We start from the raw sequence: 922,746 nt of genomic DNA on the forward strand, positions 1-922,746 counted from the left end.
AGGATTGAAGGAGATTTCATTACATTAAACGGCATCAAATCTTTGGTGCCGGATGCAGAACTTGCAACGAGTTTCATTGTGATTGTCCGGACAGCCGAAGAAAAGGGAGAAGAAGGGATTTCAATCGTCATCCTGGATCAGTCAGAGAAGATAGAACTTAGAAGACAAAGAAACATTGATGAAACCAGACTTTTGGCTGAATTGACCTTGAAGGATCTGAAGATTTCTAAAGACCAGATAATTGGACCTGTTCACAAGGGCTATGAGGTTCTGGAGGAAGGTTTGCTGGCTGCCAATGCAGCCTTAGCCTCCATCATGGTTGGCGGAATGACATCTATTGTCGAAATGGCGGCTGAATATGCCAAGATCCGGATACAATTTGGCCAGCCAATCGGACGTTTCCAGGCAATTAAGCATCGTATTGCCGATATGAAAATGAATCTGGAAACAGCCAGATCCCTTGCTTATTATGCGAATTGGGCATTTGAGACTGCTTCAGAAGACCGCGTCCAGGCAATCACTACTGCCCGTATCTTTGCCTCTGACGCCTATAACAAGGCCGCAGCCGATAATGTGCAAATTCATGGTGGAATTGGTTTCACGGAAGAAATGGACTGCCACCTCTATGTAAAACGTGCCCGCTTCTATGAAAATTATCTGGGAAGCACCCAGTCTTACTATGAAAAAGCTGCAGCCGCACTTGGATGGTAATGATCCCATTACACACTGATTCCAAATGAAATAACTGCAAAAAAAAGGGGGAATACATTTGCAAACGGCCAGTGAAATAAAAGAGTTTCATAATTTAATAAATGGCAGTCTTGTTCCTTCATCCTGCGGAGGGAAGATGGAGAGTATTGATCCTTCAAATGGGAAGGTTTGGGCAAGAATTCCCTGCAGTACAGCGGAAGATGCTGAGGATGCAGTCAGAGCAGCCAGGCAAGCTTTTGGCGGATGGTCTGAATTGACTGCGATGGAGAGGTCTTCTTATTTAAGGAAAATCGGAGACCTGATTTCAGAGCATGCAGAAGAACTGGCAAGGCTCGAAACAATGGATAATGGATGGGTCATCCGCGAAACAAGCTATGGACTTATTCCCTCTTTAACCAGCCTTTGGCATGATGCAGCAGGTGCAGCATCTGCTGCCAGCCGCGGGGAGACTGTTCAGCTGGGACCTAAAAGCATAGGGTATACGCTGCGTGAGCCATTAGGCGTTGTTGTCGGCATTATTCCGTGGAACGCACCGCTTTTCACATTCACGATCAAAGCCGCATATGCACTTGCTGCAGGCAATTCCGTCATTATTAAGCCATCAGAGCATGCGTCAGCAGCCTCACTAAGATTTGGAGAAATACTTAATCAAATCCTGCCGCCAGGCGTGTTGAATGTAATTGCCGGTGATGGTGAGATAGGGACTGTCTTAGTAAGCCATCGGGATGTGAACAGAGTCAGTTTAACTGGTTCAGGCAACACGGCAAAAGCGATTGTCCGTTCAACAGCAATGGCTCCCAAGCCCTTAACCTTCGAGCTTGGCGGGAAATCGCCGAACATCGTTTTTTCGGACGCCGATCTTGAAAAAGCGGCGGCAGGTGTAACGCTAAACGGAATTTTTACAGGTAATGCCGGTCAACTCTGTGTAGGGGGTTCAAGAATACTGATTCAAAAGCCTGTATTTGAGGAAATGGTACTTTTAATGAAAAAAGCTATGAAAGAGCATATAAAGATTGGCGACCCATTGAATCCTGAAGCTACCATGGGACCGATTGCAAATGAGGTGCAATTTAATCGAATCTGCAGCTACCTTGAAATAGGGAAAGAGGAAGGCGGCGAGATCATTGCGGGCGGGCGCTATGGAGGAAAACAAGTTCTCCCTGATCTTCCTATGCTCCATGAAGGCTATTGGATTGAACCAACGCTGATTCGTGTAAACAGCAACTCACTCCAGATTTGCCAGGAAGAAATTTTTGGTCCGGTGGCAGTTGTTATGCCGTTTGACACGGAGGAAGAAGCCCTGCGGCTTGCAAATGATACAAATTATGGACTCGGTGCAGGAGTATGGACATCTAATTTGGATTGCGCCCATCGAATGGCAAGAAAGCTGGAAAGCGGAACTGTCTGGGTGAACACCTACCGTCGCGTTGGTCCGGAGCTGCCATTTGGAGGAGTGAAGGAAAGCGGTTTTGGCACTGATTCCATCCTGGAAAATACACGCGAAAAAACATGCATAATCGAAGCAGGATAATGAGTGAAGGGGGCAGCTTGAGGGTTGTCCCGTTTTTACCTATTGACGAGGCAGCCTTTGCATCTGCCTTAAGGGTGGCAACTCAGCATGAATTATGGGCTTTTAAAAATAGGGAGGGAAATATATGGGAGAAAGATCAATCAATAAATCCTTTCATTTTTTATGTTTGGGCATTTTGCTGGTTGTTTTTGCTGAAGCCACACATATACCAGCGTATCCAAAGATGCTGGAAAACTTTGATTTAACAGCAGGGTATGCGGTGTATATGCAATTGGGTTTTGCCTTGGGGCTTACTGGGTTCCAGCCGCTGATGGGATGGTTATCCGATTCTTTTGGCCAAAAGATTGTCATTCTTACAGGTGCAGGGCTAATGGCGATTGGCTCAATCCTGATTGCAGCTGCACCTGCATTTTGGGTCTTGGTCGCTGGCCTATTTTTGAAAGGTTTTTCTGGTGCTGCGGTCATTCCTGCAGGGGTAACTTTTGTCGGAAGATATTTTTCCGGTGAAAAACGCGGGAAAACGATGGGCGTGTATGGATTTTATACGGTTGTGGGCGGGATTGCCGGCCCTATCTTGAGTGGAATCTTTGTTGATAAATTTGGGTGGTCTTCAATCTTTTTCCTATGTGCATCTTTCGGGGTCATTTCTTTTCTGCTGTTCTCCTTTGGAGTGCCAAATATAAAAGGAGAAAAATCTGCTTCACTTGATTTCTTAGGGGTATTATTTGTGTTCTTAGTGCTCGGAGGATTTTTGACGGTTCCAACATTTATAAATAACTACGGAATCGATTCCTGGATGTGGGTTCCTGCACTAGCGATCTCAATCCTTTCGTTTATTTTCCTGCTTGGCGTTGAAAAAAGACAGAAAAAGCCTCTCTTGGATATCGAATATGCCAAAACGCGGAATTTCTGGGTACCTTCTGTCATCGCAGTCATCATGTATATGTCATTCAGCAGTGTTATGTATGTTCTAACCTTTTTTGTTCAAAGTGTACAGGGCAAATCTTCAACAATTGTCGGGCTGCTCCAGTTTCCGCTGTTTTTGACCATGGCAGTTGCCAATATCATTAGCGGAAGACTTATGGGAAGATTCTCTGCACGCAGATTAATAGGTACGAGTATCACGATGCTGGTAATCGGAGTAGGTATGCTGATAATGGCCAAAATTGACACATCCTTTAGTTACTTATTTATTTCTATGAGTTTTATCGGTACGGCTATCGGAACGGTTGGTCCAGTAGTAAAATCAGTCATCGTTTCAAAAGCCCATCCATCCCGGATGGGAGTTGTTTCATTTACGTATATAACATTAGAGAACGTTGCATCCCGTGTAGGTGCTTCCTTTGCTCTTGTAACATTCGCTTTGTTTGCGGCCAGCGGCAATGCTGTAGGGGCGCTTTCTTCAACAGCACTTTTGCTTACAGTATTTACGGCTATTTCTTACTTGTTTTTAGTATTGGTTCCAAATAACCAAGATGATAGAGAAAGTGCAGATTTGCCTAGTCAGAACGCGCCGGCAGAAACAACTAATCTTTGAGTAAAGGAACAATCAATATCTTAATTTTTAAAATATTTTTAAGGCTTTCAGGAGGGGTTTTATGAATATTTATGTCATTCTCAAGAGAACTTTTGACACGGAAGAAAAAATTAATCTTTCAAACGGTAAAATCATAGAAGATGGTGCAGAATTTATCATTAATCCATATGACGAATATGCAGTGGAAGAAGCCATTCTAATCCGTGACAAACATGGCGGTGAAGTAACGGCAGTCTCGGTTGGATGTGAAGAGACCGAAAAACAGCTGCGGACTGCATTGGCAATGGGGGCAGATAAGGCAGTGTTAATTAACATCGGCGATGATATCCAGGATGGTGATCAATATACAACCTCAAAAGTGATTTCAGAGTATCTAAAAGACAAGGATGCTGACTTAATATTAGCTGGAAATGTGACAATTGATGGTGGTTCAGGACAAGTGGGGCCGCGTGTGGCACAGGATTTAGGCATTCCTTCTATTACTGCCATTACCACACTGGAGATTGATGGGAAACTGGCAAGGCTGATCAGGGATGTCGAAGGAGACTCTGAAACAATAGAAGCTGAATTGCCACTGCTGGCAACTGCTCAGCAAGGTTTAAATGAACCGAGGTATCCTTCTTTGCCGGGTATTATGAAAGCAAAGAAAAAGCCTTTGGAAGAGCTGGAGCTAGATGATTTGGGTTTAGAAGGCGAGGATGTGGAGCCCAAAACGAAAACAATTGAAATTTATTTGCCGCCCAAAAAAGATGCAGGCCGGGTGTTAAGCGGTGAAATGAAGGAACAGGTGAATGAGCTAATTCATTTGCTGCGTGTTGAGAAAAAAGTCATTTAATGGAATAAGAGCATATTGAGGACAAAAAAAGCATACAGGAGGATTTTTGGTATGGGGAGAAAGGTTCTTGTTTTAGGTGAAGTCCGGGAAGGAACTTTGAGAAATGTATCTTTCGAAGCGATCAGTGCAGCAAAAACTGCCGCAGATGACGGTGAGATCGTAGGCGTATTGTTGGGAGAGGATGTCAGTGAATTAGCGGATGAACTCATCCGCTATGGAGCAGATCGGGTTGTAGTAGTTGAGCATGTTAACTTAAAGCAATATACTTCTGATGGATTCTCACAAGCGTTAGTAGCAGTAGCTGAACAGGAAAAGCCAGAGGCCATTATTATGGGACATACCACTCTTGGTAAAGATTTATCCCCAAGAGTGGCAGGGATTTTAGGCTCAGGTCTCATATCAGACGCCATTTCCATTGATGAAGCAGGAGGCAATCTAGTCTTTACACGTCCAATCTATTCGGGTAAGGCGTTTGAAAAGAAGATCATTACGGATGGGATCGTGTTTGCTACCATTCGTCCCAATAATATTGCTCCATTAGAAAAAGATAATTCACGCTCCGGGGAAGTTTTCTCCTTATCTGTAGAGGTTAAGAATCTGCGCACCATCATACAGGAAGTGTCGAGGAAAGTGACCGAGGGTGTGGACCTATCTGAAGCGAAGGTGATTGTCGCCGGCGGACGCGGAGTGAAAAGCAAAGAAGGATTTGAGCCATTAAAAGAACTGGCAAAGGCATTAGGAGGTGCTGTAGGGGCTTCCAGGGGAGCCTGCGATGCTGATTATTGTGATTATTCTCTTCAGATTGGGCAAACCGGGAAGGTGGTAACACCAGAGTTATATATTGCCTGCGGAATTTCAGGGGCCATTCAGCACCTCGCCGGAATGTCTAACTCTAAGGTGATTGTGGCAATTAACAAAGACCCGGAAGCAAATATTTTTCAGGTTGCCGATTATGGGATAGTGGGAGATTTATTCGAAGTAATACCAATGTTAATTGAGGAATTTGCAGCAATAAAAAATTAAAGCGCTATTAAAATGGTTTTGTAAAATACTTGTTTCTTTAAATGAATAGGAGTATACTTTCTCATCGGTTATCTATATGAGAAAAAAGGGGATTTTAAAGATGTCCAGAGTTGAAGGGAAAGTTGCTTTAATAACAGGCGGAGCTTCCGGAATTGGCTTGTCTGCTGCCGCGCTGTTAGCAAAAGAAGGTGCCAAGGTAGTGATTGGCGATTTTAATATAGAAGGAGCAAAAGAGGCAGCGGAAGCGATCATAGCCGACGGTGGAGAAGCAGCGGCAATATTTTTGGATGCATCAAAGGAAGAGTCCATTAAAGCAGCTGTTGATTTTACAGTTGATCAGTACGGCACCTTAAACGTAATGTTCAATAATGTAGGTTTGACTAATCTGCAAAAAGACCTGGATGTAGTGAACATCGATCTTGAAGAGTGGGATCGCTTGATGAACGTGAATACGAAAAGTGTACTGCTGGGCAGCCGGTTTGCCATCCCTCATATGATTGAGGCAGGCGGCGGTTCAATTATAAATACAGCTTCCATGTCAGCATTTGCTGCAGATTCTATCAGGTCTGCATATGGAGCATCTAAAGCAGCTGTCGTAAACCTGACAAAATACATTGCAGCACAATATGGGAAAAATAATATTAGGTGCAATGCGGTAGCTCCTGGCCTGATATTAACTCCAGCGGCTAAGAACAATATACCGCCGCAGGTGCTGGATATGTTCGAAAAATATAACGCTTTATCCTATCACGGGGAAGCGGATGATATTGGGTACACAGTCTTATTCCTTGCATCAGATGAGTCAAAATTCATTACTGGCCAGACGATTCAAGTGGAAGGCGGCCACTATCTTTCCAATCCGACAATGCCTGATTTCAATGCGCTGATGAAACAGGGAAAATAACTTAAAGCCGTTTACTGATAAAAACAGCAGCCAATGTAAGGCTGCTGTTTTTATGCTTTTTTTCGTGGAGGCCATAAGCTTCAAATATTTTGATTTCTGTGGAACGTATAATAAAATCAGGTAAGAAGTTACTGAATGACCCGGACGGTGAGCCCTATGAAAAGATTAAAAAAGTGTTTGCGCACTGATTTCTGCTTTGAACATGACAATGATTATAAAGAGAACACTGTATTGCTTCAGTACCAGGACAGTGAATTATCCTATATGGAGAGAGAGGAGTATTCCTTCTACAAAAAATATAGTAAAGATTTATATTGGAAAAAGTGTGTACTATTGTCTTTGGATGATTTCGATTTAAGCCTTTTGGAAAAGGGGCTATTAACTGAGCTTATTGTATTCACTGATTCTGACAGCAACATAATCGGATATGTAAAGTGTCAGGATTTGCTTAAGGAACTCAGCAGTGAATTCAAGGAGTTACAGGCTTATTTCCATACAGTAATGGATACCATTGAGAATTCGGTTTCAGTTGTGGACAAGGAAGGGAAAACAATTGTCTGGACAGAAGGGGCTGAAAAAATATTTTCTATCAGCAAAAAAGATATTCTGGGAGAAAACATGAAAAAGTTCTTTCCTGAAGAAATGCTTTTAAACCAGGAAACACTTCTGACTGGAAAATCATTTAAGCATCATCTTCATAAACCAAGAGAAGATCTCTTTGTACTGATAAATATTAATCCGGTTGTAGTGAATGGTGACATTATTGGTGCTGCAGCGGCCGAAACTGACATAACGAGCCATGTCATGCTGAGCCAGGAGTTATTGAGTGCTTCATCTAAAATCCAGCAGCTGCAAAACGAAGTTTCCAGACTCAACAATACAACTGATCCCTTTCAAAAGATTAAAGGGTCAAGTATGGAAATAAAAAATGCTGTATCTCTGGCGAAAAAGATGGCTAAAACGGATCAGAATGTATTACTGCTGGGTGAAACAGGCGTAGGAAAAGAAGTATTTGCAAAGGCAATACATGATGAATGCCGATTATCGAAACCTTTTATTGCTTTGAATTGCGGTGCCATTTCTCCAGCGCTGTTTGAAAGTGAATTGTTTGGATATGAAAAAGGGGCTTTTTCAGGAGGAGATCCGAACGGGAAGCCTGGCAAATTTGAACTTGCTGATGAAGGCACATTGTTTCTGGATGAAGTGGGGGATTTACCTTTAGACCAGCAGGTGAAATTGCTGAGAGTCCCTGAGAACAAGACCTATTATTCTGTAGGCGGTTTGAAGGCGAAAGAGGCCAAATGCAGAATAATAGCTGCAACCAATAAGAATCTGGAAGCGATGGCAGAGAGAGGCGAATTCAGGGAAGATTTGTTTTACAGGCTGAATATATTAACGATACATATCCCGCCATTAAGAAAAAGAAGGCAGGATATTTTAGAGTTATTCCATCTCTTCATTCATGAGTCATCATTAAAATATGGGCTGGACATTACATTTATAGCACCGCAAATTACACAATTGCTGCTGGAATATGAATGGAAGGGGAATATTAGAGAGCTAAGAAATACAGTCGATAGAATGGTTCTTTTATCTGAAAATGGTTCCATATTGCCTAATGCACTGCCGGAAAAGATAGTAAAGGAGATACCTCATTTGTGCATGCCGTCTGCCAATGAATTGCAGAACGAAATAAACAGCTTCGAAAAACAAAAAATTCTTGATGCGTTAAAAGGAAAAAATGGAAATAAGTCAGAAGCGGCAAAACGGTTAGGCATAACAAGAACGACATTATATAACAAGATGAAAAAATTAAATATAACCGATTGGTAATAAAAGGAGGAAAGGAATCACAGAAGATTTCTTTCTTCTTTTTATTGTAAAGAAATCTTTACACTTAACGTAACGTTGTTAAAGAAAGTGAACAACCCATACATAGAAAACTTGCCATAATGGCTGGTGAAGGCTGGCACGATAATTGCATATTGAAATAGAGAAAGGAGATTTTTTTATGAATATCAAAATAGCAACTTTAGAGAAATTTTTAGAAAAGAAAAACTGGTCTGGGGGACTCATTACATCTCGGCAAAACATTTTTTACTTAACAGGCTTTGATTACGATCCGCATGAACGTTTTGTAGGAATTTTCATTTTTCCTGGACATGCCCCTCTAATTGTATTGCCTGAAATGGAGCTGAAAATGCTCCTTGAAGCGGGCTGGAGAGATAACTATATCTGTTATAAGGATTCAGATAACGTCTGGGGAATGATAAAAGAATATCTTAATGAGAAAATAAGCATGATCACAGACTTTGCAGTAGAAGAGACGTTTATTTCTCTTAAATATGTTCGTATGCTGCAGAAAATGCTGCCAAATATTCAGCTGCAAAACCTGGATCAGGTGCTTACTGAGATGAGAATGAGAAAAAGCCCTGAAGAAATAAAAAAATTAAGGATAGCAGCGCAATATGCAGATTATGCAATACAGGCAGGAATTGATGCATTGTATGAAGGTGTAACAGAGTTAGAGGTGCTGGGTGAAATTGAATATAAAATAAAGAAAGCAGGACTGCGTGATATGTCCTTCAGCACAATGGTTCTTTTTGGAAGAAATTCAAGCAACCCCCATGGTGTTCCTGGTGAGAATAAATTGCAGCCGGGAGATACCATCTTATTTGATTTAGGTGTTAAATACCAGGGATATTGTTCGGATATCACTCGAACATTTGTCTTTAAGGAATTAAGGGACGAAATCAAAGAGATGTATGATATCGTGCTGAAAGCTAATTTGGCAGCTCTGCAGGAGTGCAGGGCAGGCAATGAAATGAGAAAAATAGATCAAGCTGCAAGAACCGTAATAAGTGATGGCGGATTTGCGGAATACTTTCCTCATAGAATTGGGCATGGCCTTGGAATCGAAGTACATGAAGAACCTTCTTTACACGCTGAAAACGAGGAAATTCTCCGGGAAGGCATGGTGCTGACTGTAGAACCAGGAATTTACATCCCTGGTGCAGGCGGGGTGAGAATAGAGGATGATGTGGTGATAACAGAAGAAGGGATCGAAGTATTAACGAAGTTTCAGAAAGACTTGCAAGTCTTAAAAGGGAAAACTTCTGATTGTAAATAGTCACTTATAATATAAGTTGAATGAGCGTTTTGCTTAAATCTGCAGCATGAAAGAGCCGGATCTCGGTCCGGTTCGTAAACATCAAGGTGGGTCATAATTGGAGAATTTCATTATTTATTTAATAGCTATATTTGTCGCTATAGGTGGAATCGATAGGATTTTAGGAAACAAATTTAAGATCGGAGAAGAGTTTTCAAAAGCTTTTTATAGTATGGGTGCCCTGTCACTATCGATGATTGGCATTATTTCTATATCTCCTGTATTGGCAGATATATTAATACCAATTATCTCACCTGTTTATTCCTTTTTTGGGGCTGACCCTTCCATGTTTGCTTCAACACTCTTTGCTCTGGATATGGGAGGGTATAAACTTGCGGCTGAAATGACAGATGATATGAATGCAGCCAATTTTTCCTGGGTGTTTTTAGGTACCATGATGGGGCCAACACTGGTGTTTACCATCCCTGTTGCCTTAAATTTAATTCAAAAAAAAGACCAGGCTAATTTTGCAAAAGGGATCCTGATCGGATTAATGACTATTCCAATTGGCTGCCTTGTTGGCGGATGGATTTCGGGTTTTCATTTAGTATGGATGCTTCAAAACCTGCTTCCAACGATTCTGTTATCCATTGTTATCATGATTTCATTAATAAAAATTCCAAAAGCTACAACGAAAATGTTCATTGGATTCTCAAAAATCATTGAGGTTGTATTAATATCAGGCTTAGTCATTGTGATTTTCCAAACTCTAACAGGAGTTGAATATGTTAAGAACTTAGTTCCTATACATGAGAGCTTTAAAACCATTGGGGATATTACCATCATGCTTGCCGGTGCATTTCCATTGGTGTTCTTTCTGCAGCATGTGCTGAAAAAGCCGTTTGAAAAAGCAGGCAATAAAATTGGCCTCACGCACCAATCTCTAGTCGGTTTATTATCGTCATTGGCTCACCATGTTCCGATGTTTTCAAAGTTTGATCTTCTTGATGCAAGGGGGAAGGTCATCAATACAGCTTTTGCAGTAAGCGGTTCCTTTGTATTGGGGAGTCATCTGGGCTTTGTTGCCGCTGTGGACAAAAGCTTTATTGTCCCCATGATTTTTGGAAAGCTGACAGCTGGAATTTTAGCCGCAATAATTGCTTATTTTGTTATGAATGATTAGGTTAATGCAGACAGACTGAAGGTAAAACAGTAGCCGTTCTAATGAACATGCTGCTGTTTTTTCATTTATGCACTGGTTGTAGCTGTCTTTTTCTGCTTATGCTGCACACCTTGCAGAACAAATTGATCCCGGCCTGCTCCAATTCCGGAAATAGTAAAGATGGCCGTAATGATCATAAGGAAGATCAATGGAACGGTCCAGGAGTGGAATAGGTCATACAGTGAGCCGATGAGAATCGGTCCTGCCGCGGCAAGCAGGTAGCCGACGGATTGAGCCATTCCTGAAAGGCTGGCTGCCTGTTTGGCATTTTCAGCACGAAGGCCGATCAGGGTTAAGGAATGACTGATTGCAGCTCCAAGACCAATCCCGAGAATAACGATGCTGATGTTAGAGATGATGGCATTGACATTCATCAGGAGACCCGTTATGCCGGCAAAAGTAAAAAGGCCGATGCCAAAAGCAATCCCTTTTTGGTTAGGAAGCCGGTCGGCAAGAACGGGAATAATAAAATTAACAGGGAGTCCTGAAAATTGGAAAACGGTTACCATCCATCCGGCAGCGGCGATTTCCCGGCCCTGGCTATGAAGAATTTCGGGGAGCCAGGTAGTGGTGCTGAAATAGACCATTGATTGCAATCCCATAAACAGTGTGACCTGCCAGGCGATGGGCGAGGACCAGATAGAACCCTTGGATGCAGATACTTTAGGTATTTCCGTTTTTTTCTTTCTTAATATGATCTGGGGAAGCCAGACAATAATGGCGATAAGTATTAAGATGGTCCATACACCAAGTGAAAGTCTCCATCCTAAGCCAAGATTTTCGGCAAGCGGGATACTGAAACCGGGCGCTAGTCCTGCACAAATGCCCATTGAAAATGTATAAATGCCTGTAAGCAGGCCAACCTTTTGCGGGAATTTTTCCTTGACCATACCAGGAAGAAGCACATTGCAAAGGCCTACGCCTAACCCGATTAATACAGTTCCTATGTAGAGCGGGGGAAGCATTCCTAATGAACGGGCCGCAATGCCGGCTCCCAAAATAGTCAACCCCAAAAGAATGCTCCATTCACTTCCAAGCTTTTGGGCAATCCTCGGAACAAAGGGGGAGAGCAGGGCGAAGGCAACGAGCGGAAGGGTAGTCAGAAGGCCGGCTGCACTATTGGAAATTCCCGTTTCATCCCGGATTGCACCAATCAATGGTCCGACTGATGTAATCGCTGGGCGTAAATTAAAAGCCACAAAAATAATGCCGGCCATCAGGAAAAAGGTTTTTGAATCAAATTTTGCTGAACTTCTCAACTAAAGACACTCCTTAAAAGTATTTCCAACATCCTTCGCTTAACGAAAAGACAATATTCAGAATAGTATATATGCATGCCGTTCAAAAGTACATAGGTTTTCATGAAAAATGCAATCTTTTCATATGAAATTAAACCCTCCATTTAGTTAAGCAGTCTTTAAATGACCAACTTCCAAATAAATATCTACTGTACAAACGTATATAATCTTTTTAGCGGGAAATAGATTTTTCTCAGTTTCCTTTATATATATTGTTTAGCTGTAAAAACATAATGTATTATAAAAATAACTGGAGTTGTAAGAAACTCTTGATTTTTGTTTTTAAGTAGGGTCAGAATGGGGGATGTGGCATGAAAAAAGATTTAATAGAGAGATTGACAAGATATGTAAAAGTTGATACACAATCCAAATATGGTACTGAACATACTCCGTCAACGCCTGGTCAGCTGGTGCTTGCGAATATGCTTGCAGAGGAATTAAAAGATATTGGTATGTCTAATGTTACAATCGACCAACATGGCTATGTAATGGCGACGTTACCATCAAATATAAGCAAAGATGTTCCAGCAATTGGATTTCTTGCACATCTTGATACCTCTAGTGACTACACAGGGAAAAATGTAAACCCTCAACTGGTGGAAAATTATGATGGAACCGACATTATTTTAAATAAGGAATCAAACATTGTGCTGTCTGTAAGGGATTTTCCTGAAATGCCCTGCTATAAAGGACATACACTCATAACAACAGATGGAACAACACTGCTCGGGGCGGATGATAAAGCTGGCATAGCGGAAATCATGACAGCAATGGAATATCTAATTAAACACCCTGAAATTAAGCATGGAACGGTAAGAGTTGCGTTTACACCAGACGAAGAGATATCTAAAGGAGCGGATACGTTTGATGTTGATGCTTTTGGTGCTCAATTCGCATACACAATGGACGGAGGCCCATTAGGTGAATTAGAATATGAGAGCTTTAATGCCGCAGAAGCTTTAATTACGATAAAAGGCAGAAATGTTCATCCCGGTACAGCAAAAGGGAAGATGATAAATTCCACTAAAATTGCCATAGAATTGAACAGCAGATTACCAGTTGAGGAAGTACCTGAATCGACCGATGGATATGAAGGCTTTTACCACCTTTACTCTATGAAAGGAACTATCGAACTCACAACTGTCAGCTATTTAATTAGGGATTTTGATAAAGAAAACTTTAATGCACGAAAAGCAAAGTTGGAAAACATAGTGAAAGACCTTCAAAGAACGTATGGAAATGATGCCATTCTTCTTGAAATGAAGGATGAATACTATAATATGAAAGAAAAAATAGAACCTGTTTTTGAAATTGTGGATATAGCTAAGAAAGCCATGGAGAATTTGGATATCGAACCTGATATTAAACCCATTCGCGGGGGAACAGATGGTTCAACTTTATCCTTCATGGGGCTGCCGACACCCAATATTTTTACAGGCGGAGAAAACTTCCATAGTAAATATGAGTTTGCGTCAGTTGATAATATGGCTAAAGCTGCAAATGTCATAATAGAAATAGTTCGATTGTTTGCAGAGAAAAAAATAATTGATTAAGGCAATCATAAACTGAATGATGAGAAAAAAGAAATCAGCGGTAAATTTACCGCTGATTTCTTTTTGGCCGGTCCTTACGATGCATAAATAATCCAATATAGCAAAAATTATCTCTATTACACTTGGTTAGCGGGGATTGACTATGAAATATTCCAGACTCCAAATATCGTTTTTGCTGATTTTATTTACAGGAATATCAAATCACGTCATGATCCTTCCACACCTTTTAAGAGTAGCGAATCGTGATGCGTGGGTATGTGTGCTGGCTGCTTATGGGATTTTGCTTCTCTGGGGACTATTTCTTTATTTCATTTTGAAAAGGCTGAAGGGGGAGGGCTTGAGGGGCTGGATAAAAGATAGGGCAGGGAAATTTGTCTCCATGGGAATTATACTGATTTTCGCCGTTTATTTCTTTGTGAGCGGAGTTCTGGCATCATATGATTTCATTCTTCTGATAAAGATATATTTCCTCCCGTTAACACCTGCTTGGGTTGTTACAGGATGTTTTCTGCTTCTATGTGTGTGGGCTGCATTTAAAGGGTTCAAGGTAATTGTCTATTTGTCAGCTTTATTATTGCCCATTGTGTGGACATTGGGGTATTTTGTTGCTTTTTCCACCTTAAACAAAAAAGAATATTCCTATCTTCTTCCTGTTTTGGAGAACGGTTTTGACCCTATTAAAGACGGTGTAATCATTGTTTTGGGCGGAAGTATTGATTTGCTGGTTTTATTTTTAATTCAAGATCGGATGAAAAAGCCTTTTAATTACTGGAACTTATACATTCTGATAACGATTCTTTTAGGTCTTGTATTAGGTCCAACGATGGGATCGATTTCTTCTTTCGGACCGATTGTTTCGTCCAACCTTCGTTACCCTGCATTTGAACAGTGGAGGCTGGTCCAATTAGGAAAACAAATTTCCCATCTTGATTTTTTAGCTGTTTTCCAATTTCTGTCAGGTTCGTTAATTAAAGTTTCATTATGTCTATCTTTTCTTGTAGAACTTATTGAGATTAAATCAGAAAAAATAAAAAGAAACTTTCTCATTTTCACCGGCATTTTAGTTTCTTCTGTTTCCATTGTACCTTTAAGTGATATTTGGCTGCAGAAAAAGATTGCTGGATATTACTATCCAATCCTGTTTATTGGTGGTTTTGCACTTTCTCTAATTCTATTTGCCATTAGCTATCTGCCTAAAAAGAAGGGAGTGCCTTTTTAATGGACCTTGATCATGACTTGTCAGAAAACATAAGAGTCTTGGAAGAAAAGCTTTCTTCTGGGAAAATGGATGAAAAAAATCTTCTGGATTTTTTTAAAAGCTATTCCGATGTAAAAGTAGCACAGTTTAAACAATCAGAGGGAGATACTGCTGTTATTTACTGTGCGGGTATGATCGATGGCACCCAGCTGAATGAATATTACAATAGTGTTTTTACCTTCCTTTCAAAAGAGAGGGACATGGAGCAGTTGCCGGATCTGCCTCCTATTGTGACTTTGAATTCCTTTAGAATAATGATTGAAAAAGTTTTTTCTGGTTTTTTGATTTTTTTTCGGAACGGCAGGCCATTCTTCTGGGCCATAGATATTGCTGATATTCCAAAGAGGACGCCGGAGGAATCCAAAACAGAAACTTCCATCAAAGGGCCGAAAGACGGATTCACAGAAGAAATCAATACAAATATCTCTTTAATACGAAAGAGAATCAGAAGCCCTAAGCTATATAATGAATCATTTGTAATAGGGTCATTAAGTCAGACAAAGGTTTCGCTTCTTTACTTAACCAACAAAATAAATCCGGTAATACTTGAAGAAATCCGTGAGCGGCTGAGTACCATTGAAACAGAAAGTATATTGAGTGCCGGACAGCTCGAACAATGGCTTTCGGACCGGACCTTTTCCTTATTTCCGCTTGTCGATTACATAACACGGCCGGATTTTACTATTGAATGCATGCTGCGTGGCAGGTTCATCATCATAGTCGATGGCTCTCCAATGGTTTTAATTGGTCCTGCTAATTTAACAGAATTAACAAAATCGCCGGAGGATCTTCATTTTCCCTATTATTTTGTTCTATTCCAAAGAATGTTAAGACTGGTTGGCATTGTGATCGCCATTTTCCTGCCCGGCTTCTGGATAGCGATAGCTGATGTAAATCTAGACCAGCTGCCTTTTCCTCTTTTAGCAACAGTGGTTGTGTCTAGAAATGGACTGCCGCTGCCAGGTGGACTGGAGGCTTTTTTTATCCTTGGTTTGTTTGAATTACTAAGGGAGGCCGGGGTGAGAATGCCCACGGCTGTTGGGCAGACTATATCGATTGTTGGGGGTTTGATCATTGGGGATGCCTCGATCAGAGCAGGTCTTGCATCCCCCACCATTATTGTTGTTATTGCTCTGACTGCCGTAGCAACTTATACACTGGTAAATCAATCGTTATCAGGGACGGTCACTGTTCTTCGATTCATAACCCTGCTTATATCATCCTTCCTGGGCATTTTTGGTGTGTTTATTTGTGTATTTGGTGTTCTTATTTATCTGTGTCAACTCGAGTCCTATAAATTAGCCTATATGGAGCCGATTGTTTCACTTAAGCCCAAGGAAATTTTTTCTGCATTGCTGATTAATCCTTTTAAGAGACGTGATTTTACAGCCCCAATTTTAAGAAGGGGGAACAAATGATGCTTCCAGCTTTCCGCAAATGGCTATTTATAGCTCTGGCATCCGTGCTTATCATTTCTCAATCGGGTTGTACGGATATGAAAGAAATGAAGGATCTTAACTATGCCACTGCAATTGGTGTGGATTATAAGGATGGAAAGTATCATACCTATATTCAGATGGTGGATCTAATGAAAGTGGCCAAAACAGAAGGAGGAGATACGTCTCCCGCGAATATGTGGGTATCTGAGGCTGAAGGAGAAACATTTAATAGTGCTTTCTTCGATGTTTACAAGACATCGCAAGTAAGAATAATCTGGGCCCATGTAACGGCCATTGTGCTAAGTGAATCTGCCTTAGAACAGGGGTTTCATGAAATTTTAGATGGCCTGACCCGTTACCACGAATTCCGATTGACACCGTGGGTATATGGAACGAAGGAAAAAATTTCTGACATCCTTTCTGTAAGGGGCTTTTTTGGACAGACGTCACTTGATACGATTTTGCATAGCCCTGAATCAGTTTTTCAGCAGAGCTCTCAGCTTAAGCCTATTGAATTCTTTAAACTGGCTAAACAGATCTATGAACCAGCTTATACGGCTTTTGTCCCTTCACTTTCTGTGAATGATTCCCAATGGGAAGAAAACCAAATAAAAGAACCAAAACTATCTGTAAATGGTGCTTTCTTCATAAAGAATAAAAGCTATAAGGGTTTTTATTCTAGGAAGGTATTAGAAGGAATCAGATGGGTCATCCCTAAGATGGCAAGAATACAGGTGTTAATACCAAGTGAAGAAGAGCCGCAATTTCTCCCGGTTTTTGAGGACCCGAAAGCTAATTATAAAGCAAAGAATGGCAGGGTAGAAATAGAGGTAGAGGCTAAAGGTTACATCACTAACCGAGATAATAATAAAACGACTAATTTAAAAGAAATGGAAGACCTGACTGAAGCGGTTATAAAGAAAGAGATCCAAAGGCTATTTGATTTAAGCATTGAGGAAAATACAGATTTTCTCAATTTAGAACACACTTTATACCGGGACAACTGGAAGGTTTGGAAGAAAAATAAACATTTGACTCAAGAATCTTTAAAAAGCATCAAAGTCAATGTAGAATTAATTCATTCGGGCGGATCTAAAAATCGCGTATTAGAAATGGATTATATGAGGTAAGCAAAAAGGGGATCAGGTCCCCTTAGTTTTGCTTTTTTCCTCCAACGCGTTAAGAATCTTAATGAGCCAATTTATATAAAATGAATTCAATCCCTTATAATGCTCTTGGATCAGGTTCGGAATAACTGCTTGGTAGTCATGCTTCGCTTGAATTTCTGTCTTCAATTCGGAGATCCAGGCATTAATATGTTGGGCTGCTTGGGGAACTTCAGATGATTCGATAAATAATAAGGCTGGATATAAGGATCGCGGTTCTGGCATCCGCTTTTTAAATACCTCGACAATTTCTTCTGAAAGCTGGTTTTTTCCTTCTTCAGTAATTTGATAGACCGTCCGGTTTGGGCGGTTGTTTACCTGTTCCTGCTTTTCCGCCTGTATCCAGTTGTGTTTTTCGAGTTTGCGGATGGCGTGGTATAAATTCCCGTCTGTGACAGGGAATAGCTGATCCCATTTGTGTTCTAAAATGACCTTTTTCATTTCATACGGGTGGTACTTTTTTTCTTTTAACAGACCAAGAATGACAATTTGAATAGACATGATAGGCAACTCCTTTTTCCGATCAATTACTTTGCGCAAAGTAATGAATAGATTTATAATAAAGGTGAGGAGGAGATTTAATGAACTTACAAGGCAAAGTTGCATTAATTACAGGCGGTGCAGGCGGCATTGGCAAAGGTATAGCCGCATCCATGCTAAAACATGGCGCTAAAGTTGTCATAGCTGATATCAATCAGGAAGCCGGTGAGGCGGCTGTACAACAATTAAGTCAATTTGGATCCATACATTTTATTGTAAAAGATATTTCAAAAAAGGAAAACGCTGCAGAACTTGTCCAGGAAACAGTTTCACAGTTCGGAAAACTGGACATCCTTGTCAACAACGCGCATGTTTCCAGACAGATGCCGTTTGTGAATACAACACTGGAAGACTTTGAATTATCCTTTAATACAGGATTTTACCCTACTGTCCATTTAATGCAAGCCTCTTATGAACAGCTTAAGAAAAATAAAGGATTCGTGATTAACTTTGCTTCAGGTGCCGGCATTTCGGGCCAGGTGAACCAGGCCTCCTATGGATCTGCTAAAGAAGCGATCCGCGGTTTGACGCGAACTGTTGCAAATGAGTGGGCTAAAGATCAGATTAATGTGAATTTAATTTCACCAATTGCTTATACTGAAGGCGTGAAAAATTGGAGCGCGAACTTCCCTGATCAATATGAGCAGGTACTCAATGGAATTCCGCTTGGCCGCATGGGAGACCCGGAAAAGGACATTGGAGAAGTGGCGGTATTCTTAAGCAGCGAAAGCAGCTCCTATATTACCGGACAGACCATCATGGTTGACGGGGGAACGCAAAAATTAACATAAACAAAGAAACTGTCCGCTTGGACAGTTTCTTTGTTTATGATGGGCATATCCCATCTGATGTCAGATGACGGTCCAGCTTAGGTGGTGCCTTCCGCATTCTATTGTGCAGAGAATCCGCCATCAATAACTAATTCTGCTCCTGAGATATATGAGGCATCATCTGAAGCAAGGAACAATACAGCACGTGCCACGTCATCAGCTTCACCAAGTCTTTGAAGCGGAGTGGCCTGAATTAATCTTTGCAGCACTTCACTGGACTCTGAAAGGTTCTCTGTCATTGGCGTTTTAATGACGCCAGGGAAAACGGCATTAACCCTGATTCCGAATCGGCCGAACTGTGTGCTTGCCGCTCTGGAGATGGCTCTGACAGCTCCTTTTGAAGCCGTGTATGTGTTTGTGCCCATTCCAACCATGGCTGTGTAGCTGGAAATATTTACAACCGCACCGCTTTGCTGTTTGACCATTTGCGGCAATACATGCTTCATTCCTGCAAATGGCCCGAAGCCATTGATGCGCATCATCAGATCCCAATCTTCAATTGTCACATCATCCATATGCTTCTCACTTGAAATGCCCGCATTATTAATAAGAACATCGATTCTTCCATGATCGGCAACAATTTCTTCCACTGCCTTTTTCCAATCATCCTCTGACATGACATTCAGCAATTTGCCTTCCACTGCATCATTTTGGCTGACAACGTCCAAGAGCTCTTTGTTAATGTCCGCTGCAATAACATATGCGCCTTCCTCGACTAAAAGCTCAGTCATGCGTTTTCCCATTCCTGATGCTCCGCCGGTAACCAATACAATTTTATTATCGAATTTACCCATTATATTTCCCCCTAGAATTCTCATTCTTAATAGCGTTTACAAATCAAGTATAACCGATACTATACTTTGTGCAAAGTAATTAGATTTGGAAAAGTACCAAGTTTTAAGGGACTTTTCATTATTCTTGATAGAAAGGGAAAGGATTGGTATAATGAATGACAGTCAGTCATTTTTTGGTCAAGGAGGATATACCATGCAGGATCGGCCAGATGATAAATACAGCAGAATACTGAACGCCTCTATAGAGGTTATTTCTGAAAAAGGCCTTGAAAAATCTTCGGTATCTGAGATTGTTAAGAAAGCAGGCATCGCTCAGGGAACATTCTATTTATATTTTTCTTCAAAGAGTGATTTGGTTCCAGCTATCGCCAATTCACTTCTCACGAAGATTCTGGAACGGATGAAGAGGAAGGTGCAGGGAACAGAAAGCTTCTGGAGCACTTTAGATGCCGTAATTGAAGAGACCTTTAAGGTTACCGATGAACATAAAGATATCATAGTACTTGTATACTCAGGACTTGCTTTCAATCATTCCCTGGAAAAATGGGAAGAGGTATACCGGCCATATTACGAATGGCTTGAGATTGAAATCAGCAAGGCAGTTCAAAAAGAAGAAATTTATGAAGACATAAATGTAAAATGGACTTCAAGGACCATCATTAACTTGATCGAAAATGCTGCTGAAAGATATTATATTGGCGGAGAGCAGGATGAGTCCCTGGCTGTTTATAAGGAAGAGCTTTTTAAATTTATCAGAAAATCACTAATCAAGGACTAAAATTATTGGACTGCTTCCCAATAATTTTTCTTTAAAGAGAAATGACTGACTGTCATTCATAGGGGGTTGAGAGCAAATGAAATGGATGTTAGTATTTGCAGCCGGCATCCTTGAAGTGATGTGGGCTTCAGGTTTAAAATATGCAGACTCATATCTGGAGTGGACGATTACCACAGTGCTGATAGCAGCAAGTTTCATCTTATTGATCCGCTCATATAAGGTAATTCCTGTTGCAGCGGCATATACCGTTTTCGTCGGGATTGGAACTGTGGGCACCTATATTTTAGGTGTGATAATGGGAGAGCCTTTTTCGGTAACTCAAGTATTCTTTTTGGTGATTTTATTGGCAGGGATCATTGGCATGAAGACCTTTACTAAACAGGAAAACACGGAAGCGGGAGGTGAATCATAATGGCCTGGGGATTATTGGTCCTGGCGGGGATAGAAGAAGTGATTGCCACAATCGCGATGAAATACATGGATGGAACGAAAAAGAAATGGCCGATCGCTGTAATGACAGTTGGTTTTATTTTCTCGTTCTTTTGTTTATCCATGGCTATGCAAAGAATTCCAGCTGGTGTGGCTTATGCAATTTGGACGGGAGTGGGGAGCATTGGCATTACACTCGCCGGTTTGTTCTGGTTTAAAGAAAAATTCGGATATAAACAATTTTTATCCCTGGCTTTTATCTTAATTGGAGTAATTGGTCTGGGGATGACATCTTAATAAAGTTTTAAGCTATAAGAATAACTGGAAGCAGACCTTAAATATGCTGGTCTGCTTTTTTGGTAAAAAATAAAAAAAATTAGTTGCAAATTACAAATAAAATATCTATAATGTAACCAAGAGGTGAAAATATGGAAAATCTTCGCAGTTTATTTCAAGTAATGACGCGCCGTTTTGGCTTACTCAATAAAAATTGCTGCAGTGTCGGCGGATGCGATATTTCCCTCATTCAAAGCCATATTCTTTATGAGATTGACAATCAGCATAACCCGTCCATGCAGCAGATTGCAGATACATTAGGGACCGATATCACAACTTTCAGCCGGCAGGTGCAATCTTTAGTGAAAATGAACTTAGTTAAGAAGATGCCGGATCCGGCTGATAAGAGAATCAGTATTCTTTCGCTGACTGCTGAAGGCAAATTTATTGCAGGTTCAATAGATCAGCAGATGAATTCATTTTTACAAGAGGTTTTTTCACAAATGAATGAGTTTGAAAAAGAAACAGTCATCCGCTCAATTCATTTGTTAAATAATGCAATGGCAAAATCCAATGCATGCTGTAAGCCAATTCAGGGGTAAATGCCCTTGGGCACAATACTTGCATTTTGCAAGTAAAATCAATCTATCCAAATCTGGAGAAAAGGGGAAAAAGCATGGCTAATCAAAATAATCTTGTAAAAGGATGCTGCACGCCTAAGAAAAAAGAGTTAGAAAAGAATTCATTAAGCAAGAGGGAAGCAAAAGAGCTGCCTGTGGCTATAATTGGCGCCGGGCCGGTGGGGCTGGCAGCTGCTGCACACCTGGCAAACAGGGGGCAATCATTTATTTTGCTCGAGGCGGGTAAGCAAGCGGGAGACAATATCAAAAGCTGGGGACATATTCGCTTATTCTCACCATGGCGATACAATATTGATAAAGCTGCTGCCAGGTTATTAAGCGCAAATGGCTGGGTACAGCCGCAATTGGAAGCTTTGCCTACTGGGGAGGAACTTGTTGAACACTATCTAAAGCCGCTGTTCAATTTACCTGAAATAAAGCCTTTCATTCACCTGAATACGAAGGTTTTGTCAGTTGGCAGAAAAGATACCGATAAAATGAAAACGGCAAACCGGGATGATATTCCTTTTGTTATTCATGCTGAGCAGAATGGAGAGTACAAAGCCTTTGAATCAAGGGCAGTCATTGATGCTGCAGGTACCTGGGGAAATCCTAATCCGGCTTCATCAAGCGGAATTTGGCTGGCTGATGAGAAGGAACTGAAGGAAAAGATATTTTATGGAATACCCGATGTATTAGGGAGTGAGCAGCAGCGCTATCGGAATAAGCGCATTGCAGTTGTCGGCGGAGGCCATTCAGCAATTAATGCCTTGCTGGATTTAGCCGCTTTAAAAGAGTCTTATCCCAAAACGGAGATTTTATGGATTATGAGAAGAAATCAGGTTGAAGATGCCTACGGAGGAGAAGAAAAAGATGCACTTGCAGCACGCGGCCGCCTCGGAAGCAGAATCCACCAATTGGTTGATAACGGTCAAGTGGAGGCCGTTACTCCATTTCGTATCCATCTGGTCAAAGAGTCGGAAACGGGAATCGAGTTAATAGGCAGCCAAAACGGGAACCAGAGAAGCCTCGGTGAAATCGATGAAATGATTGTCAATACAGGAAACCGTCCGGATTTTTCAATCATAAGTGAACTTCGTACTTCCATTGATTCTGCAACTGAAAGTGTAAATGCATTGGCGCCATTGATTGATCCTAATATTCATAGCTGTGGTACGGTTCGTCCCCATGGAGAAAAGGAATTAAGACAGCCTGAGAGAAATTTTTATATTGTAGGTGCTAAAAGCTATGGACGTGCTCCAACCTTCTTGATGGCTACAGGCTATGAGCAGGTTAGGTCTGTGGCTGCTTATTTGAGCGGTGATTTAGCTGCTGCAGAAAAAGTGGAGCTGGATTTGCCGGAAACGGGTGTATGCAGCGTTAATTTAAAAAGTTCCTTTGAAGAGCCTGCATCATCCTGCTGCAGTTGATTCACTTCTCCTTAAAATGTGTTTGAAAAGGTGATGATAATGACCATAAATCATGCCGGAGCACTTAAAAAAGAATATTTTATTTCCTATATGAAATTAATCATGAATGCTTTTGGGTGTTCTGTTGAGGAAGCAAAAGATAAAACGTTTGAAAGGCTGTTTCGATTCCGGGAAAGTGAAATGGGGCAGGTGACGTATGAACAATTCATTTTGGCTTTTCGGGATTTAATGAATGAACCAGATGATGAATAGCTGTGGAGTAAAAGCCTATTATAGTAACTGCGTTATTATTGGAGGGACCTGTAATGATAAATGAGATTTCCGTTCGTGAAGCCACTGAGACAGATTTAGGGGAGATTGTCGAGATTTATAATCAGGGAATAAAAGATCGCATCGCTACATTGGAAACAAAGGCAAAAGATCTTTCCTATATGACAAAATGGTTTGAACAGCATCAAGGCCGATATTGTGTGCTGGCTGCAGAAAAAGGGGGTCAAGTAATTGGCTGGGCTTCTCTGAATCCGTATAGCAGCCGATGTGCATATGATGGAGTGGCAGATGTATCAGTCTATATCGCAAGGGATTTCAGAGGCAAGGGGGCAGGCGGGAAGCTGCTTTCTGCACTCGAATTGAAAGCAATAGAAAACAAGTTCCATAAGCTGGTTTTGTTTACTTTTCCGTTTAATGGCCTTGGGCAGACTCTGTATAAGAAAATGGGGTTTCGTGAGGTAGGTATATTTCAAAACCAGGGTGTGCTGGACGGAGAATTTGTGAACGTGATGGCTATGGAAAAACTTTTGTAAATATTGTGCATGCGGCTAAAGTTTTAGCCGTTTTTTGTTGTGTTGCGTTCATGACACCGAAAATACAGTGGCACAGCAGAGAAAGGTAATCATAGAGCATATATGACGCCGAAAACCCAGCGGCATAGCAAAAAATGGTCGCCATAGAGCGTTCATGACGCCGAAAACCCAGCGGCATAGCAAAAAATGGTCGTCATAGAGCGTTCATGACGCCGAAAACCCAGTGGCACAGTAAAAAATGGTCGTCATAATGCGTTTATGACGCCGAAAACCCAGCGGCACCCAAAAATAGTCGCCATAGTTCCCGTAAATAAGAAAAAACCATTTGCTTATATAAGTAAATCATTATATATTAATATATGCAAAGCGGAGGTGATGAGATCATGATAGGGTCCACAGTCGAAATCGGCAAGGCAGCATCCATTTTAAAATTATTAGGCGATAAAACACGGCTCACAATGGTAAAGCTATTAAACAACCATGATTGCTGTGTATGTGAGTTTGTTGAGATTTTTAAAATGAGTCAGCCGGCCATCAGCCAGCATCTGCGGAAACTAAAAGATGCCGGTGTGGTAAGGGAAAACAGGAGGGGTCAGTGGATTATTTATTCATTGAATCAGGAAAGTGACTATTACCCATTGGTTCAGAATGTGCTTGATCACCTTCCAAGCCAGGATTATTTATTAACAGAATTGGAAGAGCAGGGATTGCGAATTTCCTGTGAGTAAGAGGGGGGAATACATTGACTCAAATAATTTTAGCATCGGTGATTTTCTTAGTCACCCTCATATTAGTCATTTGGCAGCCAAAAGGTCTGTCCATCGGCTGGTCCGCATGCGGCGGAGCCATCCTCGCCTTAATAGCCGGTGTGGTTGATTTTAATGATGTCATAGATGTTACATCCATTGTCTGGAATGCCACATTAACCTTTATTGCCATCATCATTATATCGCTTATTTTAGATGAAATCGGGTTTTTCGAATGGGCTGCTTTACATATGGCAAGAGCGGCAAAGGGCAGCGGGGTGAAGATGTTCATTTACGTTTCTATTTTGGGAGCGATTGTCGCAGCATTCTTTGCGAATGATGGAGCGGCACTCATTCTCACCCCAATTGTCCTGGCGATGGTGCGGAACCTTCAATTTGAAGAAAAATTGGTTTTTCCGTTTATTATCGCAAGCGGATTTATTGCGGATACAACGTCCCTGCCATTGGTTGTCAGCAACCTGGTCAATATCGTCTCAGCTGACTTTTTTGGCATCGGCTTTGTGGAATATGCGTCCCGCATGATTATTCCGAACTTCTTTTCACTGGGTGCCAGCATTTTGGTTTTATTCTTATACTTTAGAAAAAGCATTCCAAAGAATTATGATTTATCTCATTTGAAAAAACCAGCAGAAGCAGTTAAAGACAGCAAAATGTTCCGGTTGTCATGGCTCGTTTTAGGCATCTTATTAATAGGTTATTTTGCAAGTGAGTGGCTTGGTGTCCCGGTTTCATTGATCGCAGGCATTGTAACGGTGTTCTTTCTGATCATGGCGCGAAGAAGCCCGGCCGTGAATACGCGCACTGTCATCAAGGGTGCACCATGGGCTATCGTATTCTTTTCGATTGGCATGTATGTAGTGGTTTACGGATTAAGAAACGCGGGTCTTACAAATGTATTGGCTGATTTAATTCAAATGACAGCTGACCAGGGACTATTTGCAGCAACGATCGGAATGGGATTCATTGCGGCCATCCTTTCTTCTGTCATGAACAATATGCCAACCGTTATGATTGACGCCCTGGCCATTGCTGAAACCGATACAAGCGGAATTATTCGTGAAGCCCTTATCTATGCGAACGTGATTGGATCAGATCTTGGACCGAAAATCACGCCGATTGGGTCCCTCGCAACTTTGCTGTGGCTTCATGTATTGTCCCTGAAGGGAGTAAAAATCTCATGGGGAACGTACTTTAAAACAGGAATCATATTAACGATACCAACACTGTTCATTACATTAACCGGATTGTACATTTGGCTAATGATTATCTAAAAAGGAGAATCTCAACATGACTAAAAAAACAATCTACTTCCTATGCACAGGCAATTCATGCCGCAGCCAGATGGCAGAAGGATGGGCAAAACAGCATTTAGGTGAAGAATGGAATGTTTATAGTGCAGGGATTGAAGCACATGGCTTGAATCCGAACGCTGTAAAAGCAATGAAGGAAGCTGGAATTGACATCTCGAATCAGACTTCTGATATCATTGATCCTGAAATTCTAAATAATGCCGACTTGGTTGTAACACTTTGCGGAGATGCAGCTGATAAATGCCCAATGACACCTCCTCATGTAAAGCGCGAGCACTGGGGATTTGATGACCCTGCAAAGGCAGAAGGAACAGAAGAAGAGAAATGGGCTTTCTTCCAGCGTGTCCGTGACGAAATCGGCGGGCGGATTAGAACATTTGCCGAAACTGGAAAGTAAATAATATACTTAAAAAACATCCAAAGGGAGGGAACAGGCATGAAAATTACAGACAATGCGCGTGACGAATTGAAGAAAATGCTGGAAGAGCAAACTGCCAGCAGCGTCCGCATCTTTTTTGACGGCTATGGCTGAGGACAGCCAAGAATAGGACTGGCTCTGGATGAGCCGGCAGCAGATGATATTATTGTCACTATCAATGAAATCAAAGTAGCAATCGACCCGATTATTGAACCAAACACCGAAGACCTTGTTTTAGAGCGGAGCGGTAACGGAAGCGGGATCTCTATGATCGGGAATACGGGAAGATGCTGTTAAGAGAGGGCCTTTAGGGGCCCTTTTTATTTTGATCAAGTCCATGCTCCTAAATAAATCATTCACATACATTATGGTATCTGGCATGGAGAGGTGAATGTGTTGTATTACTCTAATTATCCTTATGGGCATCACTTTAGCAGCAGACATGTGAATCATCAGGCTTTTCCAAATACCAGCAGAGAGAGAGCGGGCTTTTCCAAAGAGGAGGCCGCAGCCATTGCACTGCTGTTGGGAGTCGATTTTACGAAAACCCAGTTTGATTTGAATGAATTCTGGATGGGTGTTAATACAGAACTGGAACATGGAAAACGATCAAGCCAAACGAATGTTACTGGAAATGACCCGCTTCTTACAGGGAAAATTGCCCTTGCGCATCTTAACGAGTTTCCTGACTATTATAAGAGATTAAAAGTTCTGGAAGCGGAAGCTAAAGCCTATTGGAATTCATTGCAGAAAGGCTGACGGAAACAAAAAAGCAATGCAGTCCACAAAAGAGGGGTGCATTGCTTTTTTAGCTTACTGTTCCGATGTTTTTTCAGTTAAAAAGGTAATCGCCACAAAAAGTGCAAAGGCAAACAACAGCAGGGTTCCGCCGACAATAAAGAAGACTAGAACAAAGGTATCCCCTAAATTGAACGGATTTAAAGTATACATCCACATGCCGATTGTCAGACCCAGCGATCCTGCCATTCCAAGGATGCTGTGAATGGAAACGAGTTTTTTATATTTTACGCGGTAGACTTTATAAAAGATTCCCCATGCAAATACGGAAAGCCATCCTACCAGCAGGATGTGGGCATGAATGGGCCTTAATGAATAATCCATCTGCCCGGACATATGCGACCCAAGGTAGGTTCCGATAATGCCAAAAATAGCTGCAAATCTTATTAATCTAATACTCCATTTTTGTTCCATAGTGTTTATTCCTCCCGTTGTTTCTCCCTGAAAAATGTAATGGTAAAGGTGGTGCCTTCGCCAGCCTGGCTGTCTGCTTTGATTTCCCCATTATGCAGCTCAATGATTTGTTTTACAATCGATAGTCCGAGTCCTGTGCCATCTTTTTTCCTGGCCGAGTCCACCCGGTAAAAGCGCTCGAAAACCTGGCTGATGGCATCCTCAGATATTCCAATCCCGGTGTCTTTAAAAACAACTTCAATCGCTGTTTGGGTTTGAGACAGGCTGATCAGAATGCTGCCGCCATGTGAGTTATATTTTATCGCATTCGTCAGCAGGTTGTCCCAGATATTCACCAAAAGCTCCGGGTCCCCCTTAAAAATGACCGGCGCGAGCTTGTAGGAAATCTCAATTTCTTTTTCTTCCAGCCGCCATTGATGCCTGCGGATGGTTTCCTTGATCTGCTCATCCAATTTAACTTCTGAAAGCTTCATCGGATAGGAGTTCTGGTCAAGGGAAGTCAAAAGCAGAAGCTGTTTGGTCAGATTGGACAGCCGCTTCGACTCCTGGTCAATTATTTGCACGTATTCGAAATGTTCTTCATCTGACAGCTTCTGTGTCTGCAGAAGCTCCGCATACCCCTGAATATTCATAAGAGGGGACTGAAAGTCATGGGACACATTATTGATGAATGCCTTCCGGGCCTCATCATTGTGCTGCAGCTGAGACTGCATGCGGCTGAAGCTTTCTGCGAGCTGTCCAATTTCATCCCTTCGTTCAATATTCAAAGGGAAGTTGAAATTCTCACGAGTAATTTCCTTGGTCGCCTCCGTCAGCTTCGTGATCGGTTTGATCAGATGCTTGGCGAACCAGATCACCCCGGTAATGCTGACAACGGCAATGGCAACAAAGAACCACGCAAAGATCATGTGAATGTCCGAGAAAAGCAGCTTATTATTTGGCCGGAGAAAAAGCCCGTAATTCTGATTGTCCATGGTAAAAGGGACGCCGACCGTATTTTTAAGGTCGTTTGAAAAATGGCCCATCATCAGAAATTGGCCGGCAAAGCTATCCATCCCATGATAAACCTTTTGGTCGGTCAGTACCTTTTCAGCTTCCTCAGGCAGATCTGTCTTATTGAAAGGCTGCCCGAAAAATTCTCCATCTCCGGATTCACTTACGATATAGAGCTGATAGCCGAGCTTGCTCATGGAATTTAAGTACGTTTCATAAGTGGAGCCAGAGGAATGCATATGTTCAAGGCCATTCGCAATTTCCTCTGCAATCCTTACATTGTGTCTGTCGATTTTCCCTTTAGTAGAAGCCATATAGACCCAGTTTGTTAAAAAGAAGGAAAGCAGGATACTTATGGCTAAAATCACAAGTGTGGCTGCAATGAATTTCCGGTAGAGCGTCTTCATGTTGTTTCCTCAAGCTTATACCCGATGCCGCGTATGGTCTGAATCTCAACGGTTGCCCCGTATTTTTTCAACCGGTCGCGAATTCGGTTGATATGGGTATTTAAAGTCTGTTCGCTGCCTTCATAATCCGCTCCCCACGCCTGTTCAATCAATGCGGCCCTCTGTGTTATTTTATTTTTTCGTGCCGAAAGCAGGCTCAGGAGCTCAAATTCCTTTAATGGAAAAAGGATGGTCTCCTGATTGATTTCCACTTCAAAGCTTTTCCTGTCAATGGACAGATTACCGGCTTTAACGACTGTTTCCATCGCCCGCTCAGCTCTTCTTAACACAACGGCCACCCGGAAAAGGAGCTCCTTCACTTCAAACGGCTTGACAATATAATCCTCAGATCCGGATAGGAAGCCCTGTTCTTTATCGCTAAGCTGCCCCTTTGCCGTCAGTAGTATAACAGGGATACCAAAGTCGTTTGTCAGAAGCCTGGTGAGTTCGAATCCGTTCATGCCAGGCATCATGACATCGACAACGGCTAAATCTGCCGTTTGCTCTTCTAAAAGCATTAAAGCTTCTTGAGCATTGTCTGCACGCAGCACTTGATAGCCTTCACGATTTAGATGGATCGTAACGAGTTTTTGTATATGAACATCATCATCTACGACTAGTATTTTCATAGCAGGGCCTCCTTAAAGGGAATAGGGAGGGACCCTCACTCTATTCCGAATTTTTTTCCCGGGAAGTTTCCTTATCTTTTTCGAAAAATAAGATCAATGCCGGAAGCAGCATTCCTCTCACAAGGAAGGTATCAATCAATATTCCCATGGCAACGATGAAGCCAAAGACGAATAAGTCCGCGATTGGCATGGTCATCAGGGCGGCAAATGTAGCAGCCAGAATGAGGCCAGCCGAAGAAATAACGCCGCCGGTATTGCGGATGGAAATTTCAAGAGCGTCCTTCACTCGATTTTTCTTCCTTTCCTCCATAAAACGCGAAACCAGGATGATGTTATAATCAATCCCCAATGCTACAAGGAAAATAAAAGAATAGACTGGAACACGTGAACTGATGGCTTCAAAGCCGAATAATACATCAACAAGGAATATCCCCAGTCCTAAAGCCGAGACAAATGAAAGCAAAATAGTTGCCATCATGTAGATCGGCATCCTGATGGATTTTGTAAGTGCAAATAACAGCGCCAGGATCAGAACTGTTTCAAGCAGGACAATTTTTAGTATATCATCATTGTTGACATCCTGTTCGTCCACTATTTTCGGAGTAACCCCACTATAGTAGGACTGGGCTTCCACACCGATTTCTTCTAATAGCTCAGGTGTGTCGTCACGCAAATTTTTCATAAAGGATATGGCTTCAGTTGAATATGGATTGATAGATAGGGCGACACTCATTTTTGCCGCCTTGCCGTCTTCTGATAGGGCAGACAGGCGGACAGAGGCAACTTCATCATATTCTTGCAGCTTTTCACTTATCGCTGCTGTATCGTTTTCAGCCAGCTTCTGATCACTGACAACCAGAAGTGTCGAAGGAGCCAGCTCGCCTTTGTCATATCTGGCTTCCACTATTTCATAGCCGACCCGCGATGGCAGATCCTTCGGGAATTTCTTGACGGTGTCGAATTCATAATCAAGATTGAAAATATTAAACGCTGTGATGAGCATGAAAATGCCGACAATTCCGCCTGAGAGGCCGGGCTTGTTCACTACGAATCTGGCAATGGGTCCCCAGACACTATGTTTAACTTCTGTTTCAGCACCATATTTAGGAACCTTCGGCCAGAACGCCTTGCGTCCAAACAGGGTGAATAGAGCTGGAACCAGTGTAATGGAAGCAAGCATGATAAAAAACATCGCCGTTCCAAAAATCGGGGCAAAGTTCTGATAATCACGGAAATCCGCGAAGAACAGAACCAGCATGGCAGCAAGAACCGTTCCACCCGCAAAGAAAACAGGCTCGCCGGTTGCCCGCATGGCATGTTTCATGGCTTCATATTTGTTTTCGAAATGGTTAAGCTCCTCACGGTAACGGGAGAAAACAAATAAGGAATAATCAATCACGGCAGCAAACAGCAAAATGCTCATGATGGAGGTCGTCTGGTTATTGATCTCAAGTCCGCCGGCACCCATTAAAGCAACACTCTGGTTTACGACCTGGTAGACGATCGCCGTTGCCAGAAGCGGAATGATGGCAAGCAACGGTGAACGGTAAATGGCTATAAGCAAGACAAGAATGATGACAACGGTGGCAATCAGGAGAACAAAGTCTGCCTGTTCGAACAGCTTGACTGTATCTCCGGCAATACCGGCTGGACCAGTGATATAAAAGGAAGTGCTTTCAAGATCCTCCGCAATTTTATTACCGACTTGTGACACATGATCATTTATTTCGGCATACTGGTCATTGCCAAGTCCCTGTTCAAGCTCCATCGGCACAATTAGGGTGGACTTGCCCTCAGAAATGAAAGAGCCAAGTACTTGCGGCGGAAGCTTGCTGATATCGATAATCGTCTTGATTCCATCGATGTCCTCAAGCATGATTCCTTCCAGAATCTGTTTCGCTTCTTCGATTTGAACCTCGCCATTTTCATTATGGAAAACCAGAATGCCTGGAGTTCCTTGTTTGTTTGGAAAATATTCTTCTGTTTTATTCTGGGCAATAATGGATTTGGCTTCATCAGGAAGTGACTGGAAATTATTAGTTTTATAATCCCCGAGCATCGGACCTGCACTTAAGCCAATCATCAGCACAAGCCAGCCGATAATCGTAATCCACATTCCCCGTTTGGTGGAAACCCAATCTGTTACCCCATGCAGCAGTTTTTTCACATAAAAGCCTCCTAAAATATTTTCAATGGCTATTTTACAAAATGAAAATAAACTGAACCTCAACTTCTGTTTACAATTAGCCCGGTGCATGAAACAAGTGGTTTATATAGAAAATATAATCATATTAACAAGAGGAGGGACAAGGATGAAAACAGCACTTTTAATTTTGGATATGCAAAAGGGATTTGACGACCCTTATTGGGGAAAGCGGAATAATCCCCAGGCTGAAAACAATGCCTTTCGCCTGCTGACAGAATGGAGGAAGCGGCAGTGGCCCATTTTCTTTTCTAAGCATTTGTCTCTTGACCCGCAATCGCCTCTTTATCACAAAAATGAAGCGGGAATCCAATTTAAGGACCTGCTTGCACCAAAATCCGGGGAACAGGTTTTTACAAAGAATGTAAACAGTGCCTTCATCGGCACAGAGCTTGAAATCCAATTACGGCAGCAGCAGATCAAATCTGTTGTCATCACAGGTCTGTCCACACAGCATTGTGTTTCAACCACAACGAGAATGAGCGCTAATTTAGGGTTTATAAGTTATTTGGTGTCAGATGCGGTTGCCGCTTTTGATATTACGGATCATAAGGGAGTTGTTCATTCGGCGGAGATCGTGCAGGAGTTGGAGCTCGCGGCATTGCACAAAGAGTTTGCTGTGATTATGACGGCTGATGAAGTGATAAAAATGTTGACCTAATATTGGCTGTATTTCTTTAGGGAGGCATAAGGCTCTTTTAAATTTGAAAGGTGTGTGTTTTTAGTATGCCAGTTAGTGAAACGATTCTCCGTGTAACCATCTCGTTTTTGGTACTATTTTTGCTGGCAAGGCTGATGGGGCGGAAGGAAATTGGGCAAATGACCTTTTTCAACTGGGCTTCCGCCATCGGAATCGGGTCAATCGGCGGAAACCTTGCTGTGAACGAAAGCACCCGAATCAAGGATGGAGTCATCGCACTGGTTTTTTGGACGCTTTTTACCATTGCAATGGATATGCTCGACCTTAAATCAAAACAGGGACGGGCAGTTACAACTGGGGATCCCCTGATTGTCATAAAAGCAGGCAGAATCATGGAATCCGCTCTTAAAGCAGCGAGGGTGGACCTCGATGAGCTTCAGGCACTGTTAAGGCAAAAGGATATCTTTTCTTTTAGTGATGTAGATTACGCCATTCTCGAAACAAACGGAGACCTGTCTGTGTTAAAGAAGGCAAGTCAACAGGCTGTGACGAAAACGGATCTAAACATCAGCAGTCCAAACAGGGCTCTGTTTCCTCTGCCGACAGAAGTCATTGCTGATGGAAAAGTCAATTCAGAAAACCTGACGAAATTAGATTTAGATGAAAACTGGCTTGACCGGGAACTGAAAAAAGCGGACATCCGCTCTGTTGAAGAAGTGTTTTTTGCACAAGTCCAGCAGGATGGCACTGTTTATTTTGATCCAAAAGACAAATAGAGGACAGAAGCGGTTTCTGTCCTTTTATTTATACTTGAAAGTTTCCAGCAGCCGATGAAAGGGGCATTTGGAAATGGCGGTGTCATCATCGCGAAGAAAATATTGTTTCCATTCATAATTGTTTTCGGCGCCATAACTGTTCAGATCAGGATGGATGCTGATGGCGTCATATTTTAGGAGCCGTTTGCGAACCTGATTTTTAATGCGGGATGCCAATGTCTCTTTCTTCATGAACTCCTGCAGCACCCATCTCGGTGTGATGGCCAGCATCATCGTATCAAAATGGCGGCTCTGCCGATTATTATGCGCTGGGGTGGCACAGTACATAAAATATTTTTCCCCGTGAAAGCAGAACTCCCAAAGCGGATCGTGCGGATCTTTAGGGATCCCGTTTGGCCACTCCACTTCATCAATCTCAGACAGCCCCGTCAGCTGATCCCAAAAAAGCTGCTCATATTCCTCCACGCTCAAATTACTATTATTACTATTATGTTTATAAAAAATGATCAGTGAAGTGTAGCTTCCATAATCTCTTGAGTGCCGTGTGAATTCCTTCAGGATGGATGCTGTCTGCTGGATGGAGGCCGGATCTCCTGGATTGTCCGCAAATCCATATCGCAGCTGATTTTTCACAAACCCGATGGTTGCAGGGATGCAGGGGAAGGGTTTATCTTTATCCGTCATTTTTTTCTGGAATCTATCTAAGGCATTCAGCTGCCAATCTTCTAAACTTTGCAGGCTGGAGGAGCTGGCAGTATATAAATGGCTGACCTTGGTCACCCCCTCTAACTCCTATACTATATTCCAAGCGGGATAAGGCGGGTGAGTGTCCATGGTGAAAATGGGCGGTCAGAGGCGGGGGATGGGGGTGCAGGGTTAGTCATCGCGGGTACATGACGACGAAAAGGAGTGGAGAGAAGAGAAAATAGTAGCCAACGGGTTTATGAGGACGAAAAGGAGTGTGTAGAGAAGAGAAAATGGTAGCCATGTCAGGTTTATAGCGACCAAATAATAGATGCAGCAGGCTGGAAGCTAGTTGTTAATCAACATGAAGTCCTGAAATTATTAAAATTCAATGGTTTATCCTACAAAATTCCCGGGTAAAGAAATATGTTTAGGTTTAAGATGAAGCGGACTCAGTTTAATAGGATTAAATCAAGGTGCTATAGGGGGAGAACATGAATAATCAGATGCGTCTTTTAGGGGAAAAGATTTTAAAAGAGAAGGACACATTAGCGAAAAAGCTGCATAAGGATCGAATGAGCGGTGTTTTGATGACAGACACAGAGAGACTTCGGGCAGACAAACTGGAAGCCCGCATTGTTCAGATTCAGGCTGAGTTTATTGAATTGTTCGGTGAAGCATTGCTGAATCATGAGAACAAAGATGAAGCAATGGAAAAGATTGAAAAATGGTGCAAGGAGACAGGCAAGTATTTCTTTAAGCTCGGGATCCCTTTGGATGAAACTTTAAAAGATGCGGGATATTACCGAAAATATATCTGGAAAGAACTAGAAGAAACAATGATGGAGCATGAGTTGCCGGCTGCAGAGGTTATAAAGGTGGTCTATTTAATAGATCCCCTGCTGGATCATTACATTCATTGTTTCAGCATGGCTTATGTCAATTTCCATCAGTTAACACTCGAGAATGCAAAGCAGGCTTTCCTTGAGTTATCTGTCCCGGTTGTTCCCCTTTCTAAAGGGGTAGGCATCCTGCCGTTAATTGGGAATATTGATACAGGGAGAGCTCGGCTGTTAATGGAAGAAACATTAAAACAATCTGCACACCTAAAGCTGTCTCATTTAATTTTAGACCTTTCCGGTGTAATGATTGTCGATACCATGGTCGCAGATCAGCTGTTTAAAGTAATTGAAGCATTATCGCTTGTCGGCGTTAAGACAATCATTACCGGAATCAGACCGGAAGTGGCGCAGACGATTGTTACTCTCGGCATTAACCTGAATGGCATACAGGTAAAAGCCAATGTATATCAGGCTTTTGAAGAACTGCATGGATAAAATTGAAAATAGCAGAGGAATTCAGATTGGATTTCCTCTGCTATTTTTTAGTTTTAATGCCGAGGGCATCGATTCAATTTTTCCGCATTTGAACCGTGTTAATTTTCCCAACCGTGAATACAATGAATCAAACAGCACTTCAATGAATATTGAGGGGTGATCACATCATGTTTTCGGTAACGGGAATGCAGGGGTTTGAAATATTTTCGCTTATGCATCTGGTTACGTTGTTTCTTTTCTTTTTTACGGCCTGGTGGCTGATGTATTACAGGCAGGCGCTCAGGGCTTATCAGAAAATCATTAAATGGACGCTGTTTTTTACGTTGCTTGCCTGTGAAGTGACGTACCATGTATGGCTGGTCCTGACAAATCAGTGGGATGTGTCAAATCTGCCGCTCCAGTTATGTTCCTTGAGCACTTTCATTGTGCTTTACCTGTTTTTAAAACCTAATCACAAGGCTTTTTGGCTGCTGTATTTCATTGGTACAATTCCTCCCATTTTAAGCATGGTGACACCTGATATGGTGTACCAATTTCCTCATTACCGCTACATCAAATACTTTCTTCATCATTCAGCTATTCCATTAGCCGTACTCTATTTTATTTTGTTTGAAGGATACCGGGTGCCGAAAAAAGCGGTGCTGACCGGCTTTTTAACACTTAACGTAATTGCGGTGCCAGTCTTCTTTTTAAATCTGCTGCTGGGGACGAATTTTTTCTATTTAGCGAGCCCGACAGAAACCAAAACTCTGCTGTCATTTTTCGGAAATGGCGTCTGGTATTATGTAACGCTTGAAGCCGCTGCGTTATTTGTCTTTTTTATAACTTATTTACCGATGCATTATTTGCAGAGAACCGAACATAATAGAGTCCAGGACAATTGAAAACCGTAATCCTGCTTGTGGGCAGGATTACGGCTTTTTTTATCGCTTATTCTGCTCCTTTTCTTTTTCATATTGCCGCTGCGGAGTCATTTTGGAAATGGCATCATCCACAACTTCCTGGGCTTTCTTCGCTTCCCGATCCTGTTTTTGTGCTTCCTCCTGAATGCGGTTAACATCCTGCGGTGTATTTTCGCTCATATTATTTGCCTCCCTTTTTCCTATATGTTTTTAATGTTTCCTTTTTAAAAGGGAATAAACAATCTGGATAGAGATGACAACACGCAGGCTGATGACAGATTTTTATTTTATGTATATACCTTCACCCATTTTAGCCCATTGAACTTGATTTCCTCCTCCGGCCAATTCTGCGGCAAATCTGCATCAGTTATAACAAAATCAATAGCTGAAAAAGGGCTGATATGGAAAAATGCCCTTTGATTCAGTTTTGAGGAATCGGCTGCCACATAAACCTGTTTAGATCTTTTTATCATGATGGAGGAGGCAGCAGCTTCATCCATATCATAATCGCATATTCCTTCGCGGTTCATTCCTCCACATGAGATAAAGGCCTTGTCAAAGTAGAAGTGTTCCAGCATCTGGTTAGTTAGTGAACCAGATGTTGAGCGCTGCAGGGGATTCACGGTCCCGCCAATCAGAATGACCTTGCCACTGAACTGTTTATTTTCCATTCTTGTATTTAATACATCTGCGGCAGCCAAGGAATTGGTTACGATCGTAACGTTCTCAACATTTTCAATCGAGCCGGCAATATGAAGAGTTGTGGAGCCGACATCCAAAACGATTGTTTCTCCATCGGAAATAAAGCTTGCGGCAGCTTCACCAATTTTCTTTTTGATGGGAAGGCCTATACCAATCCTTTTATTTAATTGCTGCTCCTTCTCTAAGCCAAAATAACATATCGCTCCTCCATGGATTCTTCGCAATTTGTTTCTCTTCTCGAGCCGTCTCAAGTCACTCCGGATTGTTTCAGGCGTTACACTTAATTTCCTGGAGAGCTCCGCAACACTCACTTTATTTTTAATTTCTAATTCCCTGATAATTCTCCTGTGCCTTTCCGCAACAATCCCTTTTTTCATAAATAGCAGCCCCCGCTTTCATGTTATGGATTAGTATAGGGCTGAAGTTTTAAAAATTGAGGTCAAAAATATTAATTTATTTAAAAGTTTTAAAACAGAAAGGAAAACAAAAGAATACAAAGAGAGGAAAGTCCCGAATTCCATTCTTTATTCCTATTAATCTCCAATGAATTATTCAAAATCCTATTTTTGTTTGTCTTTTTGCCTTTGTTTTCTTTACTAAACAATCTATTGATATTAATACTTCTTTAATAGATTTATTCTAGGATTTTAACCGTAGGGGAAAATTATTTATCAATTCATGGAGGTAAGGCTGATGAAGAAAGAAAATGAAAGCAAAGGGATGGATAGAAGGACATTTATTAAAGCGGGCGGAGCAGGGACACTGGCTTTAACCATGGCAGCCGCAGGTTTACCAGGAGACTTATTCGAAAGCAGGGTCCAGGCGGAAGAGATAAGTGAAAAGCTGGAAGGACCGAGACTTTCCTTCAACTCAAATGGGAAATTTAAAATTGTACAATTTAATGATACGCAGGATGACGAACGGATCGACAGACGGACCATACAGCTGATGGAAAAGGTGCTGGATTCCGAGAAGCCTGATTTTGTCGTTTTAAATGGTGACAATATAACAGGCGGCTGTGATACAGAATTAGAAATGATGCAAGCGATGAATAATGTTGTCCAGCCAATGGAGCAAAGGAAGATCCGCTGGGCGGCTACGTTTGGAAATCACGATGAGGACTCAACTCCAAAGAGCGGCATGGATGAGAGCGGCATGCTCAAGTTCTATATGAAATACAAGTATAATATGAACACTCCTGGACAAAAAGATCTTACGGGAACAGGTAATATGAATCTATTAATCAAAAAATCCAGAGGGAATAAGGCAGCATTTAATCTTTGGCTTTTAGACAGCGGCAGATATGCCCCTCAAACGATCGCCGGGCAGGATTTCAAGGGCTATCCAACATGGGATTGGCTGCGATTTAATCAGGTCAATTGGTATTACGAAAGATCCAAAGCAATAGAAAAGCGGTATGGCTATAAAGTGCCTTCTCTTGTATTCATTCATATTCCTCTATGGGAGCACCGTTTTATGTGGTGGGGAAGTGTGGATGGACGTACACAGGCAGGGCATGATTTGGCTGTGGCCAGGCATCAAATCAATGGAGAGCGGAATGAAGATGAGTGTCCCGGCCCGATCAACAGCGGTCTTTTCACAGCTATGCTGGAAAGAGGGGATGTAAAGGGAGTATTCTGCGGCCATGACCATATAAATACATATTGCGGAAACTACTATGGAATTCTTCTCGGATATGCCGGAAATACCGGCTTTGGCACTTACGGTCTTTCAGGCCCCGACAGAAACAGACTTCGGGGTGCGAGAGTGTTTAATTTAGATGAGAATCATGAAGGTGTTTTGGCCGATACACATATGGTTTTTGCCAAAGACTACGGAATTGATTTAACAGCCAACGACCAGAGCATGGATCCGCTGCCGCTGGAGGAAAAATAGGCTAAACAGATTTTTATAGAAATCTCGAAAAATTGATGAAGGAGCTTATAAAACATGAAAGAAATCCGGAATGCTGACAAAGATGGTAATATTTTTTCAAGAGAAATGGACCGCCGTGCTTTTTTGCAGAAAACGACCTTGGCTGCCAGTGCAACAATCGGATTATCTCTTGCTAACTCTCTTAATGTAATTACAGCAAGTGCAGCCTCTTCTGCTTCGATAATGAATTCTGCCGGCAAGCCGGACTTGGTATTCCCGGTTATCAGTGACGTTCATATCCATAACAGCAGCAATAAAACTCTTGAAAAGTTTATAACTACCTTGGAACAATTAAATAAGGCTGTACCGAAGCAGGATGCTTTTGTGGTTGTGGGAGATTTAACTGATTATGGATATGAGTCGGAATTCGATAAGTTTATGTCAGCTTATCATGCCCGCAAACAGCCAGGTGCCGTTCCGATGTTTGCCATAGGGAACCATGACTATTGGAATGGCTTATCAGTATCTGACGCACAAAAGCGATTCCTATCAAAAACAGGCATGGAATCTATCCGCTTTCACAAAGTAATTAAAGGCTATCATTTTATCATTCTCGGAACAGAAGATGGATTAACAGAGGGCACCTTTTCCGCTGAACAGATTAATTGGCTGGGTCACCAGCTGAAGATTGCGCATGAAGATGATTGGAAGAAGCCGATTTTTGTCTTTCATCATCAGCCGATTAAAGGGACGGTCTATGGAAGCGAATGGGGTTTTACTAAGAATAGAGACCTTTTTTACAACACCTTAAAGGAATATCCGCAAGTTATCTCATTTTCCGGTCATACCCACTATCCTCTTGATGACCCGAGAATCATTCACCAGAAGGATTTTACTTCAATCGGGACTTCAACCGGCGCCTATTTGTGGCTGGATGCCGGCAGAATTCAAGGGGAAGTGCCTGAGGGTGCAGATGTTCTGAATCAGGCATTAGTTGTAGAGGTGCATAATAATAAGGTGCTGATTAAGCGCCGTGATATTCATCATAATGACTGGACTGGAAATCCGTTTGAAATCAGCTATCCGGCAAATAAGAAGAAATTTGTTTACACAGAAGACAGAGATAAGAAAGCGCCATTTTTTACAAAAGATGCGATGCTATCCATTAATCATGAAATGACATCAGCCACTGCCATGGCCATTATGTTTACGCAAGCCAAGGATGATCTGCTGGTTCATGACTACAGGGTAGTGGTAAGGCATGCAAATACAGAGGCAGTTGTGAAGGAATTTCTTGCTTTCTCGGAATTCTATAAAGATCCTGTGCCAAATCCGTTAACGTTAACCATTGAAGGATTACAGGCCAATACAGCCTATCAAATTGAGGTGCATGCAATGGATGCTTATGGGAATGTATGTAAGAGACCTTTAAGAGCTTTAGGGAAGACGAAAACATTGGCTGCCGCAGAAACCGTTTAATCTAGAAGGTTAGTAACAATACTCAGCAGGAGGGATGAAGATGCTCCAAAATATAGGTATACCTGGACTAATACTAGTATTAGTTATCGCACTTATCATTTTCGGTCCATCGAAGCTGCCGGAAATTGGCCGGGCATTCGGCTCGACTTTGAGGGAATTCAAAAGCTCAACAAAAGAATTGCTTTCAGAGAACCAGGAAGACAGCAGCAAAACGAAATAACAAAGAAGAAAGGGGCCAACTTTTTTGAAGTTGGCCCTATTTTGTGCAGGCTTTTTTGAAAAATAGCTGTTTTTTTAAAAGTTATCCGTTAAATAAGACATTTGCTGCTTCATCTAGTCTAGTAGAAATGGGGATATCGGCCAATTTCGGAAGTTTATCGGTCAGAATTTAAATATATCGTTCACTTTTCTAATATATCGGTCAGTTGCTTTCATGATGCACTTTTACGAAAAAATGAAATTACAAACTCTTAACAGAAATTTACATCCTATTAACCTATCTGGCTTGGCACCAAGTTATTCTAGTAAAAAAGGCTATGAATAGGAGGAATGGAAATGAAAGCAGAGCTGCATTGCCATACGAATGTTTCTGATTGCCCGCTATCAATTGATGAGGTATTGAATCTGGCCATTGCCAATGAAGTTACACATTTGGCCATTACGAACCATGACACGACAATAGGGCTGCAGGAAGCTATTGAGCAAGGAAAGAGGTATGGAGTAGAGGTGATCCCTGGTATTGAAATTTCTGCTTTTGATTTTGACAGGGGTCGCCGGGTTCACATACTGGGCTATTTTATCGAACCCGGGCATAAGGCAATCGAATTGCTGTGCCAGCCGATCATTGAGCGGAGGCATAAGCTTTCGTTTGAAATGGTACAAAGGCTGATTTCAGCAGGCTACAGCATTACATGGGACCGCTGTCTGGAGCTTTCTGAAGGTGGAACCGGAGTTTATAAGCAGCATATCATGGCAGCCCTAATAGAGTCTGGATATGCTGATTGCATTTACGGTTCACTTTATAAAAAATTATTTAGCCGCGGTCAAAAAGGAGAATCGCCAGGCATCGCCTTTATCCCGATGGAATATGTGGATGCGAGACTTGCTGTTGAGGCAATTCTTGAAGCTGGCGGTGTGCCTGTGCTTGCCCACCCTGGCCAATACGGAAATTTTGAAAAGGTGCCAGAGCTGGCTGAAGCCGGCCTGCAAGGGATAGAAGTCTGGCACCCCCTTCATAGCGTACAGCATGAAGAAGCAGCAAGGAAACTGGCCATACAATATGGCTTAACCATGACTGGAGGTTCCGACTTTCACGGTGCTTACGGTGAGAAGCCGGTTGTACTGGGCAGCATGTCTCCAGGGGTGGAGAGGGTGCATGAATTAGCTGCGAGACGGCACAGACTGAAAAGCCAGAGATTATAGGCAGCACATTTAAAAGGGAGTGTGATTTTCACATGTCAATGATTTATAAACCAAAAAAGGATGAAAAGCTCTCCGTTTCACCGACGGTACATCATTCCAGCTTTATCATTGACAGTTATGCGGGGGAATGGACGTCAATCGGAGAAAGAAATAAAATTATCGAATCGAAATTTGGCGACTACACTTATACGATGGATGATGTAACAGTCAACTATACAGAAATCGGCAAGTTCTGTTCCATTGCTTCTCATGCATGCATTAATCCTGTTCAGCATCCGATGGACCGGGTGACTCAGCACCATATGACCTATCGGAAAGCCGACTATGGCTTCGGCGATCAGGATGATCATGAATTTTTTGAGTGGCGCCGTACAAACCGGGTTAAAATAGGCCATGATGTATGGATTGGGCACGGCGCCATCATCATGAAGGGTGTTGAAATCGGCACGGGAGCAGTCATCGGTTCAGGTGCAGTCGTTACAAAGGATGTTGAACCCTATACGATTGCAGCAGGCGTGCCCGCTAAGCCGCTGAAAAGAAGATTCACTGAAGAAACAGCTGCAAAGCTGTTTAAAATTGCATGGTGGGATTGGCCAAGGGAGAAGCTTGAAGCTCATTTTGAAGAATTAAATAATACGGAAGCTTTCATCAGGAAATTCGGGAGCTAAACCATAGCCTTACAAGACCCAATCACAATAAGATTGGGTCATTTTCATTTTTTATAAAAATATTACAATTACGTAACTCTCCATATAAACTCTTTTTTTAGACTGGATATCGAAAGGGGCTGACTGTATGAGTGAAAAAATGATGCTGGTAGACGAGCTGATTACCCAAATAAAGGAAGGGAAGTACAAACCAAATGAAAAACTCCCTTCGGAGAATGAGCTGGCAGATCAATATAGGATTCCAAGGATGGTTGTAAGGAAAGCGTATGAACAATTACAGGATCTGGGGTTCATTTTTTCAAAGCAGGGAAGGGGCAGTTATGTCCAAAATAGGAAGCAGCAGATTCCGCTGATTTTAACAGGAGATATCAGCTTTAGCGAAAAGATGCATGAGCTTGGGTATGACTTCAGGTCAGAGAATATTTACTGTGAAAAAATCAATTTTGATTCTGAAGTTTTCCATGCGCTAAAAGTCAATCCGCAGGATGAAGTCTATAAAATTTCCCGGCTAAGAATCGTGGACGGCTGCCCAATTGCTTTGCATACATCTTATGCAGCCAAATCTGTCTTTCCGCAAATTGATAGGGATGGACCCGGGATCACCTCTATTTTCCATTATTACAAAACACAAGGCTATAAAGAATTCGCATCGGGCCAAAGTCAGCTGAGTGTGGTTTTCCCGAATGAATCTGAACGGAAAATCCTGCAATGCTCGAGTTTGATTCCGCTTTTGCTGCTGGAGTCCCTTTGCATGGACAAAGAGACGGGAACAGTGCTGGAATTCTCGAGAATTAAGTATAGAAGCGATTGCTTTACCTATTTAATTTAAATATGGCTTGGAGCAAAAATCAGGTTAATAAAACTCTTACATAATTTACACTTCTTTAACATCCGCCAGCTTGGCAACAAGATAGATTTAAGATGCAGAACAAAAACAGATGGAGGCCAAAAGGTGAAAAGAAAACAGCGAACAGAAATTTTGATTGAAGGTTCACATGAATTGGCAAAATCTTTAGCGAAAGAAATTGAGCAAAAATATTCAGTATCTGTCATACAGGAGCCTGAAAATGGACTTGTGATGATAAAGGTGCGGGAGACTTCCAGGAAAAGCCTGTTTTATTTAGGAGAAATGCTTGTCACAGAATGCAAGGCTAAGGTGGAAGGAAAGATCGGCATGGGGATTGTGAAAGGAGATCATCCGGATTTGGCTTATCATCTTGCCGTGATTGACGCGGCATTTCTCGGGGATCTTCCCGAAACCAAACCATGGGCCGGGATACTCGAAATTGAAAAGTACTATATAGATCAAAAAAGAAAAGCAAAGAATGAAGCGATTTTAAAAACAAAAGTAAGCTTTGAAACGATGGATGTTTAATAGAAGGAGGAACAGGCTTTGAAATTAGATGTTGTTCATGACCTGCAATCTGTTTATAGAAAATTAGTTGATAGCTCCTCAAGGCCAGGACTGATATCAGACCTGGGCAAGGAGGCAGCGATGCTTGATGAAGAGAATGCTGCCGGCTGCTCAAGCTCGATTTTACTGCTGGCACTAACGCTGCTTGATCCAGAGGTTACGTTTAAAGTGTATGGCCGTGAGGCTGCAGCTGTTGAAAACGAAATAAATCAATTAACTTTCGCAAAAGCGGTGCAAGCGGATCAGGCAGATTATTTATTTCTCCTGAAGGATGCCGGGGCAGGCTCGCTGGAAGATGCCATTGAAAATGCGAATCCAGGCACGTTCCTAAACCCGCACAAGTCCGCAGTGATTATAGCAGAAACAGGAGCGATTACGGCCGGTGATGACCTGTTTTTAAAAGGGCCTGGCATTCAAACTAGCACAGGAATCAGTATAGACCTGACAGGAAATTGGATTGAAAGAAGAAGTGAAAAAAATAAAGAGTATCCAACCGGGGTTGATCTGGTATTCGTGGACAGTAATCATCAGCTTTTATCACTGCCAAGAACGACTCAAATAACAGTATGCAGGGAGGTGGAGGAACAATGGGTTATGTAGCAGTAAAAGGCGGGACACAGGCCATTGAAGAGTCGATTAAACGCTTGAAATACGAAAGGCTGCATAAGGAGCAAGTGCTGGGAACCGGACAGATTGAAGCAGGCATGAGAGGGTTAATCGATCAGGTGATGTCAGAAAGCAGCTTATATAGTGAAAAGCTTGCTGCATTAGCGATCAAGCAGGCTGAAGGGAATCCGGAAGAAGCAGTATTCCTGCTTCGGGCATACCGCTCGACCCTGCAGCGAAAGTACTGCTCGAAAATCATTGAAACCGGGGACATGAAGGTGGAACGCCGGATTTCAGCCAGCTTCAAGGATATTCCCGGCGGACAGATCCTGGGGGCTACAACTGATTATACCCACCGGCTCCTGGATTTCAATTTAATGAAAGAAACGGAAAAGACGGTAAGAGAATGGCTTTCAGCTTATGCTGCAGACAATAACCCGTTTGATGAACTGCAGCAGGACCTTGATCTTGTATTACCTAAAGTGCTGGATTATTTAAGAAGAGAAGGCTTGATTCCTCCACTTGAAAACAATGATGCTGAGCCGGATGATGTGACGAGGGAAAGCCTTGAGTTCCCATCAAGCCGAAGCCAGCGCCTGCAAATTCTGACAAGAGGAGAGACGGGAGCTGTTACTTCACTCGCCTATGCGGTCATCCGAGGATACGGTGCTCTCCATCCAACTGTCGGAGAGCTGAGAGTTGGAAGCCTCCCGATAAATATTGAGCATCCGAATGAAGCCGGCAGTGATGAAGATGAATATTACATTGGCGAGATTAAAGCAACCGAAGCGGAAATGCTGATGCCATTCATGACAGAAAAGGAAAAAGGCAAAAAGGAATTGGAGTTTGAAATCGGATACGGGTTATGTTTCGGACAGAATGAAACAAAAGCGATCGCTATGGGCATTCTCGATAATTGCCTGGAGCATCCTGATAATAGCTTCCCAAGCCATAATGAGGAATTTGTCCTCCTCCATATTGATTCTGTGGAGTCAACTGGCTTTATATCACACTTGAAGATGCCGCATTATGTAACGTTCCAGTCGAAGCTTGACAGTGTGAGAAAGACAAAAGAAGCGAATGCAGAAGAACAGGAAGAGGTGCAAGCATATGAATAACGCCTATAACTTTGCTTTCTTTGACGAAGGTTCGAAGCGGGAGATTAGAAGAGCCACATTAAAAGCGATTGCAATCCCGGGTTATCAGGTTCCTTTTGCATCAAGGGAAATGCCGATTGGAAGGGGCTGGGGGACAGGCGGCCTGCAGCTGACACTCTCACTGATTGGAAGAGAGGATGTATTGAAGGTTATAGATCAGGGCTCAGATGAATCTGTCAATGCAGTCAGCATCAAAAAGCTTGTAAAGGATACAACTGGTGTCCAAATAACGGACCACACCTCCCAGGCAACCATCATCCAATCACGTCACAGAATTCCTGAGGTGCCGCTTAGGACGGACCAAATCCTTGTTTTGCAGGTGCCGCTTCCTGAACCGCTCCGTTATTTTGAACCGAGTGAACATGAGACGAAAAAGCTGCATGCGGAAAAGGAATACAGCGGTGCCTGGCTCATGCTTTTTGAACAGATTATGAAATATGGAAGCATGACAACAGGTGCAGATCATCCGGTCATGGTTCACGGCCGTTATGTAATGGCACCAAGTCCGATCCCGCGCTTTGATAACCCGAAAATGGATGAAAATGAAGCACTTATATTATTGGGAGCAGGCCGCGAAAAGAAGATATATGCAGTCCCGCCATTTACGAAAATCGTTTCCCTTGATTTTGAAGATTATCCGTTTGAAGGGGAAAATTTTGATGGGAAATGTTGCAGGCTGTGCGGATCTGAGGGAGTATTTCTTGACGAACTGATCGATGAGGCAACAGGAGAAACGTATTATCAATGCAATGATACAAGCTATTGCTGTGAAATAGTAAACGAAGTCGAAAAGGCAGGAGTGAATTAAATGACGGAATTTGAGGCCCCGCTCTTATCTGTTAAAAACTTAAACAAGCAATTTGGTCATGGCTGCGATCATTGCAGAAATCCTGAACCTATGACTCTGATAAAAAATTACTGCAGTGTGTGCGGAACAGTCTATGCCTGCAGGGATGTGTCCTTCGATGTCTACCCTGGAGAGGTGCTTGGAATTGTAGGAGAAAGCGGAAGCGGCAAGTCCACCTTAATGCAATGCCTGTACTTCGACCAGGAAACGTCCTCAGGGGAAGCGTATATTTCTTCCTACCAGAATGGCCTGAAGAATCTTTTTGTGGAGTCTTCCCAGCAAAAACGGTATATTCGCAATCATTTAATGGGGAAAGTTTATCAAAATCCCCTATTGGGTTTAAAAATTGACTTCTCTTCAATTGGAAATATTGCCGAAAAATTGATTGCGGCAGGAAGCAGGAATGTGGGATTTATGGAAGACCGGGGATCAGAGCTGCTCAGCAAGGTGAATATACCCGTCCACCGACGGAAAGAAGCTCCAAAGAATTTTTCCGGGGGAATGCAGCAGCGTGTGCAAATTGCCAAGGCACTTTCTAATCAGCCTCCAATTCTGCTTTTGGATGAGGTTACGACTGGACTGGATCTATCTGTACAGGCAAGTGTCCTGGATTTAATCAAAAGCCTGCAGCGCGAGATGAATATTAGTATAGTGCTGGTTTCGCACGATTTAGGTGTTATCCGCATGCTTGCCGACAGAACATTGGTCATGCTGGAAGGCCGTGTTATTGAACAGGGGCTGACAGATCAAATACTCGAAGACCCTCAAGCTGCATTTACTCAAAGCTTGGTTCATTCGCTTCTTTAAGGCTAACCGGAAGTAAATTCATTTCAAATTAGGGGGAAGCACTTTGTACGTCATTACAAACGGAAAACTTATTACGGTGGATACTATTCTGCAAGGATATGATCTTCTGATTGCAGATGATAGGATCAGCAGAATTGCTCCTAAGGGAGAATTGAAATTCGAAGAATCCATGGAAGTGATAGATGCAGCGGGCGGGTATGTTTCACCGGGATTTATTGATATCCATTCCGATTATATTGAACATATGGCAGCACCGAGGCCAACGTCATTAATGAACTTTCATTTAAGTCTCAGGGAAGCAGAGAAGGAGCTCATTTCCCATGGGATCACAACGATGTTCCACTCCCTTTCCCTGTATAAAGAAACTGAATATGCTTACAAGCCGATCCGGGAACCGGAAAATGTCAGAAAGCTCATTGACCTGATTGATGAGACACACAGTATGAAGCATCTTGTACGGCATCGTTTCCATGCAAGGATGGAGATTGATAATGTAGCTGAAATCGAAAATCTTAAAAGCTATATTAGTGAAAATAAAGTGCACCTGGTTTCATTTATGGATCATACTCCAGGACAAGGGCAATATCGCCATCTGGAAATTTACCGGAACACGGTAAAAAGCTATAACAGTATGAGCGATGCCGCTATAGATGTTTTAATCATGAATCACCAAACGAAGGAAAAGCTTTCAGTTGAGGATATGAAGGAGATTGCCGAGCACGCACAGGCACATAACATTGCAGTTGCTTCACATGATGATGACAGCTTCGAAAAGCTGGAGCTGGTCAGAAGCTTTGGCACGACCATCAGTGAATTCCCGATTACTCAGGAGGTAGCGTTTAAAGCAAAGGAGCTTGGCATGTACACAGTGGCCGGAGCCCCAAATGTGCTGCTCGGAGGCTCCCACAGCGGAAATCTGGGTGCAGCCGAAGCAATTCAAAATGATTCAATTGATATCTTGTGCAGTGATTACTATCCTGCAGCCATGCTTCATGCCATTTTTGAGCTGGCAAGGAATTATGGGATGGGTCTGGCAGATATGATCAGGCTTGTCACTATTAATCCTGCTAAAGCCGTGAACATGGATGAAGAAATCGGTTCGATAGAGGAAGGGAAAAAAGCAGACCTTTTAATCATTGAAAAATTGGCAGATGATTTTCCGGTAATCACGGGCGTATTCGTTGATGGAAAGCTTATCCAAAAAACAAATTATAGAATTTAATACTACTTTGAATGAAAGCAGGTGGATCGGTGGAAAATCTATTGGAAATCAGGGAACTGTCCAAATCATTTACCCTTCATAATCTTGGGAAAAATATCCACGCAGTGAGCGGTATTGATATCAGATTGAGGGAAGGGGACTTTGTTGGCATTACAGGAAAAAGCGGAAGCGGAAAATCAACCATCCTGAAATGCATTTTTGGAACATACAGACTTCAGCATGGAAGCATTTGGTACAATTCTAAAAAGTTCGGTCCTCTCAATCTTGCAGAGGCAACAAATAGACAGATGATTTATTTGCGCAAGCATGAGATAGGCTATGTATCTCAATTTCTGAATGTAATGCCCAGAACGACTGCCAGACAGCTTGTAAAGCAAGCCATTGTTGAAATGGGACGGGACCAGATTCATGCGGGGAAAGAGACAGAGCAAATGCTTTCGCATTTCGAGCTTGACCCGGAGCTATGGGACAGCTATCCTGCCACCTTTTCCGGCGGGGAAAAACTCAGGCTCAACATTGCCCGGGCGATGGTCAAGAAGCCAAGACTGCTTCTATTGGATGAACCGACGGCAAGCCTGGACTATGAATCTAAAATGAAGGTGAAAGTCTTAATAGAGCAACTAATGCATGAAGGCACGACGATGCTGGGAATCTTCCATGATCTTGAATTTATGAACAACTTATGTGATAGGGAATACAACATGCAGAATGGTGTTTTTACTTTGGCGCATTAATTCTTTACCATTGCTTAATGATTTCATATATTGCCTTATCAGTAGATTAATATTCTTTCGCTATAGTTAGGTCGATGGCAGCATAAAAATTTTTTCAATTACGAGAGGGGAAGAAATCATGAAGAAAATGGCGTTATTTCTGCTTTCTATGGCTATGACAGTAGTATTTGCAGGTTGTTCGTTTACAGCGAACTCAGAGAAGGACGATACGCTGACGATCGCCTGGCTTCCAAACGAATCAGGCGCTGATTTAGGAGAAGCCCGTGACGAAATTGGGAAACTGATAGAAGAAAAAACAGGCAAGAAAGTAGAGCATCAAACAACGACTGATTATATAGTGGCAATTGAAGCGATTGCAAACGGAAACGCAGATATGGCGTTCCTTGGGGCACAAGGTTACATAGAAGCACATAACAAAAATGAAAAAGTTCTTCCATTAGCTGTCCCGAGCGGCGAGTCAGGCACTCTGGAGGATGCAGTTTATTACAGCTGGCTGGCTGTTCAGAAGGAACAGGCGGATGAATACAAAAATGGCGGGGAGTTTGCCATAGACAATATTCAAGGAAAGAGGTTCTCCTTTGTTTCGAACAGTTCGACATCAGGATTCAAGGTTCCATCTACAGGTATTACTGATTATTTCAGCGCGAAAGAAGAGTTTAAGGATTTGACAGCAGTGGATTTGCTTGAGGGGGGAGATGACAAGTTCTTCAGTGAAGTATTATTTGGCGGCTCTCACCAGGGTTCTGCTGTTAATCTATTAAGCGGCAAAGCGGACGTGGCGGCATTCTGTGATACATGTGTGAACAATTATGTGGAGCTGGCAGAAGGTGAAGTGAACAAGTCAGGAGCAGTTTATAAAGTGAAAGATAATGCTGCTGAGCCATTAAACACGGTTGCCGGAAAAGAATTCAGCTTAATCTCAGTAACGCCTGTCTTAAATGCACCGTTTGTGATCAATTCCGGAACATTGAGCGAAGAAGACCAAAGACAGCTGCTTGAAATCATGACATCGGATGAAGTGGCAAATAACGAAAAAATCTTCGTTCCTGAGGACTCCGAATTTTCCGGATTATTCAGCAAAAAGTCTGGAGATGAGCGTCTGGTTGAAGTGGAAGATGAGTGGTTCAAACCAATCCGTGAGCTGGAAAAATAAAGGGAATCAGCCATCAGCAGGACCAGCCATTAATGTAAGATTTACTGCCCGATTAAGCAGCATAAAACAATTGGATAGGAGGGGTTAACTCATGACAGCATTATTGGAAGTTAATCACCTTACAAAGCAATTTGGCAAAGATTCGAAAGCATTGACTGATATAAGCTTCTCAGTCCAGGAAGGGGAGTTCGTTTCCATTATCGGCCCATCAGGAGCAGGGAAATCAACTCTCCTCCGCTGCATCAACCGCATGATTGATGCGACAGGCGGAGAAATCCGCTTCCAGGATCTCGATGTAATGGATTTAAAGAAAAAGGAATTAAAGCAGGTCCGCACCAAAATTGGCATGATTTTTCAGCACTATAACTTAGTGAACCGATTATCGGTAATTGAAAACACGCTGCACGGAAAATTGGGAACCAAATCCACACTGGCTGGCGTTCTTGGATATTACTGCAAAGAGGAAAAGCAGCAGGCAATCGAGATTTTGAATGTGCTTGGCCTGAACGAAATGATTTATAAGCGTACAGATCAATTAAGCGGAGGGCAAAAACAAAGGGTTGGCATTGCCCGTGCGCTTATCCAAAATCCGCGGATGCTTTTGTGCGACGAACCCATTGCGTCCCTCGATCCAAATTCGGCTAAAGTGATCATGGATCATTTAAAGAAGGTTTCATCAGCAATGGGCATTACCGTTGTTGTAAACCTTCATCAGGTAGATGTAGCCATCAAATACTCTGATAGAATCATTGGCATTAACAAGGGGCAGGTTGTGTATAACGGTTCGGCTAAAGGATTGACTTCAGAAGACATTCAGCGAATATATGGATCGGAAGCAGAAGATTTAATCTTTGATATTGGAGGCATCCATGCAGGCTGATATTTTTGCTAAGAAAAAACGAAACACACTTGCCTTCCTATTACTCCTTGGAGCCGTGACGATCCTGGCTATGATCATTACTGAGTACAATGCATTAAAGGGCTTTGCTTCAATCCCGAAAGCCATTCAATGGGGAATGGCGAACTTCTATCCAACCGCTGAATCCTTAGAAAAGCTTCCAGTTATTCTGGATAAGCTGCAGGAAACACTTCTGGTTTCGATTGCGGCTGCGACAGCAGCTGCTGTATTCGCCCTGTTATTTTCCATTCTCGGTTCAAATACAACAAGGGTAAATGCCTTTTTTGGAGCGATTACTAGAGGAATTGCCACTGTCTTTCGAAACATTGATGTTGCCGCATGGGCGCTGATTCTGCTGTTTTCTTTTGGTCAAAGCGCGTTAACCGGTTATTTTGCTTTGTTTTTTGGGTCATTTGGATTCCTGACCAGAGCTTTTACGGAAACAATTGATGAAGTGAGCGGGGATTCTGTGGAGGCGTTAAAAGCGACAGGTGCAGGCTACTTTTCCATTATCTTTCAATCGGTGATTCCATCAAGCATTCCGCAATTAATCAGCTGGATTTTGTTCATGATCGAAACGAATATCCGCAGTGCCACATTAATTGGACTGCTTACAGGATCCGGAATCGGTTTTACATTCAACTTATACTATAAAAGTCTGGCTTATGATACAGCCAGCCTAGTCGTTGTTGTCATTATTGCTGCTATCCTATTGATCGAATATGCATCCAATTATGTAAGGAAGGTGATATTGTAATGGAGGTGAAGGAACAGCTGGGTAATGTAACAGCATCAGCCGATCATCTGCTTGGCAAAAGAATGCCGGCTAAGCCTTTGAACAAAGCGGCCATTGTGACGAGATTAACTCTCTTTATTCTGGCTGCGCTGACAGTCTATGCCTTTTACAGCTTTGATTATAAGGAACTGGACTTCGCGGATGCGCTTCTCGGCACATTCGCCAATTTAAAAACCATATTCCTTGAACCGCACTTGAAGCATTTCTCCTTTGGACATGCCCTTTATCAAGTCATGATCACACTCGGGCTGGCTTTTCTGACAACCCTATTTGGAGCTATAATTGCAGTCCTATTCGGATTGCTGGCCGCTCGGAATCTGTCTTCTAAAAGGGTTTCTATAGTCATTAAAAGTATGGTTGCCTTTATTAGAGCCGTGCCGACCGTCCTGTGGGTACTGATCTTCGCCGTTGCAGCCGGTCTTGGAAGTACGGCTGCAGTGATTGGAATGACCTTCCACTCGATCGGTTATTTGATCAAAGCCTATTCGGAGTCCTTTGAAGAATTGGATAGGGGAGTGATTGAAGCGCTGCAGGCGAGCGGAGCCAATTGGTGGCAAATTGCCTTTCAAGCGGTGATCCCATCCTCCAGCACTTATATGATTTCCTGGACATTTCTCCGCTTTGAGATTAACTTTGCGGTAGCCGTTGCCATGGGAGCAGCAGCAGGAGCCGGCGGAATCGGATTTGACATGTTCATGGCAAGCAGCTTTTACCTGGATATGAGGGAAATCGGGGCTATAACTTATTTTATTCTGGCTGTTGCGATAACCCTTGAAGTCTTTGCCGCTAAGATTAAGAGAAAGCTCAAAACAGCATAGTATCAGCCAATATCTGACCAGGTCCTGTGGTGCCTGGTTTTTTGTATTTTTCTTTACTTATTGACTCTCACAGTTCATATAGTTGATGTTCGGGATCTTTGAAAAAATAAACTCAGGTTGAAATTTATAAAAATATAAAATTTTCAGAATTTAGTATTGAAATTATGAACTTATCAATCTATAATAAATTTAATTATTTTCATCAGTGGAGAAAATAATGCGTATAAAAACTTAAATATTGCGAAATACATATAAATTTTACGTATTTAATAACATGGTGAAAATAAGTTTTTTTAGATTTAAACATCTTAGAAATGCAAAAAGACAAAATTGTTCGAGGGGGAAAGCAATTTGAGAAGGGTAAACGTGTGGAAAATGCTGTTTGTTGCTTTTGTATCTGCAATTTTACTGGCTGGCTGTTCCAGCGAAGAAAGCGGAGGAACTTCTGAAAAGGAGAATTCAGGGAAATCAGCAAGCGGCAAGGATCAGGAGTTAGTCATTGCTGTTAATGAAAACTTCATTTCAATGGACCCGCATAATACGGGAGATACGAATTCAAATTCCGTCCAGACGGCTATGCTAGAGGGACTGCTGGGATCGGATGAAGAAGGGCAAATCATTCCGCAGCTGGCTGAGGAATACAGTGTCAGTGATGATGCACTGGAATATACTTTCAAGCTTCGTCAGGGTGTTACCTTCCATGATGGGGAGCCGTTCAATGCAGAAGCGGTTAAAACCAGCTTTGAAAGGATTATGAAGGATGAAAGCCTTCGTTTAAACAGCCGCGGATTTAATCTTATTACCAGCATTGATGTAATTGATGAGTATCAAATTAAAGTCACTTTAAAAGAACCATATGCAGGTATGCTGACAAGATTTGTTTCCGCTAAAATCCTAAGCCCGAAGCTGATCAATGACTCTTCCAGCGATATCGGCAAAACACCGGTTGGCACCGGTCCATTCAAGTTTGTGGAATGGGTTCAGGGGGACCATTTAACAGTTGAAAGATTTGATGATTATTGGAATAAGGCTGATCGTGTGAAAAAGATTACGTACAAGCCTGTTCCGGAAAATGGCTCTCGTGTAGCTATGCTGAAAACAGGCGAAGCACATGTGATCTATCCAGCGCCAGTACAAAACCTAAAGGAATTGGAGAGCAATTCAGACGTTGAAATTCATAAAATTCCTTCCACGATTGCCCGATATGTATCCATCAATACGATGAAAGAACCGTATGATGATGTCCGCATTCGCCAGGCCATTAACTATGCTGTGAATAAAGAGGCATTTATAAGTGTTGTCAATTCCGGCTACGGCTTGCCGCTGGACTCGATTATTCCAAGTAAAACCCAGTTTTACTCCAAACAGGAAGCCTATGATCACAACATTGATAAAGCAAAGGAATTGATGAAAGAGGCTGGATTTGAAAAAGGCTTCAAAGCTGAAATATGGGGCAACACCAATTCCGACACATTGAAGGGAATGCAGTTTATCCAGCAGCAATTAAAAGAAATTGGGATTACAGTTGAGATTAAGTCAATGGAAGAAGGCACGTTGTCAGATGAAATATATGGAGCTCAGACACCGGAAGAGGCAAAGGTGCAAATGTGGTATGTCAGCTGGTCTGCGTATCCTTCCGACACCACTAATGCAACGAAGCCATTGTTCAGCAGCAGCTCATTCCCGCCGGATGGAGCGAATACTGCATACTACAAAAATGATGATGTAGATAAGTGGATTACAGAGGTGAATCAAACTCCAGATCCTGACAAGCAGGCAGAAATCTACAATAATATTCAGTCAACTATCTACAAGGATGCACCTTGGATCTTCCTTGGGGTAGATGAGATTCTTGCAGGTTCAAGATCAAATGTCGATGGTGTCTTCATTTCTCCAACAGGCGGAATTAATGTGACAGACGCCAATCTTAAGTAAAAGCAGGGCAAGCAGAAGAGGCAAAGGCTGACAATATCCAATGCCTCTTCCTTCTAAGAAAGGGGTTTTCATTTTGCTTCAATATATCTTGAAGAGAATCCTGGAAATGATCCCGATCCTATTTATTGTTTCCATATTAATCTTTTTCTTCACTCATTTAATTCCCGGAGATCCTGCCAGATTAGTAGCAGGAAAGGATGCAACTCTTGATGAGGTCAATATTATCAGGGCAGAACTGGGGCTGGATAAACCGATTTGGGATCAATACATTACATACATGAGCAATTTATTTCAAGGAGATTTGGGGACTTCCTTAAAAACAGGCCTTCCGGTTTCAGAGATGTTTGCAGACCGTTTTATGCCCTCCGTCTATTTAACGTTCATGAGTATGGGCTGGGCATTGGTGCTTGGTTTGTTAATAGGAACATTATCAGCGGTATTCAAAAATAAATGGCCGGATTATCTTGGGATGGTCACAGCTGTTTCGGGAATTTCCATGCCGGGATTCTGGCTTGGTTTGATTCTTATTCAGATTTTTTCTGTCCAGCTCGGATGGTTTCCAACAGGCGGAGCAGAGAGCTGGAAAAGCTATATATTGCCTTCTATCACTTTAGGGGCAGGAATTATGTCCATGCTTGCCAGGTTTACCCGGTCATCTTTGCTTGAGACGTTAAGAGCCGATTTTATCCGGACGGGAAGAGCGAAAGGATTAAAAGAATCTGTAGTTATTCCAAAACATGCACTTAGAAACTCTTTAATTCCTGTCGTAACTATTGCCGGGCTGCAGTTTGGCTTCCTGCTGGGCGGATCGGTTGTCGTGGAGACTGTTTTTAGCTTTCCGGGGATGGGACGATTGCTGATCGACTCCATTGCCTTCAGGGACTATCCAGTCATTCAGGCGGAGCTATTGCTATTTTCCATCGAATTTATTCTTGTTAATTTAATCGTAGATATTATGTACAGTATGCTGAATCCGAAGATACGCTACGTTTCCTAGAGGAGGGGAATCATGGAAATCATAAAAGAAGTTAATACCTATACCCCAGTGATTCCAAAGAAAAAATACTCACCTGTTAAAGAATTCTTTAAGAATTGGAAAAAGCAAAAAATGGCATTTGGGGCAAGCATTTTTATACTGCTGCTAATTATCATTGCCATCATTGGGCCCTATATTGCACCCTATGATCCGTATGAGCCTGATTATAATACGACGCTGCAGGGTCCAAGCAATGAACATTTGGCAGGCACGGATGAATACGGCCGCGATATTTTCAGCCGCTTGCTCGTCGGTGCAAGAATCTCGCTTGGTGTCAGTTTTCTGGCTGTTTTTTTGGGAGCGGCTGGAGGAATCATTCTTGGCCTGATGAGCGGTTATTTTGGCGGCTGGCTGGATCGGCTTATTATGCGCGGCAGTGATGTTATGTTTGCGTTTCCGGATCTGCTGCTGGCAATCGCCATTGTGGCCATCTTAGGACCGGGATTAACAAATGTGGTAATTGCCGTGTCCATTTTCAGCATACCATCTTTTGCAAGACTGGTGAGGGGATCGACTTTAGAGGGGAAAGAGACCGTCTTTGTCGAAGCGGCGAAATCAATGGGAGCCTCGCACAGGAGGATTATGTTCAAGCATATTTTTCCTGAAACCCTTGGAAGCTTAATCGTATTTATTACGATGAGAATTGGAACGGCGATCTTAGCGGCCTCCAGTTTGAGTTTTCTGGGTCTCGGTGCCAGTCCTGAAACACCGGATTGGGGTGCTATGCTCAGCCTTGGACGTGATTATTTAGGAACAGCTTCCCATGTTGTCATGATGCCGGGATTAGCGATCTTTTTGACTGTTCTTGCTTTCAATCTTGTCGGAGATGGGCTCAGGGATGTCCTGGACCCTAAAACGAAGAATGAGTAAGGGAGATTGAAGAAAATGGAGAAGCTATTGCAGGTAAGCAGGCTGGAGACGCAATTTACTAAGGATAAGGAAAAACTGAAGATTTTGCGGGGCGTCAGTTTTCATATCAATAAAGGAGAGGTACTCGGGCTCGTAGGGGAATCCGGCTGCGGCAAAAGTCTAACCTCCCTGTCGATCATGAAATTATTTAAAGGCACAAGCGGAGAAATATCGGGCGGAAGCATTTCCTTCAAGGGTGAAGATCTTACTCATAAAACAGAGAGGGAAATGAGAAAGATCCGCGGAAAACAAATGGCCATGATTTTTCAGGAGCCGATGACTTCATTAAATCCCGTCATGAAAATAGGGGAACAGCTGCTGGAGCCTATCCGGCTGCATCTTGATTTAAACGAAAAACAGGCGAAGGAGCATGTGATTTTTATTTTAAAGAAAGTCGGAATCCCCCGGGCGGAAGAAATCGTTTATGAATTTCCCCATCAGCTGTCTGGAGGGATGCGGCAAAGGATTATGATTGCGATGGCCATGTCCTGCAATCCGCAGCTTCTAATAGCAGATGAGCCGACGACTGCACTGGATGTAACGATTCAGGCGCAGATACTGGAATTGATGAAACAGCTGCAGCGGGAGGAAGGAATGTCCGTTCTATTGATTACCCATGATCTGGGTGTAGTGGCGGAAATGTGTGACCGGGTAGCAGTCATGTATGCAGGCCGGGTAGTGGAGGAAGCAAATGTTTTCGATTTATTTGAAAGCCCGAAGCATCCTTATACGAAAGGACTGATAGGATCTGTTCCAAAAATCGGGCAGAGGAAGGATAAACTGACATCCATTAAAGGGAATGTGCCCGATCCCGGCAATATGCCAAAGGGCTGCAAATTTGCTCCAAGATGCAATGAGGCCATGGCTATTTGTTTTGAAGAAGAGCCGAATGCCACTGATCTGGGAAATGGGAGAAAGTGCAGCTGCTGGATGATTGAAGAAGGGAGGAAGAATGTATATGCCTGAGACACTGCTGAAAATAAACGGGCTGAAAAAGTCATTCATGCTTCCGGGCGGCATGTTTGCCAAAAAGAGATCATTAAAGGCAGTCCATGATGTGTCTTTCCGCATCGAGCAGGGAACTACATACAGCCTGGTTGGAGAAAGCGGGTGCGGCAAGTCCACAACAGGACGGCTGATCTCAAGGCTGCTGACTCCCAATCACGGTGAAATCTGGATTGATGGCGAAGAAATTTCACAAAAGAAAGAATCACAGCTGAAATTGGTGCGAAAGAAGGTGCAGATGATCTTTCAAGACCCCTACGCATCTCTTAATCCAAGAATGAAAGTAAGAGAGATTATTGCCGAACCTCTTGTGATCCATACGAAACTATCAAAAACGGAACGTAATAGATTAGTTAGCGAAATGCTGGAAGTCGTTGGACTGACAGAGCATCATGCTGACAGGTATGCTCATGAATTCAGCGGCGGACAGCGCCAGCGGATCGGCATAGCGAGGGCGCTGATTATGAAGCCTAAGCTCATTATAGCGGATGAACCCGTATCAGCTCTTGATGTTTCCATTCAATCTCAAATCCTTAACTTATTAAAGGATTTGCAGACTGAATTTAATCTTACCTACCTATTTATTTCACATGATTTAAGTGTAGTCGAACACATCAGCGACAGCATCGGGGTCATGTATCTTGGCACCATCGTAGAATCGGGACCGAAGGATGTCATCTTCTCAAATCCGCAGCATCCTTATACAAAAGCACTGCTGTCTTCTGTGCCAGTTCCGGATCCAAGGCTGAGAAGGGAGCGTATTGTCCTGCAGGGAGACTTGCCGAGTCCGGTTAACCCGCCTTCCGGGTGCCGTTTTCATACGAGATGTCCTGCATGTATGGATATTTGCAGAACAGTGGAACCAGAGGTGAAAAAAGGACTGGCTGATGATCATTTTGTTGCATGTCATTTAATAGATTAGCCAAACCCATATTTAGTGCCGATTCAATGAGAGTTTTTCTAAAGGATTTTTCGAGCTGCAGGAATTTATCGTCACTTTGCCTTGTTTATCGGTCAACTTTTAATTACATCGGTCTGTTTTCGGAGATTTCGGTCAGAATTTAATTTTATCGGTCACATTTTATATATATCGGTCACTTGGCGGTATATCAGCACTCCTGCGAATTCACTATAAATATACAAGAAATAGGAGAGGATTTTCATGAAGGTTGGACTTAGCACGTACAGTTTAGTAAGAGAATTAAGAGATGGCAATATGACGGTTCTGGATGTGATCGACTGGATTGCCGAAAATGGCGGGGAGCATATGGAAATTGTCCCTTATGGTTTTTCGGTTGTGGATAATGCGGAGCTGGCACATCAAATTAAGACAAGAGCAGAATCAGCTGGGATTGAACTTTCTGCCTATTCTCTGCCGGCCAATTTTGTTCAGCCTACACAGGAAGCGTTCGAACAAGAAGTGGAGCGGCTGAAAGAGCATGTGGATATCGTTAATCTCATGGGCATTAAGATTATGCGCCATGATGTAACAGCATTTCAGCTTAAGCCGGAAGAAATGACCATTCACTATTTTGAAGAGCATTTTGATAAGTTAGTAGAAGGAAGCCGTCAAATCGCAGATTATGCAGCACAATACGGCATTACGACAACCATTGAAAACCACGGATTCAATGTCCAATCGAGCGACCGGGTTCAGCGGGTCATTCATGAGGTGGACCGTCCTAACTTCAAAACAACTCTCGATGTCGGTAATTTCCTTTGCATTGATGAGGATCCGCTCGTTGGGGTGAAAAAGAATCTAAAATATGCTGCAACGGTCCATTTAAAAGATTTTTATATTCGCCCATATTTTGAGAATCCGGGTGATGGAGTCTGGTTCAGGACTGTAAATGAAAACTATCTGCGCGGAGCAATCGTCGGCCACGGAGATTTAAATATACGCGAGATTATTAGATTGATAAAGGGCTCCGGTTATGACGGTTATTTGACAGTGGAATTTGAGGGTATGGAAGATTGCAGGACTGGTTCCAAAATTGGCATGGATAATGTAAGAAGATTATGGAATGAAGTGCAGGCAGTGAATGAATCTAAGCCGGTTTTGAAAGGGTGAAGAAAGTGGAGCCTTTAAGAGTCTGTATTATAGGAGCCGGATCCATATCTGATATGCACTTCAAGTCCTTTGCCGTTAATTCTGATGCTGTCCTGTACGGGGTTTTTGATTATTCTTTAGAAAGAGCAGAAACGAAAGCGCTGGAGTATGGTATCAGCCGTGTATATAAAAATATAGAAGAAGTATATAGTGATCCGAATGTCGATGCAGTAAGCATTTGCACCTGGAATAATAGCCATGCGGAAATATCTGTTGGGGCACTAAACGCTGGAAAACATGTGCTGGTAGAAAAGCCTTTGGCCATGAATGTGGAAGAAGCGTTAAAAGTGGAAGAAGCTGTAAGGAATAGCGGAAAAACCCTGCAGGTAGGTTTCGTCCGGAGGTTTGCCACAAATACAAAAGTGCTGAAAGCTTTTGCTGATAACGGAACTTTGGGCGACATTTACTATGCTAAAGCATCATGCCTGCGCCGTCTGGGAAATCCCGGGGGATGGTTTGCAGACAAAGATCGCTCTGGGGGAGGTCCCTTAATTGACCTGGGTGTCCATGTCATCGATGTGTGCTGGTACCTGATGGGCCGTCCCAAAGTGAAGTCGATCTCCGGGAATGTGTACAGTAAGCTGGGGAACAGAGGGAATGTCGAGAATTTACGCTTTTATAAAGCGGCAGATTATCAAAAAGACCGTAACACAGTAGAGGATTTGGCGAATGCACTGATTATGTTCGAAAATGGCGCATCTTTATTTGTCGATGTATCCTTTACACTCCATGCAAAACAAGATGAAATTGGAGTCAAATTATATGGCACAAAAGGCGGAGCAGAACTGGAACCTGAATTGGCCATTGTAAGGGAAGAAAATAACACCATTATAAATATTCACCCGCAGATAGATCATTTAACATTTGATTTTGCCAATGCCTTTCAGAATCAGATAGATTCCTTTGTTTCGAGCTGCATAACAGGAACAAATCCATTGGCGCCCGTTGAAGATGGGGTGGAAATGATGAAGATCCTCGCAGGCATTTATGAAGCGGCAGATAAGCGAAGTGAGGTGACGTTTGCTTAAAATGGAGACTGTAAAACTCTCAAATAAGATTGGTGTAATGGTGGATAGTCTCAGGCTGCCCTTGTACGAAGGACTAAAAGTATGCAGGGATATGGGAGCTGATGGTGTACAAATATATGCGGTTGAAGGAGAAATGGCTCCTGAAAATATGGATCAGAACTCCCGGAAACAGCTTAAGAGCTATTTGGAATCCATTGGCCTGGAAATATCGGCACTTTGCGGTGACCTTGGAGGACATGGGTTTCAAAATGCTGTTCAAAACCCGGTTAAAATCGAAAAATCCAAACGCATTTTGGATCTCGCTGCAGAATTGGGAACAAATATTGTGACGACGCATATTGGCATTATTCCTGAGGAGCAGAACAGCCCCATCTATGAAGCCATGCAGACAGCTTGTGAAGAACTGGCTGTTTATGCAAGCAGCATGAATGCTTACTTTGCCATTGAGACAGGGCCTGAACCATCCGCCAGGCTCAAAAGTTTCCTGGATACACTGAGCACGAATGGGGTATCAGTAAATTTTGATCCGGCGAATATGGTGATGGTGACAGGAGATGACCCGGCAGATGGTGTCAGGCTTCTAAAGGATTATATTGTCCATACACATGTGAAGGATGGAAAGAGGCTTAAGCCTGCTGATCCCCGTGATGTATACGGGTTCCTTGGATATGGGGGCGGAACAGACCATGAGAAAATTGCCGAAATGGTTGCCTCAGGTGAATATTTTAGGGAGCTTCCGCTCGGAAAGGGGAACGTTGATTTCCAGGCTTACTTCAATGCTTTGACCGAAATTAATTATCAAGGCTACTTAACGATTGAAAGAGAAGTAGATCAAAATCCAATCCGTGATATTGCGGAAGCAGTAGAATTCATTAAAAGCTTTAGGTAAATGGATTCATGCTTTGAACAAAGTGTATAATGAGATAGGGATTTCCAATGCAATCTTCCAAAAGAGAAAAGTGATGATTTCTCTTTTGGAAGCTTAAACGAACTTGCACAGATAAGTGATCAAGTTTTAAAGGATGATGTTGGTTTTTCCAATGAAGGCGAGAGTCAACACGATTCTTTAAATGAACCTTCAGAGTTGGAAGTCTAAATCTGCAGGCATAAAGAAGGTAGGATAATGGAGAAACAAGATCAGCTTTTAATGAAAAGACAAAATAAAAATCTTGTTCTTGATATATTAAAGACTAAGTCTCCTATATCAAGGATTGATATTGCTAAAATAACGGGGATGAGCCCGACTTCCATAACGCGAATTGTCAATGAGCTTCAGCTGCAGGGCTACCTGAGGGAAACAGAGGCAGTTGCGTCAGGGGTCGGGAGAAAAGCGACCTTGCTTGAAGTTCGCGGTGATGTGCTATATACAGTTGGCATTGAAATTGATAAATCTCTGCTGAAGGTCGGAATTGTCAATTATATTGGAGAAATGGTTTCATTACATAAGAGTAGGAGAGATGAGTCAGAAAGTTATATGGAGACGCTCCATAAAATAAATATGATCATTCAAAAAATCATGGATGAAAACGAGATTCCTGCTGCCAAAATAATGGGCCTCGCTGTCGGTTTACCTGGGTATATAGATTATAAAAACGGGATTGTAAAAGTATCGGATCAGTTAAAGTGGAGAGATGCAAGCCTGGCTGAAGATCTGCAAAAGCTTACCTCTTTTAATGTCATAGTTGATAATGAACTAAAAATGAAGATTGTCGCAGAGAGCTTTACAGGGAAAGCAAAGAATTCACAGAATTCCATCTTAATAGGCATTGGATCAGGAATTGGTTCTTCAATCATGCTTAATGGAGAAATTTACAGAGGGGAAACCAATAATGCCGGGGAAATCGGGCATACCGTGATTGATCCTACAGGCAATGTCTGCAATTGCGGCAAAATAGGCTGTCTCGCAACTTATATTTCTGAAGGAGCAATCCTTACAGACAGCAGGAAAGTGAAGGATATTTCTTCTATAGAAGATGTGTTCCAATCCTACCGGGACCGTGAGCCCTGGGCATTAAATATCATGGATAGAGCCTCCACTTATATTGCTTTGGCCATCAGCAATCTCCTCTGCCTTTATAATCCTGAAGTCATTATTTTGAGCGGCAATACGATTGAGAAACTGCCTGATATGAAGGAAGCCATTGAGCAAAAATGCGAGTTGTATATTTGGGAGCCATTGAAGCAAACGGTGAGAATCGTCTATTCGGAATTAAGTGATAACGGAGTTGTTCTTGGGGCGGCCATACAGGCCCAAAATCTTATGCTGGAGCTTGAGTAGATAAGCCAATTTTAAGGAGAGAACTGAAGTGAAATATACTGCATTAGTAGAGGAAGGCAGAGGAGGGATTGTTGAGAATATTCATATCGGGATTATTTGCGGTGTGGATGATCAATTAGAATCCTTTTATCAGGTTGGTGATGAAGAGCATTACACATACTTTCGCTCCGCTTCTAAGCCGATCCAGGCGCTGCCGGTCTTCCTGACTGACATAATCGAGAAATACGGATTAACAGAGCAGGAAGCTGCATTATTTACAGCCTCCCATCGGGGAGAACCCTACCATATTAAGGCTCTGGAATCCATGCTGGCAAAACTCCCTGTAAAGGAAGAAGAACTTTATTGCCCTCCTTCTTACCCTTTAAATATACAGCCAAGAGAAGAGATGATCAGACAGGGGATTCAAAAAAGGAAGCTTTATCACAATTGCGCAGGTAAACATATGGGGTTTATTACAGTATGCCGTGAATTGGGGTTTCCGGTGGAGGGATACTGGAAAGAAGAACATCCTCTGCAAAAGCACATCCTGGAAATTCTTTCTCATTTATCAGGCATCCCGGTCTCTGCAATTCATATGGGTATTGATGGCTGCGGGGCTCCCGTTTTTGCCATACCTTTAAAAAAGATGTCCGAGGTATACCTTAAGCTGGCTTGTCCCGATTTGATTCAGGATCTCCAGCTGCAGCAGGCAGTCATTAACATGACCGCCATTATGAATAACCAGTTCAATATGGTTGCCTCACAGCAGTTTATCTGCTCGATTTTATTGGAGGATAGCAATATTGTAGCTAAAGGCGGAGCCCAGGGTGTGTATTGCTTCGGACTAAAAAAAGAACGTGCTGGATTTGCCCTCAAAGTGTTAAATGGATCTGAGGACGTCTGGCCAAACATTATTGCTTCCATACTTGAACACATACAATACAGCAATCACGACACCATTAAAAGGCTAAGAAACCTTAGGCCATCGGTTATTCGAAATGATGCAGGAATGGAAGTAGGGTCTATACAGGAAATATTCCAGTCTGAGAAATTGCCTTTAAACTAAGTTCAAATTAATGGGAAAGCACTAATAAAGGAGATACATAAATATGTTAATAGAAGTGATCGCAGATACTCTAAGTGATGCGCTACTTGCCCAGGAAGCCGGTGCAGACAGAATTGAACTGGTAACCGGGCTGGCAGAGGGCGGTCTGACACCAGGTTATGCTGTCATTGAAAGAGTGTGCAAGGAGTTAAAGATCCCAGTGAATGTGATGATCCGCCCGCACAGCCGCGGGTTTTGCTATTCGGAAGAGGACATTGAAATTATGATTCAGGATATTAGCATCTGCAAAAAATTAGGAGCTGCAGGTGTAGTATTTGGCGTTCTTACACCTGACCACAAAGTACATAGCAAACATTTGAACCGGCTAATTCAAGCTGCAGACGGACTGGACATTACCTTCCACCGGGCATTTGATGAGGCAGATGATCAATTTGCCGCATTGGAAAGTATAGTGCAGTATCCGCAGATTTCCAGAATCCTTACATCCGGCGGCCAGAGTAGTGCTGCAGATGCATCAGAAAGGCTGAAGCGCCTGAATGAGCTTACGGCTGATAGTCATTTAAAAATTATGGCAGGTGCAGGCCTGTCAGTTGATAATATTAAAGCGTTTTTGGATGAAGTGCCTGTCACTGAAGTCCATTTTGGTACAGGTGTCCGTATCCAATCCAGCTATGAGCTTGCGGTTGATCCTGAGAGAGTGCGAGTGATAAAGAAAATTATTGGTGCCTAATGGACTTAAGCGGATTTTTGCGTGAGGGAGTTGTATTCATCTATTAACCTAATATTATTGATAACAAGAGACAGGTAGATCACCTGTCTTTTTATATTGTTAATAAAATTGCAAAATACATCAAACCGCATAAGATTTTAGAAGATAACGTTCTATAAACTCAGCTAATCCATCATTTTCGTGGTGTCCTGTAACAAAGTCAGCTGCGGCTTTAACCTTTTCGCTGGCGTTCCCCATTGCCACACCAGTACCGGCATGACGAAGCATCTCTATATCATTCGGTCCGTCTCCAATAGCTGCGACTTCACTTGGACTGATTCGAAATTTGTCCAGCAAGCTTTTGATAGCAGCCCATTTGGAAACATCAGGAGCAACCAGCTCAAACCCGTCATTCCAATCGATGACCCCTGCTTCTGTTTTAAACAAAGCGGATAATTCAGGACTTGGTGAACCTGTTCGAACACTATATTTAAGAACATCCTGATAAGTTGCCAGTCTTAAATCACCAATATACTGCGGCGGAATTTGCCCGACCTGAGTCCAATAATCGATTTCTTCATTTGTTTCCTTACAATATAGCCCAGTTGATGTATGGATCATAACATTACATGGACTTTCTGCCGTCAGATGGTGAAAGCGTTCCTCGTTCAATCGTACGGTTTTCATGTGTGTAGCCCTTCCTGTCTCTGCCTCATGAATAGCGGCACCATTCAAACAGATCATCGGAGTTTGCAGTCCAATTTCTTTATGGTAGGGAGCGGTAACTTCATAATGCCGGCCAGTGGCTAGAAACACCATGACGCCCTGATCTATGAGCCGATAAATGGCTTCCATGTTTCGGCGGGAAATGCAATTTGAGGCTTTCAGGAGTGTACCATCCATATCAATAAATACTGCACGAAGATTCATTTATATTGCCTCCTCATTCGTTGATAAACCAATCATATCCTCTTAATATTAATGCCAGGTAAACTCTGTTTATAGAATTGTGTTTTTTATCGAGCTGAAACATCCATAAAGAATTGAGGGGATAGACGATTAAACTTAGATCATCTGTTCTAATCTATTTCCTTGTGAAGTGACCTTAGTCCCGCTATTTGAAAAAGCTATGTTTTATTTTCATGAACTTTCTTAAAAGAAGGTTAATGTATGTAAAAAAATGGATTATGACCTTCTATTTCCTTTCTGATTCTTCTATGATTACTACTGTAACAACTATAGCAGCCAAGGAGGAATTGGAAATGAAAAAATGGTTATTAGCTATGATGGCGGTTTTAATGATTACAGGTGTGGCTACAGGCTGCAGCAATGAAGATGAGACTGACGAGACGAACACAGAAGAAACTGAAGATACGGGAACAGAAGAAGGTACTGAAGAAGAAACTGAAGAAGAAACAGAGTAAAGAATCAAATTCATAGAAAGTGCGCCTTTTGGAGAAGGCGCACTTTCTTTTTGAAGAACAGGTTTTTAAACAAAGCTGTTTTCGCGAACTCGTTTTTTCGGCCTCATAGAGGCTCCATGGTGACGGTTTTCTTCTCGTTGCAGGAATATTCGTCATCATGGAGCTTTCATGGTGACCGTTTTCTCATGGTTACAAGAATTTTCGTCATCATAGAGCCTTCATGGTGACGGTTTTCTCCTGGGTGCAAGAATTTTCGTCATCATGGAGCTTTCATGGTGACCGTTTTCTCATGGTTATAAGAATATTCGTCATCATGTGTCCTTCATGGCTACGGTTTTCTCCTGACTGCAGGAATTTTCGTCATCATGGAGCCTTCATGGCTACGATTTTATCCTCGTTGCTTTTTGTATATTGTGTACTGAGTTGATTGCAGCGAAATATTCGAGATCCTCGGAAATGTAATCGCATTTTCAAAGTGCGGTGATTATTCTAGGATGCTTTCTCAAAGTCTTACGGGAGTAGCGATACAGGTGGGACCTCAAAGACGCGCAGCGTCGAGGAGGCTCAGCTCCCGCCCCACGAAACAAGAGCAGCCTGGAGCGGAAATCAACGGACAACATTTAATAGACGAAAAACAACAATTTTTACGAAAAGAGCCATAAATAATGTACAAATAATTCCAAAAGCAGTTTGACGAGACTGGCTGTTCCGTGCTACATTAATTTCATATTATTAAAAGGTGTGGTGAAGTATGTCGATTGCAGGTGTCAACTAATTGTTTAGTTGAATTAGGTGCTAATTTTCTGGTTATCTCCAGTTTATTAAGAATGCCTTTTTTCAAACATAACTTGTTTGAATACCTGCCATAAGACTGCTTCCATTTCTATATATTCCTGCAGCCAGAAATTAAGACACTAATCAGGTCTTAGTTTCTTTATGCCTGTTCGAAAAGTAGATCGCCCGCGGAAGTTTTCTGCCCAATTCACATTGGGGTGGGGAAGGCTTTCGCGGGCTATTTTATTTGGAATGAGGCAGAGAGAATGAATGAAATGACCTTTGATAAATTACAATACCACGAATTGAAAAATAAAGTGAAACAGCATTGCGTCAGCAGTTTAGGGAAAGCGCTGATCGATAGGCTGGAGCCGAGCTCAAATATAAAAGCTGTCCGCAATCGCTTAAATGAAACAAGCGAGGCGAGAAGGCTGCTGGACGCCGAAAAGCATCTGCCATTAACCGGCATTTCCAATATCACAAGCATAATTGAAAAAGTGGAAAAAGGGATCATATTAACTCCTTCAGAGTTAAACGCTGTATCCGATTTTCTAAGAGGCTGCCGGAAAATCAAAAAGTTTATGGCAGATAAAGAATTTTTTGCGCCAGTTCTCTACACGTATGCATTATCTATGACGGAATTCAGAAATATTGAAGAAGAGATTTTATATGCAATCAAAGGAAACATGGTTGACTCAGGTGCCAGCAAAGAGCTGAAACGGATTAGAAACCATCTTGCCAAAACCGAAGAGAAAATTGAAGAACGATTGAATAAGTTCTTGCGGAGCAGTGCTAATAAGGAATATATTCAAGAATTTTATATAAGCAAAAAGGATGATCGCTTTACAATTCCCATTAAAGCTTCCTTTAAAAATCAGGTAGCAGGGACAGTAATCGAAACATCTTCAAAAGGGTCTACTGTTTTCATAGAGCCTGATGCCGTTTCAAAGCTTAATGTAGAATTGGCCATGCTGAAATCGGAGGAATCGGTGGAGGAATATCAAATCTTAGCCACGCTTTCCGGAGCGATTCTTGAATCCATTCATGAGATTCGCATCAATATTGAATGCATCAGCCAGTACGACATGATTTTTGCGAAAGCGAAGTACAGCAAAAGTACGGATGCCATCGAACCGGAGATAAATAATCATGGGTATATCAAATTGGTAAACAGTAAACATCCTTTATTGGAAGGAAACGTTGTCCCGCTGGATTTTGAAATCGGGAAGGACTATAGAAGCTTAATCATAACTGGCCCAAATGCAGGCGGGAAAACCGTCGTCCTAAAGACAATCGGACTCCTTACTCTGGCTGTCATGTCCGGATTTCATATTATGGCGAAGCCGGGGAGTGAAATCGCCATATTTGACAATGTCTTTGTAGATATTGGCGATAATCAGAGCATTGAGAATGCCTTGAGTACGTTTTCTTCCCATATGAAGAACATTTCCGAGATCATGAGTGCAGCCACTAATAATACGCTGCTTTTATTCGATGAGATTGGGAGCGGAACAGAGCCGAATGAAGGAGCTGCATTGGCTATTGCCATTCTGGAAGAGTTTTATCATATGGGATGCATCACGATTGCCACTACTCACTATGGTGAGATTAAACGTTATTCTGAAATGCATGATGATTTTATAAATGCTGCCATGTTATTCGATAGTGCCGAATTGAGGCCGATGTATAAGCTTTTAATAGGTGAATCTGGAGAGAGCAATGCGCTTTGGATTTCCAGAAAAATGAATATCCGCGAACATGTCCTGAAGCGTGCGCAAAAGTATATTGAAAATAAGGATTATAATCTGGAAGCAGTACGGGAGAACAAAATAAGGAAGCCATTGATTGAAGCGGGGCAGACAGAACATGTGTATCAATATGAAATTGGTGACCGGGTAAAAGTAATCAGCCAGGATGATTACGCCATTGTATTTGAGCCAATAGATAAATTTAATAACATCAAGCTGTTCTATAAAGGTGAAATAGTTGAAGTGAACAGTAAGAGGATTGAATTGGACATTAAAGCAAGCGAGCTATATCCGGAAGGGTATGACAGGAATACCTTATTTACCAGTTATCATGAACGTAAGCTGCAGCATGATTTGGAGAGAGGATCGAAAAAGGCACTGCGAAAGGTTGGAAAGGAGATTAGGAATAGGAAGCAGGAATAGAATGAGGCGATTCTCCTTGTGGAGGATCGCCTTTTTACTGTATTTTCTGTCTGAAGCTGCTTTAAGTTCTTTAGGTTCGGACTCAAATCAGCGGTTTCCTGCTTTCTGAGTCCGAAGTAGTCTCGGGTTCAGACACAGACCTGCGGTTTTCTGCTTTCTGAGTCCGAAGTAGTCTCGGGTTCAGACACAGAGCTGTGGTTTTCTGCTTTCTGAGTCCGAAGTAGTCTCGGGTTCAGACACAGAGCTGTGGTTTTCTGCTTTCTGAGTCCGAAGTAGTCTCGGGTTCGGACACAGAACCGCAGTTTTCTGCTTTTTGAGTCCGATGTTGGCTCGGGTTCAGACACAGAACCGCGGTTTTCAGCTTTCTGAGTCCGAAGAAGACCCGAGTTCGGACTCTGTCATCCTGATTACCTTTTTCCCTGTCCAAAGTGTCTCGCGGATCATTGTTTAAGAATATCCGAATAACTACAAAGATGGAGTTTTAAGCAAATTCTATGAAATCAACAACCCTGACGCAATAAATAGTGCGGCAGCAATCACAGCCCCAATGGCTGAAACCTTCAATTTATATCGTGCATAGTCCACGAGGTCCATATCCAGGATCGAAGCAGTGGTAATGGTGGTATCTCCTAGCGGTGAGGTCAGCGCTCCGAATGCCCCGCTTGCAAACACTGCTCCAACGGTAAGCGGAATGGAGGCGCCGGTTGAAACTGCCAGGGTAATTCCGAGCGGCATGAACAGACCCCATGTTCCCCATGAGCTCCCAATAAAGTAGCCGACCACTGATCCTAGCAAAAAGATGGCCGCCGGTGTCAAAAAGGCTGGCAGAAAGCTTCCGAGTGAGCTCCCGATAAAGTCGGAGAAACCAAGATCCTCCGCCGCCAGGGTGAGCGCCCAAATCAGGATGAGCAGGCTGATCGCCTCCATCATCTGATTGCCTCCATCGTAAAAATGATAAAGAATTTCGTTCATTTTCTCCCGTCTGATTATGTAGAAAATAAAGGTTAAGACGAGGGTAATAAAAACAGCCAGCAGCATCACAAATGTAGCATCTGCCATGGAAAAGGCCTCGAAAATCGTATTTGCACCCTGCGACATTCCATCCTGCCATAAGAGGAACAGAGAAAAGGCGAGTAATAAAAATACAGGGAAAATCAAATGCCATGGCTGGGCTTTTACAAGCGATAATTCCTTCTTAATTCCCATCCGGTGGAATTCATGCTCTTTTTCCTCCAGATCGGTATGGGCTTCAGCTTTTTGCTCTCCTGTTTTTTTTCGGCGCCAAAACGTCTGCACAACCCCAATCAGCAGCATAATGATCGCGTAAAAATTAAACAGAATACTTAATAGAAAAATCTCATATGCAGACATATCCAGCTCCAGCCCGCTGATGCCGCCTTCAACAAGGGATACCATGAAGCCCACAAAAGCTGTTGCAACAGGAAGCAGCACAATCACGGATTCGGTTGAAATATCGAGAGTCATGCCGACTTTCTGCTTGGACAGATTCATTTTTTTAATCAAGGATTTAATAATGGGTCCGATCATCATAATCCGAAACATCGGCATCATAAAGGTGAACGGGAGAGTGATCCAGATGAACACAAGAAGGCCGCGTTCAGAGCGGATCCTTTTCCCGGCCCATTCCGAAAAGCCCTTTATGCCGCCCGCAATATTCATCATTCCGACAAGCCCGCCGAACAGATATAAAAATCCGACTATTTTAATATTCGTTTCATCGGACAAGGTGGTGACTATATAAGCGACCGACTGTTCCGTGCCAGAAAGCAGGTCTGCTGAAACGATAATGGAGCCAACAAGGATGCCCGCCACCAATCCAGGAAGAATATTCTTCAGCCAGATGGACATGCCGATCACGATTAGAAATGGTATGAGTGATAGCCAGGTGTTATTCAAGTTTATGCCCCCCATTGAAAATGCCATTACTTATTTAGTATGGCCACGGAAGGGAGGTAAATTCCGTGGCATCAACAATAATACATCATTTCCTGTGGATTTCCGGCTATTAGGAGGTACCCTCTTTTTTGCTTTATTACATAAACACATTGAATATGGGTGTTTGATTCAGTAACACCCCCCCATCCTGAGACATATTTTGTGAAGAGAGTATCCGAAGAACTGACATTTTCATAATTGATTTTGGATGTTCTTCATTATGCCCCTTGATGCTGCTTGCACATCTTATTATAAATATGGAGGTATGAACATGAATGATTTTCAAAACGAACTGCAAATGCTGAATGTCGGTGATTTCCATGCGAACGAGGCGGTTCCCTGGGATCAAAACCAGGTCTATAGTGATCAGTCCCGGTTATGCGCTGGTTTTGGGATTGGTTTGGGCTTTAGCTGCTTTTTCTTTAACTGCTTCAATTGCTTTAACTGCTTTAGCTGTTTTAATTGTTTCCGCTGCTCTAACTGTTTTAGATGCGGAGGCCGCTGTGGCGGACGCTGCGGTGGCCGTTGTGGAGGCCGTTGCGGCGGATACTAGGCTTATCGATATTAGAAAAGGGAAGCCCCTCAGTATGCAGGGGCTTTTCATTTGAGGGTCAGACATATGAGACAAATCCCAATACATAGAATGAGAGAGGAAGTATGTTTCATAAATAGGCATAGTTTACGGGTAAGGAGGAGCGAAATGAAAAATTTGACCCCTTCTGTGCGTCTGAAGGTGAAAAGGGACACGTTTTTTATCCCTGATCCAGCCAAAGGTGTGTATTTTCGGAATAATGTAAGCTCCTTCCGCATGGAAGGCAGTATGATCGATCAGTGGGTTCAAAAGCTGATGCCGATGTTTAATGGTGAGTATTCGCTGGGGGAATTGACGTCCGGCTTGCCGGGCCCGCATAGGGATCGTGTGTTTGAGATTGCGGAAGTGCTGTACCGTAACGGCTTTGTGCGGGATGTTAGCGGGGATCATCCTCATCAATTGGAAGAGCATGTTCTTAAAAAGTATTCATCCCAGATCGAATTTTTGGAAAGCTTCGGTGATTCGGGTGCATATCATTTCCAGGCATACCGGCAGGCAAAAGTGCTTGCAGCAGGTTCAGGCCCTTTTTTTGTTTCGCTGGTTTCTTCGCTGATTGAGTCCGGATTGCCTAAGGTTCATATGTTCATTACAGACCCTGAATCGACTAACATAAAGAGGCTGAAGGAGATTGTCGCACATGCCCGGCAAACAGACCCTGAAGTTTCTGCAGAGGAGGTAACACGAAAGAGTGAGGAAGATTATCCCTGGGAGGAATTGATCCAGCCGTATGATTCAATTTTATATATCTCGGAAGCAGGGAATGTAGAGGAACTGCAGGTTATACACGCCGCCTGCCGGAAAGAAAAGAAGATATTTCTTCCTGCTATGATTTACAAACAGGCCGGCATGGCAGGTCCTCTCGTGCATCCGGAATCAGAAGGATGCTGGGAGACTGCCTGGCACCGAGTCCATCAATCCGTATTTTGCAAAGACAAGCAATTGCATGCCGCCTCTTCCACGGCAGGAGCCATGCTCGCTAATTTGATTGTGTTTGAGCTGTTTAAAGAGGTTACTGGAGTGACCAGTGCTGAACAGAGAAATCAGTTTTTCCTCCTTAATCTGGAGACGCTTGAAGGAAATTGGCATTCCTTTCTGCCCCATCCAAACCTGACCGGAAATATAGCTGTGGAATGGATTCAAGATGTTGATCAGAGAATCGGACAGGATTCCGAAAGAAATAAGTCTGACAGTTTGTTTCTATTTTTCAGCCAATTGACTTCCAAAGAGTCCGGAATTTTTCATACATGGGAGGAAGGGGATTTAAAGCAGCTCCCGCTGGCACAGTGTGAAGTGCAGGCAGCAGACCCGCTAACAAAGGGGCCGGCCGAGCTCCTGCCAGCTATAATCTGTACTGATTTGAGGCATGACGAGGCACGCCGGGAAGCAGGCTTGACCGGGATTGAAGCGTATGTGTCGCGGATGGCTGAACAGCTTGCAGCCTCTGATCCTGCACATGGCGAATTTGTTGGTGTGGGAGCAGGAGAAACTTTTACAGAAGGGGTATTACGCGGACTGGATAGGTGTTTGGAAGAGAAACTGGCTAAGCGTCAAGCAGTACAGACAATAGTTGCTCCGCTGCATTTGATTGCAGTAGAAGATGAACGCTGCAGGTTCTATTTGGACGCATTGACAACCATGAAGGGAGCGCCAAAAATCTGCCAGGGTGAAGGAGTATCCGGCTTCCCTGTAATCTGGGTCAGCACAAACAACGATCGCTGGTTTGGCAGTGTTGGCTTTAATAGGACATTAGCTCTGAGGAAAGCGCTGCAGCATGCGATTGCTCAGGAGCAAAACCAAAGAGGGAGACATAAAGCAACTGCAGTGGAGGCGACATCTGTGCTTATGGAAGAAAGGGAGCCTCAGCCTCTGGTCATTCCTCCTTGTAATGAGAAGGAAAAATCCCAGCTATTGCAGTCTGCCAGACAGGTTCTGGAAGAGAACAACAAGCAGCTCTTAGTATGTGAATTTTCATTCGAGCCATTTTTGAAAGAGAGTCTGGCAGGGGTGTATGGGGTGTTCATACGAGAGGAGGAATCTCAGTGAGTGCTGTCGTGGTAGTTGTCGGAGAGGGACTGCTGGCGGACAGCGTATGCAAAGAACTGCCTGCGAAATATAAGATAGTCCGTCATTTAAATTTTGAGCCTGAACTGCCGGATGGGGCAAATTTGATTCTGGTGCTGCACGATACCTGGATGCCTTCATTTCATAAAAAGGCGGAAGAGGTATCCCGATCATCAGGTATTCCCTGGCTTCGGGGGTTTGTATCATTTGGAGAGGGTGTGATCGGCCCAATCGTCCACCCGTCCAAGCCGGGATGCTCTCAATGTGCGGACACGCGGAAACTCCTGGCAGGTCGTGACCGGGAAGAAATGTGGAAACTGCAGCAGAAATTCGAAGGGAACAGCGGATTAGAAAGTGACGCCTGGGCATCAAGCACAGGGCTTTTACAGATGTCACACCTGGTTGCATCAGAGGTTCGAAGGGTTCTGGAGGGCAGCCTGGCGGACCTGGAAGGACGAATGTATCTGGTCAGTCTGAAAACATTGAAAACCTCTCGCCACCTCATTTTGCCGGATTCATTGTGCCTCGTGTGCGGCTCCCTCCCTGAAGATTCACAGGAAGCTGCAAGAATAATCCTTAATCCAAGCTTGAAAGTTAGCACAGACAGTTACCGCTGCCGCTCATTAGAGGATTTAGAGCACTTGCTCATCAAAAATTATCTGGACCCCCGGACTGGTTTGTTAAATGGGAAAATGTATGATTTCACGCCGCCTTTTGCAGATGTAGTCGTAAACCTTCCGCTGTTTGGAGGAGACGAAGGCGTGGCAGGCCGCACTCATTCCTATCAGGTGAGCGAGCTGACAGCCATTCTGGAGGGGCTTGAGCGTTCCTGCGGCATATCGCCCCGAGGAAAGAGGACAGCAGTCTATGACAGTTACCGCAATCTGGAAGACCGGGCACTAAATCCTCTAAAAGCAGGTGTGCATGCAGATGGACAGTATTTACAGCCGAACTTTCCTTTTAATAAATTTAATCCTGATATCCCGATGAATTGGGTATGGGGTTATTCGTTTTTGCAGGAGCGCCCGATTTTGGTTCCTGAGCTGCTTGCTTATTACAGCCTTGGCTGCGGGAATGGATATGTCTATGAAACGTCCAACGGATGCGCACTGGGCGGCAGCCTGGAAGAAGCGGTTTTCTACGGTATTTTAGAAGTGGTGGAGCGTGATTCATTCCTGATGGCCTGGTACGGACAGCTGGCACTTCCGCGTCTTGATCCCTCTTCCTCCGATGACCGGGAATTGCAGATGATGATTGAGCGGGTGAGGACAGTGGGGGGATATGATCTTCTGCTGTATAACGCGACAATGGAGCACGGAATACCAAGTGTTTGGGCGATGGCGAAAAACAGGAAGAAAAAAGGTTTGAATATCATTTGTGCGGCTGGAGCCCATCCTGATCCGATCCGTGCGGTAAAAAGCGCAGTTCATGAGTTAGCTGGAATGATGGGGACAATGGACGATGATTTTGAAGCGAACAAGACGAAATTACGGCAAATGCTGCAGGATTCTTCCCTCGTCGGCAAAATGGATGACCATGGGATGCTTTACGGTTTGCCGGAAGCGGAGGAGCGGCTAGCGTTTTTACTGGATGAAAACCGTCCGCTTCGAACGTTTTCCGAGGAGTTCAAGCGGGGAAGGAGACATACAGACCTGACAGATGATCTGCAGGACCTGCTTCAGGCATTGCACAGACAAAATCTTGATGTCATAGTCGTGGATCAGACGACGCCGGAAATACAGAGGAGCGGATTGCATTGTGTCAAGGTGCTGATTCCGGGGATGCTGCCCATGACCTTTGGACACCACCTGACACGTGTAACAGGGCTTGGGAGGGTGCTGGAGGTACCAATGAAACTCGGATATACAAAAGAACCCCTTAGAGTCGAACAGCTGAATCCACATCCCCACCCATTTCCGTAAGCCCTTGCTGGGAGGTGAATAAGATGAATCCAGACACATTTCTGCACAATTTGCATTTTGATATTGATAAAATTACCCCGCCGGATTGGGAAGTGGATTGGGAAGATGCGCCGCTGGCTTATAAGCTTTACCGCGGTTTGCCGGCTATTCCACTATCACTGGAGGTTCCCCTTTCTCTTGAAGAATGGGAGGCACCGGCAAAGCCTGATCTTAGAAGAATCGGGGATTTTCTCTGGTACACATTCGGCCTTAATCAATTTTCCGAGTCTGTCTCTCCAATGGGTTCGGATGAGCAAGGGGATTTTATGCAGTCGTTCCGCCGCTCTGTGCCTTCTGGGGGAGCGCTGTATCCTAACGAACTATACATGTTTCTGAAATTGGAAGATTTACCGGAGGGGATCTACCACTATGATGTGCTGCACCACCGTCTTGTGCTGCTGCGCAAGGGGAATTTCGATTCGTATATAGCCCGTGCTCTTGGCGGTAGGTGTGATGTTTCATCCTGTTTTGGGACTGTGTTCGTGACGACAATGTTCTGGAAAAATTACTATAAATACAATTACTTTGCTTATCGTCTGCATGGCTTGGATGCAGGGGGAGTGATTGGACAGTTATTGGAGGTTACAAAGAGGTTTGGTTTTGCAGCGGGAGTTTACTTTCAATTTCTTGATCGTGCCCTAAACCATCTCCTTGGACTGTCCGAAGAGGAAGAGAGCGTTTATGCTGTGATCCCGCTGTCAGTTGAAACGACCAGCTGGGCTGCGAATAGAACCAGCAGGGACGGAATGGCCTCGGCCTCCGAATTGTGCGAGGAAATAACACTGATTCAGACGAATTACTGGGTCAGATCTAACAAAGTAAAAGAATTTCCGATAATAACCAGCGTCAATAAAGCATCCATGCAGGAATCCACCAATTCGTTTCGTCAAATCATTCCTCAAGAGACCCGCTGTGAGAGCCGGCCTGTGACTCTTCCTCATGTAAACAGGATAGCGTATGATTTGGCGTCGGTCTGCAGGGAGCGCTTTTCACCGGACATGGATTTCACTTCAGGAAAAGTCAGCCAAGAGCAGCTTGCTGCCCTTCTTCAGGAGGCGACTGAGTCCTGCCTGTATCGAAACGATTTAGATATGGCACTTGAAAAGAGAGCATCAGGTGTAACTCTATATGTGTGTTTGAATAATGTCGAAGGGATTCCGGATGGTGCCTATTATTACGACAGCGATGCTCATTCACTAAGGGAGATTAATCCCGGAGACCATCGGCTTGCGCTTCAATCCGGAATGCCTGCAGGCAATGTGAATCTGTTTCAAGTCCCGCTCTGCTTTCATGTAGCAGGGGATAAAGATTACCTCAAAACGGAAGTGGGCTATAGAGGCTATCGCATTCAGCAAATGGAAGCAGGAATGCTTATGCAGCGAATACTAATAGCAGCGACAGCGCTTGGAATGGGCGGACATCCGCTGCTCGGGTTTGATGCGAAGATGAGTGATGAAATCTACCAAATCGAATCACAGGGAAAAACCAGCCTCATCCAAATTCCGATTGGCTTCTACCGGGCACGTCCATGGCTGAGGGGGAATTTAATTAGCTAGATTAGAAGATGTATATGTTTGAAGCTAAGGAATGGTTGGGCGAGTAGCGATGAGGATGAGGAGAGGAGAAGTAATAACTTCGGTTGATTAGCTCCCAAAAACAGGACGCAGAGTAAAAAGGCGATAAACTAAAAACAAAAATGGTGAAAATCTAACACCGGCACAAAGACAGGGAATAACCGATAAATACTTGAACTGAAAAAGATAGTATCTATATGCAATAAAAGAGCGGTAAATTGATGATCTACCGCTCTTTTTATTGATTCAAGCCTCTATGAGTTGAATAAGAAAATGTGCAATAGCAAAATTTACTTCCATCCTGCAGCACTAGAGAATGTTTCATAATCACAACCAGTGATGTATTCAAACTCTTTTCCAGTTCTCCTTGTATATGCTTCGGATGCTATAGACAGTAACGGTTCAAAAGAGTTGTCCTTTGGCATATTTTGAGGATTATTGAGACAATCATCAAAATATTCTTTTCCCTCAGCAATCACTGAACACCTAATATATAAGAATAAATCTGCAGAGAAATGCTCTTGTATTATTTCATTATATGAATATTCTCCTGTGTTTTTGGCGTGCTCTTTAGTGTCTAATAAATATAGTTTATAAGACAGTGCTTCTTCAAACTCTTTGATGTCCTTTACTCTCATTTTTTCTAGTGCATTAACTGCAGGTTCTATTATTTTTTCTTCATCATTTTCATGACAATCAAGTAAAAAGATAATTGACCAAAAGGTTTCATCCTTCATCATTTTTTTAGGTTTTTGTGGGTTATTATGAAATTCTTCTTGTATTCTTTTTTCTTCTTCCCGAATTTCATTCTCAAAGTTTTCTCTATCATGTTCCCATCTCCACTCTAAAAAAACTTCCATTCCAACAGAGTCGTCCCATTTCCCGCCGAATGAGTTACAAAATATTTTTCTTTCATTATCGGAAAATGCAATATTCCCGATGTAAATAACCTCTTTAGGTACCTTCCCTTCAACCCAAAGCAAAGCACGGCTATTATCGAAAAAAAAGCGATTTTGAATAAGAATATCACCTAAAAACTCGTTTTCAATAGTTGGGATTTCTGTATCTATATATGGTGTTGTGAAATAAGATAGGATTTATCTATTTGGTCAGCAACTCTTATTGCCCCGTATCGGCCATCTGGCAAACTTACCGCAAAAACATCTCCTATTGATACTTTATTTTTTAATTTTCCCTTAGCCACTTTGACTCATCCTGGAATATATACTACCTTAATAATTATTAATTAATTGTCCTTTATGAACTAAACTCACCGTTAGATGTGTAAGGCTCTTTATTGATTTTACTATATTTTTCTAAGAAAAAACGCTAAAAAGCAGTGCGATTTCCGTTGTGAAATCCACTGCTTTTATACTTGTTTTTATATTTGCTTTTTCCTATGCGGGTACTCCAAAAGAGAACGGCTTATGTTATTAAGCCGGCGGCTTTTTTTGCCTTCTATTCATTCCCCGAACTTCCCATGATAATGAGCCAAAGCTATAAGCGGAAAGATATAACGGTAGCTATGATAATGAATATAATAGCTTCCGGCCAGGGCCTGCCCTTTCGGATAGGCAGTCGTCCAATCCTCTTTATCGAGCGAGTTCAGCAAGTACTGAATTCCTTTTTGGATCTGTTCAGTTGGCTGGTCTACCGCTGCAATTATAGCATCAATCGCCCACGCCGTGTCTGTAAGGGTACTTGCGTTCAAGGGAACATATGAGTTTTGGCTGTCGCTGAGGCAGGATTCTCCCCAGCCTCCATCCTCGTTTTGTATTTTCTTCAGCCAATCACAAGCCTTCCTGACAGAAGGATGGTTGGAATGGCCTGCCGCAGCAAGCCCTGTGACGGATGCCCATGTCCCGTAAATATAGCAAATGCCCCATCTGCCATACCAGGAGCCGTCTTGTTCCTGATTACCGAACAGCCAGTTAACCGCGTTTTTTACCAAAGGGTCAGCAGCCGGGAGATTCGTATAGTTCCCCAAAAACTCCAGCGTTCTCCCGGTCAGGTCTGCTGAGGCTGGGTCTCCAAACATATATTCACCCTTTTCAACCGGAAGGAAGGGGAGCCATGGATTTTCGGTATTTCTTTCAAAGGAAGGCCATCCCCCATCCTCATTCTGCATGGATACCAGCCACTGAATGCCGCGATCCCATGCATCCTGATATTCTGAATTGTCCTCGACACTCCTGGCGATCGCCCTCAATGAAGCTGTGGTGTCATCGACATCCGGGTTGAGGGTGTTGACATGGGAAAATCCCCATCCGCCCGGCTTTGCATGGGGGCTATGGATCGCCCAGTCCCCAAACTTTACATGCTGACGCTTCAGTAAATAGGTGTTTGCTTTCCTTACTGCAGGGTCATTCGAAGAAACACCCGCTAATTGGAGTGCTGTGTTTATGAGAGAAGTATTCCATATACTGGCGTTTGCGTATTGTATATGAGGGAGGCCGTCTATATCTGACCGGAGCGATTTCAGCCCAGCAACCGCATTTTTTATAACGGGCTCATCCTTGGAATAACCAAGGGACAGGAGCGCAAAAACCATTAAAAAGGTTGAGCTGAAATAACTATAAAAGGTCCCATCCGGCTCAATCCGCTCGAGCATATAATTCTTCGCCCGGTCCATTGCCAATGAGTGGAGCTGTTCCGGCAGACCCAAAAGCTCTTCAACGCCTTCTTTTAGGAATGAAAATAAAGAGCGGTATTCGGGCTGAATCTCCCACCGGGCTCTTGTTGTTAGTAAGTCTGAAAGGTCAGGGCTGTTTTTTGTTTGGAGGCTGAATTTTTTCTCGGAAAGAATCAGAATCGGCGCGAGATTCACACGCCCATACACTGAAAACTGATAAAAATTGAAAGGAAAGGACAGGGGCAGAAGCATAATCTCAATGGGAATAGGAAAGGATTCCGGCCATTGGTATTGTCCCGTAGAGGCTAGCATAATTTTGGTAATAACATTTGCGCTCTCTAAACCGCCGTGCTCCCGTATAAATTTTTTCGCAGCTTTCATCCTGGCGTCTTCCTTCTCGATATAACCCGAATAAAGAAGTCCATAATAAGCCTCCAGCGTGGCATTTGCATTTCCATCCGGTTCATCCTCAAAAAGCTTCCAGGCACCATTTTCTTCCTGTTTGCTTAAGATCCTTGCAGCCAGTCCCTGAATTAATTTTTCATCATGCATCTCCAATGTCCTTAATAAAATAATCATATAAGCGTCTGTTGAAATGCCGGTTTCAAAAGGATAATTCCATGAACCATCAGGGGATTGGTCTTTTCTTAAAGCGGCAATGAGACGCTTCATGCCAGCAGCGGTTTTGGTCATGTCATGCACATTCCTCTCCGGTTAAATTGCTCCTATAGATACATATTCATTTCACAGAGAGAGAATTCATGGAGGAGGGATGCTTATCTTTTTTCAAAAGAAGTACCCCATGAACTGGTTAAAAGAAGAATTGAAGAAAGGGGCAGCAGTGCACAAGCCGGTAAATCTTTCAGATGAAGAAAAATGGATTTTGGGTCAGGTAAAAAGGGAGACAAAAGAATGGAACCTAAATAATGTTACCCGGACAAAAGCCTATCTGGATTTCTACCGGCAGCATCCGGAAGTCCATTGGGCGTTTTTGGCCCATATGGTTTCCCGCAATGGCGGCTGGAATATGACTGATTTAAAAGGGGAGATCCTGTCCCGATTATTATCGGATCGAGAAAGACACTCCTTATTTTCTTTTCTGGAAAGAGGGAACTGGCTCATTTTTCAGGATGCCTATCCGCAATTATTAATTTACCGGGAAAGCGTGAAAAGGAACCGGCCATTATTTTCCCTGTTTTCTCATCTTAATATATCCTTCTTCATGGAAACAGTCTGGAGCTGTTTTTGGAAAAGGAAGGATCCTTACATTCTGACAACTGCTTTTATCATAAATGAACAAAGTTATATAGAAAAAAGGGTGCTTCAAAATTCTTTTTATAAACAGGAGGTGTTTCAAAAGCTTGAATTTAAGCTGCAGGAACTTCTGTCCTTGAATCACATCCTTTTCCCCTTTGAAAAGAATGGAGCTACACATTTGAAGGGCCAGACTGTGAACCAGTTTGAATCACTGAACGAGCGGATTACATTAGGGAAAAGGCTGTACGATGTTCTTTTTAAGGACAAAGAGGTGCATGCCCTTACGGAACAATGGGCGTATGCACATCCTCATACCGGATCAAGAAAAGATTATTGGCCGCATATCTTTAATGATGTCCATGAAGGTCTTCCTGGAGAGCAATATCAATTTCAATTAAAGTCGTGCCAGATTCGGCCGGGCGGACGGCGTATTTATAGCCCTACCCTTGAAAGCGCCTGGAAAAATGTGAACCAGCCTGAAGCAGAACCAGGGGATTGGTTTGAAAATGATCACGTTTTGGAGTGTTTTCTGAAGCTGGACGATAAGGTTCATGGGGAAATCCGGCAAACATACTGTCAAACACTTGAAAGGCTGGAGCTTGCTGCTCTTGCGAAAAAAGCTGTTTGGAATTAAAGCCTATATGCCTGCCATGCTGCTGGCATATAGGTTAGGCATATATTTAGATATGTATTTTACCGGGAAGGGGATGTACGCTTTTCCAATGCGGCATTCCCAGAAATCTTTACAATTTATTCACCCTTGCCGTCCTTTAATGAAAATAATGGAAAGCTTAAACTATAGGGAGCATGACTTTAAGAACTAGCTGCCATCTCAGGCAGGTTTGTTTAATAAGAGACAAAGCTGATGTACTTATGAGACATATTAAGCAAACAGAAAATGCTAGGAATTTAATCCCTAGCGCTTAGAAAACTGATTAACTTTTCTGTTAGTCTTAATAGTTAAACTAATAAGAAATGCACTAAAGATACTTGAGAGAAGAGCTGAGCCAACACCCATCCACATAATTGCTTGAAGTTTTCCTTTATAATTTGGGAACATAACATTCTCCTTTCTTATGGGTAACATTATGTTTTACATAAAGGCAATAAATATGTGGTATATTCGCTATTCGAACAAATTATGAACTAACAAAAAAATTTATGTTTAATCTCAGTTTCTAAATCAGGTAGTTTATTCTTATTATGCTATAGGGACAGTTTAGTTTAATAAGTTGGGAAGTTAAGCTTAACTACTTGATAAAGCATGAGCTATGAAATACCAAAAAAATAACTGTACCACAAATAGTGCTATAATTGGGCTTAGAAACAAGTCAGAAAATTAGAATTTATGTAATTGGAGGAGTGGAGATATGTCAGCAATCAGCAGTGATGATGTTAAGGAATATTTAGCGGCAGGTGGAAATTTTGTTGCAGGTTTAGCTTTAAAGGTATACGGAGATAGTATAAATCAAGCAGGAGAGGCAGCCTTTTCAAATGCAATTGAAATAGGAATCACAAACACTATCGCAGCACTGTATGATGCAGATGTTGGTGATGAGGAAATTATTCGTGTTTTAAATAAGTATTGGGGTATCAATCATGATGAGACTGAAAAACGGCTTGTATTTGAAAAAGGTCAAGCTGCAATCAGAGAGTTAGAGCGGTATTTGAAGATGCAGGGCTTTTCTGCCATAAAAATTAACCAATTTATGAAATCAAATAACGCAACAATAAAGATAAGACACAGTAATGAGCTGTGGAAACTAAGACGTAAACCTGAAAAATTGATGAAAGAAGTTCAAGATTCTAAATAAACATCATTCTCCAAGGTCTTCGGAGGAGTGCGAAGCCACGACTGCATGAACACCCCTGGCATATCTATCCTGGGCGCAAATTAATCTATAATTTTACTTCCTGAAAGAAAAGTGATTAACACCAATGTGTTAGATTGTAAGAAGTTATACTTAAAGTAAACCAGCTAATAGTTTGTCAACATTTTTCAATAAAATGATTAATAACGTCATGATATACTAAAAATGTTCATGCCAAATAACCTTCCTCTATGTCTTATTTGGAAGGTTTTGTTGTATTTAGTTAGATATAGTTTTTAATCTGTATCTTGGAAAATAGTTCTGCTTTTTAGTAAGGCAAAAATCCAATGTAAGAGCTTATTAACACATGCAATAACTGCTACTCTAAAGGGTTTTCCTTCTTCCCGTTTCTTATCGTAAAACTCCCTTAATTTTTTATTGCGTGCGATGATTTCATCAGTTGTTTTCTTTTTACGAGCATCACGAATACCACTTTGAACAGCCATATACAAGGCATGACGAAGCCTGCTAGAACCTCGTTTGGTAATTCGATTTACTGATGCGGTAAACTTACCAGAAGAGAAAACACTAGGATCCACTCCAGCGAATGCAACGAGCTTTTTGGCATCATTGAACCGATCTATCTCACCAATTTCGGAAATAATCGTGGCGGCGATTTTCTCTCCAATTCCAGGGATAGACTGAAGTATATGATATTCTTCAATTTCTTTAGCGAGGGCATCTATTTCAACTGCAATTTTAGATAGATGCTCTTGGTATTGAAGAACGATCTTGACTAATAACTCTAGATTAAAAATATTACTCTGGTAGAGGTTGTTTTGAAACGGATTACGAAGGGCTGCTTCCCTTAATTTTTTAGCCTTTTCGTTTGCCCATGCATCTGAACGACTCATACATAGCGAAGCTATTTTCTCTGTTATTTCTCTTTCACTCACACTTAACACTACTTCTGAAGTAGGAAATGCTAATAATGTAAGCAATGAGACTTTGGAATATAAACTTCCAAAAACTCCTCTATATTCAGGAAATACCTGATCCAAAAGGGTATGCAGCTGTATTTTCGTCTGTGCTGATACTTCGGCAATACTTTCTTGTTGTCTTGTTAGATTACGAAGATTTAAAAGTTGAATTCCTCTTTTTTTATAAGGCTCTAACTCTTCTTTATAAAACAGCTCGCAAAGGTGGTAAGCATCAATTGCATCTGTTTTTACCTTCCGCAAACTCGAACTTTTGGCTCGATGGGAGATAAGAGGATTGACAACAATATAAACAAAACTTTGCTCCTCAAGAAATTGAATTACAGGAAAATGGTAATGTCCTGTTGATTCTAAAACCACCGTTGGCTGATGACTACCAGCTGAACTTTCTACTTCATGAAGGAACTCTAATAAACTACCTAAACCATCGGTATTGTGCTTGATACTAAAGCTCTTCCGATACGGTTTGCCTTTGTCTAAAAATGCTTGAACCTGACTCTCTCCTTTTGATACATCCAGGCCAATGACTGGATTCATGCTTTTCTCCTCCTAAAACTCAATTTGTCGGTATCCCCTAAGGCTTCTTGTAATGTCATAGGTTCGCTTGTTAAACGGGATCTTTGTCCCAACCAGCCTGAAACATGTTTATACAAGTAGGGGGTGAACAGTTTAGTTGACGGGATTTAACCCACGGGTGCGACGTTCTACCCCGACTACCGTTATATAATAAGACCCAAAATTAAAAGGTCAACCAGAAATATCTGGCTAACCTTATATTACGAACGGGTGCAATAGTGTAAAAGGCAGCGGGAAAATCCGTTGCCTTTTCACTCTATTGCCACTGAGTAGCAAAAATAGCTGGGTCTATATCCTGGCGAAGGGCTAAATATCGTTTGAGCCAAACTTCACACCGTATTTTAAAATAAACTTTTCTTTCCTTATCCCCCTTTCCAAGGGCTATGGCAGATCGATTTGACCATTAATACACTTCTTTTCCAGAGAAACAATTTCGCCTATTCTACAGCCGTTCTGATTCATAAAGTTCCCAGGCTTTTGATAATAACAAATTAATTTCCTCCTTTCAGTTAAATAAGAGAGAGTTATTGCCTTGATTATTGGAATTGAAACTTTAGATATTGAACTATCGGAGCAGATTAGCTGAACAATGAAAAGTGGGGTATTTGTCATAAAGGGTTCTATTTGAGCTGCATGTATAATTTAAAAAGCTAAATTGACAAGCGAATGAACAATTAAAATATCTTAAAATAACACAAAAAAACTCGTCACGTCATGACCGGCGAGTTTTAAATGCAAGTGGAAATAATATTATTTTTTAACAAAACCATCTGATACGGTGCTCTACATATTTTTGCTTTCCTGAAGAAGTTTGGATTTTCCTGTGCGTTCCCATTCTTCTACTGTTTCATATGCTTTTTCAGGGGAATACCCCTTCCCTACAAGAACTCCCATTAGAATAAACTCTTGAAGAATGTGTGTCATATTAATTCCTCTTTTAACGTCCTCCAAGCCTTCTTTTACCAAAAACTCCGTATGTCTTACCCATTCATCTGGTGTCTTTCCGAAAGTTGCTGTTTTCCCATTTCCATTAGCGGGACCTTCTTCCATAGCCATTGCATCTGCCTTCGTTTTATGAACGGTACCAAATGGATGGTTTGGCGGGGCATAGATGGAGTATAGTTTCAACGGAACATTTCCTGTGTTTGTGAAATTGTGCCACATTCCAGCAGGTATCATAATAGCAGAGTCATCGAAGACTCTCCATTGGAAACTTAAATTATCTTTACTTTTGCCCATTTGAACAATTCCCTGACCTTGTTCAATACGTAAGAATTGATCCACATCAGGGTGAATTTCCAATCCGATATCTTCACCAGCATTAAGACTCATTAGTGTAACCTGCAAATGATTTCCTGTCCAAAGAGCAGTACGATACGTGTTGTTCTGTTTGGCGGCCTCATTGATATTTATAACAAATGGGTTAGAACCATAATCTTTTAATACTTCTCTGCTATCACCATAAAATGAACGATAAGAACTGAATGCCAAATCATTGGGATAAGCCCAATAACCAGCAGCATTTCCGTAAGTATGCGCTGGTACATTTGCATAATAAGGATTTTGATGAGTATAGGGCGTATAATACATTTTCCTCAATCCCTTCATATTCTTTATTATCAATAAATTATCTTATGTACGTAGAAGAGGAAGGTACTTATTAATTTTAAATGGACATTTCGCTGTTGGGAAATTCATTTCCTATTTTGCATTTATAAAACAAAAATGTCCTTTGTTAAAGAAAGCTAACACTCTATTTACAATTCGGCAAAGCTCCAATTGTTCGACATTTTTTTAAGCATCACTTGATATAATGACATTATTTTAAGAGGAAGGGAGATGAATACTGTTCAAATCCTAAGCAGCGAGAATAACCCATCTAAAATAAAGATTCAGTATTGGGGGAGGAACCATGACGGAGATTTTGCTTTATGTCGGTACATATATTTCTCTTACTTTTGCTCTCGGCTGGCTGATTACGGTTACTTTTAATTTGTTCTTAAAATAAAGGATATTAAAGTCCTGTTCTGCTGCAGGCATTAACGTCGCCCCGGATCGTGCATATTCTTCAGGAATCCTTTTATCTAGGGAGGAATTCGATATGTGGATTTTAACGCTTTTTTTACAGGACGGGATTCAAATGTTTGAGTATGACACCAAGGAAGAAGCAAAAACAGAGTTTAAGAATGCCAATGGATGCAAAATTCTATCTGAGATCATTCATTATAGAGACTTTGAAAATAGATAATATACTAATTTACGAAAAGGCCTTCTTCCGTTGAAGGTCTTTATTTATTTTTGCTGTCAGATAAACGGCTTCCTATTTTGTTTGTAAATAATAAAACAAAAATAAATTTTGTTTATGAAATGTTTGACTGAAATCAAACATTACTTTAATATGTTTAATATAACTCAAACATATTACAATTTTGTTTAAAAAAATAGGATGTGTTTTAACGAATGGAATTATCAAATCAATTCTGGAACTCTTCTTTGGAGGAGATTAAGCAGGGTTACATTGAAGAAAAAGAAGTATACACTTGCTTGTTATGCGGGGAAAAGACGGAAAAAGGGATTGTCTACCCATATAAAGATCGATTTTACGATGCGGAACGGTATATGCGCATTCATATTGAAACAGAGCATATTTCGATTTTTGACTATCTGCTTTCAATGGATAAGAAGCTTACAGGGCTCACAGATCATCAGAAAAGTCTTGTGCAGCTTTTTTATCAGGGGAAAAGCGATAAGGACATTCAGAAGGAACTGGACATGGGCAGCACTTCAACCATACGCCATCACCGCTTTGCCTTAAAAGAAAAGGAACGTCAGGCGAAGACCTTCCTCGCGATCATGGAATTGCTGAAGGAAAAGGATGAGCACGCACCAGCGTTCGTGCCGGTCCATAAAACAGCCACGATGGTAGATGACCGCTACAACATTACAGGGGAGGAACAGGAGAAAATCCTAAAGAAATACTTCCCTGAGGGCGACGGTATGCCCCTCGCAAAGTTTCCGCCAAGAGAGAAGCAAAGGCTGATTGTGCTGCGGGAAATTGCCAGCCGGCTGAAGCCTGAACACTCATATGGAGAGAAAGAGTTAAAACATGCACTAAAGGCCATTTATGAGGACTATGCTTTGATCAGAAGGTATTTGATCGATTATGGGTTTTTAGACCGAAAGCCCGATGGCAGCGAGTATTGGATTAAAAAATAGAAAAACGGGGGATTAACATGGAACGCAAACGAGAATTAAAGCAGCAGTTTAAAGAAACGACCATTGAAGCAGGGGTTTATCAAATAAAGAATACAGTGAACAATAAAATCTTCATTAAAAGTACGAATAACTTAAAAAGCTTGAATGGGGTCAGATTCTCACTTGAAACAAACGGCTATATGCCTAATCGGGAGCTGCAGGAAGAATGGAATCAGTTTGGGAAAGAGGCTTTTGAAATCAGCGTTCTGGAGAAGCTGAAGAAGAAGGATGTTCCCTATTTTAACGAGAAGGAAGCTCTGGAGAAGCTGGAGGAAAAGTGGCTGGAGGAACTGCAGCCATTTGGTGATAAAGGTTATAATTAGACATAAATGAAGGGTGGTCACTTTAACGTATTTTAAGATATTTATGATGAGAATTTTGAAGAATGAAAAGAAACGTACCCCATTTACGGATAAAAAAAAAGCGCTAATGCGGTTAAGAAATGATCCCGGTATTGTACTGGGGTCATTTTATTTAATCCCCATTGATAACGGTGTGATGATTGTACTCTTCAATACTCGTTCTACTTCCTTCGGTACACGCTTCAAATTAGCAAGTGTTATACTCTGCCGGATCTTAATAATGACCAAAAACGCTATAAGTGAATGTCTGCCCTATTTATATTAATTAAGAGATAGTTAAGAAATAGTTAATCCTCAGTTAAAAATACATTCCTATAATGAGTACATAAGCAAAAAGAAAGTAGGTCTTAAATAAATGCAAGAGATCATTAAAACGACGAATTTAACAAAAATATATGGAAAACAAAAGTCGGTTGATAATCTTAATATATCGGTGAAACAAGGGGATATATACGGATTCCTGGGAAGAAATGGTGCTGGTAAAACAACGACTATACGAATGTTATTGGGCTTAATAAAGCCTACACATGGGAAGATAGAGATATTTGGCGAAGATTTATCCAGAAATAAAAAAAGTATTTTAAAAAGGATTGGCTCAATTGTTGAAGTACCTGGTTTCTATGGAAACCTTACAGCCAGAGAAAATCTTAAAATAAACGCAAAAATTATCGGAGTATACAAAAAAAATGCAATTGAAGAAGCATTAGAGATTGTAGGATTAGAAAAAGAAACCCAAAAGCTTGTGGGCAAATATTCTTTAGGTATGAAACAAAGACTTGGCATCGCCAGATCTCTTTTACATTACCCAGAGCTCTTAATATTAGATGAACCAACGAACGGCTTGGACCCAATAGGTATTAAAGAAATGAGACGACTAATTAAAAACTTGGCTGAAGAAAGAAAGATTACACTTCTAATATCAAGCCACATATTATCTGAAATTGAACAATTAGTGGACCATTTGGGAATTATCCATGAGGGCAAGTTATTAGAGGAAACAGAATTTGATAAGCTCCGAAAGAAGAACCGAAAATTCCTTGAATTTCAAGTATCTAATGATAACAAAGCTACAATGCTTCTGGAAAGTCATTTCCGGATTTTTGATTATGAAGTACACGATGAGGGAAACATTCGAATTTTTTCACATATTGGAGAGCAGGGGGCTATCAATAAATTATTTGTTCAGAACGATATAGAAGTAAATAAAATTATGCTCAGTGAAGACAGGTTAGAAGATTATTTCACAAAATTGGTGGGAGGTGGGAACATTGGTTAATCTCTTATATACAGAGTTTTTAAAACTTAAAAGGTCTAAGATGCAACTAATAAGTACAGTTGGAGCTTCAGTAGTACCTCTTATGGTAGTCATCGCATCCTATATACAGATGAAAACAGAGAAGCCTTCTCCTATTATAGAATTTCACGAACTTTTCAGCAATGCAAACTTATACACAATCCTAGTAGTTGGAGTTCCGCTGTATGGAGTGGTTGCTGCTTATATTTTTAACCGGGAATATATGGATGACACTTTAAAAAACCTTTTAACAATACCCGTTTCACGAGTGAATCTCATTCTCAGTAAACTCCTGCTGCTTTTTATGTGGATACTCTTTTTAACTCTAGTTTCGTGGGGGCTAACTTTAATACTAGGTGTGCTGCTGCAATTCCAAGGTCTCAGTAAATCGCTAATCTCAGAATCATTTCTGCAATTTCTTTTAGGTGGCATTTTGTTATTTGCTTTATCAACGCCTATTGTTTTAATTACCGTAGTTTTAAAGAATTACGTGCCAACAATAATCTTTACCATATTGGTCACTCTGATAAATATCATGACTGCTAATTCAGAACATAGAGGGTTGTTTCCTTGGGCAGCAGCAGGAGACATATCCATGAACACGCTTCTTCCTACTTATCCTCCAGAGTACTCCTATATGGGAATTGCTTTGTTTTCGATCTTTGGATTTGTTTCATTACTCATCTATTTTAACAAAATAGATATACATTAAATATTTTAATACTTTAGCTGGGATTTTAAAATTTAGTTCCTCAGTGTGTAAATGTACTTATTATAGGAGGTTTACAAAAATGTCTTTTTGGGAGATAAACATTTCCGCTTTTCGTATGGTAAATGATTTAGGTAAGGAATATCAATTTCTTGATTCAACTGTGATCCTGATTGCTGAATATACAGTTTTCGTTTTAGCCCTAGTGATGCTGGGATACTGGTTTACCCGCACACATAAAAATAGGATGATGGTCATTCAAGCTATGATTGCTTTCATTGCAGCTGAAATTATTGGGAAGGCTGCTGGCCTATTTTATGGCAATAATCAGCCTTTTGCTGTTCTGCCAAACGTTAACAAACTTGTAGATCATGCAGTAGATAATTCTTTTCCCAGCGACCATACTATTTTATTTTTTTCAATTGCTTTCTCATTTTGGCTTGTTCACAAAAAAACAGGATGGATCTGGATATTACTTGCGTTTATTGTAGGAATCTCACGTATATGGGCAGGCCTGCATTACCCTTTTGATATAGCTGCAGGAGCTATTATAGCCATTATTTCAGCTTTTTTATCCAAGTGGCTTGTACCGAAGCTGGGATTTATTAAAAACATCCTTGCTATATATGAAAAAGGTGAAGGGTACATTCTTCCTCGTAAAGAGAAGACTAAAAATTTTTAAGCCAGTCAAAACATCTGATAAAGTCAGGTGTTTTTGTGCGATTAATAATACTGAATTTTTAGGTAATTTAGCCCAGTATGGTTACATAGGAAAATAAGACATATTCATCAATTGACGATATCTGTATAGTAATTAAATTACATTTCTGTAATAATATGGGATGCAAAGGTTATTCTAATTAATCTCAGATAATTGGTGGATTGCTGTTTGAGTTTTTTAGGATTTTATGAAATGGGGAATTCTGATGAGAACCATGATAGCTCTATTTGGAAATAGAAATTTTTTAAAATTATTCCTGGCATCCTTTACATCCCAAATGGGAGGAACAATTGGCATAACTGCCCTTATGTTTTATTTACTTAATCGATATTCTGAAAAACCAGCATATGCCACTGTGACTGAACTGATGCTATCTTTACCCACTTTAGCTGTTTTCTTTCTTGTAGGTGTATTTGCAGATCGCCTGGACAGACAGCGAGTCGCCAAGAATTGTGACTGGATCTGTGCTGTATTATCCATCCTTATGCTCCTTGCCTTAGTAATTGATGTGATGCCAATAGTCTTTACGCTTCTTTTTCTTAGAGGGGCTGTAAAAAGCTTTTTTTATCCAGCTCAATCATCAATTGTACAAGGCATACTGGACGAAAAAGAGTATCCTGCCGCAGCTGGATTGAATCAAATGGTTGCCAGTTTGTTTGTACTCTTCGGAAGTGGAATCGGGATAATTAGTTATTGGTCAATTGGTATAGAAGGAGCAATATTAATAGATGCATTAAGCTTCATTGCAAGCGGGCTACTTATACATTTATGCAGAATTTCGGAAGACATCAGATTACCGAATGGAAAACACTCTTTTAAGGATTTAAAAATTAGGCTTGTTTTGGATGATTTCAAGGAGGGCTTACTTTATATAAAAAGGCACAAACTACTTCTTACTCTGGTTTCCGGGTTTGTTGTATTCGGTATTTTAAATGGAGGATTGTCCGTTATGCAGGTTTTCATCTTAAAATACAAGCTTAGCCCGACAAATTATGAGGAGATATCTATAATATTGGGATTTGTATTTGGGTCGGGAGTTTTGGCTGGAAGCTTACTTGCGTCAAGTCTTTCACATAAATTAAAGCTCCAGACCATCTTAATTTCAGCTCTACTGGCTGCAGGGGGAGCCACTATTTTGAGTTCCATAGTAAATAATGTATGGCTTTATATGTTGTGCACTGCAGGAGTGGCGCTTGCAATACCTATGATAAATGTCGCAATAGGAGGGTGGATGCCTAAAATTGTTGATCCAAAAATGATGGGAAGAGTACAAGGGTGTGTTAATCCTTTAATGATGTTTTCACAAACCTTAACTCTTCTTTTTATTGCTGCACTTTACCCGGTTATTTTAACTGTTGAATCACTATATTGGCTGGTAGGAGGTTGTTTGATAGTTGTAGGTTTCTTTTACATGATCGCTTTACCCAAATTTAATATAAGCACAGTAAATAAAACTGCCAGCTCAGTATTAGAAAGGTAATAATTTAGTGTTAATGATTAATATTAATTAAGTTTGTTTTCTTGAGAGGGAGCTATGGAGATATACGCTGTTAGGATTAGGGATATGTGCCTGAAGGAAGTGAACAATATCTGCTCATCATTTTCTTCAGAAAAAAAATACACATTAGAGAAATATACCAATAAGTTGGATAGAATTCGAAGTCTTCTTGGAGAATTACTGATTAGGACGGTTGCGATTAATAGATTACGTATAGACAATAACAGTTTGACTTTTGATAAAAACCAGTTTGGTAAACCTTTTTTGAAAGGTTATCCAAAGTTCCATTTCAATATATCCCACTCTGGAGATTATGTAGTTTGCGCTATCAGTAATTCACTAATTGGAATAGACATTGAAAAAATTAATCAAATTGATTATGAAGCCATTGCAAAAGACTTTTTCTCTTCACCAGAGTATCTGTATATAACTCAAAACGATAAGCATAATAATTTGAAAAAGTTCTATAATATTTGGACATTAAAAGAAAGCTTTATAAAGTGCTGCGGTATTGGATTATCTATGCCTTTAGATACATTCACAATCATCAAAAATCATAACCATATTAGGGTGGCTTCTGCCAAAGGAGAGTTCAAAACCAGATATTACTTTAAATTATTTGATATAGACCGTGAGTATAAGTTGGCGGTTTGCTCATTAGATAGAACTTTTCCAGAAAAAGTTACGTTAATTAATCAGGAAAGCCTGATCACTAATTATTATAATCTTGTCTCAAATGGAGGGTTAGCTTAATGATTTTATTTTGTCTACCTTATGCAGGAGGATCGGAAGCTATTTACCATAAGTGGGAGCATCATCTAAACGAATCTATTAATCTATGTCCAATAACCTTAAAGGGGAGAGGAAGGAGATTCAACGAGCCATTTTATAGCAGCCTGGAAGAAGCCATTGAAGATATATTCGAACATATTAAAGCTAAATTGGAAGTAAGTGAATATGCGATTTTTGGACACAGTATGGGCAGCTTATTGGCGTATGAACTTTATTACAAAATTAATGAATTAGGGTTTAAACTGCCAAATCATATTTTCTTTTCGGGTTACAGGACGCCTGGCACCAAGAAAAATGAAAGTATACACAGCTTACCTAATAATGAATTTAAAAGGAAAATAGTTGAATTAGGAGGTACACCAGAAGAACTGGTAAATAATGATGATTTGTTTGATCTATTTATTCCGTTATTAAGAAGTGATTTTAAAATGGTTGAAACTTATAAATACAAGGAACGAAAGAATAAAATATCATGCGATATATCTGTTCTAAATGGATTAAGCGATACCATTCCCCTGGAAAATCTCAGGTATTGGAAAAGTTATACTGATAAATCATGCCAATTTTATAATTTTGATGGTAATCACTTTTTTATTAATAGCAATACAGTTGAAATCACTTCTTTAATAAAACATACATTGGAAGCAGGAAAAAAAATTAAAATATTTTGACATATGTATTTCATGAAAAGTTAGCATGTTTTTCACGCTGATCTACATAACCTGGAAATTTTCAACGATAACATAGATGTTTCAAGTTTCTTCCTGTGTGAGATTTGTGTCATGGAAGTGATCATTTGCCAGATGAATATTTTATGAACAGGAGAATGAATATGTCAATTGGAAACCCAAGCGGCTTCAAAAGTGATATCGAACAATTCTTAATACAAGGTTATAACAATACCGAAACGGATTATCCCAAAACGGCGACTATAAGTCAATTATTTGAAGAGCAAGCGAGAATGCACCCTGATCATATAGCTGTTGTTCATGGGAATCGGCAAATCTCATACAAGGAGCTTAATGAACAATCAAACCAAGTTGCAAATTTATTAAGAGGTAAAGGGATTAATAGTTCAGATATTGTTGGTTTGATGATTGACCGAACATTTGAAATGATCATCGGACTAATGGGGATTCTGAAGTCTGGAGCAGCATACCTGCCTATAGACCCTGAGTCGCCGCAAAAAAGAATTAATCATATGCTGAACGATACAAATGCAAAACTCTTATTGACACAAGGAAAGTATCTTAATTTAATTCAACAAGATATAGAAATGATCAATTTAAATGAAGATTATTCTGAAGAGGATAAAGAAAATCTTACAAGAAATAACCGCTCCGATGACCCAGCATATATCATTTATACTTCTGGCTCAACAGGAATTCCTAAGGGTGTGGTTATCTCTCATTACAATGCCATACGAGTGGTGAGAAACACCAATTATATTAAAATTACCGAAAATGATACCATTCTTCAACTTTCGAATTTTTCTTTTGATGGTTCAATTTTTGATATATTCGGAGCCTTGCTAAATGGAGCAAAACTGGTACTTGTAGACAAAGATACTGTTGTGAACATACAAAAACTTGGAACTGCAATAAAACAGGAAAAAATCAGTGTTATGTTTATTACAACGGCACTCTTTAACGTACTAGTCGATTTAGATATTGGTTGTCTTAAGAATGTTCGAAAAATATTATTTGGCGGAGAAAGAGTGTCGGTTTCCCATGTGAGAAAAGCTCTAGACTATTTGGGGAAAGATAAAATTATCCACGTTTACGGCCCAACAGAAAGCACGGTTTTTACCACTTATTATTTTGTAAATGAAATTGATAATGAAGATAAAACTATTCCAATTGGCAAGCCATTATCAAATACGGAAGTTTATATAATAGATAAAGAAGGAAATCCGCTTCCTATTGGTGAAGTGGGGGAGTTATGCATTTCAGGAGATGGTTTAAGTGCAGGTTATTTGAATAATGAGGAACTTACTTTAAAAAAATTTGTGGCAAATCCCTTTAAAAAAGGTAAAAGGTTATATCTAACGGGCGATTTAGCCAAATGGTTACCTGATGGAAATATTGAGTTTGTAAGCAGAATAGACCATCAAGTGAAAATTCGCGGGTTTCGAATTGAACTTGGGGAAATACAAAATCAGCTAAATAAACATGGAAGTGTCAAAGATTCAGTGATAATAGCTAAAGAAGAAGAGGGACGTCCTAGTTATTTGGCTGCTTATATAACTTCAGAATGTGAGGTTGCAATTGAGGACTTAAGAATCTTCTTGAAGGATAAAGTTCCTGAATATATGATTCCTTCTTATTTTATTATACTTGATGACTTCCCGCTAACTGCGAATGGGAAAATCGATAAAAAGGCGTTGCCTGAACCTAACAATAGTATAGGAGATGTAGATTACGAAGCACCTCAAACAGAAACGGAGAAATTATTAGTTCGACTTTGGCAGGACATTTTAAAAATTGAAAAAATCGGTATAAATGATAGTTTTGCTTTCCTTGGAGGGCATTCATTAAATGCAATGGAACTCCTATCCACTATGAACGAAAAAATGAATGTAAACCTTCCGTTAAAGGAACTTTTTAGACTTTCCACGATAAAAGAGATTAGTAAGTATATAAATGAGAATAAAGGTGTCCAAATAGAACAAAATTACTTTAGCGAAAAAACTGATTTAGCAAATATATACAAACCATTTCCTCTTACAGGAATTCAGCTGGCATATTTGGTAGGCCGAGATGATACTTTTGAAATTGGGGGCTCGGCAACAAACCTAACGGTTGAATTTGAAATGGATATTAATATAGATAGATTCAATCTTGCTTTACAAAAGCTGATAAACAGACATTCCATTCTCAGGACTATAATTCTAGAGAATGGAACTCAGAGAATACTTCAAGAAGAAGTTTTATATTCAGTTGAATTTGTTGACCTATCAGAAGCTAATGAGGAACAAGCAGAAGAAAGAATATTGTCTGTGAGAAACCGAATGGTTACTAAAATTATTGATCCAAGTCAATGGCCGTTATTTGAGATAAAAGCTTTTATTTTACCTAATAAGAATAAGTATTTTTGCTTAAATATTGACCCTCTAATTTGTGATGATAGCAGCTTGAAAATTTTAATCAGGGAATTTAAGCAATTCTACGATGAGCCTGATCTTACCTTGCCAGAGTTATCTTACAATTTCAGAGATTATGTTTTAGCATCCAATAAATTTAAGAGCTCTACTTTATATAAAAAGGATGAAATGTATTGGATGAGCAAGTTGGATGAATTCCCAAGCGCACCTGCATTGCCATTAAAATGTAAACCTTCACAAATTGTAAGCCCTGCGTTTAATAAGTTTTCCAAATTTCTCGAGGGTGAAAAATGGAATAGATTAAAAAAACAAGCAAGGGATAGAAATCTTACACCTACTTCAGTATTGTGTGCAGCATATGCATATGTTCTAGCATATTGGAGTAATCAAAATCATTTTGCAGTGAATTTAACAGTTTTTAATAGACTGCCTTTCCACGAAGATGTTAAAAAGATGGTCGGTGATTTCACTACATTGATGTTGTTAGATATTAATTCCAGCAGTTCGGTGGATTCTTTTTGGGAATTTGCAGCAAGCGTACAAGATACTCTCTTGGAAGCTCTCGAACACAGACATTTTGACGGTGTAGACTTTATCAGGGCTATTGGAAAGAAAAATAAAATGAATAAACAAGCTATTATGCCTGTCGTTTTTACTAGTGTTTTAAGTGAAAACTCCGATGATTCTTTTGATCAGCTAGTGGATTTTGAAAGTATTAAATTTTTTAGCACACGAACCTCACAGGTCTACATCGATAATCAGGTTTATGAATTAAACGGGGGTTTGTATATTACCTGGGATTATGTTGATCAGTTATTTGATTCGAAAATAATTGAATCAATGTTCGAACAATATATCGGAATATTGAATCAAGTCATTTTTGAGGACCAGGTAAACGAGATCGAAGTAGACCAAAATAGCCTAAAAGTTATTGAAGACTACAATGATACTAACAAAAATTTCGACATCTATACGTTACATGAAATGTTTATTAATCGAGCAAAATTATTCCCAGAAAAAGTAGCTGTGATTCATCATAATGAATCTATAACCTATAAAGAACTAGATGAAAAATCTAATCAAGTCGCAAGATACCTGGTCCAAAAAGGGGTCAAAAAAGGAGAATATATCGGTGTTTTGGGAGAGAGATGTATAAACACTGTGGTAAATCTCCTAGGAGTACTGAAATCTGGTGCGGCATATATACCACTGGATCCTGAATATCCTCAAGAGAGAAAAGAATATATCAAACAAAAAAGCAAATGTAATTTCTTTATAACACCTAGTATCTATAACGAAGAACAAATTGATCAGTACTCCGTTGAGAAAATTGATATTGATATCGCTAAAACAGATATGGCTTATGTTATTTTTACATCTGGCAGTACAGGCAAGCCTAAAGGTGTTCAAATAACTCATGGTGCTGCTGCAAATACCATAATAGACATAAACGAAAAATTTAAAGTTACAGAAGAAGACCGAATAATGGGAATATCCTCTTTGTGTTTCGATCTTTCTGTTTATGATGTCTTTGGTTCACTATGTGCAGGTGCATCTCTTGTAATCATAGATGATCAAAGAGATGTTAACCAGCTAAAGTTTGTCTTAGAAAAAGAGCGAATAACAGTATGGAATTCAGTACCTGCCATTATGGAGTTAACGGTGGATCTTTATAGTTCTATTGAAAGAAATCAAGATTTGAGATTAGTGATGCTTAGCGGAGACTGGATTTCCTTAGATCTCCCAGGAAAAATTAAAAAAACGTTTGAAAATGCAAAAGTAATTAGTTTAGGCGGGGCCACTGAAGGTTCTATATGGTCAATTTATTATCCGATTGAAGAAGTAAAGGAAAGCTGGAACAGCATACCTTATGGGAACCCATTGGCAAACCAGAAAATATATGTTCTGAACCAGAAACGGCAATTATGCCCAATGGGGGTAGAGGGCGAATTATATATCGGCGGTTCAGGAGTAGCAAGTGGATATATTAATGATGAAGATAAAACCAAATCATCATTTATTATGCATGATGAGTTTGGTTACATCTATAAAACTGGAGATCATGGGATTTTAAAAGAGGATGGTTATATAGAGTTCCTGGGAAGAAAAGACAGTCAAGTAAAAATCAGAGGTTATAGAGTTGAATTAGGTGAAATTGAAAACTGTCTGATTACTCATAAGGATGTCATAAAGACGGTTGTGATGGATTTTAAAACTGAACATGGTATTAAAAACCTTTATGCATTTGTCATTTCCGATAATAATATTAATTCAAACGAGCTAAGATTATTTCTGCAAAACATGCTGCCAGATTATATGATTCCAGCAAATTTCTTTCAAATCGACAAAATACCATTAACAGTAAATGGTAAAGTTGATAAGGAAATATTAGAAGAATTTCTAGCGAATCAAGCTATAAATGAAGTTGCTACTACTGTAAGCATTCAGGCAGAAAATGAAACTCAAGAAAAACTGCTGGACATTTGGAAAGATGTATTTGGGATGAAGCTTATAGGTGCAGATACCAATTTTTATGACTTAGGAGGCGATTCATTAAAGGCTATTGCCATAATAACAGAATTGAAAAAAAGAATGAATATTGAATTACCTATTGGTGAAATCTTTAAAAATGATTCGGTAATAGCCTTAGACCACTATTTGGCAGCCAATTCATATTTAACTCGTCGAAATACAATCGAAAGGGCACCATTAAAAGAGTTTTACGGGACATCACCTGCTCAAAAAAGAATGTATATGCTCTCTATGCTGGAAAATGGCAGAGGGGCATATCATATTCCCATGGCATTACTATTGGAAGGTGAAATAGATTTATTTAGACTTGAAAATGCCTTCATAAAATTTATTGATAGGCATGAGGCCCTGAGAACGGGGTTTGAATTAAGAAATAATGAGTTGATTCAAAAAATACATGACCGTGTACATTTTAAATTGGAATTTGAAAATGCAACTTTATCAGAAAACCTATCTATAAAGGATTTAACTAGTCAATATTGTAAGGATTCAATTGTTCCTTTCGATTTGAGAAAACCTCCCCTAATGAGAGCTAAATTAATTATGATTGAAAAAAATAAACATATATTAGTTGTGAATTTTCATCATATTATTTCAGACGGAGCTTCTCAGGGGATTCTTATGAATGAGATTCTGGAATTGTATCAAAATAAATGCTTATCTTGGCCAAAAATTCAATATAAGGACTTTGTTGAGTGGGAAGTTGTATATAACGAATCTGAAGAATTAAATAATCAGAAAGAGTATTGGCTGGATATATACAAGAATATCCCCCCTAAATTGGAGTTGCCATATGATTATACCAGATCAATGGTAGACACTACTGAAGGTGCCTCCATGTTTATTCAGCTTGATGACAATCTGGCAAGAAAAATTAGGCGCATTACTAAAGAAACCGGAACTACTTTATACATGTTTATGTTAAGTGCTTATTATATTCTGCTAAACAAATATACCGGAGAATCGGATATTGTGGTCGGAACAGTCTCTTCCGGAAGAATGCATGAAGATTTACAGGAAGTTTTCGGTGTTTTTGTTAATACTATCGCTTTAAGAAATAGTGTTGACAGTTTCAAAAGTTTTAAAGATTTCTTAGAGCAGGTCAAAGAGAATACGATAGCTGCATTTGAAAACTCAGAGTATCAGTTTGACGAATTGGTACGCAGCATCAATTACAAGAGAGATTCTAATAGAAATCCTCTCTTCGATACCATGTTCGTATTAGAGGATGCTAAATTGTTTACTAATGAATCCGAAAACTTAAAACTTAGTCCTATTATGTTTGAACTGGATAATGCAAAATTTGATTTAACTTTTAATGTATTAGACTTTAAAGAAGACATTATTCTAAATGTTGAATACAGAACGGGATTATTTAAGGCTGATACAATAGATAGAATTTCAGAGTCTTATATCAATATTTTAAGAAGCATTACACAAAATATTGAAATTGAGCTAAATAATATAGATGTTTTTTCGGAAGGCGATAAAAAAACATTGCTTGAAGATATTGACTTTCATAAGGTAGAGTTTCCAATAAATGAGCCTATTCATCACCTGTTTGAAGAGCAAGTGCAGCGGACTCCAAACGAAATTGCAATGGTTTTTGAAGGTAAAACACTCACCTATCAAGAGCTTAATGAAAAGTCAAATCAAATGGCAGTTTTATTAAAAGAAAAAGGGATTAAGCCAAATACGATAGTTAGCTTAATGCTCGAACGTTCATTAGATTTAATAGTCGGAATGTTAGGTATCTTGAAAGCAGGTGGAGCTTATTTACCTATTGATCCTGCATATCCAGAAGAGCGCATCAAATATATTCTTAAAGACAGTCAAACAAAACTACTTTTAACTAATTCTAATCTGATAGATGAAATTGAGTTAGAAGATATGCTGGATATCGAAGTAATAGATACTCAAGCAAGCACATCATTGGACAAGCAAACTGAAAACTTACTTATTGAGAACACAGGCAAGGATTTAGTATATGTCATTTATACATCAGGCTCCACTGGAAATCCTAAGGGAGTAATGGTAGAACATCAATCACTTGTGAACTTATGCTATTGGCACAATTCATATAATGCAGTAAATGAAAATGATAACAGTGCAGTTTATGCGAGTATGAGTTTTGATGCTTTTGTCTGGGAGATTTTCCCGTATATTATAACGGGCTCTACTGTCCATTTACTGAGTGATGACTTAAAGCTAGATATCGGCAAGCTAAATCAATATTTTAATGATCATCATATATCAATTAGCTTCTTACCTACACAAGTGTGTGAACAGTTTATGAAGCTTAAGAACAATTCTTTAAGAAGGCTGCTTACGGGTGGAGATAAGCTCAAACAGTTTAATCATCAAACCTATCAAATTATCAATAATTACGGACCCACTGAAAATACCGTTGTTACAACAAGCTGTATAGTAAATGAACATTATAAGAATATTCCTATCGGAAAACCAATTACAAATAACAGAATTTATATTATAGATACAAATAACAGTATTGTTCCATTTGGCGTGCCGGGGGAACTTTGTGTGAGCGGAGCCGGTCTTGCAAGGGGATATTTAAACAGACCGGAGCTTACGGCGGAAAAGTTTGTTCCGAACCCTTTTCTGCCAGGGGAACGAATGTACCGGACAGGCGATCTGGCACGCATGCTTCCAGACGGAAATATCGAATTTCTGGGCCGGATTGACCATCAGGTCAAAATCCGCGGCTACCGCATAGAACTCGGGGAGATTGAGAATCGACTGCTGAAGCTTCCGAAGGTGAAAGAAGCCGTCGTCATCTCCCGGGAGGACAAAGATCGTCAGTCGTACCTTTGTGCCTACGTCGTCATGGAAAGCCAGGTGGAGGAGTCGGTCAAGGAAATTCGCTCCCAGCTGGCCAATGATCTTCCTGATTTCATGATCCCGGCGTTTTTTGTTCAATTAGAGAAAATGCCTCTTACCGCCAACGGAAAGGTAGACCGTAAGGGTCTTCCGGAGCCTGATGTGAACGGTGGGAGAGATCAAGGCTATGAGGCGCCGAGGAATGCCATTGAAGAGACGCTTGCCTCCATCTGGAAGGATATTCTGGGGATTGGAAAAGTGGGGATTCACGATCATTTCTTTGAAATGGGGGGCCACTCGCTGAAGGCGACAGCCTTGGTTTCGAGAATCCATAAAGAACTAAAGGCTGAAGTGCCTTTGCGCCAGCTTTTCCAGACACCTACTATTGAAGGCATTTCGGAGTTCATCTCCGGCGGCCGTAAGAGCGTGTTTGCGTCCATAGAAAAGGTGGAGGAGCGGGAGCACTATGCCCTGTCGCCTGCTCAAAGAAGGCTATTTATTCTCAACCAGATCGAGGGCGGCGTTTCCTACAATATGCCTTTGGCCATGGAAATACAGGGAGACCTTAATGTAAACCAGCTGGAAAGGGCTGTCATGGCACTCATCGAAAGGCACGAAGCTCTCAGAACTTCGTTCTCGATGGAGGATGGAGTCCCAGTCCAAAAAATCGCACCAACGGTGGAGTTTAAAGTCGGCTACCGCAAGTCAGACGCCCATCGGGCTGAGACCTTCCTGAAGGAGGAATTTGTGCGTCCGTTTGACCTTTCAACAGCGCCTCTCCTGCGCATGGAGGTTCTAAACATCGAAGAAAACAAGCACCTTATGGTGCTGGATATGCACCATATTATTTCAGACGGTGTATCCATGGGCATTTTCACACGCGAGCTGGCCGAGCTGTATGAAGGAAAAGAGCTGCCTGCCCTAAAAATCCAGTATAAGGATTACTCCGCATGGCAAAAGCAGGCCGCTGCCAGGGCTGAAATGAAAAAGCAGGAAGAGTACTGGTTAAATGTATTCAAAGAGGAAGTGCCTGTTTTGAATATGCCGACCGATTTCGGAAGACCGGCCGCTCAATCGACCGAAGGGGATCTGGTGCATTTTGAATTCGGCCGGGATCTGTCTCTCAAGCTGAAAAAGATGGCCAAAGAACAGGGCGTCACTCTCTATATGCTTCTTTTGGCAGGCTATACCACACTGCTTTCCAAATATACGGGGCAGGAAGACATTATTGTCGGTTCTCCTATTGCAGGAAGGCCGCACGAAGATTTAAAAAATGTGATGGGCATATTCCTGAATACGCTCGCGATGAGAAACTATCCCGAAGGGAAGAAGTCCTTCAGCACCTATCTGAGGGAGGTAAGGGAAAATGCCCTCAGTGCTTTTGAAAACCAGGATTATCCATTCGATGAACTTGTTGAAAAGCTTGATCTCAATCGTGATATGAGCCGGAGCGCTTTGTTTGATGTGATGCTTGTGCTTCAGAATTTCGATCAAGAGGTCTTTGAACTGGAGGGGTTGGCCTTCACTCCGCATCCAGTGGATGCCCATGTTTCAAAGTTTGATTTAACTTTGACGGCAAGTGAAGAGGAAGATCGCATTCCATGTGTCCTGAATTATGGCACCAAACTGTTTAAAAAAGAGACCATCGAACGTATGGCGTCGCATCTGATTCACCTCTTCGAGAGCATCGTACAACAGCCGGATCAGCTCATCAGCGAACTGACGCTGCTTCCTGAAGATGAAGCACAGGCTGCGTTAGACAGGTGGAACGATACAAGTACTGAGTTTCCAGTGGATAAAACGCTGGCGCAGCTGTTTGAGGAACAGACCATGAAAACCCCGAACCGGGTCGCTGTAGCCGCTGTTGGCCAAAAGCTGACGTATCTTCAGCTGAATGAACGGGCGAATCAGTGGGCAAGAGTACTGCAGGAAAAAGGGGCAAAGCCTGGGAAGACAATTGGATTGATAGCCGAAGAATCCCTGGAGATGATCATAGGAATCCTGGCTGTTTTAAAAGCAGGTGCTGCCTATCTTCCAATTGATCCGGACCAAGCAGTCAAGCGGACAAATGCCATTCTCCAGGACAGCGGTGCCAGTCTTCTGCTTGTAAAAGGCCAGTTAACATCAGGTCTAAGCTTCTGCGGGGACATCATTGATCTGGAGGCACCACTTTTTGAGGGAAGGGAAACAGCCAACCTCCCGGTTGGCCAGCCAGATCACAATGCCTACTTGATCTATACGTCAGGTTCGACTGGCACACCAAAAGGTGTGTTTATCCAGCACCGGAGCGTCGTCAATTACATGTCCTGGTTCAAACAGGAAGCGGATCTGCGGGAAGAGGATAAAGCTATGCTCGTTTCCTCTTATGCCTTTGATTTAGGCTATACAACCCTCTATTCGGCTCTTTTGAATGGCTGTGAGCTGCATCTGGTCAAAAAAGAGGTGTATGCCAATCCATTCAAAGCCCTTAGGTATTTAAATGAAAACGGCATTTCTTATCTGAAGCTGACTCCGTCCCTGTTTAACGTCTTGGTCAATGACCCTGTGTTTTTAAAGGGCGCCAGCTGTGAGACCCTTCGTCTAGTGGTGCTGGGAGGAGAAAAAATAAGCCCGCAGGATGTCAAAACGTTCCATCTCCACTGCCCGAAAGCGGTGGTCATGAATCACTATGGACCGACAGAGGCCACCATCGGTGCCGTCTATCATGTCATCGACTTTGAGAAAATCAGTGATTTTGAAGAGTGTCCGGTCATCGGAAGGCCAATTTCAAATATGAAAGCTTACGTCATGGATTCACAGATGAAGCCGGTCCCGGAAGGGGTATATGGCGAGCTGTGCCTTTCAGGCGCAGGCGTCGCAAACGCCTATTTGAACCGTCCGGATCTGACTGATGACGTATTTGTTCGAAATCCGCTGGATCCGAACGAAGCGATGTATCGGACAGGCGACCTGGTCAGGAGGCTTCCGGATGGGAATCTGGAACTGGCTGGCAGGATGGACAATCAGGTTAAAATTAGAGGCTACCGTATCGAACCGGACGAAATTAAGAACCAGCTCCTCAAGCACACTGAAATTCAGGAGGCTGCCGTCATTGTCCGGAAGGACAATGATCAGCGCCCATATATCTGTGCTTACATTCGATCCGGGAAGGAATGGACACTGGGGGAACTCCGGTCGTACCTGATGGAAGAAATTCCTGAATATATGATTCCTTCTCATTTCGTCCAGCTGGAGCGGATTCCTCTTACTCCAAACGGGAAGGTGGACCGCAAGGCTTTACCTGAACCGGATCGCCATACGGGAGTGGAATATGAAGCCCCGAGGAATGAAGTGGAAAAGAAGCTCGCAGCTGTATGGGAAGAGATTCTTGGATTAAGCCCGATTGGAATCACCCATAATTTCTTTGCTTCTGGGGGAGATTCCATCAAAGCCCTTCAGATCATTTCCCGATTATCAAGGGAAGGCATTTCGCTTGAGATGAAAGAGCTGTTTGCCCATCCTGAAATCAAGCGGCTTAGCCGATACGCCAAAACCGTGAACGGCCAAGAGGAGACCTTTGAAATTGAAACTGGACATGCCCAGCTGACACCCATTCAAAAGGCCTTTTTCTCAGGAGGAACCGAGGAAGTTAACCATTATAATCACGCAGTGATGCTATACAGGAAAGAAGGATTCCATGCGGAACGTATAAAGGAAGTTCTGGAAGAAATCATGAAGCATCATGATGCCTTGAGAATGATTTATCCAAATGAGAACGGCGAGATCCGTCCGTATAATCGCGGCGTGGGCCCAGGCCAATTTGGCTTTACTGTTTTCGACGTCTCATCAGAGGAGGTTCCGAATCAAGCGGTTCTAGAACTTGCGACCAAGCTTCAGCTTCAAATGGACATCGAGTCGGGCCCGCTTGTGAACGCAGCTGTATTTAAGGCCAAAGATGGGGACCATCTTCTTCTGGTTATTCATCATCTGGTCGTTGACGGTCTTTCCTGGAGAATTCTGTTTGAAGATCTGGCGCTCGGGTACAGTCAGCTGGAAAACGGAGAGCCTGTGTCGTTTTATCCGAAAACAACATCGTACAAAACTTACGCTTCCAAGCTTCAGGCTTATGCCGAAGGCAAAAAGCTCGCAAGAGAAAAACAGTATTGGGTGGACGTATTGAAGGAACCAGTGCCATTCCTTGAGACAAAAGGAGAGGCGGAAGCCTATTGGTATGAAGATAGTCATACCTTTAGTACCGTTATTAATAAAGAGGCGACTCGAAAGCTGCTTCGTGAAACCAATCATGCCTATCATACTGACATCAATGACCTTCTGGTCACAGCTCTTTTAATGGCCACTAGGCGGGAAACAGCAGAAAACCGGATCCGGCTGAGCCTTGAGGGCCATGGCAGGGAACCCTTCGCTGAAGAAGTCGACATCAGCCGGACAGTGGGATGGTTTTCGGCCAAATATCCTGTCCTGATCGATCTGGGTGAGGAAAAGAGCCTCTCGATGACCATCAAAATGGTAAAGGAAACGCTTAGAAAAATACCAAACAAAGGCATCGGTTATGGTATTTTGAAATATTTGAGCGAAGCGTCTGAGTTTAAGGAGGCTCAGCAGCCGCCCCTGTTATTTAATTATCTGGGACAAATGGATGAAGACCTTCAAAATGCGGCATTCTCTTCCTCCAGTCTTCCGACTGGAGAGTCGGTTGGAAACAGGCATGTGCGGGAAAATGCGATGGAAATAAATGCGGTTGTTTTGGACGGCCAGCTGGTTATAGATACGACGTATAACACCAACGTCTATGCAGAACAAACCGTGAAGGATTTCGCGGAAGCATATAAAGAAGCGCTTTATACGGTGATTGGCCATTGTGCAGCGAAAGGAGAGCCGGAGAGAACTCCGTCTGATTATGGAGACAAAGCGCTGAGCATTTCCGAATTGGAGGACATCCGGAAAAAGTATGAGGGATTTGAGATTGAGAAGATTTACCCTCTGGCAAATATGCAGCAGGGCATGTTGTTCCACTCACTTGAAAACCCTTCTTCAAGAGCTTATTTTGAACAAATTATCATTGAAGCCACTGGAACCATCGACCCGCACCTCATGGAGAACAGCTTTAATGCCATTCTGGAACGGCATGAGCTTCTGCGGAGTGCAATAGAGTATAAAATCACGGTGCAACCAAGAAACGTAATCCTGAAAAACAGGAAAATAGGCTTTGGATACCAGGATATTCGAATGCAAAGCGCGGAGCAGCAGAAAGCAAGCATGGACCGTTTCCTGGAAGAGGACCGGGAAAAAGGTTTTGACTTAAGCCGGGATCCTTTGATCCGCCTTCAGCTTATCCGGACTGGTGACGAAACATATACACTGATTTGGAGCAATCACCACATCCTATTTGACGGATGGGGACGGGGAATCATCCTGGCTGAACTTTTCCATCTCTATGGAAATGAACGGTTCGGAAGAACCGGGAAGCTGGAAGAGCCGGAGGCCTACAGCACCTACATCAAATGGCTGGAGGAACAGTCTAAGGAAGAGGCCTTTCAATACTGGGAGAATTATCTGAAAGGGTATAAGGACAAGGCAGGAATCCCAGCGATTCGAAAGCCCGGGGAATCTGGCGATTCCCGGAACCGCGAAAAGGTCATCGAATTCTCCCGGGAGCTGACGGGAAAACTGGCTGATCTGGCAGCCCGGAATCAAGTGACCTTCCATACGGCACTGCAGAGTGCGTGGGGAGTGCTTTTGGCCAAGTATAACCAGACAGACGACGTCGTGTTCGGTTCCGTCGTCTCAGGAAGGGATGCCAAAGTGCCGGGAATTGAAAACATGGTGGGGCTCTTTATCAATACGGTTCCAACAAGAATTCAAGCGAGTGACCACCAGCGTTTCAGAGAAGTCTTACAGCGTGTGCAGGAAGACGCCATTGAAAGCCAGGCGTACAGCTACGTAAATCTGTCTGATGTGCAGTCGCTCAGTGAGCTGAAACGGGATTTGATTGACCATGTGATGGTGTTTGAAAACTATGCCCTGGATGAACAGGCCCTTGAACAAGGGGAGGATGAGCTGGGCTTTGTGTTCGAGGAGTTAAAGGGCAATGAAGCAACGAACTACGGATTAACGGTGGTCGCTGTTCCTGGGGAGCAGCTGGTCCTGAAATTTGCCTATGATGAAAATCAATATCCGAAGATGATTATCGATAATCTGGCCATGCATCTAACCCATTTAATGGAACAGGCTGCAGAGGATGAGGATCAGAAGATTGGCGATCTTCAGCTGCATTCTATCGAGGAAAAGGATCAGATTTTAAAAGAATTCAACCAAACGCAGGCAGATTATCCGAAGGATAAAACCATCCAGCAGCTGTTTATGGAACAAGCAGAGCGAACGCCAGAGCGGGTGGCAGTGGTATGCGGGGAGGAAGCGCTCACATACCGGGAGCTTAATGAGCGGTCGAACCAAATCGCGCGGATGCTTCTTGAGAAAGGAGTTCAGGCGGAAACGATTGTGGGGATTATGGCAGACCGTTCTCCTGAGATGATAGCGGGCTTGGTTGGAATCTTAAAATCTGGGGCAGCCTATCTGCCGATTGATCCAGAATATCCTGAAGAGCGGATCAAATATCTTGTGGAGGACAGTAACATCAATCTGCTCCTCACACAGGACCATTTGTTAGAAAGAATTTCTTTTTCGGATCTGCTGAACATCGATATGATTTCGCTGGATGATAAACGGATTGCCAAGGCTGCTAAGACGAACCTTATTGTGAAGAATAACCCGTCTGATTTAGCCTACGTTATCTATACATCAGGTTCAACTGGCCAGCCAAAGGGCGTTTTGGTCGAGCACAGATCCCTGGCAAATTTATGTCACTGGTATGTGAATTTCCATGAGATTCAGAAAGGTGACCGGATTACGAACTACCTGAAAATTTCGTTCGATGCATCCATCACGGAAATTTTCCCTTGTCTGATTTCGGGAGCGGAGTTACATGTTTTAAGTGGGGATATCCGGCTGGATATGGGAAAACTCAATAGGTATATGAATGAAAAGGGCATTACCGTCGCCACTCTTCCCTACAAGGTGGCCGAACAGTTTATCCAGCAGGATAACCATTCCTTAAGAATGCTTATTTCCGGCGGTGAACAGCTGAATGTCAAGGCCGATACGGAATATCAGCTGGTCAACGCGTATGGGCCGACAGAAAATACATGCGTTACGACAAGTTATTTCGTGAAGCACAAGGGCCATAATCTTCCTATTGGAAAACCTGTAAACAATACGAACATTTACATCTTGAATCAGGATAATCGTTTATGTCCTGTAGGAGTAGCCGGGGAATTATGTGTCTCAGGTGATGGTGTTGCCAGAGGCTATTTAAACAATCCGGAATTGACTGGGGAAAAATTTGTATCCAACCCTTTTGAGCCTGGAGGGCGGATGTACCGAACGGGAGATCTTGCAAGATGGCTTCCGGATGGAAATATAGAGTTTATCGGACGAGTGGATCACCAAGTCAAGCTGCGTGGATACCGAATAGAATTGGGAGAAATTGAGAGCCATCTATTAAAGCATCCTGGCGTAAAAGAAGCAGTGGTCATCACAAGGGAGGACTCCAATCTTGAAAAGAGCCTGTGTGGCTATCTAGTATGCGAAGAGCAGGTAACTCCAGCGGAAGTGAGAAAGCATTTGGAAAAGCGGGTGCCTGAATATATGATCCCGGCCTATTTTGTCCAGTTGGACAAGCTGCCGCTGACCTCAAACGATAAAGTGGATAGAAAAGCATTGCCCGAACCTGAGAAAAGCGCATTATCTGCGGTTGAATATGTAGCACCGAAGAACTTTGTAGAAGAAACAATTGTTTTGGTTTGGGAGGAACTCTTAGGTGTTAATCCTATCGGCACATTTGAAAATTTCTTTGATATTGGGGGGAACTCATTAAAATTGATGAGTGCTCTTACATCAATTAACAAACAAATGAGCTGTAATTTAACTGTGCATGATGTTTTTGAAAACCCTACTGTTAAAGAATTAGCGAATTTAATTTTGTCAGAAAGCACAAACTCACAGACTGATGCTTTGGATTATGTTGAAGAAGAAGTGTGATATTAATAAAATGATTTGCATCTATATAGAACTTTGTTCTTTGTACTAGCTGACACATTGTGAAATACCGTCGGTTTAGAAGTCACTTGTGAAGTAGCTTATCCATGGATGTGCAATCTCCAATTCTCTAGATTTTATGAGATTGCACATCCATATGTATGGTTCTGTCTTCAATGAAATTTATAGCAGGCATCGGATAAATCGAAAGGAGTGATCATCCCCAAATGGACATTAAATGTTTTTTAAATGATCTTAAAAAGTTAAATATTTCAATATATCAAAACCAAGGAAAAATAAAGATTATCGGACCTCGAGACTTAATAACTAATGAAGTCAAACAAAGGATAAAAGGCCATAAGGAACAAATAATTGCGTTTTTAGAAAGAGAAGATATTAAAAGAAACGGTGAGATCACAAAAGTTATACCAACCAAAAACGGCTGCTATCCTATGTCATTATCGCAAAAGAGAATGGTTATATTACATGAATTAGAAACGGAAGGTACCACATACAATATACCTTTGGTTATGAAATTAAATGGCGACGTTCAATTAACCAACATTGAAAATGCCTTTAAAATGCTGATTAAGAGACATGAAATCTTAAGAACTTCATTTGTTAAGGTTAACGGTGAGACCGTACAAAAAGTAGAACAAAATGTGGATTTTGAAATAGGATATGGAGAATCAGCAGAGGCAGATGTACCAGCAAGAATCGAGTCCTTTATAAGACCATTTAATTTAGAGAAGGCACCGTTACTCCGAGTAGATTTATTAAAAATCAATGAAGATGAACATATATTGATGCTTGATATGCATCATATTATTTCTGATGGCATGTCTATGATTATTATGATGAAAGAGCTTTCTGATATTTGCAACGGAATTGAATTATGCCCATTAGAAATACACTATAAAGAGTACTCTGAATGGCAAAAAACGCAGTATGAAGAGAAAAAAATACTAAAACAAGAAGAATTTTGGCTTAACTTATTCAAAGGCGAAATCCCAGTTCTTAATTTACCAACAGATTATCAAAGACCTCAAACTCAAAGTAACAAGGGTGACAGTTTAGTTTTTGAAATAGAAGCTGATCTAATGCAACAGCTCAAAGCTCTTGCCAGAAAAAATGGCGTTACGATGTACATGCTTCTTTTAGCTGCATATACAATATTGCTTTCAAAACATACTGGGCAAGAAGATATTATAATTGGAACCCCGGTTTCAGGCAGATCTCGTACTGAATTTAAAAATGTCATCGGCATGTTCATTAATACCTTGGCAATGCGCAATAATCCTAGGGCTAATATAAGCTTTACTGATTATCTGAAAGAGGTAAGAGTAAACACTTTAGGCGCATATGATAATCAGGATTATCAATTTGATTCCCTGGTTGAAAAGTTAGAAATTAACAGTGATAAAAGCAGAAATCCCTTATTTGACACCATGTTTGATATCCAAACATATAGTGATTTTTCATTTAATATCGATGGAGTCTCAACAGAAGTATATGATTTTAACTTAAATATAGCTAAATTTGATTTAAGCCTTACAGCCATAGAGTATCCAGATCATATTTCGTTAGATTTACAATACTGCACGAAGTTATTCAAAAGAGAATCTATTAAAAGGTTAGCAGGACACTTTGTTAATTTGTTAGTTTCAGTTGTCAATGATCCAGCACAACAATTGAAAGAAATCAATATTCTTTCAAAAGAAGAAAAACAGTTATTATTACATAAGTTCAATGATACCAAGGTGGAGCTGCCCAAAACTCTAAATTTAACCGAATTATTCGAAAAGCAAGTAGAAAAGTCACCTAATCATACAGCGCTGATTTTTGAAGAAAAGCATATTACTTATTTGGAATTGAACGAAAAAGCAAACCAGCTGGCAAAAATACTTCGTTCAAAAGGAGTAGGCAAGGATATAATTACAGCGGTTATTGCTGAAAAATCTATAGAAATGATAGTCGGAATATTAGCAGTACTAAAAGCAGGAGGAGCCTATCTTCCGATAGATCCCGAGTATCCTGCGGATAGAATCCAGCACATTCTTCAAGATAGCAAAGTAAAAATAATTGTAAGTCAGGATCATATTATTAATAGGTTTGAAACGGCGATAGAAAGAATTTCGTTTGAAGACAAGAGTATCAGTAAACAAAGCAAGGATAATTTACCTTATATCAATGATTCTTCAGATTTAGCCTACATTATTTATACATCAGGATCGACAGGGAAACCAAAAGGAGTAATGACCACGCATCAAAATGTTGTGAATTACATACATGCATTTTCAAAAGTTATACCTTTGAATGAGGAGGATACAATACTTCAGGTAGCTTCATTTTCTTTTGATGCATTTACAGAAGAAATTTTTCCAATTCTGCTAAGCTCCGGAAAGATTGTAATAAGCCCAAACCTCAAAGAGATGAATATTGATAGGCTAGTCAACTTAATTAACTTACACAATGTTACTTTAGTTAGTTGCTCACCCTTATTATTGAATGAAATTGATAAGAATGAACATTTGATTTTGAATAATAAAATGAAGTTTATTAGTGGCGGTGACGTTTTAAAGTATGAATATATAAAAAACATCATTAAGTATGCGGATGTATACAATTCATACGGACCAACGGAAGCAACTGTCTGTGCAACATACTATAAGGTCAGCCCAGAAGATTTGATTAAAACAAGTATACCCATTGGCAAGCCAATCAGTAATTATAAAGTCAATATTCTCGATGAGCACTTCCAATTGCTCCCGATTGGAGTGGCTGGAGAATTATATATTGGCGGAAAGGGAGTAGCCAGAGGATATCAGAATAATAATGAGATGACAGAAAGTAAATTTGTAATGGACAAGTGGAATCCTGAAGAAAAGCTGTATCGTACAGGAGATTTGGCTAGATGGCTGCCAGATGGAAACATTGAGTTTCTGGGGAGAATAGACAATCAGGTTAAGATACGAGGGTTCAGAATTGAACTTGATGAAATAGAATATTACTTGTTACAACATAAAAACATTAAAGAAGCAAAAGTGGCAGTAATAGAAGGAAATAATAATAGCAGGTATCTGTGTGCTTACTTAACCATGACCGGAATTCAGGAAAATATAGAGAAAATTGAGCTCAGAGAAGCTCTTTTGAAAGAACTTCCAGAATATATGGTACCTTCGCATTTTATTCAGTTGAAAAAGATGCCTCTCACAATAAATGGGAAGATTAATCTTAAAGCTTTGCCAAAACCAGATTTGACTAAAAAAATTGAAGAAATATACCAGGAACCTCAAAACGAAATAGAAAAAAAACTTCTAGCGATTTGGGAAGAAATTTTAGGGATTAAAAAAATTGGTGTTATTCATAATTTCTTTGAAGCGGGCGGTGATTCTCTAAAGGCTTTTTCTTTGGCATCCCAAATTTATAAACAGCTGGGAGTAGAAATTCCCCTAAAGCAAATTTTTACTTCACCTACAATAAAAGGAATCAGTGAATGGATAAATAGACAAGAGACAAGCATTTATTCAACTATAAAGCAAACTGAAGAAAAGGGTTATTATTCCCTGTCCTCAGCTCAAAAAAGGCTTTATATTCTCAATGAAATAGAAGGAAGGAACAGTACTACATATAATCTTCCGTTTGTCTTAAAAATAAGAGGGCCACTTAATGTTAAAGAATTTGAAAATACCTTTAGAAAGTTAATTAACAGACATGAAGGATTAAGGACAGCTTTTGTAATACAAAATGGAGAACCGGTACAAAAGATATTAAAAGATGCAGAATTCAAAATTAACATTAGCTTTTGGGATGAGTTAAGTTTAACAAATAAAGTCTCGCAATTCATTAAGCCGTTTAATTTAGAAGAGGCTCCACTTTTAAGAGTAGAAATAATAAGGATTGATCCTGAAGAACATATAATGCTGTTTGATATGCACCATATCATTTCAGATGGCATCTCAATTGAAATACTAATGAAAGAATTAGCAGATTATTATAATGGCAACCCTTTACCTCCATTAAAAATACAATATAAAGATTATTCTGAATGGCAAAAGGAATTATACACCAATGGAAATATAAAAAAGCAGGAAGGATATTGGTTAAACGTATTTAAAGATGAAATCCCAGTCCTTAATATGCCTACAGATTATCCGAGACCACAGATTCAAAGGAATGAAGGTCATAGACTTGGTTTTACATTGGAACCTGAATTAACACATAAATTGAAAGTATTGGCAAAAGAAAAAGAAGTGACGATGTATATGCTCTTGTTAGGAGCTTATACTGCTCTTCTTTCAAAATATACAGGGCAAGAAGATATTATTGTTGGCTCTCCTATTGCTGGGAGACACCATGAAGATTTAAAAAATGTTGTAGGGATGTTCGTCAATACTTTGGCCATGAGGAATTATCCAAGACAAGGAATTAGATTTACCGACTTCTTAAAGGAAATTAGAGAAAATACCTTGAATGCCTACGATAATCAAGATTACCAATTCGATGAGCTGATTGAAAGACTAAATTTACAACGGGACATAAGCAGAAATGCATTGTTTGATACGATGTTTTCAACTCATAGTGCAACAGGAACCAGCTTTGATATAAGCGGATTAACCTTTGAACCTATTAACATTGATTTCAACATAGCAAAGTTTGATTTAAGTCTTTCAGCCATTGAATATACAGATCTTATAAAATTCGACCTTGAATACTGTACGAAATTGTTTAAAGAAAGCACAATGGAACGCCTAGCGGATCATTTTAAAAACTTATTACAAGCAATTGTCAATGATCCAAATCAAAAGTTAAGAGAACTTAATATTCTTTCAGTTGAAGAAAAGAATACACTTTTAAACGGGTTTAATAATACTCAGACTCCCTTTCCAGTCTCTACTATTCATACGATATTTGAAAATGAGGCTGAAAATAATCCTGACTCAGCAGCTGCTGTTTTTGGTGAAAATGAAATTAGCTACAAGGAATTAAACGAAAAAGCTAATAGACTAGCTAGAACTTTAAGGAACAAAGGGATAACAAGAGGTAGTATAGTCGGAATAATGGTCGATAGATCACTAAACATGGTTGCTGGAATACTCGGGATTTTAAAAGCTGGAGGAGCATACCTTCCAATCGATCCGGATTATCCCAGAGAGAGAATAGATTTTATGTTAAATGACAGTTTAGCAGATATCATTCTTACGCAGGGTCATTACATCAGAAAAATGAATTTCCGACAAGAAGCAATAAATATTGAAGATTTAGATATATATCATGAAGACGGAACAAACCTTAATACCATTAGTTTATCATCTGATTTAGCATATGTAATTTATACATCTGGAACAAGTGGTACTCCTAAAGGAGTTATGGTAGAGCATCAAAACATAATAAATGCCCATTACGCTTGGAGATATCACTATGGTTTATCTAAATTTAAAGTAAGGCTCCTTCAATTGGCAAGTATGTCATTTGACGTATTTACTGGAGATTTATGCAGAAGCTTATTGAACGGAGGCACAATGTATATTGTGTCAAACCAAACTAAATTAGACATGGAATTATTACATGAAGTTATTATGAAGCATAAGATAAATATCTTTGAATCGACACCCGGCCTCATCATTCCTTTAATGAATTATATCCACGACAAAAAACTTGAAATCAGTAGTTTAAAATTATTGATTTTAGGCTCTGACATCTGTCCAGTGAATGAATATAAAAAATTAAATGAATTATTTGGGGAGAAAATGAGAATTGTCAATAGTTATGGAGTAACCGAGGCTGCTGTGGATTCCAGTTATTATGAAGAATCCTATGATAGACTTCCTCAAATTACGAACACACCAATAGGAAAGCCGCTCAATAATACAAGGTTTTATGTATTAAGTTCTTCATTAACTCCCCAGCCATTAGGAGTATATGGAGAGTTATATATAGGAGGAAAAGGTGTAGCAAGAGGTTATTTAAACAACCCTTCTCTGACAAGGGAAAGATTTTTAGATGATTGCTTTAATACAGGACAGAAAATGTATAAAACCGGGGATATGGCTAGATGGCTGCCAGATGGAAACATGGAGTTTCTTGGACGAGCAGACGATCAGGTGAAAATCAGAGGCTATAGAATTGAAACAGGTGAGATAGAATCTCATTTACTTCAATACTCGAATATAAAACAAGCATTGGTAATCGTACGCAATAATAAAAATAATATCCCCAATTTGTATGCGTATTTTACCGCTAAATCGAATATAACTGCAAGCCAATTAAGAAGTTTTTTGACTAAGTATTTACCAGATTACATGATTCCATCTTATTTTATTCAATTGGATGTTTTTCCACTAACTCCTAATGGAAAGATCGATAGAAAAGCACTACCTATAGTTGAATCTAATTCTTATATCGCTTCTGAAAGTTATGAACCGCCTAGGAACCATGTGGAGGAACAATTAGTTGCTGCATGGGAAGATGTCCTGGGTATAAGTGGTATTGGAATCAACAAGAGCTTTTTTGAAATCGGGGGCGACTCAATTAAAGCTTTGCAGATTGTCTCAAGGCTTTCAAAGAAAGGACTTAGACTTAAGATCAGAGATTTGTTTGCTAATCCTAAAATAAAGAATCTTAGCAAATATATTGTATCCGAAATAAAACCTAGTAATGAACACGAAATTATTGAGGGAAGGATTCCCTTAACTCCTATCCAGAAAAGGTATTTTGATATAAATAATACCGAATTCGATCATTATAATCAGTCATTAATCCTTTTTAGAAAAGATGGATTTAATGAAAATATTGTTGAAGCTGTGTTTACTAAAATTACTGAACAGCATGATGCACTTAGAATCGTATTTAAAGAAGAAAATGGAGAATTCATCCAATTTAACCGGGGATTAAATGAAAAAGTCTTTGATTTGATTGTCAGAGATATTTCGAATGAACAAGACACTGAAACACTTGTACAACAAACAGCTGCTGAGCTGCAGAAAGAGATTTCGATAACAGATGAGAAACTTGTGAAACTCTGTATTTTCAAAACACATCAAGGTGACCATCTTTTAATGGTTGTTCATCACCTAATTATTGATGGTGTTTCCTGGAGAATACTAATCGAAGATTTACAAACAGCATATAATCAAGTCCTAAACGGAGAAAAAATTGACCTGGGTTTTAAAACCAGCTCTTACATGGAGTTTTCAAGAAAATTAGCAGAATATGCTGACAGCAAGCAGCTTAATAAAGAATTGAAATACTGGGAAAAAATATCAAGTGAAAAAGCACCATTCTTACCCAAAATACAAGAAGAAATTTCTAATGATTATGAAAACAGTAAAACATTTAGAACTTCTTTAAATGAAGAATTTACGGCCAAATTATTGGCTGAAGCCAACCAAGCATACAATACACAGATAAATGACTTGCTTTTAACTGCTTTATTGGTAACAGTAAGGGACTTGACAAGTGAAAATAAAATGAAAGTTCTTATGGAGGGGCATGGAAGAGAAGAAGTCATTCAGAGAATAGATCTAAGCAGAACAATAGGCTGGTTTACTTCATTGTATCCTGTATATCTAAATTTAAATGATGAAAGGGATTTATCTAAGAGTATAAAGATAGTAAAGGAAACATTAAGGAAAGTCCCAAATAATGGAATAGGGTATGGAATCTTAAAATATCTGGCGAAATCAGACATTCTTTTTGAGGATGAGGCACCTATATTGTTTAACTACTTAGGTGAAATTGATAGCGATATTACAAATGATGAATTTTCTTCATCATGGCTACCAACCGGTGCCAATATTGGTGATAGCAGTGCCAGAGACGCTTCTATTGAAATAGATTCTATCGTGGCAGAAGGCAAATTATTCATTAGTACTACTTTTAACTATAAAGAATACTCAGAATCACTAATTGAGACCTTTAATAAAACTTACAAAAGTCATTTAGAACAGATTATCCATCACTGTGTCAATAAATCTGACAGTGAAAAAACATCATCTGATTATGGTTCTGATTTGTCATTAGATGATCTTGAAGAACTTTTGAATGAATACGAATTTGCAGACAGCTAATCTAAGAAATATAGTGAGTTTTCTTTAAAAGTTTTTTTCAGAACAATTTAGGAGGATCATTTCATGAGAACAAACAAAGTCGAGAAAATCTATCCATTGTCAAACATGCAAAAAGGAATTCTCTATCATTCTATTAAGGGAACAAGCTCAAATGCCTATTTTGAACAGATGATTATGGACATAAAAGGCAGTATCAACGAGGACTTCCTTGAGGAAAGTTTCAATAAAATCATGAGGCGGCATGAAATATTAAGAGCTTCGTTTAGTTATAAAAGGGATGAGCCTCTTCATGTAATCTTAAAAGATAGAAAAATAAAGTTTAATTACAAGGATTTAAGTGCAGTTGATGCATCTGATAAAAAGTCTTATATTGAGAGCTTTTTGGAAGAAGATAGATTAAAAGGTTTTGATATAACAAAAGAAACACTTATGAGAGTCTGTCTAATTAAAATGGAGGAATCCTCTTATAAATTGGTATGGAGCTTTCATCATATATTACTTGATGGCTGGTGTGTAGGAATAATAATAGGAGAGCTATTTACTATTTACTCAAATTTATTAAATGGGACAAAACATCAATTAGAAGATCCCAGACCTTATAGCGATTATATAAAGTGGCTAAACAGTCAGGATACAGAAGGAGGATTAGTTTTTTGGGGAGATTATTTGAAGGGATACGATGTAAAAACAACAATACCCAAACTGCCCAACGGATCGTGTCCTGACTATAAAAGAGGAGAAAGAATTATAGAGTTCTCAGAGGAAATGACAGAGAAAGTAATGCGGCTAGCAACTAGAAACAACGTCACGTTAAACACAGTACTCCAAAGTATATGGGGCTTAATTTTAGCTAAATACAATAATACAGAGGATGCTGTTTTTGGTACGGTTGTATCGGGAAGGGACGCCTCAGTAGAAGGTATTGAAAAGATGGTAGGTTTGTTCATAAACACTATTCCTACAAGAATAAAATTTGAAAATGATTATACCTTTCAAAAGCTTTTAAAATTAACACAAGAAAGCGCACTGGATACTACTAACTATAATTTTATCAGCTTAGCAGATATCCAATCACAAAGCACATTAAAGAATAATCTTTTGGATCATGTTTTGGTCTTTGAAAACTATGCAGTAGATGAAGAAGCAATTCAAGATAAAGAGAGTGAATTAGGTTTCGAAATTGTTTCTGTAACTGATGAAGAGAGGAGTAATTATAACTTTAGTATTACTGTAGGGATGGGTAAAAAGCTAAAACTAATGCTGGTTTTTGATGAAAGTGTCTATGAAAGAGATTTAATAAATAGTATTGCTGCACATATAGAGAATGTTACTTTACAGGTCTCTGAAAACGACACTAAGAAAATCAGCGAGATAGAGCTACTATCAGATACCGAAAAACAAGTGATTTTTAATAATCTTAATCAAACTAATCAATTATATCCTAAACAGAAATTAATACATCAGTTATTTGAAGAGCAAGCTGAAAAAACTCCTGATCATATCGCAGTTACTTGTGGAGATAAAAAACTTACCTATTTAGATTTAAATCGAAAATCAAATCAAATTGCTCAAATGCTTCGAGAAAAGGGTATCCAGACCAACGAAGTAGTTGCAATTTTGTCTGACCGGTCACTTGAAATGATTATTGGGATTATGGGAATTCTAAAATCTGGTGCAGCATATCTTCCAATTGATCCTGATACTCCTGCAGATCGAGTAGATTTTATGTTAAAAGATAGTAATGCATTTATGTTATTAACGAAAGACTTATTTATGAAGAAGTTTCGTTTTGAAATAGAGGCAGTTAACTTAGACGAGGTAGACTATTTTAGATACAGTAATGAAAATTTATCGGCTATAAATAACTCTCATGATGCAGCATATATTATCTACACTTCAGGATCTACCGGAAATCCAAAAGGTGTGGTAATTCCTCATTACAGTGCAATCAGAGTGGTTAAAAACACAAATTATATCGAAATTTCTGAGAGTGACTCCATTCTGCAGCTTTCTAATTATTCTTTTGATGGATCGGTTTTTGATATTTTTGGTTCCCTTCTCAATGGTGCTAACTTGGTGATGGTAGAAAAAGAAGTGGTACTTGATCTTAGTAAATTATCAGAGGTCATAAAAAACAAAAACATAAGTGTGATGTTTATTACCACTGCCCTATTTAATACACTTGTTGACCTAGAGATAGACTGTTTGGATAACTTAAGGAAAATTCTTTTTGGTGGAGAGAGAGTTTCAGTACCACATGTTAGAAAAGCACTAAAAAAGCTGGGTGAAAATAAATTAATTCATGTGTATGGTCCGACCGAAAGCACTGTGTTTGCAACCTATTACTTTATTAATAAAGAAACAGAAATTATCCCAATCGGCAAACCAATAGCAAATACTTCCGTATTTATTGTGGGTAAAGGAAATCAGTTGCTGCCAGTTGGTGTGCCTGGGGAACTCTGTATCTCTGGGGATGGGTTAAGTAGTGGTTATTTAAATAATGAGAACTTAACTGCTGAAAAATTTGTTCCAAACCCTTTCTCAACAGAAGAAAAAATGTACCGCACAGGGGACCTCGTGCGTATGCTCCCTGATGGAAATATTGAATTTTTAGATAGAATTGACAATCAAGTCAAGCTTAGAGGATATCGAATTGAACTGGGTGAAATCGAAAACCGCTTATTGCAATGTCATGACGTTAAAGAGGCAGTTGTCACTATAAGAAGAGATAAAGACGAACAGCAGTTTATTTGCGCATACTTTACTTCAGATAGTTCGAAATTAAATCTCATGCTAGAAATAAGAGCGTTTTTGGAACAAACACTGCCACATTACATGATTCCTTCCTTTTTTGTGCAAATGGACTATCTGCCACTTACCAAAAACGGGAAAGTGAATAAAGCTGTTCTTCCAGAACCAAATGAAACTAACCTTATAGAAAACCATGAACCTCCATCCAATGAAGTGGAAGAAAAACTATTATCCATTTGGAAGGATATATTAAGTGTAGAAAACATAGGCGTAAATCAAAGTTTTTTTGAAGTAGGCGGTCATTCCTTAAAGGCTACAGCCTTAATTTCAAGAATTCATAAAGAATTTAAAGTTGAAATTCCTTTGCGTCAAATTTTCAATTCACCAACCATTAAAGGATTAGGAGATTTCATAAACTCAGCAAAGGAAAGTATATATTCTTCAATAAAACCAGTAGAGGAAAAAGCCTTTTACCCAGTTTCATCAGCACAGAAAAGGTTATTTATATTGAATCAAATTGAAGGAACTGGTATATCCTACAACATGCCATTTGCTGTAAGAATAAATGGTAACTTAAATATTAAACAGCTTGAAAAGGCATTCATCAAACTTATTGAAAGACACCAGTCTTTAAGGACATCTTTTTCGATGGTAGATGGAGAACCTGTACAAAAAATACAAAAAATTTCTGAGTTTAAATTATCATATAAGAACGCGGATCCATCAAAAGTTGACAGTATTATTAGTAAGTTTGTCAGACCTTTTGATTTGGAATCCGCTCCTCTTTTAAGGGTTGAAGTTATAACCTTATCGGAAGAAGAACACATTCTCATGCTTGATATGCATCATATTATTTCTGATGGCGTTTCCATGGGAATATTGATGAATGATTTAGCAAATTTCTATGAAGGTAAAGAATTGAAACCTATTAGACTTCAATATAAGGATTATTCTGCCTGGCAGAAAGAATTATACGGAAAAGAAGAGCTCAAAAACCAAGAGGCATACTGGACAAATGTATTTAAAGATGAAATTCCTGTTCTTGATATGCCAACAGATTATAAGAGACCGCTCAAACAAAGTGTTGAAGGGAGCCAACATAGTTTTGAAATAACTAGAACTCTAACAGAAAAGCTGAATCAAATTGCAAAAGAAAATGGCGTTACTATGTATATGTTACTGTTAGCCAGTTATACAACACTGCTTTCAAAATATACTAAACAGGATGATATTATAGTTGGATCTCCAATCGCTGGAAGATCCCATAACGATTTGAAGAATATTGTTGGACTTTTTGTAAACACACTGGCTATGAGAAACTTCCCTAAGGGCCAAAAAACCTTTGTTCAATATCTAATGGAAGTCAAAGATAATGCTCTAAAAGCTTATGAAAATCAGGACTATCCTTTTGATGAATTAGTTGAAAAGCTAAACATCAATCGGGACATGAGCAGAAATGCATTGTTTGATACAATGTTTGTTCTGCAAAACTTAGAAGCTGCCAACAATAATTTTAAGGATCTAAAGTTTGAGACATTTGAAACCAAAACAAAGATTGCCAAATTTGATTTGACGCTTTCAGCTATTGAAACAGATAACACTATAAAATTTGATTTGGAATACTGTACTGCCTTGTTTAAGAAAGAAACTGCTGAAAGAATATCAAACCATTTTGTGAGCGTGTTAAGGGAAGTATCCAAAAACCCTCAGATTTGTCTAGGTCAAATTGATATTTTAACCGAAGAAGAGAAGGAAGCTATTTTTGGTCAATACAACCAAACGCAGGCAGATTATCCGAAGGATAAAACCATCCAGCAGCTGTTTATGGAACAAGCAGAGCGAACGCCAGAGCGGGTGGCAGTGGTATGCGGGGAGGAAGCGCTCACATACCGGGAGCTTAATGAGCGGTCGAACCAAATCGCGCGGATGCTTCTTGAGAAAGGAGTTCAGGCGGAAACGATTGTGGGGATTATGGCAGACCGTTCTCCTGAGATGATAGCGGGCTTGGTTGGAATCTTAAAATCTGGGGCAGCCTATCTGCCGATTGATCCAGAATATCCTGAAGAGCGGATCAAATATCTTGTGGAGGACAGTAACATCAATCTGCTCCTCACACAGGACCATTTGTTAGAAAGAATTTCTTTTTCGGATCTGCTGAACATCGATATGATTTCGCTGGATGATAAACGGATTGCCAAGGCTGCTAAGACGAACCTTATTGTGAAGAATAACCCGTCTGATTTAGCCTACGTTATCTATACATCAGGTTCAACTGGCCAGCCAAAGGGCGTTTTGGTCGAGCACAGATCCCTGGCAAATTTATGTCACTGGTATGTGAATTTCCATGAGATTCAGAAAGGTGACCGGATTACGAACTACCTGAAAATTTCGTTCGATGCATCCATCACGGAAATTTTCCCTTGTCTGATTTCGGGAGCGGAGTTACATGTTTTAAGTGGGGATATCCGGCTGGATATGGGAAAACTCAATAGGTATATGAATGAAAAGGGCATTACCGTCGCCACTCTTCCCTACAAGGTGGCCGAACAGTTTATCCAGCAGGATAACCATTCCTTAAGAATGCTTATTTCCGGCGGTGAACAGCTGAATGTCAAGGCCGATACGGAATATCAGCTGGTCAACGCGTATGGGCCGACAGAAAATACATGCGTTACGACAAGTTATTTCGTGAAGCACAAGGGCCATAATCTTCCTATTGGAAAACCTGTAAACAATACGAACATTTACATCTTGAATCAGGATAATCGTTTATGTCCTGTAGGAGTAGCCGGGGAATTATGTGTCTCAGGTGATGGTGTTGCCAGAGGCTATTTAAACAATCCGGAATTGACTGCGGAAAAATTTGTATCCAACCCTTTTGAGCCTGGAGGGCGGATGTACCGAACGGGAGATCTTGCAAGATGGCTTCCGGATGGAAATATAGAGTTTATCGGACGGGTGGATCATCAAGTCAAGCTGCGTGGATACCGTATAGAATTGGGAGAAATTGAGAGCCATCTATTAAAGCATCCTGGCGTAAAAGAAGCAGTGGTCATCATAAGGGAGGACTCCAATCTTGAAAAGAGCCTGTGTGGCTATCTAGTATGCGAAGAGCAGGTAACTCCAGCGGAAGTGAGAAAGCATCTGGAAAAGCGGGTGCCTGAATATATGATCCCGGCCTATTTTGTCCAGTTGGACAAGCTGCCGCTGACCTCAAACGATAAAGTGGATAGAAAAGCATTGCCCGAACCTGAGAAAAGCGCATTATCTGCGGTTGAATATGAAGCACCCAGAAATGCAGTGGAGAGTATACTCGTAGAAACATGGGCCGATATTTTAAGCATAGAAGAATTGGGAATAAACCATCACTTCTTTGTTTCAGGCGGAGATTCCATTAAAGCTTTGCAAATAGTATCAAGACTCTCAAGATTTAACCTTAAACTGGAGGTAAAAGACTTATTTGCAAATCCAACCATCAAAAATGTAAGTAAATATGTGAAAAAGCAAGAAAAGCGGATCAAGGCTTATGAAATAGTTAAGGGGAAAGTTGAATTAATGCCAATTCAACATTGGTTTTTCGAGAATAATAAAGATGAGTTAGATCATTTTAACCAGTCATTCATGATTTATAGAAAAGAAGGTTTTGATGTAGACTTGGTCAAAATGGTTTTCAATAAACTCTTAGAGCATCATGATGCACTAAGAATGATCTATGAAGTGAATAAACAAGGAATTAGTCAATATAACAGGGGCTTAAAGAAAGAATTTTTTAATTTTTACAATTATGATATTAAAGGAATGAAAAATGCAAAAGAAAGAGTATTTGATCTTGCAACTGATATTCAAAAGAAATCTTCTATTACAGATGGGAAATTGGTTAATGTGGGTCTATTCCAGGCAGATGATGGTGATCACCTCTTAATCGCTATACATCATTTAGTAGTTGATGGGGTTTCATGGAGAATATTGTTTGAAGACTTTGAAACCTTATATGTTCAAGCAGAAAGTGGACAACCTCTGGATATTGGACCAAAATCTGATTCATTTCAACATTTTTCATTAAAACTTCAAGAATATGCTAATAGTAAGGAATTGAAAAAGGAAAGTGACTACTGGAGAAACGTTGCGCAGGCCAAAGTTAAGTTTCTGCCAAAGAAAAATGAGATTAATAGGGATACATTTGAGAACAGTAAAACGTTAAGTGTTAAATTGGATAGTAATAAAACCCATAGTTTATTAAGAGCGGCAAATCGAGCATACAACACAGAAATCAATGATATATTATTGACTTCCTTACTTGTTGGGGCTAGGGAGGTTACTGGAGAAAACAGGATTAAGATAAACATGGAAGGCCATGGAAGAGAAGATATTTTAAAGGATCTAGATATTAGCAGAACTGTTGGCTGGTTTACCACCATGTATCCAATACTTTTTGATTTAGGAGAAGAAAAGGGAATTTCGCAAAATATTAAAATGGTAAAAGAAATTCTTAGAAAAGTTCCAAATAAGGGTATTGGCTTTGGAATTATAAAATACTTATCGACTGAAATTGATTTAGGCCAAGAGCAAAAAGCAGTATTCTCATTTAATTACTTAGGAGAAATGGATAATGATGTTAACCGTGCTGAGTTTTCAGGTTCAAAGTTCTCCTATGGAGAGAGTATTGGAGGAAAAATCTCACGAAACAATTCAATAGAGATAAACTCTATTATTATTAACAATGAATTGTATGTAAATACCACATTTAATGAATCAGAGTATGATGAAGAAACCATAAGTCTCTTTAATGAAAAATTTAAAGAAAGCCTTGAACAGATAATTAACCATTGCTCAAGTAAGAAAGAATCCGAAAAAACACCGTATGATTATGGTGATTTCAAATTAACACTTAAAGAACTCGCTAAAATTGAGAAAAAATATGGTGATTTAAAAATTGAAAAAATATATCCATTAGCAAATATGCAAAAAGGTATGCTGTTCCATGCATTAGAAAATAAAAATTCTAGAGCATACTTCGAACAAACTGTTATGGATATTAAAGGGAAGATTAATAAAGAGGTACTAAAGAAAAGCTTCAATAAGGTTATGCAGCGGCACGAAATACTAAGGGCTTCTTTTGAGTACGAGATAGTTGAAGAACCTAGACATATTATAATTGCTGACAGGGAAATAGATTTTTACTACATTGATATTAAAGATAAGAGCCTATTAGAAAAAGAAACATATATTCAAAATTATAGAGAAAAAGATAAAAAAATTGGTTTTAACTTAGCAGAAGATACTTTAATTAGGGTTACCTTAATCCGCACAGGAGAAGAGTCATATAAACTGGTCTGGAGTCATCATCATATTCTTCTTGATGGTTGGTGTCTGAGCATAGTCTTGGCTGAGTTATTCACCATATATAGCAAAATGAATAATGGAGAAGGAATTGAAATAGAAGACACCAAACCTTACAGTGATTATATTAATTGGTTAGAAAAACAGGATATTGAAGAAGGCAGAGCATATTGGAAGAATTATTTAAAAGGATACAAAGAGAAAACAGAAATTCCTAAACTAAATAACATCACCCACAATATAGAGTATAGCCGTAAAGAAAAAAATATTGAGTTCTCAAAAGATACTACAAATCAATTGAAGGATCTGGCTAATAAATGCAGCGTAACTTTTAATACTTTATTCCAAAGCATCTGGGGCACAGCGCTAGCAAAATATAATAACACAGATGAAGTTGTTTTTGGATCTATTGTATCAGGAAGAGAAGCACCAGTTGATGGCATCGAAAAGATGATCGGATTATTTATCAATGCCGTCCCAACCAGAATAAAACTTGATAAAGATGCGAGATTCAGGGATGTTCTAAGCGTTGTTCAAAAGGAAGCAATTGAAAGTAATTACTATAATTATTTGAACCTGGCTGAGGTACAATCGCTCAGTGAATTAAAGAAGGATTTATTAGATCACATTATTGTGTTCGAAAACTATGCAATTGATGACCGAGTTACCGAGAGGGACAGATTAGATATTGGATTTGAGGTTGAGGATTTATACGCAGAAGAGCAAAGTAATTACCGCTTCAGTGTTTCGGTGACCTTAGGTGAAAAATTAAACCTGGTTTTAACATACGACGGCAATGTTTATGATGAAGTGTTAATTGATAATATCGAAGGTCATCTTAATGAAGTAACTAAGCAGGTTGTTTCCAATCTAAATAAGAAAATTGGAGATATCCAAATAATATCTGAAAAAGAAAAGATATTATTTGGAGAACTGAACAATACAAATGCTGACTACCCAGAGAATAAAACCATTCATCAGCTTTTTGAGGATCAGGCTGAACGGACTCCTGAAAAAATAGCGGTTGTTTATGAGAATGTAAAATTAACCTACAGGGAGCTAAATGAGCAGTCTAATCATCTTGCAGCGATGTTAAGGCAGAATGGGGTTAAGCGAAATACTATAGTCGGAATTAAGATAGAACGTTCTCTTGAAATGGTAATAGGTATGCTTGGGATACTAAAGGCTGGCGGGGCATACCTGCCAATTGACCCTGGTTATCCGAAAGAAAGAATAGAGTATTTAATAAAAGATAGTGGTATAGAAATACTTCTAAAAAAAGAAAGTGAAAATACAGAGTTCTATTTGAAATGTCTTAACATTGATCTTGAACTGTTTAGGAATCAAATTAAAGAAAATTTACCTGTTATTAATGAGTCTTCAGATTTGGCTTATATTATTTATACATCCGGATCAACTGGAAAACCAAAAGGTGTCATGGTGAACCATAGTTCTATCCTAAATACTTTGTGCTGGAGAAAAAAGTATTATCAATTCAATGAAAATGACGTTACTTTACAGATGCCATCTTTTTCTTTTGACAGCTCTGTGGAAGACATCTTTACTAGCTTAATTTCTGGAGCTCAGTTGGTCTTAATCGAGGATATTAGAGAAAATCTCAATAAATTAATAATTGCTCTTAATCACTATAAGGTTACAAATTTACTAGCTGTACCTAGTTATTATAAAAGCCTGCTGGAAATGGTCAGTGAACCTATAAGCAGCTTAAGATTCGTCACAATTGCCGGAGAGGGGTTCAGCGATACTTTAATAAATAACCATTTTAGAAAGCTTCCAGATGTCCAATTATTTAATGAGTACGGTCCAACAGAAAACAGTGTTTGTTCTACGGTATATAAATTGGAACCAGGAAATCAAAAAGTCCTAATCGGTAAGCCTATCACTAATAATAGGGTTTATCTCTTAAATCAAAATAACAGCCCTGTGCCATTTGGCGTGCCGGGGGAACTTTGTGTGAGCGGAGCCGGTCTTGCAAGGGGATATTTAAACAGACCGGAGCTTACGGCGGAAAAGTTTGTTCCGAACCCGTTTCTGCCAGGGGAACGAATGTACCGGACAGGCGATCTGGCACGCATGCTTCCAGACGGGAATATCGAATTTCTGGGCCGGATTGACCATCAGGTCAAAATCCGCGGCCACCGCATAGAGCTCGGGGAGATTGAGAATCGACTTCTGAAGCTTCCGAAAGTGAAAGAAGCCGTCGTCATCTCCCGGGAGGACAAAGATCGTCAGGCGTACCTTTGTGCCTACGTCGTCATGGAAAGCCAGGCGGAGGAGTCGGTCAAGGAAATTCGCTCCCAGCTGGCCAATGATCTTCCTGATTTCATGATCCCGGCGTTTTTTGTTCAATTAGAGAAAATGCCTCTTACCGCCAACGGAAAGGTAGACCGTAAGGGTCTTCCGGAGCCTGATGTGAACGGTGGGGGAGATCAAGGCTATGAGGCGCCGAGGAATGCCATTGAAGAGACGCTTGCCTCCATCTGGAAGGATATTCTGGGGATTGGAAAAGTGGGGATTCACGATCATTTCTTTGAAATGGGGGGCCACTCGCTGAAGGCGACAGCCTTGGTTTCGAGAATCCATAAAGAACTAAAGGCTGAAGTGCCTTTGCGCCAGCTTTTCCAGACACCTACTATTGAAGGCATTTCGGAGTTCATCTCCGGCGGCCGTAAGAGCGTGTTTGCGTCCATAGAAAAGGTGGAGGAGCGGCAGCACTATGCCCTGTCGCCTGCTCAAAGAAGGCTATTTATTCTCAACCAGATCGAGGGCGGCGTTTCCTACAATATGCCTTTGGCCATGGAAATACAGGGAGACCTTAATGTAAACCAGCTGGAAAGGGCTGTCATGGCACTCATCGAAAGGCACGAAGCCCTGAGAACTTCGTTCTCGATGGAGGATGGAGTCCCAGTCCAAAAAATCGCACCAACGGTGGAGTTTAAAGTCGGCTACCGCAAGTCAGACGCCCATCGGGCTGAGACCTTCCTGAAGGAGGAATTTGTGCGTCCGTTTGACCTTTCAACAGCGCCTCTCCTGCGGATGGAGGTTCTAAACATCGAAGAAAACAAGCACCTTATGGTGCTGGATATGCACCATATTATTTCAGACGGTGTATCCATGGGCATTTTCACACGCGAGCTGGCCGAGCTGTATGAAGGAAAAGAGCTGCCTGCCCTAAAAATCCAGTATAAGGATTACTCCGCATGGCAAAAGCAGGCCGCTGCCAGGGCTGAAATGAAAAAGCAGGAAGAGTACTGGTTAAATGTATTCAAAGAGGAAGTGTCTGTTTTGAATATGCCGACCGATTTCGGAAGACCGGCCGCTCAATCGACCGAAGGGGATCTGGTGCATTTTGAATTCGGCCGGGATCTGTCTCTCAAGCTGAAAAAGATGGCCAAAGAACAGGGCGTCACTCTCTATATGCTTCTTTTGGCAGGCTATACCACACTGCTTTCCAAATATACGGGGCAGGAAGACATTATTGTCGGTTCTCCTATTGCAGGAAGGCCGCACGATGATTTAAAAAATGTGATGGGCATATTCCTGAATACGCTCGCGATGAGAAACTATCCCGAAGGGAAGAAGTCCTTCAGCACCTATCTGAGGGAGGTAAGGGAAAATGCCCTCAGTGCTTTTGAAAACCAGGATTATCCATTCGATGAACTTGTTGAAAAGCTTGATCTCAATCGTGATATGAGCCGGAGCGCTTTGTTTGATGTGATGCTTGTGCTTCAGAATTTCGATCAAGAGGTCTTTGAACTGGAGGGGTTGGCCTTCACTCCGCATCCAGTGGATGCCCATGTTTCAAAGTTTGATTTAACTTTGACGGCAAGTGAAGAGGAAGATCGCATTCCATGTGTCCTGAATTATGGCACCAAACTGTTTAAAAAAGAGACCATCGAACGTATGGCGTCGCATCTGATTCACCTCTTCGAGAGCATCGTACAACAGCCGGATCAGCTCATCAGCGAACTGACGCTGCTTCCTGAAGATGAAGCACAGGCTGCGTTAGACAGGTGGAACGATACAAGTACTGAGTTTCCAGTGGATAAAACGCTGGCGCAGCTGTTTGAGGAACAGACCATGAAAACCCCGAACCGGGTCGCTGTAGCCGCCGTTGGCCAAAAGCTGACGTATCTTCAGCTGAATGAACGGGCGAATCAGTGGGCAAGAGTACTGCAGGAAAAAGGGGCAAAGCCTGGGAAGACAATTGGATTGATAGCCGAAGAATCCCTGGAGATGATCATAGGAATCCTGGCTGTTTTAAAAGCAGGTGCTGCCTATCTTCCAATTGATCCGGACCAAGCAGTCAAGCGGACAAATGCCATTCTCCAGGACAGCGGTGCCAGTCTTCTGCTTGTAAAAGGCCAGTTAACATCAGGTCTAAGCTTCTGCGGGGACATCATTGATCTGGAGGCACCACTTTTTGAGGGAAGGGAAACAGCCAACCTCCCGGTTGGCCAGCCAGATCACAATGCCTACTTGATCTATACGTCAGGTTCGACTGGCACACCAAAAGGTGTGTTTATCCAGCACCGGAGCGTCGTCAATTACATGTCCTGGTTCAAACAGGAAGCGGATCTGCGGGAAGAGGATAAAGCTATGCTCGTTTCCTCTTATGCCTTTGATTTAGGCTATACAACCCTCTATTCGGCTCTTTTGAATGGCTGTGAGCTGCATCTGGTCAAAAAAGAGGTGTATGCCAATCCATTCAAAGCCCTTAGGTATTTAAATGAAAACGGCATTTCTTATCTGAAGCTGACTCCGTCCCTGTTTAACGTCTTGGTCAATGACCCTGTGTTCTTAAAGGGCGCCAGCTGTGAGACCCTTCGTCTAGTGGTGCTGGGAGGAGAAAAAATAAGCCCGCAGGATGTCAAAACGTTCCATCTCCACTGCCCGAAAGCGGTGGTCATGAATCACTATGGACCGACAGAGGCCACCATCGGTGCCGTCTATCATGTCATCGACTTTGAGAAAATCAGTGATTTTGAAGAGTGTCCGGTCATCGGAAGGCCAATTTCAAATATGAAAGCTTACGTCATGGATTCACAGATGAAGCCGGTCCCGGAAGGGGTATATGGCGAGCTGTGCCTTTCAGGCGCAGGCGTCGCAAACGCCTATTTGAACCGTCCGGATCTGACTGAAGACGTATTTGTTCGAAATCCGCTGGATCCGAACGAAGCGATGTATCGGACAGGCGACCTGGTCAGGAGGCTTCCGGATGGGAATCTGGAACTGGCTGGCAGGATGGACAATCAGGTTAAAATTAGAGGCTACCGTATCGAACCGGACGAAATTAAGAACCAGCTCCTCAAGCACACTGAAATTCAGGAGGCTGCCGTCATTGTCCGGAAGGACAATGATCAGCGCCCATATATCTGTGCTTACATTCGATCCGGGAAGGAATGGACACTGGGGGAACTCCGGTCGTACCTGATGGAAGAAATTCCTGAATATATGATTCCTTCTCATTTCGTCCAGCTGGAGCGGATTCCTCTTACTCCAAACGGGAAGGTGGACCGCAAGGCTTTACCTGAACCGGATCGCCATACGGGAGTGGAATATGAAGCCCCGAGGAATGAAGTGGAAAAGAAGCTCGCAGCTGTATGGGAAGAGATTCTTGGATTAAGCCCGATTGGAATCAGCCATAATTTCTTTGCTTCTGGGGGAGATTCCATCAAAGCCCTTCAGATCATTTCCCGATTATCAAGGGAAGGCATTTCGCTTGAGATGAAAGAGCTGTTTGCCCATCCTGAAATCAAGCGGCTTAGCCGATACGCCAAAACCGTGAACGGCCAAGAGGAGACCTTTGAAATTGAAACTGGACATGCCCAGCTGACACCCATTCAAAAGGCCTTTTTCTCAGGAGGAACCGAGGAAGTTAACCATTATAATCACGCAGTGATGCTATACAGGAAAGAAGGATTCCATGCGGAACGTATAAAGGAAGTTCTGGAAGAAATCATGAAGCATCATGATGCCTTGAGAATGATTTATCCAAATGAGAACGGCGAGATCCGTCCGTATAATCGCGGCGTGGGCCCAGGCCAATTTGGCTTTACTGTTTTCGAGGTCTCATCAGAGGAGGTTCCGAATCAAGCGGTTCTAGAACTTGCGACCAAGCTTCAGCTTCAAATGGACATCGAGTCGGGCCCGCTTGTGAACGCAGCTGTATTTAAGGCCAAAGATGGGGACCATCTTCTTCTGGTTATTCATCATCTGGTCGTTGACGGTCTTTCCTGGAGAATTCTGTTTGAAGATCTGGCGCTCGGGTACAGTCAGCTGGAAAACGGAGAGCCTGTGTCGTTTTATCCGAAAACAACATCGTACAAAACTTACGCTTCCAAGCTTCAGGCTTATGCCGAAGGCAAAAAGCTCGCAAGAGAAAAACAGTATTGGGTGGACGTATTGAAGGAACCAGTGCCATTCCTTGAGACAAAAGGAGAGGCGGAAGCCTATTGGTATGAAGATAGTCATACCTTTAGTACCGTTATTAATAAAGAGGCGACTCGAAAGCTGCTTCGTGAAACCAATCATGCCTATCATACTGACATCAATGACCTTCTGGTCACAGCTCTTTTAATGGCCACTAGGCGGGAAACAGCAGAAAACCGGATCCGGCTGAGCCTTGAGGGCCATGGCAGGGAACCCTTCGCTGAAGAAGTCGACATCAGCCGGACAGTGGGATGGTTTTCGGCCAAATATCCTGTCCTGATCGATCTGGGTGAGGAAAAGAGCCTCTCGATGACCATCAAAATGGTAAAGGAAACGCTTAGAAAAATACCAAACAAAGGCATCGGTTATGGTATTTTGAAATATTTGAGCGAAGCGTCTGAGTTTAAGGAGGCTCAGCAGCCGCCCCTGTTATTTAATTATCTGGGACAAATGGATGAAGACCTTCAAAATGCGGCATTCTCTTCCTCCAGTCTTCCGACTGGAGAGTCGGTTGGAAACAGGCATGTGCGGGAAAATGCGATGGAAATAAATGCGGTTGTTTTGGACGGCCAGCTGGTTATAGATACGACGTATAACACCAACGTCTATGCAGAACAAACCGTGAAGGATTTCGCGGAAGCATATAAAGAAGCGCTTTATACGGTGATTGGCCATTGTGCAGCGAAAGGAGAGCCGGAGAGAACTCCGTCCGATTATGGAGACAAAGCGCTGAGCATTTCCGAATTGGAGGACATCCGGAAAAAGTATGAGGGATTTGAGATTGAGAAGATTTACCCTCTGGCAAATATGCAGCAGGGCATGTTGTTCCACTCACTTGAAAACCCTTCTTCAAGAGCTTATTTTGAACAAATTATCATTGAAGCCACTGGAACCATCGACCCGCACCTCATGGAGAACAGCTTTAATGCCATTCTGGAACGGCATGAGCTTCTGCGGAGTGCAATAGAGTATAAAATCACGGTGCAACCAAGAAACGTAATCCTGAAAAACAGGAAAATAGGCTTTGGATACCAGGATATTCGAATGCAAAGCGCGGAGCAGCAGAAAGCAAGCATGGACCGTTTCCTGGAAGAGGACCGGGAAAAAGGTTTTGACTTAAGCCGGGATCCTTTGATCCGCCTTCAGCTTATCCGGACTGGTGACGAAACATATACACTGATTTGGAGCAATCACCACATCCTATTTGACGGATGGGGACGGGGAATCATCCTGGCTGAACTTTTCCATCTCTATGGAAATGAACGGTTCGGAAGAACCGGGAAGCTGGAAGAGCCGGAGGCCTACAGCACCTACATCAAATGGCTGGAGGAAAAGTCTAAGGAAGAGGCCTTTCAATACTGGGAGAATTATCTGAAAGGGTATAAGGACAAGGCAGGAATACCAGCGATTCGAAAGCCCGGGGAATCTGGCGATTCCCGGAACCGCGAAAAGGTCATCGAATTCTCCCGGGAGCTGACGGGAAAACTGGCTGATCTGGCAGCCCGGAATCAAGTGACCTTCCATACGGCACTGCAGAGTGCGTGGGGAGTGCTTTTGGCCAAGTATAACCAGACAGACGACGTCGTGTTCGGTTCCGTCGTCTCAGGAAGGGATGCCAAAGTGCCGGGAATTGAAAACATGGTGGGGCTCTTTATCAATACGGTTCCAACAAGAATTCAAGCGAGTGACCACCAGCGTTTCAGAGAAGTCTTACAGCGTGTGCAGGAAGACGCCATTGAAAGCCAGGCGTACAGCTACGTAAATCTGTCTGATGTGCAGTCGCTCAGTGAGCTGAAACGGGATTTGATTGACCATGTGATGGTGTTTGAAAACTATGCCCTGGATGAACAGGCCCTTGAACAAGGGGAGGATGAGCTGGGCTTTGTGTTCGAGGAGTTAAAGGGCAATGAAGCAACGAACTACGGATTAACGGTGGTCGCTGTTCCTGGGGAGCATCTGGTCCTGAAATTTGCCTATGATGAAAATCAATATCCGAAGATGATTATCGATAATCTGGCCATGCATCTAACCCATTTAATGGAACAGGCTGCAGAGGATGAGGATCAGAAGATTGGCGATCTTCAGCTGCTTTCTATCGAGGAAAAGGATCAGATTTTAAAAGAATTCAACCAAACGCAGGCAGATTATCCGAAGGATAAAACCATCCAGCAGCTGTTTATGGAACAAGCAGAGCGAACGCCAGAGCGGGTGGCAGTGGTATGCGGGGAGGAAGCGCTCACATACCGGGAGCTTAATGAGCGGTCGAACCAAATCGCGCGGATGCTTCTTGAAAAAGGGGTTCAGGCGGAAACGATTGTGGGGATTATGGCAGACCGTTCTCCTGAGATGATAGCGGGCATGATTGGAATCTTAAAATGTGGGGCAGCCTATCTGCCGATTGATCCAGAATATCCTGAAGGACGTATCACATACCTTCTAGAAGACAGCAGAACAAATCTACTCCTGACGAATAGGGAAGATTCGTTAAAGTACAATGTAGACACTATATTTTTAAATGGAGATTTTAAAAGCTATTCTATTGAAAATATAGATGTTGCCTTGAATCCTTTGAATAATGCTTATGTTATTTATACATCTGGGTCTACAGGGAAACCAAAAGGTACAATGATAACTCAAAAAGGCCTGGTAAATTATATTTATTGGGCTAATAAGAAATATGTTAATGAAGATGCCCTGGATTTCGCCCTATATTCATCTATTTCATTTGATCTCACTGTAACATCAATATTCACTCCGTTAATTGCTGGAAATAAAGTTATTGTCTATAGAAGTGAAGAAAACGAGCCTCTAATCAGAAAGGTATTTAAAGACAACAAGGCCGGTATTGTTAAGTTGACACCATCTCACCTAAGCTTGATAAAGGATTTAGATAACAGCAGCTCAAGTATAAAATGCCTAATTATTGGTGGAGAAGACTTAAAGTCAGACTTAGCACTAAAAATTAGCGAGTCGTTTAATCATAATATCGAGCTTTATAATGAGTATGGACCTACAGAAGCGACCGTAGGGTGTATGATTTATAAATATGATATGGAGAAGGATAAGGCAAATTCCATTCCAATCGGCAGGCCATCTGATAATGTCCAGATTATAATTTTGAACGAAAAACAAGAAATAGTACCGATAGGAGTAAAAGGTGAGTTGTATATAAGTGGTGATGGATTGGCTGTTGGTTATTTAAATAATCCAGATCTGACAAATGAAAAATTCATTTTTAACTCCAATGGCCAACGTATGTATAGGACAGGAGATCTTGCAAAAAGACTTCCAGATGGAAATATTGAATTCTTGGGAAGAATTGATCACCAAGTAAAGGTTCGAGGATACAGAATAGAGCTTGGGGAAATCGAAAGAGCAATTGAGAAATCAGGTAAAGTAAAAGATAATATTGTCGTCGCAAGCGGAGAAGGGGATAATCAATATCTCTGTGCATATGTGATTTTAAAAGATGCAGCTGAGATTGATGAATTACGAAACTATTTATATTATGAACTTCCTGGATTTATGGTGCCATCAAGTTTTGTTGCTCTTGAGGAATTTCCCTTAACAACGAATGGAAAAGTAGATATTAATGCATTACCTGATCATAATGGTGTTCGAGATAATAGCAATGGTTATATCCCGCCAAGCAATAATTTAGAGAGCATGCTTGCTGCTATTTGGGAGGAGATTCTTAACATAAAGAACATAAGCGTAACCACCAATCTTTTTGAAATTGGGGCTAATTCTTTAAATGTAATGACGTTTGTGTCAATGTTATATTCAAAGATGAACTTTAGAATTCCATTTAAAGATGTATTTAATAAGCCTACAATTCGCAGTCTGTCTATTTTTCTGGAAAACGCTAAAAATTTATTAAAAGACTATACGGAAGATTGTATACAGCTTACAAATTCAACTGCCAGTGATAAAAAGTTATTCTGTTTCCCTCCAGCTGCTTCTCTGGGTATAGCATATATGGGACTGGCAGAGCATTTGGAAAGATATTCAGTGTACAGCTTTAATTTCATTAAGTCCGAAAATAGGATCAGACAATATGCAGAAATAATGAAAGAATATCAACCTGAAGGTCCTTACACGCTGGTTGGGTATTCAGCAGGTGGAGTTCTCGCATTTGAAGTCGCTAAAGAACTGAATAGACAGGGATATGAGGTAGAGGATTTAATTTTGATTGATACTTCCTTCCGTTCAGAAGTGGAGGAAAATATACTAACAGAAGAAGAGTATAAGAAGGAATTGTATGATAAGTTTGACCTTGAAAAGTATAAAGATTTAGAAAAGTTGGCGAGTGACTACTTAATTGAGTTAATTATGAAATCTTATATGTATGTTCAAGGTACTATTACTGATGGCAGCATCAATGGAAATATACACTATATAAAGTCTGTCAGAGAAAAATATGATTCCAATATGATGCTATGGGCAAAAGCCACTACTAAGAAATTTAGTATAATACAAGGCTTTGGTACCCATATGGAGATGTTAACGAATATGTATCCAGAAACCCTGGAAAAAAACTCGAAAATAATCGATGACGTTCTCTCGTTTGAAACAGTTTAATCTTATAAAAATTGGCATTTCATAATTGAAATGCCAATTTTTTTGTTAAAATAAAACTATAATCAATCCAATATTGTAATCTTGAATTAAATTCATAGACAATGAAAGCAGGTGTCATTAAATGAAAGACATTCGTGTCCTAATTGCTGATGATGAAAAAGAAATTAGAGATTTATTAAAAAAATATATTGAACGTGAACTATATTTAGCAGATGTGGCAAGGGATGGGGAGGAAGCCCTGTCTTTGTTTGAACAAAATACTTATAACCTGATAATATTGGACCTTATGATGCCAAAAATTGATGGAATTGAAGTATGCAGAAAACTAAGAGAAAAGACAAATGTGCCAATACTTATGCTTACTGCGAAGGACCATGAAGCTGACAAAATAGTAGGATTGAGTATTGGGGCAGATGATTATATTACAAAACCTTTTAGTGTAAATGAGGTTATGGCAAGAATTAAGGCACTAATGAGAAGATTTCTTGTTCTAGGCAGCGACAGTGGAAAAGAAGAGAAACCATTACTAAAATATAAAGATCTATCGATTGATGTGAAGAGATATATTGTATACATATCTGGAAAAGAAATAACACTTACTGCAAAAGAGTTAGAGTTACTCAAATTTATGGCATCAAATCCAGAACAGGTCTTTACAAAGGCTCAGTTATTCAGAAACGTTTGGGGCAATAATTACTTAGAAGATGATAATACCGTTATGGTTCACATAAGAAAGCTTAGAAAAAAAATAGAAAAGGATCCATCTAATCCGGAATTTATTCAAACTGTTTGGGGAATAGGATATAAATTTGTAGGTGAGAAAGATGAGTCATAGAGTCACTTTTCTTTTTTTTCTTCAGCTTACCCTGATTGGTACTAATCTAATATATGACTGGCAAAACCAAGATCTCAACCCATTTAAAATTGTTACCTATGTTTTTCTAATTGGTGTGACTGTAATACTTATTGTTATTCAGTACAAATTCTATAAAAATTTAAAGCAAATTATTCATGTGGTTAAGCGTACTTTAAATGGGAATTTAACGACAAGAATCTTAGTTAATGAAGCTTCTTCAACTTTTATCAAAATGGTTTTTTTAATAAATGAACTGATAGAAAAGCTAGAGAAAATACAGGTTGAGACCATTCAAACCCATGCAGCGAGAAAAAGCTTGTTATCCAGCATATCGCACGATATTCGCACACCGCTTACCTCAATTATAGGCTATTTAGATGCTATAAAAGATGATATAGCAGCTACTGAAGAAGAGAAAAAGGAATACTTTAACATTGTTTCAAAGAAGTCTAATAATTTAAAACAACTAATTGATGAAATATTTAATATGGCTAAACTGGATGCAGATGAAATTCCATTGCAACAAGAAATTATTGACTTATCTGAAATAGCCAGGGAACTAATAATCGAATATTTGCCGGAAATTAAAAAAAATGAATTAGATATAAATATAATTATCCCTGAAAAAAAGTGCCTTATAATGGTAGATCGGCTAAGTATCGATAGAAGTATTAATAATATCTTAAAAAACGCAATACTTTACGGGAAAAAAGGAAAAAAATTAGGGGTAGAGATTATAGAAAAGGAAAAAGAATACCAATTGCTAATTTGGGACAAGGGACCTGGGATACAAAAAACAGAATTAGATAAGGTGTTTGAGAGAATGTATAGAGGAGACCAGTCGAGAAACTCAGGACTTTCCGGAAGTGGTTTAGGGCTATCGATAGCCAAAGCATTAATCGAGAAAAATCAAGGGAAGATTTGGGTTGATAGTACCCCTTATATTAGGACTACATTTGGAATAGCGTTTGACAAAGTAAAAGGTAAGTTTTGAATGTATGATGTCTGTGGGTCTCGTCTGCAGAGAAGTTTTCTTCATTACTTCCCTATGACCTTCTTTCTTTTTTTCTAGTATATCTTACGTATAAACAAAGAGAAATGAACAATAGCAGTAGATTTAGGTAAGGCTCAAGCCTTATAGTTTGAGATATTCAATTTTCTTTACGAAAAGAGCCTTGGAAGAAGAAGGATGATCCGTATTTCAATGAGAAGGAAGCGCTGGAGAAGCTGGAGGAAAAGTGGCTGGAGGAGCTGCAGCCGATTGGGGATAAAGGCTATAACAAGAAGAAATGACGCTGTGGATGCCACACGTCAATTTTTTTTGCTGACATAATAGATGTAATATTTTGAAAATTAAGCAATAAAATATAACTGTATACAATTATACTATGGGGAGGTGGGGCATTGAACAAGAATATAGCTCCAGTAAGGATTTCAGCAAAAGACTACGCCTATCAGGAAATAAAAAGGCGAATACTGAAGTGTGAATATAAACCAAATCAGCCCCTTGCGGAAGAGGAGCTGGCAAAAGAGCTGAAAATCAGCCGAACCCCTCTACGGGAAGCCATGCAAAGGCTTGAACTGGAGGAATTGGTCGTCAGACAGACGAATGGGAGGTTAAAAGTTGCACCCGTTTCAGCCCAGGAGGTAAGGGAGCTTTTTCTTGTTCGCAGCATGCTTGAAGGCATTATAGCTGCTGAAGCAGCAGAAAAGTGCACTGAACAGGATGTGAGACAACTATCGTATTTTGCTCACATGATCAAAGAAACAGCTCAAGAGGGAGACATGGAAGCTGTCAGCCAGTTTGGGAGCCAGTTTCATACACATCTTTATGAAGTAAGCCAGAATAAAACAGCTGTAAAGATACTGCACCAGCTTAATGATCATATTATGCGGTACAGGAGGCTCGCCCATTTTATCGATACAAAAGAGACCTCCTATGAGCACGAGGTCATCCTCGATTTTATAGCGAAAAAAGATAAAAAAAATGCTGAAGCTATGATGAAAAAGCATGTTTTAAATGCAATGGAGAAGGCCGTAACCGCTCTTGAACAATCTGAAGACACCATGAATGAGAGTGGAAACTAAAGAGTTTTAGAGAGAAAGGGGGATTCTATGTCGTTTGCAGTCATTGGGGCTGGCAACACAGGGCAAGCCATTGCAGGTTATCTGTCTTTACATGGAGAGGAGGTGAAATTATATAGCAGAGATTCCCAAAAAGCAGATAGGATTTCCAGTAACGGGCTTAGCTTAAAGGGAGTGTATTCAGGTAAAGTTTCATTAAAAGCTTCTGCCCATCTGAAGGAAGTTACGGAAGAAGCTGAATTTATCATTATCACAACGATCGCCGCCGGACACAAGCCCATTTTTCAGCAGCTAAAGCCTTTATTAAAAGACCATCAAACCGTGGCCATCTTCCCGGGGTATTGGGGAGCGGTCGAATGCAAAAACATCTTAGGCAAGACATTTGAAGATAAAAAAATAACGATTGCAGAGACAAGTGCCATGCCTTTTGTTAGCAAAGCAGACAATAATGGCACCGTCCATATCAGCAAAGTAAAGCAGAATGTACTAATTAGCTCTATTTCAAATCCCGCAAACACTCCGCTCTCACCAAAGTTCTTAAGCACTTTTCCGCAATTAATACCTGCAAAGAATGTCCTTGAAACTTCCATTAATAACACTAATGTTGCGATCCACGCACCAATGGCTTTATTTAATGCCAGCCGGATCGATGCTTCTGAAGAATTCTTATTCTATCCTCAAGGTGTCTCCCGAAAAACCGTATCATATATTGAGAAACTGGATGAGGAAAGATTGAGCTTAGCAAAGGTGCTGGGGGTAGAGACACAGGATATCCTGACATTATTAAATACCTTCTACAAAACGGACTTTTCTAGTCTGTATAGCGCTCTTCCTGCACTTTTCCCTAAAGGAAACGGACCTGCGTCACTGGAGCACAGGTATGTAACAGAAGATATTCCCTATGGACTTGTTCCGATATCGGAATTAGCAAAGTTAGCCGGAAAGAATACACCTTACTCAGACGCAATTATCGAAACAGCCTCACTGTTAACGGACAGGGATTTCCGAAAGGAAGGCGTTAATTTTAGCGGATTAACAAGGGAGGGGATACAAGCACTTGGAGGGGTTATTCACTCTTAATTAGGTTTATAAACTGAGGGGGTAATAATATGGGCCAGTTGGAAATGAACAATCAGGTGCAGCAGTTAAAGAGAAGAATTACAGCTGTTGATTTAATTACCATTGTCATCTTCGCTGTACTGTATAGGGTTCTTTGGTACTTCTTTAAGTTTGCCGGAATTGTTTTCCCTTTTAATCATACCTTTGTCTATCTATTCTGTGCCTTTTGCCTGGTTCTTTGCTGGGTCATTGTCAGGAGGCCTTATGCATCGTTTTACTATACTGTCGCCTGGTGCGCCATTAACTTTTTCATCCAGGGAGAGATCCCGGTTTACTGGGTATTGGTCGTCATCGCTCCGCTCCTTCCCGAACTCTACCTGAACATGAGTAAAAAAGCCTTTAGTAACCCGGAGGATATTTATTCAAGCACAAAACATTTAATAATTGCTGCAGTTCTTTACAACGTCGTTTATGAAGCGTTTGTCTGGTGGAGCATTGTCAGCGTCATGAAAATCCCAGTGCCGTTTCATTTAATTGGAATTGTGTTTGCTATTTCTATTGCGGGCATGGTCATCGGGACATTATTAGGCAAGAAGCTTGGTACACGGATTAAAACGGTTATGGGCTAGAATCAGTTCATGCATTCCCAGGAGGTGTGATAATTGGCAGCCATTGACTTCGTATCAAATTTAGATGAAGACACTTGGGTTCATAAGCTGGATCCAAGGGCAAAGTTATTTATGATTTTGGGCTTTGTGATCATACCGCTTTTATTTATGGATCCTCGTTACTTAACAGGCATACTGCTCTTGGGAATGGTATTGTGGTTTTCGGCAAGAATCAAGATAAAACCGATTCTTCCTTTACTTGTGACCATCTTAATTCTGGCGATGTCAGCCATCGTGTTTGCGACCTTTTACAATTACAATCAGCCAGATGCAGCTGTTCTTTTCTCCATAGGCTCCCTTCAGGCAACAGATGTCGGCCTTTATTCAGGGTTAATCCTGGGGTATCGGATTGGCATTCCCTGTTTTATGACGATTATTATCATCTCCACAACAGACCCGGCTCTGCTGGCTAAAGGCCTGATGAAGATGAAGGTGCCGATCAACGTAGCATTCATGTTCCTTGGCACTTTACGGTTTTTCCCGCTGGTCTTTGAGGAACTTACGAACATTTCCAATGCGCAAACCATAAGAGGTGTTAATAAAAAAGGGCTGAAAGGCAGCTGGAACAGCTTTAAATTGGCTGTGTTTCCTCTATTAATAAACTCTTTGCGGAAAAGCCGGACAATGGGGCTGGCTGTTGAAAGCAAGGGCTTCAGCAAAATGGCCTGGAAAGAATACTATCAGGATATGAAATTAACAAAAAGAGATTGGCTGGCAATCGCTGTAACTATTCTATTCTTTGCTGCTGCCATCTATATTCGGTACGTTCTGGGACTGGGAGGGACCAATTCCATTGTTTACAGCTAAATCTCTTTAGAAAGGAGTGAAGAAATGGCTGGCAATCCAATTGTGGATATAAAAGGACTCAGTTTTTCTTATCCAGGCACAGAAAAGAACGCACTGGCTGATATCAATCTGGAAATTAACAAGGGTGAATTTGTTCTTGTCTGCGGAACAAGCGGAAGCGGAAAGACGACTCTAGCGAAATGTCTGAACGGAATCATCCCCCACCTGGCTGAAGGGCAGGTATCAGGGAATATTGTCATCAATGGGAAGAACACTCAGCAAGTTCCGATGCATGACCTTGCCAGCGAGATCGGCATGGTCTTTCAGAATCCAGAGGATCAGATTTTCTCCATACGAGTGGAGGATGAAATTGCCTTTGGAGTGGAATGCCAGGGCTATCAGCAGGGAGTCATCCGTGAAAGAGTTCACTATGCACTGAAAAAACTGCGGCTCGAAAACATTAAAAAGCAAATTACCTTTTCATTATCCGGCGGTCAAAAGCAAAAAGTCTCCATTGCCAGCAACCTGGCTATGCTTCCGTCTATCCTTATATTAGATGATCCCACAACCGATCTGGATCCGGTCAGCAAGCAGGAAGTAATGGACATTCTCATGGAATTGAAAGAGGAAATCGATACAACCTTTATCATTATCGAACATGATTTAAACGATTTGATCGAAGCCATTGATAGAGTAATAATTATGCACGAGGGATCAATTCTTTATAATGGAGTACCGAGCGAAGTTTTTTATGCTCACTTTGATGAACTGGACTCACTCGGAATCAGAATACCGGACCATATCAGATTGGCTAAATACCTGCTCGATACAGGACATCATAGTCATTCTAATCCCATTTCTAAGAAAGAGGTTAATGAATGGGTAAAAGAACTGCTGGGATCTGGAGAATTAGCCTTTCCGCACCATCAGGCCGAATTAAAAAATGTGAACGGAGAGTGCGTGGCTAAGCTGGAAGGTGTAAATTTCAGCTATCAAAAGGGCAAACAGATTCTTTATGATATAAATCTTAAAGTGCAAAAAGGCGAGTTCCTGGCGATTGTCGGGCACAATGGCTGCGGAAAATCTACTTTAATGAAAAACTTAATTGGGCTGCTGAAGCCCAGTCAGGGTTCTGTCATGATTAATAATAAAAATACGAAAAAACATAAAGTGCAGGATATTATATTGGATATCGGCTATGTTTTTCAAAACCCTGACAATCAGCTTTTCTGCAATTCCGTAGAAGAGGAAGTGGAATTCGGTCTCATCAACCGGGGCTACAGCAAAGAAGTGATTGAAGAACAAGTAGAGCTGGCCATTCAAACAGTGGGGTTACAGGAGAAAAGAAGGAATCATCCTTTTTCACTCAGCAGAGGTGAAAGGCAGCGGCTGGCAGTAGCCACCATGCTTGTATCAAACCCCAAAATCATCCTCCTGGATGAACCGACTACCGGCCAGGATGAGCAGAGCCTAAAAGCTCTATTAACGCTAATGAATAAACTGATCAATGAAAAGGATGCTACGATTATCATGATTACACATGATATGGAGGTAGTTGCCCAATATGCAAGCCGGGTAGTGGTCATTGATGAGGGAAAAATCGTACTAGATGGGGATCCGAGTGAAGTATTTTTCAAAAGCTGCCAAAAGCTGCATTCACTAAAACTAAAGCCGCCAATTATCTCTCAGTTTTCGGCAGATTTAGCAGTTGAGGGTTTTCCTAAGGTTACAAATTGGAATATGTTCAGCAGTCATATTATTAATTCTGATAGGTTCGGGAAAAAATCTATTATTTAATTGATGAAAGGGCATTGGAGGGATTCCGGTGTCTTTTAAAATAAAAGGGCTGGAATGATCCGAGTTCATTCCAGCCCCCTTTAATATTTACATGTTATTTTGCGAGCAATGACTCCTTAAGCCAATTCTTCCCTTCAACAATCCGGCTGACCATCATGGCCGAAACCGTGTTGCCGGCGGAATTCAGCAGGGTAGCTGGCGCATCAATGATGGTAGAAATAACAGCGATGATCGGCAGCACTTCAGGAGGGAAGCCGAACACACTCAAAATCAGCATTTCGCCAATCATTCCGCCGCCAGGGATGGCTCCCATAACAGCCCCCACCAGGAATGAAACAGCCAGGATAGTAAGGATGCTTGTCATACTTGACATGTCTTTTCCAAACAAGCTGAACAGGAACACAATCTTAAACACCCCGCCAAGAACAGAACCATCTTTATGTGTGTTGGCCCCAAGCGGGATCATGGTTTCCGCGATATCCTGCGGAACGCCCATCTTTCTGACAGCTGCAAGGTTAATCGGAATACAAGCTGCACTCGAGCATGTGGCAATCGCACTGACAGAAGGAGTGATCGCATTTTTCCAGAACACCTTGACCCCATCTTTTCCGCCAGCCGCAAAGGCATACAGCGTAAAGAAACCAAAGAAGTAGATTAGCGTTAATACCAGATAAAGAACAAACACACGTACATATCCGCCGAGAATCTGCGGGCCAAGCTCACCAATGATCGTCGCGAAGTAGCAGCCGAGACCGATTGGCGCATAGTACATCACAAATCCAACGATCTTCATCATGACGGCTGAACCGGATGAAAGCAGGTTTGCAATCGGCTTGCCTTTTTCACCGGACATCGCAGTTGCCAGTCCGAATAAGATGGAGAACACAATCAGCTGCAGCATGTTATTCTTCGAGAACAGCATCTGGAAATCAGGAACCGTGAAGGCCTGAACCAGCTGCCCCAGGAACGTGACTTCTTCTGCCTCAGGATCGATGGCCGCCTCCGTCATAATGCTCTTAATAGCAGAGACGTCTGTATCTTTGAGCGGATCCACAATGGAAATACCGATGAAGCCCAGGATGGCGGAAATAATAGCCGTAATAAAAAACACGGTGAAAATCCCGGCCATGATCTTCCCAAGCCTTTTCATTCCGCCCATATTCGCAAGGCTCGATGCGATGCTAAAAAAGACGAGCGGCACAATGATCATAAATAATAAATTTAAAAATAAATCCCCAAACGGCTTTACAACCGCAGTCTTCGGGCCAAAAACCACTCCGGCAACTCCGCCGATCAGGATGGAGAGGAGCAGGAAGATGGTTAGTTTGTAATTGGCAAAAACCTTTTTCATGATGTCTCAACCTTTCTATGTATTTCAACACTCTATTATATAATTAAATCGTGCCTCAAAAGAAGGCTGATGGAATAATTCTTTATATTCTGTCTGATTTCCCTCTTTTAGCCAAGCACCATTTGACATCAGTCAGTATATATCTTACAGTGAAATTATCCAAAAGTTGAAAGGGTGAAGAAAAGCACATGATCTTTTAATTCTGGCTTAAGAGAAAATCGATGTTACAGCCTCAGGTTTAGTTCCAAAACGTGTTGGAATGGGCTTTTAGTTATCGATTGTTTTTCTGAGACAGGATTAATGTGTGTGCTTTTTGACTTGAAAGCAGGCTGTGAATAGCCTATTTAAGTCTATATTTGTGCCGCACTGCCTCTTGTCTCGGAAAAACGGGATAGGAGGCTTTTTGTTTGGGTAAAAATTTTGGTGTTCGGAGGGAGCATGATGGAATTTACATTACAGGAAATAAATCTTGTCAGTAAAAATACAGGCCCATATGGTATCGCTGTTTCAGACAAGGGAGAGGTCTGGTTTACACAGCATAAAGCCAATACGATTAGCTGCATCGGATCGGAAGGGGAAATGACAGAGTATCCGCTGCCGACACCGGATGCAAAGGTCATGTGTGTACTGGTGTCGTCAAAAGGTGAAGTCTGGTTTACCGAGAATGCAGCAAACTGCATTGGGAGAATAACGAAGGAAGGCACTATTCAAGAATACCCCTTGCCCAATTCAGATTCAGCTCCCTATGGAATTACGGAAGCTCCGGCTGGAGATATCTGGTTTACCGAAATGAATGGAAACCGTATTGGGCGGATTAAGGATGATGGTTCTATCACTGAATATAATCTTCCAGCTCAAGGCTCGTACCCGGCATTTATAACGCTGGGATCTGATGGTGCTCTATGGTTCACAGAAAACCAAAATAATGCCATCGGAAGAATTACGGAAAATGGAGAAGTGACAGAATTTAAAGTTCCTACACCTGCTTCCGGGCCGGTTGGAATTACGACTGGAAACGATGGTGCACTCTGGTTTGTGGAGATTATCGGCAACAAAATTGGACGTATTACTACATCTGGAGAAATCACAGAATTTGAAATTCCATCCCCGAACGCCAGGCCGCATGCCATCACAGCAGGAGAAGGGAACGACTTATGGTTCACAGAGTGGGGAGCAAATAAGATTGGAAGAATTACAGCCAACGGGATTATTGAGGAATATCCGATTGAAACTCCAAATGCTGAACCGCATGGCATTTCAAGCTTCGATGGGAAGACCATCTGGTTTGCTCTGGAAAGAGATAGAATTGGGAAAATCATTAGAATCGATTAATTGCACAAAGTGTCATTTCTCTGAAAAGGAAACGGAAATAATAGAAAATGAATAGGTCTTGAGATACTTGCTGTAGATATTTTATTTAGAAGTGGAAAAATGGTCGCCATCCATTGAATGATGATCTTTTGCTACTCTTGTCGTCACAATTATTGTCGCAGCCCAATCTGGCAAAAATAAAAACGACTACCCCACCCTGATTTGGCCGTCGGGTGGTGGAACTAGTCATTTCATATCGCGACCTCAGCCACCGCAAACTTATACTGCGGAGTAGCTAAGATGGAGACTTGGGTGTGACAGCACCCAAGTCTTTATTTTAAGTAGTTTTATATTATAATATACAAATAAATTCTAATCATCTAGTGTTCTGATTAGTTAAGCCTACCGCTTCCCATTCCGCCTGCTTACTAATTGTCCTCATTAAAGCAAATTAATATTTCTATATTAAATTTGCTGCCAAATAGAAAAACGCTCGGCAATCTCGAGCGTTTTATTGCGGCGGAGTTGTAACGCCTAAATTAATCCAATCCTCTTTTGGCGGACCATAAACCCCAAAAGGCTTTAAACCTGCCTGGCGGATGAGAATGGTTAATTGGCCGCGATGATGAACAATGTGTTTAATTAAACCCATCAAAATCTGGGCATTGGTTTCCTCTCTTCCGAAAGCCTTCTGTGTCTGGCTCAATGAGTCATCTGTCCATTGCTGTTCGATCGCCAGTGCCGCTTCCTCACTCAGCTTTTTAAATGTATCCGCAATTTCTTTTGCCGAAGCGGGGACATTTTCTTCATTTTCAGCCTTCTCCATTTTTAGCCCGAAATGAGTTAAATAATCAGGAATATTCGTGGTGAAATGCCAGGCAATTCGCCCTAAGGTGCGTCCTTCGGGATAGACCTGCTGCTTTAAAGAATCGTCTGTTAAACCGTCCAGTACCTTTTGCGTCAGCATTGCCTCTCTGTTCCATTCTTTAATAAAATCTGAGACTGTAACGTACATGAAGCATCCCTCCGTTCATAGGATATATTATAAAACATTTGTTCGTATTTTTCAAGGAGTTCTTCTTGTTAAAAGGTTTATAAATGTTACGAAATTTTCACAATTCATTCGACAATATTCGCGCGAAACTGGCCGCTGATTTCTATATAGTGAAAAGTGTTACGTTTTAAAAGATTGGGGTGTAAAGATGAGAACTTTAAAGATAAAAGACTTAACCCTGGACGCGCTGGAAGAACTGGAACATGATTTTCATGAAAACGGGGAAAAAAGCGATTACGGCTATTACATGCAGCTGATTATCCTCTATGAAACGATGTATAAAAAGCTTACAAATCTCGCCAGAAATAATGGCCCCTATTATGATGCCTCACTTCAGCAAACTAAAAAACTGCTGATATCTTATCTTATTAAATATGGAACCTACCTAAAAATGAATCACTTCAGGGATGATGGTGATGCTGTAGAGTCACTGCTTAAGGCGATTAGAGTGGAGCAAAAGCTCCCAATTGCTTATTACCTTCTTGGCTGCCTTGCCTATAAACATGGCAAATACGGTTCAGCTGTCCGCTATTTCCAGCAGGCCCTGAGTAAGCAGCTGCTGGATGACCCAAGCTACAGCCTCAATCAGCAGCAGGAATTCCATGCCCATATGTATTTGGCCAATAGCGGGCTGCATGTCGCTGGCGAGGCCTATGAGACGTTGGGAAAACTCCCATATCCGGATCAGCTTCCGAACGCAGAACTGTCTCCATTATTTGAAGCATTATCAGCCAATGAATCTTATTTACATAACCATGCCTACTACAAAGTGACAAAAAATAAAACCGAAACATGCTCAAAGGAAGCTTGCGAAGATTTCTATGAAAACAGTGAAGCGGGTGAGCTGGTTCTGTACTTTAATGACCGTGAAAATATTCTTTTATTTAATGGGGAGGATGCCATCATCACGCCAACCCAGGCGAATATGATCAGACATTTCATGCTGTCCTCCAGCAAGGAGAATCCGTGTACAAGAATCACCATGCGCGACTTCTTCGGAAGAACGGGGAGTGATGGGGAAGTGAAAAAGAGCACCTTCACCAAATCAATTGAAAGGCTCAGGGGAAAATTACGGCTTTTTGATATGCCTGAGATGATTGATGTAACTGAACACAGGGGAGAGACAGCTTATTATTTTAATGGAATCCATCCATATACCGTCCTGTTTAGGGTGGATGATGCTTTTGCGAATGAGTATGTGAACTCAAAATGCATGAATGAGGAGCCTAATGAGCGGTTATTTAAAACTGCTCATTAGGCTCCTTTACATGAAGAATCAAAAATGGCTGTCACATATCGGTGTGAAGATGATGTGTCCTTCCAAGTGCCTGTTTCAGCTTCGGAACGAGGATAAAGGATAAAGCCGTTACAGCCAGGTCGAGAGGAAAATAGGCAAGCATCCAGCCCCAGGCCATACCGTAGCTAAATCCTGCCGGTGCATCTGCCCAAAGTAGAAGAGCAAAATACATCCAGTTGGTTCCAATTATGTAGTTGCAAAAAAGGCTTAAAGTTCCTGCCATAAAATAATGCTTTTGTTTAACCAGCTGAGAATCCCCAACCCATTTTCCAGTAACATAAGCAACAGCCACAAAAGACAGCACAAAGCCGAAGGTCGGGCTTAATAACTGGGCAGGGCCACCTTTAAACTGTGCAAAAACAGGAGCGCCTATTAAACCAGCAAACACATAGACCAGCATAGCAATTGATCCTTTTCTGCTCCCTAACACTGCCCCGGCTAAAATAGCAAAGAGAAGCTGTAAAGTAATAGGAACACTCCCAATCATGAGAAATGGGGACAGATTTGCACCAATGCCCATTAAAGCCGCAAAAAGGCCGCAAATAACCAAATCCTGAGTCTTTAAATCTTTCATATGAACCTCCTTTTATGTCAACCGTATATGATTTTAAGTTAACAATAAGTTGAATATAATATTCTCATATGTTAACTTAATTGTAAATATGGTTAACACATAAAAAGGAGGAATAGTTATTAGAAGTCTCTTTATTACAGGCACAGATACGGATGCAGGAAAAACGACAGCTGCCGCTCTTCTTTTAGCCTATTTAACAAAGAAAGGCATCCAGGCGGCTGCCTATAAGCCTGTGCAAAGCGGAGCTGAAATCATTGAAGACGTACTTTCTGCACCAGATGTTGAGTTTTATAAACTGGCCAATCCGGAAGCAGCAGCTTCCACTACATATCTATTAAAAAAACCATGTTCCCCGCATCTGGCAGCAAGGGAAGAGGAAGTAGAAATAGAGGTTAACAAGATCATTGAGCATTATCAGCAGCTGTCAAGGGAGAATGAATTTGTATTGATAGAAGGTGCTGGGGGAGTCATGGTTCCTTTAAGGGACGATGGATACAGCATGCTTGATTTAATGAAAGAACTGTCCGCTCCAGTTGTGATTGTGGCAAGGACCGGGGTAGGCACAATCAACCACACCGTTCTGACAGCTGAAAGATTAAAACAAGAAGGGATAAATGTGATCGGCATTATCATGAATCAGATGAAAATAGAGGATACAAAGGTTGAGCAGGACAACATACGAATGATTGAGCTTATGACCAGGGTGCCTGTTTTAGGAATGATCCCCTATTTAGAAAATCCAGTATCTGCTTTTGATGATTCAGAAATGCTTGAACATCTATTTTCAAAGCTGATGGAGGTGGACAGGAATGAATGAGCAGGCAAATCTTTTTGAAAGCAGCATGAAGCATCTATGGCTTCCGTTTACACAAATGACAGACTATGAGAGGGATCCGCTGATCATTGAAAGCGGGGAAGGGATCATTCTGAAGGATATTAATGGGAAGGAATATCTGGATGGCTACTCCTCACTTTGGCTAAATGTGCACGGCCACCGGAAAAAGGAATTGAATGAGGCGATATTGGAGCAGCTTGATTTAATCGCTCATTCCACACTTTTAGGAGCAGCGAATGTTCCTGCCATCCGGCTTGCTGAGAAGCTTATAGAGATCACACCGGCGAATTTGCAGCGGGTATTTTATTCTGATTCCGGAGCAACTTCAGTAGAAATCGCCATCAAAATGGCCTATCAATATTGGCAAAATAAAGGAAAACAAAAGAAAAAGAAATTCGTCACGCTCACGAACAATTATCATGGAGATACCATTGGAGCCATCAGTATCGGGAATGTTGATTTATTCCACCGCGTGTATGGATCATTAATGTTTCCAACCTTAAAAGCTCCTTTTCCTCTCCAATACCGCAGTCCTTATTCAGGTGAAGCAGAAGTTAAAGAAAGGGCATTAACAGACCTAAGAGCCATTTTCCGGGAACATCATGAAGAAATTGCAGCCATAACACTTGAACCGCTTATCCAGGGGGCAGGCGGTATGAATGTCATGCCTGGCGGCTATCTTAAAGGGGTTGAAGAGATGTGTCGTGAATTCAATATCCTTTTCATTGTGGATGAGGTAGCGACAGGCTTTGGCCGGACAGGAAAGATGTTTGCAGTCGAGCATGAAGGCGTTCAGCCGGATATCATGACCGCTGCAAAAGGGATCACAGGCGGTTATCTTCCGCTTGCTGCCACACTCACGACAGAGGAAATTTATCAGGAGTTTTATGGGGAATATGAAGAAATGAAAACCTTCTTCCATGGGCATTCCTACACAGGCAATCAGCTCGGATGTGCTGTAGCCCTGGCCAACCTGGAAATCTATGAAAAAGAAAACCTGGTAGAACAGGCCGCAAGAAAAGCAGAAGCCATTCAATCTGAATTAGCTGCATTAAAAAGCCTCACACATGTGGGAGACATTCGCCAATTAGGACTGATGTGCGGCATTGAGCTGGTTCAGGATAAAGAAACAGGGCAGCCTTTCCCATGGGAAAAGCGGATGGGCTATCATGCCACACTGGAAATGAGAAAAAGGGGCATGCTGACAAGACCGCTTGGGGATGTAGTCGTCTTTATGCCGCCGATGGCGAGTACTGATGATCAAATCAGGAAAATGATTCAAATCATGAGAGATTCGATTGAAACCGTGACTGAAAAGAAAAGGTCGTTTGTTTGAGAGAAGACCATTCGAATAGAAGGTAAGTAGAAACAGCCCCCTTATTCATTTTTATAAAGGGGGCTTGAAGTATTGTTTAGTAAATTCACCAATGCCAGATCCAGGGAGGAATGATTCTCAGGTTCCAGCCAGTTTTCCGGAACGATGAGATAAGAGCAGCTGCCGCTGTGTAAATAACGGTAAATAATATGAGCAGCATCGATTTCGTGTCTGCTAACCTCTCCGGCAGCAATTGCTTCATCATTTTTAAAATAAGCTAAAATGTTCGTTTTTATTTTTTCGCTAATGTTGCTTGCTTCTGCATAACACTGGCTGAACAGAATATCCGTCCTTTTAATAAGGAACAGTTTAATCGTTGTATCTGTTAATCTTTCGATAGCGGCGATATTATAATTTTCTTCGGTGAATTCGATGACTTTTTCTTTTTTTAGCAGGGAGCTTACTGCCTGTATATGATCCCGATAGGCGGACGCCGCTTCAAACTCAAAGTTTTCTGAGGCATTCAGCATCATTTGATTCATGTCTTCTAAAATACTCATATCAGTGCCTTTCAGAAAATCCATAAACCTGTCCAGGATGTCATTGTACTGCTGTTCCGCAGGTCCCCCAAGACACCGTCCAAGGCATAAACCTAAGGAATAATTCAGGCAGGCAGAGCTCGTTCCGTTGGAATTGCTGCAATTCAGCTTAAAGCATTCCTTTAACCCCCGGATAGCTCTTTCCACATTTCTTCGGCTTGTATAAGGGCCAAAATAAACCTTGCCGTCATTCTCATTGGGATTAAAGACGATATCAATTTTACGGTTCCTGCCGGTAAGGCAGATCGCGATGTAAATGAATGACTGCGGACTCTTCATCATTCGATTATAGAGCGGCTTAATGCTTTTAATTAATTGGCATTCAAGCATAAAAGCCTCGAATTCAGTATCTGTCAGGATATAGTCAAAATCCCTTAAGTGCTTGACCAGCTTATTAATTTTTGGAGAATGGTTGGTAGAGTTCCGGAAATAAGACTGAACCCGGTTCTTTAGATTCTTCGCCTTCCCCACATACAGAATTTGACCCTGCGAATCCTTCATCAGATATACGCCTGGAGTTAAGGGCATGTGTTTCACCTTGTCAGGGAGATTAATAGCCATTCATTCCTTTACTAGAATATATATTTAGTATTTTATCATGGGATGGGATTTGGCAGCTATTTCTCTGATTCAACGTCAGGGGATAAGTTAAAATAGTTTAATAATTTTCAAAAAACACTCAATGCAACCCCGTTAACCTGGGCTACATAACATATATGAATGCGCTATCTATACAGAGGGGTCAACGATGGTTACAAGCCCAATTCGAGCAGCATAATGCCATAATTAACATTTATGTTAAGAAAAAATAGCTGATTTGAAATCAAATCAGCTATAGTACAAATTTATTAATATATTATTGGTTACTATTTGGAACAATATTTACAGAATCACAGCCCAGAAAATCTAGACCGTTAATCTCTCCACCCAAGCATCCCTGGGTATCGGATGGATCCAGGTTCGTTTCTGTGAATTCGAATTGATAAACCTTGTCTTGATACCCGTCAGAATTCACGTTTTCCAGGTGTCCGATTCCTCTTACAGGTGCTGCATCTCCAATAACTGAAGGGGCATCTCCAAACCGAACAGTGCTGTCATTTACTTTGGTTACATCAAAAGCAGAGCTGCCCAGCAAAGCAACCGGTATTTTACCTCTCGAATTAGCACCAAAACTATTAGGGAAGCTTCCAGGTTTAATATCAATGATCGCTGTAATCGGCTGCCATTGTTTAGTGACAGATTGAGTTAGCACGTGACAAACATTATCCTGCAATGGAACAGTTGCTTTAATGGTATCAATAGATGCTTCATTGTTTGTATAAGAGAAGGTTACTTGTCCCGTTGAATCTGTTACTCCCACTCCATTGGCTGGCATTGGATTACTAGGATCGCCATCTACTATACTAGCTCCTCCTGTAACTTCAAAATTGACTGTAACACCGCTCACTGGAATGCCAAAGTCATCAGTAACGGCAGCAGTTACCATATGGCTTGTCCCTACAATGTTGGAAGCAGAATCCGGAGTCAGTACAAGCTTAGCTGCACAGCCCCTTACTGTCACTGGAGGATTTGGAAAGCTGACAGTGTGGCCTTCAGAATCGAAGTAGGAAATGTTATCATTAATAAATTTTATCCCGCCACATTCTTTATCATTATGGGTTACTGTAAAAGTTAGATTCACTATCTCTGTCTGTAATTCATCAATAGTCCAAATGATTGTGTTACCACTGGCAGTTGCCATACCTTTAGAAGCGTTTACATTACTTACAGAAAATTCACTGTTTACAACATCAACGAGCTGGATATCTGTTCCTGCAGGGACGGAGATAGCTGCGCCAATCTCCTCGAAAATTCTTTCAAGTTCACTGGAATCAGGTGTAATCACAACATGCTCACTATCTGGATCTGTAGCCCAATTATTTAAAGAAGTAACGTCAACAGAACCAAGACCAATTACATAGATTTCAGTTCCTGCTAATCTAGCAGCCGCTGCATCATCATCAGCACTTCCGCCTGCAGTAGTTTGGCCATCAGTGAACATGATGATCACCTTTTTACTGCCAGGATTGGATGCAGAAAGCTGCTGCTGGGCAAGCTGAAAAGCATGTTCGTGGTTAGTCGCACCTCCAATAGCTAAAGAATTTATAGCTGTTTTAACCTGATTGGCATTAGAGGTTAAAGGCTGATTCACAAGTGCGTTTGTTTCAAAGCTTACGACGCCAACCCTGCTTCCATTTGCAATGATACCGTCTACGGTCCCATCGGTTGCTTCATCAAGAATGTCCACAAAAGTATTAGCTCCTGTTTTAAGATCTGCAAATGGCTGACCTAACATACTGCCTGATCGATCAAGGACCAGCATAATATCGGTTGGAGAGCCAGCAATACCGGTCTGCCCAATCAGCTGCAGCATTACTTGAGCTGATCCTCCACAGGGAATTTCAAACGGCGAAATAATCTTATTACCATTTACACTTCCATTTGCCAATATAATTACCTCCTATTAAAATTTTGAATTCATGAATTCTTTACTAGATTATTCATAAGAGAGTTTTTGGAAACGGAAACAAGCCTAAATGGAGAAAAAATGTGCATAAAAACTACAAAAAAAATCAAATTATTGATTAAGCAAAAATGTATTTGTTTAGTTTGTTTGAAAAATGTTCATACAGCAATAAAAGTTCCCTGACACTATTTAATGGTTTCTGGAAACTCCAAGTCTAAATCTTATATAAGAATGAGGAGGCTGATTTAAACCGAATTGGCAAATAGGTGACTGTTTTTCCGCCCATCTGGCCTGCTTTTCCACAAAACCTCTCATGAACCCAATGGCAATTTTGGCTGCAGCCATTTCATTAAGCTCCCGAACGGCTAAGGTTTGGTGCACCACACGCAAGGCTTGAGGGAGAATTCGCCATCCAAAGCTTAATTCAAAAATTCCCGAATATGAAAGGACGAGCTCGAATGGAGGCAAGGTATGATTGTTAGAGGGGTGAAGGAAATTCCGCTTCGATGAAACCAGATTCAATCAAAAAACTGCACCTCCACTTGGTAGACGCATTTACAGTGGAGGTGCAGTTTTTGTTTGGATCAATTTAAAGTGCGCAAGTGAAAAACAAGCTTTTTAAAAACAACCTTAAGGGGCTGGAGGACATAGAACCATATGGAGACCATTTGTGTTAAAGCCTGGTCCATTTAATACTTCACAGATTAGTTGTTTTTAATTCAGAGTTATTTTTCTGATAATACAGACTGTTTGAAGCCTAAATCAGCTAACGCCTGCTCTAGCGTTTTGTGAATCCTGGTTAAGCCAAAGTCTAATCCTAACCTGGTGATAGTATGGGCGATTGAAGGGTGTATCCCTGTCACACTTATTTTAACCCCAATCAGCTTTAACGCATTGATAATCTGTAAAAGCAAATTGGCAACAAAACTATCAATGAGTGTGACTCCTGATAAATCGATGATAAGGTTTTGAAGTTTAAGGCGCACTGATTCTTGTAATGAAGCGTTCATAATGAGCCTTGCCCGATCTTCGTTAATGGAACCGATAACTGGCAGGACTGCAATATTCTTTGAAATGGGGACAATAGGTACAGAGAGTTCTTCCAATTCTGAATAAACCGTCTTTAACCGGCTGGCAGTATGCTTTTCGTGAACTTCTCCTGTTATTCCATAAATATTGTCAAGAAGCAGGTCGAATCTTTCTATTATTTTAAGCAGGGTATGGCAGCTAATCCGTTCTTGCTCTAATTCTTCCGTAATTATTTCCCAAATGACTAATCGAAACAAAGACATAAGCCTTAAAGACAGTGATAAAGAAACATTATATTTGATTGATAATTCTGCCGCTTCTGCAGCACACTTATTTACACTGGAAAAAACAGATTGCTGGTCCATATACAGAGATTCTCCAAAGTGTCCCATTATTTCAGATCTGAATCTCAGACACTTAGACTCTGGTACATGAAAACTTTCACTATGTTCATCTAAATATTCTTGGATATAAAGACAAAGTCTTCTAGCTAAATGATGCCTATTTTCAAAAATCCGCTTACCAGCATATTGTACCTCTTCATTATTCATTGCAAATCTCCTCAAGTTCCAAATTAGACAATCATTCTATCCCTGAACCGAGGGGTAATGGCGTGGCGTTAAATATTTTTCCTCATGCAGTTACTTGTGAAAATCAATCAAAAACAAATGGGAATTGTCTAAGATATTAAAGACTCGTGGTGAAGGGAAATACAAATAGTAATCATTTTATACGTGGATAAGCTTTCGGGGGGATGTGAAAATATTAAAATCTTATAGAGTCACCTTAACATACATACCTGATAAAAACTATAAATTGAAGGGAGAAAGATCAAACTTTATACGCGATGGAAGAGGAAGGAGTGAAAATCTGGGGAATCACCATTCAGAACGAACCAGAAGCCAGTCAGGTCTGGGACTCCTGCCAGTACACAGGTGCAGAATAGAAAAACATGGCCATGGTGATGTGAAGAGTATCATCTGGGATCATACCGTGATGTCATTTTCGAGAGAGCCCAAGCCGTCCTGTCCGATTCAGAAGCTGCTAAATATGTGTGGGGAACGGGAGTCCATTGGTATGTGTCTGAGGAATTTGAGAATCTCTCCAGGGTGCACGATGCTTTTCCTGACAAGCACTTAATTGTATCGAAGGCGGCCCTCAGGCAGGCGAATGGCATACTGGAGAGCGGTATGGCCGAAACATCATTGGCGACTTGAACAATCATCTGGAAGCATGGATTGACTGGAATCTCGTGCTGAATGAAGAAGGCGGGCCGAATCATGTAGGGAACTATTGTGATGCGCCAGTGATTGTGGATACGAAGAAGGATGAGGTTCACTATAACAGCTCCTACTATTATATTGGGCATTTCAGCAAGTTCATTAAGCCTGGAGCCTGGCGAATTGGCAGCCAGGCATCAAATAACCGCATATTGGCCACCGCCTTTGAGAATATCAATGGTGAAACAGCGGCGGTTTTGATGAATGAGAGTGTCAGCAAAGAAGAAGTTTCTTTATCCTTTAGGAGGGAAAGTATGATGCTTGTTCTTGCGAAGCATTCTATTGCGACGATTATTATTCATTGATAGGTGGGCAGCCCTGATCATATATAGAAAAAAATGAAATCGCAGATTGGAATATACGGCAAAAGCAATTTTTGGATGAGATACAAGTTGGGATAAAGTGTTCATTTGGAGATCGGATGGTGGCAATAAAAACACTGGAGGTGTTATTGCCTTTTGTGAAATTGTATCCGAGCCATACGAAGATGATGAAAACGATAAGGTTCTCAGAATTCTTTGAGAAGCGACTGGCTCCTAATACTGGTATCTTTTACGTCATGGATTAAAAGAACTTCCGGAAATTACGAATTTAATGATCTTTAGAATGCCGCAAAACACGAACTACAGACTAACTGACCAAGATTTTGATCTCCTGTATCAGCTATGGGAATCACCAGAGAAATTGGCTGAAAAACTAAATATGTCAATTGTCGAAAAATATCTCCATTCAATTTAAAATCATGCTGAAAATTTGTAGTAAGGGCCGGACCCCGGCTATGGTCATACGGGACAGGCCCCTTGGCATTTTAAAACTTAGTTAGTCAATAGCAAATATAGTAGTTTAATAATTTTAAAAACTTATTGCACCTCCCAAAAACCTAAGCTATAATAACATCAACGAAAGCGCTTTCGATGCAGAGGGGACAACGATGGTTACAATCTATGATCTTGCGAAGAAAACTGGGTTTTCCAGTACTACAGTTTCAAAAGCTCTTAATAATTACTCTGATGTGAGTGAGAAGACGAAAAAGAAAATTTTAGAAGCGGCAGCCGAGATGGGGTATTTGCCTAACGCCCATGCTCAGTCATTGTCCACAAAAAAATCGTGGACGATTGGTGTGATGTTTGCGGAAGATAATGAAGTGGGCATGAAGCATCCTTTCTTTAATGCCATCATTGAAAGTTTCCGCAAGTTTGTGGAGAGGGAAGGGTACGATCTTATCTTTGCTTCCCGGAACTTACGCAAGAGGGATACGAGTTACTTGGAACATTTCTTGTACCGGGGCGTTGATGGGATTGTGGTCATTTGTTCAGACCCTCATGATCCACAGGTTCAGGAAATGATTAACAGCCACCTTCCGATCGTGGTAATTGATATGACGGATCAGAACTGCAGTGTGGTCTACTCCGATAATATTGAAGGCGGACGGCTTGCCGTGAACTATTTTCATTCATTGGGCCATGACAGGATTGCTCATATTTCCGGAGACCCTGGCATTGATGCAGGCGCCCAGCGAATTAAAGGATTTAAGAAGGCAATGAAAGAGCTGAACCTGCCGATTCGTGAAGAATTCATGGTCAATGGCGGATTTTTCTCGATTAAAGAGGGAAGAGAAGCCATGAACAAGCTTCTTTCACTGGAAGAAAAGCCGACAGCGGTGTTCGTATCCGGTGACCATATGGCGATTGGCGCCATGGAAGCCATCAAGGAAAAAGGGTTAAGGGTTCCTGAAGACATCTCGATCATAGGCTATGATGATATTGAAATGGCCGCATACGTATCACCTAAGCTGACGACGGTTAAGCAGGATACAGACCGGATTGGAGAAGCTGCCGGACAATTATTGGTCAGCCAGATGGATCAAAAGAAGAAGCTGCTGACAAAGGAAGTGATCCCGGTCGAACTGATCATTAGGGAATCATGCACTTCTATAAAAAAAGAAAAAAATGTATGACTCATATATTTTTTAGGGTATTTCGAAACCGGTTTCGGAATTTTTTAACAGCTGTTTTCGAAACCGGTTTCGACAAAATAAATCAACAATAATAAAGGGGGAGAAACATGAAGAAGTTCTTAGGAATTTTGATGTCATTTATTTTGCTCGCAGGGGTGCTTGCAGGCTGCTCTGGAAATTCGGAATCAGCTGGAAGCGAAAAAAAGGACAAAGATGTTGATTTAAAGATTTGGTCTTTTACGGATGAATTGAAAGAACCCATTAAGAAATTTGAAGAAAAGAATGGGGTGACGGTGGAGCTGACCATCGTTCCAATCGCGGATTATCCGACGAAGCTTAAACCTGTTCTTGAAAGCGGTGTCGGAGCGCCTGATGTGTTCACAGGGGAAATTGCTTTCCTTAAACAGTGGGTGGATGCAGGCTACTGGGAGAATTTATCGGGAGATCCATACAATGTGGAAGAGATTAAAGATAAATATGTTCCTTACGTATTTGACTTAGGGAAGGACCAGGATGGAAATGTGAGAGCCCTGTCATGGCAGACAACACCAGGCGGGATTTTCTACAAAAGAAGTATTGCAAAGGAAGTGCTTGGCACGGATGATCCGGCTGTGGTCGGCAAGATGATGGGATCCATGGATGATGTGTTCCAGGTGGCTGAGAAGATGAAAGAGAAAGGCTACAGCATGTTCCCGGATGAAGGATCCATCCGCTGGTTCTCACACGGCCAGAATCCGCAGCCATGGGTGAGCGAAGATGGTGAACTGAATTTAACAGACGAGAAGATCGAGTTTATGGATTATGCAAAAAAGCTTCGTGAGAACAGCTATACAGCCCTTGCTGCTGAATGGTCTCCATCCTGGTTCGAAGCGATGGATAAACCGATCAAGGTGAAAGAAAACGGGAAGGAAAAAGAAACAGAAGTGTTCTCTTATGTTCTTCCGACATGGGGACTTCACAGTGTATTGAAGACAAACGTGAAAGAGTCCGCAGGTGACTGGGCCGTTACCAATGGACCAAGTCCATATTTCTGGGGCGGAACATGGTTAGGTGTCTACCACAAGTCTGAAAACAAAGAGCTTGCGTATGACTTTGTGAAAATGATGACGCAGGATGATGAGTTCCTGACAGAGTGGGCAAAAGAAACTGGGGATGTCCTTGCTTATCAGCCGGTTACAAATAAAATCAAAGATGATTTCAGCAGTGAATTCTTAGGCGGACAAAACAACTATCAATTTTTCCTTGAACAAGCGAAGGAAATTGAGCCTGGCATCGTCACAAAATACGATCAGCAGCTTGATACGTTCTATGGAAATGCGGTTCAGCAATATGTAGACGGCAAGAAGTCGAAGAAGGATGCAATCAAGGAATTCTATCAAAAGGCACAAAACGCTTATCCTGACTTAAAGGTGCCGAAAAAATAAATCTGCTTTCACTAATGCAGGCGGCCTGCTTACCTGGCCGCTTGTGAATCCTAGATGACGAAGGGGGCTCGGGGAAATGAAAAATGTGAATCGCTTCGGCTATCTGTTCATTGCTCCGTTTTGGATCATATTCCTGATTTTCAGTATTTATCCCGTGGCACTGACATTCTATTACAGCTTTACGAACTATTCAGGGAGCGGCCCGGCAGAAGTCGTCGGCCTTGCCAATTATAAGCGCTTGCTGACGGACAGCTACTTTGTCGAAGCTTTCTTCAACACATGGAAGATCTGGGGAATCAACTTTGCTCTTCAGATTGGGTTGGCTCTTGTTCTGGCATTGATCTTTTCTGATATGAGAATCAAGATGAGGGGTTTAGCCTTCTTCCGGTCGATTTTCTATTTGCCAAATTTGATCACCATCAGCTCAGTCGCTTTGCTGTTCGGCATTCTGCTGGATTGGCAGCATGGCTCATTAAATATGATTCTATTAAAAATTGGTCTTATATCAGAACCGATAAATTGGCTGAACGAACCGGCCACGGCACAGCTGTCAGTCTCGCTGATTCTGACGTGGATGTGGTTCGGGCACTCTTTCATCGTCGTCATGGCGGGAGTTTCCGGGATTTCAAAAGATTACTATGAAGCCGCATTGATCGACGGAGCGAACCGCTGGCAGACATTTACAAAGATTACCATTCCATTACTGAAGCCGATCTTATTGTATATCATGATCACGTCCCTGATTGGGGGGCTTCAATTATTCGACCTGCCAATGCTTCTGACAGACGGAATCGGTTCGCCGGATGGATCACTGAATACGATGGTGCTTTATTTATACAATCAAGCCTTTAAGTATAACAATTATGGGTATGCCTCTGCCGTTGCATACGGGTTGTTCATTATTACCCTGATTTTCTCGGCAATGGTGTTTAAAGGTATGTACAGAAATGAACGCAAGCCAAGGCAGGTGTAGAAAATGTTAGGAAAAACAGCAGCAGAAAAAGAAGTGCAGCTGAGTGAATTGACGAAGCAGCAGCCAGTAGTCCTTCCCAGCGAAAATAAACGGAAAACCAAAAGCAGGATCTCTAAAAGCATTATATATATTCTGCTTTCCTTACTGGCGGTAGTCTGTTTCATCCCATTCCTGAAGATGCTCGTCAATGCGACGCGATCCAATGAAGCCATCCTTGCAGGGTTTACGCTGATTCCCGGAACGGCGCTATTAGAGAACTACCGGACCATGATGGAATACGTCAATATTTGGGCAGGCTTCAAGAACAGTCTGATCATTTCTGTACTGGTCACCATCCTGTCGGGATATTTCTCGGCATTGACGGCGTATGGGTTTGCTTTTTACACATTCAAGGGGAAAAATTTTCTGTTTGTCTTCATGCTGGTCATGATGATGGTGCCTGGACAGCTGGGGCTGATCGGTTTTTATGAATTGAGTAAGAATCTTGGCATCCTGGATTCTTATATTCCGCTGATCGTACCGGCCATTGCCAGTCCGTTCGTCGTGTTCTTCCTGAGGCAATACGTCCAGACGACACTCCATCCGAGTCTGATTGAAGCAGCCCGGATTGATGGGGCAAGCGAGTTCAAGATTTTCCATACGGTAGCGATTCCGATCATGATGCCTGCAGTTGCCACGATGTCGATCTTTACGTTCATCGGATCCTGGAATAACTACATCATGCCGCTCGTGATCCTGTTCTCACCGGAAAAATATACATTGCCAGTTCTGATGGGATTCCTGAAAGGATCTCAGGTGGCCCAGAATCTCGGGTCCATGTACCTCGGAATTGCTATATCTGTCGTACCGATCATGATCGCCTTTCTGTTTTTGTCAAAATATATTGTCAACAGCATTTCAGCAGGTTCAATTAAAGAATAAAGGGGAGAAGAGATTATGCATTTTGATAAAAACTTTACGTTCGGAACCGCAACATCCTCCTACCAGATCGAAGGAGCACATGCAGAAGGGGGAAGGACACCATCCATATGGGATATGTTCTGTGATATTCCCGGAAAAGTCTACAAACAGCATAACGGAGATACAGCCTGTGATCACTACCATCGTTACGAGGCAGATATCCAGCATATTAAGCGCCTGGGCGTGGATACGTACCGCTTTTCGATTGCATGGCCGAGAATCTTTCCTGAGAAGGGAAAGTACAACCAGGAGGGCATGAATTTTTACAAAAAGCTGGCAGAAAGACTTCGCGAAGAGGGAATTAAGCCTGCTGTGACACTATACCACTGGGACTTGCCTCTTTGGGCTCATGAAGAAGGCGGCTGGGTCAATCGCGACTCGGTGAAATGGTTCCTTGACTATGCGAAGGCCTGCTTCACGGAACTAGATTCCCTGGTCGATTCCTGGATTACCCATAATGAGCCGTGGTGTGCAGGCTTCCTTGGCTATCACCAAGGCGTTCATGCACCCGGCCATACGAACCTGGATGAAGCTGTCAAAGCGGTTCACCATATGCTGCTTTCACACGGAAAAGCAGTCGAGATGCTGAAAAAAGAACTCGCTTCCAGCACAGAGATCGGGATTACCTTGAACCTTTCACCAGTTTATCCAAAGACAGATTCCGTCAATGACGCACTTGCAGCGAACAATGCGGATGGCTACTCCAATCGATGGTTCCTGGATCCGGTCTTTAAAGGGGAATACCCTAAGGATATGATGAATCTATTTTCAAAGTACGTACATTCGTATGATTTTATTAAGGAAGGAGATATGGAAGCTATTTCTGTCCAGTGTGACTTCTTTGGCATCAACTATTACAGCCGGGGAATTGTCGAGTTCAGTGCAGCCCATGACTTCATGCACAAGGGTGCCTATTCTGATTATGAAAAAACAGGTATGGGCTGGGATATTGCACCGAATGAGTTTAAGGATCTGATCCGCCGCCTGAGACAGGAATATACGAACCTTCCAATCTATATCACCGAGAACGGTGCAGCCTATGACGATACAGTGGAAAATGGCCGGGTGCATGACCATAAGAGGGTAGAATATATTGAAAAACATTTGGAAGCCGTTTCTGAACTGAATAAGGAAGGGATGAACATACAAGGATACTATCTGTGGTCCCTGTTGGATAATTTCGAATGGAGCTTTGGCTACGATAAGCGATTCGGCATTCTCTATGTGGATTTTGAAACACAGGAGCGGATCTGGAAAGACAGTGCCTACCGATATGCAGCAATTATCCGGGACCACAAGAAGAGCCATTCTCTCCAGGAGGAGATCGCGCAATGAGTTCCATGACTGCAGACGTCATCCTCACTGCCAAAAATACAGGAGAGCGGCTCGCGAAAAAAGAGCCGGTTTCCTTTACAGAAGAGCGTCAGATTTGCAGCACACATATTGAACTCGATCCAAATCGTAAATATCAGGAAGTAATCGGGTTCGGAGGGGCCTTCACCGAAGCGGCAGCCTGGAGCCTTTCACAAATCAGCCCGGAAAAAAGGGAAGAGATCATCAGGCGTTACTTCGATCCAGAGGAGGGACTTAGCTACCGGCTGGGGCGGACACATATTAACAGCTGCGACTTTTCATTAGGAAACTACACCTATGTCGAGGAGGGGGATACCTCATTAAAGAGCTTCTCCATCGACCGTGAAAAGGAATTTGTCCTGCCCCTTATCCATGATGCCATGAAAGCAGCCGGAGAGCAGCTATTCATCGTGGCGTCTCCCTGGAGTCCGCCTCCATGGATGAAAACAAACGGTGAAATGAACAATGGCGGGAAGCTTTTGCCCGAGTTTGCACCGGTCTGGGCTGATTATTATTCGAAGTACATAGCGGCGATGGAAGAGGAAGGGGTGCCCATCTGGGGAATTACCATTCAGAATGAACCTGAAGCCAGGCAGGTATGGGACTCCTGCCTGTACACAGGTGAGGAAGAACGGGATTTCATCAAAAATTATCTTGGTCCATCCCTTGAGAAACATGGCCATGCTGATGTGAAGGTTATCATCTGGGATCATAACCGCGATGTCATTTTCGACAGAGCCAAAGCCGTCCTGTCCGATCCAGAAGCTGCTAAATATGTGTGGGGAACGGGAGTCCATTGGTATGTGTCTGAGGAATTTGAGAATCTTTCCAAGGTTCACGATGCATTCCCTGACAAACACTTAATTTTCACAGAAGGGTGCATCGAAGGCGGCCCTCAGCCAGGTGAATGGCACACCGGAGAACGGTATGGCCGAAATATCATTGGCGACTTGAACAATCATCTTGAAGCGTGGATTGACTGGAATCTGGTGCTGAATGAAGAAGGCGGACCGAATCATGTAGGGAACTATTGCGATGCGCCAGTGATTGTGGATACTAAGAAGGATGAGGTTCACTATAACAGCTCCTACTATTATATTGGGCATTTCAGCAAGTTCATTAAGCCTGGAGCCAGGCGAATTGGCAGCCAGGCAACGAATAACCGCCTATTGGTCACCGCCTTTGAGAATATCAATGGTGAAACGGTGGCGGTATTGATGAATGAGAATGAAAGTAAAGAAGAAGTGTCTCTATCTCTTGGGGAGAAAAGTATGATGCTTGTTATTCCGGAGCATTCTATAGCTACGATTATTATTCATAGATTGAATGAAAGGGCCTGACCCTGGCTATTTAAATAAATTTGCAGGTTGGATTTCTATTTTTTCGGGGACCCTTAAACAATAAACATTAAAAACACCCTTTTGCAGGGTGTTTTTAATTATGGGTTATTCCTAAGAGTAAGGGCCTGATCCCGGCTGTTTAAAAGCAGACAGGCCCCCCTTTTCTACCATTTGCCAACAAAATTCTATAAAGTATAATATGAGGATAGAAAAATACAGCAAAAGGAAGAACTCTTGATTATTTTTAAACAAAAGTCACCAGTCTCTTTTATAGTTGAAAAAGATTAAGTTAAATAGTAAGTCGAACTTCTTAACAGGAGGGAAAGATGAAAATTTATGTGGATGCAGATGCTTGTCCGGTGAAAGATATTATTATTGCAGAAGCAAGGGATTTTGAAATTCCGGTTATCCTTGTTACAAGCTTTTCTCATTTTTCTAATGCAGAACAGCCATCAGGAGTGAAAACCATTTATGTTGATTCTGGAGCAGATGCTGCAGATTATCGGATAGTGAAGTTAGTGGAAAAAGGAGATATTATCGTGACGCAAGATTATGGTCTTGCGTCACTAGGTTTAGCAAAAGGAATTATCGTCCTCCACCATAAAGGATTTAGATATACAAATGAAAATATTGACCAATTATTACAAACACGTTATTTAAGTGCAATGGCTAGAAAAAGCGGACAGCGAACGAAGGGACCAAAGCCTTTTACTGCAGAAGACCGGGAGCAATTTAGGGTTCTTTTTAAACAGGTTATTTCACGTAAAATTTAAGCTAAACTTAGAGATTCAGAAAGGAGCTAAATATTTTGAAGTATTTAAAATCGCAAATGCAACAACTAATTAAGGAAAATAAAGAACTCCATACACGCTTTAAAGAACTGAAGGCTGAGCATGGTCTTGAGAAAAACAATGCCCTCAAGGCCTTGTACCATTCAGAAGTTGCGGATGGAGGAAAGTATCAGGTAGCTTACCAGGCACTTGATCAGCCCAAAAAGTAGACTCTTATATCTAATTATACTTACTAAAAATTCTGTTATAAATGCTGGATGGTTATAAGTGGATTAAGTTAGTGACCAAATTATGAAGTGGGTTGCTACGCAGTACAACGATACTGCGTATTCGAACGACATATAATTGTTCTCTTTGTAGAAGAATGTACTTATTAACGAGGGCTTGAGTTTAATAAATAATCACAGAGGGACGGTATTATTCGAAGTACATAGCGGCGATGGAAGAGGAAGGGGTGCCCATCTGGGGAATCACCATTCAGAACGAACCTGAAGCAAAGCAGGTATGGGACTCCTGCCTGTACACAGGTGAAGAAGAACGGGATTTTATCAAAAATCATCTTGGTCCATCCCTTGAGGCCATGGTGATGTGAAGATTATCATCTGGGATCATAACCGTAATGTCATTTTCGAGAGAGCCCAAGCCGTCCTGTCCGATCCAGAAACTGCTAAATATGTGTGGAGAACGGGAGTCCATTGGTATGTATCTGAGGAATTTGAGAATCTCTCCAAGGTGCACGATGCATTCCCAGACAAGCACTTAATTTTCACAGAAGGGTGCATCGAAGGCGGCCCTCAGGCAGGCGAATGGCATACGGGAGAAAGATATGGCCGAAACATCATCGGCGACTTGAACGATCATCTTGAAGCATGGATTGACTGGAATCTCGTGCTGAATGAAAAAGGCGGATCGAATCATGTCGGGAACTACTGCGATGCGCCTGTGATTGTGGATACGAAGAAGGATGAGGTGCACTATAACAGCTCCTACTATTATATATTATATTGGGCATTTCAGCAAGTTCATTAAGCCTGGAGCCAGGCGAAATGGCAGCCAGGCATCGAATAACCGCCTATTAGCCACCGCCTTTGAAAATATTAATGGTGAAACGGTGGCGGTTATGATGAATGAGAATGATAGCATAGAAGAAGTGTCTCTATCCCTTGGTGGGGATAGTATGATGCCGGAGCGTTCTATAGCGACGGTTATTATTCATTAATAGGAGAACAGCCCTGATTGGGGGCTGTTTTTTTGTATATTGTGTAAGACTTGTAAGCATGTATCAGGTGCTTTTTCTTAATACAATTTTGTAGGGTGTCTTATCCATTTCTTAACTATTTTATCGATATATTTCTTTCTAAAGAGATATTAAAAAACACTAAGACTTAATGAATATTCAGAATTTTCCAGAGGTTTTTCACATTTCGAATCGAATGATATATAGTATCTGCAATTTTATAAACTTTCCTGCTCAATAGGAGGAACTAATCTGCGAGGAGGATATAAATGGGTAATTCAATCCTTTTTGAAATTCAAGAAGAAGTGAACTTAGTGGCAGAGGCCATTAAATCTGTTTTGTCTTTAGAAGTGATTATTTATGATAAAAATAAAGTTGTCGTTACGGCCACAGGCGGAGGCACGCATGCAGTTGTGGGTGAGCCGGTTCGAGGGCATATCATCGCAGAAGTCTTAAAAACAAATCAGCCTGTCTACAACTTTGAGCCAGGTTTTCATGACGTATGCAAAAGCTGTATCCTTCATCAAAATTGCCCTGAAAAATCAGATGTTTCATATCCATTAACACATGAGGGCGAAATTGTCGGGGTTATCAGTTTAACGGCATTCTCTGAAAAACAAAAAAATGAATTTAAAGAGAAGCATCGTATTTTATCCAATTACCTTGGGAAAATGGCAGATTTAATCAGCAGCAAAATAAATGGAACTTCGCTTTTAAAGAAATATTTATCCACCTCACAAATGCTGCAAGTGACGATTCAATCCATGTACGAGGGAATCATTGCTGTTGATCAGAAAGGGTACATTTTAGAGATGAATCGTTCTGCAGAAAAAATACTAAATATAAAAAAACACAATGTTTTAACTTTGAATATTTCAGAAGTTATTCAAAACCTGCCGATTACAAAAGTATTTTCAACTGGTCAAGGATACTCGGATATAGAATGTTCTCTTGTTGTAAATGGAAAAATGATTCAAGTCATTATCAGTGCTAACCCTCTGATCCATAACAGCCAAATTATTGGATGTGCCATTACCCTCAAAGATTTAGCCGAAGTTCAAAAGTTTGCCTATTCTATAACATCTGAGGTAGATGATTCTACGTTCGATATTATTGTGGGAAAAAGCCCTGCTATATTGCAGACAAAGGCTGCAGCCAAAAAAGTTGCGGCAACAGATTCTACAGTCATCTTTTTAGGGGAGAGCGGAACAGGGAAGGAGCTTTTTGCCAGAGCATTGCACCAAGAGAGCAAAAGAGTAAATAAACCATTTCGGGCCATTAATTGTGCAGCCATTCCTGAACATTTACTGGAAAGTGAATTGTTTGGATATAGCGAGGGTGCGTTTACGGGTGCAAGAAAAAGTGGAAAGCCGGGAAAATTTGAAATGGCACAAGGAGGCACTATTTTTCTGGATGAAATAGGTGACATGCCATTGCATTTACAAGTGAAGCTGTTAAGAGTGTTAGAAGAAAGAAAAATTGAACGAATTGGTTCGAATAACTCAATAGATATTGATATCAGAGTCGTTGCAGCAACCCATAAAAACTTAGAAAAAATGGTAGCTGACGGAGAATTTCGGCAGGATTTATTTTTTAGGCTAAGCGTCATTCCGCTTCATATTCCCCCATTGAGGGAAAGAGATGGGGATATTCCCGTCCTGCTCCAGCATTTTGTGCAGCACTATGACAAAATTACGGGAAAGAAAGTGAGAGGTTTCACTCCTGATGCGGAGAATCGGCTAGGTTCGTACAACTGGCCAGGTAATATACGTGAACTTCAAAATGCTGTGGAATATGCCATAAACATGGCAACGGACCACTGGATTAGAGTAGAAAACCTGCCTCCAAGAATCCGTGAACAAAATCACCTGAATGCTGATAAAGAAAATAGTACTCTGGCAGAAATGGAAGAAAGAATGATCATGGACGCATTAAAGAGATATAGTGATACATTGAATGGAAAGAAACAAGCTGCAGATGAACTTGGTATAAATGTAGCAACTCTATATAGGAAAATTAATAAATACGAGCTTAATCGCAAAATGCAATTATAGTTCGCAAATTGCGATTACGTTAAAAACATAGCTGATTTGTCTTTTCTTCTAAATTTGGACAGATCTCCTATGTTTTTTTTGCAATTTGCGAACAATGGACCTTAGTGATGTTTTTAATAAAAGAGAAGTTGTCCTGCATAACCCTATTAAACTGGGAGTCTTAAAGAAAAATAAAGTAAAATCACAACTTGGCACGGTACTTGCATTCTAACTAGTTGAAGTAAAAAAACGAGGGGGAGTGCAATGAGAATCATCAATAAAATGTTTATGATGAAGTCCGTTCAGACTTTATTGAAGACATGTCTAAATGTAAAGCCTGGAGAAAACCTATTGATTCTAACGGATACAAATACGACTGAGATTGGAGAGGTTTTCGCACTTGCTGGTGAAGGGATGGGAGCAGAGGTTGTTATGACAATCATGAATCCCACCACAAGGCATGGGGATGAACCGCCTAGAATCATTGCAGAAGCAATGAAAGCAGCTGATGCGATCGTTGCTCCGACAACATTTTCTATTAATCATTCAACTGCGAGGAAAGAAGCAAGTAATGCAGGTGCAAGATTAATATTTATGCCTGATGCAAATGAAGAGGTTTTCTTAGATGGTTCCCTGGATATCGATTATTTTGCACAAAAGAAAATAATCGATAAAGTATCCGCCATTCTTGAAGAAGGAGAAAGATTGAGCATCACAACCACTTTAGGTACGGAGCTTTCCATGTCCATATCAGGACGTCATGCTGTACCTCAAACTGGAATTTGCCATGAACCTGGAAGTATTTCACCCCCGCCTTGCATTGAAACAGCAGTGGCGCCAATAGAAGGGACGACAGAAGGAGTCATGTACATTGATGGGGCCATTGTGCCGGGAAGGGCTTGTGAAGATCCGGTTAAAGTTGTCTTTAGAGAAGGAAAAATCATTTCCATTGAAGGAAAAGAAGATGCTGAAATGCTTAAGCAAACGCTTGAAAGCTACAATCATCCCAATGTATATTGCGCAGTGGAAATGGGAATTGGCATGAATCCAAAGGCGAAAATTGGCAGAGGAGGGCAGCTGGAAGACGAGGCAGAGTTTGGGACGATGCATATTGGAATTGGCAATGGTATTACATTTGGAAGCAGTATCAGAGCCCCGGGGCATTGTGATTTAGTGATTCGGAAACCGACTATCAAAGTGGATGGGAAAATCCTTATGAAGGACGGAGAACTCTATATAGATTAGGGGGAGGAGGTTTTTTGGGAGAATTAAGTCTAATTGGCGAATCGCTGTCAAGTTTTTTTACAGTTAAAATCATGCTTTTGTTTCTTTTTGGTACGATTGCAGGAATGGCAGTAGGTGCCCTTCCAGGTCTCACTACGACCATGGGAGTATCCTTGCTGATTTCGTTTACCTGGGGGATGGAATGGATAGAAGCGATGGTTTTAATTGTTTCCGTTCATATAGGAGGGACCTATGGCGGGTCTACGCCAGCCATCTTCTTAAATATCCCGGGAACCCCGGCCTCAGCTGCGACAGCTATGGATGGTTATCCAATGGCTCAGCGGGGGGAAGGGGGGCTGGCAAGAGGACTTGCCACCTTCCAATCCTTTTTAGGTACGATTCTGGCAGCTGTTATATTTCTAATTGGAGCGCCTATCCTGTTAGATCTAAGTATGAATTTCGGATCATGGGAGTATTTTCTGCTCGCCATGTTTGGAATTATTCTTAGTGCAAATCTAACCGCTGAGTCATTGACGAAAGGACTTATTTCGGGGATCTTAGGATTGGCACTGGCCACTGCAGGGATGGATAAGATCACAGGTGTCCAGAGGTTTACTTTTGGAGAAAGTGCACTAATGGATGGTTTTAGTCTCATTGCTGTCTTAATCGGAGTTTTTGGAATTGCTGAGGTAATTGACTCTATTATGAAGCTGAAGCCGCCTTTGAAAGCAGAAAAATTCCAATCAAGCATTCCCCCGTGGAAGATGTTATTGAAGTTTTTGCCTGCCGGCGGAAGATCTTCTGTCATTGGTGCCGCGATAGGAGCTATTCCAGGTGTTGGAGCAGATGTAGCAGCCTGGGTATCCTACGATGTGGCCCGTAGAAGAAGTAAGAAACCTGAAACTTTTGGCAAAGGGAATCCAGAAGGAATCGTTGCTGCAGAAACGGCAAATAATGCTTGTGTTCCAGGTACATATATACCAATGCTGGCCCTTGGTATCCCTGGTGATGCAGTCACGGCAGTTATTATAGGGGGGCTTTTACTTCATGGATTGCAGCCTGGTCCTCTTTTGCTGACACAAAATCCAAATATATTAAATCAGTTTTTTATTATCTTAACGATATCTGCTGCGTTCATGCTTGTGTTTGGATTATTTTTCTCTTACTTATTCCAGAAAATCCTTTCTGTTCCCAGAAGTATAGTATTGCTTGCTGTAACAGTATTTAGTGTTGTAGGTACTTTTGCAGTAAACAATCGGCCATTTGATATTGGAATCATGTTTCTTTTTGGCATAATCGGTTTTCTTATGAGGAAAGTCGGATTGGCTGCCCCTCCTTTGGTGTTAGGATTGATCCTTGGTTTAATGGCGGAACAAAATTTCCGAAGAGCGATGGTAAGTTCGGATTATTCCTTTGTTCCATTTATTACACGCCCAATCAGTCTTTTTTTACTGGTCTGTATTGTATTCCTGATTTTAAATCAGAATCAATTTTTATCAAAACGTTTAAAGAATGTGTGGGGGAAAATAAAGCCTAAGGAGGCGAACTTATGAAATTAAAAATGATGGTTCTGACTCTATTTTCAGGGGTTCTGATATTAGGTGCATGTTCTGGTAATCAATCAAATCAAAAGGCATCTGGCAGCAAGGAAGCAGAAGGTGCATACCCTTCGCAGCCAATTGAAATTATTGTGGGTTTTGGTGAGGGCGGCGGTACTGACACTATGGCAAGGACACTGCAGCCTATCCTTCAGAAAGAATTGGGAGAATCCATTGCGGTGAGAAACATGCCTGGAGCTTCCAGTGCATTGGCCCTTGAATATGTTAACGAACAAGAGTCTGACGGACACACCATCCTATTTCAAACCGATCTGGTCCGTGTCTTTCCAACAATGGGCATGACGGATTTAACATACAACGATTTCGAACAAATTGGAATTGGCGCAATGGGGATTGCCAATTTTACAGTTAAAGACAACTCTGACCTGAAGACGTTTGATGATGTTGTTCAGCTATTAAAAGATGGAAATGCGAAGGTTGGTGTGGCAGCGATTGGGGACCCATGGCACCTCACTTTGGAGATTGTGAATAGTGTAGTGGGTGGAGATGCCGAAATTATCACGTATGACTCTGGTTCAAATGCTGCCATGGCTGCCATGAAGGGCGAGGTGGATTTCTCAATCAGCGGGGTTAATGAGGTAGTGGATCTGCTTCGGGCAGGGGATTTACGTTCACTGGCTGTTATGGATAATAAAGCTTTTGAAGTGGATGGCCTTGAATCAATTCCGCCTGTCACTGAATTTGTTTCTGATTTGGAAAAATATGTACCGGAAGGAACCTGGTGGGGGCCAGCTGTGAAGCGCGGAACACCTGAAGAAATCGTAACTAAAATTAGAGACGCATACAACAAAGCGATCAGCAGTGATGAATTTAAGGAATTTACAAAGAAACGGGCAATTGTCCTTACAGATATTGAGGATAGTCAAGAATATACAAAACAAATCACCGAAAAAACAAGCTGGCTGCTTTGGGATATTGGTGTGGGAAAACGGTCACCGGAAGAAGTAGGAATCAGCCGGCCAAAAGAGTGATAGAAAGGAGAAAAGATGCGGATAAATAAAGATTATCTTTTGGCGGGAATTGTTTTTGCGATTGGCCTCTTTTTTGTAATAGGCAGCTATAATTTCCCGCCAGGAGAACATTTTTTAAATTCATCTCGTTCATTTCCCATGCTGCTCGGCTATAGTTTGACAGGTCTATCAATCTGGCAGTTTGCCCAAACGTTCAGAAAGAAAAAAGAGGAGGAAGAGGAAACAGGTTCTGTCTCCTTTCAGGAAGTTAAAAGAGGGATACTATATCTGCTTTTAACAGTTATTTATATCTTTCTGTTAATACCTTTCATAGGGTTTCTGTATTCTACTTTAATCTTTTTACTCATTGGCATGCTCTATTATAAGGAAGTTCGCTGGTATACGGCCACATTAGTATCCATAGGGATGATTGGATTCATATATGTGGTGTTTGAAAAACTCATGTATATTCGATTACCTTGAAAAACGAAATTATTATTTACTCTCTTGCATGATCCAATGAAAGACGAGGAGACAGGATTTAAAGAATTCGCTGTAAAAGGAAATCAAATAATAGATATGGCGGTGATTTAAATGAGGATAAAGCAAAGAATTGAAAGAGTTCCCGGAGGGCTGATGGTCATCCCGCTGATGCTTGGCGCTTTATTTAATACGATTGATCAGCTTCACATTCCATTTATAATGAATTTCCTTAAAAGCATAGGGGTATCGCCGGTTGAAGAAGGAATTTATGAGTTTATGAAAATCGGAGGATTCTCGGAAGCACTCTTTAAAACAGGAACGTTAACACTCATTGGCTTGTTCTTATTTTGTGCAGGAAGCCAGATGAATTTGCGGGTAGGCGGAAAGGCTTTAAAGAAAGGAATTCTATTAACAGGAAGCAAGTGTTTGACCGGGATTGCAATCGGAATTTTATTTGGGATGTTTTTTGACCCAATGAACGGTCTGCTTGGATTATCTACTCTGGCCATTATTGCCGCCATGACCAATGGGAATGAAGGAATGTATGCCGTGTTGACAGGGCAATACGGGAATCGGTCAGATGTTGGGGCCATTTCCGTCCTGACTCTGAATGACGGTCCTTTTTTCACCATGCTGGCTTTGGGGATGGTTGGCGTTAATTTTCCTCTAATCGCATTCATAGCTGTCCTGCTTCCAATCGCTTTAGGAATGCTGTTAGGAAATCTGGATGAAGACATTCGGGAGTTTTTAAAGCCGGGTGAAACGCTGCTTGTACCATTCTTTGCATTCTGTCTTGGAGCAGGAATGAATTTCATGAGTTTCTTTAATCCTGAAGCTGTTTGGGGAGGTTTAGCTCTCGGGTTTGCCACAGTCATTTTTACCGCATTAACCGGAATCCTGGTCTATAGGCTATTTGGAGAAAAAAGTACAATTGGCCCTGTTGCAGAAGCATCAACTGCAGGGAACGCAGTGGGGACACCTGCTGCAATCGCAGCAGCAGCATCAGTGGCAGCGGGTGCCGGTCTGATGACGGTGGAGAAGGCTCAAAGTTTTCAGGAAATTGCCAATTTAGCCACAATACAAATTTCCATTTCTACTATTACTACCTCGATATTATGCCCAATAGCCGTCATTTTATGGGATAAGTATCAAAGAAGCAAAGGCATAGATGGACGTCTGGAGGATATACCCGGCAAAAAAATAAAAATCTCTGCTGAGCTTGAACAGGAATCATAGAAGGGTGATGAAAAGGTTGGAAAAAATTCAAGCTGAAATATCCGATTTTATTTGCACCATTACCATTAAAAACCCGCCAATGAATATTTTGACGAAAGAGTTTCGGCAAGAGTTTGTTCCCTATATGGAGAAGCTTAAAACCTCTTCGGATGTCCGGGTTATTGTCCTTACTGGAGAGGGGGATCGGGCATTTTGCGCGGGAGCCGATTTAAACGAAGAAGGAGAGCTGACTCCTGAATCTGTCCGGCATTTCTTAGAGGAAGATTGCAGAATTTACGATATTGTCAATGAAATGCCCCAGCCTGTGATTGCCGCAGTTAATGGCTATGCGTTTGGCGGAGGGTTCGAGCTTGCCTTAGCGTGTGATATTCGCATCATGTCGGAACGCGCCAAGCTTTGTGCAGCAGGGGTAAAGGTTGGACTGGTTGTCGGACCAACTCGTTTAGTAAGGCTATTGGGTGAAGCATATGCCAAAGAAGTGATTTTGACAGGCAGAACGATAACAGCTGAGGAAGCATTGCAAAGAGGTTTGGCAAGCAGAGTGGTATCCCATGACAAGCTGCTGGCAGAAGCGCATGAATGGGCACAGCTGATTGCTTCCCGTGCTCCAATCGCAGTCAGACATGCGAAGAACACGATTCAGAAAACCATGGATTTTGAGTGGCAGGAAGCAATGGAACAGGAACTGGATGCCTTTATTGAATGCCAGGATACATGGGATCATAAGCATGCGATTGAATCATTCTTTAACAAGAAGCAGCCAGCTTTTAAAGGGATGTAGATTTGAACTTTGCAAAAATTGATCATACAGGGAGTTGTTTTAAAAGATGAAAGAAGCATTAATGTACCCGGCCGCTACTGCACTCGTAAAAGTTCTGGCAGGTGTTAAGAGTGGGGAAAAAGTTGTCATCCTAACAGATTTTTTAACGGATGGAATCACAAAAGTTCTGGCATCTGTTGTCTGTTCACTCGACGCTGAGCCCATCACGATCTCAATGCCGCCAAGAAAAGGACATGGAGATGCCTTGCCGGATGCAGTCGCAGCGGCTATGAAGGAAGCCGATGTGATCATCGCACCGACAACCTATAACATTGCCCATACAAAAGCCCGCCATGATGCACAAAGGGCAGGAGCCCGAGTTTTAATCTTGCCTGAAGCTCATGAAGACATTTTATTAAGCAAGGGTCTGCGTGCTGACTTTGCTGCACTAGGGCCTCAAGTGGAGAAACTGGCAGACATATTGACAGCTGGTGAATTTGTCCATATCACGACATCGCTTGGCACAGATTTAAGATTTTCCATCAAAGGCAGATCAGGTAGAGCTCTAACTGGGTTTGCAAATAGTACCGATGTTTCGGCAGCCCACTGCATCGAATCCAGCATTGCTCCGGTCGAAGGAACCGCTGAAGGAATTTTAGTGGTAGATGGGAGTATTCCAGGGGTGGGTCTAATGGAGACTCCAGTTGAAGTGGTATTTAAGGAAGGAAAGGCGGTTTCGATTACAGGAGGCAGAGAAGCGGAGCAATTCAGGAAAATATTAATGGAGAAGAATGATGAAGAAGGCAATATCTATTTTGCCGGTGAGTTTGGCATTGGCATGAATCCGGAATGTGAATTGGAAAACAGCATGCTAAGTGATGAAGGGGTTTATGGAACGATCCACATTGCTTTAGGTACCAATGCATATATAGGGGGAACTGTGAAGGCCAAAGGGCATTACGATATGGTCGTAAAGGATCCGCGGGTCGAAATCGACGGCAAACTCATTCTGGACAATCAGGAACTCTATTTATTTGAAGATAAAGCCTTAAATAGACTTTGAGAAAGTGGAATCCATTTTATAGAAGGAGATGGTACGAATGAGTGCATTGGAAGGCATTAGAGTAATTGACTTAAGCCAGGTTATGGCAGGGCCTTATTGCGGTATGCTGCTGGCCGATATGGGTGCTGATGTCATTAAAGTTGAACCGCCAAAAGGGGAAAGCACCAGAAGATGGTCCCCTTATAAGGAAGGGGAAAGCGGCGCGTTTATGGCGATAAACCGGAATAAGCGCAGCATAACGCTTGATTTAAAAAGCGCAGAAGATCAGAAAGTATTTTATAAGTTAATTGAAACCGCTGATATTTTGATAGAAAATTTCCGTCCCGGGGTGGTTAAGCGTTTAGGCGTTGATTATGAAACACTCAATCAGATTAATCCGAAACTGATCTACTGTTCTATTTCAGGATTCGGACAGTATGGCCCATATTCATCCCGTGGCGGTTATGACTTAATTGCACAGGGAATGACCGGAATTATGAGTGTGACAGGTGAACGGAATGGAAACCCGGTTAAATGCGGCCTTCCGATTATCGATTTGGGTTCTGGCCTGTTTTCTGTATACGGTATCTTATCCGCATTGTATGCCAGGGTTCATTCCAATGAGGGGCAGTATATTGATGCTTCTTTATATGATACGGGAATCGCATTGTCGGTTTGGGAAAGCACTCAATATTGGTTTACGGGAGAAACACCTGCACCTACTGGAAGCGGACATCGCTTGTCCGCTCCTTACCAGGCATTTCGTGCCAGTGATGGTTATTTTACGGTTGGTGCAGATACACCACATCATTGGCCGGTCTTTTGCCAGATCATCGGCAGACCTGAATTCTTATCGGATGACCGATTTGCTGATGACGCGTCTCGAATTCAGCACTTAGATGAATTTGTCCGATTAATTGAGGAGAAAACGAGTCTGAATCCGAGACATTACTGGCTGGAAAAATTCGAGAAAGCGGGAATTCCTGCTGGCCCGATAAATACCTATCCAGAATCTTTAACTGACCAGCACACACTATCCAGAAGAATGATAGAAGAGGTTGTGCACCCTGTTGCAGGGAAAATAAAAGCATTAGGGATTCCTGTCAAACTATCAAAAACACCTGGAAAGATAGCGAAATCAGCTCCTGTGCTGGGAGAACATAAGGAAGAGATTCTAAAAGAATTAGGACTCGCAGCTAAATAAGGTGTGATAGATAAATCCTGATACTCATTAAGGAGAAGGATATGCATGATTGAACAATTAAAAGGGCGGGTTCCGTCCATTCATGCCGAAACCATGATACATGGCTCGGCACAAGTGATTGGCGACGTCAGAATAGCCAAAAATGTCAGTGTTTGGCCTCAATCAGTCTTAAGAGCAGATGATGATAATTTTATCGAAATTGGTGAAGGAAGCAATATTCAGGACGGCTGTATCTGCCATGTGACACCTGAGGCTCCTTTAAGGATAGGGAAAATGGTAACGGTGGGGCATGGTGCCATTTTACATGCCTGTACGATCGAGGATGGAGCTTTGATTGGCATTGGTTCGATTATTTTAGATGGGGCTGTCATTGAAAAAGGAGCACAAGTTGGAGCGGGTGCGTTAGTTCCTCTAGGGAAAGTGATTCCTAAAGGCAGCTTAGCAATTGGAGTTCCTGCCAAAATCGTGCGGGAACTAACAGAAAATGAAATACATGACCTGGAAAAAAATGCAGAAGAATACATCGAGCTATGGAAACGCGATTATCGTGAAGAGAGTGAGGAGTCATAATGATTAAAGAGAATAAAAGCTTAGCAGAAAGAGGCGACCGTGTTTTGCCCCCGGCTGCCAACAGAGTAACGAGGATAGGTGTAACGAAAGCATTTGGCTCAACCATAGAGGATGAGAACGGTAAAAAATATCTCGATTTTGCCAGTGGTGTTGGAGTAAATAATGTTGGACACTGCCATCCCGAGGTAATTGAAGCGGTTAAGCGGCAGCTGGATACCATGATTCATGTTGGCCATAATGTAGCTTACTATCCATCCTATATTCAATTAGCGGAGGAACTAAATGAATTAACCGGATCACAGAAAATGGTGTACTTTTCAAATAGCGGAGCAGAAGCGAATGAGGGAGCTATCAAATTAGCGAAAAAAGCGACAAAGCGTCCAGCCATCCTATCATTCAAACGGGGTTTCCATGGACGGACACTCGCAACGACATCGATCACTTTCTCAAGCTCAGCTTATCGACAGGATTATGAGGGTCTTCTTCCAAGCGTATATGCTTGTGAATATCCATATCCTTTTAGAACCGGGCTAAATTATGAAGAAGAGACGAAACGATGTATTCAAAGCATCAATGAAGTATTCCAGTATCAAGTGGCTCCATCCCAGGTGGCAGCCATAATCCTTGAACCTGTACAGGGAGAGGGCGGGTATATTGTACCTCCGAAAGAATTTTTGAAACAAATAAGAGAAATATGTGATCAGCATGGGATATTGCTTATTTTTGATGAAGTTCAAACCGGTTTCGGAAGAACGGGGAAAATGTTTGCCTATGAACATTTTGGAGTAGAGCCGGACATTCTTACCTTAGGAAAGGGAATTGCTTCAGGCTTCCCTTTAAGTGCCATCATTGCCAAGAAAGAAATTATGGAGAAATGGGAGCCGGGAACACATGGAGGCACTTATGGCGGAAACCCTGTCTCGTGTGCGGCTGCCTTGGCTTCCATTGAAATTCTAAAACGGGAAGGTATAGATAATGCCCAAACTTTAGGGGGATATCTAAAACAGCAATTATATGATTTGAAATCAGAATTTTCGGTCATCGGTGATGTGAGAGGTCTGGGCCTGATGATCGGCATAGAGTTCACGGATGAAAAAGGCCGCCCGGATGCCAGTACAGTAAATTGGCTGAAGAATTTTGCTTTAGAACACGGAGTCATTCTTTTAACCTGCGGCACGGAGAAGAATGTTTTGCGGTTTATCCCGCCTGTAACGGTATCAAAAGAGGAACTTGATCAGGCAGTTTTTGTACTGAAAGAAGGATTGCAGCAGCTCGCAAAAAAGGAGAACGGTCATGCTATATATTAATGGTGAATGGAAATCTTCCAATAAAAATAAATCGATAACTGTGTATAATCCTGCTACTTTAGAAAAATTTGGTACGGTCGCTTATGGAGGAAAGGAAGAGGCCGAGGAAGCAATCCAGGCAGCATCCGCTGCCTTTCAAGACTGGAAGAAAACAAGCGCAGTTGAGAAATCACAATATCTTAGAAAAATCGCCGATTGTCTAAGAGAAAGAGAAGAAGATCTGGCAGTAACCATTACGAAAGAGATGGGGAAACCTCTGAAAGAATCCCTTGGTGAAGTCAAACTGGCGATTTCCTATATGGATTGGTATGCAGAGGAAGCGAAGCGTATTTATGGGGAGACCATTCCAGCTTCCAGCAGGGATAAACGCATACTGGTACTGCAGGAGCCGGTTGGAGTGACGGGCGCGATTACACCATGGAACTTTCCAGCCGCCATGGTTACCCGCAAAATTGCACCAGCGTTAGCTGCCGGGTGTCCTGTCATCCTAAAACCAGCTTCAGCTACTCCCTTAACGGCAGTGAAGATATTCGAAGCCATTCATCAGGCTGGCCTGCCTAAAGGAGTAGCCAATTTGATTATTGGACCTTCTAATGAGATTGCTCAAACGTTATTAGACAGCAAGCAGGTGCGAAAACTGACTTTCACAGGTTCAACGGCAGTTGGGAAAAAGCTGATGAGAGACGCATCAAATACGGTCAAAAAAGTTTCAATGGAATTAGGCGGTCATGCCCCCTTTATCGTATTTGAGGACGCTGATTTAGAGAAAGCCGCAGAAGCAGCGGTTGCAAGCAAGTTCAGGAATGCAGGACAAACGTGTGTATGCACAAACCGGATTTATGTTCAGAAGGAAGCCGCAGAGGAATTTACCCGCTTGTTTGCAGAAAAGGTAAATCGTCTGCAAATCGGGAATGGCATGGATGATGATACAGATATTGGGCCATTAATTAATGAAGAGAGCCTTGATAAAGTTGTTGAACATGTGGAGGATGCCAAAGAAAAAGGCGGTGTGGTTATCTGCGGCGGATCTCTGGCAGATATGAATGCTAAAGGTGTATTCTATCAGCCTACGGTTATACAGCATGCACATGAATCGATGAAGATTGCAAGAGAAGAAACATTTGGCCCAGTGGTGCCGATTTTCACCTTCGAAACGGAAGAAGAAGCAATCGAACGGGCCAATCATCCAGAATACGGACTTGCATCTTACTGCTTCACTTCTGATTTAAATCGCGCCTTCAGGGTAATGGAATCTCTCGAATATGGCATTATTGGCATTAATGATGCGATGCCGACAACAGCGCAAGCCCCGTTCGGAGGAATGAAGGAAAGCGGTGTAGGAAGGGAAGGCGGCAAGTACGGATTGATGGAGTATCTGGAAGAGAAGTTTGTCTCATTGAATATTGGATAATCAAAGGGGCCATCAGAATGGATTTATTAATGAAGGAAATAAGAAGCATGATACCTTCAGAACAAATTTTAACGAGTTTGGCTGATCGATATAGTTATAGTTATGATGCTTCATTCGGCACCTATCTTCCTGAAGTGGTCATCCAGGTGAAAAACAAGGAGGAGATTTCTGCACTTCTGAAGCTGGCAAATACATTTAACATACCGGTATACCCAAGAGGACAGGGGACTTCTTTAAGTGGAGGTCCTCTCCCTGTTAAGGGGGGAATGGTTTTAGATATGTCTCAATGGAATGGTGATTTAAAAATTTATCCTGATGATTTGGTGGCTGTCGTATCACCGGGTGTACTGACATCGAACATCAATCAGGATGCAGAAAAGTTTGGACTCATGTACCCCCCTGATCCAAGCAGCGCCCATGTATCAACGATAGGAGGGAATTTAGCGGAAAACTCCGGCGGACCGAGGGGCTTAAAATATGGGGTAACGAAGGATTATGTTATTGGGTTGGAAGTGGTGACACCTGAGGGAGAAATCATCAAAACAGGCGGAAAAACAATTAAGAATGTAACTGGCTATGACTTAACCAAATTGATCGTTGGATCGGAAGGCACGCTTGGGATCATTACGGAAGCAACACTGAAATTAGTGCCAAAGCCTCCAGCATCAAGGACCATGATGGCTGTCTTTGATGATCTTGTCCAGTCAGGCACAGCGATTTCAAAAATATTAACTTCCGGCATCCTTCCGGCCAAAATGGAGATAATGGATCAGTCTTCCATAATAGCTGTGGAGAACTATCAGCCGCTGGGGCTCCCTATTGAGGCAGAAGCCATACTCTTAATAGAACTCGATGGCCACCCTCTGGCTATTGAAGAAGAAATGAAAAAAATTGAGGAGATTTTTGCAGACTTTGAATCTGTGAAAGTGAAAATAGCAGAAAATATGGACGAAGCACAGAGTTACTGGAGAGCAAGGAAGCTGGTTTCTCCGGCTATAGTCAAAATAAAACCAACTAAAGTATCTGAAGATGCCACAGTGCCCCGCAGCAAGATTCCTGATATGTTCCAAAAGCTAAAAGAAATCCGGGAAAAATACGATGTGCATCTCGTAGTGTTTGGGCATGCGGGTGACGGAAACCTTCATCCAAATATTATCTGTGATAAAAGGGATACGGAAGAAATGATCCGGGTTGAAAAAGCGGTTGAAGAGATCTTTAAAGCTGCTGTTGAACTGGGAGGGACACTCTCCGGTGAACATGGAATTGGAACATTGAAAGCTCCTTTTATGGAAATGGAATTAGGTGCAGCCGGTCTTGATATGATGAAACGAATTAAACAAATATGGGACCCGAATAATATTTTAAATCCCGGTAAAATCTTTCCTGAAGAAGGCCAGAAGCTGGTGCTTAGGGAATGAGTACGGGAGCCGGTCTAAAAGACAGATTACATTATAATGAGACGTTTAATTGTGTCCAATGCGGATATTGCCTGCCGGTTTGCCCCACTTACGAAACGATGGAGAGCGAGGTGCATTCGCCGCGCGGTCGCATTAATCTTGTCAAAATGCTGGCAGAAGACAAGATCAAGGCAGAGGATTTGCGGGAACCAATCGAAAAATGCCTGGGATGCCGCGCATGCGAAACTGCCTGTCCGACCAGCGTGCAGTATGGGAAGATTTTAGAAGGTGCCAAAGAAGTTCTGGAATTTGCAGAGCAAAAATCGAAAGCGCAAAAAATAAGTGAATCCTTGATTTTTGATCAAATGTTTCCATCAAAGAGATGGATGAATACAATCGGTAATCTTTCATGGTTTTATCAAAAGTCCGGGCTGCAAAAAATGGCACAAAGAACAGGGATAACTCACCTTGCTCCGCTTCACATGGGGAAATTTGAGTCCGTTCTCCCTGATCTTCCATCTCCCGCAGAAAGGAAAAAAAGGGTTCAAGTCTACAAAGCGTCTGGAACCAGAAAAATCACTGTTGGATTCATTACCGGCTGTGTCATGGATGCCATCTTCTATGAGACGAACAGGAACACAATCGACCTGCTCACCAAGGCAGGAGCTGACGTATTTATTCCTGTAAGTCAGACGTGCTGTGGAGCCCTGCATGCCCATGCTGGAAAAATAGCGGACGCTAAAGATCTTGCCAAACGAAATATAGAGGCATTTGAAAAGGAAGAAGCAGACTATATCGTTAACAATGCTGGAGGGTGCGGCGCGACTCTATTGGAATATGGTGAACTTTTTAAGGGAGACAGCGATTGGGAAAGCCGAGCACAAGCTCTTTCAAATAAGGTAAGAGATATTTCACAGGTGCTATCTGAATTAGATGGTTTGAGCTTTACCAAGGAAGTGAATGGAACCATAACCTTTCAGCCATCCTGTCATATGATCAATGTTCAAAAGGTAAAAGATGAGCCACTATCTTTGTTAAAGCAAGTAACAAGCAAAGGGTACCGTGAAATGAAGGACAAGGAACGGTGCTGTGGATCCGCAGGCATCTATAATATTGTTAACTACGAGGATTCGATGGAGATATTGGATATTAAAATGAAAAATGTGAAAGACACAAATGCATCAATTATTGTAACTTCAAATCCAGGATGCCTGCTGCAAATGAAATTAGGTATTCAAAGGGAAGGGCTTGAGAAGAGTGTAAGAGCTGTTCATCTTGTAGATTTGCTGGTGGAGGCAGGGGCGGTTTCTAAATAATTTATAATTAATAAAGAAGCAACTGTAATAGATTCAACAGTTATCCCTATATTTAAAATTAAGCAGCCTTCAAAAATTTTTGTGGGGCTGTTTCTTTATGTTCTTTAAAAAGTCTCTTTGAGTTAATATTAATTTATTAAGGTGACATAAAAGCGGAGGTTAATAATTGAGGAAACAAGGTTGTCAGGTATGTTTCCAGATTAAAGGTTCAGCAAAAATCGCTATGGGGAAAAAGAGACTTGTGATGCTTACTTAAATGGCAGCACCATAACAAGAATAACATAAGGGACGGTTTTGGATATTGACTATGGAACGCCAGAACCGTCCCTGTTTTTCAAAGATATTGTACTTGAATACTCGAAATGTCACAAAATGCCCAATAGAAAAAGGCCGTGGTTAACAAAAGACCAATTAAAGGAGCTGCAAAAAAAGTGGAGAGTTTTAAATCAAAAATCAAATTAACTAAAGACAGCTTTATTATTGTTGTAACTGACTTAAAGAATCAAAAATTTAAAATGAGACCTTTTCTTCTTTTCTACTATCTAATAGTATATGGGAATTATTTGGGTAAATACTGATTAGCATATAAGGTAAATAAAATAATGAAAAAATAGAAAGGGATTTTATGAGAATATTAATAGAAATTCTAGTAAGAGTTTCAGTATTTTATGATTATTGGATTGAAAATTCAATTACAAATAGGAAATTTAGGAAAGCATATTTTCTCCAAATTATTTACAGTTTAATTTTAACTACACCTATAGGATTGGTTATTTTTTTATTTTTCTCAATAGGGGGGAGTTATCTATGGGACATACAACAAAGTTCTAATCTAGGTTGGCTTTTCTTTACATTATTCTTTTTCATCATATTAAATTTAATCTTATTTACAAATTTTAAAGAGAAAGAATTTAACATAGCACAATTAATTTTAAATTTCTTTTTTGTAATTAGTTATCTAAAGGAGAATAAGAATGGGTTTGGAATTAAAAATGCAATTATTTTTATTATTATAAGTACTTTACTATTAAGTTCGGCTAGTATATATGCATTTTATTTTACATTTCCAACTATCCTTAATGCCAAGAGTGCAATTTGTATTGTAGTGATATGTATTCTACTAAGCACCTTTATTTTTAGTGAATCATCAACTAATGTCTTCCAACGCTCAGTAAGACAGATAGTACTTTTTTTAATGGTGTTTTTAACTTTATTATTTGCTACTTTGTATGAAGTTTTAAAATCAACTAGTGATTTAGGATCCCTTTCAATACCAGCTTTGTTCTTGTTACTTTTCGGTTTGATATTTAATCTAGCAACAATTGGAGATAAGCTTAGAGACTTTTATACGGTGAGTATGGAGAGTTTTGGTATTAAAATAATTGAAATACGCCAGTTCCTTCATGAAAACTATTCATTACAAAAAGAGTTTCACCAAAGTAAAAAGGCATTAGCTGGTTTATACTTTATTTGGAATATTGGTAGTAGAAGAGATAAAGTCAAAATAATTGGTGTGTCTATAATATTTATAATTATTTATGTACTCTTAGTAATATTTTTTATATCCTCTTAAATTAATGTTTTATAAGAGAATTAATTATATATCTTTGTTAGCTAAGGGTTTGTTATTTTCTAGCTTCCTAATTTAGCCAACAGTCTTTGATAGGAAAACTAAAAAATAATTTTATAAAAAGAGAATCTATAATATCTGCGAAAAGGTTTATATAAAGAAAAGCTCAAATAGTCGTTTAAGAATCATTCCCCCATTTTAGAAAGAGGGGAAGTTTTTTTACCCCTCTTAATTTTAGTACAGGTTAACTGGTATACTATTACCATATGAGCGGTAAGGAAGATTTTTCAGGGAGGGAATGGCAAATGGGGCACTGGATTTTTCAGGGTAATCCGAAACAATTTGATGTTGATACATATATAGAAAAAAATGAAGTCGTCGATTGGAATATTCGGCAAAAGCAATTTTTGGATGAGGTACAAGCTGGGGATAAGGTGTTCATTTGGAGATCGGATGGTGGCAATAAAAACACTGGAGGTGTTATTGCATTTTGTGAAATTGTATCCGAGCCATACGAGGATGATGAAAACGATAAGGTTGATCTCAGAATTCTTGAGAAGCGACTGGTTCTAGAGACGGGGATGCTATTACGTCATGAATTAAAAGAGCTTCCTGAAATCACGAATTTAATGATCTTTAGGATGCCGCAAAACACGAACTATAGACTAACGGAAGAAGAATTTGATCGCCTGTACCAGCTATGGGAATCACCAGAGAAATTGACTGAAAAACTAAATATGTCAATTGTTGAGAAATATCTTCATTCCTTTAAAGATCATGCTGAAAATTGGTTTGAAAACAACTCGGATTACTTACAAGAAAGTTATCAATTTTTCAGTCACTTCAAGCAAAAAGACCATTTAAACACAATGGAGTGGGAGGATGTGCAAGAGCTTGGTGAGCACATCAATGCTTTCAGGATGGCACTCGCTAAAAAAAGAGCTTTAGGAAATCCTAATGCATCCATTGAACATTACCGCAATAGTTTCAACTATTTAATTCATGGAACAGAACCGCTTAAAAGACGAATGGACCAATTTGTCCATCATGAAGATTATAAGCTATTTGGCTTTGGCTATAGCGTTGTCAGTGAGCTTATAGGAAATATTTTTCCGGAAGAATTTTGCTTTTATAACCAGAGAGACCGGGTAGCAGCAGAAAATATACTCGAACTAGCTCCTGAATATGCACGAGGAGATACTTTTGGTGAAAAGTTCATCAAATTTCAGGAATGCTTAAAGGAAAATAGAATAGTGGAAAAGTACTTGGAGGTAGTTGGCAAAAAAACCACCCTTCCAATCTTCTATGAAATAGATCAATTTTTCAGCTATCTTTTTGAGAACTTTGGCAAGAAAGAAACTGTTAATGCAGAAGAAGAAACGATTCCTCAGTACTGGCTTTTGGCTGCTGGAGAAGGAAACTTCATGTGGGAGGACTTCAAGGAAAATGAGCATATTGCAATTGGGTGGGATGAATTAGGTGATTTAAAAGATTATGGAAGCAAACGAGAAATAATGGAGGCTCTAAAGGAGCTCTATCAAGTTGACTATAACCCAAGTAATGATGCCCTCGCTAACTATCAGTTTGCCAATGAAATTAGTGTCGGTGATTATGTACTTATTAAACGAGGGACACACAAGCTTATCGGTTACGGTAAGATTGTATCGGAATACAAATTTGATCCTGCAAGAGAATCTTTCAAATCATTACGCAAAGTTGAGTGGATATCACTAGGAGAGTGGGATGTAGAAACACTTCATAGCAAAACCTTAACAAACATCACACCATATGATGAGTACTTGGAAAGGTTGCTTGCTACTATTGGTAAAGAAGGAAAAACGGTATATCCAACCTCAGAGGATAATTCTTCAATAGTAAAGGAAAGTGAAAAGGAAACGATTCCTTACACACATGAACAGCTTCTCAGTGAGGTATTCATGACACAAGATAAACTGGAGGATATCCTTGAAACATTGGATTATAAGAAGAACATAATCCTACAAGGCCCACCAGGTGTTGGAAAAACATTTGTAGCCAAGCGCCTTGCTTATCTTCATATGGGAACAAAAGATGACAGCAAAGTGGAAATGCTGCAATTCCACCAATCCTATTCATATGAAGATTTCATTCGTGGATACAAGCCTAATAAGCAAGGGCATTTCACTCTAAAAGATGGTATTTTCTATTCATTCTGTAAGAAAGCGATAGAAGATCAAGATAACAATTATTATATGATTATTGATGAAATTAACAGGGGGAATTTATCCAAAATCTTTGGTGAGCTCATGATGTTAATCGAGGCAGACAAACGAGGTAATAAATTCGCGGTTAAGCTTGCATACAGCGAGGGAGAAGAAACCTTCTACATTCCCAAAAACCTTTACCTCATTGGAACCATGAACACGGCGGACAGATCATTGGCTTTGGTAGATTATGCATTAAGAAGAAGATTTTCTTTTATCAATTTAGAACCAGCTTTCCAAACAGAGCAATTTCATGATTATTTAATCAACAAGGGAATTAGCCAGGGATTTATTGACAAGCTTATTGCTGGCATTATGGACATTAATCAGGCAATTACAAATGACACGATTAATCTAGGTAAAGGTTATGAAATTGGTCATAGCTATTTCTGCCCAACAACAGAACAGGTAGATGATGAACAAAAATGGTATGAGCGAATCATTCGTCTGGAAATTGCTCCACTATTAAGGGAATACTGGTTTGATCAGGAGGACAAAGTCGATGAACTCCTTGACAGACTCTAAAATACCGATTAAAAACCTATACTATATGCTTTGTTATGCATGGGGGCATCTTGCGGAAAAAGACATGGCCGATGTAGCCCGTGAAGATGAAAAAGACATTAAACACCTTTTAATAAGAATACTCCTTGTAAAGCTCCGCTCGCTCATCAAGCGGGGCTTTTACCGGGAATATAAATCCTATCAGGAGGAAACAGGAACTTTAAAAGGGAGGATTCTCTTTCAGGAATCCATCAACACGTTTTCTTTTAAAAGAGGCAAAATGCACTGTGAATTTGAAGAAATGACGCATGATATTGTTCATAACCAGATAATCAAGTCAACTTTATTCTCACTACTCCAAAACCAGCAGCTTGATAAACATTTGAAAGAAGAGATCCAGCAGCTTTATCCATACTTTGATGAAGTTGCGGTCATTAAACTTAACCTGAGAATCTTTCAGGAGATCAAATTGCACAGAAGTAACCAGCACTACCGGTTTGTGCTAGATATCTGCCGTTTTCTTTATGAATCATTGCTATTAAACGAAGACAATGGCGAATCCCAATTTGCTGATTTTGAAAGGGATGCAAAGGCTATGGCTCGTTTATTTGAAGAGTTTGTGCGTAACTTTTACAAAAAGGAAATGCCAGAGTATAGGGTGTATCGTGAAAATATTTATTGGGATGCTGAAGGGGAAGAGACTAGTTACCTTCCTATCATGCAAACGGATATTTCACTTGAAAGTAGTGACAGAAAGATAATTATGGATACGAAGTATTACCAGCATACTTTAACCCAAAACTTTGGCTCACAGAAATTGATAAGTGGTAATTTGTATCAGCTGTTTGCTTATTTAAGTAATCATAGGAAGGCAGAAGGGAAAGAAATAATGGGGATGCTCCTTTATCCTAAAACTGGCAAGGAATTGATGTTAGCTTATAGAATTAAAGAGTTTTCAGTAAAGATCAATACTGTTGATTTGAACCGAGATTGGTTAAGCATTCATACAAGATTAAAAGGAATTGTAAATTGAAAATCCTAATAATGGTAAAGAATTGGTGTTAGATTATAGATGATGGAGTTATAAGTAAGAATAAATGTTATTGATTTGAACATTATTTGGTTAAGTTTTTCATACAAGAATAAAGAAATTGAAAGTTAAAATTCGTAAATACTATGATCCTAAGGAAGGGTGGCAGAAATGATAAATGTAAATTCTGCTCAAATAATCAGTAATTATACTAAAAATGGAAAAATTTATTATATTGAAATTTTTCATATTGATACTGGTATACAAGCCTTCGTTTCTTTCCAAGAGAACATTAATAAAAATGGGGATAGCATAGTTGGTTCTGGATATCATTCAAATAATAAAAAATTAGCTATTGAAAGTGCAATTTCTAATTTGATGGTTCAATTGAATTAAAAAGTTTACGCAGATGATGCACGTCGAGTGCGTGGCGTTGATAGAGTTGAAATAGCTTGGTATCAATAGGTTTAGTGTTTTTTACCTAAATATTGAAGTGTATTTTATGTTCCCTCGGACCAATCGTTCGGGGGATTTTTTGACCCCTGGGGTCCTACTTTTACGCAGAAAAGAGTGGTAGAGTTTTACGAAAATGGTTTAGCAATTCAGTGGAAGAGGATCCTTTTTGCAGAAGAGTGAAATAAATACATGGCTTGCACAATAGTTCCTGCAGGGTTTTGATGAATGATAATATGTAATATAAAAATATTTCATTTTATCGTTTGACGAAACTGATTTGTTGTGATTTAATATGTAATATAGAAATATTTCAAAAAATACTATCTGTATTTTGGAGGTGATTTATTTGGAGAAAAGAGGATTAAAGGAGTTCGTAAAATTCGTTCCAGGTATAAATCCAACAAGGGCGCAAAAACAGTTTGGTACTCAAGTAATAAATTATTATGACCAGCCGTCTTTTGAAGCTGATTATAACCATGAGGACGTTGTAGTTGAAAATGCGTCAAAACCTTTATATCAAAATAACCTGTCATTAAATGAAGGTGATGTTGTTATCAGTAACTCATTACAGCTTGCAACAATGGTCGGTAAAAATAATGTTGGTAGAGTGTTGTCCCTCAACTTCACAAAAATAGAGTTTGATAGCGAACAACTTGATAAAGGATATTTTCTTTTCTTGTTTAATGCTTACAAAGATGTGAGGCGACAAAAAGAAAGGGAGTTACAGGGGAGTGGTCCTGTTCTAAGAATTCCGCTTCGTGCTCTTGGTGAAATTATCGTTCCTGTTGTTCCTCTCGAGGAACAGAAGAAAATAGGCGCTATTTACTCAGAAACATTGAAGTTGCAAAGCAAGTTAAACCAATACGCAGACTTGATTGGACAGTTTACTAGCTCAATTATAGAAGAGACATTAAAGGGGGGAATGATTAAATGAAAAGTCAATCGGAATTAGCATTTGAAAATGAAGTTATCGATTATTTGACCAAAATCGGTGGAGTAAAACAATGGGAATACAAAAAGGACATCAAAACAACCGAACAACTCTGGGATAACTTTAAAACAATCTTAGAACAAAACAATCGAGCTCGTTTGGATGAACCATTGTCTGTCACTGAGTTTAACCAGGTGAAGAAAATCATCACGGGTATTGAATCACCTTACCAGGCTGGACAATTTTTGTATGGTGTGAACGGTGTTTCTGAAATTGAAGTTGACCTTGACAATGGTAAACATGTGTTTTTGACTGTATTCGACCAAGCCCAAGTGGGCGGGGGGAACACTGTTTATCAAGTAGTAAATCAAATTAAACGGCCAAAAGTAGTGGATGGTAAGCCGAATCGCAGGTTTGACGTGACGTTGCTTATTAACGGTTTGCCGATTATTCAAATCGAATTAAAGAAAGCACTTCACAGCGCTACAGAATCTTTAAACCAGATGGAACAGTATATTGCTGAAAAACAATTCAGCGGTATCTTTTCAACCTTGCAGATTTTAATCGCGATGACGCAGTTTGATATTCGTTACATGGCAAATACCCCACTCCAAAGTTTTAACCGAGCTTTTGCTTTCAACTGGCAAAACGAAGATGATGCTCGCCCTATTCGTTCATGGAAGACGTTTGCTGATAAAGTGTTGTCCATTCCAATGGCTCATGATTTGGCAACACGCTACATGGTACTTGATGGTACAAAAAACAAAGAAAGTATCAAAGTCATGCGTCCTTATCAAGTCTATGCCACAAAGCGTGTGCTTGATAAAGTTAGAAAGTTTGACTTCAAATATGATGATGGTAAATTGGGATACATTTGGCACACGACAGGCTCAGGTAAAACAATCACAAGTTTTAAGACAGCGTGGCTTGCAAGCCGTCTATCTAATGTAGATAAAGTTGTCTTCTTGGTTGACCGAATCGCGCTTACCAACCAAACCGCTGATGCCTATAAAGCCTATGATCCTGTTGCGGGTTTTGAAGGGAAAACTGGTGTGGTGGGTGACACAGCCAATATCTCAGACCTTCATCGCAAACTTACGAAGAAAAGCGATAAGAACATCATTGTGACAAGTATCCAAAAGATGTCGCGTTATGTAGCACGGGACAGCTTCAAGCCACTTAATGAAAATATTCTTTTTATCGTTGATGAAGCCCACCGTTCAACTGGTGACGGCACTGAAAATGAAGGTATGCTCGAAACAATCCGAAAAGCTATTCCTAACTCTGCTTGGGTTGGTTATACCGGTACACCCAAATTCCCTGAAACACGAGAAATCTTTGGTGAACTACTACATGCATATACCATTAAAGAAGCGATTGCGGATAAAAACGTCTTAGGGTTTAACGTTGAATTCAAGGAAACAATCGAGGCTCCCGAAGATCCCACCGAAGATGATATCGATGATAATGTTCGCGGTAGTGTTTACGACTATAGTCCAGAACATGTGAACTTAGTAGTGAAGGACATATTCGATAACTGGAAGAAACGTTCAAATGACCGTAAGTATAATGCCTTATTTACAGTCCACGTGGGAGGTAATAAAGCGAGTACACCAAGAGCGATGGAATACTTCGATAAGTTTGCGGAAGAGAATGCGAATCGTCCTGTAGAACAACGATTAAAAGTTGCGGTGAGTTTCTCGGCAGATACATCCAATAGTATTCATCAACTGAAAACGAACGAAAACTTGCACAGAGCAATCAAAGCCTATAATGAAATGTTTGGCACAGCTTTTGATATGACGACAGTTAAAGCCTACACAGAAGACTTAGCACGACGTTTGAACAAGACAGCTGATGATGGTAACTATTTAGATTTAGTTATCGTTGTTGATCAGCTTTTGACCGGTTTTGATGCTCCTGAGATGAATACGCTCTATATTGACAGAACGCTTAAGGGTGGGAACTTGATTCAGGCTTACTCACGTACAAACCGAATGCATAATCTTGTCGATAAGCCTTGGGGAAATGTCGTGAATTATCGTTGGCCAGAGCAAAACGAGTATGAAATGAATAAGGCTTTTGCTATCTATTCAAATCGTGCATCTGCTGACGAACAGCTTTCACTTGAAGATTTGAAAGAAGGCAACGAAGAGTCTGGTATCATTTCTAAACCATTTAGCAAGGTTCAAGCTGAGATGCAAGAAGTCATCAAGAAACTTTCAACGCTCACAGATGATTTTACACAATTACCACCAAGTGAAAAAGCACAGGATGAAGTCTTTGAGAATTTGAAAGAGTATAATCGCTTGCTTAGTCAGTTGAAACAATATTCCGAAGATGATGACAAAAATCCTATTTCTGCCTATGATAATCCTGAAGAGTTCTATGAACGTTTAGGTATTACTGAAGAGCAGGAAGTAATTTTAACAACTGTAATCGCCGGTGAGTTGAAAGAACGACGTGCTAAGCGAGAAGACATTGATATTTCGCAAGTCAATCTCTCTATGGTTCATATTCACGATGTTACCATCAACTATGATTACTTGATTGATTTGATTGCTCGAATGGCTGACGAAGTTCACGCGAACGATATGTCGAAAGCGGAAAGCACGCGTGATGAAATCCATCTTGAAATTGCCAAGTCAGACAATGAAAGAGAAAAATCTAAGATGCGCAACTTTGTATCTAAGATTTTCTCAAAAGAGTTTGAATTTGATAATTATCCAGCTCCTAGAAGTGTTGAAAAAATGAACCAAGCTATGGATAGAGCACAAAAGGATACTAATATCCAACTTGTAACGAACTTCATCCGTACTTGGGGACTTGATAACAGCACAAAACCTAAGGAACTTGAATGCTTGATTAGGAAACACCGTTTAGGTCAAGAGGATATGGATAAACAAGGTGAGTTAACAGCAATCATGAATGATGCAAGAGCGGATTATAAAGAAATTGCAGTTGAAAAGATTGCAGAATTAACCTGGGTACGATATCGCATTGAATTCCGTAAGGCATTTTATGAAATGGCTGACGAAATTAAGAAGGGAGAATAGTCAATTGATAAAATTATGCAGACTACAAAAAGGAGATCAGAAATGGGCGATAAAATAACAAAATCACCTCAAATTAGATTCGCAGGATTTACAGATGCTTGGGAACAGCGTATGTTAGGAGAGATTTCAGAAAAAGTAACTGAGAAGAATAAAAATAATATCTATTCTGAAACTTTGACGAACTCAGCTGAGTTTGGAATCATCAATCAACGTGATTTTTTTGAAAAGGATATTTCAAACGAAAAAAATTTAAATGGTTATTATGTTGTTCGTTCAGATGATTTTGTTTACAATCCGAGGATTTCTAATTCCGCTCCGGTAGGTCCCATTAAGCGAAATAAGTTAGGAAGAACTGGCGTGATGTCGCCTCTTTATTATGTATTTCGTACTCATGATGTTGATAAAACATATTTAGAAAAATACTTTACGTCCAATTATTGGCATAAATTTATGAAGTTGAATGGAGATTCCGGTGCACGATCAGATCGGTTTGCTATTAAAGATTCTTTATTTCGTGAAATGCCTATACCGATTCCTTCAATTGAAGAACAAACCAAAATTGGTAACTATTTTGAACAGCTTGAGGACCTTATCACCCTCCATCAGCGTAAGTTGGAACTGTTGGAGGATACGAAAAAAAGTCTGCTTCAAAAAATGTTTCCGAAAGATGGAGCCAATGTTCCTGAAATTCGATTAGCAGGATTTACAGATGCTTGGGAACAGCGTAAGTTGGGGGAAATTACTCAAATTAAGACTGGTTCGAGTGATTTGCAAGATGCAGTTGGAGATGGAGAATACCCGTTTTTTGTTCGCTCTGAAAATATTGAGCGAAGTAATCGCTGGATTTTTGACGGAGAAGCTATATTAATTCCCGGAGAAGGACGAATTGGTGAGATTTTTCATTACATAAATGGAAAATTTGATTATCATCAACGAGTCTATAAAATAAGCAATTTCACTGATTCTGTAACTGATGGAAAATACATTCTGTATTACATGCAAAGGAATTTTAAACGGCACGCGCTAAAATTTACAGTTAAGGCCACTGTGGATTCATTAAGGTTGCCAATGCTAACTGAATTTGAAGTGGTTCTACCTTCTTTAGAAGAACAACGTAAAGTTAGTGCAATTTTCAGTCACCTCGACAACCTTATCACCCTTCATCAGCGTGAGTTAGATTCGCTTAGAAATTTGAAGAAATTACTGCTTCAACAAATGTTTATATAAGAAAAGGAGATTACACAAATGAGTAATGCAACAGCTATTACATCGAAGCTATGGGGAATGGCTAACAAACTGCGTGGGACTATGGATGCAAGTGAGTACAAAAATTATATTTTGCCATTTATGTTCTATCGCTACTTATCAGAAAATCAAGATGAATACTTGAAAGTTAATGGTCTGGAAGAGTTCTACGAAGTGACAGATGAGACTGAAAAAGAAGATTATCTTGAAGAAATCAGTAAAGGTATCGGGTATGCGATTGACCCAGCCTACACTTGGGATAAAATCGTATCAAAAATTGAAAATCACAAAATCAAAGCTAGTGATTTCCAAGATATGTTTGACTTGTTCAATACAAATGCCAAACGTAATGCGATCGCAGAAGCGGACTTTGCTAATGTATTTTCAGATGTTAACCTTGGGGACACACGTCTAGGTTCAAGTACAAACGAACGTGCAAAGGCTTTAAATGAAATCGTTTTGATGATTAACGAGTTTACTTTCAAAGACGATTCAGGCCGTGACATTTTGGGTGACGTCTACGAGTATTTGATTGGGCAATTTGCTGCCAATGCTGGTAAAAAAGGTGGGGAATTCTATACACCTCATGAAGTTAGTAAAATTTTAGCAAGAATTGTCACGGTTGATGCAGCCGGTACTGGCGACCAATTCCGTGTATATGACCCTACAATGGGATCAGGTTCACTTCTTTTAACAGTTCAGAAAGAATTGCCAAATGGTGATGAAGAAGGAAGCGTTGAGTTTTACGGTCAAGAGTTGAATACTACGACTTATAACTTGGCTCGCATGAACTTGATGATGCATGGGGTAAATTATCGCAATATGGAGTTAAAACGCGCGGACACACTTGATGCTGACTGGCCATTTGCTGAAAAAAATGGCACACAAATTCCTTTGAAATTCGATGCGGTCGTAGCTAACCCTCCGTATTCTCAGAACTGGGATACAAAAAACGTTGATCGAGAAAAAGATCCACGTTTCAAGGGTTATGGAGTGGCACCAGCATCTAAGGCAGATTATGCCTTTGTTCTTCATGGACTTTATCATTTAGATAAATCAGGAACAATGGCTATCGTGTTGCCGCACGGGGTACTCTTCCGAGGTGCGTCTGAATTTAAAATCCGCAAAAATATTATAGACAATAATCTATTAGATACTGTTATAGGATTGCCAGCTAATTTGTTCTATGGCGCAAGCATCCCAACATGTGTGCTAGTGTTCAAAGGTCGTGAGGCTCGCAAGAATAAAGACATTTTGTTTATTGATGCTTCAAATGAGTTTGTAAAAGGAAAGAACCAGAACAAACTCTCTCCTGAAAACATCGACAAAATTATCGAAACTTACCGTAATCGTAAAGACGTTGAGAAATATGCTCATGTGGCATCTTTGGATGAAATCAAAGCAAATGATTACAATTTGAACATTCCACGTTATGTCGACACGTTTGAAGAAGAAGAAGTTATTCCACTTTCACAAGTGGCTCAAGAGTTGTCAGAAGTAAAAGCAGATATTACGAATTCATATGACAAATTGTTTGAGCTTTTGAACGAGTTGAACGGGACAACCGATGAAGCCAAAAAAGAACTGAGTAAATTTATCAGTCTCTTAGGTAAATAATGTTTTAGAAAAGAGCTAAGAAGGATTGAAACCTTGACTCTTTTCATAAACGTTTGGGAACAGCGTAAGTTGGGGGACTTAGCTGATATTGTATGTGGTGCAAGCCCTCGCCCTATTCAAAATCCGAAATGTTTTGGGTTCCTTTATTTTTGGTAATTAAACCTATTTATAAAAAATATTTTTTTATCACATGATAACAAACCTTAAAAATATGAATTTGTTGTCAAATAAAGAGAATTTGACCACATTTTGACCACAAAACGTATAGAATGGTGTATTATTCAATTTTTAGTTTATACCAAAAAAGCCTGTTTGATCAGGCTTTTAATAAATTTCTTTATTTCGTTTTTCTTCATATTATATATATAAATTAAAGAGCGTAAGAAATTCGGTCTTGATAAACATTATTTTATGCGGCTTCAGCATATGCCAAATTTGTACTATACTCATGCCAAGTCCATGCCAAGTTGAAATTATCAACCATTTTAAACCATTTGAAGAAATGGGTTTATATCGAGGTTTAACCGACCTTTTTATAAATCATTTCGTGCAATTTCGGTCAAAATTAATCAAGTTCGAGGTGGAAGGATATTGTATAAAAAACTTTTTAAATGTTTTTTGGTGTTTGGATTCCGCTTCACACCAAATTGGACAATATTTTAAATTGAAAAAAATTAATTTTAATCTAACATGGAGGCTGTAGAGGTTGAGGGAAAACAGTCCAAAAAACGTTCAAGAGACTGTCGAGAACCTTTGATATCACTGCATTCCACGGGGCTGATTGGGGTGCTGGTGTGCCCTACACAGTCTTCATCAGAACAGCTTGTGACCTGCTTGCCAGGTCAGAGGGGTTCGCTTCCCAGACGGTACCAATAAATTTTTAACTCCCACATAAATAAAAGGTTGCCGCTTGGCAACCTTTCATGCTTTTATTAGATTGAATAGGCATCATTTTACCAGTAGCGAAATAACTTTTTAATCTTTTACAATATAAATTTTTTACCAAAGCCAAAGCTTGCTGCGGAATATGTAACCGCACTTCTGCTTTTACACTTTTTTTCTTAATGCTCTGTTAAACCATTACTTGTGATGGTTTTAATTTATCCCTTTGGGAAGGAGGCATTATAAATTTATATTGAAAAATATTGTTCTTCTAGTAACAATTTTAATTGTTCAATGTCTATGTTTAGTTGGGTTGACAGTTTACATGCTTTATCTAATGTTAATTTTAGCTCCGCTTCTAATCCCTGATTCCTTACTTTTTTAATTTTAGGATGACTATTTTCCGAGTGGTCCTTTTCCTCTCTAAAAAGACTTTCTTGAACCTCTTGAAGTAAAACCTCAATTTTTTGATAGTCATCATAACTTTGTACTATTTCCACCTCTTTGTTATCAATAAGCTGAATAATACCTCTGTTTTGTTTCACATCTTTTTCCTGTGGTTCCGGGCAAAAAAGTAATCTCTTTTGTTGTTTTGCGAACTTAATGGTATGTTGAGTGCCTCCGACAATATCAGTTTGAACTGGACAAACTCCTAAACTTAGTCCACTTTGGATCCGATCTCTTAATACAAACGAGTTTTTAAATGTTCTTCCACCTACAGGGGTCTCAGAAATAAGAAGCCCCCTATTTAATATAATTTCGTTAGCAAGGGTCTCATTTTCTTTAGGATAAACTTTATCCAAACCACCTGCCAAAACTGCAATTGTATTTCCTCGAATTCTTAACGCCCCTATATGAGCTGCTGCATCTATTCCTAATGCCAATCCACTAACAATTGTATAACCCATTTCAGCAAAAACAGACGATAAACGTTTAGCGGAGCGAGTTCCCATATCTGTTGGGGTTCTTGTACCGACGATGGCTATAGACTTTTGTTGTTTTAAGAGCTCAATGTTTCCTTTGCAGTATAAGACAATTGGTGGATCCTGTATTGATTTTAAATTAATTGGGTATAATTTATCATCAATGGTGATGATTTCGATACCTAATCTTTTATGGTTATTTACAATTTCTTCTGCTCGTGTCATTTCTTTTTTCAAGTAGTTTCTGTTAGTAACTAATTCAATTATTTCTTCTGATTTTAAGCAATTTTTTATGTGATTAAAATTGGAAGGATCAGTTAGAAACTCGAAGGAAGTATTTGGAAAACTTTTATACAAATTAGCTAACTTTCTTGTACCCAATCCTTTTACTTTAGTTAGAGCAATCCATAATAAAGACATTTTCATTCACCCACTTAATACTGGTTTATTCTGTTCGTAATCTTTCCCTTAAGGATATTTTGGCACATCCACACAAGAAAGGTAAAGTCATCCGACATTCCGGATACTTCCCGCATCCAAAAAAGGGAGAAGCATCTCTTGAGTTAAATCTTAATTTAAGATCTCCTTCACATGAGGTATCATTACAAGAAATATGTAATTCAGAATTGCTTTCTACTCTTGATTGCATTGAGGCTAGAGCTATAATAGTTACTTTTTCAGCACCAGCTTCTTCAAGCATTCTTACGCACTCCATAGCGGTAGAACCACTTGTAACGATATCATCTACAAGTATTACATGGCCGCTAATTTCTTTTTTTATGCTAAATACCCCATTAACGTTTGCTGCACGGCTATCCCAATCTCCAGCATCTTTTTGCTGTTTATAACTACTATTTACATACAAGATGTTACAGTCCACAAATTGCCGAAATTCAGCAAGGTTCTCATTATTTAATAAAATGCTTATGCGATCAATACTCTCTGGTTTTGCGGGAACTGAGGTTATCAAATTAAAATCACCTTGGTGCTTTTTTACAAAACTTAAGTTGCTCCGTAATATAGTTGATAATTGATTTCCAATTCCCTCTCCTAAACCATCTTTAAAAGCAAGTATCTTTTTTGTCAAGGGGTGAATGTGGAACCGAGTGTCTGCTGACGTAAAGTATCTTCCCCCACTTATTAATTTGGTTTTAATATCATTATTTAAAGCATGTGATAAATTAAAAGTATTGATTGTACCTAATTCAAAGTTATAATTACAAGTTAATAATTCATTAAAATAACCTCTTAACTTGCCAGTAAAAAAAAGTTCTAGGGTTTCCGGAGAATTAATATAGCAATCTGGCAACTTAGATCTATCCAATTCGCTTTGATCATTAGTGAAAAGTAAAGTACTTAAATGAATACTATGAGCCCTAATCACGTTAGCCTGCCGCTCTGTAAAAAACATTGTTTGAAGTATTTTTAAATCCATTTCTAAAATGGGGTGGAAAGGTGATTCGTAATCGGTATAGTTAATTGGGATTAAAGTAATTGAAGATTTAATTAGTATTTTATCAATAACATTCCATGTGTCATCATCTCTATATAATCCATAACAATTTTTATCCGAAATAAATTTTTTAAAAACCTCAAAATATTCCCCTTCGAAATATTTAACATCAAAATGTTCGAGATCAAATATATAGTTATTAATTTCTTGATTATAAATTAACATTATAATCCACTCCTACTCCAAAAGACTTTAATACATCTATTATTTCACACTGAGAATCAACTACTATATCTGCACCAGCTAGTTTCAAATCACTTCCTGGACTTACGCCCCAACTAACACCAATTGCATAAATTCCTGCATTTTTGTATGCAGTAATATCCCGTATATCATCGCCTATTCCAATAATATTTTTTAAAGGGTGACCCATTTGTTCAGCACACATAAAAATTGGAGCAGGATGGGGTTTTCTTGGTTTACAATCATGGTAGGCTACTAAAATTTCATAACTTATATTGTGATATTTCAATACAGTTTCCGCATATTTTCTGGGTGAGTTAGTGACAATAGAGATTTTTAAATCACTTTTAGACAAATAATCCAGTAAAATTTCTCCATTATCAAAGTGAATAGTATGTTTTACATTTTCATAACATGATTTCCATTGCCCCCTGTCTCGAAATTGCTTTAAGCTTTTTGTATCAATTAATGTCTCGTCTAAATCAAAGATAATACCTTTTATATGTTCCAATGTAAGCCCCCCTTTTTTCCTACAAATCCATTTTATTACATTAAATCTTGTTTTTGTTTAAAAAATTTGGATTTTTGTAATTCTTTTGTGGAAATTTGTAGTAATAAAGTAGGGAATAAGGGGGATAGCTTCTCTGTTATCCATTTGGATGTACCTTCAATGATTTATTAATTCCGTAATCGTTTATCTAAATTACTATTAATAAACAATTTTGCAAAATCTCCACATTAACCAAATTGATCGGATCCTATAATTGTTCTTAAATAAATAAAGCAGTATAAACTTCTCTGGATATAGCAAATTTTGTAATAATATCTCTTGTGAATTCAATTAAGAGCAAGTACGAAATGTTGTATTAATAAATTTTTTTTTTTACTTTCGGATTTTGGTGACTATGTCCATAGGAATAATTCTCTTATACTAGTACCAAATAATTTTTTCGTTATTATATCTTAATATAAGAAAAAATTCCCATTTAGTAATGGATTTTTGCTATCATTAATTCTATAAAATATGTATGGTTGGTGTAAAAATGAGCATATTCTTGCACTCGTTACTGGGGCTCCTGGCGCAGGTAAAACTTTATTAGGATTAAAATTTACTTATGATAATTATGGTTCTGATAATAATGTAGGCTCAATTTATTTTTCTGGAAATGGCCCTTTAGTAAAGTTCCTACAATCAGCATTAGAAAGTGACGTTTTTGTAAATGACCTGCACGCTCAAAAATTTAACTATTATATTAGTGAAAATAAATCATTTAATAAAAATATAATAGTATTTGATGAAGGACAAAGAGCATGGGATGAAAAAAAAATTAACGAAAAATATGACATTATAATTGATATGAGTCAGCCTGAACTAGTAATTAATATGATTGATGAGCAAACAAAATGGTGTGTTCTTCTCATTTTAGTTGGCGAAGGTCAAGAAATTCATAAAGGAAAGAACAAGGTATTGGACAATGGACTAAAGCTATAAAAAATAGTAGGATTTCTTGGAAAGTATTATGTCCTGAAAAAATTGAAGATTACTTCAAAAGTACAAAATGTATCAATGATAACAATAAAAATAAATTAGATTTAAAAGTATCGCTACGTTCTCATCGAGCAGGAAAAGTTAGTGATTGGGTAAACGAAGTAATGGCTTCTAATATTTCAAAGGCTAAAAATTTATCAAATGAGATTAAAAAACAGAATTTTGAATTGTTAATTACTAGGGATCTAAATAAAGCGAAGGGAATTGTATTGATAAATATGATGGAGTTATGGAGGAGAGATACGGATTAATAGCTTCTTCAAAAGATTTTACACTAAAGTCTTTTGGAATAATAACTCTTACCAAAAGTACCTTAATTATGGTGATTGGTATAATAATCCCAGAAATGATAAGGGTAAAGAATCCTGCTGTAATTTTACATCTACGGTTACAGAATTTGGATGTTAAGGTTTAGAATTGGATCTACCAATTATTTCCTGGGGAGACGATATGCTTTGGGATGGGAGGTTGTGGAAAGGTTGGTAGGCCACAAAAAGGTGTAGATGATCCGAATCGATTAAGAGTGAATAGTTATAGAGTTTTAATGACAAGAGGTCGAGATGGACTTATAGTATATGTGCCGCAAAATAATATATTTAATAGTGTTTATACCGTGTTAAGACAGGCTGGAATGGAAGATATTATATAGAGAATTAAATAAGATCAAAATGACTTTTTTGAAATTTTTCTCTGATATTGTATCAATACTAACAACCAGTTGGTTGAAATTATGGTGAAAGGGGTAAGAGAAGAGAATGAGTGGCTTTGTAAGTATGGATAATGGAGTAATTGGTGAAGCGAGAACCAAGGAAATTTTAATCGATCGTTTTTGGATACTTGAGAGGTCAGCGGATATGTAAGGCGCAGATTTAATAATTCAACCAAAAATTTTAGATCACAGTATGCTTGATGCCAAGCCTGTTAGAGTTGGATACGTTCAATCGAAATTTAGAAAGGATTTAGAAAAGGCAACAGGTTTCTCTGCTATTAAAATTAACGAAGAGTATGCATTTGATGCTTTTTTTAGACCGAGAAAGGAATTTTTCTTATTTAAACATACAGGAATAGAAGATAATAAAACTTTTTATACTTTAACTGCAAGAGACTTGCTTAAAACTGAGTTATTTTCATATGAAGAGAATAACTATGTATATATTTTTAATCCAGGTGCAGACCTTCAGCATATAAAGATTCAATTTCAAATGTATTAAACATAATTAAAAATAATTTAAAAGATGCAGAAATTGAAAAAAAAAAATAAAGAGTTTTTTATGAATTTTCTTACCGGGAAGAAGAATAATTTAAATAGAATTAATCCAAATGACATATTTGCGCTTGATTTATATAGAGAGAGTAATAAAGAAAGTATAAATGATGTATTTAATAATTATAAAGAGGAGATCCGAAAGTTAGTAAATAGCCACTTTGCACAAAATATAGTTGGGAGGATCACTGACTTACTTCATGATGAAAACCCACAATCATTTTTTTTAGAACTAGAAAAAATTCACCAAGAGAACCTTGGGAGTAGCCATATGTCAGAAGATATTATAAGAGGATTTAATGGATTAATTGAATTAGGACAAAAAGCTGCTACTGAGGGTATTGTTAAATATATAAGTGATTATGAATTAATATATAGAAGAATAATAAGTAAGAATATTCTCGATAAATATGTGTATATTAAGTCTAAATTGCTCGAAAAAATTTATCAGGCCCTTACCAACTCAACATTTTATAATAAGGAAGTCAAAGGTGAATTTTATTTGACTAAGCTGACTATAAAGCTAGGAGCAAGGGTTACAATATCATCATCAGACTTCCATACAGGGAAAGTAAAATTAAGTCCACAGAAAAGGTTAATTCAAGCAAAAGTTTTGTTGGAAGAAAATTTATTCCAGGGGATGCTGCATGTTAACCTTATTTGGGGAGCAGTAAAGTATTGGTTTCAACGAAGTACGGAATCAAGTAAAGATGAAAAAATAAGGGACACTATTAGCATGGAAATCGATGATTTATCCCCAACAATTGCTGATAATTTGATATCTTTTTATAAAGATGAAGAGGAGGTTTGCTGACCCCCTCAATTAATTTTTAATCTCATTAGAAAACAAAAGAAAACAAAAAAATGGTCACATCTTGGTGACAGATTAGATGTTTAAATATTTTTTTAGATAATATTATATGATATATAGGATGCTAAAAAGGTGATTAAATCAAGACATATTCGTAATAATTATAATGATTAAAATCAAAAAAGGTACCTACCCTCTAACTTCAAAACTGCTTGTGCTAATGTAGCAAGCTATTTTAAATCCCAGGATAAAAGTTATGCAATTCTAATCGATTTTATTTGTAATTAGATTATCAAAATATATATAAGAGTTTAAAAGTATTCGGATTTTCTTTTTTATTCTAAAGTGGATGCATTTAGATATTAAACAAGCAAAATGTATTATTCCTTTAAAGAGTCATTCATTTTTTTTGAATGGCTTTTTATTATGCTATCATATAAATAATTGGAGTTAATTGTAAATGGAGTGGGGAAATGATTGAGAAAGTTGTTATCGAACTTGCCAACAGAATTAAATACATAAAAACCTTGAATGCACAAAAAATTAATCAAATTACCGCTGTTGACATTAATGGTATACATGTTGAAACAGAGTCATCTAGAGAAAAATACAAAAGAGGTGAAAGACCGTCTCCTTCTGAAGAAGTTAGTCACAATTTTATTTTACAAGGATGGGAAGAGTTTATAAGTAGAAGTATAGCCACTGCGAATGATTTTGTGAAAGTAAGAGGAAGAAGTTCGTTTATCATGTCATACTTTGCTCAATTTCCGTTTGTGGAGGTAACTTCTCAAGAAAATAAGACTGCAATAAGGTTAAAGGAATTTAAGACAGATGATTTACCTAATGAGCAGTACGACAAAGTAAAGGCCTTCTTAGAGGAAGTTATTATTGGTAAGTATGATCCTAAAACCCTAAGCAACCAAGTTGATGGGAACTTATATAGAGTTAAGTCGAGAGCACGGCAGGATGCAAGATTATTGGGCTTTGTTAATGAATTTAATGAAATGAATATAAGTCAGATTGAAGCTTATAAAGATACTGATGATAAAGAAGGTTTTATTAAAAGGAGAATCATTAATCAGGGTTATTTTAGAGTTGCATTAATTTGCTTGGACCTATTAAGAAATCTATCAAAAAGAGACAAAAAAATTGCTCTTGAAGAACTTGGAATGTTGATTGTACGAAATTCCCGAGGCGATAACCTAATGGTAGAATCGGTAGCTAAAGAAAGAACTAATAATCTTTTAATGTGGTTACAAAGCACAAATTTAATTGATAACAACTGGAATCCTACTGATAATTTTTTTGAAACTTTAAATATTAAGGAGCAGGTAATGTCTAGTAACCTAAGAGAAAAACTAATTAGAATAATGAATCAATATCTATCCGTAAAAAGAGAACCCTTCGGAGGTCATTCACTTGGCCCATTTGTTAGAAAAGATGTTACTGCAGAAATTAATAACCTCCCTTTTATAGATCCGTCTGAGTACGTTGTAACAGGTTCAGTAGGACAAGGGGGCTGGGCTTCTGTCCCTTGGATAGCCATCATGAATCGCAAAATTACCGTTTCTACCCAACGTGGCTATTACATTGTTTATCTGTTCAGTGAGGATATGCAAAGTGTTTATCTTACTTTAGCTCAAGGTGTTACAGAAACTTCGAAGGAAGAAATGTCAAGAATAAAAGCAAAGATTAGAGAATCTATTCCGTCATCTAGCAAGGTAAAGGTAGACGACCAAATTATCTTGGGCGAGAGCAGAAAGGCAAGGGATTATGCATTATCAACTGCAGCTTACATTCATTATGCCGCAGAACATATGCCTGAAGAAACTGTCATCCTAAATGATTTACAAGAAATGATACATATTTATGAGAATTATATCTCGATTAATGAGGGAACAGGATATGATAATAAGCTCCTCCAAGGTGAGAAACAAGTGGTAAAAGAAAAATCGAATATGTATTTACCTTCTAAGGATATAATCAATCACATTTACTCTTACATAAAAAGCAAAGGCTTCTATTACCCAAAAGAAGAAGTCATCAATTTATTCCTATCTCTAAAAACCAAACCCTTTGTGATTCTTTCAGGTATCTCTGGAACAGGTAAAACCAAAATGGTTCAATGGTTTGCCGAGAGTTTAGGGGCTACAGAGAAAAATGGACAGTTTACATTGATCCCTGTCCGACCTGACTGGAGTGATGGATCAGATCTATTAGGATTCGTAGATATTAAAGGAGATTTTAAAGAAGGACCATTAACCAAAGCGATTAAAGCAGCCCAAGAGCATCCAGATTTGCCTTTCTATGTTCTTTTAGATGAGATGAATTTGGCGCGAGTTGAATATTACTTCAGTGATATTCTCAGTGTGATGGAGAGTAGAAGGTGGGAGGATGGAAAGGTTGTTTCTTCCACTTTATTATCGGAGGAGGTCGCAAAAGAAGAGGTCACACTTCCTGATAATCTTTATGTTATTGGAACCGTTAATATGGATGAAACGACGCACCCTTTTAGTAAAAAGGTGTTAGACCGTGCTAATACAATTGAGTTTAATCGAGTTGAGCTGGATAATTTAATTTTTCTCCAGGATCTTGAAGACATAGATCCATTGGAAATAGGTCAGAGTCAGCTTGCCTCAAAATATCTGCACTTAAAGGATCTGTACAAGGTAGATACAGAGATTATTGAAAAGGCTACAAGTGAGCTGGTAAGGATTAATAAGAGTCTTCGTCTTATTAATGCACATATTGGGTACCGTGTTAGGGATGAGATTTGTTTCTATCTCGCCTATAACAAAGAAGGTGCTCTAATGTCCTTTGAGGAGGCATTTGATCATTGTATCCTCCAGAAGATCCTGCCTCGTCTCTCTGGGAGTGACTCAAGAATTGATCAGCTGCTGAGGGAGTTATATCTACTATTTACAAATAATGAGTATCAGGAGGATGAGCAATCTCAGTTCGATGAACAAAGTGCTATTTATCCTAAGAGCGCTCGAAAAGTGATTGAGATGCTTAGGAGGTTACAAGCGGATGGCTTTACATCCTTCTGGATCTCGTAACGAAGTTGAATTGGTTAAGATTGAAACAGATGATTTCACTCTTGTGATGAAAGGAAAACCGTATCATGAGAGATATGAAGGGTTAAAACAGTATCGTGCAATGGATAGGCATGATGTCATGCAGTTTTCTGTTCATGGGGATTTTGTAAATCAGGTATTAATCTATGATATTGAAACACAGCTGCTGCAGCAATCTACTCAATTAAGGCCTATCTTTTTCGAAAATGGCGTTTATCAGGTTATTGTCATACCTAAAACAAGCAGAGACTTATCCTTTTATCATGAGCATCCTGGTTTAAGGCAATCAATATCTAAAGTGGAAATCCCAAACACTTATATGTTAATGGGAAACCTACAATTCCAGAATGAAGTGGGATTAACGACCTTTGAAATTAGAGACGGCAGCAAAAAGCTACTAGAGGTAACGTTAGAGATTTTCCCAGCAAAGCTAGACTACAAAAGTGATTATAAAAAGCTGCTGGAAGAAGTTAACGATGAAGTTTATAATCTTGCCTTTCATTTTATCCGGAAAACCTATTTAGGAGCTAGAGTGAAGCTCCACGGCAAACCATCCAGAAGTGAATTTTACCGTTTGATTAGCAAGCATTTTGATCAGTTCATTCAGGCTGTTAATCGCATTGAAATGCAGCCACATCACCTTCTTCAGAAAACGTATGAAAAGGTTAGGGGAGACCAATTAAATAAGCTGGACACTAGAAGCAGGAGCTATTTGCAAAAAAGACCTCATCTATTTACAGAGGTTTCAAATGGCATCCATATTAATAACAAAACACTCATGCCAACCGAAGGTCTCCGAGTTAAAAAGGAACTTACCTTTGATACATTAGAAAATCGATATGTGAAATGGATGATGCAGCGGGTCTCTCATAAGCTTTATGATTTGCTGGAGACATTAAGAAATAGAAACACCAGATGGGAAGTAGAGCCTGATGCTGATCTTTTAGATAAGATACTCGAAATGATTAAGCAATTGGAGGGTAAGCTGAAAACTCCTTTTTGGAAGGGAATAAAGAAGCTGGATCGCTCAATTCTTAGTTTAGTTCTGCAGATGGCACCAGGCTATCGGGATGCTTTCCAAATCTATCTGACCGTGTCCAAGGGATTAATGCTTCAAGGAAAGCTTTATCAAATGTCAGTGAAAGATGTTGCTACACTTTATGAATATTGGACATTCTTGAAGCTGGGCCAAATCCTTGATAAAAAGTATCAGCTTGTGAGCCAGGACATAATCCAGGTAAACCGTGAAGGACTGTTTGTAAATCTTCAGACCAATCGATCTGCGACAAGAAAATACAAACACCCATTTACCAAAGAAGACATTATTCTAACCTACCAAAAGTATGAGAGCGGTTTGCCAACCATTCCTCAAAAGCCCGATACCATGCTCAGCATCGCTAAAAAGGGGAAAGATTTTACCTATAATTACGTATTTGATGCCAAGTATCGGATTGACTATGCCCAGGAAGGAAGCTATTATCAAAACCGATATAAACAACCAGGACCACTTGAGGACGACATTAACACCATGCACCGTTATCGGGATTCTATTGTTGCATATATCAATGGGCCATATGAAAGAACCGCTTTTGGAGCGTATGTGCTTTTTCCATGGTTCAATGAAGAGCTTTACCAGGATCATCATTTCTATAAAAGCATCGATAAAGTCAATATCGGAGGGCTGCCTATTCTTCCGAATGCAACGGATCTAGTCGAGAGATTCGTGGAGAGGCTTATTGAAAAAAGCCCTGAAGAAATCCAGCAGGAAGGAATTTTACCAAGGGGTACACTTGAAGATTGGAACTCTAGTCTTGACGAGAAAGTTCTTGTCGGACTTGTTAGAGATCGTGAGGAATATATTAGCTGCAAACAGACGGGCCACTATGGTATTCTGGTTGAAAAATTAAAAGCGGGATGGCAAGAGACCAAGCATGTAGCTCTATATGTGAAGAATGGTGTATTAGAACATAATGGAGTCATTTGTTATGGCAGGGTTAAAGATATTAGACCTGTGAAATCAGGAAATGATGAATACATGCAATTTGAAGTGGAGCATTGGATCAACTGTAACCCAATCATTAAACCTGTTGGATATGGTATTGCTGAATATATGCATACCACATTAAGCAATCTGAAGGAGTCCACCGAGCTTCCTGAGTTGTTTATGAAATCGAAGGAAGAAAAAACACTATGGAGAATGCTTAGAAGGATCTCAGACAGGATATTTATTGAACTTGACTCAGCTAATCTTGATGTGGCTACTAAGATTGAGGAATATAGGATTAAGAATGTTTTGATAAAAATTAATAAAGATAACAGAGAAGTTTATTTGATAGGTGAAGGTGATCAAAAAACTGTTCCCTTTGAAACATTACAAAGAAATTTGTCTGCTGTTTTTAAAGATTTGATTGAGATGCTAGATCGTGCACAATAATAATATTTATGCTGCCAATTCTATAAAGGTGAGGATTATAAATGCCTACTTACAACAAACTAGTTCGTGATCGCATCCCTGAAATCATTGAAAGAACAGGTAAAAGGTATTCTACAAAGACTCTTAATAAGTCAGAATTCATTAAAGAATTTAGGAGAAAGAGTTTCGAAGAACTGGAAGAATATATGAACGCGGATAATCACGAAGAAGCACTTGAGGAATTAGCCGATTTGCTTGAAATCATACATGCACTTGCTGAGACTCATGGGGCATCGATTGAGAAGGTGGAAGAATTGAGGAAACAGAAGGCTGAAGAGCGCGGTGGGTTTAAAGAGAAAATATTTTTAATTGAGGTCGAAGATTAAACCGGGACATAAGCTCGATCGGCAGAATGACAATGCCCCAATAGCCCATTTACAAGGAATAGCAGTTTTAAGGGAATAGAAAACTTAGCTGGAAGAGAATCTATTAGAAAGTAAAGTGATTAGCGTCAGGCCTATTCAAATGGGTCTGACGCTTTTTTTTGAATCATAAAGTGTGTATCTGAAATTTTTGTTGATCAATTAAAAATTTTCTTTCAATTCAAAAATTTATATGCTATCATACTCTTAATTACAGTAATACTTAAATTAATTTACACTAATACAATAATTTTACAGTTCGGCTTCAAAGGAGTTCATTATGGATGAAATTTACAAGAAAATTAAAGATTTAAGGCTTCAGAATGGCTATACCTTAAAAGAATTAAGTGAACGTACTGATTTATCAATCAGTTTTCTTTCTCAAGTCGAGAGGGGAACAACTTCCCTGGCTATTACTTCATTGAAAAAAATAGCGGATGCACTGAATGTTAAAATTTCTGAGTTTTTCGAAGATGAGAAACCGAATCAGAATTTTATGGTGAAGTCCAGCGAGCATAAGCCATTTAATATCAAGGGGTCGGAATTTACTTATGTGCGAGTGAATGGTGATTTTCCAGGGAGAAGCCTGGAGCCGCTTTTGGTTACATTAGCACCCAACCAAAAACAGACACAGCAATTTGGCCACGCAGGCGAGGAATATTATTACGTATTAAAGGGCCTTGTTATTTTTCACGTAGATGGTAAGGAATACGTTATCCGGGAAGGTGATTCCATTCATTTTCCATCTACCTACCCGCACACAGTTGAAAATCCGATAAGCGAAGAATCAAGATTACTTTGTGTTTTAACGCCAGTTATTTTTTAATTGGCCTTTATAAATAAATCTATAAATACAGAAAGGTGGAGTATCATGCGTGTAGCTACTGATATTGGCGGAACTTTTACTGACCTGGTTTATGTCAATGAAGAAGGTGAGATTGGGGTTGCCAAAAGCCATACCACACCTCCCAATTTTGAAAAGGGGGTTATCGATGTTATTGAGAAAAGCGGGATAGATCAAACTGCTATCCAGACTTTTATTCATGGCACTACTGTTATTATTAATGCCCTTACTGAACGAAAAGGTGTAAAGACAGGTCTAATTACAACTAAAGGCTTCAGGGATGTACTGGAGATTGCACGTGGAAATCGTCCTGATTTATTTAATGTCAGGTATCAAAAGCCGGTTCCATTTGTTGAGCGGTACTTACGCCAGGAAGTAGAAGAGCGCTTAAACTATAAGGGAGAAGTGCTGTCTTCGTTAAATAAGGAAAGATTAAAAGAGATTATTCACTATTTCAAGGAACAAGAAGTAGAAGCGATAGCTGTTGCCTATTTACATTCCTATGTAAATCCAGTTCATGAAATTGAGACAGTGAATATGGTAAAAGAGCTGTGGCCAGAAGTGGCTGTCACGGCATCACATGAGGTAACAAAAGAATGGCGGGAATATGAGCGAACTAGTACGACGGTTCTTAATTCCTATGTAAAGCCAATTGCTGCATCCTATGTGAACCGGTTACATAATAAATTAATAGAAAACGAGACTGATAGTCAAAATTACATTATGCAGTCAAATGGCGGTACAACTACCTTCAATAGTGCAAAGCAAACGCCTATTAATATGGTAGAGTCTGGACCTGTTGCGGGGATTTATGGGGCAGCTGTACTCGGTGAAATCCTGGATGAGAAGAATATTATTGCCTTTGATATCGGCGGGACTACAGCAAAGTGCTCACTGATTAATCAGGGAGAGGTAAAGGTTTCTACTGATTATTTCATTGAAAAAAATGAGCGCAGTGCTGGCTATCCAATAAAAGTGCCGGTTGTTGATATCGTTGAGATTGGAAATGGCGGCGGTTCTATTGCATGGATAGATGGAGCGGGCTCTTTAAAGGTTGGTCCTCAATCTGCAGGTGCTTTGCCTGGACCGGTTGCCTACGGTCAAGGTGGTACTGAGCCAACAACCACTGACGCGAACCTGATTACTGGAAGACTTTCACCAGAAAACTTTGATTATGAAGTAGATTTGGATAAGGTGAAGGCTGCCATTAAAGAGAAGGTTGCCGATCATTTTGGCATGTCTGTTGAGGATGCTGCATTAGGCATTATTCGAATAGCAAACTCCAATATGCTGAATGCATTGAAACTTATTTCAGTTCGAAAGGGCCATAACCCTCGTGAATTCTCGCTGGTCGCTTTTGGCGGTGGAGGATCGATGCATGCACCGGCACTGGCTAAAGAGCTTGGTGTTAAGAAGGTTATTGTTCCAGTTGCTTCCTCCGTATTTTCAGCATGGGGCATGCTCATGACTGACTTAAGGCATGATTATATCCAGACATATATAAGAAGATTAAATCAATTAGATCCTAGTGAACTAAATAAAGAGTGGAATTCAATCGAAACTCAAGCACTAAAGCAATATCAAGAAGAGGGAGTTTCAGAAGATGATGTGCTATTTACAAGATTTGCGGATATCCGCTATCTAGGTCAAGAACACACTGTGAAGGTTCCTGTTCCGAATGGGGAATGGTCTGAAGAAACCATCTCAGAAGTAGTTGAACGCTTTGGAGATCTGCACGAACAGCATTACACATTTAAGCTTGAAGGGACTCCGACAGAGATTGTCAACCTGCACCTAACAGCATTCGGAAAGGTATTAAAGCCTGAACTAAAAAGATTAACCTCTACAAGCAGCGATGCGCAAGAGGCTTACAAAGAAACTCGTCCAGTCTATTTCGAAGGCAGCGGATGGGTTGAAACGAAGGTCTACTTCCGCAGTTTATTTGGCCAAGGCATGAAAATTTCTGGACCTGCCATTGTAGAGGAACCGTCTGCTTCTACAGTTATCTATCCTGATCAATCCTTAACTGTAGATGAGTATGGGAATTTAATCATTGAAACAGGGGTGGAATAAATGACACAGATTGTTCGGAGTAAAGTAGATCCATTTACACTTGAGATTGTGAAAGACTCACTGGTTGCTATTGGAGATGAGATGTTTATTGCCCTTGCTAAAACCTCAATGAGCCCGATTATATACGAAGTATTGGATTATGCCAGCGGCCTGACTGATGCGAAGGGGCAGCTTTTGACACAAGGAAATGGTGTAACCGGATTTATCGGGATGCTTTCTGACATGGTTAAGCAAACACTCAAGAAGTTTGGAGATGGAAAGTTAAAAGAGGGCGATATCATTATCATTAACGACTCATATGGTGGTGGCGGTTCACACCTTTCGGATGTTGGACTGGTCATGCCAATATTCTTTGATGGGGAAATTGTTGCTTTTTCGGCCAATAAAGCACATTGGACAGAAGTAGGCGGAAAAGATCCAGGTTCCTTCAGTAACGACGCTACAGATATTTTTCAGGAAGGCTTACAATTTCCGAGTGTAAAACTTTTTAATGAAGGTGAAATAAATCAGGCGATTGTCGATATCATTGAAGCCAATGTGCGTTTTCCTGAATTATCTTTAGGGGACATGTGGGCACAGGTTGCAGCACTGAAAACAGGTGAAAAACGAGTCAAGGAATTATGTGAAAAGCATGGGAAAGAATTATTTTTATCTTCAGTAGATTATCTTCTTGATCATGGAGAACAGCTTGCACGTCAGGAACTAAGTAAACTACCAAAAGGTACTTTTAACGCAGAAGGGTTTATTGATGATGATGGTTTTGGAAATGGCCCTTTCAAGATAAAAGTTAAAGTAACCATAACAGATGATAAATTCGTTGCAGATTTTAGAGGCAGCCATCCTCAGGTTCCAGGCCCTGTTAACTGTTCTTATACAGCACTGGTCTCTGCCGTACGAACGATTTTCCTTGCGATTACAAATCCTTCGCAAGATGCGAATGATGGAGTTTTCCGCCCATTAGAAGTTATTACGGATAAGGGATCTGTTCTTTCGGCCGAACGTCCTGCACCTGTGTCAATCTATTGGGAGAGTATGCTGGCAGGAGCAGATCTGATATGGAAAGCTCTTGCTCCTGTTGTTCCCCATAGGCTTAATGCGGGACATTTATTATCTGTTTGTTCAGTTGTCTTATCAGGGCAGCATCAGGATACAAACGAACCTTTCTTAATTGTTGAACCATCAGTTGGAGGCTGGGGTGCTTCTGAAGGTCAGGACGGTGCCAGAGGACAATTCTGTATTGGTGATGGAGAAACCTATAATGTCCCGGTGGAAGTTGCAGAAACAAGGTATGGTGTAATGGTTGACGAGTACAGCCTTCATACAGATGGTGCTGGAGCAGGGGAATATCTAGGCGGTTCTGGTGTCATTCGTTCCTATAAAGCTTTAAGTGATAACCAAATGGTGTCCGTAACATTTGGACGTAATAAGTTTGTTCCTTGGGGAATGAAGGATGGCGAAGACGGTTCAGCGAATGAGGTGTATATTGAAAAAGCCGACGGGGATGTAGATGGTCCATTTGGAATATATCCTAGGTATCCGCTGAATAAAGGTGATGTCGTTAAATTAGTAACCGCTACAGGCGGCGGCTATGGAGACCCATATAAACGCCCTGCAGATCAAGTAGCCCAGGATGTGAAAAATGGCTATATCACTGCTGCACAGGCAAATGAAAGCTTTGGGGTAATAGTAAATGAGAAAACATATGAAGTTGAAGGTTTAACAGAAGAGCGTCAGCGGAGGGGGAAATAAAGTGGAGGTATTAAATATAGAGAAAATCAAGGCCGATCCAAATGCGGCCGTTCCACTTAAAACGGTATTTTCACAAAAAGCTCTGGCTGGAGACATGAAAGTGGGTACAGTTGTTATTCCACCGGGAAAGCGAGTTCCTCTGACTGGTGTTTCGAACCATAGAGAGAATGAGTATTCCATTATCGTAAAAGGTTCCATTGTAACAGAAACCAATGGAAAAACGTATCGGGTGTCAAGTGGGGAAGCAACTTATATTCCTGCCGGCCAAGAGCATATTGCCTATAATGACAGTGACGAGGATTGTGAAATTGTTTGGGTGCTGGTTGGTTAGCATCATTCACCATAAAGACCTTGCTTGGGCAAGGTCTTTATTATAAAAGGATTTTACAGAATATTCCGATATAAAATTGAAGGAGTTGAATAGAAATGGAAGATGTGTCTCTAAGGAAAAGCAGTGGAAAAGATGAAGCTCTTGCTTCTGTGCCAATGAATGAGAGGCAGCACTGGATTTCACCCGCTGTTATATTTGGGGGGCTGGAATTTACAATTCCGGTATTAATGGTAGGTGCCACGTTAACAGCCAGTTTTGGACTTGGAAAGCTATTTTGGATCTTGGCAGCAGCTCTCTTTGTCTTCCAATGGATCGGGAATGCCCTCGCAGGCTATATTGGGGCTAAAACTGGCCGGTCCTCTTCCGTAATTGCCAGAACCAGCTTTGGTTCAACCCAGGCACGGTTTATCGTAGGATTGACGATCTTTATCGTTTCAATGGGCTGGTGGGCTTTGCAGACGGCAGTTGCCGGAAATGCCATTTCAGCAATGTTTGGAATTGACTATAAGACGCAGTGGTTCCTTTGGGCACTCGTAACAATCATAGCTGGTCTGCTATTTGCACTTCCGTCCATTATTGGCTACTCATCTATGAAATGGACTGATTACTTAGCTGTCCCTGCTGGCCTTCTTTTAATTGCGGGCGGTATCTTCTATGCTTTAAAAAATATCGGCTGGGAAAAGATCTCATCCTGGAACCCTGAACCGCAAATGACTTTTCTTGCTGCCGTTAGTTTAGTCATCGGTATTAACGTTTCTCAATGGGTTATTGCCTCCGATTATACTCGCTATGCAAAACCGAAAGTAAAAGACAACGTACTCATTCCACTAGGAATCATTGCAGTAGGTTTCCCGCTATTCTATGTTGGAGCCATTATGTCCATAGGAGTAGGCGATGCTGATATTGTCAATGTCATGATGAATTTAGGTTTCCCGATCTGGGGCTTTCTCATTTTATGGTTAGCAACCTGGACGAGTCAATTAGTAAATAATTATAGTATGGGCTTGGCTTTAGCTAACATGCTAAATGTAAACTCTAATAAGGGAAGAGCACTTCTTACATTAGCTGGTACTATTGTTTCCATCGGAATAGCCTTGGCGGGGATCCTTGATTATTTTATGGACTTTTTATATATGACTGCTTTAATCTATCCAGCCATAGCTGGTGTTATGATGGCTGACTTCTTCTTTATAAGAAAACAGCAGTGGGTCGACAACAAAGGATGGAACTGGATGGCAACCATCGCATTAGCAGTAGGAACTCTGGTTGGATACTTCACACAATACGTGTATTCATTTGGATTGCCTGCCGTTCAATCCATTGTTGCTGCAGGAATTGTGTATATGATTGCTATGAAAGTTAAAGCAAGAATTGCACCTGATCACTTTACAGAGATTACTAACCAATCAGAACTTATTACTTCTGATAATTTAAAAGCTCAGTAAATGAAGAAGCTGGAATAATGTTTTTTGAGAAACTATAATACATGCAGCGTCAGACCTAAATAGGGTCCGACGCTTTTTTTATGAGTTGTTTTAGAATCAAAAGGATGTGGAAGAGTTATAAAAATCCAAAAAGGAAGTGTGATACTAGTGTCTAGAAAGAGAACACTTTCAGATGAAACTAAGATAAGTGGAACTGATAAAACATTAATCGATTTCTGGAACTGGGGATTTTCTGATTTGCTAAGCAACTCATTAAGAAGAGTATTTGCAGAGTTTTTGGTAGGAAGTGCTCTAGACAGTCTAAATCAGTCAAGAATCGAGTTGGATGCTTATGATTTAATTTATCGAGGGAAAAAGATTGAAGTAAAATCTGCAGCATATGTATAGACCTGGCATACTGACACATTTTCAAAAATCAGTTTTAACATTGGGGCAAAAAGAGAATATAGTTATACAACTAGGAAGTATAGTACAGAGATTAGAAGACACGCTGACGTTTACATCTTTTGTTTATTGAAGGAACAAGATATTGATACTCTAGATCCATTGAATGTGAGTCATTGGGAGTTTTATATTGTCCCGACTACAATCTTAGATGAGCGTTTTCCGACTCAAAAAACAATTAGTCTATCTTCTTTAAGTAAAATAGCAAAGCCGGTTAGATATTGTGAAATAAAGCCAAAGATAGATGAAATTATTTAAATATTCAATAGTGTAATGAAAATAAACATAGGGACGGTTCTGGCGATTCAACCTGATACGCCGGAACCGTCCCAATTGTTTTTTACCAGCTAAAAAAAGGCGAGTCTTTTTTGTATTTGAAGCCTGCTTCTGAAGAAATCAAACTGAGTGCCTGTCCCCATGTTCAGTAAAGCTTTACCATGCTAGGAGACAGGCAGTTATTATCTGTATCTTTTTTTTCAAAAAAAATAAGGTTGGTTGATTGGAACGTAAGGTGCGAGACTCCAGCGGGAGGCTCACCGCCCGCCCCGCGGTTCGCTAAGCATCCTGGAGCGGAAATCAACCTCTCATCACTCTTTTTTTAAAAAATCACAGGATCATAAAAAACAACAATCTTTTAGCAAAGAGCCAACTTCAAAAAAGAGCTGCCGCTTATTCGAGTAGCTCTTTCTCGTATACATTCCACTTGAAGAAGTGTCTGTCTGGCCATTCCATTGAAAGGGCTGGCACCAAGATTTCAGCATTACTCCATGTTTAACTATCCCATAAACCAAAATAAATAACTTTATAAAAAATAAAAATATGCTTTTAAATCCAAAACAATAAGTCTATTATAGTTATTAAAATTAAAAAAGGAGATTCATATGAATTCAACTATTCAAGATCAACTTCAAGTATTTAGAGAGAGTCAAAAAAACAGGGGGCGGCTGCTTATCAATTGTCCTGATCAACCGGGTATTGTGGCTGCTGTATCCAAGTTTCTGTTCCAGCATGATGCTAATATTATTGAATCGAGTCAATATTCGACAAATCCAGAGGGTGGCACCTTTTTTATACGAATCGAGTTTGAATGTCCTTGTTTACAGTCGAAGGAAGAAAAGTTGAAGAGTCAATTTAAGGAAATCGCAGAAACATTTTCAATGGAATGGAAATTAGCATTTGTTTATGAATTGAAGAAGACAGCTATTTTCGTATCAAAAGAACTTCATTGTTTACGTGAGCTGTTATGGGAATGGCAAAGTGGTGATTTGCTTACCGACATCGCTCTTATTGTGAGCAATCACGAGGAAGCAAGACAAATTGCAGAATCCTTGCATATTCCATTCTTTTACATACCAGCAAGTAAAGAAAATAGAGAGGAAGTTGAAGAAAGACAGCTGCAGCTTTTAAAAGAATTTGATATTGACTTAATCATCTTAGCAAGATATATGCAAATTTTGACGCCAGCCTTTGTTGGTGCTCATCCTTTCAAAATCATTAATATTCATCACTCTTTCCTTCCTGCATTTGTTGGTGCGAAGCCATATGATCGAGCCCATCAGCGCGGGGTAAAAATAATTGGGGCAACGTCTCATTATGTTACAAACGATCTTGACGAAGGACCAATCATTGAACAAGATATCAAGCGTGTTGACCACCGGGATCATATAGATGATCTAAAAAAGAGCGGACGTTCTATTGAACGAAGTGTTCTTGCCAGAGCGGTTAAATGGCATTTAGAAGACCGGATTATTGTTCATGAAAACAAAACAATTGTTTTTTAAGGAAAAGGAGCGGTAATGAGTGCCTGTCCCTCAGTTTAGTAATGTATTTTCTTGTGATCTGCCCCCTGTCAAGTAGACAGTGGAAATAATAAAAAAGCCTTAGGCAGCTTTAGCTCTATATCCCATAGGGCTAAGGCCTTTTAAGTGTTTTTTGTTTACTGCTGAAGATTTTACCGAAATGTAATGGGAAGAACTTGTACGACGATTAGAATAGGGATTAGCTTAGAGGCAAAATGAGATTGAGGCAGCCACGGAATCAAAATTGCATGAACAAATCCCCGATTTTCCTTTAGATGCGCTTTGGTGGGGGGGAGTTATCAGACATAACACTTATCAAATTGGACAGGTCATCTATATTCGAAAAGTCCAGGGTTCCAGGCAAAGTAAAGAGTAGAAAGAAAAGAGGACGGATACAGTGGAGCGGAAGGAATACGAATGGGTCAAAGAGAATCAAGAAGTGCTTTTGGACTTTTGCAGTAAAATGGATCCAAAAGATTTTACGTGTGAAATGGGATTCGGCTGGCAGAGTGTGCGTGACATACTTGTTCATGTAGCGAATTGTTATCATGGCTGGCTAGGATCATTTGTTTTATTAAAAACGAAGAAGCCTATCACGCCTAGAGAAAACATTCCGACAATCGGCATCGAGGAAATCAGGACACTTTTTGAACAAGCAGATGCTTATGTGTATGAAGTTTTTGAGTCATTTTCTCGAAAAATGGATGAGTCAATCGTGCAGCCTATTCCTTGGAGAGAATCAACTGAGGAGATTTCAATGACTCCTCGAAAACTGTTCATGCATACTGTCACTCACGAATACCATCACAAAGGACAGATTATGGCGATGGCCCGCCAGTTGGGGTATGAACCGCCAAATACAGATGTTCTGGGGACGAGAGACTAGATATAGATAAGAAAGGATGCCCTATGGTGCTGTTCGTAATATCAATGGGCACCCTTTGTAACTTTTAAGATTAAAATTAAAATAATCTTTCCTATTTTAGTTCTTTACTCCCGTATGCTGAATAACCCGTTCCATCGCTTGAATATGCCCCAAATGGTTTGCCTCATGAAACAACGCAAATTCAGCTAATTCACCAAAGGTTTCAAGCCCCAAAAATGGTTTAGCCAGCTTTTCATTTAACCGTTCAGCTGGAATTTGCTGGATTCGGACCAATTGATCCTTCAGCTGTATAATGAGCTCATCTGTTTCAGGTATATCACCTTTCCAATCAGCCGGCTTTGTACCATTCCCAAATAATTCAATATAGTTTGCAGGGATATGGGTCGTTTTGCGGGGAAAGCCGAAAATAAACTGTTCACAGACCGTTAATACATGGCCAATATGCCAATGGATCGTGTTGTTAAAACCGTCTGGCTGTATACTTGCTACATCCTTTGATACTGACTCGATCTTTTTGATAAAATAACCTCTTGTCTTCTCAAACTGTTTAAACACTAGTTCATTCATTCTTTTCTCCCCTTCCAAATATTCTCATCTGTTAATATACCAAAAATCCGGAAAGATTAAGAGTGTCAATGGACTGAAAAATTGATTATTGTTTTCTTTTATATACGGCGAAGGTTTAGTTTGAAATTAATAAATTTATAGTTTGTAAATGGCAGGACATTACATCCAACCAATTATAATGTCACTTACACAACGTTAAGCAAACCAGTAAGCTATTCTTTATTAAGCCGGTTGATGAAATCTGTGGGGAACATAAACCGATTCCTATACATCATTATCCGTAATCAAGGAATTAAAATTGGATCAGGATGTCGTCAATGTGAATGGTGGAGCAATCGCTCTGGGACATCCAGTTGGAACAAGTGGAGCCCGAATTAGTTATTCTCTGGTGACGGAGATGAATGAAGGGAATGTGAAATATGGTCTTGCGTCACTTTGTATCGGCGGTGGGCAAGGAATTGCGCTATTACTGGAAAAACCTTAGAATACAAACTTTATTGGTCAAATACACAGTGTGAGAATGAGAAAAGGAAAGCAGCCCCGGGAGGCTGCTTTTTGTGTGGAAGGGTTTTTCAATTTAAGATTTCAGTGTCAATCATAGAAATGCATTTATTCTGCCGGATAAAATAAAATCATACTGACACGTGCCAATGATTTCCCTGAATTATGATAGGTATGCGGTCTATCCGCTTTGAATCTGATGGAGTCACCGCTTTTTAAGGTATATTCATCGTTATTCACCCGTATGGTTATTTCTCCGTCAAAGACCACGATCAGCTCTTCGGTTCCATCGATATGCGGTTCAGCGCTAAGGTATCCTCCTTTGTCAATTTCGACGGTATACACTTCGAACCGCTTATCGTTTTCGAAAGGAAAGTAAGGGTATACCCGATACCTGTCATGATCCTCTGATAATGTCTGTATTTCCTTCTTTAAAACAACTTGAGTATCCGGCTGAGGATGATTAATCAGGGAGGTAAAAGAGATCTTTAGTCCATTTGCAATCTTCCAGATGGTTGTGATCGTAGGGCTTGAGTCCCCCCGTTCAATTTGGCCGATCATCGTTTTGCTTACTCCCGTTAATTCGGCCACCTTCTCTAAACTTAATTTTTTATTTTCCCGGTATGCTTTTAAATTTTTCGCAAGAATTAAATGGATTTCCTCCATACCTGCATTCCTTTCGTCTGTACAATATAACGCCCATAATATACAATATATAGTAAATCGCTTTATTGTCTTTTTTGTACATTATAACATACATACAAAGGAGGAAAGCAGCTGTGTCTTTATTATCTTTTTTCTTATATGTTTTTGTTACCAGCTTTACTCCAGGTCCAAACAATATTATGGCCATGGTATTCGCTAATCGGTTCGGTTTAAGAAACACTATTCGCTTTTGTTTAGGGGTAAGCGCCGGTTTCTTTGTCATTATGATACTTTGCAGCTATTTTAATCTATTGCTTCATCAATACATTCCGAGAGTTGAATTGATTATGACCATCATTGGAGTCATTTATATGCTGTTTTTGGCATTTAAGATTATGACCAGTAAATCGGATGATCCAAACCATAATGATGGGAAGCATAACGGCTTTGTAATCGGGATGCTTTTGCAATTTATTAATCCAAAGGGGATTTTATATGGGGTTACCGTTATATCAACCTTCATCCTCCCATACCACACCTCACATACGAGCCTGATTTTCTTTTCCGTCCTCCTGGCATTTGTTGGTTTCCTGAGTACCTTTTGCTGGAGTGTTTTTGGATCGATTTTTCAATCCTTCCTGGCGAAGTATAGAAATCAGTTTAATGTCATAATGGCTTTGCTCTTGGTGTATAGTGCCGGGTCGGTTCTTGTGGGGTATTTTATTCGGTAGATGTCTTAATAATGGGGTACAGCCAATAGCTGTACCCCATGCTTGTTTAAATCATTAGTTTTATTCATTTTATTTAACAGAAGTTGCCTTTATAATATAAACAAACTATTGGATACATATAAGAAATTCATAGATAAGTATTTCTCCAAAGGGGGAGTCTAATGATTACAGTCAAAGAGTTTGCAGATGTGTTAGAAGGGGATAATATTTTGCTGGTAGGCGGCAACCAAAATATAAATAAAGAAATCGCCTACCTAACAAGCATGGAGCTTACCGAAAAAACATCCCGCATGAAAGAAAAAGGCTTTGTTATGACCACGTTTCACGCTTTTAAGGATGTGAATCAAATTATAAGCCATTTAGAATGGATGCAGGAAATAGGAATAAGTGCAATTGGTTTTCATACAGCAGCATTGAAAATAATTCCGAGGGAAGTTGTTGACTACTCTAATACCCATTCTTTCCCGCTTTTTGAAATCCCCCAAGAGGTCCCATACTATAGCATCCACGAGAAATATAATCAGCTGGTAAATAAGAAGGAAAATGAACAGGCTTCGAAAATACATAGATTAAATGAAAAACTGATGGAAATTGTTCTCCTGGAAAAGGATTTAAATTCAATTGTAAAAGTGATAGGAGAATATATAAACAATGTTGTGTGCGTGTTAGATCCGTATTTTGATTTGATGGCATATTGGAAAACGAAAGAGCAAACCAGAGATGAGATTAAGCACCTGATTAATTTAATCATAAACCAGCATAAAGAGAACGTGTTAAAAGTGCGCTTCACCAATCGTGAGACGAATATATCTGTGAAGGTGGATAGCTCTCCTGATCAGAATTTCAAGGTAGCGCCGCTGTTTTCTAAGATGAACTTTCTTGGCTATCTGATCATTTGTCAAAATGGAACAGCGGATAAGTTTTCAGATGAGGTCATTAAGAATGGTATACGTGCTTTAAGCTTAGCAGCCTATAATAAAAATACTTTGCTTCACTATCAAAAGAGCAAAGATATAGAAATGCTGGAAGGTATTTTTCAAGGTGAGTCCGATGATAAAAATCTATCTGATTTTTATATGGACCTTAAGAAAGTAAGATGCATTTTCCAGGTGCAGTCCTCCTCTCCGGAAACACTTCAGTCAAAACTTCAAATGCTTTCAGAAAGTTTAATAGAAAATGAAACAAATTCCCGATTATGGATTTATAATAGAAAAATTGTCGGGGTGATCGATTCGATATTAGACAGAGAGAGGGTAGCGGCTATTCTGACCGACTACCCTGGAATCCGAATCGGCGTAAGTGCCATAGAGGAGGTGAACCATTGCAGTAAAATTAAAGCTATGTATGACCAATCATCAATAGGGTTACTGCATGGCCAAATTCATGATGCGCAATTGGTGTTTTGGAATGAGATGGGGATTGAAAAAATCGCCTACAATTTACAATCCCATCATTTGTTTCAAAACTTTGATGAAGAATTACTGGGTCCATTGATTGCCTATGATCAGGAAAAGAATGCTTCATTAACCGAGACACTTTATACATACTTAAAACACTTTTTCAATCTCCAAAAGTCGAGCAGTGAATTATTTGTGCATCCAAACACGGTAAAATACCGCCTGCAGAAAATAACCGAATTAATGCAGGTGGATATTCAAAATCCATCCCATTATTCAATGCTCATGATGGCCTTTTCCATATACAGATTTAAACAAAAAGCAGATCGATTTCAATAGAATTGTTTAAAAGGGACAAATTACTGTCTCTTTTTTGTTTGTAGTATACAATGATAAATAATCTTTCTATTGTTATGATTTTGAATAATCACACAATAGGAGGGCTTCGAAATGCCAGCAGACACAAAATGGATCTTAAAAGGTGGCAGCATTATTGACGGACTAAATGATGAGGTGGTTGAGAATTCGTACATCAAGGTTGAAGACGGAAGAATAACTGAGGTCAAAGAAGGGGAGCCAGGTGATACAGAAGGGTTTGAAGTCATTGATTGCACCGGAAAATATATCCTTCCCGGTCTGATTGACTGCCATGTGCATCTCGTTTGGAATGGCAGTGCAGACCCGCAATCCCTCATAAAGAATGAAGAGAATGACAGAATCGCTTTGGAAGCCTACAAGCATGCATTGGATACTCTGAAATTAGGCGTCACTACGGTCAGGGATTTGGGTGCACCTGATCGAACCGTATTGCATGTAAGAAATGTCATTGATTCCGGCTTGCTTTCAGGGCCTACCATTATTGCTGCTGGTGCACCTATTTGTATGACAGGCGGACATGTCTATTATTTAGGCTATGAATCGGATGGGCCGGATGAAGTCCGCAAGAATACAAGAAGGGTGCTCAAGGAAGGGGCAGACCTGGTGAAAGTCATGGCAACCGGCGGTATTTATACCAAAGGGGAAGAGCCCGGTTCAGTTCAATTAACAATAGAGGAACTGAGTGCTGCAAAAGAAGAGGCTCTAAAGAAAAATAAGAAGGTCTCTGCTCATGCAGATGGAATTGAGGGGATCATGAATTGTTTAGAGGTCGGGATTGACACAATCGAGCATGGAATTTACGCAGATCGTCAGGCTCTTGAAATCATGAAAAATCAGGGAACCTTTTTGGTGCCGACAATGGCTGTCATGAGACAGCTTATAAGCAGCCCGGACATTCCGGCATACGCTCTTGAAAAAGCGAAGCAAGTTGTGGGACCGCATTTCTCCATGCTGCAGGAGGCTGTTCAAATCGGAGTGAAGATTGCAACAGGAACTGATTGTGGCTCTCCATTAACCCCGCCCCGCTATTATTATGATGAATTAGCGATAATGCATGAAGCGGGAATGTCGGAAATGGAAGTCATTAAAGCATCAACGAGTGTTGCAGCTGAATGTCTCGGAATTGAAGATCAGCGCGGCAGTATTTCTCCAGGAAAGTTCGCGGATTTGCTGATTGCAGACAGCAATCCGCTGAATGATTTAAATAGTTTGCGAGGAGACAAGCTTGTGATGAAAAATGGTGTTTTGGTCAACTAACGTACAACTATAGTGTCATGGATCCTGTAAGCTGTAACGGGGCTCTGTGATTGTGGAGTCTCCCTTGGATACATGCCTCCTAAAAGAATATTCATTAGGAAACATGGATCACTGTTTCAAGATTAAATCTGCATTAAGCTTCCACACAGCCTTATATAAAAATAGTAAAAGGAGTGAGCTTATTGAACATTTATTTAGTTGCAGTTGTGATTTATCTGGTTTTCATGGCGTTAATTGGTGTGTATTTCGCAAAAAAATCGGTGAAAAACAGTGATGATTTCATGGTTGCAGGACGAAGCCTGCCTCTGTTCGTCGTCATGGGTACTCTTCTTGCAACGTTTGTTGGATCTGGAACTGTAGTCGGCGGAGCAAGCTTTATTTACCAATACGGACCGTTTGCCGCTATTTTCAATCTGTCAGGCGGAATTGTTGGAGCTATTATTTTATATTTTATCGCTTCTAAAATCCGCCAGATTGAAATCTATACAGTACCAGATCTTTTGGAACGGCGCTTTGGAAAAGCAGCTCTTTATATATCATCCGTTATTATCATCTTTGCCTTTGTCGGAATCACAGCCTACCAGTTTACAGGCGGAGCCTATGTGCTGCAATTAACCACAGGCATTCCACTGGAAATAGGAGCCATCATTATGTGTGCACTGGTTATCTTCTTAACGGTAAGCGGCGGGCTATTTTCAGTTGCGTATACGGATGCACTTAGTGCCATTTTAATTATTATTGGCTTTCTTTTCGGGGTTCCCTTTGCACTGAATGCTGTTGGGGGATTTGAAGGATTATCTCTATCTTTGCCTGAAATAAATAAGTCCTGGAATGGCGGCTTATCATTTCCTCAGCTTCTTGGCTTCTTCCTGCCTTTGTTTTTACTTGTTCTAGGTGATCAAAACATGTATCAGCGATTTTCCGCTGCGAAAGATCCGGACGTAGCCCGGAAATCCACTATCGGCTTTTTTGTTGGCAGTGTGTTTGTCATTAGTTTAACCATCATCTTAGCAACTACCTCGATTGTACTTTTTCCAGAAATCAAGCCTGATACAGCTATACTATCGCTAGCGATTGATGGTGTACCTTTAGTAATCGGGTTGCTCATACTCTGTTCAGCGGTTGCTTTTATTATTACAACAGCTACTTCTTACCTTTTATCAGCATCAGGAAATATTGTCAGTGACTTAATCCAGCGTTCAAGTAAAAGCAAGCTGTCCGAAAGCAAACTTCTATGGTACAACCGTGTGATAGTCGTGGTTTTAGGGGTCCTTGCGTATGTGTTAGGGCAATTCTTCCCAAGCGTCCTTGCCATCCAAATGTATTCCTATACAATGTACGGCGCGTCTTTAACTCCTGCCATTCTTGCAACCGTATTATGGAAGAATGCAACAAAAGCAGGCGTAATCAGCTCCATGATTGTGGGTGGTTCTGCAACGATGATCTGGGAAATCGGTCTTGACCGGCCTTTAGATTGGAATAGTGTCCTGTTTGCCTTGCCATTGTCCGTTTTAACCCTCATCATTGTCAGTTTGGCAACGAGAAATAAAAACGTCACAACAGACCTCACTGCTGATCATACAAGCTAATATGACTTTAAAAAGGAGTTGGAAAGCGTGGATTCAGCGAAACGAATCAATCGATTACAAGAGTATATGAAAGAACGGGCAATATCTGCCGTATTTGTCTTTAATCCTGACCATCAATTTTATTTAACAAATTTCAAAGCTTTAATTTATTCACGGCCAATCATCTTTTATTTACAGGAAAAGACAGCCATGATTGTACCTGGTCTGGAAGAAACCCATGCATTGGAACATTCACACGCAGATGATGTGCTGGTCTATTATGAACATCCTGGTGCCGGCAGGGATGAGACTTCGCATATGGAACATATACGTGCATTGTTAAAACAAAGTCCAGATTCATCAAGAATTGGTGTGGATTTAGCCTTCATTCCGGGTGAGGTTCTTCTCTATCTGCAGCAATCAGGCTATCAGGTGGTTGACATCGGGCAATTCATTTATCATATGCGATTTATCAAAGATGATGAAGAAATTCACATGCTGGAGCAGGCAGGACAATTAGTGAACCTGGCAGTAAGCAAGTCATTAGCGCAAATTCAAGCGGGTATAACAGAAATGGAAATTGATGCAGCGGGAAATGCGGCACTGTTTGAAGCAACTGCTGCACAATATCCGGATTCGGTTATTGATGTAGTGGTTATGTCACCTTCCGGCTTAAAACGAAGCATTATGCCGCACGTCTTCTCCAATACAAGAAAAATTGAAGCGGGAGATGTCATTATTCACAGCAGGCAAGTCGGGCTAAATGGATATCGTGCCGAATTAGAGAGAACCGTCATTGTCGGAAAGCCAACAGCCCAACAGGAAAAGGCCTTTCAAGCTGCAATAGAAGCACAGCAGCGTGCGATTGATTTTATTAAACCAGGTGTGAAATTTTCAGAGGTAGATGGAGTTGCCCGTGAAGTGTTTGAAAGGGCGGGACTTGAGAAATATGCGATTCACCGCACTGGACATGGAATAGGTGTATCGGCACATGAGCAGCCATTTTTGCGTTATGACCATCATGATGTGGTAGAGGAAGGAATGGCTTTCTCAATCGAACCTGGGATTTATATACCGGAGGTTGGCGGTTTCAGACACTCTGATACTGTTCTGATTACATCTGATGGATGCCGATTAATCACAGAATACCCGCGTGATATGGAGTCCCTGCTTTATTAACTTAAATATCAAACTTGAAAGGGAGAAGTATCACACTTCTTCCTTTTGAAATGATAGGAGGAACATGCGATGGAGTTTGTGATTTCGAATGTGCAGCTGTTGTATGGGGAAGAATTGGATTGTAAAAAGGGGTTAGCTGTTTGGATAAAAGATGGTTTGATCAAGGATATATTCCCTGAATCCAAACTGCCAGCCGGCGTAAAGGTCATCGATGGAAATGGAGGATTTCTCGCTCCAGGCTTAATAGATTTACATATTCATATGATGTGGGACGGTTCATTAAATCCAGTTCAAACCTCTGAAACAGAAGGCTATGAACAGATGCTGATAAGGGCCGTTGCTAATTGTCAAACCTATCTTCAGCACGGTATAACAACTGTCAGGGACATTGGCTCCATTGATGACATTGCGCTGCATGTGGCAAAAGGGATCAAAAGGGGGCTTATTCCAGGACCTGATGTCATTGCCAGCGGAAAAACAATAACCATGACAGGCGGGCATGATCCGTTCTGGGCAAGATTTGTCGATGGGAAGGATGAGGCATTAAAAGGAGTACGCGAACAAATTTTTAAGGGTGCTGAAGTAATTAAAGTAAGTGCAACCGGCGGGGTCTATGGAAGAATAGAAGGTGAACAGGTCGGCCATGCAGAGCTTAGCTTGGAAGAGCAGGAAGTCATCTGTAAAGAGGCACACCGTTTTGGACTTAAAGTGGCGTCCCATGCGATTGGCCGTGAGGGAATACTTAATTCGGTTCTTGCTGGTGTGGATACAATTGAGCATGGTCATTTTCTGGATGATGAATTGGCTGCCTTAATGGAAGAACGGAAAACCGCCTGGATTCCGACATTGTTCGTCTACAAGCAAATTGCAACACAGGATGGGATTCCTTCTTATGCAAGAGACAAAGCTGAGGAAATTGTCAGCATTCACCGAAATGCATTTGAAACCTATTTTAACCGGAATATTTTAATTGGAGCCGGTTCAGATGCGGGTTCACCATGCACCTCTCACCGGGCGCTGCTGGATGAATTGTATACCATGAATGAGATTGTTCCTGATGCGAAAAAAGTGCTAAAAACAGCTACCGTTAATGCAGGGAAAATATTAGGACGTAACGTTGGGCAAATTAAAGAGGGATACAGGGCAAATCTGATTTTGCTTAAGGAAAATCCAGTTGATTGCCTAAATAATTTAGAATGCATAGAAATGGTTGTTGTGAGAGGAGAACCAGACGGTAAGAATTGCTGCTAAGAAGTTATGGTTAAAGAGGCAGGGGATGAATAACAGGCAGCCGTACGGTGGCAGCTTTCGCCACAGGGAGCTGCCTTTCTTCTATGGTGCATTCCCGAAAAATTCATCTATAATTTCCGTCATTAGCGCATAACCAATTAGGATCATAGGCAAAAAATTAATTAGTAAGGCCAAAATCCTTTTAGATAATTGTTCTTTACTGAACATAGAAACGATGCTCAATGGTATGGCAAACACGGAACCAAGAAAGGCAAGAATAACAAATACCCGCAGTATAGAATCCAGATTCTCGCCTGATGTTACTGATAATATCAATAAAGAAATTAGCCATATAATGACATTCACGATGGCTATCCTAAATGAAATGAAAGTAAATACCTTCAGCTCTTTCCTTCGCAAATATTTCACCTTCTTTTAAGCTCTTCATTTATGTAAGTTAAACCATTTAAATTTAATTGATAAGAGAGGGACTAATTGCATGTTTTTCCAGCCTGCGTTACATACTAAGTTATCATCATTTTAGGCGGGAATCAGCTTATGAAATTCTTTCGGAAATACATGAAACAGCCGAATTCAACTCAGCAGCATAATCATCATAATCTGATTAGTTCAGAATTAATGGCAAATATAGAAAAAGTTCAGTCAATCTTTTGTGAGACACCTGACCTGGTTGTGCGGAATTTCGTCATAAAATCATCTCAGAGGCGTGCTGCAATCATATACTTGAGTGGAATAACTGATAGTCAGGCGATTTATAATCATGTGTTAAAACCACTTCTATTTGAAAACGGCAACAATCATAACGAAAATGATTTCAGGGTATCACTGGGTCAAATAAAAGAATCGAAACTGATGTATGAGATTGAAAGTGCGATTCTAAATGGCGAATGCGTCCTGTTTGTTGAAAATGGAACAAGGGCCTTCATTTATAATACGCCTCTTTTTCCTAAAAGATCTATTGAAGAATCCCCAATAGAATCTTCCTTGCTGGGTGCCCATGTGGGATTCACAGAAGCCGTGGGAGATAATGTAGCGTTAATACGTAATTATATTCACAACAGGGAATTAAAGATAAAAGAAATCACAGTTGGAAAAAGGGGAAAATCGAAGCTATCCATCCTTTATCTGGCAGATGTGGTTAATCAAGAGGTGTTGAAGGAGCTTGAAGATCGGATCAAGATAATCGATGTCGATGCTGTAATGAATGCAGGTGCGCTGGCAGAATACATCGAGGATGATCCTTATTCTCCTTTTCCGCAGCTGTTAGTGACAGAACGCCCTGATTTTGCGGCTTCGGAAATTTTACAGGGACGAATCGTCACCGTTGTTGACCGTTCACCAAGTGTCATAATCGGCCCGGCAACATTTGATTCTTTTTTCAAGACCATTGATGATTACAGTGCGCGCTGGATGGTTGCCACTTTTATTCGGCTGATGAGATACTTCGGTTTCTTTATCGCCATATTTCTGCCGGCAGTCTATATCGCAATCATATCTTTTCATGTTGATATCATTCCTTTAAAGCTTCTATTGTCACTGGGCGAATCACGAGAGAGGATTCCCTTTCCGCCTTATATTGAGGCATTTATTATGGAGCTCACTCTGGAAATGCTTAGGGAAGCGGGGATCCGGCTACCAGCCCGGATTGGCCAGACGGTTGGCATTGTTGGAGGTATCGTCATTGGCCAAGCAGCAGTAGAAGCAGGGATTGTCAGCAATATCATGGTGATTGTTGTGGCTTTGACAGCCATAGCTTCTTTTATTATTCCTAATTATGAAATGGGGTCTGCCATTCGGATCATTCGGTTCCCCATGATGATTATTGCTTCGTTTTTTGGATTTGTAGGAATTATAGTTGGTTTCATGATGATCATTGCGCATTTCATTTCGCTTGAATCTTTGGGGATGCCGTATGGAAGTCCCTTTGCCCCTTTAAGCTTTCAGGATTGGAAGGATGCATTAATCCGGCTGCCTCAGTGGTCGATTCAAAAACGGCCTTTAAATACAGGAGCCATTCAATTGAAAAAGGCAAATCCCAACCGCCCGGAAGGTGAAGAAACGTGATAAGTAAAAATAAAATTACCTTAAAGCAATACATTTTTTTGATTCATGGTGTTCAAATGGGGGTTGGAGCATTAACACTGCCGCGTGAATTAGCTGAAAAGGCTGGGACGGATGGCTGGATTTCCATCATTGTCTGCTGGTTCCTTGCGACTTTGGCCAGTTTAATCATCATACAGATTATGAAGAGAAATCCGGACGGAACGATTCTGGATCTTTTAGAACGTTATTTTGGAAAATGGATTGGAAGCGCAGGAACCATTCTCTTTGCATTGTATTTTGCTTTATTAGCCAATGTAATTTTTATTCGCGAGGCTCTTTTTATCCAGGCGTGGATTCTGCCCGGTGCCGAAGTGTATATGTTAATTTTGCTATTATCCGTTCCAAGCTATTTGATTGTCCGGAAAAACGTCAGTATATTAGGCAGGTATAGTGAGTTCGTTTTTTTCATGACATTGTGGACTATCATTATCTATCTATTGCCTTTGAAATATGCCAGCTGGCTCCATTTGCTTCCCGTCTTTAAGGAGGGGATAAAGCCCATTATTTCTGGTGTAAACACAGCTGTATTTTCATTTTTGGGTTTTGAAATTGCATTCTTTCTCTATCCCTTTTTACAAAAGAAAGAGAGAGCCTCCATGGGTATTGTGATTGCTAATACACTCTCATTGGTTGCCTTTTTGATGATAACCCTGGCAGCGTTTGCCTTTTACAGCCCTGATGAAATTATCATATATAACGAACCTATGCTTGAAATGTTAAAGGTTATCGAGCTTCGATTTATAGAAAGACTGGAAATTGTGTTTTTTTCCTTTTATTTATTTGTGATGTCTACAACAGTCCTCCCATACATGTTTATGACCGTATATTGTACAAGCCAGCTTGCTGGAAAACACGATCATCGGAGACATTTAGCATGGTTTTTGATTATAGAATTTGTATTTGTGGTGTTTTTTCCTCCAAGCTTCGAAAGAAATACAATGCTTAAACATGTGTCAGAAATGGCAGGTTTACTCGTCGCCTTTGTTTTTCCTCTATGCTTATGGGGATATGTCTGGCTGCATGGAATTTTTAAAAGGAGGCCAATCTCATGAACCGCTGGTTTCTGCCCCTTCTTATTGTTTTTCTTGTCGCCATGCTATCAGGCTGCGGAAGAAATATCCCGCTGGAAGATTTAACGATTGCTTTGATTCTTGGTATTGATTTAGATGAGGAAAATAATCTGATCATTTCAGAATCAAGTCCCGTGTTTAATAAGGAGGCTAAAAAAAATGCTGAAACTTATCAAACCGAAACAAAATCCATACGGGAGTCGAGGAGATATTTTGATTCCCTGTCAACCGGAAAGGTGACGGCGGCGAAAATTCAAGTCCTGCTGATTGGAAAACGGATATTGGAACATGAAGATTGGTTTTCAATCCTTGATACGGTATACCGCAACCCGGCCTTTTCCATCAACACAAGAGTCATAGTGGTGGATGGTCCAGTGTCTAACGTTATGTTTTATGAAGCGAAGGATAAACCGCAGTTATCCCTATATTTGAAGGGAGTGGTCGATAATAATATTGATCGAACGAGAACAGTCATTGCCACACTCCAAACACTTCATAGGCAAATGTACGAAAAAGGGATTACACCATCACTGTCGGAAATAAAAAAAGACAGCGATATTAAATTAACTGGCGTAACATTATTGGATAAAAAAGGGAAGTATGTTGATACGCTCAGTATTCAAGATTCATCACTTCTGGTTTTATTAAAGGATGAACAGAAGGAAGAATTGACCCTCTCGCTGCCAATGACAAAGCTAAATGAGGAACCAGGCATTTTTCACAGGAATGAGTTGAGTCTGGATGTTGTAAAGGCAAACATTAAAGTCATAACATCTTATGAACAAGGAAAATTTCATTTCAACTATAAAATTAAATTGGCAGTAAATATCATTGAACGTTTATTTCCTGCAGGGAGTGTAAAGGAAAAGGAGCTGCAGAAGATGATTGAGAATGAATTGACATCCAGATTTGAGGATGTGATTAAGAAAATCCAGGAAAACAAAATTGATCCAATCGGACTCGGTATTCATGCAAGAGCCTTTCAATATGAACAATATAAAAAAGTTGAAGGGCATTGGGGCGAAGCACTTGCGGATTCAAACATTGATGTTACCGTAGACGTTACGATAAAATCAACTGGTGCTATAAGGTAAAAAGGAATATCCTCAGAGGTTTGACCCTTTTGTAGATATCTTGCATTCATCACTCAAATCATCTCTTAAAAAAAAGCCTAATTTTCGCACACTGAGAATTAGGCTTTTTAAAAAGAGTTAATGTTATGTATGAGCTTCTCCCTATTCTCCATTTTCCTTCCCAGCCCCCTGACAAGCCGGAAATGAGTGCCTGTCCCTCAGTGCATAATTTACCAACCTTTAGACATACACCATTCCCGTTACTCCTCAGACTTAAGAATCATTTTGATGACAATAAACTGTCATTTTTTAATATTGTATTGATAGTTATCTGTCTTAATGATAATATTTCCAGTACATCATGAAAAGGCTTCCAATTAAAAAGTTCGGATTATTCTAACAGCGGAGGTGAAATCTAAGTTTAGTATGAGATGTAGTGAGGGCAAGAATTTTTACAGGTTAAAAGAAATATAGAAAAGAGGAGAGGTTTCCTTGGTTAAAAAGATCTGGATTGCAGTAGTTTCTTGTGCAATGCTGCTGTCAATTTGTTTTACAGGACAGTCAGCATTTGCAGAAAGTTTCAAGCCAGTAGTAGAGGTCAAAAATCAAACAATTGAAAATGGATACTTCACTAATTTAAATGACAAAGCAGATACCTTAAATACACTGGATCAAGGAACCATTATAGTGAGATTCCAGCAGACGGGCACTTCCATCATGTCCCTGTTTTCATTAAGCAATAATACGGTTAATGATGGTCATTTTCATCTTTATGTGTCTCCTTCAGGAGTTGGGAGTGAGAACCGATTTGAGAAACCTGGTGAAACAAAGAGTAATACTCATATCAGTGCATCCGTTCCGGTAAAAGCTAATGAAATACACACTCTTGCCATGGTGGTTGATAAGGATCAGGGTTATAAGTATTTCCTTGATGGAAAACTGATCAAAGAAGATACCACTTCACCCCGAAAATTCCTTAGCAATATCTATAATCCAAATAGTGCCCAACTGGGCCAAACCGAAAGAGCTTCAGGGAATACTTACCCATTCAATGGGAATATCGACTTTGTGAAAATTTACAGTGAACCATTATCCAATGAATATTTAACAGCTATTACTGGTGAAACCAAAGCGGAGCCTTTAGTAAACCCATTACCTGAAACAGCTCTTATTTCAGATCCAAAAAGCTTGTTCTATCCAGGTTTTATGGATTCTAATAACTACCGTATACCTGCTCTGTACAGCACAGAAAAAGGGACACTTATTGCTGGTATTGACAGAAGAGTTGTTCATGGCGGAGATTCACCTAATAATATCGATGCTGCCATTCGCAGAAGTTTCGATAGCGGTAAAACATGGGAGCAGGATGGGATCATGATAAATGACTATCCGGATCAGGCTTCAAACATTGATTTGTCATTCGTTCAAGATCATTCCAATGACCGTATCTTTGCTTTGGTAGATGGTTTTCCGCATGGAGCAGGACTGATGGGCGGCTTTGGAAACAACGCCTATGAAGGAACAGGATTTAAAACAATCGATGGCAAGAAATACTTGTATCTGCTTGATAAAGAAAATAATGAATATACTGTGAGAGAAGATGGTAAGGTGTATGATGCATCTGGCCAAATAACAGCCTATTCAGTAGATGAAAAAAGGAATCTATACGAAAACGGGCAAAAGATTGATAACTATTTTAGTTCAACTTCTCCATTAAAGGCTTATAAAACATCCTACTTGGAGCTTTACTATAGTGATGATGAAGGTGAATCCTGGACAGGGCCGATTGACTTGAATGATGAGACAAAAGAAGAATGGATGATCTTCCTTGGTACTGGCCCTGGAAATGGGATTCAATTAGAAAATGGTCCTCATGCAGGCAGACTTGTTTTCCCTGTCTATTTCCTAAATGAAAATAAAAAGCAGGCAAGTGCCGTTATTTACAGTGATGATCATGGGCAGACATGGAAACGCGGGGAATCACCGAATGAAGGAAGAGATGTTGGAAACGGGCAAACAATCAATGAAAAGACTTTTACAAATTCAGCTCATGAAATAACGGAATCTCAGGTTGTTGAAATGCCAGATGGCCAGCTCAAATTATTTATGAGAAATTTTTCAGGATATGCCCAAATTGCAACAAGCTTTGACGGCGGAGAAACATGGCATCCCGAGGTGATAACTGAAACTGCACTCGTTGCGCCGTATAGTCAGATGTCTGCCATTCGTTATAATGGGCAAATTGATGGAAAAGAAGCGGTCATTTTCTCCAGTGCAAATGATTCCACCAGCCGTATTAATGGAACGGTGCGCGTGGGGTTAATTGAGGAAAATGGCAAGTATGAGAACGGACGTACAAAATACAGCTTTAATTGGAAGTATCAGCAGCTTATAAAAGAAGGCCATTACGGTTACTCCAGCTTAGCGCAGCTGTCTGATGGCAATATAGGGTTATTTTATGAAGGCACCTCCAATACGAATATGGATTTTATTCGATTTAACACGGATTTCTTAAAATGGGACAAGTACTTGGAATCTCCTGATCCACAGATTACCAGCTTTGAAGTCATTCCAAATCAGAAAGATAAATATCGAAAAAAAGATAAAATTAAAGTTGAAGTTGGCTTTGATGGATATACCATGCTTATGGGAGCGAAACGTTTACACGGTAAACTTGGTGATTTCGATGTAAGCTTTGACCTTGTTGAGGAAAAAGGAACAGACCGCTTTATTTTTGAAAGCTCAGTGCCAGAGAAGCTAAAAAAAGGAACTTACACCATCAGCCTGAACTTCGATGATTCTTTATCGGTTTACAATGTGTATGGAAAGAAGTTTCCAAAAGGGACAGAACAAGACGCACTGACAGATCAAATTATCGTTAAATAATGATCCGGAACAGTTGCAGGAGAGCATTTTCCCTGCAGCTGTTCTCCCTATCTATATGCTATTGCGGCGAATGACCATTCATGGAGGAGATCGGATGAAGAAGAAGGTTTTAGTGTTTGCACTTACAGTTATGCTGGTGGCAGGCGGGAATATGTGGACGAAAGCCGAAGCTCACAATAACCATAAAAAATCTGCAGATAAAATAACATGGGAGCACGGAGGAGAGCTGGAACCACAAAAGGGATTTGAAGAGAATCTTGGAACGGCAGGAGTATTATCCGGCTCTTATAAAAACTTTGTCATCGTCGGAGGAGGAGCAAATTTTCCTTATGAGACAGTTTTAAATGGAGGAGAGAAGAAACATTATCCAGATATCTATGTGTTAGAAAAAGATAAAAATGAGTTAAGACTGGTTGAACATACAACACTTGATCATGAAATAGGCTATGGATCTTCTATTACGACAGATAAAGGCGTTTATTATATTGGCGGAAGTCCAAATAAAGAGTATGCCGACGATATATTACTCCTGACGGTTGATAAAAATAAAAAATTGAAAACAAAAAAAATCGGTGATTTACCGTTTACCATAAGCGACGGTATTGCTGTTGAAAAGGATGGAAAATTATATATTGGACTTGGAAAACAAAATGGTAAAGACAGCAATAAATTATTTGAATATGATTTAAGTACTTCTAAAACGAAAGAATTAGCCCCTATACCAGGAGAAGGCTCAAGGAATCAAAGTATAGCTCAATTACTAAATGGAAATCTATATGTATTTAGCGGCGGGGGGACAACTGCCTATACAGATGGATATAAATATAATATTAAAAAAAATTCCTGGACGAAGGTTTCTTCAGTTAAGGCTGCTGACAAAGAAATTTCATTGTTAGGAGCAAGTTCAGTAAAATTAAATCAGGATGAGATGCTGGTAATTGGCGGATTTAATAAAGAAATATATGATGATGCAGTGAAAAATTTAAGTACGTTAACAGGAGAAGCATTGGCAGAGTTTAGAATGAAATACTTTAATGCCGATCCGTATGAGTTGAAATGGAATAAAGAAATATTAATCTATAATGCCAAAAAAGACACTTGGAGAACGATAGGAAAGATTCCTTTTGATGCTCCATGCGGTGCAGGCTTAGTATTAATGGACAAACATATTTTTTCCATTAATGGGGAAATAAAACCCGGTGTAAGAACGAATGCTATTTTTTCAGGGACAATACTAAACCATTAATTCAGCTGGATATTTTTGCAGCAGTTCTTAAAAGCCTAATCTTCCAGAATTGGGAATTAGGCTTTTTATAAAAAATGGATGATGCTTTCCGCTAATTGTTCGCCATTAATAGATTTTTAATATAAACACTTTACAGATAGAATTAACTATGTTAAATTCTATTTATCAAAGGATTCTGAAATTTCAAAAAGATGGTGTAAGTGAATGAGTTGGACTGCTGGCCCATTTAAACAGGAACTTATCAAAGATTATAACAATATCAATCTTCTTTTGTTTAACATTGGCGTCAAAAGTCAAAGAGTCGAGTTTTTGGGGGATAAGATATTAATTTTCGCCTATCATAAGAGAATTCCATCTCTTAAACATCTGGACGAGATTAATCGCTTTGTAACCCGTATGACTGACATTGCCATCATAGATAGTTATAAGGAACATTTAAGGAATGTCCTGGAAGAAAAATATGGGATGAAGGTACTTTCTATATTAAAAGACTATGATCCCGTTACTGAACTATCAGGAACTATCATTACCCTGGATCGGGATACAAGTGCCTATATTTCCAGGTAATTAAATAATGGTGACTGGTCCAATGAACTCTTAAGAGTGCATAAAAACCGTCAGTACAAGCTTTCAGACTAGCGTCTGTTTGTTTTGTGCTGACGGTTTTTTTTATAAAAAAAATAGAGGAGGCAGCAACATTATGAAAACAGTAGAAGATGTATTAATTGCGCTGGATGAGCTGACAGGAGGAAGAGTGATTAAAACTCTAAATGACATTACGAGAGGTGAGCATCCCTTTGTTATCATGAAATCCTCCAACATTCCCGGGAAAGAGATCATTGAAACGCCTGGTCTTGTTTATGGTGAAATGAAGAAAGAAGTAAAAAAAGTAGCAGTTGCTATGACAATGACAGAAGGATCTATCGAACTTGCCGGCGCTACTGGTGTCGATGCCATTGTTGCTCATCATCCCATAGCTGAAGCAGCTAATTCAGGTGGAGTAATCTTGAAAAACTATCTGGATTTGTATAATGTCGCTGCATTTGAACTGCATGAAGCTTTCCATGGATTACATCCTGGCATTCCTTTTTTGCATGGCCATCAGGTATACCGGACAGAGGTTTCTTATGGAGGAGTACACGGAAATATTTTATATGCAGGGAAAGTACTCCCTGAGGTGAAAACGCTGGGGGATATTTTAACACGGCTGGACAATTTTATGGGTCTGAGAGATGAAGAGGAACTGTTACATACTGAAAAGGAAATACGCCATAGTTCATCTCTGTGTGAAACGAGTATAGTGACACGCGGAAGAATTGTTCATGGAGAAGAGACCAGCCCCGTGAACAATATTGTGCACATTTTCCCGCATACGGGATTTTCTCCTGAACATTTGCGTCAAGCCATCCAGGAACACCCGGAGGCAGACACAGTTCTCGCTTCCATTAGCCGTGTTTATGATGGACATCCACTTATCGAAACAGCTAAGGAGTTAGGACTAAATTTTATTATCGGAAATTGCCATGTGTTAGAAATACTTGAAAATGGTTTACCTTTAGCTTACGCCTTAGACAGACTGCTGCCTGATGTTGAAGTTGTTGTTTTTCGGGAACGTGTGACAAGCATATCCCTAAATGAAATGGGATCACCTCATTTAAAGAAATATGCAGAAGAAATGGCTGAGGGTTATCTATTGAAAAAAACGGCTGTCCAAACAGTATAAAAAAGGAGTGCAGGCAGATGAGCGAGGTTAAATCGTTAGTACAAGAAAATATAGAAATAGAAGATAATAGTGTCCCGATTCCTTTAACTCGGAAATGGACACGAATCGAAGCAGTCGGTCTTGGTTTAGTCATTATTTCACTGCTGGTACTGTTAATCACGCCAGGTACATTAGCAGGGTTATTTACTTCCATTGTCGATCAGGTTTTCCCGGTTATTGTAGAGATATTTTTAACCGGCACGGTAGGAGTTTCCATTATTGTTAGTGTCATTATTGGCCGGGTGCTGGAAAGGCTGGGATTTACGGATGCATTGATCCGGATATTCATTCCTGTTACAAAGCTGATGAAAGTGAATTCAGCTGTTATCATTCCAAGTATATATAATATTCTTGGTGACATAAATGCTGCCGGAAAAATTGCCGGACCGATCTTAATCCGTTCGGGAGCAACAAAAGCAGAGCAGAAAATAGCGGTAGCAACCATGGTTCAATCCCAGCAGTCTTTTGCTACATTTATGTTAGGCATGGTTGCTTTAACGGCAGTAGGGGCCAATGCCTTTGCAGTGGTCGTGCTGGCTGTTTTCATGCCCGTCATTGTGGTCCCGTTCCTGCTTTCTAAAACCATTTATCGGGATACGAAAGCTGTCCAAATTGCAAAACTGCCTCAATTTACGCCGAAGACTGGCTTTTTACCCACTTTGTTTAATGGAGCCAGGGAGGGAGCAGAGCTTTTATTCCTTCTCATTATTCCGGCTGCCGCAGTCGTGTTTGCTGCAATTGGCGTTTTGGATTACATCGGCATTTGGTCAAAATTTGAATCCGGACTGTCAGCCGTTTTGTTAGCTCTAAATATTCATCCTGAGACCGGAATTCTCTCTATTTTGGCAAGTCCGGCGCTGGCCATGGCCCAGTTATCGGAAGTTGCTGGTTCTTTGGATCCGCGTTTGGTCATCGGATCATTCGTATTAGCTTCATCCGGCTTGCCTTTGTCTACAATCTTTGGTCAAATTCCGGTTATATGGGCAGCTAATTCTGACCTTAGTGAAAAGGAGGCAATGGGAGCGGCTGTATTAGGAATCGTCATGCGTATATTGACAGCCTTCTTGATTGTTTATTTCTTAACACCTATCTTAGTTTAATATTCAGAGCCAAGGTCTAAATTTTACCCAGTAAAAAAGAAAGATCAATTAAATATTGATCTGGAGGGATCCTTTCAAATGATTGGGGATCCAGGTGGAGTTCTGTTTTTCTTAAAAGATTGTTTTCCTTGCTCCATAAGAAAAGAACGGCCGTTTGATGAATGGGTTCCATAATCCCTTTCATCGGCGCAAGAAGTTCAATTTTAAGATCATCCAGGGGAAAGTCAGGCCGGCAAATAAGCTTACAAGGTGCTGTCTGTAAGGGTTCATAGTGATTTATTGTATGATCAGACAGATGGTGGATCCTCCCGGTAGCTGCAATTCTTTTATCAGGGAGGATCAGTCCAGATTCATGATAGATATCTCTTCCGATGGAGGAAGGGATCTTTTTCTTGTTCCATAAAATGGACATCGAAAAAGTGTGGCCAGGCAAAATCGTCCATGCTCTTTTGGCTATCAGTTCAAATCCGATAAAGGACATGGCTATCCCTCTTTCCTGTTGCTCGATACTGATGTTTATGCTCGAGGATGAAAAAATATCTGCTATATCTCCATCAATTATTTATGATAGCTATTACACACGAATCCTCTTTTTGGCATGTTAAGCTCAAGATAGCTGAGCTGACATATGCAAAAAAAAGCGGTGAATGCAGTTTTCCGCTGTTTTTTCATAAAGCACCAATTCATTTAAAATTATAACCGTATAAAATTTCATTTATATTAAAACGATATTCCGATGGTAATTTATCAATTTCACGCGAAACCTCTGCCCTAAGACTATTTCTGCCTTTAATAATAATTTCATTTTTCTTTATATGTATTTTCCCTAAACTATAGGGTGCATAATATATATCTAATTTATCTATATCTGCGATTCCAGTCTTATTAGTATTTATTTCTGTTAATCTCAATTTAAATACAGCCTTTGTAAGATGGCTGTGTGGAACATGGTAAACGATTTTCACAAGATAATCTTTATTTTGGGCAGCAGCATAAATTAGTTCCATATCAATTCCGTTTTTGGCTATATTCTCAATTACACTTTCAATTTTGTCTTTTTCTAAATGGTCAAAATCAGCAATCAGCCTTAGACCTTCACACATGGAATGAAACACTATATTTGCTTTGCCTTTGTCATCTGCTTGGTTATACGCAGATAAATTTAATGTGGAGTACGTGTATTTAAAAAATTCGTCAATAGCAATTGATTGTTTTGCTTGTTCCATTGTTTCACCAATACTGAAATAAATCTCGTCATAATCAGGTGACTTTAATTCGGCTTTTCTCAATAAATTACTAAAGAGTTCAGAGTATATATAATCGTATGGTGCTAATGTATTCCGTTCAAAATGGTCATATAATCTAACACCAATAATTCGTTTCATTAATGGTCTAGGATTAATCTTACACGAATATATCAAGCTATCAACACGTTTGACGGTATTCAAATAATTAATTTCTTTTTCTTTTTTTGCGTAGTTTTTTAATTCCTCATCAGTCTGTGGAGCATTATTAATCATTTTTTTAAGGCTATTTAATAACTTATCTTTATTAAAATCCAGCTCTTCTTTTACCTCTATTTGTGGAACCATATTTATTGCTTCTTCGACCTTCGATAATCCATGTTGAAAGTCGATAATGTTTAACTTCGTGTTATTAGTAAAGTTTCCCTCAATTTCAACTTCAGCAATAATTTTATATAGCGATTTAAGTTTAAATTTCTTCTTTGGTGGAGCATTGTTAATAAAACGAATTAGTATGCTTTCAAAAGTTCGTCCATGAAAATCACCAATTAGATGTTCATTTAAAAATGTATCCAATACACTTAAAGATTTATTTTTCTCTTCTTTGGAACTGAAATCTTTATATTCGATTAAAAACCGCATAGGCAACTCCCCTGTAATAAAATCCGTCATTAGTTATTTTATCAATACTATCTGTTAAAATTAACCACCACGTATAAATTATACGGGCATACCATTATTTTAATCTAACAGTCTGTTAGGTGGAATGGGGTAAAGGAATACGATGAAGATTCTAGTGAATTGACTCAGATTAGACTGTAATGAGGTAAAACTATTGAGAAAGATATCATGACTTACCTGCAGTACGATGGCTCCAAAGCGTAACTCTCTATAACTGTAAACAGTGGGACGATTCTTGCGATTCACTCTGATACGCCGGAGCCGTCATTGTGTTTTATCTTACTGTCTAACAGGCTGCGTAAGAAGATGTTTAGCAGGCAAGACTCTGAAAAGGGCCGACAATGATTGCATACTGAAATTATTGCCATTTTGAAGGGGAAGCCCAAAGCTACAAAGCAGATTAGGAAAGAGCAGAGTAATAGGGGGTGTTGCAGGCAGGGTTCAGAAATGATTCCAACTCTTCCGATACTGTAAAACTTTACTTTTCAAGTGGAGGCACTTTTCTTGAATTCCATCTGACATCACTACAATAACAGTAATTTTGGAACACAGGACTATTTAATATACATGTCGAAAGGAATGATAAACGTTCATTAATTATGAAGGGAGAGAAAGGAGCTAATTAAAGCTCAATACCTATGACTATAGACCAATGGAAGACGGATATTCTTGAAAAAATTCGTGTAGGAATTATGGCGATTGATAGTAACTATAACATTATTTTTGTTAATAAAGGTGCTTCTGCAATTGGGCTTAGTGCCTTGTCTGTAACAGGTTTATCAATTTTTGAAGTTTTCCCGAATTTAAAAGAGAGTGAGAGTACATTTTGTAAAGTAATTCAGACAGGAAAATCTGTAATAGACAGAATTCAAACCTTCGTAACAAGTAAGGGCGAACGGCGGACAGCTTTGACATCAACATTTCCAATCATTCAGGATGGGGAAATTGTGGGGGCTTATGAGTTGTTTGAAGATGTTTCAGCTGTTACACGACTTGCTGATGAGCTGGAAACGTTACGAAGTGAAAAGGGAATTGCCAAGAGGAAACAGCCAACGAAAGTAATAGAAACAATGGACACTAATATAATTGGATTGTCTAAAGCGATGAGAGATGTCAAACATGCGATCCCTAAGCTGGCTGGAACTTCTTCACCATTATTATTATATGGAGAAACCGGAACAGGGAAGGAAGTTGTTGTCAATGCGATTGCCACTGATAGCGGGTGCAGCTTAATTAGCCAAAACTGTGCGGCTATACCGGAGAATCTCTTGGAATCTATTTTATTTGGTACAACTAAAGGAAGTTTTACAGGTGCAGAAGATCGCAAAGGTCTTTTTGAACAAGCGGATGGTGGAATTCTATTTCTAGATGAAATCAATTCCCTTCCGCTTACTCTTCAGGCCAAACTGCTGCGGGTTGTTCAAGAGAAGAAGGTTCGGCGGTTAGGCGATACGAAAGAGATCTCAATTAACGTTAGATTAATAGCAGCGACAAATGTTCATCCTTCTTCTTTATTAGAGTCCGGAAAAATGCGCAGTGATTTGTACTATCGTCTGCATGTTATGTATCTTGAGCTTCCGCCTCTTAGAAACAGAAAAGTAGATATCCTGCCTTTGACCATGCATTTTATTTCTTACTTCAATGAGGAACTATCCAAGAATATTCAAGGTATTGAAGACGAAGCAATGGTCACTTTACAAAATCATAATTGGCCTGGAAATGTAAGGGAATTACGGAATTGGATTGAACGGGCTATGAATCACGCTAATGATTCAATGATAACTAAAAAAGATTTGCAGCCTCACACCTATTTGGCAATTGAGACCCAGTCAGAGAACTTCCAGCTTTCACTGGGTCTTTCTCTCAGAGAACAGTTGAAAAGAGTGGAAGAGAGTATGATTAAACAAGAGCTTGAACTTACTCATGGAAATGTTTCAAAAGCGGCGAGGCGATTAGAGCTTCCTCAGCAGACAATGAGCAGAAAAATTAAGGAGTATGACTTACAAAGTTATGTTTATGAGTTGAAGTTATTAAATACCCAAAATTGAGTAATTACCTATAAAAACACTCGAAAATGAGTAGAGTTTTGGTGAAAGGGCCATTTCTTAACTGAATTCATTTTGGCACAACTCTTGCAGACTATATAGGCAGAAGGGAGAGGAATGAAATGAAAAAGAATATTTATGAAATTTTACCGGAATATGCACCTCTTTATCCAAGTCTGCCTTATGTCTACAAGGACTATGAAAAAATTAGCATTTATGCAAAAGGAAAGAAGGAAATCCTAAAATCGTTTTTGCCAGCAGAGTTTGAATTAACTGGAGATATTTTTGAAGTTTTTGTTTTGAAGAATAATGAAGTTGAAGGATTGGATCCCTATTCTGAAGGGGGACTCATAATACCATGCCAATATAAGAATCAAAAAGGCGCTGTTATGGCTTTTGAATATGTGGATTCAGATGATGCCTTATGTGCAGGAAGAGAAATTTGGGGCTATCCCAAAAAGCTTGGAAAGGTTACATTTGAGAAAAGCAGCACCTCAATTACAGGGAAAGTTTACAGAAAAGGAAAAGAAATCATTAACGTAACACTAGTTAAAGAGAATATGGATGTTGAAGTACCAGTTCTGTTTCCAAGACTTCAGGTTAAAAGAATGCCGGGAGTTGAAAATGGGGAAATTGATCTGAATTTAGTAGTTCAAAACGAATTCCATCAAGTTTTTACAAGAGATGAGTGGTTTGGAAGAGCTTCATTGCGATGGGAAGAATCCGCTCAGGATCCATTATCGCTTCTCGGACCAATAGAAGTTCTTGGAGGAAAGTATGTGAGAGGAGGGTTTACACTAGATTATGGGAAGATCATTGATAGGCTGCCATTGACGAAAGCTGCACTTTCATCAAAAGGAGGCGTTTGAAATGAAAAATGAGATGTTAATTTGGTTTTTCTATGTTATTTCTCCAATTTTGGGCCTGGTATTAACTTTTGTTTTTAATAAGTTTGCTTCCCGAAAGGATGAGATGAAATGATTGCTGTATTCATTGGATACTTGATTCTTGTATTTTTTGTAGGATTTGCAGCACAGCGTTTCATCTCTAAAAGTGAGGAAGGCTATTACTTGGGAGACCGTAACTTTGGACCAGTGGCAACTGCAATATCCGCTGGGGCCTCAGATACAAGCGGATGGATTTTTATTGGAGCTGCCGGGTATTCCTATGTTGCCGGAATCTCTACAATGTGGATGCTCCCTGGTTTTATTGCTGGATATCTATTAAATTGGTTTGTAGTAGCTCCACGCTTTCGGCGTTCGGGAAAAGAATTGGGTGCATTGAGTTTGCCAGATTATTTTAGTAAGCGTTTTCATGATCCGAAGAACTCATTGAAGATATTAGCAGCAGCTATTATTGCTATTTTCTTTATCGCGTATATGGCTTCACAATTGACTGCAGCCGGCAAGGCTTTAAATGCCATAATTGAATTTGATTATAACTGGGGATTAGTGCTGTCTGCAGCGTTTGTAATCGGCTATTCAATATTTGGGGGTTACCGTTCTGTCGTCTGGACTGACGTAACCCAAGGTCTGATTATGATGGCGGTCCTTGTTATATTCCCTCTTTATATGATTCTTTTTCAGCTGGGCGGTTTCAGAGAGTTTTTCACGACATTGGAAATGATCGATCCTGTTCTATTATCAGCAGGCGGGGGAACAAGTGGTGCTGTAGGGTTCGGTGTAATCCTTGGCTTGATAGGGTTTGGATTAGGGGAACCAGGGCAGCCGCATATCATTCAGCGTTTTTTATCCGCTAAAGATGATCAAACGATTCGACAAGGTTCTGTTATTGCCATGGTTTGGGTCATTATTGTTATGACCGGCTCCAATTTGCTGGGATTAATAGGGAGAATCCTTGTTCCAGTAATAGATGATCCAGAGTATATTTTTCCCCAAGTCACTATGGATATCATGCACCCGATCATAGCAGGAATTGTAATTGGAGCTATTTTTGCAGCTATCCAATCCACTTTTTCATCACAATTAATGGTTGCTACACAGTCAATTGCAAGTGATTTGTTAAAGTCTATTACTAAAAAAGAATATACGTCAAAACAAAATGTGACCATCAGCCGCATAACTATGATTTTGTTGGGAGTATTATCAACCGGACTTGCTTTAATGAACCTAAAAGCCGTTTTCGATCTTGTATTATATGCATGGGCAGGGCTTGCAGCCAGTTTTGGCCCATTATTAATTTTCAGCTTGTATTCAAATAAGGTAACACGGCAGGGCGCGTTTTGGGGAATGATTACTGGTTCTGTTGTAACTATCGTTTGGATCAACGCATCTTTATCCAGCTATATTTATGAAATTATTCCTGGAATGCTGTCTGCCGCTATTGTAATTTATTTCGTAAGCAAAGCAACAGCAGAGAAAGAGACGCAGCTAAAAAATGTCCATGATCTGAAGGAGGATATTACTTGAATAACGCACCCTTACACGCACCATTGTATCCCTCGCCGTTTGTACCTTATGAATGCTTGGGGCAGAAATCATTGGCTGTTTATTTTCGTCCAAATCGTAAAATACTCGAAGAATGGGTAAGAACTACTCCATACAAATTAGAAGAGGAAATTGCTGCAGTCGTAGCCACTGATTTTTCAAGTTGCGATAAACTGGGTTTTATGGACTTCTCTATTATTGTTCCAGTATCGTACGAAGGGAAAAAAGGGGGATGGTATGTGTTTGAATACGAAAACAATGATGCTGCCATCGCTGCAGGAAGAGAGCTTTGGGGTTATCCCAAAAAGTATGCATCAATCACCTTAGAAGAACAAGGTGATCGGATTATTGGCAAAGCCCAGAGAAAAGACGGATTAATGATTGAGATTGCAGGTGAATGGGAAGAAGAGCATGATCTTGGAGAGATCACTCTCACACCTCACTTTAACATTAGGACAATTCCAAATCCGGATAAACCAGGCGTATGGAAGCATCAGCTTATAGAAAGAAACACAGCCCCAGACTTTAAATTACTCAGGAGCAAAACGATGAAAGGTTCAATAAAAATTGAAGGACCAACTGAAAATCCGGTGCACCTAATAGACACTGGTGATGTTTTAGGTGCTTGCTTTACTGAAGGAGACTTTTTTGCAACAGAGAAAAACGGGTGGGGTAAAGTAATAAAGGAATGGTGAAATCTGGTAAAGTTAATCTTTTACAAAAAATATTGGGTTAGACTGGTTCTCTTATGTATGAATGTATTATAGGGCTAGTACTTTTTATATTATTCAGTCAAGCCAGCTACTAACATTCTTTGGATTATTTCCTAATATAGAACACTTTTAATAAAGTTATGTTTTCTGTTAGGACGTCTTCCTTATAGCTATTGGTGTAGTTGAATAAGCATAGGGGCGGTACTGGCGATTTACTCAGATACGCCGAAACCGTCCCTGTGTTTTCAAGAAAAGTGGTACGGCAATAAGAGAAAGGGGGTAAGAGGAATATTCGTTTTATAGGGCAGGACCATAAACCAGATATAATGCAGTTAAATCGATAATAAGGGATAAGATAATGACTATTCAACCAGCTAAGAAAAGACATGCTGTGTTACCTTTTTTCCTGTATTCTAACCAGTTCAGCTAAAAGAATACCCTAACCTCTAGAAAAACTCCGATTGGCTATGTTGAAGGATTAAAAATCCCTGCAGATTAACAGTATATCATCTGGCAGGGTTTTCTTTTTTAACTTGTTTTTTTAAAATTTAGTGTTACTTGTCTTTGTTTTTCCCGTTTTCATCCATTGCTCCTGCGACTAGGTCATTAATCAAACATCGGCGGACTGCATTGCAGAAATCTCTGCCTTCGATATAAGCGTTTACTTTCACATTAAAACCTTCCTCAACTAGACCTGCTAACTTTTCTGAATCACTTGCTCCTAACACAGAATTTCTATAATAATATTGGTTTCCATTTCTGTCATATTTTCTTTTAGACAACTCTTCTCCTCCTTTCGCTATCATTGAGTCAAATTTAAAAGGGTTTGGCTGTTCTTTTCTATGAGTCTTAAAAAACAAGAGATTTATTATCATGCTGCTGGAGCTATTGCTAAAAGGCAATCAATTTGTACAGCATTGCCCATTCTGCTAAAATATCCCGAGAGTCATTCGGCAATCGGGATATTTAGTTTATACATAGTTAGCAACGGCGTTTCTTTGGTCTATCATCTTCATCCATTAGTCCTTTGACAAGGTCGTTGATCAAGCAGCGGCGTGTTGCATTGCAAAAATCTTCTCCATCAATTGATGCACGAACAGGCACTCGGAAATCTTCATCAAAGAGATCTGCCAAACGTTCTAGCTTATTATTTGAAGCACCCGCAACACCATTATTATTTTTTCTATAGGATCCCATTCAATTCACCCCCTTTGCTGTTTGATACTTCAGTGTATGTTTGATGACATGTGTTGAAAGGGACAAGTTTATTAGAAATTGGAAAATGTGTATTAATCCAATAACTATGAAGGTTTCAAAAATAAACATAGGAAGAAACATAAGGACGGTTCTGGCGATTCACTCTGATACGCCTGAACCGTCCCTGTTTTTCCACTTATTGAATAAGAGAAACTAAGCCTCCATTTAAATTTACAATGGTCAAATGTCAGAAAAAATGATGAAGTAATTGCCTGCCTATTAATAGGAATTTTTTTTAGAGCTTAAAATAGCGCTAACCAACTATACACCTGTCCCTGCGTTTGAATAATCTATTATGAAGGAGGTGAGATGAAAATGTTAGGGGATTCGAAAGAGAATCAGTCAAGCTGTTCTTCCGGAAGAAAGGTTAAAACATTATTTCCACAAATTGAAGTTGTGCCCAGAGGTAATCTGGGAGACACTTCAGAAGACAATTGTGAGTATTATTGCATCGGCTATGTTTGTGTTAAAGTCTGCTATGGAGAATAACCAGCTTATTTTGACCATGAGCGTGTTTATGCGCTCAGGTATACATAACAGGACTGCTCTTTATCATTTCTTTTACTCAGCCTAAGGTCTTAAGTAATGGAGTAATTTTTTTTTTTACGGCCTAAATATTTCATCATAGATATAAAGAGAAAAAACCACCCGAAGTGGTCTTTTAATCTCTCATTGCTCCTGCCTCTCTGGCAGTCATTGCACCTTGCCCCCGGCTTACATCTTTTTGAATTTCCTGTTTTACTTTTTGTGGATCAGTTCCGGCAGGTTTCATTATATTGTTCTTCGCTTGTTGCTCCTGTTGCATTCAGATCCCTCCTCAATTTTTAACACAAACTTATAATTAACAATAAAACACTCATTTATCAGAGGATTTGAAAAAAAGTGAGGAGATCAGTAAGCCAAGAAGAACACATTTTTGAAGAGATTAGCCACCGCACAGGCGGCTTTTTCTTTTTGATTGACCCTCTGTTGCAGGGATTTATTCCATTCCTATTTAGTCATAGTAAAGACTCTTCCATTATTTAACTCGCACCAATCTAAGTCGTCATATGTTTCCTTATTTCCATACTTATTAAAAAAAGCTTCCTTGTTATCGAATACTTCCATTAAGCCATTTTCCAGTAATGTGATCATTTGAAAAGTATTTAATTTAAAAATGCTGGAGACAGCTATTAATTCACCTATATGGACGTTGTTAGCAACATTTTCCATAATTTGCACTCCTTTTTAGAAAAAATCACTCATATTTACTGTTCCTAATAGAAATAACCCTATGTGTACTTAACAATAAAATATATTTTTAATCTTAGCTGAACAGATGAATGTATGCGCCGCCCCTTCCAACACTAATTCAAAAGAAAAGAACTGACTGTTAGCTGACATAAAACAGCAAAAACTCGCCAGGGTAATGACGAGTTTTTCTGTTAAGAGTTGATCGTTAGAAAACGCTTTATTGTGTTATTATTTGGTTAATGGATGCAGCTTATACGAAAGTGTGGGCAGCATTTACTGATCATTCTGATTTAGTGACTGTATGGAACACAGCCAGAGAAGCGTTTGGTCCACACTATGTTCCCAGTAACTTATCGGGAGTCACTGTTTTGGGTTATGAATATCAAGTAGTTGAAATAGAAGCAGTCGCTGCACTATCGAAAAAAAGTCAGAAGGGGATAAATTTATGCAATTTATTATTATGGCTTATGATGGCACTGATGAGAAGGCCTTGGAAAGAAGATTACAGGCAAGGGAAGAACACTTAAGAGGTGTAGAGAAGAGATGTAAAGAAGGAGAGCATTTATATGCTTCAGCGATACTTGATAATGAAGAAAAAATGATTGGCTCCATGATGGTTGTGGAGTATCCATCAAGAGAGGAACTGGACCTATGGCTTAAAGAAGAACCTTATGTAACCGGAAAGGTATGGGAAAATATTGAGGTTCGCCCTTGTAGGGTGCCACCCATTTTTATGCAACTACATTCGAAATGAAGCTCATTTTACATCAATCTGAATTTGAAAACCGGTTAAACGATTGTTTTCTGCCGTCTGTAAAAGTACTGGCGGCTTTTTAGCGTAAATGTAATGTTCTAATCTCTTCCCTTTGGTGCTAATGTAGTTAATCCTCTGATTTATTTAAAGAACGATCGGTATTCTTATTTATTCTCCATATAAGATATTCGGTCTGTAACTGGGACCATACAAAGCCGCCGACCATTAAGGCGAAGTAGAGTTTCCTATCTTGTTTATTTTCTGATTTTCTTCCTGCAAATGCAGTAAGAAAAGCTGCTAGGACGTGAGCCAATACAGGGAGAAAAGTTCTCATCTTTGCCACTCATTTCTTTTTAATTTTTATTCAGGAATTTATATTTGTTTTCTTTAAACTACAAGCAAAAACTTACTAGTGTTATCTATTCTTCCTGTTTAGCAAGATCAATATTCAGCTGAAAAACGTTCCCCGTTTTTCACCCACTTTCGAAATGAACCAGGTAATAGAGCTTAGGGATCAATAGCTTCCTTGTGTTTTACAAAAAACAATCTAAATTGTAAAGAATGATAAAAGAATGATTACTGCGGCTATACCACTCCATGATTTTCCACCCAGCGAATGAATAAGAGCAAACATAAGGTATGCTTATTTAATATGATTTATACACTTTTTGGCCATTAATGGTTAAAGTCATAAAATCATTGCTCTCAGGTTAGTATGATTATTGCATGACGTAACTTCTTCAAAACCGAAATCAAAGCCTAACGCTGCTCCTTTAGGGCTTAAGTTAACAGATGATGAAATTACAAACGGACTGGCATATAAGCCCGTTACATGCTCTTTAGCTTTGTGCAAAGGGTTTTGTCTCTGTTAAACAATGTTGTTAATTAATTATTGCTGCCGGTATTGGCGGCTTTTTTTTAATGACAATGTCTATTGACTGGTATTCACACATTTTTACACCTTTCCAGTATTGGCCGGCACAAACTATTTTTTTATTCATTTACTATTAATGAAGCATTAGCTTCTACTCTATCAGAAAAGGAAGGTGAATTTTATGAAGGAAGAAATGGGGAGTCTTGAAACAAATGAGTGTCTTGAATATAAAGAAGGTGTAGCAGTTAAGCAGCCAGGTACAATCCAAAAATTTGCTGATGAGCTCTCGATCCCAGCGGTACTCAATCCGACGTCACAAGGAGAAGATGGAGCCTATTATGAGGTTGAAATGAAGTGTGGAAAGCACCGGTTTCATAGGGACTTTAATGAAACCGTTATCTACGGCTATGAGGGGATGTATCCTGGCCCTACGATTGAAACAATGAGAGGACAAGCGGTAAAGGTAAAATGGATCAATAATTTGCCATTGGATCACTTTTTGCCAGTAGATAAAACGCTTCACGATTCTGCGGGTAATCCTGAGGTGCGTACGGTCGTGCATCTTCATGGCGCGAATGTAGCACCTGACAGCGATGGTCATCCTGAAGACTGGTATATACGGAACAACGCGAGAGTATTTGAATATCCAAATGACCAGCAGGCAACAACGCTTTGGTATCATGACCACGCTTTGGGAGTAACAAGACTCAATATTTATGCCGGACTGGCAGGCTTCTACCTTATTCACGATGAACAGGAACTATGCCTTGACCTCCCAAAAGGGAAATATGATATACCGCTGATGATACAGGATAAAACCTTTAGGGAAGATGGTTCACTTTTTTATCCTGCAAACTCTGTTCCTCCATCTCCCGTAAATCCATCAGTCGTTCGTGCGTTTATTGGAAATACGATGGTGGTTAACGGAAAGGTATGGCCGTATCTTAACGTAGAGCCCAGAAAATACCGCTTTAGAATGTTAAATGCTTCTAATACAAACGGTTTTACCTTTAAACTCTGGGACAAACACCAAAAAGAGCAGCCCTTCTATCAAATAGGCACGGATGGCGGGCTGATAAGCAAATCAAAGCTCCTGAAAAAATTTCCGCTTGATCCTGCTGAACGATTAGATGTGATCATCGATTTCTCGAAATTTGCTGGTCAAACGATTACGCTTCGAACAGAAGAATTGAATCTTCAAGGGAAGCCTGAAACGTTTAAAGAGGATGTTATGCAGTTCAGAGTGGGCCTTGAGGCTGATTGCGAAGATAGAAGTGCCATTCCAAAGAAGCTGCGCCATTTTCAAAAATTAGACCCTAAAAAGATTCATCCAAAACCAAAAACAAGAAGATTTGTCATGACTGAAGATCCAGATGGACTAGGAAGGCTTAAGCTGACGATCAATCACCTTGGATTTATGGATGCTGCTACAGAAACACCAGAGATTGATAGTGTTGAGATTTGGGAGTTTGCCCATCCTACTTTTAATCCTGATAGTCCTCTTGGCATTCCGCCAAACATTACACATCCCATTCATCTTCATCTTGTCCAATTCCAAATACTCGAACGCCAGGATTTTGACGTAACGAAATTTAATGAAAAAGAATGGATTAAAAATGGAAAAGGTATAAAACTTGGAAAAAAACATCGTCCGGACCCCAGTGAAATAGGATGGAAGGATACGGTAAGAGTTGAGCCTGGTAAAGTAACGAGAATTATAGTTCCCTTTAAAAACTATACAGGAGAATATGTATGGCACTGCCACATTCTTGAACATGAGGATCATGACATGATGAGACCGCTGATTATTATGGACAAGGATTGTGAGTAGGTAAATCTATTATAAAAAAATGGATCAAGCCTGTTATTATTAAGGTTGCTGATAATCTACTAAGGTAATCCAAATAAAGAGAATGTTCTGGAGCTGTCAAAAAATGCAGTAAAGTAAAAGTATTGCTGGAGATAAAGCTCCTGGGATGGCAGAAAAATAAAAAATGAGTGGAAGCCGCTTGCTTCCACTCATTTTTTAAACTTTCCAAAGCGCAGGTTCGGGGACTCTATTGCATTTTACCTGCCTATTTGCAAGTTTGCCTGGTCTATTTGCAAGTTTGACGGGTCTATTAGCAAGTTTGCTCATCTATTTGCAAGTTCGGCTGGTCTATTTGCATTTTACCTACCTATTAGCAAGTTTGCCTGGGTCTATTTGCAAGTTCGGCTGGTCTATTTGCATTTTACCTATCTATTAGCAAGTTTGCCTGGTCTATTAGCAAGTTTGCTCATCTATTTGCAAGTTCGGCTGGTCTATTTGCATTTTACCTATCTATTAGCAAGTTTGCCTGGTCTATTTGCAAGTTTGGCTCATCTATTTGCAGCCATTTATTTTCCCTCCAAATTCATGATAAAAGACTATCCATACATCTTAATGGCATGAAAGGCTTCCGCTGCTTTTTGCGCGAAAGCTAAAGGAGGCTCAACTGATTGAAAGTGAATGTAAAGGATGTGGGGCTTTGCGAACAGCCAGTGGTTGTGCAGGGCACTGATGATCACTCCGTTTTTGACTAACATCTGTGTAAAAAGAGGAATTTCCTCTTCCAGAAGAACTGTTTCACCAAGGTTAAGTGCATTTCCTTGATGGTCCAAAGACTCAAACGAAAGCGCGGCCCCCAATTCCCCTTTGCTTGGCCGTCCCTGAATGGCAACGTCCAGCTTCCGTTTTATCTCCACAGAGCATACTCCATTTTCAAGCTTCATTTTTCCCTTTAATATATGGGCGTATTGATGGCATAAAGTCTGGTATCCGTTCACGCTGAATGACCACCTTATCTTTTTTTTTATATAGAAACTATGAATATCTGCTTTTTTTATGACATAAAAGCTGTGCGGACCTCCTGAAAAATCATATTCAACTCCCGGAGAAATTAGGAATGAACAGCTCCATCTCTACAATATATTGATAAAGGGTGTTCCCGGGAGGTGGAATTTGATGAATATTATCGGAGAAAATGTGATTCGCAAGGAAGCAAACGACAAGGTGACGGGAAGGGCAAAGTATACGGCAGATGAACGTGGAGACCATGCACTTCATGTGAAAATGGTCATCAGCAAGTATGCTCATGCCCGGATTGTTTCCATTGATCTTTCTAAAGCGAGAAAGGTTCCAGGAGTTAGAGCGATTATAATAGGGAGCAAAGATCTGCCTTTAACTGGTGAAGAAATCAGAGACCGTCCGCCACTTGCGTTCGAAAAGGTCCGCTGCCACGGAGAGCCTGTCGCCCTGGTTGTCGCTGATCAGCCCATCATTGCCCAACAGGCTGCCGCTTTAATTGATGTTACGTATGAACTTCTCCCCGTTGTCCATTCTCCTTCCCAAGCCCTGAAAAAGAATGCCCCCCTATTACATGAAAATTTAAGTTCATATGATAAATTAGGTGCTGCGTACCCAGTGCCCAATTCGAATATTTCCCACATAACCAAAATCCGTAAAGGAAGCATGGAAGATGGCTGGGTGCAGAGTGAGGTCATAGCGGAGGAATCCTTCCGGTTTTCTCCTTCTGATCATGCAGCGATGGAGACACGCAGCGCCTCCGCAGAAATCAAGCCGGATGGGTATGTACATATCACGACTTCTTCTCAGGCACCCTTCATGGTCAAGAAATTGTTAAGTACTTACTTTCAGCTGGATACAGGCAAAATAATCGTTGAGACACCCTTTGTCGGCGGCGGATATGGGGGAAAGGCAGCTGTTCAGTGGGAAATTCTTGCCTTTATTGCATCCCGGGCAGTCGGTGGGAAAAAGGTGAAGCTTACCTACTCCAGAGAAGAAGATTTAATAACAGCACCATGTCATGTCGGTCTTGAGGCCAAAATCAAATTAGGATGCACCAGGGAAGGAATTCTAAAAGCGGCAGAGATGATTTATCTTTTCGATGGCGGAGCTTATTCTGATAAAGCCATTGATGTCAGCCGTGCCGGAGGGGCAGACTGCACTGGGCCCTATCATATTGAACATGTGTGGTGCAATTCATTGTGTGTCTATACCAATCATCCGTATGGCAGCCCTTACCGCGGATTTGGCCATTCCGAGGTGCTGTTTGCATTTGAGCGGACAATGGATATTCTTGCACGTAAATTGCAGCTCGATCCTCTCGAATTCAGAGAAAGAAACGCCATATTGCCAGGACATACAACACCGACACAGGTTCCCTTAAATACTAGTAATCTCGGGGATTTGCCGGCATGCATCGAACGCCTGAAGGAGATTGTGAAGTGGGATGAGGGTGCAGTACAGGTACTGAATAAGCGAAGGGTGCGTGTGAAGGGAATATCCTGCAGCTGGAAGACCTCCACCATTGATACGAATGCAAGCTCCGGTGTTCTATTAACCTTTAATTCTGACGGGAGCATTAATCTGATTTCCGGTGTGGTGGAAATCGGAACAGGCACCAAAACTGTCCTGGCGCAGATCCTGGCTGAGCGCATGAAAATGAACATGGATCAAATACATGTGAAAATGGAAATTGATACCCGTTCCACTCCGGAGCATTGGAAAACGGTCGCAAGTCGCGGGGTATTTATGGCTGGGAATGCTGTGTTGCGGGCTGCTGAAGATGTAATACGGCAGATCAAGGCTGTTGCTTCATGTGTTTTGCTTACTGCCACGCAAGAGCTTGATGTGGCTAACGGAAGAGTGTTCCTAAGAGATGAACCTGAGACAGGGCTAGATCTTAAGGACGTCGTTTACGGTTATACTTTCCCGAATGGCAACACGATTGGGGGACAGATTATTGGGTATGGTTCCTACACCTTAAGGAGGATGACCTATCTGAATCCGGAAACCGGTGAGGGGAAGCCAGGTCCTGAGTGGACCGTCGCGGCACACTGTATAGAGGTTGAGTATGATAGACGGGATTATACTTATCGTCTGATAAAAGCGGTTACTGTAGTGGATGTCGGCAAAGTTCTGCATCCTAAAATGGCGAGAGGGCAAGTAATGGGCGCTATGAGCATGGGTCTTGCCTATGCGGGCAGAGAAAGCTTCATCTTTGATGAACTGGGAAGGGTAATCAATCCGCAGCTGCGGACTTACAGGCCAATTCATTATGGGGAAAACCCCGAATATATTGCAGACTTCATTGAAACTCAGCAGAAGGATGCCCCTTATGGAGCAAGGGGTGTTGGTGAACATGGTCTTCTGGGAATGCCCGGTGCGCTTGCTAATTGTTTAAGCACTGCTTCAGGTATAGATTTAAATCAGCTCCCTTTAACTCCGGAATATATCTGGAAAGTAAAGGAGGCGAAATCGCATTGATTCCTTTTGATTTTGAGTATTATAGACCAGCAGCCTTAAAAGAAGCGACCAATTTATATAAGGAGCTGCTGGAGTCCGGGAAGGAACCTGTCATTTTTGCAGGAGGAACGGAAATCATTACACTTGGCCGGCTAAATGAGATGAAGACAGGGGCCGTTATTGATATTAAAGGTATTCCTGAGTGCAATACTTTCGGTTTTAAAGGAGATCATTTGTTTACAGGTGCCTCCCTCCGATTAACCGAAATAGAGGAAATCAATCTCTTCCCGCTCTTAAGCAAAACAGTGAGTGAAATAGCTGACCGGACAGCGAGAAATAAAATAACGGCAGGAGGAAATATCTGCGGGCAGACATTTTACCGTGAAGCCGTATTGCCATTTCTTTTAACCGACAGTGAAATGATGATAGCACATAGTAAAGGCATTCGAAACGTTCCGATACATGATATTTTTAAAGGCCGTCTTTTGTTAAAGCCCGGAGAATTCCTTGTGGGAATGAAAACACATAAAAAGTATCTACATGTCCCGTTTGAAAGCATTAAAAGGAGGCGCCAGTGGGATACGGGCTATCCGCTGCTTACCGCAGCTGCTGTCAAGGCTGAAGGCAGGATCCGAATCGCGATCAGCGGCCTGGCTGATTTTCCTTTCCGAGCTTTCCAAATAGAAGAAGCTCTAGGGAGCAGGGGAACTGGTGTGGAAGAAAGAGTGGCCGAAGCCATCCGTACTGTTAATATGCAGGTTCTGGATGACTCCGAAGGTTCTTCTGAATACCGGTTATTTGTTCTGAGGAACATCCTGTTGGATATAGCTGACAAATTAGGAGGAGAGCACTTTGGAGGATACTAGCTCCTTGCATACGAACGCTCTATTGTCTGTAAATGGGGAAGAAAAAAGAGTTTACTTTCGAAATGCAGAACTTCTATTAGGGGTGCTGCGCAATACTCTTGGATTGACAGGTGCAAAACCAGGCTGCCTAAATGGAGACTGCGGTGCATGTACGGTCAATATAGACGGAATAGCCCAGAAGTCATGTCTGGTTCTGGCCATTGAAACAATCGGCAAAGACATTACCACTATTGAAGGGATTCAGGAACCAATCCAGGGAGCCTTTATTGAACACTTCGCCTTTCAATGCGGATACTGCACTCCCGGCTTCATCATGAACTGCCATTCCCTATTGCTGAATCGCACCAATCCCTCTGATGAAGAAATAACCGAATGGCTGGAGTCGAATATTTGCAGGTGTACAGGATATCAGGAAATAAAGGAAGCTGTTAAAGCAGCGATAGAGATTTCCAGAAATAATATCTAATGTTTTAAAGTGAGAATGAAAGCGTGCTAATGCCAGCTGTTTGTTGTGAAAGATTACTAAAGCTCCTTTGCTGAAGCCAAAAAAGGCATTAAAGCACCGATGGCTCCGTCACTTATAAAATGTCTAAGTGCAAACATAGAAGCCCGATTTGGTTGAAGAGAGTAAGAAATGGTCGCCATGGAGGTCTCATGAAGCCCCAAATGGGTGGAGAGCGAAGGAAATGGTCGCCATGGAGGGTTCATGAAGCCTCAAATGGGTGGAGAGCGAATGAAATGGTCGCCATGGAAGGCTCAATCCTTACACATAATGAATGGTGCGTGCCTTAAATAAAAAAAGGCACGCCTATTTTGTATGAAACAAATCAAATTAATTTTATAAAAAATTATTCCACTCTGGATAAAACTTACAATCAAACAAATAATAAAGTTTGGAGTTTACATAGTTGATTTGTGTAAACCATTTTTGAAAAAGGAGGATTTTCAAATGAAAAAATTAGCTGTCATTTCCATGGTTTTTATGATGCTGCTTTCCTTCTCTGGACTGGCATCAGCTGCAGAAAACAATGGTACTAAGAAAGACATCGTTGATACTGCTGTACAAGCTGGGGATTTTAAGATCCTGGCGGCTGCTTTGGAGAAAGCAGGGCTGATTGAAACGCTTAAAGGTGAAGGACCATTCACTGTATTTGCTCCAACAGATGCGGCTTTCAACAAGCTTCTGAAGGAATTGAACATTACGGCAGAACAGTTATTGGCAAGAAAGGATCTGAAGGATATTTTGCTTTATCACGTGGTTCCGGGTAAAGTCATGTCTTCTGATTTGAAGGATGGAATGAAGGCAAAAACACTCGCAGAAAAAGAAGTGACAATTTCCCTTAACCCTGTTAAAGTCAATGATGCAACTGTGGTAACACCTGACATTGCAGCTTCCAATGGTGTAATCCATGTCATTGACCGGGTATTATTGCCGAAATAGTTCAGAGAAGAGACTGAAATTACCTCGGGGTTTCAGTCTTTTTTTGTCTCCTTTTCCACTAATTCAAGAATGATCCTGCTGAGAGGGGTCTGTCACAAAATGTTCGAAATTAGAGAAAAATTTGATTTTTTCACCCTGTATTTTATGAAAAAGACTGAAAAGAGTCTTTAAAGAAGTAACTTGTGATATAAATCACAAATAAAAGTCTCATGCACGGTTCGAAAATTAAGCAGCTCATTATATTTTGTTTTCCCGCTTCTGTCAATAGTAAGAAAACAGGCTAAGTTATTAAAATGTGTCTAAGAAAGAAGGTAGCAAGTGTGTTACTAAAAAATGATTTTACAATAATCAGACAACGTGCCTATAATTAATCTCGGGGTGAGAAATATGACAGATATTGGCGTATTAACCAGAATTATGGGATCGTCATACAATCAATTTGGTAAAAAAGTACTGGCCACTCAGCTTCGGTATGCAACTTTGGAAGCGATTTTTGAAGTGGATGAGGAAGTTCAGAGAAAGCTGGATCCAAAAAGGCGGGTGGAGATCAGAGAGTTTATCATCCAATCGCTTGAAGGTGGCAGGGACTTTTATTTTTCCCCATTTGTTTTTTCAGCCAGAGGTGCAATTCGCGAAACAGAGGATGGATGGGAACTGACTCCCGGAAGCAAGCTTTACATCATTGATGGACAGCATCGAAGCGCGAGTTTATCATCTGCCATAAGCCACCTTAAATCCAGAAAAGAATCAGCTGAAGAAACAGGCAGGCTGGATGAAGCAATTAAACTGCAGACCTATATTGAGAGATTAAGAGAATATCCCGTTGCCATGCAGGTATTCCTGGATTTAACCACCTCTGAGGAGAAACAGCTTTTTACTGATATCAATACTGAAAGAAGAGATGCACATATCGGGCAGATTATGCTTTTTGATCAGCGTGACCAATATACTGAGCTGACAAGAACTGTTGCAGCGAAGCTTCAGCCTATGTTTGAAATAGAACAAAGCCTTTCCAGAATTTCCATTCACAACTCCGCACTTACATCATTAGCCACCATGAAGAGATGCATCATTGCCTTATTTGAAGGTATTTTGACAGTGAAAAAAGGTCTCCCCTATTACAGATGCAACCCGAAGGAAGCCGAAGAGATTGCAGTCGAGTTTTTTCAGGCATGGCAGCAGATTTTTCCAAAGAAAAGTGCTAACAGACTTAAGTTTGTAAGTGGTTACTCAGGGGTGCAAATAGCTCTTGCCTATTGTGCCAATCAGCTGACCAGGACTCATAACTTATCCTACAAAGAAACTATACACGAACTCAAACACTTGAAATTCGAGTGCAGCTGGAAGCACGATGATCCGATGTTCCAGCACCTGTTTGACAAGCAGACTTCGAAAATTAAAGGCCATTCTGCCACGAGAAAAATCCAGCAGACCTCATTGGAATTCAAAAAGAAAATCGAACAGGGAGGGCTGAATCCGTGATTGTTCATGATATTTTTACTAAGCGGCAGACTTTTATAGCGCTGCCTGTTTCCGAACTCGTCAAGATGCATAAAGAAGAAAGGCTTATTCTAAGGGACACGAATCAGCTTCAAGTCAGACGGATTAAAAAGTATATCTTCTCGAATGCTGCAGCGGGAGAAATATATATGCCGCCGCTGGTTGCATCAGCAGAAGAGGGGATGCTGGGAGGACAAACTCCAGGCAGAATAAAAATCGTAGATGGTTCACACCGGATGAAAGCCCTGCTTCAGCTCGAGGATCAAATTTTCATGAGTATGAAAAGTGAGAAGGACGAAGAAATCCGGAATGCTTATCATCTTCAATATCTGCTGGAGAAGACAGAGATCGCCATTCAGGTCCTTGAAGGCCTCTCCATGGATGAGGAGAACCAGCTTTTTATTGATTTAAACACAAAAGGGAAACAGGTGGCATTGTCCAAGCGAATCGCCTATGATTCGAGAGACCGTTTAAACGGGATGACGAACCGGATTCTTCAATCCAATTCCAAGCTGATAGAAGCAGGTGTGGAGACCGAAAAAAGGGCTATTATTCGGCCTGCTAATAAGAAGTTTCTCTCACTTTCCCAGCTGCGTTTGCTTGTGGCCAATTTTCTGGCAGGCAAGCTTCTAAGCAGATCGGATGAATGGAAGGAGAATGCCGGGGGAGAGGATGAAGCTTATATGGATATCGTAAATTCCTGGTTCGATAAACTCTTCTCCTTTGATTCTCCTGCAAGAATCGGAAACTATCACGAAACCATGCTGGCGAGCTTCCCGGTCATTCAGGCCGTATCGTTATACGCAATGAAAGACTGGGAAAATCAATCCCTGACTGCCAAAGCACAGAGTCTGGCTGAGCGGATGGATGGCATAAAGGAAGTGAACTGGAGCAGCACGAATCCGGAATGGAGAAGCTTTGACGGAATGGCAAGAGGAGAATTCTTTTACCTGGATAAAAGCAAGGGAAATATAGAGGAGATCGCCAATTGGCTGGAGGCGCAAAGGAGGTGAGCATGATGTAACAGCATAAAAAAACCCTCAGGCGGGTCTTGGTCGACGATAGCCTGAGAGTCTCGGTGAGATGGAGTATACCAGCTCATAAGTTAGTATACTCCTTAATTTATAATTTTTAAATAGTGAAGTTTAAGGGAGGGTATTAATTACAATGAATGCATTACTAATACAGGAGTATATAATCATTCCGGAAACGAAATCAATCAGGGCCCATTATAACGAAGAAGGAGAATGCTGCAGTTTGGTTTTGGAAGGGAATTATACGTTTATGGTAAAGAAGAAACCGATTGAGATCATAGATGAGAGCATAAACTATTACGGCTTTGATCTGAATGGTGCATCAAGCGGTTCGAGAACCATACTTGGACCCTGCAGGGCTGCACCCGTTCGAATTCCAGGCGGTATGGACATGTATTGGTTTCCTCATATTTCACCCGGGCACGATGAATGTGTGTGGTTTGCGCTTCATCATGTGGATGCCATCATGCCAGAGGGCTATAATACCTCAAAAGTTTATGTGAGCGGCGGTCATTGTTTTAAACTGAATGCGGCTGAAAAAGAGGTCTCTATGAAATATGACCGGACAGAGAAGCTGGCATCAAGAATATCCAAGCGTAAGGAAAACACCTTCAGCTTTATTATGGAAAGGACCACCGATACTTACTCGGTTAAAAAAGGAAGGCGGAATTATATTATTGAATGGAAGAAAGAGTAGCAGCAGATAGCGTCTGTTGCCGGCTTATGGGTGCCTGTCCCGCATAATGGGATAGGCGCTTTCTGAAACGGGATATTAGTGAGTCAGACGCATATTCTTGACCAAGCTCAGATCCCAAAATTCTTGTCTGATTCGACATAGTTCCTGATATAATGATAAGAGAAGGAGGTGAGAAAGGTGGAAAAAGTACTGAATTTAATCCTGAACAAGCTTGAATCATTAGATCATAAAGTGGATTCCATGGACAAAAGGCTGGACGCACTGGGCCAAAAGGTCAGCTCGATGGATAAAAGGCTGGACGCACTGGACCAAAAGGTCAGCTCGATGGATAAGAGGCTGACTGCAGACTTAAAACGGCATGAGGACCTTATCCAGCAATTGATTCATAGTGTCGCTGGCTCTAATGTTAAAATAAATGAAATGAATGAAAAATTGTCTGTTATTGATGCTAAAGCAGATCAGGCTATTGAACAAATTGCCGATCTTAGAGAATCATCAGCATCTAAGCATGACCTTGCTTATTATGATCAGAAGATTTCAGAGCACTCCCGGCAGATCTATAAGCTGAACAATCAGTAATCCTCCAGAAGAACACTTCGTACTATCTTCATCTTCAAAAATTGTTCCAAATCAGGCACCTGACCTCATGCATTGGACTAAGAGGACAGGTGTTTTCATTTTTCTGATCTACCTATATGAAAATTTAACAGGGCTGCGTCGTACAATTAATGCAGAAAGATGATGACATAACTCAAAGGGAGATAAACATACATGAAAAACCTGACCATATTCACCACTTCAGCCGCAAAGCCAAATATCGTCGTGAATCTTGCTGATGAATCAGACCGAATGGACCCTCCAGCAGGCTGGAGCGTCTCAGCCGAGAATCCTGAAGATATCATCCATGGATTCTCTCAATTAAAGATCAAGAATGAATACAAGCTAAGAGCCTATCAATATTTCAGCGGCGGAAACGGCAATGGTATGGTCTGGGCGATTCCGGCTGCAGCGGAGCTTCCGGATCCGGACCTTTGCGAGCGATTGGATGACTTTTTCCTCAGTCCGCCTAAGCCTCAGTTTGCATTGGAGGATTTTATGGGTGCGATTGATGGAGACAGGTCACCTTTATCTTATCTCCAGGCGGCGATTGCTTTCCATGAGCTTCATGAATTTGGTGCGATATGGCATGGATGTTCATGGGGACAGGATCGGATTTTGCCTTATACGGATGATTACAGAGAAGAGATGCGTTCAGATATAGACGAGCGGGATCCGAGAATAGAAGACTACTTGAATTTTGTTCACCCGTGGGATGAACTGAAGGAAATTCCGGATATCCTAAATCCTCATTTTTTCTATAAAAATGGAAAACCGGTAATCATTTTTTATACGATTAATGATATCGGCTATTACAAATTAAACCGGTACATCCATACCTTTGCAAAGGAATCCTATATCCAGAAGGTAAAACGTGAAGAAATTGGGTCAGGTCCAGGGGGAATTATTTTCTGATTGAAATGAAACAAAGATGTCACGATTATAAGCCCCATTACCATGCAAATAATGTTAGAATCAACAGGGAGGACTAAGCGGCAGGCAAGGTTCTCTTTTCTATTTGCAGAGAGTTTACCAGCATTGGGATTTTTCAGAAATCATTGAGCATCAACTCCTGTTATAATAGGTGTATAATGAGTATTGGCGTATAGAGAAAGAGAGAATAATTAAAAGGGGAAGAATTGATCATGAAAGAGGAAGAAACCCTGAAGACGCAGGGACGGCCTTTATCAAAGATCCTCGCACTGACAGTCAAAACAGGGATTATAAAATCCAACCTGATCCCGATGTTTGCAGGATTAACACTGGCCTTATATACGTATGACTTCGGCCTTCTGGAGAAGCTGCCCGAGATTTTGCTGGCCTTTATAGGTTCAAGCCTTGTAATGGGGGCAGCAGGGGCGTTTAATAATTTATATGACCGTGATATCGACTCGATCATGAAGCGGACTCAAAGCAGACCAACTGTCACAGGGGAAATCAAGCCTAAGCAGGTATTGTGGCTTGCAAGCTTCATGTCTGTGTTTGGAATTCTCGCTCTTGCCTTCACGACTCCGTTAGCGGGGCTGCTTGGATTTTTAGGGCTGTTTTTTTATGTGGTTCCTTACACGATGTGGAGCAAGAGAAGAACCATTTATAACACGGAGATCGGAAGCATTTCAGGTGCGATGCCGCCGCTTATCGGCTGGGCTGCCATCCATCCTGATATCACGCATCCTGCGATCCTTGGGCTGTTCATCATCACCATCATCTGGCAAATGCCGCACTTTTATGCGATTGCGATAAGGAAGCATGATGAATATAAAGCGGCGAATGTGCCGATGCTGCCTGTTGTTAAAGGCGTCAGAAGGACATATATTCAGACGAATGTTTATTTAGTTGTTCTGATCGGGATCAGCTTTCTGCTGGGTTCCTTAAGCACCGGTCTTATGCTCGTAGCATTGCTCCTAGGGATTGCCTGGCTGGCACTTAGTATCTACGGCTATAAACGGATGGATCCGGAAAAATGGGCAAAATCCCTGTTTATCTTTTCACTAGTCCATATGACAGTTCTTTTTTCGACGGTGATTATTTACTCGATTATGGGGATTATTTTTGATTTATAAAAAAACAGACACACTGAACAATCAGTGTGTCTGTTACTGTTTAAGAGGTAATTCTTGATTTGCGGATCCCATCATAAATACTGATTCCTGCATAGATGATGAAAATGATGGTGATGCTGCTGAGCAGCCAGCTCTTCAATTGGGCAGCAGATATTGAAAATAAATCGGTCATGTATGCTATAAATTCCGCCTGGAGCAAATTCGGGTTCAGCAGGATGGAGATGAATACGATGGTGGCAAACAGTTCAAGGACGGTGTTGAAGATCGACATTCTTTTCGTCCATTGCCCAATGATTAGTTTGTAAAGAGCGAGTCCCGCTTCGAGCGCAATGATGATCACTACGATCGGCCAATATCCGAGCAGCACATCCTGGTTCACGGCGGGAATTTTAAACTCCAGTCCTTCACCTCCGCCTCTGTAGATACCCATCAGCCGGTCGGCATAAAAGTAAAGGGTTGCCCAAATGGCAGTCCACATTAGGCTTCCGAAAACCTCAAACTTGGTTATGGCTTTTTTCTTTGGAATATACGTGATGCTTTTCAAATCGTCCGGAGTCCACGGTTTTAAGCTTGGTGACAAAGGATGCTGCTCTTTTCCTTTATCCATCCTCTCAATAATGGCGAATACAATGGTCAGCCAGAAGAATACCTGGACGGCCACTTCCATGAGTCTCCAAATTCCGTAGCCCGTTAGTTCGAGCATGGCATTGATGATCGTTTCGTCCCGGTTAAAATTAAATATAAACTCTGCAGCAATTGAAATCAATGAAATCGCTGCGGCAATTGGCAGGATCATTTTTAGCAATGATACATATACATCGAAATAGCGCGGCCCGATCAGATGCATCGGCTGATCCCGGTATCCTGCCGCCAGGGCTGCGGGACTGCCCAATTTGCTGAGGACATCCTTTACATCTTCCTTGTTGTAATCATCCGGAAGCATATCCCCGATCGTTGACTGCAGCTCGAGTGCGATATCCGCTTGGCTTTTTTCAGGCAGCCTCCGGGTCACTTCCTGTATATATACTTCAATTAAATTCATCTTCCTCATCCCCCTTTAACAGCCCATATAGCTGTTTGGAATTCTTTATCCATTCTTCTCTCAGTTGCAGAAATGTCTCCAGACCCAGTTCGCTTAAAACATAATACTTGCGCGGCCGGCTCTCCGTATGATCCCAGCTGCTCGTAACAAGCTCCTGTTTTTCCAGACGCCGCAGCAATGGATATAATGTGCTCTGGTCAATATTTATGCCGGAGTCCTCCAATAACTGAACCAGTGAATACCCGTATTGCGGTGTCCGAAGCTGGCTCAGCACAGCCAGCGTCAATGTCCCTCTGCGCAGTTCAGTTGTTAACGAATTCAGCAGCGTGCTCATTCAATCACCTCGCTCCATATACTATATGTCATACACTATATGGTTTATACTATGTATCATACAGTATGGATGTGATAAAAACAACAAACAAAAAAACATTGGCTGAATCCCAATGTTTTAATGCTGCTTACCCAGCGCCAGCTTTAATCCGAAACCAATTAGCACAACACCTGTAGCTTTATCCATAACTCTTTGAACCTTTGGGGACATGAGCCATTCCCGCAGGTAATTAATGAAGAATACGTATATGAAAAACCAGGATATGCTCAGCAGTGTGTATATAATTCCCATGATGATCAGCTGCTGCTGCGCGTTTTCGCCTGCCTTCACAAATTGCGGCAGAAAGGTTAAAAAGAACATCGCAACCTTAGGATTGAGTACGTTTGAAAGGAGTCCTTGTTTAAACGCAGACTTTTTTATATCGGTTTTCACCTCAGTTTCTAAATCAGCTTTCTTCTTCTTTTTCAAAGAGATGAATGAAGAGAGCCCAAGGTAAATCAAATAAATCGCACCGGCATATTTTATGATTTCAAAAGCAGCAGCGGACTGCATTAAGATGGCTGAAAGTCCAAAAGCAGCCGCAAAGGTATGGACTAAAGACCCTGCTGTGATGCCCAGCCCCATTTTATAGCCATCTGCCCTTCCGTCTGAAATCGTCCTTTTTGTTATAAGGGCAGTATCAATTCCGGGACTCATGACCACAAACAAAGAAAGAATTAAAAACGTAAAGAAATCATTCATTTTTTTCACTCCTTGCCCATGTGTTAAAATAAAATATCAAATATTAAATATAATTTAACACATTAAAAATTGATTTTGTTCAAAAAATTAAGAATTAAGGGCTGGTCCCAGCATAAGAGGGAGAGGGTAAAGGGCTTCTTCTTCTCCCCGGCACTGAACATACAATGAAATTTAACCCTCTAGTAATCTTCTGTAATCGTAATGACCACTTTTCCTTGAGCATGACCTTCTTCAAAGTATCTGAAAGCTTTGTCCACCTCACTTAATTTAAATGACCGATCAATGACGGGCTTTACTTTTCCGGCTTCAATAAGTTCGCTCATGTAAATCAGGTCTTCCTGATTTTGCCTCTGCAGCATGCTGCTCATTTTCTTAAACCCTGTTAATGAAATCCACGGCCCCATGACCATCGCCTGTATGTATTGTGCTCCTGAACCACCGGAAAGCACATAAGTTCCATTCGATTTTAAAGCCCGCTTATAAGCTGAAATGGGCTGATATCCGTTAACAGCGAGAATCAGGTCATACTTCTCTGTCCTTTTGGCGAAATCCTCTTTTTTATAATCGATGGCATGGTCTGCTCCAAGAGTACGTAAAATTTCTAAATTTCTTGTACTGCATATACCGGTAACCTCAGCACCAAGTGATTTGGCAATTTGTACAGCGAAAGTTCCCACACCGCCTGAAGCCCCATAAATCAAGACCTTCTGTCCTGTTTGAATGTTTCCTTTATTCCTTAAGGCCTGCAGTGCTGTGACTCCCGCCATAGGTACTGCGGCTGCCTCCTTGAAGGAAAGATTGGCTGGTTTTATGGCCAGGGCCTTTTCAGGGACAGATACATATTCAGCAAAACCGCCCCAGCCGCAGCCTGAAAGGTCTCCGTACACATTATCGCCTGGCTGAAACTGCGTGACGTCTTTGCCGACTGCTTCCACCTGACCGGCGATGTCACCTCCTGGTACCGTGTGTTTTGGTTTGAAAAGACCGTAGGCAAAGCGTGCCAGGTATGGTCTTCCTTTTAAAAGGACAAGATTTCCATAATTCACAGATGCTGCGTGAACCTTGACGAGTACCTCATGATTCTTGGGCAGTGGTTTAACTAGATCTGTCAATCTAAGATTCTCTGGCGAACCGTATTTTTGATACACGATTGCTTTCAGAAAAAATCCCTCCTAATTTTCCAGGTAACGAATAGGTTTAAAATTATATCTTTTAATTCTATTCCAGGAAGAAATATTCAAGACTATAATCCTTTTTTGTTGATTAAGAAGGTCTATATGGGTTCGTATAGCCCGATTTTCATATTATTATAATATTCCTTTACAGGAATATTCCTGATAGTGTATATTATTAACAAGGAAAGTTAAAATAAGGAAGCGGGGGTGGAATCTGCAATAGAAATGGAAAAAGTGAACAAAACCACGCTGGGAGATGATTCAACATGAACGGGCAAATTTTCAGTGCACTGGCTGAGCCCAACCGCCTGGATATCATTGACCTGCTGCTGGAGGGAGCGCTTCCGGTAGGGGATATCGCAAAAAAACTTGAGTTGAACCAGCCTCAAACCTCAAAGCATCTTCGGGTTCTTTGTGACGCTGGCCTCGTGGAGGTTCAGCCGATCGCCAACCGACGGATTTATAAAATCAGGCCTGAACCGTTTCAAGAACTGGATAGGTGGCTTGATTCCTATCGCCGATTATGGGAAGGCAGGATGGATAGGCTGGATGATTACCTTAACGTATTGCAGGGCAAAAAACCTTTGAATTGATGAATAAGCTTAGATAAGGTTTGTCTCAAGAATTGCAGACGGTTTTTCAAATACAGCTTCTAATGGAGGAGTAATAATGTCAAATAATGCAATGCTTTCAAGAGTTGAAGATGAACGTGTGCTGGTATTGGAACGCGTATTCGATGCACCGCGCGAGCTTGTCTTTAAAATGTTTAAAGAGCCGGAACACCTGAAACATTGGTGGGGTCCGAGAGGGTGGGAGCTCCCTGTTTGCAGCGTTGACTTCAGACCTGGTGGAGTATGGCATTATTGCATGAAGTGTGTTGACCGGAATCAGGGCCAATTTTATGGCATGGAGTCCTGGGGCAAGGGGATATACAAGGAGATCAGCGAGCCGGAGAGGATCAGCTATACTGACTATTTTTCCGATGCTGAAGGGACTATTAATGAGGATATGCCCTCTACTGAAGTGACTCTGGAATTTGTGGATGTGGACGGTAAAACCAAATTAATTAACCGTGGAGAATATGTATCTGCAGAGGCGCTCCAGTCTGTAATGGAAATGGGTATGCTGCAGGGCATAACAGATACTTGGAATCGTCTCGAAGAACATTTGAACGAAATCAAATAACGAAATTTAGCATACAGTAGGCAACTTTTATTGGAAATATTTTATTTAACATGGCGTTGATCCTAGATGGATTAACGCTTATTTTTGTGTTGATTTTATAACTATCAAGACAGCTATATGAGTGCAAATGAGTAAATTTCTTGTTTATCTATCAGCCTTTTGAATGAGAAAAGTCCACACTTATGAAGGATTCCTGTATTCCATCAATAATATAAAGTAGTAGATAGCCATTTTTGTATGCCCTCTATCCTTATCTTGAGGGCAGCTGAAATTTCATTTATGGGAGTGATACCATTGTCAGAATTGATTTATGCAGGTTCATTAAAGACGCTTGAAGATGAAGGTGCAAAGGTTATTAAAGGTGGGAGTCATGCAATTGCAGTATTTGTTTACGAAAAACAAGTCTATGCGGTGGACAACCGCTGTCCGCATATGGGCTTTCCCCTCCATACAGGAAGCCTGTGTGATGGGATTTTGACGTGTCACTGGCATCATGCCCGCTTTGATATAAAAAGCGGAGGAACCTTGGATCCTTGGGCAGATGATGTCCCTACTTATCCTGTCGAGATCAAGGAAGATGAGGTTTGGGTTCAGCCGGTTCCATTTAATAAGGTGACAATCGAAAAATGGAGGCAGCGATTACGTGACGGCCTTGAGCAAAATATTAGTCTTGTCATTGCCAAATCAGTTGTCGGATTGATGGAAGCGGGTTTTCCAGCGACAGAGATTGCAAAAATCGGCGTAGAATTCGGAACAACACATCGGAGGAGTGGATGGGGATCGGGATTAACGATTTTAACAGCCATGACAAATGTATTGCCCAAATTGGATAAAACTGGGCAGGTTTTAGCGCTGTTCCAAGGCCTTGTTCATGTTGCACGGGAAAGTTCCGGAATGGGAACACGCTTTTTACTTGGATCCCTTCCTGTATCTAATGAAAAGAATACCCAATCATATGAACAATTATCGGAATGGTATCGTCATTGTGTGGAGGTCCGGGATTCACAGGGAGCTGAGCGGGTGCTATTGACCGCGATAGAATTGGGATTCTCGGACGAGCAGCTTGCTGAAATGATGATGACAGCTATCACGGATCATTTTTATATAGATACAGGTCATACTCTTGATTTTCATAATAAAGCATTTGAAATTTTAAATCAGATTGGTATTGAGCACCGGTCCTATGTATTATCATCCTTGCTGCCTGCTATCGGTGATGTATCCCGCAGTGAAGAATCCCATAGCTGGCAATCACCTGTGAACCTGGTCAAACTATTAATGGAGGCGTTCCAGGATTTACCTGATATCCTTGCTAATGTCTCATTACGAGGCGACGCTGATATCGATGAAGCAGTATTGGTTGAACAAATTTTATCTGATGATCCTATAAAAACGGTAAATACGATGCTGGATGCACTTAAAAGCGGAGTCAACCCTTCCCGTTTGGCCCAGCTCGTAGCTTTAGCGGCTGCTGATCGAATTACCCGTTTCCATGTACAAAATGATTTCAGGGACTGGATTACTGTACTTCATACATTTACTCACGCACATGCGGTACATGAATCGTTACGCCGCTCTGCTACACCTGAATTGATCCGAGCTGTTTTCCATGGAGCAATGAGTGTGTATCTCGATCGTTTTCTCAATACACCATCTGCAAGAAGGCCTGAACCGAAGGATTCGGAAACTGAACCTCAGAGTCCTTCAGAATTATTGAAGATGATGAATCAGCAGCAGCAGGTGGCAGAATCAGCAAGATGGGTAGTGAATTACCTGGCACACGGCGGTGATAAAAGTGAACTCTTCAATACGCTTGGTCACGCTTTATTAAGAGAGGATGCAGAGTTTCATTCCTTTCAAATGTATGAAGCAGCAATGATCGAACATGATCATTGGGAAAAAGAGGATTCCGAGCTTGCTAAATATGCACAGGAAACATTGATCCTCGCCGTAACACGTTATCTGGCAGGCCATGCCCCAACTGCCAGAGAAATGCCACATACAGCACAAATTGCCATGCGCCTCCACCGAGGGGAAAAATTATTTGAAGATGATTGATCAATCGGGGACTATTCCAGCTTCAAAGCGAGAAGGGCAAATGTTCAGCTTTAATCAGTTTGCTGCCTATATAAAGAGATAAGCTCCAATAAACAATTGATGAAAACTTGTACCATCAGTTGCAAGGCGGCGAAGTCATCGAATAAAAGCCTTATATTCCACAGGAACTTTAAACATAATCATGAGCACGAGGGCTTCCATTACAAATTTGGAGGTTCTTTTTTTGCTTTTCATGGATAATTTCGTTTGGTTGGAGATCTACTATAACCTCAGGCTTTAAATTATGAGCAACTAAGTTAAATGGTGTATATTCTTAACAAAATGGAAAATATCCTTGACCTAATGTTAAGTATTCTTTACAATGAAGAGGCAGGAAATGGTAATAGGGGATGTTAAGTATGCTGAGAAATAAAGTGAAGGAATTAAGAGCGAGGCATAATTATACTCAATCTGATTTAGGTCAATTGGTTGGAGTTACCCGCCAAACCATTGGCATGATTGAAAAAGGTGACTATGCTCCGTCTGTAGTGTTAGCATTGAAAATTGCTAAAGCATTACGTGTCGATTTAGAGGAAGTGTTTTGGATAGAAGGAGAGGATGAGTGATCATGGAAAGGTTTTTGCGTTCGCCTTTTACAATGAGCGTGTTTCTGATTGGGCTTGCGGTAATTTATTCGGTGAGCATCGTATTGGAGCAGCGGAATTACATGACGACGGCTATTTTTATTGTTTATGCTATTTTTGTCATCATTTATTTCGGAACAATGGTTTATTTTAACCGTAAATACCCAGATCGGAAGATTCGTATTTTTACCTTCATCCCTTATGAGCTGAAAGAAGAAGATGAAGGGCATCAATATATTACGTATCGGGCCTGCCGAAAGGTGTATATTTATTACTATTTTGCGATTCCGGCAGCCATTGTTGCAGTTGCGCTGTTTAGAGAAGCCGAGTTGCTCCCTGTCATCGCTTTGACTGTACTTGGCATTGGGCAGTATTTTATTTTTTGGTCGGAAGTTAAAAAACTTTATGAATAAAAGGGAGGATGAAGGATATGTTTTTGTCGTATATTTTTGTATTTCTTCTGGCAGCAATTCCGTTATTTGAACTTGTTGCTGTGATTCCATTGGCTATCATCGGAGGTCTATCTCCAGTTCTGACAGCGATACTTGCTTTTTTGGGGAATGCTCTGACAGTGGTTCTGTTAATTGTTTTTGTGGATCAAGTGAAGAAATGGATGGGAAAGCGAAAACAAAAAAAACGTATGCAAGATATTATGCATGTGGAAGAAGTTGCGGCAGCACAAGCTGATGCTGAAGGCATGGAAGAGTCGAAAAAAGGGAAACGAGCTCGGGCACTTTTTGATAAGTATGGCTTACCTGGCTTAGCGATCATTGGCCCCTTTTTCGTTGGATCTCATATTTCCGCGTTTATGGGAATGAGCTTTGGTTCGGCAAGAAAAAGGGTAACCGGCTGGATGTTGACCAGTTTATTCCTTTGGACAGTTATTATGGCTGTAGCTTCAAGTTATGGAATCACCTATTTTATGCCGCATGTTGAAGAAGATGGTTTTTTAATCCGCCTATTCAGCAACTAACATTTCAGTAGAGACTTTTAAGATCCTTCATACTAATTCAGTAAGCGGGCGCTTTTCCTGAGTATAGAAAGCGTCCTTTTTTATTAGTAAGTGTCCTCTTTGTTCGGAGAATATATCTGCCACCATAACATTCCTCTGATTCAAACGTTCTTTTATAATATCCTCCTTCTGGATGAGGAGTTAATCCAAACTTCGAAACTCAATAATATTTATTCTTCATTTTAAATGTTCCATGCCCTGTACAAATAAATATCAAAAAAGTTACTTAAGTTTGCTTAACTAAAGTAAGACTCCTATTTTTAAATTTCTTAACTTATTTTTCCTTATAAAAGTCATTATAATTTTTCAACTTTGAAGGCCATTTTTTCTTCTTTAAGTACTTTTCATTAAGTACTAAAATCTTCCCGTTCTCAGCGGGTATGTATTTTTTATACACAGATTTATATTTTTCGAATGCCAAGTGCCCAAAAATATAAATTGGTAAGATAATGAAAATGAGGATTACCAATTGCAGTAACCAATTGAATTCATCTCCAATGACATAAATCGTAAATACAGCATGTGCTGCAAAAGAAACCATTAAGGTGAGAAGCACATTAGATATATGAAAAGGGATCATATTATTTTTTTCCCGGAACATTCGCTCTAGTTCATTTTTGATAAAAAGTGTAGAAAATACAGATATCACAATGACAAAAAGGGAAACAAAATATGTAAGAACAGTGTACATGTTTTCCGCCCACGCTCCTTCAATTACAATAGAAGAAAAAGCTGTTCATCAATTATACTTAATATCGTTATTAGGTCACAAACCACTTTTTTTGGGAACCTCAATTATCAGTTAATGTCTGAGAATAAAGGTTTAAGACGCTAAGAGTCTAAATCTATGCTTTGTTCAGAAAAAAATTTTATATTCATTGTAACACAAAAAATGATATAGATTTTGGTGGAACTAGAAGAAGTAAAGCATGCATTCAGATTCGCTTATTATCCTTTAAAAATTAGAAGTGATGAAATCATGCAATTTATTCCTTATTTTAGTTGCATTTGGCCATTACACAAAAATGAATAAACTGAATAATCAATGGATATCCCATTTAAAGGTGACAATCGAGGTATTGGAGTAAGTGAGTATCCGATTTTTATTGGTGTTTGCTAGTGGAAACAGGCAGTTAAAACAATTAAAGAAGTGAATAATGAGAAATTAAAGAATGTGGCACGTGTCCGGATTTCAGGGGAATGGAGTCTGAATCCTCTTGTTATTCCGAAATAACCAAAGATATTTGCAGAAGTAAGGTACTTAAGCGAATACAAATATATTCAGCAATTTATTATGCTTGCCGGTTAAAGCCAAAAGAAAATACATCCGGCAAGCAGCAGAACCATCCCTATTTAGATAAGCTTTTCATTTCTTTTTAGCCTTCTTTTTTACCCTCTTGGCAATCATGACGGCGACAAAGAGTAAAGGAATATAAATGAACGTAAAGCCAAACCCTATTTTCCCAAAAAAGTCATTAACCATACTAATCCTTTCGTGCGTATTAATAAAGGGAATCATTATTAACAAAGCACTGACAACAAAAAACACTCCAACCTTTTGTCTAATATTAAAGATTCTCTTGATAAGTCTGGAAGAAATCCAGATGGCAATACACACATTTGGAAGCATAATTAAGTTCCAGTTTGCAATTCCTATATATTCGAAACGCTCCACAAAAGGCATTTCTACAATTTTCCACATGGTCAAAGTGGGCCAGACTTGTTTAGCAAGAAGATCTTCCGAATAATAGGCAAACGTAATGACTGCTAAAATAGTATAGATCAAGGTAGTGGTAAAAACAGCAAGGTGTGCCCACTTTTTGGATTTATTTGGTTCCTTTATAAAAGGATAAATGAACAGAATAATCTCAAATCCGATGAAGGTAAGCGACATCTTGTAGGAACCGATGAGAAGTTCCTTAACAGAATGGTCCCAAATTGGGAGGAGATTATAGAAATTTGAAAATTTAATGGCCCAGCCAAATGTGAGAAGGAGATAAGCCGGCAATACCAGGCCGAAAAAGGCTATACCGACTACGGTTCTGAATCCTCCAAAAATGATATAAGTACAAAGTATCATGAAGCCAAAGGAGAACCAGAAAGTGCTCAGATCCGGAAACATCCACACTTGAATGATTTCGATAAATGTTCGTGCTATAGCTAAGACATACAAAAAAAAGTAACCTATGAAAATGGAACTGATTGCTTTGCCGATAAAATTGCCCAGAAGGTACTTATGGACTGTCACAAAATCACCATCAACCGTTTCGGCAATTTTATAGTTCATCCAAAGGATGACATGTATGCATCCCCCCGCAAACAGGATGGAAATCCAGGCATCATAGCCTGCATCCTTTGCGATGTCTCTCTGATAACTAAGAACCCCAATGCCAATTTGCATGGACATAATTAAATAAAACACTAGAAATGGGGATATCTTCAATCTGTCTGGTATTGGCTGCTCCTTTATCTGGTTCACCTCCGTTTCATGATTTTATTACTGGCTGCAGTATACTGCTTTCATATTTTCATCATTTAAAGCGGCTATGAAAGTAACCCACAAGCGCACTTTAGCATACATTCGTCAATAAGCTTATTATTTCCGGATTTGGAAAACTTATGAAGGGAATAATCAGCCCTTTAAGATAAAATAAAACTTAATGTTGCCTCCAATGCGCTTGTTCATTCTATTGGATAGCAGGAAACTTGGAGTTATTTATCAGAGAGCGTTAGAAGAGATTGTTCTTCTGCTGGATTGTGAATATGGGAGTATTGTTAGGGCTAACAGAAATCAGTACAAAATTATCTGTACTATGGAAAATGGCCAATTCGAGCAAACGATTTATTTGATTAATATTGGCGAGGTCCATGCAGGTGAAGATTTGAAACAGGGGAAGCCAATTATTTTAGAAAATGGGCTTAAAAAGCGGTCTGCCGGAAATCCAGGCACCGTTTTTACCTGAAAATTTCTAAAAGGATCCTTTTGTATCAATGAGCATAGGGTTTCAACCTTAATTCCAGATGATCTATTTACTGAAAAGGACCTTGTACAGTATGCAGACCAAGCCTTTACCGTTCCAAGAGACAATGGAAAAAAACGGGCCAGGATCCATAACAGCGAAAATATATAGCCACAGGATGCAGCAATGTTCATTCTTATAAAATCCATGTTAAAGCCTGCCCAATTTTCACGCGGCAGGCTTTCTATCCTTAAAGATAGTTAAGGATCTAAAATATGAAAGTTATTCCACTACACCGGTTCTGACAATTTGAAAATTTACCTTCACGTTTACACGTATGTTTTTATACATTTCATGCCATTTTTCCTTAGTAAGTCCCGACCTATATACTGAACTTCTATAAACCTCTCCGAAACCGAATACATCTGAGTCATGGGCCTTGGCATAGGCAAGCAAATCTTCTGCATTCTTTTTAATTGTATTACTGATCGTTTTTTCCAGAATTTGAATATTTTTCGGGTTTTTTAAATCAATGGATTGGTTAATTTCCAATAGGCGGGAGTCAATGTTAATGGTTAGCTTAAAGGTGAGATTCTCTTTGTCCTGCAGTTCCATTTTACTGTTGCTTCTGATGGTATCCAATACCACAGCAAGCTCTTTTTCTTCATTTAGCTTAATGTTTTGGAAACCATTTTTGCTGATTATGAGTTCGAGGTTTCCTGCCTCATATCGATCATTTATTAATTTTAAGTAAAAGGACTCTGCTGCAGAAATTTTACCCACCATTTTATCATCATTCATAAGTGCCATGCCTGTTATCCTAACCATTCCATTTTCTGCTTTTAAGGTTGGGAGGGAAGGGTCCACTCCAGCTGCGTAAAAATCATGTGTGAATTCCTGAAGTGTTGAAGATGGGATTAATTCCCCTTTAATGTTCTGGTCAAGTTCTTTATATATAAATTGTCCTATATCAGTAAATTGCTGGTTTTCCTGTTTAAGTATTTCATTGGCACTGCCCTCAACAATACCCAAATAGGTGAGGTCACTGATTGAGGGGTCGCGTGAAAGTGTGTCTGCCAGGTTAATAATTCCATCCTCTGCAACTTCTTCTCCGTATAGGGCAACTCGAAGCTGGCCGGATTGCAGCTTTTTCGGGCTCTTTAAATCTGCTGCAATCCGGGCTCCTTTGCTGGTAATCGACTCACCCGTTATAAAACCAGTATTTTTAGGTGCTTCCGGATCAATTTGCAGCAGAACCATGGTCGTTAAAATCTTGCCATCTTCAGAAAGATCGTAGCCTACTGTAGTAATTAAGCCCATTTTTTCTAATGTTTTGCTGTCAGTGCAGGCTGTGAGAACAGCCCAAAGAACGATTATGGATACAAAAGCAGCAACATTACGTCTCACCGTGGTTCACCCCTTTGATTTTTAATTCTTTTTTTGAATAAAGCAATAATGTAAAGGAAAATGGGGTAAACAAAAACCAAATAAAATGCGTATTTAGCATAGTTATCATTAATAAGATTGATTTCGATCCTTGTTAAGAAAATCTGCAGAGATAAATAAAGGAAGAAAGCTAATAACCAAGAGATATTTATCATACTTCTATTCCAGATTCTGCTTAGTCCTCTGGAGGCAGACCATAAGTAAAGCATTAAATTCGGCAAGATAAGGATAATCCATGATGAAACTGCGACGTATTCAAATCTTTCAATAAACGGCAGCCGCACAATCTTGAACAAAGAAAGGGTGCCCCAAATCGTCCTTTCAAGCTGTCCACCGCTGAAATAGGCAAGGGAAATGACCATAATGATGAGATAAAGAAAAGTGGTAAAAAGCAAACCATACTGAAAATATTTATTGATCTTTTCCTTCTCATTTACATATGGATAGAAGGCGTACAGGAGTTCAAATCCCAATACAGTAAATGTCATTTGCCGGGCGCCTTTCAGGATTTCTTTTAAATCTGATTCTAAAATCGGAGATAAATATTCCCAATTGGCAAACTGAAAAGGAAATGCCAGCAGTGAAATCATCCACACTGTAAAGATAATACTGAAGAAGCAAAATCCGACAATCGTCCGAAAGCCGCCTGTAAGGCCGTACATTACTAATAACATAATGGTTAAAGAAATAAACCAGGTGGGAAGGTCAGGAAAAACCCAGGCCTGAACCACTTCAATATAATTTCGGGTAATAACAAAGAAGGCTGCCAAACAATGGAATATATAAATAAAATTAAGCAGACTCCCCAGCCACTTCCCATAAATGTCGAAATGAATCCCAAAGAGATCTGCAGATTGATACATAGACAGGGTTTTAAATATGATCCAGCCAATCAGGTTTGCTGCTGCTCCTGCTATGAGGACAGATATCCACGCGTCATGTTTGGATTCCAGGTAAATAACACGCTGGAAACCTTGCACTCCTACACCCACCTGCATGGCGTGCACTATGAAAAAAACCATGAAAGCATTAATTAAATATTGGGGTTTCGGCTGTACGTTAATTTTCATTTCGATACACCATAACTTTTACTCATGTTCATTCCCCTTGGAAGGGCTATATTTAATATGATCCTTTGGTCTTGTCTGAAACGGCCTTCTAAATGTAAACGAAAGCGGAAGCCGGATGATGCTGTCTCGCCAATCGGTAAGACGCAAAGGGTAAAATGGAGCAAGAAAAGGACTTCCTAAGCTAGATTGTCTTAAAAGATGAATGAGCAGAAAGCAAAATCCGGCCATCAGGCCATAAAACCCCCAAAAACCCGCAAAAATAATGAGAGGAAAGCGCAAGATTCGAATGACGTTACCCATCATATAGCTTGGTGTTGTAAAAGATGCGAGAGCTCCAAGTGCAACAATGATAATGAGAATATTGCTCGTGAAACCCGCCTGTACGGCTGCGGTGCCAATAACAATACCCCCAACAATGCCCATTGTCTGTCCAACCTTAGTTGGCAGTCTCGCGCCAGCCTCTCTCAATAGTTCAATGATGAACTCCAATAGCAAAGCTTCTATAATCGGCGGAAACGGTACACGAGATCTTGATTCACTTAATGGAACAAGAAAAGCCTGCGGGATGATCTCGTAATGGAATGTTAGAGAAGCTACGTATACGGCAGTGAAAAAAATGGAGAGCATCATGGCGATCATCCTTAGAATACGGAGAAAGGTTGAAATATGCCATCTGACATTCTGATCCTCCATGCTTTGGAAGAACTCTATAAATGATTGCGGGCATCCTATCGCCTGAACACTGCCATCAACAAGAACTGCTATTTTCCCATTGAGAAGCCATGCACTTGTCCGGTCTGGCCGTTCAGTCAGCACCATTTGAGGGAAGATAGACAAAGAATTATCTTCAATTAACTGTGCAAGGATTGAGCTGTCCAAAATACTGTCTATTTTTAAAGAAATGACACGCTGTTTGAGTGTGGCAACCATCTGTTCTAAAGAAATAAAGTCGTCAGTCAAAGAAGCTAGAATGTCCTGGTGCAGCATTGACTTTTCAATCATCGTGTCAAAGTATACCACTGTTAACTTTTGGCTGAATTCCTTCACCATCAAATCTGCACTATTATTTAATCGGCTTTTCACTTGATCAATAAAAGTAAATTTGGATTGAGAGATAGGGGAAGCAGATGATGCCTCTTTTTTTGCATCTCTGTTTCTACTGTTCGCGGTATGGCGTTTTAAAAACATAATACCCTCCAATAACCTTGTATTGGTATCTTTAACTCTAAAAGGGGGAATTATACAGAAGTTTTAAGGGATAGAAAAAGATTGAGGAAACTGTCCAATATTGTCTTAGCAGCATGTTTAGGAGGCATGGTTTCGGGAAAACGGGAATCGGCATTATCGCTGTAGGTTAGGATTATCAGAAGCGGAGTATACTTAACATAATCCCCACCTGTATCATTGATGGGGATTACTGGCTCCTTAACCTGGCTTAGTACACAATACGCTTGAAAAGTTAAGATTAAAAAACTAAGGTTTTTTGACTTGGTATATGCCACGTAAGTTAAAGTCTGGGTAACAACGGCCGCTAATACGTATAAGCGCTTGTCTCAACAATCTGCTACTGTTCGAATTACAATGACATTCCCAACCTTAAACATCCCCAGTTTCCCTTCACCTACTGCCTCTGCCCGAATCATCCTGGCAATTAAATCAATATCACCTTTGGTATATGCTACTCTGGTCATTACTCATAACCTCTTTACCTAGAATTGTATTAAAAACAACGGGCAAAAATGATAAGTCAGCTGCATTAATCTGGTACTGGCTTCTTCACTAATGCCTGCAGCTCCATTGAAAAAAATGCCGTCCCGCCGCAATAAGATTGAGGATATATTGAGTCAGCTAATATACACCATGCCTGCATGCATCCAGGTATATCTTGGACAGAATTAAGCTGCAGCTGAAAGTTAATCCTTTTACATTTGGGGTAAGGTTGTAATATATCCCAATCTATGAAAGGCAGGTTTTAATATATGGAGCCTTTTGATCACCAAAAGGAAAATGAAAGAAAAGGATCCAGCAGGAAATGGATAATTGCAGGTTTAATAGGTGCGGTTATGGGTGCATTACTAATTGTTTTGATCATCTTTCCCCTGATTGGGGAAAAAGCTGACAAAAGTCCCCTTGATAAAAATCCACTAAAGCAATCAAATGTAAGTGCGGCGGAAGGAAAGGAAACAAACCCGGTTACAGAAGCAGTTGAAAAAAGCATGAAGGCTGTGGTGAGTGTAATTAACTTTCAAGGCGGTGATATGTGGGAGGGCACTGAACCGCAGCGTGCTGGATCAGGCTCAGGAGTCATTTATAAAATTGAAGATGGGTCGGCATATATAGCAACAAATCACCACGTTATTAAAGATGCCAGCCAAATAGAAATTAATTTAAATAATGATAAGAGACTTCCTGCCAAATTGCTTGGATCTGACCCGCTGCTGGATCTTGCAGTATTACAAGTAGATAGTGAAAAGATTGACCATGTAATTAATATTGGAAAATCAGGAGATTTAGTGCCCGGGCAAACGGCAATCGCCATAGGAAACCCGCTTGGCTTTCTGCAGGGGACTGTCACAACCGGTGTCATAAGTGCCCCGGATCGCACGATTCCAGTTGATGTGAATCAAGATGGCATGGTGGATTGGCATTCGGAAGTCATTCAAACAGATGCATCGATCAACCCTGGAAACAGCGGGGGAGCATTGATTAATATTAATGGAGAGCTGATTGGCATTAACTCATCTAAAATAGCTATGGACGGTGTAGAAGGTATTGGTTTCGCCATTCCGATTGACACAGCACTTCCAGTCCTTCAGGATCTGGAGAAATTCGGAGAAGTCAAACGGCCTTACATGGGAATTATTCCGATTAACTTAGCAGATATCCCATCTCAGTACTATCAGAATGAATTGCAGCTTCCTGTAGAAGTGACCGAGGGAGTCATTGTCAGGAAAACAGAACCTGCAGCGCCTGCAGGTCAGGCAGGCATTAAACAAAATGACGTTATCATAAAGCTGGATAATCAAGAAATTTCAAATGTAGTCGATTTGCGAAAGTACTTGTACACAGAGAAGGATATTGGTGATACGGTGAAAATAATATATTACAGAAATGGAGAAAAAGAATCTGCTGAAATGACATTAACGGAAGAGGAATCAATTGTACAAGAATAAAATCGAAAGTCATTTTTTAAATATTCTTGCTGCTAAATTGATCAGATAGACTATCAGAGCATATAAATAAAAAGTGTCCGGACCATGAAAAAATGTTCCAGACACTTTTTTTTCTTCAAAAGGAACCGTGTAATATCCACACTTGAATGAATTCGATAAATGTTCGTGCTATAGGTAAGACATATAAAAAAAGTAACCTATGAAAATGGTGCTGATTGCTTTGCCGATTGAATTGCCTAGAAGGTACTTATGGACTGTCACAGAATCTTCATCAACCGTTTCGGCAATTTTATAAATCATCCAAAGGATGACATGTATGCATCCTCCGGCAAACAGGATGGAAATCCAGGCATCATAGCCTGCATCCTTTGCGATGTCTCTCTGATAGACAAGAACCCCAATGCCAATTTGCATGGACATAATTAAATAAAATACTAAAAATGGGGATATCTTCAATCTGTCTGGTATTGGCTGCTCCTGTATCTGGTACAACTCCGTTTCATGATTTGGTAACTGGCTGTGGTAAAACTGCGTTCACTCTCCCGCGTTATTTATCAATATCCTTTTTATCTTGTGCTCATTTCTGAGGCGGATAGGATTTTTAGTTCGCAAAAAGTGTGGCCTCTTGGATTGCATTGAAAAGAAGTTAAGAAGACGACAAGGCTTCCAGCAGCAATTCCAAAATTCAATTTACTGTTTTTTAACATACTTTGCATAAAAGTTAACATAATCATAGCCATCGAGGCACCCATTAATAGAGCTATCACGAATAGTTAATGGATTAAAACTTACGAAATCTACTTTTACAGGTGACATCAAAGGAATAAGCCTATAAACTATTAAATAGCATTTAATAATAAACTTCGAAGCAAGGGGACGGCTCTCTTGCTTCCTTCGTTTTGCTTGCTTAGGTGAATCAGAAGAACCGTCCCCATGTTTCCGCAAATGGAGGTACACATGTATAAAAATGAGCCGATTTTTTTACAGCCTGTGTTTCAAGAGAGGATTTGGGGCGGGCAGAAATTAAGAAGAGAGTTTAATTATGAGATTACGAATGATAAGACAGGGGAGGCGTGGGTGATTTCTGCGCATCCGCATGGCCCAAGCATTATCACCAATGGTCCGCTAGCAGGGAAGACATTGGCTGATGCTTGGAATGAGCATAAGGAACTTTTTAATAAAAATGCTGCTGATCAAGGTGAGTATCCGTTGCTTGTAAAGATTTTGGATGCAGCGGATGATTTATCTGTTCAAGTTCATCCGGATGATCAATTTGCCCGCGAAGTCGAAGGCGTGCCTTATGGCAAAACGGAATGCTGGTACGTATTAAGTGCCGAAGAAGGGGCCGAGCTTGTGTTAGGACATCATGCCAAGACAGAGGGAGAATTAGCGGCCATGATCGATCAAGGAGAATGGAACAAACTTTTACGCCGAGTGAAGGTGAAAGCTGGCGATTTTGTTTATGTGCCAAGCGGTACCATTCATGCCATTGGAAAAGGCATTGTCATCCTGGAAACACAGCAAAGCTCCGATATTACCTATCGTGTTTATGATTATGACCGTACAGATGATGCCGGCAACAAGCGTGAATTGCATCTTGAACGTTCCAAACAAGTGACAACTGTTCCGCATCAGGATGCCGCAGTTGAGCAGACAAAAACTGTTAATGGCGGTTTGGCTGCAAAGAAATTGGTGGAGGAGCAGTATTTTACTGTGTATCATTGGGAATTGAATGGTCAGGCTGATTGTGAAATGACTGCTGATTACTTACAGGTGAGTGTTGTAGACGGCAAGGCTGCTATTACTATGGAGGGAAATTCCTGCGATTTAGAAAAAGGTGTCCATTTTATTCTGCCTCATGGCGTTCGCCAATTTAAATTGGAAGGGAAAGCTGAGGTTATTGTTTCGCATGAATAAGGCAGCATAACTCCGTTTTGCCGAGCCTTGATTTGGTGGATAGGGGCTGTTTACAATGATTGTCACAGAACCGGCTTAAAATGTTTTTTTATTTGTGATGCTTGCTGTATGACTTGAATTTCGCCACCGGGTCTTTCTGACTAGTGGAAATTCTTTTGTGAGTCCTTTTTGCTGAATATTCAAAAATATATTGACGGACACATGTATGCGTTTTAGTATAAGAGATAAATAAGGGTTTCATGTTACTAGATCATACTAGGCATGGGAAACAAAGCGGGAGCATTCTCCTGCCTGTTTTCCATGCCATTTTTATTCTCCTGGAAGAAATCTAGTAAAGCCAATAAATGAAGGAGGGTTGCGGCAAAAACAAATCCAGCCACGATTATCTTTGGAACAGAGAATACTAAACAAATACTATAAAAGGAGGAATTCAAAAAGAATGAATGGATCCACTTTTTGGAAAAAGGCGCTGGCGATTACTACTAGTCTATTGTTAAGTTATTCTATAATAGAAGGTGCTAATACTGCATCAGCAGCTAGCGATGTCACTAAATCTATTAATCCGACTCCCCAGGAGGCTAAAATGACAGGCAATGGTTTTCCTCTCACACCAAAAGTGGGAATTGTCACAGGGGAAAATACCGATGAACATGCGATTAGAGAGGTAGTTCAGGCCCTGGAAGCTGCTGAAGTAAAGCAGGTTATCCGGTATAACGATCATACAAGTGTCACAACGCCTGTTACGATTTGGATTGGCGGCCCTGCTGAAAACCAGTCAGCCGTGGACGTGCTGGAACAAATGAGTGTTGATGGCCCGGAAGAATTGAAGAAGGAAGGGTATGTCCTGGCATCCAGCACCAATGGTAAAAAACAAATAGTCCTCGCTGGAAAAGATCAGACTGGAACCTATTATGCAGCAAAGACCTTTTCGAAATTGATTCAGGAACAAAAAGGCAGGGATTGGTTTCCCCAGGTAGAAATCCGAGACTGGCCGGAAATGCCGATTCGCGGTTCCATTGAAGGATTTTATGGTCCTCCATGGACCCATGAAGACAGACTCAGCCAGCTGGAATTTTACGGTGAGAATAAACTAAATACTTATATCTATGCACCGAAGGACGATCCTTATCACCGTGAGAACTGGCGGGATCCATATCCGAAGGAGGAATTAGCAAGAATTAAGGAGCTCATTGATAAGGCCAAAGAGAATCATGTGAAATTCACCTTCTCGGTTTCACCTGGTCAATCCATCTGCTATTCGGGTGATCAGGATTTCGCCTTGCTGAAAAAGAAGATGGAAGCGGTGTGGGACTTAGGTGTGCGTTCCTATGCGATTTTTCTGGATGATATTGATATGAGCTTAAAGTGTCAGCAGGATAAGGATCTTTTTGGAAATGATCCAAATCCAGCGGGGGCCGCTCACGCTTATTTGCTGAATCGTTTTACGAAGGAATTTATACAAACACATGAAGGAGCTGAGCGTTTAATTACCGTTCCGACAGACTATACCGGAAATGGACCAACCCCTTACCGTGATCGATTTGCTGAATTACTCGACCACGATACTGTTGTGATGTGGACAGGTCAAAAGGTTGTGTCAGAACAGGTCACGGCCGAAGAAGCAGATGAGGTTAACGGAGTATTTAAGCATGATATGTTATTATGGGATAATTATCCAGTCAACGACTTTGACAGGAATAGCTTGTTCCTCGGTCCGATTGTTGGACGTGATTCGAATTTGGCCAGTCATGGGGTAGTCGGGTTAACGGCAAATCCAATGAACGAGGCTGAAGCCTCCAAGATACCTTTATATACGATTGCAGATTATACGTGGAACCCAGCTGCATATAGTCCGGCAGAATCCTGGGAACGCAGTATAAAAGCCTTTGGCGGAGAAGGTGCAGTAACGCTAAAAACGGTTGCGGAGAATATGTTTTCTTCACCCATTAATACGGCAGAGTCGCTTACTTTAACTCCATTGATCGATGCATTCTGGAAGGCATATGCAGCAGGTGATGCCGATCAGGCAGCAGATCAGTTAATCGCTGAATTTAAAAAGTTGCAGCAGGCTCCGGCTAAACTTCAGCAGGAGATGGACAATAAAAAATTTCTAAAGGAAATAGAACCTTATTTAGAGAAATTAAGTGTTTACGGCAAAGCAGGAGAAGTGGCTGTTCAATATGTAATGGCTCAGAAAAATGGTCAAACCGGCCAGGCTGATGCTTACAGGGAACAGCTCATTTCCCTATTCAATCAATCTGAGCAAATCCCTCAAAAAGTGGGGCAGGGTGTCATCAAACCATTCTTAGTTAGGAGTGCCTTAGTGGTACCACCATTAGAGCTGACACTCCAGCCAGTGATTGACCAGTTCCGTATAGCTTATGATGGCGAGGATAGCAGCCAGGAAGCCGAGCGGTTAATCACTGAATTTAAAAAGCTGCAGCAAATTCCTGAGACTGCTCGCAAAGACATTAATGATGAAGAGTTTTTAAAGGCCATTGATGATTATCTGCAGAATCTTAACGTCTATGGTGAAGCAGGAGAAGTGGCTGTCAGCTATTTAATGGCGGAAAAAAACAGGCAGACCGATGAGGCAAATGCCTATAAAGAGCGCTTAAAAACCTTAATGATACAGGCATATCAGCAACCTCAGGAAATTGGCAAAGAGGTTATTAAGCCGTTCTTAATTGATAGTATGTGGCGGAATCTTGATGTGGTCGATTATCGCTTATTAGATGGTGTGAATAAATCTCGTGGAGCTGGCCAATTGATTCAGTATACTCCAGCATACGGAGCAACCACAAGAACAAACCCTTGGGGGTATGAAATTACGGCAGAAGATGGTAAGGTCATAAAAAGAGGTGGGAATAATTCTGCCATCCCGAAAAACGGCTATGTCCTAAGCATCCATGCGAATGACTGGCTGCGAGATAATACTGAGATTGGCACCACGATTCAAATCGAAAACGACGTCGTATTGGTTATATCCACAGAAAACACCAACTAGCGACCTGTGAGTTTATATTCAAACAGGGGGCAGCGTCCCATTATAAGAGGTTGGATAGGGCCAGGCAAATTACATCCTTTAAAGTGAATTAAATTCAAGAAGCCGAGTGAATAGGGGCTATTGACGGAAAATGTCATAGTGTCTGCTTCACTCGGTTTTAATTTTTTATTCTCCAGAATACAGCTGCTTTTTATTAGAGGAGACAGAGCAAGTAACGATTCCATGTTTAAGTAGTTGAATTTATTTGGATAAATTTTAGAAATAGTTGAAAAACTTTACAACCTGCTTATAGTTTATTGACTTAAGAAATGGCTCCCGGATATGGTAAAAGAAATGATTGGCAAAATGACACCTGTGTAACGACAATTTTGACAGCGCTTTCTTTCTCTGCTATGAAGGATTGTGAGTAAGTGGAAGCCGGCTTTTAAAAGCTTCATTATAAAAAACTGAAACGGGAAGGTGAAACAATGTTTTTTTTGAAAAAGAGCTATTTTTTGATGGCGGTTTTTTTCGGCTTGTGTTTGATTCTGTTAACGCCAAATATAAGTTTGGCTAAACAGCCAGAATCATCTTATTGGTACCCTGAGCAGCTATTGAAATGGTCCCCGGAGAAGGATCACAATGCTTTGTTTAATCGCAGCCAAATTCCATTAGCCAAACGGGAAGTGTTATACGGGGTCAATGATAGTGCACAGTCAGAAGCAAAGTTGGTTGCTTTGTCCGCTCTTAATCCAAATACAAGCGGTGTACCTTCTCAAGGAGGGAAGGACTTCTTTGCCAATACATTCAGTTATTGGCAATATGTTGACCTGATGGTGTATTGGGCAGGTTCTGCTGGTGAGGGGATTATTGTCCCGCCAAGTGCTGATGTGATTGACGCAGCACATAAAAACGGAGTGCCCATTTTAGGAAATGTTTTCTTTCCTCCGACTGTATATGGGGGGAAGGTTGAATGGATAAACCAAATGCTGACCCAGCGTGAGGATGGATCCTTCCCTGCAGCAGACAAGTTGCTCGAAGCGGCTAATTACTTTGGGTTTGACGGCTGGTTCATTAACCAGGAAACCGAAGGCGGAGATGCTGAAACTGCGAAAAAAATGCAGCAATTCCTGGTGTATCTTCAGAAACATAAACCTAAGGATATGCACATCATGTGGTACGACTCGATGACAAATGATGGACGCATCAATTGGCAGAATGCCTTGACAGATAAAAACAGCAGCTTTTTACAAGACGGGAAGACAAGGGTTTCAGACAGCATGTTTTTAAACTTCTGGTGGCGCGATCAGCAGTCCTCCTCCAGCAAAGCGCAGGAACTTGGCAGAAGTCCTTATGATCTGTTGACTGGCATTGATGTAGAGGCCAGAGGTACGAGTACGAATATTCCGTGGCAAGGAATCTTCCCTGAGGGCAAAGCCCCTCTAACTTCTTTAGGAATTTATCGTCCCGATTGGGCTTTTAAAACAGCAGAAACTATGGAACAGTTTTATCAAAAGGAAAATGAATTCTGGGTAGGAAACTCAGGAAATCCTGCGGCAACAACTGAGAACGGCACATGGAAAGGAATGGCCCATTATTTCACAGCTAAAACAGCTATTGATGAACTGCCCTTTGTCACTCATTTTAATACAGGGAGCGGAAAATTTTTCGCTGTCGATGGTCAAAAGGTAAGCGGGGAATCTTGGAATAACCGCAGTATGCAGAATATCCTGCCGACTTGGCGCTGGCTGAAAGAGGGCGGACAGGCTGTTGACGTTGAATTCGATTGGGATACTGCCTTTTATGGCGGAAGCTCATTGAAGCTTTCCGGCACAATTGATGAACGAAACCCAACCCACCTAAAGCTCTATAAAACAAACTTGCCGATTCAAAAAGATACTGAGATCGCTCTAACATACAAATCTGATTTGAAAAAGCTAAACATGAAGCTTGGAGTCAGCTTCAGCGACAATCCTGATGACTTTGTCTTTTTCGATGTAAAAAAACAAAGTCATCAGCAATGGGTCACCGATTCTTTTAAGCTGAAAAAATATAGCGGTCAAAAGATTGCAGCCATTTCTTTATTATTGGAAAGTGAAAGCGAAGTTAAGGATTTCACGACAAACATTGGTGAAATCAAAGTATATAACAAGCAGGCGAAACACAATGCGATCCATCCTCCCAAGCAGGCAAAGGTAAGCCAAAAAGAGTTTGCCAAAGGAATCTATGCTGATGCAGCCCTTGCCTGGGAGCCTGCTTCAGATTCCAATGTGAGCCATTATGAAATTTACCGCAAGCTGCCAAACAATGATAAAGAGTTTGTCGGTGCGACACCTAACCATGTATATTACCTTTCCAATCTAAGACGAAATGGGAAAGAAAGCAGTACCGAATTAGAAATTGTTGCCGTTAATAAAGAGTTCAAACGAAGCGACCCAGAAACTGCAGCGTTCGAATGGCCGCCATATCCAAAGCCTGAAGCGGAATTCCGTGCGGATAAAACCGTAGCAGCACCTGGGGAGAAAATTCAATTTTTCAATGCCTCTTCAGAAGTAACGGAAGAAGTGGAATGGCATTTTGAAGGCGGAACACCGTCTAACAGTCAAGAAGATAATCCGGTTGTCAGCTATGATCAAGAAGGAGTCTACGCTGTTACCTTAATCGCGAAAAATAGCGAGGGTGAAAGTGTCCTGACGAAAGAAGCGATGATTACCATTTCTGAAGCTGCTAAGAATCTTAAAAATGTGGCTTTGAATAAGACGGCAGTTTCCAGCGGGCAGTGCGCACCGTCGGAAGCGGCCAAATATGCTTTTGACGGAACCGTTAACAGTAAATGGTGCGCATTAGGAGATGCACCTCATTGGGTAAAGGTCGATCTTGGTGACCAATATGCTATTTCTAAATTCCTTATTCGGCACGCACAAGCAGGCGGGGAGCCGCAGGCCTTTAATACCCGGGCATTCCGAATTGAGGTAAGTAGGGACGGTGAAACCTGGACTGAAGCTGTGAAAGTAATGGACAATACCGCAGCTGTTTCCGAGCAAAGCATATCGTTAACTACGGCACGCTATGTGCGATTATGGATTGATAAACCAACCCAAGGCGGCGATCAGGCCGCAAGAATTTATGAATTTGAGGTTCATGGATTTCCATCTCCATAATATGTATTTGACGATACTTTTTTAATACTGGCATGAAATCAAAGGGGCCAACTCTCTACAGCTCTATGCAGGGGAGAGTTGGCCCCTTTTGTAATAGTTCCGATTTTAAACTGATCACCTGTAACAGTTTGTAAAATTAGACGTTTAATCATTCCAGGTGACAATGTAAGCATCTGTTTTAGTTAAATGTTACTATAATGGATTTAAAGTGCAGGTAAATAGGAGGGCGGGAACATTCTCTGATTTTTTGATAGATGATTTGTCCTTTAATTTTCACAGTAAATCTATTAATAGTCCACTATTTAATAAGAGGTTTGAATTTTATAATAATTGAAAGGGCTTCCAAAAATGGAAGTGAAATTTTGAAAAGGGAGGATACTATGAGGAGAACAAGAAATAAGTTTTATACTCGGATGTTATCTGCATCCGCTGCCTTCATGTTACTTAGTTCAATGGGGGCTCCTGGGGTAAAGGCTGATGTTAATGGGGACGGGACTGATGCAGTGAATGAGAATTATGCGGACCATCTCAGTCTAAAACCGCTGGCGCCGGCCTTTAGAGTAGAAACCTTGCTGAAGTGGTCACCTGAAAATGATCCGGATGCAGAGTTAAACAGAGCCAGCGTCCCCCTCAATAGAGACCGTTTTAAAGGTGCCCAGATAAACCCGCTGGCCAGTCCAAAGGCAGGTATTACTAATGCTGGGATTACTACTTGGAACCACGATGAGGCAAGTTCTGTCGGAAGCAATGAATTCAATGTCTACGCTTTTGACAACTGGCAATTGCTGGATTCCTATATTTATTGGGCTGGAACGAATGAAGGAATCTTTGCCATCCCAACACCGGACATTGTGGATGCCGCTCATCGCAATGGTGTTCCCGTCTATGCGACGCTCGGTTTCCCATGGGGCCGGTCAGCTGATGGGGTTGCCGAAGTTGAGAAGTTTACCAAACAGGAGCCAGATGGAAGTTTCCCTGTGGCAGACAAGATGATTGAAATTGCAGAATATTACGGTTTTGACGGGTACTTCTTCAATCAGGAAACATATGGTGTCAGCAAGGAAACGGCGGAACTCATGAATGAAATGATGCGCTATATTAAGCGAAATTCCAAACTGAATGTCAGCTGGTACGATGCTCAAGATAATAATGGTGATATTAACTACCAGGATTCCATCAATAGCAAGAATGACATGTATGTAAAACCAGCGGAAGATGGAGTCTATGCAGTTGATGAGTTCTTTTTAAACTATAACTGGACACCCGATAAGATTAATACGACCGTCGAGACCATGAAGGGACATAACCGCAGTCCTTTTGATGCTTATGCGGGGTTTGAACTGCAGGCCAATTCGTATAATACAAAGGTTAATACAGATGCCCTGCTGGATGAGAACAAGCAGCCGAAGGTTTCCATCGCACTTTATACACCAAACTCAACAATGGGATTGGCCAAGGATCCTGCTGATTTTCATGAAAAAGAGAAAACGTTATGGACAGGACCGCAGGGGGATCCATCACTTGCAGATGATTCCGCCAATTGGAAAGGAATGGCACGGTTTGTGACCGATTCATCTGTCATTGAGAAAATGCCTTTTACCACCAATTTTAATAGCGGACATGGAAAACAATATTTTATAAATGGAAAAATTGCAAGTGAACTACAGTGGAATAACCGCTCCATCCAGGACATCATGCCGACTTGGCGCTGGTGGACCCGTCATGCAGGAAGCCGAATCAATGTATCTTATGACTTTGATAAAGCCTATAATGGCGGAAATTCCCTGAAATTTAGCGGTTCACTTGATGCCGGCTCTGTCAATGACACTTTGTTATACAGTACAAAACTGAATGTTAATGATTCAACAAAGATTCGAGTGGTCTATCAAAACCCAACAGACGCTGATGTGTCACTTGGTGTGGCATATAGTAAAGATTATGCACAGGATAATATGAAATATTATTCCTTGCCTAAATCGGGCGATGGGTGGCAGACAGCAGTTGTTGACCTTGGAAAGGATGCTGGAAAAACAGCGTATGCTTTAAGCCTGAAAGTAAGCAATGAAGAGAAATTGGACAACCATTCCATTCATTTAGGCCAGCTATCCGTTTATGATGCAAAGGCACCGGTATTAACGAAGCCTGCAAATGTGAAAGTTTTAGAAAAGATGCCTCGGACAGCATTTGAGGCGGAGGCACGCCTAAGCTGGGCTGACCAAGAAAATGTCTTGTACTATGAGATGTATCAAGAGAATGCCGATGGAGCGGAAACACTTTTAGGTGTAACGCCGAATAACTATTTCTATACTCCAAATATTACCCGAACTGTGAAAAACGCATCGAATGATAACAGTACCACTCTGAAGGTTGTCCCGGTTAATCACGATTATGTGCGCGGCGAAGCAGCTGAAGTTAAGTTTGATTGGGGTATGGGTACGGATGCAACAGAGTTCGAAGTTAATCCTACTTCACCGAATCTGGCCCTTCATGCAAAAGTAACAGGTGTATCAGCGGAGAATGATGCGGAGCCTGCAGTGAAAGCTTTAGATGGCACGGCTATTGGTAACAGTAAATGGTGTGCGGTTAATGCCAAAACTGGTTACATGACGATCGATATTGGCGAGAAGAAAACCATCCGTCGCTGGCGTGTGGAGCATGCGGAATATGGCGGGGAAGCAAGCAACATGAATACCGTGGATTTTGAATTGCTTTACAAGAATGATAATGGCGAGTGGATCAGCGCAAAAAGGATTACCGGTAATACAAAAGCAGTGACGGATATCGTTTTAGATCAGCCGGTGACCGCAAGAGAATTCAAGCTGCAAATTTACAATAGCGGAACCTCTCCATGGGGTGCGATTCGGATATATGAATGGCAGCTGTTTGAAAATGCGGCTCTTCCACGAACAGAAAACATTATGATGCATTTTGTGACACCAGAAAATCGTGCTGGCGCGAGGGATCAGGTTACAATTGAAAGAGTTAAGGAAGGCCAAACGGTTCGCTTATATAAATCCTTGTCCGCAAAGGATGTTTTAGCAGAGAAGACAGCTGAAAGAGATGGAACCATCACATTTGATCAGCTGGATTTCGGGACTGCAGAAGCTGGAAGAATCTATTATACTGTTCAATCCCAAGATGAGCGAGAAAGCTTAAGGTATAGCGCGGCTTACCTTAATGAGAAGGTAACCGAGGTAATTCATAAAATCAATAATTTGCCGGATGTTAACGACTTAACTATCGCTGATAAGCATGTTGTTAATGAATGTAAAGTGGCTTACAACAAACTGCATCCAACACTCAGAAAACAAGTCACTAATTATGACCGTTTGCTAGAGGCTATGGAGCGTATGCAGCAGTTGAAGAAGTAATTGCAGGGACAAGGGGACAGGCTCCTTGTCCCTTTTGTATGGAACAGAAAGCCTGTCCCCTCGTCCGCCCCTCACCTCAATTCAATGGACTAATTTTATATCCACTGTAATATCTTTATGACTTGCCGCCATTCTATTGCGGGATGGGGCTTGTTTTTTTATTGTAGGTAATGGAAGAAGTATATTATAAAAAAATGATAGCGTTTTCGCTATAATTTATAAATTATCGAAGGAGGGGGAGTCTTATGAAGAAGACCGCCCATATTATATCTCATTCTCACTGGGACAGAGAATGGTATTTACCTTTTGAGAAACATCGCTATTACTTTATTAAACTCATGAACAATTTGGTTGACCAATTTAAAAAGGAAGGTAATGACTTTAAATCTTTTCACCTCGATGGACAAACAGTACTGTTAGAGGATTATTTCGCTGTTCATCCGGAAAATCGTGAAATCGTCAAACAGCTGGTCAAAGAAAAAAAGCTTTATATTGGCCCATGGTATATCCTGCAGGATGCTTTTTTAACAAGCTCTGAAGCCAATATCCGCAACCTGCAGATCGGCCTGAATGATACGAAAGCCTATGGCCATGCCGCAAAGATCGGCTACTTCCCTGATACATTCGGCATTTACGGCCAGGCGCCGCAAATCTTAAAACAGGCCGGCATTGATACAGCAGCCTTTGGGCGCGGCGTTAAACCAACCGGCTTTAATAACACTGTTTCGGACACGCCAAACTTTGAATCACCTTATTCCGAGATGCTATGGCAATCGCCCGACGGTTCAAGCGTCCTTGGAATTCTTTTCGCCAATTGGTATTCAAACGGGAATGAAATCCCGGTTGATGAAGAAGAAGCAAAGGTATTCTGGGATCAAAAGCTCCAAGACGCGGAGAAATATGCGTCCACGAATCAACTTTTATTTATGAATGGCTGTGACCATCAGCCGCTGCAAAAGACGATTCCGGAGGCGATTGAAACCGCAGCTGCTCTTTACCCGGAGTTTCAATTTAAGCACTCCAGTTTTAATGAATATACGGAAGCATTAAAGCAGGCTCTTCCAAAAGAGCTTCAAGTTATTGAAGGTGAATTGCGCAACCAGCGGACAGATGGCTGGTCCACACTTGTTAACACGGCATCAAGCCGGATTTATTTGAAGCAATGGAATAATTATTGTCAAACGCTTTTGGAAAAAGTTACTGAACCGCTGGCGGCTATGAATTATTTAACAGGGACAATCTACCCGCGTGAGTATATACGCTTCATGTGGAAATCACTGATGAAGAATCATCCGCATGACAGCATTTGCGGCTGCAGTGTGGATGAGGTACACCGTGAAATGGTCACCCGTTTTGAAACAGTAGCACAAATGGCTGATGTATTTGTGACGGAACAGGCCATAGAGCTGACAGAAAAAATCGATACATCGGAAACACCGGAAGGCGGCATTCCGCTTGTTGTAATTAATACAACAGGGTGGGAGAAAAATGACGTCATTACAAAAGTAGTTGATCTTGAAAGAGTGTATTTTTCACAAATGCATTTTGAAAAAATACCAGGTTACCTAAAGGAAAAAGAAACACTAAATTACAAGCTGATCGATGATCAGGGCAGGACTGTCCTCTTCCAGCAAGACGAACCTGTTATAGAATTTGGCTATGATTTACCGGAGGACAAATTCCGCCAGCCGTTTTTCGCTAAGCGTGCAAAGCTTTCATTTTTCGCTGAAGGCATCCCTTCTTTTGGATATAAAACATTCTACCTTGTGCCGGCAGAGTCTCCTGTGCAACTGATAGAGCCAGAAGAAATGGAAGCGGAAACAGGCAGTATCGAAATGGAAAATGAATATGTCCATATACAGTTCCATGAGGATGGAAGTTTTGACTTAATGCATAAAGAAACCGGTGAGTCCTTCCACCGTCTTGGTATTTACGAGGACACTGGCGATATTGGAAACGAATATATGTATAAGGAAGCAAAGGGCCATGCCCCCATCACAACGAAGGGTGTTGCAGCCGAATTTACAATCCTGGAAAAAAGCACACTTAGAACTGTTCTTGAGTTTACCCAAACGTTATCGATTCCAGCGTCTGCAGATGACCGCTTAGCCATTGAACGGAATCAACTAATTTGGCATAAGGAAAGAGAAGCGGGCAGATCAAGTGAAATGACTGCAATCAATCTTCGAACTGTTGTCACACTGGCAAAAGGGATGAAAGGTCCAGCCTTTAAGCTGACGATCGACAATCAAGCAACCGATCATCGTCTGCGGGTGTTGTTCCCTACCGGTTTAAAGACAGAAACACATAAAGCTGACAGTATTTTTGAAATTGTTACCCGTCCGAATGTGCCGGAGAATGAATGGGAAAACCCCAGTTTTTGTCATCACCAGCAGAGGTTTAGCAGTTTAGCGGATGAGAGAATGGGCTTAACGGTGGCAACGGATGGTCTGCAAGAATATGAAATCCTTCCGGTAGACGGCACTATTGCGGTAACTGTGCTTCGTGCGACATCTGAGCTTGGGGACTGGGGCTACTTCCCGACACCTGAAGCGCAATGCTTAGGTATCCAAACTGCAGAGTGGCAAGTATTGCCGCATGAAAAAGATGTTCTGGAATCACAAGCCTTTGTCGATGCATACCAATACAAGGTATCGCTAGTTGTGGTGCAGCCAAGCATCCATAAAGGGGAATGGCCAACAACAAATCAATTCGTAAAATCTAAAGCAAACGGACTTGCATGGTCATCAATGAAAATGGCGGAGGACCGGGATCATTTGATGGTCCGCTGGTTTAATCCAACCGAACAAAAAAAGAGCCTAAATGCTTCCATAAAGGACTATCAATCTTATAAGAGTACTATTTTAGAAGTTAGAACTGACCAAAGAGAAGATCAATATGAAGCAGAAAAATATGAAATTATTACACTTGGATTTTATAAATAATTAATTAGGAGTGGGGAAGAATGACAGTTACAATTCCCGAATCAATGCAAAAGCTGATCAACCATGTGAAGGAATACTTTCCTGAGGATGAAAAATTGCAGCAAATGTTTGAGCAATGTTTTGTTAATACGTATACAACAACATTGAAAAAGCAGGAGGATGGGAAAACATTTGTCATTACCGGGGATATTCCTGCGATGTGGCTACGTGATTCTGCAGCACAGGTACGCCCATATTTAATGGCTGCCGAGGAGGATGAAGAATTAGCTGAATTACTCGAAGGAGTAATCCGCCAGCAGTTTGCTTTTATCCTGCATGATCCGTATGCAAATGCCTTCAATGAAAGTGCCAATGGAAAAGGGCATCAAACCGACGAGACAAAGATGACACCACATATTTGGGAACGTAAATATGAAATTGATTCATTATGCTATCCTATCCAGCTTGCTTACCTGTTTTGGAAGTCAACAGGACGGACTGCTTTTATAGAAGAAACATTTCAGCAGGTCATTGAAACGATTATTCATGTTTGGCGGACAGAGCAGGATCATGAGGCCAATTCTGCCTACCGTTTTGAGCGTTCTGATTGCCGGCAGTCAGATACATTAATCCGTGACGGAAAAGGAGGGCGAGTTGTACCAACCGGGATGACATGGAGCGCCTTCCGCCCAAGTGATGATGCCTGCACCTACGGCTATCTGGTACCGGCAAATATGTTTGCAGCAGTTGTTTTAGGTTATGCAGCAGAAATGAGCGATCAAGTGCTCAACCAGCAATTATTGAAAGAGGAATGCTTGAAGCTCCGAGCGGAAATTAAAAAAGGGATTGAGCAATATGCCAAGCTTGATCATCCGATTCATGGTGATATGTATGTATATGAAACAGACGGAGATGGCTCGGTCAATTTAATGGATGATGCCAATGTGCCAAGCCTTTTGGCTGCTCCTTATATGGGCTACCTGCCATATGATGATGCAGTATACGCCAATACACGTCAATTTTTGTTAAGCAGGGATAACCCTTATTATTATGAAGGAAAATTTGCAAATGGAATCGGAAGCCCTCATACGCCTGACCACTATATTTGGCATATTGCGCTGGCGATTCAAGGAATGACGACAACAGATGAAGCTGAGAAACAGCAAATTTTAGCATATTTTAAAAACACAGATGGCGGAACAGGTTTTATGCACGAAGGCTTTGACGCTGATCGCCCGGAAGAGTTCACAAGGGATTGGTTTGCGTGGGCAAACACGATGTTCAGTGAATTTGTTTTAAGTTTAGCGGGAAGGGCCGTTAAGGGCAGTCCGCTTTATCAGCAATTAAATAAAAACAAAAGTATTGAAGCATAGGGAATTTCGGTCTTAAGGGGGATGACGCAATGAAAAAAGTACCATGGATGATTGTTGTTTGTGAATGGATCTGGAGAGTCATATTAGTCAATTGGTGCTGGTTTGCCTTTACGGTCTTAGGCTTAGGGGTTTTGGGCTTTTTCCCAGCGTCTGCTGCCCTGTTTGCCGTTGTCCGAAAATGGATGAGGAACGATGGGGAAGTAATTGTCTTTAGGACTTTTAAGGATGCGTATTTTAAAGAATGGAAAAGAACCAATGTCATTGGTCTTGTTTTTTATGTCATAGGTTTTTTCCTGTTTATTGATCTCAGGATTATAGATCAATTCATGACAGGGTTTTTGGGTAACTTTCTCTATATCTTCTTATCTATTCTCGTATTTGTTCTATTAATTGCAGTAAGCTACTTCTTTGCTATTTATGCTCATTATGAACTGTCAAATAAGGAATATATCAAACAGTCATTCCTATATGCACTGACCAGCCTGCCATCTACGATATTAATCTTGATCGGTCTTACGATAATTGGCTATTTAATTAATCAGTATCCGGGCCTTTTAGCATTTATTTCTGCAGTTGCGCCTGCATTTTGGATAATGAGAGTCTGTCTAAGCCGCTTTACTGCTTTAGAAAGACGTGCACAGCAGCTTTAATAGCTGCTGAAATGTGGAACTTCAGGGGGGGTTATTATGAAACTGTATGTCAAGGGAGATCTATCATCGGTAGAAGAGGGGCTTGAAATAATATCTCGGCATTTAAATATTGAACTTTCCATGGATGGTCACCCGATACATGTGAAAAATGGAAAAGGTCCGTTAAAAGCTATCAACCAAAAGGGAAAAGGAGAAATTGTATTCGAAAAACCAATTCATTTCTTCCGAGCTTTTGGGTTATGGGTGGAAAATTATCAGAAGAAAAAGGAATTCGCTTTATCAGAGGTTCCGCAGTTTAGCATGACCGGTGTGATGCTTGATGCATCTAGAAATGCAGTCCCAACTGTTGCATATATCGAAAAGCTGCTGCGGAAAATGGCTGTCATGGGATTGGATAGTTTGATGTTATATACGGAAGATACCTACGAAATAAAGGAACAACCGTACTTCGGGTATATGCGGGGAAGATATACGGCAGAGGAATTAAGGACATGTGATGAGTATGCAAGTTCATTAGGGATTGAAATGATTCCTTGTATTCAAACATTGGGGCACATGAGGGAAGCGCTTAAGTGGAATTATGCTTCCGATTTTAAAGATACTGATGATATTTTGTTGGTTGACGAGCCAAAAACCTATGAATTTCTGGAAAAATGCATTATTTCAGTCTCAGAGGCTTTTAAGACAAAACGTATCCATATCGGAATGGATGAAACGTTCCAGCTGGGTCTAGGAAAATATTTGGAAAAACACGGGTACGAAAATCATATCGAAATAATGAACCGCCATTTGCAAAAAGTTGTCGCGATTACCGAAAAATACGGCTATAAACCAATGATCTGGAGCGATATGTATTTCCCTCTATTTTCAGAAGACAGTAAATACCGCGACGAGAATGGCCGGATTTGCGAGGAAATTCTCCTTGGCATTCCTGATGTGGAGCTTGTGTACTGGAATTATTACCGCAAAGAGCAGGAAGTCTATGAAAAGGATTTTCGGCATCATAAAGAGCTTGGAATGATGCCGATTTTTGCCGGAGGGGCATGGACCTGGAATGGAATGGTTCCGAACTATGGCAAAGCCATAGCGACTACGGAGGCGGCAATGGCTGCTTGTAAAAAGGAAGGCATCAAAGAAGTCCTTGTTACGCTTTGGGGCGATAATGGGGCGGAAACGCCGCTCTCCACAGCTGAGCCGATCCTGCAATTGTTCGCCGAGCATACATATAACGAGGACGTTTCGTCTGAACAAGTCGCCGAACGCTTTGAATTTTGCTGTAAAGGACACTTTCAAGACTTTATGATTTTAAAGCATTTGGATGAAACGCCAGGAGTCATGAAAGACAATATGAATACTTCAATGACTTCAAAGGTGGGGTTATATCAAGATATTTTAATCGGTTTATATGATGAGAATATTCGGGGACTGGAGCTTGGAGATCATTACAGAAGTCTGGTGTCTGAGATTAAAAAAGCGAAACTGCATAATCCAAAATGGGAAAACCTATTTGATTTTTATGAGCAGCTGGCCAGAGTGCTGAGTGTGAAGGCGGAAGCAGGCCTTCAGCTGAAGGAAGCCTATGAACAAAAAGATGACGAGCAAATGAAAGCATTCCTGCTGAAGCTGGATTGGATTCAAACCAATGTGGACGAATTGCGGAAGAAGCACCGGGACATTTGGTTTGCGGCCTATAAACCTTTTGGCTGGGAGGTAGTTGATATTCGTTATGGAGGCGTGATCACCCGAATAGATTCTGTAAAATATCGCATTAATGAGTGGCTGGAAGGAAAAATAGCGAGTATCGAAGAGTTGGAAGAAGAACGTTTACGCCATGATGGTCCATGGGAAATTGTGGACGGTTTAGTAGGCGGCAATGTCTATCATCGAATTGTCACAGCCGGCAATTTTTCATTATAAGCCATGGGGTAAAGCAATGTTATACCTGTAAAAAGGATTAATGTGAACACAGAGATATCTCCTTTTTTATTATTAAAACAATTAGGGGTGAAAACATGTTTTTAACGGAAAGAAAGTTTGAAGCGCGCATCAATGAATTAGAAGAGTATCGTTATCGCGACTGTATCACAATTAAGCAATTTCTCACATATGAGGATAATGGGGAAATTGGTGCTTATCCTCCAGCTGAATATGATGGAACAAATACCATGAAAATCGGCGACTATTGGAAGGGACGCGATCGCTATCTTTGGCTGCGTGCCGATGTGGAAGGCCATTTGCAAAATAGCGGCCGCCAAGCTGTAGGGCTTTTCTCATTCGGGAAAACGGGGGGCGGAAACAATTCTGGCTTTGAATCCTTATTATTTGTCAACGGAGATCCGTACCAAGGCGTCGATTCTAATCATGAAGAGGTTCTCTTTGATAAGGAGACGGCGAATGGACCGATTCGTCTGGATTTTCGGCTCTGGTCTGGACTTGAGGGAGGGGGTGTTCCTGTTGAAAATGAATTTAAACTGGAAACGGCGAAAATCGGCTGGCTCGATACACGTGTTGACAATTTATACTTTACGCTTTTAGCAGCTTACGAAGTGTTAAAAGAAACCAATGAAAATGATTCCATTTATACTAATTTAAAACAAATGATAGACATGACCTTGCTGCAAATTAAGTGGACTGAACCTGGAAGCATCGAATTTTATAAATCGTGTTATGAAGCAGAAGAGAGCTTAACAAAAGCGCTTCAAGCTGTTGAGAAAACAACGGATATTACAATTCATGCGGTCGGTCATACCCATATTGATGTTGCCTGGCTATGGCGTTTAAGGAATACCAGAGAGAAATCAGCCCGTTCCTTCTCAACTGTTTTACATCTAATGAAGCAGTTCCCGGAATATCTGTTCCTGCAGACACAACCGCAGCTGTACGATTATATCAAGACTGACTATCCGGCCATTTACGAACAAATGAAAGAGAAAATATCAAAAGGCCAGTGGGAAGCAGGCGGTGCGATGTGGCTCGAAGCAGATTGTAATATCCCAAGCGGTGAGTCGCTTGTTCGGCAAATCTTGTACGGGAAGAACTTTTTCAAGGAAGAGTTTGAAGTCGACTGTCAATATCTATGGCTGCCGGATGTTTTTGGGTACAGCTGGGCCTTGCCGCAGATATTGAAAAAGTCTGGCATCAATACGATGATGACCACAAAGATCAGCTGGAATCAATATAACAGGATGCCGCATGACACCTTCTACTGGAAGGGAATTGACGGTTCAGAGATTCTAACGCACTTTATCACCACACCAGAACCATGGAACGGTCCTGATTCCTGGTTCTATACCTATAACGGTTACATTACCGCGAAGACGGTGAAAGGGGCTTGGGAGGGCTATCGTGATAAGGACTTATCCAAAGACCTGCTTCTTTCCTACGGTTATGGTGACGGCGGGGGCGGCGTTAATCGCCATATGCTCGAAATGCGCCGCAGATTCGATCAATTACCAGGAATGCCGATGGTGAAAACGTCCACTGCCGGTGAATTTTTTGAAAAACTGCATAAAAATGTAGAGAAGTCAACGGGCTATATCCATAAATGGGACGGAGAGCTGTATCTGGAATATCACCGTGGTACCTACACGAGCCAAGCCTTCATGAAAAAGATGAATCGCAGGCTTGAGATTTTATATCGCCGTGCAGAAATCCTATCCTCTTGGCTGTCTGAAAAGGGGGCATGGATGGGGGATGAAGAGCTGAAAAAAGGCTGGAAAATTATTCTGAGAAACCAATTCCATGATATTATTCCCGGCTCTTCGATTCATGAGGTATATGAAGATGCGAAGGAAGAATATACTGAGGCGTTCCAAATTGTACAGCAAGTTGAGAAGGAGATTATTCAAAACGGAATTGCTGCAGCAGAACGTTCTGTTGTTGTATTAAATTCAACACACCAAACGGGGAAAAGGAATGTGTTCATTTCCCAGTTTGCTGATTTTACCTCAGGCATTTGGAGAGACAGCAGCGATCGAGTGCTGCGCTCTCAAAAACATAAGAATGGCTGGCTGGTTGAGGTTGGCAGCCTTCCATCTTTTGGTGCAGCAACCTTACATTTTGAGCCGGTTGAAGCTGCTCAGATAAAATCGAATTTTGTCTATCATGATCGAAAATTAGAGACAGCGCATTATCTTGTCGAGTGGAATGAGTTTGGACAGTTGAAGCAGATTTATGATAAGGAAGCACAGCGCCCGGTTTTTGCGGAAGGTCAAAACGGAAATGTGCTGCAAATTTTTGAAGATAAACCGCTTGCTCATGATGCCTGGGATATTGATTTGTTCTATCAAGAAAAGATGGAAGAAATCCGTGATCTTAAGACATTTGAAGTAATGGAAAACGGCGGGCTATCCTTCAGTATTCTTGTGACATGGAATTATCATAATTCGGAAATTTCTCAGCGGATTATCTTTTATCATAATGACCGTAGGATTGACTTTGAAACAAATGTAGACTGGCATGAAAAGAGGAAATTGCTAAAAGCATCATTCCCTGTGGATATTCGGTCAACAGAAGCCACTTATGACATTCAATTCGGTAATGTGAAACGCCCGACACACTGGAACACAAGCTGGGAAATGGCGAAATTTGAAACCGTTGCACACCAGTGGGCCGACTTGTCTGAACCAGATTACGGGGTTAGTTTGCTGAATGATTCGAAATATGGATATGACATCAAGGAAAACTTCATGCGCTTAACCTTATTGAAATCGGCTATTCATCCTGATCCGCAAGCGGATCAGGGGCAGCATTCTTTTACTTATTCGCTATATCCGCATATAGGCGATTGGCGGGAAGCAAAAACAGTGGAAAAGGCTTGGGAACTAAATGACCCGGCTTTCACTGTTGAAGGGAAATGGGCTATGGAAGAATCCTTCCTGGATACGGATTCGGACCATGTTTGGATCGATGCCGTTAAGCCAGCAAATGATGGTAACGGAATGATTGTCCGGTTCCATGAATATGAGGGACGCAGAGGTAAAGTATTATTGAACATTCGGAAAGACATCACATCCTGGGTGGAGACCAATTTAATGGAAGATCCGCTTGGAGGAGAATTTACAGGACCTATTGAGTTGGACATCAAACCTTATGAGATTAAGACAATCAGAATTCTTTAATAAAGAAGAGAACTAGCTTTGACAACGGCTTTCGCTAAAAGTGCAAAAGGGTAAATCACAAACTTTAAGGCATTGGCATTCATGAATGCCAACGCCTTTTTTGTTTTAGAGGCTTCCAAAACTATCAAAATCTTTCCGATCCTATCTCATTATAGGCCGAGATTGCCAGGGAACAGTTTAATGTCAGAATTGTAAAAAAGTCTGCTTTAGCTAAATGAATTTGTCCATCAATACTGTTCATATTATTGAACTCGCAGGATATTTTTCTAAGATTTTTGCAGTTAATCCCAAATTAGTCAACTATAAATTTGGACCTATTAACTATAAAATATAGCTATGGAAGTGCTTACATAAAACGAGGGGAGGAAAAACATGAAAAAGTTAGCACGTGATATATATAAAAATCGGATCTGGCTCCTTATGGTATTGCCTGGAACCATTTGGCTGCTGCTATTCTCCTATTTGCCAATGTTTGGACAGGTCTTGGCTTTTAAGAAATTCCGAATTGACCCTGATGGATTCTTTGCAAGTGTTGTGAATAGTGAATGGGTTGGATTGGATAACTTTGAATATTTGTTTAGCACAAGTGATGCATGGATCATAACGAGAAATACTCTTGTTTATAATATTATCTTTATTGTAGTAGGGCTTGTAGCTGCGGTAGGGACAGCTATCCTGCTAAGTGAGTTAATGAATAAGAGATTATCTAAAGTCTATCAAACTTCCATTCTATTCCCGCATTTTATTTCCTGGGTTATCGGGAGTTACTTTGTTTTTACGTTCTTAAGTACGGATTATGGTTTGCTCAATCATATTCTCGGATGGCTCGGCATTGATCCCGTTTCATGGTATAGCGAACCAAAATATTGGCCATTTATCCTTGTGTTTATGAGTCTGTGGAAAGGTGTGGGTTATGGAAGTATTGTTTATTTAGCTTCCATCGTTGGGATTGATCGAACCTATTATGAGGCTGCGATGATCGACGGTGCCTCAAAATGGAAGCAGATTAAGCATGTTACCCTGCCCATGCTTAAGCCTTTAATGATTATCTTGACAATTATGAATATCGGAAGAATTTTCAATTCCGATTTTGGATTGTTTTATCAAGTTCCAAGGGATTCAGGTGCATTGTATTCGGTTACAAACGTTATAGATACATTCGTGTACCGCGGCCTTATGAACCTGGGTGATATTGGTATGAGTACAGCGGCAGGTCTTTATCAGTCAGCAGTAGGATTTATTCTTGTCATTATTACCAACTACATTGTCAGAAAAGTTGATGAGGAAAGTGCCTTGTTTTAATCTCATTTCTTCAGGGAGGGAGGTTTTTTAGCAATATGCCAGAACTAGAACAAAATCAATCAAGAATTGATATAACTAGTACAGTGGAAGGAATGAAAGGGGGTGAGGTAAAAAAACGGAAGAAAAAGTATCGCGATCCCCAAGCATTGAACCCAATCGTTAATAAAATTATAAGTATAATACTGGGGATTTTAGCGTTTGCGTGTATTTTTCCTTTCATATATGTAATTATCATCTCTTTTACCAGTGAAGAAAGTATTGTCCGAAATGGCTTTCAATTAGTTCCAAAAGATTGGAGTACTGACGCTTATCAGTATCTATGGGGCATGAAGGAGCAGCTTTTCCGCTCTTACGGTGTAACTATATTTGTTACCATTGTCGGTACGGTCATCAGTGTGCTTATGATTACCTTTTATTCCTATGCGATTTCAAGACCGCAATTTAAGTATAGAAGGTTTTTCACCTTCCTGGCGTTCTTTACAATGCTATTCAGCGGCGGACTGGTTCCTACTTATATTGTAGTTACTCAGTTCCTGCACTTGAAAGACACGATTTGGGCTTTAATTTTACCACTATCAATGAACGCTTTTTATATCATTATTATGAGAACATTTTTCCTAAAGTCTGTTTCTGAGTCGATCTTAGAATCAGCAAGGATAGACGGGGCAAGTGAGCTTCGGATTTTTTTTCAAATCATCTTCCCGCTTTCTCTGCCGGGAATAGCCACGATTGCTCTATTTAGCACACTTGGCTATTGGAATGATTGGTTTACGGCGTTACTGTATATTGATAATCCTAATTTAGTGCCACTTCAGTCATTACTCATGAAGATAGAGGCAAATCTTGAATTCATGAGGCAAAATATGGATGTTGCCAGCATGCAAATGAGCTTGTTTGATACCATCCCGCAAGAATCAGCAAAAATGGCCATGGTTGTTATCGCCACCTTACCAATAGCAATTTCATATCCGTTCTTCCAGAAGTACTTTATCAGCGGGCTTACTATTGGCGGCGTTAAAGAATAAACAACGGAAAAGAGGAGAAAAGAAATGAAGAAGAATTTAGGCCTTTTACTTGCATTAGTTCTGCTTATCGGAACCTTTCTTTCTGCTTGCAGCAGCAAGGACAGTTCCACGGAAGATAATAGCGGCAAAGATGGACAGCCCTATGAAATTAAATGGTATACCATTGGAACCCCTCAAAAAGATACTGAAAAAGTTTTTGCTGAAGTTAATAAATATCTTAAGAAAGAAATCAATGCCACAGTTAAAATGACCCAAATTGACTGGGGTGATTGGGCACAAAAATCACAAGTAATGATTAATTCTGGAGAACCATTTGACATTATTTTCACAAATGGAACTGATTATGTCCAAAACGCACAAAAAGGTGCTTTCCTTGCGGTTGATGATCTGTTGGATAAGGAAGGCAAAGAGCTTAAGAATGTTATTGACCCTGCACTTTTAGAAGGCATTAAGATTGACGGGAAAATTTATGGAGTTCCTACGAATAAAGAAGCTGCGAGACAATCCGTTTACACATTTAATAAGAGTCTTGTAGATAAATATAAATTTGATATTTCGAAAGTGAAATCACTGGAAGATCTTGAGCCAATGTTAAAGGTTATTAAAGAGAATGAGCCAAAAATCACACCAATGGCAACATTTAAAGCGTATCTGCCATTTGACTATATCTTTAATAATGAAATGCCATTTGGCATACCTTTTGAAGGTGATAGAGACCAAGTTGTAAATCCATTTGAAACTGATTTAGCTATGCAAGCATACAAAACTATGCATTCCTATTATAAAGCTGGATATCTTAAAGAAGATGCTGCGACAAGTAAAGACAGCTGGCCAATGGATGTGGAAAACTGGTTTGTGCGTATGGGTGATTCCCAGCCATATGCAGATTTAATCTGGTCTCGTGCAGCTAAATATGAGGTAGTTTCTGTACCGGCGGAACAGCCAGTTACAATTAATGATTCTGTTTCTGGTTCTATTCAGGCTATCTCTGCAACATCAAAGAATCCTGAGAAAGCTATGGAATTCTTAACATTACTTAACACTGATCCATACCTTCGCAACCTGGTTGATAAAGGGATTGAAGGCGTCCACTATAACAAGAATAGTGATGGAGCAATTGAAGATTTACCAGCACGCATTGATAGCTATAACTTGCCAACTTACTCTTTAGGAAACCACTTCATCTTATATCTATACCAAAATGATCCGGAAGATAAGTGGGAGAAATTTAAGGAGTTCAACGATTCTGCTAAAGCAGCGCCGACACTTGGTTTCCACTTTAACAGTGACCCGGTAAGATCTGAGCTTGCAGCGATTACGAATATCTCTAAAGAATTCTATCCAGCATTGGCAACAGGATCTGTTAACCCGGAAGAATATCTTCCAAAATTTAATAAGAAGTTAAAAGAAGCTGGTCTTGATAAAGTAATAAAAGAAATTCAAAAGCAATACGACGAATGGAAGGAAGAACAAAAATAAAATTAAAACTCGCCTGCCGGCGAGCTGGTTAGGGCGAAAGCAAAGGTGGAGTTGCTATTGTGCCTAATAGCAAGGTTCTGTCTATGCGAAAAATCAAGCTGAGTGTAAATTTCTCAGCTTGATTTTATTTCATCTTCTTTTATTGTTAAACTAAAGAAAATAATTTGATTAATAGGGAAGAAACCATGGATATCAGGAGAAAAAAGCGTTTTAAACAAAATATTTTTAATAAACTCTTTCTAATTTCTTCACTGACGATTATCGTCACCGTGATTATCTTAATTGTGACCATAACCAATTACTATTCGGATGTGATAATCCAGAAGGAAGTAAATATTAATACAAGAACAATGGAAAGAGTAGAAGATTACTTTTCCACTAAAGAAGCAGATATTAATCGGGCTAAGCAGGACTTTTATACAAATGGGAATGTAATTGATGATGTCAACTTCGCCCTTCAGAACGGATATGAGAAATATCTGGAATATCGATTAGATAAATATTCCGAAAGCCGCACGTCGATTCCGAATAATATAGATACTTATTTTAATGCCTATTTAGGTCAAGATAGTGATATCAATGCGATTCGAATGCGTTCATTAGAGAATCCTTCGATTGAATATATGTTTATTTACAATTGGCTGAGATGGAATAGGAGTATGATAGAATATCCTATCGATTCAAGCTCCTTCCTTTCAGGAGAAATACCTGCGATCAATCCAGAAAGTCAGACAAATGACCAAAAATATAAAAATACCATTACAAAAAAAATGGTTATTAATAATCCGGTGACCTTAAAAAGACTGGGTGAAATCACCATCTATTATTCCACCGACCGCTTAGATAAAATTGTGAAAAAACATGATCGGATTCTCGCTTCCTTTTTTTTAATGGATGCTGATGGCAAGATCATTTATTCGGTTAATAAGGCTCATATACCATTAGAAATAATCAAACAAATCAAGCCGGAAACAAATGAAACGAAATTAAAGTGGAATAAAGACCATTTTTATATAAATACGATAGCCAATAAAGGAGATTATACTTATATCAGTGTGATTCCTGATAGGGGTTGGCAAAAGCTTACTATTGTAAGATGGACCATGTGGGTAGTAATTATTTTTTTCATTATAGCCTCGATCTTGTTTTCCTATTCTTTTACACACAACTATTCACGGCGAATTAATAAAATTGTGGCGATTATTCGTCAGGTTGAAAAAGGAAACCTGGATGCAAGAATTCCAATATCCAAGCGTGAAGATGAATTATCAAAGATTGCCATTAACATCAATTCCATGTTAGATGAATTAAATAGTTATATTGAAGAATTTTACATGCTGAATTTAAAGCAGCAGCAGGCAGAATTAAAAGCCCTTCAGGCACAAATTGATCCTCATTTTTTATTCAATACGCTTGAAGCAATTCGAATGGTCGCTGTTATGGAGGGTTCAAAGACATCCAGCAAAATGATCTTTCATTTATCAAAATTGTTTCGCTATTCGCTTGAGGAGAAAGATACAGTCCCTTTATATACAGAATTGGAATATGTGAAGCAATACTTAAAACTCATGCAATTTAAATATCCGAATAGACTGCAAGTTCATTTCGATATCTCAGGTGATGTTGAACAGATACCAGTGCAAAAGCTCATTTTGCAGCCGATTATTGAAAACTACTTTGTCCATGGTTTTAAAAAGGCCCGGTCTGACAATGAGTTAATAATTCGTGCTGTTCATCATCGAGATAAAATCGAAATTAGTGTAGAGGATAATGGCAGGGGGATGATGGAAGATGAGCTTGCGAAGCTTGTCCATCATATCAATCGTAAAGAGGGTGATGAGATGAGATCGATTGGATTAAGAAATATTAATCAGCGATTAAAACTGAAATATGGGGAATCGTATGGTCTAACACTGCAGAGTACAAATGATAAAGGAATGATGGTGACATTGTTGATTCCTGCAAGGGAGATATATCATGTTTAAGGTGCTTTTAGTCGATGATGAATCAATTATTACGATGGGGCTCCAGGCTTTACTAGATTGGGAGGACTATGGATTTGAAATAGTTTCAACAGCGGAGAGCGGTGAAGAGGCGCTCCAGTTCCTTAAACAAAACCCTATTGATCTGCTCGTTACGGACATATTAATGGAAGAAATGACTGGCTTAGAGTTAATTAAAGAAGTGAAAAAAGTCCAGCCGAAGGTTAAAAGTATAGTGCTGACAGGTTATCAGGAGTTCGAGTTTATTAAACAGGGCTTGCTATTGGGAATAGAAAACTATTTAGTGAAACCAGTTGATGAGGATGAATTAGTTTCAACCATCCGAAATGTTGCTCAAAAATTGAAAGCCATTTCGGGTGAAGGTCAGAAGCAAGAGTCAAATACCCTTATGGATAACACACTTTGGCAATTTTTAAATGGTGATATTGAAAAAAAGGAATGTCTTGAAAAATTATCCTTATACAATTTGGAGTTTAACCGGCCATTGTATAATGTGTCTATTTTAAGTTATGAAAATGGCAGCAATGCGGAAATAGCCAAGGAAAATAGGAACTATATAGAAGAACATTATCCAGTTACCTGCCTCTTCAGCCCAAATCAGGAATTACTGATGATCTTTGAGGGGACAAGTGAAGAGGAGTTAATTCAGTACAATCAAAAACTGACCGACTACTTAAAAAGTGACAGAAGCAGTTCAGGGTTATTTTATTTAGCAATGGGAAATCCCGTCAAGACGATAGAAGAGCTGGAAAAAAGTTTTAACCTGGCAAGAGAGTATAGTTTACTCCAATTATATTCGAATCCTAATGTCCTTCTTTCAAAGCGTTTCGTGGTGGATAAGCAGGAAGAATTGAAAAAACAGCAAGAGTTTAAGGAGAATATTGTCAAACAGCTTTTGCAGGCGGGGAAAGAAGATTCGCTCAAGGTAATAGATTTGTTCTTTAAGGATTTAATAAAGCATTCAAATTATATTTCCCCGCAAGCTGTCAAAAAATATACATTTGATCTAATCTCTTATATACATTACTATTTGCAGCCAGACGATCTTTCCTATTATACAGCTTCTGTGGAAAGAATGGTTTACAGCCATGATATCCATCAGCTGAAGGCAGTTTTAAAGGAATACTGCAGGGAACTGCGGCTTGCCATTAATCAGGAGGCAAGTAAGCGCAGTCCTATTGTCCAGAACGTGCTTGACTATATTCATGCCCACTATGATCAAGGGGTTTCGTTAAAAACATTAGGCCAGCAGTTCCATGTCAATGCCATTTATTTAGGCCAGTTGTTTCAAAAAGAGCTAGGGGTGGTCTTTTCCGAATACCTAAATCGTTTCCGGCTGGAAAAAGCAAAGGAATTGCTGAGAACCACTCATTATCGTGCAGGTGAAATTGGCAAGATGGTAGGCTATTCAGATACGACATATTTCTATAAACAATTTAAGAAAACTGTTGGAACCACGCCGAGCGAGTGGAGGAAAATTTGATTAGCCAGCAGTATAGACATCTTTTCACTTAAAGGGTATTCGAGTTATATGTCAAATGTAAGCGTTTGACTAATGGTTTAATCGACATATTTAAAATCGGTTATATATAGAATATAAGTCACGATAGAATTTGAAAATATTAGTTTTAAAAGGAGAGGGAATGTTGGATCACACATTAAAAAACACTAACCTTACCTATCGGTTTCCGAAAAATTTTTGGTGGGGCAGTGCAGCATCTGGTCCGCAAACAGAAGGAGCAGCACAAAGTGACGGAAAAAAACCAAACATTTATGACTACTGGTACAGCATTGAGCCAGAGAGCTTTCATAATAAAGTTGGGCCGGAGCATACTTCTGATTTCTACCACCGTTACAAACAAGATATACAGTTAATGAAGGAAGTGGGACATAATTCATTCCGGACCTCGATTCAGTGGTCGCGCTTAATACCTAAAGGTGACGGAAAAGTCAATCTGCAGGCAGTTAATTTTTACAATCGTGTGATTGATGAACTGATTGCTAACGATATTGAACCATTTATGAACCTTTATCACTTTGATATGCCTATGTGCATGCAGGAAAAAGGCGGCTGGGAAAGCAGGGAAGTGATTAATGCCTATGTAAAATTTGCAGAAACCTGTTTTCGGTTATTTGGGGACCGGGTGAAATATTGGTTTACCTTTAATGAACCGATTGTTCCTGTTGAAGCCGGCTATCTATATAACTTGCATTATCCAAAAATAGTGGACTTCAAGCGCGGAGCGCAGGTGGCCCACAATACCATTGTTGCCCATGCAAAAGCAGTAGAAATCTTTAAAAAATTAAATGTAAAGGGGAAGATAGGAATCATCCTGAATTTAACACCTTCTTACCCAAGGAGCGAAAATCTGGAGGATGTGCAGGCAGCTCATGTTGCCGATCTGTTCTTTAATCGCAGTTTCCTGGATCCTGTCACAAAAGGCGAGTATCCAAAGGAACTTATAGGAATTTTAAAAGAAAGAGAGCTTCTTCCAGCAGTAGAACCAGAAGATTTACAGGTTATCCGTCAGAATCGGATTGATATTTTAGGAGTAAACTACTATCAGCCTCGCCGTGTCAAAGCAAAGACAAAGCCAGAGCCAGCGGGGGCTCCATTCATGCCGGAACATCTGTTTGATCCCTATATTAAGCCGGACCGGAAAATCAATCCACATCGCGGCTGGGAAATATGTGAGGAAGTTATCTATGACATCATGATGGATATTCGGGACAATTATGGCAATATCCCATTCTTTATTTCTGAGAATGGAATGGGTGTAGAGGGGGAAGAGAAATTCCGCAATTCTGAAGGATTCATTGAGGATGATTACCGGATTGAGTTTATCCAGGAGCATTTAAAGTGGGTACATAAAGGCCTGGGGGAAGGGGCGAATTGTCTAGGCTATCATCTTTGGACTTTTATGGATAACTGGTCATGGGCAAATGCCTATAAGAATCGCTATGGATTAGTTGAAGTAGATTTAAAAAATGATTTAAACCGTACGATTAAAAAATCAGGCAGATGGTATAAGCAGTTATCTGCAAACAACGGTTTTTAATCATATACCTGGAAATCCAGAAATCTCAAAAGCGGGTGAAACCAGTGATGAAAGCTTATATGGTAATTGATATTGGCGGCACCTATATAAAGTATGCTGTTATGGACAGAGAGGCAAATAAAAAAAAAAGCGGGAAGTTTCCAACTCCTAAGGAAGGACTAGAGACTTTTCTGCAACTTATTGGCGATATGGTAGAAAAATATAAAAAATCCTATGAACTCGAAGGAATTGCTATAAGCTCCCCTGGTGCTGTCGATGTGAAAACAGGGATGATTGGCGGTGCAAGTGCTATCCCTTATATACATGGAGGATCGATGACAAACCTTTTAAAGGAGCGGACAGGTCTTAAGGCATCGATTGAAAATGATGCCAATTGTGCCGCTTTGGCGGAAGGCTGGCTGGGGGCGGCTAAGGACGCAGATTACTATATTTGTATTGTAATTGGAACGGGGATTGGCGGCAGTATTGTCATAAATCATTCCATTTTACGAGGGGCATCACTCCATGGCGGCGAGTTCGGGTATATGATAATGGGCGAATCTTACCAAAATGGTATAAGTCCGCTTCAATCCACTTGGAGTCTAACTGCCTCAACAAATGCCCTTGTCAGGGAGGTCGAAAGAAAAAAGTCTCTGACGCAGGGGCTGTTAAATGGGGAGGAAGTATTTCGACTGGCAGAAATGGGAGACCCAGCTGCACTAGAAGCTTTAGAGCGATTTTACAAAAAAATAGCCATCGGCATTTATAATTTGAAATATGCTTTAGACCCTGAAAAGATTCTTATAGGCGGGGGAATTAGCAAGCGCCGGGAAGTCATAGAAGGGATTAACCGTGAATTAAGGTTATTGAAGGATGATATTTCAAGTTTACATATAGAAGTTGAAGCGTGCGAATTTGACAATGATGCAAACCTGATTGGCGCCTTGTTTCATTTCTTACGGGCTCACGCTTGAAGTAAAAGCAACTAAATATTTGGAGGAAGCTGAAATGTATGGTGCGATTGAAGCAGGAGGAACAAAATTCGTTTGTGCAGTAGGAAACGAGTCAGGCAAGATCATGGATCGGATCAAAATTCCAACCACTGTTCCAGAGGAAACGATGGCAGAGGTTATTTCCTTCTTTAAAAAATATGAACTGACTGCGATTGGAATCGGCTCATTTGGTCCGGTTGATGTAAATCCTGAAAGTGAAGCCTATGGAATGATTACTTCTACACCGAAATTAGCGTGGAGGAATTATTCGATTGTCCAAGCAATGAAGGATGCGTTTTCTGTGCCGATTGGGTTCAATACCGATGTAAATGCGGCGGCTCTAGGAGAAGCCGTAAATGGTGCAGCTAAAGGCTTGGAAAGCTGCTTGTATATTACAGTTGGAACGGGAATTGGGGCAGGTGCCGTGGTACAGGGACAATTGCTTCAAGGACTTTCACATCCTGAAATGGGACATATTCTTGTAAGGCGTCATCCGCAAGATGGGTATCAAGGGAAATGCCCCTACCATGGAGACTGCTTAGAAGGTCTTGCAGCGGGACCTGCGATTGAGGATCGCTGGGGGAGAAAAGGGATCGACTTAGTAGACCAACAAGAAGTATGGGATTTAGAAGGGTACTACATTGCCCAAGCCCTAATGCAGTATATACTGATTCTGTCACCAAAGAAGATCATTCTTGGCGGCGGGGTAATGCACCAGAAGCAAGTGCTTTCTTCTATTTATAAGTACTTGCCTAAGCTGGATAATGGTTATGTTACATTGCCGGAACTTTCGGAATATATTGTTAGCCCGGGTTTAGGCGATGATGCAGGAATAACGGGCTCACTTTTACTGGCACATCAGGCTTATGCAGATGCAATACAGCATTAAATCTATATAATGAATCAATCAATCATTCTGCCATTTCAACATCCATCTAGAAATCTTGCCAGGTATAATTATAAAGAATTTGGGAGGGTATTTTCGAATGGTTCAGAAAATGAAACATGATTGGGAAAACGTGTCTGTGCTTGAAAGAGGGAGACTGAATGAGCGTGCTTACTTCTTTTCCTATGCAGATAAGCTTTCTGCACTAACGTATGATAGGGGGCTTTCTAAGGGCTTTAAGCTGCTGACTGGAATGTGGAAATTTAATTATGCTGAAAATCCTTCCCAGGCACCCAGCCTATTTTACCAAGATGATTTTGATGCGAGTGATTGGGATGATCTTATGGTTCCATCTAACTGGCAGATGAATGGATATGGAAAACCGCATTATACTAATGTTCAGTACCCATTTCCAATAGACCCGCCGCGAGTATCTACTGAAAATCCAACAGGTTCCTATAGAAGGAGTTTTTATATACCGGCAGAATGGCTGCAGCAAGAGATTATCCTGCGTTTTGAGGGTGTGGACAGCGCCTTCCATATTTGGGTGAATGGCAGGGAGGTTGGTTACAGCCAAGGAAGCCGTTTACCGTCCGAATTTGATGTCTCGTCCTATATTCGTGAAGGCTATAATACAATAGCCGTCAGGGTATATCAGTGGTCTGACGGCAGTTATTTAGAAGACCAGGATATGTGGTGGTTAAGCGGCATTTTCCGTGATGTGTATCTATTTGCAAGAGACAAAATTCATATTCAAGACTTTTTTGTTATTACCGATCTTGATGAAAACTATGAAAATGCCATTCTTACACTAACTACCTTGATTGAAAATAGAAGTCAACTGCCTTTAGAAAACTATCAGCTTGAATACTGCCTGCTCGATCAAAAAGGAGACACAATTTTGGCGGAATCACAACAGGTGGCCCTTTCTAACGGAAAAAACGTTAAGGTTAATTTCAAAACAGCTGTGAAAAATCCTGAAAAGTGGTCTGCTGAACATCCATATTTATATCATTTGCTGATTACATTAAAAGATGGGGATGGGAAGACTATAGAAATAGTGCCTAACAAAACTGGATTTAGGTCCATTGAGCAAAAAAATGGTGTTTTCCTTGTAAATGGCGTCGCCATCAAGCTAAAAGGTGTCAACCGTCATGACTGGCATCCGGATTTTGGCCGTGCTGTACCGCTTGCTGCCATGGAGCAGGACGTTCTTTTAATGAAACAGCATAACATAAATGCTGTCAGAACAGCCCATTATCCAAATGATCCAAAGTTTTATGACCTTTGTGATGTGTTTGGCCTATATGTCATTGATGAAACAGACTTGGAAACCCACGGGGTCGAACATATCGGTTCAGCTAATCTGTTAAGCAATGATCCAGAATGGGAAGAAGCGTATGTAGATAGGGCAAAAAGGATGGTGGCCCGTGATAAGAATCATCCATCAATTATTATGTGGTCATTAGGAAATGAATCAGGGTTTGGCTGCAACCATGTTTCGATGGGGAGATGGATTAAAGAAAATGACCCAACGCGTCTCGTTCACTACGAAGGGGAGTCGGCGGACATCTTGCGGGAGGACGATAATAATCCTAACCGAGACCCATCCGTTTCTGATGTACATACATCCATGTATACATCTTTAGAAATCCTGGAACAATGGGGAAAAAGAACCGACTTACAGAAGCCCCATATTCTTTGTGAATATGCCCATGCAATGGGAAATGGTCCTGGGGAGATAAAGGAATATTGGGACCTTATTTATAAATACAGGCGATTGCAGGGGGGCTTTGTCTGGGAGTGGTGTGATCATGGTATCCGTCAATTTACAGAAGAGGGTGAGGAATACTTTGCCTACGGCGGTGATTTCGGTGATAGTCCGAATGACTGCAACTTTGTTATTGATGGACTCGTTAGGCCAGACCGAACGCCTTCCCCGGGTTTGGCAGAATATAAGAAAGTGATTGAACCGGTTCATGTTGAAGCAGTGGATTTAGAAACGGGAGAAGTGAGGATCACCAATCGTTATGATTTTATATCATTAGAACATTTGAACCTATCATGGTCAATTGAGGCAGATGGTAAGCCGATAGACCAAGGTGTAATGTCGGTACCATCTACAGAACCAGGTGAAAATACACAGCTTTTTATTCCATTTCAGCTTGCTCCCAATATTAAACCCAATACGGATTATTGGCTAAACCTCCAATTTACACTTGCTGCAGATATGCTATGGGCGAAAGCAGGCTATGAAATAGCGTGGGCACAGTTTGAATTGCCTGTTAAAAGTACTTGTCTTAATGAAGCAGGCAAGCCGCTTTTTGCTCCGCTGGAATGCATGGAGGATGATAACAATTTAATGATTAAGGGTGAAGATTTCACGATTGAATTTCATCTTGTTTACGGAACGATAGATTCATGGACCTATCAGGGGCTCCCGATTCTAAAGGATGGTCCGAAGATGCACTTCTGGCGTGCATTAATCGATAATGATCACCGCTCCGCTATCAGCTGGAAGCAATTTGGTTTGCACTGGCTGCAGCACCGTGTAGATGCTGTAGAGTGGAAGCAAACAGAAGACAAAGAAAGGGTAGTGATTACATCAATCGTACGTATTGCTCCGCCAATCCTTGCTTGGGGAATTCGCGCGGTCTACACGTATACTATTTATAACAGCGGTGAGGTATCTATAGAAGTAGATGGCACAATACAAGGAAATGGACCGGAGACAATGCCTCGGATTGGTCTGCAAATGAAGCTTCCGGTGTATCTTGATAATGTGACTTGGTATGGTCGAGGTCCTGGAGAAGCCTATAGTGACAGCAAACAGGCAAACCGGATTGGTGTATATGCTAAGAAAGTACAGGAGCTTTTTACTCCTTATATCTACCCGCAGGAAAATGGCAATCGGCATGAGGTTCGGTGGGTATCTGTTACAAACGGCAACGGCATAGGATTTGTATCTGCAGGCAAGCCATCTCTTGATTTCAGCACACATTATTATACAACAGAAAATCTGGATCAAGCCCAGCATACGTACGATTTACTAAACCAAGAGGAAATTACCTTTCACCTTGATTACGGACAACATGGACTTGGGTCTGCCAGCTGTGGCCCGGATTTAACGAGACCCTATCACCTGAATTGTAAGGACTTCCGATTCAATGTAATTTTAAAATCATTTTCGACTGCAGAAAGTTCGCCAATAGAAATTGGAAAATCATTATGCTTTCCTTTGTAAGAAAGCAAACGGTGAAAAGTAAAATGGTTCGTATTCAATGTGCCTGTAAGTCCTTTTTCCAATTTGATATGGAATGTGAAATGATAAATTTTTTGCTAGAAGTCATTGGGAATAGTGTGACTCCGGATTGAAAGGTATAACTAAGCTTTTTTTACCGTTTCCGCTAAATAAAAGTTGACTATTTTGAATTTTTAAAATTTAGATTGTATTTTCTTATTATGAGTGCTATGTTATAAATAATATTTCATATCGATCACATGTTACTGATCAGATCAGGCAGGGTGGTTCAGTTAAAAGAATGTCAGTTCTTTTGATTAGATACCTCCTTGCCTTTTTTTGCGTTTTTAATAGAAGGATACCAAATCCTGTTTTTAGTCAAAAAATGGTCATTCTCCGATTGATAGTAAAGCAGCGTCACCAGTTGAAGGGAAGGTTATATAAATAACTCCAACAAAGCTTGGAATGCAGCTGATAGTGGTACTGAAATCTTGATTCATGTTGGGCTAGAAACAGTTTCATAAAAAAGCGAGATGTCGATTATGGTTATTACAAATAGTCTAACATCTAACAGATACAAAAAAATTATGGTTCAAAAAAACTGTAATGGCAGGGGAAACTGTTGCCATGAAGGTGACTAACAAATAAAACTTTCTCGTACTATGTGGATGAGGGGGAACCTTTAGTTGAAAATAAAAAAAATATTAAATAACAACGCGGTAGTAGTTAAAGATGGAGAAACCGAGAAAATAGCGATTGGAACAGGCATCGCCTTTAATAAGGGGAAAAATGATATTATCAAGCAACAAGAAATTGAAAAGCTTTTTGTAATGGAGGAATCGAGTAAGCTGCAGCAACTGATATTGAGGATTCCTGAAAATCATTTCGAAATATCAGAGGAAATCATTTCCTATGCAGAAGAAAAGCTGGGGATGAAATTAAGTGACCATATCCATATTGTCCTTACTGATCATTTATCCTTTGCAATTGAAAGGGAGCAAGAAGGAATTCATTTGCAGAATAAGCTTCTCCAAGAAATTAAAGTACTCTATCAAGTTGAATTTGAAATTGGTATGTGGGCTATTCAACATATTAAAAAGAGATTTGAAATTGAAATGCCGATAGATGAAGCGGGCTATATTGCACTTTATATTCATACAGCGAAACCAAAAAGTGGAGATATGCAGACAACAGTAAGGCAGACAGCTATTATCAGTGATCTTATCCAAACAATAACAAAATTTTTGAATATTACAATAGATCAAGATGATATTTCTTATCAACGTTTAATTATACATCTTCGTTACTCCATCTCAAGAATAAAGCATTTTGAACTCCATACTATGGATGAAGAAATGCTAGAAATGATTAAAAAGAAGTTTCCGATTTCCTATCAATGCTCTAAGGAAGTAGTCAAAGTATTAAAAGACACCTATGAAATGGGAATTCCAGACTCAGAGATTGGATTTATATCGCTCCATATTGAAAGATTAAAACAACGATGGAAGAAATAAGAGAAGAAGTGAAATGGGGGAAAAAGCATATGCTTTTTTAAATATATCAAAGCAAAAATAGTAGGGGGGCAGATAATTTGGAAGAAAAACACATGAAATAAGAGAAGATGCTGCTAAAGAGAAAGCTTATGTCTTAGAAAAGAGATATTTATTTTATTAGGGAGGTAGTTTTAAAATGATGCAATATTTACAGAAAATAGGCCGCTCATTGATGCTGCCAGTAGCAGTACTGCCGGCTGCAGCTATTTTAATGGGAATTGGTTATTGGATAGATCCTTCAGGCTGGGGTGCTGGAAATCCTGTAGCTGCATTTTTAATCAAGGCAGGATCTTCTATTATTGATAATATGTCCATTTTATTTGCGGTTGGGGTAGCACTGGGAATGTCCAAAAATAAAGACGGTTCTGCTGCATTGAGTGGATTAGTTGCCTATCTAGTAGTGACAACTTTACTTTCAACAGATTCAGTAGCGATGCTGCAAGGGGTGGATCCGGAAAATGTAAATGCAGCCTTTGAAAAAATAGGAAATCAATTTATTGGGATACTTTCTGGGATTCTAGCATCCATTATGTATAATCGCTTTAGTCATGTACAATTACCGGCTGCATTAGCTTTCTTTAGCGGTAAACGACTAGTTCCAATTATGGCAGCTGTTTCAATGCTGCTAGTTTCAGTTGTATTGTTCTTTGCTTGGCCAGTAATTTTTACAGGATTAGTTTCATTTGGTACAGCGATTAGTAAATTAGAGTTTATTGGTGCAGGATTATATGGATTCTTTAACCGTTTATTAATCCCAATAGGATTACACCATGCTTTAAACTCAGTGTTCTGGTTTGATGTAGCTGGAATCAATGATATTGGTAATTTTTGGGCGGGTACTGGAACAAAAGGTGTTACAGGTATGTATCAGGCAGGATTCTTCCCAATCATGATGTTTGGTTTACCAGCAGCAGCACTTGCGATGTATCATACAGCAAGAACGAAAAGAAAAAAGCAAGCGGCATCTTTGATGTTAGCTGCAGGTTTTGCTTCATTCTTCACTGGGGTTACAGAACCTCTTGAATTTTCGTTCATGTTTTTAGCTCCTGCTCTTTATGTGGTTCATGCTGCCTTAACAGGTATTTCATTAGCTGTAGCAGCGTTTTTCAATTGGACAGCAGGGTTTGGCTTTAGTGCAGGATTAGTAGACTTTGTTTTAAGTTCAAGGCTGCCTTTGGCTAATCAACCATATATGCTGCTTCTCCAAGGTCTTGTAGTTGCTGTTATTTATTATGTACTATTCCGATTCTTGATTATTAAATTTAATCTATCAACTCCTGGCAGGGAGAATGACAAGGTTGAAGGTGGAGCATTGGACACGGAAAGTAACGATCAAGCACCAGCAGGTAATAAATTCGCTGTCATTGCAGCTAAGATTTATGATGCCTTAGGTGGGGATGCTAATGTGACTTCAGTTGACAATTGCGTAACACGCTTAAGAATTGAAGTAAAAGACATGAAGGCAGTCGACCAGAAAAGGATTAAAGATACAGGTGTACCTGGAATTAATGTCGTTGGAAAGCATAGCATTCAAGTGATTGTTGGAACGGAAGTCCAATTTATAGCAGATGAAATTGAAAAAATCCGTAATAAATAATTGTTTTTTGGAATTAATTAGGACAGCCAAAACTGCCAAATATTGATAAAATCAGCAGGGACATTTGAAGTATCGGACACTCTATCAGTAAAAAACACATTATCTTCACATTATATGAAATATTTCAATTGACGAGGCATTTCCGCGTGTAAAGGATTCCAGTGTGGGCGATAAAGGCAAAGAAGGGTTTATTTTCATTCATTAAAGAAAGTAGGGGGAGTATTTGAAAAAAGGTTTTTTCTTAAATCTAATTATCATATTTTCTGTACTTTTTAGTACTCTAAGTGGATTTTCAGCACCGGTGCAAGCTGATGCAGAAACAGTGAAATATCAAATTTATCCGAACCCTCACGAAATTCACTATCAAGATGGACAATTTGATATAAGTAATACGATTAATATTGTATATGAATCTAAAATTGATTCTTATACTAGAAAAAGAGTAGAAGAAATATTGGCGAGTAAAAATATTAATTTTACAACATCGAGTGAAATGGCTGCAGATAAAACGAACTTTTTAGTGGGTGTATACCAGTCAAAGGAATATGTAGATCAGTATTTTGAGTCACTTCAATTAAGTGATGATGGATTATTTGCAAAGTTAGATGCAAATATTGTTTCTGTTGATAAAAATGTTATCGCTGTACTTGGAAAAGATACCGATTCTGCGTTTTATGGAGTAACAACTGTAAAACATATTTTCAAGCAGATGAAGGAACGTACCATCCAGCCATTGATCATTAAAGATTATGCTGATGTTAAAGGCAGAGGTTTCATTGAAGGGTATTATGGAGAACCATGGTCAAATGAAGATCGTGCCGAATTAATGACCTATGGCGGAGAATTCAAAATGAATTCTTATATCTATGCACCAAAAGATGATCCTAAACATAATGGCAAGTGGAGAGATTTATATACAACAGAAGAGCTCGAGAACATTAGCAAACTGGCTGAAGCTGGTAATGCCAGTAAAACCAGATTCGTATATACGCTTCATCCATTCATGAATAATGCCATTCGTTTTAATTCCGAAGAAAATTATCAAACAGACTTAAATAAGATTAAAGAGAAATTCACCCAATTACTCGATGCAGGAGTTCGTAAATTTGGAATTCTTGCTGATGATGCGGGTGTTCCTTCACAAGGAGCCCAAACGTATGTGAGATTGATGACCGATTTGACCGATTGGTTAATTGAGCAGCAGGCAAAGTATCCCGGTTTAGTAACAGATATGATTTTCTGTCCAAATGATTATATGGGATGGGGAACAAGTTCTCAAATCCAGTCGTTAAAACAATTGCCAAAGTCTGTTAGTATTGTTCAAACCGGCGGCAAAGTTTGGGGAGAGGTTTCAAATAACTTTACACAATCATTTACGAATAATGCCGGCAGAGGACCATTCTTATGGATCAACTGGCCTTGTACGGATAACTCTAAAAAACACTTAATTATGGGTGGAAATGAAACTTTCCTACAGCCTAATGTTAACCCTGAAAATATTGAAGGGATTGTGTTAAATCCTATGCAGCAATCCGAAGCGAGCAAATCAGCTATTTTTGCTAATGCGGATTATGCATGGAATATTTGGGATAATGCAGATCAGGCAAAGAAGAATTGGAATGACTCGTTTGCTTATATGGATCACCTAAACATTAATGAAACTCCTGCTTCCAATGCACTAAGAGAGTTGTCCAAGCATATGATCAATCAAAATATGGATAACCGTGTAGCTAAATTAGAAGAATCAGTGGAATTGGCTCCGAAGCTAAATGAGTTTAAAGCAGCCTTAGGTAAAGAGCAAATTACCGAAAAAGCACAAGCGTTAATTAAAGAGTTCGAAGTTATCCGTGATGCAGCATTAACTTACAAAGCTGATCCAGGTAATGAAAGAACAAGAGATCAGATTATTTATTGGCTGGATAGTGCTGTGGACACTGCGAATGCAGCTATTTTCTTATTAAATGCAGAAGTTGCTCATGAACAGGGCAATAAGTCTGAAGTATGGGAAAACTACAGTCAAGGTCAAGCTTCTTTCGCTGCTTCAAAAAATCATCCTTTCCGATATATTGACCATTATGAATATGCGGAAGTAGGTGTGCAGCATATCGTACCATTTATCAATACATTATTAAAAGATGTATCGCTTAAGGTTCAATCCATTGTAAATCCTGATAGCAATGCAGCTAGAATTATTACAAATCGGACAGATACTCCTGCAGGTAACTTGGATAACCTGTTAGATAACAAACTGAGCACCGAAGTGATCTTTAAAAATCCTAACTCCATTTCAGCAGGCACATATATTGGAGTACTATATGAAAAACCTCTCACCCTTAATACAGTGCGCTTTGAATTAGGACATGCCGGCAATGTCAATGACACGTTTACAGAAAGCAAGGCACAATACACCGTTGATGGAGACAATTGGATTGATATTGAAGGTGCGCTGTATGGACATGTCAGTAAAGTAGAATTAGAGAATTTAAATCTAAAAGCTAGAGGCATTCGTTTAATCGCAACGAAAGATCGCACGAATACTTGGCTGGGGATTAAAGATATCGTTACTAACGATACTATATATGAAAATGAAACTCCACAATATCAGTTGATGGTTCCTGAACACTTTAAGGTGTATCAAGGAAACGCAGAAAATTTATTTGATGGGAATGACAGTACTTTTATCTGGTATAACCCTTCAGGATTAATTAAAGATACGTCTGTTGCTGGAGATTATATTGGTGTAGATTTACAAAAGGTCACTGATCTGGACAAAGTTTCTTTCTCTGTAGGCAGAGATAATGGTGACAAGTGGACAGAGTACCAGCTCGAATATTCATCTGATAACGTGAATTACACATTATTCAAGAAATATACAGGTAAAGCTTCAGGAATGGATAAAATTGAGGAAGATCTAACTGGTATTAAAGCCAGGTATGTCCGCCTGAAAAACCTGAAAAATGTCAACGTTTGGATTAAGTTCAGTGAAATTCGAATTGAGCTGCCAAAAAATTCTGCTGAGTATACCTATACAAATAACACAAACTATAAGAAAATTGTGTCCCAGCATTCACTAGATAATACAAGTTTAGCTGAGACAGCAAATATTACACTGAAGCCACAAGAATACTTAGGGGTAAAATTAGAACGTATCAAAGAACTAGATGATGTGAAGGTAAATACAACTAATGATAAATTAACCTTACAGGCCTCTGCAAATGAGGTAGAATGGAAAGTCCCTGATGAGGGAACCATTGCTCGATATGTAAGATTACTTAATAATACTGATGAAGAAATCACTTTTGACCTGAATGAATTTAGCGTTTTATCTAAGGAAATCTATGGACCAAGTTTTGTCGGAACGGATATGGGAATCTCTTCTGCCTATGCAGATAGTGATTCAAGAAATGAAGGCACGCTGCTGGCTCCGTTCGATAAAAAGTTCGGCACGAGAGCTATTTTTACTGACTACCAGAGAAAAGGACAGTCAATCACTTATTCAGTTGGGGAGCCTAGAATCTTTAATAGCCTGCGTGTTTATAATGAAGAAAATAATATTAATTATATCCGGGACGCTAAAGTACAATTGTCGATGGACAATGAAAATTGGACAGACGTCATTACATTAGGCGATGGTGTGGACAATCTTGCAGGTGGTAAAGCGGATTACTCAGATATGATTGCAGATGGCTACACACATGATTCTTCTAACCCAGGAAACTATTATTATGGAAATGATAATATAGGCGGCATTAAAGCCAAATTTATAAGAATTCTCTTTACAGCAAATTATTTAACAAGATTTGCTCATATTAATGAATTTATCATTAACGATGGCGAATATGTTAAAACTGAGAATAACCCAACCTATTTTGCAGATCCAATTGAGGAAGAGGGATTTGGTCCTAACCGTCTATTGGATGGTGATCTGACAACAGCATTTAGGCCAAATATGACTGGTGAAACAAATGGATCATTAACATACCGCCTTTCCGAAAAAACAGATGTATCAGTGATAACAATCGTGCAAGGTTCAAATTCTATTTCAAAAGCTGCCGTAAGTGCCAGAGTTGGTAAAGACGAATGGGTTGAACTGGGGGTCCTGGATAAAAGTTTAAATACATTCTATAATCCAGCCTATGATCATATTTTTGAAATTAAGTTGACTTGGGGAAATGTCCAACCAGTTATTTATGAGTTAAATACTTCAACCAATAAAGAATTGTTACCTAATCGTTCCGTTTTAAAAGGACTATTATCAGAAACACTCGATGAATTTCAATTTACACAGGAGACCTATAAGATCTATAAAACAGCTTATGAAAAGGCAAAGGAAGTGTACAACAATACCCAAGCTACTCAATCTGATTTAGATACTGCAAGTGAGGGTCTTAATGCTGCTAAAACTCAACTTATCCTTTCAATCGACCTTGGAAAAGTATATTCTGCAACAGTGTCATTAACAAAAGAACAAGCACAGCTCTCGAAGGAATATGGGATTCCTTTAAAAATAATTAATGATGAGATCGAACTTTTAATCCCATCTGCCATTGTCTCTAAGGAAGGTTTTGAGCTGACCAAAGACCGTTTGAAAGATATAAATAAAGCGAAAAGCCCCGCTTACGACTTTACATTATTAATTGATGGAAAGGAAATTTATAAATTTGAAGAAACAATTAATATTATATTCACTCTAGATGGCAGGAAAGTAAAAAACTGGAAAAATTTGAAAGTTTATCACTTTAATGAGCAAGTAAAAGAATGGGAACTGGTACCTGGCGCTGTTCCCCGTGATAGTAAGGTTTCAGTGGAAACCAGCCACTTTGGTACGTTTACTGTATTAGAGACTCCCGGGGATAAAGCAGAACCAGGCACCCAAATACCAAAAAATAAAAACAAAAAGGATTAATTAAATTGTACCCTGTCGAGTAGACATGTGAAAAAAGCCTGCTCAACAGGGTCTCATTGCGTAAATTGAATGAAACGGGAATAGGAGAACAAATTCATGGGTGAATTATTGGATGAGAGGAGTGGGACAAAGTGAGTTTAGTTGACAGCCCAGCAAAGCGCTTAAGCAGGAATAATGCCGAATTTTCCAAGAGAGGGAAAGTAGAAACAGGGTTCCAAATTTAGAATTTCATGACTGGCCAGAAATGCCGATTTGTGAAAGCGCAGTATTTAGTCATTTTGCGGATAGGCAGCAGATGCCAAGAAAAAATTCATTTTCCAAAGTATCTGATGGGGCTGTGGTTAAGCCCCCAATAAATAGACACTTTATAAATTCGACATTTTGTGTCAGTAACAAATGCTTTCAGCCGCAGAGACCCCCATCACGGGTGGTTTTTTCTGCGGCTATTATAATTGGCTAATTAAGCTAAAGTAAGTTACCTGTTCCTAGTTTAATGCAGCTATTTCATTTTTTAATTCTACAATTCTGCTTAATAGCTCTTCAGCATACTCTTGGGTTATCTTTTTACCGGATTGTGCCTCAATTTGGTTTCCAAGAGCATTTAATCCAACAACTAATTTCTGTTTATCGACTTGATGTTTCTGGATCAGGTCTGTTTTGGCAAGCAAACTGTGCAATATTCCCTGATTTGTAATATGGCCTTGCTCATAAGCTCTTTGTAGGTCCTCATCCAAGCCGTTTATTGCTGTTTCAATAAATACTTCTTTTAATACAAGGGCTTCTAGGGCTTTTACCAGGTTTTCGCTTGCCACATTTACTTGATCCTGCGTTGCTTTATCATCGGCAAGAACATCCATTGCCTTTTCTACAGCTTGAACTAATGAACCCCAGCTTTTAGCCGTATAGTCTGTCGCTGCTTTCTCCGTTGCATCTGCTGCTGCCTTTTCTAAGGCAGTTTTATCTACCTGTGGCTTTTCATATTTCGGTGGTAATGCAACATCACCCTCAAGTCCTATCACTTCAAACTCATAAATTCGTGCGGCCCTATCGTCACCTTGGGTTGGTTTGTCTACAATTAGGCGAACATAACGTCCTTTTGTTGCCGGGATTTGGTCTTTGGTAATCCCGCTTTTATTGCCAGTTACCTTAACTGCCTCATTAAAATTCACACCATCTTTACTGATTTGAACGCGGTAAGCGGACGTATTACTACCTGAGGGCTCCCCGCCTTCTTCAGCATGTTTCATAACTATCTCACTAATTAAATTAATTCCCCCCAAATCAACCGTTAATTGGTGTGTACCATAACCATTACCACACCATTTTGTATTCAATTTCCCATCAACAGCATATTGAGGCTGTTCCGTTGGAGCACAAGAACTAGAAGCCGCAGAGGTTTTACCAAGGGCGAGATTGGTTCTATCTTTTCCCGCAAGATGGGAAACGGTTATCAAACTTTCTTTGATCATTTCATCTTGACCAAGGGGATTTTTCCCCACAAGTTTTACGGTATAAAGCCCCTCTTTTTCATAAACAACAGTAGGGTTTTGTTCTGTACTTTTCTCGACCGTAGCCCCTTCAAACGTCCATTCTATTTCTTCGGCAGTCATAGAACTGGTATTTTTAAACCTTAAGTCTTCTCCCGGAGCAACGAACGTTTTAGAAACTTCAAAAGAGGCGACGGGTAACGGGTCATATTTAAGGGCTTCTTGAATAAATGCGAGAGCCGTTTCTTCAGAGACTCGATTGCCCTCATTAAGTGCAGGTAAGTTGGCTTCAATTTTATTTTTTAATTCATTAAACTTTTCAGTCTCTGTGTTTCTCTTAGCTAAAACCATCTCCAAAGCTAATTGATCGTATTCCCCCAAGAGTTTTAGTTTGTTTATACTTGCCATAGCTTCGCTAAGAATCTCTTGTGTTAATTCTTCTTTCAACGTGTCTGATGACTGGATCATATCAGTAAACTCTTTTGTTAAAATAGTTATTTCTTGTGTAGTATCTTGTCTTTTTGCTAATTTTAACCAAAATTGATCCATCGTATTTCTTACATTTATAGCATCTCCACGTCCAATACTCCAAGAACCGGTCATACGTGATGAATGATTAGCGAATGTTTTCATCTCTGGGGCAAGATCACCAAATAGCAGTTCGATGGAACGATTCCATGATCGATCAGAGTCATAGTTTGAAGTGTTCCATGAATAATCAGCTCCTGTTGCCAAGCTGATTTTCGACAGATTTGCATGTTCCATTGGGTTCATGGTAAAGAAATCAAGTTTTCCTTCAAGGCTATTATCGATATTAACGATAGGACCAAGGGCGAGCTTGGATCTTAAATAATCGGAAACCGGATAATTCCACCAAACTCCAATCCGATCACCGTATACCTCGCGCATAAATTCAACATTTTCTAAGGGAAGTGCTTCTGATACAACAGCCTGCCCCGTCCACATGACCTTAATATCCTTGCTGAGTGTCTCAGAGAATGCTTTCGTATAAGTACTTAAATTTTCGATGGCACCCATTGCATGGGTATTATACTCTGTGGGAACGGTGATAAGAGGCTTTACATCTTTCTTTGTTTTAATAAATTCTTCGTTAAAACGATTTAATAGGTTTGCCTGCTTAGACCCTTGTTTATTGCCAATATCATCATACAGAATGGCGAAGCTCCGCACCCCCATGTTATATAATGATTCGCTTTTCTCCAACAATGCTTTAAAATCTTCCTCACCACTTTGACCATCGAATCGAATATCAATACCTGGGGAAAGAGCGAATACAAAATCAACTTTGTTTCTCTTAGCGGCAGTAATTAATTCTTCCATACGTTTCATCTCATTTTCCGGATAAGGAACACGCCACTTTTCACGATGATATGGATCGTCCTTTGGGGCATAAATGTAAGTATTCAGTTTATAATCACCATAAAACTTGATTTGATCTAGACGGTCATTGTGGCTCCAGGGTTTACCATAAAAACCTTCTACAATCCCTCTGACACTCATTGATGATTCATCTGTAATATTTACATTTTCAAACTTAAGGGTGTGATCCTCTTTTTCAGCAAGCTGTATGAGGGTTTTTACACCGTAAAAAGTGCCATCCTCATCTTTTCCTTTGACAAAGATAGCGCCTCCTTTACTTATTTCATTTTCTTCAGAGTTAACAGCCAATGTGTAACCCTCAGCTTTTAATTCTGTAATATTTGGCAGTCCGAGCTGATTTTCCAATTTAATTAGCTCTGGGTCGAGATTCTCTTCTTCCCCTATAGCAATCGTGGTGGACTTACTATCAAATTCCTCATTGATTTCAATACTGTTTATTCTTAAAAATTCAGTTAAAATCGTGATTGCATCTTGATCGGCAGCTTCTTCTCCCAGAATATTTACACGGCTGCTTAATTGTAAGGATCCCTTTTTAACATCCACGTTCTGAGGCATTGGAACCAGCTTATTGCTCACAGTTTTTGCGGGAGATTCAATTTTTGCATCAACCTCAGATTGGCTGCCAATCGTTAAGCTGCATATCATTCCTAAAGACATAAATGAGCAGGCTATCTTTTTCCACATAGATAAAACTCCCTTTCTTTTTTTAGGTGAATAGTAATTATTTTTAAAAATGTTTTGATACGCTTTCAACACCTCCTCAAATAAACTCCACCACTGTGGACCATAGTTAAACCTACAAATGGAGCCAATTATTATGCTGGTCAAATATTTCATCCGAAATTTGCGCTGAAAACAAAAAAGACATGGGGTGACTTAAGGACAATGAATCCTTTTAATCTACCACCATGCCTAATCAAATTAGTAACATGTGACACATATGAAATTATAAATAAGATATCATAGAGAGCAAGAGTAGTCAATTAATTTTGAAAATTGAGTCTATTTACCTTGAATTCTCTGCCAAAAAGAATAAAAGAGTGACTTTTTGTATAATCGTCTATTTAACCAAAATAGGATTATCAGCTCTATGAACCTTATACTCTATTGTCTATAATATCGAGTATAGGACATATATTCAATTCGCATGTTACTGACTCGATCAGGCAGGGCGGCACTTTGTAAGGGGGATTATCTTCTTGCTGGGTGTTGACCTGCTTTTTTTGTGTGGATTTCACTGGATATCCCAAAAATCGGGAACGCAAAAACCAAGTGAAACCTGCGAAATGTCTGTTTCCCCCGTCCTGAAATCGTTAGAACTAAAAGACAAAGGCATTCTGCTTAATTCAAAAGCTTGGTCACAGAAACAGGCACGAATCGTCCAGCGCTGAATAGGAGCAATCGCTGAAGGAGGCAGGACTAACGGAGGTTTTGGAGTGTAATATCAAAATCCCATGCTTCATGTGTCTGTCATCATTTGGCTGGGGTTCTCTGAACCGAATGAGCTGAAAAGGATTCAGCAGCACACTGTCCTTGATAACATGTAAATGACCAAAAAGGGGGTTAAATTGTTGACTTTAAGCACGGCACCAAGGGAAAAGAAACATATTGTTTTTCCCGGAGAAGCATTACGAGGTAAAAGAATCATTCAGTAATAGAGAGGAGTTAAGGAGATAACTATGAGAAAATTTTTAGTGAATATTTTGTCAGTTTTTTTGATTTTATCAACGCTCTCAAGTTCAGTTTATGCTGCACATGAAGAACGTGATGTAAAATTACCGGATGAAGAATTATCTAGTTCAGTATTGCCAATTGTTCAATCATATGAGACTGATTCAAAATCCGGAAAGTGGACAATGAAAAAATCAACTAGATTTGTTATTCCGGCTACGGAGGAGTACTTAAATAATTCAAGACTTAAAGAAGTTGTAGAATTAATATCAGCTGAATTTTTAGAAAAAGAAATTCCTGCTAAGAAAGAAATTAAAAAAGTATATGCTGAAGAGTCTAAAATATCACCTAAAGATATAGTTGTTACTTTAGCAAAAAACAATAAAATCACCAAAAAAAGTAATAGTAAAGAAGCCTATAAGATTACAATTGGGTCTGATGGTGTAAAAATAGTTGCAGCATCCGAAAATGCTGCCTTATATGCATTACGTACAATACAGCATCTAATGATTACGAACAATAATAATTTAGTGTATGGAACAATAATTGATTACCCAGATCTGGCAGAACGCCGTGTTCATGTCGATATGGCTAGAAAATATATTACAAAGGATTGGATTATTCAACATATCAGGGAATTATCCTACTTTAAAATGAATACGATACAGCTTCATTTTTCGGAAAATTTAGGATTTAGAATCGAAAGTGATTTTGACCCAAAAATAGTTTCACAGGATGGATATTTGAAGAAGTCTGAAGTCAAGGAAATTCTAGCCGAAGCAAAGAAATACGGAGTTAATGTCATACCTTCTTTAGATACTCCTGGGCACGTGGAACATATCCTGAAAGTTCATCCAGAATATGGGCAAATAGATATTAATGGAGAAAAGAGTAAAGTTGCTTTAGACGTAACAAATCCAGAGGCAGTAAACTATATAAAAGGACTATATAGTGAGTACTTGGAACTCTTCAAAGGTTCTGCTGATTTCCATATAGGTGCAGATGAATATATGGAGTTTGATAGACCGCCATTTACAACGAAGTATAAGAAAGTATTAAATGATTATGCTGTTAAAACATTAGGTGAAGGATATACATGGAAAGATACTATGGCAAATTATATTAATGAAATAGCAGCCCATGTGTATCAAGCTGGTTTTAAACCTAGAATTTGGAATGACGGCATCTACTATGGGGAAACTAATAAAAATTCGTGGGAGCCAGAGGAACCAAAGCAGAAAATAAAAATGCATGAGTATATTGGAATAGACTTCTGGTCACAAATGAGCTGGAATAGGAGCATTGCCAGACTTGATACGTTTGTAGAAAAGGGGCATAAAGATATTTATAATATTAACGCAAGTTTCTTTTATTATGTATTAAGACCAAGTATGCCTGATGATGGACGAAAGCAGCATTCATTTGACTACTTAAATCAAGATGTCAGAATTTATAATGAATGGACACCTGGAAAATTCCAAGAAAATACCGTCCCTGATGATTCAGATTTTATAAAGGGAGCATCATTAGCTATATGGAATGATAAGCCAGACTTAGTTGGAGAAGACATCATTACGGCTGATATTGCAAAAGAATTGCGATCTTTAGCATCAAAATCCTGGAACACTAGAAGTAATGACATTGCTGATATTGATAAATTTAAAGAAAATTATCAAAAGCTAGGTAATGTTGCTGGATTTGCAAAAGGCAGTGAATTGCCTAAAGTAAAACCTTTTTTACCTGTTGGGAAAGAAGAACCATTTGACAAATCAGCCTTAAAACAGTTAATTTCAGATGCTAAGAAGAGGGACAAGAATGATTATACATCTGATAGTTGGACAGTGTTTAAAAAAGCATTAAAAGAAGCAAAAGCGGTTCTTCGAAACAAATCAGCAACTAAGGAAGAGGTAGATCAGGCAATCGCTAACCTTGAGAAAGCTATCAATTCGGTAAATGACGATAAAAGCTACCAAATTTATCCGATTCCTCAAAGCATCGTATACAGCGGAGGCAGCCTTAAGATTGGATCTAATATAAATGTTGTCTTTGAAAGTGGATTAGATGATGCAACAAAAAACCGTTTAATAGAAGTGTTAGCAATTAAAAATATTAAACATACAGTAGGTTCAAATATTCAAGAAGGAAAAACAAACGTTATTGTTGGAATTAACAATTCAGGCGAAATCGCTGATAAGTACTTTAATGCAAAAGGGTTAGATGATGAGGGTCATTTCACAAAAAACGATTCTCATATCATTTCTGTAAAAGATAATGTAATCGCTGTTTTAGGTAAAGATACAGATTCAGCATTCTACGGGATTACATCGTTAAAGTTAATCTTTAAGCAATTAGAAGGTTCTGAAATCAGAAATCTATTAATTAAAGATTATTCAGATGGTCATTGGCGCGGATTTATTGAAGGATATTATGGTATTCCCTGGACCAATGAAAACCGCATGAGCTTAATGGAATTTGGCGGTGACTTTAAGATGAATACTTACATCTTTGCACCAAAAGATGATGAGTATCACAGCCTCAAATGGAGAGAACCATACCCAGCTGAAAAGTTGACTGAAATTAAAGAAATGGTTGAAGTTGGAGCTGCTTCAAAGAACAAATTTATTTGGACAATTCATCCATTCCTGCACAATGCCATACAATTTGATGACGAAGCAAAATATCAAGAAGATTTAGCAACAATCATTACAAAATTTGAACAGTTATATGATGTTGGTGTGCGTCAATTTGGTGTACTTGGCGATGATGCAGCAGAAGGAGAAGCTGCAGATCAGGTAAGATTAATGAACGATTTAGAAGAGTGGCGCGTATCAAAAGGCGATGTATATAGCTTTATTTTCGTTCCTAAGGTATATACAAAAGAGTCTGCAGGCGGCGATGTTAATAACGAATATTTAAATACAATAGGACAAATGCCTGAATCTACTGAAATTATGTGGACAGGTGACGTAGTGCTTGGTGATGTAAATAATGAAACTTTCGAATTCTTTAAAGAAGCAGTTGGTCGCGAAGCATTCATGTGGTTAAATTGGCCGGTTAATGATATCAACAATAAGAGATTATTAATGGGTAAAGGGGAAATGCTAGATCCTTCTGTTACAAACTTTCGTGGTATTGTAACGAACCCAATGCAAGAAGCTCAAGCTTCAAAAGTAGCTCTATTTGCAATTGCAGACTATAGCTGGAATAGAGAAGGTTTCAATATGGACAAGAGCTGGTCGGATTCATTCCATTTCATTGAACCAGATGCAGCAGAAGAGATGCACACATTTGCAAAACATATGAGTGATCCAACTCCAAACTGGCATGGTTTAGCTTTAGAAGAGTCAGAAGAGTTAGCTCCTTATATAGAAGATTTTACAAATAAATTATTTGCTGGAAAGACTATTGAAAAAGATAGCAAGTTTCTTTTAAAAGAATATAAAAAGATTATAGATGCTACAAATAGTTTCGCACATAAATCAAAAAATGAACTATTGAAGACAGAAATTAAAGGCTGGGTTGATTCTTTAAGAGATGAAGCTGAATCAACTATTGCATATATAAATGCAGCAGTTGCTTTCGAACAGGGTAATTATGATGAAGCAATGAAGTTCTATGTTCAAGGTGGAGATGAATATACTGCTTCAAGATCTCATAGAGTTCCAGCAATCAATGGTCAAACTAGACCAGAACCAGGTACAAAATATTTAGTACCGTTTATAAATGATTTATCAAGATTAATAAGCGAAAAGTTTACTCAAAAAATTAATCCAGATACTAATAGATTAGTACTTTTCCCTTACACAAACATGGGTCCTAATTTATATTGGGGACATATTCAAAATATCGTGGATGGTGGTACTGATCGATTATCAACTATGTGGGTAAGACGCGGTGCAAAGGCAGACGACTATGTTGCGGTAGAATTAAGTGAAGTAACAGACGTTACCAGCATTATTTTTGAACACGGTGAGCCAGGTGCCGGTGATTCATTTAACTTTGTAAAATTCCAATATTCCATGGACGGAAAAAAATGGAAAGATATAGATGGAAAAGAGTATGGTCCACATACGCAAAAAATTGTTATCGAAGACTTGAATGTAAAGGCTAAACATATAAGAGTAATTCCCACAGGTGAACTTAAGAGCAACTGGATTTCTGTCCGTGAATTATCAATCAACAAGGATGATGCAGGTCACATTAAGAGAGATATATATACAAACGTTGATGCATTAGCAGCAAACAAAGTAGATATCTTCCCAACTAACGCGACACTCGCAGATGTAAAAGGTATTACATTAGCTAAAGGTCAATATGTTGGTATCAAACTAAACAAAATTAGAGAACTAACAACTATTATTGCTGATGTTACAAACAATGATAAGTTAACTTTAGAAGCATCAATCAATGGTGTTGAATGGTCAGAAGTAACAGACTTAGCAAAAATTACAAATGCACGTTATGTTCGAGTGATTAACAACACAAAAGATGCAGTCACATTTGATATTACAAATTTAGAAGTAGAATATTCCAATAAGGATGTTACATTTGAGGTTAGACCAGCTGCAGAAGCTAGATTTGAAGCAGCTAACTTAATCGACGGTAAATTAAACACAGCATTTAAACCGGGTGTAAATGCTCCTAAGAGTGGCAGCCTTGTATACAAAATTTCTGATAGAACTGATATCACTAGGTTTACTGTAATTCAAAGCCCATCAACTATTTCAGATGCAGTTGTTTCAGTAAGAACTGATAATGGCTGGTTTCAAGTGGGTACGCTAGCTGAATCTGAGAATGTATTTAGCACAGCTAAATCTAAGAATGTATTTGAAATCAAAATTGAATGGGATGAAGTTGCACCAACACTTCATGAAATAGGTATTTCCTCAGTTAAGAAGAAAGACAAGTAAATAAAGATTTATTAGTTGGTGTAATCGTAGAAGCTAAACAATTAAGAGCTGAAGGTTATACAGAAGCTACATGGACTGCTTTACAGACTGCAGTAAAGTTTAGACATGCAAAAGGAAGCTTTTCTTTAACTGGATACACCCTCAGGAACGTTAATTCAAACATATGATAGCTTTGATTCTATGTTAATTGAGGCATTCCAAACAACTTTACTATAACAGCATAAGTATACTTTTATAGCTGCCTAACAAGGGCAGCTTTTTCTATGTGTGACATGCATGGCGTAAATCAGGAGAATAAATAGGAAAGATAGTTGTCTTGCCCGGGGAGGTTTTGCGTATGTACAGCAGTACAGTCGAAAAAAGGTTAGTCGCAAGAAGTCAGCGGAAGCCATAGTAGGGAAATTTTAAGACAGATTTTAAGGAACCAAAGTACAAATGAAAATTACTTCCTTGTCTATAAAAATAAAGGCACTAGAGTCGATTTAGTAACAGTCAATGAACGAAATCAACATATTAAAGAGAACAAGGATGAGCTCCGCCAGCGCATTAGAACGAGAAAAAACTAGCCTAAGCCGCCTTAGGAGCGGAGATATTCCCCTTTAGAATGAAAGTTCATTGAAAAGGGGAATGTGAATATTTTTCCTGATTCATCTTAAAGTCTGAAACCTAGTTTATTAATTCATCTGAATTAATAACATTTGGGTTGAAACCGAGATTTGGGAATTTAATTTATTGACAATAAAAATTCCTTGTTTTTTTCAAGGTGTATAGCAAGTACTCCCAATTTTCTTTGGTTGAAGGGATACTTAAATGCTCGTTCGGTGTATGTACATGATACATATCAGGACCAATCGAAATGGCATCTAAGCCCGGAATCTTTTCGATGAGAATTCCACACTCAATTCCAGCATGTACAGCAATAATTTCAATATCTGCACTATATTTTTCTTTATATGATTCCTCGAATAATTTTCTTAACATCGATTCGGAATTATAAGGCCACTCGGGATAATCTGATTCAGTCAATAATTGACATTCAAGTATATCAGAGATCGACTTTAATTGTTTGACAATATTATACTTTAGGCTCTTAATCGCACTTCTTGTTTCACTTTTAAATTTAATTGCAGCATCAGTTGTAGTAATAACCCCTAAATTTGTTGAACTCTCCACCAGTCCTCTTAACTCATTACTCATGCTTTGTACACCATTTGGAATGAGCATGAGGGCTGCAATTGCTTTGGTCTTGGTTGTATTAGAAAATACTTTTCCAGATATATCTTTTATCTGTTCAACTTTAATCGTTACATAAGGGTCTGAATCCTGAAATTCATTTTTTAGCCTTTTATTCCATTCTTCAATTTTTGCTTGTAATTTTCCACCGGTTTCTGAAGGAAGCTGGATAATTGCTTCGGCTTCCCGGGGAATAGCATTTACTTTTAAGCCACCAGAAATGGTCTGTATAAAGTAAGGTATTTCAAATGATAATTCATATAAGATTCTTCCTAATATTTTGTTTGCGTTTCCTCTTCCTTTATTAATCGATATGCCGGAATGTCCTCCATGCAGGCCTCCGACACTAATTAAGTACGTTATAGCGCGTTTTGGGGATGCTTCCCAATCTACTGGCAGCATGTGGGTGACAATGACACCGCCTGCACTGCTTACCAATAACTTTCTATCTTCTTCTGAATCAATATTGATAAGAATTTTCCCATTTAAATGAGCCGGGTCAACCGAATGAGCGCCGAGCATAGTTGTTTCTTCCTCAGCGGTAATAAGTACTTCAAGAGAAGGATGGGGAATGTTATGCGAATCCAATAATGCCAAGGCGTAGGCTAGGGCTATTCCATTATCTGCACCTAATGTGGTGTCTGTCGCATAAAGCATGTCCCCTATGATTCTTAACTGCAAAGGATCTTTATCAAAATTGTGAGGGTTCCCTTTGTTTTTTTCACAGACCATATCCATATGCCCCTGAATGATTACAGCAGGCACTTTTTCGTATCCGGGAGTGGCGGCTTTTTTTATTATTACATTTAATGCTCGGTCTTGAATAACTTCGAGTTTGCGCTCTTGAGCAAAGCGAACTAAATAGTCGCTTATTAACTTTTCATTCCCTGAACAGCGGGGAATTTTGGATATCTCAACAAAATAATGAAATACAGGGTGTTTAGTTAATTCTTCTAGGCTTTTATACATCGTTCTCCTCCTTAAAATAATATATTTAATCTCTGGTAAATAGAAAGGTAGTTCAAGTAAATAAAACTTTTGAGCCCTTATGCTTTTAAAACTATTAAAGATTTGAATATTAAAATAAATAGTTTAAAAAATATTGGTCCTATCTTTTGAGTATACATATTTTAAAAAAAGAGTGAAGAAGATCAAGGTGAAATGCTGCAGGTACGTTCTTGCCTGGCTACTTTTATATTCAGATCAAATAAGAATGGCCAAGAAGAAATATAAGTATTTGCAGTAAAAGGGATCAATATTAAAAAGCCTAATTCTTCAGTATTCGAATTGAAGAATTAGGCTTTTTCATTGCTTCATAAATACCCGCAAATATGGATTTTCACTTGAGCTTAATAATGTTGCAAGTATGCAATAAAAAGGCTCATCCATTATTTATTTATTTATTGGATGATTCCATTATATACAATGCCTCCGCGGAGGTTAATGATTTTTAACCTGTTTGTGTCTTTAACGTAAATACTTTTGAATTGTGGTTGTCCCTGGTTATCTTTTAAAAGGATGACACGTTTGTGATTATTGTTCTCCACGACTTGTGTATTGAAGTCTTCTACATTAACGAAATTGACAAGTGTAGAGTATTCTTTTAACCCTTCAAGACCTTGTTCTATAGTGCCCTTATCCTGGCTATCTTCTTCAATAGTTTCATTGACACTGTCTTCGTTTTCAGTCCCGTTGTCTACTGAGTCAACATTTTCTTCCGCATCACCAATAATTTGACTGAATATCAATCCGCCTTTTAGGTCAATCACTTGCAATCGGTTTGTGTCTTTAATAAAGACGCTTTTGAACTGCAGCTTAGCGCTGTCATCTTTTAAGAAAATAATACGTTTATGATTATTGTTTTCCACGACTTGTGCATTGAAGTCTTCAGCATCAACTATATCATCAAGTATGTCGTATTCAGGAAAATTTTGAATGTCTTCTGTCAGGATTTTATATTTTTGATAATTTGCTGCATCATTTTTCCCTGGTACCTGTGTCGTGTCAGCATTTGCATGAACTGCGTAACCAATGCCAAAGCTTGTTAGAAGTAGTGTGCTTGCTGTTGTGAGTACGAATGTTTTCATGTGTTTTCTCTCCTTTATTTTAAGTTGCTTTTATTTCAAATTGAGCAATTACGTCCCAATATGAATAATATTTAACCGGATCAGAAAAAGAAAAAACATGAACTTTTCCCAGATAATGCTTATATTATTTAATGTTTTTTCAAGTACATAAATCATTCTAGGTACTTATTATTGAAATGTAAAGGTACAAATGGTTGAAGTAAAATCTGGTTAGAATTGCTTATTTATAAATAAAAAAATATTTAAAATTGGTGTTTGATCATATTTTTAACGGTTTTCTTCAACATTTTTTCTCTATTATTTTCACCAGTCAAGATCGAATGAAACAAATGAGGGTGTTTTAACTGGAAGTCGGATAGACGAAAAATACCAAGGTGAAAAAAGTTTTTTCGGGGAGCCATCCAATGATATTACCTACACTAATGAAAATGCTCATATCAATGTTCTGCATGGAAAAAGATATTGCCTGGAAAAAATAATAGAGGTAACGTGCTGCTGAACATACCTCCAAGCTTGCTAGAGGAGATTCACTTTAAAACAAAAAATGGCGACATTGATGCTGATCATATTTCTAAAGTATCATCAAAGATAAAGCCATTAAAACTGTATTTAAAAAATTATGAAAAAAATAATATGTCAAAATTGGTCATTATATGTTATATTAGTAAAAAATTAATATATCAATTTAAATAAGTGCTCACTTTGTGAGGTAAAAGGGAAACCAGTGAAAGTCTGGTACAGCCCCCGCTACTGTAAGAGCTGATGAAATTACAATGCCACTGAGAAATCGGGAAGGTGTAAGAGTAAGAAGAAGCTTAAGTCAGGAAACCTGCTTATTTAAACGACACTTGCTTTTCGGAGGGAGAAGTATAGGCGGGACAATTTTGATCAATTGTTTTTGGGTTTCAGTATGCTTATTTTTATACTGTCATTTCATATGCCTGTATTCCTTTGAAAAGGAGTGCAGGCATTTTTTATTTGGCAAAAAGCATTGAACTTTGAGAATGATCTGGCGCGGGACGCCTGTCGAGCAGCACGGCAGCAGGCTAGGCGCATGTTCTTTTATTAATTGGAGGTAAGCCTATGAAAAAGGGGAAAATCTTTGTTGTCGGCTTTGGCCCGGGTGATCGTGAGCATATAACCAAACGGGCTGTGGATGCGCTGCAGCAGAGTGATTGCATTATTGGCTACAAAACTTACGTAGATCTGATCATGCCATTCGTTACAGCAAGTTCTATTGTCAGTACTGGGATGACTGAGGAGGTATCCCGTGCGCAGGATGCAGTGAAAAGAGCGGAAGCTGGCCATATTGTATCCGTGATATCGAGCGGTGACTCGGGTGTATACGGCATGGCTGGCTTAGTGTATGAAGTGCTGATCGAAATGGGCTGGACGGAAGAAGAAGGAATCGAAGTGGAAATTGTTCCGGGCATCTCTGCGATTAATTCATGTGCGAGTTTACTGGGTGCACCTGTCATGCATGATTCCTGCACCATTAGTCTGAGTGATCATTTAACACCCTGGACGGTGATCGAGAAGCGCATTGAAGCAGCCGGGATGGCGGATTTTGTCATCGCTTTATATAACCCGAAAAGCGGCAGAAGGACACGACAGATTGTCGAGGCACAAAGGATTCTATTAAAATATCGTTCTCCTGAAACGCCTGTGGGGCTGGTGAAAAGTGCTTACCGCGAGAATCAGAATGTCATTCTGACTACACTGGCGGAAATGCTTGATCACGATATAGGCATGCTGACAACAGTTGTGATCGGGAATTCTTCCACTTTCTTTTATGACAATAAAATCATTACGCCTCGCGGATATCAGAGAAAGTATACGCTTGGTGATGAGAAGCAAAGCTTAAAGCCGCATCAGCGTTTAAAAAAGGAAGCGGAGCCATGGGCATTAAATCAGGAAACCGGGGAAGCACAGGCCGGCTACGAGCAGATCCAGAGAAAAAAACAGGAAACCAGCTCACTGGATATGGCTTTTAAGGCATTATCGCTGGTGACTAAATCCGAGATAGACCAAACACATTTAGTGCAGCAGCCAATCGAAGATATATTTGAATTTGCGGTTTCGCCTGGTGTTGCCAATAAATTTATTACAGCTGACCAAATGCGCGTATTGGCAGAAGCTGTTGGCGAGAAGGGCACCATGGAATATACACCGGATCACCGATTTTTAATCAAAATTCCAACCGGACGGCCTCAGTCGATTGTGGAAAAACTCGAACAGCACGATCTGACTGTCATGCCAGTGGGCGATGTGCTAAATGTAAAAGCGTGCGATTTTTGCTACGGGGAGAAGGCAGAATCCATTCCATATGCAGAGGAAATTGCAGCTGAACTGGGTGGCTTAAAGCTTCCAAAGGAACTGCATATTGGCTTTAATGGCTGCGGTATGGCCTGTTATCGGGCGGTATTTGATGATATCGGCATCGTTTACCGCAAGAAGAAGTTTGATCTATTTATCGGGGCAAAGCCGGTTGGCCGTACAGCCCATGCTGCACAGCCTGTAGCAGAAGGAATGGAGCCCGACCAGCTTCTGCCGTTATTGAAGGACATTATTGAAGAATACAAAGAAAATGCGCATCCAAATGAACGGCTTTTTAAATATTTTAAGCGAGTGAAAAAAATTCAGTATTTTACCTATCAGGATATGAGCTCCAAGATCGAAGTCGAGCCGGCACCATGCGGGGATTAGGGGGATCTTATGATTCTATTTTTAGCAGGCACAAGTGATGCTAGAGCATTAGCCGTTCAATTGAAAAATCAAGGTTATCCCTTACTGGCAACCGTTGTCACAGAATCGGCAGCTGACAGTTTGAAAGCTGAAGGCATTTCTTATAAAGTGGGACGGCTGTCAGAAAATGACATGATTGGACTAATTCAGATGCAAGAGATGACCACTGTGATTGATGCCAGTCATCCCTATGCGGACGAAGCGTCAAAAACGGCCATGGCAGCAGCCAAAGCATGCAGCATTCCTTACATACGTTACGAAAGGCCAAATGAACAGTTTACCTCACCGCTCATAACTGAAGCCGAAAGTTATGAGGAAGCAGCAAAATTGGCTCAATCACATAAAGGGACAATCATGCTGACAACTGGCAGCAAAACGCTGGAAATCTTCACAAAATATTTGATGCGTGATGAGATCCGGCTTGTATGCAGGATGCTGCCAAACATGGGAAACATGGAAAAATGCCATAAGCTTGGCATTAAACAAAAGGACATTATTGCGATCCAGGGACCATTTTCCGAATCATTAAACAAAGCTCTTTGTGAGCAGTATGAAGTGACCCTGATGATTACTAAAGAAAGCGGCAAAGTGGGATCGGTGGATGAAAAAATGACCGCTGCCCTGGAATTGGGGATTCCTGTTATTTTAATCAAGCGGCCGCAGCTTGTATATGAAAACTTCTGCACTTCTTTTAAAGAAGTGACTCAAAGATTGGGAGGGCTTTATACATGGCAAACATGAACTTTAATACGACATTTGTACCGGTAACGGTAGATCCGGATAAAATTTATGACCACAGCTTCGCGATTATTAAAGAGGAGATGGGCGAGCATCCATTTACAGACGAGCAATGGCTGGTGGTACGGCGTGTCATCCATGCCTCGGCAGATTTCGAGCTGGGCAGAAGCATGATTTTTACTCCAGATGCCATTGAAGCAGGGGTTCAATCCATTTTAGCGGGCCGTCATGTCGTGGCAGATGTACAGATGATTGAAAGCGGGTCAGGACGCAAGCGATTCCAGAAGCATGGCGGGGACCTGCATTGTTATATTGCGGATGAAGACGTTTCAAAGGAAGCGAAGGCTCAAGGAACAACACGTGCGATTATTTCCATGCAAAAAGCAACAAGTCTGCATGAAGGAGGAATCTATGCAATCGGCAATGCGCCAACCGCGCTGCTGGAATTGATTCGTTTAGTGAAAGAAGGGCTCGCAAAACCAGACTTAATTATTGGCATGCCAGTTGGCTTTGTATCAGCGGCAGAGTCAAAAGCCGAGCTGGCCGTGCTGGAAGGGATCCCATTTATTACAAATGCAGGGAGAAAGGGTGGCAGTACAGTGACGGTCGCTGCGCTGAATGCCATTTCGATTATGGCGGATGAACGGGCAAAAGCAGCGAAATAAAAAAGATCCATCCCAAATGCGGCACGGCTATACAACAGGTGCATGTGCCGCAGCCATGACAAAGGCAGCACTGCAGGCACTTGTGACCGGAGAGGTGCCAAATGAAGTTACGATTTATCTGCCGGTTGGCCAGTATGCCACTTTTAAAGTGACGGCTTTTGATAGGTCAGATGGCCGGGTCATGTGCGAAACGATCAAAGATGCAGGGGACGACCCGGACGCCACACATCAGGCACGAATTCAAAGTACAGTCACATATGCCGAAAAAGAAGGTATCCATTTAGATGGCGGAATCGGTGTGGGACGAGTCACGAAAGCAGGGCTGCCAGTAGCGGTGGGGCAGGCAGCGATCAACCCTGTGCCGCGTAAAATGATTCATGGTGTTGTCCAGGAAGCAATGGATAAATATAAAGTAAATCGGGGCATTGAAGTGGTCATTTCGGTACCGGATGGTGTAGAAATAGCTGAAAAAACATTGAATAGCCGATTAGGGATTATAGGAGGCATCTCGATTTTAGGTACACGGGGAACCGTGGTGCCATTTTCCAGCTCCGCCTATATGGCCAGTATCGCTCAGGCAATCAATGTAGCAAAAGAAGCAGGATGTGAGCATTTAGTCATTACAACAGGCGGCCGCAGTGAAAAATTTGCCATGAAGCAGTATCCGCATTTGCCTGAAGAAGCTTTTATCGAAATGGGCGACTTTGTCGGTTTTACTTTAAAGAATATGGCAAGGAAGAAGATTCCCAAAGTCTCTCTTGTAGGGATGATGGGGAAATTCTCAAAGGTTGCACAGGGCGTTATGATGGTGCACTCGAAAAGTGCACCAGTCAGTTTCGAGTTTTTAGCAGGTATGGCCAATAAAGTGGGAGTCAGTGAGGAAATTCAGCAGGACATATTACAGGCAAATACGGCTTCACAGGTTGGTGAAATCCTTCATGGAAATGAAGCATTCTTTGAAGCGCTTTGCCGAAATTGCTGCTATTATGCACTGAATCATATGAACGAAAAGACCAGAGTATCGACAACTCTGTATGCCATGAACGGAAGCTGTTTAGGAAAGGCTGAGAATATTGACAAATTGGATGAAGATGATTGGTATCGGGGATAATGGCGCAGAAGGATTGCTCCCCCCATACATAGACTGGATTCATGAATGTGATGTCCTGGTCGGCGGGGAGCGTCATTTGCAATTTTTCCCGGAATTTACTGGAGAGAAAAAAGTAATCAAAGGCGGCTTGTCGGCGTTAACAGCTGATTTGCAGCAGGAAACACGCAATACGGTTATTTTGGTGTCGGGTGATCCTCTGTTTTATGGGCTCGGCAGTGTATTGGCAAAAAAGCTTCCATTGGAAATTTATCCTTATACAAGCTCTGTTCAGCTCGCTTTTTCCAAAATGCAGGAAAGCTGGCAGGATGCGTATATTGTCAGCCTGCACGGCCGTTCTATTCAAGGCTTTGCCCAAAGAATCGACGGACGGAAAAAGATTGCTATTTTAACAGATGAAAAAAATTCTCCGCAGGCCATCGCCAAGTATTTAAAGAAGTTCGGCATGACGGAGTATGATGCCTTTGTTGCTGAAAATATGCAGGGGGAAGATGAGCGCTGCCGCTTTTTCACCTTGGACGAAATGGAGCAATCGTCTTTTTTACCATTGAATGTGGTGATTTTAAAGCAGCGTGAGGCAGTGGAGCGTGCCTCATTGGGAATTTCGGATGATAGCTTCGTACAGAGAAAGCCGGATAAAGGTTTAATTACGAAAAAGGAGATCAGGACTCTTTGTATACAGGAGTTGGAGCTAAAAGAAAACAGCATCGTCTGGGATATTGGAACCTGCACAGGCTCCGTTGCGATTGAAGCAGCGAAAATAGCCCGGGAAGGTGCCGTGTATGCGATTGAAAAGAATGAGGGAGATCTGGAAAACTGCCTGGAAAATCAATTAAAACATCGGACAGATTTCACGGCCGTCCTTGGAAAGGCGCCTGAGAGGCTGGATGAATTTCCTGATCCGCATGCGATTTTTATTGGCGGAAATGGCGGCAATATGGAGCTTTTATTAGAGGCTTGCCTTTCACGGCTGCAGCCAAATGGCCGGCTCGTTATGAATATTGCCACAATCGAAAATCTCGCAGAAGCGATGCAGCATTTGAAAAATCTGGGCTGCGAAGTATCCATATTGCAGGCACAGATTTCAAAAAGTAAGCCAATCCTGCATTTAACACGCTTCGAACCGTTAAATCCCATTTTTATTGTGACTGCAAAGAAAGGAAAGAACTAAATGAGAATCGGAACTTTATATGGATTAGGAGTCGGGCCGGGAGATCCGGAATTAATTACGGTAAAAGCATTCCGCAAATTGCAGGAAAGCCCGGTCATAGCTTATCCCAAAAAATTAAGAGGCAGTAAATCCTACGCCCATCGCATTGTAGACATGTATATAAATCCCGAAGAAAAAGAGATGCTCGGTTTAGTTTTTCCAATGACAAAAGATGAAGAGACACTAAGGGCTGAGTGGACAAAATCCGCTGAAACCATTTATGGCTTTCTTTCTCAGGGTAAAGATGTCGCATTCGTGACGGAAGGGGATCCGATGCTGTTCAGCACATTTATCCATTTAATGAAGCTGATGCAGACAATGCATCCTGATGTTCCGATTGAAACGGTAGCTGGCATCTCATCCTTTAATGGTTCTGTTAATCGCTTAGGAATTGCCCTGGCTGATGGCGACGACCATGTCGCGATGATTCCGGCAACCGAGAATATGAAGGAAATGCGGCGGGTGATTGAAACTCATGATGCGATTGTCTTCATTAAAGTAGCGAAAGTATTGGACGATATGCTGAATCTATTGGAGGAAATGGATTTATTGGACAAAACACATGTTGTAACAAAAGTTACATCTGACGAAGAGGTCATATGGAATGTCCATGAGCTCCGGGGAGCTGAATTAAATTACTTGTCATGTATGGTGGTGCGCAAATGAAAAAGATTTGGATTATCGGAGCAGGTCCTGGAGATCCTGATTTAATTACGGTAAAAGGCTTAAAGCTTTTAAAAGATGCAGATGTTGTAATGTATACCGACTCTCTTGTCAGCGAGACATTAGTGGCGGAAGCCAAGGAGTCGGCAGAGATTATCCGCACAGCCGGGATGCATCTTGAAGAGATGGTGGATTGCATCGTCGAGCGTGTCCATGCCGGCAAAACAGTTGTACGTTTACATACAGGCGACCCGGCCATGTACGGGGCAACGATGGAGCAAGTGGCACTATTGAAACAGCACGATATAAGCTGTGAAGTTGTACCGGGCGTCAGTTCTGTTTTTGCCTCCGCAGCTGCAGTAGGGGCAGAGCTGACGATTCCGGATTTAACGCAAACGCTTATATTAACGAGGGCTGAAGGGCGGACACCAGTGCCGGAGCGTGAAAAATTACAGACATTGGCCAGCCATCACTGTACAATCGCGATGTTTCTAAGTGCAACCTTGACAAAGAAAATCACAAAAGAATTGCAGGCAGCAGGCTGGGCAGACAATACACCCGTTGCGGTTGTGCAGCGTGCTTCATGGCCGGATCAGAAAATTGTCCGCACTACACTGTCTGAGCTGGACGAAGCGATGCGTGTCAACGGCATCCGCAAGCATGCAATGATTCTGGCAGGCTGGGCATTGGACCCGCATATTCATGAAAAAGAATACCGCTCGAAGCTATATGACAAAACGTTCACACATGGCTTCCGCAAAGGTGTGACGGCGAATGATTAATTTGCGCGAAGGTGAAATGCCCGTAATCGAAAAGCGCAAACCCTATGCGCTTGTGGCCATTACAAAGCATGGGGTGGCGCATGCAAGAAGCTATGCGGAAACATTCCCGTATGCAGACCTGTATTATATGAAAAAATTCGAACAGGGCGATGAAGAGGCGCGGCAAATTCAGTTATTTGATGGCACAGTCCGCCTATTATTGCCCGCTTTATTCCAGCAGTATAAAGGGATTATCTGCATCATTTCCCTTGGTGCTGTCGTCCGCATGATTGCCCCGCTTTTGATTGATAAAAAGACAGACCCTGCCGTGCTGGTGGTTGATGATAAAGGCCAGTATGTTGTCAGCGTTTTATCCGGCCATATTGGCGGCGCCAATGCTTTAACACAAGAATTTGCCCATGCGATTGGGGCGGCACCCGTTGTGACCACCGCATCAGATGTTCAAAAAACCATTCCCGTCGATTTATTTGGAGCCCAATATGGGTGGATGTGGGATAGTGAAGAAAAATTAACCCCTGTCAGCGCATCGGTTGTCAATGAAGAGCATGTGGCGATCGTGCAGGAAACCGGTGAGAAAAATTGGTGGATGTACGACCGGAAAATGCCGGACAATCTAAAAATTTATCAATCTATAGAGGAAGCAATTAAGGCGAAGCCCCAAGCGGCATTGCTTATTACAGATCGCATCATGGAACCGCATGAAGAGGTTCTGCTCGACAACGGAGTCTTGTATCGGCCGAAATCAATTGTTCTCGGTATTGGCTGCAACCGCGGAACCTCAATGGCTGAGCTTGAAGGAGTCATCGATGAAACATTGGCGGAAATGAAATTGAGCAAAAAAAGTGTGAAAGCCGTTGCGTCTATAAATCTAAAGAAAAACGAAGCTGGCCTGCTGGAATTAACAGCTAAATATAACTGGCCGTTTGTTACATACACACCTGAGGAGCTGAATGAGATTCCGATGCAGAATCCGTCGGACACCGTCTTTAAATATACCGGCGCGTACGGTGTCAGTGAGCCGGCGTCCATGAGATATGCGAATGCGAAGGAATTGCTGCTGGAAAAAAAGAAAAGCGGCAATGTGACCATCAGCATAACGCGCGTCAACTTTGAGGAGGGAAGAGGATGAATCGATTTGTTCTGGCCGGAACTGGAAGCGGTGTCGGAAAAACAACCTTCACAATCGGCATTATGCGTGCGCTGATGAAGCGCGGGTTAACCGTACAGGGCTTTAAATGCGGTCCTGATTACATTGACCCAACGTATCATACAGCTGTCACCAACCGCCCTTCCCGAAATATTGATAGTTTCATGATGTCCCATGATACCGTACGTGCCATTATCGCAAGAGCAAGCCGCGATACTGACGTATCAGTTATTGAGGGAGTAATGGGCTTTTATGACGGCAAATCACCATTATCCAATGAAGGATCTGCTGCCCATATTAGCGGGATTACAAAAAGTCCCGTCATTCTAATAGTCAATGCGGCAAGTATGGCAAGAAGTGCGGCGGCGATAGTCAAAGGTTTTCAAATGCTTGATGAAAGCTCCCATATTGTTGGGGTCCTTGCCAATCAATTAGGAAGCAAAAGTCATTTTGAAATTGTTAAATCAGCGATTGAACAAGAATGCGGAATTCCTGTCATTGGCTATCTCTCAAAAGGAGCTGTAGGTAAGATGCCAAGCCGTCATCTGGGCTTGGTGCCGGCCATTGAACGCGGTGATTTAGATTCCTATTTTGAAAGTCTGGCAGAAGCGATTGAAGAAACAGTCGATATTGATCAGCTTCTGGAACTAACGAAAGCACAAGTCCTGGAGGTTTCCTCTTCGATTTTTGATGCACAGCCAGAAAGGCAGGAAGTACATATTGCGGTTGCCAGAGATGCGGCCTTTAACTTTTACTATGAAGAAAACTTAGAATTGCTGCGTGCCCATGGTGCCACATTGCATTTCTTCTCTCCACTCAACAATGAGGAAGTTCCTGAAAGAGCACAGGGGCTTTATATCGGCGGCGGCTTCCCGGAAGAGTTTGCTGAAGCTTTGGCAAATAATGAGGCAGCCAAGCTATCTATAAAATCAGCGCTGGAACGGGGGCTGCCGACATTGGCAGAATGCGGCGGCTTTATGTATTTAACAGAAGAAATCGTGGATCGAAAAGGACAGGCATTCCCAATGATCGGTGTGATTCCGGGCAGGGTCAGGATGCAGGATAAATTGGCTGCACTCGGGTATCGGGAAATTACAGGTGTTCCTGGCAACTTCCTGATGAATGAAGGAGAGCAGGCAAAAGGGCATGAATTCCATTACTCGGTATTCGAAGGGAATCATTCTTCACCGGCCTATTTCAGCAAGGGCCGTTTCCGCTCTCAGAAGGAGGGCTATTTAACTGATAATCTTGCAGCCGGCTATACACACTTTCATTTTGCATCGAATCCACAGCTTGTGAAAAATTGGCTGGCAGCTTGTTTGGAGGCAGAACATGAATTATTTCCCGTTATTAATGAATCTTGACTATAAAAAGGTGGTCATTGTCGGGGGTGGACATGTGGCACGCCAGAAGGCAGAAGCACTCCTGCCAACGAAAGCGAAAGTTACTGTGATCAGCCCGGAGGTTAATGAAAAATTACAGCAGTATATCCATGAAGGACTGGTGATATGGAAAGAAAAATCCTTCGAACCGGCTGATTTAGATGATGCAGCACTGATATTCGCTGTCACAAACGACGAAGAAGTCAACAACGCAGTGGAAGAAGCAGCCCAGCATTGGCAGCTGCTTAGCCGTGCAGATGCAAAGGGCCGTGTTGATTTCATTAATCCCGCAGTTGTCCGCCGCGGTGAATTCGTCTTGACCGTATCTACATCTGGCGCAAGCCCGGGTCTGACCCGCAAAGTGAAGTCAGAATTAGCAGAGCAATATGGAGAGCAATACGCCCAGTATGTACGTTTTTTAAAGGAAGCCCGTCAGCGAATCTTAGAGAAGTTTACCGGGGATGAGAAAAAGCAGCTATTGGCAGAGCTTTTGGAACCTCAACTATTGGAGTGGATGGAGCAGGGCAATGTTCAGAAGTGTGAAGATTGGCTGCAGCAGCGGATAGGAGAAAAGCAATGAGCGGATTTGTCTATATTGTTGGAGCTGGCCCAGGTGACCCCAAACTGCTCACCATTCGCGGATTGGAGTGCATCCAGCAGGCTGATGTGATTTTATATGACCGTCTGGTGAATAGAGAGTTATTAACACATGCAAAAGCGGATGCAGAGCTGATTTATTGCGGGAAAGAGCCGGGCAGGCATGGCTTGATTCAGGATGAAATCCATCGGGTGCTGGTGGATCAGGCAAACCTGGGCAGGCAGGTACTGCGCTTAAAGGGCGGTGACCCTTTTGTATTTGGAAGAGGTGCAGAAGAAGCGGCAATCTTGCGGGAAGCAGGTATTCCCTTTGAAATTGTGCCTGGTATAACCGCCGGGATTGCTGCGCCTGCTTATGCCGGGATTCCTGTGACACACCGTGATCATGCGGCAAGTTTTGCGATTGTGACAGGCCATGGCCGCGCTGAAAAGGAGCAGGATTTTCTAAAGTGGTCTGCGCTTGCTCAAATTGACACGGTCGCCTTTTATATGAGCATTGGCAATATTGCTCACATTACGACAAGCTTAATAGCCAATGGCAAAAGCCGAACAACCCCTGCCGCTGTAATTGAATGGGGCACAACCTCCAACCAGCGGACGATTACAGGAACGCTCGAAAATATTGCAGAGGATATCCAGGTTCATGGCATCTCGAATCCATCGATGATTTTGGTTGGAGATGTGGTTGGAATACGGGATCAAATTGCCTGGTTTATAGAAAAGGAGCATGAATTATGTTAGAAGCCTTGAAAAAACGCCGTGCGATTCGAAACTTTGAATCGCGCGAAGTAGAACGGGACAAAATCGAAACATTACTAGCAGCAGCCACATATGCACCAAATGACCGCATGCGTGAGCCGTGGCATTTCTATGTATTGCAGGGAGAAAGTTTAAAGCACTACGAGCAGGTGGCACTTGATTACCTGCAAAAACGCTTTCCGGTGAAGCCGCATTTAGTGAAAAGCTCCATGAAAGCCATCACGAACACACCCCTGATCATCGTCGTGACATCCGCCATTGTTGAAGGCGATGAAGGGGCGACAAAAGATAATGTCTTTGCCGTAAGCAGTGCCATCATGTCCATGTGGCTGATGGCCGAACAGCTGGGATTAGGCATGGTATGGCGAACAAGAGGCGTTGGCTTGGTGCATGATACCGCACTGCATGATTTTATCGGTGCATCCGGCCAGGAGCAATTAGTGGGGACGCTATGCATCGGCTACCCGGCAGAAGAAATTGCTTCCGAGAAAAAGCGTACACCATTTGCTGAAAAGACAACTTGGCTGTAAGGAGGAATGGTTTATGGCACAAAAAGGGATGCTGCTGGTTTATACAGGCAATGGCAAAGGAAAAACAACCGCCTCGCTTGGTGTCGCATTAAGGGCAATTGGCCGGGGCATGAAGGTGAAATACTTTCAATTTATTAAATCACCGGAACGTACATATGGTGAACAGCTGGCGCTCAGGAAACTGGGTGTTGAAACCGTGCAGCTGGGAATCGGGTTTACATGGACGAAAACACCGGATGAACACCGTGAAGCACTTGCAAAAGCCTGGCAGACGGTAAAAGAAGAATTAAAAGATGAAACAACAGATGTATTGGTGCTGGACGAACTGAATAATGCCCTGGCTATCACACGGTTTCCAATTGACGATGTGCTGCCATTAGCTGAGGTGTTAGACGCCATTCAAAACCGTCCAAAAAAAATGCATCTAGTCATCACAGGGCGTTCTGCACATCCAGCCATTCTTGATATAGCCGATTTAGTGTCTACCATCGATGCCACTAAACATTATTATGCCGAACAGGATGTTAAAGCCATGAAGGGGCTGGAGTTTTAAGCAGCCTGCCCAAGTATTTAGTACCCTGTATCTTTTTAGGTTTTGAAAATTGAGGTGAAATTCAATGTTAAAAGAATCCCCTATGCAATACGATTATGAGAAGCTCTGGAAGGAAGGCATGCTGGATTGGCATGGCAGGATGCCGGAGCGAATGATTGATGATGAGCTTGAAGAAGCTTTTTGGATGCAGTCCATAAAGAAAAAAAGATACAAGGAAACAGATGAGTATGCCAAAAAGATCTACGAAAAAATGAAGGCGCATATCCCGGAAGACTCTACCTGTATTGAATTCGGTCCGGGATGGGGCAACTATACCTTTCCGCTCAGCCAGGATGTCAGAAGTTTAACGCTTGTGGATGGTTCAAAGAGTGTGCTCGCTTACTTAAAGCAGTACTTTGAAGAGGATGCCCCTATCCAGTTTGTACACAGCAAATGGGAAGAAGTGCATTTGGAGCCGCATGATGTCGTGGTTGGTGTGAACTGCTTTTATCGGATGTATGAAATGAATGAAGCGCTGAAGAAAATGAACAGGCTGGCCAAAAAGCGTGCCATTATCGGCTTAACAACAGGGCCTATTCAGCCTCATTACGTCCTATTGGATGAGCAGTTTGGCTATGACATTAATTACCCGCGCCGGGATTACATCATGATCGTCAACATGCTGTACCAGTTAGGCATTTATGCAGATTGTGAAATGATAAAGCTTGAGCGGGAGCATCGTTATGATACATTGCAGCAGTTAATTGATGCCGGGAGCAAGAAAATCTTATCTCCCCGGTTTGAACAAGCACATGTGGGTGCCTCCTTGGAACAATTTATTTCCAAAGAGGATGGCCAATATGTGTACCGTTACCCTTTCCATGCAGCAATCATCAGCTGGGAGCCTAAGAAGCATATATGACCAATGCACGATTTACTTTACTGATAGCTGCACTGGCCGCAGGGCTGCTTGCTTCCATGACCTTTGCCGTGATGGTAGGATCTGTGGACATTACCCCGAGCCTTATTTGGGCAGTGCTATTCTCCAAGCTGGGTATATTCATAGAAACAGATGCTTCTAAGGCACAGACAGTTATTATTTGGGATATACGATTCCCTCGTATCGTACTTGCAGCCATTGTAGGTGCCGCACTGGCCATTTGCGGGGCGGCCATTCAAGCATTAGTGAAAAATTCGATAGCAGATCCTTACATTCTCGGAGTATCTTCAGGAGCATCCGTTGGAGCGGCATCTGTCATTTTACTTGGTGCATTCAGCGTTTTGGGGGTCTATGCCATATCCCTTGCCGCATTTTTAGGTGCCATTTTTGCGGTCATGACTGTGTTTTTTTTAGCACGTGTCAATGGACGCATATCGGTCATTCGTCTGCTTTTGGCGGGGATTGCGGTTTCGATGGTATTATCCGCCATTACCAACTTTATGCTGATGATGTCCAAGCAGCAGGGCGGCATTCAAGCGGTCATGCATTGGATGCTCGGCAGTCTGGCAGGCGCGAAATGGTCCAATCTTGGCTTCCCATTTTTTTCACTGCTGCTGGTTTTTATTCTGCTGCTCATGAATTATCGGCAGCTTAATGCTTTATTGCTTGGAGAGGAAACGGCAGCGACACTTGGCGTTAATCTGGACCGGTTTCGAATCTTTATCATTCTCTTTGTATCTCTTCTGACCGGTGTGGTCGTCGCGGTCAGCGGAAGCATTGGCTTCGTCGGTCTGATCATCCCTCACATCGTGCGGATGATGGTGGGATCTAATTACAAAATGGTTCTCCCGATAAGCGCCCTAATCGGGGCCACTTTCTTAGTTTGGGCGGATATGGCAGCACGTATGGTGCTGGCGCCTGAAGAAATGCCAATCGGGATTATTACCGCTATTTGCGGAAGCCCATTCTTTATTTGGATGCTTAGGCGAAAGCGTTATTCTTTTGGGGACGGTGAATAAGGATGATCCAGGTCAAAAATGTGTCCCTTTCAGTGCCGGACAAGCAAATCTTAAACAATATCAATTTTACAGTTGAACAAGGGAGATTCGTTGGCATCATTGGACCGAATGGCAGCGGAAAATCTACGATGCTAAAAGTTATTTATCGTCATTTAAAACAAACGAGCGGTTTAGTAACGTTATATGAAAAAGATATTCTCGATATCTCACAGAAAAAGCTTGCTCAGGAGTTAGCTGTTGTCAGTCAGGAAACACCAGTGCTTTTTGATTTTACGGTAAAAGACTTAGTCATGATGGGGCGGACGCCATACAAAAAATGGCTTGCCGCTGACAACAGGGAAGACTTTGCCATTGTGGAAGAAAGCATGAGGCTCGCAAATGTGCTTTACTTGGAAAACCGCACGTTCAGCCAATTATCCGGCGGCGAGAAAAAAAGGGTGATGCTTGCTCGCGCCCTTGCGCAGCAGGCAAATCTATTAATTCTGGATGAACCGACCAATCACCTGGATATTGAACATCAATATCAATTAATGGATTTAGTGAAGGATCTGCCAATCACGATTGTGGCAGCCCTCCATGATTTAAACCTGGCAGCCGGGTATTGCGATGAACTCCTTGTCATGAACGATGGAGCTCTTTATATGGCGGGGACACCCGAGCAAGTCCTGACAGAAGAGACATTAAGAGAAGTCTTCCATATGCAAGCAGGTGTTTCGAAAAACCCATTTACCAAAAAACTTCATTTATTTTTTTACACAAACGATTAAATGGAATTGAGGTACCTATGAACATGAAAATCAGCAGAATTTGGGCTTTACTGGTCTTAGCGTCCGCATTATTATTGGCGGCATGCTCAGCAGAAGAAGCAAATACAGCAAAGGTGAAAAGTGAGCAAGCGGAGCAAACCGAGAAAGTGGTTATTGAAAATGAAGGATTTGTGAATGAATACGAAGAAGCGCCCAAGCGTGCTATATCATTGAATCAGCATGTGACCGAAATTATGCTGGCGCTTAGCTTAGAAGATTCAATGGCCGGTACGGCATTTTTGGATAACGAGATTTATGATCCCTTACAGGAGGCATACGACAAAGTTCCAGTACTGGCAGATCAATATCCATCAAAAGAGCAAGTCATATCAGAAGAAGCAGACTTTCTATATGGCGGCTGGGAAAGTGCCTTCAATGAGAAAAATATTGCAACACGTGAAGAACTAAAGGAATTAGGTATTAACAGCTACTTACAATCATCATCAGTGAAAGTGGCACCCACCCTGGAAGATGTCTATAGTGACATCCGCAGCATTTCAAAAATTTTCCGGGTTGAAGAACGCGGGGAAAAACTAATTGATCAAATGAATCAAGAAATTGAAGCCATTACATCACAATTGCCGGAAGTAAAAGAGCCGCTGAAGGTCCTGGTTTACGATAGCGGTGAAACAGATGTATTCACAGCCACACAAAACTTCATGAATACCCTTGTCACAATGGCAGGAGGCCATAATGTCTTCGGGGATGTAAAAGGAAACTGGGCTACCGTCTCAAAAGAAGACGCAGTAGAACGCCAGCCTGATGTCATAGTAGTGATAGATTATGGCTCAACAACTGCCGAACAAAAAATAGAATTCCTTAAAAAGGACCCGGCCTTAAGCCAGACACCAGCCGTACAAAACGAACGCTTTGTCATCCTGCCTTTATCAGCAGCATCTGAAGGAGTTCGAGTTGGGGAAGCGCTTGAGGTTTTGGCAAAAGGATTTTATCCGGAGGTTTTTAAAAACTAGGTTGTTTTTTTACATTTTGTTGGAGTAGAACCTTAGTTTAACCGCTGAGTTGATTGGAGCGGAGGGCACTTGACTCCAGTTAGAGCAGCGGGACAGGTGAGACCCCACAGGCGCAGGCGCCGAGGAGGCTCACCGCACGCCCCACGAAAGCAAGTGTCTGGAGCGGAAATCAACGGACCATTTTTAACTGAAATTTTATAGAGGGAGGACACCAAATGACAACCTGGAATCTAACCCAAATGCAGCGTCACCTGCTCATCTGCAACGGCGCAACCTGTATGGGAGCAGGCGCAGAAGAAGTCACACAGCAAATACGCGATGAAATTCGGAAAAACCGTTGGGACGAGCATATTCATACATCCCGGACCCGCTGTAACGGCCGCTGCAAAGACAAATGCGTCGTCATTGATTACCCAAAAGGAACCTGGTATTCAGTCCAGCAGGAAGAAACAGCCCGCAGCATCGTTCATGAAGCAGTGAAAGAAGAGTCAATCATCTATTCAATGGAACACGGGGAACGCAAACGCAATGAAAACCGCATTAAAGGAATTGATAAATACAAAAAAGGAAAAGGGCCAATGAAAAAAGCTGTCTTATTTGTCGGCCATGGAAGCAGGATGGAGGCAGGGAATAACGAAGTCCGCCGATTCATCGATCAAATGAGAAACGACATTGACCCAGCTCTTCTGGTAGAAACCTGCTTCTTAGAATTTGCATCCCCCAATATTGAAGATGGCATTCAGCTTTGTGCTGAAAAAGGGGCAGATGAAATCCATGTCATTCCCATCATCTTATTACATGCCGGACACTCCAAGCTGCACATACCGGCAGAAATTGAACATGCCAAAGAGCACTTCCCTGATATTCAATTTACCTATGGCCAGACCATAGGGGTTCATGAGGAAGTTCTTGAAATATTAAAAACAAGACTTGCTGAAACCGGCTTTGATGTAAATCAAACACATGAAGATACAGCCATTTTATTAATCGGACGAGGCGGCAGCGATCCCTATGCCAATGCAGATTTTTATAAGATAAGCAGATTGCTGTGGGAAAAGTTAAATGTATCATCCGTTGAATGTGCCTTCATGGGGGTCACAGCGCCAACCGTCAAGGATGGTATGAACCGCTGCATTAAACTGGGTGCCAAACGAATCATCATGCTGCCCTATTTCTTATTTACCGGCATTTTAATGGAAAGAATGAACAAAATGGCCGAACAGTTTAAAGAAAGCTATACTCATATATCCATAGATATTGCAGAATACTTCGGCTACCATCCAAAGCTGAGAACCGTCCTGCTAGAGCGAATGAACCAGGCCCTCGATGGCACTTCAACAGGAATGCAGGACCTGGAAAATTTCCGTAAGTATGCGGAAGAACATGGCTATGAACATCATCACCATCATTAAAATGAATAATTCCTATATGATTATTATTCCGGCTGCCAATTGGCAGCCTTTTTTGATAAGAAGTGTTTAGGTGCAATGCTCTAGGAATAAATACATTCAAAGTGGGTGAATTTAGTAATATCTGTAATAGGAAAGGCTGATCATATATGGAGAAAAAATTATTAAACCTGCTTCTCGGATTGTGCATTTTTTCTGTTCCATTTTTGTTTAAAGGGAAAAAAATGAGGGAGACTTTAGTTGTTTTTTTCTCGAAAGGCGTTCTGGCTACACTGATTGATGCCTATGTTGTTGGAACGAAAAGAGTAGAATATCCGGTCCGCCCCTTTTCGAGGATTTTTAAAACCAACCTGATTTATGATATTTTGTTTTTCCCGCTTTTAAGTGTGATTTGGGTTAAGATTTCTTACAATGACAATCTAAGAGATATCTTTCTCAAAAGCTTGATATTCAGTGTCCCAATGAGCATCGCTCAATGGTATTTTGAGAAAAACACAAGACTGTTCAAGTGGAGGAAATGGTCCATTTTCCACACTTTTGGGAGTGTGAATTTCACTTTATTCACGATAAGAGGGTTTGTTGGGTTTATTAAAAAATTGGATCAAATTAGGGGCAATGAAGCATAGCATAGCTCTTTCTAATTTGCATCTGTCATGGTAGGGAACCTCATCACGATGATTTTTGGATTAAAATAAAATGGTGTATATTCAGTCTAAAACCGCTCTGCGAAGCGGTTTTTTTATTTTTCCGCTAAAGGAGCACATTCAATCAAGTAAAAGTGTAGCAATGAGTATATAAAGATTGTATAATAATTGTACATTATTTGTATAAAGATATTATACAAGGAGGCTCATGAAGTTGCCGAAAAAAATGATCGTGATCGGAGCGGGGCCTGGAGGACTGGCTGCAGGTATGATGCTGGCCAGCAATGGTTTTGAAGTGGAGGTCTATGAGAAGCAGACTTATATAGGAGGACGCAATTCACAGATCCGGCTGGGAGAATACAAGTTTGATATGGGGCCAACCTTTTTGAGCATGCTCCATATAGCAGAGGAGCTCTTCCAGGCATCAGGCAGAAACATGCATGACTATATACAGGCTGTTGAACTTGATCCCATGTATGAGCTTATATTTGAAAATAAAAAACTTCTGATGACACGTGATGCGAAAAAAATGAAGGCACAAATTGAAGAGCACTATCCTGGGAATGGTGAAGGCTACGAACGATTTATGAGAGAAACGGCCAAAAAGATGGAAGCTTTAACACCGATTCTTCAATCCAGGATGGACCGTTTCAGGCACCTGTTTCAGCCGAAAGTTATCAGAGCGCTGCCCCAGCTTGAAGTGACCAGCACTCTCTATGATGTGCTTTCACGCTATTTTACAGAAGAAGAACTGAAGCTTGCATTCACATTCCAGTCCAAGTACCTCGGGATGTCACCGTGGGAATGTCCGGGCGCCTTTTCGATTCTTTCCTATATGGAACACGCATACGGAGTATTCCATCCCATTGGAGGAGTGAATCAGTTATCAGAGGCAATGGCAAAGGTAATCAAAGAATACGGCGGAGGCATTCATACAGGCTGCGGAGTGAAAAGGCTCTGGTTAGAAGGAAAAGCCGTTAAAGGCGTTCTTTTGGAAAATGGAGAGCGCAAGGAAGCCGATGAGGTCATCATTAATGGAGATTTTGCCCACGTCATGACTAATTTAGTTGAGAAAGGAACGCTGAAAAAATACTCCCAGGCAAAGCTTGAGCGAAAGAAATATTCCTGTTCTACGTTTATGATCTATCTCGGAGTAAACAAACAGTTTGATCTGCCTCATCATACAATCGTGTTTGCAAAAGATTATAAGAAAAATGTTGAAGAAATAACAAAGACACAACTGATTTCAGATGATCCTTCCATTTATATCCAGAATGCAAGTGTTACAGATCCTACACTTGCACCTGAAGGCAAATCAGCATTGTATATCCTCGCGCCGGTGCCCAATAACTTTAGTGCCATCAACTGGGAGAAGGAAAAGAAGCGCGTGAGAAAGCTTATTTTGAAAACACTGGAAGAAAAAACAGGGTTTAAGAATCTCGAGGACTATATTGAGGAAGAAAGAATCATCACCCCTGCGCAATGGGAGAAAGATATTTTGGTTTATAAAGGCGCAACCTTCAACCTGGGCCATCAGCTTTCCCAAATGGTTGTTTTCAGGCCGCATAACCAATTCGAAGAGCTGGATAACTGCTGGCTTGTCGGCGGGGGAACCCATCCGGGAAGCGGGCTGCCGACGATTCTGGAATCAGCGAGGATTACGGTAAATGGCATTCTCGGGCAGAACGGGCAGCAAACGGTAAGTGTTGCTCCACTGCCGGCTGTGGAGGGTTTCCTATGAAAGCAGCCATAATTGGTGGAGGCATTGGCGGCATGATGGGTGCCCTGTTTCTCTCCAGGCAGGGTATAGATGTCACGATTTATGAAAAAGAGAACCGTCTTGGCGGAAGACTTTCATTTATTGAAAGAGGAGGGTTCAGAATAGATGAGGGTCCGACCATCGTGCTTCTGCCGGAAATGCTGCAGCAGATGCTTGATGAAGCGGGAATCAGCAGGCATGATTACGAGCTGACCGCATGTGATCCTCTTTATTCCATACACTATCGAGATGGTTTAACTTATACGAAGTATCCTGATTTAAATAGGCAAATGGAAGAAATTCAACGTGTGTTTCCCAATGAAGCAGAGGGTTTTAAACGTTTCATGAAGGAAGGGAAGATGCGCTTTGAGATCGGGAAACAGGCTTTTCTGGAACAGGAATTCTCCAATCCCAGAGAGTTTTGGACCCGCAATAACTTAAGGAAACTATTAAAACTGAAACCTTATCAATCTGTTCAAAAGCTGATGTCAGCCTATTTTCGGGATGAAAGGCTGCAAGCCGCTTATTCGCTGCAGACCCTTTATATCGGAGGAGATCCTTTTCATGCGCCGGCCATGTATTCACTGGTCCCTTTCAGTGAACATGAGCATGGTGTGTTCTACTTAAAAGGCGGGTATGCGAGTCTGGTTAAGGTCCTGGAACGGGAGCTTGAACGGAGAGGGATTAGCATTCAATTAAACTCTAACGTTGCGAAAATCATAAAAACAGGGCAGAGGGTGACAGGGGTGGAAACAGCAGAGGGTGAACAGCACTATGATGCGGTTATTTTTAATGGGGATTTTCCGCACTTAACCAGTATCCTGGACCAGCCAGTCAAGCGTTCCTTTGTTCCTTCATCGGGCTGTGTCCTGCTTTATTTTGGGCTGAATCGTGTATACAAAGAGGCGAATGTCCACCAATTCCTGATGGGCGGAAATTTCGCAGGCAACATGAAGGATGTTTTTGAACGAAAGCAGGTGCCGGAAGACCCTGCCATATATGCGTTCCATCCTTCGGTCATAGATGACAGCCTGGCACCTGCGGGGAAAGGTGTTCTATACACGTTAATTCCTGTTCCTTCTGATACATCGATAGACTGGAAAAACCAAAGGGACTGGATAGACCAATTAATCACCAGATTGGAACAGGATGCTTTCCCTGGGCTAAGAGAAACGATTGAATGGATGGAAATCAGGTCACCGGGGGATGCCGAAACGTTCGGTTTATTTAAGGGAGGCAGCTTTGGCATTGCCCCTTCCTTATTCCAGTCAGGTGTTTTTCGTCCACAGGTAAAGCCATATCCTCTCGAAAACCTGTATGCGGTCGGCGCTTCGATTCATCCCGGAGGCGGCATTCCGATCGTAATGCAGGGAGCCAGGCTGATGGCAGAACAGCTGCTTCAAGACCGATCCGGAAAAGGAGTGAATGTCCATGCTTAGTGTAGAAGAGGCGTACAATCATTGTGAAAAGATCATTGCCCATCATTCCAAGACCTTTTACAAAGCATTCTCGATGCTTGAGAAGGAAGATTTTAAAGCCGTTTGGGCTATTTATGCTTTTTGCCGAAGGGCTGATGATATTGTGGATGAAGGTGACAATCCTGAAGCAGAGCTAACCGTATTTAAGCAGGAATTTGAACTGTTCTTAAGAGGGGAATATAATCCGGAAAATCCGATCTGGACGGCATTAAACGACGTTTTCAGCCGCTATCAGATGGATGAAATGGCGTTCCGTGATCTACTGAAAGGGCAGGAAATGGATCTTTCGATTAATCGGTATGAATCGCTTCATGAACTTCTGGAGTATTGCTACCGGGTTGCGAGCACAGTGGGATTAATGCTCCTGCCGATCCTTGCTCCGAAAAAAATTAATGTTCTCAGGGAAGGTGCCATCGCTCTGGGGCTTGGGATGCAATTGACGAATATACTAAGGGATATTGGTGAAGATCTTGAGAGAAATCGCATTTATCTTCCGGGGGACATCATGAAGAGAAATGGATTAACTGAGGGGATGCTTCTTACAGGAGACAGTACATCCGATGCATTCAGGAATACATGGGAGCAGCTCGCAGACTACGCGGAGGAATTCTATCAAAAAACCTTCCAGACGATCGATGAATACCCGAATCATTCCAGATTTGCCGTTAAAGGAGCAGCTTTCCTATACCGTGAAATATTGCCCACGATCCGGGCAAAACAATACAAGGTATTCCACGAAAAGCATTTTGTAAAAGAGGAAGCCAAGAAGGCGATTCTGACCAGTATTTAACAATATAAAAAAGGGCAAGAGGAGCGAATGATGTGCTTCTCTTGCCCTTTTTTATATGCTATCTTTCTGCCTTGATAACTAATTTGGCTGTATTCATGCCGCTTAAGGTCACGATCGGCGACCCGCCGCCGGGGTGTGTGCTGCCCCCGGCGAAATAAAGATTGGCGATATCTTTGCTTGCGTTCCGGGGACGCAGAAAAGCATCTCTTTTCCGGTTGGAGGACGGTCCGTACAGCGCCCCGCGGAAAGCGCCGAATTGGGATGCGATGTCCGCGGGAGTATAAACCTTTTCCTCTGCGATATGCGGTTTTAAAGAAAGTCCGAATGAAGCAAGCTTATGATAGATAAGCTCTTTATATTCTTCCGGATCTGCCTGCATCTTCCCGTCAGCAGGCAGTGCAGGTGCATTCGCAAGGATAAACAGATTGCTCCCTCCAGGCGACTGGGCGGGATCTGTAAAGGAAGAGCTGCTGATATAAATGGTGGGCTCTTTGCTGTACCTTTTGTGTTTGAATAAGTCTGTGTATTCCTGCTCATAGTCATCTGAAAAGAAGACGTTATGGTGCCTGAGCTGAGTAAACTGCTTATTGACCCCTGCAAGCACGACAAAAGCGGAAGTGGAAGGCTCCATTTTCTCTGCTTTAGAATTCGTGAAGGAGGGGCGGTGACTTTCATCCACCAATTCAGGAAAAGCTCTCAGCAAATCTGCATTCAGAATGACATAATCCCCGTATATCTTCTCACCATTATCAAGTTCAATCCCAATGGCTCTTTTGTTTTTAACGCAGATTTTCTTTACAGGTGTTTCACGGTGAAGCCCGGCACCGAGTTTTCGGGCTAACGATGCATAGGCTTCGGCGATTTTCGTGTTTCCGCCCTGCACATAATAAACTCCGCCAATCATTTCAAGGTAAGCAATCATGGCAAAAGTCGCAGGGGTCTTAAAGGGAGAAGAACCGATGTACGTGGAATAGCGATTAAAAGCCTGAATCACATGTGAGCTGGAAAAATAGTTCCGGAAAAAGCTGTCCAGGCTTTGTGCCGGCCTCACCCGCAAAAGGGCTGCCCCGATAGACGGCGATAAATAGTCCCTAAAGGAGCTGAATGTTTTCGGCAGGAAGTGTGCCTCTGATAACTTATATAATCTTGTAATCTCTTTTAAGAAATCATCGTATTTATGCGCTGGATCGATCCGATTCAGCTGGTCTATCATATGATCTCTACTGCTTGAAAAGTCAAAGATGCTGCCATCTGAAAAGACGTTTCTTGTATGATTCTCAAGCTTAATCATTTGGAAATAATTCTCTGCTCTTTCGCCTGTCTGCTCTATCACTTTCCGGAATACTTCCGGCATGGTGATCGTATTCGGTCCGAAATCAAATGTATAATCCCCCAATGTCACAGGCATTAATTTCCCGCCAAAATGCTTGTTTTTCTCAAACAATTCTACTTGAAATCCATTGCTGGCAAGTGTTACAGCTGCTGATAGCCCCGCCAGCCCGCCACCGATAATGATTACTTTTTTCTTCATGTATAGTGCCTTCCTTTCCAGCTATAAGGCTTTTTCCTCAACGATCTACACATCGAGACATTCATAATTGTGATTAGTGCGGCTGCTGATAACGGCATGAAGAAAGATAGAGAAAGAAGCTGATTTGCTTTCCAGTCCACGGCCATGCGCTGCAGGACAGTCAGGAGACAGGGGAGGGCATAAACCGGCTGCAGCGTCCATAGCCCATACACCAGCAGCAGTCCGGGCAGTACATAAAAACATGCATAAAACAGGCTTAGGAGAATGACCATTGTGACAGAACGGCCAAGGCCTGCAAAAATATTTTTTACAAACCCTTCCCATACCTCGCTATTCTTTTCATACATCCGGCACGAAACGTCAGCACTTATATCGGCCAGACAGACGCTGAAGCCTGATGTTTTCATGTTTTTGGCCAGCTGAACATCCTCCACGATAGAAGATTGGACGGAATAGTGCCCGCCCATTTCCTGGTAAGCTTTTCTTTCAAAAAGCATGAATGCCCCGTTGGCAGCCGTTGCGGATGGCATCTTCCCCTTGTTTGCCATGCGGATAGGAAGGTGGAACAGGACAACAAAGTGCATCATGGGAATCAGCAGCTTGCTTAAAAGAACCGGGACATCAAAAGAAGGGAATCCGGTTAGCAGCTTGCTGCCTTTTTTCATTAAGAGTGCAAGCCCCTTTTCAATTACTGTAGGGGATAACCGGACATCTGCATCAAGGAATAGGAAGTAATCTCCTTTTGCTTCCAGCTGGAGCTGATGACAGGCATGCACCTTGCCAGCCCAGCCTGAAGGAAGTTCTGTTCCTATTAATATCTTAAAGCGGCTGTCTCCGGCGGTGTGGTCCCTCAGCAGTGACAGTGTCCGGTCTGTCGATCCATCATCCAGGAGAATGATTTCCACATTTGGATACGTTAGGGATTTTAGACTGCTGATCAGTCTGCTTACGTTCCGCTCTTCGTTCCTTAAGGGCACCAGGATGGAAACCAGCGGCCGAGAGGATTCATTTAAATCAGGAGCAGGCAGGCCGGGCAGTCCGCTCATATTCCAGAGTGTCCACAGCATAAACAGGGTGAGACTTATGATTAAAAATATGAGCATTCTTTCACCCCCCTTAAAGTAAGTTAATGAAAATCTTCTTATTTTCACTGATCACTTCGGATTTCAAACCATCCAGAAGGTTCGTGCATGTCTCTTCCAGAGATGCTGTTTTTTCACGCCTGGAGCTTCCCGGCAGGCCTGTGCTATACAATGGGCTGCCTGCGTTTATCCATACTTCAGGCTTTCGTTTATGTGAAAAAGAATAATAGAAAGCGACAGGGATAAAGGGGATCTCTGGAAGCTTCTCCTGCAGATATAAAGGTCCCTGCTGAAAATGCAGCGGCCGTTTTTCCAGGTGGAATTCATCGCCCTGTGGAAAAATCCATATACTGCTCCCGTTTTTCAGCAGCTTCTCAGCAAACTTCATTGTTTTTATGGTTTCTTTTGGGCTTGAGCTGTTGATTGAGAAGGCTCCAAGTTTTTTGAAATATGGGAACTGCTTCAGCCCTTGTTCATGCATCATGATATACAAATCCTGCTGTATTACGGTCTTTGTCAGATGATAGTAGATGAGCCCATCCCACCAGGATGAGTGGTTGCAGACAAAAATGGAAGGGGAGGCTGGCTGGACCCCGGTGTTCTGCCAATACACTTTGTCAAAGGAAAAGGACATCAGCCTCTTATGGAAAATGGAAAACAGTTTATCAAATATAACGTCTTTTTTTGCTTCAATCATGCCTGTTTCCTTTTTAAAGCCGTAACTATTGTCACTCCTGCCAGTGACGCTGTCAGGATGCCTGCCGGCCAAAGTCCGCCTGTAATGGCAAGCAGAACAAACATGGCAATGGTGAGGGCAAACAGCAGGAACATCCGCTTTTCCCATAGTGCATTCGTGTTTGGAGTAAAGAATAAGATAAACAGATGCAGAACAAATGCGACAAGAAACCATCCCAAAAAATTGCTGAACGGAATGTCATAATAGACGCCGGCTTCTTCCCAAATCCAATATTTCTTAAGCTTAAAGGCGACCGGATCAATGATTAAATCGATGATCACAGCAATACTGGCACCGATCACAGGCTGAAGAAGCTTTGTGCCTGTGATGGCCGCAGCCAATGCATGAGAGGTTCCCATTACCATCAGCCAGGCAAATCCAATGGCAATCGGAACGCCGAATAAATTGGGGGCAAACCGATCTGTGTAATGATACTCGCCAAATAATATTCCATAAGATGCTCCTATGAATTCTGCAAGATAGGAAAATAGGAAAATAACCATGCTGATCAGATACCCTGTTCGTCCAAAGAATTTAGTGAAATAAACAATTGCCAGAAGGCCGCTTAAAATGAGAAAAACAGCATTCGCCCATTCAAGCCAGACAGGCAGCAGATCAAAGCTGAGCAGAAACACTCCGCAAATATACCAAAATAGAAAAATACGAAATAAGACATTGTCAAAGGTCATCGAAATCTCCTTATCATTTATTATACAAATATTATATATTATTTATACAAAGAAGAGAACCAATATAATCCCTTTGAAGGCTTATCCCGTTATTAATGGGTTTAATGTTTATGCGGAAGGATTATTTACGGCTATCTTGAATATGAAACAGACAGGGAAATTAAACAGGAAGGCTGTGTGATAGAATGCGGGATGAAAAGATGGAGAGTCCAGTAGACAGGGAGGCAGATTACATTTGAATAACCGGCTGGTTCCAATGTTAATTGGATTGATGGCTATCCTATATATTTTCATTGTTCCTTCTGAACCTCTCACAATCAAAGTTACCTTTAAGCTGATTCCTATGGTGCTCATTATTCTTTATGCATTGCAAAGACTCCCTGCCAGACCTGCGCCCGCATTGCGTTTAGTCGTTATTGGCCTGTTTTTCTGCATGCTTGGTGATGGATTCATTGCTGTATCGTTTGTATCGGGGCTTGGAGCTTTTCTTGTTGGTCACTTATTTTATTTGACCGGATTTTTAAAAATGTCTCAGATGACAAAGTTCCGCCTGGCAGCCATCATCCCGATGGGCTTGTACTCTTTGATCATTGGCAGCCAGCTGATTGCTTCCTTATCCGAAGCAGAAAATGATGCATTAGTTATTCCGGTTATTGCCTACATGCTGGTTATTTCAGTAATGGCGTTATCAGCCATCCTAACAGGGAACAAGCGGGCCATTGCGGGAAGCATTTTATTTGTAATCTCTGATTCCATCCTTTCATGGAATATGTTTGTTTCAGATATTGTCTATTCAGATGTGTTTATCATGGCCACTTATTACTCTGCCCAATTCCTGATTGCCAAAAGCCTTGCCTCTATTGGGGAATTGGCAGAGGATACGGCAGCCATACCTGAACCAATAGCAAAAAAGACTTTCTGATAAAAAGGAAAGTCTTTATTTTTTTCCTGTTTCCTTTTCCAGACCTTGAAAACTCTCCACTCTCGTTATCCAGTACCCGATGTAATAAAGAGTGAGAAAGATGACAAAATCATATAAAGTAGACCAGTTTTTGGGGTTATAAAAATCGATGGCATCAAAGAAATTCATCCCTCCAAATGCTCCAATAGCAGAGAAGAGTATTCCTTTAAAAAAGCTATTCATCTTAGGCTTTATTTGAAGGGCAAACATTACCCCGACTGGAGCCAATGAGAAGTGATACGGCAAAAATAAAAAAGGTGCCAGGGGTATAATAATCACAGGGTAGGACCATAACCCCAAAGATAGTGCTGCCAGATCTATTGTCAGGGATAAAATGATGACTGCTAATCCAGCCATGAGAAGACGTCCGGTGCTGTCTTTCTTCCTATACTTTAACCATATCAGCCAGGGAATGATAAACAAAGCAAGTCCGGCCCACCATTGCCACGTAGTAATAAAATCATTCTTCACTATATTCGCGAATACAGAGCTTAAATCCGTAAATTGTTCGTATGCCTGTTCAGACTTGGCCAGTCCTTTTTCAAACGCCATGTCCAATCACCTATTCTCTCTAGTTTAGTTTCCAGATCATTCATTCGTATTTACAAAGGCTCTCCACGCCGCTTCACCTATGCTAATTAAGCTGAGAATCTGACGAAAGCTATGCATTTTTTCTCATTCTGTAGACAACATATACAGTATAGGAGGTAAAAAAGATGCCTAATCCTTTAGAAGCAATTTTTAATATGCTCAGAATTGCGATTGATAATACCAATGAACCTAAATCACCCTTGCATGTCATTGAAGTTGGGGACATGTGGACGTATTTAACATTGGTGGAGGAGTTCATACGCTACGAAGAGATTGGATTGAACACGACTGCAGATGACGAAGTGAAAGAAATGCTTACCGATGTAGTAAAAATATGTGAGTCACAGGTCAAGAGACTAAGCTCGTTTATGAGAAAAGAAGGAATTCCTTTACCTGATGTAACCTCAGCAAAACCTCATTCAGCTCCAAATGAGATTCCTTTAGGCGTTAAGCTGACTGATGATGAAATTACCAATGGGGTTGCCTTCAAGTTAGTTACATGTTCAACCGCCTGTGCTAAAGGACAAGCAGACTCTGTCCGTAATGATGCAGGCAATATGTGGACTGAATTCTTTTTAGAATGGACAATTTTCGGAGCTACTTTAAAAACACTAATGAGGAAGCGGGGATGGCTGAAGGTGCCTCCGTATTATTACGCTCCAGGTGCTCCAAAAATGTAAAAACACAATTCATGTCAGAATTGGGTTTTTACTCTGGGCAGGACCAAAAATCTGTCAAAGATTTTCCTGCCATTCATAAGTATCTTAAGCGGGCAGAAAAAAGACATTAAAAAATGTAACAGCTTATTTACAATCAATATCATTATCCTCTATAGTATATTGAATCCAATTTTTCTCAACAGGCTTTTAACAAATAATCCTATTATTGCTTTTCATGAGGAAGAGAAGGACATATAAAATAATCCAGGTTTGAAAGCCTATTATTAATGCTTTAGACTAATGATATGGAAGATTTTTGTTATTTTTGGTTTAGTAGTCTTATTTAAAAATAGAAAAAGTACTTTTGACCACTAGCTACTTTTATAAACGAGGTGTACGTAATGGAGCTGAAAAAATATAAAGTTCTATTATTTGAGAAGATAAAAACGCAGATTACAGACTGGTTTGAAAATAATTTGTCTCAGAAAATAAAAAAAGAAGAGGTATACAGGTTCCTGCATTCCATAAAGGGTACTGCTGGAACACTGCAGCTCACCGGGCTCCATCAGCTGGCAGATAATCTGATATCGGATATTGAGGGTATGGATGAAAAAGAGGATTGGGATAAGGAAGCTTTACGAAATTATCTTTTCGATTTGATTGAAATGAGCTATGAGTATGAGCATTTCCAAAGCACATTAAAGCAGCAGGCTCCGATAAGAGTGGAAAATGCCCCTCTTATTCAGCTGATTGATGATGATATTTCCATGCTGATTCTCCTGAAAGATGCTCTCGAAAGCAGGGGCTGGATGGTTATTGCCAGTACTGATGTGGAGGTTGCAGCAGAGCAGTATTATGATCATCGTCCAGATTGTTTAATAATAGATATTAATTTGGAAGGGGAAAGTGGTTTTAATTTTTTGGAGAATTTACAGAAACATACCCGAAATAAGTATGTTCCAAAGATTATGATTAGTGTAAACAATGATCGGGAAACAAGATTAGACTCATATAAAATGGGGGCAGATGATTTTATTTCCAAGCCAATTGACTTAGAAGAATTTCTATTGAAGATAGACAGGCACTTAGCAAATAAGAAATTATTTGATCAATCTGTAATGATAGATGAATTAACCCGAGTATATAATAGAAGGTTTTTTGAAGATAGTTTAGCAGTATTTATGAATGAACTATCCAGAAATCATCGGACATTTTCACTGGCAATTCTCGATCTTGATTTTTTCAAACATATTAATGATACATATGGCCATCCGGCAGGTGATACAGTCCTTGCTGAATTTGCAAAGTACTTAAAAGAAAATGTCCGGCAAACAGATTATGTGTTCCGATATGGCGGCGAGGAATTTGTCATCTTATTCTCTGGCGCTACAGATAGCGAAATCAAAATAGCTCTTGAAAAGATTTTACAAGGGTTTTCGGAAAAGAGGTTTGAACAGTGCGGCAATTCATTTAGCGTTACTTTTTCTGCAGGAGTTTTTATGGCCGATCAGCCGGGGATAGAGAAAGAAACGATTGTAAGGGCTGCTGACCAGGCTTTATATGAAGCGAAACAAAAGGGAAGAGCAAGAGTGGAAAGCGGTAAAGCCGATCCTATTGCACAGCATAAGAAAAAGCTTTATGTCTCCGTTATTGACGATGACTCGATTATTAGAATGATGCTGACAAAGGTTCTCAGCAATATGGAGTTCGATCATGCAGACCTGGATATCCAGGCATTTGAAGACGGGCGGAAATTTCTGCATTCGAATCGAATAGAAGAAAAGGGGCCGCATTTTCTCGTTCTTGATGGGATAATGCCTGTAATGGATGGCCTTGAGGTTATGCAGGAAATGAAACAGTCGAAGAGAGCCAAGGACATTCATGTTCTTATGCTGACAGGGCGAAAAAGTGAGCAGGATATAGCACGTGCATTGAAACTTGGAGCTGAAGATTACGTGACAAAGCCATTTAGTCTTACAGAACTGGAAGCTAGAATTCAGCGTTTAATTAAGAGGCTTATCTAAATGCTGAAGAATGAAATATTCTTCCTCGGTCTATTAACTGCTGTCATTTCCGGATTGCTGCTTCTCATTCTGTTGTACCTTGTCATAAGAAAATGGCTGGAAGATCGAGAGCGCAGAAATATTAATGAATGCATTGAAGCCCTTAGCCCGCTCATCTTTGCCTATATTACTGGGGGAGAGGCAAGCAGGCACTTCCATTTGGATAATGATATAAAAAGGAAGGCCGCAGAAGAGGTTCTGAGTAAATTCGCAGCCAATTTAACAGGAGAAGGGGAAACGAGAAAACTTAGGGAGTTTGCTGACAGGAATCTGAGAAATTACTTCAAGAGACAGTTAAAAAGCAGAAGGTGGAGTACCAGAATGAATGCACTCTACACTATCGAAGATCTGCATTTCATTGAGTTACAGCCTCAAGTTTTAGAGGCAGCCATAAAAGAGAGAATATCACACGATGAAAAAGTACAATCCTTGAGAATACTTGCGGTATTTCAATTCGAGGGAATCTTTGAGCTTCTTTTGTATAATAGTGAAAACCTATCGGACGGTGAATTAAGGAATATCATCCTCCGGCTGAATGAAGACTTGTTCAGTCATTTCATTACAGATTTTCATAGGGCTAAAAACCCGTTGAAATATGCCATAATTGATTCTGCTGGAATAAGAAAAGAATTTAAATATTTACATTTCATTGAGTCAGTTTATGCCAGCTATGATGGGGAGCCTCGTTTAAGAGCAGTAAAGGCACTTTCTTCATTAGGGATGGTTGAGGATATAATACCCTATCTGGACTTGCGTCATTCCGAGGATTGGAAGGAAAGAATGATGGCTGCGAAACTCTTCGGTTCACTAAGGGAACCTGAACTCATGCCATATTTGCTAGACCTTCTCCATGATCGTTCCTGGTGGGTAAGATCTCAGGCTGGGCAATCCATTATGATGTTCCCTCGCGGAAAGGAAGAATTGCAGATTGTACTGGATACCTCGGATGATTCGTATGCAAGGGACATGGCCTGGGAATGGATGAATAAAGGAGAATTTGGTTGATTATGGCTCTAATGTGGGGAAATATATTGGTCGGATTTGCTGCATTTATAGCAGTCTTTATGGTGCTGGTCATCAGTTTCTATTCAATTATTTTATTAATCTCAGTTTTTCAGTTAAGAAAGGAATATTTGCTGAACCGAAACCAGACATTTGACGAGTATATGAATGAATCTTTCGCAAAACCGGTTTCCATCATTGTACCAGCATATAACGAAGAAGCAGGCATTGTTGCCAGTGTGAGATCCCTTTTGAGTATAGATTATCCTTCTTTTGAGATTATCGTTGTCAATGACGGTTCAAAAGATGACACTATAGAAAAAATGATTACTCATTATCAAATGAAGGAAATTAATCCAGCCGTCAGGAAGCAGGTTCAAACAAAGTCTGTGAAAAAAGTTTACCAGTCCATTTCTCTTCCAAATCTATATTTAATAGACAAAGAGAATGGAGGAAAAGCTGATGCATTGAACGCAGGAATTAACTTTTCCCATTTTCCTTATTTCTGTTCATTGGATGGAGATTCTGTACTGGAAAGGGATGCTTTCTTAAAGGTAATGAAGCCTATATTGGATTCTGATGGGGAAGTGATTGCTTCGAGCGGAAGCATCCGCATTGCAAATGGCTGTGAAATACAGGACGGCAATATTTTAAAGGTTGGCTTAGCCAGGGAGCCTTTGGTCATCATGCAAATAATCGAATATTTAAGGGCCTTTTTAATGGGAAGGATTGGGTTAAGCCGGCATAATTTACTTCTGATTGTCTCTGGAGCCTTCGGTGTTTTTTCCAAGCAATGGGTCATTGATGCGGGAGGCTATAAAACCAATACAGTTGGCGAGGATATGGAGCTCGTAGTAAGGCTCCATAGACTTATCAGAGACAAAAAGCAAAAGAAAAAAATCGTCTACGTCCCTGACCCTGTTTGCTGGACAGAAGTTCCGGAAAGCACGACATACCTTAGAAGACAAAGGCGTAGGTGGCATCGCGGATTATTTGAAAGTCTGTGGACACACAGGAAGATGACCTTTAATCCAAGATACGGCCCTATAGGGTTTATATCCTTTCCATACTTTTGGATCGTAGAGTTTTTAGGCCCGATAGTTGAATTATTGGGATACATTTATGTGGTTATCTCCCTATTTTTGGGTGGTATCTATCTTGAGTTTGCCATCCTGATTTTTCTGCTATCGTGTTTATATGGTTCACTTTTTTCCATGGCCGCCGTTTTGCTTGAGGAATGGAGCTTGAGGAAATTTCCAAAAATCTCTGATTTAATCAAACTGTTTTTCTATTCATTGACTGAAACGTTATGGTACCGGCCATTGACGGTTTTTTGGAGATGTGAAGGAATATGGCAGCTGGTCAAAGGCGATACAAGCTGGGGAGAAATGAAAAGAAAAGGTGTTTCCGGATGAGACAATTTATCAAAGGGCAAACAGCCGTTTTTCTGTTTGTTTTTGCCGTGCTGACCGTTGTTTCCAGTCCTTTCTGGTCATGGTGGCTAAAGCAGGATCAAAAACTGAATGTGTTTATTTTGGACAAAACAGTGCCGGATGACTCTTATCGGGAGCATAAGGGACTTATATGGATTTTAAATAATGAAAAATATATCAAATCAGATGGGGATCGATACAGTATTGAGGCTGATTACAGCGGCTTTAAACCAGGAATGAAAAATGAATATAATATTAAGCCATTACCGGACGATCTCGAAAAATATCAGGTTCTTTACCTTGCAGATACGTATGGGGTTTATGAGGAAGAATTCTATGGAAGCAATCCATTGGGAGAAAGGTCTTCTAATCTATATGGCGGGCTGCAGGAGGAGGAGGTTATCCAGCTGGAGGAAACGTTAGTTTCCTCCAAAGGGAAAACACTCATTGCAGAATTCAATACGTTTGCAAGTCCTTCATCAGATGAGGCCCGGCACCGATTGACCAATTTATTGAATATCAGCTGGAGCGGGTGGATTGGGAGGTATTTCCCTGACCTATCGGGCAGTGAGGTTCCTATATGGGTAAAGGAAAACTATGGAGACGGAAATTGGGGTCTTAAAGGTCCCGGTCTCGTATTTGTGAACTCGAATGATTACGTTGTTGTTGTCGAGGAGAGTGAACTGGAAGGTAAAGGGGTTGAGTTCCGCTTTACTAATAAGGGCGAGGATTTCTTCGGAAAGAAGGGAGGAGCGCCCTATCGATATTGGTTCGATGTGATCGACGCTAGAAATGCGGATGAAATACTGGCTGAGTATTCATTGCCTCTTACTAAAACAGGAAAAAGCAAGCTGCAGAATGCTGGAATTCCTGACACCTTCCCAGCTGTTATTCAGCACAGCAGCGCTGCCTATTCTTCCTATTATTTTGCAGGCGATTATGCAGATGAAGCAGAAGTGCCAGCTATTTATCAGACGAGAGGACTGGCCAAATGGAAAGAACATTTTAGAGCCAATGATTCTTTTTACTGGGAAGCGTACGTCCCAATGATGAAAAAGGTGCTGCAGGAAAAGCCGAAGCTGGCGAATAGCAAACACACCCCTGAAATAGATGAGAACAATGGAATTCAATTCAATAGCCATACAAGTGAAGATTATATACAAATAATGAAAAATGGCACCTGGAAAGATTTGCTTATAAAAGGGGTCAATATGGGAATAGCCAAGCCTGGCAAATTCCCGGGGGAAACAGGAATTACTGAAGCTGAGTATTTTCGCTGGTTTAAAGCAATTGGCGATATGAATGCCAATGCTATCAGGATATACACATTGCATCCCCCGGCGTTTTATGAAGCATTTCATAAATATAATCAGATCTCGGAAAAACCATTATTTTTATTCCATGGTGTCTGGGTCAACGAAGAAACACTGGTAAAGGAGCAGGATGCTTTTTCAGATGCTGTAACCGATGATTTTAAAAGTGAAATGATGAAAATGATTGATATTATTCACGGTAAAGCTGTCATTGAGGAGAGGCCAGGGCATGCTTCAGGTGAATATACATTTGATATCTCACCATATGTGCTTGGCTTTATGGTTGGTATTGAGTGGGATCCGGAGGTTGTCAAAGGCACGAATGATAAACATAAGGGACTTCAGCAATTTTCCGGAGAATATTTCCAGACAGCTGATGCCAGTCCGTTTGAAATCTGGCTTGCTGAAATGATGGACTATGCCGTGAATTATGAAACCACGAGCTACGAATGGCAGCATTCGATGAGTTTTACCAACTGGGTAACAACTGATTTTCTGGAACATCCTTCAGAGCCGTCTGTTAAGGAAAATATGGTTTCTGTAAACCCTAATCATATCCAGAGGACAGATAAGTTTCACGCTGGCCTTTTTGCCTCTTATCATGTATATCCATATTACCCTGATTTCCTTAACTATGAAGAGAAGTATGTCAATTATATCGATTCAAAAGGGGAAAGGAATAATTATGCAGGCTATCTTCATGATTTAATCGCTGAGCACAACATGCCAGTTGTGATTGCTGAGTTCGGAGTCCCTTCGTCCAGGGGGATGACCCATGAGAACGCTGGGGGCATGAATCAGGGATTTCACTCCGAGGAAGAACAAGGAAAAATAAACAGCCGGCTGTATGAGTCCATCGTTTCTGAAGGCTATGCCGGCGGTCTTGTGTTTTCCTGGCAGGATGAATGGTTCAAGCGAACCTGGAATACGATGGATTATGATAATCCTGACAGGCGTCCATACTGGTCGAACAGGCAAACAAATGAACAGCATTTCGGTCTGCTGAGCTTTGAACCAGGTAAAAATGAAGCTGAAATATATGTGGATGGCATTACAGGTGATTGGAAAAAGCTGAATGAGAAACCTGTCTACAGTTCTGGCAGTAAGAATTCTTACTTGAAGGATATGTATGTTCGTTCTGATGAGGAACACTTATTTATCCGGCTGGATTATAATCGTCCTATTGACCTGGAGAATGAGGCCACCCGTTTGCTGATCGATACCATTGCAGAGCAGGGACAGACTAATATTCCGATTCTGACCGGAAAGGTCAAAACGGACTTCGGAGTTGATTTTATGGCAGAAATAGGCGGAAAGGATAAATCCAGGCTTTTAATAGATAGCTATTATGATACATTCTACTATCATTATAGCCACATGCTGAATATGATTCCGAATGAAAGCTATGCCATTAAAAAGGATAATGGAGTCTTTCATCCTATCAGGCTGGCACTGAATAAGGAATTAACTATTCCATCAACTGGGGAAACGAAACCGTTCAAATCCTATGAGACAGGTAATTTACAGTTTGGTAATGCAAATCCTGCTCATGAAAACTTCAATTCATTAACCGATATAAGCATTAGCAAGAATAAAAAAGTAATGGAGATCAGACTTCCGTGGGCATTGCTTAATATTAAGGATCCAAGCCAGAAAGAGATAGTTGGGGATGTATGGAGAGAAGGTCTCACAGGCAGCCAAAAAATTGAGGGATTAAGAATTAGTGCAGTGTCGACGGACAGAGAAGGTATCTTGGATTCTTTTCCAAAGATGCAGGATGGAGTGCTCCAAGGAAAAGATTCTGCCTATTATTCTTGGGAACTGTGGGAGGAGCCAGATTACCATGAAAGGCTTAAAAAGTCCTATCATATTATGAAAAAATTATTTGACTCCGTAGAGTTGGGAGAGAAGTAAATGAAAAAGATATTGATTGCTGAGGATGAAGAAATTCTGCGCATGCTTATTGCTGACACTCTGGAAGATGGGGACTTTGAAGTCGATGAAGCTGAAGATGGAGAAGAAGCCCTGAAGCTGCTGGAAAAAAAGGAATATGATTTGGTCATCCTGGATTATATGATGCCTGGACTTACCGGTCTTGATGTCATCAGGAAAATCCGGGGTGAGCAGGCTCTTAACAAAGATGTGAAAATATTAATGTTATCTGCCAAAAGCCAGCAAAATGAACAGGAAGAGGTTTTAAAGGCAGGGGCCGATTATTTCATGGTTAAACCATTCAGCCCTCTTCATTTATTTGAGAAGGTTGGAAAAATAGTAGATGAAGCTTAATCATTTTATAAAAAAGAGCCTGACCAGGCAGATTGTTGCGCTTATGGGAGTATTCGCCCTTCTCTTTCTGGCGGGAACCAGTATTTTAATTTTGCTGCAAGAGCAAATAAACAGCTCTTATTACAAAGAACGCGAAAAGCTTGTAAAAAAAGAAGAAATTGTTCAGCAAATTGATCATAACTTCAATCTCGTCTTTTTTGATGTCAGAGGCTACTTCGCCTTTGGGAATTCTGAATTAAAAAACCAGGCTGCTGCCTTAAGGCCGCAGATCAGAAAACTTATCAGTGAATACAATGGCATTGCTTCAACCAATGAAGACAAAGCCTTTGGGAAGGAAATGGATGAATTTGCGGATTATTATTTCATTGAAAGGCTTCCCGTTTCCATCGAATATTTTGAAGCAGGCCGTATGGAAGAAATCATTAAAATGGCAGATTCCGGTGCTACTGCAAGGATTAATTCCTTTCAGGAAGATATTCAGGTTTATCTGCAAAATTTGAATGATGAGCTGAACGGCAGGGTACAGGATTTAATCCAAAAACAATCTTATATTCAAACAGGTTTTTTTCTTTTTCTTGTTGCCATTCTGGTGATCCTGTTTCGGATGATCCGCATTATGTTCAAGCAGGTAGGACAGCCGCTTACTCAGTTTGCCAATGCTGCAGAAGAAATTGCCAAGGGAGGAAAGGCGGAACTGAATGTAGGGCAGGATCGTATGGATGAATTAGCAGTCTTGTCTGTTGCCTTTCAAAAAATGGTGGTGACCCTGCAGGAAAAAGAGCAGGATTTGCTTGCTCAAAATGAGGAGCTTCTTGCTCAGCAGGACGAACTTCAAGCACAGAGGGAAGAATTGGAAGATGCCCTTGGAACCATGCAATCAAATGAGATAAAACTTGAGCGCCGGAATGAATTGATTAATGGCATCTCCAATTCGCTGCAAAAACAGGAAGTGCTGGAGAGCATTGTGATGAATATGTCCAATGTCATTGAAGCGGATTGCGGGATCATTGTGATGCTTGAAAATGATGAATCTGCTTCATTTGGCATTTCATCTTTGGGAGTAGAACAGTTCAAGAATCATTTGAGAAGCGGATTAATTGAGAGGCTGAAACAAACAAAAGAAGGTTTTGCTGTTAAGAGACAATTGCTTCAAGAAGAGAAGGGCTACCATGTAAGAACCGTTTTCGGCTATGACCTTTATTTGCCGGTTATTTCTTCAAATCAAGAGGTTACGGCTGTCATGGTGTTCACCAGATACGGGTTTCCTTTTGCACAGACGCATATGGATGAATATTCGGCACTATCAAAACAGATTGGGCTGTCGCTCGATAAAATCAGTTCTTATGAAAACTCTGAAGCTAATAGAAAATTAAACCAGGATATCCTCAACACTGTAAAGGAAGGTCTGCAGTATGTTGACAGGGACGGCTGCATCCTGCAGGTCAACAAACAGCTTTGCGAAATGTTCCACTGCGAGGGTGGGTTTGAAGGGATTGTTGGACTGACCTGGGATAAATGGAGCGTACTTCTAAAACAGCAGGTAGAGGATGAAGATGGTTTTACCGAATTTATCTGGCGGGCCTTTAATGGTGAAACATCCAGCGGGGAAACGTTTGTTTACAAAACAAAGGATAGTGGGAATGTCTTCCAGATGTACTGTGAAGATCTTTATCAGAATAATGAGTGTGTTGGAACTGTATTGGTGCACAGGGATATTACAAAAGAATTTAAAGTAGATGAAGTGAAATCCGAGTTTGTCAGCACCGTCAGCCATGAATTGAGAACACCGCTTGCCAGCATTTTAGGTTTCTCGGAGCTGCTGCTGAACAGGGAGCTCAAGGCGGAAAAGCAGAAGAAATATATGATGACAATATTAAATGAAGCCAAGAGGCTTACTTCCCTGATCAATGATTTTCTTGATGTTCAGCGGATGGAATCCGGCAAGCAAACGTACGAAAAAAAATATATAGAGCTTCTCCCTATGATTGAGAAAGTAATAGATAATCAGCAGGTGCAGACGGATGTTCACAATATTACATTGGAACCATTTAGTGGAAATGATGTCATTCTTGGTGATTCCTGCAAAATCGAACAGGTTTTTTCCAATTTGATAAGTAATGCCATCAAGTATTCTCCATCTGGAGGCACAGTAAATATAAGGTTATACGAGGAAAACAGCCTGCTTCTTATAGAAGTGCAAGATCAAGGACTGGGAATTCCGGAAAATGCAGCTGCGGATATTTTTAACAAATTTTATAGAGTGGACAATTCAGATCGACGCCGAATTGGCGGAACTGGGCTTGGGCTTTCCATTGTTCAGGAAATAGTAAAGGCTCATGATGGAAATATAAGCGTCAAATCAAAATACGGCGAAGGAAGTACCTTCACTGTATCCTTTCCAGCTGTCTATAAGCCTTCCCATGGACTGGATGAGAACATTCATCAAAGCGGCACACGCTATGAAGTGCTGGTCATTGAAGATGATCAAAGTCTGGCAGAACTGTTTATTCAGGAGCTTACGGAAAACAATTTGCATGCGAAGCATTTCAATAACGGAAGGGATGTCCTGGCTTATTTGGAAAATCACCTGCCTGATGCGATTGTTTTGGATATCATGCTTGATGAAGGGCTTGATGGATGGAGTGTTATGAAGATATTAAAACGAAATGAAGTGTTAAGTCACATTCCAATTATTATTTCAACTGCACTGGATGAAAAAGAGAAAGGCCTGTCACTGGGAGCTCATGAATACCTAATAAAGCCTTACCAGGCGGGAAGCCTGTCGATGGCCATTATGCAGACACTGCTTAAGGTGGGGAAAGCCGGTCAGATACTGATTCCTGAGAATTCACCCGGTGATTAAAACATCTGCTCTATTATATAAGATTTTCTCCTGCTTCCAGTAGGAACGTTAAAACCTGGCTAAAAAGAGGCCGGGTTTTTTTATGGTATGCTGGCAAATCAGTGATTTAAGAAATAAAGCACTGTAAAAGAAAATCCCTTTATTTAAATGTTCCTTACTTCTGATTCAATAAAAAAATAACAAAAAACATTAAATATTTATTGAAAAACAATAAATAATAGATTAAAATCAAAATGAAAATAAGAAGTGAGGTGCTTTTTATGGAAAAGGTAACAACGTTGTTTTTAAAAATAGCCGTTATTCTATTAGGAGTCCCTATTTTAGTTTTGTGCATTGTTCTTGTGCCTGAACTGGGGAATGTTGCAGGTGAATTGCTGCCTGAGTTTGCGTTTATCAAATATCTGGTATACATCGTATTTTATGGCTCGACGATTCCCTTTTACTTTGCGTTATATCAGGCATTCAGGCTTTTGCGCTATATTGACAAGAATGAAGCTTTCTCTGATTTATCTGTCATAGCTTTGAAGAAGATAAAATATTGCGCCATCATCATCGCCGGTTTGCATGTGGTTGTACTGCCGGTCTTCTATCTTTTTGCAGAGATAGACGATGCCCCAGGTGTCATCTTCGTCGGAATGGTGGTTCCTTTTGCATCGATGGTTATCGCAGTGTTTGCGGCTGTTCTCCAAAAGCTGCTGCAAGAGGCAATCGAGATAAAATCAGAAAATGATTTAACGGTTTGAGGTGAGAACATGGCGATTATAATCAATGTTGATGTAATGCTGGCAAAAAGGAAAATGAGTGTAACAGAACTTTCAGAGAGGGTAGGAATCACCATGGCAAACCTTTCTATATTGAAAAATGGAAAAGCAAAAGCGATCCGGTTTTCCACTTTGGAGGCCATCTGCAAAGCCCTGGATTGTCAGCCGGGAGATATCCTGGAGTATCGCAGTGATGAATAAGGGGATGGGGGGACAGGTTCATCGTCCCGGTTGGGACAATAACCTTTCCCCTTTGTCCCAATGAAAGGGGGATTTCAAATGCAAATGACTATTCGAAAAATGGAAGTTCAGCCGTTGAGGTCACTGAAACAGTTGTTTCGTTTCGGCTGGGAGCAGGCTTTGTCCTGTGTGTTTCCTGTTGTCATTTTTGCTTCTTTGGCTTTGACCAACGTCATACCGATGCCTTTTCTGCCGCGGTATGACTGGCTGCTGATCATCTGTCTTCTGATGCAATGGGTGATGGTGCGATCTGGCTTAGAAACGAAGGATGAATTGAAGGTTATCACGATGTTCCACATAATTGGGCTTGCACTGGAACTGTTTAAGGTACATATGGGCTCATGGGCATATCCGGAGGAGGGGTATTCCAAAGTTTTTGGGGTTCCTTTGTACAGCGGCTTCATGTATGCCAGTGTAGCAAGTTATCTTTGCCAGGCGTGGAGGAGGCTGAAGGTTGATCTGATCAATTGGCCGCCATTCCTGACAGTAGTGCCTCTCGCCGCTGCCATTTATTTGAATTTTTTCACCCATCATTATTGGATCGATATCCGCTGGTGGCTGTCCGGTTTGGTGATCATTATGTTTTGGAAATCCTGGGTCCGTTATGAGGTCGGCGGAAAGGCTTACCGAATGCCTATTTCACTTTCCTTTGTGCTCATCGGGTTCTTTATATGGGTAGCTGAGAATATTGCCACATTCTTTGGAGCGTGGGAATATCCCAATCAGGCGGAGGCCTGGAGTCTTGTTCATCTGGGAAAAGTGAGCTCCTGGCTCTTATTGGTAATTGTCAGCTTTCTTATAGTTGCGACACTCAAGCAAGTGAAGGGGAAGAATTCGGCAGAACAAGCAATCGGTCTGAAACTGCAGTAGAGATATTCAGCTAGCATCTGATCTGAATCTGAAGTTTTACCATTTGGATAAAATCCTAAATCCAATTAAGGATTGATCGCTATTTCCTATTCGGCCTGAAAGGTTTTTAAAAGTAACAAAATGTTTTTTTTGTGCAGTCTAATATGATATATTAAGCTCACAGGCCATAACATATGGGAGGGGAATAATCTGATCAATCAAACAGAGGTTGATTATAAGAAGAAAATATCTGAAGACATACTCAGCAAAAAGCATGAATTAATCAGGCAAAAAATAGATTTAAAATCCAACCAGATTTCTGAATCAATGGCTTCCAGATTACTTCAATGGCGTGAAAATCTTGTCGGGATATATGCACAATCAATCGCAAGTGATATAGAGACAACTTATCAGGTTCTTAAAGAATGGGGAGATGAAGCTGTAGACACATTGGTGAATTATAATCTCCCAATAGATATAGCACTAAAGGAAGTCAGGGATTATCGAAACCTCATTGGCCATATTATCAGGGACGATGCATCCCAGCTGGAACTGACAATAGAACAGTTTTATGAAATAATTTCAGACTTTGATTCTGTGGTGGATCGAGCCGTTCATTGGCTGAGTATTTCATATTCAAAGAAATTCTACACACGTATTAATTTAGCAGAAGCTGCTGCATTAGAATTATCGATTCCAGTAATTAAAATTACTTCGAAAATTGGAATCCTGCCTTTGATAGGAGATATTGATACTCAAAGAGCCCAGGAATTAATGGAGAAAGCTCTTACAAAAAGCAATGAGTTCTCTTTGGAGCATATCATTATAGACTTATCAGGTGTTCCTGTTGTGGATACCATGGTGGCAGACCGAATCATAAGGGTTGTAGAATCTTTAACTCTTTTGGGTGTTAAAGCTACATTAACAGGAATCAGACCTGAAATTGCTCAAACATTGACTCACCTGGGAATCAATATTTCTCACATTGATGTGGCCACAAGTCTTCAAAAGGCTTTACAGAGCTTATTGAAGATTAAACTTTAAAAATAATAACCTTTTATATAGATCGCATTATAATAGGCTTGTCTTGGAAGATATATTAATATAAATACTGTTATTTACAGGGATTGCAGGAGCAGTCCTTTTTTTGATTGGACCATTTCAGGCAAATTCACTCCGAATATCCTCTGATTTTATCACTCCACCGATCTTTTTTATTATAACCTTTGGCTCTTCCTGGTTAGATAAATTATTAATCACTCTTCTGGTTCTTAACGAATATTAAGCTCTGACAGTTTTCATCTAGCTATGAAAGGGGAAAGCTGGCTTTCTCAATAGGTAGAAGCCTATTCCAATTCCCAGATTTAGAATAGACTGTTAGGGAAAAAGTCTAGGGAGGAGAAAAAATGCATACCCAATTGAATAAAGGAATTCAGTCAATTCCAGTTGAAGAATTTAGGGGGCCATTAGGATTCACCAGGATTAAGGACAGAAGGGTGTTTTAAATGTCTATTGTCATAAATCTGTATTATCTAAAGGTTAACAGTATCTCCGGTAATGGTTCCATTACAGTCGGTGAGGCCACCCATAATAGCCACTCTTCCAAAAATAAATTACAAGGGCTGAATTCCTCTTATGGAGATTTGTCTCCGACGGAAGGAATGATGGAGAATATCTATATTGATCCTGATGTGAATGATCAGACAGAAATCGGCACAAGCGATAATTCTTATGTGAATCAGCCAAGACCGCCTATGCCGCCAGTTTATTAAGAGGAGGTAAAGTATGCCTTATCAAATAAATATCCTAAATATAAAGGTAAATGGTGCTACACAAAATGGAAATATTGATATTGGACCTACGGTGCATAACAGTCATACCGCTAATAGCAAGTTTATTGGAGCAAATTTTTCTATGGGTGATTTTTCACCAACCACGGCAGTGTTAAATTCCGGAAACGTTGACCCTGATGTCAGCGACCAGGATCAAATAGCTAATCCATCTGCACCGATCACGAATCAAATATAAAGGAGTACAGGGATGGATATAGAAAAAATCAGAAAGTGGCTTGAGATTACGAATGAATATCAAAATAGTCATTTTTGGACTAGTGTCCTGCAGAACAAATATGTTAATGAGAGCCGGCATCGGGAGGAAGCTTTTCCGAAATGTGATATTTATCAGAATGAAAGCTATAACTTTGTTATTTTCGAAATTCCTGGTTTAGATCCATCCGAAATTTCCCTGAATTTAATTTCAAGCAAGCAGCTGAAAATCTCGGGACATGTAAAACGATTCTATCCCGATCAAATAGTAGTTAAAAGAGAAAGAACTTATGGGGATTTCCAAAGGACGATTGAACTTCCGGAACCAGCCGATCCTCAATACATGCGTACAGAGATTCAAAGTGGAGGCCTGCTTCAAATAGCGTATCCGCGCGAAGTGGAGAATATATATTTTCCACAAAGCTAAATCTATGACCAGAAAAATGATGACATCCTTACGGGTGTCATTTTTAATATATCATTTTTATAATTTTCCTTTTTTACCTTGGGATGTGTGCTCAGTAAGTAAAAACGAAGCTTTAACTTCATTAAATATGAAAATACAGCTGGGCTCAGGGTATATCCGAAGGAGGATTTTTCTAAAGTGTTTGGAGTTCCTTTGTATAGCGGCTTCAGCCATGCCAGTGTCGCAAGTTATCTATGTCAGGCTTGATGAAGGATGAAGGTTAAACCTATAAAAATAAGTAATTCATCCTTCTCATGCTGTGAGGAAGCTATTCAGCGGTATCAGCCGAATTTCCTCTTTTCACCAAATACAGTGCGGTAATCCAGGAAGTAATGGGAATCACCATTGTTACCCCAATTCCTGCACAGAAGATTGTAATCATCTCCCCGCTGAAAATCTTTGAATTGATAATTTCACCCGGTGAATAGGATAGGTCTTTAAACCATATCAGGAGTGCTAAATATCCGCCGAAGAAGGCGAAAAATAATGTGTTGGTGCTTGTTCCGAGAATATCCTTGCCGATGCTGATGCCGGCTTGAAATAATTCCTTTCTGCTAATGTCCGGGTGATGATAATGAATTTCCCTCATTGGGGAAGATATGGCCATAGCAGCATCCGTAATGGCGCCAATTGTACTCATGATGATGACAGACGCAGCCACTTTAACAAAATCAACCCCAATATAAAGGGAAAATATGCTCAACTCTTCTATTTCCTCTTCACCAAATCCCTGAATCATGGCTTTTTCTGCAATGATGACAATGAACACAATGAGAACGATCGTAGTCATGATTGAAGCCAGAAAGGCGGTTATCGTCTTAATGTTCACTTCATTTATAAAAAATAGATTGACGCAGCCAATAAAGGCACAGGCAATTAATGTAACGGCTATCGGATTGATGTTTGGATCGTTCATAAAGAAAAGCACGAAAATGATCACTCCAAAGTTGAGGAAGATCGCAAAAAATGATCTGGCTCCTTTTTTGCCGCCTATAAGGGTCATCAGAATAAATAATATGGCTGCCAGCACTAGTATTGCATTCATTTTCGTGCCCTCTTTCTATTAATGAAATATATGGCAGTATACAAGCCAATCGGAATGGTGATTACGATTCCAATTCCTCCGGCAAGTGCCCGGGCTAATTCCAGTGAAAGGTTCATGGATAGGCTGAACCCAAGCGGTGAGTCATTTTTTATATACAAAATAAGCATCGGAAGGGAACCGCTGATATAGGCGAAAAATAAAATATTCGTCATGGTGCCCATAATGTCTTTGCCCACTTCCATTCCAGAGCGTTTAAGAGCCTGCAAGGGAATGCTGTTATTCTTTTCATATAAGCTGAATAGGGAAGATGACATGGTAATGGCTACATCCATAACCGCTCCTAACGAGCCGATAAATAATCCGGCTAAGAACACCATCTGATAGGGCCTGGTTATAAACTGGAGCTCTTCGTATCTTAGCCCCTTCCCGCCAGTAAACCATATGACCAAATAAGTGATCAACAACGACAAGAATGTAGCCGCAAGCGTTGCAATAATCGCAGCATACGTCTTTTCATTAAAGCCGTTTACAAGTAAAAGGGAGGTAACGGTAAATAAGATGACTGCTGCGCTGCATATCAGCAGCAGGCTTATTTCCGGATTCTTCAGATAAACATCCAATGCATAGGAAAGCAGCACAGCATTTACTGTCAGGCTGATGATGGAAAAGAAACCTTGCTTTTTACCGACAAAGAGCAGTATCAGGATAAAAATCCATCCTGTTAATAGTATGTAATGATCCCGCTTCAGATCAAGGATATCTCCGCTTAATTCTGCAGTACCTTCTTTTTTCTCCTTTATGGACACAAATAGTTTTTGGCTGCTTTGAATTTCATAATCATACGCTTTGGACTTTGAATACTGATTTGTTATGAGAATATACTGTCCTTTTGCCTTTCCATTTGTTATTTCTGCTATAATCCGCTGTTCATATACACGGTCTTCATTATCGTAAATATCCGTAACTTCTTCAGAGTGAACAAGTTTGACTTCCTTTACTTCAGCTATTGTGCGTTCATAGAAAGAATCATTGTTTTGGACAAACAGTATGGAGGCAGCTATGCATATTGCCAATATGATATAAAAATAGACCTTATTAATAGGGGTGTTTTTCAAAATAAACCTCCATAAGTGTAAAAATAGAAGACCTGTGCAACGGAATAAGGATATCAGTAACTTTTTCGGATAGTCAAGTTTCTCTCTGTTCTGGAGGAGAGACTTGTTACTCAAAAAAAAATCATCCAAAAGGATGAAAGAGCTGATTCGTGTCATTATTTCTTTTGTACATTCAACATTTCATTTTGCTGTTTCTCTTTTTTCTGATTTTCAGCATCCTTTTTGAAAGCCTCCATTGCTTTATAGAAAAGCAAAGTCAATTTGATCACCCCCTTATTAGCATGTATCCCCTCTATTTTCAAATAAAACTAAGAATAACAAATTGATAAATTTTGTCAAAAAAATTGACGGAAAAATATTGACCAATGTGGTCAATTTTGTTATTTTTAAAATGACCACATTGGTCATTATTGTGAAAGGAGTGCAATATAATTAATACTACTTTTTACAGCTTAAAACCCGATAAACAGAAACGGATTATCAATGCGGCCATGAAGGAATTTGTAAAGAGCGGCTTTGAAAAGGCATCTACAAATGAAATGGTAAAGGATGCACAAATAAGTAAAGGCTCATTGTTTAACTATTTCAGCAATAAAAAGGATTTGTACTTATTTTTAATTCAGAATGCACTAAACATCATTGAACAAATCTATGTTGAAATAGACATGAATGAAAGGGACATTTTTGAAAGGATCAGCCAGATAGGGTTTATTAAATTAAACATTCAAAAGAAGTATCCCCTTGTATTTAATTTCTTGAAATCCCTGCTTGAAGAAGATGCGCAGGATGTAAAATCTGAAAAAAATCAGCTCCTGGCAAACATTCAAAAAGATGGCTTCAAAAGAATCTACGAAAACATCGACTGGTCAAAGCTTCGGGAGGATATAGAACCTGAAAAGGCAATGAATATCCTGAATTGGACCATGACTGGTTTTGCGGAACTGCAAATCGCCAAAATTAAGTCATTTGAGGATATCGGTACCGAGGTGTTTAACGAATGGGACAGCTATAAAGAAATTTTAAAGAGCTGTTTTTATCGCAGTCTAACGGGCAGTAAGACCCCACTTCAAGACTCAGAGGAATCAAAGGATGATAAGTGGGGGTCAAACTGCCCGTAAAGGCCCGATTGGTGAGATACAGTGAAACTTGCCGACGCGCAGGCAGAGGCTTAGTTGAACCAATCGGGTTCGTAGTGTCGATTGATCGAAGCGCTAGCGGAGATCTTAGCGACACTAGAACGCGACTAACAATCAGTGGGGGATAAAGAAAACCCCCACTGATTGAAGTTTCACTTTATAAAAATGGGGGGGAATGAGCATGAGACTTTTAAAAGTAACCAATCTTACAAAAAAATTCGGCAAGTTTACGGCATTGGATGGGGTAAATCTTGAGTTAAACGCAGGTGAGGTACTGGGGTTCATTGGCCCAAATGGAGCAGGCAAGTCAACCACTATTCGGGTATTATTGGGGATTTTAAAGGCAACGGATGGGGAAGTAAAGCTTTTTAACAAGGATGCCTGGCAGGATGCAGTCGACATTCATAAAAGGGTTGCCTATGTGCCTGGTGACGTGAATTTATGGCCGAACTTAACAGGGGGTGAGGTCATTGATTTATTCATAAAATTAAATGGTGCTGCAAATAAGACAAAACGTGAGGAGTTAATAGAGAAGTTTGATTTGGATCCATCCAAGAAGTGCCGTACCTACTCTAAAGGAAACAGGCAAAAGGTGGCTCTGGTTGCAGCCTTTTCCTCTGATGCTGACCTGTTGATTCTGGATGAGCCGACATCAGGACTCGATCCCTTGATGGAAAAGGTTTTTCAGGAATGTGTATTAGATGTTAAAAGACAAGGGAAGAGCGTTCTCCTGTCCAGTCATATCTTATCAGAGGTAGAAAAGCTGTGCGACCGGGTAAGCATTATCCGTCAAGGCAAGATTATTGAGTCGGGAACTTTAAGTGAACTTCGCCATTTAACCCGGACTCAAATGCTCGTGGACACGAAGCTGCCGATTACAGGTTTGAATGAAATGAAAGGCATTCATGACATTGAAGAAAGTGAACATGGGATGACATTTCAAGTGGATACGATGCAAATAGATGAAGTTATCAGGCATATTAGCCAATTTGGCATCAGCAGGCTGGAAAGTGCCCCGCCAACCCTAGAGGATTTATTTATGCGCCATTATGAAGGGGAAAAGGATATAGGAGGTGTCCGCTGATGGCAGGCAATCATTTGGCAAAAACTGCTTTCCTTTCAAAATTTATTTTCCGGCTGGACCGTTTGCGGATCCCAATGTGGGTGCTGGCACTTACCTTTTTTACGATAATCGTTCCAACAGCCTTTCAGGGATTATACAATTCCCAGCAGGAAAGGGATGCTATGGCACAAACGATGGCCAACCCGGCGATGACTGCCATGACTGGTCCCGCGGATTTAAGCAACTATACAATTGGTGTCATGACAGCCCATCAAATGCTTTTAATGACAGCAGCTGTGACTGGTTTAATGAGCATCCTGCTTGTAACGCGGCATACCAGGGCTGATGAAGAGGATGGACGCCTGGAATTGCTCCGATCGCTGCCTGTAGGGCGTCTATCCTATTTAAATGCATCACTGCTTACAGTATCGGCAGCTTGCATCGGATTGGCTTTGATTAATGGATTCGGCCTTTATGCCCTTGGAATTGAAAGCATGGATCTGGAAGGGTCATTGCTTTATGGTGCTGCATTAGGGGCGGCGGGTCTATTTTTCGCAGGTGTAACAGCCGTATTTGCTCAGGCTTCAGATAGTTCACGGGGGACAATTGGGTATTCGATAGCCATCCTTCTTATTTCTTATCTTTTTAGAGCAATCACAGACATCAGCAATGAATCATTATCCTGGCTTTCGCCGCTCGCTTGGGTAACCAAAGCAGAAGTCTATGATTCTAATAATTGGTGGCCAATTGTATTGATGATTGCTGCAGCCATAGTTCTATTTGCCTTTGCGAATTATTTGAATGCTATTCGGGATCTGGATCGCGGATTTCTTCCATCCAGGCCCGGAAAACAATATGCATCCCGCTTTTTGCAGAGTCCGATCGGCCATGCGTTAAGATTGCAGCGGACCGGAATCATTTCTTGGGCAATCGGGATGTTTGTGCTCGGGGCTTCCTACGGTTCAGTATTAGGGGATCTGGAATCATTTTTCTCCGATAATGAAGCCATGAAGCAGCTCCTTAAGCCAACAGAAGGAGTAACATTGGTGGAACAATTCATTCCCATGCTGATGATTGTTATTTCACTTATGGCAACGATTCCTCCAGTGATGGCCATGAATAAACTTCGAGGTGAAGAGAAGAAAGAACGAATTGTTCATCTTTTGAGCAGAGCGGTTTCCCGGACCAAACTGCTAGGCAGCTATTTCGTTATTTCTGTCATTAATGGATTTCTCATGATCTCACTGGCAGCACTCGGACTATGGTCTGCCGGGACTTCTGTGGTTGAAGGCGGGTTATCCTTTGGAATGATTTTTGGGGCAGCACTGTCCTATTATCCAGCCATGCTGGTCATGATCAGCCTTGCCGTCTTTCTGATTGGATTCCTGCCGAAATTCTCTGGTTTCATTTGGCTTTATGTTTTATATTCATTTATTGCGCTCTATTTAGGAGGTTTATTCCAATTCTCTGAATGGATCGGCAGCATTTCTCCTTTTGGCCATGTTCCGCAGACACCGATTGAGGAATTTTCAATTGTCCCGCTGCTGTTATTATGTGTGGCTGCCGCTGTGCTGACGCTAGCCGGGTTTATAGGATTTAATAAGCGGGATATTGAGCAGTAAGTTAGTGGAGGTATTATGCTATTGTATTGCAGCTCATAAATTAGAAACTTTAATACAATCGTGATCTATCACCTCTGCATCTGAAGTCAGTTAATAAGATGGATTATTGTTATATATAAAATATAGGAGCTATCCCAATCTTTTTATATGGAATAGCTCCTTATTGTTGAGATGTTATTTTTGTTCCTTCAATAAACAAGATATCTATTCGTGATCGAGCTTGCTTGATCAAAAGCCTCCTAGAAAACACTTTTTAGTGAACATTTCAAGCAAATACATCCTCCTAAAATTTCATATAATGGATTGCTGTTAACCTAAGGATTCATACACTCTCTTCACTTAATTCGTTTAAAACTATTCTGCAGGAATGAGGTTTTTCCGCTACCTAGAATCCGCTAATTATAACTCCAGGAATCTTTAATTGTATTCTCTCGTTCTTGTTTTAAATCGTAATGATTACAGCTTATTTTTGAAATTAAACTATATGTATAGGAGTTTCAAAGATATTACTTACATTTTGAAGATTATTTTATTGCTTGAAAAATGTTCGGCGCAAAGAGGGATATTTACCACATTATTAAAGCAGTAATAGCTGCACTCACAAAAACTTTCATTAATGCTCATGTCTATTGACAAGGGGATTGCATAACTAAAATATTTGTGATTTAATAGTTTTATTCTTATTTAAATCGTAATTATTACGTTTTAACAAAAAGGAGTGAATTTATTGGAATAAAAAAAATAGCGAAAGAACAGGCAGCTTGAGAAGAAACTAATTATTGTAACAGGGTCAAGTTAAAGAAAGTTCCAGAGAAATTATTTAGTTAAATACATATATTTCTACACTAACGATCGTTGAATATTTCTGCTTTTTAAATCGTAATGAATCCTATTTAACAACAATCCTACATTGGCCATGAATGGAGTGTTACATGGCCTGCATTCAGAGCATTAACATTGCTTCCATCTTGGTAAACGCAATAAAAATTCAATAATTAAAAGATAAAAGGATGAAAAACAATGAAAAAAATCATGTGTTCACGATGTCTTCTTTTAATAATTACCGGGTTAGTCCTTCTATTAACTACTGCCTGCTCTTCAAAAGAAAGCAATACAGCTGCAAAGGAAGAAAAGAATGAGCAGGAAAAAAAGGTAACGATGATCTTTAGTTTTAAATCGGCTAATTTAGATCCGCATACTGGCTTTACACCAATTCGCACGGGGATAACCGAAACGCTGTTAAAGCTTGATGAAAATTCTACTATAGAAGGCTGGCTTGCTGAATCGTGGGAAACCGCGGACAATGTTACATGGAATTTTACTTTGCGAGACGATGTGACGTTTCAGGACGGTGCAAAGTTTGATGCGGCAGCTGCTAAGGCTTCCCTTGAGAGAAGCATTGCAGCAAATGAATCATTAGGAGGCTCCTTAAAAATCAAAGAAATGCAAGCCGATGGGCAGGAGCTTACTATTACAACTACTGAGCCATACCCGGCACTGCCGTCTGAATTAGTCAATCCATATACATCAATTGTTAATGTGGCAGCAGAAAAAGAGATAGGAGAAGAGGGGTTTCGAAATGCTCCAGTCGGGACAGGGCCTTTTAAGGTGAAAAGTTTTACTCCCAACCAGGAAGTACAGGTTGAGAAAAACACGAATTATTGGGCTGGAGAACCGAAAATTGATTCAGCCATTATTAAGTTTAATGAAGACGCAAATGTAAGAGCTATGGCACTTCAATCAAAAGAAGCAGATATTGTGTACAATCTTCCGGCTGAAGGGTTAGGGGCAATTGAAAAGGATAAAGAATTGATTGTTAATTCTGTACCAGGTCTTCGCGCACACTTCTTCCTGTATAATCAGCAAAGCTCAAACGTATCTGATATAAAAGTTAGAGAAGCAATAAATTTGCTAATTGACCGTAAGAGTATGGCAGACGATATTATGCTTGGTCATGCTGTTGCAGCTAATGGTCCTTTTAATAGCAATCTGCCATTTGGAATTAGTGACGAAGTGGAAGAGCTTGACGTTGATAAGGCAAAAACACTCCTTAATGAGGCAGGATACGTAGAAAATAGCAGCGGTAAAATGGAAAAGGACGGAAAGCCGTTAAAACTGGAGTTAATTACATACAAAGCTCGGCCGGAACTGCCGTTGATTGCTCAACTGTTTCAATCCGATGCAGCAAAAGCGGGTGTGCAGGTTGAAATAAAAAATGTTGAGAACGCTGATACACACTTAGTTGAAAATAAGGATTGGGATTTAGCTACCTATAGCAATAACACCTCTCCGCGTGGAGATGGAAGCTATTTCCTTAATACTGCTTTTACGGAAACAGGAGCACTAAACGTTGGTAAAATAAATATTCCTGAGTTGAATGAGTTAATCAACACATTGAATACAACAAGTGACATGGAAAAAAGAACAGAACTAACAAAAGAAGCAGCACATGTGATCAATAAAGAAAGGGCACATAGCTATGCGGTTTATCCTAATATTCTTGTGGGAGTTCATTCACGTATACAAGACTGGGAGCCTGCAGCTGAGGAGTATTATATTTTAACACATACAATGGATGTGAAATAAATTGTTAGCGGTCGTTAAAAAGCGCCTTGTGCAATTAGTAATTGTTGTGTTTTTATTGTCTATTTTCACGTTTGGTTTAATGAAACTTGCCCCGGGTGATCCTGTTTTGACGATTTTAAATGCAGACGAAATGATGGTAACTGAAGCTGATCAGGCTAAGCTCCGGGAAGAGCTTGGCTTTAATCAGCCTTTCTACGTTCAGTATGGCAAGTGGATGCTGGGTGTTGTTCAACTGGATTTAGGAAAATCCTATATGACTGGAAAGCCTGTCTGGGATGAAATGATGCAGCGTCTGCCGATCACCCTTCAGCTTGCAGCGGGCGGTCTTCTTGTGATGATAGGTATTTCTGTTCCTCTCGGCCTGATTTCAGCCCGGTTTCCGGGAAAATGGCCTGACCAAATAAGCAGAATACTAGCCCTGGTCGGGGCTTCGATCCCAAGCTTCTGGCTTGCGCTAATGCTTATATACCTTTTTGCTTTTAAACTGCAAATCTTGCCTTCTTCTGGAGTGGGAAGTTTTTCACAAAGTATCTTGCCATCCTTTGCTCTGGGATTTTCTCTGGCTTCTGTTTATGCCAGATTACTGAGAGCAGGCCTGCTGGCAAGCTACTCTGAGGATTATATCAGAGCAGCAAGAGCAAGAGGTGTGAGAGAATGGAGAATTTTATGGTTTCATGCGTTTCGGGCAGCTCTTTTACCGGTCATTACGGTGTTTGGGTTAAGCCTGGGGAGCCTCCTGGGTGGAGCAGTTGTGGTTGAAATATTGTTCTCATGGCCGGGTCTTGGCAGTATGGCCGTTGATGCCATATTCAGCCGTGATTACCCGGTGATACAAGGGTATATTTTATTAACAGGTGTGTTTGTCGTAACTGTTAATTTACTCGTGGATTTGTCCTATTATCTAATTGATCCGCGGATTAAAGAAGGAAGAGGGGAGGCGGCTTGAAAATGGAACGGGCAATACAAAAGCTAAGCTTTTCTTTCAGTAGAAACACCAGGTTCAAGCCATTTACACTGCTTGGATTACTCCTGCTTTCCTTTATCGTACTTCTTACAATTATTGGTCCTTTCCTGGTTCCTAATGCCCCATTAACAGCAAATATGGCTGAGCGATTAGCAGCTCCAAGCTTAACCTATCCTCTGGGGACGGATCATATGGGAAGGTGCATATTTTCCCGGCTTGTTGTTGGCTCTCAGGTAACGCTTGGAATTACAGCGGTTGTGATAGCAACAGTTATTGTTATTGGCATACCGCTCGGATTAATTTCAGGCTACATAGGAGGGCGATTTGATTCGTTTGTTATGCGTCTCGCAGATGGATTAACTGCTCTTCCAGAGTTTATATTAGCGATTGCAATTGCAGGATTTTTAGGGCCAAGCTTAACCATTTTAATGTTAGCTGTTGTACTCGTAAAGTGGATTAACTATACGAGAGTTGTCCGGGGAATTATCTTGTCAGAACGGGAAAAAGAGTATGTATTGGCAGCAAAGGTCGGCGGCAGTCCAACCTGGAAGATTCTCTTTAGACACCTGCTTCCGCAGATCCTTTCACCGGTCCTTGTGCTCGCATCCCTTGATGTGGGCAAAGTCATCTTAATTATATCTTCCCTGTCTTATCTTGGTCTTGGAGCACAGCCGCCTAATCCAGAGTGGGGAGCAATGTTAAATGACGGAAGACCGTATTTTCAGACTCTGCCCCAATTAATGATCTACCCAGGCCTGGCCATCTTTCTTGTAGTACTGTCATGCAATTTAATTGGTGAAGGGCTAAGAGATACTTTGGATAGGAAGGGACTTTGATTATAGGAGGTATAAAATGTCTACAGTAACGGACATTCCTGCAAGGACCGGCGACGTCAAGGACATAAAAAGTAAAAAGAAAGCTGCCCCTGTCCTTGAAGTGAAGAAATTATCAATTTCACTAGGGAGTGCTTTCCAGCAGGAGAGCAAACAGTTAGTTAAAAACGTGAGCTTTGCGATTCACCAGGGGGAAATGCTCGGGCTTGCGGGGGAAAGCGGAAGTGGTAAAAGTGTGACTGCTGCGGCAATTTTAGGATTGCTTCCACAATCACTAAACGTTTCAGAAGGTCAAATACTGTTTCAGGGGAAAGAGTTAATTAATGCTACTAAGAAAGAGATGAGAAGATTGCGGGGAAAGGAGATTTCTTTTCTTTTCCAAAACTACCAAGGCAGCTTTACTCCTTTTAGCAGAGTAGGAAAACAATTGATTGAAACACTTCAAAGTCATCAGCACTTTGACAAGATTCAGGCCAGACAAACCGCCTTACACTGGTTAGAGCGAGTAGAGCTTCCTTCTGAAAGAGTTTTTGAAAGTTACCCGCACCAGCTCAGCGGCGGTCAGCTTCAGCGGGCTTCTCTGGCAGCAGCTCTTATGTTTAAGCCTTCCTTAATTATTGCGGATGAACCAACAACTGCACTGGATGTTTTAACAGGAGAGAATATTCTGGACTTGCTTGCAGAGCTGCAAAGAGAAGTGAATTGTGGTGTATTGCTGATTACACATGATATAAAGCATGTAATAAAAAGAACAAATCGTATGGCTGTCATGTTTCGCGGCCAGCTTGTAGAAGAGGGACCAACAGACTTTGTCAGGGAGCATCCAGTGCATCCCTACACAAAGTTGCTTATTTGGGCAAGGCCGCGATTAACTAAAGATGCCGAAGATCTGGAACCAAGATTGACGGCCCAGACGGGAGGGGATTATTATCCTTTTAGTTGACGATGTTTCTAAGTTCTATGGAAAAAATAAGATAGTAAATGATGTTTCTTTTGAAGTAAATAAAGGTGAGTGCCTGGGCCTCATCGGGGAAAGCGGCAGTGGGAAAAGCACCATTACAAAATGTATCCTTGGCCTTGAAAGGATTGATTCAGGGACAATTACCTTTAATGGAATAAACCTCCAAAATTTGAATAGAAAAGAGCTGAGAGAAGCAAGACGAAATATTCAAGTTGTTTTTCAGGATCCAACTGCCTCTCTAAACCCAAAACTGCCTGTCTGGAAGTCTGTTATTGAGCCGCTTGAAAATTATCCTGAAGTATCACCTCCTTTTTTAAAAGAAGTGAGGGGGGATAAAAAGAAAATGGGCAGCATTCTTTTTGAGAAAGTTGGTTTACATGGAGACCTGTTAGAAAGATATCCACATCAGTTAAGCGGAGGGCAGAGACAAAGGGTGGCAATTGCCCGGGGGATTAGCCTTCAGCCTAATTTGCTCATATGCGATGAGCCTACATCCAGCTTAGATGTATCTGTACAGGCACAAATATTACAATTGCTAAAAAGTTTAAAAGAAGAGTTTCAAATGTCTTTCTTGTTCATTTCTCACGATATGGCAGTTGTAAAGTATATGTGTGAAAGGGTGGCGGTGCTGCAAAAAGGCGACCTTGTTGATGTGTTTCACTCCCATGAATTTTTTACAGAAGACAGACATCCCTATACAAAAATGCTTATAGATGCAGCTGTTGAGAGCTAAGAGGTGTGCAATTTAATCATGGAACATATCTAAAGCTTGCTCTTCCTGTTCAGCAGGAAATATAAAAGGACGATTTCCACAAAAATGGTGATCGTCCTTTTTAACTAAAGGGTGCTCTTCTTAAATAAGGAAAAGCGTCATTCTTCCTGAAAAGAGATTCAAGGATAAGAAATTTCTTGATATCTTTATTAAGCTTTACACTTTGCTATTGTAACGGGTGCTAATGGTTTAAGAAGGTTCTTATTTTAGTTCGGGCGCTTTTCGATGGTTAGTTCCTTCTTGATAAGCGTAGGCTAGTTTAATCAATGTTGGCTCGTCAAATTCTTTTCCCAGCAGCTCGAGCCCTATTGGAAGGCCGTTGTCACTGAAGCCAGCAGGGACCGAGATTGCCGGGAATCCTGAATAAGGACTTAAGCGATTAGCATTCCCTGCACCTTGGCTATTGCCCACCTGTGCCGGTAAAGCACTCGAAGTTGGATAGAGCAGTGCATCAAGGTCATGTTCATTAAACGTTGCCATTAAGCTTTCCCTTGCCATTTTAGGACGATTGGTAACAATGTCTTGGTATTCCTCATCATTTTCCAAGGATTCTCTTTCATTTCGGGATTTTAATCCACTTTCCAAGCTTGGATGGAATTTCCCGCTATCTATAATATCTGATAATGTTCTTACTGGTGCATCCGGCCCAAGGCCAGCCAAATAATCATTTAACTGAAATTTAAATTCGTATCCGCTTAAGCTTGGATAAGAAAGAATTGGACGAAGGCTGGGAACTGTTACCTCGAACACTTCTGCTCCAAGCGCCTCCATGTCCGCAATCACTTGATCCATCACTTTATTGACTTCAGGGTCATTCCCAAACAGGTCGCGAATAACGCCTATCCGAGCTTTTTTTAATCCATTTTTCTTAAGATAATGAGTATAGGTTTTTGGTACTTTTCCGATACTGGCTTCAGTAATTGGATCTGCCGGGTCATAGCCAGCAATTGCATCGAGCACGACAGCCACATCTTCAACGGTACGTCCCATCGGTCCGCCAACATCCTGTGAGAGTGCAAGTGGAATGATTCCATCGCGGCTGGCAAGTCCCATAGTAGGGCGAAGTCCAACCAGGTTATTAAAGGATGAAGGTATTCGGATGGATCCGCCAGTGTCTGTCCCTAATCCTACAGCGGCAAAGTTGGAAGCTACCGCTGCTGCCGTACCACCGCTTGAACCACCTGGGTATCTTGTTAAGTCATATGGATTATAGGTTTGTCCACCAAGAGAACTAATTGTTTGAAAACCGAAAGCAAATTCATGCAGGTTCGCTTTCCCTAAGATGATTGCACCTTGATCTCTTAATCTTTTTGTTTGATAGGCATCCTTTAGAGGGATGGAACCTTCAAGTGACAGGGATCCTGCAGTAGTTTGCATATCGTATGTATCATAGTTGTCTTTTAATATAACCGGAATTCCATGCAAGGGACCGCGAACTTTGCCCGCTTTGCGCTCTGTATCTAGTTGTTTCGCTTCTTCTAAAATATTTTCGTCAACTGTAATTATGGAGTTAATGCTGTCATCGTACTCCTCAATTTTATTGAGATAGAACTGAACCAATTCCTCAGAGGTTAACCCCCCCTTCTGCATCGCATGCTGTAATTCAAATATCGTCGCTTCTTCAATCTCAACAGATAAAACTCTTTCAGCGACGGGGCTCGCTGAATTAGAAACAGCACCTGCTGGAGCTGCATACATACCCAATGCCATTACTAGAGCAGTGAAGAAAACTATAAATTTGTTATGCCACTTTTCCATTTGAAACTCCTTTCGTTTTTCGGAATAATTAGAATATACCAATCTATATTTATACTGTATATAAGAGGAAGGTCATGGAATATTAGGTTATATAGGAAGTTTTGACCAATCAGAAGGATTCGTTTTATTCCATTTGAACACGCTGTATAAATTCAAGTGCCTGGAACCGCCTTAAGTTAAGGTTCTTAATAATACTAGAGGAAAATATAGACGTTCAAGGCAAAGGATGTGTCAAACATATTTGACACATCCTTTGCCTTGTTTTAATATATAAGTGTAAAAGGTTTTTTACACCTTGTGAATCTGGAGGCATATGAAATGGAGAATCGAATCAAGGAGTATAGAGAGAAAAACAGTCTTTCACAAGGGAAATTAGCCGAATTATGTAATGTAAGCAGGCAAACGATTAACGCTATTGAGAATAACAAATATGACCCAAGTTTACAGTTAGCATTTGATATAGCAAGAAATTTAGGAGTGATAATGGAGGATTTATTTATACAATCAGAAAAGGGAGGAAAAAAGAATGGATAAATCAAGAAAAATCATTGCTTTTTTAGCCTTTATTGTATTTGGTATATTAGTTGGATTCGCGTTATACAAATATTTGCGGTTTGGAATTATTGATGGAGGAGCAGTATTCTTTAGTTTTATTGCCTTATCCTATTTTTTTAATTGGCTTAATTGGGGTAATCACGAAGGTGGTGGCGATAAAGACGAATTAGACAAGCATATTGAAACCCAAAGTGCTAAGATAGGATATTTTGTATTAATAATATTAGCAGGTTTAATTCTATTCATATCTGAGGGTGTAGTTAATTTGAATGATATTGAAAATTATCCTCTACTAATTGTGGTTGGTCTCACTTTCGTTACACTTCCGATTACAGAATTCATATATTCAAAGAAGTTTAAATAATACATGTCCGTGAACTGACACATTCTTTACTTGTTATGGAACCATTTTGATTCAAGTATGGGCTACTTGACGCAAGATGGTTCTGCTGCTTATATGGAAGATATGTGGAAATAAAAATCACACTTTCATAAGATTATGAAGTACTTTTTTGACAACGAATGTCGAAGTCCAGCCTGGCTAAAATAAATATATGCTTACGCTCAAAACTAGCTGCTGAATCAGGCAGCTTTTTTCTATTCAAGTAACAAGGCAGTTAGTAAAAGAACAGTTGCTATATATTAACTTGTATCGTATTATAAGATATATTCTTAAATAACGATATAAGGAGAGATTTAATGGTTAAAGAAATTGCACTTTTAAATCATCTTTGGACGGACATTTACTACCAATTACGTTATAACCACCAAGAAAGAATTCCTCATCAAAGCATACGAATTCTACAAGTTATACAAAAAGAGGAAGAAGTAGGAATTAAAGAGATTGCCGAATCTATTAAGGTGTCTCACAATACAGCTTCAGAGCATATTAAACGCTTAGTTGAAAAAAAATATGTATTTAAAACCCGCAGCATAGAAGATGAGCGAAAGGTCATTTTAAGGCTTACCGATTTGGGAAGTGATGTATTGCACCGTCATTCCAGTCTCGATGAAGAAAAGCTGCAACAAGTCTTATTCAAACAAATGAGTGCTGAAGAAAGGGAAAGAATTTTAGAGGCATTTACGTTATTAAAGGAGAGAGCAAAAGATGTTCGCAATAGTTAAAATCCTTATTTCAGCCATTATCATTGGCATTATTACAGAATTCTCCCGAAGATATCCTCAACAAGGTGGAGTCATTGCCGCTTTACCCATTGTCAGCCTTCTAAGTATTTTATGGCTATATACTCAGGGTGAACAAATGGACAAAATAAGTAAGTTTGCTATTGGTGTAGTGTGGGGGCTTCCTGGAACGGTAGTGATGTTGCTAATCATAGGAATAGCATTAAAGCATTCCATTCATATATTTGCTTCATTAGGTCTGGGAATCGCAGCGTGGCTAGTCTTATTTTTTGCTCAAGACCTTATAGTGAAGCATATAGGCAGTTTATAAAGTACGGATCGGCAGCTCTTGTTATTCGACTAAAGGGGCAGAATAGGTTAAAAGCAATAACAAGGAGTGAGTAGAAATAAGTTTGGCTTCTTATATTGGCTGTAATGTAGAAATACAGAATAATGATGAAGAAGATATAGAGGAGTTTTTTTATATTGGCAGTTGTTTTGCAGGTGAGTATGAACTGCTAAATATAAAGAAACATCAACTTACTACCCCTTTTGTCTATGAAGTATCTAGTCATTGGGGCATTAGTATTTCAAAATTTACGACTCCAGAAGTCTGTTCCGAATCGAAAGAGAAGGTAATGGAACTATGTAATATTATGAACAGTTACCTTGAAAAAGGAGATTTTTTTGAACTGTACAGTTGTTGGGTTGGAGAAGAAGCTGAAAAGCGAGAGGGTGAGATCATCCTACAAATCAATAATTTTGATATTAACCAAATTGAAATTCCAGAAAAAACCTTAGTTAGATTCGAAAAATGAACTAAAATTATTATACTACGGGAGAGCATTCCTGTAATAAGTTTGTGAATAAATGTACTTATAAATAGTGTGCGTTAGCTTAAATCGATGGAGTTGAGTGGATGAAACCAAAATTTTGCCCGAATTGCGGGAAGGAATTTAACGATGTTGGGGGATTGAATGTTCTGATTGTGAATGGTCTGGAGTAATTTTATCCGATACATAATAATTAATCTTCACCAATGTGAGCTTTAGTTAAATGAATCTTGAACACCGATTAATAGAGTCTTTACAAGAGAAAGGGAAAGAGTTTGTGCCTGGACCTGAGCTGAAAATCAAAGTAATGGCGAAACAAATCCTAGTAAAGGTCCGGTAAAGGTGGAAACCTGCCCCCAAATCTTCAAACAAAATTTCTGAAGGCTCAGGATTTTATTAGATATGTAGATGAGAAGCAAGCACAGTAAATCCGGGTTGCCACTTTGGCAGCCTTTCTGTTGTGCTAACGGGGCGGCATTCCTGTAATAAAAGAATACATACTCAGAATGGGACCCGAAAAACTCCCGAAAACATGTTCACCTACTATATATTCAATATGTCTTATTCCTATGCGGATACTCCAAAAGTGAACGGCTTAGGATTTTAATGCTAATCTTTTTTTTCTCCAGACACGGATGTTGCGTAAATAAATTATTTATGATTTAATAACGTTATTGAAAAATAAATCGTAATTATTACGGTTTACATAATAAAGGAGTGAATGCATTGGCAAAAAAATCAAAAGTGGCCAAGGAGATTAAACGGCAGGAGCTTGTCTTAAAATATGCTGAATTACGAAGGGAACTCAAGGAGAAGGGTGACTATGATGCGTTAAGGAAGCTTCCAAGAGACTCATCACCGACACGCCTGAAAAATCGCTGCCAGGTGACCGGAAGACCTCGGGGATATCTCCGCAAATTTAAAATGTCCCGGATCGCATTCAGGGAATTTGCTCATAAAGGACAGGTTCCGGGAGTTAAAAAATCAAGCTGGTAATGAAATTGGAGGTAATGAGAATGAAGGGAAGTATTCATCCGGATTATCATAAAGTGGTATTCATGGATAGTAACAGCGGCTTTAAATTTTTGACAGGATCAACAAAAACAGCAAATGAAACAATACAGTGGGAAGATGGAAACACCTACCCATTGATCAAGGTGGAAGTAAGCTCAGATACACACCCGTTTTACACCGGAGTTCAGAAATTTACTGATCGCGGCGGGCGTACAGAACGATTTATGAAGAGATACAATATGAAAGAAAAGTAAGATAGCCACGAGTCAAGTGAGGTGAAAGAGATGAATTCACATTTGATGGAAATTATTTCAAGAGAGGTCGTAAAATCACTTCCTCCAAAGCAAAAGGAGATTTATGAATTTGTCGTTGGGCTTGAAGATGAATTGGCTCAGGAGGCTTCGACATCTGAAGAATTTATGGCTCTTCTCGTGAAGCATTCACCTCATAGGCAGGCCGCAAACCATTTTAACCTTTCATTTGGCAAGCTAATGATGACCATGCACGAAATTGAGGACATGATAACCAGTCAGCTTGAGGAGAAATTAAGAAATGTAACATGGGTCGAATTAACTGACAGTGTCCAAACAAAGAAGAAGAGGAATAAAGTCAAATACTATTATTTCTCACTAAACGAAAGTCAATTGTAAAAAATTTTACTCAGTAAATCGTAATGATTTCGTATTAATACAGCAGGAGGCTAATATGGTCTATGATTGGATCGTAGTAGGAGGCGGCATTCAAGGGACTGCCATTGCAGCCTTCTTAGTTAAGAATAATAAGGTATCACCAGGTAAGCTGCGCATTATAGACCCGCATAAAATGCCATTATTTCAGTGGACTAAAAATACAGAAAAGATTGGCATGAAATTTCTTCGCTCTCCATTTGTCCATCATCTCGATGTCGATCCGTTTAGCTTAAGAAATTTTGCAGCGAATCACCAATGGAAAAAAAGTGAGTTCTATGGGATGTATAAAAGGCCTTCGCTTGAGATCTTTAATGAGCATAGTCAATCACTTTTCCAGGATCTCGGGCTGGGGGAGAGCTGGCATCAGGGATATGTAACCGGCATCGACAGGGAAAACGATGATTGGAATATAAGCGTGGACGAAGGAGATCGTCTAAAATCCAAAAATGTCGTTCTGGCGTTAGGCATAAACGATCAGCTATATTTCCCCGAATGGGCAGATTCTATTATGCATGAGCAGAATCAGCTGTTTCACATTTTTGATGAAGCTGCCGATTTTTCTGCATTGCAGCTTCCGATTTCCGTTGTTGGAGGAGGCATTACAGCCGCGCATACTGCCATTAAGCTTTCAGCACTTTATCCTGGTCAAGTCACTTTAATAAAAAGACATCCGTTTAGAGTGTGTGATTTTGACAGTGATCCGGGCTGGCTGGGACCCAAGTATCAAAAAAACTATCAGCGAATTCAGGATTACTCAGAGCGAAGGGAGGTCATCAAGAAGGCAAGAAACCGGGGATCACTGCCGTCTGAATTATTTCATAAACTTCGGAAGCTCGAAAATGACAAAAAGCTGAAGATTACAGATGGGGAAATCACCTCCGTAAAGGAGAGCGAAAACAAAGAGCTGATCCTTTCAGTGGACACGCAGGAAGTCAAAGCGCATTCAATTGTTTTGGCGACCGGGTTCAGAACATCCAGACCTGGCGGAAGCTGGCTGGAGAGTGCCATTAAAAAGTTTGCTCTGCCGTGTGCGAAGTGCGGATACCCGATCGTCAGCCAATCACTGGAATGGTGTCCGCACTTATATGTCATGGGTCCGTTAGCAGAACTGGAGATTGGGCCAATTGCCCGAAATATCTCCGGTGCGCGCCAGGCGGCAGAAAGAATCGTCAGAAGTGTTTAAAAAAATTACAGGAGGCGTTTAAAATGAGAGTTAACATCACACTTGCTTGTACAGAAACCGGGGACAGAAATTATATTACCACCAAAAACAAACGGAACAACCCTGATAGGATTGAATTAATGAAGTATTCACCACGTTTAAAAAAACGTACTTTGCACCGTGAGACTAAGTAAAAAATATGATCATTCATCAGCAGAGCTGGTGCGGAAGTAAGGCTGGTTCGGAGTAAAATGACTAAGCTGCCATACTTATTTAAAGAGATTGAGCACAATCATACCGGATTGTGCTCAATCTTTTTTATATATCCTATTTATCTTTAAACCATAGTTTCCAGTCCCTTCTCTGTAATATGTGTACCGGATCTCCCCTGGCGGATCATGACATAGCCCAGCTGCTCTAACTCCTTGAGTCTGAGTCTTACCTGCTGTTCAGTGAGGGGCGAATTTGTGTTCCGGGTTAGAGATGACAGTTTTTTTCTGCTTGCTGGCATTCCGCTTTTATTTAGTTCGGCAATGTATTTCAGTAAAAAATGATGCTCGTCTTTTAAGTTTGAGAGGGTCCCCGGAATCAAAGGAGCATTTGCCGGAGATAGGTCTGCAGGTAAATCTGAAGCTGTCAGCTCATTATGCTCCGATACCGCCAGCATGTACTGAACAACATTCTTCAATTCTCTAATATTTCCCTTCCATTCCATCTTTGACAATAGCTCTAAAGTTTCCTCTGTTATGTCAGCACCAGGTTTGTGGCTCTGTCTTATGAAGGATTTTATTAAAATTGGAATATCTTTTCGTCTCTGCCTTAAAGAAGGAAGGGACAAGGACAGAACTTTTAAACGATGGTATAGATCTTCACGGAATTTTCCTTCATCGATCATAGTCTTTAAGTTCCGGTTCGTCGCCGCAATGATTCTGACATTAATAGGAATAATCTTATTTCCTCCTATTCTGCGGATTTCCCATTCTTCGAGAACTCGCAATAGTCTGGCCTGCAGTTTCATGCTGATATCCCCAATCTCATCCAAAAATAAAGTCCCTTGGTCAGCCTGCTCAAACAGTCCTTTTTTTCCGCCTTTTCGTGCCCCGGTGAACGCCCCATCCTCATATCCGAATAATTCACTTTCAAGCAATTCTTCAGGAAGAGCGTTGCAGTTAATCCCTAAAAAAGGTGCATTTCTCCTGCATGATTCCGAATGGATGGCTCCGGCGAACAGTTCTTTTCCCGTGCCGCTTTCCCCCTGAATCAAGATAGGAAGGTCGGATAATGAAAGTTTCCTGGCAATCCGAATGGTTTCCTGAAGGATAGGGCTCTCACCCAAAATGCTCTGGAAAGTATATTTGGAAACAAACCCTTTTTTTTGAAGCTCCAGTTTAACCCTTCTTTCCATTTCGATCGTTTCATCCATATTTTTGAATGTGGCAACAATCGTGTTATCATTCTTCATTGGAAAGCGGTGCACCAGCAAGTTTGTTTGTCTAACCGTAAAAGCTTCCTGATCGCCTGATTCATCATTTAATAAAAATTCCAGAAGTTCGCTGTTTCTGAATACCTGGCCGATTTTCTTTTTAAACGCATATTCAGGTGATATTCCTATCATTTTCTCAAGCTCTTTGTTGAAGACTGAAATCGAACCGGATCTGTCAAATGCCAAAATCCCATCATTTACTCCATCCACGACCCTTTTTAAATATTGATTGAGTTTAACTGCTTCCTGTTTCAAAGATGATAGTTTCTTGCTCAGTTCTATTATTTTTCCGGTGTATTTATCGGTGATATTTATTCTGAGAGCTTCCGGCAGTTCAAAATAATCTATAATAGTCATAATCGTGTGGATATCAATAAGCCGTACACCGAGATTAAGTTTCTTTGAGATAGAAGAAGGGATTAGATCCATTTCTCCTGGAGTAACGGCAATCTCAATTGAATCTGGAACTTCTCCGCCTGGTGAATAGGGAATATATCGGAGATGGCTGATTCCGAGTCTGTTCAGGGTTTCAATAGAGTCTATGGTGCTCTGTGGAAAGTCATTTACAAAAAGGACATTTGTGTCATTTGGTATTTCAAAAAGGTAATCGATATATTGATAATTTACGGTTCTGTGAGCAGTGATCACTTCACAGGAAGGAGCAATAACATGCTTTACTTCATCATGAATCAGGTAAGAAGAATACACGATTAAGGCATCTTCTATGAGTGGAGGCAAGTATTCTTCTGAAGCAAAGCTTTTTATTCGGATGTACTGTCCAAGCATCCCTTTTAGCTGTTCTGTGAGAGCTTTGCATGTCTCCTTTGTTCCGGCAAGCAGAACTAATTCATTTTTATAGTAAACTCCTTTAATGGTTGATTAATGGTTATTATTATACCAATTAAAACACCCGTTAATAAACCAGTTTCTATTCTTTTATCCATTTATTCAGAATCTTCAACTTGGCATACAAATTGCATTAGGTATTTACATCTACAGATAAAGGGGGAAATAGAATGAAAGAAAAAAACAGAGCCTGGAAAGTGCCTCACACGTTTGTCATCGTTTTCTTTGTTGTCCTTCTGGCAGCCATTGTTACATATTTGGTTCCAGTTGGACAATTCCAGACGGAAGAAGTAACTTATACGCAAAACGGGGAAGAGTCTACAAAGACAGTATTGGTTCCCGACAGCTTTGAAATAGTGAAAGATGAAGAAGGAAATCCTGTCCGCCAGGGGACAAGCCTGTTTGAGTCTGGGGGAGAAGCCGGGTTTTTAAATTATGTTTTTGAAGGACTTGTATCAGGAGATAAATGGGGATCCGCAGTAGGAGTAGTAGCATTCATATTAATCATTGGCGGAGCATTCGGAATTATAATGAAAACCCGTGCTATTGAAGAAGGCATTTTAAGTGTAATTGACAAGACAAAAGGCAAAGAAATCTTAATCATTCCGATTATGTTTTTCCTGTTCTCACTTGGAGGAGCCGTTTTTGGCATGGGAGAGGAAGCTATTGCGTTTGCAATGATCCTTGTTCCTCTTATGGTTGCACTTGGCTATGATGCGATCACAGGTGTGATGATCACCTATGTGGCAACTCAAATTGGGTTTGCCACCTCTTGGATGAACCCTTTCAGTGTGGCCATTGCCCAGGGGGTTTCGGGAGTTCCTGTTATGTCTGGCGCATCGTTTCGCATAGGCATGTGGGCTGTTTTTACGTTAATAGGCATTATCTATACATGGAGATATGCAGCTGGAATTAAAAAGGATCCATTAAAATCAGTAAGCTATGAATCAGACAGCTATTTCAGAAAAGAAATGAAAACGGGGGAGCTGAAGGTCCGATTTACTCTTGGACATGGTCTTGTTCTATTAACCATAGCAGCCGGAATCGCCTGGATTGTATGGGGTGTTGTGAAACATGCATATTATATCCCGGAAATAGCCTCGCAATTTTTTACGATCGGATTGGCAGCGGGACTAATTGCTGTCTTCTTCAAGCTTAATAATATGAAGGTAGATGATATTGCTGAAGGATTCATTGAAGGGGCAAAAGATCTTCTGCCTGCAGCATTAGTTGTAGGGATGGCAAAAGGAATTGTCATTATATTAGGCGGTGACAGCCCGGATGCGCCATCTGTACTGAATACAATGCTCTTTGGAGCAGGCCAGGTAATAGGAGACTTCCCTGCAGCCTTGTCGGCGTGGTTTATGTATCTTTTCCAATCCGTCTTTAATTTCTTTGTTGTTTCCGGATCAGGCCAGGCAGCTCTTACGATGCCGCTGATGGCGCCGCTGGCTGATATTGCAGGTGTATCAAGGCAGGTTGCGGTGCTTGCTTTCCAGCTTGGAGATGGTTTGACAAATATTTTTGTTCCTACTTCTGCAGCTCTTCTGGGGGCCCTTGGAGCAGCAAGGCTGGACTGGGGAACATGGGCAAAATTCATCATCAAATTTTTGCTGCTCCTCATGGGGGTTTCATCAATATTCGTGATTGGCGCAGTATTAATCGGTTTTTAACCAGACATCATAAGTTAGACAGAAAGGGGTTTATCCTTGTTAACTCTTATAAAAAACGCAGAAATTTATTCTCCGCATTTTCTTGGGAAAAATGATATGTTACTCGTTCATAATAAAATAGGCTATATCCGCGATTCCATTGAACTGCCTGATCTTTCATTTGCGGATATTGAAGTTATTGAAGCCGAAGGGAAAATAGCTGTTCCGGGTTTTATCGATTCACATGTTCATATCATCGGAGGCGGCGGTGAGGGGAGCTATAAAACCCGGACACCGGAAATCCAGCTGACAGATGCTACACTGTCTGGCATCACTACCCTGGTGGGTGTCATTGGTACAGACGGAACAACTCGGACCATGGCTAGTCTTATTGCAAAAGCCCGGGCACTTGAAGAAGAAGGAATTACCTGTTATGTCCAGACGGGTTCTTATCAGGTGCCGGTAAAAACGCTGACTGGAAAAATTGAAGATGATCTCATTCTGATTGACAAGATTATCGGTGTCGGAGAAATTGCGATCGCAGATCACCGTTCTTCCCAGCCAACGGTTGAAGAGATGGCCAAAATTGCTTCAGCTGCACGAGTGGGCGGCATGCTTTCAGGTAAAGCGGGAATTGTAAATGTCCATGTGGGTGATAGTTATGATCATTTAAAGCTCCTGGAAGACATTGCGGAGAACACGGATATACCAATCAAACAATTCTACCCGACACATATTAACCGAAATCCGCATTTATTTGAAGCTGGCATACGTTATGCCAAAAAAGGGGGCTATGTCGATTTCACGACAAGCTCCATACCAAAGTTTCTCGAAGAAGGGGAAGTAAAATGCAGCAAGGCCCTCAGGATCATGCTGGACGAAGGGGTTCCTGCTGGACAAATAACGTTTACTTCAGACGGACAGGCCAGCCTGCCTGATTTCAATGAACAGGGAGAACTAATTGGCCTGCAAATCGGCAAAGTTTCCACACTTTTTTCCGAAGTGCGGGATGCGATCCTTCAAGAAGGGGTCTCCATGGAAAATGCACTGTCTGTCATTACCGAAAATCCAGCGTCTATCCTCAAGCTTCACCAAAAAGGCAAGATTGAGGAAGGGAAAGATGCAGACCTTGTGCTTTTGAATAAAGAAACACTGGCAATTGAAACCGTTTTTTCCATGGGAAGAAAAATGGTTGAAGATGGTAAGGCTGTTGTGAAAGGAACCTTTGAATAACGCCCAGAAATGATCTAATTATAGATAGAGTTTTCAATATAAGATTGGTAAAATTGGCATCCGATTAGGGTGTCATTTTTATTATGAAATTTTCAGAATTATTATTGTTTTCCGAAGAAATATATGATAATTTAGTTAAAACGAAGTACAGACTTCAAAAAATTAAGAATACAGCATAAACTTCATTATTTTAAGGTGATCCCAATGATATTAAAAGAAACAATAGAAAAAGAATTTAATAATCTCTCCAAGGGCCAGCAGAAGGCAGCGAAGTATTTGCTGGACTATCCGAAGGATTTTGCCGTAAAGTCTGCGGGTGAGATCGGCAAAAGAATCGGGGTCAGTGAAACGACAGTCATCCGTTTCTGTTATTCCATTCAGCTTTCCGGCTTTTCTGAGCTTCAGAAGATGGTAAGGGAACAGCTTTTGAAGGCGAATAGCACACTGGGGCAGTATTTTACGAGTAAGGTGGAACTGGCCGAAAAGCCGGAGTTCCTGGCAAGTGTGATGGAGAAGGATTGTCTCCATATCAGGGAAACGCTTGAGAACATAAGCCAGGATGATTTTGATGTTTTAGTGAAACGTTTGATCAAGACGAAAACGGTCTATGTTACAGGATTGCGGTCTTCTTTTGCGGCAGCGAGCTGGCTTTCTTTTACCCTTGGTGTAGTCAGGGGAAATGCGAAGCTGATCCGGCCGGATACAGATGATCTGCTGTTGACGGTCACTGAAATGGATCAAGATGCGACGTTTATTGCCATTTCATTCGACCGTTATATGAAGGATACGATCAAAATGGCCGAATTGGCGAAAAAGCAGGGAGCTTTTGTGATTGGCTTTACCGATTCAGCAATCGCGCCAATTAAAGAGCATGCCGATTTGCTTTTTCAGATCCATTCATCGGAAAAATCGACGATTGATGCGGCACCAGCCTTATTTTCCTTTCTGAATGCAGTAATTGCAGGGGTGTCCATTCAAGATCGTGACCGATTCCAAGCAAGGAAAGAACAATATGAAAAGCTGGACAGTGAGCATTTTTTTATTCAGCCGGGAGGGAAGTTGGATTGAAGGAAATGATTGAAGAGTTTAGACCCGCATTAGAGATGGTATTTACTCATCTTCACAAACATCCGGAAGTCAGCTGGAGGGAATATAAGACAACCGAATACCTGCAGAAATTTCTGGAGTGCCGGGGATTCAAAGTTCAGCTGTTTGGGGATTGCCCCGGTTTAGTTGTTGAAGTGGGGGAAGGGAGTCCGTGTGTTGCGCTGAGAGCGGATATGGACGCACTTTGGCAGGAGGTGGACGGCAAGTTTCAGGCGAATCATTCCTGCGGCCATGATGCCCACATGACGATGGGGGTCGGGGCGATGCTGCTGCTTCAAAAAACAGGATTCCCTAAAAAAGGAAAGTTGAAATTCATCTTTCAGCCGGCTGAAGAAAAGGGCGCCGGTGCTCTGAAAATGATTGAGCATGGCGTGCTGGATGATGTGGATTACCTGTATGGTGTACATCTTAGACCCATCCAGGAAATTAGAGACGGGGAAGCATCGGGAGCCATTTACCATGGTGCCGCAAGATTTCTGACCGGGGAAATTATCGGGGAAGACGCCCATGGCGCACGTCCGCATCTTGGCCAGAATGCCATCGAGATTGGCGCTTCCTTTATTCATGAAATCAAAAATATTCATTTGGATCCAATGGTTCCCCATACGGCTAAGATGACAAAGTTTCATGCGGGCAGTGACTCAGGCAATATCATACCAGGAAAAGCTTCCTTCAGTTTAGACCTGAGAGCTCAAACCAATGAAGTGATCAACGCACTGTCTGAAAAAATTGAAACGATCACGGAGTATTTATCCAACCTCTATGGAGTCAGGATTACACTTGAGACGAAAGCGAATGTGGCAGCAGCTGAAGTAGATGAAGAAGCGCAGTATTTACTTGAAAAGGCCATAATCGATGTTCTCGGAGCCGGCCAGTTAAGGGAGCCTATCGTGACTTCCGGCGGGGAAGACTTCCATTTTTATACCCTGAAAAAGCCGAATATTAAGGCGACGATGCTCGGATTGGGCTGTGACCTGCAGCCGGGGCTGCATCATCCGGACATGACGTTCAATCGGGAAGCGATTTACAGAGGAGTGGAAATACTGGCCAGGGCGGTAATGGCCACTTTGGAAAAGGAGGAGTGATGATGGCTGCTGTAACAATTGATTTGCGGGTATTAAAGACAGCAAGCGATATGTCTCTTATTCAAAAGCTGGAGGAGACAATCTGGAACATGGCTCCCCTGCCGGTTCATCAAACCATTACAGCTGCCCAGAACGGCGGGCTTCTCCTCGGGGCATTTATAGAAGAAGAACTGGTGGGGTTCAGCTACGGTTTTCCTGGTTTCAACAAGGGAAAAGGATATTTATGCTCTCATATGCTCGGCATTCATCCTGACCATCAGGATAAGGGTCTTGGCGCATTATTAAAGCAGAAGCAAAAGGAACTGGCCGCTGAGATGGGATATGACCTGATCACCTGGACGTTTGATCCGCTTGAAAGCCGGAATGCTTACTTGAACCTGTCAAAGCTGAATGCGGTTTGCTCCACATATGTGGAGAATTGCTATGGAGATATGGATGACAATTTGAATCATGGACTGCCGACAGACCGGTTAAAGGTGGAATGGTGGATTACTAGTTCACATGTGGAGGAGCGAGTGAGTATTGAAACAGCTTTTGCCAAGGATCCGTTTGATTGGGGAGTATCAGAGGACAACTTTCCTGTTTTATTAAATACGGAGTGGGAGGCTTGTGGCGGACCTGTGCTTGTTCCGATTCCGGCAAACTTTCAAGCTATTAAAAACCAAAATTTCGAGCTTGCGATGGACTGGCGCTTCAAAACCAGAGGGATTTTTCAGGCGTTATTTTCAAAAGGGTACGCCATGGCGGGTTTTCTAAAAAGTGCGGAAGGCCCGATACACTACTATGAATTAGTTCAAAGAGACGAGCTTAAACTCAACTAACAGGAAAAGGCGGGAATGACTATGAAAGTGACAGAAGTCGTATTGAGGCATATGAAAATGAGAATGAAAGCACCATTTACAACAAGCTTTGGCACATTTCAGGATAAAGAATTTCTTTTATTGGAAGCGAAGGATGAGAACGGTGTGAGCGGCTGGGGAGAATCAGTTGCCTTTCATTCACCATGGTATAACGAAGAAACGCTGAAAACGAACTGGCACATGCTTGAAGATTTCATTATTCCGAATCTATTAAACAAAGAAATGGAACACCCTGATGAAGTGTCGGAAACCCTCTCTTACATACGGAAAAACAATATGGCGAAATCGGCATTTGAAGGGGCTGTTTGGGACTTATATGCCAAGCAGAAGGGGATTCCGCTGGCGAAGGCTCTTGGCGGGACAGCGAATGAGATTGAGGTTGGAATCAGCATAGGGATTCAGGATCGTGTTGAGGACTTACTGAACCTGATTGCTGAATATGTAGAGGATGGCTACAAACGAATTAAAGTGAAAATCAAGCCGGGCTGGGATGTTGAGGTCATGAGGGAAGTGAGAAAGCATTTCCCGGATATAGCGCTTATGGCGGATGCAAACTCGGCCTACACACTTAAAGATATTGAACTGTTAAAACAGCTGGATGAATTTGATTTGATGATGATCGAGCAGCCGCTGGCATCTGATGACATTATTGACCATGCTGTCCTCCAGAGGGAACTTAAAACACCGGTCTGCCTTGATGAAAGCATCCATTCCTATGAGGATGCCCGTAAGGCGATTGAACTTGGAAGCTGCAAAATTATTAATATTAAAATCGGCCGTGTCGGGGGCTTAACAGAATCCAAAAAAATTCATGACCTCTGCCAGGAACGGGGCATCCCGGTATGGTGCGGAGGCATGCTGGAATCCGGCATCGGCAGGGCGCACAATATTGCCTTAACCACACTATCAAACTTTATTATGCCAGGGGACACAGCTGCATCATCCCGCTATTGGGAGAAGGATCTGATTGAACCTGAAGTAACCGTTGAAGATGGAATGATCAAGGTTCCTGAAATATCCGGACTCGGGTATGAACCGAGTTATGAAACTATTAGGGAGTTTACTGTTTTTGAAAAGAGATTTGCGTTGGAGGAGCTAAGTAAACAAGCGTGAGAGGCGCTCAACACTTGGAATAGTACTACTCAAGTCGAATAACCAATCATGAATGTCACTCAGAGAGAGAGAGGATTCTCTCTTTCTCTTTTAAACAAAGTTGTCAAAAAATTCAAATATTAAAAGGGGGAATCAGTTTGAAAAAGAGTATTCAGATTGCCGGGGCCTTTATTGGGGTCATTGTCGGAGCAGGCTTTGCTTCGGGGCAGGAGATATTGCAGTTTTTTACGGGCTTTGGCTGGATGGGAATTGCCGGAGGTGTGCTCGCGACTATTTTCTTTGCTTTTCTCGGCATGAATTTAACGCAGCTTGGCAGCCGACTGCAGACAGATTCCCATAAAGATGTGATTTACCATATTTGCGGAAAGTATCTTGGGATGGCAGTTGATTTTATCATTACATTCTTCCTTTTTGGGGTGGCCGCTGTCATGCTTGCCGGCTCGGGATCGATCTTCGAAGAGCAGTTCGGCATCCCGAGCATGGCCGGGAATATCATTATGGCTGTGTTAACGATCCTGACTGTATGTCTGAACATCCAAAAAGTCATTTCGATTATCAGCCTGGTGACTCCATTTCTTCTGATCATGGTGGTTATCATTAGCGGTTACGCTCTAAGCACGATGGGGCTGGATTTCTCGGAAATTCAGAAATTGGCGGAAAGCCAAACGCCAGCTGCGTCCAATTGGTTTATGGGCGGATTGCTATATGTTTCTTATAATATCGCGGCTGGTGCAGCCATGCTTGCTGTCATGGGTGGCACTACAAAAGATGAAAAGCAGGCTGGCTTGGGCGGCATCCTGGGCGGTGTTGGACTGGGTGTCCTGATTTTACTGATCAATGTAGCCATGCTGGTCAAAATGGATGTGGTTGAAGGATCCCCAATGCCGATCCTTGCCCTTGCAAATGAAGTCTCGCCGGCATTTGGATTGTTAATGTTCGCAGTCCTGCTGGGCATGATCTACAACACAGCTGTTGGGATGCTGTATGCCTTCACTGCAAGGATTGTAAAAAGAGAGAATCCTAAATTCAATATCTTCGCTGTATTATTTGGAGCTGCCGCTTTTGGCGCCAGTTTCATCGGCTTCATCACTTTGGTTGGAACGGTTTATCCTTTAATGGGGTACTTAGGATTTACTTTGATTGCGGCGATTGTGTTTACATGGTTTAAGGGGAAAAGGAAGGCTGTTGAGAGGATTGGAAGCGGGGTTGTTTTAAAACAGTAGGAACTCTTCTTTAGAAAGCTCAGTTCTCCTGAGCTTTCTTTACATTCTCAAAATCCATATTGCAGCGCATCTTTTAGATATAAGAATTGGCTAACGTACGAATCCCATCCCCGATCTTCTTCACCCCAACCGCAATTTTCCTGTCATCCACCTGTGACACGCTTATCCGGATACGGTTTTCCTGCCTGTACTCAGGGAGGTACATACCTATTGCATCCTGAACCAATACATTTTTCTTTTGAAGATATTCCACAAGATGCTTTGCTTTTAATCTGCCCGGAAGCTCAATTGTCGAATAAAATCCCGAATCCCCGCCAGTAAAAGCAGCACCAGGAGGCAAATGCTCCAGGTACGCCTTTTTGAGAATGGTGCCTTTCTTTTTGTATTGCCGCCGGAGTTTTTCAATATGGGCTTTAAACATGCCGCTGCTCAAATAAATCTCAAGTGCACCTTGTGTGAGGACTGGTGTATGGACGTCCGCTGCAAATTTGGCTTGTGTAAAGCTTTTCATTAAGGCTTCCGGAAGAACGGCCAATCCTAATCGAAGCCCTGGCAGCAAAACTTTCGAGAAGCTTTTTGTGTAAATGACTCTTCCGGAGGGGGCGTAGGCAAACATGGGGTCTGCTTTTTTCCTGGTATCAAGATCCCCCATATAGTCATCCTCAATAATGTAGACATCATATTTTTGAGCGAGCTCGACAATCTGCTTTTTTTTCTGGTTGGAGTAGCTGCAGCCTGTCGGGTTCTGGAATCTGGATACTGTGTAGAAAAACTTGACGCTTCTTTCTCTGAAGATCTTTTCTAAGTAATTAAGATCTATGCCCTTCTGGTTCACCGCTATGCCGATTGGCTTCAAGCCACGCGTTTTAATGGAATCTATGAAACTGAAGTGGGTTGGCTGTTCAACGCAAATCTCTTTTTTATTATTGGGAAAAGGCAATGAGATCAAGAGATCCAAAGCCTGCTGGGATCCTGATACAACAGCAATTCTTTCAGACGGGGCGAAAACTTGCAGAGTTTGAAGCTGAGATGAAAGCTGATGCCGAAGACTCGCCAAGCCGAGGGGATGGGAATACTGAAACATTTCCTCTTTATAAAGCTCGATGGCCTGGTTCATGCAATGCTGATAATCACGGTATGGCATCCTGCTTTTATCAGGTCCTGCCGAGACAAAGTCTATTTTCATTTGAGTTTGTTTTTGGGGCATATCTGTGCCAACTGCAAAATAGCCGCTTTTTGGCACAGAGTAAATCAGATGTGCCTTTTCCAATTCACTGTAAGCTTTCATCACAGTATTGATGCTGCAGTTAAATTCTTTAGCAAACCTGCGGATGGAAGGGAGCTTTTCTCCTGCTTTCAAGCGTTCATCCTTCAATCTGGATTGGATTTCTTCTATGATTTCATCATATTTATTGCCCATTATTTTACTCCTCTCAGGGAATCTGTATGGGTACAGACAGCCAAAATATTACTTTTCTGTGTCTATCATGCTGTTTATAGTATAAGGGACAAATATGGAGCAGGCATCATGACGGAAATCCTATTTTATGAAGGAGGAAGAGAAGATGAGGTGGATGAAGAGAGCGGGAATTGCCGTTTTTGCCCTGTTATTGCTGATAACAGGTACAGGTGCTGAGGCATTAGGCGGAAAAGAAAGCAAGAAAGAGCTGCAGATTGAAGAAGCTTTTGCAGGAAAAGAGGTCACTATGGTCCTCAAAAATCTTAAGAATGACAAGGTTTATGTCTATAACAAAGAGAGGAGCAAAGAAAGACTGACGCCAGAGTCAACCTTTAAAGTCGCCAATGCCTTAATCGGGCTTGAAACTGCCGCTGTAAGAGATGAGTACGAGGTGAAAAGGTGGGATGGGACTGAAAGGGAATTCGAAAGCTGGAACAGGGATCATTCGCTTGCTTCTGCGATGAGGGAATCTGCTATCTGGTTTTACCAGGACCTTGCAAGGACGATTGGTGAAAAGAATATGAAAGAGTACGTTTCAATGATCGATTATGGCAACCATGATATTTCCGGTGGGATTGATGCGTTTTGGCTGGACAGCAGCCTGAGAATATCCGCAGCAGAGCAAGCTGATTTTATCGAAAAGCTTGTGGAGGAGAAGCTGCCTTTAACTGAAAAAAATCAAAAAACAGTCAAACGAATGATGATTCAGGATGAACAGGATCACTTCATTTTACATGGCAAAACAGGGACAAGGCTCTCTGACAGGGGACTTGGCTGGTATGTTGGTTTTATTGAAACAGAGAAGGGCACATGGGTGTTTGCTGTGAATATCGATGGATCAGGCACTGAGGCAAAGAATATTGCTCTGGAAGTATTGAAGGAGGAAAAAATAATTAAATAGAAGGTACCTTGTTCAGCAAGGGAAACCATGTCTATGGTTTCCCTATTACTGAATCTCAGCCACAAATGTATAAGAAATTTCGCCGTTTTTCCATTCCGCTAAGACTTCATAAATATATTTACCCTTATCTGCAGGCACAGTTATTTGATCATCCTCCAGCTTGATTTCTTTTTCTTTACCTGTTTCTTTCCATAGGTATACTTTCATTACTGGATCATCTTCAATTTTAACTTTGACTTTCTGGTCCGGTTTCACACGAATTGGTTTAAGATGTTCTGCCATCTGATTCGGTGATGCGTGATCTGTTGTCACTGTTTCCGTTTCAAGGCCTTTTTTTCTGACCCACCGATAGCCTCCTTTTTCAATTGAATATTCTGAGCCGTTAACTTCAACAGCTGCCGTCTTCTCTGGCGGAAATTCAGCTTGGTCCACCGATTTATCTGTACATCCAAGCAGTAAGCTGGCAGAAAGAATTACTATTATTCGTGCTAACTTTATACCCTTCATCATGCCACCCGCCTTTTAAGCAGTTTGTTAAAAACAGTTTAACTAAAAAAGGAAACTTTATATATAAGTGGAATTAAAATAATAATTGCCAGAGGAAAGGAATTTAAGAAAATGAAGAAAATCTCATTAATACATTCGCCGGTTTTACCTGCCGTTGACTATGCTTACGCCTCCCATGTCCCTGCAGGAATGGATTTTTACTTTATGGCTGGGGCGTGTCCTCTTGATCAAGAGGGGAAAGTGCCTGAGGGAACCGGATATGAAGAACAGGCCAAGCTTTGCGTGGAAAACCTGAAAGCAGCCTTACAGGAGTGTGGCGCTGAATTAAAGGATGTGGCTTATACAAGAGTTCTCGTTGCATCTTCTGACCAGTCAGATTTGGTGGCCGTTTGGCAGGCAGTTAGAGAAGAATTTGGTTCACATGATGTTCCAAGTACATTGTCCGGGGTCACTGTTTTGGGTTATAACGGCCAATTAGTTGAGATAGAAGCGGTTGCTGCATTAGCTCCAAACGCAAACAAATCATAACAATAAAACTGGACCCTTCTGCAAAAGCAGTCGGGTCCTTCTTTAGAACCAGCAGTTGTTCTTAAACAAGAAGGATTTTGTTTAAAGGGTGTTTAATATTTATTGAGTGAAAAAGAAAGAACTAAGAGGGAGAAGCGAATGAAAGCAGACTTAACAGAGTTAGATCAATTGGATATTCCCGGCCTGATAGATTTATCGGAATCAGTTGGATGGGATTATGATGAATTTGAAGTAAGAACACTTTTGGAATCCGGGAGAGTTTTCGGTCATAAGAATTCTGCAGGGAGTATTGTATCCAGTTCAGCCATAATTCCCTATGACACTAAACTGGCGTCGATTGGCATGGTTATTGTCCATGAAGAATTCAGGGGACTAGGGCTCGCAATGGAAGCAATCCGGAAGTGTGCAGAAAGTATTAATGGGGATAGGTCGCTAATGCTCATTGCAACGAAGGAAGGAATGCCCCTTTATGAAAAAATGGGCTTTAAAACTGTGGACTATATAAGTAAATTTCTTTGTGATCAATTCGTCCCGGTAAAAATACAGAAACATGATGGGCTTTTCATTGAAGACTTTAATCAGTCTGATTTTGCTCAACTTGTTGATTTGGACGGAGCTGCCTTTGGAGATAGGCGAAGCGTTTTTCTCCGCAATAGGATCAGCCAGTCCAAACAATGTCTTGTTGTTAAAAATAATAATGGTGAAATCATTGGATATGGATTATCCATCCAGGGGCCAGTCAACTTAATACTGGGACCCATTGCAGCAGCTGATCCAGATACAGCTGCTTTAATCGCAGAAAAATTGGCTTTACATCATAAAGGGAAGCTCAGAATTGATGTTCCAGAAGGAAGAGCGGATTTTATGTCCTATCTGGAGAGAAGCGGTTTTGTTAAAACAAATACTCCTCCAGTCATGATGAAAAATCCAGCAGCTATGCCACAGAGGGACAATTCCTTATATGCAATTGCTTCGCAGGCTTTTGGATAGGGGAATGATGAAATTGGCTATACGCAAATAAAATATTTTATCTGAAAGTAAATTTGGTCTATCCGAGAGTAAATGATACTGACACCTTAATAATTCTTAAATTGTTTCCTGAAAAGCGGCTGCGGGAAGTCCAAATATCAAAAAAACGGCTCAAATTCACAATTTAAGCCGTTTTTCTATGTAATTATCTTTAATTAACGCCTAGATTATCAGCAAAGCCGTCCCGATCGTAATCAAAATGGCGCCTGCAATAGTATTCTTTGTGGGCTTTTCTTTTAAAATAATAAAACTTAAAATCATTGTCAGCACCACACTGAACTTATCAATGGGGTTCACGACACTCACCTTGCCGATGGCGAGAGCGCCGAAATAGCACAGCCAGGATAACCCGGTTGCGGCTCCGGAGAGGAAAAGAAATAAATATGATTTTTTAGAGATCTCTTTAAGCTCCTTAAAGGTCCCCTGGAAAAACACAATTCCCCAGGCGAAAATAATGATCACTACAGTCCGGATAAAAGTAGCGACATTGGAGTCGACATCTTCAATTCCGATTTTCGCTAGAATATTGGTGGCTGCAGCAAATACAGCAGACAGCACGGCCAGAAAAATATATGACTTTGTATTAAATACTTTCTTTTTGCGTGTCTTTTTCCTGTCTCCGCCGATTAGCACAAAGGTTCCGATGGAAATAATGATTCCGCCTGAAACAACCAAAAGGGTAGCGGGTTCCCTGAGAATAATAAATGATAAGAGAATCGTTAAGACGACGCTCGACTTATCGATGGGAACTACTTTCGATACATCTCCGATCTGGATGGCTTTAAAAAAGCAGATCCATGATAAGCCGGTTGTAAGGCCAGAAAGAATAAGAAATATGTACGATTCTACCGAAATAGTAAAGATGCTTTCCGTTTCGCCAGTAATAAGGACCATAAGAAAGGCCATGATGACCACCACAATCGTCCGTACTGCGGTAGCCAGATTGGAATCAACCTTTTCAATGCCAATTTTCGCAAGGATGGCGGTGAAGGATGCAAATAATGCGGCCAGCAGGGCTAAAATTATGCTCATAAATATGATCTCCACTTCTGCAATTGGATAAGTATATATGTATAGAATATTATTTGATTCATTTAGTTAAATAATTCTGTTTTCTAGTTTATAGTTTGGTAAAAAAAGGAGGAAGAAAATGGCTCATATTGAAAAAAGGAATCGCTTGGATGAAGAATCATTTAGTTTTCGGGTAAATAAAAATAGCACAGTGTTTCTTGATTTTAATGGAAAACAAGTGAAGATCCTAAAAGGTAAAGAGGCAGAGAAGTTTCTAAAAAGAATGAATGATGCTGAAGATGCAAAGAGCAGGCAATTAATCATGGCGAAGATAACGGGGAACTTTAAACGGGGAAATGAACGGTGATTGTTTTGAGCTAAAACAGCAGTGCCAATCGGTCCTGCTGTCTGTTTTACTGTGTAATGGCAATAAAAAAAAGCGACTAGCGCCGCTTTTTAATAAAGTCTTTTCCTCCGAAACCGGCTGCAGGTAAAATCGGTTTGAATCTTCATATAAATATAAATGATTGTCGCAATGGTTCCTTCTTCGCCATGCAGGTTTGTTTTTGGCTTCAGGCATCTGAGAAATTCCTGGTCACAGCTGCACTTGGATCTCCCGCTTGCCCAGCATTTATCATGTGCCTTGCAGCAGGCATCCACTCCATTAATAGGCGCGCCTGGTCCGCTGCATCCGGGACCGCACCATTTGTAGCCCGGAAAAAGACAAGGTATTTGTTTTCTTCTCGTCACTAGTATCCCTCTTTTAATATCAATTTTAATTTATAAATATTACAGAATTATAATAGTGGTGTGGTTACTTATCTATTAAATGAAGATTGTTTTCGAATTGAGGGCAGGGGCCCATACCCCATAGGCAACTGACGCATATCCTTTACTGTAGACAAATACAGAGGAGGAGTTCCGATTGAATTATCAATATCAGCACATGCCGGTGACACAGGAGTATGTTCCGCACGATGGCATGTATTTCACTGACCAGCGTATACGGCCCGGCTTTGGATTTGGAAGACCTGGCTTTGGTTTTGGCCGGCCGGGATTCGGGTTTGGAGGACCCGGCTTTGGTCTGGGGCTTGGATTTTTAGGAGGGCTTGCGACAGGAGCATTGCTGGCACCTGGACCCGGCTTTGGATATCCTTACTATCCATACGCGCCTTACCCGTACGCTCCATATCCTTACTATTACTAAGAGGGCAGAGCTTTGTCCCTGGGGCAGGGCTCTTTTTTTATTGATTTAACTTTCAGATTTATTTAATATATTAATAACGAAAGGAGTGTAAGAACATGATTAAACAAGTCGGACAAATTATGCTATACGTTAACAATCAGGATGAAGCAGTGAATTTTTGGACTGAAAAAGCGGGATTTCATGTATTGGCCGAAGAAGATAATGGCCAGGGGATGAGATGGATCGAGGTGTCTCCATCAAAGGAGTCGGAGACGAGTATTATTCTGCACAATAAGGAATGGGTAGCGAAGATGTCGCCGGAATTAAACCTGGGCACCCCTTCGTTGATGTTTTTTACAGAAGATCTTGAAAGGCTGCATAGCGACTTCTCAAATAAGGGCATTACTGTTGGAGAAATTGCAGAAATGCCTTCAGGCCGCGTTTTTAATTTTGCGGACGGAGAAGACAATTACTTTGCTGTAATGGAGAGAGTGTGAAAAGTTTGAGTGAAAGCCGATATTGCGGCAGTTGATCGAGAATTACATAGACTTGACAGCTCACATTTTGATGCTGGGCTTCCATGGAGAGATAAAAGAAGAAGAACTTAAAAATGAGTTATTAGGATAAAAGCTTACGGGAAAAGCGTACAAACAATAGTCAGGACCGCTAATCTAAAAAGTTTCTCAAGCATAACGCCAGCTCCTTTCGATTAGTTGGTATATATTTATTTTAAGCCTGCTTTATTAAAGCAGGATAAAAGGTCTGTAAATTTATTGTAAAATGTTTGTCTGGAGGGGTGCGGGGGCATCCCTTTTTAAATTAAACTAAAGCTCCATTTCCTCTATTTTCATGATTTTGATATTCTTTAAGAAAGGGGGAAGGAAAATGAACAAAGTATATCTAGATTACAACGCAAGCACGCCTTTGGCCCCCGAGGTTGCAGATCACATGTATCCTTTTTTGACTGACTATTACGGAAATCCTTCCGCAGTGCACTGGGCAGGGCAGCCGGTAAAAGAAAAAATGAATAGGGCGAGGAAACAGGTATCTGACTTGCTGTCATGCTCACCTGAAGAGATTGTTTTTACAAGCGGCGGAAGTGAAGCAAATAACCTGGCATTAAAGGGCTATTATTTCAAGCACCTGACAAAAGGCAAGCACATCATTACATCAAAAATAGAGCATCCTGCCATAATCGAGCCCTTAAAATTTCTCGAGCGTTTAGGTGCTGAACTCACGATGCTGGATGTGGATGAATATGGAATGGTTTCGCCAGGTGAGATTGAAAAGGCAATTCGGGAAGACACAATTCTGATCACTGTTATGCATTCAAACAATGAAGTGGGGACTCTTCAGCCAATAGAAGAAATAGGGGAAATTGCAAGAAGGCACAAGATCGCATATCATACCGATGCTTCCCAATCTGTCGGGAAGGTGCCGGTTGATGTTAATAGGCTGAATGTGGATATGCTCACCATTGCCGGCCATAAATTGTACGCGCCTAAAGGGATTGGCGCCTTATATCTAAGAAAAGGCATCGAGCTTGAACCTCTTATTCATGGGGCAGGACATGAGTTTGGAATCCGTGCAGGAACAGAGAACACATTACTTGCTGCCGGGCTCGGCAAAGCCTGTGAGTTAGCCGGGAAACAAGTCACGGACGGCAAGCTTGCTGACTTAACAAATTATTTTTGGGGTAAATTGAAGGAGGCCTTTGGAGCTGAAGTTGTCCTTAATGGACATGAAGAAAAACGGCTGCCGAATACCCTGAATGTCAGTTTTATGAATCGGATTGGCCAGGATATTTTATCAGCCATTCCTCAGCTTGCAGCCTCCACTGGATCTGCCTGCCATGCTGGGAAAGTGGAATTATCTCCTGTATTAAGGGAAATGGGGGTTCCTGAACATATTGGAATGGGTGCAGTCAGATTCAGTCTGGGGGAATATACGACAAAAGAGGAGCTTGATCAGGTGGTTTCCTGGCTTAAAGAAGTGCTTTAGGAGCAAGCTATTCCAATGGAAAGACATCAGCAATCTGTATAATATCACCTGAAAAAATGCAATACATATCTTCAGGACCGGTTTTAATGGTCATCTTCCGAATGATTATACCATCGAAGCCCTGCTTGGTAAGACTTTTGCGGAATTCAGCGTTGGCTTCATCTTTATTCAATAGGATCGCCTTATCTTTCCAGGTAAGGTGTCTTTTTTTTGCGCTCGCGTAGTCGCAAAAGGGGTCCCTTTCATTCATGAAAAGTTCATAGGAATCATATTCCTTTAAGCTTGGCTCATCCATGTACACTTTATAGACAAATCCACGTAGTAACTTATCATATTGAACCACTTTCGGTGTTCCATCTTCCCAGAAGTCAGTATCCGATTTTTCGCAGACCGTTTCAGTCCCAATGGCAAATGACTTAGCAGACTCAAAATCCGATGTACACCAAATCCCAAGTGTGTCGAATTCCTTCATTGTTTTTTGACCTGCCTGCTCTTTTTGAAAGTGATCCAATTTCTTGGTGGAACCGTGATAAACGATCAAAAGAAACACCTCCCATTATTAGGATGTGCAATTTTTTGTCATTTAATAAATCCATTGTTTTTCTTTCAGCTATTGGAAATACTAAAAGAAAAAGGAGGGACGTGTAGTCATGATTGATAGGCAGAACATTCCATTAACTGCAGCTGAAATAGCGCAGATTTGGTCGGCATATTTGAACAGCAGCATGTGTCAGTGTATTTTCTCGTATTTTTCAAATACTGTGGAAGACCAGAAACTACAGTCCATGCTTCAGGAGGGTCTCCAATTAACTGAAACACATTTACAAAAGCTGACGGGTTTTTTTGAAAATGAAGGGTTATCCGTCCCTTATGGATTTAAAGTTAAAGAGGATGTTTACTTGACTGCCCCAAAGCTGTTTTCCGAAAATTTCTCTCTGCACTTCTTATACAACATTGCCATGTTTGCTGTAAATTTTTATGCGCTGTCCAAAACACTGTCTGTCCGTTCGGATATTCTGAACTATTTTAACAATTGCTTTATGGAAGTTAATGAGTTCGAAACGAATTTAAAGAATATGCTTCTGGATAAAGGCTTATATATGAAATCTCCACATGTCATTCCTGTAAAAGAAACCAGCTTTGTTGAAAGCAAGAAATTTATGGGAGGGTTGTTCGGAAATAAGAGGCCCCTGAACGTGATTGAAATTACAAATATATATACAAATTTGAAAAGGAATGCCATGGGAGAAAAGATAATGATTGGGTTTAGCCAGGCTGCCCAATCCAAGGCAGTTGGCCAATTCATGGTAAGGGGCAGGGATATTGCAGCAAAACATACAAAAGTCTTTGCGGAGCTGCTTGAAGAAAGTTATTTGCCTGTCAGCATGTCCTGGGATTTGGAAGTAACAGATTCTACATCTCCACCTTTTTCAGATAAACTAATGATGTTTCTGACAACCTCGCTCATTGCCTTAAGTGCAGGGATTTATGCAACAAGTGCTGCTTCGAGTGCACGAAAAGATATTGCGCTTAATTTTATCCGCTTGTCAGCTGAAATCGCTAATTATGCTGAAGATGGTGCAAACATTATGATAAAAAATGGATGGTTCGAGGAGCCGCCGCATCCAGCGGACCATGATGAACTGGCGAATAGATGAGAGTTAAGCGGGAGAATGTCCAGAATGGCGGCAGCCTGCCGGGAATGGTAATTAATCTCAATCCTAAATCAGCTAAATCTAGTTCTGAGCTTTTTCAGTGAAAAATAAGCCCCCCCCAACTATACTAAAGAAGAAAATAATGTATGGGAGGAATCAGATATGCATATTGAGATGTGGACTGACTTCGCTTGACCGTTTTGCTATATTGGCAAAAGGCATCTGGAGGATGCCATTAAACAGATTAATCATCCAATTGACGTGACTTACAGGTGTTTCGAGCTGGATCCGGCGGCAGAGCGGGATATTCAGGATAACATGTATGAAAAATTGGCGAAGAAATATGGGATGACGATTGAGCAGGCGAAAGCCAACACGCAAAACATGGTGCAGATGGCGAGAAACGCCGGGCTTGAATTCAAGATTGATACCATCGTTCTCACTAATACGTTTGACGCTCACCGTTTGACGATGTTTGCCAAAACAAAAGGATTAATGAAAGAAATGACAGAACGGCTGCTGCGTGCTTATTTTACTGACTCCAAACATATCGGAGATCCTGCGACGTTAGCCCAGTTAGCAGAAGAAGTTGGCCTGAACCGGGAAGAAGCTGAACAAATGCTTGCCGGCAATGCGTTTGCAGATGAAGTACGTGCAGATGAGCAATTGGCACAGCAGTACCGCATTACAGGGGTACCGTTCTTTCTGATAAATAAGAAGTACGCACTGAACGGAGCCCAGCCGACTGAGATGATCGTTCAAGCGCTGCAGAAAATTATTGCAGAGGACGAGATAACTTTTCTAAATGACAGCGACGGTATAGTCTGTGATGACGACGGCTGTGAAATCCCAAAAAAATAATCATTCATAAAAAGAGAACCAGTCTACAAGACAAGACTGGTTTTTTTGCGTACATAAGCCTAACTTAATAAAACAACGTACCTTCTATTTTCATAGGCATATGATGTGATGATAATTCTGTGAAGGGAATGACTAGTATTGTATCATCCTAATGCGTATTCCTATCCTTACTACCCACAGCCTCATTCACCGGTGTATCATACTGACGAAATGTTAAGAAGTAATCAGGATCATTTTCAGCAGCTTTGTGAAACGGTTCTTGAAGGAGTCAAAAGGGAAGCATCTGCACTTGAGTTATACAGTCAGCTGGCAGAGCATGCCCCAAATGAAGAGCACAAGCAGAACATTATTCAAGCAATCGAAGGAAAGAAAATCTATTTAAACCATTTTTGCAACCTTTATTACAATTTAACGGGAAAACAGCCAGAGTATCAGGTCGGCCATGTTGCCATTGATCATTACCGTGATGGATTGCACAGGGCTTATCAGATCGAAATGGAAGGTTTCGAGGAAAACCAAAGAGGTTCCGTGCTTACTCAGCTTCCACAGGTTCAAAATGTGTTCTTATGGGCAATGAGCGGAGAACAGGAAAATGCTGCTCGATTAGTCTCACTGAATAACCGGGTGACTGATTTCGGTCCGCAGCCATTTGTCGTGGATATTGAGGAAGCAACGAAGAAAAATAACAACTTCCGGACAGCCCTATGGACTGGAAAGCATTTGCAGCTGACATTAATGAGCATCAATGTTGGCGAAGATATTGGCCTCGAGGTTCACCCGGAGCTCGATCAATTCCTGAGACTGGAAGATGGTGAAGGAATGGTTTATATGGGGGATAGTCCTGACCGTCTGGATTTTCAGCGGAAAGTAGCGGATGATTTTGCGATTATCATTCCTGCAGGCAAATATCATAATCTGATCAATACAGGCAATAAGCCTCTCAAGCTGTATTCCATTTATGCGCCGCCGCAGCATCCGTTTGGAACGGTGCATAAAACTAAGGCAGATGCAATGGCTGCCGAGGAAGAACATCATCAATAATAACGAAAAAGGAAAAGTCCAGGAGAGGCTTTTCCTTATTTTATATGAAAAATAGAATAAATTGACCATGTTATGGGCACTAATCTAATTATTAAGATTTCTTCAGGATGGTGCTTAAGGTGAGAAAAGAAAATAAGAATCTCTTTATAGCCGGCTTAATACTCGGCTTAGGGCTTGTAGGGGCGATTGATGGCATCGTATTTCATCAGCTGCTTCAATGGCATCATATGATACTGAGTCAAAATATTAAACTCGAAATTTTTACAGATGGTTTATTTACAGCATTATTTTCGGCGAAGCTGCTTTGGGGCGGGATGAAGATTTTTCAGGATGCCCGCAAAAATGAATTGGGTACAAGCTGGAAAGTCTTCACTGGCGGTATATTTATTGGGGGAGGCGCTTTTAATCTTGTCGAAGGAATTGTGGATCATCATATCCTCCAGGTGCACCGTGTCAGGCCATTGGCAGAAGATCCTTTATTCTATGATCTGGCCTTTCTGGCAATAGGATTATTGCTTGTTATAATTGGGTTCATGATTAAGAGGATGGAGAAGGAAGCATGATGAAAAAGATAAGAAGCTTGATCAGTTTTATCATAATTTTTTTAAGCTTTTTTTACTTTTATACCAGTCAGAATCCTCATAATCAGACCGGTGCAGCGGGTCATATGTCATATGGATATGTGGAAATTCCAAAAGAAAATGAGATTCCGGCTGTAAACTTAACCGTAACCCCCGATGGTCCGGATACCTGGCTTTTGAAGCTGGATCTGCATCATTTTACATTTGCGCCTGAGAAGGTGGGCGAGAAGCAGCCAAGCTATAACGAGGGACATGCCCACTTATACATAAATGGTAAAAAAATCAGCCGCTTATACGGAGAATACTATCATTTAGGCAACCTGAAGGAAGGCAGAAATAAAATTACCGTAACCCTTAATTCGAACAATCACGGAGCATTAATGGCCGGCGGAAAACCCGTTCAGGCAACAAAGGCCATTGAAGTGAATCTGCAGGAAATAGCGGAGAACTCAACCTGATATGGGAGAAACCATAGTTTTGTCATCAGTCATGCGACAAAGTTAGGTTTCTCCTTTGTTGAGTCCGGCGGTTATGTAATTTAACATTATTAATAAAGTACTTATTTTGAAAGGATGAGTGTAAATGGCTCAATCTAATCTTAAAGTTGCTGTACAGAAGTTCGGTAACTTCCTGAGCTCCATGGTGATGCCGAATATCTCAGCTTTTATAGCATGGGGTCTTATAACAGCTTTATTTATACCTACTGGTTTCATTCCAAATGAAAGCCTTGCCAAAATGGTAGGGCCAATGGTTACATACTTGCTTCCACTCTTAATCGGATACACCGGTGGTAAGCTTGTTCATGATCAGCGCGGTGCCGTTGTTGGTGCCATCGCGACAATGGGGGTCATTGCCGGCGCAGAAATCCCTATGTTCCTGGGCGCTATGGTGATTGGTCCTCTTGGCGGCTATGTGATTAAGAAATTTGATCAGATGATTGAAGGCCGAGTGCGTGCAGGCTTTGAAATGCTCGTGAACAACTTCTCAGCAGGAATTCTGGGTGCCATTCTTGCCATCCTTGCGTTCCTCGGAATAGGGCCTGCAGTTGATGAATTTACAGGCTGGCTTGTAGCCGGTGTGGACTGGCTGATTGGCACAGGGCTGCTTCCGCTGACAAGCATCCTGATTGAACCGGCAAAAGTATTATTCCTGAACAATGCCATCAACCATGGTGTTCTGTCGCCAATCGGAGTTGAGCAGGTAAAAGAAACAGGACAATCCATCCTGTTCCTGCTTGAAGCGAACCCTGGACCTGGTCTTGGTGTTTTGCTTGCTTATATGTTCTTTGGAAAAGGCAATGCAAAGAAATCTGCTCCAGGTGCCGGAATCATTCACTTCTTCGGCGGGATTCATGAAATTTACTTCCCGTACATTTTAATGCGCCCTATGCTCATTATTGCGGTTATCCTTGGCGGAATGAGCGGTGTGTTCACACTGGTTCTTTTAGGCGGCGGATTGTTCGCTCCTTCATCACCGGGAAGCATCATCGCCATCACAGCTGTAACACCACATCATGCAAGTGCGTATATTGCAAACTTTGCAGGTGTGATTGTGGCTGCTGCCGTTTCATTCATTGTCTCTGCATTCATTATGAAAACAGGTAAGCAGGGTGAAGAAGATATTGAAGAAGCTGCGAAAAAGATGCAGGAAATGAAAGGCAAGAAAAGCTCTGTTTCAAACGTATTAGAAGGCGGAAAGGCTGTCATGCCTGATAACGTATCTAAAATTTATTTTGCCTGTGATGCGGGTATGGGCTCAAGTGCCATGGGTGCATCACTGCTGCGCAAAAAGGTGAAGGAAGCAGGTATGGACATTGCAGTGACGAATACAGCAATCTCCAATCTTCCTGCAGATGCCCAAATTGTCATTACACAGGAAGAACTGACACCGAGGGCACGCCAGAAGGTGCCAAATGCATTCCATGTGTCGGTGGATAATTTCCTATCAAGTCCGGAGTATGACAAGCTGATTGACGCATTGCAGTTCCCGGCTAACTCGGAGCTGCACGAAATCGTTGAAGAAGCGGAAGAGAATATTCCAGATGCGACGGATGAGGAAATGGCACATGAAGACGATTTATTGCGTCCGGAAAATATTTTCCTGAACAAAGAGTTTGCTGATAAGGATGAAGCAATCCGCTTTGCCGGAAGAGTGCTTGTGGATGCAGGCTATGTGGAAGAGAGCTATATTGAAGCGATGATTGAACGTGATAACATCACTTCCACTTATATGGGGAATGATGTAGCAATTCCTCATGGAACGGAAGAGGCCAAAAAGGCTGTCATCAAATCCGGCTTTACTGTTATCCAGGTGCCAAATGGCGTAGATTTTGATGGCCAAAAGGTCCGTCTGATCTTCGGAATTGCTGGAAAAGACGGCACACATCTTGAAATCCTATCAGGCATCGCGGTAACATGTTCTGAAATGGATAATATCGAGAAACTGGCTTCTGCTGAATCAGTACAGACCATAATGGATATTATCGGCAAGAAATAAAGTGAAACTTCAGTCAGTGGGGGGCCTTATCCCCACTGATTGTTAGTCGCGTTCTAGTGTCGCTAAGATCTCCGCTAACGCTTCGATCAATCGACACTATGAACCCGATTGGTTCAACTAAGCCTCTGCCGGCGCATCTGCAAGTTTCACTGTATCTCATCAATCGGGCATTTACGGGCAGTTTGACCCTCACTTACCCTCCTTTGATTCTTCTGAGTCTTGAAGTGGGGGTCTTACTGCCCGTTAGACTGCGATAAACCTTACGAGTAGAAAAGCGTCCTTATGCGCTTTTCTATTCAGTGTTTATGTCACTATTTAGGCCACAAATCTTAGAAATGAGCTGATCTCATGTATATTACATCGAGGGAAAAAGCCATTATTGAATTGATTATTAAAACATCGGGCAAACATACGGCATTGTCGATTGCGTCTTCATTAAATGTCAGTGCAAGAACGATTCAGAGGGACTTAAAGGCAGTTGAGAAAATTGTCAGTGAGTTCGGACTGACCTTAACCCGAAATGTAAATCAGGGACTTGTCATTGAAGGCAAAAATGAGCAGATTTTCAGGCTGATCCAGCATTTGACCAGCAGTGAACCGATCGATGAGCTCCCTCAGGAAAAGAAGCTGCGCCTTCTATTGGCTATTCTTGAAGAAGACGTATATAAGACCCAGGTGCTTGCCGGCTATCTCGGCATCAGCACGGCAACGCTGACAGCACATCTGGACGAGCTTGCTGAATGGCTATCCCGTTTCAAGGTTGGCTTGACGAGAAAGCGGGGAGTCGGCGTAGAACTTCACGGAACGGAAGCAAATAAACGAAGGGCGCTTGCCCAATTTCTCCTGCAATACTTTCATGAAGAATTAATTGAGAAATTATTTTTGCTGGAAAAAGGGAAGCTCGGAGAAGACAGGATTCTGCACTACTTAGAAGCGGCTGGCCTCCGCCATGTGAACAGCATCGTTCAGACTGTGTTTAAGGGCGCACCCGCCCGGTTTGCGGATAACAGTTACCTGGAGATTGTGCTGCATACCTGCATAACCTTGAAAAGGGCACTCAGCGGGTTTCCTGTGGAACGGATGGATCTTACGGAGACAGAGGTTACCGTTGAATACGGATTGATCCAGGAGGTCACAAGCAGGCTCGGACAGACATTTGACTGTGATTTTTCAGAGGGGGATATCCTTTACCTGGCTCGTATACTTAAAGGCACCAAATGGAGCGGGACGGAGGCTTTTCCGTACGACAGCATTGTACTCGCCCAAATGATCAGGAAAGTGATTAAATCAGTTTCGGAACAGCTGCATGTGGATTTGAACAAGGATTTTTCTTTATTCCAGGGACTGCTCGCCCATATGGAGCCATCTCTATACCGGATCAAGCAGAATATGGAGTCCTATAACCCGCTTCGAGAGGAAATCAAGCGTAAATATCCGGTTCTGTTCATGGCTGTGAAAAATAGTCTTGAATATGAGTTTACGGATATTGATCAATTTTCCGATGACGAGATTGCGTTTATCGTTCTTCATTTCGGTTCGGCCCTTGTGATGCAGGAAGAGCATCTTTCCATAAAGGCGCTTCTCATTTGTCCGACAGGCATCGGCACCTCCAAAATGCTGAGAAGCAGGCTGAAAAAAGAGGTGGCTGAAATTGATGTCATCGAAATCAAATCGATTAAGGAAATGTCAGAGGGTGCCGATCTGAAGGAATATGATTTAATTCTTTCTACTGTCAGACTGCCTTTTATCCATGCAGAGTATATATTGGTGAACCCGCTCTTAAGTGAAGAAAATATTCTCACGATAAAAAACCACCTGAAGAACAACATTGAAAGCCTCACAAAAGGGAAACAGTATCAGGAACTGGCGGAGGGTGGTCACCAGCAGCCAGTCTCTTTAGGCTCCATGCTCGAGGAGATAAGAGATATACAGGAGAGCATCCAGTCTCTTATTCATAATTTCCGGTTTTACCGGATGAGTGGGGAAACAAGCCAGGAGCAGATTCTCGCAAAAATGCTGGCTAATGCAGAAGAAGATCATTTTCTGACGAATCCAGAAGATGTCCTCCAATCATTAAGGGAGCGGGAACAAAAAGGCGGTCTTGGCATCCCTGAAACGAATATGGCTCTCTTTCACGCGCGCAGTAAAAACGTCCGTAAGCTTATTTTTCAAATCGCCCATCTGCCAAAGCCTTGCCTGGTAAAGGGAATGGACGGAAAAGAAGTGGCAATGAAAAACCTCCTGCTCATGCTGGCGCCAGACGAGCTAAGCAGAAGAGAGCAGGAAATATTAAGCTTAATCAGCACGAATATCATTGAGACAGAGGAAGCGATATTACTATTTTCTTCCGCAAACGAAGAGATGATCTTCAAGAAGCTGGAATTGATTTTTACAGAATACCTCCAGTCTCATTTTAAAATAAACCGGTAAAGGAATGATTCGATGAAACAGGCAGTGCATTTTGGAGCAGGGAACATAGGAAGAGGATTTATCGGAGCACTATTTTCACAGTCAGGCTACCATGTGACGTTTGTTGATATTGCTGAAGGGATTATCAAACAATTAAACGAAGAAAAACAATATAAAGTGATACTGGCTGCAGATAAACAGGAAAGCTTGACCATTGAAAATGTGTCAGGATTGAATAATCTGAAGCAGGAGGCTGAAGTTATTGAGGCCATTAAACAGGCTGATTTCTTAACAACAGCCATTGGGCCAAACATCCTTCCGCGGATTGCGCCGTTAATGGCCAAAGGCTTGGCGGCCAGAGCAGAAGCAGGGATCACGGAAAAGCTTTATGTCATCGCATGTGAAAATCAGATCTCGGCAACTGACTTATTAAAAGGGTATATTTTGAAGAATCTGGAGAGCGGAATTAATCTCGAGAATGTATCTTTCTTAAACTCCGCTGTTGACCGGATTGTCCCTATTCAAAACAATCAGGGATCACTCGATGTTCTGGTTGAACCGTACCATGAATGGGTTGTCGAAACAACTGAACACATTCCGCATATCGAAGGAATGAAAATTGTTGCGGAGCTTGCGCCATTTATCGAAAGAAAGCTGTTCACGGTAAACACAGGACATGCGGTTATTGCATACTTCGGTTACCTGGCAGGAAAAGAAACCATCGATGAGACACTTGCTGACGGAGACATTTACAAGCAGGTGCAGGCAACACTTGGCGAAACTGGTGCATATTTAATAGATCGCTATGATCTGAATCCGGACGAACATCAGAAATATATCGATAAAATTATCGGCCGTTTTGAGAATGCCCGCTTGAATGACGGTGTCACACGAGTCGGCCGTTCACCAATAAGGAAGCTCGGTCCTGAAGACAGACTGGTCCGCCCGGCACTGCAGGCTCAGAAAGCAGGCTTATCCTGCACAAACCTGGCAAAAGCTATTGCTGCAGCCCTATTGTTTGATAACAGGGAAGATGAAGAAGCGGTTAAGCTGCAGGACATGATTCAGGAAAACGGAGTGGCTTATGTACTGAAAGAAGTATGCGGACTTGAAGAATCAAGCGAGCTCGCAGGAGAAATACTGAAGCAATATGAAGCTTTGAAAAAATAAATGGAATGAAGACTGCTGAGAATGATCAGCAGTCTTATTTTTTTTGGAGTTTTTTTCGGTGGACCGCTGTAAAATAATTTACAAGTGGGGGACAGATATGAAGTTTACTGGAGTGTTTGATGAAGAGGATATGAAGTTTTGTTTTTGACCGCATTATTGGAACAATCAGAATGAGGTGGCAGAAATGCTTGAAGTGTTAACGGTATCCATTTTCAATCAGGAAAGAAAAGTCCGGATTTACCTGCCGGAGGATTATTACAGCAGCCATAAACGCTATCCGGTACTGTACATGCACGACGGGCAAAATGTTTTTGGTGCTGAAGAAGCAATTGGCGGAGTGTCACTGGATCTGCATAAACACCTGGATCAATCCAAATCAGATTTAATCGTGGCAGCGATTGACCAGAATACAGAAGGCGAAGAACGGATTAATGAATATTGTCCATGGAAACAGGGAGACTTCAGCGAGCTGCTGTTAGGGTACAAAAGCGGCTCAGGCGGTAAGGGGAGTGAATATGCTGACTTTATCGTGTATGAGCTGAAGCCATTAATAGATGGAAAATATAGAACCATGACTGATGAAAACTATATGGCTGGCATCTCTTTGGGCGGACTCCTGTCTGTTTATGCCGGCTGCAAATATCCGGATGTTTTTAAGAAAATCGCAGGGATGTCATCTGCTTTTTACCGGAATCAGGAGGAAATAGAAAAACTGGCAGGCAGCACGCCTTCAGTTGGGGAAATATATCTCGATTGCGGTACAGCAGAAGCGGTGGAAAATAACAAGATAAGTGAATTATTTTTGGAGTCAAACAAAGCTGTTTATGAAAGGTTAAAAGGCAGCGGATGTGAGGTTGAGCTTCGGATCATTGAGGGGGCGGGGCATAATTATATGGTGTTTAAGGAGAGGATTCCTGGTGTGTTGGAGTTTTTCTTGGATTAGAAATGTGGGGAAAGGATTAGGGAAGAAAAATACGGAGAGTAAGGGAAATGGTCGTTAATCCAGGGGAATAACGACCAAGAAAGCAGAGTCTTAACTTAATATTAATTTAATTTTCAAAAAATATTGACAACTAATCCGAAAACAGATAAATTATTAAATAATATAAAGTTATAACATTATATTCTTTCAAGGGAGATACATAAATGCAGATAGACAAAAGTTTACATATACCCCTATATAGACAAGTAGAGCAGATTCTGGAAGAAAAAATCATTTCAGGCCAGTGGGAGGTAGGGAGCCAGCTGCCGACTGAGCAGGAACTATCCGACCGATTCGATGTCAGCACCATTACGGTTAAAAGAGCTGTGATTGAGCTTGTGAATAAAGGATATCTCTTCAGGCAGCGAGGCAAGGGAACCTTTGTATCCGGAGCTGCAAAAGAGCAGGACCTTAATTCCATCATTTCGCTTTCCACCGGTTCGGAACAGGAACATCCGCATGAAATGATCAGCTTTAAATATGAAGCAGCAGGTTCTGAAATTGCCCAGAAGTTAAGGATAGACCCTGAGGATGAGGTGATCAGAATTGAGAGATTAAAAGTGGAAAACAATGATCCTCTCGCACTGGAATATACCTTTCTTCCAGCGGATAAATGTCAGGGGCTTACACCTGAAATGATTAATAACGACTTAATTTTTAACATCTTAAAAAACAGATTTCATATAGCGCTGAACCGGGCTAAGGTATTTATCCGGCCTTATATTCTTCCTGATCACCAGGCTAAGCTGCTTCATGTGGAACCAGGAACTCCAGTGTTTGAGTGGGAGCGCACTACATACACAAAGCAGGAAGACATTATTGAGTTCTCAAAATTCTATATCCGCAGTGATAAAGAGGTTTATTATACAGAGGTACAATTGTAAAAAATTGCTGAGATCCCATAGGACAATTTATAAATATAAAAGATATAAAGTTATAATATTATATCTTTATATTTTATATAGAAATCAATCTCTTTAAATAGATTGATCTAATTTAAAAAGGGGGTATCGCTTTTATCAAGTCCTCATCTTAGAACAGCTCCTTAAGTTCACGAAAGCAAAAATAAACGAGGGGGAAATGAGTTGAAAAAGAAAGCTTATTTAATTGTATTGCTTTGTTTATTGCTTGTCTCGGCTGCAGGATGCAGCGGCCAAACAGGAAGTTCTGCAGATGAAGGATCAGGAAAAAGTGATGGAAAGACACTTGTGTTAGCGGCATACGGTGGAAGCTATGAGCAAAAGATGAAGGAAGTTCTGATTCCAAAGTTTGAGAAAGAACATGGTGTTAAGGTGAAATATATTACTGGAAGCTCTGTTGATACCTTATCAAAGCTTCAGGCTCAAAAGGATAATCCACAAATTGATGTAGCTTTCCTCGATGACGGTCCTCAGGCTCAGGCTAAGGCATTTGGATTGCTGGCTCCATTGGATGAGAGTGTTGTGACGAATCTGGCAAATGTCTATGATATTGCAAAAGACAAGGATAATGTCGGTGTTGGATTCGGGATTATTTCAACCGGCTTGGCTTATAACAAGGATGTCTTCGAACAGAATGGCTGGGAACCTCCTACATCATGGAATGATTTGGCCGATCCGAAGTTTAAAGGAAAACTAGTATTGCCATCCATTGCCAATACGTATGGAGTTCATTTTCTTCTTATGACAGCAATTGCAAATGGAGGAAGTGAAGAGAATATTGAACCTGGTTTTGAAAAGATGAAGGAAATCGCCAAAAATGCCATTACTTTTGATAAAACAGCTGATGTTTCCAACTACTTCCTCCAGGGGCAGACAGTTGCAAGTGCATGGGGAAGCAGCCGGGTGTTTACCCTTCAGGACAGCGGATTCCCGATTGAGTATGTGATTCCGGAAGAAGGGGTTCCTGCTTTAATGCCAACCGTCAGTGTGATAAAAGATGCTCCAAATGGGGATCTTGCACAGGAATTTGTGAATTTTGTTTTGGATGAAGAAGCTCAGCTTCTATTCGCCAACTCTTTGTTTGACGGTCCGGTTAATAAGAATGTGAAGCTTGAAGGAGATATCGTCGATAAGGTGGCTTATGGGGAAGAGGAGATTGCCAAATTGATCAAAGTCGACTGGGAAACTGTCAATGCAAAACGGGCTGAATGGACAGAACGGGCCAATAAAGAAATTGAAGTAGCCCATTAAAAGAGAGGGGAAACGAATGAGTTACTTAAGCATGGAAAATGTGGTCAAGACCTTTAATAAAACGGAAGTGGTTAAAAAGCTCAGCCTTGACATCCAAAAAGGGGAACTGGTCTCCTTTTTGGGGCCTTCGGGCTGCGGAAAAACGACAACGCTGAATATGATCGCAGGATTTTTGGAAGTGGACGGCGGGAAGATTGAGGTCGATGGGAAACCCGTTCACCTGCTTCCCCCCAATAAAAGAGAAATGGGCATGGTGTTCCAAAATTATGCTTTATTTCCGCACATGACGGTTTTTGATAATGTCGCCTATGGGCTTAAGCTTCGTAAAGTGCCAAAACATGAGATCAGCAAAAGGGTACTTGAAGCATTGGAGATGGTTCGTCTGGCTGGCTATGAAAAACGCTATCCAAAAGAACTTTCCGGAGGGCAGCAGCAGCGGGTTTCATTAGCGAGGGCCCTTGTCATTAAGCCGAAGGTGCTTCTCCTGGATGAGCCATTGAGCAATCTTGATGCCAAGCTGCGCCAGGAAATGCGTGAAGAAATTGTTGATATCCAAAAGCAGGTAGGGATCACAACAATTTTTGTCACACATGACCAAGAGGAAGCATTGGCCATATCGGACCGTATTGCGGTCATGTATGAGGGGCGGATTGAGCAGGTAGATGATCCGGCGTCCATATATAACCATCCAAAGACTGACTTCGTGTCTCAATTTATAGGGGAAGTTAATCACATTCAAGGGAAGGTTTTGGAAACCTATGAAAATAAGAAATGCAAAATGCACTTCTTTGGAAATGAACAGATTGTTTCAGTTCCATCTGTAAAGAATTCTGAAGTTCACTTTTTCATCCGGCCGGAAAAAATACAAATTGCATTAGCCGAATCAGATGAGTCTTTTCAAACCAAGGTGGAAAGGAAAATGTTTCTTGGAGCCAAGACCAGATATATCCTGAGGGTACAAGATCGTCATCTTATTGCGGATATTTCCAATACCGTTATAAATCCCACCCAAATAAAAGAAGGAAACAGTGTTTACACTTATTGGAACCCGGAAGACCTGCTGCCTTCGAGAATGGCGAGGTGACTCACATGCAAGCCGGAATCGGAACGGAACATGACTTATTGCTTCAGCAAAAGAAAAAGAATGTGAATAAAAAACGGCTTGATACGTGGCTGCTTTTACTTCCGACGCTGGGAATCTTCATTTTCTTCTTTTTGCTGCCATTGTTTTTCTTATTTATTACAAGCTTTAAAAATTTTGATGCCAGCACGGGAGTGGGAAATGAATGGACGCTCCAAAACTACATCAAGTTCATGTCAGATCCCTTTTACCTTGGAGTGGTCTGGCGCACGGTAAAAATCGCTCTTTTAACAACATTGATAACTATCATTATCTCTTACCCGGTAGCTTTTCAGATTGCAAGATCAAAAGGAAGAGCCAGAAATTATTTAACCCTTCTGGTGCTTTCACCGCTTCTGATCAGCATGGTTATACGATGCTACGGCTGGGTGATCCTTTTATCCAGCAATGGTGTAGTCAATAATACACTATTAAAGCTGGGCTGGATTGATCAGCCTTTAACCCTCTTATACACCGAATTGAGTGTGGTCATCGGGATGGTGCATGTTCTTTTCCCATACATGGTGCTGAGCATCATGGGTTCGCTTGAAAAAATAGACCCTTCTGTCATCAGAGCCTCGCAGAATCTAGGGGCCAGCTCCTTCAGAACTTTCTTTTCCATTTTGCTTCCGTTAACCTTGCCAGGTGTTTTTGCAGGTTCCGTTATGGTGTTCAGCTTAAGCGTCAGCTCATTTGTTACACCGGCCATTCTTGGCGGTCCGCAAGTGAAGGTGATGTCTTATTTAACGTATGAACAGGTAGCTGTCATGCTGAACTGGCCGTATGGGGGAGCAATCGGCTTCCTGCTGATCCTGATAGCCACCATTACTATCATTGCTTACAGCAAAATCCTTGCCAGGTCTGAGAAAGGGGTGGCCATACAATGAGCAGGAAGCTGCCCAAGTTTTTCTTTAACTTTGTTTGTTTACTTGTTTATATTTTCCTGCTGGCGCCTATCGTAGTGGTATTGCTTTCTTCCTTAACAACAACCGAATACATTGTATTCCCGCCAGAAGGTGTGACCCTCAGATGGTACACAGAATTAATTGAACATCCGGAATTTATGCAGTCCTTTACACTGAGCATTATGGTGGCTTTCGGAACTGCTATTATTGCGACTGCCATTGGCACGCTTGCATCGCTTGCGGTCGTCAGGCGCCAATTTAAAGGGAAGACAGCGATTGTCCAATTAGTGGGATCGCCTCTTTTAATACCATCGGTCGTGTTTGGTGTGGCTCTCCTGCAGTTTTACTCATGGATAGGTTTAGCTGCCAGTCCGATTGCTTTAATTTTAGGACATATCATTTTAACTGTTCCATTTGTGATGCGTCTGGTTGTTGCAAGCTTAGTAGGTTTCGACCGTTCTATCGAACAGGCGGCCTTGAACCTTGGTGCAGGACCGATGAAAGTTTTCTTTCAAATCACCTTGCCGATCATTAAATCAGGCGTGATAGCAGGCGCCATTTTTGCCTTTATTACTTCATTTGATGATTTAACAGTTGCCTTATTCATTGTCAGCACCGACGTTGTGACGCTGCCAGTGCGGATCTACACATACATGCAATATCAATATGATCCGATTATTACATCCGTATCAAGCATCATGATTCTTTTCACTGTTGTATTAATGCTCGTAATTGAAAGAGTGCTTGGTGTAGGGAAAGTGTTTTCCTCGAAAAATTAGATAGGAGAGGTCTTAATGCACATTGAGAAACATCCCGTTCTGGGCAGGCAGCTTCACAAGCCTGTAACCATTTATTTCAATGACCAGCCATATCAGGCCTATACGCAGCAATCAGTCGCTGCCGCCTTAATGGCAAATGGAATTAAGAAATTGGGTGTCAGCCGGAAGCTGGTCCAATCCAGAGGATTATTCTGCTCCCGCGGAAGATGCTGCAGCTGCTATATGACCATTGACGGTGAGGACCATGTACGGAGCTGCATGACAGAAGTTGAAGATGGCATGCGAATATACCCGAATATGGATGACCCCGAGGTAAGGAGGGACATTGATGAAGACTGATGTACTGATTATTGGAGGCGGTCCTGCAGGTCTTTCGGCAGCAATTGAGACGGCATCAAGGGGACTGGATGTAATAATTATTGATGAAACTTCCAGGCTTGGCGGGCAGCTAAACCAGCAGACTCAAGTGCTGCGTCCGCTGCCTCCTATATATGAATCCATGCGTGGCTTTGAATTGGCATATAAACTAACAGGGCAGATTAAGGATTCTAATGTGAGGCCGCTCCTAAATCACCGTCTTGTCGGATTTTACGCTGATGGAAGTGCCGGAATTACAGATGAAGAAAATGTATTTCCTGTAAATGCAAAAAAGATTATAGTGGCTTCCGGAGCAGCTGAAAAGGCTGTCGCTTTTCCAAAATGGACATTGCCGGGGATTATGACAATCGGTGCTGCACAGACATTGATTAATCGCGATTTTGTGCTGCCCGGGAGAGAAGCTGTTATTGTGGGCTCAAGTGATTTTGCCATCGAAACAGCTTTACAGCTGATGGGTGTAGGAATCCAGGTGAAAGCAATTGTAGAACAACAAAGTGGTGCTTCGGCAAAAGAGCAGGAAAAAGTGAGTGAGTTGACACGTAAACGAATTCCTGTTTATTTTAATAGTTTTATAAAAGAAGCAAGAGGAAATGGGCAGGTGGAACAGATTGATGTTGCGCTGCCGGATGAAGTCATTACCCTGAATGTGGACCTCGTTTGCATGGATGGAGGCAGGGCACCCATACTGGATGTTTTTTATCAGCTGGGCTGTTCCTTTGGATATCAAGAAGAGCTGGGCGGCTGGGTTCCGCAATATAATAATAGATTACAAACCGGCAGAGAAGATGTATTCCTAGCCGGGAATGCAGCAGGCATAAGCACTCATGGTCCTTTGCTTCTAACAGGAATGATTGCCGGCATCAGTGTAAGTGAGGAATTGCAGGCAATCAGAACGGAAGAGGCAAATGAGATAAGAGAGGCACTTTGGAAAGAACTTCAATTATTGGAGTACAGCGAAGTTTACAGCGGAAGAGTCAAGCATCTCGAGAACTTTACAAGCCCAGTGCTGAAAGATCAATTTATCTCCTAGATAGGAAAAGAGAGAAGAAGGTGAATAAGTTGGATAAATCGACGATCATCTGCAGATGTGAAGAAATCAGCTGTGAAGAAGTGGAAGAGGTAATCAGCAATGGAGGAAGGACTTTTGATGATGTGAAGAGGATTACCCGCTGCGGAATGGGTCCCTGCCAGGCTAAAATCTGCACCAGCATGGTGGCAGAAATTATTCACCAGCAGACTGGGCTGTCGCCTTCAGAGATTCCGCTGCCGAGAATGAGGATGCCGTTATCCCCCATTAAGCTTGAAACACTGGCAACGAACAGTACATCCTTTAGTGCCGTCAAGTCTGTTCTTGATGAGGTGGAATTGGAAGAAGGGAAGGTGAGGTAATTGGAAACCAATTATGAAACAATTGTTATCGGAGGGGGTGTAGTGGGCAGCGGAATTGCTTACCACCTGTCTGAGCAATACAAAGAAGGCGTGCTTGTGCTTGATAAAAAATACCCCATGTCAGGCACCTCAGGATCCACCCAGGCCTGGGTATGGGTACATAATAAAACACCTTCCTGGTATGCGGAATTTAATATGTACAGCGCGGAACTCTATCCTTATCTGTCTAAAAAAATCGGGGACGTTGAATACAAAAGGACAGGTGGCCTATCGCCTTTTTTCAATGAAAGTGATCGTGAAAAGGCACAGAAGCTCGCGGAATCTTATCGAAAAATCGGCATCAAAATCAAAGTCTTATCCAGGGAAGAAGTTCTCGAAAAAGAGCCCTATATGAATCCGGAAGTTGCAGGGGCTACCTACAGCTCCATTGATGGCAATGTAAATCCATTCCGCCTTATTGATATGTATATGAGAGCAGCTAAAAGAAATGGCGTCCGCTATTCTGCTTATAATAAGGTAACTGAGATTAAAAAGCAGGATGGAAAATACTTAGTTTTTTCAGACAAGGGTGCGTTTGAATGCAAAAATCTGATTCTTGCTGGCGGAACCTGGTCGAGAGAAATAGGTGACATGCTTGGAGTTAAGATTCCTGTTAATCAATTAAGAGGGCAGATCCTGGTATCTGAACCATTAAAGCCTTTCTTAAATTTTACAATCAGCGGATTAAGGCAGGCAAACAATGGTGAAGTACTGATGGGCTATTCAATGGAGGAAGCCGGATTTAACCGGGCTACAACACTTGATGTGATTCAGGAAACAGCCAATATGGCGGTCCGTTATGTTCCTGGATTAAGAAAAGCAAAAATTGTCCGCGCCTTTTCCGGAATCAGGGCCATGCCTGAGGATGGTTTTCCGATTCTTGGTGAGGTACCGGGCTTTGAGAACTTATATGTAGCTGCCACCCATAGCGGAGTTACACTTTCTCCTTTAATAGGCACCCTTATAACAGAGTTAATCATAGATGGGGAAACTTCGATTCCGATTGACAGGTATTCTTTAAGCAGGTTTGGTTAGAGTGCACCTTATTAAGTTATAATATTATAACTTTTTTAAATAAGTTGTCTGGAAAAATATTATGTAAATTAGCTTGGAGGAAACAGGATGCCGCATTTGTTTATAAGAGGAATTTCAGTCGATCAGACGAAGGAAATCAGCACGCAGCTGGTGAAAGACCTGGCTCGGCTTTGTGACTGCGGAGAAGATAACTTTACATTAGAAGTTTTGAATTCAACTTTTGTGTTTGATACTAAAGAAGTTCCAGCATATCCATTTATAGAAGTAAAGTGGTTTGACAGGGGCAAAGAGGCTCAAAACGAATTTGCCGGGATTGTTACGAATCATGTTCAGTCGCTGGGATTGCCGGAGGTTGAGGTGGCATTTACTGCATTTTTAGAGGCTGATTATTATTTTAATGGGAAGAGTTTTGCGGATTAGGCTTTCCTAAAGGTATAAGGATAGCTAAGTGCAAAATCAAGTAAAAAAAGGAGCTTCCTAATAAGGGAGCTCCTTTGGGTTCACTATTCTTTAAGCCGATCTGGCAATCCCTGAATGGACGATACAACAACATCAAGTTTGGCTTCAATCCGGTTCAGCAGAAAAAGGGTGACGACGATTGGGAAGCCGAGCTCGCTGATTAATGTGACCATCTGTTCCATGGCAGCTGCTCCTTTCTGGCGAGTATTCTAAAAATGGCCGGGTTCCAAGGAATCCGGCCACTGATGATTATACTAATTCATATTCAATTACATTCTGTTCAACCAATCTGGCACTTTCCGCTAAAACCAAATCCCCGCCATTGCCATCAAATGCATTGGCAGCAATGATTTGCTCCATGGCAGCTTTTACAGCAGCAGGATCAATTGGTTCAATCGGATTATCAACGGATAGTTTCGTTGGCTTGCCCAGTTCAGAGATGAAAGTCATTTCTAATGATTTAGCCATTTAGTATGCCCTCCTTATGATTTTGGTATTTTAATAGATTGTGTTTAGCCTAAAATATCGAAGCTGTCATTTCTATTAATCTCTGTCAATGGGTAGCTGCTTAGACCGGAGATCGCTTGTCCAACTGTGAAAAGCTGGTCTGCTGTGGCCGATTGCTTTACGCCGCTATAAGTTTTCGATTTGTGAACCGGCTTGCCCTGCCCATTAAGGCCTGTTTCAAATACCAGGCGAAGTTTGGAATCAGTGATAATTGCTTGTGCCATCTTGGGTCACCTCCTTTCACCTTTTATATACAGTTTGGAGGGCGAAAAGGACAGGGTGAATTTTAATTAAGCTGCAAAATTTTCTTCAGCTTCTCACGAGCACCGTGCCGCCAGTTTTTGACTGCAGACAGTGAGACCTGCTCTTTTTCAGCAATTTCCCTGACTGATAGCCCATCACATAAAGTATATTGGAGCCATTTCATTTGGTTTTCAGATAACATTCCGCATTTTCCAAAAAGATCTTGTGTGAGCTCTGAGCTGGGGGCTGGTGAGGTATCTTCGATGAATTCCCAGAAGTCTGCCTCTGGATAGATATACCGGTCAATTTGGCTTGTTTGCCTCGTTAATTCGTTCATCATTTTTCCTTTTACCATTCCGTAAGCATAGGAAAAGAAGTTTCCTTTTTCATCGTCATGATTTTTCCACGCCTGCCAAAGTGTGATTAAACCCAGCTGCTGGAATTCCTCAGTGTTTTTATAGACGTTCAATCTATGCATGATGTCATGGATCATAGGCTCATATTGTGATGCTATCTGTTCAAAACTCTCCACAAAAATGTCCCTTAAAGAAAAGCGCGCTCTCTGTGTATTCCCGGGTAGCTCAAACATAGCCTGACAGCCAATAATTTACGAATTGGGAAAATGTCGTATATCGGCCTTTTACTCCCCCTGAATCCGAAGTTAAGGGGTCTTAGTCTGAAGGTAGGGAGTCTAACTCACGACAAAGGGGCAGTTAGCTACTTTTTGTAAAAGAAATTTAGCGAAAAGGCATGGTCTTCAGCCGGAAACCCCATTTCATGCAATTCTTCAAAGTATTTTTCTGCAAATTTCTTATTTATGATTCCGTAGAAATAAGCAACGGGCTTAGCAATGGTGCTGGTTTTCATTTTCCTGATCAGCTGCTTAAAGGAATGGATGGCTGTTTCTGAGTTCAACTCACAATTATTTTTATAGGCTGCAAGTGAAGCCATTCTCCAAAATTCTTCTATCTGCCTGGCTTCCGAAAAAAAGTACTTTACGGTGCTTATAAATGATTGTGGTACACGGTCACACGTAAAAGAGTGATCAAGGACGGTTTCGTTACGTTTATTAATCTTTTGATTTTTATTAGTTTTAGAAAGATTGATAGTTTTATTAAGGCGGTCCAATTTATCTTTCTTAGGTGGTTCATTCTTGGGAAAACGATTAAAAACATATAAGTTACTGGACTGTGAGCCGTTTTTTCTCTCCGTTTCATGAACAGTAAAAATACCGATCTCTGCTGCCTTGGCAATCATTCTTTTAAAAGTAGAGCGGGAAATGCCATTGCCGTTATATTCTTCGTGAATCGCTTTTAAAACAGTGCCAATCTTAGCATTAGATACCCCCGGAATTTTCGCAGCAAAACGAACCAGCCTCTTTAAACCAGCCAGCTCACCCTTGGAAAACTTGTCCTTATGCACCGATAGCCACATTTCCAAATGGGCATTAAACTCCTGAAGATCTTTAAACTGAGAAAACTGTTCAAACTGGTCCACACTGCCTGATTTCAAAATCATAAAATTGCACCACCCTTTCACCTTCTATATACAAATCAAGGGGGAATTTGGACAGGGTGGTTTTGGGATGGGTGTGCCAGATTTGTGAAAGGGTTCCTGTAAGCGAATAAATTAGATCATTAAGGGATATTCTTCCAATTCTTTTTTATTTGATTGATTTATTTGAATTATCACTAAAAAATTTTGAATATTAAAAAAATGTGTTAATATTAATGTAATTATAACCCCTATGGGGGGTAAGGGGTGGATATGTGGATAATCATCATAAACACAGAAAAAGTATTGTTAATCGTTTAGCTAAAATTGAAGGGCATGTTCGGGCAGTAAAGAAAATGACCGAAGAGGGGAGAGATTGCAACGATTTGCTGATACAGCTATCTGCTGTCCGTTCAGCTTTAGATAGCTGCGGAAAGCTCATACTAAAGGATCATTTAGAGGGATGCCTTATTGAAGCTGTTAAAAGCGGAAAAGAAGCAGAAATGTTAAAACAGCTTAATGACTCTATTGATAAATTCATTAAATAAGGGGTGCTGTTATGGAGGATGCTAAAGAACAAACCCGTTCAAGTATTATTAAAACCATTCTCTTATTAGCAATACCTGTAGTCATTGAGAATTTTTTTCAGATGATCCTCGGTTTTGTAGACACGCTGTTTGTCTCGAAGCTGGGCCTAATTGAAGTTAGTGCAGTTGGAGTAACGAATGCGATCCTCGCTATTTACTTTGCTGTTTTTATGGCGATTGGAATTTCAGCTAATGTTTACGTTGCAAAGTACTTAGGGGCAGGGAGACAAGAAAAAGTCAAAGAAGTAACAGCTCAATCGATTCTCTTAGCGAGTTTTTTCGGGGTGTTTTTTGGTTTATTAACCCTGTTTTTCTCAGAAGAATTATTGCGCTTAATGGGAGTGGAAATGGGTGTACTTTCTGCAGCTAATTCATATTTTAGAATAGTAGCAATTCCTTCCATTTTTATTTCACTCATGTTCGTATTAAGCAGTGTTTTAAGAGGTAATGGTGATACAAAATCACCAATGAAGATTAGTATATTCATTAATTTAGTAAATATTTTGTTAGACTATATCCTGATATTTGGGTTTTTATTTATTCCTGCTTTAGGTATTGAAGGGGCAGCTTATGCTACTCTTATCTCCCGTCTGATAGGTTCAATTGGATTATTTATTTATATTAGAAAAGCAAATATGCTTGAGTGGAGCAGTGCTTTTTGGTGGATAAATAAAAAGATGCTGCTGGAAATAATTTCACTGAGCAGTCCTGCTGCTGCAGAAAGGTTAGCAATGAGAGTCGGTCAAGTGCTCTATTTTGGCCTTATTGTCAGTATTGGAACAAACACTTTTGCTGCCCACCAAATTGCCGGAAACATTGAAGTGTTTGCCTATATGATTGGTTATGGTTTTGCAACTGCAGCTACTACTCTTGTAAGTAAATGCATTGGATCGGGAGAGGTTGAGAAGGCCGAGGAATATGCAAGGTATTCGCTGTGGATAGGAACTGCAGTCATGAGCTTATTTGGGATTCTTTTATTCATTGGCGGTGAATGGATCGGAGGGTTCTTCACATCTGATGCTGCAGTAATAAATCAAATAAAAACAGCATTGCAAATTGATGCTTTCATTCAGCCTATTTTGGCCATTGTATTGATCTTAACTGGAATATACCAGGGTGCAGAAAATACTAAATATCCTTTTTACTTAACTTTAATTGGTATTTGGGTTATCAGAACTGGCGGGGTATACTTTCTCGGTATAACTCTTGGGTTAGGCATATCAGGAATTTGGATTGCTATTGGATTGGATAATCTCTATAGAGCGGCCTTTCTTTTAAAGAATTTCCGAAATGGAAAGTGGAAAAAAGAAGAGTCAGTTCCTTCCGCAAAGGCTGCGGGAAACTGACTCTTTTTTATTTTACAATTAACTTCCCCGTCATGCCGCTTTCCTTATGACCAGGAATAGTACAATAAAACTCATAGACTCCCGTTTTGGTAGGTGTAAAAGTAATAGCTGCGGAACTGTTGGCTGAAGCATGCAAATGAAAATCTGCTCCACCGGCAGTGTGCTCAGTATGCTGGCTAACTGAACCTTCTTGGAAACTTAAGTTCTTTATTTCTATATCATGATCGACTTGATCTTGATTATTTAATGTAATGGAGGCAGCTTGATTCTTTTCTACAATAATTTCTGAGGGTGAATAACTAAAATCTGATGGGTGAACATTTAATATAATCTTTTGATCTTCTTTTTCGGAATTATTTTGAATGCCATGTTGATGCTGACCTGATGAATTCGAACCGGAAAAAGCAATGTTTTTGTCCAATTGATTTCCAAAGAGCAGAAAAGATAAGAGGAGAACAAAGGTTAAAAATGGTTTTAAAAGCCAGCTCTTGTTGTTAACTTCATTCTCATACCCTTTTGAATGAGGTAAAATATAAAATAAAAGTAATGAACTTGTGGTTAGTGTAAGCATAATATTCAATAAGACAGCAGCTTGCTCATGCGTAATCATCTCCCCTAGCATCGCTCCCATCATTCCACCCATAAGACCAGACATAAAACCTTCAATAGAGGACAGTGTACCCAAACTTAATCCGCAGGCTAAGCCTCCAACAGCACCGACTCCGATAGAGATTAAAGTGGAAGAATATAAATCTCCCTGATAGAGTGATCCGAACAGAACCCCGGCGGTTAATCCAATATTCATCCCCATCATCATCGCAATGATCATAGCATGCATATTTGTCAATCGCTCTCTTAATTTACGAGCGATTAAAGATACTAATATAGCAATCCCTGATAATGTTGCAAGCACAAAATAGTGAAATAAACTCACAATTATCAACCCCCCCTTGTATTGCTAAATGATATGTACCGGAAAGACATGCCATGCTAATAATTTTATTCTCGTGAGGATCAGGCAGTATTCGCCAATTTGAAAAATAGAATTATAAAAATTAAAAATTTTCTAACGATTCAGTATTTACAAATTATTAGTTTGGTATTATCATGTGATTTAATACCCGGATATACGATAGAGGGGTACTGTACATTATGAGGAGGTTTTAGGAGATGTCGAAAGGTCAAAAGATTTTATTCCTGGGTGTCTATGGTATGGAAGTTGTTGAATGCGGAGGAGCTCTGGCAAAAAATGTTTTAAGCGGGGGCGAGTCATATGCAACTATCATGCTTTGTCGAGAATCAAGCCAGCCTCAAGTTAGAAATGCAGCACAGACATTAGGTGTTAATGTGTCATTTTTAAATTTTGAATATGGAACGGTTGATTTAAGTAAGGAGTCTAAAGTGAAATTAATCAAGGTAATAAGGGAAGTGAAGCCTGACATTATAATTACACAAGATCCCGAACACTCTTTCCATGATTTAGATCCGGATCGCCGTCCAGCCATGACATTATTACTTGAGTCAATTGCACTGGCCAGCAGAGACTTTGCACTGGATGAAACACCAGGATTAAACCCGCACCCCATTCCAACAATCTATTATATGACCCCGCACCACCCTAATACTGTCATTGATATATCAGATGTATGGGATAAAAAAGAAGCAGCTATGGATATGCTTGAGAGCCAAATGGAGTTTAGCGGAATGCATTTTGATGACATGCTCGATTCCAAAGCAGCGGAAATCTTATCTCCTGGATTCTCTCAACTAAACAATTTCCATGAAAAAGGCAGGGCGATACATAAGGTGCTGGATAAAGCAGTCCATGTCTATCACGGCCTTGCTACTCACGGTCATTTTGCGCTTGCAGAAGCTTACAGAAGGGAAGGTAATTTCCATCTGGACGAGTTAATTAAATAAGGAAAATAACCAATTAGGGGGAGTGAAGATGAAAAAGTCTTTTCTTAGTCTCGGCTTAATACTTATGCTATTATTTTCGGGCTTTCAGCCGGTCCATGCTGAAGAGGCAGTCAAATCCTTAAAAGTGGGCATAACGAAAGATGAAAATGGTTTAAATCCTTATACGTATATAACGGGTTATCCGGGCCTGGATTTGGTGAATTTACTCTATGATACTCTTTTTAACCTGGATGAAAATAACAAGCCTCAGCCTTGGCTCGTAAAAGATTATACAGTAAGTGAAGACGGAAAAACGTATGAATTAAATTTGCATGAAAATGTCAAATGGCATGATGGTGAGCCGCTAACTGCAGAAGATGTGAAGTTTACCATGGATTATTTTATTGAATATCCAAAATCCCGATTTACTAATCCGTTAAAAGCAATCAGTTCAATTGAGGTTTTAAGTGAGACAAGTATAAAGCTAGTATTATCCCAACCTGATCCAAACTTCATGATCCAGCCTCTGTCCGACTTGCCTATTTTACCTCAGCATATATGGTCTAAGGTGACAAACCCAGATGAAGAAACAAATGCTCTTGGGAGTGGTCCCTATAAACTGGAAGAGCATAAATCAGGACAATACTACAAAATGACATCGAACGAAGAATATTTTAAAGGTACTCCGCCGATTAATGAATTAATTTTTCCAATTATTGAAGATACGACTGCCATGTACAATGCCCTTCAGGCTGGAGAATTAGACGTAATTTCAACCAGTATCTCTCCCGAACTTGTTGAACAATTTGAATCAAACTCATCATTAAAGGTTGTAAGAGGTCCTGGATATAGTACAAGTCTATTCCAAATAAATGCAGAGAAATATCCAATGACTGAAACACCGTTTCGCCAGGCGATTGATTACGCCATTGATAAAGAAAACATAGTGAATACAGTACTGCTTGGATTTGCAGAAGTTGGAAGTCCAGGGTTTATTCATCCTTCTTCTTCCTACTATAATGAAGATCTTAAACCGGCTTATGATCAGGAAAAAGCCAAGCAAATATTAGAAGCAGCAGGCTTTATAGATAAGGATGGAGATGGATTTAGAGAAGATCAGGAAGGGAATAAAATTAATTTAACTACGCTCGTCTATGCAGGAAATCCAATTAGAATCAGGACGGCTGAATTAGTTTCAGAAGCATTGAACGAGGTGGGCATTAAAAATACAGTGAAAGCCATGGATTCAACGACAGTTGACTCATTGATGTGGCCGGATTTCGATGTAAGTAAAGGAAGAGATTATGATCTGGGGGTTTGGAGCTGGTCAAATACGATGCAATTGTTTCCTGACAGACTGAATGATCTATTCCATTCAGATCCAACAATCGGATCAGTTAATATCGGGGGATATAAGAATGAAGGGTTTGATCAGCTGGGTGAAAAATTAAAAGTAACGTACGACGAAACAGAACGGCTGAATTTGATAAAAGAAATGCAGGCATTTGTTGCTGATGATGCTCCATTTGTTACTCTTTACTATCAAGAAATTGTGAATGCCTTTAATCCAGCGAAGTATGATCAATATGTTTTTCAAGTAGGTAAGGGAATAATTAATAAATTGTCCTTTGTTTCAGGAGAAAAAACAGATCTCACTACAAAGAATCAAAATGGAAATGATGCTAAATCTGCAGATAATAAAATAAGCAATAATGAAGACTCTGAAAGTGGAAACAACACAACCTTATATGTATTTGGTGCAATACTCTTAATGGGAATCATTGCGTTCTTCTTTTTAAGAAAAAAGAAGAAAAGCGGCAAAAACAATGATGACTTTGATTTTTAATCAGAATATTTTCCCGTAAAAATAAATTTTACGGGAAAACCTTTTTCAATGAATGAAATAATTGGAGGTGAATGAGTTGGGGAAATTTATTGCTAACAAGCTATTGCAATATTTAATCGTGATATTTTTAATGCTGACGCTTAACTTTTTATTGCCGCGGCTTATGCCGGGAAATCCATTAGTGTTTTTAGCAGGGGAAGATGTAGGGTTTATGTCGAGTGCTGAAAAAGAGGCCATCTTAGATAAACACGGACTCAATGACTCCCTCCTGCAACAATATGGAACTTATATAAAAAATATTTTAACTGGTGATTTTGGATATTCGTATCAACAAAAAAGGCAAATCTCTGAACTGTTAATGGAGCGTCTTCCTTGGACAATGCTGCTTACAGGACTGGGACTTGTAATTTCTACAATTATTGGTGTAATGTTTGGGGCCATTTCTGCCTGGCGCAGGGGGACAAAAACGGATGCTAACCTTCTAACAGTTTTCATGTTTTTAAGTGCGATGCCTTCTTTCTGGGTTGGGATGATCTTAGTGTCCGTTTTTGCATCTCAATTAGGCTGGCTTCCAGTTTTCGGAGCGGAAAGTGCCTGGTCTAATCTTTCTGGTATTGATAGATTGATTGACATTGGAGAGCATCTCATCCTGCCGCTGACAACTCTTATTTTAATATCTGTAACAAGTACGTTCATGATTATGCGCTATTCAATGTTAAATGTCCTTGGCGAAGATTATATTATGATGGCAAAAGCAAAGGGAGTAAAGGATAAGGTTATTAAATATAAACATGCGATGAGAAATGCACTTCTTCCCGTTGCAACAGTATTCATGCTGAGTTTAGGTTTCACATTGGGCGGTGCTACAGTAATTGAAACTGTATTTGCCTACCCCGGTGTAGGACGGTTAATGTTTGAATCGGTTTTAAGCAGAGATTATCCTCTTATCCAGGCAACATTCTTAATTATCACTTTCAGTGTAGTTATTGCTAATTTTCTAGCCGATTTAATTTATCCTTTATTGGACCCAAAGGTGGGAAGCGGCAATGGTTAATCAAAAATGGAAAAGTTATTGGCAAGTACTTACCTCTAATAGTCTTGGTGTATTTGGTTTATGGCTTTTAATTATCTTTTTGCTGATTGCACTCCTTGCACCAATCCTTGCACCGTTTGACCCGACTGAAAGAGTGGGAGCTCCTTTCACCGAACCGAACACAAAATTTTTATTGGGGACAAATGATGTAGGACAAGACATTTTAAGTGAACTTTTATATGGAACAAGAATTTCACTCTTAATAGGAGTTATTGCTGCTTTTATATCCATACTTATTGGATGCCTTGTTGGAGTGATCTCAGGCTACTATGGAGGCAAGGTTGATGCATTTTGTATGAGATTGGTAGACTTAGTGCTTGTTATCCCATTTCTGCCACTGATGATTTTATTAGCAGCTTTTATAGGCCCAAGTTTCTGGAATATTATACTTGTTATTAGTCTGCTTTCCTGGGCTAGTCCAGCCAGGGTAGTAAGGTCACAAGTACTAACATTAAAAACAAAAGGATACGTGGAGGCTGCAAAATCAATTGGCACCAATATTAGAGTCATCCTTTCCCGCCACATTTTACCGGGTGTCATACCGATTGCTCTTTCCCAATTTGTTTTGGCAGCAAGCAACTCCATCTTAACAGAGGCTTCCCTGAGTTTTCTCGGCCTTGGCGATCCATTTACAAAAAGCTGGGGAACCATTCTATATTATGCTCAGGCTAGAGGAGCTTTTTTAACAGATGCATGGATTTGGTGGGTATTACCGCCAGGAGTGCTGATTACAACATTGGTCATTGGGTTTGCCTTTACAGGCTATTCGCTTGAAGAGGTACTGAATCCACGATTACGAAAGGAGCGATAAATCATGAGCACCGTGTTATCAGTAGAGAGCCTTTCTACGTACTTTAAAACGGATAAAGGAATAGCTAAGGCTGTAGAGAATGTGTCCTTTACGTTAGATGAAGGGGAGATGCTAGGATTAATTGGTGAATCCGGCTGCGGCAAAACAACAGTTGCTCAATCCATATTAAGATTAATAGAATACCCGGGAAAAGTGGTTTCTGGAAGTGTATTCTTAAATGGAAAAGATCTCTTAAAGGCTTCTGAGAAGGAGCTTTATTCCCTAAGATGGAAAGAGATTTCTGTGATTCCGCAAAGTGCTATGAATGCATTGAATCCTATTTTTACAGTGGGAGATCAGATAATGGAGTCGATCCTCCTTCACGAGGATGTTAATAGAACCGAAGCTCTAGAGAGGACAAAAACTCTCCTTGAATTGGTGGGGATTGATGGTGATCGATGGAAGAGCTATCCCCATGAATTCAGTGGAGGGATGAAACAAAGAGTGGCCATTGCGATGGCATTAGCATGCAATCCGAAACTGATCATTTCAGATGAGTCTACAACCGGACTGGATGTTTTAACGCAAGCACAGGTAATTGCCCTTATTAAAAACCTTCAAAAGAAAATGAATCTTGCTGTTATACTTATATCCCATGATTTACCTATGGTAACAGCTATATGCGATAAAATTGCCATTATGTACGCGGGGAAAATTGTGGAATGGGCAGCGACTGATACTATTTTGAACAATGCCAGACATCCATACTCCCGAGCGCTTTTAAACGCTACGCCTGATTTAAGTGAACCTGAGAAGGAAGTAGTGTCTATACCTGGAAGTGTGCCAAATCTAGTGAATTTCCCTAATTCCTGCCGTTTTCATACAAGGTGTCCTAACGCTTTCGAAAAATGTCGTCAAGAAAGTCCTGACTTGAAAGAGGTTAGGCCTGGCCACCACACAGCCTGCTTTTTAGAGGAGGAAGGACAAAATGGATAATTCAATTCTTTTAAAAGTCAATAATCTGAAAAAAACCTTTATAAAAAAATCTGGAACGTTCTTAAAAAGAAAGAAAGTAGATGTTTATGCAGTCAATAACGTAAATCTTGAAATAAAGCGGGGCGAAATTCTAGGCATTATTGGTGAAAGCGGATGCGGCAAAACTACAACTGCAAGAATGGTCATGCGGTTGATGAAAGAAACAAGCGGAGAAATAAACTTTGATGGAGTCAACCTTTGCAAATTAAAAGAATCTGAAACATATCAATTCAGAAAAAAAATGCAAATGATTTTTCAGGATCCTTATGATACCCTGAATCCTGGCATGAGAATACTTGATATATTAATGGAACCAATAAATGCTCATGAAAAAGAATTGCCATACGAACAAAAAGTTAAAAAAGTAACTGAGGCTATCGAAGCAATCGAGTTAAAACCTGCTGAAGATTTTATTCACAGATATCCTCATCAGTTAAGCGGAGGACAAAGGCAGAGAATTGCCATTGCGAGAGCCATCATTTTAAAACCATCCTTTATAGCTGCAGATGAACCAACGTCTATGCTTGATGTCTCCGTGAGAGCCGGCATTTTAAACTTATTATTGGATTTAAGAAAAAAGATGGGTCTGACGATGATGTTTATTACACATGATTTATCTACTGCAAGTTATATGTGTGATCGGATTGCTGTTATGTACCAAGGAAAAATCGTTGAAATAGGACCGACGAAAAAAATTATCCAGCATCCTTCACACCCTTATACAAAAGCACTTGTTGCGGTTGTAAAGGACCTGAATAACTTCATCGAGAATAGAGAAAAACTGATACTTGACGGAGAGGTTGATGCCACAAGGGATGAAAAGGGCTGTCCTTTTGTATCGAGATGTCCTCATAAAGAAAGTGTTTGTCATTCGCATATTCCTGAACTGGAAGCAGTGAATAGCGGCCATTTAGTATCCTGCCATTGTCATACTGATTTATTGGAAAAGACATCATAAAAGAAAGGATATGAAGAGATGGACAACAAGAGGAAGAAAATAAAGATTGCAGTAAACGGCGGTATTGATTTTGGGGCGAAACTGTCTGCGAAACAATTGCTCCTAATCGCAAAGCATATGGATGATAACGACCAACTTGAATTAACCACATTTCAACAGATTTATATTGAAGTTTTTGAGGATGATAAAGATAGAATTATTGGAGAATTTGAAAAAGCAGGGCTGCATTGTTACCCTGTGGGGAATTTTGTGAAAAGTTTGCGAACATGCAACTTTTGTAAAGGAGCAGAAGAAGAAGGTATGCCGGTAGCTAAGGAATTAAATAGTCGTATTTCGGGCAAACCAGTTCCTTTTACATTAAAAGCTGCTTATACAGGCTGTCCGGTAGGCTGCGGTGAACCACTAATAAATGATATTGGCATCATGAAAATGCAGGATCATTACGATCTGTATATTGGCGGTAAATCAAAAGGGAGGGATGCCGAAGCAGGAACACTCTTGCTAAATAAACTCACCCCAGATGAATTGTATTCTGCCATTGAAAAAGTGATTGATATCTATCAAAAAAATGGTAAGAAAAGGGAAGGGTTTCATAAATTTGTGAACAGAATTGGACGGGAATTCATTCTGGAGAAAATTAAAGTTTAGTTTTATTGGGCATATAAGGTCCTTTTACATTAACTCTTCCTATTTTAAATTTTTAAATGCTTCCTGCTTTACATACTATACGGGGGTATAATATAATATTAGTGCAAGGAGGGAAACCAAATGGTATCCGAGACAAAAAATATTCCTTTGTTACTTGAAGAAGAAAACTGCTGTGCTAATGGAACTGACAGAAAAAGTCATCATTCCGATAAGGTAAAGAATAACCTGGTTACACGTTTAAATCGTATTGAAGGACAGATCCGCGGAATAAAAGGATTAATTGAAAAAGACACTTATTGTGATGACGTGATTACTCAAATTTCTGCTACTCAGTCTGCATTAAATAGCGTAGCAAAAATACTCTTAGAAGGACATCTTAAGGGTTGCGTGGCAGACCGGCTTCAAGAAGGAGACACGGAAGTGTTAGACGAGGTTCTTATAACGATTCAGAAATTAATGAAAAAATAAGGAGTTGTTAAACATGGAAAAAGTGACACTAAATGTAGAAGGTATGACATGCGGACACTGCGTGAAAGCAATTGAAGGCAGCGTTGGGGAATTAGCAGGTGTTTCACAAGTAAATGTCCACCTTGAAAATGGTACTGTTGATGTAGAGTTTAATTCAGCGGAAGTATCTATAGAGAAAATTAAAGAAGCCATTGATGATCAAGGATATAACGTGGAGTAAATTTTTTATAATGCTTGTTAAAACAGAACGTGTATATAGAACACGTTCTGTTTTTATAAATTTACCACAATATCAGCTTAGCTAATTATTCTTGTGCTATTAGAATTGTGATTCTACATAAAGGAAAATTAACAATTAAAATTTCGTTTTATCTGAGTAAAACTGATTGACATATAGGGTAGAGGGGTATAGTATATTAGTATAAAGGAATTTATTTCTATCTATCCCCATCCGAGTAAAGGAGTGAAATGATGAGTAGTGCAGCCTTGAAAGAAGTTCAATTACCCATCTCTGGCATGACATGTGCAGCATGTGCAACCCGCATCGAAAAGGGCTTAAATAAAATGGAAGGTGTCGAGAGTGCAAATGTTAATTTAGCTCTAGAGAAAGCATCCATTATGTATAATCCGGAGGTCACGGAAGTTGCAGATTTTGAAAAAAAGGTTCATGACCTTGGATATGATGTTGTTAAAGAAAAGGCCGAATTTGATCTAATCGGAATGACATGTGCGGCGTGTGCCACCCGCATTGAAAAAGGGTTAAACAAACTGAATGGTGTTAAAAGCGCGACAGTAAACTTGGCGCTCGAAACAGGAACTGTAGAATATAATCCTTCAGAAGTCAGCATTCAGGACATGATCCACAAGGTTGAAAAAATTGGATATGAAGCAAAATTAAAGAAGGATAGTGAGGATACTGCTGATTACCGTGCATTGGAAGTGGAGAAACAAAAAGGGAAATTTATTTTCTCTTTGATTCTATCCCTTCCATTATTATGGTCGATGGTCGGGCATTTTGAATTTACATCCTTTATTTATGTCCCAGATATGTTTATGAATCCCTGGGTACAGCTGGCTCTTGCTTCACCTGTACAATTTATTGTAGGTAAGCAATTTTATGTAGGAGCTTATAAGGCCCTTCGGAATAAAAGTGCCAATATGGATGTGTTGGTGGCGTTAGGAACATCAGCTGCATTTTTCTACAGCTTATATCAATCCATTCAATCGATTGGGTCTAATGCACATATGGTGGAGCTGTATTACGAAACAAGCGCTGTCTTAATCACTTTAATCATATTAGGTAAATTATTTGAAGCTCGGGCCAAGGGCCGCTCTTCTGAAGCAATTAAAAAGCTAATGGGTCTTCAAGCAAAAACAGCTACGGTGTTACGGAATGACAGTGAAATGGAAATCCCCCTCGAGGAAGTAGTTGTTGGGGATATCGTTTATGTTAAACCAGGTGAGAAAGTACCCGTTGACGGTAAAATTATAGAAGGCCGCTCCGCAATGGATGAATCGATGTTAACGGGTGAAAGTGTGCCTGTCAGTAAATCAATCGGAGATTCGGTTATAGGCTCAACACTCAACAAAAACGGGTTCTTAAAAGTGAAAGCAACGAAGGTAGGAAGAGATACAGCCTTAGCCCAGATTATAAAAGTCGTTGAAGAAGCTCAAGGTTCTAAAGCGCCTATTCAACGGGTAGCGGACCAAATCTCGGGTATATTCGTCCCAATTGTTGTTGGAATTGCAGTTGTAACTTTCTTAATCTGGTATTTATGGGTCAGTCCCGGTGAATTTGGTGAAGCCCTTGAAAAACTTATTGCCGTCCTTGTTATTGCTTGTCCGTGTGCGCTTGGTCTAGCAACCCCAACATCTATTATGGCAGGGTCTGGACGCGCGGCAGAATATGGAGTGTTGTTTAAAGGCGGCGAACACCTTGAAGGAACACATAAAATTACTACTGTCATTTTAGATAAAACGGGTACAGTGACAAACGGTAAGCCCGTATTAACTGATATTTTAATTGAAGGAAATATGGATGAAGAAACATTTCTTACATTAGTAGGTTCAGCGGAAAGACAGTCTGAACATCCATTGGCAGAAGCAATTGTGCAGGGGATAAAAGAAAAGAATATCTCTTTGCAAGACGTACAAGAATTTGAAGCGATTCCGGGACACGGAATCAAAGCGAGTGTTAATGGAAGTGAATTGCTAATTGGAACAAGAAGGCTAATGAACAAATTTAATATTTCTATTGATTCCATTATAGGAAAGATGGAAAATCTCGAGGATAACGGAAAAACTGCCATGCTTGTCGCAGTTGATGGAGGTTTTATGGGAATCATAGCTGTGGCTGATACTGTAAAAGAAACGTCAAAAGCAGCGATTAAACGTTTGAAGGATGCTGGACTTGAAGTGATTATGATTACAGGTGACAACAAACGTACCGCACAGTCGATTGCAAATCAAGTAGGAATTGACATAGCAATTGCAGAAGTGCTTCCTGAAGGCAAAGCTGATGAAGTGAAGAAACTGCAGGCTCAAGGGAAACAGGTGGCGATGGTTGGTGATGGGATTAATGACGCACCGGCTTTGGCGGTAGCCGATATTGGCATGGCGATTGGAACCGGAACGGATGTTGCGATGGAGGCTGCGGATATTACGCTCATTAGAGGGGATCTCAACAGTATTGCTGATGCCATCTTAATGAGTAAAAAGACAATCCGCAATATTAAGCAAAATTTATTCTGGGCATTGGCGTATAATTCACTTGGCATTCCGATTGCAGCAGTAGGATTCCTAGCTCCTTGGCTTGCAGGGGCAGCAATGGCATTCAGTTCAGTTTCTGTCGTGCTTAATGCACTTCGCCTGCAAAGAGTAAAATTAGAGAGGTGATTTAATATGAAAAAATGGATAGTTTCAGCAATTGCCTACCTGCTTGTTGTTATGGGTGCGTATTATGCGTACAGCTCCTTTTCGGAAACAGGTGCAGAAGAAGTGACTCATACCGATGAGGCACATAATAAAGATGAAAAAACTAAAGCTGCAGCCAGTGAAGAAGATAGCGGACACGATGAGAACCACAATGAGCATGAATCAAAAACCAGTGTGGAAGGTGATGTTCAGCCACTAATCCAATTGGAAAATGAAGAAATCATTATCACCTTAAAAAATAAAAATGGAGAAATTGTTTCCGATTTAGAAGTAAACCATGAAAAGCTCCTTCATTTAATCGTTGTAAGCTCAGACTTGAAGGAGTACAAACATTTACATCCTGAAACGGATGAGCCTGGTATTTTTAAGGTGAAGCACAACCTAAAGCCAGGTGAGTATAAGGCTTTTATTGATATAAAGCCAAAAGACTTGGCCTATAATGTAAAGCCTATTCCTTTTGTAATAGGAGAAGATCATGAAGATCACGAGCACAATCCCATTCAGCCTGATAGCGATCTATTCAAGCAAATTGGCGGCCATTCTGCATCATTAGCTCTTTCTTCATTCAAGGTAAATGAAAAGATTGAGCTGAAATTCAATTTAAATGGAGAGGTTCCTGAACAATATCTAGGTGCATTGGGACATGTGGTCATTCTTGATGAAAAGGCGGAAAACTATATTCATGTTCACCCGCTCGAGGGTAACGAACCTTTGTTTGAAACAGAGTTTACAAAGCCAGGAATCTATAAAATCTGGGCAGAATTTCAGTTTGATGGAGAGGTTTTTGTCTTCCCATATGTAATTGAGATAAAGTAGGCTGGAAAACGGTTCCTTTTAGACAGGGGACCGTTTTTATATTGAAAATTTATTGTGAGTTAAAGAACTTTATTGAAATTAGAAGAGGACGATCAATTTGCGTTTCCTCAAAATATTTTTGTGCTGCAAGCTTATGAAATGAGTAAACATTCCTTCTATATAATCTAATGGAATTAGAAATGAGAACAAATGGCCATGGAGATTTTTTCAGTGGCCATTTTCTTTATCGGTTATTTGAGGTGACTCAGATCCTTTTTAGGAGGTTTTTAAAATGGAACAATACACAGGCTTTTTCATTACACTGCTGCTTATCTTTATCATTGTCGTTTTCAGCAAGTATATAGTCTGGTGGGTAAAAACCGTCATTGTGGCTTACTATATTGTGTTTTCCTATTATTTTATTACCGTAAAAAACAGGATTGATAAAGAATACGAAGGAATGTCCCCGGTGCCTGATGCTTATTGGGACCAGAATTCCGGATGGGTTGACACCAGCGCGAATTACCTGTTTCTGCCCTTTGCAGCAATTCTAATATTCATATATATTAAGTGGTTTACCAAAACGTCTAGCAGGAAGGCTAAAATTCTTATTCTTATTAGTTTGATTCCATCTGCATTGCTGTTTATGTTTTTCCTTATTTTATTTTCGTTTGCTTATGGTTACAGGCCATAATGAGGGTCTTAGATAGTTATATATAAAGACAGAATGTCTGCATATCCGAGACATTCTTTTTCTTTTTTTACTTTTTATATTAATCGCTTTCCACCTGGAGATAAAAAGGACGATCTAAAAATATTTAATATAGTGGTTTTTATTCAGTTCAAAAAGTATTTTTGTAAAAATCGTACGGAACGTATTGGAAAATAGGATGAATTTTTGTACAAATCAACCATAGTGATTTACTACCCAATCCTTTAAATTAATAGTATGAAGGGTTAATTTTCAGAATTTACGAAAATTTATTTGGTCAGGATGGTGAGCCTTTGAACTTTTCATCAGATAGAGTAGGGCAAATACCTCCCTATTTATTCGCAGAGATCAATAAAAAGAAAGAAGCTATGAAAAAAGCGGGTATCGATATCATTGATTTGGGGATAGGAGATCCAGATTTGCCAACTCCAAGCCATATTATTGAGAAATTTGTACAAGAGTCACAGAATCCCGCCAATTTAAAGTATCCCAGTTTTTCAGGGTGTATGGAGTTCAAGCAGGCCGTGGCTGATTTCTATTGGAGGCAGTATCAAGTAAAGCTGGATCCTGAAACAGAAGTTCTTGCCTTAATCGGATCCAAAGAAGGGATAGCTCATTTGGTTCCAACTCTAGTGGATCCAGGTGAATATGTGCTTATTCCGGATCCAAGTTATCCCGTTTACCGAATGGCTACGCTGCTGGCAAATGGACGATATCATAACATGCCGATGTCCAGGGAGAATGATTTCAAGCCAGATCTGAATGCCATACCTGATGATATTCTGAAGCAGGCAAGGCTTATGTTTTTGAATTATCCCGGGAACCCTACTTCAGCTACAGTGGATATTGAATTCTTTGAGGAAGCGGTTGAATTTGCGCAAAATCACCAAATTCCGATTGCGCATGATTCTGCCTATAATATGGTTACTTTTGATTCCTACAAAGCACCTAGCATTCTTCAAGCGGAAGGAGCAAAAGACATTGCTGTAGAGTTTGGCTCCTTATCTAAAACTTATAATATGACAGGATTTAGAATAGGCTATGCGGTTGGAAACAAAAAAATTATTAAAGCGCTTTCCGTGTTTAAAAGCAATACGGATACCGGTCAGCTGACTTCCGTCCAAAAGGCAGCAGCCTTTGCTTTAAACAGTGATCAAATGTGTATTGCAAGGCATAACGCTATCTATAAAGAGCGGATGAATGCGATGCTCGACGGTCTGAGCCGTATTGGGATTGAAGTTGATCCGCCAAAAGGAAGTTTTTTCATATGGGCTCCAGTGCCTAATGGCTACACTTCTGCCGAATTTGTTTCGAGCGTCATGGAGCAGACTGGTGTCATTCTTACTCCTGGCAATGCTTTTGGGCCTTCAGGAGAAGGGTATTTCCGAGTGTCCCTGTCTGTGCCCAATGAGCGATTATATGAAGCAGTTAATCGGATAAAAGAGAAATTAAAAATTGTAATAGGATAATCACTAACTATTGGAGGTCTTTTAAATGAAGAAAGTATTAAATTTTATTAATGGTGAATGGTGTGAATCGTCAACTGGCAAAACTGCTTCTGTTTTAAATCCTGCAACAGGTGAAGTCCTTGCTGAAGTAACACAGTCAGCAAAAGAAGATGTTGACAGAGCTGTAGAAGCTGCGAAAACCGCTCAAAAATCCTGGCGATTAGTGCCAGCCCCCGAGCGTGCTGAAATTCTCTATCAGGTTGCTTTTTTACTGAAAGAAAGAAAAGAAGACTTGGCTCAAATCCTTACGAGTGAAATGGGAAAAGTGATTGACGAAGGCCGGGGAGAAGTACAGGAAGCGATTGATATGGCGTACTACATGGCAGGCGAAGGGCGCAGGATGTTTGGAGATACAGTTCCGTCTGAGCTTCGCAATAAATTTGCCATGAGTGTCAGGGTGCCTGTTGGAGTGGCAGGATTGATCACTCCATGGAATTTCCCAATCGCGATTGCTTCATGGAAGTCGCTTCCTGCTCTTGTAACGGGAAATGCAATTGTATGGAAGCCGGCAACTGAAACGCCAATTCTTGCAGCTGAGTTTGTGAAAATTTATGAAGAGGCAGGTCTGCCAAAAGGCTTAATTAACCTTGTTCATGGATCGGGAAGTGTAGTTGGAAATGCAATGGTTGAACATCCGGACATCGATTTAATTTCTTTTACAGGATCGAATGAAGTTGGCAGAGATATCAATGGCAAAGCAGGAGCTCTATTAAAGCGTACTTCTCTTGAAATGGGCGGGAAGAATGCCATTACGGTGCTTGAGGATGCAGACCTTGATCTTGCTGTAGAAGGAATCCTTTGGGGGGCTTTTGGAACCAGCGGCCAAAGATGTACCGCTACAAGCCGTGTCCTGGTGCACAAAGATGTAAAAGAAGAACTTGAAGGAAAGCTGCTGGATCGCATTGGAGAACTGAAGCTTGGCAATGGGATGGATGAAACAGTTAAAGTTGGACCTGTCATTAATCGTTCTTCCCTTGAAAGAATCGATGAGTATGTGAAAATAGGCCAGGAAGAGGGAGCAAAGCTGCTTGCTGGCGGTAAAATTGCCAATGGTGATGGTTTGGACAAAGGAAACTTCTACTTACCGACCATTTTCACAGATGTAAAACCGAATATGAGAATCGCCATGGAAGAAATCTTTGGGCCAGTCGTTTCCATTATACCAATTCAAAGTATGGAAGAAGCCATTGAAATTAATAATATGGTAGAATTCGGTCTTTCCAGCGCCATTTATACACAAAATGTCAATCAGGCATTCGAGGCTATGAGAGATTTGGATACTGGTATTGTTTATGTTAATGCAGGAACAACCGGAGCGGAAATTCACCTTCCATTTGGCGGAACGAAAGGAACGGGCAATGGCCATAGGGATTCCGGTGTAGCTTCACTGGATGTCTATACAGAATGGAAATCCATTTATGTGGATTACAGCGGGAAGCTGCAGAGAGCGCAGATTGATAATTATTAATTTGTTATTAGAAAGTGATGATAGAAGAGGAGTTTAAGAAGTTTTTAAACTCCTTTTTTTAATATAAAACAAAAAGAATTATGATGGAAACCACCATATTTTTGCAAAAGGAGCAATTTAGCATGGAAACGTTAACAGTTGTAGGTTCCGGTGTAATGGGCAGAGGAATCGCTTATGCAGCAGCACTTGGGGGCTTTCACGTCTTTTTACATGACGTAAACGAAGAGAATCTGGATAAAGCAAAAAGTTATATTGAAACAGAAATGAGAAAAAGCGCTGAAAAAGGCTACTTGAACCATGATCAGGTAACAGCTGCTCTCAGCAGTCTAGAATTTACAACTGATTTAAAAACGGCTGCAGAAAATGCTGATGTAGTTATTGAAGCTGTTTTTGAAATGATGGAGTTAAAGATCGACATTTTTAAACAGCTTGATCAATATTGTCCGGAGCATACGATTCTCGCAACCAACACTTCCACCATGAGCCCCACAGAGATTGCCGCACAAACATCCAGACCGGAAAAATGTATTGCCATGCACTTTTTTAACCCTGTTCACAAAATGAAGCTTATTGAAATTATTAGAGGTTTACAGACTTCAGACGAGACTGTAGATAAAGCTAAGGAAATAGGCAGGAAGCTGAACAAGGAAACAGTAGAAGTTAACGAGTTTCCTGGATTTGTTACCAGCCGGATGAATTGTCTGATCGGCAATGAGGCGATGAATCTTCTTATGGAGGGTGTTGCCTCTGCAGAGGATATTGATAAAGCAATGAAGCTTGGTCTGAATCATCCAATGGGTCCCTTGGCGCTCGCTGATTTGGTTGGTTTGGATACGAGACTGAGAAACATGGAGTATTTGCATAAAACCCTGGGTGAAAAATATCGTCCTTGTCCGCTCCTGATTAAGTATGTTAAAGCCGGTAGACTCGGGCGCAAATCAGGACGCGGATTTTACGAATATGAAGTTTAGCATTGGACCGAATTGGAGGCCGGTAATATGAACAACACCAACAACTGTGAAAAGCTTGTTTCAGCAGAAGAAGCCGTTCAGTTTATTCAGCGGGGAGACAGTGTATTAGTAGGAGGTTTCGGTCTTTGCGGCACTCCTTTTACACTGATAGACACCATTACAGAAACAGATCATACCCGAGAATTAACGATCATCAGCAATAATTTAGGGGAAGCAGGCAAAGGCTTAGGAAAACTATTAATCTCTAATCATGTTAAAAAAGCAGTTGGTTCGTATTTTACATCGAATCGCGATGCGGTAAAAGCATGGAAAAACGGCGAACTGGAGATTGAACTCATTCCTCAGGGTACTCTTGCTGAGGCGATTCGCGCAGGAGGTGCCGGAATTGCAGGTTTTTATACCAAAACGGCTGTCGGTACCAAGCTGGCAGATGGGAAAGAAGAACGCACTTTTGATGGGGAAAGGTATATCTTCATAAGAGGCTTAAAAGCAAATGTGGCTCTTATAAAAGCTGAAAAAGCGGATACACTTGGAAATCTCATTTATTCAAAAACAGCCCGGAATTTTAATCCGATGATGGCAACGGCTGCCAAACTGGTTATTGCCGAGGTGGATGAGATAGTTGAAGCAGGTACTCTTGATCCTGAAAAGATAGTTACCCCGCATTCCTTTGTTGATATGGTCGTAATAAATGATCGCTATGAAAAAATAGGGGGTGAGTATGTTGAGCGTTGCCGGCAAAAAACTGGATACAGATAAAGTGAGAATTGCAAAAAGAATTGCCATGGAGCTCCCGGAAGGCTCTGTTGTCAATCTCGGTGTAGGAATACCTACCTTAATACAAAACTATTTAAAGCCTGAAAGCAAAGTGTATCTGCAATCAGAAAACGGGCTGCTGGGAATGGGCCCTACTCCACCTGAGGAAGAAATTGATATGGATTTGATAAGTGCCAGCAAACATCCGATTTCATTGGGAATAGGCGCCTCCATTTTCTCAAGTTCTGACTCGTTTGTCATGATTCGCGGAGGCCATATTGATGTGGCTGTTTTAGGTGCACTTCAAGTAAGCGGATCAGGAGAAATAGCGAACTGGGCAGTCCCTGGTCAGGATATTTTGGGAGTTGGCGGTGCTATGGACTTAGTGGCGAGTGCTAAAAAGATTATTATAGCCATCACCCATGTAACTAAAGATCATCTTCCGAAAATTGTTAAATCCCTAACTTACCCTGCAAGCGGGATACGAAAAGCGGAAATGATCGTGACAGAAAAAGCAGTATTCAAAATAACCAATGGACAATTATATCTCGAAGAAATATCTGAGTCCAGCTCTATTGATGAAATTAGAAATTTGACAGATGCCGCATTTATCATTTCAGAAAATCTGAAGAAAATGCCTGTTTAATAGAAAGGTGTTAAATATGGATTTTAATAATATTTTAGTCCGTGCTGAAGAAGGTATTGGTTTTATCATTATTAATCGTCCGGAATTGAGAAACGCCTTAAATATTGATACTCTCCTGGAAATAGAAACAGCACTGGATAAAATGAGAGACGATGAAGATATCCGCGTCATCATTTTTTCAGGTGCAGGTGAAAAATCCTTTGCCGCTGGTGCAGACATAAGCCAGCTAAGCAAAAGGACCATGATCGATGCTCTTAAGCCAAATATGACTGCAACTTACCGGAAAATTGAGGACTATGAAAAGCCGACCATAGCTGCAATAAATGGATATGCTTTAGGAGGGGGATTGGAGCTTGCACTAGCCTGTGATATCCGTGTAGCTTCATTAAATGCTAAGGTTGGCCTTCCTGAAGTGGGATTAGGAATTATGCCTGGGGCAGGCGGAACTCAGCGCCTGTCCAGAATTATTGGAAAAGGCAAAGCAATGGAACTGATCTTAACTGGTGATGTCATTACTGCTGCAGAAGCGGAAAGATTGAATATGATCAGCAAAGCCGTTCCGCAGGAGGAGCTGATAGAAACGGCAAAAGGATATGCCCGAAGAATTAGTGTAAAAGGACCCCTCGCTTTAAGAATGGCGAAGGCAGCCGTTAATCGCGGAGCAGACATGGAAATGGAAACGGCGCTTTATTTGGAAAAGCTTGCCCAGACTATCTTAATCGGCTCGGAAGATAAATTGGAAGGAACACAAGCCTTTTTGGAGAAAAGAACACCACAATTTAAAGGTAAATAACCAATCCAACAATTAGGGGGAAAAAGTGATGGATTTTACATTTTCAGAGGACATTCAGCTTCTAAAAAAAGCAGTTGGAGACTATGTGCAGGGAGAAGTAGAGCGGGTGGCGATGGAAATTGAGGAGAATGATGAAATCCCAAGCCATATCGTTGAGAGTTCCAAGGAAATGGGACTATTCGGATTAAGTATACCAGAGGAATATGGCGGCTTGGGTCTAAACTGGGTTGGGAAATGTGCTATTTATGAAGAACTGGGAAAAACCCATAATGGATACACAACGTTAATCGGCGCCCATACTGGCATCGGTACGGCGGGAATTGTCGAGCTGGGAACAAAGGAACAAAAGGAAAAATATCTTCCTAAAATGGCAAGCGGTGAATGGATTGGCGCATTTGCGCTGACGGAGCCGAGTGCAGGTTCTAATGCCTCGAATCTGAAGACGAAGGCAGAGAAAAAGGGAGATAAATATATATTAAATGGATCCAAACATTATATTACGAATGCGGTCTGCGGAAATGTTTTTACGGTGATGGCTGTCACCGATCCGAGTAAAGGGGCAAAAGGAATCACTTCATTTATTGTGGAAAAAGACTTTCCTGGATTTATCGTTGGTGCAGTAGAGCGGAAAATGGGCCTTCGCGGTTCCCATTCAGCTGAACTTTTCTTTGAAAATTGCGAGGTGCCTGCAGAAAATGTTCTTGGAGAAGAAGGCAGAGGATATGTGAACGCATTGAAAATTCTCGCAAATGGCAGAGCCGGGCTTGCAGCCAGAAATCTGGGTTCATGTGAAAAGCTGCTTGAACTCAGCATGAGCTATGCTATGCAGCGGGAACAGTTTGGCAAACCGATTTTTGAACAGCAAGCTGTTCAGCACATGCTTTCTGATATGGCATTGGAAATTGAAGTGCTCCGTTCCATGACTTATCGGGTAGCCTGGATGGCTGACCAGGGAAAGAGGGTAGTCAAAGAAGCAGCCATGGCAAAGTTATATGGATCTGAGGTATATAATCGCGTGGCTGATTTAGCTGTCCAAATACACGGCGGCATCGGGTATATGAAGGATTATCCAATTGAACGCTTTTACCGGGACGCGAGAATTACGAAAATTTATGAAGGTACCAGCCAAATTCAAAAAAACATTATTGCCAGCGAACTGAACCGGGAATTTCATAAAAAATTGCCTGTGAACAGTCGATAAATAATTTTCATATAAATTACACCACATCTATCAAGGGGGAAACCATGAGAAACGCAGTTATAATTGATGGTGTTCGAACTGCCATTGGACGGATGGGCGGTACACTCAAGGATATAGAGGTTGATTTTCTTTCAGAAAAAGTAATGAGAGGAGCGCTTGAAAGAAGCCGGCTGGAAGGGTCAGAAGTGAATGAAGTGGTTTGGGGCCATGCGAAACAAAGTTCAGATGTCCCCAATTTAGCCAGGCTGGCAGCTTTAAGAGCCGGCCTTCCTGTCGAGGTGCCGGGATACACCGTTCACCGCCAGTGCGGATCAGGATTGCAGGCGATCAATAACGCAGCACAGCAGATTCAGTGCGGATTATCAGACATTGTGCTTGCCGGCGGCGGGGAAAGTATGAGTACGGCTCCCTATTATCTAAGAAATGCAAGATATGGATATGGTGCAGGAAATGCAGAAATTGTGGACCCGAATACAGAAAGCCAGCCAAGGGCACAGCCGATTGAAGTATACGGTAACCTGACAATGGGACTGACAGCTGAGAACCTCGCTGAAAAATATCATATCAGCAGAGAAGAACAGGATGAATTTGCTCTTGAAAGCCAGCAAAAAGCTGCTGCCGCTATTCAGCAGGGGACGTTTAAAGAGGAAATCATTCCATATGAAGTGAAAATGAAAAAAGAAAAGATTGTTTTTGATACAGATGAGCATCCACGCTTAACGAGTCTTGAAAAGCTTGCTTCTTTAAAGGCTGTGTTTAAGCAAGGCGGCACTGTTACAGCAGGAAATGCGAGCGGACGCAATGATGGAGCTGCAGCATTGGTGATGATGGCTGAGGAAGAAGCCTTTAGCAGAGGCCTTAGACCTCGCCTGAAGATTATTGCACAAGCAGCTGCCGGGGTATCACCGGAAATTATGGGTATTGGCCCAGTCCCGGCTGTCATGAAGGCGCTTAAGCTGGCAGGGCTGACTCTTGATGATATTGACCTGATAGAGCTGAATGAAGCCTTTGCTGCTCAAGCACTGGCTGTTGTCAAAGAGCTGAATATAGACAGAAGTAAATTAAATGTTAATGGCGGTGCTATTGCTTTAGGGCATCCAATTGGAGGAACCGGAGCCATCTTGACTGTCAAAATCATGAATGAGCTTGAAAGAAGAGGCGGCCGCTATGGTTTAATCACCGCTTGTATTGGCGGCGGTCAGGGTATCGCAACGATCGTTGAAAATCTGCGAGTATAAAGTGCTGGAGGGAATATTACATGCGTATACCGCGAGTTTTGCAAATACTTCCAATGTATCATTCAGAAGGAGAAAAGCTTCTGCGTGAAGGTGCAGAAGTGATTCAAACAGACAATTACAGCCCAGACCATTTATGCGAGATGGTGAAGGGAGCAGACGGCATTGTTTTGAGAGCACCTGCTCGAATTACTAAAGAAGTGATTGATGCAAATCCTCACTTGAAAGTCATTTCCGGTGCAGGAGTCGGGCTTGATAATATTGATGTGGAATATGCAACACAGAAGGGGATTCCCGTCCTGCATGCACCGTCTGTCAATAAAGTATCAACAGCTGAACATGCAGTCATGCTTGTAATGGCACTGGCTAAGTCTGTTATTCCGCTGCACGACAAGATGAGAAAGGGAGATTATAATTCGCGAAATTATCTTATTCCTCATGAGCTGAAGGGCAAAAAAGCTGGCCTGATTGGTTTTGGAAACATTGCTCAAGAAACGGCTAAACGGTTAAAACTTGGCTTTGAAATGGATGTAACTGCCTGGGTGAGGGAGTATCATCCAGAAAAACACGGCTTAGCTGAGGAAATCGGCATTAAAATTAATACAGACTTGGAAGAAGTATTCCGGGAATCGGATTTTATATCTCTGCATATTCCCTTAAATGATTCAACTAGATATTCAATTGATCACAAGCTGTTCTCTATCATGAAGCCATCCGCGTATTTAATCAATACAGCCCGGGGAGCGGTTGTAAATCAAGATGATTTATATGAGGCATTAAGAGACGGGAAAATTGCAGGAGCTGGATTGGATGTATTTGATCCGGAGCCGCCAGCCCGGGATCTTCCGCTGCTTTCATTGCCTAATGTGGTTCTAACACCCCATGTAGGCGGTACAACGGCTGAATGTAATTTCATTACGTCCACTACCGTTGCTAAAAATGTAATTAATGTACTTAATGGAAAAAGACCTGAATTTCTTGCAAATCCTGAAGTTTTAAATTCAAAAATAATAGAATAGGAGCTCAAGTATGGATCATTATTCAATCGCCCTGATTCCTGGTGACGGCATTGGAGTGGATGTTGTTCGGGAAGGGAAGAAAGTATTAGATGCCATATGTGATCTTCATGGCGGATTCTCCTTAACTTACAAAGAGTTTGATTGGAGCTGTGAATATTACGCTAAGCATGGCAAGATGATGCCGGACGACGGTCTGGAACAATTGAAAGACTTCGATTCTATTTTTCTGGGGGCGGTTGGATATCCGGGAGTGCCCGACCATGTATCGCTTTGGGGCTTATTGCTGCCAATCAGGCGTCAATTCGAACAATATATCAACCTGCGTCCGGTGAAGCTTTTAAAGGGCCTGGATTCTCCATTAGCGGGAAAAACATCTGAACAGCTCGATTTCATTGTCATTAGAGAAAATAATGAAGGAGAGTATTCTAGCATCGGAGGCAGAATGTACGAAGGAACAGATCTTGATATGGCTATGCAAACCAGTGTGTTTACGCGAAAGGGAGTAGAAAGGGTTCTAAGATACGCGTTTGATCTTGCCAAAAAGCAAGGGAAAAAGAAGCATGTAACTGCAGCTACAAAGTCGAACGGCATTAACCATACGATGCCATTTTGGGACGAATATGTTGAACGGATTAATCAGGAGTATCCGCAAGTGACAAGCAATACAGTTCATATTGATGCCTTAGCAGCCTTTTTTGTCAGCAAGCCAGAGACGATGGATGTTGTTGTAGCTTCCAATTTATTTGGTGATATTCTAACAGACCTGGGTGCAGCCATCGTGGGAGGCTTGGGGATTGCACCTTCTGCCAATATCAATCCTGAAAAGAAATATCCATCCATGTTTGAACCTGTTCATGGCTCGGCACCGGATATAGCCGGTAAAGGTATAGCAAATCCCCTTGCATCTATCTGGTGTACAAGTATGATGCTTGATCACTTGGGGCAGGCAGAATCAGCAAAAGCCATCATTGATGCCATGGAAGAAGTACTGCAGGAGAAGGAAGTGCTGACTCCGGACCTAGGGGGTAAATCGACGACAGAGCAAGTTGGCGATTACATCTGCAAGAAATTGAAAGAGCGTCTAAGTTAGTCGTGCGCAAGGTGTTAAAAAGTTAATGACAGGGAAAGAAAAAAAGCGGCAAATTTTATTTGCTGCTTTTTAATATTATTGTGAATTTATCTGGTAGAAAGGGAAGAACCTTGAGTAAGTTCCGCTGCCAGTGTGTCTTTTGTTACCTGCAGCTCTGGATCAGGTACGCCTGAATTTTTAATCGCGAAAAATAACATCATACAGTGATCAAACCTTGAAATATCCAAACAGGTAAGTTCATTTATTTTTTCCATGCGGTATACAAGTGAGTTCCGATGGAGAAACAGCATACGTGCCGTTTCGCTCATATTCATGCTGCATTTGCAATAAGCCAGGAAGGTTTGGGCAAGGATTGGAAAATTCACATGATTAATGAAATCCTCCAATTTTTCTCGTAATCGCTCATTTACATATTGATTTAAGCCGTTTCCTAACAGTTCAAAAATAATGTTCCAATCATTATAGTAGAAAATTTTTGGAGAGCGGTTTGATTGTTTTCCAGCTGTTAATGCCTGTAAAGCTGCCTGGTAGGAAACTTTTATTCCAAGTGCTCCTTTTTCTGAGCTGCCAATGGAGATGCTCGCTGTACAATTATTTTCGTTTTCTAAATATCTCAGTAATCTTTGTATCTTATGTTCCAGTCTTTTGATAAAAAGGTCATGAGATTCTTCCTTATTCACAACTTTAATCAGCAGAAATTGGTCAAGTGTCAGCGGAGAAAGAATATCTTCTTTACTATCCGCCAAATAGTAGCTTAGTATCTCAGAAAAATTATTTTGGAGGAAAGGCCAGGAATACTTATCGGAAATCTGTCCGTCTTTGGCTAAATGGCTGGCATTCAGGTCTATTTCGAATTGGATTAATAAGCAAATCCGATTATGATCAGACTCCAAATTATATCCAAGCATTTTGGCATATCTTATGCTGTACTCCATATCCTCTTGCTTCTGAGAGTTTAAGAGATAACGGATTAAATTATCCAAGGTTTTTGATTCAATCGCATTCAATTCTTTTTTTAGGTACTCATGGCACATTAATTCCACATGGCTTTTTACCAGCTGTGCATATTTCCACACTTCAGCAGGCTCCCCTACAATCCCCAGAACTCCAATTGGTTCATGATTGATCATGATTGGCGCAGCTACACCCGGCAATACGTTATCGAGTTTTTTTGCTTCGTCTACCTCATAAGCAATGGTTGTTTTTCGCTCCACTATCTCAAGAGAAGCCTGATGAAAGCTTCCTAATCGGCCGGTGTCGCTGGAACCAATGATAATGCCTTTATTGTCGCTGATGCTAATAGGGTATTCTATTATATTGGAGGTGTTATCTACAATTAATTGCGAGATTTCTTTTAAAAAACTCAAATGGATCACCCTTTTTCCGCTAATTATTAATAGATTCTTCTTCAATAAGTAAAAACCCTTGTGAAAATACACAATTAAAAATTTTCTAAATATTCTTTTTCCGTGTAATTTGCACATAGCATCCCAGACTTCTAATCAGTAACATTATAACTATATAATGCTGGAAAGAAGGGAAGGGAAGCGAATTGTCAAGCCATGCAGATATCATTATTATTGGCGGGGGAGTCATAGGTTCAAGCATTGCTTATAATTTGTTAAACGATGGATTCACGGGGAAGATTGTGGTTTTTGAGAAAGATGGGCTTTATGAATTTGCTTCGACGCCAAGAAGTGCTGGAGGATTCAGGCAGCTGTATACTACCGTCATCAATATGCAGCTAAGCAAATACAGCCTTCAGATTTATAAAGACTTTTCAAAGGACATGTCCATTGAAGGGGAAGCGGCAGAGATTGATTTCAAGCAAAGGGGCTACTTATTTTTAGCCACTGAACAAATGATGTCCCGTTTTGAAAAACACTTAAAGCTTCAAAATCAAAATGGCATACATTCACAGCTTCTAGAAGGGGAAAGTTTATTAAATATTATCCCAGAACTTAATATAGATGATATTGCCGGCGGCCTGTACTGCAGTGAAAGCGGCTATTTAGATCCATATTCTGTCATGCTGGGCTATGTGAAATATGCCAAAAAGCTTGGTGCAGAATATATTTACGATGAAGTGGACAGTTTGATTACTGAAACAGGGAAAGTGAAGGGCATCAAACTTGCTGATGGGCGGGAATATTATGCTCCCGTGGTGGTGAATTGTGCAGGGGCCTGGGCATCCATATTGGGAAATAAAGCCGGACTGCCGCTTCCTGTTGTCCCGCTTCCGAGACAAATTTTTCAATTTGATATTAAGGAGCCGCTTAAAAACTATCTCCCATTAACCATGGACCCGACAGGTGTTTATTTCCGGCATGAAGGGGAAAAATTTATATCCGGGTATGCGGAGGAAATTGAGCCTGGAATCAACTTTAAATGGAGAAGATCTGCTTTTGAAGAACACATCTGGCCTGTGCTGGCAAACCGGATCAAGAACTTCGAGCATGCCAAGATCGAAAGAGGCTGGTCAGGACTGTATGATTTTAACACGGAAGACCATAATGCCATTCTAGGTGAATACCCGGCAATGAAAGGCTACTATGTTGCTTTTGGCTTCAGCGGACATGGCATGCAGCAGGCTCCTGCAGTCGGAAAGTGCCTGTCTGAGCTGATTCGGACGGGAAATTACGAAACACTGGACTTATCTCCATTAAGAGTGGAACGTTTTGCAGAGAAAGACCTTATTATCGAAGATGCGATTTATTAATAACACACCTTCGTAGGAGCCAGGCTCTTACTGAAGGTGTTTTTTGTACTGTCTCACCGGCATGATGCCTGCATTTCTTCATAGCATTTGATGGCAGTAAAGAGAAGCATGCAATGTTCAAAGCTGCTGGTGTTGAGGGAAGTGATTTCGCTGATTTTTTCCAGTCTATAAATGATAGTGTTCCGGTGGATAAACATATTTCTTGATGCTTCACTCAAGTTCATATTGTACTTGCAGAATCCCGTAAAGGTGGACGATAATACCTCATAATTATCTTGCTCTATTAAAGAAGATATCAAGTTTAAGAGTTTTTGCTTATAGGCAGGAGAAAGCTCTCTTGGCAAAAGACTCAGCATGGCTTCTCGCTCAATATACAAATAAATTTGGGGATGATCTTGAAATCCCAGTCCAACATTTATTGCTTTCATAGCATTTTGGTAAGATTCATAGTATCCTTTATGGCCATTTTGAACATCTCCCACACCAATCTTTGCAGAAACATTGTATTTAGCATCAAGAAACGAATTGATTTTTTCCAGCCTTTCACCCAAAGTTTCCAGGAAAGATGCAAATGACTGAGAAAAGGGCATGGATTTAAAAATAATAAAACGTTTGAAATCCAGAAAAGACACGATATCATTGTCATTTTCATGAAAGATTAACTTTAAAAAGCTCAGCATTTCTTTTTGAAAGTATTGAAACGAAAGATCCCCAAAAAGGTTCCGGTCACCTGAAAGAGGGTTAGTGACATCAATTATAATACAGGTCCGATTGACGGAGAGATCAAAATCGAGCAGTTTCGCATACTGGAAAATATGCTCTTTGTCTTCTAGTTCAGAATCTTTATAATGAATAAGTTGATGAACCAGCATTTCTGCCATTTTTTCTTTCAGCTCCACCATTTCTTTCCGGAAAGCGTCCTGGCACATCATTTCAACTTGATTTTTGACAAGCTGTACATATTTCTCGACCTCAGCGGGATTGCCCACAATTCCAAGCACACCAATTACTTTATTGTTAAACTTTAAAGGAGCAGACACACCAGGGAGAATTTTTTTCTCTATTTCATTCCTGCAGACCACCGTCGTATTTTTATTTATTACTTCAAGAGAAGGACGATGAAAGATCCCGATTCTGCTTTGATCCGTTGAACCAATGATGTATCCCTCATTATCGGTAATGCTGATGGGATACTCCAATATCTCACTGGTTTTTTCCACAATGTCCTGAGCGATATTTTCTAGGATTTTCATTTTTTTGCATTCCTTTCTAAACACCATATATTCTCAAGTTATCCGCAAAATCAGCAATAAGTTATTTGATTGCCTAAAAGATTTCATCAAACTCTTTATAACGGTAATAATGAGTTTCCAGGCTGGTTATGGCACGTTTAAAATGATTCTCTAACACTATTTCTAATTTTTCTGTATCCTTATCTTCAATAAGAGAAAGTATATGGCTGTGTTCATCAGGACTATAGGGTTCTTGTTTCGGGTTTGAGAAAAAATCATCAAAAAGGATTAGATAGATATTCGTCTGAGTGATAAGCCTCAAAATAAACTCGTTCAGAAATTTATTGCCGCATTTTTGCGTGATGCTGATATGAAATTCCTTATTAAACTGTACATAGTCTTCCGGGTTTCGGTTATAAAGTGACTCTTGTTCATTTACAAGATTTCTCTTAATGGCACTGAAATCTGATTCAGTTAAGAAATTCATTGCGTGGCATACTGCAATATACTCTAATTTAGATCTCAATTCATAAGCTTGTATCATTTCCTCTTTCGTAGGATTCGTAACAAAAGCACCTCTATTCGGGATTATATCTACCAGACCCTCCATTGATAATCTTTTGATTGCATTCCTGATGGGAGTGCGGCTTACACCCAGAGAGTTTGATAGATAATGTTCCACCAGCTGTTTTCCAGGCGCTAATTTCCTTGCAAGTATAGCTGTTTTAATATGGTTATACACGTTTTCTTCCATGGAAACCTTCTTCATACACATACCTCCGGAAATAGAATCTTCTCCTGCAAAAGGAAATCTTATATTAATATAATAATATTTAAAATATTCAAAAAATATTGACAATTACATAACCTAAGTTTACACTATTCTTGTAGATTGTTCTACAATTTTGAACAACAATATTTTAGAGTGTATAGAAAATAGACTTACATTTTTGCAGCCTGTGCTAGCATTCTGAAATATTGAAATTAAGGGGGAGACGGAATGAAGAAGGGCTTTTTGATTTCATTGGTTTTTCTGATCATTGCTGGAATGCTGGCTGGCTGCGGAGGAAACAAAACATCAGGTGAAAGCAAATCAGGCAGTGTGTTAGCTCGGGTTAAGGAGTCTAAAGTACTGAAAGTCGGATTTGAGGGTACATATCCTCCTTTTAACTTTTTGAATGACGATCAGAAATATGACGGCTTTGATGTTGATATTTCTAATGAAATAGCAAAGCGATTAGGTGCTGAAACTGAATTTGTTGCTACTAAATGGGAGAGCCTTATTGGCGGTTTGAAATCGGATAAGTTTGATATTGTGATAGCCCAAATGACGGTAACTGAAGAGCGGAAAAAAAGCGTTGACTTTACCGACCCTTATGTTGTGACTGGTTCAGTCCTGATCACAAGAGAAGATACTGATGGAATTTCTGAATTAGAAGATATAAAAGGAAAAAATGTCGGTGTCGGAGGGGGAACTACTTTTGAAGAAGTTGCCAACAGTGTGGACGGTGCGAATGTAAAGACATATAAGGCTGTTAATGATTATATTGCTGATCTGATGAATAAACGTCTGGATGTTATCATTAACGATCAATTATTAATGAGTTATAACATTAAAGAAAATGATTTGCCGCTCAAGATTTCAAGTGACATTGTTAATAAGGATGAAATCGGAATGGCCATTAAGAAAGATAATGATGACTTTGTTAAGGAAGTCAATCAGATATTGGCAGATATGAAAGAAGACGGAACATATTCTGAAATTTATAAGAAGTGGTTTGGAACGGAACCATTAGAGAATTAAAGAATTTATCCCTTAAAGACAGGAATGTCTCTGCTCCTGTCTTTACTTTAAAGGGAAATATTTAAGAGGAGGAGAAATGATGCGGGCTGTTGTTTTAGGGACTGGAATGATAGGCACTACTGTAGTATGTGAATTGGCAAAGTTTCCTGATATTGAGGCGGTTACTGCTGTTGACGTGAATGAAAGCAGTGTGGAAAAGTGTGTTGAAATAGCCAATACCCAAAAGGTGTATGGTAAACAGGCGTCTCTTGAAACAATAGAAGATATACAGAATGTTTTAAAGGATGCGGACATTGCTGTTGCTTGTCTGCCACATTCATTAAGTCCATTAGCCATTGAAGCTGCTATCAGAGAAAAATGTCATTTAGTAGATTTAGTAGGATCCAAGTATGAAGAAAAAGTGAAGCTTGACCAGAAAGCAAAAGAGGCTGGGGTGGTTATTGTACCAGGATGTGGTGTTGCGCCGGGGATAACTAACTTTTTGGCAGCGCAAGGCATCGAAATGCTCGATGAGGCTGACGAAGCAGTTATGACATGCGGAGGCATTCCGCGGTTTCCCCAGCCGCCGTTATGGTACCAAGTCGTGTTCCGGCTTGAAAGCGTACTCGGCCTGTATACAAGGCCTGCATTAGCAGCTGAAAATGGCGAACTGGTTGAACTTCCGGCATTGTCTGGATTAGAGAAAATGTCTTTTCCTGACCCGGTTGGCATGTGTGAAGCGGTCATTACAGATGCACATAGTACCGCCTATACGTTAAAAGATAAAGTGAAGAGACTGTACGAAAAAACGGTAAGGTATGAAGGGCATTGGGAAAGAATGCAATTCCTCAGTCAGCTTGGTTTCTTTGATGATGAACCAATTGATATTAATGGAACGCAAATCAGGCCGCGTGCATTCTCTGAAAAAGTCTTAGCTCCAAAGCTTCAAGGCAAGACCAAAGAAGATATCACTGTCTTACGCGTTGAAGTTAACGGAAAGAAGTCAGGTGTCCAAACGAAATACACCTGGGAAATGGTTGATTTTTATGACCATGAACGCAATATTACCTCTATGGCTAAAACTACTGCTCTTCCTGCTATGTTATTGGCTAATTGGATTGCAGAAGGAAAAATTTCCGAAAAGGGCATTGTTTCAGTAGAAGAGCTCATTATTAAAGACCGTTTTGCTCCATTCATGGAACAATTGGGAGAATTAGGGATAAAAATAAGATTTAAAGAAGAAGTCCTTGTATAATGATTAATATTTGCATAACCAGAGGAAGAAGATAGTTAAAGGGGAGGAGTGCTTATGGATTTTTTAATTGTAATAGAAGCCTTGCCGCCATTATTATATGCAACCTTGATGACTATATTTTTAGCTGTAATATCCATTGTGATTGCACTTTTTCTTGGTTTTTTTACAGCTTTGGCACGAATTTCAAAAATTACCGTATTAGTTAAAACAGCTGAAGCATATGTATCTATTTTTCGCGGAACTCCGCTGCTGGTACAAATTTTTGTCATTTATTATGGTTTGCCGCAAATTAATATTGAACTTGATCCCATTCCATCCGGAATTCTCGCATTAAGCTTAAACGCTGGGGCTTATTTATCTGAATCATTTCGCGCTTCCATTCTATCAATTGACAAGGGGCAGATGGAGGCAGCCGTATCACTGGGAATGACCTACAGCCAGGCCATGAGACATACTATACTGCCACAGAGCCTGCGTGTAGCCATACCCACCATGTCAAATACCTTTATTATTTTAATCAAGGACACTTCTCTTGTATCTGTCATTACTGTTACAGAGCTGCTGCAAATGTCTTCTTTAATAATAGCTAAAACGTTTGAGCCGCTGACAATCTACTTGGTTGCAGCTGCACTTTACTGGGTTTTGATTGCATTCTTTACAGCAATATTGGATCGGTTTGAAAAACGCGCTTCTAAGCATGTAGCCGTATAATTCCAGTGGGTTTTCAGAAATAGTTGGCATTCATATAACAAGAGGAAAGCATTATATGAAAATTTATCTGGCAAATCGAAGGATTGGGGGCAATTATGAGTGTAATACAAATACAAAATTTAAAAAAGAAATTCGGTGAAATGGAAGTGCTTCATGGTATAAACCTATCTGTAAATAAAAGTGAAGTTGTTGTCCTGATGGGGCCGAGCGGTTCCGGTAAATCCACTCTCCTCCGCTGTTTGACCTTTTTAGAGGAACCAACTGAAGGCACCATTCAGATTGGCTCTCAAAAAATTGCTGCAGGAGGCAAGCCAAATCGTTCACGTAAAAATGAAATAAGAGAACTCCGGAAAAGAACTGGATTTGTGTTCCAGCAATTTAATTTGTTTCCTCATAAAACAGCAATTGAAAATGTTATGGAAGGTCCAATCGTTGTGCAGGGAATGGAGAAAGAACAAGCAGCGGAATTAGCACAGACCCTCCTTGAAAAGGTCGGACTTGGAGAACGCTGCCACCATTATCCTTCACAGCTATCAGGAGGACAGCAGCAGCGTGTAGCAATAGCACGAGCGCTGTCAATGAACCCTGCCGTAATGCTTTATGATGAACCTACTTCGGCATTAGACCCAGAACTTGTCAGGGAAGTTCTCCAGGTAATGAAAGATTTGGCAAATGAAGGCATGACCATGGTAGTTGTCACACATGAAATGAAATTTGCGAAAGAGGCAGCTGACAGAGTCATCTTCATGGATGGCGGTGTAATTGTGGAGGAAGGAAGCTCTGAAGACATTTTTAATAACCCGAAGGAAGAACGGACAAAACGGTTTCTAATGCAAGTTAATGATTAGCAATTAAATTTGAGGGATTGAACTGCAGAGCTTGCGCCTGCAGTTTTTTAGACAAAAAAACCAAAAATAGTATTTTGACATTCCCTATTTTTTGTTCAATTTAAACATATAATTCAGAATATTTTTAATTTAAAATAAGTTTAACCGCTGTTAGCAGTGTTATTAGATGTAATTTGTAAAAGGGAGTGAGTAAATCGTGAAAGAAGTTAGAGTCAGTACTGACTTAAGTGAAGCACATACACTGCCATCGTGGATCTATACGGATCCAGAAGTTTTGGAGGCAGAAAAAAGAGAAATTTTCAGAAAGACTTGGCAGTATGCAGGACATTTGAGTCAAGTCAGCAGGCCGGGAGACTATTTTACGGCTGAGGTTGCTGACCGTCCTATCATTATTAGCCGCGGACAGGACGGAGACTTGCGTGCGTTTTATAATGTATGTTCTCATCGCGCTTCCAAGCTTGTGGAAGGGGAAGGAAATAAGGCCGTTTTTACTTGTCCCTATCATGCCTGGACATACCGGACAGATGGTTCGCTCCTCAGTGCTCCGAATATGAAGGGGTGCGATCATTTCGATCATCAGGATTTCTGCTTAAAAACAATTAAACTTGAAATTATGCATTCGTTTATCTTTGTGAATCTTAATCCTGATGCTGTTTCAATGAAAATCCAATATCCTGATCTTTTCAAGCATGTGTCAAAATACGATTTGGATAGTTTAAACCGTGTGTCCGTAAAAGAGACCATCTGCCGTTCAAATTGGAAAATAGGAATTGACAACTATCTTGAGTGTGATCATTGTTCAATTGTACACAAAACACTCGTTTCAAAACTGGATATGAAACAATACGAAATGACCATGTCCGATTATTATTCTTATCAGGGAACACCGTTAAAGGGGAGAAATTTAGACTTTGAGATGGGACAGGGCGGGAGATATTATTGGCTTTATCCAAATACATGGTTTTCTTTCGATCCCGGGCCGCCTAATCTATCCATACATCAGTCCATACCGATAGATGCTAAAACTACAAAATATGTGTACACAACGTTTTTTATGGGTGATGAAGTTACAGAGGAAGAAAAAGAGTTAATGAAAATGGATGAGCTTGTCAGAAAAGAAGATCTTGATATTTGTGAGATGGTACAAAAAGGGATCGAAACAGGGGCTTATTCACAAGGAAGATTCTCGCTTACTGAAAATCTGGTTCACCATTTTCATTTAATGATTCAGAGAGATCTGGAAAAAGTACTGCCGCTTCCTATAGAAACAGCTGCAGCCGCAGACTAACATTTTTCACCAATTTGTAAGCGCTTACGAATAAAGAGATTTATTTTAATCTGAAAGCAGGGTGAAAATATGAGTCAATCAAAATTAAAAAGGCAAATGAAAAGCCGCCATTTATTTATGATGTCATTAGGGGGGATTATCGGCACAGGATTATTCCTAGGATCTGGGTATGCAATAGGAGAGGCAGGGCCAGCAGGTGCAATAATGGCGTACCTTGTTGGCGGTCTTCTAATGTATCTGGCTATGGTTTGTCTCGGAGAATTATCAGTTGTTATGCCTGTTTCAGGCTCCTTCCAGGCACATGCGACCAAGTTTATTGGTCCCGCAACAGGATTTGTTGTCGGCTGGGTCTATTGGCTGAGCTGGGCCATGTATGTCGGACTTGAATTCGTGGCTGCAGGATTGCTGATGAAAAGGTGGTTTCCGGATGTTCAAACATGGATTTGGTGTGCAATTTTTATAGTCCTGTTATTTTCTATCAACTCACTCACAACGAAAGCATTTGCTGAGACAGAGTATTGGTTCGCGGGTATTAAAGTCCTGACAGTTATCTTATTTATCATTATCGGATTAGGTGCAATTTTTGGCGTTATTTCTATGGATAGCTCCCCTGCCCCTTATTTAAGCAATTTCATTGGGGATGGTATATTCCCTGCAGGACTGGTTGGGGTCTTCATTTCCATGATGTCTGTAATCTATGCATTTCAGGGTTCGGAAATTATGGGTGTGGCTGCAGGAGAGACGGAAGAGCCAGAAAAGAATATTCCAAGAGCCATTCGGACTATCGTTTTTCGAATTCTGCTGTTCTATGTTCTGGCTATCTTTGTATTATCAGCTATTGTTCCATGGCAAGAAGCCGGAGTATTGGAAAGTCCGTTTGTAACCGTTTTTGATATGGTAGGCATTCCATATGCAGCAGATATTATGAACTTTGTTATCCTAACGGCTATCTTATCAGTCGGAAACACGGGTCTCTACGCATGTACAAGAATCATGTACTCGCTTTCAGAAACAGGGATGGCTCCAAAAGTTTTTGGAAAACTGAATAAGCGGGGTGTTCCTTCATATGCCCTTTTAGTGACTCTTGGTTTTGCACTATTATCACTATTAACAAGTTATGTAGCAGCAGATACTTTGTTTGTTGTTCTGCTGGCTGTCAGCGGAATAGGCGGCACACTTACATGGCTGGCCATTGCCGCAGCACAAATAGGGTTCCGCAGACAATATACAAAAAATGGCGGGAAAGTGGAGGATCTACAATATAAGGTGCCTTTATATCCCTTTATCCCGATCCTATGCATTGTCATGTGTCTGGCCATTTTTGCAGTTATGGCTTTTGATCCTACACAGAGAACCTCTCTATATTGGGGCTTTGGATTTATAGCCCTTTGCTATGTGTATTATTACTTCATGTATACACGCAAAAAGATTACGCTGGCTATTAATGCGGAAAATGTAACACCGGCTGTGAGGGATGAAATATAACTAAATTCAACTGCAGTTGGCCTCTATGGCCCTGCAGTTTATTTCATGGAACTGAGGGGAGAATGAAGGTAATGAATATAAAAAGTTATGATGTTATTATTATTGGCGCAGGATTTTCCGGATTAACTGCTGCAAGGGAGTTAAATATGCTGGGCAAAAAAGTATTAGTCCTGGAGGCGCGGGATAGACTCGGCGGCAGAACATGGGTGGATCACCGTTTAGGTTCAGATCTCGAAATGGGAGGCACATATGTTCATTGGCATCAGCCGCATGTGTGGTCTGAAATTACCAGATATGGGCTTGAACTGGCCTCTGGGCCAAAAGCAGAAAAAGTATATTGGATCACAGGCGGAAAGACGTTTTCATCACCAGCGGCTGAGTTTAAGAAAAGGCTAAGAGCAACTGTTGAAAGGGTCATGAAGGAAAGCAGCAAGCACATGCCATTTCCATTTGACCCCCTTCATACTGACAGTTTTCGAAAGTTGGATCATGTATCTGGAGAGCAATTCTTAAAAGATATCAATTTAACAGAAGAGGAATTCGATGTGCTGCATGGGTGGATTGCATCGGATTATTGCGGTGATCCTGCAGAGGGTGCGGTTACCCAGATATTTCGCTGGTGGGCTTTTTCCAATGGAAACTGGGATACTCACAGTGCGATGGTCTCCAGTTACCGCTTAAAACATGGAACCAGAAAGTTAATCGAAGCAATTGCTGCTGACAGTAATGCTGAAATTAAGTTATCTGCCATCGCTGGACGAATAGAACATAAAGATGGAGCTGCTAAAGTCTTTACTTCAGATGGAGAATGTTATGAATCCAAGGCAGTGATCGTTACAGTGCCATTAACGACTCTGAATAACATAGAGTTCGAGCCAGCGCTTTCAGAAGCTAAAAGGGAATCTTCAAGAGAGGGACAAACCTCAAAAGGAGTTAAAGTCTGGGCAAAAGTAAAAGGGGAGTTAGAAGCATTCGATGCATTAGCTCCTGGCAGCTATCCTTTAAATTCAGTTCATTTGGATCGGTATGCTGATGGCAATAGCATCCTGGTCGGTTTTGGACCAAGTGCAGCAAAGCTGAATCCGAACGACAGGGAAGCGGTAGAAGCGGCATTGAAATATTGGATTCCGGATATACAAGTACTGGAAAGCACAGGCCATGACTGGGTCAATGACGATTTCTCAAAAGAAACATGGCCTATGCTGAAACCCAAACAGTTAACTGCTTATCATGAAGAGTGGAATACACCAGAAGGTTCTGTGTTTTTAGGGGGTACAACCTATGCAAATGGCTGGGCAGGCTTCATTGACGGCGCAATAGAGAACGGAATAGCTGTAAGCAGGAAAGTAAATAAGTATTTAATAAGCAAACATTATGTTCATGCGGAATAAATAATTTAAAGGTGCCAGGTTAACCATCAAATGATGGTACCCGGCACCTTTTTTAACTGTCTGGCTCTAATCTCAATCACCTCGAGGCCTTAAGCCAATCACTTATACATATGATTGTCGCCGATAGGCGGGCGCCTAGCGGTTTTTTTATTTGTCATCATAGTCTGTTGTAAGGGTTCTATAAACCATATAGGAAAAGCCCCCCCAGAATAAGCCCAAGGTTAAGATCATCATAATTATTGCAGATGCAGTCATTATAATTCCTCCTTGATGCCTGTATTTGAAGAAATTGGAGCTTCTTGATCGTTCAATCCTTCTTCTTTTACAGAGCTTCTTAATCTTTTATTAAATCGGAGCAGCACGAATGCAAGCAGGAAAGTAATTCCGAGCTGAAGGATTATTGTTCCAACATTAAATTCTTCAAACGGCTTCCACCAAGTGTCCGGATACCAAGTCACACCCTGATATAGCCACCATCCGGTTACTATGACAAACAGAGCTGGTATTAGATATTTAATGGAATAAACCCACCATTTGTTTACCTTAATGAAGCTGACTTCATTTATTTCATCACGCATTTTTTCGACACCATATTTTATCGCAGTGTATGCATACAGGAAGCATGAGAGCAGAAGTGCAACTCCCCAAACCCAATCCTGGTTATTAAACACTTTCATATTAATGGCTGAAGGGATTCCGCCTAAAAAAATCAAAACAACAGTCAGCAGGATTGCTTTGTTTCTGCGGATACCATAGTCTGATAGATTCCTGGTTATTAATTCCACCATTGCAACCAATGAAGTAAAAGCCGCAAAAGCCAAAGCTCCAAAAAATGCAACGCCAAAGAAATAAGTCTGCGGCATGACACTGAGCAATTCAACCATATAAATAAAGGTTAAGCCGGTATTGCCTGAACTTGTAGCCTGGGTAATATATTCCTGTGAAGGTGCTAAAGCAAAGATGGCGGGTATGATAGTTAAACCGGCAAGTAATTCGACTGAGTTGTTTCCCAGGCCAGCTGTTAATGAATTTTGGGCAATATCGTCACGTTTTTTTGTATAAATGGCATAAGTTGCATATAATCCCCATCCGGCACCCACTGACCAGGCGGATTGTGATAATGCCTGGAGCCAGGTTGATGCTTTCCCAAGATATTCCCACTGTGGTGTAAACATATATGAAAGCCCTTCCATAGCACCCGGCAAGGTGATGGAACGGACAGCAGTAAAGATGAGCAAGAGGAATAAAAGCGGCAGGAAGATTTTAGACATTCTTTCAATTCCCTTTGTAATCCCTATAAAAACGACAAGTCCGCAAAGGGCAGCTGCAGCAAAATGATAAATAACTGGTTCTGCTGCATTGCTCGTAAAGTTTTCCCACTGAGCAGCTGAGTCAATTTTTTCTGCAAAAGTTCCCTGTAATGCTAAGATGAAATATTTAAAAGTCCAGCCAACTACTACAGAATAATAAAATGTGATTCCGGCTAAAACGATTGTGATGATAGGTCCAAACCAGGCAAATTGTTTGCCGATAAATTCTCCGAATGACCCCATCGTTCCCATTCTGGTTTTTCTGCCTATGAAGATTTCAACCATGATAAGCGGCAATGACCAGACAAATAAAAAAATGGCCCAGCCGATTAAGAAAGAACCTCCGCCATGTTCAGCAACCATTCGCGGGAACCTCCAAATATTCCCGGTGCCCACCGCCATTCCCATAGCTGCTAATATAAATCCGATTCTTGAACCCCAAACTACCTGGTTCTCTTTCAAATTTAACAACCCCTTTGTAATCAAGACTCAAAAGCACAGGATCTTTAAAACATCTATAGGGCGCATACTGTATAAATAGATCGAACGATAAGAACAACCCTCCTTCACTAAATATTATTCTATTTATTTAAAAAATTCTGCATATTAAATATATAATCTCTGAACGTCTTTATCTATGTGCAACTTTCATAAAAAATGAGACTCATTCCTCCAGAATTTAGACTAGTTTTACCAAATTTCCAGCTAAGCTTTTAAGATTCTTCATGAAGATGTAAAATACCACAAAAATTACAGTTGAAAATTATTTTTTATCATTTATATTGTACATTTTATTCAGAAAATTCACCCTCTATAATTAAAGTACTATCTAAATTAATTTACTCACAATGGAGGGGAAGGGAATGACGAAGGCTATTATTATTGGCGGAGGTATCATTGGTTTAGCATGCGCCTTTTACCTTAGAAAACAGGGAATGGATGTAGTATTAATTGATAAAGGTGATTCCGGAGCAGAATGTTCGAGTGGAAATATGGGATGGGTGTGCCCCAGTTTATCTGATCCGGTTCCTGCTCCCGGTCTGATTAAGTCAAGTTTGAAGTGGATGATAAAGCGTGATAGCCCTCTATATATTAAGCCAGCCATTGTCCCCTCATTATCACCCTGGCTCATGCAATTCTGGAAGTTTTGCAGTGAAGAATCCTACCAAAGGGGGTATACCGCAGGCTTGGAATTGAGCAGAAAAACATTGAGTTTGTTCGATGAACTCGAGCAAGAGGGCTGTCTTGAATTTGAAATGCATCGAAAAGGGCTGCTTTTTGTCTTTTTAGACCAAAGGTATATTGAAGAAAAGCTGGATAACTATAGTATTGTTGAAAGCTACGGTTTGCCGGCACCTGCAGCAAAATCAAAAAAAGAAGTAATGGAAATGGAACCGGCCCTTTCTGATGCAGTGGCTGGTGGCATATATCTCCCTGCTGAACGGCATGTCAGGCCTGAATCCCTTACCAAAGCTCTAAAAAAATGGCTTATCTCAAATGGGGCTGAGGTCCTTTCTCATACAGAAGCAACGGGATTTATCCAAGAAGGGGACAAGATCTCCGGGGTTAAAACCCGAAAAAAAACCATTGAAGGGGATCACTTTCTTGTCACTGCGGGAGCATGGGCGGGACTGGTTTTAAGACAAGTGGGATTACACATCCCCATGACAGCAGGGAAAGGATATAGCATCACCATTTCTAATCCTTCCATTCAGTTTCAGCAGCCGCTTTACTTAGGGGATTCAAGGGTAACAATTAGCCCGTTTCATGATTCTGTTAGAATTGGAGGAACCATGGAACTGTCTGGCCTTAATACTGATCTGGATCAGCGGCGAATTGATAGTTTAAAGAGTTCTGCAGCTCAATATTTACGGTCGTCTGTTCGCGGAGATGAACAGGCATGGTGCGGAATGCGGCCTATGACTCCTGATGGTTTGCCTATTATAGGCAAAGCGCCTTCACTGAATAATCTATTTATCGCGTCAGGCCATGCAATGAGTGGAATTTCCATGGCATTATCAACAGGAAGTGTTATGAGTGACCTCATTACTAAGGGAATGTCAGATATTGATTTAACCCCGTTTAGACTGGACAGGTTTTCTTCTAAGAAGACACATAAAAATCAAACTATCACTGTCAATATGTAGACATGGCAGCCAAAAAACACTTTCTTTGATTAACGGATATACGAAAAGTTCATATTGGAGTGAATGACTATGTTAATGATCAATAAAGAAACCATAAAAGAATTGTACTCAATGGAAGAGTGTATTCAGGATGTTGAGAAGGCATTTTGTTATGGCCACAAGAATAAAACGCTGACACCGGTAAGAATGTCGGTTCCGCATTCTGCATATGAAGCAGAAACTTTATATATGCCTTCCTATATTGAACCGGAAAATTATACAGCAGTTAAAGTTGTAAGTATTTTTCCGCACAATTCAGGCAGGGGAAAACCGGTTCTACAGGGAGTGATTCTGCTGACCGATGCGAAGACTGGCGAGCACGTTGCCTTAATGGATGCCAGCTACTTGACGGTATTAAGAACCGGTGCTTCAAGCGGGGCTGCAACGAAATATTTAGCGCGGGAGAATGCGAAAGTTTGTTCTGTATTAGGGTGTGGAGCTCAAGCTGCCGGCCAAATCCAAGCTGTCATGTCCGTTAGGGAGATAGAACATATCATTTTATATAACCGCACAATAGATCGAGCAGAAGTATTTAAAGATGAAATCCATTCGCTGTATCCAGATTGGAGGGGGACCATTTCAATTCAACCAGATGCCAATGCGGCTGCAGCCCAATCAGATATTCTCATCTGCAGCACGAAAAGTTCAACACCCCTTTTTGATGGATCGGTACTGAGGGAAGGAACCCATATTAATGCCATAGGTTCTTATCAGGCACATATGCAAGAGGTTGATGTTCAAACACTAATCAGAAGCAATAAAGTTGTGGTCGATACATTGGAAGGAGCCATGCACGAAGCTGGAGATCTCCTTGTTCCACATAAAAAAGGAGAATGGAATACGGATCTCATTTATGGTGAAATTGGTGAAATCGTATGCGGGGAAAAAGCTGGACGTGAAAAATCAAGTGAAATAACATTTTATAAATCTGTCGGGGTAGGGTTTTTGGACACAATGGCAGCCTCTAAAGTATATAGAAAAGCTTTGAGTGAGGGTAAAGGGGAGTCCTTTTTGCTATAAAAAATCAGGATACTCTTTTAAGTACGACACCGGATTATACTACTTTAATTGAACGGTTATGACAAGCCAGAATATAAAACAGGACAAAAAAAACGCTTGAATGTTCTTGAACATCTCAAGCGTTTTTTAGTGTAATTACATAGCCTTTACTTCGTCAAGCCTTCTTTAATGGTTTCTATATTCCATTCCATCATCGAGATGTACGTATCGCCTTCTTCACCAGGCTTTGCCAGAGAGTCTGTAAACACTTTTCCCATGATTGGAACATTGGTTTCATCAGATACGGCTTCCATGCTCCTGGCGTCAATGCTGGTTTCAAGGAACAGTCCTGTAATGCCTTTTTCATTGATGATATCTACAATTCTTGTAATTTGTTCTGGTGTTCCCTGGTTTTCCTGGTTGATTTCCCAGATGTATTCTGCCTGGAATCCGTAGGCTTCACTGAAATATTTAAAAGCACCTTCACTTGTAACGAGAACCCTTTCAGATTTCGGGATTTCGTTAAATTGTGTCACAGCTTCGTCATGCAGCTTTTGAAGCTTTGCAATATATTCTTCCGCGTTTTTTTCGTAAACCTCTTTATTATCTGGATCTGCCTTGATCAGTCCATCTCTGGCATTTTCCGCGTATTTGATTCCGTTGCGGATGTCGAGCCATGCATGGGGATCTTCTTCACTTTCTTTGCCTTTCGTAGTTAAGTGCATGGCCTCAACGCCTTTGCTCATCAGGAAGACTGGTGCATCTTCACCGTCTTTTCCGGCCGTTTCCATCAGCTTGTTGAACCATGAGTTGCCGGCTTCAAGATTCAGGCCGTTATAAAACACAGCATCAGCATCCGTTGTTTTTTGGACATCCTCAGGAAGCGGGTCATATTCGTGGGGATTAGAGCCGATGGGTGCCAGGCTATGAATCTCTATCAAATCCCCGCCTACATTTTTCACAATGTCATACACAATCGAATAGGTAGTCACAACCTGGATTTTTTCATCATTTTCGGCAGTTGTACTCTTTCCGCTGCTGCAGGCTGACAATAATGACAGGAAAAGAAGGGATGCAGCCAGTAAAAGAAAGCATTTTTTAAACATTTGGATAACCTCCTGACATGTTTTTATTACACTAATGAAGCTCTCTTTTTCTTTACTTTCAGCGTTTTCCATATCAGCCCATGTTTAGGGGAGAACAAGAAAACGAGAATGAATATAGCGGTGGATGATATGACTATCGTTGCTCCTGAAGCTAAGTTGTAGGTGAAGCTGAAGTAAAGCCCCGTGATGGATGAAATCACCCCAATGCCAGAGGCAAGGAAGATCATCATCCACAGCCGCTCGGTTAACAGATAAGCTGCTGCCGCAGGGGTGATCAGCATCGCCACTACGAGCACAATTCCTACTGTCTGAAGGGATGCAACAGTTACCATTGTTAATAGAGTCATCAGGAAATAATGAATGAAGCGAACGGGCAGTCCGTAAGCTGCGCCCATTGTCGGATCAAATGATGTGACCAATAATTCTTTGTAAAAGAGGTAAACAGCCCCCAACACAATCAGGCTGATGCCCAACGTGATCCACATATCGGATGATCTTACCGCCAAAACATTCCCAAATAAAATATGGTACAAATCTGTACTGCTTTTTAGCATCGTAATAATAATGATTCCTGAAGCAAATGCAGCTGTGAACATAATGCCAATTGAGGTATCATGCTTAATCCGGCTGTTTTGCGATACGAAGCCGATAGCGATCGCCGTAATCACACCGCTGATCACGGCCCCGAAGAAGAAGTTAACACCCAGCATATACGAAATGGCAACACCGGGAAGTACGGCATGTGAAATGGCGTCTCCCATGAGAGCCATTCCTCTCAGGATGATAAAGCAGCCAATGACTCCGCAGATAATTCCTACCATAACCGAGGTTAATAACGCTTTTTGCAGAAAACCATATTGCATAACCGCTTCAATAAAAGCCATTATAATGACACCCCAATCTCATTCATAAAAGCAAATTGCCCCTGGTAGGCTTTTGCAATTACTTCAGGCTTAAACACATCTTCAACAGTCCCGAAACTGATCAATTCCTTATTTAGAAGAATTAACTGACTGAAATAATCGTTCGCCTTACTTAAGTCATGGTGTACGACGATCACGGTTTTTCCCTGTCTGCACAGCTCCTTCAAAATGTTCACAATCGTTTCCTCGCTCGATACATCAACCCCGACAAACGGCTCATCCAGGAAAAAAAGATCCGCTTTCTGGGCAAGGGCTCTCGCCAGAAAAACTCTCTGCTGCTGTCCGCCTGACAGTTCACCAATCTGTCTTTTGCTGAACTCCTGCATGCCGACTCGCTGAAGACATTCCATGGCCCATTCCTTATCCTTCTTCTTTGGACGGCGGAACAGTTTTAAATGGGGGTAGGTCCCAATAAGAACGGCATCATGCACCGTGATGGGGAAATCCCAGTCTATGTCATTCCGCTGCGGAACATAGGCGATGCTTTTGCGCACTTCTCTGATGGGTTTTCCCAGCACTTTAATTGCACCTTTATCCTTGGGTATGAGATTCAGCATGGCTTTTAGAAAAGTTGATTTGCCTGCGCCATTCGGGCCGATAATACCCACCAGATTGCCGGTATTCACCGATAGGCTGACCCCTGTTACAGCCTCATTACCAAAATAAGAGACATGCAAATCCTGTATGCTGATAGCTGGATCCATCATTTTTTATTATCCTCCTTTATTTTCCAAGTTTAAATGGGATCAAATTAATTGATTTTGCACAATTTAACGTCACATGGACAAGATTTATGGATTTATAAAAAAGTTTTGCCTTAATGCAAATTATATGCGAATGATAAACAATGTCAACACAAAAGTTTTATTTTTACTGAAATTTAATGATGGCATGAAAATGGCTGAATTATGAATTATGGCTCTGGCAATCAAATGGTTTAATGGTAAAATTAGGTGAGTTAAACGAAAAAACAGATTATAAATTTGTAAATATATGAAACTTTTTACCCTTTTTGATCGTTTAATTAATAGAAGGCGGGATAGGTGTTTATGATCGAATATGTATGGTCTGCTCTGATCGTTATGGCCTTTTCTTACGCATTTGGGAGCATAACAGGAGCTTATTATGTGGTTAAATATTTAGCTAAAGAGGATATAAGATATATAGGGAGCGGGAATGCAGGAGCTACAAATGCCGGAAGAGCACTAGGTAAGACTGGGTTTTTGCTGACTATAGCAGTTGATGCGGGAAAGACATGGGCAGCTTTATACTTGACTGGACTCATGTTTGAGAGTGATGTTGTATTCATTCTTAGCGCTTTTTGCGCGATGCTGGGCCATCTTTTTCCAATTCAGCTTGGTTTTCAAGGCGGAAAAGGAGTGGTTGTCTATCTGGCTTCTGCACTGTATCTGGAGCCGCTGACGATAGCAATCATGGCCATTATAATGGGAATCACGTTTGCAGCTCTTCGGAGGTATACCTTATCGGGTTTTATCTCTATGGCTTCTATTCCCATAACAGCCTGGGTGATTGGGGATTCATTCATTATTGCGGCAGGCCTGCTGCTGATGCTTATCATTGTTCTAATTTCCCATACAAATTTCATCATGCCTAAGCATAGGAGGTAAACTAATGAATATTATCTGCAAAATCGCAGCGGAACATGATGAATTTGAACAAATTCATCAGCTGAACTATCAGACATTCGTCGAAGAAATTCCACAGCATAAGCAAAATGAAAATCAGCATTTAATCGATAAATTTCATGAAGAAAATACATATGTGATTGCCAAGGCTGGTGAGGAAGTGGCAGGAATGATCGCGATTCGTGCGAAAAGGCCATTTTCGCTTGATTATAAGCTTCCTAATCTCGAAGAATACTTGCCTGTGCAAGGTGAATATTGCGAGGTACGCCTGCTGTCAGTCAAAAAGGAATACCGCAGCACCCGTGTCTTTTATCAGCTTTGTGAAAAGCTTGTGGAGCTTTGCCTTGAAAAAAATTATACGATGGCGCTGATCTCAGGGACGGTCAGACAGCTGAAATTGTATAAACGGATTGGCTTTTTGCCTTTTGGTCCACTGACAGGAGAGGAAGGAGCCCAATTTCAGCCCATGTACTTAACAAAAGAGAATTTCGAACGTTCCACAAAAGCGTTTAAACGCTTAATGGACAGAAACTCAGAGCAGTCCGGGCAGCACTCTTTTTTGCCGGGACCTGTCCCTGTACATGAAAATGTGAAAAGTGCTTTTGCCAAAGAAGCAATATCTCATCGTAATCATGATTTTATCAATGGCTTGAAGGAGCTGCGATTTCAATTATGCAAGATGACAGGTGCCTCCTATGCACAGGTTATTGTCGGGACGGGGACCCTTTCCAACGACCTTGTGGCTGCCCAGCTGAAAAACATGGAGGGGAATGGGCTCATCCTGGCAAATGGTGAATTTGGCTATCGTCTCATTGATTCTGCCAGAAGATTTCAGTTATCTTTTCAGACGATTGAAAAAGACTGGAATGAACCGATCCTTCACGAAGAAATTGCATACATGCTGACAGAAAATCCTTCTATAAAATGGGTCTGGACTGTCCATTGTGAAACCTCAACAGGGTATTTATTCGATATCAGCGGGATTCAGGAGCTATGTGCAAGCTATGGTACCGAGCTTTGCGTGGATGCATGCAGTACTGCCGGAATCGTTCCGCTTTGTCTTAAGAATATTTATATGGCATCGTCGGTGAGCGGAAAAGGGTTTGGCTCGTACCCGGGTCTTGCGATTGTGTTCCATAGGGACAGAATTAAAGGGAACAGCAGTGTTCCCAGATACCTGGATTTAAAGATGTATGAGGACAATGAAAGCATTCCATACACCCATTCTTCTAATCTGGTCAGCGCATTAAAAGAGAGTATAAAGCTGATAGATTATGAGAAAATAAAACGAATGTCTTTAAAAGTAAGGAGGATTCTTTCGGACAAGGGTTTTTCCGTTCTGGGCGGGGAAGATTATTCGCCGGGCATCCTTACTGTCCATTTGCCGGAGGACATTTCCAGCAGGGAATTTGGCGACTTATGCAAACAGAAAGGAATTCTACTAAGCTATGAAAGCGGGTACCTGCTTGAAAGAAATTGGGTTCAGGTGGCTCTGATGGGGGCGCAGGAAGAAGAGAAGGTCATGCAATCTATCGAAATGATTGCACGTATTTTCGAAAAACAATATGAAAAGCGGTATGATTATGAAGTTATTTAAAAAGCTTTCGCCCATTTGGGCTGCCGTCATACTTATCTGGATCAAGACGGCTGCTGTATCCTTTATCGGATTCAATCTGCACCCTGAGAACTGGACTGATATTTTATTCATGCTATTAAGCCCGATTGGGGCCATAATGGTCATTCTCGGAGTTCCTTATTATTTTAAGAAAAAGGTCAAACCGGGAGCTATATTTGCAGGCATGGCAGTTCTGACCGGGATTCTTTTTGGGGATCTTCTTTATTATCGTTTCTATACCGATTTTGTCACCGTTCCGATCCTTTTTCAGTTTAAAAATGTCGGAGGGATTGGACCGAGTACTTTTGAATTGGTCAGTCCGTGGGATCTTCTGTTATTAGCTGATCTGGTGGTTTTTTGGCTTTTCTATTTAAAACGGAAATCAGTACAAGCACAGCTTTCAAATAAATCAAAAAGGCTTTATGGTGCTGTCAGTGTGATGTTTGTTCTAGTGACCATCACTCTCGGCATGGTAAAGGTGCCTCATTTATTTTCGGAATCCTATAATCGCCAGCAGCTTGTCAAGCATATTGGCTTGTATCAGTATCACCTTTATGATATGGGCATCGCTGCAGCAAACCCTCTCAACCGAGCTTTTGCCAGTTCAACAGATGCTGAGGCTTCTGCCGAGTATGTCCAATCACACGAAGATAAGCCATCAGATTACTTTGGTGCGGCAAAAGGAATGAATGTCCTACTGATCAGCATGGAGTCCACCCAGAATTTTGTGATTAACCAGAAGGTGAACGGTCAGGAAATAACACCTTTCCTTAATTCACTGATTGAAGACAGTTTTTATTTCAGCCGGGTCTATGATCAGACAGCACAGGGCAAAACATCGGACTCGGAATTCATGGTTGATACAGGCCTTTATCCGTTGTCGAGCGGCTCGGCATTTGTCCGGAAAACGGAAAATGCTTATCAGAGCCTGCCGCATATATTAGCTGAGAAGGATTATTACGCAGCCGTATTTCACGGGAATGACGCTTCGTTCTGGAATCGGGAAGCCATGTATGATTCTTTAGGGTATGATCGGTATTTTTCAAAAGCTGATTATCTGGTTACTGATGAGAATTCTGTGAACTACGGGATTAAGGATATCCCATTTTTCCAGCAATCCATTGAGCATCTGGAGAACCTGCAACAGCCTTTCTACGCCAGGTTTATCACATTAACAAACCATTTCCCGTTTTTGCTGGAGGAGGAAGATCAGTTTATCCCTGAGGCCAATACTAGTGAAATGGTCGTCAATCGCTATGTCACAACCGTCAGATACCAGGATGAAGCCATTAAAACCTTCTTCCAGGACTTAAAAAAGAGCGGGCTCTATGAAAATACGATGTTTGTATTGTATGGCGACCATTATGGCATCTCGGACAAATATGAGCATGGTGTGCTTGAACTGCTAGGGCAGGAAGATACGATTGTAAACCGCATGCAGCTGCAGAGTGTGCCGCTGATCATCCATGTGCCGGGCGTGGAAGGCAAAACGTTTACAAACCTTGGCGGGGAAATCGATATAAGGGCAACGATTCTTCATCTGCTCGGCATAAGTGCTGTTGATAATTTCAGCTTCGGGCAAAACCTGTTTACAAGAGATCCTCATCACCCCGTTACCTTCCGGGATGGAAGTTTCATAGCGAAAGATTATTTGTACAAATCCGGCAAATGCTTCAAAAGCGAATCGGAAGAAGAAACAGATATTACTGGCTGTGAACCTTTAATGGATATCTCCAGAAAAGAGCTTAGGTTCTCTGATGATATTGTACATGGGGATTTAATGAGGTTTATGGAATAACTTTTGGAGGAGAAGCATGGAAGTATTCGGGTTTATATTTTTATGGGGGATACCTTTGCTGCTGCTTTGGAGTTTTGTCTTAACGCTTGTCGAAGTTAAGAGAGCGGGGAGCGAAGGGCAATTCCTTGGCAGGACGCTCACATTTATCGGCGGAATTTATCATTACACCATTTCTTCATTTGCCGCTTGGGTTGGTTTGATTGCCATCGCATTCGGAATTGCAGCCCTGGTGGAGGGTTCAATCTTCGGTGCATTATTCTTTGGTTTATTCGGTGTTTTTATGGTTTATAACTTTTTTCCGAGATTAAATATGCCGGAATGAGATTGAGGTATGTCCTTTGGGGCATGCCTTTTATTTTTTTTGCATATATTGGGCTTTTGAACAGAAAGAAAGCAGGAACTCGTGGATGTGAGTCCGAACCCAGGTCAACTTCAGACACAGAGAGGAGGAACCGGTAGAACTGAGTCAGAACCCGGGTCAACTTCGGACACAGAAAGGCGGAACCGGTAGAACTGAGTCAGAACCCGGTGTAACTTCGGACACAGAAAGGCGGAATCCGTGGAACTGAGTCGGAACCCGGGCTAAGTTCAGACACAGAAAGCGGAAAAGAGACAGACAGAGTCCGAACTAAAAGCATTTGCAAATAACAGACAGGAGCAGTTTTTGAAACAATTCAGCCCTTATTTAAAATAGAACGATAAATCTGTTTAATAGTCTCCATATGAATGGCTTCATGGTAAAAGCCGAATAAAAAAGCTTCTCCGGATGTGTAAAACGTGATGCCGCTGCGGTTTGTGTATGGATTTGGGAGTTGTTGATCTAGACGGCCATGAAGAAATGTTTTTATCCTGGATTTTTGTCCGGCTAGGACGGATGCGATTTCCCTGAATGAAGGCGGTGGCTCGGACCAATCAGCTGGTTTAGATCCTGCGCCAAATAACCGTTCATAGTTCACTGGGACGTTCAATTTTTCACCTGATATTCCAAAGACAAGCTTTTCCTGGACAAATGCAATATGCCCGAAGTTCCAGCGGATACTATTGTTAAACCCTTCTGGAATGATATCAGCCATTTCTTCAGGAATCCGTTCAATCGATTTTTCAGTAATGCCGCGCACGGTTTCCATATGTTCAAAAATCAGCTGTTCCATAAAATCTCAACCTCCATTTTCCTGTTTTTTAGCAAAAAATGTCCTATTAATTCTGTTCAGTCTCATTCATCTATTTAGTATTTGGATGAAAGAGAAATTATTCCATTTACCATAGGATGAAGTCCTGCAAATAGATGAAGGTCAGGCTCCTAATGTTCTTTACAGGTTGGCCGGTCAAGGGCTATTACTTTATAAAATTTTTCTTTTTATATGCTAAAGGGGTCATATTCATCGCATTACGGAATTTTTCAATAAAGTAACTGCTGCTGTTGAAGCCTACCTTATACGCAACCTCAGTTACATTCGAGCCCGGCTCTTGAAGCAGGGGGAGGCTTTTTTGCAGGCGGTGCTGAATTAAGTAATTAATGGGTGTGGTCCTTAGAATCTTTTTAAAGTATCTGCAGCATTCAGAATTGCTCAGTCTGCCGGCTTTGGCAATACATTTTAGGGTGACTTTTTCAGCATAATGCTCATGGATCCAATTCAGCATTTCTTTCATCCGCCTGTGTTTTTCAACTTCTGTCTGGCTGTATTCCAGCTGGAATCCGTTTCGGATTAACTGCTGCCAAATGAATGTGAGCAGACAGGCTATATCAATCTCATAAAATGGTGAATTCTCATGTATTAAATTCCTAATTTCCAGGATGCTGTCTAAAATATTTTTCCCCCATTCCTCACTCCCGTCCAAAATGATGTATGGAAGATTTGTTGCTGAAATATACGGAGAAATATAGCTGGCGAATAATTCCTGGGGAAGCAGGAAATGAGGGGAGACATTTAAACAAATGTAAACACAATCTCCGCTAATATCCTCGGCTGAATGAAGGCACCCGCTATTGATGAAAAGGCAGCCTCCTTCTTTAACCGCCAATTTTTCCTCATTGACTTGAACCATGGCTTCGCCTTTAAGTGTCAGGATAAATTGAATTTCCTCATGCCAATGCAAAGGGATCTTGCCTTGTATATTATCTGCAATCTTCGTTTCATAGCAGGCGACAGGCAGCACCACCGTCCTGTGGCTCGTCAATTCCTTCAGGCTTTCATCCACTTTAAAATCTTTAATCTGCAAAGAAGCCACCTCAATATTGTTATACTTTTTTATGATATCCAGCTATTTTTATCACGGAATTTGGTTTATTATAACACTATTATTAGATTTAAGGTGGAATCGAACATGAAAGGACGTTCAAGGAGTACGGGTTTATTGCTCGTTATTTTTGGAGCTTCATTCTGGGGAGTTGGCGGAACAGTTGCTCAAAAGCTTTTTCAGGAATTTGGAATCTCTGTTGATTGGCTTGTCACAGCCCGGCTTCTGATCGCGGGTGTTCTTCTTTTGGCCGTTCAATTTTTGCTGAAAGATCACTCACAAGTGTTTGGAGTTTGGAAGAATAAAAGGGCAGCTATCATGCTTTTGATTTTTGGCCTGGCGGGAATGCTTGCCGTACAGTACACCTATATGGCTTCCATTCATCATGGAAACGCGGCTGTTGCCACACTGCTTCAATATCAGGCGCCAGCTATGATTATCATTTATCTGGTTTTGCGGAAGCAAACAGTGTTTTCAAGGCAGGATCTGGTGACAGTTTCCCTTGCTTTAGCGGGATGCTTTCTGCTATTGACCAATGGTTCTGTTTCTCAGCTGTCCGTACCGTCACCTGCAATTGTATGGGGAGTGCTTTCCGGTGTGGCACTGGCGTTTTATACGTTATATGCCGTCCCGCTGCTGAAGGAGTACGATTCCCTTGTCGTGGTTGGATGGGCGATGGTCATTGGCGGATCTGCATTGAGTTTCGTCCATCCCCCATGGAAAATGGAGTTTGGCAGCTTAACGGCTGAAGGTTACCTGTATTTGGTTTTCGTTATTATTTTTGGAACGATGCTTGCGTTCTGGTTCTATATTGAAAGTCTCCAAACGCTGTCTCCAACGGAAACCAGTCTTTTGAGCAGCCTTGAGCCGCTTGCCGCAGTATTTACTACGGTTATCTGGCTGAACGAACCATTCGGCATTTTTCAATGGGCAGGTACTGCCTGTATCTTTGGCATGATTCTGCTGCTGGCATTGAATAAGAAAAAACCGGCAAAAACCAGTGTTTCTGCTGAGAATGAAGAACCATTAAGAGTAAGCTGAGAGCCAGCCCCTTTCGCGGGGGGCTGGTTTTTTCTTGCTTAGGTTTGGCTGAGGCAGGACACGATTTCGCTGAGGAAAATTGGTCGCTCATAATCCGAAGAAAATCGCTCATAACAAAAAAATTCCGTTCATATCCACTGCCATTTCAAATTTTGTTTAATTCTCCTCTGTAATTTTGCTTACACTAAGCATTATATTTTCCTAAATTTATTTCGGTTGTTAAAATAAAATCAACTCTTCATGAAGGAGATTATAAAATGACCAATATACAAATACCTGTTTCTGTTTTAAACCTTGCCCCGATACGGGAGGGGAAAGACAGCAGGCAGGCAATCAAAGATCTTGTTGATCTGGCTCAGGCAACAGAGGAGATGGGCTACAAACGCTTTTGGATAGCGGAGCATCATAATACCCCGACACTGGTTAGTTCTGCCACGGCTATTTTAATAAAACATGCATTGGAGCATACTAAAACGATTCGCATAGGCTCCGGCGGAATTATGCTGCCGAACCATGCGCCATTAGTGGTTGCCGAGCAATTCGGCACGATGGCGACTATTTATCCGGATCGGGTCGACTTGGGTCTTGGAAGGGCACCTGGTACGGATATGATGACGGCTAATGCGCTCCGCCGTTCAAAAAATGATTCTGTTTATACATTTCCTGAGGATGTGAAGCAGCTGCTGACATACTTTGGTCCTTCAGAGGAGCAGAGCTATGTAAAAGCACACCCGGGTGTTGAAACGAACATTCCCATTTATATTCTTGGTTCTTCGACAGATTCAGCGTATTTGGCTGCTGAGCTGGGGCTTCCATATGTGTTTGCTTCACACTTTGCTCCAAGGTGGATGGAGGACGCCATCCGGATCTACCGTGCCAACTTTAAGCCTTCGCAGTATCTGGATAAACCATATATGATGGTATGCTTAAATGTCATTGCAGCAGAGACGGATGAGGAAGCTGAATTCCTGTCAACCACAATGAAACAGTTTTTCCTGAATGTTGTCAGAGGGACTTCCATGAAATTAAGCCCTCCGGTCGAGGACTTGGACTCTATCTGGAACCCAATGGAGAAGGAAGCGGCAGAGGGGATGTCCAGCGTCACCCTGATGGGAAGCAAAGAAACAGTCAAAGGACAGCTCGAACAGTTCCAGAGTATGTATAATGTTGATGAAATCATGGCGGTTTCTTATATTTATGATGAAGAAAAACAAAAACGTTCTTATGAAATATTGAAAGAAATTACAGACGGCAATTGAGCGGGGAAATATTCCCCGCTTTTCATATTTCTCGGGAAAGCGCAGGATTAGACTTTTCTTGCGCGCAGTGGTCGCATCATGGCTTTTATTGCCGAAAAATGAAAATTCACGCACTAATCTATGGTTTCCTGTTTGTAGAGTGCGGGATTGGCTGCCGTATTCAAACTCTGTGCAGACGCCCATAAATTCGCCAGAAACCGCGGCATCATCTGCTGTGACGGAAGAGTGCCATATCTGGAAAAGTAAACCAACAGCTTCAAATAAGTTCTTGCATTATTCGGCAGGTGAATTTCCCTTGCGTAGTATTCATTTTCCGTATAGGTAGCAAAAGAACGGGTTTCAAACCCGGAAATAAACCTGGTGATCTCTCCTTTGTATTCATTTTGAATGTAATGGATTCTTTTAATTATTGTGGGGTCATCAGAGCCATCATAATTAGCAAGCCTTGCCTGCCGGAATGCGGGGACAGATGACAGGTTATCAGTAAGAGCAAGTGCATGTCCGTATGCTTTGTCATGACCCTCATAAATTGGCCGAATATCGGCATTCTCCATTAAATCCACTAATCGCAAGTCCTCATTTTTTAAATAGGGCGGTCTAAAAATCTGTCTGGAAAGCTTAAGCTCATTAAATGAATCACAAATAAATGAAGTGAAAAAATACCACTGGCCGTTGTCATCCAGGCTGATATCATAATCCTCCCCATCTTTTTCAACCCGGTAATCAATAAAGCGGTCTTTACGGTCGAACGTAAAATCAAATTGTTCTTTTTCTAATGGTTTAAATCCATATGGAGTTTGAATCGGTACACAGATTTCTGAAAAGAATTGGTTCTTCATGCTGACCCACACCTTACATTTGTTTTATTCTGCTATAGAAAATACCCTGCAGATTTCTTTATCATGCCAAAAAGAGAGGATAATTTTCTTTAGTTATACAAAAATAATAAAAATCGAATGGAAAGGACATTGAGTATGAAAAAATGCATTTATCTTTTCTTCTGTGTGGCTGTGTTCTGGCAATTGAATTGGAACGATGCACATGCCGAAAATAATCCCCGCAATATTTATGAGGTAAAGCAGGGGGATACCCTGACATTAATTGCAAAAAAATATGAATCAACAGCAGGGGACTTAAAACTATTTAACGGCCTGCAGTCAGACAGGCTTTTGGTCGGGCAAAAGCTGCGTGTTCCGATCATGTATAAAGTGGCACCCGGAGATACACTCTGGAGGCTGGCGGAAAAATACGATTCAAGTGTGCCGATTATTAAGACAGCAAATGGACTATCCTCCAATGCTATAAATACCGGGCAAAAATTAATAATTATTCCAAAGAAATTAGCCATGGATGGTAAGTTCGTCCTTATGACAAGAGAGGAATTCCGGGATTGGATTTTCAATCAGAAATTCACGAGAAAAGTGGCCAAGGTTCAGCAGCATCACACCTATCAGCCATCATACAAACAGTTCAATGGCACAAATCATTTTGCGATAATGAAGGGGATGGAGGAGTATCATGTAGGCGGCATGAAATGGAGCATGATCAGCCAGCAGCTGACCACTTTCCCGGATGGAAAGGTGGCAGTGGGAAGGCCGTTCGATATTGCCCCGGAAGGATCATTCGGCCTGCAAAATAAAGAAGCGATGCACAAGATCGAAGCAGATGCGATAGCAATCGAAAATCTCGGTGATTTTGATTCCAATCAAATGACTGCAGAACAAAAAGAAACGATCGTGACTGTCACAGCTCTCCTGATGCTGAAATATGGCCTTGCGCCATCCATTGACACTATCACCTATCACCATTGGTGGGATATAAACTCGGGTGAGAGGGTACTGGATAACAGCCATGGGCATGCCGTAAAAACCTGCCCTGGCACTGAATTTTTTGGCGGGAATTCGACTGCAAGCGCTAAGAAAAATTTTTATCCTCTGGTCAGAAAAAAAATACAGGAGATCAGAGCAGCCATGCATTAACAGGAAGAACCCGCAGACAAGATGCGGGTTTTTCTCATCGCTTCTTCTTTTTCTTTTTATCATCCTCTGCTGCAAGCTTCGCTTTATTTACACTTTCAAGCTCTACCTGTACATGAATTTTACTTTCCTCTACTGACGTTACACTGGTTACCTTGCCTTTGCGTCCTTTGATTCTAACCTCTTCTCCTTCATTTGGAACACTACTGCGAAGCTGATTTAATAAAACATTTTTCCCATCAAGATAATAAACCGTAAACATTCTCATCTCACCTTTGTCTATGGAATGTGGTACAAGTTCCTGCACCATTTCTATAAAATATAGACTAAGGGATAAAAATAGACCGGTTTTTTTAAAAAATGCTTGCGAACATTTGTTCCTAATAGTAAAATCAACCTTGTAATAAATGTTAAGAAAAATGAAAATATTAGGGGGCCGATGAAAATGACAGTCAAAGTGATTCCTTATTTGGTGATGGACGGAAATGCGAATGAAGCAATTGAATTTTACAGAGAAGCGCTGGAAGCGGAAGTTCTATATAAGCAAACATTTGGGGAAGGTCCCGATAACCCTGAATATCCTCTTCCAGAAGAAGCAAAGAACCGCATTATGCATGCCACTGTAAAGGTTGGTGAGAACGAACTAATGTTTAGCGATACATTCCCTGGCCAGAAACATCAATTAGGCAATCAGGTGACCATTTGCCTTTCTGCATCAGATCCTGAAAAATCGAAGAAATTTTATGTTGCACTTCAGCAGGGCGGGCAAGTGACCATGCCCCTTCAGGAAACATTTTTTAGCCCTGCATATGGCAGTGTAATCGACAAATTCGGAGTGCATTTTCAAATTTATACAGAGGGTGAGCATTAATTCGGTCAGAAAAATAGAAACCCTCCATAAAATAGGAGTTAAATAATGAGCATCGTTAATTATCTTGGCTGTAATATTATACTGCCTGCAAGTGATCCTGAGAGTGATGAAGAAATCATTATTGGTGATTTCTTCTCTGATGAAGAAATGAGAGCTGAGGTACATAAACACCTGTCAGCAAAATATATCTACGAAGTAACTTCCAGACAGCACGGCAGTATTTGGTTTAATAAATACTACAAACAGGATTATCCAAAAGGTCACGAAGAAGGGCAGCAAATTTTTAGGTCATTATGTGCTTTTCTAGATCAGCGCCTTGCATCAGGGGATTATTGTGAACTGTATACCTGCTGGGTTGGAGACGAATCGGAGGAACCTGAGTACAAGGACTGTATTAACCTTCATGATTTTGATATCGATAAGATTGGAGTGTATGAAAAGTCTTTGCTTGTCATTAACAAATAAATGTCTGTATGAGCCATTCCTCTGTGTAGGAGGAAATGGCTTTTTTTAATGAACTTGTTCAATTTTGGCTTGGTCATACTTTCAAACAAAAAGAGGAATTTTTATGATTATAAAACCAAAACAATACATAGTTAAAAATGTGAGCTATAAGATAAGATCTGCTGTCGAGGAAGATGCAAAGGAACTGTCTAAAGTTAGAGTGCAGATTGATGGAGAAACGGAGAACATGGACCGGGAAGCAGGTGAGGCATACATAGATGAAACAGGTTTTATTGAGTTAGTAAAAAAAGATTCCATTAGTGACCGGAATATATTCCTGGTTGCTGAGGTGAATGGAAGAATTGCCGGTTTTTCCAGGTGTCAGGGCAGCGAACTGAAACGAAGCAGACACAAAGTGGAATTTGGTGTATGTGTGCTTAAGGAATTCTGGGGCTTTGCTATTGGAAAAAACCTTTTAGCTCAGTCTATTCAATGGGCTGACTCTAATCATATTAAGAAGATCACTTTAAATGTTCTTGAAACAAATGAGAATGCGATTAAGCTTTATAAGAAAAATGGATTTGAAATTGAAGGGCTGCTAAAAATGGATAAGCGTCTGTCTGATGGCAACTATTACAGCACCATTACAATGGGAAGGATTTGGGACAATTCTCATAACAGGACTCCGTACCTTAAACCTGATAACTGAATATAATACAACAAACATCCAATAAGAAGTTTGTAATTTGGAGAATTAGAAGTCTCATTTTTATATGGGAAGAAGTTCTTTAGAGAGGGGCAGTCATGTATTTTGAGGGAGAAGACTTATTATCCATAGGTGCGTATCTATTGGTAGCCGGCACATTTATTTCTGCGATTGGTGATACCATAAAGCCTGATAAAACTAATTTCAACAAAAAATTAATACGGGATGGAAATGGAGTACAGGCAGTTGGCAATGGTCTTCAGGGATTTGGAAGAATTCGTTTAGCTGAAAGAGAAGAGGAAGTTAACTTTTATGGAATCGTTGGGAGCTTTACCCAGGCTGGCGGGAACACAATTAACACCGTTGCAGTCAATAATGAAATTCAAGCTTATTCAATATCTGAAACCAAATTGAATTCATTAGGCAGTTCAATTCAATCAATGGGAGCAGCCTTAGAGGCAAAAGGTGTCAAGCAGAATAGGAGCAATATTCTCAGTCAGTTGGAAGTTATCGGCTACAGTCTGATTTCCATCGGTGCCCTGCTGGATTCTGCTGGTCTTCTAATAACTGATGAATTGAGCATTCAAAGAAGACTGCTGCTGGCTGCAGGGGGATGGCTTGAATTCCTTGGAGCAGTTCTTGGAGCGTATGTAATAATTCAGACAGCTGAGGGAGCAGTCTAATCTTGCGAAAAAAGGAAAGAAAACCGGTTATCATGATGATATCAGTTGATATTTGCTGAATATCAAGATGATAGCAGGTGCTATTTATGTGCTATTTTGTCGAAGTTCCCCTCCATATAATAAACCTGGAGTAGCAGTACCCCAGGCTAACCTGCTGTTTTATTATGCCACTTCAAACAAAACGGCAACTCCAACGCCTCCTCCGCTTCCAATGGCAGCTAATACATATTTGGAAGGAGGTCTCCTTTGAATATCGTAAAATAATTTTGTAATCATCACAGCACCTGAAGCTCCATAAGGGTGGCCAATGGTTAGAGCACCGCCATTAACATTCAGTTTTTCATATGGTATTGATAGCTCATTGGCGCATGCTGCAATTTTGGAAGCGAATGCTTCATTAATTTCGATTACATCAATATCGTCAATTGTTAAATAATTTCTTTCCAGGATCGCCTGTATGGCCGGAACAGGCGCAAATCCCGGATAGTTGGGGTGTACACCAGCTACTGCACTATCAGCAAAACGCAGAATGGGTCTGTAGCCATTTTTAATTGCTGTTTCTTCCTCCATCACCAAAACAGCAGCTGCCCCGTCATGGATGCCGCAGCTGTTGGCTGCTGTTACAGTGCCATCCTTTTTAAATATCGGCTTAGCCCGCTTAAGAAGAGTCTCCATTTTTCTTTTTCTGAAAAATTCTTCATCATGCATATGTCTTCCAATTGAGATTAACTCTTCGGCCATCAGTTCCGTTTCATAAGCGTTCCAGCTCCGTTCATAGCTCAATTGTGCGTAGGCATCCTGACTTTCCCTTGATATGTTGTACATCTCTGCTACATTTTCCGCTGCTGCACCCATATCCGGGTCTCCGATTGTGTCCGGTGAAAAGCGGGCCCTTTTGGAAAAGGACGAGGTGCTGGCACTTTCCGTACCACCCGCTATATAACAAGTCCCGGCACCTCCCTGAATGTAATAGCATGCCAATCGAATGGCTTCAAGACCCGCACTGCATTGTCTGTCCAGGGTTAAACCCGGAACGGAAAGAGGGAGTCCTGCTTCTAATGCAGACAAGCGGGCAATATTGCCGCCAGGACCCACGACATTACCTAAAATGACATCATCAATTTTTTCTTCCAGGCCATCCGCCAGATATTTCAGCAGCGGGGCAGCAAGTTCATGCGGCTCATAGCCTTTAAGCATCCCATTAACTTTTCCGATAGGTGTTCTTTTTGCTTGTACAATCACGGCTCTCTTAATGGCTGGTCACCTTCCTTTCGATGGATTCCTTCAGCTGGGAGCGGGCAATTTTTCCGCCGGCTGTATAGGGCATTTCTTCAGTGAAGATCCATTTGCGCGGAATTTTGTAGGAGGCCAGATGTTTTTTGCATAGGCGTTTTAACTCAAGGGCATTTGTTTTGCCTTTGATAATCGCTACTGCTATTTGGCCCCAATATGGATCCTCCATTCCGATCACAGCAGCCTCCTCGATAGCAGGATGCAGGCTAATCACTTTTTCAATTTCTTCCGGGAAGATATTAATAGCACCATATAAAATCATGTTTTTCTCCCGCCCGCTGATAAATAGGTATCCTTGTTCATCCACATAGCCCATATCATCAACCGTTGCCCAGCCATCTTGATCCTGTATGGTATGTATTGCGTCATTTAATAGGTAACCATCGAAAATAAGGCCGCTCCTGACATATATTTTACCGATTTCATTAGGAAAGAGCTTTTCACCCTTTGTTCCTCTGATTTCGATTTCAACACCATGGCAAGGCCTCCCGACTGAATCCGCTTTTCGCTCTTCCCTATGAAAGGTGATATAGCTTAATTCGCTGGCCCCATAAAACTCAATCATGGAAAGCTTAGGAAACATTTTTCTGATTTCTTGTTTTGATGTTTCGTCCCATTTTGCACCTGAAGAAATAATTTTGAGTGGCTTCTCTATGATTCTCTTTTCTTTTAATATAGCTGATACCATTGTGGGAACCGTATATATTGATGTGATTGGCTGCTCTTCAATATATAAGAGTGCCTGGCCTGCATTGAATTTATCGAGCAGGTAAACTGTTCCGCCTGTGCAAAGGGTACTTACTGCACCATATAAAAAATGAGAGTGGAGGAGTGCCCCTGGAATCAGGATGTGTTCCGTTTCATTCATTTTGAAATCATGCTCATTAACCTTGAAGCTGGCCGCCCAGGATTTGTGGGAGCGGATAAATGCTTTTGCCCTGCCGGTCGTACCTGAAGTAAATCCCATATAAAAAGGTTTGTTTCTTTCTGAATCAATGTGAAAGACAGGAATTTGTCCGCCAATTTCCTTTAATGCATCCTCCCATAACAGGACGAAAGGGTGCATGCTAGAAACCTGGTCATAGTATTCTTTAACTGTGACCACAATAGAAGGGCTGGAAATTCTGATCCTCTCGTTAAGTTCCTCGGCCTTCCATTTTAAATCGAAAGGAACAGCTGTCCAGCCGGCCATGGCGGCACCTGTAAATAATTGCAAAAATGGTACTCCATTTGGCAGAAGAAACCCCGCTGTCTTATTGCCAAACGATAAAGAATTTAGCCAATTGGCGGTTTTGCATAGGAGAGTGTTCCATTCTTTATAATTTAAAGCTTCGTCTTTCATTATAATCGCTGCTTTATTCGGCGAATCTTCGGCGAACTTCTCTATATTTGCTGTAATATTCGTCATGGATTTGGACATCTCCTTATAGAAAAGGAGACACTTTAAAGTGTCTCCAGAGATTTAGAAAATTGCTTATTGATTATAGGATGCTTAAGCAGTCTGTACACCAGGAATGAGGCAAGAGTCGCTTTCAGTACATCTCCCGGGATATAAACCAGGCTTAATTTAATAGCTTCTGCCAGAGGAATATTCATCATAATGGCCTGTACCGGAATGCCAAACAGATAGATTAGGAATATTCCGACAGTCAGGTTTATGAACAGGATATTCATTAATTTTAAAGATTTGAAGCGTGAAAGTAAATAGCCGATAAAAAATGCTGTAATCGGGTAAGAAATTAAATAACCGGCGCTAGGACCGAAGAAAACACTTATGCCGCCGCGGCCGCCCGATAATAATGGAGCACCGGCAGCAACTAACATCAAAAAGACAGCAATGCTAATCCCGCCAAGTCTGGCGCCTAGTATTCCGCCAGCCAAAAGGACACCGATGGTCTGCAGGGTAATGGGTACGGGCGTAAATGACAGCAGGATAGGAGGAACAAGACCGAGTGCCCCCATAATTGCTGCAAATAAAGCCACGTAGGTCATCTCTTTAACTTTCATAATACCTCTCCAATTCAGATTAATAGGTTAACTGTTTTTATTTTATGGTTAACATACAAGTTTGTCAACGTGATAGATAATATAGTTTACAATAAGATAAAGGATGTAAAGGCCTTACTTCCCAGCAAAAGAGTATTAGGCTTATATCTGCGTGATTAATAATTTAGGGGAAAAAATAAAGATGGAAAACCCCCGAAAAGGAAACGAGGGAATCATCACAAGAAACAGTGATTTCATTTAACCTCAATGCCAAGCAAGGAAAGATAAATGGCCAAATTGCCGCCTTCATTCCAGCTGATACTATCTAACATATATGTAATAAAAATAAAAAGCATATAGGTACCCACCAAGAATAATAATTTTATGGTCTTATTTTCTGCATGCTTCAAAATCCTTTTCCAAACAATATATATTAAGATTGGAAAGCCTAATACCCCAATAGGAAGCAGGAGTGCACCTATCGCAAAGAAGAACAAAACTACTGATACAATATAATAAATTCCGTAGCCCAGCAGCATCAAAGCAGCTGTCAGACTATACTTAAAGTAGAATCGTGCTTGAATTTTGATCTCCCCGTTTCTATTTCAGACTCATAATATCTTTATACAAATACTTACATTAATAAGTCAATGTCTAATTTTAAAAAGGTGCCGCAAAGGTAATCTTATAGGGTTAGGTTAAGTTAAGATAAAAGTCTTCGTTTATAAAATGTAAAATAATAGTATAAAAGGGTTTTTCAGGAGGGTATATGTACACTTACGAGTCATTTATAACAGAAGGGTCATTTACATTATTGCAGCCAGTATTTTATAGCTCTTTATTGGCATCAGTTATATTGCTCATTTTTGCTTTAACTTCAAAATCCATTAGTGGTACAGTGGTTGTATTTATATCACTTATTTTAATTATCATCTCTGGCCAAGTTTTATTCTTTGACGCCATTATCGCTGATGAGCTTGGTCTAGGCGGGGACGGAACCGCTACTTTGCTTTTCCTGGGAATCGCTTTCTTTAGTCTTGTCAGCCCGGTTATCTTTTTTATAAGAAAAAAGGAGGGATAAGATTGGGCTCTTCGGAAATTGGGAAGTTTTGGGTCAGACAAATCTTATGGGATGAATAGCGCACTCATTGCTGCGTTAAGCATATTCTCCGCTGCGATAACATTCATGCAAATAACGGTGTTTCACATGTTTCTGTTTCTTGGAGTTCTTCTGTTCGTTCAGTCTCTTGCCGGATTTATCAGGCGCGATTCTGCATCCTCCATTATCCCCACTTTAGATCAAATTGCCAAATACGAAAAAGAAAAAATGAGCAATGAATGGAGAAAGCAGCGGACGGTGAGGAGTATTTGGACCCTGCTTGTCAGCAGCATCCTTTTTATTAATGCATACTTCCATTTTGATTCCGGCGAAAAGTTGAATCTTGAGCCCATGTTTTTATTTTTACTGACAATCGGCATTTTAGTTATAACCAATATTCATTTGGTCATTCACAGCATGAAGGTGGATGGCGCCCAATCACCTGTGGACTTCAAGGGCATTCACGGAATAGGAAAGTGAGGGCAGCTATCTTTGGTGTAAGCTACGCCATCCATATCTTTATGTTAATACTTTCTTTAGTCTAACCCCTCCGTATATGTTGTAGGCGGTGTTTTTTTGTTTAAATACAAGTTGACAGGTCGGAATAGTTGGTTATATAATGTGGATAATTAATTCTGAGGGAGGAACAAATTGATGAATGAACGTTATCCTGTTTTGGACGGTGCAGAATCATTCTACTATGAAGGCAATGAGATTGGGATCCTGATCACACATGGTTTTCTTGGAACTCCCCAGAGCGTCCGGTTTTTGGGAGAGTCATTTGCCAGGCTTGGCTATACTGTTTTTGCACCAAGACTTAAAGGCCATGGCACACATTATAAAGATATGGAAAAAACCACTCATGAGGATTGGTTTGCTGAAGCAGAAAAGGGTTATCAATTTCTAAAAGAAAGGTGCACATTTGTCTATGCAGCAGGTCAATCAATGGGTGGGGCCCTGACGCTTTGGCTGGCTAATAAATATCCGGAAATTGCCGGGATTGTGTTAATAAATGCCGCTCTCCGGGTTCCGTGTTATGAAAATATAAAAGGGAAAGCAAACCCCACGTACATTGATGAAGGTGCACCTGATATTAAAAAAGACGATGTAGAGGAAATTACATACGGGAAAGTTCCGGTCCCCTCCATCTTCGAATTACAGAAGATCATGGAAAGAACACCTGCCTTATTGCCTGCCATTAAAACACCTGCATTAGGCTTTAAGTCGATAGAAGATCATGTTGTGCCTGCAGAGTGTACAGATATTATTCTGGAGAAGATTGGCTCCGCGAAAAAGAAAGCTATACCGCTCTATAACTCCTATCATGTGGCATCCATGGATCATGATAAAGAAAAGATTGTTAACATAACTCATCAGTATATCCAGCAGAATCAGGCAGGCAGCCTGTCTTTTGTGTAATGGCGGCTGAAAATGGGGAAATGGAAAGGCTATAAATGCGAAAAAATAATTGTCTAAAGCAGCCTTCCGCACAGAAAATCCGTTATCCGCACAAAAAAAGGGTTACCGCACATAAATATTTTTTTCGAGTTAAAAGAGCGTCATCCGCATGGCAAGATTTAAATACCATTCCTAATTTCATCTGAATAATGGTCATGATGCATTTAAATGCATAAATTTCATCAAAAAATAGGATTAAATCCCCTTAATTCCGGGTAGAATATCGGGGGATATTGCCGGCATTGAAATTATCTTAAAAAAAAGTTATAATAAGACGTTGTTAACACTACCGAGGGGGAAGTTTTTTTGTCAATCGAAATTGGAAGTAAGGTACAAGGAAAAGTAACAGGTATTACAAATTTCGGAGCTTTTGTCGAGCTGCCAGGCGGCACGACTGGTCTTGTTCACATTAGTGAGGTAGCTGACAGCTATGTTAAAGATGTGAATGATCATTTAAAAGTTGGCGATGAAGTAACTGTTAAAGTGCTTAGTGAGAAAGAAGGCAAAATTGCCTTGTCCATCAAAAAAGCAGTGGACAGACCGGAAGGCCAATCTTCTTATTCGCAGCGCCCACCGCGCCAGGGAAGAGATGATCGCCGCGGCGGTGGTTCCAGAGATTTCCGTTCAAAAGGAAACTTTAAGCCAAAGGAAAGCTTTGAAGACAAAATGGCAAAATTCTTAAAATCGAGCGAAGAAAATATTTCTTCATTGAAGCGCAATACCGAAGGAAAGCGGGGCGGCCGAGGCGGACGCCGCGGATAAGCAGCCCTTTAGATAATGGGAAACCCCAATCAGGAGGGAAGTTCCCTGACTGATTGTTCGTTATCCTGTGATAAAGGCAAGCCAATTTTAGGCTTGCCTCTTTTCGTTTTTGTTTAACTTTGTGGATAAATATATCTACGTCTAGCTTCAGCGCCTACCCCCTTGAGGTCACAAGCTTGTATAGTTGCGACTCCCAGGGACGAAAGACTAGCCAATCCCTTCCAGAAGAAAAGAACATCTTCTTGCAGGGCTCGTCTTCTGCTTGTCGTCCATAAGCAGTCGCCTCCACATTTCGGACAATCCTCTCAAAAAGGCAAAGAACGACTTTCCGGGAGGCTCTTGTTGTGCTTGAGGCTCCAGGACAAGGAAGGCTTCGTCAGCTTAAACATCGCATGACCGAAAGCGAGAGCTTTTGGGAGGATGGGGGTCATGCAGACGTTGCCACAGGACGTGGCGCTCTTAGTCTGCTTTCCTCCGTGGGCAAGGCGCTTCCGCTTCTGTTCTTTAAATTTCAATAATAATCGGCAGAATCATTGGTTTGCGCTTTGTCTTTTCAAACAAGAACTGCCCAAGTGATTTTTTGATGCTCTGCTTGATGACATTCCACTGGCTTTTATCCTGCTCAGGAAGATCGTTGACGGTTTTTTCTGCAATCCGGTTGATATCTCTCAGCAGGTCTTCGGATTCCCTTGCATAAATAAAGCCTCGGGATATGGTATCCGGCCTTGATATCATTTTGCGTTCGCTTTTGCTCATGGTCAGCACGATCACTAGCATGCCATCCTCGGATAGCTGTTTCCTGTCGCGGAGCACGATGCTGCCAATGTCACCGACACCCACTCCATCCACATACGTATCTCCGGCAGGCACCCCCCTTGTCTGGCGTGCTTCTCCGTTTTCAATATCAACGACATCCCCATTTTTAATGATAAAAGTGTTCCCTTCTTCAACACCGATCGATTCTGCAAGCAATTTATGATGATGCAGCATTCTGTATTCACCGTGAATGGGAATAAAATATTTCGGCTTCATCAATGTGAGCATAAGCTTTAAATCCTCCTGGTAGCCGTGGCCGGACACGTGCATTCCTGTTGAGCTGCCAGAACCGTATATCACGCGGGCTCCCAGCTTGAACAGGTTATCAATGATTTTAGAAACATCGCGCTCGTTGCCTGGGATGGGAGAGGCGGCCAGAATCACGGTATCTTCAGGATGAATTTCAGCGTCACGGTAATTTCCGGAAGACAGGCGTGAGAGGGCAGCCATCGGCTCACCCTGGCTGCCGGTACAAAGTATGCACACCTTTTCGGGAGCGAGATTCATTGCCTCTTTTGGGTTGATTATCATTCCCTCGGGAACGTTCAGATACTCGCGTTCAATGGCGACTTCCACAACATTCACCATGCTTCGGCCCAGCAGGACAAGCTTTCGGTTTGCTTTAATGGCCGCAGCCACTACCTGCTGTACACGGCTCACATTGGAAGCGAATGTGGAGATGATGATTTTGCGGGGTGCTTTCATAAATGCTTCCTCAATGTTCTCCCCGACAATATGCTCGGTAGGCGAAAAGCCGGACCGCTCTGCGTTAGTGCTTTCAGAGAGAAGTGCGAGGACTCCTTCCCGCCCGATCTCAGCCATCCTGTGGATATCAGCATGCTCCTGATTTACAGGGGTTAAATCAAATTTAAAATCGCCGGTATGGACGACATTTCCCTCTGGTGTTTTAAACACAATTCCCAGACAGTCCGGGATGCTGTGATTCACTTTGAAAAAGCTGACACCTATCTCACCAAAATCAAGGCGAGTATCAGAGTCAATGGTGATCAGCTCCGATTCACCAAGAAGGCGATGCTCCGTCAGTTTTAATTCAATAAGACCCAGCGTAAATCGGGTAGCATATACCGGCATATTGATTTTTTTGAGGAGATAGGCAACCCCGCCGATGTGATCCTCGTGTCCATGAGTGACAATCAGTCCTCGTATTTTCTCCCTGTTTTCCTCAAGGTAAGTGATATCCGGAATAATCAAATCAATTCCCAATAGTGTCTCATCAGGAAATTTCCCCCCGGCGTCTATCACGATAATATCGTCATCATATTGAATCACATACATATTTTTCCCAATCTCATTGATGCCGCCAAGAGAAAAGATGGATAACTGCTTTCCGTTTGACTCCATATGTAAATCCTCCCGTATTATTTTTTCTTAGCATTCCCGATTGGGCGGGCATTATCATGGGATTGCACCTTAACGTGAAAATTAGAATTTTACCCCTTTAAATCAGCAAATTAATCATTGACATAAAATTCAGAAGCATGCATAATAATTCTAATCTTATGAAAATATCAACAGCATTGACAGGGAACCAGTAAATAGAACTCAGGCAAGAAGAGAGCGGGATTCACCGGCTGAAAGGTCCTGCAGCCTGCAAAGCTATTGAACCTAGCCCTTGAGCTGCCAGGCAAACCTGGCCGAATTTCCGGCGTTAAGGGATTTTCAAAGCGGGCACTTGCAGTGTAAAGTGCCAATGAAGGTGGTACCGCGAAAGACAAGCTCTTCCGTCCTTTTTTTAGGGATGGGAGGGCTTTTTTTACATTCCGCTCCATGAAGCGGGGCTTTTATCATAAGGGTGGTGTCACATGTGAAGAAGGAACGGATTGTTGTGAAAATTGGAAGCAGTTCGCTGACTAATAACAATGGCGGACTGTGCATGGAAAAGCTGGAGGAGCATGCAGCTGCCCTTTCACGGCTGAAAAAAAAGGGGCATGAAGTTATTTTAATTTCATCAGGAGCCGTTGCTGCAGGGTTTGCGGATCTTGGCTATCCTTCGCGCCCGGTGACAATTGCCGGAAAACAGGCGGCCGCCGCAGTGGGCCAGGGGTTATTAATGCAGGGATATACGGAAGAATTTAAAAAGCATGGCATTGTTGCAGCGCAGATGCTGCTGACTAGGCAAAACTTCCTTCATAAGGAGCAATATCAGAATGCACATGCCACATTGTCTGAACTATTGAAGCGGAATGTTCTTCCGATCATTAACGAAAATGATTCTGTATCGATTGAGGAGCTGGCTTTCGGTGATAACGATATGCTTTCAGCACTTGTCTGCGGGCTGGTACAGGCACAGCGCCTGATCATCCTGACAGATGTGAATGGAATTTATGATTCCAATCCCCGCACAAATTCAGAAGCAAAAAAGTTCAATTTTATTTCAGAAATAACCGAGGAATTGATGAATGCTGCCGCAGGGTCAGGCTCAAAGGTGGGAACCGGCGGAATGGTGACAAAGCTTGCGGCGGCAAGGACAGCGTTGGCACTGGGTGTGCAGGTATTCATAGGCGTGGGGCATGGTGAGGAAAAGCTGATTGAGATCCTTGAAGGCAAAGGGGATGGGACTTATATCGGTACGGGGTCGCAGCCGAGTGTCAAAACTTCCAAGCAGTGGCTTGCGCTGCATTCTGTTCCGAATGGGAAAATTGAAGTGGATCACGGAGCCGCACAGGCCATATTAACTCAGGGAAAAAGCCTTCTGCCTGCAGGTGTTACCGGTATAACAGGCCATTTTCATATTCAGGATGTGGTGGAAGTGATTGGACCCAAAGGGGATTTGATCGGCAAGGGGCAGGTTAATTTCTCATCCGATGAGCTGCGGGCCATTAAAGGGCTATCGAGTGCGGAAGCCATGCAGATGGCCGGGAGCGACCGCCGGGTTGTCATTCACCGGGATCATTGGGTAAGCCAAAAAAGAAAGGAGAAAAGTTCATGGAATTAACTCGTAAAGGCCAAAAAGCGAAAGAAGCAGCGGCAGAGCTGGCGAAAAAGACGACACAGCAAAAAAATCGTGCGCTTGAACTGATCTCAGGCCAGCTGATGCAGGAGAAGAATTTTATTTTAACAGAAAATGATAAGGATTTAGATGCAGGAAGAAAAAATGGAATGAGCGATGCATTATTGGACCGCCTGCGTTTAAATGAAGCCCGCCTTGAGGATATGGCGGACGCACTCATCCAGCTTGCCCGGCTGGAAGATCCAGTTGGGGAGATTATTTCCGAGTGGGAACGACCGAACGGGCTTGAGATAACACAGGTTCGGGTTCCGCTTGGTGTTGTCGGCATGATCTATGAAGCGCGTCCAAATGTAACGGTCGATGCATCAAGCTTATGCTTGAAGACAGGCAATGCTGTGATGCTGCGCGGAAGTTCAACTGCCATTCATTCCAATAAAGCCATTGTGAAGGTCATTCATCATGCCCTGAAAATGAGCGACTTGCCGCCTGATGCAGTCCAGCTTATTGAGGATACAAGTCGGGAAACCGCTTCAGCAATGTTCAAGCTGAACGAATACCTGGATGTCCTGATACCTCGGGGAGGGGCAAAGCTCATTCAGACGGTTGTTGAAAACTCAACAGTCCCAGTGCTTGAGACAGGTGCCGGCAATTGCCATATCTATATTGATGAAAGTGCTCATAAGGAAATGGCGGTTAGTATAGCTGTTAATGCCAAAACGCAGCGTCCGTCCGTTTGCAATGCCTGCGAAACGATCCTTGTTCATAGAGAGTGGGAGGGGCTGCACGATCTTGTGAATGCACTAAAGGAAAAAGGGGTTGTGATTCATGGTGGTGAGGGTGTCAGCGGGGAAGGAATCATCCCGGCCGCGGAAGAGGATTGGGCCGCTGAATATTTAGGGTTGGAAGTCGCAATGAAAGTGGCGGAAAGCGTAGAAGAGGCCATTACTCATATCAACCGCTTTGGGACAAAACATTCTGAAGCGATTATTTCATCAAACCCGGAAAATGTTGAAAAATTCCTGAATGAAGTCGATGCAGCGGCAGTTTACCATAATGCATCCACCCGTTTCACAGATGGCTTCGAGTTTGGGTTCGGCGCTGAAATCGGCATCAGCACCCAAAAGCTCCATGCCCGTGGTCCGATGGGGCTGCAGGCTCTGACATCGACGAAATATATCGTGAAAGGGAATGGTCAGGTGAAGAAGTAGAGAGATTTGTGGTTATATCTGCAGGAATGCCTTAGTTCTTAAAAAATGATATCACTTTCTTCACAATTGATGCTAAAATATAGAAAAAAAACACAAAAAAGAGGACTATACGAGTAAACGGACAGGTCAAATTTCCCTTGTGCTTATTTCGATTCTATTTACCTCTTATCAATCCATTTTCTCGCATGAAACATTTTTTACTTTTGATTTTTTTCTATTTACAGGTATTGCATGGTTTGTAGGCTGGCAGTTTGACAAAAGCAGGTATTATGCAGAGAAAGCGCGGGCCAGCGAGGAAAGCTATAAAATGCTTCTGGAATCACTACCGGTTTCCGTGCTCATACATAAGGACTGTGAAATTTTATATGCAAATTCCGCTGCTGTCAGTGCCATGTCGAGATTAAAAACTGATTCACTAATCGGCAAATCGCTTCTAGATATTGTTGAGTCTGACTATCAGGGCCGCTTGCATGAACGCTATCAATACATAATTACAGAGAAAGAGCTTCTCAACAATACTGAATATATGATTAAACGCATTGATGGAACCAGGAGTTATTTTGAAGTTTCATCACTTTATGTTGAATTTGAAGGAAAAGAGGCCATACTCTCGATCGGAACAGATATTTCTGATAAAAAAAAGGAACAGGAACAGCTTCTGCAAAAATCCGAAAAGCTGGCACTTCTGGGTCAGATGGCAGCCGGCATCGCACATGAAATCCGGAACCCGCTTACATCGATCAAAGGATTTGTTCAGCTTTTCAAGTCGAATAGCCAAAAAGAAGAGTATTTTGATATTGTGCTTTCGGAATTGGATCGCATTAATGGAATCGTCGGTGAATTTTTAGTGCTGGCCAAGCCGGCTGCAAACATTTTCGAAAAGCAGGATCTGGCAAAATTGATTAACGAAGTGATTATCCTGAGCAACACCCAGTCTATTATAAATAATGTGGAAATTACAGTAGAAAATAAGCTTCATGCCCCAATGATTCATTGTGAAAAAAACCAATTGAAACAGGTATTCCTGAATATTATTAAGAATGCGATTGAAGCCATGCCTGACGGCGGCCAATTAACCATTAAAGTCATGAAAAATACCGGCAATACTATTTCCGTTCAATTCATCGATCAAGGGGTTGGCATTTCGGAAGACCGGATTCCTAGCCTTGGGGAACCTTTTTACACAACAAAGGAAAAAGGAACCGGGCTGGGTCTGATGATTTGCTATAAAATTATCGAAAACCATAATGGCCGCTTAACCATCGAAAGCAAAGTTGGGCAAGGCACGAAGATGGAAATTGAACTTCCATTTGATGGTGCTAATATAGAAAGCGATGAAAATAGAAAAACCGTTCTGATCTAGAGAGCTGGCAGTGCATGTAAAATGCACTGTTTTTTTTTTCGGCAGTAAAAGTGCCACTTGCATAGAATGTTATAATTATAGTAAATAAATTAAATACGGTGATTATAGTGTTATATTTCCTATTGCTCGGCTTTCTTTTTATTGGGTCTGTTTTATTTATCATTCTTAAGAAAATTAATATCAATACGGCAGCCATGGCGGCTGTGATGGCGTTTGGCATTGTGACACAGGGCGTTTTGCTCAATTTCTTCGGGATGCCTTTCTTTTTGGGAAGCTTCGGCAAGATTCTCAGCATAGCAGATTTAGCGTTATGGCTGGCATTCCTCGTATCCATTGGAATGACCATTCTTAAAGGAGAGTTCAGAAGGCTGCATTACGCCAATCCCATTAATCGTTTTGCCATCGGAACCTGGGTGGCCGGCACTTCGATTTGCGGTATTATGTTCTTCAGGCAGTTTGGAGCAGGTGCGGAAGCCCAGGCACTGGCGATACTGAATGCGGGCTTATGGGTAATTTATATTTGGATTAGCTTAATAGGTTTCAAGGAACTGGGAGCTGCACCTTTTGGCCGGCAGGCACATGGTGTTCTGCTGCTGACCACGGTCAGCACACAATCACTTGTGCTCCTGTTTAATACTGTCTTTAAAGAGGTGCCTGGATTTCTGAATGCCGCTCTTATTTTTACTGGATTTATTCTTTATTTTATCAGTGCCAGGTTTATTCTGAAGCGTTATGGTGTGTGCGGCTGGAATTTATCGAAAGACTGGAATAATACCAATTGCATTTTTCACGGCGCGTTATCGATCAGCGGGCTTGCCATGTTCAAATCCGGTCTTATTGACGATCAGGCTGCCATGTGGTTTTGGCTGGCTGTTTTCCTGGTCTTCATTTTGGTAGAGGCTATTGAAATCATTAGACTTGCAGGGCGCATTCGGAATTTTGGCTTAAAGGAAGGAGTCTTCACCTACGATGTGACACAGTGGAGCCGGATCTTCACTTTTGCGATGTTCTTTACGTTTACCTTTTTCATAGAAAGCCCATTGCAGGCTATCATTCTGAATACAGGCATCTGGATCATTTTATTGTTACTGGTCATTGAACTCTATTTAAGTGCTGATGCATTAAGAAGGAAACACGTCCGGATTCCTGCCGGATTCAGAAAGGAAAGTTCGATTTAAAGCTGAACGCAAGTTAAATAAGGCTATACGAAAATAAAACTTTCCTATACGCAAATAAATAGAGCTATACAAAAGTAATTTCAGGTTATGCGATAATATACATTCCGAGTGAAGGAAAGTTCATAATTTCATAAAAAAAAGCCAGTCACATGCAATTTTGCAATGCGGCTGGCTTTTTTAGGCCTTTTGAACGGATTTTTAATTAAGCCCTTATCTTGAGTATAGGACAAGTTTGCTTCCGGGAAGGCTGAAGGTAAGGAGGCGATGTATAAATGGGTACCTTTGAAGTGTTGTCTTTGATGATCAGTTTCGGTATGTTTGTTATCGCCATGCTCCAGTTCACAGATAAAGACAGAAATTCATGAGACACGCTCACAGGCGTGTTTTTTTTAAGAGATAAGTAAGGAGAATTTAACTTCGAGAACTGTCTAGCTCCAGCGCCTACCCCCTCGAGGTCACAAGCTTGTCTTGTTTCGGCTCCTAGGGACGAAAGACTAGCCAATCCCTTCCAGAGGAAAGAACACCTTCTTGCAGGGCTCGACTTATGCTTGTCGTCCCTAAGCAGTCGCCTCCACATTTCGGACAATCCTCCCAAAAAGGCAAAGAACGCCTTTCCGGGAGGATCGTCTTGTGCTTGAGGCCCGCAGGACAAGGAAGGCTTCGTCAGCATAACATCGCACGACAGAAAGCGGTAGCTTTTGGGAGGACGTGGTGTTCTTAGTCTGCGTTCCTTCGTGACAAAGGCTCTTCCGCTTTTCTTATTTGGAAAGCTCCTTCTTTAAGTCTTCTGCAGTTGTATCGATTTCTTCTCCCCAATGGTCATTGACCTTATTGAACACAATTTTGCCTTTTGTATCCATTATTGCATAGCCTCTGTAGGCAGTGTCGCCATTTTTCATGCAGGCCTGTTCAATGAGCTTCATTTTCGGATCAGAAATAAATGGGAGGCTTTGACCCATCTTTTCCTCCAGAGCCTGATAAAGTTCAAGCTGCTGCTCAGGCTGATCATTGCTGACGATGTACATATTGGCATCCAGACCTTCTAATTTATCCATATTCTGATGCAGCTCGACCAGCTGCTGCTGACAGAGTCCTCAGGTGTATGGTTGTGATAAAGAAGAAGACACTTGGCTTGTCCTGCGGGAAGGCAACTTCATTGCCGCTTTGATCCTTTAAAGCAATCGTTTGATCTTTGCCGCAGGCTGTCACAACAAGAAGAACGATTGCTAATAGGAACATGAACTTTTTCTTCATATGATCTCCATTTCCTTATAGTTATTGTCTTATCATTATGGAGGACTTTTTCGTTTTTCTCAATTAAAATGCACGATTGAGCGGTTAATCATAAAACAAGCACACTCCTTTTTTATAAGAGTGTGCGTTTTATGAAAATTGAGGATTGTTCTAATGGACGAGCTTGCTTCGCTGCACTTTATAGATGAGCTTATCGAGCTCCTCTGAGTACATGAGCGTTTCAGGGTGTGACAATCCCTTGTTTTTTCCAACAGAAATCATCTTTTTGCGCAGGACATCGATGTCGTTGTGAAGTTTTTTTATAGCAGTCGAAGGTGTGGTCATTGATTCGGCTCCTAATCCGAGGATGAAATATTATATTCTATTATCGACAAATTAAACGGCAAATAAACAGATTCGACAAAACTTATAAAAAGATTACAAGTTTCTACAATGGTGAATAGGACCCATTCAGAAAGGCTTGTATTAATATTCCTGTAATCTATTATTCTCCCAGGTTTTACATAAAATTATAACAGGGTTAATATTTCGTCACTATTCTTAATGTGTAAACCATTATAGATAGGGGACGGAGACATTGAAGAAGAAAATGATTTCTGTTATTGGTGCGGCAGTTATTGGGCTAAATGCGCTTGGAGGAGGTGCGGCACTGGCAAAAGACATGCAAAAGGACATTGTAAATGTGTCACATCGCGGGGCTTCTGCTTATGCACCTGAGCATACAATCGCTGCATATGACATGGGCGAGAAAATGCATGGTGATTATATTGAAGTGGATTTGCAGATGACAAAGGATGGGCATCTTATTGCGATGCATGATGTAACGCTTGACCGGACGACAGATGGAACAGGATCCGTAAAGGATTATACTTTAAAAGAAATAAAGCAGCTTGATGCAGGCAGCTGGTTTAACGAAAAGTACCCTTATGCAGCAAGAGCGGATTATGAAGGATTAAAGGTGCCGACACTTGAAGAGGTTTTCAAAAAATTCGGGAAAAACAGCAGCTACTACATTGAAACAAAATCACCGGATGTTTATCCTGGCATGGAAAAAGAACTGCTTCGTCTGGTTGAAAAGTATAATATTAATAAAAATAAACTGCTGGTACAATCATTCAGCCCTCAAAGTCTTAAAGTGATGAATGAATTGGACCCCTCTATTAAACTTGTACAATTAATTTCGTATAAAACGAACGCAGAAATAACTGATGCAGAGATTATGGAAATAAAGGAGTACGCAATGGGCATTGGTCCCAATCATACGTATTTAAATGAGGAATATGTACAAAAGGTTGTGAATAGCGGACTTGAACTGCATCCGTATACTGTCAATGACAAGGAAAGAATGAAGCAGCTGATTATTTGGGGAGTAACCGGCATGTTCACAAACCATCCGGATTTGCTTCATGATGTGAAAAAAGGAAGATAAATAGAAGAACTCCGGGAAAAATTTCTGGAGTTCTTTTTGTATATAAACCAACACCGACATAGTGAAAATTTGCTGAAAAGGGCTTGAACATGTTATTTCAAAGTGATATGATTTTTAATAGTTCAAAAATCTGTCACATTTTGATTTGAGATAGCGAACCTGTCGTCGGTTAAAATGTCATCAGATTCTATGAAGATTAACAGTTGGTCCTTTAAGCAGCGAATCCTGCTTAATACTAACCGTCAATCCTGCTTCAGCATACCCATATTCGGGCATGCCGAAGAGATTGGCGGTTTTTTTATTTCAAGGAACAATCCTGTAACCGCTTTAAAAAGCAGGGTACGAGCATTAAGAGGGGGAAAAAGAGTGAAAAAGACAAAAAACCGGTGGCTGATTGCCGCCTCGGCCGTAGGGATTCATATCTCCATCGGTTCGGTTTACGCCTGGAGCAACTTTACCAATCCATTGATTGAGCAGTTTGGCTGGTCATCAAAGGAAGTACAGCTGACCTTCAGTTTGGCGATTCTATTTCTGGGACTGTCAGCAGCATTTCTTGGCCACTTTGTTGAAAAGCATGGACCAAAAAAGGCTGGTCTTCTGGCAGCAGGATTCTTCGGAGCCGGCATGCTTGGAGCCGGATTGGCAGTAAATATGGGTTCATTGCCATTTTTATACATAACCTATGGCGTTCTTGGGGGAATCGGTTTAGGGGTAGGTTATATTGCGCCGGTATCCACACTGGTAAAATGGTTCCCTGACCGACGCGGATTTGCAACAGGCCTCGCCATCATGGGATTTGGCTTTGCTGCAGCAGTAGCAAGCCCGGTCATGGATGGTCTAATTAAATCTGTTGGCACAGCAAACACGTTCTTTATTTTAGGTGCTGCCTACTTGATCATTATGACATTATCATCATTATATTTAGAAAAACCGCCTGAAGACTGGGCACCTGAAGGCATGAAGGAAAAAGCTGCAGCCGGAAAAATCAAAATTAAACAGGATTTGGCACAGTTAACGGCGAATGAAGCAGTAAAGACAACCCGGTTCTATTATTTATGGATCATGCTGTTCATAAATGTAACGTGCGGAATTGCAATTTTGTCAGCTGCAAAGCCGCTGGCACAGGAAAGCATAGGCCTGACAACGGCAGAAGCAGCCACGCTTGTCGGAGTGCTTGGCATCTTTAACGGACTGGGCCGTCTGGCATGGGCATCCATTTCTGACTATATTGGCCGCCCGAACACGTATACGATTTTCTTCGTATCACAGATCGCCCTATTTCTTTTGCTGCCGATCACAAAGGAAGCGATTCTTTTCCAGGTTATGCTGGCTGTTGTGTACACCATGTATGGCGGAGGATTCTCATCCATCCCGGCATTTATCGGTGATGTTTTTGGAACGAAGCAGCTAGGCGCCATTCACGGCTACATCCTTACAGCATGGGCGGCAGCTGGTCTTGCAGGCCCAATGTTTGCCGCATGGATGAAGGATTCAACAGGAAGCTATGCTTCAAGTCTGACAAGCTTTGCCGGACTTTTTGTGGTGGCACTCATTGTGTCAATCCTAATCCGTTTTGATATGAAAAAATTGCGCAGGCAAAATGAAGCAAATGAGCGTATAGCAAGTTAAATTTTAATAAAAACAGCATGGAAAAGCATTCAGCACCGCTTCCGCTTTTCTATTGGTATGGCACTTGGCAGCGATCCTGCTAAAGACTAACCGCCGCAGAAATCAGCATCTAGAAGTAGAGGCTTTTTGCGGCGGTTTTTTATAAAAACGGCAAGTTTATAACATTTGCCCATATACAATAATAAATGCAACTTAACCATTGAGAATTAAGAGATTCAGGATCTCTATTAAATAGAAAAAGATAAAGGAGTGTTTCAGATGGGAAAAACAAAACATCCAGGACCTCAGAATAAAAAGGCCATGCCGGATCCAAAGCATTGGGTGAGTCCGATTCCGTTCGGGCTTGGCAAAATAAAGCCAAAACATATGAGGGATACAGCAAAAATCCTGTGGGAAAACAAAGATAATATCGGCTATGCCACAAATATACTGACAAAAGGTGTCTGCGACGGCTGTGCGCTTGGCGTTTCCGGTCTTTATGACCAGACGCTTAAAGGACCCCATGTTTGTACAACACGTTTAAATGTCCTTCGTTTAAACACGGCCGGTGCGATCAAACCGGACATTCTGCATGCCGATATTGATGAGCTCCGCAAATATGACAGCACCGAGCTTCGCAAGCTCGGCCGCATCCCATATCCGATGATCCGCAGAAAAGGCGAGCGCAAATTCTCCCGGATCACTTGGGATGATGCCATGAATATGATTGCTGAAAAAATGAAGGTTCTCGACCCTAAGCAGTATGCGTTCTACCTGACGAGCCGCGGAATTACGAATGAATCCTATTATGCGGCCGGCAAAGTTGCCCGCTTCCTTGGCACGAACCACATTGATAATGCGAGCCGCATTTGCCATTCGCCTTCTAAAACTGCGTTAAAGCGTTCGATTGGCGTAGGAGCTTCCACAGCCAACTATCTTGACTGGATCGGAACGGATGTACTCTTATTCTGGGGAAGCGTGGCATCCAACAGCTCGCCTGTATCATCCAAATACATGCTTGAAGCGAAAAAGAATGGCACAAAAATTATCGTCGTCAATCCATATAAAGAGCCGGCGATGGACAAATACTGGATTCCGTCAAACCCGGAATCTGCTTTATTTGGCACAAAAATCGCTGATGACTTTTATCAGGTCAACATCGGCGGAGACATTGCCTTTATGCATGGCATCATGAAACACTGGTTTGACATGGAGAAAGCGGAGCGCGGTTCTGCCATCAACCATACATTTGTGAATGAGCATGTAAATGGCTACGAGGATTTGAAAAAGAAAGTAAAAGAGCAGTCATGGGAAGATATTATTAAATCTTCCGGTGTAAGCAAAGAGCGTATTATTGAGCTTGCGGAACTGCTGGCGAACAGCAAAAATGCTGTCTATGCCTGGGCTCTTGGCCTGACCATGCATTCCTTTGCGACAGATAATATCTCACAGGTAGCGAACCTTGCGCTGCTTCGCGGCCATCTGGGCCGAAAGCATAATGGTTTGATGCCATTCCGCGGCCACTCATCTGTACAGGGAAGCGGTGAAATGGGTGCCGATCCATTCGTGTTGCCTGGCGGTGACTTTTATGGAGACAATTTTACCCGCATTCAAAATCTATGGGGCTTTGAGCTTCAGAAATGGCAGGGTGATATTGTCGGGGTGACACTGGAGAATATTCTGCTGCCTGAGGACCATGAACGAAAAATCAAGCTTTACTATCTATCAGGCGGTAACTTCCTTGAGACAATGCCGGATCCTGATTTTATTGAAAAAGCTCTTTCTGAATTGGATATCCGCGTTCACCAGGATATAATTTTAAATACGTCTACCCTGGTTGATGCAAAAGAAGCGGTCATCGTGCTGCCTGCTAAAACAAGGTACGAGCAGGAGGGCGGCGGTACCTCCACTTCAACGGAGAGAATGGTGTATTTCAGTCCGGAAATTGAAGGAAATAAAAACAAAATTGAAGAGGCGCGAGAAGAGTGGAAAATTTATATCGATCTGGCGAAACGCGTAAAGCCTGAAACTGCCCATCTTGTTGATTTTAAAGATGCACAGGAAATCCGGGATGAAATTGCCGTGGCGAATCCTAATTATGATGGCATCCAGCACCTGAAAAAAGCAGGGGATGTTTTCCAATGGGGCGGAGCATGGCTTTGCGAGGACGGCATCTGCCCGACTCCGGATGGAAAAGGTACACTTATCACTGTCGATATTCCAGACCTTGGCAAAAAAGAAGGCCAGTTCATCGTCACATCCCGCCGCGGCAAGCAGTTCAATTCCATGGTCTACAAAGAAGTGGACCCGCTGAATGGTGCCGGACGATACGATGTATTAATGAACGCAGAAGATGGAAAAGACTTAAGCATTGCAGAGGGTGAAGGGATCGTTCTGTACAATGGATTCGGTGTCTTCCAGGGAAGAGCCAAATTCGTCGACATCGCCCGCGGCAACGTCGAAGTCCATTTTCCTGAAGGAAACTTCCTGTTGCCAAGAGGCCGCTACGAAAAATTTGCGGGTATCCCTGACTACAACATCACGGTCACCCTCGAAAAAGCGGACCGTTATAATGCCCGCAAGGACGTGGAATACAATGAAAAACACATCGCTGAGGATGAAATTGATGCACCAGCGTAAAAGGAGGGAGATGGCTTTTGGGCCATCTCTCTTTTGTTTGGAAATGGAGCTGTGACAAAGAAATAGGCAGCTAAATCAGCGCGATAAACTGAGCAAAAAAGACGAAAATAAGCCCCAAAGAAATGTCTGCCCAATTTCCAAAATAGGCTCGTCCTCCTGCGACATCCATTATTTCCCTTCGTCATATATAGTGAGGTGAATTTAATGAAAAAAATCAAACAGGCATTTGCAGCAGGAGTTATATCTCTGGCAGTTATTTGTTCAGGGGGATCTGTTTTAGCGGACCACAGCGGAGATAAAGAAATAGCTGTGGTGAAAAAAGGGGATACACTCTATTCCCTGGCTAAGAAGCATCATCTGAGTGTAACGCAGATTAAGGAGCTGAATGATTTAGCAGGTACAACCATCTATGCCGGTCAGCGTCTCATTCTATCCGGGGAGGAAGCTGGATATCACAGGATTATTGCCGGTTCTTTCAGCAAAAAAGAGAATGCGGAAAAGCGGGCAGCACTGCTGAAGAAAAAAGGGATCCCAGCTGCAATGAGCATGGCTGTCATTGATGGCAAAACCTATTACCGTGTGCAGGCAGGTGCTTTTAAGGACAAAAAGAATGCTGTGAAGCACCTGGAGGCAGTCAAAAAAGCAGGAATTAAAGATGCCTTCATTCTTTCAAGAGGGGAACTTCATATTTTTGGCTTAAAGCCGGGAGACTCCTATGATGACATCATATCGAGAATGGGCAAGCCAAAAAAGACTGAGACTCAGGTCAATATTAAAAGCCTTTACTACCAGGGGGATGGTGCCGGTGTAAGGGCAACCTTAAATATGAAGGATGGTACAATTGGCAGCCTTGCTGTATATCCGGAATATTTAAGCACGCGCATGTTGCCTGCTCTTCCCTTTACCAAGACCGAAGCAGTTAAAATGTATGGAGATGCTGACAAGACAAAAACGGTAACTTGCTACGAATCAGCCATGTGTGAAGAGTTAACCTACCAGCTTGATCATTTCGAACTCAAAGTCCGGATTGACAGGGATCAAACCACTGTTCAGTTTTTGGAAATAACTTATCGTTAATGACACAGGGCCTTCATAAGGAAAGAAGGACGTGACACCTGACAAAAAAACCGGCTCCAATTAGTGTTTTGGAGCCGGATTCTTTTGCTTTTCCGAAGATTTACTTATCACACCCATTATTCCCCGTGTCAGAAGGAAGGTCGCCATGATAGATATAAAGCTATAATAGGAATTCCATGATTTTTTATACTTGATTAACTGTGTGTGTTTTTCAAGAAAATGTTCGGCAATTGCCGATGGAATACTAAAGATCAAGGACTTCAGCAGGATACCCTTTAGTCCGCTATTTCTGGTCTGCTGGTTAAAATAAACACACGTAATCGGAAAAATAATATAGCTGAATAGTACACTGACGTCAAAAGTTTTAAACAAATTAACCGGGTACTTGAGATATCCTTTTCGCACTAAGAGATTGTCTAAAAAGGTGGCAATATAGCTTTTCAAAAAGAACACGATAAGCCAGTCTTTTATAGGGGGCTTTCTGACCAGATGGAAAAAAGCCCCGATACCGAACATAAACAGGCTGCGCAGCAGATTTCGTTCAAACTTTCGTCCCAATTGCAATTTCTCCTTTGTAACCGGGCATTGCTTTAAAAGGAATCGAGTTAAGGCTTTAATATAACTTTTATGCAATCCTCGGTTTTCGTATCAAATGCTTCGTAGCCATGCTTCGCATCATCCAGCGGCAAAACATGGGTGACAATATCGCTTGGATCGAATTTGCCTTCAGCAATCATGTTATACAAATAAGGCATATATGGAATGACCGGGGCCTGACCGGAACGTATATTGACATTTCGTTCAAAAATGTCACCTAAAGGAAAAGCGTTGTAACGCATGCCATACACGCCTGTTATTTGAATGGTGCCTCCTTTGCGCACAGCCTGGGTCGCCATTACGATTGCGCCCATCGATCCACCCTGCAGCTTTAATCCTGTTGCCAGGAATTCCATCGGAGTCATTTTCCCATCCATGCCGACACAGTCGATTACAACATCGGCGCCGCCTTTAGTGATTTCCTTAATGTATTCCCCCGCATTTTTTGTCTGTTCAAAATTGATGATTTCCACTTTATTGGTCCGTTTTGCATGCTGCAGCCGATAATCAATGTAATCAATAGCAATGACCCGCTTGGCACCCTTCAACCATGCAAATTTTTGCACCAATAGGCCAACCGGGCCGCAGCCAAGGACCACAACGGTATCACCGTCTTTAACTCCGGCATTGTCTACAGACCAATAGGCTGTAGGAACAACATCGGCAATCAGCACTAATTTCTCATCTTCCACTTCCGAGTTCTCAGGGATTTTAAATGGTGTGAAGTTTCCATAAGGCACCCGCATATATTCCGCCTGGCCGCCCGGGTATCCGCCAGTCGTCTCAGAATATCCGAAGAAGCCGCCCATTTCTCCGTGCGGATTAGAATTGTCACATTGGCTCGTTAAGTCCGTTTTACAATAAATGCATTCACCGCAGCTGACATTAAAAGGGATAATTACACGGTCCCCTTTTTTTAGATTCTTCACTTCAGGTCCTGCTTCTTCGACGATTCCCATTGGTTCATGCCCGATAATGTAGTTTTCATAAGTATTCGGAATCATGCCGTGGATTAAATGTAAGTCAGATCCGCAAATCGCCGTAGTGGTTACCTTTATGATGATATCATCAGCTTTTTCAATCTTAGGGGCCTCAACTTCTTTAACGGCCACATCTTTAATGCCCTGATATGTAACAGCCTTCATGCCGGATTACCTCCTATCATTATTTTTCCGGTGTGGCAAAAGTGCCAAGCCGGTCAGTATCCGCTGGAAACAGCTCCATATTTCCAATAGCAATGGCCATATCAGCGGATTTTATATCCAGCTCTATTTGTTTTCCGATATCACGCGGATAAATCCAGCCTTTTTTTAACATTAGTTCTGTAACTTCGCCATGCAAATCGATGGCTTGTTCCATTTGTCTGTAAAAAGCTTTCCGTAACTCGGGACTTGCTGTTTCGGTCAATGAAACGGCATAATAGCGAATTCCTGTTTTAATGCGCAAAAGAAATTCCAGTGCAAAGGTGTTATCAGCCATTTTTGGCATTCCTTCAGCATATTTCGGATCGAGATAATCCTGATTCATTTATTTCCACCGCCTTAAGAGAGAGTTTTTGCTTTCTTGTAAAGTTCCTTTAATTCCTGGATCGCTTGAATCGACTGTTCCACATCTTTTTCAAGCAATTTTTTTAAATCGTTATCAAAGCAAATGCCTATTACCATTTTTGACTTCAGCAGGCAATCTGTTTTAAAGTTCAGCATTTCATGTGTTTCCATCGTTTCATGGTAGCCAAGGCCTAACCCGTCCATTAGATTCGTCCTCCTTTTTAAAGTTAATGTTTCTTGTTTGACCGGCTTTATGCGGAATTCACAGATGCTGGCAATTGAAATAACTACCAATAGTTACTGAAGAGGGAAATGAGCAAAATGAAACTATAACCTTAATGGGGGGATTTTTATGATGAATGAACTGGGAATGCATGAAACATTGGAGCTTCATGAGCTTCTGGTGTTTAAAAATTTGTGTCTCACCAAGTCGGTGGCCATGAGCGGGCTTGTTCAGGATCCGACTTTAAAAACGATATTGCAGGACAGTGAGGCAGGGGATGTGAAATTCATACAGGAGATGCAAAGCATTCTGAGAAGGAGGCACGGATTTGATGAATAGTTTCTTGAAAAATTTAATGGGGATGGGCGGAATGTCTGATCAGGTCATTGCAACGGACTTTTTAATTTCTGCTAAAGCAGGCATCCGGAATATTGCATTTGCCCTTACAGAGAGCGGATCTCCTGAAGTAAGAGGAATTTTAAGGGAGCAGTTAAGAATTGCGGTTGATACTCATGAGAAGATAACTAATTACATGATCAGCAGGGGGACTTATTATCCGCATAATTTGAAAAAGCAGCTGGAAACGGATATGAAAATTACTGAAACCGCATTGAAGCTCAGTGAAAAGAGTTAGTAGGTCCGGATAGGAAAAAACTTCTATTGAAACACCTTGTAAATTATATTATTATAATAAAACAAGCTGCATTGTACGTAATCATACTAAAGTTTTAACCTTTAAGCTGAAATAGGGAGTTTAACATCGGAACAGGAATGACAAGCCTCGTCTATATGACAAGGAGGACAGGCAGGAATGTTTCTGCGAACACCCACTTTGAGGAGTGGTGGTTTAAAACTTTCTTATACCAGTTACGGCAAGAGCGGCTACATACTTATGTTATCAAACCAGTTTCCAATCGGGGGCTGGTTTTTTTATTCTAAGAGAAAACCCCGTTCCGGAATGAAACATAAGAAAAAGAGCTGTCTTTGCAGCTCTATCTCCCTTTTACCCCATACAGAATGCAGCCAACCCCGCAGAGCACCCATAATATCTTGCTTAGTGAAACTTTATCAGCCATTCCGGTCAATCCAATCACTGTTGTCAAGAGAAGCACAGGCGGTCCAATAAGGGCCAGTGAACTATTCATAATCAATGCCTTTTCAATATCATTCATTTTTAAGATTAATAGCGCAACAAAAATTTCAATGCTTCCGGAAATAAGCCGCAGAATGGCCATGCCGAGGATCGCTTTATCAAGGAACAGAAACATCACTTACCTCCTAAACCTTCTTGTCGTCATTATATGAGAGCTGACCGAAATGAAGGACAAGTTTTCAAAACAAAATGTTTAATAAGTGTTACAAAAATTACAAATAGCAAGATTGGATGTTTTTCCAGAGTCCTTAGGATGCGTCTAGAAGTATTTCTCTTTGCTTAAAGACTTAAGTATTTTTTAGACTATAAAACTTAAAAATACCCGCTTGCAGGATCTCTAAATGGAAGAATAATGTAAAATCAGCCGAGCGCTTTTACTTAAATAATTTATTCTTAACGCTGCCGTAATCCTTTTCCATAAGGGATTAAGTAAAATAAAAGAAAGGGGGGAGATGGCTATGGAAAAAGCTATTTTACATCATCATGATGTATTTGAAATGCTGGATGGATTGTTAAGAGAACCAAAATTATTCTGGGAAAACTTCTATGAAGACCGGGACAAAGAGATTCCATTTTTCAAAGCAAAAGGGCCGGATGAAAACCTGTCTGAGTATGTTCTAAATGGTCTGCAGGCGGGGAAGGTCCTGGAAATTGGATGCGGCCCGGGGAGGAATGCCATTTTTCTGGCGAAGAATGGGTCGCAAGTGGATGCTATCGATTTTTCCGAAAGGGCGATCAAATGGGCAGGTGAAAGAGCAAATGAAGCACAGGTGAAAATTAATTTTGAATGTATATCTCTATTCGACTTTAATTTTAAACCTCAAAGTTATGATTTTATTTATGACAGCGGCATGTTTCATCACCTTCCGCCACACAGAAGGCTTACATACCTGGAAATAATTAAAGCGGCACTCAAGCCTGGAGGGAAATTTGGGCTGGTATGCTTTAATCCGGATGGAGCACTTCCCACGCCGGACTGGGAGGTTTATCGCATCGGAAGCTTAAAGGGTGGCATCGGTTATACAGAAGAACGATTGAAATCAGTCTTTCAAGATGACTTTCATTTTCTGGAGCTTAGAATGATGAAAAAAATTCAGCAGCCCAGCGATCTATTTGGCGAAGATTTTTTATGGGCGTGCTTGATGAGCTTAAAATAAATTCAGGAGGAGAACATGACAAGGAAAGTGATTATTACCGCCTATAATCCTGACTGGCCATCCAGATTTCAAAGGGAGAAAAAACCCATCATGGCCATTTTTAAGGATGAGATACTGAACATTCACCATATAGGGAGCAGCTCGATACCAGGTCTGGCAGCAAAGCCGGTCATTGATATATTGCCTGTCGTAATAGATATTGAGCGGGTTAATCACTTCAACGGGGAAATGGCTGCACTTGGTTATGAACCCCATGGTGAAAATGGACTGCCTGGCCGGCGGTATTTTCAGAAAGGAGGAAATCTGCGGACACATCATATCCATATTTATGAAAAAGGGAATCCTGCTATCACACGCCATCTTGCATTTCGTGATTACCTAAGGGAAAACGGAGAAGACGCAAAACAATATGGAACCTTAAAATTGGAGTTAGCGAAACAGTTTCCTTTTGACATTAATTCTTATATAAAAGGGAAGGAAGCACTTGTGCAGGAAATTGAGATGAGGGCGATGGAGTGGTACAAAAAGAGGCATGCATTTTAGTTAGTTAAATTAATCTTATGCCGTCATCGTACTGAAACAGAGTCATAACGGGGTCAACTCGGCTCACAGAAATGAAAAATGAGGGTTCTCAGAGTCCGAACCTGGCTTAACTTCGGACACAGAAAGTGGAAATGGGGTTCTCAGAGTCCGAACTTGGTTCAACTTCGGACACAGAAGTGAGAAATTGCGCACGCAGAGTCCGAACTTGGCTTTACTTCGGACACAGAAAGTGGAAATGGGGTTCGCAGAGTCTGAACTTGGTTCAACTTCGGACACAGAAGTGAGAAATGGCAATCTTAGAGTCAGAACCAGCCTCAACTTCCGACACAGAAATGAGAAACCGCTCTCTTAGAGTCCGAATCCGCCTCATCTTCGAACCAAAACACCGCCTCTTATAAAATAAAAAACCAGTGTCCGCCTCGGGACACTGGTTTTCAGTCAATTACTTCTTTATTTTCTTCATCTCATCTGCAACAAACTCAACGTCTGTTCCAACTATGATCTGCAGATTTGTCTTGCTTAATTTCATGATCCCTTTAGCACCATGTGCTTTCAGTGCGCTTTCCTTCACTTTTTCCATATCAGCAATGTTTAAGCGCAGGCGTGTCGCACAGTTATCAATAGAAGTGATGTTGTCAGTACCGCCAATATCTTTAATAAAATGGCTGGCCATGACTTCGTACTTGTTGTTGCCGGTTGAGACATGTTCTTCTTCATCTTCCACGATATCTTCGTCCTCTTCACGGCCAGGCGTTTTCAGATCTAATGCTTTGATGAGAGCATAGAAGATAACGAAATACAGAATAGCGTAGATAACGCCAATTCCCAATAGCAGCAGCGGCTTTTCAGCGATATTAAAGTTCAGGGCAAAATCGAGTGCGCCTGCTGAGAATGTGAAGCCATCGCGGATGCCCAGTAAGGATGTTACCCACATGGAAACCCCTGTTAAGATGGCATGCACTCCATATAATAGAGGTGCAATAAACATAAAGGAGAACTCGATCGGCTCTGTAATTCCAGTCAGGAATGAAGTCAGGGCAAGACCGATGAACATTCCTGATACTGCTTTTCTTTTTTCAGGCTTGGCAGTCGCAATGATCGCAAACGCGGCAGCAGGCAGACCGAACATCATCACAGGGAAGAATCCAGTCATGTAAGCTCCTGCTGACGGATCTCCTGCGAAGAAGCGGGCAATATCACCATTAACTCCTTCAAATTCGCCGAACTGGAACCAGAATAAACTGTTCAACACATGATGCAGACCCAATGGAATTAAAAGGCGGTTCATGAAGCCGAATAGTCCGGAACCTAAAGCGCCAAGACCAATAATCCAGTTGCCCAGTGCATCGATCGCACCCTGGATTGGAGGCCAGGCAAAACCGGCGATTGCAGCTAGAAGAATCATGGTGACGGAAGTAATTATCGGAACGAAGCGGCGTCCGCTAAAGAATCCGAGCCAATCCGGAAGTTTGATATCATGGAAGCGGTTATATAATAATCCGGCAATAATACCGGCAATAATACCGCCAAGTACTCCCATATTTATATTTTCATCGATGGCAATTGCCCCTTCGGTCAGTACCAGAAAACCGATGGCGCCTGAAAGGGCAGCTGCCCCATTATTATCCTTCGCAAATCCCATCGCAACCCCGATGGCAAAAATAAGTGCAAGGTTCGCGAAAATGGCATTGCCGGCATTGGCGATGAACGGAATACCCAATAAATCATCCTGTCCAAAGCGGAGCAGAAGACCAGCGGCAGGCAGGACGGCAATCGGAAGCATTAAAGCCTTACCAATTCTCTGTAGGAATCCTAACATATTGATCTCTCCTTAAAAATAATGAATAAGAAAGCGTTTTACTAAACTGTCGTAATCATACCAAAATATAAATATAGTTGTCTATACCATTTTTAAAAGAAAAATTTATATACTTTTTAAAATAAGGATTTATTAACGGTTAGATTGGTATAGACAACTATACTTTTTAGTGTTACGATATGAAGTATAAATGGGTTTATTTTATTCCAATATTTTGCCTTCATTAGTGCAAATATATTCTTATTCAGCTTTTGCAGGGAGGAACTCATGATGGAGATCATTAAAGTAAACAACTATGAAGAAATGAGTAAAACCGCAGCAGATTTTATTATCAGGAAAGTACGCCACTTTCCTGAAGCTACTCTCGGATTGGCAACCGGGAGTACACCTGTGGGAACATATAAACGTTTGATAGAAGATCACCAAGATCACGGAACATCATATAAAAAGGTGACAACCTTTAATTTAGATGAGTATATTGGACTTTCTGGAGAAAATCCGCAAAGCTACCGATATTTTATGGATACTCAATTGTTTAACCTTCTCGATATTTTTAAGGAAAACACTTTTGTCCCAAGCGGTACGGCCGGGGATTTGGAAGCAGAATGCCTAAATTATGAAAATAAGCTTAAAAACCATGGCGGAATTGATCTGCAAATTTTGGGAATCGGCAATAATGGGCACATTGGCTTTAATGAGCCAGGGACATCTTTTTCATCTAAAACTCATATTGTTGATTTAGCAGATTCCACTATTAAAGCTAATGCCAGGTTTTTTGATACGATCGAAGAGGTGCCGACCCAAGCTATTACAATGGGAATCGCTACGATCATGCAGAGCAGGGAGATTCTCCTTCTTGCTTCAGGTGAAGCAAAAGCGGATGCCATTGGGCAGCTTCTTGGAAATGGTGTAAATGAACAGTTCCCTGCATCCATCTTAAGAAACCATCCGAATGTAAAAGTGATTGCAGACGAAGCAGCACTAAGCGCATCCAAAGTCAGGGTTTAAATGAGGTAGTAAGAATGCTGGAAAAATATCTGAATGACATAAAGGAATTATTGTCCCTCGTTGAAAAAGAAGAAGGGCAAAAGATGAAGAAAGCAGCCCGTGCATTGGCTGAATGTATCCAAAACAATGGGATTATCCACGTATTTGGCTGCGGGCACTCGCATATGCTCGGGGAAGAGCTGTTTTACCGTGCTGGGGGACTTGCCCCCATTAAGCCTATTTTTGTAGAGGACTTAATGCTGCATAAGGGCGCAGTCCGTTCTTCTTCCTTGGAAAAGGAAAACAATTTTGCCGGGGGATTCATGGAGAATGCGGATATCCGGCCGAATGATGTTGTGATTGTGGCATCCACTTCAGGCCGGAATCCAGTGCCGGTGGATGTAGCTGAAATCTCTAAATCCAAGGGGGCATACGTGATTGGGATAACTTCCCCGCGCTATGCTGAAACGTATTCTTCCCGCCACAATGAGGGGAAGTATCTGTTTTCATCAGTGGACCTGGCGATTGACAACCATATCGAGCCAGGAGACGCCTTGATGCAGCACCCAGCTTTGGGGCTCCGGTTTGGCTCCGCCTCATCTATAATTGGCTTTGCGATTGTTAACAGCCTGATGGCGGAAGCAGTGGAAGTGATGATTAAAAACGGGTTCGAGCCGCCAATTTTTAAAAGCGGAAATGTAGATGGAGCAGATCAGCATAACCGCGAGCTTGTGAAAAGGTATAAATCCCGAATTCCGCTGCTGGAAGGATAACAGAATGGATTTAACAAAGGCGATTGAACTGACCAGGCAATGATTCATAGCATTTATTCTAAGGGGCTATTAGATGTAGAGACCTTGAAATTAAGCCAGGACCTGGATAAGTTAATTGTTGAATCACAGCGATTGAAACGAGAGGCTAAAAAATTGGACCCTTTTGAGGTTATTTGCAAATAGATATGAAGAAATTGCAAATAAATAAGATAATTTGCAAATAGCCTGGGCAAACCTGCAAATAAAATGGAAAACTTGCAAATAGAGTGGGAAGACCTGCAAATAAAAGAGAAGTTCGAAAAACAAACACTGACCATTTTGCAAATAAATCCGGTAATTTGCAAATAAACTAGGAAAACTTGCAAATAGACGCAGAAAACCCGCAAATAACCTCTCCCAATCGATAACGAAGCCAAATTCCAACACAAAAAAACCTCTCAGGCCATCATACCTGAGCGGTTTTTCCGTCTATAGCGCATCTTTTATCACTTTTTTCGAATACATCACAGACAGTATTCCGAAAATCGAATAAAGAACGGTGTAAAGCACCATAATCAGGATCATCGGCATCCAAAGCTCACTGCCGAAGAAGAACCAACCTGATTGAACTGCAAAGTAGCTGTGCAGAAGACCGACGATAAGCGGAATTCCAAAGTTGAAGGCCATTTTGGAACGAATTCCGCGCAGCAGGTCTCCCTGTGTAAAGCCTAGCTTTCTCAAAATCGTATAGTTTGGTTTTTCATCTTCACTTTGATCCATTTGTTTGAAATATAGAATGCAGCCTGAAGTGACCAGGAAGGTCAAGCCGAGAAACCCGACAATAAACATAACTAACCCCATATTCATTTTTTGCCTTGTGCTCATCTCTTGCTGCGAATCGGCTCTGCCGCTGAACTCCATCTCTTTAAAGAGTGTATTAGCTTTTTCAATATCGCTTTCATTCTTCATATCCACTCCGATGAAAAGCGAATCCTCCAGCTGAATTTCAGGATTAAGGTCTGCTTTCAGCTCTTCATACACCTTCTCATCCACAATGGCCAAGGGCAGACCGCCTGCTGTAAAATAAAACGGGATGACAAAGTCTTTATTTAGCCCTATATAATTTTGTTTAATGGAGGTAGTTTTTCCTTTGAACTCAAGATTTCCTGAGTCCTTGAGTGTCATGAACTTCTGCAGTGCATCGTTATATCCTGTCAGAACAGTTTCTTTTGGGGAAAGCTCCACGCCGGAAATGGCCTTTTCGCTTACAACAGGCAGATGCATGTTTGGCGAATCAAAACCCATTTCGTCCAGATTAACATCCAGGATGTCCTTCATATCGGCTTCCACTTGTAATACTTCTATGCTTTGATCCTTATAGTCTAATCCATTTTCTTCAAGCCTGTCCGCAAACTTATCTGCATCCTCCCGGCTTGTGAATGAAAAGTGGGAAGGAAGACTGTCCTGGGCTGATTTTTCCGCTGAGTAGTAGGAAATATAGCTTAATGACAGCAGCCCGATCGCAAGGGCGGACACAGTTGTAATTATTGTTAAAAGCAGGGCACTCGACTTCATGCGGAACATGATGGAGGACAATGAAAGAACTTCATTAACATTCAGGTATCCATCTTTCCTTTTGCGAATCAGGCTCGCGATAAAGCTTACCGATCCTTTGTAGAAAAGATAGGTTCCAATGATAACGGAAGCAAGAATGACGACCATCGCGAAGAACAGCTCGTTCATGGATGTGAAATCCCCGCCAAATAATAGGGAAGAGATGTAATAGCCCGCAATGATCAAGGCTAAACCAAGCACCCCCATGATCATTTCCCAAATGGATAGCTTTTTCACTTTTCCCTCGGCAAGCGAAACCACCCTGAATAAAGATAGAATGGTTTGCCTCTTGATAAAAACAAAGTTCATCAGCATGATGAACATATAAATAACCGTAAAGACGATGACAGTCTGCAAAAGCGCCTCACTTGAAAAGTGCAATGAAGCAATTCCTTCAACACCTGTCAATTTAAAAAGGACCATCAGTATTAATTTCGAAACCGAAAAACCGATAAAGATCCCAATGATCAAGGAACCAAAATACAGCAAGAGATTTTCCAGGCTAAGCAGCCTGAAAATTTCATTTTTTGTCATTCCTATAAGCTGAAAAAGCCCGATTTCTTTGCTTCGCCTTTTGATAAAAATAGTGTTGGCATACAGCAGAAAGATAGAAACAATCGCAACGAGCAGGATGGAGGCCGTTTTTATGGCAGCCGCACCTTTAATCGAGCCTTTTGCTTCAGACATCGATGGGTCATATTGAAGGGTGACAAAGGCGAAATAGAGTGCGACACTGAAAATGAGCGCGAACACATAGAGATAATAATTTTTCAGATTCTTTTTCAGGTTGCGGAGGATGATGGTATTAATGCTCATGCTGCACACCGCCCAAAACGCCTTGTGTTTTCATAATATCCTTGAAAAAAGCCTGTCTTGATTGATCACCCTTATTCAGCTGAGTATAAATCTGGCCATCCTTGATGAAAATAACCCGGCTGCAGAAGCTTGCTGCTACAGGATCATGGGTGACCATGATGATCGTTGCTTTCCTTTTCTGATTTAAATCACTTAGCTTATTTAACAGGTCTGAGGCTGACTTCGAATCCAGCGCACCTGTAGGCTCATCAGCGAAAATAATGCTTGGCTCATGAATAAACGCACGTGCAGCAGAAGTCCGCTGCTTTTGTCCGCCGGAAATTTCGTTCGGATATTTATCCTTTAATTCTAAAATGCCGAGCTCAGCCGCAACAGCCGCAAACTTTTCATCTGCCTCTTTTTTTGGTGTTTTGCTGATGGAGAGGGGGAGAAGGATATTTTCCTTCACTGTCAATGTATCCAGGAGATTATATTCCTGAAAGATAAATCCAAGATGCTTCTTGCGGAATTCAGCCAGCTGTTTTTCCTTCAGTCTTGTCATTTCCTTTCCTTCAATGTTGATTTGCCCGCCGCTTACACTGTCAATAGACGAAAGTACATTGAGAAGAGTGGTCTTCCCTGAACCTGAAGCACCCATAATGCTTACAAATTCACCCGTTTCAATCTTCATATCAATTCCTTTTAATACTTCCTGCCTGTTAAATTTATTGCCGTAGTTTTTATGAACTTTTTTGGCTTCAAGTACAGTCATGTGTAACCATCCTTTCTTTGATAGCTTTATTATAGAAGGTTACGTATATGTAATTCCTTCGATTGAACGAACAAACAGCAAAAGCATGTGACATTTTTGTCACATGCCTGTTATTCTGTTGAAATCATTGCGAGTAGGGAAGACAAGTGTCATGATGGTGCCTTTGTCTAAAACAGACTCCGCACGGATTTTTATTTTCAGCTGGTCTGCGGCTTTTTTTGCTAAATACAACCCCATGCCTGTTGCTGCGTTTTCATGATGATTTGAAGTAGATGTGAATCCCTTCTCAAAGATTCGCGGCAAATCCCTTTGATCAATGCCTCTGCCAAAGTCCTGAATCCTTAAGGATATTTTACCGTCATGTTGGAAACTCGAAATCATAATGTCAGATTCCTCACTATACTTCACAGCATTGGTTAAAAGCTGGCGAATGATAAAACTGAACCATTTGGCATCGCTCAGAGCTTCCGTTTCTTCCATTTCCATTTCAAAGCCAATGCCTTTTTGCATGCACCAGGACTGCAGAGATTTGATTTCATTAAATAAGATATCTTCAAGATTAACTATTTCAATATACAAGTCATTTTCCATAGAAGGAATCCGCTTTTGATGGAGCTGCTGATCCAGAAGAAGGTGGATGCGGAGCCACTCATACGTAAGGGCGGATTTAAGATTCTGATCCTCAATCCGGTCAATCATAAGATGCATGGCAGTCAAGGGTGTTTTTACTTCATGAATCCAGGAGAGCAATTCATCTTTTTCCTGCTCGAGCAGGGTCCAATTCCGAGTGTACTCCTGTTTAAACCGCTCGGTTTGGCTAACCAGGCCTGACTCAATTATTTTTTCAAAAGGGCTGTTAGACTCCGGTATGCTCGATAAATCTAAATTATCTTCCCGCTCGGCTACTTCTCTGTAAAACCGTGTTTCTTTTTGATAACGGAGAAAGATGAACCCAGTAAAAATGATTGCAGATAAAAAGGTGTAATAAAGGAAGGGCTTAAGGGATATGGCCGAATCCATATATACTACAAAGGCAGCAAGCACCTGAAGGAAACCGAACAGCAGGATCCAGCTTGAGCGTTCCCTGATATATATCCTAAACATGCGGGGAAACCTCTTCAATTGCCATATAACCCTGGCCGACCTTTGTTTCGATCCTGGCACCAAGCCCAATTTCGTCAAGCTTTTTCCTTAGTCTGTTAACATTGACCGTCAAAGTATTGTCACTAATGAACCGCTTGTCATCCCATAGGCTATTAATAATATCATCCCTGCTGACTATTTGATTTTTTCTTTCTATTAGAAGCTTTAATATGTAAATTTCATTTTTCGTTAATTCTATGGAACCACTCTCATTTGTAACAGTATTCTTTTCGAAATCAACCGCCGCACCGCACCAGGTCTTGAGGTTATTCTGAACGGCACTATAGTTATAGACACGCCTGAGTATTGCCTGTATTTTGGCAATCAGAACTTCGAAGTGAAAGGGCTTTTGGACAAAATCGTCCGCGCCAAGCTGCATGGACATGACCATATCTGTTGGATGATCCCGGGATGACAGAAAAATAATCGGCACATTCGAATGTGAACGAATCATCCGGCACCAATGAAACCCGTCGAACTTCGGAAGCTGGATATCAATAATGACCAAATCAGGCTGAATGCCGGCAAACTCTTTCATGACTTCACTGAAGTCATGAATTCCATGCACTTCATAAGACCACTGGGAGAGACGGTCTTTGATTTCAGTAAAAAGGGAGGCATCATCCTCAATTAAAAGCACTTTAAACAATTTGCTCACCACACTTTTGCATATTCCTTCCATTATTGTATAGGAAAAGCTGAAGGTGTGCCAGAATGTTTCGGTGCTGTGTTAAAATAAGGTAAAAAGCAGGTTTTGATTATGGAAATCTTACTTTTCATCCTAATTATTTTATTAGCATCCATTTTACAGACAAGCACGGGATTCGGATTCTCAATCCTGGCCACACCGTTTTTACTGCTTCTTTTTGAACCTAAAGAAGCCATTCAAATCAATTTGATTTTATCTTTAATTATTTCTGCTGCCTTATTCTCAAAAATCAAGAAGGATACAGACATTGGAGTTTTGAAAAGGTTCGCAGTTGGCAGTGCAGCCGGGCTGCCTATCGGTATTGGAATTTTTTTATTTTTAGACATTTCCCGGCTGAAATTAGCTGTCAGTTTCATTATTTTGCTTTTAACACTCCTTTTGATGGCGAATGTCCGTGTGAAAGAAACAAGCCGGAGGGATTATTCAGTGGGTGGATTGTCAGGAATCATGACAACCAGCATTGGCATGCCCGGTCCGCCGCTTCTGTTGTATTTTTCAGGAACGGATACTGAAAAAGAGCGGCTTAGGGGAACTACTTTGGCTTTTTACTTGTTTATCTACTCAGCCAGTCTGGTGTTTCAGATCATCTTTGCAGGGACAAATAAGACGATTTGGCTTTCAAGCTTGTATGCTTTGCCGCTGGTGCTGCTGGGTCTATATCTGGGACAAATTTTATTTGTTAAAATCAATCAGCGTTTTTTTAAGATTTTTACATATATTATATTGATTTTCACTGGAGTTTACCTACTGATTGAATAACTGAAACAATTTCTTTAAAAATAACGAAAAGGGTGTACGCGTTGAGTAAAAAACAGGTCTATTGGAGCTTAAGCTTCATGTTTTCCTTCTTTGGTTTTTACCTTATAGAACATGTTTTTACGGTAAAGCCACATGTGATTTCCGGCAATGGAAATTTGGGCATCCTCGTAATTTTGCTTTTTTCACCTGTCTTTATTTCCAGTTGGGTCTATACTTTTAAACTGGTAAAAGCAAAAATTGTGATAGATAGTAAAATGACTATAGGTATTTTACTTTTTGCATTTGCCGTATGTGTTTTGCTGATGATTATAATTAATGATTACACAAGTGAGCTAATCACTGCTTTTGGAGGAACACCTGATAACCCGGAATCAAGAATTTACCGTTTTGGCTGGTTCAATCAATACACAAATAGTCTATACTTTAATGTTTATACCTTTTTCTTAACCCATATTATCACCGTAATTTTAGGCATTCTTTCAGCTTTGAGGAAGGCAAAGCTATATTAAAAAACTCGCCACAAGCAAACATGTGGCGAGTTTCTCTTAATTTTAGAAGGTAATTTTATTGAACCCCAACAGCATCATATGCTGCCATGACGGCCTTTACCTCAGCTGAAGGCTGTCCGTTTCGATCCGGATGCAGGTCTCTTGCTGCCTGGATGGCTGCCTGGCGCATTTGGCTGAAGTCGGAGCTTGCTGTCAGGTAATGGGTAAGTGCTCTGTAGAAAATCTTTTCGGCTTTTGTTTTTCCGATGCCTGTAACCGAAACACCGTAATGAGTGCCTCCATCTGTGATTAGGTGGGCAGCTTTGTTGTTGATGCTGCTGTTGATATGGACACCGCCTTTATCAAGCTCTCCTATATAACGTTTGCTGTAGTGATCAGGGTAGTAGCCTGATTCTGTATAGCCGCCAATATAGACGGAACCCGGGTCACTCATAGAACGAAGACCGTCACCTGGTGTATTTGGCGTCCAAATATCTTCACCTAATAACCAAAGATCTTCGCCTGTTTTATTTTCAGCGAAAGCCCCTAAAATATCTGCAATTGATTCATTGATCGCACCGGATTCATTTTCATAAATTAAATCGGCTGTATTGGTGATTACGCCGTGTGTCATTTCATGCCCGATAACATCAAGACCACCAGAGAGCGATATCATGCGAGTCCCGTCACCATCACCGTATAGCATCTGCTTGCCATTCCATGCAGCATTATTCCACTTCGAACCGATATGGACAGTTGAAACTAATTTCATCCCTTCGCCATCAAGGGAATCCCGGCCATGAACCTTTTTATAATAGTCATAAACTTTTCCTGCGTTCACATGGGCAGACACCGCAGAAGGATCGTAGAAGAAGTCGTTTCTGCTTTCCACCTCGAATCCGGTCATACCAAGCAGACCTGAAAGGATAATAAACGCGTTTTCAGGCATGCGGTTCGCTTTGAATGTATGAACACCTTCCGATCTTGTCCCATCGAATAAATAGTGCGTTCCTGTTTCCGGGTCTTTAACCGCCTGGAATGATTGAAGTGTCCCGAAAATATCCATTCCCCTTGCCTGAACAGGTTCTGAAACAGTCGGAAGTGCTTTCGGTGCGGGCTGGGAAGAAGCCGTCTGCTGTGCCTCAGGTTGTTCAGGTGAAGATGGAGTCAGTTCTGCGATGGCATTATAGCTATGAATAATGTTTCCAGTTGCAGCATCTACAAAATAATGCCAATACCCCGGTGAAGGTGCTGAGGTGGATGCTGTTACATAATAAGCCAGAAGCTTTTGCCCATTATGGGGATAAATAACAAGTTCTCCTTCTATACCATCATAGCTCTTCACTTCTCCAATTTTATCTTCAATGCTTTCCTTTACCTTATCCAGTGCTTCATCTTCGCCCAGTTTCGCATCAGTTGGAATAATGGAACGTGCCAGATTTGGTGTAACCTTACCGAAGAAGGCTGTCACATTATTACTTTCATCCAAAGCAATGGTCTGCTGTGATCCGTATACTGGTATTCCGTTGTATTGCTCTACTGTTCTGAAATGGTGTGTGTTCGTTTCCTTATCATTAAATTGATCAATGATTTTGAATTGGTCCTTGGCCTCGTAGCCCGCATTTTTAAATAAGTTCGCCTTTGATTGAAGGAACGCATATACAGCTTCTTCCTTACTCAGTCCTTCAGGAGCTTGCCAGGTCCCAATTATGTAGGAAGGCGTCTTTAATTCCTGATGATACTTAACGATTTCTTCATTTGCCAGCACATTTTTTGCGGGCAGTGATAGTCCCGAGATGGCAAACGAAGCTGCCAGAACCGCAGGGAGGACTTTCTTTTTTAGCTGATTTCTTTTCAAACTGATCACCTCTTAGTTTGGATTGGTATTTCAAGGTCCATTATTCTGAAAATTCCACAAATGGTCAATTGGGATATAGGAATCAGCGATATGCCTGTCTTTCATGAATTCGGAAATCAAAATAGCCTGTATTTTGCCTTGGAATACCGCAAAATAACCCAATTTACTTTGCACATGGCCTCTCGTATGCTTGTTCCACAGACACCTTTTCGAGAGGAGAGCAGGGGATGAAGAAGGGATTGAATAAACTCATTTTGCCTTGTCTATGCTGCCTGAGTTTTTATACGGGCACTCAGCTTGTCGGGGAAACAGCAGCTGCCTTTACAAGCCAGGCAGAGACAAAGCCTATTTTAATCTCCACTGCTTTTGTGTTCCCATCCTATATTCACGGGCTTGAACAGAAAGCCAGGATAAACAGTGACCAAATAATAAAAGAGCATGCCGATTTAGAAGCACTTGTGAAGAATGGGCTTTTAAATGGGACCGCAGATCCTCGCGCTGAATTTTTGAGAAAAAAAGAACAGATAGCAGCCATCTTGGAGGAACTTCATAGAATAAGAGCTGAACTGGAAAAGCTGGACCGGCAAGCAGAAAAAAAGGAAGGATATGAGTTTGTAAGTGAAGGTTTTCTAAAAGTAGACAAGCTCCTTCTGAGAATGAATGATTCTCTTTATCTTCAGGAGCTGGAACAGCTTTTTAACCAAAAATGGCAAGAGCTGAAAAAAGAGCAGCAAGAAGAAGATAATAAAACAAACAAAATGGGTGAGGGTGAAAAAATAGTAATGCCTATCAGCGAGTTGGAAAATCAGATAATTGAACCCAAACAGCCAGTGGTGGAACAATCGAAGCCCGAGGATGAACAGACTGTCAGCAAGGACAAAACACAGAAGGATGAACAGGAGGAGATAGGCAATGAGGAAAGCTCTGAAAATACTGAATAAATGTATCAGTGCAGCAGGATTGGTGCTCCTGTGTCTGCTTGCTTTTTGGGCAATATCCTCAAAAGCATCCGGAGGAGAACCGTCCCTTATAGGTTATCAGGCTAAAGCTGTTTTATCGGGATCGATGGAACCCACTTTCATGACAGGATCCATCATTGTAGTGAAACAGCCGGACAGTAAAGAACATTTAAAAACAGAAGATATTATTACCTTTAAATCAGGAGATAAATTAATTACCCATAGAATTGTCGAAGTAAAGAAAACGAAAGCCGGGGTTTTATATCAAACAAAAGGCGACAACAATGACGCACCGGATATGGAATATGTGCAGCCTGAAAATATAACCGGCAAATATACGGGCTTCACCATTCCATATGCAGGCTATGCGGCTGAGTTTACAGCATCCAAGGAAGGTTCCGCACTCCTGCTGTTTATCCCGGGACTTCTCCTGCTGCTATCTGCAGCGAGAACTATTTTTCTGGCCCTTAAAGAATACGAAACTAAAAATGCTTAATACTTCGGTAATGCCTCTTATCTGCCACAGGCAAATGAGAGTTAAATAAATTTATAATATCCAGAGGAGGAAGTAAAACATGGGATTTGCAAAAAAGGTAAGTAAAGGACTTTTAACAGCTGCTTTAGGTTTTTCATTAATGGGTGGGGGTACATACGCTTATTTCAGCGATACAGAGGTTACGAATAACACGTTTGCAGCAGGTACACTCGATTTGGCGGTAAACCCTGAAACAATCGTCAATATTGGCGATTTAAAACCAGGTGACGAGGTTTCACGCGAATTTACCATTGCAAATAGCGGTACTCTTGATATTTCAAAGATCTTGCTGCATACAAACTATCAGGTGGAGGATGCAAAATTAAACGGGGCTGAAAATGCAGATGATTTCGGCAAACATATTAAAGTCACAATCCTATACAATCAGGCTAATGCAACCGTACAGGTTGCAGAAACGACTTTACATGACCTGCAGACACAAACTCCCGATTTAACAGCCATTGATAATTTTGTAGGCGGTGGAACAGTGCCGGATGGCCTGGCCCCTGGTGAAACCGATAAAATTATAGTGCTGTTCGAATTTGTGGATAACGGAGAGGACCAAAACGAATTCCAGGGAGATGCACTCCAGGTCGAATGGAAATTCAATGCAGAACAGGCTGAAGGAACAGAAAAATAGAAAAGGACGGAAAATCCCTTGAAGGAAGATTCAAGGGATTTTTCTACACATTAATTAATTCTTTGCCTTCAAGCTGCCTGTTCAGATGAATGGCTTTTTCATGATTTCCTGTCTCAATGTAATATTCATAAAGCTTTTTGCCATACCTGCGCATGAGAATCATATGCTTAATTTTAATAAATTCAGGAAAAGCCTTTTCTTCCAAATACTTAAAATATTTCTCACGCTGGTGATAAAGCTGATACTTAGAAAGTTTAAATAATGATAAGTATAAAGTGCTTTTAAGCTCCTTTGACACCTGAATTCCTTCGCAAGCTTTTTTAAGAAGGGCTGTTTTACCGGATAATTTGCCTTCTATACAGGAATTAAGGTAAGAATATAATCGCTGAAGATAAATGATTGTATTCCTGTCAGCTAAACGCAGGGCCTGTTTATAGCAATCCTTTGCCTCAGCATATTGTTCCCTATTGAAATACTCAAATCCTAAATTATTGTATAACAGGCCTTTATAGTCTTGAAATCCAATTCGTTCACAGTCCCAGATTAAATGATGATACCGTTCTGCCAGTTTATCCATGTCAGTTAAGATATCACTGCTTATCTGCAGGAGGATAATGGATTCCGCTTTTATCGCCATCGTGTAGTTGTTCGTGTTTTTGAAATGCTGCAATGATTTTTCCGCAAACATGTAAGCCATGATTTTTGAATCGATATAATGATAGGCAATTGCCAGGTGATAAAAGTATTCTTCATTGCCATATTCATCAATATCGATGTTTTTTAATACCTGAAGCGCTTTTTGCTGATCCGGGCTATCAGGTTTTATTGCTTGGTTAATATAATACATCCCTTGAACATGGTAAAATAAATTTCTCTCAAAAGGAGAGAGGTTTGGAAACTCATTGCTTATTTTCTTAATGATCCGGGATGTTTCCTCTAATTCCTGATGCAGTAAATGATATCTAGCCTTTAAAAGCAGATAGTGGGCTGCATATTTAGAAGATTGAATAAAAGGCGAGCTTTCCAATTCATTTTTGATTTCCTCCGCCCTGGGTAATCTATACATGATGATGGCTTTATGCCATTCCTGCAGGCGCTTGTCCAGATCCCGGAAGTATTCAATTTCCTTTTGAATGTCAATATTTAAAACGGCAGAGAAAAGTGAAATAATTTCCGGTGAATACGCAGTTTTCCCTCTTTCAATTTTGCTTACATGGGTAGGAGTACAAATTCCTTCACCTAACATGGCTTGTGTGAGCCCGGATTTTTCCCGGTAGTATCTAATAATTTCCCCTTCCAGCATGTGATCCTCTCCTTATAGATTAATAATAGGTGAATATGCCTGGCAGCTGTCTCTTAAATACTTAATTATCTTTAATCTAAGATTTTCCTTTTTGGGGGAATTTTTAGATTCAGAAGACATAGATCCTTTGGGGGAGTGAACAGGAAATAAGGAGAAAAGGCTCAAAGGGGAGAAAACAGAAAAGAGGGCAAAAAGAAAAATCTCCCATGAAAGATAAGGAGATTTTTCTGCTGTTTAATGGCTGAGCGGCTCGAAGTACTTGGCTGCAAGCCTGCATGCTTTTTCATGCTGTGAAGATTTCCTGTAATAATGGAATAATTCTTTTTCATAGAGGTTGATTAATGTGCTATTACCTATTTCATGAAGGTGTGGAAGGAATGTGTTTTCTAAAAAGAGATAGTAATCATTTATGTCTTTATCTTCTAAAAGGATATCGAGCATATAATAAACAAATTGATAGGTTTTATTTTGAAATTGTTCAGCTAGCCTGCGGCCATCGTCCAGCAAGGATCTGAGGTTTTGTCTATTATATTGATCCAGATTAAGGCAGCTATGGACATAGCCTCTTATAGCGCCTAATTTTACAGACGGATTAGGAATTAAATCGGATTGGTCCAATACCTTTTTGTAAACTTCACTCGCTTCTGAATAAAATCCTTTTGCAAAATATTCAACGGCAAGATTATGCCAAAGGGTCATTTCTCTTACTTCTTCTTTATGGGCCCGGCAGGACTTTATTAATGTATGATACTTCTTGACGGTTTCTTCAAATTGGCAAAGGTCGTTCGTGCCCATTTGTATCAATAAAACGGTTTCTGTATCTAGAATTCTTTTGAAATTATTGGTTGCCCGAAAATAGGATAGTGCAAGCGTCCCATAGTGATAGGCCTTTACTTTATCATTCATTAAATGAGAAGAAGTAGCGAGGTGAAAATAAAATTCATGGTTATTATATTCTTTAGGATTAATAGTCTTTAAGTGGGAAATGGCTTCTTTGCAATTATGTATATTGAGAAAATAAATTCCCCATATATGTTGGAGAAGATTCCGTTCAAAGCGCTCAAGGGAGTTCCAAGCAACCTGGCAGCTTTCTAAAAGCGCTTTGCCCTTATCAAAGTTCCCATGCATCAGTTGATAGCGAGCCAAGAGGATTGAATGAAAATATTTAGTTTCCGAAAAATGCAGGTAAGGATTTTGGGCTAAATCCTCTTTAATCCATTCTATATATTCATTTTGCTGTTTTACCATTGCCTCCAGCCACTCATGAAGTTTAATCTCCAGCGTATCAAACTTTTCAAGTTCGAGTGTAAGATCTATATTCAGCCGTTTACAGATCAAATTCGTGATTTCAGAGGAATATTGTGTTTGTCCCCGTTCAATTTTACTTATATGAGTTACAGAACAAATCCCTTCACCCAGCTGAGTTTGCGTCAGCCCAGCCCGTTCCCGGAAATATTTAATAATTAAGCCTTCTTTCAAAAGTATCCCCCCTGTAGTTTTAAATAGTATCGTAGCATACCTTATCAGCTAGAAACAGATAGCCAGGAAATGTCAGATGTCTGTTTTTCCCAAAGACTATCGGGATATTATTCCTATAAGGTTTTTAAAGGTTTCAATTTGGGGTAATTCGAAAAAGACTTTTTTACCAGTAAGTGAGAAAGTTAGTAGAAAATATGAAAGGGAACATGTCTTTTACACTATTATAATAGGAATAAATCTTGTGTTCTGGATACAAAGTTCTGAAATTTAACAGATGCCTTCTATTGATTTCCCCCAATTTACATCTCTCAGCCCCGGCCCTACAATAAATTATGTGAAAAGTTAAAAAAATATAGATTTTTCAATAGGAAAGGGCGGGAGAGAAATGAAAGTGAAAAAAGGGGTACCCTATAAGGTGCTTGCTTCTGCATTGGCAGCAGCAATGCTATTCGGGGGAACAGTCTCCGCACAAGGAGATCAGGATGATGAGATCAAGGCTCCAAGTATTGAAGACATTGTTAAGCAGGGGCAGAAATTATTTTTGGAGCAGCAATTTCAGACTGATGCAAATGCAGTGGACAAGCTGGGATATAAGGATCTTAAAGAAAAAGGGTTAACCCAACCATATGAGCCAACTGAAATTTTACGAGTAATTGTTGAGATCGAACAGCCTGCAGATACAGAGAAAACAAATAAAAGCAAAAAAAGTAAAATGAAGGCAAAGCAAGACGAGGTAATTTCAGCACTTTCCAAGAAAAAATCATTCAAGAAATTGAAGCATCGCTTTTTTGAGGGGTTTAATGGGTTCAGTCTGGAAACCGAGTTTCGTAATGTAAAAGAAATTCAGGATATTCCTGGTGTCATTAACGTACATATTGCGAGAACATTCCAGCCATCCATGGGTGCCAGCAAGGAGCTGGTGCAGGCACAGAAGGTCTGGGAGCGGCATGGCTATGAAGGCGAAGGGCTGCTTGTTGCTGTAGTTGACTCAGGATTGGACTATACACACCAGGATATGACATTGACGGATGAAGGGAAAGACAAGCAGAAATGGTCTGAAGGAGGAATCCAGGCAAAACTCTCTGAAACGGCTATTAATGATGTCTGGTATAGTGACAAAGTGCCGACAGGCTATGACTGGGCCGATGAAGATACGGATGTCATCCCCCGGGGACAATATGGAAGTCCGCATGGCATGCACGTGGCTGGTACAGTAGGTGCTAATGGCGATGAAGAAAATGATGGGGTCAAGGGGATCGCTCCGGGTGTCCAGTTATTAGCCGAAAAAGTATTTTCTGATAACGGCGGGGGAGCTTATGAAGATGATATTATTGCTGGAATTGAACATGCTGTGGCAATGGACGCAGATGTCATTAACATGAGTCTTGGGTCAGATGCCGGTTTTGTTGGAGAAGAAAATGATCCCATCCAAAAGTCAATCCGGGAAGCAACTGAGCAGGGTACCCTGGTAGTAGTGGCTGGAGGAAATTCATCTTACAGCACAAAAAATAATATTATGGAGGCCTCTGCCATGCCATATGCAGAAAATCCGGATATCGGCACAGTCGGAGAGCCTTCTGTCAGTCCATTTGCGCTATCAGTAGCATCTTATGAAAATACTAAATTGCATATGAATGCACTTACTGATGAAAACGGCTTGCAGCTTCCATACCAGGATCAGACCCATGTAAACTTCAAGCTATCAAAGGTGTTAACAGCAGGAGAAAGCTATGAAATGGTATATGTAGGGGAAGGAAAGACAGCTGATTTTGCCGGTAAAGATGTTGCAGGCAAAATAGTCGTAGCAAAACCAAATCAAAAATATGGTTTATATACCTATGTCCAATCCGAAGCCAGAAAAAATGGTGCCAAGGCGGTTATCCTTGTACCGCCTCATGATGAAGCGGATTTTCCTTTCTTGTATTTTAGTCCATACTTAACCCCTGCAGCTACTACCAGCAAAGAGGATGGGAATGCCTTAATTTCACAGCTATCCAATGGACAAACAGTGAAAATGCAGATGAGCAAAGGTGTTTGGGTCGATAATGCCGAGAAAGATAACATGTCAGACTTTTCATCTTTTGGAACGCCGCACACGCTGGACTTCAAACCTGAACTATCAGCACCAGGCGGAGGGATTTACTCAACTGTTCCCGGCAATGAATATGAAATTATGAGCGGTACGTCCATGGCTGCGCCTCATGTAGCAGGCGGATCAGCTTTGCTGCTGCAGGCTTTATATGAAAAAGGATTGCCGCAATCCAAAGAAACGGCACTAAAAGCAAAAATCGCCTTAATGAATACGTCAAAAACCATTCAAGATCCGCGTTCCAGCAGTCAAGTCCCTTATTCACCACGCGTTCAGGGATCCGGATTAATGCAAATACAAAATGCCATCAAAACACCTGTGCTGGTGACAAATAAAAACGTTCCTTTGGAACAGGCAGGAGCGGTTGCACTTAAGGAAATCAATGAGAAAGCACACTTCAAATTGAATGTCGAAGCACTTCGGGATGCTGATGTTGAAGAACTGGAATACAAAGTGTACGTTGATGTTTTAACAGACGAAACAGAAACAAAAAAGTATGACTTTGATAATGATGGTAAATTGGATGAGAAGGAATATTTAACAATGACCAGCAAGCGGATTTCGGGGGCTTCTGCCATCGTCAATGGTGAAAAAGTGACCAATGAAAAAGGAAAAACATTAAAAGTTAAGCCAGGACAAAACAAGAGTCTTGATGTACAGATTCAATTGCCGGATAGCCTGAAAAAGGGCACATTTGTCGAAGGATATGTCCGTCTTGTGCCAACAGGGAAAAACAATGATGCCGCTGTGCCGCTGACAATTCCATACATGGGCTATTTTGGTCAATGGGACAAGCCGCTAAACCTTGACCCTGCTGCATGGGAAAAAGATGCCTTTTTAGGATATACAGTCCTTTGGAATGATGAAGGAGCACAGTTCCCGATGGGATATGATCCGTATACCGGAACATTTAATATGGATCGTATTGTCATTTCGCCAAATGCTGTTTTGCCGGGTGTTTTCCCAACTTTTACAGCTCTCCGCAATTTACAAAAGACAGAAATGTACGTGGAGAATGATAAAGGAGAAATGATCAACTACTTAGGCGACTTCAGTGAATTTACAGGCAAGCCCTGGAAGTTCCGCAAAAATATCATGGCTTTCCGTGACTATATGATTAACGGCTATTTATGGGATGTTAAGGATCAAAACGGGAATTTCGTTAAAGATGGCTCCTATCAATATATAATCAAAACAACACTTGATTATAAGGATGCCAAACCGCAGAAAGTAAGGCTTCCGGTTCACGTAGATTCCGTTGCACCAGTGGTTTCTGATATACAGGTTCAGCCAAAGGACGGCCAATATGAGATTTCCTTCAAGTCGGAAGATAACAAAGGCGGAAGCGGCTATAATGGGGCCATCATCTGGTACAACGGCAAGTATATGCCGCTCGAGCCTGGAAAAACGTCAGCCCTTGTAAAAGATGATCCTAAGAGCGTTGTCGTAATGGGCATCGACCATGCATTTAACCAGAGCTATGCTGTATGGGGAGATCCTTCCTATATAGATGAGGGGATGCTAGTGAGCTATTTCAGTGTTTATCCTAATAAAAATGTGAATGCAAACACACCTGCCGGCATCAATGGATTTGCAAACAACCGCGTAAACTGGACAGTGCACATTAAAGATGAAGCAGGAAAAATCGTTGATACTTTTAATGTAGAAAACGAACATGAAATTCATTTAAAGTGGACTCCGGACGCAGATCTTCCAAATGGGACTTACACCATTAGTGCGGAAGTAACAAATAAACAGGGCTTTAAAGTGACCACGAGTCCTAAAACGGTTACAGTATTTCAGAACTGAAAAATCAAAAGCCATGGACTGTTTAGAGGTCCATGGCTTTTTCCTGATTTAGGTTCAAGCTGAAACAGATGTGTTCAATTTCTTTAAAGCTATAGCTTCCTTCTTCCCATGCAGGAAATAATATAAGATGGCTGATAATAAAACAAAGAGTGCCATCATGCCATAGAGCTTGCCGTATCCTGTAACCGGAATAATGAATCCCAGCAAATAGGGACCAAATCCCAAGCCTGCATCAAGAAAGATAAAGAACGTTGACGTTGCCAATCCCATCCGATGTGCCGGTGTCAGCTTGACGGCCACGGCCTGGGTGCAGGACTGCATGTTTCCAAAGCCAAGCCCAATTAGTGCACCTGCCAAAAGCAGGGTAAAACTGCTGTTCGCTGTACTAAGCACAAACATGCCTGCCGCAAATAAGATAAAAGCGGGGTACATTACATAATTTGCACCTTTAAGATCCATCAGCCGACCGGTAAATGGACGTGAAACCAGGACAGCGGCTGAGTAGATGAGAAAGAAAAAGCTCGCAGCCTTTACTAAATCGACTTCTATTGCGTAAAAGTTGATAAAAGAGAGGACGCCGGAATAAGCAAATGCAATCGCGAGCGTGATAAATGCGATCTTAATCGCTTTTGGCTCGATAAAGCTGGAAAGCTGAAAACCAGGCTTCTTCACATCTGAGGTTTCAACGGCTGGAACATATAAAAAGAAGGATGTAATTAGGGCAATAATTCCGATGACAAGACAGAAGGCAAAAATCACTTGGAAAGAAACTTTTTGCATCATCAATAAGCCAATAAATGGCCCAACAGCAGTCGCCAGTGTTGTACTCATGCTGAAGTAGCCAATTCCTTCCCCCTTGCGTGCTGCCGGAATAATTTGTGCCGCGATGGTTCCAGTCGCCGTGCTTGCCACCCCTAAAGCAATGCCGTGAATAAACCTGGTCATCAGCAGGAAAGCAATTCCAATGTTCACGAAATACAAAAGAGTCGTCAGTGTAAAAAAGGTCAAACCGATAAAAAGTGTTTTCTTGCGTCCTATTTTATCAATGGCCCGCCCGATATAAAGCCTCCCAATGAGCGTGCCTATGATAAAAATGCCTGTCACAAGTCCGGCCTGGCTGGTTGTAGCACTATAGTAATCCACTGCAAAAACTGCTATGGTCACCATCAGCAGATAGAAAATCAATGTTAAGAAAAAATTAACCGATGAAACAATCACAAAATCCTTTGTCCAAAGCTTCGAATTCAATTTATAACTCTCCCTGCATTAAATTTTTGCGGATTAGGCTCATCAGACGAATTCCTTCCAGCTGTTCCTCCTCTGAAATTCCTTTTAAAATATTCTGTTCGAATTCATCGATTGTGGCGCGTACTTCCTGATAAACCTTCCTGCCGACAACAGTCAGCTGCATTTTTTTTTCCCTTTTGTCTTTAGTCGGCACCGTTTCTAAATAGCCCATTTCCCCCAATTTTGCAATCGTCCTTGTGACCGTTGGTTTTTCAACGCCAAGGTAATGGGAAAGCTCCACCAATGTAACGGAACCATCATTATTCAAGTAATACATGATGGACCATTGGGCCCTGTATAAATGATGCTTGCTTAACGCATGGTTCAGCCTATTCTCAAATGGGCGATATAATAGCACAAGCTGATGGAAAAATCGCTGAAATGTTTCGATCTTAATAACCTCCTAAATGGTTACTTTGAGTAATAGTTATCTAGAGTAACTAATTATCTATTCATTATACAGCTTTTATCGGTGACATGTAAATAGGCCTATTCTTTGTTTCCAAAACAGCTATCCATTCAATAAAAAGGCAAATTTGTGACAACGTGTCATTTTTAGTTGACGTGTGACACGATGTCATATACAATTCAATTGTGAGGATGACACAGTGTCACATTGAGGTGAAAGCATTGTCTAACATTCATTTGCTAATTTCTAAATTAAGGGAACAGGGAGTAAATGCAGCAATCTGCAAAAAACCAGCCAGCTATAGACCACCCAAAAATAAGGCTAAACTTCAAAGGAGTCCATATGGCCACAAATACGCCTGAGCAAATTACACTGAGGGAACTAAGGACAGATCTAGTGCGTTTTATGATGTCCTACAAGTTCGCATTGGAAGAAATAAACACGAAATTAAAGATCCTGAAAGAAGAATTTCAGTATGTGCATGACTATAATCCGATTGAGCATGTAAAATCACGAGTTAAATCTCCAGAAAGTATATTTAAAAAGCTGCAAAGAAAAAAATTGGATATTTCCTTAGAATCCATTAAGCAAAATATCAGGGATATTGCGGGCGTCCGCATTACATGTTCCTTTGTATCCGATATCTATAAAATCAAAGCCATGCTTGAAAGCCAGAAAGATATAACCGTGCTCGAATGCAAGGATTATATTCAGCATCCAAAGCCAAATGGCTACCAAAGCCTTCATCTGATTGTCCAGATCCCCATTTTTATGTCTGACAGGGAAGAGCTGGTTCCTGTGGAGATTCAAATTCGGACGATTGCGATGGACTTCTGGGCGAGCCTCGAGCACAAGATTTACTACAAGTACAATAAAGAAATTCCGCAAAGAATATTGATAGAACTGAAAGAGGCAGCTGACACAGCTTCCCGCCTCGATCGGACAATGGAGAATCTCCATGATGAAATGATTGCTTTAAAACAGCTGGATGAAGATGAAGCCATGATTTTTTCGCCCGAAAGCCTGCAAGTTCTGCTGGGCTATAAAGGGATTAAAACTTAAAGGAGACGAAATACATGCAAGTGTGGACAGATATGCCGAATTTCGTAAAAAGAGAGCTGGAGCAGCTTGAAGAAATAGTATCTCCCATCATGAAAAAAGCTTCCAGATATATTTTTTGGTCTACACCCTTGATTATTCTGTCACTACTCAATCTCATGACCTTGTTTTTCACCGTTCAGGATGAGAAAACATCGCCGGTAACCATTCTGATTTACGCTATTATTGGTGCGCTCGGTTTCGCACTTTCTAAAGAAGGAAAGCATCAGCAGCTGGAAATTCAAAAATTGAGCTTACAGTACATGAAAGAAAGGATTTCTAAGAGCCAATGGGCTTCTGACCCTATTAAAACGAAATATCAAGCATTGATCAATGAGAACCCCAGAAAGGCTGTCCCTTATTTTATCCAATTCTTAAAGGAGGAAAAAAGGGACTGGCAATAAGGAGGAACAAAATTTGCCGAAAATTACTTTTTTCAATTTGCCTGAAGACAAACGGGAAAACTTAGTCCATGCGGCCAAAAAGGAATTTGCCCGCGTGCCGCTTTACCAGGCATCCATATCCAATATCATAAAAGATGCCAAAATCCCGCGCGGCAGCTTTTATCAGTATTTTGATGACAAAGAAGATGCCTTTTTCTACTTATTGAATAGCCATGTATCTTCATATAATATGCATTTTCTTGAAACACTCCGAAAAAATAATGGTGATATTTTTGATGCGATGATCGATTTTTATACAGCCATCATTACCGAAGAAAAAGAAAATCTGCAGTTTTTGAGGAATTTGTTTCTTAATATGACGCACCGGATCGAAAATGTTATGGCAAGAAGCTTCGGGGAAAATGACCTGAATGAGAATTTCAAGAAAATCAGCAATCTGATTAATAAGGAACGGCTGAATATGCAGGACGAGCAGGAGCTTTTTCATATGATGCAGATTATTTCTTCTGTCACGTTTCATAATATCGTTAAAAAATTTGCGGCGGAGCTGCCATTCGACGAGGCTGTCCATAATTACAGAACAGAAATTTATTTACTGAAAAAAGGGTTCGCATCAAAATGATTTTCAGAAAGCCTGTCTCTAAAAAGATTAGAGACAGGCTTTTTCGGGAAGGTAAACAAGAAAATACTTAAACCTTCTTTAGTGAATAAAAAGAGGAAAGGGGTCATTTATGGCAAACAAGAACAGATGGCTGATTGCCCTTTCAGCTGTCGCCATTCATTTATCCATCGGTTCGGTGTATGCGTACAGTGTTTATCAAAATCCCTTGAAGGAATCGCTTGGCTGGGAAAAAACCGATGTCTCACTGGCTTTTACCATTGCCATTTTTATTCTGGGAATAGCGGCAGCCTTTTTTGGGCGGTTCGTGGAAAAGAGGGGACCGAGAGTCTCAGCCATGATCGCCGCAGTATTTTTTGGAGTAGGCATAATCGGATCCGGCTTTGCTATTCAACTGGAGAATTACATTCTTTTCCTGACTTTCTTCGGTGTCATTGGGGGACTGGGTCTAGGCTTCGGCTATATTGCACCTGTCTCCACATTGGTAAAATGGTTTCCTGACAGAAGGGGACTTGCCACCGGGATGGCGGTTATGGGATTTGGTGCCGGGGCCCTCATTACAAGCCCGATTGCCAGCAGATTAATGATTGCCACATCGATTCCGACAACCTTTTATGTCCTCGGAATCAGTTATTTCATCCTGATGATTTTGGGAGCGCTTTATATCGCGAAGCCGCCTGAAGGATGGGCACCTGAAGGAATGGAAGAGAACAGGGAAGAGCGGCCGGTAAAAGCGGACCTGGCACAGCTGACTGCCAATGAAGCAATTAAGACGAAGCGTTTCTGGCTGCTTTGGATTATGATGTTCATTAATATTTCTGCAGGCATCATGATTCTCTCAGTTGCCGCACCAATGGCTCAGGAAATCACTGGAGCCAGCGCCATCACCGCCGCAAGCATCGTCGGCATAATGGGCCTCTTTAATGGAGGCGGAAGAATTGGATGGGCATCTGCATCCGATTACCTTGGAAGAGGAAATACATATATGACCTTCTTCCTGATTCAGGTGGCAGCATTCTTCATTCTTCCATTCATCACAAACTCATTTATCTTTTCTGTTTTCCTCTATATCATTGTTTCATGCTATGGGGGAGGATTTGCATCGCTTCCGGCCTTTATTGGAGACCTGTTTGGAACCAAACAGCTTGGTGCCATTCATGGCTATCTGCTTACCTCGTGGTCGCTCGCAGGTGTGGTCGGACCGATGCTCGTCTCCAGCATCTATGAAAATACACAAAGCTATACAATTACCTTCTATGTGTTTGGCACCATGCTTGCCATCGGCTTTATCGTCTCCCTGCTGATGAAGCGCGACATCAGGAAAATCAGAACAGCGAAGAAGCAAACAAGAGCAAGGAGACAGCTTGTTACTGAATAAAGAGAAGAACTCCTGCCGGGTTAGCTGGCAGGAGTTCTTTATTATTTTTCAACCGAAAATAAAAATGGATGAACTCGGTCATTGGAGCAATCCGGGCAGATAACCAGCATATCAAGACTATATTCCTCTTCTTCCGTTTCCTCTATGTGACCGAAGATTTCACAGACCTTTGCCAAAGAAATACCCCTTTACTAATGACTAGATAGAATGTTATATCTGCAATCCTCGATGGCCTGCTCAAAATCCATGAAGGAGTGAAGAGAAAACGGTCGTCATGGAGTGCTTATGACGACCAATAATGGAGAGGTGAGAAGAAAATGGTCGTCATAGAGGAGTTCTGACGCCCAAAATAGGAGAGACCCAGAGAAAACGGTCGCCATAGAGGGTTCATGAAGCCAAAATAGCAGAGGCGAGGAGAAAATGGTCATCATAGAGCAGTCATGAAGCCCAATTACGGAGAGCCCCGGAGAAAATGAGCAGTCATGAAGCCAAAAAAAGAAGAGCCAGAGAAAATGGCCCTCAAAAAGGGATTAATTAAGCAATAAACAGAAACAAAACTAAAACAATGAAGGCTTAATTGCTTATCTGTTTTTCAGCTATCAGTTAGGAGTTCTCTAAGGGTTTGGGCATTTTCTTTGTCTAAGCTTCCTAATGCATTTTTCTCTCTGTGAAAAATCACTGCAGATCCGTCTTTCTTGCTGAACCATATGGAGTACTCAGTTATTCTTTCTGGCATATTTTTATCATAGGTAAAGAATAAAGTGGCTATCATATCTTCTTTTTCAGACATCTGGGGCTTTATGTCTTTCTCCCATTCAATTTTTGAAATTATGTTTCTTAAGGATTCAATCTTTTCTTCTTCGGCTATAATGAATTCTTTTTCACTTTTTTCTTCTATGATGTCAACCCTAGTCAGCTGCTTCAGGTCAAATTCTTTTGAGTCATCTTTAGAACATCCGATTAAAAGTAAGATTGTCATAATAGATAAAATAAATGGGTTTTGTTTCATTAAACATCCTCCGATTGATTCACTAGTGTTAATTATATTCAACAATAATTGTTTAACCCCTTTTTAATACAATAAAAAGCCTGAGCATGCCCATTGAAAAATCCGACGGCATCCGTTAATATATAAATACAAGCTGCATTGTTCGTAATCATAATAAAGTTTTAACCTTTAAGCTGTAATAGGGAGTTTTACATTGAAACGGGAATGACAGGCCTCCGTCTATATGACAAGGAGGACAGGCAGGAATGTTTCTGCGAACACCCACTTTGAGGAGTGGTGGTTTAAAACTTTCTTATCATTATTTACGGCAATGGCGGCTGTACATACTGTAATCAAACCAGTTCCAATGGGTGCTGGTTTTTTTGCGTTTAGAAATTAAAATTCTGGTTAAACCAAGATAAACGACACATGAACAGGAGATGTAATAATGAAGGAAGTTACGGAAAAGAGATATTGCGAAGTCTGCGGAAAAGAAACTGTCCACATCGCCAGGGAAGATGCATTGGAAATTGAATACATCTGCAAGGAATGCCATCATGAGGAAGACATTATTAAATCCTTTTTCTAGAGCCGAGGGTTATATTGACACCAGCAGTAACCCGTGATAAAGTAAAATTATCTCGAATTAAAGATATTTTATTTAAAGATAGATAGGGGAGGAAATTTACTTGAATCAACTAAAAGGTATTCATCATGTTACAGCCATCACAAGCAGTGCGGAAAAAAATTATGAGTTTTTCACTTATACATTAGGAATGCGTTTAGTAAAGAAGACCGTAAATCAGGATGACATTCAAACCTACCACCTTTTTTTTGCAGATGATACAGGAAGTCCGGGAACCGATATGACATTTTTTGATTTTCCCGGTATTCCGAAGGGCTCTCACGGGACAGATGAAATATCGAAAACGTCATTCCGGGTTCCGACAGATGAAGCGCTCGATTATTGGGTAAAAAGGTTTGACCGCTTAGAGGTTCCGCATTCCGGCATTAAGCAGCAGTTCGGCAAGAAAACTCTGTCATTCACTGATTTCGATGATCAAAAATACCAATTGATCTCTGATGAAGCCAATAAAGGAGTACCATCAGGAACGCCATGGCAGAAAGGGCCAATACCGCTCGAGTATGCAATCACCGGCCTGGGGCCGCTTTTTGTAAGGGTAGCTCAATTTGATTATTTTAAAGAAATGATGGAGAAAGTGCTGTACTTTAAGGAAATAGCTCAAGAAGGAGATTTCCACTTATTCGAAGTGGGTGAAGGCGGAAATGGGGCACAGGTGGTTGTGGAATATAATCCATCTCTTCCGCAGGCGCGCCAGGGCTACGGAACCGTTCATCATGCTGCCTTCCGCGTGGAAGATAAATCTGTTCTGGAGGAATGGGATCAGCATTTGAGAGGATTTGGTTTCCAGACTTCAGGGTTTGTGGACCGCTTTTTCTTCGGTTCCTTATATTCCCGGGTTGCTCCGCAGATTTTATTTGAATTCGCAACGGATGGACCTGGATTCATGGGTGACGAGCCTTATGAAACACTTGGAGAAAAGCTGTCACTTCCGCCTTTCCTTGAACCGAAGAGGGACCAAATCGAAAGCTATGTCCGTCCGATCGATACAGTAAGAAGCACGAAGGATTTTATAAAAGAATAACCAGACCAAAGGCACCTGTCAGTCCACTGCTTTAACGCAGTGGAGGACAGTTGCCTTTTTTTAGAGTATAATGGTGGGTATTCATTAAAAAAGTAGGAGCAGAGGGCAGTGGAGAAACATAACAGCAAATACAGGTGGCTCGTCTTTGGCGCGGTTTTGTTCTCATACTTTTTGATCGTGAGCCAAAGGACAGCCCCTGGTTTAATTACTGATCAATTAATGAAGGAATTCGGTGTGACAGCTGCGGCAATTGGGCTTCTGACAAGCATCCAATTTTTTGCCTATGCCAGTCTGCAGGTTCCGATTGGAATATTATCCGACCGTTTTGGCCCAAATGTATTTTTAATCGCCGGAACCCTTCTGAATGGAATAGGGACGTTATTATTCAGCTTTGCCGGGAATGAATACATCCTTTTCGCAGCAAGGATGCTGGTTGGAATAGGTGATGCGACTATTTGGATTAATGTTGTCATCATTTTAGGCAGATGGTTTAAGGTGAATGAATTTGTGAAGCTGCTTGGCTTTGCAGGCATGTCCGGAAGCTTTGGATTTTTGCTCGCGACTGTGCCATTTTCCATTTGGATATCCATATGGGGCTGGCGCATCCCGTTTCTGGCAGTAGGCATTATTTTGACCATCCTTGCCGTATTGCTGTATATAATCTTAATCTGGCAGCCTTCGCGAATGGGCATAGAGCCTAAAAAAGCGAAAGGTAAGAAAGAGCCAAAAGAAAAAACAGCAAGCATATTAAAGAGAATTTTTTCTGACCGCCAGGCATGGGCTACGTTCTTCTGTCATTTTGGCCTGGTCGGCACTTATGTTGGTTTCATCGGGTCGTGGGCTGTTCCGTATGGCATGGATATGTATGGCCTGAGCCGTTCCGATTCCAGCCAACTTGTCATGATCGGATTGTTTGGTGCCATCATTGGTGCTCCAGTAATGAGCTTTATATCAGGCCGGATGGGCAGCATCAAACGTCCTTATCTTTTTGCCCACTCAATCGCCGTCCTTGGATGGGCAACTTTTCTGTTATTTCAGGGTAAGCCTCCATATCCGCTCCTGATTGTTCTTTTCCTGATCATGGGTTATGGGAATGGGGCGAGTACGCTAACGTTCGCGATTGTCAGAAAATCATTTGACATTCAGGATGTAGGTGTCGTTTCAGGATTTGCAAACACCGGCGGATTCTTGAGCGCAGTTCTTCTGCCATTTATATTCGGAAAAGTTTTGGATACATTTGAAGCAGGCTACCAGTATGGATTTATAATTCCGGTCATCTTTTCACTAATGGGACTGATGGGCGCAGGATTAATAAAAGAAAAAATACGCGCACGCGCTGTAAATTAGCAATAAAGTAGGCTGACAATTGTGTCAGCCTACTTTTTTATTTCATAAACGGTTTCATATTTGATTTCTTCGGATAAATGGTAAAACGGTATATCGGCAATTCCTTCCCCACTTCATAAGGGATATAGCCAAATGTCGTATAACTGTCTACAGATGCAGGCTCGAGCGAGAGGGAAAGCGGATTGGTTTGAGGCTGAGCTGTTAAAATAAATAAATTCCTTCCTGCTTCCTTCATAAAAACAGTATTTTAGATGGTGAAAAAATAGATAAAAAAATAAATTTTCAGAAAATTAGTTGATTAATTTCAAGGATTGTTTATACTAAACTTGTAACATACCGACCGGTCAGTTAGTGGAGGAGGGACAGGAATTTGGATTTCTCATACTCACCAAAAGTGCAGGAGCTCATAGAGAAATTAAATGTGTTTATGGAAGAAAACGTTTATCCGAACGAACCTTTATATGAACAGCAATTGAATGAACTGGAAAATCGATGGAGTGCTATTCCGCCGATTATGGAAGAACTGAAACGCAAGGCGAAAGCTGCTGGGTTATGGAACTTATTTTTACCGGAGAGCGAGTATGGCGCAGGACTCACGAACGTGGAATATGCCCCGCTTTGTGAGATTATGGGGCGATCAATGATTGCACCGGATATCTTCAACTGCAATGCACCTGATACCGGCAACATGGAGGTGCTTGCAAGATATGGCACCGATCGGCAGAAGAATGATTGGTTAAAGCCGCTTTTAGAAGGGGACATCCGATCCTGCTTTTCGATGACAGAGCCGGATGTGGCCTCCTCTGATGCCACAAATATTGAAGCGCGGATTGAAAAACAAGGTTCGGAGTATGTCATCAATGGACGGAAGTGGTGGTCCTCAGGTGCGGGAGATCCGAGGTGCCGGATAGCGATCGTTATGGGAAAAACAGATCCGGACGCCAGCCGTCATGAACAGCAATCTATGATTCTCGTGCCGATGGATACCCCTGGGGTAAAAATAGAGAGGATGCTTCCGGTGTTTGGCTATGATCACGCTCCACATGGCCATGCAGAAATTACATACGATAATGTCAGAGTTCCTGCTGAAAATATCATTTGGGGTGAAGGGAAAGGGTTCGCCATTGCACAGGGCAGACTTGGTCCGGGGCGCATCCATCATTGCATGAGGCTGATCGGGGCAGCAGAGCGCGCTCTTGAGGAATTATGTAAGCGTGTACAAAACCGAACTGCTTTTGGCAAAACGCTCGCAAGCCAGGGCGTCATCCGCGAATGGATAGCCGATTCCCGGATTGAAATTGAGCAGGCGAGACTATTAACGCTTAAAGCGGCACATATGATGGATGCAGCCGGCAACAAAGTGGCGAAAACAGAGATTGCTATGATCAAGGTCGTGGCGCCATCCATGGCCCTTAAGGTAATTGACCGGGCAATCCAGGCGTTTGGAGCAGCAGGAGTGAGTGAGGATGTACCGCTTGCCGCATTCTGGGCAAATGCCAGAACGCTGAGATTGGCAGACGGTCCTGATGAAGTCCACCGGGCACAGATTGCTAAGCTTGAATTGAAAAAATACCAATAGGAGCTGAAAAATCATGAAGGTAATGGAACTATTTGACCTAACCGGAAAGACGGCACTGATTACTGGAGGCGGCCGAGGGCTGGGTGCCCAGATCGCGGAAGGGTTAGCCGAGGCAGGGGCAAATGTCGTGATTTGTTCAAGAAAGGTGGAGGCATGTCAGGAAACCGCTGACCGCCTTGCAGCACTTGGTGTGAAAACATTAGCGGTTTCCTGTGACATCAGCAAACAGGAGGATGTCCGGAACGTGGTTGAAGAAACGGTTCAGGAATTTGGAACTATCGATATTCTTGTCAACAACAGCGGGGCCACCTGGGGAGCTCCAGCGGAAGAGATGCCACTTGAAGCCTGGCAAAAGGTCATCAATGTGAATGTGACAGGGACGTTTCTAATGAGCCAGGCTGCAGGCAAGGTCATGATCGAACAGGGATCCGGAAAAATCATTAATATTGCCTCTGTTGCCGGACTTGGGGGCACTGATCCCAGGGTGATGGATACAATCGGCTATAACACCAGCAAAGGGGCAATCATCACGATGACAAAGGACCTGGCTGTAAAATGGGGCAGGTATGGCATCAATGTGAATGCCATTGCACCAGGTTTTTTCCCTACAAAAATGTCATCGGCGATTATGGACCAGGGACGCAGCCCCATCCTGGAAGCAACACCGCTCAGACGCTTCGGCTCTGATGATGATTTGAAAGGCGCAGCATTGTTTCTGGCTTCCAGTGCTTCAAATTATGTGACGGGAGACGTATTAATTGTTGATGGCGGAACACATGCAATGTAAAACGGCAAATTATGTTGGAGGGATTTCAAATGAGCGATAATAAAACCTGGCATGCACACTATCCTGAATCCATTACAGCTGAAGTAACCATTCCAAGTAAGTCGATGCCTGAGATGCTTCAGGAAGTGACAGCGATGTATCCGCAGAATATGGCACTATCTTTTTATGGACAAAAGATGAATTACGCGGAACTTCAAAAAGCAGTCTATGGATTTGCCGCATCCCTGCAGAAAAATGGTGTACAAAAAGGCGACCGTGTTGCCATTATGCTGCCCAATTGCCCGCAATATGTGATTGCTTATTATGGAATACTTGCTGCAGGCGCGATTGTGACTCAAGTAAACCCGATGCTGGTTGAGCGCGAGTTAGAGCATATCATGAATGACTCTGGTTCTGAAACTCTTGTTGTGTTTGATGCCCTGTATCCCCGGGTCAAGGGTGTTCAAGGCAGAACAAAGGTTAGAAATATAGTCATTGTCAGTCTGCAGCCAACAGAAGCCGATTTTTCACCTGACAAAACATTCGAAGGTTTTATACAGGAAGGCAGTGGACAATACACCCCGGTCAACATTGAGCCCCAGCAGGATATTGCCGTTCTTCAATATACGGGCGGAACAACAGGACGGTCAAAAGGTGCCATGCTGACACATTCCAATGTTCTCGCAAATGTGGTACAGTCCTATGAATTTTTTAAAGAAAGAACGGAAATAGGCGGGGAAAAATTCCTAACCGTCATTCCGCTGTTCCATGTTTTTGGCATGACTGCCTGCATGAACTTTGCCATATATACGGCCAATGAATCGATTTTATTGCCTCGCTTTGATGTGGAGGAAGTGTTAAATACAATTAAAAATGATCAGCCATCTGTATTTCCTGGTGTTCCAACCATGTATGTGGCGATCACCAATCATCCGCATGCAGAGGAATATGGCATTGACAGCATTGAAACCTGCAATAGCGGAAGCGCGCCTATGCCTGTCGAACTGCTGCGGGATTTTGAAAAAAAGACGGGAGCAAAAATTCTCGAAGGTTATGGTTTATCAGAAGCTTCCCCGGTAACACACTGCAATCCGCCTTTTTCAGAAAGAAAGCCTGGAAGCGTTGGAATCGGCTTTCCTTCAACTGATTATAAAGTAGTCGATCTGGCCACAGGTATTGAAGAGGTCCAGCATGGAGAATTGGGTGAGGTCATCATCAAGGGCCCGCAGATTATGAAAGGCTATTGGAATATGCCTGAGGAGACGGCTGTTACATTACGGGATGGATGGCTTTACACCGGTGATATTGCGAGAATGGACGAAGATGGCTTTCTATACATTGTCGACCGCAAGAAAGACCTGATCATTGCCAGCGGCTATAATATTTATCCGCGTGATATTGAGGAAGTGCTCTATGAGCATCCTGCAGTTCAGGAGGCTGTCGTCATTGGTGTCCCGGATCCTTACCGGGGTGAAACAGTTAAAGCTTTCGTCGTGCTGAAAGCCGGTAAAACGGCGACCCAAGAAGAAATCATTTCATACTGCAGGCAGAACCTGGCTGCCTATAAAATTCCATCGGCCGTAGAATTCCGCCAGGAGCTTCCAAAGACCAATGTCGGAAAAATCCTTCGAAGAGCTCTGAGGGATGAAGTCCGGAGTTAATCGTTTTGTGATATAATGCTGTCGATATTTCTAACAGAAGCGGGGACTGACATTGAAAGAAAAAATTACTGAAAAGAGCATCCGGCTATTTGATCAGAAAGGTTTCAGCGAAACATCAATTCAGGATATCGTCGACAGCCTCGGTGTCACGAAAGGCACGTTTTATTACTATTTCTCGAGCAAAGAACAACTGCTGATGGACATCCATCTTCGCTACATAGATGACATGCTGGCCAATCAGCATCAAATTCTCGGGGATGAGTCAAAATCATGCAAAGACAAACTCCTTTTGATTGTTCAAATGCTGCTGGGCAATATCAAAACCCAGGGAGCGAGTGCGAAAGTCTTTTTCAGGGAAATGCGAAACCTTAGTGAAGAAAGCTTATCGGAAATCATTCCAAAAAGGGATCAGTTCAGGCTGAATATCGAAAAATTAATAGAAGAAGGCAAGCAGAACGGAGAGTTCCGTGCAAACCTCAACTCTCCGATTATCGCCTTTGGCATCTTAGGCGTCACCAACTGGAGCTACCAGTGGTTCAATCCGGAGGGAAGCATATCCGACCGGGAAGTGGCAGAGATCTTTACGGAAATGATATTGAAGGGGATAGAGATGTAAATAAGAGAGGAAGCTCCTCTCTAACTAGTAACATACCAACTGGTCAGTATAAGGAGGATTAACGATGAATGCAAAAGATGTTAAGCAAATTACCGTTATAGGTGCCGGACAGATGGGCCACCAGATCGGAATGCTCTGTGCTCTGGGAGGCTATGAGACGATTATCCAGGATCTGAGCGAAACCGCATTGCAGGATGCCGATGCTAAGCTGCATATGATTATGTCTAAATGGGTTGCCAAGGGGAAGCTGGCTGAAGATGCGAAAGCCGCTGCTTTCGGAAGGCTTCGTTTCTCCAGCAGCCTTCAGGAAAGTGTCCGAAGCTCCGACTTAATCATTGAAGCCGTAACGGAAAAGCTTGAAGTGAAAAAAGAGGTATTCAGAAAACTGGAAGAGTACGCCCCTCCTCATGCCATCTTTGCAACCAATAGCTCCACAATCGTTAATAGTTTAATAGCAGGTGAAACTGAGCGGTCTGAAAAAGTCGTTAATATGCATTTCTTCTTTCCGCCTCTTGTGATGGACTGTGTGGAAGTAGTCATGAGTGAACAGACGTCTGAAGAAACCGCACAAATAGCGATGGAAGTCTGTGAAAAGATTAATAGAACAGCCGTCCTTTTGAAAAAAGAAATTTCCGGCTTCGTCGCGAACCGCATTCTCGGTGCGCTCCAAAAAGAGGCAGTGGCTCTGTATGAACAGGGGATAGCCGACTATAAAGATATCGATGTCATTTGCCGGAAAGCCTTGAATCATCCCATCGGCCCGTTTGAACTCATGGATTTATCCGGACTGGATGTGGCCTATTATGTAATGGATCAGCGCTATCGAGAGACAGGAGATCCTGCAGATAAGCCATTTGACTGTGTTGCCGAAAAAGTGTCAAAGGGAGAATTGGGGAGAAAGACGGGCAAGGGCTGGTATGAGTATTCTTCTTCCAATAAGGTGAAGAGTTAAGGGGTGTCATGATGCATGAAATGCAGGTAACAGTAAGGTTTTGCGAGACTGATGCTCTTGGCCATATCAACAATACAAGTTATTTTATTTACCTTGAAGAAGCACGTGTGAAATATTTCGAGACACTTGGCTACAACATGGATGTGAAAAAATGGAGTTTTATCCTTGCCTCCACTAAATGCGACTTTCTAAGCCAGGGATATTTTAACCAAATCCTTACCGTCAAAACCTGGGTATCAAGGATTGGCAGCAAAAGCTTTCAGCTCGATCATGAAATTGTCTGCAGCCAGACAGGCACTCATATTGCCAGAGGGAACACCGTAATCGTCTATTTTGATTTCGTCAAACAGGAAAGTGCTATTATACCTGATCTTCTTCGAGAAGGTTTAAATCAAAATGTAAGAGAAACATAAATTAATTTTCCTATAAATAGGAGGATCACATGCCGAAGCAAATGTACCAGGATACCATTCCCGTTAGAAAAGGAGAGCAATTGAACACAGCTCCATTGGAAAAATTCCTGCGGAGCGAGATTGCTAATCTTCCAAATCAACCGCTTGAGATTCTGCAGTTCCATGCTGGGCACTCCAATCTTACCTATCAGCTGAAAATGGGAGAGTGGGAAGCCGTGCTGCGAAGGCCTCCGCTTGGACCTGTCGCACCGAAAGCTCATGACATGGAGAGGGAATTCAGGGTGATTTCTGAAATCCATCCCTTTCTCAAAGAAGCCCCAAAGCCGCTTCTGTTTACGAATAATAGTGAAATCACAGTAGCACCATTTTTCATTATGGAACGGCGGCATGGAATTGTTTTAGATACCTCATTCCCTGAAGGAATGGAGCCGGACGAGGGAGTTTGCAGCAGACTGTCTCAAATTATGGTTGATAAGCTGGCAGAACTTCATTCCATAGAATATAAAAGGACAGGTCTAGCGGAAATCAGCAACCCGGATGGATTTATGGAAAGACAGGTGCATGGCTGGATTGGCCGGTATGAGCGGGCAAAGACAGATGAAGTTCCTGAAGCGGATATGCTGAAAAAGTGGCTGACCCATCATATTCCTGCAAGTCCCGATCCTTCTATCATCCATTATGATTACAAGCTGAATAATGCAATGTTCAATGAGGATTTAACAGAGATGACAGGCCTTTTCGATTGGGAGATGGCAACTGTAGGCGATCCGCTTGCAGACCTTGGTGCCGCGATGAGCTATTGGATTCAGGGAGACGATCCCGACCTGCTCAAGTTTGGCTTGGGAAAACCCCCGGTAACCGTTCTAAATGGCTTTTACTCCCGCAGAGAATTTATGGAGGCCTATGCTGGAAAAACTGGCCGTGATCTCAGCAGCATGAACTTTTATTTAACATTTGCCTATTTTAAGCTGGCCGTCATTTGCCAGCAAATCTATTACCGCTACAAGAAAGGCCAAACAGCAGATCCGCGGTTTTCACAATTCAATAGATACGTTAAAGTGCTCCTGAAACATGCTGTACAGACGGCAGATGAAAAAATTTGAGATGAAGAGATGCTGAGGAGAGTGAATCCATACATGGAAAAAGTAAACACAGCCAATCGCGGTGCGAGTTTTTTGTTCACGAGGCTAAATCCTGAAACACTTTTCACACCCGAGAATTTTTCAGATGAGCATATCTTAATCGGAAGAACCGCTAAACAATTTGCTGAAAAAATGGTTCACCCTGAAAAGGACCGGATCGAAAACCAGGAATTCGAACTGGTAACGGATTTACTGAGGAAGGCGGGCAAACTTGGCCTGCTTGCCCATAGCATCCCCGAAAATTACGGCGGTCTTGGCCTGGATAAAATCAGCAAGGGCATCGTCGGAGAAAACATTGCCTCTTCAGGCGGTTACGGAGTAGCCCACTCCAACCATACCTGCATTGCAACCCTGCCGATCACCTACTTCGGAACTCATGAGCAAAAAGAAAAGTATTTGCCTAAACTTGCATCAGGGGAGTACATAGGCGCCTACTGCCTGACAGAGCCAAACGCAGGATCTGATGCGCTTTCCTCCCAGACTACAGCCGTTTTGAATGAGGATGGGACCCATTACATTTTAAATGGAACGAAAATTTATATTACGAACGCTGTCTTTTCAGATACATTCATTGTTTATGCCAAAGTGGACGGCCGGCAATTTACCGCATTTATCGTCGAACGGAACACACCGGGGCTATCCCTTGGCCCGGAAGAAAATAAAATGGGCATCAAAGGATCCTCAACCAGATCAGTTATATTTGAGGATTGTCCTGTGCCAGCAGAAAATTTGCTTGGGGAAGTAGGGAAAGGACACATCATAGCTTTGAACGTTTTAAATTTGGGCCGTTACAACTTAGGTTCAGCCTGTATGGGGGCAGCAAAAACCGGATTGAAGAAAGCCCTCCAGTTTACAGGGGAAAGAAAGCAATTTGGGAAATCGATCGCTGATTTTCCGGCTACCAAGGAAAAAACGGCGAAGATGGCAGCCAGAATTTACGCCGCTGAATCACTTCAATACCGCACCGCAAGCCTGCTGGAGGAATCATTGGAAGACTTATATGAATCAACTGATTTAAAGCTTATTGGAAAAAGAATGAGCGAATATGCCACAGAATGTGCGATCTGTAAGGTATTTGGCTCGGAAACACTGGATTTTACGGCAGATGAAACACTGCAGCTTCATGGCGGAGCGGGATTCATCAAGGAATATGGCGTGGAACAAATGTATCGGGATTCCCGCATTAACCGTATATTTGAGGGAACAAATGAGATTAATAGACTGCTGATTCCTACACACCTTTTCCGTAAAGCGCTTAAGGGTGAAATCGATTTAGCCGCCAGAGTGGAGGAAGCGATTGTTCGCTTGAGCAAATCGGATCCAATCGGCCAGGCCATTTTTGAGAAAGAAAGAGCAGCGGTTGATACAATAAGAAACCTGTTCCTGCTGAATGCCGGACTTGCTTATGAAGCATTTGGCGATACCCTTATTCATGAACAGGAAGCACTTATGAAGCTGGCAGATATGACAATTGCCCTATATGCAGTAGAATCAGCTGTTTATCGGACTTATAAAGCCATTCAGAAAAATGGAGAAGAAAAAGAAGAATTGAAGATTCAGCTGACCAGGACTTTTCTCGAAGGTGCGATATGGGAAGCTGAGAGGCTATCCCGCCAGCTGGTGTCCGAATTGGCATCAGATGGGAAAAGGGATGCGCTGATCGGATTAGTCATCCGGGAATGCAGCAGGTTCAGCTCCTTTGGGAAAGAAAGTGTAAGGAACCGGAAAATAGCTGAGCTCATTTATGAAAAAGGCGAATATTGCTGCTAGAAATATAGAGAAGGAGTGTTGAAAATGAAAGCCATCCAATTCAAAGAATATGGGGGACCTGAAGTTCTTAACGTAATCGAAATGGATCGGCCGCAGCCGACCGGACGTGAAGTATTAATCGAAGTGCATGCCATCGGAGTGAACTATGCCGATACCGCAAGAAGAGAAGGCCAATATGTGGTGCCGACTCCCCTGCCGTTCATTCCGGGTGCGGAGGTGGCAGGTGTTGTCGCGGCAGCAGGTGAAGCGGCGAGTATTCCGGTTGGCACAAGAGTGGTGACGTTAATCGAATCAGGCGGCTACTCAGAGTATGTAACAGCCGATGAAAGGGGTCTGATTCCGCTGCCGGAGGGACTGGATTTCAATCTTGCTGCGGCACTGCCTCTGCAAGGACTGAGTGCCTATCATATTCTAAAAACAATGGGCCGGCTTGAACCGGGTGAAAGCGTCCTTGTCCATGCAGCGGCAGGCGGAGTGGGAACAATTGCTGTTCAGCTCGCAAAATTATTTGGGGCCGGGACGGTCATTGCTACAGCCAGCACTGATGAAAAACTTCAGCTTGCAAAAGAAATGGGGGCCGATGTCCTCGTCAACTACACAAATGAAGGCTGGGAACATGAAGTACTAGAGGCAACAGGCGGAAAAGGTGTGAATGTGGCACTCGAAATGGCTGGCGGGGAAATTTTTAATAAAACCCTGAAATGCCTTGCAACCTTTGGCCGCCTTGTTATTTATGGTGTGGCAAGCGGGGAGCAGAGCCGATTTTATCCTTCATCCTTAATGAGGCGGAATCAATCGGTCATCGGGTTTTTCCTGCCGCAGATTATGAGGAAACCGGAATTGCTGCAGCCGAGCATGAAGGAATTATTATCTTACACAGCCCAAGGAAAGCTGAAGCTGACTATTGGAGAAGTCCATCCTCTGGAAGATGCTTCCAAGGTACATGAGCGGATGCAGTCGAGGCAAACAAAAGGGAAGCTTATTCTCGTACCGGCAAGATAATCGGAAGCCTGCCATTAATTAAGTGGCAGGCTCTTTTTTGGATTACGGCAAGTTTATTTTGTTCCGTTAAAGGGCAGGTTCATTCATTAATCGGAAGGAAAAAGGTATTTAGAAAGGGAACTTTTTGATTTATACCGGATTAAATAAAGGAGAGAAAGATTTGAATAAATCATTTATTGAACAAGTTCATTATATTAGAATTCCTGTAAAAGATTTAGAACTGTCTGCACAATGGTATAGAGATGTATTAGGACTTCAGTTATTAAACAATACTGAGAAACTTGCAATTTTTAAAGTAAATGAAGGACCTTTCTTACTTATCTTAGTTCCTACCGAAGATAAAACATTTGCACATTTTACAATTGATAATGAACAAGAATTTAGCATTGGCTTTACAAGTCCAGAATTATCTGATTTTCATCAACACTTAATTGATAATCAAGTTAAGGTAGAGGATATAAAAGAAGATAATGGTCATGCCTATTTCCACTTTTATGACCCAAATGGCAATAAACTTCAAGTACACTGGTAAGATTATAATAAATAAATTTCCCTATTTCATTATCGGGGTGTATAAAAAATGGGAACGTCCAAATTAGACGTTCCCATATTTTTTGCCTGAAAAACAACAATACTATTTAACAAAGCCTCAATTAAACTGACAGGATTATAAGGATTTGTATAGAACATAAATAATATAGGCGAATTTTTGATGGGGTGATTACATATGGAAAAGGAAGAAATCAAGAAAAAGGTCCAAAATACATTCGGTAAAAACGCTGAAAAATATGTAACAAGCAAAATTCATGGAGATGCGGCTGAATTAAATCAGCTCGTTCAAACCCTGAATCCGAAGAAGGATTGGGTGGTGCTCGATATCGCAACAGGCGGCGGGCATGTGGCCAAGAGTCTGGCACCCTTTGTTTCACAGGTCTTTGCAGCTGATTTGACAAAAGAAATGCTCGCCAATACCGCACGCCATCTGGAAAACTATAAAAATATCTGGTATATCGTTGCAGATGCGGAAGCTTTGCCATTTTTGGATGAGACCTTTGATGCTGTCACCTGCCGGATCGCCCCCCACCATTTTCCCCATCCGGAAAAATTCATTGCCGATGCTGGCCGGGTATTAAAGCCGGGGGGAAGCTTTCTGTTAGTTGATAATGTAGCACCGGATGAAAAAGAGCTGGCTGATTATATGAACACTGTTGAGAAATTGCGGGATGACAGCCATTACCGGTGTTTGTCAACGGCAGAATGGAGAAAGCTATTTGCTGCTTCGGGACTAAATGAAACGAACACGAAAAGCAGGAAGAAAACCTTCGAATTCCCTTCCTGGGTGAAGCGGACGGCTGAAAGTGAAGAGCAGATTAGGGCAGTCGAAGAGTATATTCTGCAGGCTGATCAGGCTGCTGCAGATTATTTCCAAATTGAACATCATGAAGGAAAGGTCCAATCCTTTAAAGTGGATGAATGGATGGCACTTTGCATAAAACATATAGGAGGAAACGATCATGGATTTAAACCTGAAAAATAAAAAAGCGCTTGTCGTGGCTTCAAGTCAGGGCCTCGGAAAAGCAATTGCTGCACAGCTTGCAAAAGAAGGCACCAAGATAATGATTACAAGCAGGGACGAAGCAAAACTAAAGAGCGTTCAAAAGGAATTCCGTGAACAATTCAATGGCGATGTTGAGTATTACCCCGCAGATGTAACGAACCCTGATGATATTAAAAGCTTGATTAAGCATACAGCTGAAACCCTTGGGGGAATTGATATTTTAATCAACAATGCCGGAGGTCCACCCGGGGGGACGTTTGAAACTTTAACAGACGAAGACTGGGAAAAAGCGTTTCAATTAAACCTATTAAGCCATGTCAGGCTGATCCGTGAAGCACTCCCTGAATTAAAGAAAAATGGCGGCAGGATCATTAATATAGCATCATCAAGCATCAAGCAGCCGATACCGGGCCTGCTCTTATCCAATACATTCCGGCTGGGTATAGTCGGATTGACCAAAACACTCTCAGAGGAATTGGCAGCTCATAATATTTTAATTAATACAGTAGCTCCGGGAAGAATTGCGACTGACCGCGTTGATTATCTTGATCAGCATAACGCTGACCGTCAGAATATTACCAAAGAAGAGGTCGCAGAAAGAGCCAAAAGCAAAATTCCGCTGGGCAGATACGGAACCCCGGAAGAATTTGCGAACGTCGTCACTTTCCTTGCCTCCGAAGCCAGCAGCTACGTTACGGGAAGCTCCATTTTAGTAGATGGCGGGATGGTGAAAGCTTTATAGGAGGGATTACTGGTGGGGCAGTTAGTGTGTGAGAATAAAATTGGTCCGGCTTCAGACAGAGAAGACGGAAACCTTAGAGTGTGAGTCTGAACCCGGCGCTACTTCGGACACAAAAGACGGAAACCTTGGAGGGAGTGAGTCTGAACCTGGGTCAACTTCGGACACAGAAGACGGAAACCATGGTGTGTGAGTCCGAACCCGGCGCACCTCCTGAAAAAAACAGCTAAAATAAAAAGACAATTTTCCATATATGAAAATCATCTCGGACGGTTGATTTTTGTAACGTTCTTTAGTTAGGCTTTAATCCGTTTATTGAAATCATTTAAACAAGCTTTAATTTTATCAAATTACCTGTCACATTGCGCGATAAATTGGGATTAAGTGAGATCATGCTTTATGCTCTAAAGGAATCAGTTTTTTATGCAGAGATTGGTTTTTGCTTTATTTGAACTTATTAAAAGTAATTAACACATAAACAGATCACTAATGGGAGAAAATACAATAAAAATTCTTTGTGAACTCTATGCTATTCACCTGGGGCATAAAAATTCAATAGAAGGTAAGGGATATCCAATGATTTCAGATGGTGTATTTGAAGGTGGCGGAGTTAGAGGGATAGCACATGTTGGTGCCGTAATAGCAATGGAAGAAAACGGGTATAAATGGGATCGTTTGGCTGGAACCTCTGCTGGTTCAATTATTGCAGCTCTTTTGGCATGTGGATACTCAGGATCAGAATTAAAAGAGATAATAAACAGTCTTGATTATAAGAAATTTATTAAAAAGAACTGGATCCATAAAATTCCTTTTATTGGAGGTCCACTAAACCTTTGGAAAAGTAAAGGCTTGTACAGCAATTGTTATGAATCAGAATGGTTGGAAGATCTATTAAGTCAAAAAGGGATAAAAAACTTCAGTGACCTTGATAATGGAAAGTTAAAAATTGTGGTATCAGATATAACGAACGGCAGAATGGCAATAATTCCTGATGATTTGGAATATTACGATGAAAGCCTTGATTTTTCAGTTGCAAAGGCCGTGCAGATGAGCAGCACAATCCCATTTTTCTTTCAACCCTTCAAATGGTCTACAAAAAAGAATCGTCTACCTTGTTATTTTGTCGATGGAGGGCTGTTAAGCAATTTCCCCATTTGGATTTTCGATTCTACAGACACCCCTAAACAGCCAACAATTGGGTTTCATCTAGTTAAAGATGAAGTAAAGGCCAAATCCATAAGTGAAACAGGTGTTGTGGAATTGTATAAATCAATATTTAGGACAATGATGCAAGCTCATGATTTAAGGCATTTTAATAATGAGACGCAGGCTAGAACAATTAAAATACCTACAGGAAATGTAACAAGTACAAAGTTTAATTTGAGTGTTGAAGAAAGACAATGGTTATTTAATTCAGGTTATCAAGCCGCTACTAGCTTTTTGGAAACATGGGACTTTAATGTATATAAAAATTTATATAGAAATTCGACAGTACTTAAAAATTAACCTCGGTGAGGTAAAAAAAATGCATCCGCATTCAGACTGTGAATACTGTGAGTATATTTTATCAGTTTAAGGGAAAATTATCATTGTTTCAAAAAACAAAAAAAAGGGGATTTTTATTTTGGCTACAATCACTTTAGAACAGTTTGAATTTTATAAAAACCAGTTTCCTGAAGATGAAAAAATCCAATCTGTAACCTATGAAGAATTACTTCAAAACACGAATGGTGGAGAAGTGGATTGGAAAAATTTTCCAGAAGAACATATTATACAGCCTACAAATTTAAAAGCTATTAAAATTACGGATTGCGAACTGAGTATAGGTTTTGTAATTTTTGATGCAATATGTCTTGTAGTAGGCGGAGTTGCTATCCGGAATAGTTTTAACAGTGCAACTGCAAGAGCTTTAGTGGATGCGGCAGCACCTGCGATGTCAGCAATTGAAAAATCCATCGCAAGAATTACTGCTGCTGCATCAAAAGGAGAAGTCGCGAAGGAAATTTTTTATTTATTCAGAACATTGTGGAGTGCCGATTGTCTAGGAGCAGTACTTAAAGCATTTAAAAAAAGCTTAAAATGGTATTACGCATTATTATACGGAGTAACAGCGATGGCAACTATTGCAGCGGCAGTTTTAACAGAAGGAGCTGCATTGGTGGCTGCTATAGTCTTGGAACTAGTGACAGCTACATGGTTTGTCCTTGATAGTGAAAATGCTTTAGAAAAGTGCGGAATTATCAAATAATTTCAAGACTTTAACTTCCTTATTATTAAAAAGAGTTTTTCATTTTCAATATCGTCTTTTTCGTTAACAATGGATTAAATATCACCACGTTATTATTGATTTATCGAGCCTATTCCACATGGGAAAGTTTTTTAGCCGTGGTCACTTTGCCCAGCACCATGCCAAACTGATTACCCACCCTATTATTTAGGTTCAAACCGTACTGCGCCAAATAACTTTCATCCACCACTTGTTCAAAGGGCTGCTTCCATTTTACGGACTAAATTTTCCTGAGGAACCAGCTGGTCTAAAGTAACCATTTCTAATTGGATTGGATTGTTCTTGGAAAGCATCTTAATCACCTCAAGCGTTATATGTGTCTATTTTAAAAGAGACTTATGGTTAGTTCCACACTAAGTTGAGGAATCCTGTTGATTAGAGTGGAAGGCGCACAGACTCCTGCGGGATCACACGGAAAGATGAGATCTCGCAGGCGTCAACGGCAACGAGGAGGCTCAGTCGCTGGCCCCGCGGAAAGCGAAGCGCTTGGAGCGGAAATCAACAGCCTCATTCCAGCACCAACCCCCAAAAAAGACTGTAAACAAACACGATTTCCATATAAAAATCGTCTTTCTCATTAACCCCGTTTTGTAATCAGAATCCAGATATACAGAAGAATTGAAAACACTACCGATCCGGCTGCTGTCAAATAGATCGTGCTGTACCCAAACAAATAAGCGATCTGCCCAAACACGATGGCGCCAATCCCAACTCCCAGGTCAAAAAAAGAGAAGAACGTTGCATTGGCCATCCCGCGCCGATTGACAGGCGCTTCTTTTACAGACCAGGCCTGAAGGGCGGGCTGGACTGATCCGAATCCAAGACCGTAAAGAATCGCAGCTATATACATAATCATGCTGCTGGGAAGCCACGCCAGCAGGAACATGGCTGCCAAAATCAGCACCGCTCCCGGTAAAAATACAGCCTGGTGACCTCTTTGATCATATAATCTGCCGGCAAAAGTCCGGGAAATCATTAACGCTATGGCAAACAGCAGGAAGTACCAGTGGATGCCGCCTATCCCTTTTTGAGCTGAGTATATAGGAAGAAATGATGCGATGCCCCCGAAGGTGACGGTGATGAAAAATAAAAGAAATGAAGGCCTTAAAGCACTTCTTTCATAAATGTCCCACCGTTTCAGGGGAACAGTTTGTTTTTCAGCCTGCTTGTAGTTGATTCTCGATGACAATAGCAGTGCGGCTAAACCCAGCAGGGCACAAATTAAAAATAAGAGTTTGAAAGAGATAACTCCGGCGAGCGCCAGACCGAGGGTTGGGCCGAATGCAAGGGCAATGTTCCCGGAAAGCCCGAAGTACCCCATTCCTTCCCCGCGCCGTTTGGCAGGAATTAAATCAGTGGCAATGGTTCCTGAGGCTGTAGTTGAGAAACCCCAGCCAAATCCCTGGATAATCCTTAAAACAAATAAGAAGATTAAACTATTAATAAAACCGAATGAACCAACTGAGAGCACGAAAATTACCAGGCCTGTTAAATAGACAAATCGCCTGCCCTTCGTCTCCAGCGTATGCCCTGCATAAGGACGCAAAAGCAGAGCAGAAAATGTAAAGATCCCGACCACTATCCCGATCAGCTGGTCATTCCCGCCTAGTTTTTCCACAAAAAGAGGGATCGTGGGCAATGTCATTTGAAATCCGAGAAAAATAAAAAAGTTGGACATCAAGATCAGAACAAAATCCCTGGACCATATCTTTTCGGAATCTGCAGTCTGTTTTTTTGCTTCTCCTGATAAAGTATCAGCCATATAATTCCTCCCAACACTGCTGTAAAATGATTAGGTAATCTAAATATTTTACTATTATAAAGGAAAACAAATGGGAATTCTAATAATGCAATTTATAAGGAGGAACTAAAATGAAGATTAGAGAAAGAGGAGCAACAATTGGAACACTGAGGCCTGGAAAAATGAATTGCATTACAGATATAGATGGAGTCATGGTAGGCCAAATCACTCTGGACTATCCTCTGGATGATGACCAATATGTTTGTACGGGCGTAACTGCCGTTTTGCCGCATGGAGGAAATCTTTTTCGTGAAAAAGTCCCGGCAGCTTCCTATGTCATCAATGGCTTTGGAAAGACGACGGGGCTGGTGCAGGTGGAAGAACTGGGTGTGATCGAATCTCCGATTATGCTGACCAATACATTTGGGGTGCCGGCAGTCACACAGGGAACTCTGGAATACTTGCTGAAAACCACTCCTGAAATTGGGGACACAACGGGAACCGTGAATATCGTTGCAGGAGAATGCAATGACGGATATTTGAATTCCATTCGGACACTCCCTGTAAAAGCGGAACATGCAATAGCAGCCATTCAAAATGCCAAGCCGGAAAAAGTGGAAGAAGGTGCGGTAGGAGCGGGTAAAGGCATGGTGTGTTTTGGGTATAAAGGCGGCGTGGGTGCTTCTTCACGGGTAATCACTGGAGAACAAAGCACAAATGAATACAAAATCGGATGTCTGGTGGTCACCAACTTCGGCAATAAAGACGAATTTCCGTTCATTAAATACGGACTGTCAGAAATTCAGCCGAAAACAAAGGACACGCCTGATGGTTCTATCATGATTATCCTGGCTACAGACGCACCTGTCAGTCACAGGCAGCTGAAAAGGCTCGCGAAGAGATGCGGCATTGGCCTCGGACGGACAGGAAGCCATTTCAGCAACGGCAGCGGTGACATTGTTATAGCTTTTTCCACCGCTAACAAAACATTTCATGGAAGCAGCAATATGACCGAAACTGCCCATTTTATCAGAGATGATCATCCGATAATGAATCAGCTTTTTCAAGGTGCAGCCGAGGCGGCGGAGGAAGCGATTCTTAATTCGCTGTCACAGGCAAAGACTACAAAAGGGCGGAACGGAAGAGTGGTGGAGGGGATGTTTTCATAAAAAAGTGTAAGATAATACAATCAAAAAAGTCTATCTTTTCAGTTAACTGCTTGGTATAATGATAAAAAAGTGAAAATATCAGGTGAAGGCGCCTTAATAGGTAAGCTGTTAAACAGCTTATGCTATTATGGCGTCTTTTTTGTTTGGAGCAGCTTGTAATCGCTTTCTCTAAAGGTGCAGACTGCTTCTTATACTCGAAGGGAGGCTAATTATGTTTACATGTACCTTAAAAAACCAAACCTATCAATTCCGTTCTATTGCGGATGTTTTAGCAAAAGCCAGTGAGGAGAAGTCCGGCGATATAATGGCAGGCATTTCTGCAGAATCCTCTCTTGAACGAATGGCAGCCAAAGTGGTGTTAAGTGAAATGACGCTAAAAAAAATTTACGAGAATCCCGTCATACCGTACGAAAAGGATGAAGTCACACGCATTATTTATGATGATCTAAATCTTTTCATTTATAAAGAGATTGCAAATTGGTCTGTTGGGGAATTGCGAGATTATATTTTGTCCCACCAAACGCGCACATCGGATTTGTTCAGAATCAGCAAAGGCCTGACAAGTGAAATGATTTCTGCTGCAGCAAAGCTTATGTCGAGCATTGATCTGGTGATGGCTTCACAGAAGATCCGGCCGACTGCCCATTGCAACACAACGATAGGCGAGGCTGGACGCCTGGCATTCAGGTGCCAGCCAAACCATCCCATTGACAATCCCGATGGTATTCTTGCCTCCATGAAAGAAGGGCTTTCCTATGGATCCGGGGATGCTGTTATTGGTGTGAACCCTAACAATGATTCGGTTGAATCTGTATCGAGAATTCTTCATATGACTCATGATTTTATACAAAAGTGGGAAATCCCAACACAGAACTGTGTACTTGCCCACATTACAACACAGATGCAAGCTCTCAAAAAAGGGGCTCCAATCGCTTTAATGTTCCAGAGTCTTGCAGGTACACAGGCCGCAAATGAAGACTTTGGGGTTTCAAAAGAGATCCTGGATGAAGCCTTTCAGCTGATGGCTAAGCATGGCACCTCAACTGGCCCTAATCAGCTTTATTTTGAAACTGGCCAGGGATCTGAAGTTTCACTGGATGCCCACCTTGGCATTGATATGCAGACACTCGAAGCACGAACCTATGGATATGCCCGTCATTGGAAACCGTTCATGGTTAATAATGTTTCAGGTTTTATCGGGCCTGAGACGATTTACGACGGAAAACAAGTCATCCGCGCAGATCTTGAAGACCTTTTTATGGGGAAAATGCATGGGCTCCCAATGGGGATTGCTCCTACTTATACCAATCATATGCAGGCAGATCAAAATGACCAGGAAATCGCCGGTATGCTTACCGCACTTGCAGGAGCAAATTTTTATATGGGCGTGCCTGGAGGAGACGATGTCATGCTAAGTTACCAGGATACCAGCTATCATGATGATGCCAGTTTAAGAGAAATGCTTGGGCTCCGGCCTCTTCGTGAATTTGAGATATGGCTTGAGAAGATGGGCATAATGGAGAATGGAAAATTGACAGAACGAGCAGGAGATCTATCCATTTTTAAATAGGAAAGGGGGAGCATTTAATGGATATTCAGACAATTGTAAAACAGGTAATGGAAGAACTTCAGAGAGAAGGACAAATAAAAAGCGGAGATAAACCAGAAAACGCTGCCGTACATACAGAGGAATCCAGTGTCCGGAATATCATTTACGAAAAGGTCAAACAATCAGGTGTAGATTTGCCGGCCGATCGGCAAGAGATTGAGAAGGTACAAGCCATCACACCTGCGAGAATTGGGATTGGGCGGACAGGAACCCGAATGAAAACAAGGAATTACCTCGATTTCAGGATAGATCACGCGGCTGCCCAGGATGCTGTTTTCAAAGACGTTTCTGAGGAATTGCTGAAGGAATTAAAGCTGCCGGTGCTTCATTCAAAATCTGAAACGATGGATCAATACTTAATGGACCTGGACAGCGGCCGAAAGCTCCATGATTCATCCAGGCAATGGGCAGCTGAAAATCTTCCCAAAAATAAACAAGTGCAAATCATTGTATCGGATGGGCTGAGTTCAACAGGTGTTGAGGCGAATATAAGAGATTTGCTTCCTGCGCTGGTCCAAGGTCTTAAATCGAAAAATATTTCCCTTGGAGATCCTGTTTTTATAAAGCGGAGCAGGGTTTGGATTCAGGATGATCTTGCTTCTATTGTGAATTGTGAGTGCGTCATTTCACTTATCGGAGAACGGCCTGGATTGGCAACTGCTAAAAGTATTAGTGCCTACCTGATCTTTCAGCCAAATGGAAATACAGTTGAAGCCGATCGCACGGTAATCAGCAATATTCATGAAGGAGGGGTTCCCCCAGTTGAAGCAGGTGCCCATCTGGCAGATTTAATAGAGGAAATATTAAAACATAAAGCAAGCGGTGTAAAATTAGCTCAGCTCAAATAGTTGAAGAAGGCAGCAGGAAAGAATTTTTCTCATGGCTGCCTTTTTTCAATAACCAGAATAATCCCAAAACTGCATCAAATTCCCTATTAAACTATCAAAAACTATATTGACAATCTACTATATTCCCTATAATATTTTTATATATTCTGACATTTTTAACTATTGATTCGGGAGAACACAGCCTATGACAAACTTCTCTGCAGAAGAGCTCTGCACTCTTCACACCAGTCTTTCAAAAATAGATGTCAAAAGAATTAAAGAGGTCTCGGCCAATCTTTCATTAATTGCGGACCTGAACCAGGCAAATGTTTTTGTAGACTGCCTTACAAAAGAAGGAAAACATGCAATTGTGGTAGCTGAAGCTGCCCCAAGCACAGCTAAATCTGTTTATCAGAAGCCAGTCGCAGGCAAGTTCGCTTATGAAGCGTTTGAACCCGCCGTTTTGTATACCCTGAGGACCGGGAAAGATATGTTTCTCAATCGCGCGCTGACACAGGAAGGCAAGACGGTTGAACAAAGTGTTGTGCCAATTATGGGATCGGAGGATCGGGTCATAGGGGCACTGATTATGGAAAAGGACATCAGTGAGAAGCTTCAGCGCCAGCGAAAATTGGAAGCGCTATCAGAAGCAACAAAAACTTTAAGCGGGATACTCATTGGAATGGCAGAAGATCGGCCGATTATTCCAGAGGTGATTGAGGAAGCCTTGTTCTTTATTGATCATGAAAATAAGGTAGTCTATAACAATCCATCGGCTACGAATCTCATCCACGAAATCGGGAAGGAAGATTGCAGGCCGGGCATTCCTCTTATTGATTGCTTTCCATGTATTCAAAAGATATTGAACGAACCTGAAGAACTTCTTGTTAAAGAACTGAAAATGATGAATAAGGTTTTCCGTGTGAAAAAAATTCGTCTTCTTCAATTAGGCGGTAAATCGAATGGAGCCTTTATCATCCTTAAAGATCTGACCGAACTCAGAGAAAAAGAACGTGAAATTGCTGTTAAATCTGTGGCCATACGGGAAATCCATCACCGAGTTAAAAATAACCTGCAGACTGTAGCCAGCCTTTTGAGGCTTCAGATGAGAAGGGGTGTGCCGGAAGAAAGCAAGGTGCATTTCGTAGAAAGTCTAAACCGTATCTCAAGTATTGCTTCGGTATATGAAATTATTCTTTCGAGTTCAAGTGTGGATGAAGTGGATATTTATAGCTTAATAGAGAAAATTGGCAATATGCTTGTCCATGAAGCAAAACACGAGCAAAAAAAGATACATATTCAGTACAGGGGACCAAAGCTTTTAATCGACTCTGAAAAAGCTGTATCTCTGTCTCTGGTCATCAATGAACTTATACAGAATTGTGTAAAGCACGCATTTAAACATATGCATGAAGGGATAGTCGAGGTCTGTTTCGAATATTCCAATGATAAAATTAAGGTTGAAGTCATTGATAACGGTGAAGGGTATTCCCCGGAAGCAAAACCTTCTCTAGGCTTGGATATTGTGAAAATGATGATCGAGCACGACCTATCCGGTCATTTTTTAATCGAACGGGCTGAAACAGGGACCGTTGCAGCTGTGCAATTTCCCTTTGAAAGGAAGGCGGAATAGCTGTGAAAAAAAGAATTATGGTTGTGGAGGATGAATCCATTGTCCGCATGGACTTAAGCTTGATGCTAAAGGATGCCGGCTACGAAGTAGTTGCTGAGGCAGGCGATGGTGAAAGGGCGGTCGAGCTTGCTTTTTCACTAAAACCTGATTTAATCCTTATGGATATCAAGATGCCTAATCTCAATGGACTTAAAGCAAGTGAAATCATTTCCAATAAAATCAATACGCCCATCCTGCTCCTTACAGCATATAGTCAGCGGGAATATATCGATAAAGCCAAAAAGGCAAATATACTCGGCTACCTTGTTAAGCCGGTTAATGAAGCCAGTCTGATTCCAGCGGTTGAGATTGCGCTCAGGCAGGCAGAGAATGCCAATGCAATCCGGGAACAAGTGGAAACCATGAATCAGAAGTTAAACGAAAGAAAAATAGTTGAAAAAGCAAAAGGCATTTTAATGGAAAAGTTTAACCTGCCCGAAGAAGATGCCTTTAGGAAAATGCGAAAAATCAGCATGAACAAACAGGTTACACTGGAAAATGTGGCAAAGCGGATCATAGTAAAATATAACGCTTAATATCTTTTACAAGTGGATAGAACGGGCAAAGGTGCCATGCGTCTGCAAAAAGCTGACGTACGGCACCTTTTTGTCTTTTTACTTATTCTTATACTATCAAACTGCTATTTTATCCTATTTTCTTGTAAAAAAGCTGCAGGATTCCGTTAATATATAAAAACTTTTTAGGGAGGGATTTATGATGGAAATGGTAGGTAAAATTGTTATTTACATTATCATGGCTTGTGCCGTAGCTGGGGCCTTTGCTGCCATCCGCAACAGTGATGAGGGATTAGGAAAGCAATTTATGGAGGGGCTTCATGCAGTCGGCCATATCTTTGTTCCGGCTGCCGGCATAATGGCATCCATTCCGTATTTATCGTGGTTTATTGATAAGGTCTGCGGCCCATTTTTTGCTGCGATAGGGGCAGATCCTGCCATAGCTGCAACTGCCATATTGGCAACCGATATGGGCGGCTATCAGCTGGCAGAAGTCTTAAAGCAGACACAGGAAGGCTGGATCATGGCGATGATTGTCGGTTTTATGGCGGGTGCAACCATTGTTTTCTCCATACCGATGGGCCTGGCCATGCTTGATAAGAGAGACCATAAATATATGGCTCTTGGTGTGATGTCAGGAGTTCTGACCATTCCAATCGGCGCTTTCATTTCAAGTGTGATTATTGCGGTTTCAAGCTCAAGTTTCAGGGATTTCATTTCCACATCCGGCGAGGCAAAATATCAGTTCGCGCTCGGCTTAGGACAAATCTTATTGAATTTAAGCCCGCTTTTAATCTTTGTTGTATTGATTGCCGCAGGCTTGTATTTCCTTCCAGATTTAATGATCAACGGCTTCATGTGGTTTGGGCGTATTCTAGATGCAGGGATTAAGCTTGTTTTGGTATTTTCAATTGTGGAAATCTTTACGGGCTTATTCTCAACTGTATTTGGAGGCTGGGGCTTCCACCCAATCATGGCAGATGCGGAGGATCAATTCCGGGCGCTTGAAACTGCCGGCTATATTGGAATTATGCTTGCCGGTGCATTCCCGATGGTTTATCTTCTTCAGAAATATGCCGGCGGCCCGCTGGAAGCGCTTGGCAGCAAAGTAGGGTTAAGCAAGGAAGGAAGTGCAGGTATTGTAGCTACAATCGCAAACATCCTTGCTATGTTTAAATTGGTCAGAACAATGCCGCCTAAAGATAAAGTCATTAATATTTCCTTTGCAGTCTGTGCGGCCTTTTTGCTTGGTGATCATTTATCCTTTACAGCAAATTTCCAGCCTACATTAATCCTTCCTATTATAGCCGGTAAAATTTCTGCCGGAGTCATAGGGATAGGATTAGCGTACTGGCTATCTGTACCAAAGGCTCTGGAATTGGAGAAAAAAGACCGTGAAGCTGGCATTATCGGAAAAGATGAATATTTAACGAAAGAAAAAAAAGTAAAAAAAGCAATATAAGCAGCAGTCACCTGGGAGGGCCGAAGCAATGAATGAAGAAAAACAACGATTTATACAGGAATTTGTGCCAGGAAAACAAGTAACACTCAGCCATTTAATCGCAAATCCTGATCCGGATATGTTTGAAAAACTCGGGATCCAGCAGGCAGGAGCATTAGGAATTTTAACACTGACACCAAGTGAAACGGTTATCATTGCAGGAGATCTGGCGACAAAAGCTGCAGATGTGCAGATCGGGTTCCTGGACCGGTTCACTGGCAGTCTTGTAATTGTAGGAACCGTTTCAGCTGTGCAAATGGCCATGGAGGAAATCAACCGCTTTCTATCTGAAACACTGAGGTACACTCCTTCGGAAATAACTAAATCATAAGGAGCTGTATAAAATGTCCAAAATGAACAGAGCCATGCTGATCGGTTCCATCGGGGCTGGAAAGTCGACGTTAACAAATGCCCTTCTTGGCCGCAAAGCGGAAGCGGTTAAAACACAGGCATTGAACTATTATGACTGGATTGTGGATACACCTGGGGAATATACAGAAAATCCATTTTTCTATAAAAATATCATGGCTACGGCACTCGAAGTGACCCATGTACTATATTTGCAGGATTCTACTAAACAGAAAACGATTTTTCCGCCGGGATTCAGTACAGGATTTAACAAGCTTCCGATTGGTGTTGTGACAAAAAGCGATGCTCAAAAATCTGACGTGAACTCAGCTTTCAGGCAGCTTAGAAGTGTCATCCCTACAGGACCAATAGTCATCACCTCTTCTATTACCGGAAAAGGTCTTGAAGAAATCCGCAGTCTTGTAAAATGCGATTCTCTTCAGGAAATGAAGGATTATGCAGATTCATTGCCGGATAATGTCGTAATTTTCAATTGAAACCCTTTACAAAATTGAGATAATAGAATATATTCTAATTATACAAAAGAATAAATCAGGCAAAGGCGCCTTGTATGAACAATCAATACATGATTGCTCATATAGGTGCCTTTTTTTATTTACCTGCAAATCAGATAATTTGTTTCATTAAGGCGGGGATCATGTTGAATCGTTACGATCCACAAAAAGAGAATATCATCAGCGCTGGAATTGACATCGGAACGAGTACGACCAAACTCGTCATCAGCAGATTTTCTCTCATGAATATGGCAGGCGGAACCCATATGCCGAGAATCGAGATAATAGAAAAAGAAGTGCTCTACCAAAGCCCGATTTACCGGACTCCTCTACTGACGGCCTCATCTATTGATATTGAAGCTGTAGAGAAGCTTGTAAGAGAGGAGTATGAATCTGCAGGAATTGTGCCGGGTGATATTAAAACAGGAGCTGTCATTATTACAGGTGAAACGGCCACAAAACAGAATGCAGAAGAAATGGTCCATTACTTATCTGACCACGCCGGAGATTTTCTGGTGGCAACAGCGGGGCCGGATTTGGAAGGAATCATTGCTGCAAAAGGATCAGGAGCTTATGAGTTTTCTAAAAGGACAGGAAAGACAGTAGCTAATATTGATATTGGCGGAGGCACTGCCAATGCAGCAGTCTATCGTTCCGGAAGGTTATGCGGGACATGTACCCTGCATATCGGCGGCAGACTGATTGAATTTGCTGACGGCAAAGTAAGAAGTATTTCTCCTCCCGTTCAAAAAATCCTTCAGCAATGGGGGGCTGATTTAAAAATAGAGGACAGCCGAAATCACCCTATCATTAAAAAACTGACAGACTACATGGCAGAATTAATTGGCCGAATGCTAAGGAGAGAGCTTCGGGAGGATGATATGCCTCTGCTCTTGGGACATGAGCCGAATTGGACAGAGAATATCGAATTCATCATGTTTTCTGGCGGAATCAGTGAATGCCTGTACAAATATGAGAAAGCAGGTTCCTCACCTGCACAGTATGAAGATATAGGCGAAGTGCTGGCTCAGTCACTGAGGAATTGTACGGATCTGGCATTCTGGAAATGGGAGAAACCGGAAGAAACGGTCAGGGCAACAGTACTCGGAGCAGGCACACAAACAACTGAAATCAGCGGCGCTACCATTCATGTTGAAGGTCATGAATTGCCCATTCGCAACTTGCCAGTATATCAGATCAGTTTTAATCACAATTTGGAAAAGGGTCTCCATCTAATTCAACAGGCAGTAAAAAAGGCGGTTGAAATGTATGATCCCCAGAAGGAGGGACAGAATTTTGCGCTGTATTTAACTGCACTACCCTATCTGGGTTTTCGTGATATTCAAGAGTTATCTTCAGTCCTGCTGAAATCCATACAAGTAAAGCCTAAACCAGAACAGCCGCTTATTGTCGTATTAGAAAGTGACCACGCTAAAGTTCTTGGCCAGACGATAAAAGTTCAGGAATCAAAGCAAAGTATCGTATGCATTGACCAAATAAAGGTAGAGCATGGCGATTACATAGATATCGGCAGCCTGCTTCAAACCAATGTAGTACCTGTTGTCATTAAAACATTGACATTCCATCAGTAAGAAAGGAGGGATCTTTTATGAAGCTGCAAACCAGTCATTTAGGGAATGTATACCAGTTTCATAATCTGAAAGATTTATTCGCTAAAGCAAATGAAGAAAAGTCAGGGGACCGACTCGCGGGAATAGCAGCTGAAACCGTCCAGGAAAGAATCGCGGCAAAATTGGTTCTAAGCCAGTTAACCCTATCTGATATCCGCGAAAATCCTATGCTTTCGCCTGAAGAGGATGAGGTTTCGAGAATTATAGAAAGCGGGATAAATGAACCCGTCTATATAAGCATAAAAAATTGGTCAGTGGCTGAACTTCGTGAATATATTCTGGACGATGGCACGACAGGTGAAGATCTAAAACGAATCAGCAGGGGATTGAACAGTGAAATGATCGCCGCTGCCGCAAAAATCATGTCTAATCTTGATCTTGTTCATGCCGCAAATAAAATCGAAATACTCACCAAATGCAATATAACGATTGGATACAAAGGAACCCTGGCTTCCCGTCTGCAGCCAAATCATCCAACCGATAATGTGGATGGCATGATTGCATCACTTAAAGAAGGTCTTTCCTACGGCATAGGGGATGCAGTGATTGGAATTAATCCTGTGGATGATTCGGTTGAAAGTGTAAAGAGATTGCTCCACGCCACTCATGCTTTTATCAAAGACTGGGAAATACCAACACAAAACTGTGTGCTTGCGCATGTAACAGCCCAAATGAAAGCTATCGAACAGGGAGCACCTGCCGATATGATCTTCCAAAGCATAGCAGGAACAGAGGCTGCCAACCGGTCATTTGGAATTACGGCCTCACTTCTTGAGGAAGCAAATGATATGGCAAGAACTCTCGGAACCGGAACCGGGCCTCAACGTTTATATTTTGAAACGGGCCAAGGTTCAGAGCTTTCCGCTGAAGCTCATTTTGGAATGGATCAGATGACACTGGAATCGAGAAATTACGGCTTTGCCCGGCATTATGACCCTTACATCGTAAATACAGTCGTTGGTTTCATTGGGCCTGAGTATTTGTACAACAATAAGCAAGTTATCAGGGCTGGGCTTGAGGACCATTTTATGGGGAAAATGCACGGCATCCCAATGGGTGTTGATATCTGCTATACGAACCATATTAAGGCCGATCAAAATGATATCGAAGACCTTGGCGTTCTGCTGACAGCAGCTGGAGTGAATTTTATTATTGCTGCCCCAATGGGAGATGATTGCATGCTCAATTACCAATCCATGAGCTATCATGATGTAGCCACCTTAAGGCAGACCATGAATAAGAAGCCATCTCCAATATTCAGTGATTGGCTTGAAAAAATGGGAATCTTCGAAAATGGGAAGCTGAGCAAAATCGCAGGCGATCCAACCATTTTTTCACGATAGGAGTTGAAAATAATGAATCCTGAACTGATTGAAAAAGTAACACGCCTTGTAGTGGAAAAACTTCAATCCCAGCAAAACGATGATGTGAAGGAGCATAAAAGCAGCGCAGGAGTGAAATTTTGGGACCATACTTCTAAAATCCATCATGAACCATCCAAGATGCCAGTGGAGGTAATCGAAACTGGAAAGGAAGCAACAGACAGTTTAATTAAAATTAAAAGCTATCAGAATACAAATGACATTCGAAAGACCTCAACAGATAAAGCGAGTCATGATAAGACCAAAAGTTTTTCAGAAAAGACAGGCATTGATAATCCCGCAGACCCAGTTGAGCTGCAGGCACTTATCAGCAAAACACCTGCAAGAATCGGGGTGGGAAGAGCAGGTTCAAGACCGAAGACAGACACATGGCTGAAATTCCGCTTCGACCATGCAGCGGCAGTCGATGCTGTCTATGGAGATGTAAATGACGAGCTTATAACCCGTCTCGGACTTTTTAAGGTCAACACGATGGTGGAAGAAAAAGAAGTTTACATCCGCAGGCCCGATTATGGCAGAAAGCTATCAGAGGAAGCCAAGAAGATCATTCTTACTAAATGCGAAAAAGAACCGGCTGTTCAAATCATTCTGTCTGACGGGCTGAGCTCAAGTGCCATCGAAGAAAATGCAGAGGATGTGTATTTATCCCTTCAGCAATCCCTAAAAAGTTTAGGACTTGATATGGGGACCCCTTTTTATATCGAAAAAGGCAGGGTGGCTGTTATGGATGAAGTTGGGGATCTCCTGAAGCCTAAAGTAGTTGTGTTATTGATAGGCGAACGGCCTGGTCTGGTCAGTGCTGAATCATTAAGTGCCTACCTTTGCTATGAACCCCGTAAAGGAACGATCGAAGCTGACCGGATGGTAATTTCCAATATACATAAAGGCGGAATTCCTCCTGCAGAGGCCGGGGCCTATCTTGGAACGGTCATTCAAAAAGTAATTAAATATGAAGCAAGTGGTGTATCGCTCGTTAAAAAGGAAGGGTAGGAGGCAGAAAAAATGGGATTAGAACGCATTCACGCTGATATATTGGCTGTTCGGGTGATTCCTAATGTGGACCAGGAGCTAGCAAAGCAGTTTCAGCTTAAGCCCCATCACCGAAGTTTGGCGATTTTCACCTCTACCGTCGATGACGTAGGCTATACTGCACTCGATGAAGCTACTAAAAGAGCAGATGTCGAAGTGGTGTATGCCAGGTCCTTTTATGCGGGCGCTGCTCATGCTTCCGGGCCATTATCAGGTGAAATGATCGGCATTATTGCAGGTCCATCCCCTGATGAAGTCAAAAGCGGTATGGAGGCCGTATTTCAGACAGCTGAATCCGATGCTTATTTTGAAGCGCTTGATCAGGAAAAATCACATGCCATTTATGCGCATGTTGTTTCCAGAACAGGATCCTATCTGTCTAAGGAAGCAGGCATCAATATCGGAGAGCCTATTGCATATCTGATAGCCCCTCCATTGGAAGCCGTTTATGGACTTGACGCTGCTCTAAAGGCAGCAGATGTAGAAATGGTTAAATTTTTCGGGCCGCCTTCGGAAACCAATTTTGGCGGAGGGCTTTTGACCGGCTCCCAATCAGCCTGCCAGGCGGCTGCAGATGCTTTCCGGGAAGCCATTATGGAAATTTCTCAGAACCCTATAAAGTACTAAGTCTTTCAAAATATCCTGAAAGGAGTGTGGGAACCTTGCAATTTGATCATGATCTTCAATCCATGCAGGAAATGAGGGATGCTGTAAAGCGGGCTAAAGAAGCCCAATTAAAGTATATGGCCTTTACACAGCAGCAGGTGGACGAAATCGTCAAAAAAGCCGCTGATGCTGCATATGCCAAGTCACTTGCCCTTGCCCAAATGGCAGTTGAGGAAACACGGATGGGCATAGTTGAGCACAAAAAAATCAAAAACGAAGTCGGTTCCAAGGCTGTTTATGAATCAATCAAAGATGAAAAGACAGTAGGCATCATACATGAGGACCGTGTAAATAAAGTGACGGAAATTGCCTATCCATACGGTGTCATTGCCGGTATTATTCCAACAACTAATCCTACTTCAACTGCTATTTTTAAAGCACTTATTGCTTTAAAAACAAGAAATGCCATTGTTGTGAGCCCTCATCCAAGGGCAGTGAAATGCACAGTTGAGGCGCTAAAAATCGTCAATGAAGCAGCCATACATGCTGGTGCACCTGAAGGATTAATTGGATGGATCTCAAAGCCTTCAATGAGTGCAACAAACGAACTAATGAAGCATCGAGACATCAATCTCATTTTAGCAACAGGCGGCGGCGGACTGGTCAGGGCGGCGTATAGCTCAGGCAAGCCTGCTTATGGAGTAGGACCTGGAAACGTGCCTTGCTATATTGAAAAAACCGCTAAGGTGGCCCAGTCGGCAAAAATGATTATTGACAGCAAATCTTTTGATAATGGAACGATTTGCGCTACTGAACAATCGATCGTCGTCGATCGCAACATCAAAGAAATGACCATGAGAGAACTCAGAAATAATGGGGCTTATCTTTTAAATAAGCATGAAAAAGCGGCTTTGGAAAAGGTCATTTCGCCTTCACCTGGAAAGCTGAATCCGGATATTGTTGGTCAAAGTGCTGTTAAAATCGCAGCTATGGCCAGTATCCAAGTCCCTGAAGATACAAGAGTTTTAATTGCTGAAGAAACTGAGGTAGGCAAAGACATACCATTTTCTATTGAAAAATTATCTCCGGTATTTGCGCTTTATACAGCGGAAAGCTTGCAGGAGGCAAAAGAGATATGCCTGAAGCTGCTCAATTTGGGCGGAAGAGGTCATAGCCTTTCCATTCATACGAATGACGACGCAGTGGCCAGGGATTTTGCCCTGGAAATGCCTGTTTCAAGAATGATGGTCAATACGCTGTCTTCGATTGGCGCCGTTGGGGCGACAACCGGCTTGATGCCTTCTTTGACACTGGGGTGCGGTTCATTCGGCGGCAACATTACCTCTGATAATGTAACAGCACGCCACCTGATCAATATTAAAAGATTGGCTTATGGAACGAAAGAAGTCACCATCCCAAAACCGGCAGCATCCTTTTCTATAGCTGAAAAAGAACAAGCCGGCAGCCAGGATGTTGATGATATAGTTAGCCAGGTTCTTCAGCAAGTATCGCCGGATGGCAATATAGATGCAAACATGATTGCTGAAATGGTCAATCAAGTAATGAAAAAATATCAAACTAACTAATTAGGAGGAAATAAAAATGGCTAGAGAATTAACTGCATTAGGAATGATTGAAACTAAAGGTTTGGTTGCTTCAGTGGAAGCTGCTGACGCGATGGTAAAGGCTGCAAATGTTCATTTAGTTGGTAAGGTGCATGTTGGGGGCGGAATTGTAACGGTTCTTGTCCGGGGAGATGTAGGTGCTGTTAAAGCGGCAACTGATGCGGGTGCTGCAGCAGCACAGCGTGTTGGAGAATTGAAATCTGTTCATGTCATTCCCCGCCCTCATAACGAATTGGAAAGCATTCTTCCAAAAATTGATGTTGAGCTTTAATACAAGATTACTAAGTTAGGAGCTTAAACCATGAACGAGCAAGCCATTCAATCGATTGTCGAGGAAATCGTTTCAAGGCTAAAAAATTCCTCAGTCAAAGACCATTCAATTCCAATGGCTGTCTCTGCCCGGCATTGTCACTTAAGTCAAAGTGATCTGGAAGTTCTTTTTGGAACAGGCTATCAGCTTACCAAAAAAGCTGAATTATCTCAGCCTGGCCAATTCGCTGCTAATGAAATCATTACCATCGCAGGACCTAGAGGAAGCATTGAAAAAGTGCGCATTCTAGGTCCTGCGCGCCATATAACCCAGGTAGAAGTCAGCCGTACAGATTCGATCAAGCTCGGGTTGAAGCCCCCGCTTCGCGAATCCGGGAATTTAGAAGGTTCTTCGCCCGTTACTCTGATTGGGCCAAAGGGCAGCCTATACAAAAAAGAAGGTTTGATTATTGCACAGGCACACATTCATATGGCTCCGGAAGATGCTGAAACTTTCGGAGTGAAAAATGGGGAATACGTCAAAGTTGAGGCAGCGGGAGAACGTCCAATATCCTTTGGAAATGTGTTAATTAGAATATCTCCCCGGTACAGACTTGAAATGCATATTGATACTGATGAAGCCAATGCAGGGCTGATTTCCGGAAAAACAGCCGGCAGGCTAGTAAGGCAAGAGGAAAGCTTATGATTGACAGGCATATAATTGAACAAATTGTAGAAGAAGTAGTGAAAAATCTATTGGGTGCAAAATCAGCTCCCAATCGAAAAATGAAGCATAATCTGCTGGCTGTAGGAGATTTAAAGCAAATCAACCCAGCTTTATTAGAAGTGTTAGAAGCGAATTGGAATGTCCTTCCCTATGACTCCAGTGAAAATCCCCAGCTGCATACTGTTATGAAAGTTATTTTTCTTGATGCTTCCCAGGATTTGTTTGTCAAAGGCGCACTGGGCATTTGCGATACACCGGAAAGCGAGCTTCTCTCAGCCTGTATTGTTGATTATGTCCCTGTTACCTTAATTCCGAAAACAAATCTTTATAAAATCCTCAATGGAGAGAAAAAAACAAATGGGGACTATTTTTCAAGTTTAATGGAGTATAAGGAAAAGCTGTTAAAGTTTGGTGTTGAAATCAACAGCCTCGAGGCTTTTGCAGCACCAATGCCTATCATTTCAGATCAGCCTGACGCAAAGAAGCTGATAACTCAAAGAGATGTCCAAGAATGCAAAAAGAATGAAATCCTTGCAGATAAAGAAACCATTATAACACCTTTAGCACGTGATACAGCACGCGAATTGGGAAAGAGCATTATTGTAATGGATACAAAAGGGGCTGAAAACACATGGAAATGGGAACGGTAATCGGCAATGTATGGGCCACAAGAAAAGAGGATGATTTAACAGGTCTGAAGTTTTTGGTTGTCGAGCCTCATGGAATTTCAGCAGAAAAAACATTCGTTGCGGTTGACCGTATTGGCGCAGGAGTCGGTGATCAGGTTCTCGTTACACGTGGAAGTTCGGCTTCAAATATGTCCGGGGATATCAAATTGCCAATTGATGCATTGATTATTGGGATCATAGATTCTGTTGACGTTGAAGAGAAAGAGGTGAAATAGTATGGCAAGAGCACTTGGCATGATTGAAACAAGAGGGCTGATTGGCTCCATTGAAGCAGCAGATGCCATGCTGAAAGCAGCGGATGTTACGCTGGTGAAGCAGGAAAAAGTGGACGCCGCATTAGTGACAGTTTTGGTGCAGGGCGATGTAAGTGCTGTTCAGGCTGCTGTGGATGCAGGTAAGGAAGCAGCTGCCAGAGTGGGTGAACTCATGTCAGCGCATGTTATCCCTCATCCTGATGAAGATATTAAGAAAGCTTTATTGGATGACAGGAAACCAAAGGAAATGAAAAGAGAAGCACACCTCGTAAAAAAGGCAGGAAGCAAAAAGAAACAGATATCAGCGGCGGAGCAAGATAACCGTGAAGATCAATAATGTACTCCAAATGTATGATGGAATGGAGGAACAGCGATGACTTTTAAGAGAAGAAAAATTGCCGTTATCGGGTCAGGCTTTACAGGTGCGACGGCAGCACTGATGCTGGCCCAAAAAGAACTGGGAGACATAATCTTAGTTGACATACCTTCACAGACAAACCCAACAAAAGGCAAGGCCCTTGATATGCTGGAAGCTGGACCGGTTCAGCGCTTTAATGCCAGCATAACCGGAACTTCAAGCTATGAAGACATTCAAGATGCAGATTTAGTTTTGATTACGGCAGGAATGCCAAGAAAACCGGGAATGAGCCGGGACGATCTTGTCGCTGTAAATGAGAAGATTATGATTGAGGTTTCTCAAAATATAAAAACATACGCCCCGGAAAGCTATATTATTGTATTAAGCAATCCTGTCGATGCCATGACCTATGTCTGTTATAAAACGACCGGTTTTCCGAAAAATAGGGTGATCGGCCAATCAGGAGTTTTGGATACAGCCCGATTCAATACGTTTGTGGCTCAAGAGCTGGGAGTTTCGATTGAAGATATTTCCGGTTTTGTCCTGGGCGGTCATGGAGATGACATGGTTCCGCTTGTCAGATATTCATATGCCGGCGGTATTCCTCTGGAGAAAATTCTCCCTGCGGACCGAATCGAAGCGATCGTGGAAAGGACCAGAAAAGGCGGCGGAGAAATTGTAAATCTGCTTGGCCAGGGAAGTGCCTATTATGCACCTGCAGCTTCAATGGTTGAGATGGCTGAAGCGATACTGAAAGATAAAAAACGAATCCTGCCTTCAATTGCCTACCTGGAAGGTGAGTATGGATACAAAAACATCTACCTGGGAGTGCCTACAATCCTTGGCGGAAATGGAATAGAAAGTGTCATTGAAATACCATTGACTGCCGATGAGAAAAAAGCCCTTGATCAATCTGTTAAATCTGTACAAAATGTAATGAGCATACTTGAAACAGCCAAAGCATAAGATGGCTGACTTGTGAGGGAATTTACCTTCTCATAAGTCAGCTTTTTTGTATATTGTTTAAACTGTTCACTTCTCGGGTACATTGTATTTAACAAGCTTAGCAGCTGCTGACAAAATTTCCAGCAAATAATGATTTGAATAATCTGAAAACTTCTGTTACAATAGAAAAAAGGTCAAGGGGTTGATTGCAAATGGAAAAACGTCTACTTAACTCGCCGCAACAGTCTGAGGAAAACGTGTCATTGTTAGCAGAACAAGTCCTAAATCAAGCTCTTAAGGAATACCGAATAGAAAAGCTTCGCGAAAAAATTGATGAAGCTCTCACAAGCCGAAACCAAAAAGAATTCATGCGCCTAACTGATGAATTAAAGAAAATCTCTTAGCAAAGCACTTAATTACTAATGTTAAAAAGGCAGCCTGTTCGAAAGAACGGGGCTGTCTTTTGTTGTTTTAAAGAAGCAGCAGAAAAACAGTCATCATGATTCTCCACCAGATAATCTGTAAAATTCCGCCGTGCCAGAATCCTCTCAGAACAGCTTAATCCCAAAGTCTAGATAACTGGAAAAAAGAATGAGCTAAAGACAAAGGATTTCCGGCAGCTTCCGGGGAAGTCTATATTGTCTCTAGCTCTATTTATATTCAAGGATAGAAGGAGGGTACAAAAATGAGGCATGAGGAATCAGGAAATATCATATCGCTGGATAAGATCAGCTGGAAAAGAAACGGGAAGCAGATACTGGATAATGTTTCTTGGAAGGTAAGGGAAGGAGAGCATTGGGCCCTTTTAGGCTTGAATGGATCAGGAAAAACCACAATCCTGCAAATGATTACCGGCTACCTGTGGCCTAATGGCGGCCAGGTGTCCGTTTTAGGAAATCTTTTTGGGAAGACCAATATCCCTGAGCTTCGAAAATCCATCGGCTGGGTAAGTACCTCGCTTGACGATAAGTTTCAATTTCGGCCAACCGAATCCGCCCTTGAAATTGTTCTGAGCGGAAAATTTGCATCAATCGGTCTCTATCAGGAGATAACGCAGCAGGACCTGGATAAAGCAAAGGACTTAATGCATCAGTTCAATATTGGCCATGTCCAGGATCAAACTCTCACATCCCTCTCACAGGGGGAAAAACGAAAAGCGATGATTGCAAGAGCGCTAATGGCTTCACCTAAGCTGCTGATTCTAGATGAACCGTGCAATGGGCTGGATATCTATTCGAAGGAAGAATTGCTGGCCTCCATTGAAAAAATGGCTGCACAGCCCGATGGTCCCACGATTCTTTACGTTACCCATCATATCGAGGAAATTGTTCCGTCTATCTCTCACACCATGCTGCTGAAGGATGGAAAGGTGATCGCACAAGGGAGTAAATGTCATACATTGACCGATCAGCTGCTTGAGGTAACATTTCGCGTACCAATTTCGGTAGAATGGGAAAACGGCCGTCCCTGGGTGCGGGTAAAACCTTCGTCCAGCCTGGCAGAGCCTTTCATAATTGCAAATGATTGATTTTTGTCAAATTGTCCTTCATTATATGAAGATATCTTATACATACAAAATGGAGGAATGAAATTGGTTCGTTTCGGTATAGTGGGCACTAACTGGATTACAGAAAGATTCTTAAAAGCGGCACTGCAGGCTGAAGATTTTCAGCTGACAGCTGTTTATTCACGCACGGAGGAAAAAGCAAAAGAATTTGCAGGCAAATATGGAGTGGAGAAAACTTTTACTGATTTACAGACGATGGCAGCTAGCGGAGAAGTTGACGCCGTTTATATTGCAAGCCCGAATTCCCTGCATGCAGAGCAGGCTATTATTTTTATGAAACACAATGTTCATGTTTTATGCGAAAAGCCTATCGCCTCGAATGCAAAGGAATTGCAGAGCATGATCGCTGCAGCAAGGGAGAACAACGTTCTGCTCATGGAAGCATTAAAATCTACTTTTATGCCAAATTTTTTGGCCGTAAAAGAAAACCTTCATAAAATCGGAGAGGTTCGCAGGTATTTTGCAAGCTTTTGCCAGTACTCTTCCCGCTATGATGCCTACAGGCAGGGAACCGTTCTGAATGCATTCAATCCCGAATTTTCGAATGGTTCATTAATGGACATCGGAATATACTGCATTTATCCGCTTGTGGCATTATTCGGCAAACCGGAGGAAATTAAAGCTGCAGGCTATAAATTGGATTCCGGGGTTGATGGGGAAGGAAGCATGGTCCTTAAATATCCCAGCATGGATGCGGTGATCATGTTCAGCAAAATCACCAATTCAAGCCTTCCGGCAGAAATCCAGGGAGAAGAAGGCAATATTGTGATAGATAAAATAAGTGGCCCTGAAAAAGTTACACTGCATTACCGCAGCGGAGAAAATGAAGATCTCACACAGGATCAATTAAGCGATTCCATGTATTACGAAGCAAAAGAATTCATAAGACTGATTCAGACCGGCAAAACTGAATCTGAAGTGAACTCGTTTGAAAACTCTATGGCAACAATGGAAATTTTGGATGAAGCACGCAGGCAAATGGGTGTAATTTATCCGAGTGACCAAAAATAACGGGGAAGGATCGAACGATTGCTGTTCGGTCCTTTTTAGTTCTTTTTACCCTTCATAGAATAGCTGTTTTTTGCCATTCTCTCTTAATTGGTAAAATTGGATTAATTTCACACGGCTTCAGGATATTAAACTACTCTATTTTTACTTATTTCGCTATACGAAATTTGTCTAAAGAATAGGTAGCTTACTCTATTAACACTCTATTACTTCTCTACTAGAATTAATAGTGCAAGATAAATTATCAATTCTGGGGGATTGAATTTTATGACATTGAAGAAAAAAGTTCTATCAGTATCACTGACAGGTTTGATGGCTTTAGGTGCAGTTACAGCAGTTGGTATGCCTGCAGATGCAGTAGGGAATGGGCCTAGCACAGGAAATGGGTCCATCCAGACTTCCATTCTGCATACATATGCCAGTTTAACAGATTATTTGAAAACACAGGATGCAAAGCAGGAAGCCATGGAGCTTGAAGTCATCGGCCAGACGGTAAAAGGCCGTGATATTTACATGGCAAAATACATATCCAACCCTGAAAATCCAACGGTTCTCTTTCTGACTCAGCAGCACGGGAATGAGCAGCTGACAACTGAAGGAGCCTTGGAGTTTATCAAGCACCTTGGCACCGGCAAAACAAGCGGAGTCCTTAAAGATGTCAATATTCTCGTCATCCCAATGCTTAACGCAGATGGAGCAATGGGGGATGTTAACTTCTCACTTGACGATTATCTTGCCGATGGCGACCGTCATTTAACCCGCTATAATGCAAATCGTGTGGATTTAAATCGGGAACATGCTAAGGAAACAAGCGAAATGGAGCCGGAAGCCCGTGCTCTCCATGAAAACGTGTTTCAGAAATACAATATCGATTACATGATTGATCTTCATCATCAGGGCACATTAAGTGAAACAGAAGGAAAGCTTGTGTCCGGAAGTATTCTTTATCCGACAAACAGCAATGTAAAGCCAGAGGTTCTTGAAAAATCCAAAAAGCTTGGATCAGTTGTGTTTAACTCGCTTCACCATACAGGCTGGGGTCATATTGGAAAATATGTCGGCGGCACAGGTGAAAACATTGGCCGAAACGGTGCTGCTGTCCGTTACGACATTTCCACCCTACTTTTTGAAATGCGCGGAATGTCCGACCACAACTATGAGCCATACGCCCTTGGCCAAAAGAGCAACGGCTATCTCATTAAACAGACAATCACAACACTTGATGCGACAGTAAGCGCAATCGCAGACGGCTCAATCAATTCTGCTGACACAAGCTTCTGGGATACGCTGCCTGAACAGACAACAAGGCAAAACGAAGAAGCTGACGAATAAAATTTCCTGCATCCCCGGTAACCATGCCGGGGGTGTTTTTTGTGCTGAACTAACGCGTTAAAGAGCTGGATGTTGTATCTCTGGACTAACTGAAATAATCTGCTTCAATGCGAATGATAGACACCACTTATTTAGCAAAAGTCCAAATAAGCTGACTCAAACCCCGTGATCCCCGGATAAACAAAGGCGAATAGACACCTACAAGGTCTGGTGCTTTTCTAACGGTTTTCAGTGAAGAAAAGCCCATTTATCAGATTTTTATAATTTTCTTTAAATAAGTTGTTGACAATTCCTATGGGTATGGTAGGATTAATCTCAACATCACAAAAAACAAACTAAAAAACGTATCCTTTCCTCAACAAAAAAAAGGAGGCGAGCCTCACTGAAACAGGCAGACTGGGAAGAGTTATCTGCTCATTTGAAGCAGATGCTTCAGAGCATTAAATTCGGATCGATCACACTGGTCGTCCAGGATGGCAAGGTCATACAACTTGAGAAGAACGAAAAGGTTCGTCTTCAACCAAATAAGCGCGCTGACTAGACAAACTAGAGGCGGTTTTTCCAACTGATGTATTTCAGGCGGGAAGACTGCCTTTTTTAATTTTAAAAGATTTCTAGAATATGAAAGGAGTACTGCAAGATGAGCACTGCAGTAACATATGAAAATTGGAATCAAATCTCAGATACATTCCCAATTGGTGACAAATTAAAAGGCGCAAGCACTGTATTGAAATGGGCTTATGAAAATTATCCTGAAGATAAAATTGTCTATGCATCGAGCTTCGGAGCGGAAGCCATCGTACTGATTGACCTCATACAGGAAATAAAGCCAGATGCCCATATTGTATTTCTGGACACCGGGCTTCATTTTCCGGAAACCTATGAAGTGATTGACAAAATTGAAGCCCGCTTTCCAAGCCTCAGGATTGAGCGGAAAGAGCCCAAGCTGACACTGGACCAGCAGGCTGCAGAATATGGATCGGCACTTTGGAAAAGGGAGCCCAATTCATGCTGCCAGATCCGTAAAGTGATTCCATTGAGAGAAGCGTTAACACCAAAGCAGGCCTGGATCTCCGGCCTTCGACGGGAGCAGTCCCCTACAAGAGCGAATACTCAGTTCCTAAACAGAGATGAAAAATTCAAAAACATCAAAATCTGCCCGCTGATTCACTGGACATGGGATGAAGTTTGGACTTACATCAGGGAAAAAGAACTGCCCTACAACACATTGCATGACCATGGCTATCCAAGCATCGGCTGCTTTCCCTGTACACAGGCAGTCGATGAAAATGGCGATTCCCGTGCGGGCCGATGGTCTGGCACAAGCAAAACTGAATGCGGCCTTCATACGAGCTAGAAGGAGGATGATACCATGCTTACGATCATAGCGGTCACAGTCGGTTTATTTTTCGCCATGAATATCGGGGCAAGCGGAGCAGCAGCATCCATGGGGATCGCATATGGTTCAGGTGTCCTGAAAAACCGCATGTTAGCTCTTATTCTTTGCGGCTTTGCCGTTTTCTTTGGAGCATGGCTTGGCGGGGGAGAAGTGGTGAAGACGATGGGAAGCGGTATTGTTCCTAAAGAGACCTTCACGGTTGCCATCGCGCTGATTGTGATTGCATCTGCGGCCCTTTCGCTGTTTCTGGCCAATGTATTCGGAATCCCGCTTTCTACCAGTGAGGTGACGGTCGGGTCTGTTGTTGGTGCCGGAATCGTCTACCAATCCGTATTTGCCGGAAAGCTTGCCTGGATCGTCGCATTCTGGCTGCTTACTCCATTTGCCGCTTTTTTAATTGCCATAGCTGCAGCTGCTTTTTTAAAGAGAGACTTTATACAGAACCTGATTAAAAAGCCCAAGGCTGCTTCGATTTTAGCCATACTCGTCGTTTTCATGGGCGTGTTTGAAGCATTCTCGGCAGGCATGAATAATGTTGCCAATGCAGTCGGCCCGCTTGTTGGTGCTGGCATTATGAGCACAGGCAGCGGAATCTTCTGGGGCGGCCTGTTTGTCGCTTTAGGAGCCGTTCTGCTGGGAAAAAAAGTCCTCGAGACGAATGGCAAAAAGATCACCAAAATCCGTCTTGAGGAAGGCTGTGTCATTTCAGGAACAGGAGCTGGAATTGTTACGATTGCTTCCGTTTTTGGAATCCCTGTCCCTTTAACCCAAATCACCACTTCCTCCATCATCGGAATCGGCTTTGTGAAGCAGGGACGGTCAGTCTTCAAGAAGGACATTGTGGTGCAGCTATTAGTCGTATGGGTCGTCTCACCTGTATTATCGATGGTCCTATCCTATACGCTCATCCAGCTGCTCATTGAACAAAATGTATATCCGGTGATTGCCATGGCCGGTGTGCTTATCTCTGTTTTCGGAGTGAAATTCTTAATGAATCAGGCACCAGCCAGTGTAAGGCCGATAACTGAAAAAAAGTAAATCTGAAAAAGAAAGGTTGATGAAAAATGGCTCTGCCGAAACCTCATGGAGGAAAATTAATTCAAAGCTATAATCCAAATTATGACCTGACAGGAATTGAAAAAGAAATTTTATTAGATGCTATCGCCCTGAGTGATCTGGAACTTATAGGTGTCGGCTTATTCAGTCCTCTGACAGGTTTCCTGGCTAAAGCTGACTATGAATCTGTTGTTGATAAAATGAGACTGGCAGACGGAACTATTTGGTCCATTCCGGTTACACTCCCTGTTCAAGCGGAAAAAGCGAAAGAGCTTGCAGCCGGTGAAAAGTTTAAGCTCGTTCACGAAGGTGAAGTATACGGAGTCATCAAGGTATCAGAATGGTATGAGCCGGACCTGAGCAAAGAGGCGTGTGAAGTCTACAAAACTGAAGAGCTGGCACATCCCGGCGTAAAAAGGCTGTTTGAACGCGGCCCGGTTTATGTGGCCGGCGAGGTGACGCTAATTAAAAAACCTGGTAAGGGCGTAGCAGAGGATGTATGGTTCGAGCCTAAAGAAACACGAGCACTGTTTGAAGAAAAAGGCTGGAAAACAGTGGTTGGCTTCCAGACAAGGAACCCTGTACACCGGGCACACGAATACATCCAAAAAGCTGCTTTGGAAACGGTGGATGGGCTGTTTTTGAATCCTCTTGTGGGTGAAACAAAATCTGATGATATCCCTGCAGATGTCCGTCTTAGGAGCTACCGGGTTCTTCTGGAAAATTACTATCCAAAAGAGCGCACACAGCTGGCTGTCTATCCAGCAGCCATGCGATATGCGGGGCCGCGCGAAGCAATCTTCCATGCCATTGCAAGGAAAAACTTCGGCTGCACACACTTCATCGTCGGAAGAGACCATGCCGGTGTCGGCAATTATTACGGCACATATGATGCACAGCATATATTCAGCAATTTTACAGAAGAAGAGCTTGGCATCAAACCGCTGTTCTTTGAACACAGCTTCTACTGCAACAAGTGCGAAGGCATGGCATCTGATAAAACCTGCCCGCACAGCAAAGAAGACCGCGTCATTCTATCCGGCACAAAGGTAAGGGAAATGCTTCGGAACGGAGAGCTGCCGCCATCCACTTTCAGCCGCAAAGAGGTTGTCGAAGTGTTAATAGAAGGCATGAGAGAAAAAGAAACGGTATAAGGGGAGGGTAAACATGACAAAGGCAACCAACATCACCTGGCATGACGCTGCAATTACGAAGGAAGACAGACGGGCACAGAACGGCCACGGAAGTGTGGTCCTCTGGTTTACCGGCCTATCAGGTTCAGGCAAATCAACGATTGCAAATGCAGTATCCCACGAACTGTTCCGCCAGGGCATCAATGAATATGTCCTCGACGGAGACAATGTCAGACACGGCTTAAATAAAGATCTTGGCTTTTCAGAGGCCGACAGAAATGAAAATATCAGGCGCATTGGGGAAGTCGCGAAGCTGTTTGTGGACAGCGGCAAGATCGTCACAACAGCGTTTATTTCTCCTTTCCGGTCAGACAGGGAAACAGTCAGGGCGCTGTTTGAAGAAGGGGAATTTATTGAAGTCTTTATCGACTGTCCGCTCGAAGAATGCGAACGGCGGGATCCAAAGCAATTATACGCAAAAGCCAGACGCGGGGAAATTAAGGATTTTACAGGAATCGATTCCCCGTACGAAGCACCTGAAAGCCCTGAAATTACGGTCCGATCAGACCAGTACACAGTAGAAGAAGCAGTCGGTCAGATACTAACACATTTGCGTGAAAAGAATATTCTATAAAAATCGGGAGTCTCTATTATAGGAGACTCCTTTTCTGAAAAAATAATTCCTACTATTTCACCCTGAAAAATGGTATTATAGAAAACAATCAGATTATCAGCTTAGGAAAAGCGTTAAAGTGCATATATTATAAGACATTACAGAAAGGGCGGGCATGAGAATGACGGGAAAAGTTTATTTAGTGGGTGCCGGACCAGGTGATCCGGACCTGATGACTGTTAAAGGAATGCGCTGCCTGCAGGAGGCAGATGTTGTTCTTTATGATCGTCTCGTAAACCGTGAACTATTATACTATGCAAAAAAAGAAGCCCAGCTGGTGTATTGCGGCAAGCTCCCCAATCATCATGTCATGAAGCAGGAAACCATTAATCATCTGCTCGTCAAATATGCAAAAAAAGGTCTTCAGGTCTGCCGGCTGAAAGGCGGAGATCCATTTGTATTCGGCAGGGGCGGGGAAGAGGCTGAAGAGTGTGCCAATAATGATGTGCCATTTGAAATTGTGCCTGGAGTCACTGCAGGAATAGCAGCATCTGCATATGCGGGGATTCCGGTCACACACCGTACTTTAAGCAAAAGTTTCGCTTTTGTCACAGGACATCAGGCAGGAAACGAAGAAGCCGAACACCAGTGGGCCCATCTGGCACATGCAGTAGACACGATTTGTGTATATATGGGAGTTTCCCATTTGCCTAATATTGTGAAGAACCTTATTCAAAATGGGAAATCACCTCAAACACCGATTGCCCTCGTACACTGGGGAACACTTTCAGAGCAGCGGACCGTTACGGGCACGCTTGCTACTATTGAGAACAAAGTGAAAGAATCAAACATCAAGAATCCCAGCATGATCGTCATTGGGAATGTTGTCGAGATGCACCATAAAATTAATTGGTTCGAAGAGGAAATTTCACCGCATTTGCCTGCTGTCCAAGGGTAGACGTCGGTTTTAACAAAGGGGGATCCTAACTAATGAAGGCGGTCCTGTACATCGGCCATGGCACGCGTTCAAAAAAAGGCGCTAGCGAAGCAAATCTTTTTATCGAGAGTGTCATGAAAAAAGTCAGCACACCTATACAAAAGCTCTGCTTCCTTGAATTAACAGAGCCTGACATTCAGGCAGGGTTTGAATATTGTATCCGGGAAGGAGCCACAGAAATTGTCATTGTGCCACTATTTTTACTTGCAGCCGGGCATATCAAGCAGGATATTCCTGAAGAACTTGCTCCTTTAATAGAAAAATATTCCGGCATCACCGTAAAAATGGCGGACCCATTTGGAGTAAAGGACAGTATCCTAGACGCCATTGCAGAGCTTGTTACAGCAGAAACTCAGCCAATCAGCACTGATGATTCTGTTTTAATTGTGGGAAGAGGCAGCAGTGATCCTTCTATTCTTAGAGCTTTTGACTCTATCAAAACCGGAATTAGCCAGCGCCTCCGTGTGGAAAATGTGCAGGTCTGCTATTTGGCGGCATCTGCTCCGACCTTCCAGGATGGTCTTGATTCCATATGCCAAAAGGTAAGCGGCAATGTGATTGTCATCCCTTATCTATTATTCTCGGGGCTTCTGCTTAGTGAAGTAGTAAGAGAGGTAAATAAGAAAGTAAAGGCAGGCTGCTCCGTCACCATTACTGATACACTGGGAAAACATGCGGCTATCCAGAATCTGGTTGCTGAAAAAGCGAATGAAGAGGTGAATGTAAATGCAGCCGTTATTCATTGATTTAACCGGCAAGAAAATCGTCATTGCTGGCGGCGGCAGAATTGCCTTTCGAAAAGCGAAAACACTTGAAGGAGATAATGCCCAAATAACGTTTGTTGCTCTTGATTTTTCAGAGGAAATCATTCTTCTTGCCAGCCAAAGAGGATATGAACTCATTAAGCGGGAAGCACAGGCTGATGATTTTAAGGATGCTTTTTTATCAATTCTGGCCACAAATGAACGTGAAGCTAACCATGCATTGGCTAAATCGCTGGATTCAGCTCAGCTGGTCTGCGTAGTCGATGAAGCAGGAGAAGGAAATGTAATCTTCCCCGCAGCAGTAAGGCGCGGTCCTCTTCAAATCGCTGTCACCTCCAATGGTGCAAGCCCAAAGCTGACCCGGATGCTAAAAAAACAGCTGGATGAACAATTTGATGAAAGCTGGACAGGATATTCAGAGTTTCTGGGAAAATGCCGTGATTATATTAAAAAGCATTCTATCCCTCCTTCAAAAAAAAATGAACTGCTTGCCGAACTCCTGGATGACCGTTATCGCCTTTCAGAGGATGAGAGGGAACGCAAATGGGCCTACCTGCAGTCGTTGGCAGAAACAACTCCTTAACCGTGTTATGAAGACACGGTTTTTTTATTTATTGTGCAAATTCACTATGGTACATTGATAGTAATCAATCAGGAAGGCGGAGTGTACGGTGCATTTTTTATCCTATGAACTTGCTCAGGAAATAGTGGAGCGCACGATGAAAATTCTCAATAAAAACATAAATGTTATGAATGAAGAAGGCATTATAATCGGATCAGGTGAAAAGGAAAGGATCAATCAGGTTCATGACGGCGCTGTGCTGGTTTTAAAGAATGGTGAAAGTGTGGAGATTGATGAAAAAAGTGCCGCCGGGCTAAAAGGGGCCAAGCCTGGGATCAATCTGCCCATCCGTTTTCATAATGATATTATTGGTGTAGTCGGCATTACGGGTGAGCCCGCGCAAATTAGAAATTATGCCGAGCTTGTTAAAATGGCAGCGGAACTCGTTCTGGAGCAGTCTTTTTTGCTGGAAAGTGTTCAGTGGAAGCAGAGGCTTCAAAGTGAGATCGTGAACCTCCTCATTTCTGATGAACCATTCGATGAATCGTGGTTAGAAGAAAGGGCAGGCTTTCAGGGATATGATATGAATATCCCTAGAACCGCGATTGTTCTCAAGCTCTACGAAGAACTTGGAACTATGAATCAAAAGCTGATCAATGACATTCAGTTTGAATTGGGAAAACAGGATCTGACCGGAGTTACTTTCAATAATGAAATTGTCATTTTAAAATCAGGGAACCATTCAGAACAAAACGCTGTTTTAAAGAGGGTTGCCGGCCTTTCAAGGAGGAAAGCGGCAGTTGGGATAGGAAAGACATCGGAGAAGATAAGCGGTTTAAAGTCCTCCTTTCGGCAGGCACAGCAGCTTACTGTTCTTGGTCCAAGGCTTCAGCCTGATGCTGACTATTACAGCTATGAAAATTATTGGCTCGAGGTGGAGTTATCCATGCTTGGCCTGAAGGATACAGACACACTCTCTTTCTATGACCGGCTCCTGCTGCAGGATAAAAAAGGGGAGCTGGCTCATACTCTTGATGTTTTTATGAAAGATGGCGGGGATCTTGGCAAAATAGCAGACAACTTATTTATCCACCGCAATACCCTGAGATACCGCCTGGATAAGATAACAGAATTAACTGGAAGAGATCCGCGGAATGTGAAGATGATGCTTGAACTGTATGTAGCGAAATTAATCAAAACGCATCAATAATTGTGCATATGCACAATATATTTAAAATTCTGTCCGTTTATTTTCATCAGCATACACAATGAAACATAACGAGCAAACGCTTACAATAGATACATAAATCATCACGGGAGGGCTCATAGTGGATATAACTATAAGCGCTTTAGGCGCTGTAACAGCCTTAGTTACTGCCATACTATTAATCTTAAAAAAAGTTCCGCCTGCTTATGGAATGGTCGCAGGTGCTTTAATAGGCGGCTTAGTCGGCGGAGCAGATATCACGAACACTGTAAATTTAATGATGAAAGGAGCTAAGGATATCATACCGGCGGTGCTCAGAATCCTCGCAGCCGGCATATTGGCAGGTGTTCTGATTGAATCTGGTGCCGCTTCCTCCATTGCTGAAACAATCGTAAAAAAGTTCGGAGAAACCCGGGCGCTCCTTGCCTTAGCGGTGGCAACGATGATCTTGACAACGGTCGGTGTATTTGTTGATGTGGCAGTCATAACTGTATCACCAATCGCCCTGGCTATCGCGAAAAGAGCGAAACTGTCCAAAACAGCCATTTTGCTTGCGATGATTGGCGGAGGGAAAACCGGGAATATCATGTCCCCGAATCCGAATGCCATTGCTGCTTCAGATGCATTTGGCGTACCCCTTACATCAGTTATGGCGGCAGGGATCATCCCCGCTATATTTGGACTTGCTGTCACGTATCTTATTGCTAAAAAATTAGTGAATAAGGGGTCCAAGATTTCAGGGGGCGAAGTCGAAGCAAACAGTCATACAAATCTGCCATTATTTTTTACGGCGATGATTGCGCCGATCGTTACCATTATATTATTGGCGCTTCGCCCGCTATTTGAAATCAATATCGATCCGATGGTGGCACTTCCAGCCGGAGGAATCATCGGGGCCATTGCCATGAAAAAGACCAGAAAAATCAATGAATATGCTATTTCCGGCTTGAATAAAATGTCAGGCGTTGCCATCATGCTTCTCGGAACTGGGACCCTGGCTGGAATCATCGCAAACTCAAGCCTAAAAGATGTGATTATAAATGCGTTAACATCATCAGGTCTTCCAGCGTATCTGCTGGCGCCTGTTTCAGGTATTTTCATGTCAGCTGCAACAGCATCCACAACTGCAGGGACCGCCGTTGCCAGCGGAGTCTTTGGCAGCACGATTTTAGGATTGGGGATATCAGCTTTAGCAGGAGCAGCCATGATTCATGCGGGAGCCACCGTACTGGACCACCTGCCGCACGGAAGCTTTTTCCATGCAACCGCAGGAAGTGTGAATATGGACATGAAAGAACGCTTAAAACTGATGCCATATGAATCGCTTATCGGTTTAACACTTGCCGTTATTTCAACTCTGATATTTGGAGTTTTTAAGCTATTTGGCTAATAACAGGATAGATAGGGGTACGGTCTGGAAAATATGCTCTTACCTGACATCACCGTAGATGCACTCCAAAGACTTAGTGAAATTAAATTGCGTAAAGACGAGATAGCACATCTTATTGTGGCAAAGTGAAAATAAACTGCTCCTAAATACAAGATAGACACCTCTTATTGAGCCAAAGTGAAAATAAACTGCTTCAAAGCCCAAAATAGATACCACATATTCGACAAAAGCAAATTAAAGCTCGTGAATATAAGAAAGGGGAGATCAAGTATGAAAATCGTCATTGCGCCAGATTCTTTTAAAGAGAGCTTATCGGCACTTGATGCAGCGAATGCCATTGAGCGAGGGTTTAAATCGATTTTTCCCGATGCCCAATATAAAAAAATGCCGATGGCTGACGGAGGAGAGGGAACGGTCCAATCGGTTGTAGATGCAACGGGAGGATCGATCATAGAGCGATCAGTTACTGGACCTCTCGGAGACCCGGTACAGGCATTTTTTGGTTTAATGGGGGATGGAAAGACAGCTGTCATTGAGATGGCCGCTGCATCAGGCTTGCATCTGGTTCCTCCAGAAAAAAGGAATCCCTTGGTGACGTCAACGAGGGGAACAGGGGAATTGATCGCTGCCGCAATGGACACAGGAGTTCAGCACATCATAATTGGAATTGGCGGAAGTAGCACAAACGATGCCGGGGCAGGAATGATACAAGCATTAGGCGGAAAGCTTCTTGATAAAACGGGCAGAGAAATCGGCCCTGGCGGAGGGGCGATTGCTGAGCTTTCAGCCATCGACATGTCAAACCTCGATTCAAGGCTTCAGGACGTCCATATTGAAGTGGCCTGTGACGTAGATAACCCGTTAACTGGTCCCAGAGGTGCTTCCGCTGTCTTTGGCCCTCAAAAAGGGGCGACCCCTGGGATGGTTCAGCTGCTGGATCGGAATCTGGGCCATTTTGCAGATGTGGTAGAACATGCCCTCGGCAAACCATTTCGCGATATAGAGGGGGCAGGCGCAGCCGGAGGGATAGGCGGAAGTCTGCTTGCCTTCTTAAATGCTGACTTAAAAAGGGGAATAGATATTGTCCTAGACGCGGTTAACTTTGAGGAAGAAGTAAAAGGTGCTGACCTTGTCATAACTGGTGAAGGAAGGATCGACAGCCAAACGATTTATGGAAAAACGCCGATTGGGGTGGCAAAAGCGGCGAAGAAGTATGGAATACCCGTCATCGGTCTTGCAGGTTCCTTATCAGACGACAGCCATATAGTCCATGAACATGGTATTGATGCGCTTTTCAGCATTGTTCCTGGCGTGATAACCCTTTCGGATGCCTTTGAGAAGGCATCCATTTATATGGAAAATACAGCAAGGAACATAGCTGCAATGATAAAAATGAACAGAATATGATAATTAGAAGCTGTGAGATTCAGCTTCTTTTCTTATAGACAATAATAATATTATGTAAACTAATCAAGATAAATTAAAAAGGACTGCACCCAGTCCTTTCAATTCCCGCTGACTAAAATTAGCACAAAATATCCAATCATCGTTACCAGCCCAATAGGCACTCCGAATACGGCCCACTCTTTACTCGTAATCTGCAGTTTCCCAGCAGCTATGATATTGGGAATATTCCCGGGAATCAGCATTCCACCGCTGATCAAGAGTCCAAGGAGTATGGATTGAACCGTAAAATGATCCATGGATGGGCTGATTTCAGCCGCTGCAAGGGTGGCATTGTCCAATACAGCAGAAATCATATTGATCCAATATAACAGAAGTGGATTTAAACCGATTAAAAAATGATTAATCAGCGGTTCAAAACCGGCTCCGAGCATCGTCAGCCCCATGACAAAAAAATAAATCTTCAAAGCTCTGACAAAAATTTCTTCATAGCTTTCACCGGCAGGCTTCTTGGTAAATGAAGCTTTTCCAGAAACAGGCGGGTTAACTGCAATTGCTGTCATTATGCCGAAGAATACGAGTGCAATGATAATTTGCGGTCCAACCAATTCCATTAAAAAGAAAAAGTCTTCTTTCATTTTACTGATGGCAATGGTGGAAAGCGGTTCGCCAATTGGCGTCAATGCTGCTCCAAGGCCAATCGAAAAGCAGGCGAGTACCGTCAGCCTGACTTCTGAGCTTCTATCAAGCCTTAGGGCACTTATAATTAACACAAGAACCAGCGCAGCGATAATAGCAGTAATGACACTTGAAATTAATCCAAGGAAAATAACAATTAAAGCTGCAAATAACCGAAACGGCATACGCTGGCTTACTGAAAGGATGCTCTTTTCCAGATTTGCCTGAAACCATTTAAAAAAGAGGCCTGCAATAAAGACAGCAAGCGTAATTTTTACAGGCTCCTTTGCCGCTTGTACAAAAAGACCGCTGTTCAGAACTCCGCTTGCGAGTGCTGCTGATAGCCCCATTACAAATAAAAACATCTCCAGATTTTTTTCCACAAACTCAGAAAGAAAAGGCATGACAAGAACGATAATGAAAATAACCACTAATAAATAAATCATAAATCCTGCTCCATTTTGGTTATTTTCCCAGCTTAATCACAAGGAATATTACATGCATATGCATACCCCCGGACAAACTTGCCATAAAAAAATCCCTGCAAGATACCCGCAGGGATAATACCTTAGTTATAGTCATTTAAAACTGTTCCAGTCAGATCGAATTCAGGTTCCATGCTTTTGATGGCATTTGTGTCAATAGGAGTTGTACCGGCCGGCTGTATTTCTTCAATCACAGGGGGTGTCAGCGGGGATAAATTATGACTTTTCTTTGCTTGATTGTCCAACAAATGAATCAACTCCTTTACAGTATTTGTTAATTACATTCCTGTTTTACTGTTATATTCAAACATGTAAATTATGGAAGTTGTCTTAGGGAGGTATTTTTATTTTTTACCAAATAATGATTTCTATGTACAAAAAGGCACTTATTATTTTTAGATTATTCTATCCTTTGAGCTTGCACGGTCAGGTATGTTAAGATGTTATTTTATTGAAATGAAGATAATCGCTAGGATACTAGAGAGGAAGTTCAGCTTGGACAAACGCATCTATTTATTGGCAATCATATCATTTGTTGTTGGAATGGTGGAATTGATTATAGGAGGGCTGCTGGATCTTGTCGCTTCAGATTTGGGTGTCAGCCTTGGTCAGGCAGGTCTGTTGATCACAGTATTTTCGCTCGCCTTTGCGATCGCAGCGCCTGTCCTGCTCACAATGACGGTTAAAATGGAACGCAGCAGTTTAATGATGATATCTTTGGCTGTATTTTTGGCAGGGAACATTGTGGCCGTATTCAGCCCGTTTTACAATGTTTTATTAGTCGGCCGAATTCTGGCGGCAGCAAGCGGCTCACTGCTCATTGCCTTGTGCATGACAATGGCATCGTACATCGTATCAGAAGAATATCGTGCACGTGCGATCGGAATTGTGTTTATGGGAATCAGTGCATCACTTGTGCTTGGTGTTCCCATTGGATTAATGCTTGGAAATGCTTTTGGCTGGCGGGCCCCATTTGTGCTGATTTCAGCACTTACACTCTTATCAATGGCGGGGGTGTACTTCTTTCTTGGGAAGGTTGCTCCAAAACCTGCGGTGCCGATTGGCGTACAGCTTAAAACGCTGAAAAGCAGGAAAATTGCACTGATCCAGATAACATCCTTTTTATTGATGACTGGCCATTTAGCTTTTTACGGATACTTGACACCTTTCCTGAAGATGAATATGGGTCTTGATGGAAACTGGGTCAGCATCGTGTATCTGATTTTCGGGATTGCAGCGGTAATCGGAGGCGGCCTTGGCGGGCACCTGGCTGACCGTTTTGGTGCAAAATCGGTCATTTTAACACTTGTTGCCATGTTTGGAATTACCCTTTTCGCATTGCCTTTTGCCGCTTTTTCCCTGCCGGTTTTCCTTATTACAGTTGTCATTTGGAGTATGCTCAGCTGGGCGGTCACACCGGCCATACACAGCTACTTAATTGAAGTTACACCGGAAACTTCGGATATTCAGCAGACATTGAACAATTCCGCAGTTCACATGGGAATGGCATTCGGCAGCATGATCGGAGGAATCATGATTGAGACAACCTCCGTTGAATACAATGCAGCTGCAGGAAGTATTTTTATAATTATTGCTCTTGGCACAGCAGCTCTTTCCATGGCGAAAAAAGAAAGAAGGACTGCTGAAATAGATTAATTGATGTTAATGCCGGCTTCTGTGGAGGCCGTCATTTTTTTTGAGTAAAGTGACAAACTATTTCAATTATTAAAAAATAAATCTTCAAAATATATTGATATATCTTCCTTTTATCTACTATAATCAAATTGTCTATTGGTACAACATGAGATTATAGGGGGAATTTGGAATTTATTTTATTGAAATAATAATAAAGGAGTCTGTTTCATGAGCCAGTTTAGCTATATTCTCCGTACTTTAATTGTCATTATTCCTACTGTATTGATCATCAGCATTGCAGTATGTGTTGGAAACGGGCTTGAAGGCAGTGCTTTTTGGATGACCATCGGGTTTATTGTCATCCTTGGCACGCTGGCGGGAATATTATCCGCATTTATGAACTACCGCAAGTTTATTGCACCTATCAGCAAAATTAATAGATTTATTGATGAACTTGCAGATGGGAACATGTCCACAAGGCTGGACGAAAAATCAGTAGGCCAGCTTGGTTCGATTGCTTCAGCATTGAACCATACTGCTTCCGTCTGGCAGGAGGTGCTGAATAAAGTGGTCCTGGCTTCGGATGAAGTTACACAATATGCCCAGCAGCTATCATCAGGAGCCCAGCAGACAAATATGGCAACAAGCCACATTGCTGAGGTGATTGAAGAGATTGCTGCAGGGGCAGACAATCAGGTCCACGGAGTCGGAACGGCTTCCAATGTCATTATGCAGATGTCTGAAACCTTGACACAGGTGGCGGCAAGCTCAGAACAGGTGACAGAGCAAATCAATGATTCACTGGAAAAAGCAAATCAGGGTGATGCATCCATTTCCACGGCGGGCTGCCAAATGAATTCCATCCATGTAAATGTACAGGACTTATCCAATGTGGTAAAAGGCCTTGGCCAGCGTTCACAGGAAATTGGAAAGATTATTGAAGTGATTACAGGCATTGCTGCTCAAACGAACCTTCTGGCATTGAATGCTGCCATCGAAGCGGCACGTGCAGGGGAACAGGGTAAAGGCTTTGCCGTTGTAGCGAACGAGGTGAGAAATCTCGCTGAAAAATCGGCGGAATCCACCCTGCAGATCAGCCAGCTGATCTCAAAAATTCAGGAAGAAACCCATCAGGTTGTCCAAACCATGGATACTGTCAATCATGAAGTAACAGAAGGCATGGAAGTCATGAAGGGGGCAGGGGATTCCTTCAAACAAATCCGTCAGTCTGTCAGCATGGTGACCAATCAAATGCAGGAAGTCGCTTCAGCCATTCAGCAAATGTCTGCCGGTTCCCAGAAAATGGTCGAGTCCATGGATGAGATAACCCATGTGGCAAATGAATCCGCCATGGCTACACAAAGTGTACTGGCATCAACTGAAGAACAGGCTGCATCCATGGAGGAAATATCTCTTTCTGCCGACCACCTTACGTTCATGGCCGAGGATTTGAAAGGGTTAATCAGCAGGTTTAAGTTATAGAGTTTAGGTCTAGAAACCTAGACTCTTTTTATAAAAGGAGAGGAGTGCCGTAATTTGATAAAAAAGAAAAGGACAGTATCCGGCTTAATCATAAAACTTGAAGCATTAGTAAGGCGAATGCCTGAAATGGAACCGGGGAGGGAGATGGCAATCTCCCAATTGAACAAACGCAGAGCTGGATATACAGGGGAACAAAAGCTGGATTATTATTTAAATTTTTTGGACGAAAAAGAGTATTGGATCTATCATGGGCTACGGCTTTCAAACGAAAATCAATTTTTCCAGATTGATACCCTGCTTTTAACCAATGGATTCGCCATAATTTTAGAAGTAAAAAACTGGAACGGCACCATTATCTTTGACCCTGAATTCCACCAGGTCATCCGAATCCATAACGAAAAAGAGGAAGCTTTCCACGACCCCATTTCCCAGGCTGAACACCAGAGCCGGCAATTAAAAAAGTGGATGGCAGCACATGGCTTCCCGGAAATCCCCGTTGAGTTTGCCGTTGTGATCAGCAGCCCTTCCACCATCATCAAATCCTCATCGAAACACACCTCAAAAAAAGTTGTGCATGCCCACCGTTTGTTAAGCAAACTTAACTCCATTAAAAAATCATATTTGATTGAGAGATTAACCGAAAAACAATTAAAAAAAATAAACCAGACACTTTTGAAAAAACATGTCGAGCAAGAAATTGATGTGATGAAATTTATTAAAGTAAATCCAGAAGCGATTCTTACCGGTGTCCATTGTCCAAAATGCGGCTCGCTGCCAATGATTTACCATTGGGGGAAATGGCATTGCCCTGCCTGCAAGTCCATATCTTCAAACGCGTATCATCAAGCTGTCCAAGATTATTTTCTGCTGATTAAGCCAGTCATTACAAGTAAGGAGTTTAGAGAATTCACACATGTAGGGTCCTTAAATTCAGCCATGAGATTACTTTCCAGTATGGGATTACTGCAAAAAGGTGAAAGATCACAAAGGGTATATTTAAAAATGTGAACGTTAGGAAAACAATCGTGATATTGGGGAAAGGTTCAATGAAATTGAGGAAAGCAATTTGAAAAATGGGGAAACAAGTCAAGAATTTGGGGAAAAGAACGATCAAACTGAGGAAAACATCCACACAAAAGAAAAAAATAGTTTGTAAAGCTGACACCCGGGGAAACCCGGGTGTTTTTATGTCGAATAACATACCTATTAGTGTATTTACACCTGCCAAAATGATAATATATCCATAAACATAACCCCATTTGGAGGTATTCCATGGAAAATTACGGCGATCTCATACAAAAACAAAGAAGCTTCTTCACCTCAGGTAAAACAAAGGATGTCTCATTCAGAATGGAAGTGCTAACCAAGCTTCGTACAGTCATTAAGAAGCATGAGCAGGAATTAATGGATGCATTAAAGGCGGATCTCAATAAAAGTGAATTCGATGCCTATTTAACCGAAATCGGAATTCTGCTTGAAGAGATCCGTTTTACGATGAAGCACCTGAAAAAGTGGGCAAAGCCAAGAAAGGTGAAGTCGTCGCTTGCCCAGGTCGGTTCAAAAAGCTATATCTATCCAGAGCCATACGGAGTTGCGCTTATCATAGCGCCATGGAATTACCCTTTCCAGCTCGCGATTGCACCGCTGATCGGTGCTATTGCAGCAGGGAATTGTGCTATCCTGAAACCATCGGAATTAACACCGCAAACTTCGGCATTGCTGTCAAAAATGATCAGCAGCCATTTTCCTGAAGAGTATATTTCAGTAGTTGAAGGCAACGCTGAAACAAGCACAGCGCTATTAAATGAAAAGGTTGATTATATTTTCTTCACAGGCAGTGTCCCTGTTGGAAAAATCATTATGGAAGCCGCTTCGAAAAATCTTACACCTGTTACGCTGGAACTGGGCGGGAAGAGTCCGTGCATCGTACATGAAGATACCAACCTGAAGCTTGCCGCGAAGAGAATTGCCTGGGGAAAATACATTAATGCCGGCCAAACGTGTGTGGCTCCTGATTACCTTTATGTTCACAGCAGAGTAAAAGAAGAATTCCTTAAAGAATTAAAGGAGGCCATACACGAGCTCTATGGAGAAAATCCGATTGAATCCGGCCATTTCACCAGAATCGTCAGCGAAAAACACTTCAGCCGCCTCGCCAAATTTTTAACAAATGGAACGATTACTTACGGGGGCAGGCATGAAATTAGCTCCCTAAGCATCGAGCCAACCGTTCTCGGCAATATTACCTGGAATGATGAGGTTATGCAGGATGAAATATTCGGACCCATTCTCCCAGTGCTTGTATACGACGACTTGTCCAGAATGATTGAAGAGGTTACCGAACGGCCGAAGCCTTTGGCCCTATATATCTTTACAGAAAGTGAGGGTGTCCAAAACCAGATTCTAAACAGCATTTCCTTTGGAGGAGGCTGCATTAATGATACCGTTTATCATTTGAGTTCACCGTATCTGCCTTTCGGGGGAGTGGGGGAGAGCGGGATTGGCGCTTATCACGGTAAGGGCAGCTTTGATGTGTTTTCCCATGAAAAAAGCATACTGAAGCAAACCACCAGATTTGATCTGCCATTCCGGTATCCAACGACAAAGGATGCTTTAAAGAAAGTAAAGATGTTTATAAAATAAGCCGTCTCTAATAGGCGGTTTTTTTATGCATTATTCTTCGGAAGCTTTTTGCCTTTGCTCGAATCCTGGATGGCTGCTTCCGTTTTCTTAGAAAGATTTTTCGTGTAAGGGGAAAGGGAAAAGGATGGGAAGTCTATATTTTTCACTTTCTTCGTCAGCTTTTTCATTTAAATCAGCCCTTTATATAGGAGTTGTTCCTTTATTATATGTCCTGATAAAATGAACATGAATAAAGGCGCGGAAGAAAAACCTTCCACGCCTTATAGTATGCTCCGTTTACTTTTTTGTATAAACGTTTATCAACCTTTTATTCTCTTTGATAATTCGTTCAGTGTGCGGGCTGACTTCAAAATCGGGAAGGTTGATGCGAGACTTTTTTTTCATCACTTTCATGGTGCTCTTTGTTTTTAATTTAGGTTTTTCATGGTCCGTGGGTTCCTTCATGGTCTTCGTCCTCCTGTTCAGCAGGGAGCATTAGATCGTATATTGAAATGAGTGAAGTGAATAGCAGGTAGTCGAATTCGGTGACAAATTCATCGGAGGTCAATTTAATAACATAACAGTCTTCAAGGATGGAAAAGGGAATCAGCGCCAGCTTTTCATCGGCATCATAATAAACTTCTTTCCGATCCAGCCGGCTGTAAATAAGCGCTTTATCAGGATAGTGCTCAAGCAGATGATCTTTATCTTCCTGAGTTGTATATTGACACAGAGAAGCTTTCATATCCACCTTATCGGCATAATCAGCTAAGAGCTTTTCAATGCCGGCAATATACGCTTCCCTGTCTCCATAATACACATCAATCGGTTCATTTTTCAATAAATACTGAAACGACTTCAGCTTATTCATCTGGGAGTTCAGCAGATCACTGTTTTCTTCAAGCAAATCCCTCGTATCCGTCGCCAGCTCATTATTGCCGACCCGTTTTAAATAGGAGCCCAGGAAAACAAACGCATCAATTAAAGCAAAAATGATCGCGACGATTAAATAATTCAGCCAATCCGTAAAAATGGATGCCGGCTCCTTCGTCCAGTAAATCACTGCACCCAGTACATATAGAATATACCAGGTTTTCCGAATCGCAAACATCCGCTCCTTAACTTCCTTTTCCCATCTCCAGACAGAAAAAACATAAAACCCGAGACAAGCGACAATCATCCATACCGCAATCTTGTAAAATAGGAGCAAAAAAATCGCCTCGTCCATTCAAAATTTTAAATGCGGGTCAGAAAATTTTCAATATTTGCCTTATATATACATTATATCAGAGATTATGCCAGGAAATTGTCATTAAATTTGGGCAGGAAGGAAAATGTGCGGAAATACCCAGATATTATTCAGTCGTCATTAACCACATAGCTGCTGAATTATGTAAAATTTCGGGGATTTTCAATAGTATAGCGAACCTGTTCAATTTCAAGGTAATAAATAAGAACGGACACCCATTTATCAGTGAAGTAATTAAGGCTATATCTTCTTATAAAATCTAAAAAGATATAGCCTTAATGTATAAATTATGGAGTTGCTGCTAATGTAGCATTCTGAGAATAAATATCTAGATGAAATGCCAATCCGCCTGGATTTTCATTAATATTCATTGGAATCAGATAGTTTTTTGCCCTAAACACAACAATTATTTGATAAGTTCTTGGAGTAGCATTTGGATTAGTGTAACTAAAGGAATTAGAGTAATATCGAACATTTTGCCATCCGAAGGGTGGATCAATCTCTATGGGCTGAACCAAAGGTCCGTCAACAAGTGGAGCAGTTGTAAATGCAGGAGGAGAAGCATTTACAAGGTCATAGACAGGTGTATAAGAAAATGGTGGCGTATTCCCATCCACTTGAAATAATCTAATTTCCTCAACCTGGTGAGCATTATCCGCAAATGATGTTAAATATACAGAAAAGTCAGCCGCTGTTAGTCCATTTATACCGATCAATCTTGATCCAACCGCAAAAAATACTTCTTCATCTGGGAGAGCTTGAGGCTTATTCCAAATAAATTGAGGCTGGGCTGCCCCACTAAAAGAAGGATTGGGATTATTATCATTCAAAAAGTTATCCAATCTTGGCCAAAATGGATAGGGGTTTGTGACTTGGACCGCAATAGAAGATGCAACGTTATCCCTTAAATTATTTCTTGCTGAAGCTGCATCCACGGTACTTGTATACACTCCATCATTTCCTAAGCTTACAATTCGGTCTAATGGTGTAAAAGACACAATTATTCACTTCCTTTCATATTTTTCATATCGATATAATATATGGAAAATTATGAAAGGTGATTGGACAAGTATTACTAGCTGAGAGTTAGATTAATAGATTTTTATGGAAATTTTAATTAATCTGACATGATTAGCTTAAATTCAAGTACCTTCAGGCAAAACAATATTTCGAAAATTAGTTGAAAACACCATACCAAAATAACACTTGTACATAAGATAAACTATGCTGGTCAAAGCCTAGAACAATAAATGAATCAGTATTAATTAAAATTTGGAAAGGGGATTGTTTATGAAAGGAGTAATACTAGCTGCAGGGACAGGCTCTCGTCTTGCACCTGTTACTAACATTATCAGTAAGCACCTTCTTCCGGTAGGTCCTTATCCAATGATATATTGGTCTATCATTAAATTAAGGGATGCTGGGATAAAAGATATTTTGATAATCGTAAATAAAAAACATCTTGGCTCCTTTATTGAATTGTTAGGAGAGGGAGAGGAACTAAATGTAAATTTGAAATATAAACTGCAGCAGTATGAAGGAAAAGGTATTGCGGATGCTCTAATGGCAGCAAAAACATTTATAAGGAATGAAAAGTTTGTTGTTTTATTGGGAGATAATATTTTTGAAGATTCCTTAACTCCTTTTATTCAAAGTTTTCAGGGACAGGAGAAAGGTGCAAAAGTTCTCCTCAAAAAGGTAAAGGATCCAAGCCAATATGGTGTTCCAGTTCTCGATAAAAACTCGAAAAGAATTTTATCTATAATTGAGAAACCTGATAACCCCCCATCACCTTATTGTGTTACAGGCGTTTATTTCTATGATCAAGAGGTTTTTAATCTAATAAAAGACATTTCTCCCTCAAACAGAAATGAACTAGAAATTACGGATGTTAATAATCTATATATTCAGAAAAACCGACTCCAATATGACTTGTTAGATGGATGGTGGATAGACGCAGGAACACATGCATCTCTTTACCAAGCAAATCAAGAAATATACAAAAACATTAAAATGGAGAATGCGCAGTGAAAGGTCATTTACTAGTAACCGGTGGTGCAGGTTTTATTGGTGCAAATTTCATATCTCATTTATTAGACAACTCTAGATATAGTATTACCAATGTGGATGCACTTACTTATGCTGGGAGCATTGAAAATATAAAAGGGTTTGAAAACTATGATCGGTATCGGTTTATAAAATGCGATATTGGAAATGAGAATGAATTAAATAAGATATTTGATCAGAGTTATGAGGCCATAATTAATTTTGCAGCTGAATCTCATGTAGATAGAAGTATAGAAAATGCAAAGCCATTTATTCACACAAACATTAACGGAACGTTTAATCTTTTACAGGCAGTTTTACAAGGAAAAGCAAAAAAAATGATTCAAATTTCAACTGATGAAGTATATGGGTCTTTAGGACCAACCGACCATCCTTTTACCGAATCCACCCCTATATCTCCTAATAATCCTTATTCAGCAAGCAAAGCCGGTGCTGATTTACTCGTAAGGTCATTTTACAAAACTCATCAGCTTCCTCTAATGATTACAAGATGCGGGAACAATTATGGCCCAATGCAGCATACAGAAAAATTCATTCCAAAGATAATTAACAATGCGCTAACAAACAATTCTATACCATTATATGGTGATGGCTTAAATGTAAGGGATTGGATCTATGTTGAAGATCATTGCAGGGCGATTCAGATGGTGCTTGAAAAGGGAGATTATGGACAGGTTTACAATATTGGAGGAATCGAAGAAAAAACGAATCGTGAAGTAATACAAATTATCTTGGAAAAGCTGGGCAACGACCAAAGTTTAATAAAATATGTTCCAGATAGAATAGGACATGATCGAAGATATGCTATGGATTCAACTAAAATATCATCAGATTTAGGGTGGAAACCCATGATTTCGTTTGATGAAGGCATACAAAAAACTATTGACTGGTACAGATTGAAGGAGTTTGGGAAAGGGTGAAAATATTAATAACGGGTGCAAATGGACAACTAGGCAAACATCTATTAAGTACATTGGAGCATTCTCATACCGTAATCGGTCTAGGCAGAAATGAATTAGATATTCTTAACAAAGAAAAGGTAAACACTGTTATCAGCACGCTTAAGCCTGAAATAATTATTCATTCTGCAGCATTTACTGCGGTTGACCAATGTGAGTTAGATCCCAAGAAAGCTTTTGAAATAAATGGTTTAGGTACAGGATATGTTGCACAGGCCGCAAGCAATATAAACGCACGTATGTTTTATATAAGTTCAGATTACGTGTTTGATGGGAAGAAAAACTCTCCCTACAACGAAGATGATGAGCCTAATCCCATATCTGCTTACGGTATGAGCAAGTGGCTGGGAGAGAAATTAGTGCAAAAATTTAATAATGGAACTATAATTCGTACCTCTTGGCTCTATGGGCATGATGGCGGAAACTTCGTGAAGACAATGATAAAACTCGGACAGGAAAATAAGGAACTAAAGGTAGTGGATGATCAAATTGGCTCTCCAACTTACGTTAATGATCTTGCAGATGTAATCATCCGATTGTTCTATAAAGAGAGCAAAATCTATCATGTTAGTAATACAGATGCCTGCACCTGGTATGAATTTGCAAGAACGATCTTTGAAGAGAAGGGGTATAATCCGGAATTGATAATACCCACAACGACTTTGGAATATGGAGCACTTGCTCCAAGACCTTCCTATTCAATTTTAGGACATGAAGCAATATTAGAAGAAAACATTGATCTCCCACGCCCATGGAAAGAAGCACTAAAAGATTTCTTAAGGAAGGAGAGAGAGTTGTGATAGACGGAGTAAAGGTAAAAAAGCTGGTGAAATATTGTGATGATAGAGGTTTCTTTGCTGAATTAGTTCGAGATGATGAACCTGAACTTTTGTCAAAGTTTGGCCAGGCATCATGGTCAATGAGTTATCCAGGTGTCATCAAAGCGTTTCACTACCATGAAAAGCAAGATGACCTTTGGTTTTTTCCTTCTGGCAGCGCCCAGGTGGTACTTTATGATTTAAGGGATTATTCCCCGACTTATGGGGAAACAGAAGTTTATTACATGGGCGAAAACAACCCAATTTTGCTTCTTATTCCAAGCGGTGTAGCACACGGCTACCGTGTATTAGGAAATCAGCCCGCTACAATTATTTATTTTACAACAGAGTCATATAATGCAAATCTTCCTGATGAAAAAAGAATTAATTGGGATAGCCCAGAAATCAATTTTAATTGGAAAACAAAATTTAGGTAGGAAGTTTTTGATAACAAAAGAATGAAAGAGGTGACTTATATTTGTTCACAGGCTATTTAAAATTTGAAGGGAAAGAATTAGAGTTTAAGCAGGAATTATTTAATAACGTAAAAAATAATTTCACCTATGAATTCTGGATAAAACCCCAAAGAACCATAAAGTTATCTTTACAATCTAGCGGAGGGATTACTGGTACGGCTGGCCAAAGTTATATTATTGGTCCGGGCCATCCAGGTAAGGAGCGGGCAAATGAATCCGGAGCAGGGGTTTCAGTTGGCACTAATGGAGTATCAGTTTATGAACACAGTCATAATAATCTTCCCTCTTTACTCACTCATAACTCATTTATTAATAATTGGGTGCATATCGCTATCGTATTTGAAGACAAAACACCCAGTCTATATATCAATGGGAATTTTGTAAAAAAAGGGTTAAAGAGTACGAAAAAAAATATTTATGCTTCAGGAAGCATTGGTGGATTAAATCCTTACGGGTATTTTGTGGGACTTGCGAATTGTATTAGAGTTTGGAACTACTCCAGAACACAAAGTGAAATTAAATTAGATTATAGAAAAAAAATGATCGGGAACGAAAAAGGTCTTGTGCTGAATTTGAATTATAATCAACCTGCTGCTGCTAAAGCTGATGAGAATTTTAAGAAAAACCTGAAAAGCCTAACCAATAAAGCTAGATTACCCTACTCCCAAAAGTTCCATAAAAGGAAAGATACCATTGCCAATAATAATCTTCTTGAAGACTTTCCTTTAAGTGCAATTGACAAAACACTTAATGAAGCAAGATATCTAAGTCTATTCAGGAATGTCACAGTAGATGTTATTATACCGATCTACAATAGTTACGAGCTTACAAAAAAATGTATAGAGTCTGTTTTTGAAAATGCTGATCTTCCGTATAATTTAATTTTAATTAATGATGCAAGTACGGATAAAAGAATTTCAATGTTTCTTGAAAAAATAAAAATTTCATCTGCATACAAAAACTTAATTAATCTGGAGATAATTCATAATGAAAATAATCTGGGATATGTAAGAAGTGTGAATAAAGGATTATTAATAACGAAAAATCACCCAATTATATTAAATAGTGATACGGAAATTCCTCCTAACAGTTTTCGCCGTTTGATTTTTCCCATTTTAATTGATATGAAAATTTCCTCAGTTACTCCTTTTTCAAATAGTGCTACCATATGTTCCTTTCCAAACTTTAATGAAGATAACGACTTACCTTTTAATATGACTGCAAAAGAAGTTGATTATTATTTTTCTAAGTACTCAATTTCGAAAGGGATTGAAATTCCGACGGGTGTTGGTTTTTGTATGGCACTGAATAGAAACGTTATAAATATGATTGGAGTTTTTGATGATATCACCTTTGGTAAAGGCTATGCTGAAGAAAATGACTGGTGCATGCGGGCACGCAGATATGGATATAAAAATGTATTGGCACCAAATTTATTTGTCTATCATAAACATGGGGCAAGCTTCAATCTGATGCCTGGCAGTAAACAAAAGTTACTGGCTGAAAACTTAAAAAGGTTAAATAGGCGATATCCCAACTACCCAAAACTAATTAATGATTTTATTATTAACGACCCTATGAAAGATATCAGAGATTTTATTATAAGTATCATGTTTGCTGATAAATATAGTAAAAGAAAAGGCACCCTATTTATTAACCATAATTTAGGCGGCGGAACCTCTTTATATCAATCTAACTTAATAAAAAATATTGGTGACGATCAAAGAGTTTATACACTAGTAAAAGAATCTGATCATTTAATTTTAACCGACCATAATCATGTTAAGCCTATTATTTATAAACTTAGGATAAACAAATTGAATGGTCTTAATTTCAAAAAGTTATTAAATGCATTTAAGATAGACGTTATCTTTATAAACCATTTAATCGGATATCCGATAAGAAAAATGTTCAATTTGATAAAGAACTCTCTTGTAGACTATTACTTTTTTATTCATGATTTCTATGCTGCATGCCCAAGTTATAACCTAATAGACAATAAAAATACTTTTTGTAATACTCAAACTGACCCCAGTATATGCCAGGGGTGTGTAAAAAAATTATTTCCAAAGCAAAATATTAACATAGTGGAATGGCGAAATGAGCATCATGCATTTCTTAAAGGAGCAAAAAAAATATTTGTTCCCAGTAATAGCACAAAGGACATTATATTAAAATACTATAAAGATCTTGACATTGAGGTAAAAGATCATTCCATTGATCATAGCGTGAAATATACGTTTAAAGAGAGTTTTACAAAGACTCAAAACTTAAATATTGCTTTTGTGGGAGCTATTAACTTTGCAAAAGGTTCAAAAATTATCTATGAATTGAAGGATTTAATTATAAAACATAAATTGCCAATAAACATTAAGGTGATCGGTTTTACTGATTCTCATAATAAGGCATTTAGCAGTAATGGCGGAAGGTTTGAAATCACTGGAAAATATGATGTGGGACGTTTATCGGAAATTTTAGCACAAAAGCAAATATCTTTGGCCGTTATTTCATCTATTTGGCCGGAAACATATTCATATACCACAAGTGAATTAATGCTATCCGGTTACCCTATTATTACCTCTAAGATTGGTGCTCCTGCGGAAAGAGTTAAAAAGTATGACGGCGGCTGGGTTTTAGACAATATGACTAGCAGTGAATTATTAAGCTTGTTAAAAAGAATAGTAAATAACAGACAAGAAGTTGTCCAGAAAGCAAGTAATCTAAAAGAACTGCAACATCGAAAAAATTTATAAAGTATTAGAGAGTTCTTGTGAAAAAGTTAATTAAAGTAAAAGGAAGGAGTGGGATCTTCATTATGGCAAAAAAGTATCTATATCTTCCAATTGAAGCTAAAACACGGGAATTGGATGCTAAGCTCTTGCTAACTTACTATGCTATTAAGAGTAATTACAATGTAGTCCTTGGTGACCATACTCCCATTTTTCAACATTTACATCTCTTGCCTAAGGGAATTATATTTTCAAAAGGTCATCCAGATGGAGATGCAAGAAAAGGACATATGGCAAATGCCAGAAAAAAGGGCTATACACTTGTTGAATTAGATGAAGAAGGATTGATTTTTGGTCCAAAGTATACCCGGTTTGGAAATGATGATAAGTATTTGAGAATTCTTGAACATGTTTATTGCTGGGGCAGAGACTCGAAGGAAAACATTACTAAAATTTTCCCTTCACATCAAGAAAAATTTCATATTACCGGTCACCCTCGTTTTGATCTTTTAAAGGAAAAATATAGAGAATTATATAAAGATGAAGTGAAAATGATTAAACAAAAATATGGAGATTTTATTTTAGTCAACACCAGATTTACAAGATATAATCACTTCCAGAATGGATTCAACCATTCTGAAAAGTATATAAAAAGTCTATATGAACATTTTCAAAAATTAATTAAAGTCCTAAGTAAAAAATATCCACATTTAAATATTGTTGTACGTCCTCATATTCATGAAAGCTTAACACCTTATATCAATGAATTTAAACCTTATAAAAATGTGTTTGTTGTTCATGATGGAAGTGTTGGGCAGTGGATTATGGCTTCAAGTCTGGTCATTCATAATTCGTGCACTACAGGTATTGAAGCATTTTTATTAGATAAGCCGGTCATTTCTTATCTTCCTATTAACCATAAAACAGAAAATAATACACTGCCTAATATGGTTACCGAAAAGGCTTTTAATCTTGAGCAAATATTACACTTCATAAATATTGCTCATTTATCAGGGGACAAACCTGAAAAGAAAAGACTTTTATCACATTATTATGCTGCTGGAAACACATACGCATATGAAAATATTATTCACTTATTAAACAAATTAAATGTTGCAGAAGAAAATTCTGTAAAAGATTCAACTATTCAAGCACTTTCTTCAAAGATAGGAAAACATACTATGACTTCGGAAGAGGAAATAAAGAGCTTTTTTGAAAGGCTTGATAGCATTGAAAATTCAAAACAGAAAATCTCAATTAAATCATTGGCTCCTGATTTATTCGAAATAAAATCCTTAAATTAACCCCAGTCGTTCATCCAATCTACTAATCCATTAATGATCCCAGTACATGTTTCTTTGTAAAAAATAACTTAATTCATTTGGAAGGCAGGATATAAAGGTGTCTTTTAATAAGAGCATATATAAGAATAGGACGATACTAGTTACTGGCGGTACGGGCTCTATTGGCAAGGAAATTGTAAAACTGCTTTTGAACTGCAGTCCAAAGTCAGTGCGGGTTTTTAGCAGGGATGAGAGTAAACAATTTTTTATGCAGCAAGAATTAAAAAACTTTGACAATGTAAGATATTTTGTTGGCGATATACGTGATAAGCAAAGGCTGTTATTTGCATTAGAAGGGGTAGATTATGTTTTTCATGCAGCTGCATTAAAGCATGTTCCGTCATGTGAGTACAATCCCTTTGAAGCAGTTAAAACAAATGTTCTCGGTGTTCAAAATATCATTGAAGCATCCCTGGAAAAAAAAATAAAAAAAGTTATTGTCATTAGTACCGACAAAGTCGTTAATCCGGTTAATACGATGGGAACTACCAAATTACTATCCGAAAAGCTTGTAGCAGCTGCAGATTATTATAAAGGTTCTCATAAAACTATTTTTGCCTGTGTAAGATTTGGAAACGTAATGGGGTCTAGGGGATCGGTGATTCCATTATTTAAGGAACAAATACTAAAGGGGCTACCAATAACGCTAACCGATAAAAATATGACAAGATTTATAATGTCTATTTCCCAAGCATCCAATTTAGTGTTGAAAGCTGCCGAATATGCACATGGCGGAGAACTTTTCATATTAAAGATGCCTACCATAAAAATTCAGGAATTAGCAGAGGCAATGTTAGAAGACTTTGAAAAGACAACAGGACAGAAAGGACCTGACATTGTGGAAGTTGGAATAAGGCCTGGGGAAAAGATTTATGAAGAACTCATGACATTAGAAGAGTCAAAGAGAGCATTATGCAATGACGAAATGTTTATTATTCCTTCTATTGTGAATGGAAAAGCGGACATAAATCTATATAAAGGTTTTTATATCGCTACCCAGGAGAATTATTCATCAGAAAATGCACCCGCACTAAATAAAAACGAAATTTTAAATTTATTGAGAAGTGAGGACTTAACTTTTGAGAAATAGACAACAAAAAGGGGGTGGGAGGGTGAAAGTTTTATTTGTTGGTCTTGGTTCGATAGGAAAAAGACATTTAAATAATCTTCTAAGCCTTGCTCAAGAGACAGAGGTACTGGTTTATAGACACTCTAAGGTTGAGGAGGATAGCCCCTTTAAGCAATACACTGACTATGATGAAGCACTGCAAGAATTTCCGGATGCTGTTTTTATCTGCAATCCAACTTATTTACATGTTGAGTTTGCTATTAAAGCAGCAAAGAAGGGATGTCATTTATTCATCGAAAAACCTTTATCACATAATTTAAATGGTGTTAATGAGTTAATAAAAACCGTACAGGAAAATAATCTAATAGCTTTTATTGGCTGTAATTTGCGTTTTCACCCAGGATTAAAAAAAGTGAAGAATCTAATAGAAATGAAGGCTATAGGGGAAATATACTCAGTATCTGTATTTGCCGGTCAGTATTTACCTGATTGGAGGCCTTATCAGGATTATCGGACAACATATAGCGCCACTGAGGAAAAAGGGGGTGGTGTCATATTGGATTTAATTCACGAATTTGATTACCTGTATTGGCTGTTAGGAGATTTTAATGAAGTTTGTGCTTTTGCCGGCAAAGTCAGCAATTTGGAAATCAATAGCGAAGACATTGCTGAAATACTATTAAAAACTGAATCGGGTGTTATTGCACATATTCACTTAGATTATCTGCAGAGAACTTATAGCAGAGGATGTAAAGTAATCGGTGAAAAAGGAACAATAATTTGGGATTATAGCACCAATGTGATAAGAGAATATAACATTCTGGACAGTGAATGGAAAAGTTATGACATTCAATTTGATGTAAATAAAATGTATGAACAGGAAATGAATCACTTTCTAAAATGTATAAAACATAATGACTGCCCACTAGTCAGTCTTGAGGATGGAAAAAGGGTTTTAGAAGTTGCAGCAGCAGCAAAAAAATCGGCTAAAGAAAAAATTTTTATTGACTTAACTGAAAGAGAGAGGTGTGAATAATGAAAATATTAGCTGTGATATGTGCCAGAGGAGGGTCAAAGGGAGTTCCAAATAAAAATATCCGCTTATTGAATGGAAAGCCATTAATAGCTTACACAATTGAGTTGGCAAAGGAATATAAAAAGTTCCACCGCATTATTGTTTCAACAGATTCAGAGGAAATCTCAAAAGTTGCTGAACAATATGGAGCAGAAGTTCCCTTTCTAAGACCAAACGAACTATCACTGGATCACTCTCCAAAAATCCCCGTTTTACAGCATGCAGTTAAGTTTCTCCAAGAACAAGAAAATGAAAAATATGATTTAATTGTCGATTTAGATCCCACTTCTCCGCTGAGAACCATTCAAGATATAGATAATTGTATTAATAAAATGATTAAATATAGGCCGAATGTTGTTTTTAGTGTAACAAAAGCTCATAAAAATCCATATTTTAATATGGTTGAAGAAAAGGATGGAAAAGTTTACTTATCAAAACAATTAAAACATCCAGTAAGCAGAAGACAAGATGCACCCGCAGTTTTTGAATTGAATGCTTCGGTCTATGTGTACCAGCCTGACTTTCTGCTTAAGACGAATAGTATCTTTACGGATAACTCAATGGCTGTGGAAATGCCAGAAGAAAGGTCCATTGATATTGACCGGCCCATTGATTTTGAATTTATCGAGTTTTTAATGAACAAAAGAGAAGGAAATAGGGATTAATGAGAGGTTATCATTATGAAGAATGATCTATTTAGCTTAAGAGGGAAAAACATACTCTTAACTGGAGGAGCCGGATTAGTTGGTTCCGGGTTTGCTGAAGCTCTGTATAGTTATGGGGCAAATGTAATTATAGGGGATAAGGACCGTAAGAACGCTGAGACACTAATAAATAGAACTAAAAAAAAGAATTCGAAAAATAAAATGATTTTTAAGTACCTGGACATAACGGATATAGACTCTGTTCATAAGTGCCTAGAGGCAATAATCGAAGAATTTCAATGCATTAACGTAGTTATAAATAATGCATATCCACGTAATAAAAACTATGGAAAAATATATGAAGATATCGACATCGATGATTGGAGAGAGAATGTCGATATGCATTTAAATAGTTATTTTCTTGTTTGCCAGGTTTTCTCTAAACAGATGATGAAGCAGGGGTATGGGAAGATTATAAATATTGCTTCAATATATGGAATGAGGGGTCCAAGATTCAATATATATGAAGGCACGAATATGACAATGCCTGCAGAGTATTCAGCCATTAAAGGCGGGATCATTAATTTCACCAGATACCTCGCCTCCTATTTAGGGCCATACCAGATTACAGCGAATTGCATCAGCTTAGGCGGAATTTATGATCAGCAGCCAAATTCTTTTGTTGAAAATTACTCAAGAAACGTTCCTTTAGGGAGAATGGGTAATACTGATGACTTTAAAGGAGCAATTATTTTCTTATCATCTGATTCATCAAACTACATCAATGGTCATAATCTTGTGATAGATGGAGGATGGACTTCTTCCTAGTTAATTGAGGTGAAGATTGTGTGTAAAAAAAAATTAGCTGAAATCTTAAACGGAGATTATAAACATACCTATATAATAGCTGAAATTGGAGTTAATCATAACGGAAGAATGGATTTGGCTTTTAAAAGTATTGACGCAGCTATTGAGTCTGGGGCCGATGCAGTAAAATTCCAATTTTATAAAGTTGAAAACTTTGTATCTAAAAATGCTGAGCAGGCAAAATATCAAACAGAAAACACAGGTATTTATGAATCCCAATTTGAAATGTTAAAAAGATTTGAGTTAACTTCAAAAGATCAAGAGATTCTAATAAATTATTGTCTTCATAGGAATATAGACTTTTTAGCAACCCCTTTTGATGCAGAAACAGCAGATTATTTATATGAAATGGGAGTCAAAGCATTCAAAATTGGATCAGGAGATTTAACAAATATCCCCCTAATAAAAAAAATAGATGAGAAAGGACTCCCCATCATCCTTTCTACTGGTATGGCTAACTTAGGTGAAATTGAGGAAGCTCTGGATCATATCAAGTATTCTAAGGCAGCTCTATTGCATTGCACCTCTGAATATCCTGCTCCTTATGAGGATGTTAACCTAAAAGCAATTGTAAAAATGGGCGAAGTATTTAATAGAACAGTTGGGTATTCTGATCACACGATTGGCTGCGAGGCCTCAATAGGAGCAGTAGCATTAGGGGCAAGAATGATTGAGAAGCATTTTACCTTAGATAAAAACCTGGCAGGTCCAGACCATAAAGCTTCAATGGATCCTAAAGAGTTTAAACAGTTTGTATCATTTATCCGAAATATAGAAAAGTGTATGGGTGATGGTATCAAAAAATGTATGCCATCTGAAACATATACAAAAAAAGCAGCAAGGAAAAGCCTGGTGATCGATAAGGATATGAACAATGGAGAAACAATTACTATGGACAATTTAAGTATTAAAAGGCCGGGTGATGGGATTCCACCTAAGTATTTTGATTTACTGATTGGAAAAACTGTTAAGAGGGACATAAAGAAAGATACAATTCTGACATGGGATGATGTCCTTTGAGCAAAAAAAATAAAAAGATTGCAGCAGTTACAGGGACCAGGGCCGATTATGGTATATACACGCCATTGCTTAGTAAAATTCAAGATCACAAGGATTTAGATCTGGGTTTAATCGTTACCGGCATGCACCTTTCACCACATTATGGATACACAATAGAAGAAATAAAAAAAGATGGATATCAAATTATTGGGACTTCAGATATTTTACTTCAAGGATCAACACCTGGCAATATGTCAAGGTCAATCGGGCTAGGCATAATGAGCATGACGCAAATATTAGAAGAATATAAACCTGATTTAATTTTAGTATTGGGAGACCGTGTAGAAATGCTTGCAGGATCAATCGCAGCTGCCTGCCTTAACATTCCAATTGCACATCTTCATGGCGGAGAAATCTCTGGGTCCATCGACGAAACGATTAGGCATTCTATATCAAAATTAGCTCATATCCATTTCCCCGCAACTGATATAAGTGCAGAGCGATTAATGAAGATGGGTGAAGAAGAATGGAGAATCCACAAAACAGGTGCTCTACGTTTAGACACAATTTTAAACACTGATGCTCCACCCATAGAAGCTGTAGGAAAAAAATATAATATAGAATTTCTTAAGAGCAGACAATATTATCTATTGATCTATCATCCTGTTACTACAGAAGTAAATACCATGAGTGATCAAATTATCAATATCATAAAAGTGTTACAGAATTTATTAAAAAAACCCCTTGTTTGTATACTTCCAAACTCAGATCCAGGTACTGAAGAAATTTTAGCTGTCTATAAAAAGATTAAAGGGGAAGATATTAAATTTATTACCAACTTTAGCTCAAACGATTATTTATCGGTATTGAAAAACACGATTGCATTAATCGGCAATTCATCATCTGGAATTATTGAAGCTGCTTCTTATCATATACCTGTTTTAAATATTGGAAGCAGACAACAAGGGAGAGAAAAGGGTCTGAATGTCGTGGATGCGGAAACCACTATTCCTTCGATAGAAAAAGGGTTAATGAAAATACATGATCAAAACTTCCAGGAAGAAATCCTTAAAATGACTAACCTATACGGGGATGGATCTGCATCCCAGCGGATTATAGAAGTTCTGGAAAAAATGGACCCTCCCAAAATTCTGCTGAATAAAAGAATGACATACTAAGGAGAGCTATTGATGTATTTACTTATTGGCGGCGGCGGTCATGCAAAGGTCATTCTCGATTGTTTAAATGCTAATAAAGAAAAAATATTAGGAGTTTTGGATGATAACCCTGCAATCAAAAATGTAAATGGTTTTCCAGTACTAGGGAGAGTTGCCAGGGCGCCTGCATTGTTAAAAGAACATGGCAGTAAACTGAAATTAATCATCTCTATTGGTAATAATAAGCACAGAGAAAAGATAGTATTAGAGCTTCATAGTTATAATCCAATTTACGGGAAAGTTATACATCCATCAGCAATCGTCAGTGCATCCAGCTTTATTGATGAAGGTACAGTTATAATGCCCAATTCTGTAGTAAATGCTTCCGCACAAGTTGGGAAACATTGTATCGTTAATACTGCTTCAGTTATCGAACATGATTGTAGTCTTGAAGATTTTGTACATGTTGCTCCTGGAGCTCATTTATGCGGAAATGTAAAGATAGGCAGAGGCACCCATATTGGTGTAGGTGCAAATGTAATTCAAAATATTTCTATAGGAAGAAATTCTATCATTGGCGGGGGATCAAATGTAATAACCTCTATTCCAGATTCAGTAACCGCTTTTGGCAACCCTGCAAGAATAAAAAAATAAATAGATTTCTTAAAAAAAATTATAAGGCAGGGTTGTAAATGGCTGGAAAAAGAATATATTTATCACCTCCTCACATGACTGGCAATGAAAAAAAATATATAAATGAGGCTTTCGAGTCAAATTGGGTTGCACCATTAGGTCCAAATGTTGATCGGTTTGAGAAAGAATTAGCAAGCTACGTAGGACTCGAAGATGCGGTTGCTGTTAGTTCTGGTACAGCTGCAATACATTTATCATTAGTATTATTAGGAATAAAACCCGAAGATAAAGTATTTTGTTCTACATTAACATTTGTTGCAACTGCAAATCCTATTATATATATGGGGGCTACGCCAGTTTTTATAGATTCTGAACCTGAGACATGGAATATTTCTCCACAGGCTCTTCTTCGAGCATTAAGAGAAGCTGAAAAAAATAATGCCTTGCCAAAGGCGGTTATCGTGGTCAACTTATATGGCCAGAGCGCGAAAATGAAAGAAATCATGGAAATTTGCGAGAACTACAATATTCCTGTAATCGAAGATTCCGCTGAATCCTTGGGGTCAAGCTATTTAGGGAAAAAAAGCGGGACCTTTGGGAAATTTGGAATCTACTCTTTTAACGGGAATAAAATAATCACTACTTCTGGCGGTGGAATGCTTGTTTCAAAAGATATTGACGCACTAAAAGAAGCAAGAAATTTGGCAGCTCAAGCACGTGATCCTGTCCCATATTATCTCCATAGCAAAATCGGCTATAATTATCGGATGAGTAATATTTTAGCCGGTATTGGAAGGGCTCAGTTAGCCAATTTAGATCAGCGAATAGAAGAAAAAAGGGATGTATTTAATCGATATAAAGATGAACTGAGCAATATTGAAGGAATAGATTTTTTACCAGAGCTACAAAACACCATTTCAAACAGATGGTTAACTGTTGCAGCAATAAATAAAGAAAAGTTAAAAATCCAGCCTGCTCAAATAATAGAAGCACTGGAAGAAGAAAACATAGAGGCTCGGCATATTTGGAAACCACTGCATACACAGCCAATTTTTAAAGGATACGAATACTATACTCATTCAGAAGGCTGCAGTGTTTCCGAAAAATTATTCGACTGCGGCATTTGTCTTCCATCAGGTTCCTGTATGACTGTCTCTGAACAAGATAGAGTTATAGATATATTGAAACTTAAACTGAAATAATAAAGAGCATTTAACTTCGTCTAATGAAGTTAAATGCTCTTTTAGTATAATTTAAGATTCACTTTTTCTCCAATAACTTCCGTAAGTATCAATATCTATGATGGGATCATTGATATTTTGTTTCCTTCTAAAATCCAAAACAGCCGCTTTGCAATTTGGCAGCCCGTAATCATCCACAATGATAAAACCGCCTTTTGTTACTTTTGAATAAAGACTGGTTAAGCTATCCATAGTAGATCCATACATATCTCCATCAAGCCTTAGAATGGATATTTGGCTGATTGGTGCTTTAGGCAAAGTATCCTTAAACCAGCCCTTTAGAAAACATACCTGGGAATCCAGTAAACCATACTTTTGAAAATTTAATTTTACCTCCTCAAGTGAAACTCTTAGAAAATCAAACGTATGATGCTTATCGTTTTTATCTCTCGGATAATTCTTTATATTCGGTTCCGGCAAACCTTCAAAAGAATCTGCTAACCAGACACGTCTGTCAGTAATTTCATAAGCTTTAAGAAATCCTCTCATAAAAATACAGGCACCCCCACGCCATACACCTGTTTCAATAAAGTCACCCTCTATTTTCTCTTTTAAGACGATTTCCATGCAGCTTTGGAGATTTTCCAACCTGTATCTTCCAATCATTGTATGTGCCATTAGAGGCCAATCAAGTCCTTCTTTTCGCTGATTACTATCAGGTTTTATCCGTTTTACAGCTTCGAGATTTTGGTTTTTTAGATAGCTGCTGATTTCCTTCGGAAGCTTGATGGCAGGCTCCAGGGGCATGTATTTTTCATTCTCCAGCCAGATCTCATTTAAAAGGGTTTTCTTTAACAACTCTAAATATAATTCTCTGCATGAGTTTAAATCCACAATTAAACACCTCATTTATATTTCAAACTCTTATCAGTTTATTAACCCAAACAAAAAAAGAACTGTACGCATATCATAGTTTATATGAAGTTTTCTTAAAGTATGTCATTTATAAAAGGGTGAGTTTAACTGTGGATTTGATTAATTCATTTCACAAACACTATTATGAGAGCGAAGTGTGGAAAAATACCAACTGGCTTGGTTTTAAGACCCTTAAATGTCCTTTAGACCTTTGGATTTATCAGGAAATTATTGTTGAAACAAAACCAGACTGGATTATAGAGTGCGGCACTAACACAGGAGGCAGCAGTTTATTTCTTGCTTCAATCTGTGATTTTATCGGGAAAGGAAAAGTCCTAACCATCGATATTATGGACGCTGGTAAGCAAAAGCCCATTCATCCAAGAATTGAATACCTAATTGGCTCATCTGTATCAAGTGCAGCAGTGAATACAATTATGAGGAAAATTCCTAAAAACCAAACTGTGATGGTCATTTTGGATTCAGACCATACAAAGAATCATGTATTAAGCGAGCTGAATATTTATCAAAAATTAGTAACAAAAGGTAATTATTTAATTGTTGAAGACACTAATCTTAACGGACACCCGGTTTTTAGTGATTTCGGGGAAGGGCCGTATGAGGCAATAGAAGAATTCCTATCGAAAAACGATCATTATGTCCAGGATCATGACCGTGAAAAATTTTTTCTTACGTTCAATCCAAAGGGTTATTTAAAGAAAATTAAATAAACTAATTTAAACTTTTTATTGACAGGAGGAAGAAATGTATAAATTTTGGGATGAAATGATAAAGCCTATTTTTCTAGAGGAAAATGTTAAATCCATTTTAGAAATTGGGTGCGAATCAGGAAGACATACCCTAAAAATGTTGGATTACTGTTTGGCTAAAAAGGCTAAATTATTGTCCATTGACCCATCACCGCTTTTTGATGCTGATCAATTAGAAGCCGAATATGATTTTTTTAAAGTTATTAAGAATATAAGTCTTAAAGAATTAGCTAATATAGAAAATTATGATGCAGTATTGATTGATGGTGACCACAATTGGTACACGGTATATCATGAGCTTAAAATGATTGAAAATAAAGCGCAAGAACAAGGTAAATTTCCTATTGTTTTTTTACATGATACCGATTGGCCCTACGGAAGAAGAGACATGTATTATTTTCCGGAAACAATTCCAGAGGAATTTAGGAAAGCATACGCAAAAAAAGGAATGCTGCCGGGACATATCGAGCTTATAGAAGCGGATTCTGAATTAGATCAACTATCAATAAATAAGAGTTTAAATAATGCAACCATTGAAGGCGGAGAAAAAAATGGGGTTTTAACCGCAGTGGAAGACTTTTTAAAGGAATCATCTTTTCCTTTGAATTTCTTTAACCTCAATGCAAATCATGGATTAGGCATTATTTTTCAGAAAAGCGACAGACTTCTAAGTGTAATAGAAAGCGCTGCTGAAAAATTTAAAGAAGCATATGAAATAGAAAACAGAAAGTAATAATAGCCCTATATTAAAAAAATCAAAAAAAAGATACAAAATTGAAACGGTGAAAGGGTGAATTAGATCCAGCGATATGAAACCGCTTGTATCGGTTATCCTAACCAGTTATAACAAACCTCTCACAATAGCCAAGGCCATTAAAAGTGTTTTAAGACAAAGCTATACGGATTGGGAACTTATGATTATGGATGACAACTCCAATGAAGAAACGGTCCAAATTATAAAGAAGTATTTAAAAGATAAGCGCATAAAATATTACAATAGTAATATTGAAAACAGCGAAAGGTATAGAACAACCAGATATGCAACATTAATTAATAGAGCGATCCCCATGACAAAAGGAAAATACATCACTTATCTTACTGATGACAACGAATTCCTTCCAAACCGGCTGAAAAGGATGGCAGAGTACCTGGAAAGTCATTCAAAAGCTGATATTGTATATTCAAAACAAATGGTAAGAACCATTAATCATAATGGTGAAATTACAAAAACATTTATTCGGAGAACTTTCGGAGTATTACGCAAACCAGCGGGGTATGTGGACCATTGTTCGATTATGCATACAAGGTCAATAGCCAATAAAGTTTATGATAAATTTGGCAGCTACTGGGATGATGATCCAAAATACTGGTTCAATGGGGACGCTGCTTACTGGAAACGATTAACGGAATTTGCTGTTTTTTACCCAGTACACGAAATACTGGATGTAGCATACAAAGCACCCGATTCCTTTCAAAGACTCTACTCGCAAACTCCAAAAATTATTCCTGATGGCACACTTATTAAAGGACCGGCATCTGAAATTTATTTAATCGATCGTAATCATCGAAGAAAAATAGCATCAAAGGAAGTTTTCAACTCATTAAAATATGATGCAAGTAAAATCTTAGAGGTACCAGATCCATACCTTTTTAAATATCAGGAAGGTCCCCCAATTGATCATCATGTTTTTTCTTCTTCAGACCTTATGCCTAATGGCCTGTTAATTAAATGCGCAAATAGCTCTTTTATCTATTATCTGCAGAACAATAAAAAGCATCGAATTTCCAATAAAGAAGCGCTAAACCAATATTTCTGCTCAGAAGAAGTCGTTAATGTTAACGAGAAATTAATTAACCAATTTGAAAACGGACCTGATATCATGCCTATTTCCGATTCTGATGCCTTTATTCCTGATCGTATACTGTTTTTCTGCAGAAATAAATACTATATTAGTTCGAAAAATAGCCTTCAGAGTATCTCTAAACAAACAGCTCTTAATTTGAAACTGCCAGTTCATAGTCCAGTGCGTGTTGGCATGCCTTTTATTTCCAGATTTTTTAAGAATTGAAGAAAAAAAGTGCCGATATGCAAATCAAGGCACTTTTTTTCATATATTCTATTAGTAGGGTACATAATGTCTCTTTTCGTTAAATGGCTGCTCCCTTTTAACTAAAGCATTTATTTGTTTCATATTTTTTATATTCCATTTTTCATAAAATTTTTTTCGATTAATAATAACTGTTTTACCAAGTTTTTTTCGCTTTGTTTTAAAACTTCCGCTGCCATGATGATGGATAAATACATCATTTGCCACCCACAGTTTTTTTCCGGCAATTCTTGCTCTTAGACTGAAATCAGTATCTTCATAGTAACCTGGTGTGAACCGCTCATCCATTCCGCCGATTTGGCGGAGCAATGATTTTTTAAAAGCCATACAAAAACCACTGAGCTGCTCCACTGCATATCCTTGTTTTCGATGAGTTTGATTCCACTGAGCTGCGAAAATCTGCAGTTCTTCTTTTGTCTTATATGCGACCCTACTGACTGCCTGCTCCTTCAATACATAGTTTGACCTCGGACCTGCAATTCCAATTGTCTCGTCGATTTCAAGCCACCGTATAAGGCCAGTCAGCCATCCTTTAGTGACGATGGTATCGTTATTCAGAATAACAATATAATCCCCATTAGCTGCTGAAAACCCTTGGTTACAGCCTGCCGGAAAGCCTCTATTAATAGAATTTGCAATGACTGTTGCGTTTGGTATTGAATGGAGGAAATCAAGTGTTTGGTCCTGTGAGGCATTGTCAATGAAGATCAGTTCATAGTTTTCCTTTGTGTGTGTCGATATGCTTTCAATACATTGCTTTGTGTAGCGGAGGCCATTATGTGTAAGGATGATAATAGAAATGAGGGGGGTGTCATTATTTGAATCAGCACACATTTTTTTCATCATCACTCCTTTTTCTCAAAAATTAATATTAAACTTCTTAAAATACCAATCATCATCATACTTTCGCTTTTTAAAATATTCCTCTCTTTGTTTGAGTATCCCGCTTTTCAGTAATTTGGGTTCAATCTGACTGATATTTCTCCCTCTTAGCAGTCTCTTGCACTTTTTTATTCGCGTTTTATTAAAATGAGAATAAGCCATTCTTAATAGATTGTAGCTTACATCATCAAATGTTACTGTGTATGGATGTTTTCTCCTGAATAGATGCAGAACCCTTACATCTGGTTCAACATGGCAGCGGTAGCCGAACAGCCATAGCTTAATCGAGATTTCCACATCCTCATGTCCCCAGGTTACAAAGCCTGTCTCAAAACCGCCCACATCCTCAAACGCAGTCCTGGAAATGGCAAAGCAGCCTCCAGGCAATACGGCTGTTTCAAAAAGTCCCTGCTGTCTTTTATTCCATTTTATCGAGAGGGCTGGTGTTAAGGTTTGACCAAATCCAATCGACCTTCGATGGTCCATAGAAGCGATCGCAGGTGTGATGGCATCTGTTTTTTTGGCGAGCAAAGGGGCAAGCAGACGATCAATCCACTTGTCTTCAAATTTTAAATGCGCATCACAGAAGATGTAGTAATCTCCTGAAGCTTGCTGTGCACCCATATTCCTTGCATTTGAAGGACCCACACCTTTTGTTGTAATCGTTTTAATGCGCGCACTTTCTTTATAATTTTTAAGAAAGTCACAACAGCCATCAGATGAACCATCATCAACGATTATGACCTCAAATGGGATATCAGAAGAGGTGGAGAACAAGGAATCAAGTGTCTGCTTTACATTTATTCCTTCATTTTTCGCAGGGAAAATAATAGACACCAAGGAAGCTGTGTTCATATATCTGTCGCCTCTTTTCATATTAGTTCCTTCTATTACAGTATGCCTTTAGCAGTCTGCTTGTGTGGGTGTTAAAGATTTAAGCTTTAAAACAATTAAAATCTTACAGTGGAAAAAATGGGAAAAGCGACTAGGGTTACTCGTCCATTCAAACACTGCAGTTTTTACATATACAATAGTAAGTCAAAAAAATTAAAGCTTTTAAAAAAGAAGAGCTTTAAGGATTTTGGCAAATAAAAATTTTAAGGAGTGTATTATATGAAGAAATGTGGTTGCGGAAAAGGACATGATCACGGTAAGTGTCCAGCAGCACCAGCTTGCGACACAGCAAAGTCGCATGCTCATTTTTGTGACGCTGGTATTCCAGTAGGGGGTACTGAGGAGACTGTTGTTCTGGGTGATGTGCCTGTTCAAGTATTGACAGAATCAGATATTTGCCTTCCATCCTATGCAACAGACGTTAAAGTAATCAGAAAAAATATCTATTTAACACAATGCAAGGCTATTCCAGTGGATCTGGATCCTACAAACGGTGATCCTACTACAACTTCTGTAAAATTGTTTGTGGAAGGTTATATTCATAAGAACATCCAATATGTAGAAGACTGTGAAGGTTATGTGAAGGATTACAGTGTAAATGTACCGTTCAAGTGCTATTCTCGTGTAGATGATCTTGCTGTTCCTGCAATCCTTCCTCTATTCAGCTCTAAAGCTAGTGATGCCAGAGAAATCAGAGAAACGGATAAAGACGGCATGGGTGCTAACCGCTGCTTCTTCGGCTCTAACACGTTTGAGTTTTTGAATGAGCCTATCAAGTGCAGACTTATCAGCTGGAATCTTACAGAAGGCAACTATCTAAGCAACTTCGACAAGTGGGGCAGATTTGACAAGATTACTGAAAAAGATGACATTAATCTTGTATTAAGACTGACTCAGCGTCAATTTACTCCTGGCACTACAAACGGCGGCGACCTGTTCTAAGTTTAATTAGAAAAAAAGAAGGGGTTCCTATCTCGGGAACCTCTTTAACATTTTAAAGTTACATACTGATCCTGTAAAAAGTCGATGCACAATACGGCCTCGCCGTTTATTTCAAGAGATTTGTCATCATTCTCTGACTTATCATGATGCCATACAACATGAACACTTTTAAGCTGGCAATTAATCTCCTCAGTGAACTGCTGAAAAAATTCATAATGGACATCCTGAGTGTTTTCGGTTTGAAACATAAACTCACTTTTAGCACTTGGCACAGGGATTTCCGGCTTGCTTATCCATTCAAGATTGATCGTTTTCTCAATAGGCAATGAAGAAGTTTTCATGTGTAATTTATCATTCATAACAAACTGGATTTCGGCAGAAATAATCCCTTTTACAAATACAGTATTAGATGGAAGAAGCGTATGGCAGCGCAGCGATTCCACAAACCATTCCATTTTCGTAACACAGTCTGCAGGAACGCCAACTGGCAAACAATCAAATATATTAATTTCTACATTCGACTTAGCGATTAAAACGGGAACCTTTACAATGGGACCTGTGCAGCATGGTTCCGGGCAATTGCCGTGAAAAGGGAGTTCGTTATTCTCTTCCTCCATACAGGGGATAGACGACTCCTCAAGCTGGCAGGAAGTGGATTCCTCACAGACTTCATTTTTATCTGAAGACTCCAGTTCTGTTGTAAACTTTTCTATTAAGTCACTGCTTTCTGATATTGGTCTTGGACTCGATGATGATTCAACTCCAATTTCGGATTCCTTGCCTTGCTCATTGCCGAGCAGCATAGCTGAGAATTCCTCCAGCAGCAGCGATATCTTCTGATATTTTTCATCGTCTTCTAATTCTGATTCAGTATGATGAGCTTCCTTTAACATCCGCGTAAATTCATTGAGAGAAGAAGATTCCTCGAGCATTTCCCAAATTTGATTTTGAAAACAGGAATGTTCAGCAGCTGGTTCCTCAAGCATGCACCATGCTTTTTTCAAAAGATTTGAAAACTCTCCTGCATAGGAGGAGGATTCTTCAGAGAGGTCCAGTTCATTAGTGAAAATGCACTCAGATTCTCCATCATTCTGTTCATGATATTCGCTTTCGCATTCACCAATGAAAACAGGCTCCTCATGGACCATTGATGATTCCTCATGTACTATGAATGATTCTTCTGGATCTAATGATGATTCCTCATGTACTATTGATGATTCTTCTGGATTTAATGATGATTCCTCATGTACTATGAATGATTCTTCGCGAACTATTGATGATTCCTCAATCGTCTCTGCAATTAGGGAGAATACTTCATCCTGCCTCGAAAAGCTGCTTGAGGAATCTGATGAAGATTCCTCCAATATTGAAATGAATTCTTCCTCCAAATCCAGAGGCGGATTCTGAATAAGGTCAGGTGATTCCGAAGTATGGAAATCATCATCAAGGCTTTCTTGATTCAGAACAGCATCTTCTTCTAAAAGTGAAGTAAATTGATTTTCAAGTTCAGAACTATCCATTAGCTCTGGGATTTCAGCATCACTATCGTCTTGATCCAGTATGGGTTCTAAGACATCCTGTAGTTCAGCAGTAAATTCATTCACAAGTTCTTCTAATAATTCCGCAGGTTTTCCTGAATTTATATCTTCATTAAGATTGTGCGAAGTTTCTTCCCGGATAGCTGGAACATCAGGCGCAGTTTCCGTTTTAGAATTTTTAGTTGGGTTAGGCTCTAAGTTTTTTTCCGGTTCAACTCCATTCACTTTTCTATGAACTTCATGCTTTTCTGTTTTATATGACTGACTGTTTGAATATTTGCTTGGTAAAGAAGGAGACCAGCTGAGCATAGGAGAAAAGGGTGAAAGCATTTTTTTTAAGCTGTCGGGAATCCTTGCACTTGTTCTTTTTACAACATTATTTTTCTCTTTCTCGGGGAAAGATTGTAATTCTATAAGCTTTGGTTCAGCCATTTCTGTCTGTTCCTTTTTTAATCTCTTTACCTGCATAGCTTCCGTTTTGGGAGGCGGTAAAATAAATGGAATTCTGCGGGCTTTGGGAGTATAAATCGACTGTTTCCTCTTCCCTTGGTTTGATGCAGGCCTGGAATCTTCAGATTTCTTTTCTTGCGTGCTGCTGCTTTTTGTTTCTTCCCCTGAAAAAAAGTACTGCTGCTGTTCGGGAGGCTTTTCACTTATAGTATAGGTATTGTAAATTTGATTATATGCTTTTCTCATATCACTCATAATCACAGGAAGGTGATGCTTTCCTGAAGCATCCTCTCCAATCCCCCTCCTTACCTTTAAAATAATTCTCTTATGCTAGTTAGTCACAATGATGGAAACAGTCATGATCATCATTGGTTGTAGATGATACCCGGATTTGCTGTTTTTGAAGGACTTTAATGGTTATATCCACAACCATCTTTTCTTCTATTTTTGTAAAATATCCTTCATCGAGTGGACCTCCGCCTTTTGGAAGGGGCTGGCGGTCAATTGCTTCATCCCATTCAATTATTTTGCTGCACACCAGCTCGCAAAATGGCAATTCGTTATAATGTTGTATGCTTTCCTGATGGAATTGTGAAAGATCTTTTGTTTGCAATTCATCCTTTTCAGGGTATCCAGTCGGAAGCGGCTTTGATATTAAAAAATCAAATTCATTTCTATGATTGGTTTCAGGCATAACAGGACATGTTAAAAACTTTTTTACCTCTGTTACACATTGAAAGGGTACATCAACAGTATAGGAATGTATTTCTGAAGCGACTGTTTTCGCAGTATGCATTTCAATATCAGGGCATGGAGCTGCATACTGGATATTTTTGCGGACAAAACCTTTTATAAACAGTTTGTTGGTTGGCAGCAAAAGTCTGCATTGTGTTAATTTAACTGATTTTTTAATATCTTTAATCTCCAAAACAGGTTCGGGAAATGTAATTAAGGCATCAATATTAATCTGCAGGCATAGTTCGGCCAATACAACAGGCACCTTTGTGACTATTTTTCCAATACTGACATGGGGATGGTGCTCTATGTGGCTTTCACATTCACAATTCCGGGTTTCAGCAACGCATTCATTCGTATGTTTATCTTTTTTGGGTTCAGACATAATGGGCCCTCCTGAAGTCAAGATATTGCATCCTATGCATGATAAACGTCTATGTTTGGGCTTTTACCCAAAGTTCTGAATGCATTAGTAAAAAGTGAATAAAAATTTTAGATATTAAGTCAAGAATTTTATGGGAAATGACATTGTCAGAAAAAATAAATTTGCATATACATACCAGTAAGGCATGATATAAATAAAAAAAGACAATAGAAGGAATCTGCTGGGATTCCTCCTATTGTCTTGCTTACTGACTGAGGTAATTAATCAGCCATTATTATTATTATTATTAGCAACACCAGGAGTAGGAGTAATAGCAGTAATGGCTACCTGACGGTTCTGTAGAATCTTAACGGTGAATTGGAGAAACATTTTTTCAACTGCATTCTGGAAAGTACCTTCTTCAAATGGAGCATTTCCGGATAGTGGTCTGCGATCGATTGCTTCGTCCCACTCAACGATATCACTTCGTAACAGCTCACAATATGGCATCTGATTATAGTGCTGAGTACTTACTTGATGGAATTGAGATAGATCACTTGAAAGCAGATGGTCTTTTTCCGGATACCCTTTACCTAACTCTTGTTCCCGGAAAAAGTCAAATTCTGCGCGGGAATTAAATTGCGGCCTTTGTGGAAGTGTAAGAAAATCTGTATCTGCAATTCTCGACACACATTCAAAAGGAATATCAGTTGTAAAAGATCTCATTTCGGATAAAACACCACACTCTGAACTCTTTGGACAAGGTGTAGCATACTGAATATTTTTACGCACAAATCCTTTAATAAATAAACTTAATCCTGTTTCAAAAGCGAATGTTGATGGGATAAGCAGTTTGCATTGCACAATCTTTACTCTCTTTTTAATATCTTTTATTTCCAAAACAGGTTCTGGGAAATGAATTGTCGCAGACAGGTTTGTTCTAATAGTTAATTCGGCAAGGGTAACAGGCACTCTTATAATTGTTTCACCTGCTGGTACTGTAATAGGATCTACTGTTACATATTCACATTCTCCCACTGAAGCTGTCTCACTTGTTTTAAAACAATTTTTCTCTTTATCCATTTTAACTTCCTCCCTTTGAATGTAGGTTCAAGTTATCCTATGCATTTCACTAGTCAATTGCAGTAGGACATACGTGGAATTTCTCTTCATTTCTTAGGCATTCACCAAAAAAATTGATGAAGTACGGGCACAACTGGACTGGTGCCTAGCATAAGATTCAAAAGGAGGAGTGAGGGAAAAATGGATAGACAAAATTTTCTTGCCGTTGATATCGGGAACAGCTGGTATAAAGCCTTGGCTTCAGATAGCGGAAAGGTAACTGAGTACCAGCTTCCTAATGCGATTGCCCTTTTTGATGATGAGTTTTATGAAGTACCTTACGAAGATGAAGATGTTATTTTTGAAGAGAACCTGATTGTTGAAGTGAAAAGCCAGGCTATAAAGGATCGAAGAGAAATCTTTTATATTGGAAAAGGAGCCGCCAAACAAAAGGACGTTAGTTTGACAGCCTTTAATAATCAAAAGGTGGATGAAGACAGGACATATCTTCTTCTTTTTGGCTTGGCAGGTTATCATGCAGCACTCCAGCAGATTGATGAAGATGAAGTCTCCTATACCATAGACCAATTGGCTGTTTCTTTGCCGACAACACAATATAAAGAAAGAAAATCAAAGTTAAAAGAACGCTTGATTGGTACCCATACAATTCTCTTTCATAAGGTACCAGGTCTGTCAGAACCAAAGGAGCTTACAGTAAAGATTCATATTGAAGACGTGATTGTTGGAGCAGAGGGTGCTTGTGCATACCTTGGGTTAACCCGGGATCAGAATACTTTAGAGGTTAAAAACGGAGAGCTTGTCAAGGAGACTAAAAAAGGTGTAATTATTGGTGACCTGGGAGGAGACTCTGTAGATTTTGTCGGTATTAAGAACAACAAACCGGTTGCGTCTGTAGAAGGAGAGTCCTTTGGAATAAATCAATTTCTGGATCACATAATCCAAAAGGTCAGTAAAAATGAATTATATCGGTTCGACTCAAGAGCAGAGCTTGAAGAAAAGCTTGCAGCAGGGCAGTCTGAATGGTATGTAGAGCCGTTTGCCGGGGTGAAAAAGGATATTAGCAAGTATATTATCCCGCAGCTCAAATCAATGGCATTCAAATATCTGGAGCACTTTGACAGGGTGAGAAGCAGTTCAGGAGAAATTAAAGGTGCGGTCCGATATATAGCAGTTGGGGGAGCAGCTAAACTGGCACAAAAGCAGATATTGGAAGCAGCTGTAAAGTGGTCTGAAAGAGGGAGACCGATTGAACTGGTGTTTCCTGAGGATATGGAGAAGCTGAACGTTTTAGGGTTAATGATTCTCGCAAAAATGAACCATATAAAAAAAGAAAAAGGAAATAGCCACGCCATTTCCGTTAAAGGTTAGGGATGAAAGTTATGTCCAAAACATACGCGGATCATTTCAATAAGACAGCAATAACGATTACTGATTCTTTTATTGATGTAAAGACGGGCAACAGCATTCCGATATCCCCAAAAGTTAATGAACAGATTCAATACCATACAAAAAATCAAACGTTGAATCACTTTATTTTATCGGCTCTTCACAGTTACTTGCACCCTAGAATACCAGCTTCAGAGGGCAATGATTTAATTTTACAGGAGCTGACAGAACTCAAGAAACTCATAAAAGGCGGCAGGATTGCATCTGTCGCAGCTGCAAAACCAGATACTACCTTTCAAAAAGAAAATGCTGCTGTGGATTTAGACGAGGTGGAAGACGTCCTTGAAGCATTTGGGGGCTAACACTCAAAAAGGTGCACCGTTAAGGTACACCTTTTTATTATGAGACTTTTACTATTCCAGCCTTTCAAAAATGGGTCAGCAATTACAGGCAGACAGCCGGCAGACAGGTAACGGCACAGAAACAGGAAAGATCAACATTGATGCAAATGCCAGTAGGAATTAAATCTTCTACATTTTCACAATCAATTTGGCTGCAAGGCGAACAAAAATCTTTGGATACACTCTTGAAAGGATCTTTTGAAGATTTACAATGTTTGAAAGCTAATAGCTCTAATACAGCGCATTTTCCATCAAAATCTTTGATTCTGAAAATAAAAGAAGTTATGCAGGCGAACTTTTTCTCCTTAGAATGATGGGAAAAAGTTGTTACTCCAGTTGCTTTAAACGGCTCGCAGCCTCCACAATACAAGATAAATGGAATTGTATTCTTCTTTGGTTTTTTAGAACTCACTAAAAGCTCATCAATGGAATGGCTGCATGATGTTTTGCATTCGTCTTCTTTTTTGACCTTTTTCTGCGCTTTAAAGATGGCCTCCAAAACTTCCTCTACACAATTTTCGTGATGTTTGTGATGATGTTTTTTCTCTTCATACTCATCTTTCTTAGGCCAATGGCAATCACATTCAAAATCATGACTTTCGCATACGTCATGATGTTTTTCGTAATCCTTATGTTTTCTCTTGCCGCACATACCCACGATTATCCCACTCCCCTTAAATTTCGTTCACCATTAGCATACGGCTCAGCCTGTTTTTTCGAGTGAGAATCTCGCCTATTAAAAGTGAAAAAATTTATTTTTTTGATTTACATAAATAGTAAGCTGCACAAATCCTCCCAAAATGATTGCAGAGAGGAATGGTTTTTTAAAGGAGGGACATTGTAGAAAAGCCAATATTTTTTAATCCAGTATTTCTGGAAAGGATCTGGGGAGGTGCAGCGCTAAAAAAATTTTTGGCTATCATATTCCGTCTGAGAAGACTGATCAATACTGGGCTATTTCCGGACATGCCAACGGTAAAACCACTGTTTTATCGGGGGGATTTCAAGGGAAGAAGCTTAATGAACTTTGCTGGGATATTCGAGACTTATTTGGAAGTCACACTGCTCCGTCTTTTCCAATGCTTTTCAAATTACATGATGCCAATTCAGATTTATCCGTACAGGTTCACCAGGATGATGAGTACGTATAAATGAATGAATGCTGTTATGTTCTGGACTGTAAAGATGATGGTTAAATAATCTTAAGCCATAACGCAAAATCAAAGGAGGTGCTGAGGCGGTTAATCAAAAAAGGGGAGTGGGATAAACTGCTCAATAAAATCCCCATACAGAAGGGTGATTTTATTTATGTTCCAAGCGGGACCATTCATGCATTAAAAAAAGGGACATTTATCCTTGAGATTCAGCAAAGTTCGGATACTACATTTAGGTTATACGATTATGACCGAATGGACGATAAAGGAAAGAAGCGCGATCTTCATCAGAGACAAGCTATTGAAGTTGCATCTGTTCCTCATGATTTGCCAAGTATACAGCCTGAGTCAGTAAAAAAGGGCAGAAACCGATTCATCATGTTTTTGCAATCAGATCACTTTTCGTTTTACAAATGGGAAATAGAAGAGAAAGTTGAAATGAAAAAAGAAGCACCATTTTTGCTGGTAAGTGTTATTAATGGAAGTAGGACTTTGAGAGTGAAAGACTAACTATTTCATGTAAATAAAGGAGATCACTTTATTCTGTCTGCGGCTTTGTCGAAATTCTCACTAGACGGTAAATTCGACGCTATCGTTTCTCATCCTTAATGTATATTTTGCAGAAATCTAAAAAAAGCAAGCCCTCATTGGCTTGCTTCATCTTTTTAGATAACATACATAAACACACAAAGAAAATGAGCCATGCTTCCCATCATAATGAAAATGTGAAAAATCTCATGAAAACCCATATGATTGAATTCAAGGAATTTAGGCTTAACAGCATAAATCACTCCGCCAATCGTATAAAGGATGCCTCCAAGCAAAAGAAGCAGAACGCCTGCTGAGCTTAATGATTCAGAAAGAGGAGAAAAGGCGAAAACGATAATCCATCCCATTGCAATATATAACGCTGTTGAAAGCCAGCGCGGGCAGTTGAACCAGATCATTTTAAACAGAATGCCTGATAAAGCAACAGCTGTAACAATTCCAAATAGAATCCAGCCGGTCACACCATTTAAGGTGATGAGGCAAAAAGGGGTATACGAACCTGCAATCAATACATAAATCATAGAATGATCAAGCTTTCTTAAAAATGCAATGACCTTATCCTTGGCGATGACCATATGATAGGTAGCTGATGCTGAATAAAGAAGCATCAAACTGATTCCAAAAATAGCAACAGCCGTAATGGCAATCGGTGAAGAGGCTGTCAGTGAAGCTTTGATTACCATGGCAAGCAATCCGGCAAAGGATAAAATGGCTCCTGCTAAATGGGTTAGTCCGTTGATGGGCTCCCGGATGTACGAATTCATAATATCTCCTCCTAATGTTCTTATATGTAGTTTCTATTACTACTTATAATAATATATACAAAACACCATGTAGTCAATATTTACAATCTGCTTTTTTTTAAGTAGAATTTATATAACGATAAATGAGGGGTTTGAGGGATGTTATGAAAATGGAAAAGCTCATTGCAGATAACCAAATTCAATTGGAAGATATACCGCAGATAGATTTATACATGGATCAGGTAATCCAGCTATTTGAAAATACCTTTGGCAGCACGACGAGAAATGAAGAGGAAAAAGTGCTTACCAAGACAATGATAAATAACTATGCAAAAGGAAAATTATTTTTTCCAATTAAAAATAAAAAATATTCAAAGGAGCACCTTATATTAATTGCTTTTATCTATCAGCTAAAAGGGGCTCTATCCATAAACGACATTAAAAGCCTGCTAAATGACGTAAACACGAGGACAGCAGAAGGAAAGATGGATCTGGACCATTTTTATGAGCTTTTCCTCGATTTAGCGAAACGGAATGCAGAAGCATTTATGAATGATCTGGAAAATCAGGCGAGCAGGGCGGCAGAGCTAAATGAAGGGCAGCCAGCCCAGCTCGAAAAAGTCCTGCTGGCATCTTCACTGGTTCATATGAGCAACTTATACCGCAAAGCAGCTGAGCGCATTGTTGATGAGGTAAAGGAGACAGGCGATGGGAAATAGAAAAGCGGGTACCTTCATTAAAAAGAAAGAAAAACGAAAACCAGGTTGGCTGCGGGAAATTATGGACGAGATCCTGGATTCAATTGTTGTAGAAACCCTTATCCGGATCATATTGTGGATACCGCGGTTAATTATTAGCTTCTTTAAGAATTTGTTTTGATCATAAGTTTGTTTGATTAGGCATGAAAGGAGAAATCCAGCCCATTGTGTCCGAACCTGGTGCAACTTCGGACACAAAAAGCGATAATCTCGGGTTCTGAGTCCGAACCTGGTGCAACTTCGGACACAAAAAGCGATAATCCCGGGTTCTCAGTCCGAACCTGGAACAACTTCAGACACAAAAAGCGATAATCCAGCCCGCAGAGTCCGAAACTGGTGCAACTTCGGACACAAAAAGCGATAATCCAGACCGAGAGTCCGAACCTGGTGCAACTTCAGACACAAAAAGCGATAATCCAGACCGCAGAGTCCGAACCTGGAACAACTTCAGACACAAAAAGCGATAATCCAGCCCGCAGAGTCCGAACCTGGTGCAACTTCGGACACAAAAAGCGATAATCCAGCCCGCAGAGTCCGAACCTGAACCAATGAACTCCCCACCAAAAGCAAATCCCGCACCAGAAATCAGCGGGCATCAAACACACAAAAACCCGGGCCACTCAAAGCCCGGGTTCATTCTTTTTATAGAAATACGAAATATATAACCCCCGCCAGTAGAATCCTATAAATGGCAAAAGGAATCAGTTTAATCTTGCCGATAATTTTCAAGAAGAAGCGGATCGAAACTAATGCAAAAATAAATGCACTGATGAATCCTGCAATAAAGAACGGAAGCGCCTCGACTGAAAAGTATTCAAGATTCTTAATTAATGAAAGAAAACTTGCACCGGCCATGATCGGCACAGCCATGATAAAAGTAAAATCAGCTGCAGCCCTATGTGACAGGCCAAGCAGCACGCCGCCGGAAATGGTGGAACCTGAACGCGAGAATCCAGGCCAAAGGGAGAAACACTGTATCAATCCAATAGATAAAGCCTGTTTATAGGTGATTTGATCAACAGAAACTGTTTTCGGGTTTTTCCCTCCAAAAATATCAGCAAAAATCATCAGAAATGCGCCAATAACCAAACCAATCAGTACAGTCTCAGTTGAAAACAAGTGTTCATCAATGTAATCCTCAAACAAAACGCCAAGAATCCCCGCAGGAATTAACCCGACAATGACTTGAGATAGTTTCAGGCGGCTTTGTTTTTCTTCAGAGCTTTTACCCCGTCCTCCGAGACCAAGCATTTCAATGAACCGGTCTCTAAAAATGATCACAACCGCTAAGATGGAACCGAGCTGAATAACTACTTTAAAGGTATTGGCTTCATATTTAGATAAAAACTCTTTTGTATTAAGCCACATATCATCCACAATAATCATATGTCCTGTCGATGACACTGGGGCAAACTCTGTCATTCCTTCAACAAACCCCAATATAATTGCTTTCAATATCATAATAAAATCCATAACTGTTACATTCTCCTTTTAATCTGATGCAAACAACTCCATTTAATGATTATAAACCATTTGAGATAGATAGGAACACTATTTTACAAAGTAATATAGTTGTAAACTGTCTATTAATTCAGCTGAAACTGGCGGGCAAGTGATTATAACACCGGGCAATACTTGGCAGAAATCGGCATTAAATTTCTTTAAAACATCAATAGATTCCTGCTAAAAAGTTGTTCGATCACTAATTCACAAACTCTTCACAGAATTCCATAGTCTTGTGAGAAAAATCACCAATTTCAGTGCTAAATTACCATATGATAAAAGCAGATAAACCAATCGAATATAAGGAGGAAATCAAAATGAACAAAGGAGTAAAATATCTGCTTACTTCCGCAATAGGCATAGGCTTGCTAACGGGATGCAGCCAGGGGGCAGCACCGGAAAATTCACTTCAGCCCGAGGAAAAAGTCCTGGCAGCAGAAACAAACCAGCCTGAAGCAATTGCACCACACAAAGATTTAAACCAAGAACCTATTCCATTGAAAATAGAAAGAGTCGGGGCGAATGAAGTAAATGTCGAAATGACTTCCCAAATCACAGATATTGAAATCGACAAAGGAAAATTCTATAAAGCATGGACATTTAATGGGGAAGCACCGGGACCGGTAGTGGTTGTCAATGAAGGGGACACAATCAATTTCACCTTAAAGAACATGGACCCGGCAATACCACACAGCATGGACTTTCACGCTGTACACGCGGCTCCTTCAAAAGACTTCTCGAACGTTCAGCCTGATGAAACGGGAACATTCAGTTACCCTGCCAATAAACCGGGCGTATTTATGTATCACTGCGGCACTTCACCGGTCTTATCACATATCGCTAACGGAATGCACGGAACGATCATTGTGAAGCCTAAAGACGGCTATCCGACCGATAAAGAGATTGATAGAGAATATACAATTATTCAAAACGAATGGTATAAATACAACGACCTTGATGATTTTACAAATGGAGTTCCGAGTCATGTGGTTTTCTCAACAAAGGCTTTAAAAGAGGGAGACCCTAATACAAATGGGGATACGTTCACACTTAAGGACAATCCGCTTCTGGCTAAAGTAGGGGATAAAGTGAGGATCTATGTAAACAATGTGGGACCAAATGAAGTAAGCTCTTTCCATGTGGTTGGTACGGTGTTTGACGATGTATACATTGACGGAAACCCTTTTAACCATTACAAAGGTCTTCAGACAGTCATGCTCCCGGCGAGCGGCGGAGCTGTTGTGGAATTTACCGTTACGAAGGAAGGCAGCTACCCAATAGTGACACATCAATTTAACCACGCACAAAAAGGAGCCGTCGCCATTCTAAAGGTAACTGAGACCGGTGAAGACGACGGCAAGGCTACAATGAGCCATTAAATATAAATAAAAACTCAACTTAAACTAAATTATACAAGAGAAAAAACAAAAATGGAATCCCTATTTCGGCTGTCTTCTAAAAGATAGCCGGAACGCATATTTCCGGGCAGGTGATCGCTGAGTGTATAAAAAAATCGGATGGTTTCTATTATTTTTCAGTATGATCCTGGCCGGAAAAGCTTCCGCTCAGGAACTCTCTGCAGCATCATCAAAAGAGCTGAGAGAAGCATTGTCGGATCCGAATGCATCAGTCATTAAATTACAATCTGGAATATATGAAGGCAATTTTTTAATAGAGAGAAAAGTTCATATTATTGGGGATAAAGGAACAAGAATTATAGGATCTGAAAATGGCCATGTGCTGACAATTGCAGCGGACGATGTCATCATTGAAAATCTGGAAGTGGAAGGCAGCGGATCACAGAATGCCGGAATATATGTGACAGGAGACCGTGCCTATCTTCACCATATAGCGCTGAGGGATGTTTTTCACGGCATTTATGCAAGGAATTCATATGGGCACCGGTTTGAAAATAATCTCATTACCAGTTTCCAGAGTAAGGACCGGCACAAGGGCTTTGGCATCTATTTGGTCGAAGCCCCAAATACAGCGGTTAAAAATAATTACTTCTTCCACACGCAGGACGGTGTTTATGTGTCCTATTCTGATTTTTGTGAAGTCACGGGGAACATCATGTCCAAAGCACGCTATGGCGTGCATACAATGGATTCCCGAAATGTATTAATTTCAGACAATAGGGTGACTGAAAGCATCAACGGCCTCATGATCATGCAAAGCTATGAAGTATTTATCCTAGATAATTATTTTTATAAGAACACAGAAAATGAGGGTGCCGGGATTTTTATGTACGACACATTTGATTCCAAAATTGCTTCCAATATTGTGAGGGGCAATTACAGGGGAATGATTCTTGAAAACGCACAGCGGAACAGGCTTGAATTTAATCAGGTTCAGGAAAATGATACCGGCCTTGAAATGGGGAAGAATTCAAATGATAATGTCATTTATTTAAATAACTTTTCCGGGAATACAAGGCAAATCATCTCTGAAAAAGATAACAGGAATCTATTCAGTAAGGATCGTTATGGCAACTATTTTGATGATCATCAATTATTGAATCTCGATAATGACCATAAAGTTGACTTTGCCTATAAAAGCGGCGATGTTTTTTATCAGATGGCAGATGAAGAGCCTTTATTGCAGGTCTTTTATCAAAGTCCGGCGGTAGAACTGTGGAACATGATTGAACAATACACGCCGATTCCATCAGACGCCTTTATCATTGATGAGTCACCGCTTGCTGAAGCTGCGCCTGTGAAACAGAAAGAACTCAAATCAGAAAAACGGAATGCCTCGCCAAGCCGTGATCCTTCATTAATCCTGTTCTTTTTCCTTACCGCTTTAATAAGTTTGCTTATATTGAATTATGGGAGGAAGCACAATGAGATATAGACATGTTCTCCTAATGGCTGTTCTCGCAATATTGCTGAGTGCATGCTCTTCATCAGCATCGGAACCGGCAGAAATTAAACTGAATGAGGATAGCTGTGGTACCTGCAATATGGGAATAGCTGATTTGGAATCAGCAGCACAGCTTATCTTAAATACCGGTGAGCCTGTATTGTTCGATGATATTGGCTGTATGACACAATATTTACAGACAGAAAAGCCTGAATATGAGGCAGCCTTTGTACATGATTATCTCAGTGGAAAATGGATATCGTTTGATGCTGCTGCATTTATACAGCACAGCGATATAGACAGCCCCATGAGCTATGGAATAGCAGCATTTGAATCTTTGGAAAAAGCCGGGGAATACCGGAAAGAACATGGAGGAACTGCATATTCGAAAGAAGAGCTTGTGAAAGCAGATATAAAGAGCTTTAAAGGAGAAGGGAAGAAGCACAGCCATTAACATGATATTTACCCTCAGCACGAGGAGGAATCAATATGAATCCCGGACTTTTGTATTCTGTGACGAAACATGAACTTCGGCTGCTGTTAAGAAGCAGATGGCTTTTTAATTTTATGATTCTATTTTTCTTTCTGGCAGGACTCCTTTATTTGTATGGTCTTCAGTCTGTTAAATCAGATCCTGCTGAAGTTACGTTTGGACTGGAAGGTGTTAATGACAATATTGAAACAATGGGTGTTAACCCGGAGTATTACGGCCTTAAGGAAATAAAGGCGGAAGAGGGGCCTGCGGCCGGTTTCAGCCAGTCTGCCTACAACCGTTCGATTGCCATGCTGATCAATCTATCTCTTTGGATGATTCCGGTCATCTGCATGATTCTTGGCAGCAGTTCCATTATTGCCGATAAAGAAAATGGGAGATTAGCCTTATACAGGACCTACCAGGCATCTTCAGGTTATTATCTGATCAGTAAATTCCTGGCTTTGGTTCTCTCGTTATTTTTTGTAACAGGTATTTCATATGGATTATTCGGCTTGCTTTTCTCTTTGGCGGGAAGCTCCTCTGCAGCACATATTTATCAGGTTTTTTTTATGGTGAATATGCTTTTAATCCTTGTATTCTCAGCGGCATCCTTACTGATTGGAGCCCTTTCCAAAACAAGGATGCAGGGACTGTCAGCAGCCATTATATTCTGGATTCTTATGGTGTTTGTATACGAATTTATCATCTTTTCTGTCATCGGGTGGGTTCCATATGCATTCAAGCAAAACAGTCTGTTCCTGTTTATCCTTCTGAACCCGGTTGAATCCGTCCGCGTTTGGTCGATTTCAAAACTGAATTCCGAATATGTATTTGGTCCTGAATACCTCATAATCGAAAAGTGGGGAGCAAATGGGTCTCTGACACTTGCACTGGCTTTATCCATTTCGCTCATAATTCTAATCACCATCCTATATTCAGCCCGGCTTTTAACGAAAAGAGGTGTGTAAGATGATAATGGAATTGAAGGAGTTATCCAAAGCATATAAAAAGAAGAAAGCATTGGCACCGCTCAATCTCAGCATTGATCAGGGGGAGTGCATCGTATTATGCGGGGGGAACGGCGCCGGAAAAAGTACGATGATTAAGATGCTTACAGGTGTAGAAAGTCCCACCACTGGCAGTGTGGTGTTCCATTCGAAAAAGCAAAAGCCATTTGCTTACATGCCTGACCAAATGATGTTCCCAGCAGAGCTTACCCCCTTTGAAATCCTTGATTATTATGGTCGATTTTTAAATAAGAATAAGGAAGCGATCAAATTAGTTTTAGAAAAAACAGGATTGTGGAACGAGCAGAACCAAAAAGCTGGAGGGTTTTCAAAAGGGATGAGTCAGCGCCTTAATCTGGCTCAGTGTCTGCTCGCCGATACGGACATCTATATACTTGATGAACCGACAGATGGATTGGATCCCTATTGGGTTATTCAGCTGAAAAAGATAATAAAGGAGTTGAAAGAGAAAAATAAAACGATCATTGTCAGCAGCCATATTATGAGAGACGCCATCGAAATCGCCGACAAACTGATAATCTTATTTAACGGGAAAATAAAATTTCATGGAACACTTGATCAAGCTTACAAAGAATACAAATGTGCCTCATTAGAGGAAGTATTCCTTTCTATACACAAAATGGAACACCAATCGGACTGAAACAAAGAGCGATTCCATTTAGGAACCGCTTTTTTGACCTCTGTTTTCATAAAATGAATATTGTTCAACATCTTTTGCCCATAGCTTCGCATGTTTTCCGCTAAGCTCAGCAATCCATAAGTCGCCTTTTGGCTCTGCAAGCTTTTTTCTGACCCATGTTAATTTACCGGCTGTCTTTAGGTAAAGAGGATTATAATCTCCAATCGAATTTTTGGGATAGGTGATTCTCGTCTGCTGGGTCTTGCTGAGCTGAATCAGACAGAGTGTTGGTTCGGGCCGCCTTTGCGGATCATTTGACCATTCACTTTCATCCACGCGTGAGGCAACCAGCCTTTCATTATCCACCCAGGTAAAGCCCATTTCTGCGAATTTAGCAGGGGTAAGGTTCATCGTATTAAAAGCAGGCAATTCAGCCACCTTCAATTTTTTGTTTTTGAATCCCATCACAATTCTGCCCCCGCCCGCAATGTAGCCCAATAAATTCCTGCCAGGCGCCCACTTGGGAACGTCAATATGAAGGATCATCTCATCAAGAACTTCAAAGTTTTTCCCATCAGGAGAAATGACGCAGACCATATCACTGTCCATAGACAGCGATGCCGTTGGACTTACAATGAAAGAGACCCATTTCCCATCAGGTGAGAATTCAAATGTTGTCGCGTTAATGGACATGATGGTAGCATTGCCGTTGCCTATTTCCTTAGGAATCGTGAAAAGAGGCTTTACATGCTGGGTCAAATTCATATTTTCAAGTTCTTCGGGCAGCTGAACATTATAAAGAATAGGGCTTGTCCAGCCATCCGGCTTTAAGACGGCGCTTGAAGATAAAATAAACCCTTTCCCATCAGGATACCAATTATAATCATCTACTCCTAAAGCAATATTATAGAATTGATCCAGATCCGATATGTTTAAGACACCATTGCTGGTAAAAGCAATTTTATAATCGGAAGGTGCCCATTTGGCATTTGCACCACCTTGAAAAATCCTTTTATGCTTCTTTGACTTTACATTGTATACCCATATCTCTATGCTGTTTTCCATATCAGGCGAATGGGGTTCCTGCGCTTCTTTTTCATAAAGGAGCCATTGGCCATCATAGGACCACTTTGGTGTATTCGTGAATTTGCCAGGTTCAGCAGTAATCTGTTCTTCAACCGCTCCTGTCTTGATCAACAAATAGCCATTTCGTATAAAAGCTGCCTGCAATTGATTTTCTGCCGTATCACCCCATGCATCTGCCGGGATAATAAACATGAAACAGCAAAGCAGCAAAATCAGTTTGCGCATATAAGATTCATCTTCCTTCAAGTTATTTAATCATGCTTATTATGGGCAAAGAGAGTTATTTTATTGAAAGTATTGAAAAGAGCACCATGAAAGAAAGCTTTATATTTTCGATATGATTTCGTTTACTTTATAATGATCGAATAGCAGACAAAATTGCCCAGCTCTGTTTTTTCGGATGCTAATTGGGTAAAAACATTTACAAATGGATTAAAAATGGAGGAAATAAACTTTGTTCATTGCTATTTTGTTTTTTATGTTCATGTCCTTTTTCCTGTCGGGAAGTGAGACTGCCTTAACGGCTGTTAACAAAATGAAATTAAAATCGAGAGCAGACAATAATGATAAGAAATCACAAAGAATTTTGGATATGGTTTCGAAGCCTGATGAGATGATTACATCGATATTGATTGGCAATAATATTGCTAATATCATGCTGCCTACTCTGGTTACCATAATTGCGCTTGATTATGATTTCAATGTAGGGGTGGCAACGGGTATCCTGACTGTGGCACTAATCTTATTTGCGGAAGTTCTGCCAAAGTCCATCGCAGCAAGCTTTGCCGACAAAATTGCTTATCTTGTATTTCCCGTCATTCGAATTCTTATGCTGATCTTAAAGCCGGTGACTTTTCTAATATCCAGGTTCACGAGGGGAATTATTAAATTTCTTTCAAAAAATAATGGGAAATCAGTATCTGTATCCAAGGAAGAGCTCATTACCATGGTCGATATAGCTACAAGCGAAGGAACCTTCCATGAAGAAGAAACACAGCGGATAAAAGGGATAATTGATTTCTATAATTTAGATGTCAGCGATGCGCTGAAAACACCGCGAATGGAAATTGAAGGAATTCCATATGAAGCAACGATAGATGAAGCAAAGAATATAGTGCTTGATAATCGTTTTACAAGGTATCCGGTCTTTAAGGATAATATGGATAATATTGTTGGAGTTTTCCATGCTAAGCTTTTGCTCTCCTGGTCCAATCAGCCTGAAAAATCCCTGAAGGATTTTACTGACTTAGAGCCTTTATTTGTCTATGAATTTCATAGCATTGACAAGGTATTCAAAATGATGATGAAAGAAAGGAAGCACCTTGCCATTGTTCTTGATGAATATGGCGGGACTAAAGGCATCATCACACATGAGGATATCCTTGAAGCAATGCTGGGCCAGGAAATAGAAGATGAAACGGATGAAAACACTGAAGTGCTGATTGATGAGTTAACGGAGAACCATATTATTGTTCACGGCAAACTGGCAATCCGCAGAATCAATGAAGTTTTTAAAACAAAAATTCCCGAAGATGAAGACATCCTTGCCGGATTTTTACTAAAAGAACTGGGTCATTTTCCTGAAGAAGGGGAAACATTCGAATACCATCATCTGCATTTTGAAATAAAATCAATTGAAGACAACAGAATTAAGCTGGTCGAAATTAAGAAAAAAACCCCTTGATCTATTTGAGCATTATTTCCTGACGGGAATAATGCTTTTTTATGATCCATAAAGAAATCAGGATAAAACTAACAGCTATATGGGAACATTAGGTATAGGGAAGTAGATGAATAATTTTTATTTTTCTGAAAATATAGGTCCTTTTTAGTATATAATATAATAAAAATAATAAAATTCGGGGTGATCTTATCATGGAAAATAAGCCATTTCATTATGACGGAAGCGTACAAATGAATTATGAAAAAGACGGTGAAGCAAGCTCAAGCATTCCTTTTGAACTAACAGATGAAATGAGAAAAAATATCGGAACCAATCCATATTCAAATAAAGAACAAGAATAATTAAGGACTCAATTTGGGGTCTTTTTTTTTAGATTATCCATTATTTATTTTGGGTAAAAAAAATAGCATGAGCAAATCATTTGAAAATCTTTTTTGTTTTGAATATGATTATCTCGGATTAAGAATAAAATTGATCATACTGCAGGATGAATACATATTTTATTTCTGATTCAAACTAAATTGACAACTCAAAATGGAAAGGTGATAAAATTATGTCTCAGGTTTTATACATTACAGCACACCCTCATGATGATAAGGTGTCATACAGCATGGCAGCAGGAAAGGCGTTTATCGATTCCTACAAGGAAGCTAATCCTAATGATGAAATCGTTCATATTGATTTATACAAGGAAAATATCCCGGCAATCGATGTTGATGTTTTCAGCGGATGGGGCAAGCTTCAGTCAGGCAAAGGTTTTGAGGAACTGTCTGAAGATGAAAAGACAAAAGTTGGCCGCTTATCTGAGCTGAGCGAGCAGTTTGTTGCAGCCGATAAATATGTGTTTGTTACACCGCTTTGGAACTTCTCATTCCCTCCGGTAATGAAAGCGTATCTTGATTCAGTGGCTGTAGCCGGCAAGACATTTAAGTATACGGCTGAAGGCCCAATCGGGTTATTGACTGACAAAAAGGCGATTCACATCCAGGCTCGTGGAGGCATCTATTCCGAAGGGCCTGCAGCAGAGATGGAAATGGGTCACCGCTATTTAACAGTATTAATGCAATTCTTCGGCGTCCCTTCATTCGAGGGTCTGTTTGTGGAAGGGCACAATGCAATGCCTGATAAAGCTGAAGAAATCAAAGCTGATGCCATTGCCCGTGCAAAAGACAAAGCGAAAACATTCTAAACTAAAGCAGCGGATTTCCGCTGCTTTTTCTTTTTGACTAGGCATATATAAGGAGAGCTCTTGTCCAGAAAGAATAGTATAATACAGGAAGTTAATACGCTGGGAACGAAAGGGGGAAGCTTTGTGAAAATCTCGGAATTCAGCCCCAGCCATTTAAATGAGAATGATGTTTGCAAATTGCTTTACGATGGGATTGAGGATAATCTGCAAAAAGGGGATTTAATTTTTGTGCCTGGAAGCAGCAAAGCAGCAGAATATCGATTGCCTGAAGCGATCAGGATATATCAGGAAGGAAGGGCCAAAAAGCTGCTTTTGTCAGGGGGCGTAAAATGGCCTGGCAATGACATGACTGAAGCTGAAATGTTAATGAAAAAAGCCATTATGTACGGAATTCCTCGAAATGATCTCTTCATTGAAAATAGTTCTCTTCATACAAAAGAAAATGTGCTTGCCTCCATGCTGGTTATGGACCGGATGTGCGGGCTGGAGAACATCTCTAATATCATTGTTGTAACGGCTCCATTTCATATGAGGAGGCTGCACTTAACATTATTGACGTATATGCCAAAATGGATTAACTACTCTCTGGTATGTTCTGATGATGGTTCAACCGGGAAAGAGCAATGGAAGCAGCATCCATATGGGAGAAAAAGAGCGTTTGATGAAGCCGGAAAAATAATTGATTACGTAAAAAAGGGCATTCTGATCGATCAGGAAATTTAATGTCAAGGAAAATCCCCGCCAGTATCCAATTGGCAGGGATTCTTTTAAAATGTATTGTAAATATTCTCGCATTCTTCCGCTGTAGGTTCGTAAAAGCAATGCAGCTTAAATCTTCCGGCTAAGGGCTGATTGTACCATGTAGGCGGACATTCGCCGGGAGGCCTGAAATACCATAAAGAAAATTTGGATGGCCAGATCCGCTCACCCCGTACAGCCCTTCGTGCGAGTCTTTTCTCCACTTCCCTTGCCCTCTGATAAAAATAGCCTTTCTGAACAGCTTCAAATGCATGAGGCTGATAAATCATTTCAGGAATTGTGCGAATTCCAACGAAGTCAGAACAATTCCCCCTGATTCTATTGATCCCCACATTTCCCACCATTAGCATGCCCTGCTGGCCTTCTCCTTCAGCCTCTGCCCGAAGAAGGCGAGCCAGCAAATCTATATCCTGTTCGCGTGCCTTCACCACTGCCATTCTGTCTCACCACCGTTCCCGTAATATTAGATAGGCTGATATAGGGTATGCACAAGAGAGGGGGATGTGCTTTTAACAAGAGAAAAAGCTCCGGCAGAAGCAGGAGCTTTTAGTTGGCATAAAAATTTTCCGTATAATAAGGCTGCGATTTTGAATTAAAAGCCACACCAACACCCAAAAATTCATAATCCGCACGCAGAATATTTTTGCGGTGGCCAAGTGAGTTCATTAATCCTTCGTGAGCAAATATACTGCTGAATTGACCGGAAGCAAGGTTTTCTCCGGCTAACATAAATGAAACTTCATCCGCCTGCATTCTGTCGAAAGGAGAGAGGCCCTGCAGATTGGTATGGTCAAAATAATTGTTCTCTGCCATATCGCTGCTGTGTTTACGCGCCGTTTCCTTAACAGTATCATCCCATTCCAGAACGGGTACTCCATGATTTACTCTCTCAGCATTGGTAATATCAAAAAGCTGCCATTCAAATCCTTCCTTTAAAGCACTGCTGGCATTAGCATAAAAGGATTCTTTTTGCTCCTCAAGGGATTTACTGATTATCTGAATGGATGTGACCGTATTGTCACGATGCTTATCATAAAAAACGGATACGTAATTTCCGTCAAGTTCGTATAAGTCATAATCACGATTCTCTTCAAGCTGAAAGATGACAAAGTCTTTTCTCATTCTGTCCAGCGGCTTTCCCAGCTGCTGTGCTACGGCTGCCTTTGGCGTCCCGTAGGCAATCTCTTTTGTTGAAGAAATCAGATCCTGATTTGTATAGATGCCCGCTGCTTTTTCCTGCTTGTCATAAGCGACCATTACGAAATTTTGGTAGTCATCATGATAGGCATGCCAGTCTGTTCCATATTCATTCGCGGAGATACGATTCGAGGGACCGAGATTCTTTTCGATTTCCGCCTTATCATCACCTATTTCTATGTTATGAATAGAAAAGGTTTGTTCCTCAGGGGCTTCCAAAACCGGTTTTTCGGCTTTATCCTCCGGAGAAAGATTTTTTTCCCCGGTATATTGCCCGATTGTCAGGAGAAATTGATCTGCCCAGTTTTGGGCCTCTTCCATCACACCGGTAATTATATTCTGCAGATCCTTATTGTCTTTAAAAAGCTGAATATCCGTTTTTATATTATCCATTACAGTTCCTGACTTAGAATCATCTGCTGATTTCTCGTCCGGCTGTGAAAAGGCGAAACCGAGAAATAACAGGATAAATATAAATAAAAACTTCCTCAAATAATCTCCTCCCATGCACCTTTCAACCCAATATCAAAGGTATGCCCATTCATTATAAGATTTAAAAATCCAGAAATGCAAAACATTGCGGCCTTCCTTATTTTTCTACCCTGTTTGCTTATCTCTTTAACCGTGATTCGATATTTTCCGTTTTTAAATGGAAAGTTTGGGTAACATAATTATAAAAATGAAAATGAACAGATGCGCTGCAAAGGGGGAAGCATGTTGAAACTAACACCGGAACAAAGAATTGAGCTGCATGGGTTTAATAATCTGACGAAATCACTCAGCTTTAATATGTATGATATTTGTTATACGAGGACAAGGGAAGAGCGTGAAGCCTATATAGATTACATTGATGAGGAATATAGTGCGGAGCGGCTTACAAAAATTTTAAAAAATGTTTCCGATATAATTGGTGCCCATGTCCTGAATGTGGCACAGCAGGATTATGTGCCACAGGGTGCAAGTGTAACGGTCCTAGTATCTGAAGGGCCTGTAGTAGAGGTGCCGGCTGAATCTTATGATGAATCTCCCGGTCCGCTGCCGGACAATGTAGTCATGCAGCTGGATAAAAGCCATATTACTGTCCATACCTATCCTGAATATCATCCTGACGAAGGAATCAGCACATTCAGGGCTGATATAGATGTATCCACCTGCGGAGAGATTTCCCCGCTAAAAGCCCTTAATTACCTGATCCATTCCTTTGATACAGACATAATGACCATTGATTACAGAGTCAGGGGATTTACAAGGGACAAAGACGGGAAAAAACTCTATATCGACCATGATATCAGTTCGATCCAAAATTATATTCCTGATGAAGCAAAAGAAGATTTTGATATGATCGACGTAAATATTTATCAGGCACACACCTTTCATACCAAATGTAAAATAAGGGACTTCGATTTAGATAATTATTTATTTGGATACACAAAAGACAAGCTTGATCCCAAGGAGGCCGAAGAAATTACTGAGCGGCTTACCACAGAGATGGACGAGATTTTTTACGGGAAAAATATTAAACCCGGTTCTATAACGTGAAGGCTCCCAGATTAGGGAGCCTTTTGTCATAATCCCTCGAAATCAGGAAATGATAAAGAATAACGATAATTAGGGGGATTTGGATGGAAGAAAACAAGGTTCCTTTGACATCAGGTGAAATGGCAGTCTTATGGACGGGTTACCAAAATGACAGCATGTCATTGCCGCTTCTGGATTATTTTGTTAATTCGGTGGAAGATAATAAAATTAAACCCGTCATTGAATTCGCCCGTCAATTGTCAGACGGCCATATCAAGTTTTTGACTGATTTTTTCCAAAATGAAAAGTTTCCAACACCAAGAGGCTTTTCATCAGATGACGTTAATCTTAATGCTCAAAAGTTATACACAGATACATTTATGCTGGAATTTATTTTGCAGATGGCCAAATCGGGTCTGGTTGCATATGGCAGCTCTCTGGGCATGTGTGCCAGGAAAGATGTTAGAGCATACTTTATAAAATGCATAGATCAAACCGTTGAATTGTTTGAAAAAGCAACGGATATAGCCTTAGAAAAAGGAATTTATCTGAGAAGGCCATTTATAGATCTTCCGGCGGGGACAGACATGATTGATGATAAAAGCTATTTAAGCGGTTTAAATCCTTTAAAGAAGCCTCGCCCATTAAATGCGATTGAGATTGCCCATTTATCGTTTAATGTGGAAACCAACATGGTGGGTACGATGCTTGCTCTCAGCTTTTCACAGGCTGCCAAATCAAAAGAGATTATCAGTTATATGGAACGGGGGAAGGACATTTCAAAAAAACATGTGAAAGTGCTTAGTGCAAAATTGCTGGACAATGATATTCAAGCCCCTAATTCCGCTGATTATGCAGTAAAGGGAAGCGGCGATTCACCATTCTCAGAACGGCTTATGATGCAGCTTATGGCGTTTCTAAGTAACTTGGGATCAGGGAACTATGCAGCAGCAGCCTCCGCAAGCCAAAGAAGTGATTTAATCCTGAATTATGAACGTCTTTCTCTTGAAATCGCGCAGTTTGCCAAGGACGGAGCAGACATCATGATCAAACACAAGTGGCTGGAACAGCCGCCAGGTTCACCCAAGCGGAAAGAGCTGGCCAGAAGGCAAAGCTAGAACCAGGGGAATGAGGTTTCTCCTGGTTCCATGCATAAATCAGTATACATCTATCCTATTTCCAAAACTTCCACCATTTTTTCCCGGGTTCCTGTGCAGCAGCCGCGCTTCGGAAAGAAACAATCATATCCTGAAAAACATCTTCCCGCTGCTTTACCTCATGCCAATATTGCTCCCGCTCTTTATTAATGGTTTCGATATAAATTTCCCTGTCCGTATTTAATGTTTCGATCAGCGAGCTGATTTCGGTGCTGGTCACCTCGGCAGAAGAGGAGATATAATGGATCATGGTTTTGAACTCTTCAGAAGATGCTTCCGAGGATTCTGTCAGTTTGTTTGTCAAATGATGAATTTGATCGGAAGTACGTTTTGAACTCTTCGCAACTCTTTTCGAAAGAGTTCCGAACGCTTCGGAAGTATCTTCCGAAGTCTGCTCAATCCTCGCTGTCAGTGATTCAATTTCCGCTTTTGTTTTTTCGCCTGATTTATAGATTGAATCTGACAGGCTTTTAACAGTATGCAAAGATCCTCTGCTAATCTCTTTTTTCACTTCTTCTAAAACTTCCTTTCGAACGCCGCTGCGAATTTCATTTCTGACATCTGAAAGTAAACTGTCTCTGAAATTTTCCATCAAAGCCATGAACTGTTCCGCATCCATGACTGGCTCATGTTCTTTATGTAATGCTGTTTCCGGTTCTATTGCCGCCAATGCAGTTTCATTTGCAGGTGAAGCCGTTTCAGAAGCATAGTCCATATGTTTTTGCATTAATTCCCGGATCATTTCCTTGCTCAGGTTTTTATCGCGCATTTGCTTCACTTTTTCAAGCAATGCAATTTCATGGTCTGTATAAAAACGTGCTCCCTGTTTGGACCTGGGAATCAGCAAAAGTCCGTTCAAATCCTTTTCCCATTGTCTTAAGGTCCCGGGAGGCACGTTCAGCATTTTCGAAACCTCTTTAATTGTATAAGCCTTCATATATTGCGTATCCATTTAACTCAGCCCTTTCCAAAATAGATTCTGAATCATTCGGAAGCGGGTTCCGAATCAATTTCTAAATAACCTATTCAGCAAGGTATCCCTCTTTTTCCTGCCGCATGACAAAAGCTATCAAAACAAGACGATATTCATCAGAAAAAAGCAAATAACCGGCATTTTGACAAAAATCCTAAAAAATTTGCCAGTCATCAGAGGATTTGTCATATCCGCGAGGGTATGGCACAATGGTGGGGGAGTTTAGCAAGCTAGAATATTATGAAAACAGCGAAATGAAAAGGGAGCTTGATCAATTGGGTAATAGAATTATCGCCATGTCTATAGCAGCCGGAGTTGGATTGTCTCTGACTGTGGGTAGCATAAATATGGGGAGCAATGGTCACTTAAAGGATAAGGAAATTTACTATACAGCTGTTCCGCATGCGAAGGCAAAGCATGAGCCTTCTGTGAAGCAGGAAATTCAGAAGCAATCAGTGCTTTTGGATGTGCCATTGTACAATCAAATGGATCATCCGCGTTTATATAATGGATGTGAGATTACCAGTTTGGCAATGATTATAAGCTATGAAGGCATTAAAGTATCAAAAAATGACTTAGCACAGGAAATTAACCGGGTTCCGCTCAAGTATAGCGGAGGCGAATATGGAAATCCCCATGAGGGCTTTGTCGGCAATATGGAGAATGGTCCAGGACTGGGCGTGTATGAGGGGCCGATTTTCAAACTCGCGAAAAAGTATTTTTCTGATCGGGCTGAGAATCTGACTGGCAAGCCGTTCGATGTGCTGCTTGAAAAAGTGGCGAAAGGGTCGCCGGTCTGGATCATTACAACGGCAAGCCTGTCACCCGCCGCATCATTTGAAACATGGAATACACCGGGCGGACCGGTGGAAGTGACCTTCCAAATGCATAGCGTGGCGATAACCGGATATGACGAGGAAAATATCTATATTAACGATCCATATGGCACAAAAAATAAAAAGGTGCCTAAACAGCAATTTATAGAAGCCTGGGAGCTAATGGGGTCACAGGCTATTGTCATTAACTAGCATAATAGCACAAAAGAAGGGGCTGCAGCTTGCAGTCCCTTCTTTATTCGCTTGATGATCCTAATCTCTTAAACTTCAAAAAGATCCATTTTAAAAACGGCGGTACCACAAAGAATATAAAGAATAAGCGAAAAAGCTGATACCCTGTTACGATGGCAAGGTCGGCCCCGGTTTCATGGGCGATGATGGCCATTTGATCCATCCCTCCCGGTGCAAGACTCAGTAATCCGGTGGCAGGGGAAAGGTGAAAAGCGTACATAACCCAAATACTGAGCAGAACCGAACACACCATGAGAAGCAGGCCGCTTAATGCAGCAAGTGAAATCGTTTTAACCTTATTATCAAGCTTTTCAGGCTTCATCATCATGCCGATATGGGCTCCTATTAATAGCTGTGATAAATCCAAAACAGACGGGGGGAGCTGAGGCCCATTTATGCCTGAAATGACAAGGGCAGCTGTTCCTATAATTGGACCGAGAAGGTATGCAGTCGGAAGCTTCAGACGTTTGCTTAGGATAATGCCGGCAAAGGAAACAAGAGCAAAGAGGAAAATATCAGGGAATAAATCCCTCCATAAAGGAACAACGGCTGTAAATTCAGAACTGACTTCCATGTTCATCCATGGTCCGAAAACCAGAACAGGGATAATGAAGATAATCATAATCAGCCTAGCGACCTGCATAAAGGTAACAATTGTGATATCGATTCCTTTGACTTCCTCTGCCAGAAGAATCATTTGTGAAAGACCTCCCGGAATACTTCCGATCAGCACTGTTGGATAGTCGATGCCCATTAATTTCGCAATGAGAAGGGCAGAAAGTGCACTAAAGAGAATCAGGCAAACCGTAATTAGAAAAATAAAAGGCAGCTTCTGAAGGATAAGCAAAACCGCTTCCTTTGTAAAAGAAAGGCCGATGCTGTAGCCGACAATAATGATCCCGGCATCCCGAAAAGCGGCTGGCCAGTAAAATGGAATCCTGCTGAGCCGGCTTCCAATCATTACAGCATTCAATGCACCAAGCAAAAAGGCAACCGGAATATGCAATAAAGAAAATATCCCTGCACCTAATACAGCAGCAGAAAAGGTGATGAAAACATTTTTTTTCACGAAAAAACCTTCTTTTAATTAGATTACCTAAAGATATTTATACCATATTTGAACTATGAAGGAATTACAAGTTTTATGAAATGGTATGTTTTCATACATTTATAAAAGAGGCGGATATTTTTAAAGGGGGGACTACCATGCCGGAAAAACTAAGCCATTTGGTTTTCATCTTATCGTTTATATGCCTCGGTTTATTTTTGCTGCTGGGTTTTTCGCCTCTGTATGATCTTTACCTGCATAAAATAGGGAATCACCCATTTTCATTCCTTCTCCTCCTGACAATCCTTGTCTTCCTCGTGAGTATCATCATCTTGAAGAAAGTCCAAAACTGGCAGGCGGGATTTCATGTCTTATTTTCCATTATCCTCACGCTTTTTCTTTCATCGGTCCTGGCGATTATTGTGTTTTTTGGAAACCAATTCAGATAAAAGTAAAGAGCCTGCACCATTATAGGCACAAGCTCCGCCCATTTACTGAATTGGCATCCAGTCTACTTTCCATATTCCTTCGCTGTTTTTGCTAAGGCCGAAGCCAAACCCATCTTCTTCAGATATGGAAATATAAGCTGAAGAGTCATCGATAATGACTTCTTCCAGACTGGCGTTCTTCACTCGATGCAATAATGTCTGTTCTTCTGGTATAGATGCTGACCCGCTTATCGCATTGAGGTAATCATTCAAATCAGGAAACGGTTTTTCGATATCCGGATCATGGTTAAACAAAGCATATTGAGTATAAAAATCTTCAACTTCCTCTGCAAACAGGTATAGCTGGAATACTTCTGCCGGTCTTAAGCCCCTTAGGATCTCATCTGTCCCTCTTAAAGAAAATTCTTTATACACATGGTTTAATGGCTCTGGAAGGACCAGCTTCTTATCATTGTTAAGGGCCAGCTGGAATGGAAGAGTTTGCTTTTGCGGTTCTTTAGGCATAACCACTTCAACAGCTTCAGCCTGATGGACAGTGCCTTCTGCAGCACGATACCCGCCTATAATTAATGAAACATCTTCCTCTTTAATTGGCATTTTTACGCCAAATACCTTTTTCAGTTTCTCCTGATCGGCCTCATTAAAAGCTATTTTTACGTTTTTGCCATCCATAAGCGGCAGTAACTTTAAGGAATCATGATCAGGCTGAAAGTATACACTGTCTTCCTGAAAATACAGAGTGCCTGAGACTTCTGCTTTGCCTGTAAAAACTGCGGATAAGCTGCCATGTGAATCCTTCTCAAAACCATTCAATTTCCAGTTGTTCAGCATAGCACCGTCTGCAAGACCAGGATAAAAATCTCTATCTGCCACGGCAATCTCCTGTCCATTTTGCTTTGTAAAGACATATGTCTGATTTCCGGCAATCCCGGCAATTAATAGGACAAACCCGGCAGCTGCTGCAGCAGAAAGAAGTTTTGGAACATAGTCTTTTTTTCGGCCTTTAAGAGCAGAAGTGCCAATCCGGTTTATGACTCTTTGTTTTTCCTCATCAGTGAAAACAGAATCTTTCGTCCATGCGGCATTCACTGCTTTCTTTACTTCATGATTAAGATCAGCCATGCTGTTCACCTCTTTCTGAAGCGGATAAAATTTTCCTGACTTTTTCCTGTCCTCTGTACAGCCGTGTTTTTACGGTTGAGATGGGTATAGTAAGAGCCTCACTTATTTCAGCCAGACTAAAATCCTGATAATAATGGAGCAGAAAAACTTCGCGGTATTTTACTGTCAGTGATTCTATCGTTTTTAACAATTCATGATGTTCATCCTGTTCCAGAAATGCTGCTTCAGGATCTTTTCCTCTATCCTTTTTTAGAAGAAAAATCTTTTCATTCATGATCAAATTGCGATAATGCCAGCTTTTAAGGTAGTCCTTGCTTTTATTAATAGCGATTGTGAAAATCCAAGTTTTAAAGGAAGATCTTTGCTGAAAATGTTCAAGCTTTTCATACACCGTAATAAAGGTGTCCTGTGTTAAATCGCTGGCAGCATTCCAGTCTTTCACATAGCTGTATATTAATCTTTTCAGAACGGTTCCATACTCATCCATGATCATTTCCAGAACGAGGGCACGGTCCACTTGATCATCAATTGACCGTCTTACATACTCATCAATGCTCACATATCTGCCTCCTTGCTTAAATGCCAGGCTGCCAATTTTGGCTGCCCTTTATTTGACTGACAGTTAGACGACAGATACTGGAAAATCGCTTCATTTTTTTGGCATTTATTAAGATTATACATAAAAAGCGCAAACCATTTGGTCTGCGCCTGGATTATTTATTCACTTTTTTCCTAATTAAATAGTACCACATCAATGCATAGGTTAAGAACAGAAGGAGCAAAAATAAGAACACAGACAAATCGTTCTGAATGATCATTCCATTACACCTCACTTCATGTTTGCATTTATTTTAGGCTGTCCAATGGAACGGGAAATAATAAGTAGAAAATGACCGCAGCAGGCAGAGAAATGAGCATGGCTATTACAGGTTTTCTGTAGTGGACTTTTAATACTGCAAACAAAGCGATATTCAGCCAAATATTATGCCAGCCATTCCAGCCGTTATCGTACACATACATCCCTTTATGGGCAAACAGAGATTGAATAATCGTAAAAAAGCCAATCCATACAGCAGAGTAAATGTATCCATGTTTTTTATTCTCAGGATAACGCTGCAGATATATGATCAGAGCCATAGGAGTAATAAAATAAGTGAAAGCTAAGTTAATTATGGAATGATTAAGCCATTCTGCCGTAATGCCTCTAAAAGCCCACAGAGTATGATTAAAATAGAGCATGTTGTAGGTAAGATTAATCGCTATAAAAAATAAAACAGTCGGATATTGTTTTCTCCACTGCGACCAGTCAATAAAGCGGTAAGCAAACAAAATCCATACAACAATAACAAGTATCAGATACATAGGACATCACCTTTAATATTTAATACATACAGGTATTGCCATTTTTTAAAAAAATATTCACCTGAAAAGCACCGTCTTTGAAGGATAGCCGGGTTACCTATATAATGGCTTTATTGTGTTAATAGAAGAAAGGGAGAGGATCATGACAGAATCAAAAATTCCACCGCAGATCAAGTTAATTGCTCTCGATATGGATGGAACTTTATTAAATTCCAAAGGGGAAATTCCTGAAGAGAACCGTGCAGCCATAAAAGAGGCAAAGGAGAAAGGAATTGAAGTCATCTTGAGCACCGGAAGATCAAGGCTTACAGCAGGCGATCATGCCGATTCCCTGGAATTAAACTCCTACTTAATCACGGTTAATGGCAGTGAAATATTTGGACCGGACGGAGAATCAATCTCAAGAGCTCCCGTTGATTCCAAAGTTATGGAATGGATGTGGAACTTATCACAGTCACATAAGACCAATTTCTGGGCCACCAGCTGCGAACAGGTCTGGAACAACGAAATGCCGGAAAATATCCATGAACATGAATGGCTCAAATTTGGATTTGATATTTCAGATGATAACATCAGGGAACTGATTCATAAGGAACTGCAGACAAAAGGCGATCTGGAAATTACTAACTCAAGCTTAACCAATATTGAAGTCAATGCTCTGGGCATCAACAAAGCCAAAGGGATCCAGAAGGTAACAGAGCTTCTGGGCATTTCCATGGAAAATGTAATGGCCATGGGTGACAGCTTGAACGATATTGCCATGATTGAGGAATCAGGCTGGGGAGTAGCGATGGGAAATGCCCAGGAAATCGTGAAAGAAACAGCCGATGCAGTGACGGGAACCAATAATGAAGCCGGTGTTGCACAGGCAATCAGAAAATGGGCATTTTAGTGAACAAAAACCGGCTATTAAGCCGGTTTTTTGATTCACTACTTTGATCTAAGTACGGTTTCCTGCAACTCGACTTTCACATTCCCTTTAATTGCCCTTGAGATCATGCAGGATGCTTCTGCTTTTTGGGCCAGCTTTCGCGCAAGTGCATGGTCCTTTTCATCGGCATCTGCCTTCAGCACGATAACCGGGCGATGAATGATTTTCCTGTAGGTAATCACACCTTTGGTCACATCCACAACACCGACTGATTCCATCGTTAGGTCATCTTTCTCAAGCCGGCTGCGTTCCATCATGGCTGCCAGGGTAATAATATAACAAGTGGCCGCCGCCCCCAGCAGCATTTCATCCGGATTGGTTCCAATTCCAGGACCATCCATTTCGGGCGGTATTGATACCTTTGTTTTCAGCCCACCTGTTTCAATTTCTCCCACATCATTGCGAAGGCCAGGCCAGTGAGCTTTTAAATGAAAATGGTGTTCAGCCATATTTAAACCCTCCAAGTTATGTATTTCTCCTTACACATTAAAGAGGAACAGGCAGAATTGCAAGACTTTACAGATTTCACGTTTCAGGCTAAGATGAAAATAGTCAACTTAATAGTTTTACTGCTAGGGGTGCCCGATGCTCGCGGGCTGAGAAAGAAACCGGACTGTTTTTTACCCTTGGGACCTGATCTGGATCATACCAGCGTAGGAAAGTAGTAATTTCGGAGAACAAGCATGATTCTCTATAGATTATTCAGCCAGGTCCAATTTCGGATCTGGTTTTTATTTTGTTCTCAAAACAAATGAATTGGCTATCAATAAGGAGGATTTTCTATGAATCTTAACGATCAGATTGTCATTATTACAGGCAGCAGCAGAGGGTTGGGCAAAGAAACAGCAAAAGCATTCTCGAGAGAAGGGGCGAGAATTGTCATTAACTATTTCCATAGCGAGGAAAAAGCCCATGCTTTGCAGAAGGAAATTGGCGAAACAGCCATTGCCATTCGTGCTGATGTTCGGGACAGAGTTCAAGTGAAATCCATGTTTAAAAAGACGAAGGAACACTTTGGAGCACCCATTACAACCATAGTCAATAATGCACTGGTGAATTTTCAATTTGACCCTGTTTCAAAAAAAGATGCAGAAACAATTAAATGGGATGATTACAAAAATCAGCTGGAAGGTGCAATTCTGGGAGCATTGAACACAGTTCAGGCAGGTATTGAAGATATGAAAAAACAGGAGTTTGGCAGGATAATCTCGGTCGGCACCAACCTATTCCAGCATCCAGTTGTACCCTATCATGACTATACGACCAGCAAAGCTGCTTTATTAGGCTTCACCAGAAATATGGCGAATGAGCTGGGCCAATATGGAATTACTGCAAATATGGTATCGGGCGGTTTGTTAAAAACGACAGACGCCAGTGCTTCGACCTCTAAGGAAGTCTTTGAAATTATCGAAAACTCGACTCCATTAAGAAAAGTCACAGAACCTGCAGAAGTGGCAGATGCGATAGTCTTCTTCGCTTCTCCCTGGGCAAGGGCAGTTACAGGACAGAATTTGGTTGTGGATGGCGGACTAGTGATGAATTAAAGGAGGATTTTAGATGAACATTCAGGAGATTAGCAGTCTATTAGATAAAGTAAGAGAGTCAAACCCTCTTGTACATAATATTACAAATGTGGTGGTAACCAATTTTACTGCCAATGGCCTGCTGGCAATTGGGGCATCACCTGTAATGGCATACGCGCATGAAGAGGCGGCTGATATGGCTAAAATCGCCGGGGCGCTGGTTCTCAATATGGGAACACTGACTGAAAAAGAAGTGAAAAGCATGCTTATCGCAGGAAAATCAGCCAATCAGCATGGGGTGCCGGTAGTTTTTGACCCGGTTGGTGCCGGCGCGACAGCTTATCGCACAGAAACAGCCAATAGAATAATGAAAGAATTAGATATTAACATCATAAGAGGCAATGCTGCAGAAATTGCCAATGCAGCAGGACAGCAGTGGAATATTAAGGGCGTTGATGCCGGAGAAGCAGAGGGAAACACTTCTGAGCTCGCAAAGTCGGCAGCAAATAAACTTGGTGCAGTCACCGTCATTACAGGGAAACAAGACATCGTTTCAGATGGACATTCAACTCTTATGATCAACAATGGCCATCCACTGTTAACGAAAGTAACAGGTGCCGGATGTCTTTTGACTTCTGTCATTGGAGCTTTCGCAGCTGTTGAAAAGGATCCAGTAAAAGCGGCAGCTGCTTCCTTGATCGTGTATGGCTCTGCAGCCGAAATGGCTGCAGAAAAAACGGATGGCAGAGGTCCGGGCACTTTCCAAATTGAGTTCTTAAATAGCTTATATACTATTTCAGGTGCAGATGTTGAATTGCGCGGCTCTTTTAGTCAGATAGGAGGGGAATAAATATGAAGGTGAACAAAGCATTAACCATAGCAGGATCAGACAGCGGCGGCGGTGCGGGTATTCAGGCAGATTTAAAAACCTTTCAGGAACTTGGTGTATTCGGCATGTCAGCGTTAACTGCCGTAACGGCCCAAAACACCAGGGGAGTGCAGGGAGTTTATCCCATGACCGCCGATGCTGTTACAGCGCAAATCCAATCCATTGGAGAAGACTTGAGGCCAGATGCAGTCAAGACTGGAATGCTCTTTAGTGCAGAGATTATCGAAACTGTTTCAAAGGAGATTACGAAATACGGCTGGAAAAATATTGTCATTGATCCGGTGATGATAGCTAAAGGAGGAGCGAGTCTTCTTCAGACTGAAGCCATTTTAGCGATGAAAAAGCATCTGATTCCGCTGTCAATGGTCATTACACCAAATATTCCCGAGGCTGAGATTTTAACGGATACAACGATTCGTTCAATAGATGATAAACGGAAAGCAGCAAAAGAACTGCATAGGCTTGGAGCGAGAAATGTCATCATTAAGGGCGGCCATGAGGAGGGAAAAATGGCTGCCGATCTATTATTTGACGGTGAAAGTTTTACCGAATTCAAGAGTAAAAAAATAGAAACAGTGAACACGCACGGTACTGGCTGCACCTTTTCGGCCGCCATTACCGCCGGACTCGCTGACGGCTTTTCTGTGCCACATGCTGTTGATCGGGCAAAGCAATTTATCCAGGCAGCAATTGAACATGACTTAAGAATTGGCAGTGGTCATGGACCAACCAATCATTGGGCCTATAATGCTAAGAAAAAGGAGAACCTCGTTCATGGGAGTCAATACTAAGCAAATGAGAGATTGGCTAAAAGTATATTTCATAATGGGGAGCGTTAATTGTCATCAAAATCCTGAAGATATTCTCCGATCAGCAATTAAAGGGGGCATATCCCTGTTTCAATTCCGTGAAAAAGGAGCAGGATGCCTGCACGGCCATGAAAAGGAGACTCTCGCAAAAGAGCTTCAAGCAATCTGTAAAGAGAGCAATGTTCCTTTTATTGTAAATGATGACATTGAATTGGCCCTCAGTCTCAACGCAGATGGCGTCCATATAGGCCAGGAGGATGAACCGGCAGATGTGGTCCGCAGGAAAATTGGCGGCAAAATCCTTGGCGTCTCCGTGCATAATATGACTGAAGCAAAAGAAGCGATCCGGCAGGGGGCAGATTACCTCGGCATTGGCCCTATTTATCCCACAAGCACAAAGAAAGATGCCAAAGCTGTTCAGGGTCTTACTTTTTTAAAAGAATTGAGAGCTGCTGATATCCAGATTCCTGTGGTAGGGATTGGGGGAATTAATGCTAAAAATACACCTCCCATAATGGATGCAGGAGCAGAAGGTGTTTCAGTCATTACGGCAATCAGCCAGGCGGATTCCCCGGAACAATCAGCCAGGGAGCTAAAAGAAGCAGTAATGAGAAATGTCCATTAGTTCAATTGCCGTTCAAGTTTCAATCCTTAAACTGTGCAGATTAGGAATGTCCATGGTAATGTAGTAATCAGGCATATTTTTTAACATAAGGAGATATAACAGCAATGAAACTCGTATCATGGAATGTGAATGGCATTAGGGCCTGTGTGAAAAAAGGCTTCACAGATTACTTCAAAGAGGTGGATGCAGACATCTTTTGCATCCAGGAGTCCAAATTGCAGGAGGGACAGATTGATCTCATCCTGGATGGCTATCACCAATATTGGAATTATGCTCTGAAAAAAGGGTATTCTGGGACAGCTGTTTTTACGAAAAAAGAGCCGATTTCTGTCCGCTACGGGTTGGGCGATGATGAAACAGAACCTGAAGGCAGAATTCTCACGCTTGAGTATGAAGGCTTTTATCTCGTGAATGTCTATACGCCGAATTCGAAGCGGGATCTGGCCCGCCTACCATACCGTCTGGAATGGGAAGAGCGGATTCGGGAGTATTTACTTGAGCTGGATGGGTTTAAGCCTGTTATTATGTGCGGTGACTTAAATGTAGCCCATAATGAAATAGATTTAAAGAATGCAAAATCCAATCGCGGAAATTCCGGGTTTACAGATGAAGAACGGGACAGAATGACCAGATTGCTTGGTTCCGGGTTTGTTGATGCCTTCCGCCATAAATACCCTGAAGCCGAAGGAGCCTATACATGGTGGTCGTATATGGCAAAAGTAAGGGAGCGGAATATCGGCTGGCGGATCGATTATTTTATTGTGTCAGAAAAGCTTAAGGAAAAAATAATAGATTCACAAATTCATTGCGACATTATGGGCAGCGACCATTGCCCGGTAGCCCTTGAACTGGATATATAGGATGAAGCCCCTGCTGGTGTGCAGGGGTTTTGTTTTCGGAAAACAGGCAATAATTGAATTAAGATTAGCTAAAGGAATGGTTTTATGAACAAAATAGAAATGCTGAAGCTTTTTGTTCTTATTGAAAGAGTGTATCCGCCTTTCCGGATCAAAAATGAAATTGTTCATTATTATTTTGATCACTGTCTGGAATTCGACTACGAAATAGCCTTCAACAGGCTAAAAGAGCATATTAGGAGAAGTCCTTATCCTCCGTCAATCAGTCATATCGGCGGCATTGCTAAAATGGCAGACTGCCGAAAATGGGAACAAGAATATGTCCTTGCTGATCATGTGTGTTGATATTGATGGAAAATGTTTTGTTATTTTGTTATAATGCCTGTAAATCGTATTAAAAAGGTTTTCTAGGGTTCCGCAGCAGCTGCTGGCCTGGTCCGAGAGAAAACTCATAGCTTTTATGGCTATGCCACGGAGGGACAAAAGCCTGGGAGATACTGATCATCAGATATCTTCCGGGCTTTTGTCTTTTTCAGAAGATATTATTCGTTAAAAAGGAGCTGATATCATGCAGTGGCTAAAGGTATTTATTGCTGCATTTTTTGAAGTGTTTTGGGTCATTGGCTTAAAGCATGCGGATGATCCATTATCATGGGCAGGGACCATCATAAGCATCGCTGTCAGTTTTTATCTGATGATCATGGCGGGCAGGGTGCTGCCGGTGGGGACCGTTTATGCTGTCTTTGTTGGCATGGGCACCGCCGGTACAGTACTATCTGAAATTATATTTTTCGGAGAACCTTTGAAATTATCTAAAATCATTCTAGTTCTTGTTTTATTATTAGGAGTACTTGGCTTAAAGCTGGTGACAAACGAGGACGAATCAATAGGAGCTGAAAGTTCATGAGCTGGCTGTATCTGATTCTTGCTGGGGTTTTTGAAATGACAGGTGTCACCATGATTAACAGCTGGCATCAAAAAAGGAACTGGCAATCCTTACTTCTGCTTATTGGCGGATTTGGCGCCAGCTTCCTGTTCCTGTCTCTGGCCATGAGGGAACTGCCGATGGGCACGGCTTATGCCGTCTGGACCGGAATCGGCGCAGCAGGAGGTGCGATCCTTGGCATGATCCTGTACGGAGAACCGAAAGATGCCAAACGGATATTCTTTATTGTAATGGTGTTAAGTGCGGCAATTGGACTAAAACTTGTGTCTTGATATGAAAACCGGGAAGATTATCAGCGATTGGTTGCCGTAGAGCTTTTATGACGACGGCTTATCAAAAAAGGGTCGCCACAGTGCGTACATGACGACCAAAATCGCAGCGGCTCATCAAAAATGGTCGCCACAGAGCCTTCATGACGACCAAAATACAGCGGCTCCCCATAAAATCGTCGCCATAGAGCTCTCATGACGACCAAAATGCTGAGGCACATCCCAAAATGGTCGTCATAGATCATACATGAAGCCCAAATCTCAACATCTCACCAAAAACGGTCCTCATCAATATTTAGCAGTTCACCAACATTCCATAGTAAAAAACAGCAGTTTGTTCATATTAAAAAGGAAATGAAAAAGAGGTGACTGCCATGAATTTTGCTTATACAGTTGAATCAGAGAAATCCATTGAAGAAGCAATTACAGCGTTGGAAACACATTTAAAAGATGAAAAGTTTGGTGTGCTATGGACTTTTGATATTAAAGTGAAGCTAGAGGAGAAGGGCTTTCATCTGGAGGAAGAATTTAAGGTACTTGAAGTTTGTAATCCCCAGGAGGCTGAGAGAGTACTGAAAGAAGATAAAATCGTTGGCTATTTTCTCCCCTGTAAAATCGTTGTGTATAAAGAAAGCGGCAAAACAAAGATAGGATTGCCGAGGCCAAGTGTGTTAATGAGCATGATGGAAAGTCAGAACCTTAAAGAAATGGCATCAGATATTGAGAAGCGCCTGATTGCCTGCCTGGATAAATCAGTTTAAGACCGTTTCAATAAAAAATAAACTTACTTCCAAAGACAAACAGTAAATAACACTGTTTGTTTTTCTTTTTATGCCTTACAATGTAATGTGAATTCTAAATATTGCGAAGGTGAATCCATGGATGCAAAATTAATTTTAATCGAGGGTCTGCCGGGTTCTGGCAAATCCACTACGGCTAGATTGGCTTATGAAGTGCTTAAGCAAAACGGCATCGAAGCAGAAGTATACTTCGAAGGTGATCTCAGCCACCCGGCCGATTTTGAAAGTGTCGCTTACTTTACTAATGATGAGTGGCAGCTCTTATTAGAAGAATTTAGTCCTTTCAGAGATCAAATTTCAGGGAACAGCATTTCAGAGGATAATGGCTTTTTGCTGCCTTATAAAAAGCTGGGATCAGATATTCCAGATGCATTTTATGAAAAAGCATTTACACATGATATCTATGAGCTGCCATTGGAGCAAAATATAAAGCTTATCACGCAAAAGTGGGCAAGATTCGCTAGGCAAGCTGAAAACAGCAATAAGGTTCATATTTTTGAATGCTGTTTTATCCAGAATCCGTTAACAGTCGGAATGATAAAATATGGGGCACCACAAACAAAGATACTGGATTATGTTTTAGCGCTGGAACATTCGGTGAAAAAACTCAATCCGATGCTAATTTATATCAACCAGGATAACATAGACTACTCCTTCAAAAGAGCAATAAAAGAACGGCCGAAAAGCTGGTCAGAGGGTTTTATCCATTATTATACCCAGCAAGGATACGGAAAGCAGAAACACCTAAGAGGGGAAGAGGGCACCTTAAAGGTTCTAATAGCAAGGAGACAGGCTGAAGAAGAGATCCTGAAAAATCTGACTATCCGAAAGACCATAATCAATAACTCTGCATTTGATGAGTATTCCCACAAAATCGCTTTAGAGAATTTCCTGATAAATTAGGAAAGGAAAGGATTAAATGACGCATTTGGAAAATTGTCCTTTTTGCAGTCCGCATAAGGATCCACACCAGAATATCATTTTTGAAAACAGCACTTGTTATTTTCTTCAGCACGATAAAGAACAGTGCGTTTTGGAGGGCTGTGGGGTCATTGTGCCAAAAGCTCATCAAGCAGATGCCTTTTTCTTAACGGCTGAAGAGTGGAAGGATACATATGAACTTCTTCAAAAAGCGAAGGATTATTTGGATAAAAAGTATGCACCCGATGGGTATACTCTTGGATGGAATGTTGGTGAAGCTTCCAATCAATCCATTCTTCACAGCCATCTGCACGTCATACCCAGATATAATAATGAACCACACGCAGGAAAAGGGCTCAGGCATTGGCTGAAGCAGCCTGCTAATAAAAGATGAAAAACACACAGCGGGACTGTGTGTTTTTCAAGTTATTGTATTTGCGGCGGATTGCTTTTGACTTCAAGTACATCCAAAAGAAACACAAATACCGGTATACCGACAATCAATCCCCAGACACCGAAGAAATGCTCAGAGAAAATCAGAACAATGAACGTATAAAATACCGGCAAATCCGTTTTGGAAGACATAAGCTTCGGGTTTAAAATATAGGCTTCAATCGCATGGATCACCATAATTAACAGGAGGATATAAAACACCTGGATGAAGCCGCCTAGTGAATAGGCAATTGTACATAAAGGAACCAGGGAAATAATCACGCCTGCTACCGGGATCAGACCAAGAAGGAAAATAAGTATAGACAAGCCCATCAGGTGAGGGAAATCCATGATCCAGAGGGCAAGTGTTGTCAGGATACAATTTACTGTGGCAATTACCACCTGCGCTTCAATAACTTTTCCAAATGTTTGCACGAACTTACTTCCGAAATAGGAAATCTCATTATAAAAGGCAGCCATTTTGCTGTATTTGAATTTTAAAGTAAACTCTGTCAGTTTAGGCTTTTCAAGCAGGAAGAACAAACTAAGGATAAGCGACAGCAATACTTGAATTGCAATATGGCTAATATCGGAAAAATATTGAAGCAGGAACGCAAAGCCCTGTTCGAGATACTTCGTAACTTCATTTCTTTCAAGCATTTGCACAATGTAAGTGATGACAATATTGTCATGCTTCTGAGTATAAAAGCTTTCAACCTGCTTAAACAGCTGAGAAATTTCAGTTACTATTAAAGGAAGATACTTAATAATCCCGATAGAAAGCAGGCCGATAATTCCTATATAAAGGGTTACGACTGTCAGTTTTCTATTCAGTTTAAATCTCGATAGGACCAGTTTCACGAGCCTATCCATCAAGAAAGAAAAAATAAAAGTAATCAGGATTAAATTAATCATGCTTCTCGACAGGTAAAGAGCCAGAACTATAATTCCAAAAATGACGAATCTTTTAAAGCCGTTATTATTAAAAAGTGATTTAATCGTTTCCAATTCCATTCCTCCACACTTTAGTATGTTTCTTCAGGGTTCCATTAAATGCGGAGATAATTACTCTGAAACATGTAAGGCGTCATGTACTCGTTGCTTCTATGTAATGCTGCAGTTGTAAGGTTCTGAAAATACATGAGCGGTGCTTTAAAATTGATTGTCTTTGCGGTTGTTTTTACTGCAGTTACCAGTGTGCTGCAAAAAGCAGGATTTTTCAGGGCTGGTGAATCGATCACAATGGCATCTCTTCCCGGGTCATTGAAATCAATCGGCTCCTTACTTTGTTGCACTGTAGAAATCAGACCGGAGAAAAGCAGCATAATGCTGATAAATATGTGGGCCAACTTGTTCATCCTCTTATTATCAATATATTTATTATTTTATAATACTTTTACATTTAATTATATATCTATTTACATTTGAAACAAAAAAATTCGGTCCAGAGAAAGGATGAAGGTATCTGAATACGAAATACGCAGTCATTACCGGCTGTTCCAGCGGGTTTGGAATATTAATGGCCATTGAGCTGGCAAAGAATGATTTTCAAGTTCTTGCAACAATGAGGAACTTGGATAAAAGCAAAATATTAATGGAGAAAGCTGATAAAGAAGGAGTACTTGCTCAGATTTGCATTCACGAATTGGATGTCACTTCATCAGCATCTATTAAAAATCTAAAAAGCCGGCTCCTGCAATTGCCTTCAGTTGATGTTTTAATTAATAATGCAGGCTTCGCAGGAGCAGGATTTGCAGAAGAAATCCCGCTGGATGAGTATAGAGAACAGTTTGAAACAAATGTCTTTGGAACCATCGCCGTGACTCAGGCAGTTCTGCCATTTATGCGGGAACAGGGATCGGGAACCATCATAAATATCAGCTCCATCAGCGGAAGAGTAGGTTTTCCGGGCTTATCGCCATATGCCGCTTCAAAATTTGCGGTAGAAGGCTGGAGTGAATCACTTAGGCTTGAAGTCAAGCCATTTGGAGTAAATGTGGTGCTGATTGAGCCAGGATCTTTCAGGACAGGCATTTGGACAACAGGGAAGAAGATAGCTGAACCCTCCTTGAAAAAAGAATCGCCTTATTACCCGTATATGACAAAAATTCAGAGGTACCTTGATCAGGGGAAGCCATTTTATGAAGATCCAATCATCGTTGCTAAAAAAGCTGTGGACATTATCAGTGAAAAAGAACCTGCACTCAGATACCCAGTAGGAAAAGGTGTCCGAACAAGAATTCGCCTGAAAAACCTTCTGAGCTGGAAAGCGTGGGAGAAAATCATATTCAAGGCACTTTATAAAGATTAATTACTCCATTCTTTTTATACCGAATAAAGGACAAAAAGGTTTCAAAATTTTCCTTTTTTTCTTCTTTTTTCTTAAGTCCCCAATCTCTGATTAATTTTCTTGCATCTAGAGAAAATAAGAAAACTAATCTTTGATCGTCTGGGGGAGTTGGAATGAAAAAGGGAATGAAAAAATATACTATCACGCTGTTATCATTCATAGCCCTGCTGCTTGTCTGGAACCAGACGGAAGCTGAAGTATCCGGACCGCCAACCATCCATCTGCGCGTAATGGAAACCACTGATTTGCATGGAAACATGATTGGTTATAATTACGAAGATCGCAGGAAAACAGTGGAATTTGGGCTTTCCAGGACGGCCAGCCTGATTAAACAGGCAAGAAATGAGTCTCCTAACTCCCTTCTATTCGATAATGGGGACATTCTTGAAGGCAATGGACTTGATGAATATGCCTATAGAAGCCATCCGCTTGACATGGCTAATGTCCATCCTGTTTTTAAAGCCATGAATACGCTGCTTTATGATGCTGCAACAGTGGGAAATCATGAATTTAATTACGGAATTGATTTTATGGAAGAAAGCCTCAGGGGAGCCAACTTTCCTTATGTGAATGCAAATATTTATGTGGAAGACAGCAATCAGCTTGAAGAAGATGACCTAAATTATTTTAACCCCTACACCATCATAGAGAAAGAAGTGACAGATACAGCTGGAGAAAAGCATAAGCTGAATGTCGGAGTCATCGGCTTTATTACTCCTATTGTTGCGGAGTGGAATAAAGAGTATTTTCGGGGGAACCTTAAAGTGAAAAATATAAAAGAAACGGCAGAGCACTTTATCCCTGTGATGAAAAGCAAAGGGGCGGATATCATTGTGGCCCTTGCACATACCGGCATCCAATCCGATAAAGGGCTGGAGGAGAAAAAGGGCAATTCAGTTCAGGCACTCAGCAAAGTTAAAGGAATAGATGCCATTTTATTCGGACACAGCCACTCTGTTTTCCCTGTCAAAGATGAGCTGCAACAGGTGCCGGGAATCGACTTGAAGACAGGGACCATAAATGGAACAGCTGCTGTTCAGGCTGGCTACTGGGGCAATCATCTCGGCCTCATCGATTTAAAAATAGTCTTGGAGGATGGAGAATGGAAAGTAAAAAGCAGTCTATCCTCCATCAGGCCAGTTTATCGCACTATCAAAAATAAAAAGAAGGAAGTCATCCCGTCTGACCCATTAATAGAGCAGATTATGAAAAAAGATCATCAAGATGCACTGGATTTTTTAAAACACAAAAAGTAAAAGGCGCCCAATGGACGCCTTTTTCCTATAAAACCGAAAACTCTTCATTTTTTAAATTAGTGATAAACATATGTCCCGGTGCATGTGTAATCATAATTTCCGGCTTCACATGCATGGCAACTGCCTGAGGAGTGACGCCGCAGGCCCAAAAGACAGGTACCTCTCCATCTTTAATCGTCACGGCATCGCCAAAATCGGGCTGATGTATATTATTTATGCCGATTGCTTCAGGGTTACCAATATGGACCGGGGCCCCATGGACAGAAGGGAAGCGGCTTGTCACTTGTACAGCCCGAATGGCTTCCTTCTCTGTCATCGGCCGCATACTCACGACCATTGGCCCTTCAAACCGGCCTGCCTTCACACACTCAATATTGGTTTTAAACATCGGGACATTCCGGTTTTCCTCAATATGGCGGATAGGAATATTATTTTTAAGCAGTGCTTCTTCAAAGGTAAAACTGCATCCGATCAGAAAGGCCACCATATCATCATCCCAATAAGAAGTGATGTCAGAAAGCTCATCAGAGAGAACACCATTTTTATATACCCTGTATTTGGGCAAATCGGTTCTGATGTCAGCATTTGGAGCTGACAGCATTGGCACAGGAGACCCAGGTTCTGTCACATCGATGATTGGGCAGGATTTCGGATTCCTTTGGCTGAAAAGGAGAAACTCAAAAGCCAGATCCTGTGGCAATATGGCAAGATTGGCCTGAATGTAGCCGTTTGCCATTCCAGCTGTCGGCTTATCCCACTCACCGCTGCGGATTAATTTGCGCGCCTCATCAGCATTCAATAGAGAAGGGGAGTTCATATAAAAATCTCCTTTCATTCTTATTTAAACAGCTCAGGGATTCCATTGATTAATGAGTAAACCCCCATGTAAGACATGGCAATCACGATAATGACGCCGAAAATTGTCATCCATAGCGGATGTTTATAATCGCCGACAATTTTGGTTTTATAGGCAGCAATCAGCATTACACCTAATGCGATTGGCAGGATAAGTCCGTTTAATGAACCAACTAAAACTAAGATTTTCACAGGCTTTCCAATTAAAACAAAGACAAATGTTGAAACGGCAATAAAACCGACAATCACCCATTTATGATATTTCTCGACAGCAGGGCTCAATGTCCGAATGAATGAAACTGATGTATAGGCTGCACCGACTACAGAAGTGATGGCGGCTGCCCACATAACGACTCCAAACATCTTATAGCCAATATTGCCCGCAGCCAGCTGGAAGACAGAAGCTGGCGGGTTGGACGGGTCAAGTGCCAAGCCCTGGGAAACTACACCAAGTGCTGCTAGGAAAAGGAAGATGCGCATAATGGATGCGATACCGATTGCACTGACAGAGCTCTTCGTGACTTCCGGTAGTGCTTCTTTTCCTTTTACACCAGCATCAATTAATCGGTGGCCGCCAGCAAAAGTGATATAGCCGCCGACCGTACCGCCGACAAGTGTAATAATGGCCAGGATATCAATCTTGTCTGGAACAAACGTTTTGACAACAGCTTCACCGACAGGAGGCTGTGCTGTGAACATAACATAAAGAGTCAGCCCAATCATGACAAATCCTAAAATCTGTGTGAAGCGGTCCATTAATTTTCCGGCTTCTTTTACAAGAAAAATGCCGATCGCCAGAATTCCGCTTAAAAGAGCACCGAATTCGGGAGAAATGCCGAATATAACATTAGTACCTAACCCGGCACCCGCAATATTTCCGATATTAAAAGCCAGTCCGCCCATGACAATCAGGGCAGCCAGGAAATAACCCAGACCCGGCAGGACATCGTTGGCAATATCCTGGGCCCGTTTTTCAGAAACTGCAATGATTCGCCAGATATTCATCTGTGCACCAATATCGATAATAATAGAAATTAAAATGACAAACCCGAAACTCGCAAGCAGGGTTTCTGTAAAAACGGTCGTCTGAGTCAGAAAGCCCGGTCCAATGGCAGATGTAGCCATAAGGAAAGCAGCACCAAGCAATAGACTGGCATTAGATTGCTTTTTCATTCATTTTCCCCCAATAATTCAATTTATGGTTATTTTTTTATGTTGTTCGCGCTGAAAGGGATGATTAGTGCAGTTTGCGCTGCCTAATCCGGCATGAACGGCACTATTCCATCTTAAGTGCGATCCGCGCTTGATAAGTCACCAATTTTTCATTATCTCCATCAATACCAATTTTATTTCAAAAACTCACTGATTTTTGCTACCTGGATTCCAGCTTCATTTAGTGCCTTCGGAATGTACTGGGCAAATTCCAGAGCGCTTTCCCCGTCACCGTGGATGCAGATTGTATTGGCCTCAATGGAAACATCAGTACCCTGTACAGAATGAACTTTTCCTTCCTTGACCATGCGGATTACCTGATTAGCAGCAGCGCTGTGATCTGTAATAAGTGCATTGCTTTCCCGTCTTGACGTAAGCGATCCGTCCTCCTGGTAGGTCCGGTCCGAAAATACTTCATTGGCAGAACGGAGGCCAATTTTCTTGCCGGCTTTAACCAATTCGCCCCCTGAGAGACCGAACAGAATCAGTTCAGGGTCCACTTTGTAAACAGCTTCTGCGATTGCTTCCGATAATGGCGCGCTTTTTGAGGCCATGTTGAACAGTGCACCGTGAGGTTTTACATGTTGAAGCTTGCCGCCCTCTGATTTAACAAAAGCATATAATGCGCCAATCTGGTAGACCACCAGGTCATAGGCTTCCTGAGGTGTAATACTAATATCCCTGCGGCCGAATCCGTGCAGGTCCTGGAGTCCAGGATGGACACCAAGGCCAACATTTTTCTCAAGCGCCAATCTGACTGTTTTTCGCATGGTCGCCGGGTCGCCGGCATGGAAGCCGCAGGCGATATTAGCTGAGGTGATGTGGTCCAGGATTTCCTCATCGCGTCCCATCTTGTAGGAACCAAAGCTTTCTCCCATATCACAGTTAATGTCTACAATGTGCATGTTAATTTCCTCCTCTGGTTTTTAAAGTTATCCCTTGTTTTAATTCCTTTAATTTCATTTCTCTCTTTATAAGTAACTGTTGCGCCTCTTTATTTGATATTTCCACAAACCGTAAGGCATCCCCGGGTTTAGCCTGCGCCAGAAGGGGAAGATCGACAGCCGCAACCTGTCCAATTTTCGGATATCCGCCGGTTGTCTGCCTGTCAGCCAGCAGGACAATCGGATTTCCATCAGGCGGAACCTGAATGGAACCAAAATTCACAGCCTCAGAAATTTGTTCAGCATGTTCTGACAGCGCTAGCGCAGGGCCTTTCAATCTGTATCCCATCCTGTCAGATTGTGCTGTCACCTCAAATGCATGATTAAACAGTTGAATCCTGCTTTCATGGGAAAATAAATCAAATTGACGTCCCCTGGTGATTCTGATTTCCGGATTCCCTGCAGTTTCCGGAATGAGTTTTGAAGCAATGCCCCAGTCGTTTTCAACAAAAGCTTTATCAAGGAGTTGCCTTGATAAATAGTCCTTCATTTTCAAAGACTGGAGGGAAGGTTTGCCGGTTTCCAGCGCATCCCCAGCCTTTAATGCTCTGCCTTTAAAGCCGCCAATACCAGCGCGCAGGTAGGTGGATTTACTGTTCATTACTTCCGAAACATCAAAACCGCCGGAAACAGCCAGATAGGCCCGGCACCCTTTTTGGCATCCTCCGAATTTAAGTTCGCTGCCTTTTTTCACAAATACAGACCGCCATGTCCGAATAGGCTGGCCATTGATCGAAGGGGAAAGGTCTCCGCCGCATATTGAAATTAATGTGTCTTCTTCAAATATCAGGGATGGGCCCATCATCGTTATTTCCAATGCAGGATCATTTTCCTCATTTCCGGACAGCAGATTGGCCATCCGATGGGAAAAAGGATCCATGGCCCCGCTGGCTATGACGCCAAACTTCTGATAGCCGGTTCTCCCCAGATCCTGAATGCTTGAAAGGAGTCCAGGCTTTAATACTTTAATCATTGATCCGTCTCCTCCCAATGATGGTATTCTTCCAGACTGATTGGCCTGAATTTAATTTTATCGCCAGCTTTTAACAAGGTAGGGGATTCATCCATTGGGCGAAACAGCTTAACAGGAGTACGCCCGATCAGCTGCCAGCCTCCTGGCGTCTCGATGGGATAGATCCCGGTCTGCATCCCGGCAATCCCAACTGTACGCTCGGGAATTTTTAACCGTGGTGTATCCCGTCTTGGTGCGGCAATTTGTTCTGACATTCCGCCGATAAAAGGGAAGCCTGGCGCAAAGCCGATCATATAGACCAGATAGCTGCCTGAAGAGTGAATGTCTATTACTTCATCTGGGGTAAGTCCATTATGTTCGGCAACATAATCAAGATCAGGGCCAAATTCTCCTCCATAGCAAACCGGGATTTCGACGATTCTTGCTTCCATTGTTTTATTTTCCCCCAACTCTTCCATAAGCGGTTTTATGAGAGAACATATGAAATCAAATGGAAGCTCTCCATCTGAAAGCTGATAAATCTCAAATGGATTATAAAAAATAGTGACTGTTGTGTAGGCGGGTATGTATTCTATCATCCAATCTGGAGGATGTTTCTCGAGAAAGGCTGTCAGTGTCTGCACTTTTTGATGGGCATTCTCACTGATTTCATTCCCAAGTTCAATAAGAACTGCATTGTCTCCTAAAGGATGTACAGTGTACTCCATGATTTCACCAGCTTTCACAATGATGTAGGGAACTGAAGATTCTAAAATATTATTCAATAATAATAAATATTCATTTTCACCGAGACGAAATACACATATTATTCTTTCCTAAAATAAGGGAAATCTATATTTATTCACGTTAAGACGAAAAAATTTATTAGTAAACTTATATATTTATGCAATGTCTTCAGCTAAAGAATATAATATCATATAATAGATTGAAAATTCTATTTGTGCAAATTATTCTGCCGGAAGGCGAGCCAGAATCTTCATAGTTTATTTTGTCCTCTAATATGGGAATAAAGTAGGGACATTATGAATTAGGGAGAGATTATTGTGGGTACAGATATAAAAATGAACTTATCAGAAAGATTCGAGGCAGCCTTTAACCGTATTCACAAGGCTTTGAAACAATCTGCTAAACAAGCCAGAACAGACCGATTTTATAAGCTGATTGAAATACAGAAAAACCATTCGCTGATTCGATTATATGAGGATGATTTACATCAGTTTGCCAAACTGAGGAATGCTATTGTTCATGAAAAAATTGATCTGGATTATTATATAGCAGAACCGCACCTGGAAACGGTGGAAAAAATTGAACTGATTGCCGGCCATTTTGAAAAGCCCAAAACCGCGATTTCGATTGCTGCCACACCGGTTTTTTATTTTTATGAGGATGGCAAGCTTTCAGATGTACTGGCCATTATCAATAAATTTTCGCATTCCCAGTTTCCCATTTACTCGCGGGAAGAAGAATATTCCTGGCTGTTAACCTCGGCGGATATTGTAAAATGGATGGCCGAGCATTTTACAGAAGAAACGATCCAGCTGCAAAAGGTGAAAATCAAGGAGCTTTTCAACAAGAAATCCAAGCATCAAATAGCATTTGCCGGCACGAATACTTCTATTTTCGATTTGGAGGATATGTTTGAGGAATGCAGAAATAAAAATGAAAAGCTTGAAGGAATCATTGTTACTGATAATGGAAAGCCGACTGAAAAACCAAAAGGCATCATTACAGCCTGGGACCTGCTGGAGGCCGATTCAGAAAATTAGATGAGCGTTTATTAATGTTGCATGATTTAGAATTATAAAACTTTTTATTTGAGAATAAGTAACACCTTCTAAAATTCCTGTAAAGATGATAATATAAACTGATAGTTCAATAGAAAATCCGTGTACACGGTAGAGGTTCTAGCTACCCTCTTTAAAAAACTAAGGAAAACAGGTCTGCTTTCTTAGTGGTCCTGTTTTTCTATGTTAAAGGAGAATTTTCAAATGAAAAATGATAAAGCGCTCGTTGTATTCAGCGGCGGCCAGGATAGTACTACCTGCTTATTCTGGGCAAAGGAACGTTTTGCCGAGGTGGAAGCAGTCACTTTTAATTATAATCAGCGGCATAAGCTTGAAATTGAATGTGCCCAGCAAATAGCAAAAGATCTGGGAATCAGGCATCATATCCTTGATATGTCCCTTTTGAATCAGCTTGCGCCAAACGCACTGACACGTGATGATATAGAAGTAAAGGATGGAGAGGAAGGAGGGCTTCCATCCACATTTGTGCCCGGGAGAAACCTTTTATTTCTGTCCTTTGCCGGAGTGCTGGCGAGTCAAATCAATGCAAGGCATATTATTACAGGGGTTTGTGAGACAGATTTCAGCGGCTACCCTGATTGCCGGGATATTTTTATAAAATCACTGAATGTCACACTGAGTCTGTCGATGGATGGGCAGTTTGTAATCCATACACCTTTAATGTGGCTCAATAAAGCTGAGACATGGAAGCTGGCAGATGACTTGGATGCCCTTGAGTATGTGTGTAATAATACGCTGACATGCTACAACGGCATTCCGGCAGATGGCTGTGGTGAGTGTCCTGCATGCCATTTAAGACAAAAGGGCCTTGAAGAATACCTCAATGAAAAGGGGGAGCTTTAAGCCATGTACGGATTTAGGATTGTTGAAAAACTCCAAAAGATCAATGAAGACATTAAGCCGGATCAGCTGAAATACCACCATAAGCGTGTAATGGTCAGCAAGGAATTCACTTTTGATTCAGCCCATCATCTGCATTGCTATGAAGGCAAATGTAAAAACCTGCATGGCCACACCTATAAGGTGATTTTTGGCATAAGCGGATTCGTGGATGACAGAGGGTTAATGATTGATTTCGGCGACATAAAAGAAATCTGGAAAAATGAGATTGAGGTATTTCTTGACCACAAGTATCTGAATGAAACGCTGCCCCCTATGAATACGACAGCCGAGAATATGGTTGTTTGGATTTATGAAAAAATGCAAGAAAGCCTGCAAAACAGAATAGAGCAATATGACGGTGCAAGAGTTGAATTTGTGCGCCTTTTTGAAACTCCTACAAGCTATGCTGAAGCAAGAAGGGAGTGGATGGAGATTGAGTAAGATTCCTGTACTGGAAATCTTCGGGCCGACCATTCAGGGGGAAGGAATGGTGATTGGCCAGAAAACGATGTTCGTCCGTACAGCAGGCTGTGATTATTCCTGCAGCTGGTGTGATTCCTCCTTTACCTGGGATGGAAGTGCGAAGGACAGCATCCGCCAAATGGAACCGGATGAAATTTGGAAGGAGCTTAAAGAACTCGGCGGGGACGGATTTTCTTTCGTAACCATTTCGGGCGGCAATCCGGCTCTTCTGAAAAATTTGGGTGAATTAATTTCTCTGCTTAAAGCTGATCGTATTAAGCTCTGCCTAGAAACACAGGGAAGCCGCTGGCAGGATTGGTTTTATGAAATTGATGAACTGACCTTGTCCCCAAAGCCGCCGAGTTCAGGCATGAATACGGACTTCGATGTGCTCGATCTGATCGTGAATAAACTGCAGGCCTGCAGAAGGGAAGATCAGCAGTTCTCTCTGAAGATCGTTGTTTTTGATGATGCGGATTATGAATATGCCAAAAACGTGTATCAGCGCTATCCAGGGGTTCCGTTTTATCTGCAAGTGGGAAATGATGATACGGTAACAGCAGACGACAGGAATTTACTGCAGAGGCTGCTTGATAAATATGACTGGCTTATTGAAAAAACGATTCATGACAGTGAGCTGAAAGATGTGAAAGTACTTCCGCAGCTGCATACCTATGTATGGGGCAATAAGCGGGGAGTGTAGCATCCGGAAATCCCGCATTCAAGATGCGGGGTTATTTTTGTTATGTAAGTTGCAATATATGACAGATTCCGGGCAATTTATGATATTATACGTTTGAACTTAACAAGGCATACATACTGTAAATTTCTATAGATAGGGAGAGTTAGATGACAGATAACACCATTATCCGTTTTAATTCGGTGACAAAAAGATATGATAATGACCCACCTGTTTTAAAAAATGTCAGCTTCGAAATTGAACGCGGGAAGTTCTATACCCTGTTGGGGCCATCGGGCTGCGGCAAAACGACGATTTTGCGGCTGATTGCCGGCTTTACTGAACCTTCTGAGGGGGATATTTATTTTAATGGAAAAATCATTAATCTTGTTCCCGCCAACAAAAGACAAGTAAATACGGTTTTTCAGGATTACGCCCTGTTTCCGCATCTGAATGTTTATGAAAACATTGCATTCGGCTTAAAAATCAAAAAAATGAAGAAAGCGGATATCGAGAAGAAAGTAAAAGAAGCACTGAGGTTTGTAAATCTTGAAGGCTATGAAAACCGGGAAATTAAAGAAATGTCAGGCGGGCAGCGCCAGCGTGTTGCCATCGCAAGGGCCATTGTCAATGAGCCTGAGGTCATTCTCCTGGATGAGCCCCTATCCGCACTTGACCTGAAGCTGCGTACTGAAATGCAGTATGAGCTTAGGGAACTGCAGAGAAATCTTGGCATCACATTTATTTTCGTTACACATGACCAGGAGGAAGCACTGGCCATGTCAGATGAAATCTTCGTGCTTAACAGCGGAAGCATCGAGCAGAGCGGAACTCCTACTGATATTTATGACGAGCCGATCAATCGCTTTGTAGCTGATTTTATTGGGGAATCCAATATTGTTGCCGGAACGATGATCAAGGATTATCAGGTACAGTTTGCCGGGAAGTTATTTGAGTGTGTTGACGGAGGCTTTGAGCCGAATGAAGAAGTTGAGATCGTGATCCGGCCTGAAGACCTCGCTATTACAGCCCCGGATGATGGGAAGCTGAAGGTTAAAGTTGACTCCCAGCTTTTCAGGGGAGTGCATTATGAGATTAGCTGCTATGACAGCGATGGCAATGAGTGGCTCGTCCATTCAACCAAAAAAGCGACCGTTGGAGATCTAATTGGCCTTCATTTCGACCCTGAAGCCATTCACGTCATGAGGCATGGGGAAACCGAAGAGGAATTTGATAAGCGTCTGGAAGCTTATGAAGAGGGAAGCCATGAGAACTAATTCCCGCAATTTTTATTTAATTCCTTATGTGCTTTGGATTGCCCTCTTTGTTGTGACACCTTTGCTTCTTGTCCTATATTATTCGTTCTTTGATATTGAAGGGCATTTCACATTTGAGAATTATCGGAAATTCTTTACGCCTGTTTATTTAAAGATGACTCTCAGCTCTTTTTGGTATGCTTTTTTAATAACGTTATTTTCATTGCTGATCGCATATCCAACAGCCTACTTGCTTACGAAAACGAAGCATAAGCAGTTGTGGCTCTTACTGATCATCCTGCCATCCTGGATTAATCTGCTTTTGAAAGCGTATGCTTTCCTTGGCATCTTCGGGACATATGGCGCTGCTAATAGCTTTCTGGAAGCGATGGGAATTGGCGGAAGGCAAATCCTGTTTACGGATTTCAGCTTTATCTTTGTGTCGGTCTATATTTTTCTTCCTTTTATGATATTGCCGATATTTAATTCTTTGGATGAATTGAATCCGACGCTTTTGGATGCTTCCAATGATTTGGGCGGTTCTTCCTGGGTAACATTCAAGCGTGTTATCTTTCCGTTGACACTGGATGGCGTGAAAGCAGGATGCCAGATTGTCTTTATCCCTGCTTTATCATTATTCATGCTGACAAGACTGATTGCAGGAAACCGTGTCATCACTCTTGGAACCGCCATTGAGCAGCATTTTCTTGTGACACAGGATTGGGGAATGGGCTCTACCATTGCCGTCTTCCTGATTATTGCCATGGTGCTCATTATGGTGCTGACAGGCAGAAGAAAGCGGGGGATCCTATAAATGAAAAATAACAGGAAATGGCCGGCAGTTTATTTGGCTCTTATCTTTATCATCCTGTACGCCCCGATCTTTTATTTGATCTTTTATTCATTCAACAGCGGAGGGACCATGTATCAGTTCGAAGGATTTACTTTGGATTGGTATCGGGAGCTGTTTGCGGATACCCGATTGCTCATCATTGTTCTGAACACGGTTATTATTGCTCTTTTATCTGCAGCGATATCCACCATCATTGGAGTAGCCGGGGCACTTGCGATTGCTTATGCACGAAAGCGCAGAGTGAAAAACACACTGTTGTCATTGAATAATGTGCTGATTGTCAGTCCGGATGTTATTATTGGCGCGTCGTTTTTAATTCTCTTTACGATGATTGGACTTAAGCTTGGATTTGTATCTGTTTTACTGGCACACATTGCCTTCAGTGTTCCGATTGTCGTCCTGATGGTTTTGCCGAAGATTGAAGAGATGAACACCTCGATGATTTATGCTGCCATGGATCTTGGTGCCAGCAGGTTGGATGTACTGACTAAGGTCATACTCCCTTATATCACTCCTGGAATTTTCGCAGGCTTTTTCATGGCCCTGACCTATTCCCTGGATGATTTTGCCGTCACTTTCTTTGTTACAGGTAATGGCTTTACCACTTTGTCTGTTGAGATTTATTCACTGGCAAGAAGGGGAGTTTCACTAAATATTAATGCTTTATCCGCTTTGCTTTTCCTATTTACCATCATTCTGGTTACAGGCTATTACTTTATTACAAAGCGCAATGAGAAACCGAATGGAATGGGGGTAAGGCAATGAAGAAGCTGATTCAGGCGCTCGCCGCCGTATTAATCGTTTCATTTGCCTTGTTGTACATCGTTTCCGGACTGAATTCCTCCCAGGGCTACACAAGCGGCAATACATTGACCATTTTTAACTGGGGCGATTATATTGATGCAGACCTGGTGGATAAGTTCGAACAGGAAACAGGCATTAAAGTCATCTATGAAACATTTGATTCCAATGAAGCGATGATGACGAAAATTGAACAGGGCGGCACAGCCTATGATATTGCAGTTCCATCAGAATATGCGATTGAAAAAATGAAAGAGGAAAACCTGCTTTTGCCGGTTGATCATTCTAAAATTCCAAACCTGAAATATATTGATCCGCGTTTTATGGACCTGCCTTTTGATCCTGAAAATGAGTTTTCGATCCCCTATTTCTGGGGCACAGTCGGAATTCTTTATAACACCGATATTTTGGGCGATAAAAAAATCACGAGCTGGAATGACCTATGGGATCCTGAATTAAAGAACCAGATCCTGCTGATTGATGGGGCACGGGAAGTAATGGGCATGGGGCTCAACAGTCTGCATTATTCTCTGAATGACAAAAATAAAGACCATTTGATCGAAGCTAAAGAAAAACTCGATCGTCTTACTCCTAACATTAAAGCCATTGTGGGTGATGAAATCAGAATGCTGATGGAAAATGATGAAGCCGGCATTGGCGTGGTCTGGTCCGGCACGGCACAGGAACTCATGTGGGAGAAGGATAATCTTGAATATGTAGTTCCGGAAGAAGGCTCCAATTTGTGGTTTGATAATATGGTCATCCCTAAGACTGCCCAAAACCCGGAAGCGGCCCATCAGTTCATGAATTTCATCCTTGATCCGGAAAATGCAGCGCAGAATACAGAATACGTGGGGTATTCAACGCCAAATAAAGAGGCGCTGAAATATATGGACGAAGAAACAATCTCTGATGAACGTTTTTATCCGGATGAAGAAATGACAGCCCGGCTGGAGGTTTATGAGAACCTTGGAAAAAGGATGCTCGCTTATTATAATGAGCTTTTCCTTGAATTTAAAATGCATAAGAAATAGGGTACTGCCAGGATTAATATCCTGGCAGTTTTTGCATTGGAACGGTTTTAAGAAATCAGGGAATGCTAGCGCAAAGGAGGATGGAAAAATGAAGAGATTCATCAGCATATTTTTATTGATTTTTTCATTCGGAAGTATAGCAACTCCCATAAGTGCTGCCTATCAAAAACCTGAATTGGCCATTGTCATTGACGATCTTGGGAACAATATGAAGGGAACAAAAGAAATGATGGAACTGCCGGTGACCTTGACGGCTGCCATAATGCCCTTTATGCCAACGACAAAAGAAGATGCAGAACTGGCTAATAAAAATGGGCATGAAGTAATCGTTCATATGCCGATGGAGCCGAAAAGAGGAAAACGGAGCTGGCTTGGGCCGGGTGCAATCACAACAGATTTAACCGATGAGGAAATCCGCAGCAGAGTAGAGAGCGCCATTAAAGAAGTGCCCCATGCGGTCGGCATGAATCATCATATGGGTTCAAGAGCCACTGAAAATGAACGGGTCATGAGGGTTGTCCTTGAAGTATGTAAAGAACACGGTTTATTTTATCTCGACAGCAAAACAACCGGAAAAAGCGTTGTCGGCAAGCTGGCAGATGAAATTGGAGTCCCTTATGTCGAAAACAATATTTTCTTCGATGATATTTACACGACAGCACATATCACAAAACAGGCAGACAGACTTGCTGAAAAACTTGTGAAAAACGAACGCATCATCGCAATCGGCCATGTCGGCATCACAGGTACAAAGATGGTTAGTGTGCTAAAAGAGTATATACCTGTATATAAAGAGAAAGCCCAAATTGTTCCGCTGTCAGAATTGATTCCAGGCTACGAACTTATTGACGATGGACCATAAAGTGAAACTTCAATCTGTGGGGGTCTTACTGCCCGTTAGGCTGCGATAAAAAAAATAAAAGCTGCAAGCCATGAACGGTTTGCAGCTTTAATGGTGTGTGAAAGTGGTCTAATGGTGGTATAGGTACTGTCACCTATACAGGTGGCCGCCCACATTCCGGTCTGGTTAGTCCCGCAACGATGGCGTTTAGAAGAGGTGGGCGGCCGTGGATATAGTATATGCAAAGATGGTGAAAGGATGCAAATACTGCTGATGAAAAATAATGGCTTTTGAAAAACTTTCAGGATTAAAATATCAATCCATTGCAAAACATAACAATGTCAGTATTTCAGCAAGTAAGGCATATTCATGCCTTTAAAGGGGTATGTAAGGAATAAATCAAAAGGAAGGGGTGACCTGTATGCTTTGGACCTTAGCAGGTATTCTGCTTGTATTATGGATTCTCGGATTAATATTTAAAGTAGCTGGAGGCATTATTCATATTCTGCTGGTAATAGCAGCGATCATCATTGTGGTTAACTTTATTAGAGGAAGAGCATCCGGCAGGGGATAGCAGGAAAAGCCTTCATAAAACATGGAGGCTTTTCAAAATGAGTTTACATAATATTATTATATAAAACTAATAAAAGACCAAATAATACCGGCCCCCTGAAAAGTGGCCGGTTCCGATCAAGCTATAACCAATTCTGCCTTCAATTCTCCAGCAATCTCCTGTACTTCACTGCCTTCCAATGTTTCTTTCTCCAGAAGGGCTTCTACCAATTTCTCAAATTGAGGCTGATGATTTGCGATAATCAATTCGCATCTTTCTAATGCTTTTTGGAATAGATCCTGCATTTTAGCTTCTTTTTGTCCTTTGTTGAAGGTAAGCTCGAAGCCGTTATCAAGTAAACCGGTATCAACCATTTGCTCTATGATATGCTTCGCTTGTTTAACATCACCGCTTACCCCAATGCTGTGCTCGCCAAGAATCATTCTTTCTGATACTCCGCCAGCGAGAATCATCGCAACCTGGTCAAGCAATTCACTTGTTGTCGATAAGTGAAGTTCTTTTTGAATAGGAGCTACATATCCAAGTGCTTCGCCACGCGGAATGATGGTTGCTTTCCGGACAGAACCCGGTTTTGTTAAGGCAGCCACTAATGCATGGCCAGCTTCATGAATGGCAACCCGCTGCTTCGTCCCGGCATCCTGTAAAGCACGGGTGGTGGTTCCCAAAATAGTGCGGTCCAGCGCATAATCCAAATCTTCTTTTGAGATAATTTCCTGGCCGTTGCGGACAGCTCTGCGGCTTGCCGTTTCGAAAAGGGAATGGAGGTCTGCTCCTGAAAAACCGGAAGTGCTTTCTGCCAGATCGCCAAGAGTTGTCATAACATCTTCAGCCAGTAACTTATTTCGTGTATGAATATTTATTATCTCTCTTCGGCCCCTTGTATCTGGAAGAGGGACGTTGAAGGAGAAGTCAATCCGTCCAGGACGCAGGAATGCTTCGTCGAGCATATCCTTCCGGTTGGTGGCGGCAATAAATAATATTCCATCATTGGAATGTCCGCCGTCCAGCTGGACCAGAAGTTCAGTTAACGTTTTTTCGCTTTCTTCTCCGCCATGCTGCTTTCTTCGTCCTGCAAGTGCATCCACTTCGTCAATAAAGACGACAGCAGGAGCATGCTTTCTGGCATTCTGGAAAAGGTTTCTGACACGGGATGCACCAACGCCAACGAATAATTCATTAAACCCGGAACCGCTAGTAGAAAAGAAAGTTGCTCCCAGTTCCTTGGCGATTGCCTGAGCCAGCAATGTTTTTCCCGTTCCGGGAGGTCCGTATAAAAGAATACCCTTCGGCGGCTTGATCCCCATTTTTAAGGAGCGCTCAGGTTCCTTTAAAATGGAAAGAGTCTGCATGATTTCCTCTTTCATTTCCTCCTGAATCCCGCCAACATCTTCAAGTGAAATGGAAGGAAGGGCTTTAGGCTTCGAGACACTTTGCTTCATTGTATTTGTTGCACCCATTCCGCCTTTTCCTGACTTAAACAGGTAAATTCCAATGGCTATGAACAGAAGGAGTATACCGCCGAGAATCCAGGGGGTATAAGGTCCTGTGGCTGCGAACGTATATTGTATATTATAGGTTTCTACTAATTTATCAACCATATCGCTGTTGGGAGGCACATGGGAGATGTACTCGCCATCAGGAGCTGTGATTAGAAGTTTCCCATTTTTATATTCCTGTACTGCAACAGTCTTTCCATCCTGGGAGGCTATAATTTTTTCCACAGAAGAAAACGGGACTGTCACATCCTTTTTTCCTGCTTGTACGGTCCAAATAACCGCCGCCAAAATCACCGTGACTACCAATGCAATAGAAATTATCGTCGAAGGCTTCTTGAGACGTGATTTCAACTAATTCCCTCCTCATTGAACATACCTACATTATAAGGAATTAAAATTGTTAATAAAAGGGTTTAACTCTTTTTAAACGTTGTAAATTATGGAAAAATAATTTTTTTTACTAGAATGTGTGCTACAACAGCGTTCAGATGCTATTAATTTGTGAAAAAATTGTGACAGGCACGGAGGATACCCGTTAGATACATTTAAAAACTTTTCACCAGGAACCCTTTTCACTTTTACCTATTTCATATATACTAAAAGCGGATAATTTAATAACGTGCCACAAGGGGAGCATATCGCTGAGAGTGAACAGTCCGCTGTTCTGACCCTTTGAACCTGTTAGTTAATGCTAGCGCAGGAATGTGGAATAATAAAAGGCAGATGTACTTTTCTGCCTGCTTGTTCTCCCTTGGGGTATCGTCATACGATTAAAGGGGGATTTTTTTATGAAAAAATTAAGCTTAACCGCGATGATAGAGGCTTCATTTTTTGCAGCCTTTGCTATCATTCTTGATTTTCTGCCATCCATCAAGCTGTCGCCATCCATCTCCATATCTGCCGCGATGATTCCGATTTTCATACTGGCTTTCAGGCGGGGCTTTAAGGTCAGCTTCATTGCTGGCCTCTTATGGGGGATTTTGCAGATTGCCATGGGGGATGCCTGGATTGCTACTCCGCTTCAGGCATTTATTGAGTATTTTGTGGCATTTGCCTGTATCGGTTTTGCCGGTTTGTTTTACCGCGTCATCCAAAATCAGCTGCGGGCAGGCAACAAGAAGAAGGCATTGGCATGGGTTGTCTTAGCCGTATTTGCCGGAAGCCTTGCCCGGTATTTCTGGCATTTCATAGCAGGTGTACTGTTCTTCGGAAGCTATGCGCCAAAAGGGATGTCACCGGTCCTTTTTTCCTTCCTGGCAAACGGGGCAACCATGCTTGGAGGGGCAATTCTCTGCTCGATCCTGGCCGTGTTAATTATTTCATCGGCACCTAGAATAATCATTCAAAAATCGGATCAAGGTCTTCAAACTCACAAGAATGCTTCCTGATAGAGCTGCCTCTTTGATATTTCAAAGAGGTTTTTTTATATTTTAGGAAATTGCTCCTGAAAAATGGGTATATTACTCAAAAAGGGGAGTGAAGACTTTGACCAATACATTGCAGGGAAACATTATCACAGGTGTATTTGATGCTGAAACCAGTGCCTTTGAAATCCAGAAAGTAAAAAGTTTCAGTACCCAGTCAGTCCTCAGCAAAAATCAGTGTGAAACTCTGTATAACTATCTATCACTTCATGAAGAGGATGAGGGAGGACAAATCATTACACTGTACGATCAAATGCCGCTCATGCTGACCCGGCAGGAAATATGCAGTCTGAAGAAAGATTTGGAGTACATTAAAAAGCTATATCAGTAGAAAAACGCTTTGCAGCTTGCAGAGCTTTTTTTTGACGAAAATAATTTTGACAAACTTGTGACAAAAAGTTTGACAAATTTGTGAACATAGTTAGAATATTAAGTATAAGGAGATGGGAGAATGACACTTCAACAGCAGCGCGTCTTGCATTTTTTTAGGAATATTACAGCTGCAGGCATTATATTAGGTTTTATTGTTTTTATTTCAAGCTTTTTTGTAAGCGGTATCACAGGAGAGTATGTGTTATCCATCGGCTTAAGCATTATGGTTTCTTCCATGCTGCTTTTCGGATTCGGATTTTTTATCAATGTAATGGAAGAAATGACAAAGGGAAGCAAGGGTATAAGACAATACAAATAAAACCGGCCTCCAGAGGGGGACCGGTTTTTTTGTACTTAATGAGCAGCGTGACCAGAGGTTAATACCCAAATGGACCCCACTACAATAACAATTACCATAAATACGGCATAAATCATATTCACTAAGTTCGTCTTGCCGTCTTCACCTTCTCTTAAGTGCATGAACATGAACAGCTGCATGCCTGCCTGAACGACAGCCAGTGAGCCGATGATCCACATGATCACTTTAAAAGAAAGGTTCGTTTTTAAAGCAATTCCTGCTGCTGCAAAAGTCAGCACAAGGGAAACAACAAATCCAATGACATGGCTTATCGGGAAGCTTTTTGATTGATGATGTTCCATTTAAGCCACCAGTCCTTTCAAATACACAAATGTGAAGATAAAGATCCAGACTACATCAAGGAAGTGCCAGTAAAGGCCGATAATAAACGTCTTTCTTGCTGTAGTAGGGGTAAGGCCTCTTTTTAGAAGCTGAATGATGACCATAGTTGCCCAGCCGATTCCCAAAGTTACGTGAGCTCCGTGTGTCCCCAGTAAAACAAATAAGCTGGAAAGGAATGCACTTGTCTGCATCGTTGCACCTTCATGGGCATAATGGATGAATTCATTAATCTCCATGAAGAGGAAGCCTGCGCCTAGAGCAAGGGTAATCACCAGCCAGGTGATTAGCCCTTTAAGGTTATGCCGGCGCATTTCAAAAATGGCAATGCCCATTGTAAAGCTGCTTGTCAGAAGGAGGACTGTCTGAATCATGACATCCTTGATGACAAAGATATCTTTATGTGTTGGTCCTCCTGCAAAGCGTTCATATAAAACTCCATATACTCCGAACAGAGTGGCAAACAGGACAATTTCAGCGCCAAGGAAAACCCAGAAGCCGAGAATATTCATGCGGTCCTGCTCAGTTTGATATTCAAGCGGCAGAGACGTATCCACTTTAGCTGACATGATCGTGCACCTCTCCTTCTGTTTTTCTCCACGCGTTTTCAATTCGGTGAATTTCTTCTTTTGAAACATGGAAACCTTCGTTGTAATCGAATGAACGGATAATCAATCCTGCAAATATGCCGATACCGGCAACAGCCGCAGCGATGTGCCATTCAAACACAAGTAGGAAACCTGCGATGCCAAAGATAACACCCATATAAATCGGCAGCCATGAGTTGCTTGGCATATGAATTTCTTCAATTTCACTGTCATGCAATGTTAAGCCTTCATTCTTTTTCTTCATGTGCCAGAATGGATCAAGAGATTTCACTTCAGGCAGCTTCGCAAAGTTATAGAATTGAACAGGTGATGCAGTAGACCATTCCAGTGTTCTTGCATCCCATGGATCGCTTGAGATGTTTCTGTCCGCATAGCGGATGCTCCAGTAAATGTTATAGCAGAAAACAGCGAATCCGGCTGCGAGAACAATTGAACCAATGGCCGACAGCATGAATAAAGGTGCAAAGCCTGATTCGGCAGAGTATGTGTATGCACGTCTTACAGCTCCGTTTAATCCAAGGAAGAACATAGGCATGAATGTTACATTAAAGCCGATAACGAAAAGCCAGAAATGCCATTTTCCGAGTTTTTCATTCAGCATGAAGCCGAACATTTTTGGCCACCAGTAGTACAGGCCTGCAAATACCGCAAATACTACACCAGGAATTAATACATAGTGGAAGTGGGCAACCAGGAATAATGTATTGTGATACTGATAATCCGCTGCACCCATTGCCAGCATGACGCCTGTAACCCCGCCGATGACAAAGCAAGGAACGAATGCAAGTGCCCAAAGCATCGCAGACGTAATTTTTATGCGGCCTTTCCTCATCGTAAACAGCCAGTTGAACATCTTAACTCCAGTAGGTATGGCAATCGCCATCGTCGTGATGGAGAAGAATGAGTTAACTGCAGGTCCTGAACCCATTGTATAGAAATGGTGAACCCATACAACCATACTTAGAAGTGCAATTCCAAGGATGGAAAATACCATCGATTTATATCCAAACAATGATTTTCTTGAAAAAGTTGCAATGACTTCCGAGAAAATCCCGAAAGCAGGAAGGGCAACAATATATACCTCAGGGTGGCCCCATAGCCAGAAAAGGTTAGCCCAAAGCATATCCATGCCTCCGCCGGATACGGTAAAGAAGTGCGTTCCATATAGACGGTCAAACGTCATCAATGCCAATGCGACTGTGAAAATAGGGAAAGCCGCCACAATCAAAATGGATGTTACGAAAGTAGTCCACGTAAACATTGGCATTTTCATCAGTGTCATGCCTTTTGTTCTCATTTTCAAAATCGTGACGATAAAGTTTATACCTGTCATTAATGTACCGATACCGGCAATCTGCAGGGCAACTGCATAATAGTTATTACCGATTCCCGGACTGAATTCCTTGCCTGCAAGAGGGAAGTAGGAAGTCCATCCTGCATCAGGTGACCCTCCGATAACGAAGGAAATATTGAACAGCATAGCTCCGCTGAAGAACAGCCAGAAGCTTAGAGCGTTCAGCTGAGGGAAGGCAACATCACGCGCACCGATCTGCAGCGGAATGACAACGTTCATTAAACCAATCAAAAACGGCATTGCCATAAATAGAATCATAATCACACCGTGTGTTGTGAAAATTTCGTTGTAATGCTGGGAATTCAGGAATTCCATTTCAGGACGTGATGTCTGAGCTTTCATCAGCAACCCGTCCATCCCGCCGCGGAAAAACATCAATACGGCGGAGATGATATACATAATACCAATTTTTTTATGGTCAACTGTAGTCAGCCATTCTGTCCACAGGTATTTCCATTTTTTCAGATAGGTAATCCCTGCCACTGCACCAATCATTGTCAGCAAAATGGCAATCTGGGAACCTAGTATAAGGGGATCTCCCGTAATAAAAAACTCATCCCATTTAATGCCCATGATGGTCACCTCCATGGTTTTCTTCACTGTCATCATGGCCCTTATCTTCGCCATGACCTTCAATTACATTAGGTTTCTCATTTTTATAATTATCGTCTTCTTCGAATGTCTTGCCCTGATATCCATGGCCTCTGTAGAGTTCAGGATTTGTATATGCCTTAGAGTCAGGATCGGCATGATTCACCCATTCCAAATGAGTATTTGAATAGGTCAGCCTTCCTAGATGAGTAGGCTTCAGCAGCCCTACATATTCTTTCTCTGTCAATTTAGGCGCTGTATCCTTCACATCTTCAACCCATTGGTCAAAATCTTCCTGGGTTTGGGCAAGCACTTCAAATTTCATATCCGCATAGCCGCGGCCGTTAAAGTTCGTATTTTGACCTTCATAAGATCCAGGGTTGTCTGCAACAAGATATAATTCTGTTTCCATTTTCGGCATGGTGTACTTTTGTCCGCCAAGTGCAGGCACCCAGAAAGATTGCATAGTGCTTGCTGAAGTCATTTTGAAAAGTACAGGCCTATCTTCAGGAATATTGACATAGTTCACCGTCTCAATTCCTTCTTCTGGATAACTGAAAATCCATTTCCAGTCTGCAGATGTTACATGTATAGTAATTGGCTCTTTTTCTTCATAGCCTTTTGGTGCTTCTTCGAGAGCATAAAGTGTTTTTACGGTCGGGATTGTTAACGCAATGACAATCAAGATAGGAATCCCGGTCCAGATAATTTCAAGGAGTGTGCTTCCATGTTCCTCAGGCGGTTCATAATCCTTATTTTCTGGTTTCTCACGATATTTCCAGACGATGTAGCCGAATAATCCAAATACGACTACTACAACAAGAAGCATCCAGATCAGGGACCAGTTAATTAATTCGGTAATGCTTCTTGCAACAGGCCCCTGCGGTTCAAACACAACCATATTGCAGCCGCTGAGAATAAGCATCGGCAATATAGCTGTTAAAGAGAGCAGCATTTTCTTCATCTGATGTTTCATCTCCTTTAAACAAAAACTATTGTTAAATAATTCACAAATAATGTGCGTATTTTCACAAAGATGCAAAAAAAATATATAGCTGGAAAACTTGCACACCCTTGAAACACTTATTTAACTTAGTTATCACTGTGTAAATGATATTAACATAAGCAATTGTGAAAAGTTGTGACAAAACTTAGAAGGAAATTAATGTAAACCTCTGGTACAGCAATTCATTTTCTGCAAATAGCATTACAACAACGTTTTAATACCATAATCAATTTTTGAACAACTTTTGAACATTATTTTTAGTCAGTTTTTTCCAAGGAATTTTTATAATAATAAAGGAAAAAATATAAAAAATTTAGAATCGTGGTGCAGCATGAGGAACTTTCGCAGCCTGAAAATCAATAAAAACCGCAAACACAATAATAATACGGATCAATCTATTCAGCAGCCGCTATCTTTTGTGAACAAATTTGAAGAAACCCAGGATTTCAGGGAATGGAATATTCAAGTTAATGACCAAAAAATCAGGATATTTTACCTTGAATCTGTTGTATCAAAAGAAAAATTTTATGAGCTTGTATTTGTGCCCCTATCCAACTTAAAGGGGGAACATATTGAAGAGTTTTTGATTTCTCTCAACGGCCAGGAGACAAAAAATGAAGAAGAAATCATCAACTCTTTGTTAAAAGGCAGCTTTGCGGTCTGTCTTCCTGAATCACAGAAAATTTACTTGGCAAGCTTTCCAAAAGAGCTGGAAAGAACGATCCAGGAGCCTGTAAATGAAGTTGTAGTTAGAGGTTCGCATGATGGCTTTATAGAAAACCTGCAGACTAATATATTTCTGATCCGCAACCGCATCGAAAGTCCGGATTTAACTGTCAGGTATATGAATATTGGGACAAAGTCAAAAACGAAAATCTCGTTATTATATCTGAAAGGAATTGCAAATGAGGAAATTGTCAAAGAGATTGAGAGAAGACTTTCATTTATTAAAGCTGATATGATTATCAGTCCCGGTTATATTGAAGAGTTTATTGAGGATAATTCATTCAGTATATTCCCTCAAATCCTTAATACAGAACGTCCGGATCGTGTAATGGCAAATTTAACGGAAGGCAGGATTATCTTAATGGCTGAAGGCAGTCCTACTGCTTTAATTATGCCTGTAACGTTTGTTACTTTCTATCAGTCACCTGATGATTACAATAGCAGATGGATACCGGCAACATTTATCCGTGTTCTCCGGTTTGTGAGTTTTATCATAGCTATTACACTTCCGGGGATTTATATCGCCATTAATGCCTTCCATCTTGAAGTAATTCCCCATGAATTAGTGATTCCATTGAAAAATTCAGTTGAGGGAATACCGTATCCTCCATTATTGGAAGCGTTCATGATGGAATTGACCATTGAATTAATTCGTGAAGCCGGGATACGCCTTCCCAGGCCAATTGGGCAAACAATTGGTATAGTAGGTGGACTTGTCATTGGTGATGCGGTTGTCAATGCAGGGCTCATTTCCAATATTATGATTGTTGTGGTTGCTGTAACTGCAGTATCTTCCTTTGTGGTACCGTCAAATGAAATGAGCACAACCGTCCGGCTTCTTCGTTTTCCTCTAATGATCCTTGCTTCCATAATGGGCTTTGTCGGTTTAATGTTTGGAATCATCTTTATATTAATTGCACTTTGCAGACTGGAGTCTTTTGGCGTTCCGTATTTTGCCCCATTTGCACCATTTCGTCTAAATGAATTAAAAGACGCATTTATCAGAATTCCGCTTTGGATGATGAATAAACGCCCGGTAAGCTCTGGTGCCATTGATCTATTAAGGCAAAAAGATTCAAGAGGGTGGAAGAAGCATGAAGAATAAAGAATCAATCAATCTTCCTCAGTTCTTTTTTATCATCATTCAAACACAAATTGGAGTAGGCGTTTTATCTCTTCCCTACACAATGTATAAGGCTTCAAAGACAGACGGATGGATATCTTTAATGATTGCAGGGGTCTTTGTTCAGCTCATTCTGACAATGTACTATTTCCTGCTGAAAAAGTTCAATGGAAGTAATATTTTTGACATCGCTCAAGTAACAGCAGGAAAGATAATCGGAAAATTTCTTATATGCTTATATCTCTTTTATTTCTTATTGGTTGGAATAATGATCCTTTCGCTCTTTAACAAAATTATTGCCACATGGATACTGCCCAGAACGCCAAGCTGGGCAATTGGAGGCATGTTTTCATTTTTGGCCGCCGCCCTTTGCAGGGAGGGAATACGAGTCATTGGCCGGTTTTATACATTGGTCACACCCTTACTGCTGCTGCTGGTATTTTTGATCACATATACGTTAAAGGATGCAAATATATACTTTCTTTTTCCTATTGGAAAAGAAGGCATTAAGGATATTCTACTGGGTAGCAAGGAAGCTGTTATTGCTATGCTTGGCTTTGAGATGATTCTGGTTATTTATTCATTGGCAAATGGTGAACACAAGCGGAAGTACCTTATTATAACCGGTGCCAATGCGCTCATTACTTTACTTTACACATATCTGATCATTATCAACTTTATTTATTACAGTCCTGAAGAGATTGCGGTCGTACCTGAACCAATGTTATTTATCTTAAAGTCCTATTCGTTTAAAATCATCGAACGAACGGATTTATTCTTTTTGTCCATTTGGATTATTTCCGTGTTCACTTCTTTTGTGAGTTATCTTTATATGTCTGCAAAAAGTGCAAAAAAACTGATCCCCAAGGGGAAAAACCGCTTCTACGTTAATCTCTTTGCAGCTGTAATTTTTCTTGTTGCCAGTGGGATCAAGCCAATTACCGGCTTAACGGACAAGTTATCCCAACTGATGTCATATATCAGTTTACTTTTTATCATTATGATCCCTTTCCTTTTGCTGGTCTTTTCTTATGTATTCAAGAGAAAACAAAAAGGGGGCAGCAGCCGCTTTGACTACCATTAAAAGAATTCTTCCTGTCCTGATGATCAGCCTCTTCCTGACCGGCTGCTGGGACCAAAATTTATTAAAGGAAGTCAGGCTTTATATGAGTGCAAGCTTTGATCTTGAACCTGATGGCAGAATTCGTGATGGCGTTACATCACCAATTCTGGGTACAAGCCCGGATACACCATCAAAAGCCCGGTCAGAATTTCATTCAGCTGCGGGGAATACTCCAAGGGAAGCAAGAGTAAATATTGACAAAAAAGTATCCAAAAAGTTTGATGCTTCCAAATTAAGAGTAATGGTCATTGGGAGTGAACTGGCAAAGCAGGATATATATCCGGTTCTTGACGTTTTTTATCGAGATCCCAAAAGCTCCTTAAGTGCAAAAATCGCTATTGCTGAAGGAAGAGGCGATGAAATCATTAAGAGCAGGCTGCAGGAGGAAGAGAAGGTTAGTGATTATTTATATAACTTGATAGCAAGTGCAGAAATAGTATCATTTATTACAGAAGAAAATATCCAATCCATTTGCGCTGAGCTTTTTGATCCCGGAGAAGACTTCCTCTTGCCATATCTCGGCCTGACTACGGACAATGAAGTGGAGATCAAAGGCCTTGCCATGTTCAACGACAGGGCCTTTACCGGTGAAAATCTTAACGAATATGAGTCAAAAATGTTTATCCTGATGGATGATCAATTAGGAAAAAGTATGAGATTTACAAAAAAAGTGTCAAATAAAGAAGATAAAAGTCATTTAAACTTTATTTCATTCGATGTAATTAAGTCTTCAAGAAAATTAAAGCTTCAAACCAGCAACAATTCAATACAGGGTGCGGATATAAAAGTAAAATTGAAAATTAGTATTTCAGAGTTTCCTCAGGACAAGCTGGATAAGCAAGATAAAATTAAAAAATTGAATAAAAAATTATCTCGAGAACTGACCAAGGATGCAGAAAGGGCAATAAAAAAAATGCAGGCGGCAAATTGTGATGGTTTAGGCATCGGCAGAAGACTCATCGCCATGCACCCTTCCGTATGGGGATCAATACAATGGAAGGGCGATGTATACCCGAATCTGCCAATAAACGTAAAAGTTACTGTTGATATAGCCGGAAACGGCATTATCAACTAAGCTGAAAAAAATAACTATAAAGAGCCAGCAATGGCTCTTTCTTATTAATTGAAAAATACAGAATAGTACAGTAACATGAAGTAAAAATAATTATAGATAGAGACAGGGTGAGGACATGATTGATTTAAGAAGCGATACAGTCACAAAGCCGACTGAAGCTATGAGAAAAGCGGCTTATGAAGCGGAAGTTGGAGATGATGTTTATGGAGAGGATCCTTCAATAAATCAACTGGAGGAGACAGCTGCTAAAGTGCTGGGTAAGGAAGCAGCTCTTTTTGTAACAAGCGGAACACAGGGAAACCAGATCGCCATTTTAACACATTGCCGTCCAGGCAATGAAATTATTCTCGAGGCAGAAAGCCATATTTTTTATTATGAAAGCGGAGCTTCTTCTGCCTTTGCCGGTGTTCAGACAAGAACGATAAGCGGGACTAGAGGGGCAATGAATCCCTCTGATGTGGAATATGCCATTAGGGGAGAGGATCAGCATTTTCCTGAAACAGGCTTGGTTTGCCTTGAAAACACGCATAATAGAGCCGGCGGTGCCGTTATACCCATTGATAATATGAAAGAAATTCATAATATTGCAAAAGCAAATAACGTTCCTGTACATATAGATGGAGCAAGATTATTCAATGCCGCAGCAGCACTGAATCTCCCGGCTTCCGAATTAGCAAAGCATTGCGATACTGTCCAGGTATGCCTATCCAAAGGGCTTGGTGCTCCTGTCGGATCAATACTGGCAGGAAACAGAGATTTTATAACAGCCGCCAGAAAATGGCGCAAAAGACTCGGCGGGGGGCTCCGTCAGGCTGGCATCATAGCTGCTCCCGGTCTTATTGCTTTAACTCAAATGAGAGAACGCCTGGCAGAGGACCATGAAAATGCCCAATATCTTGCACAGCAGCTGGGCCAAATCAAAGGCATTGAAATTGTAAATCAAGTGGATACGAATATCCTTGTGGCAGATGTGAAAAATCTAAAGATGAATTCATCGGAATTTGTTGAAAAACTAAAAGCTGAAGGAGTTCTTTCAGGAACTTTCGGACCTAGTTATGTGCGTTTTGTTACGCACTATGATGTGAACAGAAACCAGCTTGAACAGGCCATTACAGCGATTCAAAAAACAGCTGATCAACTTATATAATCAGATAAAAAACGCATGCCATCTTCCGGCATGCGTTTTTTATATTTAGAAATATCTCTGCAGCGGTGCAGCAGTATAGTGCTGGGAATGAAAGTGACTCGGATGCCAAATGCTGTGATAGGGATATCCTTGTTGAATAGGCTGGCACCAGGGACCATACTGCTTCTGGGAATATCCGTAATAATGGGCACCATTCATTCCGGTAATAATATATTGCCTCAAAGAAATTCCTCCTTCTCATCACTTATAAATAAACTATGCAGATCCCTTTAAAGCGGCCTCTAAATGACTGCTTAATTTTTCCACCTATACTTTCCCTCTTACTCCGTATGATAAAAAAGTAAAACTAACAGTTTTTAAAGGAGAATAAGACCATGTTATTAAAGAGAAATTTTCTTCTCGGTATTTTCCTGATCCTAATACTTGCTGCATGTAATAATACTCAGCAGGGCATGGAATCAAGAAAGTTAACAGGAGATGACATGGAGGAAATTAGCAATGCCAATAATGTGAATGTGGACAGGGAAAGACGGGGAACAGCTCCGCTTGAATTACAAAAAGTAAATAATGGGTACCTCACTATTGATCCCAACTCTTACAGCATGCAACACCCAGCCAGGAATTCCCTCATAGCCAATTAGCTGATGATGGCGGCTTGCCATTATACCAATTTGGAAAGAGTCAGCAGCAAAATCAGGGAATGGAAGGCGGACAGGGTGAAGGGCGACAATTTGCTCAGCCGTTTGGCCAAAAGGGCCAGCAGCCGCAAGCACCTGCAGAAAACCCTCCACAGGAAGGAACAGGACAGGCGCCTCAAGGTGAACAGACACCAGCTGCACAAAATGATGAAATAAACAACTTTGAATCAAATGTAATTGAATTAACAAATGCAGAAAGAAAGAAAAATGGCCTTAATGCTTTAAAATCAGATAAACCATTAAGTGATGTGGCACAGGCGAAATCTAATGATATACAGCAGAAAAATTATTTTTCCCATACAAGTCCAACTTATGGTTCGCCTTTTGACATGATGAGGGATTTTGGGGTCAATTACAGTACGGCAGGCGAAAATATCGCCATGGGACAGCAGACCCCTGAACAAGTGGTTCAAGCATGGATGGAAAGTGAAGGACATCGGAAAAATATATTAAACGGCACCTTCACGCATATTGGTGTAGGATATACCGATGATGGACCTTACTGGACACAAATGTTTATTGCAAAATAAGGAAATCGGCGCATTAGCCGATTTCCTTTTTGTTGATTAAAGGTTCAAGCTGAGTTTTTATATCATCAAGCAGTTCATGGATGGTCATTTCTGTATCTGTTTGCCCTTTATCAAGAGCAGTTTCCAATAGCTTTGCAAATTCACTAAAGTTAGATTTCATAATAGACACCTTCAAACAGCAATGTATTTTATGACTCTATACCCTTTTAAGTTTTTTTAAAACTCACTATATATTCTATTAACCTGCCAGCTGAGGGGTGATAATAATGAACATCCATTCAGCCTTATGATTGATATCCCGTAAAGTCGGGTATTTAATACTGATAATATTTGTCGCCTGCCCCCATACCTGTCATTTGAACAGCGAATAGTATAGCAGGAAAGAAAATATAGATTAATTTGTTAAAATGGAGGTCTGGTTATGAGATTGGTGCAAATGGATATTGATCAGCTATTGGAATCTACATCTGAGATTGCCGAAGAAGATCTTGGCTATATGATCAGACAGGTGGAAATTGATCATTTATTAGAGCGTACCCAGGATTGGTAATATATAAAAGGAAACTCCCTTCAGCCAGAAGCTGAGGGGAGTTTTTAGGCGGAAAACATATCTTCTTGTGAAGGATTCTTTATCCGTAAAGATTTCCTGGAAGATAGGACTACGCCGAGAATCACAATTCCCCCGCCAATTATCTGATACAAATACAGTTTTTCCTGTGTAAAACTCAAGGCGAAGATAATAGCGAAAACAGGAAGCAGATTCAGAAAAACCCCCGCTTTGGCTGCTCCGATTCTGTGAACTCCAAAATTCCATGATAGAAAAGCCATAATGGAAGCCAGAAACCCAACATACAGCAAGATCCCTATAGAGGGAAGAGTGAAGACAGGTTTTGCTGCCTGAAGCCAAAAATATTCAATCAAGCTTATGGGCGCCAATAGTAAAATGCCAAGAAAAACCGATACATAAAAAGCAGAGAGCAAAGGCAGCACGTCTGCGTATTTTTTGCCAATCACAGAATACAAAGCCCACATAAAAACCGCTGCCAAAACGTAAATATCACCGGCATTTATTTTCCATGAAAGAAACACTTCAACTGATCCCTTTGATATAACATATAAAACCCCAAAGACTGACAGGAGGATTCCTGCTGCCTGGTGTGCCAGAAGCTTTTCTCTTAATAGAAATACGGCTAGCAGCGCGATAAATAGCGGAGTTGTACTATTTACGACTGACGCATTTATAGACGTGGTGTATTGCAGTGCAACATAAATGATTGTATTGTAACCGGCAATACCGGTAACGGCCAAAAGCAAAAGAATCTTCATATGCTTTCTTATAATATTCCAATCATTTTTAAGCTGCCTTATCATAAAAGGAGTTAAAAGCAGAAAGGCAATGATCCAGCGTATAAGTGAAAAAAAAACAGGCGGAAAATAATCAACACCAATTCTCCCTATAACAAAATTACCTCCCCATATCATATTAGCTAATATCAGCAATAGAAAGCCGTTTCTTTTCTTTCCCTCATCCAACAATAATGAAAACCTTCTTCCTCTATTTAATAAATAAAATTTTAACCTTACTATCAAGAAAATTCATTAATTTCAGAAGAATTTTTCTTGAAATATTTGTAACTATTGGAAGAGACAGCGCGTCAACTTACTTAAAAAGGGGTGTCTGTCATGAAACATAAATGGCTTTTTCTTGGTGGTATCACATTAATCCTTATCATAATGGCGTCTTTTTCATTCTTTAACAAATTAAAAATTGTGAGTACTCTGGGAGGAGCTAATGAAGAATTAATTGTTTTAAACAATAAAGTGTGGGAGGTTGCGTTTTCAAAAGAACTTAATCCGGATAGTGTTAACAGTACCTCTGTTTATATCCTGAATGAAGAGGGAGAAAAGGAGCAGGTAAGAACCTCTCTGAAAAACAATAATAAATCCATTGAAATTCAGCCGCCCGATGAAGGATATCATCTGCATTCACCTCACTATACATTGGTGATCACAGATGATATTAAGACAAAGAGAGGACAAAATCTGAATCAATCAGTAAAAACAGCCTTTAAAGTTATTAATACATTGCCGGCAATCGGCTCAAGAGAAAAATTGAACAGTTATTTTTCAAAAATGCTTAAAGAAGAACGGACTTTCTTTTCCGGAAGGGATATGGCGGTGAGCGAGGAGAGCAGCAGTGCAAAGAGCTCAGAAGATTCTGCAGGAACAGATTTTTCGGGGACAAATGTGCAGGTTACGGGTATTGATGAAGCCGATCTGATAAAAACAGATGGAACGCACATATACAAAATCTCTGAAAATAAAGTCCAGATTATCAAGGCAGTTCCGGCAGATAAAATGGAACTGGAATCTCTGTTAACTTTTAATGGAGACTTTTCGCCCTATCAGTTATTTATAGAAGGCAGCCAATTAATCGTTTTGGGCCACAGCTATAAAGATGTACCTGAATCCATTGGGAAGGAGTCTCCGAAAAAAAAGATTGCACCTGCATTTCAATCTGTCAAAACAATTGTTTATAATATCGAAAATAAACAAAAACCAAAACAAATTAGAGAAACAGACATTGAGGGCAGCCTGCTTGCTTCAAGGCTAATGGATGGAAAAGTATATTTAATAACAAGTTATCATCCCGAATATTGGATACTGGAAAGAAATAAAAATACCGATCTGCGTCCCCGTTATTATGATACTTCCGAGAGCAAGGAGCAGCAGATTGTAGACTATAATGAAATAAAATATTTTCCCGGTTCTCAAAATGCAAATTATATTAATATAGCTGTATTGGATTTAAATGCCGGCAGGAAGCCATTAGCTGTCACAAGCTACTTAGGCAGCGGAAATGAATTTTATATGTCCAAAAACAATTTATATTTAGCAGCCACCCAATACAATAATGAAATCATCGCAGACAGACAGATGCCACATCCTGATACGAGCATCTTTAAGTTCAATATAAAAGATGGAAAAGTAGAATTCCAGACATCTGCGGAAATAAAAGGCAACGTTTTAAATCAGTTTTCAATGGATGAATACAATGGGAACTTCAGAGTCGTGACAACCAAGGGGGAAGCCTGGGATGAACGAACTCCTTCATCCAATAGCCTTTACATTTTGGATAGGAATTTAAAACAGATTGGCCAGCTCGAAGACCTGGCAAAAGGGGAGAGGATTTACTCTGCAAGGTTTATGAATGACCGGATTTATATGGTTACTTTTAAAGAAACCGATCCTCTCTTTGTTATTGATGGCTCAAATCCTGAAAAACCTTATATTCTCGGTGAATTAAAAATTCCCGGCTTCAGCAATTACCTGCACCCTTTGGATGAAAATCATCTCATTGGCTTTGGTCATGATACAAAGATTACTGGAGGCAAAGAAGCTGGCAGCCAGCCTGTTATTGCAACGGACGGTGTTAAAATATCTTTATTCGATGTAAGTGATACAAGTAATCCCGTTGAAAAGGATACAGAAATAATCGGGGGACGCGGCACCTACTCTCCTCTAAATTACGATCATAAAGCACTGCTCGTTGATAAAAAGAAAAATCTATATGGATTCCCCATTTCGATCTACCAGAATAAAGAAGGAAGCCAGTTTGAATCCACATTCGACTTCCAGGGTGCATTAGTATACAAAATTACTGTCCAAAACGGAATTGAGCTGCAAAGTGAAATTACCCACCAGACAGAAGAAGCAATCTATGAAGAATGGGAAGATGCAATCGAGAGGCTTATCTATATCGGTGAGTACATTTATAGCATTTCACCTCAAAAAGTTGATGCCTATCATACAGATGGGTACCAAAAAGCAGGAGAACTGAGGTTAAATTAATTTAAGAGAACTGGCCTCCCGGCTGGTTCTTTTTCTTAATGACCCTGCAGAAAATAATATTGGAAGTGAATTTCCAAATTCTTGAATGAATTTGCTATAAAACGGCTACTATAAAGTCTATAGTATATAAATATAATTTTAATAAGTGGCTGGTGAGAAAATGAAAGGCAGCAGTATTCCTAAATTAATATCGTCCGAAATGGCCATGCTCTGGAATACCTATGTAGCAGATACAGCAGCAGTCTGCTGCATAAAGCACTATATAAAAACAAATGGGGACCCGGATGTCCTGCCGGTATTGAACTACGCGCTGAGTATCGCGGAGGATCACATAGTCGAAATTGCCTCTCTCTTTAAGACAGAAGAATTTCCCATACCTGATGGATTTAATGAGCAAGATTTGCACATTGACGCTCCCAAATTATTTTCAGACATAACTTATCTAAGATTCATGCATCATTTAGGAAGAACAGGATTGAATGCCTATTCACTTGCTAAATCAGTTTCTGCAAGAAAAGACATTCGCAGCATGTTTAAAAAATACTATGAACAAACCGAAAAACTCTTTGATATGGCAGCTGAGGCTATGCAGGAAAAAGGGATTTTCATTCGATCACCTTATATTGAATATCCCAAAAAAGTAAAGTATGTATCAGACCATAGTTTCCTTGGCGGAATTGCAGGCAACAAACGTCAGCTGCTGGCCATCGAAATTGCCCATCTGGGCACGAATATCGAGTTATCCAATATTGCCAAAACCATGCTTTTAGCATTCAGCCAGGTAGCTAAAGAAAAAGTGATAAGCAATTATTTCAAAAAAGGCTATGACATGAGCCTTGAGCATGTTGAATATTTTCTAAATGTCTTAAAAAATGACGATGTAGCCTATCCAAGCACATGGGATGGTTCTATAACAGACTCAACGACCTCACCTTTTTCGGATAAGTTAATGATGTTTCTGATCGCCAGCATAACTGCGGTCGGCGTAATGGACTTTGGAATAGCCATCGGTGCAAGCATTAGAAAAGACCTGGCAATCCAGTATGCTAAAATGATGATCAAAGTCGGTAACTTTGCAGGCGATGGAGCAAAAATGATGATTGACAACGGCTGGCTGGAAAATCCGCCTCAATCACTTGATAGAGATGAACTCAGAAAAAAATAGCGGTGAAGCATTCTTTTATAGGGGATGCTTTATTTTTTATGAGTGCCACCCAAAAATTGGGGTAATAGAATACTAGCTTACAAAATAAAGAAGAGATGAAATTGAATGCATAAATGGATGCTTACTTTTACCGCATGCATGATGCTGACGGCCTGCAGTGCGGGAGAAGAGAAAAAAGAGGAAGCCGCAGAGAAAGAAAATAGCAGCCAGGAATATAATGAAGCCACTAATACAGAAGGTGAAAAGAAACCCCTCTCTATTGCCGAACTGGATGACCGTATAGATGAGGGTATGAATATAGACACCTACTCCGCTGAAGTGCAGTCATGGGCTGAAAAGGGACAGCTGGAAATGGAAGAAACAGTAGTTGTTGAAGATGAAAATACCTCATCAGCAGACATTCTTCAGCTTGCCGATGGATTTTTAGGAGTGGCATATGACGAAAAGGAAGTTACGGAAGTAAAAATGTTCCAGTCGGCAGAGCATGCAAAAGAATATTTTGAATCACTTTAATGAATATTGGACCTTCCGGACGGAAGGTCCAGTTTCATTCAGGGCTGTTTACCATAATCGCTGCAACCTGCATTAATCGATCATAGAAAAGGACAGCTGCAGGATTTTGTTCAATGCCTGTCTCCTGAAAGGCCTCCTTCATACAGGCAAGCCATCTTTGCGCTCTTAATGGTGTAATCTCAAATGGAAGATGTCTTTGTTTCATGGCCGGCGGGCCAAACTCCTGGCTGTAGAGAGCCGGCCCTCCAAGAAATTGTGTAAGAAACATTCTTTGTTTTCGCTTAATATCCTCTATGTCTCCTTCAAAAAGGGGACTTAAAACTGGATCTGCATACACACGCGGATAAAACGCCTCGACAAGTTTTTCAATAGTTTCAGTTCCGCCTATTTCTTCAAAAAGTGTTTTAAAATCCTGCACAATTCTTCACCTGCTTGTAATTCATAATTATATTGTCATTATATAGAAGTTATTCTAGCTTAAACGTGATATAAATCACAGTTTAAAATATTCTTAGACAAACATCCGCCAAACTTTCATTTTTAAGCATAAAATTTTGTTAACTGAATAGAATGTGCGAAAATTATCCAGTACTCCAATTGCTAATAAGAGGTGAGAGAATGGAAAATCTACAATCAGCTGCATCATTACATAACGGTGTAAAAATGCCTTGGCTTGGTTTGGGTGTTTTTAAAGTTCAGGACGGAGACGAAGTTGTCCAGTCAGTCAAATCAGCCATTAAAGCAGGTTATAAAAGCATTGATACGGCAGCAGTCTATCAGAATGAAGAAGGTGTAGGCCAGGCAATCAAGGAAGCAGGCGTACCTCGGGAAGAGCTATTTATTACCACGAAAGTCTGGAATTCTGACCAGGGCTATGATTCTGCAATCCATGCATTTGAAACCAGCCTTGAAAAGCTTGGTCTCAATTATATTGACCTTTACCTGATTCACTGGCCTGTAAAAGGGAAATATAAAGAAACATGGAAAGCACTCGAAACTCTTTATAAAGAAAAGAAAGTAAAAGCAATTGGCGTGAGCAACTTTCAGATTCATCATCTGGAAGATCTAATGAAGGATGCCGAGATAAAGCCGATGGTCAATCAGGTGGAGCTTCATCCTTTACTCAGCCAGTCTGAGCTTAGAGACTTCTGCAGAAGTCAGGATATTCAGATAGAAGCATGGTCACCACTCGCACAGGGAGAGCTTCTTGAAAACGCAGCATTGAAAGAAATTGCCCAAAAGTACGGCAAATCTGTTGCACAGGTTATCTTAAGATGGGATCTTCAGAACGGAATTGTTACTATTCCAAAGTCAGTAAAAGAACATCGCATCATTGAAAATGCTGATGTATTTGACTTTGAGCTTTCTTCAGAAGATATGGACAAAATAAGCAGCTTAAATGACAATAGACGAGTAGGTCCTGACCCTGACAACTTCGATTTTTAAATAATGCAGCAAACCGGCAGGCAAAAAGCCTGCCGGTTTATTTTTACTCCTCAAAATAATCCCGAAATTCTTCTGTATCCGTTTCATTTTTATTCTTGTAGTAAGGATTATCTTCAGTCGAATTTTCCGGATCAAGATTTGTCTTTATCACAAGTGTCGGCCCCAAAGTATGCCCGGCAATCAGCCGATCATCCAGTTCTTCAAAATCCGGCAGCTTTTTGCTTCCTGGTTTTATTGGATCCATGGCTGCACCTCCCATTCCATAGCGTGCAATGAGCAGGTACAATTTATTCATTATAGACCCTTAAGTACGAAAGAATGTTTGCACAAGCGGAAAAAAGGATATTAGGGAAGAAAACTATCTTTGTGCTGCTTAAAGTGAAACTTCAATCAGTGGGGAGTGCTTTTCTCCCTGCTGATTGTTAGTTGAGGCCCACAGGACAAGGAAGGCTTCGTCAGCATGAGCATCGCACGACCAAATGCGACAGCTTTTGGGAGGAAGTGGGTCACAAAGACGTTGCCACAGGACAAGGAAAGCTACGGCGATACATCGCACGACCGAAAGCGGCAGCTTTTGGGAGGATGTGGCGTTCTTAGTCTTTGTTCGCTTTTCGGCCTTTATGGGCAGTTTGACACCCACTTATCCTCCTTTGATTCATCAGAATCTTGATGTTGGGGTCATACTGCCCGTTAGACTGCGATAAACCTACCCTGGTTTTTGATGGAGGAAGATAAATGAGTATTTTCGAGAATATTTTAGATATCCTGGAGGAAAAGGGGGCTATATCCATCCCTTCTCTGCTGGATGAAATGAATAGGCTGAGCAACTTTCAGAGAACCGGCGCAAAACCTGTTGAATTATCACATGTAAAATCAGTCATCAGCAGGAAAAGAGAGCTTTTCCATATTAAAAACAATATTGTCACGATTGACCCTGATAAAGATCCCATTCTTTTGAGCGTCAGCCTCGGCGGTTATCCGGGGCCATGGTACAAAATTGAAGTGGATTTCATCAATGGGCGTTTTGTTTATTTTGAATGGCATTTAAGTAATTTTTCATCAAGAAATGCGCTGCCGAGAGCATCAGGAAGCATTGAAGAATTCAAAAAAGAATTATACCGGCTGAAAATTTGGAAGTGGCATAGGGAATACAAAAATCCAGGGATTTTAATGGATAGTGTGACATGGTCCATAAAGCTGGTCACGAAGGAAAATATTTTTGAGAGTCAGGGGATACAGTCTTTCCCTAATGGCTGGGATAAGTTTTGCATGGCACTTACGAATCTTACTGGAAAATATATCTGTTAAAAAGCTGCTGCTGAGAAACTGGCTGCGGCTTTTTAGTTTTCTGAAATCAACTTTAGGACAAAACTCTTATCTTCCTCATCAATATACAGGCAATATTCTTCTTCCTCTGTTATATCCAGCAGCTGCTGAAGTTCTTTTGGGATATGGATGGAGCCATTTTCTGAAATAAGTCTTTTATTGTGGGTTGATTTTAAATTGGCTCTTTCAATAATAATTTGATCATGGTCGAAGCGAAGATCAGCCAGTTTTCCCGGCAAAAGGCCAAATTGGCTGCGCCACTTGCTGGGAAGCTGAATTTTACCCGTTTTATTGAAATTCTTGCACTTGTACATTGTCAGCATGCTGATCAACTCCTTCTATGCTTGTTAATCTATTACACATATTGGAACTTTCAAAACACGAATTTCAAGCAATTTTCGAAAACCCGCAAAAAGGAGAATAAATTTCCTCTAAATACAAAACCTTTAAAAAAAGGTGGGGTAAGATGAAAAAGAAGCTATATCTGGTGCTGATAATACTCCTTTCCTGGCTGAGTGTTCCATTTATAGGCAAAAAGGATTTTAAACGATTTTATCCTGCTGCCCTATTTATGGGGTTTTATGTATTGATAGAAGGGGTTATAGCTGAAAAAAACAAATGGTGGACGATTAAGACTCGATTTCATCCAAAGCTCAGTGGTGAACTGCCATTGGTTTTAGGACCATTTTTTGCAGGGTCCATATGGATATTAAAACTGACTTATGGAAAACCACTGTTTTATATTCTTTTGAACACTGTGGTCGATGCCTTTTTCGCCTATCCTTTTTATACTTGGTTCAAAAAAATCGGAATATGGAAACTACGGCGTTTTTCACAGATGAAGCTGTTTATGCTGTTTTTGCTGAAGTCGATCTTCATGTATGTTTTCCACCTCATCTTTGTGGATAAAAAAACAATATTCAGGTTAGCGAATGGATTTAAAAAACCTTTATGAACAGGGGAGAGGAGAGATGAAAATGCAAAAAAGAAAAGACGTTCAGTGTACAGATGATAAGGATATACTCCATCACTTAATGGAGGAACAAATTGCTTATATCTGTGTGGAAGAAGAAGAAGAACGGATGAAGGAAGAAACTATGAATAGCGTCAATAGCAATTAGGATACTTCCCGGAAAGAGGTTTAAGATGAAGAAATTAATGATCAGCCTTATGGTATTGATGTTCTTATCAGAATACATTCCCATTCGGGCAATCACTGGAGAAGCCTATGCAGAGAGACCGGAACCAGCCTATGCAAAATGGGGCAGACTTGCTATGGAAACAGCAAAAGAGAAATACCCAAGAGCTAAAATCCTTGACTACCTGCATATCGGCAGAGAAAAGAGACAAACGACAGATATCGAAAGATTCAAGCTTTGGATAGAGGATGGCGGCAAAGAGTTCGGTTTATACATTGATATTGAGTTTGACTCAAAAACGGACAGAGTAATCAGGATTAATACACGAAAATCAGCAAATTAGCTCACTCAGAAGCAAACTGGGACTTCACCTTGGTGAAGTCCTGTTTCCTTTTATCCCAATTTCAAATTTGGAATAACAATCAATCTCAAAGTCTGCATAGGGATTAGGATTGCGAAACGCACAGGTACTGATGCTGATCTGTCTGGCAGGCATTAAATCTGTATCCTGGTCGCCAATGGCCAAATCAATGTGATAACGCCGGTGCAGATATTCATAGGATTCCGGATGGGGCTTTAAGGAGAAACCATCAAATTCAGGGCAGATTACTTCTTCGAAATAGGAAGTAAGTCTCCAATACTCCAGCAGCTCCTCCGTTGATTGCCGGTTACGGTGGGTTACCAGCACGTTTACATTATTTTGCTCTAATATTTTCCTTACAAAAGGAAACAATGGCTTTTCATCATGCTTAAAAGTAGCTTCCATTTGACGAAAATGAGCAATTTTTTCTGGAGGAACATCAAATTTCTGATATGCTGTCCCGTTTTTCAGGAACGGAAGAACTTCCTGAGGATCCAGTTCTTTGCCTGATATGCCGATAAATGCCTGAACCAAAGTGGGCCAAGTATCCAGAATCGTGCCATCTAAATCCCAAAGGACATTCATAAAATTAACCTCCTTGCTATGTATTGATTGTAAAGGCTGTGAAAAGTAAAATGCAAATACCCGGCAATTTTACATGCCGGGTATCCTATTATCTCAAAACATTAAAATATCTGGCTTCCGGATGGGCAAACACCATTGCAGATACAGAAGCCTCAGGTTCCATCATACATTCTTCAGTAAGCTGAACTCCTATATCCTCAGGTTGTATAAGCTTAAACAGCTTTTTCTGGTCTTCAAGATCAGGGCATGCAGGATAGCCATACGAAAAGCGCTGCCCCTGGTATTTCGCTGCAAAACGGTCTTTCATCGTCATTTCAACCGGATCAGGGAATCCCCAGCGATCACGGATTTGGCGATGGATCAGCTCAGCAAGACCTTCAGCCGTCTCCAAAGCCAGCGACTGCAGGGCATGGCTTTCCAGGAATCTGCCTTCAGCTTTTAAACGGTCTGCTATACCGCGTATTCCTTTCCCGGCTGTCACAGTAAAGAAGGAAACATAATCCATTTGACCGCTTTCTTTTGATTTAAGGAAATCTGCCAGACATAAGAATGGCTCTGTTTCCTGGCGCGGAAATTCAAATGTCTCAATGACGGTCTTTTCATCCTTTGCATAAATAAACACCTTATCTCCATCTGACTGGGCAGGGAAGAATTGATAAACTGCTTTAGGCTCAATCCAGTTTTTCTCTTTTGCTTCAGCAATCAGTTCATCAACCATTGCGTTAATTTTAATGGCTTTTTCATCTTTTTCCGCAAGCAGCTTTTGCAGGTTTCCTTTTAAGCCAAGGTGATGGCCAATCAGCATCTGCTTGTTAATGTACGGTTCAATATGTGAAAGGGAATATGATTTCAACAAATGCCGTTTTAAATCTTTTGGAACAAATACAGGTACTTGTGTGCTTACTGTTGGTTTAGGCTTTACTGCAACTGCCACTGATCCGCGGTCATAAGGTACCGCATTAAGCGCTGCTGCCTGTTTTTCCTCCTGCTGGGTTCGCAGTTTCTCAGCTTCTTCAGGCTCCTGAAGCTGATTGGCTAAAGAGAGACCGTTCATCGCATCCTTAGCATAAAGCACGAGACCGTCATATTCCTTGGAAATTTTAGTATCAGTAAATTTCCTTGAAAGGGCTGCGCCGCCTACTAAAATCGGGATATCGATGCCAGCCTGTTTCATATCATGGGCCGTGATGACCATTTGCTGTGCTGATTTGACTAGGAGCCCCGATAGACCGACCATATCCGGATTCTCACGCCTGATGTTTTCAATCAGTTCAGCAGGGGAGACCTTGATTCCCAAATCTATCACTTCATATCCATTATTGCTTAAAATAATATCCACAAGATTTTTTCCTATATCATGAACATCGCCTTTAACGGTCGCCAGGATGATTTTCCCCTTGGCTGAAGATTGAGCGACACCTTTTTCCATATAGGGTTCAAGATAAGCGACAGATGCTTTCATAACCTCGGCGCTCTGCAGAACCTCTGCAACAATCAGCTGATTATCATTGAACAATCTACCGACTTCCTTCATTCCATTCATTAAAGGCCCATTAATAATATCTAGCGGAGCAGGATATTCCTGGAGAGCAAGTTCGAGATCCGGCAGCAGCCCTTCTTTTGTTCCTTCGAGAATATAATAGGCTAGGCGCTCCTCAAGTGTCATATCCGGAAGAATACTTTTGCTTTCTTTTTTCTTATCCCGGTAAAAATCAGTGAAAATGGCAAGTGATTCATCAGTAGTTTCAAAAAGCAGCTTTTCAGCCATTAAGATCTCTTCCTTAGAAATGGAAGCAAATCTTTCGAGTTTCTCCGTGTTCACTATCGCATAATCCAGGCCTGCCTGGGTGCAGTGATACAAAAATACAGAATTTAAAATTTCCCTGCCGACAGGAGGGAGGCCGAAGGATACATTACTGATTCCCAAAATGGTTTGAACCTCCGGCAGAGCCTCTTTAATAAGTCTGATTCCTTCTACTGTAGCCTTTGCAGACCCGATGTATTGCTCATCCCCAGTGCCGACAGGGAAGACGAGGGGGTCAAAAATAAGATCCTGAGGCGGGATATGATATTTATTTACAAGCAAATCATGAGAACGCTTTGCAATCTCAAGTTTACGTTCAGCCGTAACACCCATGCCTTCTTCATCAATTGTTCCGACAACTACAGCAGCACCATAGCGGTGAATGAGAGGGGCAATCGCCTCAAAGCGTTCTTCGCCATCCTCCAGATTAATCGAATTTATGATGGCTTTACCCTGTGAATAGGTGAGAGCTTTTTCGATCACTTTTTCATCTGTTGAATCGATCACGAGCGGAACTTTGATTTTTTTCACTAATTCCTTGATAAAATTCTCAACATCCTGCATTTCATCACGATCAGGATCTGCCAGGCAAATATCAATAACATGGGCACCGCCTTTTACCTGGGCACGGCCTATCTCAGCAGCCTCCTCGAACTTTCCTTCTGCAATCAGCCTTTTAAACTTGCGGGAGCCAATTACATTTGTTCGTTCTCCGACCATTATGGGTCTTAAAGTTGGATCATCATAAATCAGAGGTTCAATTCCGGAAACTTTATGCAGGGAATTCCCCTCATAATTCCTTGGTTTATAATCTTTAACCGACTCAGCAATTGCCTGGATATGTTCAGGTGTGGTTCCGCAGCAGCCGCCTACAATATTCAGCCAGCCTTCCTTGGCAAATCCCTCAAGCTTGCTTGCCAGTGATTCGGGAGTTTCATGGTACTGTCCTTCTTCATCAGGCAATCCTGCATTGGGATAGCAGCTGACTGCAGTGGATGCCAAGCCTGACAGAGAACGGATATGGTCCTGCATGAATTCGGGACCTGTCGCACAGTTGAGTCCAACTGCCAGAGGCTTCATATGTTCAAGCGAAATATAAAAGGCTTCAATTGATTGGCCTGCAAGGGTCGTGCCCATCGGTTCAATTGTTCCCGAAACAATGAGCGGAATTTTTATTCCCGTCTTTTTTGATGCCTTTTCAATGCCGATAAAACCAGCCTTCACATTCAGCATATCCTGACTGGTTTCCAGAAGAAGAAGATCTGCTCCGCCGTCCATTAACCCTCTGGCCTGCTCTTCATAAGCTGCTATCATGTCTTCAAACGTAGAACCGCCGGTAACACTAAGCGTCTTCGTCGTTGGCCCCATCGCGCCTGCCACATATCTCGGCCATTCAGGAGTAGACATGCGTTCTGCAGCTTCTCTGGCAATTTCAACAGCAATCTTATTCAATTCATAAGCTTTTTCTTCCAGATCGTAATCAGCGAGAACAATGCTTGTGGCCCCAAAGGTGTTGGTTTCAATAATGTCAGCGCCGGCTTTTAAATATTCAAGGTGAATATGTTCAATAACCGATGGAGCCGTAATATTCAAATTCTCGTTGCAGCCTTCATATTCTTCTCCGCCAAAATCATCCGCTGAAAGATTGGCTCTCTGAAGCATGGTGCCCATTGCTCCGTCCATGATCAGAATCTTCTTTTTTAGCTGCTCCTGCAGTGATGGTTTATGCATGCTGTTTCCTCCTTGAAAGCCGTTCGGTTGTCTCACGGGCATAGTTTGATAGCTCGACAGTCATTTCATAGCGCATAAATGGAGTGATAAGATAAATGCCATTAAACAGCTCTGCCGCAGCATCGATCAGCGACTTGGCAATGGCAATGCCTTCAGCACCAGCTCGTGCTGGATCATCCTTTAATAAAGCCATCCTGCTTCTGATACTGTCGGAAATTTTGATTCCCGGAACTTCATTATGAAGAAACTCTGCATTCCGGCTGCCTGTAAGAGGCATTAAGCCGATATAGACTGGTGCTTTTAAATCTTTCACAGCCTCATGAACCTCAAGCAGCTTTTCTTCAGAGAAAACAGGCTGCGAGATAAAATAGTCCGCACCATGCTCCATTTTCTTCTCGAGTCGCCCAACCGCTTTTTCCAAAGAGCGGACATTAGGGTTAAAAGCGCCTGCAACTGAAAAGGCCGCTTTCTGGCCCAGGTCTTTCCCTGAAAACGATAATCCTTCATTTAACTGCTTGATCATACTGATCAATTCAAATGAAGACACATCATAAACAGAAGAGGCTCCAGGAAAGTCACCGACACGGGCAGGGTCTCCCGTTACGGCTAGAATATCATTTAACCCGAGGGCATGAAGACCCATTAAATGGGATTGAAGCCCAATTATATTTCGATCCCTGCAGGTTACATGAACAAGGGGGCGCAATCCGGTCTGCTGCTTGACAAGATAGCCAAGTGCAGAGTTGCATACTCTTGGTGAAGCAAGGGAATTATCTGCAAGAGTAATAGAATCGATTCCAGCTTCCTTTAATGCTTTTGCACCTTCGAAAAAGCGGGCAGTATCAAGCTTCCTTGGCGGGTCCAGCTCAACAATTACCGATGGCCTTTCTCTCACAATATCCTGAAGAGGAGGGAGTTCTCTGGATGATTCCGGTTTCTCTGAAACAATGACTTTATTAACTGCCTTTATTTCTTTTTCCTCGATTGGAGGTAGTCCTTTTAACACATCAGCAAATGCCTTGATATGGTCAGGTGTTGTTCCGCAGCACCCTCCAAGAAGGCGTACACCCTGATTCCGGAATTCTATTGCGGACTGCCGGAAATATTCCGCATCACCTTCATAGTGAAATTTGCCGTCCGTATAAGCTGGAATGCTGGCATTTGGATATGCAGATAGGTAGGCATGTTTTGGCAAAGGTACACTTTCGAGCGTTTTCAGCATATGATGGGGGCCAAGCCTGCAATTGATTCCCACAACATCCGCCCCAATGCCGTCAAGCTTTGTTAAAGCATCTGCTATAGGAGTCTGGTTCTGAAGAACTCCAGCTTCCTGAAGTGAAACCTGTGCGATAATCGGCAAATCGGTTTCTTTTCTGGCTATAGCCAGAACCGTCTCAAGTTCTTCCAGATCATAATAGGTTTCAAGCAAAATACCATCTACATCCTCAAGCAGCAGACAATAAAGCTGCTCACGGAAGCTTCTTTTTATTTCCTCCAGTGTAATCATGTTCGGTTTGAACCCTCTGATCCCGCCGATTGTACCGGCAACATATGCGCGTCCCCCGGCAGCTTTTTTGGCAATCCGGGCTGCCGCACTGTTAATCTCTTTCACCGAGTCTTCAAGCCCATACCGCTGCAGCTTCAGATAATTCGCCGCATACGTATTGGTTTGGATCAATTCAGCCCCTGCGCCTATGTACGCTTCATGGATGTGCTGGATCTGCTCAGATTGCGATAGATTTAATTCCTCAAAACAGCTGTCGGTGCCATAGGAGTAAAGAAGAGTTCCCATCGCGCCATCTGCTATGATGATTTCATTCTTTAATTTATCCAGGAAACTCAAAGTATCACCCCCGCTGTAAAATGGATTGCTTTGTTTGTCCGGCTGCAGATAAAGCTGCCTTGAAATCTTCTATAATATCCTCTGCGCTCTCCAGGCCAACAGAAAGACGGAGAAGACTGTCTGTTATTCCGCGCTGTTCTCTTTCAGATGGAGGAATGGCTGCGTGCGACATTTTGGCAGGGTAGGAGAGGATGGATTCAACTGCTCCGAGACTTACTGCAAAAACAGGAATTTTAACATTTTCCACAAATACTCTCATCGACTTTTCATCTTCAAGTTCAAAAGAAAGAACAGCACCTGCGTTCACAGCCTGCTTCTTCTGGATTTCATAGCCGGGATGTTCAGCAAAACCGGGATAATGAACCTTCTTTACTGCAGGGTGATCATGAAGGAAACGGGCAATCTTCTCAGCTGATCTCACAGACTGATCGAGCCTAACCTGCAGCGTTTTAATGCCTCTCAAGACAAGCCAGGCATCCTGTACACCCAGAACAGCTCCAAAGGAATTTTGGAGAAAAGCCAGTCTTGCTCCTAATTCAGGATCCTTCACAACAGCTAAGCCGGCAACGACGTCACTGTGTCCGGATAAAAATTTGGTTGCGCTATGCAGCACGATATCTGCCCCTAAAGAGAGCGGTTTTTGAAGAGCAGGGGTCAGGAATGTGTTATCCACAAATGTCAGGGCTCCATGCTGTCTTGCCAGTGAACTGATGGCCTGGATATCTGTCACCTTCAGCAGCGGATTGGAAGGAGTCTCTACATAGAAAACTTTCGTGTTGGGACGGATTGCTTCTTTTACTTCCTCAAGATTTGTCATATCAACAAATGTATGCTCAATGCCAAAACGGGATAGGACCTCTGTTGTCATGCGATAGGTTCCGCCATAAACGTCTTCTGTAATGACAACATGATCTCCCTGTGATAAAAGGAGGAATGCTGTGGAAATGGCAGCCATTCCGGAAGAAAAGGCAAACCCTCTAATACCTTCTTCAAGCTCCGCGATGACTTCCTCAAGTGCTTCCCTTGTTGGATTCAGGCTGCGGCTGTAATCATATTTTCCGAACGCATCAATATCTTTTTGATGGAAAGTGGAGGCATGCTGGATCGGTACACTGACAGCTCCTGTTTCCGGGTCGAATTTTTGATTATTGTGAAGCAATTTCGTTTGGAATGTGTAATTCGTACTCATCGTACTGCCTCCTTTAAAACCTTTGCAAAAGCATGTTCAAGATCCGCCTTCAAATCTTCTGCATTTTCGATTCCAACCGAGAAACGCAGAAGCCTGTTACAGACACCGGTTTCAATGCGGATCTCTTCAGGGATGTCCGCATGCGTTTGTGTTGCAGGATATGTTATGAAACTCTCGACTCCACCAAGGCTTTCAGCAAAGGAGATTAGGGAGAGGCTCTGCAGAAAAGGATTCACCCAGGATTCTTCCTGGATCCGGAAAGATATCATTCCTCCCTTGCCTGGATAAAGAACATCTGTTATGGCATCATGGTGTGATAAGAAAGCCGCTAACTCCCGGGCATTTTTTTCATGCCGTTCCATGCGAAGAGAGAGTGTCTTCATGCCTCTGATCAAAAGCCAGGAATCAAATGGGCTAAGGACTGCACCTGCAGCATTGTGGTTCATGGCAAGATCCTCACATAACTGTTTGCCTTTTGCGACAACTAAACCGGCAAGGACATCATTATGGCCTCCAAGATACTTCGTCGCACTATGGATGACAATATCAGCTCCAAGCTTTAACGGCTGCTGAAGAAGGGGGGTGTAAAATGTGTTATCAACGATCAGCAGGATATTATGCCGTTTCGCGATGTCAGCTATCAACTGAATGTCTGTCTCTTCCATCAGCGGGTTAGTGGGAGTCTCCAGAAATATTGCTTTCGTTTTTTCAGTGATTAGCTCTTCAACATTTTCAGGAGTGCTCGTATTTACATATTTGCTCTGCAGTCCCCATTTTTTGAAGCCCTGTTCAAGCAGACGATAGGTTCCGCCGTATAAATCCTTGGAAACAATCCACTCATCTCCGGATTTAAAGAGGGAAAGAATCGTAAGAATGGCAGCCATTCCAGAACTGCAGGCATAGCCTTGATCGCCTTCTTCCAGATCGGCGATTGCTTTTTCAAGCAGCTGGCGGGTAGGATTGCCTGTTCGGCTATAGTCAAAGCCAGTTGACTGACCAATGCCTTCATGCCGGTAGGCGGTGGAAAAGTATACAGGCGGATTGACTGCACCTGTTGCTGATTCGCTCCTGTTTCCGATTTGTGCTAATTTGGTGTCAATATTATACATGCTGGTAAACACTCCTTCGTCATAATAAAAAAAAGCCTTCTATAAGAAGAAGACTTTTTAATGTGAACAGCCATTCTTCTTATCTTTCAAGTTTCTAAAAAACTTGCAGGAATTAGCACCTTTTCAATCAAAATATGATTGCTGGTTGCTGAGGCGTCGTCGGGCCTTACCCTCGACCTCTCTGGATAAGAAATCAAATATTAAATTTTCTCTAAACTTTACTACAGTAAACCGTTAAGAGTCAACACTTTTTTGAATATTTCATGTTATAAAAAATATCTGGCCAGGCATCTTGAGTCCTTCTGCCTTAAATATCTGTTTCAAGGAGGAATAAGGAGGATCTTGAACCAAAAAAACTTTCCATTACATTCTGGAAAGTTTTTTTGGGTATTCATTCTTCAATCAAATCGTTAACCGGCACATCCATTTCTTTTTCAGAATTTGCTTTTGTGTAAATGCGTGCTGTCTTAGTCTGCTCATCTACATGCTGAATGATGATCGGTATGCCATTTAAAGTGACACTGTGCACTTCAGCAGACTCAGCAATCTCTTTTGCTCTGCCTATATTCATGGAAAAACCTCCTGAATTTGAATAATTTTAATGTGCCTTAAAAAGACACATATTATTCTTTTAAAATTAGCCTGGCATAAACTGTTATAGCTAGATCTCTTTAAAGTTCAGAATATTTCCTTTATAATAATGAGGAAAATAATTTTTTCTTGGAGGGAAGCTTTTATGCAAGAACATAGTCACTGCCGTCACAGATTTGCCGAAACAGATGGGCCAGCCGTTTTCCGGACAATTGATGGCATTGAAGTGAATGTTGCCGGCAGCTTATTCCAAAAATGTACAACATGCGGTCATTTTGATTTTCCCGTAGATACCAGAGAAGCCATTGAATCTTCCCTAAAAGAAAACAGAAAAAATACCAATGAATCGAAACAAATCTATATAAACCTGGTAGAAACTTTTTAAAGCCGAAACATTTCGGCTTTTTTTATGTTCAAGTTATTTCATATTTATAAATGTTTACCCTTTTACAAATCATTTTTTTAGAATAAGTTATTGCTAAAAAATTTTTTTAATAGTTTTCCACTATATTCATGTTTTTATCTTTGTACAACTAGATTTTACGTGTTAGAATAACTGTGGAAACGTTTTATCCTCTGAAAAATATTATTATTCGTAAAAATGAATTGTTAATTCATTCAAATGATGGGTATTGTATTTTCAGGGAGAAAAAACGTATTGAATTATTCACTTACAAAACAGTTATGGAGGTAATTTTCCATGAAAAAGCCATTTAATGGTGAGGGACCTTTTGAACAGGGATTTCATGGCCCAAACCTTGGCTACGTTATTGAACTTTATGAAAGATATTTAGAGGATCCATCATCGATTGATCCTGAAATGAAAGAGTACTTTGAAAAGAATGGTTCCCCGCTTGCGAGTGAAGGAACGGCACAAATCGCTTCATCAGCAAATCAGCCAATGAATGCCGGACAGCTTGAGAAAACACTTGCTGCTATTCGCCTAGCTGATAATATCCGCACATATGGCCACTTGGCTGCCGATATTTATCCGCTGGGTAACAATAAATCGGAAGCTGCTTTATTTGAACTGAGCAAATATGGCTTAACTGAAAATGACTTGAAAGAGATCCCTGCTGGTGTCATTACTAAAGATGCCACATATCCTTTACGCAACGGACTTGAAGCAATTGAATTCCTGAAGAGCGCTTATATGGGCCCCATTGCTTTTGAATTCCAGCATATATTTGATGAAAACGAAAAAGACTGGCTCCGCCGCAAAATAGGTGCGAACAGCCACAAGCTGTCAATGCAAAAGGCGGAAAAACTGAAAGTTTTAAGAAGACTGACTGAAGTTGAGGAATTTGAAAAGTTCCTTCATAAAACCTTCGTCGGACAAAAAAGATTCTCCATTGAGGGCCTTGATACAATGGTTCCTTTATTGGATGAAATTGTCTCTGAATCCGTTTCGGATGGAGCAAAAACAATTAACATCGGCATGGCCCACCGCGGAAGGTTAAATGTTCTTGCACATGTGCTTGGGAAGCCGTATGAAATGATTTTCGCGGAGTTCCAGCATGCGCCGAATAAAGAACTTGTTCCTTCTGAAGGATCCATCGGAATCAATTACGGCTGGACAGGCGACGTGAAATATCACCTTGGTCTGGATAAACAGATCAAAGATGAGAATACGACCATTGCCAGACTGACATTGGCTAACAATCCGAGCCATCTTGAATTTGTAGGTTCACTGGTTGAGGGCTACACGCGAGCTTCACAGGACAACAGAACAAAGGCCGGTTATCCTGAAGTAGATCCAAAAGCTGCTTTATCCATTATCATTCATGGAGACGCAGCATTCCCTGGTCAGGGAATTGTAGCAGAAACACTTAATCTCGGACAGCTGACTGGCTATAATACTGGCGGTTCGATCCATATCATTGCCAATAATACAATTGGTTTCACAACAGAATCACATGATTCACGCTCTACCAGATATGCAAGTGATCTGGCCAAAGGGTATGAAATGCCAATTATGCACGTTAATGCAGACGAACCTGAAGCAGTAGTTGCAGCGGCAAGGATTGCCTGCGAATATCGTGCTAAATTCCAGAAGGATATCCTCATCGACTTAATCGGATACCGCCGTTTTGGACATAACGAGATGGACGAGCCTATGACGACGAATCCTCTTATGTATAATATTGTACGCAAGCGGCCAACCGTGAAAGCGCTGTATGCTGAAAAGCTTTTAAATGAAAAGATCATCAGCAAAGAGGAAGCTGAAGGCGTCCATAATGAAGTACTGGAAAAAATGAAGGCAGCCTATGAAAAGGTGCCAAAAGAAAAGAAGGAAGCTGAGTTAACCGATCCTCCTGAAACTGTCGAAAAGGGTCTGCCAAAAATTAATACAGCCGTTTCAATTGATAAACTAAAGCAAATCAATGAAGAATTATTAAAATGGCCGGAGGATTTCAAAGTATTTGATAAACTCGGCAAAATTCTGCAGCGAAGATTGGAAGCGCTTGAAGGGGACGGCAAGATTGATTGGGGTCTCGCAGAAACACTGGCATTTGCAACCATCCTATCTGATGGTACACCTGTCAGACTGACTGGCCAGGATTCAGAGAGAGGAACATTTGCTCAAAGAAACGTTGTTCTGCATGATCATACAACAGGAAAAGCGTATTCACCTTTGCATAAGCTCTCAACTGCCAAGGCTTCATTCGCTGTCCATAATAGTCCATTATCTGAAGCCGCTGTTGTAGGCTTTGAATATGGATATAATGTATTTGCCCCGGAAACGCTTGTTTTATGGGAAGCTCAATATGGTGATTTTGCCAACGCAGCACAGGTAATGTTTGACCAGTTTATTGCTGCCGGCCGTGCAAAATGGGGCCAAAAATCTGGTCTAGTCATGCTCCTCCCACATGGTTATGAAGGACAGGGACCTGAACATTCAAGTGCGCGCCTGGAAAGATTTCTGACTCTTGCAGCTGAAAATAACTGGACAGTTGCCAATCTTTCTTCATCAGCACAGTACTTCCATATTTTAAGAAGGCAGGCTGCTATACTCGGAAAAGAGGAAGTTCGTCCGTTAGTGATCATGTCTCCGAAGAGTCTGCTGCGCAATCCGACTGTCGCTTCAAATGGACTGGAATTGAGCGAAGGAGAATTCCGATCGGTTATAGAACAGCCTGGTTTAGGTCAAAATCATGAAAAAGTGAAACGCATCATTCTTGGAACAGGAAAGATCACAATTGATTTAGCCGAAAACCTGAAAAACTATCCGGATCAGGATTGGTTCCATATTTTACGTGTGGAAGAAATCTATCCGTTCCCAATGAATCAGATTAAAGACATCTTAACACGTTATCCAAATGTGGAAGAAATTGTCTGGATTCAGGAAGAACCTAAAAATATGGGTGCGTGGAATTTCGTTGAACCTAGACTGAAAGAAATCGCAGGCAGCCATATCGATGTCAGCTACATCGGTAGAAAACGCCGATCAAGCCCGGCAGAAGGCGACCCGACTGTTCATAAGAAAGAACAAGCACGTATAATAGATGAATCACTAACTCGCAAGCAAGAAGGAGGAAATTAAGGTGGCAGAAATCAAAGTTCCAGAATTGGCGGAATCCATTACAGAAGGTACGGTGGCACAGTGGCTGAAACAGCCTGGTGACACTGTTACTAAAGGTGACTATGTTGTCGAACTTGAAACGGACAAGGTAAATGTTGAAATTATTTCTGAACACAGCGGAGTTTTACAGGAAATCAAAGCCCAGGAAGGCGACACGGTTAACGTAGGTGAAACCATTGCTATCGTTAATGAAAGCGGAGAAGCTGCACCTGCACAGGATAAAGCGGAAGAAAAGCCTGAAGCAGCTAAAGCGGAAGAGCCAAAGACAGAGGAGCAGCCTGCACAGCCTGCTGCTGAAGAAAAAACTGGCGGGCAGCGTCCAATCGCTTCACCGGCAGCACGTAAACTGGCAAGAGAAAAAGGCATTGATCTAAGCCAGGTGCCGACAGCCGATCCACTGGGTCGAATCAGAACACAGGATGTTGAATCCTTTAATCCTAACCAGGCAAAACAGCAGGCTCAAACACCAAAACCGGCAGCAGCTTCCAAACCTGCTGAACAGCCGTCAGGCGGAAAAGAAGTGGAACGGATCAAAATGTCCCGCCGACGCCAGACAATTGCAAATCGCCTGGTAGAAGTTCAGCAAACGGCAGCCATGCTGACCACATTCAATGAAGTGGACATGACAAATGTAATGAACCTTCGCAAGAAGCGGAAAGATAAATTCTTTGAAGAAAATGATGTAAAGCTTGGCTTCATGTCATTCTTCACCAAAGCGGTCGTTGCAGCACTTAAGAAGAATCCTTACTTAAATGCTGAAATTCAAGGCAATGAAATCGTTCTGAAAAAATTCTATGATATTGGTATCGCTGTTTCAGCTCCTGAAGGTCTTGTCGTTCCGGTTGTCCGTGATGCAGACCGCAAAAACTTTGCGGAAATCGAAAAGGATATCATGGACCTTGCAGTGAAGGCAAGAGACAATAAGCTTGCTCTTTCAGATCTGCAGGGAGGAAGCTTCACCATCACAAATGGCGGTGTATTTGGCAGCATGATGTCTACGCCAATTCTGAACGGACCTCAGGTTGGTATCCTTGGAATGCACTCCATCCAGCTGCGCCCGGTTGCGATAGATGCTGAAAGAATGGAAAACCGTCCAATGATGTACATCGCACTATCTTATGACCACCGCATTGTTGACGGAAAGGAAGCTGTAACATTCCTGAAACGCGTCAAAGAACTGATTGAAGATCCGGAAAGCCTTCTTTTTGAAGCCTAATAACTAATGAAACCAGAGTGGAGTTCCGCTCTGGTTTTTTTAATAGCATAGGAAACTATAAAAATGAACGATATTAATAGCTCTGTGGAAGAGTGTCTGCATCCAGCTCCAGCGCCTACCCCCTCGAGGTGTCGGGGGTGAGCAAGGCGCTTCCGCTTTCGTTATGGAAAATTATTTGCATTAAGGAAACAATGTACAGGTTATGAATAGTATATTAAAAAGCGGGTGATAACCTTGAAAAGAAGGCAAATGAAAATTCTGCAGTATAGTGCGTTGTTAAAGAAATTAGGGGTTATAAGTGAAGAGGAATATGAAAATATAAAAAAAGCAAACAAACTTACAGCATACGTCCGAAGATAATAAAAAAAGCGGGAATAGCTCCCGCTCTACATATTCACTAAGTATTTGGCTAACTAATATGGATTTTGAAACTTACTCTTTAAACGGTCTTAAGCCCCGTTTTTGAATCTCCGTTTTTAATATCCTAATCCATTCCTTTTCAGACCCTGACTTTAATGCATCACGATACGAGACGACCAGCTGCTCATTACTCATAATTTTCATTATGCATACCTCCTGGTTAAATGGATTGAATATTCTATTTTTTATTATTGTAAAGGTTTTTTAAGATTTTGTGAACCCTTTATAAAGAAAAGATTTATTACATTCTGGTGACATTTTTCTGCATATTCTTTTCACACTATCAGACAGTAGACTGTGTTATACAGAAAAAGGTAAAATTTATATAACTACTGAATAAAGGGAGAATCTGCATATGAATGTAACGCTTGATCATATTGTCCACTTTATAAAGGCTGAGCCGGCTGCTGCTGCTGCAAAATGGAGGGATCAAGGATATAAGGCAATATCAGGGGGGAGCCATGAAAACTGGGGAACATATAACAGCCTCTTGTACATTGGGCATTCATACCTTGAGTATTTATCAATTGAAAAGAATCATATTGCCTCAATGAGCGATAATCCGCTTATTAAACAGCTGACAGAAGAAATCCGACTTGGAGAAGGGATCGGCCAAATCTGCTTCCGAACCAATAATATTGAAAAGCTGCAGAGTGAATTAACGGGAAAGGGCTTTGAGACTTTTCCAATCTTTGATGGAAGCAGAAAGAGGGCTGATGGAAGCATCCTTTCCTGGAAAATGCTCTTCATAAAGGAAAATCCCGATTATATATACCCTTTCTTTATCGACTGGGGCATGGAAGACGATAATAGATTTGAAGAACTGGAACAACTTGGCCTAATCGATGAGAAGCTTGCCACTAAAGAAATTGCAGCAGTTTATATAGCTTCAAAAGACTTTGAAAAATCTGCGGCAGCATGGCAGGAAATCATTCCGGCTTCCGGGTCTGATGTTTACATTAGCAATGACGGAAAAGAAAAGAGAGCTTCCATTCTGATTGGTTCAGTTAAAATCATCTTTTGCCAGCCATTATACGAGAATGGAAGGACAATGGAGGTTCTTCGTAAAAGGGGGGAGAAGCCCTTTGCTGTTCAATTAGCGCCAAGCCTAGAAAAAGAACTATCACTATTTGAAGGTCTTTATTTTTAAAGGCGAGTGAGAATTTTCAGCTTTAACCTGCTGCTCCTTTATAAGGACAGTTTTTTTAATTGAATTTCAGGTAAAGAAAATTTATAAAATATCACTATATGAAAATATTGAATATTCAGCAATATGTGTTAACATAAAATGTAAGCGTTTTAAATCAGCATCTTAGAGAAATCTTTTGCATAATGATTAGATCATATACCAAGGAGGATTTCTGGATGACGGAATTATTGAATCTTACAGTAGGGAAGCTCCTGGAGGAGAAAGCCGGCCTTCACCCTGATCATGAAGCTGTAGTTTATGCCGATCGCGGGCTCCGAATGAGTTATAAGGAGTTTAATAAATATTGCAGGCTTGCTGCCAAAGGGTTTATGAAGCTGGGTCTTGAAAAAGGAGAGCATATTGCCGCATGGTCGACAAATACGCCAGAATGGCTCACATGCCAGTTTTCTACAGGCAAGATGGGGGCTGTCCTTGTAACCGTAAATACAAACTATCAAGCTGCTGAACTTGAATATCTGTTAAAGCAATCTGACAGTACAACAATTGTGCTAATGGAGAAGTTCAGAGACACCTCTTACATAGAAATGCTGTACAGCATCGTTCCGGAACTGAAGGATTCCGAACCGGGGCAGCTGAAAAGCAAGAGGCTTCCTTTCTTAAAAAACGTTATCGTCATGGGAGAAAAGCGCTTCCCTGGTACCTACAGCTGGGAAGATATTATCAGGATGGGCGAATCGGTCACAGACAGTGAACTCGATGAGCGGATGGAAAGCCTTGACCCTGACGATGCCATAAATATGCAATATACATCCGGAACGACAGGCTTTCCGAAAGGGGTTATGCTAACCCACAATAACATTGTTAATAATGGATACAATATCGCAAATTGTATGCGATTAACGACAGATGACCGATTATGTATTCCTGTTCCGTTTTTCCATTGTTTCGGCTGTGTGCTGGGAACCATGGCATGCATATCCGTTGGCGCCACCATTGTTCCAGTGCAGGAATTCAGCCCTAAAGCTGTTCTGCAGACGGTCCAGGATGAGAAATGTACAGGCCTTCATGGAGTGCCGACAATGTTTATTGCAGAACTGAATGATCCTGATTTCAGCAAATTTGATCTATCCACCCTTCGAACAGGCATAATGGCTGGCTCCAATTGTCCAATTGAAGTCATGAAAGGCGTTATCGAAAAAATGGGCGCAAGCGAAATAACCATTGCCTATGGACAAACAGAGTCATCGCCAGTCATAACTCAGACACGGACAGATGATCCGATTGAGCTGAGAGTGGAGTCTGTCGGAAGGGCATTGCCGAATGTAGAAGTGAAAATTGTAGAACCGGGCACAAATAACGAAGTCCCTTCTGGCGTACAGGGGGAAATGTGTACCAGAGGCTATCATGTCATGAAAGGATATTATAAAAATCCGGATGCTACAAAAGAAGCCATTGATAAGGATGGCTGGCTCCATACTGGGGATCTTGCTGTAATGGATGAGAACGGATACTGTAAAATCACAGGCAGATTAAAGGATATGATCATCAGGGGCGGAGAAAATATTTATCCCCGTGAAATAGAAGAATTCCTTTATACTCATCCGCAGATTCTGGACGTTCAGGTGGTAGGAGTTCCTGATGCTGTATATGGTGAAGAAGTGGTCGCCTGGGTAATAGCTAAGGAAGGCTCTGGCTTAACGGCTGAAGAACTTCGCGATTACTGCAAAGGGAAGATCTCACGGCATAAAATCCCCCGCTATATAGAATTTATTAAAGAATATCCAATGACAGCTTCAGGCAAAATTCAGAAGTTCAGATTGCGTGAACAGGCTAAAGAAGTCATTGAAAATGCTAATACATTAAAATAATAAGCATATGAAACCTGCGGGGGAACCTCCCGCAGGTTTTTTCAATTTCCATCTTCTTTCGTTCAAAAGGCTTAAAATATCTCCTCCTCATAGCCAATGTGATAAAGCTTTTGAGAAATTAAAATGGTATTAAGGATATGAGAAAAGGAGCGAGAGCAGATGTATGATGAAATGTATGTAATGGAAGCTTTAATGAAGGCTAAACAAAAAGAAATGGATTTAATAACACCACACCATAATAGCTCAAATAACAAATTAATTTGCAGGCTTCCGGTAATTAAAAATTTGGATGCCTGCCAATGCCAGGAATGACGGAGATGTTTCTCCGTCTTCTTTTTTTGAAAAGAATCTTCAGTAAATGATACTATAGTAAACAAAAGAGAGAACCAAGGGGGAATGTTTGCTTATGTCTACACAGAAATTGTTTGTATATGGAACCTTAAGAATGCATGAAACCAATCACTTTGTTTTAAAAGGAAGCCCCTGCATTGCCGAGCAGGCATGGGTATACGGTGAATTATATGATACTGGTCTTGGCTATCCCTCTATGAAACCATCACTTGAGCAAAAAGTGTATGGGGAACTATATGAAGTGCATTGGGATCATTTTTCCGATCTGGATGAACTCGAGGATTATATCCCGGGCAGAAAAGACAATTTGTACGACAGGGTTGAGCAGACTGTCCATACGGATAAGGGAGAAGTAAATGCACTTGTATATATTTCCTGCCGGGATGACCTGCTGGCAGAACCAATTCTTCACGGAGATTGGAAGCTTTACCAGCTTATGAAGGATAAGCCGGAGAAGACCTATTATTTTGCTTACGGGTCCTGCATGGATGATGAACGGTTTTGCACGGCAAAGGTTGATCACCATTTTAAAACGATTGTCGGCGGGGGAATATTGGACGGTTATTCGATGCAATACCTGTTTTCCAGGGATGATGGAGGAAGGGCAGATATTATAGAAAATGGCGGTGTCACTGAAGGGATTCTATATGAACTTCCCTATGAAGCTGTTGAATATCTGTTCCAAAGGGAAGGTTTTTACGGACAATGGTACCGTCCTGCCTTTGTAAATGTTCAGGCAGGGGATAAAATGTACAAAGATGTCCTGACTTTTCATGTCTATAATAAAAAAGGGGAGCTGCCCCCGCCTGACCATTACGCTCTTGAAATTCTCCGCGGCGCAAGAGGAAGAGTAAGTGATGATTATTACAAAAAGCTTGAACAGCAGCTGGAAAAACTGGGAGTTAAGATTCGATTAGATGCATAAAGCGTAAGACTTAAGGATGAACACAAGTTCATCCTTTTTTCTGTATTGCTGGGTTATCGCTTTTTATACACTAAAGACAGATACAAAATGAATTGGAGGACCGTACCATGCAGGGAGCAAAATTATATGAAGCACATCTCAACTCAAGCAATTTGGAAAGAAGCATCAAATTTTATGAAAACCTTGGCTTTAAAGTAGCATACACAACAGAAGACAGAAAAGCTGCCTTTTTCTTTCTGGGCGAGGGTAAAGAGAACATGCTGGGCATCTGGGAAACAAAAGACAGCCCAATAAGGAGAAATCATATAGCCTTTTCTGTTTCACCTGAGAAGCTGCGGGGGATTATTCCGTTTTTAACGGAAAAAGAGATCGAGGCCAGGGAAAGCTTTGGCCTATCACCGGCAGAACCGATTGTCCATACATGGATGCCAGCTGCTTCAGTCTATTTTTATGATCCGGATGGCCACTCATTAGAATATATCGCTGTCTTAGAGGGGGAGGCAAAACCTCACCTCAACCCAATGCACCTAAGTGAGTGGGAAAAACTAAGCTAAAATCCTGTAAAATTTCATTTGGTGGTTTGAAACAGGCTAAGCGGGTGGTATATAACCTTTGCCATCATCTTAGAAAGAGGGTCATCAAAATGAAAATTTTAGCAGATAATGGCTTTTATGAAGTGGAATATGATAATGAACATTATGATCATTTGGAATTTGTACGAATAGACCAAATCTGTGAAATTAACTATGTAACAATGAAAAACTCGTTAACTGGAGAAGTATATACATTTGAGGCAGAAAAAATCAAGCGACTTCGGAAAATAATGAAATTATTGCCAGCCATTAAAGAGAATCTGGTTGCAGACAACCGTTCCTATTCATTATAATAAAGTGAAACTTCAATCAGTGGGGGTTCTCTTTCCCACTGATTGTTAGTTGAACCAATCGGGCCTTTACGGGCAGTTTGACCCCCACTTATCCTCCTTTGGTTTCTTCTTCTGAGTCTTAAAGTGGGGTCTTACTGCCTGTTAGACTGCGATAAAAACTAAACATATAAGTAATGCAGACTTTAAAGGAGTGGCAATAGTGATTCATTTAAACTGGCATGAACGCGAAACATTGAAAAAAGTAAAATGTGTGCACACAGACGCAGCAAAATACATTGTAGACCGGGCTTTAACAGCAGGGAATATCTATGATGTAAAAAATGAAACAGAAGAATTTTATTTCATTGTAGACAATTCCGGAAAAGTAAGCGGATTTTATAAAGACTACTTCCAGGATGCTTAAACCCACAAAGAAAACGGCCTGTTATGGGCCGTTTTCTTTTTACCTTTGTGTCGGGAAAATTCTGCGCACAGTTTGTGTAAATTCATCAAAAAATCCTTCTACTGGATGACCTGCCCGAATGTCCTCTGAATATCCTGTCATTCGATCATAAAAGTCAGGGTTAACAGAAACATATACATTATCGATATCCTGATCGACGGCTTTCACCTGATCTGAAATCTTCCCCTCGACATCCTTAGTCAATTCTCCATTTCCATCATTTAAGCGTGCGGCAACATAGGCATTATTGTCTGTCACGATGACATTCGCAGATTCAACCTCTGGTATAGCGGTAATTTTATCGGCAGCTTTATCAGCAACCTTCATTCTCGGGGAATCATTTTGATTGTCATTGTCCGTTCCCGTGCGGGTAAGGTCAATCCCCGGCTCAGTGGTGCGTCCATTTTCTCCATAGTTACTGTCGTTCACTTTAGTCGGCTCTGTCAGGTCTCTGTTCCTCTGAGCTGTTTCATTCATATCGGTATCATTCATGGCACAGCCTGCAAGCAATGCAGCTGACAGTGCTCCTGCCATCATTAATTTACGATTAATCATACACTTTCCTCCTTTTGATTTTCCCCCCTTATCTTTCCAAGAATAGACACTGTTATTCAAATTTCTATAAACAAAAAAAAGAGCATGGCATTAAGCCCGCTCCCTGTTTCATTACGATTCTGAAATAAACTGAACATGATCAGTTTTATTTTTTGTATATAATCTTCTTCCAAGCCATGATTGAAAAACTAAAAACAATCCGCCTGCAGTCCAATATAGCGGCAAAGCTGCAGGAGCATTTAAAGAAACCAGCATAATCATTACAGGAGACAATAAACCCATGAATTTCATTTGCTTTGGCGTTTGCGCAGTCATATTGCTAAGAGTGAACCGGTACTGAAGATAGTACACTATTCCTGCAATGATCGTGATCCAAATGTCAGAATGACCCAGATTAAACCAGAGAAATGAATGTGCCGCAATTTCCTGATTTCCTCTTATGGCATAATAAAACCCCATTAAAATGGGCATTTGAATAAAGATTGGCAGACACCCAGCCGCATTCAAAGGATTTACTCCATGTGATTGATACAAACCGAACATTTCCTGCTGCAGCTTTTGCTGCTCCTCCGGTTTTTTCGCTGTTTTCAGCTTTTGCTGGATTTTTTCAAGTTCAGGTTTTAACTTATCCATTTTTTCTTTCATCAAGCTTTGATTTTTATATTGTTTAAGCATTAAAGGCATTAATATCAGCCTGATCACGATAGTAATGAAGATTATCGCCAGTCCGAAATTGCCATGAAAGAAAACAGCCGTTCCATGTATGGCCAATGCAAACGGATTGACAAAATATTGATGGAAAAAGCTTGTTCCTTGTCCTCCTTGAGCCTGACAGGCAGATAAGAATATTGGCAATACGGTGATCATGGTAATGGCCAGCAACAATTTAATTTTTCTCATTCAGGTCAAACCTCCCGCTATATTTTTTTATAAAATAGGGGAGAGACCTTCCGGCTCATCGCTTTGGTCGCCTTTTTTCAGGATCAGTTTTGCCATCCACGACTGGATCGAATCGCTAATTAAGGTCCGATCCATGCAAAACACTGGAAGGTTTTCATATTCCTTTTGTTCATTCCCGATATTTCCAGGACTATAAAAGGCAGGTGTAATTTTCCAAATGATTAACAGCTTAGCAGCTAATCCAATGATATATGTTAAATAAAGTGTATATTCAGATGAAATAAAAGACGATTCAATTATTAGTTCAAAGATGACAATTCACCTCTATTCACATATTTAAGTATAATTGAATGCTGTATTGATAACAATTGCAGATATTGAACCATTTGCAAAAACTTAATTCTTGTCCATTCTATTGTCACTATATAGGAATATAATAGGAAAAAGTATATATATTAAGCCTTTGTATGATACACTCTATCAGGGAGATTAAATTATCTCTAGTTCTCTAAATGAATGGTGGGGTATTTTGTCCTTGTTCAAACAAAAAACAATTATTACGCTTGCCAAACTCCTTCTACCCTTATTCATTTTGCTGTTTGTTATGCTTGAAGCAAAAGGGATATTCACTGACTTTAATTGGGCTCTCCTTGAGCTCTATATTGACCGGCTAACCGTCCGCCGAATATTTTTTATCCTTTTATTGGGACTGGCTGCCCTTTTTCCAATGTATTTTTATGATGAAATATTGCAAAGGCTTTTCAGAATCAGGGTTCCTAAAAAAAAGCTTGTATTTTATTCTTTATCTGCTAACGCATTCTCTAACTTGATCGGACTGGGTGGTGTGGCAGGAGCTACACTCAGGTCCTATTTTTATAAAGATTACCTGACAGGCAGTACACCGTATATCAAAATAATTGCCAAGCTGTCACTTTTTTACCTTACAGGCTTGTCGATATTATCATGGGTCGTCCTATTTACCGATTTACATTTATACGATGACGTAAAGCTTATAAAACTCGCAGTCTGGGCGGTCGCTGCTTACACACCGCTGCTGCTGGGCGTTTACTTTTTTAAGTCGTCATTTTGGAATACGAAGCACATCAAAAAGGGGTTTGCAGGGGAACTGCTGACTGTTTCATTACTGGAGTGGCTATTTATCATCATATGTATCTGGGGAATTGCCAGAGCACTGGAAGTATCGATTCCATTTTTTGTTTTGTTTCCGATTGTCATCATCTCTGCTTGTGCTGGAATTGCAAGTATGATACCAGGGGGAATAGGATCCTTTGACTTTGTATTCTTGATCGGACTGGAATCACAGGGTGTCCCATCAGAACTGGGGCTTTTGATTCTCATGTTCTACCGTCTCAGCTATTATATCGTTCCAGTGTTTATTGGCACTCCGTTTATCATGAATCAGTTTTGGAATAACGGGATGCCAAAGAACAGCTTTAAACTATAAAAGAGCCTTTATGGGCTCTTTATTTTTGACTCTTTTTGTATACTTTGTTTTTGTCAACAATGTTGTCCGTTGATTTCCGCTCCAGGCTGCTCGCTATCCGCGGGGCCTCACCTGTCCCGCTACTCCCGCTGGACTTTGAATAAGCTTCCTTGAGTAAACACCGCAAGAAGAAACTGCGAATGCATTTTCGAGGATCTCGCACCTTCCGCTCCAATCAACTCTGTAAATAAGATATTGAAAGCAAACCGTGCCAAAACAGTTCTATTTTTTTATTCACCAAAGAACATCCAGAATGTCTTTGTTGAATAAGTTTGTATCAATATTGCATGCCTTCGCATCAATTCCATACTGCCAGCCTGCAATCAGTGAGTTTTCCGGAGCTTCAGGTTTATATTCAGGCGCCTGTGCCTGGGCGGTGATTCCTTTATTCGGCGAAGCAGTCCATATAAATGTGTTTTCAAGAAGGGGAGAGTTTTGGGCTGCAGCCTGATCGAAAGCCTTGCTCAGGGCTTTTTCCTTATCAAAAATTCCATAAATGCCAGGTTCATAGGGTGATTCCGACATGGCTTGATACCAGCCTTCTATAAAAGAAGAGTCAACAGGATAATTAGGCTCGATATCCGCAAAAACCGCGACACCCTCGGGTATTCCCAGCTCCTTTGCCAATTGAACAGCTGCTCTTGCTTCACTCTGTCCATTTTCAAGGCCTGTTGCATCATTAAATCGATTCCATATCACGAGTAATTTAATATCATTCCTCTGCAGCAGTTCAGCCTCATCCGGTGTAATGCCTGCTGATACACCTTCTTTTTCACCTAAATACCGTCCCCATACTTTAGGAGATCCAAAGTTTTCACGAACACAAGAAAGCAAGTCGCTTGTAGTGAGACTTGCCGAGTCTACACCCCAAACGACTTCATCATCCCCAGACTGGCCGTCCTGGTCATTTTCCTTACCCTTATCGCCGCTGCTATTTTCCTTTTCATTATCTTTTTTACCAGAGTCCTGATTTTTATCAGCCTTATTTTTTATCGTATTGGTTACATTCACATCTACATTTACCTCTATATCATTCGTAACATTATTGTCAATTTTGCTATCTTCATCATTATTTAAATCGTTGTCGATTGAGTTATTCACATTAGCTTTATTGCCTTTGATATTATTTTTTACTTCATTAGAGATATCACTGTCATGGTTTTTGCCTTGGCCATCCGGAACAGTCTCTGTTTTTGGCGGCTCGGCATCCTTTGAATCCATCAGCGAAAAAGTAAAGAGCGAAATCATTACGGCAAAAAATGCGGTCACAACGAAAGGCAAAAGGCCCCGTCTTTCCATATCTCACAGCCCTCCTTGTCAGTTCATGACATCTTATGCGGAGGGCGGAAGGTTGGTGATTCCAGCTAAAGGGGAGTAAAGAATGGTTTCTTATTTTAAAATAACATCGGAGCAGCTGATGTTTGGGAAATAATTTTGAAGTGTTATTACAGAATAGTATCGCTTGTTCAAAATAACGAACAGATGCTTGAAAATGTGTAAAAAAGTCTTAAATGGGTAAATATCCGTATATATTCAGGCTGAAAAATTTGCTTAAGGCTTTGAACTTCACTACTATTAAAATAATAGGCAAATTTTTCATCCATTTAAGTTGAGAAAGATGGGAATGGGGGATACTAGCCAATAAAAGAAATACATAAGGAAGATTTGTCACAGGAGGTTGCGATTATGCACAGGGAATTTGCGGATGATAGTATAGCTTTGCATACTGATTTGTACCAGATTAATATGGCGCAGACTTATTGGGAAGACAATATACATAATCGAAAAGCGGTCTTTGAAGTATATTTTAGGAAGCTCCCTTTTGGGAATGGATATGGTGTTTTTGCAGGGCTCGAAAGAGTGATCGAGTATATTGAAAATTTCAGATTCACCGAGAGTGACCTGCAGTACTTAAAAAACGAATTGAATTATGCGGACGATTTCCTCGATTATCTGAAAAACATGACTTTTTCAGGAACCATTAAATCAATGGAAGAAGGAGAGCTTGTGTTTGGCAATGAGCCGATTATGCGTGTAGAAGCTCCGCTGGCAGAAGCCCAGATCGTGGAAACAGCACTATTAAATATTATAAATTACCAAACCTTGATTGCGACAAAAGCTACACGTATCAAAGAAGTCATTGGGGATGGGACAGCTATGGAATTTGGTTCCAGAAGGGCACAGGAAATGGACGCTGCCATCTGGGGAACGAGAGCAGCCTATATTGGCGGGTTTGATGCCACTTCAAACGTAAGAGCCGGCAAGAAATTTGGCATTCCAGCTGCAGGAACCCATGCCCATTCTTTTGTACAGGCATATCAGGATGAGTATACCGCTTTTAAGAAATATGCCCAGACCCATAAAGACTGTGTTTTTCTCGTCGATACTTATGACACGCTGAAATCCGGAGTCCCGAACGCCATTAAAGTCGCCCGGGAAATGGAAGGTCAAATCAACTTTAAAGGAATAAGACTGGATAGCGGGGACTTGGCGTATCTGTCCAAAAAAGCAAGAAAAATGCTGGATGAGGCCGGTTTTCATAATACTAAGATTATTGCATCAAATGACCTGGATGAATACACCATCATAAACCTCAAAGCTCAAGGAGCGAAAATCGATATTTGGGGCATTGGCACAAAATTGATCACGGCTTATGAGCAGCCTGCATTAGGAGCTGTTTATAAACTCGTTTCAATAGAAAATGAAGATGGCAAGATGACTGACACCATAAAAATCAGCGGCAATCCGGAAAAAGTGACCACCCCCGGCCTGAAGAGAGTATATCGGATTATTAACAAAGACAACCATAAATCAGAGGGAGACTATATTGCACTGGATCATGAGAATCCTCAAGCAGAGCCAAGGCTTAAGATGTTCCATCCAGTTCACACGTTTGTAAGCAAATTCGTTACCAACTTCGAAGCGAGAGAATTGCATAAAGTGATTTTTCAGGAAGGGAAGCTTTCCTATAAAGTTCCATCCTTAAAAGAGATGCAGAGCTTTGCAAAGGAAAATCTCAACGTATTATGGGATGAGTACCGCCGTTCTCTAAATCCGGAGGAATACCCGGTCGACCTGAGCCAGGAGTGCTGGGATAATAAAATGAAAATGATCAGCCAGGTAAAACAAAATATAAAGAGCTAAAGCTATAAGAAGAGGGAGGAACCTGCAGTGAATACGCAAAAAGAAATTATGGAAAGTTTAAATGTTAATCCAGCTATCGATCCAAAAGAAGAGATAAAAAATAGAATCCAGTTTTTAAAGGATTACCTTGTTAAAACAAATGCCAAAGGGTATGTACTTGGCATAAGCGGCGGCCAGGATTCCACTCTTGCCGGAAGACTTGCGCAGCTCGCCGTTGAAGAATTGCGAAATGAAGGCAAAGAGGCAACTTTCATGGCAGTCCGACTGCCATATGGTGTACAGCAGGATGAAGAGGATGCACAGCTGGCGCTTTCTTTTATCCAGGCTGACCGTGAAGTTGTATTTAATATTAAAAATGCAGTTGATGAAGTAAAAACCGAATATGATCGTATATTGCAAGAGGAACCGTTAAAGGATTATCACAAAGGCAATGTGAAAGCCCGCATGAGAATGATCGCCCAATATGCAATTGGCGGCCAATTTGGCTTGCTGGTTATCGGAACAGATCACGCAGCAGAAGCAGTGACAGGATTTTACACAAAATATGGTGATGGCGGAGCAGATGTCCTGCCATTATCCGGACTGACTAAAAGACAGGGAAAGGCACTGCTTAAAGAGCTTGGAGCAGAAGAAAGACTTTACTTAAAAGTGCCGACTGCCGATCTTCTGGACCAGAAACCGGGACAGGCTGATGAAACGGAACTGGGTATTTCATATGATGAATTGGACGATTACCTAGAAGGAAAATCAGTAAGTCCGGAAGCAGCAGAAAAGATTGAAAACCGTTACTTCGTTTCCGAACATAAGCGCCAGATGCCTGCATCCATGCACGATAATTGGTGGAAATAAAGCCGCGTAAAAAGGAAAATCCCTGAGGATTTTCCTTTTACTTTTGAGCTAATTTGTTTGAAACTTCCTGATAAAATCTCTCTGGTTCATCCACATTCAGAACGATGCGGCTTGCATTTCTTTTTATGCCGTACACCAGCTCATAAACTGCCGGCTCCTTAAGTATAATTTCGAACATCGGCTTTTCCTGGATAAGATCAGGCAATCTGGCATCAAATATATCATTCATTTCTTGTCTGCTGAACTTTTCGGGACCATCATAATAGTTGATTTCTTTAACATCTTCCAATGGAAGGTACATGCTTTTTGAGAATCCTGACTGCAGCAGCAAATGAGAATCAGTAAGGACAAAAGGGGTTAAGCGGGTGGCGTTGATCTCGGCCAGAAAGTATAAAATGCCATATATATTTGCTATTAAGATGATATATGCCACAATAGCATTCCATGAATGAAGCCAATAATGAAGTCCGATCGATTCAATGGCTATCGCATGGATCAGCATAATATAAACAGCATTTACACTTGTTTTTTGATGGTATGTGAAACTATCTCCATGCTTTATGGAAAGCTTCTTTTTCCATGAAAATAGGGCATAATCAAACATAGCGAATTCAGTCATAAATACAGTTCCCAACCTATTATTCGGCATATGCCTTTCTGCCGCCCTTTTAACATTAAAGAGAAATAAGGAATTAATACCGTTTAGCCTGCGGTATTCTTTCAATAGTACAGGCAGCTTAGTAAGAATCTTATAGGCAATAAACAGCTCCAGACCAATAAAAAGCGCTTCGGAAAAAACAATTACATAAGGCAAAAAGGCAAACTGCGAAAATTGGCTGGCAGGGATAATAAAATATGCAGCTCCGTATCCTGCTAAAATAACTGCCCCTAAATACTTCAGTGAATACCTTTTCCGCAGGATAAGAAAATACGCCAATAAGGGTACAACAACCAGCAGATCAAACAGGGAGCCAATCGCCGCACCATCCGGAACCGGACCAAAAAGCGTGGTCCTGTATAGAATGTAGTTGGAAAACAGAATCATAGATAAAAGTACGCCAAACACCAGCCACTTAGGCTTTTTCAGCGCAATTGTCATAATTATCCACCTCGTTTTAATTATAGCTTAAATGAGGGGGAAATAATATTGAAGTTTTGATGAAATCAGACTCAGCGGGCATCTGATAGGGGTTTGAGTCCTCACCTATTCAAACCTCGGACTCAGATAGCATCTATTCGTGGATTTGAGTCCGAACTACTGGTAACTTCGGACTCAGCAAGCACCAGTTCGCACCTTTGTGTCCGAACCCCAGCCATCTTCGGACTCAGCGAGCACCAGTCCGCCGCTTTGTGTCCGAACCCCAGCCATCTCCGGACTCAGCAAGCATCAGTTCGCCGCTTTGTGTCCGAACCCCAGTCATCTTCGGACTCAGCAAGCATATTTTCGCGGGTTTGTGTCCGAACCCCAGCCACCTTCGGACTCAGCAAGCACCAGTTCGCACCTTTGTGTCCGAACCCCAGCCATCTTCGGACTCAGCAAGCATCAGTTCGCAGCTTTGTGTCCAAACTTCAGGTAACTTCGGACTCAGCAAGCACCAGTTCGCCGCTTTGTATCCGAACTTCAGGTAACTTCGGACTCAGCAAGCACCAGTTCGCACCTTTGTTTCCGAACTTCAGTTAACTTCGGACTCAGCAAGCATCAGTTCGCAGCTTTGTGTCCGAACTTCAGGTAACTTCGGACTCAGCAAGCACCAGTCCGCCGGTTTGTGTCCGCCAGACAACCACACTACAAAAAGACAAATACAAGATACAAACAAAGCCCCAATCGAAATTGGGGCAAACCACTTAAAACGCTGCATCAAAAATCCTAAACAAAACCAACTTTTTATAACCCAGTCAAAAGCCGATAAGCCCATTCTGTTTTTTCCTCACTCGGAGGCTCAATATCCTTCAGCGGATATTCCAAGCCAAGCGCTTCCCATTTATATACACCAAGCTTGTGATAGGGGAGAACCTCAATTTTTTCCACATTGTTCAATTCTTTTATAAAACGGCCCAATCGTTCCAGATCCCGTTCATCATCAGACCTTGTTGGCACCAGCACGTGGCGGATCCATACAGGCACCTGATGATCAGACAGATACCGTGCAAATTGAAGGATGTGCTCATTTGTAAGTCCTGTCAATTTTTTATGTTTCTCCCTATCAATATGCTTCAAATCTAAGAGCACAAGGTCAGTATAGTTCATAAGCTCTTTCAGCTGTGTCTGAAAAAGCGGGGAACTGGAATAGCAGCCTCCAGATGAATCTATGGCAGTGTGAATGCCAAGTTTCTTGCATTCTCTAAAAAGCTCTATAAGAAAAGGAATCTGCAGCAAAGGTTCGCCGCCGCTGACTGTGATGCCGCCTCCGGAAGCCTCGAAGAAAGGGAGATAGGATTGCAGGTCATTCATGATTTCTGAAACGGACATTTGCTTCCCTGTTCCAATTTCCCAAGTATCAGCATTATGGCAAAATTGACAGCGAAGGAGGCACCCCTGTGTAAAAATAACATACCGGATGCCAGGTCCGTCTACTGTACCGAATGTTTCGATTGAATGAATGTTGCCGTGCATAATCATCTTCCTTTCCATAAGCACCGGGTCAGCCGCAGCTGCACCTTGCTCAAGCTTTTTAAAGAGGGGGGCCGATTAATAAGGCCCGCCATCCGATTGGTTACATGGATTCATGGAATGTTCTATTGATAACATCAAGCTGCTGCTCTTTAGTCAGCTTAATGAAGTTCACTGCATAGCCTGAAACCCTGATCGTCAGCTGCGGATATTCCTCCGGATGTTCCATGGCATCCAGAAGTGTTTCTTTATTAAATACATTGACATTTAGATGATGCCCGGATTTTATGGCATATCCATCGAGTATGGACACCAGATTACGCACACGGCTTTCATCATCCTTTCCGAGTGCTTTAGGGACAATGGAGAAGGTGTTGCTGATGCCATCAAGCGCCTGTTTGTATGGCAATTTTGCAACAGAAGACAGGGAAGCAAGCGTTCCTTTCGTATCTCTTCCGTGCATTGGATTTGCACCTGGGGCAAAGGGCTCACCGGCACGCCGTCCATCAGGCGTATTGCCAGTTTTCTTGCCATATACCACATTGGATGTAATGGTTAATATAGACATTGTATGCATAGAGTTTCTGTAAGTCTGATGCTTGCGCAGCTTTTTCATAAACCGTTCAACCAGGTCTATGGCGATGCTGTCGACCCGGTCATCATTATTGCCGTATTTCGGAAAATCTCCTTCTGTAATAAAATCGACCACGATCCCACTCTCATCTCGGATTGCCTTAACGGTTGCGTATTTAATGGCACTAAGCGAGTCGGCCGCTACACTCAGACCCGCAATGCCAGTGGCCATCGTTCTGAGAATTTCCGAGTCATGCAAAGCCATTTCGATTCGTTCGTAGCTATACTTATCATGCATGTAATGAATGATATTCAATGTATTAATATAGAGATCTGCCAGCCATTCCATCATTAAATCAAACTTCTCCATCACTTCTTCATATTGAAGGATGTCTGAAGTAATCGGGGCATAGGCCGGGCCTACCTGAATGCTAATTTTTTCGTCCTTTCCGCCATTTATGCTATATAAGAGGGCCTTTGCCAGGTTGGCTCGTGCTCCGAAAAATTGCATTTGTTTTCCGATTTCCATGGCAGAAACACAGCAGGCAATTCCATAATCATCGCCATACTCAGGAAGCATGATATCGTCGTTTTCGTATTGGATTGAACTTGTTTCGATCGACATCTTTGCACAATATTTTTTGAAGTTCTCGGGAAGCTTGGCAGACCATAATACCGTTAAGTTCGGTTCAGGAGCAGGCCCGAGATTTCTAAGGGTATGAAGGAAGCGGAAAGAATTTTTTGTGACAAGAGGACGGCCATCAAGCGCCATCCCGCCAATGGACTCTGTCACCCATGTAGGGTCGCCGCTGAATAATTCATTATAGTCAGGCGTTCTTGCGAATTTTACGAGACGCAGCTTCATGACAAAGTGATCAACCAGCTCCTGTGCCTCCGTCTCGGTAAGTATGCCGTTCCTTATGTCTCTTTCTATGAAAATATCAAGAAAAGTGGAAACACGGCCAAGACTCATTGCCGCACCATTTTGTTCCTTGATGGCAGCAAGATAGGCAAAGTACAGCCACTGGAAAGCTTCAAGAGCATTTCCTGCAGGCTTTGATATATCAAAACCGTAGCTGGCTGCCAGCTGCTTCAGTTCCTTCAGAGCCCGGATCTGTTCTGAAATTTCTTCCCTTAATCGAATATTTTCTTCCGTCATTACACGTGAGGTCGATTTCAAATCAGCTTTTTTCGCTTCAATCAAGCGGTCAGCCCCATAAAGGGCGACCCTGCGGTAATCACCGATAATCCTGCCCCGGCCATATGCATCCGGCAGGCCGGTAATTATGCCGGCTTTGCGGGCAAGCTTCATTTCATCAGTATATGCATCAAACACGCCCTGGTTATGTGTTTTGCGATAGTCTGTAAATATCTTTTCCATGTCTTTGCTGGCTTCATAGCCGTATGCTTCACAAGCAGCCACAGCCATGCGGACTCCGCCAAATGGCTGAAGAGAGCGCTTAAACGGCCGGTCAGTCTGGACACCCACAATTTTTTCTTTATCCTGGTCCAGGTAACCAGGTCCATGTGAGGTAATAGTGGAGACGATTTCTGTATCCATATCGAGCACTCCGCCTTGTTCACGCTCCATTTTGGTGAGAGTCATTACTTTTTCCCATAATAGCGATGTAGCTTCTGTTGGGCCTTCCAAAAATGATTCATTCCCGGAAAAAGGTGTAAAATTCTTTAATATAAAATCTCTAACATCAATTTCACGTGTCCAAATGCCTTCTTTAAAGCCGTTCCATCTTTCCATGCCAGTTCACCTCAAAGAGATTATTTATATAACAGTTATTACAACTTTACTATACACTCAATATAACAGATTGAATGTGAAAAAAATCACAAAGATTTTGAACGTATTGTGAAATATAATTATTTATACATCTTCAAGCAAAACGTGTATTACAAAACCACCCGGAATCTTAGAACTGTTATATACAGAGGGAACACTGGATAAAAAACAGATAGCAATCACTTTGAAATTCTTACATTCTGCTCCAACAATTACCTGTTTATTAGAATAGGAGATTTTGATTAAATATAAATATGAAAACACTATCAAAACTTTCATTCATTTTAATGTTGTCTGTCGCACTTGTCTTTGGATTCAATTTTGATGCAAAAGCATCAACAGTACATACCGTTCAGCCAGGGGATACTATGTGGAAAATTGCCATGAAGTATCAGGTGGGAGTTCCTGAAATCATCAATTCCAATCAGCAGATCTCAAATCCCAACTTCATTTATCCCGGACAAAAGGTGAATATCCCTACTCTTTCAAAAACCACAACAGGCGTTGAAGAACAGGTAGTTCAGCTTGTTAACCAGGAAAGAGCAAAGTACGGATTAAAGCCGTTGAAATCAAATTGGGAGCTTGCGAGAGTAGCAAGGTATAAATCTCAGGATATGATTAATAAGAGATATTTCGATCATAACTCACCTACTTACGGAAGCCCGTTTGATATGATGAAGAGCTTCGGAATTACCTACAGAACTGCCGGGGAAAACATTGCTGCCGGGCAAAGAACTCCTCAGGAAGTAGTAACTGCGTGGATGAACAGTGAGGGTCACCGCAAAAACATCCTATCTGCGAACTTCACAGAAATCGGAGTAGGGTACGCACAGGGCGGAACTTACGGCCACTATTGGACACAAATGTTTATTGGGAGATAAGAAGAAAAGCGGAAGCGCCTTGCCCACCCCCGACACCTCGAGGGGGTAGGCTGCTTGCGCTAGACAGTTAAGAAAAGCACCGGAAGAATCCGGTGCTTTTGTTTTGCCCATTAATCTACTACAATATAAGCAATCATAGGTCCGCTATTATCCTTATCCGGATGAGTAAGACAAACCAGGCGGTATACGCCTTCTTTATCAAATCGAAGAGGGACCACTGTTTCTTCGGCTTTCTTTACAACGCCCTTAATATCGGTTCCTTCGATAATAAAAGGGTGCTCCATTCCGTTGACTCCCCAAATTTTCAGGTTAACCTTTTCATCTTTTTCGAGAAAAATGGTTCCCGGATCCCAGCGATACGCTTCGATTTCCTTGCCATCAGGCAGCTTAGATTTAAATTCTCCTGTAACCATATGGATTTCCCGGACTTTTTCACCTTCAGTCTGGTTGAACACCGCCAAACTGTCAGACTTTGAAAAAAACCAAACTGATGCAGAAACAATGACTGAAAATATGATGACAAATGCAATGATGCTGCGTTTCTTTAATACAAGAAAAGGCATGGTCATACTCCTTCCAAAATTAGTTGTCCATATATAGATATGCTGCAGAGGCACCATAACTTGTCTACTATTTGCGGGATTTTTCCGATTTTTCTTTACAGCTGCTGAAAAACTATTTCATAATAGATTTAAGAAAGGATGTGGCAGCATGTACAAAGTACTTGTGGCCAATCGGGATGAGTACGATACAAAGGGTATAGAGTGGCTGCTGAAATCTTCAATGAACGCATGGGATGTGGAGTCTGCCGAAGATGAGGCAGGACTTATTAAAAAGCTTGAGACTTTTCAGCCCGATCTGCTGATTTTTGAACTGGATCTGATAAAGGAAGATAGATACAGCTCATTCTTAAAAACTATTCAAATTATAGGACCGGAGCTTATTGCACTTACAATGGAAGCGACCTTTTCACAGGCAAAAAGAGCCATTGACATGGGTGTAGCCGATTTAATACTAAAGCCCATTTCAGCTGATATTTTATTGAAGTCTGCACGAAACATTCAGAGACGCCAAAAGTTGAAAACTCCAGCGGCTTTAAAAAGCCCCGGCATGGTTACTGAAAAAACCTTTAATTATCAGGATATATTTTTAGAAGCTCCAGAACCGGCAGAACGTTTTCTTTCCATTGGCATAAAAACTGAGAATGTGCTCGAGCTTCCAATGTTATATGAATTTCTGGGAAGCTATGTGTTCCATAAAAAAGCCGATTATTTTATTTTAAGTGACATGGTACTGATTATTGCTGAAAAATCGGGCGTATCGTGGAAAGAGGAGAGCGTCAGATTTATGAGGAATTGGCAGGAAACCTCAGCTGAACCAATTGCCATCAGCATTCATACTGGCCAGGAAGGTCAAAATACTCTCAAAAGCCATTATGACGCAAACAGAAAACTGATGGAGTTAACGTTTTTCAGAGGATTTAATCAGGTAATTGAGGAAAATTCCTTGCCTGCATGGTTTTCAATTGACCCTTTCTTAACTCCCGAGGAACAGAGCAGCTGGATTGATTTCCTGAATCAGGCCGATTTAGAAGGGATAAAATCATGGTTTTCCAAAGAATTCCTTATTTTGGAAGATCCCTATCCGGAACCCGGGCTTATCAGAATCCGGCTGACCAGTATTCTTGCGCAAATCCGCAGGCATATGAAGACATTCCGCCTTGCCGAGGGAGAAATGGAGAAGGAATACCTTCGATTATTCCAGACGATCCTATATTCGCCCTTGATCTACCGGATTATTAACGAAATGATCAGCTTCATTTCCTATGTTTTTGAAAGCATTCGATCTGATAAGAAACTGAAGCTGGATCTTACCGACAGAGTCCAATTCTTTATAGAAACTAATTATTGGGACTCTACAGTCACCCTTGAGAGGGCAGCTGAATACGCAGATCGAAACCCGAACTATATCAGCTCCATGCTGGCAAAAAAATGCGGCAAATCATTTCGGGAGCTCCTTAATGAAACCCGGATCAGGCAATCTGCCAAGCTGCTGCTGGATTCAGAAATGAGCATAAAAGAAATCTCATCTGTCTGCGGCTTTCGAAATCAGCAATATTTCAATAAAGTGTTCAGTAAAATTAAAGGTATGCCGCCTAATCAATTTAGAAAAAGCTTACACAAGACCTCCTTTTAAACGGAGGTTTTTTGCGTATTTTTATAAAATTACCAATATTATTATAAAATTAGATAAAATCTTATAATGAAATCTCATATTTTTATAAAAAATCAAATCTAATTATTACACTTTTCAGATAGTTCTCATTATAAAATCAAAATATAAGATAACATTGGAGGGATAAAAATGAAAGCGGAAACAAAAAGAGAAATTAAAAATTATCAAGGCAGTGAGCTGCATGCAAAGGGCTGGATTCAGGAAGCGGCACTCCGCATGTTAATGAATAACTTAGACAAAGAGGTTGCAGAGATTCCGGAAGAGCTGGTTGTTTACGGCGGGATTGGAAAGGCTGCCCGAAATTGGGATTGCTATGACGCGATTGTAAAAACACTCCATGAACTAGAAGACGATGAAACACTTCTTGTCCAATCCGGAAAGCCGGTTGCAGTCTTTAAATCACATAAAGATGCACCAAAGGTATTGATCGCCAACTCGAACCTGGTCCCGGCCTGGGCAAACTGGGATACCTTCCATGAGCTTGATAAGAAAGGCCTGATGATGTATGGCCAAATGACAGCGGGAAGCTGGATTTACATCGGAAGCCAGGGAATCGTCCAAGGAACATACGAAACATTTGCAGAGCTTGGCAGACAGCACTTCTCCGGCTCACTGAAGCAGACGATTACGTTAACAGCAGGCCTTGGCGGAATGGGGGGCGCTCAGCCGCTTGCAGTAACCATGAATGATGGTGTCTGCATTGCCATTGATGTGGATGAACACCGCATTGACCGCAGACTTGAAACGAAATATCTGGATACAAAGGTTTATTCAATTGAAGAAGCTATTAAATTAGCAAGAGAGGCAAAACAGGAAGGCCGCCCGCTTTCTATCGGTCTATTAGGCAATGCAGCTGAAATCCTGCCAAAAATGCTTGAAATGAACTTCACCCCGGATGTCCTGACTGACCAGACTTCTGCACATGATCCTTTAAATGGCTATGTTCCTACCGGCTATTCATTAGAAGAAGCAGCTGTTCTGCGAAAGGAAAATGCTGCTGAATATGTCCAGAAATCAAAAGCAAGCATGGCCGTCCATGTTCAGGCTATGCTGGACATGCAGAAGAAGGGTGCAGTCACATTTGATTACGGAAACAATATCCGTCAGGTTGCAAAAGATGAGGGTGTCGAGAATGCTTTTGATTTTCCTGGATTCGTGCCTGCATACATCCGTCCGTTATTCTGTGAAGGAAAGGGACCTTTCCGCTGGGTAGCATTATCAGGAGATCCTGAGGATATCTATAAAACAGATGAAGTGATCCTGCGCGAATTTGCAGAAAACGAGCATCTTTGCAAATGGATCAAGATGGCACAGGAAAAAATTCAATTCCAGGGACTGCCTTCAAGAATTTGCTGGCTTGGTTATGGGGAGCGCGCAAGATTTGGAAAAATCATCAATGATATGGTTGCCCGCGGAGAACTTAAAGCACCGATTGTTATCGGCCGCGATCATCTGGACTCCGGTTCCGTTGCATCTCCAAATCGCGAGACAGAAGCTATGAAGGACGGCAGTGATGCAGTGGCAGACTGGCCAATCCTTAATGCACTGATCAATGCAGTCGGCGGAGCAAGCTGGGTTTCCGTCCACCATGGAGGCGGAGTCGGAATGGGATACTCCCTTCATGCTGGAATGGTCATCGTCGCGGATGGCACGAAGGAAGCGGAACTGCGTCTTGAACGTGTCCTCACATCTGATCCTGGAATGGGAATTGTACGCCATGTAGATGCAGGCTATGACCTTGCTATCAAAACAGCAAAAGAAAAAGGCGTAAACATTCCAATGATGAAATAAAGGTTTTCTATAGTATTTTATGAACTTTGCAAATAAAAGCAAAAAATCTGCAAATAATCCATGCTAATTTGCAAATAGACCAGTCTATTCTGCAAATAAAACTCTTAAACTTGCAAATAACCACTAATATCTTCAATGAGGAAGCCCGCCAATCCGTAATTCTTGCGGATTGGAACTTCCATTTTTTAAGGAGGAGCACAAAATGCACTCAAAACCTATTTTTATCAAACATGCAAATCAGATGATCACCTTAAAGGGCAGCTCCAAACAGCCGCTGACTAAAGAAAAAATGAGCGAGCTTCACATTATTGAAGATGGGGCGGTTTGGCTTGAAGAAGGCAGGATCAAATCAGCCGGGACAACAGCGGAACTCCAAGCTGAATATCAAAGCAGGCTTCAGGAAGCTGAAATCATTGATGCCACAGGAAAAATCCTCCTTCCAGGACTGGTTGACCCGCATACACACCTCGTGTACGCAGGCAGCAGGGAAGAGGAATTCAATATGCGCCTGAACGGGGCGACGTATATGGAAATCATGAATAATGGCGGCGGAATTCATGCCACCACTTCAATGACCAGAAACGCATCTGAAGAGGAATTGGCAGATGCGAGCCTTGTCCGCCTTGATCGCTTTTTAAAACATGGAGTAACCACGATAGAGGCAAAAAGCGGATATGGGCTGGATTGGGAAACAGAGCGAAAACAGCTGACGGCAGCCCGGAAGGCTGATGAACTGCATCCGGTGGATGTTGTCTGCACCTTTATGGGTGCACACGCAGTACCCGCTGAATACAAAGAGAATCCAGACGCTTTTATTGATTTGGTCATTGAAGAGATGCTGCCGAAAGTTGCGGAGGAAAAGCTTGCCGAATTCAATGATATTTTCTGCGAAAGAGGCGTGTTCACTCCAGAACAGTCCAGAAAGCTGCTGGAAGCAGGTAAGAAGCTTGGACTGACTCCGAAAATCCATGCTGACGAAATTGAACCTTATGAGGGGGCGGAACTTGCCGCTGAAGTCGGTGCCATTTCTGCAGATCATTTGCTCAGAGCTTCTGATAAAGGCATGGAAATGATGGCGCAAAGGGGAGTAATCGGTGTACTTCTTCCAGGCACAGCATTCTTCCTGATGGCTGAAGCTGCCAGGGGACGCCGCATGATTGATAAGGGTGTTCCAGTTGCTTTATCAACTGATTGCAACCCAGGCTCTTCTCCAACCTGCTCCATGCCTTTTATGATGAATCTTGCATGTATGCATATGGGTTTAACGCCGGCAGAAGCCATTACTGCCGCTACCATTAATGCAGCACATGCCATCAATCGGGCCGAAGAAGTGGGAAGCATAGAGCCCGGCAAAAAGGCTGATCTGCTTCTGCTCAATATACCGAACTACATGCAGATGCAATATCACTACGGCATGAACCATACAGACACAGTGATTAAAAATGGGGAAGTGGTCGTGAAGGGAGGAAGCTTATGCTACCAACAATAAATCCTCCCGGGTTTTTTTGGCCGCAATCCGAATTGGGAACTGACGTTAAGGTGAATGAATGGATTCGCCAAATCCAGAGGGAAGAGGAAGTAAAGAAAGAAAACTGGGATGTCGTGCTTTTCGGTGTCCCTCTTTCCCGCTCATCCATAAGCGCATCAGGAGCATCTGAATTTCCTGAATCCTTCAGAAGGTCCTGGAAAGGCTTTTCCACGTACAATCTGGATTTTGAAAGGGATCTCCAAGAACTGAAGGTTGCTGATCTTGGTGACGTGAAAATGCATTTCACGGATATTCCGCAATGCCATGCCAATATAAAACAAACGATGAAGGACGTAAGGGCGGAATTTCCAGATTCATTTCCAATCGCGATTGGAGGAGATCATTCCATTACAGCCATGCTGGTCAGCGGCCTGAAGGAACTGGAGCCTGAAAAAGAAATCGGCATTCTCCAGCTGGATACGCACCTTGATCTCAGAAGTCTTGAAGACCATGGACCGACAAATGGGACGCCCATCCGAAATCTGATTCAGAACAACAAGATTAAAGGAGAAAATGTCTACAATATCGGCCTTCATGGCTTTTTCAACAGCCAGTCACTCGTCCATTATGCTAAAGAGCACAAGCTCAATTATATTACCCTAAAGGAAGCCAGAAGACGGGGAATTGATGAAACGGTTAAAGATTCACTCCGGCAGCTGGAGTCAAAAGTGGATAAAATTTATGTCACGATTGACATGGATGTTCTGGATATCGGTTTTGCGCCGGGTGTACCAGCATCCACACCAGGCGGCATGAGCACTGAAGAACTATTTACAGCCGTATATAATGCTGGACTTTCCTCCAAAACAGCGGCCATGGATATTGTCTGTCTTGATCCAACAAGAGATCACCAGGCACAGCCAACAGTGAAAGCAGGCACGTACACTTTTCTGACCTTTTTAACAGCTTTAATGAACAGAAGGTAAGGGGCGCAATCTGCTCCTTGCCCCTAAAAAACGAGGGGGAATGAGAATGGAAAAGGAAACGATATTAAGTCAATCTCACCAGCCTGAACTTAATCCAAACGCAACTTTTAAAAATAAGGTTAAGTTTTTTCTTTTCAGCTCAATTGGCCTATTTATGTTTTTTGTTCCAGTCACTATAGATGGGAAATCCTCCATCATGCTGGACCATTTCGTTACCGCCATTCAGGCTTTTATACCTGCTGCTGTTCCTTACTATGCTTTGCTTGTCATTCTGCTTGGCGCCATTTATCCTTTCTATACAAAAACCTGGAATAAAAACAAAGTAAATATAGTATTCTCCATTTTTAAAGTGATCGGGTTATTTACCGCCGTCATGATTGTTTTCGGTTTCGGCCCCGCATGGCTATTCGACCCGAGCATGGGACCTTTTTTGTTTGACAAACTCGTTGTCTCTGTTGGGCTGCTTGTTCCAATCGGATCTGTATTTCTTGCTCTGCTGGTTGGATATGGATTGCTTGAATTTTTCGGTGTCATCATGCAGCCAATTATGAAGCCAATCTGGAAAACACCGGGAAAATCAGCTATTGATGCAGTTGCTTCTTTTGTTGGAAGCTATTCAATCGGACTGCTCATAACCAACAGGGTATTTAAAGAAGGAAAATACAGCATTAAGGAAGCTGCCATAATTGCTACCGGATTCTCAACGGTCTCCGCCACGTTTATGATTGTTGTGGCCAAAACACTTGGATTGATGGAAATATGGAACACCTATTTTTGGACGACGTTCGCTGTCACTTTCATCGTAACGGCTATTACAGTAAGAATCTGGCCTCTTAAGTCAATGAGCGAAGATTATTACAATGGCCAGGAGCCTCCGGTTGAAACCCTCACAGGGGGCCGTCTGCAGGCAGCCTGGAAAGAAGCGATGGATACAGCCTCCCAATCACCCTCATTATGGAAAAACATAAAAGATAATTTAAAAGACGGCTTTGTCATGACAATGTCCATTTTGCCCTCCATTATGTCAGTAGGTTTATTAGGCCTGATTCTTGCAGAATTCACCCCTGTGTTTGATTGGCTGGGATATATCTTTTATCCTTTTACGGCTCTCGTACAGCTTCCTGAGCCATTATTGGCAGCAAAGGCAAGTGCAGTGGGTATTGCGGAAATGTTCCTTCCAGCCTTGCTGGCAGCGGAGGCTGCACTGGTCACTAAATTTGTAATCGGAGTTGTTTCAGTTTCAGCTATTATTTTCTTTTCAGCACTTGTACCGTGTATTTTATCAACAGAAATCCCTATTACCATTCCGCAGCTGCTTGTCATCTGGGCAGAGAGGACAATTCTGACCATACTGATTTCTGCACCATTGGCCTATTTGCTGCTTTAACTGGAAATCCCCGCTCCCTTCAGCGGGGATTTTTCGCATAGAATATTCCTCTATAACCAAACTAACAGAGGAATGAGTCTAAGAATAGCAGGTGATGGATTTTGTACAGGCTGTATACACATAATGACCTTGACGGCGTCGGGTGCGGCATTGTTGCCAGGATCGCTTTTGGCAAAGATGTTGAGATACGCTATAACTCTGTAATGGGACTTGATTATCAGATTGAGAAATTGCTGGAAAATGAAAAAAACATAAAAGATGATTTTTTAATTATCACGGATTTATCAGTTAACGATGAAAATTTGATCAGGCTTGATGATCTGGCGAAAAGCGGCGGGTATGTCAGATTAATTGACCATCACAAAACAGCTCTTCATTTTAATGATTACAGCTGGGGCAGAGTGAAAGTGCAATATGAAGATGGCAGGCTCACGGCTGCAACCTCTTTGCTATATGAGTATCTCCTGGAACATGAACTGATCCAGCCGTCTCAGGCCCTCGATGAATTTGTCGAGCTTGTCCGGCAGTATGACACCTGGGAATGGGACCAAAATGAAAATATAAAGGCAAAAAATCTGAATGATTTATTTTTCATGATTTCAATTGAAGAATTCGAAGAAAAAATGACGGAAAGAATCATGAACTCTGATACCTTCGAATTTAATGAGTTTGAACAGAAATTGCTGGATATGGAAGAGGAGAAAATTGAGCGTTACGTCAGGCGGAAGAAGCGGGAAATTGTACAAACGTTCATCGGGGAATATTGTACAGGCATTGTTCATGCAGAATCTTATCATTCCGAGCTGGGCAATGAACTTGGTAAAGAGTATCCGCACCTTGACTATATCGCTATCTTGAACCTTGGGGGCAAAAAAATCAGTTTCAGGACAATCCATGACCACGTTGATGTATCTGCCGTGGCCGGAAAGTTTGGAGGGGGAGGACATGCCAAAGCATCAGGCTGTTCGATGGGAAAAGATGCTTATAAACTATTCGTCCAGGACATATTCCCCCTTGACCCCTTGAGACATGATGCATTCAAAAACAAGTACAATAATAAAAATGCCTGGCAGGGTTCACTATACGAAAATAAGAAAGGAGACAAATTTTTTATTTTTGCTGAAGCTGACGGCAAATGGATCCTTGAAATGAATGGAAAGCCAATGCAGGAACCTTATCCCGATTTCCAGGCAGCAGAAAACTATATTAAACGAAAATACCAGGCATGGCTTGTTCATGATGATATTTATGTTGAATTCCTAAAACGTTTTTATATTAAGGCAAAAAATAGCTGAAGAGCAGTCCCTTTGGATTGCTTTTTTTCTTTCGGGCTCTTCCATAATTTCCTTTCATTATCAATCTTCTCAAATTACGGCAAGAAATTTTCAATTATGTAACAATTTATAAATACGATAAGGCTTGCATGGATTGTTTGATACAATCAAAATGGATTGATTATCGGTTTGTATTGGATGTGTATTTATGAAAAAATTGCTTGCTTTTATCCTGATTATTTTCTGTTTTCCAACTGGAAATACAGCTGCTGAAGAAACTGCGGAGCCTGAAATTATCAGTGAAGCCGCAATTGTAACTGATTCAGAATCAGGAGCTGTTCTATATGCAAAAAACGCAGATAAAAAGATGTATCCGGCCAGTTTGACGAAAATAGCAACAGCCATTTATGCCATTGAAAATGGCGACCTGAATGATCTGGCCACAATCAGCAGGAAAGCAGCGGAGGCCGAAGGAACACAAGTGTATTTGGAGGAAGGGGAACAGGTGCCCTTAAAAAAACTCGTTCAGGGAATGCTGATTAACTCAGGAAATGATGCCGCTTGGAGCATAGCTGAGCATCTGGACGGCAATATGCAAGTATTCTCAGAAAATCTTAATCACTATCTGGAAGAGAAGGCAGGATTAACAAATACCCACTTTGTCAATCCTCATGGTCTGTATGATGAAAACCATTATACAACCGCAGCTGACCTTGCGAAATTAACCAATTATGCCCTGAAAAATGAGACATTCAGAGAAATTTACGGGACAAAGGAATTGAAGTGGACAGGAAAGTCCTGGGACACCACTATCTTTACTCATCACAGGATGCTAAAAGGAGAGGTTCCATTCGAGGGAGTGACAGGAGGAAAAACCGGTTTCGTTGATGAAGCCAAACAGACTCTCGCTACCTCTGCCGAATATGATTCAATCAAGTTAACCGCCATTGTGTTAAAGGCGGATTTCAAGAGGGATATCTATAATGATACAAAAAACCTGTTGAATTATGGACACAGCAACTTTGAAACTGCGGCACTCAGCAGCACTGATGTTTTTCCCTCCGAAGGAAAAACCTTTACAACTGGGGGTGCAAATATACCCATCACTTTGCCTAAAGGGAACTACGAAGAAAATATTACAGCAAAAGGGAAGCTGCAGATTAAGAATGAAAACGGAAGGATCATTCAATCTGTAAAGCTAATCGAGGACAAACAGGATGAAGTGGTTTCAAGCCAGCTGAAAACAGCTGAGGAGCCGAAAAAAGAAACAACGGGATACTATGGAAAAGCAGGACTAACCCTTTTGTTATTTGGGATCTTTATACTTGTTTTAAGAGAAAATCTTAAAGCAAAAGCAAGAAGAAGGAGAAGACGGGTTTAGCCCGTCTTTTTTAATTTCAAGCTCCATTGAAAAAGACTAAAGAAATTCTCTTTAGTCTCTTTGGCTCACTCATTATTGCAGTCTAACGGGCAGTAAGACCCCACTTCAAGACTCAGAGGAATCAATGGAAGTTTAGTGGGGGTCAAACTGCCCGTAAAGGCCCGAAGGAAGGACAAAGACTAAGAACGCCACGTCCTCCCAAAAGCTGCCGCTTTCGGTCGTGCGATGTATCGCTGCCGTAGCTTTCCTTGTCCTGTAGCAACATCTTTGTGACCCACTTCCTGTGGGCCTCAACTAACAATCAGTGGGGGATTAAGAAAGCGCCCACTGATTGAAGTTTCACTTTATTGCATTCTTTGCTCCACCTGGCGGCATACCTCATCAGCTGAAAGCCCGCTTGCTTCAATGACAGATGCCTTTGTAGAAACATCCTGCATACCCATTACATTTGAATCAACACCGCTCACTACACAACATGAGCAGTTCTCGGCATCATGCGCGGACTTCAAGTCAACCACATCATATCCTTTTTGGCGAAGCGCTTCAGAAACATTTGTTAAGGATTGTTCAACAGCTACTCTTTTCGTCAATGTTAACACCTCCTCCGTTTGTTAGATTGGCTTTTGTACTCCATTTTTATTCCATGGATAAAAATAGCCTTAACACGAAAAAGTAAGAAAGGAGGTGTTTAACTATGAGCAAACGCAAAAAAGACCCTTCAAAGGCTGGATTAAGCTCCCCAAACGTCGAAGGGCAAGGGACAACCAACATGGAAACAGGCAGCAGAACAGCTTCCTCTGCACGCCATAAAAAGAAAAAACAGGATTTTTAACAAAGATAAAAGCAGGAGGCTGATCCTCCTGCTTTTGCTGTTTACTGATACATTTCAGCTACTTGCTTTTGAATAGCTGAGTCTTCTAAATACTCATCATACGTCATTTGCTTATCGACAATGCCAGCCGGTGTAATTTCAATAATTCGGTTTGCAATGGTTTGAATGAACTGATGGTCATGTGATGCAAAAATCAAAGAGCCTTTAAAATTAATCAGACCATTATTCAATGCCGTAATGGATTCCAAATCAAGGTGGTTTGTCGGCTCATCCAGCAGAAGCACATTTGCACCGCTAAGCATCATTTTAGATAGCATGCAGCGGACTTTTTCTCCACCGGAAAGAACGCTTGCTTTCTTTAGAACCTCTTCTCCAGAGAACAGCATTCTTCCAAGGAAACCTCTCAGGAAGCTTTCACTATCATCTGCAGGTGAGAATTGGCGCAGCCAGTCTACAAGGTTTAAATCAGAGTTCTCGAAGAACTCAGAGTTATCATTAGGGAAATAGGACTGAGAGGTTGTAACACCCCACTTAAATGTTCCTTCATCCGGCTCCATTTCACCAGTTAATATTTTAAACAGGGTAGTTTTCGCTAATTCGTTCGTGCCAACTAACGCAATTTTATCATCTTTGTTCATGATGAAGCTGACATTGTTCAGTACTTTTACACCATCAATTGATTTGCTGATGCCGTCTACCCGAAGCAAATCATTTCCTATTTCACGGTCAGGCGAAAATCCGACATACGGATATTTTCTTGAGGATGGTCTAATGTCATCCAGAGAAATCTTATCAAGAAGCTTTTTACGCGAAGTTGCCTGCTTGGATTTTGATGCGTTTGCACTAAAGCGGGCAATAAAGCTTTGCAGTTCCTTGATTTTTTCTTCTTTTTTCTTATTGGCATCCTGTGCCATTCTTTGTGCAAGCTGGCTTGACTCATACCAGAAGTCATAGTTCCCCACGTAAATCTGGATCTTTCCAAAGTCAAGATCGGCAATATGCGTACATACTTTGTTTAAGAAATGACGGTCATGAGATACGACAATAACAGTATTCTCAAAGTTGATCAGGAATTCCTCAAGCCATTGGATTGCTTTGATATCCAAGTGGTTTGTAGGCTCATCCAGCAATAGAACATCCGGCTTGCCGAAAAGGGCCTGCGCAAGCAAAACTTTCACTTTTTCAGAACCGGAAAGGTCAGCCATTTTTTTGTCATGAAGCTCTTCTCCGATTCCGAGTCCCTTCAGCAAAATAGCTGCTTCAGATTCTGCTTCCCAACCATTTAATTCTGCAAATTCACCTTCGAGTTCAGCAGCCTTCATGCCATCTTCATCAGTGAAATCAGCCTTCATGTAAATAGCATCTTTTTCCTGCATCACTTCATAAAGGCGGGCATGGCCCATGATGACTACTTTTAGTACTTCAAACTCTTCGTACTCAAAATGGTTCTGCTTCAAAACAGCAAGGCGCTCGCCGGGGCCTAAGTGAACACTTCCTGATTGTGCCTCAATCTCACCTGATAAAATTTTTAGAAAAGTTGATTTACCGGCACCATTTGCTCCAATCAAACCATAGCAATTGCCAGGTGTAAATTTAATATTAACATCTTCGAATAGTTTGCGGTCGCCGTATCGAAGACCTACATTACTGACAGTTATCATATTATTTTTATTCCTCCAAATACATAATCCATAAAATTATACCACTTTCAGCGCGTAATCGCGAATCCTTCTTTACATCATGCAGCGACTTCCACAAAAGTTTAGAGAATTAACAGGAAGCAGGAGGAAAAAGTCGAATACATAAAGATTATAAAAGATGAGAGGAAGTGCGATATTAATGGATTCTCTTTTAAAAGAAGATGTGAAGTTAAAACCTTTCCAGTTCACAATTGAAAGGGGAAAAATCAGGGAATTTGCAATGTCAATTGGAGACAGCAATCCTATTTATTACGATGCAGACACTGCCAGAAAAGAGGGGTACCGTGACATCCCAATCCCTCCTACATTTCCTACAGCAATCGAGATGTGGGGAGGCTTGGACTTCGAAACCCTAATCGAGCTATTTGGCCTGGACCCGCTTAAGGTTCTTCACGGCGGCCAGGAATATCGCTATATGGGGGAAATCTGTGCTGGTGATACAGTAACTTGTGCACCAAAATTAATTTCTTCTTTTGAAAAAAGGAATCTGCGGTTTATTACAATAGGTATTCATTACAAAAACAGTGATGGAAAAGATGTTCTCTATTCAGAATCCACCATTATAGAAAGAGGAGGAAGCAAAAATGAATGAGCTGAAAATGATTCAAAAACCCGGGATCACACATACACAGCTGGTTAGGTATGCAGGAGCATCCGGAGATTTTAATCCGATTCATACAGTTGTACCGATCGGTGAAAAAGCCGGGTTGGACGGAGTGATTGCCCACGGGATGCTTATTATGGGAATGGCAGGCGAAGCACTGGCTGAGTGGTTTCCAAGAAAGGACCTGAGAAAGTTCAAAGTGCGCTTCAGCAAAATGACACGTCCCGGCGAGAAGCTGACAATAGAAGGGAAAGTGACAGGAGAGAAATGGGAAGATGACGAAAAAAGGCTCACGGGAGAAGTATCAGTAAAAAATGAAGCTGGTGAGCTAAAGCTTTCCGGGCGGTTCGAAATAAAAATATAAAAAAAGGGAAGGAATGTTTATGGAAGGCAATATTGGGGTCCAGCGCCAGCCAAAATCAAAGTGGAAGAAGTACTCGCTTTGGAGCATCGCTATCATATTCGTGCTATTGGCTGCAGCCTTGTTCATGATGTATGGTTTTTTGTCCCGCTCTATGCCTAAAACAGATTGGGAAATCAGAATAGGCTCCATCTCTAAGGAAGTAATGGTCAATCGCGATGGCAGCGGAGTCCCGCACATACTTGCTGCCAATGAACGGGACCTTTTTATTGCACAGGGCTATGTACAGGCCCAGGATCGTCTTTTTCAGATGGATTTAAGCAGGCGTCAGGCATCGGGAAGATTGAGTGAAGTAATCGGAGAGGCTACGGTTGGAAATGATAAATATTTTAGAACACTTGGTCTGAGAAGGGCTGCAGAAGCATCCTATGAAGCATACTCCCCTGAAGCAAAACAGATTTTAGGCTGGTTTGCGGAAGGAGTAAATCTTTATATTAAAGAGGTTAAAGAAAATGGAAAAATGCCTGTTGAATTTTCCATACTCGGCTATGAACCTGAAGAATGGTCTCCAGTGGATTCGCTCACTATAGGCAAATACATGGCATATGATCTTGGCGGACACTGGGAAAGCCAGGCATTCCGCTATTATCTCCTACAGCATTTTCCGGAAGATAAAGCATATGAACTATTCCCCTCATACCCGGAAGAAGCCCCATACATAATAGGAAAAAACAACTTAAATATTGAGGAAAGCTTTGCATCTGTAATCACGCCTCCTGAATTTAACGGAAGCAATAACTGGGTGGCAGCCGGCACTAAAACGGCATCCGGAAAGCCTATTTTGGCAGATGACCCTCATTTATCACTCAGCACACCTTCCATCTGGTATCAAATGCACCTGGAGTCCCCCGAAATGAATGTCAGCGGTGTCATTTTTGCCGGCACCCCAGGCATCATCCTCGGTCACAATAAAGATATTGCATGGGGAGTAACTAATACAGGACCAGATGTTCAGGATTTGTATATTGAAAAAAGGAATCCCTCCAATATAAATGAGTTTCTATTCAATGAAAAGTGGGAAAAGGCAGAAGTAATAGAAGAACCCATTAAGGTAAAAGGCAAAGAGCCAATTAGCTATAAAGTAACGATTACACGCCACGGACCTGTGATTTCGGAATTTGCTGGAGACAGCGGCAAGGATAACGTTCTTTCTTTGCAATGGACAGCACTTCAGCCTTCAAAAGAGCTGGAAGCCATTCTGAAAATGAATAAATCATCAGACTGGAATCAGTTTGAACAAGCATTGGAGTTATTTCATACACCTGCCCAAAACTTTGTATTTGCTTCTCCGGATGGAACTATAGCTTATAAAGCAAATGGTAAAATCCCCATCAGAAAGAAAGGAGACGGACTGCTACCAGTGCCCGGCTGGTCTGATGAATATGAATGGAAAGGCTACATTCCTTATGACCAGCTGCCTAAAACGATCAATCCCGAAGAAGGCTATATATCAACGGCAAACAATAGGGTGATTGGTGACAGCTACCCTTACCATATCAGTCATGATTGGGCACAGCCGTATAGGCAAATGCGCATTCAGGAATTTCTGAACAGCAAGGATAATCTTACACCTGAAGACATGATGGCACTGCAAATGGATCAAAAAAACCTGCAGGCAAAAGAATTTATCCCAATGTTTCTGCACGAAATGAAAGAGCCATCTTCAGTCCTTGAAAAGGAGGCTTTATCCATCCTGAGTAATTGGGATTATAATGACAGCAAGGATGAAGCAGCCCCTCTCATTTTCAATCTTTGGATGAAAAGCATATCCGATATTCTTTTTGAAGATCAGATCTCACCCCAGATGAGGAAGCTCTTCAAAGGGCAAAAGCAGGCAGTGGATGCATTATTGAGAACTGCAGCAAATGGAAAGGAAGGCATCTGGATTGAAGAAAAGGGGGGATTGCAGGAAATCCTTTCCCAATCATTGAGTACAGCGGTCCAGGAAGCTGAAGATCTTCAAGGAAGCAGCCCGTCTAAGTGGAAATGGGGTAACTATCATCAATTAGCTTTTTCCCATCCGCTTTCAAGTGTAAAACCATTAAACTATTTGTTTAATAGACAGGGACGGATTCCTGTTGGCGGCAGCTCAGTCACTGTTCAGGCGGCAGCCCACAAAGACGATGGCACTGTGAATCATGGAGGCTCCTGGAGATTTGTGATTGATACACAAAACATGAATACTGCCTACCATCTGGTGGGACCAGGGCAATCCGGACATCCTCTAAGCCAGTGGTACCATGATCAGATGAATGACTGGGCAGAAGGGAACTATCATAAAACAGCCCTCACTGAAGAAAAAACCAGACATACACTTTTATTAAAACCTTGAAAAAACGGTCATATATCATAAAATGTTTCTTTTTGTTCATAGTTTTTTCATAAATTTCATGTACAATATTAAACATACAGGCAGGGAAAAAGGAGTTTTTTAGATGGCTAAAAAACAGCTGGTTGATTTAGTAAACCGATTAAAGAAATCCGGTATTAAAGTAAGCTTCTCAAAGCCAAGATCAAAAACTTTAATACTCATTGACCAAAACAAAAATTTATCTTCTTCTGCGAACTAGGTTAAAAAAAATGGCGGATCCTAATATCCGCCATTTTTTTGTTATATTTGCTTCATTATCTTTTTGAAAACTTCATTCCTGTCAAAATCTTCTCCCATAGGAAACTTCTTAATAAATTTATTATTCTCGTCAAGCAAATACACAAAGGTGCTATGAACATAGAAGCCATCACCGGGATCACGGTATTGAAATTGGAAAGTGTTTGCGAGCTCCTGAATTTCTGCCTGATCCTTTTTCAGTGTATCAGGATCAGCAGTAAGAAAAATCCAATTCTTATCATTTTCGATTTCAAAGGTGCTTCTATATCTTTTTAGAACATCAGTGGTGTCCCTATAAGGGTCGATCGTTACTGTAATGAATTGCACTTTATCACCAAATACGCCCTCATTAGCAAGATCACTTTTCAGGAGATTCATCCTTTGGGTAGTCGTTGGACATATATCCGGACAGTGCGTATAAATAAATTCAACAAGCTTAAGTTTTTCATCAGATTCTGCAAAGTCGTATACCTTCTCATCATCGGTTAAAAGTGTAATATGTTCAGGTATCTTCGCTGTCATATCACGTATGATAAAAAAAGAAATGCCGGCAGCTATGCCTAATATTACAATAATAGCGGAAATCATATATACTTTTTTCATTATTTCCCCTCCCAATATAAGGATAAATAATATCCATCAGAAATCCTATGGATAATCTGTGAACTTATTTAATAAAGGGAAACTTTTAAAGGTGATTCAATTTAAAAAAGGAACCCCGCAAGGTTCCTTTTTTGATCTGTCCATTATTTCATTGAGATCCAGACACTCTTAACTTCAGTATAGTTATCCAGAGCGTATGAGCCCATTTCACGGCCGATTCCGGATTGCTTATAGCCGCCAAATGGAGATGCAGCATCAAAAGCGTTGTAGCAGTTTACCCAAACAGTACCAGCGCGGAGTTTATTGGCCACATAGTGTGCATTTGCAACATCACGAGTCCAAACTCCTGCAGCTAAACCATATTCGCTGTTATTGGCACGGTTAATTAATTCGTCAATATCATCATAAGGCATAGCCGAAATAACCGGTCCGAAGATTTCTTCCTTTGCAATTGTCATTTCATCATTAACATCTGCAAAGATAGTAGGGGAGACGAAGTAACCTTGCTCCTGCGGCTTGTCTCCTCCTGCTACAAGCTGAGCACCTTCACTTAGGCCTTTTTCAATGTACCCAAGAACGCGGTTTTGCTGCTCAGCAGAAACAAGCGGGCCAATTTCTGTGTCAGCATGAATTCCGGCACCTTGCTTGATTTTTTTTGCGTGTGAAGCCATGTCAGCTACAACATTATCAAACTGCTTTTTCTGAATGAAAACACGGGAGCCGGCACAGCAAACCTGTCCCTGGTTGAACATAACACCGTTAAGAGCTCCAGGAATTGCCTTTGATAAATCAGCATCCGGCAGGATAATGTTCGGAGACTTGCCGCCAAGCTCAAGCGTAACCCGCTTCAAAGTCTTTGAAGCATTGGACATAATCTGTTTACCTACTTCAGTAGAACCAGTAAAGGCAATTTTATCTACCAGCGGATGGTCAACAAGCGGCTGTCCAGCTGTTTCTCCAAAACCTGGGACAATATTGATAACCCCTGGAGGGAAGCCTGCCTGATCCATTAACTCAGCAAGATATAAAGCGGAAAGAGGTGTTTGCTCCGCTGGTTTAAGAACAACCGTACATCCCGTTGCAAGGGCAGCACCCAGCTTCCACATTGCCATAAGAAGAGGGAAGTTCCAAGGGATGATTTGCCCCACTACACCAACAGCCTCATGGCGGGTATAGTTGAAGAATGGACCGCTGACAGGAATAGTCTGTCCGACAATCTTCGTAGACCAGCCTGCATAGTAGCGCATATGTTCAATTGCCAAAGGAATATCGGCATTTGTTGTTTCACGGATTGGCTTTCCATTATCCAATGTCTCAAGCTGTGCTAATTCTTCACTGTTTTCTTCCATAAGATCAGCAAGCTTGTACATCAGGCGGCTGCGCTTGGAAGCGCTCATTTTAGACCATTTGCCTTCATCAAAAGCCTTTCGGGCTGCTTTTACTGCCAGATCAATATCTTCTGCTCCGGCTTCGAAAACAGTAGCCAGAACTTCTCCTGTTGCCGGGTTATACGTATCAAACGTTTTCTGTGATTTGCTTTCAACAAATTCACCATTGATATATAATTTCTTCTTTCCGCTTAAGAACTTTTCTACCTTTTCTTTTAAACCTGCAGTTAACTGACTCATATAATTCCTCCTTAAAATAGTAGTCTATGTATTTCCATGCTGCAAAACTTTAGAAGAATACTATTGGTAACGCTTACATCAATACTTTAACATTAATAAAAATATAAAATCAACTCTGAATTAAAATAATTTTCAGATAATCTTCGACATTTATCGCCTTTAACATCAAAAAAAATAGCATACCGGTTATCCAGTATGCTATCAGACTATTAAATTAACATTCCTGCAATCGCTGCACTTAGTAGAGAGGCAAGAGCTCCAGCTATTACTGCACGGATGCCAAGCTTGGCAATATCATTCCTGCGGTCAGGAGCCAGGTTGCCGAGGCCGCCCAAAAGGATGGCCATAGAGGAAATGTTCGCAAAGCCGCAAAGCGCGAAGCTTACTACTGCAACAGTCTTAGGAGACAGGCTGCTGATTTCAGGAGCAAAAGCTGAGTAAGCAACGAATTCATTCAACACAAGCTTTTGGCCGATATACCCGCCAGCCTGTACAGCTTCAGCCCAAGGGACTCCAACTGCAAATGCAAGTGGGGCAAATATAAAGCCTAGAATCATTTCAAGTGTTAAGTTTTCAAGACCGAAAAGTCCGCCTGCAAAACCAATGATTCCATTAATTAACGCAACTAAAGCAATGAAAGCAAGAAGCATGGCACCAATATTTAAGGCAAGCATTAAACCATCACTCGCACCACGGGCCGCAGCATCCACGATATTGACAGATTGTGTATCTTTTTCAATGGTAATATCATCAGTTGTTTCAGATTTCTCAGTTTCAGGCATCATCATTTTAGCCATAACAAGGCCAGCAGGAGCTGCCATAAAACTTGCTGCAAGCAGGTATTCCAGTGGAACGCCAAGCAATGAATAACCTATTAGAACAGAACCTGCTACGGAAGCCAAACCGCCTGTCATGACAGCGAATAATTCTGACTTTGTCATTTTGCTGATGAAAGGGCGGACGATAAGAGGTGCCTCTGTCTGTCCGACAAAAATATTGGCAGCGGCAGAAATCGATTCTGCCTTACTTGTTCCAAGCAGCTTAGCAAGGCCTCCGCCAATGACTTTAATAATAATTTGCATGATCCCTGTATAATATAGAACAGAGATTAGGGAAGAGAAGAAAATAACAACTGTCAGGACTTGAAAAGCAAATACGAACCCAACACCTGAACCCTCCTGGAACAGGCCTCCAAAGAGAAAGTTAACTCCTTCATTGGCATAACTCACAATGTCATTTACTGCAAAAGTTAATTTTTCCAGTGCCTTTTTCCCAAGATCCCATTTAAGTACGGCAAAGGCAAAGGCAAACTGAATGGCAAGACCGCCAAGAATTGTACGTAAATTGATCGCTTTGCGATTTGATGAAAGAAGGAAAGCTATCCCCAATACGGTCACAATCCCCAATATACCCCAGATAAAACTCATGTTGGACACCTCATTTGTTGAATTTAGATTAATGAAAACGTTTTTACGAAACGTCAAAAATATAGACCTCTGATTAAAGAGGTTTGTGAATAGACGTCAGACATCTAACTTAATTACATGTCCATTTTAACATGAATCCGTTTGCAGTAAAGAGTTTTTTTCTTTCCAAATGAAATTGGATGAATAATCTCCTATTTTTGTTCACATTTTCGGCGATTTTACTTTCTTCCTATATTATTAAATGTTGGGACATTTCGATTTAATTTTAATCCTCTGTTACATCTGCCCATTCGGGACAAACATCATGTTCATACACTGTCACTAGACGTCAGGAGGTGTTAGAATGGGTGCAGGCGCAGGATATGGCGGCGGTTTTGCTTTAATCGTTGTCCTGTTTATACTTCTAATCATTGTTGGTGCTGCTTACGTTGGCTGGGGATATTAAAGGATAAATGAACATGTAAACTGCTTAAAATCTGCCTTGATCAGGGCAGATTTTTTGTTTACACGCATAGAGTTTGATTTGAATCGTATGATAATCGGTTTAATGTCCAAAATAAGGATAGTTCTTATTTCGAAGGAGGGATTCTTCATGAATAAAAAAGACAATAATGATGTCACGAATATTGCTGGCAGATTTTATGAAACTGAGGATTATAAAAGAAATGATCAGCTTTCATCAGGACTCGCAACAACTCATGAGCAGGTAAGTGACACCTATATGGAAGGGCAGGCGGATGCCGTTATTGAGGATGTAGTTGGCGTGGATATTTCCATTCCCCGTAAAGGGTATGATGAATAACGGATAGAAAGGAGGCATTTCAATGGCGCCGAGAGATGCTCAAGACGATCTGAGCCAGTACAAAATGCCGGAAGTTCTTCGAAAAAAGAGGACTTCTTCCTATCGGGTGGGCTATCAGGCTACTACAGGCAATCAGACACCTGGTGAAGCCGAAGCAGGCAAAAGGACAGATGAAGAAAATTAATTTGCACTGCTAATTGAATTAGAAAGAGAGGATGTTATATAAAACATCTTCTCTTTTTGCATATTTGGGATTTTGCATAGAAAAACGGATTATTCCACTTGAATTTTTATCTTTTGCACAGCATTATATCCATATCCTTTTCTGTTCCAATAAGGCTTTATTGGCTGAATGTTGCCCTCTGAATCAGCGGCCCGCACAAGAATGGTATATTCACCCTTGTTTGCCTCCCAATTAAAATGCCACTTTACCCAGGAGTATTTATCGTTTCCTCTGTATTTAAGCGACGCTTTGCTCCAGGTATCCCCATGATCAAAGCTTATTGCGACTTCATTAATTGTACCAGTTCCAGTCCAGGCAATACCTTTTATAACATGTAACCCCTCATTAACAATGGCATGATCCAATGGGTGCTGGATTGTGCTGTTAACATTTATGGCGGTAACAGGCTTTTTATCTAAATCGCTATCTTCATTAGGATAGTAAACGTAATCTTTTGTTTGAAAAGGGCCATTAAATTCATGCTGAATAATAAATATATTTCTAAGCCACTTAACGGAGGCCATTGCATACCATTGAGGGACAATTAGCCGAAAAGGATAACCATGCTTATAAGGTAGGGGCTTGCCGTTATATTCATATGCTACAATCGTATCTTCATGGAGTGCCTTTTCAATTGGCAGGCTTCTCGCATAGTAAAAGGATTCTTTGAAATCTTTTCGCTCACCGAAATCCATTCCCACAAACACAGCTTCTTTACTTCCATCCAAAAGACCTGCTTTATCCAGCAGCTCTTTCAAAGGCGCTCCTTTCCATTTCCCCTGACTGACTGCTCCCTCTTCCCATTGCTCACCAAAAACCTTTGGCTTAAACTTTGCTCTGTTATTGCCGGCGCATTCCAGAGGGACCAGAATTTCTTTGAATGGAAAGCGGATAAGTTCATTAAAAGATATTTCCATCGGTTTATAAACGTTCCCGGCAATCGACAATACTAAATTCTGGGAATGAATTTGCGGGTATGCAAAATGGTTCCTTAGATAGAAATAATCCTGCGGTGTTTTCCAGTTCTCCAGAAAATGAATGGGGGACTCCTGATTTTCCGGGGTCAGACTGAGTGTTTTCAAATAAGGTACTGATAGACGCCTATTCATGGACCATCACCTCTATTAATGAATACAAGGCAATGCAAAAGCTTAGAACTATGACTATCTGAACTGCATTTATTCGTGCTAAGTTTAATGCCGGCATTTTGAAGGAATAATCTTTAATAAAAAAATGCTGAAGGGCGGTAAAAGCATGAAGGAAGACTTACAGGTAACAGGCCACAGACCTTTTCCGCTGCCTGATAAACCCTGGGTGATGGAGCAAATATGGAATGATGTTCTGTTTGCACATTGGCCGGTACCGGCAGAAAAAATGGAAAAGTATATTCCTTCTCAGTTAACACTAGATACATTTAACGGCGAAGCCTGGATTGGAATTATACCTTTCTGGATCAGCAGAATGAGAGTCCGCGGCTTGCCGCCATTGCCGATGATGAAAACAATGAATGAACTGAATGTAAGAACTTATGTAGAGTATGGAGGAAAGAAAGGTGTGTATTTTTTCAGCCTGGATGCCAATAATTTTTTAGCGGTCACAGGAGCCAGAATGCTATATTTCCTTCCCTATATGAATGCCGAAATGAAAGTTGATAGGACAGAAGGACTCATTAATTATGAAAGCAGGCGAAAAAAAGCAAATAAAGGGAGCGGACAATTCAAAGCCCTATATAAGAAAGGTTCCAGCCCATTTAATTCACATGCAGGGTCACTTGATGAATGGCTGACTGAGAGATATTGCCTATGGGTAACAAAAGGTGACATGGTTTTCCGCGGGGATATCCATCATACAAAATGGCAGCTGCATAAAGCTTCCTGTTCGATACACGAAAATACCATGGCATCATTTTTGCCCGGCAAGTACTTGATGGGCGAACCAATTTTACACTACTCCCCTCAAAAGCATGCCTATTTTTGGCCTTTAACAAGGGAGTAAAACTTTGAAAGATGTTACCCATTTAATTATTTCATTTCTTTAAGTAATTTTCTGCCAGTATTCTTTTTACTTCGTTATAGGATAATCCGGACTGGCTATTCAGCCTTTTTACGTCATCAATATCAGTTCCTGCGATCGTAAGGTTTTTTTTCTTCTGTTGGCGGACCATTAAATAACCTCCTCTTCAAATTTGTTTTTAACATTTTCAATAATTTTCCCGTATCTTGTCCATACTAAGAAAAAAAGGGGGCGTTTCCAATTTTTTTCAATAAAAAAGGCCAAGATGATAAGCCAGAGGTTGTAATGCTCGACACAGAGGTGTATTCCTGTATTAGCTGCAATGGCTGGATGAGAAAAGATTTTGCCTCTTCAGATTTAAAATGTCCATTATGCGGTGATGAAACAACAGCCGAAATGAGGGAATTACCGCAAATTTTATAATCAGCAAATAAAGAAAGACTGATTCTTTACAGTCTTTCTTTATTTGTGTCAGTACTCTCCATATAATTCCTGAAAAGCCTCTTCTGCATCCTTTTCAGAAGAGAACAAGGCATCGTCTTCTTCTATTAAATGGAATGACTCATTAAGAAAGAGGGCTACTGCATTAGGGTCTTTAGGATGCGGAACAATTTCAGCAGGCCTTACGTTTGCTACACTAGGAGTGTGAGGATTATGGTAAATGACATATACCTCATCTCCTGTTTTTACTGTTTTAGGATCTATTGTTTCCATGTTATTCCCACCCCCAATTCATTAAAGATTTTCATTTTGCTGGCCGATTTCTTTTGCGCCCAGAAGAGCATTTGCTGTTTCAAGCTGTTCATGTCTATCAACAGAATCCCCGACCGCATTTTTCAGATTTGGAAATTTGCCGTCATTTTCAATGGTAACCATCTTTTCTTTCGGTGCAGATGTCAGGTATTTTTCATCCATTTCTTTCATGATTCACTAACCCCTTTGTTATATATTCGAGCAGCTTTCTTTAAAGTTTTCTCTCCGCAGTGATCTAATATTCAGCCATATAATCCTAATTCAAATGGGCAAGTTAGCTATAAGGCTAAATTGAGGTGATAAAATGAATGCAACTAAAAGGCTGATTTCAGCTATTCAATCGGAAGCAGGCTCTCTCAGCGATCCATCTTGGTTTGACCGCATTATTGAAGCTGCCGGGAAAGCGAAATTTGTTTTATTGGGAGAAGCTTCACATGGAACATCAGAATTTTATTCAATAAGAGCGGAAATATCCAAAGAGCTGATTGAACAGAAAGGGTTCAATTGTATCGCTGTGGAAGGGGACTGGCCTTCCTGCTTTACAGTTAACAGGTATGTTAAAGGGTATGCGCCTATGAACCCCTTCGAAGCACTGAAAGATTTTAACCGGTGGCCAACATGGATGTGGGCGAATGAGGAAGTAAAACAGCTGATTACCTGGATTCATGATTATAATCAGCACATTGAAGAGCAAAGCCAAATGGCGGGTTTCTATGGCATCGACATATATAGCTTATGGGAGTCTATGGATGAGATAATAAAACTTCTGGAGTCAAAGGGAGCAGCTGAGCTGGAAGCTGCTAAAAAAGCATTCTCTTGCTTTGAGCCATTTCACCGGAAGCCGGAGAATTATGGAGTGGCTGCTGAATTTTATGGAGACGCCTGCGAAAAGGAGGTTGCCGAACTCTTGCTGAAAATAAAAAACAAGTGGGAGCAAACCAGTAACTTTGAAGAGGAATCACTGAACCTTTTGATAAACAGCCTTGTTGCCCTGAATGCAGAAAACTATTATCGGGCGATGGTAAAAGGCGGTCCTGATGATTGGAATATAAGGGACCATCACATGGTAAGTGCACTGGAGCAAGTATCGGAATTTTACGGAAAAGTTGCAAAGGTTATCGTTTGGGAACACAACACACATATTGGAGATGCAAGAGCAACCGATATGAAAGAAGAGGGGCTTATAAATGTTGGGCAAATCCTCCGCGAAAAATATGGAGAAGATCAGGTTTTCGCAATAGGCTTTGGCACTTACTCAGGTACCGTTATAGCCGCCGAACAATGGGGCAGTGAAATGCAGGTTATGGAGGTGCCGCCTGCACAGGCAGGAAGCTGGGAGGAAGCCCTTCAAAAGGCTGGCCCCGGAGATAAGGTATTGCTATTCACCGATAAAAACAGAGATCTATTCACAGATACTATCGGACACAGGGCCATTGGAGTTGTATATAATCCTGAATATGAACAGTATGGTAATTATGTTCCCACTAAAATTTCTCTAAGGTATGACAGCTTTGTTTTTATAGAGAAAACGAATAGCTTAAAGCCGCTTAATATGCCTGTAAGAACACTTTAAAACAACCATAGGCCAAACAAGAATCCCCCTCCTTAAATCGGAGGGGGTTCTTGTTAAACATAGCTGTTTTCCAATTCGTCCACCAATGTTCCAACATAGCTTACTGCTTTGCGGATAGCGTCTGGCTTGGACATGTCAATGCCGGCACTCTTAAGCAATTCCAGCGGTTTTTTCGTTCCTCCGGCTTTTAGGACATCAAGCCAGCGATCGACAGCAGGCTGGCCTTCTTCCTGAATGCTTTGTGCCATAGCAGTGGAAGCAGTCAAGCCGGCTGAATAGGTATATGGGTAAAGTCCCATATAATAGTGAGGCTGTCTCATCCACGTTAAGGCTGCCTTTTCATCCAGTTCAACGGAATCACCCCAGAATTCAGCAAGTGTTTCACCTTTTTGATCTGAAAGTGTTTTTGCCGTTAACGGAACCCCTCGCTCAGCAAGTGTGTATACTCTTCGCTGGTATTCTCCTTCGAGAAGATGTGTAACAAAGTTGTGATAGTAGGTTCCAAGCAGCTGAAGAATTACCCAGCGCTTCATTCTCTTATCTTCAGTACCAGCCATTAAATGCTGGCCAAGCAGCAATTCGTTAAGTGTTGAGGGTGCTTCTACGAAATAGGTTGAAGGGCGGGTATTCATTATACGCTGATATTTATTGGCCAAATAGAAATGACCTGCATGCCCAAGCTCATGAGCGAGAACAAAAGCACCCCGCATGGTGTCTGTCCATGTAATCAGGATGAATGGATGGGACCCGTAAGGACTAGCACAAAATGCGCCTGTGGATTTACCGACGTTATCAGCTAAATCCACCCAGCGTTCAGTCAGTCCTTTCTGCACAATTTCCGTATATTCCGGGCCCATTACCTCAAGAGCCTCCAAAATGACTTCGGATGCTTTTTCAAATGTTGTTTCCGGATTGAACTCCGGATCAAGAGGGGCCTTCAGGTCACAAAAAAGCATTTTATCCAATCCCAGGACTTTTTTCTTCAACTGAGCATATCTGCGCATATGGGGAGCAAGTTCTTTTTGGATAATGTCCAGCTGATTGTTGTACATTTCCTCTGTTACATGCTGGGAATCAAGAAGCATTTGTGTGACTGAGCTGTATTTTCTCAGCTTCGAAAACGCAACCTGCTTTTTCACCTCGGCAGAATAAGCAGAAGCAAATGTATTTTTGTAGTTTTCCAATGAATCTGTAAACGAGGCATAGGCATTCCGTCTGATGGTGGTATCCGGCGAAAACTCATAGCGATCCTCATAAAGAGCAAAAGAGTTTGGCAATTCGATTCCTTTACTGTCATTGAACGAGGCAAATGGCATGTCAGCAAGTTTTCCAGCCTGGTAGATATTATAGGGAGCACCAAATACTTCTCCCAATGCAGCAAGCGCTTCCTCCGTATCCGGAGAAAGTCTGTGTCTCTTAGTTTCCAGCAGTTCTGTCAGCCCGTTTCTGAACGGTTCGAGGCCGCTTTCTTCGTTTATGTATTTTTCAATTAAACCATCAGGCAGCGACAATAACTCAGAATCAATAAACGATAGAGCGGATGCTGCTTTTGCCCTTAAAGAGGCCATTAGTGATGAGTTTGCCTGATTGTCCGAATCTGTGCCATCTTCAGACTGGCGCAAGCTTGCATATGTGCCGGCCTGGACAAGACGGATAGAAAGCTTTTCCTGAGCCGAAAGGCAGCCAAGTAACACCTGGGGACCTTCATGGAGTTTTCCTTTGAATTGCTCAAAAACGGCAAGATCCTCTTCAATATTTCTCATCTCTTGCTGCCAATCTTCCTTCAACGCAAATAAATCCTCCACTTTCCATGTACGCTCTTTAGGTACCTCATAACGCTTTAATCGGGTTATTGCTGTTTGAACCATGTCATGATCCCTCCTATTTCGATTCTCTAAATAAAGAGATTATGGAAACAATTATACAGGAAGAACCATTGAATTTATAGACTTTTCAAACATTTCGAATCCAATTGTTATGTAACAGCAGAAATACGCTCTAGTAGAAAATAAAATGCGGAAGGACCAGGAAGCCTTCCGCTGATTATGCTATTCCATTTTCTTTGACAGACAGCGATCACATTCCATTAAGTATGATTCAGCCTGTTCCTTTACTGTTTGGCCACACTCAGGACATACCTTTTTGGGAAGCGTTCTAAAGAATTCAACCGGACTTTTAATCATCACTATTTCCTCCTTTTTATAATACAGTTTATTTTGTTCCCTTCTGTTGTAGTACAGTATATACTAATTATAATTTATTGTGAAGTGTTTTGATGAAATTTTTAAAAAATTTAATTTATAATTTTATCAGGCATATAAGAGGGTTAAAATCAGCTGATTAAGCTTGTCAGTTTTAATGTGCTTCAGACTTTATTTCGCCCAGCCTCTTCCAAGGCAGTAATGATTCCATTACAATCATATTGAATAAAGTAAAAATGAGGGGGCTTAAAGCCTGCGATGACAGAGATAATTGTATCTTTTAATCCGATATTAATATTTGCGGCCGTTATACTGACCATTATGGCTTCCTATACAGCATTAGATCTATTTACCTTAATAAAATCATCTGAAAGAAATAAGAGGTTCTTGTTCTTAAGCGGAACTTTTTCACTTGGAATCGGCATATGGATCATGAATTTCATTGGCATGGTCGCGATCAACATAAATGCTTCCGGAAGCTACAATATTCCGCTTACTTTATTGTCCATGATTTTTGGCATCTCCTTTACCGGAATGGCATTTAATGCAGTAATCGGACGACAGCTGAAGACAGGCAATCTTCTTGCGGGCAGCTTCTTTTTAACGATGGCAGTCCTGTCCATCCATGTAACAGGAATGTTTGCCATCGGGATGAATGTCCAATTTGGCTCCATTGTCTTTCTCATTTCCACCCTGATTATTTTTGCTTCTTTTTTATTTTCACTTTGGATGCTCTTTTATTCAAAAAGTCTTTCAAGACATATATGGATAAAGCCTTTAAGCGCACTCATTATTTCCGGAGCCGTTGTAGAGGGGTATTTTCTGCTTATCCGATCGTCCTCATTCTATTCAAATGGGGAGATTAGCAGGGGGGGAGACTCGCCCGGGACTTTTCTGATTTTCCTGGTCTTATTTGCAGCGTTTCTAATCCTTAGCGGCCTCATTGCTTCAAGTACCCTAATGAGCAAGCGGCTGGAAGCAAGCGACACTCACTTACACGATATTCAGGCTGCACTTGATGAATCATCTATTGTTGCTATTACTGATCCAAAGGGGATTATCACATATGTGAATGACAAGTTTGTTGAGATATCCAAATATGAAGAATTTGAACTGCTGGGCAAGGATCATAATATTTTAAATTCAGGATATCATCCGCCGGAGTTTTTCCACCAATTATGGAAAAAGATTGGGTCAGGGGAAATATGGAAGGGTGAAATCCGCAATAAAGCAAAGGACGGAAGCTTCTATTGGGTCGAGACAACAATTGTACCCTTCCTCAACAAAAAGAATAAACCGTATCAGTATGTTTCCATCCGGACAGATATTTCTGCCTTGAAAACTGCTGAAGCCAATCTCAAAAATTCCTTGAAAGAGGTTAACGATTATAAATTTGCTCTTGATCAGTCTTCTATTATTGCGTTCACTGATGAAAAAGGGATTATAACCAATGTAAATGAGAGGTTTTGTGAAATTTCCCAGTACAGCAGGGAAGAGCTGATAGGACAAAATCATTCGTTATTAAATTCAAATCTGCATTCAAAAGATTTTTTTAAGAACTTATGGAAAACCATTGGTTCTGGGGAAGTATGGAAAGGAGAAATACGAAATAAAGCAAAGGATGGGTCTTATTACTGGGTTCATACAACAATTGTGCCGTTCATGAATGCGAACGGAAAACCTTATCAATATTTAGCCATAAGAAACGATATTACCGAGAGGAAAAAAACTGAAGAAGTGCTGCATCGTCAGGATAAACTTGCAGCAGTCGGCCAGCTTGCTGCTGGGGTTGCCCATGAAATCCGCAATCCGCTGACAACAATGAAAGGATATACAGAGTTCCTGCAGCTGGATGAAACGAATGAAGAGAGACAGGAATACTTGAGCATCATTTTAGATGAAATTGACCGGGTAAATAATATAGTAGAAGATTTTATGGTTCTCGCTAAGCCGAAAGCCGCTGAACTGGAAGAAAGAGATATCATACCTATCATAAAGAATGTTATATCGTTTTTGGAATTCGAAGCCCGGAAAAGGGACGTGAAAATTCGTTTTGAATATGAACGGGATATCATCCAGATTGAATGTGACGAAAACCGCCTTAAACAGGTATTCCTTAATTTTATCAAAAATGGAATTGAAGCGATGCCCGATGGAGGAGATATTACAGTCAGAGCAGCTATAATAAATAACCAGGTCCAGATAGCGATACAGGATACAGGTGTCGGAATACCTCAGGAAAAACTGAAAAATATCGGAGAACCATTTTTTACAACCAAGAAAAATGGGAATGGGTTAGGCTTGATGGTCAGCTTTAAAATTATTGAAAGCCATAATGGAAAAGTATTTATCGAGAGTGAATTAAATAAAGGTACGACATTCAATATTGTTTTGCCTGCGAAATCTGCCTAGTCAATCCTAAACGGATTGGCTTTTTCATTAGAAATAAATTCCTGACCTGTTTAAAAATAGCAGCTACCAATAAATGGATAAATTATAATAACATTGGATAGAATCCCATGATAACAGGAAAAGCACCACTTTCGGTTTAAAACGGCCTCTGACTTTGAAATATGTTTGTTATGAGGCTGTTATATCCGTAACGGGATTATTATCTGTTTGTTCTTTTTTAGTAAAGATTCCATGTTATTATTATCCCCGTTAGCTAAAAACGAGCTATACGGGAGGTTTTAACATATGAAAAAATCAATTTTAACTTTTGTAGCAGCTGCCGCCATTACCGGAACAGCAGGTGCGAATGTACAAGCAGAAGAAGTGACAGTAAAAAAAGGCGATACATTGTGGGATTTTTCCCAGTCATATAATACACCGGTTGACATGATTAAAGAATGGAACGGGCTGTCATCTCATCTCATCCATCCGGATGATGTACTTAATGTATACCCGGAAAAGAAATACATAGTATCAAAAGGCGATACTTTATGGGATATAGCAAGAGAGCATAATGTCACAGCTGAGGCAATCAAAGAATGGAACAGTTTGAGCTCTGAATTAATTCGTCCGGACGATGAATTAATTCTTTATCCGGATGCCAAAGCTGTTAATGCTGCAGCTGCTCCAGTTCAGGCTGCTCCGGCAAAGTCCGAACAACCTGCAGAAACAGCAGCAGCTTCAGAGCAAAAGTCTGAACAGCCTGCAGTAAAACAAACACAGCAAGCTGAAGAATCACAGCCGGCTCCAGAAGCAAAGCCAGAGGCAGAGTCAAATCCGGAACCAGCACAGCCTGCTGCGGAATCAAAGCCTGCAGCTGAGCCTGCCAAGCCTGCAGCGGAATCCAAACCATCTGCCGAGCCTGCTGCAGAAAAACCGGCTGAAACTGCAAATGATGAAGCATCTCAAAAAGTGCTGAATATGGAAGCAACAGCCTACACGGCTAATTGTGAAGGCTGCTCAGGAATTACTGCAACAGGAATCAATTTAAAAGAAAATCCCGATCAAAAAGTAATCTCAGTAGATCCGAATGTGATACCGCTGGGAACTAAAGTCCATGTTGAAGGGTATGGAGATGCTGTCGCAGGAGACACTGGCGGAGCCATTAAAGGCAACAAGATTGATATCTTTATGCCATCTCAGGAAGATGCCATCAATTTTGGCAGAAAAACAGTTAAAGTTACGATACTGGATTAATACTAGAAAAGCTACAGGCTTATTGACGCCTGTAGCTAGACAGTCGAGAAAAGAAGGCACTATTCCAGGTGCCTTCTTTCTTTTACTCTTTATTCCTACCATCCCTTGCTTTTTCCTCCTGACTGACAAAAAAACTGTGAACTGGTTTTGCCAGCTGTTTTATGCTTTTTTCAAAGCGTTCAGTAAGGTGGGAGGCACGCTCGTAAACAATAGACTTTAAATGATCTAGTTGCCTGCTGATTTTTTCGGTGATTGCCTCCTGTCGGTGTAAGCGTTCCAATATCGACTTGCTGGCCTGTTCCTGTTCACGAAGCTTTTTGTTTAATTCTTCTTTCATTTGCTCCTGCGTCTTAAACTTTTTCTCAGCTTCTTCCGAAAATGATGCGAACTGCTGGTCTAACCGCTCCATTACTGTATTGTGGAATACTTCCTGTACATCAAGCTTTTTGCTTAATTCTGCTTTCATTTCTTCCTGTGCTTTAAAATTTGATGCGGCCTCTTCAGAAAATGCCTCGAATTTATCAAATTTACGGGAAAGTGCCTGTGTTGCCGCTTCCTGACAGGAAACTTGTTCAAGTATCTTCTGGTTTACCGGTTCTTCATTTTTAATATTTTCCAGAATATCCCTATTTATTCCCTCCAAGGCAGCCAGCCTTTTATCCAATAAATCATTCTCCTTTTCGCGCTCATGCATCATATCCAGAAAACCCGTCAAAAAAGCATCCTGCTTTTCAATCTTAGCTGTCAAATGCCCAATATGATTACTTTGTTGGCCGGCAGCACTTTTTACAAGCTTCCTCATATCAATGAACGAATCCTCAAGCTGAGCCTTCATCTCTTCATAAGTTTCTGACAAGCGGGTATTAACTGTCTGCTGCTCTTTTATTACTTCCTGGAGGTAGTTGAGACGGTAAGTACCCTGATTGGAAACAGTGTCTGATTGGCTTAAATAAAGCTTAGGATTAACATCCTCATTTGATTTTTGTGCCATAGGAACACTCCTCAGTTTTCACCTTTTTTATAGCCTATGCATGATCTTTTTGTGAGGAATGGGCACTGTCCTATAAAGTGAAACTTCAATCAGTGGGGAGCTCTTTATCCCCCACTGATTGTTTGTTGAACCAATCGGGCCTTTACGGGCAGTAAGACTGCGATAAAAGCCTAAACATTTTTCTGTTAAGCGTAGCTTACTTGCTCTATTTATTAAAATTTCGCAAATCGTAATAAAAAGTGTTGCAAAAAATTCAAAAAATAGGTAAATTATTAATTGTCAGTTAATTGGCAAGGATGTCATCAATCTGACTACATAGGGAGTCAACCAAAACTACCTCTGAACAAAAAGAAGGAGAGGACAAAAGCATGAAGAAATTATCTTTCTTGCTTTCAGCAGCTGCACTGACACTAATGCTGGGAGCATGCTCAAACGAAGAAGCTTCTAAAGGGGAAGAAAAGGAAGAGACGGCAGCTGAAACGGCAGAGTCTGCTGATGAATCCAAAGAAGTGCGTTCGGCTCTGCTGAACTATCAGGGAGAAGTGACAAAAGTTATCCGTAACACAGATGCCAGCTTAACTGCTGAAGGTCAAGATCCGGCTGAAGCAGCTGCAGCATTCGAAAAGGATGCGAAAGCCGTGTCTGTACCGGAGGAATTAAAAGACTATACTAAGGATATTGAAGCTGCAGTTGATAGCTTATCCCAATACTATGCTAAAAAAGCCGAGCTTGTAAAAGCAGGATCTGAAGATATGGCGGAAGCAGAGCCATTTAAAGAGGAATATATCAATTCCATGACTAAAGTATTTGAAGAGGTGGAATTATCTCCTCCTGCTTTTAAAAGTGTTTTCCAATAATATGTAAAAAAAACAGCCCATTTTATGAAATGGGGCTGTTTTCTTTATTAAGGGACATCATGCCCCAGTGAAGTTTGATAAATCTCAAACCAATGGTCCCGGTTAAGTTTATAAGATAATGCACGGACAGCACGTTCAATTCTTTCGATCCTGCCAGAGCCGGTAATTGGCATGATTCGGGCAGGATGGTTTAAGAGCCATGCGAATAAAACCTCATCAATATCATTCGCCCCAATTTCTTCTGCGACTTTAAGCAATGCTGTTCTAAGACGCACCGGTTTTTCTTCGGTACTGCTGAAGACTTTTCCGCCGGCCAAGGGGGACCAGGCCATCGGGGCAATTCTTTTTTCCATGCACAGATTTAGTGTGCCATCCTCGAAATTCTCCAGATGAAAGGCAGACAGCTCAATTTGATTGGTAATCAGGTCCATTTCAAGGAAGGACTGAAGCATCGTGAACTGATGGCTTTTAAAATTCGAAACCCCAAAATGCCTAACCTTGCCCGAGGTCTTTAATGCTGAAAATGCATCAGCAACTTCTTCTGGATCCATAAAAGGATCAGGACGATGAATGAGCAGGGTATCTATGTAATCTGTTTTCAAATTTTGCAATGATTTCTCTACAGAAGCAATAATATGTTTTTTTCCGGTATTGTAATGATGTGTTTTATGCTCAGGCCGGTTTGGTGACTCAAGGACAATCCCGCATTTCGTAACAATTTCCATTTTTTCGCGGAGCTCCGGTTTTTTCTCCAGCGCCCTTCCAAACAGGCTTTCACATGTATAGCTTCCATAAATATCAGCGTGATCAAAAGTCGTTATGCCCAGCTCAAAACACTGTTCTATTAATGTGATTAACTCTTCATCTGACAATTTCCAGTCCGCCAGTCTCCAAAGTCCATGGACGATTCTCGAAAACGACAGATCTTCTGCCATATGCACTCTATCCAAACGTATCATCTCCCCGTTTTTAGTATAGTTATTATCTCTGAAAATCTTCAGAATACCAAGCTAAACGATTGCAAAACCACATAAAAAAAGAGGCAACTGTTATGTCACCTCCGTGTTATACACATATTTTCTGCAGCGGTTCAACCATTTGCTCATGCAGAATCATAATTCTTGATGTATACGAACAATGTTCCCTGTAAGCGGTTTGAAGTTCCTTATAAAAATTGATTAATTCTTCTACACCGGTAATCAATTCTTCGTCAAAAATGTCTGAACGGCTCAGCAGGATATTCTCATATTTCTCAACAAGCTTTTTAGTTTTTTTTATTAATTTCCAGGCATCTTTCATACGAAAGGCATCATTCAAATTGGCGTAGAATTCCACCAGGTCTTTTTGGAATACATGCTTAATTTCCTGACTGAGCCTTTCAACAGGAGGGAGTTCAGCTCCCTGAAAGATAAATTGCTGTACCATAATTAAATCGGTCTTTACCAAATGCTCTTCAAATGACTGATAAATCCGCAGTGTATTATAAGCGTCATACATGGGATGATGAGGTTCGCCGATAAAAGAAAGTTCATAAAAGGACAAAGCATTTTCAACAGAAGCTGCCGTACGGGAAGCTCTTTTTGTGAAAACAGCCTGAAAATCAACATATCTTTTAGTGATTTTTTCAATAGTAGCGTGGGGAAGATTATGCCTCAAAGCATCAGCTTTCAGTCTTAGGATATCACTGGACGACCAGGAGAAGAATCTGGCTTTTTTAACTCCGCCGACCCAAAAGAGAAAATCCTTAAACACCTCAGGAAAGTAATCGGCTTTCTCTAAATCAGAGTCAGATATCCCAGTCAATTCTTTGCAGAAAGTACTTAATGGTGAGTTCTGCTGCGGACGGATGAACCTGTCAAATCCAGTGACCCTGCCTGATTCAACATCCACTTTTACCGCACCAAGACGAATGGCCTCCATATCTTCAAACAGCATGCCATTTTTGCTGCATAGCATTTCAAAATCAAAGAAAATCAGCTGCTTTAGTTCAGCCATACGCGATCATCCTTTTTGTACCCAGCTGCCCAACAAGACATTATAAAGAATAACGGGTAAAAAAGGAAGGAACAGAATTATCCATTAAACAGTTGAGATATTATAGAACTTTTTTCAAAGCTCAAATAGCAAATCGGTTTACGATTTCTATTGAAACGTTTACACTAAAGGTGTACATAGTTGACAGACTCGAATTTCAGCGATGCTGTTAAAAAAATTTTAAACCTGAAAGGATGGATGAACGTGGGTATTTCTTTATCGAAAGGGCAAAAAATTGATTTAACTAAAACGAATCCCGGATTGTCTAATGTAATAGTAGGACTTGGCTGGGATACAAATAAATATGATGGCGGATTGGATTTTGACCTTGATGCCAGTGTTTTCTTATTGGATGCCAATGGCAAATGTGCATCAGATATAGATTTTATTTTCTACAACCAGCTTGAAGGCGGCAATGGCTCAGTCGTACATACAGGAGATAACAGAACAGGTGAGGGAGATGGCGATGACGAGCAAGTCAAAGTTAATCTTAGCGCTGTACCTGCCTCCATTGAGAAAATTTCTTTCGTTATTACCATCCATGATGGCGAAGGACGCGGCCAAAATTTTGGACAGGTTTCCAATGCATTTGTACGAATCGTCAATGAAGAAACAAATGAAGAATTAATCCGTTATGATCTGGGTGAAGATTTTTCTATTGAAACTGCCATTGTTGTAGGTGAATTATACCGTCATAATGGAGAATGGAAATTCTCTGCTGTCGGTTCAGGCTACCAGGGCGGACTTGCCCGCATTGCAACCGACTTCGGTTTACAGGTAGGTTAAGTTCTATTTTAGCCAGGCAGAGCAGCAGCTTTTCCTGGCTTTCTCTTTAGGAAGAACCAATATACAGGTGATCTGTCAAAAAAAACGGAATTGTGTTATGAAGGAGTGAGTATCTTGGGTATTCAATTATCAAAAGGTCAAAGAATTGATCTGACTAAAACGAATCCCGGTCTGACTAAAGCCATAATCGGTCTGGGCTGGGACACAAACAAATATAACGGCGGACATGATTTCGACCTTGACGCATCAGCATTTCTGGCTGATGAAAACAGCAAATGTGCAAATGATCATGATTTTATTTTCTACAATAATCTTCAGCATCCAAGCGGGGCAGTTATTCACACAGGAGACAACCGTACAGGTGAAGGGGATGGTGATGATGAGCAGCTTGTTGTTGATTTTACTAAAATACCTTCACACGTCCATCGCATTGGCATAACGGTTACGATTCATGATGCAGAATTAAGACAGCAAAATTTCGGCCAGGTTTCCAATGCATTCGTAAGATTAGTGGATGAATCCAATAACCAGGAACTGCTTCGCTTTGATCTTGGAGAAGATTTCTCAATTGAAACAGCAGTTGTTTTCTGTGAGTTATACCGGCATGGAAGCGACTGGAAATTCAATGCCATTGGCAGCGGATTCTCAGGTGGTTTGGCAGCTCTTTGCCGGAACTACGGACTGCAGGTTTAATATTTGTCTCAGGCACCCGACTCGTATCGGATGCCTTTTTTGGTGACATCCCGCGGCCAATTCTATTGGCTATTAATCCCATACTTGAAAATAAGGCAAGTGGGAACAATAGATTTGAGAAAAACCTTGAGAGGAAGGGATGCAATATGTCACTAGAATGGTTTGACAGGGTAAGCGGTGAGTTGCAGGACCATCTTGAATCCATTTGCAGCAAATATGATCAGATTGGCCATATGTCGGTTGACCGGGGTGCCAAGCATCCCAGGATGGAATTTTTTATTGAAACCGATGATAATGACAGAGAGTACTTTTGCACACTTTTCTTTGATCCGCATAATGAAGAATTCTATGTAGAAGACTTTGACTTCGAACTTGGCCATACCTCTAAAACAATGCTTTTTGATATTGAAGACATCATCGATACCGTCCACGAAAGCCTTCATGACTACATGAATAGCACGGATGATGATGAATTCGACTTTGAAGATAATGAAAAAATTTATGCACCAGAAGACGAAGATTTCATTATCGCCGATGAATATGACTTCGGCGGCGAAGGAGATATCTTTGAAGAAGTAGATGTAGAGTGGGAAACTCCTGAAGTGACCGCCTTTTTCAAGGAAGATGAAGTGGAGGTCTCCTATCAGTTTGGAGTGGTCCAGGAAACAGGTGATGGCGTTCTGCGCAGGGTTAATCGCATTTGGACAGATGACGAGGAAATGATCAAAGATGAAGATCACTTTATCTTCAGTAAAGAAGAGGCGAGCACGATCATTGCTATGATTGCCAGCCACATGGATTCACTGGGCGGGCATGAAGCAGATTATGTGTAATTTATAGAAGCATCAGAAAGTGGCTGTCAAGAATTCTTGAAGCCACTTGTTTTTTTGTGAGTGACGCGCTTGGCAAAGCATCAAAAACACCCTGTCCATCCATCAGCAGCACCGAAACAATCCCCCGTTCACCCGATTTAAAAAACGTTTTGATAATGCCTAATTTCTCAGTTGGTACTATTCAGGCTTGCCACACCCATAAACTAACTTAAAAGCAAGTGGAAAAGTGGTGCTTTATGGGAATTCACATCGTTAAGGCAGGCGATAGTCTTTGGAGCATTTCTCAAAAGTTTAATATTCCTATCCTGACTATAATAACGGCAAATGGCCTTGAAAATGGACCTGGCATTATCCCTGGCTTAGCTCTGTATATTCCGGAAAATGGACCGTTTATCAGGGCTTATCAAGTAAAGCAGGGAGATACACTATGGACCATTTCCCGGCGTTTTCAGACATCAATTAGTAACATTCTGTCAGCAAACCCGGGGATCAGGCCAGAAGGGCTGTTTATCGGTCAGAAATTAAACATCCCATCAGCACGCAAATTAGTTATGAGGACGCTGGGTTTCATAGTCCCGTATTCTCCTGAAACATTGTTACCCGCATTCAGGGAAACAGCAAGGCATTTAACCTACATTGCCATTTCCTCTTACTCGCTGACAAACGAAGGGTATGCCTATATAGAGCTTGATGATACAGCCATACTGGCAGAAAGCAGACGTTTGAATGTCATTCCGCTGCTGATGATCCGAAATCTTGCCGAAGGGGATTTTAATGCTGAATTAATTGGAGGGGTACTTGAAAGGCCAGTTTATAGAAGGAACTTAATCTTAAGCCTGATGAATTTTGTCACCCAAAAAGGGTATGGAGGCATCAGTCTGGATTTTGAATTTATCCCGCCGCAAAGGCGCCAAGATTTCAATTCATTCATTAAAGAATTAAAAAATGCCTTAGGGCCAAAAGTTCTTCATGTTAATGTACATGCTAAGACTGAAGATATCCCAACAAACCGGATAATAGGGGCATATGATTATAAAGCCATTGGAGAGGGAGCAGATATTGTTGCAGTCATGACCATGGATTACGGTTATCCCACAGGTCCTCCCAATCCCATCGCTCCACTATGGTGGGTCGAAGAGGTAATTAAATATTCAACCACCCAGATTGATCCGAAAAAACTGCAAATCGCCTTGCCTTTATATGGCTATGACTGGAGAACAGCGGATAATCGAACCCGCTCATTATCCATGCAAGCCATTCAAAATTTGGCATTAAGCAGAGGAGCAATAATTCAATACGATGGGTATGCAGCATCCCCATGGTTCAGGTACTGGAATGGAGCAGAAGAACATGTGGTCTGGTTCGAAGATATCCGGAGCATAACTGAAAAATATAAATTAATTGACCAGTATAATCTATTAGGGATGACATACTGGCAATTGAGCTTGCGTTTTCCGCAAAACTGGGCATTTGTGGAGAGAAATTTTACAATTCTATAGCCTATTTCTAAAGTATTTCCTTCATTTCCTCTTCGAAATAAAACATTTTCGGATTTTCTTTAATTGTATATGTGTATTTCTTCATTTTCGCCACATAGCATGTTTTGTTGATTGTCACTTTTTCTCCTGTATCAACCAGAATCACAACATCATTTTGATCAAATTTATTTCTGCGCTTCATACTGATCCCTCTTTCGTTAATTCGATTAGGTGTTATTTATTCATTATCTCATACTTCGGGAGAATTAACCTTAGATATAATTAAACAATCATTTTTTGTTTTGCATATTGGCAGGTAAATGATATATTAGTCTAATTGAATATTTTAGTGAACAAAGGACGTTAAAAATGACATCAACACTTGGACTTTTAAGGGCTTGGCAAAAAGCCATCCAGGCAGAGATTTTGCATTTAAAGAAATACGGGAGCTCCCGCTGGTTAATACTTAATGGGCGTCTGCTTTCAAAATCAGATGCCTATATGTATTTTTTCGATACACCTTCAGCAATTAAAATACCAACTGGTTCATCCATAAAAATAGACTGGGGAAGTAAGAGGGTGGAAGGAAGAATCCTTTCTGCGGAAGGAAATAATGTCATTTTGGCATTAAAAGAGGATATTGGCAGCGATTTAACGGAGGCCTATTTGCTTCATGACCCATGGGAACTATTGGATCAGCTTTTTCAGCGCTTAGAGGACATAAAAGACAGCAAAAGAAAGAGGGCCAGAATAAAAAAATTGATGGATCCTTCCATGTCTCCCAAGCACCCTGCTGATAAAGTAAAGAGCAGTACCCATGAACTGATATTGCGTTCTAAATATAATCCAGTCACATATGTCTGGGGACCGCCAGGCACGGGAAAAACCTACACACTTGCACGTGTGGCCGCCAATAAATATTTTAAAGGGCAAAATGTTCTCATTCTGGCCCACTCCAATCAAGCAATAGATGTCCTTATGGCAGAGATTTCAGCCTTTGCATCAGGCAAAAGAACAATTGCTGATGGTGATCTGCTTCGTTACGGATCACAAATCGGTCCTGCATTAATCGGTCATCATTCATTGACAGCCGAATTTCTTTTAAATAAGCAGCATTCTAATCTCTCAGAGCAAAAAGCAGGTCTAATGGAGGACCGCCGCCTGCTTAAACAGGATTTAACACGATCGTTCAGCCAAAGAGATTCCGATCAGCTAATTGAAATAGAAAAGAAGCTGACCGGAGTGCTTGAAAAAATCAGGCAAAAGGAAATAGAGTTTGTAAAAAACGCTTCGATTATAGGAACAACACTCGCAAAAGCTGCAAGTGACCCGGCAATTTATGAGAAAAATTTTGATTTGGTCATCATCGATGAAGCCAGCATGGCTTATGTTCCACAGGCTGCCTTTGCGGCTTCGCTTGGAAGAAGGGTAATTATTTGCGGGGATTTTAAACAGCTTCCACCTATCGCTGCCTCAAAACATAAGCTTTCGGAAAAATGGCTGAGGGAAGATATCTTTCACCACTCAGGCGTGTCTGATGCAGTCAAGGATGGACACTTGCATCCGCACCTTTTTCTTTTAAAAGAACAGCGCCGTATGCACCCGGACATATCCGCTTTTTCCAATAAACATATTTATCATTCACTTGTAGGTGACCACCCCGATGCATTGGCCGCCAGAGCTCCTATCGCAGCCTGCACACCTTTCCCCGGGAATGCCTCAATCCTGATCAATACAAATGGATCAGGTGACTATGGAATAAAAGATGGCAGCTCAAATTCAAGAATCAATCTTTGGAATCTATTGCTTGGATTTCAGCTGATACATGAAGCTTACACAGGAGGAAGCCGGTCGATAGGGTATGTCACTCCTTATCGCGCACAGGCATTATTAATGGAACAGCTTCTCTGCGAGATATATGAAGAAGAAAGAGCTTCCGCTGATATTATTGCTGCGACAGTTCACCGTTTTCAGGGAAGTGAACGGGATGTCATGGTTTTTGACTCTGCCGATGCCGCGCCCCATGACAGAGCCGGAATACTGCTGATTGGGAAAGATAGCGAAAGGCTATTGAATGTAGCTATTACAAGAACCAAGGGGAAATTCATTCATATTTGCGATTTGCAATTTATACAAAACAAAGTATTTAAGAACAAAACATGGCGGAAGCTGGCAGATCACCAAGCGCACAATGGACAGGCCATTCATCCTGATCAGATTGGCAGGTGGATTAAAAATCAGCATCCGCACCTTCAATGGATGCATGCAAGAAAATTAGAGAAAGTGTTTGAGGATATTTCTAAAGCGAAAAAGGAGATTATTATTTCCCTTCCTGATGGGCAGGGATTGGGGAAAGAGTGGGGACAGGCACTTTCCAACAGGCCTCCCAAAACAAAGCTGATCCTGCTGGCAGAGCATTCGGTCCCTTTTGTTTCTCCTGATGAGATATCGCCATTATGCCTCCCGTTCCCGTTCCTCTTAATTGACGGAAACATTTTGTGGCTGGGCATGCCGTCGGAGTCCCATAAAAACGCCTGGCCGCCATATGTAGCAGCCAGGCTCCGGTCAGCTGCTGCAGGCTCATATCTTACATCTTTAATAAAGTAAAAAAGACGCCCCAGAGAGGCGTCTTTTTCTACGTATTGCGGCGACACGACTGCACTCCACATAGTGCATTGCCAAGAATGGCGTGTCTGTCGTCTTATGCAATTAGCTCATCGCTTTATTAATATAGCATGATGTCAAATAGAAAACAAGCTTTTTTTTGCAGGCAGTCCCTTATGCTGAAGTTGAAACTTTTTATACAGTTTGTTCGTTTAATATATAATAAGGGGAAATAATAAGGGAACTTAAGAAATAGCGAAGGAGTCACCATGGAAAAATTTCATCGATTCAAAAAAGCTTTTGCAGCATTTTGGCGCAAAAAGCACCTGACACAAATTCTGCTGCTTTTATCACTAACTATATTACTTTTAACCATTCTCTTTTTTGCGTTTCTGGCAGCTACAGCTAACGTGGAGACTTTAAAAGAGGGATTAAGGCAGTCAACTGTTATTTACGATAAAGACGGTGATACTGCTGCAAGTCTTGCGGAAAATAGAGCAGAGGGTGCAAATATTGAAGAATTGCCTGAACATGTGGGCAATGCCGTTATCGCAATTGAAGATGAACGCTTTTATAAGCATAACGGCTTTGATATAAAAGGGATTGCCCGAGCCTTCTTTGGCAACTTATTTGCAGGGGGCATAACCGGCGGAGGAAGTACAATTACTCAGCAGCTCGCCAAAAATGCTTTACTTTCACCTGAACAGACCTACAAGCGAAAAGCTGAGGAATTATTCCTGGCAGTTGAAATCGAAAAAAATTATAAAAAAGATGAAATCCTGCAAATGTATTTAAATCAGGTTTACTTCGGAAGCGGCTCATGGGGAATTGAACAGGCATCCAATAAGTATTTCAGCAAAACACCAAAGCAATTGAGCATCAGCGAAAGTGCATTGCTTGCAGGATTGCTTCAATCACCTTCTGCTCTCGATCCATACAATCATTACGAACGGGCAATTAAAAGAAGGAATGTTGTCCTTGGAAAGATGAAAGAGCACAAGATGATTTCAACAGAAGAGTATGAGAACGCTGTAAATGAAAAAATCCAATTACAGGAAGGAACCCGAAGCAAGAAGGAAAGGAAATATCCTTACTATGTTGATGCCGTCCTTGATGAAGCAATAAATAAGTACGGATTAACACAGGAAGAGATATTTACCAGAGGTTATAAAATATACACAGAAATGGATCAAAATCTGCAATCAAGCCTGGAAAATGTTTATCAAAAAGACTCAATCTTCCCAGCTGGCATGAATGGAGAAATCGTACAGAGCGGTGCTGTCCTTCTTGATCCCGCTACAGGGGGAGTCAGAGGGCTGGTCGGCGGCAGAGGTGAACATGTTTTCAGAGGATTCAACAGGGCCACACATATCAAAGCTCAGCCCGGTTCAACACTAAAGCCTTTAGCCGTTTACACACCTGCCCTTGAAGAGGGATACTCACCAACATCGATGCTGAAGGATGAACCCGTAACATACGGAGATTACACACCGGCTAACGCTTCCGGACAATATGCAGGCGAAGTTTCCATGTATAAAGCTGTGGAAGACTCGATAAATGTCCCAGCCGTATGGCTGCTTAATGAAATTGGACTGGATAAAGGGCTGGATGCTCTCGAGAGGTTCGGAATCCCGCTCGAAAAAGAAGATGAATATCTAGGTATTGCCCTAGGCGGGATGAGAAAGGGAATTTCACCTTTAAAGCTAGCCGAAGCATATGCGGCATTCCCTAATGGCGGTAAGCGCAGCGATGCACATTTAATTACGAAAATCGTGGGTCCGACCGGAAGCGTCATTGCGGAGCGCGACAAAAAAACAGTTAAAGTTACAACGAAAACTGTATCTAACCAAATGACTTCCATGCTATTAAATGTAGTTGAAACCGGGACAGGGAGCGCTACAAAGATAGAAGGAGTTCAAATCGCCGGGAAAACGGGTTCAACCCAGCTCCCATATAAAGACATTAACGGAACAAAGGATCAATGGTTTGTAGGCTATACACCGAATTTGGTTGGTGCTGTCTGGCTGGGGTATGACCAGACTGACAGGGAACATTATTTGTCAAAAAGCAGTTCTGAAACAGCAGTCCCTGTCTTCAGATCGATAATGGAGTCAAGCCTGCCATACATGCAGGAAGGGGAATTTACTACTAAGTCGGTAAATGAAAAGCTCGAGAAAAAGGAATTAACAGAAGAAATTGGTCAAACTATTAAAGAACAGGCTGAAAAATTTGAAGGAAAACTGAGAGAGGATCTTCCAATCTGGAAGGAGAAATTGAGAGAAGGAAAGCAGGAACTTGAAGATTTCGGCCGATTCCTGAAAGACAAATGGGATCAATTCAGCAATTAGTGTAATAGAGAGAATGGCTTACAAAGCTGTTCTCTTTTTTTGCTTTATAAAACTTTATACTGGAATAATTCAGTAAAACAGTGTAATCTGAATATTTATAGCACCCACTAACAAAACGACAGCATTCGCTATCATATTGCTAGCTGTTAGATATTAATAGCCAGGAGGATTACAATGAGTGGAGAAACCCGTATTCAGCTAAATGTCCGCATCTCAAAAGAAACATCAAATAAGCTTGATGAAATTGTTGATTATTATCAGGAAAACACGAAACTCGGCAGGATTTATAAAGGCGATGTGTTAACAGATATTATTGAAAAATCATATGAAGTAATGAATAAGCAAAAAAATCTCAATAAGAAATTTTAATTTTTAACTGGAGGGGAATTACATGAGGGATGTTAAACTGACCGATATCTATCAGCATCGGATCGCACAAAAATATATATCACGCTCCGGCATCGCTCATGCTATTGCAGTTGCCTATCATGCATTCCAGATTGCCAAAGAATCGGAAGAAGATGTTGATTCAGCAGCCAAAGCAGGCTTTATGCATGACATTGGCCATTATACCTGGTACAAAAATGGAAAATGGGATTACGACCTATACAGGCAGAATGACATTCATGCCATTAAGGGTGCTGAGCGGGCACATAAACTGCTGATAAGACTTGGCGAGAACCCGATTAAAGCAAAAGAGATTGCTTTGGCTATCCTTTTTCACACGGATTCATTTCTGCCTGGCGGCGAAGTTGTCAGAACTCCGCTGCAATCCCTGGTCAAACTGGCAGATGAAAAAGATGAAGAACCCGGTGGAGCCCATCACTATCGCGAACTTGATTTTGAGCGGGCTATGAAAAGCCTTGAATTACTCGATAATAAGATTGATCAATATCTTGAAAAAAAAGAAGAATAACCTAAATATCTGTCATGTTATGCGCTTCCCCAGGAAATTCAGTTTTTATTTTTTGAAGGGAAGCGCATGTTTCATGAAGAATTATATTTCATGGCGATGATCAGATGATCAAATTATTATGTGCAGGGATGGTGTTGCGGCAGTGAGGGCAAGGACTCGAAGACAACAGTCATTAAATGTGGAAGAAATCAAATTTAGATTAACAACTGTATTTCTGCATCTATCATTTTATGCAATGATTATATTTATCTTAATCTTATTTTTGGAGTTATTTGGTTAACGTACATAGAAAAATCCCGGGTAAGTCCAGTTCCTTTCCCGGGATCCTGCTCTAGCATTTTGGCAAAATGCCTTTTTCAGTTAGAAACTCTTCCACTTCTGTAAATTCTTTTACGGGAACAAACCTTATGCCCTTTTCCCGAAGAAGGTCCTGAAGCCCATTTTTGGCAAAGGTGATATCCGCATGCTCTGCAGGGTGTGAATCCGGTTCACTGTCCCCCATAAAAAACACTGTTTCATATTCCTTCTGTAAGTCCTGAATGACCTTTGATTTATCAATGCCATATTGTTCATGATAATGCTGATGATTTTTATCAATATTCATATGGACATTCTTCTCATGGTAATATCCTTCATTCGAATATACCTTAACATTTTTAACTCCATACTTTTTTAAAATGTAATGGATATAATAGTCAGTGCCGGCACTTAAAATATAAAAATCTCCGCCATTCTGCTGAATCTTTTCAATAAAATCAGGAACATATTCATCTATTTCAATTGAATAAATATCGCTGATAATTTGTTCTTCATCCTGATTGATAGAAGTGAAGACTTTATTCAAGAAGTCGATATCCTTTATCTCTCCAGCCTTCCATTTTGGCATCAGCTTGCGACCTTCCGGAAAATATTTATCCATCATAATCAAATAAAAGTCTCTTTTTGAAATTGTTCCATCAAAGTCTGAAACAAAAGCCCATTTTTTCATTCTATAAACCTCCAATAAGACATTTCTGCATTTTATGGTGCTATGCTATCTTAACTTTACCCTTTGTTTTTTATGTTCAATCAGTGAAAAAACGTCTTTTGATTTTATTCCTGATGAGTTTAATGGTATTATTAATTTGATTTTTACATAAGGAGATGATTAGTATGGCAGAAAAAGGATATATATTAATGAAAAACGGTGAAAAGGTTGAATTCGAACTATATCCTGAAGCAGCACCAGGGACAGTTGAAAATTTCAAAAAGCTTGCTAATGAAGGCTTTTATAATGGCTTGAATTTCCATCGTGTAATTCCTGGGTTTGTAAGTCAAGGAGGCTGCCCGAACGGAACAGGCACTGGTGGTCCAGGGTACACAATCAAGTGTGAAACAGAAGGAAACCCTCATAAGCATGTAGAAGGATCTCTTTCTATGGCTCACGCAGGCCGCGATACAGGCGGAAGCCAGTTCTTTATCGTTCATGAGCCACAGCCTCACCTAAACGGTGTTCATACTGTATTTGGAAAAGTTACTTCCGGGATGGAAGCAGTTAAAGCAATGAGAAACGGCGATGTTATGGAGAAAGTTGAAATTCTTGAAGGATAATCAGTTCAGTAAAAAGAGCCTTAAGGGCTCTTTTTGTTTTGTTTACCTGACGTTTTAGGTAAAATGAACAATAGCTAGTCAAAATCGAAAGGATGGTTATATGGAGCCTATTAAAGACCATTTTAAAAAAAATCTTGATTTGCTTTTTGTCGGCTTCAATCCAAGCATTCGATCAGGAGAGACAGGCCACCATTTTGCAAACCCAAACAACCGCTTTTGGAAAATTCTTCATGAATCAGGCTTAACTCCCCGTAAATACGCCGCAGCGGAAGACTATAAACTATTGGAATTGGGTTATGGAATGACAAATATTGTTCCAAGGCCAACCAAAGCAGCCGATGAAATAACGAAGGAAGAATATAAAGAAGGAAGAGCAGAGCTGATGAAAAAAATAGCTGAACTCAAGCCAAAGGTTATTTGCTTTGTTGGAAAAGGCGTATACCAGGAATACAGCCGCAAAAAAAGGCTGCCATGGGGAATTCAGGAGGAATCAGTGGTTCCCGGCACTATCGACTTTGTTGCTCCTTCATCTTCCGGACTTGTCAGAATGAAAATAGATGAAATTATACAAATCTATACGGAGATTCCGGAGCTTTTAAAAACTCTGAGATAAACCCGTTTCATGAGTGCTTTGACACAAGAATAATGCCACTTTATAGTCCAAATATCACAAATTCTTCCTTTTTAAAATCACAATTCTATTAAATTTCGCTACCAACGGTACTGTTATTAAATATTCAGAATTGTTAAAATGTAGTTACAGCAAGAACCAGCTTCAATTTAATCTCTTAAGGAGGGAAAGAAATGGAGCAATATGTTCGTGTCATTCCTTATAAGGTGATTCAGCAGGAAGAGGATGTTAAGGAAGTTCCAAAGGGCGTGGAATTGATTCAGGCGCCAAAGGTTTGGAGCGAAACAAAAGGAAAAGGAATTAAAATTGCTGTTTTGGACACCGGCTGCGACATTAGCCATCCTGATCTGAAGGACCGTGTAACGGGCGGCCGGAACTTTACAGACGATGATAACAGCGATCCAAATAGCTTCAAGGACTATAATGGCCACGGAACACATGTGGCAGGGACTATTGCTGCGCATGAAAATGATGCGGGTGTTATTGGGGTAGCTCCTGAAGCAGAACTCCTTATTGTAAAGGTCTTAAATAAAAATGGTTCCGGACAATACGAATGGATTATCAAGGGCATCCATTATGCCATCGAGCAAAATGCAGATATCATCTCCATGTCGCTTGGCGGGCCAGCTGATGTTCCTGAACTGCATGATGCGATTAAAGCCGCTGTTAATAAGAATATCCTTGTAGTATGCGCAGCGGGAAATGAAGGGGATGGTGACGACTCAACCGACGAGTTTGCTTATCCAGGCTGCTATAATGAGGTGATTAGTGTTGGGGCTATTAACCTCGAAAGGGATTCTTCCGAGTTTACAAACTCTCATAATGAAATAGATTTAGTGGCGCCAGGGGAAGGAATATTATCCACCTTTCTGAACGGAAAGTATGCAACCCTCAGCGGTACTTCAATGGCTGCTCCACATGTTTCCGGAGCTCTGGCCCTGATCAAGGATTTTGCAAACAGGCAATTTGAAAGAAAGCTTTCAGAACCTGAACTTTTTGCCCAATTAATCAGAAGAACGGTTCCGCTTGGCAATTCTCCCAAACTTGAAGGAAACGGACTCGTTTATTTAACCGTTCCAGATCATTTAGCCGGAATCTTTGACCAGGAGTTCAAATCGACGGTTCTTAATGCCATATGATTAAAGTGACTAGTATAGCAGCGGCATGGGCAGAGGCTCAGTCAAAGCATATTGAAAGTGTACAAAATGAACCCTATTATAACGCTGAGGAAGATATCATAAATCAAGAGGATTACTATGGAACCCTTGATTTTGAGAAAGAGGATCTCCCGGAACAGGTTCATGATCTGCTGGTTCGTACTCATAGCCGGCAATTGGATTACTCACCTCACCGATATGTATATCCATGGGTGGATCTGCAGGAAAACCTCAAGCTTAAAAGTTTATATTCGGGGAAAGGCATTGATCCGCTTAAAGCCATTGACCAGGATCTCAAGCTCCTTCAGACGATTCAGGAAGGCGGATTCCACAGCAATGAAAGAGTTATATTTAATACCGAGCATGTAGTCCCGCAATCATGGTTTGAAGGAAGACAGCCAATGAAAGGGGATCTGCATCATCTTTTTGCCTGTGAGCCGGCATGCAATAGTATGAGAAGCAACTTCCCCTACTATGATTTTGAAGCCTATGTCCCGGAAATGGAGGCGGCGGGCGTCAGGAATGGCTGCGGAATGGCAGAACAGGAGAAGTTTGAACCGGAATACGGAAAGGGGATTGCAGCACGAGCTGTATTCTATTTTGCTGTCAGATATAAAAATGCACTTATACTTGACGGGGAGATGGATATGCAGATTTTGCTGAGATGGCATGAAGAAAATCCGGTGACTATATATGAAAAACATAGAAACGCTGCCATTCAAGCACTCCAGGGTAACCGAAACCCATTTATTGATTTTCCTGAGCTTGCTAAGAAAATGCTGGGATAATGAACAAACCCGTCTGAACTCAGGCGGGTTTGTTTTATAATAGAAAAGAAGGAGGAGTTATTACACGTGCAGCCATTTACAGAAAAAGTGTTAAAAATCATTAAAAACATCCCAAGAGGAAAAGTCATGACATACGGACAAATCGCAAGGCTGGCCGGGAGCCCCCGGGGAGCAAGACAGGTGGTCCGTATTCTTCATACCCAAAGTGAAAAGCATCAGCTTCCCTGGCATAGGGTTGTGAATGGGAAAGGGGAAATTGGGTTTAAAGACGGAGATTCGCATGACATTCAGAGAGAACTATTAGAAAATGAGGGGATTCACTTTAATATAAATAAAAGACTTGATTTGCAGGAATTTGCCCATGAATCATCACAGCCAATATAAAGAAGCGTGCATCCAATCGGAAGTCACGCTTCTTTATAATCATATGTACCTATTTTGTCTTTGATGCATATTCCTCAATCATCTCAATTGTTACATACTTTCTTGCAGGTATAATTCCCTGTTTAGAAAGTTCATTGATTTCAGCAGTTATTTCATTTATCTTATCCGCAGAAAATGGAAGTCCCCTCCTGCATAGATCCAATGCTTGTTCAATATAATACTCACGCTGCTGATCCAAGGCTGCAAACCTCGTGATTATCTTATTCTGCTTTCCCACATGTTCGGATATTGCTTTATGTACACTCATTCTTTCCACCCCTTATAAAATTCACCTGTTTTTATCATACCATTTTCTAATAGCTTTTTAAGAATAAATCTTCTAATTAGCATAATATTTATTTAGATTATAAATAGGGAATAATATCCAGTAATCATAACTTTTTTAGTTGAGAATAAATTAGTTAAGTAAATTAAAAATTGATCCTTTTTCCTCATTATGGAAATGAAGGGAACTCACCTTTCTAAGAAGAAATGGTAATGAAACAAATTGGAAGGTGGTTTAATACATATGAAAAAGAGTGTAAAAATGCATATCAGTTTATTGCTGGTATTTATGCTGGCACTTGTTCCTTTAGCCCAGCCTGAATCTCCTCATGTCCAGGCAACAGAAGAAGGCAGTGACCTCGTCCAGCAGCTTAACCAAATGATTAATAATGATCCAATCCTAAAGGGAGGACTTGCAGGAGTCAGTATCCGCAATGCAGAAACCGGTGAGCTTGTATATGACCATATCGGGGATGTACGTTTAAGGCCGGCATCTAATATGAAGCTCCTTACAGCAGCTGCCGCTCTTGAAACGCTGGGTGAAAATTACCAGTTCACAACAGAACTTCTTCACACAGGCTCAATAAAGGGAAATACACTGCAGGGTGACTTGGTCTTAAAAGGGAAAGGTGACCCAACTCTTTTAAAGGAAGATTTTGATGCATTTGCCGCTAATGTGAAGGGAGCAGGCATCAAGGTTATTCATGGCAGCCTGATCGGTGATGACACCTGGTATGATGATGTGCGCTATTCAACCGATCTGTCATGGAGCGACGAATCCTGGTATTATGGCGGACAAGTCTCAGCACTTACTGCCTCCCCTAATGAGGATTATGACGCAGGCACAGTCATTGTAGAAGTATACCCTGCTGAAAAAGCCGGGCAGGAACCGATTGTAAAAATGGTGCCGGAAACAGACTACATAAAAATCGTTAATAATGCGGAAACCGTCGCTAAAGGGGAAAAGAAGGATATCCATATTGAAAGGGATCACGGGACGAACACCGTTACAATAGAAGGGGAAATTCCAGTTGAAGGAAGCCGTTCAAGGGAATGGATCGCTGTATGGGAGCCGACTGGCTATGCCTTGGATTTATTAAAGCGTTCTCTCGATGAACAAGGGATTAAATTGAAAGGGAAGACAATAGCAGGCCCTGCCCCTGAAGGAGCAAAGCTGTTTGCTGAGCATAAATCCATGCCTATTAAAGAGCTGCTTATTCCATTTATGAAATTAAGCAATAATGGCCATGCAGAAACGTTAATCAAGGAAATGGGCAAGGTTGTCAAAGGGGAAGGCAGCTGGGAAAAAGGCCTTGAAGTATTAGAAGAACAGGTAAAAACCTTTGGAATGAATGGTGAAACTCTCGTGCTCCGGGACGGTTCCGGGATTTCACATGTAAACTTAATTCCGGCCAATGAAATCTCCCAACTGCTTTATGAGGTCCAGGACGAAGAATGGTTCTCCTCTTATTTGAACTCATTGCCGATTGCCGGGGAGACAGACAGGATGGAGGGAGGAACTCTAAGAAATCGCATGAAAAACTCCAAAGCAGCCGGGAACGTCAAAGCAAAAACAGGTTCAATCTCGACAGTCAGTTCATTATCAGGTTATGTTAAGACAGCCAGCGGTGACGAGCTTATTTTTTCAATAATTTTAAACAACTTAACTGACGGCGGCAAAGGGAAAGTGATTGAAGACAAAATTGCCACGCTTTTAGCCGAACAGTAAACATAAAAGAAAAGGGCAGGATACCGTTTCACCGGTATACCTGCCCTTTTTTGGCATTACTCTGCTTTTGCTGCCTGTATTTGAAGATCGATTTTTACTCTATCTCCAACAAGGACTCCGCCAGTTTCAAGTGCTGAATTCCAGGTTAAGCCATAATCGCTTCGTTTGATAGCCCCGGCAGCTGTAAAGCCGACTTTTTCATTGCCCCATGGATCTTTGCCTGATCCTTCATATGTGACAGCAAAGGTTTCTGTCTTTGTTACACCATGAATCGTAAGATCGCCTGTTACATCATATTCATCGTCACCCTTACTTACAATGCCTGTTGAAGTAAATGTCATTTTCGGATGGTTCTCAACGTCAAAGAAGTCTGCAGAACGCAGGTGGTTATCACGATCTTCATTTCGTGTATCCACACTTGAAAGTGCAGCATTGAATGTAATATCAGCTGTTGTTAAATCTGAGGGATCTGCTGTAATTTCAGCATCAAAGCTATTAAAGCTGCCTTTCACGTTTGCGATCATCATATGCTTGATAGAAAAATCCACACTGCTGTGTGCTGGATCCACGGCCCACTTAGTTTTTGCCATTATAAATCTCCTCCATTAGTTCGAATTCATTTGTCTCGAATTCAAGATGTTTTAATTATAAACAAATTATATGCCGGTTTAAGTTTTATGTCAATGATATTTTTTGAAAAGATGGTAAAATGAAGACTACTTAAATTTTCAACATCATACATAACCTAAGTCATAATGATTACACCGCGTATTTGCGAAGTTTAAAGGGGAACGGATCATGAATCAGCTTGAACAGATATACAATAATGCTGAAGAGCATACAAAAATAAAAATCCTGGAAGATGCCGACCGATATCTTGGCGGCCAAGAATCTATGCCCTCCTATAAGGAATATCTTTCTGAAAGATTTCATTATATCGATCAAATCTGGGTAAATGTGTGGCTGAATAAAATCACCGCCAAAATATCCAAACAGGAAAAAAAGAAGTATTTAAGTGAGAAAGGGTACGACACCGAAAATGTTGACAGGAAAATAATCAATCACCTGTTCCGCACTGAAATGAGGGATTATCAGCCCTTTAACAGTTTGGACTGGCTTAATGACCTATTTGAAAACAATAATGAGGGATGGGCTGAGCGCTATGAGAACGCAAGGGCCCATTATCTGCAGAAAGCAGAAGAGGAACTGATTCAGCGAAAAAAATATACAATCCGTGAAAATATCGAAAAAAACATAGATAAAATTATTGAAAAAGATTATAGCCTTCTTTATCTCCATGTCAGACATATGGCTTCAAAGCAGCTGGTTTCCGATTTTAAAAATAAGACAAGGTATCTGAAGGTGGACACCTTCGCACTTGAAGAAAAGCTTGAGGAAACAGGCAGTTTTAATGCCGAAGATTATACTGTTATGGGAGAATTCTTCGAGGAGCTGACAGGGAATATTCATAAAGCATTGTATTGGGGAAAAGGCTATTTCGAATATGAAACGTATTACTATGTTTATAAAAACCATATATCAGGATTTCTTTCTGATTCTCTGCAAACACTCATCCTGCAGAACCTTCCGCAGCATCTATTCGAGGAATACGAAGATGCATATGATAAACCGCTGACCGGGAAGTCTGTTAAGAAGCTGATTGCCCATACTCTTCAAAACCTTAACGAAAGCTTTTTTGAAACCATTCAGGAGGAATATGTTGAAGATTTGGTCAAGCTTGCGGATATCCCATTTGACCCTGAAGTCCATCAAGAACAATTGGAGAAGGACATTGAAGACAGGGAAAGAAAAATAGCAGAAGAACTGGCTGAGCAGCAGCGGAAGAAAGAGGAAGAAGAACGCATGCTCGAATATATTTTCGGGCAGGAATACAGTCCTTCAGTGGAACGGGCCAAAAAATATGTACTTCATATCGGAGAAACCAACACCGGAAAAACCCATCATGCCCTTGAAGGGATGAAATCAGCAAACAGCGGTATGTATCTGGCGCCTTTGAGGCTTTTGGCACTCGAAGTATATGATAAATTAAACCGTGATGGTGTACCATGCTCTTTGAAAACCGGTGAAGAAGAGAAGACAGTTGCCGGTTCAAAGCATCTATCCAGCACGGTAGAGATGTTCTACGAAAAGGATTTTCATGACGTCATTGTTATCGATGAATCTCAGATGATTACCGATAAAGACAGAGGCTTTTCCTGGTATAAAGCCATTACCAAGGCAAATGCCAATGAAGTCCATATTATTGGAAGCCGCAGTGCTAAAAGCATGATGCTGCAGCTCCTTGGCGACGCAGATATTGAACTGAATGAATACAGCCGGGATATTCCTCTTGAAGTTGAAGCAAAAGAATTTAAATTCAGTCATGTCCGAAAAGGCGATGCACTAATCTGTTTTTCAAGAAAGAGAGTGCTTGAAACGGCCTCAAGACTTCAGCAGGAAGGCCACTCAGTAAGCATGATATATGGAGCGATGCCTCCAGAAACCAGAAAAAAACAAGTTCAGCGTTTTATAAATGGTGAAACTTCCGTCATCGTTTCCACTGATGCCATTGGGATGGGACTTAACCTGCCAATACGGAGAATTGTGTTCTTGGAAAATGATAAATTTGACGGAACGAAAAGAAGGACCCTTACTTCACAGGAAGTGAAGCAAATTGCCGGAAGAGCAGGGCGAAAAGGACTTTACAATATTGGAAAGGTTGCTTTTACAAAAGATATCAAAAGGATGAAAGCTCTGCTTGAGATGGAAGATGCACCGGTACACAGCTTTGCCATCGCCCCAACCAATACAGTATTTGAAAGGTTTCAAAGGTATTACCGCGATCTCGGGTCATTCTTTGAGCTTTGGGATAAGTTTGAGAGCCCAAGAGGAACCAAAAAAGCAGCATTAACAGAGGAGAGAGACCTATATGAAAGGATTCGCGGCACAGAAATTGAAGCCAAGCTCGGCCTGATGGACCTGTATGGCTTTCTCCACCTTCCTTTCTCTAAAAAAGAAAATGATCTTGTCCGCCAATGGGAAGAAACGATGTATGCCATTATTTACGGGGAGGAGCTGCCAGAACCCAGAATCAAAAACCGGAATTTGGAAGAGCTGGAGCTGACCTATAAAGCAATCGGCCTTCATCTCCTGTTCCTGTATCGTCTTGAACAGAGAACCGAAGCGTTATACTGGGAAAGATTAAGGGAAGAAATCAGTGACCATGTTCATGAAAGACTGAAAACGGACATTAAGGAGCTCTCAAGAAAGTGCAGAAAATGCGGAAAAAAACTGCCTTGGGAACACGAATATCAAATCTGTGATGAATGTCATTCTTCACGATCCAGGAGAAGATATAATTATTATAGAAGGTAATGAATGGGTGGGATTAGGATGTTATTCGGCTGTCATGTAAGCATAAGAGAAGGCTATTCAGGAGCTGCAAAGGCTGCAAAGCTCAAGAATGCATGTGTAAAGGACTATAATCGGGAGGATGCAGCTCTTTGCAAGGCTTTCTGCAAAGAGCATGACATCTTTTCGATTGAACATACTCCATATCCAACCAGCCTCACACCCCGGCCGGAGAAGCAAGAACTTGACGGTAAAGTCTTTGCTGAATGACCTTGAAATTGCCAGTGTGTGCGGCTCGGCAGGAGTGGTTGTCCATTTCGGAAACCCAAAATCAGCAGCAAGGATCCGCTTGCAGGATATCAATTAATGATTGAGATGCTTAATCAAATCCTCTCCCGCAGTAAAGAACATTGCTTAATCCTCCTTGAAAACACTGCTGGCTATCCTGGGTCAATGGGTACAACAATGGAGGAGCTTGTTCAGGTTCTGAGTCTGTGTGAACACCCGGACCGAATTGGTTTTTGCCTGGATACTTGCCATGCCAGTGCCAGCAATCTCTGGAATGGAGATAATCTAATGAATTTCTTAAAAAAGGGGAAGAGCTTGGCTATTTCGATCATCTTAAAGCCATTCACTTTAATAACTCTAAATTTCCGGCAGGCTCCGGCAAGGATAGACACGCCAATATATTTAACAAAGTTTTTATTACTGAGATACAATTTGATCAGCTTGTCAATGCCGAACCCTTTCGAAAATTGCCTTTCATCCTGGAAACACCTTCTGACGAAGGAATTGAACATCATGAAGAAATTGAACTTCTCATTCATAGATGGGGAATGCTGCAATAAAGTTTTGAAAGAGGGGATACACCTTGAAAATAAGCATTTTAGATCAGGCACCCATTTCATCGGGATATTCACCCAAAGAAGCACTGGAAGCTTCTGTACAGCTCGCACAATCAGCCGAGGAGCTGGGCTTCACAAGATATTGGATTGCTGAACATCATCATTTATCCGGCTTTGCCAGTTCTGCTCCTGAAATCATGTTGAGTTATATCGGTGCAAAGACAAAAAGAATACGGATTGGTGCAGGTGCCATATTGCTGCCATATTATAAGCCATACAAAATTGCGGAATTGTTCAATATGCTTGCTACCTTGTTTCCTGGAAGAGTGGACCTGGGAATTGGAAGAGCACCAGGTGGATCAGCAGAAGCGTCCATGGCGCTCTCAGATAATTTCTTGGAAGGAGTCCGCAAAATGCCTGAAAAGGTGATGGAGCTTCTTCAATTTTTAAATAATGACTTTTCTGAGGATCACATGTTTGCAAAAATATCAGCTTCTCCTTTGCCTAAAATTAGGCCGGAACCGTGGTTATTGGGGACAAGCATCAAAAGTGCTTTAATGGCTGCTGAATCTGGAACTGCTTATGCATTTGGCCAATTTATGAGTGAAAAAGATGGGGAAGACATTATAAAACAATATAGGAAGAGTTTCATTGCACTGGGAACTTTACAGAAACCAAAAGTTATCTTGACAGTCTCTGCAATATGTGCTGAGACAACACAGAAAGCTGAAGAGCTGGCACTCAGCAGTATACTTTGGAAGATAAAGGCAGAAAACAATGAGGGCAATGAGGGGATTCCTTCAATTGAAGAAGCAAAGAACTATTTTCGTAACCTGGATGTGGAGCCATTTAACAATAGAAACCGCGATATTATTGGAAACCCTAAAGAAGTTGCCGAGCAGCTGATGGACATGAAGCACCGGTACCATGCAGATGAGATCATGATTGTTACCCTTGTTCACCAATATGAGGACCGTTTGCGTTCATATGAGCTGATATCAAAAGAATTGATCAAATAAAAATTAAAATTAATGAATCTCGCCCTGTTCATTTGAATACATATTCATGGAAACCAACTTATGAAATACTTAAAAGGGGCGGTAAAAATGGCAAGCTGTACGCATCAGGCAGAAGTAAATATTCCGATAGAGGCAATATGGAGCTTTGTCAGTGATATTGGGAACTGGGCACCATTAGTGCCCGGATATATTGCACATGAGGTACTGAGTGACAAAGAATCAACCTGGAGCTTCAAGAGCGATATAGGGATTATTAAGAAAAAAATTGAATTAAAAGTGGATATAACAAGCTGGCAGGAGCCAACAAAGGTTACGTTTCATTTAACAGGACTTAATGAGAAGTTTACGGGACATGGGTACTTTCTTGCGGAGAAAGGAAGAAATAAGAAAAATATCATGACAGGATCACTTGATATTTCAGCAGAGGGAATGATGGCTAAAGTAGCCAATTCCTTGCTTAATACAGCTCTTCCTGAAATTACTGCAGAACTGACAGAGGCTGTGGCATTAAAGGCCGAACAGGAATACAGGGAGCATGCAGGTGTATAATTTGCCCCAATGAAAAGAACTCATATACCCTGAGTTCTTTTATTTTGTATATCGATTAGCGTAGCTGGAGGCCACGAATGCTTCCGGCTTTATTTTTGGCTCAAGGCCGATTGATTCGATCCTGGACACCATTTCTTTCACAAATTCCCTGGTTTTATTTCTTTTGCCTGATCCGATGTCCATATGCCCTTCCATTGAGAATGATCCGCCTTTATAAAGGAATGGCAGAACGATTTCAAACATTTTGTCTTTGTAATCCTCTGTAAACAAAGAGACCACTTCTTCAGTCAGCGAGGTTTCATAGGAGATTCGCTCATGTAGATGCAGCATTTTCCTTGGTATAACAGTTTTTCGAATACATGCCCAGGCGCCTTTTCGCTCATTTTGTATCACAATCCCGGTTATAAAGACAGTGCGATTGCAATGCACCTGTGAATCTGTTCCAATCATAAGCCTGAAGTTCCCATCAGGATTTCGCTTTATAAAAAGTAAGATCCGGTCGAATACCTGCTCAAAAGTCATATACCTCTCCTGAAGATTTTGAAATTTATATTCAGCATTCACCTATTATCACCACATTAAGTATTTTGTCTCGGAGTATCACTCTTCCACAACCTTTAACTTAAAATGTAATCCTTATTACTGCCATTATATTGACGGACACTGAACAAGTTGTTTATTTTTTTGAAAAAATTGCTTATGAGGCAAAGGAACAGAAAATGAATGGGAATCTTCATAATGATAAAAGATATGGTAAAAGAGGAGGTGTTCTTATGAACAAAACACTTATCTTAATACTTAAATTAGCATCAGCCATGATTGCTTTTGCCATAGCGCTTGATTTATTTTTTAATGCGACATTCGCTGATATTATTTCTTTCAGTATTCTGGTAACAGCCATGTCCTATATGCTCGGAGACCGCATCATCCTTCCGCGGCTGGGAAACCGGAATGCCCTTATTGCTGACTTTTTCTTAGTCTATGCTTCTGTTTGGGTGTTTGGAAGTGTGCTGCTTAACAGTTACCAGCAAATCGCTTGGGGAAGTGTGATTGCGGCAGGGATTATCACTCTCTCTGAGGTATTTGTGCACAGATTCCTGGTAAATAAAAGGGAAATCAGCCAAGAGAAAGAGAGCAGCCAATCTGCTATAAATCCGCGGCTTGCTTATGGGATGGAAATGGCTGAAGAAAGAGAGCCGACAAAGGATTGGGAATAAATTTATATATTTCTCGAAGCCCCGTTCATGACCACTTGGTCTGAAAGGGCTTTTTATTTTGCATGTAACTAGAGATCTTAGAATATCCATTAACAAACAATCAATTTGCTAAAGGGAGGTTACATATGCACGAAATGTCTCTGATGGCTGAAGTTCTTCGCCTGGTGGAGGAAGATGCCATCGAGAGAGGCTTTATGAAGGTTGATCGAATCTCTGTCATTGTCGGGGAACTTTCCAATGTCCTGCCCGATGCATTAGAACTTGCATTTTGTTACTTTCAAAAACAGGAGTGCAGCCTGATCAGCGAAAAAACCGAACTGGCTATTATAAGGGAGGAAGCAAAAGCCAGGTGCAAAGAGTGCAGAAAAGAATTTGCCCCGGATTACCGGATAGCCCTTTGTCCACATTGCCATCAATTAAATACTGAGATAATCTCCGGCGAATCTTTTCAAATTGAGTCTTATGAAGGAAGTGAGAGTTTTGAAGATTAAAATGGACAATGATGTTCTGAAAGATAATAATGCTGCAGCCAATTTTAATAGAACTTTATTTAAGCAAAATCAAACACTGGTCATCAATCTTATGAGTGCACCAGGTGCAGGTAAGACCACACTCCTTGAGAGAACCGTTAAAGCTCTGTCATCAGAATTCAAAATTGCAGTCATAGAGGGGGATCTGGCAACTGAGCGGGATGCAGACAGGCTTCGGGCTTTAGGTGTAAATACAGTACAAATTAACACAGTTGGCGGCTGCCATCTTGACGCAAGAATGATAGCCAAAACATTACCCCAATTCCAGCTTGAAGAAATTGATATCCTTTTTATTGAGAACATCGGCAATCTTGTCTGCCCCTCAGGCTATGATTTGGGACAAGACTATAAGGCTGTCATCCTCAGTGTGCCTGAAGGCAATGACAAAATCCCTAAATACCCTTTGATGTTTCGCCGTACCGATTTAACCATTATCAATAAAACAGACTTGCTTCCATACGTACAATTTGATTTAGAAGAAGCACAGAGGGATTTACGCACGATTAACCCGGATGCTGCTTTTCTTGCACTGTCTTCCCAGAAGGGAGATGGGATGGAGGAATGGATAAACTGGTTAAAGAAAGCACATGCCCATGCTGCGTTCAGTCAGAATTAAAGTAACCGGAAGAGTACAGGGTGTCGGGTTCCGTCCTTTTATATATGGCCTTTCAAGAAAATACAACATTCAGGGAACAGTTCAAAATAATTTAGATGGCGTTATTATTCAGGCAGAAGGCGCAAGCAAATCCATTGCCAGCATAATTGATCACATTCAAAACAGCCCTCCTCAACTGGCAAAAATTATTGAAATGACCGTAGATGAAAGTCTGCCATCGTATTTTAACGATTTTAAGATTGTTCCAAGCAGCCGAAGCAGTCATGCTGAACCATTAATTCCAGCAGATGCGGGATTGTGCAATGACTGCCTGCGCGAGATGCGTCAAGAGAGCAACAGGCGGTTTCAATATCCTTTTACAAATTGCACTCAATGCGGGCCGCGGTATTCCATCATTCGGGAGCTTCCGTATGACAGGCCACACACCGCCATGGACAAATTTCACATGTGTATTTCCTGCAGGGAAGAATATGAAAATCCGACAAATCGCCGCCATCATGCACAGCCGGTATGCTGCCCTGATTGCGGACCTGAACTAATTCTTTACGATTCGAATAAGAAGCCGCTGAAAAGAAATCATCAAGCTATTCAAGCGGCATCCAATCTATTATCGGAAGGAAAGATTGTAAGCATTAAGGGGATAGGGGGATATCATCTTGCCTGCAATGCACACAATGAAAAGGCGATTAATGAACTAAGAATCCGGAAAAACAGGCCGCAGCGCCCTCTGGCAATTATGGCAAAATCACTTGAAACGGCACGGAAGTATTGCCATGTCACAGAAAAAGAAGCAGAGATGCTAAGGAGCCCTGAAATGCCAATCGTTGTTTTAAGGAAAAAAGAGAGTTCCGATCTTCCTGAGCATCTTTCCCCGGGGTTATCGACCATAGGAATCATGCTTCCCTATTCGCCGCTGCATCATCTGCTGTTTGAGAACAGCGAGCTGGAATGCATCGTACTGACAAGCTCTAATCCGTCTGGACTGCCGTTATATTTCAAAGAGGACCCAGGCATCCTGTGTGACTATATTCTTACCCATAATCGCCCCATTCTTCATCCCATCGATGACTCTGTCATACAAGTCAATCAGGCTGGAGAAGTTCTTTTTCTAAGACGCTCCAGAGGTTTTATTCCGGAAGTTTTTAAAACCGCCTATCCGTTAGATCAAATCCTGGCTTTAGGGGGAAACCAGAAGAATGCCTTTGCTGCCGGGAAGGGCCACAGCATTTATATGGGCCCGCATATTGGAGATCTGGATAACGAAGAGATGCTGCAGCATTATGAAAATCAGGTGAAGCATTATAACAGCTGGCTGGGGTTTGAGGAAAAAATGATTGCCGCTGACTTACATCCTTCGTATTCCGTAAGCAAGTATGCAAGCCATTTCAAGGTGCCTGTGATCCAAGTCCAGCATCATCACGCCCATCATGTGTCATGTATGGCAGACAATGATTTATATGAACCGTGCTTTGGACTGATTCTCGACGGCACAGGCTATGGGGATGACGGTCATATTTGGGGGTTTGAATTATTGTATGGCTGTGCCGATTCCTTTGAGCGGCTGGGCCATCTCAGTTATACACCGCTGCCTGGAGGAGAGAAGGCTGTAAAGGAGCCATGGAGGAATGCTGCAGGAATGATTCTTCACTTCTGGCCTGGTCATGGAAAGGAGCTTGCTCTGAAACTTTTTCCCGAAAAAGCCAGAGAAATCAGCATTATTGAACACATGGTGAATAAGAAGATCCATATACCCCTTGCCGGAACGTGCGGGAGGCTTTTTGATGCAGTCAGTGCCATATTGGGAATCTGCCAAACATCCACTTACGAGGGAGAAGCAGCGATGAAACTATCAGATTATATGTATAGATCCCGGTCAGAATTTAACAAACCTTATCCCTTTAAGATAATAAAAGACAGAGGAGAACCATACCGGCTCGACTTCTCCCAGATGATTTATCAAATAATCCAGGAATATTTTGAGGCCGTTCCACCTGCTGTTATTATTCAAAGATTTCATCATACAGTTGCAACTGCATCGGCAACGTTAATTTTATGTAAAGCGGATGAAAGACCAGAGCTTAACCGGCGAATTGTCCTTTCAGGAGGGGCGTTTCAAAATGTTTTTCTTGCCAGGGAACTTTCCAGAAAGCTTGAGGAAAACGGTTTTACTGTTTATACACATAAGAAAGTTCCTTGCCATGATGGCGGATTATCATTAGGGCAGTTAATGATTGCAGCCAGACAAACAAAAGCTAAAAAGATATAAAGGGGTGGTTTCATGTGTGTAGGTGTTCCCTCAAAAGTTATAAAACTGGAAGAAAACCGTGCTCTTGTAAATGTTATGGGATCTAAAATTTATGTGGGCATTCTTTTTGTTCCAGAGGTGAAAATCAATGATTATGTGCTAATTCATGCAGGACAGGCCATGACTATCATCAATGAGGAATTTGCCCGTGAAAGCATTGAGGAATGGAGGAGAATAATTGATGGACAGCATGGCACCCTTTTCTGATCCGGTTCTAAGCCAGCAGTCAGCAGAAGCAGTCATCCAATTAGCTAAACAATATATTCAGATGCACGGCCGAAAACCTGTTTTTATGGAGGTGTGCGGCTCGCATACAATGGCCCTTGCCAAAACAGGTGTAAAAACGAGATTAAAAGAGTATGTTCAATTAATAGCGGGTCCGGGCTGTCCTGTTTGTGTAACAGACCAAAGAACGATAGACAGCATGATCAGCTTATCAAATGGACGAGGCATCATTCTGTGTACATTCGGGGATATGATGCGCGTCCCGGGATCCAGGCATTCTTTGCTTGAAGCCAAAACAAAGGGAAAGGATATTCGTGTAGTCTATTCCCCATTGGACAGCATACGCATCGCTGAACAGAATCCTGACAAAGAAATAATATTTTTAGGCATAGGCTTTGAAACGACAATTCCATTGCTGGCAGCAGCCATCAAGGAAGCCGAACAGAGAGGTTTAACCAATTTCAGCATTTGGATGACAACAAAATTGGTCGAGCCAGTTTTACGTGTGCTCCTTGACGCAGGTGAAATTCACCTGGACGGTTTTTTGCTCCCCGGCCATGTATCTGTTGTGCTGGGAAAAGAGAGTTACTCTTTTTTAACTGAAGAGTATAGGATGCCTGGAGTCATTTCAGGCTTTGAGCCGGTCCAACTTTTAAGCAGTATTTATAAATTGCTGCAGCTTTGTATAGAGAATAAAGCGAAAATCATTAATGATTATCCTTATGCAGTTTCTGAGTCAGGCAATGGTGCTGCCAAAAGCCTGATGAAGAAATATTTAAAGCCGGGGGATGAAGACTGGCGCGGAATAGGAACAATTCCCAATAGCGGCCTGGTACTTAAAGACAATTACCAGGACTTTGATGCCAAGAAGAAATTTAAGATTACGATAGCTTCTCCGCGAAAGACGAAATGCAGATGCGGTGAAGTCATTCGGGGACTGACTGTTCCTGAAGAATGTATCCTTTTCAACAAAGCCTGCACACCAGCTAATCCAATAGGTCCCTGCATGGTTTCAGCAGAAGGCACATGTGCAGCCCATTACCACTATATGAGGGAGGAGTGATCATGCTGCAGCGGATAAATCTGGCCCATGGGGAAGGCGGGGAGCTGACACATAGACTGATTAAGGATGTTTTTGAAAAAGCATTCGGCCACGGGGAGCATACAAAGCACGATTCAGCCATATTTCAATGGAAGCCCGAAACGATTGCATTGACAACTGACAGCTATGTAGTAAAACCGATTTTCTTTCCTGGAGGGAATATTGGCAAGCTTGCTGTTGCCGGGACTGTTAATGACCTGGCTGTCAGCGGTGCAGTTCCCAAATTTATGACAGCAGGGTTCATTATTGAAGAAGGTCTGCCCCTTAAAGATTTAAAGGAAATTGTTCATAGCATGGCTGACGAAGCAGAAAAAGCAGGAATCAGGATCATTGCAGGAGACACAAAGGTGGTCGAAAAAGGCAGTGCAGACAGGTTATTCATCAATACTTCCGGCATTGGAACAGTGGAGAGCGGGCACAAACTTCAGCCAAAACACATTCAGAAAGGTGATTCTATTATCTTAAGCGGAACGATCGGAGACCATGGAATTGCAATTCTCAGTGCCCGAGAAGAGCTTGGCTTGCTTACGGACACAGTAAGTGATTGCGCTTCACTCAATGGGCTTATTCAGAGTCTGATCCAAACGATAGATGGAATTCGCCTATTGAAGGATCCGACAAGAGGGGGACTAGCGACAGCACTTGTAGAACTTTGTGAAGACTTCCATTTTAATTGCGAAATTGATGAAGAATTCATTCCCATTCGGGATGATGTTCATGGTGCATGCGATATTCTAGGCTTCGATCCCCTTTATCTGGCAAATGAAGGGAAAATGATTTTACTGGTGGATTCGAAAAAGGAAGAGCAGGCACTTCAATTATTAAGGAGCCATCCTTTAGGCGAGAACGCAGCTGTCATAGGACAGGTAACCGGCACAACTAATAGCGCCGGTAAGCTTTATTTAAAAACACCTTTAGGAACAACACGCAGACTGCAGCGCCTTGCCGGATTGATGCTGCCCAGGATTTGTTAAAGTTTTCTCTGTTTCCTGCATAGTATAGGGTATGAAAGCCTAAGGAGAGAATGCGATGCAAAACATCAGGATGCTTCAGCAGCAGGTGAATAGCCTTATAACTCAGGCAAGGCAGGATATTTATTCAATTTCTGCCACTTCAGACCCCACTGCCAAACAGGTAAAACTTCAGAGAATTTGGGACGCATTGACAAGCATTCAATTTCTAAATGATTTACTGGCAGCCCATGCAGCCTCATCCATTGCCCCGGCAAATGATAGGCCACCCATGAACACGATGCCAGCGGGCCAGCCGATATCCCCAACTGCAGCAAATCCGGCAGTGGCTGTTCCAAATCAAACCTTTACAATTCAGGATTTAGCGAATTACGATGGCAAAAATGGCCGGCCTGCTTATGTAGCCGTGAGCGGCGTCGTTTATGATGTAACCAATAACAGAGCGTGGGCCGCTGCTACCCATTTTGGTTTGGTATCTGGAAGGGATTATACACAGGAGTTCGCCTCCTGCCACGCAGGACAGCAATCGATTTTAGCAACTTTGCCAGTCGTCGGGAGGCTGATTTAATGGAAAATTATATTTTGCCGCCGGAGCCATTGACGAATGAAGCCATTGCAGCCAGGTTAACAGCTGGTGCCAGAAACGGAATTGCAAACGGATCAGTCAAAAAGAAAAACCTTGTATATCTGGAGCTCAATGGATGCTCCGGCAATATCATCTCCCTGCTGAACGGGGCAAATCCGGACTTTGAATATATGATCGGGTCGATGGTCAATCTCGTTTACAGCAACAGCTTGATGGCTGCAGAGGGGGAGAAGGCCATTGAACGGCTTATGAACGCATTGGATGAAGATTACATCCTGGCGGTGGAAGGTGCAGTGTCTTTAAGAGACAATGGATTATATAACATCATTGGCACCTGGAAGGGAAAACCGCTTACCGGTTTGGAAGCAGCCAAAATGCTCGGGGAGAAAGCATCTCATATTCTTGCTGTCGGGGCATGTGCCACGCACGGGGGTGTATCGGCAGCCAGGCCAAATCCTTCCCAGTCTGTAGGTTTGCAGGATGTTCTGCCTGATAAAAATATGATTAAACTGCCAGGCTGTCCTGTTCATCCGGACTGGTTTTTAGGAACCTTAGCCCACATTCTTTTATATGGGGATCCGGATACCGATAATCTTGGGCGGCCATTAATGTTTTACAGCACTCTTATTCATGACAGATGCCCCAGGCGCCCTTTTTTCGACCGGGGCATTTTTGCAGAAAAGCTCGGAGATAAAACCTGTTTATTTAAGCTTGGCTGCCGTGGTCCTGTTACCAGGACTGATTGTCCGACAAGGCAATGGAATGGCCATGTGAATTGGCCGATAGGGGATGATACCCCTTGCATTGGATGTGCCCAGTTTGGCTTCCCTGATGCGATGGCTCCTTTTATCAGTTATGACACGACAAGGGTGGTGAAGGATGAGTAAGCGGATCGTCATTAATCCATTGACAAGAATAAGCGGTTTTATGGAAATTGAAGTGATTGTCGACAAGAATAAGGTCGTGGATGTTAAAACAAAAGGAAACCTATTCAGGGGCTTTGAGCAAATGCTTGCCGGCAGAAGCCCCTTTGATGCTGTTTATTTTACCCAGCGTATTTGCGGAATTTGTTCCGCAGCCCACTCAGTAGCCTCTTCGGCTGCTTTGGAGGATGCTCTTGGTATTGAACCGAGTGAGCAAGGGAAATATCTACGCGATATAATCCATTGCTGTGAGTTCTTGCAGAACCATATCCGCCATTTTTATCAATACACGGTTCCTGATTTCGTAAGAATCGAAGGAAATACACTTCTGCAGACAGAGCATACTGATTTCAGGCTCCCTAAAACATTGAATGATTTAATCTCCCGGCATTACTTTGAATCACTAGAACTAAGCAGGCTTGCCCATCAAATGCTTGCCGTTCTAGGAGGAAAAGCTCCACATAACCACGGTGTGTTTATTGGCGGCATCACTACACAGGCTACAGCAGAAAAAGTTGTCCACTTGGATTCCAGCCTTCAGAAGATAGCAAAGTTTATTGATGAAAAAATGATTCCTGATGTTTTTGAAATTGCAAAATATTATCCTGAGTATTATAGGTTAGGCGGCGGCTATGGGAATCTCTTAACATACGGCGCATTTAATCATTATAAAGATATCGGTACCCTGTACGTTGATCCTCTAGTGTTTACCGATGATGGAATCCGGCCATTTGACGAACAAAATATTCAGGAAAAGATAGATTATGCCTGGTTCCAATCACCAAAAACCACTTACTCTCCTGATGAAATGATTGCGGAACCTGATCGTGATAAAGACAAAGCCTATTCGTGGGTCAAGGCTCCCAGATACGCAGGGCTCCCATTTGAGGTAGGCCCTTTAGCAAGACTGATACTGAGCGGAGAATATACAAACGGAATTTCAGCTATGGACAGAACCATTGCAAGGGCCCTGGAAGCAAAAAAGATAGCCAGCATTATGAAAACTTTGCTGAATCTGCTGATCCCAAATACGAATGTCCAAAAAAAGTATGAATTGCCTGAAGAAGAAGTATCGGGTAAAGGGTTAGTCGACACCACCCGCGGCGCTTTGGGACATTGGATTAAAATAAAAAATAAAAAAATCGATTTCTACCAGATCATAACACCATCAACCTGGGACTTTTCTACCCGGGATGAGAATGGATACATGGGAACCGCAGAGCAGGCATTAATGGGAACCCCCATTCATGATCCGGAAAACCCGGCTGAAATTGGACGGATCCTTCGGTCTTTTGATCCTTGCATGTCATGCGCGACACATGTACATACACCCGGGAAAGAAGTCAAAACCATTCAGGTGCTATAATGAAAAAAACCATTATTTTAGGAATAGGCAATCGCCTGATGAAGGACGATGGAGCCGGTATCTATATTGCTGAAGAGCTGATGAACATAGAAGAAAACCTGGATTGCGAATACATCATAGGAGAATCCGACATAGATTACAGCCTCTCTAAGCTCGAAGGTGCCGAGTTTGTCATAATCCTGGATGCCATTTTATCAGGGGGTAACACCGGTGACATTGAAGTTTATTCTTTAGATAAGACAGATACTCATGGATTTCTCAGCTTATCGCCGCATAATATGCATCTGTTTCAGGCACTATATGACCAAAGAGACAAATTGAAAGGCTGCATCATCGGTATTGAACCTTTTGATATTTCCTTTCAAATAGGATTAAGCAGGGAACTTGAAAAAAAATGGCCCGAAATCGTAAGCAAAGTTAAAAAAACAATTGATGAAATTTTATCAAATAGAGGTTAGTTTTCAGGGTCTGAACTGAATGCTCACCTTTTTTTGCGTTTTCCTGCAATAAGAATGCTTGCTATTTTGCCGCTAAACACACAATATAAATAAGGACATATTGAATAAAGACCACGAAAAGAAAGTAGGGTTTTATTTGCAGGAATTTTTAAAACTTGGCATTTCGGAAGAGCTATCTGATATTCTGCTGCAGCATGGCATCGCTAAGCCAACACCTATTCAGGCGCAGGCGATTCCAGCAGTTATGGAAGGAAAGGATGTCATTGCCCAGGCTCAGACAGGAACCGGAAAAACATTGGCATTTATTTTGCCTATTCTGGAGAAAATGGACCCGAATGCCGTTCAGATCCAGGCTCTGATTGTAACACCAACAAGGGAACTGGCATTACAGATAACAGACGAAGTACTGAAGCTTACGAAAGACAGTGATATAGATGTCTTAGCTGTATATGGAGGGCAGGATGTGGACAAGCAGCTTAAAAAGCTGAAAAAGAATGTCCAGATTGTAGTGGGGACACCTGGCCGGCTGCTGGACCATATCAAACGAAATACCATTGATTTTTCACAAGTGGATTTTTTAGTATTGGATGAAGCTGACCAAATGCTGCATATAGGCTTTCTTGATGACGTTGAGAGAATCATTAAAGAAACGCCTGCCAAAAGGCAGACCATGCTTTTTTCTGCAACTATGCCGGCAGAAATAAGAAAACTGGCAAACAAACACATGAAAGAGCCGCAGTATATCCAAATTGAAAAAACACAGGGGCCAGCCCATTCAGTTAAACAAATAGCGATACATACCATCGACCGCGCCAAGCAAGGGACGCTGATAGAGCTGATCCAAACTCATAGACCATTTTTGGCCGTGATCTTCTGCCGTACAAAACGCAGAGTAACCAAATTATATGAAGTACTGAAATCGAACGGTTTTGAATGCGATCAGCTTCATGGGGATTTATCACAATCGAAACGTGAACAAGTAATGAAAAGATTCAGGGACGCAGAGATACAGCTATTAGTTGCAACGGATGTAGCCGCTAGAGGGCTTGATGTCGAAGGTGTCACACATGTTTTTAATTATGATATCCCACTCGATCCTGAAAGCTATGTGCACCGCATCGGGAGAACCGGCCGGGCGGGCATGAAGGGACTGGCCATTACGTTTTATTCGTCTGCCGACAAGCCGCTCCTTGAAGCAATTGAAAAAGGACTGAAAATTACTATTCCTAAACAAAACCTTGGCAATAGCAAAGACGATATCATGCCTGAAGCAGCATCAGAAAAAAAGAGGCCACATTCCAAACGCCAAACCTCCGCTGGAAAGAAAATTAACAGCAGAAAAGGAAGCCAGCAAAAATCAAAAGATGACAGGTTTTCCCATGAAAAAGGCAGAAAAGACAAAAGCAGTTCACCTCGAACAGGCCGTACAAAAACCCAAGGGAAAAAGAAGCCTTCTCCCACAGCTTCAAGAAATTCATCACAAAGACGGGGAAGGTAAAGATATTTGAGGAGGAAAGCAACTTGTTAAAAGAACGTATGGAAAAGCACTTGAAAGAACAGCCCGCTGAACTTTATAAAAAAGAAAAGGAATTTGCCCAAAAGCACGGGCTCTTGATTGATGGTCATGAAGCAGGAATCCAGAATCCAAAGGACCGCTTTAATGACGCTTATATAGAAAGAGGAGATAAGGAAACAGAGGAAGTTCTCGGACAGGAATCTGCCGGCTTTTTAAATCAGCCAATAGACTATTTCAAAAATCATAAAAATGAATTTATGTATCTGGAGTCGAAGTGGTTTGACCTGATCGGAGCGGATGCTGTTTCCTTTGAGACAGATGATGTTTTTGGCAACTATGAAGTAATGTTGGGACTGAAGCTGCCAAAAAAAGCAGAATCAGCTATAAGAGCATTTATTGATGAAAATACTGTTACAGGCACAGCAAAATACAGCCTGATGTTCAGCCAGCAGGATGGGCTTTGGGATTTTAATTTTTCGCTGAACGACCTTGAAGGCTTTAAAGAGGAACTATCCATACAAGATGCATATCAGTTAGTTTACGAATTTCTTTTTAACCTTGTGTCAGAAGTGGAAGAAACGCGCAATAAATAAATATTTATAGCCAGATATTAGGATGAACTCTTAATTTTTTGTCCAAACCATGATAAATGTCATGGTTTGGACATGACACCTATGTCTACAAAGCAGTTTGCAAACCCTTTATTATTAAAATTAACGTCATGATGAAGGGAATTAACAAATGACTTCAAAACAAAAACAACTCAACTTAAAAAAACAAATGGCACCTTATGAAAAATCTGATTTAACAAAAAGCATCCTGCAGCTTGTCAATACGCTGGGACCATTTTTCCTGCTGTGGTTCCTTGCTTACAAGAGCCTGAGCATTTCTTACTTTCTGACGCTTGGCATATCTGTCGTTGCAGCAGGCTTTCTGGTCAGGATCTTCATTATATTCCATGATTGCTGCCACCACTCCTTTTTCAAAAACCGTAAAGCAAACAAAATCATTGGCACCATCACAGGGATTCTGACCGTCTTTCCTTATCACCAATGGCAGCATGACCACAATGTTCACCATGCAACCAGCGGTAATCTGGACAAACGCGGTACAGGAGATATCTGGACACTGACAGTGAAAGAATATCAGGATGCGTCATGGTCGACTCGTGCAGCATACCGAATCTACCGCAATCCGTTCGTTATGTTAGGTTTAGGCCCTATTTATGTGTTTTTGTTAAAAAACCGTTTTAACAGAAAAGGGGCAAGAAAGAATGAACGCATCAATACGTATCTTATAAATGCGGCCATCGCCGGTTTGTATGCGTTCCTGTGCTGGACTATCGGGTGGGAAGCATTCCTGATGGTGCAGGGGCCGATCTTTATGATTTCAGGAGCAGCCGGGATTTGGCTTTTCTATGTACAGCATACATTTGAAGACTCATATTTTGAAGAAGATGATAAATGGGAGTATGTTAAAGCTGCTGTAGAAGGAAGCTCCTTTTACAAGCTGCCGAAAGTGCTTCAGTGGCTTACAGGGAACATCGGGTTCCATCATATTCATCACTTAAGCCCACGCGTTCCTAACTATAACCTTGAAAGCGCCCATTATAATACAGCTGAACTTCAGAATGTGCCGACGATTACTCTTTCTACCAGCCTGAAGTCACTCCAATTCCGCTTATGGGATGAAGAAGCACAGGACTTCACCGGGTACGGAGCAGCAAAGCAGTCTGCCGTCAGCAAAAAACAGAGCAGAACTAAAACGGCATCTGTGAAGCCGTAAACTGAATGTATAAGCTGAAGAACAGCTCCTTTGTGATATGATGGCAAAGGAGCTGTTTCATTATTTCATGAATAAAAAGAGGGTACCTCACATGTTAAAAAAACATTTAAATGCATTGAAAAGTTCAGGCATTTCTCCATATATATGGAGTGTATTCAGCATTCTGCCGTTTTATTTCATCTTCAGATCCACATCTAAAATTACCATAGCCGTCGGAATTATCCTGACTATACTCTTTTTTATATCGCTGCGTTTTGCCTTTATATCGCGGAAATGGCCTGTCTATTTATGGACTGGCATCTTAATCAGCATATCGATCACAATGACCATTCTCTTTTCATTTATTTACTTTGCATTTTATATTGCTTATTACAATGGCCATATCAAAAACAGGATTGCCTTTTTAACGCTGTATGTCATCCACCTGATCGCAACCACCATCTCCATAAACATTAATTTTGTCACCCAGAAGCCATTATTTCTCGAGCAAATCCCTTTTATTATTATCATTTGGATCAGTGTGATTTTGCTTCCTTTTAACATTCACAATAAGAAAAAGCAGGAAAAGCTTGAGGAACAGCTCGAGGATGCCAACAAAAGGATTGCGGACCTCGTCAAACAGGAAGAAAGGCAGCGGATTGCCCGAGATCTTCATGATACACTCGGACAAAAATTGTCTCTTATCGGGTTAAAAAGCGATCTGGCCAGGAAGCTCATCAGCAAGGATCCTGACCAGGCAAAGGAAGAGCTTATAGACGTTCAGCAAACCGCCAGAACAGCATTAAACGAAGTAAGAAAAATGGTTTCCCAGATGAGGGGAATCAGGCTGAAGGAAGAAATTATCCTTGTTAAGCAAATTTTAAAGGCCGCTTCTATCGAATTCATCGGAGAAGAAGATATCAAATTAAAGAATGTGTCACTCTTCCTTGAGAATATTCTAAGCATGTGCATGAAAGAAGCTGTAACAAACGTAGTAAAACACAGTAAGGCGACAGAATGCCGTATCCGCATTGAACAAACCTGGAATGAAGTCAGCATTACTGTTCGGGATAATGGGGTAGGCATGAATCCCTCAACAGATGTAGGCAAGGGGTCCGGACTGCTTGGCTTAGGAGAGCGGCTCGACTTTGTCAACGGAAGTCTTGAGATTGTATCTGAGAATGGAACAACGATTATAATGAAAGTACCAACAGTCGTGAAGGAACCAAACAAGGAGGAGAGGGCATGATAAAAATCGTCATAGCTGAAGATCAGCGGATGGTGCTTGGTGCGTTAGGATCTCTGCTAAATCTTGAAGACGATATGGAGGTCATTGGGAAAGCTTCGAATGGAAAAGAAGCCATATCCCTTGTCAAAACTCTTAAACCGGATGTATGCATTATGGATATTGAAATGCCGGAAAAAAGCGGCCTGGATGCGGCGGAAGAATTAAGAGACAGCGGCTGCAAAGTTATAATTCTGACAACCTTTGCGAGATCAGGCTATTTCCAGCGTGCTCTAAAAGCCGGTGTAAGAGGTTACTTGTTAAAAGACAGCCCAAGTGAGGAGCTGGCAAGCTCTATCAGAAACGTCCTGGAAGGAAGGCGCATCTATGCACCTGAATTAATGGATGATGTCTATGGCGAAGAAAACCCTCTGACAGACCGGGAAAAAGAGGTTCTAGAGCTGATAGCGGACGGCAAGAACACTAAAGAAATTGCCGACCAGCTCAGCATTAAGACAGGAACCGTGCGCAACTATATCTCGGCTATTCTTGACAAACTCGAAGTTACGAACAGGATTGAAGCCATAACCCAATCCAAAGAGAAGGGCTGGTTTAAATAGAATCTTCAATGAAAAAGGACAGCGGCCCATTAAGGCTTAGCTGTCCTTTTTCATTTTCTTTATTTCTTCCATCACGATGAAGGCAAGATCATCATTTCCGAACAAGGATAGAACACCAAGCAGAGTCTCATCAGGCACATCGCCTGCTTCTTCTTTTGGAACGGTCAGCTCCAGCGCTTCCTTTAGTGAACTGTTTTCCCCCTGATCCGGATATGCCTTTAAATAGATTTCCTCCGGATTTAAATCGTGATTGATGCACCACTGGGCAAATACGAGGATCATCATTTTTTCTTCGCCCTGATAGTTCTGAATAATTTTTTCTTCAAGCTCTCTACTGTTCATTATCATAAATCCCCTTTTGTATTTATATATTGATTATAAATTTAAAAACATGATTTTTCACCTTTATTTCTTTTTCTTCTGCATATAGAATTTTCAGTAATCCAAATTAATTCTAAATTTATCGTCAATTCGTATTGACAATTAAATAGTAGAATATCATAATATTAGAAAAACTTATAAAAACTTTAACAAATAACTGCACTACTGCCTTGAAGTAGAAAAGAGCGAAAGGCAACCCTTACAAAAACAGCATACGAGTCTTTTTCAAGGACTTCAGCTGTTGCTGTTGAGCATCCATACTGGTTGTTGCCGGGAAGCAAGCCCTTTCGTCCACGCTCGGAGGATGACTGGGCGTTTTTATTTACACTCTTTTAAGAGCAGCACGAAGAGCAGGCATTAGGTTTTTAAATCATCTACAGATAGGGAGTTTTGACAAATGACAGAATTTAAAATTGAAATCAGCCACACACCTGAGAAAAAACAAAAACCTGCATTTGATAACCTGGTGTTTGGCAAGAATTTTACGGATCACATGTTTGAAATGGATTATACTGCCGGCCGGAGCTGGCACGATCCAAGAATTGTACCTTACCAGCCGCTTTCTCTTGATCCAGCTGCAATGATTTTCCATTATGGGCAGAGTGTCTTCGAAGGGTTAAAAGCCTACCTTACCATTGACAATGAGGTATTGCTCTTCCGCCCTGAAAAGAATATGGAGAGACTGAATAAATCCAATTCCAGGTTATGTATTCCTGAAATTGATGAAGAGCTTGCCCTTTATGCCTTAAAAGAATTAATTTCAGTTGATCGGGACTGGATTCCGAATGTTGAAGGAACTTCACTGTATATCCGGCCGTTTGTCATTTCAACTGAGCCATATCTGGGAGTGGCTCCATCAGCGAGATACAAATTTATCATTATTCTTTCGCCGGTAGGCGCTTACTATAAGGAAGGCATCAACCCTGTTAAAATTGCTGTTCAAAATGAATATGTGCGTGCAGTAAAAGGGGGAACAGGCACAGCTAAAACCGGAGGGAACTATGCAGCAAGTCTTAAAGCTCAGGAGCTTGCAAGCTTAACAGGATATTCGCAGGTTCTATGGCTTGACGGAAAAGAGAATAAATATATTGAAGAAGTGGGAAGCATGAATATTTTCTTCAAAATTAATGGAGAAGTTGTTACCCCTGAGCTGAATGGAAGTATCCTGGAGGGAATCACACGAAACTCTGTACTGGAGTTACTCAAATACTGGAATGTTCCGGTGTCCGAAAGAAGAATTTCCATCGAAGAAATCTACCAGGCACATGCCGATGGCCAGCTTGAAGAAGCATTTGGAACAGGCACGGCTGCTGTTATTTCTCCAATTGGCGAATTCTTCTGGGACAACAAGATTATTGAAATCAATGAAGGGAAAACCGGGGATTTGTCCAAGAAAATCTATGATACACTGACAGGCATCCAAAAAGGAACCGAACCGGATCCATTTGGATGGAGTGTAAAAGTGAAAAAGAAAGAGGCAGCAGGAGTTAAATAATTCTTGATGACTGGATCGGCATCTAAAGCCGATCCTTTTTCTATTTTAGGCATGAAATTCCTCTAAAACGGGAAAATATAGAAAGAACCTATTAAGGAGAGGAGATTAAAGAATGGAGAAGATAGAAGTCGGAGAAGTTTTTACAATCAGTGATGAAAATGATCAGGAAATGGAAGTGGAGGTCCTCGCGTCTGCAGAGGTTGATGGCAATCAATATGCTGCTGTCAGCTTTGTAGAAGATCTTGAGGAAGATACGGAAGAAGATATTGATGTGTTCTTCTTAAAACTGGATGAGGATGGCGACTTTACACCTATTGAAAGCGATGAGGAATTTAACAAAGTCTCTGCTGTATTCGAAGAAATGATAAACAAAGAGGAATAGAAGAGAAGGAATCTTCCTTCTCTTTTTTTTACATAGGAAAATGCTTCGATCTTCTGGAGAACGATTACGGAAACAGCAGGTGATCCAATGAAAATACTATGCATTGATGGCGGCGGTATACGCGGTGTTTTTGCCGTAAGCATTCTGAAAGCACTCGAAGAGGAACTGAAACAGCCTGCAGGCGACTATTTTGATATAATCGCAGGCACAAGCACTGGATCGATCATTGCCTCTTCACTGATCCTGAAAAAAGATATGAGCGAGGTCCTGAAAGGATACGAATCATTCGGGAAAAAGATTTTTGTCAAACAGGCTAAGGTCGGCCTTTTTAAAAGTGTATACAGTGATAAGTATCTGCGGCGCTTTTTCCGGAAAGCCTTTGGCGAAACGGAGCTGTCCGATATAAAAAAACCGCTTTTGATTCCAGCTGTCGATGTGACCCACGGCAAACCGTTTGTCCACCGTTCTAATTACGGAAATCCCGGCAATGATAGCCTATCCATGAAGCTTTGGGATGCAGTGCTTTCCTCCTGTTCTGCACCTGTCTATTTCCCGCCAAACAACATCAGCAACAGTTATTTATCCATAGACGGAGGGCTATGGGCGAATAATCCATCACTCGTTTGCATTACGGAGGCTATGCATCACTTCAAGGTGGAGCTGCAAAATATAAAAATCCTGTCGCTTGGAACCGGTCTTCAAAAAATAGACTTTACGATTGATCATGATAAATATTGGGGTGTAAAGCATTGGCTGCCTTTCCAGCTCCCGTCCATGAAAGTGACACCCAAACTATTGGACCTGGCTCTTCATTTATCCTCAGAATCTGTTACCTACCATTGCAAACATCTCCTCGGAGAAAATTACCTGCGTATTAATGAAGAGCTGGGAGAAGAAATGCCTTTTGACGAAATAAAGTTTGTGGAAGATTTGATTATGCTCGGGGAGAAGGTCTATAAGGACCGGCGGGAGGAAATGAAGAAGTTTTTACTTTCATGAAAAGGAGCAGGGATTCCCCCTGCTCTTCTCTCATTTTGTATGAATCACAGAATAATACTTTACAGGTTCTGCTGTGTTTTGAAGAACTTCAGCAATCGTTCCAGTGAGGCTGTACGGCCCCTTTGCATCATGGCCAGCTTCCCAGATCATCATTCCGCCAAATCCGTGATTTAAAGCCAGAATGGTTTTCTTTTTCATTGTGGCTGATCCATTATAGTAATAGCTGACTCCATTCATGCTGATTCTATCTTTTGCTGCATTTTCAGGATTGTTGTTTATGATGGCCTGATAGGATACCGGCTTAACGGCAGGATCCTCCGGCTGAGCATAAAGTGGAACACCCAGAACCAGCTTTTCCTTGGAAATCTCCTGTGAATCAAAGAGGTTGCTCCAATAATTGGCGATATTCTCTGTAAAGGAATAGGGAGAAAGATTTGCAGCATTGTATCCGCCATCCCACTGGCCGTCATATGCCATGATATTCACATAATCAACCTTTCTGAACATGTCTGGCTCATACACAACATATCCGCTCTCTGTACCTGTTATACTATGAACCTTGGCATGAACCGCAACCGACAGTTCCTTGCCGTTTTCATGCAGCACTCCGCTCAAATGATTGATAAAAACAGCCAGGAATCTTGCATCCTCCTTTGAACGCGGATGCTCAAAATCAATATCAATTCCGTCAAGGTTTTCCTTTTTAACCAGCCCCGAGAGTTCTGTTAACAGCCTGTTTCTAGACGTGTCATCCGCTATTGCTTGTTTAAAATAATCATAGGATTCCCCGCCATTGATGTGAAACCATCCCCCAACAGCAAGAAATGCCTTCACATCATGCTTGTGAGCATTCGACACCACTCTCTGCAGATTGTTCCGCGCAGTCTCACCATTAAAAGAAATGCTTCCATCCTTCTCAGGATGAGCAAAAGAAAATATGACATGAGACAGATTTGAATAATTGATCGAAGCGGGATCTCGATAATCCTGAACATAACCCATCAGCACTTTTTCCGGGATCTCTGAAAACTCCGGAATTTCTTTTGGAACAGGAAGTTTGATCGATTGTGAAACAGGGGCAGGCTGTTTAATAGACTGGAGTCCGCTTGTGTTTTTTGTATAGTAAATGCCGGCAGCAAATCCGCCGCAAAAAGTAATAGCAATCATGATCAAAACTTGATATTTTCTCTTCACTATAGTAAACCTCCATCTTTCGATCCTTTAAAAAGTGTAACAAAAAAAGGAAGATGGAGGGGGTGGTAATTTATTGCTGACATTCCATTCCGGCTTAAAATAATAAACTTTTATTAATATATGATTCTCATCACATTACGAACTTTTTCCTCATGGTACATTTCTTATAAGCACTAGTAACAGCCTAGAAACAAGGAATGATACAGGAGGAATTGTACAGTGAGCGAATTAATTAATAACCGTCAGCATCCGGACCATCACAGCCATTCTATTAATAGCATTGAAGCAGCTGCTCATCCTAAACCGGAAGAACAGCCCGGACATCCCATTCATACTTTCACCCGGGAGAATAAGGCAATTGATAAGCATCTAAGAGAAAATGTTAAGGTCCATCTCGAGGCGTTCATCCAGGAGGATCATGAGGATAATGTTTATGCACTATTAGAAGACTTCATACTGCTCCTTGATCTTGATAAGCATTACAGCAGAAAGGAAAATCTGCTTTTCCCATACCTGGAGAAGTACGGAATTTATGGTCCAACAAATAATATGTGGAGCATTGATGACTTTATAAGGGATGGCATTAAGGAAGCCAGGAACCTTCTCACTCATTACGAGGGGGACAGGCAAAAGGTCATCAATGCAGTCCGTTTCGTTTTCAATGAAGTTAGTGCCATGATTTACAGGGAGGAAAAAATTCTTTTCCCAATGGCTTTAAAAAACCTTACAGAAGATGAATGGGTAAAGATCGCCCATGAAAGCGACGAAATCGGCTTCTGTCTGACCGGCCCTGAAAAAGAATGGAAGCCCGAACGCAGAGGGATTGAGGGGAATGCCCTATCAGAAGGCTACATCAAAATGGAAACTGGCATTTTGTCCTTAAAGCAGCTGGAGCTGTTATTCAATCACTTGCCTGTTGATATCACCTTTATTGATCATGAGGATGTTGTCCGCTATTTCTCTCATGGCAAGGAAAGAATCTTTGCCAGAACGAAAGCCGTGATTGGGCGAACCGTTCAGAATTGCCATCCGCCCCGCAGTGTACATGTTGTGGAAGAATTGCTGAAGGATTTCAGGGAAGGGCGAAAAGACTCTGAAGACTTCTGGATCAAGTTCAGGGATAAATATGTTTATATCCGTTATTTTGCGGTACGGGATGAAAACGGGCGTTATGCGGGAACCCTTGAATTTACACAAAACATCAGTCCAATACAGGAAATCAAGGGAGAGAAAAGGATTCTTTCATAATCAAAAAAAAGCTAAGAGCGTTGCGGCTCTTTAGCTTTTTTTGATTTTCGACGGATTATTTACCTTATATAGAACAGATTCTTCGATAATGAATTCCTCGTCACAGTCTTTTCCTTTAGGCAATTTCTTTTTAACTATTTTTCCATCAAATTCGAGGCTTTCACCTGGCTGAAGGTCAAATTTCTTTAACGTTTTCGAATGGGAGCACCATCCAAGCCCGACTTCAACCGGTTCATCCTCCTGAATGACAAGATCTTCAAGTATGATAACTTCATCATTGGTTTCATTGAAATGGTTCCAGCTCAGGGCAAACTGCTTAACTTTAGCTTTAAAATGAACCTTTTCTGCCGGCAGCTCCAATGCAGGCTGTTTTTCCTTTTTGGCTTTTTTGGCTGCAGGTTTATCACTTTTGCTTTCTTCAGCAGATTTCTTTGTTGCCTCCTCAGACTTCTCTGCGTCTTTTTTGGAAGATTTCTTTTCAGAAGGGGCTGAGGAGATATCCCCAAAATCAGCAGCCAGCGCTTTTCCAAAGCTTGGTGACTGCATCTCCTTAAGGTAAGCAGGATGTATGCAGCTTAGATTTCCATCCTGAAACTCGATAATGATTGTATAATAATCACCAGACTCTCCGTACGTCTGATACCCTTTAACTGTTACAAGACGCTGCTGTGTTTTTTCTTTATACCAGAATTCCTTTTTAACTTCCCTAGTAGTTGATAATCCCCATTCCCTGACTTTCTCTTCATAATGGGCATCGTCCTGAAACGTTTCATAATGACCCACTGGAGGGAAATATGCAGTATTGTTTGAGTCTTCTATATGAGGCAGAGTAATGGCCAAATCCGTCCACATCCTTTCAACATTATTTTAATAGCCATACGTGATAAAATCAAAAATGTGGAAGGGTTTTTGCGATAACTTTTGAATATAGTTAATTAATAAATAACAGTTTGCTGTAAAGGAGTTAATAAGAATGAAGACATTCAAAGATAGAAATGACGTTCCGCTCAATGAGAAATGGAATCTGGAAGACATATACACCGGTTTGGAGAAATGGGAAGATGATTATAAGCATATTGATCAACTGGCTGATAAGCTGAAAACCTTTGACGGACAGATTCATGATGGTAATTCCCTTTATCAATATCTTGAAAAAAAAGAAAAACTCTCTTACATATTTAATAAGCTGTATGCATATGCGATGCTGAAAACCGATGAAGACACACGCGTGACAGATTCGCAGGCCTATGTAGACAGGGCAAAGCAATTGAGCGTTAAAGTCAGTTCTTCCACTTCATTTTTTATGCCTTTTCTCTTAAACCTTGATGAGGAAACCCTGAAGGGCTATATTGCAGAGGAAAAGGGCTTGAAATACTTTGAGGAGGACCTGCTCGAATCCTTCCGCTATAAGCCGCATGTCCTTAATAAGGACAAGGAAGAAGTTCTATCCCATCTCGGCGAAGCACTTTCAGTTCCCAGCCATACTTTTGGAATGATGAATAATGCAGATATAAAGTTTGGCGATGTAACAAAAGATGATGGCGAGAAGGTTGAACTGACACGCGGCATATATGCGAAAATCATGGAAGAAGAAGACCGGGAAAAGAGGAAAGAAGCATATAAAGCCTATTATCAGCCCTATGTGCAGCTGAAGAACTCCATTGCTTCCACCCTTTCTGCTGCGATAAAAAACAATGTCACCATGGCCAAAATCCGCAATTATCCTTCAGCACTTGAAAAAGGATTATTCGGTGATCAGGTGCCAAAGGAAGTGTATGTCAATCTAATTGAGACGACTAAAAAGAATATTGGGGCAATGCATCAGTATACTGCGATCCGCAAGGAACAATTAGGCCTTGACAAGCTGAGGCAATATGATTTAAGTGTTCCTTTAGTAAAGGGAGTCAAACTTGAAATATCATATGAAGAAGCTTATGACACAATGTGTAAGGCGCTCGAGCCTCTTGGTGATGATTATATTACTATTCTGAAGGAGTTTAAGTCAGGCCGCTATATTGATGTGCGTGAAACTCCCGGGAAACGGTCAGGCGCCTATAACCTCGGCATTTACGGTGTTCATCCTTATATCCTCCTGAATCACAGGGATGATCTGGACAGCCTCTTTACACTTGCTCATGAGTGCGGGCATGGTGTCCACAGTAAGCTGAGCTCACAGCACCAGCCGCAGATCACCGCCCGTTATAGCATTTTTGTGGCGGAAGTGGCTTCAACAGTGAATGAAGTACTCCTGATTCATTATTTGCTGAATACGGAGAAGGATAAAAATGTCCGCAGGCATCTCCTTAATCATTTTATTGATCAGTTTAAAGGAACCTTCTTCACTCAAGTTATGTTTGCTGAGTTTGAGATGAAAACCCATGAATTAGCTGAAAGGGGAGAGCCGCTTAACGCTGAGGTCTTCAACGGAATATATGAACGTTTATTCCGCGAATATAACGGGGATGACATTGTTTTTGATGAAGAAGTGAAATTCGGCTGGGCAAGGATTCCTCATTTTTACCGTCCATTTTATGTGTATAAGTACGCTACCGGATTTGCGTCTGCCATTCATTTGGCAGCGAAAATTCTTGAAGGAGACAAAGAAACGCTGCAAAGCTATCTGGAGTTCTTAAAAAGCGGAAGCTCCGATTATCCGCTGGAGCTGCTGAAGAAAACCGGAGTGGATCTGACTTCCCCATACCCTATTGAAAACTCACTAAGAAAATTTAGAGATCTTGTAGAAGAATTCGGAAACCAATAAAAGGATCGGGCCTGTTTCTTGATATAGAAACAGGCTTTTTTATAGTCATAATGAAAAGAACAGCCTGCTGAAATACAATTAATGGACAGGATGAAATATTCCTGCAATAATTGATGCAAACTTTAATTAAAACGATGATAGTGCAAATATAATTGTGAAGGATGAAAGGATGAAAGTACTTCTGGCAAGCCCAAATTTTCACCAGGCAAGAGGGAACACAGTTACTGTTCAGCGTATATCCGATAACCTTAATAAGCTGGGCATTGAGACTGAAATAATGAATATTACAGACGGCTGCAAATTTACCAGCCTGCCAAAAGCCGATATTGTGCATGGCTTTAACGCTTATCGGTTTGGCCAATTCATTAAGGGGCTTGGTGAAAAACCCGAAAGATATGTCGTAACGATGACCGGCACTGATTTAAATATCGACCTTCATGATCCGGTGAAGAAAACCGAAATCATTCAAACCATTATCAACGCCGAAGCTATACATGTATTTGATGAAGAAGCTAAGCTTGTACTGGCAGGTGAAGTTCCTGAAGCAAAAGATAAAATCAGTGTTATCCATCAGGGCACTGTAATATTTTCTGAAGCTGGAGCCGATTATAAAAAAGAACACGGCACTTTTTTATTTTTGCTGCCGGCAGGAATCCGCAAGGTGAAGAATATTCCTTTTGCCATAGATAAGCTTAAAGTGTTATATGAAAAGAATCCCCGCATCCGTCTTTGGCTGGCGGGTCCTGTTATTGAAGAAGAAGAGGGGAATATCATAAAGACCCTTACAGAAAAAAATAAAGAATGGGTTCAATATCTCGGCCAGATCCCGCATCACCATATGGGAGAGTTATATAGCCAAGCGGATGCGGTATTAAACACATCCCATTCTGAAGGCCAGCCTGCTGCCATTTTAGAAGCAATGGAGTATAGCCTTCCAGTTCTTGCAGCCAATAACCCGGGCAACAGAAATATCATTTCACATCAGGAAACCGGTTTAATCTACACTAATCCGGTCGAATTTCTTGATTATGCAGACAAACTAGTGAATAATAACGAATTGAGGATTAAATTGGGGCATGCTGCCAAATTCTACGTTGAGGGCAGTCATTCTTCGGAATATGAAGCCAAAACACTTCAAAAAATTTATGAAACCATCTTAGAAAAATCCCCAAGTAAACATTGAACGAGTAAGGAGAGAGAAATATGTCGAGAGAAGAAATCGTAAAATTAACTTCTTTATCAACAAAAGGCGGCTGAGGATGCAAAATTGGTCCTGAAGACCTGGCGCAGGTTCTGCGTCATTTACCTAAGTCTGTACCTGACCCCAACCTCCTGGTAGGATTGGATACATCAGATGATGCAGGCGTATATAAAATAAATGATGAAACTGCCCTTGTGCAGACACTGGATTTCTTCACTCCTATCGTTGATGACCCATACATGTTCGGCCAAATCGCCGCAGCCAATTCGCTGAGTGATATTTACGCTATGGGCGGCAAGCCTATAACCGTCATGAATATTGTAGGTTTCCCTATAAGCAAACTGGATAAAAGCATACTTGCAGACATTCTGGCTGGCGCATCCGATAAAGTTAAAGAATCCGGTGCTGTGTTAGTTGGGGGGCACTCCATTGACGACCAGGAGCCAAAATTCGGCTTATCTGTGACTGGAACCGTACATCCTGAACGGGTAAGAACAAATGCCGGAGCCAAGCCTGGCGACAAGCTGATCTTAACCAAGCCGATTGGCGTCGGCATCCTTACTCAAGCTATTAAAAGGGATATGCTGGATCAGGAAGGCATTGACCGTGTGATGGAAGTCATGGCTGCTTTAAATAAAGAGGCAGCTGAAGCTATGGATAACTACCAGGTTAATGCCTGCACAGACATCACTGGTTTTGGCCTCCTGGGCCATGCAATGGAAATTGCGGAAGGAAGCGGCACAGGGATAACGATTGAAAGCAAAGCCGTGCCTGTTCTTCCAAAAACCAGGGAGCTTGCCCAGCAGAACATTATTCCCGGCGGCTCCAAAAAGAATCATAAATGGCTCTCCGGACGTATTCAATACAAAAATATTGATGATGTTGACCAAGTGATTCTTTGTGACGCTATAACATCAGGAGGACTTTTAATAACCGTTCCTGAATCAGAAGCTGAACCACTCCTAAATGACCTGAAGGAAAAAGGAGTAGAATGGGCTTCCATCATCGGGACAGTCACAGATCAGAATCCCGGAAGGATTACAGTTATCTAAAAAAGGACTCAAAAAGAGTCCTTTTTTACCTTTACTACAAAACTTAAACAAGGAAGTGCAAATATGAAAAAATTCTTAATGATCATAACTATCTTTTCACTGATGCTTCTGTCAGCCTGCAGTGGAAATGAAACAAATAACACAGATAAAAACGGAAAAGAACAGCCGAAAGAAACGTTCACCATTGGGGTCATCCCTGTTCAAACAGAGGGATCGATGGAAGCAGCCATGGAGAAACTGCAGTCAACCTTATCTGAAAAACTCGACCGAGAGGTAGCTGTCGAAGTTTATCCGGATTATAACGGGGTAGTGGAAGCCATGAACTACGATAAAATTGATATGGCATATTTCGGCCCGTTAACATATGTCGTTGCCCATGAGAAGAGCGGCGCAAAAGCCATCATTACACAGCTGATTGATGGAGAGCCATTCTATTATTCCTATATCATCACCCACAAAGACAATCCATGGAACTCACTTGAAGACCTGCTGAAAAACAGCAGTGAAGCTGACTTTGCCTTCGGTGATATCAATTCAACTTCAGGATCCCTTATTCCATCAATTGAATTAAAGGACCGTGAAGTATACCAATCAGAGGATGAACACAGCTTTAAATCCGTCCGATTCACCGGCTCACATGATGCTACTGCATTGGCAGTTCAAAATAAACAGGTGGATGCCGGTGCGATCGACAGCGCCATCTATAATCAATTAGTGGATTCAGGAAAAGTAGATGGAAATCAGATTAAAACGATCTGGAAATCAGAAAAGCTTTTCCAGTACCCTTGGGCTGTACATGAAAACACCGATGAAGAAACAATTAAAGCATTGAAAGAAGCATTTCTGGCGATTGAAGATCCCGAAATTCTTGATGCATTCGGTGCAAGCGGATTTACTGAAGCAAGCAACGAAGATTATGAAAGCATCCGTCAGGCTGCCCTAAAAGAGGGACTTATTAAAGAATAGGGCTGATAAGATTGTGGTTTAAAAAAAGCAGCATATTAACATATACCGTGTTGGCTTTTTTCATTTTTCTAAGCATGAAGCTGACAGAATTTGACTTATCTAAATTCAAAGACTTTCGCAACATGATTGACTTTCTGTCCCATTGGTTCCCAATGGATTTTTCTCTCCTTCCAAGGATACTGGAAGACAGTCTGGAAACCTTGGCGATGGCTTTTCTGGGAAGCTTCTTCGGGCTTATTATCGGACTTCCCTTAAGCTTTATGGCCGCCAAAAACACATCCGGCTCAAAATTTGTTTACCATATAACCAGAGTCGGCCTCAGCTTTGTCCGATCCATTCCTGAAATTGTTTTTGGTTTGATTCTTTTGACGGCTCTTGGGCTTGGTCCTTTTCCGGCTGTCCTGGCCATTATGTTTCATAACATTGGGGTTCTGGGGAAACTGATCTCAGAACTCATTGAAGCATCCGATCCCGGCCCGCAGGAGGCCATGAAAGCAGTTGGGGCAAAAAGCTGGTTTGCTTCTCTGTTCAGCATACTGCCTCAAATATGGCCAAATGTATTGTCAAATTACTTCTACCGGTTTGAAGTTGCCATAAGGACTTCCCTCATCTTAGGCTTCATTGGCGGAGGAGGAATTGGCCAAAGACTTTTTAATGATTTTAAAACCTTCCAATACAATTCAGTTTCGCTCGATGTCCTGGTGATTATGATCATCGTGATTCTAGTGGACCTTTTTGGAAGCTATGTCAGGAACCGAGTGATATAAAGGAGGCCGGAAATGCTTGAGATTCAAAATATAACAGTCCGTTATCCCGGCATGATGCATAATGCGCTTAATTCAATAAATCTGACGATACACCCTGGAGATTTTGTTTGCGTGCTAGGTAAAAGCGGTGCCGGAAAATCCACTCTGATCCGCTGTTTAAATGGCCTGCAGACACCTTCATCAGGGGAAATCATCTGGGATGGCCAATCCTTTTCTGCACTTAGTGATGAACAGCTTCGGAGAATCCGCAGGGAGATGGGAATGATCTTTCAGCATTTTAATTTAGTTCCTCGATTGACTGTCCTGCAAAATGTTCTGACAGGCATGTTCGGCTACAGGAGCAGTTTTAAGAACCTCATTGGCTGGTTTACAGAGGAAGAAAAAGCTCAGGCTAAACAAGTCATTGCAGAGGTGGGCTTAACCGACTTTATCGACCGCAGGGTTGAACATCTTAGCGGAGGGCAGAAACAGAGAGTCGGCATCGCAAGGGCTCTCCTTCAAAAGCCTAGGTTCCTGCTGGGAGACGAGCCTGTTGCCAGCCTGGATCCTGGAACTTCAGACCGGATTTTCAGCCTGCTGCAGGAGATGCATAATCGGCATGGTCTGCAAACCATAATTAATGTCCATGATGTTCAATTGGCTAAACGCTATGCAACCCGCATTATTGCTTTAAAAGATGGGGAAGTTGTTTTTGATGGTAAACCGGAACAGTTTACAGATGATATGTATGTATTTACATATGATGCAGAAAGTTATCAAGAAAAATCATATATCCGATCAACTTAAGAACAGGAGGCAGAAGAATGGCCAATTGTCCATGAGTAGTGGATAGCTCGAACGTCGTGTACGTTTCGAATGACCCTGACATCAAGTTATTTAATGCCGGACATCCATCGAAGAAAACAGTAACGCTGACTTTTGACGATGGGCCGGCAAGAGTTCTTCCGGAAATATTGGATATATTGAAGAAAGAAAAGGTTCCAGCTGTTTTCTTCTGGCAATCAAGGCTCTTATACCCCGGTCGTCCGTGGAAAAGAGTCCTGGAAGAAGGCCATCAGATAGGAACTCACTCTTCAAAGCATTCCAATTATGTTAAATTGACTCCAAATGAACAAATCCAGGATCTAAGGAGCAGCAAATTAAAGATTGAATCCATCACTGGCCAGGAATTGAAGCTATTCAGGCCCCCGTTTGGACAGTTTAATGAACATACCATTGCTGCAGCCAAAGAGCTAGGGCTCTCCACCATCCTGTGGAGAATCTCGTCCATGGACTGGGAGCTCAAGGAGGAGCCTGAACAAATTATCACCAACGTTATAGAGAACCTTGAAGACGGAGCAATCATTCTTTTGCATGAATTAACCCAGACTGTTGAAGCTCTGGCTGGTTTAATTGCTGGAATTCGGGATAAAGGCTATGAATTTAGTTTGCTGTAAAAGGTATCCTCAGTGAGGGTACTTTTTTTGTGAGAGTTTTATCCTGTTGACACAATTAAAATAATATGATAATTAAATATTGGTTAGCACTCGAAAGACTTGAGTGCTAAGGAAATGAAAAAATAAGGGGAGAGACTAACATGGAAACGAAACAGTTTCAGGCAGAATCCAAGAGATTATTGGAAATGATGATCAACTCCATCTACTCTCAAAGAGAGGTTTTTCTGAGGGAGCTTATTTCCAACAGCAGTGATGCGATCGATAAGATCTACTACAAAGCACTTACAGACGATTCTTTAACGTTTGATAAAGACAGTTACTACATAAAAGTCGTTCCTGATAAAGAAAACAGAACCTTAACAATTAAAGATACCGGCATAGGGATGACAAAGGAAGAACTGGAAAACAACCTGGGTGTCATCGCCAAAAGTGGTTCTCTCGCTTTTAAGAAAGAAAATGAGATTAAAGATGGCCATGATATTATTGGCCAATTCGGTGTAGGATTTTATGCTGCTTTCATGGTCGCTGATGTTGTAACAGTGATCAGCAAAGCACTTGGCAGTGAACAGGCGTACAAATGGGAATCACATGGTGCTGAGGGGTATACGATTGCACCATATGAAAAAGAAGCGGTCGGCACTGAAATTATTTTAAAAATTAAAGAAAATACAGAGGATGAAAGCTATGATGAATACCTAGAAGAGTACCGATTAAAGTCGATCATAAAAAAATACTCTGACTTCATCCGCTATCCAATTAAAATGGATGTTACAATCAGAAAACCGAAAGAAGAAGAAGAGAATGAGTTTGAAGAAATTACCGAAGAGCAGACCATCAACAGCATGGTACCAATCTGGCGGAAAAACAAGAGTGAACTGACAGACGAAGATTACGAAAGGTTCTATCAGGAGAAGCACTATGGCTTTGATAAGCCGGTAAAGCATATTCATATAAGTGTGGATGGCACGATCCGCTATAATGCTATTTTATATATTCCTGAAAATATTCCATTTGATTATTACTCTAAAGAATTCGAAAAAGGCCTGGAGCTTTATTCGAATGGCGTTTTAATCATGAATAAGTGTGGAGACCTTTTGCCTGATTATTTCAGTTTTGTCAAAGGGATGGTGGACTCCGAAGATTTATCACTTAACATTTCAAGGGAGATGCTGCAGCACGACCGACAGCTGAAGCTTATTGCGAAAAACATCAGCAAAAAGATTAAAAATGAGCTTCAAAGTCTCATGAAAAATGAGCGGGAAAAATATAAACAATTTTACAAGTCATTTGGAAGACAATTAAAATATGGTGTATACAGCGATTTCGGAACTCATAAAGAAACACTCCAGGATTTATTGATGTTCTATTCTTCAACAGAAAAGGAATTGGCATCACTTGATGAATATGTATCCCGAATGAAAGATGACCAGAAATATATTTATTATGCTGCTGGAGAGTCACACGAAAGAATCGAAAAGCTCCCACAAACCGAGCTTGTGGCAGATAAAGGTTATGAAATCCTGTACTTTACAGAAGATATTGATGAGTTCGCCATAAAAATGCTGATGTCCTATAAAGAGAAGGAATTTAAGTCAGTCTCAAGCGGCGATCTCGGCATAGAGAATGAGGAAGAAAAGATATCCGAATCAGAAGAAAAAGAACATAGGGAATTGTTCAGCAGCATGAAGGAGATTTTATCAGGTAAAGTGACAGATGTCCGACTCTCCAAAAGACTTAAAAGCCATCCTGTTTGCCTTACAGCCGATGGGGAAGTCACCATTGAAATGGAAAAAATCCTAAGCAGCATGCCTGACAATCAGAATGTTAAAGCGAACAAGGTACTCGAAATCAATTCAAGCCATGAAGTGTTCCAAGCTTTAAAAAATGCAATGGAGAATGATAAGGAAAAGTTAAGTCTTTATACAAACCTCCTATATAATCAGGCCTTGCTGATTGAAGGCCTGCCAATCAGCGACCCTGTGGAGTTTACGAATGATATCTGCAAAGTTATGGTCTAATAAATATACAAACAGCCCGATTCCATTGGGCTGTTTTTTGTTATTTGCTTAACAATTCCAAGGATATTTTCTGTACTAATAAACACACTAAGCAATAATGGAGTGCTATGCTTCACAGCAAGGCAATAACGCCGAAATTTATGTCTTGTCCTTTACTATATTGCTCTTGAGAAAGGTACGGCATAAGCTTCGAAAATATTGAAAACTCCGAGCAACTATTCCACCTGGTGGAAGGTGACTAATACATTCTAAAAATTGGGAAGGAGATTATCATGTCTGTTTTCGTTTACCAAACATTTGAAGTGAAGCAGGATAATTTCGTTGAAGCTTTAAAAAATCTGAGGATGATTCAAAGCTATCGGAACGAAAATTATCAGCACAAGGTGGAGCTATTATCGCCAATTTCAGGAGATGATCATACATATGCTTTTCTATCCACATACGAGGGTTTGGCAGAGATGGAATTGCAAAACAAAAAGATGTTTGAAGATGAGGAATACAAAAAGCTGATTGAGCAATTTTTCCTTGAGGATATTGTCCAGGGAAGCATGCACACTCAGCTGTTCCGATCTGTAACTGGATTAAAAAGCGACAGTTCTGAGAAATAGAAATAAGAATTCTGGCAAATTTCCATGTGACATTGAAACGGAAGCCGATCATCATCTGAATCGGCTTATTTTTTTGCCAGTAAGTAACGGAAAGAGGGAGGTACATCATGGATTTTTTTCTTCCAAGCGGCAATTCCTCAAAAGAAAGTGAATCAGGTGATTTAAAATGGTGGCAATTATCACTGATTGGTGTGGGCTGCACCATCGGAACCGGATTTTTCCTGGGATCTGCCATTGGAATCAAGATAACCGGACCAGCCATTGTTTTTTCATTTATATTAGCGGCTATCGGAACTTATATAGTCTATAATCTTTTAGCTAAAATGACAGCAGAGGACCCTCAGGAAGGATCTTTTTGTTATTATGCTAATAAAGCGTATGGGAAGTGGGCAGGGTTTAGCTGCGGCTGGAATTACTGGTGCTCCAATATTTTAATCATGGGAAGCCAGTTAACCGCGCTATCCATCTTAACAAGATTCTGGCTGCCTCATGTCCCGCTTTGGATTTTTGCAGCGTGCTATGCCATTCTTTCAATTATTGTCGTCTTAACAGGAAGCAAAGGCTTTGATAAGGCAGAAAACCTCTTTGCAGTTATTAAGACTGCTGCCATCATCATGTTCATCATTCTGGCTTTTTCTGCTATGGCAGGTGTAATGGATGGAGATGTCAAGCATCCGGGATTCCCTGGTTCTGCTGGAGATTGGTTTCCTGAGGGCTTAAAGGGCTTTTGGTCCTCCTTAATTTATGCTTTCTATGCGTATGGAGGAATTGAAGTAATCGGGCTCATGGCTACCCGATTAAAAAAGAAAGAAGATGCTCCCAAAGCCGGCATTATCATGCTGATTGTGCTGGTGATCATTTATGTCATTTCCCTTGGTTTAGCGGTTTATATGGCTTCACATGGGGAATTTAATGAAAAAGAAAGTCCGTTTGTAACTGCTATGGAACATTATAACCTGGACTTTTTTCCCCACGTTTTTAATGCAGCCATCATAATTGCCGGCTTCTCGACCATGACAGCTTCATTGTTTGGAGTTACATCATTACTGGTTACTTTAGCTAATGATGGTGATGCTCCAAGTCTTTTTTCAAAGAAGATAAAAAAGTGGAAGGACCTGCCGCTGCCATCGCTCGCACTTGCTACAGCGGGTTTAATAGCATCCATTGTAACAGCTTTGCTTTTGCCGGGGAAAATTTATGAATACATTACCACTGCTGCAGGGATCATGATTTTATTTAATTGGTCTTTCATTATTATTTCGGCACTGCGGATATTGGAGAACAAGATATTTGGCAAGATCCTTGCCATGTTTGGACTGATCCTGATCCTTGCTGCGGTCAGCGGAACATTACTTGAAAAATCAATTAGATTTGGTTTTTTCGTAAGCTTACTTTTCGTTGCATTAATAGCGATTGCAGCTCTGATTATGCAAAAGGCAGTATGGAAGAACGAAGGAAAAGGAACCTGTTAAAAACAAACACCAAATATCTGGTGTTTGTTTTTTGATGGATGGAAGAAGGAAGGAGGGAAGGCGATAGATTACTTTAGGTACGGAGCCAGTTTCTGAATAATTTGATTAAGCTTTTCAGTATTTCTTTCATACATTTTCTGTGCACTTTTTGAATCAGTCTGCAATGAAAATATCTCCAGGTCCGCTGCACACTTCTTAATCATGGCCAGAAGCAGAGGACGCTGTTGGGGTGCAGGAACCTTAATTGAATCATCATAGACATCCACAGTTAATTCACCAAAAGAATCAATTTGTCCTAAAAAAATATTTTCCTGTGTAAGGCCTAATTTCTCTATCTCAGATTTCAGCCATTTTTTGCTTTTTCCTGATCCGGCCAATGGATCGTTTAGAATGTTACCATCCATAATAACCGTTTGCGGTTCTTTTTCCTGAGGCAGGTTCAATTGAAGATCTTTTGGAGTGAGCGGCTGGTTTTCCTTCTTCAGCATAATGCTAAGGTCGCCACGAGGCTCCAGAACTGCAAACTCCACATCGGCTGCCTTAAAGACATTTTTTTGTCGGAGCAAAGAGGATAAGTCATCTATGGAGTATCGTTCCTTTTTTAAGTTGTCTTCTAATATTTTCCCATCTTTAATAAATATTGTTCCTTTTCCTTCAAAAAAATCACGGAAGCTTTTGCTTTTAAGAGCGAGCATATCAGCAAATAATGTTACAAGACCAAAAATCATAATGGATAGTATTCCGCTGGCCCAGTGGTTATCTAATCCCATAATAATCTCACCGGCTATACTCCCGATGGTGATGCCTGATACATATTCAAAAAATGAAAGCTCAGAAATTTGTTTTTTCCCAATCAGTTTAGTGATAACGAATAGAACACCTACGAACAATATAGAACGAGCACCAATCAGCAGCCACTCTGGCATAATTTCATCTCCATATTTGATTAATTTGGTTTATATTGAGGCTCCTCTAACTCAATAACCTTTTTTCTGTTTTCCAAATCATTTTTTATTGTGCTAATCTCCAGCATAGATTCATGAAAAAGACGTGTAGCTTCTTCGTCCATTGAAGTTAATGCAAGGCTGGATAATTGTGCTTCAATAGAACGTATGGCTGCAAGACATTGACTGACATCAGAAGCAATGGTCATCGAGAGAATCACACCATTCATAAGAGTTTTTATATAAAACGCGGCTGGCAAAAGCCAGCCATTTGCTTTATTGATTATATTGAGGTTCTTCTTTCTGAATCTCCTGAAGCCTTGGTTCAAGGCTATCAATGATGGATTGCGTCTGCTGGGCAGCGCTTTGGTACAGCTGCTTAGCATTTTGATTATCGGTTGCAAGAGCAAAGGTTTCAAGGCTTGCCTGAGCGCTTTTTAACCCTGCAATGGCCTGTTTTACTTGAGTTCCAACTGTCATTGTCATACCTGCTTTCTGTATTAGTAAATCACACGTGTATTTTGGCTTTTTTCCATTTTTATATGTGATCTTTCTGCTGATTTTTTCTGGGTATTCAAGAAGTATTTGCTTAACTGGAATTAATAAGACCATCAAAAAAATTGCCAGCATATTTGCATTCCCATAAGCGAAAATTAAGAACCGGAAGAGTTAAGATCTCGTCCAAATTCGTTTTTTAATAAGGGAGTGCTTGCAGTTGAATAACTGGATTTCAGCGCTTTTCAATAATATGGGGAATATGCGCAGGCCAATGATGAATATGTTTGGCGTAAAAAGAAAGAGCAACTGGGGATGGTTATGGGGATCGCTGATAAGCATAGTGCTGAGCACAGCAGCGGTAGCTTTTACACGAAGCCGAAATAACAACGCCAATATGCATCCCATGCAGCAAATCATGAACAAATCAAATATGAACAATGCTTTTAAGAACCAAAACATGTCAGCACTCACTGAAATGGCAGATGAGCTTGGTTTTGAGAAGAAGAAGCAATAGAAGAGAAATTGACCAAATGCCCGCATTTAATGTGGGCATTTGGTCAATTTCTGAATTACCTTTTAATCTCAGTAAATTTTTAACATTTTTTCAGTTCAACTGGAATAGAGACTTTCCGTTCCTAAAAATTTACTTTATTTAAATGATCATTTTCGTAGTGTTTGCTAATTAGTAAGTGTCCAGCTTCTTTGTTCTCCATCATTTACATCCTATTTTTCTTTAGTGATTAACTTATTCCGGATATTTCTTATATGTCTGTTATCTGTCTGGGCATTATTATCCCAGATACTTTTTAGCAGTGATTCAAGGGAAAACACATAGTTTAAAGCCTCCACTCTCGCTAACAATTCTCCCCTAAGTAATAACTTACGTATTACCGCTTTCTGCACATTAAGTGCATATTTTTATTGTAATGTTTATGTGATCGTTTAAAGAAGAGTAGAGAAAATGAAAAACTTGAGAGGCATGTGGTTTTTATAGAAAATTTAGGAGGAAGTAATCTGTTTCGTCCTAGTGGAGTTCCATTAGTTTGCCCTCTTCCTGAAATGATCCTATAATTGGTAGCGGGAGTGAGATCTATGAAAAAGTCTTTATTACTAGCAGTCCTTGCATTAACTTTTAGTCTTGCGGCATGTGGCCAGGCTGAAGAAAAAAATAACAAGGATATAGATCAATCAGAAACCCAAACTGGTGAACAGGGAAGCGGGGAAGAGGCGGTAACCAATAGCTTTTTTGAAGTCTTTGATGGGAAAATTGATCACATCCACGGGGTAGGCTATTCTGGAAATCAAGACAAGCCCTTTTATGCAGCTCATGATGGATTAAAGGTTTACGATGGAGGGAAATGGTATAAAACTAAGGAAGAAAACAATGACTATATGGGCTTTAATGCAACAAAAGACGGCTTTTATACGAGTGGGCACCCTGGACAGGATTCAAGCCTTCCAAATCCATTAGGAATACAAAAGAGTGCCGATGATGGAAAAACTCTTGAACATCTAGCTCTTGAAGGTGAAACAGATTTTCACCTGATGGGAGTTGGGTTTGAAAATCAGGTGATTTTCCTAATGAATCCACAGAAAAATTCCGTGATGGAAACAGGAAAATTCTATCTTAGCAAAGATAAGGCAAAGACATGGAAGGAAGTAGCAGCAAATGGTCTGGATGATACATTACTTAGTGTTGCTGTACATCCTCAAAAAGCTGATTATTTGGCTGCATCTGGTCAGCAAGGAATATACCTGTCAAAGGATAAAGGTGAAACCTTTGAGCGAATCTCGAAAAACGGACAAGGTACATCCGTCTTTTTTACAAAGGACAGCTTAATCTACGGGACTTACGATGGTACAGCTAAGCTGACAAAGGTTTCTCTGTCTGATGAAACAGAAGAGGAAATAGCATTGCCTAAAATGAATGAAGATGCAGTTATGTATTTTGCTCAAAACCCAAATAATGAACAGGAAATGACATTTGTTACATTTAATGGAGACATATATTTTACAACTAACGGCGCTAATAATTGGGATGCCATTGTAGAAGCAGGCAAAATTAAATAAATTGATTCTAAAGATCGAACGCTTGCTTCGATCTTTTTTACTTATTAAACAGCTATAATTTAACTCAAACTGTCCTTACATCACCGCTTTTTCGTACTCTACAATATTAATGTAATACATATTGAAATCTTCTTAATCCAATTTGCTATTTCCCTCAATTACTATTTTAAATTCTTCTACACTGTTCCGAATAACTTCTTGTGCATCAGTAAAGTAGCTGCATAGTTTTACTCTGATTGGTTTTTATGTATAGCTTTAATTATTTTTTAATGCTATCAGGGAAAGAGTGAATAGGAGTGCGATGGCCAGCTAAAGGAACCATCGCTGCGTCTCTTTATAAATTTTAGTTTAAGAAACATTAAGATGTTTTATTAACCCTTTAGGTATATACACATGTGAAATAATTTAAAGGAGGAAGGAAGTTATCCTTAATGCAGATCATATGGAAGGTATGGACGGAGCAAAAGCGGTCATTGAATCAGCGGTCGAAACTACTGTCTATATGCTTGACTTTACTACCACAACCGGCGAAAAAGTAGACAATCACAAATGGATCATTGAAAGTGAACTTGACCCAATTCAGCAGTAGTTCTTAGATATTGAAAACACTTTAAGAAAGCCGATGTATACAAGCCTTTTTCATTGTATGTATTCGGCTTTTTTAATTGGGATAATCACAGTGAAGAAATACAAACTCTATTAGATCAAAGGATTCTTCCAAAATTTTATTCTATTATCCTTCTTTTGTTCATATATTCTGAGTATAAAGTGAATAAATGAATAAATAGAACGGAGTGCACAAATGAAAGAAAGGAAGAATACATCTATTTTGTTTATAAGAGTTCACTGGATTTATCTGACCCTTTTTTTCTTGATTTTTAGTATTACATTTTTTATAAACTTTCTTGATTTAAAAGAAAGATTAAATTCTTCTATAATAACAGCTACTAGTGAAAAAGTGCATACTAATTTCTTTCTAAGGCTAATGTCTACTGAAATAGGTCCGCTAAAATCAAGTATTAAGGAAGAAGAGCCCTCTATTTCCCAAGTTGTATTTCTCACCTTTACAAATATTTGGCTAGAAGACATTCGGACTTTTCTTGGCAGAGAAATACCTGGATTCTCTACTTTTAACACCGAAATTGCCATAGCAGGTCTCGGAACCAACCTTACCACGTTGCCTATTGAATCAGCTCCACCGCTGGAGATTCTGTTGAAAGAGAAAGAGCAGGCAGAAAAGGACCAAGACCAACCAAAAGGTATAGAAGAAAAGGGAGCTTCACCAATCCCTAAAACCGGAAAAGATGTTGCGTATATTTATCATTCACACAGCTGGGAGGCCTTTTTGCCTTTACTTGCCGGAAAAAAAACGGCTAATGAAGCTGTAAGTTTAAATGAAAGTAAAAATATTATAGCCGTGGGTAAAAAGCTGAAAGATGAATTAATGAAACGAGGGATAGGAGCAAATCATAGTACATCTAATGTTACAGAAGAATTGAAAAAGAAAAATTGGAATTATAATTATTCTTATGCTCTATCAAGAGAAACAGTAAAAGAGGTAATGGCCCAAAACTCTTCCATTAATTATCTTATTGATATTCACAGAGACTCCCAGCCAAAGAAACTAACAACTGCTATGATAAACGGTAAGCCATTTGCAAGATTATTTTTTATAGTCGGAAAGGAAAATATAAACTACGAAAGGAATCTTGCTTTAGCTAAAGAATTAAACAAAAAACTAGAAGAAAAGTATCCAGGGATTAGCAGAGGTGTATTTATTAAAACAAAAGACGATGGGAACGGAGTTTATAACCAAGATCTTTCCAGCCAGTCCATGCTGCTTGAGTTTGGGGGAGTAGAAAATAACAACACTGAACTTGAACATTCTATTGAAGCGTTTGCGGAGATTTTCAGTGAATATTATTGGGACACAGAGGAAGTAAGTGGTAATGAAGGGTAATTTGCATCCTTAACTGATGATTTGCTGCATTTTTTCATCAACACATATCTTTTAGAATAATTGAAGCTGATTTTTGAACATTCAAAGATCGGCTTTTTTAATTATATTACGATATAACCCCACCTCTATTAGAAAAAATAATATCCATTTTTTTGTAGATTCCTTAAATATCTTATTTCTTCATTAAATCTTCATATCTAAATGTTATGAATGATGAGTAAACAAAATAGGATTTTCATTTTTCAGCAATAGGGGTTTTAAAAATGTATGAGTTTTTCAGCATAATAAGCAACTTCTTTAGCCAGCCTTTAATTAATATTGGTTTGAGTACTATAGACATACCCATAATATCAGCTTTTATATTGGGCCTTGTAGGAGCATTGGCACCCTGTCAATTCACAGGGAATTTGGGAGCCATTACATTATACGGCAGCAGGTCTATACAAAAAAACACCGCTTGGAAAGAAGTTATGTATTTTACATTGGGTAAAATAGCCGTATTTTCAGGTTTTGGTTTATTAGTTTGGATATTCGGAAGTGAGATTAAGACCTCTTTGACCGTTTATTTTCCTTGGATAAGGAGAATTATTGGACCAATGTTTATATTGATCGGCTTATTCTTGCTGGGATTCCTTAAATTCAGGAAATCAATATCACTAGGGGACTTTTTTGAGAGATTTAAAAAGGAAGGGAGAGTTGGAGCCTTCTTTATGGGAGTGAGCTTTAGCCTTGGTTTTTGTCCCACCATGTTCGTGCTATTCTTTGTCACTCTGATGCCAATGGCACTCTCAGTAAATTATGGGATGATATTGCCTCCAATCTTTGCAATAGGGACTTCTCTTCCTCTTATTATTTCTGTTTTTCTTATCTGGTATCTGAAGCTAGGAGGGAAGTTTGTGAAAAAGGGGAGAAGAATAGGGGCAATTGTTCAAAAAATTACTGGTATCATAATGCTTATAATTGGAGTACTTGATACCATTACTTACTGGAGTCTTTAATAGAATTGTCGAGGAAATTTATTGCTTTTATAAATTTTGAGATGCAGATGAATATACATATGTGGTTTTATTGGTTGTGTACATAAAAAAGCACAAAATTACCGAAATGCAGATAAAGAGCAATTCCAAAATGATATCATTATGTAAAAGTAATTTAAATCTTTTAATTTGAAAACGGTAAGAAAAGGCCATCCCTTTAGTAATACAGAAGGGATGGCCATTCTCAATTTACTGTAATTGTACCTATCATATCATTTCCTTATGACCAGGAATAGAGCAATAGAATTCATATACTCCAGATTTAAGAAGTGTAAATGTCAGAGTGGCTTCATTTTTTCCTGATACATGGAGATGAAAATCAGCCTGAGCATTGCTATGGTTACCATATTGATTGTTTTCTGTCTTAACGGTTATTTCCTTTATTTCAATGTCATGATCCGAATTATCTAGATCCTTTAATAAAAGAGAGGCTTCTTTACCTTTTGTAAGTGTTATCTCTAAAGGGTCATAGGAAAATTTTGAAGGATGAACAGTTAAAACGATTTCATTAGCATTCAAGTTTTTAGTTTTTCCATACTCACCATGATCCCGCCCAGTTATGAGCCGTCCTTGTCTTTTTTATATTAAGTACTCATGTAAGGCGCTTAAATTAAAAAACGCAGCACTGACCAACTCAATAAAAATAATGTCCCACCTGAGGCTAATAATATAGTAGTTAACTGTCTTTTTTCTTTAGCTTGAAGACGTTTATATTCTTTATAAGTAACTTCACCCTTAGCAAATTGAAGCCCTGCTTCATCTGGTGAAACCGAATAATGACTTCCATTAGCATCTTGAAGCATGACCTTTGTGATCAAAGGGAAAGCTTCTCCAGGTAGTAAATTAAAGCTGCTTTCAATGGATGTATTTTCTTGAATCTTCCTGATTTGACCACCAGTGATAGCAATACCCACTAAGCAGTATATGGTATGCATCTTCATCTCTTCACATATTTTAAGGGCTTGCCGTTCAATAACATCATGAGTAAAACACAATTATTTTCACCTCATTTTATTAAAGAGTGCGAGAGGGGAGTTTTCTTAATATTTCGGTTTGAGTTGTATATCCATTGACCTCCACATTTTTCTTTTTTTAAGCAATTATATGCATGATCAATTTTTTCCGTGTATGCATAGATTATGCACACTTTTATGATAAAAGTGAGATATATCTAAAACACTTTTTATAATTTTAAACTCTTCTATTATAAATGGTCAACAATCCAAGAAAAAGAAATCAACTCTTGCTTCAGAGTTGGATATCCGGAAAACCCTTGTTCCATTATCTTTAATAAACTTTAATACTCATAAAATTGGAGATAAAAAAATGATTTTTCTATCTTGTTGGTTTTTCCTTACTTCACCATGACCAACAAAATCACTACAGCAAACACTATCGCAATAAAAAGTAAAACTTTATTTAGATGTTCTATAATAATTATGATGAAAATGATCAAAATTTGAAAGATTACAAACGCTTTGCTCAAGGATGGGAGCAAATCAAAAACGCTTGGGATTATTATTTCCAAGCGTTTTTAATTGCTGATTATGTTTTTAGTTCAGCTGCTGCTTTATCCAAGTTTAAAGATTGGCTTTTGATTTTTTTATTGCCATTTTCACAGTGAAAATACTACGATTCCAATCATGGTAAGATTAAGCAGCCAACCTATAAAACCAAAACCCAACATGCCAATTCCATATCCGACCATCATTAGGAATCACCTTCCCTAAAGGTTATTCATCATACTTTCAGCATCACTTTGTTGCATCATTCCATCATTACCATGGCACGCTTCAAACATTTCTTTTTGCTCCTTTGTTGAGAGGTCAGGATGCATTTCTTCAATCATGGGCTTCATTTGCCCGAAGTTTAAACCTCCGTTTCCGTTTTCCTCTGCAAATGCATATGTTCCTGCCCCCAAAATAAACCCTGCACCTAAGATACCAATCACAAGTTTTTTCATGAATATTCATCTCCTTTCTTGTTTTTAGAATACTCTAAGGAAATGTAGATCTTATGGAGAACTTATGTGGAATATATGAAGATTACAATTTTAATAATCGAGGATGATAAAATAAACACAAGGAGTGGTTAACCGTGACAAAAATTCTTCTTATAGATGATGAAGATATGATTCTTGAGGTATTAAAGGCCTACTTTGAAAAGGAGGGCTGGGATATACTGATGGCTTCCAATGGAATAGATGCCTTAAAAAAAGCAAAAGCAAATGACATTGATATTATTATTCTAGACCTAATGCTTCCGGATATTTCCGGAGAAGAAATATGCCGTTTAATAAGAAAAGAAAGTGATGTACCAATAATCATGCTTACTGCAAAATCAAACGAAGAGGACTTATTAAATGGAATTAATCTTGGAGCAGATGATTATGTAAAAAAACCCTTTAGTCCAAGAGAAGTAGTAGCGAGAGCTAAAGCAATTTTAAGGCGATTGAATAAAAGGATATCGGATCATGAGTTTATATTTAATGAAAAAGAAATGATTATTGACCCAATAAAAAAAGAATTAAAATTGAAAGGTAATATTATAGCCCTCACACCAATAGAATATAGACTCCTAATTACACTGGCCAGTTACCCAGGCAGGGTCTATAGTCGGACGGAGTTACTTGAAAAATGCCAGGAGGACGGAACTTATTATGAAGGATATGAACGAAGCATAGACACTCATATTAAGAACCTTCGAAAAAAGATTGAAAGAGATTCACGACAGCCTGATTATATACTGACCGTCTTTGGAATGGGTTATAAGTTTGGAGGACGGCCCCATGCGGAAAACCATGCGCTCTAGAATATTAATTTATTTCTTAATAGTATCGTTATCAGGCATATTATTAACTAGTCTTTCGATATTATGGGGTTTTGAAGATCGATTTAATGATTATTTATTAGAAGGAAGAGAGAAAAATATAAATCTGATTAAGGAAGAAATACTTAAAGAGTATAAAAATACTGGCTCACTACAAAGTGACCAAGTTTTAAGTATTCTTCATGATCAAGCTATGACAGAAAATCTATATTATGAAATATATAATTCAGATGGAAAAATTCTCATTGAAACTAACTCAATGAGAAAGATGATGGAGAATATGGGGAAGGCCCATCGGCAAGATTCGGAGGCGAACTACAATTCAGATACTTATCATCTTTCTTTAGATAATAGGATTATTGGCAGCTTACAAGTGTATTACCAAGAGGAATTACTCGCTGAGGATTTCTCATTTTTTCAAGCTATTAAAAGATATGTTTATGCTGCAGCTTTTTTTACACTTATACTCTCAGTTTGCTTTAGTATTTTATTTTCCAAATGGCTTTCTTCTGGATTCAATAAACTTTCCGCTGCTGTACAGGAGCTCCAAAAGCATAAATGGAACACCCGCTTGAACGTTGAGGAATTGACTGAGGAAATGAAGCCTCTTGGATGGTCTTTTAATAGTTTAGCCAGTACACTTTTTACTGAAGAAAATCTTAGAAAGCAGTTTACCGCAGACCTCGCACATGAACTTCGTACACCGCTTGCAACATTGAGAAGTCAAATAGAGGCTTTTCAGGATGGAATTTGGGAGCCTACTCCAGAAAGGCTGCAACAAAGCCATAATGAGTTAATGCGCTTAGTGCGTCTGGTAAATGAGTTAGAAAAACTTCTTGCTGCTGAGAATCCGCAGATTAAGTTAAATATGAGTAATATAGAAGCAAATAAGATGGCATGTTTCTTAAAAAATCAATTTGATCCAATTTTTAAAGAAAAGGGAGTAAAACTTCAAATCCTTAATTATGGAAAAGAATTATGGTTTCATGCTGATCAAGACCGGGTTATTCAAATATTAACTAACATTCTTAATAATGCCCTTCAATATACTTCCCCAAATAAAAAGGTGGTGATCTCATTTCTTGAAGAGAATGACAGTATAGGTTTCGTTGTAACCGATGAAGGAGTTGGGATTGATGAAGAGGATCTTCCCCATCTTTTTGAACGCTTTTACAGAGGTGATAAATCCAGAACTAGAAAAACCGGGGGAATTGGTATTGGCCTCTCCATAGTAAAAGCACTAATGAATGCACATGGTGGAGACATAAGGGTTAATAGTGAATTAAATAATGGCACCACAATAACGATCTTGTTCCCCAGAAACTAATAGGCACCTACCCCATTTTTAATTTTGATTTACAGGCTTTTGGTGGGGGATTTTGCTAGCAGCTATTTACTTTTGTAAATCCTCATGCTTAACCTTGAAAGTTCAAGAGGTATAAATATTTATCGAATGAGGAAAAGATTAAAAAGCATAGTTTTTTATTACATGTGCTTACACCATATTTTCTGCACATTTTACAGTTATATATCGGAAATTGCTAAAGGAGGATACTGATGAACCAAGGATCTTACCATTCATATCACTGATAACGACATCAGTATTTGCCTCGGATTCCATTAAAGTTACGTGTGAGATTGTATCTGCTTCAAAGTGCTTTTCCAGTATGTCCCTATGGGCATTACCTCTTGCTTGCAAGGAAAGAAACTCTTCTTCTTTCCTTGAATCCACAAGGGCTGAATGTAAAAAGAAAAACATAAAAATCTCAAGGCTGAAGATAATTAGAAAGAACACAACTCCAAGCTAAATAGAAATTTTCTTCACTTTATTCATCCGTTTCTCAAGAACTGCTAATTTAAATTATAATTCTTAAATTTCAAGAATATATGCAGAACAAGACATATTTGTTATGCACTATGATTTTTTTATTTATTGTTTAAAAGAGGATACTAAAAAAATGTCGGGAGCCTAACTTTTAATAACCTGGTATTTGTTAAAGTCTGATAAATCAAATGGTAGCATACAAATTTACTTATTTTTAATTAGACTTTAAGGGTAAAGTATCAATAAGTCGAGAATTTAAAGGAGAGATTAACTTGCAAAAAGTTCAAATAGAAATATATTCAAGATCAACTTGACTGGATTGTAAAGAAGCGAAGGAGTTTCTTTCGCAATACGGTATTAAATATATTGAATATGATTTAACCCGGAACCCAGCTAAAGAAGAAGAAATGAAAGAGAGAACAGGTTCGCGAATTGTGCCTGCTATTGTTATAAAAGATAAAAGACTTCCAAGTTTTATTAAACGCCCAAAGATCTTTATTGGTTTTGAGGTGAATAAGGATAAAATATTACAATTGCTTAATGTTAAAAATAAATATGAGAATAACTGATGCTAACTGTTGATGGTATATTCTGTATGAATGATAAGTGGGCCAGAGAAGTAATTTCCATATGAACAACTTGAAGAGGTAACTTATTGGTACGTTTGATGTTTTTTCTAGTTTACATAATATATATTATAGGAAGTAATGGATTGAAATAGAAATGCTGTCTCAATATTAAAGTATACTTAAGATAGTGAGACAGCATTAAAATTTTCATCAAATTAATTCAACTTTATAATTTTTCATTTAAAGAATTTTAAAATGAATTTTCAGCTGAATTTATTTACATCCAAATTCATTTTCACTAAATTCCTGGTTATATTTTCTGATGATCCAGCTGATATTAGTCTAATTCTTATTTAAGGGATATTATGAAGATTTATAAACCCCTCTTATATTCTATATTTCACCTTACTAGTTTACATAATATTTTTACACGCAACTTTCCTCAGAACTTTTATTCACTATCCTGTGTACTATTAAAGAACATTTCTTCCTGATCTTGATTTTCCTTTTCATTGTTATTTTCCTTTTCATTGTTATTTTCTTTTTCACCCATTTTCCCATCAGATTCATAACTTAATTCAAATGTTTTCTCAGGTTCCTTTTTCATTTCGATCGCTCCATTGCTTAGATAATTTAGTACAGCGTCTTTTCCCTTAATAAATGCGTTTTTAGCTTGATGCGAACATGAGTTCCAATAATCCGTATTACACTGGCAGCAGTGCGGCACTTAAATACTTCCTGGGTGTCCCATAATAAATCAGCTTGCTGAATTCCGGATAAACAGATTCAAAGTATATAAAGATTGGCGAATCAAGCAGCCATGGATAGTTAGAATAAAAAAAACGGTCTCCATAAACCATGGCTGTCAGCGCCAGATCCAATTCTTTCTGGAAAATGAGAAACCTTATTTTTGAGTATTGCTGATCAAATTCCCCGCTGCTGATATATACCCTTCCGCTCAGCACATACTGTCCCATTTGCGGAATCCATTCAGCAAGAACTTCATCACGCATTTTAGGATCAATTGCTTTAAAATCATAGCATCCGCCTATTGCCAAAAATAATTCTCCAGTTGCATCTGAGTGTGTAAGTGTATATTTCCTGCTGTCCACGGGTCTGAATTCCGTCGCAGGAGGCAAATATTTTACCGACAGCTTAGATGGATTAAATTTGCTCACATGAAGCGCCCCCTATACAAATTTACTTATGCCCAGTATATGGGAGCAATAAAGAAACGTGACAAATGCCCAGTCATTAACGCTTGCGTGAATTCATTTTCATGACTTTGGTGTCTTTTAAATTCCATTTTCCATCTTCATACAGCCAAAAGGACTCTACAAAGGCAATGGTATCTGCATTATATGCCCCGCTTATTCTCTGAACTCCCATTAACCCCTTTTTCCCTTCAACAGGGATGATCTTCAAAGTGCTATATGGATTTACCATAAGCTCAGTTGGCTCGCTAAGCTTGCCGTTTACATACAGACCGAGCCGTTCATACTCTTCACTCCGGTCCCGTAGATCGAACGTATACGATTGTTTTGTATCCTGGATGCTGATATTCGCTTTGTAGCCATTTTCAAATTGACTATTGATTACTAAAGGGTCCGGGACAGACAGGTCAATCAGCTTAAAGTCCTTTAAAGTATATAAATAAAAATTCGACAGGCCTCCGCTTCCGCCAGTTGGAATACTAATATACATATCATTAATGGAATCATGATTTAAATCTTCAAATTGTATTTGAGGTTCATAGCCACCATCAAGCTTCGCTTTGTACGTATTCCCATCTGAAGCCTTAACTTCAAGTGAAATCTCTTTTAAAAATGAGGCGCCTTCCTCATAATAGACACCTTTAATATAGACAGTGTCCGCCTTATTATCACCGGTAACATCCACTTTATCTTTTGACAGCGTTACAATCTTTTGTTCTTGTTCACCTGCATATACTCCGGTAATAGCGGATAAAGACATAAAAAAGAAAGCCGCAAACGCAAAAAGCAATTCCTTCTTCATTTACGTATCCTCCTTATTTTTTTTATTATCTTGCCCAATTTTGGAAATAACATGTAAAATCACAAAAAACCTCCTATCCTAAGGATAAGAGGCTATAGGAATAAATTATTTAGCTGCTTTTTTTAAAGCACTTTCTTTTGTTTCCCAGGATTCAATCCCTTTTAAACCTGGGATAGAATCAGCATAAAACACAGGGTCTTTTCCTTCTTTCCTCTGTGCCTTATAATCATTCAAAGCGGCATAGGCAACTTTAGCAAGCAATATAATCGCTATAAAGTTAATGATCGCCATTAAGCCCATGAATAAGTCAGCAAGGCTCCAAACGATGGCTAAATCAACTACAGATCCGAAGATAACCATTCCGATTACAGCTATGCGATAAGTAAACAGCGCAGTGCGGCTCTCTTTAATAAATTCAATATTGGTTTCTCCGTAATAATAATTACCGATAACCGAAGTAAAAGCAAATAAGAAAATAGCAACTGCAATAAAAATAGGTGCCCATGATCCAACATGTGTGCTAAGGGCTGCCTGAGTCAATTCTATGCCTGTAAGATCTGAATTCGCATAATCGCCTGATAGCAGGATAATAAACGCAGTAGCAGAACAGATTAAGATTGTATCCACAAATACCCCAAGGGTTTGGATCAGTCCTTGTTTTACAGGATGGGAAACGGCTGCTGTTGCCGCTGCATTTGGTACACTACCCATACCTGCTTCATTTGAGAATAGACCCCTTTTAATACCCATCATCACAGCTGCACCCATGGCTCCGCCAGCGGCCTGATCAATTCCAAATGCACCCTTGACTATGCTGCCAACCAGATTAGGAATTTCAGTAATGTTCATGATGACAATGATGATAGCGACAGCTAAGTATATAACCGCCATAATCGGCACAACAACTTGAGAGACATACGCAATCCTTTTAACACCGCCGAAAATGATAGCCGCCGTTAATACCGCCAATACAATTCCGATTGTTAAACGACTTGTGCCAAACGCTTCATTAAACGCTAAAGAGATGGTGTTCGATTGGACAGAGTTAAAAACCAATCCGAAACAGAATGTAATAATGATTGCAAAAATGATCCCCATCCAGCGCTTATTAAGTCCTTTTTCCATATAGTAGGCAGGTCCTCCGCGGAAACCATCTTTATCTTTAACTTTGTAAATCTGAGCAAGAGTACTTTCAATAAAGCTTGAAGCTCCCCCAATAAATGCGATAAGCCACATCCAGAAGACAGCGCCAGGTCCCCCTGCAGCAATCGCAGTTGCTACACCGGCAATATTACCTGTACCAACACGGGAAGCTGCACTAATAGTGAAAGCCTGAAAAGATGATATCCCTCTTTTGCCTTCAGCAGAAACCATTGCTTTATCGCCCAATATTCTGAACATTTCACCAAAAAATCTTAATTGGACAAACCTGCTTTTAAAGCTGAAAAATAAACCAAGAATAATTAATGCGGCAATCAAAATGTACGTCCATAAAAGATCATTTAGAAAGCCTACGATTGTTTCCAATAAAGCCATGCTATTCCCCCTAAACATTTTTATTATCTTGCAAAAACAACACACTCCTTATAATCTATCAAAAGAATTTTTAATAGACAAGTCGAATATTCATTCGCAGGAGAGAATATTCGATAAAAACCTTGCTATTAAGCTGATTAAATTGTATTTCTTCATAAGCCAATTAAATATTTCTAATCGATTTCATTTAAACTAGTATTAATTTTTATACAAATAAACTTTCATAAGAATAACATTATTCAAACTATTTTGGATTCAGTTTTAATTTAAAAAGATGATATACACACAGGAAATTATTAATTCAGCAGACAAAAAAACCCCTGTATAACAGGGGTTAATTCTATTCAGTTGCATTGCCGGCATTTTCTGCTTCAGCCTTCCATATGCATTTTGCTTTTCCACTTTCGGAATCGTCAATGATAAACGATCCATTTGAATAGCGGTCATTAAAACGGATTGCCGAAGCATTAACTGCTTCTATATGGCCTTTTTCTGTTTCAATGTATAAGTCATCTTTACTGCGGACAATTACACACCCAACAATGCGATGAGGGTTTGATTTCAATTCACGAAGCATCACTACACCGCGCTTGGCACGGGAGGTGCGTTCAAATTCAGTCAGCTTCACTTTTTTAATGGAGCCCCGCTGTGTAACAATCACAACAGCCTGTTCTTTTGGGTCCTCTATAAGCTGAGCGCCTGTAACAAAGTCGCCGTCTTTGAGATTGATGCCTTTAACGCCGGCAGCTCTTGCCCCTACAATGCTGACCTCTTCCTCATGGAACCAAAGGCCATATCCCTGGTGGGTCGCAAGGAAAATTTCCTTCGTGCCATCAGTTAAATAAACGTCAAGAACTTCATCATCGCCCTTTACATTGACAGCAACCAGCGGTTTAGAATATCGCTGTGCCTTATATGATTTCAGTTCGGTTTTCTTTACCATGCCGTTCTTCGTCATAAAGAGAAGATATTCTTCCGTCTCAAAATCTTTTACAGGAATTGCCCGGACAATCGATTCATTCCGGTCAATCGGAATGATATTGGCAATATGCTGACCAAGGTCTTTCCAGCGGATATCCGGCAGCTGATGAACAGGGCAGTACAGATAGTTTCCTTTATTCGTAAATACAAGGAGAACATCGGTTGTATTCATATCAAGCTGGGCAATAATTCTGTCTGAATCCTTCATGCCGAAATCCTGTCCGTTAGAAGCGGCAAACGATCTCTGGCTGGTTCGCTTGACATAGCCTTCCTTCGTTACCGTTACAATAACATCTTCACTTGCTACCAGAACTTCAAGATTGATCTTGATTTCCTCGATTTCCGCTTCAATTCTGGTACGGCGTTCATCAGCAAAGCGCTTTTTAACATCCCTTAGCTCTTTTTTTATAACAGAGAGCAGCTTCTTCTCGCTTTCGAGAATAGCTTTAAGCTCGCCGATGAGCTTAGAAAGCTCCTCAGCCTCTGCTCTTAGGGCGGTTATATCTGTATTGGTTAATCGGTATAGCTGCAGGGAAACGATTGCTTCTGCCTGAGGTTCAGTGAACTCAAACTTTGCAATCAGATTATCTTTCGCATCCCGTTTATCTTTAGAAGCGCGGATCGCTGCAATCACTTCATCAAGTATTGACAGAGCTTTCATCAGGCCTTCAACGATATGCTGGCGCGCCTCGGCCTTTTGCAGCTCATACTGGGATCTGCGTGTAACAACTTCTTTACGATGGCCTATATAAGCATCCAGCAGCTCTCTTAACCCCATTAATTTCGGGTGGCGATTGTGGATGGCTACCATATTGAAGTTATATGGGATCTGCAAATCACTGTTTTTGTACAGGTAATGAAGGACCCCTTCAGGATCTGCATCCTTTTTTAACTCGATCACAATACGGAGCCCGGTCCGGTCTGTTTCATCACGGACTTCGGCAATGCCTTCCACTTTCCGGTCAAGGCGGAATTCATCAATCTTCTTAACCAGATTTGCTTTATTCACTTCATATGGAATCTCAGTGATGACGATCTGTTTTTTTCCTCCGCGCAAATCCTCAAATTCAGCCTTACCGCGGACAATGATTTTGCCTCTTCCTGTTTCATAAGCTTTTTTTATTCCATCGACTCCCTGGATAATGCCACCAGTAGGGAAGTCCGGGCCCTTAATATGCTCCATCAGATCATCTATGGAACAATCAGGCTTATCCATCCGTAAAATAACACCATCAATTATCTCATTCAGATGATGGGGCGGAATATCAGTTGCATATCCCGCAGAAATGCCTGTCGAGCCGTTGACAAGCAAATTCGGATAAACTGCCGGCAAAACGGTTGGCTCATTGGACGTGTCATCAAAGTTCGGGATAAATTCAACCGTTCTTTTCTCAATATCTCTCAGCAATTCGGAAGAAAGGGGAGATAAACGGGCTTCTGTATAACGCATGGCTGCTGGGGGATCTCCATCGATGCTCCCATTATTGCCATGCATTTCCACAAGAAGGTTACGGACCTTCCAATCCTGGCTCATCCGCACCATCGCGTCATAAACTGAAGTATCGCCATGCGGATGATAATTGCCGATTACATTCCCGACTGTTTTAGCGGACTTTCTGAAGCCCTTTTCATGTGTGTTTCCTTCTACGTGCATGGCATAAAGAATCCGTCTTTGAACGGGCTTTAGCCCATCACGTGCATCAGGAAGGGCACGATCCTGAATAATATATTTACTATAACGCCCAAAGCGGTCGCCTAATACGTCTTCAAGAGGAAGGTCCCGGAATTTTTCAGCAGAACTCATGAGTCAACACCCTCCTCCTCTAGTACTGAAATATTTTCATTTTCAAGTATGCTTCCATCTTCTTCAAGGCCGAATGCCACATTCGATTCAATCCATTTGCGGCGGGGTTCAACCTTATCGCCCATCAAGGTGGTCACACGGCGTTCAGCTCTGGCTGCATCATCAATTTTAACGCGGATCAATGTGCGCGACTCCGGGTCCATAGTTGTCTCCCATAGCTGGTCGGCGTTCATCTCCCCAAGCCCTTTGTAGCGCTGAAGCATATAGCCTTTACCCACTTTTTTAATGGTATCCTGAAGATCATCATCACTCCATGCATACTCAATCACTTCTTTTTTGCCTGACCCCCTGCTGACTTTATATAAAGGAGGCAGCGCAATGAATACCTTTCCCGCTTCAAGCAGCGGTTTCATATACCTGTAAAAGAACGTGAGCAGGAGCACCTGGATATGCGCCCCATCAGTGTCGGCATCTGTCATGATGATCACCTTATCATAGTTGACATCTTCCAGATTAAAATCCGCGCCAACGCCTGCCCCAACTGCATGGATAATGGTATTGATTTCTTCATTTTTAAAAATATCCGCAAGCTTTGCTTTTTCTGTATTGATTACTTTACCTCTAAGCGGAAGTACAGCCTGAAAACGCCTGTCCCTTCCCTGCTTGGCAGACCCCCCGGCAGAATCACCCTCAACGAGATATAATTCATTTCTTTGAGGGTTCCGCGATTGTGCAGGAGTCAGTTTTCCGGAAAGCATTGCTTCCGATTTTTTCCGCTTTTTCCCGCTTCTTGCTTCCTCACGTGCTTTGCGGGCCGCTTCTCTTGCCTGGAAAGCTTTTATCGCCTTTTTAATTAACAGAGAGCTTGTCTCCGGGTTTTCTTCAAGGAAATAAGACAAATGCTCAGAAACAACTGAATCAACAGCAGATCGTGCTTCACTGGTCCCCAGTTTGCCTTTCGTCTGGCCCTCAAACTGCAGAAGCTCTTCAGGAACACGAACAGAGATGATCGCCGTGAATCCTTCACGCAGATCCGCTCCATCCAGGTTTTTATCCTTTTCCTTCAGAAGATTCACTTTGCGGGCATATTCGTTAAAAGCCCTAGTCATCGCAGTTTTGCTCCCAGCCTCATGCGTACCGCCGTCCTTTGTGCGGACGTTGTTGACGAATGAAAGGACATTTTCCGAGTAACCATCATTGAATTGAAAAGCAAAATCCACTTCAATCCCATTGCTTTCGCCTTCAAAGCTTACGACAGGGTGCAGAACATCCTTTTCTTCATTTAAATATCCTACAAATGCTTCTATGCCGTTTTCATAGTGAAAAACGTCATGAAAATCATTACGCTCATCTATAATTTCTATTTTCATTCCTTTTAAAAGGAAAGCAGATTCACGAAGACGCTCGCAAAGCGTTTCGTAATTATATGTGGTTGTCGAAAAAATCGACGGATCCGGCTTAAAATGAATGGTAGTCCCTGATTGATTTGTCTTTCCGGTCTTTTCCAGTGTAGTCACCGGCTTGCCGCCCAGCTCGAAACGCTGTTCATATACAAAGCCGTCACGTTTAATTTTAACCACAAGCCATTCGGAAAGGGCGTTGACGACAGATGCACCAACACCATGAAGCCCGCCGCTCGTCTTATAGCCTCCCTGGCCAAACTTTCCCCCTGCATGAAGGACAGTTAATATGACTTCCGGAGTCGGCTTGCCCATTCTATGCATACCTGTAGGCATTCCGCGTCCTTTATCTTGTACACTAATTGAATTATCTTTATGTATTCTGACAATGATATGATCCCCGTAACCTGCCAGTGCTTCATCGACAGCATTATCGACAATCTCATATACAAGATGGTGCAAACCCCTTGCATCCGTACTTCCAATGTACATCCCAGGGCGTTTTCTAACCGCTTCAAGCCCTTCGAGTACCTGTATGGCATCATCATTGTAGTCAAAAGCTTCCTGATTTCTTGCCACGAACATACCCCTTTCATTTCCTGCAAAAACACTTGCCGCCGAAAATCGCGGCATTGGAACACCATATAAGAATTCGGCTGTACAGCCAATTTTCTTTGTGAAAAAACAATGTTCGAACAGGTGTTCTGTATTTATATTTTACCATATAAATTAGGATGGTCTATGCTTTATTTTATCTATTTATTTGGTTTTGGCAAATAAGATCTTGAGATTTAAGAGATTTATCATGATTATTTCCGTTACACGAACCCTTTATTTACAGGGATTCTATAAAAAATAAAAAACATGAGATCTTATAGAGACCTCATGCTTTAGTTTACTTCGTCAGAGCATGTTCAACTTTAATGCAGCGGTCCATGATGACAATGTACCCTTTTTCTTTTAGAAAATCATATGCTTCCTGGTTCGCCACTCCAAGCTGAGCCCAGAAGATATCAGCATCTATTTCAGCAAATTCCCGCGCGATTTCCGGAAGAAATTCAGATCGCCTGAATACATTAACGATATCCACATGCCCCTTGATGTCTTTAAGACTCGGCACTGCCTTTACACCAAGTACTTCATCAACAGACGGATTAACCGGAATGATTTCATATCCAGCTTTTTGCATCGCCTCTGATACCATGTAGGATGTACGTTCAGGATTTCCGCTTAATCCTACAACAGCAATCCGCTTTGCCTTCTTTAGAAGCACACCGATTTCGTCCCTGCTTGGGTTTTCAATAGCCATTTTGTACCCTCCTATTTTATCTGGTTACTTATATATTACCTAAAAACATAAGAGCACACTAACTTATTGCTCTTATTCCCGAATATCGAGCTTATAAAAATTCAATGATCTCTCAACTTTAAACCCTGCTTTTTTATAAATAGACAGCGCTTTCCCGTTTGCTGTTCCTGCACATAGCTTAATGCTTTTGGCTCCACTATTCGCAAAAAGATCATGAATCGCCATTTCAAGCAAATTCCGACCAATCCCCTTCTTGCGCTTATTGGGATCCACACCAAAGAATTCAATGCTTCCTTCTTTTTCTTCACGATTGTATTCTGCATATAAATAGCCATTTAATCCATCAGCATCAAGACATGTATAGACTTTATGATCATCATTCATTCTTTCGATAATCTCTTTTCCTGAAAAATATGTTTGAGGAAATAAGGCATCGTGCAAATGAATAAATTCACTATGAAAGTGAATCGGCAATAAACTGACCTTTCTTAAACTATTGCTTGAATTATCTTTCAGTTCCATGTATGTATGAGCCGATTGCAGCATGAATCCGTTTTCTGATGCAAACTCGGCAGCAGTACGGTTGGATGCATCAGCAAATAAAAAGTATGTATGCAGCTTTCCTTCAAAATAATGGAGTGCTTTTTCCCATAGTAGTCGCATAAACTCATTTTCCTGTACAAAAGGTCCCCATAACTCCGCTGTCCCTTTATTAAGATCGGCATCTGCACCCAGAAAACCAGCAAGAGCATCACCCTCCCGGACAATAAACGCAGCTGATTCGGCATCACGATTCATTTCTTCCAGACTTTGATAAATATCGTTTTGACTGGTCCCCAAATACCCTATATGACACTCTGGCAAAGCGTTCATTTCTGCAATAAACTCAGATGCCTGCATGAGATTTGCATGATCTAAAATTTCGGATTTCACAACATCACACCCCTTTACCGTATTTTACCATAAAAAAACCGGCTGATTTGCTTTCAGCCGAAATAGAAGATTAATAAACTGCTGTCTCTAATCTTTTGAGCAGCCTTTTTATACTGTAGTTCGCTTCTTTTAAAACCATTTCTTTATCGACTGTGTTCAGCTTCCGATTTTCCATCACAATTTTACCGTTGACGATGGTAGATTCTACATCTGCACGTGTGGCTGAATAGACTATTCTCGAGATAGTATCGATATCAAATGACGGATATACGTGAAAATCATTCAGATTAAGGATAGCAAGGTCTGCTTTCTTTCCGGGCTCCAGACTTCCGATTTCCTGTTCCATTCCGACTGCCTTCGCTCCGCCGATCGTCGCCATTCTGAAGACGGTTCTCGCATTCATTGCTGTTGGTCCGTGCACAGGCTTCTGAATGATGGCAGCCAATCTCATTTCATTGAACATATCCAGATTGTTATTGCAGGGAGCCCCATCAGCCCCCAAACTGACAAAAGCCTGCTGATCCAATAATGATGGAATCTCTGCCACACCAGATGCCAGCTTTAGATTGGATCCCGGACAATGGCTGACCTTTACGCCCCGCTCTTTGATGATTCTTTTTTCTTCTTCATTAAGCCAAACGCAATGGGCCAGTATCAGCCTTTCATTTGCAAGCCCAATGCTGTCCAGATAGACTACATTCCGCATGCCAAGTTCCCTTTCAACAAGGAGAATTTCACTGGCATTTTCGGATGCATGAGTATGGACCCTTACGTTGTATTGTGCAGAGAGATCCCTGACATTTGTCAGCAATTCCTCTGTGCAGGAAACGACAAATCGGGGACAGAAGGCATATTGTATGCGTCCGTTATCACGGTTATGCCATCTTTCAAGGAGATCCACGCTTTGCTGGATGGATTTGGAGGTATTTTCTCTTAACGGAACAGGGACCTCATCCCCTTTATCCATCATAACCTTTCCGGCAAGTGCCCGTATGCCGCTCTCGGCAATGGCCTGAAAGGCATATTCGGTATGATTAACGGTTTCCATGTCCACTACAGTTGTTGTTCCGCTCTGGAGCAATTCGCCAATTCCGAGCATCGCAGAGTAATAGATGGACTCTTCATCATGTGATGCCTCAAGCGGCCAGATCTTCTGCTTCAGCCAATCAAGAAGCTCCAAATCATCAGCCTGCCCGCGGAATAATGTCTGGCACAGATGGATATGTGTCTGAATAAAGCCTGGAATGACCGTCTTTCCGGTGGCATCGATTACTTTATCCGCTTTATGTGTTAAATTCTGTCCAATTTCGGCAATGCGGTCATCTACAATAAATAAATCTCCGAAAATGATTTCTTCAGAGGCATTCATTGTAATAATTTCAGCGTTTTTTATCAGGATACTGCTCAATTTCTTCCTCTCCCTCGCATTGGACTGCCTTCTGCCGGCTCCAGCTTTCCATATGACATTATAAGCTGTTTGTAAAATTGAATGGAGCGCTGAAATGCCGCCAGACTAACCCACTCATTTGGCTGATGCGCGAGCTTTTCATCACCCGGACCATAAATCAGGGTAGGAATTTCACTCCTTGGATTAAGTACGGCACCGTCTGTATAGTAGGACACCCCGTAATGGTCCGCTTCCGATTCGCCCTTTACCATCTGCGCAATTTGAATAATGTCCCGAGCAGGATCAGTTAAGATAGATGGACGGTCAAGAAGGGTTTCAACCCTGTATTTATAAATTTCTCCCTGATCCAATAGAACATCCAGTTTGGATTTTAGCTTGTTTATGAAATGGGAATGGGATTGAGGGGGAACTGTTCTAATATCTGCTCTGATAGTGCATTTATCAGGAATCACATTGGTCTGCACTCCGCCTTCAATCATGGTAACAGCCAGGCTGCTTTGTCCGAGGGGCTTCTTTTCTGTCTTCCATTCAATTTTCATCTCATTCAATACACGGATTATTTTCATTATATGATCTACTGCATTGATTCCCTGTTCCGGCATCGACCCGTGAGAGGTTTTTCCATAAGCTGTGATTTCAAGCCAAAGGGCTCCCTTATGGCCAATCACAATTTTTTCATTTGTCGGTTCGGCAATGACAAGTGCATCGATTTTTCGGCTATCATTTTCTTTTAAAAAAACCCTGGCACCGCAGCTGTCAACTTCTTCCCCGGCTGTTGCCAGAAAGGTAACGTCTGCAGGTAGATCAGTATTGGTGAGATACAGCTCCTCCAATGCCAGGAACATTGCTGCAAGGCCGCTTTTCATATCAGAAGCTCCTCTGCCATAAATCCGGCCATTTGCGATTTCCCCTGAAAAAGGGGAGTGTACCCATTCTCCTGTTCCTGGTGAAACCGTATCCATATGGCCGCATAAGAATAGCTGTTTACCGATTTTTCCGGGAAGCGTAACTTCAAAATTGCTTCGGGTCCCATCAAGCATGGTCACTTTAAACGGCAGACCATTTTGCTTGCATCTGTTAATAAAAGCTTCAGTCACTAAATGCTCGTTTCCGGGCGGATTGGAGCTGTCAATTTGGAGCAGATGCTGAAGAAACTGAATATCATTCATTAATCTGCCTCCATAATTTGCATTTTAATAGGGGTCACTTTAAACCCATTAACAGGCGCCATGTCCTGGGAACACGTGGTACAGGCAATGACCACATCGCACAGTGCTTTCAGCCTTATGTAATCGCCAGGCTTGGAAAGAGGTTCTGCAATGACATAATCCCCGGCATCATCAAGGACATTATTCATAAAGATATTAATGGGATCCGGAATAACCGAAGGATGGATATTATACTTTTTCAATGCATCCGCAATATTATCATGGCAATTAGGGTGGTCCTCTTTGTCGAAATCAACTTTGTAGCGGTAATAATCACATGCCGGAAAGAAGAAATCATGTTTACCAACAGTATCTTCCAACAGCTGCATTAGCGGACGGCGGCGGTTGCTGTAAAGCCAGTCTCCCGTTTTAAGCCGTATGCTGCTTAGTGAAGCCCGCATATGGACAGGTGAAACATGTTCCCCGGGATCTTCATAGTTAAAGCAGACAAAGTCCCCAACCTGTTTTCCTTCCATATCAATAATAATCAGCTCTTCCCCTTTGTGAATCAGTGCGCTTCTTCCTTCATACGGCGGGATAATAATTTCGTCCCTGATCTTGCCTCTGTTAAAAACCTCTTTCATTTGATCACCAGCCTTTGTTGTTATTCAATGAAAACTGCAACCGCGCGAATCGGAGATCCCGTTCCTTTCCGAATTCTGAGCGGGAGTCCGAAATAAAGAAACCGCATGCCTGCGATCTGGTCGAGATTGCAGAGATTTTCCGTATTGGTTATTCCGTATTCACGGCAAATAAGATGTCCGGAGTACTTTGCATCATCCGGATGGTCAATGGCCGGGGCATCGATGCCTATATTGACCGCACCTTTTTCAGCCAGCCATTTTGCTGCCTGATAATCCAGGCCGGTATAAGTGGTGAGCCATCTGTCAGTACCATAAGACCGATTGTAGTGGCCTGTATAGAGGAGGACGATATCTCCTTTTTCAATAAACTGCTGTGATTTCCTCAGTGCATCCTCGAGATCACGGTCTGTAATATATTGATGGGGCTGGATGTGGGATACATCAAGGCAAACTGCTGGCCCGTAAAAATACTCAAGCGGCATTTCATCGATGTATTGGCCGTTTGGATCATATTCATAAGTTGCATCACTATGAGTTGGACCATGTTCATTGATTAATAGATTATTAGTTGCAAACATAAACCCAATTTGCTTTTCACTTTCTTCGTGGGAGATATTCGGGAAGATCATTGTTTTCTGATGAAGGGGAAAAACAGGCATCCCCTGGTAAATTTCCTGCGTTAAATCGACAAGCTTAACTCCCATGGTATTCCTCCTTAACCTGCTGTATCTTTTACTATATGAAAAGCGGCATAGAAAGCCGCTTTAATGATCAATTGATAATGGTCGGGATAACCTCAAACTTATCTACATCAATAAGCCCCATATCTGTAATTTTCCATTTCGGGCTTGTTACCAATGACCAGAATGATAAATGCATAAAGGGAACTTCCATACCGCAGCCAAGAACTTCTTTGGCAAGCTGCGACAATTCATCGACCTTTTCACTCATTTCTTTTCCGGTTAATTCATCTGTCATTAAACCGCCAATCCGGAGAGGAAGATCACCTACTACTTTGCTATCCTTTATCATGGCTATTCCGCCATCCATGGCAATTACACGGTTCACCGCCATGACCATATCTTCGTAGTTAGTTCCTGTAACAATGATATTGTGTGTATCATGAGCAACACTTTCTGCTATGGCTCCGCTTTTCAAATCAAAGCCATGAAGAAACGTCTTGCCGATTTTTCCAGTTCTGCCGTGGCGTTCAACAACCAAAAGAGGCAGAACATCCTGCTTTAGGCACGGCTGCACAATGCCTTCTTTGACATTCAGCATATATTCGCTTCCGCCGGTTAAGTTCTGGAAAGGTATCGCTTCAATTGCCCTTACTTTTGCACGGCTGCCTGAAGCTTCAATAGCCAGTTCCTTCACTGTTACAGGCTTCCGCTTCACTGACTTTTTCACACTTTCCGGATATATGTAAGGAGCAATATCTATAGTCAATTCGCCTTTTTCAGCTGCTTTTTTCCCTGCCAGGTATACCTGATCAATAGTCATATTGTTCAGATCGCTGATCACGACGACATCTGCTCTCTTGCCTGGTGCTATAACACCTACATCCTTAAAGCCAAAGTGGGTGGCAGGATTAATAGTCGCCATTTGGATGGCTTCCACTGGATCAATCCCTACTGCAATGGTTCTGCGGACGATATCATTCATATGTCCGAAATTTAACAGATCAGCAGGCACCATATCGTCCGAAACAAGGATTGCACGGCGGGAATCCAGTCCATTCTCTGTAATAGCCCTGATGCAGTCTGCCATATTCCTTTGTGAAGAGCCTTCACGCATGAACACACTTACACCATTGCGAAGCTTTTCGACTGTTTCTTCTTTCGTCGTAGTTTCATGGCAGGACACATGGTTCCCTCCGCTGATAATATGGGCGGCAAGCTCTTTGCCAAACAATCCCGGCGCGTTCCCTTCAACGGTTTTCCCTATGCTGTTTGCATATGAAACTGCGGCAACAAGGTCGTCTATTAATTCCGGGGCATGCTCATATACCGGCCCGATATTGCTGAAGCTTTGGATTTCCCCAATGCCCTGCACATATGGGTCTGCCAAAAGCTGTTTCATATCCTTTGAGGTCACATCAAAGCCGGAGGTTTCAAGCCCCGGGGCATCAGGCACAGCACACGGCACTGTGAATAATACCCGGTTTGGAAGTGTCTTAGCTTCTTCTATCATTGCCTGCATTCCGTGAACACCCAGGACGTTTCCAATTTCATGCGGATCACCAATCAGCGTGGTGGTTCCTGTCGGAATGGAAAGCTTGGAGAATTCCGTACAAGTCAGCATCGCACTCTCAAAATGCATATGAGAATCAATGAACCCTGGGCAAACAAATTTCCCCTGAATGTTTTCCACTTTCGTTTTTGGCCCAATTAAGTCCTTCGCATCCCCTGCCATTAAAATATATTCGCCTTTCATCGCAACGTCTGCTTCATATATCTCCCGGGTGATCACATTAATGAAGTATCCCCCTTTTAGAACTACATCGGCATACTGGCTGGAATCAAGCAATACATCAATAAGCTTGCGGTATTGCACTGCTTTTTTGATATTTTTTGCATCCATATATTAACCCCCTGTTTCCATTCCTTCCACACTGTCAATAATTCCGATAATGGCAGCATCGATAGGAGCATCTTTATTCTGAACCGCTCTTGATGCCATGCTTCCAGTCACATAGATGACTTTCTCGCCAATGCCGGCACCAACAGTATCAACGGTTATAATGGGGTTCGGTAACATTGAGCCGTCCAATCCTATAGGCTGGGTAATTAATAGTTTTGTGCCCACCAGATTATCATCTTTCCTTGTGGCAGTTACACGGCCAACCACTATTCCCATTTGCATAAAGACCTACTCCTTAAAGTAAAATAATTTCGATCTTAAGTTCCTTTGCTGTATCTCTTGCCAGGGGGGTTACGATAGCCCCTTTTGGAACAGTTATCTGATTAAGCTTGCTAAAATACGCAAATCGGACTGTCTCATCTGAAATAACTGTTTTCTTCATTTGCTGAACAGTAAAGTCTGCCCCATCATTGAAATCTATTAATCTGATGCCAAGCATCTTCAGCTCTGCCATCTGCCCATTAAGCTTTCTTTTTAACAAGTCCGGACCTTTATCCATTCCTTTCAGTTTCCAATATTGGCTGAAAGGATCACCTCCTGCCTTCAAAGCCGTGACCCGTTTCCCTTTTAATAAACCCATTAGTATGAGCCGCACCAAAGGCCTTTGTTCGTTAAGGGTTAATAGATCTGCTATTAAAGAAAAAGATAGAATAGGCAAAAGTATTTCATCAAAATGATCAAGAAGCTGATCATTAATCATGGAAGCAGAGATCCAATCGTCATTTCCGGTCAGAAAAACTAACTCCTCAAGCGGAAATTGGGTCAGCATTTCTTCTTCAGCAGCCATTCTAAGTGTAATATCTTCCTGTATTATCTTTTTCAGGTATGAAAATCCCGGTTCCATTCCTATCATATGAGAGGTTAATAGAGCCAGGATATGAGGTTTTCTGTCTCTGCAGTTATTATTTCGCATGTATAGCGCCTGCAGAGTGTTTTTTGCCATAACACTCTGCTTTTTGCTGATCATACTTATTCACCGATATTTTTTGATAATAGTGCTCTTTCAACTTCGCTGTGCGGTCTTGGAATGACATGGACTGAGATGAGTTCTCCTACTCTGCTGGCAGCCTCGGCTCCTGCATCAGTGGCAGCTTTAACGGCTCCAACATCCCCTCTGACCATAACAGTTACAAGCCCAAATCCCACTTTTTCATATCCGCAGATCTCCACGTTTGCTGCCTTAACCATTGCATCAGCTGCCTCAACTGCGCCAACAAGACCTTTCGTCTCGATTAATCCCAATGCTTCACCCATTGTGTGTTTCCTCCTTAAGTTTATTAAACTGATGGTTTGTCATTATCATTTTCGTTGATTTCATTTAGTTTTTTAGCTTGTTTTTTTCTCTTCGGCTCTTCTTTGGTTTTATACTCTTTTTCAGCACCTGTTTCCTGATGCATTTCTTTCAGCTTAAATTGTGGAAGCAGCTTCCCGGCTACTTCACTATGGGCACGCGGGATAACATGAGCAGAAATTACTTTCCCTATTCTTTCTGCTGAACTCACACCGGCATCGACTGCAGACTTCACAGCTGCCACATCGCCGTTGAAGTGAATTGTGACGCCCAGATAGCCATCCACGCCTATTACTTTTTCAATTCCTACAATTTCTACATCTGCTGCTTTTACGGCTGCATCTGCTGCAGAAACTGCTGTTGAATAACCAACGGTTTCAATCAAACCCAATGCTTGCAACTGAAGAATCCTCCTCCTATGAAATTGTCAGACCGGCTAAATTTTCAGGAATTATTTTGCTGATCTGTGACTTTGCTGCTGGCCAAGCCTTATTAAATCCTGTCGAATTCCTTACAAAGCTGATCCGTGACCCGGGATACCTCATCAAACTGACCGTGAAGAAGCACGTATTTCTTCTCTATTAAAAAATTGATGTGTTCGGCCGTACTGTTTTTCATGTGCCGGTCAAGGAGCAAAATACCCGAATAATAGTCAATTCCTTCAATGACAGCGACACCGCCAATTGACGAGTTAAGCCCCAATTGTTTTGTAAGCCATGGACTGGGGGACTTTTCTTTATAGGCTGTAATAGCTTTAAAAGATTTTTGGGAAAGTTTTTTAAAGAAGCTCTTTAAAGCGTTTAACAGGATTCCATAATCCTCTTCATAAAGCTCCAGCGAAAAGGATTGCCCGCTGTTTTTGTCCCAGAACAGGCAGTATTTTAAGGAAGGAAACTCCCTTAAAAGGTCATTCAGTAAAAATAGCTGTCCTGGCGTACATTTTTCTGAAGTAACTACCCCGATTGAGGCTGTTTTTAATTCCCGCTGAAAAGAGCCTTCCAATGTGGGGTGAAGATCCGAGAACAGCCAGACTTTCACACCCTCCGGCGTTTGTCCGATTAGTTGGCTTTCTCCTGCATTTCGGCCAGGCTTTGCTTCAGCCGAAATCCGCTGTTTCCCTTGTACCAGGGACAGAGTCTGAAGCTGTGCAATTTTTTCTTTCGCGGAAGGCTTGGGTGAAGAAAGTGAAACTGTCTGCCTTCTTACGTTTGGGTGTGGATTAGCACCCTGGGGCGCATCTGCATGATTAACAGCTATTCTTTTATTCATTTTTTCCTTCTGATAATTAGGCCGGTTTATGCCCGGTATACCCGACTTCAATCCCGGCTGGCTTTGGTGCGGGGACAAATTGGGAGCTCCATTAATAGGATTTACTTTTTGCTTGCTGTAGGGCTTCATCACTTCTTCTACAACACTTTTAATAAAGTCAGACACACATTATGCACCTCCACTTTTGGAACATCTTCTTATAGAATTTTGCGAAGTTCTGAATGAGGGCGGGGTATCACATTAGCCGAAACCAGTTCTCCTCCAGCCATGGTGTGAGCAGTCTTCCCAACCTCCACAGCAGCTGTGACTGCTGCCACATCCCCTTCAATAATGACTGTGACAAGTCCGGATCCGACTCTCTTTAAATCAACTAAGCTGACATTTGCTGCTTTTGCCATTGAGTCCAGCGCTTCAATAGCTGCTGTCAAGCCCCTTGTTTCTATCAAGCCAATTGCCTTCATTTTTGACCTCCTCTACTGCAAAAGCTTAAAGATAGTCTTCGAGATTCACTTCAATGGGGACTGAAGTCCTTTTAAATAACTCTTCTTTTCCAAGCGGAAAGGTTGCGTCGATGCCCATCTTATCACTGACTCCTTTTAAATGATGTGAAGACTCGAGCGGTGACCCCTTCGCACCCTGTACGATAAAAATGTCATCCCCAGCCTGTACTCTTGTCGCTATAGCCCATTCAACATCATCCGAATCAAAGATATCGACGTCATCATTCACAACAACCACATGCTTTAAATCCTTATCGCTTGCAAAAGCTGCAAGTGCTGCCTGTTTTCCGTCACCATCATGTTTCTTCTCAATTTGTATAACTGCATGATAGCGAGCTACCCCGCCCATCGGGATATGTACAGCTTTGATATTTGGAACAACCTGTCTGACAGTGCTTAAAAGTGTGGCTTCCCTGACAAGCGCCATTGGCAGCCTTTCTTCATAGCTTGATGGAAAAATAGTTTGTGAGATAGCGTTATTACGGTAAGTAACGGCCGAAAATTCTACTATTGGCTGAGGCGTTCTGGTCCCATAATAACCGGCCAGTTCGCCAAACGGCCCTTCCAATTCTCTTTCAAATGGCAGCATTTTGCCTTCCAGAACGATTTCCGCATCAGCCAGCACTTCCAAATCGACCGTTTTGCACTGAACGACATCCAGAGACTGGCCAAGCAATGCACCTGCTACATCCAGTTTGTCGGTATGATACAAATGCGTACTGATCTGAGAACTTAGGACAACAGCTGGAACAACACCAAACATAACAGCCAATTCCATCGGTTCTCCGATGCTTTCATAGTGGGCATATTGCTCCATGAGTTCAGGGGAGGTTATGAGTATGTTCGTTCGATTACCGCCAAGGTATTGCATCCTGCGAATCGAGGTATACCTTTTTCTTCCGGATAGGTCTTTAACCACCAGTATTCCTGCTACATAATAAGCACCTGAGTCATCTGCATGATAGGTTGGGATAGGAAACAAATCTGCCAGATCAAATTCCCCTGTCACTAGATTCTCCTGAACAGGACCAGTTTGCCTTAAAGTCGTCGGAATAGGATTAACAATTGATTCGATGATTTTAGGAATAAGTTCAGATGAGGTGATTCCCATGCTGTCTGCCATCAGCTCTCTGTCTCCTCCCAAACCGGCAGCCATGGAAGATTGATAGCCTTTGATTTTTTCAAATAAAAAAGGCTGTCTTCCATTTTTCGTATTAATCACTGCTCCCAGTTCGTAGAGCGGATCCACCTCTTTTTTCACCCGATGAAGAAGTCCCCTGCTTTCCCATCTGTCCAGCAAAGCCCTCATTGTTACAGGGTTCATGCCTTTTCCCCCCATCTCTCCAAGAGCTCATGGTCAATATCCAGCATGTCCAATATCCTCGCCACCATAAAGTTGGCCAGCTCCCAAATTTCGGTCGGCTTATGGTAAAAGCCTGGTGATGCAGGCATTATGCATGCACCGCTCTCAGCAAGAAGAGTCATATTGCGCAGATGAATCAAATTAAAAGGAGCCTCTCTCGGAACAATAATAAACTTTCGATTCTCCTTCAAAACAACACTGGCAGCCCTGCTTAGAAGCGTATCGCCGACCCCGTTCGCAATCGCACCCAATGTATTCATTGAACATGGCACGATGACCATTCCGTCTGTTTTAAAGGATCCGCTGGCAACCGCAGCGAAAAGATTCCGGTTGCTGTGGATAGCGGCATACTCCTTCAGCTCGTCCATCTTGACCCCGCATTCGAATTGCATTACTTTTTCTCCCATCTCCGTAGCAATTAAATGCGTTTCGATCTCTAATTGATGAAGAGCGCGAATCAGTGTATATGCATACAATGATCCGCTTGCTCCGGTTATGCCCACTAAAATTCGTTTTTTTCCTGGACCTGGAGAAGAATTAGACAACTGATTCGTCTTGGGAGAATTTCTTTTTAGCCAGTTCTTTGTATTCTTCTGTTGATAATATATCTCCGAAAATGTCAATGTCCCTTAGACCGGATACGTGCATATCGTCATCCTGAGAAGCGGTGGCATCTGATACGCAAATAACATTATAGCCATGGTACAAGGCATCAGAAGCAGTACTGCGTACACATACATTTGTCCAGACTCCAGTAAGGACGACCGTATCAATTTCTTCTTCTCTCAGGAAGAGATCAAAATCGGTGTAGCTGAATGCGCTATGCCGCCTCTTTTGGACTACATAATCTCCTTTGCTCTCATCGGGCTGAAGCTCTGGAATGAACTCCGAACCCCATGTTCCCTTTACTGCATGGACAGGTCTTACACGGAAATCACGGTCATTCTTTCTGTGAGCTTCCTGAACATGCACAACCTGAATATTGTGATCATGTGCGAATTCAATAAGCTCTTGTATTTTAGGAACGATTTTTTCGCCATTTTCACACCTTAATGCTGCTTTTTCGCCAATAAAGTCGTTTAACATATCAATAATGACTACACAGTGCTTTTTTCCCCTAAGTTCCAATCCATTCAGCCTCCCTCGATATATATATATTTATTGCTGTGCTACAGGATCTTTTGTTTTCACATTTACCGCTTCGTATTTTTCATACTTCAATGTTCTTTCAAGTCTCTGGATGCTTTGGCGAGGAACGTACTCACCATATCCTGCTTCTCCGACGATCCCTTTGTCTTCTTCAAAGACCACGTTTCCGCGGATAATAGTCTGGACTGGCTTCCCTTTTAGTTTCAAGCCATGAAGCGGATTATACTTAGCCATTGATTCTGTTTTCTGCTCATCGATTACATATTCTTTTTCAAGATCGATAACTGTGAAATCAGCATCACTGCCAATTTCCATTGAGCCTTTTTTAGGGTAAATGCCATAATGAATGGCGGCATTGCGGCTCGTTACTTCTACAAATCTTGATAGGGATAAGCGGCCTTTATTTAACCCTTCACTGACAAGGATCGGCACCATCGTTTCTACACCAGGGATGCCAGGGAAGGTATTCCAGATCGTTGCACCTGGATAATCCTTTTCGGTGGCAATTTCATATGGAGCATGGTCAGTTCCGACAAAGTCGATTGTGCCATCAGCCAGAGCCTGCCAGTGGGATTCGTTATCCTCTTTTCCTCGCAGCGGAGGAGCGATTTTTGCATAGGAACCCCGCTCTGACATGGAATCCTGAGCATTTAAAACAAGGTAGTGAGGGCAGGTTTCAGCCGTAACCTTGACACCGCGCTTCTTTGCAGCTTTAACCAGTTCGACGCCTTCCTTTGTGCTCATATGTACCACATGTACACGTGCGTCTGTAGCTTCCGCGAAGCTGAGAATCAGTTCAATGGCCACCTTCTCAGCTAAGCTTGAACGAGCTTCAGCCCATGCCGGTCCGTCTAGGCGGCCTTCTTTTTCAAGTTTCTTCGAATTGAATGTGCAGATATCGTAGTTTTCAGCATGAACACCAATAGGAAGACCAGTTTTTGCGACGTTTTTGAAAATTTCCAGCATTTCTGCATCAGAAACTTTAGGGAAGGTAGGGACAGAAGGAGTCATGTAAACTTTAAATGCAACAACTCCCTGATCTATTTGAGGGTAAATATTATCAATCCAGCCTTCTCGTGCATCCTCGCCAGTCATGCCGCCCCAGAAGCAGTAATCAATATAAGCCTGATCCCTGATTGGGCCGATTTTTTTATTGAAGCTATCGCCATCGCGTACAGATGGCTTGCTGCAGCATGGCATATCGATAATAGTTGTCAAGCCTCCGGCTGCTGCAGAACGGCTGCCGGTTGCAAATGTTTCTCTGTGAGTAAACCCGGGATCCATAAAATGGGTATGCGGATCAATACAGCCTGGAACTACTAATTTCCCTTGAATATCAATGACCTTGCCTGCATTCAGAAAAGAAATGTCATTCGTGTAGCCGACAATCTTTCCCTCGTTTACTAGAATATTCGTTAAAACCTGACGATCTCCCTGCGGAATATTTGCATTTTTCAGAATTAAGTCCATTTTCTCTGCTCCTATCTATTAATTTGATTTCTGCCTCAAAAAATGAGGCAGATGGTTACAGCAGCTGCTATTAAATCATTTCAGCTGAATGATCTCCTTTCAGCTGTTCGATTCTTTCACTTTCACTTATATTTAAATCTTTATAATTAAATACCAAATTTAATAAAATTGCTGTGATGCTTCCCAGTACGATTCCATTTTCAACCAGCAGGCGTGCACTTGTCGGCAGACTCTCAAAAATCTGCGGAACAACCGCTGATCCAAGTCCAATTCCTATTGAACAGGCAACAATAAGCAAGTTTTCATTTTTGCTGAAATCCACTGCAGAAAGCATTCTGATTCCTGATGAGATAACCATCCCAAACATTGGAATCATGGCTCCGCCAAGAACAGCCATAGGAATAATCGTAGTCAGAGCAGCCACTTTAGGCAAAAGGCCCAGAATCATTAATATGACACCAGCTGCGATAACAACATTCCTCGTTTTTACTTTAGTCAATGCTACAAGTCCCACATTCTGTGAAAAGGACGTATAAGGAAACGCGTTAAAAATACCCCCTATAACAACAGCAAGTCCTTCTGCACGCAGCCCTTTCTTAATGTCTTTAGAGTCAAGCTTTCTCTCACAGACATCTCCGAGAGCCAGAAATACCCCAGTAGATTCAATCATGCTCACTATCGCCACTAAAGTCATCGTAAGGATGGCTGAGGCATTGAATGTCGGGAATCCGAAATAAAACGGCTGAACGACATGAAACCAGGAAGCCTGGCTGACTTCGGCAAAGCTGACGAGTCCCATAAAATAAGCTGCTATTGTCCCGGCCACCAATGAAAGCAGGACAGAAATTGCTTTCATATAGCCTTTAAAAAACCTGTTCATTAAAATAATCAGCACCAGTGTAAATGCAGCCAGGAATAAATTATTGGCACTTCCATAATCGGGTGATCCAAGTCCGCCTGCAGCATTATTCATGGCAACAGGAATCAGTGATACCCCGATAATAGCAACGACTGAACCGGTTACGACCGGCGGGAAAAACCTCATAATTTTACTCATAAATTGGGATAGGATCATGACGATAATACCTGATGCAATAATAGCCCCGTAGATGGCTGTGATGCCCTGCAAATTCCCGATGGCTATCATCGGGCCGACTGCTGTAAAAGTACATCCCAGAATAACAGGCAGCCTAATGCCAAAATGCTTCCCCCCTATAACTTGAAGCAATGTAGCAATCCCGCAGGTAAACAAATCAATCGAAATTAAGTAAGCAAGCTGCTGGGCATTAAGCCCAATTGCCGGTCCCACAATCAGCGGTACAATGACAGCACCTGCATACATAGCCAGCACATGCTGAAATCCCAAAGTCCCTACCTTCCAAGGATTTAGCTTTTCCAAAGACTTTCCCCCCAGGTTTAATTCTTTGTTATGCCTCAGCTTGACTCCAGCTTTTAAAAACCGGCATCACCTCCCAAAAAAATGTATATAAAAAAAACCGCAGCAATAGATAACATCAAAGTAAACAATAGATGTTCTATTACTGCGGTTTCAGTCAGCTTCCGTTAAACAAAAGACAAAGGAACCGCTCCTATATTCAGGTTTAAGAAAAACTGCGTCATGCACAGCTCTCCCAAACATAATGTAAAACTGCTATTCTTTAAAATAAATAATGGTGCAGGCTTCTTCAGTAACAGGATCATAATCTTTTAAAATCGTTTTGACTTTCAAATGAAGAGCATCTTCAATCATCCCTTTAAGAAGAGACTTAAATTCAACAATCAATGCTGAATCAACCGAAATGGTCAGGTGATGGAAGTTCTGGCTCAGCATCTGCAGTGCCTGAACACGCTTATGCTGTGCAAAAATGATGACTCTATCATCAAAAGTTTCTATACGCTGTTTTTTTACGCCTGTTCCATAGATCTCCTGGTTCACACGATTATAGAGAAAAGCGAGATCTTTTTTTATGGTCTGAGATAATTTTGAGGTTAAAACAGTCATGTAATCCTCCTGTTAATCACTATATTAAACAAGGCTATTTTATAAGTCAATATCTTTTTTCAGAAAATTCGTACTTGACAAAATATTGACTTAACTATTAGACTACAAATCAACTCCCCCACTATTTCTATAATTGTCCCAATAATACCTCCCTTCAGCACCATGAAAAATTAAATAGAATTTTTCGTATAACCTCAATAATCGGTTTGAGGGTTTCTACTGGGAACCGGAATTCCTATCTACGAAAGGTATATTTCCTGTGAACTGCATACAGGAACCTTTTGTGCAGGAATTTTTTTGTGCTTATTAGTCTATTTAGAAGAAGATGCATAATATCATAATTTAAATACCTCTGCATGCTCGCAAGGCTAATATCCCTGCAAACTGCTCACACTATTTTTCTCATTGCCATTATAGTTTCAGAATCTATGAGGAGGCGAAGATTTGAAAAGTATTCAATTTATTGTTAATGGAAAGGAATGTACGGTCGTTTGCCCGCCTGCGAAACCGCTCCTTGATGTCTTGAGAGAAAATCTGGGTTTGACTGCCAGCAAGGAATGCTGCGGAAAGGGAGAATGCGGCTCATGCTCTGTTCTAATCAATAATGAGGTTGTATGTTCCTGTCTTGTACTAGCTGGCCAGGCGGAAAACCAGATGATCACTACTTGTGAAGGAGTAGGATTATCACCAAATCTGGATGTGATTCAGGAATCATTTATTGCTGAAGGAGCAACACAATGCGGGTATTGTACACCGGGAATCATCGTATCAGCAAAAGCTTTCTTGGATGGAATTGACCATGTTCCATCCGTAGGGGAAATTAAAACCGCATTAGGAGGCAACCTATGCCGCTGTACAGGCTATACCAAAATTATTAAGGCCGTTCAGACAGCTGCCAGCCAAAAAATATCCGAGCCTGAAACAATCGGATAGTCCATGACACATACAGCCATCTTGCTTGCCGCCGGCCAGTCCAGCAGAATGGGTACTCTAAAAGGACTGCTGCCATGGAATGGTATGACATTATTCGAGCATCAGCTGAACACTCTCAGAAAATCGGTATTTACAGAAATTGTAGTAGTATTGGGATTTGAAGCTGAAAAATTCCTTTCAATCGCAAAAAAGTATTCAGCAAAATTGATAATAAATGAAGAGTTTCAAGACGGTAAGTGCTCTTCAATCATTGCAGGGGTGAAAGCTTCAGACACGTTATCAGAAACGATTCTGATTACATCTGTGGACCAGCCGCTGCATTCTGTCACCATTAATAAGCTCGCCGGGAATCTTAGAAAAAGCCGCTGCCTGATTGCAGTCCCCAGCCACCAACGAAAAAGAGGACACCCAATCCTCTTTTCCTCCCGATTGAGGAACGAGCTCTTATCGATAAAAGAAGAGAAAATGGGCTTGAGACATGTAATTCAGCAGCATGAGAAATCTCTCCTTGAGGTGCCAGTGGAAAATGAGCAGGTTCATCTCAACCTGAATCATCTGGAAGATTATAAAATTGCGCTTAAAAAATATACCAGGAGGTAAGTCGATGCTTGTTTCAGAGATTGACATGATTACCCCTTCCTCTCTATCCGAATGTCTGATACAGCTATCGAAGGAAGGCAGGATCCATAGATTGATAGCAGGCGGTACAGATGCTGCTGTCAGGATGAAGGAAGGCAAATGGCGGCCGGAGATTTGGATCAATATAAAAAACTTAAGTGAGCTGCGGTATATCGAAGAAAGTGAAGATTGTATTCATGTTGGCCCATTGACCACACATACGGATGTTATTCATTCTCCGCTTCTGCAAAGAAAAGCAGATGTTCTCGTGGATGCTGCACGGGAAGTGGGCGCCACTCAGATGCAGAATATGGGGACAATCGGCGGCAATATTGGCACTGCCTCTCCTGCAGGCGATACCCTTCCGGCTTTGTATGTTCTTGGAGCCAGGCTTGAACTCACATCGCTGTCGAATAAACGAATCATTCCAATCGAAGAGTTTATCCTTGGTCCCGGCAGGACAGTTTTAAAAGAAAATGAAATGATCACAAAAATCCTTATAAAACCGCAAAAACCAAATGAAATAGGCATTTTCCAGAAGCTAGGCCCCCGCAAAGCACAATCTATTTCCATTGTGAATGTTGCTATTTCACTCACTATGGACCAGGATCTGAAATGCAGTGAAGGAAAAATCGCCTTCGGATCTGTGGCACCAACTATTATCCGGGCACGCAAGTGTGAATCTATGCTTCCCCTGGGAACGCTTAATGATGAATTAATCCGGAATATCGCCAAAATTGCCTGGAAAGAGGTCATGCCCATCACAGATGGAAGAGCAACTGCTACATATAGAAGGGATATGGCGAGCGCTTTATTAGAAAGAGGATTATACCGTTTAATCAGGAGGTGGAATAACCAGTGAACACCAAATGGGTTGGAAAAAGGGTGAAAAGAATTGATGGCCCGGAAAAAGTAACCGGAGAATTAAAATATATGACCGATTACCATTTTGAGAATATGGTTTGGGGCAAAGTACTGCGGTCTGAATATCCGCATGCAAAAATTAATTCCATTGATATTGAAGCAGCCAAAAATCTGCCTGGTGTTATTTGTGTACTAACCCATAAGGATATTCCCGGCTTTAATGGATTTGGGATTGTTGTTCCCGACCAGCCTGTTCTGTGTTCTGATGTCGTCCGGTGTACAGGGGACGCTGTAGCCCTGGTTGGAGCAGAAACACTGGAAATCGCCGAGCAGGCACTGAGTTTAATTAAAGTGGACTATGAGCCCCTTGAAGTAGTTGCAGATGCCGAATATGCCCTTACAGATTCTGCTCCAAAGCTTCATCCTGATGGCAATCTGCACAGCCATGTCACAATTAATAACGGAAACATTGAGAAAGCCTTCGAGGAAGCTGACATAATTGTAGAGAATACCTTCTACTCTCCCCGGCAAATGCATGCTTTCATCGAAACAGAAGGCGGCTGGGGGGTAATGGATGGAGAAGGGTTCCTCACGATTCGCTGCCCTGGCCAATACGCATACCGCGATCGAATGCAGATTGCGAGGTCCCTGGCTTATAATCCTGAAAGAATAAGAGTTATCTCAAGCCCTATTGGCGGTGCCTTCGGAGGGAAGGATGAGATTACAGTTCAAATATACCTTGCTCTGCTTGCGCTGCATACAAAGGGACGGCCTGTTAAAATCCATTTAAGCCGGGAAGAGTCTGTGATTGCGGGCATAAAAAGGCATCCTTTTAAAGTCCAGATGAAGACTGCTGCTAAAAAAGACGGGACACTTCTTGCCAATCAGGTAAAAGCTATAGGGGATACTGGTGCTTATGCATCACTTGGAGGAGCAGTCATTGCACTGGCGATCGAACATTCATGCGGCCCTTATAAAATTCCCAATGTGGATCTCGAGGGCTTCTGTGTGTATACCAATAACGGAATTGCCGGCGCCTTCAGAGGCTTTGGCGTCAATCAGGTATGCATGGGAATTGAAACACATATGGACATGATTGCAGAAAAGCTGGGAATGGACCCTATCGAATTGCGCAAAAAAAATGTCTATCACCAGGGGGAAGTTTCAAGTGTCGGCCATATTGTCAAATCCAGTGTTGGCACCTATAAAACCCTGGAAACAGCAGAGAATTGCGATCTGTGGAAGAACCGGGAAAAGTATAAATCCGAAGTAAGTGAGCCATGGAAAAAACGGGGAGTTTCCGTGGCAACATCCTTTCATGGCATCGGAATGGGAATTGGCCTTCCTGACTATGGAGCCGCCTCTATTGAACCGCTGCCGGATGGTACATTCCTTGTAGGTGTGGGATGTGAGGAGATCGGAGGAGGCAACAGCACCGCCTATGCCCAGATAGCCGCTGAAATGCTGAACTGTGATATCAGCAATATCAGAATCGTTCAAGGTGATACACAAAAAACACTTGATGGCGGTACTGTAACTGCATCCCGCTCCACCTATACCGGAGGAAGAGCTGTTGCTCAAGCAGCACCCAGGATGACTGAGCTTCTTATTCAAACTGCTGCTGAAATGCTGAATTTAGATTCATCCCAAATTGACTTAAGGCCGAACCATATTTCAGCCCATGGAGAGATCATACCTTATAAGTCTATCTTTAAATACCTTTATGATCATCATGAGGCAACTAGAGTAGAAGGACACTTCTACCTGCCGAAAGAAAAAGAAGAAATCAAAGGTTCCGGCGGTGCCCCCCACCATTTATACGGATATTTGACACATGTGGTGATGGTGGAAGTTGATACTTTAACAGGTGAAACGGAAGTTCTGCGGGTTGTATCCATCCCTGATGCGGGCAAAGTCATTAATCCGCAGGGGCTGGAGGGCCAGACTGAAGGCGGAGCCGTAATGGGCATCGGCTATACCCTTTATGAAGATGTACTGATCGAAAATGGATATCATAAAACGCGGAATTTCACTGATTATATCATCCCTACTATTCGCGAGACTCCTTTGATTGAGACCTTTCCGGTAGAAGAGCCCGAACAATCAGGGCCCTTTGGGGCGAAGGGAATTGGAGAAGTGGTGATGATTCCGATTATTGCTGCTATCATGGCAGCCATATATGATGCAACAGGAGCCAGAATCCGCCATCTGCCTGCTACTCCCGAAAGAGTGTTTAATGCATTAAAAGATCTCAAAAAACAAAAAGTCCAATCCTCAAGGTGATCCTATTGATAAGCAGCAATTTATTTGCCAGGTTAGAAGAGTCAATCAAAAACCGGAAAGACACATTTCTGCTGACCATAACAGATTATCCTGATGAAAAACTCATTGGAGCGAAAGCTTTATTATGGCCTGACGGAGATTTCTGCACCGAAGCCTCCCTTCTGCCGCTGGATGTGAGGGATTTATTAGCGGTACATTGCAATAAACTGGTCACCAAAAAACGGTCCGGCACTGTGAGATTTATGTGGAAGGATCGTTTAGTTGAATGTTTTGCTGAGTACTTCCCTTCTCCTCTTCATTTGATAGTAGCCGGTGCCGGCCATGTGTGTGAACCCGTGGCAGAAATGGGACGTATGCTCGGATTTTTCGTGACAGTAATAGATGATCGGAAAGAGTTTGCAAACAGAAAACGCTTTCCAAATGCAAATGAAGTGGTTTGCCAATCCTATCTGGATTATTTCAGGCATGTCGACATTTCAGAAAAAACTTATATTCTCCTTCTTACCCGGGGACATAAGTATGACGTTCTCAGTTTGAATGAACTTTTAGAAAGGAAATGTCAGGCAGGATATATTGGCATGATCGGCAGCAGAAGACGTATCTCGGGAGTATTCGAAGAAATTCAGCGGGATTTTCCGCATGAAAGCTTTGAAAACTTATACACCCCTGTGGGTCTAGATATTGGTGCTGAAACTCCTGCAGAAATTGCAGTCAGTATCATGGCAGAAATTCTGAAAGTGAAAAATCAAAAATCAGGAGATTCCTTAAGTTCGCAAATTAAAAGATTTGCAAAAATGGGGTTCCATGAGGGGGCTGGCAAATGGACCAAATGCAGCTTATAAAGCGCACCCTCGATATCAGGAAAGGAGGTGAGAAAGCAGCACTCGCTACAATTATCCGCACGAAGGGCTCTACCCCGAGAAAAACCGGAAGCCGGATGATTGTGTTCCCCTGCGGAAGAATAGAAGGAACAATTGGCGGAGGCTGCGGTGAAGCGGAAGTAATTGAGGAGGCTTTTCAGGTCATACAAACAAATACCCCAACTCAAAAGCGCGTTGATTTAACAAAAGGGCTGTTTTATGAAGATGGCGGAATATGCGGTGGTATTATGGATGTTTTTATTGAACCCATCTAACCTTAAAAAATTGATCTCCCGCCTATTCCATGGTCAAGTCAGTTCGTGTCTCAGGATGAACATTAACCATGAATAAGGAGTGACCTTTCATGTCGATGATTGAAAAGGATCTTGGGTCGGGCCTTCCGCCTGCCTCTAATGCGAACCTCTTAGAACGGCTCTTTAAGCTTTCCGCACGGAACACAAATGTAAAGACAGAAATACTGGCAGGCATTACTTCATTTATGACAATGAGTTATATCATCTTTGTCAACCCGATTATCTTAGCTGACGCAGGAATACCAAAAGAAGCCGCATTGGCTGCAACTATTTACGCAAGTGTCTTCTGTACTCTTCTAATGGCACTGTGGGCAAATTTCCCTGTAGCAGTTGCCCCGGGTATGGGGCTGAATGCCTTTTTTGCCTATACAGTTGTACTTGGTCAGGGTCTTTCCTGGCAAACAGCGCTTGGTGCTGTATTTATATCGGGGATTGTGTTTTTAATTTTAACTGTTACCGGAGTCCGGCAGAAGATTGTAGATGGTGTCCCGGATGTCTTAAAGTCAGCCATAGGTGTTGGAATTGGTTTGTTTATTGCTTTTATCGGTTTAAAAAATGCAGAACTTGTGGTTGCAAATGAAGCTACTTTTGTCGGCCTGGGAAGCATCACAAGCAAGGGGCCGCTTCTAGCTCTATTCGGATTAATTATTGCCGCCCTCCTGATGGCAAAGAAAGTAAAAGGCGCCCTGCTTATTAGTATATTGGGTACAAGTGCAGCAGCCATGATTGTTGGCTTTATTGCCTATCCAAGAGCCGTAGGTGACATCGTGTCCCTCAATCTCCCCAGCATGTCCGAGACTTTTCTAGCTATGGATATTATGGGAGCAGTAAAATATGGCATCATCTCAGTCATTTTTTCCTTTACGATCGTAGAATTATTTGACAATTTAGCTACCCTCATCGGATTATCAAGAAAAGCCGGCCTCACAGATGAAAATGGAAAAATTGAAAACCTGGATCGTGCCCTTCAGGCAGATGCAGTTGGAACAATGGCGAGTGCAGCCTTCGGAAGCACTGCCTTAAACGCTTATGTGGAAAACGCCACAGGAATCTCGGAAGGCGGACGCACTGGCTTAACTTCTTTAACTGTAGCTGTACTATTTTTCCTGTCGCTCATTTTTGCACCGCTCATCTATTTCATACCTTCTGTCGCCACTGCGCCTATTCTTATTCTTGTTGGCGCCTTAATGCTAAGTGAAATAAAACATATTAGCTTTGATGATTTTACTGATGTTATTCCTGTTTTTTTAACGATTGTTCTCATGCCATTAACTTTCAGTATCGCCCAGGGACTGGCATTCGGCTTTATCTCTTACACACTGCTTAAGCTTCTTACAGGCAAGCATCAGCAAATCCATTGGATCATGTATTTTGTAAGTGCTGCCTTTATTATTAATTTCATTATGGGCGGACATTAATCTGATGACGGTCATTTTTTAAAAAGCGAGGAGTACAAATGAAGCTTACCATTGAAACGTTACGAAAAAGAATTGATGTGGCGGCCAAAAGAACTCCTGCCGATCTGGTTATTAAAAACGGAAAAGTAATAAACGTATTTACACGTGAGATCATCGAGGAAGACATAGCGATTGCTGATGGATTCATAGCTGGCTTAGGAAGCTATGAAGGCTTGGAAATTATTGATGCTGGGGGCAGCTATATTGCCCCCGGCTTTATAGATGGGCATGTCCATATTGAGTCGGCGATGGTGACTCCTGCTGAGTTCAGCAATGTTGTCCTCCCCCATGGAGTAACGACAGTGATTGCAGACCCTCATGAAATAGCCAATGTCAGCGGAACTGACGGCATTGATTTTATGCTGAAATCTTCAGAAGATATCCCGCTCGATGTATTTTTTATGCTTCCATCCTGCGTGCCTGCAACTCCATTTGAAAATGCCGGCGCTTCCCTCAGTTACACGGATCTCGAAAAGTATTACAGTCACCCAAGAGTGCTGGGGCTCGGTGAAGTTATGGATTATCCCGCTGTTATGAACAAGGATGATGGAATGCTGAAAAAACTGGAAGCAGCCTATAGTAAAGGAAAATGCATCGATGGACATGCAGCAGGACTTAATGCGAATGAAATCAATATTTACATGGCAGCCGGCATTAGAACAGACCATGAATGCATCAACCCTGAAGAAGCACTGGCACGGATGCGCACAGGCATGTATGTTATGCTGCGGGAAGGATCTGCGGCAAGAGACTTATTGTCACTTCTCAAATCAGTCAGCGAACAAAACGCACGGCGTTGTTTGTTTGTTACGGATGACAAGCATCTCGATGACCTGATCAATGAAGGCAGCATCGACCATAATGTAAGAATAGCCATTAAGGAAGGGATGGATCCTATCCTTGCCGTTCAAATCGCTACTCTGAATGCAGCAGAATGCTTTGGCCTGAAAAATAAAGGGGCTATTGCTCCCGGTTATGAAGCCGACCTGATTTTTCTTAGTGATCTCATGAATGTCAAGATTGATAAAGTAATAAAGAGCGGAATCCTTGCTGCAGAAAACGGGTTCATGAAGAATTCTGTTCCAAACAGCATTGCACCTTCAGGATCCATCTTGAATAGTGTCAAAATCAGCAGCCTGAACGATAAAGATTTAAGCATTAGCATAGGTAAGGATGACTGCAATATCATTGGCATTATACCGAACAGCATTGTGACCAGGCACCTGGTGAAAAAGGCAGATTCATTAGATGGCTATTTCCAGCCAAACCCCCATAGAGATCTTTTAAAGCTTGCTGTTGTGGAGCGGCATAATTGCACAGGCAGCATCGGGCTTGGCATTGTTAAGGGATTAGGGATCACAAGAGGCGGGATTGCTTCAACAGTTGCCCACGATTCCCATAACATTGTCGCAGCAGGCACATCGGATGAGGATTTGCTGGCTGCCATTAAGCATACGGCAGCAATGAGAGGCGGCCTCGCTGTAGTCCAGGATGGGAAGATTCTTGCGGAACTGCCCCTGCCTATTGCGGGACTCATGACTGATCAGGATTCTTCATTTATCCATGAACGCTTATCACAATTGAATCACGCACTTATGACAATCGGATGCAGCATGGAATTCAACCCATTCTTGACGCTCTCTTTTTTAGCGCTTCCGGTTATCCCTGAACTCAAATTAACTGATAAGGGTTTATTCTCTGTAAAATCCTTTAGCCACATTAAAGCCGAGGCATAGAAAAATAAGGCCGTGATGTTCTCCGGCCTTTCTTTCATTTTTTAGCTGCTTCCTTATTAGTTAAAGTTAAGGCAGACCAGGCTGTTTCATCTGCAAAGTACCTGCTCCAGCTGGCAACACCGGCCAAATTATATTTCTTTGCCAATTCAGCCCGTTTTGTCAGTGAAATTTCATCTTCCAGCCACACTTTGTATGTGATTTTATCTTTTTCTGAATAATGCTCCGCATAATTTTGCCCGCTTACCGGATCGTATATGGTAGTAATTTTATTTTGAGTGAGCCATTCTTTCACTTTGCCCATAGAAAGGGCTTTGGAAGAAACATCCCCATTTGATTGCTGTTCCCATAATCTTGTATATAAAGGCACACCCAATATTAATTTATCATTGGGCACAACCTCGAGCAGAAGTTTAAGGTTTTCCTCCACCCATGGGAGGCTCGCAACGCTTCCCGCAACCTGCGAGCTGCCCCAATGCTCATCATAAGCCATGACAACCATATAATCTGCTATCCCGGCAAGCTTATCCCTTTCATAAAAAGCCGACCAGTTACCGCTTGATGAAATGAATGTGATATCCATCGACACCACTAATCCTGCTTCATGAAAGAATGGTGTGGCTTCCCTCACAAACTGTGTTATGAAAGGCCCGTCTTCAGGATTAACATTTTCAATGTCAAGATTGATCCCGTTTAATTCATATAATTGACTGAAATGCAGAAGCTGGCGAATCATATTCTGCCTTGTTTCAAAAGAACCAAAGGCTTCATGTGTTAATTCAGGGTCAAATGCATTTGAAAACAAGCCCCAAATTTGGTATCCCTGTTTTCTGGCCCATTTTGCATAATCCTTCGAACCCAGGTTTTTGATAGCCCCTTTTCCGTCCGCTAGCTCAAACCATGTTGGTGAAATGACATTAACGCCCGACATCTTCGGGATGCTCGAAGTATTCGGGTTTTTAGTATATACAGCTTCCCAGGTCAGCTGAATTGGACCTTCCATTTTCGGCAATGTGTTTTTTATTTCTTCAAGAGAAATAGCTATCTTCTTCCTCTCTCCCTTTTTTATGTATTGCTTCTTCAAATAGCCGGCTCTGCCGTCTTCTTTTCTAATAAAATAGTAGTCTCCTTTCTCCTGTTCAATAAAAACATTCTCTTTTGGAGATATGGAGGCCGTATATGGTGAATCGAGGCTTGCTTCCGTCCGAAGGCGAAGCAATTCTTCATGAATATCTTTTTCCTGCACTTTACCGGCAGCAATGGTCTCTCCATTCTTTTTAACCCAAACTGCACCTGTATTAGAGAGAAATGAATATGTTATTGGATAGAAAGCCAATAGGGGCTTAATCGCTAAATACCTTTCTCCATCTATCTGTTTAACAGCAGAAAAGTCCAATTTCACAGGTTTCCCATTCACATAATAGCTCGAAGATTCAGACGGCAGCTGCACTACTTTATTCTTAGTGGCAATAATGATGGATTGTGAATGTTCATCAAAAATAATAGCTTCGTCAACAAATTCCTGCAGAAAAGTTAATGGCAGGTAGACCGTTTCCCTTTCTAAATAAGCATTTCCCGCCTGTTTGCCCATAAACAAAATCGGATGATCTCCCTTAAAGTAAGCTGCCTTCTCCTTAGAAGCAAAAGGGTATAAAAACATAATTATACTTGAGGTTATCAGTGTAAAAGCAAACAAAAGCCCCGCAAAAATAAATTTTTTAGCGGGTGGCTTTTTCTTACTTGTTTCTATTTCATACATTCCTTTTCCTCCCCTTACTAACCATCGTAACGAAATTATCAGAAAATGGGAAGAAGTTTAGAATGTCTTCAATTATTCAACCCATCCTATATTAACGAAATTAATCGAGGAAAGGTTTCAAGTTTTTATCAGTATGTTGTAAAGTGAGTAAGCTTTTGCAGTCTATAAGTAATATATTTGGCCACAGGCATTTTTTCATTGGACGGATAGTTCTTTGTATAAATGGCTCCGTTATTATTCCATAACTTATTAAAATACCTGTCGACATCCTTTATAACCTGGGATTGGGAAGGGGCGCTGATTTTTAAGTTTGTCTCCAGGTTTAAATCGTCCAGATTTCTTTTTGTAAAATTAGCTGATCCAGCTATGATCATACTATTTTCTCTGCCGGTTATATACATGATTTTCGGATGGTATTGTTCAAATCCCGTATTGTACCATCTGATTTTTATGTTATTATGGCCTAATTTGTCCAATTCAGCTGCAACAGGTATATTAGGCAATCCGATCTTTTCGGATCCAAAGGCATTTTGGTTGGGATCCAGGATCATTTGTACTTTAACTCCCCGGTCGGCTGCTTCTTTAAGTGCATCAACCACTTTTCGGTCAGCAAGATAAAACATGCCAAGCCAGATGGTTTCCCCTTTCTTGACTTTATTGATTTCTTGAAGAATGTGTTTATAAATCTTTCCTTCAGTCAGCACCTGGACCTTAAGCGGGCCATTTTTATTGCTCTTTTCAGGCTTGAAATCTGCCAGTTTGCCTGATGCTGAATAATCGACCACTGCCTGCTCGGTTTTTACGAGATCAGCTAAAATTGGCCCTTTTACTTCAAAAGCTATATTGGAATGAAATCCGCTGGCATTGTGGGGATTTCCAGATGTTACAATCCCTGACTTTTCTGTCACAAAAACCTTTCGGTGATTTGCTTTTATGTTCATAAGATCAAGATAGGACCGGAATGTGACCTTAGGGGCATTTTCTGCAAGCGGATTGGGCAGCCAGCCTTCACCACCCTGGCCAAACCATTGTATAAATACACGCCAAAATGCCGAATAAATTGGATTTGAATCCCTTAAAGGTACTAATGAAGTATAAACCACGTTTATGCCATTCTCTTTGAGTTCCCGGAATTCCGGAACTTCATGCGATCCATAGGTGCTGTTAATCCGATCTGTGATCACGGTAATCTTCATATTCGGACGGCTAAGCTTTTTTTCGATCAGCTTATCAGTTATTTTTCCGCTAATATCCGGATATTTTTTATCTCCATCATTAAAGCCATTGAATAAAAACATATCCATCACTATAAAATCCTCTGCCTCGTCAATTGCTTCTATAATACGCTGAAAGATCTGCTGATCACTTTCTCTTTTGCCATTTTCTTTTTCATATGTTAAATCGTAAAAGAACTGAACATCTTCTGCAGAATATACTTCCCCCTCGAATGAAAGACCCTTTGGCAGCGATTTATTGGATTGATAGATAATGGTTGCTGCCAATACCAGCACTAGGCTCAAAATGGGTATCCATACCTTTTTTCTTTTTACTTTTCCCAGAACCCTTTTCACCAAGACTCCCCCTGCTCCTAAGATTGAGATAACTATATATAGACCATTTTTGACTATTGTAAACTCATCTATGCGCCTTCAGGCAAAATAAAAGACGAAGGCCTGTGCCTTCGCCATTTATATATTATTAGCCAACAAGCTTTACAAGCATATGAGACAGCTTATGCTTTTCTTCTTCTGTTCCTACCTTCCACAATTCCTGAAGAAGTTTTTCTTCACGGTTTCTCGGTTCTTCTTTGGAAGCCAGATAATCGCCTACCTTTTGAGCAGTATTAGCAAGCTGCTCCTCATCCATGCCCATTTTCTGTCCCATGGAAACCTTTCCGCTTAGATAATCTTTAAATCCGTCAAAGCTTGAAAGAATTTCATCTTTCTTTTCGCTACCCATATTATCTAGCTTTCCCTCTACATTGGCTGCTTGTCCATTTACGTTATTCATATTTTGTTCCATGCTGAATCTCTCCTTTAATTGGATTTGATTGCTGTGACAGTCTACTAATACCCGGTGTCAAACATATCAAACACAAGCCAGAGAGTTTGAAGCATCCCGCTGAAATAAATTGGACTTCTTTTTAATTGCACATGGTATGCTGCTTTGCTCACATGGTACAATATATTAACATAGAAAGTATGAAGGAGAGTTCTTATGATTTATGGAATTATCATTATTTTAGCTTATTTACTTGGCTCCATTCCTTCTGGTTTAATTGTAGGAAAACTTTTTTATGGAGTGGATATTCGAGAGCATGGCAGCGGAAATCTTGGCGGTACCAATACTTTCCGGACCCTTGGAGTTAAGGCCGGCATGATCGTGACCATAGCTGATATCTTAAAAGGCACCCTTGCTGCATCCCTGCCCCTATTCTTTGGATCAGATATGCATCACCTTATTGCCGGAGTTTTTGCCGTTATTGGACATATGTATCCTCTGTTTGCCAATTTTCGCGGAGGAAAAGCAGTGGCAACTTCAGGCGGAGTGCTATTAGCCTATGTACCGATCATGTTTCTTATCATATTGGGTGTTTTCTTCTTAAGCCTTTACATAACCAAGTATGTGTCTTTATCCTCTATTCTGGCAGCAGCAGCATCCATCATTTACGCTCTTATACTTGGTGATATACCCCTGATTATAGTTGTTTCTATCCTGGGATTCTTTGTTATTTACAGGCATAGGGCTAACATTAAACGAATCAGGGACAAAACCGAGCCCAAAATAAAATGGCTTGGCTGAAAACCAGCCGTCAACAAAACAGCAGACCTTTTATCTGCTGTTTTTATTTTGTTTTGAAAATATTTCTTAATAATGTTCGCCCTTATGAATAAATGTTTAAACATAAAAAAACATAATTTGATATCTTTCGCCATACATTAGTTTAGGCTTAACTTTTGCCTAAAACGCTAATGTTAGGATGAGTAATGAGATGGAAAAGCAAAAAAAGCAGTATATAAAAAAAGCAGAAGGAGAAATCCGTGAAAACGACAGCCAGCTGGCAGCAGCATTAGCTCATGAAATCAGAAATCCGCTGACAACAGTGAAAGGGTTTATGGAGCTCTTAAAGCCTTATTTAATTGAGATCGGCAAAGAACAGTACGCCCAAATTGCCATTGATGAGATTAATAGGGCAAATGATATGATTTATGAATTTTTAAATGCATCGAAATCCGGATTAAACAAGAAAACGGAAATAGACTTAAACAAATTGATTCAGGAAATGAAAATTTTATTCGAAAATCAGGCAAATATTAAAAATATAAAACTTTCAGTAAGCCTTTGCCCTGGGAATCACATCATCTATGGTGATTCTAATAAGATTAAACAAGTACTGATCAATATAATAAAAAATGCACTTGAAGCATGTGAAGAGGCTCATACAGGAGAAGGAAAGGTTTGCCTAAGTGCCAAATCAAACAGCAACCAAACCCAAATCATTATTGAGGATAATGGACCTGGCATGACAGAAGAAACTCTAAACAAGTTATTTTTGCCATTTTATACAACGAAAGAAAAAGGGACTGGCATCGGTCTATCCATATGCCGAAAAATAATAGAGGAACATAATGGCAGAATTACAGCCCATTCGAGACTTTCACAAGGCAGTGTTTTTACAATTGAACTTCCAGTGGCATTGAGCAAATAAAGCCCATTGAAGTCGATTGGAAAAATTGCAGAAAAATGATGAAAAATGTAAAAATTCATATTAAAATTAGACTATTAATATACATTCTGATGCTTTATATTAAGGGGATAATTTTGATGAAAAACTCCAAAGCCTTCCTGCTATCCGTATTTTTCTGTACCATATTACTAATTTGCTCGGGTCTCTTAATCTATAAAATGCATACTGAACATAATACTGAGGCTGCTGAAGCTAAACCTGTTCAATTGCATGCTGAAAACAGGGAAACTGCCGAGGGTAATAAAATCCTTATTGAAAGGCTGACCTTGGGAGCTATTGGAGATATCCTTATTCATGATTGGGTATATAATGATGCAAAAACAAAAACAGGCTATGATTTCAAACCGATGTTTGAACATACAAAATCGCTATTAAGTACGCCCGATCTCTTACTTGCCAATCAGGAGACTATTCTTGGCGGCATCAATATAGGAATTTCCAGTTACCCAATGTTCAACAGCCCTCAGGAAGTGGGGGATGCTCTGATTGATGCAGGCGTTGATATTGTTTCAACTGCCAATAACCATTCACTCGATAAGGGAGTAAAGGGCTTGGATGCATCTCTGGATTATATGGATCAAATTGGATTGCCGCATGTGGGAACGAGCAGAACACCAAGTGAGCAGCAAACCTTGAAAATACTCAGAAAAAACGGAATTAAAGTTGCCTACCTTTCTTATACATATGGCACAAACGGAATTCCCGTTCCGGCAGGTAAAGAATACCTCGTTAATCTCATTGATGAAAATGCAATAATAAAAGAAATTAAACGGGCGGAAGACGAAGCTGACGTGGTTGTGATGAGTATACATTGGGGAAATGAATACGAGCTTCAGCCAACAGAGGAGCAAAAGAAATTAGCTGAGACTCTCGTAAATGAAGGTGTTGACATTATCTTCGGCCACCATCCACATGTACTGCAGCCTATGGAGTGGATTGACAGAAAAGACGGCGGCCAGTCATTGGTCGTATACTCGCTTGGCAACTTTTTATCCGGACAGATGCGCGATTATAAGGATATAGGCGGACTTGCAACCGTGGAGGTTACAAAATATATTGATCAAAACGGGGTTGATATCAAACTTTCCAATCCTGGCTTCGTTCCGACCTACGTCAGCAATAAACAGCTGAGAAGTTACCGGATCGTCCCGCTCGAGAAAGCGGGCAGCTTTGGTTTACCTGATGCAGAGTCCAAATTTGCCGAAATTATGAAACATATGATGGGAAATGTTCAGTAAAGCGCTTTATAGCGCTTTTTTTGTGTAAAAAATGGTAAAATATCTTGTATGCAGGGAGGTTCTATTATGAAAACCGCATATGTTAATAAGTCTCTTCCTTTTTTGCAGTTAAGTGTATTCACGGCTGGCGTATTGCTTTTTCAATTGAAGCTTTTCGCTTTCGCTTTCATTCTTTCGTTTGGACTTATCATTTTTTTATTGCTTCTCTCAAAGCAGGAGCGTGTTTTTTCCTGGACTATTGCCGGATATTTAACAGGCAGCCTTTTGTTTCTTTATGGCGATAAGCTGCTTGATGCACTGCCCCTTCCATACTATATCTTAATGATATTGAATCGGTTTTTTCTGGTGATCCCGATCCTTATTCTGGTCTATATCTCAATAAAGTTTAAAAAAACGGCTATCCCCTTTCTGCAAAAACCGGATTGGAATTCCCTTATATTTTTCCCTTTCATATGGAGCGGCTTCCATTCAATAAAAATAAAGTATTTTCTTATCATTGCTGTCATAATTAATTTTGCTTCATTTGCTTATTCAATTTTTTCAGCTGAAAACTCTTTCTCAAGGAACTTTTTAATATTCCTCATTGGCTTCTCAATTGTAAATGGAATAATGGAAGAGCTTTTATGGCGAGGGATCATCTTATCCAGAATGGCTGAACTGTCAGGAGAAAAGGCAGCAGTTCTTTTTTCCGGGCTGGCATTTGGATTTTCTCATATGATGCTTGGCTACTCATTTATTTGGTGTCTGCTGTTTGCTGTCGGAGGGATATTTTACGCGGTCGTCACAGTGAAATCCCGAAGCATCTTTCCTGCTTTCATATGGCATATTGCCATGAACGTATTTATGATTTTAAGCGGTTTAATACCTTTTCCAGGATAAATTATACATGTTCATACCCATCATTAAGAGAATAGCGGCAGACATTTTATTCGCGCATTAGGAAAAACTAGCCTATAATATGACTATCACCCAGGAGGAGGAATTTCAAATGAACATACATATCGAAGATCAGGCTGCCCAATGGTATCAGGAAGAAATGCTCTTAAGTAAGGGTGACTATGTCCGCTTTTTTGCAAGATATGGAGGCTGCAGTACTGTTCAGCAGGGATTTTCATTAGGCGTCTCTAATGAACAGCCACATGACGCAGGAGTGCAGACTGAAAAAAACGGAATTACCTACTTTATCGAAGAAAAGGATTTATGGTACTTTGATAATCACGATTTATTCGTGACATTTAATGAAAAAGCACAGGAGCCTGAATTCAAATATACCAATGAGTAAAAGAAGCAGAAATAGCCTGCTTCTTTTTTCATTTCAGCCGTACGAGCTGTTCCCATTGCTTCTCTTTTTCAAGGATTTCCTTCTGCCTGACCCCAATCAAATCAAAGTGTGAGTACCCATCGGTCCGATAATCAATCCACTCGGGCTTAAGGCCGTGCGACTCTCCCCATTCTATCAATTTCTTCAAATCTGAACAGCCGACCTTTGTGACCGTTTTACAGCCAGGGAATCGTTCATCTAACCAATAATGAGTTAAAAAGGCAATTTCTCCACGATCTATTTTTCTCTTCCAATCTTTAAGATCTTTTCTGCGAAGGCCGAATGCCATTTAAATTCTCCATTCTTTTTTATCTGACAGCACCTTCAGGCTGCTTTTTCGCTTTTTCATATGCTTCATGCCAATCAGGATATTTCTTTTTAATTGAAATTGGGCGGAAATTATCTTTTTTGACGCAAACATGTTTGGACAAGCCTGTTACGGCAAGCTCTCCTTTATCATTGAATATTTCATATCCATAGCTGACGCGGAAACCGTCATACTCTTCAATCCAGGTCTTAATTGTTGCAGTCTGCCCGTAGCGCAATGGTTTTTTATAAGAAGCCAGGATATCCAGAACAGGAGAGATGATTCCATCCTTCTCCATTTCAGCATAGCTGAATCCCAAATCTTTTATAATCTGTGTCCGGCCAAGTTCCATCCATACAAGGTAATTGGCGTGGTATACTACTCCCATTTGATCTGTTTCTGCATACCTTACCTCTATTTCTTTTGTTGAGATGAGCATCCCTATTCCCCTTTACTTATTTTATTTAAAGCGATTTCGAAATCCGGCTTCTCCAAAATGCTGACCTGCTCAATATCCTCAGCAAGTGCTGAAACAATTCTCATGGCCTGTGCCTGAATGGCCTCATCAGCAAGATTGGCGGCAAAACGTCCATTCCCGTTTACTTCAATCCTTGATAAAGTGTGGTTAAGGTAATCCTTTGCTTCCTCCGTTAGAGTGTATTCATATTTTCCAGCATACGAAATAATAATTTCCAGGAGCTCAGCGGTTGAATAATCCTTGAAATGAAAGAACTTTTTGAATCGGGACTTTAACCCCGGGTTACTTGCCAATAGCTTCTCCATTTCATTCGGGTAGCCAGCCAAAACAACGACAAGATTTTCATTATGCTTTGTCATTTCATCCACTAACGTATCAATGACTTCTTTGCCAAAATCTCCTGATGTCTGGGAAAGAAGTGAATATGCCTCATCGATGAATAGGACGCCGCCTAAAGCCTCTCTTATCTTTTTCTTTGTTTTGATAGCGGTTTGGCCAACATAGCCGGCTACAAAATCAGCACGGCTCGCAACCATCAAATGTCCGCGTTTCAGAAATCCGCATTCCTTCAGCAACTCTGCATAGATCTTTGCTACAGTTGTTTTTCCTGTACCCGGATTACCGGTAAATACAGAATGGAGCTGGATTGGGACAACCGGAAGACCTCTTTCGCGGCGCATCTGCTGCATTTTAACGAAGGATACTAAGTTTTGAACTTCTTTTTTAACTGTTTTGAGTCCGATCAGCCGGTCAAGCTGCTCCTGTGGATTCAACAGCTTTTCTTCTTCTTCACTTTCAAAATCTTCTTTTTCCAAAAGTGTATAAGACATGATGTTTCCGTTACTTTTTGCTTGAGAGCCTTTTTTAAAAATCGCATCCAAAACAATGTTTCTTAAAGTCCTGGCATTACCAAACGTATCATCAACCCGCTCTTTTTCAATTCGTTTGCACAGTTCCTGCTTTGCTCCTTCAGTTAGGACATAATCATTATCGGCAGACAGCTTTTCAGCAATTTGCAGGAGCTCTTCATTTGAATAATCAGGCAGTGCAATAAAGTTTGACTCCGGGAAACGGCTGCGGAGACCAGGATTGCTGTCCAGAAATTGTCTCATTTCTTCTGGATAACCGGCCATGATAACCGCAAACTTTCCTCCGTATTCAGTCCCGGTCATCAGCGAAACAAGAGTATCAATGGCAGTTTGTCCATAATCACTGCCGGTCTGTCCCTCACGCTTTAAGCTGTAGGCCTCATCAATGAACAGTACACCGCCGATTGCCTTTTCGACGGCCGCCCTGACATTTTCTTCTGTTTGTCCGACAAATCCGCCAACCAGCTGTGATCGGTCAGCTTCGATTACTTCTTCCCTCGGCAAAACACCAAGGCTATGATAGATCTTTGCCAAAAGCCGTGCGATAGTCGTTTTTCCAGTACCTGGATTTCCAGTTAGAATCATATTGAGGCTAAGTGCATCTTTTGTCTGAAAACCAAGTAACTTGCGTTCGTTTTGATATTTTAAAAACCGGTAAAAGTCATGAACTCTGCTTTTGACCGAGTGCAGCCCAACCATTTCATTAAGTTCATCCAGTGGATCGGTTTGTACATCAGATTCATCTTCCTCTGATTCAAATATCTCTTTCCAATCCTTTTTAAGTCTGTTGATGGCATTTAAGTGGTTTTTCATATCTGTATAGTATGTTGAAGTATGAAAGACACCTGATATAGATTGTTCATATTCCTCAGAAGCCTTTAAAAGAAAAGCTGTCTCTTCAATAGCTTTATCAAGTATTTCAGACAGCTTCCGGTATTCCGCATCCTCATAGGCATGCTGCTTTTTCTGCAGGTCTTCTAACTCGTCATCCGCTTTGTTCATAAAGCTTCGGCAAATTTCAATAAATTGCTCAGCTGTTTTCTTTTTAGCTGCCCTGTTATCGGTTTCCCGAATCGGCGGGAAGGTCAGGGCTTCAAGAAGAGTGCTTTTATTTTTCCATTCGGATTTTCCTAATTGGGCTGCTGCCATTGTATTCCGAGTGTCCAGTTCAACCGCTTTCTGGAGCCATGCACTGGCAAGAGTATCATCAGCATTCTTGTTTAACCTGGAGATAGCAGCCATGGCCAATAATTCCGAAAGCAGACCTGGGTCTGTCTTTTCATTCACATTTTTAATTACATTTAGCAGCTCTGCTTCATTTTGTATGTATCCTTTTTGATCAAGCTCATTTTTCCAATAGCCGACCATAATTTCTTCTGATTTTGCCTGTCTATTCTGCTGTGTCATCGATTATCACTTCTTCTTCTTAGTTTCCTCAACTTATCTTACCATATTTCTATAATTATCTATAAGGATGCGCACCTTTGCTCCAAAGGAAAAGACCTAATCACATTGGATTAGGCCTTGAAGATGTCAATTATTATTGTTCTCACTGCTATTGCCGTTTTGCTGTGCCTGATATTCATCCTTTATTTCTGAACGGAAAGAATCAAGACTTTCCCTGCGGCGTTCATTTTTAGCTTCAATTCTGGCAAGATCTTCTGCATTGGCATACTTCATTGATTCTTCAGCTTCGTCCATGTTCTCAATCGTGTGAACGATCATGGATTGAAGCTTTTCAACGTTATCGCTGCGGTCATCCGGGTTTGGTCTGTTATGTGCCATGGTATGTTCCTCCCTTTATTAGGTGATGGTACAAAGTTAGTTTGTGAAAGAACAAGAAAAATATTGGCGGAAAAGTGTGGGTCGCTTGCCTGATATATTCGGAAACAAAAGAACCTGCCTTAAAAAAATGGCAGGTTTTATATTCAAAAGATAAGAATGTATATAATTTTTAAACGTCGATAACTGTCTAGCTCCAGCGCCTACTCCCTCGAGGTCACAAGCTTGGAGACATAAGCCAATCCCTTCCAGAAGGAAAGAACACCTTCTTGCAGGGCTCGTCTTGTGCTTGTCGTCCCTAAGCAGTCGCCTCCACATTTCGGACAATCCTCCCCAAAAGGCAAAAAACGCCTTTCAGGGAGGCTCGTCTTGTGCTTGAGGCCCGCAGGACAAGGAAGGCTTCATCAGCATAAACATCGCACGACCGAAAGCGACAGCTTTTGGGAGGATACGGGTCATGCAGACGTTGCCACAGGACGTGGCGTTCTTAGTCTGCGTTCCTTCGTGGGCAAGGCGCTTCACGCTTTTCTTAATTATTCGCCTTTAGTTTGTATTACTTGAGCATGCTGTCCGGATTTGTCCTGCATCTTCTTGCCTTTGTTGCCGCCAAATCCACGGGATTGTGTACCAATATGGTTCGGATTGAAATGGTTAGGGTGTCTTTTTGGATTACTCATTCATATCCCTCCTCATTTTAAGTTTGTGCATTTGAGGAGGGTTTCATGATTGGCAAGTAATTCTATTCAGCCTTGTTCAGACGTTTAAGCTCAAGGCGCTCTTCGATTTTTTCCATAGCATCATGATCTTTAAGCAGCTGGCGTTTATTTTCTAGTACTAATTCAGCAAAGGAGCGTTTTCTAGGCTTTCTCATAAATCTTTCACCTTCCTTTAATAACATTGTAACAATCATTATCTCCAGAAAACCGTTAAATTATTACAACTTTTCGAAAATTTAATCCGCATATACCCAGACTACGTGAAAAAAGTACATATGGTTCAAAATTATTAATAAAATATTCAGAAAACATTAATTCTTATTACATTTTTCCCTTTTTATGACAGCATAAACCAATAAAAAAACATCTGCTTATGCAAATGTTTTCTACATTTCATCTATATACTGATTCATAAGCTCCAAGGACATCGCACTTAAATACTTATTCCGAATAATTCCTTCTTCATCAATAAAAAAAGTTGTAGGAATTGTTATTATTTGATAGGCATTAGAAGCTTTTTCGTCAACATCAAGTAAAATCGGAAAATTCACTTTCATTTCTTCAGCAAACCCTGCAACATCAGATTGGGGATCGATGTTCACCGCCAATATAGCAACATCATTTCCCTTCTGAGTATAGAATTTTTGAATATCAGGCATTTCAGCTTTACATGGAGGACACCAGGTTGCCCAAAAGTTTAGCATGACTTTTTTTCCTTGGTAATCTGAGAGCTTGACTATTTCCCCTTGCAGGTTTTTCAATTCGAAATCTGGGGCTTTCAAGCCTATTCCTAATCCTGTCTGATTAACGGGCTGACTTTCGACTTCACCTTTTTCAAAAGCCTGAACTACAAAAACCGCGGTAATAATGATTAATAACACAGAAGCTGCAAACATTTTTTTGAACATGCTGTTTTCCCTCCCGGCTTTTTAAGCCTTTTTGCTTCCTTGATTGTATTTTAACCTAGAAAAGCAAAATTAATAAGGTTCTGAACAGCCAATAAGACAGCATAAATGTGACAGATCCGTAAACAATTCCTTGAATCCATTTATTCAGCGGAAAGTTGTATTTCTTAATTGCCATTACTAAATAGATTATAGCCAAAAAAGCCCCTAAAATAGTTCCTTTTCTTCCTCCTGAGAAATATAAAAATCCCATCGGGCTGCTTAGAATATTTTCTGTCTGGAAAAGGATTGAACTAAACTTATAAGTAAAAAAGCCAATAAGAACTGCATTCAGGATGACATTCAGAAAAACTTTTTTATATTCCCCGCTGTCTCTTAAGACTTGTAAAATAGTGAAATAAGAAACAATTCCTGAAAGCAGGACTATAACCCATTCGTACTTCACTAATAATGGTCCAATCAAAAAAGCACCCACTATCAGCCCTCCAAATTAAAGATACAATCAAGATACCTGAAACCGTATATTTTGTAAAATAAAAAACCGCTATGTGAGTATACCACATAGCGGCGGGTAAAAATTAGTTAGCCAATTTATCACGAAGAACCATTTGCAGGATTCCGCCATGACGGTAGTAATCGATTTCAACCTCAGAGTCGAAACGGACAAGAACTTCGAATGTAGTCTGGCTGCCGTTTTCATCTGTAGCTGTAACCTTAACAAAGTCACGTGGTCTAACATTTTCGTCGATTTGAACATCGATCGTTTCTTTCCCTGATAAGCCAAGAGTTTCTGCACTTTCGCCTTCCTTGAACTGAAGTGGAAGAACTCCCATTAGAACTAGGTTAGAGCGGTGAATACGCTCATAGCTTTCAGCAATAACTGTTTTAATTCCAAGCAGGTTCGTACCTTTTGCAGCCCAGTCACGGGAAGATCCCATTCCATAGTCTTTGCCGGCAAGAACCACAAGGCCAGTTCCATCTTCTTTATACTTCATGCAAGCATCATAGATAGATGTAACTTCACCAGTTGGCCAGTAAGTTGTGAATCCGCCTTCTGTTCCTGGCGCTATTTGATTGCGGATACGGATGTTTGCAAATGTACCGCGCATCATTACCTCATGGTTACCGCGGCGGGATCCATAAGAGTTAAAGTCACGTGGTTCAACACCGTTTTCACGAAGATATTTTCCTGCTGGCGTATCTTTGCCGATCGCACCTGCCGGAGAAATATGGTCAGTTGTTACAGAATCACCGAACTTGCCGACAACACGCAATCCTGATAAAGGTTTAACTTCATCAGCATTTGGAGTTAAGCCTTCGAAGAATGGAGGATTCTGGATATATGTTGAATTATCATCAAATGAATATAAAGGCTCATTGCTAGTCTGAATTTGATTCCAGCGAGCATTGTCGTCAAATACATGCTCATATTCTTTACGGAACAATTCAGGTGTAACAGTCTGTTTAACCACTTCATTAACTTCAGCAGTTGATGGCCAGATATCATTGAAGAAGACATCATTGCCATCCTTGTCTTTCCCGATTGGCTCGTTTTGAAGATCAATATCAACAGTACCAGCTAGTGCATAAGCGACTACTAATGGCGGTGAAGCCAGGTAGTTAGCTTTAACAAGCGGATGGATACGTCCTTCAAAGTTACGGTTACCTGAAAGAACAGATGTTACAAGAAGATCGCTTTCAGCTACAGCCTTTTCGATTTCTTCTCTTAATGGACCGGAGTTACCGATACATGTTGTACAGCCATAACCAACAAGGTTGAATCCAAGCTGTTCCATGTATGGAAGAAGTCCAGAATCACGCAGGTATCCGGTAACAACCTTAGATCCCGGAGCCAAAGAAGTTTTTACGAACTTAGGAACTTCCATTCCAAGTTCAACTGCCTTTTTCGCAACCAATCCTGCCCCAACTAAAACGTAAGGGTTAGAAGTGTTTGTACAGCTAGTAATCGCCGCAATGGCAACAGCACCAGTCTTCATCTTTGTAGAGTCACCGTTTGCAAAATCAATTGTGATTTCTTTGTCGATTTCTTTCTTGCCTAAGCCGAAGCCCTGGTTCCCTTGAGGAGCAGTGATTGCCTCATTGAATTCCTTTTTCATAGCAGAAAGCGGAATTAAATCCTGTGGGCGCTTAGGACCTGAAAGGTTGGCTTCAATTTCGGAAAGATTGATTTCAACTACATTTGTGTATACCGGCTCTAAAGATGGATCAAAGAACATTCCATTTTCTTTGCAGTATTTTTCAACAATCTTGATTTGCTCTTCAGGACGTCCTGTCAGGCGCATGTAATCAAGGGCTTCTGCATCAACAGGGAAGAAACCGCATGTTGCACCGTATTCCGGAGCCATGTTAGCAATTGTAGCGCGGTCAGCCAATGGAAGCTGTGTGACACCAGGGCCGAAGAATTCTACAAACTTGCCAACCACTCCCTGGCTGCGCAGTACTTGAGTTACCTTTAATGCAAGGTCAGTAGCAGTTGTTCCGTTAGGAAGCTCGCCAGTAAGCTTAACCCCTACAACCTCAGGCACAGGGAAATATGAAGGCTGGCCCAGCATACCTGCTTCAGCTTCAATACCTCCTACACCCCAACCAAGAACACCGATACCGTTGATCATGGTTGTATGGGAGTCAGTACCTACAAGAGTATCAGGGAAAGTTTCGTAATCGCCTTCCGTTGTTTCAAGCGCATGAACAACATTCGCAAGGAACTCAAGGTTTACCTGGTGAACAATACCTGTTGCAGGAGGAACTGCACGATAATTGTCAAATGCTTTCTGAGCCCAGCTCAAGAACTGGTAACGCTCTGCATTTCGCTCAAATTCAAGCTCCATGTTGGCTTCAAGTGAATCAGGTGTTCCGTACTTATCTACCTGTACAGAGTGGTCAATAACCAGATCAACAGGCTTCTCAGGATTAATTTTGTCAGGATCCCCACCCATGTCAGCCATTGCTTTACGCAATGAAGCAAGGTCAACTACTGCCGGAACTCCTGTGAAGTCCTGCAGAATTACACGTGATGGTTTGAAAGGAACGTCTACTTCTTTTACTTCAGAAGTTCCCCATTTTGCCAGGTTTTCAACATGCTCTTTTGTAATTACACGGCCGTCATATTGACGAAGTACTGATTCCAATAATACCTTAATTGAATAAGGCAATTTGGAAACATTACCTACTCCAGCTTCTTCCAGAGCTCCTAAATGATAGTAATGATAGCGCTTCCCGTCCAGATCAAAGGATTTGCGGGAATTGAACACATCGTTCTTTGCCAAATGTATTACCCCCTCTTTCAATAAACATCATATACCAAGTGTTAGGTAATTGTCGAAAAGTTTGAATTTTCATCCATCCTTACTTTTCTCACAATTCCTATATTAATACAACCTGCTATATAAGTAAATAACAAGAAAGTTATTGTTTTTGATAAGTTTTTCTTATCATAATTTCTCAATTACTTCTTTAAGCCTTTTAAATGCCGTAATTGATACTGTTTTTCAATTAGACAAAAATACCCTTTATTGCTTGGTTATTATTCTGCAAAAACGAAAAAGGTAATTTACCGGTCCAAAAAACAACATAAATTGACATTATCCATGGAAAAATAGTACCAGGGAGGTGATTGACTATAGCTAATAGAAAGTCTAATCATATTATTGAGGGTATGAATGCAGCAAAAAGCCAGGGCATGGGCGCCGGGTATAATGAGGAATATGCCAATGAACCATTAACAGAAGCGCAAAGGCAAAATAATAAAAAGCGCAAGAAGAATCAATAAAGTGAAACTTCAATCAGTGGGGAGTGCTTTTCTTCCCGCTGACTGTTAGTTGAGGCCCACAGGACAAGGAAGGCTTCGTCATCATGAGCATCGCACGACCGAAAGCGGCAGCTTTTGGGAGGACGTGGCGTTCTTAGTCTTTGTCCTTCTTTCGGGCCTTTACATTATAAAGCGAGGCGACTTGCCCAGGGGTGACAAGCGAGCCCCTAGGAGCCGCAGCTAGATTGGGCAGTTTGCCCCCCACTTATCCTCCTTTAATTCCTTTGAGTCTTGAAGTGGGAGTCTTACTGCCCGTTAGACTGCGATAAATAATAATACCCGGCTGAACTGCAGCCGGGTAAATTTCTAGTATTGGTTTACATCCTCAACCATGGATCTTAAATCCTGCTGGAATCTCTCCAGCTGTGCACGCTGATGGTCAGATGCAACCTCCATTGCATTTTCAATTTGAGCGTATGCTTCATTTACTTCCTGCTTTAGATGTTTTAGCTGATGGCCATAACTGGCGGAATCTCGTACAATTTCAGCATAAAGCTCCTGCGCATCTTCCATTCCCTGCTGTGCAGCCTGAAATGCCTGCTGTTTGTCTTTATGATATGGCATTTTTATTTCACTCCTAAAAAAATTTGTACCATTAAATTGCGCAATAGCATCATAAAATATTCCGCGAAATCACTCAGGAGGAAATCTTGACATTCAGCCACATTTTGCAAGGCAATTTTTCAATGGAAAAGAGACAAACTAACACAAAAGATGAAGGTATATTACACCTTGTATCTTTTTAACCCGTCAGCCATTAAGACGGCAGCCGGCATATCAGCTGCCTGGAGCGGAAGAAATATCCTATTATCCGAGGAGGACCTTAATTGAACAAAAACAATGGCAAAGACATGCGCAAAAATGCACCTAAAGGACATAATAATGATGGACAGCCTGAACCATTAAGCGGCTCTAAGAAAGTAAAAAACCGTAACCACACCAGACAAAAACATAATTCACACCATGACATGTGAATTCAAAGAAGCAGCTGCCACATCATCAGGCAGCTGCTTCTTCTTTAAATAGCAATTAAAGCATTTATAATGGTGTCCTCTTCATTGGCAGTTACTGTCCGCAGATCAATCAGAATTTCTTCCTTTTGAATCCTGACTATTATGGAAGAATTAATCCTTAACTGGCGGCCGATATGATCTGCTGAATATTGCCGGTGTTTTAAAACAGCAATCCACGATGGAAGCTCTACCTCAGGCATCGTGCCTCCCCCAACCTGTCCTGTACTTTCTCTCATTGAGCATACATAATCGTTCCCGGCAGCTTGTAATCTGTTAAGAAAATGAGCTGTTCTCACTTTGAGTTCATCACTGGTGATCAATACATCATGGACCACCGGAATATTTTTCAGACCCTCTTCACCTTTTAAGTAATCAATAAGTGTGCCTTCGAGAGCAGCAATTGTCATTTTATCTACCCGGAGAACCCGGGCAAGCTGATGTTTTTTCAGCTTTTCGATTAAATCCTTTCTTCCGGCAATAATTCCTGCCTGAGGACCGCCCAAAAGCTTATCCCCGCTGAAAGAAATGATATCTGCCCCCATTTTTAAAACATCGCTGACTGCTGGTTCATTTCCAATTCCTTTGCTTTTAAAATCAAATAGTGCACCGCTTCCCAGATCTTCATAAAATATGAGGTTTTTTTCTTTTGATAGACGGGCAAGTTCCCCTGTGCCGACTTCTTTCGTAAAACCTATAATTTTAAAATTGCTCGTGTGCACCTTCATAATCATGGCTGTATCTTCATTTATCACTTTTTTATAATCTTCCAGGTGGGTTTTATTAGTTGTTCCCACTTCAACAAGTCTTGCCCCGCTCTCTTCCATTATGCTTGATACCCTGAAGGAGCCCCCGATTTCAACAAGCTGACCGCGGGAAACAATTACTTCTTTTTCTTCCGCAAGAGCTCTTAAAATGATATAAACTGCAGCAGCGTTATTATTGACTGCCATAGCTGCTTCTGCACCCGTCAGTTCTTTGACAAGATTTTCCAGGTGACTATGCCTGGATCCCCTTTCTCCTTCACCCAGGTTATACTCCAAATTGGAATAGTTCATGGCAACTTCAAGCATATGATCCGCTGCAGACTTGCTTAACCGCGCCCGGCCAAGATTAGTGTGAAGAATAGTGCCAGTGGCATTAATAACTCTTTTAAGTGTATATCCATACCGAACAGTGATAACCTCTTCCGCTTTTTGAAATATAAGGTCCGTAAACTTTTCTGTACCCGGCTCCTCACTGGTCCAATTCCCGGCAAGAATAGTATTCCTTATATCAGAGATTACCTCTTTCAGCATGTTGGTTGTATGTATAAAGTCAAGTCCATACTGTTTCATTAAATTAGTAAAACGCCGGTCTTTTTGCAGTTCATGCACCGGCAAAATATTTCTGACTGTACTCTTCATAATATCCCTCCAGCATTTGCCCCGTTATTATATCATTTTTCACTAATTTGCATGAAATGAATACTATAGAATGAAACAAGGGGGTTTTGAATTTGAACAAAAAGGAAGATTTCCATCCGTTTAATTTGGATGAATTGGAAAAATGGATGGAGGATTATTATCTGGACCCGCTTTCTTCTTATTTGGATCAGATAACATTCCGCATCGACTTATACGATACGGAAGCCCAGATTATCGTTGAGGCGCTTTTAACGGGATGTGCATCAAAAGATGTAACCGTTTCCTTGAAAGAAGACACCGTAATCATCAAAGCTGCTAAAACAGATGACACAGAAGCAATTCGGCGCGGACATCCATGTATGCGAAAAGTTAAACTGCCTTTCTCAGTTGTAAATAAAAAGGTTAGTGCAGATTTTGCAAATGAGATATTAGAGATTTTTATAAATAAAAATGAAGCGGGGCCGGGATGCAATAGAGAGATAATCATCAATTGATAAACTGAGATAGAGGTTGCCTTTTTTCCCTTTGTTTACATAAATCAGCAAAAAACCTCCTCCTCCCGGAGAAGGTTTTTATCTTTTTATTTCATCATTTTTTCGATGATTTCTTTGGTTTTAGGAAAAATGCCAGTATCAAGCTTAGAATAAATCTTCTCTCCATTAACTGTTACTTCAAAAGCTCCGCCTTTGCTTGGAACCAGTTCCATTTGAGAAATCTCAGAACGAAAATGCGTAAATAGTTCTTCCGCGAAACTCGCGGCTTTAGGTGCATAGTTTCACATCATGCAAAATTCAACTTTTACTTCATACGCCATATTTAAACCTCCGTGTGTAATTTGTTAGAATGTAAATATAATGACATTCTAGTATAACTGTTTTATTACTGCAAATCGATTTGTTTTTCCTTCTAAATAGAAAGCAGAAAATATATGGAGTGATTTGATGGATGCACAAAAATACCTGCAGCGAATAAAGGTATCGGGTGACCGTAACCTCGATCTTGAATATCTGGCAAAACTGCAGAGCGGGCATATGCTCAATATTCCATTTGAAAACTTGGATGTGACACGAAAAATCCCAATTCAGCTGGACACAGATTCGTTTTCTAAAAAAATACTTGAACGGGGCCGGGGAGGCTTTTGCTATGAATTAAACGGTCTGTTTCAACATCTCCTGTCCGAACTGGGATTTCAATCACATCTCATTTCCTGCACTGTTAAAAAGCCTGATGGATGGGTCAGAGAAGATTCTCATGCAGCCATACTGGTTTACTTGCACGAACTTCCTTATTTGGTTGATGTAGGGTTTGGTGATTCCGTCAGGCAGCCTCTGCCTCTAACGGGTGAGGAAAAAACCGATGTCAGCGGAACATACAGGATAAAAGCGACAGCTGGAGGAAAGTTTGATCTTCAGCGGCTTGAGGATGGCAAATGGATAATTCTATACCGTTTTTCTGATAGGCCGGTTAAGCTGGGCGACTTTCATGATGCCTGTTTATTCAATCAGACCTCACCCGAATCCCATTTTACACATGGCGACCTGGCCACTATTGCTACAAAGGATGGCCGTATTACACTTTCAGGATTAACTGTCACTTTATCTGAAGAATCCGGAAAAAATAAATTCGAACTAACCGAGGAGGAAAAAAGAGAATTTCTTCTCGGGCAATTCAAAATAAAATTGTAAAAGGGACAGCCCAGCGGCGTCCCTTTTAATTTGATCATAATTTTGTTCTTAATTTATCAAGCATATCAGCAGTCATTCTTGCTAAATCAAAATCTGCTTTGAATCCCCACTCTTCTTTTGCTGCAGAAGCATTAATCGAGTTTGGCCAGCTGTCTGCAATTCCCTGGCGCACAGGATCCACTTCATAGGAAATTTCAAACCCAGGGATATGCTTTCTGATCTCAGCCGCAATCTGTTCAGGTTCAAAACTCATTGCTGTTACATTAAAGGAGTTGCGGTGGATGAGTTTATCTGCATTAGCTTCCATTAAATCAACGATGGCATTCAGCGCATCCGGCATATACATCATATCCATATATGTCCCTTTGTCGATGTAGGATGTATAGCGGCCATTTTTAATGGCTTCATAATAGATCTCAACAGCGTAATCCGTCGTTCCGCCCCCTGGAGGAGTTACATAGGAGATTAAACCAGGGAACCTCAAGCCTCGAGTATCCACACCGAACTTGTAATAGTAGTAATCTGACAGCAATTCGCCTGCAACCTTATTCACGCCATACATTGTAGTTGGGCGGTGAATAGTATCCTGTGGAGTGTTGTCTTTAGGTGTAGAAGGCCCAAATGCGCCAATGGAGCTTGGCGTAAAGAATTGTGCATTGCATTCTCTTGCCGTTTCAAGTGCATTCATCAGCCCGCCCATATTTAAATTCCAAGCAAATACAGGGTTAGCCTCAGCTGTAGCTGATAATAGAGCTGCCATATGAATGACTGTATCGACACTATATTTCTTAGCTGTATCCAGCATTGATTTTGCATCGGTAACGTCAACCATTTCAAATGGCCCTGAATTAGCAGCCTCAGAGTCATTTTTTCTGATGTCTGTTGCGATAACATTGTCCGTTCCATAAATTTCTCTTAATTTCAAGGTTAGTTCAGAGCCGATTTGGCCTAAAGCTCCTGTAATCATAATCCGTTTCATCTTATTCCTCCAACGTTTCCTCTTTGCCTTAATTTTGAAGCCATTTATAGTCGAACTTAAATAATTCCCATTTCCTTGCCGACTTTTTCATATATCGCAATTGCCTGATCCAGCATATCTTTGGTATGTGCTGCAGATGGCATGTTTCTGACACGGCCCGTTCCCCTAGGGACAGTCGGGAAGACGATTGATTTTGCATATACGCCTTCTTCATTGAGCTTTTTGCTGAATTCCTGTGTTTTTACTTCATCTCCAACAATACAAGGAGTTATCGGTGTTTCGCTGTCGCCAATATCAAAGCCTAATTTTTGCAGCCCGTCTTTAAGGTAGTTGGCATTTTCCCATAGCTTTTCATTCAGCTCTGTGCTTTCCATGAGCAGTTCAATAGCTTTCGTACTTGCTGCTACATCTGCAGGTGTTAAAGATGTAGAGAATAGGAATGGTCTGCTGCGTACTTTCAGCCAATCAATCAAGTCCTTTTTGCCGGCCACATATCCCCCAACAACACCAATCGCCTTTGAAAGTGTGCCGATCTGGAAATCGATTTTATCGGAAAGGCCGAAGTGCTTAACAGTGCCTGCTCCCTTTCCAAGAACACCTGAACCGTGTGCATCATCCACATATGTGATCAGATCGAACTCTTCCGCGATTTCCACGATCTCAGGAAGCTTGGCGATATCCCCATCCATCGAGAAGACGCCGTCAGTAATAACCATGATCTTGTTGTACTGTCCTGATTCTTTCGCTTCCTTCGCTTTAGCTCTTAAATCTTCCATATCAGAATGATTTACGCGAATAATCTTGGCTTTTGATAAGCGGCAGCCATCAATGATGGAAGCATGGTTCAGCTCATCAGATAAAATGGCATCATTTTTATCCATAACAGCAGAAATAGCAGCCATATTACAATTAAATCCGGACTGGTATGCGATGGCTGCTTCTGTATGTTTGAACTCAGCCAGCTTTTCTTCAAGTTTTGTGTGAAGTTCAAGCGTTCCATTTATCGTGCGGACAGCACCTGCTCCAACCCCATATTTTTCAATTGCTTCAATTGCGGACTTTTTTAGTCTTTCATCAGTTGCCAAACCTAAATAGTTATTGGATGAAAGATTAATTAGTTCTCTGCCGTTGATTTTGATTATTGGACCATTTGGGCTTTCAAGTGGGTCAATTACGTTGTAAAGTCCTCTATCCTTTAAATCCTCCAGGTTTTCCTGTAAAAAAGCATCTAAAATTTTGCTGGTCATATCAGTATCCCCCAGTACTTTTTTATTGAATGTCGCCAACTCATATACAACTGTATTTTCAGAGCGGACATTATTTCATTAAACAAACTTAGCTATGTAAAGGTTTTTTCACTTTATACTTTAACACAATTTTTCATTTTGTACACTTATGAAGGACAGATTTTCTATTAGAGTATTTTTGAGTTAACTTATAATCAGTTTTCCCTATTATCTCGAAAAAATTTAGCGGCATATTTAGCTCAATTGAATAAATATACACATAATTGATCTGTTTACTCTATGATTACACAGGGAACCAATCAAACATAGAACAATAGGTCAGGCCATTAAGCCTTTGGAGGTATTATTATAATGAAACATCCGCTAAATGTAACTTCGGAAATAGGAGAATTAAAGACGGTCCTTCTGCATAGGCCGGGTAAGGAAATAGAAAATCTCACACCTCAATATTTAAAAAGACTATTATTCGATGATATTCCCTTTTTGCCTGCCATTCAAAAAGAGCATGATTATTTCGCCAATATTTTAAGCAACCGGGGAATCGAGGTCTTATATCTGGATAAATTGATGACAGAAGCCATACAGCAGGACAAGGCCAGACTGGCTTTTATTGAAAAGGTCTTATTGGAAAGCCAATCGAACATCAATGGTTCCTATGATACAGTGAAAGAGTATCTTCTATCTCTTCCGCCCGATGAGCTGGTTAAGAAAGTGATGGCTGGTGTCGTTAAATCGGATATTGATCAGGATAAGAAAATCCATCTTCATGAAATGATGCCGGATCATTATCCATTTTATCTCGACCCTATGCCAAACCTCTATTTTACCCGGGATCCGGCTGCAGTTATCGGTGAAGGCATTACGATTAATCGAATGCATGAGCCTGCAAGGAGAAGGGAATCCATTTTTATGGACTGCATCATGAATCATCATCCGCGTTTTAATAAACATGAAATCCCTGCTTACTTTAAGCGTGATGATCTCTACTCTCTTGAAGGCGGAGATGAACTGATTTTAAGTGATGAAGTGGTTGCTATTGGCGTCAGTGCAAGAACCTCTGCACAAGGAATTGAAAAACTTGCACGAGAGTTATTCTCCCGTCAGGATGCCATTAAAAAGGTTGTGGCAGTTGAAATCCCTAAAATTCGCGCATTCATGCACCTGGATACCGTTTTCACCATGATTGATCATGATAAATTCACCTACCATCCTGCTATTGAAGATAGAGATGGCAGTATGAAAATTTACATACTGGAACAGGAGAATAATTCTGATACTCTTAAGATTACAGAGAAAAACTCGCTCAAAGAAACATTGAAAGAAGTGCTTCATCTTAATGAATTAGTGTTAATCCCCTGCGGAGGCGGCTGCCCGATTGCATCAGCACGCGAACAATGGAACGATGGCTCCAATACACTCGCCATCGCTCCCGGTGTAGTTGTCACTTACGACAGAAACTATGTTTCAAACGATATCCTCCGGCAAAATGGAGTTGAAGTTATTGAAATTCTCAGCTCGGAACTTTCGAGAGGACGGGGCGGCCCAAGATGCATGAGCATGCCGATCATAAGGGAAAATATTAGCTGATAAATCGGGCGGTTCCGGAACCGCCTGATTTTTTTATGAATACTATTTTTTTCACAGCCCCCTCTTTCTCCTTCCCTCCTTCTAAAAAACAAGTTCTTTTAAGAAAAAACGAAAATATAAATATACTAATGCCCTTTTCAAACAAGCATTTGCCTGCTCTTTTTATAAGATGTCCCTCTTAATAATCTGTATTTATTTATAATAATTATAAAAAAGTATTGATTTTACTTTGAGAAGTGTTATCATTACAAATATAAGCAGTTATTAAACTTTTATGAGGTGATTATAGAATGACAAAAAAGAATAATCTCACTACAAGCTGGGGAGCCCCAGTTGGCGACAACCAAAATTCAATGTCTGCCGGCTCAAGAGGGCCAACACTGATCCAGGATGTACACTTGCTGGAAAAGCTCGCCCATTTTAATAGAGAACGTGTGCCTGAGCGTGTTGTTCATGCAAAAGGTGCCGGTGCACATGGCTATTTTGAAGTTACAAATGACCTCACTAAATATACAAAAGCCGCATTTCTGTCTGAAGTAGGCAAAAGAACGCCTTTATTCATCCGCTTCTCAACTGTAGCCGGCGAACTTGGTTCTGCAGATACTGTACGCGATCCGCGCGGCTTTGCTGTTAAGTTCTATACAGAAGAAGGAAATTACGATCTTGTAGGAAACAACACGCCTGTATTCTTTATCCGGGATGCCATCAAGTTCCCTGACTTTATTCATACACAGAAGCGTGATCCTAAGACTCATTTGAAAAATCCGACTGCCGTCTGGGACTTCTGGTCCTTATCCCCTGAGTCGCTGCACCAGGTAACCATCTTAATGTCTGACCGGGGAATTCCGGCAACACTAAGACATATGCATGGATTTGGAAGTCATACATTTAAGTGGGTTAATGATAAAGGCGAAGGCGTCTGGGTGAAATATCACTTTAAAACAGAGCAAGGCGTTAAAAACCTCAGTGTAGATGCTGCAGCTAAAATGGCGGGCGAAAATCCGGATTACCATACAGAGGACTTATTCAATGCAATTGAGAATGGAGACTATCCTTCCTGGAAGCTTTGCGTGCAAATCATGCCGCTTGAGGATGCAAATACTTATCGTTTCGATCCATTCGATGTCACGAAGGTGTGGTCACAAAAAGACTACCCATTAATCGAAGTAGGACGTATGGTTCTCAATAGAAACCCGGAAAACTACTTTGCTGAAGTTGAGCAGGCTACCTTTTCTCCTGGAACTCTAGTACCTGGTATTGATGTGTCACCTGATAAAATGCTTCAGGGCCGCCTGTTTGCCTACCATGATGCACACCGTTACCGTGTAGGTGCAAACCATCAGATGCTGCCGATCAACCGCCCTAAAAACGAAGTGCAAAACTATCAGCGTGACGGCCAGATGCGCTTTGATAACAATGGCGGAGGGTCTGTTTATTACGAGCCGAACAGCTTTGGAGGACCAACTGAAGTACCGGAGCACAAGCAGGCTGCATACCCCGTTTCCGGTTTAGCCGAAAGCGTTGCGTATGATCATAATGACCACTACACACAAGCCGGTGATCTATACCGCTTAATGAGCGAAGATGAACGCTCCCGTCTTGTGGCAAACATCGTTGCTGCCATGAAGCCTGTAGAAAAAGAAGAAATTAAGCTTCGCCAGATTCAGCATTTCTTTAAAGCGGATCCTGATTACGGTACTCGTATTGCTAAAGGTCTTGGCCTGGCAGTGCCGCAGGGAGTTAAGTGAACCATTAGAAATAGCAAAAGGTGCCAATAACCTAATTGGTACCTTTTTTTCGTTATAATCCACTATTAAATCCATAATGAGATGGCCCCTTTTCTTACATATTCATAGAACTATAGGGCTTGGTTGCATATATTATTTTGAGGTGTAATATAGCTTATCCAATGGAGGTGATTCTATGAATATAAAACGACCTCAAATATTTTTTAACTCCGCAAACGATCAGGGCGAAAACAAACAAGAGCAGACAGAATCTGGGAGTGCTGATATCATTGTTCAAAAAGGAGCGGCTTCTTCAGTAAAACAAATGGATGAAGAGACTCTTAAGGAATTTAAGGAAAAGCTGAGGGCAGAACTAAAACAGCAAAAAGAAGAACTGAAACAATACAGAAAAAACCAAAAAAAACTACAGCTAAACAATCTGGCAGCTAATCGAAATCGAACAAGGCAGCAATCTTCTACATCAGTTATAACTTGTTCAGAGATTGGGTTGCCCAGTGACGTATTGCTTGCCAGGTAAATGTCTACACCTTGATTTTCAGGGTCCTCTATGCTGCTTTGAGAGTCTCTTACAAAACACAAAAATTCAGAAAGTGCTTTCGTACAGCAATTGCAATCATCAGATTTATCTTTTTCATTTTTGCAATCAAAAAACTTTCTGCAATAAGGAGAGTCCGGGCAGCAGCTGCATTTTTGAAAAGGAAACGGGAAAGGAAACGGAAAAGGCATCGGTTTACAATCACCACACTTTACACTAATATTTACTCCACTTACATCCACAGGTGTTGATATTGATTGGCTGTTTACTAAGGGAGACGTATTAGTATGACCACCGATTTCCTGAGGCCCCATCATTACTTCAGCGTCATGTCCATCCTGATTAATTCTTTGTCTTCCTTGTGCAAGGTTTGCTTCATGGCCATCTAAAGAAGCCTCCTGGCCTCCCTGCCCCTGATTCGCGGTAAGACCTTCCTGGTATTGGTTTGCTTCATGGCCATCCTGGGATTGAAAATTGTCTTGTCCTTCCAGGGTTTGTATAGGATTCTGTCCTTGGCTTTGGCCTTGTGTCGTGTTTTGGTCACCAGTACTTTGGCCCTGGCCCACATCCTGGTTATGCGTTTGACCTTGACTTGTTGCTGTGTCACCGGTTCCTTGACCTTGATCAATGTCCTGGTTATGCGTTTGTCCCTGACTCGTTGCTGTGTCTCCAGTTCCTTGACCTTGATCGATGTCCTGGTTATGCGTCTGCCCTTGACTTGTTGCTGTGTCACCGGTTCCTTGACCTTGATCAATGTCCTGGTTATGCGTTTGTCCCTGACTCGTTGCTGTGTCTCCAGTTCCTTGACCTTGATCAATGTCCTGGTTATGTGTCTGTCCCTGACTTGTTGCTGTGTCACCGGTTCCTTGACCTTGATCAATGTCCTGGTTATGCGTTTGTCCCTGACTTGTTGCTGTGTCTCCAGTTCCTTGACCTTGATCGATGTCCTGGTTATGCGTCTGCCCTTGACTTGTTGCTGTGTCACCGGTTCCTTGGCCTTGATCAACATCTTGCGTATGAACTTGTCCCTGAATTGGTGTCTGGTCCCCGGTGCTTTGGCCTTGCTGCAAGTCTTGATCCTGACCCTGGGTAGAAGTTTGATCACCTGTACTCTGTCCTTGTTGAAGTTCTTGATTTTGGGACTGATTTGATTCTTGTCCATCTTGAATCTGAACCGGATCCTGATCCTGTGACTGGCCCTGTGTCTGATCCCCGCCTACTTGCTGAAGATCCTGGTCTTGAAGCTGTCCCTGCTGAAGTTCCTGATCCTGCAGCTGTCCTTGCTGCTGCTTTTGATCCCCTTGACTTTGCCCCTGCGTCTGGTCCCCAAATTTCTGTTTCTGAATCTGTTTACAAGGTCCTTTACAAGGGGGATTGCAGTGACAGTCATTTTTGGGATAATGTGGATGAGGAGGACGCGGGCTCGGACATTTGCAGCAATCTAAGTCCTTATGGCATCTTGGACACGCCGGTATGGCTTCGTTATTCCAATTATTCAATTTAAATTCACCACCTCTCTACTACATCTTATGAAATGAAGGAGGACTTGCTAAATTCAAAAGCCTATTTTTATAATGAGTTTTCTTCATAAAGATACCTATTCTAATAGATTTCCTAAACTTAGTTATTATCCTCCTCAGCAGAATCCTACACCCTGCAAAACCATGCGGGATGTTCTTAAGGTTGTTCTCCTTCCACTTTTCAAGGAAGAGGACGAACAAAATGAAGCCACAGCCAAATTGACAGATGCTACCCTATAGAGCATGAAGAGCTGCTTGAAAAAATGGGCGAAATCCAAGACCATCCTGATGATATTAAAATCGAGAGAGCAGCACTAGTGGCCTCTCTTTAGAAATGGTCTTTAGGTTATCTGGGAATTGGAAAAATCCGTTTATTCGCAAGGAGTTATTTGGACTCCCTGATTTAGCAGGACCCTTTCCTCCTATTTTTCAATGCAATAAAATCAACATCCAGCTTTAGTAGAGCCTATAATTAAGAAAGGGCAGATTTCAATTTATTCCAATAATCGAATTGCATTTTTCACAGGAAATAACTTTAGATAGAAAAAACCGTCTAAATCTAGTAAGATATCCACATGGAATATTAGAGAAGGGGTAAAAAAATGAGCGTATTAAACGTACAAAACTTAAGTCACGGTTTCGGTGATCGTGCGATTTTTAATGATGTGTCTTTTCGGCTTTTAAAAGGTGAACATGTTGGGCTAGTTGGGGCAAATGGTGAGGGTAAGTCTACTTTCATGAATATTGTAACTGGAAAGTTGCAGCCCGACGAAGGGAAAGTTGAGTGGTCTAGAAAAGTTCGTGTTGGTTACTTAGATCAGCATGCTGTATTAAAAAAAGGCACTACGATGCGTGAGGCTTTGAGTACTGCTTTTCAATATCTTTTTGATGCTGAAACAGAGATCAATGAACTTTATGCAAAAATGGGTGATGAAGGTGCTGATATCGATGCATTACTTGCAGAAGTTGGAGAGCTGCAAGAAACTTTAGATAGTAATGATTTCTATCAAATTAATTCAAAAGTTGAGGAAGTTGCCCGTGGCCTGGGATTAGACGAAGTTGGACTTGATAGAGATATAGATGATCTTAGCGGAGGGCAGCGTACGAAAGTTTTGCTGGCTAAGCTATTGCTGGAAAAGCCCGAAATCCTATTACTGGACGAGCCTACAAACTATTTGGATGAACAGCATATCGAATGGCTGAAGCGCTATTTACAGGAATATGAGAATGCATTTATTCTGATTTCACATGATATTCCATTCCTGAACAGTGTTGTTAACTTGATCTATCACATGGAAAACCAAGAGCTGAATCGCTATGTTGGTGACTATGATAACTTCTTAAAAGTATATGAAATGAAAAAGCAGCAGCTGGAGTCTGCATACAAGCGGCAACAACAAGAAATTGCCGATTTAAAGGATTTCGTTGCCCGCAACAAGGCAAGTGTTGCGACTCGTAATATGGCGATGTCCCGTCAAAAGAAGCTCGACAAAATGGAAATTATTGAATTGGGGAGAGAGAAGCCGAAACCAGAGTTTATTTTCAAAGAAGCTCGTGCAGCCAGCCGCTGGATTTTCACGACTGAAGATCTTGTTATTGGCTACAATGAACCACTTTCCCGCCCTCTCAATTTGAAAATGGAACGCGGACAAAAAATTGCATTCGTGGGTGCTAACGGTATTGGTAAGTCTACTCTGTTAAAAAGTATTCTTGGCTTGATTAATCCAATTTCGGGTAAAGTGGAACGCGGTGAGTATCAACACATCGGTTACTTCGAGCAGGAAGTTAAACAGTCCAACTATAACACTTGTATTGAAGAGATCTGGAGCGAGTTCCCAAGTATGAATCAGGCTGAAGTTCGTGCTGCTCTTGCAAAATGCGGGTTAACGACGAAACATATTGAAAGTAAAATTGAAGTCCTTTCTGGTGGCGAAAAAGCCAAAGTTCGATTATGTAAAATATTAAACACAGAAACGAATTTATTAATTCTGGATGAACCTACCAATCACTTGGATGTGGATGCAAAAGAAGAATTAAAACGTGCTTTAAAGGCATATCGCGGAAGTATTTTGATGGTATCCCACGAACCAGACTTTTATCGTGAAATTGCGACCGATATTTGGAATTGTGAGGATTGGACTACGAAAGTTTTTTAATAAAGATTAAGGACTCCCCTGCCACGCAGGGGATTTTTTCATTTTACAATCCTTTTTTATCATTTCTATACATTGTTCACAAAAGATTCTTATTTACCTTCAACTGCTCCATATAAACATTCTAACTGACATACTCAGGATATTTCCTTTAAATGGATCAATAAAAATCAATACAGGTAATGGTCAGTTCGTGTATAATGAGGGGAGTTTTCAGTAATGGAAGCGGTTCAATTTATACCAAAATAATTGACAAAGGACTTAAAACATTCATGATAAAAAAGAAAATTGCCTGGATTACAGACAGCACAGCCTATGTTACTAAGGAGCTGCTGGAACACCCTGACGTTTATGTGGTGCCTCTAACCATTACATTCGGTGAGGAATCTTATGAAGATGGTATTGATTTAAATACAGATCAGCTGTATAGCCGGATTCGCAATGAAAAAGAAGTTCCTAAAACTTCACAGCCCTCTGCCGGAAAATTTGCCGAACTATTTGAATCATTGAAGCCGGAATATGATGCTGCAGTTGCTGTTCATGTATCGAGCAAGCTAAGCGGCACGTTAAATAGCTGTAAAGCCGGAGCAGAGCTGGCAGAGTTCCCAATTTTTTCAGTTGATTCTAAATGCATGTCTTATGCCATTACATCATTGATAAATAAAGGATTAAAGCTTGCTGAAAATGATATGCCGGTGCATAAAATTGCTGCTATCCTGCAAAGTGAGACAGATAAATCCGAGAATTATATATTGCTTGGAAGCCTTGAGCAATTTTATAAAGGCGGCAGAATGTCAGGCACACAATACCTGCTGGGAAGCATATTAAAAATAAAGCCAATTATCCGCATTAACCGGGACGGGGAGTTTGAACTGTTTGATAAAGTCCGTTCAGAAAAAAAAGCAATTAAAAGAATGATAGAATTGCTTGGGAATTCATATGAAACCCATACAATTCCCCAGGTTCAAATCATGCATGGGAATGTACCTGCCAAAGCGGAGGAACTGGCCGAGGAAATACAATCTCATTTTCCTCGCCTCGATATTTTCATTGGTGATATTAGTTCAACGATCGCTGCCCATGCCGGTGAGGGAACACTGGCTATTATTTGGCAGAACGAAAGTTAAAAAAGCACTCTCCAAAAGGAAAGTGCTTTTCTTCTATTCAACCCAAGTAAACATGTAATTTTCATCTTCAATTAGCTTAGCGTTTTTCACCAGCTTTAACGGCTTGAATGTATCAATCATAACAGCAAGCTCAAGTGTTTCCTTTTTCCCTATGCTGGCTTCTGTTTTTCCAGGATGAGGGCCATGTGGAATCCCGCTTGGATGAAGGGTTATGGAGCCTTCTCTAATCCCCTTCCTGCTCATGAAATTGCCTTCCACATAGTACAGCAGTTCATCACTGTTGACATTGCTGTGATAGTAAGGGGCAGGGATGGCCTCTGGATGATAGTCATATAATCTGGGAACAAAGGAACACACAACAAAGTTATGTCCTTCAAATGTCTGATGTACCGGCGGAGGCTGATGCACCCTTCCGGTAATCGGTTCAAAATCTTCTATATTAAAGACCCACGGATAAAGATAGCCGTCCCAGCCCGCCACATCAAGCGGGTGATGATTCAGAATATGAGAATGCAAGTATCCCCTTGTTTTCGTGATAACTTCATATTCTCCTTTTTGATCATATGTTTCCAGTGTCTCCGGTCCCCGAATATCCCGTTCACAAAAAGGACTATGCTCGAGCAGCTGCCCATACTCATTCCGGTATCTTCTTGGTGTTGTAATTTGGCTGAAAGACTCAACAAGGAGCACTTTAGTCAGCTGCTCTTTATCCGGAATCACGCGGTAAATAGTGCCAATCGGAATAATGACATAGTCTCCCGGGCGATAGGATAAAGTTCCGAACATGGTCTCAACTTTTCCGGTTCCATAGTGAATGTAGAGCATCTCATCTCCATCGCCATTCCGGTAAAAGCTTTTCATCGGCTCAGTAATATTTATGGTGCCTATTAAAAGGTCATCATTCCCGAGCAGATATTCCCTTGCTGAAAGTGCATCCCCTTTCTTTTCAATTTGATCTGTAAACAAATGCCGATGCTTTAAGCTCTCCTGATCTTCATACTCTGGAACATATTTTCCGATCAGTTCAGTTTTTGCTACTTCTGTCGGCATATAGTGATGATAAAGAATGGATTGTGTGCCGGAAAAACCTTTTGTCCCCATTACCTGTTCCCTGAATAAGGTTCCATCCGATTTTTTGAAGGTTGTATGGCGTTTGTGCGGGATTTTCCCCATTTGGCGATAAAACATATTTCCACCTCACTCATTTGCGATTCGATTTTTTAATATTCCTAGATTGCCAATCTCAAGCTCAACCTCATCTCCAGGCATAAGCCAGCGGTGCACATCGGTGCCCAGCTCAAGGATGCAGCCGCTGCCAACAGTCCCGGAGCCTATCATTTCACCTGGACAGAGGGTTACACCATCTGAAGCCCGCTCAAGCATTTCGTAAAAGGAATAGTAGATATCCTGCATATTCCCTTCTGAAAGAAGAGTGCCGTTGACTTTTGCTGTCATCAGCAAATCATAGCCATTTTCAACACGGAAATTCTCAAGCTCATCCTTTGTAACGATATATGGCCCGACAGAAGTGGCAAAATCCTTCCCTTTGGCAGGGCCAAGACCTACCTTCATTTCTTTTCGCTGAATATCTCTTGCACTCCAGTCATTCAGGATGCAATACCCAAATATATAATCATCCGCTTCGGCAGCTTTAATATCCTTTCCTTCTTTGCCGATAATACAGGCAATTTCGAGCTCGTAATCAAGCCATTCGCAATGCTTTGGAGGCGAAATTTCTTCATTTGGACCCTTAATGCTCAGATGATTTGAAAAATAAAAGACGGGTATTTCATACCATTCGGGTATCATATCAAGTCCGCGGTTATCTCTTGCCGTTTTTACGTGTTCTTCAAAAGCATAGAAATCCCGAAAGCTTTTTGGATTTGGCAGTGGAGCCATTAAGTTCACATCGGATAAAGGATATACCCCTTTATCGGTGTTCTTCAGTTTTTTGCTGGAAGACAGGTATTCCATAAAAAACTCATGATTCTCAAGGAATGCCAGCATCGTTTTTGGAAGAACACCATTGGTCGCTTCATGCATATCAACAGCATACTCCTCATTCTTCAGCCAGCCCGCTCTTATAGATCCATCCGGTTTTTGAAAAGTTATGAATTTCATAGCATCACCTTGGGTCCGTTTTTCGGATCAATTCAAATACATCAGTCATTGGCCTCGTGTAGATATGTCCTGCCATCCGGCCAATAGGGTTCAGTTTTTCGGAATTGATCCTTCCATTTTCATAAAGCTCTTCAGCAACATGCACATGCTCCACTTTTCCAATCACAAGGCTTCCAGAACCAGGGTGTTCTCCAAAGTGAAGCACCTGGTAGAGACTGCATTCCAAATGGACTTTTGACTCTTTAACCCGGGGAGGCTTAACAGCGGCACTTTTTTCTTTTTCGAGACCGGCTGCGGCCAGTTCGTCTGTACCAGCTGGATAATCCGCTGCACAAATATTCATCTTTTCCGTAAAGTCTTCACTGACGATGTTAATTACGAATTCCCTGGTGGCTTCAATATTAGCAAGCGTATCTTTCTTAGAGCCATCTGTCCCTTTTCGCATCGGTGAAAAGCAAATCAGCATCGGATCTGCACATATGGCAGTAAAAAAGCTGAATGGAGCTGCATTAACATTTCCATCTGTATCCATAGTGGTAACAAACGCAATGGGACGCGGCAGAATTGAGCCAACCATGAGCTTATATGCGTCCTTCCACTCAAGACTCTGTGGATTTAATTCCATATGCACTACACCGCCTTTTCATTCAGAAGTTTGTTTATCACCGCTAATGCCGATTCATTATCTTCTCTCGTTCCTAACGTCATCCTAAAAGCATCAAGATAGCCGTCAAGCTTCATTTTCCGGACAACCAAGCCATTTACAATCAAGTTATCTGCAATAGGAAGCTGGCTGAAAATATAAATAAAATTAGTTTGGGAAGGAAAATAGCTAACAGGTAATCCAGTTAGTTTTTGGCACAAAAATTTCATCTCTTCTGCATTTTTTTGAGCACAATCCTTTATAAAGTCCTGATCATTTAGTGCTGCAGAAGCCGCTGCCTGTGCCAGGTGGTTGACATTAAAAACATCTTTTACCTTATGAAGGTCATTCACGATTTCCTCATGCATGATTCCATAGCCGACACGGAGGCCCGCAAGGCCGTAGATTTTGGAGAAAGTCCTTAGAATGATTAAGTTAGGCTTCTGTGCAAGAAGCGGAATAGAGTCAGGATAATCCTCAGAATTTACATATTCATAGTATGCTTCATCAAGAATAATCAGGATATTCGAATGAACTTTATCAATGAATTGCAGCAGTTCTGATTTACCCACTATGGTTCCTGTAGGATTGTTGGGATTGCAGATAAACACCATTTTTGTTTTTTCGTTAATCTTGTCATACATGGCACATAGATTATGGGTTCCATTTTGCAGCGGTACCGTTACCGCACTGCCTCCTTCAATCAGGACGTTTGTTTCATACCGAGGAAATGTATTCTGCGCCATAACAGCTTCATCTCCGGGACTTATGTATGCTCTCGTCAACAATCGGATGATTTCTTCTGAACCATTGCTGACCAGAAAGTTATCTTCACTTACATTGTAGAATCCGGCCAGCTTGCGTTTGAGCAGGGAAACAGTGCCATCCGGGTAAAAGTAAAGACTGTTCATCGCTTTGCTGATGCTGTTCCTGACTTCGGGTGAACAGCCATACACATTTTCATTATCAGACATTTTCCGGACAGCCATTAAATTGTACTTTTCTTTAATCTCTTCCGGCGAGCTGCCAAGCGGATAAGAAACAATCTTCTCCACGGCGCTTTTTGTCTGGATTTTAGCCATCTGGATTGCCTCCTTCTTAAATTTATTAAAAAAGGGAGAAATGCTTTCTCCCTTTTAAACTGAAAAATTATAAATTTCCTCGTCTTTCCTGTTCACGTTCAATAGATTCAAAGAGTGCTTTAAAGTTGCCTTCACCAAACCCTCTGGCACCTTTACGCTGAATGATTTCAATGAATAAGGTCGGACGGTCTACGATTGGTTTCGTGAATATTTGAAGCAAATAGCCTTCGTCATCGCGGTCAACGAGAATATTTAATTCCTTCA

At 41.0% G+C, this 922,746-nt stretch carries 851 protein-coding genes, 2 other RNA genes, 8 pseudogenes and 7 riboswitches (2 of these 868 only partly in view); of the genes and pseudogenes, 619 read left to right on the top strand and 242 right to left on the bottom strand.

All coding sequences use genetic code 11. The annotated features are described in order from the left end of the window. From NYE23_RS05845 to eutH (NYE23_RS05885), 9 genes are all read left to right on the top strand, one after another. On the top strand, nucleotides 1–711 hold the 3' portion of the coding sequence (locus NYE23_RS05845; RefSeq protein WP_341076160.1) for an acyl-CoA dehydrogenase family protein. It extends 423 nt beyond the left edge of the window; only the last 711 of its 1,134 coding nucleotides appear in the window; its start codon lies beyond the left edge, outside the window; the stop codon is at nucleotides 709–711. 58 nt (nucleotides 712–769) lie between these two features. Continuing rightward, nucleotides 770–2,242, top strand: coding sequence for an aldehyde dehydrogenase family protein (locus NYE23_RS05850; RefSeq protein ID WP_341076163.1), 1,473 nt, complete (start codon nucleotides 770–772; stop codon nucleotides 2,240–2,242). 124 nt (nucleotides 2,243–2,366) lie between these two features. After that, nucleotides 2,367–3,779, top strand: coding sequence for an MFS transporter (locus NYE23_RS05855; protein WP_341076164.1), 1,413 nt, complete (start codon nucleotides 2,367–2,369; stop codon nucleotides 3,777–3,779). Between the two features lie 61 nt (nucleotides 3,780–3,840). Beyond that, on the top strand, nucleotides 3,841–4,614 hold the full coding sequence (locus NYE23_RS05860; protein ID WP_341076166.1) for an electron transfer flavoprotein subunit beta/FixA family protein: 774 nt from the start codon (nucleotides 3,841–3,843) through the stop codon (nucleotides 4,612–4,614). 51 nt (nucleotides 4,615–4,665) lie between these two features. Continuing rightward, nucleotides 4,666–5,637, top strand: a complete 972-nt coding sequence (locus tag NYE23_RS05865) for an electron transfer flavoprotein subunit alpha/FixB family protein (RefSeq protein WP_341076168.1) — start codon at nucleotides 4,666–4,668, stop codon at nucleotides 5,635–5,637. A gap of 100 nt (nucleotides 5,638–5,737) precedes the next feature. Beyond that, nucleotides 5,738–6,541: an SDR family NAD(P)-dependent oxidoreductase gene (locus tag NYE23_RS05870; protein ID WP_341076169.1), complete on the top strand. Its 804-nt coding sequence runs from the start codon at nucleotides 5,738–5,740 to the stop codon at nucleotides 6,539–6,541. Between the two features lie 156 nt (nucleotides 6,542–6,697). Further along, nucleotides 6,698–8,374: a sigma-54 interaction domain-containing protein gene (locus NYE23_RS05875; protein ID WP_341076170.1), complete on the top strand. Its 1,677-nt coding sequence runs from the start codon at nucleotides 6,698–6,700 to the stop codon at nucleotides 8,372–8,374. Nucleotides 8,375–8,552: 178 nt separating this feature from the next. After that, entirely contained in the window at nucleotides 8,553–9,671 is a 1,119-nt protein-coding gene (locus tag NYE23_RS05880) for a M24 family metallopeptidase (protein WP_341076173.1), read from the top strand. A 97-nt stretch (nucleotides 9,672–9,768) separates the two neighbouring features. After that, nucleotides 9,769–10,833 (top strand): ethanolamine utilization protein EutH, encoded by a 1,065-nt coding sequence (gene eutH / locus NYE23_RS05885; RefSeq protein ID WP_341076174.1) that lies wholly within the window; start codon nucleotides 9,769–9,771, stop codon nucleotides 10,831–10,833. Between the two features lie 65 nt (nucleotides 10,834–10,898). On the opposite strand, the gene NYE23_RS05890 is transcribed toward eutH (NYE23_RS05885), so the two are convergent. After that, the gene (locus tag NYE23_RS05890) at nucleotides 10,899–12,089 is read right to left on the bottom strand and encodes a CynX/NimT family MFS transporter (protein ID WP_341080613.1); all 1,191 of its coding nucleotides are present in this window, start codon (nucleotides 12,087–12,089) and stop codon (nucleotides 10,899–10,901) included. A 392-nt stretch (nucleotides 12,090–12,481) separates the two neighbouring features. Between NYE23_RS05890 and pepT the strand changes: the two genes are divergently transcribed. From pepT to NYE23_RS05910, 4 genes are all read left to right on the top strand, one after another. Further along, on the top strand, nucleotides 12,482–13,723 hold the full coding sequence (gene pepT, locus NYE23_RS05895) for a peptidase T (protein WP_341076176.1): 1,242 nt from the start codon (nucleotides 12,482–12,484) through the stop codon (nucleotides 13,721–13,723). A gap of 142 nt (nucleotides 13,724–13,865) precedes the next feature. Continuing rightward, nucleotides 13,866–14,942: a GerAB/ArcD/ProY family transporter gene (locus NYE23_RS05900; RefSeq protein WP_341076178.1), complete on the top strand. Its 1,077-nt coding sequence runs from the start codon at nucleotides 13,866–13,868 to the stop codon at nucleotides 14,940–14,942. Next, nucleotides 14,942–16,399: a spore germination protein gene (locus NYE23_RS05905; protein ID WP_341076181.1), complete on the top strand. Its 1,458-nt coding sequence runs from the start codon at nucleotides 14,942–14,944 to the stop codon at nucleotides 16,397–16,399. The genes NYE23_RS05900 and NYE23_RS05905 overlap by 1 nt, the downstream gene beginning before the upstream one ends. Continuing rightward, nucleotides 16,396–17,550: a Ger(x)C family spore germination protein gene (locus NYE23_RS05910; RefSeq protein ID WP_341076184.1), complete on the top strand. Its 1,155-nt coding sequence runs from the start codon at nucleotides 16,396–16,398 to the stop codon at nucleotides 17,548–17,550. Before NYE23_RS05905 ends, NYE23_RS05910 begins: the two co-directional genes overlap by 4 nt. Before the next feature lie 12 nt (nucleotides 17,551–17,562). Here NYE23_RS05910 and NYE23_RS05915 read toward each other — a convergent pair whose 3' ends face one another. Beyond that, entirely contained in the window at nucleotides 17,563–18,087 is a 525-nt protein-coding gene (locus NYE23_RS05915) for a PadR family transcriptional regulator (RefSeq protein ID WP_341076186.1), read from the bottom strand. Between the two features lie 80 nt (nucleotides 18,088–18,167). On the opposite strand from NYE23_RS05915, the gene NYE23_RS05920 reads away from it, so the two are divergent. Next, nucleotides 18,168–18,917 carry an SDR family NAD(P)-dependent oxidoreductase gene (locus NYE23_RS05920; RefSeq protein ID WP_341076187.1) on the top strand — a complete coding sequence of 250 codons (750 nt, stop codon included), beginning with the start codon at nucleotides 18,168–18,170 and terminating at the stop codon, nucleotides 18,915–18,917. Between the two features lie 98 nt (nucleotides 18,918–19,015). Here the strand turns inward: NYE23_RS05920 and NYE23_RS05925 are convergent, their stop codons facing one another. Further along, on the bottom strand, nucleotides 19,016–19,750 hold the full coding sequence (locus NYE23_RS05925) for an SDR family NAD(P)-dependent oxidoreductase (protein WP_341076188.1): 735 nt from the start codon (nucleotides 19,748–19,750) through the stop codon (nucleotides 19,016–19,018). Nucleotides 19,751–19,943: 193 nt separating this feature from the next. On the opposite strand from NYE23_RS05925, the gene NYE23_RS05930 reads away from it, so the two are divergent. The 11 genes from NYE23_RS05930 to NYE23_RS05980 all read left to right on the top strand — a co-directional run bounded on the left by NYE23_RS05930 (nucleotide 19,944) and on the right by NYE23_RS05980 (nucleotide 27,340). Further along, nucleotides 19,944–20,528, top strand: a complete 585-nt coding sequence (locus NYE23_RS05930; RefSeq protein ID WP_341076189.1) for a TetR family transcriptional regulator — start codon at nucleotides 19,944–19,946, stop codon at nucleotides 20,526–20,528. A 76-nt stretch (nucleotides 20,529–20,604) separates the two neighbouring features. Continuing rightward, nucleotides 20,605–20,940: a DMT family transporter gene (locus tag NYE23_RS05935; RefSeq protein WP_341076190.1), complete on the top strand. Its 336-nt coding sequence runs from the start codon at nucleotides 20,605–20,607 to the stop codon at nucleotides 20,938–20,940. After that, on the top strand, nucleotides 20,940–21,254 hold the full coding sequence (locus tag NYE23_RS05940; RefSeq protein ID WP_341076191.1) for a DMT family transporter: 315 nt from the start codon (nucleotides 20,940–20,942) through the stop codon (nucleotides 21,252–21,254). Before NYE23_RS05935 ends, NYE23_RS05940 begins: the two co-directional genes overlap by 1 nt. A gap of 131 nt (nucleotides 21,255–21,385) precedes the next feature. After that, entirely contained in the window at nucleotides 21,386–21,835 is a 450-nt protein-coding gene (locus NYE23_RS05945) for a MarR family winged helix-turn-helix transcriptional regulator (protein ID WP_035329428.1), read from the top strand. 74 nt (nucleotides 21,836–21,909) lie between these two features. Then, nucleotides 21,910–23,283 (top strand): FAD-dependent oxidoreductase, encoded by a 1,374-nt coding sequence (locus NYE23_RS05950; protein WP_341076195.1) that lies wholly within the window; start codon nucleotides 21,910–21,912, stop codon nucleotides 23,281–23,283. 39 nt (nucleotides 23,284–23,322) lie between these two features. Beyond that, complete coding sequence (locus NYE23_RS05955; RefSeq protein WP_341076196.1) at nucleotides 23,323–23,535, top strand: hypothetical protein; 213 nt, start codon at nucleotides 23,323–23,325, stop codon at nucleotides 23,533–23,535. 53 nt (nucleotides 23,536–23,588) lie between these two features. Beyond that, a complete protein-coding gene (locus NYE23_RS05960) occupies nucleotides 23,589–24,086 on the top strand; it encodes an arsinothricin resistance N-acetyltransferase ArsN1 family A (protein WP_445662582.1) in 498 nt (165 codons plus the stop codon). 383 nt (nucleotides 24,087–24,469) lie between these two features. After that, a complete protein-coding gene (locus NYE23_RS05965) occupies nucleotides 24,470–24,814 on the top strand; it encodes an ArsR/SmtB family transcription factor (RefSeq protein ID WP_341076199.1) in 345 nt (114 codons plus the stop codon). Between the two features lie 14 nt (nucleotides 24,815–24,828). Further along, nucleotides 24,829–26,124 (top strand): arsenic transporter, encoded by a 1,296-nt coding sequence (locus tag NYE23_RS05970; RefSeq protein ID WP_341076201.1) that lies wholly within the window; start codon nucleotides 24,829–24,831, stop codon nucleotides 26,122–26,124. Between the two features lie 16 nt (nucleotides 26,125–26,140). Further along, nucleotides 26,141–26,560, top strand: coding sequence for an arsenate reductase (thioredoxin) (gene arsC / locus NYE23_RS05975; protein ID WP_341076202.1), 420 nt, complete (start codon nucleotides 26,141–26,143; stop codon nucleotides 26,558–26,560). A 414-nt stretch (nucleotides 26,561–26,974) separates the two neighbouring features. Beyond that, nucleotides 26,975–27,340: a DUF5661 family protein gene (locus tag NYE23_RS05980; RefSeq protein WP_341076204.1), complete on the top strand. Its 366-nt coding sequence runs from the start codon at nucleotides 26,975–26,977 to the stop codon at nucleotides 27,338–27,340. Nucleotides 27,341–27,394: 54 nt separating this feature from the next. On the opposite strand, the gene NYE23_RS05985 is transcribed toward NYE23_RS05980, so the two are convergent. From NYE23_RS05985 to NYE23_RS06000, 4 genes are read right to left on the bottom strand one after another with little or no spacing between them, the layout of a single operon-like run. Next, a complete protein-coding gene (locus tag NYE23_RS05985; protein WP_341076206.1) occupies nucleotides 27,395–27,793 on the bottom strand; it encodes a hypothetical protein in 399 nt (132 codons plus the stop codon). A 5-nt stretch (nucleotides 27,794–27,798) separates the two neighbouring features. Beyond that, entirely contained in the window at nucleotides 27,799–29,193 is a 1,395-nt protein-coding gene (locus tag NYE23_RS05990; RefSeq protein WP_341076208.1) for a sensor histidine kinase, read from the bottom strand. Beyond that, nucleotides 29,190–29,861, bottom strand: a complete 672-nt coding sequence (locus NYE23_RS05995) for a response regulator transcription factor (RefSeq protein ID WP_341076210.1) — start codon at nucleotides 29,859–29,861, stop codon at nucleotides 29,190–29,192. Before NYE23_RS05995 ends, NYE23_RS05990 begins: the two co-directional genes overlap by 4 nt. A gap of 40 nt (nucleotides 29,862–29,901) precedes the next feature. Next, a complete protein-coding gene (locus tag NYE23_RS06000; protein WP_341076211.1) occupies nucleotides 29,902–32,028 on the bottom strand; it encodes an MMPL family transporter in 2,127 nt (708 codons plus the stop codon). A gap of 145 nt (nucleotides 32,029–32,173) precedes the next feature. Between NYE23_RS06000 and NYE23_RS06005 the strand changes: the two genes are divergently transcribed. Then, nucleotides 32,174–32,725 carry a cysteine hydrolase family protein gene (locus NYE23_RS06005; protein WP_341076213.1) on the top strand — a complete coding sequence of 184 codons (552 nt, stop codon included), beginning with the start codon at nucleotides 32,174–32,176 and terminating at the stop codon, nucleotides 32,723–32,725. 65 nt (nucleotides 32,726–32,790) lie between these two features. Continuing rightward, nucleotides 32,791–33,480: a DUF421 domain-containing protein gene (locus NYE23_RS06010; RefSeq protein ID WP_341076215.1), complete on the top strand. Its 690-nt coding sequence runs from the start codon at nucleotides 32,791–32,793 to the stop codon at nucleotides 33,478–33,480. 24 nt (nucleotides 33,481–33,504) lie between these two features. Here the strand turns inward: NYE23_RS06010 and NYE23_RS06015 are convergent, their stop codons facing one another. Further along, complete coding sequence (locus NYE23_RS06015) at nucleotides 33,505–34,260, bottom strand: YqcI/YcgG family protein (RefSeq protein WP_341076218.1); 756 nt, start codon at nucleotides 34,258–34,260, stop codon at nucleotides 33,505–33,507. 398 nt (nucleotides 34,261–34,658) lie between these two features. Here NYE23_RS06015 and NYE23_RS06020 point away from each other — a divergent pair, with 398 nt between their 5' ends. Both NYE23_RS06020 and NYE23_RS06025 read left to right on the top strand, forming a co-directional pair. Further along, the gene (locus NYE23_RS06020; RefSeq protein ID WP_341076220.1) at nucleotides 34,659–35,501 is read left to right on the top strand and encodes an STAS domain-containing protein; all 843 of its coding nucleotides are present in this window, start codon (nucleotides 34,659–34,661) and stop codon (nucleotides 35,499–35,501) included. 167 nt (nucleotides 35,502–35,668) lie between these two features. Then, nucleotides 35,669–36,385 (top strand): YwaF family protein, encoded by a 717-nt coding sequence (locus tag NYE23_RS06025; RefSeq protein ID WP_341076222.1) that lies wholly within the window; start codon nucleotides 35,669–35,671, stop codon nucleotides 36,383–36,385. A gap of 39 nt (nucleotides 36,386–36,424) precedes the next feature. Here NYE23_RS06025 and NYE23_RS06030 read toward each other — a convergent pair whose 3' ends face one another. Together NYE23_RS06030 and NYE23_RS06035 are read right to left on the bottom strand one after the other, a co-directional pair. After that, the gene (locus NYE23_RS06030) at nucleotides 36,425–36,583 is read right to left on the bottom strand and encodes a DUF1682 domain-containing protein (protein WP_163140746.1); all 159 of its coding nucleotides are present in this window, start codon (nucleotides 36,581–36,583) and stop codon (nucleotides 36,425–36,427) included. 107 nt (nucleotides 36,584–36,690) lie between these two features. After that, the gene (locus tag NYE23_RS06035; RefSeq protein WP_341076229.1) at nucleotides 36,691–37,482 is read right to left on the bottom strand and encodes a DeoR/GlpR family DNA-binding transcription regulator; all 792 of its coding nucleotides are present in this window, start codon (nucleotides 37,480–37,482) and stop codon (nucleotides 36,691–36,693) included. A 316-nt stretch (nucleotides 37,483–37,798) separates the two neighbouring features. On the opposite strand from NYE23_RS06035, the gene NYE23_RS06040 reads away from it, so the two are divergent. The 28 genes from NYE23_RS06040 to NYE23_RS06175 all read left to right on the top strand — a co-directional run bounded on the left by NYE23_RS06040 (nucleotide 37,799) and on the right by NYE23_RS06175 (nucleotide 65,077). Continuing rightward, nucleotides 37,799–39,001 (top strand): metallophosphoesterase, encoded by a 1,203-nt coding sequence (locus NYE23_RS06040; protein ID WP_341076231.1) that lies wholly within the window; start codon nucleotides 37,799–37,801, stop codon nucleotides 38,999–39,001. 54 nt (nucleotides 39,002–39,055) lie between these two features. Continuing rightward, nucleotides 39,056–40,459 carry a metallophosphoesterase gene (locus NYE23_RS06045; RefSeq protein WP_341076233.1) on the top strand — a complete coding sequence of 468 codons (1,404 nt, stop codon included), beginning with the start codon at nucleotides 39,056–39,058 and terminating at the stop codon, nucleotides 40,457–40,459. A 40-nt stretch (nucleotides 40,460–40,499) separates the two neighbouring features. Further along, nucleotides 40,500–40,679: a twin-arginine translocase TatA/TatE family subunit gene (locus NYE23_RS06050; RefSeq protein WP_053435217.1), complete on the top strand. Its 180-nt coding sequence runs from the start codon at nucleotides 40,500–40,502 to the stop codon at nucleotides 40,677–40,679. A 335-nt stretch (nucleotides 40,680–41,014) separates the two neighbouring features. After that, complete coding sequence (locus NYE23_RS06055; protein ID WP_341076238.1) at nucleotides 41,015–41,881, top strand: PHP domain-containing protein; 867 nt, start codon at nucleotides 41,015–41,017, stop codon at nucleotides 41,879–41,881. 32 nt (nucleotides 41,882–41,913) lie between these two features. Next, on the top strand, nucleotides 41,914–42,549 hold the full coding sequence (locus NYE23_RS06060; protein WP_341076241.1) for a DapH/DapD/GlmU-related protein: 636 nt from the start codon (nucleotides 41,914–41,916) through the stop codon (nucleotides 42,547–42,549). A 127-nt stretch (nucleotides 42,550–42,676) separates the two neighbouring features. Beyond that, on the top strand, nucleotides 42,677–43,378 hold the full coding sequence (locus NYE23_RS06065) for a GntR family transcriptional regulator (RefSeq protein ID WP_341076243.1): 702 nt from the start codon (nucleotides 42,677–42,679) through the stop codon (nucleotides 43,376–43,378). Between the two features lie 123 nt (nucleotides 43,379–43,501). Next, nucleotides 43,502–43,924, top strand: a complete 423-nt coding sequence (gene phnG, locus NYE23_RS06070) for a phosphonate C-P lyase system protein PhnG (RefSeq protein WP_341076244.1) — start codon at nucleotides 43,502–43,504, stop codon at nucleotides 43,922–43,924. Nucleotides 43,925–43,942: 18 nt separating this feature from the next. After that, nucleotides 43,943–44,563 carry a phosphonate C-P lyase system protein PhnH gene (gene phnH, locus NYE23_RS06075; protein WP_341076245.1) on the top strand — a complete coding sequence of 207 codons (621 nt, stop codon included), beginning with the start codon at nucleotides 43,943–43,945 and terminating at the stop codon, nucleotides 44,561–44,563. Beyond that, nucleotides 44,551–45,687, top strand: coding sequence for a carbon-phosphorus lyase complex subunit PhnI (locus NYE23_RS06080; RefSeq protein ID WP_341076247.1), 1,137 nt, complete (start codon nucleotides 44,551–44,553; stop codon nucleotides 45,685–45,687). Before phnH ends, NYE23_RS06080 begins: the two co-directional genes overlap by 13 nt. Further along, a complete protein-coding gene (locus NYE23_RS06085; RefSeq protein ID WP_341076249.1) occupies nucleotides 45,680–46,534 on the top strand; it encodes an alpha-D-ribose 1-methylphosphonate 5-phosphate C-P-lyase PhnJ in 855 nt (284 codons plus the stop codon). The genes NYE23_RS06080 and NYE23_RS06085 overlap by 8 nt, the downstream gene beginning before the upstream one ends. Then, complete coding sequence (locus NYE23_RS06090) at nucleotides 46,535–47,380, top strand: ATP-binding cassette domain-containing protein (RefSeq protein WP_341076250.1); 846 nt, start codon at nucleotides 46,535–46,537, stop codon at nucleotides 47,378–47,380. Nucleotides 47,381–47,423: 43 nt separating this feature from the next. Next, nucleotides 47,424–48,602, top strand: coding sequence for a phosphonate metabolism protein PhnM (phnM, locus tag NYE23_RS06095; protein ID WP_341076251.1), 1,179 nt, complete (start codon nucleotides 47,424–47,426; stop codon nucleotides 48,600–48,602). A gap of 29 nt (nucleotides 48,603–48,631) precedes the next feature. Beyond that, nucleotides 48,632–49,336 (top strand): phosphonate C-P lyase system protein PhnL, encoded by a 705-nt coding sequence (locus tag NYE23_RS06100; RefSeq protein WP_341076253.1) that lies wholly within the window; start codon nucleotides 48,632–48,634, stop codon nucleotides 49,334–49,336. Nucleotides 49,337–49,454: 118 nt separating this feature from the next. Then, entirely contained in the window at nucleotides 49,455–50,489 is a 1,035-nt protein-coding gene (phnD, locus tag NYE23_RS06105; protein ID WP_341076255.1) for a phosphate/phosphite/phosphonate ABC transporter substrate-binding protein, read from the top strand. Between the two features lie 91 nt (nucleotides 50,490–50,580). Beyond that, the gene (gene phnC, locus NYE23_RS06110) at nucleotides 50,581–51,369 is read left to right on the top strand and encodes a phosphonate ABC transporter ATP-binding protein (RefSeq protein ID WP_341076257.1); all 789 of its coding nucleotides are present in this window, start codon (nucleotides 50,581–50,583) and stop codon (nucleotides 51,367–51,369) included. Next, nucleotides 51,359–52,144, top strand: a complete 786-nt coding sequence (locus tag NYE23_RS06115) for a PhnE/PtxC family ABC transporter permease (RefSeq protein WP_341076259.1) — start codon at nucleotides 51,359–51,361, stop codon at nucleotides 52,142–52,144. Before phnC (NYE23_RS06110) ends, NYE23_RS06115 begins: the two co-directional genes overlap by 11 nt. After that, complete coding sequence (locus NYE23_RS06120; protein WP_341076260.1) at nucleotides 52,144–53,001, top strand: PhnE/PtxC family ABC transporter permease; 858 nt, start codon at nucleotides 52,144–52,146, stop codon at nucleotides 52,999–53,001. Before NYE23_RS06115 ends, NYE23_RS06120 begins: the two co-directional genes overlap by 1 nt. A gap of 351 nt (nucleotides 53,002–53,352) precedes the next feature. Then, nucleotides 53,353–54,936, top strand: a complete 1,584-nt coding sequence (locus NYE23_RS06125) for a glutathione ABC transporter substrate-binding protein (protein WP_341076261.1) — start codon at nucleotides 53,353–53,355, stop codon at nucleotides 54,934–54,936. Between the two features lie 73 nt (nucleotides 54,937–55,009). Continuing rightward, nucleotides 55,010–55,933, top strand: coding sequence for a glutathione ABC transporter permease GsiC (gsiC, locus tag NYE23_RS06130; RefSeq protein ID WP_163140733.1), 924 nt, complete (start codon nucleotides 55,010–55,012; stop codon nucleotides 55,931–55,933). A 12-nt stretch (nucleotides 55,934–55,945) separates the two neighbouring features. Further along, nucleotides 55,946–56,842: an ABC transporter permease gene (locus NYE23_RS06135; RefSeq protein ID WP_341076263.1), complete on the top strand. Its 897-nt coding sequence runs from the start codon at nucleotides 55,946–55,948 to the stop codon at nucleotides 56,840–56,842. Between the two features lie 15 nt (nucleotides 56,843–56,857). Further along, the gene (locus tag NYE23_RS06140; RefSeq protein ID WP_341076265.1) at nucleotides 56,858–57,847 is read left to right on the top strand and encodes an ABC transporter ATP-binding protein; all 990 of its coding nucleotides are present in this window, start codon (nucleotides 56,858–56,860) and stop codon (nucleotides 57,845–57,847) included. Then, nucleotides 57,840–58,808: an ABC transporter ATP-binding protein gene (locus tag NYE23_RS06145; RefSeq protein WP_341080617.1), complete on the top strand. Its 969-nt coding sequence runs from the start codon at nucleotides 57,840–57,842 to the stop codon at nucleotides 58,806–58,808. Before NYE23_RS06140 ends, NYE23_RS06145 begins: the two co-directional genes overlap by 8 nt. A gap of 240 nt (nucleotides 58,809–59,048) precedes the next feature. Further along, nucleotides 59,049–59,957, top strand: a complete 909-nt coding sequence (locus NYE23_RS06150) for a sugar phosphate isomerase/epimerase family protein (protein ID WP_341076267.1) — start codon at nucleotides 59,049–59,051, stop codon at nucleotides 59,955–59,957. A 5-nt stretch (nucleotides 59,958–59,962) separates the two neighbouring features. Next, nucleotides 59,963–61,024 (top strand): Gfo/Idh/MocA family protein, encoded by a 1,062-nt coding sequence (locus NYE23_RS06155; protein WP_341076268.1) that lies wholly within the window; start codon nucleotides 59,963–59,965, stop codon nucleotides 61,022–61,024. A 1-nt stretch (nucleotide 61,025) separates the two neighbouring features. Then, complete coding sequence (locus NYE23_RS06160) at nucleotides 61,026–61,913, top strand: sugar phosphate isomerase/epimerase family protein (protein ID WP_341076270.1); 888 nt, start codon at nucleotides 61,026–61,028, stop codon at nucleotides 61,911–61,913. 234 nt (nucleotides 61,914–62,147) lie between these two features. Next, entirely contained in the window at nucleotides 62,148–63,302 is a 1,155-nt protein-coding gene (locus NYE23_RS06165) for an ROK family transcriptional regulator (RefSeq protein ID WP_341076272.1), read from the top strand. Nucleotides 63,303–63,330: 28 nt separating this feature from the next. Beyond that, complete coding sequence (locus NYE23_RS06170; protein WP_341076273.1) at nucleotides 63,331–64,347, top strand: asparaginase; 1,017 nt, start codon at nucleotides 63,331–63,333, stop codon at nucleotides 64,345–64,347. A 43-nt stretch (nucleotides 64,348–64,390) separates the two neighbouring features. Then, complete coding sequence (locus NYE23_RS06175; RefSeq protein WP_341076275.1) at nucleotides 64,391–65,077, top strand: copper homeostasis protein CutC; 687 nt, start codon at nucleotides 64,391–64,393, stop codon at nucleotides 65,075–65,077. 120 nt (nucleotides 65,078–65,197) lie between these two features. Here the strand turns inward: NYE23_RS06175 and NYE23_RS06180 are convergent, their stop codons facing one another. Further along, complete coding sequence (locus NYE23_RS06180) at nucleotides 65,198–65,986, bottom strand: HAD family hydrolase (protein ID WP_341076276.1); 789 nt, start codon at nucleotides 65,984–65,986, stop codon at nucleotides 65,198–65,200. Nucleotides 65,987–66,318: 332 nt separating this feature from the next. On the opposite strand from NYE23_RS06180, the gene NYE23_RS06185 reads away from it, so the two are divergent. Both NYE23_RS06185 and NYE23_RS06190 read left to right on the top strand, forming a co-directional pair. Continuing rightward, nucleotides 66,319–66,480 carry a hypothetical protein gene (locus tag NYE23_RS06185; protein ID WP_335689851.1) on the top strand — a complete coding sequence of 54 codons (162 nt, stop codon included), beginning with the start codon at nucleotides 66,319–66,321 and terminating at the stop codon, nucleotides 66,478–66,480. Nucleotides 66,481–67,520: 1,040 nt separating this feature from the next. Further along, nucleotides 67,521–69,425 (top strand): endonuclease MutS2, encoded by a 1,905-nt coding sequence (locus NYE23_RS06190; RefSeq protein WP_341076278.1) that lies wholly within the window; start codon nucleotides 67,521–67,523, stop codon nucleotides 69,423–69,425. Between the two features lie 492 nt (nucleotides 69,426–69,917). Here NYE23_RS06190 and NYE23_RS06195 read toward each other — a convergent pair whose 3' ends face one another. Next, nucleotides 69,918–71,342 (bottom strand): Na+/H+ antiporter NhaC family protein, encoded by a 1,425-nt coding sequence (locus NYE23_RS06195; RefSeq protein ID WP_341076280.1) that lies wholly within the window; start codon nucleotides 71,340–71,342, stop codon nucleotides 69,918–69,920. A gap of 337 nt (nucleotides 71,343–71,679) precedes the next feature. Here NYE23_RS06195 and NYE23_RS06200 point away from each other — a divergent pair, with 337 nt between their 5' ends. The 4 genes from NYE23_RS06200 to NYE23_RS06215 all read left to right on the top strand — a co-directional run bounded on the left by NYE23_RS06200 (nucleotide 71,680) and on the right by NYE23_RS06215 (nucleotide 77,551). After that, entirely contained in the window at nucleotides 71,680–71,934 is a 255-nt protein-coding gene (locus NYE23_RS06200; RefSeq protein ID WP_341080618.1) for a heterocycloanthracin/sonorensin family bacteriocin, read from the top strand. Nucleotides 71,935–72,081: 147 nt separating this feature from the next. Then, complete coding sequence (locus NYE23_RS06205; RefSeq protein ID WP_341076281.1) at nucleotides 72,082–74,016, top strand: putative thiazole-containing bacteriocin maturation protein; 1,935 nt, start codon at nucleotides 72,082–72,084, stop codon at nucleotides 74,014–74,016. Beyond that, a complete protein-coding gene (locus tag NYE23_RS06210) occupies nucleotides 74,013–75,956 on the top strand; it encodes a TOMM precursor leader peptide-binding protein (protein ID WP_341076282.1) in 1,944 nt (647 codons plus the stop codon). Before NYE23_RS06205 ends, NYE23_RS06210 begins: the two co-directional genes overlap by 4 nt. A 23-nt stretch (nucleotides 75,957–75,979) precedes the next feature. After that, nucleotides 75,980–77,551 (top strand): SagB family peptide dehydrogenase, encoded by a 1,572-nt coding sequence (locus tag NYE23_RS06215; RefSeq protein WP_341076284.1) that lies wholly within the window; start codon nucleotides 75,980–75,982, stop codon nucleotides 77,549–77,551. Between the two features lie 308 nt (nucleotides 77,552–77,859). On the opposite strand, the gene NYE23_RS06220 is transcribed toward NYE23_RS06215, so the two are convergent. The 3 genes from NYE23_RS06220 to shc all read right to left on the bottom strand — a co-directional run bounded on the left by NYE23_RS06220 (nucleotide 77,860) and on the right by shc (nucleotide 80,894). Beyond that, entirely contained in the window at nucleotides 77,860–78,429 is a 570-nt protein-coding gene (locus NYE23_RS06220; protein WP_341076285.1) for a DUF4240 domain-containing protein, read from the bottom strand. A 206-nt stretch (nucleotides 78,430–78,635) separates the two neighbouring features. Continuing rightward, on the bottom strand, nucleotides 78,636–78,773 hold the full coding sequence (locus tag NYE23_RS06225) for a hypothetical protein (RefSeq protein ID WP_341076286.1): 138 nt from the start codon (nucleotides 78,771–78,773) through the stop codon (nucleotides 78,636–78,638). A gap of 258 nt (nucleotides 78,774–79,031) precedes the next feature. After that, a complete protein-coding gene (gene shc / locus NYE23_RS06230; protein ID WP_341076289.1) occupies nucleotides 79,032–80,894 on the bottom strand; it encodes a squalene--hopene cyclase in 1,863 nt (620 codons plus the stop codon). Nucleotides 80,895–81,003: 109 nt separating this feature from the next. On the opposite strand from shc, the gene NYE23_RS06235 reads away from it, so the two are divergent. Then, complete coding sequence (locus tag NYE23_RS06235; RefSeq protein WP_341076291.1) at nucleotides 81,004–82,092, top strand: DUF2515 family protein; 1,089 nt, start codon at nucleotides 81,004–81,006, stop codon at nucleotides 82,090–82,092. A 736-nt stretch (nucleotides 82,093–82,828) separates the two neighbouring features. Continuing rightward, nucleotides 82,829–83,272 (top strand): hypothetical protein, encoded by a 444-nt coding sequence (locus tag NYE23_RS06240; RefSeq protein WP_341076292.1) that lies wholly within the window; start codon nucleotides 82,829–82,831, stop codon nucleotides 83,270–83,272. A 293-nt stretch (nucleotides 83,273–83,565) separates the two neighbouring features. Here the strand turns inward: NYE23_RS06240 and NYE23_RS06245 are convergent, their stop codons facing one another. Continuing rightward, nucleotides 83,566–84,804, bottom strand: coding sequence for an IS110 family transposase (locus NYE23_RS06245; RefSeq protein ID WP_341076294.1), 1,239 nt, complete (start codon nucleotides 84,802–84,804; stop codon nucleotides 83,566–83,568). An 822-nt stretch (nucleotides 84,805–85,626) separates the two neighbouring features. Beyond that, complete coding sequence (locus NYE23_RS06250; protein ID WP_341076295.1) at nucleotides 85,627–86,433, bottom strand: cupin domain-containing protein; 807 nt, start codon at nucleotides 86,431–86,433, stop codon at nucleotides 85,627–85,629. A 511-nt stretch (nucleotides 86,434–86,944) separates the two neighbouring features. Between NYE23_RS06250 and NYE23_RS06255 the strand changes: the two genes are divergently transcribed. The 20 genes and pseudogenes from NYE23_RS06255 to NYE23_RS06350 all read left to right on the top strand — a co-directional run bounded on the left by NYE23_RS06255 (nucleotide 86,945) and on the right by NYE23_RS06350 (nucleotide 144,486). Next, complete coding sequence (locus NYE23_RS06255; RefSeq protein WP_341076297.1) at nucleotides 86,945–87,091, top strand: hypothetical protein; 147 nt, start codon at nucleotides 86,945–86,947, stop codon at nucleotides 87,089–87,091. A 212-nt stretch (nucleotides 87,092–87,303) separates the two neighbouring features. After that, nucleotides 87,304–88,059 (top strand): DUF2087 domain-containing protein, encoded by a 756-nt coding sequence (locus tag NYE23_RS06260; protein WP_341076299.1) that lies wholly within the window; start codon nucleotides 87,304–87,306, stop codon nucleotides 88,057–88,059. 17 nt (nucleotides 88,060–88,076) lie between these two features. Continuing rightward, the gene (locus NYE23_RS06265) at nucleotides 88,077–88,421 is read left to right on the top strand and encodes a GIY-YIG nuclease family protein (RefSeq protein WP_341076300.1); all 345 of its coding nucleotides are present in this window, start codon (nucleotides 88,077–88,079) and stop codon (nucleotides 88,419–88,421) included. A 394-nt stretch (nucleotides 88,422–88,815) separates the two neighbouring features. After that, complete coding sequence (locus tag NYE23_RS06270; RefSeq protein WP_341076302.1) at nucleotides 88,816–89,736, top strand: ABC transporter ATP-binding protein; 921 nt, start codon at nucleotides 88,816–88,818, stop codon at nucleotides 89,734–89,736. Beyond that, on the top strand, nucleotides 89,729–90,466 hold the full coding sequence (locus tag NYE23_RS06275; protein WP_341076303.1) for an ABC transporter permease: 738 nt from the start codon (nucleotides 89,729–89,731) through the stop codon (nucleotides 90,464–90,466). Before NYE23_RS06270 ends, NYE23_RS06275 begins: the two co-directional genes overlap by 8 nt. A gap of 79 nt (nucleotides 90,467–90,545) precedes the next feature. After that, on the top strand, nucleotides 90,546–91,145 hold the full coding sequence (locus NYE23_RS06280; protein WP_341076305.1) for an undecaprenyl-diphosphatase: 600 nt from the start codon (nucleotides 90,546–90,548) through the stop codon (nucleotides 91,143–91,145). Nucleotides 91,146–91,389: 244 nt separating this feature from the next. Then, nucleotides 91,390–92,664 (top strand): MFS transporter, encoded by a 1,275-nt coding sequence (locus NYE23_RS06285; RefSeq protein ID WP_341076306.1) that lies wholly within the window; start codon nucleotides 91,390–91,392, stop codon nucleotides 92,662–92,664. Nucleotides 92,665–92,718: 54 nt separating this feature from the next. Then, nucleotides 92,719–93,435, top strand: a complete 717-nt coding sequence (locus NYE23_RS06290; RefSeq protein ID WP_341076307.1) for a 4'-phosphopantetheinyl transferase family protein — start codon at nucleotides 92,719–92,721, stop codon at nucleotides 93,433–93,435. Beyond that, nucleotides 93,435–94,145, top strand: a complete 711-nt coding sequence (locus tag NYE23_RS06295; protein ID WP_341076308.1) for a thioesterase II family protein — start codon at nucleotides 93,435–93,437, stop codon at nucleotides 94,143–94,145. Before NYE23_RS06290 ends, NYE23_RS06295 begins: the two co-directional genes overlap by 1 nt. A gap of 161 nt (nucleotides 94,146–94,306) precedes the next feature. Then, complete coding sequence (locus tag NYE23_RS06300) at nucleotides 94,307–110,044, top strand: amino acid adenylation domain-containing protein (protein WP_341076309.1); 15,738 nt, start codon at nucleotides 94,307–94,309, stop codon at nucleotides 110,042–110,044. A 224-nt stretch (nucleotides 110,045–110,268) separates the two neighbouring features. After that, entirely contained in the window at nucleotides 110,269–118,110 is a 7,842-nt protein-coding gene (locus tag NYE23_RS06305) for an amino acid adenylation domain-containing protein (RefSeq protein WP_341076312.1), read from the top strand. A gap of 63 nt (nucleotides 118,111–118,173) precedes the next feature. Beyond that, nucleotides 118,174–137,235, top strand: a complete 19,062-nt coding sequence (locus tag NYE23_RS06310; protein ID WP_341076314.1) for a non-ribosomal peptide synthetase — start codon at nucleotides 118,174–118,176, stop codon at nucleotides 137,233–137,235. A 121-nt stretch (nucleotides 137,236–137,356) separates the two neighbouring features. After that, nucleotides 137,357–138,070, top strand: a complete 714-nt coding sequence (locus tag NYE23_RS06315; RefSeq protein ID WP_341076316.1) for a response regulator transcription factor — start codon at nucleotides 137,357–137,359, stop codon at nucleotides 138,068–138,070. After that, nucleotides 138,060–139,085: a sensor histidine kinase gene (locus NYE23_RS06320; protein ID WP_341076317.1), complete on the top strand. Its 1,026-nt coding sequence runs from the start codon at nucleotides 138,060–138,062 to the stop codon at nucleotides 139,083–139,085. The genes NYE23_RS06315 and NYE23_RS06320 overlap by 11 nt, the downstream gene beginning before the upstream one ends. Before the next feature lie 176 nt (nucleotides 139,086–139,261). Next, nucleotides 139,262–139,384, top strand: a pseudogene (locus NYE23_RS06325) (GIY-YIG nuclease family protein); the annotation flags it as partial. 111 nt (nucleotides 139,385–139,495) lie between these two features. Further along, entirely contained in the window at nucleotides 139,496–140,179 is a 684-nt protein-coding gene (locus NYE23_RS06330) for a GntR family transcriptional regulator (RefSeq protein ID WP_341076321.1), read from the top strand. A 27-nt stretch (nucleotides 140,180–140,206) separates the two neighbouring features. Next, nucleotides 140,207–141,256 (top strand): NAD/NADP octopine/nopaline dehydrogenase family protein, encoded by a 1,050-nt coding sequence (locus NYE23_RS06335; RefSeq protein ID WP_341076324.1) that lies wholly within the window; start codon nucleotides 140,207–140,209, stop codon nucleotides 141,254–141,256. A gap of 29 nt (nucleotides 141,257–141,285) precedes the next feature. Beyond that, nucleotides 141,286–141,864 carry a hypothetical protein gene (locus NYE23_RS06340; RefSeq protein WP_341076325.1) on the top strand — a complete coding sequence of 193 codons (579 nt, stop codon included), beginning with the start codon at nucleotides 141,286–141,288 and terminating at the stop codon, nucleotides 141,862–141,864. Between the two features lie 33 nt (nucleotides 141,865–141,897). Beyond that, nucleotides 141,898–142,710 (top strand): energy-coupling factor transporter transmembrane component T family protein, encoded by an 813-nt coding sequence (locus tag NYE23_RS06345; protein WP_341076327.1) that lies wholly within the window; start codon nucleotides 141,898–141,900, stop codon nucleotides 142,708–142,710. Nucleotides 142,711–142,734: 24 nt separating this feature from the next. Continuing rightward, entirely contained in the window at nucleotides 142,735–144,486 is a 1,752-nt protein-coding gene (locus NYE23_RS06350) for an ABC transporter ATP-binding protein (RefSeq protein ID WP_341076328.1), read from the top strand. A gap of 94 nt (nucleotides 144,487–144,580) precedes the next feature. Here the strand turns inward: NYE23_RS06350 and NYE23_RS06355 are convergent, their stop codons facing one another. Next, nucleotides 144,581–145,837 (bottom strand): dicarboxylate/amino acid:cation symporter, encoded by a 1,257-nt coding sequence (locus tag NYE23_RS06355; RefSeq protein WP_341076329.1) that lies wholly within the window; start codon nucleotides 145,835–145,837, stop codon nucleotides 144,581–144,583. A gap of 441 nt (nucleotides 145,838–146,278) precedes the next feature. On the opposite strand from NYE23_RS06355, the gene NYE23_RS06360 reads away from it, so the two are divergent. Further along, nucleotides 146,279–147,169, top strand: coding sequence for a Vgb family protein (locus NYE23_RS06360; protein ID WP_341076331.1), 891 nt, complete (start codon nucleotides 146,279–146,281; stop codon nucleotides 147,167–147,169). Between the two features lie 490 nt (nucleotides 147,170–147,659). On the opposite strand, the gene NYE23_RS06365 is transcribed toward NYE23_RS06360, so the two are convergent. Continuing rightward, entirely contained in the window at nucleotides 147,660–148,163 is a 504-nt protein-coding gene (locus tag NYE23_RS06365) for a DinB family protein (RefSeq protein ID WP_341076332.1), read from the bottom strand. A 187-nt stretch (nucleotides 148,164–148,350) separates the two neighbouring features. On the opposite strand from NYE23_RS06365, the gene NYE23_RS06370 reads away from it, so the two are divergent. Continuing rightward, the gene (locus NYE23_RS06370) at nucleotides 148,351–149,460 is read left to right on the top strand and encodes a tetratricopeptide repeat protein (RefSeq protein WP_341076335.1); all 1,110 of its coding nucleotides are present in this window, start codon (nucleotides 148,351–148,353) and stop codon (nucleotides 149,458–149,460) included. Between the two features lie 31 nt (nucleotides 149,461–149,491). On the opposite strand, the gene NYE23_RS06375 is transcribed toward NYE23_RS06370, so the two are convergent. Then, on the bottom strand, nucleotides 149,492–150,073 hold the full coding sequence (locus NYE23_RS06375; RefSeq protein ID WP_341076337.1) for a biotin transporter BioY: 582 nt from the start codon (nucleotides 150,071–150,073) through the stop codon (nucleotides 149,492–149,494). Between the two features lie 133 nt (nucleotides 150,074–150,206). Here NYE23_RS06375 and bioD point away from each other — a divergent pair, with 133 nt between their 5' ends. Both bioD and bioA read left to right on the top strand, forming a co-directional pair. Then, nucleotides 150,207–150,890, top strand: a complete 684-nt coding sequence (bioD, locus tag NYE23_RS06380) for a dethiobiotin synthase (RefSeq protein WP_341080620.1) — start codon at nucleotides 150,207–150,209, stop codon at nucleotides 150,888–150,890. Then, a complete protein-coding gene (gene bioA / locus NYE23_RS06385; RefSeq protein WP_341076338.1) occupies nucleotides 150,883–152,244 on the top strand; it encodes an adenosylmethionine--8-amino-7-oxononanoate transaminase in 1,362 nt (453 codons plus the stop codon). The genes bioD and bioA overlap by 8 nt, the downstream gene beginning before the upstream one ends. Nucleotides 152,245–152,285: 41 nt before the next feature. On the opposite strand, the gene NYE23_RS06390 is transcribed toward bioA, so the two are convergent. The 4 genes from NYE23_RS06390 to NYE23_RS06405 all read right to left on the bottom strand — a co-directional run bounded on the left by NYE23_RS06390 (nucleotide 152,286) and on the right by NYE23_RS06405 (nucleotide 156,908). After that, a complete protein-coding gene (locus NYE23_RS06390; RefSeq protein ID WP_341076340.1) occupies nucleotides 152,286–153,323 on the bottom strand; it encodes a GIY-YIG nuclease family protein in 1,038 nt (345 codons plus the stop codon). A 355-nt stretch (nucleotides 153,324–153,678) separates the two neighbouring features. After that, nucleotides 153,679–155,310 (bottom strand): VWA domain-containing protein, encoded by a 1,632-nt coding sequence (locus NYE23_RS06395; RefSeq protein WP_341076342.1) that lies wholly within the window; start codon nucleotides 155,308–155,310, stop codon nucleotides 153,679–153,681. Between the two features lie 207 nt (nucleotides 155,311–155,517). Then, nucleotides 155,518–155,673, bottom strand: a complete 156-nt coding sequence (locus tag NYE23_RS06400; RefSeq protein ID WP_341076343.1) for a hypothetical protein — start codon at nucleotides 155,671–155,673, stop codon at nucleotides 155,518–155,520. A gap of 380 nt (nucleotides 155,674–156,053) precedes the next feature. Next, entirely contained in the window at nucleotides 156,054–156,908 is an 855-nt protein-coding gene (locus NYE23_RS06405) for an STAS domain-containing protein (RefSeq protein ID WP_341076345.1), read from the bottom strand. Between the two features lie 501 nt (nucleotides 156,909–157,409). Here NYE23_RS06405 and NYE23_RS25250 point away from each other — a divergent pair. From NYE23_RS25250 to NYE23_RS06575, 35 genes are all read left to right on the top strand, one after another. Further along, nucleotides 157,410–157,574: a hypothetical protein gene (locus tag NYE23_RS25250; protein ID WP_445662583.1), complete on the top strand. Its 165-nt coding sequence runs from the start codon at nucleotides 157,410–157,412 to the stop codon at nucleotides 157,572–157,574. Then, nucleotides 157,571–157,942, top strand: coding sequence for a glycoside hydrolase family 30 beta sandwich domain-containing protein (locus NYE23_RS25255; protein WP_445662584.1), 372 nt, complete (start codon nucleotides 157,571–157,573; stop codon nucleotides 157,940–157,942). Before NYE23_RS25250 ends, NYE23_RS25255 begins: the two co-directional genes overlap by 4 nt. A 626-nt stretch (nucleotides 157,943–158,568) precedes the next feature. Next, nucleotides 158,569–159,594, top strand: a complete 1,026-nt coding sequence (locus tag NYE23_RS06415) for a LacI family DNA-binding transcriptional regulator (protein WP_341076347.1) — start codon at nucleotides 158,569–158,571, stop codon at nucleotides 159,592–159,594. A 107-nt stretch (nucleotides 159,595–159,701) separates the two neighbouring features. Beyond that, entirely contained in the window at nucleotides 159,702–161,018 is a 1,317-nt protein-coding gene (locus NYE23_RS06420; protein ID WP_341076350.1) for an ABC transporter substrate-binding protein, read from the top strand. A 76-nt stretch (nucleotides 161,019–161,094) separates the two neighbouring features. Beyond that, nucleotides 161,095–161,991: a carbohydrate ABC transporter permease gene (locus NYE23_RS06425; protein ID WP_341076351.1), complete on the top strand. Its 897-nt coding sequence runs from the start codon at nucleotides 161,095–161,097 to the stop codon at nucleotides 161,989–161,991. Between the two features lie 3 nt (nucleotides 161,992–161,994). After that, nucleotides 161,995–162,912 carry a carbohydrate ABC transporter permease gene (locus NYE23_RS06430; RefSeq protein WP_341076354.1) on the top strand — a complete coding sequence of 306 codons (918 nt, stop codon included), beginning with the start codon at nucleotides 161,995–161,997 and terminating at the stop codon, nucleotides 162,910–162,912. Between the two features lie 15 nt (nucleotides 162,913–162,927). Continuing rightward, the gene (locus NYE23_RS06435) at nucleotides 162,928–164,286 is read left to right on the top strand and encodes a GH1 family beta-glucosidase (protein WP_341076357.1); all 1,359 of its coding nucleotides are present in this window, start codon (nucleotides 162,928–162,930) and stop codon (nucleotides 164,284–164,286) included. Continuing rightward, complete coding sequence (locus NYE23_RS06440; RefSeq protein WP_445662585.1) at nucleotides 164,283–165,644, top strand: glycoside hydrolase family 30 protein; 1,362 nt, start codon at nucleotides 164,283–164,285, stop codon at nucleotides 165,642–165,644. Before NYE23_RS06435 ends, NYE23_RS06440 begins: the two co-directional genes overlap by 4 nt. 326 nt (nucleotides 165,645–165,970) lie before the next feature. After that, nucleotides 165,971–166,417, top strand: coding sequence for a YaiI/YqxD family protein (locus NYE23_RS06445; RefSeq protein ID WP_197249558.1), 447 nt, complete (start codon nucleotides 165,971–165,973; stop codon nucleotides 166,415–166,417). Between the two features lie 35 nt (nucleotides 166,418–166,452). Next, nucleotides 166,453–166,644 carry a hypothetical protein gene (locus NYE23_RS06450; protein ID WP_048008527.1) on the top strand — a complete coding sequence of 64 codons (192 nt, stop codon included), beginning with the start codon at nucleotides 166,453–166,455 and terminating at the stop codon, nucleotides 166,642–166,644. Between the two features lie 245 nt (nucleotides 166,645–166,889). Beyond that, nucleotides 166,890–167,027 carry a hypothetical protein gene (locus NYE23_RS06455; protein WP_349632379.1) on the top strand — a complete coding sequence of 46 codons (138 nt, stop codon included), beginning with the start codon at nucleotides 166,890–166,892 and terminating at the stop codon, nucleotides 167,025–167,027. Beyond that, a complete protein-coding gene (locus tag NYE23_RS06460) occupies nucleotides 167,024–167,464 on the top strand; it encodes a hypothetical protein (RefSeq protein WP_341076368.1) in 441 nt (146 codons plus the stop codon). Before NYE23_RS06455 ends, NYE23_RS06460 begins: the two co-directional genes overlap by 4 nt. Next, the gene (locus NYE23_RS06465; protein WP_341076369.1) at nucleotides 167,400–167,654 is read left to right on the top strand and encodes a glycoside hydrolase family 30 beta sandwich domain-containing protein; all 255 of its coding nucleotides are present in this window, start codon (nucleotides 167,400–167,402) and stop codon (nucleotides 167,652–167,654) included. The genes NYE23_RS06460 and NYE23_RS06465 overlap by 65 nt, the downstream gene beginning before the upstream one ends. 287 nt (nucleotides 167,655–167,941) lie before the next feature. Then, on the top strand, nucleotides 167,942–169,726 hold the full coding sequence (locus tag NYE23_RS06470; protein WP_341076370.1) for a sigma-54 interaction domain-containing protein: 1,785 nt from the start codon (nucleotides 167,942–167,944) through the stop codon (nucleotides 169,724–169,726). A gap of 243 nt (nucleotides 169,727–169,969) precedes the next feature. Next, nucleotides 169,970–170,950 (top strand): aminopeptidase, encoded by a 981-nt coding sequence (locus tag NYE23_RS06475; protein ID WP_341076371.1) that lies wholly within the window; start codon nucleotides 169,970–169,972, stop codon nucleotides 170,948–170,950. A 14-nt stretch (nucleotides 170,951–170,964) separates the two neighbouring features. Beyond that, nucleotides 170,965–172,482: a tripartite tricarboxylate transporter permease gene (locus NYE23_RS06480; RefSeq protein WP_341076373.1), complete on the top strand. Its 1,518-nt coding sequence runs from the start codon at nucleotides 170,965–170,967 to the stop codon at nucleotides 172,480–172,482. Further along, nucleotides 172,479–173,519, top strand: coding sequence for a tripartite tricarboxylate transporter substrate binding protein (locus NYE23_RS06485; protein ID WP_341076375.1), 1,041 nt, complete (start codon nucleotides 172,479–172,481; stop codon nucleotides 173,517–173,519). The genes NYE23_RS06480 and NYE23_RS06485 overlap by 4 nt, the downstream gene beginning before the upstream one ends. A 15-nt stretch (nucleotides 173,520–173,534) precedes the next feature. Next, nucleotides 173,535–173,981, top strand: a complete 447-nt coding sequence (locus tag NYE23_RS06490) for a tripartite tricarboxylate transporter TctB family protein (RefSeq protein ID WP_341076377.1) — start codon at nucleotides 173,535–173,537, stop codon at nucleotides 173,979–173,981. Nucleotides 173,982–174,092: 111 nt separating this feature from the next. Then, nucleotides 174,093–175,217 (top strand): 2-keto-3-deoxygluconate permease, encoded by a 1,125-nt coding sequence (locus tag NYE23_RS06495; RefSeq protein ID WP_341076379.1) that lies wholly within the window; start codon nucleotides 174,093–174,095, stop codon nucleotides 175,215–175,217. A 16-nt stretch (nucleotides 175,218–175,233) separates the two neighbouring features. Beyond that, nucleotides 175,234–175,998, top strand: coding sequence for an enoyl-CoA hydratase/isomerase family protein (locus tag NYE23_RS06500; RefSeq protein ID WP_341076382.1), 765 nt, complete (start codon nucleotides 175,234–175,236; stop codon nucleotides 175,996–175,998). A 46-nt stretch (nucleotides 175,999–176,044) separates the two neighbouring features. After that, a complete protein-coding gene (locus NYE23_RS06505; RefSeq protein ID WP_341076384.1) occupies nucleotides 176,045–177,040 on the top strand; it encodes an aminopeptidase in 996 nt (331 codons plus the stop codon). A 37-nt stretch (nucleotides 177,041–177,077) separates the two neighbouring features. Continuing rightward, complete coding sequence (locus NYE23_RS06510; protein ID WP_341076385.1) at nucleotides 177,078–178,223, top strand: CaiB/BaiF CoA transferase family protein; 1,146 nt, start codon at nucleotides 177,078–177,080, stop codon at nucleotides 178,221–178,223. 45 nt (nucleotides 178,224–178,268) lie between these two features. Then, nucleotides 178,269–178,793: a gamma carbonic anhydrase family protein gene (locus NYE23_RS06515; protein ID WP_341076386.1), complete on the top strand. Its 525-nt coding sequence runs from the start codon at nucleotides 178,269–178,271 to the stop codon at nucleotides 178,791–178,793. Then, nucleotides 178,793–180,100 (top strand): aspartate aminotransferase family protein, encoded by a 1,308-nt coding sequence (locus NYE23_RS06520; RefSeq protein ID WP_341076389.1) that lies wholly within the window; start codon nucleotides 178,793–178,795, stop codon nucleotides 180,098–180,100. The genes NYE23_RS06515 and NYE23_RS06520 overlap by 1 nt, the downstream gene beginning before the upstream one ends. After that, a complete protein-coding gene (locus NYE23_RS06525; RefSeq protein ID WP_341076391.1) occupies nucleotides 180,087–181,511 on the top strand; it encodes an NAD-dependent succinate-semialdehyde dehydrogenase in 1,425 nt (474 codons plus the stop codon). The genes NYE23_RS06520 and NYE23_RS06525 overlap by 14 nt, the downstream gene beginning before the upstream one ends. Before the next feature lie 17 nt (nucleotides 181,512–181,528). Continuing rightward, the gene (locus NYE23_RS06530) at nucleotides 181,529–182,929 is read left to right on the top strand and encodes an FAD-binding oxidoreductase (protein WP_341076393.1); all 1,401 of its coding nucleotides are present in this window, start codon (nucleotides 181,529–181,531) and stop codon (nucleotides 182,927–182,929) included. Then, the gene (locus NYE23_RS06535; RefSeq protein WP_341076395.1) at nucleotides 182,926–184,224 is read left to right on the top strand and encodes a (Fe-S)-binding protein; all 1,299 of its coding nucleotides are present in this window, start codon (nucleotides 182,926–182,928) and stop codon (nucleotides 184,222–184,224) included. The genes NYE23_RS06530 and NYE23_RS06535 overlap by 4 nt, the downstream gene beginning before the upstream one ends. A gap of 625 nt (nucleotides 184,225–184,849) precedes the next feature. After that, the gene (locus NYE23_RS06540) at nucleotides 184,850–185,797 is read left to right on the top strand and encodes a hypothetical protein (RefSeq protein ID WP_341076397.1); all 948 of its coding nucleotides are present in this window, start codon (nucleotides 184,850–184,852) and stop codon (nucleotides 185,795–185,797) included. Nucleotides 185,798–186,099: 302 nt separating this feature from the next. Beyond that, on the top strand, nucleotides 186,100–188,562 hold the full coding sequence (locus NYE23_RS06545) for an AAA family ATPase (RefSeq protein ID WP_341076399.1): 2,463 nt from the start codon (nucleotides 186,100–186,102) through the stop codon (nucleotides 188,560–188,562). Beyond that, nucleotides 188,540–189,574 carry a 5-methylcytosine-specific restriction endonuclease system specificity protein McrC gene (gene mcrC / locus NYE23_RS06550; RefSeq protein WP_341076401.1) on the top strand — a complete coding sequence of 345 codons (1,035 nt, stop codon included), beginning with the start codon at nucleotides 188,540–188,542 and terminating at the stop codon, nucleotides 189,572–189,574. The genes NYE23_RS06545 and mcrC overlap by 23 nt, the downstream gene beginning before the upstream one ends. Nucleotides 189,575–189,742: 168 nt before the next feature. Then, complete coding sequence (locus tag NYE23_RS06555; protein WP_341076403.1) at nucleotides 189,743–189,967, top strand: hypothetical protein; 225 nt, start codon at nucleotides 189,743–189,745, stop codon at nucleotides 189,965–189,967. 406 nt (nucleotides 189,968–190,373) lie between these two features. Beyond that, nucleotides 190,374–190,961 (top strand): restriction endonuclease subunit S, encoded by a 588-nt coding sequence (locus NYE23_RS06560; RefSeq protein ID WP_341076404.1) that lies wholly within the window; start codon nucleotides 190,374–190,376, stop codon nucleotides 190,959–190,961. Further along, nucleotides 190,958–194,014 (top strand): type I restriction endonuclease subunit R, encoded by a 3,057-nt coding sequence (locus NYE23_RS06565; RefSeq protein WP_341076405.1) that lies wholly within the window; start codon nucleotides 190,958–190,960, stop codon nucleotides 194,012–194,014. Before NYE23_RS06560 ends, NYE23_RS06565 begins: the two co-directional genes overlap by 4 nt. Nucleotides 194,015–194,056: 42 nt before the next feature. Then, a complete protein-coding gene (locus tag NYE23_RS06570; protein ID WP_341076407.1) occupies nucleotides 194,057–195,241 on the top strand; it encodes a restriction endonuclease subunit S in 1,185 nt (394 codons plus the stop codon). An 18-nt stretch (nucleotides 195,242–195,259) separates the two neighbouring features. Then, a complete protein-coding gene (locus NYE23_RS06575; RefSeq protein WP_341076411.1) occupies nucleotides 195,260–196,876 on the top strand; it encodes a type I restriction-modification system subunit M in 1,617 nt (538 codons plus the stop codon). Between the two features lie 1,130 nt (nucleotides 196,877–198,006). Here the strand turns inward: NYE23_RS06575 and NYE23_RS06580 are convergent. Genes NYE23_RS06580 through NYE23_RS06590 form a run of 3 tightly spaced genes read right to left on the bottom strand, consistent with a single transcriptional unit; the run spans nucleotide 198,007 to nucleotide 200,888 of the window. Next, nucleotides 198,007–199,101, bottom strand: a complete 1,095-nt coding sequence (locus NYE23_RS06580) for a DNA-processing protein DprA (RefSeq protein ID WP_341076413.1) — start codon at nucleotides 199,099–199,101, stop codon at nucleotides 198,007–198,009. A 25-nt stretch (nucleotides 199,102–199,126) separates the two neighbouring features. Further along, nucleotides 199,127–200,359: a ComF family protein gene (locus NYE23_RS06585; RefSeq protein WP_341076414.1), complete on the bottom strand. Its 1,233-nt coding sequence runs from the start codon at nucleotides 200,357–200,359 to the stop codon at nucleotides 199,127–199,129. Further along, entirely contained in the window at nucleotides 200,346–200,888 is a 543-nt protein-coding gene (locus NYE23_RS06590; RefSeq protein WP_341076417.1) for an HAD family hydrolase, read from the bottom strand. The genes NYE23_RS06585 and NYE23_RS06590 overlap by 14 nt, the downstream gene beginning before the upstream one ends. Before the next feature lie 513 nt (nucleotides 200,889–201,401). Between NYE23_RS06590 and NYE23_RS06595 the strand changes: the two genes are divergently transcribed. The 16 genes from NYE23_RS06595 to NYE23_RS06660 all read left to right on the top strand — a co-directional run bounded on the left by NYE23_RS06595 (nucleotide 201,402) and on the right by NYE23_RS06660 (nucleotide 219,484). Then, on the top strand, nucleotides 201,402–201,869 hold the full coding sequence (locus NYE23_RS06595; RefSeq protein WP_341076419.1) for a DNA/RNA helicase domain-containing protein: 468 nt from the start codon (nucleotides 201,402–201,404) through the stop codon (nucleotides 201,867–201,869). A gap of 41 nt (nucleotides 201,870–201,910) precedes the next feature. Continuing rightward, nucleotides 201,911–202,177, top strand: a complete 267-nt coding sequence (locus NYE23_RS25260; RefSeq protein WP_445662610.1) for a DNA/RNA helicase domain-containing protein — start codon at nucleotides 201,911–201,913, stop codon at nucleotides 202,175–202,177. A gap of 209 nt (nucleotides 202,178–202,386) precedes the next feature. Beyond that, nucleotides 202,387–202,575: a DNA/RNA helicase domain-containing protein gene (locus NYE23_RS25265; protein WP_445662586.1), complete on the top strand. Its 189-nt coding sequence runs from the start codon at nucleotides 202,387–202,389 to the stop codon at nucleotides 202,573–202,575. A gap of 253 nt (nucleotides 202,576–202,828) precedes the next feature. After that, nucleotides 202,829–203,137 (top strand): hypothetical protein, encoded by a 309-nt coding sequence (locus NYE23_RS06600; RefSeq protein ID WP_341076421.1) that lies wholly within the window; start codon nucleotides 202,829–202,831, stop codon nucleotides 203,135–203,137. 33 nt (nucleotides 203,138–203,170) lie between these two features. After that, nucleotides 203,171–204,004 carry a hypothetical protein gene (locus NYE23_RS06605; protein WP_341076423.1) on the top strand — a complete coding sequence of 278 codons (834 nt, stop codon included), beginning with the start codon at nucleotides 203,171–203,173 and terminating at the stop codon, nucleotides 204,002–204,004. 470 nt (nucleotides 204,005–204,474) lie between these two features. Continuing rightward, nucleotides 204,475–207,060 carry an MrcB family domain-containing protein gene (locus NYE23_RS06610; protein WP_341076425.1) on the top strand — a complete coding sequence of 862 codons (2,586 nt, stop codon included), beginning with the start codon at nucleotides 204,475–204,477 and terminating at the stop codon, nucleotides 207,058–207,060. Further along, nucleotides 207,032–209,512, top strand: coding sequence for a restriction endonuclease-like protein (locus NYE23_RS06615; RefSeq protein WP_341076427.1), 2,481 nt, complete (start codon nucleotides 207,032–207,034; stop codon nucleotides 209,510–209,512). The genes NYE23_RS06610 and NYE23_RS06615 overlap by 29 nt, the downstream gene beginning before the upstream one ends. A gap of 41 nt (nucleotides 209,513–209,553) precedes the next feature. Further along, nucleotides 209,554–209,877: a nucleoside triphosphate pyrophosphohydrolase gene (locus NYE23_RS06620; protein WP_341076430.1), complete on the top strand. Its 324-nt coding sequence runs from the start codon at nucleotides 209,554–209,556 to the stop codon at nucleotides 209,875–209,877. 316 nt (nucleotides 209,878–210,193) lie between these two features. Next, the gene (locus tag NYE23_RS06625) at nucleotides 210,194–210,739 is read left to right on the top strand and encodes a helix-turn-helix domain-containing protein (protein WP_341076431.1); all 546 of its coding nucleotides are present in this window, start codon (nucleotides 210,194–210,196) and stop codon (nucleotides 210,737–210,739) included. Nucleotides 210,740–210,784: 45 nt separating this feature from the next. Next, complete coding sequence (locus NYE23_RS06630; protein ID WP_341076434.1) at nucleotides 210,785–212,830, top strand: hydantoinase/oxoprolinase family protein; 2,046 nt, start codon at nucleotides 210,785–210,787, stop codon at nucleotides 212,828–212,830. Beyond that, complete coding sequence (locus tag NYE23_RS06635) at nucleotides 212,831–214,579, top strand: hydantoinase B/oxoprolinase family protein (protein ID WP_341076436.1); 1,749 nt, start codon at nucleotides 212,831–212,833, stop codon at nucleotides 214,577–214,579. A gap of 1 nt (nucleotide 214,580) precedes the next feature. Further along, nucleotides 214,581–214,910, top strand: coding sequence for a cupin domain-containing protein (locus NYE23_RS06640; protein WP_341076438.1), 330 nt, complete (start codon nucleotides 214,581–214,583; stop codon nucleotides 214,908–214,910). Between the two features lie 95 nt (nucleotides 214,911–215,005). Next, nucleotides 215,006–216,355, top strand: coding sequence for a purine-cytosine permease family protein (locus NYE23_RS06645; RefSeq protein ID WP_341076441.1), 1,350 nt, complete (start codon nucleotides 215,006–215,008; stop codon nucleotides 216,353–216,355). A gap of 147 nt (nucleotides 216,356–216,502) precedes the next feature. Further along, nucleotides 216,503–216,742 (top strand): hypothetical protein, encoded by a 240-nt coding sequence (locus NYE23_RS06650; protein ID WP_341076443.1) that lies wholly within the window; start codon nucleotides 216,503–216,505, stop codon nucleotides 216,740–216,742. A 938-nt stretch (nucleotides 216,743–217,680) separates the two neighbouring features. After that, on the top strand, nucleotides 217,681–218,580 hold the full coding sequence (gene purU / locus NYE23_RS06655) for a formyltetrahydrofolate deformylase (protein ID WP_341076445.1): 900 nt from the start codon (nucleotides 217,681–217,683) through the stop codon (nucleotides 218,578–218,580). Nucleotides 218,581–218,995: 415 nt separating this feature from the next. Further along, nucleotides 218,996–219,484 (top strand): DinB family protein, encoded by a 489-nt coding sequence (locus NYE23_RS06660; RefSeq protein ID WP_341076447.1) that lies wholly within the window; start codon nucleotides 218,996–218,998, stop codon nucleotides 219,482–219,484. Nucleotides 219,485–219,580: 96 nt separating this feature from the next. Here the strand turns inward: NYE23_RS06660 and NYE23_RS06665 are convergent, their stop codons facing one another. Then, the gene (locus tag NYE23_RS06665; RefSeq protein ID WP_341076449.1) at nucleotides 219,581–220,051 is read right to left on the bottom strand and encodes a DinB family protein; all 471 of its coding nucleotides are present in this window, start codon (nucleotides 220,049–220,051) and stop codon (nucleotides 219,581–219,583) included. A gap of 271 nt (nucleotides 220,052–220,322) precedes the next feature. Here NYE23_RS06665 and NYE23_RS06670 point away from each other — a divergent pair. Continuing rightward, a pseudogene (locus NYE23_RS06670) lies at nucleotides 220,323–220,535 on the top strand (acetyl-CoA C-acyltransferase); the annotation flags it as partial. Nucleotides 220,536–220,660: 125 nt separating this feature from the next. On the opposite strand, the gene NYE23_RS06675 reads toward NYE23_RS06670, so the two are convergent. Further along, entirely contained in the window at nucleotides 220,661–221,218 is a 558-nt protein-coding gene (locus NYE23_RS06675; protein ID WP_341076451.1) for a helix-turn-helix domain-containing protein, read from the bottom strand. A gap of 113 nt (nucleotides 221,219–221,331) precedes the next feature. Here NYE23_RS06675 and NYE23_RS06680 point away from each other — a divergent pair, with 113 nt between their 5' ends. The 6 genes from NYE23_RS06680 (at nucleotide 221,332) to NYE23_RS06705 (ending at nucleotide 228,958) form a co-directional block, all read left to right on the top strand. Then, nucleotides 221,332–221,928 carry a LysE family transporter gene (locus tag NYE23_RS06680; protein ID WP_341076454.1) on the top strand — a complete coding sequence of 199 codons (597 nt, stop codon included), beginning with the start codon at nucleotides 221,332–221,334 and terminating at the stop codon, nucleotides 221,926–221,928. Nucleotides 221,929–222,089: 161 nt separating this feature from the next. Further along, the gene (locus tag NYE23_RS06685) at nucleotides 222,090–223,664 is read left to right on the top strand and encodes a helix-turn-helix domain-containing protein (RefSeq protein WP_341076457.1); all 1,575 of its coding nucleotides are present in this window, start codon (nucleotides 222,090–222,092) and stop codon (nucleotides 223,662–223,664) included. A gap of 111 nt (nucleotides 223,665–223,775) precedes the next feature. After that, nucleotides 223,776–224,960 carry a metal-dependent hydrolase family protein gene (locus NYE23_RS06690; protein WP_341076459.1) on the top strand — a complete coding sequence of 395 codons (1,185 nt, stop codon included), beginning with the start codon at nucleotides 223,776–223,778 and terminating at the stop codon, nucleotides 224,958–224,960. 173 nt (nucleotides 224,961–225,133) lie between these two features. Next, entirely contained in the window at nucleotides 225,134–226,549 is a 1,416-nt protein-coding gene (locus NYE23_RS06695) for a sodium:solute symporter family protein (protein WP_341076461.1), read from the top strand. A gap of 27 nt (nucleotides 226,550–226,576) precedes the next feature. Then, nucleotides 226,577–227,707 carry a M24 family metallopeptidase gene (locus NYE23_RS06700; RefSeq protein ID WP_341076464.1) on the top strand — a complete coding sequence of 377 codons (1,131 nt, stop codon included), beginning with the start codon at nucleotides 226,577–226,579 and terminating at the stop codon, nucleotides 227,705–227,707. A gap of 69 nt (nucleotides 227,708–227,776) precedes the next feature. Then, nucleotides 227,777–228,958, top strand: a complete 1,182-nt coding sequence (locus tag NYE23_RS06705) for a metal-dependent hydrolase family protein (RefSeq protein ID WP_341076466.1) — start codon at nucleotides 227,777–227,779, stop codon at nucleotides 228,956–228,958. Between the two features lie 81 nt (nucleotides 228,959–229,039). Here NYE23_RS06705 and NYE23_RS06710 read toward each other — a convergent pair whose 3' ends face one another. Further along, complete coding sequence (locus tag NYE23_RS06710) at nucleotides 229,040–229,357, bottom strand: 2-acyl-glycerophospho-ethanolamine acyltransferase (RefSeq protein WP_341076468.1); 318 nt, start codon at nucleotides 229,355–229,357, stop codon at nucleotides 229,040–229,042. A 138-nt stretch (nucleotides 229,358–229,495) separates the two neighbouring features. Between NYE23_RS06710 and NYE23_RS06715 the strand changes: the two genes are divergently transcribed. The 8 genes from NYE23_RS06715 to NYE23_RS06750 all read left to right on the top strand — a co-directional run bounded on the left by NYE23_RS06715 (nucleotide 229,496) and on the right by NYE23_RS06750 (nucleotide 240,198). Further along, the gene (locus NYE23_RS06715; protein ID WP_341076471.1) at nucleotides 229,496–231,022 is read left to right on the top strand and encodes a spore germination protein; all 1,527 of its coding nucleotides are present in this window, start codon (nucleotides 229,496–229,498) and stop codon (nucleotides 231,020–231,022) included. Then, nucleotides 231,019–232,113: a GerAB/ArcD/ProY family transporter gene (locus NYE23_RS06720; protein ID WP_341076474.1), complete on the top strand. Its 1,095-nt coding sequence runs from the start codon at nucleotides 231,019–231,021 to the stop codon at nucleotides 232,111–232,113. Before NYE23_RS06715 ends, NYE23_RS06720 begins: the two co-directional genes overlap by 4 nt. Next, nucleotides 232,110–233,225 carry a Ger(x)C family spore germination protein gene (locus NYE23_RS06725; RefSeq protein WP_341076475.1) on the top strand — a complete coding sequence of 372 codons (1,116 nt, stop codon included), beginning with the start codon at nucleotides 232,110–232,112 and terminating at the stop codon, nucleotides 233,223–233,225. Before NYE23_RS06720 ends, NYE23_RS06725 begins: the two co-directional genes overlap by 4 nt. 471 nt (nucleotides 233,226–233,696) lie before the next feature. Next, a complete protein-coding gene (locus NYE23_RS06730) occupies nucleotides 233,697–236,090 on the top strand; it encodes a sialidase family protein (RefSeq protein ID WP_341076478.1) in 2,394 nt (797 codons plus the stop codon). Between the two features lie 136 nt (nucleotides 236,091–236,226). Next, nucleotides 236,227–237,336 (top strand): cyclically-permuted mutarotase family protein, encoded by a 1,110-nt coding sequence (locus tag NYE23_RS06735; protein ID WP_341076481.1) that lies wholly within the window; start codon nucleotides 236,227–236,229, stop codon nucleotides 237,334–237,336. 204 nt (nucleotides 237,337–237,540) lie between these two features. Continuing rightward, nucleotides 237,541–237,903: a Na-translocating system protein MpsC family protein gene (locus tag NYE23_RS06740; RefSeq protein WP_283913240.1), complete on the top strand. Its 363-nt coding sequence runs from the start codon at nucleotides 237,541–237,543 to the stop codon at nucleotides 237,901–237,903. Nucleotides 237,904–238,036: 133 nt separating this feature from the next. Beyond that, nucleotides 238,037–239,059, top strand: coding sequence for a Nif3-like dinuclear metal center hexameric protein (locus tag NYE23_RS06745; protein ID WP_341076484.1), 1,023 nt, complete (start codon nucleotides 238,037–238,039; stop codon nucleotides 239,057–239,059). A gap of 17 nt (nucleotides 239,060–239,076) precedes the next feature. After that, nucleotides 239,077–240,198 (top strand): hypothetical protein, encoded by a 1,122-nt coding sequence (locus NYE23_RS06750; protein ID WP_341076487.1) that lies wholly within the window; start codon nucleotides 239,077–239,079, stop codon nucleotides 240,196–240,198. A 16-nt stretch (nucleotides 240,199–240,214) separates the two neighbouring features. Here NYE23_RS06750 and NYE23_RS06755 read toward each other — a convergent pair whose 3' ends face one another. Both NYE23_RS06755 and NYE23_RS06760 read right to left on the bottom strand, forming a co-directional pair. Next, entirely contained in the window at nucleotides 240,215–240,679 is a 465-nt protein-coding gene (locus NYE23_RS06755; protein ID WP_341076489.1) for a hypothetical protein, read from the bottom strand. Between the two features lie 202 nt (nucleotides 240,680–240,881). Next, complete coding sequence (locus NYE23_RS06760) at nucleotides 240,882–242,084, bottom strand: hypothetical protein (protein WP_341076490.1); 1,203 nt, start codon at nucleotides 242,082–242,084, stop codon at nucleotides 240,882–240,884. Nucleotides 242,085–242,761: 677 nt separating this feature from the next. Between NYE23_RS06760 and NYE23_RS06765 the strand changes: the two genes are divergently transcribed. The 4 genes from NYE23_RS06765 (at nucleotide 242,762) to NYE23_RS06780 (ending at nucleotide 247,310) form a co-directional block, all read left to right on the top strand. Then, on the top strand, nucleotides 242,762–244,171 hold the full coding sequence (locus NYE23_RS06765) for a sigma-54 interaction domain-containing protein (RefSeq protein ID WP_341076491.1): 1,410 nt from the start codon (nucleotides 242,762–242,764) through the stop codon (nucleotides 244,169–244,171). A gap of 119 nt (nucleotides 244,172–244,290) precedes the next feature. After that, entirely contained in the window at nucleotides 244,291–245,037 is a 747-nt protein-coding gene (locus NYE23_RS06770) for an acetoacetate decarboxylase family protein (RefSeq protein ID WP_341076492.1), read from the top strand. Between the two features lie 108 nt (nucleotides 245,038–245,145). Next, a complete protein-coding gene (locus NYE23_RS06775) occupies nucleotides 245,146–246,597 on the top strand; it encodes a sodium/proline symporter (RefSeq protein WP_341076493.1) in 1,452 nt (483 codons plus the stop codon). Then, nucleotides 246,594–247,310, top strand: a complete 717-nt coding sequence (locus NYE23_RS06780; RefSeq protein WP_341076495.1) for an acetoacetate decarboxylase family protein — start codon at nucleotides 246,594–246,596, stop codon at nucleotides 247,308–247,310. The genes NYE23_RS06775 and NYE23_RS06780 overlap by 4 nt, the downstream gene beginning before the upstream one ends. A 572-nt stretch (nucleotides 247,311–247,882) precedes the next feature. On the opposite strand, the gene NYE23_RS06785 is transcribed toward NYE23_RS06780, so the two are convergent. Together NYE23_RS06785 and NYE23_RS06790 are read right to left on the bottom strand one after the other, a co-directional pair. Then, the gene (locus NYE23_RS06785; protein WP_341076497.1) at nucleotides 247,883–248,110 is read right to left on the bottom strand and encodes a hypothetical protein; all 228 of its coding nucleotides are present in this window, start codon (nucleotides 248,108–248,110) and stop codon (nucleotides 247,883–247,885) included. 199 nt (nucleotides 248,111–248,309) lie between these two features. Next, entirely contained in the window at nucleotides 248,310–248,525 is a 216-nt protein-coding gene (locus NYE23_RS06790) for a hypothetical protein (RefSeq protein ID WP_341076498.1), read from the bottom strand. Between the two features lie 369 nt (nucleotides 248,526–248,894). Between NYE23_RS06790 and NYE23_RS06795 the strand changes: the two genes are divergently transcribed. Then, on the top strand, nucleotides 248,895–249,074 hold the full coding sequence (locus NYE23_RS06795; protein ID WP_341076499.1) for a hypothetical protein: 180 nt from the start codon (nucleotides 248,895–248,897) through the stop codon (nucleotides 249,072–249,074). A 172-nt stretch (nucleotides 249,075–249,246) separates the two neighbouring features. On the opposite strand, the gene NYE23_RS06800 is transcribed toward NYE23_RS06795, so the two are convergent. Beyond that, nucleotides 249,247–249,390 carry a hypothetical protein gene (locus NYE23_RS06800; RefSeq protein WP_341076500.1) on the bottom strand — a complete coding sequence of 48 codons (144 nt, stop codon included), beginning with the start codon at nucleotides 249,388–249,390 and terminating at the stop codon, nucleotides 249,247–249,249. Between the two features lie 185 nt (nucleotides 249,391–249,575). Further along, nucleotides 249,576–249,797 carry a hypothetical protein gene (locus tag NYE23_RS06805; protein ID WP_341076502.1) on the bottom strand — a complete coding sequence of 74 codons (222 nt, stop codon included), beginning with the start codon at nucleotides 249,795–249,797 and terminating at the stop codon, nucleotides 249,576–249,578. A 466-nt stretch (nucleotides 249,798–250,263) separates the two neighbouring features. Between NYE23_RS06805 and NYE23_RS06810 the strand changes: the two genes are divergently transcribed. Both NYE23_RS06810 and NYE23_RS06815 read left to right on the top strand, forming a co-directional pair. Further along, nucleotides 250,264–250,572: a YciI family protein gene (locus tag NYE23_RS06810; RefSeq protein WP_341076504.1), complete on the top strand. Its 309-nt coding sequence runs from the start codon at nucleotides 250,264–250,266 to the stop codon at nucleotides 250,570–250,572. Nucleotides 250,573–251,627: 1,055 nt separating this feature from the next. Further along, a complete protein-coding gene (locus tag NYE23_RS06815) occupies nucleotides 251,628–253,277 on the top strand; it encodes a multicopper oxidase family protein (RefSeq protein WP_341076505.1) in 1,650 nt (549 codons plus the stop codon). Nucleotides 253,278–253,852: 575 nt separating this feature from the next. Here the strand turns inward: NYE23_RS06815 and NYE23_RS06820 are convergent. Then, nucleotides 253,853–254,251, bottom strand: coding sequence for a DUF1259 domain-containing protein (locus tag NYE23_RS06820; RefSeq protein ID WP_341076506.1), 399 nt, complete (start codon nucleotides 254,249–254,251; stop codon nucleotides 253,853–253,855). Nucleotides 254,252–254,429: 178 nt separating this feature from the next. Here NYE23_RS06820 and NYE23_RS06825 point away from each other — a divergent pair, with 178 nt between their 5' ends. From NYE23_RS06825 to cyoE, 11 genes are all read left to right on the top strand, one after another. Then, nucleotides 254,430–256,754 (top strand): xanthine dehydrogenase family protein molybdopterin-binding subunit, encoded by a 2,325-nt coding sequence (locus NYE23_RS06825; protein ID WP_341076508.1) that lies wholly within the window; start codon nucleotides 254,430–254,432, stop codon nucleotides 256,752–256,754. After that, nucleotides 256,751–257,599 (top strand): FAD binding domain-containing protein, encoded by an 849-nt coding sequence (locus NYE23_RS06830; RefSeq protein WP_341076510.1) that lies wholly within the window; start codon nucleotides 256,751–256,753, stop codon nucleotides 257,597–257,599. Before NYE23_RS06825 ends, NYE23_RS06830 begins: the two co-directional genes overlap by 4 nt. Next, nucleotides 257,586–258,065: a (2Fe-2S)-binding protein gene (locus NYE23_RS06835; protein WP_341076511.1), complete on the top strand. Its 480-nt coding sequence runs from the start codon at nucleotides 257,586–257,588 to the stop codon at nucleotides 258,063–258,065. The genes NYE23_RS06830 and NYE23_RS06835 overlap by 14 nt, the downstream gene beginning before the upstream one ends. Before the next feature lie 188 nt (nucleotides 258,066–258,253). Then, the gene (locus NYE23_RS06840; RefSeq protein WP_341076512.1) at nucleotides 258,254–258,391 is read left to right on the top strand and encodes a hypothetical protein; all 138 of its coding nucleotides are present in this window, start codon (nucleotides 258,254–258,256) and stop codon (nucleotides 258,389–258,391) included. A gap of 157 nt (nucleotides 258,392–258,548) precedes the next feature. Next, nucleotides 258,549–259,040 carry a fasciclin domain-containing protein gene (locus tag NYE23_RS06845; RefSeq protein WP_341076514.1) on the top strand — a complete coding sequence of 164 codons (492 nt, stop codon included), beginning with the start codon at nucleotides 258,549–258,551 and terminating at the stop codon, nucleotides 259,038–259,040. A gap of 387 nt (nucleotides 259,041–259,427) precedes the next feature. After that, nucleotides 259,428–260,522: a DNA sulfur modification protein DndB gene (locus NYE23_RS06850; RefSeq protein WP_341076516.1), complete on the top strand. Its 1,095-nt coding sequence runs from the start codon at nucleotides 259,428–259,430 to the stop codon at nucleotides 260,520–260,522. Continuing rightward, nucleotides 260,519–261,553 (top strand): DNA sulfur modification protein DndB, encoded by a 1,035-nt coding sequence (locus NYE23_RS06855; RefSeq protein WP_341076519.1) that lies wholly within the window; start codon nucleotides 260,519–260,521, stop codon nucleotides 261,551–261,553. The genes NYE23_RS06850 and NYE23_RS06855 overlap by 4 nt, the downstream gene beginning before the upstream one ends. A 154-nt stretch (nucleotides 261,554–261,707) precedes the next feature. Then, entirely contained in the window at nucleotides 261,708–262,271 is a 564-nt protein-coding gene (locus NYE23_RS06860) for a competence protein ComK (RefSeq protein ID WP_341076521.1), read from the top strand. Nucleotides 262,272–262,448: 177 nt separating this feature from the next. Further along, entirely contained in the window at nucleotides 262,449–262,850 is a 402-nt protein-coding gene (locus NYE23_RS06865; RefSeq protein WP_341076524.1) for a hypothetical protein, read from the top strand. Between the two features lie 192 nt (nucleotides 262,851–263,042). Then, entirely contained in the window at nucleotides 263,043–263,783 is a 741-nt protein-coding gene (locus NYE23_RS06870; RefSeq protein WP_341076525.1) for a hypothetical protein, read from the top strand. Between the two features lie 230 nt (nucleotides 263,784–264,013). Next, nucleotides 264,014–264,931 carry a heme o synthase gene (cyoE, locus tag NYE23_RS06875; RefSeq protein WP_341076526.1) on the top strand — a complete coding sequence of 306 codons (918 nt, stop codon included), beginning with the start codon at nucleotides 264,014–264,016 and terminating at the stop codon, nucleotides 264,929–264,931. A 40-nt stretch (nucleotides 264,932–264,971) separates the two neighbouring features. Here cyoE and NYE23_RS06880 read toward each other — a convergent pair whose 3' ends face one another. The 4 genes from NYE23_RS06880 to NYE23_RS06895 form a co-directional block, all read right to left on the bottom strand. Then, nucleotides 264,972–265,973, bottom strand: coding sequence for a hypothetical protein (locus tag NYE23_RS06880; protein ID WP_341076529.1), 1,002 nt, complete (start codon nucleotides 265,971–265,973; stop codon nucleotides 264,972–264,974). Next, nucleotides 265,960–266,307, bottom strand: coding sequence for a PadR family transcriptional regulator (locus tag NYE23_RS06885; protein WP_341076530.1), 348 nt, complete (start codon nucleotides 266,305–266,307; stop codon nucleotides 265,960–265,962). Before NYE23_RS06885 ends, NYE23_RS06880 begins: the two co-directional genes overlap by 14 nt. Nucleotides 266,308–266,424: 117 nt before the next feature. Then, the gene (locus NYE23_RS06890) at nucleotides 266,425–267,048 is read right to left on the bottom strand and encodes a LysE family translocator (protein WP_341076533.1); all 624 of its coding nucleotides are present in this window, start codon (nucleotides 267,046–267,048) and stop codon (nucleotides 266,425–266,427) included. Nucleotides 267,049–267,227: 179 nt separating this feature from the next. After that, nucleotides 267,228–268,208, bottom strand: coding sequence for an NAD(P)-dependent alcohol dehydrogenase (locus NYE23_RS06895; RefSeq protein WP_341080626.1), 981 nt, complete (start codon nucleotides 268,206–268,208; stop codon nucleotides 267,228–267,230). Nucleotides 268,209–268,489: 281 nt separating this feature from the next. On the opposite strand from NYE23_RS06895, the gene NYE23_RS06900 reads away from it, so the two are divergent. The 6 genes from NYE23_RS06900 (at nucleotide 268,490) to NYE23_RS06925 (ending at nucleotide 273,062) form a co-directional block, all read left to right on the top strand. Beyond that, nucleotides 268,490–268,816 (top strand): ArsR/SmtB family transcription factor, encoded by a 327-nt coding sequence (locus NYE23_RS06900; protein WP_048008571.1) that lies wholly within the window; start codon nucleotides 268,490–268,492, stop codon nucleotides 268,814–268,816. 76 nt (nucleotides 268,817–268,892) lie between these two features. Beyond that, nucleotides 268,893–269,408, top strand: coding sequence for an SRPBCC domain-containing protein (locus NYE23_RS06905; protein WP_197205455.1), 516 nt, complete (start codon nucleotides 268,893–268,895; stop codon nucleotides 269,406–269,408). Between the two features lie 294 nt (nucleotides 269,409–269,702). Continuing rightward, a complete protein-coding gene (locus tag NYE23_RS06910) occupies nucleotides 269,703–271,466 on the top strand; it encodes a Rieske (2Fe-2S) protein (protein WP_341076539.1) in 1,764 nt (587 codons plus the stop codon). A 398-nt stretch (nucleotides 271,467–271,864) separates the two neighbouring features. After that, complete coding sequence (locus NYE23_RS06915; RefSeq protein ID WP_341076542.1) at nucleotides 271,865–272,071, top strand: helix-turn-helix transcriptional regulator; 207 nt, start codon at nucleotides 271,865–271,867, stop codon at nucleotides 272,069–272,071. A 2-nt stretch (nucleotides 272,072–272,073) separates the two neighbouring features. Further along, on the top strand, nucleotides 272,074–272,502 hold the full coding sequence (locus NYE23_RS06920; RefSeq protein WP_341076545.1) for a hypothetical protein: 429 nt from the start codon (nucleotides 272,074–272,076) through the stop codon (nucleotides 272,500–272,502). Between the two features lie 17 nt (nucleotides 272,503–272,519). Continuing rightward, nucleotides 272,520–273,062, top strand: coding sequence for a small multi-drug export protein (locus tag NYE23_RS06925; RefSeq protein ID WP_341076547.1), 543 nt, complete (start codon nucleotides 272,520–272,522; stop codon nucleotides 273,060–273,062). A 37-nt stretch (nucleotides 273,063–273,099) separates the two neighbouring features. Here the strand turns inward: NYE23_RS06925 and NYE23_RS06930 are convergent. Together NYE23_RS06930 and NYE23_RS06935 are read right to left on the bottom strand one after the other, a co-directional pair. Continuing rightward, nucleotides 273,100–273,249: pseudogene (locus NYE23_RS06930) on the bottom strand (hypothetical protein); the annotation flags it as partial. 1,218 nt (nucleotides 273,250–274,467) lie between these two features. Then, entirely contained in the window at nucleotides 274,468–275,580 is a 1,113-nt protein-coding gene (locus tag NYE23_RS06935) for a GerAB/ArcD/ProY family transporter (RefSeq protein ID WP_445662587.1), read from the bottom strand. A 193-nt stretch (nucleotides 275,581–275,773) separates the two neighbouring features. Here NYE23_RS06935 and NYE23_RS06940 point away from each other — a divergent pair, with 193 nt between their 5' ends. Beyond that, nucleotides 275,774–276,064: a hypothetical protein gene (locus tag NYE23_RS06940; protein ID WP_341076549.1), complete on the top strand. Its 291-nt coding sequence runs from the start codon at nucleotides 275,774–275,776 to the stop codon at nucleotides 276,062–276,064. Nucleotides 276,065–276,343: 279 nt separating this feature from the next. Here the strand turns inward: NYE23_RS06940 and NYE23_RS06945 are convergent, their stop codons facing one another. From NYE23_RS06945 to NYE23_RS06960, 4 genes and pseudogenes are all read right to left on the bottom strand, one after another. Beyond that, complete coding sequence (locus tag NYE23_RS06945) at nucleotides 276,344–277,468, bottom strand: Ger(x)C family spore germination protein (protein WP_341076550.1); 1,125 nt, start codon at nucleotides 277,466–277,468, stop codon at nucleotides 276,344–276,346. Further along, entirely contained in the window at nucleotides 277,465–278,577 is a 1,113-nt protein-coding gene (locus NYE23_RS06950; protein ID WP_341076551.1) for a GerAB/ArcD/ProY family transporter, read from the bottom strand. Before NYE23_RS06950 ends, NYE23_RS06945 begins: the two co-directional genes overlap by 4 nt. Nucleotides 278,578–278,595: 18 nt before the next feature. Next, nucleotides 278,596–279,522 (bottom strand): annotated as a pseudogene (locus NYE23_RS06955) (spore germination protein); the annotation flags it as partial. Nucleotides 279,523–280,130: 608 nt separating this feature from the next. Then, a complete protein-coding gene (locus NYE23_RS06960) occupies nucleotides 280,131–280,268 on the bottom strand; it encodes a hypothetical protein (RefSeq protein WP_445662588.1) in 138 nt (45 codons plus the stop codon). 288 nt (nucleotides 280,269–280,556) lie between these two features. On the opposite strand from NYE23_RS06960, the gene NYE23_RS06965 reads away from it, so the two are divergent. Beyond that, a complete protein-coding gene (locus tag NYE23_RS06965; RefSeq protein ID WP_341076552.1) occupies nucleotides 280,557–281,750 on the top strand; it encodes a S1C family serine protease in 1,194 nt (397 codons plus the stop codon). Between the two features lie 168 nt (nucleotides 281,751–281,918). Here the strand turns inward: NYE23_RS06965 and NYE23_RS06970 are convergent, their stop codons facing one another. Then, nucleotides 281,919–282,242, bottom strand: coding sequence for a GerAB/ArcD/ProY family transporter (locus NYE23_RS06970; RefSeq protein WP_341076556.1), 324 nt, complete (start codon nucleotides 282,240–282,242; stop codon nucleotides 281,919–281,921). Nucleotides 282,243–282,707: 465 nt separating this feature from the next. Between NYE23_RS06970 and manA (NYE23_RS06975) the strand changes: the two genes are divergently transcribed. The 21 genes from manA (NYE23_RS06975) to NYE23_RS07075 all read left to right on the top strand — a co-directional run bounded on the left by manA (NYE23_RS06975) (nucleotide 282,708) and on the right by NYE23_RS07075 (nucleotide 325,274). Beyond that, on the top strand, nucleotides 282,708–283,667 hold the full coding sequence (manA, locus tag NYE23_RS06975) for a mannose-6-phosphate isomerase, class I (RefSeq protein WP_341076558.1): 960 nt from the start codon (nucleotides 282,708–282,710) through the stop codon (nucleotides 283,665–283,667). 439 nt (nucleotides 283,668–284,106) lie between these two features. Next, a complete protein-coding gene (locus NYE23_RS06980; RefSeq protein WP_341076560.1) occupies nucleotides 284,107–286,674 on the top strand; it encodes a beta-N-acetylhexosaminidase family protein in 2,568 nt (855 codons plus the stop codon). 467 nt (nucleotides 286,675–287,141) lie between these two features. Further along, entirely contained in the window at nucleotides 287,142–289,814 is a 2,673-nt protein-coding gene (locus NYE23_RS06985; protein ID WP_341076562.1) for an endo-beta-N-acetylglucosaminidase, read from the top strand. 380 nt (nucleotides 289,815–290,194) lie between these two features. Continuing rightward, the gene (locus NYE23_RS06990; RefSeq protein ID WP_341076563.1) at nucleotides 290,195–293,185 is read left to right on the top strand and encodes an endo-beta-N-acetylglucosaminidase; all 2,991 of its coding nucleotides are present in this window, start codon (nucleotides 290,195–290,197) and stop codon (nucleotides 293,183–293,185) included. A 245-nt stretch (nucleotides 293,186–293,430) separates the two neighbouring features. Beyond that, the gene (locus tag NYE23_RS06995) at nucleotides 293,431–296,130 is read left to right on the top strand and encodes an alpha-mannosidase (protein ID WP_341076564.1); all 2,700 of its coding nucleotides are present in this window, start codon (nucleotides 293,431–293,433) and stop codon (nucleotides 296,128–296,130) included. Nucleotides 296,131–296,150: 20 nt separating this feature from the next. Continuing rightward, nucleotides 296,151–297,482 carry a glycoside hydrolase family 125 protein gene (locus NYE23_RS07000; protein WP_341076566.1) on the top strand — a complete coding sequence of 444 codons (1,332 nt, stop codon included), beginning with the start codon at nucleotides 296,151–296,153 and terminating at the stop codon, nucleotides 297,480–297,482. A 29-nt stretch (nucleotides 297,483–297,511) separates the two neighbouring features. After that, nucleotides 297,512–298,132, top strand: a complete 621-nt coding sequence (locus NYE23_RS07005) for a YesL family protein (RefSeq protein WP_341076567.1) — start codon at nucleotides 297,512–297,514, stop codon at nucleotides 298,130–298,132. 36 nt (nucleotides 298,133–298,168) lie between these two features. Beyond that, on the top strand, nucleotides 298,169–300,049 hold the full coding sequence (locus NYE23_RS07010) for a beta-N-acetylhexosaminidase (RefSeq protein ID WP_341076569.1): 1,881 nt from the start codon (nucleotides 298,169–298,171) through the stop codon (nucleotides 300,047–300,049). A 95-nt stretch (nucleotides 300,050–300,144) separates the two neighbouring features. Beyond that, nucleotides 300,145–303,252: an alpha-mannosidase gene (locus tag NYE23_RS07015; RefSeq protein ID WP_341076570.1), complete on the top strand. Its 3,108-nt coding sequence runs from the start codon at nucleotides 300,145–300,147 to the stop codon at nucleotides 303,250–303,252. Between the two features lie 372 nt (nucleotides 303,253–303,624). Continuing rightward, nucleotides 303,625–304,554 carry an ABC transporter permease gene (locus NYE23_RS07020; protein WP_341076571.1) on the top strand — a complete coding sequence of 310 codons (930 nt, stop codon included), beginning with the start codon at nucleotides 303,625–303,627 and terminating at the stop codon, nucleotides 304,552–304,554. 92 nt (nucleotides 304,555–304,646) lie between these two features. Then, nucleotides 304,647–305,579, top strand: coding sequence for a carbohydrate ABC transporter permease (locus tag NYE23_RS07025; RefSeq protein WP_445662611.1), 933 nt, complete (start codon nucleotides 304,647–304,649; stop codon nucleotides 305,577–305,579). 24 nt (nucleotides 305,580–305,603) lie between these two features. After that, nucleotides 305,604–307,058, top strand: a complete 1,455-nt coding sequence (locus tag NYE23_RS07030; RefSeq protein WP_341076574.1) for an ABC transporter substrate-binding protein — start codon at nucleotides 305,604–305,606, stop codon at nucleotides 307,056–307,058. A gap of 185 nt (nucleotides 307,059–307,243) precedes the next feature. Beyond that, the gene (locus tag NYE23_RS07035) at nucleotides 307,244–309,043 is read left to right on the top strand and encodes a sensor histidine kinase (RefSeq protein ID WP_341076576.1); all 1,800 of its coding nucleotides are present in this window, start codon (nucleotides 307,244–307,246) and stop codon (nucleotides 309,041–309,043) included. Continuing rightward, entirely contained in the window at nucleotides 309,036–310,544 is a 1,509-nt protein-coding gene (locus NYE23_RS07040; protein ID WP_341076577.1) for a response regulator transcription factor, read from the top strand. Before NYE23_RS07035 ends, NYE23_RS07040 begins: the two co-directional genes overlap by 8 nt. Before the next feature lie 160 nt (nucleotides 310,545–310,704). Continuing rightward, nucleotides 310,705–312,120 carry a glycoside hydrolase family 1 protein gene (locus tag NYE23_RS07045; RefSeq protein ID WP_341076578.1) on the top strand — a complete coding sequence of 472 codons (1,416 nt, stop codon included), beginning with the start codon at nucleotides 310,705–310,707 and terminating at the stop codon, nucleotides 312,118–312,120. A 47-nt stretch (nucleotides 312,121–312,167) separates the two neighbouring features. Continuing rightward, nucleotides 312,168–313,073, top strand: a complete 906-nt coding sequence (locus tag NYE23_RS07050) for an ROK family protein (RefSeq protein WP_341076580.1) — start codon at nucleotides 312,168–312,170, stop codon at nucleotides 313,071–313,073. A gap of 34 nt (nucleotides 313,074–313,107) precedes the next feature. Continuing rightward, nucleotides 313,108–313,980 (top strand): ROK family protein, encoded by an 873-nt coding sequence (locus NYE23_RS07055; protein ID WP_341076581.1) that lies wholly within the window; start codon nucleotides 313,108–313,110, stop codon nucleotides 313,978–313,980. Between the two features lie 97 nt (nucleotides 313,981–314,077). Then, on the top strand, nucleotides 314,078–317,221 hold the full coding sequence (locus NYE23_RS07060; protein ID WP_341076582.1) for a glycoside hydrolase family 2 TIM barrel-domain containing protein: 3,144 nt from the start codon (nucleotides 314,078–314,080) through the stop codon (nucleotides 317,219–317,221). A gap of 683 nt (nucleotides 317,222–317,904) precedes the next feature. Then, nucleotides 317,905–318,732 (top strand): PRD domain-containing protein, encoded by an 828-nt coding sequence (locus NYE23_RS07065; protein WP_341076583.1) that lies wholly within the window; start codon nucleotides 317,905–317,907, stop codon nucleotides 318,730–318,732. A gap of 175 nt (nucleotides 318,733–318,907) precedes the next feature. After that, nucleotides 318,908–320,368, top strand: a complete 1,461-nt coding sequence (gene nagE / locus NYE23_RS07070; RefSeq protein ID WP_341076584.1) for an N-acetylglucosamine-specific PTS transporter subunit IIBC — start codon at nucleotides 318,908–318,910, stop codon at nucleotides 320,366–320,368. Between the two features lie 223 nt (nucleotides 320,369–320,591). Further along, nucleotides 320,592–325,274, top strand: a complete 4,683-nt coding sequence (locus tag NYE23_RS07075) for a beta-N-acetylglucosaminidase domain-containing protein (protein WP_341076586.1) — start codon at nucleotides 320,592–320,594, stop codon at nucleotides 325,272–325,274. Between the two features lie 485 nt (nucleotides 325,275–325,759). Here the strand turns inward: NYE23_RS07075 and NYE23_RS07080 are convergent, their stop codons facing one another. Next, nucleotides 325,760–328,915: a beta-N-acetylglucosaminidase domain-containing protein gene (locus NYE23_RS07080; protein ID WP_341076588.1), complete on the bottom strand. Its 3,156-nt coding sequence runs from the start codon at nucleotides 328,913–328,915 to the stop codon at nucleotides 325,760–325,762. Nucleotides 328,916–329,841: 926 nt separating this feature from the next. Here NYE23_RS07080 and NYE23_RS07085 point away from each other — a divergent pair. Further along, nucleotides 329,842–334,743 carry a beta-N-acetylglucosaminidase domain-containing protein gene (locus NYE23_RS07085; protein WP_341076589.1) on the top strand — a complete coding sequence of 1,634 codons (4,902 nt, stop codon included), beginning with the start codon at nucleotides 329,842–329,844 and terminating at the stop codon, nucleotides 334,741–334,743. A gap of 729 nt (nucleotides 334,744–335,472) precedes the next feature. On the opposite strand, the gene NYE23_RS07090 is transcribed toward NYE23_RS07085, so the two are convergent. Beyond that, the gene (locus NYE23_RS07090; protein WP_341076590.1) at nucleotides 335,473–336,945 is read right to left on the bottom strand and encodes an aminoacyl-histidine dipeptidase; all 1,473 of its coding nucleotides are present in this window, start codon (nucleotides 336,943–336,945) and stop codon (nucleotides 335,473–335,475) included. 431 nt (nucleotides 336,946–337,376) lie between these two features. Continuing rightward, nucleotides 337,377–338,063, bottom strand: a complete 687-nt coding sequence (locus NYE23_RS07095) for a hypothetical protein (protein ID WP_341076592.1) — start codon at nucleotides 338,061–338,063, stop codon at nucleotides 337,377–337,379. Nucleotides 338,064–338,737: 674 nt separating this feature from the next. Further along, a riboswitch (cobalamin riboswitch) is annotated at nucleotides 338,738–338,914 on the top strand. 232 nt (nucleotides 338,915–339,146) lie between these two features. Between NYE23_RS07095 and cobJ the strand changes: the two genes are divergently transcribed. The 22 genes from cobJ (at nucleotide 339,147) to NYE23_RS07205 (ending at nucleotide 360,737) form a co-directional block, all read left to right on the top strand. Beyond that, on the top strand, nucleotides 339,147–340,769 hold the full coding sequence (cobJ, locus tag NYE23_RS07100) for a precorrin-3B C(17)-methyltransferase (RefSeq protein ID WP_341076593.1): 1,623 nt from the start codon (nucleotides 339,147–339,149) through the stop codon (nucleotides 340,767–340,769). Between the two features lie 9 nt (nucleotides 340,770–340,778). Next, the gene (cobK, locus tag NYE23_RS07105; RefSeq protein WP_341076596.1) at nucleotides 340,779–341,549 is read left to right on the top strand and encodes a precorrin-6A reductase; all 771 of its coding nucleotides are present in this window, start codon (nucleotides 340,779–340,781) and stop codon (nucleotides 341,547–341,549) included. Beyond that, nucleotides 341,537–342,211, top strand: coding sequence for a precorrin-8X methylmutase (locus NYE23_RS07110; RefSeq protein WP_341076598.1), 675 nt, complete (start codon nucleotides 341,537–341,539; stop codon nucleotides 342,209–342,211). The genes cobK and NYE23_RS07110 overlap by 13 nt, the downstream gene beginning before the upstream one ends. After that, nucleotides 342,186–343,322 carry a cobalt-precorrin-5B (C(1))-methyltransferase gene (locus NYE23_RS07115; RefSeq protein ID WP_341080629.1) on the top strand — a complete coding sequence of 379 codons (1,137 nt, stop codon included), beginning with the start codon at nucleotides 342,186–342,188 and terminating at the stop codon, nucleotides 343,320–343,322. Before NYE23_RS07110 ends, NYE23_RS07115 begins: the two co-directional genes overlap by 26 nt. After that, nucleotides 343,297–344,490, top strand: coding sequence for a precorrin-6y C5,15-methyltransferase (decarboxylating) subunit CbiE (gene cbiE / locus NYE23_RS07120; protein ID WP_341080630.1), 1,194 nt, complete (start codon nucleotides 343,297–343,299; stop codon nucleotides 344,488–344,490). Before NYE23_RS07115 ends, cbiE begins: the two co-directional genes overlap by 26 nt. Continuing rightward, nucleotides 344,491–345,195, top strand: coding sequence for a precorrin-2 C(20)-methyltransferase (gene cobI, locus NYE23_RS07125; RefSeq protein WP_341076600.1), 705 nt, complete (start codon nucleotides 344,491–344,493; stop codon nucleotides 345,193–345,195). Continuing rightward, nucleotides 345,192–345,974, top strand: coding sequence for a precorrin-4 C(11)-methyltransferase (gene cobM, locus NYE23_RS07130; RefSeq protein WP_341076602.1), 783 nt, complete (start codon nucleotides 345,192–345,194; stop codon nucleotides 345,972–345,974). The genes cobI and cobM overlap by 4 nt, the downstream gene beginning before the upstream one ends. Beyond that, nucleotides 345,967–347,103, top strand: coding sequence for a cobalt-precorrin 5A hydrolase (locus NYE23_RS07135; protein ID WP_341076603.1), 1,137 nt, complete (start codon nucleotides 345,967–345,969; stop codon nucleotides 347,101–347,103). The genes cobM and NYE23_RS07135 overlap by 8 nt, the downstream gene beginning before the upstream one ends. Further along, complete coding sequence (locus NYE23_RS07140; protein WP_341076604.1) at nucleotides 347,100–348,485, top strand: cobyrinate a,c-diamide synthase; 1,386 nt, start codon at nucleotides 347,100–347,102, stop codon at nucleotides 348,483–348,485. The genes NYE23_RS07135 and NYE23_RS07140 overlap by 4 nt, the downstream gene beginning before the upstream one ends. Then, on the top strand, nucleotides 348,454–349,083 hold the full coding sequence (locus NYE23_RS07145) for a precorrin-2 dehydrogenase/sirohydrochlorin ferrochelatase family protein (protein WP_341076607.1): 630 nt from the start codon (nucleotides 348,454–348,456) through the stop codon (nucleotides 349,081–349,083). The genes NYE23_RS07140 and NYE23_RS07145 overlap by 32 nt, the downstream gene beginning before the upstream one ends. Then, nucleotides 349,080–349,841, top strand: coding sequence for a uroporphyrinogen-III C-methyltransferase (cobA, locus tag NYE23_RS07150; protein ID WP_341076608.1), 762 nt, complete (start codon nucleotides 349,080–349,082; stop codon nucleotides 349,839–349,841). Before NYE23_RS07145 ends, cobA (NYE23_RS07150) begins: the two co-directional genes overlap by 4 nt. Then, entirely contained in the window at nucleotides 349,835–350,389 is a 555-nt protein-coding gene (locus tag NYE23_RS07155) for a nitroreductase family protein (RefSeq protein ID WP_341076610.1), read from the top strand. The genes cobA (NYE23_RS07150) and NYE23_RS07155 overlap by 7 nt, the downstream gene beginning before the upstream one ends. A gap of 13 nt (nucleotides 350,390–350,402) precedes the next feature. Next, nucleotides 350,403–350,942: a cob(I)yrinic acid a,c-diamide adenosyltransferase gene (locus NYE23_RS07160; protein WP_341076612.1), complete on the top strand. Its 540-nt coding sequence runs from the start codon at nucleotides 350,403–350,405 to the stop codon at nucleotides 350,940–350,942. A gap of 64 nt (nucleotides 350,943–351,006) precedes the next feature. Beyond that, nucleotides 351,007–351,843, top strand: coding sequence for a class I SAM-dependent methyltransferase (locus tag NYE23_RS07165; protein ID WP_341076613.1), 837 nt, complete (start codon nucleotides 351,007–351,009; stop codon nucleotides 351,841–351,843). Then, nucleotides 351,840–352,880 (top strand): FecCD family ABC transporter permease, encoded by a 1,041-nt coding sequence (locus tag NYE23_RS07170; protein ID WP_341076614.1) that lies wholly within the window; start codon nucleotides 351,840–351,842, stop codon nucleotides 352,878–352,880. Before NYE23_RS07165 ends, NYE23_RS07170 begins: the two co-directional genes overlap by 4 nt. 2 nt (nucleotides 352,881–352,882) lie before the next feature. Further along, entirely contained in the window at nucleotides 352,883–353,647 is a 765-nt protein-coding gene (locus tag NYE23_RS07175; protein ID WP_341076615.1) for an ABC transporter ATP-binding protein, read from the top strand. Nucleotides 353,648–353,670: 23 nt separating this feature from the next. Continuing rightward, nucleotides 353,671–354,657: an ABC transporter substrate-binding protein gene (locus NYE23_RS07180; RefSeq protein ID WP_341080633.1), complete on the top strand. Its 987-nt coding sequence runs from the start codon at nucleotides 353,671–353,673 to the stop codon at nucleotides 354,655–354,657. Nucleotides 354,658–354,872: 215 nt separating this feature from the next. Beyond that, the gene (locus tag NYE23_RS07185; protein WP_341076616.1) at nucleotides 354,873–356,069 is read left to right on the top strand and encodes a CbiX/SirB N-terminal domain-containing protein; all 1,197 of its coding nucleotides are present in this window, start codon (nucleotides 354,873–354,875) and stop codon (nucleotides 356,067–356,069) included. 146 nt (nucleotides 356,070–356,215) lie between these two features. After that, nucleotides 356,216–356,692: a CBO0543 family protein gene (locus NYE23_RS07190; RefSeq protein ID WP_341076617.1), complete on the top strand. Its 477-nt coding sequence runs from the start codon at nucleotides 356,216–356,218 to the stop codon at nucleotides 356,690–356,692. Between the two features lie 232 nt (nucleotides 356,693–356,924). Then, nucleotides 356,925–358,451, top strand: coding sequence for a phytoene desaturase family protein (locus NYE23_RS07195; protein ID WP_341076618.1), 1,527 nt, complete (start codon nucleotides 356,925–356,927; stop codon nucleotides 358,449–358,451). Continuing rightward, nucleotides 358,448–359,908, top strand: a complete 1,461-nt coding sequence (locus NYE23_RS07200) for a phytoene desaturase family protein (RefSeq protein ID WP_341076621.1) — start codon at nucleotides 358,448–358,450, stop codon at nucleotides 359,906–359,908. The genes NYE23_RS07195 and NYE23_RS07200 overlap by 4 nt, the downstream gene beginning before the upstream one ends. Beyond that, complete coding sequence (locus NYE23_RS07205; RefSeq protein ID WP_341076622.1) at nucleotides 359,901–360,737, top strand: phytoene/squalene synthase family protein; 837 nt, start codon at nucleotides 359,901–359,903, stop codon at nucleotides 360,735–360,737. Before NYE23_RS07200 ends, NYE23_RS07205 begins: the two co-directional genes overlap by 8 nt. A 58-nt stretch (nucleotides 360,738–360,795) precedes the next feature. Here the strand turns inward: NYE23_RS07205 and NYE23_RS07210 are convergent, their stop codons facing one another. From NYE23_RS07210 to NYE23_RS07225, 4 genes are read right to left on the bottom strand one after another with little or no spacing between them, the layout of a single operon-like run. Beyond that, a complete protein-coding gene (locus tag NYE23_RS07210) occupies nucleotides 360,796–362,268 on the bottom strand; it encodes a phytoene desaturase family protein (RefSeq protein WP_341076624.1) in 1,473 nt (490 codons plus the stop codon). Continuing rightward, entirely contained in the window at nucleotides 362,265–363,371 is a 1,107-nt protein-coding gene (locus tag NYE23_RS07215) for a glycosyltransferase (RefSeq protein ID WP_341076626.1), read from the bottom strand. Before NYE23_RS07215 ends, NYE23_RS07210 begins: the two co-directional genes overlap by 4 nt. 13 nt (nucleotides 363,372–363,384) lie before the next feature. After that, nucleotides 363,385–364,047, bottom strand: coding sequence for a lysophospholipid acyltransferase family protein (locus NYE23_RS07220; protein ID WP_341076628.1), 663 nt, complete (start codon nucleotides 364,045–364,047; stop codon nucleotides 363,385–363,387). Next, complete coding sequence (locus NYE23_RS07225) at nucleotides 364,044–364,775, bottom strand: carotenoid biosynthesis protein (protein ID WP_341076630.1); 732 nt, start codon at nucleotides 364,773–364,775, stop codon at nucleotides 364,044–364,046. The genes NYE23_RS07220 and NYE23_RS07225 overlap by 4 nt, the downstream gene beginning before the upstream one ends. Nucleotides 364,776–365,010: 235 nt before the next feature. Between NYE23_RS07225 and NYE23_RS07230 the strand changes: the two genes are divergently transcribed. Continuing rightward, nucleotides 365,011–365,697, top strand: coding sequence for a lysoplasmalogenase (locus NYE23_RS07230; RefSeq protein WP_341076631.1), 687 nt, complete (start codon nucleotides 365,011–365,013; stop codon nucleotides 365,695–365,697). 15 nt (nucleotides 365,698–365,712) lie between these two features. Here NYE23_RS07230 and NYE23_RS07235 read toward each other — a convergent pair whose 3' ends face one another. Then, nucleotides 365,713–366,288, bottom strand: a complete 576-nt coding sequence (locus NYE23_RS07235) for a CBO0543 family protein (protein ID WP_341076632.1) — start codon at nucleotides 366,286–366,288, stop codon at nucleotides 365,713–365,715. A 164-nt stretch (nucleotides 366,289–366,452) separates the two neighbouring features. Between NYE23_RS07235 and NYE23_RS07240 the strand changes: the two genes are divergently transcribed. The 15 genes and pseudogenes from NYE23_RS07240 to NYE23_RS07310 all read left to right on the top strand — a co-directional run. Then, nucleotides 366,453–367,007: a DUF3231 family protein gene (locus NYE23_RS07240; protein ID WP_341076634.1), complete on the top strand. Its 555-nt coding sequence runs from the start codon at nucleotides 366,453–366,455 to the stop codon at nucleotides 367,005–367,007. 380 nt (nucleotides 367,008–367,387) lie between these two features. Further along, a complete protein-coding gene (locus NYE23_RS07245) occupies nucleotides 367,388–369,010 on the top strand; it encodes a GGDEF domain-containing response regulator (protein ID WP_341076635.1) in 1,623 nt (540 codons plus the stop codon). Continuing rightward, nucleotides 369,011–370,054 carry a HEAT repeat domain-containing protein gene (locus NYE23_RS07250; protein ID WP_341076637.1) on the top strand — a complete coding sequence of 348 codons (1,044 nt, stop codon included), beginning with the start codon at nucleotides 369,011–369,013 and terminating at the stop codon, nucleotides 370,052–370,054. 11 nt (nucleotides 370,055–370,065) lie between these two features. Further along, a complete protein-coding gene (locus NYE23_RS07255; protein WP_445662612.1) occupies nucleotides 370,066–371,466 on the top strand; it encodes a glycosyltransferase family 2 protein in 1,401 nt (466 codons plus the stop codon). Beyond that, on the top strand, nucleotides 371,463–374,711 hold the full coding sequence (locus tag NYE23_RS07260) for a hypothetical protein (protein WP_341076641.1): 3,249 nt from the start codon (nucleotides 371,463–371,465) through the stop codon (nucleotides 374,709–374,711). Before NYE23_RS07255 ends, NYE23_RS07260 begins: the two co-directional genes overlap by 4 nt. After that, nucleotides 374,712–375,083: a response regulator transcription factor gene (locus tag NYE23_RS07265; protein WP_341076643.1), complete on the top strand. Its 372-nt coding sequence runs from the start codon at nucleotides 374,712–374,714 to the stop codon at nucleotides 375,081–375,083. Then, on the top strand, nucleotides 375,073–377,946 hold the full coding sequence (locus NYE23_RS07270) for an ATP-binding protein (protein WP_341076645.1): 2,874 nt from the start codon (nucleotides 375,073–375,075) through the stop codon (nucleotides 377,944–377,946). Before NYE23_RS07265 ends, NYE23_RS07270 begins: the two co-directional genes overlap by 11 nt. A 260-nt stretch (nucleotides 377,947–378,206) precedes the next feature. After that, entirely contained in the window at nucleotides 378,207–378,689 is a 483-nt protein-coding gene (locus NYE23_RS07275) for a DUF2975 domain-containing protein (RefSeq protein ID WP_076258693.1), read from the top strand. Between the two features lie 9 nt (nucleotides 378,690–378,698). Further along, the gene (locus tag NYE23_RS07280; RefSeq protein ID WP_048008671.1) at nucleotides 378,699–378,908 is read left to right on the top strand and encodes a helix-turn-helix domain-containing protein; all 210 of its coding nucleotides are present in this window, start codon (nucleotides 378,699–378,701) and stop codon (nucleotides 378,906–378,908) included. A 114-nt stretch (nucleotides 378,909–379,022) separates the two neighbouring features. Then, a complete protein-coding gene (locus NYE23_RS07285; RefSeq protein ID WP_341080636.1) occupies nucleotides 379,023–379,817 on the top strand; it encodes a DUF817 domain-containing protein in 795 nt (264 codons plus the stop codon). Nucleotides 379,818–380,123: 306 nt separating this feature from the next. Further along, entirely contained in the window at nucleotides 380,124–380,840 is a 717-nt protein-coding gene (locus NYE23_RS07290) for an STAS domain-containing protein (RefSeq protein ID WP_341076649.1), read from the top strand. Between the two features lie 461 nt (nucleotides 380,841–381,301). After that, entirely contained in the window at nucleotides 381,302–381,568 is a 267-nt protein-coding gene (locus tag NYE23_RS07295; RefSeq protein ID WP_076258702.1) for a spore germination protein, read from the top strand. 13 nt (nucleotides 381,569–381,581) lie between these two features. Next, a complete protein-coding gene (locus NYE23_RS07300; protein ID WP_076258704.1) occupies nucleotides 381,582–381,824 on the top strand; it encodes a spore germination protein in 243 nt (80 codons plus the stop codon). A gap of 12 nt (nucleotides 381,825–381,836) precedes the next feature. Then, nucleotides 381,837–382,268 carry an Hsp20/alpha crystallin family protein gene (locus NYE23_RS07305; RefSeq protein ID WP_076258706.1) on the top strand — a complete coding sequence of 144 codons (432 nt, stop codon included), beginning with the start codon at nucleotides 381,837–381,839 and terminating at the stop codon, nucleotides 382,266–382,268. A 141-nt stretch (nucleotides 382,269–382,409) separates the two neighbouring features. Further along, nucleotides 382,410–382,511: pseudogene (locus NYE23_RS07310) on the top strand (DUF817 family protein); the annotation flags it as partial. Between the two features lie 64 nt (nucleotides 382,512–382,575). Here the strand turns inward: NYE23_RS07310 and NYE23_RS07315 are convergent. Both NYE23_RS07315 and NYE23_RS07320 read right to left on the bottom strand, forming a co-directional pair. Next, entirely contained in the window at nucleotides 382,576–383,352 is a 777-nt protein-coding gene (locus tag NYE23_RS07315; protein WP_076258708.1) for a YibE/F family protein, read from the bottom strand. Beyond that, nucleotides 383,349–384,467 (bottom strand): YibE/F family protein, encoded by a 1,119-nt coding sequence (locus tag NYE23_RS07320; RefSeq protein ID WP_076258711.1) that lies wholly within the window; start codon nucleotides 384,465–384,467, stop codon nucleotides 383,349–383,351. Before NYE23_RS07320 ends, NYE23_RS07315 begins: the two co-directional genes overlap by 4 nt. Nucleotides 384,468–384,946: 479 nt before the next feature. On the opposite strand from NYE23_RS07320, the gene NYE23_RS07325 reads away from it, so the two are divergent. The 8 genes from NYE23_RS07325 to NYE23_RS07360 all read left to right on the top strand — a co-directional run bounded on the left by NYE23_RS07325 (nucleotide 384,947) and on the right by NYE23_RS07360 (nucleotide 394,365). Then, nucleotides 384,947–385,585, top strand: coding sequence for a TetR/AcrR family transcriptional regulator (locus NYE23_RS07325; protein ID WP_286148577.1), 639 nt, complete (start codon nucleotides 384,947–384,949; stop codon nucleotides 385,583–385,585). Between the two features lie 199 nt (nucleotides 385,586–385,784). Next, nucleotides 385,785–386,687 carry an ABC transporter ATP-binding protein gene (locus tag NYE23_RS07330; RefSeq protein WP_341076654.1) on the top strand — a complete coding sequence of 301 codons (903 nt, stop codon included), beginning with the start codon at nucleotides 385,785–385,787 and terminating at the stop codon, nucleotides 386,685–386,687. Then, nucleotides 386,687–388,288 (top strand): ABC transporter permease, encoded by a 1,602-nt coding sequence (locus tag NYE23_RS07335; protein WP_341076657.1) that lies wholly within the window; start codon nucleotides 386,687–386,689, stop codon nucleotides 388,286–388,288. The genes NYE23_RS07330 and NYE23_RS07335 overlap by 1 nt, the downstream gene beginning before the upstream one ends. Before the next feature lie 1,020 nt (nucleotides 388,289–389,308). After that, nucleotides 389,309–390,874: a nickel ABC transporter substrate-binding protein gene (gene nikA, locus NYE23_RS07340; RefSeq protein WP_341076660.1), complete on the top strand. Its 1,566-nt coding sequence runs from the start codon at nucleotides 389,309–389,311 to the stop codon at nucleotides 390,872–390,874. A gap of 1 nt (nucleotide 390,875) precedes the next feature. Then, on the top strand, nucleotides 390,876–391,820 hold the full coding sequence (gene nikB, locus NYE23_RS07345) for a nickel ABC transporter permease (RefSeq protein ID WP_341076661.1): 945 nt from the start codon (nucleotides 390,876–390,878) through the stop codon (nucleotides 391,818–391,820). A gap of 2 nt (nucleotides 391,821–391,822) precedes the next feature. Beyond that, complete coding sequence (nikC, locus tag NYE23_RS07350; protein ID WP_341076662.1) at nucleotides 391,823–392,674, top strand: nickel transporter permease; 852 nt, start codon at nucleotides 391,823–391,825, stop codon at nucleotides 392,672–392,674. 16 nt (nucleotides 392,675–392,690) lie between these two features. After that, nucleotides 392,691–393,614: an ABC transporter ATP-binding protein gene (locus tag NYE23_RS07355; RefSeq protein WP_341076664.1), complete on the top strand. Its 924-nt coding sequence runs from the start codon at nucleotides 392,691–392,693 to the stop codon at nucleotides 393,612–393,614. Nucleotides 393,615–393,645: 31 nt separating this feature from the next. Beyond that, entirely contained in the window at nucleotides 393,646–394,365 is a 720-nt protein-coding gene (locus NYE23_RS07360) for an ABC transporter ATP-binding protein (RefSeq protein ID WP_341080641.1), read from the top strand. A gap of 240 nt (nucleotides 394,366–394,605) precedes the next feature. Here the strand turns inward: NYE23_RS07360 and NYE23_RS07365 are convergent, their stop codons facing one another. Further along, nucleotides 394,606–396,162 carry an amidase family protein gene (locus NYE23_RS07365; RefSeq protein ID WP_341076665.1) on the bottom strand — a complete coding sequence of 519 codons (1,557 nt, stop codon included), beginning with the start codon at nucleotides 396,160–396,162 and terminating at the stop codon, nucleotides 394,606–394,608. Between the two features lie 318 nt (nucleotides 396,163–396,480). On the opposite strand from NYE23_RS07365, the gene NYE23_RS07370 reads away from it, so the two are divergent. The 10 genes from NYE23_RS07370 (at nucleotide 396,481) to rpmG (ending at nucleotide 401,731) form a co-directional block, all read left to right on the top strand. After that, the gene (locus NYE23_RS07370) at nucleotides 396,481–396,696 is read left to right on the top strand and encodes a helix-turn-helix transcriptional regulator (RefSeq protein ID WP_341076668.1); all 216 of its coding nucleotides are present in this window, start codon (nucleotides 396,481–396,483) and stop codon (nucleotides 396,694–396,696) included. Then, nucleotides 396,689–397,081, top strand: a complete 393-nt coding sequence (locus tag NYE23_RS07375) for a hypothetical protein (protein ID WP_341076670.1) — start codon at nucleotides 396,689–396,691, stop codon at nucleotides 397,079–397,081. The genes NYE23_RS07370 and NYE23_RS07375 overlap by 8 nt, the downstream gene beginning before the upstream one ends. A gap of 335 nt (nucleotides 397,082–397,416) precedes the next feature. Next, nucleotides 397,417–397,842 carry a MarR family winged helix-turn-helix transcriptional regulator gene (locus NYE23_RS07380; protein ID WP_341076671.1) on the top strand — a complete coding sequence of 142 codons (426 nt, stop codon included), beginning with the start codon at nucleotides 397,417–397,419 and terminating at the stop codon, nucleotides 397,840–397,842. Further along, a complete protein-coding gene (locus NYE23_RS07385) occupies nucleotides 397,826–398,170 on the top strand; it encodes a DUF3147 family protein (protein ID WP_341076673.1) in 345 nt (114 codons plus the stop codon). Before NYE23_RS07380 ends, NYE23_RS07385 begins: the two co-directional genes overlap by 17 nt. Nucleotides 398,171–398,252: 82 nt before the next feature. Beyond that, nucleotides 398,253–398,657 carry a hypothetical protein gene (locus NYE23_RS07390; RefSeq protein ID WP_341076675.1) on the top strand — a complete coding sequence of 135 codons (405 nt, stop codon included), beginning with the start codon at nucleotides 398,253–398,255 and terminating at the stop codon, nucleotides 398,655–398,657. A 741-nt stretch (nucleotides 398,658–399,398) separates the two neighbouring features. Next, nucleotides 399,399–399,668 carry a 30S ribosomal protein S14 gene (gene rpsN, locus NYE23_RS07395; RefSeq protein ID WP_197206621.1) on the top strand — a complete coding sequence of 90 codons (270 nt, stop codon included), beginning with the start codon at nucleotides 399,399–399,401 and terminating at the stop codon, nucleotides 399,666–399,668. Nucleotides 399,669–399,688: 20 nt separating this feature from the next. Beyond that, complete coding sequence (locus tag NYE23_RS07400; RefSeq protein ID WP_341076679.1) at nucleotides 399,689–399,940, top strand: type B 50S ribosomal protein L31; 252 nt, start codon at nucleotides 399,689–399,691, stop codon at nucleotides 399,938–399,940. Between the two features lie 30 nt (nucleotides 399,941–399,970). Beyond that, the gene (locus NYE23_RS07405; protein WP_341076681.1) at nucleotides 399,971–400,336 is read left to right on the top strand and encodes a hypothetical protein; all 366 of its coding nucleotides are present in this window, start codon (nucleotides 399,971–399,973) and stop codon (nucleotides 400,334–400,336) included. A gap of 55 nt (nucleotides 400,337–400,391) precedes the next feature. Further along, nucleotides 400,392–401,558 (top strand): FAD/NAD(P)-binding protein, encoded by a 1,167-nt coding sequence (locus NYE23_RS07410; protein ID WP_341076683.1) that lies wholly within the window; start codon nucleotides 400,392–400,394, stop codon nucleotides 401,556–401,558. Nucleotides 401,559–401,581: 23 nt separating this feature from the next. Next, a complete protein-coding gene (gene rpmG / locus NYE23_RS07415) occupies nucleotides 401,582–401,731 on the top strand; it encodes a 50S ribosomal protein L33 (RefSeq protein ID WP_048011555.1) in 150 nt (49 codons plus the stop codon). Between the two features lie 143 nt (nucleotides 401,732–401,874). On the opposite strand, the gene NYE23_RS07420 is transcribed toward rpmG, so the two are convergent. Beyond that, entirely contained in the window at nucleotides 401,875–403,806 is a 1,932-nt protein-coding gene (locus tag NYE23_RS07420) for a sigma 54-interacting transcriptional regulator (RefSeq protein ID WP_341076688.1), read from the bottom strand. A 230-nt stretch (nucleotides 403,807–404,036) separates the two neighbouring features. Between NYE23_RS07420 and yfcC the strand changes: the two genes are divergently transcribed. From yfcC to NYE23_RS07455, 7 genes are all read left to right on the top strand, one after another. Next, complete coding sequence (gene yfcC / locus NYE23_RS07425; protein WP_341076690.1) at nucleotides 404,037–405,539, top strand: putative basic amino acid antiporter YfcC; 1,503 nt, start codon at nucleotides 404,037–404,039, stop codon at nucleotides 405,537–405,539. Nucleotides 405,540–405,575: 36 nt separating this feature from the next. Continuing rightward, a complete protein-coding gene (gene iadA, locus NYE23_RS07430) occupies nucleotides 405,576–406,751 on the top strand; it encodes a beta-aspartyl-peptidase (RefSeq protein WP_341076693.1) in 1,176 nt (391 codons plus the stop codon). A 204-nt stretch (nucleotides 406,752–406,955) separates the two neighbouring features. After that, the gene (locus NYE23_RS07435) at nucleotides 406,956–407,819 is read left to right on the top strand and encodes a MurR/RpiR family transcriptional regulator (RefSeq protein WP_341076694.1); all 864 of its coding nucleotides are present in this window, start codon (nucleotides 406,956–406,958) and stop codon (nucleotides 407,817–407,819) included. Continuing rightward, nucleotides 407,816–408,943: a M20 peptidase aminoacylase family protein gene (locus NYE23_RS07440; RefSeq protein WP_341076697.1), complete on the top strand. Its 1,128-nt coding sequence runs from the start codon at nucleotides 407,816–407,818 to the stop codon at nucleotides 408,941–408,943. The genes NYE23_RS07435 and NYE23_RS07440 overlap by 4 nt, the downstream gene beginning before the upstream one ends. 2 nt (nucleotides 408,944–408,945) lie before the next feature. Continuing rightward, nucleotides 408,946–409,764: a GNAT family N-acetyltransferase gene (locus tag NYE23_RS07445; protein ID WP_341076699.1), complete on the top strand. Its 819-nt coding sequence runs from the start codon at nucleotides 408,946–408,948 to the stop codon at nucleotides 409,762–409,764. A 21-nt stretch (nucleotides 409,765–409,785) separates the two neighbouring features. Next, nucleotides 409,786–410,916, top strand: coding sequence for an o-succinylbenzoate synthase (gene menC, locus NYE23_RS07450; RefSeq protein ID WP_341076700.1), 1,131 nt, complete (start codon nucleotides 409,786–409,788; stop codon nucleotides 410,914–410,916). A 137-nt stretch (nucleotides 410,917–411,053) separates the two neighbouring features. Then, nucleotides 411,054–412,139 (top strand): YkvI family membrane protein, encoded by a 1,086-nt coding sequence (locus NYE23_RS07455; protein WP_341076702.1) that lies wholly within the window; start codon nucleotides 411,054–411,056, stop codon nucleotides 412,137–412,139. Between the two features lie 73 nt (nucleotides 412,140–412,212). Here the strand turns inward: NYE23_RS07455 and NYE23_RS07460 are convergent, their stop codons facing one another. Further along, nucleotides 412,213–413,559 (bottom strand): aminotransferase-like domain-containing protein, encoded by a 1,347-nt coding sequence (locus NYE23_RS07460; RefSeq protein WP_341076703.1) that lies wholly within the window; start codon nucleotides 413,557–413,559, stop codon nucleotides 412,213–412,215. A 145-nt stretch (nucleotides 413,560–413,704) separates the two neighbouring features. On the opposite strand from NYE23_RS07460, the gene blaOXA reads away from it, so the two are divergent. After that, nucleotides 413,705–414,499, top strand: coding sequence for a class D beta-lactamase (blaOXA, locus tag NYE23_RS07465; protein ID WP_341076705.1), 795 nt, complete (start codon nucleotides 413,705–413,707; stop codon nucleotides 414,497–414,499). 45 nt (nucleotides 414,500–414,544) lie between these two features. On the opposite strand, the gene NYE23_RS07470 is transcribed toward blaOXA, so the two are convergent. Then, nucleotides 414,545–415,009, bottom strand: a complete 465-nt coding sequence (locus NYE23_RS07470) for a hypothetical protein (protein WP_341076706.1) — start codon at nucleotides 415,007–415,009, stop codon at nucleotides 414,545–414,547. A gap of 108 nt (nucleotides 415,010–415,117) precedes the next feature. On the opposite strand from NYE23_RS07470, the gene NYE23_RS07475 reads away from it, so the two are divergent. Both NYE23_RS07475 and NYE23_RS07480 read left to right on the top strand, forming a co-directional pair. Then, entirely contained in the window at nucleotides 415,118–415,534 is a 417-nt protein-coding gene (locus NYE23_RS07475) for a RidA family protein (RefSeq protein WP_341076709.1), read from the top strand. 138 nt (nucleotides 415,535–415,672) lie between these two features. Then, nucleotides 415,673–416,524, top strand: a complete 852-nt coding sequence (locus NYE23_RS07480; RefSeq protein WP_341076711.1) for a GNAT family N-acetyltransferase — start codon at nucleotides 415,673–415,675, stop codon at nucleotides 416,522–416,524. Nucleotides 416,525–416,725: 201 nt separating this feature from the next. On the opposite strand, the gene NYE23_RS07485 is transcribed toward NYE23_RS07480, so the two are convergent. Beyond that, nucleotides 416,726–417,595: an EamA family transporter gene (locus tag NYE23_RS07485; protein WP_341076713.1), complete on the bottom strand. Its 870-nt coding sequence runs from the start codon at nucleotides 417,593–417,595 to the stop codon at nucleotides 416,726–416,728. Nucleotides 417,596–417,713: 118 nt separating this feature from the next. On the opposite strand from NYE23_RS07485, the gene NYE23_RS07490 reads away from it, so the two are divergent. Continuing rightward, a complete protein-coding gene (locus tag NYE23_RS07490) occupies nucleotides 417,714–417,941 on the top strand; it encodes a hypothetical protein (protein ID WP_341076715.1) in 228 nt (75 codons plus the stop codon). Between the two features lie 89 nt (nucleotides 417,942–418,030). Here NYE23_RS07490 and NYE23_RS07495 read toward each other — a convergent pair whose 3' ends face one another. Continuing rightward, nucleotides 418,031–418,324 carry a phospholipase gene (locus tag NYE23_RS07495; protein ID WP_341076716.1) on the bottom strand — a complete coding sequence of 98 codons (294 nt, stop codon included), beginning with the start codon at nucleotides 418,322–418,324 and terminating at the stop codon, nucleotides 418,031–418,033. A 196-nt stretch (nucleotides 418,325–418,520) separates the two neighbouring features. Between NYE23_RS07495 and NYE23_RS07500 the strand changes: the two genes are divergently transcribed. From NYE23_RS07500 to NYE23_RS07510, 3 genes are all read left to right on the top strand, one after another. Continuing rightward, nucleotides 418,521–418,781, top strand: a complete 261-nt coding sequence (locus NYE23_RS07500) for a hypothetical protein (RefSeq protein ID WP_445662613.1) — start codon at nucleotides 418,521–418,523, stop codon at nucleotides 418,779–418,781. Between the two features lie 95 nt (nucleotides 418,782–418,876). Continuing rightward, on the top strand, nucleotides 418,877–419,257 hold the full coding sequence (locus tag NYE23_RS07505; protein ID WP_341076717.1) for a VOC family protein: 381 nt from the start codon (nucleotides 418,877–418,879) through the stop codon (nucleotides 419,255–419,257). A gap of 388 nt (nucleotides 419,258–419,645) precedes the next feature. Further along, nucleotides 419,646–420,761: a cysteine desulfurase family protein gene (locus NYE23_RS07510; RefSeq protein WP_341076718.1), complete on the top strand. Its 1,116-nt coding sequence runs from the start codon at nucleotides 419,646–419,648 to the stop codon at nucleotides 420,759–420,761. A gap of 7 nt (nucleotides 420,762–420,768) precedes the next feature. On the opposite strand, the gene NYE23_RS07515 is transcribed toward NYE23_RS07510, so the two are convergent. Further along, nucleotides 420,769–421,311, bottom strand: a complete 543-nt coding sequence (locus NYE23_RS07515) for an ADP-ribosyltransferase-containing protein (RefSeq protein ID WP_341076721.1) — start codon at nucleotides 421,309–421,311, stop codon at nucleotides 420,769–420,771. Between the two features lie 100 nt (nucleotides 421,312–421,411). Here NYE23_RS07515 and NYE23_RS07520 point away from each other — a divergent pair, with 100 nt between their 5' ends. From NYE23_RS07520 to NYE23_RS07610, 19 genes are all read left to right on the top strand, one after another. After that, nucleotides 421,412–422,419, top strand: coding sequence for a DUF3231 family protein (locus NYE23_RS07520; protein ID WP_341076724.1), 1,008 nt, complete (start codon nucleotides 421,412–421,414; stop codon nucleotides 422,417–422,419). Nucleotides 422,420–422,623: 204 nt separating this feature from the next. Then, entirely contained in the window at nucleotides 422,624–423,277 is a 654-nt protein-coding gene (locus NYE23_RS07525) for a DsbA family oxidoreductase (protein WP_341080644.1), read from the top strand. Nucleotides 423,278–423,415: 138 nt separating this feature from the next. After that, nucleotides 423,416–424,318: a cupin domain-containing protein gene (locus NYE23_RS07530; RefSeq protein ID WP_341076726.1), complete on the top strand. Its 903-nt coding sequence runs from the start codon at nucleotides 423,416–423,418 to the stop codon at nucleotides 424,316–424,318. Nucleotides 424,319–424,437: 119 nt separating this feature from the next. Then, nucleotides 424,438–424,881: a DUF2243 domain-containing protein gene (locus NYE23_RS07535; protein WP_341076728.1), complete on the top strand. Its 444-nt coding sequence runs from the start codon at nucleotides 424,438–424,440 to the stop codon at nucleotides 424,879–424,881. Continuing rightward, a complete protein-coding gene (locus NYE23_RS07540; RefSeq protein ID WP_341076729.1) occupies nucleotides 424,878–425,357 on the top strand; it encodes a hypothetical protein in 480 nt (159 codons plus the stop codon). The genes NYE23_RS07535 and NYE23_RS07540 overlap by 4 nt, the downstream gene beginning before the upstream one ends. Nucleotides 425,358–425,481: 124 nt before the next feature. Next, a complete protein-coding gene (locus tag NYE23_RS07545) occupies nucleotides 425,482–427,395 on the top strand; it encodes a PTS mannitol transporter subunit IICBA (RefSeq protein ID WP_341076730.1) in 1,914 nt (637 codons plus the stop codon). Nucleotides 427,396–427,743: 348 nt separating this feature from the next. Next, on the top strand, nucleotides 427,744–429,825 hold the full coding sequence (locus NYE23_RS07550) for a BglG family transcription antiterminator (protein ID WP_341076731.1): 2,082 nt from the start codon (nucleotides 427,744–427,746) through the stop codon (nucleotides 429,823–429,825). 12 nt (nucleotides 429,826–429,837) lie between these two features. Then, nucleotides 429,838–430,974: a mannitol-1-phosphate 5-dehydrogenase gene (locus NYE23_RS07555; protein ID WP_341076733.1), complete on the top strand. Its 1,137-nt coding sequence runs from the start codon at nucleotides 429,838–429,840 to the stop codon at nucleotides 430,972–430,974. A 184-nt stretch (nucleotides 430,975–431,158) separates the two neighbouring features. Beyond that, nucleotides 431,159–431,917: an alpha/beta hydrolase gene (locus tag NYE23_RS07560; protein WP_341076735.1), complete on the top strand. Its 759-nt coding sequence runs from the start codon at nucleotides 431,159–431,161 to the stop codon at nucleotides 431,915–431,917. Nucleotides 431,918–432,120: 203 nt separating this feature from the next. After that, complete coding sequence (locus tag NYE23_RS07565; RefSeq protein WP_341076736.1) at nucleotides 432,121–432,840, top strand: GntR family transcriptional regulator; 720 nt, start codon at nucleotides 432,121–432,123, stop codon at nucleotides 432,838–432,840. A 201-nt stretch (nucleotides 432,841–433,041) separates the two neighbouring features. Continuing rightward, the gene (locus NYE23_RS07570; RefSeq protein WP_341076737.1) at nucleotides 433,042–434,127 is read left to right on the top strand and encodes an ABC transporter substrate-binding protein; all 1,086 of its coding nucleotides are present in this window, start codon (nucleotides 433,042–433,044) and stop codon (nucleotides 434,125–434,127) included. 16 nt (nucleotides 434,128–434,143) lie between these two features. Then, nucleotides 434,144–435,211 (top strand): ABC transporter ATP-binding protein, encoded by a 1,068-nt coding sequence (locus NYE23_RS07575; protein ID WP_341076740.1) that lies wholly within the window; start codon nucleotides 434,144–434,146, stop codon nucleotides 435,209–435,211. Nucleotides 435,212–435,216: 5 nt separating this feature from the next. Then, nucleotides 435,217–436,134, top strand: coding sequence for an ABC transporter permease (locus NYE23_RS07580; RefSeq protein WP_341076742.1), 918 nt, complete (start codon nucleotides 435,217–435,219; stop codon nucleotides 436,132–436,134). Continuing rightward, the gene (locus tag NYE23_RS07585) at nucleotides 436,131–436,931 is read left to right on the top strand and encodes an ABC transporter permease (protein WP_341076745.1); all 801 of its coding nucleotides are present in this window, start codon (nucleotides 436,131–436,133) and stop codon (nucleotides 436,929–436,931) included. The genes NYE23_RS07580 and NYE23_RS07585 overlap by 4 nt, the downstream gene beginning before the upstream one ends. 15 nt (nucleotides 436,932–436,946) lie before the next feature. After that, nucleotides 436,947–437,270 (top strand): (2Fe-2S)-binding protein, encoded by a 324-nt coding sequence (locus tag NYE23_RS07590; protein WP_341076747.1) that lies wholly within the window; start codon nucleotides 436,947–436,949, stop codon nucleotides 437,268–437,270. Continuing rightward, nucleotides 437,260–438,339: an NAD(P)/FAD-dependent oxidoreductase gene (locus NYE23_RS07595; protein WP_341076748.1), complete on the top strand. Its 1,080-nt coding sequence runs from the start codon at nucleotides 437,260–437,262 to the stop codon at nucleotides 438,337–438,339. Before NYE23_RS07590 ends, NYE23_RS07595 begins: the two co-directional genes overlap by 11 nt. Before the next feature lie 20 nt (nucleotides 438,340–438,359). Then, nucleotides 438,360–438,698 (top strand): (2Fe-2S)-binding protein, encoded by a 339-nt coding sequence (locus NYE23_RS07600; RefSeq protein ID WP_231593977.1) that lies wholly within the window; start codon nucleotides 438,360–438,362, stop codon nucleotides 438,696–438,698. Then, entirely contained in the window at nucleotides 438,699–439,772 is a 1,074-nt protein-coding gene (locus NYE23_RS07605) for an NAD(P)/FAD-dependent oxidoreductase (RefSeq protein ID WP_341076752.1), read from the top strand. It begins immediately after the preceding gene. An 87-nt stretch (nucleotides 439,773–439,859) separates the two neighbouring features. Continuing rightward, nucleotides 439,860–440,192: a DUF1904 family protein gene (locus tag NYE23_RS07610; RefSeq protein WP_341076753.1), complete on the top strand. Its 333-nt coding sequence runs from the start codon at nucleotides 439,860–439,862 to the stop codon at nucleotides 440,190–440,192. An 83-nt stretch (nucleotides 440,193–440,275) separates the two neighbouring features. Here the strand turns inward: NYE23_RS07610 and NYE23_RS07615 are convergent, their stop codons facing one another. The 5 genes from NYE23_RS07615 to NYE23_RS07635 all read right to left on the bottom strand — a co-directional run bounded on the left by NYE23_RS07615 (nucleotide 440,276) and on the right by NYE23_RS07635 (nucleotide 442,499). After that, nucleotides 440,276–440,413, bottom strand: coding sequence for a YvrJ family protein (locus NYE23_RS07615; protein ID WP_019380521.1), 138 nt, complete (start codon nucleotides 440,411–440,413; stop codon nucleotides 440,276–440,278). 67 nt (nucleotides 440,414–440,480) lie between these two features. Continuing rightward, the gene (locus NYE23_RS07620) at nucleotides 440,481–440,699 is read right to left on the bottom strand and encodes a DUF2922 domain-containing protein (RefSeq protein WP_341076755.1); all 219 of its coding nucleotides are present in this window, start codon (nucleotides 440,697–440,699) and stop codon (nucleotides 440,481–440,483) included. Nucleotides 440,700–440,743: 44 nt separating this feature from the next. Beyond that, a complete protein-coding gene (locus tag NYE23_RS07625; protein ID WP_341076756.1) occupies nucleotides 440,744–440,962 on the bottom strand; it encodes a DUF1659 domain-containing protein in 219 nt (72 codons plus the stop codon). A 62-nt stretch (nucleotides 440,963–441,024) separates the two neighbouring features. Continuing rightward, nucleotides 441,025–441,513 carry a sigma-70 family RNA polymerase sigma factor gene (locus NYE23_RS07630; protein WP_341076757.1) on the bottom strand — a complete coding sequence of 163 codons (489 nt, stop codon included), beginning with the start codon at nucleotides 441,511–441,513 and terminating at the stop codon, nucleotides 441,025–441,027. A gap of 185 nt (nucleotides 441,514–441,698) precedes the next feature. Next, entirely contained in the window at nucleotides 441,699–442,499 is an 801-nt protein-coding gene (locus NYE23_RS07635; protein ID WP_341076758.1) for a hypothetical protein, read from the bottom strand. A 251-nt stretch (nucleotides 442,500–442,750) separates the two neighbouring features. On the opposite strand from NYE23_RS07635, the gene NYE23_RS07640 reads away from it, so the two are divergent. Both NYE23_RS07640 and NYE23_RS07645 read left to right on the top strand, forming a co-directional pair. Next, nucleotides 442,751–443,023 (top strand): metal-sensing transcriptional repressor, encoded by a 273-nt coding sequence (locus NYE23_RS07640; RefSeq protein WP_341076759.1) that lies wholly within the window; start codon nucleotides 442,751–442,753, stop codon nucleotides 443,021–443,023. 11 nt (nucleotides 443,024–443,034) lie between these two features. Then, nucleotides 443,035–444,408 carry an MATE family efflux transporter gene (locus tag NYE23_RS07645; RefSeq protein ID WP_341076762.1) on the top strand — a complete coding sequence of 458 codons (1,374 nt, stop codon included), beginning with the start codon at nucleotides 443,035–443,037 and terminating at the stop codon, nucleotides 444,406–444,408. Nucleotides 444,409–444,415: 7 nt separating this feature from the next. On the opposite strand, the gene NYE23_RS07650 is transcribed toward NYE23_RS07645, so the two are convergent. After that, nucleotides 444,416–445,342, bottom strand: coding sequence for a cupredoxin domain-containing protein (locus tag NYE23_RS07650; protein WP_341076764.1), 927 nt, complete (start codon nucleotides 445,340–445,342; stop codon nucleotides 444,416–444,418). A gap of 236 nt (nucleotides 445,343–445,578) precedes the next feature. On the opposite strand from NYE23_RS07650, the gene NYE23_RS07655 reads away from it, so the two are divergent. From NYE23_RS07655 to NYE23_RS07760, 22 genes are all read left to right on the top strand, one after another. Beyond that, a complete protein-coding gene (locus NYE23_RS07655) occupies nucleotides 445,579–446,328 on the top strand; it encodes a PIG-L deacetylase family protein (RefSeq protein WP_341076765.1) in 750 nt (249 codons plus the stop codon). A 28-nt stretch (nucleotides 446,329–446,356) separates the two neighbouring features. Next, nucleotides 446,357–448,153, top strand: a complete 1,797-nt coding sequence (locus tag NYE23_RS07660; protein ID WP_341076766.1) for an ABC transporter substrate-binding protein — start codon at nucleotides 446,357–446,359, stop codon at nucleotides 448,151–448,153. A 67-nt stretch (nucleotides 448,154–448,220) separates the two neighbouring features. Then, nucleotides 448,221–449,207 carry an ABC transporter permease gene (locus tag NYE23_RS07665; RefSeq protein WP_341080645.1) on the top strand — a complete coding sequence of 329 codons (987 nt, stop codon included), beginning with the start codon at nucleotides 448,221–448,223 and terminating at the stop codon, nucleotides 449,205–449,207. Continuing rightward, complete coding sequence (locus tag NYE23_RS07670; protein WP_341076767.1) at nucleotides 449,200–450,057, top strand: ABC transporter permease; 858 nt, start codon at nucleotides 449,200–449,202, stop codon at nucleotides 450,055–450,057. The genes NYE23_RS07665 and NYE23_RS07670 overlap by 8 nt, the downstream gene beginning before the upstream one ends. Before the next feature lie 3 nt (nucleotides 450,058–450,060). Next, nucleotides 450,061–451,032, top strand: coding sequence for an ABC transporter ATP-binding protein (locus tag NYE23_RS07675; RefSeq protein WP_341076769.1), 972 nt, complete (start codon nucleotides 450,061–450,063; stop codon nucleotides 451,030–451,032). Further along, a complete protein-coding gene (locus NYE23_RS07680; RefSeq protein ID WP_341076771.1) occupies nucleotides 451,025–452,029 on the top strand; it encodes an ABC transporter ATP-binding protein in 1,005 nt (334 codons plus the stop codon). The genes NYE23_RS07675 and NYE23_RS07680 overlap by 8 nt, the downstream gene beginning before the upstream one ends. An 18-nt stretch (nucleotides 452,030–452,047) precedes the next feature. Then, complete coding sequence (locus tag NYE23_RS07685) at nucleotides 452,048–452,677, top strand: nitrite reductase (RefSeq protein WP_341076772.1); 630 nt, start codon at nucleotides 452,048–452,050, stop codon at nucleotides 452,675–452,677. A 120-nt stretch (nucleotides 452,678–452,797) separates the two neighbouring features. After that, the gene (locus tag NYE23_RS07690) at nucleotides 452,798–453,145 is read left to right on the top strand and encodes a metal-sensitive transcriptional regulator (protein ID WP_341076774.1); all 348 of its coding nucleotides are present in this window, start codon (nucleotides 452,798–452,800) and stop codon (nucleotides 453,143–453,145) included. 13 nt (nucleotides 453,146–453,158) lie between these two features. Next, the gene (gene copZ, locus NYE23_RS07695; RefSeq protein WP_341076776.1) at nucleotides 453,159–453,365 is read left to right on the top strand and encodes a copper chaperone CopZ; all 207 of its coding nucleotides are present in this window, start codon (nucleotides 453,159–453,161) and stop codon (nucleotides 453,363–453,365) included. 251 nt (nucleotides 453,366–453,616) lie between these two features. After that, a complete protein-coding gene (locus NYE23_RS07700; RefSeq protein ID WP_341076777.1) occupies nucleotides 453,617–456,040 on the top strand; it encodes a heavy metal translocating P-type ATPase in 2,424 nt (807 codons plus the stop codon). 6 nt (nucleotides 456,041–456,046) lie between these two features. Then, on the top strand, nucleotides 456,047–456,895 hold the full coding sequence (locus tag NYE23_RS07705) for a hypothetical protein (RefSeq protein WP_341076779.1): 849 nt from the start codon (nucleotides 456,047–456,049) through the stop codon (nucleotides 456,893–456,895). A gap of 271 nt (nucleotides 456,896–457,166) precedes the next feature. Further along, nucleotides 457,167–457,568 (top strand): hypothetical protein, encoded by a 402-nt coding sequence (locus tag NYE23_RS07710; RefSeq protein ID WP_341076782.1) that lies wholly within the window; start codon nucleotides 457,167–457,169, stop codon nucleotides 457,566–457,568. Between the two features lie 311 nt (nucleotides 457,569–457,879). After that, complete coding sequence (locus NYE23_RS07715; protein ID WP_341076786.1) at nucleotides 457,880–459,055, top strand: LL-diaminopimelate aminotransferase; 1,176 nt, start codon at nucleotides 457,880–457,882, stop codon at nucleotides 459,053–459,055. 25 nt (nucleotides 459,056–459,080) lie between these two features. Beyond that, entirely contained in the window at nucleotides 459,081–460,562 is a 1,482-nt protein-coding gene (locus tag NYE23_RS07720) for an aldehyde dehydrogenase family protein (RefSeq protein WP_341076787.1), read from the top strand. Between the two features lie 122 nt (nucleotides 460,563–460,684). Then, nucleotides 460,685–461,533: a 3-hydroxyacyl-CoA dehydrogenase gene (locus tag NYE23_RS07725; RefSeq protein WP_341076789.1), complete on the top strand. Its 849-nt coding sequence runs from the start codon at nucleotides 460,685–460,687 to the stop codon at nucleotides 461,531–461,533. A gap of 27 nt (nucleotides 461,534–461,560) precedes the next feature. Further along, nucleotides 461,561–462,292, top strand: coding sequence for a CoA transferase subunit A (locus tag NYE23_RS07730; RefSeq protein ID WP_341076790.1), 732 nt, complete (start codon nucleotides 461,561–461,563; stop codon nucleotides 462,290–462,292). Further along, nucleotides 462,255–462,935, top strand: a complete 681-nt coding sequence (locus NYE23_RS07735; RefSeq protein WP_341076792.1) for a 3-oxoacid CoA-transferase subunit B — start codon at nucleotides 462,255–462,257, stop codon at nucleotides 462,933–462,935. The genes NYE23_RS07730 and NYE23_RS07735 overlap by 38 nt, the downstream gene beginning before the upstream one ends. A gap of 16 nt (nucleotides 462,936–462,951) precedes the next feature. Further along, nucleotides 462,952–463,728, top strand: a complete 777-nt coding sequence (locus NYE23_RS07740) for an enoyl-CoA hydratase/isomerase family protein (RefSeq protein ID WP_341076794.1) — start codon at nucleotides 462,952–462,954, stop codon at nucleotides 463,726–463,728. 28 nt (nucleotides 463,729–463,756) lie between these two features. Then, the gene (locus NYE23_RS07745; protein ID WP_341076796.1) at nucleotides 463,757–464,929 is read left to right on the top strand and encodes an acyl-CoA dehydrogenase family protein; all 1,173 of its coding nucleotides are present in this window, start codon (nucleotides 463,757–463,759) and stop codon (nucleotides 464,927–464,929) included. A 44-nt stretch (nucleotides 464,930–464,973) separates the two neighbouring features. Further along, a complete protein-coding gene (locus tag NYE23_RS07750; protein WP_341076798.1) occupies nucleotides 464,974–466,167 on the top strand; it encodes a thiolase family protein in 1,194 nt (397 codons plus the stop codon). A 20-nt stretch (nucleotides 466,168–466,187) separates the two neighbouring features. Then, nucleotides 466,188–467,183, top strand: a complete 996-nt coding sequence (locus tag NYE23_RS07755) for a hydroxyacid dehydrogenase (RefSeq protein WP_341076800.1) — start codon at nucleotides 466,188–466,190, stop codon at nucleotides 467,181–467,183. Nucleotides 467,184–467,193: 10 nt separating this feature from the next. After that, a complete protein-coding gene (locus NYE23_RS07760) occupies nucleotides 467,194–468,273 on the top strand; it encodes a tartrate dehydrogenase (protein WP_341076801.1) in 1,080 nt (359 codons plus the stop codon). An 86-nt stretch (nucleotides 468,274–468,359) separates the two neighbouring features. Here NYE23_RS07760 and NYE23_RS07765 read toward each other — a convergent pair whose 3' ends face one another. Continuing rightward, complete coding sequence (locus tag NYE23_RS07765; protein WP_341076802.1) at nucleotides 468,360–469,640, bottom strand: CdaR family transcriptional regulator; 1,281 nt, start codon at nucleotides 469,638–469,640, stop codon at nucleotides 468,360–468,362. Nucleotides 469,641–469,825: 185 nt separating this feature from the next. Here NYE23_RS07765 and NYE23_RS07770 point away from each other — a divergent pair, with 185 nt between their 5' ends. Next, nucleotides 469,826–470,992, top strand: a complete 1,167-nt coding sequence (locus NYE23_RS07770) for an NAD(P)/FAD-dependent oxidoreductase (protein WP_341076803.1) — start codon at nucleotides 469,826–469,828, stop codon at nucleotides 470,990–470,992. Nucleotides 470,993–471,045: 53 nt separating this feature from the next. Here NYE23_RS07770 and NYE23_RS07775 read toward each other — a convergent pair whose 3' ends face one another. Both NYE23_RS07775 and NYE23_RS07780 read right to left on the bottom strand, forming a co-directional pair. After that, entirely contained in the window at nucleotides 471,046–472,245 is a 1,200-nt protein-coding gene (locus NYE23_RS07775; RefSeq protein WP_341076806.1) for a CdaR family transcriptional regulator, read from the bottom strand. 73 nt (nucleotides 472,246–472,318) lie between these two features. Beyond that, complete coding sequence (locus NYE23_RS07780) at nucleotides 472,319–472,993, bottom strand: GntR family transcriptional regulator (RefSeq protein WP_341076807.1); 675 nt, start codon at nucleotides 472,991–472,993, stop codon at nucleotides 472,319–472,321. A 231-nt stretch (nucleotides 472,994–473,224) separates the two neighbouring features. Here NYE23_RS07780 and NYE23_RS07785 point away from each other — a divergent pair, with 231 nt between their 5' ends. The 7 genes from NYE23_RS07785 (at nucleotide 473,225) to NYE23_RS07815 (ending at nucleotide 480,985) form a co-directional block, all read left to right on the top strand. After that, complete coding sequence (locus NYE23_RS07785; protein WP_341076809.1) at nucleotides 473,225–474,028, top strand: transporter substrate-binding domain-containing protein; 804 nt, start codon at nucleotides 473,225–473,227, stop codon at nucleotides 474,026–474,028. A gap of 79 nt (nucleotides 474,029–474,107) precedes the next feature. Next, nucleotides 474,108–475,262, top strand: coding sequence for a saccharopine dehydrogenase family protein (locus tag NYE23_RS07790; protein ID WP_341080646.1), 1,155 nt, complete (start codon nucleotides 474,108–474,110; stop codon nucleotides 475,260–475,262). A gap of 54 nt (nucleotides 475,263–475,316) precedes the next feature. Then, complete coding sequence (locus NYE23_RS07795; protein WP_197249749.1) at nucleotides 475,317–475,973, top strand: amino acid ABC transporter permease; 657 nt, start codon at nucleotides 475,317–475,319, stop codon at nucleotides 475,971–475,973. 95 nt (nucleotides 475,974–476,068) lie between these two features. Further along, on the top strand, nucleotides 476,069–476,821 hold the full coding sequence (locus NYE23_RS07800; RefSeq protein WP_341076814.1) for an amino acid ABC transporter ATP-binding protein: 753 nt from the start codon (nucleotides 476,069–476,071) through the stop codon (nucleotides 476,819–476,821). A gap of 196 nt (nucleotides 476,822–477,017) precedes the next feature. Then, nucleotides 477,018–478,109, top strand: coding sequence for an aromatic ring-hydroxylating oxygenase subunit alpha (locus tag NYE23_RS07805; protein ID WP_341076816.1), 1,092 nt, complete (start codon nucleotides 477,018–477,020; stop codon nucleotides 478,107–478,109). A gap of 69 nt (nucleotides 478,110–478,178) precedes the next feature. Continuing rightward, a complete protein-coding gene (locus tag NYE23_RS07810; protein WP_341076817.1) occupies nucleotides 478,179–479,594 on the top strand; it encodes an amino acid permease in 1,416 nt (471 codons plus the stop codon). Between the two features lie 71 nt (nucleotides 479,595–479,665). Next, nucleotides 479,666–480,985 (top strand): flavin monoamine oxidase family protein, encoded by a 1,320-nt coding sequence (locus NYE23_RS07815; RefSeq protein WP_341076819.1) that lies wholly within the window; start codon nucleotides 479,666–479,668, stop codon nucleotides 480,983–480,985. A 147-nt stretch (nucleotides 480,986–481,132) separates the two neighbouring features. Here the strand turns inward: NYE23_RS07815 and NYE23_RS07820 are convergent, their stop codons facing one another. After that, on the bottom strand, nucleotides 481,133–481,240 hold the full coding sequence (locus NYE23_RS07820; RefSeq protein ID WP_156185133.1) for a MetS family NSS transporter small subunit: 108 nt from the start codon (nucleotides 481,238–481,240) through the stop codon (nucleotides 481,133–481,135). Further along, nucleotides 481,240–482,757, bottom strand: a complete 1,518-nt coding sequence (locus NYE23_RS07825; protein ID WP_341076824.1) for a sodium-dependent transporter — start codon at nucleotides 482,755–482,757, stop codon at nucleotides 481,240–481,242. Before NYE23_RS07825 ends, NYE23_RS07820 begins: the two co-directional genes overlap by 1 nt. 401 nt (nucleotides 482,758–483,158) lie before the next feature. Between NYE23_RS07825 and NYE23_RS07830 the strand changes: the two genes are divergently transcribed. Further along, nucleotides 483,159–484,442 carry an NAD(P)/FAD-dependent oxidoreductase gene (locus tag NYE23_RS07830; RefSeq protein WP_341076826.1) on the top strand — a complete coding sequence of 428 codons (1,284 nt, stop codon included), beginning with the start codon at nucleotides 483,159–483,161 and terminating at the stop codon, nucleotides 484,440–484,442. A 69-nt stretch (nucleotides 484,443–484,511) separates the two neighbouring features. Then, on the top strand, nucleotides 484,512–485,501 hold the full coding sequence (locus NYE23_RS07835; protein ID WP_341076829.1) for an ornithine cyclodeaminase family protein: 990 nt from the start codon (nucleotides 484,512–484,514) through the stop codon (nucleotides 485,499–485,501). Nucleotides 485,502–485,647: 146 nt separating this feature from the next. Here NYE23_RS07835 and NYE23_RS07840 read toward each other — a convergent pair whose 3' ends face one another. Genes NYE23_RS07840 through NYE23_RS07850 form a run of 3 tightly spaced genes read right to left on the bottom strand, consistent with a single transcriptional unit; the run spans nucleotide 485,648 to nucleotide 488,213 of the window. Further along, nucleotides 485,648–486,586, bottom strand: a complete 939-nt coding sequence (locus NYE23_RS07840; RefSeq protein ID WP_341076831.1) for a metal ABC transporter substrate-binding protein — start codon at nucleotides 486,584–486,586, stop codon at nucleotides 485,648–485,650. A gap of 26 nt (nucleotides 486,587–486,612) precedes the next feature. Further along, nucleotides 486,613–487,470 carry a metal ABC transporter permease gene (locus tag NYE23_RS07845; RefSeq protein ID WP_076257942.1) on the bottom strand — a complete coding sequence of 286 codons (858 nt, stop codon included), beginning with the start codon at nucleotides 487,468–487,470 and terminating at the stop codon, nucleotides 486,613–486,615. Next, the gene (locus NYE23_RS07850; protein WP_341080647.1) at nucleotides 487,470–488,213 is read right to left on the bottom strand and encodes a metal ABC transporter ATP-binding protein; all 744 of its coding nucleotides are present in this window, start codon (nucleotides 488,211–488,213) and stop codon (nucleotides 487,470–487,472) included. The genes NYE23_RS07845 and NYE23_RS07850 overlap by 1 nt, the downstream gene beginning before the upstream one ends. A 345-nt stretch (nucleotides 488,214–488,558) precedes the next feature. Between NYE23_RS07850 and NYE23_RS07855 the strand changes: the two genes are divergently transcribed. Genes NYE23_RS07855 through NYE23_RS07870 form a run of 4 tightly spaced genes read left to right on the top strand, consistent with a single transcriptional unit; the run spans nucleotide 488,559 to nucleotide 492,890 of the window. Then, the gene (locus NYE23_RS07855; RefSeq protein ID WP_341076833.1) at nucleotides 488,559–489,137 is read left to right on the top strand and encodes a glycerol-3-phosphate acyltransferase; all 579 of its coding nucleotides are present in this window, start codon (nucleotides 488,559–488,561) and stop codon (nucleotides 489,135–489,137) included. A 4-nt stretch (nucleotides 489,138–489,141) separates the two neighbouring features. After that, nucleotides 489,142–490,752: a GNAT family N-acetyltransferase gene (locus tag NYE23_RS07860; RefSeq protein ID WP_341076834.1), complete on the top strand. Its 1,611-nt coding sequence runs from the start codon at nucleotides 489,142–489,144 to the stop codon at nucleotides 490,750–490,752. Further along, the gene (locus tag NYE23_RS07865; RefSeq protein ID WP_341076835.1) at nucleotides 490,739–492,568 is read left to right on the top strand and encodes an LTA synthase family protein; all 1,830 of its coding nucleotides are present in this window, start codon (nucleotides 490,739–490,741) and stop codon (nucleotides 492,566–492,568) included. The genes NYE23_RS07860 and NYE23_RS07865 overlap by 14 nt, the downstream gene beginning before the upstream one ends. A 16-nt stretch (nucleotides 492,569–492,584) precedes the next feature. Further along, nucleotides 492,585–492,890, top strand: coding sequence for a hypothetical protein (locus tag NYE23_RS07870; RefSeq protein WP_341076836.1), 306 nt, complete (start codon nucleotides 492,585–492,587; stop codon nucleotides 492,888–492,890). A 352-nt stretch (nucleotides 492,891–493,242) separates the two neighbouring features. Here the strand turns inward: NYE23_RS07870 and NYE23_RS07875 are convergent, their stop codons facing one another. Both NYE23_RS07875 and NYE23_RS07880 read right to left on the bottom strand, forming a co-directional pair. Continuing rightward, complete coding sequence (locus NYE23_RS07875) at nucleotides 493,243–493,719, bottom strand: DinB family protein (RefSeq protein WP_341076837.1); 477 nt, start codon at nucleotides 493,717–493,719, stop codon at nucleotides 493,243–493,245. Nucleotides 493,720–493,903: 184 nt separating this feature from the next. Continuing rightward, nucleotides 493,904–494,788 (bottom strand): AraC family transcriptional regulator, encoded by an 885-nt coding sequence (locus NYE23_RS07880; RefSeq protein WP_341076839.1) that lies wholly within the window; start codon nucleotides 494,786–494,788, stop codon nucleotides 493,904–493,906. Between the two features lie 105 nt (nucleotides 494,789–494,893). On the opposite strand from NYE23_RS07880, the gene NYE23_RS07885 reads away from it, so the two are divergent. Next, nucleotides 494,894–495,847, top strand: coding sequence for a DMT family transporter (locus NYE23_RS07885; protein ID WP_341076841.1), 954 nt, complete (start codon nucleotides 494,894–494,896; stop codon nucleotides 495,845–495,847). Between the two features lie 257 nt (nucleotides 495,848–496,104). Next, nucleotides 496,105–497,106: an LLM class flavin-dependent oxidoreductase gene (locus tag NYE23_RS07890; RefSeq protein WP_341076842.1), complete on the top strand. Its 1,002-nt coding sequence runs from the start codon at nucleotides 496,105–496,107 to the stop codon at nucleotides 497,104–497,106. A gap of 113 nt (nucleotides 497,107–497,219) precedes the next feature. On the opposite strand, the gene NYE23_RS07895 is transcribed toward NYE23_RS07890, so the two are convergent. Beyond that, nucleotides 497,220–497,945: a hypothetical protein gene (locus tag NYE23_RS07895; RefSeq protein WP_341076844.1), complete on the bottom strand. Its 726-nt coding sequence runs from the start codon at nucleotides 497,943–497,945 to the stop codon at nucleotides 497,220–497,222. Nucleotides 497,946–498,080: 135 nt separating this feature from the next. Here NYE23_RS07895 and NYE23_RS07900 point away from each other — a divergent pair, with 135 nt between their 5' ends. After that, entirely contained in the window at nucleotides 498,081–499,085 is a 1,005-nt protein-coding gene (locus NYE23_RS07900; protein WP_341076847.1) for a LysM peptidoglycan-binding domain-containing protein, read from the top strand. A gap of 34 nt (nucleotides 499,086–499,119) precedes the next feature. Here NYE23_RS07900 and NYE23_RS07905 read toward each other — a convergent pair whose 3' ends face one another. Next, a complete protein-coding gene (locus NYE23_RS07905; RefSeq protein ID WP_341076848.1) occupies nucleotides 499,120–499,344 on the bottom strand; it encodes a hypothetical protein in 225 nt (74 codons plus the stop codon). Between the two features lie 183 nt (nucleotides 499,345–499,527). On the opposite strand from NYE23_RS07905, the gene NYE23_RS07910 reads away from it, so the two are divergent. The 4 genes from NYE23_RS07910 (at nucleotide 499,528) to NYE23_RS07925 (ending at nucleotide 501,786) form a co-directional block, all read left to right on the top strand. Continuing rightward, nucleotides 499,528–499,953: a VOC family protein gene (locus NYE23_RS07910; protein WP_341076850.1), complete on the top strand. Its 426-nt coding sequence runs from the start codon at nucleotides 499,528–499,530 to the stop codon at nucleotides 499,951–499,953. A gap of 45 nt (nucleotides 499,954–499,998) precedes the next feature. Then, the gene (locus NYE23_RS07915) at nucleotides 499,999–500,418 is read left to right on the top strand and encodes a hypothetical protein (RefSeq protein ID WP_341076851.1); all 420 of its coding nucleotides are present in this window, start codon (nucleotides 499,999–500,001) and stop codon (nucleotides 500,416–500,418) included. Between the two features lie 103 nt (nucleotides 500,419–500,521). Continuing rightward, nucleotides 500,522–501,106, top strand: coding sequence for a GNAT family N-acetyltransferase (locus NYE23_RS07920; protein WP_341076852.1), 585 nt, complete (start codon nucleotides 500,522–500,524; stop codon nucleotides 501,104–501,106). Nucleotides 501,107–501,201: 95 nt separating this feature from the next. Beyond that, a complete protein-coding gene (locus tag NYE23_RS07925; RefSeq protein WP_341076854.1) occupies nucleotides 501,202–501,786 on the top strand; it encodes a DUF6944 family repetitive protein in 585 nt (194 codons plus the stop codon). 162 nt (nucleotides 501,787–501,948) lie between these two features. Here NYE23_RS07925 and NYE23_RS07930 read toward each other — a convergent pair whose 3' ends face one another. The 3 genes from NYE23_RS07930 to NYE23_RS07940 are packed head-to-tail and all read right to left on the bottom strand — an operon-like array spanning nucleotide 501,949 to nucleotide 505,086. Beyond that, a complete protein-coding gene (locus tag NYE23_RS07930; protein WP_341080649.1) occupies nucleotides 501,949–503,040 on the bottom strand; it encodes an acetyl-CoA C-acyltransferase in 1,092 nt (363 codons plus the stop codon). Further along, complete coding sequence (locus NYE23_RS07935) at nucleotides 503,036–504,487, bottom strand: AMP-binding protein (RefSeq protein WP_341076857.1); 1,452 nt, start codon at nucleotides 504,485–504,487, stop codon at nucleotides 503,036–503,038. Before NYE23_RS07935 ends, NYE23_RS07930 begins: the two co-directional genes overlap by 5 nt. Nucleotides 504,488–504,522: 35 nt before the next feature. Then, nucleotides 504,523–505,086: a biotin transporter BioY gene (locus tag NYE23_RS07940; protein WP_341076858.1), complete on the bottom strand. Its 564-nt coding sequence runs from the start codon at nucleotides 505,084–505,086 to the stop codon at nucleotides 504,523–504,525. Nucleotides 505,087–505,834: 748 nt separating this feature from the next. Between NYE23_RS07940 and NYE23_RS07945 the strand changes: the two genes are divergently transcribed. The 4 genes from NYE23_RS07945 to NYE23_RS07960 all read left to right on the top strand — a co-directional run bounded on the left by NYE23_RS07945 (nucleotide 505,835) and on the right by NYE23_RS07960 (nucleotide 508,384). Then, nucleotides 505,835–506,146 (top strand): hypothetical protein, encoded by a 312-nt coding sequence (locus tag NYE23_RS07945; protein WP_341076859.1) that lies wholly within the window; start codon nucleotides 505,835–505,837, stop codon nucleotides 506,144–506,146. Nucleotides 506,147–506,272: 126 nt separating this feature from the next. Next, complete coding sequence (locus NYE23_RS07950; RefSeq protein ID WP_341076862.1) at nucleotides 506,273–506,644, top strand: hypothetical protein; 372 nt, start codon at nucleotides 506,273–506,275, stop codon at nucleotides 506,642–506,644. Nucleotides 506,645–506,818: 174 nt separating this feature from the next. Continuing rightward, the gene (locus NYE23_RS07955; RefSeq protein WP_341076864.1) at nucleotides 506,819–507,583 is read left to right on the top strand and encodes an alpha/beta hydrolase; all 765 of its coding nucleotides are present in this window, start codon (nucleotides 506,819–506,821) and stop codon (nucleotides 507,581–507,583) included. A 345-nt stretch (nucleotides 507,584–507,928) separates the two neighbouring features. Beyond that, nucleotides 507,929–508,384, top strand: a complete 456-nt coding sequence (locus tag NYE23_RS07960; protein ID WP_035329831.1) for a S1 domain-containing RNA-binding protein — start codon at nucleotides 507,929–507,931, stop codon at nucleotides 508,382–508,384. Nucleotides 508,385–508,888: 504 nt separating this feature from the next. Here the strand turns inward: NYE23_RS07960 and NYE23_RS07965 are convergent. After that, nucleotides 508,889–510,562: a ribonuclease J gene (locus tag NYE23_RS07965; RefSeq protein ID WP_341076866.1), complete on the bottom strand. Its 1,674-nt coding sequence runs from the start codon at nucleotides 510,560–510,562 to the stop codon at nucleotides 508,889–508,891. Between the two features lie 463 nt (nucleotides 510,563–511,025). On the opposite strand from NYE23_RS07965, the gene proB reads away from it, so the two are divergent. From proB to NYE23_RS25270, 5 genes are all read left to right on the top strand, one after another. Next, nucleotides 511,026–512,156 carry a glutamate 5-kinase gene (proB, locus tag NYE23_RS07970; protein WP_341076867.1) on the top strand — a complete coding sequence of 377 codons (1,131 nt, stop codon included), beginning with the start codon at nucleotides 511,026–511,028 and terminating at the stop codon, nucleotides 512,154–512,156. Next, complete coding sequence (locus tag NYE23_RS07975; protein ID WP_341076868.1) at nucleotides 512,147–513,379, top strand: glutamate-5-semialdehyde dehydrogenase; 1,233 nt, start codon at nucleotides 512,147–512,149, stop codon at nucleotides 513,377–513,379. The genes proB and NYE23_RS07975 overlap by 10 nt, the downstream gene beginning before the upstream one ends. Before the next feature lie 139 nt (nucleotides 513,380–513,518). After that, a complete protein-coding gene (locus NYE23_RS07980; protein ID WP_341076869.1) occupies nucleotides 513,519–514,742 on the top strand; it encodes an ATP-binding protein in 1,224 nt (407 codons plus the stop codon). 107 nt (nucleotides 514,743–514,849) lie between these two features. Beyond that, nucleotides 514,850–515,920 (top strand): hypothetical protein, encoded by a 1,071-nt coding sequence (locus NYE23_RS07985; RefSeq protein ID WP_341076871.1) that lies wholly within the window; start codon nucleotides 514,850–514,852, stop codon nucleotides 515,918–515,920. 272 nt (nucleotides 515,921–516,192) lie between these two features. Next, complete coding sequence (locus NYE23_RS25270) at nucleotides 516,193–516,285, top strand: putative holin-like toxin (protein WP_445662589.1); 93 nt, start codon at nucleotides 516,193–516,195, stop codon at nucleotides 516,283–516,285. Between the two features lie 393 nt (nucleotides 516,286–516,678). Here NYE23_RS25270 and NYE23_RS07990 read toward each other — a convergent pair whose 3' ends face one another. The 3 genes from NYE23_RS07990 to NYE23_RS08000 form a co-directional block, all read right to left on the bottom strand. Continuing rightward, complete coding sequence (locus NYE23_RS07990; protein WP_341076872.1) at nucleotides 516,679–516,975, bottom strand: hypothetical protein; 297 nt, start codon at nucleotides 516,973–516,975, stop codon at nucleotides 516,679–516,681. After that, nucleotides 516,968–517,174 carry a hypothetical protein gene (locus NYE23_RS07995; protein WP_341076874.1) on the bottom strand — a complete coding sequence of 69 codons (207 nt, stop codon included), beginning with the start codon at nucleotides 517,172–517,174 and terminating at the stop codon, nucleotides 516,968–516,970. The genes NYE23_RS07990 and NYE23_RS07995 overlap by 8 nt, the downstream gene beginning before the upstream one ends. Before the next feature lie 150 nt (nucleotides 517,175–517,324). After that, nucleotides 517,325–517,498: an aspartyl-phosphate phosphatase Spo0E family protein gene (locus NYE23_RS08000; RefSeq protein WP_341076875.1), complete on the bottom strand. Its 174-nt coding sequence runs from the start codon at nucleotides 517,496–517,498 to the stop codon at nucleotides 517,325–517,327. 253 nt (nucleotides 517,499–517,751) lie between these two features. Between NYE23_RS08000 and NYE23_RS08005 the strand changes: the two genes are divergently transcribed. The 4 genes from NYE23_RS08005 to NYE23_RS08020 all read left to right on the top strand — a co-directional run bounded on the left by NYE23_RS08005 (nucleotide 517,752) and on the right by NYE23_RS08020 (nucleotide 523,928). Next, the gene (locus NYE23_RS08005; protein ID WP_341076877.1) at nucleotides 517,752–518,603 is read left to right on the top strand and encodes a glycerophosphodiester phosphodiesterase; all 852 of its coding nucleotides are present in this window, start codon (nucleotides 517,752–517,754) and stop codon (nucleotides 518,601–518,603) included. Between the two features lie 366 nt (nucleotides 518,604–518,969). Then, nucleotides 518,970–520,232 (top strand): L-lactate MFS transporter, encoded by a 1,263-nt coding sequence (locus NYE23_RS08010; protein ID WP_341076879.1) that lies wholly within the window; start codon nucleotides 518,970–518,972, stop codon nucleotides 520,230–520,232. A 258-nt stretch (nucleotides 520,233–520,490) separates the two neighbouring features. Further along, nucleotides 520,491–522,851, top strand: coding sequence for an FdhF/YdeP family oxidoreductase (locus NYE23_RS08015; RefSeq protein ID WP_341076881.1), 2,361 nt, complete (start codon nucleotides 520,491–520,493; stop codon nucleotides 522,849–522,851). Nucleotides 522,852–523,055: 204 nt separating this feature from the next. Further along, complete coding sequence (locus NYE23_RS08020) at nucleotides 523,056–523,928, top strand: LysM peptidoglycan-binding domain-containing protein (protein ID WP_341076883.1); 873 nt, start codon at nucleotides 523,056–523,058, stop codon at nucleotides 523,926–523,928. A gap of 60 nt (nucleotides 523,929–523,988) precedes the next feature. On the opposite strand, the gene NYE23_RS08025 is transcribed toward NYE23_RS08020, so the two are convergent. From NYE23_RS08025 to NYE23_RS08040, 4 genes are read right to left on the bottom strand one after another with little or no spacing between them, the layout of a single operon-like run. Next, nucleotides 523,989–524,486, bottom strand: a complete 498-nt coding sequence (locus NYE23_RS08025) for a CBO0543 family protein (RefSeq protein ID WP_341076885.1) — start codon at nucleotides 524,484–524,486, stop codon at nucleotides 523,989–523,991. A 47-nt stretch (nucleotides 524,487–524,533) separates the two neighbouring features. After that, nucleotides 524,534–525,670, bottom strand: coding sequence for a zinc-dependent alcohol dehydrogenase (locus tag NYE23_RS08030; protein WP_341076887.1), 1,137 nt, complete (start codon nucleotides 525,668–525,670; stop codon nucleotides 524,534–524,536). A gap of 19 nt (nucleotides 525,671–525,689) precedes the next feature. After that, the gene (locus NYE23_RS08035) at nucleotides 525,690–526,052 is read right to left on the bottom strand and encodes a spore coat protein (protein ID WP_197215570.1); all 363 of its coding nucleotides are present in this window, start codon (nucleotides 526,050–526,052) and stop codon (nucleotides 525,690–525,692) included. A gap of 14 nt (nucleotides 526,053–526,066) precedes the next feature. Continuing rightward, entirely contained in the window at nucleotides 526,067–526,276 is a 210-nt protein-coding gene (locus NYE23_RS08040; protein WP_341076890.1) for a spore coat protein, read from the bottom strand. A gap of 148 nt (nucleotides 526,277–526,424) precedes the next feature. Between NYE23_RS08040 and NYE23_RS08045 the strand changes: the two genes are divergently transcribed. From NYE23_RS08045 to ssrS (NYE23_RS08055), 3 genes are all read left to right on the top strand, one after another. Beyond that, complete coding sequence (locus NYE23_RS08045; RefSeq protein ID WP_341076891.1) at nucleotides 526,425–526,634, top strand: hypothetical protein; 210 nt, start codon at nucleotides 526,425–526,427, stop codon at nucleotides 526,632–526,634. Further along, nucleotides 526,627–526,929, top strand: coding sequence for a spore coat protein (locus NYE23_RS08050; protein WP_341080651.1), 303 nt, complete (start codon nucleotides 526,627–526,629; stop codon nucleotides 526,927–526,929). Before NYE23_RS08045 ends, NYE23_RS08050 begins: the two co-directional genes overlap by 8 nt. A gap of 60 nt (nucleotides 526,930–526,989) precedes the next feature. After that, nucleotides 526,990–527,184: non-coding RNA, 6S RNA (gene ssrS, locus NYE23_RS08055), on the top strand. Nucleotides 527,185–527,287: 103 nt separating this feature from the next. Here the strand turns inward: ssrS (NYE23_RS08055) and NYE23_RS08060 are convergent. Further along, nucleotides 527,288–527,563, bottom strand: a complete 276-nt coding sequence (locus tag NYE23_RS08060; RefSeq protein ID WP_341076892.1) for a YqhV family protein — start codon at nucleotides 527,561–527,563, stop codon at nucleotides 527,288–527,290. Between the two features lie 343 nt (nucleotides 527,564–527,906). Between NYE23_RS08060 and NYE23_RS08065 the strand changes: the two genes are divergently transcribed. Beyond that, on the top strand, nucleotides 527,907–528,605 hold the full coding sequence (locus NYE23_RS08065) for a class I SAM-dependent methyltransferase (protein ID WP_341076894.1): 699 nt from the start codon (nucleotides 527,907–527,909) through the stop codon (nucleotides 528,603–528,605). A gap of 15 nt (nucleotides 528,606–528,620) precedes the next feature. Then, on the top strand, nucleotides 528,621–529,148 hold the full coding sequence (locus tag NYE23_RS08070) for a GrpB family protein (RefSeq protein WP_341076896.1): 528 nt from the start codon (nucleotides 528,621–528,623) through the stop codon (nucleotides 529,146–529,148). A gap of 442 nt (nucleotides 529,149–529,590) precedes the next feature. Here the strand turns inward: NYE23_RS08070 and nagE (NYE23_RS08075) are convergent, their stop codons facing one another. Next, nucleotides 529,591–530,967, bottom strand: coding sequence for an N-acetylglucosamine-specific PTS transporter subunit IIBC (gene nagE, locus NYE23_RS08075; RefSeq protein WP_341076898.1), 1,377 nt, complete (start codon nucleotides 530,965–530,967; stop codon nucleotides 529,591–529,593). A 270-nt stretch (nucleotides 530,968–531,237) separates the two neighbouring features. Here nagE (NYE23_RS08075) and nagB point away from each other — a divergent pair, with 270 nt between their 5' ends. From nagB to NYE23_RS08090, 3 genes are read left to right on the top strand one after another with little or no spacing between them, the layout of a single operon-like run. Beyond that, complete coding sequence (nagB, locus tag NYE23_RS08080; protein ID WP_341080653.1) at nucleotides 531,238–531,975, top strand: glucosamine-6-phosphate deaminase; 738 nt, start codon at nucleotides 531,238–531,240, stop codon at nucleotides 531,973–531,975. A 14-nt stretch (nucleotides 531,976–531,989) separates the two neighbouring features. After that, on the top strand, nucleotides 531,990–532,727 hold the full coding sequence (locus NYE23_RS08085; RefSeq protein ID WP_341076900.1) for an SIS domain-containing protein: 738 nt from the start codon (nucleotides 531,990–531,992) through the stop codon (nucleotides 532,725–532,727). Nucleotides 532,728–532,766: 39 nt separating this feature from the next. Then, nucleotides 532,767–532,910 carry an aspartyl-phosphate phosphatase Spo0E family protein gene (locus NYE23_RS08090; RefSeq protein WP_341076902.1) on the top strand — a complete coding sequence of 48 codons (144 nt, stop codon included), beginning with the start codon at nucleotides 532,767–532,769 and terminating at the stop codon, nucleotides 532,908–532,910. Between the two features lie 285 nt (nucleotides 532,911–533,195). On the opposite strand, the gene NYE23_RS08095 is transcribed toward NYE23_RS08090, so the two are convergent. The 4 genes from NYE23_RS08095 to NYE23_RS08110 all read right to left on the bottom strand — a co-directional run bounded on the left by NYE23_RS08095 (nucleotide 533,196) and on the right by NYE23_RS08110 (nucleotide 537,679). After that, a complete protein-coding gene (locus NYE23_RS08095; protein ID WP_341076903.1) occupies nucleotides 533,196–535,136 on the bottom strand; it encodes an ABC transporter permease in 1,941 nt (646 codons plus the stop codon). Further along, entirely contained in the window at nucleotides 535,126–535,887 is a 762-nt protein-coding gene (locus tag NYE23_RS08100; protein WP_341076906.1) for an ABC transporter ATP-binding protein, read from the bottom strand. The genes NYE23_RS08095 and NYE23_RS08100 overlap by 11 nt, the downstream gene beginning before the upstream one ends. Nucleotides 535,888–535,986: 99 nt before the next feature. After that, on the bottom strand, nucleotides 535,987–536,991 hold the full coding sequence (locus tag NYE23_RS08105) for a sensor histidine kinase (RefSeq protein ID WP_341076908.1): 1,005 nt from the start codon (nucleotides 536,989–536,991) through the stop codon (nucleotides 535,987–535,989). After that, nucleotides 536,984–537,679: a response regulator transcription factor gene (locus tag NYE23_RS08110; RefSeq protein WP_341076911.1), complete on the bottom strand. Its 696-nt coding sequence runs from the start codon at nucleotides 537,677–537,679 to the stop codon at nucleotides 536,984–536,986. Before NYE23_RS08110 ends, NYE23_RS08105 begins: the two co-directional genes overlap by 8 nt. Before the next feature lie 111 nt (nucleotides 537,680–537,790). Here NYE23_RS08110 and NYE23_RS08115 point away from each other — a divergent pair, with 111 nt between their 5' ends. Next, nucleotides 537,791–538,498: a sulfite exporter TauE/SafE family protein gene (locus NYE23_RS08115; protein ID WP_341076913.1), complete on the top strand. Its 708-nt coding sequence runs from the start codon at nucleotides 537,791–537,793 to the stop codon at nucleotides 538,496–538,498. A gap of 32 nt (nucleotides 538,499–538,530) precedes the next feature. After that, nucleotides 538,531–539,007, top strand: coding sequence for a hypothetical protein (locus tag NYE23_RS08120; RefSeq protein ID WP_341076915.1), 477 nt, complete (start codon nucleotides 538,531–538,533; stop codon nucleotides 539,005–539,007). A gap of 55 nt (nucleotides 539,008–539,062) precedes the next feature. Here the strand turns inward: NYE23_RS08120 and NYE23_RS08125 are convergent, their stop codons facing one another. Then, a complete protein-coding gene (locus NYE23_RS08125; RefSeq protein ID WP_341076917.1) occupies nucleotides 539,063–540,844 on the bottom strand; it encodes a M4 family metallopeptidase in 1,782 nt (593 codons plus the stop codon). A gap of 227 nt (nucleotides 540,845–541,071) precedes the next feature. Here NYE23_RS08125 and NYE23_RS08130 point away from each other — a divergent pair, with 227 nt between their 5' ends. The 3 genes from NYE23_RS08130 (at nucleotide 541,072) to NYE23_RS08140 (ending at nucleotide 542,978) form a co-directional block, all read left to right on the top strand. After that, a complete protein-coding gene (locus NYE23_RS08130) occupies nucleotides 541,072–541,785 on the top strand; it encodes a DUF4047 domain-containing protein (protein ID WP_341076918.1) in 714 nt (237 codons plus the stop codon). Then, on the top strand, nucleotides 541,757–542,299 hold the full coding sequence (gene sipW / locus NYE23_RS08135) for a signal peptidase I SipW (protein ID WP_341076920.1): 543 nt from the start codon (nucleotides 541,757–541,759) through the stop codon (nucleotides 542,297–542,299). The genes NYE23_RS08130 and sipW overlap by 29 nt, the downstream gene beginning before the upstream one ends. Before the next feature lie 79 nt (nucleotides 542,300–542,378). Next, complete coding sequence (locus NYE23_RS08140; RefSeq protein ID WP_341076921.1) at nucleotides 542,379–542,978, top strand: TasA family protein; 600 nt, start codon at nucleotides 542,379–542,381, stop codon at nucleotides 542,976–542,978. A 43-nt stretch (nucleotides 542,979–543,021) separates the two neighbouring features. Here the strand turns inward: NYE23_RS08140 and NYE23_RS08145 are convergent, their stop codons facing one another. Next, the gene (locus tag NYE23_RS08145) at nucleotides 543,022–544,281 is read right to left on the bottom strand and encodes a helix-turn-helix domain-containing protein (RefSeq protein WP_341076922.1); all 1,260 of its coding nucleotides are present in this window, start codon (nucleotides 544,279–544,281) and stop codon (nucleotides 543,022–543,024) included. A gap of 234 nt (nucleotides 544,282–544,515) precedes the next feature. Further along, complete coding sequence (locus NYE23_RS08150) at nucleotides 544,516–545,760, bottom strand: helix-turn-helix domain-containing protein (protein ID WP_341076924.1); 1,245 nt, start codon at nucleotides 545,758–545,760, stop codon at nucleotides 544,516–544,518. A 385-nt stretch (nucleotides 545,761–546,145) separates the two neighbouring features. Between NYE23_RS08150 and NYE23_RS08155 the strand changes: the two genes are divergently transcribed. Continuing rightward, a complete protein-coding gene (locus NYE23_RS08155) occupies nucleotides 546,146–549,658 on the top strand; it encodes a S8 family serine peptidase (RefSeq protein ID WP_341076928.1) in 3,513 nt (1,170 codons plus the stop codon). 54 nt (nucleotides 549,659–549,712) lie between these two features. Here NYE23_RS08155 and NYE23_RS08160 read toward each other — a convergent pair whose 3' ends face one another. Continuing rightward, entirely contained in the window at nucleotides 549,713–550,906 is a 1,194-nt protein-coding gene (locus NYE23_RS08160) for an MFS transporter (protein WP_341076931.1), read from the bottom strand. Between the two features lies 1 nt (nucleotide 550,907). Then, on the bottom strand, nucleotides 550,908–551,303 hold the full coding sequence (locus NYE23_RS08165) for a MarR family winged helix-turn-helix transcriptional regulator (protein ID WP_341076933.1): 396 nt from the start codon (nucleotides 551,301–551,303) through the stop codon (nucleotides 550,908–550,910). A 393-nt stretch (nucleotides 551,304–551,696) separates the two neighbouring features. On the opposite strand from NYE23_RS08165, the gene NYE23_RS08170 reads away from it, so the two are divergent. From NYE23_RS08170 to NYE23_RS08185, 4 genes are all read left to right on the top strand, one after another. Continuing rightward, nucleotides 551,697–552,416 (top strand): GTP pyrophosphokinase, encoded by a 720-nt coding sequence (locus tag NYE23_RS08170; protein WP_341076934.1) that lies wholly within the window; start codon nucleotides 551,697–551,699, stop codon nucleotides 552,414–552,416. A gap of 14 nt (nucleotides 552,417–552,430) precedes the next feature. Next, on the top strand, nucleotides 552,431–552,856 hold the full coding sequence (locus tag NYE23_RS08175; protein ID WP_341076938.1) for a DUF5392 family protein: 426 nt from the start codon (nucleotides 552,431–552,433) through the stop codon (nucleotides 552,854–552,856). A 13-nt stretch (nucleotides 552,857–552,869) separates the two neighbouring features. After that, nucleotides 552,870–553,478, top strand: coding sequence for a TetR/AcrR family transcriptional regulator (locus tag NYE23_RS08180; protein ID WP_341076941.1), 609 nt, complete (start codon nucleotides 552,870–552,872; stop codon nucleotides 553,476–553,478). Nucleotides 553,479–553,587: 109 nt separating this feature from the next. Then, on the top strand, nucleotides 553,588–554,853 hold the full coding sequence (locus tag NYE23_RS08185; RefSeq protein WP_341076943.1) for an L-lactate MFS transporter: 1,266 nt from the start codon (nucleotides 553,588–553,590) through the stop codon (nucleotides 554,851–554,853). Between the two features lie 41 nt (nucleotides 554,854–554,894). Here NYE23_RS08185 and NYE23_RS08190 read toward each other — a convergent pair whose 3' ends face one another. Further along, nucleotides 554,895–555,029, bottom strand: coding sequence for a hypothetical protein (locus NYE23_RS08190; RefSeq protein WP_341076946.1), 135 nt, complete (start codon nucleotides 555,027–555,029; stop codon nucleotides 554,895–554,897). A gap of 416 nt (nucleotides 555,030–555,445) precedes the next feature. Then, nucleotides 555,446–555,862 (bottom strand): hypothetical protein, encoded by a 417-nt coding sequence (locus NYE23_RS08195; RefSeq protein WP_341076947.1) that lies wholly within the window; start codon nucleotides 555,860–555,862, stop codon nucleotides 555,446–555,448. A gap of 127 nt (nucleotides 555,863–555,989) precedes the next feature. Here NYE23_RS08195 and ssrS (NYE23_RS08200) point away from each other — a divergent pair. The 4 genes from ssrS (NYE23_RS08200) to NYE23_RS08215 all read left to right on the top strand — a co-directional run bounded on the left by ssrS (NYE23_RS08200) (nucleotide 555,990) and on the right by NYE23_RS08215 (nucleotide 558,855). Further along, nucleotides 555,990–556,186: non-coding RNA, 6S RNA (gene ssrS / locus NYE23_RS08200), on the top strand. A 103-nt stretch (nucleotides 556,187–556,289) separates the two neighbouring features. Next, nucleotides 556,290–556,430, top strand: a complete 141-nt coding sequence (locus NYE23_RS08205; RefSeq protein WP_341076950.1) for a hypothetical protein — start codon at nucleotides 556,290–556,292, stop codon at nucleotides 556,428–556,430. Nucleotides 556,431–556,530: 100 nt separating this feature from the next. After that, complete coding sequence (locus tag NYE23_RS08210) at nucleotides 556,531–557,508, top strand: ring-cleaving dioxygenase (protein ID WP_341076951.1); 978 nt, start codon at nucleotides 556,531–556,533, stop codon at nucleotides 557,506–557,508. A gap of 108 nt (nucleotides 557,509–557,616) precedes the next feature. Further along, nucleotides 557,617–558,855, top strand: coding sequence for an MFS transporter (locus NYE23_RS08215; RefSeq protein WP_341076953.1), 1,239 nt, complete (start codon nucleotides 557,617–557,619; stop codon nucleotides 558,853–558,855). Nucleotides 558,856–558,892: 37 nt separating this feature from the next. Here the strand turns inward: NYE23_RS08215 and NYE23_RS08220 are convergent, their stop codons facing one another. Further along, complete coding sequence (locus NYE23_RS08220) at nucleotides 558,893–559,090, bottom strand: hypothetical protein (RefSeq protein WP_445662590.1); 198 nt, start codon at nucleotides 559,088–559,090, stop codon at nucleotides 558,893–558,895. A 135-nt stretch (nucleotides 559,091–559,225) separates the two neighbouring features. Between NYE23_RS08220 and NYE23_RS08225 the strand changes: the two genes are divergently transcribed. From NYE23_RS08225 to NYE23_RS08295, 15 genes are all read left to right on the top strand, one after another. Then, complete coding sequence (locus NYE23_RS08225) at nucleotides 559,226–560,434, top strand: acyl-CoA dehydrogenase (RefSeq protein ID WP_341076955.1); 1,209 nt, start codon at nucleotides 559,226–559,228, stop codon at nucleotides 560,432–560,434. A 13-nt stretch (nucleotides 560,435–560,447) separates the two neighbouring features. Further along, entirely contained in the window at nucleotides 560,448–561,221 is a 774-nt protein-coding gene (locus NYE23_RS08230; protein WP_341076956.1) for an SDR family oxidoreductase, read from the top strand. A 29-nt stretch (nucleotides 561,222–561,250) separates the two neighbouring features. After that, complete coding sequence (locus NYE23_RS08235) at nucleotides 561,251–562,861, top strand: long-chain-fatty-acid--CoA ligase (protein ID WP_341076958.1); 1,611 nt, start codon at nucleotides 561,251–561,253, stop codon at nucleotides 562,859–562,861. A 52-nt stretch (nucleotides 562,862–562,913) separates the two neighbouring features. Then, a complete protein-coding gene (locus tag NYE23_RS08240; RefSeq protein ID WP_341076961.1) occupies nucleotides 562,914–563,477 on the top strand; it encodes a TetR/AcrR family transcriptional regulator in 564 nt (187 codons plus the stop codon). A gap of 64 nt (nucleotides 563,478–563,541) precedes the next feature. After that, on the top strand, nucleotides 563,542–564,429 hold the full coding sequence (locus NYE23_RS08245; protein ID WP_341076963.1) for a 3-hydroxyacyl-CoA dehydrogenase family protein: 888 nt from the start codon (nucleotides 563,542–563,544) through the stop codon (nucleotides 564,427–564,429). Between the two features lie 11 nt (nucleotides 564,430–564,440). Continuing rightward, complete coding sequence (locus tag NYE23_RS08250; RefSeq protein WP_341076964.1) at nucleotides 564,441–564,842, top strand: acyl-CoA thioesterase; 402 nt, start codon at nucleotides 564,441–564,443, stop codon at nucleotides 564,840–564,842. Between the two features lie 29 nt (nucleotides 564,843–564,871). Continuing rightward, a complete protein-coding gene (locus tag NYE23_RS08255; RefSeq protein WP_341076965.1) occupies nucleotides 564,872–565,945 on the top strand; it encodes a phosphotransferase family protein in 1,074 nt (357 codons plus the stop codon). Nucleotides 565,946–565,978: 33 nt separating this feature from the next. Then, nucleotides 565,979–567,754, top strand: coding sequence for an acyl-CoA dehydrogenase family protein (locus NYE23_RS08260; protein ID WP_341076966.1), 1,776 nt, complete (start codon nucleotides 565,979–565,981; stop codon nucleotides 567,752–567,754). A gap of 24 nt (nucleotides 567,755–567,778) precedes the next feature. Beyond that, entirely contained in the window at nucleotides 567,779–568,756 is a 978-nt protein-coding gene (locus NYE23_RS08265) for a quinone oxidoreductase family protein (protein WP_341076967.1), read from the top strand. 160 nt (nucleotides 568,757–568,916) lie between these two features. Beyond that, nucleotides 568,917–569,288: a VOC family protein gene (locus NYE23_RS08270; RefSeq protein ID WP_341076969.1), complete on the top strand. Its 372-nt coding sequence runs from the start codon at nucleotides 568,917–568,919 to the stop codon at nucleotides 569,286–569,288. A 195-nt stretch (nucleotides 569,289–569,483) separates the two neighbouring features. Further along, entirely contained in the window at nucleotides 569,484–570,293 is an 810-nt protein-coding gene (locus NYE23_RS08275) for a class I SAM-dependent methyltransferase (protein WP_341076970.1), read from the top strand. Further along, a complete protein-coding gene (locus tag NYE23_RS08280; RefSeq protein ID WP_341076971.1) occupies nucleotides 570,271–571,056 on the top strand; it encodes an SDR family oxidoreductase in 786 nt (261 codons plus the stop codon). Before NYE23_RS08275 ends, NYE23_RS08280 begins: the two co-directional genes overlap by 23 nt. 28 nt (nucleotides 571,057–571,084) lie before the next feature. After that, nucleotides 571,085–571,246 carry a hypothetical protein gene (locus tag NYE23_RS08285; protein WP_341076974.1) on the top strand — a complete coding sequence of 54 codons (162 nt, stop codon included), beginning with the start codon at nucleotides 571,085–571,087 and terminating at the stop codon, nucleotides 571,244–571,246. A gap of 383 nt (nucleotides 571,247–571,629) precedes the next feature. Further along, entirely contained in the window at nucleotides 571,630–572,559 is a 930-nt protein-coding gene (locus NYE23_RS08290; protein WP_341080654.1) for a patatin-like phospholipase family protein, read from the top strand. A gap of 118 nt (nucleotides 572,560–572,677) precedes the next feature. Next, complete coding sequence (locus NYE23_RS08295; RefSeq protein ID WP_341076975.1) at nucleotides 572,678–573,301, top strand: hypothetical protein; 624 nt, start codon at nucleotides 572,678–572,680, stop codon at nucleotides 573,299–573,301. A 616-nt stretch (nucleotides 573,302–573,917) separates the two neighbouring features. Here NYE23_RS08295 and NYE23_RS08300 read toward each other — a convergent pair. Beyond that, a complete protein-coding gene (locus NYE23_RS08300) occupies nucleotides 573,918–575,102 on the bottom strand; it encodes an MFS transporter (protein ID WP_341076977.1) in 1,185 nt (394 codons plus the stop codon). Nucleotides 575,103–575,212: 110 nt separating this feature from the next. On the opposite strand from NYE23_RS08300, the gene NYE23_RS08305 reads away from it, so the two are divergent. The 34 genes from NYE23_RS08305 to NYE23_RS08470 all read left to right on the top strand — a co-directional run bounded on the left by NYE23_RS08305 (nucleotide 575,213) and on the right by NYE23_RS08470 (nucleotide 607,167). Continuing rightward, nucleotides 575,213–576,250, top strand: coding sequence for a DmpA family aminopeptidase (locus NYE23_RS08305; RefSeq protein ID WP_341076979.1), 1,038 nt, complete (start codon nucleotides 575,213–575,215; stop codon nucleotides 576,248–576,250). A gap of 211 nt (nucleotides 576,251–576,461) precedes the next feature. Then, the gene (locus tag NYE23_RS08310) at nucleotides 576,462–577,820 is read left to right on the top strand and encodes an ethanolamine ammonia-lyase subunit EutB (protein WP_341076980.1); all 1,359 of its coding nucleotides are present in this window, start codon (nucleotides 576,462–576,464) and stop codon (nucleotides 577,818–577,820) included. Between the two features lie 17 nt (nucleotides 577,821–577,837). Continuing rightward, the gene (eutC, locus tag NYE23_RS08315) at nucleotides 577,838–578,707 is read left to right on the top strand and encodes an ethanolamine ammonia-lyase subunit EutC (protein ID WP_341076983.1); all 870 of its coding nucleotides are present in this window, start codon (nucleotides 577,838–577,840) and stop codon (nucleotides 578,705–578,707) included. 184 nt (nucleotides 578,708–578,891) lie between these two features. Continuing rightward, nucleotides 578,892–580,319: a sensor histidine kinase gene (locus tag NYE23_RS08320; RefSeq protein ID WP_341076984.1), complete on the top strand. Its 1,428-nt coding sequence runs from the start codon at nucleotides 578,892–578,894 to the stop codon at nucleotides 580,317–580,319. A 2-nt stretch (nucleotides 580,320–580,321) separates the two neighbouring features. Continuing rightward, complete coding sequence (locus NYE23_RS08325; RefSeq protein WP_341076986.1) at nucleotides 580,322–580,894, top strand: ANTAR domain-containing response regulator; 573 nt, start codon at nucleotides 580,322–580,324, stop codon at nucleotides 580,892–580,894. 181 nt (nucleotides 580,895–581,075) lie between these two features. Beyond that, nucleotides 581,076–582,335, top strand: a complete 1,260-nt coding sequence (gene eutH, locus NYE23_RS08330) for an ethanolamine utilization protein EutH (RefSeq protein WP_341080655.1) — start codon at nucleotides 581,076–581,078, stop codon at nucleotides 582,333–582,335. 28 nt (nucleotides 582,336–582,363) lie between these two features. Next, nucleotides 582,364–582,705: an ethanolamine utilization microcompartment protein EutS gene (eutS, locus tag NYE23_RS08335; protein ID WP_048011266.1), complete on the top strand. Its 342-nt coding sequence runs from the start codon at nucleotides 582,364–582,366 to the stop codon at nucleotides 582,703–582,705. Between the two features lie 13 nt (nucleotides 582,706–582,718). Then, the gene (locus NYE23_RS08340) at nucleotides 582,719–583,219 is read left to right on the top strand and encodes a EutP/PduV family microcompartment system protein (RefSeq protein ID WP_341076988.1); all 501 of its coding nucleotides are present in this window, start codon (nucleotides 582,719–582,721) and stop codon (nucleotides 583,217–583,219) included. 161 nt (nucleotides 583,220–583,380) lie between these two features. Continuing rightward, nucleotides 583,381–584,829: an ethanolamine ammonia-lyase reactivating factor EutA gene (locus tag NYE23_RS08345; RefSeq protein WP_341076989.1), complete on the top strand. Its 1,449-nt coding sequence runs from the start codon at nucleotides 583,381–583,383 to the stop codon at nucleotides 584,827–584,829. Nucleotides 584,830–584,846: 17 nt separating this feature from the next. After that, the gene (locus tag NYE23_RS08350; RefSeq protein WP_341076991.1) at nucleotides 584,847–586,211 is read left to right on the top strand and encodes an ethanolamine ammonia-lyase subunit EutB; all 1,365 of its coding nucleotides are present in this window, start codon (nucleotides 584,847–584,849) and stop codon (nucleotides 586,209–586,211) included. A gap of 12 nt (nucleotides 586,212–586,223) precedes the next feature. Next, nucleotides 586,224–587,240, top strand: coding sequence for an ethanolamine ammonia-lyase subunit EutC (gene eutC / locus NYE23_RS08355; RefSeq protein ID WP_341076993.1), 1,017 nt, complete (start codon nucleotides 586,224–586,226; stop codon nucleotides 587,238–587,240). A 12-nt stretch (nucleotides 587,241–587,252) separates the two neighbouring features. After that, on the top strand, nucleotides 587,253–587,906 hold the full coding sequence (gene eutL / locus NYE23_RS08360; protein ID WP_341076996.1) for an ethanolamine utilization microcompartment protein EutL: 654 nt from the start codon (nucleotides 587,253–587,255) through the stop codon (nucleotides 587,904–587,906). Nucleotides 587,907–587,941: 35 nt separating this feature from the next. Then, entirely contained in the window at nucleotides 587,942–589,471 is a 1,530-nt protein-coding gene (locus NYE23_RS08365; RefSeq protein ID WP_341076998.1) for an acetaldehyde dehydrogenase (acetylating), read from the top strand. A 16-nt stretch (nucleotides 589,472–589,487) separates the two neighbouring features. Beyond that, nucleotides 589,488–589,781: a BMC domain-containing protein gene (locus NYE23_RS08370; RefSeq protein WP_026582312.1), complete on the top strand. Its 294-nt coding sequence runs from the start codon at nucleotides 589,488–589,490 to the stop codon at nucleotides 589,779–589,781. A gap of 30 nt (nucleotides 589,782–589,811) precedes the next feature. Continuing rightward, entirely contained in the window at nucleotides 589,812–590,465 is a 654-nt protein-coding gene (locus NYE23_RS08375; protein WP_341077004.1) for a phosphate propanoyltransferase, read from the top strand. Beyond that, the gene (locus NYE23_RS08380) at nucleotides 590,462–591,136 is read left to right on the top strand and encodes a hypothetical protein (protein ID WP_341077006.1); all 675 of its coding nucleotides are present in this window, start codon (nucleotides 590,462–590,464) and stop codon (nucleotides 591,134–591,136) included. Before NYE23_RS08375 ends, NYE23_RS08380 begins: the two co-directional genes overlap by 4 nt. Next, nucleotides 591,118–591,390, top strand: a complete 273-nt coding sequence (locus NYE23_RS08385) for a EutN/CcmL family microcompartment protein (RefSeq protein WP_341077008.1) — start codon at nucleotides 591,118–591,120, stop codon at nucleotides 591,388–591,390. Before NYE23_RS08380 ends, NYE23_RS08385 begins: the two co-directional genes overlap by 19 nt. A gap of 1 nt (nucleotide 591,391) precedes the next feature. Further along, the gene (locus tag NYE23_RS08390; RefSeq protein ID WP_341077011.1) at nucleotides 591,392–591,766 is read left to right on the top strand and encodes a BMC domain-containing protein; all 375 of its coding nucleotides are present in this window, start codon (nucleotides 591,392–591,394) and stop codon (nucleotides 591,764–591,766) included. 36 nt (nucleotides 591,767–591,802) lie between these two features. After that, a complete protein-coding gene (gene mdh / locus NYE23_RS08395) occupies nucleotides 591,803–592,753 on the top strand; it encodes a malate dehydrogenase (RefSeq protein WP_341077013.1) in 951 nt (316 codons plus the stop codon). A gap of 191 nt (nucleotides 592,754–592,944) precedes the next feature. Beyond that, nucleotides 592,945–593,136 (top strand): IDEAL domain-containing protein, encoded by a 192-nt coding sequence (locus tag NYE23_RS08400; RefSeq protein WP_048011255.1) that lies wholly within the window; start codon nucleotides 592,945–592,947, stop codon nucleotides 593,134–593,136. A gap of 281 nt (nucleotides 593,137–593,417) precedes the next feature. Continuing rightward, the gene (locus tag NYE23_RS08405) at nucleotides 593,418–594,260 is read left to right on the top strand and encodes an ABC transporter ATP-binding protein (RefSeq protein WP_341077015.1); all 843 of its coding nucleotides are present in this window, start codon (nucleotides 593,418–593,420) and stop codon (nucleotides 594,258–594,260) included. A gap of 63 nt (nucleotides 594,261–594,323) precedes the next feature. Continuing rightward, nucleotides 594,324–595,310: a Gfo/Idh/MocA family protein gene (locus NYE23_RS08410; RefSeq protein ID WP_341077016.1), complete on the top strand. Its 987-nt coding sequence runs from the start codon at nucleotides 594,324–594,326 to the stop codon at nucleotides 595,308–595,310. A gap of 264 nt (nucleotides 595,311–595,574) precedes the next feature. Then, the gene (locus NYE23_RS08415; protein ID WP_341077017.1) at nucleotides 595,575–596,639 is read left to right on the top strand and encodes a M14 family zinc carboxypeptidase; all 1,065 of its coding nucleotides are present in this window, start codon (nucleotides 595,575–595,577) and stop codon (nucleotides 596,637–596,639) included. 418 nt (nucleotides 596,640–597,057) lie between these two features. Then, nucleotides 597,058–597,180 carry a YezD family protein gene (locus tag NYE23_RS08420; protein WP_373682874.1) on the top strand — a complete coding sequence of 41 codons (123 nt, stop codon included), beginning with the start codon at nucleotides 597,058–597,060 and terminating at the stop codon, nucleotides 597,178–597,180. A 99-nt stretch (nucleotides 597,181–597,279) separates the two neighbouring features. Beyond that, nucleotides 597,280–597,996, top strand: a complete 717-nt coding sequence (locus tag NYE23_RS08425) for a phosphoadenylyl-sulfate reductase (RefSeq protein WP_341077019.1) — start codon at nucleotides 597,280–597,282, stop codon at nucleotides 597,994–597,996. Nucleotides 597,997–598,011: 15 nt separating this feature from the next. After that, a complete protein-coding gene (locus NYE23_RS08430; protein WP_341077020.1) occupies nucleotides 598,012–599,076 on the top strand; it encodes an inorganic phosphate transporter in 1,065 nt (354 codons plus the stop codon). A gap of 26 nt (nucleotides 599,077–599,102) precedes the next feature. Then, a complete protein-coding gene (gene sat / locus NYE23_RS08435) occupies nucleotides 599,103–600,248 on the top strand; it encodes a sulfate adenylyltransferase (protein ID WP_341077021.1) in 1,146 nt (381 codons plus the stop codon). A gap of 13 nt (nucleotides 600,249–600,261) precedes the next feature. Continuing rightward, the gene (gene cysC / locus NYE23_RS08440; RefSeq protein WP_341077022.1) at nucleotides 600,262–600,861 is read left to right on the top strand and encodes an adenylyl-sulfate kinase; all 600 of its coding nucleotides are present in this window, start codon (nucleotides 600,262–600,264) and stop codon (nucleotides 600,859–600,861) included. Nucleotides 600,862–601,021: 160 nt separating this feature from the next. Then, a complete protein-coding gene (cobA, locus tag NYE23_RS08445) occupies nucleotides 601,022–601,798 on the top strand; it encodes a uroporphyrinogen-III C-methyltransferase (RefSeq protein WP_341077024.1) in 777 nt (258 codons plus the stop codon). 32 nt (nucleotides 601,799–601,830) lie between these two features. Then, on the top strand, nucleotides 601,831–602,583 hold the full coding sequence (locus NYE23_RS08450) for a sirohydrochlorin chelatase (RefSeq protein WP_341077025.1): 753 nt from the start codon (nucleotides 601,831–601,833) through the stop codon (nucleotides 602,581–602,583). Then, the gene (locus NYE23_RS08455; RefSeq protein WP_341077026.1) at nucleotides 602,564–603,184 is read left to right on the top strand and encodes a precorrin-2 dehydrogenase/sirohydrochlorin ferrochelatase family protein; all 621 of its coding nucleotides are present in this window, start codon (nucleotides 602,564–602,566) and stop codon (nucleotides 603,182–603,184) included. Before NYE23_RS08450 ends, NYE23_RS08455 begins: the two co-directional genes overlap by 20 nt. Nucleotides 603,185–603,272: 88 nt before the next feature. After that, the gene (locus tag NYE23_RS08460; RefSeq protein WP_341077029.1) at nucleotides 603,273–604,373 is read left to right on the top strand and encodes a sugar diacid recognition domain-containing protein; all 1,101 of its coding nucleotides are present in this window, start codon (nucleotides 603,273–603,275) and stop codon (nucleotides 604,371–604,373) included. Between the two features lie 118 nt (nucleotides 604,374–604,491). Beyond that, nucleotides 604,492–605,760, top strand: a complete 1,269-nt coding sequence (locus NYE23_RS08465) for a GntP family permease (protein WP_341077032.1) — start codon at nucleotides 604,492–604,494, stop codon at nucleotides 605,758–605,760. A gap of 270 nt (nucleotides 605,761–606,030) precedes the next feature. Then, on the top strand, nucleotides 606,031–607,167 hold the full coding sequence (locus NYE23_RS08470; protein WP_341077033.1) for a glycerate kinase: 1,137 nt from the start codon (nucleotides 606,031–606,033) through the stop codon (nucleotides 607,165–607,167). A 98-nt stretch (nucleotides 607,168–607,265) separates the two neighbouring features. Here NYE23_RS08470 and NYE23_RS08475 read toward each other — a convergent pair whose 3' ends face one another. Both NYE23_RS08475 and NYE23_RS08480 read right to left on the bottom strand, forming a co-directional pair. Continuing rightward, a complete protein-coding gene (locus NYE23_RS08475) occupies nucleotides 607,266–608,288 on the bottom strand; it encodes a DUF1646 family protein (protein ID WP_341077034.1) in 1,023 nt (340 codons plus the stop codon). A gap of 122 nt (nucleotides 608,289–608,410) precedes the next feature. Continuing rightward, nucleotides 608,411–608,575, bottom strand: a complete 165-nt coding sequence (locus NYE23_RS08480; protein WP_341077036.1) for a hypothetical protein — start codon at nucleotides 608,573–608,575, stop codon at nucleotides 608,411–608,413. A 247-nt stretch (nucleotides 608,576–608,822) separates the two neighbouring features. On the opposite strand from NYE23_RS08480, the gene NYE23_RS08485 reads away from it, so the two are divergent. The 4 genes from NYE23_RS08485 to NYE23_RS08500 all read left to right on the top strand — a co-directional run bounded on the left by NYE23_RS08485 (nucleotide 608,823) and on the right by NYE23_RS08500 (nucleotide 614,087). Next, complete coding sequence (locus NYE23_RS08485; RefSeq protein ID WP_341077037.1) at nucleotides 608,823–609,983, top strand: MFS transporter; 1,161 nt, start codon at nucleotides 608,823–608,825, stop codon at nucleotides 609,981–609,983. Between the two features lie 207 nt (nucleotides 609,984–610,190). Next, nucleotides 610,191–611,444, top strand: coding sequence for a methyl-accepting chemotaxis protein (locus NYE23_RS08490; protein WP_341077039.1), 1,254 nt, complete (start codon nucleotides 610,191–610,193; stop codon nucleotides 611,442–611,444). Between the two features lie 54 nt (nucleotides 611,445–611,498). Continuing rightward, nucleotides 611,499–612,452: an NERD domain-containing protein gene (locus tag NYE23_RS08495; RefSeq protein WP_341077041.1), complete on the top strand. Its 954-nt coding sequence runs from the start codon at nucleotides 611,499–611,501 to the stop codon at nucleotides 612,450–612,452. 264 nt (nucleotides 612,453–612,716) lie between these two features. Then, the gene (locus NYE23_RS08500; protein ID WP_341077042.1) at nucleotides 612,717–614,087 is read left to right on the top strand and encodes an aldehyde dehydrogenase; all 1,371 of its coding nucleotides are present in this window, start codon (nucleotides 612,717–612,719) and stop codon (nucleotides 614,085–614,087) included. 23 nt (nucleotides 614,088–614,110) lie between these two features. Here the strand turns inward: NYE23_RS08500 and NYE23_RS08505 are convergent, their stop codons facing one another. The 4 genes from NYE23_RS08505 to NYE23_RS08520 all read right to left on the bottom strand — a co-directional run bounded on the left by NYE23_RS08505 (nucleotide 614,111) and on the right by NYE23_RS08520 (nucleotide 616,313). Continuing rightward, nucleotides 614,111–614,254, bottom strand: a complete 144-nt coding sequence (locus NYE23_RS08505) for a hypothetical protein (RefSeq protein WP_341077045.1) — start codon at nucleotides 614,252–614,254, stop codon at nucleotides 614,111–614,113. A 109-nt stretch (nucleotides 614,255–614,363) separates the two neighbouring features. Then, nucleotides 614,364–614,531: a type II toxin-antitoxin system SpoIISB family antitoxin gene (locus NYE23_RS08510; protein WP_341077047.1), complete on the bottom strand. Its 168-nt coding sequence runs from the start codon at nucleotides 614,529–614,531 to the stop codon at nucleotides 614,364–614,366. Further along, the gene (locus NYE23_RS08515; RefSeq protein WP_341077049.1) at nucleotides 614,509–615,276 is read right to left on the bottom strand and encodes a type II toxin-antitoxin system SpoIISA family toxin; all 768 of its coding nucleotides are present in this window, start codon (nucleotides 615,274–615,276) and stop codon (nucleotides 614,509–614,511) included. Before NYE23_RS08515 ends, NYE23_RS08510 begins: the two co-directional genes overlap by 23 nt. Before the next feature lie 326 nt (nucleotides 615,277–615,602). Next, complete coding sequence (locus NYE23_RS08520; protein ID WP_341077052.1) at nucleotides 615,603–616,313, bottom strand: hypothetical protein; 711 nt, start codon at nucleotides 616,311–616,313, stop codon at nucleotides 615,603–615,605. A 292-nt stretch (nucleotides 616,314–616,605) separates the two neighbouring features. Here NYE23_RS08520 and NYE23_RS08525 point away from each other — a divergent pair, with 292 nt between their 5' ends. The 14 genes from NYE23_RS08525 to NYE23_RS08590 all read left to right on the top strand — a co-directional run bounded on the left by NYE23_RS08525 (nucleotide 616,606) and on the right by NYE23_RS08590 (nucleotide 631,353). Then, a complete protein-coding gene (locus tag NYE23_RS08525; protein WP_341077054.1) occupies nucleotides 616,606–617,346 on the top strand; it encodes a sugar phosphate nucleotidyltransferase in 741 nt (246 codons plus the stop codon). Further along, nucleotides 617,343–618,302 carry a dTDP-glucose 4,6-dehydratase gene (rfbB, locus tag NYE23_RS08530; protein ID WP_341077055.1) on the top strand — a complete coding sequence of 320 codons (960 nt, stop codon included), beginning with the start codon at nucleotides 617,343–617,345 and terminating at the stop codon, nucleotides 618,300–618,302. The genes NYE23_RS08525 and rfbB overlap by 4 nt, the downstream gene beginning before the upstream one ends. Continuing rightward, nucleotides 618,299–619,141 (top strand): dTDP-4-dehydrorhamnose reductase, encoded by an 843-nt coding sequence (gene rfbD, locus NYE23_RS08535; RefSeq protein ID WP_341077059.1) that lies wholly within the window; start codon nucleotides 618,299–618,301, stop codon nucleotides 619,139–619,141. The genes rfbB and rfbD overlap by 4 nt, the downstream gene beginning before the upstream one ends. Next, the gene (locus NYE23_RS08540; protein WP_341077060.1) at nucleotides 619,138–619,596 is read left to right on the top strand and encodes a dTDP-4-dehydrorhamnose 3,5-epimerase family protein; all 459 of its coding nucleotides are present in this window, start codon (nucleotides 619,138–619,140) and stop codon (nucleotides 619,594–619,596) included. Before rfbD ends, NYE23_RS08540 begins: the two co-directional genes overlap by 4 nt. Nucleotides 619,597–619,637: 41 nt before the next feature. Beyond that, entirely contained in the window at nucleotides 619,638–622,388 is a 2,751-nt protein-coding gene (locus tag NYE23_RS08545; protein ID WP_341077061.1) for a glycosyltransferase, read from the top strand. A 62-nt stretch (nucleotides 622,389–622,450) separates the two neighbouring features. Next, entirely contained in the window at nucleotides 622,451–623,668 is a 1,218-nt protein-coding gene (locus NYE23_RS08550; RefSeq protein ID WP_341077063.1) for a surface carbohydrate biosynthesis protein, read from the top strand. Between the two features lie 97 nt (nucleotides 623,669–623,765). Then, nucleotides 623,766–624,797, top strand: coding sequence for a UDP-N-acetylglucosamine 4,6-dehydratase family protein (locus NYE23_RS08555; RefSeq protein WP_341077065.1), 1,032 nt, complete (start codon nucleotides 623,766–623,768; stop codon nucleotides 624,795–624,797). 22 nt (nucleotides 624,798–624,819) lie between these two features. Continuing rightward, nucleotides 624,820–625,812, top strand: coding sequence for a Gfo/Idh/MocA family protein (locus NYE23_RS08560; RefSeq protein WP_341077067.1), 993 nt, complete (start codon nucleotides 624,820–624,822; stop codon nucleotides 625,810–625,812). Continuing rightward, nucleotides 625,812–626,516 carry an acylneuraminate cytidylyltransferase family protein gene (locus tag NYE23_RS08565; protein ID WP_341077068.1) on the top strand — a complete coding sequence of 235 codons (705 nt, stop codon included), beginning with the start codon at nucleotides 625,812–625,814 and terminating at the stop codon, nucleotides 626,514–626,516. Before NYE23_RS08560 ends, NYE23_RS08565 begins: the two co-directional genes overlap by 1 nt. 15 nt (nucleotides 626,517–626,531) lie before the next feature. Beyond that, the gene (locus tag NYE23_RS08570; RefSeq protein WP_341077071.1) at nucleotides 626,532–627,323 is read left to right on the top strand and encodes an oxidoreductase; all 792 of its coding nucleotides are present in this window, start codon (nucleotides 626,532–626,534) and stop codon (nucleotides 627,321–627,323) included. 18 nt (nucleotides 627,324–627,341) lie between these two features. Beyond that, nucleotides 627,342–628,382, top strand: a complete 1,041-nt coding sequence (gene neuB, locus NYE23_RS08575) for an N-acetylneuraminate synthase (RefSeq protein ID WP_341077073.1) — start codon at nucleotides 627,342–627,344, stop codon at nucleotides 628,380–628,382. Continuing rightward, the gene (gene neuC, locus NYE23_RS08580; RefSeq protein WP_341077074.1) at nucleotides 628,379–629,539 is read left to right on the top strand and encodes a UDP-N-acetylglucosamine 2-epimerase; all 1,161 of its coding nucleotides are present in this window, start codon (nucleotides 628,379–628,381) and stop codon (nucleotides 629,537–629,539) included. Before neuB ends, neuC begins: the two co-directional genes overlap by 4 nt. A 12-nt stretch (nucleotides 629,540–629,551) precedes the next feature. Continuing rightward, a complete protein-coding gene (locus NYE23_RS08585) occupies nucleotides 629,552–630,172 on the top strand; it encodes an acetyltransferase (RefSeq protein WP_341077077.1) in 621 nt (206 codons plus the stop codon). Between the two features lie 38 nt (nucleotides 630,173–630,210). Next, nucleotides 630,211–631,353: an aminotransferase class I/II-fold pyridoxal phosphate-dependent enzyme gene (locus tag NYE23_RS08590; protein WP_341077079.1), complete on the top strand. Its 1,143-nt coding sequence runs from the start codon at nucleotides 630,211–630,213 to the stop codon at nucleotides 631,351–631,353. Nucleotides 631,354–631,404: 51 nt separating this feature from the next. Here NYE23_RS08590 and NYE23_RS08595 read toward each other — a convergent pair whose 3' ends face one another. Next, nucleotides 631,405–632,226 (bottom strand): TylF/MycF family methyltransferase, encoded by an 822-nt coding sequence (locus tag NYE23_RS08595; protein WP_341077081.1) that lies wholly within the window; start codon nucleotides 632,224–632,226, stop codon nucleotides 631,405–631,407. A gap of 131 nt (nucleotides 632,227–632,357) precedes the next feature. On the opposite strand from NYE23_RS08595, the gene NYE23_RS08600 reads away from it, so the two are divergent. From NYE23_RS08600 to NYE23_RS08610, 3 genes are all read left to right on the top strand, one after another. Continuing rightward, nucleotides 632,358–632,978, top strand: a complete 621-nt coding sequence (locus NYE23_RS08600) for a CmcI family methyltransferase (protein WP_341077083.1) — start codon at nucleotides 632,358–632,360, stop codon at nucleotides 632,976–632,978. Nucleotides 632,979–633,012: 34 nt separating this feature from the next. Further along, nucleotides 633,013–633,750, top strand: a complete 738-nt coding sequence (locus NYE23_RS08605; protein WP_341077085.1) for a class I SAM-dependent methyltransferase — start codon at nucleotides 633,013–633,015, stop codon at nucleotides 633,748–633,750. A 76-nt stretch (nucleotides 633,751–633,826) separates the two neighbouring features. Next, on the top strand, nucleotides 633,827–635,086 hold the full coding sequence (locus NYE23_RS08610; protein WP_341077088.1) for a glycosyltransferase family 2 protein: 1,260 nt from the start codon (nucleotides 633,827–633,829) through the stop codon (nucleotides 635,084–635,086). A 51-nt stretch (nucleotides 635,087–635,137) separates the two neighbouring features. On the opposite strand, the gene NYE23_RS08615 is transcribed toward NYE23_RS08610, so the two are convergent. Together NYE23_RS08615 and NYE23_RS08620 are read right to left on the bottom strand one after the other, a co-directional pair. Next, nucleotides 635,138–635,968 carry a glycosyltransferase family 2 protein gene (locus NYE23_RS08615; protein ID WP_341077089.1) on the bottom strand — a complete coding sequence of 277 codons (831 nt, stop codon included), beginning with the start codon at nucleotides 635,966–635,968 and terminating at the stop codon, nucleotides 635,138–635,140. Nucleotides 635,969–635,983: 15 nt separating this feature from the next. Then, nucleotides 635,984–636,883 (bottom strand): glycosyltransferase family 2 protein, encoded by a 900-nt coding sequence (locus tag NYE23_RS08620; RefSeq protein ID WP_341077090.1) that lies wholly within the window; start codon nucleotides 636,881–636,883, stop codon nucleotides 635,984–635,986. Nucleotides 636,884–637,120: 237 nt separating this feature from the next. Between NYE23_RS08620 and NYE23_RS08625 the strand changes: the two genes are divergently transcribed. Next, nucleotides 637,121–637,843: a CsxC family protein gene (locus NYE23_RS08625; RefSeq protein ID WP_341077091.1), complete on the top strand. Its 723-nt coding sequence runs from the start codon at nucleotides 637,121–637,123 to the stop codon at nucleotides 637,841–637,843. A 44-nt stretch (nucleotides 637,844–637,887) separates the two neighbouring features. Here NYE23_RS08625 and NYE23_RS08630 read toward each other — a convergent pair whose 3' ends face one another. From NYE23_RS08630 to NYE23_RS08640, 3 genes are all read right to left on the bottom strand, one after another. Next, on the bottom strand, nucleotides 637,888–640,077 hold the full coding sequence (locus NYE23_RS08630; RefSeq protein WP_341077093.1) for a hypothetical protein: 2,190 nt from the start codon (nucleotides 640,075–640,077) through the stop codon (nucleotides 637,888–637,890). 88 nt (nucleotides 640,078–640,165) lie between these two features. Next, nucleotides 640,166–640,951 carry a CsxC family protein gene (locus tag NYE23_RS08635; RefSeq protein ID WP_341077094.1) on the bottom strand — a complete coding sequence of 262 codons (786 nt, stop codon included), beginning with the start codon at nucleotides 640,949–640,951 and terminating at the stop codon, nucleotides 640,166–640,168. Nucleotides 640,952–641,215: 264 nt separating this feature from the next. Beyond that, a complete protein-coding gene (locus NYE23_RS08640; RefSeq protein WP_341077095.1) occupies nucleotides 641,216–642,013 on the bottom strand; it encodes a CsxC family protein in 798 nt (265 codons plus the stop codon). 180 nt (nucleotides 642,014–642,193) lie between these two features. Here NYE23_RS08640 and NYE23_RS08645 point away from each other — a divergent pair, with 180 nt between their 5' ends. Together NYE23_RS08645 and NYE23_RS08650 are read left to right on the top strand one after the other, a co-directional pair. Beyond that, nucleotides 642,194–643,381, top strand: a complete 1,188-nt coding sequence (locus NYE23_RS08645; protein ID WP_341077096.1) for a ParM/StbA family protein — start codon at nucleotides 642,194–642,196, stop codon at nucleotides 643,379–643,381. Between the two features lie 11 nt (nucleotides 643,382–643,392). Next, nucleotides 643,393–643,761 carry a hypothetical protein gene (locus NYE23_RS08650; protein WP_341077097.1) on the top strand — a complete coding sequence of 123 codons (369 nt, stop codon included), beginning with the start codon at nucleotides 643,393–643,395 and terminating at the stop codon, nucleotides 643,759–643,761. Between the two features lie 82 nt (nucleotides 643,762–643,843). On the opposite strand, the gene NYE23_RS08655 is transcribed toward NYE23_RS08650, so the two are convergent. Continuing rightward, entirely contained in the window at nucleotides 643,844–644,452 is a 609-nt protein-coding gene (locus NYE23_RS08655; protein WP_341080661.1) for a CotY/CotZ family spore coat protein, read from the bottom strand. Nucleotides 644,453–644,723: 271 nt separating this feature from the next. On the opposite strand from NYE23_RS08655, the gene NYE23_RS08660 reads away from it, so the two are divergent. Together NYE23_RS08660 and manA (NYE23_RS08665) are read left to right on the top strand one after the other, a co-directional pair. Beyond that, nucleotides 644,724–644,951 carry a type I phosphomannose isomerase catalytic subunit gene (locus NYE23_RS08660; RefSeq protein WP_341080662.1) on the top strand — a complete coding sequence of 76 codons (228 nt, stop codon included), beginning with the start codon at nucleotides 644,724–644,726 and terminating at the stop codon, nucleotides 644,949–644,951. A gap of 78 nt (nucleotides 644,952–645,029) precedes the next feature. Beyond that, nucleotides 645,030–645,563 (top strand): annotated as a pseudogene (gene manA / locus NYE23_RS08665) (mannose-6-phosphate isomerase, class I). Between the two features lie 56 nt (nucleotides 645,564–645,619). On the opposite strand, the gene trhA reads toward manA (NYE23_RS08665), so the two are convergent. After that, nucleotides 645,620–646,267 (bottom strand): PAQR family membrane homeostasis protein TrhA, encoded by a 648-nt coding sequence (gene trhA / locus NYE23_RS08670; protein WP_222500319.1) that lies wholly within the window; start codon nucleotides 646,265–646,267, stop codon nucleotides 645,620–645,622. A gap of 143 nt (nucleotides 646,268–646,410) precedes the next feature. Between trhA and NYE23_RS08675 the strand changes: the two genes are divergently transcribed. Together NYE23_RS08675 and NYE23_RS08680 are read left to right on the top strand one after the other, a co-directional pair. Further along, nucleotides 646,411–646,965 (top strand): DUF1836 domain-containing protein, encoded by a 555-nt coding sequence (locus tag NYE23_RS08675; protein WP_341077102.1) that lies wholly within the window; start codon nucleotides 646,411–646,413, stop codon nucleotides 646,963–646,965. Next, complete coding sequence (locus NYE23_RS08680) at nucleotides 646,955–647,125, top strand: hypothetical protein (RefSeq protein ID WP_341077104.1); 171 nt, start codon at nucleotides 646,955–646,957, stop codon at nucleotides 647,123–647,125. Before NYE23_RS08675 ends, NYE23_RS08680 begins: the two co-directional genes overlap by 11 nt. A 521-nt stretch (nucleotides 647,126–647,646) precedes the next feature. Here the strand turns inward: NYE23_RS08680 and NYE23_RS08685 are convergent. Further along, nucleotides 647,647–648,477, bottom strand: a complete 831-nt coding sequence (locus NYE23_RS08685; RefSeq protein WP_341077107.1) for an undecaprenyl-diphosphate phosphatase — start codon at nucleotides 648,475–648,477, stop codon at nucleotides 647,647–647,649. Between the two features lie 347 nt (nucleotides 648,478–648,824). Between NYE23_RS08685 and NYE23_RS08690 the strand changes: the two genes are divergently transcribed. The 5 genes from NYE23_RS08690 to NYE23_RS08710 all read left to right on the top strand — a co-directional run bounded on the left by NYE23_RS08690 (nucleotide 648,825) and on the right by NYE23_RS08710 (nucleotide 653,512). After that, the gene (locus tag NYE23_RS08690) at nucleotides 648,825–649,886 is read left to right on the top strand and encodes a multicopper oxidase domain-containing protein (RefSeq protein WP_341077108.1); all 1,062 of its coding nucleotides are present in this window, start codon (nucleotides 648,825–648,827) and stop codon (nucleotides 649,884–649,886) included. A 121-nt stretch (nucleotides 649,887–650,007) separates the two neighbouring features. Beyond that, entirely contained in the window at nucleotides 650,008–651,360 is a 1,353-nt protein-coding gene (locus NYE23_RS08695; RefSeq protein WP_341077109.1) for a right-handed parallel beta-helix repeat-containing protein, read from the top strand. Beyond that, nucleotides 651,350–651,823, top strand: a complete 474-nt coding sequence (locus NYE23_RS08700; protein WP_341077110.1) for a nitrous oxide reductase accessory protein NosL — start codon at nucleotides 651,350–651,352, stop codon at nucleotides 651,821–651,823. Before NYE23_RS08695 ends, NYE23_RS08700 begins: the two co-directional genes overlap by 11 nt. A 35-nt stretch (nucleotides 651,824–651,858) precedes the next feature. Continuing rightward, nucleotides 651,859–652,812, top strand: coding sequence for an ABC transporter permease (locus NYE23_RS08705; protein ID WP_341077111.1), 954 nt, complete (start codon nucleotides 651,859–651,861; stop codon nucleotides 652,810–652,812). 1 nt (nucleotide 652,813) lies between these two features. After that, complete coding sequence (locus tag NYE23_RS08710) at nucleotides 652,814–653,512, top strand: ABC transporter ATP-binding protein (protein WP_341077113.1); 699 nt, start codon at nucleotides 652,814–652,816, stop codon at nucleotides 653,510–653,512. 18 nt (nucleotides 653,513–653,530) lie between these two features. Here NYE23_RS08710 and NYE23_RS08715 read toward each other — a convergent pair whose 3' ends face one another. Then, nucleotides 653,531–654,802 carry a TolB family protein gene (locus NYE23_RS08715; protein ID WP_341077116.1) on the bottom strand — a complete coding sequence of 424 codons (1,272 nt, stop codon included), beginning with the start codon at nucleotides 654,800–654,802 and terminating at the stop codon, nucleotides 653,531–653,533. A 229-nt stretch (nucleotides 654,803–655,031) separates the two neighbouring features. On the opposite strand from NYE23_RS08715, the gene NYE23_RS08720 reads away from it, so the two are divergent. From NYE23_RS08720 to NYE23_RS08735, 4 genes are all read left to right on the top strand, one after another. After that, nucleotides 655,032–656,261 (top strand): CNNM domain-containing protein, encoded by a 1,230-nt coding sequence (locus tag NYE23_RS08720; RefSeq protein WP_341077118.1) that lies wholly within the window; start codon nucleotides 655,032–655,034, stop codon nucleotides 656,259–656,261. Between the two features lie 191 nt (nucleotides 656,262–656,452). Continuing rightward, complete coding sequence (locus tag NYE23_RS08725; protein ID WP_341077121.1) at nucleotides 656,453–656,602, top strand: hypothetical protein; 150 nt, start codon at nucleotides 656,453–656,455, stop codon at nucleotides 656,600–656,602. A 212-nt stretch (nucleotides 656,603–656,814) separates the two neighbouring features. Then, nucleotides 656,815–657,450, top strand: coding sequence for an FMN-dependent NADH-azoreductase (locus NYE23_RS08730; protein WP_341077124.1), 636 nt, complete (start codon nucleotides 656,815–656,817; stop codon nucleotides 657,448–657,450). A 123-nt stretch (nucleotides 657,451–657,573) separates the two neighbouring features. Continuing rightward, nucleotides 657,574–658,173: a YdcF family protein gene (locus NYE23_RS08735; RefSeq protein ID WP_341077125.1), complete on the top strand. Its 600-nt coding sequence runs from the start codon at nucleotides 657,574–657,576 to the stop codon at nucleotides 658,171–658,173. A 44-nt stretch (nucleotides 658,174–658,217) separates the two neighbouring features. Here the strand turns inward: NYE23_RS08735 and NYE23_RS08740 are convergent, their stop codons facing one another. After that, nucleotides 658,218–658,646 (bottom strand): cell wall hydrolase, encoded by a 429-nt coding sequence (locus tag NYE23_RS08740; protein WP_341077126.1) that lies wholly within the window; start codon nucleotides 658,644–658,646, stop codon nucleotides 658,218–658,220. A 109-nt stretch (nucleotides 658,647–658,755) separates the two neighbouring features. Then, complete coding sequence (locus NYE23_RS08745) at nucleotides 658,756–659,898, bottom strand: CAP domain-containing protein (RefSeq protein ID WP_341077128.1); 1,143 nt, start codon at nucleotides 659,896–659,898, stop codon at nucleotides 658,756–658,758. A gap of 225 nt (nucleotides 659,899–660,123) precedes the next feature. On the opposite strand from NYE23_RS08745, the gene speD reads away from it, so the two are divergent. Both speD and NYE23_RS08755 read left to right on the top strand, forming a co-directional pair. Beyond that, nucleotides 660,124–660,945, top strand: coding sequence for an adenosylmethionine decarboxylase (gene speD, locus NYE23_RS08750; RefSeq protein ID WP_341080664.1), 822 nt, complete (start codon nucleotides 660,124–660,126; stop codon nucleotides 660,943–660,945). An 83-nt stretch (nucleotides 660,946–661,028) separates the two neighbouring features. Continuing rightward, nucleotides 661,029–662,042 (top strand): DUF3231 family protein, encoded by a 1,014-nt coding sequence (locus NYE23_RS08755; RefSeq protein ID WP_341077129.1) that lies wholly within the window; start codon nucleotides 661,029–661,031, stop codon nucleotides 662,040–662,042. A gap of 55 nt (nucleotides 662,043–662,097) precedes the next feature. On the opposite strand, the gene NYE23_RS08760 is transcribed toward NYE23_RS08755, so the two are convergent. Continuing rightward, nucleotides 662,098–663,033 (bottom strand): MerR family transcriptional regulator, encoded by a 936-nt coding sequence (locus NYE23_RS08760; RefSeq protein ID WP_341077132.1) that lies wholly within the window; start codon nucleotides 663,031–663,033, stop codon nucleotides 662,098–662,100. Nucleotides 663,034–663,329: 296 nt separating this feature from the next. Here NYE23_RS08760 and NYE23_RS08765 point away from each other — a divergent pair, with 296 nt between their 5' ends. After that, nucleotides 663,330–664,082 (top strand): C39 family peptidase, encoded by a 753-nt coding sequence (locus NYE23_RS08765; protein ID WP_341077134.1) that lies wholly within the window; start codon nucleotides 663,330–663,332, stop codon nucleotides 664,080–664,082. A gap of 43 nt (nucleotides 664,083–664,125) precedes the next feature. Here NYE23_RS08765 and NYE23_RS08770 read toward each other — a convergent pair whose 3' ends face one another. Beyond that, complete coding sequence (locus NYE23_RS08770; RefSeq protein ID WP_341077136.1) at nucleotides 664,126–665,190, bottom strand: AbrB family transcriptional regulator; 1,065 nt, start codon at nucleotides 665,188–665,190, stop codon at nucleotides 664,126–664,128. A 137-nt stretch (nucleotides 665,191–665,327) separates the two neighbouring features. Between NYE23_RS08770 and NYE23_RS08775 the strand changes: the two genes are divergently transcribed. Then, entirely contained in the window at nucleotides 665,328–665,618 is a 291-nt protein-coding gene (locus tag NYE23_RS08775) for a hypothetical protein (RefSeq protein WP_341077137.1), read from the top strand. A 42-nt stretch (nucleotides 665,619–665,660) separates the two neighbouring features. Here the strand turns inward: NYE23_RS08775 and NYE23_RS08780 are convergent, their stop codons facing one another. From NYE23_RS08780 to NYE23_RS08790, 3 genes are all read right to left on the bottom strand, one after another. Beyond that, nucleotides 665,661–666,740: a hypothetical protein gene (locus NYE23_RS08780; protein WP_341077138.1), complete on the bottom strand. Its 1,080-nt coding sequence runs from the start codon at nucleotides 666,738–666,740 to the stop codon at nucleotides 665,661–665,663. Further along, entirely contained in the window at nucleotides 666,733–667,299 is a 567-nt protein-coding gene (locus tag NYE23_RS08785) for a sigma-70 family RNA polymerase sigma factor (RefSeq protein WP_341077141.1), read from the bottom strand. Before NYE23_RS08785 ends, NYE23_RS08780 begins: the two co-directional genes overlap by 8 nt. A 287-nt stretch (nucleotides 667,300–667,586) precedes the next feature. Beyond that, nucleotides 667,587–668,102 carry a CBO0543 family protein gene (locus tag NYE23_RS08790; RefSeq protein ID WP_341077143.1) on the bottom strand — a complete coding sequence of 172 codons (516 nt, stop codon included), beginning with the start codon at nucleotides 668,100–668,102 and terminating at the stop codon, nucleotides 667,587–667,589. Between the two features lie 142 nt (nucleotides 668,103–668,244). Here NYE23_RS08790 and NYE23_RS08795 point away from each other — a divergent pair, with 142 nt between their 5' ends. Beyond that, nucleotides 668,245–668,994, top strand: coding sequence for a Cof-type HAD-IIB family hydrolase (locus NYE23_RS08795; RefSeq protein ID WP_341077146.1), 750 nt, complete (start codon nucleotides 668,245–668,247; stop codon nucleotides 668,992–668,994). 38 nt (nucleotides 668,995–669,032) lie between these two features. On the opposite strand, the gene NYE23_RS08800 is transcribed toward NYE23_RS08795, so the two are convergent. Further along, nucleotides 669,033–669,482, bottom strand: a complete 450-nt coding sequence (locus tag NYE23_RS08800) for an OsmC family protein (protein ID WP_341077147.1) — start codon at nucleotides 669,480–669,482, stop codon at nucleotides 669,033–669,035. Nucleotides 669,483–669,597: 115 nt separating this feature from the next. Then, nucleotides 669,598–669,710, top strand: a riboswitch (TPP riboswitch). A gap of 105 nt (nucleotides 669,711–669,815) precedes the next feature. Between NYE23_RS08800 and NYE23_RS08805 the strand changes: the two genes are divergently transcribed. The 11 genes from NYE23_RS08805 (at nucleotide 669,816) to NYE23_RS08855 (ending at nucleotide 677,066) form a co-directional block, all read left to right on the top strand. Then, the gene (locus NYE23_RS08805) at nucleotides 669,816–670,577 is read left to right on the top strand and encodes a 3-oxoacyl-ACP reductase (protein ID WP_341077148.1); all 762 of its coding nucleotides are present in this window, start codon (nucleotides 669,816–669,818) and stop codon (nucleotides 670,575–670,577) included. Nucleotides 670,578–670,590: 13 nt separating this feature from the next. After that, nucleotides 670,591–671,406, top strand: coding sequence for a hydroxyethylthiazole kinase (gene thiM / locus NYE23_RS08810; protein ID WP_341077149.1), 816 nt, complete (start codon nucleotides 670,591–670,593; stop codon nucleotides 671,404–671,406). A gap of 2 nt (nucleotides 671,407–671,408) precedes the next feature. Further along, on the top strand, nucleotides 671,409–672,236 hold the full coding sequence (gene thiD, locus NYE23_RS08815; RefSeq protein WP_341077153.1) for a bifunctional hydroxymethylpyrimidine kinase/phosphomethylpyrimidine kinase: 828 nt from the start codon (nucleotides 671,409–671,411) through the stop codon (nucleotides 672,234–672,236). Next, complete coding sequence (gene thiE, locus NYE23_RS08820) at nucleotides 672,220–672,879, top strand: thiamine phosphate synthase (RefSeq protein WP_341077154.1); 660 nt, start codon at nucleotides 672,220–672,222, stop codon at nucleotides 672,877–672,879. The genes thiD and thiE overlap by 17 nt, the downstream gene beginning before the upstream one ends. 104 nt (nucleotides 672,880–672,983) lie before the next feature. Continuing rightward, the gene (locus tag NYE23_RS08825; protein WP_341077155.1) at nucleotides 672,984–673,739 is read left to right on the top strand and encodes an exodeoxyribonuclease III; all 756 of its coding nucleotides are present in this window, start codon (nucleotides 672,984–672,986) and stop codon (nucleotides 673,737–673,739) included. A gap of 84 nt (nucleotides 673,740–673,823) precedes the next feature. Beyond that, nucleotides 673,824–674,081: a hypothetical protein gene (locus tag NYE23_RS08830; RefSeq protein WP_341077157.1), complete on the top strand. Its 258-nt coding sequence runs from the start codon at nucleotides 673,824–673,826 to the stop codon at nucleotides 674,079–674,081. A 51-nt stretch (nucleotides 674,082–674,132) separates the two neighbouring features. Further along, nucleotides 674,133–674,232, top strand: a riboswitch (guanidine-I (ykkC/yxkD leader). Nucleotides 674,233–674,304: 72 nt separating this feature from the next. Then, a complete protein-coding gene (locus NYE23_RS08835) occupies nucleotides 674,305–674,643 on the top strand; it encodes a DMT family transporter (protein ID WP_341077158.1) in 339 nt (112 codons plus the stop codon). Continuing rightward, entirely contained in the window at nucleotides 674,640–674,954 is a 315-nt protein-coding gene (locus NYE23_RS08840) for a DMT family transporter (RefSeq protein WP_341077160.1), read from the top strand. The genes NYE23_RS08835 and NYE23_RS08840 overlap by 4 nt, the downstream gene beginning before the upstream one ends. Nucleotides 674,955–675,325: 371 nt before the next feature. After that, on the top strand, nucleotides 675,326–675,712 hold the full coding sequence (locus NYE23_RS08845) for a DUF302 domain-containing protein (protein WP_341077161.1): 387 nt from the start codon (nucleotides 675,326–675,328) through the stop codon (nucleotides 675,710–675,712). 117 nt (nucleotides 675,713–675,829) lie between these two features. After that, the gene (locus NYE23_RS08850) at nucleotides 675,830–676,654 is read left to right on the top strand and encodes a hypothetical protein (RefSeq protein ID WP_341077163.1); all 825 of its coding nucleotides are present in this window, start codon (nucleotides 675,830–675,832) and stop codon (nucleotides 676,652–676,654) included. A gap of 16 nt (nucleotides 676,655–676,670) precedes the next feature. Further along, entirely contained in the window at nucleotides 676,671–677,066 is a 396-nt protein-coding gene (locus NYE23_RS08855) for an HIT family protein (protein WP_341077165.1), read from the top strand. A gap of 32 nt (nucleotides 677,067–677,098) precedes the next feature. On the opposite strand, the gene NYE23_RS08860 is transcribed toward NYE23_RS08855, so the two are convergent. Both NYE23_RS08860 and NYE23_RS08865 read right to left on the bottom strand, forming a co-directional pair. After that, the gene (locus NYE23_RS08860; protein WP_404324249.1) at nucleotides 677,099–678,112 is read right to left on the bottom strand and encodes an AI-2E family transporter; all 1,014 of its coding nucleotides are present in this window, start codon (nucleotides 678,110–678,112) and stop codon (nucleotides 677,099–677,101) included. A 41-nt stretch (nucleotides 678,113–678,153) separates the two neighbouring features. Beyond that, nucleotides 678,154–678,462 carry a hypothetical protein gene (locus tag NYE23_RS08865; protein WP_341077171.1) on the bottom strand — a complete coding sequence of 103 codons (309 nt, stop codon included), beginning with the start codon at nucleotides 678,460–678,462 and terminating at the stop codon, nucleotides 678,154–678,156. A gap of 107 nt (nucleotides 678,463–678,569) precedes the next feature. Between NYE23_RS08865 and NYE23_RS08870 the strand changes: the two genes are divergently transcribed. Next, nucleotides 678,570–679,415 carry an SDR family oxidoreductase gene (locus NYE23_RS08870; RefSeq protein WP_341080666.1) on the top strand — a complete coding sequence of 282 codons (846 nt, stop codon included), beginning with the start codon at nucleotides 678,570–678,572 and terminating at the stop codon, nucleotides 679,413–679,415. Between the two features lie 152 nt (nucleotides 679,416–679,567). Further along, entirely contained in the window at nucleotides 679,568–680,710 is a 1,143-nt protein-coding gene (locus NYE23_RS08875) for a metallophosphoesterase (protein WP_341077172.1), read from the top strand. 25 nt (nucleotides 680,711–680,735) lie between these two features. Here the strand turns inward: NYE23_RS08875 and NYE23_RS08880 are convergent, their stop codons facing one another. The 5 genes from NYE23_RS08880 to pxpB form a co-directional block, all read right to left on the bottom strand. Further along, a complete protein-coding gene (locus tag NYE23_RS08880) occupies nucleotides 680,736–681,527 on the bottom strand; it encodes a putative hydro-lyase (RefSeq protein WP_341077174.1) in 792 nt (263 codons plus the stop codon). Between the two features lie 20 nt (nucleotides 681,528–681,547). Next, entirely contained in the window at nucleotides 681,548–682,738 is a 1,191-nt protein-coding gene (locus NYE23_RS08885; protein ID WP_222500373.1) for an NRAMP family divalent metal transporter, read from the bottom strand. Between the two features lie 173 nt (nucleotides 682,739–682,911). Beyond that, the gene (locus tag NYE23_RS08890) at nucleotides 682,912–683,682 is read right to left on the bottom strand and encodes a LamB/YcsF family protein (protein ID WP_341077177.1); all 771 of its coding nucleotides are present in this window, start codon (nucleotides 683,680–683,682) and stop codon (nucleotides 682,912–682,914) included. Between the two features lies 1 nt (nucleotide 683,683). Next, entirely contained in the window at nucleotides 683,684–684,694 is a 1,011-nt protein-coding gene (locus NYE23_RS08895) for a 5-oxoprolinase subunit C family protein (RefSeq protein WP_341077178.1), read from the bottom strand. Further along, nucleotides 684,691–685,401: a 5-oxoprolinase subunit PxpB gene (pxpB, locus tag NYE23_RS08900; RefSeq protein WP_341077180.1), complete on the bottom strand. Its 711-nt coding sequence runs from the start codon at nucleotides 685,399–685,401 to the stop codon at nucleotides 684,691–684,693. The genes NYE23_RS08895 and pxpB overlap by 4 nt, the downstream gene beginning before the upstream one ends. 336 nt (nucleotides 685,402–685,737) lie before the next feature. On the opposite strand from pxpB, the gene NYE23_RS08905 reads away from it, so the two are divergent. The 10 genes from NYE23_RS08905 (at nucleotide 685,738) to NYE23_RS08950 (ending at nucleotide 693,881) form a co-directional block, all read left to right on the top strand. Then, a complete protein-coding gene (locus NYE23_RS08905; RefSeq protein ID WP_341077182.1) occupies nucleotides 685,738–686,460 on the top strand; it encodes a CBS domain-containing protein in 723 nt (240 codons plus the stop codon). A gap of 126 nt (nucleotides 686,461–686,586) precedes the next feature. Next, nucleotides 686,587–686,629, top strand: a riboswitch (PreQ1 riboswitch). Between the two features lie 53 nt (nucleotides 686,630–686,682). Then, nucleotides 686,683–687,342 carry a 7-cyano-7-deazaguanine synthase QueC gene (gene queC, locus NYE23_RS08910; protein WP_341077183.1) on the top strand — a complete coding sequence of 220 codons (660 nt, stop codon included), beginning with the start codon at nucleotides 686,683–686,685 and terminating at the stop codon, nucleotides 687,340–687,342. Nucleotides 687,343–687,345: 3 nt separating this feature from the next. Continuing rightward, complete coding sequence (queD, locus tag NYE23_RS08915; protein ID WP_341077185.1) at nucleotides 687,346–687,822, top strand: 6-carboxytetrahydropterin synthase QueD; 477 nt, start codon at nucleotides 687,346–687,348, stop codon at nucleotides 687,820–687,822. Then, on the top strand, nucleotides 687,815–688,546 hold the full coding sequence (gene queE, locus NYE23_RS08920; RefSeq protein WP_341077187.1) for a 7-carboxy-7-deazaguanine synthase QueE: 732 nt from the start codon (nucleotides 687,815–687,817) through the stop codon (nucleotides 688,544–688,546). The genes queD and queE overlap by 8 nt, the downstream gene beginning before the upstream one ends. A gap of 146 nt (nucleotides 688,547–688,692) precedes the next feature. After that, nucleotides 688,693–689,799 (top strand): ABC transporter ATP-binding protein, encoded by a 1,107-nt coding sequence (locus NYE23_RS08925; protein WP_341077189.1) that lies wholly within the window; start codon nucleotides 688,693–688,695, stop codon nucleotides 689,797–689,799. Beyond that, nucleotides 689,789–690,592: an ABC transporter permease gene (locus NYE23_RS08930; protein WP_341077192.1), complete on the top strand. Its 804-nt coding sequence runs from the start codon at nucleotides 689,789–689,791 to the stop codon at nucleotides 690,590–690,592. The genes NYE23_RS08925 and NYE23_RS08930 overlap by 11 nt, the downstream gene beginning before the upstream one ends. Beyond that, the gene (locus tag NYE23_RS08935) at nucleotides 690,593–691,396 is read left to right on the top strand and encodes an ABC transporter permease (RefSeq protein ID WP_341077194.1); all 804 of its coding nucleotides are present in this window, start codon (nucleotides 690,593–690,595) and stop codon (nucleotides 691,394–691,396) included. Continuing rightward, nucleotides 691,393–692,466 (top strand): ABC transporter substrate-binding protein, encoded by a 1,074-nt coding sequence (locus tag NYE23_RS08940; RefSeq protein WP_341077195.1) that lies wholly within the window; start codon nucleotides 691,393–691,395, stop codon nucleotides 692,464–692,466. Before NYE23_RS08935 ends, NYE23_RS08940 begins: the two co-directional genes overlap by 4 nt. An 88-nt stretch (nucleotides 692,467–692,554) precedes the next feature. Continuing rightward, on the top strand, nucleotides 692,555–693,328 hold the full coding sequence (locus NYE23_RS08945; protein WP_341077196.1) for a divergent polysaccharide deacetylase family protein: 774 nt from the start codon (nucleotides 692,555–692,557) through the stop codon (nucleotides 693,326–693,328). Between the two features lie 400 nt (nucleotides 693,329–693,728). After that, the gene (locus NYE23_RS08950) at nucleotides 693,729–693,881 is read left to right on the top strand and encodes a lmo0937 family membrane protein (protein ID WP_113880971.1); all 153 of its coding nucleotides are present in this window, start codon (nucleotides 693,729–693,731) and stop codon (nucleotides 693,879–693,881) included. Nucleotides 693,882–693,997: 116 nt separating this feature from the next. Here NYE23_RS08950 and NYE23_RS08955 read toward each other — a convergent pair whose 3' ends face one another. Next, nucleotides 693,998–695,728, bottom strand: a complete 1,731-nt coding sequence (locus NYE23_RS08955; protein WP_341077199.1) for an AAA family ATPase — start codon at nucleotides 695,726–695,728, stop codon at nucleotides 693,998–694,000. Nucleotides 695,729–695,994: 266 nt separating this feature from the next. Beyond that, nucleotides 695,995–696,097, top strand: a riboswitch (TPP riboswitch). 68 nt (nucleotides 696,098–696,165) lie between these two features. Between NYE23_RS08955 and thiT the strand changes: the two genes are divergently transcribed. The 3 genes from thiT (at nucleotide 696,166) to NYE23_RS08970 (ending at nucleotide 697,492) form a co-directional block, all read left to right on the top strand. Beyond that, nucleotides 696,166–696,765 carry an energy-coupled thiamine transporter ThiT gene (gene thiT / locus NYE23_RS08960; RefSeq protein ID WP_341077201.1) on the top strand — a complete coding sequence of 200 codons (600 nt, stop codon included), beginning with the start codon at nucleotides 696,166–696,168 and terminating at the stop codon, nucleotides 696,763–696,765. Nucleotides 696,766–696,853: 88 nt separating this feature from the next. Beyond that, nucleotides 696,854–697,132, top strand: a complete 279-nt coding sequence (locus NYE23_RS08965) for a hypothetical protein (RefSeq protein WP_341077204.1) — start codon at nucleotides 696,854–696,856, stop codon at nucleotides 697,130–697,132. Between the two features lie 120 nt (nucleotides 697,133–697,252). Beyond that, the gene (locus NYE23_RS08970) at nucleotides 697,253–697,492 is read left to right on the top strand and encodes a hypothetical protein (protein ID WP_061791709.1); all 240 of its coding nucleotides are present in this window, start codon (nucleotides 697,253–697,255) and stop codon (nucleotides 697,490–697,492) included. 35 nt (nucleotides 697,493–697,527) lie between these two features. Here the strand turns inward: NYE23_RS08970 and qoxD are convergent, their stop codons facing one another. From qoxD to qoxA, 4 genes are read right to left on the bottom strand one after another with little or no spacing between them, the layout of a single operon-like run. Continuing rightward, complete coding sequence (gene qoxD / locus NYE23_RS08975) at nucleotides 697,528–697,833, bottom strand: cytochrome aa3 quinol oxidase subunit IV (RefSeq protein ID WP_341077207.1); 306 nt, start codon at nucleotides 697,831–697,833, stop codon at nucleotides 697,528–697,530. Beyond that, the gene (qoxC, locus tag NYE23_RS08980; protein WP_009334518.1) at nucleotides 697,834–698,439 is read right to left on the bottom strand and encodes a cytochrome aa3 quinol oxidase subunit III; all 606 of its coding nucleotides are present in this window, start codon (nucleotides 698,437–698,439) and stop codon (nucleotides 697,834–697,836) included. It lies immediately after the preceding gene. Continuing rightward, a complete protein-coding gene (qoxB, locus tag NYE23_RS08985) occupies nucleotides 698,429–700,405 on the bottom strand; it encodes a cytochrome aa3 quinol oxidase subunit I (protein WP_341077209.1) in 1,977 nt (658 codons plus the stop codon). Before qoxB ends, qoxC begins: the two co-directional genes overlap by 11 nt. Next, the gene (qoxA, locus tag NYE23_RS08990; RefSeq protein ID WP_095242847.1) at nucleotides 700,395–701,387 is read right to left on the bottom strand and encodes a cytochrome aa3 quinol oxidase subunit II; all 993 of its coding nucleotides are present in this window, start codon (nucleotides 701,385–701,387) and stop codon (nucleotides 700,395–700,397) included. Before qoxA ends, qoxB begins: the two co-directional genes overlap by 11 nt. A gap of 373 nt (nucleotides 701,388–701,760) precedes the next feature. Here qoxA and NYE23_RS08995 point away from each other — a divergent pair, with 373 nt between their 5' ends. From NYE23_RS08995 to ltaE, 4 genes are all read left to right on the top strand, one after another. Beyond that, on the top strand, nucleotides 701,761–703,260 hold the full coding sequence (locus NYE23_RS08995) for a spore germination protein (protein ID WP_341077211.1): 1,500 nt from the start codon (nucleotides 701,761–701,763) through the stop codon (nucleotides 703,258–703,260). Beyond that, nucleotides 703,250–704,362 carry a GerAB/ArcD/ProY family transporter gene (locus NYE23_RS09000; protein ID WP_341077213.1) on the top strand — a complete coding sequence of 371 codons (1,113 nt, stop codon included), beginning with the start codon at nucleotides 703,250–703,252 and terminating at the stop codon, nucleotides 704,360–704,362. The genes NYE23_RS08995 and NYE23_RS09000 overlap by 11 nt, the downstream gene beginning before the upstream one ends. Continuing rightward, nucleotides 704,349–705,476, top strand: a complete 1,128-nt coding sequence (locus tag NYE23_RS09005; RefSeq protein WP_341077214.1) for a Ger(x)C family spore germination protein — start codon at nucleotides 704,349–704,351, stop codon at nucleotides 705,474–705,476. Before NYE23_RS09000 ends, NYE23_RS09005 begins: the two co-directional genes overlap by 14 nt. 115 nt (nucleotides 705,477–705,591) lie before the next feature. After that, nucleotides 705,592–706,623 (top strand): low-specificity L-threonine aldolase, encoded by a 1,032-nt coding sequence (gene ltaE / locus NYE23_RS09010; RefSeq protein ID WP_341077215.1) that lies wholly within the window; start codon nucleotides 705,592–705,594, stop codon nucleotides 706,621–706,623. A 45-nt stretch (nucleotides 706,624–706,668) separates the two neighbouring features. Here the strand turns inward: ltaE and NYE23_RS09015 are convergent, their stop codons facing one another. Further along, nucleotides 706,669–706,845 carry a hypothetical protein gene (locus NYE23_RS09015; protein WP_341077217.1) on the bottom strand — a complete coding sequence of 59 codons (177 nt, stop codon included), beginning with the start codon at nucleotides 706,843–706,845 and terminating at the stop codon, nucleotides 706,669–706,671. Nucleotides 706,846–706,997: 152 nt separating this feature from the next. On the opposite strand from NYE23_RS09015, the gene NYE23_RS09020 reads away from it, so the two are divergent. After that, the gene (locus NYE23_RS09020; RefSeq protein ID WP_341077218.1) at nucleotides 706,998–707,264 is read left to right on the top strand and encodes a hypothetical protein; all 267 of its coding nucleotides are present in this window, start codon (nucleotides 706,998–707,000) and stop codon (nucleotides 707,262–707,264) included. 116 nt (nucleotides 707,265–707,380) lie between these two features. Beyond that, nucleotides 707,381–707,851 (top strand): annotated as a pseudogene (locus NYE23_RS09025) (CAP domain-containing protein); the annotation flags it as partial. A 13-nt stretch (nucleotides 707,852–707,864) separates the two neighbouring features. Here NYE23_RS09025 and NYE23_RS09030 read toward each other — a convergent pair. Next, nucleotides 707,865–708,011, bottom strand: coding sequence for a hypothetical protein (locus NYE23_RS09030; RefSeq protein ID WP_341077221.1), 147 nt, complete (start codon nucleotides 708,009–708,011; stop codon nucleotides 707,865–707,867). A 261-nt stretch (nucleotides 708,012–708,272) separates the two neighbouring features. On the opposite strand from NYE23_RS09030, the gene NYE23_RS09035 reads away from it, so the two are divergent. After that, nucleotides 708,273–708,401 (top strand): hypothetical protein, encoded by a 129-nt coding sequence (locus NYE23_RS09035; RefSeq protein WP_258750318.1) that lies wholly within the window; start codon nucleotides 708,273–708,275, stop codon nucleotides 708,399–708,401. Between the two features lie 44 nt (nucleotides 708,402–708,445). Here NYE23_RS09035 and NYE23_RS09040 read toward each other — a convergent pair whose 3' ends face one another. Beyond that, entirely contained in the window at nucleotides 708,446–709,387 is a 942-nt protein-coding gene (locus tag NYE23_RS09040; RefSeq protein WP_341077227.1) for a DMT family transporter, read from the bottom strand. A 147-nt stretch (nucleotides 709,388–709,534) separates the two neighbouring features. Between NYE23_RS09040 and NYE23_RS09045 the strand changes: the two genes are divergently transcribed. From NYE23_RS09045 to NYE23_RS09055, 3 genes are all read left to right on the top strand, one after another. After that, complete coding sequence (locus NYE23_RS09045; RefSeq protein ID WP_341077230.1) at nucleotides 709,535–711,703, top strand: beta-propeller domain-containing protein; 2,169 nt, start codon at nucleotides 709,535–709,537, stop codon at nucleotides 711,701–711,703. A gap of 160 nt (nucleotides 711,704–711,863) precedes the next feature. Further along, complete coding sequence (locus tag NYE23_RS09050) at nucleotides 711,864–712,868, top strand: DUF3231 family protein (protein ID WP_341077231.1); 1,005 nt, start codon at nucleotides 711,864–711,866, stop codon at nucleotides 712,866–712,868. A gap of 105 nt (nucleotides 712,869–712,973) precedes the next feature. Next, nucleotides 712,974–713,381, top strand: a complete 408-nt coding sequence (locus tag NYE23_RS09055; RefSeq protein ID WP_341077232.1) for a hypothetical protein — start codon at nucleotides 712,974–712,976, stop codon at nucleotides 713,379–713,381. Nucleotides 713,382–713,415: 34 nt separating this feature from the next. Here NYE23_RS09055 and NYE23_RS09060 read toward each other — a convergent pair whose 3' ends face one another. Then, nucleotides 713,416–713,799 (bottom strand): globin domain-containing protein, encoded by a 384-nt coding sequence (locus NYE23_RS09060; RefSeq protein ID WP_445662591.1) that lies wholly within the window; start codon nucleotides 713,797–713,799, stop codon nucleotides 713,416–713,418. A 200-nt stretch (nucleotides 713,800–713,999) separates the two neighbouring features. Here NYE23_RS09060 and NYE23_RS09065 point away from each other — a divergent pair, with 200 nt between their 5' ends. Then, nucleotides 714,000–714,827, top strand: a complete 828-nt coding sequence (locus tag NYE23_RS09065) for an aldo/keto reductase (RefSeq protein WP_341077234.1) — start codon at nucleotides 714,000–714,002, stop codon at nucleotides 714,825–714,827. 43 nt (nucleotides 714,828–714,870) lie between these two features. Here NYE23_RS09065 and NYE23_RS09070 read toward each other — a convergent pair whose 3' ends face one another. Then, on the bottom strand, nucleotides 714,871–715,122 hold the full coding sequence (locus NYE23_RS09070) for a hypothetical protein (RefSeq protein ID WP_445662592.1): 252 nt from the start codon (nucleotides 715,120–715,122) through the stop codon (nucleotides 714,871–714,873). A gap of 440 nt (nucleotides 715,123–715,562) precedes the next feature. Here NYE23_RS09070 and NYE23_RS09075 point away from each other — a divergent pair, with 440 nt between their 5' ends. Further along, nucleotides 715,563–716,135: a hypothetical protein gene (locus NYE23_RS09075; RefSeq protein ID WP_341077237.1), complete on the top strand. Its 573-nt coding sequence runs from the start codon at nucleotides 715,563–715,565 to the stop codon at nucleotides 716,133–716,135. Nucleotides 716,136–716,167: 32 nt separating this feature from the next. Here NYE23_RS09075 and NYE23_RS09080 read toward each other — a convergent pair whose 3' ends face one another. Beyond that, nucleotides 716,168–716,476, bottom strand: coding sequence for a hypothetical protein (locus NYE23_RS09080; protein ID WP_341077239.1), 309 nt, complete (start codon nucleotides 716,474–716,476; stop codon nucleotides 716,168–716,170). Between the two features lie 143 nt (nucleotides 716,477–716,619). On the opposite strand from NYE23_RS09080, the gene NYE23_RS09085 reads away from it, so the two are divergent. The 3 genes from NYE23_RS09085 to NYE23_RS09095 are packed head-to-tail and all read left to right on the top strand — an operon-like array spanning nucleotide 716,620 to nucleotide 717,635. Then, nucleotides 716,620–717,108: a hypothetical protein gene (locus tag NYE23_RS09085; RefSeq protein ID WP_341077242.1), complete on the top strand. Its 489-nt coding sequence runs from the start codon at nucleotides 716,620–716,622 to the stop codon at nucleotides 717,106–717,108. 22 nt (nucleotides 717,109–717,130) lie between these two features. Further along, nucleotides 717,131–717,274 carry a hypothetical protein gene (locus NYE23_RS09090; protein ID WP_341077243.1) on the top strand — a complete coding sequence of 48 codons (144 nt, stop codon included), beginning with the start codon at nucleotides 717,131–717,133 and terminating at the stop codon, nucleotides 717,272–717,274. Nucleotides 717,275–717,299: 25 nt separating this feature from the next. Continuing rightward, a complete protein-coding gene (locus NYE23_RS09095) occupies nucleotides 717,300–717,635 on the top strand; it encodes a DUF3889 domain-containing protein (RefSeq protein WP_341077246.1) in 336 nt (111 codons plus the stop codon). Nucleotides 717,636–717,659: 24 nt separating this feature from the next. Here NYE23_RS09095 and NYE23_RS09100 read toward each other — a convergent pair whose 3' ends face one another. The 6 genes from NYE23_RS09100 to NYE23_RS09125 form a co-directional block, all read right to left on the bottom strand. Then, nucleotides 717,660–718,238, bottom strand: coding sequence for an HAD hydrolase-like protein (locus tag NYE23_RS09100; RefSeq protein ID WP_341077248.1), 579 nt, complete (start codon nucleotides 718,236–718,238; stop codon nucleotides 717,660–717,662). Between the two features lie 88 nt (nucleotides 718,239–718,326). Then, nucleotides 718,327–721,773, bottom strand: a complete 3,447-nt coding sequence (gene metH / locus NYE23_RS09105) for a methionine synthase (protein WP_341077251.1) — start codon at nucleotides 721,771–721,773, stop codon at nucleotides 718,327–718,329. Continuing rightward, complete coding sequence (locus NYE23_RS09110) at nucleotides 721,766–723,616, bottom strand: bifunctional homocysteine S-methyltransferase/methylenetetrahydrofolate reductase (protein ID WP_341077253.1); 1,851 nt, start codon at nucleotides 723,614–723,616, stop codon at nucleotides 721,766–721,768. The genes metH and NYE23_RS09110 overlap by 8 nt, the downstream gene beginning before the upstream one ends. A gap of 4 nt (nucleotides 723,617–723,620) precedes the next feature. Beyond that, a complete protein-coding gene (gene metC, locus NYE23_RS09115; protein WP_341077255.1) occupies nucleotides 723,621–724,805 on the bottom strand; it encodes a cystathionine beta-lyase in 1,185 nt (394 codons plus the stop codon). Next, nucleotides 724,802–725,914, bottom strand: a complete 1,113-nt coding sequence (locus tag NYE23_RS09120; protein WP_341077258.1) for a methionine biosynthesis PLP-dependent protein — start codon at nucleotides 725,912–725,914, stop codon at nucleotides 724,802–724,804. The genes metC and NYE23_RS09120 overlap by 4 nt, the downstream gene beginning before the upstream one ends. Before the next feature lie 76 nt (nucleotides 725,915–725,990). Continuing rightward, nucleotides 725,991–726,106, bottom strand: a riboswitch (SAM riboswitch). A gap of 199 nt (nucleotides 726,107–726,305) precedes the next feature. Further along, nucleotides 726,306–726,485 (bottom strand): H-type small acid-soluble spore protein, encoded by a 180-nt coding sequence (locus tag NYE23_RS09125; protein ID WP_341077260.1) that lies wholly within the window; start codon nucleotides 726,483–726,485, stop codon nucleotides 726,306–726,308. A 165-nt stretch (nucleotides 726,486–726,650) separates the two neighbouring features. Between NYE23_RS09125 and NYE23_RS09130 the strand changes: the two genes are divergently transcribed. The 3 genes from NYE23_RS09130 (at nucleotide 726,651) to odhB (ending at nucleotide 731,304) form a co-directional block, all read left to right on the top strand. After that, nucleotides 726,651–726,890 carry a hypothetical protein gene (locus NYE23_RS09130; protein ID WP_048011627.1) on the top strand — a complete coding sequence of 80 codons (240 nt, stop codon included), beginning with the start codon at nucleotides 726,651–726,653 and terminating at the stop codon, nucleotides 726,888–726,890. A 315-nt stretch (nucleotides 726,891–727,205) separates the two neighbouring features. Next, entirely contained in the window at nucleotides 727,206–730,049 is a 2,844-nt protein-coding gene (gene sucA / locus NYE23_RS09135) for a 2-oxoglutarate dehydrogenase E1 component (RefSeq protein WP_341077262.1), read from the top strand. A gap of 1 nt (nucleotide 730,050) precedes the next feature. Continuing rightward, on the top strand, nucleotides 730,051–731,304 hold the full coding sequence (gene odhB / locus NYE23_RS09140; RefSeq protein ID WP_341077263.1) for a 2-oxoglutarate dehydrogenase complex dihydrolipoyllysine-residue succinyltransferase: 1,254 nt from the start codon (nucleotides 730,051–730,053) through the stop codon (nucleotides 731,302–731,304). Nucleotides 731,305–731,736: 432 nt separating this feature from the next. On the opposite strand, the gene sda is transcribed toward odhB, so the two are convergent. Beyond that, nucleotides 731,737–731,868 (bottom strand): sporulation histidine kinase inhibitor Sda, encoded by a 132-nt coding sequence (gene sda / locus NYE23_RS09145; RefSeq protein ID WP_035330849.1) that lies wholly within the window; start codon nucleotides 731,866–731,868, stop codon nucleotides 731,737–731,739. A gap of 211 nt (nucleotides 731,869–732,079) precedes the next feature. Here sda and NYE23_RS09150 point away from each other — a divergent pair, with 211 nt between their 5' ends. The 7 genes from NYE23_RS09150 (at nucleotide 732,080) to NYE23_RS09180 (ending at nucleotide 737,307) form a co-directional block, all read left to right on the top strand. Then, nucleotides 732,080–732,874, top strand: coding sequence for a VOC family protein (locus NYE23_RS09150; RefSeq protein WP_341077265.1), 795 nt, complete (start codon nucleotides 732,080–732,082; stop codon nucleotides 732,872–732,874). 215 nt (nucleotides 732,875–733,089) lie between these two features. Next, nucleotides 733,090–734,742: an AMP-binding protein gene (locus NYE23_RS09155; protein WP_341077267.1), complete on the top strand. Its 1,653-nt coding sequence runs from the start codon at nucleotides 733,090–733,092 to the stop codon at nucleotides 734,740–734,742. 159 nt (nucleotides 734,743–734,901) lie between these two features. Then, on the top strand, nucleotides 734,902–735,054 hold the full coding sequence (locus tag NYE23_RS09160; protein ID WP_341077268.1) for a hypothetical protein: 153 nt from the start codon (nucleotides 734,902–734,904) through the stop codon (nucleotides 735,052–735,054). A 94-nt stretch (nucleotides 735,055–735,148) separates the two neighbouring features. Continuing rightward, nucleotides 735,149–736,018, top strand: coding sequence for a gamma-glutamylcyclotransferase (locus NYE23_RS09165; protein WP_341077269.1), 870 nt, complete (start codon nucleotides 735,149–735,151; stop codon nucleotides 736,016–736,018). Nucleotides 736,019–736,125: 107 nt separating this feature from the next. Beyond that, nucleotides 736,126–736,572, top strand: coding sequence for a VOC family protein (locus tag NYE23_RS09170; RefSeq protein WP_341077271.1), 447 nt, complete (start codon nucleotides 736,126–736,128; stop codon nucleotides 736,570–736,572). Nucleotides 736,573–736,661: 89 nt separating this feature from the next. Continuing rightward, nucleotides 736,662–736,904, top strand: coding sequence for a hypothetical protein (locus tag NYE23_RS09175; protein ID WP_341077273.1), 243 nt, complete (start codon nucleotides 736,662–736,664; stop codon nucleotides 736,902–736,904). 199 nt (nucleotides 736,905–737,103) lie between these two features. Then, nucleotides 737,104–737,307 carry a DUF6501 family protein gene (locus NYE23_RS09180; protein WP_035330842.1) on the top strand — a complete coding sequence of 68 codons (204 nt, stop codon included), beginning with the start codon at nucleotides 737,104–737,106 and terminating at the stop codon, nucleotides 737,305–737,307. Between the two features lie 39 nt (nucleotides 737,308–737,346). Here the strand turns inward: NYE23_RS09180 and NYE23_RS09185 are convergent, their stop codons facing one another. Together NYE23_RS09185 and yidC are read right to left on the bottom strand one after the other, a co-directional pair. Continuing rightward, on the bottom strand, nucleotides 737,347–737,901 hold the full coding sequence (locus tag NYE23_RS09185; protein WP_341077276.1) for a YhcN/YlaJ family sporulation lipoprotein: 555 nt from the start codon (nucleotides 737,899–737,901) through the stop codon (nucleotides 737,347–737,349). A 111-nt stretch (nucleotides 737,902–738,012) separates the two neighbouring features. Next, on the bottom strand, nucleotides 738,013–738,801 hold the full coding sequence (yidC, locus tag NYE23_RS09190) for a membrane protein insertase YidC (RefSeq protein ID WP_341077278.1): 789 nt from the start codon (nucleotides 738,799–738,801) through the stop codon (nucleotides 738,013–738,015). Between the two features lie 535 nt (nucleotides 738,802–739,336). Here yidC and NYE23_RS09195 point away from each other — a divergent pair. Next, nucleotides 739,337–740,266, top strand: a complete 930-nt coding sequence (locus NYE23_RS09195) for a lysylphosphatidylglycerol synthase domain-containing protein (RefSeq protein ID WP_341077279.1) — start codon at nucleotides 739,337–739,339, stop codon at nucleotides 740,264–740,266. 273 nt (nucleotides 740,267–740,539) lie between these two features. On the opposite strand, the gene NYE23_RS09200 is transcribed toward NYE23_RS09195, so the two are convergent. Beyond that, nucleotides 740,540–741,604, bottom strand: a complete 1,065-nt coding sequence (locus NYE23_RS09200; protein ID WP_341077281.1) for a glycoside hydrolase domain-containing protein — start codon at nucleotides 741,602–741,604, stop codon at nucleotides 740,540–740,542. 387 nt (nucleotides 741,605–741,991) lie between these two features. Between NYE23_RS09200 and NYE23_RS09205 the strand changes: the two genes are divergently transcribed. Continuing rightward, nucleotides 741,992–743,449, top strand: coding sequence for a nicotinate phosphoribosyltransferase (locus NYE23_RS09205; RefSeq protein WP_341077284.1), 1,458 nt, complete (start codon nucleotides 741,992–741,994; stop codon nucleotides 743,447–743,449). 48 nt (nucleotides 743,450–743,497) lie between these two features. Further along, the gene (gene nadE, locus NYE23_RS09210; RefSeq protein ID WP_445662614.1) at nucleotides 743,498–744,298 is read left to right on the top strand and encodes an ammonia-dependent NAD(+) synthetase; all 801 of its coding nucleotides are present in this window, start codon (nucleotides 743,498–743,500) and stop codon (nucleotides 744,296–744,298) included. A 37-nt stretch (nucleotides 744,299–744,335) separates the two neighbouring features. Here the strand turns inward: nadE and NYE23_RS09215 are convergent, their stop codons facing one another. The 3 genes from NYE23_RS09215 to pflB all read right to left on the bottom strand — a co-directional run bounded on the left by NYE23_RS09215 (nucleotide 744,336) and on the right by pflB (nucleotide 749,238). Then, nucleotides 744,336–745,397 carry a hypothetical protein gene (locus NYE23_RS09215; RefSeq protein ID WP_341077288.1) on the bottom strand — a complete coding sequence of 354 codons (1,062 nt, stop codon included), beginning with the start codon at nucleotides 745,395–745,397 and terminating at the stop codon, nucleotides 744,336–744,338. Nucleotides 745,398–746,183: 786 nt separating this feature from the next. Continuing rightward, complete coding sequence (gene pflA / locus NYE23_RS09220) at nucleotides 746,184–746,912, bottom strand: pyruvate formate-lyase-activating protein (protein ID WP_341077290.1); 729 nt, start codon at nucleotides 746,910–746,912, stop codon at nucleotides 746,184–746,186. Between the two features lie 100 nt (nucleotides 746,913–747,012). Continuing rightward, entirely contained in the window at nucleotides 747,013–749,238 is a 2,226-nt protein-coding gene (gene pflB / locus NYE23_RS09225) for a formate C-acetyltransferase (protein WP_341077293.1), read from the bottom strand. 293 nt (nucleotides 749,239–749,531) lie between these two features. Here pflB and safA point away from each other — a divergent pair, with 293 nt between their 5' ends. After that, a complete protein-coding gene (gene safA / locus NYE23_RS09230; protein WP_341077295.1) occupies nucleotides 749,532–750,158 on the top strand; it encodes a SafA/ExsA family spore coat assembly protein in 627 nt (208 codons plus the stop codon). A gap of 110 nt (nucleotides 750,159–750,268) precedes the next feature. Here safA and NYE23_RS09235 read toward each other — a convergent pair whose 3' ends face one another. Then, on the bottom strand, nucleotides 750,269–750,721 hold the full coding sequence (locus tag NYE23_RS09235) for a hypothetical protein (RefSeq protein ID WP_341077298.1): 453 nt from the start codon (nucleotides 750,719–750,721) through the stop codon (nucleotides 750,269–750,271). Between the two features lie 148 nt (nucleotides 750,722–750,869). On the opposite strand from NYE23_RS09235, the gene NYE23_RS09240 reads away from it, so the two are divergent. The 7 genes from NYE23_RS09240 to NYE23_RS09270 all read left to right on the top strand — a co-directional run bounded on the left by NYE23_RS09240 (nucleotide 750,870) and on the right by NYE23_RS09270 (nucleotide 760,680). Further along, a complete protein-coding gene (locus NYE23_RS09240) occupies nucleotides 750,870–752,354 on the top strand; it encodes a helix-turn-helix domain-containing protein (RefSeq protein ID WP_341077299.1) in 1,485 nt (494 codons plus the stop codon). Between the two features lie 168 nt (nucleotides 752,355–752,522). Then, nucleotides 752,523–754,184 (top strand): urocanate hydratase, encoded by a 1,662-nt coding sequence (gene hutU / locus NYE23_RS09245; protein WP_341077300.1) that lies wholly within the window; start codon nucleotides 752,523–752,525, stop codon nucleotides 754,182–754,184. Nucleotides 754,185–754,386: 202 nt separating this feature from the next. Further along, on the top strand, nucleotides 754,387–755,673 hold the full coding sequence (gene hutI, locus NYE23_RS09250; RefSeq protein ID WP_341077302.1) for an imidazolonepropionase: 1,287 nt from the start codon (nucleotides 754,387–754,389) through the stop codon (nucleotides 755,671–755,673). Further along, the gene (locus NYE23_RS09255) at nucleotides 755,658–756,638 is read left to right on the top strand and encodes an agmatinase family protein (protein WP_341077303.1); all 981 of its coding nucleotides are present in this window, start codon (nucleotides 755,658–755,660) and stop codon (nucleotides 756,636–756,638) included. Before hutI ends, NYE23_RS09255 begins: the two co-directional genes overlap by 16 nt. A gap of 46 nt (nucleotides 756,639–756,684) precedes the next feature. Next, nucleotides 756,685–758,025 carry a YjiH family protein gene (locus NYE23_RS09260; RefSeq protein WP_341077305.1) on the top strand — a complete coding sequence of 447 codons (1,341 nt, stop codon included), beginning with the start codon at nucleotides 756,685–756,687 and terminating at the stop codon, nucleotides 758,023–758,025. A gap of 101 nt (nucleotides 758,026–758,126) precedes the next feature. Next, on the top strand, nucleotides 758,127–759,320 hold the full coding sequence (locus NYE23_RS09265) for a DHH family phosphoesterase (RefSeq protein ID WP_341077307.1): 1,194 nt from the start codon (nucleotides 758,127–758,129) through the stop codon (nucleotides 759,318–759,320). Between the two features lie 187 nt (nucleotides 759,321–759,507). Next, on the top strand, nucleotides 759,508–760,680 hold the full coding sequence (locus NYE23_RS09270) for a D-alanyl-D-alanine carboxypeptidase family protein (RefSeq protein WP_341077309.1): 1,173 nt from the start codon (nucleotides 759,508–759,510) through the stop codon (nucleotides 760,678–760,680). Nucleotides 760,681–761,024: 344 nt separating this feature from the next. On the opposite strand, the gene NYE23_RS09275 is transcribed toward NYE23_RS09270, so the two are convergent. Then, on the bottom strand, nucleotides 761,025–761,270 hold the full coding sequence (locus NYE23_RS09275) for a YkuS family protein (RefSeq protein ID WP_035330823.1): 246 nt from the start codon (nucleotides 761,268–761,270) through the stop codon (nucleotides 761,025–761,027). Nucleotides 761,271–761,374: 104 nt separating this feature from the next. Here NYE23_RS09275 and NYE23_RS09280 point away from each other — a divergent pair, with 104 nt between their 5' ends. Next, a complete protein-coding gene (locus NYE23_RS09280) occupies nucleotides 761,375–761,512 on the top strand; it encodes a YuzL family protein (protein WP_082139039.1) in 138 nt (45 codons plus the stop codon). A gap of 41 nt (nucleotides 761,513–761,553) precedes the next feature. On the opposite strand, the gene NYE23_RS09285 is transcribed toward NYE23_RS09280, so the two are convergent. Further along, entirely contained in the window at nucleotides 761,554–763,173 is a 1,620-nt protein-coding gene (locus NYE23_RS09285; protein ID WP_341077313.1) for an ABC-F family ATP-binding cassette domain-containing protein, read from the bottom strand. A 178-nt stretch (nucleotides 763,174–763,351) separates the two neighbouring features. Between NYE23_RS09285 and NYE23_RS09290 the strand changes: the two genes are divergently transcribed. The 4 genes from NYE23_RS09290 to NYE23_RS09305 all read left to right on the top strand — a co-directional run bounded on the left by NYE23_RS09290 (nucleotide 763,352) and on the right by NYE23_RS09305 (nucleotide 766,807). Further along, nucleotides 763,352–763,804: a MaoC family dehydratase N-terminal domain-containing protein gene (locus NYE23_RS09290; RefSeq protein ID WP_341077314.1), complete on the top strand. Its 453-nt coding sequence runs from the start codon at nucleotides 763,352–763,354 to the stop codon at nucleotides 763,802–763,804. Continuing rightward, the gene (locus NYE23_RS09295; protein WP_341077316.1) at nucleotides 763,797–764,180 is read left to right on the top strand and encodes a MaoC/PaaZ C-terminal domain-containing protein; all 384 of its coding nucleotides are present in this window, start codon (nucleotides 763,797–763,799) and stop codon (nucleotides 764,178–764,180) included. The genes NYE23_RS09290 and NYE23_RS09295 overlap by 8 nt, the downstream gene beginning before the upstream one ends. A 19-nt stretch (nucleotides 764,181–764,199) precedes the next feature. Further along, nucleotides 764,200–766,569, top strand: a complete 2,370-nt coding sequence (locus NYE23_RS09300) for a penicillin acylase family protein (protein WP_341077318.1) — start codon at nucleotides 764,200–764,202, stop codon at nucleotides 766,567–766,569. Between the two features lie 103 nt (nucleotides 766,570–766,672). Next, nucleotides 766,673–766,807, top strand: coding sequence for a hypothetical protein (locus NYE23_RS09305; protein ID WP_258750305.1), 135 nt, complete (start codon nucleotides 766,673–766,675; stop codon nucleotides 766,805–766,807). A 41-nt stretch (nucleotides 766,808–766,848) separates the two neighbouring features. On the opposite strand, the gene NYE23_RS09310 is transcribed toward NYE23_RS09305, so the two are convergent. The 3 genes from NYE23_RS09310 to NYE23_RS09320 form a co-directional block, all read right to left on the bottom strand. Then, nucleotides 766,849–767,448 (bottom strand): SCO family protein, encoded by a 600-nt coding sequence (locus NYE23_RS09310; RefSeq protein ID WP_341077319.1) that lies wholly within the window; start codon nucleotides 767,446–767,448, stop codon nucleotides 766,849–766,851. Between the two features lie 143 nt (nucleotides 767,449–767,591). Beyond that, nucleotides 767,592–769,076 carry an aldehyde dehydrogenase family protein gene (locus NYE23_RS09315; protein WP_341077322.1) on the bottom strand — a complete coding sequence of 495 codons (1,485 nt, stop codon included), beginning with the start codon at nucleotides 769,074–769,076 and terminating at the stop codon, nucleotides 767,592–767,594. Between the two features lie 209 nt (nucleotides 769,077–769,285). Further along, nucleotides 769,286–770,503 carry a NupC/NupG family nucleoside CNT transporter gene (locus NYE23_RS09320; RefSeq protein WP_341077323.1) on the bottom strand — a complete coding sequence of 406 codons (1,218 nt, stop codon included), beginning with the start codon at nucleotides 770,501–770,503 and terminating at the stop codon, nucleotides 769,286–769,288. Between the two features lie 343 nt (nucleotides 770,504–770,846). On the opposite strand from NYE23_RS09320, the gene NYE23_RS09325 reads away from it, so the two are divergent. From NYE23_RS09325 to NYE23_RS09335, 3 genes are all read left to right on the top strand, one after another. Then, nucleotides 770,847–770,948, top strand: a complete 102-nt coding sequence (locus NYE23_RS09325; RefSeq protein WP_341077328.1) for a YjcZ family sporulation protein — start codon at nucleotides 770,847–770,849, stop codon at nucleotides 770,946–770,948. Nucleotides 770,949–771,095: 147 nt separating this feature from the next. Then, nucleotides 771,096–771,305, top strand: coding sequence for a YozQ family protein (locus tag NYE23_RS09330; protein ID WP_341077330.1), 210 nt, complete (start codon nucleotides 771,096–771,098; stop codon nucleotides 771,303–771,305). Nucleotides 771,306–771,327: 22 nt separating this feature from the next. After that, nucleotides 771,328–771,489 carry a hypothetical protein gene (locus NYE23_RS09335; protein WP_341077333.1) on the top strand — a complete coding sequence of 54 codons (162 nt, stop codon included), beginning with the start codon at nucleotides 771,328–771,330 and terminating at the stop codon, nucleotides 771,487–771,489. Nucleotides 771,490–771,578: 89 nt separating this feature from the next. Here the strand turns inward: NYE23_RS09335 and NYE23_RS09340 are convergent, their stop codons facing one another. Then, complete coding sequence (locus NYE23_RS09340; protein WP_341077335.1) at nucleotides 771,579–772,637, bottom strand: sulfite oxidase; 1,059 nt, start codon at nucleotides 772,635–772,637, stop codon at nucleotides 771,579–771,581. A 145-nt stretch (nucleotides 772,638–772,782) separates the two neighbouring features. Between NYE23_RS09340 and NYE23_RS09345 the strand changes: the two genes are divergently transcribed. Continuing rightward, the gene (locus NYE23_RS09345) at nucleotides 772,783–773,523 is read left to right on the top strand and encodes a YqjF family protein (protein WP_341077337.1); all 741 of its coding nucleotides are present in this window, start codon (nucleotides 772,783–772,785) and stop codon (nucleotides 773,521–773,523) included. 31 nt (nucleotides 773,524–773,554) lie between these two features. Here the strand turns inward: NYE23_RS09345 and NYE23_RS09350 are convergent, their stop codons facing one another. After that, complete coding sequence (locus NYE23_RS09350; RefSeq protein WP_341077340.1) at nucleotides 773,555–773,692, bottom strand: hypothetical protein; 138 nt, start codon at nucleotides 773,690–773,692, stop codon at nucleotides 773,555–773,557. An 89-nt stretch (nucleotides 773,693–773,781) separates the two neighbouring features. Between NYE23_RS09350 and NYE23_RS09355 the strand changes: the two genes are divergently transcribed. Further along, on the top strand, nucleotides 773,782–773,964 hold the full coding sequence (locus NYE23_RS09355) for a cold-inducible protein YdjO-related protein (RefSeq protein ID WP_341080673.1): 183 nt from the start codon (nucleotides 773,782–773,784) through the stop codon (nucleotides 773,962–773,964). A 48-nt stretch (nucleotides 773,965–774,012) separates the two neighbouring features. Here NYE23_RS09355 and NYE23_RS09360 read toward each other — a convergent pair whose 3' ends face one another. Both NYE23_RS09360 and NYE23_RS09365 read right to left on the bottom strand, forming a co-directional pair. After that, nucleotides 774,013–774,255 carry a transcriptional regulator SplA domain-containing protein gene (locus tag NYE23_RS09360; protein ID WP_341077341.1) on the bottom strand — a complete coding sequence of 81 codons (243 nt, stop codon included), beginning with the start codon at nucleotides 774,253–774,255 and terminating at the stop codon, nucleotides 774,013–774,015. A gap of 21 nt (nucleotides 774,256–774,276) precedes the next feature. Next, nucleotides 774,277–774,465 carry a hypothetical protein gene (locus NYE23_RS09365; protein ID WP_341077342.1) on the bottom strand — a complete coding sequence of 63 codons (189 nt, stop codon included), beginning with the start codon at nucleotides 774,463–774,465 and terminating at the stop codon, nucleotides 774,277–774,279. Between the two features lie 133 nt (nucleotides 774,466–774,598). Between NYE23_RS09365 and NYE23_RS09370 the strand changes: the two genes are divergently transcribed. After that, nucleotides 774,599–775,867 (top strand): erythromycin esterase family protein, encoded by a 1,269-nt coding sequence (locus NYE23_RS09370; protein ID WP_341077343.1) that lies wholly within the window; start codon nucleotides 774,599–774,601, stop codon nucleotides 775,865–775,867. Between the two features lie 53 nt (nucleotides 775,868–775,920). Here the strand turns inward: NYE23_RS09370 and pepF (NYE23_RS09375) are convergent, their stop codons facing one another. Together pepF (NYE23_RS09375) and yhfH are read right to left on the bottom strand one after the other, a co-directional pair. After that, the gene (gene pepF, locus NYE23_RS09375; RefSeq protein ID WP_341077345.1) at nucleotides 775,921–777,735 is read right to left on the bottom strand and encodes an oligoendopeptidase F; all 1,815 of its coding nucleotides are present in this window, start codon (nucleotides 777,733–777,735) and stop codon (nucleotides 775,921–775,923) included. A gap of 180 nt (nucleotides 777,736–777,915) precedes the next feature. Then, on the bottom strand, nucleotides 777,916–778,050 hold the full coding sequence (yhfH, locus tag NYE23_RS09380) for a protein YhfH (RefSeq protein ID WP_009334590.1): 135 nt from the start codon (nucleotides 778,048–778,050) through the stop codon (nucleotides 777,916–777,918). Between the two features lie 276 nt (nucleotides 778,051–778,326). Between yhfH and NYE23_RS09385 the strand changes: the two genes are divergently transcribed. Together NYE23_RS09385 and NYE23_RS09390 are read left to right on the top strand one after the other, a co-directional pair. Next, complete coding sequence (locus tag NYE23_RS09385; protein WP_341077346.1) at nucleotides 778,327–780,480, top strand: PAS domain S-box protein; 2,154 nt, start codon at nucleotides 778,327–778,329, stop codon at nucleotides 780,478–780,480. A 285-nt stretch (nucleotides 780,481–780,765) separates the two neighbouring features. Beyond that, a complete protein-coding gene (locus NYE23_RS09390) occupies nucleotides 780,766–781,716 on the top strand; it encodes a LysM peptidoglycan-binding domain-containing protein (RefSeq protein ID WP_341077348.1) in 951 nt (316 codons plus the stop codon). A gap of 82 nt (nucleotides 781,717–781,798) precedes the next feature. Here NYE23_RS09390 and NYE23_RS09395 read toward each other — a convergent pair whose 3' ends face one another. Next, the gene (locus NYE23_RS09395) at nucleotides 781,799–782,707 is read right to left on the bottom strand and encodes a hypothetical protein (RefSeq protein ID WP_341077350.1); all 909 of its coding nucleotides are present in this window, start codon (nucleotides 782,705–782,707) and stop codon (nucleotides 781,799–781,801) included. 368 nt (nucleotides 782,708–783,075) lie between these two features. Here NYE23_RS09395 and NYE23_RS09400 point away from each other — a divergent pair, with 368 nt between their 5' ends. Beyond that, nucleotides 783,076–783,564 carry a hypothetical protein gene (locus NYE23_RS09400; RefSeq protein WP_341077351.1) on the top strand — a complete coding sequence of 163 codons (489 nt, stop codon included), beginning with the start codon at nucleotides 783,076–783,078 and terminating at the stop codon, nucleotides 783,562–783,564. A gap of 47 nt (nucleotides 783,565–783,611) precedes the next feature. Here the strand turns inward: NYE23_RS09400 and NYE23_RS09405 are convergent, their stop codons facing one another. Together NYE23_RS09405 and NYE23_RS09410 are read right to left on the bottom strand one after the other, a co-directional pair. Continuing rightward, complete coding sequence (locus tag NYE23_RS09405) at nucleotides 783,612–784,514, bottom strand: aldo/keto reductase (protein WP_341077353.1); 903 nt, start codon at nucleotides 784,512–784,514, stop codon at nucleotides 783,612–783,614. Nucleotides 784,515–784,629: 115 nt separating this feature from the next. Next, the gene (locus tag NYE23_RS09410) at nucleotides 784,630–785,559 is read right to left on the bottom strand and encodes a 3'-5' exonuclease (protein WP_341077354.1); all 930 of its coding nucleotides are present in this window, start codon (nucleotides 785,557–785,559) and stop codon (nucleotides 784,630–784,632) included. 243 nt (nucleotides 785,560–785,802) lie between these two features. Here NYE23_RS09410 and NYE23_RS09415 point away from each other — a divergent pair, with 243 nt between their 5' ends. The 4 genes from NYE23_RS09415 to NYE23_RS09430 all read left to right on the top strand — a co-directional run bounded on the left by NYE23_RS09415 (nucleotide 785,803) and on the right by NYE23_RS09430 (nucleotide 789,409). Then, nucleotides 785,803–786,384, top strand: coding sequence for a TerD family protein (locus NYE23_RS09415; RefSeq protein WP_341080674.1), 582 nt, complete (start codon nucleotides 785,803–785,805; stop codon nucleotides 786,382–786,384). 114 nt (nucleotides 786,385–786,498) lie between these two features. Further along, a complete protein-coding gene (locus tag NYE23_RS09420; RefSeq protein WP_341077357.1) occupies nucleotides 786,499–787,077 on the top strand; it encodes a TerD family protein in 579 nt (192 codons plus the stop codon). A 146-nt stretch (nucleotides 787,078–787,223) separates the two neighbouring features. Then, nucleotides 787,224–787,910 (top strand): hypothetical protein, encoded by a 687-nt coding sequence (locus tag NYE23_RS09425; protein WP_341077358.1) that lies wholly within the window; start codon nucleotides 787,224–787,226, stop codon nucleotides 787,908–787,910. 236 nt (nucleotides 787,911–788,146) lie between these two features. Beyond that, nucleotides 788,147–789,409, top strand: a complete 1,263-nt coding sequence (locus NYE23_RS09430; RefSeq protein WP_341077359.1) for a glycoside hydrolase family 18 protein — start codon at nucleotides 788,147–788,149, stop codon at nucleotides 789,407–789,409. A gap of 7 nt (nucleotides 789,410–789,416) precedes the next feature. Here NYE23_RS09430 and NYE23_RS09435 read toward each other — a convergent pair whose 3' ends face one another. Then, a complete protein-coding gene (locus NYE23_RS09435) occupies nucleotides 789,417–789,590 on the bottom strand; it encodes a hypothetical protein (RefSeq protein ID WP_169799772.1) in 174 nt (57 codons plus the stop codon). 167 nt (nucleotides 789,591–789,757) lie between these two features. Here NYE23_RS09435 and NYE23_RS09440 point away from each other — a divergent pair, with 167 nt between their 5' ends. The 4 genes from NYE23_RS09440 to NYE23_RS09455 all read left to right on the top strand — a co-directional run bounded on the left by NYE23_RS09440 (nucleotide 789,758) and on the right by NYE23_RS09455 (nucleotide 795,256). After that, nucleotides 789,758–791,995: a DEAD/DEAH box helicase gene (locus NYE23_RS09440; RefSeq protein ID WP_341077360.1), complete on the top strand. Its 2,238-nt coding sequence runs from the start codon at nucleotides 789,758–789,760 to the stop codon at nucleotides 791,993–791,995. Between the two features lie 266 nt (nucleotides 791,996–792,261). Beyond that, a complete protein-coding gene (locus tag NYE23_RS09445) occupies nucleotides 792,262–794,340 on the top strand; it encodes a transglycosylase domain-containing protein (protein ID WP_341077361.1) in 2,079 nt (692 codons plus the stop codon). Between the two features lie 174 nt (nucleotides 794,341–794,514). Next, the gene (locus NYE23_RS09450) at nucleotides 794,515–794,709 is read left to right on the top strand and encodes a hypothetical protein (protein WP_048010032.1); all 195 of its coding nucleotides are present in this window, start codon (nucleotides 794,515–794,517) and stop codon (nucleotides 794,707–794,709) included. 22 nt (nucleotides 794,710–794,731) lie between these two features. Then, a complete protein-coding gene (locus tag NYE23_RS09455) occupies nucleotides 794,732–795,256 on the top strand; it encodes an HD domain-containing protein (RefSeq protein ID WP_341077362.1) in 525 nt (174 codons plus the stop codon). 331 nt (nucleotides 795,257–795,587) lie between these two features. Here NYE23_RS09455 and NYE23_RS09460 read toward each other — a convergent pair whose 3' ends face one another. Further along, a complete protein-coding gene (locus NYE23_RS09460) occupies nucleotides 795,588–796,244 on the bottom strand; it encodes an MtnX-like HAD-IB family phosphatase (protein ID WP_341077364.1) in 657 nt (218 codons plus the stop codon). Between the two features lie 164 nt (nucleotides 796,245–796,408). On the opposite strand from NYE23_RS09460, the gene NYE23_RS09465 reads away from it, so the two are divergent. The 5 genes from NYE23_RS09465 (at nucleotide 796,409) to NYE23_RS09485 (ending at nucleotide 799,806) form a co-directional block, all read left to right on the top strand. Beyond that, nucleotides 796,409–796,846: a peptidylprolyl isomerase gene (locus NYE23_RS09465; protein WP_035330795.1), complete on the top strand. Its 438-nt coding sequence runs from the start codon at nucleotides 796,409–796,411 to the stop codon at nucleotides 796,844–796,846. A gap of 100 nt (nucleotides 796,847–796,946) precedes the next feature. Further along, nucleotides 796,947–797,459 (top strand): mismatch-specific DNA-glycosylase, encoded by a 513-nt coding sequence (locus tag NYE23_RS09470; RefSeq protein ID WP_341077368.1) that lies wholly within the window; start codon nucleotides 796,947–796,949, stop codon nucleotides 797,457–797,459. Nucleotides 797,460–797,650: 191 nt separating this feature from the next. Further along, nucleotides 797,651–798,616, top strand: a complete 966-nt coding sequence (locus NYE23_RS09475; protein ID WP_341077369.1) for a S8 family peptidase — start codon at nucleotides 797,651–797,653, stop codon at nucleotides 798,614–798,616. After that, nucleotides 798,613–799,422, top strand: coding sequence for an endonuclease I family protein (locus NYE23_RS09480; RefSeq protein WP_341077371.1), 810 nt, complete (start codon nucleotides 798,613–798,615; stop codon nucleotides 799,420–799,422). Before NYE23_RS09475 ends, NYE23_RS09480 begins: the two co-directional genes overlap by 4 nt. Before the next feature lie 66 nt (nucleotides 799,423–799,488). Continuing rightward, entirely contained in the window at nucleotides 799,489–799,806 is a 318-nt protein-coding gene (locus tag NYE23_RS09485) for an MGMT family protein (protein ID WP_341077372.1), read from the top strand. Between the two features lie 49 nt (nucleotides 799,807–799,855). On the opposite strand, the gene NYE23_RS09490 is transcribed toward NYE23_RS09485, so the two are convergent. Continuing rightward, on the bottom strand, nucleotides 799,856–800,113 hold the full coding sequence (locus NYE23_RS09490) for a YpbS family protein (RefSeq protein ID WP_341077374.1): 258 nt from the start codon (nucleotides 800,111–800,113) through the stop codon (nucleotides 799,856–799,858). 261 nt (nucleotides 800,114–800,374) lie between these two features. Between NYE23_RS09490 and dacB the strand changes: the two genes are divergently transcribed. Further along, nucleotides 800,375–801,859 (top strand): D-alanyl-D-alanine carboxypeptidase/D-alanyl-D-alanine endopeptidase, encoded by a 1,485-nt coding sequence (gene dacB, locus NYE23_RS09495; protein WP_341077376.1) that lies wholly within the window; start codon nucleotides 800,375–800,377, stop codon nucleotides 801,857–801,859. A gap of 56 nt (nucleotides 801,860–801,915) precedes the next feature. On the opposite strand, the gene NYE23_RS09500 is transcribed toward dacB, so the two are convergent. Beyond that, nucleotides 801,916–802,449 carry a YceI family protein gene (locus NYE23_RS09500; protein ID WP_341077378.1) on the bottom strand — a complete coding sequence of 178 codons (534 nt, stop codon included), beginning with the start codon at nucleotides 802,447–802,449 and terminating at the stop codon, nucleotides 801,916–801,918. A gap of 208 nt (nucleotides 802,450–802,657) precedes the next feature. On the opposite strand from NYE23_RS09500, the gene NYE23_RS09505 reads away from it, so the two are divergent. From NYE23_RS09505 to NYE23_RS09530, 6 genes are all read left to right on the top strand, one after another. Next, nucleotides 802,658–805,234 (top strand): DEAD/DEAH box helicase, encoded by a 2,577-nt coding sequence (locus NYE23_RS09505; RefSeq protein ID WP_341077380.1) that lies wholly within the window; start codon nucleotides 802,658–802,660, stop codon nucleotides 805,232–805,234. Between the two features lie 18 nt (nucleotides 805,235–805,252). Next, nucleotides 805,253–805,480 carry a hypothetical protein gene (locus NYE23_RS09510; RefSeq protein ID WP_341077382.1) on the top strand — a complete coding sequence of 76 codons (228 nt, stop codon included), beginning with the start codon at nucleotides 805,253–805,255 and terminating at the stop codon, nucleotides 805,478–805,480. Then, complete coding sequence (locus NYE23_RS09515) at nucleotides 805,455–805,577, top strand: hypothetical protein (RefSeq protein WP_341077384.1); 123 nt, start codon at nucleotides 805,455–805,457, stop codon at nucleotides 805,575–805,577. Before NYE23_RS09510 ends, NYE23_RS09515 begins: the two co-directional genes overlap by 26 nt. A gap of 8 nt (nucleotides 805,578–805,585) precedes the next feature. After that, the gene (locus NYE23_RS09520; RefSeq protein WP_341080675.1) at nucleotides 805,586–806,209 is read left to right on the top strand and encodes a TIM barrel protein; all 624 of its coding nucleotides are present in this window, start codon (nucleotides 805,586–805,588) and stop codon (nucleotides 806,207–806,209) included. Further along, complete coding sequence (locus NYE23_RS09525) at nucleotides 806,094–807,074, top strand: LLM class flavin-dependent oxidoreductase (protein ID WP_341080676.1); 981 nt, start codon at nucleotides 806,094–806,096, stop codon at nucleotides 807,072–807,074. The genes NYE23_RS09520 and NYE23_RS09525 overlap by 116 nt, the downstream gene beginning before the upstream one ends. An 87-nt stretch (nucleotides 807,075–807,161) precedes the next feature. Continuing rightward, nucleotides 807,162–807,623, top strand: coding sequence for a CoxG family protein (locus NYE23_RS09530; protein WP_341077387.1), 462 nt, complete (start codon nucleotides 807,162–807,164; stop codon nucleotides 807,621–807,623). 39 nt (nucleotides 807,624–807,662) lie between these two features. Here the strand turns inward: NYE23_RS09530 and NYE23_RS09535 are convergent, their stop codons facing one another. Continuing rightward, complete coding sequence (locus tag NYE23_RS09535; protein WP_341077388.1) at nucleotides 807,663–808,145, bottom strand: ribonuclease H-like YkuK family protein; 483 nt, start codon at nucleotides 808,143–808,145, stop codon at nucleotides 807,663–807,665. Nucleotides 808,146–808,396: 251 nt separating this feature from the next. On the opposite strand from NYE23_RS09535, the gene NYE23_RS09540 reads away from it, so the two are divergent. The 16 genes from NYE23_RS09540 (at nucleotide 808,397) to NYE23_RS09615 (ending at nucleotide 823,047) form a co-directional block, all read left to right on the top strand. After that, nucleotides 808,397–808,840, top strand: coding sequence for a YndM family protein (locus NYE23_RS09540; protein WP_341077390.1), 444 nt, complete (start codon nucleotides 808,397–808,399; stop codon nucleotides 808,838–808,840). 125 nt (nucleotides 808,841–808,965) lie between these two features. Next, nucleotides 808,966–809,331, top strand: coding sequence for a hydrogenase maturation nickel metallochaperone HypA/HybF (locus tag NYE23_RS09545; protein ID WP_341077392.1), 366 nt, complete (start codon nucleotides 808,966–808,968; stop codon nucleotides 809,329–809,331). Continuing rightward, nucleotides 809,321–809,986, top strand: a complete 666-nt coding sequence (gene hypB, locus NYE23_RS09550) for a hydrogenase nickel incorporation protein HypB (RefSeq protein ID WP_341077393.1) — start codon at nucleotides 809,321–809,323, stop codon at nucleotides 809,984–809,986. The genes NYE23_RS09545 and hypB overlap by 11 nt, the downstream gene beginning before the upstream one ends. Next, entirely contained in the window at nucleotides 809,964–812,252 is a 2,289-nt protein-coding gene (hypF, locus tag NYE23_RS09555) for a carbamoyltransferase HypF (protein ID WP_341077396.1), read from the top strand. The genes hypB and hypF overlap by 23 nt, the downstream gene beginning before the upstream one ends. A 12-nt stretch (nucleotides 812,253–812,264) precedes the next feature. After that, nucleotides 812,265–812,498, top strand: a complete 234-nt coding sequence (locus NYE23_RS09560; protein WP_076256480.1) for a HypC/HybG/HupF family hydrogenase formation chaperone — start codon at nucleotides 812,265–812,267, stop codon at nucleotides 812,496–812,498. Next, entirely contained in the window at nucleotides 812,473–813,579 is a 1,107-nt protein-coding gene (hypD, locus tag NYE23_RS09565) for a hydrogenase formation protein HypD (protein WP_445662593.1), read from the top strand. Before NYE23_RS09560 ends, hypD begins: the two co-directional genes overlap by 26 nt. 2 nt (nucleotides 813,580–813,581) lie before the next feature. Further along, nucleotides 813,582–814,592 carry a hydrogenase expression/formation protein HypE gene (gene hypE, locus NYE23_RS09570; protein WP_341077398.1) on the top strand — a complete coding sequence of 337 codons (1,011 nt, stop codon included), beginning with the start codon at nucleotides 813,582–813,584 and terminating at the stop codon, nucleotides 814,590–814,592. Nucleotides 814,593–814,647: 55 nt separating this feature from the next. Next, the gene (locus tag NYE23_RS09575; RefSeq protein WP_341077400.1) at nucleotides 814,648–815,157 is read left to right on the top strand and encodes a cytochrome b5 domain-containing protein; all 510 of its coding nucleotides are present in this window, start codon (nucleotides 814,648–814,650) and stop codon (nucleotides 815,155–815,157) included. Next, nucleotides 815,157–816,062 (top strand): hydrogenase small subunit, encoded by a 906-nt coding sequence (locus NYE23_RS09580; RefSeq protein ID WP_341077402.1) that lies wholly within the window; start codon nucleotides 815,157–815,159, stop codon nucleotides 816,060–816,062. Before NYE23_RS09575 ends, NYE23_RS09580 begins: the two co-directional genes overlap by 1 nt. Next, nucleotides 816,055–817,464: a nickel-dependent hydrogenase large subunit gene (locus NYE23_RS09585; protein WP_341077404.1), complete on the top strand. Its 1,410-nt coding sequence runs from the start codon at nucleotides 816,055–816,057 to the stop codon at nucleotides 817,462–817,464. Before NYE23_RS09580 ends, NYE23_RS09585 begins: the two co-directional genes overlap by 8 nt. Then, a complete protein-coding gene (locus NYE23_RS09590) occupies nucleotides 817,464–817,922 on the top strand; it encodes a hydrogenase maturation protease (RefSeq protein WP_341077405.1) in 459 nt (152 codons plus the stop codon). The genes NYE23_RS09585 and NYE23_RS09590 overlap by 1 nt, the downstream gene beginning before the upstream one ends. A 136-nt stretch (nucleotides 817,923–818,058) precedes the next feature. Then, nucleotides 818,059–819,420, top strand: a complete 1,362-nt coding sequence (locus tag NYE23_RS09595) for a DEAD/DEAH box helicase (RefSeq protein ID WP_341080678.1) — start codon at nucleotides 818,059–818,061, stop codon at nucleotides 819,418–819,420. Nucleotides 819,421–819,443: 23 nt separating this feature from the next. After that, nucleotides 819,444–820,031 (top strand): branched-chain amino acid aminotransferase, encoded by a 588-nt coding sequence (locus NYE23_RS09600; RefSeq protein ID WP_341077406.1) that lies wholly within the window; start codon nucleotides 819,444–819,446, stop codon nucleotides 820,029–820,031. Between the two features lie 148 nt (nucleotides 820,032–820,179). Next, nucleotides 820,180–821,223 (top strand): fatty acid desaturase, encoded by a 1,044-nt coding sequence (locus tag NYE23_RS09605; RefSeq protein WP_341077408.1) that lies wholly within the window; start codon nucleotides 820,180–820,182, stop codon nucleotides 821,221–821,223. A gap of 91 nt (nucleotides 821,224–821,314) precedes the next feature. Continuing rightward, nucleotides 821,315–822,451: a sensor histidine kinase gene (locus NYE23_RS09610; protein ID WP_341077411.1), complete on the top strand. Its 1,137-nt coding sequence runs from the start codon at nucleotides 821,315–821,317 to the stop codon at nucleotides 822,449–822,451. After that, entirely contained in the window at nucleotides 822,448–823,047 is a 600-nt protein-coding gene (locus NYE23_RS09615) for a response regulator transcription factor (protein WP_341077412.1), read from the top strand. Before NYE23_RS09610 ends, NYE23_RS09615 begins: the two co-directional genes overlap by 4 nt. A 36-nt stretch (nucleotides 823,048–823,083) precedes the next feature. Here the strand turns inward: NYE23_RS09615 and NYE23_RS09620 are convergent, their stop codons facing one another. After that, a complete protein-coding gene (locus tag NYE23_RS09620; RefSeq protein WP_341077414.1) occupies nucleotides 823,084–823,389 on the bottom strand; it encodes a hypothetical protein in 306 nt (101 codons plus the stop codon). A gap of 436 nt (nucleotides 823,390–823,825) precedes the next feature. Here NYE23_RS09620 and NYE23_RS09625 point away from each other — a divergent pair, with 436 nt between their 5' ends. The 3 genes from NYE23_RS09625 (at nucleotide 823,826) to NYE23_RS09635 (ending at nucleotide 826,304) form a co-directional block, all read left to right on the top strand. After that, on the top strand, nucleotides 823,826–824,923 hold the full coding sequence (locus NYE23_RS09625) for a branched-chain amino acid aminotransferase (protein WP_341077416.1): 1,098 nt from the start codon (nucleotides 823,826–823,828) through the stop codon (nucleotides 824,921–824,923). A gap of 112 nt (nucleotides 824,924–825,035) precedes the next feature. Next, nucleotides 825,036–825,305: a DUF1292 domain-containing protein gene (locus NYE23_RS09630; protein ID WP_341077419.1), complete on the top strand. Its 270-nt coding sequence runs from the start codon at nucleotides 825,036–825,038 to the stop codon at nucleotides 825,303–825,305. 87 nt (nucleotides 825,306–825,392) lie between these two features. After that, the gene (locus NYE23_RS09635) at nucleotides 825,393–826,304 is read left to right on the top strand and encodes a CBASS cGAMP-activated phospholipase (RefSeq protein ID WP_341077420.1); all 912 of its coding nucleotides are present in this window, start codon (nucleotides 825,393–825,395) and stop codon (nucleotides 826,302–826,304) included. A gap of 30 nt (nucleotides 826,305–826,334) precedes the next feature. On the opposite strand, the gene NYE23_RS09640 is transcribed toward NYE23_RS09635, so the two are convergent. Continuing rightward, nucleotides 826,335–827,498, bottom strand: a complete 1,164-nt coding sequence (locus NYE23_RS09640; protein ID WP_341077422.1) for a glycosyl hydrolase family 18 protein — start codon at nucleotides 827,496–827,498, stop codon at nucleotides 826,335–826,337. A gap of 270 nt (nucleotides 827,499–827,768) precedes the next feature. Between NYE23_RS09640 and NYE23_RS09645 the strand changes: the two genes are divergently transcribed. After that, nucleotides 827,769–828,746, top strand: a complete 978-nt coding sequence (locus tag NYE23_RS09645) for a DUF438 domain-containing protein (RefSeq protein WP_341080680.1) — start codon at nucleotides 827,769–827,771, stop codon at nucleotides 828,744–828,746. Between the two features lie 30 nt (nucleotides 828,747–828,776). On the opposite strand, the gene NYE23_RS09650 is transcribed toward NYE23_RS09645, so the two are convergent. Then, nucleotides 828,777–829,586 (bottom strand): hypothetical protein, encoded by an 810-nt coding sequence (locus tag NYE23_RS09650; protein ID WP_341077424.1) that lies wholly within the window; start codon nucleotides 829,584–829,586, stop codon nucleotides 828,777–828,779. 133 nt (nucleotides 829,587–829,719) lie between these two features. Between NYE23_RS09650 and pepF (NYE23_RS09655) the strand changes: the two genes are divergently transcribed. From pepF (NYE23_RS09655) to NYE23_RS09700, 10 genes are all read left to right on the top strand, one after another. Continuing rightward, entirely contained in the window at nucleotides 829,720–831,507 is a 1,788-nt protein-coding gene (pepF, locus tag NYE23_RS09655; RefSeq protein WP_341077425.1) for an oligoendopeptidase F, read from the top strand. 169 nt (nucleotides 831,508–831,676) lie between these two features. Then, nucleotides 831,677–832,690 carry a glycosyltransferase gene (locus NYE23_RS09660; protein WP_341077426.1) on the top strand — a complete coding sequence of 338 codons (1,014 nt, stop codon included), beginning with the start codon at nucleotides 831,677–831,679 and terminating at the stop codon, nucleotides 832,688–832,690. A gap of 20 nt (nucleotides 832,691–832,710) precedes the next feature. Next, the gene (gene selD, locus NYE23_RS09665; RefSeq protein WP_341077427.1) at nucleotides 832,711–833,760 is read left to right on the top strand and encodes a selenide, water dikinase SelD; all 1,050 of its coding nucleotides are present in this window, start codon (nucleotides 832,711–832,713) and stop codon (nucleotides 833,758–833,760) included. A 63-nt stretch (nucleotides 833,761–833,823) separates the two neighbouring features. Further along, nucleotides 833,824–834,726, top strand: a complete 903-nt coding sequence (gene phnD / locus NYE23_RS09670; protein ID WP_341077429.1) for a phosphate/phosphite/phosphonate ABC transporter substrate-binding protein — start codon at nucleotides 833,824–833,826, stop codon at nucleotides 834,724–834,726. Nucleotides 834,727–834,737: 11 nt separating this feature from the next. Continuing rightward, nucleotides 834,738–835,493 carry a phosphonate ABC transporter, permease protein PhnE gene (gene phnE / locus NYE23_RS09675; protein WP_341077430.1) on the top strand — a complete coding sequence of 252 codons (756 nt, stop codon included), beginning with the start codon at nucleotides 834,738–834,740 and terminating at the stop codon, nucleotides 835,491–835,493. A gap of 12 nt (nucleotides 835,494–835,505) precedes the next feature. After that, the gene (gene phnC, locus NYE23_RS09680; RefSeq protein WP_341077432.1) at nucleotides 835,506–836,279 is read left to right on the top strand and encodes a phosphonate ABC transporter ATP-binding protein; all 774 of its coding nucleotides are present in this window, start codon (nucleotides 835,506–835,508) and stop codon (nucleotides 836,277–836,279) included. Nucleotides 836,280–836,317: 38 nt separating this feature from the next. Beyond that, nucleotides 836,318–836,929: a polysaccharide deacetylase family protein gene (locus NYE23_RS09685; RefSeq protein WP_341077433.1), complete on the top strand. Its 612-nt coding sequence runs from the start codon at nucleotides 836,318–836,320 to the stop codon at nucleotides 836,927–836,929. A gap of 140 nt (nucleotides 836,930–837,069) precedes the next feature. Further along, nucleotides 837,070–838,947, top strand: a complete 1,878-nt coding sequence (gene htpG, locus NYE23_RS09690) for a molecular chaperone HtpG (protein WP_341077435.1) — start codon at nucleotides 837,070–837,072, stop codon at nucleotides 838,945–838,947. 272 nt (nucleotides 838,948–839,219) lie between these two features. Then, nucleotides 839,220–839,555: a hypothetical protein gene (locus NYE23_RS09695; RefSeq protein ID WP_341077436.1), complete on the top strand. Its 336-nt coding sequence runs from the start codon at nucleotides 839,220–839,222 to the stop codon at nucleotides 839,553–839,555. Nucleotides 839,556–839,662: 107 nt separating this feature from the next. After that, nucleotides 839,663–841,027: an amino acid permease gene (locus NYE23_RS09700; protein WP_341077438.1), complete on the top strand. Its 1,365-nt coding sequence runs from the start codon at nucleotides 839,663–839,665 to the stop codon at nucleotides 841,025–841,027. 68 nt (nucleotides 841,028–841,095) lie between these two features. On the opposite strand, the gene NYE23_RS09705 is transcribed toward NYE23_RS09700, so the two are convergent. The 3 genes from NYE23_RS09705 to NYE23_RS09715 all read right to left on the bottom strand — a co-directional run bounded on the left by NYE23_RS09705 (nucleotide 841,096) and on the right by NYE23_RS09715 (nucleotide 842,451). Continuing rightward, complete coding sequence (locus NYE23_RS09705) at nucleotides 841,096–841,953, bottom strand: DUF421 domain-containing protein (RefSeq protein ID WP_341077440.1); 858 nt, start codon at nucleotides 841,951–841,953, stop codon at nucleotides 841,096–841,098. 20 nt (nucleotides 841,954–841,973) lie between these two features. Next, the gene (locus NYE23_RS09710; protein WP_341077441.1) at nucleotides 841,974–842,180 is read right to left on the bottom strand and encodes a DUF1657 domain-containing protein; all 207 of its coding nucleotides are present in this window, start codon (nucleotides 842,178–842,180) and stop codon (nucleotides 841,974–841,976) included. Nucleotides 842,181–842,247: 67 nt separating this feature from the next. Next, nucleotides 842,248–842,451: a DUF1657 domain-containing protein gene (locus tag NYE23_RS09715; RefSeq protein WP_048010071.1), complete on the bottom strand. Its 204-nt coding sequence runs from the start codon at nucleotides 842,449–842,451 to the stop codon at nucleotides 842,248–842,250. A 235-nt stretch (nucleotides 842,452–842,686) separates the two neighbouring features. Here NYE23_RS09715 and NYE23_RS09720 point away from each other — a divergent pair, with 235 nt between their 5' ends. From NYE23_RS09720 to NYE23_RS09740, 5 genes and pseudogenes are all read left to right on the top strand, one after another. Beyond that, a complete protein-coding gene (locus NYE23_RS09720; protein ID WP_341077443.1) occupies nucleotides 842,687–842,983 on the top strand; it encodes a hypothetical protein in 297 nt (98 codons plus the stop codon). Nucleotides 842,984–843,561: 578 nt separating this feature from the next. Next, on the top strand, nucleotides 843,562–844,539 hold the full coding sequence (locus tag NYE23_RS09725; RefSeq protein ID WP_341077444.1) for a F510_1955 family glycosylhydrolase: 978 nt from the start codon (nucleotides 843,562–843,564) through the stop codon (nucleotides 844,537–844,539). Nucleotides 844,540–844,957: 418 nt separating this feature from the next. Further along, nucleotides 844,958–845,128: pseudogene (locus NYE23_RS09730) on the top strand (YdhK family protein); the annotation flags it as partial. 213 nt (nucleotides 845,129–845,341) lie between these two features. Beyond that, nucleotides 845,342–846,499 carry a stage II sporulation protein P gene (gene spoIIP / locus NYE23_RS09735; RefSeq protein WP_341077445.1) on the top strand — a complete coding sequence of 386 codons (1,158 nt, stop codon included), beginning with the start codon at nucleotides 845,342–845,344 and terminating at the stop codon, nucleotides 846,497–846,499. A 263-nt stretch (nucleotides 846,500–846,762) separates the two neighbouring features. Further along, on the top strand, nucleotides 846,763–847,497 hold the full coding sequence (locus NYE23_RS09740) for an urease accessory protein UreH domain-containing protein (RefSeq protein ID WP_341077447.1): 735 nt from the start codon (nucleotides 846,763–846,765) through the stop codon (nucleotides 847,495–847,497). A 246-nt stretch (nucleotides 847,498–847,743) separates the two neighbouring features. Here NYE23_RS09740 and NYE23_RS09745 read toward each other — a convergent pair whose 3' ends face one another. Continuing rightward, nucleotides 847,744–848,055 (bottom strand): cupredoxin domain-containing protein, encoded by a 312-nt coding sequence (locus NYE23_RS09745; protein WP_341077448.1) that lies wholly within the window; start codon nucleotides 848,053–848,055, stop codon nucleotides 847,744–847,746. Nucleotides 848,056–848,141: 86 nt separating this feature from the next. Further along, a complete protein-coding gene (locus NYE23_RS09750) occupies nucleotides 848,142–848,531 on the bottom strand; it encodes a hypothetical protein (protein ID WP_341077450.1) in 390 nt (129 codons plus the stop codon). 464 nt (nucleotides 848,532–848,995) lie between these two features. Here NYE23_RS09750 and NYE23_RS09755 point away from each other — a divergent pair, with 464 nt between their 5' ends. Further along, nucleotides 848,996–849,160, top strand: a complete 165-nt coding sequence (locus NYE23_RS09755) for a hypothetical protein (protein ID WP_341077452.1) — start codon at nucleotides 848,996–848,998, stop codon at nucleotides 849,158–849,160. A 102-nt stretch (nucleotides 849,161–849,262) separates the two neighbouring features. Here NYE23_RS09755 and NYE23_RS09760 read toward each other — a convergent pair whose 3' ends face one another. Then, a complete protein-coding gene (locus NYE23_RS09760) occupies nucleotides 849,263–849,499 on the bottom strand; it encodes a hypothetical protein (RefSeq protein WP_341077453.1) in 237 nt (78 codons plus the stop codon). Nucleotides 849,500–849,633: 134 nt separating this feature from the next. Between NYE23_RS09760 and NYE23_RS09765 the strand changes: the two genes are divergently transcribed. Both NYE23_RS09765 and NYE23_RS09770 read left to right on the top strand, forming a co-directional pair. Beyond that, a complete protein-coding gene (locus tag NYE23_RS09765; RefSeq protein WP_341077454.1) occupies nucleotides 849,634–850,347 on the top strand; it encodes a response regulator transcription factor in 714 nt (237 codons plus the stop codon). Next, the gene (locus NYE23_RS09770; protein WP_341077455.1) at nucleotides 850,325–851,692 is read left to right on the top strand and encodes a sensor histidine kinase; all 1,368 of its coding nucleotides are present in this window, start codon (nucleotides 850,325–850,327) and stop codon (nucleotides 851,690–851,692) included. Before NYE23_RS09765 ends, NYE23_RS09770 begins: the two co-directional genes overlap by 23 nt. Before the next feature lie 168 nt (nucleotides 851,693–851,860). On the opposite strand, the gene NYE23_RS09775 is transcribed toward NYE23_RS09770, so the two are convergent. Continuing rightward, nucleotides 851,861–852,064, bottom strand: coding sequence for a hypothetical protein (locus NYE23_RS09775; RefSeq protein WP_341077457.1), 204 nt, complete (start codon nucleotides 852,062–852,064; stop codon nucleotides 851,861–851,863). Between the two features lie 440 nt (nucleotides 852,065–852,504). Here NYE23_RS09775 and NYE23_RS25275 point away from each other — a divergent pair, with 440 nt between their 5' ends. Continuing rightward, complete coding sequence (locus NYE23_RS25275) at nucleotides 852,505–852,759, top strand: glutaredoxin family protein (protein WP_445662615.1); 255 nt, start codon at nucleotides 852,505–852,507, stop codon at nucleotides 852,757–852,759. Between the two features lie 451 nt (nucleotides 852,760–853,210). Here the strand turns inward: NYE23_RS25275 and NYE23_RS09780 are convergent, their stop codons facing one another. The 25 genes from NYE23_RS09780 to NYE23_RS09900 all read right to left on the bottom strand — a co-directional run bounded on the left by NYE23_RS09780 (nucleotide 853,211) and on the right by NYE23_RS09900 (nucleotide 877,625). After that, on the bottom strand, nucleotides 853,211–853,366 hold the full coding sequence (locus NYE23_RS09780; protein WP_341077458.1) for a hypothetical protein: 156 nt from the start codon (nucleotides 853,364–853,366) through the stop codon (nucleotides 853,211–853,213). A gap of 97 nt (nucleotides 853,367–853,463) precedes the next feature. Beyond that, complete coding sequence (locus tag NYE23_RS09785; RefSeq protein WP_341077459.1) at nucleotides 853,464–853,937, bottom strand: staygreen family protein; 474 nt, start codon at nucleotides 853,935–853,937, stop codon at nucleotides 853,464–853,466. Nucleotides 853,938–854,013: 76 nt separating this feature from the next. Further along, nucleotides 854,014–854,775, bottom strand: coding sequence for a hypothetical protein (locus tag NYE23_RS09790; RefSeq protein WP_341077460.1), 762 nt, complete (start codon nucleotides 854,773–854,775; stop codon nucleotides 854,014–854,016). A 105-nt stretch (nucleotides 854,776–854,880) separates the two neighbouring features. Further along, nucleotides 854,881–856,311: an alanine/glycine:cation symporter family protein gene (locus NYE23_RS09795; RefSeq protein WP_341077461.1), complete on the bottom strand. Its 1,431-nt coding sequence runs from the start codon at nucleotides 856,309–856,311 to the stop codon at nucleotides 854,881–854,883. Between the two features lie 340 nt (nucleotides 856,312–856,651). Beyond that, nucleotides 856,652–859,096 (bottom strand): DNA topoisomerase IV subunit A, encoded by a 2,445-nt coding sequence (parC, locus tag NYE23_RS09800; RefSeq protein WP_341077462.1) that lies wholly within the window; start codon nucleotides 859,094–859,096, stop codon nucleotides 856,652–856,654. Then, a complete protein-coding gene (gene parE, locus NYE23_RS09805) occupies nucleotides 859,093–861,075 on the bottom strand; it encodes a DNA topoisomerase IV subunit B (RefSeq protein WP_341077464.1) in 1,983 nt (660 codons plus the stop codon). The genes parC and parE overlap by 4 nt, the downstream gene beginning before the upstream one ends. A 316-nt stretch (nucleotides 861,076–861,391) precedes the next feature. Further along, on the bottom strand, nucleotides 861,392–861,805 hold the full coding sequence (locus NYE23_RS09810; RefSeq protein ID WP_341077466.1) for a CoA-binding protein: 414 nt from the start codon (nucleotides 861,803–861,805) through the stop codon (nucleotides 861,392–861,394). A 72-nt stretch (nucleotides 861,806–861,877) separates the two neighbouring features. Then, nucleotides 861,878–862,738 (bottom strand): GNAT family N-acetyltransferase, encoded by an 861-nt coding sequence (locus tag NYE23_RS09815; RefSeq protein ID WP_341077468.1) that lies wholly within the window; start codon nucleotides 862,736–862,738, stop codon nucleotides 861,878–861,880. Nucleotides 862,739–862,808: 70 nt separating this feature from the next. Further along, nucleotides 862,809–864,146 (bottom strand): 5'-deoxyadenosine deaminase, encoded by a 1,338-nt coding sequence (locus tag NYE23_RS09820; RefSeq protein WP_341077472.1) that lies wholly within the window; start codon nucleotides 864,144–864,146, stop codon nucleotides 862,809–862,811. Continuing rightward, nucleotides 864,143–865,315 (bottom strand): M20 family metallopeptidase, encoded by a 1,173-nt coding sequence (locus tag NYE23_RS09825; protein WP_341077473.1) that lies wholly within the window; start codon nucleotides 865,313–865,315, stop codon nucleotides 864,143–864,145. The genes NYE23_RS09820 and NYE23_RS09825 overlap by 4 nt, the downstream gene beginning before the upstream one ends. After that, nucleotides 865,315–865,938 (bottom strand): urea carboxylase-associated family protein, encoded by a 624-nt coding sequence (locus NYE23_RS09830; protein WP_341077476.1) that lies wholly within the window; start codon nucleotides 865,936–865,938, stop codon nucleotides 865,315–865,317. Before NYE23_RS09830 ends, NYE23_RS09825 begins: the two co-directional genes overlap by 1 nt. Nucleotides 865,939–865,958: 20 nt before the next feature. Continuing rightward, nucleotides 865,959–866,642 carry a cyclase family protein gene (locus NYE23_RS09835; RefSeq protein ID WP_341077478.1) on the bottom strand — a complete coding sequence of 228 codons (684 nt, stop codon included), beginning with the start codon at nucleotides 866,640–866,642 and terminating at the stop codon, nucleotides 865,959–865,961. Between the two features lie 67 nt (nucleotides 866,643–866,709). Continuing rightward, nucleotides 866,710–868,521: an adenine deaminase gene (locus tag NYE23_RS09840; protein WP_341077479.1), complete on the bottom strand. Its 1,812-nt coding sequence runs from the start codon at nucleotides 868,519–868,521 to the stop codon at nucleotides 866,710–866,712. 3 nt (nucleotides 868,522–868,524) lie between these two features. Then, nucleotides 868,525–868,803 carry a EutN/CcmL family microcompartment protein gene (locus NYE23_RS09845; protein ID WP_048010084.1) on the bottom strand — a complete coding sequence of 93 codons (279 nt, stop codon included), beginning with the start codon at nucleotides 868,801–868,803 and terminating at the stop codon, nucleotides 868,525–868,527. Nucleotides 868,804–868,816: 13 nt separating this feature from the next. Further along, nucleotides 868,817–869,524 (bottom strand): hypothetical protein, encoded by a 708-nt coding sequence (locus tag NYE23_RS09850; RefSeq protein WP_341077481.1) that lies wholly within the window; start codon nucleotides 869,522–869,524, stop codon nucleotides 868,817–868,819. 26 nt (nucleotides 869,525–869,550) lie between these two features. Continuing rightward, nucleotides 869,551–869,835, bottom strand: a complete 285-nt coding sequence (locus tag NYE23_RS09855) for a BMC domain-containing protein (protein ID WP_009334686.1) — start codon at nucleotides 869,833–869,835, stop codon at nucleotides 869,551–869,553. Between the two features lie 23 nt (nucleotides 869,836–869,858). Then, on the bottom strand, nucleotides 869,859–870,272 hold the full coding sequence (locus NYE23_RS09860; protein WP_319805535.1) for a BMC domain-containing protein: 414 nt from the start codon (nucleotides 870,270–870,272) through the stop codon (nucleotides 869,859–869,861). A gap of 92 nt (nucleotides 870,273–870,364) precedes the next feature. Next, the gene (locus NYE23_RS09865) at nucleotides 870,365–871,306 is read right to left on the bottom strand and encodes a hypothetical protein (protein WP_341077484.1); all 942 of its coding nucleotides are present in this window, start codon (nucleotides 871,304–871,306) and stop codon (nucleotides 870,365–870,367) included. A 32-nt stretch (nucleotides 871,307–871,338) separates the two neighbouring features. After that, nucleotides 871,339–871,602, bottom strand: coding sequence for a BMC domain-containing protein (locus NYE23_RS09870; protein ID WP_061790799.1), 264 nt, complete (start codon nucleotides 871,600–871,602; stop codon nucleotides 871,339–871,341). A gap of 25 nt (nucleotides 871,603–871,627) precedes the next feature. Then, nucleotides 871,628–872,965 carry a UbiD family decarboxylase gene (locus tag NYE23_RS09875; protein ID WP_341077486.1) on the bottom strand — a complete coding sequence of 446 codons (1,338 nt, stop codon included), beginning with the start codon at nucleotides 872,963–872,965 and terminating at the stop codon, nucleotides 871,628–871,630. Continuing rightward, nucleotides 872,962–873,549: a UbiX family flavin prenyltransferase gene (locus tag NYE23_RS09880; protein ID WP_445662594.1), complete on the bottom strand. Its 588-nt coding sequence runs from the start codon at nucleotides 873,547–873,549 to the stop codon at nucleotides 872,962–872,964. Before NYE23_RS09880 ends, NYE23_RS09875 begins: the two co-directional genes overlap by 4 nt. Beyond that, the gene (locus tag NYE23_RS09885) at nucleotides 873,542–874,132 is read right to left on the bottom strand and encodes a cysteine hydrolase family protein (RefSeq protein WP_243508927.1); all 591 of its coding nucleotides are present in this window, start codon (nucleotides 874,130–874,132) and stop codon (nucleotides 873,542–873,544) included. The genes NYE23_RS09880 and NYE23_RS09885 overlap by 8 nt, the downstream gene beginning before the upstream one ends. A 30-nt stretch (nucleotides 874,133–874,162) precedes the next feature. Beyond that, on the bottom strand, nucleotides 874,163–875,623 hold the full coding sequence (locus NYE23_RS09890; RefSeq protein WP_341077488.1) for a dihydroorotase: 1,461 nt from the start codon (nucleotides 875,621–875,623) through the stop codon (nucleotides 874,163–874,165). Between the two features lie 70 nt (nucleotides 875,624–875,693). Further along, entirely contained in the window at nucleotides 875,694–877,022 is a 1,329-nt protein-coding gene (locus tag NYE23_RS09895; RefSeq protein WP_341077489.1) for a nucleobase:cation symporter-2 family protein, read from the bottom strand. Nucleotides 877,023–877,274: 252 nt separating this feature from the next. Continuing rightward, nucleotides 877,275–877,625, bottom strand: a complete 351-nt coding sequence (locus NYE23_RS09900; protein ID WP_264739157.1) for a DUF2294 domain-containing protein — start codon at nucleotides 877,623–877,625, stop codon at nucleotides 877,275–877,277. Nucleotides 877,626–877,789: 164 nt separating this feature from the next. After that, a riboswitch (purine riboswitch) is annotated at nucleotides 877,790–877,887 on the top strand. Nucleotides 877,888–878,069: 182 nt separating this feature from the next. On the opposite strand from NYE23_RS09900, the gene NYE23_RS09905 reads away from it, so the two are divergent. From NYE23_RS09905 to ade, 8 genes are all read left to right on the top strand, one after another. Continuing rightward, nucleotides 878,070–878,558, top strand: coding sequence for a (2Fe-2S)-binding protein (locus NYE23_RS09905; RefSeq protein ID WP_341077492.1), 489 nt, complete (start codon nucleotides 878,070–878,072; stop codon nucleotides 878,556–878,558). Between the two features lie 3 nt (nucleotides 878,559–878,561). Then, nucleotides 878,562–879,158 carry a nucleotidyltransferase family protein gene (locus NYE23_RS09910; protein ID WP_341077493.1) on the top strand — a complete coding sequence of 199 codons (597 nt, stop codon included), beginning with the start codon at nucleotides 878,562–878,564 and terminating at the stop codon, nucleotides 879,156–879,158. Nucleotides 879,159–879,162: 4 nt separating this feature from the next. Continuing rightward, nucleotides 879,163–880,038, top strand: coding sequence for an FAD binding domain-containing protein (locus NYE23_RS09915; protein WP_341077494.1), 876 nt, complete (start codon nucleotides 879,163–879,165; stop codon nucleotides 880,036–880,038). Continuing rightward, entirely contained in the window at nucleotides 880,035–882,323 is a 2,289-nt protein-coding gene (locus NYE23_RS09920) for a xanthine dehydrogenase family protein molybdopterin-binding subunit (RefSeq protein WP_341077495.1), read from the top strand. Before NYE23_RS09915 ends, NYE23_RS09920 begins: the two co-directional genes overlap by 4 nt. Before the next feature lie 5 nt (nucleotides 882,324–882,328). Next, nucleotides 882,329–883,165, top strand: a complete 837-nt coding sequence (locus NYE23_RS09925; RefSeq protein ID WP_341077498.1) for an XdhC family protein — start codon at nucleotides 882,329–882,331, stop codon at nucleotides 883,163–883,165. Further along, nucleotides 883,144–883,458 carry an XdhC family protein gene (locus tag NYE23_RS09930; RefSeq protein ID WP_048010097.1) on the top strand — a complete coding sequence of 105 codons (315 nt, stop codon included), beginning with the start codon at nucleotides 883,144–883,146 and terminating at the stop codon, nucleotides 883,456–883,458. Before NYE23_RS09925 ends, NYE23_RS09930 begins: the two co-directional genes overlap by 22 nt. Nucleotides 883,459–883,547: 89 nt before the next feature. Further along, nucleotides 883,548–884,915: an NCS2 family permease gene (locus NYE23_RS09935; protein ID WP_341077500.1), complete on the top strand. Its 1,368-nt coding sequence runs from the start codon at nucleotides 883,548–883,550 to the stop codon at nucleotides 884,913–884,915. A 38-nt stretch (nucleotides 884,916–884,953) separates the two neighbouring features. After that, nucleotides 884,954–886,690: an adenine deaminase gene (gene ade, locus NYE23_RS09940; RefSeq protein ID WP_341077501.1), complete on the top strand. Its 1,737-nt coding sequence runs from the start codon at nucleotides 884,954–884,956 to the stop codon at nucleotides 886,688–886,690. A gap of 34 nt (nucleotides 886,691–886,724) precedes the next feature. On the opposite strand, the gene NYE23_RS09945 is transcribed toward ade, so the two are convergent. From NYE23_RS09945 to NYE23_RS09955, 3 genes are all read right to left on the bottom strand, one after another. After that, on the bottom strand, nucleotides 886,725–888,446 hold the full coding sequence (locus tag NYE23_RS09945; protein WP_341077504.1) for a glycosyl hydrolase family 18 protein: 1,722 nt from the start codon (nucleotides 888,444–888,446) through the stop codon (nucleotides 886,725–886,727). A 128-nt stretch (nucleotides 888,447–888,574) separates the two neighbouring features. Then, nucleotides 888,575–890,017: a phospholipase D family protein gene (locus NYE23_RS09950; RefSeq protein WP_341077505.1), complete on the bottom strand. Its 1,443-nt coding sequence runs from the start codon at nucleotides 890,015–890,017 to the stop codon at nucleotides 888,575–888,577. A 127-nt stretch (nucleotides 890,018–890,144) separates the two neighbouring features. Continuing rightward, entirely contained in the window at nucleotides 890,145–890,468 is a 324-nt protein-coding gene (locus NYE23_RS09955) for a DUF3243 domain-containing protein (protein WP_048010102.1), read from the bottom strand. 195 nt (nucleotides 890,469–890,663) lie between these two features. Between NYE23_RS09955 and plsY the strand changes: the two genes are divergently transcribed. The 5 genes from plsY to NYE23_RS09980 all read left to right on the top strand — a co-directional run bounded on the left by plsY (nucleotide 890,664) and on the right by NYE23_RS09980 (nucleotide 894,714). Then, entirely contained in the window at nucleotides 890,664–891,248 is a 585-nt protein-coding gene (gene plsY, locus NYE23_RS09960) for a glycerol-3-phosphate 1-O-acyltransferase PlsY (protein WP_341077507.1), read from the top strand. 190 nt (nucleotides 891,249–891,438) lie between these two features. Beyond that, nucleotides 891,439–892,155, top strand: a complete 717-nt coding sequence (locus NYE23_RS09965; RefSeq protein ID WP_341077508.1) for a sensor histidine kinase — start codon at nucleotides 891,439–891,441, stop codon at nucleotides 892,153–892,155. Between the two features lie 116 nt (nucleotides 892,156–892,271). Beyond that, nucleotides 892,272–893,432: a CapA family protein gene (locus NYE23_RS09970; RefSeq protein WP_341077509.1), complete on the top strand. Its 1,161-nt coding sequence runs from the start codon at nucleotides 892,272–892,274 to the stop codon at nucleotides 893,430–893,432. Nucleotides 893,433–893,498: 66 nt separating this feature from the next. Continuing rightward, nucleotides 893,499–894,311 carry a CPBP family intramembrane glutamic endopeptidase gene (locus tag NYE23_RS09975; protein ID WP_341077510.1) on the top strand — a complete coding sequence of 271 codons (813 nt, stop codon included), beginning with the start codon at nucleotides 893,499–893,501 and terminating at the stop codon, nucleotides 894,309–894,311. Nucleotides 894,312–894,420: 109 nt separating this feature from the next. After that, complete coding sequence (locus NYE23_RS09980) at nucleotides 894,421–894,714, top strand: HesB/YadR/YfhF family protein (RefSeq protein WP_341077511.1); 294 nt, start codon at nucleotides 894,421–894,423, stop codon at nucleotides 894,712–894,714. 28 nt (nucleotides 894,715–894,742) lie between these two features. Here NYE23_RS09980 and NYE23_RS09985 read toward each other — a convergent pair whose 3' ends face one another. From NYE23_RS09985 to acnA, 9 genes are all read right to left on the bottom strand, one after another. After that, a complete protein-coding gene (locus NYE23_RS09985; RefSeq protein WP_341077513.1) occupies nucleotides 894,743–895,042 on the bottom strand; it encodes a hypothetical protein in 300 nt (99 codons plus the stop codon). A 19-nt stretch (nucleotides 895,043–895,061) separates the two neighbouring features. Further along, entirely contained in the window at nucleotides 895,062–895,499 is a 438-nt protein-coding gene (locus tag NYE23_RS09990; protein ID WP_341077516.1) for an acyl-CoA thioesterase, read from the bottom strand. 2 nt (nucleotides 895,500–895,501) lie between these two features. Next, entirely contained in the window at nucleotides 895,502–897,814 is a 2,313-nt protein-coding gene (locus tag NYE23_RS09995) for an AAA family ATPase (protein WP_341077518.1), read from the bottom strand. Nucleotides 897,815–897,940: 126 nt separating this feature from the next. Next, complete coding sequence (tlp, locus tag NYE23_RS10000; protein ID WP_341077521.1) at nucleotides 897,941–898,192, bottom strand: small acid-soluble spore protein Tlp; 252 nt, start codon at nucleotides 898,190–898,192, stop codon at nucleotides 897,941–897,943. 530 nt (nucleotides 898,193–898,722) lie between these two features. After that, entirely contained in the window at nucleotides 898,723–898,866 is a 144-nt protein-coding gene (locus tag NYE23_RS10005; RefSeq protein ID WP_035332449.1) for an acid-soluble spore protein N, read from the bottom strand. A 62-nt stretch (nucleotides 898,867–898,928) separates the two neighbouring features. Next, the gene (locus tag NYE23_RS10010; RefSeq protein ID WP_175609044.1) at nucleotides 898,929–899,060 is read right to left on the bottom strand and encodes an FbpB family small basic protein; all 132 of its coding nucleotides are present in this window, start codon (nucleotides 899,058–899,060) and stop codon (nucleotides 898,929–898,931) included. A gap of 231 nt (nucleotides 899,061–899,291) precedes the next feature. Next, nucleotides 899,292–899,813 carry a peroxiredoxin family protein gene (locus NYE23_RS10015; protein ID WP_341077522.1) on the bottom strand — a complete coding sequence of 174 codons (522 nt, stop codon included), beginning with the start codon at nucleotides 899,811–899,813 and terminating at the stop codon, nucleotides 899,292–899,294. Between the two features lie 55 nt (nucleotides 899,814–899,868). Then, complete coding sequence (locus tag NYE23_RS10020; RefSeq protein ID WP_341077524.1) at nucleotides 899,869–900,285, bottom strand: hypothetical protein; 417 nt, start codon at nucleotides 900,283–900,285, stop codon at nucleotides 899,869–899,871. Nucleotides 900,286–900,388: 103 nt separating this feature from the next. After that, complete coding sequence (gene acnA / locus NYE23_RS10025) at nucleotides 900,389–903,097, bottom strand: aconitate hydratase AcnA (protein WP_341077526.1); 2,709 nt, start codon at nucleotides 903,095–903,097, stop codon at nucleotides 900,389–900,391. Nucleotides 903,098–903,450: 353 nt separating this feature from the next. Here acnA and sspO point away from each other — a divergent pair, with 353 nt between their 5' ends. Then, complete coding sequence (gene sspO / locus NYE23_RS10030) at nucleotides 903,451–903,600, top strand: small acid-soluble spore protein O (RefSeq protein ID WP_341080683.1); 150 nt, start codon at nucleotides 903,451–903,453, stop codon at nucleotides 903,598–903,600. 345 nt (nucleotides 903,601–903,945) lie between these two features. Here sspO and NYE23_RS10035 read toward each other — a convergent pair whose 3' ends face one another. Continuing rightward, nucleotides 903,946–904,203 (bottom strand): hypothetical protein, encoded by a 258-nt coding sequence (locus tag NYE23_RS10035; RefSeq protein WP_341077528.1) that lies wholly within the window; start codon nucleotides 904,201–904,203, stop codon nucleotides 903,946–903,948. A 263-nt stretch (nucleotides 904,204–904,466) separates the two neighbouring features. Between NYE23_RS10035 and NYE23_RS10040 the strand changes: the two genes are divergently transcribed. Further along, on the top strand, nucleotides 904,467–904,613 hold the full coding sequence (locus NYE23_RS10040; protein ID WP_009334725.1) for a small acid-soluble spore protein P: 147 nt from the start codon (nucleotides 904,467–904,469) through the stop codon (nucleotides 904,611–904,613). Nucleotides 904,614–904,657: 44 nt separating this feature from the next. Here the strand turns inward: NYE23_RS10040 and selA are convergent, their stop codons facing one another. Beyond that, a complete protein-coding gene (gene selA / locus NYE23_RS10045) occupies nucleotides 904,658–906,055 on the bottom strand; it encodes an L-seryl-tRNA(Sec) selenium transferase (RefSeq protein ID WP_341077530.1) in 1,398 nt (465 codons plus the stop codon). A 92-nt stretch (nucleotides 906,056–906,147) separates the two neighbouring features. Here selA and NYE23_RS10050 point away from each other — a divergent pair, with 92 nt between their 5' ends. Next, nucleotides 906,148–906,549 carry an Hsp20/alpha crystallin family protein gene (locus NYE23_RS10050; RefSeq protein ID WP_341077532.1) on the top strand — a complete coding sequence of 134 codons (402 nt, stop codon included), beginning with the start codon at nucleotides 906,148–906,150 and terminating at the stop codon, nucleotides 906,547–906,549. Between the two features lie 86 nt (nucleotides 906,550–906,635). On the opposite strand, the gene NYE23_RS10055 is transcribed toward NYE23_RS10050, so the two are convergent. Continuing rightward, a complete protein-coding gene (locus NYE23_RS10055) occupies nucleotides 906,636–906,869 on the bottom strand; it encodes an Rdx family protein (RefSeq protein WP_341077534.1) in 234 nt (77 codons plus the stop codon). A 127-nt stretch (nucleotides 906,870–906,996) separates the two neighbouring features. Here NYE23_RS10055 and NYE23_RS10060 point away from each other — a divergent pair, with 127 nt between their 5' ends. After that, complete coding sequence (locus NYE23_RS10060) at nucleotides 906,997–907,740, top strand: arylamine N-acetyltransferase family protein (protein ID WP_341077537.1); 744 nt, start codon at nucleotides 906,997–906,999, stop codon at nucleotides 907,738–907,740. A 34-nt stretch (nucleotides 907,741–907,774) separates the two neighbouring features. Here NYE23_RS10060 and NYE23_RS10065 read toward each other — a convergent pair whose 3' ends face one another. Both NYE23_RS10065 and NYE23_RS10070 read right to left on the bottom strand, forming a co-directional pair. Next, nucleotides 907,775–908,719: an L-threonine 3-dehydrogenase gene (locus NYE23_RS10065; RefSeq protein ID WP_341077539.1), complete on the bottom strand. Its 945-nt coding sequence runs from the start codon at nucleotides 908,717–908,719 to the stop codon at nucleotides 907,775–907,777. A 56-nt stretch (nucleotides 908,720–908,775) separates the two neighbouring features. Then, the gene (locus NYE23_RS10070) at nucleotides 908,776–909,966 is read right to left on the bottom strand and encodes a glycine C-acetyltransferase (protein WP_341077542.1); all 1,191 of its coding nucleotides are present in this window, start codon (nucleotides 909,964–909,966) and stop codon (nucleotides 908,776–908,778) included. Nucleotides 909,967–910,317: 351 nt separating this feature from the next. Between NYE23_RS10070 and arcA the strand changes: the two genes are divergently transcribed. Further along, a complete protein-coding gene (gene arcA / locus NYE23_RS10075; RefSeq protein ID WP_341077545.1) occupies nucleotides 910,318–911,553 on the top strand; it encodes an arginine deiminase in 1,236 nt (411 codons plus the stop codon). 290 nt (nucleotides 911,554–911,843) lie between these two features. After that, nucleotides 911,844–913,301, top strand: a complete 1,458-nt coding sequence (katA, locus tag NYE23_RS10080) for a catalase KatA (protein WP_341077547.1) — start codon at nucleotides 911,844–911,846, stop codon at nucleotides 913,299–913,301. A 273-nt stretch (nucleotides 913,302–913,574) separates the two neighbouring features. Here katA and NYE23_RS10085 read toward each other — a convergent pair whose 3' ends face one another. Continuing rightward, nucleotides 913,575–915,335: a hypothetical protein gene (locus tag NYE23_RS10085; RefSeq protein ID WP_341077548.1), complete on the bottom strand. Its 1,761-nt coding sequence runs from the start codon at nucleotides 915,333–915,335 to the stop codon at nucleotides 913,575–913,577. A 623-nt stretch (nucleotides 915,336–915,958) separates the two neighbouring features. On the opposite strand from NYE23_RS10085, the gene NYE23_RS10090 reads away from it, so the two are divergent. Both NYE23_RS10090 and NYE23_RS10095 read left to right on the top strand, forming a co-directional pair. Next, on the top strand, nucleotides 915,959–917,512 hold the full coding sequence (locus NYE23_RS10090; protein WP_341077549.1) for an ABC-F family ATP-binding cassette domain-containing protein: 1,554 nt from the start codon (nucleotides 915,959–915,961) through the stop codon (nucleotides 917,510–917,512). Between the two features lie 269 nt (nucleotides 917,513–917,781). Then, entirely contained in the window at nucleotides 917,782–918,636 is an 855-nt protein-coding gene (locus NYE23_RS10095) for a DegV family protein (protein ID WP_341077551.1), read from the top strand. Between the two features lie 33 nt (nucleotides 918,637–918,669). Here NYE23_RS10095 and NYE23_RS10100 read toward each other — a convergent pair whose 3' ends face one another. The 5 genes from NYE23_RS10100 to hppD all read right to left on the bottom strand — a co-directional run. Then, the gene (locus NYE23_RS10100) at nucleotides 918,670–919,824 is read right to left on the bottom strand and encodes a homogentisate 1,2-dioxygenase (protein WP_341077552.1); all 1,155 of its coding nucleotides are present in this window, start codon (nucleotides 919,822–919,824) and stop codon (nucleotides 918,670–918,672) included. Between the two features lie 9 nt (nucleotides 919,825–919,833). Beyond that, the gene (locus NYE23_RS10105; protein WP_341077554.1) at nucleotides 919,834–920,757 is read right to left on the bottom strand and encodes a fumarylacetoacetate hydrolase family protein; all 924 of its coding nucleotides are present in this window, start codon (nucleotides 920,755–920,757) and stop codon (nucleotides 919,834–919,836) included. 4 nt (nucleotides 920,758–920,761) lie between these two features. Then, on the bottom strand, nucleotides 920,762–921,382 hold the full coding sequence (locus NYE23_RS10110; protein WP_341077556.1) for a flavin reductase family protein: 621 nt from the start codon (nucleotides 921,380–921,382) through the stop codon (nucleotides 920,762–920,764). A 5-nt stretch (nucleotides 921,383–921,387) separates the two neighbouring features. After that, a complete protein-coding gene (hisC, locus tag NYE23_RS10115) occupies nucleotides 921,388–922,482 on the bottom strand; it encodes a histidinol-phosphate transaminase (RefSeq protein ID WP_341077559.1) in 1,095 nt (364 codons plus the stop codon). A 67-nt stretch (nucleotides 922,483–922,549) separates the two neighbouring features. Next, on the bottom strand, nucleotides 922,550–922,746 hold the 3' end of the coding sequence (gene hppD, locus NYE23_RS10120) for a 4-hydroxyphenylpyruvate dioxygenase (protein WP_341077562.1). It continues 919 nt past the right edge of the window; 197 of the gene's 1,116 nt are visible here — the last part of the coding sequence; its start codon lies beyond the right edge, outside the window — the gene reads right to left on this strand; it ends in the stop codon at nucleotides 922,550–922,552.

Origin of the sequence: Cytobacillus sp. FSL H8-0458, assembly GCF_038002165.1 — a bacterium.
In the GTDB taxonomy this organism is placed as follows: domain Bacteria; phylum Bacillota; class Bacilli; order Bacillales; family Cytobacillaceae; genus Cytobacillus.

Coding starts and splice junctions, on each gene's coding strand:
- NYE23_RS05855 (WP_341076164.1), top strand. CDS start 2,367: ATGGGAGAAAGATCAATCAATAAATCCTTTCATTTTTTATGTTTGGGC.
- NYE23_RS05860 (WP_341076166.1), top strand. CDS start 3,841: ATGAATATTTATGTCATTCTCAAGAGAACTTTTGACACGGAAGAAAAA.
- NYE23_RS05865 (WP_341076168.1), top strand. CDS start 4,666: ATGGGGAGAAAGGTTCTTGTTTTAGGTGAAGTCCGGGAAGGAACTTTG.
- NYE23_RS05870 (WP_341076169.1), top strand. CDS start 5,738: ATGTCCAGAGTTGAAGGGAAAGTTGCTTTAATAACAGGCGGAGCTTCC.
- NYE23_RS05875 (WP_341076170.1), top strand. CDS start 6,698: ATGAAAAGATTAAAAAAGTGTTTGCGCACTGATTTCTGCTTTGAACAT.
- NYE23_RS05880 (WP_341076173.1), top strand. CDS start 8,553: ATGAATATCAAAATAGCAACTTTAGAGAAATTTTTAGAAAAGAAAAAC.
- NYE23_RS05890 (WP_341080613.1), bottom strand. CDS start 12,089: ATGGCCGGCATTATTTTTGTGGCTTTTAATTTACGCCCAGCGATTACA.
- pepT (WP_341076176.1), top strand. CDS start 12,482: ATGAAAAAAGATTTAATAGAGAGATTGACAAGATATGTAAAAGTTGAT.
- NYE23_RS05900 (WP_341076178.1), top strand. CDS start 13,866: ATGAAATATTCCAGACTCCAAATATCGTTTTTGCTGATTTTATTTACA.
- NYE23_RS05905 (WP_341076181.1), top strand. CDS start 14,942: ATGGACCTTGATCATGACTTGTCAGAAAACATAAGAGTCTTGGAAGAA.
- NYE23_RS05910 (WP_341076184.1), top strand. CDS start 16,396: ATGATGCTTCCAGCTTTCCGCAAATGGCTATTTATAGCTCTGGCATCC.
- NYE23_RS05915 (WP_341076186.1), bottom strand. CDS start 18,087: ATGTCTATTCAAATTGTCATTCTTGGTCTGTTAAAAGAAAAAAAGTAC.
- NYE23_RS05920 (WP_341076187.1), top strand. CDS start 18,168: ATGAACTTACAAGGCAAAGTTGCATTAATTACAGGCGGTGCAGGCGGC.
- NYE23_RS05925 (WP_341076188.1), bottom strand. CDS start 19,750: ATGGGTAAATTCGATAATAAAATTGTATTGGTTACCGGCGGAGCATCA.
- NYE23_RS05930 (WP_341076189.1), top strand. CDS start 19,944: ATGCAGGATCGGCCAGATGATAAATACAGCAGAATACTGAACGCCTCT.
- NYE23_RS05935 (WP_341076190.1), top strand. CDS start 20,605: ATGAAATGGATGTTAGTATTTGCAGCCGGCATCCTTGAAGTGATGTGG.
- NYE23_RS05940 (WP_341076191.1), top strand. CDS start 20,940: ATGGCCTGGGGATTATTGGTCCTGGCGGGGATAGAAGAAGTGATTGCC.
- NYE23_RS05945 (WP_035329428.1), top strand. CDS start 21,386: ATGGAAAATCTTCGCAGTTTATTTCAAGTAATGACGCGCCGTTTTGGC.
- NYE23_RS05950 (WP_341076195.1), top strand. CDS start 21,910: ATGGCTAATCAAAATAATCTTGTAAAAGGATGCTGCACGCCTAAGAAA.
- NYE23_RS05955 (WP_341076196.1), top strand. CDS start 23,323: ATGACCATAAATCATGCCGGAGCACTTAAAAAAGAATATTTTATTTCC.
- NYE23_RS05960 (WP_445662582.1), top strand. CDS start 23,589: ATGATAAATGAGATTTCCGTTCGTGAAGCCACTGAGACAGATTTAGGG.
- NYE23_RS05965 (WP_341076199.1), top strand. CDS start 24,470: ATGATAGGGTCCACAGTCGAAATCGGCAAGGCAGCATCCATTTTAAAA.
- arsC (WP_341076202.1), top strand. CDS start 26,141: ATGACTAAAAAAACAATCTACTTCCTATGCACAGGCAATTCATGCCGC.
- NYE23_RS05985 (WP_341076206.1), bottom strand. CDS start 27,793: ATGGAACAAAAATGGAGTATTAGATTAATAAGATTTGCAGCTATTTTT.
- NYE23_RS05990 (WP_341076208.1), bottom strand. CDS start 29,193: ATGAAGACGCTCTACCGGAAATTCATTGCAGCCACACTTGTGATTTTA.
- NYE23_RS05995 (WP_341076210.1), bottom strand. CDS start 29,861: ATGAAAATACTAGTCGTAGATGATGATGTTCATATACAAAAACTCGTT.
- NYE23_RS06005 (WP_341076213.1), top strand. CDS start 32,174: ATGAAAACAGCACTTTTAATTTTGGATATGCAAAAGGGATTTGACGAC.
- NYE23_RS06010 (WP_341076215.1), top strand. CDS start 32,791: ATGCCAGTTAGTGAAACGATTCTCCGTGTAACCATCTCGTTTTTGGTA.
- NYE23_RS06020 (WP_341076220.1), top strand. CDS start 34,659: ATGAATAATCAGATGCGTCTTTTAGGGGAAAAGATTTTAAAAGAGAAG.
- NYE23_RS06025 (WP_341076222.1), top strand. CDS start 35,669: ATGTTTTCGGTAACGGGAATGCAGGGGTTTGAAATATTTTCGCTTATG.
- NYE23_RS06030 (WP_163140746.1), bottom strand. CDS start 36,583: ATGAGCGAAAATACACCGCAGGATGTTAACCGCATTCAGGAGGAAGCA.
- NYE23_RS06035 (WP_341076229.1), bottom strand. CDS start 37,482: ATGAAAAAAGGGATTGTTGCGGAAAGGCACAGGAGAATTATCAGGGAA.
- NYE23_RS06040 (WP_341076231.1), top strand. CDS start 37,799: ATGAAGAAAGAAAATGAAAGCAAAGGGATGGATAGAAGGACATTTATT.
- NYE23_RS06045 (WP_341076233.1), top strand. CDS start 39,056: ATGAAAGAAATCCGGAATGCTGACAAAGATGGTAATATTTTTTCAAGA.
- NYE23_RS06050 (WP_053435217.1), top strand. CDS start 40,500: ATGCTCCAAAATATAGGTATACCTGGACTAATACTAGTATTAGTTATC.
- NYE23_RS06055 (WP_341076238.1), top strand. CDS start 41,015: ATGAAAGCAGAGCTGCATTGCCATACGAATGTTTCTGATTGCCCGCTA.
- NYE23_RS06060 (WP_341076241.1), top strand. CDS start 41,914: ATGTCAATGATTTATAAACCAAAAAAGGATGAAAAGCTCTCCGTTTCA.
- NYE23_RS06065 (WP_341076243.1), top strand. CDS start 42,677: ATGAGTGAAAAAATGATGCTGGTAGACGAGCTGATTACCCAAATAAAG.
- NYE23_RS06080 (WP_341076247.1), top strand. CDS start 44,551: ATGGGTTATGTAGCAGTAAAAGGCGGGACACAGGCCATTGAAGAGTCG.
- NYE23_RS06085 (WP_341076249.1), top strand. CDS start 45,680: ATGAATAACGCCTATAACTTTGCTTTCTTTGACGAAGGTTCGAAGCGG.
- NYE23_RS06090 (WP_341076250.1), top strand. CDS start 46,535: ATGACGGAATTTGAGGCCCCGCTCTTATCTGTTAAAAACTTAAACAAG.
- phnD (WP_341076255.1), top strand. CDS start 49,455: ATGAAGAAAATGGCGTTATTTCTGCTTTCTATGGCTATGACAGTAGTA.
- phnC (WP_341076257.1), top strand. CDS start 50,581: ATGACAGCATTATTGGAAGTTAATCACCTTACAAAGCAATTTGGCAAA.
- NYE23_RS06115 (WP_341076259.1), top strand. CDS start 51,359: ATGCAGGCTGATATTTTTGCTAAGAAAAAACGAAACACACTTGCCTTC.
- NYE23_RS06120 (WP_341076260.1), top strand. CDS start 52,144: ATGGAGGTGAAGGAACAGCTGGGTAATGTAACAGCATCAGCCGATCAT.
- NYE23_RS06135 (WP_341076263.1), top strand. CDS start 55,946: ATGGAAATCATAAAAGAAGTTAATACCTATACCCCAGTGATTCCAAAG.
- NYE23_RS06140 (WP_341076265.1), top strand. CDS start 56,858: ATGGAGAAGCTATTGCAGGTAAGCAGGCTGGAGACGCAATTTACTAAG.
- NYE23_RS06145 (WP_341080617.1), top strand. CDS start 57,840: ATGCCTGAGACACTGCTGAAAATAAACGGGCTGAAAAAGTCATTCATG.
- NYE23_RS06150 (WP_341076267.1), top strand. CDS start 59,049: ATGAAGGTTGGACTTAGCACGTACAGTTTAGTAAGAGAATTAAGAGAT.
- NYE23_RS06160 (WP_341076270.1), top strand. CDS start 61,026: ATGGAGACTGTAAAACTCTCAAATAAGATTGGTGTAATGGTGGATAGT.
- NYE23_RS06165 (WP_341076272.1), top strand. CDS start 62,148: ATGGAGAAACAAGATCAGCTTTTAATGAAAAGACAAAATAAAAATCTT.
- NYE23_RS06175 (WP_341076275.1), top strand. CDS start 64,391: ATGTTAATAGAAGTGATCGCAGATACTCTAAGTGATGCGCTACTTGCC.
- NYE23_RS06180 (WP_341076276.1), bottom strand. CDS start 65,986: ATGAATCTTCGTGCAGTATTTATTGATATGGATGGTACACTCCTGAAA.
- NYE23_RS06185 (WP_335689851.1), top strand. CDS start 66,319: ATGAAAAAATGGTTATTAGCTATGATGGCGGTTTTAATGATTACAGGT.
- NYE23_RS06190 (WP_341076278.1), top strand. CDS start 67,521: ATGAATGAAATGACCTTTGATAAATTACAATACCACGAATTGAAAAAT.
- NYE23_RS06200 (WP_341080618.1), top strand. CDS start 71,680: ATGCTGAATGTCGGTGATTTCCATGCGAACGAGGCGGTTCCCTGGGAT.
- NYE23_RS06205 (WP_341076281.1), top strand. CDS start 72,082: ATGAAAAATTTGACCCCTTCTGTGCGTCTGAAGGTGAAAAGGGACACG.
- NYE23_RS06215 (WP_341076284.1), top strand. CDS start 75,980: ATGAATCCAGACACATTTCTGCACAATTTGCATTTTGATATTGATAAA.
- NYE23_RS06220 (WP_341076285.1), bottom strand. CDS start 78,429: ATGGAAGTTTTTTTAGAGTGGAGATGGGAACATGATAGAGAAAACTTT.
- shc (WP_341076289.1), bottom strand. CDS start 80,894: ATGACCAAAACCGCTGCTGGCATGAAGCGTCTCATTGCCGCTTTAAGA.
- NYE23_RS06235 (WP_341076291.1), top strand. CDS start 81,004: ATGAACTGGTTAAAAGAAGAATTGAAGAAAGGGGCAGCAGTGCACAAG.
- NYE23_RS06240 (WP_341076292.1), top strand. CDS start 82,829: ATGTCAGCAATCAGCAGTGATGATGTTAAGGAATATTTAGCGGCAGGT.
- NYE23_RS06245 (WP_341076294.1), bottom strand. CDS start 84,804: ATGAATCCAGTCATTGGCCTGGATGTATCAAAAGGAGAGAGTCAGGTT.
- NYE23_RS06250 (WP_341076295.1), bottom strand. CDS start 86,433: ATGTATTATACGCCCTATACTCATCAAAATCCTTATTATGCAAATGTA.
- NYE23_RS06255 (WP_341076297.1), top strand. CDS start 86,945: ATGTGGATTTTAACGCTTTTTTTACAGGACGGGATTCAAATGTTTGAG.
- NYE23_RS06260 (WP_341076299.1), top strand. CDS start 87,304: ATGGAATTATCAAATCAATTCTGGAACTCTTCTTTGGAGGAGATTAAG.
- NYE23_RS06265 (WP_341076300.1), top strand. CDS start 88,077: ATGGAACGCAAACGAGAATTAAAGCAGCAGTTTAAAGAAACGACCATT.
- NYE23_RS06270 (WP_341076302.1), top strand. CDS start 88,816: ATGCAAGAGATCATTAAAACGACGAATTTAACAAAAATATATGGAAAA.
- NYE23_RS06280 (WP_341076305.1), top strand. CDS start 90,546: ATGTCTTTTTGGGAGATAAACATTTCCGCTTTTCGTATGGTAAATGAT.
- NYE23_RS06285 (WP_341076306.1), top strand. CDS start 91,390: ATGAGAACCATGATAGCTCTATTTGGAAATAGAAATTTTTTAAAATTA.
- NYE23_RS06290 (WP_341076307.1), top strand. CDS start 92,719: ATGGAGATATACGCTGTTAGGATTAGGGATATGTGCCTGAAGGAAGTG.
- NYE23_RS06295 (WP_341076308.1), top strand. CDS start 93,435: ATGATTTTATTTTGTCTACCTTATGCAGGAGGATCGGAAGCTATTTAC.
- NYE23_RS06300 (WP_341076309.1), top strand. CDS start 94,307: ATGTCAATTGGAAACCCAAGCGGCTTCAAAAGTGATATCGAACAATTC.
- NYE23_RS06305 (WP_341076312.1), top strand. CDS start 110,269: ATGGACATTAAATGTTTTTTAAATGATCTTAAAAAGTTAAATATTTCA.
- NYE23_RS06310 (WP_341076314.1), top strand. CDS start 118,174: ATGAGAACAAACAAAGTCGAGAAAATCTATCCATTGTCAAACATGCAA.
- NYE23_RS06315 (WP_341076316.1), top strand. CDS start 137,357: ATGAAAGACATTCGTGTCCTAATTGCTGATGATGAAAAAGAAATTAGA.
- NYE23_RS06320 (WP_341076317.1), top strand. CDS start 138,060: ATGAGTCATAGAGTCACTTTTCTTTTTTTTCTTCAGCTTACCCTGATT.
- NYE23_RS06335 (WP_341076324.1), top strand. CDS start 140,207: ATGTCGTTTGCAGTCATTGGGGCTGGCAACACAGGGCAAGCCATTGCA.
- NYE23_RS06340 (WP_341076325.1), top strand. CDS start 141,286: ATGGGCCAGTTGGAAATGAACAATCAGGTGCAGCAGTTAAAGAGAAGA.
- NYE23_RS06350 (WP_341076328.1), top strand. CDS start 142,735: ATGGCTGGCAATCCAATTGTGGATATAAAAGGACTCAGTTTTTCTTAT.
- NYE23_RS06355 (WP_341076329.1), bottom strand. CDS start 145,837: ATGAAAAAGGTTTTTGCCAATTACAAACTAACCATCTTCCTGCTCCTC.
- NYE23_RS06360 (WP_341076331.1), top strand. CDS start 146,279: ATGGAATTTACATTACAGGAAATAAATCTTGTCAGTAAAAATACAGGC.
- NYE23_RS06365 (WP_341076332.1), bottom strand. CDS start 148,163: ATGTACGTTACAGTCTCAGATTTTATTAAAGAATGGAACAGAGAGGCA.
- NYE23_RS06370 (WP_341076335.1), top strand. CDS start 148,351: ATGAGAACTTTAAAGATAAAAGACTTAACCCTGGACGCGCTGGAAGAA.
- NYE23_RS06375 (WP_341076337.1), bottom strand. CDS start 150,073: ATGAAAGATTTAAAGACTCAGGATTTGGTTATTTGCGGCCTTTTTGCG.
- bioA (WP_341076338.1), top strand. CDS start 150,883: ATGAATGAGCAGGCAAATCTTTTTGAAAGCAGCATGAAGCATCTATGG.
- NYE23_RS06390 (WP_341076340.1), bottom strand. CDS start 153,323: ATGAAGGATTCGCAGGGTCAAATTCTGTATGTGGGGAAGGCGAAGAAT.
- NYE23_RS06400 (WP_341076343.1), bottom strand. CDS start 155,673: ATGGCTGCAGCCAAAATTGCCATTGGGTTCATGAGAGGTTTTGTGGAA.
- NYE23_RS06405 (WP_341076345.1), bottom strand. CDS start 156,908: ATGAATAATGAAGAGGTACAATATGCTGGTAAGCGGATTTTTGAAAAT.
- NYE23_RS06415 (WP_341076347.1), top strand. CDS start 158,569: ATGGTTACAATCTATGATCTTGCGAAGAAAACTGGGTTTTCCAGTACT.
- NYE23_RS06420 (WP_341076350.1), top strand. CDS start 159,702: ATGAAGAAGTTCTTAGGAATTTTGATGTCATTTATTTTGCTCGCAGGG.
- NYE23_RS06425 (WP_341076351.1), top strand. CDS start 161,095: ATGAAAAATGTGAATCGCTTCGGCTATCTGTTCATTGCTCCGTTTTGG.
- NYE23_RS06430 (WP_341076354.1), top strand. CDS start 161,995: ATGTTAGGAAAAACAGCAGCAGAAAAAGAAGTGCAGCTGAGTGAATTG.
- NYE23_RS06435 (WP_341076357.1), top strand. CDS start 162,928: ATGCATTTTGATAAAAACTTTACGTTCGGAACCGCAACATCCTCCTAC.
- NYE23_RS06440 (WP_445662585.1), top strand. CDS start 164,283: ATGAGTTCCATGACTGCAGACGTCATCCTCACTGCCAAAAATACAGGA.
- NYE23_RS06445 (WP_197249558.1), top strand. CDS start 165,971: ATGAAAATTTATGTGGATGCAGATGCTTGTCCGGTGAAAGATATTATT.
- NYE23_RS06465 (WP_341076369.1), top strand. CDS start 167,400: ATGAGGTGCACTATAACAGCTCCTACTATTATATATTATATTGGGCAT.
- NYE23_RS06470 (WP_341076370.1), top strand. CDS start 167,942: ATGGGTAATTCAATCCTTTTTGAAATTCAAGAAGAAGTGAACTTAGTG.
- NYE23_RS06475 (WP_341076371.1), top strand. CDS start 169,970: ATGAGAATCATCAATAAAATGTTTATGATGAAGTCCGTTCAGACTTTA.
- NYE23_RS06485 (WP_341076375.1), top strand. CDS start 172,479: ATGAAATTAAAAATGATGGTTCTGACTCTATTTTCAGGGGTTCTGATA.
- NYE23_RS06490 (WP_341076377.1), top strand. CDS start 173,535: ATGCGGATAAATAAAGATTATCTTTTGGCGGGAATTGTTTTTGCGATT.
- NYE23_RS06495 (WP_341076379.1), top strand. CDS start 174,093: ATGAGGATAAAGCAAAGAATTGAAAGAGTTCCCGGAGGGCTGATGGTC.
- NYE23_RS06505 (WP_341076384.1), top strand. CDS start 176,045: ATGAAAGAAGCATTAATGTACCCGGCCGCTACTGCACTCGTAAAAGTT.
- NYE23_RS06510 (WP_341076385.1), top strand. CDS start 177,078: ATGAGTGCATTGGAAGGCATTAGAGTAATTGACTTAAGCCAGGTTATG.
- NYE23_RS06515 (WP_341076386.1), top strand. CDS start 178,269: ATGATTGAACAATTAAAAGGGCGGGTTCCGTCCATTCATGCCGAAACC.
- NYE23_RS06520 (WP_341076389.1), top strand. CDS start 178,793: ATGATTAAAGAGAATAAAAGCTTAGCAGAAAGAGGCGACCGTGTTTTG.
- NYE23_RS06525 (WP_341076391.1), top strand. CDS start 180,087: ATGCTATATATTAATGGTGAATGGAAATCTTCCAATAAAAATAAATCG.
- NYE23_RS06530 (WP_341076393.1), top strand. CDS start 181,529: ATGGATTTATTAATGAAGGAAATAAGAAGCATGATACCTTCAGAACAA.
- NYE23_RS06535 (WP_341076395.1), top strand. CDS start 182,926: ATGAGTACGGGAGCCGGTCTAAAAGACAGATTACATTATAATGAGACG.
- NYE23_RS06540 (WP_341076397.1), top strand. CDS start 184,850: ATGAGAATATTAATAGAAATTCTAGTAAGAGTTTCAGTATTTTATGAT.
- NYE23_RS06545 (WP_341076399.1), top strand. CDS start 186,100: ATGGGGCACTGGATTTTTCAGGGTAATCCGAAACAATTTGATGTTGAT.
- mcrC (WP_341076401.1), top strand. CDS start 188,540: ATGAACTCCTTGACAGACTCTAAAATACCGATTAAAAACCTATACTAT.
- NYE23_RS06555 (WP_341076403.1), top strand. CDS start 189,743: ATGATAAATGTAAATTCTGCTCAAATAATCAGTAATTATACTAAAAAT.
- NYE23_RS06565 (WP_341076405.1), top strand. CDS start 190,958: ATGAAAAGTCAATCGGAATTAGCATTTGAAAATGAAGTTATCGATTAT.
- NYE23_RS06570 (WP_341076407.1), top strand. CDS start 194,057: ATGGGCGATAAAATAACAAAATCACCTCAAATTAGATTCGCAGGATTT.
- NYE23_RS06575 (WP_341076411.1), top strand. CDS start 195,260: ATGAGTAATGCAACAGCTATTACATCGAAGCTATGGGGAATGGCTAAC.
- NYE23_RS06580 (WP_341076413.1), bottom strand. CDS start 199,101: ATGTCTTTATTATGGATTGCTCTAACTAAAGTAAAAGGATTGGGTACA.
- NYE23_RS06585 (WP_341076414.1), bottom strand. CDS start 200,359: ATGTTAATTTATAATCAAGAAATTAATAACTATATATTTGATCTCGAA.
- NYE23_RS06595 (WP_341076419.1), top strand. CDS start 201,402: ATGTATGGTTGGTGTAAAAATGAGCATATTCTTGCACTCGTTACTGGG.
- NYE23_RS25265 (WP_445662586.1), top strand. CDS start 202,387: ATGGGAGGTTGTGGAAAGGTTGGTAGGCCACAAAAAGGTGTAGATGAT.
- NYE23_RS06600 (WP_341076421.1), top strand. CDS start 202,829: ATGCTTGATGCCAAGCCTGTTAGAGTTGGATACGTTCAATCGAAATTT.
- NYE23_RS06610 (WP_341076425.1), top strand. CDS start 204,475: ATGATTGAGAAAGTTGTTATCGAACTTGCCAACAGAATTAAATACATA.
- NYE23_RS06615 (WP_341076427.1), top strand. CDS start 207,032: ATGGCTTTACATCCTTCTGGATCTCGTAACGAAGTTGAATTGGTTAAG.
- NYE23_RS06620 (WP_341076430.1), top strand. CDS start 209,554: ATGCCTACTTACAACAAACTAGTTCGTGATCGCATCCCTGAAATCATT.
- NYE23_RS06625 (WP_341076431.1), top strand. CDS start 210,194: ATGGATGAAATTTACAAGAAAATTAAAGATTTAAGGCTTCAGAATGGC.
- NYE23_RS06630 (WP_341076434.1), top strand. CDS start 210,785: ATGCGTGTAGCTACTGATATTGGCGGAACTTTTACTGACCTGGTTTAT.
- NYE23_RS06635 (WP_341076436.1), top strand. CDS start 212,831: ATGACACAGATTGTTCGGAGTAAAGTAGATCCATTTACACTTGAGATT.
- NYE23_RS06645 (WP_341076441.1), top strand. CDS start 215,006: ATGGAAGATGTGTCTCTAAGGAAAAGCAGTGGAAAAGATGAAGCTCTT.
- purU (WP_341076445.1), top strand. CDS start 217,681: ATGAATTCAACTATTCAAGATCAACTTCAAGTATTTAGAGAGAGTCAA.
- NYE23_RS06665 (WP_341076449.1), bottom strand. CDS start 220,051: ATGAATGAACTAGTGTTTAAACAGTTTGAGAAGACAAGAGGTTATTTT.
- NYE23_RS06675 (WP_341076451.1), bottom strand. CDS start 221,218: ATGGAGGAAATCCATTTAATTCTTGCGAAAAATTTAAAAGCATACCGG.
- NYE23_RS06685 (WP_341076457.1), top strand. CDS start 222,090: ATGATTACAGTCAAAGAGTTTGCAGATGTGTTAGAAGGGGATAATATT.
- NYE23_RS06690 (WP_341076459.1), top strand. CDS start 223,776: ATGCCAGCAGACACAAAATGGATCTTAAAAGGTGGCAGCATTATTGAC.
- NYE23_RS06705 (WP_341076466.1), top strand. CDS start 227,777: ATGGAGTTTGTGATTTCGAATGTGCAGCTGTTGTATGGGGAAGAATTG.
- NYE23_RS06715 (WP_341076471.1), top strand. CDS start 229,496: ATGAAATTCTTTCGGAAATACATGAAACAGCCGAATTCAACTCAGCAG.
- NYE23_RS06725 (WP_341076475.1), top strand. CDS start 232,110: ATGAACCGCTGGTTTCTGCCCCTTCTTATTGTTTTTCTTGTCGCCATG.
- NYE23_RS06740 (WP_283913240.1), top strand. CDS start 237,541: ATGAGTTGGACTGCTGGCCCATTTAAACAGGAACTTATCAAAGATTAT.
- NYE23_RS06745 (WP_341076484.1), top strand. CDS start 238,037: ATGAAAACAGTAGAAGATGTATTAATTGCGCTGGATGAGCTGACAGGA.
- NYE23_RS06750 (WP_341076487.1), top strand. CDS start 239,077: ATGAGCGAGGTTAAATCGTTAGTACAAGAAAATATAGAAATAGAAGAT.
- NYE23_RS06755 (WP_341076489.1), bottom strand. CDS start 240,679: ATGTCCTTTATCGGATTTGAACTGATAGCCAAAAGAGCATGGACGATT.
- NYE23_RS06760 (WP_341076490.1), bottom strand. CDS start 242,084: ATGCGGTTTTTAATCGAATATAAAGATTTCAGTTCCAAAGAAGAGAAA.
- NYE23_RS06765 (WP_341076491.1), top strand. CDS start 242,762: ATGACTATAGACCAATGGAAGACGGATATTCTTGAAAAAATTCGTGTA.
- NYE23_RS06770 (WP_341076492.1), top strand. CDS start 244,291: ATGAAAAAGAATATTTATGAAATTTTACCGGAATATGCACCTCTTTAT.
- NYE23_RS06775 (WP_341076493.1), top strand. CDS start 245,146: ATGATTGCTGTATTCATTGGATACTTGATTCTTGTATTTTTTGTAGGA.
- NYE23_RS06790 (WP_341076498.1), bottom strand. CDS start 248,525: ATGGGATCCTATAGAAAAAATAATAATGGTGTTGCGGGTGCTTCAAAT.
- NYE23_RS06795 (WP_341076499.1), top strand. CDS start 248,895: ATGAAAATGTTAGGGGATTCGAAAGAGAATCAGTCAAGCTGTTCTTCC.
- NYE23_RS06800 (WP_341076500.1), bottom strand. CDS start 249,390: ATGCAACAGGAGCAACAAGCGAAGAACAATATAATGAAACCTGCCGGA.
- NYE23_RS06805 (WP_341076502.1), bottom strand. CDS start 249,797: ATGGAAAATGTTGCTAACAACGTCCATATAGGTGAATTAATAGCTGTC.
- NYE23_RS06810 (WP_341076504.1), top strand. CDS start 250,264: ATGCAATTTATTATTATGGCTTATGATGGCACTGATGAGAAGGCCTTG.
- NYE23_RS06815 (WP_341076505.1), top strand. CDS start 251,628: ATGAAGGAAGAAATGGGGAGTCTTGAAACAAATGAGTGTCTTGAATAT.
- NYE23_RS06825 (WP_341076508.1), top strand. CDS start 254,430: ATGAATATTATCGGAGAAAATGTGATTCGCAAGGAAGCAAACGACAAG.
- NYE23_RS06840 (WP_341076512.1), top strand. CDS start 258,254: ATGAAGCCCCAAATGGGTGGAGAGCGAAGGAAATGGTCGCCATGGAGG.
- NYE23_RS06845 (WP_341076514.1), top strand. CDS start 258,549: ATGAAAAAATTAGCTGTCATTTCCATGGTTTTTATGATGCTGCTTTCC.
- NYE23_RS06850 (WP_341076516.1), top strand. CDS start 259,428: ATGACAGATATTGGCGTATTAACCAGAATTATGGGATCGTCATACAAT.
- NYE23_RS06860 (WP_341076521.1), top strand. CDS start 261,708: ATGAATGCATTACTAATACAGGAGTATATAATCATTCCGGAAACGAAA.
- NYE23_RS06870 (WP_341076525.1), top strand. CDS start 263,043: ATGAAAAACCTGACCATATTCACCACTTCAGCCGCAAAGCCAAATATC.
- cyoE (WP_341076526.1), top strand. CDS start 264,014: ATGAAAGAGGAAGAAACCCTGAAGACGCAGGGACGGCCTTTATCAAAG.
- NYE23_RS06880 (WP_341076529.1), bottom strand. CDS start 265,973: ATGAATTTAATTGAAGTATATATACAGGAAGTGACCCGGAGGCTGCCT.
- NYE23_RS06885 (WP_341076530.1), bottom strand. CDS start 266,307: ATGAGCACGCTGCTGAATTCGTTAACAACTGAACTGCGCAGAGGGACA.
- NYE23_RS06890 (WP_341076533.1), bottom strand. CDS start 267,048: ATGAATGATTTCTTTACGTTTTTAATTCTTTCTTTGTTTGTGGTCATG.
- NYE23_RS06900 (WP_048008571.1), top strand. CDS start 268,490: ATGAACGGGCAAATTTTCAGTGCACTGGCTGAGCCCAACCGCCTGGAT.
- NYE23_RS06905 (WP_197205455.1), top strand. CDS start 268,893: ATGTCAAATAATGCAATGCTTTCAAGAGTTGAAGATGAACGTGTGCTG.
- NYE23_RS06915 (WP_341076542.1), top strand. CDS start 271,865: ATGCTGAGAAATAAAGTGAAGGAATTAAGAGCGAGGCATAATTATACT.
- NYE23_RS06920 (WP_341076545.1), top strand. CDS start 272,074: ATGGAAAGGTTTTTGCGTTCGCCTTTTACAATGAGCGTGTTTCTGATT.
- NYE23_RS06925 (WP_341076547.1), top strand. CDS start 272,520: ATGTTTTTGTCGTATATTTTTGTATTTCTTCTGGCAGCAATTCCGTTA.
- NYE23_RS06940 (WP_341076549.1), top strand. CDS start 275,774: ATGCGCTTGTTCATTCTATTGGATAGCAGGAAACTTGGAGTTATTTAT.
- NYE23_RS06950 (WP_341076551.1), bottom strand. CDS start 278,577: ATGAAAATTAACGTACAGCCGAAACCCCAATATTTAATTAATGCTTTC.
- NYE23_RS06960 (WP_445662588.1), bottom strand. CDS start 280,268: ATGACCAGAGTAGCATATACCAAAGGTGATATTGATTTAATTGCCAGG.
- NYE23_RS06965 (WP_341076552.1), top strand. CDS start 280,557: ATGGAGCCTTTTGATCACCAAAAGGAAAATGAAAGAAAAGGATCCAGC.
- manA (WP_341076558.1), top strand. CDS start 282,708: ATGTATAAAAATGAGCCGATTTTTTTACAGCCTGTGTTTCAAGAGAGG.
- NYE23_RS06980 (WP_341076560.1), top strand. CDS start 284,107: ATGAATGGATCCACTTTTTGGAAAAAGGCGCTGGCGATTACTACTAGT.
- NYE23_RS06985 (WP_341076562.1), top strand. CDS start 287,142: ATGTTTTTTTTGAAAAAGAGCTATTTTTTGATGGCGGTTTTTTTCGGC.
- NYE23_RS06990 (WP_341076563.1), top strand. CDS start 290,195: ATGAGGAGAACAAGAAATAAGTTTTATACTCGGATGTTATCTGCATCC.
- NYE23_RS06995 (WP_341076564.1), top strand. CDS start 293,431: ATGAAGAAGACCGCCCATATTATATCTCATTCTCACTGGGACAGAGAA.
- NYE23_RS07000 (WP_341076566.1), top strand. CDS start 296,151: ATGACAGTTACAATTCCCGAATCAATGCAAAAGCTGATCAACCATGTG.
- NYE23_RS07005 (WP_341076567.1), top strand. CDS start 297,512: ATGAAAAAAGTACCATGGATGATTGTTGTTTGTGAATGGATCTGGAGA.
- NYE23_RS07010 (WP_341076569.1), top strand. CDS start 298,169: ATGAAACTGTATGTCAAGGGAGATCTATCATCGGTAGAAGAGGGGCTT.
- NYE23_RS07015 (WP_341076570.1), top strand. CDS start 300,145: ATGTTTTTAACGGAAAGAAAGTTTGAAGCGCGCATCAATGAATTAGAA.
- NYE23_RS07020 (WP_341076571.1), top strand. CDS start 303,625: ATGAAAAAGTTAGCACGTGATATATATAAAAATCGGATCTGGCTCCTT.
- NYE23_RS07025 (WP_445662611.1), top strand. CDS start 304,647: ATGAAAGGGGGTGAGGTAAAAAAACGGAAGAAAAAGTATCGCGATCCC.
- NYE23_RS07030 (WP_341076574.1), top strand. CDS start 305,604: ATGAAGAAGAATTTAGGCCTTTTACTTGCATTAGTTCTGCTTATCGGA.
- NYE23_RS07035 (WP_341076576.1), top strand. CDS start 307,244: ATGGATATCAGGAGAAAAAAGCGTTTTAAACAAAATATTTTTAATAAA.
- NYE23_RS07040 (WP_341076577.1), top strand. CDS start 309,036: ATGTTTAAGGTGCTTTTAGTCGATGATGAATCAATTATTACGATGGGG.
- NYE23_RS07045 (WP_341076578.1), top strand. CDS start 310,705: ATGTTGGATCACACATTAAAAAACACTAACCTTACCTATCGGTTTCCG.
- NYE23_RS07050 (WP_341076580.1), top strand. CDS start 312,168: ATGAAAGCTTATATGGTAATTGATATTGGCGGCACCTATATAAAGTAT.
- NYE23_RS07055 (WP_341076581.1), top strand. CDS start 313,108: ATGTATGGTGCGATTGAAGCAGGAGGAACAAAATTCGTTTGTGCAGTA.
- NYE23_RS07060 (WP_341076582.1), top strand. CDS start 314,078: ATGGTTCAGAAAATGAAACATGATTGGGAAAACGTGTCTGTGCTTGAA.
- nagE (WP_341076584.1), top strand. CDS start 318,908: ATGATGCAATATTTACAGAAAATAGGCCGCTCATTGATGCTGCCAGTA.
- NYE23_RS07085 (WP_341076589.1), top strand. CDS start 329,842: ATGAGAAAATTTTTAGTGAATATTTTGTCAGTTTTTTTGATTTTATCA.
- NYE23_RS07090 (WP_341076590.1), bottom strand. CDS start 336,945: ATGTATAAAAGCCTAGAAGAATTAACTAAACACCCTGTATTTCATTAT.
- NYE23_RS07095 (WP_341076592.1), bottom strand. CDS start 338,063: ATGAAAACATTCGTACTCACAACAGCAAGCACACTACTTCTAACAAGC.
- cobJ (WP_341076593.1), top strand. CDS start 339,147: ATGAAAAAGGGGAAAATCTTTGTTGTCGGCTTTGGCCCGGGTGATCGT.
- cobK (WP_341076596.1), top strand. CDS start 340,779: ATGATTCTATTTTTAGCAGGCACAAGTGATGCTAGAGCATTAGCCGTT.
- NYE23_RS07110 (WP_341076598.1), top strand. CDS start 341,537: ATGGCAAACATGAACTTTAATACGACATTTGTACCGGTAACGGTAGAT.
- NYE23_RS07115 (WP_341080629.1), top strand. CDS start 342,186: ATGAACGGGCAAAAGCAGCGAAATAAAAAAGATCCATCCCAAATGCGG.
- cbiE (WP_341080630.1), top strand. CDS start 343,297: ATGAAGATGATTGGTATCGGGGATAATGGCGCAGAAGGATTGCTCCCC.
- cobI (WP_341076600.1), top strand. CDS start 344,491: ATGAGAATCGGAACTTTATATGGATTAGGAGTCGGGCCGGGAGATCCG.
- cobM (WP_341076602.1), top strand. CDS start 345,192: ATGAAAAAGATTTGGATTATCGGAGCAGGTCCTGGAGATCCTGATTTA.
- NYE23_RS07135 (WP_341076603.1), top strand. CDS start 345,967: ATGATTAATTTGCGCGAAGGTGAAATGCCCGTAATCGAAAAGCGCAAA.
- NYE23_RS07140 (WP_341076604.1), top strand. CDS start 347,100: ATGAATCGATTTGTTCTGGCCGGAACTGGAAGCGGTGTCGGAAAAACA.
- NYE23_RS07145 (WP_341076607.1), top strand. CDS start 348,454: ATGAATTATTTCCCGTTATTAATGAATCTTGACTATAAAAAGGTGGTC.
- cobA (WP_341076608.1), top strand. CDS start 349,080: ATGAGCGGATTTGTCTATATTGTTGGAGCTGGCCCAGGTGACCCCAAA.
- NYE23_RS07155 (WP_341076610.1), top strand. CDS start 349,835: ATGTTAGAAGCCTTGAAAAAACGCCGTGCGATTCGAAACTTTGAATCG.
- NYE23_RS07160 (WP_341076612.1), top strand. CDS start 350,403: ATGGCACAAAAAGGGATGCTGCTGGTTTATACAGGCAATGGCAAAGGA.
- NYE23_RS07165 (WP_341076613.1), top strand. CDS start 351,007: ATGTTAAAAGAATCCCCTATGCAATACGATTATGAGAAGCTCTGGAAG.
- NYE23_RS07170 (WP_341076614.1), top strand. CDS start 351,840: ATGACCAATGCACGATTTACTTTACTGATAGCTGCACTGGCCGCAGGG.
- NYE23_RS07175 (WP_341076615.1), top strand. CDS start 352,883: ATGATCCAGGTCAAAAATGTGTCCCTTTCAGTGCCGGACAAGCAAATC.
- NYE23_RS07180 (WP_341080633.1), top strand. CDS start 353,671: ATGAAAATCAGCAGAATTTGGGCTTTACTGGTCTTAGCGTCCGCATTA.
- NYE23_RS07185 (WP_341076616.1), top strand. CDS start 354,873: ATGACAACCTGGAATCTAACCCAAATGCAGCGTCACCTGCTCATCTGC.
- NYE23_RS07190 (WP_341076617.1), top strand. CDS start 356,216: ATGGAGAAAAAATTATTAAACCTGCTTCTCGGATTGTGCATTTTTTCT.
- NYE23_RS07200 (WP_341076621.1), top strand. CDS start 358,448: ATGAAAGCAGCCATAATTGGTGGAGGCATTGGCGGCATGATGGGTGCC.
- NYE23_RS07205 (WP_341076622.1), top strand. CDS start 359,901: ATGCTTAGTGTAGAAGAGGCGTACAATCATTGTGAAAAGATCATTGCC.
- NYE23_RS07210 (WP_341076624.1), bottom strand. CDS start 362,268: ATGAAGAAAAAAGTAATCATTATCGGTGGCGGGCTGGCGGGGCTATCA.
- NYE23_RS07215 (WP_341076626.1), bottom strand. CDS start 363,371: ATGCTCATATTTTTAATCATAAGTCTCACCCTGTTTATGCTGTGGACA.
- NYE23_RS07220 (WP_341076628.1), bottom strand. CDS start 364,047: ATGATTGAAGCAAAAAAAGACGTTATATTTGATAAACTGTTTTCCATT.
- NYE23_RS07225 (WP_341076630.1), bottom strand. CDS start 364,775: ATGACCTTTGACAATGTCTTATTTCGTATTTTTCTATTTTGGTATATT.
- NYE23_RS07235 (WP_341076632.1), bottom strand. CDS start 366,288: ATGGCGTTTGAAAAAGGACTGGCCAAGTCTGAACAGGCATACGAACAA.
- NYE23_RS07240 (WP_341076634.1), top strand. CDS start 366,453: ATGCCTAATCCTTTAGAAGCAATTTTTAATATGCTCAGAATTGCGATT.
- NYE23_RS07245 (WP_341076635.1), top strand. CDS start 367,388: ATGGAGCTGAAAAAATATAAAGTTCTATTATTTGAGAAGATAAAAACG.
- NYE23_RS07250 (WP_341076637.1), top strand. CDS start 369,011: ATGCTGAAGAATGAAATATTCTTCCTCGGTCTATTAACTGCTGTCATT.
- NYE23_RS07255 (WP_445662612.1), top strand. CDS start 370,066: ATGTGGGGAAATATATTGGTCGGATTTGCTGCATTTATAGCAGTCTTT.
- NYE23_RS07260 (WP_341076641.1), top strand. CDS start 371,463: ATGAGACAATTTATCAAAGGGCAAACAGCCGTTTTTCTGTTTGTTTTT.
- NYE23_RS07265 (WP_341076643.1), top strand. CDS start 374,712: ATGAAAAAGATATTGATTGCTGAGGATGAAGAAATTCTGCGCATGCTT.
- NYE23_RS07270 (WP_341076645.1), top strand. CDS start 375,073: ATGAAGCTTAATCATTTTATAAAAAAGAGCCTGACCAGGCAGATTGTT.
- NYE23_RS07275 (WP_076258693.1), top strand. CDS start 378,207: ATGGAAAAGGTAACAACGTTGTTTTTAAAAATAGCCGTTATTCTATTA.
- NYE23_RS07280 (WP_048008671.1), top strand. CDS start 378,699: ATGGCGATTATAATCAATGTTGATGTAATGCTGGCAAAAAGGAAAATG.
- NYE23_RS07290 (WP_341076649.1), top strand. CDS start 380,124: ATGGCTTCCAGATTACTTCAATGGCGTGAAAATCTTGTCGGGATATAT.
- NYE23_RS07295 (WP_076258702.1), top strand. CDS start 381,302: ATGTCTATTGTCATAAATCTGTATTATCTAAAGGTTAACAGTATCTCC.
- NYE23_RS07300 (WP_076258704.1), top strand. CDS start 381,582: ATGCCTTATCAAATAAATATCCTAAATATAAAGGTAAATGGTGCTACA.
- NYE23_RS07305 (WP_076258706.1), top strand. CDS start 381,837: ATGGATATAGAAAAAATCAGAAAGTGGCTTGAGATTACGAATGAATAT.
- NYE23_RS07315 (WP_076258708.1), bottom strand. CDS start 383,352: ATGAATGCAATACTAGTGCTGGCAGCCATATTATTTATTCTGATGACC.
- NYE23_RS07330 (WP_341076654.1), top strand. CDS start 385,785: ATGAGACTTTTAAAAGTAACCAATCTTACAAAAAAATTCGGCAAGTTT.
- NYE23_RS07335 (WP_341076657.1), top strand. CDS start 386,687: ATGGCAGGCAATCATTTGGCAAAAACTGCTTTCCTTTCAAAATTTATT.
- nikA (WP_341076660.1), top strand. CDS start 389,309: ATGAAAAAAATCATGTGTTCACGATGTCTTCTTTTAATAATTACCGGG.
- nikC (WP_341076662.1), top strand. CDS start 391,823: ATGGAACGGGCAATACAAAAGCTAAGCTTTTCTTTCAGTAGAAACACC.
- NYE23_RS07355 (WP_341076664.1), top strand. CDS start 392,691: ATGTCTACAGTAACGGACATTCCTGCAAGGACCGGCGACGTCAAGGAC.
- NYE23_RS07365 (WP_341076665.1), bottom strand. CDS start 396,162: ATGGAAAAGTGGCATAACAAATTTATAGTTTTCTTCACTGCTCTAGTA.
- NYE23_RS07370 (WP_341076668.1), top strand. CDS start 396,481: ATGGAGAATCGAATCAAGGAGTATAGAGAGAAAAACAGTCTTTCACAA.
- NYE23_RS07375 (WP_341076670.1), top strand. CDS start 396,689: ATGGATAAATCAAGAAAAATCATTGCTTTTTTAGCCTTTATTGTATTT.
- NYE23_RS07380 (WP_341076671.1), top strand. CDS start 397,417: ATGGTTAAAGAAATTGCACTTTTAAATCATCTTTGGACGGACATTTAC.
- NYE23_RS07385 (WP_341076673.1), top strand. CDS start 397,826: ATGTTCGCAATAGTTAAAATCCTTATTTCAGCCATTATCATTGGCATT.
- NYE23_RS07400 (WP_341076679.1), top strand. CDS start 399,689: ATGAAGGGAAGTATTCATCCGGATTATCATAAAGTGGTATTCATGGAT.
- NYE23_RS07405 (WP_341076681.1), top strand. CDS start 399,971: ATGAATTCACATTTGATGGAAATTATTTCAAGAGAGGTCGTAAAATCA.
- NYE23_RS07410 (WP_341076683.1), top strand. CDS start 400,392: ATGGTCTATGATTGGATCGTAGTAGGAGGCGGCATTCAAGGGACTGCC.
- rpmG (WP_048011555.1), top strand. CDS start 401,582: ATGAGAGTTAACATCACACTTGCTTGTACAGAAACCGGGGACAGAAAT.
- NYE23_RS07420 (WP_341076688.1), bottom strand. CDS start 403,806: ATGCTTGGACAGTACATCCGAATAAAAAGCTTTGCTTCAGAAGAATAC.
- yfcC (WP_341076690.1), top strand. CDS start 404,037: ATGAAAGAAAAAAACAGAGCCTGGAAAGTGCCTCACACGTTTGTCATC.
- NYE23_RS07435 (WP_341076694.1), top strand. CDS start 406,956: ATGATATTAAAAGAAACAATAGAAAAAGAATTTAATAATCTCTCCAAG.
- NYE23_RS07445 (WP_341076699.1), top strand. CDS start 408,946: ATGGCTGCTGTAACAATTGATTTGCGGGTATTAAAGACAGCAAGCGAT.
- menC (WP_341076700.1), top strand. CDS start 409,786: ATGAAAGTGACAGAAGTCGTATTGAGGCATATGAAAATGAGAATGAAA.
- NYE23_RS07460 (WP_341076703.1), bottom strand. CDS start 413,559: ATGGGCAATAAATATGATGAAATCATAGAAGAAATCCAATCCAGATTG.
- blaOXA (WP_341076705.1), top strand. CDS start 413,705: ATGAGGTGGATGAAGAGAGCGGGAATTGCCGTTTTTGCCCTGTTATTG.
- NYE23_RS07470 (WP_341076706.1), bottom strand. CDS start 415,009: ATGATGAAGGGTATAAAGTTAGCACGAATAATAGTAATTCTTTCTGCC.
- NYE23_RS07475 (WP_341076709.1), top strand. CDS start 415,118: ATGAAGAAAATCTCATTAATACATTCGCCGGTTTTACCTGCCGTTGAC.
- NYE23_RS07480 (WP_341076711.1), top strand. CDS start 415,673: ATGAAAGCAGACTTAACAGAGTTAGATCAATTGGATATTCCCGGCCTG.
- NYE23_RS07485 (WP_341076713.1), bottom strand. CDS start 417,595: ATGAGCATAATTTTAGCCCTGCTGGCCGCATTATTTGCATCCTTCACC.
- NYE23_RS07490 (WP_341076715.1), top strand. CDS start 417,714: ATGGCTCATATTGAAAAAAGGAATCGCTTGGATGAAGAATCATTTAGT.
- NYE23_RS07500 (WP_445662613.1), top strand. CDS start 418,521: ATGCCGGTGACACAGGAGTATGTTCCGCACGATGGCATGTATTTCACT.
- NYE23_RS07505 (WP_341076717.1), top strand. CDS start 418,877: ATGATTAAACAAGTCGGACAAATTATGCTATACGTTAACAATCAGGAT.
- NYE23_RS07510 (WP_341076718.1), top strand. CDS start 419,646: ATGAACAAAGTATATCTAGATTACAACGCAAGCACGCCTTTGGCCCCC.
- NYE23_RS07520 (WP_341076724.1), top strand. CDS start 421,412: ATGATTGATAGGCAGAACATTCCATTAACTGCAGCTGAAATAGCGCAG.
- NYE23_RS07540 (WP_341076729.1), top strand. CDS start 424,878: ATGATGAAAAAGATAAGAAGCTTGATCAGTTTTATCATAATTTTTTTA.
- NYE23_RS07545 (WP_341076730.1), top strand. CDS start 425,482: ATGGCTCAATCTAATCTTAAAGTTGCTGTACAGAAGTTCGGTAACTTC.
- NYE23_RS07550 (WP_341076731.1), top strand. CDS start 427,744: ATGTATATTACATCGAGGGAAAAAGCCATTATTGAATTGATTATTAAA.
- NYE23_RS07555 (WP_341076733.1), top strand. CDS start 429,838: ATGAAACAGGCAGTGCATTTTGGAGCAGGGAACATAGGAAGAGGATTT.
- NYE23_RS07560 (WP_341076735.1), top strand. CDS start 431,159: ATGCTTGAAGTGTTAACGGTATCCATTTTCAATCAGGAAAGAAAAGTC.
- NYE23_RS07565 (WP_341076736.1), top strand. CDS start 432,121: ATGCAGATAGACAAAAGTTTACATATACCCCTATATAGACAAGTAGAG.
- NYE23_RS07575 (WP_341076740.1), top strand. CDS start 434,144: ATGAGTTACTTAAGCATGGAAAATGTGGTCAAGACCTTTAATAAAACG.
- NYE23_RS07580 (WP_341076742.1), top strand. CDS start 435,217: ATGCAAGCCGGAATCGGAACGGAACATGACTTATTGCTTCAGCAAAAG.
- NYE23_RS07585 (WP_341076745.1), top strand. CDS start 436,131: ATGAGCAGGAAGCTGCCCAAGTTTTTCTTTAACTTTGTTTGTTTACTT.
- NYE23_RS07590 (WP_341076747.1), top strand. CDS start 436,947: ATGCACATTGAGAAACATCCCGTTCTGGGCAGGCAGCTTCACAAGCCT.
- NYE23_RS07595 (WP_341076748.1), top strand. CDS start 437,260: ATGAAGACTGATGTACTGATTATTGGAGGCGGTCCTGCAGGTCTTTCG.
- NYE23_RS07610 (WP_341076753.1), top strand. CDS start 439,860: ATGCCGCATTTGTTTATAAGAGGAATTTCAGTCGATCAGACGAAGGAA.
- NYE23_RS07615 (WP_019380521.1), bottom strand. CDS start 440,413: ATGGAACAGATGGTCACATTAATCAGCGAGCTCGGCTTCCCAATCGTC.
- NYE23_RS07620 (WP_341076755.1), bottom strand. CDS start 440,699: ATGGCTAAATCATTAGAAATGACTTTCATCTCTGAACTGGGCAAGCCA.
- NYE23_RS07625 (WP_341076756.1), bottom strand. CDS start 440,962: ATGGCACAAGCAATTATCACTGATTCCAAACTTCGCCTGGTATTTGAA.
- NYE23_RS07635 (WP_341076758.1), bottom strand. CDS start 442,499: ATGATTTTGAAATCAGGCAGTGTGGACCAGTTTGAACAGTTTTCTCAG.
- NYE23_RS07645 (WP_341076762.1), top strand. CDS start 443,035: ATGGAGGATGCTAAAGAACAAACCCGTTCAAGTATTATTAAAACCATT.
- NYE23_RS07655 (WP_341076765.1), top strand. CDS start 445,579: ATGTCGAAAGGTCAAAAGATTTTATTCCTGGGTGTCTATGGTATGGAA.
- NYE23_RS07660 (WP_341076766.1), top strand. CDS start 446,357: ATGAAAAAGTCTTTTCTTAGTCTCGGCTTAATACTTATGCTATTATTT.
- NYE23_RS07670 (WP_341076767.1), top strand. CDS start 449,200: ATGGTTAATCAAAAATGGAAAAGTTATTGGCAAGTACTTACCTCTAAT.
- NYE23_RS07675 (WP_341076769.1), top strand. CDS start 450,061: ATGAGCACCGTGTTATCAGTAGAGAGCCTTTCTACGTACTTTAAAACG.
- NYE23_RS07680 (WP_341076771.1), top strand. CDS start 451,025: ATGGATAATTCAATTCTTTTAAAAGTCAATAATCTGAAAAAAACCTTT.
- NYE23_RS07685 (WP_341076772.1), top strand. CDS start 452,048: ATGGACAACAAGAGGAAGAAAATAAAGATTGCAGTAAACGGCGGTATT.
- NYE23_RS07690 (WP_341076774.1), top strand. CDS start 452,798: ATGGTATCCGAGACAAAAAATATTCCTTTGTTACTTGAAGAAGAAAAC.
- copZ (WP_341076776.1), top strand. CDS start 453,159: ATGGAAAAAGTGACACTAAATGTAGAAGGTATGACATGCGGACACTGC.
- NYE23_RS07700 (WP_341076777.1), top strand. CDS start 453,617: ATGAGTAGTGCAGCCTTGAAAGAAGTTCAATTACCCATCTCTGGCATG.
- NYE23_RS07705 (WP_341076779.1), top strand. CDS start 456,047: ATGAAAAAATGGATAGTTTCAGCAATTGCCTACCTGCTTGTTGTTATG.
- NYE23_RS07710 (WP_341076782.1), top strand. CDS start 457,167: ATGGAACAATACACAGGCTTTTTCATTACACTGCTGCTTATCTTTATC.
- NYE23_RS07720 (WP_341076787.1), top strand. CDS start 459,081: ATGAAGAAAGTATTAAATTTTATTAATGGTGAATGGTGTGAATCGTCA.
- NYE23_RS07725 (WP_341076789.1), top strand. CDS start 460,685: ATGGAAACGTTAACAGTTGTAGGTTCCGGTGTAATGGGCAGAGGAATC.
- NYE23_RS07730 (WP_341076790.1), top strand. CDS start 461,561: ATGAACAACACCAACAACTGTGAAAAGCTTGTTTCAGCAGAAGAAGCC.
- NYE23_RS07735 (WP_341076792.1), top strand. CDS start 462,255: ATGTTGAGCGTTGCCGGCAAAAAACTGGATACAGATAAAGTGAGAATT.
- NYE23_RS07740 (WP_341076794.1), top strand. CDS start 462,952: ATGGATTTTAATAATATTTTAGTCCGTGCTGAAGAAGGTATTGGTTTT.
- NYE23_RS07745 (WP_341076796.1), top strand. CDS start 463,757: ATGGATTTTACATTTTCAGAGGACATTCAGCTTCTAAAAAAAGCAGTT.
- NYE23_RS07750 (WP_341076798.1), top strand. CDS start 464,974: ATGAGAAACGCAGTTATAATTGATGGTGTTCGAACTGCCATTGGACGG.
- NYE23_RS07755 (WP_341076800.1), top strand. CDS start 466,188: ATGCGTATACCGCGAGTTTTGCAAATACTTCCAATGTATCATTCAGAA.
- NYE23_RS07760 (WP_341076801.1), top strand. CDS start 467,194: ATGGATCATTATTCAATCGCCCTGATTCCTGGTGACGGCATTGGAGTG.
- NYE23_RS07775 (WP_341076806.1), bottom strand. CDS start 472,245: ATGAAAATCCTAGAAAATATCGCTCAGGACATTGTGGAAAAAACCAGT.
- NYE23_RS07780 (WP_341076807.1), bottom strand. CDS start 472,993: ATGAAGAAGGTTTCCATGGAAGAAAACGTGTATAACCATATTAAAACA.
- NYE23_RS07785 (WP_341076809.1), top strand. CDS start 473,225: ATGAAGAAGGGCTTTTTGATTTCATTGGTTTTTCTGATCATTGCTGGA.
- NYE23_RS07790 (WP_341080646.1), top strand. CDS start 474,108: ATGCGGGCTGTTGTTTTAGGGACTGGAATGATAGGCACTACTGTAGTA.
- NYE23_RS07795 (WP_197249749.1), top strand. CDS start 475,317: ATGGATTTTTTAATTGTAATAGAAGCCTTGCCGCCATTATTATATGCA.
- NYE23_RS07800 (WP_341076814.1), top strand. CDS start 476,069: ATGAGTGTAATACAAATACAAAATTTAAAAAAGAAATTCGGTGAAATG.
- NYE23_RS07810 (WP_341076817.1), top strand. CDS start 478,179: ATGAGTCAATCAAAATTAAAAAGGCAAATGAAAAGCCGCCATTTATTT.
- NYE23_RS07815 (WP_341076819.1), top strand. CDS start 479,666: ATGAATATAAAAAGTTATGATGTTATTATTATTGGCGCAGGATTTTCC.
- NYE23_RS07820 (WP_156185133.1), bottom strand. CDS start 481,240: ATGACTGCATCTGCAATAATTATGATGATCTTAACCTTGGGCTTATTC.
- NYE23_RS07830 (WP_341076826.1), top strand. CDS start 483,159: ATGACGAAGGCTATTATTATTGGCGGAGGTATCATTGGTTTAGCATGC.
- NYE23_RS07835 (WP_341076829.1), top strand. CDS start 484,512: ATGTTAATGATCAATAAAGAAACCATAAAAGAATTGTACTCAATGGAA.
- NYE23_RS07840 (WP_341076831.1), bottom strand. CDS start 486,586: ATGTTTAAAAAATGCTTTCTTTTACTGGCTGCATCCCTTCTTTTCCTG.
- NYE23_RS07845 (WP_076257942.1), bottom strand. CDS start 487,470: ATGGCTTTTATTGAAGCGGTTATGCAATATGGTTTTCTGCAAAAAGCG.
- NYE23_RS07850 (WP_341080647.1), bottom strand. CDS start 488,213: ATGGATCCAGCTATCAGCATACAGGATTTGCATGTCTCTTATTTTGGT.
- NYE23_RS07855 (WP_341076833.1), top strand. CDS start 488,559: ATGATCGAATATGTATGGTCTGCTCTGATCGTTATGGCCTTTTCTTAC.
- NYE23_RS07860 (WP_341076834.1), top strand. CDS start 489,142: ATGAATATTATCTGCAAAATCGCAGCGGAACATGATGAATTTGAACAA.
- NYE23_RS07865 (WP_341076835.1), top strand. CDS start 490,739: ATGAAGTTATTTAAAAAGCTTTCGCCCATTTGGGCTGCCGTCATACTT.
- NYE23_RS07870 (WP_341076836.1), top strand. CDS start 492,585: ATGGAAGTATTCGGGTTTATATTTTTATGGGGGATACCTTTGCTGCTG.
- NYE23_RS07875 (WP_341076837.1), bottom strand. CDS start 493,719: ATGGAACAGCTGATTTTTGAACATATGGAAACCGTGCGCGGCATTACT.
- NYE23_RS07885 (WP_341076841.1), top strand. CDS start 494,894: ATGAAAGGACGTTCAAGGAGTACGGGTTTATTGCTCGTTATTTTTGGA.
- NYE23_RS07890 (WP_341076842.1), top strand. CDS start 496,105: ATGACCAATATACAAATACCTGTTTCTGTTTTAAACCTTGCCCCGATA.
- NYE23_RS07895 (WP_341076844.1), bottom strand. CDS start 497,945: ATGAAGAACCAATTCTTTTCAGAAATCTGTGTACCGATTCAAACTCCA.
- NYE23_RS07900 (WP_341076847.1), top strand. CDS start 498,081: ATGAAAAAATGCATTTATCTTTTCTTCTGTGTGGCTGTGTTCTGGCAA.
- NYE23_RS07905 (WP_341076848.1), bottom strand. CDS start 499,344: ATGTTTACGGTTTATTATCTTGATGGGAAAAATGTTTTATTAAATCAG.
- NYE23_RS07910 (WP_341076850.1), top strand. CDS start 499,528: ATGACAGTCAAAGTGATTCCTTATTTGGTGATGGACGGAAATGCGAAT.
- NYE23_RS07915 (WP_341076851.1), top strand. CDS start 499,999: ATGAGCATCGTTAATTATCTTGGCTGTAATATTATACTGCCTGCAAGT.
- NYE23_RS07920 (WP_341076852.1), top strand. CDS start 500,522: ATGATTATAAAACCAAAACAATACATAGTTAAAAATGTGAGCTATAAG.
- NYE23_RS07925 (WP_341076854.1), top strand. CDS start 501,202: ATGTATTTTGAGGGAGAAGACTTATTATCCATAGGTGCGTATCTATTG.
- NYE23_RS07935 (WP_341076857.1), bottom strand. CDS start 504,487: ATGACGAATATTACAGCAAATATAGAGAAGTTCGCCGAAGATTCGCCG.
- NYE23_RS07940 (WP_341076858.1), bottom strand. CDS start 505,086: ATGAAAGTTAAAGAGATGACCTACGTGGCTTTATTTGCAGCAATTATG.
- NYE23_RS07945 (WP_341076859.1), top strand. CDS start 505,835: ATGTACACTTACGAGTCATTTATAACAGAAGGGTCATTTACATTATTG.
- NYE23_RS07950 (WP_341076862.1), top strand. CDS start 506,273: ATGTTTCTGTTTCTTGGAGTTCTTCTGTTCGTTCAGTCTCTTGCCGGA.
- NYE23_RS07955 (WP_341076864.1), top strand. CDS start 506,819: ATGAATGAACGTTATCCTGTTTTGGACGGTGCAGAATCATTCTACTAT.
- NYE23_RS07965 (WP_341076866.1), bottom strand. CDS start 510,562: ATGGAGTCAAACGGAAAGCAGTTATCCATCTTTTCTCTTGGCGGCATC.
- NYE23_RS07975 (WP_341076868.1), top strand. CDS start 512,147: ATGGAATTAACTCGTAAAGGCCAAAAAGCGAAAGAAGCAGCGGCAGAG.
- NYE23_RS25270 (WP_445662589.1), top strand. CDS start 516,193: ATGGGTACCTTTGAAGTGTTGTCTTTGATGATCAGTTTCGGTATGTTT.
- NYE23_RS07990 (WP_341076872.1), bottom strand. CDS start 516,975: ATGGATAAATTAGAAGGTCTGGATGCCAATATGTACATCGTCAGCAAT.
- NYE23_RS07995 (WP_341076874.1), bottom strand. CDS start 517,174: ATGAAGAAAAAGTTCATGTTCCTATTAGCAATCGTTCTTCTTGTTGTG.
- NYE23_RS08000 (WP_341076875.1), bottom strand. CDS start 517,498: ATGACCACACCTTCGACTGCTATAAAAAAACTTCACAACGACATCGAT.
- NYE23_RS08015 (WP_341076881.1), top strand. CDS start 520,491: ATGGGAAAAACAAAACATCCAGGACCTCAGAATAAAAAGGCCATGCCG.
- NYE23_RS08020 (WP_341076883.1), top strand. CDS start 523,056: ATGAAAAAAATCAAACAGGCATTTGCAGCAGGAGTTATATCTCTGGCA.
- NYE23_RS08030 (WP_341076887.1), bottom strand. CDS start 525,670: ATGAAGGCTGTTACATATCAGGGCATTAAAGATGTGGCCGTTAAAGAA.
- NYE23_RS08035 (WP_197215570.1), bottom strand. CDS start 526,052: ATGAATCAGGATTATCTCGATCCGAAATATGCTGAAGGAATGCCAAAA.
- NYE23_RS08040 (WP_341076890.1), bottom strand. CDS start 526,276: ATGGACGGGTTAGGCCTTGGCTACCATGAAACGATGGAAACACATGAA.
- NYE23_RS08045 (WP_341076891.1), top strand. CDS start 526,425: ATGATGAATGAACTGGGAATGCATGAAACATTGGAGCTTCATGAGCTT.
- NYE23_RS08050 (WP_341080651.1), top strand. CDS start 526,627: ATGAATAGTTTCTTGAAAAATTTAATGGGGATGGGCGGAATGTCTGAT.
- NYE23_RS08060 (WP_341076892.1), bottom strand. CDS start 527,563: ATGTTTCTGTTCCTTGATAAAGCGATCCTCGGCATGGCCATTCTGCGG.
- NYE23_RS08065 (WP_341076894.1), top strand. CDS start 527,907: ATGGAAAAAGCTATTTTACATCATCATGATGTATTTGAAATGCTGGAT.
- NYE23_RS08070 (WP_341076896.1), top strand. CDS start 528,621: ATGACAAGGAAAGTGATTATTACCGCCTATAATCCTGACTGGCCATCC.
- nagE (WP_341076898.1), bottom strand. CDS start 530,967: ATGTTAGGATTCCTACAGAGAATTGGTAAGGCTTTAATGCTTCCGATT.
- nagB (WP_341080653.1), top strand. CDS start 531,238: ATGGAGATCATTAAAGTAAACAACTATGAAGAAATGAGTAAAACCGCA.
- NYE23_RS08085 (WP_341076900.1), top strand. CDS start 531,990: ATGCTGGAAAAATATCTGAATGACATAAAGGAATTATTGTCCCTCGTT.
- NYE23_RS08090 (WP_341076902.1), top strand. CDS start 532,767: ATGATTCATAGCATTTATTCTAAGGGGCTATTAGATGTAGAGACCTTG.
- NYE23_RS08095 (WP_341076903.1), bottom strand. CDS start 535,136: ATGAGCATTAATACCATCATCCTCCGCAACCTGAAAAAGAATCTGAAA.
- NYE23_RS08100 (WP_341076906.1), bottom strand. CDS start 535,887: ATGACTGTACTTGAAGCCAAAAAAGTTCATAAAAACTACGGCAATAAA.
- NYE23_RS08105 (WP_341076908.1), bottom strand. CDS start 536,991: ATGTTTAGGATATATATCAGGGAACGCTCAAGCTGGATCCTGCTGTTC.
- NYE23_RS08115 (WP_341076913.1), top strand. CDS start 537,791: ATGGAAATCTTACTTTTCATCCTAATTATTTTATTAGCATCCATTTTA.
- NYE23_RS08130 (WP_341076918.1), top strand. CDS start 541,072: ATGAAGAAGGGATTGAATAAACTCATTTTGCCTTGTCTATGCTGCCTG.
- sipW (WP_341076920.1), top strand. CDS start 541,757: ATGAGGAAAGCTCTGAAAATACTGAATAAATGTATCAGTGCAGCAGGA.
- NYE23_RS08140 (WP_341076921.1), top strand. CDS start 542,379: ATGGGATTTGCAAAAAAGGTAAGTAAAGGACTTTTAACAGCTGCTTTA.
- NYE23_RS08145 (WP_341076922.1), bottom strand. CDS start 544,281: ATGCTGGAAGGGGAAATTATTAGATACTACCGGGAAAAATCCGGGCTC.
- NYE23_RS08155 (WP_341076928.1), top strand. CDS start 546,146: ATGAAAGTGAAAAAAGGGGTACCCTATAAGGTGCTTGCTTCTGCATTG.
- NYE23_RS08170 (WP_341076934.1), top strand. CDS start 551,697: ATGGCCACAAATACGCCTGAGCAAATTACACTGAGGGAACTAAGGACA.
- NYE23_RS08175 (WP_341076938.1), top strand. CDS start 552,431: ATGCAAGTGTGGACAGATATGCCGAATTTCGTAAAAAGAGAGCTGGAG.
- NYE23_RS08185 (WP_341076943.1), top strand. CDS start 553,588: ATGGCAAACAAGAACAGATGGCTGATTGCCCTTTCAGCTGTCGCCATT.
- NYE23_RS08195 (WP_341076947.1), bottom strand. CDS start 555,862: ATGAAACAAAACCCATTTATTTTATCTATTATGACAATCTTACTTTTA.
- NYE23_RS08205 (WP_341076950.1), top strand. CDS start 556,290: ATGAAGGAAGTTACGGAAAAGAGATATTGCGAAGTCTGCGGAAAAGAA.
- NYE23_RS08220 (WP_445662590.1), bottom strand. CDS start 559,090: ATGAAGGAAGCAGGAAGGAATTTATTTATTTTAACAGCTCAGCCTCAA.
- NYE23_RS08230 (WP_341076956.1), top strand. CDS start 560,448: ATGAAGGTAATGGAACTATTTGACCTAACCGGAAAGACGGCACTGATT.
- NYE23_RS08235 (WP_341076958.1), top strand. CDS start 561,251: ATGAGCGATAATAAAACCTGGCATGCACACTATCCTGAATCCATTACA.
- NYE23_RS08245 (WP_341076963.1), top strand. CDS start 563,542: ATGAATGCAAAAGATGTTAAGCAAATTACCGTTATAGGTGCCGGACAG.
- NYE23_RS08250 (WP_341076964.1), top strand. CDS start 564,441: ATGCATGAAATGCAGGTAACAGTAAGGTTTTGCGAGACTGATGCTCTT.
- NYE23_RS08255 (WP_341076965.1), top strand. CDS start 564,872: ATGCCGAAGCAAATGTACCAGGATACCATTCCCGTTAGAAAAGGAGAG.
- NYE23_RS08260 (WP_341076966.1), top strand. CDS start 565,979: ATGGAAAAAGTAAACACAGCCAATCGCGGTGCGAGTTTTTTGTTCACG.
- NYE23_RS08265 (WP_341076967.1), top strand. CDS start 567,779: ATGAAAGCCATCCAATTCAAAGAATATGGGGGACCTGAAGTTCTTAAC.
- NYE23_RS08275 (WP_341076970.1), top strand. CDS start 569,484: ATGGAAAAGGAAGAAATCAAGAAAAAGGTCCAAAATACATTCGGTAAA.
- NYE23_RS08280 (WP_341076971.1), top strand. CDS start 570,271: ATGGATTTAAACCTGAAAAATAAAAAAGCGCTTGTCGTGGCTTCAAGT.
- NYE23_RS08290 (WP_341080654.1), top strand. CDS start 571,630: ATGATTTCAGATGGTGTATTTGAAGGTGGCGGAGTTAGAGGGATAGCA.
- NYE23_RS08300 (WP_341076977.1), bottom strand. CDS start 575,102: ATGGCTGATACTTTATCAGGAGAAGCAAAAAAACAGACTGCAGATTCC.
- NYE23_RS08305 (WP_341076979.1), top strand. CDS start 575,213: ATGAAGATTAGAGAAAGAGGAGCAACAATTGGAACACTGAGGCCTGGA.
- NYE23_RS08310 (WP_341076980.1), top strand. CDS start 576,462: ATGTTTACATGTACCTTAAAAAACCAAACCTATCAATTCCGTTCTATT.
- eutC (WP_341076983.1), top strand. CDS start 577,838: ATGGATATTCAGACAATTGTAAAACAGGTAATGGAAGAACTTCAGAGA.
- NYE23_RS08320 (WP_341076984.1), top strand. CDS start 578,892: ATGACAAACTTCTCTGCAGAAGAGCTCTGCACTCTTCACACCAGTCTT.
- eutH (WP_341080655.1), top strand. CDS start 581,076: ATGGAAATGGTAGGTAAAATTGTTATTTACATTATCATGGCTTGTGCC.
- eutS (WP_048011266.1), top strand. CDS start 582,364: ATGAATGAAGAAAAACAACGATTTATACAGGAATTTGTGCCAGGAAAA.
- NYE23_RS08340 (WP_341076988.1), top strand. CDS start 582,719: ATGTCCAAAATGAACAGAGCCATGCTGATCGGTTCCATCGGGGCTGGA.
- NYE23_RS08345 (WP_341076989.1), top strand. CDS start 583,381: ATGTTGAATCGTTACGATCCACAAAAAGAGAATATCATCAGCGCTGGA.
- NYE23_RS08350 (WP_341076991.1), top strand. CDS start 584,847: ATGAAGCTGCAAACCAGTCATTTAGGGAATGTATACCAGTTTCATAAT.
- eutC (WP_341076993.1), top strand. CDS start 586,224: ATGAATCCTGAACTGATTGAAAAAGTAACACGCCTTGTAGTGGAAAAA.
- eutL (WP_341076996.1), top strand. CDS start 587,253: ATGGGATTAGAACGCATTCACGCTGATATATTGGCTGTTCGGGTGATT.
- NYE23_RS08370 (WP_026582312.1), top strand. CDS start 589,488: ATGGCTAGAGAATTAACTGCATTAGGAATGATTGAAACTAAAGGTTTG.
- NYE23_RS08375 (WP_341077004.1), top strand. CDS start 589,812: ATGAACGAGCAAGCCATTCAATCGATTGTCGAGGAAATCGTTTCAAGG.
- NYE23_RS08380 (WP_341077006.1), top strand. CDS start 590,462: ATGATTGACAGGCATATAATTGAACAAATTGTAGAAGAAGTAGTGAAA.
- NYE23_RS08385 (WP_341077008.1), top strand. CDS start 591,118: ATGGAAATGGGAACGGTAATCGGCAATGTATGGGCCACAAGAAAAGAG.
- NYE23_RS08390 (WP_341077011.1), top strand. CDS start 591,392: ATGGCAAGAGCACTTGGCATGATTGAAACAAGAGGGCTGATTGGCTCC.
- mdh (WP_341077013.1), top strand. CDS start 591,803: ATGACTTTTAAGAGAAGAAAAATTGCCGTTATCGGGTCAGGCTTTACA.
- NYE23_RS08400 (WP_048011255.1), top strand. CDS start 592,945: ATGGAAAAACGTCTACTTAACTCGCCGCAACAGTCTGAGGAAAACGTG.
- NYE23_RS08405 (WP_341077015.1), top strand. CDS start 593,418: ATGAGGCATGAGGAATCAGGAAATATCATATCGCTGGATAAGATCAGC.
- NYE23_RS08415 (WP_341077017.1), top strand. CDS start 595,575: ATGACATTGAAGAAAAAAGTTCTATCAGTATCACTGACAGGTTTGATG.
- NYE23_RS08425 (WP_341077019.1), top strand. CDS start 597,280: ATGAGCACTGCAGTAACATATGAAAATTGGAATCAAATCTCAGATACA.
- NYE23_RS08430 (WP_341077020.1), top strand. CDS start 598,012: ATGCTTACGATCATAGCGGTCACAGTCGGTTTATTTTTCGCCATGAAT.
- sat (WP_341077021.1), top strand. CDS start 599,103: ATGGCTCTGCCGAAACCTCATGGAGGAAAATTAATTCAAAGCTATAAT.
- cysC (WP_341077022.1), top strand. CDS start 600,262: ATGACAAAGGCAACCAACATCACCTGGCATGACGCTGCAATTACGAAG.
- cobA (WP_341077024.1), top strand. CDS start 601,022: ATGACGGGAAAAGTTTATTTAGTGGGTGCCGGACCAGGTGATCCGGAC.
- NYE23_RS08450 (WP_341077025.1), top strand. CDS start 601,831: ATGAAGGCGGTCCTGTACATCGGCCATGGCACGCGTTCAAAAAAAGGC.
- NYE23_RS08455 (WP_341077026.1), top strand. CDS start 602,564: ATGCAGCCGTTATTCATTGATTTAACCGGCAAGAAAATCGTCATTGCT.
- NYE23_RS08470 (WP_341077033.1), top strand. CDS start 606,031: ATGAAAATCGTCATTGCGCCAGATTCTTTTAAAGAGAGCTTATCGGCA.
- NYE23_RS08475 (WP_341077034.1), bottom strand. CDS start 608,288: ATGATTTATTTATTAGTGGTTATTTTCATTATCGTTCTTGTCATGCCT.
- NYE23_RS08490 (WP_341077039.1), top strand. CDS start 610,191: ATGAGCCAGTTTAGCTATATTCTCCGTACTTTAATTGTCATTATTCCT.
- NYE23_RS08500 (WP_341077042.1), top strand. CDS start 612,717: ATGGAAAATTACGGCGATCTCATACAAAAACAAAGAAGCTTCTTCACC.
- NYE23_RS08505 (WP_341077045.1), bottom strand. CDS start 614,254: ATGAAAAAGCTGACGAAGAAAGTGAAAAATATAGACTTCCCATCCTTT.
- NYE23_RS08510 (WP_341077047.1), bottom strand. CDS start 614,531: ATGAAGGAACCCACGGACCATGAAAAACCTAAATTAAAAACAAAGAGC.
- NYE23_RS08525 (WP_341077054.1), top strand. CDS start 616,606: ATGAAAGGAGTAATACTAGCTGCAGGGACAGGCTCTCGTCTTGCACCT.
- NYE23_RS08550 (WP_341077063.1), top strand. CDS start 622,451: ATGGCAAAAAAGTATCTATATCTTCCAATTGAAGCTAAAACACGGGAA.
- NYE23_RS08565 (WP_341077068.1), top strand. CDS start 625,812: ATGAAAATATTAGCTGTGATATGTGCCAGAGGAGGGTCAAAGGGAGTT.
- NYE23_RS08570 (WP_341077071.1), top strand. CDS start 626,532: ATGAAGAATGATCTATTTAGCTTAAGAGGGAAAAACATACTCTTAACT.
- NYE23_RS08585 (WP_341077077.1), top strand. CDS start 629,552: ATGTATTTACTTATTGGCGGCGGCGGTCATGCAAAGGTCATTCTCGAT.
- NYE23_RS08590 (WP_341077079.1), top strand. CDS start 630,211: ATGGCTGGAAAAAGAATATATTTATCACCTCCTCACATGACTGGCAAT.
- NYE23_RS08605 (WP_341077085.1), top strand. CDS start 633,013: ATGTATAAATTTTGGGATGAAATGATAAAGCCTATTTTTCTAGAGGAA.
- NYE23_RS08610 (WP_341077088.1), top strand. CDS start 633,827: ATGAAACCGCTTGTATCGGTTATCCTAACCAGTTATAACAAACCTCTC.
- NYE23_RS08615 (WP_341077089.1), bottom strand. CDS start 635,968: ATGAAAAAAATGTGTGCTGATTCAAATAATGACACCCCCCTCATTTCT.
- NYE23_RS08620 (WP_341077090.1), bottom strand. CDS start 636,883: ATGAAAAGAGGCGACAGATATATGAACACAGCTTCCTTGGTGTCTATT.
- NYE23_RS08625 (WP_341077091.1), top strand. CDS start 637,121: ATGAAGAAATGTGGTTGCGGAAAAGGACATGATCACGGTAAGTGTCCA.
- NYE23_RS08630 (WP_341077093.1), bottom strand. CDS start 640,077: ATGAGAAAAGCATATAATCAAATTTACAATACCTATACTATAAGTGAA.
- NYE23_RS08635 (WP_341077094.1), bottom strand. CDS start 640,951: ATGTCTGAACCCAAAAAAGATAAACATACGAATGAATGCGTTGCTGAA.
- NYE23_RS08640 (WP_341077095.1), bottom strand. CDS start 642,013: ATGGATAAAGAGAAAAATTGTTTTAAAACAAGTGAGACAGCTTCAGTG.
- NYE23_RS08645 (WP_341077096.1), top strand. CDS start 642,194: ATGGATAGACAAAATTTTCTTGCCGTTGATATCGGGAACAGCTGGTAT.
- NYE23_RS08650 (WP_341077097.1), top strand. CDS start 643,393: ATGTCCAAAACATACGCGGATCATTTCAATAAGACAGCAATAACGATT.
- NYE23_RS08655 (WP_341080661.1), bottom strand. CDS start 644,452: ATGTGCGGCAAGAGAAAACATAAGGATTACGAAAAACATCATGACGTA.
- trhA (WP_222500319.1), bottom strand. CDS start 646,267: ATGAATTCGTACATCCGGGAGCCCATCAACGGACTAACCCATTTAGCA.
- NYE23_RS08675 (WP_341077102.1), top strand. CDS start 646,411: ATGAAAATGGAAAAGCTCATTGCAGATAACCAAATTCAATTGGAAGAT.
- NYE23_RS08680 (WP_341077104.1), top strand. CDS start 646,955: ATGGGAAATAGAAAAGCGGGTACCTTCATTAAAAAGAAAGAAAAACGA.
- NYE23_RS08685 (WP_341077107.1), bottom strand. CDS start 648,477: ATGGATTTTATTATGATATTGAAAGCAATTATATTGGGGTTTGTTGAA.
- NYE23_RS08690 (WP_341077108.1), top strand. CDS start 648,825: ATGAACAAAGGAGTAAAATATCTGCTTACTTCCGCAATAGGCATAGGC.
- NYE23_RS08700 (WP_341077110.1), top strand. CDS start 651,350: ATGAGATATAGACATGTTCTCCTAATGGCTGTTCTCGCAATATTGCTG.
- NYE23_RS08705 (WP_341077111.1), top strand. CDS start 651,859: ATGAATCCCGGACTTTTGTATTCTGTGACGAAACATGAACTTCGGCTG.
- NYE23_RS08710 (WP_341077113.1), top strand. CDS start 652,814: ATGATAATGGAATTGAAGGAGTTATCCAAAGCATATAAAAAGAAGAAA.
- NYE23_RS08715 (WP_341077116.1), bottom strand. CDS start 654,802: ATGCGCAAACTGATTTTGCTGCTTTGCTGTTTCATGTTTATTATCCCG.
- NYE23_RS08725 (WP_341077121.1), top strand. CDS start 656,453: ATGGAAAATAAGCCATTTCATTATGACGGAAGCGTACAAATGAATTAT.
- NYE23_RS08730 (WP_341077124.1), top strand. CDS start 656,815: ATGTCTCAGGTTTTATACATTACAGCACACCCTCATGATGATAAGGTG.
- NYE23_RS08740 (WP_341077126.1), bottom strand. CDS start 658,646: ATGGCAGTGGTGAAGGCACGCGAACAGGATATAGATTTGCTGGCTCGC.
- NYE23_RS08755 (WP_341077129.1), top strand. CDS start 661,029: ATGGAAGAAAACAAGGTTCCTTTGACATCAGGTGAAATGGCAGTCTTA.
- NYE23_RS08760 (WP_341077132.1), bottom strand. CDS start 663,033: ATGGATACGCAATATATGAAGGCTTATACAATTAAAGAGGTTTCGAAA.
- NYE23_RS08775 (WP_341077137.1), top strand. CDS start 665,328: ATGCCGGAAAAACTAAGCCATTTGGTTTTCATCTTATCGTTTATATGC.
- NYE23_RS08780 (WP_341077138.1), bottom strand. CDS start 666,740: ATGGCTGATCTTAATCATGAAGTAAAGAAAGCAGTGAATGCCGCATGG.
- NYE23_RS08790 (WP_341077143.1), bottom strand. CDS start 668,102: ATGTATCTGATACTTGTTATTGTTGTATGGATTTTGTTTGCTTACCGC.
- NYE23_RS08795 (WP_341077146.1), top strand. CDS start 668,245: ATGACAGAATCAAAAATTCCACCGCAGATCAAGTTAATTGCTCTCGAT.
- NYE23_RS08800 (WP_341077147.1), bottom strand. CDS start 669,482: ATGGCTGAACACCATTTTCATTTAAAAGCTCACTGGCCTGGCCTTCGC.
- NYE23_RS08805 (WP_341077148.1), top strand. CDS start 669,816: ATGAATCTTAACGATCAGATTGTCATTATTACAGGCAGCAGCAGAGGG.
- thiM (WP_341077149.1), top strand. CDS start 670,591: ATGAACATTCAGGAGATTAGCAGTCTATTAGATAAAGTAAGAGAGTCA.
- thiD (WP_341077153.1), top strand. CDS start 671,409: ATGAAGGTGAACAAAGCATTAACCATAGCAGGATCAGACAGCGGCGGC.
- thiE (WP_341077154.1), top strand. CDS start 672,220: ATGGGAGTCAATACTAAGCAAATGAGAGATTGGCTAAAAGTATATTTC.
- NYE23_RS08825 (WP_341077155.1), top strand. CDS start 672,984: ATGAAACTCGTATCATGGAATGTGAATGGCATTAGGGCCTGTGTGAAA.
- NYE23_RS08830 (WP_341077157.1), top strand. CDS start 673,824: ATGAACAAAATAGAAATGCTGAAGCTTTTTGTTCTTATTGAAAGAGTG.
- NYE23_RS08835 (WP_341077158.1), top strand. CDS start 674,305: ATGCAGTGGCTAAAGGTATTTATTGCTGCATTTTTTGAAGTGTTTTGG.
- NYE23_RS08840 (WP_341077160.1), top strand. CDS start 674,640: ATGAGCTGGCTGTATCTGATTCTTGCTGGGGTTTTTGAAATGACAGGT.
- NYE23_RS08845 (WP_341077161.1), top strand. CDS start 675,326: ATGAATTTTGCTTATACAGTTGAATCAGAGAAATCCATTGAAGAAGCA.
- NYE23_RS08850 (WP_341077163.1), top strand. CDS start 675,830: ATGGATGCAAAATTAATTTTAATCGAGGGTCTGCCGGGTTCTGGCAAA.
- NYE23_RS08855 (WP_341077165.1), top strand. CDS start 676,671: ATGACGCATTTGGAAAATTGTCCTTTTTGCAGTCCGCATAAGGATCCA.
- NYE23_RS08865 (WP_341077171.1), bottom strand. CDS start 678,462: ATGAACAAGTTGGCCCACATATTTATCAGCATTATGCTGCTTTTCTCC.
- NYE23_RS08875 (WP_341077172.1), top strand. CDS start 679,568: ATGAAAAAGGGAATGAAAAAATATACTATCACGCTGTTATCATTCATA.
- NYE23_RS08880 (WP_341077174.1), bottom strand. CDS start 681,527: ATGAACTCCCCTTCTCTATTGAATGCTGATGAGGCGCGCAAATTAATC.
- NYE23_RS08885 (WP_222500373.1), bottom strand. CDS start 682,738: ATGAAAAAGCAATCTAATGCCAGTCTATTGCTTGGTGCTGCTTTCCTT.
- NYE23_RS08890 (WP_341077177.1), bottom strand. CDS start 683,682: ATGCACATTGTAGACATTAACTGTGATATGGGAGAAAGCTTTGGTTCC.
- NYE23_RS08895 (WP_341077178.1), bottom strand. CDS start 684,694: ATGATTAAAGTATTAAAGCCTGGACTCCTTTCAAGCATTCAGGATCTG.
- pxpB (WP_341077180.1), bottom strand. CDS start 685,401: ATGGAGTACACTGTACATCCTTTAGGAGACAATGCAGTTCTTATTGAA.
- queC (WP_341077183.1), top strand. CDS start 686,683: ATGAAAAATGATAAAGCGCTCGTTGTATTCAGCGGCGGCCAGGATAGT.
- queD (WP_341077185.1), top strand. CDS start 687,346: ATGTACGGATTTAGGATTGTTGAAAAACTCCAAAAGATCAATGAAGAC.
- NYE23_RS08925 (WP_341077189.1), top strand. CDS start 688,693: ATGACAGATAACACCATTATCCGTTTTAATTCGGTGACAAAAAGATAT.
- NYE23_RS08930 (WP_341077192.1), top strand. CDS start 689,789: ATGAGAACTAATTCCCGCAATTTTTATTTAATTCCTTATGTGCTTTGG.
- NYE23_RS08935 (WP_341077194.1), top strand. CDS start 690,593: ATGAAAAATAACAGGAAATGGCCGGCAGTTTATTTGGCTCTTATCTTT.
- NYE23_RS08940 (WP_341077195.1), top strand. CDS start 691,393: ATGAAGAAGCTGATTCAGGCGCTCGCCGCCGTATTAATCGTTTCATTT.
- NYE23_RS08945 (WP_341077196.1), top strand. CDS start 692,555: ATGAAGAGATTCATCAGCATATTTTTATTGATTTTTTCATTCGGAAGT.
- NYE23_RS08950 (WP_113880971.1), top strand. CDS start 693,729: ATGCTTTGGACCTTAGCAGGTATTCTGCTTGTATTATGGATTCTCGGA.
- thiT (WP_341077201.1), top strand. CDS start 696,166: ATGAAAAAATTAAGCTTAACCGCGATGATAGAGGCTTCATTTTTTGCA.
- NYE23_RS08970 (WP_061791709.1), top strand. CDS start 697,253: ATGACACTTCAACAGCAGCGCGTCTTGCATTTTTTTAGGAATATTACA.
- qoxD (WP_341077207.1), bottom strand. CDS start 697,833: ATGGAACATCATCAATCAAAAAGCTTCCCGATAAGCCATGTCATTGGA.
- qoxC (WP_009334518.1), bottom strand. CDS start 698,439: ATGTCAGCTAAAGTGGATACGTCTCTGCCGCTTGAATATCAAACTGAG.
- qoxB (WP_341077209.1), bottom strand. CDS start 700,405: ATGGGCATTAAATGGGATGAGTTTTTTATTACGGGAGATCCCCTTATA.
- qoxA (WP_095242847.1), bottom strand. CDS start 701,387: ATGAAGAAAATGCTGCTCTCTTTAACAGCTATATTGCCGATGCTTATT.
- NYE23_RS08995 (WP_341077211.1), top strand. CDS start 701,761: ATGAGGAACTTTCGCAGCCTGAAAATCAATAAAAACCGCAAACACAAT.
- NYE23_RS09000 (WP_341077213.1), top strand. CDS start 703,250: ATGAAGAATAAAGAATCAATCAATCTTCCTCAGTTCTTTTTTATCATC.
- ltaE (WP_341077215.1), top strand. CDS start 705,592: ATGATTGATTTAAGAAGCGATACAGTCACAAAGCCGACTGAAGCTATG.
- NYE23_RS09020 (WP_341077218.1), top strand. CDS start 706,998: ATGTTATTAAAGAGAAATTTTCTTCTCGGTATTTTCCTGATCCTAATA.
- NYE23_RS09030 (WP_341077221.1), bottom strand. CDS start 708,011: ATGAAATCTAACTTTAGTGAATTTGCAAAGCTATTGGAAACTGCTCTT.
- NYE23_RS09035 (WP_258750318.1), top strand. CDS start 708,273: ATGAGATTGGTGCAAATGGATATTGATCAGCTATTGGAATCTACATCT.
- NYE23_RS09045 (WP_341077230.1), top strand. CDS start 709,535: ATGAAACATAAATGGCTTTTTCTTGGTGGTATCACATTAATCCTTATC.
- NYE23_RS09050 (WP_341077231.1), top strand. CDS start 711,864: ATGAAAGGCAGCAGTATTCCTAAATTAATATCGTCCGAAATGGCCATG.
- NYE23_RS09055 (WP_341077232.1), top strand. CDS start 712,974: ATGCATAAATGGATGCTTACTTTTACCGCATGCATGATGCTGACGGCC.
- NYE23_RS09065 (WP_341077234.1), top strand. CDS start 714,000: ATGGAAAATCTACAATCAGCTGCATCATTACATAACGGTGTAAAAATG.
- NYE23_RS09070 (WP_445662592.1), bottom strand. CDS start 715,122: ATGAATAAATTGTACCTGCTCATTGCACGCTATGGAATGGGAGGTGCA.
- NYE23_RS09075 (WP_341077237.1), top strand. CDS start 715,563: ATGAGTATTTTCGAGAATATTTTAGATATCCTGGAGGAAAAGGGGGCT.
- NYE23_RS09080 (WP_341077239.1), bottom strand. CDS start 716,476: ATGCTGACAATGTACAAGTGCAAGAATTTCAATAAAACGGGTAAAATT.
- NYE23_RS09085 (WP_341077242.1), top strand. CDS start 716,620: ATGAAAAAGAAGCTATATCTGGTGCTGATAATACTCCTTTCCTGGCTG.
- NYE23_RS09090 (WP_341077243.1), top strand. CDS start 717,131: ATGCAAAAAAGAAAAGACGTTCAGTGTACAGATGATAAGGATATACTC.
- NYE23_RS09095 (WP_341077246.1), top strand. CDS start 717,300: ATGAAGAAATTAATGATCAGCCTTATGGTATTGATGTTCTTATCAGAA.
- NYE23_RS09100 (WP_341077248.1), bottom strand. CDS start 718,238: ATGAATGTCCTTTGGGATTTAGATGGCACGATTCTGGATACTTGGCCC.
- metH (WP_341077251.1), bottom strand. CDS start 721,773: ATGCATAAACCATCACTGCAGGAGCAGCTAAAAAAGAAGATTCTGATC.
- metC (WP_341077255.1), bottom strand. CDS start 724,805: ATGAGTACGAATTACACATTCCAAACGAAATTGCTTCACAATAATCAA.
- NYE23_RS09120 (WP_341077258.1), bottom strand. CDS start 725,914: ATGTATAATATTGACACCAAATTAGCACAAATCGGAAACAGGAGCGAA.
- NYE23_RS09125 (WP_341077260.1), bottom strand. CDS start 726,485: ATGAATATAGGCAGAGCAAAAGAGATTGCTGAGTCTGCTGAAGTGCAC.
- NYE23_RS09130 (WP_048011627.1), top strand. CDS start 726,651: ATGCAAGAACATAGTCACTGCCGTCACAGATTTGCCGAAACAGATGGG.
- sucA (WP_341077262.1), top strand. CDS start 727,206: ATGAAAAAGCCATTTAATGGTGAGGGACCTTTTGAACAGGGATTTCAT.
- sda (WP_035330849.1), bottom strand. CDS start 731,868: ATGAAAATTATGAGTAATGAGCAGCTGGTCGTCTCGTATCGTGATGCA.
- NYE23_RS09150 (WP_341077265.1), top strand. CDS start 732,080: ATGAATGTAACGCTTGATCATATTGTCCACTTTATAAAGGCTGAGCCG.
- NYE23_RS09155 (WP_341077267.1), top strand. CDS start 733,090: ATGACGGAATTATTGAATCTTACAGTAGGGAAGCTCCTGGAGGAGAAA.
- NYE23_RS09160 (WP_341077268.1), top strand. CDS start 734,902: ATGTATGATGAAATGTATGTAATGGAAGCTTTAATGAAGGCTAAACAA.
- NYE23_RS09165 (WP_341077269.1), top strand. CDS start 735,149: ATGTCTACACAGAAATTGTTTGTATATGGAACCTTAAGAATGCATGAA.
- NYE23_RS09170 (WP_341077271.1), top strand. CDS start 736,126: ATGCAGGGAGCAAAATTATATGAAGCACATCTCAACTCAAGCAATTTG.
- NYE23_RS09175 (WP_341077273.1), top strand. CDS start 736,662: ATGAAAATTTTAGCAGATAATGGCTTTTATGAAGTGGAATATGATAAT.
- NYE23_RS09185 (WP_341077276.1), bottom strand. CDS start 737,901: ATGATTAATCGTAAATTAATGATGGCAGGAGCACTGTCAGCTGCATTG.
- yidC (WP_341077278.1), bottom strand. CDS start 738,801: ATGAGAAAAATTAAATTGTTGCTGGCCATTACCATGATCACCGTATTG.
- NYE23_RS09200 (WP_341077281.1), bottom strand. CDS start 741,604: ATGGAAAGACGGGGCCTTTTGCCTTTCGTTGTGACCGCATTTTTTGCC.
- NYE23_RS09205 (WP_341077284.1), top strand. CDS start 741,992: ATGCACAGGGAATTTGCGGATGATAGTATAGCTTTGCATACTGATTTG.
- nadE (WP_445662614.1), top strand. CDS start 743,498: ATGGAAAGTTTAAATGTTAATCCAGCTATCGATCCAAAAGAAGAGATA.
- NYE23_RS09215 (WP_341077288.1), bottom strand. CDS start 745,397: ATGACAATTGCGCTGAAAAAGCCTAAGTGGCTGGTGTTTGGCGTACTT.
- pflA (WP_341077290.1), bottom strand. CDS start 746,912: ATGCACGGCAACATTCATTCAATCGAAACATTCGGTACAGTAGACGGA.
- pflB (WP_341077293.1), bottom strand. CDS start 749,238: ATGGAAAGATGGAACGGCTTTAAAGAAGGCATTTGGACACGTGAAATT.
- safA (WP_341077295.1), top strand. CDS start 749,532: ATGAAAACACTATCAAAACTTTCATTCATTTTAATGTTGTCTGTCGCA.
- NYE23_RS09235 (WP_341077298.1), bottom strand. CDS start 750,721: ATGCCTTTTCTTGTATTAAAGAAACGCAGCATCATTGCATTTGTCATC.
- NYE23_RS09240 (WP_341077299.1), top strand. CDS start 750,870: ATGTACAAAGTACTTGTGGCCAATCGGGATGAGTACGATACAAAGGGT.
- hutU (WP_341077300.1), top strand. CDS start 752,523: ATGAAAGCGGAAACAAAAAGAGAAATTAAAAATTATCAAGGCAGTGAG.
- hutI (WP_341077302.1), top strand. CDS start 754,387: ATGCACTCAAAACCTATTTTTATCAAACATGCAAATCAGATGATCACC.
- NYE23_RS09255 (WP_341077303.1), top strand. CDS start 755,658: ATGCTACCAACAATAAATCCTCCCGGGTTTTTTTGGCCGCAATCCGAA.
- NYE23_RS09260 (WP_341077305.1), top strand. CDS start 756,685: ATGGAAAAGGAAACGATATTAAGTCAATCTCACCAGCCTGAACTTAAT.
- NYE23_RS09270 (WP_341077309.1), top strand. CDS start 759,508: ATGAAAAAATTGCTTGCTTTTATCCTGATTATTTTCTGTTTTCCAACT.
- NYE23_RS09280 (WP_082139039.1), top strand. CDS start 761,375: ATGAGCAAACGCAAAAAAGACCCTTCAAAGGCTGGATTAAGCTCCCCA.
- NYE23_RS09285 (WP_341077313.1), bottom strand. CDS start 763,173: ATGATAACTGTCAGTAATGTAGGTCTTCGATACGGCGACCGCAAACTA.
- NYE23_RS09290 (WP_341077314.1), top strand. CDS start 763,352: ATGGATTCTCTTTTAAAAGAAGATGTGAAGTTAAAACCTTTCCAGTTC.
- NYE23_RS09295 (WP_341077316.1), top strand. CDS start 763,797: ATGAATGAGCTGAAAATGATTCAAAAACCCGGGATCACACATACACAG.
- NYE23_RS09300 (WP_341077318.1), top strand. CDS start 764,200: ATGGAAGGCAATATTGGGGTCCAGCGCCAGCCAAAATCAAAGTGGAAG.
- NYE23_RS09305 (WP_258750305.1), top strand. CDS start 766,673: ATGGCTAAAAAACAGCTGGTTGATTTAGTAAACCGATTAAAGAAATCC.
- NYE23_RS09310 (WP_341077319.1), bottom strand. CDS start 767,448: ATGAAAAAAGTATATATGATTTCCGCTATTATTGTAATATTAGGCATA.
- NYE23_RS09315 (WP_341077322.1), bottom strand. CDS start 769,076: ATGAGTCAGTTAACTGCAGGTTTAAAAGAAAAGGTAGAAAAGTTCTTA.
- NYE23_RS09320 (WP_341077323.1), bottom strand. CDS start 770,503: ATGAGTTTTATCTGGGGTATATTGGGGATTGTGACCGTATTGGGGATA.
- NYE23_RS09325 (WP_341077328.1), top strand. CDS start 770,847: ATGGGTGCAGGCGCAGGATATGGCGGCGGTTTTGCTTTAATCGTTGTC.
- NYE23_RS09330 (WP_341077330.1), top strand. CDS start 771,096: ATGAATAAAAAAGACAATAATGATGTCACGAATATTGCTGGCAGATTT.
- NYE23_RS09335 (WP_341077333.1), top strand. CDS start 771,328: ATGGCGCCGAGAGATGCTCAAGACGATCTGAGCCAGTACAAAATGCCG.
- NYE23_RS09340 (WP_341077335.1), bottom strand. CDS start 772,637: ATGAATAGGCGTCTATCAGTACCTTATTTGAAAACACTCAGTCTGACC.
- NYE23_RS09345 (WP_341077337.1), top strand. CDS start 772,783: ATGAAGGAAGACTTACAGGTAACAGGCCACAGACCTTTTCCGCTGCCT.
- NYE23_RS09350 (WP_341077340.1), bottom strand. CDS start 773,692: ATGGTCCGCCAACAGAAGAAAAAAAACCTTACGATCGCAGGAACTGAT.
- NYE23_RS09360 (WP_341077341.1), bottom strand. CDS start 774,255: ATGGAAACAATAGATCCTAAAACAGTAAAAACAGGAGATGAGGTATAT.
- NYE23_RS09365 (WP_341077342.1), bottom strand. CDS start 774,465: ATGAAAGAAATGGATGAAAAATACCTGACATCTGCACCGAAAGAAAAG.
- NYE23_RS09370 (WP_341077343.1), top strand. CDS start 774,599: ATGAATGCAACTAAAAGGCTGATTTCAGCTATTCAATCGGAAGCAGGC.
- pepF (WP_341077345.1), bottom strand. CDS start 777,735: ATGGTTCAAACAGCAATAACCCGATTAAAGCGTTATGAGGTACCTAAA.
- yhfH (WP_009334590.1), bottom strand. CDS start 778,050: ATGATTAAAAGTCCGGTTGAATTCTTTAGAACGCTTCCCAAAAAGGTA.
- NYE23_RS09385 (WP_341077346.1), top strand. CDS start 778,327: ATGACAGAGATAATTGTATCTTTTAATCCGATATTAATATTTGCGGCC.
- NYE23_RS09390 (WP_341077348.1), top strand. CDS start 780,766: ATGAAAAAATCAATTTTAACTTTTGTAGCAGCTGCCGCCATTACCGGA.
- NYE23_RS09395 (WP_341077350.1), bottom strand. CDS start 782,707: ATGGCACAAAAATCAAATGAGGATGTTAATCCTAAGCTTTATTTAAGC.
- NYE23_RS09400 (WP_341077351.1), top strand. CDS start 783,076: ATGAAGAAATTATCTTTCTTGCTTTCAGCAGCTGCACTGACACTAATG.
- NYE23_RS09410 (WP_341077354.1), bottom strand. CDS start 785,559: ATGGCTGAACTAAAGCAGCTGATTTTCTTTGATTTTGAAATGCTATGC.
- NYE23_RS09425 (WP_341077358.1), top strand. CDS start 787,224: ATGTCACTAGAATGGTTTGACAGGGTAAGCGGTGAGTTGCAGGACCAT.
- NYE23_RS09430 (WP_341077359.1), top strand. CDS start 788,147: ATGGGAATTCACATCGTTAAGGCAGGCGATAGTCTTTGGAGCATTTCT.
- NYE23_RS09435 (WP_169799772.1), bottom strand. CDS start 789,590: ATGAAGCGCAGAAATAAATTTGATCAAAATGATGTTGTGATTCTGGTT.
- NYE23_RS09440 (WP_341077360.1), top strand. CDS start 789,758: ATGACATCAACACTTGGACTTTTAAGGGCTTGGCAAAAAGCCATCCAG.
- NYE23_RS09445 (WP_341077361.1), top strand. CDS start 792,262: ATGGAAAAATTTCATCGATTCAAAAAAGCTTTTGCAGCATTTTGGCGC.
- NYE23_RS09450 (WP_048010032.1), top strand. CDS start 794,515: ATGAGTGGAGAAACCCGTATTCAGCTAAATGTCCGCATCTCAAAAGAA.
- NYE23_RS09455 (WP_341077362.1), top strand. CDS start 794,732: ATGAGGGATGTTAAACTGACCGATATCTATCAGCATCGGATCGCACAA.
- NYE23_RS09460 (WP_341077364.1), bottom strand. CDS start 796,244: ATGAAAAAATGGGCTTTTGTTTCAGACTTTGATGGAACAATTTCAAAA.
- NYE23_RS09465 (WP_035330795.1), top strand. CDS start 796,409: ATGGCAGAAAAAGGATATATATTAATGAAAAACGGTGAAAAGGTTGAA.
- NYE23_RS09470 (WP_341077368.1), top strand. CDS start 796,947: ATGGAGCCTATTAAAGACCATTTTAAAAAAAATCTTGATTTGCTTTTT.
- NYE23_RS09475 (WP_341077369.1), top strand. CDS start 797,651: ATGGAGCAATATGTTCGTGTCATTCCTTATAAGGTGATTCAGCAGGAA.
- NYE23_RS09480 (WP_341077371.1), top strand. CDS start 798,613: ATGATTAAAGTGACTAGTATAGCAGCGGCATGGGCAGAGGCTCAGTCA.
- NYE23_RS09490 (WP_341077374.1), bottom strand. CDS start 800,113: ATGAGTGTACATAAAGCAATATCCGAACATGTGGGAAAGCAGAATAAG.
- dacB (WP_341077376.1), top strand. CDS start 800,375: ATGAAAAAGAGTGTAAAAATGCATATCAGTTTATTGCTGGTATTTATG.
- NYE23_RS09500 (WP_341077378.1), bottom strand. CDS start 802,449: ATGGCAAAAACTAAGTGGGCCGTGGATCCAGCACACAGCAGTGTGGAT.
- NYE23_RS09505 (WP_341077380.1), top strand. CDS start 802,658: ATGAATCAGCTTGAACAGATATACAATAATGCTGAAGAGCATACAAAA.
- NYE23_RS09510 (WP_341077382.1), top strand. CDS start 805,253: ATGTTATTCGGCTGTCATGTAAGCATAAGAGAAGGCTATTCAGGAGCT.
- NYE23_RS09520 (WP_341080675.1), top strand. CDS start 805,586: ATGCTTAATCAAATCCTCTCCCGCAGTAAAGAACATTGCTTAATCCTC.
- NYE23_RS09530 (WP_341077387.1), top strand. CDS start 807,162: ATGGCAAGCTGTACGCATCAGGCAGAAGTAAATATTCCGATAGAGGCA.
- NYE23_RS09535 (WP_341077388.1), bottom strand. CDS start 808,145: ATGACTTTTGAGCAGGTATTCGACCGGATCTTACTTTTTATAAAGCGA.
- NYE23_RS09540 (WP_341077390.1), top strand. CDS start 808,397: ATGAACAAAACACTTATCTTAATACTTAAATTAGCATCAGCCATGATT.
- NYE23_RS09545 (WP_341077392.1), top strand. CDS start 808,966: ATGCACGAAATGTCTCTGATGGCTGAAGTTCTTCGCCTGGTGGAGGAA.
- hypF (WP_341077396.1), top strand. CDS start 809,964: ATGCTGCGTTCAGTCAGAATTAAAGTAACCGGAAGAGTACAGGGTGTC.
- NYE23_RS09560 (WP_076256480.1), top strand. CDS start 812,265: ATGTGTGTAGGTGTTCCCTCAAAAGTTATAAAACTGGAAGAAAACCGT.
- hypD (WP_445662593.1), top strand. CDS start 812,473: ATGGACAGCATGGCACCCTTTTCTGATCCGGTTCTAAGCCAGCAGTCA.
- hypE (WP_341077398.1), top strand. CDS start 813,582: ATGCTGCAGCGGATAAATCTGGCCCATGGGGAAGGCGGGGAGCTGACA.
- NYE23_RS09575 (WP_341077400.1), top strand. CDS start 814,648: ATGCAAAACATCAGGATGCTTCAGCAGCAGGTGAATAGCCTTATAACT.
- NYE23_RS09580 (WP_341077402.1), top strand. CDS start 815,157: ATGGAAAATTATATTTTGCCGCCGGAGCCATTGACGAATGAAGCCATT.
- NYE23_RS09585 (WP_341077404.1), top strand. CDS start 816,055: ATGAGTAAGCGGATCGTCATTAATCCATTGACAAGAATAAGCGGTTTT.
- NYE23_RS09590 (WP_341077405.1), top strand. CDS start 817,464: ATGAAAAAAACCATTATTTTAGGAATAGGCAATCGCCTGATGAAGGAC.
- NYE23_RS09605 (WP_341077408.1), top strand. CDS start 820,180: ATGACTTCAAAACAAAAACAACTCAACTTAAAAAAACAAATGGCACCT.
- NYE23_RS09610 (WP_341077411.1), top strand. CDS start 821,315: ATGTTAAAAAAACATTTAAATGCATTGAAAAGTTCAGGCATTTCTCCA.
- NYE23_RS09615 (WP_341077412.1), top strand. CDS start 822,448: ATGATAAAAATCGTCATAGCTGAAGATCAGCGGATGGTGCTTGGTGCG.
- NYE23_RS09620 (WP_341077414.1), bottom strand. CDS start 823,389: ATGAACAGTAGAGAGCTTGAAGAAAAAATTATTCAGAACTATCAGGGC.
- NYE23_RS09625 (WP_341077416.1), top strand. CDS start 823,826: ATGACAGAATTTAAAATTGAAATCAGCCACACACCTGAGAAAAAACAA.
- NYE23_RS09630 (WP_341077419.1), top strand. CDS start 825,036: ATGGAGAAGATAGAAGTCGGAGAAGTTTTTACAATCAGTGATGAAAAT.
- NYE23_RS09635 (WP_341077420.1), top strand. CDS start 825,393: ATGAAAATACTATGCATTGATGGCGGCGGTATACGCGGTGTTTTTGCC.
- pepF (WP_341077425.1), top strand. CDS start 829,720: ATGAAGACATTCAAAGATAGAAATGACGTTCCGCTCAATGAGAAATGG.
- NYE23_RS09660 (WP_341077426.1), top strand. CDS start 831,677: ATGAAAGTACTTCTGGCAAGCCCAAATTTTCACCAGGCAAGAGGGAAC.
- phnD (WP_341077429.1), top strand. CDS start 833,824: ATGAAAAAATTCTTAATGATCATAACTATCTTTTCACTGATGCTTCTG.
- phnC (WP_341077432.1), top strand. CDS start 835,506: ATGCTTGAGATTCAAAATATAACAGTCCGTTATCCCGGCATGATGCAT.
- htpG (WP_341077435.1), top strand. CDS start 837,070: ATGGAAACGAAACAGTTTCAGGCAGAATCCAAGAGATTATTGGAAATG.
- NYE23_RS09695 (WP_341077436.1), top strand. CDS start 839,220: ATGTCTGTTTTCGTTTACCAAACATTTGAAGTGAAGCAGGATAATTTC.
- NYE23_RS09700 (WP_341077438.1), top strand. CDS start 839,663: ATGGATTTTTTTCTTCCAAGCGGCAATTCCTCAAAAGAAAGTGAATCA.
- NYE23_RS09705 (WP_341077440.1), bottom strand. CDS start 841,953: ATGCCAGAGTGGCTGCTGATTGGTGCTCGTTCTATATTGTTCGTAGGT.
- NYE23_RS09710 (WP_341077441.1), bottom strand. CDS start 842,180: ATGACCATTGCTTCTGATGTCAGTCAATGTCTTGCAGCCATACGTTCT.
- NYE23_RS09715 (WP_048010071.1), bottom strand. CDS start 842,451: ATGACAGTTGGAACTCAAGTAAAACAGGCCATTGCAGGGTTAAAAAGC.
- NYE23_RS09725 (WP_341077444.1), top strand. CDS start 843,562: ATGAAAAAGTCTTTATTACTAGCAGTCCTTGCATTAACTTTTAGTCTT.
- spoIIP (WP_341077445.1), top strand. CDS start 845,342: ATGAAAGAAAGGAAGAATACATCTATTTTGTTTATAAGAGTTCACTGG.
- NYE23_RS09740 (WP_341077447.1), top strand. CDS start 846,763: ATGTATGAGTTTTTCAGCATAATAAGCAACTTCTTTAGCCAGCCTTTA.
- NYE23_RS09760 (WP_341077453.1), bottom strand. CDS start 849,499: ATGAAAAAACTTGTGATTGGTATCTTAGGTGCAGGGTTTATTTTGGGG.
- NYE23_RS09770 (WP_341077455.1), top strand. CDS start 850,325: ATGCGGAAAACCATGCGCTCTAGAATATTAATTTATTTCTTAATAGTA.
- NYE23_RS09780 (WP_341077458.1), bottom strand. CDS start 853,366: ATGAAAAAGGAACCTGAGAAAACATTTGAATTAAGTTATGAATCTGAT.
- NYE23_RS09790 (WP_341077460.1), bottom strand. CDS start 854,775: ATGAAGAAGGAATTGCTTTTTGCGTTTGCGGCTTTCTTTTTTATGTCT.
- NYE23_RS09795 (WP_341077461.1), bottom strand. CDS start 856,311: ATGGCTTTATTGGAAACAATCGTAGGCTTTCTAAATGATCTTTTATGG.
- parC (WP_341077462.1), bottom strand. CDS start 859,096: ATGAGTTCTGCTGAAAAATTCCGGGACCTTCCTCTTGAAGACGTATTA.
- NYE23_RS09810 (WP_341077466.1), bottom strand. CDS start 861,805: ATGGCTATTGAAAACCCAAGCAGGGACGAAATCGGTGTGCTTCTAAAG.
- NYE23_RS09825 (WP_341077473.1), bottom strand. CDS start 865,315: ATGAATGATATTCAGTTTCTTCAGCATCTGCTCCAAATTGACAGCTCC.
- NYE23_RS09830 (WP_341077476.1), bottom strand. CDS start 865,938: ATGAAAGAGGTTTTTAACAGAGGCAAGATCAGGGACGAAATTATTATC.
- NYE23_RS09835 (WP_341077478.1), bottom strand. CDS start 866,642: ATGGGAGTTAAGCTTGTCGATTTAACGCAGGAAATTTACCAGGGGATG.
- NYE23_RS09840 (WP_341077479.1), bottom strand. CDS start 868,521: ATGGATGCAAAAAATATCAAAAAAGCAGTGCAATACCGCAAGCTTATT.
- NYE23_RS09845 (WP_048010084.1), bottom strand. CDS start 868,803: ATGCAAATGGGAATAGTGGTTGGCCGTGTAACTGCCACAAGGAAAGAT.
- NYE23_RS09850 (WP_341077481.1), bottom strand. CDS start 869,524: ATGGCAAAAAACACTCTGCAGGCGCTATACATGCGAAATAATAACTGC.
- NYE23_RS09855 (WP_009334686.1), bottom strand. CDS start 869,835: ATGGGTGAAGCATTGGGATTAATCGAGACGAAAGGTCTTGTTGGCGCA.
- NYE23_RS09870 (WP_061790799.1), bottom strand. CDS start 871,602: ATGAAGGCAATTGGCTTGATAGAAACAAGGGGCTTGACAGCAGCTATT.
- NYE23_RS09875 (WP_341077486.1), bottom strand. CDS start 872,965: ATGAACCCTGTAACAATGAGGGCTTTGCTGGACAGATGGGAAAGCAGG.
- NYE23_RS09890 (WP_341077488.1), bottom strand. CDS start 875,623: ATGGACTTAATTCTGAAAAATGCAAATATTCCGCAGGGAGATCGTCAG.
- NYE23_RS09900 (WP_264739157.1), bottom strand. CDS start 877,625: ATGACTGTTTTAACCTCAAAATTATCTCAGACCATAAAAAAAGATCTC.
- NYE23_RS09910 (WP_341077493.1), top strand. CDS start 878,562: ATGACACATACAGCCATCTTGCTTGCCGCCGGCCAGTCCAGCAGAATG.
- NYE23_RS09915 (WP_341077494.1), top strand. CDS start 879,163: ATGCTTGTTTCAGAGATTGACATGATTACCCCTTCCTCTCTATCCGAA.
- NYE23_RS09930 (WP_048010097.1), top strand. CDS start 883,144: ATGGACCAAATGCAGCTTATAAAGCGCACCCTCGATATCAGGAAAGGA.
- NYE23_RS09935 (WP_341077500.1), top strand. CDS start 883,548: ATGTCGATGATTGAAAAGGATCTTGGGTCGGGCCTTCCGCCTGCCTCT.
- ade (WP_341077501.1), top strand. CDS start 884,954: ATGAAGCTTACCATTGAAACGTTACGAAAAAGAATTGATGTGGCGGCC.
- NYE23_RS09945 (WP_341077504.1), bottom strand. CDS start 888,446: ATGTATGAAATAGAAACAAGTAAGAAAAAGCCACCCGCTAAAAAATTT.
- NYE23_RS09955 (WP_048010102.1), bottom strand. CDS start 890,468: ATGGAACAAAATATGAATAACGTAAATGGACAAGCAGCCAATGTAGAG.
- plsY (WP_341077507.1), top strand. CDS start 890,664: ATGATTTATGGAATTATCATTATTTTAGCTTATTTACTTGGCTCCATT.
- NYE23_RS09965 (WP_341077508.1), top strand. CDS start 891,439: ATGGAAAAGCAAAAAAAGCAGTATATAAAAAAAGCAGAAGGAGAAATC.
- NYE23_RS09970 (WP_341077509.1), top strand. CDS start 892,272: ATGAAAAACTCCAAAGCCTTCCTGCTATCCGTATTTTTCTGTACCATA.
- NYE23_RS09975 (WP_341077510.1), top strand. CDS start 893,499: ATGAAAACCGCATATGTTAATAAGTCTCTTCCTTTTTTGCAGTTAAGT.
- NYE23_RS09980 (WP_341077511.1), top strand. CDS start 894,421: ATGAACATACATATCGAAGATCAGGCTGCCCAATGGTATCAGGAAGAA.
- NYE23_RS09985 (WP_341077513.1), bottom strand. CDS start 895,042: ATGGCATTCGGCCTTCGCAGAAAAGATCTTAAAGATTGGAAGAGAAAA.
- NYE23_RS09990 (WP_341077516.1), bottom strand. CDS start 895,499: ATGCTCATCTCAACAAAAGAAATAGAGGTAAGGTATGCAGAAACAGAT.
- NYE23_RS09995 (WP_341077518.1), bottom strand. CDS start 897,814: ATGACACAGCAGAATAGACAGGCAAAATCAGAAGAAATTATGGTCGGC.
- tlp (WP_341077521.1), bottom strand. CDS start 898,192: ATGGCACATAACAGACCAAACCCGGATGACCGCAGCGATAACGTTGAA.
- NYE23_RS10005 (WP_035332449.1), bottom strand. CDS start 898,866: ATGAGTAATCCAAAAAGACACCCTAACCATTTCAATCCGAACCATATT.
- NYE23_RS10010 (WP_175609044.1), bottom strand. CDS start 899,060: ATGAGAAAGCCTAGAAAACGCTCCTTTGCTGAATTAGTACTAGAAAAT.
- NYE23_RS10015 (WP_341077522.1), bottom strand. CDS start 899,813: ATGTTCAAAAAAATGTTTGCAGCTTCTGTGTTATTAATCATTATTACC.
- NYE23_RS10035 (WP_341077528.1), bottom strand. CDS start 904,203: ATGCCATATCATAAAGACAAACAGCAGGCATTTCAGGCTGCACAGCAG.
- selA (WP_341077530.1), bottom strand. CDS start 906,055: ATGAAGAGTACAGTCAGAAATATTTTGCCGGTGCATGAACTGCAAAAA.
- NYE23_RS10060 (WP_341077537.1), top strand. CDS start 906,997: ATGGATGCACAAAAATACCTGCAGCGAATAAAGGTATCGGGTGACCGT.
- NYE23_RS10065 (WP_341077539.1), bottom strand. CDS start 908,719: ATGAAACGGATTATGATTACAGGAGCTTTAGGCCAAATCGGCTCTGAA.
- NYE23_RS10070 (WP_341077542.1), bottom strand. CDS start 909,966: ATGACCAGCAAAATTTTAGATGCTTTTTTACAGGAAAACCTGGAGGAT.
- arcA (WP_341077545.1), top strand. CDS start 910,318: ATGAAACATCCGCTAAATGTAACTTCGGAAATAGGAGAATTAAAGACG.
- katA (WP_341077547.1), top strand. CDS start 911,844: ATGACAAAAAAGAATAATCTCACTACAAGCTGGGGAGCCCCAGTTGGC.
- NYE23_RS10090 (WP_341077549.1), top strand. CDS start 915,959: ATGAGCGTATTAAACGTACAAAACTTAAGTCACGGTTTCGGTGATCGT.
- NYE23_RS10095 (WP_341077551.1), top strand. CDS start 917,782: ATGATAAAAAAGAAAATTGCCTGGATTACAGACAGCACAGCCTATGTT.
- NYE23_RS10100 (WP_341077552.1), bottom strand. CDS start 919,824: ATGTTTTATCGCCAAATGGGGAAAATCCCGCACAAACGCCATACAACC.
- NYE23_RS10105 (WP_341077554.1), bottom strand. CDS start 920,757: ATGAAATTCATAACTTTTCAAAAACCGGATGGATCTATAAGAGCGGGC.
- NYE23_RS10110 (WP_341077556.1), bottom strand. CDS start 921,382: ATGGAATTAAATCCACAGAGTCTTGAGTGGAAGGACGCATATAAGCTC.
- hisC (WP_341077559.1), bottom strand. CDS start 922,482: ATGGCTAAAATCCAGACAAAAAGCGCCGTGGAGAAGATTGTTTCTTAT.